This window comes from Kribbella polygonati, from assembly GCF_050320105.1.
Classification (GTDB): Bacteria; Actinomycetota; Actinomycetes; order Propionibacteriales; family Kribbellaceae; genus Kribbella.
Window position 1 is genome coordinate 3,318,364 of the sequence record NZ_CP190129.1, and the last position, 910,769, is coordinate 4,229,132.

833 protein-coding genes, 9 tRNA genes, 1 other RNA gene, 4 pseudogenes and 2 riboswitches (2 of these 849 only partly in view) are annotated in these 910,769 nt (G+C 69.6%); of the genes and pseudogenes, 387 read left to right on the forward strand and 460 right to left on the reverse strand.

Features of this window, described 5'->3' with window-relative positions:
* From ACQHIV_RS15780 to ACQHIV_RS15790, 3 genes are all read right to left on the reverse strand, one after another.
* Positions 1-800, reverse strand: partial view of an ABC transporter ATP-binding protein gene (locus tag ACQHIV_RS15780; RefSeq protein WP_427894982.1) — the 5' portion only. Its footprint begins 82 nt before the window's first position; 800 of the gene's 882 nt are visible here — the first part of the coding sequence; its start codon is at positions 798-800; its stop codon lies off the left edge, out of view.
* A 219-nt stretch (positions 801-1,019) separates the two neighbouring features.
* Positions 1,020-1,679 carry a response regulator gene (locus ACQHIV_RS15785; RefSeq protein WP_427894984.1) on the reverse strand — a complete coding sequence of 220 codons (660 nt, stop codon included), beginning with the start codon at positions 1,677-1,679 and terminating at the stop codon, positions 1,020-1,022.
* Positions 1,680-1,683: 4 nt separating this feature from the next.
* Positions 1,684-3,021, reverse strand: a complete 1,338-nt coding sequence (locus tag ACQHIV_RS15790) for a sensor histidine kinase (RefSeq protein WP_427894986.1) — start codon at positions 3,019-3,021, stop codon at positions 1,684-1,686.
* A gap of 56 nt (positions 3,022-3,077) precedes the next feature.
* Here ACQHIV_RS15790 and lipA point away from each other — a divergent pair, with 56 nt between their 5' ends.
* The 3 genes from lipA (at position 3,078) to ACQHIV_RS15805 (ending at position 6,123) form a co-directional block, all read left to right on the forward strand.
* Positions 3,078-4,016 carry a lipoyl synthase gene (gene lipA, locus ACQHIV_RS15795; protein ID WP_427894988.1) on the forward strand — a complete coding sequence of 313 codons (939 nt, stop codon included), beginning with the start codon at positions 3,078-3,080 and terminating at the stop codon, positions 4,014-4,016.
* Positions 4,017-4,033: 17 nt separating this feature from the next.
* Positions 4,034-4,729, forward strand: coding sequence for a DUF4191 domain-containing protein (locus ACQHIV_RS15800; RefSeq protein ID WP_427894990.1), 696 nt, complete (start codon positions 4,034-4,036; stop codon positions 4,727-4,729).
* A gap of 113 nt (positions 4,730-4,842) precedes the next feature.
* Positions 4,843-6,123 carry a class I SAM-dependent methyltransferase gene (locus ACQHIV_RS15805; RefSeq protein ID WP_427894992.1) on the forward strand — a complete coding sequence of 427 codons (1,281 nt, stop codon included), beginning with the start codon at positions 4,843-4,845 and terminating at the stop codon, positions 6,121-6,123.
* On the opposite strand, the gene ACQHIV_RS15810 is transcribed toward ACQHIV_RS15805, so the two are convergent.
* Positions 6,120-6,581: an RDD family protein gene (locus ACQHIV_RS15810; RefSeq protein WP_427894994.1), complete on the reverse strand. Its 462-nt coding sequence runs from the start codon at positions 6,579-6,581 to the stop codon at positions 6,120-6,122. The two genes, ACQHIV_RS15805 and ACQHIV_RS15810, sit on opposite strands and share 4 nt — an antisense overlap.
* A gap of 189 nt (positions 6,582-6,770) precedes the next feature.
* Between ACQHIV_RS15810 and glnA (ACQHIV_RS15815) the strand changes: the two genes are divergently transcribed.
* Positions 6,771-8,195, forward strand: coding sequence for a type I glutamate--ammonia ligase (gene glnA / locus ACQHIV_RS15815; RefSeq protein WP_427894996.1), 1,425 nt, complete (start codon positions 6,771-6,773; stop codon positions 8,193-8,195).
* 33 nt (positions 8,196-8,228) lie between these two features.
* On the opposite strand, the gene ACQHIV_RS15820 is transcribed toward glnA (ACQHIV_RS15815), so the two are convergent.
* Both ACQHIV_RS15820 and ACQHIV_RS15825 read right to left on the reverse strand, forming a co-directional pair.
* The gene (locus ACQHIV_RS15820) at positions 8,229-9,428 is read right to left on the reverse strand and encodes a site-specific integrase (protein WP_427894998.1); all 1,200 of its coding nucleotides are present in this window, start codon (positions 9,426-9,428) and stop codon (positions 8,229-8,231) included.
* Between the two features lie 5 nt (positions 9,429-9,433).
* Positions 9,434-9,949 carry a hypothetical protein gene (locus ACQHIV_RS15825; protein ID WP_427895000.1) on the reverse strand — a complete coding sequence of 172 codons (516 nt, stop codon included), beginning with the start codon at positions 9,947-9,949 and terminating at the stop codon, positions 9,434-9,436.
* Between the two features lie 115 nt (positions 9,950-10,064).
* Here ACQHIV_RS15825 and ACQHIV_RS15830 point away from each other — a divergent pair, with 115 nt between their 5' ends.
* From ACQHIV_RS15830 to ACQHIV_RS15870, 9 genes are all read left to right on the forward strand, one after another.
* Positions 10,065-10,268 carry a helix-turn-helix transcriptional regulator gene (locus ACQHIV_RS15830; RefSeq protein WP_427895002.1) on the forward strand — a complete coding sequence of 68 codons (204 nt, stop codon included), beginning with the start codon at positions 10,065-10,067 and terminating at the stop codon, positions 10,266-10,268.
* A 92-nt stretch (positions 10,269-10,360) separates the two neighbouring features.
* Entirely contained in the window at positions 10,361-10,633 is a 273-nt protein-coding gene (locus ACQHIV_RS15835; protein ID WP_427895004.1) for a hypothetical protein, read from the forward strand.
* Positions 10,630-10,848, forward strand: coding sequence for a hypothetical protein (locus ACQHIV_RS15840; RefSeq protein ID WP_427895006.1), 219 nt, complete (start codon positions 10,630-10,632; stop codon positions 10,846-10,848). The genes ACQHIV_RS15835 and ACQHIV_RS15840 overlap by 4 nt, the downstream gene beginning before the upstream one ends.
* Positions 10,845-11,018, forward strand: coding sequence for a hypothetical protein (locus tag ACQHIV_RS15845; RefSeq protein ID WP_427895008.1), 174 nt, complete (start codon positions 10,845-10,847; stop codon positions 11,016-11,018). The genes ACQHIV_RS15840 and ACQHIV_RS15845 overlap by 4 nt, the downstream gene beginning before the upstream one ends.
* On the forward strand, positions 11,015-11,455 hold the full coding sequence (locus ACQHIV_RS15850) for a hypothetical protein (protein WP_427895010.1): 441 nt from the start codon (positions 11,015-11,017) through the stop codon (positions 11,453-11,455). Before ACQHIV_RS15845 ends, ACQHIV_RS15850 begins: the two co-directional genes overlap by 4 nt.
* Positions 11,456-11,555: 100 nt before the next feature.
* The gene (locus ACQHIV_RS15855; RefSeq protein ID WP_427895012.1) at positions 11,556-11,705 is read left to right on the forward strand and encodes a hypothetical protein; all 150 of its coding nucleotides are present in this window, start codon (positions 11,556-11,558) and stop codon (positions 11,703-11,705) included.
* Positions 11,706-12,505: 800 nt separating this feature from the next.
* Positions 12,506-13,042 carry a hypothetical protein gene (locus ACQHIV_RS15860; RefSeq protein WP_427895014.1) on the forward strand — a complete coding sequence of 179 codons (537 nt, stop codon included), beginning with the start codon at positions 12,506-12,508 and terminating at the stop codon, positions 13,040-13,042.
* 137 nt (positions 13,043-13,179) lie between these two features.
* The gene (locus ACQHIV_RS15865; RefSeq protein ID WP_427895016.1) at positions 13,180-13,482 is read left to right on the forward strand and encodes a hypothetical protein; all 303 of its coding nucleotides are present in this window, start codon (positions 13,180-13,182) and stop codon (positions 13,480-13,482) included.
* A 147-nt stretch (positions 13,483-13,629) separates the two neighbouring features.
* Positions 13,630-16,788 (forward strand): hypothetical protein, encoded by a 3,159-nt coding sequence (locus ACQHIV_RS15870; protein WP_427895018.1) that lies wholly within the window; start codon positions 13,630-13,632, stop codon positions 16,786-16,788.
* A 156-nt stretch (positions 16,789-16,944) separates the two neighbouring features.
* On the opposite strand, the gene ACQHIV_RS15875 is transcribed toward ACQHIV_RS15870, so the two are convergent.
* Positions 16,945-17,121, reverse strand: coding sequence for a hypothetical protein (locus ACQHIV_RS15875; protein ID WP_427895020.1), 177 nt, complete (start codon positions 17,119-17,121; stop codon positions 16,945-16,947).
* Positions 17,118-17,408 carry a hypothetical protein gene (locus tag ACQHIV_RS15880; protein ID WP_427895022.1) on the reverse strand — a complete coding sequence of 97 codons (291 nt, stop codon included), beginning with the start codon at positions 17,406-17,408 and terminating at the stop codon, positions 17,118-17,120. Before ACQHIV_RS15880 ends, ACQHIV_RS15875 begins: the two co-directional genes overlap by 4 nt.
* A 362-nt stretch (positions 17,409-17,770) precedes the next feature.
* On the opposite strand from ACQHIV_RS15880, the gene ACQHIV_RS15885 reads away from it, so the two are divergent.
* On the forward strand, positions 17,771-18,298 hold the full coding sequence (locus ACQHIV_RS15885) for a DUF2231 domain-containing protein (RefSeq protein ID WP_427895024.1): 528 nt from the start codon (positions 17,771-17,773) through the stop codon (positions 18,296-18,298).
* On the opposite strand, the gene ACQHIV_RS15890 is transcribed toward ACQHIV_RS15885, so the two are convergent.
* Entirely contained in the window at positions 18,295-19,167 is an 873-nt protein-coding gene (locus ACQHIV_RS15890) for an aldo/keto reductase (protein WP_427895025.1), read from the reverse strand. The two genes, ACQHIV_RS15885 and ACQHIV_RS15890, sit on opposite strands and share 4 nt — an antisense overlap.
* A gap of 85 nt (positions 19,168-19,252) precedes the next feature.
* Here ACQHIV_RS15890 and ACQHIV_RS15895 point away from each other — a divergent pair, with 85 nt between their 5' ends.
* The 4 genes from ACQHIV_RS15895 (at position 19,253) to ACQHIV_RS15910 (ending at position 23,478) form a co-directional block, all read left to right on the forward strand.
* On the forward strand, positions 19,253-19,819 hold the full coding sequence (locus tag ACQHIV_RS15895; RefSeq protein ID WP_427895027.1) for a TetR/AcrR family transcriptional regulator: 567 nt from the start codon (positions 19,253-19,255) through the stop codon (positions 19,817-19,819).
* Positions 19,820-19,852: 33 nt separating this feature from the next.
* A complete protein-coding gene (locus ACQHIV_RS15900; RefSeq protein ID WP_427895029.1) occupies positions 19,853-20,824 on the forward strand; it encodes an AraC family transcriptional regulator in 972 nt (323 codons plus the stop codon).
* A gap of 96 nt (positions 20,825-20,920) precedes the next feature.
* Entirely contained in the window at positions 20,921-22,444 is a 1,524-nt protein-coding gene (locus ACQHIV_RS15905) for a bifunctional 3-(3-hydroxy-phenyl)propionate/3-hydroxycinnamic acid hydroxylase (protein ID WP_427895031.1), read from the forward strand.
* Positions 22,441-23,478 (forward strand): alpha/beta hydrolase family protein, encoded by a 1,038-nt coding sequence (locus tag ACQHIV_RS15910; RefSeq protein ID WP_427895032.1) that lies wholly within the window; start codon positions 22,441-22,443, stop codon positions 23,476-23,478. Before ACQHIV_RS15905 ends, ACQHIV_RS15910 begins: the two co-directional genes overlap by 4 nt.
* Before the next feature lie 3 nt (positions 23,479-23,481).
* On the opposite strand, the gene ACQHIV_RS15915 is transcribed toward ACQHIV_RS15910, so the two are convergent.
* The 3 genes from ACQHIV_RS15915 to ACQHIV_RS15925 form a co-directional block, all read right to left on the reverse strand.
* Positions 23,482-25,353, reverse strand: coding sequence for a glycoside hydrolase family 76 protein (locus ACQHIV_RS15915; protein ID WP_427895034.1), 1,872 nt, complete (start codon positions 25,351-25,353; stop codon positions 23,482-23,484).
* 87 nt (positions 25,354-25,440) lie between these two features.
* The gene (locus ACQHIV_RS15920) at positions 25,441-26,391 is read right to left on the reverse strand and encodes an aldo/keto reductase (RefSeq protein WP_427895036.1); all 951 of its coding nucleotides are present in this window, start codon (positions 26,389-26,391) and stop codon (positions 25,441-25,443) included.
* A 100-nt stretch (positions 26,392-26,491) separates the two neighbouring features.
* The gene (locus ACQHIV_RS15925) at positions 26,492-27,886 is read right to left on the reverse strand and encodes a DUF2252 domain-containing protein (RefSeq protein WP_427895038.1); all 1,395 of its coding nucleotides are present in this window, start codon (positions 27,884-27,886) and stop codon (positions 26,492-26,494) included.
* 77 nt (positions 27,887-27,963) lie between these two features.
* On the opposite strand from ACQHIV_RS15925, the gene ACQHIV_RS15930 reads away from it, so the two are divergent.
* The 3 genes from ACQHIV_RS15930 (at position 27,964) to ACQHIV_RS15940 (ending at position 30,317) form a co-directional block, all read left to right on the forward strand.
* On the forward strand, positions 27,964-29,013 hold the full coding sequence (locus ACQHIV_RS15930) for an LLM class flavin-dependent oxidoreductase (RefSeq protein WP_427895040.1): 1,050 nt from the start codon (positions 27,964-27,966) through the stop codon (positions 29,011-29,013).
* 88 nt (positions 29,014-29,101) lie between these two features.
* On the forward strand, positions 29,102-29,953 hold the full coding sequence (locus tag ACQHIV_RS15935) for a peptidoglycan recognition protein family protein (protein ID WP_427895042.1): 852 nt from the start codon (positions 29,102-29,104) through the stop codon (positions 29,951-29,953).
* 58 nt (positions 29,954-30,011) lie between these two features.
* On the forward strand, positions 30,012-30,317 hold the full coding sequence (locus ACQHIV_RS15940; protein WP_427895044.1) for a pyrophosphatase: 306 nt from the start codon (positions 30,012-30,014) through the stop codon (positions 30,315-30,317).
* Here the strand turns inward: ACQHIV_RS15940 and ACQHIV_RS15945 are convergent.
* Genes ACQHIV_RS15945 through ACQHIV_RS15965 form a run of 5 tightly spaced genes read right to left on the reverse strand, consistent with a single transcriptional unit; the run spans position 30,305 to position 34,033 of the window.
* Positions 30,305-30,865 (reverse strand): HAAS signaling domain-containing protein, encoded by a 561-nt coding sequence (locus ACQHIV_RS15945; protein ID WP_427895046.1) that lies wholly within the window; start codon positions 30,863-30,865, stop codon positions 30,305-30,307. The two genes, ACQHIV_RS15940 and ACQHIV_RS15945, sit on opposite strands and share 13 nt — an antisense overlap.
* On the reverse strand, positions 30,862-31,203 hold the full coding sequence (locus ACQHIV_RS15950) for a PadR family transcriptional regulator (protein WP_427895048.1): 342 nt from the start codon (positions 31,201-31,203) through the stop codon (positions 30,862-30,864). The genes ACQHIV_RS15945 and ACQHIV_RS15950 overlap by 4 nt, the downstream gene beginning before the upstream one ends.
* Positions 31,204-31,254: 51 nt before the next feature.
* A complete protein-coding gene (locus ACQHIV_RS15955) occupies positions 31,255-32,760 on the reverse strand; it encodes a DUF6297 family protein (RefSeq protein ID WP_427895050.1) in 1,506 nt (501 codons plus the stop codon).
* Positions 32,757-33,401, reverse strand: a complete 645-nt coding sequence (locus tag ACQHIV_RS15960; RefSeq protein WP_427895052.1) for an ABC transporter ATP-binding protein — start codon at positions 33,399-33,401, stop codon at positions 32,757-32,759. The genes ACQHIV_RS15955 and ACQHIV_RS15960 overlap by 4 nt, the downstream gene beginning before the upstream one ends.
* Positions 33,398-34,033 (reverse strand): O-methyltransferase, encoded by a 636-nt coding sequence (locus tag ACQHIV_RS15965; protein ID WP_427895054.1) that lies wholly within the window; start codon positions 34,031-34,033, stop codon positions 33,398-33,400. The genes ACQHIV_RS15960 and ACQHIV_RS15965 overlap by 4 nt, the downstream gene beginning before the upstream one ends.
* Before the next feature lie 95 nt (positions 34,034-34,128).
* On the opposite strand from ACQHIV_RS15965, the gene ACQHIV_RS15970 reads away from it, so the two are divergent.
* Positions 34,129-35,109: a carbohydrate kinase family protein gene (locus ACQHIV_RS15970; protein ID WP_427895056.1), complete on the forward strand. Its 981-nt coding sequence runs from the start codon at positions 34,129-34,131 to the stop codon at positions 35,107-35,109.
* On the opposite strand, the gene ACQHIV_RS15975 is transcribed toward ACQHIV_RS15970, so the two are convergent.
* The 10 genes from ACQHIV_RS15975 to ACQHIV_RS16020 form a co-directional block, all read right to left on the reverse strand.
* On the reverse strand, positions 35,106-35,780 hold the full coding sequence (locus tag ACQHIV_RS15975; RefSeq protein ID WP_427895058.1) for a GntR family transcriptional regulator: 675 nt from the start codon (positions 35,778-35,780) through the stop codon (positions 35,106-35,108). The two genes, ACQHIV_RS15970 and ACQHIV_RS15975, sit on opposite strands and share 4 nt — an antisense overlap.
* Positions 35,781-35,819: 39 nt before the next feature.
* Positions 35,820-37,073 carry an alpha/beta fold hydrolase gene (locus ACQHIV_RS15980; protein ID WP_427895060.1) on the reverse strand — a complete coding sequence of 418 codons (1,254 nt, stop codon included), beginning with the start codon at positions 37,071-37,073 and terminating at the stop codon, positions 35,820-35,822.
* 20 nt (positions 37,074-37,093) lie between these two features.
* Complete coding sequence (locus ACQHIV_RS15985) at positions 37,094-37,918, reverse strand: ATP-binding cassette domain-containing protein (protein WP_427895062.1); 825 nt, start codon at positions 37,916-37,918, stop codon at positions 37,094-37,096.
* Entirely contained in the window at positions 37,915-38,718 is an 804-nt protein-coding gene (locus tag ACQHIV_RS15990) for an ABC transporter ATP-binding protein (RefSeq protein WP_427895064.1), read from the reverse strand. Before ACQHIV_RS15990 ends, ACQHIV_RS15985 begins: the two co-directional genes overlap by 4 nt.
* Positions 38,715-39,698 carry an ABC transporter permease gene (locus ACQHIV_RS15995; RefSeq protein WP_427895066.1) on the reverse strand — a complete coding sequence of 328 codons (984 nt, stop codon included), beginning with the start codon at positions 39,696-39,698 and terminating at the stop codon, positions 38,715-38,717. The genes ACQHIV_RS15990 and ACQHIV_RS15995 overlap by 4 nt, the downstream gene beginning before the upstream one ends.
* Positions 39,695-40,639: an ABC transporter permease gene (locus ACQHIV_RS16000; protein ID WP_427895068.1), complete on the reverse strand. Its 945-nt coding sequence runs from the start codon at positions 40,637-40,639 to the stop codon at positions 39,695-39,697. Before ACQHIV_RS16000 ends, ACQHIV_RS15995 begins: the two co-directional genes overlap by 4 nt.
* Entirely contained in the window at positions 40,636-42,330 is a 1,695-nt protein-coding gene (locus tag ACQHIV_RS16005; RefSeq protein WP_427895070.1) for an ABC transporter substrate-binding protein, read from the reverse strand. Before ACQHIV_RS16005 ends, ACQHIV_RS16000 begins: the two co-directional genes overlap by 4 nt.
* Positions 42,330-44,204 carry a glycoside hydrolase family 127 protein gene (locus ACQHIV_RS16010; RefSeq protein ID WP_427895072.1) on the reverse strand — a complete coding sequence of 625 codons (1,875 nt, stop codon included), beginning with the start codon at positions 44,202-44,204 and terminating at the stop codon, positions 42,330-42,332. The genes ACQHIV_RS16005 and ACQHIV_RS16010 overlap by 1 nt, the downstream gene beginning before the upstream one ends.
* Before the next feature lie 91 nt (positions 44,205-44,295).
* Positions 44,296-46,812, reverse strand: a complete 2,517-nt coding sequence (locus ACQHIV_RS16015) for a polynucleotide kinase-phosphatase (protein ID WP_427895074.1) — start codon at positions 46,810-46,812, stop codon at positions 44,296-44,298.
* Positions 46,812-48,275, reverse strand: coding sequence for a 3' terminal RNA ribose 2'-O-methyltransferase Hen1 (locus tag ACQHIV_RS16020; RefSeq protein WP_427895076.1), 1,464 nt, complete (start codon positions 48,273-48,275; stop codon positions 46,812-46,814). Before ACQHIV_RS16020 ends, ACQHIV_RS16015 begins: the two co-directional genes overlap by 1 nt.
* A 222-nt stretch (positions 48,276-48,497) precedes the next feature.
* Between ACQHIV_RS16020 and ACQHIV_RS16025 the strand changes: the two genes are divergently transcribed.
* Entirely contained in the window at positions 48,498-48,821 is a 324-nt protein-coding gene (locus ACQHIV_RS16025) for a hypothetical protein (RefSeq protein WP_344198067.1), read from the forward strand.
* A gap of 25 nt (positions 48,822-48,846) precedes the next feature.
* Here ACQHIV_RS16025 and folE read toward each other — a convergent pair whose 3' ends face one another.
* Entirely contained in the window at positions 48,847-49,458 is a 612-nt protein-coding gene (folE, locus tag ACQHIV_RS16030) for a GTP cyclohydrolase I FolE (RefSeq protein WP_427895078.1), read from the reverse strand.
* Between the two features lie 74 nt (positions 49,459-49,532).
* On the opposite strand from folE, the gene ACQHIV_RS16035 reads away from it, so the two are divergent.
* Positions 49,533-50,282: a helix-turn-helix transcriptional regulator gene (locus ACQHIV_RS16035; RefSeq protein ID WP_427895080.1), complete on the forward strand. Its 750-nt coding sequence runs from the start codon at positions 49,533-49,535 to the stop codon at positions 50,280-50,282.
* Positions 50,275-50,763 (forward strand): Cys-tRNA(Pro) deacylase, encoded by a 489-nt coding sequence (gene ybaK / locus ACQHIV_RS16040; RefSeq protein WP_427895082.1) that lies wholly within the window; start codon positions 50,275-50,277, stop codon positions 50,761-50,763. Before ACQHIV_RS16035 ends, ybaK begins: the two co-directional genes overlap by 8 nt.
* Here ybaK and ACQHIV_RS16045 read toward each other — a convergent pair.
* From ACQHIV_RS16045 to ACQHIV_RS16055, 3 genes are read right to left on the reverse strand one after another with little or no spacing between them, the layout of a single operon-like run.
* Positions 50,750-52,033 (reverse strand): glycoside hydrolase family 32 protein, encoded by a 1,284-nt coding sequence (locus ACQHIV_RS16045; RefSeq protein ID WP_427895084.1) that lies wholly within the window; start codon positions 52,031-52,033, stop codon positions 50,750-50,752. The genes ybaK and ACQHIV_RS16045 overlap by 14 nt on opposite strands.
* A gap of 49 nt (positions 52,034-52,082) precedes the next feature.
* A complete protein-coding gene (locus tag ACQHIV_RS16050) occupies positions 52,083-54,188 on the reverse strand; it encodes a phosphocholine-specific phospholipase C (protein ID WP_427895085.1) in 2,106 nt (701 codons plus the stop codon).
* A 53-nt stretch (positions 54,189-54,241) separates the two neighbouring features.
* On the reverse strand, positions 54,242-55,321 hold the full coding sequence (locus ACQHIV_RS16055; protein ID WP_427895087.1) for a 3-deoxy-7-phosphoheptulonate synthase: 1,080 nt from the start codon (positions 55,319-55,321) through the stop codon (positions 54,242-54,244).
* 364 nt (positions 55,322-55,685) lie between these two features.
* Between ACQHIV_RS16055 and ACQHIV_RS16060 the strand changes: the two genes are divergently transcribed.
* The 3 genes from ACQHIV_RS16060 (at position 55,686) to ACQHIV_RS16070 (ending at position 57,095) form a co-directional block, all read left to right on the forward strand.
* On the forward strand, positions 55,686-55,958 hold the full coding sequence (locus ACQHIV_RS16060; RefSeq protein WP_427895088.1) for a hypothetical protein: 273 nt from the start codon (positions 55,686-55,688) through the stop codon (positions 55,956-55,958).
* 38 nt (positions 55,959-55,996) lie between these two features.
* Positions 55,997-56,539: a histidine phosphatase family protein gene (locus ACQHIV_RS16065; protein ID WP_427895090.1), complete on the forward strand. Its 543-nt coding sequence runs from the start codon at positions 55,997-55,999 to the stop codon at positions 56,537-56,539.
* Between the two features lie 298 nt (positions 56,540-56,837).
* Positions 56,838-57,095 carry a WhiB family transcriptional regulator gene (locus ACQHIV_RS16070; protein ID WP_427896504.1) on the forward strand — a complete coding sequence of 86 codons (258 nt, stop codon included), beginning with the start codon at positions 56,838-56,840 and terminating at the stop codon, positions 57,093-57,095.
* Between the two features lie 35 nt (positions 57,096-57,130).
* On the opposite strand, the gene ACQHIV_RS16075 is transcribed toward ACQHIV_RS16070, so the two are convergent.
* Genes ACQHIV_RS16075 through ACQHIV_RS16095 form a run of 5 tightly spaced genes read right to left on the reverse strand, consistent with a single transcriptional unit; the run spans position 57,131 to position 60,411 of the window.
* Positions 57,131-57,505 carry a PLD nuclease N-terminal domain-containing protein gene (locus ACQHIV_RS16075; protein WP_427895092.1) on the reverse strand — a complete coding sequence of 125 codons (375 nt, stop codon included), beginning with the start codon at positions 57,503-57,505 and terminating at the stop codon, positions 57,131-57,133.
* A gap of 26 nt (positions 57,506-57,531) precedes the next feature.
* Positions 57,532-58,410 carry an ABC transporter permease gene (locus tag ACQHIV_RS16080; RefSeq protein ID WP_427895094.1) on the reverse strand — a complete coding sequence of 293 codons (879 nt, stop codon included), beginning with the start codon at positions 58,408-58,410 and terminating at the stop codon, positions 57,532-57,534.
* Positions 58,397-59,185 (reverse strand): ABC transporter ATP-binding protein, encoded by a 789-nt coding sequence (locus ACQHIV_RS16085; protein ID WP_427895096.1) that lies wholly within the window; start codon positions 59,183-59,185, stop codon positions 58,397-58,399. Before ACQHIV_RS16085 ends, ACQHIV_RS16080 begins: the two co-directional genes overlap by 14 nt.
* Before the next feature lie 12 nt (positions 59,186-59,197).
* Entirely contained in the window at positions 59,198-60,268 is a 1,071-nt protein-coding gene (locus ACQHIV_RS16090) for an ABC transporter substrate-binding protein (RefSeq protein ID WP_427895097.1), read from the reverse strand.
* Positions 60,269-60,324: 56 nt separating this feature from the next.
* Complete coding sequence (locus ACQHIV_RS16095) at positions 60,325-60,411, reverse strand: putative leader peptide (protein ID WP_372446430.1); 87 nt, start codon at positions 60,409-60,411, stop codon at positions 60,325-60,327.
* A gap of 124 nt (positions 60,412-60,535) precedes the next feature.
* Between ACQHIV_RS16095 and ACQHIV_RS16100 the strand changes: the two genes are divergently transcribed.
* Positions 60,536-63,112 (forward strand): family 78 glycoside hydrolase catalytic domain, encoded by a 2,577-nt coding sequence (locus ACQHIV_RS16100; protein ID WP_427895099.1) that lies wholly within the window; start codon positions 60,536-60,538, stop codon positions 63,110-63,112.
* Here the strand turns inward: ACQHIV_RS16100 and trmB are convergent.
* The 4 genes from trmB to ACQHIV_RS16120 all read right to left on the reverse strand — a co-directional run bounded on the left by trmB (position 63,090) and on the right by ACQHIV_RS16120 (position 67,602).
* Positions 63,090-63,794, reverse strand: coding sequence for a tRNA (guanosine(46)-N7)-methyltransferase TrmB (trmB, locus tag ACQHIV_RS16105; RefSeq protein ID WP_427895101.1), 705 nt, complete (start codon positions 63,792-63,794; stop codon positions 63,090-63,092). The genes ACQHIV_RS16100 and trmB overlap by 23 nt on opposite strands.
* Before the next feature lie 10 nt (positions 63,795-63,804).
* Positions 63,805-64,239, reverse strand: a complete 435-nt coding sequence (locus tag ACQHIV_RS16110; RefSeq protein ID WP_427895102.1) for an SRPBCC domain-containing protein — start codon at positions 64,237-64,239, stop codon at positions 63,805-63,807.
* Positions 64,236-64,550 carry an ArsR/SmtB family transcription factor gene (locus ACQHIV_RS16115; RefSeq protein WP_427895104.1) on the reverse strand — a complete coding sequence of 105 codons (315 nt, stop codon included), beginning with the start codon at positions 64,548-64,550 and terminating at the stop codon, positions 64,236-64,238. Before ACQHIV_RS16115 ends, ACQHIV_RS16110 begins: the two co-directional genes overlap by 4 nt.
* A gap of 145 nt (positions 64,551-64,695) precedes the next feature.
* The gene (locus tag ACQHIV_RS16120; protein ID WP_427896506.1) at positions 64,696-67,602 is read right to left on the reverse strand and encodes a bifunctional [glutamine synthetase] adenylyltransferase/[glutamine synthetase]-adenylyl-L-tyrosine phosphorylase; all 2,907 of its coding nucleotides are present in this window, start codon (positions 67,600-67,602) and stop codon (positions 64,696-64,698) included.
* A 201-nt stretch (positions 67,603-67,803) separates the two neighbouring features.
* On the opposite strand from ACQHIV_RS16120, the gene ACQHIV_RS16125 reads away from it, so the two are divergent.
* Together ACQHIV_RS16125 and ACQHIV_RS16130 are read left to right on the forward strand one after the other, a co-directional pair.
* Positions 67,804-68,292, forward strand: a complete 489-nt coding sequence (locus tag ACQHIV_RS16125) for a hypothetical protein (RefSeq protein ID WP_427895106.1) — start codon at positions 67,804-67,806, stop codon at positions 68,290-68,292.
* Positions 68,293-68,335: 43 nt separating this feature from the next.
* Entirely contained in the window at positions 68,336-68,626 is a 291-nt protein-coding gene (locus tag ACQHIV_RS16130; RefSeq protein WP_427895108.1) for a YiaA/YiaB family inner membrane protein, read from the forward strand.
* Here ACQHIV_RS16130 and glnA (ACQHIV_RS16135) read toward each other — a convergent pair.
* The gene (gene glnA / locus ACQHIV_RS16135; RefSeq protein WP_427895110.1) at positions 68,623-69,963 is read right to left on the reverse strand and encodes a type I glutamate--ammonia ligase; all 1,341 of its coding nucleotides are present in this window, start codon (positions 69,961-69,963) and stop codon (positions 68,623-68,625) included. The two genes, ACQHIV_RS16130 and glnA (ACQHIV_RS16135), sit on opposite strands and share 4 nt — an antisense overlap.
* Positions 69,964-70,079: 116 nt before the next feature.
* Between glnA (ACQHIV_RS16135) and ACQHIV_RS16140 the strand changes: the two genes are divergently transcribed.
* Complete coding sequence (locus ACQHIV_RS16140) at positions 70,080-70,487, forward strand: hypothetical protein (protein ID WP_427895112.1); 408 nt, start codon at positions 70,080-70,082, stop codon at positions 70,485-70,487.
* On the opposite strand, the gene ACQHIV_RS16145 is transcribed toward ACQHIV_RS16140, so the two are convergent.
* On the reverse strand, positions 70,413-71,297 hold the full coding sequence (locus tag ACQHIV_RS16145) for a hypothetical protein (protein WP_427895114.1): 885 nt from the start codon (positions 71,295-71,297) through the stop codon (positions 70,413-70,415). The genes ACQHIV_RS16140 and ACQHIV_RS16145 overlap by 75 nt on opposite strands.
* On the reverse strand, positions 71,294-71,764 hold the full coding sequence (locus ACQHIV_RS16150; RefSeq protein ID WP_427895116.1) for a hypothetical protein: 471 nt from the start codon (positions 71,762-71,764) through the stop codon (positions 71,294-71,296). Before ACQHIV_RS16150 ends, ACQHIV_RS16145 begins: the two co-directional genes overlap by 4 nt.
* Positions 71,765-71,845: 81 nt before the next feature.
* On the opposite strand from ACQHIV_RS16150, the gene ACQHIV_RS16155 reads away from it, so the two are divergent.
* Both ACQHIV_RS16155 and ACQHIV_RS16160 read left to right on the forward strand, forming a co-directional pair.
* Positions 71,846-72,478, forward strand: coding sequence for a peptidoglycan recognition protein family protein (locus tag ACQHIV_RS16155; RefSeq protein ID WP_427895118.1), 633 nt, complete (start codon positions 71,846-71,848; stop codon positions 72,476-72,478).
* 63 nt (positions 72,479-72,541) lie between these two features.
* The gene (locus tag ACQHIV_RS16160) at positions 72,542-73,198 is read left to right on the forward strand and encodes a dihydrofolate reductase family protein (protein ID WP_427895119.1); all 657 of its coding nucleotides are present in this window, start codon (positions 72,542-72,544) and stop codon (positions 73,196-73,198) included.
* Here the strand turns inward: ACQHIV_RS16160 and ACQHIV_RS16165 are convergent.
* Positions 73,170-74,318, reverse strand: coding sequence for a DUF418 domain-containing protein (locus ACQHIV_RS16165; protein ID WP_427895121.1), 1,149 nt, complete (start codon positions 74,316-74,318; stop codon positions 73,170-73,172). The two genes, ACQHIV_RS16160 and ACQHIV_RS16165, sit on opposite strands and share 29 nt — an antisense overlap.
* A gap of 86 nt (positions 74,319-74,404) precedes the next feature.
* On the opposite strand from ACQHIV_RS16165, the gene ACQHIV_RS16170 reads away from it, so the two are divergent.
* The 4 genes from ACQHIV_RS16170 (at position 74,405) to panB (ending at position 80,655) form a co-directional block, all read left to right on the forward strand.
* Positions 74,405-75,040, forward strand: coding sequence for a GNAT family N-acetyltransferase (locus ACQHIV_RS16170; RefSeq protein ID WP_427895123.1), 636 nt, complete (start codon positions 74,405-74,407; stop codon positions 75,038-75,040).
* A complete protein-coding gene (locus ACQHIV_RS16175; protein ID WP_427895124.1) occupies positions 75,037-75,558 on the forward strand; it encodes an AAA family ATPase in 522 nt (173 codons plus the stop codon). Before ACQHIV_RS16170 ends, ACQHIV_RS16175 begins: the two co-directional genes overlap by 4 nt.
* Positions 75,559-75,610: 52 nt before the next feature.
* Entirely contained in the window at positions 75,611-77,383 is a 1,773-nt protein-coding gene (locus tag ACQHIV_RS16180) for an NAD+ synthase (protein WP_427895126.1), read from the forward strand.
* Positions 77,384-78,885: 1,502 nt separating this feature from the next.
* Positions 78,886-80,655: a 3-methyl-2-oxobutanoate hydroxymethyltransferase gene (gene panB, locus ACQHIV_RS16185; protein WP_427895128.1), complete on the forward strand. Its 1,770-nt coding sequence runs from the start codon at positions 78,886-78,888 to the stop codon at positions 80,653-80,655.
* A gap of 3 nt (positions 80,656-80,658) precedes the next feature.
* On the opposite strand, the gene ACQHIV_RS16190 is transcribed toward panB, so the two are convergent.
* Complete coding sequence (locus ACQHIV_RS16190; RefSeq protein WP_427895130.1) at positions 80,659-81,558, reverse strand: aldo/keto reductase; 900 nt, start codon at positions 81,556-81,558, stop codon at positions 80,659-80,661.
* Positions 81,559-81,647: 89 nt separating this feature from the next.
* On the opposite strand from ACQHIV_RS16190, the gene ACQHIV_RS16195 reads away from it, so the two are divergent.
* Complete coding sequence (locus ACQHIV_RS16195; RefSeq protein ID WP_427895132.1) at positions 81,648-82,127, forward strand: NUDIX hydrolase; 480 nt, start codon at positions 81,648-81,650, stop codon at positions 82,125-82,127.
* Positions 82,128-82,131: 4 nt separating this feature from the next.
* Here ACQHIV_RS16195 and ACQHIV_RS16200 read toward each other — a convergent pair whose 3' ends face one another.
* Together ACQHIV_RS16200 and ACQHIV_RS16205 are read right to left on the reverse strand one after the other, a co-directional pair.
* Positions 82,132-82,308, reverse strand: a complete 177-nt coding sequence (locus tag ACQHIV_RS16200; RefSeq protein WP_427896693.1) for a hypothetical protein — start codon at positions 82,306-82,308, stop codon at positions 82,132-82,134.
* Between the two features lie 63 nt (positions 82,309-82,371).
* Positions 82,372-83,109, reverse strand: a complete 738-nt coding sequence (locus tag ACQHIV_RS16205) for a helical backbone metal receptor (RefSeq protein ID WP_427895134.1) — start codon at positions 83,107-83,109, stop codon at positions 82,372-82,374.
* A gap of 293 nt (positions 83,110-83,402) precedes the next feature.
* Here ACQHIV_RS16205 and ACQHIV_RS16210 point away from each other — a divergent pair, with 293 nt between their 5' ends.
* On the forward strand, positions 83,403-84,032 hold the full coding sequence (locus ACQHIV_RS16210; protein WP_427895136.1) for a hypothetical protein: 630 nt from the start codon (positions 83,403-83,405) through the stop codon (positions 84,030-84,032).
* A 63-nt stretch (positions 84,033-84,095) separates the two neighbouring features.
* Here the strand turns inward: ACQHIV_RS16210 and ACQHIV_RS16215 are convergent, their stop codons facing one another.
* Positions 84,096-84,284 (reverse strand): hypothetical protein, encoded by a 189-nt coding sequence (locus ACQHIV_RS16215; RefSeq protein ID WP_141862919.1) that lies wholly within the window; start codon positions 84,282-84,284, stop codon positions 84,096-84,098.
* Between the two features lie 55 nt (positions 84,285-84,339).
* Between ACQHIV_RS16215 and map the strand changes: the two genes are divergently transcribed.
* Both map and ACQHIV_RS16225 read left to right on the forward strand, forming a co-directional pair.
* Positions 84,340-85,188 carry a type I methionyl aminopeptidase gene (gene map / locus ACQHIV_RS16220; RefSeq protein ID WP_427895138.1) on the forward strand — a complete coding sequence of 283 codons (849 nt, stop codon included), beginning with the start codon at positions 84,340-84,342 and terminating at the stop codon, positions 85,186-85,188.
* Positions 85,185-85,568 (forward strand): GNAT family N-acetyltransferase, encoded by a 384-nt coding sequence (locus tag ACQHIV_RS16225; RefSeq protein WP_427895140.1) that lies wholly within the window; start codon positions 85,185-85,187, stop codon positions 85,566-85,568. The genes map and ACQHIV_RS16225 overlap by 4 nt, the downstream gene beginning before the upstream one ends.
* On the opposite strand, the gene ACQHIV_RS16230 is transcribed toward ACQHIV_RS16225, so the two are convergent.
* Positions 85,556-86,005, reverse strand: coding sequence for an N-acetyltransferase family protein (locus tag ACQHIV_RS16230; RefSeq protein WP_427895142.1), 450 nt, complete (start codon positions 86,003-86,005; stop codon positions 85,556-85,558). The genes ACQHIV_RS16225 and ACQHIV_RS16230 overlap by 13 nt on opposite strands.
* The gene (locus tag ACQHIV_RS16235) at positions 86,002-87,471 is read right to left on the reverse strand and encodes a S10 family peptidase (RefSeq protein WP_427895144.1); all 1,470 of its coding nucleotides are present in this window, start codon (positions 87,469-87,471) and stop codon (positions 86,002-86,004) included. The genes ACQHIV_RS16230 and ACQHIV_RS16235 overlap by 4 nt, the downstream gene beginning before the upstream one ends.
* A 32-nt stretch (positions 87,472-87,503) precedes the next feature.
* Between ACQHIV_RS16235 and ACQHIV_RS16240 the strand changes: the two genes are divergently transcribed.
* The 4 genes from ACQHIV_RS16240 to ACQHIV_RS16255 all read left to right on the forward strand — a co-directional run bounded on the left by ACQHIV_RS16240 (position 87,504) and on the right by ACQHIV_RS16255 (position 90,598).
* Complete coding sequence (locus tag ACQHIV_RS16240) at positions 87,504-87,872, forward strand: DUF952 domain-containing protein (RefSeq protein ID WP_427895146.1); 369 nt, start codon at positions 87,504-87,506, stop codon at positions 87,870-87,872.
* 9 nt (positions 87,873-87,881) lie between these two features.
* Positions 87,882-88,289, forward strand: an RNA gene (gene rnpB, locus ACQHIV_RS16245) — RNase P RNA component class A.
* A 33-nt stretch (positions 88,290-88,322) separates the two neighbouring features.
* The gene (locus ACQHIV_RS16250; RefSeq protein ID WP_427895148.1) at positions 88,323-88,769 is read left to right on the forward strand and encodes a phosphotransferase-like protein; all 447 of its coding nucleotides are present in this window, start codon (positions 88,323-88,325) and stop codon (positions 88,767-88,769) included.
* Between the two features lie 224 nt (positions 88,770-88,993).
* On the forward strand, positions 88,994-90,598 hold the full coding sequence (locus ACQHIV_RS16255) for a TROVE domain-containing protein (RefSeq protein WP_427895150.1): 1,605 nt from the start codon (positions 88,994-88,996) through the stop codon (positions 90,596-90,598).
* Positions 90,599-90,617: 19 nt separating this feature from the next.
* On the opposite strand, the gene ACQHIV_RS16260 is transcribed toward ACQHIV_RS16255, so the two are convergent.
* Positions 90,618-91,346, reverse strand: coding sequence for a DUF899 domain-containing protein (locus tag ACQHIV_RS16260; RefSeq protein WP_427895152.1), 729 nt, complete (start codon positions 91,344-91,346; stop codon positions 90,618-90,620).
* A gap of 81 nt (positions 91,347-91,427) precedes the next feature.
* Here ACQHIV_RS16260 and ACQHIV_RS16265 point away from each other — a divergent pair, with 81 nt between their 5' ends.
* Positions 91,428-91,763, forward strand: coding sequence for a hypothetical protein (locus tag ACQHIV_RS16265; protein ID WP_427895154.1), 336 nt, complete (start codon positions 91,428-91,430; stop codon positions 91,761-91,763).
* Positions 91,764-91,813: 50 nt separating this feature from the next.
* Positions 91,814-92,959: a hypothetical protein gene (locus tag ACQHIV_RS16270; protein WP_427895155.1), complete on the forward strand. Its 1,146-nt coding sequence runs from the start codon at positions 91,814-91,816 to the stop codon at positions 92,957-92,959.
* Here the strand turns inward: ACQHIV_RS16270 and ACQHIV_RS16275 are convergent.
* Positions 92,956-93,441, reverse strand: a complete 486-nt coding sequence (locus ACQHIV_RS16275; RefSeq protein WP_427895157.1) for a GNAT family N-acetyltransferase — start codon at positions 93,439-93,441, stop codon at positions 92,956-92,958. The genes ACQHIV_RS16270 and ACQHIV_RS16275 overlap by 4 nt on opposite strands.
* A 51-nt stretch (positions 93,442-93,492) precedes the next feature.
* On the opposite strand from ACQHIV_RS16275, the gene ACQHIV_RS16280 reads away from it, so the two are divergent.
* Positions 93,493-94,047, forward strand: a complete 555-nt coding sequence (locus ACQHIV_RS16280) for a TetR/AcrR family transcriptional regulator (RefSeq protein ID WP_427895159.1) — start codon at positions 93,493-93,495, stop codon at positions 94,045-94,047.
* Here the strand turns inward: ACQHIV_RS16280 and ACQHIV_RS16285 are convergent.
* The 5 genes from ACQHIV_RS16285 to ACQHIV_RS16305 form a co-directional block, all read right to left on the reverse strand.
* Positions 94,036-95,469 carry an RNB domain-containing ribonuclease gene (locus ACQHIV_RS16285; RefSeq protein WP_427895161.1) on the reverse strand — a complete coding sequence of 478 codons (1,434 nt, stop codon included), beginning with the start codon at positions 95,467-95,469 and terminating at the stop codon, positions 94,036-94,038. The genes ACQHIV_RS16280 and ACQHIV_RS16285 overlap by 12 nt on opposite strands.
* A gap of 4 nt (positions 95,470-95,473) precedes the next feature.
* Complete coding sequence (locus ACQHIV_RS16290; RefSeq protein WP_427895162.1) at positions 95,474-96,601, reverse strand: bifunctional RNase H/acid phosphatase; 1,128 nt, start codon at positions 96,599-96,601, stop codon at positions 95,474-95,476.
* Entirely contained in the window at positions 96,598-97,341 is a 744-nt protein-coding gene (locus tag ACQHIV_RS16295; protein WP_427896508.1) for a zinc ribbon domain-containing protein, read from the reverse strand. Before ACQHIV_RS16295 ends, ACQHIV_RS16290 begins: the two co-directional genes overlap by 4 nt.
* A gap of 30 nt (positions 97,342-97,371) precedes the next feature.
* A complete protein-coding gene (locus ACQHIV_RS16300) occupies positions 97,372-98,499 on the reverse strand; it encodes a Nif3-like dinuclear metal center hexameric protein (RefSeq protein WP_427895164.1) in 1,128 nt (375 codons plus the stop codon).
* A gap of 204 nt (positions 98,500-98,703) precedes the next feature.
* Positions 98,704-100,347 (reverse strand): glycoside hydrolase family 13 protein, encoded by a 1,644-nt coding sequence (locus ACQHIV_RS16305; protein WP_427895166.1) that lies wholly within the window; start codon positions 100,345-100,347, stop codon positions 98,704-98,706.
* Between the two features lie 110 nt (positions 100,348-100,457).
* Between ACQHIV_RS16305 and ACQHIV_RS16310 the strand changes: the two genes are divergently transcribed.
* Positions 100,458-101,663 (forward strand): ROK family transcriptional regulator, encoded by a 1,206-nt coding sequence (locus ACQHIV_RS16310; RefSeq protein WP_427895168.1) that lies wholly within the window; start codon positions 100,458-100,460, stop codon positions 101,661-101,663.
* 321 nt (positions 101,664-101,984) lie between these two features.
* Here ACQHIV_RS16310 and nagZ read toward each other — a convergent pair whose 3' ends face one another.
* Positions 101,985-103,463, reverse strand: coding sequence for a beta-N-acetylhexosaminidase (gene nagZ / locus ACQHIV_RS16315; RefSeq protein ID WP_427895169.1), 1,479 nt, complete (start codon positions 103,461-103,463; stop codon positions 101,985-101,987).
* A gap of 203 nt (positions 103,464-103,666) precedes the next feature.
* Here nagZ and ACQHIV_RS16320 point away from each other — a divergent pair, with 203 nt between their 5' ends.
* Positions 103,667-104,608 carry an ROK family protein gene (locus ACQHIV_RS16320; RefSeq protein WP_427895171.1) on the forward strand — a complete coding sequence of 314 codons (942 nt, stop codon included), beginning with the start codon at positions 103,667-103,669 and terminating at the stop codon, positions 104,606-104,608.
* Positions 104,609-105,033: 425 nt separating this feature from the next.
* Here ACQHIV_RS16320 and ACQHIV_RS16325 read toward each other — a convergent pair whose 3' ends face one another.
* The gene (locus tag ACQHIV_RS16325) at positions 105,034-117,099 is read right to left on the reverse strand and encodes an amino acid adenylation domain-containing protein (RefSeq protein ID WP_427895173.1); all 12,066 of its coding nucleotides are present in this window, start codon (positions 117,097-117,099) and stop codon (positions 105,034-105,036) included.
* 448 nt (positions 117,100-117,547) lie between these two features.
* On the opposite strand from ACQHIV_RS16325, the gene ACQHIV_RS16330 reads away from it, so the two are divergent.
* The 3 genes from ACQHIV_RS16330 to ACQHIV_RS16340 all read left to right on the forward strand — a co-directional run bounded on the left by ACQHIV_RS16330 (position 117,548) and on the right by ACQHIV_RS16340 (position 119,399).
* Entirely contained in the window at positions 117,548-118,624 is a 1,077-nt protein-coding gene (locus ACQHIV_RS16330; protein WP_427895175.1) for a serine hydrolase domain-containing protein, read from the forward strand.
* Between the two features lie 332 nt (positions 118,625-118,956).
* On the forward strand, positions 118,957-119,184 hold the full coding sequence (locus ACQHIV_RS16335) for a hypothetical protein (RefSeq protein ID WP_427895177.1): 228 nt from the start codon (positions 118,957-118,959) through the stop codon (positions 119,182-119,184).
* Entirely contained in the window at positions 119,181-119,399 is a 219-nt protein-coding gene (locus tag ACQHIV_RS16340) for a hypothetical protein (protein WP_427895179.1), read from the forward strand. The genes ACQHIV_RS16335 and ACQHIV_RS16340 overlap by 4 nt, the downstream gene beginning before the upstream one ends.
* Here ACQHIV_RS16340 and ACQHIV_RS16345 read toward each other — a convergent pair.
* Genes ACQHIV_RS16345 through ACQHIV_RS16355 form a run of 3 tightly spaced genes read right to left on the reverse strand, consistent with a single transcriptional unit; the run spans position 119,394 to position 122,882 of the window.
* A complete protein-coding gene (locus ACQHIV_RS16345) occupies positions 119,394-120,323 on the reverse strand; it encodes an NAD-dependent epimerase/dehydratase family protein (protein WP_427895181.1) in 930 nt (309 codons plus the stop codon). The two genes, ACQHIV_RS16340 and ACQHIV_RS16345, sit on opposite strands and share 6 nt — an antisense overlap.
* Positions 120,324-120,370: 47 nt before the next feature.
* The gene (locus tag ACQHIV_RS16350; RefSeq protein WP_427895183.1) at positions 120,371-121,945 is read right to left on the reverse strand and encodes a succinic semialdehyde dehydrogenase; all 1,575 of its coding nucleotides are present in this window, start codon (positions 121,943-121,945) and stop codon (positions 120,371-120,373) included.
* A gap of 7 nt (positions 121,946-121,952) precedes the next feature.
* Positions 121,953-122,882 (reverse strand): acetoacetate decarboxylase family protein, encoded by a 930-nt coding sequence (locus tag ACQHIV_RS16355; RefSeq protein ID WP_427895185.1) that lies wholly within the window; start codon positions 122,880-122,882, stop codon positions 121,953-121,955.
* Between the two features lie 204 nt (positions 122,883-123,086).
* On the opposite strand from ACQHIV_RS16355, the gene ACQHIV_RS16360 reads away from it, so the two are divergent.
* The 4 genes and pseudogenes from ACQHIV_RS16360 (at position 123,087) to ACQHIV_RS16375 (ending at position 125,600) form a co-directional block, all read left to right on the forward strand.
* The gene (locus tag ACQHIV_RS16360; protein WP_427895187.1) at positions 123,087-123,665 is read left to right on the forward strand and encodes a TetR/AcrR family transcriptional regulator; all 579 of its coding nucleotides are present in this window, start codon (positions 123,087-123,089) and stop codon (positions 123,663-123,665) included.
* A gap of 386 nt (positions 123,666-124,051) precedes the next feature.
* A pseudogene (locus ACQHIV_RS16365) lies at positions 124,052-124,276 on the forward strand (alpha/beta hydrolase); the annotation flags it as partial.
* The gene (locus ACQHIV_RS16370) at positions 124,222-124,797 is read left to right on the forward strand and encodes an alpha/beta hydrolase fold domain-containing protein (protein ID WP_427895189.1); all 576 of its coding nucleotides are present in this window, start codon (positions 124,222-124,224) and stop codon (positions 124,795-124,797) included. The pseudogene ACQHIV_RS16365 and the gene ACQHIV_RS16370, both read left to right, overlap by 55 nt.
* Before the next feature lie 95 nt (positions 124,798-124,892).
* Entirely contained in the window at positions 124,893-125,600 is a 708-nt protein-coding gene (locus ACQHIV_RS16375) for a type 1 glutamine amidotransferase domain-containing protein (protein ID WP_427895191.1), read from the forward strand.
* Between the two features lie 218 nt (positions 125,601-125,818).
* Here ACQHIV_RS16375 and ACQHIV_RS16380 read toward each other — a convergent pair.
* The 3 genes from ACQHIV_RS16380 to ACQHIV_RS16390 all read right to left on the reverse strand — a co-directional run bounded on the left by ACQHIV_RS16380 (position 125,819) and on the right by ACQHIV_RS16390 (position 126,823).
* Positions 125,819-125,891, reverse strand: a tRNA-Val gene (locus tag ACQHIV_RS16380).
* A 33-nt stretch (positions 125,892-125,924) separates the two neighbouring features.
* Positions 125,925-126,383, reverse strand: coding sequence for a peroxiredoxin (locus ACQHIV_RS16385; protein WP_427895193.1), 459 nt, complete (start codon positions 126,381-126,383; stop codon positions 125,925-125,927).
* Positions 126,380-126,823 (reverse strand): DUF3052 domain-containing protein, encoded by a 444-nt coding sequence (locus ACQHIV_RS16390; RefSeq protein ID WP_427895195.1) that lies wholly within the window; start codon positions 126,821-126,823, stop codon positions 126,380-126,382. Before ACQHIV_RS16390 ends, ACQHIV_RS16385 begins: the two co-directional genes overlap by 4 nt.
* 320 nt (positions 126,824-127,143) lie before the next feature.
* Between ACQHIV_RS16390 and aceE the strand changes: the two genes are divergently transcribed.
* Positions 127,144-129,870 (forward strand): pyruvate dehydrogenase (acetyl-transferring), homodimeric type, encoded by a 2,727-nt coding sequence (gene aceE, locus ACQHIV_RS16395; RefSeq protein WP_427895197.1) that lies wholly within the window; start codon positions 127,144-127,146, stop codon positions 129,868-129,870.
* 103 nt (positions 129,871-129,973) lie between these two features.
* The gene (locus ACQHIV_RS16400) at positions 129,974-130,276 is read left to right on the forward strand and encodes a GNAT family N-acetyltransferase (RefSeq protein ID WP_427896510.1); all 303 of its coding nucleotides are present in this window, start codon (positions 129,974-129,976) and stop codon (positions 130,274-130,276) included.
* On the opposite strand, the gene ACQHIV_RS16405 is transcribed toward ACQHIV_RS16400, so the two are convergent.
* Complete coding sequence (locus tag ACQHIV_RS16405; protein ID WP_427895199.1) at positions 130,248-130,652, reverse strand: RidA family protein; 405 nt, start codon at positions 130,650-130,652, stop codon at positions 130,248-130,250. The two genes, ACQHIV_RS16400 and ACQHIV_RS16405, sit on opposite strands and share 29 nt — an antisense overlap.
* Positions 130,653-130,787: 135 nt before the next feature.
* Between ACQHIV_RS16405 and ACQHIV_RS16410 the strand changes: the two genes are divergently transcribed.
* The 7 genes from ACQHIV_RS16410 to ACQHIV_RS16440 are packed head-to-tail and all read left to right on the forward strand — an operon-like array spanning position 130,788 to position 136,973.
* A complete protein-coding gene (locus tag ACQHIV_RS16410) occupies positions 130,788-131,747 on the forward strand; it encodes a Gfo/Idh/MocA family protein (RefSeq protein ID WP_427895201.1) in 960 nt (319 codons plus the stop codon).
* Entirely contained in the window at positions 131,744-132,523 is a 780-nt protein-coding gene (locus tag ACQHIV_RS16415; protein WP_427895203.1) for a creatininase family protein, read from the forward strand. Before ACQHIV_RS16410 ends, ACQHIV_RS16415 begins: the two co-directional genes overlap by 4 nt.
* Positions 132,520-133,278 carry an amidohydrolase family protein gene (locus ACQHIV_RS16420; RefSeq protein ID WP_427895205.1) on the forward strand — a complete coding sequence of 253 codons (759 nt, stop codon included), beginning with the start codon at positions 132,520-132,522 and terminating at the stop codon, positions 133,276-133,278. The genes ACQHIV_RS16415 and ACQHIV_RS16420 overlap by 4 nt, the downstream gene beginning before the upstream one ends.
* Positions 133,275-134,375, forward strand: a complete 1,101-nt coding sequence (locus tag ACQHIV_RS16425) for a mandelate racemase/muconate lactonizing enzyme family protein (RefSeq protein ID WP_427895207.1) — start codon at positions 133,275-133,277, stop codon at positions 134,373-134,375. Before ACQHIV_RS16420 ends, ACQHIV_RS16425 begins: the two co-directional genes overlap by 4 nt.
* Positions 134,372-135,247 carry an amidohydrolase family protein gene (locus ACQHIV_RS16430; RefSeq protein WP_427895209.1) on the forward strand — a complete coding sequence of 292 codons (876 nt, stop codon included), beginning with the start codon at positions 134,372-134,374 and terminating at the stop codon, positions 135,245-135,247. Before ACQHIV_RS16425 ends, ACQHIV_RS16430 begins: the two co-directional genes overlap by 4 nt.
* Entirely contained in the window at positions 135,244-135,984 is a 741-nt protein-coding gene (locus ACQHIV_RS16435) for an amidohydrolase family protein (RefSeq protein WP_427895211.1), read from the forward strand. Before ACQHIV_RS16430 ends, ACQHIV_RS16435 begins: the two co-directional genes overlap by 4 nt.
* A 29-nt stretch (positions 135,985-136,013) precedes the next feature.
* Positions 136,014-136,973, forward strand: coding sequence for a dihydrodipicolinate synthase family protein (locus ACQHIV_RS16440; protein WP_427895213.1), 960 nt, complete (start codon positions 136,014-136,016; stop codon positions 136,971-136,973).
* 52 nt (positions 136,974-137,025) lie between these two features.
* On the opposite strand, the gene hisD is transcribed toward ACQHIV_RS16440, so the two are convergent.
* The 3 genes from hisD to ACQHIV_RS16455 form a co-directional block, all read right to left on the reverse strand.
* Positions 137,026-138,282, reverse strand: coding sequence for a histidinol dehydrogenase (hisD, locus tag ACQHIV_RS16445; RefSeq protein ID WP_427895215.1), 1,257 nt, complete (start codon positions 138,280-138,282; stop codon positions 137,026-137,028).
* Between the two features lie 2 nt (positions 138,283-138,284).
* Complete coding sequence (locus tag ACQHIV_RS16450; RefSeq protein WP_427895217.1) at positions 138,285-139,670, reverse strand: hypothetical protein; 1,386 nt, start codon at positions 139,668-139,670, stop codon at positions 138,285-138,287.
* Positions 139,671-139,758: 88 nt separating this feature from the next.
* Positions 139,759-140,550, reverse strand: a complete 792-nt coding sequence (locus ACQHIV_RS16455) for an IclR family transcriptional regulator (protein ID WP_427895219.1) — start codon at positions 140,548-140,550, stop codon at positions 139,759-139,761.
* Between the two features lie 129 nt (positions 140,551-140,679).
* Between ACQHIV_RS16455 and ACQHIV_RS16460 the strand changes: the two genes are divergently transcribed.
* From ACQHIV_RS16460 to ACQHIV_RS16485, 6 genes are read left to right on the forward strand one after another with little or no spacing between them, the layout of a single operon-like run.
* Complete coding sequence (locus ACQHIV_RS16460; protein WP_427895221.1) at positions 140,680-142,656, forward strand: ABC transporter substrate-binding protein; 1,977 nt, start codon at positions 140,680-140,682, stop codon at positions 142,654-142,656.
* A gap of 15 nt (positions 142,657-142,671) precedes the next feature.
* Complete coding sequence (locus ACQHIV_RS16465; RefSeq protein WP_427895223.1) at positions 142,672-143,676, forward strand: ABC transporter permease; 1,005 nt, start codon at positions 142,672-142,674, stop codon at positions 143,674-143,676.
* Positions 143,673-144,773: an ABC transporter permease gene (locus ACQHIV_RS16470; protein WP_427895225.1), complete on the forward strand. Its 1,101-nt coding sequence runs from the start codon at positions 143,673-143,675 to the stop codon at positions 144,771-144,773. The genes ACQHIV_RS16465 and ACQHIV_RS16470 overlap by 4 nt, the downstream gene beginning before the upstream one ends.
* Positions 144,774-144,781: 8 nt before the next feature.
* Positions 144,782-145,834: an ABC transporter ATP-binding protein gene (locus ACQHIV_RS16475; RefSeq protein WP_427895227.1), complete on the forward strand. Its 1,053-nt coding sequence runs from the start codon at positions 144,782-144,784 to the stop codon at positions 145,832-145,834.
* Positions 145,824-146,825 (forward strand): ABC transporter ATP-binding protein, encoded by a 1,002-nt coding sequence (locus ACQHIV_RS16480; RefSeq protein ID WP_427895229.1) that lies wholly within the window; start codon positions 145,824-145,826, stop codon positions 146,823-146,825. The genes ACQHIV_RS16475 and ACQHIV_RS16480 overlap by 11 nt, the downstream gene beginning before the upstream one ends.
* A gap of 55 nt (positions 146,826-146,880) precedes the next feature.
* A complete protein-coding gene (locus ACQHIV_RS16485; RefSeq protein ID WP_427895231.1) occupies positions 146,881-148,344 on the forward strand; it encodes a peptide MFS transporter in 1,464 nt (487 codons plus the stop codon).
* Here ACQHIV_RS16485 and ACQHIV_RS16490 read toward each other — a convergent pair.
* Complete coding sequence (locus ACQHIV_RS16490; protein WP_427895232.1) at positions 148,341-149,822, reverse strand: FAD-dependent monooxygenase; 1,482 nt, start codon at positions 149,820-149,822, stop codon at positions 148,341-148,343. The genes ACQHIV_RS16485 and ACQHIV_RS16490 overlap by 4 nt on opposite strands.
* A 50-nt stretch (positions 149,823-149,872) precedes the next feature.
* On the opposite strand from ACQHIV_RS16490, the gene ACQHIV_RS16495 reads away from it, so the two are divergent.
* Both ACQHIV_RS16495 and ACQHIV_RS16500 read left to right on the forward strand, forming a co-directional pair.
* Positions 149,873-150,514 (forward strand): TetR family transcriptional regulator, encoded by a 642-nt coding sequence (locus ACQHIV_RS16495; RefSeq protein WP_427895234.1) that lies wholly within the window; start codon positions 149,873-149,875, stop codon positions 150,512-150,514.
* 34 nt (positions 150,515-150,548) lie between these two features.
* Positions 150,549-151,073, forward strand: a complete 525-nt coding sequence (locus tag ACQHIV_RS16500; RefSeq protein WP_427895236.1) for a hypothetical protein — start codon at positions 150,549-150,551, stop codon at positions 151,071-151,073.
* Here the strand turns inward: ACQHIV_RS16500 and ACQHIV_RS16505 are convergent.
* The 3 genes from ACQHIV_RS16505 to ACQHIV_RS16515 are packed head-to-tail and all read right to left on the reverse strand — an operon-like array spanning position 151,048 to position 153,735.
* Positions 151,048-152,052 carry a pirin family protein gene (locus tag ACQHIV_RS16505; RefSeq protein WP_427895238.1) on the reverse strand — a complete coding sequence of 335 codons (1,005 nt, stop codon included), beginning with the start codon at positions 152,050-152,052 and terminating at the stop codon, positions 151,048-151,050. The genes ACQHIV_RS16500 and ACQHIV_RS16505 overlap by 26 nt on opposite strands.
* 43 nt (positions 152,053-152,095) lie before the next feature.
* On the reverse strand, positions 152,096-152,683 hold the full coding sequence (locus ACQHIV_RS16510) for a class I SAM-dependent methyltransferase (protein WP_427895240.1): 588 nt from the start codon (positions 152,681-152,683) through the stop codon (positions 152,096-152,098).
* Between the two features lie 8 nt (positions 152,684-152,691).
* The gene (locus ACQHIV_RS16515; RefSeq protein ID WP_427895242.1) at positions 152,692-153,735 is read right to left on the reverse strand and encodes a PHP domain-containing protein; all 1,044 of its coding nucleotides are present in this window, start codon (positions 153,733-153,735) and stop codon (positions 152,692-152,694) included.
* Between the two features lie 179 nt (positions 153,736-153,914).
* Here ACQHIV_RS16515 and ACQHIV_RS16520 point away from each other — a divergent pair, with 179 nt between their 5' ends.
* From ACQHIV_RS16520 to ACQHIV_RS16545, 6 genes are all read left to right on the forward strand, one after another.
* Entirely contained in the window at positions 153,915-155,126 is a 1,212-nt protein-coding gene (locus ACQHIV_RS16520) for a PucR family transcriptional regulator (protein ID WP_427895243.1), read from the forward strand.
* 79 nt (positions 155,127-155,205) lie between these two features.
* A complete protein-coding gene (locus ACQHIV_RS16525) occupies positions 155,206-156,396 on the forward strand; it encodes an acyltransferase domain-containing protein (RefSeq protein WP_427895245.1) in 1,191 nt (396 codons plus the stop codon).
* Positions 156,393-157,382 carry a beta-ketoacyl-ACP synthase III gene (locus ACQHIV_RS16530; protein ID WP_427895247.1) on the forward strand — a complete coding sequence of 330 codons (990 nt, stop codon included), beginning with the start codon at positions 156,393-156,395 and terminating at the stop codon, positions 157,380-157,382. The genes ACQHIV_RS16525 and ACQHIV_RS16530 overlap by 4 nt, the downstream gene beginning before the upstream one ends.
* A 74-nt stretch (positions 157,383-157,456) precedes the next feature.
* On the forward strand, positions 157,457-157,705 hold the full coding sequence (locus ACQHIV_RS16535; protein WP_130380551.1) for an acyl carrier protein: 249 nt from the start codon (positions 157,457-157,459) through the stop codon (positions 157,703-157,705).
* Positions 157,706-157,822: 117 nt separating this feature from the next.
* Positions 157,823-159,058: a beta-ketoacyl-ACP synthase II gene (fabF, locus tag ACQHIV_RS16540; RefSeq protein ID WP_427895249.1), complete on the forward strand. Its 1,236-nt coding sequence runs from the start codon at positions 157,823-157,825 to the stop codon at positions 159,056-159,058.
* A 116-nt stretch (positions 159,059-159,174) separates the two neighbouring features.
* Positions 159,175-160,602, forward strand: a complete 1,428-nt coding sequence (locus ACQHIV_RS16545) for a carboxyl transferase domain-containing protein (RefSeq protein ID WP_427895251.1) — start codon at positions 159,175-159,177, stop codon at positions 160,600-160,602.
* Between the two features lie 220 nt (positions 160,603-160,822).
* Here ACQHIV_RS16545 and ACQHIV_RS16550 read toward each other — a convergent pair whose 3' ends face one another.
* The 5 genes from ACQHIV_RS16550 to ACQHIV_RS16570 all read right to left on the reverse strand — a co-directional run bounded on the left by ACQHIV_RS16550 (position 160,823) and on the right by ACQHIV_RS16570 (position 164,865).
* On the reverse strand, positions 160,823-161,320 hold the full coding sequence (locus ACQHIV_RS16550; RefSeq protein WP_355688737.1) for a DUF3145 domain-containing protein: 498 nt from the start codon (positions 161,318-161,320) through the stop codon (positions 160,823-160,825).
* A 198-nt stretch (positions 161,321-161,518) separates the two neighbouring features.
* Positions 161,519-161,854 (reverse strand): hypothetical protein, encoded by a 336-nt coding sequence (locus ACQHIV_RS16555; protein ID WP_427895254.1) that lies wholly within the window; start codon positions 161,852-161,854, stop codon positions 161,519-161,521.
* A 31-nt stretch (positions 161,855-161,885) separates the two neighbouring features.
* Complete coding sequence (locus ACQHIV_RS16560; protein WP_427895255.1) at positions 161,886-162,839, reverse strand: VWA domain-containing protein; 954 nt, start codon at positions 162,837-162,839, stop codon at positions 161,886-161,888.
* On the reverse strand, positions 162,839-163,801 hold the full coding sequence (locus tag ACQHIV_RS16565) for a DUF58 domain-containing protein (RefSeq protein WP_427895257.1): 963 nt from the start codon (positions 163,799-163,801) through the stop codon (positions 162,839-162,841). The genes ACQHIV_RS16560 and ACQHIV_RS16565 overlap by 1 nt, the downstream gene beginning before the upstream one ends.
* A 29-nt stretch (positions 163,802-163,830) precedes the next feature.
* A complete protein-coding gene (locus ACQHIV_RS16570) occupies positions 163,831-164,865 on the reverse strand; it encodes an AAA family ATPase (protein WP_427895259.1) in 1,035 nt (344 codons plus the stop codon).
* Between the two features lie 206 nt (positions 164,866-165,071).
* On the opposite strand from ACQHIV_RS16570, the gene ACQHIV_RS16575 reads away from it, so the two are divergent.
* Positions 165,072-165,911, forward strand: a complete 840-nt coding sequence (locus ACQHIV_RS16575) for a hypothetical protein (protein WP_427895261.1) — start codon at positions 165,072-165,074, stop codon at positions 165,909-165,911.
* Here the strand turns inward: ACQHIV_RS16575 and ACQHIV_RS16580 are convergent.
* The 15 genes from ACQHIV_RS16580 to ACQHIV_RS16650 form a co-directional block, all read right to left on the reverse strand.
* Positions 165,908-166,150, reverse strand: a complete 243-nt coding sequence (locus tag ACQHIV_RS16580) for a CBU_0592 family membrane protein (protein ID WP_427895263.1) — start codon at positions 166,148-166,150, stop codon at positions 165,908-165,910. The two genes, ACQHIV_RS16575 and ACQHIV_RS16580, sit on opposite strands and share 4 nt — an antisense overlap.
* A gap of 25 nt (positions 166,151-166,175) precedes the next feature.
* Positions 166,176-166,237, reverse strand: a riboswitch (guanidine-III (ykkC-III) riboswitch).
* Between the two features lie 3 nt (positions 166,238-166,240).
* Positions 166,241-167,032: an aldo/keto reductase gene (locus ACQHIV_RS16585; RefSeq protein ID WP_427895265.1), complete on the reverse strand. Its 792-nt coding sequence runs from the start codon at positions 167,030-167,032 to the stop codon at positions 166,241-166,243.
* A gap of 66 nt (positions 167,033-167,098) precedes the next feature.
* Positions 167,099-169,555, reverse strand: a complete 2,457-nt coding sequence (locus tag ACQHIV_RS16590; protein WP_427895267.1) for a LamG-like jellyroll fold domain-containing protein — start codon at positions 169,553-169,555, stop codon at positions 167,099-167,101.
* A gap of 78 nt (positions 169,556-169,633) precedes the next feature.
* Positions 169,634-170,677 (reverse strand): lactonase family protein, encoded by a 1,044-nt coding sequence (locus ACQHIV_RS16595; RefSeq protein ID WP_427895269.1) that lies wholly within the window; start codon positions 170,675-170,677, stop codon positions 169,634-169,636.
* Complete coding sequence (locus tag ACQHIV_RS16600) at positions 170,674-172,257, reverse strand: CocE/NonD family hydrolase (protein ID WP_427895271.1); 1,584 nt, start codon at positions 172,255-172,257, stop codon at positions 170,674-170,676. Before ACQHIV_RS16600 ends, ACQHIV_RS16595 begins: the two co-directional genes overlap by 4 nt.
* 58 nt (positions 172,258-172,315) lie before the next feature.
* Positions 172,316-173,245, reverse strand: coding sequence for an oxidoreductase (locus tag ACQHIV_RS16605; protein WP_427895273.1), 930 nt, complete (start codon positions 173,243-173,245; stop codon positions 172,316-172,318).
* 41 nt (positions 173,246-173,286) lie between these two features.
* Positions 173,287-174,630, reverse strand: a complete 1,344-nt coding sequence (locus tag ACQHIV_RS16610) for a M4 family metallopeptidase (RefSeq protein WP_427895275.1) — start codon at positions 174,628-174,630, stop codon at positions 173,287-173,289.
* Between the two features lie 420 nt (positions 174,631-175,050).
* On the reverse strand, positions 175,051-176,115 hold the full coding sequence (locus tag ACQHIV_RS16615) for a M48 family metalloprotease (RefSeq protein WP_427895277.1): 1,065 nt from the start codon (positions 176,113-176,115) through the stop codon (positions 175,051-175,053).
* Positions 176,116-176,149: 34 nt separating this feature from the next.
* Complete coding sequence (locus ACQHIV_RS16620; protein WP_427895279.1) at positions 176,150-177,301, reverse strand: hypothetical protein; 1,152 nt, start codon at positions 177,299-177,301, stop codon at positions 176,150-176,152.
* A 15-nt stretch (positions 177,302-177,316) separates the two neighbouring features.
* Positions 177,317-178,249, reverse strand: a complete 933-nt coding sequence (locus tag ACQHIV_RS16625; protein ID WP_427895281.1) for a hypothetical protein — start codon at positions 178,247-178,249, stop codon at positions 177,317-177,319.
* Positions 178,250-178,255: 6 nt separating this feature from the next.
* Entirely contained in the window at positions 178,256-180,262 is a 2,007-nt protein-coding gene (locus ACQHIV_RS16630) for a hypothetical protein (protein WP_427895283.1), read from the reverse strand.
* Entirely contained in the window at positions 180,259-183,342 is a 3,084-nt protein-coding gene (locus ACQHIV_RS16635) for an ATP-binding protein (RefSeq protein WP_427895285.1), read from the reverse strand. The genes ACQHIV_RS16630 and ACQHIV_RS16635 overlap by 4 nt, the downstream gene beginning before the upstream one ends.
* Positions 183,329-183,901: a hypothetical protein gene (locus ACQHIV_RS16640; protein ID WP_427895287.1), complete on the reverse strand. Its 573-nt coding sequence runs from the start codon at positions 183,899-183,901 to the stop codon at positions 183,329-183,331. Before ACQHIV_RS16640 ends, ACQHIV_RS16635 begins: the two co-directional genes overlap by 14 nt.
* Positions 183,901-184,191, reverse strand: coding sequence for a hypothetical protein (locus ACQHIV_RS16645; RefSeq protein ID WP_344189722.1), 291 nt, complete (start codon positions 184,189-184,191; stop codon positions 183,901-183,903). The genes ACQHIV_RS16640 and ACQHIV_RS16645 overlap by 1 nt, the downstream gene beginning before the upstream one ends.
* Before the next feature lie 49 nt (positions 184,192-184,240).
* Positions 184,241-185,500 (reverse strand): conjugal transfer protein, encoded by a 1,260-nt coding sequence (locus ACQHIV_RS16650; RefSeq protein WP_427895289.1) that lies wholly within the window; start codon positions 185,498-185,500, stop codon positions 184,241-184,243.
* Positions 185,501-185,957: 457 nt separating this feature from the next.
* Between ACQHIV_RS16650 and ACQHIV_RS16655 the strand changes: the two genes are divergently transcribed.
* Both ACQHIV_RS16655 and trxA read left to right on the forward strand, forming a co-directional pair.
* Positions 185,958-186,833, forward strand: a complete 876-nt coding sequence (locus tag ACQHIV_RS16655) for an aldo/keto reductase (RefSeq protein WP_427895291.1) — start codon at positions 185,958-185,960, stop codon at positions 186,831-186,833.
* Between the two features lie 150 nt (positions 186,834-186,983).
* Complete coding sequence (trxA, locus tag ACQHIV_RS16660) at positions 186,984-187,373, forward strand: thioredoxin (RefSeq protein ID WP_344189728.1); 390 nt, start codon at positions 186,984-186,986, stop codon at positions 187,371-187,373.
* A 7-nt stretch (positions 187,374-187,380) separates the two neighbouring features.
* Here trxA and ACQHIV_RS16665 read toward each other — a convergent pair whose 3' ends face one another.
* The 4 genes from ACQHIV_RS16665 to ACQHIV_RS16680 all read right to left on the reverse strand — a co-directional run bounded on the left by ACQHIV_RS16665 (position 187,381) and on the right by ACQHIV_RS16680 (position 190,495).
* The gene (locus ACQHIV_RS16665; protein ID WP_427895293.1) at positions 187,381-188,127 is read right to left on the reverse strand and encodes a hypothetical protein; all 747 of its coding nucleotides are present in this window, start codon (positions 188,125-188,127) and stop codon (positions 187,381-187,383) included.
* A 68-nt stretch (positions 188,128-188,195) separates the two neighbouring features.
* A complete protein-coding gene (locus tag ACQHIV_RS16670; RefSeq protein WP_427895295.1) occupies positions 188,196-188,543 on the reverse strand; it encodes a GNAT family N-acetyltransferase in 348 nt (115 codons plus the stop codon).
* A gap of 68 nt (positions 188,544-188,611) precedes the next feature.
* On the reverse strand, positions 188,612-189,013 hold the full coding sequence (locus ACQHIV_RS16675) for a VOC family protein (protein WP_427895297.1): 402 nt from the start codon (positions 189,011-189,013) through the stop codon (positions 188,612-188,614).
* Between the two features lie 216 nt (positions 189,014-189,229).
* Positions 189,230-190,495 (reverse strand): NAD(P)/FAD-dependent oxidoreductase, encoded by a 1,266-nt coding sequence (locus tag ACQHIV_RS16680; protein ID WP_427895299.1) that lies wholly within the window; start codon positions 190,493-190,495, stop codon positions 189,230-189,232.
* Positions 190,496-190,585: 90 nt separating this feature from the next.
* Between ACQHIV_RS16680 and ACQHIV_RS16685 the strand changes: the two genes are divergently transcribed.
* Complete coding sequence (locus ACQHIV_RS16685; protein WP_427895301.1) at positions 190,586-192,121, forward strand: helix-turn-helix domain-containing protein; 1,536 nt, start codon at positions 190,586-190,588, stop codon at positions 192,119-192,121.
* Positions 192,122-192,331: 210 nt separating this feature from the next.
* Here the strand turns inward: ACQHIV_RS16685 and ACQHIV_RS16690 are convergent, their stop codons facing one another.
* The 3 genes from ACQHIV_RS16690 to ACQHIV_RS16700 are packed head-to-tail and all read right to left on the reverse strand — an operon-like array spanning position 192,332 to position 194,903.
* Positions 192,332-193,348, reverse strand: a complete 1,017-nt coding sequence (locus tag ACQHIV_RS16690) for an NAD(P)/FAD-dependent oxidoreductase (RefSeq protein WP_427895303.1) — start codon at positions 193,346-193,348, stop codon at positions 192,332-192,334.
* On the reverse strand, positions 193,345-193,857 hold the full coding sequence (locus tag ACQHIV_RS16695) for an isoprenylcysteine carboxyl methyltransferase family protein (protein ID WP_427895305.1): 513 nt from the start codon (positions 193,855-193,857) through the stop codon (positions 193,345-193,347). The genes ACQHIV_RS16690 and ACQHIV_RS16695 overlap by 4 nt, the downstream gene beginning before the upstream one ends.
* Entirely contained in the window at positions 193,857-194,903 is a 1,047-nt protein-coding gene (locus ACQHIV_RS16700) for a type III polyketide synthase (RefSeq protein WP_427895307.1), read from the reverse strand. The genes ACQHIV_RS16695 and ACQHIV_RS16700 overlap by 1 nt, the downstream gene beginning before the upstream one ends.
* An 18-nt stretch (positions 194,904-194,921) precedes the next feature.
* Here ACQHIV_RS16700 and ACQHIV_RS16705 point away from each other — a divergent pair, with 18 nt between their 5' ends.
* Together ACQHIV_RS16705 and ACQHIV_RS16710 are read left to right on the forward strand one after the other, a co-directional pair.
* Positions 194,922-195,728: a UbiA family prenyltransferase gene (locus ACQHIV_RS16705; RefSeq protein WP_427895308.1), complete on the forward strand. Its 807-nt coding sequence runs from the start codon at positions 194,922-194,924 to the stop codon at positions 195,726-195,728.
* 53 nt (positions 195,729-195,781) lie between these two features.
* Positions 195,782-197,227 (forward strand): sulfatase family protein, encoded by a 1,446-nt coding sequence (locus ACQHIV_RS16710; protein WP_427895310.1) that lies wholly within the window; start codon positions 195,782-195,784, stop codon positions 197,225-197,227.
* Here the strand turns inward: ACQHIV_RS16710 and ACQHIV_RS16715 are convergent.
* Positions 197,224-198,093, reverse strand: a complete 870-nt coding sequence (locus ACQHIV_RS16715) for a LysR substrate-binding domain-containing protein (RefSeq protein ID WP_380197441.1) — start codon at positions 198,091-198,093, stop codon at positions 197,224-197,226. The two genes, ACQHIV_RS16710 and ACQHIV_RS16715, sit on opposite strands and share 4 nt — an antisense overlap.
* A gap of 124 nt (positions 198,094-198,217) precedes the next feature.
* Between ACQHIV_RS16715 and ACQHIV_RS16720 the strand changes: the two genes are divergently transcribed.
* Positions 198,218-199,744 (forward strand): MFS transporter, encoded by a 1,527-nt coding sequence (locus ACQHIV_RS16720; protein WP_427895312.1) that lies wholly within the window; start codon positions 198,218-198,220, stop codon positions 199,742-199,744.
* A gap of 50 nt (positions 199,745-199,794) precedes the next feature.
* Here ACQHIV_RS16720 and ACQHIV_RS16725 read toward each other — a convergent pair whose 3' ends face one another.
* The 4 genes from ACQHIV_RS16725 to ACQHIV_RS16740 all read right to left on the reverse strand — a co-directional run bounded on the left by ACQHIV_RS16725 (position 199,795) and on the right by ACQHIV_RS16740 (position 206,688).
* Positions 199,795-201,846, reverse strand: coding sequence for a hypothetical protein (locus ACQHIV_RS16725; protein ID WP_427895314.1), 2,052 nt, complete (start codon positions 201,844-201,846; stop codon positions 199,795-199,797).
* A gap of 118 nt (positions 201,847-201,964) precedes the next feature.
* Positions 201,965-203,521, reverse strand: a complete 1,557-nt coding sequence (locus ACQHIV_RS16730; protein ID WP_427895316.1) for a N,N-dimethylformamidase beta subunit family domain-containing protein — start codon at positions 203,519-203,521, stop codon at positions 201,965-201,967.
* Positions 203,518-205,074 carry a N,N-dimethylformamidase beta subunit family domain-containing protein gene (locus ACQHIV_RS16735; protein ID WP_427895318.1) on the reverse strand — a complete coding sequence of 519 codons (1,557 nt, stop codon included), beginning with the start codon at positions 205,072-205,074 and terminating at the stop codon, positions 203,518-203,520. Before ACQHIV_RS16735 ends, ACQHIV_RS16730 begins: the two co-directional genes overlap by 4 nt.
* Before the next feature lie 129 nt (positions 205,075-205,203).
* The gene (locus tag ACQHIV_RS16740; protein ID WP_427895320.1) at positions 205,204-206,688 is read right to left on the reverse strand and encodes a lysyl oxidase family protein; all 1,485 of its coding nucleotides are present in this window, start codon (positions 206,686-206,688) and stop codon (positions 205,204-205,206) included.
* Between the two features lie 206 nt (positions 206,689-206,894).
* Between ACQHIV_RS16740 and ACQHIV_RS16745 the strand changes: the two genes are divergently transcribed.
* Positions 206,895-208,895: a fibronectin type III domain-containing protein gene (locus ACQHIV_RS16745; RefSeq protein ID WP_427895322.1), complete on the forward strand. Its 2,001-nt coding sequence runs from the start codon at positions 206,895-206,897 to the stop codon at positions 208,893-208,895.
* Positions 208,896-208,935: 40 nt separating this feature from the next.
* On the opposite strand, the gene ACQHIV_RS16750 is transcribed toward ACQHIV_RS16745, so the two are convergent.
* Entirely contained in the window at positions 208,936-209,709 is a 774-nt protein-coding gene (locus ACQHIV_RS16750; RefSeq protein WP_427895324.1) for an SDR family NAD(P)-dependent oxidoreductase, read from the reverse strand.
* Positions 209,710-209,889: 180 nt separating this feature from the next.
* Here ACQHIV_RS16750 and ACQHIV_RS16755 point away from each other — a divergent pair, with 180 nt between their 5' ends.
* Positions 209,890-212,016, forward strand: coding sequence for a bifunctional SulP family inorganic anion transporter/carbonic anhydrase (locus ACQHIV_RS16755; RefSeq protein WP_427895326.1), 2,127 nt, complete (start codon positions 209,890-209,892; stop codon positions 212,014-212,016).
* Between the two features lie 20 nt (positions 212,017-212,036).
* On the opposite strand, the pseudogene ACQHIV_RS16760 reads toward ACQHIV_RS16755, so the two are convergent.
* Positions 212,037-212,675, reverse strand: a pseudogene (locus ACQHIV_RS16760) (phosphatase PAP2 family protein); the annotation flags it as partial.
* Positions 212,676-212,817: 142 nt separating this feature from the next.
* Between ACQHIV_RS16760 and ACQHIV_RS16765 the strand changes: the two are divergent.
* Positions 212,818-213,522, forward strand: a complete 705-nt coding sequence (locus tag ACQHIV_RS16765; protein ID WP_427895328.1) for a M50 family metallopeptidase — start codon at positions 212,818-212,820, stop codon at positions 213,520-213,522.
* Here ACQHIV_RS16765 and ACQHIV_RS16770 read toward each other — a convergent pair.
* Positions 213,519-214,244, reverse strand: a complete 726-nt coding sequence (locus ACQHIV_RS16770) for a DUF5995 family protein (RefSeq protein ID WP_427895330.1) — start codon at positions 214,242-214,244, stop codon at positions 213,519-213,521. The genes ACQHIV_RS16765 and ACQHIV_RS16770 overlap by 4 nt on opposite strands.
* 24 nt (positions 214,245-214,268) lie before the next feature.
* On the opposite strand from ACQHIV_RS16770, the gene ACQHIV_RS16775 reads away from it, so the two are divergent.
* Together ACQHIV_RS16775 and ACQHIV_RS16780 are read left to right on the forward strand one after the other, a co-directional pair.
* A complete protein-coding gene (locus ACQHIV_RS16775) occupies positions 214,269-214,850 on the forward strand; it encodes a hypothetical protein (RefSeq protein ID WP_427895332.1) in 582 nt (193 codons plus the stop codon).
* A gap of 28 nt (positions 214,851-214,878) precedes the next feature.
* On the forward strand, positions 214,879-215,379 hold the full coding sequence (locus tag ACQHIV_RS16780) for a mycothiol transferase (RefSeq protein ID WP_427895334.1): 501 nt from the start codon (positions 214,879-214,881) through the stop codon (positions 215,377-215,379).
* On the opposite strand, the gene ACQHIV_RS16785 is transcribed toward ACQHIV_RS16780, so the two are convergent.
* Positions 215,372-216,478: a hypothetical protein gene (locus tag ACQHIV_RS16785; protein WP_427895336.1), complete on the reverse strand. Its 1,107-nt coding sequence runs from the start codon at positions 216,476-216,478 to the stop codon at positions 215,372-215,374. The genes ACQHIV_RS16780 and ACQHIV_RS16785 overlap by 8 nt on opposite strands.
* Position 216,479: 1 nt before the next feature.
* Complete coding sequence (locus ACQHIV_RS16790; protein WP_427895337.1) at positions 216,480-217,349, reverse strand: exodeoxyribonuclease III; 870 nt, start codon at positions 217,347-217,349, stop codon at positions 216,480-216,482.
* Positions 217,350-217,392: 43 nt separating this feature from the next.
* Here ACQHIV_RS16790 and ACQHIV_RS16795 point away from each other — a divergent pair, with 43 nt between their 5' ends.
* The gene (locus tag ACQHIV_RS16795; RefSeq protein ID WP_427895339.1) at positions 217,393-218,907 is read left to right on the forward strand and encodes an amidohydrolase family protein; all 1,515 of its coding nucleotides are present in this window, start codon (positions 217,393-217,395) and stop codon (positions 218,905-218,907) included.
* A 79-nt stretch (positions 218,908-218,986) separates the two neighbouring features.
* Positions 218,987-219,937: a hypothetical protein gene (locus tag ACQHIV_RS16800; protein WP_427895340.1), complete on the forward strand. Its 951-nt coding sequence runs from the start codon at positions 218,987-218,989 to the stop codon at positions 219,935-219,937.
* A 42-nt stretch (positions 219,938-219,979) separates the two neighbouring features.
* Here ACQHIV_RS16800 and ACQHIV_RS16805 read toward each other — a convergent pair whose 3' ends face one another.
* Positions 219,980-223,687 (reverse strand): S8 family serine peptidase, encoded by a 3,708-nt coding sequence (locus ACQHIV_RS16805; RefSeq protein WP_427895342.1) that lies wholly within the window; start codon positions 223,685-223,687, stop codon positions 219,980-219,982.
* 166 nt (positions 223,688-223,853) lie between these two features.
* Here ACQHIV_RS16805 and ACQHIV_RS16810 point away from each other — a divergent pair, with 166 nt between their 5' ends.
* From ACQHIV_RS16810 to ACQHIV_RS16835, 6 genes are all read left to right on the forward strand, one after another.
* The gene (locus ACQHIV_RS16810; protein WP_380197405.1) at positions 223,854-224,165 is read left to right on the forward strand and encodes an ArsR/SmtB family transcription factor; all 312 of its coding nucleotides are present in this window, start codon (positions 223,854-223,856) and stop codon (positions 224,163-224,165) included.
* Positions 224,162-224,674, forward strand: coding sequence for an SRPBCC family protein (locus tag ACQHIV_RS16815; protein WP_427895344.1), 513 nt, complete (start codon positions 224,162-224,164; stop codon positions 224,672-224,674). Before ACQHIV_RS16810 ends, ACQHIV_RS16815 begins: the two co-directional genes overlap by 4 nt.
* Before the next feature lie 84 nt (positions 224,675-224,758).
* Positions 224,759-225,643: a sigma-70 family RNA polymerase sigma factor gene (locus ACQHIV_RS16820; protein ID WP_427895345.1), complete on the forward strand. Its 885-nt coding sequence runs from the start codon at positions 224,759-224,761 to the stop codon at positions 225,641-225,643.
* A 33-nt stretch (positions 225,644-225,676) separates the two neighbouring features.
* Positions 225,677-226,216 (forward strand): hypothetical protein, encoded by a 540-nt coding sequence (locus ACQHIV_RS16825; protein ID WP_427895347.1) that lies wholly within the window; start codon positions 225,677-225,679, stop codon positions 226,214-226,216.
* A 93-nt stretch (positions 226,217-226,309) separates the two neighbouring features.
* Positions 226,310-226,382: transfer RNA gene (locus ACQHIV_RS16830), tRNA-Asn, on the forward strand.
* Between the two features lie 465 nt (positions 226,383-226,847).
* A complete protein-coding gene (locus ACQHIV_RS16835; protein WP_427895349.1) occupies positions 226,848-227,522 on the forward strand; it encodes a hypothetical protein in 675 nt (224 codons plus the stop codon).
* A gap of 100 nt (positions 227,523-227,622) precedes the next feature.
* On the opposite strand, the gene ACQHIV_RS16840 is transcribed toward ACQHIV_RS16835, so the two are convergent.
* From ACQHIV_RS16840 to ACQHIV_RS16850, 3 genes are all read right to left on the reverse strand, one after another.
* A complete protein-coding gene (locus ACQHIV_RS16840) occupies positions 227,623-227,760 on the reverse strand; it encodes a hypothetical protein (protein ID WP_167214696.1) in 138 nt (45 codons plus the stop codon).
* A 336-nt stretch (positions 227,761-228,096) separates the two neighbouring features.
* A complete protein-coding gene (locus tag ACQHIV_RS16845; protein ID WP_427895351.1) occupies positions 228,097-228,360 on the reverse strand; it encodes a hypothetical protein in 264 nt (87 codons plus the stop codon).
* Entirely contained in the window at positions 228,357-228,626 is a 270-nt protein-coding gene (locus tag ACQHIV_RS16850; RefSeq protein WP_427895352.1) for a hypothetical protein, read from the reverse strand. Before ACQHIV_RS16850 ends, ACQHIV_RS16845 begins: the two co-directional genes overlap by 4 nt.
* Positions 228,627-228,752: 126 nt before the next feature.
* Between ACQHIV_RS16850 and ACQHIV_RS16855 the strand changes: the two genes are divergently transcribed.
* Positions 228,753-228,826: transfer RNA gene (locus ACQHIV_RS16855), tRNA-Ile, on the forward strand.
* On the opposite strand, the gene ACQHIV_RS16860 is transcribed toward ACQHIV_RS16855, so the two are convergent.
* Positions 228,824-229,540: a tyrosine-protein phosphatase gene (locus tag ACQHIV_RS16860; RefSeq protein WP_427895354.1), complete on the reverse strand. Its 717-nt coding sequence runs from the start codon at positions 229,538-229,540 to the stop codon at positions 228,824-228,826. The genes ACQHIV_RS16855 and ACQHIV_RS16860 overlap by 3 nt on opposite strands.
* Positions 229,541-229,734: 194 nt before the next feature.
* Here ACQHIV_RS16860 and ACQHIV_RS16865 point away from each other — a divergent pair, with 194 nt between their 5' ends.
* The 3 genes from ACQHIV_RS16865 to gdhA all read left to right on the forward strand — a co-directional run bounded on the left by ACQHIV_RS16865 (position 229,735) and on the right by gdhA (position 235,733).
* Entirely contained in the window at positions 229,735-232,419 is a 2,685-nt protein-coding gene (locus tag ACQHIV_RS16865) for a PKD domain-containing protein (protein ID WP_427895355.1), read from the forward strand.
* Positions 232,420-232,524: 105 nt separating this feature from the next.
* Positions 232,525-234,318: an alkaline phosphatase family protein gene (locus ACQHIV_RS16870; RefSeq protein ID WP_427895356.1), complete on the forward strand. Its 1,794-nt coding sequence runs from the start codon at positions 232,525-232,527 to the stop codon at positions 234,316-234,318.
* A 65-nt stretch (positions 234,319-234,383) separates the two neighbouring features.
* A complete protein-coding gene (gene gdhA / locus ACQHIV_RS16875; protein ID WP_427895357.1) occupies positions 234,384-235,733 on the forward strand; it encodes an NADP-specific glutamate dehydrogenase in 1,350 nt (449 codons plus the stop codon).
* A gap of 39 nt (positions 235,734-235,772) precedes the next feature.
* On the opposite strand, the gene ACQHIV_RS16880 is transcribed toward gdhA, so the two are convergent.
* Positions 235,773-237,422 carry a M28 family peptidase gene (locus tag ACQHIV_RS16880; RefSeq protein ID WP_427895358.1) on the reverse strand — a complete coding sequence of 550 codons (1,650 nt, stop codon included), beginning with the start codon at positions 237,420-237,422 and terminating at the stop codon, positions 235,773-235,775.
* Between the two features lie 119 nt (positions 237,423-237,541).
* Between ACQHIV_RS16880 and ACQHIV_RS16885 the strand changes: the two genes are divergently transcribed.
* Together ACQHIV_RS16885 and ACQHIV_RS16890 are read left to right on the forward strand one after the other, a co-directional pair.
* Positions 237,542-238,078, forward strand: coding sequence for a DUF664 domain-containing protein (locus tag ACQHIV_RS16885; RefSeq protein WP_427895359.1), 537 nt, complete (start codon positions 237,542-237,544; stop codon positions 238,076-238,078).
* The gene (locus tag ACQHIV_RS16890) at positions 238,038-239,069 is read left to right on the forward strand and encodes a phosphotransferase enzyme family protein (protein WP_427895361.1); all 1,032 of its coding nucleotides are present in this window, start codon (positions 238,038-238,040) and stop codon (positions 239,067-239,069) included. Before ACQHIV_RS16885 ends, ACQHIV_RS16890 begins: the two co-directional genes overlap by 41 nt.
* Here the strand turns inward: ACQHIV_RS16890 and ACQHIV_RS16895 are convergent.
* Positions 239,035-239,256, reverse strand: a complete 222-nt coding sequence (locus ACQHIV_RS16895; protein WP_427895363.1) for a hypothetical protein — start codon at positions 239,254-239,256, stop codon at positions 239,035-239,037. The genes ACQHIV_RS16890 and ACQHIV_RS16895 overlap by 35 nt on opposite strands.
* Positions 239,257-239,285: 29 nt before the next feature.
* The gene (locus ACQHIV_RS16900; RefSeq protein ID WP_427895364.1) at positions 239,286-240,404 is read right to left on the reverse strand and encodes an FAD-dependent oxidoreductase; all 1,119 of its coding nucleotides are present in this window, start codon (positions 240,402-240,404) and stop codon (positions 239,286-239,288) included.
* 91 nt (positions 240,405-240,495) lie between these two features.
* Here ACQHIV_RS16900 and ACQHIV_RS16905 point away from each other — a divergent pair, with 91 nt between their 5' ends.
* Positions 240,496-241,095: a TetR/AcrR family transcriptional regulator gene (locus ACQHIV_RS16905; protein WP_427895366.1), complete on the forward strand. Its 600-nt coding sequence runs from the start codon at positions 240,496-240,498 to the stop codon at positions 241,093-241,095.
* Here the strand turns inward: ACQHIV_RS16905 and dnaG are convergent.
* A complete protein-coding gene (gene dnaG / locus ACQHIV_RS16910) occupies positions 241,092-242,987 on the reverse strand; it encodes a DNA primase (RefSeq protein WP_427895368.1) in 1,896 nt (631 codons plus the stop codon). The genes ACQHIV_RS16905 and dnaG overlap by 4 nt on opposite strands.
* A 62-nt stretch (positions 242,988-243,049) precedes the next feature.
* Here dnaG and ACQHIV_RS16915 point away from each other — a divergent pair, with 62 nt between their 5' ends.
* On the forward strand, positions 243,050-244,663 hold the full coding sequence (locus ACQHIV_RS16915; protein ID WP_427895370.1) for a glycoside hydrolase family 99-like domain-containing protein: 1,614 nt from the start codon (positions 243,050-243,052) through the stop codon (positions 244,661-244,663).
* Between the two features lie 9 nt (positions 244,664-244,672).
* Positions 244,673-245,515, forward strand: a complete 843-nt coding sequence (locus tag ACQHIV_RS16920) for a TolB family protein (RefSeq protein ID WP_427895372.1) — start codon at positions 244,673-244,675, stop codon at positions 245,513-245,515.
* Here ACQHIV_RS16920 and ACQHIV_RS16925 read toward each other — a convergent pair.
* Entirely contained in the window at positions 245,512-246,750 is a 1,239-nt protein-coding gene (locus tag ACQHIV_RS16925; RefSeq protein WP_427895374.1) for an NAD(P)/FAD-dependent oxidoreductase, read from the reverse strand. The two genes, ACQHIV_RS16920 and ACQHIV_RS16925, sit on opposite strands and share 4 nt — an antisense overlap.
* 98 nt (positions 246,751-246,848) lie before the next feature.
* Between ACQHIV_RS16925 and ACQHIV_RS16930 the strand changes: the two genes are divergently transcribed.
* Positions 246,849-248,696 carry an exo-alpha-sialidase gene (locus ACQHIV_RS16930; RefSeq protein ID WP_427895376.1) on the forward strand — a complete coding sequence of 616 codons (1,848 nt, stop codon included), beginning with the start codon at positions 246,849-246,851 and terminating at the stop codon, positions 248,694-248,696.
* Between the two features lie 139 nt (positions 248,697-248,835).
* Here ACQHIV_RS16930 and ACQHIV_RS16935 read toward each other — a convergent pair whose 3' ends face one another.
* Together ACQHIV_RS16935 and ACQHIV_RS16940 are read right to left on the reverse strand one after the other, a co-directional pair.
* Entirely contained in the window at positions 248,836-250,062 is a 1,227-nt protein-coding gene (locus ACQHIV_RS16935; protein WP_427895378.1) for a deoxyguanosinetriphosphate triphosphohydrolase, read from the reverse strand.
* A 42-nt stretch (positions 250,063-250,104) separates the two neighbouring features.
* Complete coding sequence (locus ACQHIV_RS16940; protein ID WP_427895380.1) at positions 250,105-250,704, reverse strand: dihydrofolate reductase family protein; 600 nt, start codon at positions 250,702-250,704, stop codon at positions 250,105-250,107.
* A 72-nt stretch (positions 250,705-250,776) separates the two neighbouring features.
* On the opposite strand from ACQHIV_RS16940, the gene ACQHIV_RS16945 reads away from it, so the two are divergent.
* A complete protein-coding gene (locus ACQHIV_RS16945) occupies positions 250,777-251,316 on the forward strand; it encodes a helix-turn-helix domain-containing protein (RefSeq protein WP_427895382.1) in 540 nt (179 codons plus the stop codon).
* Complete coding sequence (locus ACQHIV_RS16950) at positions 251,313-252,533, forward strand: MFS transporter (RefSeq protein ID WP_427895384.1); 1,221 nt, start codon at positions 251,313-251,315, stop codon at positions 252,531-252,533. The genes ACQHIV_RS16945 and ACQHIV_RS16950 overlap by 4 nt, the downstream gene beginning before the upstream one ends.
* Here ACQHIV_RS16950 and ACQHIV_RS16955 read toward each other — a convergent pair.
* Complete coding sequence (locus ACQHIV_RS16955) at positions 252,505-253,131, reverse strand: TetR/AcrR family transcriptional regulator (RefSeq protein WP_427895386.1); 627 nt, start codon at positions 253,129-253,131, stop codon at positions 252,505-252,507. The genes ACQHIV_RS16950 and ACQHIV_RS16955 overlap by 29 nt on opposite strands.
* An 83-nt stretch (positions 253,132-253,214) precedes the next feature.
* Between ACQHIV_RS16955 and ACQHIV_RS16960 the strand changes: the two genes are divergently transcribed.
* A complete protein-coding gene (locus tag ACQHIV_RS16960; RefSeq protein WP_427895387.1) occupies positions 253,215-254,072 on the forward strand; it encodes an alpha/beta hydrolase in 858 nt (285 codons plus the stop codon).
* Here the strand turns inward: ACQHIV_RS16960 and ACQHIV_RS16965 are convergent.
* Positions 254,037-255,563: a helix-turn-helix domain-containing protein gene (locus ACQHIV_RS16965; RefSeq protein WP_427895389.1), complete on the reverse strand. Its 1,527-nt coding sequence runs from the start codon at positions 255,561-255,563 to the stop codon at positions 254,037-254,039. The genes ACQHIV_RS16960 and ACQHIV_RS16965 overlap by 36 nt on opposite strands.
* 163 nt (positions 255,564-255,726) lie before the next feature.
* Here ACQHIV_RS16965 and ACQHIV_RS16970 point away from each other — a divergent pair, with 163 nt between their 5' ends.
* Both ACQHIV_RS16970 and ACQHIV_RS16975 read left to right on the forward strand, forming a co-directional pair.
* Entirely contained in the window at positions 255,727-256,941 is a 1,215-nt protein-coding gene (locus ACQHIV_RS16970) for a hypothetical protein (protein ID WP_427895391.1), read from the forward strand.
* Positions 256,942-256,957: 16 nt separating this feature from the next.
* Positions 256,958-258,184 (forward strand): acyl-CoA thioesterase/BAAT N-terminal domain-containing protein, encoded by a 1,227-nt coding sequence (locus ACQHIV_RS16975; RefSeq protein ID WP_427895393.1) that lies wholly within the window; start codon positions 256,958-256,960, stop codon positions 258,182-258,184.
* Here the strand turns inward: ACQHIV_RS16975 and ACQHIV_RS16980 are convergent.
* The 7 genes from ACQHIV_RS16980 to ACQHIV_RS17010 all read right to left on the reverse strand — a co-directional run bounded on the left by ACQHIV_RS16980 (position 258,181) and on the right by ACQHIV_RS17010 (position 267,840).
* A complete protein-coding gene (locus ACQHIV_RS16980) occupies positions 258,181-258,459 on the reverse strand; it encodes a YciI family protein (RefSeq protein ID WP_427895395.1) in 279 nt (92 codons plus the stop codon). The genes ACQHIV_RS16975 and ACQHIV_RS16980 overlap by 4 nt on opposite strands.
* Positions 258,460-258,607: 148 nt before the next feature.
* Entirely contained in the window at positions 258,608-259,387 is a 780-nt protein-coding gene (locus ACQHIV_RS16985) for a class I SAM-dependent methyltransferase (RefSeq protein WP_427895397.1), read from the reverse strand.
* A gap of 121 nt (positions 259,388-259,508) precedes the next feature.
* Positions 259,509-262,157, reverse strand: coding sequence for a pyruvate, phosphate dikinase (gene ppdK, locus ACQHIV_RS16990; RefSeq protein ID WP_427895399.1), 2,649 nt, complete (start codon positions 262,155-262,157; stop codon positions 259,509-259,511).
* Positions 262,158-262,423: 266 nt separating this feature from the next.
* Complete coding sequence (locus ACQHIV_RS16995; protein WP_427895401.1) at positions 262,424-264,382, reverse strand: hypothetical protein; 1,959 nt, start codon at positions 264,380-264,382, stop codon at positions 262,424-262,426.
* A 2-nt stretch (positions 264,383-264,384) separates the two neighbouring features.
* Entirely contained in the window at positions 264,385-265,782 is a 1,398-nt protein-coding gene (locus ACQHIV_RS17000; RefSeq protein WP_427895403.1) for an ATP-binding protein, read from the reverse strand.
* A 45-nt stretch (positions 265,783-265,827) separates the two neighbouring features.
* Complete coding sequence (locus ACQHIV_RS17005; RefSeq protein ID WP_427895405.1) at positions 265,828-267,105, reverse strand: serine hydrolase domain-containing protein; 1,278 nt, start codon at positions 267,103-267,105, stop codon at positions 265,828-265,830.
* Between the two features lie 9 nt (positions 267,106-267,114).
* Positions 267,115-267,840, reverse strand: coding sequence for a Clp protease N-terminal domain-containing protein (locus ACQHIV_RS17010; protein ID WP_427895407.1), 726 nt, complete (start codon positions 267,838-267,840; stop codon positions 267,115-267,117).
* A 170-nt stretch (positions 267,841-268,010) separates the two neighbouring features.
* On the opposite strand from ACQHIV_RS17010, the gene mug reads away from it, so the two are divergent.
* Positions 268,011-268,511, forward strand: a complete 501-nt coding sequence (gene mug, locus ACQHIV_RS17015; protein ID WP_427895409.1) for a G/U mismatch-specific DNA glycosylase — start codon at positions 268,011-268,013, stop codon at positions 268,509-268,511.
* Here the strand turns inward: mug and ACQHIV_RS17020 are convergent.
* Positions 268,504-269,433 (reverse strand): alpha/beta hydrolase, encoded by a 930-nt coding sequence (locus ACQHIV_RS17020; protein WP_427895411.1) that lies wholly within the window; start codon positions 269,431-269,433, stop codon positions 268,504-268,506. The two genes, mug and ACQHIV_RS17020, sit on opposite strands and share 8 nt — an antisense overlap.
* A gap of 112 nt (positions 269,434-269,545) precedes the next feature.
* Here ACQHIV_RS17020 and ACQHIV_RS17025 point away from each other — a divergent pair, with 112 nt between their 5' ends.
* Both ACQHIV_RS17025 and ACQHIV_RS17030 read left to right on the forward strand, forming a co-directional pair.
* Positions 269,546-270,118 (forward strand): TetR/AcrR family transcriptional regulator, encoded by a 573-nt coding sequence (locus ACQHIV_RS17025; RefSeq protein ID WP_427895413.1) that lies wholly within the window; start codon positions 269,546-269,548, stop codon positions 270,116-270,118.
* Between the two features lie 323 nt (positions 270,119-270,441).
* Positions 270,442-273,723: a hypothetical protein gene (locus ACQHIV_RS17030; protein ID WP_427895415.1), complete on the forward strand. Its 3,282-nt coding sequence runs from the start codon at positions 270,442-270,444 to the stop codon at positions 273,721-273,723.
* 60 nt (positions 273,724-273,783) lie between these two features.
* Here ACQHIV_RS17030 and ligD read toward each other — a convergent pair whose 3' ends face one another.
* From ligD to ACQHIV_RS17075, 9 genes are read right to left on the reverse strand one after another with little or no spacing between them, the layout of a single operon-like run.
* On the reverse strand, positions 273,784-274,755 hold the full coding sequence (ligD, locus tag ACQHIV_RS17035) for a non-homologous end-joining DNA ligase (RefSeq protein ID WP_427895417.1): 972 nt from the start codon (positions 274,753-274,755) through the stop codon (positions 273,784-273,786).
* Between the two features lie 9 nt (positions 274,756-274,764).
* Positions 274,765-275,829: a hypothetical protein gene (locus ACQHIV_RS17040; protein ID WP_427895419.1), complete on the reverse strand. Its 1,065-nt coding sequence runs from the start codon at positions 275,827-275,829 to the stop codon at positions 274,765-274,767.
* Positions 275,826-276,671: an acetylxylan esterase gene (locus ACQHIV_RS17045; protein ID WP_427895420.1), complete on the reverse strand. Its 846-nt coding sequence runs from the start codon at positions 276,669-276,671 to the stop codon at positions 275,826-275,828. The genes ACQHIV_RS17040 and ACQHIV_RS17045 overlap by 4 nt, the downstream gene beginning before the upstream one ends.
* A gap of 4 nt (positions 276,672-276,675) precedes the next feature.
* Positions 276,676-277,602 carry an acetylxylan esterase gene (locus ACQHIV_RS17050; protein WP_427895422.1) on the reverse strand — a complete coding sequence of 309 codons (927 nt, stop codon included), beginning with the start codon at positions 277,600-277,602 and terminating at the stop codon, positions 276,676-276,678.
* A gap of 11 nt (positions 277,603-277,613) precedes the next feature.
* The gene (locus ACQHIV_RS17055) at positions 277,614-278,705 is read right to left on the reverse strand and encodes an ABC transporter ATP-binding protein (RefSeq protein WP_427895424.1); all 1,092 of its coding nucleotides are present in this window, start codon (positions 278,703-278,705) and stop codon (positions 277,614-277,616) included.
* A gap of 6 nt (positions 278,706-278,711) precedes the next feature.
* Positions 278,712-279,593 (reverse strand): carbohydrate ABC transporter permease, encoded by an 882-nt coding sequence (locus tag ACQHIV_RS17060; RefSeq protein WP_427895425.1) that lies wholly within the window; start codon positions 279,591-279,593, stop codon positions 278,712-278,714.
* A complete protein-coding gene (locus ACQHIV_RS17065; RefSeq protein ID WP_427895427.1) occupies positions 279,590-280,501 on the reverse strand; it encodes a carbohydrate ABC transporter permease in 912 nt (303 codons plus the stop codon). Before ACQHIV_RS17065 ends, ACQHIV_RS17060 begins: the two co-directional genes overlap by 4 nt.
* Positions 280,498-281,814 (reverse strand): extracellular solute-binding protein, encoded by a 1,317-nt coding sequence (locus tag ACQHIV_RS17070; RefSeq protein WP_427895428.1) that lies wholly within the window; start codon positions 281,812-281,814, stop codon positions 280,498-280,500. The genes ACQHIV_RS17065 and ACQHIV_RS17070 overlap by 4 nt, the downstream gene beginning before the upstream one ends.
* On the reverse strand, positions 281,781-283,112 hold the full coding sequence (locus ACQHIV_RS17075) for a hypothetical protein (RefSeq protein ID WP_427895430.1): 1,332 nt from the start codon (positions 283,110-283,112) through the stop codon (positions 281,781-281,783). Before ACQHIV_RS17075 ends, ACQHIV_RS17070 begins: the two co-directional genes overlap by 34 nt.
* Positions 283,113-283,251: 139 nt before the next feature.
* Here ACQHIV_RS17075 and ACQHIV_RS17080 point away from each other — a divergent pair, with 139 nt between their 5' ends.
* From ACQHIV_RS17080 to ACQHIV_RS17090, 3 genes are read left to right on the forward strand one after another with little or no spacing between them, the layout of a single operon-like run.
* The gene (locus ACQHIV_RS17080) at positions 283,252-284,172 is read left to right on the forward strand and encodes an NAD-dependent epimerase/dehydratase family protein (protein ID WP_427895432.1); all 921 of its coding nucleotides are present in this window, start codon (positions 283,252-283,254) and stop codon (positions 284,170-284,172) included.
* 11 nt (positions 284,173-284,183) lie between these two features.
* Positions 284,184-284,567, forward strand: coding sequence for a PPOX class F420-dependent oxidoreductase (locus tag ACQHIV_RS17085; protein WP_427895434.1), 384 nt, complete (start codon positions 284,184-284,186; stop codon positions 284,565-284,567).
* Between the two features lie 33 nt (positions 284,568-284,600).
* On the forward strand, positions 284,601-285,086 hold the full coding sequence (locus ACQHIV_RS17090; protein WP_427895436.1) for an AAA family ATPase: 486 nt from the start codon (positions 284,601-284,603) through the stop codon (positions 285,084-285,086).
* A gap of 365 nt (positions 285,087-285,451) precedes the next feature.
* On the opposite strand, the gene dusB is transcribed toward ACQHIV_RS17090, so the two are convergent.
* The 4 genes from dusB to ACQHIV_RS17110 all read right to left on the reverse strand — a co-directional run bounded on the left by dusB (position 285,452) and on the right by ACQHIV_RS17110 (position 288,995).
* Positions 285,452-286,573: a tRNA dihydrouridine synthase DusB gene (dusB, locus tag ACQHIV_RS17095; protein ID WP_427895438.1), complete on the reverse strand. Its 1,122-nt coding sequence runs from the start codon at positions 286,571-286,573 to the stop codon at positions 285,452-285,454.
* A 1-nt stretch (position 286,574) separates the two neighbouring features.
* Positions 286,575-287,243 (reverse strand): hypothetical protein, encoded by a 669-nt coding sequence (locus ACQHIV_RS17100; protein WP_427895439.1) that lies wholly within the window; start codon positions 287,241-287,243, stop codon positions 286,575-286,577.
* 2 nt (positions 287,244-287,245) lie between these two features.
* Positions 287,246-288,631: a glycine--tRNA ligase gene (locus ACQHIV_RS17105; RefSeq protein ID WP_427895441.1), complete on the reverse strand. Its 1,386-nt coding sequence runs from the start codon at positions 288,629-288,631 to the stop codon at positions 287,246-287,248.
* Between the two features lie 82 nt (positions 288,632-288,713).
* On the reverse strand, positions 288,714-288,995 hold the full coding sequence (locus tag ACQHIV_RS17110) for an antibiotic biosynthesis monooxygenase family protein (RefSeq protein WP_427895442.1): 282 nt from the start codon (positions 288,993-288,995) through the stop codon (positions 288,714-288,716).
* Positions 288,996-289,060: 65 nt separating this feature from the next.
* Between ACQHIV_RS17110 and ACQHIV_RS17115 the strand changes: the two genes are divergently transcribed.
* Genes ACQHIV_RS17115 through ACQHIV_RS17125 form a run of 3 tightly spaced genes read left to right on the forward strand, consistent with a single transcriptional unit; the run spans position 289,061 to position 293,437 of the window.
* A complete protein-coding gene (locus ACQHIV_RS17115; RefSeq protein WP_427895444.1) occupies positions 289,061-291,997 on the forward strand; it encodes an ATP-binding protein in 2,937 nt (978 codons plus the stop codon).
* Between the two features lie 29 nt (positions 291,998-292,026).
* Positions 292,027-293,118 carry a class I SAM-dependent methyltransferase gene (locus ACQHIV_RS17120; RefSeq protein WP_427895445.1) on the forward strand — a complete coding sequence of 364 codons (1,092 nt, stop codon included), beginning with the start codon at positions 292,027-292,029 and terminating at the stop codon, positions 293,116-293,118.
* 22 nt (positions 293,119-293,140) lie between these two features.
* Entirely contained in the window at positions 293,141-293,437 is a 297-nt protein-coding gene (locus ACQHIV_RS17125; RefSeq protein WP_427895447.1) for a DUF6703 family protein, read from the forward strand.
* Here ACQHIV_RS17125 and ACQHIV_RS17130 read toward each other — a convergent pair.
* The gene (locus tag ACQHIV_RS17130) at positions 293,434-293,976 is read right to left on the reverse strand and encodes a TetR/AcrR family transcriptional regulator (protein ID WP_427895449.1); all 543 of its coding nucleotides are present in this window, start codon (positions 293,974-293,976) and stop codon (positions 293,434-293,436) included. The genes ACQHIV_RS17125 and ACQHIV_RS17130 overlap by 4 nt on opposite strands.
* A gap of 88 nt (positions 293,977-294,064) precedes the next feature.
* On the opposite strand from ACQHIV_RS17130, the gene ACQHIV_RS17135 reads away from it, so the two are divergent.
* Positions 294,065-295,288 carry an FAD-dependent monooxygenase gene (locus tag ACQHIV_RS17135; RefSeq protein WP_427895451.1) on the forward strand — a complete coding sequence of 408 codons (1,224 nt, stop codon included), beginning with the start codon at positions 294,065-294,067 and terminating at the stop codon, positions 295,286-295,288.
* Here ACQHIV_RS17135 and eboE read toward each other — a convergent pair.
* Both eboE and ACQHIV_RS17145 read right to left on the reverse strand, forming a co-directional pair.
* Complete coding sequence (eboE, locus tag ACQHIV_RS17140; protein WP_427895453.1) at positions 295,247-296,386, reverse strand: metabolite traffic protein EboE; 1,140 nt, start codon at positions 296,384-296,386, stop codon at positions 295,247-295,249. The two genes, ACQHIV_RS17135 and eboE, sit on opposite strands and share 42 nt — an antisense overlap.
* Positions 296,387-296,466: 80 nt before the next feature.
* Entirely contained in the window at positions 296,467-297,639 is a 1,173-nt protein-coding gene (locus tag ACQHIV_RS17145) for a YibE/F family protein (RefSeq protein ID WP_427895455.1), read from the reverse strand.
* A gap of 148 nt (positions 297,640-297,787) precedes the next feature.
* On the opposite strand from ACQHIV_RS17145, the gene ACQHIV_RS17150 reads away from it, so the two are divergent.
* From ACQHIV_RS17150 to ACQHIV_RS17180, 7 genes are all read left to right on the forward strand, one after another.
* Positions 297,788-298,729 (forward strand): metal ABC transporter substrate-binding protein, encoded by a 942-nt coding sequence (locus ACQHIV_RS17150; protein WP_427895457.1) that lies wholly within the window; start codon positions 297,788-297,790, stop codon positions 298,727-298,729.
* Positions 298,726-299,475 (forward strand): metal ABC transporter ATP-binding protein, encoded by a 750-nt coding sequence (locus tag ACQHIV_RS17155; protein ID WP_427895459.1) that lies wholly within the window; start codon positions 298,726-298,728, stop codon positions 299,473-299,475. Before ACQHIV_RS17150 ends, ACQHIV_RS17155 begins: the two co-directional genes overlap by 4 nt.
* Positions 299,472-300,470, forward strand: coding sequence for a metal ABC transporter permease (locus ACQHIV_RS17160; protein ID WP_427895461.1), 999 nt, complete (start codon positions 299,472-299,474; stop codon positions 300,468-300,470). Before ACQHIV_RS17155 ends, ACQHIV_RS17160 begins: the two co-directional genes overlap by 4 nt.
* A gap of 52 nt (positions 300,471-300,522) precedes the next feature.
* Entirely contained in the window at positions 300,523-300,912 is a 390-nt protein-coding gene (locus ACQHIV_RS17165) for a Fur family transcriptional regulator (RefSeq protein WP_427895463.1), read from the forward strand.
* A gap of 54 nt (positions 300,913-300,966) precedes the next feature.
* Complete coding sequence (locus ACQHIV_RS17170) at positions 300,967-301,440, forward strand: MerR family transcriptional regulator (RefSeq protein WP_427895465.1); 474 nt, start codon at positions 300,967-300,969, stop codon at positions 301,438-301,440.
* 62 nt (positions 301,441-301,502) lie between these two features.
* Positions 301,503-302,477, forward strand: a complete 975-nt coding sequence (locus tag ACQHIV_RS17175) for an aldo/keto reductase (protein ID WP_427895467.1) — start codon at positions 301,503-301,505, stop codon at positions 302,475-302,477.
* A gap of 83 nt (positions 302,478-302,560) precedes the next feature.
* The gene (locus ACQHIV_RS17180; protein ID WP_427895469.1) at positions 302,561-303,055 is read left to right on the forward strand and encodes a GNAT family N-acetyltransferase; all 495 of its coding nucleotides are present in this window, start codon (positions 302,561-302,563) and stop codon (positions 303,053-303,055) included.
* Here the strand turns inward: ACQHIV_RS17180 and ACQHIV_RS17185 are convergent.
* Positions 303,041-303,982, reverse strand: coding sequence for a sigma-70 family RNA polymerase sigma factor (locus tag ACQHIV_RS17185; protein WP_427895471.1), 942 nt, complete (start codon positions 303,980-303,982; stop codon positions 303,041-303,043). The two genes, ACQHIV_RS17180 and ACQHIV_RS17185, sit on opposite strands and share 15 nt — an antisense overlap.
* A gap of 120 nt (positions 303,983-304,102) precedes the next feature.
* On the opposite strand from ACQHIV_RS17185, the gene ACQHIV_RS17190 reads away from it, so the two are divergent.
* The gene (locus ACQHIV_RS17190) at positions 304,103-305,473 is read left to right on the forward strand and encodes an MFS transporter (RefSeq protein ID WP_427895473.1); all 1,371 of its coding nucleotides are present in this window, start codon (positions 304,103-304,105) and stop codon (positions 305,471-305,473) included.
* Here ACQHIV_RS17190 and ACQHIV_RS17195 read toward each other — a convergent pair.
* Positions 305,424-306,518 carry an S-(hydroxymethyl)mycothiol dehydrogenase gene (locus ACQHIV_RS17195; protein WP_427895475.1) on the reverse strand — a complete coding sequence of 365 codons (1,095 nt, stop codon included), beginning with the start codon at positions 306,516-306,518 and terminating at the stop codon, positions 305,424-305,426. The genes ACQHIV_RS17190 and ACQHIV_RS17195 overlap by 50 nt on opposite strands.
* Positions 306,519-306,637: 119 nt before the next feature.
* Here ACQHIV_RS17195 and ACQHIV_RS17200 point away from each other — a divergent pair, with 119 nt between their 5' ends.
* The 4 genes from ACQHIV_RS17200 (at position 306,638) to ACQHIV_RS17215 (ending at position 310,270) form a co-directional block, all read left to right on the forward strand.
* The gene (locus ACQHIV_RS17200) at positions 306,638-307,519 is read left to right on the forward strand and encodes an ABC transporter ATP-binding protein (RefSeq protein WP_427895477.1); all 882 of its coding nucleotides are present in this window, start codon (positions 306,638-306,640) and stop codon (positions 307,517-307,519) included.
* The gene (locus ACQHIV_RS17205) at positions 307,516-308,325 is read left to right on the forward strand and encodes an ABC transporter permease (protein ID WP_427895479.1); all 810 of its coding nucleotides are present in this window, start codon (positions 307,516-307,518) and stop codon (positions 308,323-308,325) included. The genes ACQHIV_RS17200 and ACQHIV_RS17205 overlap by 4 nt, the downstream gene beginning before the upstream one ends.
* Positions 308,326-308,423: 98 nt before the next feature.
* Entirely contained in the window at positions 308,424-309,632 is a 1,209-nt protein-coding gene (locus ACQHIV_RS17210) for a histidine kinase (protein WP_427895481.1), read from the forward strand.
* Positions 309,629-310,270 carry a response regulator transcription factor gene (locus tag ACQHIV_RS17215; protein WP_427895483.1) on the forward strand — a complete coding sequence of 214 codons (642 nt, stop codon included), beginning with the start codon at positions 309,629-309,631 and terminating at the stop codon, positions 310,268-310,270. Before ACQHIV_RS17210 ends, ACQHIV_RS17215 begins: the two co-directional genes overlap by 4 nt.
* An 8-nt stretch (positions 310,271-310,278) precedes the next feature.
* On the opposite strand, the gene ACQHIV_RS17220 is transcribed toward ACQHIV_RS17215, so the two are convergent.
* The 3 genes from ACQHIV_RS17220 to ACQHIV_RS17230 are packed head-to-tail and all read right to left on the reverse strand — an operon-like array spanning position 310,279 to position 312,305.
* On the reverse strand, positions 310,279-311,193 hold the full coding sequence (locus ACQHIV_RS17220; protein WP_427895485.1) for a hypothetical protein: 915 nt from the start codon (positions 311,191-311,193) through the stop codon (positions 310,279-310,281).
* Positions 311,193-311,369 carry a hypothetical protein gene (locus ACQHIV_RS17225; protein ID WP_427895486.1) on the reverse strand — a complete coding sequence of 59 codons (177 nt, stop codon included), beginning with the start codon at positions 311,367-311,369 and terminating at the stop codon, positions 311,193-311,195. Before ACQHIV_RS17225 ends, ACQHIV_RS17220 begins: the two co-directional genes overlap by 1 nt.
* Positions 311,370-311,429: 60 nt before the next feature.
* Positions 311,430-312,305 carry an isoprenyl transferase gene (locus tag ACQHIV_RS17230; RefSeq protein WP_427895488.1) on the reverse strand — a complete coding sequence of 292 codons (876 nt, stop codon included), beginning with the start codon at positions 312,303-312,305 and terminating at the stop codon, positions 311,430-311,432.
* Between the two features lie 327 nt (positions 312,306-312,632).
* Between ACQHIV_RS17230 and ACQHIV_RS17235 the strand changes: the two genes are divergently transcribed.
* The 6 genes from ACQHIV_RS17235 to ACQHIV_RS17260 all read left to right on the forward strand — a co-directional run bounded on the left by ACQHIV_RS17235 (position 312,633) and on the right by ACQHIV_RS17260 (position 317,323).
* Entirely contained in the window at positions 312,633-313,028 is a 396-nt protein-coding gene (locus ACQHIV_RS17235) for a hypothetical protein (RefSeq protein ID WP_427895490.1), read from the forward strand.
* Positions 313,029-313,291: 263 nt separating this feature from the next.
* The gene (locus ACQHIV_RS17240; RefSeq protein WP_427895492.1) at positions 313,292-314,017 is read left to right on the forward strand and encodes a hypothetical protein; all 726 of its coding nucleotides are present in this window, start codon (positions 313,292-313,294) and stop codon (positions 314,015-314,017) included.
* Between the two features lie 435 nt (positions 314,018-314,452).
* Complete coding sequence (locus ACQHIV_RS17245) at positions 314,453-315,067, forward strand: hypothetical protein (RefSeq protein ID WP_427895494.1); 615 nt, start codon at positions 314,453-314,455, stop codon at positions 315,065-315,067.
* Positions 315,061-316,050: a hypothetical protein gene (locus ACQHIV_RS17250; protein ID WP_427895496.1), complete on the forward strand. Its 990-nt coding sequence runs from the start codon at positions 315,061-315,063 to the stop codon at positions 316,048-316,050. Before ACQHIV_RS17245 ends, ACQHIV_RS17250 begins: the two co-directional genes overlap by 7 nt.
* A 128-nt stretch (positions 316,051-316,178) precedes the next feature.
* On the forward strand, positions 316,179-316,595 hold the full coding sequence (locus tag ACQHIV_RS17255) for a hypothetical protein (protein ID WP_427895498.1): 417 nt from the start codon (positions 316,179-316,181) through the stop codon (positions 316,593-316,595).
* A complete protein-coding gene (locus tag ACQHIV_RS17260) occupies positions 316,592-317,323 on the forward strand; it encodes a PIN domain-containing protein (protein ID WP_427895500.1) in 732 nt (243 codons plus the stop codon). Before ACQHIV_RS17255 ends, ACQHIV_RS17260 begins: the two co-directional genes overlap by 4 nt.
* Here ACQHIV_RS17260 and recO read toward each other — a convergent pair.
* Genes recO through ACQHIV_RS17275 form a run of 3 tightly spaced genes read right to left on the reverse strand, consistent with a single transcriptional unit; the run spans position 317,304 to position 319,888 of the window.
* Positions 317,304-318,047 (reverse strand): DNA repair protein RecO, encoded by a 744-nt coding sequence (gene recO / locus ACQHIV_RS17265; RefSeq protein WP_427895502.1) that lies wholly within the window; start codon positions 318,045-318,047, stop codon positions 317,304-317,306. The two genes, ACQHIV_RS17260 and recO, sit on opposite strands and share 20 nt — an antisense overlap.
* Before the next feature lie 12 nt (positions 318,048-318,059).
* Complete coding sequence (locus ACQHIV_RS17270) at positions 318,060-318,902, reverse strand: SDR family oxidoreductase (RefSeq protein WP_427895504.1); 843 nt, start codon at positions 318,900-318,902, stop codon at positions 318,060-318,062.
* Entirely contained in the window at positions 318,899-319,888 is a 990-nt protein-coding gene (locus ACQHIV_RS17275; protein ID WP_427895506.1) for an aldo/keto reductase, read from the reverse strand. The genes ACQHIV_RS17270 and ACQHIV_RS17275 overlap by 4 nt, the downstream gene beginning before the upstream one ends.
* A gap of 151 nt (positions 319,889-320,039) precedes the next feature.
* Between ACQHIV_RS17275 and ACQHIV_RS17280 the strand changes: the two genes are divergently transcribed.
* Genes ACQHIV_RS17280 through ACQHIV_RS17290 form a run of 3 tightly spaced genes read left to right on the forward strand, consistent with a single transcriptional unit; the run spans position 320,040 to position 324,629 of the window.
* Positions 320,040-323,153, forward strand: coding sequence for an FtsX-like permease family protein (locus ACQHIV_RS17280; protein WP_427895508.1), 3,114 nt, complete (start codon positions 320,040-320,042; stop codon positions 323,151-323,153).
* On the forward strand, positions 323,150-323,995 hold the full coding sequence (locus tag ACQHIV_RS17285; protein ID WP_427895510.1) for an ABC transporter ATP-binding protein: 846 nt from the start codon (positions 323,150-323,152) through the stop codon (positions 323,993-323,995). The genes ACQHIV_RS17280 and ACQHIV_RS17285 overlap by 4 nt, the downstream gene beginning before the upstream one ends.
* The gene (locus tag ACQHIV_RS17290) at positions 323,982-324,629 is read left to right on the forward strand and encodes an ABC transporter ATP-binding protein (protein ID WP_427895512.1); all 648 of its coding nucleotides are present in this window, start codon (positions 323,982-323,984) and stop codon (positions 324,627-324,629) included. The genes ACQHIV_RS17285 and ACQHIV_RS17290 overlap by 14 nt, the downstream gene beginning before the upstream one ends.
* On the opposite strand, the gene ACQHIV_RS17295 is transcribed toward ACQHIV_RS17290, so the two are convergent.
* The 9 genes from ACQHIV_RS17295 to leuA form a co-directional block, all read right to left on the reverse strand.
* On the reverse strand, positions 324,607-324,897 hold the full coding sequence (locus tag ACQHIV_RS17295; protein WP_427895514.1) for an SAV_915 family protein: 291 nt from the start codon (positions 324,895-324,897) through the stop codon (positions 324,607-324,609). The genes ACQHIV_RS17290 and ACQHIV_RS17295 overlap by 23 nt on opposite strands.
* Positions 324,898-324,950: 53 nt before the next feature.
* The gene (locus ACQHIV_RS17300; RefSeq protein WP_427895516.1) at positions 324,951-326,405 is read right to left on the reverse strand and encodes a GNAT family N-acetyltransferase; all 1,455 of its coding nucleotides are present in this window, start codon (positions 326,403-326,405) and stop codon (positions 324,951-324,953) included.
* A gap of 42 nt (positions 326,406-326,447) precedes the next feature.
* Positions 326,448-328,304, reverse strand: coding sequence for an ABC transporter substrate-binding protein (locus ACQHIV_RS17305; RefSeq protein ID WP_427895518.1), 1,857 nt, complete (start codon positions 328,302-328,304; stop codon positions 326,448-326,450).
* A gap of 63 nt (positions 328,305-328,367) precedes the next feature.
* A complete protein-coding gene (locus tag ACQHIV_RS17310; RefSeq protein WP_427895520.1) occupies positions 328,368-328,574 on the reverse strand; it encodes a hypothetical protein in 207 nt (68 codons plus the stop codon).
* Positions 328,571-329,617 carry an ABC transporter ATP-binding protein gene (locus ACQHIV_RS17315; RefSeq protein WP_427895522.1) on the reverse strand — a complete coding sequence of 349 codons (1,047 nt, stop codon included), beginning with the start codon at positions 329,615-329,617 and terminating at the stop codon, positions 328,571-328,573. The genes ACQHIV_RS17310 and ACQHIV_RS17315 overlap by 4 nt, the downstream gene beginning before the upstream one ends.
* A complete protein-coding gene (locus ACQHIV_RS17320) occupies positions 329,614-330,690 on the reverse strand; it encodes an ABC transporter ATP-binding protein (protein ID WP_427895523.1) in 1,077 nt (358 codons plus the stop codon). Before ACQHIV_RS17320 ends, ACQHIV_RS17315 begins: the two co-directional genes overlap by 4 nt.
* A 5-nt stretch (positions 330,691-330,695) precedes the next feature.
* Positions 330,696-331,592 (reverse strand): ABC transporter permease, encoded by an 897-nt coding sequence (locus tag ACQHIV_RS17325; protein ID WP_427895525.1) that lies wholly within the window; start codon positions 331,590-331,592, stop codon positions 330,696-330,698.
* Positions 331,593-331,596: 4 nt separating this feature from the next.
* Entirely contained in the window at positions 331,597-332,697 is a 1,101-nt protein-coding gene (locus tag ACQHIV_RS17330) for an ABC transporter permease (RefSeq protein ID WP_427895527.1), read from the reverse strand.
* A gap of 237 nt (positions 332,698-332,934) precedes the next feature.
* Positions 332,935-334,608 carry a 2-isopropylmalate synthase gene (gene leuA / locus ACQHIV_RS17335; RefSeq protein ID WP_427896512.1) on the reverse strand — a complete coding sequence of 558 codons (1,674 nt, stop codon included), beginning with the start codon at positions 334,606-334,608 and terminating at the stop codon, positions 332,935-332,937.
* Between the two features lie 321 nt (positions 334,609-334,929).
* Between leuA and ACQHIV_RS17340 the strand changes: the two genes are divergently transcribed.
* The 4 genes from ACQHIV_RS17340 to ACQHIV_RS17355 all read left to right on the forward strand — a co-directional run bounded on the left by ACQHIV_RS17340 (position 334,930) and on the right by ACQHIV_RS17355 (position 338,635).
* Positions 334,930-335,592: a response regulator transcription factor gene (locus tag ACQHIV_RS17340; RefSeq protein WP_427895529.1), complete on the forward strand. Its 663-nt coding sequence runs from the start codon at positions 334,930-334,932 to the stop codon at positions 335,590-335,592.
* Entirely contained in the window at positions 335,589-336,998 is a 1,410-nt protein-coding gene (locus ACQHIV_RS17345) for a sensor histidine kinase (RefSeq protein ID WP_427895531.1), read from the forward strand. Before ACQHIV_RS17340 ends, ACQHIV_RS17345 begins: the two co-directional genes overlap by 4 nt.
* Positions 336,999-337,178: 180 nt before the next feature.
* A complete protein-coding gene (locus ACQHIV_RS17350) occupies positions 337,179-337,604 on the forward strand; it encodes a PPOX class F420-dependent oxidoreductase (RefSeq protein WP_427895533.1) in 426 nt (141 codons plus the stop codon).
* A 41-nt stretch (positions 337,605-337,645) separates the two neighbouring features.
* Positions 337,646-338,635, forward strand: a complete 990-nt coding sequence (locus tag ACQHIV_RS17355; RefSeq protein WP_427895534.1) for a GNAT family N-acetyltransferase — start codon at positions 337,646-337,648, stop codon at positions 338,633-338,635.
* A gap of 56 nt (positions 338,636-338,691) precedes the next feature.
* Here ACQHIV_RS17355 and ACQHIV_RS17360 read toward each other — a convergent pair whose 3' ends face one another.
* From ACQHIV_RS17360 to ACQHIV_RS17390, 7 genes are all read right to left on the reverse strand, one after another.
* The gene (locus ACQHIV_RS17360; RefSeq protein WP_427895536.1) at positions 338,692-339,645 is read right to left on the reverse strand and encodes a hypothetical protein; all 954 of its coding nucleotides are present in this window, start codon (positions 339,643-339,645) and stop codon (positions 338,692-338,694) included.
* 118 nt (positions 339,646-339,763) lie between these two features.
* Entirely contained in the window at positions 339,764-340,432 is a 669-nt protein-coding gene (locus tag ACQHIV_RS17365) for a GNAT family N-acetyltransferase (protein WP_427895538.1), read from the reverse strand.
* Positions 340,432-341,361 carry a GTPase Era gene (gene era / locus ACQHIV_RS17370; RefSeq protein WP_427895540.1) on the reverse strand — a complete coding sequence of 310 codons (930 nt, stop codon included), beginning with the start codon at positions 341,359-341,361 and terminating at the stop codon, positions 340,432-340,434. The genes ACQHIV_RS17365 and era overlap by 1 nt, the downstream gene beginning before the upstream one ends.
* Positions 341,345-341,680 carry a cytidine deaminase gene (locus tag ACQHIV_RS17375; protein ID WP_427895542.1) on the reverse strand — a complete coding sequence of 112 codons (336 nt, stop codon included), beginning with the start codon at positions 341,678-341,680 and terminating at the stop codon, positions 341,345-341,347. The genes era and ACQHIV_RS17375 overlap by 17 nt, the downstream gene beginning before the upstream one ends.
* 47 nt (positions 341,681-341,727) lie before the next feature.
* On the reverse strand, positions 341,728-343,032 hold the full coding sequence (locus ACQHIV_RS17380; RefSeq protein ID WP_427895544.1) for a hemolysin family protein: 1,305 nt from the start codon (positions 343,030-343,032) through the stop codon (positions 341,728-341,730).
* Between the two features lie 7 nt (positions 343,033-343,039).
* A complete protein-coding gene (ybeY, locus tag ACQHIV_RS17385; protein ID WP_427895546.1) occupies positions 343,040-343,519 on the reverse strand; it encodes an rRNA maturation RNase YbeY in 480 nt (159 codons plus the stop codon).
* Entirely contained in the window at positions 343,516-344,442 is a 927-nt protein-coding gene (locus ACQHIV_RS17390; protein WP_427896514.1) for a PhoH family protein, read from the reverse strand. The genes ybeY and ACQHIV_RS17390 overlap by 4 nt, the downstream gene beginning before the upstream one ends.
* A gap of 284 nt (positions 344,443-344,726) precedes the next feature.
* Here ACQHIV_RS17390 and ACQHIV_RS17395 point away from each other — a divergent pair, with 284 nt between their 5' ends.
* Together ACQHIV_RS17395 and ACQHIV_RS17400 are read left to right on the forward strand one after the other, a co-directional pair.
* Complete coding sequence (locus tag ACQHIV_RS17395) at positions 344,727-345,236, forward strand: SigE family RNA polymerase sigma factor (protein ID WP_427895548.1); 510 nt, start codon at positions 344,727-344,729, stop codon at positions 345,234-345,236.
* Positions 345,233-346,306 carry a Gmad2 immunoglobulin-like domain-containing protein gene (locus ACQHIV_RS17400; protein ID WP_427895550.1) on the forward strand — a complete coding sequence of 358 codons (1,074 nt, stop codon included), beginning with the start codon at positions 345,233-345,235 and terminating at the stop codon, positions 346,304-346,306. The genes ACQHIV_RS17395 and ACQHIV_RS17400 overlap by 4 nt, the downstream gene beginning before the upstream one ends.
* 1 nt (position 346,307) lies before the next feature.
* Here the strand turns inward: ACQHIV_RS17400 and ACQHIV_RS17405 are convergent, their stop codons facing one another.
* The 6 genes from ACQHIV_RS17405 to ACQHIV_RS17430 are packed head-to-tail and all read right to left on the reverse strand — an operon-like array spanning position 346,308 to position 351,403.
* Positions 346,308-346,652, reverse strand: coding sequence for an ArsR/SmtB family transcription factor (locus tag ACQHIV_RS17405; protein ID WP_427895552.1), 345 nt, complete (start codon positions 346,650-346,652; stop codon positions 346,308-346,310).
* Positions 346,653-346,690: 38 nt separating this feature from the next.
* Positions 346,691-347,407 (reverse strand): 16S rRNA (uracil(1498)-N(3))-methyltransferase, encoded by a 717-nt coding sequence (locus tag ACQHIV_RS17410; RefSeq protein WP_427895553.1) that lies wholly within the window; start codon positions 347,405-347,407, stop codon positions 346,691-346,693.
* Positions 347,408-347,421: 14 nt separating this feature from the next.
* Positions 347,422-348,567, reverse strand: coding sequence for a molecular chaperone DnaJ (dnaJ, locus tag ACQHIV_RS17415; RefSeq protein ID WP_427895555.1), 1,146 nt, complete (start codon positions 348,565-348,567; stop codon positions 347,422-347,424).
* A 34-nt stretch (positions 348,568-348,601) separates the two neighbouring features.
* Entirely contained in the window at positions 348,602-349,624 is a 1,023-nt protein-coding gene (hrcA, locus tag ACQHIV_RS17420) for a heat-inducible transcriptional repressor HrcA (RefSeq protein ID WP_427895557.1), read from the reverse strand.
* Positions 349,625-349,673: 49 nt separating this feature from the next.
* A complete protein-coding gene (locus ACQHIV_RS17425) occupies positions 349,674-350,777 on the reverse strand; it encodes a Gfo/Idh/MocA family protein (RefSeq protein ID WP_427895558.1) in 1,104 nt (367 codons plus the stop codon).
* On the reverse strand, positions 350,762-351,403 hold the full coding sequence (locus ACQHIV_RS17430) for a ThuA domain-containing protein (RefSeq protein WP_427895560.1): 642 nt from the start codon (positions 351,401-351,403) through the stop codon (positions 350,762-350,764). Before ACQHIV_RS17430 ends, ACQHIV_RS17425 begins: the two co-directional genes overlap by 16 nt.
* A 93-nt stretch (positions 351,404-351,496) precedes the next feature.
* On the opposite strand from ACQHIV_RS17430, the gene ACQHIV_RS17435 reads away from it, so the two are divergent.
* From ACQHIV_RS17435 to ACQHIV_RS17450, 4 genes are all read left to right on the forward strand, one after another.
* Positions 351,497-351,877: an EF-Tu/IF-2/RF-3 family GTPase gene (locus ACQHIV_RS17435; protein WP_427895562.1), complete on the forward strand. Its 381-nt coding sequence runs from the start codon at positions 351,497-351,499 to the stop codon at positions 351,875-351,877.
* A 10-nt stretch (positions 351,878-351,887) separates the two neighbouring features.
* Positions 351,888-352,655: an MBL fold metallo-hydrolase gene (locus ACQHIV_RS17440; protein WP_427895564.1), complete on the forward strand. Its 768-nt coding sequence runs from the start codon at positions 351,888-351,890 to the stop codon at positions 352,653-352,655.
* A 244-nt stretch (positions 352,656-352,899) separates the two neighbouring features.
* Positions 352,900-354,429, forward strand: coding sequence for an NCS1 family nucleobase:cation symporter-1 (locus ACQHIV_RS17445; protein ID WP_427895566.1), 1,530 nt, complete (start codon positions 352,900-352,902; stop codon positions 354,427-354,429).
* Positions 354,430-354,438: 9 nt separating this feature from the next.
* Entirely contained in the window at positions 354,439-355,263 is an 825-nt protein-coding gene (locus ACQHIV_RS17450; protein ID WP_427895568.1) for a DUF3097 domain-containing protein, read from the forward strand.
* Here ACQHIV_RS17450 and ACQHIV_RS17455 read toward each other — a convergent pair.
* From ACQHIV_RS17455 to ACQHIV_RS17465, 3 genes are read right to left on the reverse strand one after another with little or no spacing between them, the layout of a single operon-like run.
* Positions 355,238-357,814: a DUF3376 domain-containing protein gene (locus ACQHIV_RS17455; protein WP_427895570.1), complete on the reverse strand. Its 2,577-nt coding sequence runs from the start codon at positions 357,812-357,814 to the stop codon at positions 355,238-355,240. The genes ACQHIV_RS17450 and ACQHIV_RS17455 overlap by 26 nt on opposite strands.
* A 59-nt stretch (positions 357,815-357,873) precedes the next feature.
* The gene (locus ACQHIV_RS17460) at positions 357,874-358,560 is read right to left on the reverse strand and encodes an N-acetylmannosamine-6-phosphate 2-epimerase (RefSeq protein ID WP_427895572.1); all 687 of its coding nucleotides are present in this window, start codon (positions 358,558-358,560) and stop codon (positions 357,874-357,876) included.
* Positions 358,557-359,315 (reverse strand): ROK family protein, encoded by a 759-nt coding sequence (locus tag ACQHIV_RS17465; protein WP_427895574.1) that lies wholly within the window; start codon positions 359,313-359,315, stop codon positions 358,557-358,559. Before ACQHIV_RS17465 ends, ACQHIV_RS17460 begins: the two co-directional genes overlap by 4 nt.
* A gap of 43 nt (positions 359,316-359,358) precedes the next feature.
* Here ACQHIV_RS17465 and ACQHIV_RS17470 point away from each other — a divergent pair, with 43 nt between their 5' ends.
* A complete protein-coding gene (locus tag ACQHIV_RS17470) occupies positions 359,359-359,709 on the forward strand; it encodes a hypothetical protein (RefSeq protein ID WP_427895576.1) in 351 nt (116 codons plus the stop codon).
* Here the strand turns inward: ACQHIV_RS17470 and ACQHIV_RS17475 are convergent.
* From ACQHIV_RS17475 to ACQHIV_RS17520, 10 genes are all read right to left on the reverse strand, one after another.
* Positions 359,690-360,403, reverse strand: a complete 714-nt coding sequence (locus ACQHIV_RS17475; RefSeq protein ID WP_427895577.1) for a GntR family transcriptional regulator — start codon at positions 360,401-360,403, stop codon at positions 359,690-359,692. The genes ACQHIV_RS17470 and ACQHIV_RS17475 overlap by 20 nt on opposite strands.
* 2 nt (positions 360,404-360,405) lie before the next feature.
* Positions 360,406-361,230, reverse strand: a complete 825-nt coding sequence (locus tag ACQHIV_RS17480) for a carbohydrate ABC transporter permease (protein WP_427895579.1) — start codon at positions 361,228-361,230, stop codon at positions 360,406-360,408.
* On the reverse strand, positions 361,227-362,096 hold the full coding sequence (locus ACQHIV_RS17485) for a carbohydrate ABC transporter permease (RefSeq protein ID WP_427896516.1): 870 nt from the start codon (positions 362,094-362,096) through the stop codon (positions 361,227-361,229). The genes ACQHIV_RS17480 and ACQHIV_RS17485 overlap by 4 nt, the downstream gene beginning before the upstream one ends.
* 2 nt (positions 362,097-362,098) lie before the next feature.
* A complete protein-coding gene (locus ACQHIV_RS17490) occupies positions 362,099-363,442 on the reverse strand; it encodes an extracellular solute-binding protein (RefSeq protein WP_427895581.1) in 1,344 nt (447 codons plus the stop codon).
* Between the two features lie 110 nt (positions 363,443-363,552).
* On the reverse strand, positions 363,553-364,635 hold the full coding sequence (locus ACQHIV_RS17495) for a S1C family serine protease (RefSeq protein WP_427895583.1): 1,083 nt from the start codon (positions 364,633-364,635) through the stop codon (positions 363,553-363,555).
* Between the two features lie 55 nt (positions 364,636-364,690).
* Positions 364,691-365,698, reverse strand: a complete 1,008-nt coding sequence (locus ACQHIV_RS17500; RefSeq protein WP_427895585.1) for a LacI family DNA-binding transcriptional regulator — start codon at positions 365,696-365,698, stop codon at positions 364,691-364,693.
* 105 nt (positions 365,699-365,803) lie between these two features.
* Positions 365,804-367,114, reverse strand: a complete 1,311-nt coding sequence (locus ACQHIV_RS17505; RefSeq protein WP_427895587.1) for an extracellular solute-binding protein — start codon at positions 367,112-367,114, stop codon at positions 365,804-365,806.
* 111 nt (positions 367,115-367,225) lie between these two features.
* Complete coding sequence (locus ACQHIV_RS17510; RefSeq protein WP_427895589.1) at positions 367,226-368,326, reverse strand: LacI family DNA-binding transcriptional regulator; 1,101 nt, start codon at positions 368,324-368,326, stop codon at positions 367,226-367,228.
* Positions 368,286-370,301: a DUF2264 domain-containing protein gene (locus ACQHIV_RS17515; protein ID WP_427895591.1), complete on the reverse strand. Its 2,016-nt coding sequence runs from the start codon at positions 370,299-370,301 to the stop codon at positions 368,286-368,288. Before ACQHIV_RS17515 ends, ACQHIV_RS17510 begins: the two co-directional genes overlap by 41 nt.
* Complete coding sequence (locus ACQHIV_RS17520) at positions 370,298-371,689, reverse strand: hydroxyacid dehydrogenase (protein WP_427895593.1); 1,392 nt, start codon at positions 371,687-371,689, stop codon at positions 370,298-370,300. Before ACQHIV_RS17520 ends, ACQHIV_RS17515 begins: the two co-directional genes overlap by 4 nt.
* Positions 371,690-371,839: 150 nt before the next feature.
* Here ACQHIV_RS17520 and ACQHIV_RS17525 point away from each other — a divergent pair, with 150 nt between their 5' ends.
* From ACQHIV_RS17525 to ACQHIV_RS17540, 4 genes are read left to right on the forward strand one after another with little or no spacing between them, the layout of a single operon-like run.
* Entirely contained in the window at positions 371,840-372,805 is a 966-nt protein-coding gene (locus tag ACQHIV_RS17525) for an ABC transporter permease (protein WP_427895595.1), read from the forward strand.
* Positions 372,802-373,695, forward strand: coding sequence for a carbohydrate ABC transporter permease (locus ACQHIV_RS17530; RefSeq protein WP_427895597.1), 894 nt, complete (start codon positions 372,802-372,804; stop codon positions 373,693-373,695). Before ACQHIV_RS17525 ends, ACQHIV_RS17530 begins: the two co-directional genes overlap by 4 nt.
* Positions 373,696-373,706: 11 nt before the next feature.
* Complete coding sequence (locus ACQHIV_RS17535; protein ID WP_427895599.1) at positions 373,707-375,359, forward strand: extracellular solute-binding protein; 1,653 nt, start codon at positions 373,707-373,709, stop codon at positions 375,357-375,359.
* Positions 375,356-376,615, forward strand: coding sequence for an alpha-L-fucosidase (locus tag ACQHIV_RS17540; protein WP_427895601.1), 1,260 nt, complete (start codon positions 375,356-375,358; stop codon positions 376,613-376,615). The genes ACQHIV_RS17535 and ACQHIV_RS17540 overlap by 4 nt, the downstream gene beginning before the upstream one ends.
* Positions 376,616-376,668: 53 nt before the next feature.
* On the opposite strand, the gene ACQHIV_RS17545 is transcribed toward ACQHIV_RS17540, so the two are convergent.
* The 3 genes from ACQHIV_RS17545 to hemW all read right to left on the reverse strand — a co-directional run bounded on the left by ACQHIV_RS17545 (position 376,669) and on the right by hemW (position 381,816).
* Positions 376,669-378,009 carry a M60 family metallopeptidase gene (locus tag ACQHIV_RS17545; protein WP_427895603.1) on the reverse strand — a complete coding sequence of 447 codons (1,341 nt, stop codon included), beginning with the start codon at positions 378,007-378,009 and terminating at the stop codon, positions 376,669-376,671.
* 79 nt (positions 378,010-378,088) lie between these two features.
* Positions 378,089-380,464: a polysaccharide lyase 8 family protein gene (locus ACQHIV_RS17550; protein WP_427895605.1), complete on the reverse strand. Its 2,376-nt coding sequence runs from the start codon at positions 380,462-380,464 to the stop codon at positions 378,089-378,091.
* A 140-nt stretch (positions 380,465-380,604) separates the two neighbouring features.
* The gene (gene hemW / locus ACQHIV_RS17555) at positions 380,605-381,816 is read right to left on the reverse strand and encodes a radical SAM family heme chaperone HemW (RefSeq protein ID WP_427895607.1); all 1,212 of its coding nucleotides are present in this window, start codon (positions 381,814-381,816) and stop codon (positions 380,605-380,607) included.
* Positions 381,817-381,901: 85 nt separating this feature from the next.
* Between hemW and ACQHIV_RS17560 the strand changes: the two genes are divergently transcribed.
* From ACQHIV_RS17560 to ACQHIV_RS17570, 3 genes are all read left to right on the forward strand, one after another.
* Positions 381,902-383,911 carry a DHA2 family efflux MFS transporter permease subunit gene (locus ACQHIV_RS17560; protein WP_427895609.1) on the forward strand — a complete coding sequence of 670 codons (2,010 nt, stop codon included), beginning with the start codon at positions 381,902-381,904 and terminating at the stop codon, positions 383,909-383,911.
* Positions 383,912-384,433: 522 nt separating this feature from the next.
* Complete coding sequence (locus ACQHIV_RS17565) at positions 384,434-385,309, forward strand: alpha/beta fold hydrolase (RefSeq protein WP_427895611.1); 876 nt, start codon at positions 384,434-384,436, stop codon at positions 385,307-385,309.
* Positions 385,310-385,467: 158 nt separating this feature from the next.
* Positions 385,468-387,708: a choice-of-anchor P family protein gene (locus ACQHIV_RS17570; protein WP_427895613.1), complete on the forward strand. Its 2,241-nt coding sequence runs from the start codon at positions 385,468-385,470 to the stop codon at positions 387,706-387,708.
* 57 nt (positions 387,709-387,765) lie between these two features.
* Here ACQHIV_RS17570 and ACQHIV_RS17575 read toward each other — a convergent pair whose 3' ends face one another.
* Complete coding sequence (locus ACQHIV_RS17575; RefSeq protein ID WP_427895615.1) at positions 387,766-389,601, reverse strand: AMP-dependent synthetase/ligase; 1,836 nt, start codon at positions 389,599-389,601, stop codon at positions 387,766-387,768.
* Between the two features lie 108 nt (positions 389,602-389,709).
* Between ACQHIV_RS17575 and ACQHIV_RS17580 the strand changes: the two genes are divergently transcribed.
* Positions 389,710-391,290: a peptide-N4-asparagine amidase gene (locus ACQHIV_RS17580; protein ID WP_427895617.1), complete on the forward strand. Its 1,581-nt coding sequence runs from the start codon at positions 389,710-389,712 to the stop codon at positions 391,288-391,290.
* Here ACQHIV_RS17580 and ACQHIV_RS17585 read toward each other — a convergent pair.
* The 3 genes from ACQHIV_RS17585 to ACQHIV_RS17595 all read right to left on the reverse strand — a co-directional run bounded on the left by ACQHIV_RS17585 (position 391,278) and on the right by ACQHIV_RS17595 (position 394,275).
* Positions 391,278-392,309: an aspartate-semialdehyde dehydrogenase gene (locus tag ACQHIV_RS17585; RefSeq protein ID WP_427895619.1), complete on the reverse strand. Its 1,032-nt coding sequence runs from the start codon at positions 392,307-392,309 to the stop codon at positions 391,278-391,280. The genes ACQHIV_RS17580 and ACQHIV_RS17585 overlap by 13 nt on opposite strands.
* A gap of 243 nt (positions 392,310-392,552) precedes the next feature.
* Positions 392,553-392,738: a tautomerase family protein gene (locus ACQHIV_RS17590; protein WP_427895621.1), complete on the reverse strand. Its 186-nt coding sequence runs from the start codon at positions 392,736-392,738 to the stop codon at positions 392,553-392,555.
* Between the two features lie 37 nt (positions 392,739-392,775).
* The gene (locus ACQHIV_RS17595; RefSeq protein ID WP_427895623.1) at positions 392,776-394,275 is read right to left on the reverse strand and encodes a sodium:solute symporter family protein; all 1,500 of its coding nucleotides are present in this window, start codon (positions 394,273-394,275) and stop codon (positions 392,776-392,778) included.
* Between the two features lie 140 nt (positions 394,276-394,415).
* Between ACQHIV_RS17595 and kduI the strand changes: the two genes are divergently transcribed.
* The 3 genes from kduI to ACQHIV_RS17610 are packed head-to-tail and all read left to right on the forward strand — an operon-like array spanning position 394,416 to position 396,767.
* On the forward strand, positions 394,416-395,240 hold the full coding sequence (kduI, locus tag ACQHIV_RS17600) for a 5-dehydro-4-deoxy-D-glucuronate isomerase (RefSeq protein ID WP_427895625.1): 825 nt from the start codon (positions 394,416-394,418) through the stop codon (positions 395,238-395,240).
* Positions 395,237-395,992 (forward strand): SDR family oxidoreductase, encoded by a 756-nt coding sequence (locus tag ACQHIV_RS17605; RefSeq protein WP_427895627.1) that lies wholly within the window; start codon positions 395,237-395,239, stop codon positions 395,990-395,992. The genes kduI and ACQHIV_RS17605 overlap by 4 nt, the downstream gene beginning before the upstream one ends.
* A 19-nt stretch (positions 395,993-396,011) precedes the next feature.
* Positions 396,012-396,767, forward strand: a complete 756-nt coding sequence (locus ACQHIV_RS17610; protein WP_427895629.1) for an IclR family transcriptional regulator — start codon at positions 396,012-396,014, stop codon at positions 396,765-396,767.
* Here the strand turns inward: ACQHIV_RS17610 and ACQHIV_RS17615 are convergent.
* From ACQHIV_RS17615 to ACQHIV_RS17635, 5 genes are read right to left on the reverse strand one after another with little or no spacing between them, the layout of a single operon-like run.
* Positions 396,746-397,951, reverse strand: a complete 1,206-nt coding sequence (locus tag ACQHIV_RS17615; RefSeq protein WP_427895631.1) for an MFS transporter — start codon at positions 397,949-397,951, stop codon at positions 396,746-396,748. The genes ACQHIV_RS17610 and ACQHIV_RS17615 overlap by 22 nt on opposite strands.
* Before the next feature lie 24 nt (positions 397,952-397,975).
* Entirely contained in the window at positions 397,976-399,202 is a 1,227-nt protein-coding gene (locus ACQHIV_RS17620) for an MFS transporter (RefSeq protein WP_427895633.1), read from the reverse strand.
* Complete coding sequence (locus ACQHIV_RS17625) at positions 399,199-399,825, reverse strand: MOSC domain-containing protein (protein ID WP_427895635.1); 627 nt, start codon at positions 399,823-399,825, stop codon at positions 399,199-399,201. The genes ACQHIV_RS17620 and ACQHIV_RS17625 overlap by 4 nt, the downstream gene beginning before the upstream one ends.
* A gap of 42 nt (positions 399,826-399,867) precedes the next feature.
* Complete coding sequence (locus ACQHIV_RS17630; protein ID WP_427895637.1) at positions 399,868-401,286, reverse strand: MFS transporter; 1,419 nt, start codon at positions 401,284-401,286, stop codon at positions 399,868-399,870.
* Positions 401,283-401,861 carry a TetR/AcrR family transcriptional regulator gene (locus ACQHIV_RS17635; RefSeq protein WP_427895639.1) on the reverse strand — a complete coding sequence of 193 codons (579 nt, stop codon included), beginning with the start codon at positions 401,859-401,861 and terminating at the stop codon, positions 401,283-401,285. Before ACQHIV_RS17635 ends, ACQHIV_RS17630 begins: the two co-directional genes overlap by 4 nt.
* Before the next feature lie 100 nt (positions 401,862-401,961).
* Between ACQHIV_RS17635 and ACQHIV_RS17640 the strand changes: the two genes are divergently transcribed.
* Positions 401,962-402,888: an SDR family NAD(P)-dependent oxidoreductase gene (locus ACQHIV_RS17640; protein ID WP_427895640.1), complete on the forward strand. Its 927-nt coding sequence runs from the start codon at positions 401,962-401,964 to the stop codon at positions 402,886-402,888.
* Here ACQHIV_RS17640 and ACQHIV_RS17645 read toward each other — a convergent pair.
* Complete coding sequence (locus ACQHIV_RS17645) at positions 402,876-403,469, reverse strand: TetR/AcrR family transcriptional regulator (protein WP_427895642.1); 594 nt, start codon at positions 403,467-403,469, stop codon at positions 402,876-402,878. The genes ACQHIV_RS17640 and ACQHIV_RS17645 overlap by 13 nt on opposite strands.
* A 127-nt stretch (positions 403,470-403,596) precedes the next feature.
* Between ACQHIV_RS17645 and ACQHIV_RS17650 the strand changes: the two genes are divergently transcribed.
* Together ACQHIV_RS17650 and ACQHIV_RS17655 are read left to right on the forward strand one after the other, a co-directional pair.
* Entirely contained in the window at positions 403,597-404,571 is a 975-nt protein-coding gene (locus ACQHIV_RS17650) for a glycosyltransferase (protein WP_427895644.1), read from the forward strand.
* Positions 404,568-407,099, forward strand: coding sequence for a YfhO family protein (locus tag ACQHIV_RS17655; protein WP_427895646.1), 2,532 nt, complete (start codon positions 404,568-404,570; stop codon positions 407,097-407,099). The genes ACQHIV_RS17650 and ACQHIV_RS17655 overlap by 4 nt, the downstream gene beginning before the upstream one ends.
* 90 nt (positions 407,100-407,189) lie before the next feature.
* Here the strand turns inward: ACQHIV_RS17655 and ACQHIV_RS17660 are convergent, their stop codons facing one another.
* Entirely contained in the window at positions 407,190-408,092 is a 903-nt protein-coding gene (locus ACQHIV_RS17660; protein WP_427896518.1) for an aminoglycoside phosphotransferase family protein, read from the reverse strand.
* Positions 408,089-409,978 (reverse strand): translation elongation factor 4, encoded by a 1,890-nt coding sequence (gene lepA / locus ACQHIV_RS17665; protein WP_427895648.1) that lies wholly within the window; start codon positions 409,976-409,978, stop codon positions 408,089-408,091. Before lepA ends, ACQHIV_RS17660 begins: the two co-directional genes overlap by 4 nt.
* A 105-nt stretch (positions 409,979-410,083) precedes the next feature.
* Here lepA and ACQHIV_RS17670 point away from each other — a divergent pair, with 105 nt between their 5' ends.
* The 3 genes from ACQHIV_RS17670 to ACQHIV_RS17680 all read left to right on the forward strand — a co-directional run bounded on the left by ACQHIV_RS17670 (position 410,084) and on the right by ACQHIV_RS17680 (position 412,724).
* Positions 410,084-410,977 carry a hypothetical protein gene (locus ACQHIV_RS17670; protein ID WP_427895650.1) on the forward strand — a complete coding sequence of 298 codons (894 nt, stop codon included), beginning with the start codon at positions 410,084-410,086 and terminating at the stop codon, positions 410,975-410,977.
* An 86-nt stretch (positions 410,978-411,063) separates the two neighbouring features.
* Entirely contained in the window at positions 411,064-411,558 is a 495-nt protein-coding gene (locus ACQHIV_RS17675; protein WP_427895652.1) for an RNA polymerase sigma factor, read from the forward strand.
* Complete coding sequence (locus tag ACQHIV_RS17680; RefSeq protein WP_427895654.1) at positions 411,555-412,724, forward strand: hypothetical protein; 1,170 nt, start codon at positions 411,555-411,557, stop codon at positions 412,722-412,724. Before ACQHIV_RS17675 ends, ACQHIV_RS17680 begins: the two co-directional genes overlap by 4 nt.
* Positions 412,725-412,762: 38 nt before the next feature.
* On the opposite strand, the gene ACQHIV_RS17685 is transcribed toward ACQHIV_RS17680, so the two are convergent.
* A complete protein-coding gene (locus tag ACQHIV_RS17685) occupies positions 412,763-415,756 on the reverse strand; it encodes a S8 family serine peptidase (RefSeq protein WP_427895656.1) in 2,994 nt (997 codons plus the stop codon).
* Positions 415,757-415,884: 128 nt separating this feature from the next.
* Here ACQHIV_RS17685 and ACQHIV_RS17690 point away from each other — a divergent pair, with 128 nt between their 5' ends.
* Together ACQHIV_RS17690 and rpsT are read left to right on the forward strand one after the other, a co-directional pair.
* Positions 415,885-416,331 (forward strand): SRPBCC family protein, encoded by a 447-nt coding sequence (locus ACQHIV_RS17690; RefSeq protein WP_427895658.1) that lies wholly within the window; start codon positions 415,885-415,887, stop codon positions 416,329-416,331.
* A 178-nt stretch (positions 416,332-416,509) separates the two neighbouring features.
* Positions 416,510-416,770 (forward strand): 30S ribosomal protein S20, encoded by a 261-nt coding sequence (gene rpsT, locus ACQHIV_RS17695; protein ID WP_131290686.1) that lies wholly within the window; start codon positions 416,510-416,512, stop codon positions 416,768-416,770.
* Positions 416,771-417,172: 402 nt separating this feature from the next.
* On the opposite strand, the gene holA is transcribed toward rpsT, so the two are convergent.
* Positions 417,173-418,156 (reverse strand): DNA polymerase III subunit delta, encoded by a 984-nt coding sequence (gene holA / locus ACQHIV_RS17700; RefSeq protein WP_427895660.1) that lies wholly within the window; start codon positions 418,154-418,156, stop codon positions 417,173-417,175.
* Positions 418,157-418,226: 70 nt separating this feature from the next.
* Between holA and ACQHIV_RS17705 the strand changes: the two genes are divergently transcribed.
* Complete coding sequence (locus ACQHIV_RS17705; RefSeq protein WP_427895662.1) at positions 418,227-418,796, forward strand: isochorismatase family protein; 570 nt, start codon at positions 418,227-418,229, stop codon at positions 418,794-418,796.
* Positions 418,797-419,167: 371 nt separating this feature from the next.
* Here the strand turns inward: ACQHIV_RS17705 and ACQHIV_RS17710 are convergent, their stop codons facing one another.
* From ACQHIV_RS17710 to ACQHIV_RS17720, 3 genes are all read right to left on the reverse strand, one after another.
* Positions 419,168-421,255 carry a ComEC/Rec2 family competence protein gene (locus ACQHIV_RS17710; protein WP_427895664.1) on the reverse strand — a complete coding sequence of 696 codons (2,088 nt, stop codon included), beginning with the start codon at positions 421,253-421,255 and terminating at the stop codon, positions 419,168-419,170.
* A gap of 973 nt (positions 421,256-422,228) precedes the next feature.
* Positions 422,229-423,269: a helix-hairpin-helix domain-containing protein gene (locus ACQHIV_RS17715; RefSeq protein ID WP_427895666.1), complete on the reverse strand. Its 1,041-nt coding sequence runs from the start codon at positions 423,267-423,269 to the stop codon at positions 422,229-422,231.
* Positions 423,270-424,035: 766 nt separating this feature from the next.
* Positions 424,036-424,878, reverse strand: coding sequence for a DegV family protein (locus ACQHIV_RS17720; RefSeq protein WP_427895668.1), 843 nt, complete (start codon positions 424,876-424,878; stop codon positions 424,036-424,038).
* A 52-nt stretch (positions 424,879-424,930) separates the two neighbouring features.
* On the opposite strand from ACQHIV_RS17720, the gene ACQHIV_RS17725 reads away from it, so the two are divergent.
* Positions 424,931-425,431: a pyridoxamine 5'-phosphate oxidase family protein gene (locus ACQHIV_RS17725; protein WP_427895670.1), complete on the forward strand. Its 501-nt coding sequence runs from the start codon at positions 424,931-424,933 to the stop codon at positions 425,429-425,431.
* Between the two features lie 625 nt (positions 425,432-426,056).
* Here ACQHIV_RS17725 and ACQHIV_RS17730 read toward each other — a convergent pair.
* The 8 genes from ACQHIV_RS17730 to ACQHIV_RS17765 all read right to left on the reverse strand — a co-directional run bounded on the left by ACQHIV_RS17730 (position 426,057) and on the right by ACQHIV_RS17765 (position 435,780).
* Positions 426,057-428,627 (reverse strand): ATP-binding protein, encoded by a 2,571-nt coding sequence (locus ACQHIV_RS17730; RefSeq protein ID WP_427895672.1) that lies wholly within the window; start codon positions 428,625-428,627, stop codon positions 426,057-426,059.
* Positions 428,628-428,776: 149 nt separating this feature from the next.
* Positions 428,777-428,971, reverse strand: coding sequence for a hypothetical protein (locus ACQHIV_RS17735; RefSeq protein WP_427895674.1), 195 nt, complete (start codon positions 428,969-428,971; stop codon positions 428,777-428,779).
* 99 nt (positions 428,972-429,070) lie between these two features.
* Positions 429,071-429,475, reverse strand: a complete 405-nt coding sequence (locus tag ACQHIV_RS17740) for a YjbQ family protein (protein ID WP_427895676.1) — start codon at positions 429,473-429,475, stop codon at positions 429,071-429,073.
* A complete protein-coding gene (gene leuS / locus ACQHIV_RS17745) occupies positions 429,475-431,955 on the reverse strand; it encodes a leucine--tRNA ligase (RefSeq protein WP_427895678.1) in 2,481 nt (826 codons plus the stop codon). The genes ACQHIV_RS17740 and leuS overlap by 1 nt, the downstream gene beginning before the upstream one ends.
* A 145-nt stretch (positions 431,956-432,100) precedes the next feature.
* Entirely contained in the window at positions 432,101-432,991 is an 891-nt protein-coding gene (locus ACQHIV_RS17750) for a helix-turn-helix domain-containing protein (protein ID WP_427895680.1), read from the reverse strand.
* A complete protein-coding gene (locus tag ACQHIV_RS17755) occupies positions 432,988-433,755 on the reverse strand; it encodes a phytanoyl-CoA dioxygenase family protein (RefSeq protein ID WP_427895681.1) in 768 nt (255 codons plus the stop codon). Before ACQHIV_RS17755 ends, ACQHIV_RS17750 begins: the two co-directional genes overlap by 4 nt.
* Before the next feature lie 97 nt (positions 433,756-433,852).
* Positions 433,853-434,086, reverse strand: coding sequence for a hypothetical protein (locus ACQHIV_RS17760; RefSeq protein WP_427895683.1), 234 nt, complete (start codon positions 434,084-434,086; stop codon positions 433,853-433,855).
* Positions 434,087-434,100: 14 nt separating this feature from the next.
* A complete protein-coding gene (locus ACQHIV_RS17765; protein ID WP_427895685.1) occupies positions 434,101-435,780 on the reverse strand; it encodes a sodium:solute symporter family protein in 1,680 nt (559 codons plus the stop codon).
* A gap of 145 nt (positions 435,781-435,925) precedes the next feature.
* Here ACQHIV_RS17765 and ACQHIV_RS17770 point away from each other — a divergent pair, with 145 nt between their 5' ends.
* Genes ACQHIV_RS17770 through ACQHIV_RS17780 form a run of 3 tightly spaced genes read left to right on the forward strand, consistent with a single transcriptional unit; the run spans position 435,926 to position 438,163 of the window.
* Positions 435,926-436,411 carry a hypothetical protein gene (locus tag ACQHIV_RS17770; protein ID WP_427895687.1) on the forward strand — a complete coding sequence of 162 codons (486 nt, stop codon included), beginning with the start codon at positions 435,926-435,928 and terminating at the stop codon, positions 436,409-436,411.
* Complete coding sequence (locus ACQHIV_RS17775) at positions 436,408-437,526, forward strand: sensor histidine kinase (RefSeq protein ID WP_427895688.1); 1,119 nt, start codon at positions 436,408-436,410, stop codon at positions 437,524-437,526. Before ACQHIV_RS17770 ends, ACQHIV_RS17775 begins: the two co-directional genes overlap by 4 nt.
* A 1-nt stretch (position 437,527) precedes the next feature.
* Complete coding sequence (locus ACQHIV_RS17780) at positions 437,528-438,163, forward strand: response regulator (protein WP_427895690.1); 636 nt, start codon at positions 437,528-437,530, stop codon at positions 438,161-438,163.
* Here ACQHIV_RS17780 and ACQHIV_RS17785 read toward each other — a convergent pair.
* On the reverse strand, positions 438,152-439,072 hold the full coding sequence (locus ACQHIV_RS17785; protein WP_427896520.1) for an endonuclease/exonuclease/phosphatase family protein: 921 nt from the start codon (positions 439,070-439,072) through the stop codon (positions 438,152-438,154). The two genes, ACQHIV_RS17780 and ACQHIV_RS17785, sit on opposite strands and share 12 nt — an antisense overlap.
* A gap of 237 nt (positions 439,073-439,309) precedes the next feature.
* Here ACQHIV_RS17785 and ACQHIV_RS17790 point away from each other — a divergent pair, with 237 nt between their 5' ends.
* Genes ACQHIV_RS17790 through ACQHIV_RS17800 form a run of 3 tightly spaced genes read left to right on the forward strand, consistent with a single transcriptional unit; the run spans position 439,310 to position 440,807 of the window.
* Positions 439,310-439,903 (forward strand): hypothetical protein, encoded by a 594-nt coding sequence (locus ACQHIV_RS17790; RefSeq protein ID WP_427895692.1) that lies wholly within the window; start codon positions 439,310-439,312, stop codon positions 439,901-439,903.
* Positions 439,904-439,906: 3 nt separating this feature from the next.
* Positions 439,907-440,377, forward strand: a complete 471-nt coding sequence (locus ACQHIV_RS17795) for a cupin domain-containing protein (RefSeq protein ID WP_427895694.1) — start codon at positions 439,907-439,909, stop codon at positions 440,375-440,377.
* 10 nt (positions 440,378-440,387) lie between these two features.
* Positions 440,388-440,807: a carboxymuconolactone decarboxylase family protein gene (locus ACQHIV_RS17800; RefSeq protein WP_427895696.1), complete on the forward strand. Its 420-nt coding sequence runs from the start codon at positions 440,388-440,390 to the stop codon at positions 440,805-440,807.
* Between the two features lie 677 nt (positions 440,808-441,484).
* Here the strand turns inward: ACQHIV_RS17800 and ACQHIV_RS17805 are convergent.
* The 7 genes from ACQHIV_RS17805 to ACQHIV_RS17835 all read right to left on the reverse strand — a co-directional run bounded on the left by ACQHIV_RS17805 (position 441,485) and on the right by ACQHIV_RS17835 (position 450,986).
* Entirely contained in the window at positions 441,485-442,498 is a 1,014-nt protein-coding gene (locus tag ACQHIV_RS17805; protein ID WP_427895698.1) for an ABC transporter substrate-binding protein, read from the reverse strand.
* A 26-nt stretch (positions 442,499-442,524) separates the two neighbouring features.
* A complete protein-coding gene (locus ACQHIV_RS17810) occupies positions 442,525-444,846 on the reverse strand; it encodes a glycoside hydrolase family 95 protein (protein WP_427895700.1) in 2,322 nt (773 codons plus the stop codon).
* A complete protein-coding gene (locus ACQHIV_RS17815; RefSeq protein ID WP_427895702.1) occupies positions 444,846-446,507 on the reverse strand; it encodes an ABC transporter substrate-binding protein in 1,662 nt (553 codons plus the stop codon). Before ACQHIV_RS17815 ends, ACQHIV_RS17810 begins: the two co-directional genes overlap by 1 nt.
* A gap of 20 nt (positions 446,508-446,527) precedes the next feature.
* Positions 446,528-447,421, reverse strand: a complete 894-nt coding sequence (locus ACQHIV_RS17820; protein WP_427895704.1) for a carbohydrate ABC transporter permease — start codon at positions 447,419-447,421, stop codon at positions 446,528-446,530.
* Positions 447,418-448,419 carry an ABC transporter permease gene (locus ACQHIV_RS17825; RefSeq protein ID WP_427895706.1) on the reverse strand — a complete coding sequence of 334 codons (1,002 nt, stop codon included), beginning with the start codon at positions 448,417-448,419 and terminating at the stop codon, positions 447,418-447,420. The genes ACQHIV_RS17820 and ACQHIV_RS17825 overlap by 4 nt, the downstream gene beginning before the upstream one ends.
* 347 nt (positions 448,420-448,766) lie before the next feature.
* Positions 448,767-449,660, reverse strand: a complete 894-nt coding sequence (locus ACQHIV_RS17830) for a phosphotransferase enzyme family protein (protein ID WP_427895708.1) — start codon at positions 449,658-449,660, stop codon at positions 448,767-448,769.
* Positions 449,661-449,999: 339 nt separating this feature from the next.
* Positions 450,000-450,986, reverse strand: coding sequence for a TerC/Alx family metal homeostasis membrane protein (locus ACQHIV_RS17835; protein ID WP_427895710.1), 987 nt, complete (start codon positions 450,984-450,986; stop codon positions 450,000-450,002).
* 288 nt (positions 450,987-451,274) lie between these two features.
* Here ACQHIV_RS17835 and ACQHIV_RS17840 point away from each other — a divergent pair, with 288 nt between their 5' ends.
* From ACQHIV_RS17840 to ACQHIV_RS17870, 7 genes and pseudogenes are all read left to right on the forward strand, one after another.
* A complete protein-coding gene (locus tag ACQHIV_RS17840; protein ID WP_427895712.1) occupies positions 451,275-451,826 on the forward strand; it encodes a TetR/AcrR family transcriptional regulator in 552 nt (183 codons plus the stop codon).
* Positions 451,823-453,319: an MFS transporter gene (locus ACQHIV_RS17845; RefSeq protein ID WP_427895714.1), complete on the forward strand. Its 1,497-nt coding sequence runs from the start codon at positions 451,823-451,825 to the stop codon at positions 453,317-453,319. Before ACQHIV_RS17840 ends, ACQHIV_RS17845 begins: the two co-directional genes overlap by 4 nt.
* Positions 453,320-453,422: 103 nt before the next feature.
* Entirely contained in the window at positions 453,423-453,839 is a 417-nt protein-coding gene (locus ACQHIV_RS17850) for a hypothetical protein (protein WP_427895716.1), read from the forward strand.
* Between the two features lie 12 nt (positions 453,840-453,851).
* Positions 453,852-454,454, forward strand: a complete 603-nt coding sequence (locus tag ACQHIV_RS17855) for a cell wall protein (RefSeq protein WP_427895718.1) — start codon at positions 453,852-453,854, stop codon at positions 454,452-454,454.
* Position 454,455: 1 nt separating this feature from the next.
* Positions 454,456-454,755, forward strand: a pseudogene (locus ACQHIV_RS17860) (MauE/DoxX family redox-associated membrane protein); the annotation flags it as partial.
* 41 nt (positions 454,756-454,796) lie between these two features.
* Positions 454,797-455,261, forward strand: coding sequence for a hypothetical protein (locus ACQHIV_RS17865; protein WP_427896694.1), 465 nt, complete (start codon positions 454,797-454,799; stop codon positions 455,259-455,261).
* A gap of 179 nt (positions 455,262-455,440) precedes the next feature.
* Positions 455,441-457,483 carry a PQQ-dependent sugar dehydrogenase gene (locus ACQHIV_RS17870; protein ID WP_427895720.1) on the forward strand — a complete coding sequence of 681 codons (2,043 nt, stop codon included), beginning with the start codon at positions 455,441-455,443 and terminating at the stop codon, positions 457,481-457,483.
* Here the strand turns inward: ACQHIV_RS17870 and ACQHIV_RS17875 are convergent.
* Complete coding sequence (locus ACQHIV_RS17875; RefSeq protein WP_427895722.1) at positions 457,480-458,070, reverse strand: TetR/AcrR family transcriptional regulator; 591 nt, start codon at positions 458,068-458,070, stop codon at positions 457,480-457,482. The genes ACQHIV_RS17870 and ACQHIV_RS17875 overlap by 4 nt on opposite strands.
* Before the next feature lie 85 nt (positions 458,071-458,155).
* Between ACQHIV_RS17875 and ACQHIV_RS17880 the strand changes: the two genes are divergently transcribed.
* On the forward strand, positions 458,156-458,371 hold the full coding sequence (locus tag ACQHIV_RS17880) for a hypothetical protein (protein WP_427895724.1): 216 nt from the start codon (positions 458,156-458,158) through the stop codon (positions 458,369-458,371).
* Entirely contained in the window at positions 458,368-460,350 is a 1,983-nt protein-coding gene (locus tag ACQHIV_RS17885) for a carboxylesterase family protein (protein ID WP_427895726.1), read from the forward strand. The genes ACQHIV_RS17880 and ACQHIV_RS17885 overlap by 4 nt, the downstream gene beginning before the upstream one ends.
* Here the strand turns inward: ACQHIV_RS17885 and ACQHIV_RS17890 are convergent.
* Together ACQHIV_RS17890 and ACQHIV_RS17895 are read right to left on the reverse strand one after the other, a co-directional pair.
* Positions 460,347-460,847, reverse strand: a complete 501-nt coding sequence (locus ACQHIV_RS17890) for a hypothetical protein (protein ID WP_427895728.1) — start codon at positions 460,845-460,847, stop codon at positions 460,347-460,349. The genes ACQHIV_RS17885 and ACQHIV_RS17890 overlap by 4 nt on opposite strands.
* Positions 460,844-461,353, reverse strand: coding sequence for an NUDIX domain-containing protein (locus ACQHIV_RS17895; RefSeq protein ID WP_427895730.1), 510 nt, complete (start codon positions 461,351-461,353; stop codon positions 460,844-460,846). Before ACQHIV_RS17895 ends, ACQHIV_RS17890 begins: the two co-directional genes overlap by 4 nt.
* A gap of 33 nt (positions 461,354-461,386) precedes the next feature.
* On the opposite strand from ACQHIV_RS17895, the gene ACQHIV_RS17900 reads away from it, so the two are divergent.
* Positions 461,387-461,776: a VOC family protein gene (locus ACQHIV_RS17900; protein WP_427895732.1), complete on the forward strand. Its 390-nt coding sequence runs from the start codon at positions 461,387-461,389 to the stop codon at positions 461,774-461,776.
* Here the strand turns inward: ACQHIV_RS17900 and ACQHIV_RS17905 are convergent.
* On the reverse strand, positions 461,767-462,300 hold the full coding sequence (locus ACQHIV_RS17905; protein WP_427895734.1) for a GNAT family N-acetyltransferase: 534 nt from the start codon (positions 462,298-462,300) through the stop codon (positions 461,767-461,769). The two genes, ACQHIV_RS17900 and ACQHIV_RS17905, sit on opposite strands and share 10 nt — an antisense overlap.
* A 95-nt stretch (positions 462,301-462,395) precedes the next feature.
* On the opposite strand from ACQHIV_RS17905, the gene ACQHIV_RS17910 reads away from it, so the two are divergent.
* From ACQHIV_RS17910 to ACQHIV_RS17920, 3 genes are read left to right on the forward strand one after another with little or no spacing between them, the layout of a single operon-like run.
* The gene (locus tag ACQHIV_RS17910) at positions 462,396-462,818 is read left to right on the forward strand and encodes an iron chaperone (RefSeq protein WP_427895736.1); all 423 of its coding nucleotides are present in this window, start codon (positions 462,396-462,398) and stop codon (positions 462,816-462,818) included.
* Positions 462,819-462,820: 2 nt separating this feature from the next.
* Positions 462,821-463,993 (forward strand): alpha/beta fold hydrolase, encoded by a 1,173-nt coding sequence (locus ACQHIV_RS17915; protein WP_427895738.1) that lies wholly within the window; start codon positions 462,821-462,823, stop codon positions 463,991-463,993.
* A 21-nt stretch (positions 463,994-464,014) separates the two neighbouring features.
* Positions 464,015-467,131, forward strand: coding sequence for a BTAD domain-containing putative transcriptional regulator (locus tag ACQHIV_RS17920; RefSeq protein ID WP_427895740.1), 3,117 nt, complete (start codon positions 464,015-464,017; stop codon positions 467,129-467,131).
* On the opposite strand, the gene ACQHIV_RS17925 is transcribed toward ACQHIV_RS17920, so the two are convergent.
* From ACQHIV_RS17925 to ACQHIV_RS17935, 3 genes and pseudogenes are all read right to left on the reverse strand, one after another.
* Positions 467,115-467,858 carry an ABC transporter permease gene (locus ACQHIV_RS17925; protein ID WP_427895742.1) on the reverse strand — a complete coding sequence of 248 codons (744 nt, stop codon included), beginning with the start codon at positions 467,856-467,858 and terminating at the stop codon, positions 467,115-467,117. The two genes, ACQHIV_RS17920 and ACQHIV_RS17925, sit on opposite strands and share 17 nt — an antisense overlap.
* On the reverse strand, positions 467,855-468,793 hold the full coding sequence (locus tag ACQHIV_RS17930; protein WP_427895744.1) for an ATP-binding cassette domain-containing protein: 939 nt from the start codon (positions 468,791-468,793) through the stop codon (positions 467,855-467,857). Before ACQHIV_RS17930 ends, ACQHIV_RS17925 begins: the two co-directional genes overlap by 4 nt.
* Positions 468,794-468,853: 60 nt before the next feature.
* Positions 468,854-469,722: pseudogene (locus ACQHIV_RS17935) on the reverse strand (helix-turn-helix transcriptional regulator).
* A 125-nt stretch (positions 469,723-469,847) separates the two neighbouring features.
* Here ACQHIV_RS17935 and ACQHIV_RS17940 point away from each other — a divergent pair.
* Positions 469,848-471,056: a multidrug effflux MFS transporter gene (locus ACQHIV_RS17940; protein ID WP_427895746.1), complete on the forward strand. Its 1,209-nt coding sequence runs from the start codon at positions 469,848-469,850 to the stop codon at positions 471,054-471,056.
* Entirely contained in the window at positions 471,041-472,063 is a 1,023-nt protein-coding gene (locus ACQHIV_RS17945; protein ID WP_427895748.1) for a zinc-dependent alcohol dehydrogenase family protein, read from the forward strand. Before ACQHIV_RS17940 ends, ACQHIV_RS17945 begins: the two co-directional genes overlap by 16 nt.
* Here ACQHIV_RS17945 and ACQHIV_RS17950 read toward each other — a convergent pair.
* Positions 472,060-473,022: a quinone oxidoreductase family protein gene (locus tag ACQHIV_RS17950; RefSeq protein WP_427895750.1), complete on the reverse strand. Its 963-nt coding sequence runs from the start codon at positions 473,020-473,022 to the stop codon at positions 472,060-472,062. The two genes, ACQHIV_RS17945 and ACQHIV_RS17950, sit on opposite strands and share 4 nt — an antisense overlap.
* A 384-nt stretch (positions 473,023-473,406) precedes the next feature.
* On the opposite strand from ACQHIV_RS17950, the gene ACQHIV_RS17955 reads away from it, so the two are divergent.
* Positions 473,407-474,876 carry a sulfatase-like hydrolase/transferase gene (locus ACQHIV_RS17955; RefSeq protein ID WP_427895752.1) on the forward strand — a complete coding sequence of 490 codons (1,470 nt, stop codon included), beginning with the start codon at positions 473,407-473,409 and terminating at the stop codon, positions 474,874-474,876.
* Between the two features lie 65 nt (positions 474,877-474,941).
* Positions 474,942-475,502, forward strand: coding sequence for a dihydrofolate reductase family protein (locus ACQHIV_RS17960; protein ID WP_427895754.1), 561 nt, complete (start codon positions 474,942-474,944; stop codon positions 475,500-475,502).
* Here ACQHIV_RS17960 and ACQHIV_RS17965 read toward each other — a convergent pair.
* Positions 475,474-476,043: a TetR/AcrR family transcriptional regulator gene (locus tag ACQHIV_RS17965; RefSeq protein ID WP_427895756.1), complete on the reverse strand. Its 570-nt coding sequence runs from the start codon at positions 476,041-476,043 to the stop codon at positions 475,474-475,476. The two genes, ACQHIV_RS17960 and ACQHIV_RS17965, sit on opposite strands and share 29 nt — an antisense overlap.
* A 93-nt stretch (positions 476,044-476,136) precedes the next feature.
* On the opposite strand from ACQHIV_RS17965, the gene ACQHIV_RS17970 reads away from it, so the two are divergent.
* On the forward strand, positions 476,137-477,171 hold the full coding sequence (locus tag ACQHIV_RS17970) for an aldo/keto reductase (RefSeq protein WP_427895758.1): 1,035 nt from the start codon (positions 476,137-476,139) through the stop codon (positions 477,169-477,171).
* Here the strand turns inward: ACQHIV_RS17970 and ACQHIV_RS17975 are convergent.
* Complete coding sequence (locus tag ACQHIV_RS17975) at positions 477,142-477,942, reverse strand: phosphotransferase family protein (RefSeq protein ID WP_427895760.1); 801 nt, start codon at positions 477,940-477,942, stop codon at positions 477,142-477,144. The two genes, ACQHIV_RS17970 and ACQHIV_RS17975, sit on opposite strands and share 30 nt — an antisense overlap.
* Positions 477,943-478,003: 61 nt before the next feature.
* Between ACQHIV_RS17975 and ACQHIV_RS17980 the strand changes: the two genes are divergently transcribed.
* Positions 478,004-478,750 carry an aminoglycoside phosphotransferase family protein gene (locus ACQHIV_RS17980; protein ID WP_427895762.1) on the forward strand — a complete coding sequence of 249 codons (747 nt, stop codon included), beginning with the start codon at positions 478,004-478,006 and terminating at the stop codon, positions 478,748-478,750.
* Here the strand turns inward: ACQHIV_RS17980 and ACQHIV_RS17985 are convergent.
* The 3 genes from ACQHIV_RS17985 to ACQHIV_RS17995 are packed head-to-tail and all read right to left on the reverse strand — an operon-like array spanning position 478,735 to position 479,843.
* Complete coding sequence (locus ACQHIV_RS17985; RefSeq protein ID WP_427895764.1) at positions 478,735-479,046, reverse strand: hypothetical protein; 312 nt, start codon at positions 479,044-479,046, stop codon at positions 478,735-478,737. The two genes, ACQHIV_RS17980 and ACQHIV_RS17985, sit on opposite strands and share 16 nt — an antisense overlap.
* 31 nt (positions 479,047-479,077) lie before the next feature.
* Positions 479,078-479,311 carry a hypothetical protein gene (locus ACQHIV_RS17990; RefSeq protein ID WP_427895766.1) on the reverse strand — a complete coding sequence of 78 codons (234 nt, stop codon included), beginning with the start codon at positions 479,309-479,311 and terminating at the stop codon, positions 479,078-479,080.
* Complete coding sequence (locus ACQHIV_RS17995) at positions 479,256-479,843, reverse strand: maleylpyruvate isomerase family mycothiol-dependent enzyme (protein ID WP_427895768.1); 588 nt, start codon at positions 479,841-479,843, stop codon at positions 479,256-479,258. The genes ACQHIV_RS17990 and ACQHIV_RS17995 overlap by 56 nt, the downstream gene beginning before the upstream one ends.
* A gap of 39 nt (positions 479,844-479,882) precedes the next feature.
* Between ACQHIV_RS17995 and ACQHIV_RS18000 the strand changes: the two genes are divergently transcribed.
* Complete coding sequence (locus ACQHIV_RS18000) at positions 479,883-480,842, forward strand: GlxA family transcriptional regulator (protein ID WP_427895770.1); 960 nt, start codon at positions 479,883-479,885, stop codon at positions 480,840-480,842.
* Here ACQHIV_RS18000 and ACQHIV_RS18005 read toward each other — a convergent pair.
* Positions 480,821-481,210 (reverse strand): hypothetical protein, encoded by a 390-nt coding sequence (locus ACQHIV_RS18005; protein WP_427895771.1) that lies wholly within the window; start codon positions 481,208-481,210, stop codon positions 480,821-480,823. The genes ACQHIV_RS18000 and ACQHIV_RS18005 overlap by 22 nt on opposite strands.
* An 85-nt stretch (positions 481,211-481,295) precedes the next feature.
* On the opposite strand from ACQHIV_RS18005, the gene ACQHIV_RS18010 reads away from it, so the two are divergent.
* The 3 genes from ACQHIV_RS18010 to ACQHIV_RS18020 are packed head-to-tail and all read left to right on the forward strand — an operon-like array spanning position 481,296 to position 483,497.
* Complete coding sequence (locus ACQHIV_RS18010) at positions 481,296-481,874, forward strand: macro domain-containing protein (protein WP_427895773.1); 579 nt, start codon at positions 481,296-481,298, stop codon at positions 481,872-481,874.
* Between the two features lie 41 nt (positions 481,875-481,915).
* Positions 481,916-482,695 carry a class I SAM-dependent methyltransferase gene (locus ACQHIV_RS18015; RefSeq protein ID WP_427895775.1) on the forward strand — a complete coding sequence of 260 codons (780 nt, stop codon included), beginning with the start codon at positions 481,916-481,918 and terminating at the stop codon, positions 482,693-482,695.
* The gene (locus ACQHIV_RS18020) at positions 482,685-483,497 is read left to right on the forward strand and encodes a hypothetical protein (protein WP_427895777.1); all 813 of its coding nucleotides are present in this window, start codon (positions 482,685-482,687) and stop codon (positions 483,495-483,497) included. The genes ACQHIV_RS18015 and ACQHIV_RS18020 overlap by 11 nt, the downstream gene beginning before the upstream one ends.
* Here the strand turns inward: ACQHIV_RS18020 and ACQHIV_RS18025 are convergent.
* Positions 483,490-484,131, reverse strand: a complete 642-nt coding sequence (locus ACQHIV_RS18025) for a phosphotransferase family protein (protein WP_427895779.1) — start codon at positions 484,129-484,131, stop codon at positions 483,490-483,492. The two genes, ACQHIV_RS18020 and ACQHIV_RS18025, sit on opposite strands and share 8 nt — an antisense overlap.
* A 364-nt stretch (positions 484,132-484,495) precedes the next feature.
* Between ACQHIV_RS18025 and ACQHIV_RS18030 the strand changes: the two genes are divergently transcribed.
* Positions 484,496-486,103 (forward strand): HNH endonuclease signature motif containing protein, encoded by a 1,608-nt coding sequence (locus ACQHIV_RS18030; RefSeq protein ID WP_427895781.1) that lies wholly within the window; start codon positions 484,496-484,498, stop codon positions 486,101-486,103.
* Positions 486,024-486,773, forward strand: a complete 750-nt coding sequence (locus ACQHIV_RS18035) for a hypothetical protein (RefSeq protein ID WP_427895783.1) — start codon at positions 486,024-486,026, stop codon at positions 486,771-486,773. Before ACQHIV_RS18030 ends, ACQHIV_RS18035 begins: the two co-directional genes overlap by 80 nt.
* Positions 486,774-486,777: 4 nt before the next feature.
* Here the strand turns inward: ACQHIV_RS18035 and ACQHIV_RS18040 are convergent, their stop codons facing one another.
* Positions 486,778-487,680: an aminoglycoside phosphotransferase family protein gene (locus tag ACQHIV_RS18040; protein WP_427895785.1), complete on the reverse strand. Its 903-nt coding sequence runs from the start codon at positions 487,678-487,680 to the stop codon at positions 486,778-486,780.
* A 154-nt stretch (positions 487,681-487,834) separates the two neighbouring features.
* Between ACQHIV_RS18040 and ACQHIV_RS18045 the strand changes: the two genes are divergently transcribed.
* A complete protein-coding gene (locus ACQHIV_RS18045) occupies positions 487,835-488,392 on the forward strand; it encodes a dihydrofolate reductase family protein (protein ID WP_427895787.1) in 558 nt (185 codons plus the stop codon).
* A gap of 224 nt (positions 488,393-488,616) precedes the next feature.
* On the forward strand, positions 488,617-488,988 hold the full coding sequence (locus ACQHIV_RS18050; RefSeq protein ID WP_427895789.1) for a hypothetical protein: 372 nt from the start codon (positions 488,617-488,619) through the stop codon (positions 488,986-488,988).
* Positions 488,989-489,271: 283 nt separating this feature from the next.
* Here the strand turns inward: ACQHIV_RS18050 and ACQHIV_RS18055 are convergent.
* The 6 genes from ACQHIV_RS18055 to ACQHIV_RS18080 form a co-directional block, all read right to left on the reverse strand.
* A tRNA-Ala gene (locus ACQHIV_RS18055) sits at positions 489,272-489,344 on the reverse strand.
* A gap of 724 nt (positions 489,345-490,068) precedes the next feature.
* Complete coding sequence (locus ACQHIV_RS18060; protein WP_427895790.1) at positions 490,069-490,713, reverse strand: histidine phosphatase family protein; 645 nt, start codon at positions 490,711-490,713, stop codon at positions 490,069-490,071.
* Complete coding sequence (rsfS, locus tag ACQHIV_RS18065) at positions 490,710-491,123, reverse strand: ribosome silencing factor (RefSeq protein ID WP_427895792.1); 414 nt, start codon at positions 491,121-491,123, stop codon at positions 490,710-490,712. The genes ACQHIV_RS18060 and rsfS overlap by 4 nt, the downstream gene beginning before the upstream one ends.
* A gap of 7 nt (positions 491,124-491,130) precedes the next feature.
* A complete protein-coding gene (gene nadD, locus ACQHIV_RS18070; RefSeq protein ID WP_427895794.1) occupies positions 491,131-491,739 on the reverse strand; it encodes a nicotinate-nucleotide adenylyltransferase in 609 nt (202 codons plus the stop codon).
* 31 nt (positions 491,740-491,770) lie between these two features.
* The gene (locus tag ACQHIV_RS18075) at positions 491,771-491,929 is read right to left on the reverse strand and encodes a hypothetical protein (protein WP_427895796.1); all 159 of its coding nucleotides are present in this window, start codon (positions 491,927-491,929) and stop codon (positions 491,771-491,773) included.
* Positions 491,930-491,959: 30 nt separating this feature from the next.
* On the reverse strand, positions 491,960-492,088 hold the full coding sequence (locus ACQHIV_RS18080; RefSeq protein ID WP_344190288.1) for a hypothetical protein: 129 nt from the start codon (positions 492,086-492,088) through the stop codon (positions 491,960-491,962).
* Between the two features lie 145 nt (positions 492,089-492,233).
* On the opposite strand from ACQHIV_RS18080, the gene ACQHIV_RS18085 reads away from it, so the two are divergent.
* Positions 492,234-492,683, forward strand: coding sequence for an Lrp/AsnC family transcriptional regulator (locus tag ACQHIV_RS18085; protein ID WP_209698918.1), 450 nt, complete (start codon positions 492,234-492,236; stop codon positions 492,681-492,683).
* Here the strand turns inward: ACQHIV_RS18085 and ACQHIV_RS18090 are convergent.
* Positions 492,616-493,815: an MFS transporter gene (locus tag ACQHIV_RS18090; RefSeq protein ID WP_427895798.1), complete on the reverse strand. Its 1,200-nt coding sequence runs from the start codon at positions 493,813-493,815 to the stop codon at positions 492,616-492,618. The genes ACQHIV_RS18085 and ACQHIV_RS18090 overlap by 68 nt on opposite strands.
* Positions 493,816-493,905: 90 nt before the next feature.
* Here ACQHIV_RS18090 and ACQHIV_RS18095 point away from each other — a divergent pair, with 90 nt between their 5' ends.
* Positions 493,906-494,769, forward strand: a complete 864-nt coding sequence (locus ACQHIV_RS18095; RefSeq protein WP_427895799.1) for a winged helix-turn-helix transcriptional regulator — start codon at positions 493,906-493,908, stop codon at positions 494,767-494,769.
* On the opposite strand, the gene ACQHIV_RS18100 is transcribed toward ACQHIV_RS18095, so the two are convergent.
* Positions 494,756-495,640, reverse strand: a complete 885-nt coding sequence (locus ACQHIV_RS18100; RefSeq protein ID WP_427895801.1) for an alpha/beta fold hydrolase — start codon at positions 495,638-495,640, stop codon at positions 494,756-494,758. The two genes, ACQHIV_RS18095 and ACQHIV_RS18100, sit on opposite strands and share 14 nt — an antisense overlap.
* 65 nt (positions 495,641-495,705) lie before the next feature.
* On the opposite strand from ACQHIV_RS18100, the gene ACQHIV_RS18105 reads away from it, so the two are divergent.
* Complete coding sequence (locus ACQHIV_RS18105; RefSeq protein WP_427895803.1) at positions 495,706-496,284, forward strand: PadR family transcriptional regulator; 579 nt, start codon at positions 495,706-495,708, stop codon at positions 496,282-496,284.
* On the forward strand, positions 496,281-496,922 hold the full coding sequence (locus tag ACQHIV_RS18110) for a 4'-phosphopantetheinyl transferase family protein (RefSeq protein ID WP_427895805.1): 642 nt from the start codon (positions 496,281-496,283) through the stop codon (positions 496,920-496,922). Before ACQHIV_RS18105 ends, ACQHIV_RS18110 begins: the two co-directional genes overlap by 4 nt.
* On the opposite strand, the gene ACQHIV_RS18115 is transcribed toward ACQHIV_RS18110, so the two are convergent.
* The 10 genes from ACQHIV_RS18115 to ACQHIV_RS18160 all read right to left on the reverse strand — a co-directional run bounded on the left by ACQHIV_RS18115 (position 496,894) and on the right by ACQHIV_RS18160 (position 508,025).
* Positions 496,894-498,138 carry a glutamate-5-semialdehyde dehydrogenase gene (locus ACQHIV_RS18115; RefSeq protein ID WP_427895807.1) on the reverse strand — a complete coding sequence of 415 codons (1,245 nt, stop codon included), beginning with the start codon at positions 498,136-498,138 and terminating at the stop codon, positions 496,894-496,896. The two genes, ACQHIV_RS18110 and ACQHIV_RS18115, sit on opposite strands and share 29 nt — an antisense overlap.
* Positions 498,135-498,623 (reverse strand): HXXEE domain-containing protein, encoded by a 489-nt coding sequence (locus ACQHIV_RS18120; protein ID WP_427895809.1) that lies wholly within the window; start codon positions 498,621-498,623, stop codon positions 498,135-498,137. Before ACQHIV_RS18120 ends, ACQHIV_RS18115 begins: the two co-directional genes overlap by 4 nt.
* Positions 498,620-499,732 carry a glutamate 5-kinase gene (gene proB, locus ACQHIV_RS18125; RefSeq protein ID WP_427895811.1) on the reverse strand — a complete coding sequence of 371 codons (1,113 nt, stop codon included), beginning with the start codon at positions 499,730-499,732 and terminating at the stop codon, positions 498,620-498,622. The genes ACQHIV_RS18120 and proB overlap by 4 nt, the downstream gene beginning before the upstream one ends.
* Before the next feature lie 4 nt (positions 499,733-499,736).
* On the reverse strand, positions 499,737-501,320 hold the full coding sequence (gene obgE / locus ACQHIV_RS18130) for a GTPase ObgE (protein WP_427895813.1): 1,584 nt from the start codon (positions 501,318-501,320) through the stop codon (positions 499,737-499,739).
* Positions 501,321-501,431: 111 nt separating this feature from the next.
* Positions 501,432-501,692 carry a 50S ribosomal protein L27 gene (rpmA, locus tag ACQHIV_RS18135; RefSeq protein ID WP_130381076.1) on the reverse strand — a complete coding sequence of 87 codons (261 nt, stop codon included), beginning with the start codon at positions 501,690-501,692 and terminating at the stop codon, positions 501,432-501,434.
* A gap of 12 nt (positions 501,693-501,704) precedes the next feature.
* Positions 501,705-502,022: a 50S ribosomal protein L21 gene (rplU, locus tag ACQHIV_RS18140; protein ID WP_344191216.1), complete on the reverse strand. Its 318-nt coding sequence runs from the start codon at positions 502,020-502,022 to the stop codon at positions 501,705-501,707.
* Between the two features lie 112 nt (positions 502,023-502,134).
* Positions 502,135-505,584 (reverse strand): Rne/Rng family ribonuclease, encoded by a 3,450-nt coding sequence (locus ACQHIV_RS18145; RefSeq protein WP_427895815.1) that lies wholly within the window; start codon positions 505,582-505,584, stop codon positions 502,135-502,137.
* Between the two features lie 156 nt (positions 505,585-505,740).
* On the reverse strand, positions 505,741-506,568 hold the full coding sequence (locus tag ACQHIV_RS18150; protein ID WP_427895817.1) for a TIGR03936 family radical SAM-associated protein: 828 nt from the start codon (positions 506,566-506,568) through the stop codon (positions 505,741-505,743).
* Between the two features lie 33 nt (positions 506,569-506,601).
* Positions 506,602-507,468 (reverse strand): hypothetical protein, encoded by an 867-nt coding sequence (locus ACQHIV_RS18155; RefSeq protein WP_427895819.1) that lies wholly within the window; start codon positions 507,466-507,468, stop codon positions 506,602-506,604.
* Between the two features lie 56 nt (positions 507,469-507,524).
* Positions 507,525-508,025, reverse strand: a complete 501-nt coding sequence (locus ACQHIV_RS18160) for a DUF1772 domain-containing protein (protein WP_427895821.1) — start codon at positions 508,023-508,025, stop codon at positions 507,525-507,527.
* 275 nt (positions 508,026-508,300) lie between these two features.
* Here ACQHIV_RS18160 and ACQHIV_RS18165 point away from each other — a divergent pair, with 275 nt between their 5' ends.
* From ACQHIV_RS18165 to ACQHIV_RS18175, 3 genes are read left to right on the forward strand one after another with little or no spacing between them, the layout of a single operon-like run.
* Entirely contained in the window at positions 508,301-509,098 is a 798-nt protein-coding gene (locus ACQHIV_RS18165; protein ID WP_427895823.1) for a lysophospholipid acyltransferase family protein, read from the forward strand.
* 39 nt (positions 509,099-509,137) lie between these two features.
* The gene (locus ACQHIV_RS18170) at positions 509,138-510,016 is read left to right on the forward strand and encodes a prephenate dehydratase (protein ID WP_427895825.1); all 879 of its coding nucleotides are present in this window, start codon (positions 509,138-509,140) and stop codon (positions 510,014-510,016) included.
* A gap of 4 nt (positions 510,017-510,020) precedes the next feature.
* Positions 510,021-510,578, forward strand: coding sequence for an AAA family ATPase (locus tag ACQHIV_RS18175; protein WP_427895827.1), 558 nt, complete (start codon positions 510,021-510,023; stop codon positions 510,576-510,578).
* Here ACQHIV_RS18175 and ACQHIV_RS18180 read toward each other — a convergent pair.
* Positions 510,568-510,984 carry an NUDIX domain-containing protein gene (locus ACQHIV_RS18180; RefSeq protein WP_427895829.1) on the reverse strand — a complete coding sequence of 139 codons (417 nt, stop codon included), beginning with the start codon at positions 510,982-510,984 and terminating at the stop codon, positions 510,568-510,570. The genes ACQHIV_RS18175 and ACQHIV_RS18180 overlap by 11 nt on opposite strands.
* Positions 510,985-511,205: 221 nt before the next feature.
* Between ACQHIV_RS18180 and ACQHIV_RS18185 the strand changes: the two genes are divergently transcribed.
* Positions 511,206-512,186: a GNAT family N-acetyltransferase gene (locus ACQHIV_RS18185; RefSeq protein WP_427895831.1), complete on the forward strand. Its 981-nt coding sequence runs from the start codon at positions 511,206-511,208 to the stop codon at positions 512,184-512,186.
* A 6-nt stretch (positions 512,187-512,192) separates the two neighbouring features.
* Here ACQHIV_RS18185 and ACQHIV_RS18190 read toward each other — a convergent pair whose 3' ends face one another.
* The 3 genes from ACQHIV_RS18190 to ACQHIV_RS18200 are packed head-to-tail and all read right to left on the reverse strand — an operon-like array spanning position 512,193 to position 513,672.
* The gene (locus ACQHIV_RS18190) at positions 512,193-512,495 is read right to left on the reverse strand and encodes a hypothetical protein (protein ID WP_427895833.1); all 303 of its coding nucleotides are present in this window, start codon (positions 512,493-512,495) and stop codon (positions 512,193-512,195) included.
* Positions 512,492-513,103 (reverse strand): DedA family protein, encoded by a 612-nt coding sequence (locus tag ACQHIV_RS18195; protein WP_427895835.1) that lies wholly within the window; start codon positions 513,101-513,103, stop codon positions 512,492-512,494. Before ACQHIV_RS18195 ends, ACQHIV_RS18190 begins: the two co-directional genes overlap by 4 nt.
* Positions 513,100-513,672, reverse strand: a complete 573-nt coding sequence (locus ACQHIV_RS18200; protein WP_427895837.1) for a phosphatase PAP2 family protein — start codon at positions 513,670-513,672, stop codon at positions 513,100-513,102. Before ACQHIV_RS18200 ends, ACQHIV_RS18195 begins: the two co-directional genes overlap by 4 nt.
* 79 nt (positions 513,673-513,751) lie before the next feature.
* Between ACQHIV_RS18200 and ACQHIV_RS18205 the strand changes: the two genes are divergently transcribed.
* The 5 genes from ACQHIV_RS18205 to ACQHIV_RS18225 all read left to right on the forward strand — a co-directional run bounded on the left by ACQHIV_RS18205 (position 513,752) and on the right by ACQHIV_RS18225 (position 519,181).
* On the forward strand, positions 513,752-514,102 hold the full coding sequence (locus ACQHIV_RS18205) for a BlaI/MecI/CopY family transcriptional regulator (RefSeq protein WP_427895839.1): 351 nt from the start codon (positions 513,752-513,754) through the stop codon (positions 514,100-514,102).
* Complete coding sequence (locus ACQHIV_RS18210) at positions 514,099-515,022, forward strand: M56 family metallopeptidase (protein WP_427895840.1); 924 nt, start codon at positions 514,099-514,101, stop codon at positions 515,020-515,022. Before ACQHIV_RS18205 ends, ACQHIV_RS18210 begins: the two co-directional genes overlap by 4 nt.
* Positions 515,023-515,259: 237 nt before the next feature.
* Positions 515,260-517,542, forward strand: a complete 2,283-nt coding sequence (locus tag ACQHIV_RS18215) for a M43 family zinc metalloprotease (protein WP_427895841.1) — start codon at positions 515,260-515,262, stop codon at positions 517,540-517,542.
* Positions 517,543-517,652: 110 nt separating this feature from the next.
* Positions 517,653-517,829: a hypothetical protein gene (locus tag ACQHIV_RS18220; protein ID WP_427895843.1), complete on the forward strand. Its 177-nt coding sequence runs from the start codon at positions 517,653-517,655 to the stop codon at positions 517,827-517,829.
* A 62-nt stretch (positions 517,830-517,891) separates the two neighbouring features.
* The gene (locus ACQHIV_RS18225; protein WP_427895845.1) at positions 517,892-519,181 is read left to right on the forward strand and encodes an HAD-IA family hydrolase; all 1,290 of its coding nucleotides are present in this window, start codon (positions 517,892-517,894) and stop codon (positions 519,179-519,181) included.
* Here ACQHIV_RS18225 and ACQHIV_RS18230 read toward each other — a convergent pair.
* The 4 genes from ACQHIV_RS18230 to ACQHIV_RS18245 all read right to left on the reverse strand — a co-directional run bounded on the left by ACQHIV_RS18230 (position 519,178) and on the right by ACQHIV_RS18245 (position 525,023).
* Positions 519,178-521,109 (reverse strand): TIGR03960 family B12-binding radical SAM protein, encoded by a 1,932-nt coding sequence (locus tag ACQHIV_RS18230; protein ID WP_427895847.1) that lies wholly within the window; start codon positions 521,107-521,109, stop codon positions 519,178-519,180. The genes ACQHIV_RS18225 and ACQHIV_RS18230 overlap by 4 nt on opposite strands.
* Positions 521,110-521,180: 71 nt before the next feature.
* Positions 521,181-521,924, reverse strand: a complete 744-nt coding sequence (locus ACQHIV_RS18235; protein ID WP_427895849.1) for an alpha/beta fold hydrolase — start codon at positions 521,922-521,924, stop codon at positions 521,181-521,183.
* A gap of 92 nt (positions 521,925-522,016) precedes the next feature.
* On the reverse strand, positions 522,017-524,458 hold the full coding sequence (locus ACQHIV_RS18240; RefSeq protein WP_427895851.1) for a WD40/YVTN/BNR-like repeat-containing protein: 2,442 nt from the start codon (positions 524,456-524,458) through the stop codon (positions 522,017-522,019).
* Positions 524,459-524,570: 112 nt separating this feature from the next.
* Positions 524,571-525,023, reverse strand: coding sequence for an Lrp/AsnC family transcriptional regulator (locus ACQHIV_RS18245; RefSeq protein ID WP_427895853.1), 453 nt, complete (start codon positions 525,021-525,023; stop codon positions 524,571-524,573).
* A 79-nt stretch (positions 525,024-525,102) separates the two neighbouring features.
* Here ACQHIV_RS18245 and ACQHIV_RS18250 point away from each other — a divergent pair, with 79 nt between their 5' ends.
* Complete coding sequence (locus ACQHIV_RS18250; RefSeq protein ID WP_427895855.1) at positions 525,103-525,507, forward strand: DUF2000 domain-containing protein; 405 nt, start codon at positions 525,103-525,105, stop codon at positions 525,505-525,507.
* Positions 525,508-525,518: 11 nt separating this feature from the next.
* Here ACQHIV_RS18250 and ACQHIV_RS18255 read toward each other — a convergent pair whose 3' ends face one another.
* The 9 genes from ACQHIV_RS18255 to ACQHIV_RS18295 form a co-directional block, all read right to left on the reverse strand.
* Complete coding sequence (locus tag ACQHIV_RS18255) at positions 525,519-526,232, reverse strand: hypothetical protein (RefSeq protein ID WP_427895857.1); 714 nt, start codon at positions 526,230-526,232, stop codon at positions 525,519-525,521.
* A 58-nt stretch (positions 526,233-526,290) separates the two neighbouring features.
* Positions 526,291-527,457, reverse strand: a complete 1,167-nt coding sequence (gene rodA / locus ACQHIV_RS18260) for a rod shape-determining protein RodA (RefSeq protein ID WP_427895859.1) — start codon at positions 527,455-527,457, stop codon at positions 526,291-526,293.
* A complete protein-coding gene (gene mrdA, locus ACQHIV_RS18265) occupies positions 527,457-529,508 on the reverse strand; it encodes a penicillin-binding protein 2 (protein WP_427895861.1) in 2,052 nt (683 codons plus the stop codon). The genes rodA and mrdA overlap by 1 nt, the downstream gene beginning before the upstream one ends.
* Entirely contained in the window at positions 529,505-530,041 is a 537-nt protein-coding gene (gene mreD, locus ACQHIV_RS18270) for a rod shape-determining protein MreD (protein WP_380198905.1), read from the reverse strand. The genes mrdA and mreD overlap by 4 nt, the downstream gene beginning before the upstream one ends.
* Before the next feature lie 3 nt (positions 530,042-530,044).
* Positions 530,045-531,019 (reverse strand): rod shape-determining protein MreC, encoded by a 975-nt coding sequence (gene mreC / locus ACQHIV_RS18275; protein WP_427895863.1) that lies wholly within the window; start codon positions 531,017-531,019, stop codon positions 530,045-530,047.
* A gap of 12 nt (positions 531,020-531,031) precedes the next feature.
* A complete protein-coding gene (locus ACQHIV_RS18280) occupies positions 531,032-532,060 on the reverse strand; it encodes a rod shape-determining protein (protein WP_427895865.1) in 1,029 nt (342 codons plus the stop codon).
* A gap of 137 nt (positions 532,061-532,197) precedes the next feature.
* Positions 532,198-532,608 (reverse strand): nucleoside-diphosphate kinase, encoded by a 411-nt coding sequence (gene ndk, locus ACQHIV_RS18285; protein WP_427895867.1) that lies wholly within the window; start codon positions 532,606-532,608, stop codon positions 532,198-532,200.
* 3 nt (positions 532,609-532,611) lie between these two features.
* Positions 532,612-532,974: a DUF4233 domain-containing protein gene (locus ACQHIV_RS18290; RefSeq protein ID WP_427895869.1), complete on the reverse strand. Its 363-nt coding sequence runs from the start codon at positions 532,972-532,974 to the stop codon at positions 532,612-532,614.
* Positions 532,971-534,329, reverse strand: a complete 1,359-nt coding sequence (locus ACQHIV_RS18295) for a bifunctional folylpolyglutamate synthase/dihydrofolate synthase (RefSeq protein WP_427895870.1) — start codon at positions 534,327-534,329, stop codon at positions 532,971-532,973. Before ACQHIV_RS18295 ends, ACQHIV_RS18290 begins: the two co-directional genes overlap by 4 nt.
* Before the next feature lie 74 nt (positions 534,330-534,403).
* On the opposite strand from ACQHIV_RS18295, the gene valS reads away from it, so the two are divergent.
* Complete coding sequence (gene valS, locus ACQHIV_RS18300) at positions 534,404-536,947, forward strand: valine--tRNA ligase (RefSeq protein ID WP_427895872.1); 2,544 nt, start codon at positions 534,404-534,406, stop codon at positions 536,945-536,947.
* A 147-nt stretch (positions 536,948-537,094) separates the two neighbouring features.
* Positions 537,095-538,393, forward strand: a complete 1,299-nt coding sequence (locus ACQHIV_RS18305; protein ID WP_427895873.1) for a hypothetical protein — start codon at positions 537,095-537,097, stop codon at positions 538,391-538,393.
* Between the two features lie 19 nt (positions 538,394-538,412).
* Here ACQHIV_RS18305 and ACQHIV_RS18310 read toward each other — a convergent pair whose 3' ends face one another.
* Positions 538,413-539,339: an AEC family transporter gene (locus tag ACQHIV_RS18310; protein ID WP_427895875.1), complete on the reverse strand. Its 927-nt coding sequence runs from the start codon at positions 539,337-539,339 to the stop codon at positions 538,413-538,415.
* 69 nt (positions 539,340-539,408) lie between these two features.
* The gene (locus ACQHIV_RS18315) at positions 539,409-539,855 is read right to left on the reverse strand and encodes a MarR family winged helix-turn-helix transcriptional regulator (protein ID WP_427895877.1); all 447 of its coding nucleotides are present in this window, start codon (positions 539,853-539,855) and stop codon (positions 539,409-539,411) included.
* A 71-nt stretch (positions 539,856-539,926) separates the two neighbouring features.
* Here ACQHIV_RS18315 and ACQHIV_RS18320 point away from each other — a divergent pair, with 71 nt between their 5' ends.
* The 3 genes from ACQHIV_RS18320 to ACQHIV_RS18330 are packed head-to-tail and all read left to right on the forward strand — an operon-like array spanning position 539,927 to position 541,344.
* Complete coding sequence (locus tag ACQHIV_RS18320) at positions 539,927-540,340, forward strand: PPOX class F420-dependent oxidoreductase (RefSeq protein WP_427895879.1); 414 nt, start codon at positions 539,927-539,929, stop codon at positions 540,338-540,340.
* Positions 540,337-540,795: a nitroreductase/quinone reductase family protein gene (locus ACQHIV_RS18325; RefSeq protein WP_427895881.1), complete on the forward strand. Its 459-nt coding sequence runs from the start codon at positions 540,337-540,339 to the stop codon at positions 540,793-540,795. Before ACQHIV_RS18320 ends, ACQHIV_RS18325 begins: the two co-directional genes overlap by 4 nt.
* A 12-nt stretch (positions 540,796-540,807) precedes the next feature.
* Positions 540,808-541,344 carry a YbhB/YbcL family Raf kinase inhibitor-like protein gene (locus ACQHIV_RS18330; RefSeq protein WP_427895883.1) on the forward strand — a complete coding sequence of 179 codons (537 nt, stop codon included), beginning with the start codon at positions 540,808-540,810 and terminating at the stop codon, positions 541,342-541,344.
* Here ACQHIV_RS18330 and ACQHIV_RS18335 read toward each other — a convergent pair.
* Positions 541,338-541,853, reverse strand: coding sequence for a hypothetical protein (locus ACQHIV_RS18335; protein WP_427895885.1), 516 nt, complete (start codon positions 541,851-541,853; stop codon positions 541,338-541,340). The two genes, ACQHIV_RS18330 and ACQHIV_RS18335, sit on opposite strands and share 7 nt — an antisense overlap.
* Before the next feature lie 88 nt (positions 541,854-541,941).
* Here ACQHIV_RS18335 and ACQHIV_RS18340 point away from each other — a divergent pair, with 88 nt between their 5' ends.
* Together ACQHIV_RS18340 and ACQHIV_RS18345 are read left to right on the forward strand one after the other, a co-directional pair.
* Complete coding sequence (locus ACQHIV_RS18340; protein WP_427895887.1) at positions 541,942-542,442, forward strand: sigma-70 family RNA polymerase sigma factor; 501 nt, start codon at positions 541,942-541,944, stop codon at positions 542,440-542,442.
* Complete coding sequence (locus tag ACQHIV_RS18345; RefSeq protein ID WP_427895889.1) at positions 542,439-543,038, forward strand: anti-sigma factor family protein; 600 nt, start codon at positions 542,439-542,441, stop codon at positions 543,036-543,038. Before ACQHIV_RS18340 ends, ACQHIV_RS18345 begins: the two co-directional genes overlap by 4 nt.
* Before the next feature lies 1 nt (position 543,039).
* On the opposite strand, the gene ACQHIV_RS18350 is transcribed toward ACQHIV_RS18345, so the two are convergent.
* From ACQHIV_RS18350 to ACQHIV_RS18365, 4 genes are all read right to left on the reverse strand, one after another.
* Positions 543,040-544,185, reverse strand: coding sequence for a hypothetical protein (locus ACQHIV_RS18350; protein WP_427895891.1), 1,146 nt, complete (start codon positions 544,183-544,185; stop codon positions 543,040-543,042).
* A 114-nt stretch (positions 544,186-544,299) separates the two neighbouring features.
* On the reverse strand, positions 544,300-545,841 hold the full coding sequence (locus ACQHIV_RS18355; RefSeq protein ID WP_427895893.1) for an alkaline phosphatase D family protein: 1,542 nt from the start codon (positions 545,839-545,841) through the stop codon (positions 544,300-544,302).
* Positions 545,842-545,968: 127 nt separating this feature from the next.
* Positions 545,969-546,148, reverse strand: coding sequence for a hypothetical protein (locus ACQHIV_RS18360; protein WP_427895895.1), 180 nt, complete (start codon positions 546,146-546,148; stop codon positions 545,969-545,971).
* A gap of 139 nt (positions 546,149-546,287) precedes the next feature.
* Entirely contained in the window at positions 546,288-546,716 is a 429-nt protein-coding gene (locus tag ACQHIV_RS18365) for a cupin domain-containing protein (RefSeq protein ID WP_427895896.1), read from the reverse strand.
* A 123-nt stretch (positions 546,717-546,839) separates the two neighbouring features.
* On the opposite strand from ACQHIV_RS18365, the gene ACQHIV_RS18370 reads away from it, so the two are divergent.
* Positions 546,840-547,856 carry a helix-turn-helix transcriptional regulator gene (locus ACQHIV_RS18370; RefSeq protein ID WP_427895898.1) on the forward strand — a complete coding sequence of 339 codons (1,017 nt, stop codon included), beginning with the start codon at positions 546,840-546,842 and terminating at the stop codon, positions 547,854-547,856.
* Here the strand turns inward: ACQHIV_RS18370 and ACQHIV_RS18375 are convergent.
* Entirely contained in the window at positions 547,843-548,742 is a 900-nt protein-coding gene (locus tag ACQHIV_RS18375) for an AraC family transcriptional regulator (RefSeq protein WP_427895900.1), read from the reverse strand. The two genes, ACQHIV_RS18370 and ACQHIV_RS18375, sit on opposite strands and share 14 nt — an antisense overlap.
* Before the next feature lie 122 nt (positions 548,743-548,864).
* Between ACQHIV_RS18375 and ACQHIV_RS18380 the strand changes: the two genes are divergently transcribed.
* On the forward strand, positions 548,865-549,716 hold the full coding sequence (locus ACQHIV_RS18380) for an SDR family oxidoreductase (protein ID WP_427895902.1): 852 nt from the start codon (positions 548,865-548,867) through the stop codon (positions 549,714-549,716).
* Here ACQHIV_RS18380 and ACQHIV_RS18385 read toward each other — a convergent pair.
* From ACQHIV_RS18385 to ACQHIV_RS18400, 4 genes are read right to left on the reverse strand one after another with little or no spacing between them, the layout of a single operon-like run.
* A complete protein-coding gene (locus ACQHIV_RS18385; RefSeq protein WP_427895904.1) occupies positions 549,706-550,476 on the reverse strand; it encodes a fumarylacetoacetate hydrolase family protein in 771 nt (256 codons plus the stop codon). The genes ACQHIV_RS18380 and ACQHIV_RS18385 overlap by 11 nt on opposite strands.
* Entirely contained in the window at positions 550,473-551,969 is a 1,497-nt protein-coding gene (locus ACQHIV_RS18390; RefSeq protein WP_427895906.1) for a hypothetical protein, read from the reverse strand. Before ACQHIV_RS18390 ends, ACQHIV_RS18385 begins: the two co-directional genes overlap by 4 nt.
* 26 nt (positions 551,970-551,995) lie before the next feature.
* The gene (locus tag ACQHIV_RS18395; protein WP_427895908.1) at positions 551,996-552,808 is read right to left on the reverse strand and encodes a carbohydrate ABC transporter permease; all 813 of its coding nucleotides are present in this window, start codon (positions 552,806-552,808) and stop codon (positions 551,996-551,998) included.
* The gene (locus tag ACQHIV_RS18400) at positions 552,808-553,689 is read right to left on the reverse strand and encodes a carbohydrate ABC transporter permease (RefSeq protein WP_427895910.1); all 882 of its coding nucleotides are present in this window, start codon (positions 553,687-553,689) and stop codon (positions 552,808-552,810) included. The genes ACQHIV_RS18395 and ACQHIV_RS18400 overlap by 1 nt, the downstream gene beginning before the upstream one ends.
* Before the next feature lie 180 nt (positions 553,690-553,869).
* Here ACQHIV_RS18400 and ACQHIV_RS18405 point away from each other — a divergent pair, with 180 nt between their 5' ends.
* The 7 genes from ACQHIV_RS18405 to ACQHIV_RS18435 all read left to right on the forward strand — a co-directional run bounded on the left by ACQHIV_RS18405 (position 553,870) and on the right by ACQHIV_RS18435 (position 562,298).
* Positions 553,870-555,159, forward strand: a complete 1,290-nt coding sequence (locus ACQHIV_RS18405; RefSeq protein WP_427895912.1) for an ABC transporter substrate-binding protein — start codon at positions 553,870-553,872, stop codon at positions 555,157-555,159.
* 4 nt (positions 555,160-555,163) lie between these two features.
* Positions 555,164-556,189: a Gfo/Idh/MocA family protein gene (locus ACQHIV_RS18410; RefSeq protein WP_427895914.1), complete on the forward strand. Its 1,026-nt coding sequence runs from the start codon at positions 555,164-555,166 to the stop codon at positions 556,187-556,189.
* A gap of 128 nt (positions 556,190-556,317) precedes the next feature.
* On the forward strand, positions 556,318-558,135 hold the full coding sequence (locus ACQHIV_RS18415; protein ID WP_427896522.1) for a heparinase II/III family protein: 1,818 nt from the start codon (positions 556,318-556,320) through the stop codon (positions 558,133-558,135).
* Entirely contained in the window at positions 558,128-558,877 is a 750-nt protein-coding gene (locus ACQHIV_RS18420) for an amidohydrolase family protein (protein ID WP_427895916.1), read from the forward strand. Before ACQHIV_RS18415 ends, ACQHIV_RS18420 begins: the two co-directional genes overlap by 8 nt.
* Positions 558,874-559,680, forward strand: coding sequence for an amidohydrolase family protein (locus ACQHIV_RS18425; RefSeq protein ID WP_427895917.1), 807 nt, complete (start codon positions 558,874-558,876; stop codon positions 559,678-559,680). The genes ACQHIV_RS18420 and ACQHIV_RS18425 overlap by 4 nt, the downstream gene beginning before the upstream one ends.
* A complete protein-coding gene (locus ACQHIV_RS18430; RefSeq protein WP_427895918.1) occupies positions 559,677-560,999 on the forward strand; it encodes a hypothetical protein in 1,323 nt (440 codons plus the stop codon). Before ACQHIV_RS18425 ends, ACQHIV_RS18430 begins: the two co-directional genes overlap by 4 nt.
* Positions 561,000-561,017: 18 nt before the next feature.
* Complete coding sequence (locus ACQHIV_RS18435; RefSeq protein WP_427895919.1) at positions 561,018-562,298, forward strand: aspartate aminotransferase family protein; 1,281 nt, start codon at positions 561,018-561,020, stop codon at positions 562,296-562,298.
* On the opposite strand, the gene ACQHIV_RS18440 is transcribed toward ACQHIV_RS18435, so the two are convergent.
* From ACQHIV_RS18440 to ACQHIV_RS18465, 6 genes are all read right to left on the reverse strand, one after another.
* Positions 562,261-563,856 (reverse strand): alpha/beta hydrolase, encoded by a 1,596-nt coding sequence (locus ACQHIV_RS18440; RefSeq protein WP_427895920.1) that lies wholly within the window; start codon positions 563,854-563,856, stop codon positions 562,261-562,263. The two genes, ACQHIV_RS18435 and ACQHIV_RS18440, sit on opposite strands and share 38 nt — an antisense overlap.
* A gap of 101 nt (positions 563,857-563,957) precedes the next feature.
* Positions 563,958-565,256 carry an ATP-dependent Clp protease ATP-binding subunit ClpX gene (gene clpX / locus ACQHIV_RS18445; protein ID WP_131459346.1) on the reverse strand — a complete coding sequence of 433 codons (1,299 nt, stop codon included), beginning with the start codon at positions 565,254-565,256 and terminating at the stop codon, positions 563,958-563,960.
* A gap of 157 nt (positions 565,257-565,413) precedes the next feature.
* On the reverse strand, positions 565,414-566,025 hold the full coding sequence (locus tag ACQHIV_RS18450) for an ATP-dependent Clp protease proteolytic subunit (protein WP_427895921.1): 612 nt from the start codon (positions 566,023-566,025) through the stop codon (positions 565,414-565,416).
* A 29-nt stretch (positions 566,026-566,054) separates the two neighbouring features.
* Complete coding sequence (locus tag ACQHIV_RS18455; protein WP_133780849.1) at positions 566,055-566,678, reverse strand: ClpP family protease; 624 nt, start codon at positions 566,676-566,678, stop codon at positions 566,055-566,057.
* Positions 566,679-567,048: 370 nt separating this feature from the next.
* On the reverse strand, positions 567,049-568,446 hold the full coding sequence (gene tig, locus ACQHIV_RS18460) for a trigger factor (RefSeq protein ID WP_427895922.1): 1,398 nt from the start codon (positions 568,444-568,446) through the stop codon (positions 567,049-567,051).
* 78 nt (positions 568,447-568,524) lie between these two features.
* Positions 568,525-568,597 (reverse strand) — tRNA-Pro (locus tag ACQHIV_RS18465).
* Between the two features lie 109 nt (positions 568,598-568,706).
* Between ACQHIV_RS18465 and ACQHIV_RS18470 the strand changes: the two genes are divergently transcribed.
* Positions 568,707-568,777, forward strand: a tRNA-Gly gene (locus ACQHIV_RS18470).
* 180 nt (positions 568,778-568,957) lie between these two features.
* Here the strand turns inward: ACQHIV_RS18470 and ACQHIV_RS18475 are convergent.
* The 4 genes from ACQHIV_RS18475 to ACQHIV_RS18490 all read right to left on the reverse strand — a co-directional run bounded on the left by ACQHIV_RS18475 (position 568,958) and on the right by ACQHIV_RS18490 (position 574,411).
* Positions 568,958-570,484, reverse strand: a complete 1,527-nt coding sequence (locus tag ACQHIV_RS18475; protein ID WP_427895923.1) for a nitric oxide synthase oxygenase — start codon at positions 570,482-570,484, stop codon at positions 568,958-568,960.
* A gap of 20 nt (positions 570,485-570,504) precedes the next feature.
* Positions 570,505-571,152, reverse strand: coding sequence for a DivIVA domain-containing protein (locus ACQHIV_RS18480; protein ID WP_427895924.1), 648 nt, complete (start codon positions 571,150-571,152; stop codon positions 570,505-570,507).
* Complete coding sequence (locus tag ACQHIV_RS18485; RefSeq protein WP_427895925.1) at positions 571,149-572,324, reverse strand: globin domain-containing protein; 1,176 nt, start codon at positions 572,322-572,324, stop codon at positions 571,149-571,151. Before ACQHIV_RS18485 ends, ACQHIV_RS18480 begins: the two co-directional genes overlap by 4 nt.
* A gap of 233 nt (positions 572,325-572,557) precedes the next feature.
* Positions 572,558-574,411, reverse strand: coding sequence for a hypothetical protein (locus tag ACQHIV_RS18490; protein WP_427895926.1), 1,854 nt, complete (start codon positions 574,409-574,411; stop codon positions 572,558-572,560).
* A gap of 136 nt (positions 574,412-574,547) precedes the next feature.
* On the opposite strand from ACQHIV_RS18490, the gene ACQHIV_RS18495 reads away from it, so the two are divergent.
* From ACQHIV_RS18495 to ACQHIV_RS18515, 5 genes are all read left to right on the forward strand, one after another.
* A complete protein-coding gene (locus ACQHIV_RS18495) occupies positions 574,548-575,609 on the forward strand; it encodes an ATP-binding protein (protein WP_427895927.1) in 1,062 nt (353 codons plus the stop codon).
* Entirely contained in the window at positions 575,602-577,359 is a 1,758-nt protein-coding gene (locus tag ACQHIV_RS18500) for a vWA domain-containing protein (protein WP_427895928.1), read from the forward strand. Before ACQHIV_RS18495 ends, ACQHIV_RS18500 begins: the two co-directional genes overlap by 8 nt.
* Positions 577,360-577,423: 64 nt before the next feature.
* A complete protein-coding gene (locus tag ACQHIV_RS18505; RefSeq protein ID WP_427895929.1) occupies positions 577,424-578,644 on the forward strand; it encodes an MFS transporter in 1,221 nt (406 codons plus the stop codon).
* A gap of 311 nt (positions 578,645-578,955) precedes the next feature.
* Positions 578,956-580,620, forward strand: a complete 1,665-nt coding sequence (locus tag ACQHIV_RS18510; RefSeq protein ID WP_427895930.1) for an ABC transporter ATP-binding protein — start codon at positions 578,956-578,958, stop codon at positions 580,618-580,620.
* Positions 580,617-582,488: an ABC transporter ATP-binding protein gene (locus ACQHIV_RS18515; RefSeq protein ID WP_427895931.1), complete on the forward strand. Its 1,872-nt coding sequence runs from the start codon at positions 580,617-580,619 to the stop codon at positions 582,486-582,488. The genes ACQHIV_RS18510 and ACQHIV_RS18515 overlap by 4 nt, the downstream gene beginning before the upstream one ends.
* 43 nt (positions 582,489-582,531) lie before the next feature.
* Here ACQHIV_RS18515 and ACQHIV_RS18520 read toward each other — a convergent pair whose 3' ends face one another.
* Positions 582,532-583,455: an RNA polymerase sigma-70 factor gene (locus tag ACQHIV_RS18520; RefSeq protein WP_427895932.1), complete on the reverse strand. Its 924-nt coding sequence runs from the start codon at positions 583,453-583,455 to the stop codon at positions 582,532-582,534.
* A complete protein-coding gene (locus tag ACQHIV_RS18525; protein WP_427896524.1) occupies positions 583,455-584,393 on the reverse strand; it encodes an NAD-dependent epimerase/dehydratase family protein in 939 nt (312 codons plus the stop codon). Before ACQHIV_RS18525 ends, ACQHIV_RS18520 begins: the two co-directional genes overlap by 1 nt.
* Before the next feature lie 85 nt (positions 584,394-584,478).
* Between ACQHIV_RS18525 and ACQHIV_RS18530 the strand changes: the two genes are divergently transcribed.
* Positions 584,479-585,630 carry an AAA family ATPase gene (locus ACQHIV_RS18530; protein WP_427895933.1) on the forward strand — a complete coding sequence of 384 codons (1,152 nt, stop codon included), beginning with the start codon at positions 584,479-584,481 and terminating at the stop codon, positions 585,628-585,630.
* Here the strand turns inward: ACQHIV_RS18530 and ACQHIV_RS18535 are convergent, their stop codons facing one another.
* The 9 genes from ACQHIV_RS18535 to ACQHIV_RS18575 all read right to left on the reverse strand — a co-directional run bounded on the left by ACQHIV_RS18535 (position 585,631) and on the right by ACQHIV_RS18575 (position 593,295).
* Positions 585,631-586,467, reverse strand: coding sequence for a hypothetical protein (locus tag ACQHIV_RS18535; protein WP_427895934.1), 837 nt, complete (start codon positions 586,465-586,467; stop codon positions 585,631-585,633).
* Complete coding sequence (locus ACQHIV_RS18540; RefSeq protein ID WP_427895935.1) at positions 586,467-587,189, reverse strand: CDP-alcohol phosphatidyltransferase family protein; 723 nt, start codon at positions 587,187-587,189, stop codon at positions 586,467-586,469. The genes ACQHIV_RS18535 and ACQHIV_RS18540 overlap by 1 nt, the downstream gene beginning before the upstream one ends.
* 150 nt (positions 587,190-587,339) lie before the next feature.
* The gene (locus tag ACQHIV_RS18545; RefSeq protein WP_427895936.1) at positions 587,340-587,783 is read right to left on the reverse strand and encodes a nitroreductase family deazaflavin-dependent oxidoreductase; all 444 of its coding nucleotides are present in this window, start codon (positions 587,781-587,783) and stop codon (positions 587,340-587,342) included.
* 27 nt (positions 587,784-587,810) lie between these two features.
* Complete coding sequence (locus ACQHIV_RS18550) at positions 587,811-588,266, reverse strand: hypothetical protein (protein WP_427895937.1); 456 nt, start codon at positions 588,264-588,266, stop codon at positions 587,811-587,813.
* Positions 588,267-588,277: 11 nt separating this feature from the next.
* Complete coding sequence (locus tag ACQHIV_RS18555; RefSeq protein WP_427895938.1) at positions 588,278-588,904, reverse strand: sortase domain-containing protein; 627 nt, start codon at positions 588,902-588,904, stop codon at positions 588,278-588,280.
* A 61-nt stretch (positions 588,905-588,965) separates the two neighbouring features.
* Positions 588,966-589,988 carry a hypothetical protein gene (locus ACQHIV_RS18560; protein ID WP_427895939.1) on the reverse strand — a complete coding sequence of 341 codons (1,023 nt, stop codon included), beginning with the start codon at positions 589,986-589,988 and terminating at the stop codon, positions 588,966-588,968.
* A 194-nt stretch (positions 589,989-590,182) separates the two neighbouring features.
* The gene (locus tag ACQHIV_RS18565) at positions 590,183-591,193 is read right to left on the reverse strand and encodes a hypothetical protein (protein ID WP_427895940.1); all 1,011 of its coding nucleotides are present in this window, start codon (positions 591,191-591,193) and stop codon (positions 590,183-590,185) included.
* Between the two features lie 116 nt (positions 591,194-591,309).
* Positions 591,310-592,404: a PP2C family protein-serine/threonine phosphatase gene (locus ACQHIV_RS18570; protein WP_427895941.1), complete on the reverse strand. Its 1,095-nt coding sequence runs from the start codon at positions 592,402-592,404 to the stop codon at positions 591,310-591,312.
* A gap of 63 nt (positions 592,405-592,467) precedes the next feature.
* On the reverse strand, positions 592,468-593,295 hold the full coding sequence (locus ACQHIV_RS18575; RefSeq protein ID WP_427895942.1) for an Fpg/Nei family DNA glycosylase: 828 nt from the start codon (positions 593,293-593,295) through the stop codon (positions 592,468-592,470).
* 10 nt (positions 593,296-593,305) lie between these two features.
* Between ACQHIV_RS18575 and ACQHIV_RS18580 the strand changes: the two genes are divergently transcribed.
* Entirely contained in the window at positions 593,306-593,527 is a 222-nt protein-coding gene (locus ACQHIV_RS18580) for a hypothetical protein (RefSeq protein WP_427895943.1), read from the forward strand.
* Here the strand turns inward: ACQHIV_RS18580 and ACQHIV_RS18585 are convergent.
* The 3 genes from ACQHIV_RS18585 to ACQHIV_RS18595 form a co-directional block, all read right to left on the reverse strand.
* Entirely contained in the window at positions 593,491-593,958 is a 468-nt protein-coding gene (locus ACQHIV_RS18585) for a ribose-5-phosphate isomerase (protein ID WP_427895944.1), read from the reverse strand. The genes ACQHIV_RS18580 and ACQHIV_RS18585 overlap by 37 nt on opposite strands.
* A 16-nt stretch (positions 593,959-593,974) precedes the next feature.
* Entirely contained in the window at positions 593,975-594,724 is a 750-nt protein-coding gene (locus tag ACQHIV_RS18590; RefSeq protein ID WP_427895945.1) for a hypothetical protein, read from the reverse strand.
* Between the two features lie 82 nt (positions 594,725-594,806).
* On the reverse strand, positions 594,807-595,421 hold the full coding sequence (locus tag ACQHIV_RS18595; RefSeq protein ID WP_427895946.1) for a DsbA family protein: 615 nt from the start codon (positions 595,419-595,421) through the stop codon (positions 594,807-594,809).
* Between the two features lie 110 nt (positions 595,422-595,531).
* Between ACQHIV_RS18595 and pepN the strand changes: the two genes are divergently transcribed.
* Positions 595,532-598,108, forward strand: coding sequence for an aminopeptidase N (pepN, locus tag ACQHIV_RS18600; protein WP_427895947.1), 2,577 nt, complete (start codon positions 595,532-595,534; stop codon positions 598,106-598,108).
* 183 nt (positions 598,109-598,291) lie between these two features.
* Positions 598,292-598,729, forward strand: coding sequence for a hypothetical protein (locus tag ACQHIV_RS18605; RefSeq protein WP_427895948.1), 438 nt, complete (start codon positions 598,292-598,294; stop codon positions 598,727-598,729).
* On the opposite strand, the gene ACQHIV_RS18610 is transcribed toward ACQHIV_RS18605, so the two are convergent.
* Entirely contained in the window at positions 598,726-599,718 is a 993-nt protein-coding gene (locus tag ACQHIV_RS18610; protein ID WP_427895949.1) for an aldo/keto reductase, read from the reverse strand. The genes ACQHIV_RS18605 and ACQHIV_RS18610 overlap by 4 nt on opposite strands.
* Positions 599,719-599,926: 208 nt before the next feature.
* On the opposite strand from ACQHIV_RS18610, the gene ACQHIV_RS18615 reads away from it, so the two are divergent.
* Positions 599,927-600,526 (forward strand): hypothetical protein, encoded by a 600-nt coding sequence (locus ACQHIV_RS18615; RefSeq protein WP_427895950.1) that lies wholly within the window; start codon positions 599,927-599,929, stop codon positions 600,524-600,526.
* On the opposite strand, the gene ACQHIV_RS18620 is transcribed toward ACQHIV_RS18615, so the two are convergent.
* From ACQHIV_RS18620 to ACQHIV_RS18645, 6 genes are all read right to left on the reverse strand, one after another.
* Complete coding sequence (locus ACQHIV_RS18620) at positions 600,508-601,089, reverse strand: GNAT family N-acetyltransferase (RefSeq protein WP_427895951.1); 582 nt, start codon at positions 601,087-601,089, stop codon at positions 600,508-600,510. The genes ACQHIV_RS18615 and ACQHIV_RS18620 overlap by 19 nt on opposite strands.
* Positions 601,090-601,170: 81 nt before the next feature.
* Positions 601,171-601,572 (reverse strand): DUF5130 family protein, encoded by a 402-nt coding sequence (locus ACQHIV_RS18625; protein WP_427895952.1) that lies wholly within the window; start codon positions 601,570-601,572, stop codon positions 601,171-601,173.
* Complete coding sequence (locus ACQHIV_RS18630; RefSeq protein WP_427895953.1) at positions 601,559-601,837, reverse strand: hypothetical protein; 279 nt, start codon at positions 601,835-601,837, stop codon at positions 601,559-601,561. Before ACQHIV_RS18630 ends, ACQHIV_RS18625 begins: the two co-directional genes overlap by 14 nt.
* A 140-nt stretch (positions 601,838-601,977) precedes the next feature.
* Positions 601,978-602,481: a hypothetical protein gene (locus ACQHIV_RS18635; RefSeq protein ID WP_427895954.1), complete on the reverse strand. Its 504-nt coding sequence runs from the start codon at positions 602,479-602,481 to the stop codon at positions 601,978-601,980.
* Between the two features lie 70 nt (positions 602,482-602,551).
* On the reverse strand, positions 602,552-604,669 hold the full coding sequence (malQ, locus tag ACQHIV_RS18640) for a 4-alpha-glucanotransferase (RefSeq protein WP_427895955.1): 2,118 nt from the start codon (positions 604,667-604,669) through the stop codon (positions 602,552-602,554).
* 60 nt (positions 604,670-604,729) lie between these two features.
* Positions 604,730-605,737 (reverse strand): hypothetical protein, encoded by a 1,008-nt coding sequence (locus ACQHIV_RS18645; RefSeq protein WP_427895956.1) that lies wholly within the window; start codon positions 605,735-605,737, stop codon positions 604,730-604,732.
* 152 nt (positions 605,738-605,889) lie between these two features.
* Between ACQHIV_RS18645 and ACQHIV_RS18650 the strand changes: the two genes are divergently transcribed.
* The gene (locus ACQHIV_RS18650; RefSeq protein WP_427895957.1) at positions 605,890-606,537 is read left to right on the forward strand and encodes a mechanosensitive ion channel family protein; all 648 of its coding nucleotides are present in this window, start codon (positions 605,890-605,892) and stop codon (positions 606,535-606,537) included.
* Between the two features lie 105 nt (positions 606,538-606,642).
* Complete coding sequence (locus tag ACQHIV_RS18655; protein WP_427895958.1) at positions 606,643-607,659, forward strand: chitinase; 1,017 nt, start codon at positions 606,643-606,645, stop codon at positions 607,657-607,659.
* Positions 607,660-607,710: 51 nt separating this feature from the next.
* On the opposite strand, the gene ACQHIV_RS18660 is transcribed toward ACQHIV_RS18655, so the two are convergent.
* Genes ACQHIV_RS18660 through ACQHIV_RS18675 form a run of 4 tightly spaced genes read right to left on the reverse strand, consistent with a single transcriptional unit; the run spans position 607,711 to position 609,442 of the window.
* Positions 607,711-608,139 carry an OsmC family protein gene (locus ACQHIV_RS18660; protein WP_209698828.1) on the reverse strand — a complete coding sequence of 143 codons (429 nt, stop codon included), beginning with the start codon at positions 608,137-608,139 and terminating at the stop codon, positions 607,711-607,713.
* A 26-nt stretch (positions 608,140-608,165) separates the two neighbouring features.
* Positions 608,166-608,585: a globin gene (locus ACQHIV_RS18665; protein WP_427895959.1), complete on the reverse strand. Its 420-nt coding sequence runs from the start codon at positions 608,583-608,585 to the stop codon at positions 608,166-608,168.
* A 15-nt stretch (positions 608,586-608,600) separates the two neighbouring features.
* A complete protein-coding gene (locus ACQHIV_RS18670; RefSeq protein ID WP_427895960.1) occupies positions 608,601-609,017 on the reverse strand; it encodes an acyl-CoA thioesterase in 417 nt (138 codons plus the stop codon).
* Positions 609,017-609,442: an acyl-CoA thioesterase gene (locus ACQHIV_RS18675; protein ID WP_380198985.1), complete on the reverse strand. Its 426-nt coding sequence runs from the start codon at positions 609,440-609,442 to the stop codon at positions 609,017-609,019. Before ACQHIV_RS18675 ends, ACQHIV_RS18670 begins: the two co-directional genes overlap by 1 nt.
* Positions 609,443-609,533: 91 nt before the next feature.
* On the opposite strand from ACQHIV_RS18675, the gene ACQHIV_RS18680 reads away from it, so the two are divergent.
* Together ACQHIV_RS18680 and ACQHIV_RS18685 are read left to right on the forward strand one after the other, a co-directional pair.
* The gene (locus ACQHIV_RS18680; RefSeq protein ID WP_427895961.1) at positions 609,534-610,292 is read left to right on the forward strand and encodes an SDR family oxidoreductase; all 759 of its coding nucleotides are present in this window, start codon (positions 609,534-609,536) and stop codon (positions 610,290-610,292) included.
* Between the two features lie 14 nt (positions 610,293-610,306).
* Entirely contained in the window at positions 610,307-610,762 is a 456-nt protein-coding gene (locus ACQHIV_RS18685) for a MaoC family dehydratase (protein ID WP_427895962.1), read from the forward strand.
* Here ACQHIV_RS18685 and ACQHIV_RS18690 read toward each other — a convergent pair.
* On the reverse strand, positions 610,759-611,643 hold the full coding sequence (locus ACQHIV_RS18690; protein ID WP_427895963.1) for a GNAT family N-acetyltransferase: 885 nt from the start codon (positions 611,641-611,643) through the stop codon (positions 610,759-610,761). The genes ACQHIV_RS18685 and ACQHIV_RS18690 overlap by 4 nt on opposite strands.
* A 91-nt stretch (positions 611,644-611,734) precedes the next feature.
* Positions 611,735-612,637, reverse strand: coding sequence for a GNAT family N-acetyltransferase (locus ACQHIV_RS18695; protein ID WP_427895964.1), 903 nt, complete (start codon positions 612,635-612,637; stop codon positions 611,735-611,737).
* Between the two features lie 204 nt (positions 612,638-612,841).
* On the opposite strand from ACQHIV_RS18695, the gene ACQHIV_RS18700 reads away from it, so the two are divergent.
* A complete protein-coding gene (locus tag ACQHIV_RS18700; protein ID WP_427895965.1) occupies positions 612,842-613,372 on the forward strand; it encodes a hypothetical protein in 531 nt (176 codons plus the stop codon).
* Here ACQHIV_RS18700 and ACQHIV_RS18705 read toward each other — a convergent pair.
* Complete coding sequence (locus ACQHIV_RS18705) at positions 613,363-614,334, reverse strand: helix-turn-helix transcriptional regulator (RefSeq protein WP_427895966.1); 972 nt, start codon at positions 614,332-614,334, stop codon at positions 613,363-613,365. The genes ACQHIV_RS18700 and ACQHIV_RS18705 overlap by 10 nt on opposite strands.
* Before the next feature lie 54 nt (positions 614,335-614,388).
* Between ACQHIV_RS18705 and ACQHIV_RS18710 the strand changes: the two genes are divergently transcribed.
* The gene (locus ACQHIV_RS18710; protein ID WP_427895967.1) at positions 614,389-614,964 is read left to right on the forward strand and encodes a TIGR03086 family metal-binding protein; all 576 of its coding nucleotides are present in this window, start codon (positions 614,389-614,391) and stop codon (positions 614,962-614,964) included.
* On the opposite strand, the gene ACQHIV_RS18715 is transcribed toward ACQHIV_RS18710, so the two are convergent.
* The 3 genes from ACQHIV_RS18715 to ACQHIV_RS18725 are packed head-to-tail and all read right to left on the reverse strand — an operon-like array spanning position 614,961 to position 618,092.
* Positions 614,961-615,713: an SDR family oxidoreductase gene (locus ACQHIV_RS18715; RefSeq protein ID WP_427895968.1), complete on the reverse strand. Its 753-nt coding sequence runs from the start codon at positions 615,711-615,713 to the stop codon at positions 614,961-614,963. The genes ACQHIV_RS18710 and ACQHIV_RS18715 overlap by 4 nt on opposite strands.
* Entirely contained in the window at positions 615,713-616,933 is a 1,221-nt protein-coding gene (locus ACQHIV_RS18720; protein ID WP_427895969.1) for an acetyl-CoA C-acetyltransferase, read from the reverse strand. The genes ACQHIV_RS18715 and ACQHIV_RS18720 overlap by 1 nt, the downstream gene beginning before the upstream one ends.
* Before the next feature lie 13 nt (positions 616,934-616,946).
* Complete coding sequence (locus ACQHIV_RS18725; RefSeq protein WP_380198995.1) at positions 616,947-618,092, reverse strand: acyl-CoA dehydrogenase family protein; 1,146 nt, start codon at positions 618,090-618,092, stop codon at positions 616,947-616,949.
* A 73-nt stretch (positions 618,093-618,165) separates the two neighbouring features.
* On the opposite strand from ACQHIV_RS18725, the gene ACQHIV_RS18730 reads away from it, so the two are divergent.
* Positions 618,166-618,765, forward strand: coding sequence for a TetR/AcrR family transcriptional regulator (locus ACQHIV_RS18730; protein WP_427895970.1), 600 nt, complete (start codon positions 618,166-618,168; stop codon positions 618,763-618,765).
* 43 nt (positions 618,766-618,808) lie between these two features.
* On the opposite strand, the gene ACQHIV_RS18735 is transcribed toward ACQHIV_RS18730, so the two are convergent.
* Positions 618,809-619,378 (reverse strand): YceI family protein, encoded by a 570-nt coding sequence (locus tag ACQHIV_RS18735; protein WP_427895971.1) that lies wholly within the window; start codon positions 619,376-619,378, stop codon positions 618,809-618,811.
* A 154-nt stretch (positions 619,379-619,532) separates the two neighbouring features.
* Here ACQHIV_RS18735 and ACQHIV_RS18740 point away from each other — a divergent pair, with 154 nt between their 5' ends.
* Positions 619,533-619,991 (forward strand): MarR family winged helix-turn-helix transcriptional regulator, encoded by a 459-nt coding sequence (locus tag ACQHIV_RS18740; RefSeq protein ID WP_427896525.1) that lies wholly within the window; start codon positions 619,533-619,535, stop codon positions 619,989-619,991.
* Between the two features lie 7 nt (positions 619,992-619,998).
* Here the strand turns inward: ACQHIV_RS18740 and ACQHIV_RS18745 are convergent, their stop codons facing one another.
* A complete protein-coding gene (locus ACQHIV_RS18745) occupies positions 619,999-621,366 on the reverse strand; it encodes an FAD-dependent oxidoreductase (protein ID WP_427895972.1) in 1,368 nt (455 codons plus the stop codon).
* Between the two features lie 83 nt (positions 621,367-621,449).
* Here ACQHIV_RS18745 and ACQHIV_RS18750 point away from each other — a divergent pair, with 83 nt between their 5' ends.
* Both ACQHIV_RS18750 and ACQHIV_RS18755 read left to right on the forward strand, forming a co-directional pair.
* Complete coding sequence (locus ACQHIV_RS18750) at positions 621,450-621,890, forward strand: MarR family winged helix-turn-helix transcriptional regulator (RefSeq protein WP_427895973.1); 441 nt, start codon at positions 621,450-621,452, stop codon at positions 621,888-621,890.
* Between the two features lie 41 nt (positions 621,891-621,931).
* Positions 621,932-622,798: an aminoglycoside phosphotransferase family protein gene (locus tag ACQHIV_RS18755; RefSeq protein ID WP_427895974.1), complete on the forward strand. Its 867-nt coding sequence runs from the start codon at positions 621,932-621,934 to the stop codon at positions 622,796-622,798.
* A gap of 326 nt (positions 622,799-623,124) precedes the next feature.
* On the opposite strand, the gene ACQHIV_RS18760 is transcribed toward ACQHIV_RS18755, so the two are convergent.
* From ACQHIV_RS18760 to ettA, 5 genes are all read right to left on the reverse strand, one after another.
* The gene (locus tag ACQHIV_RS18760) at positions 623,125-624,048 is read right to left on the reverse strand and encodes a M4 family metallopeptidase (RefSeq protein ID WP_427895975.1); all 924 of its coding nucleotides are present in this window, start codon (positions 624,046-624,048) and stop codon (positions 623,125-623,127) included.
* Between the two features lie 358 nt (positions 624,049-624,406).
* Positions 624,407-625,027, reverse strand: coding sequence for a dihydrofolate reductase family protein (locus ACQHIV_RS18765; protein WP_427895976.1), 621 nt, complete (start codon positions 625,025-625,027; stop codon positions 624,407-624,409).
* Entirely contained in the window at positions 625,024-625,500 is a 477-nt protein-coding gene (locus tag ACQHIV_RS18770) for an SRPBCC domain-containing protein (protein ID WP_427895977.1), read from the reverse strand. Before ACQHIV_RS18770 ends, ACQHIV_RS18765 begins: the two co-directional genes overlap by 4 nt.
* On the reverse strand, positions 625,497-625,820 hold the full coding sequence (locus ACQHIV_RS18775) for an ArsR/SmtB family transcription factor (RefSeq protein WP_427895978.1): 324 nt from the start codon (positions 625,818-625,820) through the stop codon (positions 625,497-625,499). Before ACQHIV_RS18775 ends, ACQHIV_RS18770 begins: the two co-directional genes overlap by 4 nt.
* 106 nt (positions 625,821-625,926) lie before the next feature.
* Positions 625,927-627,609, reverse strand: coding sequence for an energy-dependent translational throttle protein EttA (ettA, locus tag ACQHIV_RS18780; RefSeq protein WP_427895979.1), 1,683 nt, complete (start codon positions 627,607-627,609; stop codon positions 625,927-625,929).
* A gap of 133 nt (positions 627,610-627,742) precedes the next feature.
* Between ettA and ACQHIV_RS18785 the strand changes: the two genes are divergently transcribed.
* Together ACQHIV_RS18785 and ACQHIV_RS18790 are read left to right on the forward strand one after the other, a co-directional pair.
* Positions 627,743-628,243 (forward strand): single-stranded DNA-binding protein, encoded by a 501-nt coding sequence (locus ACQHIV_RS18785; RefSeq protein ID WP_427895980.1) that lies wholly within the window; start codon positions 627,743-627,745, stop codon positions 628,241-628,243.
* An 81-nt stretch (positions 628,244-628,324) separates the two neighbouring features.
* Positions 628,325-628,942, forward strand: a complete 618-nt coding sequence (locus tag ACQHIV_RS18790) for an SRPBCC family protein (protein ID WP_427895981.1) — start codon at positions 628,325-628,327, stop codon at positions 628,940-628,942.
* A gap of 53 nt (positions 628,943-628,995) precedes the next feature.
* Here the strand turns inward: ACQHIV_RS18790 and ACQHIV_RS18795 are convergent, their stop codons facing one another.
* From ACQHIV_RS18795 to ACQHIV_RS18805, 3 genes are all read right to left on the reverse strand, one after another.
* On the reverse strand, positions 628,996-630,675 hold the full coding sequence (locus tag ACQHIV_RS18795; protein WP_427895982.1) for a GTPase: 1,680 nt from the start codon (positions 630,673-630,675) through the stop codon (positions 628,996-628,998).
* Positions 630,672-632,324: an ABC transporter gene (locus ACQHIV_RS18800; protein WP_427895983.1), complete on the reverse strand. Its 1,653-nt coding sequence runs from the start codon at positions 632,322-632,324 to the stop codon at positions 630,672-630,674. The genes ACQHIV_RS18795 and ACQHIV_RS18800 overlap by 4 nt, the downstream gene beginning before the upstream one ends.
* A gap of 3,009 nt (positions 632,325-635,333) precedes the next feature.
* Positions 635,334-637,532, reverse strand: coding sequence for a PrsW family glutamic-type intramembrane protease (locus tag ACQHIV_RS18805; RefSeq protein WP_427895984.1), 2,199 nt, complete (start codon positions 637,530-637,532; stop codon positions 635,334-635,336).
* 163 nt (positions 637,533-637,695) lie between these two features.
* Between ACQHIV_RS18805 and ACQHIV_RS18810 the strand changes: the two genes are divergently transcribed.
* Positions 637,696-637,769, forward strand: a tRNA-Arg gene (locus tag ACQHIV_RS18810).
* A 77-nt stretch (positions 637,770-637,846) separates the two neighbouring features.
* Here the strand turns inward: ACQHIV_RS18810 and ACQHIV_RS18815 are convergent.
* Positions 637,847-638,647 carry a hypothetical protein gene (locus tag ACQHIV_RS18815; protein ID WP_427895985.1) on the reverse strand — a complete coding sequence of 267 codons (801 nt, stop codon included), beginning with the start codon at positions 638,645-638,647 and terminating at the stop codon, positions 637,847-637,849.
* A gap of 305 nt (positions 638,648-638,952) precedes the next feature.
* Here ACQHIV_RS18815 and ACQHIV_RS18820 point away from each other — a divergent pair, with 305 nt between their 5' ends.
* The 7 genes from ACQHIV_RS18820 (at position 638,953) to ACQHIV_RS18850 (ending at position 645,520) form a co-directional block, all read left to right on the forward strand.
* Positions 638,953-640,548 carry an ABC-F family ATP-binding cassette domain-containing protein gene (locus ACQHIV_RS18820; protein WP_427895986.1) on the forward strand — a complete coding sequence of 532 codons (1,596 nt, stop codon included), beginning with the start codon at positions 638,953-638,955 and terminating at the stop codon, positions 640,546-640,548.
* 75 nt (positions 640,549-640,623) lie between these two features.
* Entirely contained in the window at positions 640,624-641,193 is a 570-nt protein-coding gene (locus ACQHIV_RS18825; protein ID WP_427895987.1) for an AAA family ATPase, read from the forward strand.
* 268 nt (positions 641,194-641,461) lie between these two features.
* On the forward strand, positions 641,462-641,713 hold the full coding sequence (locus ACQHIV_RS18830; RefSeq protein ID WP_427896526.1) for a trypsin-like serine protease: 252 nt from the start codon (positions 641,462-641,464) through the stop codon (positions 641,711-641,713).
* A gap of 58 nt (positions 641,714-641,771) precedes the next feature.
* The gene (dnaN, locus tag ACQHIV_RS18835) at positions 641,772-642,905 is read left to right on the forward strand and encodes a DNA polymerase III subunit beta (RefSeq protein ID WP_427895988.1); all 1,134 of its coding nucleotides are present in this window, start codon (positions 641,772-641,774) and stop codon (positions 642,903-642,905) included.
* 55 nt (positions 642,906-642,960) lie between these two features.
* Positions 642,961-643,734, forward strand: coding sequence for a maleylpyruvate isomerase family mycothiol-dependent enzyme (locus ACQHIV_RS18840; protein ID WP_427895989.1), 774 nt, complete (start codon positions 642,961-642,963; stop codon positions 643,732-643,734).
* Positions 643,727-644,404: a YdcF family protein gene (locus ACQHIV_RS18845; protein ID WP_427895990.1), complete on the forward strand. Its 678-nt coding sequence runs from the start codon at positions 643,727-643,729 to the stop codon at positions 644,402-644,404. The genes ACQHIV_RS18840 and ACQHIV_RS18845 overlap by 8 nt, the downstream gene beginning before the upstream one ends.
* Before the next feature lie 60 nt (positions 644,405-644,464).
* Entirely contained in the window at positions 644,465-645,520 is a 1,056-nt protein-coding gene (locus tag ACQHIV_RS18850; protein WP_427895991.1) for an acyltransferase family protein, read from the forward strand.
* On the opposite strand, the gene ACQHIV_RS18855 is transcribed toward ACQHIV_RS18850, so the two are convergent.
* Complete coding sequence (locus tag ACQHIV_RS18855) at positions 645,502-646,269, reverse strand: alpha/beta fold hydrolase (protein WP_427895992.1); 768 nt, start codon at positions 646,267-646,269, stop codon at positions 645,502-645,504. The genes ACQHIV_RS18850 and ACQHIV_RS18855 overlap by 19 nt on opposite strands.
* 148 nt (positions 646,270-646,417) lie before the next feature.
* Here ACQHIV_RS18855 and ACQHIV_RS18860 point away from each other — a divergent pair, with 148 nt between their 5' ends.
* From ACQHIV_RS18860 to ACQHIV_RS18875, 4 genes are all read left to right on the forward strand, one after another.
* Positions 646,418-647,389, forward strand: coding sequence for a LysR family transcriptional regulator (locus tag ACQHIV_RS18860; protein WP_427895993.1), 972 nt, complete (start codon positions 646,418-646,420; stop codon positions 647,387-647,389).
* Between the two features lie 45 nt (positions 647,390-647,434).
* Positions 647,435-648,586 (forward strand): NAD-dependent formate dehydrogenase, encoded by a 1,152-nt coding sequence (locus ACQHIV_RS18865; RefSeq protein ID WP_427895994.1) that lies wholly within the window; start codon positions 647,435-647,437, stop codon positions 648,584-648,586.
* Positions 648,587-648,670: 84 nt separating this feature from the next.
* On the forward strand, positions 648,671-648,850 hold the full coding sequence (locus tag ACQHIV_RS18870; protein WP_427895995.1) for a hypothetical protein: 180 nt from the start codon (positions 648,671-648,673) through the stop codon (positions 648,848-648,850).
* A 90-nt stretch (positions 648,851-648,940) separates the two neighbouring features.
* The gene (locus ACQHIV_RS18875) at positions 648,941-649,687 is read left to right on the forward strand and encodes a GntR family transcriptional regulator (protein WP_427895996.1); all 747 of its coding nucleotides are present in this window, start codon (positions 648,941-648,943) and stop codon (positions 649,685-649,687) included.
* 128 nt (positions 649,688-649,815) lie between these two features.
* On the opposite strand, the gene ACQHIV_RS18880 is transcribed toward ACQHIV_RS18875, so the two are convergent.
* The 6 genes from ACQHIV_RS18880 to ACQHIV_RS18905 form a co-directional block, all read right to left on the reverse strand.
* Positions 649,816-650,346 (reverse strand): hypothetical protein, encoded by a 531-nt coding sequence (locus tag ACQHIV_RS18880; protein WP_427895997.1) that lies wholly within the window; start codon positions 650,344-650,346, stop codon positions 649,816-649,818.
* 239 nt (positions 650,347-650,585) lie between these two features.
* Positions 650,586-651,095, reverse strand: a complete 510-nt coding sequence (locus ACQHIV_RS18885; RefSeq protein ID WP_427895998.1) for a hypothetical protein — start codon at positions 651,093-651,095, stop codon at positions 650,586-650,588.
* A 1-nt stretch (position 651,096) separates the two neighbouring features.
* On the reverse strand, positions 651,097-652,596 hold the full coding sequence (locus tag ACQHIV_RS18890; protein WP_427895999.1) for an Nramp family divalent metal transporter: 1,500 nt from the start codon (positions 652,594-652,596) through the stop codon (positions 651,097-651,099).
* 60 nt (positions 652,597-652,656) lie between these two features.
* Entirely contained in the window at positions 652,657-654,795 is a 2,139-nt protein-coding gene (locus ACQHIV_RS18895) for an acetate--CoA ligase family protein (protein WP_427896000.1), read from the reverse strand.
* A gap of 13 nt (positions 654,796-654,808) precedes the next feature.
* Positions 654,809-656,035 (reverse strand): formyl-CoA transferase, encoded by a 1,227-nt coding sequence (gene frc / locus ACQHIV_RS18900; protein ID WP_427896001.1) that lies wholly within the window; start codon positions 656,033-656,035, stop codon positions 654,809-654,811.
* A 12-nt stretch (positions 656,036-656,047) separates the two neighbouring features.
* The gene (locus tag ACQHIV_RS18905; protein ID WP_427896002.1) at positions 656,048-657,766 is read right to left on the reverse strand and encodes a thiamine pyrophosphate-binding protein; all 1,719 of its coding nucleotides are present in this window, start codon (positions 657,764-657,766) and stop codon (positions 656,048-656,050) included.
* Positions 657,767-657,888: 122 nt separating this feature from the next.
* Here ACQHIV_RS18905 and ACQHIV_RS18910 point away from each other — a divergent pair, with 122 nt between their 5' ends.
* Entirely contained in the window at positions 657,889-658,161 is a 273-nt protein-coding gene (locus ACQHIV_RS18910; RefSeq protein WP_427896003.1) for a hypothetical protein, read from the forward strand.
* A gap of 1,033 nt (positions 658,162-659,194) precedes the next feature.
* Here the strand turns inward: ACQHIV_RS18910 and ACQHIV_RS18915 are convergent.
* Positions 659,195-660,535 (reverse strand): MFS transporter, encoded by a 1,341-nt coding sequence (locus tag ACQHIV_RS18915; protein ID WP_427896004.1) that lies wholly within the window; start codon positions 660,533-660,535, stop codon positions 659,195-659,197.
* 68 nt (positions 660,536-660,603) lie between these two features.
* Between ACQHIV_RS18915 and sucC the strand changes: the two genes are divergently transcribed.
* Positions 660,604-661,827, forward strand: coding sequence for an ADP-forming succinate--CoA ligase subunit beta (gene sucC, locus ACQHIV_RS18920; RefSeq protein ID WP_427896005.1), 1,224 nt, complete (start codon positions 660,604-660,606; stop codon positions 661,825-661,827).
* A 4-nt stretch (positions 661,828-661,831) separates the two neighbouring features.
* Complete coding sequence (gene sucD, locus ACQHIV_RS18925; protein ID WP_427896006.1) at positions 661,832-662,713, forward strand: succinate--CoA ligase subunit alpha; 882 nt, start codon at positions 661,832-661,834, stop codon at positions 662,711-662,713.
* Between the two features lie 26 nt (positions 662,714-662,739).
* Here sucD and ACQHIV_RS18930 read toward each other — a convergent pair whose 3' ends face one another.
* Positions 662,740-663,717, reverse strand: a complete 978-nt coding sequence (locus ACQHIV_RS18930) for a LacI family DNA-binding transcriptional regulator (RefSeq protein ID WP_427896007.1) — start codon at positions 663,715-663,717, stop codon at positions 662,740-662,742.
* A 153-nt stretch (positions 663,718-663,870) separates the two neighbouring features.
* On the reverse strand, positions 663,871-664,842 hold the full coding sequence (locus ACQHIV_RS18935; RefSeq protein WP_427896008.1) for a 2-dehydropantoate 2-reductase: 972 nt from the start codon (positions 664,840-664,842) through the stop codon (positions 663,871-663,873).
* 133 nt (positions 664,843-664,975) lie between these two features.
* Here ACQHIV_RS18935 and ACQHIV_RS18940 point away from each other — a divergent pair, with 133 nt between their 5' ends.
* The 3 genes from ACQHIV_RS18940 to ACQHIV_RS18950 all read left to right on the forward strand — a co-directional run bounded on the left by ACQHIV_RS18940 (position 664,976) and on the right by ACQHIV_RS18950 (position 666,619).
* A complete protein-coding gene (locus tag ACQHIV_RS18940) occupies positions 664,976-665,530 on the forward strand; it encodes a dihydrofolate reductase family protein (RefSeq protein WP_427896009.1) in 555 nt (184 codons plus the stop codon).
* Positions 665,531-665,542: 12 nt separating this feature from the next.
* Complete coding sequence (locus ACQHIV_RS18945; RefSeq protein WP_427896010.1) at positions 665,543-666,319, forward strand: hypothetical protein; 777 nt, start codon at positions 665,543-665,545, stop codon at positions 666,317-666,319.
* 96 nt (positions 666,320-666,415) lie between these two features.
* Entirely contained in the window at positions 666,416-666,619 is a 204-nt protein-coding gene (locus ACQHIV_RS18950) for a cold-shock protein (protein ID WP_130381366.1), read from the forward strand.
* A 42-nt stretch (positions 666,620-666,661) separates the two neighbouring features.
* Here ACQHIV_RS18950 and ACQHIV_RS18955 read toward each other — a convergent pair whose 3' ends face one another.
* Entirely contained in the window at positions 666,662-667,141 is a 480-nt protein-coding gene (locus ACQHIV_RS18955) for a GNAT family N-acetyltransferase (RefSeq protein ID WP_427896011.1), read from the reverse strand.
* Between the two features lie 36 nt (positions 667,142-667,177).
* On the opposite strand from ACQHIV_RS18955, the gene ACQHIV_RS18960 reads away from it, so the two are divergent.
* The 5 genes from ACQHIV_RS18960 to ACQHIV_RS18980 all read left to right on the forward strand — a co-directional run bounded on the left by ACQHIV_RS18960 (position 667,178) and on the right by ACQHIV_RS18980 (position 670,510).
* Positions 667,178-668,071: a class I SAM-dependent methyltransferase gene (locus ACQHIV_RS18960; RefSeq protein WP_427896012.1), complete on the forward strand. Its 894-nt coding sequence runs from the start codon at positions 667,178-667,180 to the stop codon at positions 668,069-668,071.
* Between the two features lie 51 nt (positions 668,072-668,122).
* Positions 668,123-668,743 (forward strand): oligoribonuclease, encoded by a 621-nt coding sequence (gene orn / locus ACQHIV_RS18965; RefSeq protein WP_427896013.1) that lies wholly within the window; start codon positions 668,123-668,125, stop codon positions 668,741-668,743.
* A 68-nt stretch (positions 668,744-668,811) separates the two neighbouring features.
* Positions 668,812-668,884, forward strand: a tRNA-His gene (locus ACQHIV_RS18970).
* A 346-nt stretch (positions 668,885-669,230) separates the two neighbouring features.
* Positions 669,231-669,719, forward strand: coding sequence for a SigE family RNA polymerase sigma factor (locus ACQHIV_RS18975; RefSeq protein ID WP_427896014.1), 489 nt, complete (start codon positions 669,231-669,233; stop codon positions 669,717-669,719).
* 14 nt (positions 669,720-669,733) lie between these two features.
* Positions 669,734-670,510 carry a hypothetical protein gene (locus ACQHIV_RS18980; protein ID WP_427896015.1) on the forward strand — a complete coding sequence of 259 codons (777 nt, stop codon included), beginning with the start codon at positions 669,734-669,736 and terminating at the stop codon, positions 670,508-670,510.
* Between the two features lie 34 nt (positions 670,511-670,544).
* Here ACQHIV_RS18980 and ACQHIV_RS18985 read toward each other — a convergent pair whose 3' ends face one another.
* Positions 670,545-671,156 carry a MarC family protein gene (locus ACQHIV_RS18985; protein ID WP_427896016.1) on the reverse strand — a complete coding sequence of 204 codons (612 nt, stop codon included), beginning with the start codon at positions 671,154-671,156 and terminating at the stop codon, positions 670,545-670,547.
* 38 nt (positions 671,157-671,194) lie between these two features.
* Here ACQHIV_RS18985 and ACQHIV_RS18990 point away from each other — a divergent pair, with 38 nt between their 5' ends.
* Positions 671,195-671,545: a thioesterase family protein gene (locus ACQHIV_RS18990; RefSeq protein WP_427896017.1), complete on the forward strand. Its 351-nt coding sequence runs from the start codon at positions 671,195-671,197 to the stop codon at positions 671,543-671,545.
* A gap of 8 nt (positions 671,546-671,553) precedes the next feature.
* Here ACQHIV_RS18990 and ACQHIV_RS18995 read toward each other — a convergent pair whose 3' ends face one another.
* Genes ACQHIV_RS18995 through ACQHIV_RS19045 form a run of 11 tightly spaced genes read right to left on the reverse strand, consistent with a single transcriptional unit; the run spans position 671,554 to position 679,241 of the window.
* A complete protein-coding gene (locus tag ACQHIV_RS18995) occupies positions 671,554-671,847 on the reverse strand; it encodes a putative quinol monooxygenase (RefSeq protein WP_427896018.1) in 294 nt (97 codons plus the stop codon).
* A gap of 26 nt (positions 671,848-671,873) precedes the next feature.
* Positions 671,874-672,593, reverse strand: a complete 720-nt coding sequence (locus tag ACQHIV_RS19000; protein WP_427896019.1) for an iron-sulfur cluster assembly protein — start codon at positions 672,591-672,593, stop codon at positions 671,874-671,876.
* The gene (locus tag ACQHIV_RS19005) at positions 672,590-673,831 is read right to left on the reverse strand and encodes an NAD(P)/FAD-dependent oxidoreductase (RefSeq protein ID WP_427896020.1); all 1,242 of its coding nucleotides are present in this window, start codon (positions 673,829-673,831) and stop codon (positions 672,590-672,592) included. The genes ACQHIV_RS19000 and ACQHIV_RS19005 overlap by 4 nt, the downstream gene beginning before the upstream one ends.
* The gene (locus ACQHIV_RS19010) at positions 673,828-674,154 is read right to left on the reverse strand and encodes a Rieske 2Fe-2S domain-containing protein (protein WP_427896021.1); all 327 of its coding nucleotides are present in this window, start codon (positions 674,152-674,154) and stop codon (positions 673,828-673,830) included. Before ACQHIV_RS19010 ends, ACQHIV_RS19005 begins: the two co-directional genes overlap by 4 nt.
* Positions 674,151-675,194, reverse strand: coding sequence for a hypothetical protein (locus ACQHIV_RS19015; RefSeq protein WP_427896022.1), 1,044 nt, complete (start codon positions 675,192-675,194; stop codon positions 674,151-674,153). Before ACQHIV_RS19015 ends, ACQHIV_RS19010 begins: the two co-directional genes overlap by 4 nt.
* Complete coding sequence (locus ACQHIV_RS19020; RefSeq protein ID WP_427896023.1) at positions 675,191-675,493, reverse strand: MmoB/DmpM family protein; 303 nt, start codon at positions 675,491-675,493, stop codon at positions 675,191-675,193. Before ACQHIV_RS19020 ends, ACQHIV_RS19015 begins: the two co-directional genes overlap by 4 nt.
* Positions 675,490-675,783 carry a toluene-4-monooxygenase system B family protein gene (locus ACQHIV_RS19025; RefSeq protein ID WP_427896024.1) on the reverse strand — a complete coding sequence of 98 codons (294 nt, stop codon included), beginning with the start codon at positions 675,781-675,783 and terminating at the stop codon, positions 675,490-675,492. The genes ACQHIV_RS19020 and ACQHIV_RS19025 overlap by 4 nt, the downstream gene beginning before the upstream one ends.
* Positions 675,780-677,297 (reverse strand): toluene monooxygenase, encoded by a 1,518-nt coding sequence (locus ACQHIV_RS19030; protein WP_427896025.1) that lies wholly within the window; start codon positions 677,295-677,297, stop codon positions 675,780-675,782. Before ACQHIV_RS19030 ends, ACQHIV_RS19025 begins: the two co-directional genes overlap by 4 nt.
* A 9-nt stretch (positions 677,298-677,306) precedes the next feature.
* Positions 677,307-677,759, reverse strand: coding sequence for a nuclear transport factor 2 family protein (locus tag ACQHIV_RS19035; protein WP_427896026.1), 453 nt, complete (start codon positions 677,757-677,759; stop codon positions 677,307-677,309).
* Between the two features lie 14 nt (positions 677,760-677,773).
* Positions 677,774-678,205: a nuclear transport factor 2 family protein gene (locus ACQHIV_RS19040; RefSeq protein ID WP_427896027.1), complete on the reverse strand. Its 432-nt coding sequence runs from the start codon at positions 678,203-678,205 to the stop codon at positions 677,774-677,776.
* A gap of 1 nt (position 678,206) precedes the next feature.
* Entirely contained in the window at positions 678,207-679,241 is a 1,035-nt protein-coding gene (locus tag ACQHIV_RS19045) for a type 1 glutamine amidotransferase domain-containing protein (protein WP_427896028.1), read from the reverse strand.
* A gap of 246 nt (positions 679,242-679,487) precedes the next feature.
* On the opposite strand from ACQHIV_RS19045, the gene ACQHIV_RS19050 reads away from it, so the two are divergent.
* Positions 679,488-680,198, forward strand: coding sequence for a type 1 glutamine amidotransferase domain-containing protein (locus tag ACQHIV_RS19050; RefSeq protein ID WP_427896029.1), 711 nt, complete (start codon positions 679,488-679,490; stop codon positions 680,196-680,198).
* On the opposite strand, the gene ACQHIV_RS19055 is transcribed toward ACQHIV_RS19050, so the two are convergent.
* The 5 genes from ACQHIV_RS19055 to ACQHIV_RS19075 all read right to left on the reverse strand — a co-directional run bounded on the left by ACQHIV_RS19055 (position 680,179) and on the right by ACQHIV_RS19075 (position 685,662).
* Positions 680,179-681,117, reverse strand: coding sequence for an AraC family transcriptional regulator N-terminal domain-containing protein (locus ACQHIV_RS19055; RefSeq protein WP_427896030.1), 939 nt, complete (start codon positions 681,115-681,117; stop codon positions 680,179-680,181). The genes ACQHIV_RS19050 and ACQHIV_RS19055 overlap by 20 nt on opposite strands.
* 91 nt (positions 681,118-681,208) lie before the next feature.
* Positions 681,209-682,669 (reverse strand): NAD-dependent succinate-semialdehyde dehydrogenase, encoded by a 1,461-nt coding sequence (locus ACQHIV_RS19060; RefSeq protein ID WP_427896031.1) that lies wholly within the window; start codon positions 682,667-682,669, stop codon positions 681,209-681,211.
* 200 nt (positions 682,670-682,869) lie between these two features.
* A complete protein-coding gene (locus ACQHIV_RS19065; RefSeq protein WP_427896032.1) occupies positions 682,870-683,862 on the reverse strand; it encodes a cation diffusion facilitator family transporter in 993 nt (330 codons plus the stop codon).
* A gap of 13 nt (positions 683,863-683,875) precedes the next feature.
* Complete coding sequence (locus ACQHIV_RS19070) at positions 683,876-684,496, reverse strand: response regulator (RefSeq protein ID WP_427896033.1); 621 nt, start codon at positions 684,494-684,496, stop codon at positions 683,876-683,878.
* Positions 684,493-685,662: a sensor histidine kinase gene (locus ACQHIV_RS19075; protein WP_427896034.1), complete on the reverse strand. Its 1,170-nt coding sequence runs from the start codon at positions 685,660-685,662 to the stop codon at positions 684,493-684,495. Before ACQHIV_RS19075 ends, ACQHIV_RS19070 begins: the two co-directional genes overlap by 4 nt.
* Before the next feature lie 145 nt (positions 685,663-685,807).
* Between ACQHIV_RS19075 and ACQHIV_RS19080 the strand changes: the two genes are divergently transcribed.
* On the forward strand, positions 685,808-686,761 hold the full coding sequence (locus ACQHIV_RS19080) for an SMP-30/gluconolactonase/LRE family protein (protein ID WP_427896035.1): 954 nt from the start codon (positions 685,808-685,810) through the stop codon (positions 686,759-686,761).
* Complete coding sequence (locus ACQHIV_RS19085; RefSeq protein ID WP_427896036.1) at positions 686,758-687,963, forward strand: ankyrin repeat domain-containing protein; 1,206 nt, start codon at positions 686,758-686,760, stop codon at positions 687,961-687,963. Before ACQHIV_RS19080 ends, ACQHIV_RS19085 begins: the two co-directional genes overlap by 4 nt.
* 44 nt (positions 687,964-688,007) lie before the next feature.
* On the opposite strand, the gene ACQHIV_RS19090 is transcribed toward ACQHIV_RS19085, so the two are convergent.
* The gene (locus tag ACQHIV_RS19090) at positions 688,008-689,720 is read right to left on the reverse strand and encodes an aminotransferase class V-fold PLP-dependent enzyme (RefSeq protein ID WP_427896037.1); all 1,713 of its coding nucleotides are present in this window, start codon (positions 689,718-689,720) and stop codon (positions 688,008-688,010) included.
* A gap of 92 nt (positions 689,721-689,812) precedes the next feature.
* Between ACQHIV_RS19090 and tenA the strand changes: the two genes are divergently transcribed.
* From tenA to ACQHIV_RS19105, 3 genes are all read left to right on the forward strand, one after another.
* Complete coding sequence (gene tenA, locus ACQHIV_RS19095; RefSeq protein ID WP_427896038.1) at positions 689,813-690,475, forward strand: thiaminase II; 663 nt, start codon at positions 689,813-689,815, stop codon at positions 690,473-690,475.
* Positions 690,472-692,019, forward strand: coding sequence for a phytoene desaturase family protein (locus tag ACQHIV_RS19100; protein ID WP_427896039.1), 1,548 nt, complete (start codon positions 690,472-690,474; stop codon positions 692,017-692,019). Before tenA ends, ACQHIV_RS19100 begins: the two co-directional genes overlap by 4 nt.
* Before the next feature lie 71 nt (positions 692,020-692,090).
* Positions 692,091-692,163, forward strand: a tRNA-Lys gene (locus ACQHIV_RS19105).
* Between the two features lie 82 nt (positions 692,164-692,245).
* On the opposite strand, the gene ACQHIV_RS19110 is transcribed toward ACQHIV_RS19105, so the two are convergent.
* Positions 692,246-693,130, reverse strand: a complete 885-nt coding sequence (locus ACQHIV_RS19110; protein WP_427896040.1) for an AraC family transcriptional regulator — start codon at positions 693,128-693,130, stop codon at positions 692,246-692,248.
* A 69-nt stretch (positions 693,131-693,199) separates the two neighbouring features.
* Here ACQHIV_RS19110 and ACQHIV_RS19115 point away from each other — a divergent pair, with 69 nt between their 5' ends.
* Positions 693,200-694,078 (forward strand): phytanoyl-CoA dioxygenase family protein, encoded by an 879-nt coding sequence (locus ACQHIV_RS19115; protein WP_427896041.1) that lies wholly within the window; start codon positions 693,200-693,202, stop codon positions 694,076-694,078.
* Positions 694,079-694,128: 50 nt separating this feature from the next.
* Here the strand turns inward: ACQHIV_RS19115 and ACQHIV_RS19120 are convergent, their stop codons facing one another.
* From ACQHIV_RS19120 to ACQHIV_RS19140, 5 genes are all read right to left on the reverse strand, one after another.
* Positions 694,129-697,284: an alkaline phosphatase family protein gene (locus tag ACQHIV_RS19120; RefSeq protein WP_427896042.1), complete on the reverse strand. Its 3,156-nt coding sequence runs from the start codon at positions 697,282-697,284 to the stop codon at positions 694,129-694,131.
* 122 nt (positions 697,285-697,406) lie between these two features.
* The gene (locus tag ACQHIV_RS19125; protein ID WP_427896043.1) at positions 697,407-698,054 is read right to left on the reverse strand and encodes a response regulator; all 648 of its coding nucleotides are present in this window, start codon (positions 698,052-698,054) and stop codon (positions 697,407-697,409) included.
* Positions 698,051-699,211 carry a sensor histidine kinase gene (locus ACQHIV_RS19130; RefSeq protein WP_427896044.1) on the reverse strand — a complete coding sequence of 387 codons (1,161 nt, stop codon included), beginning with the start codon at positions 699,209-699,211 and terminating at the stop codon, positions 698,051-698,053. The genes ACQHIV_RS19125 and ACQHIV_RS19130 overlap by 4 nt, the downstream gene beginning before the upstream one ends.
* A 28-nt stretch (positions 699,212-699,239) precedes the next feature.
* The gene (locus ACQHIV_RS19135; RefSeq protein WP_427896045.1) at positions 699,240-700,676 is read right to left on the reverse strand and encodes an alpha/beta hydrolase; all 1,437 of its coding nucleotides are present in this window, start codon (positions 700,674-700,676) and stop codon (positions 699,240-699,242) included.
* A 152-nt stretch (positions 700,677-700,828) separates the two neighbouring features.
* Positions 700,829-701,794, reverse strand: a complete 966-nt coding sequence (locus ACQHIV_RS19140) for an AraC family transcriptional regulator (protein ID WP_427896046.1) — start codon at positions 701,792-701,794, stop codon at positions 700,829-700,831.
* A gap of 117 nt (positions 701,795-701,911) precedes the next feature.
* Between ACQHIV_RS19140 and ACQHIV_RS19145 the strand changes: the two genes are divergently transcribed.
* From ACQHIV_RS19145 to ACQHIV_RS19160, 4 genes are all read left to right on the forward strand, one after another.
* Positions 701,912-702,664, forward strand: coding sequence for an SDR family NAD(P)-dependent oxidoreductase (locus ACQHIV_RS19145; RefSeq protein ID WP_427896047.1), 753 nt, complete (start codon positions 701,912-701,914; stop codon positions 702,662-702,664).
* A gap of 21 nt (positions 702,665-702,685) precedes the next feature.
* Entirely contained in the window at positions 702,686-704,104 is a 1,419-nt protein-coding gene (locus tag ACQHIV_RS19150; protein WP_427896048.1) for an META domain-containing protein, read from the forward strand.
* 246 nt (positions 704,105-704,350) lie between these two features.
* On the forward strand, positions 704,351-704,524 hold the full coding sequence (locus ACQHIV_RS19155) for a hypothetical protein (RefSeq protein ID WP_427896049.1): 174 nt from the start codon (positions 704,351-704,353) through the stop codon (positions 704,522-704,524).
* A gap of 59 nt (positions 704,525-704,583) precedes the next feature.
* A complete protein-coding gene (locus ACQHIV_RS19160) occupies positions 704,584-704,994 on the forward strand; it encodes an ester cyclase (protein WP_427896050.1) in 411 nt (136 codons plus the stop codon).
* Between the two features lie 10 nt (positions 704,995-705,004).
* Here the strand turns inward: ACQHIV_RS19160 and ACQHIV_RS19165 are convergent, their stop codons facing one another.
* The gene (locus ACQHIV_RS19165; RefSeq protein WP_427896051.1) at positions 705,005-705,814 is read right to left on the reverse strand and encodes an ABC transporter ATP-binding protein; all 810 of its coding nucleotides are present in this window, start codon (positions 705,812-705,814) and stop codon (positions 705,005-705,007) included.
* The gene (locus ACQHIV_RS19170) at positions 705,811-706,473 is read right to left on the reverse strand and encodes a TetR family transcriptional regulator (protein ID WP_427896052.1); all 663 of its coding nucleotides are present in this window, start codon (positions 706,471-706,473) and stop codon (positions 705,811-705,813) included. Before ACQHIV_RS19170 ends, ACQHIV_RS19165 begins: the two co-directional genes overlap by 4 nt.
* Positions 706,474-706,536: 63 nt before the next feature.
* On the opposite strand from ACQHIV_RS19170, the gene ACQHIV_RS19175 reads away from it, so the two are divergent.
* Entirely contained in the window at positions 706,537-707,136 is a 600-nt protein-coding gene (locus ACQHIV_RS19175; RefSeq protein ID WP_427896053.1) for an acyltransferase, read from the forward strand.
* Between the two features lie 40 nt (positions 707,137-707,176).
* On the opposite strand, the gene ACQHIV_RS19180 is transcribed toward ACQHIV_RS19175, so the two are convergent.
* The 7 genes from ACQHIV_RS19180 to ACQHIV_RS19210 form a co-directional block, all read right to left on the reverse strand.
* Positions 707,177-708,283, reverse strand: a complete 1,107-nt coding sequence (locus tag ACQHIV_RS19180) for a Gfo/Idh/MocA family protein (protein WP_427896054.1) — start codon at positions 708,281-708,283, stop codon at positions 707,177-707,179.
* Complete coding sequence (locus ACQHIV_RS19185; protein WP_427896055.1) at positions 708,283-709,992, reverse strand: ABC transporter substrate-binding protein; 1,710 nt, start codon at positions 709,990-709,992, stop codon at positions 708,283-708,285. The genes ACQHIV_RS19180 and ACQHIV_RS19185 overlap by 1 nt, the downstream gene beginning before the upstream one ends.
* Positions 709,989-711,029 carry an ABC transporter ATP-binding protein gene (locus ACQHIV_RS19190; protein WP_427896056.1) on the reverse strand — a complete coding sequence of 347 codons (1,041 nt, stop codon included), beginning with the start codon at positions 711,027-711,029 and terminating at the stop codon, positions 709,989-709,991. The genes ACQHIV_RS19185 and ACQHIV_RS19190 overlap by 4 nt, the downstream gene beginning before the upstream one ends.
* On the reverse strand, positions 711,026-712,024 hold the full coding sequence (locus tag ACQHIV_RS19195) for an ABC transporter ATP-binding protein (protein WP_427896057.1): 999 nt from the start codon (positions 712,022-712,024) through the stop codon (positions 711,026-711,028). Before ACQHIV_RS19195 ends, ACQHIV_RS19190 begins: the two co-directional genes overlap by 4 nt.
* The gene (locus ACQHIV_RS19200) at positions 712,021-712,956 is read right to left on the reverse strand and encodes an ABC transporter permease (protein WP_427896058.1); all 936 of its coding nucleotides are present in this window, start codon (positions 712,954-712,956) and stop codon (positions 712,021-712,023) included. The genes ACQHIV_RS19195 and ACQHIV_RS19200 overlap by 4 nt, the downstream gene beginning before the upstream one ends.
* The gene (locus ACQHIV_RS19205) at positions 712,957-714,033 is read right to left on the reverse strand and encodes an ABC transporter permease (protein WP_427896059.1); all 1,077 of its coding nucleotides are present in this window, start codon (positions 714,031-714,033) and stop codon (positions 712,957-712,959) included.
* Positions 714,034-714,144: 111 nt separating this feature from the next.
* Complete coding sequence (locus ACQHIV_RS19210) at positions 714,145-714,864, reverse strand: GntR family transcriptional regulator (RefSeq protein ID WP_427896060.1); 720 nt, start codon at positions 714,862-714,864, stop codon at positions 714,145-714,147.
* Positions 714,865-714,951: 87 nt separating this feature from the next.
* Here ACQHIV_RS19210 and ACQHIV_RS19215 point away from each other — a divergent pair, with 87 nt between their 5' ends.
* Positions 714,952-715,689, forward strand: a complete 738-nt coding sequence (locus tag ACQHIV_RS19215; protein WP_427896061.1) for a sugar phosphate isomerase/epimerase family protein — start codon at positions 714,952-714,954, stop codon at positions 715,687-715,689.
* A gap of 61 nt (positions 715,690-715,750) precedes the next feature.
* Here the strand turns inward: ACQHIV_RS19215 and ACQHIV_RS19220 are convergent, their stop codons facing one another.
* Positions 715,751-718,873: a family 20 glycosylhydrolase gene (locus ACQHIV_RS19220; protein ID WP_427896062.1), complete on the reverse strand. Its 3,123-nt coding sequence runs from the start codon at positions 718,871-718,873 to the stop codon at positions 715,751-715,753.
* Entirely contained in the window at positions 718,870-720,531 is a 1,662-nt protein-coding gene (locus ACQHIV_RS19225; RefSeq protein ID WP_427896063.1) for a DUF4855 domain-containing protein, read from the reverse strand. The genes ACQHIV_RS19220 and ACQHIV_RS19225 overlap by 4 nt, the downstream gene beginning before the upstream one ends.
* A 129-nt stretch (positions 720,532-720,660) precedes the next feature.
* On the opposite strand from ACQHIV_RS19225, the gene ACQHIV_RS19230 reads away from it, so the two are divergent.
* From ACQHIV_RS19230 to ACQHIV_RS19240, 3 genes are all read left to right on the forward strand, one after another.
* Entirely contained in the window at positions 720,661-721,548 is an 888-nt protein-coding gene (locus ACQHIV_RS19230; RefSeq protein WP_427896064.1) for a phosphotransferase family protein, read from the forward strand.
* Positions 721,549-721,661: 113 nt separating this feature from the next.
* Positions 721,662-723,152, forward strand: a complete 1,491-nt coding sequence (locus ACQHIV_RS19235) for an alkaline phosphatase family protein (RefSeq protein WP_427896065.1) — start codon at positions 721,662-721,664, stop codon at positions 723,150-723,152.
* 69 nt (positions 723,153-723,221) lie between these two features.
* Entirely contained in the window at positions 723,222-724,202 is a 981-nt protein-coding gene (locus tag ACQHIV_RS19240; RefSeq protein ID WP_427896066.1) for a hypothetical protein, read from the forward strand.
* Here the strand turns inward: ACQHIV_RS19240 and ACQHIV_RS19245 are convergent.
* The 6 genes from ACQHIV_RS19245 to ACQHIV_RS19270 all read right to left on the reverse strand — a co-directional run bounded on the left by ACQHIV_RS19245 (position 724,199) and on the right by ACQHIV_RS19270 (position 730,429).
* Positions 724,199-724,804 carry a glyoxalase gene (locus ACQHIV_RS19245; RefSeq protein WP_427896067.1) on the reverse strand — a complete coding sequence of 202 codons (606 nt, stop codon included), beginning with the start codon at positions 724,802-724,804 and terminating at the stop codon, positions 724,199-724,201. The genes ACQHIV_RS19240 and ACQHIV_RS19245 overlap by 4 nt on opposite strands.
* 4 nt (positions 724,805-724,808) lie before the next feature.
* Positions 724,809-725,234 (reverse strand): PPOX class F420-dependent oxidoreductase, encoded by a 426-nt coding sequence (locus tag ACQHIV_RS19250; RefSeq protein ID WP_427896068.1) that lies wholly within the window; start codon positions 725,232-725,234, stop codon positions 724,809-724,811.
* Positions 725,235-725,263: 29 nt separating this feature from the next.
* Entirely contained in the window at positions 725,264-726,802 is a 1,539-nt protein-coding gene (locus ACQHIV_RS19255; protein WP_427896069.1) for a GMC family oxidoreductase, read from the reverse strand.
* Positions 726,795-728,285 carry an aldehyde dehydrogenase family protein gene (locus ACQHIV_RS19260; RefSeq protein WP_427896070.1) on the reverse strand — a complete coding sequence of 497 codons (1,491 nt, stop codon included), beginning with the start codon at positions 728,283-728,285 and terminating at the stop codon, positions 726,795-726,797. Before ACQHIV_RS19260 ends, ACQHIV_RS19255 begins: the two co-directional genes overlap by 8 nt.
* Positions 728,282-729,706 (reverse strand): purine-cytosine permease family protein, encoded by a 1,425-nt coding sequence (locus ACQHIV_RS19265; protein WP_427896071.1) that lies wholly within the window; start codon positions 729,704-729,706, stop codon positions 728,282-728,284. The genes ACQHIV_RS19260 and ACQHIV_RS19265 overlap by 4 nt, the downstream gene beginning before the upstream one ends.
* 111 nt (positions 729,707-729,817) lie before the next feature.
* Positions 729,818-730,429, reverse strand: a complete 612-nt coding sequence (locus ACQHIV_RS19270) for a TetR/AcrR family transcriptional regulator (RefSeq protein WP_427896072.1) — start codon at positions 730,427-730,429, stop codon at positions 729,818-729,820.
* A gap of 138 nt (positions 730,430-730,567) precedes the next feature.
* Here ACQHIV_RS19270 and ACQHIV_RS19275 point away from each other — a divergent pair, with 138 nt between their 5' ends.
* The 3 genes from ACQHIV_RS19275 to ACQHIV_RS19285 are packed head-to-tail and all read left to right on the forward strand — an operon-like array spanning position 730,568 to position 735,658.
* Positions 730,568-732,187 (forward strand): amidohydrolase, encoded by a 1,620-nt coding sequence (locus tag ACQHIV_RS19275; protein ID WP_427896073.1) that lies wholly within the window; start codon positions 730,568-730,570, stop codon positions 732,185-732,187.
* A 13-nt stretch (positions 732,188-732,200) separates the two neighbouring features.
* Complete coding sequence (locus tag ACQHIV_RS19280; protein ID WP_427896074.1) at positions 732,201-733,715, forward strand: APC family permease; 1,515 nt, start codon at positions 732,201-732,203, stop codon at positions 733,713-733,715.
* Complete coding sequence (locus tag ACQHIV_RS19285) at positions 733,712-735,658, forward strand: primary-amine oxidase (RefSeq protein ID WP_427896075.1); 1,947 nt, start codon at positions 733,712-733,714, stop codon at positions 735,656-735,658. Before ACQHIV_RS19280 ends, ACQHIV_RS19285 begins: the two co-directional genes overlap by 4 nt.
* A gap of 34 nt (positions 735,659-735,692) precedes the next feature.
* On the opposite strand, the gene ACQHIV_RS19290 is transcribed toward ACQHIV_RS19285, so the two are convergent.
* From ACQHIV_RS19290 to ACQHIV_RS19310, 5 genes are read right to left on the reverse strand one after another with little or no spacing between them, the layout of a single operon-like run.
* The gene (locus ACQHIV_RS19290; RefSeq protein WP_427896076.1) at positions 735,693-737,108 is read right to left on the reverse strand and encodes an aspartate ammonia-lyase; all 1,416 of its coding nucleotides are present in this window, start codon (positions 737,106-737,108) and stop codon (positions 735,693-735,695) included.
* A complete protein-coding gene (locus ACQHIV_RS19295) occupies positions 737,105-738,232 on the reverse strand; it encodes a M20 family metallopeptidase (protein ID WP_427896077.1) in 1,128 nt (375 codons plus the stop codon). The genes ACQHIV_RS19290 and ACQHIV_RS19295 overlap by 4 nt, the downstream gene beginning before the upstream one ends.
* A complete protein-coding gene (locus ACQHIV_RS19300; RefSeq protein WP_427896078.1) occupies positions 738,225-738,893 on the reverse strand; it encodes a DUF1028 domain-containing protein in 669 nt (222 codons plus the stop codon). Before ACQHIV_RS19300 ends, ACQHIV_RS19295 begins: the two co-directional genes overlap by 8 nt.
* The gene (locus ACQHIV_RS19305) at positions 738,890-739,327 is read right to left on the reverse strand and encodes a RidA family protein (RefSeq protein ID WP_427896079.1); all 438 of its coding nucleotides are present in this window, start codon (positions 739,325-739,327) and stop codon (positions 738,890-738,892) included. The genes ACQHIV_RS19300 and ACQHIV_RS19305 overlap by 4 nt, the downstream gene beginning before the upstream one ends.
* A 42-nt stretch (positions 739,328-739,369) precedes the next feature.
* The gene (locus tag ACQHIV_RS19310; RefSeq protein WP_427896080.1) at positions 739,370-740,299 is read right to left on the reverse strand and encodes a LysR family transcriptional regulator; all 930 of its coding nucleotides are present in this window, start codon (positions 740,297-740,299) and stop codon (positions 739,370-739,372) included.
* A gap of 126 nt (positions 740,300-740,425) precedes the next feature.
* Here ACQHIV_RS19310 and ACQHIV_RS19315 point away from each other — a divergent pair, with 126 nt between their 5' ends.
* Entirely contained in the window at positions 740,426-741,661 is a 1,236-nt protein-coding gene (locus tag ACQHIV_RS19315; protein ID WP_427896081.1) for a flavin-containing monooxygenase, read from the forward strand.
* A gap of 7 nt (positions 741,662-741,668) precedes the next feature.
* Here the strand turns inward: ACQHIV_RS19315 and ACQHIV_RS19320 are convergent, their stop codons facing one another.
* On the reverse strand, positions 741,669-742,301 hold the full coding sequence (locus ACQHIV_RS19320; RefSeq protein WP_427896082.1) for a TetR/AcrR family transcriptional regulator: 633 nt from the start codon (positions 742,299-742,301) through the stop codon (positions 741,669-741,671).
* A gap of 74 nt (positions 742,302-742,375) precedes the next feature.
* Here ACQHIV_RS19320 and ACQHIV_RS19325 point away from each other — a divergent pair, with 74 nt between their 5' ends.
* The 3 genes from ACQHIV_RS19325 to ACQHIV_RS19335 are packed head-to-tail and all read left to right on the forward strand — an operon-like array spanning position 742,376 to position 746,318.
* Positions 742,376-743,293, forward strand: a complete 918-nt coding sequence (locus tag ACQHIV_RS19325) for an NADP-dependent oxidoreductase (protein WP_427896083.1) — start codon at positions 742,376-742,378, stop codon at positions 743,291-743,293.
* A 35-nt stretch (positions 743,294-743,328) separates the two neighbouring features.
* Positions 743,329-744,066, forward strand: a complete 738-nt coding sequence (locus tag ACQHIV_RS19330; RefSeq protein ID WP_427896084.1) for an IclR family transcriptional regulator — start codon at positions 743,329-743,331, stop codon at positions 744,064-744,066.
* Entirely contained in the window at positions 744,063-746,318 is a 2,256-nt protein-coding gene (locus ACQHIV_RS19335) for an FAD-dependent oxidoreductase (RefSeq protein ID WP_427896085.1), read from the forward strand. Before ACQHIV_RS19330 ends, ACQHIV_RS19335 begins: the two co-directional genes overlap by 4 nt.
* Here ACQHIV_RS19335 and ACQHIV_RS19340 read toward each other — a convergent pair.
* Together ACQHIV_RS19340 and ACQHIV_RS19345 are read right to left on the reverse strand one after the other, a co-directional pair.
* Positions 746,315-748,981: a sugar-binding protein gene (locus ACQHIV_RS19340; protein ID WP_427896086.1), complete on the reverse strand. Its 2,667-nt coding sequence runs from the start codon at positions 748,979-748,981 to the stop codon at positions 746,315-746,317. The genes ACQHIV_RS19335 and ACQHIV_RS19340 overlap by 4 nt on opposite strands.
* A 23-nt stretch (positions 748,982-749,004) precedes the next feature.
* Positions 749,005-749,994 carry a hypothetical protein gene (locus ACQHIV_RS19345; RefSeq protein WP_427896087.1) on the reverse strand — a complete coding sequence of 330 codons (990 nt, stop codon included), beginning with the start codon at positions 749,992-749,994 and terminating at the stop codon, positions 749,005-749,007.
* 134 nt (positions 749,995-750,128) lie between these two features.
* On the opposite strand from ACQHIV_RS19345, the gene ACQHIV_RS19350 reads away from it, so the two are divergent.
* A complete protein-coding gene (locus ACQHIV_RS19350) occupies positions 750,129-751,112 on the forward strand; it encodes a LacI family DNA-binding transcriptional regulator (protein ID WP_427896088.1) in 984 nt (327 codons plus the stop codon).
* A 31-nt stretch (positions 751,113-751,143) separates the two neighbouring features.
* Here the strand turns inward: ACQHIV_RS19350 and ACQHIV_RS19355 are convergent, their stop codons facing one another.
* From ACQHIV_RS19355 to ACQHIV_RS19365, 3 genes are read right to left on the reverse strand one after another with little or no spacing between them, the layout of a single operon-like run.
* The gene (locus tag ACQHIV_RS19355; protein WP_427896089.1) at positions 751,144-751,635 is read right to left on the reverse strand and encodes a DUF5134 domain-containing protein; all 492 of its coding nucleotides are present in this window, start codon (positions 751,633-751,635) and stop codon (positions 751,144-751,146) included.
* 39 nt (positions 751,636-751,674) lie between these two features.
* Positions 751,675-752,073 (reverse strand): hypothetical protein, encoded by a 399-nt coding sequence (locus tag ACQHIV_RS19360; protein ID WP_427896090.1) that lies wholly within the window; start codon positions 752,071-752,073, stop codon positions 751,675-751,677.
* Positions 752,073-754,346: a CehA/McbA family metallohydrolase gene (locus ACQHIV_RS19365; protein ID WP_427896091.1), complete on the reverse strand. Its 2,274-nt coding sequence runs from the start codon at positions 754,344-754,346 to the stop codon at positions 752,073-752,075. The genes ACQHIV_RS19360 and ACQHIV_RS19365 overlap by 1 nt, the downstream gene beginning before the upstream one ends.
* A gap of 162 nt (positions 754,347-754,508) precedes the next feature.
* On the opposite strand from ACQHIV_RS19365, the gene ACQHIV_RS19370 reads away from it, so the two are divergent.
* The 7 genes from ACQHIV_RS19370 (at position 754,509) to ACQHIV_RS19400 (ending at position 761,643) form a co-directional block, all read left to right on the forward strand.
* Positions 754,509-755,657: a sensor histidine kinase gene (locus tag ACQHIV_RS19370; protein ID WP_427896092.1), complete on the forward strand. Its 1,149-nt coding sequence runs from the start codon at positions 754,509-754,511 to the stop codon at positions 755,655-755,657.
* Positions 755,654-756,349 carry a response regulator gene (locus tag ACQHIV_RS19375; protein ID WP_427896093.1) on the forward strand — a complete coding sequence of 232 codons (696 nt, stop codon included), beginning with the start codon at positions 755,654-755,656 and terminating at the stop codon, positions 756,347-756,349. The genes ACQHIV_RS19370 and ACQHIV_RS19375 overlap by 4 nt, the downstream gene beginning before the upstream one ends.
* A 65-nt stretch (positions 756,350-756,414) precedes the next feature.
* Positions 756,415-758,493: an MMPL family transporter gene (locus tag ACQHIV_RS19380; RefSeq protein ID WP_427896094.1), complete on the forward strand. Its 2,079-nt coding sequence runs from the start codon at positions 756,415-756,417 to the stop codon at positions 758,491-758,493.
* A gap of 23 nt (positions 758,494-758,516) precedes the next feature.
* Positions 758,517-759,170, forward strand: a complete 654-nt coding sequence (locus ACQHIV_RS19385; protein WP_427896095.1) for a HEAT repeat domain-containing protein — start codon at positions 758,517-758,519, stop codon at positions 759,168-759,170.
* Between the two features lie 31 nt (positions 759,171-759,201).
* Positions 759,202-760,146 carry a HEAT repeat domain-containing protein gene (locus ACQHIV_RS19390; protein ID WP_427896096.1) on the forward strand — a complete coding sequence of 315 codons (945 nt, stop codon included), beginning with the start codon at positions 759,202-759,204 and terminating at the stop codon, positions 760,144-760,146.
* A gap of 26 nt (positions 760,147-760,172) precedes the next feature.
* Positions 760,173-761,045 (forward strand): hypothetical protein, encoded by an 873-nt coding sequence (locus ACQHIV_RS19395; RefSeq protein ID WP_427896097.1) that lies wholly within the window; start codon positions 760,173-760,175, stop codon positions 761,043-761,045.
* Between the two features lie 4 nt (positions 761,046-761,049).
* Complete coding sequence (locus ACQHIV_RS19400; protein WP_427896098.1) at positions 761,050-761,643, forward strand: bleomycin resistance protein; 594 nt, start codon at positions 761,050-761,052, stop codon at positions 761,641-761,643.
* A 2,134-nt stretch (positions 761,644-763,777) separates the two neighbouring features.
* Here ACQHIV_RS19400 and ACQHIV_RS19405 read toward each other — a convergent pair.
* The 9 genes from ACQHIV_RS19405 to ACQHIV_RS19445 form a co-directional block, all read right to left on the reverse strand.
* Positions 763,778-765,370: a DUF222 domain-containing protein gene (locus ACQHIV_RS19405; RefSeq protein WP_427896099.1), complete on the reverse strand. Its 1,593-nt coding sequence runs from the start codon at positions 765,368-765,370 to the stop codon at positions 763,778-763,780.
* A gap of 81 nt (positions 765,371-765,451) precedes the next feature.
* Positions 765,452-766,129 (reverse strand): (2Fe-2S)-binding protein, encoded by a 678-nt coding sequence (locus ACQHIV_RS19410; protein WP_427896100.1) that lies wholly within the window; start codon positions 766,127-766,129, stop codon positions 765,452-765,454.
* Entirely contained in the window at positions 766,126-766,260 is a 135-nt protein-coding gene (locus ACQHIV_RS19415; protein WP_427896101.1) for a hypothetical protein, read from the reverse strand. The genes ACQHIV_RS19410 and ACQHIV_RS19415 overlap by 4 nt, the downstream gene beginning before the upstream one ends.
* The gene (locus ACQHIV_RS19420; protein ID WP_427896102.1) at positions 766,257-767,054 is read right to left on the reverse strand and encodes a CbtA family protein; all 798 of its coding nucleotides are present in this window, start codon (positions 767,052-767,054) and stop codon (positions 766,257-766,259) included. The genes ACQHIV_RS19415 and ACQHIV_RS19420 overlap by 4 nt, the downstream gene beginning before the upstream one ends.
* A gap of 1 nt (position 767,055) precedes the next feature.
* Positions 767,056-767,259 carry a CbtB domain-containing protein gene (locus ACQHIV_RS19425; protein ID WP_427896103.1) on the reverse strand — a complete coding sequence of 68 codons (204 nt, stop codon included), beginning with the start codon at positions 767,257-767,259 and terminating at the stop codon, positions 767,056-767,058.
* Positions 767,260-767,308: 49 nt separating this feature from the next.
* Positions 767,309-767,398: riboswitch (adenosylcobalamin (AdoCbl) riboswitch) on the reverse strand.
* Between the two features lie 34 nt (positions 767,399-767,432).
* Positions 767,433-768,353 carry a methylenetetrahydrofolate reductase gene (locus ACQHIV_RS19430; RefSeq protein ID WP_427896104.1) on the reverse strand — a complete coding sequence of 307 codons (921 nt, stop codon included), beginning with the start codon at positions 768,351-768,353 and terminating at the stop codon, positions 767,433-767,435.
* On the reverse strand, positions 768,350-769,171 hold the full coding sequence (locus ACQHIV_RS19435; RefSeq protein ID WP_427896105.1) for a metal ABC transporter permease: 822 nt from the start codon (positions 769,169-769,171) through the stop codon (positions 768,350-768,352). Before ACQHIV_RS19435 ends, ACQHIV_RS19430 begins: the two co-directional genes overlap by 4 nt.
* Complete coding sequence (locus ACQHIV_RS19440; RefSeq protein WP_427896106.1) at positions 769,168-769,959, reverse strand: metal ABC transporter ATP-binding protein; 792 nt, start codon at positions 769,957-769,959, stop codon at positions 769,168-769,170. The genes ACQHIV_RS19435 and ACQHIV_RS19440 overlap by 4 nt, the downstream gene beginning before the upstream one ends.
* Complete coding sequence (locus ACQHIV_RS19445; protein WP_427896107.1) at positions 769,956-770,852, reverse strand: metal ABC transporter solute-binding protein, Zn/Mn family; 897 nt, start codon at positions 770,850-770,852, stop codon at positions 769,956-769,958. The genes ACQHIV_RS19440 and ACQHIV_RS19445 overlap by 4 nt, the downstream gene beginning before the upstream one ends.
* Positions 770,853-771,084: 232 nt before the next feature.
* Here ACQHIV_RS19445 and ACQHIV_RS19450 point away from each other — a divergent pair, with 232 nt between their 5' ends.
* Entirely contained in the window at positions 771,085-771,924 is an 840-nt protein-coding gene (locus ACQHIV_RS19450) for an SAM-dependent methyltransferase (RefSeq protein ID WP_427896108.1), read from the forward strand.
* Positions 771,925-771,976: 52 nt separating this feature from the next.
* Here the strand turns inward: ACQHIV_RS19450 and ACQHIV_RS19455 are convergent, their stop codons facing one another.
* From ACQHIV_RS19455 to ACQHIV_RS19475, 5 genes are read right to left on the reverse strand one after another with little or no spacing between them, the layout of a single operon-like run.
* Positions 771,977-773,152 carry a Gfo/Idh/MocA family protein gene (locus ACQHIV_RS19455; protein ID WP_427896109.1) on the reverse strand — a complete coding sequence of 392 codons (1,176 nt, stop codon included), beginning with the start codon at positions 773,150-773,152 and terminating at the stop codon, positions 771,977-771,979.
* Positions 773,149-774,201 carry a Gfo/Idh/MocA family protein gene (locus ACQHIV_RS19460; RefSeq protein ID WP_427896110.1) on the reverse strand — a complete coding sequence of 351 codons (1,053 nt, stop codon included), beginning with the start codon at positions 774,199-774,201 and terminating at the stop codon, positions 773,149-773,151. The genes ACQHIV_RS19455 and ACQHIV_RS19460 overlap by 4 nt, the downstream gene beginning before the upstream one ends.
* Positions 774,202-774,233: 32 nt before the next feature.
* Complete coding sequence (locus ACQHIV_RS19465; protein WP_427896111.1) at positions 774,234-775,859, reverse strand: extracellular solute-binding protein; 1,626 nt, start codon at positions 775,857-775,859, stop codon at positions 774,234-774,236.
* Between the two features lie 22 nt (positions 775,860-775,881).
* A complete protein-coding gene (locus ACQHIV_RS19470) occupies positions 775,882-776,784 on the reverse strand; it encodes a carbohydrate ABC transporter permease (protein WP_427896112.1) in 903 nt (300 codons plus the stop codon).
* Complete coding sequence (locus tag ACQHIV_RS19475) at positions 776,781-777,701, reverse strand: ABC transporter permease (RefSeq protein WP_427896113.1); 921 nt, start codon at positions 777,699-777,701, stop codon at positions 776,781-776,783. Before ACQHIV_RS19475 ends, ACQHIV_RS19470 begins: the two co-directional genes overlap by 4 nt.
* Positions 777,702-777,886: 185 nt before the next feature.
* Here ACQHIV_RS19475 and ACQHIV_RS19480 point away from each other — a divergent pair, with 185 nt between their 5' ends.
* On the forward strand, positions 777,887-778,861 hold the full coding sequence (locus ACQHIV_RS19480; RefSeq protein WP_427896114.1) for a LacI family DNA-binding transcriptional regulator: 975 nt from the start codon (positions 777,887-777,889) through the stop codon (positions 778,859-778,861).
* Between the two features lie 54 nt (positions 778,862-778,915).
* On the opposite strand, the gene ACQHIV_RS19485 is transcribed toward ACQHIV_RS19480, so the two are convergent.
* The 4 genes from ACQHIV_RS19485 to ACQHIV_RS19500 all read right to left on the reverse strand — a co-directional run bounded on the left by ACQHIV_RS19485 (position 778,916) and on the right by ACQHIV_RS19500 (position 785,944).
* Positions 778,916-781,339 (reverse strand): FtsX-like permease family protein, encoded by a 2,424-nt coding sequence (locus tag ACQHIV_RS19485; protein ID WP_427896115.1) that lies wholly within the window; start codon positions 781,337-781,339, stop codon positions 778,916-778,918.
* Entirely contained in the window at positions 781,336-782,079 is a 744-nt protein-coding gene (locus ACQHIV_RS19490; protein ID WP_427896116.1) for an ABC transporter ATP-binding protein, read from the reverse strand. The genes ACQHIV_RS19485 and ACQHIV_RS19490 overlap by 4 nt, the downstream gene beginning before the upstream one ends.
* A 119-nt stretch (positions 782,080-782,198) precedes the next feature.
* Entirely contained in the window at positions 782,199-784,043 is a 1,845-nt protein-coding gene (locus ACQHIV_RS19495; protein WP_427896117.1) for a hypothetical protein, read from the reverse strand.
* Positions 784,044-784,066: 23 nt separating this feature from the next.
* Positions 784,067-785,944: a right-handed parallel beta-helix repeat-containing protein gene (locus ACQHIV_RS19500; RefSeq protein ID WP_427896118.1), complete on the reverse strand. Its 1,878-nt coding sequence runs from the start codon at positions 785,942-785,944 to the stop codon at positions 784,067-784,069.
* A 166-nt stretch (positions 785,945-786,110) separates the two neighbouring features.
* On the opposite strand from ACQHIV_RS19500, the gene ACQHIV_RS19505 reads away from it, so the two are divergent.
* The 3 genes from ACQHIV_RS19505 to ACQHIV_RS19515 all read left to right on the forward strand — a co-directional run bounded on the left by ACQHIV_RS19505 (position 786,111) and on the right by ACQHIV_RS19515 (position 788,934).
* Positions 786,111-787,124: a hypothetical protein gene (locus ACQHIV_RS19505; RefSeq protein ID WP_427896119.1), complete on the forward strand. Its 1,014-nt coding sequence runs from the start codon at positions 786,111-786,113 to the stop codon at positions 787,122-787,124.
* Entirely contained in the window at positions 787,124-787,642 is a 519-nt protein-coding gene (locus ACQHIV_RS19510) for a hypothetical protein (RefSeq protein ID WP_427896120.1), read from the forward strand. Before ACQHIV_RS19505 ends, ACQHIV_RS19510 begins: the two co-directional genes overlap by 1 nt.
* Positions 787,643-787,734: 92 nt before the next feature.
* Entirely contained in the window at positions 787,735-788,934 is a 1,200-nt protein-coding gene (locus tag ACQHIV_RS19515) for a DegT/DnrJ/EryC1/StrS family aminotransferase (protein ID WP_427896121.1), read from the forward strand.
* On the opposite strand, the gene ACQHIV_RS19520 is transcribed toward ACQHIV_RS19515, so the two are convergent.
* Together ACQHIV_RS19520 and ACQHIV_RS19525 are read right to left on the reverse strand one after the other, a co-directional pair.
* Positions 788,925-789,731 (reverse strand): amidohydrolase family protein, encoded by an 807-nt coding sequence (locus ACQHIV_RS19520; RefSeq protein WP_427896122.1) that lies wholly within the window; start codon positions 789,729-789,731, stop codon positions 788,925-788,927. The genes ACQHIV_RS19515 and ACQHIV_RS19520 overlap by 10 nt on opposite strands.
* Positions 789,728-790,558: an amidohydrolase family protein gene (locus ACQHIV_RS19525; protein WP_427896123.1), complete on the reverse strand. Its 831-nt coding sequence runs from the start codon at positions 790,556-790,558 to the stop codon at positions 789,728-789,730. The genes ACQHIV_RS19520 and ACQHIV_RS19525 overlap by 4 nt, the downstream gene beginning before the upstream one ends.
* A 95-nt stretch (positions 790,559-790,653) precedes the next feature.
* Here ACQHIV_RS19525 and ACQHIV_RS19530 point away from each other — a divergent pair, with 95 nt between their 5' ends.
* Together ACQHIV_RS19530 and ACQHIV_RS19535 are read left to right on the forward strand one after the other, a co-directional pair.
* Positions 790,654-791,661 carry an alpha/beta hydrolase family protein gene (locus ACQHIV_RS19530; protein WP_427896124.1) on the forward strand — a complete coding sequence of 336 codons (1,008 nt, stop codon included), beginning with the start codon at positions 790,654-790,656 and terminating at the stop codon, positions 791,659-791,661.
* Positions 791,661-793,484, forward strand: coding sequence for a hypothetical protein (locus ACQHIV_RS19535; RefSeq protein WP_427896125.1), 1,824 nt, complete (start codon positions 791,661-791,663; stop codon positions 793,482-793,484). Before ACQHIV_RS19530 ends, ACQHIV_RS19535 begins: the two co-directional genes overlap by 1 nt.
* Here the strand turns inward: ACQHIV_RS19535 and ACQHIV_RS19540 are convergent.
* The 4 genes from ACQHIV_RS19540 to ACQHIV_RS19555 form a co-directional block, all read right to left on the reverse strand.
* The gene (locus tag ACQHIV_RS19540) at positions 793,430-794,677 is read right to left on the reverse strand and encodes a hypothetical protein (protein WP_427896126.1); all 1,248 of its coding nucleotides are present in this window, start codon (positions 794,675-794,677) and stop codon (positions 793,430-793,432) included. The genes ACQHIV_RS19535 and ACQHIV_RS19540 overlap by 55 nt on opposite strands.
* A 14-nt stretch (positions 794,678-794,691) precedes the next feature.
* Complete coding sequence (locus ACQHIV_RS19545) at positions 794,692-796,308, reverse strand: extracellular solute-binding protein (RefSeq protein WP_427896127.1); 1,617 nt, start codon at positions 796,306-796,308, stop codon at positions 794,692-794,694.
* Between the two features lie 90 nt (positions 796,309-796,398).
* Entirely contained in the window at positions 796,399-799,365 is a 2,967-nt protein-coding gene (locus ACQHIV_RS19550; RefSeq protein WP_427896128.1) for a hypothetical protein, read from the reverse strand.
* Between the two features lie 24 nt (positions 799,366-799,389).
* Positions 799,390-800,154: an IclR family transcriptional regulator gene (locus ACQHIV_RS19555; RefSeq protein WP_427896129.1), complete on the reverse strand. Its 765-nt coding sequence runs from the start codon at positions 800,152-800,154 to the stop codon at positions 799,390-799,392.
* A gap of 103 nt (positions 800,155-800,257) precedes the next feature.
* Here ACQHIV_RS19555 and ACQHIV_RS19560 point away from each other — a divergent pair, with 103 nt between their 5' ends.
* From ACQHIV_RS19560 to ACQHIV_RS19585, 6 genes are all read left to right on the forward strand, one after another.
* On the forward strand, positions 800,258-801,169 hold the full coding sequence (locus ACQHIV_RS19560; RefSeq protein WP_427896130.1) for an ABC transporter permease: 912 nt from the start codon (positions 800,258-800,260) through the stop codon (positions 801,167-801,169).
* Positions 801,166-802,101 carry a carbohydrate ABC transporter permease gene (locus ACQHIV_RS19565; RefSeq protein ID WP_427896131.1) on the forward strand — a complete coding sequence of 312 codons (936 nt, stop codon included), beginning with the start codon at positions 801,166-801,168 and terminating at the stop codon, positions 802,099-802,101. Before ACQHIV_RS19560 ends, ACQHIV_RS19565 begins: the two co-directional genes overlap by 4 nt.
* Positions 802,102-802,189: 88 nt before the next feature.
* Positions 802,190-803,212, forward strand: coding sequence for a DegT/DnrJ/EryC1/StrS family aminotransferase (locus ACQHIV_RS19570; RefSeq protein ID WP_427896132.1), 1,023 nt, complete (start codon positions 802,190-802,192; stop codon positions 803,210-803,212).
* Positions 803,213-803,266: 54 nt separating this feature from the next.
* Positions 803,267-804,037 carry a 6-phosphogluconolactonase gene (locus ACQHIV_RS19575; RefSeq protein WP_427896133.1) on the forward strand — a complete coding sequence of 257 codons (771 nt, stop codon included), beginning with the start codon at positions 803,267-803,269 and terminating at the stop codon, positions 804,035-804,037.
* A 39-nt stretch (positions 804,038-804,076) separates the two neighbouring features.
* On the forward strand, positions 804,077-804,703 hold the full coding sequence (locus ACQHIV_RS19580; protein ID WP_427896134.1) for a hypothetical protein: 627 nt from the start codon (positions 804,077-804,079) through the stop codon (positions 804,701-804,703).
* A complete protein-coding gene (locus ACQHIV_RS19585; protein WP_427896135.1) occupies positions 804,700-805,824 on the forward strand; it encodes a PrsW family intramembrane metalloprotease in 1,125 nt (374 codons plus the stop codon). Before ACQHIV_RS19580 ends, ACQHIV_RS19585 begins: the two co-directional genes overlap by 4 nt.
* A 6-nt stretch (positions 805,825-805,830) precedes the next feature.
* On the opposite strand, the gene ACQHIV_RS19590 is transcribed toward ACQHIV_RS19585, so the two are convergent.
* Positions 805,831-806,511, reverse strand: coding sequence for an ABC transporter ATP-binding protein (locus tag ACQHIV_RS19590; protein ID WP_427896136.1), 681 nt, complete (start codon positions 806,509-806,511; stop codon positions 805,831-805,833).
* The gene (locus ACQHIV_RS19595; protein WP_427896137.1) at positions 806,508-807,560 is read right to left on the reverse strand and encodes an ABC transporter permease; all 1,053 of its coding nucleotides are present in this window, start codon (positions 807,558-807,560) and stop codon (positions 806,508-806,510) included. The genes ACQHIV_RS19590 and ACQHIV_RS19595 overlap by 4 nt, the downstream gene beginning before the upstream one ends.
* Positions 807,561-807,672: 112 nt before the next feature.
* On the opposite strand from ACQHIV_RS19595, the gene ACQHIV_RS19600 reads away from it, so the two are divergent.
* The 3 genes from ACQHIV_RS19600 to ACQHIV_RS19610 are packed head-to-tail and all read left to right on the forward strand — an operon-like array spanning position 807,673 to position 810,494.
* Complete coding sequence (locus ACQHIV_RS19600) at positions 807,673-808,842, forward strand: sensor histidine kinase (protein WP_427896138.1); 1,170 nt, start codon at positions 807,673-807,675, stop codon at positions 808,840-808,842.
* Positions 808,839-809,471: a response regulator gene (locus tag ACQHIV_RS19605; RefSeq protein ID WP_427896139.1), complete on the forward strand. Its 633-nt coding sequence runs from the start codon at positions 808,839-808,841 to the stop codon at positions 809,469-809,471. Before ACQHIV_RS19600 ends, ACQHIV_RS19605 begins: the two co-directional genes overlap by 4 nt.
* A 33-nt stretch (positions 809,472-809,504) precedes the next feature.
* Positions 809,505-810,494 carry a helix-turn-helix domain-containing protein gene (locus tag ACQHIV_RS19610; protein ID WP_427896140.1) on the forward strand — a complete coding sequence of 330 codons (990 nt, stop codon included), beginning with the start codon at positions 809,505-809,507 and terminating at the stop codon, positions 810,492-810,494.
* A 38-nt stretch (positions 810,495-810,532) separates the two neighbouring features.
* On the opposite strand, the gene ACQHIV_RS19615 is transcribed toward ACQHIV_RS19610, so the two are convergent.
* Together ACQHIV_RS19615 and ACQHIV_RS19620 are read right to left on the reverse strand one after the other, a co-directional pair.
* Positions 810,533-813,598 (reverse strand): S8 family serine peptidase, encoded by a 3,066-nt coding sequence (locus tag ACQHIV_RS19615; RefSeq protein ID WP_427896527.1) that lies wholly within the window; start codon positions 813,596-813,598, stop codon positions 810,533-810,535.
* Complete coding sequence (locus ACQHIV_RS19620) at positions 813,502-814,842, reverse strand: hypothetical protein (protein WP_427896141.1); 1,341 nt, start codon at positions 814,840-814,842, stop codon at positions 813,502-813,504. Before ACQHIV_RS19620 ends, ACQHIV_RS19615 begins: the two co-directional genes overlap by 97 nt.
* Before the next feature lie 140 nt (positions 814,843-814,982).
* Between ACQHIV_RS19620 and ACQHIV_RS19625 the strand changes: the two genes are divergently transcribed.
* From ACQHIV_RS19625 to ACQHIV_RS19655, 7 genes are all read left to right on the forward strand, one after another.
* Entirely contained in the window at positions 814,983-815,636 is a 654-nt protein-coding gene (locus ACQHIV_RS19625) for a response regulator transcription factor (protein WP_427896142.1), read from the forward strand.
* Positions 815,627-816,868, forward strand: a complete 1,242-nt coding sequence (locus ACQHIV_RS19630; protein WP_427896143.1) for an ATP-binding protein — start codon at positions 815,627-815,629, stop codon at positions 816,866-816,868. Before ACQHIV_RS19625 ends, ACQHIV_RS19630 begins: the two co-directional genes overlap by 10 nt.
* Before the next feature lie 50 nt (positions 816,869-816,918).
* Positions 816,919-818,172 carry a hypothetical protein gene (locus ACQHIV_RS19635; RefSeq protein ID WP_427896144.1) on the forward strand — a complete coding sequence of 418 codons (1,254 nt, stop codon included), beginning with the start codon at positions 816,919-816,921 and terminating at the stop codon, positions 818,170-818,172.
* A gap of 84 nt (positions 818,173-818,256) precedes the next feature.
* Positions 818,257-819,183, forward strand: a complete 927-nt coding sequence (locus ACQHIV_RS19640; protein ID WP_427896145.1) for an ABC transporter ATP-binding protein — start codon at positions 818,257-818,259, stop codon at positions 819,181-819,183.
* Entirely contained in the window at positions 819,180-820,013 is an 834-nt protein-coding gene (locus ACQHIV_RS19645) for a hypothetical protein (RefSeq protein ID WP_427896146.1), read from the forward strand. Before ACQHIV_RS19640 ends, ACQHIV_RS19645 begins: the two co-directional genes overlap by 4 nt.
* A 53-nt stretch (positions 820,014-820,066) precedes the next feature.
* Positions 820,067-821,356: a sensor histidine kinase gene (locus ACQHIV_RS19650; protein ID WP_427896147.1), complete on the forward strand. Its 1,290-nt coding sequence runs from the start codon at positions 820,067-820,069 to the stop codon at positions 821,354-821,356.
* Positions 821,353-822,012, forward strand: coding sequence for a response regulator (locus ACQHIV_RS19655; protein ID WP_427896148.1), 660 nt, complete (start codon positions 821,353-821,355; stop codon positions 822,010-822,012). Before ACQHIV_RS19650 ends, ACQHIV_RS19655 begins: the two co-directional genes overlap by 4 nt.
* Here ACQHIV_RS19655 and ACQHIV_RS19660 read toward each other — a convergent pair.
* The gene (locus ACQHIV_RS19660; protein WP_427896149.1) at positions 821,966-823,909 is read right to left on the reverse strand and encodes a hypothetical protein; all 1,944 of its coding nucleotides are present in this window, start codon (positions 823,907-823,909) and stop codon (positions 821,966-821,968) included. The genes ACQHIV_RS19655 and ACQHIV_RS19660 overlap by 47 nt on opposite strands.
* Positions 823,910-823,992: 83 nt before the next feature.
* On the opposite strand from ACQHIV_RS19660, the gene ACQHIV_RS19665 reads away from it, so the two are divergent.
* Positions 823,993-825,192, forward strand: a complete 1,200-nt coding sequence (locus ACQHIV_RS19665) for an alpha/beta hydrolase family protein (RefSeq protein ID WP_427896150.1) — start codon at positions 823,993-823,995, stop codon at positions 825,190-825,192.
* A 153-nt stretch (positions 825,193-825,345) separates the two neighbouring features.
* Here the strand turns inward: ACQHIV_RS19665 and ACQHIV_RS19670 are convergent, their stop codons facing one another.
* The 6 genes from ACQHIV_RS19670 to ACQHIV_RS19695 form a co-directional block, all read right to left on the reverse strand.
* Positions 825,346-826,029: a hypothetical protein gene (locus ACQHIV_RS19670; RefSeq protein WP_427896151.1), complete on the reverse strand. Its 684-nt coding sequence runs from the start codon at positions 826,027-826,029 to the stop codon at positions 825,346-825,348.
* A gap of 193 nt (positions 826,030-826,222) precedes the next feature.
* Positions 826,223-826,522, reverse strand: a complete 300-nt coding sequence (locus ACQHIV_RS19675) for a PadR family transcriptional regulator (RefSeq protein WP_427896152.1) — start codon at positions 826,520-826,522, stop codon at positions 826,223-826,225.
* A 26-nt stretch (positions 826,523-826,548) separates the two neighbouring features.
* Positions 826,549-827,454, reverse strand: coding sequence for a decaprenyl-phosphate phosphoribosyltransferase (locus ACQHIV_RS19680; protein ID WP_427896153.1), 906 nt, complete (start codon positions 827,452-827,454; stop codon positions 826,549-826,551).
* Complete coding sequence (locus ACQHIV_RS19685; protein WP_427896154.1) at positions 827,451-828,581, reverse strand: phosphodiester glycosidase family protein; 1,131 nt, start codon at positions 828,579-828,581, stop codon at positions 827,451-827,453. Before ACQHIV_RS19685 ends, ACQHIV_RS19680 begins: the two co-directional genes overlap by 4 nt.
* Positions 828,572-829,270, reverse strand: a complete 699-nt coding sequence (locus tag ACQHIV_RS19690) for an SDR family NAD(P)-dependent oxidoreductase (RefSeq protein ID WP_427896155.1) — start codon at positions 829,268-829,270, stop codon at positions 828,572-828,574. Before ACQHIV_RS19690 ends, ACQHIV_RS19685 begins: the two co-directional genes overlap by 10 nt.
* Complete coding sequence (locus ACQHIV_RS19695; protein ID WP_427896156.1) at positions 829,267-830,637, reverse strand: FAD-binding protein; 1,371 nt, start codon at positions 830,635-830,637, stop codon at positions 829,267-829,269. Before ACQHIV_RS19695 ends, ACQHIV_RS19690 begins: the two co-directional genes overlap by 4 nt.
* Before the next feature lie 115 nt (positions 830,638-830,752).
* Between ACQHIV_RS19695 and ACQHIV_RS19700 the strand changes: the two genes are divergently transcribed.
* Genes ACQHIV_RS19700 through ACQHIV_RS19710 form a run of 3 tightly spaced genes read left to right on the forward strand, consistent with a single transcriptional unit; the run spans position 830,753 to position 833,538 of the window.
* Positions 830,753-832,135 (forward strand): ATP-binding protein, encoded by a 1,383-nt coding sequence (locus tag ACQHIV_RS19700; protein ID WP_427896157.1) that lies wholly within the window; start codon positions 830,753-830,755, stop codon positions 832,133-832,135.
* Positions 832,136-832,174: 39 nt separating this feature from the next.
* The gene (locus tag ACQHIV_RS19705) at positions 832,175-832,852 is read left to right on the forward strand and encodes a response regulator transcription factor (RefSeq protein WP_427896158.1); all 678 of its coding nucleotides are present in this window, start codon (positions 832,175-832,177) and stop codon (positions 832,850-832,852) included.
* Positions 832,853-832,857: 5 nt separating this feature from the next.
* Positions 832,858-833,538 (forward strand): phosphatase PAP2 family protein, encoded by a 681-nt coding sequence (locus tag ACQHIV_RS19710; RefSeq protein ID WP_427896159.1) that lies wholly within the window; start codon positions 832,858-832,860, stop codon positions 833,536-833,538.
* On the opposite strand, the gene ACQHIV_RS19715 is transcribed toward ACQHIV_RS19710, so the two are convergent.
* Genes ACQHIV_RS19715 through ACQHIV_RS19735 form a run of 5 tightly spaced genes read right to left on the reverse strand, consistent with a single transcriptional unit; the run spans position 833,480 to position 838,841 of the window.
* Complete coding sequence (locus tag ACQHIV_RS19715) at positions 833,480-834,202, reverse strand: response regulator transcription factor (protein ID WP_427896160.1); 723 nt, start codon at positions 834,200-834,202, stop codon at positions 833,480-833,482. The genes ACQHIV_RS19710 and ACQHIV_RS19715 overlap by 59 nt on opposite strands.
* A 40-nt stretch (positions 834,203-834,242) precedes the next feature.
* Positions 834,243-836,894, reverse strand: coding sequence for an ABC transporter permease (locus tag ACQHIV_RS19720; protein WP_427896161.1), 2,652 nt, complete (start codon positions 836,892-836,894; stop codon positions 834,243-834,245).
* On the reverse strand, positions 836,894-837,547 hold the full coding sequence (locus ACQHIV_RS19725; protein ID WP_427896162.1) for an ABC transporter ATP-binding protein: 654 nt from the start codon (positions 837,545-837,547) through the stop codon (positions 836,894-836,896). Before ACQHIV_RS19725 ends, ACQHIV_RS19720 begins: the two co-directional genes overlap by 1 nt.
* Positions 837,544-838,254 (reverse strand): ABC transporter ATP-binding protein, encoded by a 711-nt coding sequence (locus tag ACQHIV_RS19730; RefSeq protein WP_427896163.1) that lies wholly within the window; start codon positions 838,252-838,254, stop codon positions 837,544-837,546. The genes ACQHIV_RS19725 and ACQHIV_RS19730 overlap by 4 nt, the downstream gene beginning before the upstream one ends.
* Positions 838,218-838,841 carry a hypothetical protein gene (locus tag ACQHIV_RS19735; protein WP_427896164.1) on the reverse strand — a complete coding sequence of 208 codons (624 nt, stop codon included), beginning with the start codon at positions 838,839-838,841 and terminating at the stop codon, positions 838,218-838,220. Before ACQHIV_RS19735 ends, ACQHIV_RS19730 begins: the two co-directional genes overlap by 37 nt.
* 103 nt (positions 838,842-838,944) lie before the next feature.
* On the opposite strand from ACQHIV_RS19735, the gene ACQHIV_RS19740 reads away from it, so the two are divergent.
* The 3 genes from ACQHIV_RS19740 to ACQHIV_RS19750 all read left to right on the forward strand — a co-directional run bounded on the left by ACQHIV_RS19740 (position 838,945) and on the right by ACQHIV_RS19750 (position 843,275).
* Positions 838,945-840,207, forward strand: coding sequence for a histidine kinase dimerization/phospho-acceptor domain-containing protein (locus ACQHIV_RS19740; RefSeq protein WP_427896165.1), 1,263 nt, complete (start codon positions 838,945-838,947; stop codon positions 840,205-840,207).
* A gap of 93 nt (positions 840,208-840,300) precedes the next feature.
* Positions 840,301-842,055, forward strand: a complete 1,755-nt coding sequence (locus ACQHIV_RS19745; protein ID WP_427896166.1) for a putative Ig domain-containing protein — start codon at positions 840,301-840,303, stop codon at positions 842,053-842,055.
* A gap of 26 nt (positions 842,056-842,081) precedes the next feature.
* The gene (locus tag ACQHIV_RS19750) at positions 842,082-843,275 is read left to right on the forward strand and encodes an alginate lyase family protein (RefSeq protein ID WP_427896167.1); all 1,194 of its coding nucleotides are present in this window, start codon (positions 842,082-842,084) and stop codon (positions 843,273-843,275) included.
* Positions 843,276-843,320: 45 nt separating this feature from the next.
* Here ACQHIV_RS19750 and ACQHIV_RS19755 read toward each other — a convergent pair whose 3' ends face one another.
* Together ACQHIV_RS19755 and ACQHIV_RS19760 are read right to left on the reverse strand one after the other, a co-directional pair.
* Positions 843,321-846,557: an alginate lyase family protein gene (locus ACQHIV_RS19755; RefSeq protein ID WP_427896168.1), complete on the reverse strand. Its 3,237-nt coding sequence runs from the start codon at positions 846,555-846,557 to the stop codon at positions 843,321-843,323.
* 11 nt (positions 846,558-846,568) lie between these two features.
* Positions 846,569-847,324, reverse strand: coding sequence for an alpha/beta fold hydrolase (locus ACQHIV_RS19760; protein ID WP_427896169.1), 756 nt, complete (start codon positions 847,322-847,324; stop codon positions 846,569-846,571).
* A 72-nt stretch (positions 847,325-847,396) separates the two neighbouring features.
* Between ACQHIV_RS19760 and ACQHIV_RS19765 the strand changes: the two genes are divergently transcribed.
* Both ACQHIV_RS19765 and ACQHIV_RS19770 read left to right on the forward strand, forming a co-directional pair.
* Positions 847,397-848,464: a LacI family DNA-binding transcriptional regulator gene (locus tag ACQHIV_RS19765; RefSeq protein WP_427896170.1), complete on the forward strand. Its 1,068-nt coding sequence runs from the start codon at positions 847,397-847,399 to the stop codon at positions 848,462-848,464.
* Positions 848,454-849,518, forward strand: a complete 1,065-nt coding sequence (locus ACQHIV_RS19770) for a LacI family DNA-binding transcriptional regulator (RefSeq protein ID WP_427896171.1) — start codon at positions 848,454-848,456, stop codon at positions 849,516-849,518. The genes ACQHIV_RS19765 and ACQHIV_RS19770 overlap by 11 nt, the downstream gene beginning before the upstream one ends.
* Here the strand turns inward: ACQHIV_RS19770 and ACQHIV_RS19775 are convergent.
* From ACQHIV_RS19775 to ACQHIV_RS19795, 5 genes are all read right to left on the reverse strand, one after another.
* Complete coding sequence (locus ACQHIV_RS19775) at positions 849,502-850,005, reverse strand: LacI family DNA-binding transcriptional regulator (RefSeq protein ID WP_427896172.1); 504 nt, start codon at positions 850,003-850,005, stop codon at positions 849,502-849,504. The genes ACQHIV_RS19770 and ACQHIV_RS19775 overlap by 17 nt on opposite strands.
* A 5-nt stretch (positions 850,006-850,010) precedes the next feature.
* Complete coding sequence (locus ACQHIV_RS19780; protein WP_427896173.1) at positions 850,011-851,570, reverse strand: ABC transporter substrate-binding protein; 1,560 nt, start codon at positions 851,568-851,570, stop codon at positions 850,011-850,013.
* Positions 851,571-851,594: 24 nt separating this feature from the next.
* A complete protein-coding gene (locus ACQHIV_RS19785) occupies positions 851,595-852,506 on the reverse strand; it encodes a carbohydrate ABC transporter permease (protein ID WP_427896174.1) in 912 nt (303 codons plus the stop codon).
* Positions 852,503-853,420 carry an ABC transporter permease gene (locus tag ACQHIV_RS19790; RefSeq protein WP_427896175.1) on the reverse strand — a complete coding sequence of 306 codons (918 nt, stop codon included), beginning with the start codon at positions 853,418-853,420 and terminating at the stop codon, positions 852,503-852,505. Before ACQHIV_RS19790 ends, ACQHIV_RS19785 begins: the two co-directional genes overlap by 4 nt.
* Before the next feature lie 105 nt (positions 853,421-853,525).
* Positions 853,526-854,497 (reverse strand): hydroxyacid dehydrogenase, encoded by a 972-nt coding sequence (locus ACQHIV_RS19795; protein ID WP_427896176.1) that lies wholly within the window; start codon positions 854,495-854,497, stop codon positions 853,526-853,528.
* Between the two features lie 151 nt (positions 854,498-854,648).
* Between ACQHIV_RS19795 and ACQHIV_RS19800 the strand changes: the two genes are divergently transcribed.
* From ACQHIV_RS19800 to ACQHIV_RS19815, 4 genes are all read left to right on the forward strand, one after another.
* Positions 854,649-858,386 carry a putative Ig domain-containing protein gene (locus ACQHIV_RS19800; protein ID WP_427896177.1) on the forward strand — a complete coding sequence of 1,246 codons (3,738 nt, stop codon included), beginning with the start codon at positions 854,649-854,651 and terminating at the stop codon, positions 858,384-858,386.
* A complete protein-coding gene (locus ACQHIV_RS19805) occupies positions 858,286-859,344 on the forward strand; it encodes a glycosyltransferase (protein ID WP_427896178.1) in 1,059 nt (352 codons plus the stop codon). Before ACQHIV_RS19800 ends, ACQHIV_RS19805 begins: the two co-directional genes overlap by 101 nt.
* 3 nt (positions 859,345-859,347) lie before the next feature.
* The gene (locus ACQHIV_RS19810; RefSeq protein ID WP_380191031.1) at positions 859,348-859,488 is read left to right on the forward strand and encodes an LPXTG cell wall anchor domain-containing protein; all 141 of its coding nucleotides are present in this window, start codon (positions 859,348-859,350) and stop codon (positions 859,486-859,488) included.
* A 71-nt stretch (positions 859,489-859,559) separates the two neighbouring features.
* On the forward strand, positions 859,560-860,189 hold the full coding sequence (locus ACQHIV_RS19815; RefSeq protein WP_427896179.1) for a class E sortase: 630 nt from the start codon (positions 859,560-859,562) through the stop codon (positions 860,187-860,189).
* On the opposite strand, the gene ACQHIV_RS19820 is transcribed toward ACQHIV_RS19815, so the two are convergent.
* Positions 860,186-860,917 (reverse strand): hypothetical protein, encoded by a 732-nt coding sequence (locus ACQHIV_RS19820; RefSeq protein ID WP_427896180.1) that lies wholly within the window; start codon positions 860,915-860,917, stop codon positions 860,186-860,188. The two genes, ACQHIV_RS19815 and ACQHIV_RS19820, sit on opposite strands and share 4 nt — an antisense overlap.
* 112 nt (positions 860,918-861,029) lie before the next feature.
* The gene (locus ACQHIV_RS19825; protein WP_427896181.1) at positions 861,030-863,828 is read right to left on the reverse strand and encodes a S8 family serine peptidase; all 2,799 of its coding nucleotides are present in this window, start codon (positions 863,826-863,828) and stop codon (positions 861,030-861,032) included.
* Between the two features lie 232 nt (positions 863,829-864,060).
* On the opposite strand from ACQHIV_RS19825, the gene ACQHIV_RS19830 reads away from it, so the two are divergent.
* The 6 genes from ACQHIV_RS19830 (at position 864,061) to ACQHIV_RS19855 (ending at position 872,106) form a co-directional block, all read left to right on the forward strand.
* Entirely contained in the window at positions 864,061-865,983 is a 1,923-nt protein-coding gene (locus ACQHIV_RS19830; protein WP_427896182.1) for a glycoside hydrolase family 43 protein, read from the forward strand.
* A gap of 64 nt (positions 865,984-866,047) precedes the next feature.
* The gene (locus ACQHIV_RS19835) at positions 866,048-867,103 is read left to right on the forward strand and encodes a LacI family DNA-binding transcriptional regulator (RefSeq protein WP_427896183.1); all 1,056 of its coding nucleotides are present in this window, start codon (positions 866,048-866,050) and stop codon (positions 867,101-867,103) included.
* Between the two features lie 114 nt (positions 867,104-867,217).
* Positions 867,218-868,138 (forward strand): carbohydrate ABC transporter permease, encoded by a 921-nt coding sequence (locus ACQHIV_RS19840; RefSeq protein ID WP_427896184.1) that lies wholly within the window; start codon positions 867,218-867,220, stop codon positions 868,136-868,138.
* Entirely contained in the window at positions 868,138-868,989 is an 852-nt protein-coding gene (locus tag ACQHIV_RS19845; RefSeq protein WP_427896185.1) for a carbohydrate ABC transporter permease, read from the forward strand. Before ACQHIV_RS19840 ends, ACQHIV_RS19845 begins: the two co-directional genes overlap by 1 nt.
* On the forward strand, positions 868,986-870,344 hold the full coding sequence (locus ACQHIV_RS19850; RefSeq protein ID WP_427896186.1) for an ABC transporter substrate-binding protein: 1,359 nt from the start codon (positions 868,986-868,988) through the stop codon (positions 870,342-870,344). Before ACQHIV_RS19845 ends, ACQHIV_RS19850 begins: the two co-directional genes overlap by 4 nt.
* Before the next feature lie 22 nt (positions 870,345-870,366).
* Positions 870,367-872,106 (forward strand): beta-galactosidase, encoded by a 1,740-nt coding sequence (locus ACQHIV_RS19855; protein ID WP_427896187.1) that lies wholly within the window; start codon positions 870,367-870,369, stop codon positions 872,104-872,106.
* 3 nt (positions 872,107-872,109) lie between these two features.
* On the opposite strand, the gene ACQHIV_RS19860 is transcribed toward ACQHIV_RS19855, so the two are convergent.
* Positions 872,110-873,486 (reverse strand): nucleobase:cation symporter-2 family protein, encoded by a 1,377-nt coding sequence (locus ACQHIV_RS19860; protein WP_427896188.1) that lies wholly within the window; start codon positions 873,484-873,486, stop codon positions 872,110-872,112.
* A 121-nt stretch (positions 873,487-873,607) separates the two neighbouring features.
* On the opposite strand from ACQHIV_RS19860, the gene ACQHIV_RS19865 reads away from it, so the two are divergent.
* The 3 genes from ACQHIV_RS19865 (at position 873,608) to ACQHIV_RS19875 (ending at position 876,388) form a co-directional block, all read left to right on the forward strand.
* Positions 873,608-874,465 (forward strand): RNA polymerase sigma-70 factor, encoded by an 858-nt coding sequence (locus ACQHIV_RS19865; protein ID WP_427896189.1) that lies wholly within the window; start codon positions 873,608-873,610, stop codon positions 874,463-874,465.
* 40 nt (positions 874,466-874,505) lie between these two features.
* The gene (locus ACQHIV_RS19870; RefSeq protein WP_427896190.1) at positions 874,506-874,853 is read left to right on the forward strand and encodes a DoxX family protein; all 348 of its coding nucleotides are present in this window, start codon (positions 874,506-874,508) and stop codon (positions 874,851-874,853) included.
* 95 nt (positions 874,854-874,948) lie between these two features.
* Complete coding sequence (locus ACQHIV_RS19875) at positions 874,949-876,388, forward strand: ROK family protein (RefSeq protein ID WP_427896191.1); 1,440 nt, start codon at positions 874,949-874,951, stop codon at positions 876,386-876,388.
* A 1-nt stretch (position 876,389) separates the two neighbouring features.
* Here the strand turns inward: ACQHIV_RS19875 and ACQHIV_RS19880 are convergent, their stop codons facing one another.
* Complete coding sequence (locus tag ACQHIV_RS19880; RefSeq protein WP_427896192.1) at positions 876,390-877,187, reverse strand: LLM class flavin-dependent oxidoreductase; 798 nt, start codon at positions 877,185-877,187, stop codon at positions 876,390-876,392.
* A gap of 188 nt (positions 877,188-877,375) precedes the next feature.
* On the opposite strand from ACQHIV_RS19880, the gene ACQHIV_RS19885 reads away from it, so the two are divergent.
* Positions 877,376-879,175, forward strand: a complete 1,800-nt coding sequence (locus ACQHIV_RS19885; RefSeq protein WP_427896193.1) for a bifunctional metallophosphatase/5'-nucleotidase — start codon at positions 877,376-877,378, stop codon at positions 879,173-879,175.
* Between the two features lie 70 nt (positions 879,176-879,245).
* A complete protein-coding gene (locus ACQHIV_RS19890; RefSeq protein ID WP_427896194.1) occupies positions 879,246-880,214 on the forward strand; it encodes a helix-turn-helix transcriptional regulator in 969 nt (322 codons plus the stop codon).
* Here the strand turns inward: ACQHIV_RS19890 and ACQHIV_RS19895 are convergent.
* Both ACQHIV_RS19895 and ACQHIV_RS19900 read right to left on the reverse strand, forming a co-directional pair.
* Positions 880,166-880,732: a helix-turn-helix domain-containing protein gene (locus ACQHIV_RS19895; protein ID WP_427896195.1), complete on the reverse strand. Its 567-nt coding sequence runs from the start codon at positions 880,730-880,732 to the stop codon at positions 880,166-880,168. The two genes, ACQHIV_RS19890 and ACQHIV_RS19895, sit on opposite strands and share 49 nt — an antisense overlap.
* Positions 880,733-880,900: 168 nt before the next feature.
* Positions 880,901-881,653 carry a hypothetical protein gene (locus ACQHIV_RS19900; protein WP_427896196.1) on the reverse strand — a complete coding sequence of 251 codons (753 nt, stop codon included), beginning with the start codon at positions 881,651-881,653 and terminating at the stop codon, positions 880,901-880,903.
* 59 nt (positions 881,654-881,712) lie between these two features.
* Here ACQHIV_RS19900 and ACQHIV_RS19905 point away from each other — a divergent pair, with 59 nt between their 5' ends.
* The 10 genes from ACQHIV_RS19905 (at position 881,713) to ACQHIV_RS19950 (ending at position 891,695) form a co-directional block, all read left to right on the forward strand.
* Positions 881,713-882,129 carry a MarR family winged helix-turn-helix transcriptional regulator gene (locus ACQHIV_RS19905; protein ID WP_427896197.1) on the forward strand — a complete coding sequence of 139 codons (417 nt, stop codon included), beginning with the start codon at positions 881,713-881,715 and terminating at the stop codon, positions 882,127-882,129.
* A complete protein-coding gene (locus ACQHIV_RS19910; protein ID WP_427896198.1) occupies positions 882,126-883,043 on the forward strand; it encodes a pyridoxal-phosphate dependent enzyme in 918 nt (305 codons plus the stop codon). The genes ACQHIV_RS19905 and ACQHIV_RS19910 overlap by 4 nt, the downstream gene beginning before the upstream one ends.
* 97 nt (positions 883,044-883,140) lie before the next feature.
* Entirely contained in the window at positions 883,141-884,316 is a 1,176-nt protein-coding gene (locus tag ACQHIV_RS19915) for an ROK family transcriptional regulator (RefSeq protein WP_427896199.1), read from the forward strand.
* Positions 884,317-884,372: 56 nt separating this feature from the next.
* Complete coding sequence (locus tag ACQHIV_RS19920) at positions 884,373-886,052, forward strand: ABC transporter substrate-binding protein (protein ID WP_427896200.1); 1,680 nt, start codon at positions 884,373-884,375, stop codon at positions 886,050-886,052.
* A gap of 4 nt (positions 886,053-886,056) precedes the next feature.
* Positions 886,057-887,040: an ABC transporter permease gene (locus ACQHIV_RS19925; protein ID WP_427896201.1), complete on the forward strand. Its 984-nt coding sequence runs from the start codon at positions 886,057-886,059 to the stop codon at positions 887,038-887,040.
* Positions 887,037-887,927 carry an ABC transporter permease gene (locus tag ACQHIV_RS19930; RefSeq protein ID WP_427896202.1) on the forward strand — a complete coding sequence of 297 codons (891 nt, stop codon included), beginning with the start codon at positions 887,037-887,039 and terminating at the stop codon, positions 887,925-887,927. Before ACQHIV_RS19925 ends, ACQHIV_RS19930 begins: the two co-directional genes overlap by 4 nt.
* A complete protein-coding gene (locus tag ACQHIV_RS19935; protein ID WP_427896203.1) occupies positions 887,920-888,891 on the forward strand; it encodes an ABC transporter ATP-binding protein in 972 nt (323 codons plus the stop codon). The genes ACQHIV_RS19930 and ACQHIV_RS19935 overlap by 8 nt, the downstream gene beginning before the upstream one ends.
* Positions 888,888-889,811: an ABC transporter ATP-binding protein gene (locus ACQHIV_RS19940; RefSeq protein WP_427896204.1), complete on the forward strand. Its 924-nt coding sequence runs from the start codon at positions 888,888-888,890 to the stop codon at positions 889,809-889,811. Before ACQHIV_RS19935 ends, ACQHIV_RS19940 begins: the two co-directional genes overlap by 4 nt.
* A gap of 10 nt (positions 889,812-889,821) precedes the next feature.
* Positions 889,822-890,871 (forward strand): sugar phosphate isomerase/epimerase family protein, encoded by a 1,050-nt coding sequence (locus ACQHIV_RS19945; RefSeq protein ID WP_427896205.1) that lies wholly within the window; start codon positions 889,822-889,824, stop codon positions 890,869-890,871.
* Positions 890,868-891,695 (forward strand): PIG-L deacetylase family protein, encoded by an 828-nt coding sequence (locus ACQHIV_RS19950; protein ID WP_427896206.1) that lies wholly within the window; start codon positions 890,868-890,870, stop codon positions 891,693-891,695. Before ACQHIV_RS19945 ends, ACQHIV_RS19950 begins: the two co-directional genes overlap by 4 nt.
* Here the strand turns inward: ACQHIV_RS19950 and ACQHIV_RS19955 are convergent.
* Positions 891,638-892,687 carry a LacI family DNA-binding transcriptional regulator gene (locus tag ACQHIV_RS19955; RefSeq protein ID WP_427896207.1) on the reverse strand — a complete coding sequence of 350 codons (1,050 nt, stop codon included), beginning with the start codon at positions 892,685-892,687 and terminating at the stop codon, positions 891,638-891,640. The two genes, ACQHIV_RS19950 and ACQHIV_RS19955, sit on opposite strands and share 58 nt — an antisense overlap.
* Positions 892,688-892,818: 131 nt before the next feature.
* On the opposite strand from ACQHIV_RS19955, the gene ACQHIV_RS19960 reads away from it, so the two are divergent.
* Positions 892,819-894,897 carry a hypothetical protein gene (locus ACQHIV_RS19960; RefSeq protein WP_427896208.1) on the forward strand — a complete coding sequence of 693 codons (2,079 nt, stop codon included), beginning with the start codon at positions 892,819-892,821 and terminating at the stop codon, positions 894,895-894,897.
* Positions 894,898-894,903: 6 nt separating this feature from the next.
* Here the strand turns inward: ACQHIV_RS19960 and ACQHIV_RS19965 are convergent, their stop codons facing one another.
* Positions 894,904-895,926 (reverse strand): LacI family DNA-binding transcriptional regulator, encoded by a 1,023-nt coding sequence (locus ACQHIV_RS19965; protein ID WP_427896209.1) that lies wholly within the window; start codon positions 895,924-895,926, stop codon positions 894,904-894,906.
* Between the two features lie 129 nt (positions 895,927-896,055).
* Here ACQHIV_RS19965 and ACQHIV_RS19970 point away from each other — a divergent pair, with 129 nt between their 5' ends.
* From ACQHIV_RS19970 to ACQHIV_RS20010, 9 genes are all read left to right on the forward strand, one after another.
* Entirely contained in the window at positions 896,056-898,872 is a 2,817-nt protein-coding gene (locus tag ACQHIV_RS19970; protein ID WP_427896210.1) for a hypothetical protein, read from the forward strand.
* A complete protein-coding gene (locus ACQHIV_RS19975; RefSeq protein WP_427896211.1) occupies positions 898,869-900,083 on the forward strand; it encodes an enolase C-terminal domain-like protein in 1,215 nt (404 codons plus the stop codon). The genes ACQHIV_RS19970 and ACQHIV_RS19975 overlap by 4 nt, the downstream gene beginning before the upstream one ends.
* A 25-nt stretch (positions 900,084-900,108) precedes the next feature.
* Entirely contained in the window at positions 900,109-901,467 is a 1,359-nt protein-coding gene (locus tag ACQHIV_RS19980) for an ABC transporter substrate-binding protein (RefSeq protein ID WP_427896212.1), read from the forward strand.
* Complete coding sequence (locus ACQHIV_RS19985; RefSeq protein WP_427896213.1) at positions 901,468-902,367, forward strand: carbohydrate ABC transporter permease; 900 nt, start codon at positions 901,468-901,470, stop codon at positions 902,365-902,367.
* Positions 902,364-903,278, forward strand: coding sequence for a carbohydrate ABC transporter permease (locus tag ACQHIV_RS19990; RefSeq protein ID WP_427896214.1), 915 nt, complete (start codon positions 902,364-902,366; stop codon positions 903,276-903,278). Before ACQHIV_RS19985 ends, ACQHIV_RS19990 begins: the two co-directional genes overlap by 4 nt.
* Positions 903,279-903,649: 371 nt before the next feature.
* A complete protein-coding gene (locus tag ACQHIV_RS19995; protein ID WP_427896215.1) occupies positions 903,650-906,826 on the forward strand; it encodes a hypothetical protein in 3,177 nt (1,058 codons plus the stop codon).
* A 16-nt stretch (positions 906,827-906,842) separates the two neighbouring features.
* On the forward strand, positions 906,843-908,000 hold the full coding sequence (locus ACQHIV_RS20000) for an ROK family protein (protein ID WP_427896216.1): 1,158 nt from the start codon (positions 906,843-906,845) through the stop codon (positions 907,998-908,000).
* A 110-nt stretch (positions 908,001-908,110) separates the two neighbouring features.
* Entirely contained in the window at positions 908,111-910,483 is a 2,373-nt protein-coding gene (locus ACQHIV_RS20005; RefSeq protein ID WP_427896217.1) for an Ig domain-containing protein, read from the forward strand.
* A gap of 132 nt (positions 910,484-910,615) precedes the next feature.
* A protein-coding gene (locus ACQHIV_RS20010; protein WP_427896218.1) for an RNA polymerase sigma factor crosses the window boundary here: on the forward strand, positions 910,616-910,769 show its 5' end (the start). It continues 404 nt past the right edge of the window; only the first 154 of its 558 coding nucleotides appear in the window; its start codon is at positions 910,616-910,618; its stop codon lies off the right edge, out of view.

Here is a 910,769-nt window from a genome sequence, read left to right on the forward strand (position 1 = left end):
TCTTGAAGGATCTTCTGCTCCAGCTCGGCATCCAGTACGTCGAACAGCGCCGTACCGCCGGCCACGTCACGCACCTCGATCCCGCGCAGGTCCCGCAGCCAGCCGGCGTCGCCCTCGACCACCAGGCGGTACGTCGCCGCGGACCCGGCGGACAGCTCCGCGACCGAACCCGCCGCGACCACCTTGCCGCGGGACAGGACGACGAGGTCGTCGCACAGCCGCTCCACCAGGTCGAGCTGGTGGCTGGAGAACAGCACCGGTACCTCCGGCGTGACCTCGTCGCGGAGCAGGTCGACCATCGCGTCGACGGCGAGCGGGTCGAGCCCGCTGAACGGCTCGTCGAGGACCAGCGCAATCGGCTCGTGGACCAGCGCGGCCGCGATCTGCACCCGCTGCTGGTTGCCCAGCGACAGCGTCTCGAGTACGTCGGTGGCGCGCTCGGCCAGCCCGAGCCGCTCGAGCAGCCGGTCCGTCCGCTCCAGCGCCCGGTCCGGGCCGAGGCCGTGCAGCCGGCCGAAGAACACCAACTGGTCGCGGATCTTCATCTTCGGGTACAGGCCGCGCTCCTCGGGCATGTACCCGAAGTCGCGGCGGACGTTCTGCGACAGCGGTCCGTCCTGCCAGCGCACCTCGCCCGCCGTCGCCGCCAGGACGCCGAGGATGATCCGCATCGTCGTCGTCTTCCCGGCCCCGTTGGCCCCGACGAACCCGGTCATCCGTCCCGGTACGACGTCGAAGGTCACGTCGTCCAGCGCCAGATGATCACCGAACCGCCGGGTGAGCCCACTCACCCTCAGCATGTGTCACCGTTCCCATCAAGGTCAGCCCCCAGCCGGGCTGGTCTACCCGACGATGACAAAGCTAGTGACGACGACCCTCCGCGCACGTCGGCCGCGGGGCTGACGGACCGGGTCATTCGCAGGGGGGACCTGCAGGCCATCACAATCGGCGGCCTGCGGTCGCTCCAGGCGGGGCAGGTCGCGGCAACCGCGCATTGTGATGGCCTGGCGGTCCGGCCTTCAGCTCGAGGCGTCGTCCCCCGGGGTGACGAGGCCGCATTCGTACGCGAAGACGACCGCCTGGACGCGGTCGCGGAGGCCGAGTTTCAGGAGGACCCGGGAGACGTGGGTCTTCACGGTCGCCTCGCCGACGTAGAGCTGGGCGGCGATCTCGGTGTTGGTGAGGCCGCGGGCGATCAGGCCGAGGACCTCACGTTCGCGTTCGGTCAGCTCGGCCAGCAGGTCCGGCCGGTACACGCGCTCCCCGCCGCCGGTGAACCGCTTGATCACCCGCCGCGTCACCTCCGGCGCCAGCAGCGCGTGCCCGGAGTGCACGATCTGGATCGCCTCGACCAGGTCCTCGGGCGCGGTGTTCTTCAGCAGGAACCCGCTCGCCCCGGCGCCGAGCGACTCGAACAGGTAGTCGTCGCGGTCGAACGTGGTCAGGATCACGACCTTCCCGGCGTCCTCGGCGACGATCCGCTGGGTCGCGCTGATCCCGTCCATCCCAGGCATCTGGACGTCCATCAGTACGACGTCCGGCCGCAGGGCGAGCGCCAGCTCGATCGCCTTCTCGCCGTCGGCCGCCTCGCCGACCACCTCGATCTCCGGCTCGACGGACAGGATCATCCGGAACCCCGCCCGGACCAGGTCCTGGTCGTCCACGAGCAGAACCCGCATCGCATCAGCCACCTGCCACAACTCCAATCGGGATCCGCACCCGGACCCGGAATCCTCCCACGGGCCGCGGGCCGATCTCGCTCTCGCCGCCGAGCAGCGCCACCCGCTCGCGGATCCCGACGTGGCCGAGCCGGCTGCCGACCGGTGCGTGCTTCGGCCGGCCGTCGTCCAGCACCTCCAGCTCCACCGCGTCACCGAGGTAACGCAGCGTGAGATGGGCGCTGCGGGCGGTCGAGTGCTTGCGGACGTTCGACAGCGCCTCCTGCGCGATCCGGTACACCGACACCGAGACCGTCTTGGGCAGCTCGACCGGCGCCCCGATCTGGTGGAACCCGACCTCCAGGCCGAGCCCGTTCGCCTCCGCGATCAGCGCCGGCAGCCGGTCCGCGCCCGCCTGCGGCGCCTTCGGGTCCGGCGTACTCACGTCGAGGTCCGGGTCGGCCGCGCGGAGCATGCCGAGCAGCTGGCGCATCTCGTTGACCGCGCTGCGGCTGGACTCCTCGATCACGTTCAGCGCGTTCTTGGCCGCGCCTGGGTCGGTGTCCATCACCCGGCGGGCGCCGCCGGCCTGGATGCCGATGCTGCTGATGTGGTGCGCGACCACGTCGTGCAGTTCGCGGGAGATCCGCAGCCGTTCGTCGATCACCGCGCGCCGGGAGTTCGCCTCCTGCTGCGCGGCGAGCTCGGTCGCCTGCTGTTCCAGTTCGTACCGCTGCCGCGCGGTGGCCCACGCCGTACGGCCCCAGAAGTAGGCGCCGAAGAAGTACAGGGCGTTCAGCGCGACGGTGATGATCACGTTCGAGACGTACGGCGAGAACAGCCCGTGGTTGGGGCCTTCGATCGCGTTCGCCTGCAGGGCCTTGACGAAGTTGATCGTCAGCCAGCTGAACATCCCGATGAAGACCAGCGCGACCGCGGCCTTCATCACCCGGCGGTCCCGCGACCAGGCCACCGCCGCATAGATCGACATGAACAGCGCCGACTGGGTGACGAGATTGCCCGAGAACGCGAAGATCGACCGCTCACCGATCACCACGAACAGCACCGCGACCGTGAGCATCACCGGGACCGGCCAGCGCCGCCGGAAGCACAGCGGCAGCGCGATCGCCGCGCTCAGTACGTACGGCTCGACGCCGCCGATGCCCAGGCTGACGTGCTGCGGGGCCCCGCCGCGGGCGAGCTCGGTCCCGAACACCCCGGCGACGGCCATCCCGAGACCGAGCAGTACGTCGTACCGCTGCTCGCGCGCCGTCGGCGCCGGCCGGGTCCAGCCGCGAACGCCGCTGCCGGACGCGGGTGGCGCCTGCGGTTCGGCATCCGAACGCAGCTCAACGGTGGACATAGCTCATCAGCCTACGGGTGGAACGCTGCTGAACGGTGGCGCGTACCCTTGGACGCGTGACGATCGCCCCAGAAGGACGGAAACTGCTCAGGCTCGAGGTGCGCAACGCGGAGACCCCGATCGAGCGCAAACCCGAGTGGATCAAGACCCGCGCCAAGATGGGCCCGGAGTACCAGGCGCTGCAGAAGCTCGTGAAGTCCGAGCAGCTGCACACGGTGTGCCAGGAAGCCGGCTGCCCGAACATCTTCGAGTGCTGGGAGGACCGCGAGGCGACCTTCCTGATCGGCGGTGACCAGTGCACCCGGCGCTGTGACTTCTGCCAGATCGACACCGGCAAGCCCGAGGCGCTGGACCGCGACGAGCCGCGCCGGGTCGCCGAGTCCGTGCGGACCATGGGCCTGCGGTACGCGACCGTGACCGGCGTCGCTCGCGACGACCTGGACGACGGCGGCGCCTGGCTGTACGCCGAGACCATCCGGCAGATCCACGAGCTGAACCCGGGCACCGGTGTCGAGATGCTCGCGCCGGACTTCAACGCCGTACCCGAGCAGCTCGCCGAGGTGTTCTCGTCGCGGCCCGAGGTGTTCGCGCACAACGTCGAGACGGTGCCGCGGATCTTCCGCCGGATCCGCCCCGGCTTCCGCTACGAGCGCTCGCTGGACGTCATCACCCAGGCCCGCGACTACGGCCTGGTCACCAAGTCGAACCTGATCCTCGGCATGGGCGAGACCCGCGACGAGGTCAGCCAGGCACTGAAGGACCTGCACGCGGCCGGGTGCGAGATCATCACGATCACGCAGTACCTGCGCCCCTCGGTGCGGCACCACCCGGTCGAGCGCTGGGTACGGCCGGAGGAGTTCGTCGAGCTCGACGCCGAGGCGCAGGAGATCGGATTCGCCGGTGTCATGTCCGGTCCGCTGGTACGGTCCTCGTACCGCGCCGGTCGGCTGTACCGTCAGGCGGTCGAGTCACGGATGAACGCCGCTCAGGCATAAAACAGGACAGGGTAGAGATGGCCAAGAACGACGCCCCCGAGGAAAAGACCAGCAGGCTGAAGCAGATCCTGCAGGCCTACCAGATGACCAGGAAGTCCGACCCGAAGGTCGGACTGGTGCTCGCCGGGATCTTCCTCGGCATCCTCGCGGTGTTCGTCGTGCTCGCGCTGGTGGTCGGGCCGCTGCTGGTCTGGCTGCCGCTAGGCGTGGCGCTCGCGTTCCTGGCCACCACGATCATCTTCGGCCGCAAGGTCGAGAAGGCGGCGTACAGCCAGATCGAGGGCCAGACCGGTGCGGCCGCGTCCGCGCTGCAGACGCTCCGCCGCGGCTGGAACGTCACGCCCGCGGTCGCGGTCACGAAGAACTCCGACATCGTGCACCGGGTGGTCGGCCGGCCGGGCATCGTCCTGGTCGGCGAGGGCCAGGCCAGCCGGGTGAAGAACCTGCTGGCCGCCGAGGCGAAGAAGCACAACCGGGTGGCGGGCGGGGCCCCGGTGACGCAGATCATCGCCGGCAAGGGCGAGGGCGAGATCGACATCCGCAAGCTCACCAAGCACGTGATGAAGCTGCCGGCGGTCATGCAGCCGTCCGAGATCACCGACCTGCTGCAGCGGCTGAAGGCGCTGGACGCGGTCCGTCCGCAGGTGCCGATGCCCAAGGGTCCGGTGCCGACGAGCCTGAAGGGCGCCCGCCAGGCCATGCGCGGCCGGTGACCAAACTGTAACCAAGAGGCATGTTGGGCAGTTGAACTGTTCAGACATGCGCCGTGGGGAGGCTGGTTGCCCTTAGAGTGCGACCAGGACGGGATTACAGGGGAACAGAAGACATGACGGACCTCATGCCGGCGGTCCATCAGCCGGAGACCGAGACGTGGCCGACGCTGGCCCGCCCGCGTTCCAATCCGGTCCGCCGGTACGGTGCGGCGACCGCGATCCGGCTGATCGCCAAGGACCTGCCCGCCACGATCCACCTGGACAGCAACCGGTCGTACGGGCTGGGTGGCCCGGCGATGCGCGTGCACCGTACGGCGGCGTTCCTCGACCGGCTCGGGCAGGACGCCGGGTCCGGGTTCGGCGAGGCGTACCTGGCCGGCGACTGGGATCCGGAGCCCGGCACCGACCTGGCCGACCTGCTGGTGCCGTTCGCGGAGCGGTTCAGCAACGAGGAGACCCGGCACCTGCTGCCGAAGTGGGCGCAGTCGCTGCGCTGGCTGGTCACCCGGTCCCAGCCCGGCGAGCAGGAGAACGACCGGGCCGGCGCCCGGGAGAACATCAGCCGGCACTACGACCTCAGCAACGCGATGTTCTCGGAGTTCCTCGACCCCACGCTGACCTACTCCGCGGCGTACTTCGGTGCCGACGCGGGCCTCGATCTGGCGTCCGCGTCGTACGACGAACTCACCGCCGCGCAGCTGCGGAAGCTGGACTCGATCCTGGACGCGGCCGGGGTGCAGTCCGGGTCGCGGGTGCTCGACATCGGCTGCGGCTGGGCCAGCCTGGCGATCCGGGCCGCGCAGCGCGGCGCCTGGGTGACCGCCATCACGATCGCCTCCCAGCAGGCGCTGCTCGCGCAGCGGCGGATCGCGGAGGCCGGCGTCGGCGACCGGGTGCAGGTCGCGCTGCGTGACTACCGCGACCAGATCGGCGAGTTCGACGCGGTGCTGAGCGTGGAGATGATCGAGGCGGTCGGCGAGAAGTACTGGCCGGTGTACTTCGACGCGATCGAGCGGCGGCTGGCGCCCGGCGGGGTCGGCGTCGTGCAGGCGATCGTGATGCCGCACGAGCGGATGCTCGCCACCCGGAACACGTTCACCTGGGTGCAGAAGTACATCTTCCCGGGCGGGCTGATCCCGTCGATCAAGGTGATCGAGGAGGTCACCGCGCAGCACACCGGGTTGCGCGCGGAGGTGGTCCGGCACCTGGGCGCGGACTACGCGCGGACGCTGCGGATCTGGCGGAACCGGTTCATCGAGCACTGGCCGGCGATCGGCGCGCTCGGGTTCGACGACACGTTCCGGCGGATGTGGGAGTTCTACCTCGCGTACTCCGAGGCGGGCTTCCGCACCGGGTACCTCGACGACGTACAGCTGCTGCTGACCAGGCGTTAACGCCGTACGACGATCGTCTTCGCGGCGAGGTCGTGGAGGCCGCGGCGCTCGCGGTCGAAGACCACCGCGGGAATGATCAGGCAGATCAGCACGGACCGGATGATGCCGGCGAGCAGGCCGGGTGGACCGTCGTACGTCGTGCTGTCGCGGACCGGGGCGACCCGCAGGCCGCAGAGCCGGTGGCCGATCGTGCTGCCGGCCAGGCCGACGAGGATCGCGGACATCGCGAAGAACGCCGTGGTGTGCATCAGGCTGTAGTTGTTGCCGCCCGCCCACATCGGCCGGCCGGTCAGCGCGGACGCGATCAGCCCGGCCAGCAGCCAGTCGACCAGCAGCGCCAGCAGCCGCCGTCCCCAGGTCCCGACCGAGCCGGACCCCTCCTCGGGCAGCCCCAGCCGGTTGCCCGGGTAACGGAATTCTTCGGTGGGTCCGGTTGCGGGCGAAGCGGATGATGCCATGATGTCTAGCCTACGGACATGTTCTGATGGTGCCCCGTGCGGGCCGCGATATCTCAGGGCGTAACCGCCGTACACCAGTGGGTCAGCGCGGACACGCTGGGCGTAACATCCGCGAAACATCAGGGTCACGACGGAGAAACCGGCAGGCCCTACGTTCAGATGAATCTCTGAGCCACCCTAGGAGTACGTATGTTTTCCAGCGCGGAGGAGCTGCTCGCCTACGTCAAGGACGAGGGCGTCGAGATCGTCGACATCCGGTTCTGCGACCTTCCCGGCATCATGCAGCACTTCACCGTCCCGGTGTCGTCGTTCGGTCCCGAGGTCTTCGAGGAGGGCCTGGCCTTCGACGGTTCGTCGGTGCGCGGGTTCCAGCAGATCCACGAGTCGGACATGAAGCTGCTGCCGGACCCCACCAGCGCGTTCATCGACGAGTTCCGCAGCGCCAAGACGCTGGTGGTGAACTTCTTCGTGCACGACCCGCTGACCGGTGAGGCCTACAGCCGGGACCCGCGCAACATCGCCCGGAAGGCTCAGGAGTACCTGAAGTCGACCGGCATCGCGGACACCGCGTTCTTCGCGCCGGAGGCCGAGTTCTACGTCTTCGACGACGTCCGGTTCGAGACCAAGGCGAACGGCGCGCACTACTCGATCGACTCGGTCGCGGGCGCCTGGAACACCGGCCGGGTCGAGGACGGCGGCAACCGCGGCTACAAGGTCCGGTACAAGGGTGGCTACTTCCCGGTCGCGCCGACCGACCACTTCGGCGAGCTGCGCGACGACATCACGCTGGCGCTCGAGCGGTCCGGCCTGATCGTCGAGCGCGCGCACCACGAGGTCGGTACGGCGGGCCAGGCCGAGATCAACTTCCGCTTCGACGAGCTGCTCAAGGCCGCCGACGACGTGATGAAGTTCAAGTACATCGTCAAGAACAAGGCGTGGCAGGCCGGCAAGACCGCGACCTTCATGCCGAAGCCGATCTTCGGCGACAACGGCTCGGGCATGCACTGCCACCAGTCGCTGTGGAGCAACGGCGACCCGCTGTTCTACGACGAGTCCGGGTACGGCGGCCTGTCCGACGTCGCCCGCTGGTACATCGGCGGCCTGCTCAAGCACGCCCCGTCGCTGCTGGCGTTCACCAACCCGACCGTGAACTCGTACCACCGGCTGGTGCCGGGCTTCGAGGCGCCCGTCAACCTGGTGTACTCGTCCCGGAACCGCTCGGCCTGCATCCGGATCCCGATCACCGGCTCGAACCCGAAGGCCAAGCGCATCGAGTTCCGCTGCCCGGACCCGTCGGCGAACCCGTACCTGGCCTTCTCGGCCCAGCTGCTGGCCGGCCTGGACGGCATCCGCAACAAGATCGAGCCGGCCGACCCGGTCGACAAGGACCTGTACGAGCTGCCGCCGGAGGAGCACGCGGGCATCGCCCAGGTGCCGACCTCGCTGCCGGCCGTGATCGACTCGCTCGAGGCCGACCACGAGTTCCTGCTCGAGGGCGACGTGTTCACGTCCGACCTGATCGAGACCTGGATCGACCTCAAGCGCGACACCGAGATCGCCCCGATCCAGCTCCGCCCGCACCCGCACGAGTTCGAGCTGTACTACGACGTGTGATCGGCTGTAGGCCGCTGACCTGCGGGAACGTCATCACGACTCCCCTGCGTTCCGTGGCTGTTCCGTGAGGCTCCCGACCCGTGCCGCCAGCACTGCACCAACGGCGGCACGGGTCGACTCGTCTGCGTCCGGCCACAGGTGGCTGTAGGTGTCGAGTGTCGTCTTCGCACTCGCGTGCCGCATCCGGGCCTGCACCACCTTCACGTCGGCGCCCGACGCGATCAGCAGCGACGCCAGGTAGTGCCGGAGGTCGTGGAACACGAACTCCTGAGGCAGGCCGGGCACGAGGCAGCCCCGGCAGTCCTTCGCGTGGTCCGGGGGCAGCGGCTTGATGTGCCGCTTGCGTACCGATCGGATCGCCCGGTCGATCGACCAGGGCGACGCCTGACCGCCTGCTCCGTCCGTGACCAGCCACTCACTCCCCCAGCGAGCGACCGCGGCCGACAGCTCGAGCGTGAGCTCGGACGGCATCGGCACCGGCGTCTTGGATGCGTCGGTCTTCAACGGCTGCGCCGGCCACTGCACAGCCGGGGTGAACACGCCGCGCATGAAGTCCGTGTCCTCGATGCGGGCTCCGCACGCCTCAGCGGTCCGCAGACCGACGAACGCGCCCAGCAGGATCGCGGGCCTCAGGTGCTCCGGGAACGCGTCGTACAGCGCCCAGACCTGCTCGGTGGTCGCGCAGTAGGGCTTCTGCCTGCCTGCTCCAGGCGACGTACGACGGCTGCAAGGATTGCGGGGCAGGATGCCGTCGTGCACAGCGTCGCTCATGATCTGGGACAGCCGAGCGTGCAGCGCGTACACGTAGCTCTGCTCGTACCCGTCGCTCTTCAGTTGCGCACACCAACTACGGGCGGCAGATGGCCGCACGCCGTTCAGCGGTAGCTCACCGAACGCTTTCGAGATCAATGCAACGTGCGTCTTGGCCTGTCGAACTGTCGAGTCGCGCCGGGTCGCATACCCCTTGAGCCATGTCGTGCACCACTGGTCGACCGTGGTCTTGGCGTCCGCTGGGCTGACGTATGTCCCGCGGCTGACGTCGGTCTCCTGGGTAGGCCAGTACCTATCCGCGTCGACCTTCTTGTCGAACGCCTTCGTGCGCTCGCGCCCATCGGCCTCGTGCCACACCGCTAGCCATCGCTTGCCCTTGCCATCTCGCGACGTCGGAACCTTGACCTTGTTGCCCTCGGCGTCGGTCTTCGTCGTGTGCCATAGGTCCTTCGTGAAGCCCATGACGACTATCCCGTCTCGCCGGGGCGCGTCGGAGCCAGATAGCCGGCCTTCCGCGCCAGGTAGACCCACCGCTGCACCGTGCGCACCATGTACCCGGTCTGCTCGGCGAGCGCCTTATTGGGGCGCTCTCCCCGCGCAACAGCGGCTTGGTATGCGACCGCAACGTCTTGGAGGAACTCTGGGGTCAGTCCATCGGCGGGCGGCTTGAGCGTCACAACCTTGTCGCGGAACCATTTCGCGCTCCCGCCGTATGCCTGGTCCATCTCAGCGGATACGTCACGGTCCGGCCATTTGGCCGTCTCGGCCGCCATCATGGCCTGCACCTCGGGGCGCGTCGTCAGGGCGGCTGATCGCATCCGGAGCAGTGGCAGCGTTCGCAGTTGCTTCGGTGTGATCTCGTGGCCGCGTCCATTGAGGTAGATCTCGGTCACCTTGCCGTCGACCACTCTGACGTTGACCTCACCGGGGAACTCGGCGGTATCGAAGCGATGCCAACCGCCGGTCCCGAGCATGTGTCTCATGAGAGTAGGTTTACATCACATTTCGCGTAGGTGTCAACACCTACACCGTTAGTTCACGGTGTTAGCGTCAGAGCAGGTTGATAAAACCTACTCTGACAAGGGAGGCGAAACCGCCATGAACGACCGCCGATACGTCACTACCGCTGAGGTCGCGGAACTCTGCCGCACCTCGCCGGAAACCGTCCGCTACTGGCGGCACATCGGCAAGGGACCGCACAGCTTCAAGCTCGGCCGCAAGGTTCTTTACCTTGAAACCGACGTGAAGGCATGGCTTGATGAGGCCCACGCGGCAACGCGGGTGGGTGGAGACGCCGCGTGAACGAGAGAGGCCGCCCGCAGGCGGCCCCTAGGAGCGACGGCGAAGAAGCTCGAAACCAAGGTACCCGACTGCGCGCCCAGTCCATGTACGTCGTGGATGCCGAGAACATGCGACGGCGAGTGCTGCAAGACGCCCTGGCCGAGGGACTTGCCGCAACCTTCGAGCGTCGTGCCCAGCTGTTCGAGTGGGCCCGCCCTCGGCCCAATGACTTCATCGGTCGATCAGGCCAAGCCGAGATCGCTGCACGTGATGCACGCCTGAAGGCCGATGCTGACCGTTGTCGACGGCACGCAGAACTACTGCTGACAGCCCGGGCCGGCGCGTACGCCGATGACGTGCGCCAGGTACTCGCGGAGGCGTCATGAGCCGCGCGATTGTGTGGGTACTCCGAAACGAGGAAGCCAGACTCGCCCTGGTCACGGGAAAAGGCCATGACGCACTGGTCCACGAGATCGCACCACAGGCCAAGTGGTCACGCGCCGGCCGCGGCTGGGTGATCAACCTGCAGCAGGCGGCGGACCTGTGCTGTCTGTGCGAGATCGAGGGCGCGATCTACCGCGAGCGGAGGCCGAAGTCATGACAGACAACATCATCGAGCTCGTGGCCAACGCAGGCACCTGCGCGGTCATCGGCTGCAACAGGCCACAGACGGACGGACTGTGCACGGCACACCGTGCCGAATGGGAAGCCGGCGTCCTGAGAACCGACAGGTTCGACTCCACCACCGATGTCCTGGGGGTGAACTGGTGACGTGGGCGAAGTACGGCGTCGAGTTCTTCGACCAGTGTGCGGACTTCGGATTGTCGGATGCCGCCGTCCGCACCCACACCGAGGCACTGCACTACCTGTACCGGCTCGAGGTCATGGAGATGCGGATAGCCAAGCACCTCGTACGGCGGTTCGCCGGATCCGCCGATTGGGAGCAGGCAGCGAAGGATCTCATTGCTCACGGCTTCTGGCGTGATGAGGGTGACGCGTACGTGGTCGAGCACCACGGCGACGTCTTCCGCTCATCGCTGGCGACACAGCTCAAGCACCGCGATACCGAACGCGAGAGGCAGCGCCGGAAGCGTGCCAAGGATGAGCGTGACGTTGCTGTCAACAACCATCCCAACGTTGGACCCAACGTACGACCAACGCAGACAGACATACATACAGACCTACAGACCTACAGACGCCATCAATAGGAGACGTAGGGATGTGCGGCGGATGCGGCACTCCGATTGATCCCGGCGCTTGGTACGCCAGCACCGGTCTGCATCCCGGCTGCCGTTCTCGGGAGGCGTCATGACCGAACAGCAACAGGCATGGCGCAAGGCACTGGCCGATGCAGCGGCACAACGTCGCCGGCGTGGTGGCCGACGCCGCCGCGGCCAGTACGACAAGGCGTCCGGCGTACGGGTGCCAGCACCGAAGGACGAGGAGCAGGGGCAATGACGGCAATCAGCAACCAAATCAAACGCCTGATTGATCACTATTTTTTATGTCAGGGCCTATCCACCCGAGCTCCGGATAGCGATCTCTCTCCGACGTTTTTTCCTGTCACGTTGCACGCGGGGAGGTCGTGATGGCGACCTGTACGGCGTGTGGCAGGCCGTTCTCGGCGCCTCGGCGGCTGAACGGCGGCAGGCCGCGGACGAAGTGCGACAAGTGTCGGAGCAACCAGGACCGGATCGACGGCAAGAGGTGGCGCGCGATCCGTGCGCAGGTGCTGCGTGAGGAGCCGTTGTGCATGGTGCCGGGTTGCGTGCGTCCATCGACCGAGGTCGACCACATCGTGCCGTTGCAGGCCGGCGGCAGTCCGTACGAGCGCAGCAACCTGCGCGGCACCTGCAAGTCGCACAACGCGAGCAAGGGCGCCCGGATGCCTGTGGGTCCGGTCCTGTCCGGCCCGCAACCGTGTACCTGTCCGCCGGACTGCGAGTGCTGGGTGAGGAAGCCTGGCGGTCCCGGCCATACGCGCCATTGGTGCTTGTGAACACCGAGCAGGCGGCACGGCGTCTGGGCGCGACTGGCGTGATGTTGCGGCACTTCGCGGACCAGCTGGCAGCGGAGAAGCACCCGCTGGCGGTCCAGTTGCGGCAGATGGCGAACACGCTCATGGATGAGCCGGTCGGCGGTTGCGCGGCATGCGGTGAGGCACTGCCGCCACGTGGGCATCCTGGGCGGCCGAGGTCGTATTGCCTTGGTTGCCGTCCACAACGGCGTAAAACTCTGCGAAATGTCAGGCTCATTTCATGACGACGAAGCAGCAGCACGCACCGCTCGTTCCGTTGAGCGAGTTCGGGTATGACCGTCTCGGACCTGCCGAAGTGCAGGCTCTCCGGGATCTGTACGGCGTCGAGGTGGAGTTCGACTACCTGGGTCGTGCGGCGCTGCCGCTGGACCAGGCGTACGAGTTCGGGAGGCAGCTCCGCGCGGCCGAGGCTGAGGCGCGGGCCGCCGAGTCCCGCCGTCTCCAGGAGCACGCCAAGGCGGTTGCGGCGTTGCAGGAAGCCGTCAATCAGGCTTTCGCCGAGGCGCATGACAGCTTCGTACGCGAGCATCGCGGTCAGCCGCAGTGGGGCGGCGGTGCGGAGTTGGGCGGCGCCGCCGTAAACGAGGGCTTACGGGTCGCACGCGAGGTCTGGCAGGCCGCATCGCCGGCCGTCGCGGACGAGGTCCCGAGCGTCGCGTTCACGCGAGGCGACTCGACGGACTGGATCAGCCTGTCAACTCGCATCGATCTGTCGACGATCGCGACCTACGTGCAGCGCGCTGCGCGGAAGTACTGAGGAGCAGAAATGGCCATTGAGCGAATCCCCGTCCCCACGCCACCGTCCGGCCCTGTACGTCCGAGGCCGACCGGTCCGAGGATCGGCGGCGGTGCGTCCAGTCCGAAGCCGGTTCCGCCGCGCACTGGAGGTCCGAAGTGAAGTACGACGTTGTTGGGAGTCCGTGGGGTGACGGCTCGATCTACCAGGTCCCGATCGACGATGCCGGGAACGCGGCCGGTCCCGGCGAGCAGGTTCGGTGCAGCGGTCGAGTGGAGACCGCGGACCGTCGTGACGCTGCGGACTTCCCGCTCGCGTGGGGAACGCCTCCGGCCGGCCAGTTCACCGAAGCGCGCGCCCGCTGGGTCGCCGAGCACGCCGCTGAGAGCGTCCGCGAGCAGTGGGTCCGCGGTGGCAGCGCACAGGCGGCGCTGGCCATGGTCAAGGCGCTGGACGCCTGATGCTTGCCGCCCGCGTCAACGCCAACCCTGCTGTTTCGACGCGCAAGCCGTCGGTCATAGGGCAGCCGGGATCGAAGGCGGCCCAGACAGCCCTACTCCATTGGGCCGGCCGACCTGCGCGGGCGGCAATTCTTCCCGGAGGAACCCGTGGTTGATTCGTCTCTGGCTTTCACGATCACAGCTCGCGATCTCGGCGCGTCCGCCGTTTTCGACAAGGTGGCACGCTCCGCCGACAAGACGAGCGGGTCCCTGTCCAAGACCGTCAAGATCAGCGCCGAGGCGCAGAAGGCCAGCGAGGCGCTCACGAAGGCACAGGACAAGCAGAGTGACGTCCTGGGCAGGGTCGCTGTGGCGGAGAAGCGCCTCCAGGAGGTGCGCGCCAATTCGAACTCGAAGGCCTCGCAGATCGTTGCCGCGGAGAACAACCTGGCCAAGGCACGGCGGGACGCTGCACGTGCCGGTACGGATGCTGAGAAGGCTGCGAAGTCTCTCGGTAGCACCCTGGAGACCGAAGGCAAGCAGGCGGGTAAGAGCCTGGGTAAGTCGGTGCTTCAGTGGTTCACCGGCGACGGCGGGAACGTCTTCAAGCAGGCCGGTGAGAACGCCGGGAACGGCTTCATCGGTGGAGCTGCCGGGGTACTAAAGACGCCTGTTCTCGGGCCTGCCCTGGCCGTTGGTCTGGGTGCTGCGGTGGTGGCGGTACTTCCCGAGGTCGGCGCCATGGCGGCCTCGGGCTTGGTGGCCGGGTTCGGTGCTGGCATTGGCGCTCTCGGACTGAAGTTTGCCGCCGAGTCTGAGGTCGTGAAGAGGACCTGGTCCACGACCCTGCATGACATGGGTGCCGAGATGCGGACCCTGTCGCAACCGTTCGAGTCGACCCTGATCTCACTGGCCGCGACAGCGAAGAAGACCTTTGCGACGTTTGCCCCGGAGCTCGGGCTGGCGTTCAAGACTCTCGACCCGGCATTCACCCAGTTCGGCAACGACGTCGGCAGGGCGTTCGAGCGCCTCGCGCCTGCGATGCAGCCCCTCAGTTCCGCGACCGCCGCCGTGCTGAGGTCGCTCGGTGGCGCGTTGCCGGACATCGTGGGCAAGCTGTCTTCCCGACTGATCGACCTGTCGAACTCGGTCGAGAAGAATCCGCAAGGGCTCAAGGATCTCGCGGAAGGGATCGGCGGTCTCGCCGACAGCGCGATCAAGACGATCACGGTCCTGAACGACCTCAACGGAATGCTGAAGAAGCTCCCCGGCGGATTCAGTACCTTCACCGGTCTCGCGGAAAAGCTCAACCCGGTGAAGGCCGGTTTCGATGCCCTGTTCACCGCGATCTCGAAGGTTGACGGCCTGCTCGGTGGGTCGGCTGTCGACAGTCAGAAGCTCGCCGGCGTGCTGAACCAGTCGGGAGCGGCGGCTGTCGCTTACGCCCGCGCCCACGGCGCTGCTGCGCCCGCGATCACCGGCGTTGCCAATGCGACGGTCCTCGCCAACCGCCAGGCCCGCGCGCTCACCGCCCAGTTCACACGGCAGACGGCCGCCACCAACGCGCTGATCACGGCGTTGTTCCGCCTGCAGGGCGTCAACCTGGGACTGTCGAACGACCAGATCGCAGTGGCGCAGGCGACCGCCGACGCCACGGCCTCGCTCAAGGCGAACGGCAAGGGACTCGATCTGAACACTGCCGCCGGCCGCGCGAACCAGTCCGCACTGAACACTCTTGCGAGCGCGACGAACACACTCACGGCCGACATGATCAAGAACGGCAAGGGCACCGACGCGGCGGGCCTGGCCGCGGAGAGGTCCAGGGCGAACTTCGTGAAGATCGCCCACCAGATGGGGTTGACGATCCCGCAGGCCGAAGCCATGGCGAAGTCCATGATCGGCATCCCGAACGTCAGCCGTACCGCGCGGCTGAACGCGAACATCCAGGATCTCCAGGCGAAGCTGTCGACCGCGAAGACACAGCTTGCGGATAAGAACCTGACCGCGACCAAGCGCGCCAAGCTCGAGGCGGAGATCAAGCAGTTGCAGCAGGGGATCGCCGCCGCCAAGGCCGCCCTCGCCTCGGTGCCGTCGTCGAAGACGGTCACGATCACCACCAACTTCTACCGGAACATGGTGGAGACCCACACGGTCGGCGGCATCCCGGCCGGGATCAAGGCGCCCGGCCGCGCCTCAGGTGGGCCGGTGAAGGCCGGTCAGCCGTATCTCATCGGCGAAAAGGGTCCCGAGATCCTGATCACCGAACACAACGGGTTCGTCGTACCCAACCGCGGGTTCCGCCAGCTCCGCGGCGAGTTGAGCCGCGGATTCTCCAGTGCCGGCAAGGCCGGTACCGGCGCCGACATTGCCCAGGAGACCGCGCTCGTTCAGACGATGATCGGGAACCTGACCGGCGGCGACAAGAAGCTGTCCAACGCGCTCGCCGCCGGTAGCAAGAAGCTGATAGCGCTGGCGAACCTGCGAGTCCAGGCGGCCGGACAGCTGAAGGCGGCGCAGGACAAGCTCACCGCTGCCGTCCAGGTCCGCAACGACTTCAAGAAGTCCATCACGGACGCGGCTCTCAGCTTCAACTCGATCGTCAACACGCAGGCCGACAGCTCCGGGAGCATCACTGCCTCGGCGATCATCGGCCAGATGTCGGACACCCTGCGGAAGACGCAGAACTTCGTCACGAACCTCGCCAGCCTCAAGGCCAAGGGACTGAACTCCACCGTCTACCAGCAGCTCGCGGAAGCCGGCGCTGGTCAGGGCGGGGATCTCGCTGCGGCGCTTCTGGGTGGTGGCCAGTCCGCTATAAACGCCGTCAACTCTCTTCAGGGCCAGATCAACAAGGTTTCCGGCACCCTGGGTACGTCGACCTCCGGCACGCTCTACCAGGCCGGTGTGGACGCCGCACAGGGCCTTGTGAACGGCTTGCTGGCGAAGACGAAGGCCTTGGACGCGGCGAGCGCCAAACTCGTGGCGCAGATCGTTGCCCGCATCAAGAAGGATTTGGGCATCCACTCGCCGTCGAAGGTGCTCGCCTGGCACGGCTCGATGGCCACCGAGGGGTTCGCCAGCGGCATGGTCAGCAGCCTGCCGAGTGTCGCCGGCGCCGCATCCCAGCTGGCTAACATGGCGCTCCCGACCACCGGCGTACGGCAGGGCGTGCCCGCCGGGCCGCGGCCCGGCGGAGACACCTACATCACGATTAACGTGACCGGCGCGCTCGATGCAAGGGACGCGGGCGACAAGATCATCAAGGTGCTACGCCGCGAAATCCGGATCCGCGGCGGCAACAGCGTACAGAAGGTGCTAGGCACCTGATACACGAGAAACGGCCTCCTGGAAGCTCCAGGAGGCCGTTCCGGTTGTTCGGTACCTATTTGAGCGCCAAGCCCAGCAGCAGGCCTACACAGAACGCCAGGCCTACGGTGACGATGAACTCGGTCAGGTTCATGCTGATGCGGACCATCTCGGCGATCATCGCGCGCCGCCTGGGTGTGCGGCGTCCAGCTGATCGACGAGCTGTTCGAGCCGGTGCAACTCGACGTTGGACGCCAGCCAGGACGAGATGAAGCCGATGAAGAACATCGGGTCGGCGTCTCCGTGGTGTTCGAGATCGGCGCGCAGCTGCTCGCGCAGCTCCTCGGCGGTCATCGCTCGGCCGCCAATGCCTGCGCGAGGCGCTTGATCAGCTGCTCCAGTACGGCGGTCTCCAGCTCGATCGCCTCCGCCAGTTCGGCGGCGGTCGCGCCCTCGCGCGGCATCGTGTCGCGTACGGCGTTCTCCATCCCGAGGTCGTAGCCATGCGCGTAGTCCTCGGGCGCCTGGCAGAACGCGTCACCCGTGTCCAGGCCGCACAGCCGGCGGCCTTCCGGGATCGGCGTACCGCAGGCGTCACACTTGTGGGCGAACTCCTCGGTGCTCTGTACCGTCTCACTCATGGTTCGGAACTCATCCTTCCGGATCTAGGCCCTGGCCGACGGTTGAGTCGTCGTGCTGGGGCCGCTCAGTTAAGGGCTGAGGTAGTCCGGTTGGACGGAGGTCCGCGGCTCCGTTGTTCCGTCGTTGTTCTGTCAGAGGGCCGTCTGAGACCAATGACAGCCATCACTACCCAACGGAGAATGTCCAGGTCAAAGCCGCATTGCCGTTGATAACCAACGGCAGCCAACGCCACGGCAGCAGTTCGAGCTGTACTACGACGTGTGAGTCGCATCTGATCCGCTGACGACGGCGGCCGGCCTTTCGGGGCCGGCCGCCGTTCTCAGTTCTTCCACAGGTGGCGGGCGGAGCGTACCGTCGAGGCGTGGCGTCGAGATCGCTCCCGCAACGCGTGGTCCGCGCGATCGGCGAAAGCTCGCTGGTCGAGCGGTTGGCGCACGCCCAGGAGGTTGTGTACGGGCCGTTGATCGAGCGGGTCCGGCAGAGCTTTCTGCACAGCGACGTACTCGGTCATTCGTTGCACCCGTCGCTGACCGACGTGACCACCGGGTGCTGGCTCGGCGCGTCCGTGCTCGACGTTGCGGGCGGGTCCCAGTCGCGGCGCGGGGCGACGCTGCTCGCCGGTTGCGGCGTACTGGCAGCTGTCCCGACCGCGCTCGCCGGCGCCGCCGACCTGTCGGAGCTGTCCGGCGAGGAACGCCGGATCGGCGCCGTCCACTCGCTCGGCGCCGACGCGGCGATCTTCCTGTTCACCGGTTCCCTCGTCGCCCGCCTCCGCGGCAACCACGCCCGCGGCACTCAGCTCGCCCTGGCCGGAAACGTGGTCATGTCCGCCGCCGGCTTCCTCGGCGGCCACCTAGCCCTGCACCGTGGCACCGCTCGCCGCGACTAACTCAGCTCGTCGAGTTCCGCGAGAGCGTCGGCGTCGAGGTGGACGTCGGCTGTGCGGATGTTGTCTTCGAGGTGGGGGATGGTGCGGGTGCCGGGGATGAGGGCGGTGTGGTTGTCGTGGGCAAGGATCCAGGCGAGGCAGATCGCTGCGGGGGTGGTGTGCAGTCGGGTGGCCAGGTGTTGTACGACGGGGTGCTCGGTCGGGGACGGGATCTGGGCGAAGGCTGAGCCGAGGGGGAAGTACGGGATCCACGCGATGCCGTTCGCGGCGCAGATCTCCAGCTGGTCCTCGGAGGAGCGGTCGAGCAGGCTGTAGGCGTTCTGGACGCAGACGATCCCGGCGGGCAGGGCCTGGGTGAGTTGGTCGGTGCTGACGTTGCTGAGGCCGATCGCGCCGATCAGGCCTTCGTTGCGGAGGGCAATCAGTTCGGCGAGCTGGTCGTCGAGTGGGACCACCTGGTCGCCGTCCGCGATCAGGCCCGGGCCCTGGTCGGCGCAGCGGAGGTTGACCACCGGGATCCGTTCGAGGCCGAGTGAGCTGAGGTCGAGGTGGACCTGCTCGCGCAGCTCGTGCGGCTGCTGGGCGAGCGCCAGCGGCACCGGTGCGTCGACCCGGCGCGCGCCGACCTTGCTCACGACGACGAGGTCGTCCGGGTACGGGTGGAGGGCCGCGCGGATGTGCTGGTTGACGGTCGTGTGCCCGTAGAACGAGGCCGTGTCGAGGTGGTTGACGCCGAGCTCGACGGCACGACGCAGTACGGCGGCGGCCGCGGGCGTCTCCAGGTGCTCGAGCTGCATCGCGCCGTACCCGATCCTGGCAATCTCGTGCTCGCCGAGCTTGACGGTGCCGCCCGGTCGTTCGGATGTCATCAGCTGCTGTCCTCAGGTAGAGTCGACGGAAACGGAGAATTCTCCGATTTCTCGACGATAACACCAACTGGAGGTTTCTCCACTTATGCGGGCGGATGCGGCGCGGAAGCGCGAACAGGTGGTGGCAGCCGCCGGTGACGAGCTCGCCGACCTGGCTGTGGCCGCGCGCAACGGCGAGCCGATCCGCCTGTCGCTCGACAAGGTGGCGGCCCGGGCGCGGGTCGGCGTGGCCACGCTCTACCGGCACTTCCCGACCCGCGAGGCACTTCTCGAAGCGGTCTACCACCAGGAGCTCACGCGGCTGTGCGACGCGGCACCCGAGCTGGCTGCGTCCGCGCCTGCCGACGAGGCGCTGCTCGCCTGGATGTACCGCTACCTCGACTTCGTCGACTCCAAACGGGCGATGGGCCTGGACCTGCGGGCCATGGTTGCCTCCGGCGCGATCACCCAGGCCAACACGCGCGCCCGGCTCACCACGGCCGTCGCACCGTTCCTCGAGGCGGGCGTGGCGGCCGGCGTCTTCCGTTCCGACGTACCGCCCGATGATGTGGTGGCGGCCATGGCCGGCGCCGTCTTCGCCGCCGACCCGACCCAGCAACGTGACCAGAGCCAACGCCTGCTCGCCCTGCTGATCGACGGCCTGCGCGCCTAGGCAGCAGGGCGTCCCGGGACTACCGTCAGGAACGTGCTCGAGCATTACGCGGTCGTGGACGGCGCGGAGCTCGACCGGTTCCGGGCGACGGTGGCCAGCTTCCTGACGCCGCACCGGTTGTCGCCGGCCGGGCGGTCCGTGGAGCGGATCGAGGGATCCGTCGCGGTGGCGCGCCTGGGGCCGTTGTCGCTGGTGTACGGCGAGCATCGCGGGGCCGAGCTCGATGTGGAACTGACCGAGCAGGTCGACTACTACGACGTGAACCTGTCGTGGCAAGGGCACAACCGGATCACCTGCGGGGACGAGGAGGTGGTCGTGGACGGCCGGACCGCCGCGATCATCTCGCCGCGGATGCGGGCCACGATGCGGCTGAGCGACTCGTACCACCAGTTGCACGTGCGGATCGAGCGGCACGCGTTCGAGCGGCACCTCGAGCAGCTGCTCGGCCGGCCGGTCCTCGCCCCGATCCGCTTCGGGCAGGCGATGGACCTCCGCAACCCCGCGGCCGCCACCTGGGCGAGTTCGGTACGGCTGCTCGTCGACGATCTCTCGGCGCTCGACGGGCTGGCCGCGCAGTCGACGAACGAGTCGCCGTGGAGCTCGTTCCTGATGACGGGCCTGTTGCTCAGCCAGCCGCACAACTACACCGATCAGCTCACCCAGCAGCACAGCGCTCCGCGGCCCGGTGGTCTCCGGCGGGCGCTCGATCTGATCGAGCAGCATCCCGAGGACGACCTCTCGGTCGAGCGCCTCGCGCTCGCCGCCGGCATCGGTCCCAGGTCGTTGCAGCGGCAGTTCCACGAGTACGTCGGCGTGGCGCCGCGGCAGTACGTACTCCAGGTCCGGCTGGCCCGCGCACACGAGGACCTGGTCGCCGCGAGGCCCGGTACGACCACGGTGGCGGACGTCGCGTTCCGCTGGGGATTCAGCCACGTCCCACGGTTCGCCGCAGCGTACCGGCAGCGGTACGGCGAACTCCCGTCGGCCACCCTCAACGCCGGCTGAGATCCCAGTCGCGGCGCGGATCACGTCGTCGCGAAGCGGATCGCCCGCGTGGTCCGGCGTACCTAGCGTCGTCCCATCACCGATGGGGAGGCCATCATGAACTACGACTACGACGTCGCGATCGTCGGGTACGGACCGACCGGCCTGGTCCTGGCCGCCACGCTCGGGAAGGCCGGCCACAGGGTGGTCGTCTTCGAGCGCTGGCCCGGGCTGTACGGCCTGCCCCGGCTGACCCACATCGACGGCGAGACCGCGCGGATCATCCAGGGCGCCGGGGACCTCGAGCACGCCCTGCGCGACGCGTACCCGGTCCCGAACTACCGCTATCTCAACGGTTCCGGCGAGCTCCTGGTCGAGCTCGACTGGCACGGTACGTCGGCCGGGCACCCCGCGCACATCTCGATGTTCCAGCCCGACATCGAGGACGCGATCGACCGGCACGTCCGGAGCAGCGGCGTCGAGGTGAACCAGGGCTGGGCGGTGGTCTCGGTCCGCCAGGACGACGACAGCGTGCGGGTGACGGCGCGGCCGTGGTCGAAGGACCGGACCGGCCAGTGGTCGCATGCCGGCGAGGAACGGACGGTGCGCGTGCGGTACCTGGTCGGGGCGGACGGCGCGGGCAGCTTCGTCCGGGCGACGTCGGGGATCGGGCGGAGCGACAACGGCGTCGACGACCGGTGGCTCAACATCGACACCGAACAGCTGCGGGAGCTGCCCGAGCGGTTCCGGACCGTGACCCAGTTCTGCGATCCGGCGCGTGGCCACATGTTCATGCCGATCGGGCGCAGCCGGCAGCGGTTCGAGGTCGCCGTCCTCGCGGGTGAGGACCAGGCCGCGTTCGAGGCGGACGAGTACGCCTGGAAGTGGCTGAACGAGACCCACGGCCTCGGGCCGGACGACGTGAAGATCCTCCGCCAGGTCGTGTACACGTTCCAGGGCCGGATCGCCGAACGCTGGCGCGACGGACGGGTATTCCTCGCCGGCGACGCGGCCCACACCACCCCGCCGTACATGGGTCAGGGCGCCTGCTCCGGGATGCGTGACGGCGTCACCCTCGGCTGGAAGCTCGATCTCGTACTGCGGGGTCTCGCGGGCGACGCGCTGCTCGACACGTACGAGACCGAACGGCGTCCGCACGCGACCGCGATCACCGAGATCTCGACGGCCTTGGGCAAGGTCGCCAACACCCACGACCCGGTCGAGGCGGCCGCGCGGGACGAGGCGTTCCGGACCGGCAACGTGCCGCCGCCACCGCCGTTCCCGACGATCGGAGCCGGGGTCGTCACCAGCGCTCCGCTTGCCGGGTCGCTGACACCACAAGGCGTGGTCTGCCATGACGGGGTCGCGGGTCTCTTCGACGACGTGATCGGGCGCGGCTTCACTCTGGTGAGTAGCCGGGACCTGTCGCTCGGCGCGGACCAGCTGGCCTTCCTGGCCGACCTCGGCGTGACGACGGCCGTCCTCGGTCCGGCGGAGGACATCGGCGGTACGTACGCGGCCTTCTGGGCGGACAACGGCGTCGAGGCGTTCATCGGCCGACCGGACTACCACCTGTTCTGGGCAGGCGCGATCGCGGATCTCCCGGCCGCCGTCGACGAGTTGCGGGAGCGACTGGCATGACTGTTGGGCTTGCACCGGCGGAGGTCCTGTGGCGGGCGATGGCGGTACCGCGCTTGCTCGACTGCGGGATGGTGCCGAGCGACGTGGCGGGCCTCCGGGCCGCGACCGACGAAGGTGTGCCGTGGGATGTCGCGTGTGCACAACTGGCCGAGGCGCAGTTCGAGCGAGCCGACGGCACCAGCGTCACCGCGGTCGAGGCACTCCGGGCGGGTGCGGCCGACTTGTTGTTCGCGCAGATGGCGCACAACTTCGACACCGCACGGAAGCGCGAGCTGTACGCCGCCTTCACCGCCGCGGTCGGGCGGGCCGGAGCATTGGCCGGCTGGGAACGGGTGCAGCTCCCGTTCGCCGGCGGCTACCTGGTCGGGTGGATCGTCCGGCCGGCTGCACCGCGTGGCACGGTGATCCTGTTCGGCGGCCAGAGCGGCTGGGGTGCGGCGTACCTGCGGCTCGCGGACGCGCTCGTCGCACGCGGCCTGACCGCGTTCCTGGTCGAGGGTCCCGGTCAGGGCGAGCCACGGCTGGCGAGCGGGCTCTACCTCGACGTCGATGTGCGGGCGGCGTACTCGACGTTCGTCGACCACGTACTGGCCCGGCCGGACCTGCCCGGTCCGGTCGGGCTCTGGGGCAACAGCATGGGCGGCCTGTACGCCGGTACGACGGCGGCGTCGGACCGGCGGGTGACGGCGGTGTGCATCAACGGCGCCCCGGCGCAGCCGCGGCTGCTCGGCATGCGCACGTTCGACGACCAGGCCGCCGCGATGCTCGGTACCACCGAGCCGGACGCGATCCAGCGGAACTTCGACCGGCTCGCGCTGCGACCGGGCGACCGGATCGAGTCGGCCCTCCTCGTCCTGCACGGCGGAGCCGACCCGATCGTCAGCCTCGCGGACCAGCAGCCGTTCCTCGACGCGGCCGACCCCGACCGGTCGACCCTGCGGATCTGGGTCGACGGCGAGCACGTCGTCACCAACCACGCCGAGGAACGGAATGCCTTCGTCACCGACTGGTTCTGCGAGCGGTTCCAGCGCTGAGCCTCACTTGTACGTCGCGGTCACGTGGTACACCCGGCCGCCCCACCCGTCGTTGGGGAACGAGTCGGCGATGCGGACGTAACCCGCCTTGCCGGCACCCAGGTACGGCGTGAGGTCGAAGGTGCGGTCGGCCTTGTTCTGGCCGTCGTGGTACTGGTTCGTCTCGGTGGCGACCGTGGTCCAGGTCTTCCCGTCGCCGCTGAGCTGGACCACGAACTCGTTGTCGATCGTCAGTACCACCGACGCCGACGACGCGTCGGCCGGGAACGGGAAGCGGTAGACGAAGTACGAGTTCCCGTCCGCGAACCGGTTCTGTACGCCGTTGCTCTGCGACCCGTCGGCGTCGTACAGCCACGGGGTCTCGGCCGCCGTACCGGTGTCGAAGTCGGCCTTGTGGGCGATCAGGATGTCGGACCGGGTGCTGTACGAGAGCAGCGGGCCGGAGGTCACCGTCGCGGTCACCGAGTGCGTGCCGTCCGCCGCGCCGGCGGGGATCGTCACGTCGAGCTGCACGGCGGAGTGCACGGGTACGGCGTTGCCGCGGGTCGTCAGGGTCACCGTCGAACGCGCCGGGGTGACCGTCCAGCCGGACGGCGCGGCCGCTTGGACGTTCGCAGTGATCCGCTCGCCGACCGGGCCGGTTGCCTGCACGTCGACCGTCACCTTCACGTGAGTACCGGCCGACGGCATCACGACCGGGAGCGCGGGATCAGTTGTCGCGGACAACGACCGGACCGGCGGCGTGGCCGGCACCGCGGCGAGCAGTGCGCTCAGGGCGCTGGCCTGGGTACGCCAGTCGAAGACGTTCGGGGTCTGCCCGGACCACCGCTCCCCCAGCCGGTCGGACGCGTCGCGGTCGTTGTCCCAGATCGTCGCGGCCTGCTGAGCGACGAAGTCGGCGTACCGGCTGTCGTGCGTGGTGTCGGCGAGATCCGTCCAGTACCGCATGAAGATGCCCTTGAACTGCTTGCCGTTGTCGTCGCACGTCCGGCCCGGCGCGTCGCAGTACTCGGTCAGTACGCCGTCGGTGACGAGCCCACCCGGGGCGATCGCGGCGTCGGCGAGCCGGCGCACCGCGGTCAGGAGCTTGGGGTCGTGGGTCGCGCGCCACAGTTCGAGGCCGGCGCCGATCGCGAGGCCCTGGTTGTAGGACCAGACCGTGTCGCCGTTGCTCTGGCAGTTGTCCTTCAGTCCGTCGTTCACCAGGCCGGCGGAGTTGATCATGCCGCTGTTCGTGAACCAGTTCCAGCCCTCCTGCGCGCGGCCGAGCCAGCGGGTGTCATGCGGCATCCGGTTGTGCAGCTCGGCGGTCAGGCGGATCCAGAGGCCGTTGGTGACGGCGTTCTTGTACGTGCGTTCGCCGTTCCACCAGACGCCGCCGCCGCAGGTGCTCGGGTCCCAGTAGCCCTCGACGTACTCCGCGATCTTGACGGCCATGTCGAGGTACTTCGGGTTCTTGGTCAGGTCGTACGCCTGCACCCAGGTGAGGCCCCACCATTCGGAGTCGTCGATCGCGCGGCTGGTGAAGTTGCCGAGCAGCTCGTCGCCGGACAGGTACCCGGCGGGGAAGGCGCCCTTGTCCTTCTCGAACGTGTTGTCCAGCTGCGGCAGGTAGCGGCGGTCGCCGGTGCGCTGCATGTAGTCGCCGATGGTCTGCAGTGCGACGGCCGAGTTCCACCAGCTCGACGGGAACCAGGCCTTGTTCGGTTCGTAGGAGCTCATCAGCTGGTCGGCGGCGACACGCGCCCTGGCGACCGCGGCCGGGCCGGAGGCGGCCTGACCGGGACTCGCGCCGGCCGGTGGCGACACCAGCCCGAGGGCGAGCGTCACCGCCCCGGCCAGCAGTAGACGGAAGGTACGGCGGTGGACGGGCATGGGCGGATCTCCTCGAGCTTGGAAACGTTTCACCGAGCGTCGAGCAAGAATCGTCGTCGCGTGAGACAACGATGTCAATGGCTCGTCCTACTGCAGAATGTCAGCAATCTGCAGCAACTGTGCCGACGAGAGCGGTCCATACTGCAACGCGCCCGCGTTCTCCTCCACCTGCGCGACCGTCTTGAAGCCGGGGATCGGGACGAAAGCCTCGCTCCGGCCCCACAGCCAGCCGAGCGCACCCTGCGCGAGCGTCCGACCGCCAGAGGTCAGTACGTCGCGGATCGCCTCCAGCCGGCGCAACGACTCGGCCTGGTCACCGCTGCGGAAGTCCCAACCGTGCCGTACGTCGTCCGCGGGCAGGGTGCTGTCCGCGGCGAACTTCCCGGTCAGCAGGCCCATCCCGAGCGGACCGCGGACGATGCTCGCCAGCCCGCGCTCCTCGCACAGCGCGAGCACGTCCGCGTTGCCGCCGAACACGTTGAAGTGCTGCTGGATCGCCTTGCAGTGCGGGCTTTTCGCGAACACCGCCGCCCGCTCCGGGTCGTCCGTACTCCATCCGATCGCCCGGACCTTGCCTGCGGCAACCAGTTCCTCGAAGACCGCGAGCACCTCGTCCGCCTTCGCCAGGTCGTACCCGCCGAGGTGGAACTGGTACAGGTCGATCCGGTCCGTGCCGAGCCGCCGCAACGACTCGTCACACGCCCACCGCAGGTACGCCGGATCCCCGTTCTCCCCCGGCGCCTCGCGGGTCTCCTCGACGTAGGTGTACCCAGCCTTCGAGGCGATCACGATCTCGTCCCGGACGTCCCCGAGCGCCTCCGCGATCAGCTTCTCGCTGTGCCCGCACCCGTAGACGTCGGCCGTGTCGAAGAACGTCACCCCGAGCTCGTACGCCCGCCGCAACGCCCGCACCGACTCCCCGTCGTCGATGACGCCCCACCCGACCGGACTCCCCTGCCGGGCATGCGGCCCGCCGATCGCCCAACACCCCATCCCGAGCCCACTGACCTGCACCGCACCGATCGACCGCCGCACCATCGGAACCTCCAGAACGGGAACGTTTCCAGCATCGTGCGCACAGACCCGTTCCGGAGTCCAACAACCATTCCTGCTGACGCCGACAACTCCCGCTACTGAGTCACACGCCGGTCTGGGCCTGGACGCGGCCGGACTCGACCGCTTCGGTGAAGGTCCGGTGGTCGGCCTGGTTGAGGTCGGCGTACGTCGTGGCGAAAGTGGTGATGGCCTCGTCGAAACGAGTGGACTTGCCGAGGTAGGCGGACAACGCGAAGCGGTCGCCGGAGCGGGCGTGGGCCCGGGCGAGGGTCCAGCCGCAGAGGCGGGCGTACAGGGTCATGGCTTCGGGGTTGAGGGTTTCGATGTCGGCGGAGAGTTTCCAGTCGCGGAGCTGGCGGACGTAGTAGTCCTGCTCGCCGTCGGCCGCGTCGGCGCGCAGCCAGCCGAGGAAGATGTCGCTGGCGGCCTGCATTAGCCGCTGGCCGGCGACGACCCGCTCCCCCTGGTTCGCATGGGCGGACGGGACGGCGTACGTCGACAGCGCGGACGGGCCGGCCTGCTTGGCCTGCAGCAACAGCGCCTCGTCGGCGTTCGTCGATTCGAGCAGCATGATCCACGCGCGGGTACCGACACTGCCGACGCCGACGACCTTGTGCGCGACGTCGGTGAGGCGGTAGTTGTCGAGCAGGTGCCGCCGGTCCTGCTGCAGCGTGCCGCGGTACCCCTCGACGAGGTGCTGCAACTGCCCGAGCACCACCGACCCGTCGATATCGGTCAACTGCTCCATCGGGACGACCAACGGCGGGTCCGCGACGATCCGCCGGCGCCCGTCGGCCACCGAGGTGAGCTTGCCGATCGCCTGCATGCTGGTCCGCGTGTACGCCTTCGCCAGCTTCTTGTCGGCGACCTTCAGCCCCTTCCGCTCCGCCGACGGCACGGTCGCCTTGTACCGCTGGACGAGCTCCTCGATGTCGAGCCGCGCGTACCAGACCGCCAGGATCGGCTGCCCGGCGAACTCGCGCATCGCCTCCCGGTAGTGCCGTGCCACGGTCTGCACGACCGTACGGCACTGCTTCGCGGTGAACCCGTTGTCGCGCCCCGCCACCTCGAAGCTGGCCGCCAGCCGCTTCACGTCCCACTCGAACGGTCCCGGCAACGTCTCGTCGAAGTCGTTGATGTCGAACACCAGCCGCCGGTCCGGCGACGCGTACGCGCCGAAGTTCGACAGGTGCGCGTCCCCGCACAGCTGGACCCCGAGCCCGGTCGGCGTCGTCTCGGCCAGGTCCGAGGCCATCACCAGCGCAGCGCCGCGGTAGAACGTGAACGGCGACACCAGCATCCGCCCGTGCCGGATCGGCACCAGCGCGGGCACCCGGCCCTCGGCCTGGGTGAGCAGCAGCTCGACCGGATCCCGCGTCGCACTCACCCGCACCTCGGCGTGCGCCTCCAGCGGGACCTTCTTGCGTACCGCCTTGCCGCGCGCCGCCCGTTCCGCCGCCGTCAACTGCTCGTCCATGACCTCAGCGTGCCACGATTCGCCCACGTCGCGAGACACCCAAAGTCGACCAATCGAATAGACTTACGCTGCTGACCATGACTTTCCTCTGGTACATCCCGAACCAGGTCGACCCCGGGCACCGCGGGGACGACACCGTCCAGGGACACAACAGCATCGAGCGGCTGACCGAGCTCGCCCGCCTGACCGAGGACCACGGCTGGTCCGGCGCACTGCTCGGCACCGGCTGGGGCCGGCCGGACACCCTCACGGTCGCGACCGCGCTCGCCGCCCGGACGACGACGTTCCAGCCGCTGGCCGCGATCCGCCCCGGGTACTGGCATCCCGCGCACTTCGCGTCCGCCGCGAGCACGCTCGACCAGCTCACCGGCGGGCGGCTGCTGATCAACATCGTCTCCGGCCAGGACAACCTCGCCGCGTACGGCGACAGCGAGGGCGACCAGCCGCAGCGGTACGCCCGGACCAAGGAGTTTCTCCAACTGGTACGGCGATTGTGGACCGAGGAAGACGTGACGTACGACGGCGAGTACTTCTCGGTCAGCGGCTCCACCGTCGCCACACGGCCCGTCGTACGGGAAGGTCGTCCGCATCCCACGCTGTACTTCGGTGGCGCGTCCGACGCGGCGCAACGGGTCGCGGCGACGGATGCCGACGTACAGCTGTTCTGGGGGGAGCCGCTGGACGGGGTGGCCGCGCGGATCGCGAAGCTGCGGGAACTGCAGCAGGAGCTCGGGCGGGAGCATCCGCCGCTGGAGTTCGGGCTGCGGATCACCACGCTCGTCCGCGACACCACCGAACAGGCGTGGGCCGACGCCGAGGCGAAGGTCGCGCGGATGGCGGACGCACCCGGGCACCGCGATCCTCTGCGGGTGAAGGCCGTCGGCCAGCAGCGCCTCCTGGAGCTCGCCGAACGCGGCGAGGTCCTCGACGACAACCTCTACACCGCTCCCGGGAAGTACGGCGGAGGCGGCGCCGGCACCACCTGGCTGGTCGGCTCCCCCGACGACGTCGCCAAGTCCCTGCACCGCTACCGCGATCTCGGCATCACCCACTTCATCCTCTCCGACACCCCGTACCGCGACGAAACCATCCGCATCGGCGACCAGCTCCTCCCGCTGCTCCGTTGAGCTGCTTGGATGTGATCACCGCTTGACGCTCGCATGCCGTGTGTGATCGGTTGATCACCAAGCGCTGTGAGGCATGTGAGGAGCACAGATGGTCGAATATCTGCCCCGGTCCGCGTGGAACGCGCGACCGCCGAATGCCGGGCCGGGCAACCTGATCGCGTCCCACGTCGACGGCGCGGTGATCCACTGGCCGGGCACCGGCTCGACGAAGGTCATCCACACGCAGGCGGCGGTCGCGTCCGCGTTGCGCGGATGGCAGGACTACCACATGGACAGCCGCGGCTGGTCGGACATCGCGTACCAGATCGCGGTCGACCAGGCAGGCCGGGCCTGGACCCTGCGCGGCATGCGCACCAAGTCCGGCGCGAACGGCGACGCCGACGTCAACGACCGGTACGGCGCGATCCTGCTGGTGCTGGTCACCGGCGAGCAGCCGTCCGCCGCGATGAAGGCGACCACCCGCGCGGTGATCGCCGACTTCCGCACGCTCTATCCCCGCGGTACGGCGATCCGGCCGCACTCCGCGGTCCGCCCGGAGCCCACCGACTGCCCCGGCGACCCCGCCCGCGCCGCGATCGCCCGCGGCGAATTCAACCCCGGCCACTCGGAGGACGACGACATGACCCCGGCGCAGATGCAGGAACTCAAGAACTTCATCGAGGCCCGCACGCAGGCGTACGCCCTCTGGACCCACCGGCAGCTCCGCAAGGACCTGTCCGCGGTGGTGCGGGCGTACGCACTCGACATCAAGAACTACGAACGCCAGACCGACGCCGCCGACGCCGCCCGCGCGGCCGCCGCCGTCTGGGCCACCGCCCCGAAGAGCCTCGCCGCCGACGCCCCGGCCCAGCAGGAGCCGCAGGTCCCGGACCCGAACACCGACCCGGCCCTGGAAGACCAGGCGCTCGACCCGTTCCCGCCGGTCGAGGAAGCCAAGTAGCACCAGGAGGATGTGGCCCCACCGGCGTTCTGTCGGTGGGGCCTGGTTTCCTGTCCGGGTGGACCTCAAGCACCTGCAGGACCGGCTCGAGAAGATCTCCGTCGGGTACGGCGTACACCTCGGCTTCGAGCGCGACCCCGACTGGTTCCTGCTCAAACTCCAGGAGGAGGTCGGCGAGCTCACCCAGTCCTACCTGCAGCACACCGGCCGCGCCCGCACGAAGGGCGCCACCGCGGACCAGATCCGCGACACCTTCCACCAGGAGTTCGCCGACGTACTGTGCCAACTGCTGCTCTTCGCGAAGCAGCACGACGTCGACCTTCCCGCCGAGATCGAACGCAAGTGGCTGGCCTACGAGGCCTGACGCGGCGCCCGGGCGTTCAGCAGGAGGGCGGCGAGCAGCCCGAGCGTGACCACCGCATCGCCCGCCATGCTGACCCAGACCGGGGCCACGAAGACGATGTCCAGCGCCATGGCGACGGCGTACCCGATCGGCCAATTCAGGGTGCCTAGCAGCTTCCAGATCACGGTCCAGCGGTTCGAGGTCCAGAGCAGCCCGAGGCCGACTCCCCAGGCGATCACGGCCACGATCAGGCTGAACGACAGCAGGTACGGGCCGAAGAACACCAGCCCGACCGCGACGAAGTCCTGCGGGCGCAGCCGCGGCGGCAGGACGACCTGCACCAGGCCTTCGGTGGCGGCGGCAACGATCTCGCTCGGCCGGCCGAGCCGCTGCAGCACCTCGCGGATCTCGTCCTCGGACGTCGCACCACCGGCCCGTGCCTCGGCGATGTGCGCCTTCATGTCGGCGAGCAGCTCGTCCCGCCGGCCGGCCGGCAGCACCTCCGCCTCGGTCGCCAGCTCCTTCAGGTACGCGTCGACCTGGCGGTCGCTGTCCAGTTCCATGTTCATCCCCGTCTCCCACTCTGCAAGATCTTGTCGACCGACGTGCAGAACCGTTGCCAGTCCGCGGTGAACTCGGCCAGTGCCCGGCTGCCCTCGGGTGTCGAGGTGTAGTAGCGCCGCGGGGGTCCGGACTCGGACTCCTGCCAGCTCGTCTCCACCAGGCCCTCGCGCCGCAACCGCGCGAGGAGTGGGTAGATCGTGCCTTCGGTGGTGACCAGTCCGTCGACCTCACCGAGCGCCTTGACCAACTCGAAACCGTAACGGGGCTCTCCCTGCAACAGCGCGAGAACGCAGTACTCCAGCGTCCCGCGGCGCAGCTGCGTGAAGACCTTCTCCGCTACCATGCGACACAAGGTACCTGTCCGCACCAAGATCCGGCAAGAACGCCTGATGCGTCAGGCGGTCTTCGGGCGGACGCTGAACATCAGCATCAGTACGACGGCCGGGATCACCGTCACCCACAGACCGGGGAGGTTGAGCAGCACCGGCGCCAGGCACACCACGAGCAGGTCGAAGCCGCGGGCCGGCTGCGAGAACAGCCCCGGCGGGATCGCCCCCATCGGCGACGTGACCAGCGGTCCGGCGTACGACGGCGGCCGCGCGGACGCCTGCCGTACGGTGCCGGAAATGATGCCCGCGGCAACGGCGAACGTCGACGCCGCGCTGCCGATCGCCGGCGACGCGCAGACCGCCCACACGACCGCGGTGAACCCCGGTACGACGGCCATCACGATCCGCAGGTCCCGCAGGTCCCAGCCGAGCGCCCGCACCAGTCCGGTCGAGCGGCAGGCGGTCCGGAGACCGTCGAGCAACGGCCGTACGGCGATGAACCCGGCGATGGCGGCCGCGATCGGAACGAGGACGTGGAACCCTGCGCCGTGCACGGCGTACGGCACCACGAGCAGGGCGAACGCGACGGCGAGGCGGCGCGGCCAGCGCAGGATCCGCCAGAACTCCCGCTGAATGATCGCGGCACCGTTCGCGCCCCGGCCGCGGTGCGAGCGGACCCGCCCCTTCAACCGCCAGTGCCGCCCGGCGATCACGTCGCCGAGCATGCTGATGTCGAGGCTGCTCGCCGCACCCGCGAGCCCGGCCAGGAGTTCCCCACCGGCGATCACGCTGATCCGCCCGAGCCGATCGAGTCTCCGCGAGAGCACGAACGCCAGTACGAGCGCGACGACTGCGAGCGCCCCGCCGGCAACCAGCCACCCGCTTGCGGAAGCACTTCCGTCAAGGGAAACAGGCTTCTCGCCCGGACGGAACGCCAGCAGCGCCGCCGGTACCACCGCGACGATCAGCAGCACGTCGGCGACCCGCAGGGCGACCGAGGAGCGGCGGGCGGTCTGCTGCGCCCAGACGGTCGCGACCGCCGCGCACACCAGCGCCGCACCGATCAGCACGGCCGCCTCGAACACGTCGAACACCGGCGAGCCGAGCAGCGCCCAGATGAGCGCCCCGACGATGACGCCGATGACCGCGACGGTCGCGATCACCAAGCGGTAGGCAGGGCGCAGGAGCGAGGCACGGCTGACCGGGGTGGCGAGCAGCCAGAACCCGGTCGCACGGGACGCCGACACCGGGCCGACGGCCAGCAGCACCCGCAGCGTCGTTGCCAGCAGCAACGGTATGACGATCCACGGGAACCACGACGTCAGCTGATGACAGGTCAGCGACGAGCACCCGGCCGCGTTCGAGTTCAGGTGCCGTACGACGTTGCCGCCGGTGGCGCCGGCCATCGCGAGCGTGAACAGGACCAGGTAGATGTCCTCGAAGATCTCCCAGAACGACCGGTCCGCGTGCTTGCGCCGGGTGGTCCGCATCCAGTGCCGCAGCGACCGCGACGACGGGATCCCCCCGAAGTCCGCCGCGTCGAACTCCACCGGCCCGTCCGCCGCGCTCATGGGAGCGGCGTCAGGGTGACGACGGAGTCCGCGACCGTCTCGACCAGGCCGGGGTCGTGGCTGGCGAACAGGATCGCCGTACCGGACTTCTTCTCCTGGACCAGTCGGTCGGACAGCCACTGCACGCCGCCGGTGTCGAGCCGGGCCTCGGGCTCGTCGAGCACCATCAGCTTGCGCGGGCGGACCAGCGCGGTCGCCAGCGCGAGCCGGCGGCGCTGACCGGACGACAGCGACCCGGGCAGCTGGTCGGCCGCCGGAAGCAGGCCGATGTCGTCCAGGATCGTGTCGACGAGATCCTCCGGCGACGCGTTGCCGTGCGCGCGGGCGAGCAGGTCGAGGTGCTCCGCCGCGGTCAGGTCCGGGAAGAAGTCCAGGTCGTCGAGCAGCGTCGCGACGTCCCGCCGGACCGACTCGGCACGTTCGTCGATCGGCTGCCCGTCGAGCAGGATCTTCCCGGCCGCCGGTGCCGCCGCGCCGACGATGCACTTGAGTACGGTCGTCTTGCCGGCGCCGTTCGGCCCGACCAGCGCGATCGCGTGCCCGGCCGCGAGGGTGAAGTTCAGTCCCTCGATCACCGGCCGGTCGCCGTACTTGTGCTGCAGCCCCTGGACCGCCAGCCGCGGCGCCGCCTTCTTGCTCACTTCTTGCGGACCAGTGTCAGCCCGTCGCCGATGCCGAGCATGATGACGTCGACCCGGTCGTCCGCGGCGACGTGCGCGTTGAACTCCTTGCGGTCGGCCGGGCCGTCGGCGTCGATCACCCGCCCGCCGGCCAGCGTGTTGTCGAACAGCAGCAGCCCGTTCGGCCGGATCAGCGGCAGCACGGTCTCGAAGTACTTGATGTACCAGTCCTTGTCGGCGTCCACGAACGCCAGGTCGAAGGTCCCGTCCAGCGTCGCCGCGGACTCGTGGGCGTCGCCGATCCGCAGGTCGATCCTGCCCGCGACCCCGGCGCGCTCCCAGTACTTCCGGCCGATCGACGTCCACTCGTCGCTCACGTCCAGGCAGATCAGCTCGCCGTCGTCCGGCAGCCCGCGGGAGATCGCCAGCGCCGAGAACCCGGTGAAGGTGCCGATCTCGACCGCGCGGCGGGCGCCGATCAGCCGGGTCAGGGTGGTCAGCAGGCCGGCCTGGTCGGCGGTGGTCAGCATGCCCGCCGGGCTGCCGAGCTGCTCGGTCTCGGCGCGCAGCTCGGTCGCGATCTCGTCCAGCGGCATCCCGTGGGCGAGCATGTAGTCGTGCAGTTCCTCGGTCACCGGCACCTGATGGCCCATGGGAGTTCCACCCTCCGTGTATTAAGTCGTCGCCTTGTAGTCTCTATGGGTTGCCCAAACCTTCTGCACCCACCCCACCCGAGGGAGCACCTCCTATGCGAATCGCCGTCGCCGGATCGATCGCGACCGACATCCTGATGACGTTCCCGGGCCGGTTCAAGGACCAGTTCCTGGAAGAGCAGATGCACAAGGTGTCGCTGTCCTTCCTCGTCGACGAGCTGGTCGTGCACCGCGGCGGGGTGGGCGCGAACATCTGCTACGGGATGGCCCAGCTCGGGTACCCGTCGCTGCTGGTCGGCTCGGTCGGTGCGGACTTCGCCGAGTACGGCGCGGCGCTGACGGCGGCCGGCGTGGACGTGTCGCACGTCCGCGTGTGCGAGAACGTACACACCGCCCGGTTCACCTGTACGACGGACCTGGACGCGAACCAGATCGCTTCCTTCTACACCGGCGCGATGGCCGAGGCCCGCGAGCTCGACCTGGGCGCGATCCACCAGGCCACCGGCGGCGTGGACCTGGTGCTGGTCGGCGCCGACGACCCGGACGCGATGCTCAAGCACACCCAGCTCGCCAAGCAGCACGGGATCCCGGTCGCGGCCGACCCGTCGCAGCAGCTCGCCCGGATGGAGGGCGACGCGATCCGGACCCTGGTCGACGGCGCGGCGTACCTGTTCAGCAACGAGTACGAGGCCGGGCTGATGGCGCAGAAGACGGGCTGGAGCCACGACGAGATCCTCGAGCGGGTCGGCGTCCGGATCACCACGCACGGCGGCGACGGCGTGGTGATCGAGGACACCAGCGGCATCCTCGCGAAGGTCCCCGCCGTACCGGCGCCGAACCTGGTGGACCCGACCGGCGGCGGCGACGCGTTCCGCGCGGGCTACCTCACCGGCCGCGCCGCCGGCCTCGACCACGAGGCCGCCGCCCACCTCGGCTGCACGCTCGCGACCACGGTCCTGGAGACGGTCGGCACCCAGGAGTACACGCTCGACCACCCGACCTTCCTCGACCGGCTGACCAGCGCGTACGGCGCGGACGCCGCCGCCACCGCGAAGCAGGCCCTGACCACGCGCTAGCGGGCCCAGAGGCCGCGGACGTGGCCGATGTGGCGGCGCATCAGCTGCTCGGCGCCCTCGCCGTCGCCGGACTCGACGAGGTCCAGGAGCTCGTGGTGTTCGGCGGCGGACGGGACCAGCCGCCCGCTCTCGACCAGCGGGGTGAGACCGAGCAGCCGGGTCTGTGAGCGCAGGTCCGACACCACCTCCACGAGTTTCGGGTTCCCGGAGTACGCGAGCAGTGTGACGTGGAACACCCGGTCGGCCTCGATGTACGCGATCAGGTCGCCCGCCTCGGCGGCCACCACGATGTCCTCGGCCAGCGCCCGCAGCCGCGGGTAGTCGGCCGCCGGGATCGCCGCCACCACGTCCCGGACCGTCGGCGGCTCGATCAGCTGGCGGAGCGCCGCCAGGTTGTCCAGATCCTCGTCGGACACCTCGGTGACCCGGAAGCCCTTGTTCCGCAGCGAGATCACCAGGCCCTCGCGGACCAGGTCCAGCATCGCCTCCCGGACCGGCGTCGCGGAGACGCCGAACCGCGCGCCGAGCGTCGGCGCCGAGTACACCTCCCCCGGCTTCAGCTCACCGGAGATCACCGCCGCCCGGAGCGCGTTGGCCACGCTGTCGCGCAGGTTCTCCCGCTGCGCCAGCCGCCGTACACTCGGCAACGGCCCGATCGAATCGGCAGTCATCGGTTCACCTCTCTCACCACCTAGTGTGAAACACGGCGGTCAGTTGTCGCGGATGCCACCCCCGATCGCGGCGACGAGCTCGGTCAGGCGTTCGAACACGCGGTCCGACCCGAGGCCGTCGTGCTCGTACTCGTTCGTCACCCAGGCCTGTACGTTCCCAACCCGGCTCGCGGTGTCAAGCTGCAGCCCGGAGTCGACGTACATGTCGTCGAAATACACCGCGGCCGCCACCGGTACGTCGTTCGCGGCGAGCTTCTCGTGGTCGTACAGGTCCGGCCAGCCGGGCCGCCGCGCCAGCAGCTCGACGGCGCCCTGGAACGGCCGCAGCCCGCGGATCTCTTCGAACATCCAGGGGTACATCATCTCGCCGGTGAACAGCAGCGGCCGCGCGTCCTCGGCGAACTCCGGGCGCCGCGCCCGCTCCGCCTCGGCCGCCCAGCCGGTGGCGCCGTCGCCGGAGCCGTAGATGCTCTCCTGGAGCGCCGCGAACAGCGGATTCCCGAGGTACGACGACTGCGCCTGGACCTGGCCGAGGAACGTGTCGGACAGCTCGTCGCCGTCGAACGCCTCGTCGAGCAGCCAGTGGATCCGCTCGTACCCGGGCTGCATCCCGAAGTCGATCCCGAGCGACTGCAACCGGCGGACGGTCATGCGGTCGCCGTCCGGCAGCCGTACGTCGTCCGCCGCCAGCCGGTCCGCGAGCCGGCCGACCAGCTCGACGTCGTGCGGGTACCTCTTGTAGAACTCGCGGTTCTTCGCCGCGACCCGCGGGTACGTCCGCCGGTACACCTCGGCGGCCGACGGGTCGATCGACGCGAGCCCGCCGGTGACGTAGCACGCGCTCAGACCTTCAGGCGCCTGAGACAGGTACGTGAGCGTGAGGAATCCGCCGTAGCTCTGGCCGAGCGTCGACCAGCGCTTGCCGCCGAACACGGCCTTCCGCAGGTGCTCCGCGTCCGCGACGATCGAGTCCGCGCGAAAGTGCGCGAGGTAGTTGGCGCCCTCCGCGGCCGTCATCGCCGCCATCCGCCGGCCGCTGACCGGCGTACTCCGGCCCATACCACGCTGGTCCATCAGCACGACCCGGTGCGTCTTCAGCGCCTGCCCGATCCACCCCGACGCACTGACCGGCCGCGGCCCCTTCCCACCCGGTCCGCCCTGCAGGTACACCAGGTACGGAAGCTCCTCGTCCTTCCGCACCGGATCGACCAACTCCCGAGCGAACAGGCTGATCGACTCCCCCGGCTCTTCCCAGTTGAGGGGAACGTCAACGGTGTGCTCCCGTACGTGCATTCGGGGAATTGTGTAGCTCGTCATCTCCTGCCTTTCTCCCGGCGGCGCGCGTCCCACTCCGGGTTGATCCGTGGTACGGCCGCCAGCAACGTTTTCGTGTAGGAGTCGCGGGGCGCGCCGAACACCTGGTCCCGCGACCCAAGCTCCACGATTCTGCCTCGGTTCATCACCGCGACGCGCTGGGATATCTGCCGGACCACCGCCAGGTCGTGCGCGATGAAGATGTAGCTGAACCCGCTCTCCCGCTGCAGCCGCATCAGCAGTTCCAGGACCTGCGCCTGGATCGACACGTCGAGCGCCGACACCGCCTCGTCGCAGATCACCAGCTTCGGGTTCACGGCCAGCGCGCGGGCGATGCCGATCCGCTGCGCCTGGCCGCCGGAGAACTGCGCGGGGTAGCGCCGGCAGTGGTCCGGGTTCAGCCCGACCCGCTCCATCAGCTCCTGCGCGAACGCGCGCTTCGAGCCGGCCGGCGTGATGCCCTGGTAGGTGAGCGGCGCGGTGATGATCCGCTCGACGGTGTACCGCGGGTTCAGCGACGAGAACGGGTCCTGGAACACCACCTGCACGTTGTTCCGGAACCCGGCCAGGTCCTTGCCCTGGGCCCGGGTCACGTCCTGCCCGTCGAACACGACCGTACCGCTGGTCGGCCCCAGCAGCCGGGCCGCGATCCGCGCGGTGGTGGACTTCCCGCTGCCGGACTCGCCGACGATCGCGAGCGTCTCGCCGAGCTCGACGTCGAAGCTCACGTCGTCCACCGCGGTGAACGTGGTCTTCCGCGCCCGCGCCCCTTCGCCCCGGGTGACGAACTCCTTCGTCACGCCCCGTACTTCGAGCAATGTCATGGCGCCACCTCGTCGTCGATCCGCGGTACGGCGTCCAGCAGCATCCGCGTGTACTCGTGCCGCGGGTCCGAGAACACCTGCTCCGCGGTCCCGTACTCGACCGGGTCGCCGGACCGCATCACCAGCACCCGCCGGGCGATCGAGCTGATCACCGCGAGGTCGTGGGTGATGAAGATCATCCCGGTACCGGTCGAGGTCTGGAGCTCGGCCAGCAGTTCGAGGATCTGCGCCTGTACGGTCACGTCGAGCGCGGTCGTCGGCTCGTCCGCGATCAGCAGCGACGGCGAACAGCACAGCGCCATCGCGATCATCACGCGCTGCCGCTGACCGCCGGAGAACTGGTGCGGGTAGTGGTCGACCCGGCGGCCCGGATCGGGGATCCCGACCCGTTCGAGCGCCTCGATCGCGACCCGGTGTGCGTCCCTGCGGGAACCGCCGCGGTGCGCCCGGTACATCTCCTCGATCTGCAGACCCACGGTGTAGTAGGGATTCAGCGACGACAACGGGTCCTGGAACACCATCGAGATCGCGTTCCCGCGCACCGACCGGAACTCGCGGTCGGTCCGGCCGAGCAGTTCGGCGCCGTCGAGCTTCACACTGCCCGACGTACGGGCGCCACGTGGCAGCAGCCCGAGGACCGCGAGCGCGGTCATCGACTTGCCCGACCCGGACTCGCCGACGATGCCGACCGTCTCGTCCCGCCCGACGGTGAACGACAGGTTCTTCACCACCTCCACCGGACCGCGACCGGTCGGCAGGATGACCGTCAGATCGTCGACAACCAACAACTCGCCACTCATGCCGACACCACCCGTACCCGCGGATCCAGCGCGGTGTACAGCAGGTCCACCACGACGTTGCCGATGACAACGAAGAACGCGGCCAGCAGGGTCACCGCCATGATCACCGGCTGGTCGTTCTTCGCGATCGAGTCGGCCGCCATCTTGCCGATCCCGTTCAGGCCGAACACGGTCTCGGTGATCAGCGCGCCGCCGAGCAGGCCGGCGAAGTCCATCCCGAAGATCGTGGTGATCGGCGTCAGCGCGGGCCGCAGCGCGTGCCGGCGCATGATCAGCGCGCCGCTCAGGCCCTTCGCGCGGGCGGTCCGGAAGTAGTTCTCCGACAACGTGTCGATGACGTTGCTCCGGGTCAACCGTGCGTACAGACAGGCGTAGCCGACCGCCAGGACCACCCACGGCATCAGGTACGACTCGAACCAGACAACCGGATTGCCGGCGAAGGACACCACCGACGGGAACGGCAGCACTTGCAGCTTCACGACCAGCACGTACTGCAGGACGAGCGCGAGCACGTAGTTCGGCACGCTGACCCCGCCGAGCGCGAGCGCCATCGCCGAACGGTCCCACCACGTGCCCTGCTTGACCGCGCTGATCAGTCCGCCGATCACGCCGGCGAGCAGCCACAGCACCGCCGCGCCGACCGCGACCGTGATGCTGACCGGCAGCCGCGCGGTGATCATGCTCCACACCGACTCGTTGGTCTGGAAGGAGTACCCCAGGCACGGCGCCGAGCAGTGCACCGAGCCGTAGTCCCGGCCGGCGAAGATCCCGCTCAGGAACTCCCAGAACTGCGTGAGGATCGGCTGGTTCAGCCCGAGCACGTCCCGGATCGAGTCGATCCGCTCCGGCGTACAGGTCTTGCCGCAGATCATCACCGCGGGATCCGGCGACAGCTCGAAGAAGATCAGGTACGTGAACAGGCAGACGGCGAGCAGGATCAGTACGACGCCGCCGAGCCGGCCGAGGACGTAGCGCGTCACGCTGCCTCCCCTTGGTCGATGAGCGTGCGGATCTTGTCGCCCAGAACGGTCAGCGACAAGACGGTGAGGAACAGGAACAGGCCGGGAATCGCGAAGAACATCGGGTCCACCGAGTACCAGCTCACCGAGCTCGCGATCATCTGGCCCCAGGACGCGGTCGGCGGCGAGACCCCGACGCCGAGGAACGACAGGCCCGCCTCGGTGCCGATGTAGCCCGGGATCGCGAGCGTGGTCATCACCACGATCGAGCCACGCAGGTTCGGCAGGATCTCCCGGAACACCACCTGGGAGTCCTTCGCCCCGGACGCCCGGGCCGCCTCGACGAACTCGCGGTTCGCCAGCGTCATCGTCTGGCCGCGGATCACCCGGGCCAGGTACGGCCAGCCGAACGCGCTGATCACCACGACCAGCAGCACCGGCCGGTTCCCGGACGGCAGCGACGACAGGATCGCGATCATGAAGATCAGCGCCGGGAACGCCATCAGGAAGTCCATCAGCCGGGAGATCACCTGGTCGACCCAGCCGCGGTAGAACCCGGCCAGCATGCCGAGCACCACCCCGAGGATTCCGGTCAGCAGGGTCGCCGACAGCGAGATCGTGATCGACACCCGGGCGCCGTACACGATCCGGGCGAAGAGGTCGCGGCCGTTCTGCGGCTCGACGCCGAACCAGTGCGAGCCGCTGATCCCGCCGAGGGCGCCGCGCGGCAGCCCGCCGAGGTCGGAGTTGATCGCCGCGGAGTCGAACTGGTACGGCCCCCAGCCGCTGAGCTTGACGATCAGCGGCGCCGCGATCGCCATCAGCACCACCAGCCCGAGGAACACCAGGCACGCCAGCGCACCCCGGTCCCGGGTGATCCTGGCGAGGACCCGCCGGCCCGAGGCGGGCGATGCCGCCGGCACCGCCTCCTCGATCTCGGCCAGCGTCGGGCTGGTTGTCACTTGCTCGCGTCCTTCAGGCCGACCGACACCAGGTCGATGCCGCCGGAGAACCCGTCGTGCAGGTAGGCGCCACCGATGTTGCTCCCGACAAGCATCAGCACCTTTTCGTAGAGCAGCGGCACGACCGGCGCGAGCGCCATGATCTGCTTGTCGAGTTCGCCGTACGCCGTGTTCGCGGCGTTCACGTCGGTCAGCTTGGAGATCTCGTCGATCTTCGCGTTCACGCCCGGGTCGTTCAGCTGCGACAGGTTCGTGTTGCCCTTCGGGGTGATGTTGCGGCCGTCGAACAGCGGCGGCAGGAAGGTCGCGCCGGACGGCCAGTCCGGGCACCACCCGGTGATCGCGGCGTCGTGCTGCTGGGACGTCGTACCGATCACCTCGTAGTACGTCGCGGTGTCGATCGTGTTGATCTTGACCGTGATCTTCAGCGGCTCCAGCGCCTGCTGGATCGCGACCGCCATCGCCTGCATCTTCGGCTGCGCGCGGGTGTCGAGTGTCATCGTGAAGCCGTCGGCGAAGCCCGCCTCGGTCAGGAGCTTGCGCGCGCCGTCGACGTCGCCCTTGTCGTCGGTGCTCGGGTACGGGTCGTAGTCCACCCGGCCGGTGATCGTCGGCGGCTGGATCGTCGTACCGATCTCGGCCAGCGCCGAACCACCGTCCGCGTCCCGCACGGTCTGCTTGTTCACCGCGAGGTTGATCGCCTGCCGGACCTTCACGTTGTCCAGCGGCTTCTTCGTGGTGTTCAGCCCCATGTACGTCGTACAGCCGTTGATGCCGGTCATCGTCCGCTGCTTCAGTTGCGGCGTCTGTATCCGAGCCACGGTGGCGGCCTGGACGGTGCCGGCGATCGCGTCCGCGTCGGTGCCCTGGCCGGCGATCATCCGCTCGTCGATCGTCGCCGGGTCGAGCCCGAACGTCCACTGGAACACGTCCGGGTTCGCGGTCCGGACGTCGTCGGTCTTCTTGTCCCACTTGTCGTTGCGGACCAGCTTCAGCGACGCGCCCGGCTTGTAGTCGGCCAGCTTGTACGGGCCGGACGCGATCGGCTTGCTGTCCAGCGCGTTGCCGGCGCCCTGGCCCTTCGGTACCGGAGTGAACGTGTTCTGCGCGACCACGCTGCCGAAGTCCGCGAACGGCTTCTTCAGGTGGAAGACGATCGTCTTCGCATCGGGCGTCAGGATCGTTGCCAGGTCACCCGACTTGTACGGCCCCTGGTACGAAGCGGGCGCCTCGATCAGCTGCTTCGCGTACGGCGAGCCGATCCCGATCTCCGGGTCCCACGCGCGCTCCACGCCCCACTTCACGTCCGCGCTGGTGATCGGCGCGCCGGTCTCGAAGAACAGCCCGTCCTTCAGCGTGAACGTCCAGGTCTTGCCGCCGTCCGTCGGCTTGCCGGTGTCGGTGGCGAGGTCCGCGACGATCTTCGTACCGTCTGCCCCCGGTGCCGCGCCCTGCGTGGTGAGCGTGCGGTAGATCAGCCGGTAGAAGTTGTTCACGCCGCCGTCGAACCCGCGGGCCGGGTCCAGGTGTGAGAACGCCGCGTTCGCGAGCACCTGCAACGTACCGCCCTTGACAGCCTTGGCGCCGGGACCGTCCGACGCCCCCTTCGTCCCGGACGCACCGCCGCCGCACGCGGTGAGGGTCAACGCGGCAGCCGCCACGAGCCCGACCAGCTTCGAGGTTCTCTTCATCAGTCTTCTCTTTCGGTTCGCAGCCACACACGCATGGCCAGGGGCTGACGGTTTCCCCAGAGGAAGTACGGCGACAACGTCACCGGCACGTACTTCGAGGCGGTCTCCTGAGGTGTTCCGGTGAGGACGGGGTACAGCTCGGCAGCCGGCGGCGGGGCGACGCCGGCGGTCAGATCGAGTACGACGTGCCCGCCGTCGGTGCGCGCGGTCGCCTGTGCGACACGGGCCGGCGTCAGCAGCAGGTCGTCCACGGGTGCGTCCGCGTCTTGTTGCTCGACGCAATAGACAAGCGGGCCGCGGGCAACCGCGAGCGCTCCGCGGGTCGCGTCCACGTACGGGTGCGCTCCGTGTGCTCTGGGTGCCATCGGCAACGTCAGCCGGATGACATCTCCTGCCACGAATGCCCTTCGAACACGAACCCACCCGTCCTCCTCCGGCCGCACAACAAACGGTTCAGCCGCCGGGTGCGGGGTGGTGAGGGTTGGGGTCGTGGTCCAGGTTGGGATGCGGAGGGCGATCGTGCGTTCGTCGGTGGGGGCGTTCTCGACTGTGAGGGTGATCTCGCCGTCCCAGGGGTAGTTGGTGGCGACCTTGACGGTGAGGTCGGGGGTGGTGAGGCGGGCGTTGGCGTAGATGCCGACGTACAGGGTGTTGTCGCGGTAGAGGGAGACGTGGTCCTGGAGTTCGGACATCCAGCGGATGATGTTCGGCGGGCAGCACGGGCAGCCGAACCAGGCGCGGCGGAGCAGCTCACCACCGTCCTCGGCGCCCGAACGCTGCTCGTGGTCCGGCCGGCGCTGCAACGGGTTGTCGTAGAAGAACGCCGTACCGTCGGCCGAAAGCCCTACCGCATAAGCGTTGTAGAGCACGGTCTCGTACACGTCGAGGTACGACGCCTTTCCCGTCGCGCGGAACATCCGCCACGCCCACTGCATCGTCGCGATCGCCGCGCACGTCTCGGCGTACGCCCGCTCGGACGGCAGCTCGTACCGGTCGCCGATCGCCTCGTCGGAGTGCCGGCTGCCGAGCCCACCGGTGAAGTACAGCTTGGTCGCGACCATGTCGTCCCACAGCCGCTCCAGCGCCGCGAGCAACTCCGGATCGCCCGTCTCCAGGTGGATGTCGGCAGCCCCGGCCGCGAGGTACGCCATCCGTACGGCGTGCCCGGTGACGGACGGCAGCTCGCGGAACGGGACGTGGTCCTGGAAGTACTCGCCCGGGAAGATCGTGTGCTCGAGCTTCCCCCGCCCGCGCCGGTCGACGAACAACCGCGCCTGCGTCAGGTACGACGCGTCACCGGTTTCACGATAAAGCTCGACCAGCGCCAGCTCCACCTCGGGATGACCGTCGACGACCTCCTCGCCGTCCACGCCGTACTTCCGGACGACGAGATCCGCGAACCGCCGGGCGATGGTCAGCAACCTGCTGTCCGACAGTTGCCGCTGCGCGGCGACCGCCGCCTGGATCAGGTGGCCGAGGTTGTACAGCTCGTGGCCCCAGCCGAGGTCCGACCAGGGCTGCTTCGGCTGGTCGGGGTCCTGGAAGTACGAGTTCAGGTAGCCGTCGTCCGCCTGCGCCTGCCCGAGCAACTCGACGACCTCGTCGTAGAACTCCCGCGCACCCGCCGGCGCGTCCTCCCGACCGACCTCGTACGCGAGTCCTTCGAGGGTCTTGTACAGGTCCGTGTCCAGGAACGGATACCGCCCGCGATACGGCCCGGCCGACGGGTCGCTCAACCGGCGGAGGTTCTCCAGGTTGCCGGCCTTGCGGAGCTCGGCGATCGCGTGCGGGATCGTCGCCGCCCGGTTCCGCTGCTGCCAGGCCCGCAGCAGTCCGCCGGTCAGCTGCACCTGCACCTCTGTACCGTGTGACATTGCACAGACCCTAAGTGCAATGTCACACCTTGCCAAGGCCTGACGAAAGACGTTTACACGCCGGAAACGAACCACGCTCCCCGGCGGCCGGTCACAGCCGCGGGTCGACCGGCTCCGACTCCAGCGCCAGTACGGCGAAGACACATTCGTGGATCCGCCACAGGGGTTCGCCGCGCGCGGCGCGCTCCAGGGACTCCAGCCCGAGGGCGTACTCGCGCAGCGCCAGCGAGCGTTTGTGGCCGAGGTTGCGCTCGCGGAGGCGGGAGAAGTTCGCCGGATCGGTGTAGTCGGGTCCGTAGATCAGCCGCAGGTACTCCTGCCCACGCACCTTCAGCCCCGGTTGCGCCAGCCCCTTCGGCGTCCGGGTCAGATTCGCGGCCGGCTTCACCACCATGCCCTCTCCCCCGGCGCCGGTCAGCGCCTCCCACCACGCGACACCGGCGTCCCAGCCGTCGGCGTCGACATACAGCCGGCGCGTCGGCGTGACCAGGTCCGGGCCGGCGGCAACCATCCGGTCGGCGAGGTCGAGGTGCCACCGGTGCGGCCGCTCGTGGTACGTCGCGCCTTCGGACGCGAGCACCTGGAACGGCGCGATCCGTACGCCGTCCAGCCCGTCCGTCGGCCAGCAGTACCGTCGGTACGCCGCCGTGAACCGCTCCGCGTTCGCCGTACGACGCTCCGCCGTCGCCAGCAGCTCCCCCACGTCCAGCCCCGCATCACGCGCGGACCGCAGCGCGGCGGTTGCGGCAGGCAACGAAGTACGCGCGGCCGCGCCGACCGCGGCATACTGGTTCCGCAGCAGGTCCTCGGCCTTCGCGCTCCACGGGAGCAGCTCCGCGTCGAGCAGCAGCCAGGACGTGTCCAGTTCGTCGAAGAGACCAGCAGACTCGGCGGCCGCGCGCAGGTGCAGCAGCAGCTCGTCGGTCAGCTCCGCGTCGAAGAACGACCGCCCGGTCCGGGTGTGGATCGCGCCACGCCCGGCCAGCCCGAACCGCCGCTCGGCAACGTCGTCGTCCCGGGTCAGCAGTACGACGGCCCGCGAGCCCATGTGCTTCTCCTCGCACACCAGTTCCGTGACGCCCTGCCCGCGGTACGTCTCGAACGCCTGCCGCGGGTGCTCCAGCAGCCCCGGCTCGGGCGACGTCGCGACCGGGCTCATCGTCGGCGGCAGGTACAGCAGGAACCGCGGGTCGATCGCGAACCGGCTCATCACCTCCAGCGCCGCACCGGCCTGCTCCGCGCGGACGCTCAGTCGCCCGTGCGACGCGGTCTCGATCACACGGCGGCCGGTCACGTCGGTCAGCTCGAGTACGTCTGGTTCGCGCTCCGGAGCTGTTGCCACGTGCAACGGCTTCGCGGGCGCGTAGTACTCCTCGGCGGCCGGCACCGAGACCAGCTCCCGCTCCGGGTAGCGCAGCGCGGTGAGCGATCCGCCGAACACGCAGCCGGTGTCGAGACAGATCGTGTTGTTGATCCACTCCGGCTCGGGCGTCGGCGTGTGGCCGTAGACCACCATCGCGCGACCGCGGTAGTCGTTCGCCCACGGGTACCGCACGGGCAGCCCGAACTCGTCGGTCTCCCCGGTCGTCTCGCCGTACAGGCAGAACGAGCGGACGCGTCCCGACGTACGGCCGTGCATCCGCTCGACCAGGCCGGCGTGCGAGACGACCAGCTTGCCGCCGTCGAAGACGTAGTGCGAGATCAGGCCGTCGATGAACGTCGCGACCTCGTCCCGGAACTCCGGCGGCTCGGCGGCGAGCTGCTCCAGGGTCGTTTCGAGGCCGTGGCTGATCTTCACGTTCTTGCCACGGAGGGCGCGGAGCAGCTTGTCCTCGTGGTTGCCAGGGACGCAGTACGCGTTGCCAGCAGCAACCATTCCCATGACCAGGCGCAGGACGCCGGGGGTGTCCGGGCCGCGGTCGACGAGGTCGCCGACGAAGATCGCGCGGCGGTCCGGGTGGACGGCGTCGACCGGGCGGCCGGTGTCGTCGCGGGTCAGGGCGTAGCCGAGGTCGGTGAGCAGGCGCTCGAGCTCGAGACGGCAGCCGTGGACGTCGCCGATGATGTCGAACGGGCCGGTCCGGTCGGTGAGGTCGTTGTACAGCCGGGTGCGTTCGATGCTGACGGCATCGATCTCGTCCACGCTGCCGAGGACGTGGACGGTGCGGAAGCCTTCGCGTTTCAGGCTGCGCAGGCCGCGTTTGAGCTGCGAGCGCTGGCGGACGATCACCTTGCTGCCGAACTGGCGGTCCGCACGCTGCTCGTTCCGTTCGACGCAGACCCGCTCGGGCGGGTCGAGGACGATCGCGACCGGGAGTACGTCGTGTTCGCGCGCCAGGCTGACGAGCTCCTTGCGGGCCTCCGGCTGGACGTTGGTCGCGTCGATCACAGTCAGCCGACCGGCAGCCAGCCGCTTACCCGCGATGAAATGCAGCACCTCGAACGCGTCCTTCGTGGCCGCCTGATCGTTCTCGTCGTCCGACACCAGCCCCCGGCAGAAGTCACTCGAGATCACCTCGGTCCCCCGGAAGTGCCTCCGCGCGAACGTCGACTTCCCAGACCCACTCACCCCGACAAGCACCACCAGACACAGGTTGGGAATCTGCATCAGTTCGCCACCTCCCGGCGGAAGAGCGCGAGTTGGGTGGGTGGGCCGACCTCTGGGTCGTCGGGGCCTACGGGGCGGAACTCGACCTCGTAGCCGTAGCGGGTGGCGGTTTGGTGGGACCAGGTTTGGAATTCGGCGCGGGTCCACTCGAAGCGGTGGTCGGGGTGGCGGTAGGTGCCGGCCGGGAGGGACGGGAAGCGGATGTTGTACTCGCTGTTCGGGGTGGTGATGACGGCCGCCGCCGGGCGGGCGGCGTGGAAGACGGAGTGCGCGAGCGCGGGCAGGCGTGGTGGGTCGACGTGTTCGACGACCTCCATCAGTACGACGGCGTCCAGGCCCGCCAGGCGGTCGTCGGCGTACGTGACCGACGACTGCAGGAACTTCAGCCGGTCCCGCTGGCGGTCCGGCAGGTCGTCGTAGTGCAGCCGCCGCTTCGCCGCGAGCAACGAGCGCACCGACACGTCCGTCGCGATCAGCTCCCCGACCATCGGGTCCTTGAGCAGTTCGCCGACCAGCGCACCCTCACCACAGCCGACGTCCGCGATCCGCCGCGCCCCGAGCTCCCGCAGTACGCCGGCCACTGTCGTACGACGCTCCACCGCCAGCGACACGGCCCCGGCGGCGGGCGCCCCCTCCGATCGCGCGACGCCGTCCGTAGCCGGCGAGGGCGTGATGCCGTCCTCCTCGGCCGGCTCGTCCGCGAGCGCGAACCCGTCGACCTCCGCGAGACGTTCGAGCGCGGCGTCGGCGAGGTAGCGCCGGTGCGCGAGGTAGCGCCGCGAGATCAGCGCCTTGTCCGGATGCGCCGCCAGCCACCCCTCGCCGGCCCGGACCAGCTTGTCGACCTCGTCCGGACCGACCCAGTAGTGCTTCGCGTCGTCGAGCACCGGGAGCACCACGTACAGGTGGTTCAGCGCGTCGGCCAGCCGCAGTACGCCGGTCAGCCGCAGGTCGACGTACCGCGAGTCACCCCACCCGGGGATCTCCGGGTCGAGCGGCACCGGGCGGGCGTCGACGGTCCAGCCGAGCGGCGCGAACAGCCGCTCCGCGAGTTCGGCGCCGCCGCGGCACGGGAGCGCCGGGACGTGCACGTCGAGCGGGATCGCCCGCGCGGCGAGTTCCGGGCGGGCGTCGCAGCGGCCGTTCATCGCCGTACGGAAGAGTTTTCCGAGCGCGACCGCGAGCAGGCTGGACGCGGCGTACGGACGGTCGTTCACGTACTGGCCGAGCGTGAAACCCTCGGTCGCCTTGCCGCGGCCGGCCTTCACCAGGCCGATCGGGTCGATCTCCAGAAGCACCGCCACCGTGCAGCGGTCGGCGGTGGCTTCCGGGTAGAACACATGGGCCGCTCCGCCGGTGACGTCGATCGCCTGCGGTCGCGCCGGGTTCTTGTGCAACAGGAACCCGAAATCGCTCGCGGGGGCGTCCATTCCGGAAAGATCGGTGCCGAGTGTCAGGAACACCCGAAGTATTCGATCATGTGTCGCGGATCGAGACACGCGGTTTAGGGTCTGGCGTGTTCAGGGGGTTTGGTTCTAGCTTGAGAACAGAAGATGAGTCGCTACAGACCGTTCTTCCCCGCTGACACTCTGTACACGTCCCCGGTTTGTGGCGAGAGCCCACCCACGCCACCACTACGGGGAAAGGATCATGGCAGCTCTCATACGCCACACGGGGTGTCGCCGGTGAAACCCCAGACGTTCGAACTCGTCCGTTACGCCGACATCAGCGGGGTCTCCGGAACCGGCGTCGTCGCCGAAGGCTGTGTCTTCACCGACGGCTCGGTCGCACTGCGCTGGCACGGCGCGAACCCCTCGACGGCCGTCTGGCCGGACCTGGACTCCATCCTCGCCGTCCACGGCCACCACGGCGCCACCGTCGTGCGCTGGCTGGACGTCTCCGAGATGGAACCCGTCCCGGGCACCGACCTGCTGCCCGGCGAGGTCGCCCACATTCTCGCCACCGGCCGCCGCACCCACCACAACACACCCGCCGCCGCCTCGGCCTGACACACCGGATCTTCGGACTGGCCGCCTACGGGGTGAGGCCGGTCAGGGCGAAGAACTCGGCGCGGGAGCTGGGGTTCTCGCGCAGGGTGCCGTGCAGCGCGGAGGTGACGGTCCGCGAACCGGTCGCCCGGACGCCGCGCAACGACATGCACTGGTGCTCGGCCTCGATCACCACGCCGACGCCCTTCGGGTCCAGGTGGTCCTGCAGCCAGTCCGCGACCTGCTTAGTCAGCCGCTCCTGCACCTGGAAGTCGCGCGCGAAGAGTTCCACCACGCGGGCCAGCTTCGACAGCCCGAGGATGCGGTCGCCGGGCAGGTAGCCGACGTGCGCCACGCCCTGGAACGGCAGCAGGTGGTGCTCGCACAGCGACTGCACGGGGATGTCCTTGGCGAGCACGAGTTCGTCGTACCCCTCGTCGTTCGGGAACGTGGTGAGCTCGAACTCCCGCGGCGTGAGCATTTCGGCGTACGCGTTCGCGACCCGGCGCGGGGTGTCCGCGAGGTGTGCGCTCTGCGGATCGCGCCCGAGCGCGGTCAACAGGTCCGCGACGGCACGCTGCGCGGCCGGCAGGTCGATCTGCTCCCGGCGGGCAACGATGTGGAGCGGGACGGACTCGAGGTCGGCCGAGATCGCCATCTGCACTCTCCTGAGGTATCAGCGAACTGCCATCATACTGTTCTGCCAACCGAAGTTGTCGATAGAATCATTCCGTGGACACCTCGCGCGATGCCGCCGTCCAGGCGGTCGCCGTACTCGAGGAGCCGACCCGGCGCCGGCTCTACGAGTACGTCGTCACGCACGCCGAGCCGGTCAGCCGCGACGACGCCGCGAGCGCGCTCGGGATCCCGCGGACGACCGCCGCGTTCCACCTGGATCGGCTGACCGACGAGGGCCTGCTCGAGACGTGCTTCGAGCGGCGTACCGGTCGCACCGGTCCGGGCGCGGGCCGTCCCGCGAAGCTCTACCACCGCTCCGACCGCGAGATCGAGATCACCCTCCCGGAACGCCAGTACGCCGTCGCCGGCCAACTCCTCGCCGCGGCCATCCAGGACGCCGAGTCCGGCACCGTCACCCCCCGGGAAGCGGCCAACCGCCGCGCCTACCAGTACGGCAAAGAACTCGCCCACACCGCCACAGGCGAAGAGGCGTCGGGTGCTGGTGGAGACGCAGGCGGTGGTGGGGGCGTCGGCGGTGGCGGGGGCGTCGGCGGTGGCGGGGTGGAGGATTTGGTGGGGGTGCTTGGGGTGGCGGGGTTCGAGCCTCGGGTGCAGGGGGGTGGGATCGCGTTGGCCAACTGTCCGTTTCGGCGGTTGGTGAAGGAGCATCCGCAGTTGGTTTGTGGGATGAACCTGCACCTGGTTGCGGGGATGGTTGCCGGACTCGGGGCGGACTACGAGGCGGAGCTCGCACCCACGCCGGGGCATTGCTGTGTGCGTCTCGTACAGTCGACCCGTGGCTAAGGCGAAGCAGAGCCAAGGGACGCCGGCGACGGTCGCGTTGACCAAGGCGAAGGTCGAGTTCACGACGCACGCGTACGAGCACGACCCGGCGGCGAAGTCGTACGGGCTGGAGGCCGCGGAGGCGCTCGGGCTGGATCCGGAGCAGGTGTTCAAGACGCTGCTCGTCGAGGTGGACGGCAAGCTCACGGTCGGCGTCGTACCGGTCGGGAAACAGCTCGACCTGAAGGCGATCGCGGCCGCGGCCGGCGGGAAGAAGGCCGTCATGGCCGACCCGGCGGCCGCCGAGCGCAGCACCGGGTACGTCGTCGGCGGGATCAGCCCGATCGGCCAGAAACGCGCCCTGCCCACGGTCGTCGACGCCACCGCCGCCGACCACCCGACCGTCTACGTGTCGGGCGGCCGCCGCGGTCTCGACATCGGTCTGGCCCCCGCCGACCTGATCACGGTGACGCGGGCCCGCACGGCGGCTATCGCCAGATAGACCCGAGCCGGTGGACCGTCAGCTCCTCCACGACCACCCGCCCTTCGGCGACCAGCTCCAACTCGGTCGGACGAACGTTGTAGCTCTGATAGACCACACCGTCGTTCCCGAAGACGTCCAGCTGATCGCGATCGACCAGTAGCCGCAGGTTGATCCGGCCGTCGGTCGCCGGCAGCGTGGCGCCGTCCAGCGCCTGCCTCGCCACGTCGTACGTCACCTCACGCCCCACCTTCAGCGTGACCTGCCTCGCCTGGCTGACGTCAATGACGGCCTCCAGCTCGTAGGTGCTGCCGGTCGCGAACTGCCGCGCACCGTCCTCCACCACCAGGTCCCGCTGAATCTCCGTGCCGACGCGCAGCGAGGCAAGTTCGGCAATCGGAGCGCAGACGACCCGCAGTCCGTCGATCGTCTCCGCCAGCCGCAACTCGACCGGGAACGACGCGTTGCCGGTCCACACCGGCCCCTTGTTCTCCCCCTGCCACGCCATCGACACGATCCGCCCGTCCGGCATGTTCTCGAACGTCAGCCCCGCGTAGTACCCGCTCCCCGCGAAGGTCTTCGTCTGGTTGAGCTTCCGCGGGACGCCCCACTCGCTCGTGTACGTCGTACCGTCCCAGTCGCCGACGTAGTATTCGCCGCTCCCCGCGTGCAGCACCCACCGGTACCCGCCGCCGATCGGCATCCGGATCAGGTTCGGGCACTCGAACAGCCAATCCGCCCGGTACCGCGACGCGAACGTCCAGTCGAGCAGGTTGAGTGACGTGTAGAAGTCCACCCCGTTCCCGCCCTCGTCCGACCACACGACCATGCCCCACGTCTCCGACACCGGATCCCGGAACACCTTCGGATCGCGGCTCGTGCCGCCGGGCGTGACGACCGCCTTCCCTCCGGCGTACGCCGTGAACGTGTCGCCGCCGTCCAGGCTGTAGAAGACCGTGACGCCGTTCGTCCCGGAGTACACGACGATCGGGTCCTCGTCGCCGTTCTTCAGCCCACTCGTGTTCGCCAGGTCGACCACACCACCGCCGGACCACAGGTCGCCGGGATGAACCTTCGGATCCAGCGCGACCGGCCGTTGTTCCCAGTGCACGAGGTCGGTGCTGGTCGCGTGCCCCCAGTGCATCGTGTCCCAGACCAGGCTGTCCGGGGCGTGCTGGAAGTAGAGGTGGTACACGCCGCGGTAGTACAGCGGCGCGTTCACATCGTTCATCCAGCCACGACGGCTGCTGAAGTGGAACTGGCCCCGGTTGTCTTCGTCGTAGTCCTTCATAGGCAATCAGATTGCCGGTGGAGGACCGCCGTCGCGAGTTCGGCGCGTGTCAGCCGGTGACGCCTGGTTTGCCGGTTTCCAGGTGGCCGGAGAGGCGGCGTCGGTACGTCGGGTCGTCGGTGGTGGTGACCTCGACGTCGTACCAGCCGTGGTCGGTCGGCCAGAAGAGCGGGCGGGACTGCTTGCCGCGCAGTTCGAGTGTGGTCGTCTTGGTGCCGTAGTCGGCGGCCTTCAGCTTCACCGTCAGCTGTTTGCGGGACGTGTTGACCAGGTGGAGCTGGAGGGCGCCGGCGCGGTTCTCGATGCGTACGTCGAGGCCTGCTGCTTCGCCGGAGGACGAGCCTGCCAGTTCCACCCAGAAGCGGTTCGGGCCTTGGACCGCCAGTTCGAACGGGCCGTTCACCGGGATTTCCACCAGGGTCGGCGTGCCGCCGGGGGTCTTGTCCGCGGCCGCGTGATGTACGTCGTAGTGGGTCGGCGCCGGGAGCTCGCCGCCGTACGGGTAGACGGTGAAGTGCACCGACTGCGCACCGTGGTTGCTGAGGGCAAGCATCAGCTTGCCGTCGGCCACCGAACCCGAAACCGAAGGCCCGTAAGGGAGTGCGCGGGCCGGACGGCGACCGGTCTCCTGCACCGGGAGCGCCTGGTCGGCCGGCGGCGACGGGTGCCAGCGGTCGACCGGCGCCGGCACCGGGCCGGGCTTCTCGACGGACGGCTGCCGGTAGCCGCGGTCGAAGTCGAACGCCGACGTCAGGTCGCCGCACGCGGTCCGGCGCCAGGTGCTGATGTTCGGCTCGCGGACACCGGTCCACTCCTCGAGGAACCGCAGTACCGACGTGTGGTCGAAGACCTGCGAGTTCACGTGCCCGCCGACCGTCCACGGGGAGACGACCGTCATCGGGACCCGGGGGCCGAGGCCGATCGGCCGGCCGGCGTACCAGTCGTCGCCCGCGCCGGACGGCGGCCGCGGCGCGACCGGCGGCGGTACGTGGTCGAAGAACCCGTCGTTCTCGTCGAAGTTCACGAACAGCACGGTCTTCGACCAGGTCTCCGGGTCGGCGGCGATCGCGTCCAGGACGTCGTAGATCAGGTTCGCGCTGGCGATCGGGGTGGAGGAGCCGGGGTGCTCGGAGTCGACCGACGACGGGACCAGCCAACTCACCTGCGGAAGCGTGCCGGCCATGATGTCGGCGCGCAGCCGCGGCACCAGCGACTCCGGCTCGGAACGGTACATCGCCTTGCGGAACAGCTTCTGGTCCGCGGCCGGCAGCTTGTCCACGGCCGCCGTCAACTGTTGCAGCGCGACGGCCCGCTCGGCCTCGCTCTTCGCGAACAGCTTGTCGTAGAACTCCTCGGTGGTCCGGTACCCGCCCGGGACGTCGGCGAGGATCTTGTGGCCGACGTCCTTGAAGGTCCTGAAGTACTCGACCGCGTTGTCGGTGAAGTTGTCCCACTCCTGGTAGATCTGCCAGGAGACGCCGGCCTGCTCCAGCCGTTCCGGGTACGTCGTCCACTCGTAGCCGGCGTGGTCGTACTCGTACGCCGCGTTCGTGACCGCGCGTTCCGTCGTACCGGGTTCGTAGCCGACCGTGCCGGACCAGAGGTAGGTCCGGTTCGGGTTGGTGGAGCCGTTGATCGAGCAGTGGTACGCGTCGCAGATCGTGAACGTCTCGGCGAGCTCGTACTGCAGCGGGATGTCCTCGCGCTCGTAGTGGGTCATCGTGGCGGCGGTCTTCGCCTGGACCCAGTCGTCGTTCCAGCCGCCGGCCCAGGCCTGGGTGGCGTCGCCGAATTCGTGCGCCAGCGCGTCGAGGTACTGGATGTCGTCCAGGTCGCGGCCCGCGTCCGCCGCCGCCTTGCGGAGCGAGAACGGGAGCACTTCGCCGCCGCTGCTGTTCGACTGGTGGAAGATGCTCTTGCCGTTGCGCAGCCGGAGCGGGCGGCGGTCGCCGTACCCGCGGACACCGCGGAGCGTGCCGAAGTAGTGGTCGAACGAGCGGTTCTCCTGCATCAGCACGATCACGTGCTCGATCGCGCCCAGCCCACCACGCCGGACAGGTTGCGCCATCGCGGTGTGCAGCGACGGTGGGAGCAGCGAGACCGCCGCCCCACCCGCCACCGAACCGAGCACCAGGCGCCGGGACATGTCAGTCATGGTCCGGACCTTAAGGGCACCCTGTAGCCACCGCTAGACACAAAGATGAACAGCTATCCGCGGCGGGCGATCGCCGCGTCGTGGAGGTTCTCCAGGGTGGAGACGGTGGTGTTCCACCCCATACACGCGTCGGTGATCGATTGGCCGTAGGTGAGTTCTCGGGTCGGGTCGAGGTCCTGCCGGCCCTCCTGGAGGAAGGACTCCAGCATCACGCCGACGATCGCCCGGTTGCCGGCCGCGACCTGGGCGCCGATCTCCCCCGCCACGATCGGCTGGCGCTTGTGGTCCTTGCGGCTGTTGCCGTGGCTCGCGTCGACGACGACCCGCTCGGGCAGCCCGCCCTTGCGGAGCAGCTCGACGGCCCCGGCGACCGACGACGCGTCGTAGTTCGGCCCGCTGTCCGAGCCACGCAGTACGAGATGGCAGTCCGGGTTCCCACGGGTGTGCAGGATCGCCGGCGCACCGTCGTGGTCGATGCCGGTGAAGACGTGCGGTACGGCGGCCGCCTTGATCGCGTCGACCGCCGTGGCGATCGAACCGTCGGGCCGGTTCTTCATCCCGATCGGCATCGACAGACCCGACGACAACTGCCGGTGCACCTGGCTCTCGACGGTCCGCGCACCGATCGCGCCCCAGCCGACGGTGTCGGCGATGTACTGCGGCGTGATCGGGTCGAGGAACTCACAGCCGACCGGGAGGCCGAGTTCGGTGACCTGGACGAGCAGCTTGCGGGCGATCCGCAGCCCGCGGTTCACGTCGCCGGAGCCGTCCAGCCCCGGGTCGTTGATCAGGCCCTTCCAGCCGAGCGTCGAGCGGGGCTTCTCGAAGTACACCCGCATCACGACCAGCAGCCCGTCGGACAGCCGCTCCGCGACCGGCGCGAGGCGTTCGGCGTACTCGAGGGCCGCGTCGGCGTCGTGCACCGAGCACGGGCCGACGACGACCAGCAGGCGGTCGTCGGTGCCGTTGAGCACGTCGGTCACCGCCTGGCGGCCGGCGGCGACGGTACGGGCGAGCTCGTCACCGAGCGGGAACTCGTCGTGCAGCGCCTGCGGGGTGACCAACGGGACGGTCTTCTCGATCCGTCGGTCGACGACGCGGGTCTGCTCGCCCGGTTTCGGCAGGGTGTTCATGGTGGGGACCTTTCCGCCGGTCCGCTCGCGTTGCAGCGCAGGCAGCCGGCTGGAGATACGAGAAAAGGCAAGGACGGTTGTCCTTGCCTTCGTGCCGGCTCTGGTGTCTGCGGTGGGCGTCAGCGATCGGCTGAGTCGCCCGGCACCAAGGCCGGCCACTCAAAAAATCGCCAATAGCTGCGCTTCACGGGAACGACGATAGCACCATCACCGAGAACCACCGACCAGTAACCATCGGGTGGGTGCCTTCGTTGACTGCTGCAAGACGGGTCGAGACAGCGGGGAGTTGCAACAGGTGGTGAGGCCGCGGACCTTCGAGCTGGTTCGGTACCGGGATCCCAGTGGTGTGTCGGGGACGGGTGTGGTGGCGGAAGGGTGTGAGTTCACCGACGGTTCGGTGGCCCTGCGCTGGCGCGGTGACAACCCGGCGACCGCCGTCTGGCCGAACGTCGAGTCCATCCTGGCCGTGCACGGCCACCAGGGCGCGACCGAGATCCGCTGGATCGACGCTCCGAGGCCGCCGGGCAACCTGTTCGAGGAACTCCACCAGGTCCGGTCCGCGAACGCCGTCCCAGATCCGCTCACGCCGCCGCCCGGCCACCCTCGTGGATGGGCAGGGGCCCGACATCTGAGGTAGAACGTGGCCGTGATCCAGATCCACCATAGGCAGCGCCCATGCCCGTGACGCAGATCTACCTGGTCCGGCACGGTGAGCCGGACTACGCGCCGATCGACTCTCGCGGCTGGCCCGGCATGGCGGCCGACTCCGCCCCGCTCACCGCCGTCGGCAGGAAGCAGGCCGAGGAGCTCGCGGACCTGCTCTCCGGCATCCGCGCGACGTACCTGGTCAGCTCGCCGTTCACCCGCGCTCTGCAGAGCGCCGCGATCATCGGCCACCGGCTCGCGCTCGGCGTCAAGGTCGACCACGAGCTCCGCGACTGGCTCCCGGACCACACCGGGCTGTGGCGCAGCGCCGCCGACGTCCGCGCCGCACAGGCCGAGTTGGAGGCGTACGACGGCGAGTGGCCGGAAGGCATCCAGCGCCCGTGGGAGCCGCTGTCCCGGGTCCGCGAACGCGCCCTCGACGCGCTCGCCCGGCACACGGCCAGCACCGACGGACCGGTACTCGTAGTGACGCACGCGACGGTGATCCGGGCCTTGACCGGCGCGAAGGACACCGCGCACGGAGCCCACGAGTACTACCGCTACGAGGCCTGAAATCCCCGCCTGAAACGGCGCCTGGGCATCTGCACGTGCAGACGACTTTGCACCGTTAAAGTGACCTATGTCACATCTTCTGATGACGTGAACACGCTTTCCGCCTGAAAACCGCCGATTACGGCCCGCGACGTCCCCCTGTCGGCTCTCCGCGGTAACGATGCGCCCGAACTTCGAGACAACAAGGGTTGAACTACGTAAGAGATGAGCATAGTTTTCACCGAGCGCCCGTCCGCGCTCACGGTGAGTCAAGGAGGTTGCCATGTCGAGAGGGATGCCTCGCCTGCCCCGCCCGCTCATGGATCTGTGGGACTGGCAGTCACAAGCTGCTTGCCGGGATGTGAACCCGGAGCTCTTCTTCTCACCCGAATCGGAGCGTGGCGTTCGCAAACGCGCTCGCGAGATGGTGGCCAAGTCGCTCTGCGGCACCTGCCCGGTCCAGCCCGAGTGCCGGCAGCACGCGCTCTCGGTCGGTGAGCCGTACGGCGTCTGGGGCGGCACCACGGAGTCCGAGCGCGACAACCCCGTCCTGCCCGAGCACCGCAAGTCCGCGTAGCCGGTTCTTCGCCGACGCTGTGAGGCCTGTGCGAATCAGGCCTTACCGTCGTCCGCCTCGGTGTCCGGGTCGACGTCCTTGGGCTTCTCCTCGGGCTCCGGCGGCTGCACGGTCGTCCGCGGGTCCCGGTAGCGGTCCAGCGACTTGAGGAAGTCCGGATCGTCGTCGGGCGCCATCGGCCGGGAAGCCGGTGGCGACGCGGGCCGTCGTACGGCGGCCTCCGGACGGCTGACCTGGGTGCGCGACATCAGCAGCCAGACGATCGGCCCGGCGAACGGGACGAACACGATCAGGATGATCCACACCAGCTTCGGCAGGTGCGGCACGTCCTCGTCGGGCGTCTGGATGCAGGAGAACAGCGCGTACACGGTCAGCACCAGGCTGATCAGGAACGGCAGGAATCGAACCACGGTCCAACAGTACGGCCCGTGGTGTCTCAGCGTGCGGAAGCGGTGAGTCCCCGCGCGCGGAGGACGCTGTTCTCGAGCGGGCGGAAGACGAGCAGTTCGATGCCGACGCCGACCACGAAGATCAGCACGATGCCGGCGAACACCATCGAGATGTCGGACAGCGACATGCCGTTGTGCAGGAACTGGCCGAGGCCCTCGCCGAGTTCGGGCGAGGTCGCGATCAGCTCCGCCGCCATCAGCGACCGCCACGAGAACGCCCAGCCCTGCTTGAGGCCGCCGAGGAACCCGGGCAGCGCGGCCGGCAGCAGGATGTACCGGATGCCGCCCCAGCGCCCGGCGCCGAGGGCCTTGCCGACCCGCGGCAGGATCGGCGGCACCTGGTCCAGCCCGGACACCAGCCCGTTCGCAATCGACGGCACCGCGCCGAGCAGCACGACCCAGTAGATCGCGCGGTCGTTGATCCCGAACCACAGGATCGCGGCCGGTACCCACGCCACCGAGGGCAGGCTCTGCAGTCCGGAGACGAGCGGCCCGATGCCACGGCGTACCACCGGCAGGTTCGCGATCGCGAGCCCGAGCGGTACGGCGATCAGCAGCGAGAACGCGAAGCCGATCACGGCCCGGTGCACCGACACCCAGAACAGCCCGAGGATGTCGCCGCTGGACAGGACCTGCCAGAGCTGGCTCCACACCGCGGCCGGCGCGGGCAGCTTGTACTCGGGCCAGAACGCCGCCGCCCACAACGCCTGCCAGATCGCCACGAAGAGAACAATCGCGCCGATCGGCGGCAGGACGCGCGCGGCGATCCGGCGGAGACGTGAGCCCTCGACCGCGTGCACCGGCGTGTCGAGCGCGTCGAGGCCGGCCTCGACCGCGTCCTCTTCCTGCAGGTCAAGCTGCGGCATGGCTGCTGATCACCTTTCGCAGCGCGGTGTTGATCTCGTCGACCGTCGCGGGCGTGTCGTCCTCGACATCCCACTCACGGACCACGCGCCCCGGCCGCGACGACAGCAGTACGACGCGCTGCCCGAGCCGCACGGCCTCGCGGACGTCGTGCGTGACGAACAGGATCGCCGTACCGGTGGCGCGCCAGATGCGCAGCAGCTCGCCCTGCAGGACGTCGCGCGTGATCGCGTCGAGCGCCGAGAACGGCTCGTCCATCAGCAGCAACGACGGCTTGCCCGCATCCGCACTGTCGGTGGTCGAGGCGAGCGCACGGGCCAGCGCGACCCGTTGCCGCATGCCACCGGACAGCTCGTGCGGGCGCTTGTCGCCGAGGCCCTTGAGCCGCACCAACTCGAGCAACTCGGCGGCCTTCGCCCGCCGCTGCGCCTTGGGTACGCCGGCCATCCGCAACGGAAGCTCGACGTTCCCGGCCGCCGTCAGCCACGGCATCAGCGCGGCCTCCTGGAACACGACGGCGGGCCGCGACGAGTTCAGCTCGATCGTCCCGGCGGTCGGCCGGTCGAGGCCGGCGACCAGGTTCAGCAGCGTGGACTTGCCGCACCCGGACGCGCCGAGCAGGCAGACGAACTCGCCGCCGCGCACCTCGAGGTCCACGCCGTCCAGCGCGACCACCGCCTTGCGGCCGCTGCCGAACGCCTTGCCCACCTGGTGAAACCGCACCGGGCTCAACTGATCCGGCCGGGTCGACACATCAGCATCCACGGTCACGGTCATGTCCCCACTCCCCTACTTTGCGTCGAGGCCGGCGGCGTCGACGGCGGGCTTGCCCGCCTTGGCGAGTACTGCGTTCAGCGGGCCGAGGTCCGCGAAGCCGGCGACGTTCGGCGCCTGCTTGGCGATGCCCGCGGTGACCTGGTCCTTGGCCAGCTGCGGGAACGTGCTCGCGACCGGGTCCGCGGTGATCTGGATGTGCTCGAACGCGCGGTCGATGACGGCCGGCTTCAGCGCCTTGCCGGTCGCCGCCTTCAGCTGCGCGTTCACGACGGTCTTCGCGTCGGCGGTGTTCGCCGTACTGAAGTCGATCGCGGCGACCAGCCCGGTCAGCAGGGCCTTCACGGTCTCCGGGTGCTCCTGCAGGAACTGCGTACGGACGATCAGCACCGTGGTCGGGAACTTCCCGTTCGGCCACAGCGAGGCCTCGTCGAGCAGGACCTTGGCGCCGGCGTCCAGGACGAGCCGCGACGACCACGGCTCGGGCAGCCAGGCCGCGTCGACGTCGCCCTTCTTGAAGGCGTCGAGCGTCTGCGCGTTCTCCAGGTTCGTGACCTTCACCTTGCCGGTGAGGTTCTGCCCGGCGAGCCACTTCTTCAGCGACACGTCCTGGGTGTTGCCGAGCTGCGGTGTGACGACGGTCTTGCCGATCAGGTCCGCGGGCTTGGTGATCGACGGCTTCACCACGAGCTGCGCGCCGCCGGACGTCGTACCGGCGATCAGCCGGACCGCTTCGCCGTTCGACTTCGCGTACGCGTTGATCGCGGGGCCGGAGCCGATGAAGCCCGCGTCCAGCGAGCCGCCGAGCAGCGCGCCGACTTCTTCGGGGCCGGCGTTGAACTTGGTCGGCACGAGCTTGGTGGTGCCGAGCTCCTTGGCGAACAGGCCCTTGCCGAGGCCGATCAGCGCGGCGGCGTGCGTGACGTTCGGGAAGTAGCCGAGCCGCAGCTCGGTCGCGGGGCCCTTGTCGGACGAGGCGGCCTGGGTGGCGTCGCTGCCCCCGGCGCGGGAGCAACCCGCCGCGGCGGCGGTGAGTGCGAGGGTGGCGGCGAGCAGGCGGAACGGGCGAATGGCGGAGATACGCACGAGGGACCCTTTGGTCTCGGAGGTGGTTGTGACGGGGGCTGGAGCGGCGCCGCCGGTCAACAACCTGCCGAGTTCACGCGCAGCAGATCGACGTGCCGGCGCCGGGTGAGGGCGTCTCCGGGCGCGTTGGTGATGATCTGCATAGGACTATGAAAGCGGACAAAGTCAAGCAACCTGCTCTGGTTTCGCGATGTGAGACGAGAAATCGAATGCCGGATGCGGTCACAAGGGTTGAACCGCGCGGAACCCGCTCATACGGTCGTCAGCGTGCTGACTCCACGCTCCCTCAGGACCGAGTACGCCGTTCAGCCGCTCGGCGTCGACGTACCGCGCCCGCGCTTCAGCTGGGTCGCCGACGCGCCCGGGTACGGCGCCACGCAGACGGCGTACCAGGTGCTGGTCGCGTCCGCGCCGGAGCTGCTGACGCCGGAGCGCGCCGACGTGTGGGACTCGGGCAAGGTCGAGTCGGCGAAGACCTTCGGGATCGCGTACGACGGGCCGGCCGCGGCGCGGACGCGGTACCACTGGACCGTCCGGCTGAACGAGGGCGACTGGGCCGAGCCGTCGTGGTTCGAGACGGGGCTGCTCGACGAGGGGTTCGGGACCGCACAGTGGATCGGCGGGGCGACACAGTCGGCACCGCTGCTCCGGCGCGGGTTCGCGGTCGACGGGACGGTCCGGCGGGCGCGGCTGTACGCGAGCGGCCTCGGGTACGCCGACCTGCGGCTGAACGGTCACGCGGTGAGCGACGCGGTCCTCGATCCGGGCTTCACGGCGTACGACCGCACCGTTCTGTATGTGACCCACGACGTCACCGGCCTGCTACAGGCAGGTGACAACGTCGTCGGGGCCGAGCTCGGGCGCGGGTTCTTCGGGCTGACCTCGGTGAACGTCTGGCGCTGGCACGACACCCCGTGGACGGCCGACCCGCGGCTGGTCGCACGCCTCGTGATCGAGTACGACGACGGCCGGGTGGCCGAGGTGGTCACGGACGAGGCGTGGCGGATCACCGGCGGGCCGACGTTGTCCGACTCGCTGTACACCGGCGAGACCTACGACGCCCGCCGCGCGCTGCCCGGGTGGGACGCGCCCGGCTTCGACGACGCGTCGTGGTCCGCGGCCACGGTGGTCGAGGCACCTCGCGGGACGCTGCGGGCGCAGGCCCACGAGCCGATCCGGGTGATCGAGACGGTCGACCCGGTCGAGGTGACCGAGGTCCGGCCGGGCGTCTGGATCGCGGACTTCGGCCGCACCGTGGCCGGCTGGACCGAGCTCGAGGTGACCGCGGCGGCCGGCACCACGATCACGCTGACGCACGGCGAGACGGTTGCCGACGGCAACGTGGCGGCCTGGAACGTGCACGTCGACGGCGACCGGATCCAGCGCGACGAGTACATCGCGGCCGGCACCGGCGTCGAGACCTGGGAGTCGCGGTTCTCCTACAAGGGCTTCCGGTACGTGCAGCTCGAAGGGGCGCCGGCCCGGCTGCGGATGCGGGTGGTGAACTCCGACGTCGCGGCGGTGACCAGCTTCGAGTCGTCGCAGCCGCCGTACGAGCAGTTCGAGCACGCGATGCGGCGGACGATCCTGAGCAACCTGCACGGCATCCCGACGGACACGCCGTACTTCGAGAAGAACGGCTGGACCGGCGACGCGCAGGTCGGTACGCCGACGATGCTCGCGACCCTCGACCTGGCCCGGTTCTTCACCAAGTGGCTCGGCGACATCCGCGACAGCCAGGCGGACTCCGGTCAGCTGCCGGTGATCGTGCCGACCAGCGGGTGGGGCTTCACCGACCTCTCCCCCGCGACCGAGTGGCCGACGGTCTACCCGTTCCTGCTCCGCGAGATGTACCGCTGGTACGGCGACGACCGGCTGCTGCGCGAGCACTGGGACTCGCTGACCCGGTACCTCGCCTGGGAGCTGGACCGGGTCGAGGACGGGCTGTCGGTGAGCGTGCTCGGCGACTGGCTGCCGCCCGGGTTCGGCGACGGCCCGGCGCCGGAGGACCGGCGGCTGACGGGTACGGCGTACCTCTACCGGGCGTGCGTGGTGGCGGCCGAGATCGGCGCGGTGATTGGAGAGCCCAACGAGTACCACAAGGCGGCGGGTGAGCTCGCGAACGGGCTGAACCGGGCGTTCCTGGACCGCGAGGCCGGCCGGTACCGGTCGGCCGACGACCCGGACTACCGGCAGACGTCGAACGCGGTCCCGCTGGCGTTCGGGATCGTGCCGGACGACCTGGTCGCGAAGGTCGCCGAGGGTCTGGCGGCGGACGTGACTGCGCGCGGATTCCACCTGAACACCGGGTGTCTCGGCGTCGGCGTCCTGCTGCCGGTACTGACCGCGCACGGGTACGGCGACGTGGCGACGAAGGTCGCGCTGCAACGTAGCTACCCGAGCTGGGGGTACTGGTTCGACCTCGGCGCGGACACGATGTGGGAGAAGTGGGAGGACGACTCGCGGTCGCGCAACCACTACTTCCAGGGCACGGTCGTGCAGTGGATCTTCGAGAACGTCGCCGGGCTGCGGGTGGTCGACGCCGGCTGCGAGCGGATCGTCGTACGGCCGGACGCGCGCGCCGAGGTGGACTCGGCGAGCATCCGCACCGAGACGATCCGCGGACGGGTGGCGGTCTCGTGGCAGCAGACGGGGAGCGTGCTCTCGCTCGACGTGCAGGTCCCGGTCGGTACGAGGGCCGAGGTGTACGTCCCGTCGGCGCGGGCGGCCGACGTGGACGCCGTACCGCGGTCGTACGCCGGATCGTCGTCCTCCGCGGACGGGTACACCGTCTACACCGTCGGCGCCGGGCGGTGGTCGTTCACGAGCCGGTCCGCTTCGTGAACAGGAGGTCGCGGACGTCGCGGCCTTCCGCCTGGGCGCGGGACTCGAACTTGGTCACCGGCCGCCATTCGGGGCGTGGGGCCCAGCCGTCATACGAGTTGCGCAGCGACGGCTCGGCGGCGCCGATCTCCAGCATCCGGTCCGCGTAGTCCGCCCAGTCCGTTGCCAGGTGCAACGTTCCGCCAGGCTGCAGGCGGGACGCGATCAGCGCGACGAACGGCGCCGTCACCAGGCGGCGCTTGTGGTGCCGCTTCTTCGGCCACGGGTCCGGGAAGTAGACCCGTACGCCGGCCAGCGTGCCCGGGGCGACGTGGTCGCGCAGGAAGTCGAGCGCGTCGCCCTGCAGCAGGCGGACGTTCTCGAGGTCGTACTTCTCCACCCAGAGCATCAGCTGGCCGAGACCGGCCGGGTAGACCTCCGCGGCCAGGTGGTTGACCTCCGGGGCGGCGACCGCGAGCTGGGCGGTCGCCTCACCCATCCCGGAACCGATCTCCAGCACGGTCGGCGCTTCCCGGCCGAACCACTCGCCCAGGTCGACGACGCCGGTCGGCAGGTCCTCTTGGGTGCGCCCCAGCTCCGGCCAGTGCGACTCCCAGACGCGTTGCTGCCCAGCCGTCATCCGCACACTGCGGCGAACGGTGCTGAACACACCCGCTTGCCTGACCTGATCCGTTGCTCCCACCAGGTGGATTCTACGAGAACTGCAAGGTGCGCCCGGTCTCGAGGTAGGTCTTCAGGTTGGCGAGGATCGGGCCCCAGCCGTTGCGCCAGCCCTCGACGGTGTCCTCGGCGATCTCGTCGTGCACGACCTGGAGCTTCACCACGGTTTCGCTGCGTGGCTCGATCGTGAACGTGACCCGGCTCGGGATCTGCTCGCCGGTGGAGACCTCGTTCTTGAAGGTGTACGCGAGCGTCTTCGGCTCGTCGTACACCAGGACCTCGCCGGAGTCGGTGAGGCTGTCGTCGGCGCTGTCGTAGAACCGGACCGGCGAGCCGACGGTCCAGTCGGACTCGATCCGGCGGCCGAACCAGTACAGCTGGGTGAACGCCCCCGAGGTGAGGGCCGCCCACAACTTCTCCGGAGTGGTCTGGATGTAGGTCAGGTGGATCATGGCCGGTTTGCTCATAGGTTCTCCTCCAGGGCTGCCTTCAGGGCGCTGAGGGCGCGGAGCTTGTCGCGCTCGTAGTTGCTCAGCCACCGTTCGGCGATCTCGTTGATCGGTACCGGGTTCAGGTAATGGAGCTTGTGCCGGCCGCGCTTGACCGTGACGACGAGGTTCGCGTCCTCGAGGATCCGCAGGTGTTTGGTGACGCCTTGCCGGGTCAGCTCGGGCAGCAGCTCACACAGTTCCTGCAGGTTCTGCCCGTTCCGCTCCCGCAGAGCATCCAGCAACCGCCGCCGCCCCTCGTCGGCCAACGCCTTGAACACCAGCTCCACACCCCGACAATAGGCAACTAAAAGGTTGCCTGTCAATGCTGCGTACCGAAGGACGGGTAGTGGTCGGCTCCGGCGCGCGGGCGCAGGCGGGGGACCTGCCCAGAACGGCGCCGGAGCGGGAGTACTACCCGTTCTTCGGTACGGGTCAGTCGTCCCAGAAGAGGTGGGCGACGGTGTTGTGGGCGCGGCGGGTGGTGCGCAGGTAGTCGTCGGCGAAGCGGCCGGACTCGCCGGGCGGGTAGCCGCAGATGCGGGCGACCGCGGCCAGGTCGCGGGGGTCCTGCGGGAGCGAGTCGCCGGGGCGGGCGCGGACCAGCATGATCGCGTTCCGGATCCGGCTGGCCATCTCCCACGCGGCGCTCAACGTGTCCGCCTCGGACGGGTCGACGAGGTTCGCCTCGACGCCGGCCCGGAGCGCGCCGAGGGTCCGGGTGGTCCGGAGGGTCGGCACGCGGTGCGCCTCGCGGAGCTGGAGCAGCTGGACCGTCCACTCGATGTCGGCCAGCCCGCCGCGGCCGAGCTTGGTGTGGGTGGCCGGGTCGGCGCCCCGCGGCAGGCGTTCGGCGTCGACCCGTGCCTTGATCCGGCGGATCTCCATCACGTCCCGCTCACTGATCCCGTTCTCCGGGTAGCGCAGCGGGTCGATCAGGTCGCGGAACGACCGACAGAGGTCCGCGTCCCCGCACAACGGATCGGCCCGCAACAACGCCTGCGCCTCCCACACCGCCGACCAGCGTGCGTAGTACGAGGCATACGACGCGAGCGTCCGGACCAGCGGACCCTGCCGGCCCTCCGGCCGGAGGTCCGCGTCGATCGCGACCGCCGGATCGGCCCCGGGCAGCGCGAGCATCCGGCGCAGCTCGGTCGCCGCCTGGATCGCGAAGTCGGTCGCCTGCTTCTCGTCCGCGCCCGGCAGCGGGTCGTGCACGAACATCACGTCGGCGTCACTGCCGTACCCGAGCTCGTGCCCGCCGAACCGTCCCATCGCCACGATCGACATCCGCGTCGGCTCGGGCTCGCCCTTCGCGACGGCCTTGCGCGCGACCTCGAGAGCGGTCGTCAGCGTGCCGACCGAGATGTTGGTCAGCGCCTCCCCCACGGCCTCCACGTCCAGCTCGCCGGACAGGTCGGCGGCCGCGGTACGGAACAGTTCACGCCGGCGTACGGCGCGAATCGCGGCGATCGCCGCCTCCGGTGCGTCCTGCCGGCGGGCGGCCGCCGACATCTCGGTCAGCAGCCCGTCCAGCGTGCGGGGCGTCAGTTCGCGTTCGTCGGCGAGCATCGCGGTCGCCTCGGGGGCGCGTTGCAGCAGGTCGACGGCGTACCGGCCGCTGGCCAGCAGGTGGGCGAGCCGCTCGGCGGACGCGCCCTCGTCGCGGAGCTGGCGCAGGTACCACGGCGTGGAGCCGAGTGCGTCCGAGATCGTCCGGAACGCCAGCAGCCCGGCGTCCGGGTCGGGCGACTCCGCGAACCAGCCGAGCATCGCGGGCAGCAACGCCCGCTGGATCGACGAGCGCCGCGACACCCCTTCGGACAGCGCCTCGATGTGCCGCAGCGCCGACGCGGGGTCGACGTACCCGAGGGCCGTCAGGCGCTGCTTCGCCGCCTCGGGCGTGAGCCGTACCTCGTCCCCCGGGATCCGCGCGACCGCGGCGAGGAGCGGGCGGTAGAACAGCTTCTCGTGCAGGCGGCGTACCTCGAGCGCGTGCTTCTTCCACGCGGCGGTGAGGTCGGTGACCGGGTTCTTCGTGAAGCCGAGCGAGCGCCCGAGCCGGCGCAGGTCGGCCTCGTCGTCGGGGACCTGGTGGGTACGGCGGAGGCGGTACAGCTGGATGCGGTGCTCCATCGACCGGAGGAAGCGGTACGCGTCCGCGAGGACGGCGCCGTCCGTGCGGCCGACGTACCCGCTCTTCGTCAGGGCCTCCAGCGCGACCAGCGTCGTACCGCTGCGGACCGACTCGTCGCTGCGGCCGTGGACGAGCTGCAGGAGCTGTACGGCGAACTCGACGTCGCGCAGCCCTCCCGGGCCGAGCTTCAGCTGCCGGTCGACGTCCGCGGCCGGGATGTGGTCGATGACGCGCCGGCGCATCGCCTGGACGTCGTCGACGAAGCCCTCCCGGTCCGCGGCGGACCAGGCCAGGTCGCCGATCTTCTCGGTGTACTCGCGGCCGAGCGCGGCGTCGCCGGCCACCGGGCGGGCCTTGAGCAGCGCCTGGAACTCCCAGGTCTTCGCCCAGCGCTGGTAGTACGCGAGGTGGCTGTCGAGTGTGCGGACCAGCGGGCCGGACTTGCCCTCGGGCCGGAGTGCGGCGTCGACCGGCCAGAGCGTGCCTTCGCCGGTGTGCGCCGAGCAGATCCGCATCGCGGCTGCGGCCAGCTGGGTCGCGGTCTTCAGCGCCGGAGCCTCCGGGTCGCCCTCCAGCGGCTCGGCGACGAACAGTACGTCGACATCGCTGACGTAGTTGAGCTCCCGGCCACCACACTTGCCCATGGCAATGATCGCGAGCCGGCAGTCGGCGGCGCCGGGGTGCGCGGCGAAGTACTCGTTCCGGGCGATGTGCAGCGCGGTCTCCAGGGCGCCGCCGGCGAGGTCCGCGAGGACGGCGGCGACCTCGTCGACGAGCAGGCCCTCGGCGAGGTCACGGGCCGCGAGCCGGAGCAGCAGCCGCCGGTACTCGACCCGGAGCGCGTCGATCGGACTGTCCGCGTCGATCGCGGTGGCGAGCCGGGCCGCGACGTCGTCGAGCGTCGGCCGGGTGCCGGCCAGGGCCGGATCGGCGAGGTCGTACCAGTGCCGCGGGTGCACGCTGAGGTGCCGGCCGAGCGCCTCGCTGGCGCCCAGTACGTAGACGAGCCGGCGGCGGAAGTCGGCGTCCATCTCGAGCGTGCGGGCGAACGCGGCGATGTCGTGCCCGTGCCGGTGCAGCGCCTCGGCCATCGTGCAGAGCCCGAGCAGCGCGAGGTCCGGGTCGGCGCACTCCGACAGCGTCGTGATCAGCTGCTCGGTCGCCATCGGGCTGTGCGAGTCGAGGGCGTCCAGGTTCTCCAGCATGCCGGCCGCCCGTCGCGGGTCCTCGAACCCGAGCCGGACCAGCCGTCCCTCCCACGACCCTCTCCGACCCTCAGCCACCCCCGCAGGCTACCCAACCGCGCGCCGTCCCGAACCGGCGGTCGGGGAAAGTCTCAACTGGATTGCAAGGAATACACGGTGTCGTGTAGCGGATTCGCTGAGTAGTCGGCATGATGGCTGTCCATGGTCATGATGACGGGCTCGCTCGCCGTGCGCGGCACGGTGGTGTGGTTGACGCCCCAGCAGGGCGGACGCGTGTCCGGGCCGCCGGAACCGGACTACGACTACGACTACACCGCGACAGCCTATCTGCCGCCGCGGACCCCGGAGGACGGGCAGGCCGGGGTCGCGCTCCGCCGGTTCGCGCCCGGCGCCTGGCGGACGCCCGCCGAGGGGATTCTCGTGCCCGGCAAGGGAAACCGCGCCCAGCAGGTGATCCCCGGCTGCATCGTGGTGCTCACCGAAGGCGTACGCCCGGTCGGCCTCCTCACCGTCGAGGAGGTCACTCCACTGTCCGACGACAGTACGCCGGCCGCCCCCGCCGTACCGGACTATCCGGTGGTCCGGTACGACGCCGACGCCCCGGCGCCCGCGGAACCGCCGTACCGGCACTCCACCGCGGCCGCGCGCTGGACGTCGACGCATGGCTCGGACCTACAACTGACTGAGTGATTCTGCTCATGCGCCGCCCGTCGGCAGCCCCGACGATCGGTGCATGACGAAACGCATCCAGCCCCAGCAGACCGCAGCGTTCTACGCCCAGGCCGTCGCCTCGTTCGGCATCTCGCTGACCTCGATGGCGATCGGCCTGGTCTACCTCCCGGCCGCACCGTGGGTGCGCGCTTTCCTCACCCTCGGCCTGCTGTACGTCGTCACCTCGACGGTCGTGCTCTGCAAGGTGGTCCGCGACCGCCAGGAGGTCTCCGAGGTCAGCAGCCGCGTCGACCAGGCCCGCCTGGACAAACTCCTCACCGAACACGACCCGTTCAAGGTCGACGCCGCCTAGAGGACTGGCAGCAGCTTGTTCAGCTCGAACGGGGTGACCTGGCGGCGGTAGTCGAGCCACTCGGCGCGCTTGTTCCGGAGGAAGAAGTCGAAGACGTGCTCGCCGAGGGTCTCGGCGACGAGTTCGCTGTCCTCCATCGCGCTGATCGCCTCCGCCAGGCTGCCCGGCAGCGGCTTGATCCCGAGGGCCTTGCGCTCGCGGGAGGTGAGGGACCAGATGTCCTCCTCGACCTCCGCGGGCAGTTCGTACCCCTCCTCGATGCCCTTCAGGCCGGCGGCGAGCATCAGCGCGAACGCGAGGTACGGGTTCGCCGCCGAGTCGAGCGACCGGAACTCGACCCGCGACGACTGGCCCTTGTGCGGCTTGTACATCGGCACCCGGACCAGCGCGGACCGGTTGTTGTGCCCCCAGGACACGAACGACGGCGCCTCGTCGCCGACCGCGAGCCGCTTGTACGAGTTCACCCACTGGTTCGTCACCGCGGTGATCTCGCCGGCGTGGTGCAGCAGCCCGGCGATGAACGCCCGCCCGGTCTTGGACAGCTGGTACTGCGCGCCACCCTCGAAGAACGCGTTCCGGTCGCCCTCGAACAGCGACATGTGGGTGTGCATCCCCGACCCTGGCTGGTCGGACAGCGGCTTCGGCATGAACGACGCGTAGATGCCCTGCGACAGCGCCACCTCCTTCACCACGACGCGGAACGTCATGATGTTGTCGGCGGTCGACAGCGCGTCGGCGTACCGCAGGTCGATCTCCTGCTGGCCCGGCCCGCCCTCGTGGTGGCTGAACTCGACCGAGATGCCCATCGACTCGAGCATCGTGATCGCCTCGCGGCGGAAGTCGTTGCCGATCCCCTGCGGCGTGTGGTCGAAGTACCCCGACGAGTCGACCGGCTCCGGCGTCGTACCGGGCGCGCCGGTGAGCGACTTGAACAGGTAGAACTCGATCTCCGGGTGCGTGTAGAACGTGAACCCGAGGTCGGCGGCCTTCGACAGCGTCCGCTTCAGCACGTGCCGCGGGTCGGCGAACGACGCGGACCCGTCCGGCATGTTGATGTCGCAGAACATCCGCGCGGTGCCCATCGTCTCGCCGCGCCAGGGCAGGATCTGGAACGTCGACGGGTCCGGCTTGGCCAGCATGTCGGCCTCGGTCACCCGGGCGAACCCCTCGATCGCCGACCCGTCGAACCCGAGCCCCTCCGCGAACGCGCTCTCCAGCTCGGCCGGCGCCACCGCCACCGACTTCAGGAACCCGAGTACGTCGGTGAACCAGAGCCGCACGAAGCGTACGTCGCGCTCCTCCAGCGCGCGCAGCACGAACTCCTGCTGCTTGTCCATCAGTCCACCTCTCGTCCGGGTCTGCGGAGACTTCTCACAGTGTGCCCCGCGCTTGTTAAGCAGACGTTACGTGCCCGTCCGGACAGCGCACCGTTCAGGGCCTAGCGTGTCTGTTCGTGCAGACGATCTTCCACGCCGCCCTGATCGTGGCCGGTGTGCTCTGCCTCAGCGACCTGATCGTCGGCACCGCGCGGTTCGTCCAGTCGCTGCGCCGGAAACGACCGGCCGAGCGGGACGTCCTCGGCCGCCGGTGGCTGCCGATCCCGGAGCTCGGGTTCGGCATGGTCGCGTTCTGCTGCCCTGGCCTGGTGACGCTCGGGCTGCGGCATCAGGACGCCACCGACCTGCCGACCCGGCAGATCCTGCTCGCCGCGCTGGTCTTCGGGTACGCCGGTGCCGTGCTGTCCCGGGTCGTCCGGACCCCGGGCCCCGGCGGGCGCCGGTTCAAGCTACGCGCCGGCCTGCTGCTCGGCCTGCCGGCCGTGTTCGGGCTGGTCTTCGGCCTGTCGGGCATCGCGGTCTGACCGCCGGGCCTGCCACCACGGCACGATCCGCTCCAGCGGCGCGAACGCGAGCCAGCACACCACTGTCGGCAGGAAATGGATCAGCAGGATCGCCGTGTTCGCCGCGTGGAACCCGAGGAAGAACAGCGCCCCGAACAGTTGCCAGCGGCCCTTGAGCCAGAGGATCACCGGCGAGCAGAACTCCCCGACGATGCCGACCCACTGCATCACGTGCAGCATCCACGGATAGTGCAGCAACCATTCCCCGACCGGGTGCGGCCGGCGCACGATCGCCCACGTCAGTACGGCGCTCCCGGGCCAGGTCAGCGCCCACCCGGCACTGCGCAGCTTCGCGACCGCGGACAGGAAGTACGTCGCGATCACGCACAGCTGGACGCACCGGATCACCCACCCGGCCGCCTCCGACGTCGTCTGATCGCCGTACGACGCCCGGCCGACCGTCGGCAGCACCCACAACGCGATCACGAGCGCGAGGTGGTCGTGGTCCACCTTGCCGTCGCTCATCCCGATCAGCACCCACCAGGTGAACGCGGGCGCGACGATCCAGCCGGCGATCCGCGGGAACCGGTTCGTCGCGGCGATCAGGCAGGCGACGACGAGCACGACGTACAGCGCGGTGGTGTTGGCGACCGACGGCTTCGGAAGGTCGAGCAAACGGGCCAAGAGCAACGGTTGGTACAGCCCGGGGTGCTCGCCCTTGTCGCGGGTGTCCCGGACGAACGCGTGCATGTCCAGGATCACGAACAGGTACAGGATCGTCCGCAGCCAGGCGATCCGCGCCACCGCGATCGCGGGAGTGAACCAGTTCATCGGCGTGCCTCCCAGGTCGCCAGGACCTGCGAGGCCGGCGGTCCGTCGACGCGGCCGTCCACCAGCTGGGTCGTGTCGCGGATCAGTTGCAGCTTCACGTACTTCGGCTTGTCCGGGTGCTTGCGCGCCCACCCGTCCGCGACCTGCTGGAGCAGCGACGGGTTCTTCTGGATCTCCCCGGCGCGGGCCTCGATCTCGGCGCGCGCGACCCCGGCGCCCTCGATGTTCAGCGGTACGTCGACCGTCGTACCGGCGTCGGTGACCGCGCTGATCCGGGTGTAGTCGATCGTCGCGTCGTCCGGGACCGACATCGCGTACTGCGACATCGGGCCGAACGGCCACGCGTCGTCGCTGGCGCGGACCGATCCGTTGATCAGCAGGCCGACGCCGGCGACCGCGACCGCGATCCGTACTCCCTTGCCGACCCGCCCCAGTCGCACGTGTTCACCGTCAGTCACGCCCGCCATTACACCATTCCGGTTTGGAGGCCCCGCGCGTAGGGAATTTTCCTATACATGACCGCCCCAGAAAATATCCAACGTGCCCGGGTGTCCCGGCGTACCCTGCTCGGCGCGAGCGCCGGCGGCGTACTGCTCGGCGGCATCACCCTGCCGACAGCAGCACACGCGGCGCCGGCGCCGCGCTGCTACACGCGCACCGAGTGGTCGGCGCGCCCGCCCAAGTCCCCCACCCAGGTGATCGGCAAGCCCGACCACATCGTCATCCACCACACCGCGAGCCCGAACGTCACCGATTACTCGTTGGCCGCGGCGTACAAGGTCCAGCACTGGATCCAGGACCTGCACATGGACACCAACGGCTGGATCGACATCGGCAACCAGCTCACGATCAGCCGCGGCGGCTTCCTGATGGAGGGCCGCAGCCAGTCGCTGCCCGCGATCAACACCGGCAAGAACGTGCTCGGTGCGCAGACCGCGAACAACAACAGCCACACGATCGGGATCGAGCACGAAGGCATCTACGTCAGCGAGGACGTACCGGTCGCGCTGTTCGACATGTCGGTACTGACGTGCGCCTGGCTGTGCACGAAGTACGGCCTCGACCCGCACACGGCGATCGTCGGGCACCGCGACTACAACACGACCCAGTGCCCGGGCGACGTGTTCTACGCCCGGCTGCCGGAGCTGCGGGACCGGGTCGCGGCCGTTCTGCTCGGCTGATGTCAAAGTGACGGTGGGTGCTCCGACCGTTGGGTGACAGCACCCGGACGAAGGAGCACTCACATGTCACAGCTTCGGATTCACAACTTCGCGGTCTCCCTGGACGGCTTCGGCACCGGCGAGGGCCAGTCCAGGGAGACGCCGTTCGGTCACGCCGGCGAACGGCTGCACGAGTGGCTCGTCGGCACCCGGTTCTTCCACGCGATGAGCGGCGAGGCCGGCGGTACGCAGGGCGTCGACAACGCGTTCGCCGAGCAGCACGAGCCCGGTATCGGGGCCGAGATCATGGGCGCGAACAAGTTCGGCCCGCCCGGCTGGCAGGACGACCCCGACTGGAAGGGCTGGTGGGGTCCGAACCCGCCGTTCCACTCGCCGGTCTTCGTGCTCACCCACCGGCCGCGGCCGTCGGTCGAGATGGAGGGCGGTACGACGTTCCACTTCGTCGACGCGACGCCCGCCGAGGTGCTCGCGCAGGCGCAGGCGGCGGCAGGTGATGGCGACGTACGGCTGGGTGGTGGGGCGACGGTGATCCGCGAGTTCCTGGCCGCGGGGCTGGTCGACTACATGCACCTGGCCGTGGTGCCGATCGTGCTCGGGCGCGGCGTGCGGGTGTGGGACGGCCAGGAGGCGCTCGAGGACCGCTTCGACATCGAGGCGGTGTCTGCTCCGGACGGCGTCACGCATTTGACCTTCACGCGTAAGAACGGGTCCGGTAGGTGATGCGGCGGATCAGGAGCTCGAACGGGCCGCGGTAGTTCGCACGCCGCATCCGGTCGGCCAGCAGTACGGTCCCGAGCCACGTCGCGACGGCGAGGATCGCAGTCGTGGTCGTGGTGAGGGTGTTCGAGAGATCGAGCAGGTACGGCGTGAACACCACGGCCCAGACGACCGACTGGGACAGGTAGCACGTCAGCGACCGCTGTCCGACGGCGGCGATCGTCCGGGTGATCGGTCGTTCGCCGACCCGGTGGGCGACCAGCACCAGGAGGGCGGCGTACCCGAAGCCGCCGAACACACCGGTTGCGTCGTGCAACGGTCCGAGGATCGTCAGCGCGTGGTCACTCGGTCGGCTCAGGACGCCGCCGACGACGAGCGACATCGGCAGCGCGCCGGCGACCGCGATCGAGATGCCGAGCAGGGCGGTGGTGCGGAGCAGGACGAGATGCTCGGCGGGGCGTTCGAGGATACGGCGGCGGCCGGCCCAGAGGCCGATCACGAACGGTGTCACGAAGCCGATCCAGCCAAGGCCTGCGATGAAGGGCTGCACCGTGATGCGCTCCGCGAACTGGTCGAGGAAGCTGGTCGGCAGCATCGACGGGTCGGGACCGTCGGTGGACGCGGCGAGCGCGTCGTTGCTCGGGAGTGCCGTGAGGATCAGCACGAACGCGGCGAGGACGAACAGCCAGCGGTCCTTCCAGCTCAGGACCACGACGCCGAGGAACAGCAGCACGCCGTACGCCGCGAGGATGTCGCCGACGTAGAGCAGTATCGCGTGGGCGAAACCGAGCACGACCAGGACGAGACTGCGGCGCCAGAGCAGCGTGCGGATACCGCGGTCGTCGGTGCCGGTCTCGCGTTGGCGGCGGACGATCTGGGCCACGCCGTACCCGAAGAGGACGCCGAACATCGGGAACGCGCGGCCGTCGACGAAGGTCGCGATCAGCGTGCCGAGGATCCGGTCGAGCGGCGAGCCGCCGGTCGGGAAGCCGCCGAAGTACGCGGCGCCGGCAACGAAGTAGTGCGAGTTCGCCAGCGCGATGAACAGCAGCATCAAACCGCGGGCGAGGTCGGGGCCGAGGGCGCGTTCGCCCAGTCCGGTCGGGCCGCTCTCGGTGCTCATGCCCACCAGTCAACCCGCCGCGGAACCGGGGTCACATCCGCCGAAGGTACCTGCCGGGTGAACCTTCGTCGTTGTTCGATGGACGGGTGCACGACGAAGCTCTGACTCGTTGGCGGCGCGGGTGGGCGGCTGCCCGCGGGTGGAACGACGCGCAGCGCGTCGACGACGTGACGGTGGTGCGGATCGGCGAACCGGGGCGCCGGGTCTCGTACGTCGCGACCGAGCAGAACGCCGCAGCCGCGGCGCATCTCGCACTGACCGACCGCAACCCGCCCGGCACGTCGTGGGTGCGGATCGCGACCGCCGAACCCGAACGGCTGGCGGCCGAGCTCCGGCCGCTCGACTACGTCCGGACCGAGTGGCTGATGACGATCTCCCTTCCGGAGCAGGCACTCCACCCGGTGCCGGCGCCGTACGCCGTCGAGGTGACCGGCGGGCCGTCGCTGATCGACGTACAGCTCTACGGGTACGGCGAACTCGCCGCGTCCGGCCGGATGTCGATCCTGCACACCGGCGCCGTCGCCGACATGATCCAGACCGACCCCGCCCACCGCCGCCGCGGCCTCGCCCGCGCCGTCATGACCACCCTCGCCACCCACGCCGTGGCCCGCCACACCCCCACCGCCCACCTCTCCGCCTCCCCCGAAGGCCACCCCCTCTACACCTCCCTCGGCTGGACCACCCTGACTCCTCTACTGATCGCCCGGACAACCCCACTGTGAAACAACTCATCGCCTTCACCGGATTGCCCGGCACCGGAAAGTCGACGCTCGCCGAAGCGCTCGCGACCGAAACCGGCGTACCGGCGTTCGCCGGCGACTGGTTGCTCGGCGCCCTCGCACCGCACGGCGTCCTCGGCGGGCTCGACCGGCCGGCGTTCCTCGCCATGTATTACGACCTGCTCGGCACCTTGCTGCGGCGGCAACTGATGCTCGGGCAATCGGCGATCGTGGATTGTCTGGTGAACGAGGAAATCGCGGCGCGGTGGGAGGAACTCGCCGGCGGGTACGGCGCTCGGCTGCGGATTGTCGAATGCGTTTGCAGCGCTGAAGACGTGCACCGGCAACGGCTCGAAGGGCGGCGTCGAGGCATTCCCGGATGGCACGAAGTCGGGTGGGACCACGTGGTGCGGATGCGGAGTGAATACCCCCGGTTGGAGCGCGGGCAGTTGGTGGTGGACGCGATGGATCCGGTGGACGTGAACCTCGAGCAGGTCCGGACCTACATTCGGCGTACGTAAGAGGTTGGTGACAGGCGTGGGGTCGGGCCGGTCGACCCAGTAATGTGCTCCCGTGCCTCAGCTTCGGGTTGCTCTTGCTCAGATCGATGTGACCGTGGGTGACATCGACGGGAACACCGACAAGATCGTCGCGTGGACCCGGAACGCGGTCGAGCAAGGTGCGCACGTGGTCGCGTTCCCCGAGCTCGGGCTGACTGGGTATCCGGTCGAGGACCTGGCACTGCGGGCGTCGTTCGTGGACGCGTCGCAGGCCCGGATCAAGAGCCTCGCGAAGCGGCTCGCCGACGACGGGCTCGGCGACATCGTGGTGATCTGCGGCTACCTCGACCGGGCGAGCGGTACGGCGATGGGCATCGACCGGCTCGGCCGCCCGAAGGGCTCGCCGACCAACTCCGCCGCGGTCATCCACCACGGCGAGGTGGTGACCAGCGCGGTCAAGCACCACCTCCCGAACTACGGCGTCTTCGACGAGTTCCGGCACTTCGTCCCCGGCAACACGCTGCAGGTCGTCCGCGTGCACGGCATCGACGTCGCGCTGGTGATCTGCGAGGACCTCTGGCAGGACGGCGGCCCGGTCGCCGTCACCCGGGAAGCCGGCGCGGGCCTGCTGCTCGTCATCAACAGTTCGCCGTACGAGGCCAACAAGGACGACGTCCGCGGTGACCTCGTACGCCGCCGCGCCCGCGAGGCCGGGTGTGCGCTCGCGTACGTCAATCTCGTCGGCGGACAGGACGAACTCGTCTTCGACGGCGACTCCCTGGTCGCGGACGCCGACGGCACCGTCATCGCCCGCGCCCCGCAGTTCGAGCAGGGCAGCATGATCGTCGACCTCGACCTCCCGGCCGCCGTCGGTACGCCGTCCGGCACCCACAAGGGCATCGAGATCGTGCACACCGTGCTGCAGTCCGGCGAGCTCGCGCCGTACGAGGCGATGACGCCGAGCATCGCCCCGCGGCTGCCGGACGAGGCCGAGATGTACGGCGCGATCGTGCTCGGGCTGCGCGACTACGTCCAGAAGAACGGGTTCAAGTCCGTACTGCTCGGCCTGTCCGGCGGCATCGACTCCTCGCTGGTCGCCGCGATCGCCTGCGACGCGATCGGCTCCGAGAACGTGTTCGGCATCTCCAACCCGAGCGTGTACTCCAGCGACCACTCCAAGGACGACGCCGCCGAGCTCGCCGCCCGGACCGGCCTGAACTACCGGGTGATCCCGATCCAGCCGATGGTGCAGCCGTTCCTCGACACGCTCGGGCTGACCGGGCTCGCCGAGGAGAACCTGCAGGCCCGGGTCCGGGCCGTGATCTGGATGGGCCTGTCGAACTCCGACGGCCACCTGGTACTTGCCTGCGGCAACAAGTCGGAGCTGTCCGTCGGGTACTCGACGATCTACGGCGACGCGGTCGGCGGGTACGCGCCGCTGAAGGACCTGCCGAAGACGCTGGTCTGGCGGCTCGCGAAGTGGCGCAACGAGGACGCGACGGCGCGCGGGCAGCAGCCGCCGATCCCGGAGAACTCGATCGTCAAGCCCCCGTCCGCGGAGCTCCGCCCCGGGCAGCAGGACACCGACTCGTTGCCGCCGTACGACCTGCTCGACGACATGCTCGACGACTACGTCGAGCAGGACCGCGGCAGCGCCGAACTCGTCGCGGCAGGCTTCGGCACCGAACTGGTCACGAAGGTGATCCAGCTCGTCGACAAAGCGGAGTACAAGCGCCGGCAGTACCCACCGGGCCCGAAACTGACCCACAAGGCCTTCGGCCGGGACCGCCGGTTGCCGATCACCAACGCATGGCGTGAGGACGCACGGAAGGCAGCCGAGCACTGAGCGACTCCTGGCGGTACCGCCCATCCCAAGAATCCGCGTGGGGCTCCACCGAGGAACCCGCCGACGGCTCCGGCCTGCCCGGCCGGGGTGTGACCTCCTCCACAGGCGGTGGCGCTTACCCTCCGCAACGGTGGGACGATGACGGCATGGTTGACAACTACCTGTCGGCCGGTACCCCTGGCGAGGACGAGGGCTCGCCGTACGGGACCGGACCGAAGAACCAGGCAGCCGACGACAACCGCCGCTCGGACTACGACAGCGACAGTTGGCGGGACCGCGGTCCGGTCCTCGACCCGTCGCCGTCCTTGCCGAACGCCCCGAGGACGTACGAACGCGGGCCGGTGCCGCAGCAGCCGTACGTCCCCAAGCCGCCGTACTTGCCGACTGCGCCGCCACCACCTGGGCAGCAGCCGTACTACGAGCCGGCCAGGGAAGAACAGAACCCGTTCCGGCCGCAACAGCCGCCGGCCCAGGGCCGCCCGAGCCCCTTCGGGCCCGGCGCCAGCAACACGACTCCTCAGAGGCCCGCGTCGAGCAGCCCATTCGCGCCGCAGAACAGCGGCACCGGTTCGAGCAACGGTGTCGGTGGTGATGGGTGGAGTGGTGGTAACGGGTCGGGTAATGGACTGAGCAGCAACGGGCTGCCTCCGCAGCAGCCGCCGCGCCCACCGCAGCGTCTGCAGCCGCCGACGCGGCGACCGCAGGAAACCCCGGAACCCCCACGCCGACACGAGCCAGGCCCCGGCCCAGAACCCATCTGGGGCCAGTCGTCAGTCCCCCGCCCACCCCAACCGTGGGAAAACCCCAACCCACCCCGCGAACCGTACGAAGCCCGCACCCAAGACGGTCCCCGCGCATACGACGCAGGTCGTGCACAAGACGCAGCCCACGCGCAGGAGCCGGGTCGCGCGCCGGAGCCGGGTCGCGCACACGATGCAGGTCGCGCCCACGAGGCCGACCGCGCACCGGAGCCGGGTCGTGCGGACGAGTCGGGTCGGGCGCACGAGCCGGGGCGGGCCGGGGATTCTGCGGAAGGGTTCAGCAGCCGTTGGTCCCTTGGGCAGTCGGACGACGAGTCCGCTCCCCGCCGCCCCGAGCCGAACGACGCGGCCCGCGCGTACGGCACCGGCCGCTCACAAGAGGCAGCCCGGGCGTCCCAGGACCCTCAACGGAACGACGCCCGCCGCCCCAACGACGGCCCACCCAACGCGGCCCCCCAGAACGGCCTGCCACCGCACACCCCCCGTCCCACGGACAACCCACGCCGACCGTACGACGGCGTACCCGGAGGGGACACCACCCACGCGAACGGCCTGCCGTCACACGACGCACACCCCGCGGAGAACCCGCCCAAACCGTACGGCGACACACCCCAGACGGACCCCACCCACTCACAGAACGGCCTGCCGTCGCGCAACGCGCAACCTGGAACGTACGACGACGTACCACCCGCGGACTCGCCCCATTCGCAGAACGGGTTGCAGCAACGCGACCCGCGTTCCGTGGACGACGCACGCCGGTCGCAGGGCGACGTACCGGGAGACGGCAGGCCCGGGCAGAACGGGTCGCAGCCGCTCGACGAGCGGGCCGCCGAGGACGGCCGTCGGACGTACGGCGACGTACCACCCGCGGACTCCGCCCACTCGCAGAACGGGCTCCCGTCACGCGAGCCGCGCCCAGCAGAGGACCCGCGCCGGTCGTACGACGCCGCACCGCAAGCGGACTCCGCCCACTCGCAGAACGGGCTCCCGTCACGCGAGCCGCGCCCAGCGGAGGACCCGCGCCGGTCGTACGACGCCGCACCGCAAGCGGACTCCGCCCACTCGCAGAACGGGCTCCCGTCACGCGAGCCGCGTGCGGCGCAGGACCCGCGTCGGTCGTACGACGGCGTGGCGCAGGCGGACTCGGCCCGCTCGCAGAACGGGGTGCAGCAGCGCGACTCGCGTTCTGCGGACGACGCACGGCGGTCGCAGGGCGACGTACCGCCGGGAGACGGCAGGCCCGGGCAGAACGGGTCGCAACCGCACGACGAGGGGGCCGCAGCGAACGGCGGGCCGGATGAGGTGCGGGCACCTGAGGGTGTGCGTGGGCAGGACGCCTCTGGCGGGGTCGGGGAGGATACGCGGTCTCAGGAGATTCGGCTTCGGGGAGAGGTGGCGCCTCGGGAGTCGGGGCGTGCGGTCGCGGACAACGGGTATTTGACGGATCCGAGTGCTGAGTACGAGATCGACTCGCCGGTGAGTGACTCGGTCGCTTCGGGCGGTGGGCGGCCGTTGGGGGCTCGGCGGCGGGCTGGGGTGCAGCAGGATGCGCCCAGTCAGGTGTCGGCTGAGCAGGTCACTTCGCATCGGGCTGCTCGTCGTGCGTTCCAGGCGCCGGTGGCTGGACCGTCCGCGCCAGATGCCAACACTTCAGCTAACACTGAGGTTTCACCGTACGGTGGGCCCGCGAAAGCAACCCCCGGTGACAGTAAGCGGCCACGGCGGTATCGGGTGCATCACCTGCGCGACTTCAAGAGCCGTGGTGAGAAGTGGGCGATGCTGACCGCCTACGACCAGTACACCGCCGAGATCTTCGACCAGGCAGGCATCCCGGTGCTGCTCGTCGGTGACTCCGCGGCGAACAACGTCTACGGATACTCCTCCACCCTCCCGGTCACCGTGGACGAACTGATCCCGCTCGCCCGCGCAGTGGCCAACGCGGCGCAGCACGCGCTCGTCGTCGCGGACCTTCCGTTCGGGTCCTACCAGGCGTCGCCCGAGCAGGCGTTCCACACCGCCGTACGGTTCATGAAGGAAGCCGGCGTCCACGCGGTCAAGCTCGAGGGCGGCCGCACCATGGTGCCGATGGTGGAGAAGCTGACCCAGTCCGGCATCCCGGTGATGGCGCACATCGGCTTCACGCCGCAGAGCGAGCACAGCATCGGCGGGTATCGCGTCCAGGGCCGTGGCGATCAGGCGGCAGGCCTCATCGACGACGCGGGCGCACTCGCCGCGGCGGGTGCGTTCTCGGTGGTGCTGGAGATGGTGCCGGGTGATGTCGCGGGCGAGATCACCAAGCGGATCCCGATCCCGACGATCGGCATCGGCGCGGGCCGCGACACCGACGCGCAGGTGCTGGTCTGGCAGGACATGGCGGGCCTGCGGGCGGGCACGATGCCGCGGTTCGTGAAGCAGTACGCCGACCTGCGCGGCATTCTCACGAACGCGGCGACGACGTACGCCGCCGAGGTCGCGAACGGCGTGTTCCCGGCAGACGAGCACACCTTCTGACCGCTAGATCCACGGCAGGGCTGAGCGTTCGGTCCAGTACTCCTCGGGTTGCTGTACGAACTCGAGGAGCGGACCGTCGACGTGGTACGCGAGATTGCTTTCGAGCTGTTCGGCCGTGGTGGCTCCGCTGAGGACGACGTCCGCCCAAGGTTGAGCCACCGCGGCGCCGATCGCCAACGCATCCGGGGTCACGCCGTGCTGGTGCGCGAACTCGTTGAACGGTGTCTCGCCGGCGCGTGCCGTCAACCGCCCGTTCGCAACCGCTTCCTTGACGACGACGAACCAGCCGGCGTCGTGCGCTTCGGCGAGCGCCGCGCCGGCCGACGTCTCCAGTACGTTCCACGTCGCCTGTACTGCGGAGAACGGCGTACCGCCTGCGAGTGCCTTCCGTAGGGTCTCGGCCTGCCGCGGGCCGCTTGTGGACAGACCGACGCGTACGCCGGAGTCCGCGAGTTCACGCAGCCGATCCAGCAAGCGCTTGTCCTCCAGCGCGGGGCTGTCGGACGTCAGGCTGTGGACGAGGTAGAAGTCGGGCGGTCCGCCGAGTGCCTGCAACGTCTCCGGCCATTGCCGTTCGAACGTCGCGAGGCTGTGGTTCTTCACCTCATGCGTGTCCGCATCGTGCCGCCAGTCGGCGACGTACGTGTAACCCCACTTCGACCCGACGGTCAGTTGGCCGCGGCGCTTCGGTGTCAGCCAGCTGCCGAGGAACTCTTCGGCAAGACCGTACGAACGCGCGGCATCGAAGTACCGAACACCTGCTTTCCACGCCTGCTCGAGCAACTCGTGCGTCCGTGCGCGCAGGTCCTCGACGGCACGCCGCGGCGGCAGGTCCTCGTCGTGCCCGAGGTTGATGTAGCCGGGACGACCCAGCGCCGCGAGCCCTAGCCCAATCGTTGCCATGTCCCGATCGTAGGTGTGGACGGCAACCACTGTGAGACGCGCCGCACTGGGCGACGTACCACCTGCTGTGTCCTTTAGCGTTTTGTGGTGTGACGGAATCTACGGTTAGGCGCCGGACGACGGCCCGCGTACTGCCGGTGCGCCCGGACGGCAGGGTCCTGCTGCTGCACGGCTGGGACCCGCTGAAGCCGGACACGACGTACTGGTTCACGATCGGCGGCGGGGTCGAGGACGGCGAGACGATCGCCGCCGCGGCCTGCCGGGAACTGCGCGAGGAGGTCGGCATCGAACTGCCGGCCGCCGAGCTCGGGACGCCGCTCGCGACCAACACGATCGAGTTCGAGTACGGCGGCAGCCGGATCATCCAGGCGCAGACGTTCTACGCGGTCGCGGTGGACCGCGTCGACGTGACGTTCGCGAACCAGGAGGAGATCGAGCAGCAGACGATCAGCGAACACGGCTGGTGGTACGGCGACGACCTCGAGGCGACCGGTCTGGCCGCGCACGTGACGATCCCCGGGCTGCTCCGTCAGGCCACGGACGCGATCACGTTGCGCCGGGCGTCCTGAGCGCTCAGCGCGCCCGCGCTTCCTTCAGCACCTTCTTCGGGATCTTCTTGTCGACCTTGTAGTGCACGCGATCGAGCCGCTCGGCGCAGCCTGCCTTGGACAGGCGCATCAGCACCACCGGGCACTTCTTGCACCTCGGCTTGTCCTTGCAGCACTTCTTCTTCGCGGTCATCGACGGCACCCGGCGAGCGTAGGTGAGGCATGCCTAACCCGTCCAGCCGTGGACCGGTGATCGTGGCGGACGTCACGCGAGTTGTCCGCTCAGTACGGCGCGCGCCTCGACGAGTGACGGTCCGTACCAGGTCAGATGCCGGCCGGACACGCACTTCGCGGGTTTGCCGAACGCCTCCGGTCCGTCGTCCGGCGAAAACGCGTACGGCTCGTCCGGCAGGACGACGACGTCGTACTCCCCCAACGCGTCCGGATCGAATCGGGGATAGCGTTCACCGGATTCTCTCAGCAGATTGTCGATACCAATACGCGCGAGCAGATCACCCGCGAACGTGTCCCGGCCGAGCGCCATCCATGGTCTACGCCAGATCGGCACCACCGCGCGCCGGCGCATTCCGTCGTACGGCGAACTCCACACGTCGCGCGCGTCCCGCAACCAGTCCGGTTCGGCGCCGGTGATCGCGGACAGCAGGCGGCCGAGTGAGTCGAGTGATTCGGGAACCGTCGTCGGCGCAGTCACCCAGACCGCGATTCCGGCGGCCCGCAACGCGTCGAGATCGACGGCACGATTCTCTTCGGCGTTGGCGAGTACGACATCGGGCGCGAGTGCGCGGATGGTGTCGAGATCGGGATTCTTCGTGCCCCGGACACGGGTCACCTCGAGGTCCGCGGGATGCGTACACCAGTCGGTCGCACCAACGATTTTGTCCATGTCGGTGGCCGCGACCGACTCGGTCAGCGACGGCACGATACTGACCACGCGACGCACCTCGCGCGGTAGTTCGACGACGTTGTGCAGGTCGTCGTACATGCTCTTCAGCTCCTCCGGGTCGAGGCCGTTGCCGACGACAACACTCGCCGATTCGTCACTTATGACCCCTTAAGTGCCGCGTGTCGCGAAGAAAATATTCCGCCGATCCGGCATGCTCGACGCGCGGCGGAATCCCTTCATTACAAGGATGTTCGGCATTTGTGCCAGTGTACGCCGCAAGTTCGCCTTAGCCTGCGGACGTTTCCGGTGCTTTACGTAGCGCACAAGTGTTGTCATCATCATGACGACGAGGAATCCACCGTGGTTTTCCTCAGCCGCACCAAGGAGGCAGAGTGCCAGCCAAGAAGGCAGCCGCAGGGAAGGCGACAGCCAAAAAGGCTTCTCCCGCCAAGAAGACTGTCGCGAAGAAGACCGGCGCCGCGAAGACGACCACCGCGCGCAAGGTCAGCGCAGCAAAGAAGACAGCGACGAAGAAGGTGAGTGCGGCCAAGAAGACCGCGACGAAGACGGTGGCGAAGAAGGCCCCGGCCAAGAAGGTCGCGGCCAAGAAGACCACCGTGAAGAAGGCTGTCGCCAAGAAGGCTCCGGCCAAGAAGGTCGCTGCTGCGAAGAAGACGACGGCCAAGAAGGCGCCGGCGAAGCGCACCACCGCTGCCAAGAAGACCACGGCTGCCGCGAAGAAGACGACGGCCGCGAAGCGGACCACCGCCAAGAAGGCACCGGCGAAGACCGCGGCCAAGAAGACCACGGCCCGCAAGACGGTTGCGAAGAAGGCACCGGCCAAGAAGACCGTCGCGAAGCGCGTCGCGGCGAAGAAGGCGCCGGCCCGTACGGCCGCGAAGAAGGCCCCGGCGAAGCGCACCGCCGCCAAGAAGGCACCGGCCAAGAAGACCGTTGCCAAGAAGGCGCCGGCTCGCAAGGCTCCGGCCCGCAAGACCGCGGCCAAGCGCGTCGCACGCTGACGTCGGCAACAGTTGAGGGGCACCACCGGATCGGTGGTGCCCCTCAGCACGTGTGGCGGGAACTCAGTCGTCGTCCCACTTCGGGTCGTTGTCCCAGTTCTCGTTGCGTTCCTGGACCTTCTCCAGCGCGCGGGCGGCTTCCTCCGGCGAGCTGTACGGCCCGAGCCGGTCCCCCGACTTGGCGCCCTGATAGGGCTCCACCTTGCCGGTCTTGGTGTTGTAGTACCACTCGTTGCTGTGATCGTCACTCATCTGGATGACCACCTCCTGGGAGTCGTTTCGCAGCGCTCTCTAGAATGATCTCACCATGTCGATTCTTACTGCTGGCGTCATTTCGCCGCGCCGCGACGTACCCGCTTCCATCGTCCGCCCGGAATACGTCGGCAAGCCGGCGCCGGCGCCGTTCGACGGATCGTACGTGACGCCGCCGGAGCTGATCGAGAAGATGCGGGTGGCGAGCAAGCTGGCCGCGCGGGCGTTGCAGGCGGTCGGTGCGGCGGCGAAGCCGGGCGTGACCACCGACGAGCTGGACGCGGTCGGGCACGAGTACCTGATCGAGCGCGGCGCGTACCCGTCGACGCTCGGCTATCGCGGGTACCCGAAGTCGTTGTGCACGTCGGTCAACGAGGTGATCTGCCACGGCATCCCCGACGACCGGCCGCTCGAGGACGGCGACATCGTCAACGTCGACATCACGGCGTACCTGGACGGCGTGCACGGCGACACCAACGCGACGTTCCTGGTCGGCGACGTCGACGAGGAGAGCAGGCTGCTGGTCGAGCGCACATTGGAGGCGCTGAACCGCGGCATCAAGGCGGTCCGGCCCGGGCGCCAGGTGAGCATCATCGGGCGCGTGATCGAGTCGTACGCGAAGCGCTTCGGGTACGGCGTGGTCCGCGACTTCACCGGCCACGGGATCTCGACGTCGTTCCACTCCGGGCTGATCATCCCGCACTACGACGACGAGCGGTTCGACGACGTGATCGAGCCCGGGATGACGTTCACGATCGAGCCGATGCTGACGCTGGGCTCGTACGACTACGACCTGTGGGACGACGGCTGGACCGCGACCACCAAGGACAAGTCGCGCACCGCGCAGTTCGAACACACCCTGGTCGTGACCGACACCGGCGCCGAAGTACTCACCTTGCCGTGAACATCACCCGGTACGAGCCGGCACACCTGGCGGGCATTCTCAGCATCAACGAGGCCGAAGGCTGGCCGAGCCTGCCCGCCGACCCGGCGCGCGCACACGCGGTCTTCACCGCCCCTGGCGTCACGACGGTGGTCGCGCTGGACGGCGAACAGGTGATCGGCTTCGCCTACCTGCAGAGCGACGGCCACATCCAGGCCCACCTGTCGATGATGGCCGTGCATGCTTCCTATCGCCGCAAGGGCGTCGGCCGCGCGCTCCTCGAGTACGCCCACCCGCTCACCGGAGCCCAACGCATAGACCTGGTCACCGACACCGCCGAAGACTTCTACGTCTCCTTCGAACACCGCACCTTCAGCGGGTTCCGCATCTACCCTTCCTGAAACCCGAACGACCGGTAGAGCTGCATCGCCGGCGCATTGCCCGGGTCGACCCGCAGTGCAACGGTGACCGCCGAGCAGGTGCTGAGAAGCAGCCTCGCGATCCCCCGCCGTCGATGCGACCGCGCCGTGAACAACTCGATGACGAACGGACAGTCAGGGGTGTCCGGCCACGGTGCGCGTTCTACTACGAGGAGTGCGCCGACGAGTTGATCGCCTGCCAACGCGAGTTGGCTGAGCGTCAGTACGCCGTACCCGTTCTCGAAGGTCAGGGCGATGTCTTCGAGCGCCTCCTCGAGGGTTGCCGAGGCGACGCCGGGGTCGTACGACTCGAAGTACAGCCGGCCGAGTGCCTCCGTGTCGGTGACCGCCGGCGGGCGCAGGACGACGCCTGGGATGGCGGGCGCCGGTACTGCGTTCGCCGGGCGGTGCAGGATCATCGGTTGGAGGATGCCGTGATGAACGCGCCGAGGTCGGCGGCCTGCTGGATCCGGGACTGCTCGTGGACGTACATCATGTGGCCGGCCGGGTAGTACTTCGTCTCGATGTTGCCGGCCAGCTCCGCCGGGATCTGCAGGCGGGCCAGTGTCGACTCGGTGGCGAAGTACGGCGTCGCCCCGTCGTAGTGGCCGGACGCGACGTACACCTTCAGGTGCGGGTTCGTCCGCATCGCCTCGGCGAGCTTCTCCGCGACCGTGATCTGCTGGCCCTCGAACTCCTTGAACGACCAGTTCTTCGCGGCGTCCATGTTGATGATCTCGTACGGTACGTCGTTCTCGTACCCGAGCTCGACCCGCACGTAGTGGTTCAGCGCCGCCGAGTACGGCCCGGTGATCGCGTTCATCGACGGGTCGCGGTCCTGCCGCTCGCCGCCGGAGTCCGGGTCCCAGCCGGTGAAGCGCCCGTCGAGCCGTCCGACGATCAGCCGGCGCGCGCGCAGCAGCTCGGCGAAGAACCGGCCGTGCTCGATCCGCAGGTTCACCCGGTCGACGTAGTCCTCGGAGAGCCCGGTCAGCTGCGCCAGCCGGGTGACCACCTCGGCCCGGTAGTCGGCCGGGATCCTGTTGCCCTGGGCAAGCGCATTCGGGTACCTCCCGGCCGCGAACCGTTCCGCGTCCGCGAGCAGCTCGTCCAGCTCCCGGTCCGGGACCATCCCGTGGTAGTGCGCGATCGCGGCGTACGTCGGCAGGAACAGCGTGTACGGCAGGTCGTTGCCGGGCGTGAAGTCGAGCGTCCCGAACTCCAGCACCACCGAGATCAGCATCACGCCGTTCAGGTACATCCCGTACCGCTGCTGCAGATGCGCCGCCAGCCCGGCCGCCCGCGTCGTACCGTAGGACTCCCCCGCCAGGAACTTCGGCGACATCCAGCGCCCGTTCCGCGACGTCCACAGCCGGATCACCTCGCCGACCGACTCAAGGTCCCGGGTGAACCCGTGGTAGTCCGCCGGCTTCTCCCCCTCCGCGGCCCGCGAGAACCCGGTCGACACCGGGTCGATGAACACCACGTCGCTGTACTTCAGCAGCGTCTCCGCGTTGTCGACGAGCTCGTACGGCGGCGGCGCGAGCTCGCCCACGTCGCCGGACACCACCCGGCGCGGCCCGAGCAGCCCGAGGTGCAGCCACAGGCTCGACGACCCCGGCCCGCCGTTGAACGCGAACGTCACCGGACGGTCCTTCGCCTCCGCGTCGTCCAGCGTGTACGCCGTCAGGAACACTTCGGCCTTCGGCTTCAGCCCCTCGAACTTGCCGTCGGTGTACACCTCCTCGCGGAGCACGATCCGCCCGGTGGTCGCGGTGTACCGCAACTCCTGCCCGTCGACGGTCAGCGTGTGCTGCGTGGTGACCAGGTCGTCGGTCGGCTGCGCAGGCTTGCTCTCGGTCTCCGTCTGCTCCTCGTTCGCCATGTCGAGCACCCTAATCCACTAGCGTTGGGTCCATGGCGACGATTTTTCATATCGCGTTTCCGGAGCAGTGGGAGGCGGCCGTGGCGGCCGGGTGTTACCGGTGGTCGACGCGCGGCAAGAGCCTCGACGACGGCGCGACGTTCATCCACGCCTCCCGCCCCGACCAGGTCGCGATGGTGGCGAACTTCGCGTACGACGACGTCGACGGACCGCTGTGCCTGCTGGTGATCGACACGGCCGAGCTGGTGTCCGCGCTGTGCGACGAGGACCTGGACGGGACCGGGATGAGCTTCCCGCACATCTACGGGCCGTTGAACCTGGACGCGGTGGTCGACGTACGGCCGTATCTGCGCGGTCCGGACGGCCTGTGGCCGGAGGTGTCCGCGGAGGCCGTATCCTGAGGTGAGGAACGGGTCGGTCGGGCGATCGCGTCGTCCTGGTCCGCGTGACCGGGGCGCCGAGGAAAGTCCGGACTCCACAGGGCAGCGTGGTGGGTAACGCCCACCCGGGGCAACCCGCGGGACAGTGCCACAGAGAACAGACCGCCAGCGGCTCCGGTGAACCCCGTGGTTCACAGGAGTGCGGGTGAGGGTGAAACGGTGGTGTAAGAGACCACCAGCTCCGCAGGTGACTGCGGAGGCTAGGTAAACCCCACGTGGAGCAAGGCCAAGAAGGGCGGCGGGAAACCACCGCCCGCGCGAGCGTTCGAGGGCGGCCCGCCCGAGCTCGCGGGTAGGCCGCTGGAGGTGCCCGGCAACGGTCACCGTAGATGGATGATCGCACTCGACAGAATCCGGCTTACATGACCGGCCCGTTCCCCCCTCCGAAAGGACCCGGATGCCCGGCCGCCTATGTTCCCGCAGGAGTGGTCCGGCCACTCCCGCGGCCCCGGCCCCGGCTTCTGGCAGGAGAGCCTGTCCGACCCCGACGGCAAACCCCGCATCGTCACGCACTACGGCGAGGCCGGTGTTCGCATGTTCGCCGGCATGCGCGCCGCCGTCGTCGCCCTCCTCGACACGGGCAACAACATCATCCTCGACGAGATGCCGGTCGACCCCACCATCGTGCCCGCCTGGCGCCAAGCCCTCACCGGGTACGACGTCCGCTGGATCGCCCTCCGAGCACCCCTCGCCGCCATCGAAGAACGCGAACTCCACCGCCACCACGGCCGCCACCTCGGCAACGCCCGAGGCCACCACGGCCACGGCATGGAAGGCCCCTTCGACCTCACCCTCGACACCACCACCCTCACCCCCGCCGAACGCGCCGCCGCGATCGCACAGGCCGTAACGCCTTAATTGCATGGCGGTTGCCGGTTGCGCCGCCCTACAGTTGACGGCAGGAGACAGGGCTGGGTGGGCCGGAGCTGGTCGGTTACCACTCTTCATGGGATTGTCGCAGGTTCGAGTCCTGCCATCGGTTCGCCGATGTAGCTCAGGTGGTTAGAGCATCTTCCGGTCGGCACACCACGTCCGCCCAGGCCTGTCTTCGTCATGCCCGAAATCGACAGGGGAGAAAGGACATGTCCACAGATCCGCTGGCCCGGATCAGCACTCGGCAGACCCGGCAGGACGAGCAGGCGGACCCTCGGCAGGAGCGCAACAGTGCCGGTGGGTACACGTTCGTCCTGGACGACCTCGATCGGCTGCACCGGTTCCTCACGCTCGGCACCACCGGCGGCACGTACTACGCCTCGCAGCGGGAGCTGACCCGGGAGAACGCCGAGCTGGTCGTGGACCTCGCGCGGACACAGGCCGCCGCCGTGGTGGCCGCCGTACTGGACGTGTCCCTGTCCGGTCGGGCGCCCAAGCAGAACCCGGCGCTGTTCGCGCTCGCCGCCGCGGCCAAGCTCGGCGACGAGGACGGCCGTCGCGCCGCGCTCGCCGCCGTACCGCTGGTGGCGCGCACCGGCACGCACCTGTTCACGTTCGCCGGCTACCTGGAGCAGTTCGGTGGCTGGGGTCGCGGTACACGCCGCGCGATCGGCAACTGGTACGTCGAACCCGCTGTCGACGCCCTCGCCTACCAGGTCGTCAAGTACCGCCGGCGCAACGACTGGTCGCACGCCGACCTGCTCCGCCTGGCGCACCCGAAGACGGCAGAGCCCGTACGCCGCGAACTCTTCGACTGGATCCACGGCCGTCCGGCGGACCTGTCGGCGCTGCCGCTGCTCGCCGCGTACGAACGCATCCAGGCAACGACCGACGCCACCGAGGCCGCTGACGTGATCGCGCTCAACCAGGCCCTGTCGTGGGAGATGATCCCCGACCGGTTCCTGAACGAACCGCGGATCTGGGAGGCGCTGCTCGCGAACGGTCTCCCGCAGACCGCGCTGCTCCGGCAGCTCCCCCGCCTGACCCGGCTGGGGCTGCTCGAGCCGCATGGTCCGTGGGCGCGGACCGTCGCGGAGCAGCTCACCGACCCGGTCCGGCTGCGGAAGGCCCGGGTGCATCCGGTCGGCGTACTCGTTGCCCAGCGCACCTACTCGGCCGGCCGCGGCGTCCGGGGAGTGCGGGAGTGGACGCCGTCCCGGCCGATCGTGGACGCGCTCGACGCCGCGTTCTACCGCGCGTACGACGCGGTCGAGCCGACCGGGAAGCGGATGCTGCTGGCGCTGGACGTGTCCGGGTCGATGACGGCGCCCGTGTCCGGCCTGCCGCTCAGCTGCCGCGAGGCGTCGGCCGCGCTCGCGCTGGTCACGGCCGCGACGGAGCCGTCGTACGAGATCGTTGGCTTCACCAGCAAGTCGGACTTCTACCGCACCGCGCTGACGAAGCTGGCGATCAGTCCGCGGCAACGGCTCGACGACGCGATCCGGGCCGTGTCGGAGCTGCCGTACGGCGCGACGGACTGCTCACTGCCGATGCAGTACGCGATCCGGCACCGGCTGGCGATCGACACGTTCCTCGTCTACACCGACAACGAGACGTGGCACGGCAAGATCCACCCGCACCAGGCGCTGCGGAACTACCGGCAGAGCTCCGGGATCGACGCTCGCCTGATCGTGGTCGCGCTGTCGGCGAGCCGGTGGACGATCGCCGACCCGTCGGATCCCGGGATGCTGGACATCTCCGGGTTCGACAGCGCCGTACCGGGACTGATCAGCGACTTCGGCGGGCGCGACTGAGCGCGCCCGCCGGGGTCTGTCAGTGGCAGTGGTCGTTGGTGGGGACGGCGCGGCCGGCTGGCTTTTCCCAGGGTTCTTGGCGGCCTAGGGCGGTCATGTCGAGGGCGTTGACGGAGAAGGTCATCGCGTCGGGGCCGCGGCCGTACGTCGAGTAGGTGTGGTAGACGGTGTCGTCGACGCGGAGGAAGCAGCTGAGGCCGTGGAGGTCGAAGGGCTGGTCCTGCTGGATGAAGTCGGCGTTCGGGCGGTCGTCCCATTCGGCCTTCGAGCGGTAGTTGTACTCGAAGGGGACCACCGCGTCGTCGAGCGTGACGTGGTAGTCGTAGTTGAAGGTCGTCCCGGCCGACGAGTACCACGGGTGTACCCAGCCGCGGTCGGCCTTGTAGGCGGCGAGTTTTTCGTACGGGCCGCGGGAGATCAGTACGAACGTCGTGTCGGTCTCGTTCAGCGCGCGCTGCGAGCCGATGTCGTCCACGAACCCGGTGCAGCTCGGGCAGGCGGCGTCCCACTCCGGCGGGTACATGATGTGGTAGACGACGAGCTGGTGCCGCCCTTCGAACAGGTCGACCAGTTTCGCCGGCCCGTTCGCGCCGGTGAACACGTACGGCGTGTCCACCAGCACCATCGGCAACTCCCGCCGCCGGGTGTTCAGCGCGTCCCGCTCCTTCGTGAACGCCTTCTCCGCGGCCAGCAGCTCCCGCCGCGCCGCAGCCCACTCGTCCCGCCCGACAACCTCCGGCAAACTCATCACAAACCTCCTAGAACCCAACAGGTCACCCGGTACGTCGGAACCACCTCCCCCACCTCGACATCGCCGTACCATCAAATCGTGGGTACCGACGAACTGCCGCGGTTGACGCTCCAGGAGCGGCCGGCCAAGAACCTCGCGGCACGCCTTGAGGGCATACTCACCGTGTCCTCGAACTACGTCGGCGTACAGAAGGGCGACCACTTCGTCGAGGTTGCCTGGCCGCCGGGGTGCACCGTGGTCGAGTACGGCGCGTCGTTCGCGGTCCTCGACAGCGACGGGTGGGTAGTGGGAAAGGTTGGAGCTGTGGTGGTGCTGGGCGGTGGGTTCGCCGGGCCGGAGCGCGCGAAGGCTGTCTCGCCGACCGGCAAACCCGGGATCTTCGCCGTCGCCGGTGTGCGCGGGCTGCGCCACTGACCTGCGCGCCGACGGTCGTTGGACCCGTCGCAGGTGAGAAACTGGGTGGTATGCGGAGGCGGGTGCGTACTGGGGTCGTGATCCTGCTGCTGTTCGTGTTGCTGGGTGGGGCCGGGTACGTCGGCTGGGTGCTGGTGCAGCGGTCCGAGCCGGTGTCGTTGCCGGAGCCGACGGGCGCGTTCCAGGTCGGGCGGCGGACGTACGAATGGACCGACAGTGCGCGGCGGGATCCGTTCGCGGACGGGCCGCGGCGGTTGGCCGTGTGGATCTGGTATCCGGTGGCGAAGGGGACGACCGGGCAGCACGTGGCGTACGCGCCGGACCAGTGGAGCGGGATGCACCTCAAGGCCCCGGTCTCGATCTTGCAGGGGCCGTTCGACAGCCTGCAGGACCGTGCCCTGGACCGGGTCGCGATCGCGCCGGGCAAGTTCCCGGTCGTCGTACTGATGCCGGGGATGGGCCTGTCCGCACCGATGTACGCCGCGCTCGCGGAGGATCTCGCCAGCCACGGGTACCTGGTCGCGGGCGTCACGCCGACGTACAGCGCGAACCTGACCGTCCTCGGCGGCGAGCCGGTGACCGGCAAACCGGACGCGAACCCGCCGAACCTCGGCGACAACAACGAGGGCGCCCAGCAGGCCGGCGACCACCTCGTCGGGATCTGGGCGGCGGACGCACGGTTCGCTGCCGGCATGGTCGCGAAGTCGCTGGCGAACTCGGTCGAGCCCGCGGTCGGACCGGCGTACGTCGGGCACTCGTTCGGCGGCGCCGCGTCGCTGGAGGCCTGCCGGCTGGACCAGCGCTGCGCCGCCGCCGTCGACCTGGACGGCTACCAGTTCGGGGACGTCGTACAGAAGGGTGTGAAGGCGCCGATGCTGCTGCTCGGCGCCGACGACTCCTGCATCACCAGCGTCTGCGGCCCGGACGCCAAGAACGACAACGACCGGAACCGCGCCCTCTCGTTGCTGAAGGCAAGCACCGGTACGTCGTGGTGCGCCACCGTCCCGGGCACGAGGCACTTCAACTTCACCGACTACGGCGTGTACTACCTGGCCTCGCCGCTCCGCAGATTCCTTCCGCTCGGCAGCGCGGACCCGCGGCACGCGCTGACCGTCACGAGCGGCTACCTCAACACGTTCCTCTCCCACGTGATCTACAAGACCGCCGCGCCGGGCGCACCGGTCTGCAAGAGCTAAAGGTCCAGTTCGTAGGTCTGGCCGGTCAGCCGGTCGCCCCACATCTCGTGTACTTCGGAGCTCACCAGCCGGAAGCCCCGCGCCAGGTAGATGTGCCGCGCCGCGACGAGCGGATCGTTCGTCCACAGCACCATCCGCTTGTACCCCGCCGACCGCGCGAACTCCAGGCACGTGTCGACCAGCTCCGCGCCGAGCTTCAGCCCGCGCGCCGCCGGCGTCACCAGCAGCAGCCGGAGCTGCGCCGTCGTTTCGTCCGGCCCGCGCACACAGAAAATGCTCCCGGCGCGTTCCCCGTCCACCTCGGCGATCCACGCGGCCTCGCGCGCGTCGTCGTGGTCGGCGGCGTACTGCGCCACGATCTGCGCGATCAGCGTCTCGTACGCGGCCGCCCAGCCGTACTCCCGCGCATAGATCTCTGCGTGCGCCTGCGCCACCCAGCCGAGGTCTCCAGGCTGCCCCAGCTTCCTGATCAGTTTCGTCATCAACCTACCCGATCTACTGACACGACTGTTTCAGTGAGCAATACTAGACCCGTGCCGACCACAACGGAAGCTCCTTCAGCGCGACAGCAAGAACTGCTCGAGCGCGCCTACTCGTATTCGCTCACCCACGGGCTGGCCGACCTGTCGCTGCGCCCGCTGGCGAGCGCGATCGGCTCCAGCCCGCGGGTACTGCTCTTCCTGTTCGGCAGCAAGGACGGCCTGATCCGCGCACTCCTCGCCCGCGGCCGCGCCGACCAGCTCGAGCTCCTCCACCAGACCGAGCAGCGGTACGACGACCCGCCCGGCCTGACCGTCGTCGCCCGCGAACTCTGGACCTGGCTGGCCGCTCCCGAGCGCCGCCCGCTGATGACCTTCTGGGTGGAGGCCTACGGCCGCTCCCTGGTCGCACCCGACGGCCCGTGGTCGGACTTCGCCCGCTCCACGGTCGACGACTGGCTCGAACTCCTCAAGGCCAGCGAACCCGGCCAGACCGAGGCACGACGTACCGCCGTACTGGCCGTCCTCCGCGGCGCCCTGATCGACCTGCTCGCCACCGGCGACCTCGAACGAACCACCGCCGCGGTCGAGGACTACCTAGCCGACTAGCTCGAACCCGACGGTCCGCTTCGCGATGTCGGCCTCGACGAGTTTGACGCGGACCTGCTGGCCGAGTGGGAGCGCCGTACCGGTGACGCGACCCTCGATGGCGGGCTCGGTGAGGACGACGATGCCGCGGTTCGGGGACTTCTCGTCGACGTCGGTGATCACGCCGTCGAACGTCGCGCCGAGCCGGTCCGCGACCAGGCCGGCCTCGACCATGCTGACGATCGACCGCTCGTACGCGTGGGCGCGACGGTCCGCGTCGTCCATGATCTTCGGGATCTCGTCCATCGACTCCCGAACCCACTCCGGTACGTCGGTACCGGCCGAGAGCGCGACGCAGATCTCGCCGGTCCAGCGGTCCACCAGCCGCCGCAGCGGCGCCGTGACGTGGGCGTACTCCGCCTTCATCGCGGCGTGCTGCGGCTTGTCCGGAACGCTGCCGTCAAAAGCTGTGTACCCGGCGCCGCGGAACAGCACGGTGCACGCGGCCAGCATCGCGGCGTGCGCGGGGGTCGCCGGGTCGAGGCCGTGGATGAACGCGGCGTACGACACGTCGGCCGGCCAGTCGATGCCGAGCGCCTTCGCGGTGTTGCCGAGCTTGCGGCGCAGGTCGTCGTGCGACTCGGGCAGTGTACGCAGGATGCCGATCCTGCCCTTCATCATCAGCTGCGCGGCGGCCATGCCGGTGAGCAGCGAGATCTGCGCGTTCCAGCCCTCGACCGGCAGCGGTGCGCGGAACTGGAGGCCCCAGCCGCCGTCGGAGGTGACGACCTCCTGGTCCGGGATCGGCAGGTTGACGCCGCCGCGGTCGAGCTCGCACTGCTCGCGGAGCTTGCCGACCTCGCGGAGCAGCCGCAGCGACTCGGACGCCGTACCCGCGTCCAGGTCCTGCTGTACGCCGGCGTAGTTGAGCTTCGCGCGCGACTTCACCCGGGCGCGCTCGCACGTCACGCCGGTGATCTCCCCGGCCGCGTCGAGGGTGACCGTCCACAGCAGCGCCGGACGGACCTCGTCGGGTAGTAGCGAGGCCGCGCCCTCGGAGAGCTCCGGCGGGTGCAGCGGGGTGCGCTTGTCCGGCGCGTACAAGGTCTCGCCGCGGCGTCGCGCCTCGGTGTCGATCGGGTCGCCGGCCCGCACGTACGCCGCCACGTCCGCGATCGCGTAGTACACCGTGAAGCCGTCGCCGGCGCGCTCGATGTGCAACGCCTGGTCGAGGTCCATCGAGTCCGGCGGGTCGATCGTGACGAACTCGAGGTCGGTCCGGTCCAGCTCCGGCAGTACGGCGTTCCCGGCCGCCCGCTCCGCGGTCGCGGTCACCTCCGGCGGGAACTCCGCCGGCACCTCCTGCTCCCGGCGAATGTCCTGCAACGAAGCCCGGAAAACCTCCGGCACATCCTCGGCGAAACGAACCCTCTGCAGCGGCATGGGGTCAGACTAGCGGCGGCACCACATTGAAAGAGCGCAAGGACGCCAGGCCGTCGGCGTACCAGTGGGCCTCGGTGATGGTTGCGGGGCGGAGTTCCATCCGGAAGATCGAGGACATCGGGGCCTGGAGGACCGAGCGGACCATCAGCTTGATCGGGGTCACGTGGGTGACCACGAGCACCGTCTTGCCCGGGTGCCGCGCGAGCAGGCCGTCCCGCGCCGAGCGTGCTCGCCGGGCGCAGGCGTCGAACGACTCACCGCCGGGCGGCGCCACCGTCGTCGACTCCAGCCACGCGTTCAGCGCGTCCGGCCACTTCTCCTGGACCTCGGCGAACGTGTGCCCGTCCCAGTCGCCGAACGAGCACTCGACCCAGCCCTCGTCCACGACGACGTCCAGCCCGAGCTCCGCACCGGCCGCGGCCGCCGTCTCCCGCGCCCGCCGCATCGGCGAGGTCACGATCGCGTCGATCCCGCCGAGCCGCGCCAGGTACGTCGCCGCCGCGGCCGCCTGGGCCCGTCCGTTCTCGCTCAGCACCGGGTCGTCGCCGCCGGAACCCGAGAACCGCTTCTCCGCGGTGTGCGGCGTCTCGCCGTGCCGCAGGAAGATCAACCGGGTCGGCGGCTCCGCCTGCGTACCCCAACCGCGCAACGCCTTCCCCAGATCGGAAGGCTGCCCGGCCGGCTGCGCGGCCGCCGCCGGCGCGTCCGCGGGCTGCAACGGGATCGGCACGCCGTCGAGGGCGTTGTTCGCGAGAGCGTCCGCGGCCGCGTTCTTCGCCCGCGGCACCCACGTCCACTCGGTCCCGAACGGCGCCAGCCCCTGCGCCTTGATCGCCAGCGGCTGCAGGTCCGGGTGCTTGATCTTCCACCGGCCGGCCATCTGCTCGACGACCAGCTTCGAGTCCATCCGTACTTCGATCGACGCGTTCGGCGCGTACTCCGCGGCGAGCTCGAGGCCCGCGATCAGCCCGGAGTACTCCGCGACGTTGTTGGTCGCGATCCCGATCGTCCTGCCCTGCTGGGCGATGACCTTCCCGGTCACCGGGTCCCGGACGAGCGCGCCGTACGACGCCGGCCCCGGGTTCCCCCGCGATCCACCGTCGGCCTCGACGATGACGTGGCTGTACGTCATACCGCGCTGTCCGCCGTCCTGACGAGGATGCGGCCGCACTCCTCGCACCGCAGTACGGCGTCGGGCGCGGCGGCCTTGATCGCGTTCAGGTCGGACGGGGCGAGCTCCATCCGGCAGCCCATGCAGCGCTTGCCGACCAGCGGCGCGGCGCCGATGCCGCCGTTGTGCTCACGCAGCCGCTGGTACTGCGACACAAGGGCTTCCGGCAGCTCGGTCACGACGACGGCGCGCTGGTCGGCGACCCCGGCGCGCTGCTCGTCCAGCTCCTTGATCGCGGCGTCGCGGGTGGTCTCCAGCTCGGACTGCCGTCCGGCGAACGCCTCCGCCCGGGTCCGCAGGCCGGTCTGCACGACCTCGGCGGCCTCGAGCTTCTCCATCACCTCGAGCTCGGAGTCCTCCAGGTCCGAGATCCGGCGGTCCAGCGAGCCGATCTCGTGCTGCAGGTTCTCCAGGTCGCGCGGCGAGGTGACCTGGCCGGAGTCGAGCCGCTGCTGGTTCCGCGCGCGGCGCTGGCGGACCTGCTCGACATCGCTGTCGGCCTTCTTCTGCTCGCGCTGCAGGTCGCTGACCTCGGTGTCCGCGGTGACCAGCTCACGGTCGACGACGGACTTCTCGGCGGCCAGGTCCTTGAGCGCCTGGTGCTCCGGCAGCGACGCGCGCTTGTGCGCGACCTGGTCGAGCTGCAGGTCGAGGTCCTGCAGGTCCAGCAGCCGGCGTTGGACGGCGGGCTCGGCGTTCAGAGTCGGCTCCTTAGATCGTTGGCGGCGTACTCAGATCCGCAGCGTCCATGCGTCCGTGCAGAGTGTTGAGATGTGAGTGTCCACGGTACTGCCTCGGCCCGCGAGGCCTTCGAGCAGGAGGCGCTCCGCGTCCGCGAGCCACGGCCACTCGCTGGCCCAGTGTGCGACGTCGACCAGCGCGGGGTCGCCGTACGCGCGGGCCTCGGTCGCCGGGTGGTGCCGCAGGTCGGCGGTCAGGTACGCGTCGACACCGGCCGCACGCACCCGCGCGAACTCCGAGTCACCCGCTCCGCCGACCACCGCGACGGTCTCGATCGTCCGTTCCGGATCACCCGCGACGCGGACGCCGTGCGCGGTCCACGGCAGACTCTCCGCGACCAGCCGCGCGAAGTCCGCCAGCGGCAACGGCTCCGCCAGTACGCCGACCCGCCCGCCGCCGCGCTCGCTCGGCAGCTCGGCCAGCTCGTAGAAGTCGTACGCCGGCTCCTCGTAGGAATGGGCCGCGATCAGCGCCTCGCGGACCGCGCGGCGGTGCCGGCGCGGGAGGATCATCTCGATCCGGTCCTCGGCGACGACCTCGATGTCCCCGACCGTCCCGATCGCCGGGTTCGCGCCCGCCAGCGGCCGGAACGTCCCCTCGCCGGTCACGCTCCACGCGGCGCGCTCGTAGTTGCCGATCCGCCCGGCACCGGCCTTCGCGAGTGCGTCCAGCATCGCCTGGGTCTCCGCGACCGGGACGCCGACAACGACCTTGTCCATCGGCTCGGCCGGCATCGCCTTCAGCGGGCGCGTGTCGCGCAGCCCGATCGCGGCGGCGAGTGCGTCGCTCACACCCGGGTTCGCGTTGTCGGCGTTCGTGTGACAGACGTGCAAGGCGACACCGGCACGAATCAGGTCGGTGATCACCCGGCCCTTGGGTGTCGTCGCGGCGACGCTGTTCACTCCGCGCAGCAACAGCGGGTGGTGCGTGACGAGCAGGTCGAACCCGCCGTCGATCGCCTCGTCGACCACGGCCCGCATCGGATCGACCGCGAACAGGATCCGCCGTACCTCCTGCTCCGGATCGCCGGTGACCAGGCCGACGGCGTCCCAGTCCTCCGCCCAGGCAGGGTTGTAGAGCCGATCGAGTACTGCGAGCACGTCCGCTAGCGTCGTCACGCGCTTATCCTGACATTCCATGGATCGTGACGGGGGCAACCGCCCGGTGCCCCCGCCACGACCATGTCCGCCGGTACCGGCGACGGCGTGGGGTGCGACCGCCCCGCCGCATCCGCCACAACACCCGCACCGGCGGGAACGCCCCGGCCACACAGGGGGGAGGGCCGTCTCGGGACAGCCCGGCCGGGGCGCGTTCTGGGAGACCTAGATGAGCCAGGCCGTGGTGTCGCTCGGCAGCTTGTCGCCCTCGAGCGGGCCGCTGGACAGTACGACGGCGGCGTCCGGCAGCTCGACCGGTGCGGCGCCGAAGTTCGTCACGCACTGCCAGCCGCCGGAGCGGACGAAGTGCAGTACGTCGTCGGCGCCGTCGACCCAGGTCAGCGCGCTGCCGGTGCGGAGCCCACGCCGTACCGCGAGGGCCTTGCGGTACAGGCTCAGCGTCGACTCGACGTCGTCCTGCTGCGCCTCGACCGAGTACGCCCCGAACCACTTCGGCTGCAGCAGGTGCGCGCCGCCGGCGCCGAAGCCGAAGGACAGGCCGCCGACCGTCCACGGGATCGGCACCCGGCACCCGTCGCGGCCTTTCTCGGCACCCTTCGACCGGAAGTACGCCGGGTCCTGCAGGTTCGCGGCGGGCAGCTCGCCGACCTCCTGCAGCCCGAGCTCCTCACCCTGGTACAGGTACGCCGAACCGGGCAGCGCGAGCATCAGCATCGTCGCCGCACGCGCCCGGCGCAGACCGAGCGCCACGTCCACGGTCGGCTCGGTGCCGTTGCTGAGCAGCCAGTCCTTGCCGTCCTGCCAGCCGCCCTTCGGGTTCTTCGGCAGGCCGTACCGGGTGGCGTGCCGGACGACGTCGTGGTTCGAGAACACCCACGTCGACGAGGACCCGTTCTGCTCGGCGAACTCCAGGTTCTCCTCGATCACCTTGCGGAACTTGTCGTACTCGAAGTCGGCCTGCAGCAGGTCGAAGTTGAACGCCTGCCCGAGCCCGTCGGCGCTCGCGTACCGTGCCCGCCGGGCGGCCGGCACGAACGCCTCGGCGACCGCGGAGCGCGGCGGGTCGTACGTGTTCAGCAGCTTGCGCCAGTCCTTGTAGATCTCGTGGACGCCTTCCTGGTCCCACAGCGGGTGCTTGCCGTTGGACTCCGACTGCCTGGGCAGCGTGGCCTTCGCCGGGAACGGCTCGGTGAGGTCCTTCACCAGCGCGTGCGCGACGTCGACCCGGAAGCCGTCGACGCCCCGGTCCGACCAGAACTTCAGGGTCTCCAGGAAGTCCGCCCGTACCTCGGGGTGCTGCCAGTTCAGGTCGGGCTGCTCGGCCGCGAACATGTGCAGGTACCACTGGCCGTCGTCGGTCTGCGCCCACGCCGAGCCGCCGAACACCGAGTCCCAGTCCGACGGCGGCTGGTCGCCGTCGCCGTCGCGGAAGATGTACCGGTCCCGGGCCGGGTGCCCCTTGGCCGCCTCCAGCGCCTCGACGAACCACTCGTGCCGGTCGGAGGTGTGGTTCGGGACGATGTCGACGATCAGCTTGATGCCCTCGGCGTGCAGCGCCTCGACCAGCTGGTCGAAGTCGGACAGCGTGCCGAGCCGCGGGTCGACGTTGCGGTAGTCGTCCACGTCGTACCCGCCGTCGGCCAGCGCGGACGGGTAGAACGGGCTCAGCCACACCGCGTCGATACCCAGCGCCACCAGGTACGGGACTCGACTGATGATGCCGGGCAGGTCCCCGACGCCGTCGCCGTTGGAGTCGGCGAAGCTGCGCGGATAGATCTGGTACACGACGGCCTGCCGCCACCAGTCGGACTGTGTCGTTTGGGCGGCTTGGGTCTGCGGACTCGCCACGATCGCCTCACTCGGAAATCAGCCGGTAACCCGGGGTTTATATATAGGCTCTAAATTTAGAATCTGCATGTATTCTGCGGTCGGTAGGACGACGAGGTCAAGGGGCTTTCATGGCGAAACCACCGGCTACCCCGCCCACGGCGACGCCGACGATGCTGCGGCGGGTGAACGCGGGCAAGGTACTCGGCGTGCTGAACCGCGCACGGGTGATGACAGGAACCGGCCTGATCGAGGCCACCGGTCTCACCCGGGCGACCGTGCACGCGGTCTGCAACGACCTGATCTCGATGGGGTGGGTGGTCGAGCTCGACCCGGGCCGGACCTCGGTGGGGCGGCCGTCGCGGCGGTTCGAGTTCAACGGGCGGGCCGGGTACGTGCTCGGGATCGACATCGGCGCGGCGAAGACGACCGTGCTGCTGTCGGACCTGCGCGGCGAGACGGTCGCCAAGGCCGGACGCTCGGCGGCCGGCGTGAAGGCGCCCGGCGAGCGGACCGAGATCGTGCACGAGACCGTGGTCGAGGCGCTGGAGTCCGCGGGGGTGTCGGACAGCCAGGTGCTGGCCGCGGGTGCGGGAGTCGCCGCGCCGGTGGACCGGGACGGGAACATCCTGGTCGCGGACGAGTTCTGGCGGCGGTTCGACACCGGGCTGTCGCAGCGGCTCACCGAACTGCACGGCTGGCCGGTGCTGCTCGAGAACGACGCCAATCTCGCCGCGCTCGGCGAGCACTGGCGCGGCGAGGCGCGGAACGTCGACGACCTCGTCGTACTGCTGGCGGGCGAGCGGTTCGGATCCGGGTTGATGGACTCCGGGCGGCTGCTGCACGGGAGCCGCGGCGGGGCCGGCGAGATGGTGTTCCTGAAGCTGATCGAGGGCGTTGGCGACACCCACGGTATTGCCCGGATCGCCCGGGAGAACGGGACGGCGGCGGTGGCGGACGCCGCCGTACGGACGTCGTTGCGGTCGCTGGCGGTCGACGGTGCGGTGACGGCGGAGCAGGTGTTCGGCGCCGCGGCCGACGGCGACAAGGTTGCCCAGGGCATCCTTCAGGACATCGCCGGCCGGACCGCCCGGGTGGTCGCCACCCTCGGCACCCTGTTCAACCCCGAACTGGTCGTCCTCGGCGGCGCCGTCGCCCAGGCCGCCGCCGCCCTACTCCCCGACGTCGAACGCCAACTCACCGACTACACCAGCACTCCCCCACGCGTCGCGGTCTCCTCCCTCGGCGACGCCATAGTCTCCGTCGGCGCCGTCCGCCACGCCCTCAACTACGTCGAGCAGCACGCCCTGGACCTAGAACTCACCTGCCGCCCGTAGAGTCCCGAACCTCCAGCCCATCACAATCGCCGCCCGACGGCTCCCCTCCCGCTCAAGCGGTCGGCGCACCCACAATTGTGATGGCCTGGCCGTCCGCCACCGGCACTGGACCCGACCGCGACCACCCTGTCGCGCACCAACAGCACTCCACCCCGCCGACCCCGCCGAGACCGCAGCCGGCACAGACCACCAAGCGCCGCCCCGCCCGCCATCGCCCCGCGGGCCGGAACGGTCCGGTACGTCGGCCGTCGGCGGCCGGCGGGGCGTGGGGACGACGGAGACCGGAGCAGGCCACGCCGCCGAAGCCGGTGTGGCGGGCGGCTAGCGGGTCAGGTGGCGGGCGATTGCTTCCAGGACGACCATGTTGCGGCCGGAGGTGGTGGCGGACGGGATGCCGGGTGGGACGAGGGACTGGTCTTCGGGGATGCCGGTGCAGAGGATGAAGACGTTGTCGGGGTGGGTTTCGACGAGGTGGGCGAGGGCGGCGCGCATCCACGGCGTGCGGCCCGCGTCCTGTACGGCGATCACCAGCGGCCGGCCCTGGGCCGCCTTAGCTGCCTGGGCGATCGCGTCGTCCTGCGGCGCACCGTTCTCGGTCAGGTGGTGCTCACCGCGCAGCACCACCCCGTCCGCGCCCGGCGCGACCCGCGTGAAGATTTCCGGAAGCCCCGAGAAGTACGGGTTCCACGCCGGGTGCAGCCCCTGCGTCAGATCGACCACGTACGGCGACCCGCCGAGCGCCGGGAACGTCTGCCCGGCCACCACCCGCGCCGCCACCTCCCGGATCGGCGCCCCGCCGAGTCCCGACTGCCGGCTGCGCTGACCGAGCGACGCCGCGAGCGCCCGCACCCGCGCGGCCGCATCGGCCACCCGCTCCGCCGGCAGCTCCCCACGCCGGACAGCCTCGACGACGCGCGCCGTCAGCGCGCGCGGGTCCGCCGTACCGACCGCGATCATCGCCAGGTCCGCACCCGCACCGATCGACGCGACCGCGGCGTCCTCGATCGAGCGGTTCTTCGTGATCGCCTGCATCTCGAGCGCGTCGGTGGTGATCACCCCGGTGAACCCGAGCTCCTCCCGCAGCAACCCGGTCAGCACCCGGTGCGACAGCGTGGCGGGCTGGTCGTCGTACGCCGAGAAGATGATGTGCGCGCTCATCACCACATCGGCCCCGGCCGCGATCGTCGCCCGGAACGGCGCCAACTCGACCGCACCGACCTCTTCCACGGAGCGGTCCACCCGCGGCAGATCGGTGTGTGAGTCGACCGCGACGTCGCCGTGCCCCGGGAAGTGCTTCGGGCAGGCGGCGATCCCCGCGTCATGCACGCCCCGGACGAACGCGACCCCGTGCCGCGACACGACGTCCGCCGTACGCCCGAACGAGCGGGTGGAGATGATCGGGTTCGCCGGGTTGCTGTTCACGTCGACCGACGGCGCGAGCATCAGGTCGATGCCGAGCGAGGCCAGGGTCGCGGCCGCGTCCCGGGCCGCGGCGCGGGTCAGCTCGGTGTCGTCCAGGTCGCCGAGGAGCCGCGGGGACGCCAGCGGCCACGGGTTCGCCGGCGCGAGGTGGCTGAACTCGCCGCCCTCGTGGTCGATCGCGACGATCAGGTCGGGCCGCTCGGACCGCAGTACGGCGGTCAGCGCCGCCACCTGCTCGGCGTCCGCGACGTTCCGGGTGAACAGGATGACCGCGCCGAGGCCGCCGGCCACCGCGCGCCGCAGTTCGTCGGGGGCCGTCGTACCGGTGAAGCCGACGACCAGCGCACCGGCCGCGTCCCGATCCAGTTGAGCACTCATTCCGTAACCCTCTCGCAGTCGTGGCAGCCGGCGCCAGCGGGGGTCCGTCGACGCCCTGAGGGGCATCGTTGTCAGGCGTTGTCATGGCAGTTAACTGCCGCCACCCTGCGGGTTTTCCATGATTACCACCTTTCACCCCTGTCTGTTCGGGCCGACTACAGATAACGTTGTCTCTCGACCTGACCGCCCTGACCGGGGGGACGATGAGCGACGACACTGGGGACGACACATTGGTGGCGCGGGAATCCGTGCTGGGCATCGACATCGGCGGCACGAAGATGGCCGCCGCTTTGGTGTCCGCCGACGGCACGATTCTCACCGGCGACCGGATCCGGACCCCGTCCGGCGGCGCCGACCAGGTGTTCGCCGCGCTCGGTGAGCTGATCGACCGGGTCCGCGGCGACGCCGCCCCGCTCGCGGTCGGCGTCGGTTCGGCCGGCCCGCTCGACCAGCAGCACGGTCTGGTCTCCCCGGTGAACATCCCCGGCTGGCGCAACTTCCCCCTCGTGGACCGGGTCCGCGCGCTGACCGGCGACGTACCGGTGACGCTCGGCATGGACGGGCACTGCTTCGCGCTCGGCGAGTTCTGGAGCGGCGCGGGGCGGGACGCGAAGACCCTGCTCGGCATCGTGGTGTCGACCGGTGTCGGCGGCGGGCTGGTGGTCGACGGCAAGCCGCTGATCGGCCAGTCCGGCAACGCGGCGCACATCGGTCACGTGGTCGTCGACCAGGACGGCGAGGCCTGCGCGTGCGGGTCGTACGGCTGTGTCGAGGCGTACGCGAGCGGCCCGCGGATGGTGGCCCGCGCGCAGCGCAGCGGCTGGCGGACGGACGAGGACGTGGACGCCGAAGTACTGGCCGCCGACGCCGCCGCCGGGGACGAGCTCGCGCTGGCCGCGTTCGACGACGGCGCGCAGGCGCTGGCGGCGGGGATCGTGGCGACGGCTGTCACCGTGGACCTGACCACGGTCGTGATCGGCGGCGGGGTCGCGAAGGCCGGGCCGGTGCTGTTCGACCCGGTGCAGGCGTGGGTGAAGCGGCTCGCCCAGCTGCCGTTCGTCGCGGACCTCACCGTGGAACCGGCCCAACTGGACAACGCCGGGCTGCTCGGCGCCGCACATCAGGCGTGGGCCGCACTGTCCTGATCCGCACATTCGGGGTGCTGCGGTAAAGGTTCTCCCGCACACCTTTGCGCAATTCTTACGAATCTTCCGGATCCGTGTAACGACACCCCTACGCGCAGCGATTCAAGGGATGGATGGGGTGGGGGCACCGTCATCCACGACCGGTCGAGGGGGCTCGGACCGGCCGGCTCGGGAGATCGAGGGGGGCCTGGATCAACCGGAACACGCGAGCGGCGGGCGAGGCGACTCACCCGCCGCGACCGTGTGCACCCACCGATCGGGAACCAACGTGCCGTCGGCAACGTCGGACCGATTCGCAGCGCGATCGATTTCGTGGAGGGACGGTATCGAGCGCGGGTTCTGCACCGTGAACGGCGGACGGTGGCGGCAGGAGGGGGCTGCCACCGGCCTGACCCCCCGTGCACGGTGCAGAACTACGGGTGCTGCTACGGCCGCAGCCACTCCGGTTCCGGCAGGCGGTCGCGGTCGAGGCGGCCGTTGTCGTCCAGCGGGAGTTCCTCGATCGGGATCAGGTCCGCCGGGACCAGGTAGATCGGCAACTCCTTGCCGAGGTCAAGCATCAGCCGGGCCAGTACGGCGGGGTCGCTGTCCTCGAGTACGACGTACCCGATCAGGCAGGTGTCACCGCCCGGCTCCGTCTGCGCGACCACGACCGCGTCCACCACGCCGGGCTGGTCCGCGAGGACGTGCTCGGTCTCGCCGGGCTCCACCCGGTGGCCGCGGATCTTCACCTGGTCGTCCGCGCGGCCGAGGTACTCGAGCGTGCCGTCGACCCGCCAGCGGCCGAGGTCGCGGCTGCGGTACAGCCGCGCGCCCGGGTGCCCCGGGTCCCCGACGAACGCGCGCTCGGTCTCCTCCGGCCGCCCGAGGTAGCCCTGGGCAACGGCCGCGCCGCCGAGGTGGATCTCGCCGACCGCGCCGACCGGCACCGGCCGCAGCGCGGCATCCAGCAGCCGTACGGCGACCCCCTCGATCGGCCGCCCGATCGAGGGCCGGTCCTCGGCCGGGTCGACCTCGTGGATCGTGGTCACAATCGACGCCTCGGCCGGACCGTACTCGTTGAACAGCCGGCACTCCGGATGCGCGTCCAGGAAGTCCCGCACCTTGTGCGTCAGCACCATCGCCTCACCGCCCGCGACGATCTCGCGCAACGCGGGCAGCTCCGGCAGCCGGCGCATCGTCGCCAGCAGCGCGGTCAGCGGGCTGAACGCCATGAACAGCCGCTGGACGTCGTGATCCCGCAACGCCGCGACCACCGCGTCCGGGTCGTACCGGTCGTCCTCGCCGATCAGTACGAGCGCCGCACCGGACGCCAGCGTCGTGAACATCTCCTGTACGTGGACGTCGAACCCGAACGAGGTCCACTGCAGCGTCCTGAGCGACCGCCGGGTGCGCAGATAGTGCCGCACCAGGTTCACCGGGCCGCGGTGCGGGACCACGACGCCCTTCGGGTTGCCGCTCGAGCCTGAGGTGTAGATGCAGTACGCGATGTCGTCGGCCGCCGCGCGGACCGGCGGGGCCTGCTTGGCGCGGGCGTCGGCGTCGGTCGCCGACACCGGGACGAGTCGCAGGCCGAGGCGATCCGCGAGCGCCGCGTCGTCCCCGACCAGCGCGACCGCGGCCGCGTCGTGCACCATGAACGCCCAGCGCGACTCCGGTACGCCGGGATCCAGCGGGAGGTACGCCGCGCCCGACTTCAGCACCGCCAGCACCGCGACGACCATTTCGGTGCCGCGGGCAACACGTACCGCGACCAGCTCGCCCGGCTTGACGCCGAGATCCGCGAGCTGCCAGGCGACGGCGTTCGCGCGGCGGTCGAGTTCGGCGTACGTGAGCTCGCGATCGCCTTGTATCACAGCGATTGCGTCCGGCGTGCGCGCGACCTGCTGCTCGAAGAGCGTGTGCAGTCCGCTGAGCTCGCCGGCCACCACCGCGTCCCGGCGTACCCGCCCGATCGGGCCGACCGGGTCGGCGTCGGACTCGAGTTCGCGCAGGGTGTCGAGGTCGGACGGGAGCGGCAGGACGAGTTCGGGGAGCCGGAGCTCCGGGCGGGTCGTTGCCCTGCGCAACACTTCCTCGAGGTACTCGAGCAGGCGCTCGACGCTGCGGCGGTCGAACAGGCCGGACCGGTAGTCCGCCGTACAGGTGATGTCGTCGCCGTCATGGGTGAGACGGAACCGTACGTCGATCTGCTCCGGCAACTCGTCGTCGCCGTCCTCGAAGTCGACCAGGATCTGGAACAGCGGGTCGCGCGCGAGGATCGACAGGTCGGCGTCCGCGTGCTCGAACGCGGCGGCCGTGACGTCGCGGATCCGCTCGGTGAGCTCACCGAGATCCGGCTCACCCGACAGGTCGATCCGCAACGGCATCGGCCGCGCCGCCGGCGCGTCGTCCGGGCGGACCATCGCCGACCCGATCGTCACGTCGTCCTGCGCGGCGAACCGCCCGAGAACCGTCGCCACCGCCGCGAGCATCGTCATCGCCGGGCTGAGCCTCCGCTCGTGGCTGTACCTGAACACGGCCGCACCCAGCTCGGCATCAAGCTCCCGCCGTACCGCAACCACCGCGTCGTCCCCCGGCGCCCGCCCCCGATCCACCGGCAACACCAACGGCTGCGCACCGGCCAGAACCCGATCCCAGTAACTGAGATCCCGCCGCCGATCCCCCACCTCCCGAACCACAACCGCCGTCCCACCAGCGGCACGCCCACCAACCTCAGCCGCACCCTCACCGGCTTCGGCCACACCCGTGCCAACCTTGGTACAGCGCTCACCAACCACCGCGCTGCGCTTGTCAGCGGCGGGTGCGGTCACCTGTGCGTCGTCCACCTGCTTCTCGTCCGCGACGCGCTGGTCGGCCGCCGGGCCTGGGCCGAGCGCGATCGCACCTCTCGACCCACTCATGCGCGCACCTTCGCCAGACACCCCACCCACGGCAGATACGCCGCCGGCAGATGTCCTACCCGGGATGGCGACGCTTTCGACGGACCCCTCACCCGAGACGGACGCACCTTCGGCAGACGCCTCGCCCCGGGTAGACGCAGCGTCAGCCGACGTGTCGCCCTCGGTGGATGCGTCATCGGCCAACGTCTCACCCTCGGTGGGTGCTTCTTCGGCGGTCGTGTCACCGGGGGTCGGCGCGCCGTCCGTGAAGGCATCGGGTTGGTCGGTGGTCGGCGTGGTTTCCTGGCCGGCTTCGGTGGAGCCGTCGGACGGCCCGCTTGGCTGCTCGCCTTCGGCGGGCAGGTCAGCGGTGTCGGACTCCGGTGTGTGAGGTGTTGTCAGGTCGTTGGACTGTTCGGTGAGGAGGGCGAGCTGTTCGCGCATCAGCTTGGTGACGCCCTCGACCAGCTGGCCCGCCACGCGCAACTGCTGCGACATCAGCGCAGCCATCCCGCTCCCCGGCAGCTCCGCCGCACCCGTCGCCGCCGCGGCCTCATCCACCTTCGCCGCAAGCTCCGCAAGCCCCGACCCAAGCACCGCCAACGCCGCCCGCGGATCCCGTGCCGCCGCATCCCTACCACGCAGTCCCTCGCCCTGAACCCCAGCGTCGTGAACCTCAGCGCCGTCAACCCCAATACCACCAGCCGAAGCGCCATCGCCCGAAGCATCGTCAACCGAGACGCCGGCCGCCGCGGCGCCGAGCGACGCACCACCATCCGCAGCACCATTGGGCGTCCCGCCGTCAGCCGACTCACCGTCGGTGAACCCACGGTCCGCCGGAGTACCGTCGGCCACAGCACCCTCGGTCGAAGCACGATCCGCCGGGGTGTCGTCGGCCGACGTACCGTCCGGCTCTTGAACCTTCGCCGTCTGGACCGCGACTGCGGTGGCCAGCTTGTGCGGTGTCGTGAAGGTCAGGAACAGGTCGTCCGGCGCCAGCTCCACCTCGAACCGGCTCCGCAGTTCGTCGATCACCGGCGCCATGGAAGCCGGCGTCGCACCCAGTTCGGCAAACGTGTGGTCCACCGTGAGGTCGTACGGATCCAGCCCGTGCACCTCACAGGTCAGATCGAGTACGACGTCCAGCGACGCCCGGTACCGCTCCGCCGACCCTTCGTCGCCCGGCAGCGACCCGGCCTGCGCCAGATAGTCGGCGTCGATCACATGCGTCTCCGCCGGCAACGCGAACGGCGACACGTCCTCCGCCTCAACAGCCGCGACAGGCTCCGGCTCCACCGGCGGATCCAGTGGTATCCGCTTCACTGCGGCACTCGACGGCGGCTCGAACACCACCGACTGCGCCCGCGCGGCCCGCTCGAAAGCGTTGAACCGCGGCGCAACGTTGCCCCCGGCAACCGCCGTACCCGGACCCGCCAGCACCGTCACCGACGGATCCACCGGGTGATGCACCCGACGGAACGGGTACGTCGGCAGCGGCACCCGCCCGCCGTCGGCGTACACCTTGGCCCACGCGATCTCGGTCCCCTGCTCGTACAGCTCGGCCAGCCCGTTCATCGTCGCGAGCACCGGGTCCTGCCCGAGGCGCTGCGCCGGGATCCACGTGCTGTTCGGCGCGATCCGCCGCCCGGCGGGGCTCAGTACGGCGTCCGGCCCGAGCTCCAGGAACCGCCGGCACCCGGCCGCGGTCACCGCCTCGACGGCGTCCCCGAACAGCACCGGCTGCCGCAACTGGCCGACCAGGTAGTCGCTGTCCAGCACCGTCCCGGACTCGAGCAGATCACCCGACCAGCTCGACACCATCGGCGTCCGCAGCGGCTTCAGCGTGATCTCGCGAACGATCTCCGCGAAGTCCGACAGGATTGGGTCCACCAACGAACTGTGGAACGCCCGGTCCACGTCCAGCCGTTGCCACGCCACCTGCAACTGGTCGAGTTGCGCCGCCAGCTGCCCGACGATCACCTCGGACCCGGTCAGCACGAACGACTGCGGCCCGTTGCCCGCGGCCACTTCCACGCCGGCGGTCCGGGCGATCTCGCGCACCCGATCGGCATCGGCCCGTACGGCGACCATTGCCCCCGGCACCGTTCCGCGCTGCATCAGCTCGCCGCGCTTGGCGGTCAGCCGTACGCCGTCCGCGACGGACAGCGCGCCCGCGACGCACAACGCGGCGTACTCCCCGACGCTGTGGCCGACGACCAACGCGGGCTGTACGCCGAACGACTGCCACAGCCGGGCCAGCGCCACCTCGAACGCGAACAGCGCGGGCTGCGCCGTCTCCGTCGGCCAAACGCCTTCCGTACCGGCGGCCGGCGTGAGGAGCAGCTCGTTCAGGCTGCCACCGGTCTCCTCGTGGTACACGCGATCGCACTCGTCGAGCACCGACCGGAACACCGGGAACCGCGCCGCCAGCCCCGCGGCCATCCCACGTCGCGCGGCGCCCTGCCCGGTGAACGCGTACCCGAGCGGACCCGGCCCGCCCCGCGGTACCTCGGTCGTCTGCGCGGAGCCGAGCGCGCTCAGCAGCTCCCGCTCCGTCCCGCCCGCGACCGCGATCCGGTACCGGTGGGCCGGCCGGCCGAGCGCCGCCGTACCGGCGAGGTCGATGAGCCGGTGGCCGGTGCCGTGGTCGAGGTCCGTGCGGTACAGCTCCACGAGGTCGGCGAGCGCATCCGGGTCGGGCGCGGACAGCGGCAGTACGACGGGGCCGTCGTCGCCGCGGCGGATCTGCCGCGGCGCCTCCTCGAGGATCACGTGCGCGTTGGTACCGCTCGGGTCCAGCGCGCTGACGCCGGCGCGGAGCGTCGTACCGCCGGACTGCAACGGCACGGTCCACTCGCGGACGTCGGTGCCGATCACGAACGGGCTGCCGTCGAGCGCGAGCGCCGGGTTCGGCTCGGTGACGTTGATCGTCGGCACGAGCGTCCGGTGCTGCAGCATCAGGATCGTCTTGATCAGGCCGGCCATGCCCGCGGCGCTGTCCAGATGGCCGATGTTCGGCTTCACCGACCCGATCGTGCAGAACCCGACCTTGTCGGTATGCCGGCGCAGCGCCGTCGTCAGCGCCTTCACCTCGGCGGCGTCCGCGGCCGGGCTGCCGATCCCGTTCGCCTCGATGTAGCTGACCGAGTCCGCGTCGAACCCGGCCCGCTGCAGCGCCCGCTCCACCAGCTCGACCTGGTTGCCGTCGGTGTTGCTGACCGCGGTGCCGCGGATCACGGCGTACACGGTGTCCCCGTCGGCGAGCGCCTGGTCGAGCCGCTTCAGCAGTACGGCGGCGACACCGTTGCCGCCGACCGTACCGTCCGCATCCGCGGCGAACGCACGTACGTGACCGCTCGGCGACAGGATCGAGTCCGGCGTCGGGTGGTAAGTCGTTGCCTGCGGCACCTGTACGGCGGCGGCACCGGCGAGCGCGAGGTCCGCGTCGCCGGACCGGAGGGCTTGGCAGGCAAGGTGCACCGCGACCAGCGAGGACGAGGACGCGGACTGTACGCCGATCGCCGGACCGGTCAGACCGAGCCGGTACGCGACCCGGGTGGCGATCGAGTCGCGGGACTGGTGCTGCCGGTTGTACAGGTTCATGCCGGAGCCGGCGAAGACGCCGACGCGGTCCGACGTACCGGCGTACCCACCGTGCTCCAGCGCCTGATGACACACCTCGAGGAACAACCGCTGCGCCGGCTCCATGAGCTCAGCCTCACGATCACTCAACCCGAAGAACTTCGCGTCGAACGCCTCGACATGCTCCAGCACACCCGAGACCGCGACAACCCCGTCCCCCGTGTCCGGCATCCCCCGCCGAACACTCTCCACACCACCGACAAGGTTCTCCCAGAACCCCTCAAGCGTCTCGGCCCCCGGGAACCGCCCAGCCACCCCCACTACAGCGACCGGCTCCACCACACCGGCGCGCTCCAGACCCCCTACCGCCCGAGCACCCCCAACCACAGCCTCGCCCGCCGCCTCAGGCCCACCGGCACCCTCCAGCTCGCCACTGGCCCGCCCAACCCCCACACCCGCAGCCACCAACGCACCAACACCTACAGCGGCGCCCTCCCCCTCAACACCAACTGCACGACCCACGCCGTCATCAGCACCGTCATCAGCACCGTCAACATCGCCCGCACCACTCGCGCCGGCAACATCCCCGGCGCCTCCGCCATCCGCCAGACCAGCCACGTCGAGCAGACCTGACGTATCACCCTCAGCATCAGCCTCGGCACCAACCTCGGCGTCCGCAGAGTCCCTCGCGCTCTCAGCCTCCTCGGCCCCTAGAGCCCCGACCTCATCGTCGGCAAGATCCACACCATCGCGAACCTCTCCTGCAGACTCCGCATCCCCGGCGCCCGCGACAACACCCTGCGCACCAGCGAGCTCACCGTCACCGGCAAACCCCTCCGCGCCCGCGCCGTCGTCCTCCCGCCCACTGTCCAGTGCGTCGCCCGCATCCCCAAGGACCGCCCGCGCAGCCAGCTCCGATCCCCCAACATCCGAACCGGCTTCGTCGCCCCCGTCACCCCCAGCGACCTCGCCAACGCCCACCTCCCGGGCCACAGCCGAGCCGACCTCGTCGGCCGCCTCCTCCCCAGCGACAGCCGACGCGACCTCCTCAACGCCCTCATCCCCGGCGACAACCGAGTCAACCTCGTCGCCGTCGCCGTCCCCGGCAACATCCGACTCGCCGTCGGCAACCGCAGCGTTCGACGCACCGTCCGCGTCTCCCGCCTCGCCGACCATGCCACCGTGCGCAGCAGCCACCTCATCCTCGTCCGCAACCGCGGCACCCGGCTCAGCTACTACGTCGCCACCGCTGACCGCCGGCTCCTGCTCGCCTGCCTCGTCACTCTGGTGGATACGTTCCGAATCCGGAGCAGGTACGTCGCCCGCATCGCCAGCAGTCGGCCGACCACCCAGCTCAGGCCCTCCGCCAACCTCGGCCTCGCCGACACCCTCGACCTCGCCGCCGGTCTCGCCCTCACCGACCGCCTCACCCGCGGCAACCACCGCCGCGCCCTCATCACCACCCGCGCCACCGCCGGCAGCAGCTACGTCCTCCGCATCGACAGCCACCACCTGCACGGCTGCGCCGTCGCGTTCGTGAGTCCGCTCCTCATCCCGTGCGAGTACCGAGGCCGCATCCACAGCCATCGGCTGAGGAGCCGCATCAGCCGGGTCAGCCTCGACAACAGATCCGTCCTCAGCTGCAGACCGATCAGCCTCACCACCAGTCGTCCGCCCCTGCGCGTCGTCGCAGGTAGCGCTCTCGTGGTCCGCCGTCTCGTCATCGACAGGTACGACGTTCCCCGCGTCGCCAACTGCCTGCAGTACAACGGCGTCAGGCTCATCGGCACGACCAGACGCAACAGCCGAGTCGCCATCAGCCAGTTCCTCGTCGGCCGCGCTCTCGTGGATCGCTATCTCGTCATCGGCAGGTACGACGTTCCCCGCGTCGCCGGCTGCCCGCAGTACAACGGCGTCAGGCTCGTCCGCACGACCAGACGCAACAGCCGAGTCGCCATCAGCCAGCTCGTCGTCGGCCGCGCTCTCGTGCATCGCCGTCTCGTCATCGGCAGGTACGACATTCCCCGCGTCGCCGATTGCCCGCAGTACAACGGGTTCAGGCTCGTCGGTACGACCGTCCTCATCGCCCGACTCGACACCCGCATCGCCGTCAGCCGACCCGGCGTCGGCAGCGCTCTCGTGGATCGCCGACGCGTCGTCGGAGGGTACGGCGTCGCTCACGCCGACGTCTGCCCGCAGTACAGCGGACTCAGGCTCGTCGGTACGCCCAGCCTCATCACCAGACTCGACACCCGCATCGCCATCAGCTGGCTTGACGCCGTCGGTCGGGTCATGGTCAGCGACCCGCGGGGCGGCATCGTCGACTGCCGGGGTGGCGTCGGCGGCAGTTGGGGCAGTCGCGTTGGCTGCCGGGGTTGCTTCGTCTGCTGGTACGTCGTCTTGTGTTGTAGTCGCCTCGACGTTGGAGTCGTCCGCCTCGTTCTCCGCGGTAGATACGTCTGCTCGGTCTACAGCTGCGGCGCCGTGTGCGTCGACGCTTGCCTCAGCCGGTGCGACGGCTGCGTCGGGTTCGTCGGCAGCAGGTTCGTCCCCGGCAACGAACGCGTCGTCCTCGTCGCGAGCAGCATCCTCCGAGCGACTGTCGTCCCCTGCGGCTTCCTCGCCCCGGCCGCCTTCGTGGCCCCGGCCGCTTTCCTCGTCCCGTGCGGCTTCCTCGAAAGGTGCGCCGTCCTCCTCGCGAGCATGCGACTTGTCGAGCGGGGCGTCCTCGGACGGCTCCTCGTTGGAGTCTGCTGTCAGGGCATGGGAGGGCGCGTCGGGCCCGGGTCCGTCCGACTCGCCGTTGGCGGTGGTGTGGTCGTCGGCAGCGGTTGGCTTTGTGGTGATCGCGTCCGCAGAAGGTACGTCCGCGTCGACGGTGGGCGTTGCGTTGGTGTTCGCGCGATCGGGTACGACGTCGTCGTCGCCGGGAGCTGCGTCCGCTTCTGCCTCGGCGGTTCCCGCGTTCGCTTCTGTGTCGGCGAGGGCGGTCTCTGCGATCGCGTCGTTCGTACCGGGTGTGGCGTCGGCTACGTCCGTGTCAACGGCGGGGTTCGCGTTGGCGGGGCGGTTCGCGTTGGCCGGTGGGTTGGAGAGCTCGGGGCTGTCGGTTGCGTTCGTACCGTCGGTTGCTCTCGGGTTGTCAGTCCCGCCCGCGTCGTCGGACGTACCTGCCTCGTCGGTCGCGGCTGCTTCGTCGGTTGCGTCCGGCGTGGTCGCAGCCGGGCGGCCGAGTGTGTCTGAGCCGTTGGGTACGTCCGCGGCCGCCGGGTGCGTGGCGTCCGACGTGTCCGAGGCCTCGGGGGCCGTGGTGTTGGTGGTGGGTGCGCTGTTGGTGAGGGGTGTGGGGTCGATCGGGTCCGCGGCGGCGGGGCGTGGAGTGGCTGGGCGGTAGGTGGCCGGGCGGTAGGTGGTCGGGGGTGGGGTGGCATCGGTGATGCGGGTGAGTTCGGTGGTGGCGGGCTCGTCGGCGGTGAAAGCCGCGGACGGTACGTCGATGGGCGCCGGTGCGTCGGAGGCCGATGCGTGCGAGGTGGTCGCGTCGGGGGGCGCGGGCTCGGATGTCGTTGGTTGGGCGGGCGCCCGCTCTGCGGAGGTTGCCTCGGGAGCCGTTTCGTCCGAGGTGGTCGCGTCGGGCGCGGGCTCGGGTGGTTGGACGGGCGCTGGGTCTGCGGAGATTGGCTCGGACGTCGCGGGCTCGGCAGGTGTGGGGCGGGGTTGCGGGGCCGTGGAGGGTGACGGGCCGAAGGGGGATGTGGGTACTGCGGGGTGGGTGGTTTCCGCGGTCGACGGCGCTGACTCAGGGGACTGCGCCGGAGCGGAGGATGGGGCGGCCGATGGGGTTGTCTCGGGAGACTCGGTGGGGGCCGGGGGTGCGTCGGGGAGGTCGCGGGGCGGCGCGGGGGCGTACGTCGGCGCCAGTGACTGCGCGGGCCGTGGCGGGGTCGCAGGGGCGGGCGGGGTGGTTGAGGGGGCCGGTGGCGCGGGTGTGGATGGCGCGGGCGGGGCGGGTGTGGGTGGTGTGGGGGTGGAGGGCGTTGGCGAGGGTGGCGGTGTGGGTGTGGGGGTGCCGAGGGTGGGGCGTTGGGGTGGGGTGGGGATGGATTGCTGGAGTTCGCGTTTCCAGGCCAGGCTGACGACCGGTAGTTCGGTGGTGCGTTCGGACGGGTCCTCGTCGGCGTACGGGGTGGTTTCGGGGGTGGTCGACGGGCCTTGGCCGGTGGGGCCGCTGGCGGGGGTGGCGCCGGCGGGTTCTACGTGGGGGTGGGTGCCGTGTTCGAGGGTGCCGTCGAGCCAGCGTTGTTTGAGGAGGGGGCGGAGGATCTTGCCGCCGGGGGTGGTCGGGAAGTCGCGGCGCGGTACGCCGACGACCTGGGCGATCAGGCCGAGGCGGGTCTGGATGAGGCTGCGGATGGCCTGGTCCATGCCGGGGACGGAGTCCGGGGTGAGCGCGTAGAAGACGACGAGGCGGTCGGTGCCGGAGGCTTCGTCGGCGATTCCGCAGGCGGCGACCAGGCCGGACGAGGCGCCGACGACCGTCGCGGCGACGGATTCGATGTCGTGGGCGTAGTGCAGCTTGCCGGACATGATGATGCGTTCGCTGTCGCGGCCGGTGATGACGACCTGGCCGCCGGTGATGAAGCCCTGGTCGCCGGTCGCGAGCCACTTGCGGGCCGGCCAGTTGCCAACGGGGAAGGCCGCGCGGTCCGCCTCGAGGTTCCCCAGGTACCCGGGGGTCACCCGCGCGGACGCCACCTGCAGCTGGCCGATCCGTCCCTCGGGCAGTACGGCGCCGTTGGGCGCCACGATGCGTACCGTCGTACCGGGCGCGGGCGCCCCGACGGACACCAGCGACAACACCCCGGGCGCCTCGACCCGCGGCGCACCCGGACGCGCGACCGCGACCTTGCCGGACGACGGACGCTGGTCGACCCACTCGACGACGCCGGTGGGTGGGATCCGGACGCGATGCACGTTCGGCGTCAGCCCGGGGCGGGCGAACGTGATCCCGGTGACCGTCTCGGTCATCCCCCACGCCGCCACGAAGGTCTCCGGTACGACGCCGAACCGATTCGTGACGCGCAGGAACTCCGACATCACCGGCACCGTGATCTGCTCGCCGCCGCTGACCAGGCTGCGCAGCGCGGACAGGTCCCAGTGCCGGTCGGGCTCCCCCGCCACCGCCGCGGTCGCGAGCCGGTACCCGAAGTTCGGCGACCAGGAGTGGTTGACCCGGTGCTGCTCCATCAGGTCGAACCAGCGCAGCGGGTTCGCGAGCACCCAGTCGGTGTTCACGTGGATGTTCGTGCACCCGGTGAACACCGGCAGCAGGTGGTACAGCAGGAACGCGCCGCTGCGGTCCAGCGGCAGCCAGTTCAGCGTGGTCTGACCGGGGCGGATCGGCAGCATGGCCGGCGTACCGGCGGCGAACTCGACCAGCCCGCGGTGCGTGAGCTGCACCATCTTCGGCGTACCGGTGGAGCCGGAGGACAGCATCAGTACGGCGACGTCGTCCGCGGCCGGGCGGTGGAAGTCCGACGTCGGCTCGTGGCCGGCCATCGCGTCCGGGTCGAGGACCGGGAGGCCGAGGTCGTTCGGCAGGTCGGACGGGCGGCCGATCAGGACGGTCCAGCCGAGCAGGTCGGTGATCCTGCGGAGCCGCTCGCGGCCCTCCTCGGTCCGGTCGCCGCCCGGGTGCGGGGCGACCAGCAGCGGGCGGATGCCGCCGAGCGTGCAGGCCCAGAACGCGGCGAAGAACCCGACCGGTTCGGTGCAGTGCACGACCGCGGGGTCTCCGGCACGTACGCCGTTCGCGCGCAGGCCGGCCAGGATCCGCGCGGCCAGTTCGAGCAGCGTCGGGAAGTCCAGCTTGGTCTCGCGGCCGTCCGCGCCGATCTCGACGACGCCGGCGCCACCGAAGTCGCGGGCCGCCCGGAGCAGTGCGCTCGGCAGGTCGCGGGGGTAGCCGGCGGGAATCATCAACGCCGGCCCGGTGGAGATCGCCGGCCGGTCCGCACCACTTCTCACGCCGATGCCACCACCAGCACGGAGACGGGTACGCCGGGACGCGGGCAAGCGCTGAGCGAGGCCGGTCGGCGACCCACGGACACGTGCCTCCCCAACTGGACGGAGCGGGTACCGGGCGGACCCGCCTCACACACTTTCACACCGAGCTGTTGCCCCGTTTCCATCAGCCGGAACAGATGCCGTGACCGGGTACACCCGGTGCGTCATCGCGCCGACCGACAGCCGTGAACCCTACCAGCCGCGACCCGCCCTGGAGGAGTCCGTTCTCACCAGCCGATGGTTAAGAATCCCGCGACCACCGACATGGTTCCAACGAGTGACGGCAGGTTCCGATACGCGCCGTACGAAAGCCGTGCACGGCCCCGCGTCAGCGCCGTGGCGGTGCGGTGTCAGAGCTCCTGGCAAGAGTGATCCCCGTCGAAAACATCACTCTCAGGAGGAGCAGGGAATGTCCGTACAGGAGCTGCAGCAGGCCGCGCAGGAGTTCGTCGACGCCGGGTTCGGGAGCCTCGAACTGCGGGTGCACGACGGCGGCGGCGAGTACGTCGCCCGGGCCGGCGTACGGGAGCTCGGAAGTGCCGAGCTGCCGCCCGCGGACCAGGAGTTCCGGGTCGGGAGCGTGACCAAGACGTTCGTGTCGACCGTCGTACTGCAGCTGGTGGCCGAGGGCAAGGTCGAACTCGACAGTACGGTCGCCGGCCGACTGCCGCGGTTCGCGCTGGACGAGCGGATCACGGTGCGGATGCTGCTCGACCACACCAGCGGGCTGTTCAACTACACCGGCGAGTACTACCCGGACGGGACGGTCGTGGCGGGGCTGCCCGCGACCGGGAAGGAGTGGGCGGACAACCGGCTGCGTGGGTACACACCGGACGAGCTGGTGGAGTTCGCGCTGGGCAAGCCCGCGCGGTTCGAGCCGGGCGCCGAATGGAGCTACTCGAACACGAACTACTCGGTCGCGGCACTGCTGATCGAGGCCGTCACGGGGCGGACGCTCGCCGAGGAACTGGACAGCCGGATCATCAAGCCGCTCGGCCTGACCGGCACGATCGAGCCCGGCGACCGGACCGACATCCCCGGCCCGCACTCGCACGGGTATTTCCGATACCAGGACGGCGAGGAGTCGAAGGTCGTCGATGTCACCGAGCAGAACCCGTCGCTGCTTTTCGCGGCCGGCAGCATGCTGTCGACGACGCGTGACCTCCAGGTGTTCATGTCCGCCTTGCAGAGCGGCAAGCTGCTCCCGGCCGAACTCCTGACCGCGATGCGTACGCCGGAACCGAAGAGCGGCCCGCTCAACTACGGCCTCGGCCTGTTCGCCCAGGACACCGGCACCCAGACCATCTACCACCACAACGGCAGCGCCCCCGGCGGCTACGGCGCCCTCATGTACAGCACCGCCGACGGCCAGAAGACCCTCACCGCAGCCATCACCATGGGCGACGCCGACGCCAACATCCTGGAGATCTTCCCGCCGGCCCTAGAACGCCTGGTGAAGACGGTCTTCGGCGAGCAAGGCGAATAGACAGCTCACGCGACCACGGCGGGGGTCCGGGGGCGAAGCCCGCCGGGCGGGGTCCGGGGGTTGCACCCCCGGACAACACGACGAACGAGCCCGGCCCGCGCCCTCCGCGGGCATACCGCGGCGACGAGTGAGTGGAGGTGAGTGGACAACTATCGAAACCTAGCCCGGCGGTCCTCAAGCTCCTGAGTTCGCCGTTGCCGCAGGTCAGGGCACCAATAGCCTCATCCGCACTCCCGGCGGTCCGACAAACCCAGGTCCGGCTTTCGAGACAACAGCAGCTCGAGCTCGTCGAGCGATACCGAGCCGGTGCACTCCGACGGGAGTTGGCGGAGGTGTACGGGATCGGCACCGGCACTGTGTCCGGGATCCTCAAACGGCACGGTGCCGGTCGCAAGATTGGCCTCACGCCGGACGAGCTCGAGCACGCTGCAGAGCGCTACGAGGCCGGCCAGTCGCTCTCGCAGATTGTCGAGGCCTTCGGCGTCGTGGCGAACACCATGCGCGCCGCGCTCCTCGGACACGGCATCACCATGCGATCGACGAGAGGCGCGGCGCGATGAAGCGACTGAGCCGCCCCGACGACCGCCCCGGGACAGCTCTCGGCCTCGTCTACCTCCGGGATCTGGTGCCGACGGTCAACGAATACATCGAGTTCGACCTCGATCCTGACCCCGAATGGTGGCGTGGATTCGCGGACCAGGTCGCAGCCGACGTGGCCATCGCGAGGACGATCCCAGACGTGCGGAAGCCGTTGGGGCCGGCGGTGCAGTCATGAAGCGGGGCTCTTGAGGATCTCCGTGATGCCTTCCCGGTAGGTCGTGACGTGGAAGTCTGGGAAGCGCGTGGCGAACTTCGTGGTGTCGAAGATGTTGTCCTGCCGGTAGCGCGGCATTAATTCGTTCGCCTCTTTCACCGCGGGCTTGAACAGACCGAGGACCTTGAAGGCCGCCTCAGGGACGGTGCGGTAGGAGATGCCCTCCCCGACGACCTCCGAGGCGATCTCGATCATCCCGGCGTAGGTGAGGCGGTCGGGATCGATGGGCAGGTGCCAGGTCTGGCCGTAGGCGTCGGGGGTGTTGCCGATCAGGCCCATGGCGCGACTGGCGTCCGGGGTCCAGATGATGCTCCGCTTGGTGTGGGCGTTGATCGGTACGGACGGGCGCTTGCCCTCCTTGATCGGGTCGAAGATGGCGGTGTTGGTGAGGCTCTGGGTCTTGCCCGGTCCATAGAACTCCGGGGCACGGCAGATCACGGCCTCGATGGTGCCGGCCCGCATCTCGGCGAGGAGCATGTTCGCGATCTCGGCTCGTACGGTCGCCTTGCGGCCGATCGGCTGGAAGGCGGTGTCCTCGACCTGCGGAGTGTCAGTACGGGGATACATGTAGGTGTTGTCGAAGAACACCAGCTTGGTGCCGTGCTTCTGGCACGCCGCGATGGTGTTCGCCATCATCGTCGGGAACTGCTGCTCCCACAGCCTGGAGTCGATCGGGAGACCGACGGTCAAGTACGCGATGCCGCTGCCCTCGACGGCGGCGATCGTCGCGTCGGCGTCGAGCAGGTTGGCCTTGTGGAGCTGGTCGGTCTCGTGAACCTGACGCGGGTTGCGGCTGACCAGGCGGATGTCCTGAGTGACATTGTCGTGGAGGTAGCGGGCGAGCTCCTCGGCGATCTGGCCGTTGGCTCCGAGTACGGTCTGCATTCTTCCTCTTCGTGTGAGATTTCTGGATGGCGTGGGACCGGACCGGTCTACTTCACGCCGGGAAGGCGCTTCGCCAGGCGCAGCGCGTGGCTGGCGATGCGGGCGTACGTCTTCGGGTTCATTCCGTCGGGTGCCCCGACGGGGATCAGGCGCTCAATGGCGATGGTCTGCGACTCGGTGTACTTGAGGATTCCGTGCGCACCGTGGCGCCGGCCGAGTCCGGAGGCCTTCATTCCGCCCATGGGGGCGTCCATGGAACCCCACGCGGCGGCGTACGCGTCGTTGACGTTGACAGTGCCCGCCTCAAGCTGGGCCGCGACCCGGTAGCCCCTGGATTCGTCTGAGGTCCAGACGCTGAAGTTCAGGCCGTACTCGCTGTCGTTGGACTTGGCTATGGCTTCCTCTTCATCCGCCACGCGGTAGAGCGAGACGAGCGGCCCGAACGTCTCGTGGGCGTAGACCTCCATCGTCTCGTCCACGTCGGCCAGGATGGTGGGCTCGTAGAAGTACGGACCGAGGTCGGGGCGCGCCTTTCCTCCGGCGAGAACTGTTGCACCCTTGGCCACGGCGTCGTCGACGTGTCGGGTGACCGTGTCGAGCTGCTTCTGGGAGACCAGCGAGCCCATGTCGCCGGAGTAGTCGATGGCCGGGGACAGCTTCATCGCCTTGGTGGCGGCGGCGAACTTGGAGGCAAACTCGGCCCAGATCGCATTCGGCACATAGATGCGCTCCATGGAGATGCAGAGCTGGCCGGTGTTGGAGAACGACGCCCGCACGGCACCCTTGACGGCCTTGTCGACGTTGGCGTCGTCGAGGACGAGGAGGGCGTTCTTGCCTCCGAGCTCCATCGAGCAGTCGATCAGGTTCTCGCCCGCCTGGGCGGCGACCGTGCGGCCGACGGCCGTGGAGCCGGTGAACATGAGGAAGTCGGAGTTCTCGATGATCGGCTTGCCCAGCTCGGCTCCGGAGCCGGTGACGACCTCTACCAGCCCGGCCGGCATGCCCGCCTCCTCGAGGAGCTCAACTGCCCACAGGGCGGCGTACGGCGTCTGCGCGTCGGGCTTCGTGATGACAGCGTTGCCGGCCACGATCGCAGGCAGGGCGTCGCTGATGCCCAACGTGAGCGGGTAGTTCCAGGGAGAGATGACGCCGACCAGTCCCTTGGGGTGGTGAAGTTCCCACACCTTGGTCAGCGCCAGCTGTGCTCCCTGGCGACGCTTGGGCTTGAGGTACTCCGCAGCGGTGTGGGCGTAGTAGCGGGCGTTCATCGTGACGTCGAGGATCTCCTCGAACGCGTGCCGCCGGGCCTTGCCGTTCTCGAGCTGGATCAGGTCGAGCACCTCGTCCTGGCGGTCGAGCACGAGGTCGTGGAAGCGCAGCAGGACAGCGGCCCGTTCCTCCACCGGTCGAGCGGCCCACACCTTCTGGACGGCGCGGGCGCGCTTCGCCGCGGCCACGACGTCATCGGGCGAGCAGTGCGGCACCTGGCCGAACACCTCGCCAGTCATGGCATTGGTGACGTCCTGGCAGTCGTCCGGGTCGGCGGCCTGGACCCGGGCTGCAAGCGCGGTGAGGCGGGCCGAATCGACGCGGGGAGTGATTCCAGCAGTGGTGGTGGGCATGGTCAGGTCAGCTTTCCGGGATCGAGACGGGCACAGGGATGTGGAGGGCGTTCTGCGCTTCGGTGGCGACGTCGAAGCGCAGGAGCTTGATCGGCTTGAGGGAACGCACGTCGTCGCTCAGCCGGCCGGAGCCGAGCTCGAGCGAAACGTTGCGCGGCAGCAGGCTGCTGCCAGAGGCCAGGTTGTTCGTCTGGCTCAGCGTGGCGTTCCAGCCGCCCTTGAGCTCGGTGTACGAAGTCAGGGTCGAGACGCTCGTGCCACTCGGGAGCTGCTTCTGCTTCGGCGTGGCCACGTCGAGGGCGATGTCCGTCTCGCCGTTGTCGTTGAACACGCGAGCCGATGTCCGGCTCGCGTCAATGTCGACGTCGATGTCGGTGACCCACTTCGGGAAGCCGTACCCGTCGTGGCCGCGGACCTGCGCGATGTCGGTGTTGACCGGCAGAGACAGGACGTAGGCGTGGGTGGAGTCGTTGGCGAGCGTCGAGAGGAAGTCGGCGGTGCCCAGGCGGCCGTGGCGGGCCGGGCGAACGGCAACGGCCACCGTCGCCTCGGTGTAGAAGTCGATGTCGCACACGTCGTAACGGAAGAAGACCATCGAGAACAGCCCGAGACCGGGCGCGACCTGGAGCGGGGCGAGGCCGCGAGGAAGCCGGGAGCGCAGAGCGCCGGTGGGCGCTACGTAGGTCAGCTGCGCCTTGGACATCGAGTAGTAGAAGTTCGGGGTGTGGGTCGGGCCGATCGCCGACTGGACCTCGGTCTTGGGCAGCGTTCGGAAGAAGTCGACGCTCTTGACGCGGGAGTCCTTGGCGACCTCGTCGAGATCGGTGTCCATGCGGTAGCGGTCGTACAGCCCACCCTTGGGCACGCTGACCGTGCGGTCCCCCAACTGGACCTCAACCGTGGCCGGCTTTGTTGCATCCTTCTGCGACTTGGCCATCTGGGACCCTTCCAACTTTGATGTGTGCATTGCTTACATCTACGATAGGCAGGCAATGTAAGCAGAGTCAACATTGCGGCATGCGACGGTCACTCCGCCGAAAAGGGTCCCGGCTTCGGCGATTCCCGACCCCGAAGCCGACGCTTCGCCGTCATCCTGAAGCCCGCACACAACGTCACGATCAGCACGAAGAGGTAGCGCCCGATGTCCGAGGCCAAGAGCAGTTACCACCACGGGGACTTGCGCGCCAAGCTCATCTCCACCGCGATGGGGATGCTCGAACGCGGCGAGCCGTTCTCCATCCGTGCCGTCGCGCGCGAGGCCGGCGTCTCGGCCACGGCGCCGTACCGACACTTCCCCGAGCGCGAGGCGCTGGAGTCGGCGCTAGCAGCCGAGGGGCTGCGCAACCTCAGAGAGGACCTCATCCGAGATCGCGCGCTGCCGACCACGGCCGAGGAGTTGGCGGAGTTCGGCGCCGCCTACGTCGAGTTCGCGCTGCGTCGGCCAGCGCTGTTCAGGCTCATGTTCGGCAACGAGTGCAACACCGACGACGAGGAACGCGTGCAAGCCGCCGCCGCCGTGCATGAGTTGCTCGCTGCAGCGATCACGGCGGTCTTTCCAGACACCGATCCCCTCAACCTCGCACTCGGCGGTTGGGGCGCGGTACACGGGATGGCGTTCCTGTACCTGGACCACAAGCTGACTGCCGACTCGATCGAAGAAGTCGCGCTGCAGGTACGAGCCTCGCTCCTAGCGATCTTCGCCGCACAACCGCGGAGCTGACCTCGCGCTTCCCGTCCGCCGGGAAGAGACGCTCTTTGACTGGCGATGGCGGTCGCGCTACTGTCAATGTTAGCAGTGCATACATTGCGTGTTGCTTCTCGGAGCGCAAAGCGCAGACAGGAGACCATGATGGCTGAACTGTCCCCCCCGTCACCCCCTACCTCGAGCCCGGGGCCAAGGAGCTGTGCGAGCAGACCAACCCGCACCCCCGGATCTACGAGGTTCCCCCGGAGCAAGGGCGAAAGATCCTGCTCGACCTGCAGAGCGGCGAGGGCGTCGAACGTACCGATGTCGACGAAGAGTGGGTCCACCTCGACGCCGGCGGGTGGGGCACGGTGCGCACCCGCATCATCCGAGCCAAGGGCGCTACCGGCCGGCTTCCCGTCGTGTTCTACATCCACGGAGCCGGTTGGGTCTTCGGCGACGACAAGACCCACGACCGCCTCTTCCGCGAGCTGACCGTTGGCGCAGGCGCCGCGGGTGTCTTTCCGGTTTACGACAACGCCCCGGAGAAGGGCTACCCCACCCAGGTCGAGCAGAACTACGCCGTCGGCCGGTGGGTGCTCGAACACGGCGCCGAGCACGGTCTGGACACCTCACGCATCGCGGTCACCGGAGAGCCGGTCGGAGGCTGCATGTCGACGGTCTTCGCGCTCATGAACAAGGACCGCGGCGGCATCGACCTCAAGGCGCAGGTGCTGCTGTACCCGTCACGAACGCCGACTTCGACACCCCCTCCTACCTGCAGTTCGCCGAGGGCTACTTCCTCACCCGCGACGGTATGCAGTGGCTCTGGGACGCCTACACCACCGACCCGGCAAAGCGAGCGGAGAAGTACGCGTCCCCGCTGCAGGCCACACTGGAGGACCTCAAGGGTCTCCCGCCGACGCTGGTCATCACCGACGAGGCCGACGTGCTTCGCGACGAGGGTGAGATGTACGCCAACAAGCTGCGCGAGGCCGGGGTCGACGTCACGTCTGTCCGCGTCCAGGGCATGGTCCACGATTTCCTGCTCCTGGACAGCCTGCGCGACGCCAAGGCAGCCAACATCGCCGCCACCTCGCGACCGACGCCCTCAAGACGGCCCTCCAGTAAGCCGAGTGGCCGTCCCTGGACCGCCCGACGCGGCTAGGGACGGCGCTTCACGGCGCCAGTGTTGTTCATTCCACAACGGCAGTCAGTCTCCAATGATGAGAAGATTGAACTAGCACCAAACGGAGAAGTCACATGACACAGCAGCCCAATAAGACCAAGCGCATCTTGAACGTGGTCACCAATGTCGGTCACTACGACGACGCGTCACACGCCACTGGACTGTGGCTCTCCGAGCTCACCCATGCTTGGCACGTCTTCGACGAGGCTGGTTTCGAGCAGACCCTCGTCAGCCCATCTGGCGGCAAGGTGCCGCTAGAGCCGCGGGCACTGAAGTTCCCCAACTACGACAAGACCGCCAAGGCATGGCGTGCTGACCCGGCCAAGATGGCACTGCTGGAGAACACCCTCAGCCCCGACCAGATCGACTCTGCCGACTACGACGCCATCTACTTCACTGGCGGTCACGCCGTCATGTATGACTTCCCAGACAGCGAAGGCCTGCAGCGCATCACCCGCGAGATCTTCGAGCGCGGTGGCATCGTCTCTTCGGTCTGTCACGGCTACTGCGGGCTGCTCAACACCAAGCTCTCTGACGGCTCATACCTCATCGCCGGCAAGAAGATGACCGGCTTCGCCTGGACAGAAGAGGTACTCGCCCGCGTCGACAAGCTCGTCCCTTACAACGCCGAGGAGCGGACCAAAGAGCGGGGCGCACGCTACGAGAAGGCGAAGCTCCCGTTCGTCTCCTACGCCGTCGTCGACGGCAACCTCGTCACTGGTCAGAATCCTGGATCGGCCAAGGAGACGGCGCAGAAGGTCGTAGCCGCTCTCACTGATTGAAACCCAGCGGCCACAGGGCCCGTAGTCGGGCCGACAAAAACCGGTGAAGGGGTGGGCTCGGCCCGGTTTCGAGTCCACTCAGCCTCGTTGACATAAGCACCATCGGAGCCCGCCATTCCGCGGCCAACTGACGACACATCAGCCCCAAAGGCACCATAAATGCACTGAAGCGGGCAGTTTTCGGCCCGCTTCAGCAGGTTTCTCATTAGTAACCTCGGTGGGCGAAGAGGGACTCGAACCCCCGACATCTTCCTTGTAAGGGAAGCGCTCTACCAACTGAGCTATCCGCCCGGACCTAACGACCGGAGGAGTCTACCTGAGGTTTCAGCGCAGGCTTGCCAGGGCCTCGGCGTAGTCGTCGAGGTTTCTGGCCTGCGGCAGGGGGTTGACGATCGACCAGCGGATGGTGCCGGTGCGGTCGATCACGAAGGTGCCGCGGCGGGCGCAGCCGCGGTCGGGGTCGAAGACGCCGTACGTCGACGCGATCGCGCCGTGCGGCCAGAAGTCCGTCAGCAGGCTGAACGGGAGATTCTCGGCGTCGGAGTACGCGCGGAGGGTGAAAAGCGGGTCGCACGAGATCGCCAGGAACTCGGCCGACTCCAGCAATGCGGGGCGGTCCCGGAGGGCGGCCAGTTCGCTGGTGCAGACCTGGCTGAAGGCGTACGGGTAGAACACCAGTACGACGTCCCGGCGGCCGGCGTAGTCGCTCAGCCGGACCGGTTCGCCGTACTGGTTCTGGGTGCTGAAATCGGGTGCCCGGCTGCCCGCAGCCGGGAAGGTCACCCGCGGCGACCGGACTTCGGGACCACCAGCTTGGTCGCGGACCAGTCGTCGGTGACGCTCAGCGTGCTCGTCGTGGCCAGGCCCGCCACCGGGGCGGCCTCGGCGATGTCGCTGGTCTCGACGTACCCGTCGCGGCCGACCTTGGGCGTCATCAGCCAGACCACGCCACCGGCCTTGAGGTCGGTCAGGATGTCGAAGAACGCGTCGACCAGGTCGCCGTCGTCCTCACGGAACCAGAGCAGGACCGCGTCCACGACCTCGTCGGTGTCGTCACCGACGAATTCCTCGCCGGTGACCTCCCGGATGGCGTCACGCAGGTCGTCGTCGCAGTCGTCGTCGTACCCGATCTCCTGGACCACCCAGCCGGCCTCAAGGCCCAGCCGGGCGGCCAAGTTCGGGCCGCCGCTCTTGCCGTCCGCGTGATCCGCGGTCGCGCTCACGTGTCCTCCTCCGTGGTCCCCGCTTGCCCGGGGGTAGGTGTCATGGCTCTACTACTAGCGATACAGCTAGCGGTAGTCCATCGTGACGTACCGCGTCGCGCAAGTATGCACCAGGGTTCCGTGACGTGTCCGGTATCCGCGTGCCGGGTACCGGGCGTGTCCGCTGGGATCAGGCCCGGCCGACCGGAATCGGGCCGGAAGGGAAGGCAAAGTAGAACGCATTCCGAACAGGTGACAGGATTGCGGTGAAGAGAATCCAGAGAGAACGGCAGGACACCGTGGCTTCCGGACACGAACCACCAGCCATCATCACCGAGGGGATGCCCACCCAGCTCCCCGACATCGACCCCGACGAGACGCGCGAATGGGTCGAATCGCTCGACGCTGTCCTTGACGAACGGGGCAAGGCGCGAGCGCGCTTCCTGATGCTCAAGCTGATCGAGCGGGCCCGGGAGCGACAGGTCGGCGTGCCCGCACTGCGGAGCACCGACTACATCAACTCGATCCCGCCCGAGCGCGAGCCGTGGTTCCCCGGCGACGAGCACATCGAGCGCCGGATCCGGGCCTTCATCCGCTGGAACGCCGCGGTGATGGTGAGCAAGGCCAACCGCAAGGGCCTGGAGGTCGGCGGTCACATCGCCACCTACCAGTCGGCCGCGAGCCTGTACGAGGTCGGTTTCAACCACTTCTTCCGCGGCAAGGACCACCCCGGCGGCGGCGACCAGATCTTCATCCAGGGGCACGCCTCCCCCGGCATGTACGCGCGCGCCTTCCTCGAGGGCCGGCTGTCGGCCGACGACCTGGACGGCTTCCGCCAGGAGGTCTCCCGCGGCCCGCACAAGGGCCTGTCGTCGTACCCGCACCCGCGGCTGATGCCGGACTTCTGGGAGTTCCCGACCGTCTCGATGGGACTCGCGTCGCTGAACTCGATCTACCAGGCGCGGTTCAACCGTTACCTGCACAACCGCGGCATCAAGGACACCAGCCAGCAGCACGTCTGGGCGTTCCTGGGTGACGGCGAGATGGGTGAGCCGGAGTCGCTCGGCGCGATCGGCCTGGCCGCGCGCGAGGAGCTCGACAACCTCACCTTCGTGATCAACTGCAACCTGCAGCAGCTGGACGGCCCGGTCCGCGGCAACGGCAAGGTCATCCAGGAGCTGGAGGCGTTCTTCCGCGGCGCGGGCTGGAACGTCATCAAGGTGATCTGGGGCCGCGAGTGGGACAACCTGCTGGCCCAGGACCACGACGGCGCGCTGCTGAACAAGATGAACACCACGCCGGACGGCCAGTTCCAGACGTACTCGGTCGAGTCCGGTGAGTACATCCGGGAGAACTTCTTCGGCGGCGACGCGCGGCTGCGGCAGATGGTCAGCGGGCTGTCCGACGAGGACCTGCGCAAGCTGCCCCGCGGCGGTCACGACTACCGCAAGGTGTACGCCGCGTTCAAGAGCGCGACCGAGCACGTCGGCCAGCCGACCGTGATCCTCGCCCAGACCATCAAGGGCTGGACCATCGAGGCGCTGGAGGGCCGGAACGCGACCCACCAGATGAAGAAGCTCACCTCGGACGACCTGAAGGCGTTCCGCGACCGGCTCTACCTGCCGATCGAGGACAAGGACCTCGAGGACGCCTACAACCCGCCGTACTTCCACCCCGGCACCGACTCGCCGGAGTACCAGTACATGATGGAGCGCCGCAAGCAGCTCGGCGGTTCGCTGCCGGAGCGCCGGGTGCGGCCGAAGACGCTGACGCTGCCGGGCGACGACGTGTACAAGCCGCTGGCGAAGGGCTCGCACGCGCCGGTCGCGACCACGATGGCGCTGGTCCGGCTGTTCCGGGACCTGATGAAGGACCCGGAGATCGGCCACCGGATCGTCCCGATCGCGCCGGACGAGTACCGCACGTTCGGGATGGACTCGATGTTCCCGACCGCGAAGATCTACTCGCCGCACGGCCAGAACTACGACGCCGTCGACCGCAACCTGCTGCTGTCGTGGAAGGAGTCCACGGCGGGCCAGCTGCTGCACGAGGGCATCAGCGAGGCCGGCGCGATGGGTTCGGTGCTCGCCGCGAGTACGGCGTACGCCACGCACGGTGAGCCGATGATCCCGTTCTACATCTTCTACTCGATGTTCGGGTTCCAGCGCACCGGCGACTGGATGTGGGCGCTCGGCGACCAGCTCGGCCGCGGCTTCCTGATCGGTGCCACCGCCGGCCGTACGACGCTGACCGGCGAGGGGCTGCAGCACGCGGACGGGCACTCCCCGCTGCTGGCCTCGACGAACCCGGCCGCGGTGCACTACGACCCGGCGTTCGCGTACGAGATCCCGTACATCGTCAAGGACGGTCTGCGGCGGATGTACGGCTACGGGCTCGACGAGAGCAAGCCGTACGGCGAGGACGTGTTCTACTACCTCACCGTCTACAACGAGCCGGTCGCGCAGCCGGCCGAGCCGGAGAACCTCGACGTCGCGGCGCTGCTGAAGGGCCTGTACCGCTTCAACGAGGGTCAGGTCGCCGACCACGAGGACGCGCCGCGCGTGCAGCTGCTCGCCTCCGGTGTCGGGCTGCCGTGGGTGCTCAAGGCGCAGCAGATCCTCGCCGACGAGTACGCCGTGGCCGCGGACGTCTGGTCCGTGACCTCGTGGAACGAGCTGCGCCGCGACGCGGTCGCCGCGGAGCAGCACAACCTCCTGCACCCGGACGAGCCGGAGCGGGTGCCGTTCGTGACCGAGCAGCTCAAGGACACCAAGGGTCCGGTCGTTGCCGTCAGCGACTTCATGCGCGCGGTGCAGGACCAGATCTCCCGCTGGGTGCCGAACGACTACACCTCGCTCGGGACCGACGGCTGGGGCCTGGCCGACACCCGGGCCGCGGCGCGCCGGCACTTCCAGGTCGACGCCGAGTCGATCGTGGTGGCGACGCTGGAGATCCTGGCCAAGCGCGGCGACGTGAAGCCGGAGGTCGCCGCCGAGGCGGCCCGCAAGTACCGGATCGACGACCCGACCGCGGTCGCCGGTGTGAAGCAGGAGGGCGCCGGCGCCTGATCCACGCCGACCCCGAACGGGCCGCTCACCGGTTGGTGAGCGGCCCGTCTCTTACCCTCGGACACATGCGTGAGCTGATCGAACCGACCGTCGCGGCACCTACCTGGGCGCGATCACGTTGCGGCGCACGTTGAACGAGAAGCTGCTGGAGGGCGGTGGGCATATCGGGTACGGCGTGCGGCCGTCGGCGCGTGGGCGTGGGGTGGCGAGCTGGGCGCTTGCGGAGGTGCTGGGCCGGGCGCGGGCCCGGGGCATGGACCGGGTGCTGGTGACGTGCGGCGACGGGAACGTGGCGTCGGCCCGGACCATCGAGCGCAACGGCGGGGTGCTGGAGGATGTCCGGGACACCTGGCTGGGGCGGGCGCGGCGGTACTGGATCACGCTGGGGCCGGCCGGTGCGCGATGACCTCGATCTCGACGAGGATCTCGCCCAGGTCGGCGCCGGCGGTCAGCCGGGCCGGGTACGGCGGCGTGAAGAACTCGGGAAAGACCGAGTCGTAGTCGTCCCAGTCGCGGTCGGCGTTCTGCAGGAACGCGGTCACCTTCACCACGTCGTCGAGGCCACACCCGGCCGCCGCGAGGATCGCGGACAGGTTGCGGAACACCTGGCGGGTCTGTTCGGCGGCGTCGCCGGGCCCGACGATCTCCCGGGTGACCGGATCGAGCGGGCCGAGGCCGGCGGTGAAGACCAGGTCACCGGCGGTCCTGGCCTGGGAGTAGTGGCCGCGGGGTGCCGGGGCGGCGTCGGTACGGACGGATCCTACGGGGGAATCTGAGGCCATACGCACAATGCTAGAGATATCTTCGGTATTTCGGCTATAGCGGATCCAGTCCGTGGCGAGCTATTGCGGGCGGTGTGAGCACCTCTTAAGCTTCGGGAAACAGAAACTAATTCCGATATTCTGAAGGAGCGACGGATGCGAGTGGCGCTCGTGGGGCTCGGGGCGATCGGCCTCGGTGCGCATCTGCCCGCCCTCCTCCGGCATCCCTCCGTCGACGTGGTCCAGCTGGTCGATCCGGACCCCGTCCGCCGCGAAGCCGCCGCCGGTCACGGCATCCGGTCGGCCGCCGACCTCGACCCGGGCGGGGTGGACGGGGTCGTGCTGGCGACGCCGCCGTGGGTGACGCCCGAGCTGGTCGTGCGGTACGCCGAGGCCGGGCTGTTCGTGCTGGCGGAGAAGCCGGTCGCCACCTCGGTCGAGGCGGCGCGGATCTACGACCGGCTCGACCCGGAGCAGCGGCGACGGGTGCAGATCGGGCTGACGTACCGGCACGATCCGGCGATCCGGCAGCTGAAGACGTGGATCGACGACGGCACCCTCGGTACGCCCGTGCTGGTCCGCGCCCACATCTACGACGAGGCGTACAGCCCGGCCAGGCGCGAGCACGCCTACCTCATCACCCGCACCCTCGAGCACGGCAGTCCGGTGGTCCACGAAGGCGCGCACGTCTTCGACTGGCTGAGCCACCTGCTCGGCGGACCGCCGGAACGCGTGTACGACGCGTGGTCCCAGCGCACCCGCCCCGACCTGCCCGCGGCCAATCTGACCGGCGCTCGCCTGAGCTATCCGGGCGGTCACCAGGCGCTGGTCGAGTTCGGCTGGTTCACCGCCGCGCTCCCCCGCTGCGAGCTGACGTTCCTCGGCGACCGCGGGCTCGCGACACTCGACGGGTTCACGTTCGCCCTGCGGCTCGGCACCGCGGACGGGGAGCGCGAGGTGCGGTTTCCGGGCGATCGTACGACGCGGTGCTTCGACCTGCAGGTCAGGCGGTTCGTGGAGTTGTACGACGGGACGCGGAAGGCCGGCGTACCGTCGTTGGACGACGGGATCGCCGCGTTGCGGACCGCCCAACTTGTCGCCGGGAGGGCCGGATGACCTACGTCCGCTGGCAGCACACGAACCGCGGTACGCTCGGCGAACTGTTGCCTGAGGCAATAGTCGTGGTGCCGGTCGGAGCGACCGAGCAGCACGGCCCGCACCTCGCGACCGGTACCGACTGGATCCTCGCCGAGGCCGTCTCCGCCGCGGCCGCTGACCTGGTGCACGAGCGTTCGCCGAGGCCGATCGTCCTCACCCCAGCACTCCCCTTCGGCGCCTCCGACCACCACCTGCCGTTCGGCGGCACCCTCTCGCTCTCCGCCGAGACCCTCCTCGCCGTACTCCTCGACCTCGCCCGCTCCCTCGCCGCCGACGGCGCCCGCCGCGTGCTCCTCGTCAACGGCCACGGCGGCAACACCGGCGTCTGCCACGCGGCAGCCGCCACAGCCTCCACCCGCTACAGCCTCAACCTCGCCCACGTCGACTACTGGAACCTCCTACCGCAAGAGCCCTCACCGCACACCTCCCCCACCACCGACACGGACGCGGCGGGTGCGGGTGAGGCTCCGGTGCCGGGCCATGCGGGGCAGTTCGAGACTGCGTTGATGTTGGCTCAGGACGTGAAGTTTGTTGCTGAGCGCAAGGAACGCATCGATCCGCCGGCCGGGGACGTGGTGGACGACGTCGCGTTGCACACCGCGGAGAGCTGGCGGCGGATCGACGGGTTCACGGATCGTCCGGAGCTGGCCGAGGTGGCGGCCGGGCGGAGATGGTTCCACCAACTGACGGTCGCGCTCGGCGACCGGCTGCTTCGACTGGCGGAGGTGCTGTGATCGACTTCCATACCCACACGCCGGCGTGGGAGACCGCGACCTGGCTGGGGGGCGCGGCCTTCGGGGCCGACGAGTTCGCGGGGTTCATGGACACGGCGGGGATCGAGCACGCGGTGGTGCTCAGTCACGACGGGCTGTTCGACCCGACGCCGGAGTCGAACGACCGGCTGGCGGAGTTCGTGCGCGCGTACCCGGACCGGCTGACCGGCTTCGGCACCGTCGCGGTCCGCCGGAAGACCGCGGTGGACGAGGCCGAACGGATGGTCGGCGAACTCGGCCTCCGCGGCCTGAAGCTGCACCCCTGGCTGCAGGGCTTCAGCATGCACGAACGCTCCCTCGACCCGATCTGCGAGGTGATCACCTCGGTCGGCGGCGTCCTGCTCAGTCACGACGGTACGCCGCCGTACTCGACCGCCGGCCAGATCGCCGCCCTCGCCCGCCGGCACCCGAAGCTGCGGGTGGTCCTCGGTCACGGCGGCCTGCACGACCTGTGGCGCGAGGCGCTCGCGATGACCCAGGAGACCGAGAACCTCTACCTGTGCATCTGCGGTACGCCGCCGTACGCCGCGCGCCGCATCCTCGCCGAAGCCCCGCCGCACAAGGTGATCTTCGGGACCGACGCCGGCCTGTCCGACAAGGCCAGCCAGGACTACGCGGTCGCCCGAATCAAGGAGATCGACGGCTGGGGCATCACCGACGCGCAACGCCACGCGATGCTGGTCGACAACCCGCGCCGCCTGCTGGAGCCCGCGTGACGGCCACCATCGCGGCGATCCAGACCGCCCACGTCACGCTGGACGCCGCCCCCGAGCTGCTGGTCCGTGGCGCCCGCGGCCCGCACGACCGCTCCGACTTCCTGCTCGTCCGCGTCCTCACCAGCGACGGCGTCGAGGGGTACGGCGAGGTCAGCGCGACCCCGATCTGGTCCGGCGAGGACGGTACGTCGGCGGACCACTTCATCCGCACGGTCCTCGCCCCGGCCCTGGTGAACCGGCCGCTGACGCCGGTCGGCGCGCTGGAAGACCTGATGGACAAGGTGCTGCAGGGCAACCCGTTCACGAAGGCGGGCGTCTCGATCGCGTTCTGGGACGCGTTCGCGCGAACCCTCGACGTACCGCTGGCGGTCGCGCTGGGCGGCCCGTACCGGACCGAGATCCCGATCAAACTCTCGCTGTCCGGGAACGACGAGGAACTCGAGCGCGCGTACCACGCGGCGACCGCGGCCGGCTTCGGCGCCTTCAAGGTGAAGGTCGGCCTCGACCTGCCCACAGACCTCCACCGAGTACGCCGAGCCCGCGACCTGGCAGGCGACGCCTTCCTCGGCACCGACGCCAACGGGGGTTGGACACGAGCCGAGGCAGTCAGAGCGGTCCCCGAGCTGAAGGCATCCGGCGTCGCGTTCCTCGAGCAGCCGTTGGAGCCCCGCGACGTACGAGGGGCGAATGAGGTACGGCAGCTCGGACTGCCCGTGATTGCCGACGAATCTGTGTTTGACGTGCATGACCTGCTGACGGTGATCGAGGCGGGGGCGGCTGACACCGTCAGTTTGTATGTGGGGAAGAGTGCCGGGCCGGGGCGGGCGGTCCGGATGGGGCAGCTTGCGGCGTCGCACGGGGTCGACGTACTGATCGGGTCGAACGGCGAGCTGGGGATCGGCGCGGCGGCGCAGTTGCACGTCGCGGCCGCGCTGCCGCGGTTGTCGGCGTACCCGAGCGACATCATCGGCGCCCACTACTACACCGAGGACGTGCTGGCGAAGCCGCTCGACAGCGACGGGCGGCACGTCCGGCTGACCGGCGGACCCGGCCTGGGAGTGACCTTGCGAGCCGACCTGTTGCGGGAGTTCCGATGATCGTCGACGTCCACGCACACACACCGACCCACCGCGACGCGGTCCCCGAGGACGAGCGGCAGGTCTACCACAACTGGCGCAACGACCGCCCGGTGGAGACCGCGAACTCGTGGGCCGACTACGACCGGGCGATGGCGGCCGCCGACGTGTCGATCGTCTTCAACATCGCCGTCGACAATCCGCTCGAGCTCACCGGCCTGCCGTACCCGCCGGAGCGCTGCAACGACGCCACCGCGGAGTTCGTCAAGGACAGTCCGGCGAAGCGGATCGGCTTCATGTCGGTGAACCCGACCGCGGTCGACGCCCTGGAGGAGGCCGATCGCTGCCGCGAGCTCGGCCTGGTCGGCGTGAAGCTCGGCCCGAACTACCAGAACTTCGACCCGCTCGGCGAGCCTGCGCTGGCGTTCTACGAGTACTGCCAGCGGCACAGCCTGCCGATCCTGTTCCACTCCGGCGCCTCGCCGATGCGGCACGCACCACTGCGCTACACCTATCCCCTGGTCACCGACGAGATCGCGCTGCGGTACCCGGAGCTGCGGATCGTGATGGCGCACATGGGCCACCCGTGGAGCCGGGAGACGGTCGTGACGATCCGCAAGCACCCGCACGTGTACGCCGACGTGTCGTCGATCTACCTGCGCCCGTGGGTGCTCTACCAGTCGCTGATCAACGCGGTCGAGTGGGGCGCGACCGGGAAGCTGCTGCTCGGGTCGGACTACCCGATCGCCAACACCGGCGAAGCGATCGCCGGACTACGGACTGTCAACAACATCGTCGAAGGCACCCACTTCCCGCGCGTCCCGGACGAGGTCGTCGACGGGATCGTGCACGCGGACGCGCTCGGTGCCCTCGGGCTGGAGGTGCCCGCATGATCATCGACGCCCATGTCCGGATCGGCGACAGCCGGGACGCGAGCCTGAAGCCGGCCGGCCTGCTCGCCACAATGGATGCCCTCGGCATCGACCGGGCTCTCGTCGCGCCGTCCGAGCGCTGCATCGCCTACGACAACCGCGAGGGCAACGCGGACACGGCCCAGGCGGCAGCGGAGTCGGACGGCCGGCTCCTTGCGTACGCCGTCGCGAACCCGTGGCGCGGCCGTGCCGCCGTCGACGAACTCGACCGCGCCCGCGACGCCGGAGCCGTAGCGCTGGCGGTGGACTCGGTCCTGCAGGGCTTCGACCTGCTCGACGGCCTGCTCGACCCGCTGCTCGACTTCGCCGCCGGCGCCGGCTGGTTCGTGTACGTCCGCACCGGTACGCCGGCCACCGCCCTCCCGCTGCCGCTCGCCAGCCTCGCCCGCCGGCGGCCCGAGCTGCCGGTGCTGATGGGCAAGAGCGGCGCCACCGACTTCTGGATCGACGCGATCCCGGCCCTGCTGCACGCGCCGAACCTGTACGGCGACACGTCGTACGCACCCTGGGACACGGTGCTCAGCGGGTTCCTCGCCGAGCCCGGGATCGGCGCCGGACGGCTCGTGTTCTCGACCGATGCGCCGTACACCGTGCCGCTCGCGGAGGTGGACCGGATCCGGGACTGGCCGATCGAACCGGACCAGAAGGCGGCGGTCCTCGGCGGGAACATCGCCAAGCTGCTGGGGCAGCACGGATGAGCACAGTGACCACACAACGGGAGGCAGACATGGTCACCACGGAGGAGATCGAGGCCGGGCGGGCAGGCGACGCGTCGCTGCTCGTACGCGGCGTTTCACCGGTGCTCGAAGTACCGTTCACCGCCGACGGCGAGGTGGACTACGACGGCTTCGACCGGGTCGTGCGGTACGTGCTGGGCACCGGCGTCACCAGCGTGATGTTCCCCGGCTTCGCGTCCGAGTTCCACAAGTTGTCCGAGGACGAGCGCCGCCGGCTGACCGAGATCCTGCTGTCGCACACCCGGGACCGGGACGACGTCGCGGCCGTGGTCGCCGTACAGGATCACGCCACCCAGCTCGCGGCGCGGCGGGCGCGGGAGTCGGTGGAGGCCGGCGCGGACCTGATCAACCTGTTGCCGCCGCACTTCCTGTCGCCGTCGCGGGGCTCGCTGGAGCAGCACGTCCGGACGGTGCTGACCACGATCGACCCGGTGCCGATGGTGCTGCAGTACGCGCCCGCGGAGACCGGCACCAGCCTGGACGCCGACCTGCTGCGCGCGATCGCCACCGACCACCCGAACCTGCGGCTGGTCAAGGTCGAGTCGAGCCCGCCCGGCCCGCTGATCGCCGAGCTGGCCGAGGGTACGCCGCCACTCGCCTCGGTCGAGGGGTACGCCGGCGTCCAGCTCCCCGACGCCGTCCGCCGCGGCGCCGTCGGCACGCAACCGGGCTGCTCACTGACCGAGCTGTACGTCGAGATCTGGCGCCGCCTGACCACCGGCGACGGCGAGGCCGGCGTCGACCTGCACCGCCGGCTGCTCCCGTACATCTCGTACTGGATGCTCGACACCGAGCGGATCATCGCCGCCGAGAAGCTGATCTCGGTACGCCGGGGCCTGTTCGCGAGCGCGTACTGCCGCGAGCCCGCGCACCGCCTGGACGCCGAGGAGATCCGGATGGTCGACCGGCTGCTGGCGGAGTTCGCGGACCTGCTCCCGCACCTGGCCTGAACAAGACGAAACCCCACCGGTCCCACCCCTGGGCCGGTGGGGTTTCGAGCTCCTACTGGGCCCGCAGCCGGGCCGTCAACGCATGCCCGTACATCAGCTCGGCGTCGGCGATCGCGGCCGTCGACGGGGCGATCGAGCGCGCGCCGTCGGCCGTCAGCCGCTGGTACGTCACAGTCTTCAGGAACTTCCCAACCCACAGCCCGCCCGTGTACCGCCCGGCGCGGCCCGTCGGGAGCACGTGGTTGGTCCCGATCGACTTGTCCGAGAACGCCACCGTGGCCTCCGGACCGATGAACAGCGAGCCGTAGTTCCGCAGGTTCGCGGCGTACCAGTCGTCGTCGGACGTCTGAACTTCGAGATGCTCCGGCGCGTACGAGTCCGAGATCTCGACCGCCTCCTCGCGGGATTCGCACACCACGACCGTGCCGTGTTCCCGCCAGGCCGCGCCTGCCACCTCGACGGTCGGCCAGTCCCCCGCCAGCCACCGCTCGACCTCGGCGATCACCGCCGTACCGAAGGACCGTGAGGTGGTGACGAGCAGCGCCGGGCTGTTCGGGCCGTGTTCGGCCTGGCCGAGCAGGTCGGCGGCCACCAGGCGGGCGTCGGCGGACTCGTCCGCGATAACGGCTACCTCGGTCGGGCCGGCCAGCAGGTCGATGCCGACCGTACCGAACAGCTGCCGCTTGGCCTCGGCGACGTAGGCATTGCCCGCGCCGACCACCAGGTCGACCGGCGGGACGTCTTCGATGCCGAAGGCAAGGGCCGCGAAGGCCTGGACGCCGCCCAGACACAGGATGACGTCGGCGCCGGCGAGGTTCATCGTGTAGAGCTGGGGGCCGTAGATGCCGGCGGCGTCGCGGGGTGGGGCGACGGCGACGACGGTGTCCACACCGGCGACCTTCGGGACGGTGACCGTCATGATCGAGGAGGCGATCAGGGGGTAGCGGCCGCCGGGTGAGTACGAACCCACCTTCGCGACCGGAATGTGGCGATGGCCCAGAACTACACCGGGAAGGGTTTCCACCTCCAGGTCCGCCATCGTCTCTCGTTGGGCTCGGGCGAAGCTTTCCACCTGGGAGCGGGCGAACTCCAGCTGTGCCGCCAGGTCGTCGTCGACCGTGGCCGCCTTGATCTCGGCGGCGGAGACGACGAACGAGTCCGGTTCCCAGTGGTCCAGGCGGGCGGACCAGCGGCGGATCGCCGGGCCGCCCTCGTGTTCCACCTCGGACAGGATCCGGCTGACGGTGTCGATCACCTCCTGCTGCCGTTCGACCCGTTGCGGCCACCCGGTCTTGAGGTGTTCGGCCATGATCACCCTCCTTGGTACACGCGCGAGATGGCCGCGAAGATACGCGCCGGACGGTCCCGCAGGTAGTGGTCGTAGACCGACAGCAGTGGACCACTCCCGCGCAGGATCCAGTCGGCGTCCTCCTCGAACCCGCCGTTCCGGATGCCGAGCCCGATCGACTCGACGTGGTCCACGCCGACGTCGATGTACTGCCCTGCCGTCTCCTTCAGCACGTGCAGCCGGAACGTCACGTCCACGAAGTTGCGTCCGGCAACGTACTGCGTGACGTCGACCGGGCCCTCCATGCCGTCACCATTGGTCCACACGGGCCAGCGCTGTTCGTACAGGTCCATGGTCCACACGACCGTGTCGTCGATCAGCATCTCCAGCTGGTACCGGCCGGGCTCGATCCCCGGCGAGAGGAACCAGCGGTGGTACCAGAACGACACCTCGTAGCGCGGCGACCGCGGGTCGACCGGGACCCGCTGCGTGGCGGTGGCCGTCGTACCGGCGGCGGCGCGGCCGCGGGAGTTGATCAGCGCCAGCCGGCCGTCGCCGTACAGCGCTTTGTTGTCCGCGGTCGGCGCCGGACCGTCGTCGAGCTGGGTGCCGTACGCGATCACGCCGGGGATCCGGCCGGCCGCGACGTACTCGGCCGTCGTCGTCAGCGTGTCGGTGCAGTACCGCGGGGTCGCGTGCAGCGGCGCGTCCAGGAACCGGCCGGTGTAGATCAGCGGGATGAGCTCCAGCCCGCGCGGGTCGGTCAGCGCGAGGATCTCGTCCAGGCAGGCGCCGAGCGACGCGGCCACCGTGGTGTTCTCATGGTGCCCGTCGAGGAACGGGTAGATGATCCCGTCCACGAACTCGCCGTACTTGTCGAGGAAGTCGGCGTTCGTGGCCATCCCGAAGTACGCACACGTGTAGAACCGCAGGTCGGGCGCGTGAGTGAGGAACTCCCGCATGTACTCCGGGGTGAACAGCGTGGCGTTGTTGCCGACCTCGAAGTCGTCGATCGCCCAGGCCTTGAAGTTCGGGTACTTCGCTCCGAGCTCGGCGAACGCCTTCGCCCAGCCGACGTAGTCCAGCCGGTACGGACGGGACGCGCGGCCGTGGTCCGACGTCTCGGTCGGCGGCACGATGTACGGGATCACGTCGATCCCGGCGGCCGCGGCCGCGGGCAGGAACTCGTCGCACAGGTCGTCGAAGTCGGTGGCGGAGTCCCAGATGCAGTACAGGTACGTGTTCGCGTTCAGGTCGAGCAGCCGGCGGATCAGCGCCGGGGTGTCCAGGTGCCGGTAACCGTCCGCGCGGGGCTGGCGCTCGCGGAGCGAGGCGCCGACCGTGTTGCCACCGGTCAAGGTGGCCTTGATACCGCCGGCGGGCTGGGGATACGGGCCGTGCGTGGTCATCGGAACCACTCCTCAGTATTTTCGAGATTTCGAAAACAAATCCGCTATCTCAGAAAAGCCTAAGTCGCTCGCCGGGCCCCGGCAAGCCTCAGAGCTCGGTCGCGCCGAGCCGCTCGGAGATCGTGGCGGCCAGCTGGACCAGTCCGGTCTGCGCCAGCTTGCGCTTGTCCCGGGTCAGGTCGCGGGCGAACGAGGTCACCCCGACCGCGCCGGTGACGTGCCCGCCGGCCGCGAAGAACGGCGCGGCGACACAGGCGATGTCCGCCTGCTCCTCCTGGTCCTCGACCGCGTACCCCTGCTTGGCCACCCGGGCGAGCTCCGCCCGGAAGCTCTCCTCGTCGACCGGCTTCGCCTTCGGCCCGTAACCCGGCTCGAGCCGGCTGAGCAGCGGCTTCAGGTCCTCTTCGGGCAGGTACGCCGCGATCGCCCGGCCGAGCGCGGTCAGGTTGAAGTGCGAGACCTTGCCCGGATACGTGTCGAACTGGATGAACCCCGGCATCGCGGCCTTCGCGACGTACACGACCGAGGAACCGGTCAGGACGCCGAGGTGCACCGGCATGCCGAGCCGGTCGGCCAGCTCGCGCATCTCCCGGGACGCGACCGAGGACAGATCCACCTTGCGGATCAGCTGCGTGGCCAGCCCGTACAGCCGCAGCGTCGGCCGCCAGAAGTGGCTGCGGCCGACCACCCGCCGGGTGGCGTAGTCGCGCTGCTCGAGCGTGTAGACGATCGACGCGCAGGTCGCCAGCGGGATCTTCGCCTTCTTGGCCAGCGCCGTGAGCGTCAGCTCCTCGTCGGACTCGACCAGGGTCTCGAGCACGGTCAGCGCCCGTGCGACCGCCGGCGACGGCGATCGGTCCCCCGCTGTCTCACTCACCATGCTCGGAGTGTAGCGCCCGGACCGGAAGCTGTCTTCGAGTCACGGTATATACGGGATCATGAAAATGCACCTCAGATCTTGAAGTATGCAACGATTCGTGTCACTGTCCGACAAAGGGAGGTAGCCGCCATGTCCGATCCCCTGAGCCGCCGGACGTTCCTCCGGGTCTCCGGTCTCTCGCTGTCCGCGACCGCCGTCGCGGGCTGTTCGTTCTTCTCCACCGATGCCAAGAAGTCCACCGGTTCGGCCGCCGCCGACGCCGGCGCCAAGGAGTCACCGGTCCTGACCAAGCTGGTCAAGGACGGCAAGCTCCCGCCGCTCGAGCAGCGGCTGCCCAAGAACCCGATGGTGATCACGCCGATCCAGAGCGCCGGCAAGTTCGGCGGGGTCATGCAGCGCGGCCAGATCGACCGGAACGCCACCCAGAACCAGTACGTCGAGTTCGCCGGCCTGCTGGAGTGGACGCCGACGACCCCCGCGAAGGCCGGCCCCGGCCTGGCCGAGAAGTGGGAGATCGAGGACGACGGCAAGACCTACGTCTTCCACCTGCGCGAGGGCCTGAAGTGGTCCGACGGCCAGCCGTTCACCACCGACGACCTGATGTTCGCCTACGAGAAGGAGTTCCTGAACAAGGAGCTCAACCCGGTCTTCCCCGGCTGGCTCGCGCCCGGCGGGAAGCCCGGCAAGTTCGTCAAGGTCGACGACCACACGCTGCGGATGGAGTTCGAGGTACCGCACGGTCTGCTGCTGAAGTACCTGTGCTTCATCGGGCTGACCGGCTTCGGGTCGCCGTCCGCGCTGCTGCTGCCGGCGCACTACCTGAAGCAGTTCCACAAGGACTTTGCGACACCGGCGCAGCTCCAGGCCGCGATGAAGAAGGACCCGGCGCCGTCCTGGGCCGAGTTCTTCGGCAACAAGCGGAACATCTGGAAGAACGCCGACATCCCGGTCCTCGGCCCGTGGAAGCTGGTCGCGCCGCTGCAGGGCTCGGGCGTGACGGCCCGCCTGGACCGCAACCCGTACTACTGGAAGGTGGACGAGCAGGGCCGACAGCTGCCCTACATCGACAGCCAGCAGTACACAGTGATGCCGTCGGAGACCCTCGGGCTGCGCGCCGCGAACGGCCAGCTGGACCTGCAGGTCACCGACATCCAGGCCGAGCAGCTCCCGTTGCTGATCAAGAACCAGGAGTCCAAGGGCTACAAGGTCAACCGCTGGGTCGCCGAGCCGAACACGTCACTCCAGCTCAACCAGAGCCACCCGGACCCGGTACTGCGCGCCCTGTTCCAGAAGCTCGACTTCCGCGCCGGTCTCTCGCACGCGATCAACCGCAAGGAGATGAACGACGCGCTGTTCGCCGGGCAGGGCTTCATCCGGCACCCCTGCGCCCAGCCCGAGGACGAGTACTGGGAGAAGGGCATGGGCCAGCGCTTCATCGAGTACGACGTTGCCGAGGCCAACAAACGCCTCGACGCCGCCGGCCTCACCAAGCGCGGACCCGACGGCATGCGGCTGCGGCCGGACGGCAAGAAGCTGCAGCTGGTCGGCCGCTGCTTCGAGGTCGGCGTCGGCATCGACGCGATCAGCGTGCTGGAGTACGCGCAGCGGTACTGGAAGGCCGTCGGCATCGACATGGTCGCCAAGCAGATGACGCTGGAACTCTGGTACGACGAGATCCCGCACGGCAACTACGACCTGGTCGCGTACCCGCCGGCCACGATCCTGTGGGACATCGACTCGCTCTGGTACATCCCGACCAACGGCCTGACCTACTGGGCGCCGAAGTTCGGCAACTGGTACGGCAACCACAAGGACCCGTTCGGCATGGAGCCGACCGGCGACTTCCGCAAGCTGCAGCAGCTGTACGACGAACTGGTGACCACCGCCGACGACGCGAAACGGCTCGACCTCGGCCACCAGATCCTGCACCTGCACGACCAGAACGTGTGGATCATCGGCACCGTCGGTACGCCGTTCCAGCCGTTGATCGCGGCCGGCGACCTGAAGAACGTCCGCCCGGACGCGATCGCCAGCTTCCGCACCCACTACGAGAACGCCTCGTCGCCGGAGCAGATGTATTTCGACTCCCCGGAGAAGCACTCCTGACCCGAAGGGACTCAATTGGCCGGCTACCTGCTCCGTCGCCTGCTGGCGATGCTGCCCACCGTGCTGCTGATCTCGTTCGTGTCGTTCCTGATCATCCAGCTGCCGCCCGGCGACTTCCTCACCTCGGTCGTCGCCAGGCTGCAGCAACAGGGGCAGACCGTCGGGGCGGATCAGCTGGCGGCGCTGAAGGCGCAGTACGCGCTCGACAAGTCACCGTTCGAGCAGTACCTGCGGTGGATGTCGAACATCGTGCTGCACGGTGACTTCGGTCAGTCGTTCGAGTACAACAAGCCGGTCGCCCAGCTGATCGGCGAACGGCTGCCGCTCACCTTGGGCCTCGGCCTGGCGACCTGGCTGATCGGCTGGACGGTGGCGCTGGTGGCGGGGATCTACTCCGCCGCCCGGCGCTACTCGAAGCTCGACTACGTGATCACCGCGCTGACGTTCCTCGGCCTCGCGATCCCCGGGTTCCTGGTCGCGCTGACCGTCGTCTACCTGGAGTTCAAGCTGTTCGGGCAGACGTTGTCCGGGATCATGTCGCCGGAGTTCGAGGGCGCGGTGTGGAACCTCGGCAAGCTGCTCGACGTACTCAACCATCTGTGGCTGCCGGTGCTCGTGCTCGCCTCCGGCGGGGTCGCGGGCACCATCCGGGTGCTGCGGGCGAACCTGCTCGACGAACTGCACAAGCCGTACGTGACCGCCGCCCGCGCCCGCGGCCTGGACGAGCGCAAACTGCTGATGCGCTACCCGACGCGGGTCGCGCTGAACCCGTTCATCGCCACGATCGGGTGGACGATCCCGGCGCTGTTCGACGGCGAGGTGCTGGTCGCGAGCGTGCTCGGCCTGGAGACCACCGGGCCGCTGCTGCTGAACGCGCTGAAGGCCCAGGACATGTACCTGGCCGGCGGAATCATCCTGATCGCCTGCGTGCTGACCGTGATCGGCACGCTGATCTCCGACCTGTTGCTCGCGGCCGTCGACGCGCGCGTCCGGATCGGGTACGCCGGGAGCGGCAAATGACCACCGCCGAAGCCGAACCGACCCTCGCGCTGGCGTCCCAGCGGACGCTGATCTGGCGCCGCTTCAAGCGCAACAAGCTCGCGGTCGTGTCGCTGTGGGTCCTCGGGCTGATCTACTTCACCGCCGCGTTCTGCGAGTTCCTCGCGCCGCAGGCCCAGGACACGTACGCCGCCGACCGGGCGTTCGCGCCGCCGCAGGTGCTGAAGGTCTCGCTGACCTCGAGCCCGCACCTGTACGTCAACGGCTACAAGGGCACGCCGAACCCGGCGACCTTGCTCCGCGACTACACCACCGACAAGTCGCAGCGGTACGGCGTACGCCTGTTCGCGAAAGGTGACCACTACAAGCTGTGGGGGCTGATCCCGTCCGACCGGCACCTGTTCGGGCCGAGTCAGCACGGGGCGCCGTTCCATCTGCTCGGCACCGACGACCAGGGCCGGGACAATCTGTCGCGGATCATCTACGGCACCCGGATCTCGATGTCCGTCGGGCTGATCGGCGTACTCATGGCGCTCGTCCTCGGGCTGTTGCTCGGCGGCATCTCCGGGTACTTCGGCGGGCTGACGGACGGGATCGTGCAACGCGTGATCGAGTTCTTCATGTCGATCCCGACGCTGCCGCTCTGGCTCGGGCTCGCGGCCGCCGTACCACCGGGGTGGAGCGCGTTGAAGACGTACTTCGCGATCACGCTGATCCTGTCGTTGATCGGCTGGACCGGCCTGGCGCGGGTGATCCGCAGCCGGTTCCTGCAGATCCGCGGCGAGGACTTCGTGCTGGCGGCCGAGCTCGACGGCGCGCGCTGGCACCGGGTGGTCGGACGGCACATGCTGCCCGCGTTCACCAGCCACATCATCGCGTCGCTGACGCTCGCGGTGCCCGGGATGATCCTCGGCGAGACCGCGCTGTCGTTCCTCGGTCTCGGGCTGCAGGCGCCGGTGGTCAGCTGGGGCGTGCTGCTCAGTACGGCGCAGAGCATCCGGGTGCTGACCGCGGCGCCGTGGCTGCTGGCGGCCGGTGCGGCCGTGGTGATCGCGGTGATGGCCCTCAACTTCGTCGGCGACGGCCTCCGCGACGCCGCCGACCCCTACGAGTCATGAGGAGGGACATGCCCGAGCCGCTGCTGGAGATCGAGAAGCTCAGTACGCACTTCGAGACCGCCGACGGGCTGGTCAAGGCCGTCGACGACGTGACGCTGCGGGTCGAGCCGGGAAAGACGCTGTGCATCGTCGGCGAGTCCGGCTGCGGGAAGAGCGTGACCGCCCGGTCGATCCTGCGGCTGGTCGACCCGCCCGGGGAGATCGTTGCCGGCAGCATCCGGTTCCGGTCCGGCGGCGAGGTGGTCGACCTTGCGGCGCTCGACCCGCGCGGTCCGGAGCTGCGGCGGATCCGCGGCCAGGAGATCGGGATGGTGTTCCAGGAGCCGATGGTCGCGCTCAGCCCGGTGCACACGATCGGGCAGCAGCTGGTCGAGGTACTGCGGCTGCACGAAGGTCTCGGGAAGAAGGAGGCGCGGGAGCGGGCGATCGCCGAACTGCGCGGCGTCGGGATCCCGCAGCCGGAGCGGCGGATCGACGCGTACTCGTTCCAGCTGTCCGGCGGGATGCGGCAGCGGGCGATGATCGCGATGGCGCTCGCCTGCCGTCCGCAACTGCTGATCGCGGACGAGCCGACGACCGCGCTCGACGTGACCACGCAGGCCCAGATCCTGCGGCTGCTGCGCTCGCTGCAGGAGGAGCGCGGGATGGCGATCCTGTTCATCACCCACGACCTCGGCGTGGTCGCGGAGCTGGCGGACCGGGTCGCCGTGATGTACCTCGGGAACGTCGTCGAGGAGTGCGACGTGGACTCGCTCTTCCACGACCCGCGGCATCCGTACACGCGAGCCCTGCTGCGCTCGGTCCCGCGGATCGAACGCCGAGCCCGCCGCAGACTGCCGACCATCCGCGGCCAGGTCCCGCATCCCCAGCAACGCCCGACCGGCTGTCCGTACCGGACCCGCTGCGACCACGTCGTACCGGGCGAATGCGACACCGAGAACCCGCCGCTGGCAACCGACGGCGACCGCGAGGTCCGCTGCGTCCACTACCCGGACGCCGACAGCATCCGCGCCGGCCACGAACTGCTACCCGTCGAGGAGGTGACCGCGGATGCCGGATGACATCCTCCGGGTCGAAGGTCTGACGATGCGCTTCACCGGCGGCGCCGGGTTGTTCGGGCGGCGGAACCGGTCGACGGTGAACGCGGTCGACGATGTCGATCTCGTCGTACGGCGGGGTGAGACGCTCGGCCTGGTCGGGGAGTCGGGCTGCGGGAAGACCACGCTCGGGCGGTGCATCCTGCGCGCGCACAAGCCGACCGCGGGGCGGCTTGTGTACCGGCGTGCGGACGGCACCGAGGTCGACCTCGCGGGACTGTCCCGCGCGGACCTCCGGCCGCTCCGGACCGAGATCCGGACCGTCTTCCAAGACCCCAACTCCTCGCTCAACCCGCGGATGACCGTCCAGCAGATCGTCGCCGAACCGCTGGTCGTCAACAACCTGGCCACCGGCAGCGAAGTGAAGGACCGGGTCGGCGAAGCACTGCGGCGCTGCGGACTACGCCCCGAGCTGATGCGCCGCTACCCGCACGCCTTCTCCGGCGGCGAGCGCCAGCGCATCGGGATCGCCCGAGCACTGGTGACCGAGCCGCGCCTCGTCGTCGCGGACGAAGCAGTCAGCGCCCTCGACGTCTCCGTCCGCAGCCAGATCCTCAACCTCCTGGAGGACCTCCAGGACGAACTCGGCCTGACCTACGTCTTCATCTCCCACGACCTCTCGGTCATCCAGCACCTCTGCGACCGGGTGGCCGTCATGTACCTGGGCCGGATCGTCGAGCAGGCCGAGACCGAGGACCTCTTCGAGCACCCCCGCCACCCGTACACCGAGGCGCTCCTGCGCTCCGTACCCCGCCCCGACCCCCGCCTGCGCCGCCGCGACGACGTACTCCCGGCCGGCGAGATCGCGACCCCCGACCAGGCCTTCACCGGCTGCCGCTTCCAGCCGCGCTGCCGGTACGCCGTGGACCTGTGCGCGCAGGTGGAGCCGGCGACCGTCCCGCGCTGCCACCGGGTCGACGAGCTGGAGTTGGACGGGGTGTACACGACGATCTGACGTTCCGGTTGCTACGGTCGGACCTGCAGTCCGATCTCACGGGGAGTAGCCGATCGTGTCCGAAACGCAACAGCCGGTGGAGGAGAAGTCCTTCTTCGGGCATCCGCGCGGGTTGATGACGCTGTTCACCACCGAACTGTGGGAGCGGTTCAGCTACTACGGGATGCGCGCGATCCTGCTGCTGTACCTCACCGACAAGGCGCACGGGCTCGGGCTCGGGCAGTCGCTCGGCCAGGCCGTGGTGTCGATCTACGGCGCCTCGGTCTACCTGCTCTCGGTGCTCGGCGGCTGGTTCGCGGACCGCGTCTTCGGCGCCCGCCGCACGGTGCTGTACGGCGGCAGCGTCATCGTCGCCGGCCACCTGTGCCTGGCGCTGCCGTCCACGGGTCCGGCGTACGCCGGGATCGCGCTGGTTGCCCTCGGCACCGGCCTGCTGAAGCCGAACGTGTCGACGATGGTGGGCACGCTGTACTCCCACGGCGACCCGCGGCGGGACTCGGCGTTCTCGATCTTCTACATGGGGATCAACATCGGGTCGTTCTCGGCGCCGTTCGTGGTCGGGTTCCTGCGCCGCGAGTTCGGGTTCCACGTCGCGTTCGCGGCGGCCGCGGTCGGGATGACGCTGGCGCTGGTCGCGTACCTGCTCGGCCGCCGGACGCTGCACGGCCGCGGCGACACCCCGCCGAACCCGCTGACCGCCGCGGACCGGCCCGGGATGATCAAGGTGTCGGTCGCCGTGCTCGCGCTGCTCGGCCTGGCGTTCGCGTGGTCGGCCTGGCGGTCCGGCGGCGTCGGCCCGAAGCCGGTCGTCGACGCGATCTCGTACCTGTGCTTCCTGGCCCCGATCGCGTACTTCGTGATGTTGCTGCGGAGCCCGCTGGTGACACCGGCGGAGCGGCAGCGGGTCCGCGCGTACATCCCGCTGTTCGTCGCGGCGATGCTGTTCTTCATGCTGTTCGAGCAGGCGGCGACCACGCTGACGTCGTTCGCGGCCGACCGTACCCAACTGAAGCTCTTCGGCGCGGAGATCTCGCCGGAGTTCTTCCAGTCGGTGAACCCGTTCTCGATCATCGTGCTGGCGCCGGTGTTCGCGGTGATCTGGATCAGGCTCGGCGACCGTGGGCCGTCGATCGGGCAGAAGTTCGCGACCGGGCTGCTGCTGGCCGGTGTGTCGTTCGCGGTGATGTCGCTCGCGTCATCGGTTGCCGGCAGCAACCTTGCGTCGCCGCTCTGGCTGGTCGGCGTGTACGTGATCCAGACCCTCGGCGAACTGTTCCTCTCCCCCGTCGGCCTGGCGGCCACCACCCGGCTCGCCCCCCAGGCGTTCCTGAGCCAGATGATGGCCCTCTGGTTCCTCGCACCCGCGGCCGGCCAGGCCATCACCGCCCAACTGGTACAGGCGACCCAAGGCGCGTCGGACACGGCGTACTTCGGCGGACTGGCGGTCGTCACGATCGTGGTCGCGTTCGCCGTCTACGGCTTCGCGCCCTGGATCCGCCGCCACACCGACGCCTCCTAGCCGATCCAGGTCTTGAGGGAGTTGTCGAGGCCGGTTGTCGTGTTGGCGGCGTTGGCCCAGGCGATGTAGCCGTCCGGGCGGATCAGGACGCCGGTGAGGTCGCCGGCGTACTTGGTGGTCAGGACGCGGATCCGGTCGCCGGCGATCTCGCGGAGTGCCGACGAGTCGGCGAGGTCGAGCAGCAGGGCCTTTCCGTCGAGGAGGTGCTCGCCGAGCCGGGTGCCGTCGGCGAACTCGAAGTCCGGCGCGCCGGATCCCACCAGCTCGTGGTCGCCCTCGATCGTGTACCGGTGCAGCACGCCGGACAGCTTCTTGGCCAGGTACGTCGACCCGCTCGCCGAGCGCAGCAGATCCGTGACGACGTCGCGCAGCGCCGCGCTCCGGAAGTCCGTACGCATCAAGGCGATCTGCGCCCGCGTCCAGTCCAGCACCCACGCGCCGACCGGGTGCCGCTCGGTCGTGTACGTGTCGAGCAGCCCCTCCGGCGCGGTGCCCTGAACGATCGCCGCGAGCTTCCAGCCGAGGTTGACGGCGTCGCCGATCCCAAGGTTCAGCCCTTGGCCGCCGAACGGCGAGTGCACATGCGCCGCATCCCCCGCGAGCAGCACCCGACCGTTCCGGTACGACGTGACCTGGCGCGCGTTGTCCGTGAACCGGGTGGCGCTGTGCACCGCGGTGACCGTGACGTCGACACCGGTGACGCGCCGCAGACTGCCCTGGATCTCCTCGGCGGTGATCGGTGCGTCGCGGTCTTCGGGCGGCCCGTCGAACTCGACCGTCAGCACCCGGCCGGGCACAGGTCCGTGTGCGTAGACCCCCGTTGGTGTGTGGTTCCAGCTGCTCTTGAGCCCCTGCGCTCCTTCGAGATCCACGATCGCCTGCCGCCCGGTGATCTCCGGATCCGTCCCCGGGAAGTCGAACCCGCCCAGCTTCCGCACCAGACTCCGCCCACCGTCACACCCGACCAGCCACCCGGCCCTCACAGTCCCGTCACTCAACTCCACCGTCACGCCGTCGTCGTCGGCCTCGAAACCGACGACCTCGGCCCCGCGGCGGATCTCCACGCCCAGCTCGGCCGCCCGCGCACCGAGTGCTGCCTCGACCGCCTGCTGGCCGACGGCGAAGATCGACATCGCCGGGCCCGCGTCCCGGAACGCCGGGTCCTCGAAGTCGACCTCGCCGGAGCTGACCATGATCCCGGCGAAGTGCCCGGCCGGCGGCGGCCCGCTCGGGCCCTTCCCGCCGCGGAACGCCTTCATCTGCTCGAACGCCTGCCGCTGCACCTCCTGCAGCCCGGGCAGCATCCCGCGCCGGTAGAACGCCTCGGCGGTCGGCACGTTGATCGACCCCGCCTTGATCGTCGGATCGATCTCGGTCAACCGCTCCACGACCAGTACGTCCAGCCCGGCCAGCCGGAGTTCACAGGCCAGCATCAGGCCGACCGGCCCGCCCCCGGAGATCACCACGTCTTTGTCCATGCGGCAAATAGTAGACCGAGTACAAAATTTGGTCCAGTATAATTCTCGTCATGCCCCAGCCCGGACTGCGCGAACGCAAGAAGCAGGCCACCCGGCGGATGATCGCGGACATCGCCACCGGGCTGTTCGCGCTGCGCGGGTTCGACGCGGTGACCGTCGCCGAGATCGCCGAGGCCGCCGGCGTCTCGAAGATGACCGTCTTCAACTACTTCCCGCGCAAGGAGGACCTGTTCCTGGACCGGCACGCCGACCGGCTCCGTGAACTCGAGGCGGTCGTCCGCGACCGCCCCGCCGGTGAGCCGATGCAGGACGCGTTGCGCCGCTACCAGCACGAGCTGCTCGCCGCCGGCCATCCGCTGTCCGGCGCGATCGAGGGAGTCCGCGGTTTCTGGGTCGTGCTGCAGTCCAGCCCGGCCCTGGTCAGCCGCAGCATCGAGCAGGAGCACGAGGTCGGCGACCTGCTGGCCGGCATCCTGACCGAGGAGACCGGCGACGAGTTCGGCGCCCGGCTGACCGGGAACCTGATGGCCGCGGCGGTCAGCACGATCTTCCGGACCGCGGTCGCCCGGATCGTCGCGGGCGCCGACGTCGACGAGGTACGCCGCGATCAGCTCGCCGTCATCGACCGTGCGTTCGACGTACTCGAGACCGGAATCGGTCCGCCGAGGGAGCCGCTTCACTCTGACGGGTGAGGCGTCGGGGCGACGTACGCCGGATGCTCGGAGCGTGAGTACAACAGAGCGTCCCGTCCCCCGGTGGGCCTACCTCCTCGCCCACGCGATCCCGTTCCTCACGCTGCCGTCCGGGCTGTGGCGGCTCGGCCTGGTGTTCGGCTCGTCGATGGGCGTGCTGGACGACAACGGGCAGCCCGCGTACGCCGGCGGCCTCGGCACCAAGATCTACATCGTCTGCCTGTCGATCTTCTCCGAACTGGTCGCGCTGACCGCACTCGGCATGGTCAGCCGGTGGGGCGAGGTCGTACCCCGCTGGATCCCGTTCATCGGCGGCCGCCGCGTCCATCCGTACGCCGCGATCGTCCCGGCCACGCTCGGCGCGCTGAGCCTGATCGCGATCTGGACGTACGGCTTCCGCGACGCCTACACCGACCACTTCATCCCGTTCAGCAGCACGCCGTGGAAGGTCCTCATGCTCACCTGCTACAGCCCGCTGAACCTCTGGGGCCCGGCGCTCCTGCTCGTCACCTGGGCGTACTACCGGCGCCGGGTCAGCGTGCCCGCGGTCGCGGTTTGAGCGTGGTCGCGGGCAGCGGCGGGGCGGGCAGCGGATCGCCGTCGTACCCCGGCACCATCGGGAAGCGCGGATCGCCGCCGGTGATCGCCGTCTGCCAGGCGTTCCGGGCAGCGACGATGTCCTCGTGGGTGCGGCCAATGAAGTTCCACCACATCACGAGCTCCTCCTCGAACGGCTCGCCGCCGAGCAGCAGGAACCGTACGCCGTTGTCGGAGGCAACCAGTTCGATCGCCTCCCGGCCGGAGCCGAGGTAGGCCATCTCGCCGAACCCCGGCGCGAGCTCCCCGACCGTCAGCGAGCCGTCGACCACCAGGACGGCGTACTCGTTCGACGGGGTGAGCGGGACGGACACCGTGCGGCCGGGTTCGACCGTGATGTCGGCGCCGACCAGTGGGGTGTACGCCGGTGCGGGCGAGGTGACGCCGGCGACGGTGCCGACCATGACGATCACGTGCGCGCCGTCGAGGTCCAGCTCGGGCAGGTCGGCGTACGCGTCGAACGCGGGCGGGGTCGTCGTACGGACGCTGTCCGGCAAGGCGACCCACAGCTGGGCGCCGTGCAGCATCGGCGGCGCGTCCGGCGTCGAGACCTCGGAGTGCGCGATGCCGTTGCCGGCGGTCATGATGTTCAGCTCGCCGGGACGGACGAACGCGTGCGAGCCGACGCTGTCGCGGTGCTCGATCTCGCCCTCGAACAGCCAGCTCACCGTCTGCAGACTCGTGTGCGGATGCGGCGGGACGTGCATGCCGCGCTCGCCCGGTACGTCGTACGAGTCGACCCGCCGGGTCAGGTCGTCCGGCCCGTAATGGTCGACGAAGCACCAGGCCCCGACCATCCGGCGGTTCTTGTTCGGCAGCAGCCGCCGTACCTTCGTGGTCCGTCCCAGCACCACCTCGCGGGCCTCGAGCAGCTCCAGCGCGGGACCGTCACACTCACCCGTGCCAACCACTTCCGCCGGGTCCTTCTCGAGATCACTCACAGCCGCCCCTTCCGCCGTACGACAACGCAACGAGAGTACGTCGCTAGGCCCGGCGCGCGAGCATCAGCTGGAGCAACGGCCAGCTCTCGGCGCGTTCGATCAGCTCGAAGCCGGCCGCGGCGATCTGGTCGTCGTCGACCGGGTTCGCCTCGAGGCCGTGGTGGAACACGGTCTTGACCACCGGATTCCGGGGCGGGCGGAGGTCGGCCAGCATCAGCCGCCCGTCCGTCGCCAGCACCCGATGCGCCTCGGCCAGCGCCCGCGGGCGGTCCACCGGCGCGATGTGGTGGAACGCCAGGCACGACACGACGAGATCGAACGAGCCGTCGTCGAACGGCAACTCCTGAGCACGCGCGACCCGGACCTCCGCGTCACCCGGCAACCGCCGCCGCGCGAACCGCACCATCGTCGTACTCGGGTCGATCCCGGCCACCCGGCCACCAGGTCCGACCGCAACCGCCAGCCGGTGCGCGAGGTACGCCGTACCGGTGCCGAGGTCGAGCACCCGCTCCCCCGGCCGGGCCTGGCTGTGCCGGACGATCCGGTCGTAGACGCGAGACCGCTGCCCGAGGAACACGATCCCCGCCGCGAGGTCGTACAACCGCGCCTGATGGATCACCACGTCACTCATGACCGCACCTAGCTGTTGGTCCAGTCGAGCAGGGTCTCGGAGTCCCAGGTGTTGATCACGCGCTCCGGTGTGACGTCGCAGTCCTCGGCGCGTTCGCAGCCGTAGACCTGCCAGTCGAGCTGGCCGGGCGCGTGCGCGTCGGTGTCGATCGAGAACAGGCAGCCGGTCTCGACCGCCATCGACAGCAGGCGTTTCGGCGGGTCCAGGCGTTCGGGGCGGGAGTTGATCTCGACCGCGGTGCCGAACTGGCGGCACGCCTCGAACACCACCTCGGCGTCGAACTCCGACTCCGGCCGGGTGCCGCGGGCGCCGGTGATCAGCCGGCCGGTGCAGTGCCCGAGCACGTCGACGTGCGGGTTCGCGATCGCCCGGACCATCCGCTCGGTCATCGGCTCGGACGCCATCCGGAGCTTCGAGTGCACGCTCGCGACCACGACGTCCAGCCGGGCCAGGATCTCCGAGTCGCAGTCCAGCGTGCCGTCCTCGTTGATGTCGACCTCGATGCCGTTCAGGATCGTGAAGCCGTCCAGCTCGTCCTGCAGCTTCTTGTTGAGCTCGGCAACGACCTCGAGCTGTTGCAGGCGGCGTTCGCGCGACAGGCCGTTGGCGACGGTGAGCCGCGGCGAGTGGTCGGTGAGGGCGACGTACGAGTGCCCGAGGCGGTGCGCCGTACGCGCCATCTCCTCGATCGGGCTGCCGCCGTCGGACCACTCCGAGTGCAGGTGCAGGTCGGCCTTCAGCGCGGCCCGCATCCGCTGGCCGGCGGTGGTCAGTGCGCCGGCCGCCTCCTCCAGCTTGACCAGGTACTGCGGGGTCGCGCCGTCCATCGCCTCGACGATCACGGCCTCGGTCTTCGGGCCGATCCCGGGCAGCTCGGTCAGCGTCCCGGCCCTGCGCCGCGCCCGCACCTCGGTCGCCGGCAACGCCGCGATCGTGTCCGCGGCCCGCCGGTACGCCTTCACCCGATGCGTCGGCTGCCGGTCCCGCTCCAGGTAATACCCGATCGCCCGCAACGCCGCGACCGCGTCATCGACGCCCGCCTTGTCCGTCATGCCCCCCATCATGGCAGCGCCCACCCCCAGACCATCACAGTCGAGCCGCACGGGGAGCGGCGGGAGCGGGGCGGACGCCCAGGCCATCACAATCGGGCTGGACTGGGGCGGCTGGGCGGGGAGTGGTGGGGGTGGGCGAGATTGTGATGGCGTGGGGGTGCGGGGGCTAGGGTCGGGGGGTGGCGGGTGATGGGCATCGGGTGCGGGCCGACCGGTTGCAGGCGGCGACCGGGGCGTTGGCGACCGCGGCGATGGCGGCGATGGAGGCCCAGCTGCCGTGGTTCGGCAAGCTGTCCGCGCAGGACCGGTCCTGGATCGGGCTGGTCGCCCAGTCCGGGATCTCGGCGTTCGTCGACTGGTTCCGGGACCCGGAGGCGCACTCCTCGATGCCGACCCGGATCTTCGGGTCCGCGCCGCGCGAGTTCACCCGGGTGATCTCGCTGCACCAGACCGTCGACCTGGTCCGCACCACGATCGAGACCATCGAGACCACGATCGGCACGCTGCTGCCGCCGGCCGACGTACCGATCGTGCACGAGGCGATCCAGCGGTACGCCCGCGAGGTCGCGTTCGCCGCCGCCACCGTGTACGCGCAGGCCGCCGAGATGCGCGGCGCCTGGGACGCCCGGCTGGAGGCGCTCCTGGTCGACTCGGTGATCCGCGGCGAGACCGACGAGTCGGTCCGCTCCCGCGCCTCCGCCCTCGGCTGGACCGGCGGCATCGGTACGACGGGATCGGCCGAGGTCGCCGTCGTCGTCGGCCGGGCGCCTGTCGCGGAGACGCCGCCCGCGAACGGCAGCTCGAACGTCGTGGACATGGTCCGGCACGCCGCCCGCGAGGCAGGCGCCGACGCACTGTGCGCGGTCCAGGGCGACCGGCTGGTGGTGGTACTCGGCGGTACGAGCAAACCTGTGGAGATCGTACAAAAGCTGGCCCGCTGGTTCGGACCCGGGCCGATCGTCGTCGGGCCGGTGGTGAAGGACCTGACGGCGGCCGTCACCTCGGCCCGCGCCGCGGTCGCCGGACTCCGCGCGGTGGCCGCCTGGCCTGGGGCGCCGCGACCCGTGTACGCCGACGAACTGCTCCCGGAACGGTCACTCTCCGGAGACGGCCACGCCCGCCGGCAGCTCGCCAACGAGGTCTACGCCCCGCTCACCGCGGGCGACGGAGCGCTCCTCGACACGGTCTCGGCGTACCTGGACTCCGGCGGCTCGATCGAGGCGACGGCCCGGGCGTTGTTCGTGCACGCCAACACCGTGCGGTACCGGCTGAAGCGTGTGGCGGACCTCACGGGCTACAACCCGCTGAATCCCCGCGACAGTTTCACGTTGCGTGTCGCACTGACCTTGGGCCGCCTGCTCAATCCCGACGCGAACACCCCTGGTTTGTAGGATCTCCACAAAAGCGGGCCGGTAGAATTCGTGCTCGCCGCGCGGCTCCGAAGGGGCCCGGCTGAGGGAGAGTGTTCTCGTGCTCGTCATCGTCGCGCCCGGTCAGGGTGCTCAGACCCCAGGATTCCTCGAGCCGTGGCTGGCGGATCCCGTGTTCGAGAGCCGGCTGCACTGGCTCTCCGCGGTCGCCGGTCTCGACCTCGCCCACTACGGCACCGAAGCCGACGCCGACACGATCCGGGACACCGCGATCGCGCAGCCGCTGCTGGTCGCGTCCGGCATGCTGGCCGCGCTGGCGGTGTTCCCGCACCCGGGCGACGCGTTCACCAAGGTCGGCGCGGTCGCCGGGCACAGTGTCGGCGAGCTCGCCGCCGCGGCCGGTACCGGCGTACTGACCGCCGAGCAGGCGATGGTGCTGGTCCGCGAGCGCGGCAAGGCGATGGCCGCCGCGGCCGCCCTCACCCCGACCTCGATGACCGCCGTGCTGGGCGGCGACCGGGACGAGGTCCTGGCCAAGCTCGCCGAGCACGGCCTGACCCCGGCGAACGACAACGGCCCGGGCCAGATCGTTGCCGCGGGCACCGTCGACGAGCTGGCCGCGCTGGCCGCGGACCCGCCGGCGAAGGCCCGGCTGATCCCGCTGTCGGTGGCGGGCGCCTTCCACACCAAGCACATGGAGCCCGCGGTCCAGACGCTGGCGAAGTACGCGACCGCGGTCAGTACGCACGACCCGCGGACCCGGCTGATCTCGAACCGGGACGGCCACGTCGTGCACGACGGCCGGGACGTCCTGCAGCGGCTCGTCACCCAGGTGAACGCGCCGGTCCGCTGGGACCTGTGCATGCAGACCATGTCCGACCTCGAGGTGACCGGCATCCTGGAGCTGCCGCCGGCGGGCACGCTGACCGGAATCGCCCGGCGCGCGCTCAAGGGCGTCGAGACGTTCGCGCTGAAGACGCCGGACCAGCTCGACGACGCCCGCGCGTTCGTGGAGAAGCACGGCAGCCCGTCGGAGATCGACGCCTCCCCGACCTGGCGGCTGCTGGTCGCCCCGATCAAGGGCACCTTCACCCGCGCCGCACAGACCCGCCGGGAGACCGGCGACGTGGTCGAGGCCGGCGAGGTGGTGGCGAAGGTGGCGAGCCTGCGCGACGAGGTCGAGGTGACCGCGCCGCACGGCGGCATCGTGGTCGAATGGCTCGCCGAGGAAGGCGACCCGGTCGCCCCCGGCCAGCCGCTCTTGCGTCTGCACCCGGCGAGCAACTCGTGATCACGCCGTCGACCGGCGCGCAGTACGCCGGGATCCTCGGGATCGGCTCGTACCGCCCGCGGCGGGTCGTGCCGAACGCCGAGATCCTCGAGCAGATCGACTCCAGCGACGAATGGATCCAGACCCGCTCCGGGATCAAGGAACGCCGCTGGGCGAGCGACGACGAGACCGTGCTGGCGATGGCGGTGAGCGCCGGCCGGGACGCGATCGCGGAGTCCGGCGTCGACCCGGCCGACATCGGCTGCGTGATCGTCGCCACCGTCACGCACCTGTACCAGACGCCGGCGATCGCGACCCAGGTCGCCGTCGGCGTCGGCGCCCCGACCGCGGCCGCGTTCGACATCTCGGCCGCCTGTGCGGGCTTCTGCTACGGCGTCGCGATGGCGAACGACCTGGTCCGCGGCGGCAGCGCGAAGTACGTGCTCGCGATCGGCGTCGAGCGGCTCAGCGACATCACCGACCGCACGGACCGCGGTACGGCGTTCATCTTCGCCGACGGCGCCGGCGCCGCGGTGGTCGGACCGGCGGACGAGCCGGGGATCGGGCCGGTGGTGTGGGGCTCGGACGGGACCCAGCACGAGGTGATCAGCCAGAAGGAGTCCTGGCAGGAGGTGTTCGGCAGCTACAACTGGCCGCACCTCACGATGGACGGCAACCCGGTGTTCCGCTGGGCGTCGTTCGAGATGGCCAAGACCGCGCAGCAGGCGCTGGACGTGGCCGGGGTGAAGGCCGAGCAGCTCGACCTGTTCGTGCCGCACCAGGCGAACATGCGGATCACCGACGCGATGCGCCGGGCGCTCAAACTGCCCGAACACGTCAAGGTCGCGCGCGACATCGAACGCCAGGGCAACACGTCCGCCGCGTCGATCCCGCTCGCGATCACCGCGATGCGCGAGAACGGCGAGGCACACAGCGGGGACCTCGCGCTGATCATCGGATTCGGGGCGGGGCTCGTCTACGCCGCACAGGTGATCCGGCTTCCGTAGTCCATAGTTGTCCGAGGCAGCTCAGGTGGCTGCTTCGGCAGTAAGTCAGCAGAAATCCGAAAGGGAACCAAGAGATGGCCAGCACCGAAGAGATCCGTTCCAGCCTCGCCGAGATCGTGAACGAGATCGCCGGCATCCCGGTCGAGGACGTCCAGTTGGACAAGTCCTTCACCGACGACCTCGACGTCGACTCGCTCTCCATGGTGGAGGTCGTGGTGGCCGCCGAGGAGAAGTTCGACGTGAAGATCCCCGACGACGAGGTCAAGAACCTGAAGACCGTCGGCGACGCCGTCGCGTTCATCGAGCGCGCCCAGAACGGCTGACGTACGCCGTGCTGGCCGGTGCTCATCGGATCACACCGCCGATGAGCACCACGCAGTACTTGCAGGACCACCCCTCGCTCCCAACCGCAGAACGTCCATGTGAAGGATGAGGTAACCATGTCGAAGACCCGAGTCGTCATCACTGGGCTCGGAGCCACGACCCCGCTCGGTGGCGACGTGGCCAGTTCCTGGGAAGGCCTGCTGGCCGGCCGCTCCGGCGCCCGGCGGCTGACCGACGAGTGGGTGCAGAACCTGGCGGTGCAGATCGCCGCACCGGCCGCGGTCGAGCCGACCGACGTCCTGGAGCGGGTCAAGGCCCGCCGCCTCGACCGTACGGCGCAGCTCGCCGTCGTGGCCGCCCGCCAGGCCTGGGCCGACTCCGGCCTCGAGGACTCCGGGCTGGACAAGGAGCGGCTCGGTGTCGCGGTCGCCTCCGGGATCGGCGGCCTGCACACCACGCTGTCGAACTACGACGCCCTGCAGCAGAACCCGCGGCGCGTCTCCCCGCTCGCGATCCCGATGCTGATGCCGAACTCGTCGGCGGCGTACGTGTCGCTGGAGCTCGGCGCGAAGGCCGGCGTGCACACCCCGGTCTCGGCCTGCGCGTCCGGCAACGAGGCGATCTGGCTCGGCCTCGACCAGATCCGGCTCGGCCGCGCGGACGTGGTCGTCGCCGGTGGCTCCGAGGGCGCGATCATGGCGCTGCCGCTGGCCGCGTTCGGGATGATGCAGGCGCTCAGCAAGCGCAACGACGACCCGGAGCGGGCGTCGCGTCCGTGGGACGTCGACCGCGACGGCTTCCTGCTCGGTGAGGGCGCCGGGATCCTGGTCCTGGAGTCGTACGAGCACGCGAAGGCGCGCGGCGCGAGGATCTACGCCGAGCTCGCCGGTGCGGGCATCTCCGCCGACGGGCACGACATCGCCCAGCCCGACCCGACCGGTTCCGGCGCCCGCCGGGCGATGGAGCGGGCGCTGTCCGAGGGCGACCTGACCCCGGCCGACATCGTGCACATCAACGCACACGCCACCTCGACGCCGCAGGGTGACATCGCGGAGTCGCTGGCGATCCGGCAGGCACTCGGCAAGCACGCCGACCACGCGGTCGCCACTGCCCCGAAGTCGATGATCGGCCACCTGCTCGGCGGCGCCGGCGCGGTCGAGTCGGTCGCCACCGTCCTCGCCCTGCACCACCGGGTGTCCCCGCCGACCATCAACGTCGACAAGCTCGACGACCAGATCGAGCTCGACGTCGCCACCGAGCAGCGCAAACTCCCCGACGGCGACATCGCCGCCCTGAACAACTCCTTCGGCTTCGGCGGCCACAACGCCGCCATCGCCTTCAAGTCGGTATAGGCCGTGCCGGGTGCCCCGCAGTAGGCGGGGAATCACCGGACACCACCTGGACGCCGTCTGCCGCCCGGCGGGACCTGCCGGGCGGCTCCCAGCTCCTTCACACCCCGGAGGACCGCATGACCGCGACCGCACCCGCCAAACCGACGAAGCTCCCCCGCGAGCTCGACCCGCGGAACCCGGTCACCCGGCTGACCAACCTGCTCGATCCGGGCAGCCTGGACCTGATCACCCCCGACAACCTCTCCGGGATGGTCGCCGCCCGCGGCACCGTCGAGGGCGCTGCCGTGGTCGCGTTCTGTTCGGACGCGACGGTCATGGGTGGGGCGATGGGCGACGAGGGCTGTGACGTCGTCGTCAAGGCGTACGAGGTCGCCCGGGCGGAGCAGGTGCCGATCGTCGGGCTCTGGCACTCCGGCGGCGCACGGCTCGCCGAGGGTGTGCTGAGCCTGCACGCGGTCGGCAAGATCTTCTACGCGATGACGCAGGCCTCCGGGAAGATCCCGCAGATCTCCGTCGTCCTCGGCCCGGCCGCGGGCGGTGCGGCGTACGGACCGGCGCTCACCGACGTCGTCGTACTCGGACCCGAGGGCCGGATCTTCGTCACCGGACCGGACGTGGTCCGTTCGGTCACCGGCGAGGACGTCGACATGCTCCGGCTCGGCGGCCCCGAGCCGCACGGCCGGCGTTCCGGCGTCGTCCACATCACCACCGACTCCGAGGCCGCCGCCCTCGACCAGGCCCGCCGCCTCACCGACCTGCTCGCCAACCAGGGCACGATGTCCACGGACATCCCCGACACCGACCTGTCCGGGTTTCTCCCGGAGTCGGCGAAACGCGCGTACGACGTGCATCCGCTGGTCGGCGGCGTACTCGACGAGGACTCCGCCGTCGAACTCCACCAGCGCTGGGCGCCGAACATCGTCACCACCCTCGGCCGGCTCGGCGGTCGCACGGTCGGCGTGATCGCGAACAACCCGCTCCGCCTCGGCGGCTGCCTGGACGCGCTGTCGGCGGAGAAGGCGTCCCGGTTCGTCCGGATGTGCGACGCGTTCGGCGTACCGCTCGTCGTGCTGGTCGACGTACCCGGTTACCTGCCCGGTGTCGGCCAGGAGTGGGACGGCGTCGTACGGCGCGGCGCGAAGCTGCTGCACGCGTTCGCGGAGGCCGTCGTACCACGGGTGACGCTGGTGACCCGGAAGACGTACGGCGGCGCGTACATCGCGATGAACGCCCGCTCGCTCGGCGCCACCCGGGTGTTCGCCTGGCCCCGCGCCGAGGTGGCCGTGATGGGCGCGGTCGCCGCTGTCCGGGTCCTGCACCGCCGCAAACTCGCCGAAGTGGATCCCGAACTCCGCCCCCAGGTCGAGGCCGAACTCGCCGCCGAACACGAGAAGATTGCCGGCGGCATCGACCGCGCCCGCGAGCTCGGCGTCGTCGACGAGGTCGTCGAACCGGCCCGCACCCGCACCGCCCTGGCCACCGCCCTCGCGAAGGCCGAGGCGGACGGCCCGCGGCGCGGTGCCCACGGCAACATTCCGCTGTAGAACGAGCCCTGAACGGCTTGAAGGGCGCGAACCCTGAGGTTCGCGCCCTTCACGTGGTGCGGCCGCTGTTTTTCACAACCACCGGGGGTGTCCCGACACCCGGTGGCCCAGCGGCCACGGCCCCTCCCACCCTTGTGCAACGTCTGATGCTCAGTCTCACCGAAAAGTTCGGGGAAAGCCCTGCCTTTCACGGCTTTCTTCAGAAGTTCTCAGGATGCGCTTAGACAACCTGGTGCAGCCAGCGGACCGGGGCGCCGTCGCCGGCGTAGCGGAACGGCTCGAGTTCGTCGTCCCAGGGGCGGCCGAGCAGCCGCTCGACCTCCTCGGTCAGGTCGGCCTCGCCGCTCGCGGCCTTCAGCATCGCGGCCTTCAGGCGCTCCTCGGGGACCATGATGTCGCCGTGGACGCCGGTGGTCGCGTGGAAGATGCCGAGCTCGGGCGTGAACGAGTACCGCTCGCCCTCGGCGCCGTTGCTCGGCTCCTCGGTGACCTCGAACCGCAGCTTCTGCCAGCCGCGCAGGGCGGACGCCAGCTTGGCCGCGGTACCGGCCTCGGCCTGCCAGGACAGCTCGGCCCGGTACGTGCCCTGGGCCGCTGGTTGCGGCGTCCAATCCAGTTTCACGGGCACGCCGAGGATGCCGCCCGCGGCCCACTCGACATGCGGACACAACGCTGACGGCACCGTGTGGACGTACAGAACGCCACGAGTCGTCGCCACCGGGACCTCCTGTGCTCGAGGGGCGCCTTCCCCAGCGTTCTCGAAGCAGCTCGTCGATCGTCGGTGCTTGGTGTTCAGTCTCTCAGTGCGTTTCTTCGGGCATCACAAGACGACCCGCGAAACACGAGACCATCTTGCACCACCACCCCCGTCAACACCAGTAACCTCGCCGTGTCAACCACATCACGGTGGTGTCGTTCACCCGACCCGCCCCGGCAACTCCGCGGCGTACGCCTCGACGGCACGCTGCTGATCCTTCAGCACCTTGCGTTGCCAGAGCCGGATCACCGCGTCCGCCTGCCCCGACACATTGCGGATCCGGTACGTCACCTCGGTGCCCTCGCCGTACGGCGTGAACGTGTACTCGCCGCGGTACCAGAACTGCCCCTGCATCCCGACGGTGGTGCCGTCGACGTCCACGGAGACACCGGACAGGTCGCCGAGCAGGGCACGGCAGCGCTCCTCGGTGAGGAACGGCTCGACCTGCTCGAACGGCACGGCGGCGACGGCCTTGACGGTTCCGAGTACTCCCATGACCCCAAGAGTAGCGTGGCTACCTATCGGTTTACGGGAAGCGGGAGGCGAGGGCGATGCAGGCGCCGGCCGCGGCGAGGGTGAAGAGCATCGCGATGCCGGCGTACCGGGCGGTGACCTCCTTGTCGACCTCGTCGTACCCGACCGAGGAGCCGATGTCCTTGTAGACGTCCTTCAGCTCGCCCGCGGACTCCGCGGTGTACGCCTCGCCGCCGCTGATCTCGGCGATGCTGCGCAGCTCCGCGCGGTCCGGTGGGACCCGCTGGCGAATGCCGTCCATCTCGATGAACCCCGAATCGGTGCCGAAGCAGATCGTGTACACCGGGGTGTTCTTCGCCTTCGCGGCCTGCGCGCCCTCCTGGGCGGTCCGGCCGACGGTGCGCTTGCCGTCCGACAGCATCACGATCCGGGCCGGCGCCGGGTCGTTCGGGTGCGCCGGGTCCGGCGGCACCTGGGTGAGCGCCTGCAGCGAGGTGAAGATGCCCTCGCCGGTCGCGGTCGACTCGGCCAGCTCGAGCCCGTCGATCGAGCGGTCCACAGTGGACCGGTCGGTGGTCGGCGGCACGATGATCGACGCCGTACCGGCGAAGTTGACCAGCGCCACGTTGAACTTCGGCGGCAGGTTGTTGACGAACTCCTTCGCCGACTCCTTGGCCGCCTCCAGCCGGTTCGGGTCGATGTCGGTCGCCATCATCGACAGCGAGACGTCGATCGCGACCACGATCGTGGCCCGCTCGCGCGGCACCTTGACCTTGGTCTTCGGCTGCGCGAACGCCACGATGCAGGTCATCGCGGCCACCAGCGCGAGCCCGACGGCCAGGTGCCGGCGCCACTGCGGGCGCCGCGGCGCGACCCGGTCGAGCAGCGCGATGTTCGTGAACCGCAGCGCGTACTGCGAGCGGCGGTGCTGGAGGAAGAGGTACCCCGCGAGGATCAGCGGGATCAGGATCAGGAACCACAGTCTGGCCGGAGACAGGAACTCCATCAGCGAGCCACTCCCTTCGGCGGTTGGTGCAGGCGTGGCGCCACCCGCCGGTAGGCGAGCACGAACCGGACGGTGTCGGCGACCCAGTCACGGTCGGTCCGCAGTACCAGGTGTCCCGCGCCTACCCTACGCAGGGCCGCGCGGGTGCGTTCCCGCTGCGCCAGGGCGGCGACCTCGAACGCCTCCCGGATCTTCCGCCGCCGGGTGTCGATCTCGCGGACCTCGCCGGTCTCCGGGTCACCGATCGTGACGACGCCGATGTTCGGCAGCTCCAGCTCGCGCGGGTCGACGATCTCGACCGCGAGCACCTGGTGCTGGGCGGTCAGCTTGCGCATCGCCCGCTCCCAGGACGGCTCGACCTGGCTGGCCACCTCGCCGTCCTGCGGGGTCAGGAAGTCGGACACGATCACCCGCAACCCGCGCTTGCGCTGCGTCCGTGCCATCGACTCCAGCGCCGCGGCCAGGTCGCTGCGGTGCGCCTCCTCGTCGCCGCTGAACTGCTCCGCGAGCAGCGCCCGCAGCAGGCCGTACAGCGCCAGCCGCCCGGACCGGGCCGGCCAGCGGCGGAGCGCCGAGTCGCGCAGCATCAGCCCGCCGAAGCGGTCGCCGAGCCGGTGGGTCAGGAACCCGACGGTGGCGACCGCGGCCACGGCGAGCTCGCGCTTCTCGAGTCGCGACGTACCGAAGTCCATCGAGGCGGACAGGTCGACCAGCGCCCAGGTCTCCAGCTCACGGTCGGCGATCAGGTCCCGCACGTGCGGGATCGTCGTACGGGCCGTCACCGCCCAGTCCATCCGGCGGACGTCGTCGCCGACCTGGTACTCGCGGGCCTCGGCCAGCTCGGTACCGGGACCGGGCAGCAGCCCGAGGTGCTCCCCGTGCAGGTAGCCCTCCAGCCGCCGTACGACGGTCAGCTCCAGCCGCCGCAGCGCACGCTCAGGGGCGAGCTGCGAGATCGTCATCGCAGCACGCGGATCGGGGCGGTTCGGCACTAGACGAACTCCGGGCGGCCGGTGGCGTCGGTGCCGTCGCGCCAGACCGGCTGCGGCGGTGGGACGGTGGCCAGGATCCGCTCGATCACGGCCCGCGGGTCGATGTTGTCCGCGACCGCGTCGAAGGTGAGGCCGAGCCGGTGGCCCATCACGTCCAGCGCGACGGTCTGGATGTCGCTCGGCAGCAGGTAGTCGCGGCCGTGGATCAGCGCCAGCGCCCGGCCGGCCGAGATCAGGCCGAGGGTCGCCCGCGGGCTGACGCCGAGCTCGATGATCGGCTCCAGGTCCGGCAGGTGGAAGTCGGTCGGCGTCCGGGTCGCCATCACCAGGCGGACGGCGTACTCCGCGACCAGGTTGTGCACGAACACCTGCTCCGCGGACCGCTGCAGCTCGAGGATCGTCTCCGGCTTCAGCACCTGCCGCGGTTCCGGCGGGTCGACGCTCATCCGGCGGAGGATCTCGAACTCCTCGTGGCCACGCGGATGCGGTACGTCGATCTTCACCAGGAACCGGTCCCGCTGCGCCTCGGGCAGCGGGTAGACGCCCTCGGACTCGATCGGGTTCTGGGTGGCGATCACGATGAACGGCTTCGGCATCGGGAAGGTCTGGCCGCCGATCGACACCTGCCGCTCGGCCATCAGCTCGAGCATCGCCGACTGCACCTTCGCCGGCGCGCGGTTGACCTCGTCGGCCAGCACGAAGTTCACGAACGTCGGGCCGAGCTCGATGTCGAAGGCCTCCCGGGTCTGGCGGTAGATCCGGGTGCCGACGATGTCGGACGGGACCAGGTCCGGGGTGAACTGGATCCGGGCGAAGCTGCCGCCGACCACGCTGGCGAACGTCCGGACGGCCAGCGTCTTGGCGACACCCGGCACACCCTCGAGCAGGCAGTGACCCTTGGCCAGCAACGACACCATCAGGGTCTCGACCATGTGCTCCTGGCCGACGATCACCCGTTTGACCTCGCCGACGGCCTCGCCGATCAGCCGGGACTGCTGGGACACCGTTCCCGCCGGCACCGTGGTTTCGGTCATGCCTGTCCTTCCGGGGCCCGCACGCGAGCCATGTCAAACACCGTCATTCCCCACTTCGCAACACCGGTCATTCCATCAGATCACCGGGGCCAGCGCCTCCGGTGCCCCGTCCCATCCTGCCCGCGGACCCCAAATCCCGCCTCGCGGACCGCGCGGCAGGCGGCGGCTGCGGCGGTGCTACCGGCCATGTGGTGGGATTGGGGGTGATGACCGCGACCGAATCCCCGACCGAGGTGCAGCCGGACGACCGGCCTGCGCTGGAGATTCCGGACGCCCTGCCGCTGCAGCCGGAGGACCCGCCGCGGGTCGGCCAGTTCTGGCTCCGCGGGCGGCTCGGGGCGAACGCGGCCGGATTCCTCTATACCGCCGCCGCTGAGGACGGCCGGGACGCGATCGTCGCGATGATGACCGAGGGTTCGGCCGACGACGCCGCCGCCCGGGAGCGGTTCGTGCACGCGGTCGACGAGCTGCCGGACGACGCCGTACTGGCGCACAACGGCTCCGACGACGACGATCTGGCCCTGTGGGCGGCGTTCGGGCCGATCCGGGCCGACGACGGGTCGAGCGCGGCGTCCGACGAGCGGCTGCTGGCCGAACGCCGCGGCGAGGACGTGCTGTCCGCGGTCCTGATGGACCGGGTCCCGCAGGCCGGGAAGCTCCGCGGGCCGGACTTCCGGCACTACTGGGAGAACCGGCGGCGTCCCGGTCTGTTCCGGATCTGGCCGCTGCCGTGGCCGGACGCGCTGCGGCCGGCGTCGCGGTGGGCGCTGGCGTTCGCGTTGCTGACGATGGCGCTGATCATGGCGCTGGCGGTGTTCCTCGCGTGGCTGCTGTTCCGGCACGCCGCGCCGTTGGAGCCGGAACCCGTGATCCCGACTCCGACCGGGACCACGACCGTCACCATCACCCCGACCACGCCGCCGCCGGGCACCGGCTCCACCCCGACGACGGGCCCGACGCCGACGGTGACGCCGACCACCGGTATCCCGACGCCGGCACCGACCGCATCGCCCGGCGGGTCGCCGACGCCTGGCTCGAAGCTCTAGGCCTTCTTCCTGCGGAGGTTGATCAGGCCGAGGAGGCTGATCACCGCCCAGCTGCCTTCGAGCAGCAGGAAGCCCCAGGAGAGCTGGACGGCCGCGATCGTTGCCAGCACCCCCGATCCGAGCAGGTTCAGCAGCTGGTACGTGACGGTGCGCTGCTCCAGACGTCCGGCCTGGGCCGCGGCGAAGGCGATCAGAATGGTGACCGCACCAACGATTTCGAGGACATCGAGCGCGTGCATGAGGACGGCCCCCTCCAGTGAGGGCTGGGCGTCGTCTTGTCGGACCGGGTACGGCGCCGCTCGTCCGGGGAGCCGCTGGACCGCGAACTCCTAGTCCGAGGATAGCAAGCGGATCAGCTCCGGGTCCTTCCAGAGCCGCTCCGGGACCGGCCGGCGGACGAGGGCGGCGTCGGCGCGGATCTCGGCCGGGGATGCCGCGGTGATGAGTACCGACGTGACCGCCGGGTGCCTGCTCGGGTACGCGAGCGCCGCCTGCGGGAGGGAGACGCCGTACCGCTCGCAGACTGCCGAGATCCGGCGCGCCTGAACGGTCTCGGGCTCCAGGACGAGCGCACCGGCGACGATGACCGAGACACCGCGAGCGAGGCACGTGTCGAGCAGCGGTCCGGCCTGCTGGTCGAGCAACGAGTACTGCCCGGTCAGCAGCACACAGTCCAACTCCACCTCCCGCACAACCCGCTCAAGCTCCTCCCACTCCCCACCAACCACCCCAACCGCCCTCACAACCCCCTCCTGCCGCAGCCTCGCCAATACCGCGAAGGCCGCCTGGGGGTCGGGCTGGAGGAAGACGAGGTCGATTCCGAGGCCGAGGGCTTCGCTGCTCTTGCGGATCGACTCCTCGGGGTCCTCCCCCACCACCCTCGTCGACACCAGGAACTCGCCCCGCGGCCGCGGCTGCAGCGCCGTACCGACGCGTCGCTCTGCCTCGCCGTACGCCGGTGACGTGTCGAAGAACCGGATCCCCGCCTGGTACGCCGCGTCGACCGTCGCGAGCGCCGTCTGCTCGTCCGGCTCGCCCAGATGCGACCCGCCGAGCCCGAACCGCGGCGGCCGGAACCGGACTGTGATGCGCGGGGCAACCAACCGGCTGGGTACGGCCACCGCACTCACCTCCGCCGGTCGGGTACCTCCAGGATCAGGTCTCGGCGACTACTTCGCATCTCGAATCTAACGCCCGGAGCGGTAGAGCGTCTCCACCTCCGTGTCGGTCAGGGCCCGGTCGTACAGGTGGACCTGGTCGATGGTCCCGTCCAGGAAGTCGACCGGGTTCCCGCCGAACTTGGCCCGCCCGATGACTGTGTTCCCGGTCGACCCGGAGTCCAGCGAGCACGCGGACTTGGTTGCCACGAGCTGACCGTCGACGTACAGCTTCAACTCCCCCTTCACCACGTCCCGTACGCCGGTCACGTGGTACCACTGCCCCGGATTCGGCTTCGTCGGCGCGAGCGCACGAATGCCCGGGAAGCTCATCGCGAACCGCTGGTCCTGCCCGGAGTACTGCAGGAAGAACGCGCTGTCGCGGTCGCCGTCCTGGCTGACGAACGTCTGGAACGCCCCGTCCACCTTGTTCAGCTTCACCCAGGCGCTCGCCGTGTAGTTCTTCGTCGTGTCGAGCAGCGCCGCGCCGGTGTCGACGTACTGATCGGCTCCGTTCAGCACCACACCCTGGCCGCTCTTGCCTTCGCCGTACGCCGCGCCGTGTTCGAGCGTCGCGTCGTTGTTGCCGACGGCATCGTCCCCCGACCCGTCGAGCGGATAGAAGTGGATGCCGTCGGCACCCGGCGTACCGGGCCCGGGATCCGGCGCACCGGCACCGCTGCCGTCGGCATTGTCGACGATCTTCTGGTTGACGGTCCGCACCTGGGCGAAGTCCATCTTCGGCACCCGCCGGTCGTAGGTGAAGAAGCCGTTCAGCTCCCCCTCGACGTCGGTGATCTGCGTGTAGACCGATCCGCTGATCCCGCACTGCTGCGCGGATCTGAGCACGTTCTCCTGGTTCTCGACGTACTTGCGGGTGAGCGTCGCCGAGTCCGGCTCCATCTCGTACGCCGACCCGTCGCCGAACCACATGTGGTCCGCGACCTTCAGCCCGAACCCGCCGTGCTCGCCGTCCACCGCGGCCCGGTCGGCCGTCGGCATCGTCGTCGCCGGCCCGAGGTACGCGTGGTAGTCGAGGATGTTGCCGCGGCCCGAGTCGCCGTGCGAGTTGCAGCAGTTCACCCCGCTGTGCGCGTCGACGAGCCGGGACGGGTCCTGCGCGGCGACCGAGTCCGCGACCTGGCCGGTCTCGGTCCGGTCCCACTCGCCCCAACCCTCGTTGAACGGCACCCAGACCGTGATCGAGGGGAAGCTCTTGTGTTCCTCGATCAGCTCGTGCAGCTCGGACTTCCACTGGGTCCGCCAGGGTTCTGGCATCGCGTCGGTCTTCGACGCCGGCATGTCCTGCCAGACCATCAGCCCGAGCTTGTCGGCCCAGTAGTACCAGCGGTCCGGCTCGACCTTGATGTGCTTGCGGACGGTGTTGAACCCGAGTCGCTTGTGCTGCTCGAGGTCGAAGCGCAGCGCCGCGTCGGTCGGGGCGGTGTTCAGGCCGTCCGGCCAGAACCCCTGGTCGAGGGTGGCCAGGTTGAACAGGATCTTCCCGTTCAGCGCCATCCGCAGCTTGCCGTCGGCCCCCTTCCGCAGGCCGACCTGACGCATCCCGGCGTACGAACCGACCTGGTCGACGACCTTGCCGCGGTCGATCAGCCGGACCTTGAGGTCGTACAGGAACGGATGGTCCGGCGACCAGGTCTTCGGGTTCGGGATCCGCAACCGGAGCTCGGCGTTCGCCTTGCCTGTCATGGTGCCGGCGATCCGCTGGCCGTCGTACGCCGTCACCTCGACGTCGAGGCCGGCGGGGCCGGTCGTCTCGGCCGTCACCTTGAGCGTCTGGTTCGGCAGGTCCGGGGTGGTCTGCAGGCGGCTGATCGAGGCGCTGTTCACGGGCTCCATCCAGACGGTCCGCCAGATGCCTGAGCTGCCCTGGTAGAAGATGCCGTGGTCGCCGACCTCGCGTTGCTTGCCGATCGGCTGGTACGTCTCGTCGGTCAGGTCCTCGGCCCAGACGATCAGCTCCTGCGGGCCTTTCGCGTGCAGGGCACTCGTGACATCGACGTCGAAGCCGTCGTACCCGCCGCGGTGGGTGGCGACCTGGACGCCGTTCACCCACACCTTCGCGTCGTAGTCGACGGCGCCGAAGTGCAGCAGGAGCTGCTTGCCCTTCCAGCTGGCGGGGACGTCGAAGGTACGCCGGTACCACATCCGGTCCTCGTGCTTCTGCAGTCCGGACAGGGCGGACTCGATCGGGTACGGGACGAGGACCTTCTCCTGCAGCGTACGGCCGATGGGCGGCTGCTCGTTCGGCGCCGCGGCGGACCACTCCCAGAGGCCGTTGAGGTTGCGCCAGTCCGGGCGGGTCAGCTGCGGTCGCGGGTACTCCGGGAGCGCGTTGTCCGGCGAGACGTCGGCGGTCCAGGGCGTGGTGAGCGGCGGCGTACCTACATGCCACTCCGGTGTTGCCTGGGCCGACGGGACCACGAGCGCTGACGCGACGAGTGCGGCCGCGGTGAGGAACTTGAGCATGGGCGGGTCCTTTCGGGGCGGGAAAGGGCCCCTTTATGACAACGCTCTCACCACAAAAGCGCAAGGGCTCGCGCATGATCAAACATTGACGCAGACCGGGGTGGGGGTGCTGAAGTCGCCCGTCTGCGTCAACGTGCCGGCGGTCGGGTCCACCGCGAACGTGGTGACGTTGTCCGACTTCTGGTTCGCGACGAACAGCAGGGTCCCGGTCGGGTCGAGCGCGGCGTGCCGCGGCCAGTCGCCGCCACAGCTCGGCGTACCGACCAGTTCGAGGCCGGCGCCGGCGACGCGGAAGACCGCGATGCTGTTGTGGCCGCGGTTGGTCACGTAGACGAAGCGGCCGTCGGCGGAGGCCAGGATCTCGCCCGGGTAGTTCTGCGGTCCGGCGGGCGCGGCCGGGCGGGCCGCGAGCGGGGTGAGGACACCGCCGTCGTACCCGCAGATCGTCACGGTGCTGTCGAGCTCGTCGGCGACGTACGCGTACTTGCCTTGGACAACGAGGTGTCGCGGACCGGCACCCGCCTCGAGTTTCACCTGGTGCTTGAGCGAGAGCTTCCCGGCGGCGAGCGTGTAGGTGTAGATCGAGTCGGTGCCGAGGTCGACGCCGAGGACGTACTCGCCGGCCTGCACGACCTGGTGGGCGTGCGGCTCGGGCCCCTCGTGCTTCACCAGGTCGGTTTGTTGCCCGAGGCTACCGTCCGGGTTGATCGGGTGGATGGCGATGTCACCTGATCCGTAGTTCGCGCTGAGCAGGTGGTCCCCGATCCTGGCCAGGTGACACGGGCCGGATCCCTTGTTGGGTTGACGATTGAGCACCTTCGGCGTCCCGGAGATGTCGATCGCGGTGACGGCGCCGGCGTCCTGCTCGTCGACGGCGTACAGGAGGTTCCCGTGCCGGATGAGGAACGACGGATCCGGTACGCCGGCGATTGTGCCGACCTTGGTGATCTTGCCGCGGCCGTCGTACGTCGCGATGCCGACGCCGTCGCCGTACGTCCCGAGAAACATCGTTCCGCCGGGCTCGGTCACGTCCTCGCGGTACGACGGTTCCCGGCGCGCGGACCGGTGGATGGGGACGAGTGCCGCGGGGAGGCCGAGGAGTGCCCGGCGGCTGACGGTCACGCCGCCACCGGGACGCTGATCGACGACGGATCGCCCGCCGGCGAGCTGAACGTCACGGTCGACCCGATCACGCTCCGCCCGAGATACCGCGGATCGACCGTGTCCACCACGAGTACGAGGTGATGCCCGGCGGGCACCTCCCAACTCGTCGCCTCCAGCTGTACGTCGACCGCGACCGCCGTCCCCGGCGTCGCCCCGCGCAACGTGTACGGCTTGTGCGACATCAACGACCCGACTCCGAGCGCGTCGACGTCGTACAGATACGCGAACAGCGACGTCGAGGCCGCCGACGGCCGCACCGTGACATGCACCTTCGGCGCACCGTTCACCACCGCGGCCCGATCGAACGCCGGCCCGGACCACACCCCCGCGAACGACCGATCCACCAGCGGCGTCACCACGCCCGTGGGGATTGTCAACAACCCTTGCAGAGCCCCGGAAACCAGCGCAACCCCGCTGTCCGCGATCGTCGGCACCCCGGCCCCGATGGCCCGGCTCCACCCGGTCGACGCCGCATCCTGCAGCGCCCCCGCCTTGGTCAGGTACGACGTACGCTCCTGCCCCACGGCCGCCCAGCTCGAGTACCCGCGCCATACCCCGCGCTGCGACTTCAGCTGCACCGGCGCCTCTCGATCGGCCCCGTTGTCCGCGCCGGTCAGGTAGTGCCGCAACCAGCCGGCGAGCTCGTCCCACGTCTCGTTCGGCAACCCGACCGCACCGCTCGCCTCCGGCGTGGCGTGATCGCCGTGCGCCAGCAGCAGCCGCTTCGGCCCCGTCAGCCGAGTGAAGAAGTCCGTGTACTGCGAGGGCGGGAAGATCGAGTCCTCGAACGCGTTCGCCAGGAAGACGGCCGGCTTGTTGACATTCAGCGTGTCGACCATCGTCGCCGCCGACCGCACCGGCGACAGCTGCTTCGCCTCCGCGATCGCGCCGTCGAAGTCGCCGGTGACGAACTTCGACTGCAACGAGGCCATCTCCGGCCCGGGCCGGCCGGTGACGTTGCCGAGGGCAAGCAGACCGGCGACGGCCTGCAGCGCGACCGTGTCGTTCGGGTCCAGCGACCGGATCAGGTCCGCCCAGCCGCTGAGCGCGCCGACGGCCTTGATCCGCGGATCCTTCGCGGCCGCGAGCAGCGAGGTGCCCGCGCCGTACGAGATCCCCACCGCCGCGACCCGACTCGTGTCGGCGGGCGTGTGCTGCCCGGCCCAGTCGATCACCTTGCTGACGTCCGCGACGGTCGGCGGCCCGGCGATGTCGATCCCGCCGCCGGTGTCCCAGAACCCGCGGCTCGAGTACGAGATCACCTGGAACCCGGCGGACGCGAGCTTCGCGCCCTGGCCGACGTACTCCGCGTTCGGCACGCCCCAGCTCGACGGCATCACCACCAGCGGGAACGGGCCGTCGCCCTGCCCGGTCGGCGTCAGTACGACGGCACCGATCTCGATCCCGCCGGCACCGAGGATCCGCTGGTACGACGTACTGAAGCCGGCGGTGACCTGACTGGTCTGACTCGCCGCGGCGCGCGGGCCGATCGTGATCAGCGTCAGGACGACTGCGAGGGCGGCAGCAACTCTGCGCACGGGATACCTCCGGCATCGGGAACTACCGGAGGGTAACCAGAAAGCTGCCGCTCTGTCACTACCTCGGCACGGTGAGTGCGGGATCCACCCCGGTCGCGTCGACGGACCACGCCCACAGGCGCCGCGCCAGCTCCGGGTCCTGCGCCGTACGCGTCGGCAGCACCACCTTCGGCGTACCGCGGTACTCGAAGAAGGCCGGCCCGACGAACGATCCCGGACGCAGATCGGCGTACGTCGCGGCGTACAGACTCGGCCACGCCCCCGCCGCGGCAGATTGCGCAACCATCCGAGTGGCGACGCCCCACAGCTGCGCCTGCACCGCGTGGCCGGCGAGCTCCGGCCCGGCGGCCTGCAGGTGCGTCGAGGCGTACCCGGGATGCGCGCCGACGCTCAGCAGCTCCGCACCGGCCGCCCGGGCGCGACGGTCGAGCTCGAGCGTGAACAACAGGTTCGCGAGCTTCGACCGGCAGTACGCCTCCCACTTCCGGTAGCTGTCCGCCGGCCGGCGCAGGTCGCTCTCGCTGATGCCGCGCGCGCCCTTGTGCATGAACGAGCTGACCGTGACCACCCGGCTGCCCTTGAGCAGCACCGGCATCAGCCGGCCGGTCAGCGCGAAGTGCCCGAGATGATTGGTCCCCAGCTGCAGCTCGAACCCGTCGACGGTCTGCCGGTACGGCGGCGCCATCACGCCGGCGTTGTTGACCAACAGCTCCAGCCGGTCGTACTTCGCCAGCACCTCGTCCGCGGCGCGCTGCACACTCGCCAGATCGGCCAGGTCCAACTCGAGCACCGTCGGCGCCCGGCCACCCTGCTGCGTCAGCCGCTCCGCCGCCCGCGCCGCCTTCTCCGGGTTGCGCGCGGCAACGATCACGTCGGCGCCGTGCCGCAGCAGTTCCAGCGCGGTCTCGTACCCGATCCCGCTGGTCGCGCCGGTCACCAGCGCCCGCCGTCCCGTGAGGTCGGGAATGTCCGCCGTACTCCAGGTCATGCGCCCACAGTAACGGTGCGGGCGCACGACCTGGCCGGACCTCAGAGGATCTTGCGCGCCTTGAACGCGTCGGTCACCGTCTGCGCGGCGGCCTTGCCGTACAGCAGCCGCGCGGCCTGCACGGTGTCCTGCGCCGCGCCCGCGAATGACGTGTCCGGGTCGTAGAAGAACGTCGCCTCGAGGATCAGCTTGTCCGCCTTCGTCCGGCCGAGCGACTGCTGGATGTCCCACAGCGCCCGCGACCAGATCTCGCCGTCGTCGTGGACCTCACCGTCGATGTCGTCGGTCGTCTTGGTCCCGTCCGTACGACGCAGGCAGTGCGGCTCGTCGGTCGTGTACGACGTCGCGTCCCAGTCCATCACGCACGGCAGGTTGAAGCCCTTGCTCACCGGCACCGAGTTCGTCACGGCCCAGTAGTCGCCGAACCCCTCGCCGATCGCCCCGGCCTGCTCCGACTCCCCGAAGCCCGGTACGACGTCGTCCTGGATCGCGTGCCCGTACTCGTGCCAGATCACCTCGGCGTCCTCGGCGTCGTCGACACCGCCCTCACCGGTCGTGATCATGTCCGTCGACGGGTCGTAGAACGAGTTGTCGCCCGCGTACGTGTCCACGCTGAAGTCCTGCGACTCGTTGTTGACGTCGGTGAACCCGAGCTTCTGGATGTACTCCTGCGTCTGGTTGATGTGGTAATACACCATCACCTGCTCGAACTTGTCGTTCGCGCGCTGGTACACGAACGTGTTGTTCTTGCTCTGCGCAAGACCACCCTTGGCTTCCTTGATGTTGACGTACGTCCCGTTGAGCTTCCCGGACCCGTCCAGATTCCGCAGAATCACGTTCTTCTGCGCAAGAAACAGCGCGTCCTGGTTCTTGTCGTTCATATCCGTGAGCTTCTCGTTCTGCTCACTCACCACCGGGTTCGGATCGAACACCGACCCCCGCCCGTCGATGTTGTCACTGATCACCTTCGACTCGACGACGTCCCCCGTCTTCGCATCGACCAGCGACCGCGTCACACCCTCCCCCGACCGGCTGGTCACGTTCCACACAACCCGCGCGTCCGGCCCACCGATCACCGCCAACCGCGCAGCCCCGCTGGTCGCGGTCGGCTGCACCAACACCCCCTTCCCCGGCCGCGCGCTCCGCGCCCGGTTGGCCCGCGCCGTCACCGCCGCATTCGCCGTCTCCGTAGCAGCCGCCGGCGCAACCGTCGTACTCACATCAAGCCCCGCCGGCACCACCTCCCGCCCATCCGCAACCTCAACCGCCCCACCCTTACCAACATGCTTCGCGTAGTACCCCCCAACAACCGGCAACCCCTTGAACGTCTGCTGATACCAGTAATGCTTGCCGAGCAGCGACGTCTTGGTCTTGACCAACGTCAACCCCCCAGGCTCCACCACCGGCGCCGCCCCCGCAGCACTACCAACCGACAACCCAAGCGACAAACTGGCCACCCCAGCAACAACAACCGCCAACCCCTTACGGCGTCCGACCACAGCTTCCCTCCCACGCTCATCTTCCGTAACCCATCCACTACGATCCGTCGAACCCTAGTTCCGCCCAGTACCCACTGTGAAGCAGATCGTGACCAGATCCATCCCCGACAAGGGAAAACCCCCGCCCGCGAATCACCCAGCACACCGAGCGCCGAACCCAGCACTCAGCCCGCGTTCGCGCTACCCTTCCGAAGGTCGGCGGAGGTGCGCTAACACCGTCGAGGCCGACCAGACCGCGGCGCATTCAACGGACCCAACTCCGTGCGCCGCGGTCTGCTGCTCGAAGATGCTTGACGGCGAGTTGGCCTATTGTTGAGCGCTACCCCAAGCTGCGGGTGGGATGCCGCCGGCCTGTTCGATCGTGCGAACTCGCTCGACCAGGGACGGCGTGCTCGACATGACCTGCGCTCGTCTGCTCGTGTCGCGGCCGAGGTCCTGTTGATGCTGCATCTGCCAGCCATATAGAACCTGCACGAGGGTGGTGCCGTATCCGAGCATTGCGGCTTTTTTGTCAGCCTCTTTGACGCGCCATCGATTCAGCCAGGCAAGCAGCGGCGGGGCGATGAACGGCGTCAAGAAGAGGAACGGCCACACGTAACCATGACCGAACGTGATCGCCGCCAGAACGATGCCGGCGTAGGACAGGACGACGAATCCGCCGATGATGCATCCGAGTGCAGGTACCCGCCTCATCAGCCGCGCAATTGCCCGAACGACGATCAACCCGCCGCGCGCCGGGATCGAGTACCAGAAGTCGACCAGGCTCAGCCAGGCTCGGCCGCCCAGGTGATGGCTCAGTTCGTGAGCCAACGCTGCCTCCAGGTGCTGCGGAGGCAGGGTGTACAACGCCCAGCGGGTCACAGCGACTGTGTGGCCAGGAGTAGGCGTTGCATTTACCTCCTCGGACTCCTGAATCCACAGCGAGAAGCGGCTCTGAGAGGCACCAGCCCGCTGAAGCAACTGATGCCACACGGGTCCGAGCCGCTGTTCCTCGACGAGCGTTGGCCTACGAAGCCGGAACAGGTGCTTCGCCAGCAGTTCCTCCGTGGCCGGGACAAAGATCAGCCCCACTGAGAGAATCCAAACCACAAGAACGATCCAGCCCCAGTCGAAGCCGATCGCCCCCGCAACCCAAACAACCAGAACCAAGCTCCAGAAGAACCACGGCACGGCCGACAGCAAGGCCGTCCATGCAGATGCCTCAGGAAGGGCACGGCTCCGTCGGTCCGACTGTGCATCGGCAGGCCCGGGCAACGGCTGCGGCGCATGGGGCGGCAGATAGCCGTGGCTGTGAGGACCGGCCTGCGGTGGCCAACCTTGTTCGGGTCCCTGGGCGCCGGTCTGGTCGTAGGGATCGCCAGGGCCGGTCATCGGTGGTGCCTCCTGTGGGTTGGGCGGGGGTTGGTTACCACAGTGACACGTGGACGTGGTCGAAGTGGCCGCCGGTGGCGTCGGTGGGGTTGTAGACGCCGCCGCCGTTGTAGGGGATCCAGGTGCCGCGGCGGGCGGACCAGATCTTGCCGTACCAGATGACGTAGTGGACGCCGGTCTGGCCGGCGGTCTTGATGGCCCAGTTGGCTATCTGGTCGCCGCGGGCGCGGGCGGGAGCGGACTTTCGGGCGTCCGCGCCGACCATGACGTCGCAGGCCTTGCCGCGGGGGTGGTCGCTGGTGGGGTTCCACACGTGGGCGTCCCAGCAGCTCATGCTCAGGGTGCCGAGGTTCTTGCGTGCCTCCGCGACCCAGGCCGCCGTACGCGGAGTCACCAGGCCACCGGTACCCGTTGGGTCGGTGACGGTCGCCTTCTGTTCCGGCCAGACGCCGTTGACCGGCTTGCCGCTGTTCAGGTCGCCGCCGGACTGGTCGCAACTGTTGTTGTCCTGTACGCCGTCGACGACCGAGCCACCGGCAGGTGCGCCTGCTCGGCCGGCGTACGGGTTCCCCGACCGGGTCAGGTCGATACCGGCCGACGCAGCGATCGCCCGCGCCTCCTGCTCGCGGGTGGCGTACCTGTCGGGGAACGCGGACTTCTGTACTTGCTGAGCCACGTCCCCCAGCGCCATCGACGGCCACCCGTTGATGTCCACCAGACCTGGCGGATGTCCCGGTCCCCGCCCACCGAAGAACGCCTGGACCGCGGTCTTCGGGTTGTTGACAAGCTCCTGAGCACTCCCCCATCCTGCCGACGGCCGTTGCTGGAACAGCCCAACCGAATCCCTATCGCCGTAGGTCAGGTTCTGCAGATCCGACTCCACCAACGCCGTCATCAGCGCGATCAAGGTCGCCTTGCCCGGCAGCCCGCGCTCGACCGCGACGCTGTCGATGAGCTTCGCCCAGCCGATTTGAATCACGCGGAGCGGACCGCCGGCGTTCGGGTCGGTGCCTTGGCCGGGTACGCCGGGTGGGCAGGCGGCCTGGGTCGTCGTACCGCCACCGAACGGCGCGAGCATCAGCAGGCTCGCCACGCCGATCACCGCGAGCGCCGCCGCGCCCTTGGCGAACCACCCTCGACGCGCGACCGAGAGGAACCCGCGACCGAGATCACCCTCGTCGAACATCCCAGTCCCCTGCCGTCATGGTCCGGTACCACCAGACACGTCGCTAATCACCCATTGGTTGTTCTGGTTGGTCAGCGTCACGAGCAGGGGGACGTCGAACCGCTGAGCGTGCTTACCGGTGACGTCGATGGTGACCTTGACGAAGCGTGTGATCCGGCTGGGGGTGTCGACCGGTGCCTCGGCGTTGGCCGGCGGAGTCGTCACCGGGGCCGCCAGCACCGTGGACTTCCCACCGTCGGCCTTGAGTGCGTCGTACGTCGGATCGCCCGCCGCGGTGAAGCTCGACGCGACCTCCTCCGTCATGTACTTCGAGCATTTCTCGACCAGTGCCGCGTACGTCTCGGCGCTGGGGTCGCGCGTGTAGAAGGCTCTGGCCCAGGTACCGGTCACGTCGGTCGCCAGGGCGGTGTCCTCGGACGACGGCCGCTGGCTCAGCGGTGGCGGTGTGGTGAGCGCGGAGGTTGCCGGATCGCCCGTCTGGTTCTGCTGGGTCGCCGGCGCGGTCGGGAGCACCACCGACTGGCCGGGTGTGAGCAGGCTGATCGGCGCGCCGTCGTCCTTGCTCTTGCCGCCGAATAGGCGCGGCAGTCCACCACCGACACCGAGGATGATGATCGCGACGATGACGATCAGTACCACGATCGCCACCGGGCTGGTCGGCTCGGCCTGGCGTTGGTTGCGCAGCCACGCCATGCGTTGCACGTGGTCGTCGCGGCGCCAGTTCTTCTTGGCACGACGGCGTTCGCGACCACTCAGGTCGTCCATTTCGTCGGGGTAGTCGTAGTCGTTGCTCATCAACGAGCGCCATCCGTCCGGTACGTCCGGGCGGCTGCGACCCTCGCGACTCTCGCGACGCTCGTCGTCCGAGTCCTGCGGTTCAGGTGCGCGATGGCGCGACTGGCCGCCACCTTCGCGGCGGTCGTACGGCGAACGAGATTTCCGGGCCATCCGGCATCACCTGCGCGTCGGGACGTGTACCGTCACGCCGTCCTTGGTGACGGTCGAGTAGTCGCGGTACCGCCGCGCCGGCGAAGCCACCGGCTTCCGCCGCGCCCGCTGCCCCTTCGGCGGCCCTTCCCGCAAACTCGCCGAATGCGTGTGCGCCCGAGGCTCGTACCGAACGTCGTTGGACGGCACCGGAATCGGCCGCCGAGAATGCCGAGCCTTCGACGCCTCACCCGCCCCCCGCGAACCAGCCACCGCAGGCGCCGCCGCTCCCGCACTCGTAACAGAAATCGTCCGACGCGCCCCAGCGTCCTTCGACTGCGATCGCGCCCGAGCCAGATTCACTGCGGAGGTACTGCGGGATGGAGCAGCTGCAGCGGCGAGTCGCCCACCTGCGACACCTCCAGCCACCGATCCGCCGGATTGGCCTCCGCCGGGAGCCGGGTTGGCGACTCCTCCATCCGAGCGACGCCTCTCAGGTCCTGGTGACAGCTCATACGGCGAACTGCCGGCGGTACCGCGCGACAGCGAGCCGACGATCGGAGCCTGGCGATACACCCGGACCGAAGAGACCCGCTGGGAGGTCGATTCCGACGCGCGGGTGCGGTCTCGAGCCCGCTCAGAAGGAGCAGGCGCGGGAGTTCTGGCGCCGAGAGCATTCATGACTCGCTTGACCGCGCCCATTGCTCCACGCCTCGCCAGGCCGCCCAGCATGATGCTTCCCGTCCCCGGCCGCATCATTGTCGTCAGACTGTCGAGGAGGCGGCGAAGCCGGAAGCCGACGATCAGAACGACGATTGCCAGTCCGGTCACCGGGAGCCATCCCAGTGGTCCGCTCAAGGTGAAGACCGCAGTCACCAATGTCAGGGCCGTCCCGAACACAAGCATGGCCAGGAATGATTGCAGGACAAGACCAACCAGCGCCTCGAACCAGTTCAATCCCCATTGGCGAGGCCGACCAGGAATGATCCAGAGGCAGGCGAAAAACACACCGACAACCAGAAGCAGCAATGCTCCGATAAACGCCATCAGTGCAGTGAAGGCGAGACCGATGTTCAGGAAGCCGAAGAGGGTCGCCGCGATTGCCGCGAGCATGACAACGGCAGTACGACCGAACGGGTTGTCGCCCTTGATCCACTTCACCGTCGGGGCATCGTTGCCGCCCTCGGCGGGAACGATCACCTTGTTGACGTAGTCCTTCCGCGCGTCGGCACTGACGCCGACATCGAGCATCCCCTTGCCGTACCGCTCACACGCGGAGATCGAGCCGAACTCCGCGATGCACCATGGCGTGACAGCGAACCCGCGCCAACTGGCATCGGCCGATTTTCGGAGCAAGGTATCTCGCGGCGTGCCTGTGAAGCCCGGCTCCGGCCACGGAATCGGACTCTGGATCGTCGGACCGAGGGCGTCGGACGAGGCAGTCATCACCGCGCTCGCGCCCATCTGCCGCGCACCATCGACACCACGCAACCAGGTCGCCGGCGCCACCGCGAAACTGATGCTGAGTACACCAGCGACCAGAACCCAAACCAACTGTCCCAGCGCGCTTCCCGTCGCTCGGCGCTGCATATATGCCGCAACGGCGCCGAAGGCCAGAGCGGAAGGCAACAACCATCCCACCAACTGCGTCCCGGTCGCTCCAATGGTGGTCGAAGTCGCGTCTGTGAGCGGCTTGACGTCGGTGAACGAGAAGAGCCACCAACCAACGGAAATCGCTGCACGGGTAATCGCCAAGATGTACATCATGACGATGTAGGCATACCCGTTGAAGATCATGTTGAAGGTGTCGCTGAGACCCGTATCGAAGTCCAGTCCATAATCCATCGGGCTGTACTGCTCGAAGAGGGTTCGGGTGTCGCCGTGGGTTAGGTCGGGGGTGGGGAGGAGGTCGGCGAAACCGGTGGGGTTGGTGGGGCCGGGTTTGGGGTCGGCGGCGAGGGCTAGTTGGGAGGTGATTATGAGGGAGAGGGCTAGGACGGTGGCCGCGGTGCGGAGGCGGCGTTGCCACCTCATGCGACGTGTTCCTTGCCGGTGGGGGATTTTGTGGGTTGGTCGGAGGGGGGTGGGGTGGGCTGGGAGGTGTCGTACGCGGGGTACATGGCCTCGTTGTAGGCGGCCTCGTCGGCCTCCTGGTCGTAGACCTCGTCGGGGCCGATCGGTGACTCGTAGCGCAAGGGGTGGGGGTAGTCGTCGGCTGTGGGGGCTGGTGGGTGGCCGTTCTGTTGTGCCACCGCGGATGTCGGTGGTGTGGGCGCTTCCTGGGGGGCCGGTGGGGCGGGGCGGTCCTGTACTGCACCGTTGGCATGTGCGGGCGTCGGCTCGGGCGCGGGAGCGGGGTGCTGCGCCGGTGCGGGGGTTGGCTGCGCGGATGCCGCGAGTGGCTGCGTTGGTGCCGGGAATGGCTGGCCCGGTGCCGGGATTGGCTGGCCCGGTGCTGGGATTGGCTGGCCCGGTGTCGGGAGTGGGTGCGACGGTGGCTCGGGGTGCGTGGGCGGTGTGGACGCGGCCGGGGCCTCGCGAGGCTCGGGCTGGGTGGTGGCTGCCGGTTCCGCAGGCTGCTCGTCGGGGAAGGGCTCGTCGTCTGCGAACGGGTCCGGTTCCTCGATCGGGGCGGCGGGTGCGGTGTGGTCCGTGTCGTGTTCGGATTCGGGGGTGGTGCGGAGCAGGGTGGCTACCTGCTGGCTGGGGATGTCGATCTGGACGGTGGCTACTTCGTCCCAGCGGTCGCGCATGATGCAGTGGCCGTGGCGGATGGATCTGCCGTTGGCTGAGGTGTTGATGCCGCGGACCAGGGTCTGGTACGGCGCTGTCTGCGGGCGGCCCAGGAGCTCCAGCAGCGAGTCGACCTGTTCGCGGGAGCGGAGGCTGAAGGCGAACAGGGTGGTGATCTGCTCGACCAGGCCCGGGAGCTTCAGGATCGACGCCGGGTCCTGGGTGTCCAGGACGAGGGATGCGCCGAGGGCGCGGCCGACGCGGGCGATGTAGTCGAGGAAGGACGCGCCGTCGGGGGTCTTGGTCAGCAGGTGGACCTCGGGGACGATGACGACCTTCGAGCGGCCGCGGAACTCGCGGCGGCCGGTGGTGCGGATCATCCAGGCGAGGCAGCCGCGGAGGCAGGCCATGCCGACGCGTTCGATCGGGGACCAGGACTCCGGCGCCGACTCCGGTGACGGGAGGGTGAGGCCGGGCATCTGGACGACCCAGAGGCCGGGGTTCGTGGTGAGGGACGAGAGGCCGGACGGCGGGCCGGCGACGACCGAGCCAAGGCCGGTCTCGACCAGGTCGCGCAACGCGAACCCGACGGTACGGACGGTTTCTTCGTCGGCGTTGCACAGCCGTTGGATGACGCCCCAGGACGACGGGTCCGGCGACTGGATCTCGGCGCGGGTCGCGGCCACGACCGGGGCCTCGGCGGCGCCCCGCAGGTGCGGCGGGAGCAGCAGCATCAGCTGGGACGGCGCCTGCAGCAGCGCGTCGTCGACCGGCAGCACGCGGAGCAGGTCCGCGGCGCCGGAGAACTGGGCGGTGATCTCGATGACGGCCGTCGGTACGCCGTACTCCGCGGCGACCGCGGACACGCCCGCGGCGTCGCCCTTCAGGTCGAGCAGCGGCACCCAGGCGCCGGCGAACGCCGAGTCGAGGCCGCCGAGCATCGCGGCCGTCGTCTTGCCTCGACCCGAGCGGCCGAGGAACAGCGTCGTGGTCGCGTCACCGAGCGCCGAACCGGCCGCCGCGTCGAAGCGGACCAGGCCCGGCGTGGAGCCGGTCAGGTACCCGATCGCAGGCCCCGTCGCGTCGCCGATCGACGCGCCGCCCCAGAACCAGGACCCGAAGAATGCGGTCGACTCGCGGACGTGCCCGAGGTCCGGCACCCGCAACTGGTCGCCGGGGAGCGACTCGAGCCACAGGTCGCGCTGCTCGTCGGCGCCGACGGCGACCGTGATGCCGCGGTCCGCGTAGTGCGCGATGACGGCGTCGACGTACGCCTCGAGGTCCTCGCGGGTGTCCGCGCTGACCAGCAGCCGCGGGTGGTCCTCGACCAGGGTGAGGCCGCTGCGGTTGATGTCGCGCTTGACCTCGCGCATCACCCGCTCGGTCTCGACGATCTCGTCCGCGGTCTCCTCCGCCGTACCCTTGGCGGCCGAACGGCGCTGTTCCTTCGCGCTCTTGCGGGTCTCGTCGACCAGGTTCCGCGCGGTCTTCTTGGTCAGCACCCGGAACCGGACCGATGCCTCGACCGTCACGTCGATCTCGTCGCCGTCGTCGTCGATCGCCTTGATCTCGGACAGCGTCCGCAGCCACTCCCCCGGACCCGGCGTCTCGAGCTCCTCCGGGAAGTCGGTCATCGCCAGGACGGTCGTGTACGCCGCGATCTGGCCGCGGGTGTCGTAGATCCGCAGGTGGTCGGTGTACGGCACCACCCGGCCGGACGTCAGCCGGGCCAGCGAGGCGCCGGTGATCAGGCCGCGCCGGGGCGCCGCGACCGCACCGCGGTGCATCTCCCGGCTGATCAGCCAGGAGATCACCTCGGCGGGCGCGGTGTGCGCGCGCCAGACGGTCGAGCCGAGCTGACGAGCGAGCTTGCGCACCCGCTCGTCCAGGTGCGCGAGCTCGCGCGCGCTCACCCGCCACGACGTCGTCCCGAGGGCGTCGCTGATCGAGCCCCGGACCTGGGCGGTCGCCCGCGGGTCCCGGTCGGACAGGTGGACGCCGAGCGCGACGTACCGCTCCGGCATCCGCATCTCGTCGATCCGGTCGGCCCGGGTCTGCGCCCACGCCTCGTGGTCGCCGAGCCGGTAGTGGCCGCTCACCGAGTCGATGTAGTCCTGGCCGGTGGAGCGGCCCCAGACCACCTTCAGGTGGCTGAGCCGGTCGCCGAGGATGGTCGCGGCGGCGCTGATCGCCGCGTCCAGGGCGGCGTCCTGCTCGGCCTCGGTGGCCAGGTCGGTGTTCGCCACCGAGATCAGGAACCACGCCTCGGCGCTGCGTTCGGTGACCAGCAGGCCGTCGGCGATGGCGACCAGGCGTGGCGGCGGCAGCCCCCGCTCGCGACCGACCCCCACCAGGTTCAGGAGCTTGTCAGCGATCTTCATCCAGGCCTCTTCCTGACGACGTCCTGCGACTCACCCGTTGTACGTGCTCGGACCCCAGCAGGCGGGCCCGCTGGTTGACCGTGATGTCCGCCCCCGCGCGGACCATCGGATCGACCTCCACCACGACCTCGCGCTCCCACTCGGGCGTGATCCTGGCCTTCGCCAGGTCGGCGACCTTACGGGTCGCCATCCGCTCCCGCCACGGCAGGTACTCCGACTTGTCGGCCGCCCGGGCGCCGAGGCCGATGATCGGCCGGTGCGCACGCAAGGCGTACCGGACGGCCAGCGCCCACTCGGTGACCCGGCGGCGACGTTCGTGGAACTTCCCCGGCCGCCAGCCGAACGCGGTGATCACGAACGGCGGGACGACGTACAGACTGACGGTGGGCTTCTGCGGTACGCCGATGAACGGGAACAGCAGCGCCACCCAGACCACGATGACCACGGCGCCGAAGATGATCATCCGGCGGCGCGCGCCTTCGCCGAGGTCGATCCCGAGCAGGTCGTACTGCCGGGTCTCGATCTCGAAGTGGTGGGTGAGGGTACGGCCGACGCGCATCAATTGCCTCCGGAAAGCAATCCCCAGAAGCCCTTGAGCACGTTGATGGTCTGGTTGTTGGCGTAGATCAGCCCACCGACCAGGATCCCGGCCGCGATGTGACCGAACAGCTCGCCCCACTCGCGCTTGAAGTAGTGGCCGATCGCACGCAGCACCAGGATGGCGATGAAGATGTTCCCCGCGATGACCAGGACCCAGTCCTTGAAGTCGGCGCCGGTCGGGACATTGGGGTTGCCGGCCATGGGCACGGCGAGCTGTACCACGCTCGCAGCCAGTTCGTGCGTCGTCATTGCGGTGTCTCCCTTGTTGCCTCGGTCGTCCGATGGCCTGTCGCTGGATTCATCCGACGGCAGCCACTTGCCATCGCTGTGCTCCGTCCGTGGCGACAGTACGCCTCAGCGTGAGCGTGTACGTCTGGTCCAGCGTGGTATCGCCCACGCCGTTCCAGGTGACGGCGGCGGTCGCCTGCCGCTCGTCGTCGTTGCCGGCGTACACCTGCCAGTCCTTGAGTTCACCGAACTTCACCGCACCGTTCAGGCTGCGGATGGTCGAGCCGGGTGCGGTCACCGCGGACACCTTGTTGTCCGACTCGGCGTACGCCGCGAAGAAGGCCTCGGCGTCCTTCTCGGTCGCGGCGGTCAGGTCGTCGTCGGGTGCGCCGGCGCCGGGCATGTTCGACGGCAGCGGCGCGCGCTCGTCCGGTACGAACGTCGGCGGCCCGCTGACCACCACGCGCGCCGACGTCAGCGCGACCGGCACCGACAGCCGGTACCAGACGACCGGACCGGCGCTGAACGCGTTGCCGCCCTGCCGGTTGAACGTGTGCACCCGGACGCGGACGTCGACGACCGCGGTGATGCCGTTCTGGTCGGCGGAGACCTGGCCCGGGTACGCGACGTCGGCGGTCTGCTTGCCGCGGCCGTTCCAGCCGGCCCGGGCGTCCAGCCCGGACGCGAGGTCGAGGCCGACCTGGGCCGGGCGGGCGTCGGGGTTGTTCTCGTCCCACGTCAGGTAGGCCACCGAGTACCGGGTCGCGACCGCGCGGGCCTCGTCGGCCGGGAAGCTGCTCTGACCGCTGACCACCGTCTGGGGCGTCCGGTTCGGGGCGATCCAGGAGCGGATCCCGCTGATCGCGGCCAGCAGCAGTACGACGACCACGAGGCCGCGGAAGAACCGCCGCGCCCAGGTGGAGAACGACGACTCGGGCTCGGTCGACCAGGGGGTCTGTCCCGGCGTCAGGACGTCGCGGGCCGGGGCGCCGGGTGCGGCGTGCGCGCCGTGCGGAGATCGCTGTTTCAGACGTTCGGGCGGACGCGGTCCCGGCTCCTGCGGGGCGCCGTCCGGCGTCCGGCCACCAGGGCGCCGGGGAGGTGCCATCACGCCACCGTTCGGCGGCGGGGTCTGGTTCTGCGGAGCGGAGTACTGCGCGGCCACCCCCTGCGCCTGGCGAGGGGTAGGGGACACCGGCCCGCCGGGGTGGGCCCACCACTCCGGCGCGGTACTCTGCGGACGGCCCTTGCCGGGTTTCTTCGTCCGGCGCTGGTCCGACCAGTGCTCACCTTTTGGCGGCAGATTCAGCAACGTTCGCCACCAACTCATCCCTACCCGCCCCTCAGACAGCAGTTACGCGGACAGTAGCCGGGAGGATACGGCAAGCAACCGACCTCCGGGAGACCCGAGACCAGGATCCGGATGGTCCATCGCTCCCCGCAGCCATACTGTTACCCCGCACGCGGGCAGTGTCACCCTCACCCTGGCTCATTCCGGCCAAGCGTGACACCTTCGGTACCGTCGTCATAGCTCCTCTCTCATGCCCGATCGGGTCGCCCGGGCAGCGCACACCATGCCACACGCCGCGGACAGGTTCGAAAATCCGTGCGAACACCATGGTAGAAGAACGCACCATATGATCACAGATAGTAACCGATCAGGCCACCCAGCTGTGGAAAACTCTCCCGTGGCGAGGGGGTCAAAGTCGGCTGTGGACAACCGCTTGCCGACAGGCTTCCCGGGCATAAGGTCGGCAGTGTTCCCTGCTACCCCCTGGAGGACCAGGATGGAAACTCGCCGGCTGGGCAGACTCGGCCACCAGAGCTCGGTACTGATCTACGGTGCGGCCTCTCTCGGCGGCGTCGACCAGGACCGTGCCGACGCCTCGATCCAGGAAGCACTCGACGCCGGTATCAACCACTTCGACGTGGCCGCGGACTACGGCGAGGCCGAGCTGCGCCTCGGCCCCCGGATGCCGGAGATCCGGGACCGGATCTTCCTCGCCACCAAGACCGGGCGGCGGACCTTCGAGGAGGCCTGGAGCGAGATCAACAGGTCGCTCGAGCGGCTGCGGACCGACCACGTCGACCTGATCCAGATGCACGCGGTCTGCGATCTGGAGAACCTCGACCTCGTCACCGGCAAGGGCGGCTCGCTGGAGGCGGCGGTCCGGGCCAAAGACGAGGGCATGGTGCGCGCGATCGGCATCACCGGCCACACCGCGCAGGCGCCGTCGGTGCACACCGAGGGGCTGCGCCGGTTCGACTTCGACAGCGTGCTCACGCCGCTCAACTACAAACTGTCGACGGATCCGAGGTACGCCGACGACTACGCGGCCCTGGTCGAGGCCGTCAAGGCGTCCGACGCGGCGCTGATGACGATCAAGATGATCGCCCGGCGGAACTGGGCCGACGGCGAGCAGAAGTCGTACGACACCTGGTACCGGCCGTTCGACGAGCAGCGCTACATCACCGCCGCGACCGCCTGGCTGCTGAACGGGCACCCGGAGATCACCGGTCTCGCGACGGCCGGCGAGACCCGCCTGCTCCAGCAGATGATCGTCGCGGAGCGCGAGCGTTCCGGGCTGACCCCGGAGGCCGCCGCCTCGATCCTCGGCGAGGTGCAGGACTACGCGTCACCCTTCGTGGACATGCCGATCTGACAACGTGGCCCAGGTCACATTCGAGACTCCGCATTCCGGTCAGGTCGTACGCCGTACGAGATCGGCTCACGGCCTGCGCCGGGGTGCGGGAACAAGTCGCGGGGCGGTCGGTGTTGACTACGGCGTACTCAACTACTTTCGGAGGTCGTAGTGGCAACGGTCGAGCTGACCCAGGACAACTTCAACGAGGTGGTCGGTGGCGACGGTCTCGTGCTGGTGGATTTCTGGGCCGAGTGGTGTGGCCCGTGCAAGATGTTCGGACCGGTTTTCGAGAAGTCGTCCGAGCAGCACGCGGACATCACGTTCGGCAAGGTCGACACCGAGGCTCAGGGTGAGCTGGCGCAGGCCTTCCAGATCAGTTCCATCCCGACCTTGATGGCGGTTCGCGACGGCGTCGTGCTGTACTCGCAGGCCGGCGCGCTCCCCGCGGCCAGCCTGGAGGACCTGATCGGCCAGCTGCGCGCGGTCGATATGGAAGAGGTCAAGGCGCAGATCGCCGCGCACGAGGCGGAGCACGGCACCGAGCCGCACACGCACTGATCCGGTCTCAACCGATCCGGGAGTTCGCGCCGAGCTCCCGGATCTGTTGTGCCACGGCGACCCGGTCCGGGCCTTCCTGGAGCTGCGGGTTGTGGTCGAGGGCCGCGAGTACCTGGTTGCGTTCCTCGGGCGTGAGCCGGCCCCATCCGCTCTGCGCGAGCTTGAGCGCATGGAACTGCTCGTTGCCGGTCAGCGGGCCGTTGATCGCGTCCAGCAGGATCGTGGTGTCGATCAGCGAACGGTCGCCCTCCATCAGGCCGAGCGCGATCACCCGGACGACCGGCGAGCCGGTCCGGAACAGGTCGGCGACCTCGTCCTTGTCGAACTTCTCCACGGCGGCCGCGTTCGCGACGCGCTGCAGGATCCGGTCGAGGATCTGGCCGCGGAGCGCCGTCAGGTCGGACTCGCGGAGCTCGGTGTAGATGGTCGCGTACGCCGAGAGCTCCTGCCGCATGCCGAGCCGCTCGAGGGTGTCGGCGGTCTTCTTCGCGGACGCGGCCATCTGACGCAGCAGGTCCACCTCGAATTGCCCGAGCTTGAGCGACCGGATCCGGTCGACGATCGACGGCATGACGATCAGCAGCAGCCCGGCCGCGAGGACCGTGACCAGGGCGCCCTCGCCGACGCCGGTGAAGATCCCGACAAGGCCGGCGACGAGCAGCGCGGCGCCGAGCACCAGGCAGAGGATCCGCCCCGCCACGTCCATGATCGGCCGGGCCTTCACCACCCACGTCGGCGGTTCGGTTCCGTTCATCAGCCAGAGCCTCCGTCCGTCGCCAGGTGCCCCGATCGTGCCCGTCCACTCCCCCGCTCGGCAACCCGTCAGCCGGTCAGCCGCACATCCGCCGTACGCCGCATCAGCCGCGAGGTGCCGACCTGGTCCGTGAAACCCCAGCGCCGGTAGAACGGGACGAGCTCCGGCTGGCACACGAGCTCCAGGCTGCGGACGTCCGCGAGCGTGGGGTGGTTGACGACAGCGTCGAGCAGTACGGCGCCGACGCCCGTACCTCGGCGCGACTCGTCGACGATCACGTCCAGCAGCAGGGCGACGTACGTGCGATCGGTGAGGACCCGCGCGAAACCGACGAGCTTGTCGCCGTCCAGCACGGCGAAGACCAGATCGGAGTTCGCGAGCAGGCGTTCGACGTCGGCCGGAGTACGGTCACTCATCCACCACGCAGTACGCATGAGCTCGGTCAGCTCGGCGACCGGGGCTGTCGAGGTGACGGTGAGCACGGTCACGCGTCGCGGGAGCTGAGGACGCAGAACTCGTTGCCTTCGGGGTCCGTGAGGACCGTGAAGGACGCGCCGGCGGGCTGGCCGACGTCGGCGCGGTGGGCGCCCAACGACTCGAGGCGGGCGATCTCGGCGGCACGGTCCTGGCTGGTGTGCGGAGCGAAGTCGAAGTGCAGCCGGTTCTTCACCGTCTTGCCCTCGGGGACCGGCACGAAGACCATGCCGGGACCGATCCGCTCCCACGGAACGTCCTTCAGCGCGTCCTCATCGACCCAGCCGGGGACGTTCACGCATTCCTCGTCGGTCGCGTAGATCGTCTTCCAGCCGAGCGCCTCGGCCCACCAGGCCGCCTGCTTGCGTACGTCGTGACAGTCGATCACGACCGAATACCACCTGAGCACCATGGGCGGAACGATCGCACACGGCGCCGACAGAAAGAGGAAGAGCGGGCCCTGGGCAGGAGAAAATCGCCAGGGCCCGCTCTTGGGCTGACCGGAGCAGGTGGGTGGCCGGAGGAGGCGCGGGCAGATGAGGCGCTGCCCTGAGGAGGCTCACCGAGGCTGCTCGAGGTGACGGTCAGCAGGTCGGAGGGGTCACGTCGTTGGGACCCCTCCAGGTCTTCACCGCAGTGGATTGAAGGGGCGCAGCTCCTCCGGGGTGCGGCCGGTGGTGATGGTCTCGGCCAGCAGCTGGCCGGTGATCGGGCCGAGGGTGATGCCCCACATGCCGTGGCCGCCGGCGGCGAACACCCGCGGCGACGCGGTCGCGCCGATCAGCGGCAGGCCGTCGGGCGTGCACGGCCGCGGGCCGACCCACTCGAAGGTCCGCGCGTCCAGGTCGGCGTCCCGCAGCAGCGGCCGGGCGGCGTCGACGATCGCGTCGATCCGGCGCGGGTCGAGCTTCGCCTCGGGCTTGCGGAACTCCATCATCCCGGCCACCCGGAGCCGGTCACCGAGCGGCGTGCAGGCGATCCGCTGGGCCGGGAAGTACACCGGGCCGGCCGGTACGTGCGCCATCGGCACGCTGAAGCTGTACCCGCGGCCCGCCTGGACCACGGTCCGGACGCCGAGCTGCTTGGCCAGGTCGGTCAGCCAGGCACCGGTCGCCATCACGACCGCGTCGAACGGGTCGGTCTCGCCGTCCGCGGTGACCAGCCGGACGCCGCGGATCTCGTCGACGATGTCCTTCACCTGCACACCGCTGATGATCTGGCCGCCGCGGGCGAGCACCGAGTCGGCGAGCAGGTTCACGTACTCGCCCGGGTTGATGAAGCGCTGACCGTGCAGCCGGATCGCGGCGCCGATCGCGTCGGACAGCGAGGGCTCGATCTCGCGGGCGTCGTCGCCGCTGATCGCCTCGAACTCGATGCCCTGGCCGGCGGCGTGGATCTGCTCGATCTCCTCGAGCAGCACCTTGCGCTCCTCGACCGTCCGGTAGGCGGCCAGGAACGACTTGGCCTCGTGGGTCTGGGCCTGGACCCCGGCGCCGGCCAGGAAGTCGAACGCGGCCAGGGACTGCCGGTTGATCGGGACCAGCGCGTCCATCGCGGTCTTCCAGCGTCCGGCGGTGCTGTTGCGAGCGAAGCGGGTGAGGAACTTGAGGAGCCGCGGGCTCGCGGTCGGCGGGACATACACCGGTGAGGCAGGGCTCAGCACCGCACGGACGCCGTACTTGAGGACCGCCGGTTCCGGGAGCGGCGTGGCCAGGCCGGGGGTCAGCCAGCCGGCGTTGCCCCAGGACGCGCCGGCGGCGACGCCCTCACGGTCGAGCACGGTCACCTCGACGCCGGCCTCCTGGAGGAACCAGGCGGTGGCCAGGCCGACCATGCCCGCGCCGACGACGGCGACGCGATCCGGGACGAGGTGAGTGGAACCAGCTGAGGTCATGTATCGATGGTGCGGCCGCCGCGAGCGTCTGTCATGGTGCGATCACACCATTGCGGAGACAAATTACTGTGCTCAGCGCACAATAACCTTATGATCTCCTCGTCCGATCTGATCGTGGCCGTCGGTCCTGCGCTGTTCGAGGTCGTGGTACCCGGCAAGGGCGACAGCGAGGTCCGGGACGTGTTTCTGGCCGACCCACAGGAACCTGCGACCGGTCAGCCCGGCGATCTGGTGCTAGGGCTCGGTCTACGCGACGCAGAGGACGCTGTGGAGCTCGTTGAGCGCTGTGCGGCCGGGAGCGCGTCAGGAGTGGTCCTACGTACGGCGTTGGCGCACGAGCCGACCGTTGTCGCTGCCGCGGACCGTGAAGTCATGACACTCGTAGCGCTGCAGCCCAGCGTTACCTGGGCGCACGTGGTCTGGCTGCTGCGCGGCGTACTCGACAGGGCCGCTGCACCGGACTCCCCTGCCGCAGGCGATGCCGGCGTACACCAGGAACTGTTCGCACTGGCTGACGCGGCTGCTGCGATCGTGGATGCGCCGGTGACGATCGAGGACAACCAGTCGCGCGTACTGGCGTACTCGTCGGGGCAGGACTTCACCGACCCGACCCGTGTGTCGACGATTGTCGGTCGGCGGGTGCCGCCGGAGGTCATTGCGCATTTCCGGGCCCGGGGCATCTTTCGGCGGCTGGCCAGGTCCAGCGAGCCGTTCCTGGTGCCCGACGGGCCGAACGGGATCCGCCCGCGGCTCGTCGTACCTGTGCGCGCCGGTGGTGAGTGGCTGGGGTCTATCTGGGCTGTTGTGGACGGTCCCGTGAGTGAGGCCGTCACTACTGAGCTCAGCAACGCTGCATCGGTGCTGGCCTTGCACCTGTTGCGGCTGCGCGCACAGGCCGACGTAGCGCGCAGGAGTGCGATTGACCGGCTGCGGACCGTGCTGCGGCAGTTCTCGCCGGACAACCCGGTCGACGTACGGCTGCCGCGCCAGCCGTGGCGGGTGGTGGCGCTCGGCTCGCCGGACGGGTACGACGTACCGCAGCAGCTGGATCTGTGGGAGTCGACAGGTCGTCGCCACGGGTGGAGTGAACCGCAGCTGGCTGACCTGGACGGGACCGTGCTCGCGGTTGTGACGGACGCGGACGGGCCAGGGTCGTGGAACTGGTTGCAGAAGCTGGTGCTCGAGTCGCCTGGGACGTACGCGGCCGCGGGCGGGCCTGCGCGGGGGCCAGCGGATCTGCCGAGTTCACGGGCCGAGGCGGTGGAGTTGCTGGGGCTGGTACGGCGTGGAGTCGCGCCGGGGCCGGCGTTGCGGGTGGAGCAGGCGTGGCACGTGCTGACGGTGCATCGGGCGGTGACGTCGCTTGATACCACCAAGATGGATGGTCCGCTGGCGACCTTGCTGCGGCACGACATCGAGCACGACACCGGGTACGTCGAGACCTTGCAGGCGTGGCTGGACTTTCCGGGGCAGCCGCAGCGGGCGGCGCGGGAACTGCACCTGCACACGAACACGTTGCGGCACCGGATGAAGCGGATCGGGGAGATCGCGGAGCTGGATCTCTCGGATCCGCGGGAGCGGCTGGCGTTGCAGCTGCAGATCGCCGCCGTACGGACTGAGCACTGAGATCTACGCCACAGGGCCATGTAACAAGGCTTCACATTCCGGCAACTGCTGGGCAACATCCGCCTGACAGAGTCTTCCTTGTCAGCCGGTCCGACCTTTCACCAGGAGGCCGGAAAGGCTGCCCGGTCCGAACCTTTCACCAGGAGGCTCGGCCCACCCGCAGGCCCGGCGATGTCTGAGCGACCGCCGGGCCTGCGGCATTTCCGTTGCCTAGGACAAGCGGTTGACGATCGTCCGGTAGACGGACGGCAGGCGCGCGGCGGCGGGGACGATGTGCGGGGCGAGCAGCCGGCGATTGCGGGCCCAGAGCAACGATGCGGTGAGCAGGCGGCACTCCCAGGAGACGCGGCGGTAGGCGGCGTCGTAGTCCTGCGGGCGGCCGGCGCGGACGCAGTCGACCAGCTCGGCCGAGGTGCGGAGCGCGACGGCGATGCCTTCGCCGGTGAGCGCGTCGACGTACCCGGCGGCGTCGCCGACCAGCAGTACGCGACCGGCGGTGCGGGTGCGGACGCGCTGGCGGAGCGGACCGGCACCCAGGACGGCACCGGCCGGTTGGGCGGCCTGCAGGCGGCGCTCGAGCTGCGGGAAGGCGTTGAGGTGGTCGTCGAAGGTCCCGCGGGCGGAGGTGAGCACGGCTACGCCGACAAGGTCGTCCGCTACGGGTGTCACGTAGGCCTCGCCCAGCCGGGACCAGTACACCTCCACAAGATCGGTCCAAGGGCGGACCGTGAAGTGCCGGCGCAGTCCGCGCCGTACCTCACCAGCACTTTCACCACAAAGACCGAGTTGGCGGCGGATTGGGGAGTGGAGGCCGTCGGCGGCGGCTAGGTAGCGGGCGGTGAGGCCGGCGGCTGTTACGGAGGTGGTGGTCTGGGTGATGGGGCCTACGCGGGACTGGACCACGGGGACGTCAAGAGCGGCCAAGCGGGAGGCAAGGGCTGCTTGGAGGGCCGTACGGCGTACTCCGCGGCCAGGGCCGGTGGTGAAGCGTGCGTCAACCGAGTGAGCCTCGTCGAGGTAGCGGATGCCGTGGAACGGGCGGCCGGGGACGTCCACGCCGAGGCGGGAGAGGTACGCGACGGCGCTGTGCGCGATCCCTTCGCCGCAGGCCTTGTCGATCGGAGTACTCCGCGGTTCCACGACGACAACGGACAGCCCCGCGAGCGCCGCACGGATCGCCGTAGCCGCACCCGCCGGTCCGCAACCAGCCACCAGCAGATCGATCACGGGACCAGGGCGGCTTTGAGGGCTGCCTCTTCGGCGCGGATCCGGACGGCCAGGAGAGGAATGTTGAGCACCGTGAAGACCAGCGCGGTCACCCACGCGGTGTGGACCAGCGGCAACGCGATCCCCTCCGCGACCACCGCCACGTAGTTAGGGTGCCGCAGCCAGCGGTACGGGCCGCGGGCAACCAACGTCAGCCCCGGTACGACGATCACGCGGGTGTTCCACTGATGCCCGAGCACCGTGATGCACCACCACCGCAGCCCTTGTGCCAGCAGTACGACGGCGAACATCGTCCACCCGAGCCACGGAACGAAAGTACGATGCGCCGCCTCCACCAGACACGCCGCCAGCAACAGCGTGTGCAGCGCGACCATGAACGGGTAGTGCCCGCGCCCCGACTCCACCCCGCCCCGGCCGAAGCTCCAGCGGGCGTTCCGCAGCGACACCACGAGCTCCGCCACGCGCTCGGTGGCGACGAGCAGCACCAATCCGACGTACCAGCCGTACATCACCACTCCATCAACACGAGCTCGGAACAGAATCCAGGACCCATCGCCAGCAACATGCCCGGCCCGGACGGCCGCAACCGCATCGTGTCACCCAGCACGTGCAACACCGAGGACGACGACAGGTTGCCCACCGCATCGAGCGACCTCCAGGTCAGCTCCAGCGCCCCCGGCGGCAACTCCAGCGTCTCCTCGACCGCCTCGAGCACCTTCGGCCCACCCGGATGGCTCACCCACGTCCCGATGTCCGCGACGCCCAGCCCGTTGTCACCGAGGAACCCGCGCACATCCGCACCCAGGTAGGTCCGGACCACCTCCGGTACGTCGGCCCCGAGCACGATCCGGAACCCGCCCGCGCCGACGTCCCACCCCATCACCCGCTCCGAGTCCGGGTACAGCCGCGACCGTGTCGCCACCACCGCCGGCCCCGCGGCCGACGGATGTTCCGAACCGGTCAGCACCACCGCCGCCGCGCCGTCCCCGAACAACGCCCCGCCGACCAGGTTCGGCAGCGACGCGTCGTCGCGCTGCAGCGTCAGCGAGCACAACTCCACCGAGAGCAGTACGGCGACGTGCGACGGCCACGCGGTCAGGTAGTCGTGCAGCCGCGCGATCCCGGCCGCTCCCCCGACGCACCCCAGCCCGAACAGCGGCAGCCGCTTCACGTCGTCCCGCATCCCGAGCCGCAGCGCCACCCGCGCGTCGATCGACGGCGCCGCCACCCCGGTCACCGTCGTGAACATCAGTACGTCGACGTCGTCCAGCGTGAGGCCCGCGTCCTTCACCGCGCCCGCGACCGCCTCCGCGCCGAGGTCCACCGCGGTCGCGATCCACGCGTCGTTCGCGGCGCCGAAGCCGTCGAGTACGGCGTACTCCTCGAGCGGCAGCGCCAGATGCCGGTACGACACGCCCGCGTTCGCGTGCAGCCGGCGGAGCAGCGCCGTACCGTGCCCGTCCGGGAGGCACATCGCGGCGACCGCGTCGGTCAGCGCGGACTGCGGGTACCGGTACGGCGGCAGCGCGGGGCGGACCGCTGCGATCCGGGTCATCGTGGCATCGTTACGTCGGTGAGGACCGTACTCAGAGGTCTGGCTCTCGCGTGGCACCCGGGGCCGACCGTCGCCGTCACCGCGCTGGTCACGGCCGTCGCGTGGTCGGCCGGGCGAAGTCCGGCCGGGTGTCTCCTGGTCGCAGCAACGATCCTCACCGGCCACCTCTCGATCGGCTGGAGCAATGACGCGATAGATGCCGCCCGCGACACCATTGTGAACCGCCGGGACAAGCCCGTGGTGCGCGGACTGGTGAGTCGCCGGACGCTGGCGATCGGTGCCGGCGTCATGCTGGTGGTCACCGTTCCCGTCTCTCTCGCGAACGGATTCGCGGCCGGACTGGTTCATCTCGGGTTCGTGGCCTGCGCCTGGGCGTACAACCTCGGCCTGAAGTCGACCGTGGTCTCCTGGCTGCCGTACGCCGTCGCGTTCGGCGGACTGCCCTCGTTCGTGACGCTCGGCACCGCGCGGGTGTGGGCGCCGTGGTGGGCGACCGCGGCCGGGGCCCTGCTCGGGATCGGTGCCCACCTGGCAAACGTCGTACCGGATCTCGCCAACGATCTCGCCACCGGCGTCCGCGGCTGGCCACAGCGGCTCGGCCGGTACGCGCGGCTGGTCGCACCGCTCCCGCTCGCGGCGGCGACCGTACTGCTCGTGATCGCTCCGGCCGGTGCGATCGGGGCCGTCGGGTGGGTCGCGCTGGCCGTGGTCGCCGTACTGCTCGTCGTCATCGTGGTGTGGCGGAACGCGCCGTTCCTGGTCACGATCGGGATCGCTGCCGTGAGCATCGTTTCGCTGGTGCTGCGCGGGCACGCGCTGGTCTGACCTTCAGCGACTCTTCAGGTGCAGATCGTCGCTTCGTGTTTACGGTGAAATACATGCTCTTCCGACGAACGATCGTTGTCGTGCTCATGCTGTTGGTGGCCGGCTGTTCCACACCGGACCAGGCGGCGGTGAAGCCAGCGCATCCGAACATCGTGTTCGTGCTGACCGACGACCTGTCGATGAACCTGCTGCAGTACATGCCGCAGGTCCAGCAGCTGGCCAAGGACGGCGCGTCGTTCAGCAACTACACGGTCACCGACTCGCTGTGCTGCCCTTCGCGGTCGTCGATCTTCACCGGGAAGTTCCCGCACGACACCGGCGTGTTCACCAACGGCGGCAAGGACGGCGGGTTCAAGGTCTTCCACCAGCGGCAGAACGAGGACTCCACGTTCGCGACCGCGCTGCAGAAGGCCGGGTACCACACCGCGATGATGGGCAAGTACCTGAACGGCTACCAGCCGAACGGCACCGTCGACGGGCAGCAGGACTACGTACCGCCGGGCTGGAACGACTGGTACGTCGCGGGCAACGGGTACCCCGAGTACAACTACACGCTGAACGCGAACCACCAGCTCGAGAAGCACGGGAAGGCGCCGAGCGACTACCTGACCGACGTACTCGCCGGGAGGGCCCGTGACGTGATCAGCAACGCGAAGCAGCCGTTCTTCCTGGAGATCGCGACGTTCGCGCCGCACAGTCCGTACACGCCGGCGCCGCAGGACAAGAACAAGTTCCCGGGGCTGAAGGCACCGCGCGACGGGTCGTACGACAAGCTGCCGGCGAACGCGCCGCCGTGGCTGGCGAAGCATCCCGCGCTGACGCCGAAGCAGCAGAAGGCGCTGGACAAGGCGTTCCGGAAGCGGGCGCAGGCAGTGCAGTCGGTCGACCGGATGCTCGGGTCGTTGCGGGACACGCTGGAGAAGACCGGGGCCGCGGACAACACGGTGATTGTGTTCAGCTCCGACAACGGGTACCACCTTGGCGAGCACAGGCTGACCGCTGGCAAGCAGACGGCGTTCGAGACCGACATCCATGTGCCGCTGGTGATGGCGGGCCCGGGGATCAAGGCGGGTACGACGGTGCCGCAGTCGGTGCAGAACGCCGACCTCGCGCCGACCTTCGAGACGCTCGCCGGGCTGACCCCGTCAGCGGACGTCGACGGACGCTCGCTGACACCGCTCTTCGGCGGCACACCCCCAACCTGGCGTACGGCGAGCCTCGTCGAGCACCACGGCCCGGACACCGATCCGAAGGACCCCGATCACCCGGAGAAGGGCAGTGGCAACCCGACGACGTACGAGGCGCTGCGAACGGCGATGGCGACGTACGTCGAGTACTCGGACGGCACGGTCGAGTACTACGACCGCTCAAAGGACCCGCTGCAGCTCGACAACACCGCGTCCTCGCTCTCCAGTAGTCAACGGGCCGCGCTGCACGCGAAGCTGCAAGCACTGCGGTCCTGCCATGGTCAGGACGCTTGCTGGAAGGCTGCTGCCTAGCCCGCGTCGGGTTTGAGGGGTGCGTTGCTGCCCAGGATCGCGGCGGTGAGGGCTTCGGCTGGTTCCTTGGCGGCACGGGGGTTGGTGATGAGGACCAGGTCGATCGTGGGGAGCTCGGGGAGACCGGCGCTGGGCGGGGGCTCGACCAGGTCGGCGGGCATCAGCGAGCGGGCGAAGATCGCGATCCCGAGCCCGGCCCGGACAGCCGCGAGTACGCCGTTCACGCCGCGGACGATGCAGGTGATCCGGCAGGTCCGGCCCGCCTGCTCGATCGCCTGGACGCCGAGCGAGCGGCTCAGCGACGGTGCCTGGTAGGTGACCAGCGGCACCGGGCCGTCCGGCGCGATCCGGGTCCCCGAGATCCCGCCCCAGACCAGCGAGTCCCGGCGCACCAGCCGTCCGTTCGGCTCGTACCCGCCGCCGCCGTGCTTCACGTAGGCGAGGTCCAGGTGCCCGGACTCGACCCGGCGGAGCAGGTTCGGGCTCTGCGCGACGGTCAGCTCCAGGTCGATCCGCGGGTACAGCTGACGGAAGTCGCGGAGGATCTTCGGCAGCGGCGTCAGCGCAAGGTCGTCGGTGACGCCGAACCGCAGCCGGCCGCGGAGCTCGGAGCCGGTGAAGTACCCGGCGGCCTCCTCGTGGGCGGCCAGGATGGTCCGGGCGAAACCGGCCATCGCCTCGCCGTCCGCGGTCAGCGTGACAGTGCGGGTGTCACGGACGAACAGCGGCCGTCCGACCGCCGTCTCGAGCTTGCGGACATGCTGGCTGACCGTCGGCTGCCGGATCCCCAGCCGCTCCGCCGCCTGGGTGAAGCTGAGCGACTGCGCGACCGCGAGGAACGTCCGGAGCTGGTCCGGGTCGTACATCGATGCACCTCCCATTACGTCACGCAATAAGACTAATAGGAGTAATTCGTTGGGGGAATCCAGTGTCCACCCCCGAGGATGGAAGGGTCCTCCCCTGACCAGTCCAATCGCGTAGGGATCGCTCTTGACCTCCCGGGCCACCGGTACTGTCCCGTCCACCGACTTCCACCTTCACCGCCCCACCGACTCGACCAAGCTCCGGGAGACGCAGGCGCGCCGCCCCGGTTTCAAGGACACCTTCAGCGCGCTGCGGGTCCGCAACTTCCGCCTCCTGGTCAGCGGTCTGCTGGTCAGTTCGACCGGCGGCTGGATCCAGCGCATCGCCCAGGACTGGCTGGTGCTCACGCTCACCGGCAGCGCCACCGCGGTCGGCATCACCACCGCGCTGCAGTTCCTGCCCACCCTGGTGCTGGGCCTGTACGGCGGCGTGATCGCGGACCGCTTCCCGAAACGGAAGATCCTGCTGGTCACGCAGATCACCATGGGGACCTGTGCCGGCATCCTCGCGCTGACCGCCTTCACCGGCAGCGTCCAGGTCTGGCACGTCTACACGATGGCGTTCGTGCTCGGCCTGGCGACCGCTGTCGACAATCCGACGCGGCAGTCGTTCGTCACCGAGCTCGTCCCGCGGGACACGGTACGGAACGCGATCAGCATGGTCTCGTCGACGTTCCAGCTCGGCAGCCTGATCGGCCCGGCGCTGGGCGGCGTACTGCTCGGCACGATCGGGGCCGGGTGGGCGTTCGCGCTGAACGGGCTGACGTTCTTCGCGTCGATCAGCGCGCTGCTGCGGATGCGGGAGAGCGAGATGCCCGGGTTCCACGCGGCGCGCACGGCGAGCGCGGGGATGCGGATCCGGGACGGGCTGCGGGACGGCGTCCGGTACGCGTTCCACGAGCCGGCCGTGCGGTGGGCGATCGCGCTGGTCGGGATCTACGGGATGTTCACGATCAGTTTGCCGGTGACGCTGACGGCGTTCGCCGACCGGGTGTTCCACACGGGGGCTTCGGGGTACGGCGTACTGAACTCGGTGGTTGCCTTCGGGGCGCTCGCCGGGGCGTTGCTGTCGGCGCGGCGGGTGCGGCCGACGCGGCTGCGGAACCTGATCGGGATCGCCTGCCTGCTGACGGTCACCGAGGTACTGGCGGCGATCCAGCCGTCGCTGTGGACGTTCATCCCGGTGCTCGCGTCGATGGGGATGGCGACGCTGATGTTCCTCACGGCGGCGCAGTCGATGGTCCAGCTGACCACACCGGACGGGCTCCGCGGGCGGGTCTCCGGGATCTACAACCTGGTCTTCATCGGCGGTGGCGCGATCGGCGGGCCGATGGTCGGATTCCTGGCGCAGCACTTCGGGGCGCGCTCGGCGCTGATGCTCGCCGGTTTGGTGCCGGCGATCGCCACCGTCGCCATCGGTCTCCGGTTGCGCCGCGACGGCCAGTTCCGCCTGGTCCTGGTCCGCACCCGCTCCCCGTGGCACCAGGTCCCCGTCCGCCTCAACCTCCAGCAGACCGAGATCCAGCTGTCAGCTCCCAAGAGCACCCCGCTCCCCCGCACCTCCCGCCCCTTCACCCTCGGCCGCAGGCAACACGCCCGCGCCGACTCCCACCTCCGCCCCACACGCCCCCGCCGCCGCCCACAACACCACTAGAAGCTCCTGAGGCGGGGCAGAGTAGCTGCCTTCCACGGCTCGGCTCCGCCTCAGGCTGGTTGTAACGAGATGTTGTCGAGGCGGAGCCAGGTGGGGGCGTTGACGCCCCAGTAGCCGGTGAAGACTGTCATCACGGTGTTGGGCCCGGAGTTGAAGGTGACCGTCAGCTGTTGGTAACCGGGTGGGGCCGTGTAGTTGGTTTCGGCGTACGGGGTGGTGCCGGAGCGGATGCCGAAGTAGCCGCCGGTGAAGTTGCCGGAGCCTTCCACCCAACCGGTCAGCCGATAGTTGGTGTTCGGCTTGACGGGGACCGTTTGTTTGAAGGCGTTCCAGCCCGCATCGGACGCATTGATCCATGCGTTGTTCCGCCCCTGCTGCGCCCACGCTCCCTTGTCGTGGTCGATGCCCTTGGTCCCGGTCCCCTCGGTCTCCCACGGCGCGCCGACCGTCGTACCGGGCTGCGCCTCGAAGCTCGGGTCCGTGACGGCCGACCCGTAGTACGCCTCGAGCTCACCGATCGACGTGAACGTCTGCGTCCCGCCCGGCGTACCGATGATCCGCACCCCGTCCCCCGACGTCAGGTCGAAGCTGAACACGTACGTCGCGTTGGTCCCGGCCGCGGAGTTCGTCGGGTACGCCGGCGTCGCGGTCTGCCCGGTGACATCCGTCCACACCCCGTCCCGCCGTACCTGCACCTTCGGGGCCGACGCGAACCAGCCGCCGTCGTTGAACATCGTCCCGGTGGTGTAGACGACCTTGTTCAGGTTGTACGTCCGCGGCCACGTGTAGCCCCACCAGCTGAGCGGTTTGCGTTCGTCGTTCCAGTCGTCCTCGTTCTGCGCGCGGACGCCGTCGTTGTAGCTCGACTGCCCGAAGTGCGTGGCCCGTTCGATCGGCACCGTGCCAGGTTCACGCGCGAGGTTCCGCGTGCCGTCGAGCGTGTTGTCCGGGGTCGTCGGCACCGACGGCGTGAGCGACAGCTTGCGGAGCGAGAACGTGTACGCCCACCGGTCGTTGAGCCCGCCGCCGCAGGTGCAGACGTTCGATTGCAACCACATGCTGCGGCCGTCGGCGCTGATGTACTTCGACGGGATGGTCGTCGCGTAGCCGCCGTGCTTCGCGTGCGTCCACGGGTACCCGCCGAAGTCCTTCGGGGTGAAGTGCGTCCACGGCCCCCACGGCGTCGGCGACTCGTAGAACTCGAAGGTGTACTCCGTCCAGGACGTGTAGATGTACCGGTTCAGCGGCTTGTTGTAGACGACCCCGCCCTGGCTGATCGTGGTCAGGTCCCGCGCGCGTCCGGCCGTACCGACGTTCAGGTACACGTGCCGGTCGTCGTGCAGCGTCGCGACCCGGGCGTTGATGTCGGCGGTCCATTGCGGTACGCCGTTCGCGGTGCCGGCGTAGAACTGCCAGGTCGAGCGGTCCTGCACGCTGGTCGCGGGAACGCGGGCGAGCCACAGGTCGACCGGGTCGGGGACGCGGTTCGAGAAGGAGTCGCGCCAGTTGTTGTCGAGACCGTACGCGTAGACGTAGCCGTCGGGTGCGTTGACGTAGTTCTTGCCGTAGTCGAGGAAGAAGATCGTGGTGAACTTCGAGCCGCCGAACATCGGCGCGCCGGTGTCGAACGTCCAGGTCCGGCCCTTGTCGGTGGACTTCGCGATCGTCGCGGCGGGTGCGTCGTCGAAGTCGAAGGCGAGGTCCTGGACGGCGAGGTAGAGCGCGCCGCCGACGCAGGCCATACCGGTGGGTTTGCGGGTGTGGTTCGCGGTCCAGACCTTGCCGAGCTGGTCGCCCTGGGCGAGCTGGGTGCCCGTCAGCGAGCCGGGCATGCCGGAGATCCTGGTGACGCCGATATCGCTCGCGCTGGTCCCGAAGCCGACGCCGTCGCCGTACGCGGCATACACGTTGTCGTCGTCGGACCAGCAGTTCGGCCAGAGGTCGCCGTGGTCCTTGTCGTCGCCGATCGCCGGTGCACCCACGGTGGCGCCGGCGTCGACTCCTACGGTCGAGAAGAACGTGCTCTCGGGCGGTGAGCCGGCGCTCGCCGGCAGCACGGCGGTCAGACTCACGAGCACAACAACGAGGGCGATCCTACGCATCCCGGCCTCCTGGAACCCGGTGCGGGTCAGGGCGGGAGAAATCGATTTCCCACAGCGGGTGCTTCGAAGGTAATCAGCACAGCAGGCCCGGTCAAGGCCTCACATCGTGGTGGAAAGGTCAGCCGACGGTGCCGCCGGAGCCTGTGGAGGTGGAGGGGGAGGCGCCTAGGGTTGCCAGGTCGCCGGTGGCGGGGTGGGTGTGGCCGAGGGGGCCGGCGGCCATGCCGCGGAGGAGGTTGAGGGTCAGTTTGCGGGCGAAGGTGACCTCTCGCATCGTCAGGGCGTGTTTGGAGTTGGGGCCGTGCAGGGACGGGACCCAGTTCATCGAGCCGGTGTCGAAGACGCCAGCGCCGGACGGGACCGTGTAGTACGTCGCGTCCGAGAACGTGTGGATCGTCGGGCCGCAGGACACCGGGGAGTGTGCGACCACCTGGAGGTTCTTCGGTGTGCCGGGGATCGGGTAGGCGCGGTCCACCTCGGTCGCGACCAGCCCGGGGTACGTCGAACCCTTCGTCGCGCCGGTCCCGGCGTACAGGAAGAACCCGGGGTCCCGCACCGTGAACGACCCCTCGGCGGGGAAGCACTCGTAGAGCATTCCGGTCAGGGAGTTCTCCGGCCGGGGATCGGGCTTGCTCCGCCATTTCGCCGTCGTGTCCGGACGGTTCTTCAACGGATCGAGATTCGCGTCCTTGTACCCGACCACCACCCGATCGTTGCTCTCGTACCGCACCCGCCAATACACCGCGTTCGCCCCAAGGAACGCGACGTTCGTCCCGGAGTCCCGCGCCTTGGTGACGGCGTCCCGCATCGCCACCGTCCAGTACTCGTCATGCCCGAGCGACACCATCCCGCGCGCCCCCGCGAGCGCGTTCGGATCGGTCGCCAGGTCGACACTGGTCAGATACGCGAGCCGTACGCCGCTCTGCTCGGCCAGCTGGATCAACGGCAACTCCGACTGCACCAGCGTCTTCGCGCCGTTCCCCTCGTACGGCCGGTCGAACGTCACCCGATGCGCGCGCGACCCGAACGAGTTGTCCGGCCCGTTGTAGAGCGAATACCCGCCCCACTCGTTGTACGCCTCGTACGTGTTGACGGCGTTCACGATCACCACCGCGTCCCGGGTCGTCTCCGACCGGACCGTGATCGGGACGTACTTCTCCTTCCCGTTCGCCGCCGTGAGCAACAACAGGTACGCGCCGGCCGGCCACCCGGTCGTTGATACGGTCAACGAAGGCGTCCACTTCGTACTGACCATGTGGTCGGACGGCCGTACGGTCGGCGCCGGCTGCGCGTGCCCCGGGACGGACGGCGAGGTCCACACCAGCCGCCCGCCGGTCCCGCCGTACCACCCGATCCGGAACGCCCGCACGGTGAACGCGCCGGCCGTCGACGTGACGAACAGCCGGAAGGACTGCCCACTGTGGACCCGCACCTGATCGGCGTACCCGGCCAGCTCCATCGGCCCGGCGATCCGCGCGGTGTCGATCTTCCAGGCCGTCGTCCCAGGCTTCGAGTTCTCCGCCACCACGCTGGGCGCCGTAGAGACCGTCGGTGTCACCGAGGGCTTCGAACCGGCCGAAGGTGCGGCCGCCGGCTTGGCCGAGGACTTGCACCCGGCGGCCAGGACCAGGACCGCGACACCCAGAACCAGCCCCCGCCGTACTCTGCTACTCACCCCTTGGATCGCAACTCCTTCGATGTGGCCGGCTTCCCGACCGGTCCGCCCGTCCCGTTGGTCGTCGACGGCGACTCGTGCAGCGGCGCGAGGTCCGCGTGCGCCGGATGCTTCCGCCCCAACGGTCCCCCAGCCAACGATCGGAAGACGTTCAACGTCACGGCCCGCGCGAACGCTACCGCGGCCGGACCGACGCCCGCCTTCGCGTCCGGGCCCGCCAACGCCCGCACCCATTCGATCGACCCGGTGCTGAAGACCCCGGCCCCGGACGGCACCGTGTAGTACGTCGCGTCCGAGTACGTGTGCAGCGGCCCACACGTCGTCCGCGAGTGCGCGACCACCTGCAGGTCGGCCGGCGTACCGGCGATCGGATAGGCGCGGTCGGCCTCGTCGCCGATCAGCCCGGGGTACGCCGTACCCGCCTTCGCGCCGGTCCCCGCGAACAGGAAGAACCCCGGGTCGCGGACGGTGAACGCACCGACCGCCGGGAAGCACTCGTAGAGCATGCCGGTCAGGCTGTTCTCCGGGTCCGGGTACGGATCGCTGCGCCAGCGCACCGTGGTGTCCGGCCGGTTCTTCAGCGGATCCAGCCGCGCGTCCTTGTACCCGATCATCACCCGCCGCGGCCCGAGCCGGCTCGGCGCGTACCGCACCCGCCAGAACACCGAGTTCGCGCCGAGGAACGCCAGGTTGGTCCCGTGGTCGCGCGCCTTCGTCACCGCGGCGCGCATCCCGAGCGACCAGTACTCGTCGTGCCCGCCGAACACGATCCCGCGCGCGCCGGCGAGCAGCCCTGGATCGGCCTCGAGGTCCGCACTGGTCGCGTACGCCAGCCGTACGCCGCTCTGCTCCGCCTCCTGGATCACCGGCGCCGCGTAGTTCAGCAGGCCTCGCGCACCGTTCAGGTCGTACGGCCGGTCGAACGTCACCTCGAGCGAACGGGTGGCGTGCTGCTCGTGCGGGCCGTGGTAGAGCGAGTAGCCGCCCCACGCGTTGTACGCCTCCTCGGTGTTGACCGCGTCGACGATCAGCACCGCGTCCCGCGCCGAGTCCGAACGCACCACCATCGGCACGTACTTCTCCTTGCCGTTCGCGGCCCGCAGCAGCAGCACGTAAGCGCCCGGCAGCCAGCCGGTCGTCGGGACCGTGAGCGACGGCCGCCAGTTCGTCGTCACCATCCGGAGCCGGGTGAGCACCGGCTTGGCCTGCTGCACGCCCGGTACGTCGGCCGACGTCCAGACCAGGCGAGCACCGGTTCCGCCGTACCAGCCGAGCCGGAAGGCGTGCACGGTGAAGTTGCCGTCGGAGGACGAGACGTACAGCTTGAACGGCTGGCCGCTGCGGACACTGACGTGATCGGTGTACCCGGCGAGGTCGGTCTCGCCGGCGAGCTGATAGTCCTTGATGGCCCAGCCCACCGAACCCGCTCGCATCTTCGCATGGTGCTGCACCTGGATCGACGTACCCGCGGAACGCACCGGGGTGGTGCCCGAACATCCCGCGAGCACAATCAACGACAACGACCCGACGACAGCGACGAAACCTCGGCGCATCGGCCCCTCCTCATGTCGTTTCGAAGATAGGTGGGCCTGGCTTGGAACAAGCTGAGAGCCACTCGCGCCCCCGGCTGGATCAAGGCCGGGGGCGCGAGGGTGCCGGTAGGCGGACCGGCAGCGGCGGCATCAGGGGATGTTGATGACGCCGACCGGGGGCACCTTGACGGTGCGGTGGTGCAACGTGCCGCCGATGACGACCTTGCGCAGGGCAACGTTGTTGGCGGTGTTCGACTCGTACAGGCGGTGCTCCGGGTTGGCGGTCACCTGGACGTAGTACGTGCCGTTGGGGAGGTTGGTGATGTCGAAGGACTGGCCCGGCAGCGTCTGCACGTACGTGTCCCCGTTGCCGACGTCCAGGACCTCACGCACCGAGAGCGAGCTGTGGTCGCCGCACGCGGTGTGCAGGTCGGTGTTGAACGGGTGCCAGTTCGCGTTCTTCACCGTGTAGTCGATGGCGTCGGTCGCGGCCAGGCAGAACGCCTCCTTCTGGCTGCGCACCACCTCGGTCTGCTTCGCGTTCAGCAGGCTGTAGCGCGCGAAGTCGGTGAAGTGCCAGTGGTTGTGGCCGGGCCGGCCGTCCCACTCCAGCGTGCCGGTCGTCTGGTACCCGACCTGCTTGCCGTGCGCGTCGTAGAAGTACTGGTACGCGTCCATCAGGTCCTTGCCCTGACGACGGAAGCCGTCCAGCACCAGCGGCGACGGACCCGCGTTCCACACGGTGGCCGAGAACTGCAGGAAGTCCTTATTCGCGTCCGGCGTCCCCGCGTCGCCCGGCGCGACCTCGATCCCCCACGCGGGCACCGGCCGGAGGTCCGGCTTCGGCCCCTTCGGCACGCTCGCCGTGCCGGTCGGACGGGCCGGATTCGCCTTCAGCGCCTGAGATTTCGCGTTCTTGGCACCGAAGCACCCGCGAAGGCAGTCCTGCGCCTTCTGGATGGTCAGGTTCAGCTTGACCGACGAGTCGTTCGCCGGGATCTTGAAGAAGTCCCGGTACGCCTTGTTCACGGTGACGACCGCCTTGTACTTGCCGACGGCAAGCTGTACCGGCGTGGCGTCACTGTTGAACGTGTGCACCGACCACCCGGTCTGCAGCCCCCACACCGCGCCCTGGGTGAACGGGTTCGCCGTACAGTCCGCCGGGTACGGCGAGGTCGCGGGCGCGTCCGGCCGGGTCCGCGAGCCGTCCCCGTTGAGGCAGACCGTCTGGTCCTTGTCGAGAACCTTCTTGCCGTGCGCGTCGGTGATCGTCACGTGCAGGAACTTCCCCAGCCCGGAGAAGTCCGTCACCAGCCCCTTCGGCAACTGCCGGGCCGGCTTGCCGTTCACGTACAGCGTCGCGACCACCGGCGAGGCGTACGTCGCCCGCGTGGCCCGCACCTCGACCGGCGCGTTCCCGGCCACCATGTGCGTCCCGAGGTCGAGGTCGACCCCGTAGTCGGGCGAGTTGTCCAGCGTCACGTCGATGCTCCCGGCAACCAGTTTCAGCGCCGGTCGCGCCGTACCCGCTGCTGTACCCGATGTTGCGGCCGATGCCCCGGCAGCGGCGAGTGCGACCAGTCCGGCCGCCCCGGCCGCGGCGACGACGCCCCGGCCGAGTCTTCTTCCGTTCACGATGATGGAACCCCCTCGTACATCCGGCCGGCATCCTCACGAGCCGGCCTGCTGCTGGTACGACGACCCGGCACGGTGCGGAAGTTGATCAAGGTTCGATGGCAGTCGTGTCACAGCAAGTCACGACACCCGAATACTTGACCTCGTAAATTAAGCCGCCCTAGGCTCGGCAGGGTCCGCTCACTCCTCCCCCGGAGGACGTTCCTATGCATTTGAGACGTCGTACTTCGTTTCTGCTGGCCGCCGTCGCGCTGGTGACGGCCGCGGCCGGCCCGGCCGATGCCTTCCAGGACCAGCAACCGCCCACCTACCCGCAGGTCGCCGCGAAGCCCTACATGGGCTGGAGCAGCTGGAGCCTGCAATCCACCAACTACCCGGGCGTCAACCCCGACGGCCCGGGCAGCTTCATCAGCGAGAAGAACATCCTCACCCAGGCACAGGCCCTGGCGACCAAGCTCAAGCCGTACGGCTACGAATACGTCAACGTCGACGCCGGCTGGCAGGACGGCGGTGACGAGTACGGCCGCCCGGTCGCGATGGCGAAGCGCTTCCCGCGCGGGATGAAGGCGCTCGGTGACGACATCCACAAGCTCGGCCTGAAGTTCGGGATCTACACCACGGTCGGTCTCGGTACGGACGTGTACCGCGACGGCAACACGCCGATCTACGACGCGCCCGGCTGCTTCACCCGGGACATCGTCTACCCGGACCTGCGGAAGACGAACGGCTGGGACGCGGCGTACAAGATCGACTACGCGAGCCCGTGCGCGCAGAAGTACGCGGACTCGCTCGCCAAGCTGTTCGCGTCCTGGGGCGTCGACTTCATCAAGATGGACGGCGTCGGACCGGGCTCCTGGAAGGGTGCGCCGGACGACCCGAACCACAACAACACCGCCGACGTCGAGGCCTGGTGGCGCGCGGTCCAGAACGCCGGCCGGCCGATGCAGTACACGCTGTCCTGGTCGCTCAGCCACCGGTACGCCGACGTGTGGAAGGCGAACTCGAACGGCTGGCGGATCGACACCGACGTGGAGTGCTACTGCGACACGATCGTCAAGTGGGACAGCTCGGTGAAGGCCCGCTGGTGGGACGTCACGCAGTGGATCGACGACGCCGGCCCGGGGCACTGGAACAACCTCGACGCGCTGAACGTCGGCGTCGGCGCGATGGACGGCCTGACCGACGCGGAACGCCAGTCGTACCTGACGTTCTGGGCGATCAACTCGGCGCCGCTGTTCGCCGGTGACGACCTGACCAAGCTGGACGCGTACGGGCTGAAGCTGCTGACGAACCGCGAGGTGATCGCGATCGACCAGTCCGGTACGCCGGCCCGCCCGCTGAACCAGAACCAGCTGCAGCAGGTCTGGTACGCGCAGAACACCGACGGCAGTACGACGGTCGCCCTCTTCAACCTGGCCGACTCCCCCGCGACCGTGACCGGAAACTTCGCCCAGCTCGGCATCGACGGCCGGGCAGCGGTCCGCGACATCTGGGCGAACCGGACCACCGGCAACGTGTCCGGCTCCGTCAGCGCCGAGCTGCCCGCGCACGGCTCCAAGCTCTACAAGATCATGCCGAACGGCCGGCACATCCCGGCCGGCCTGACCGCGACCGACGTCAGCAGTACGTCGGTGTCCCTGAACTGGCGGCCGACCGCCGGCGCCACGTCGTACAAAGTGTTTGCCAATGGCAAGCAGGTCGCGACGAGCCGGACCACGCAGGCAGTGGTGACTGGTCTTTCTCCGCAAACCGAGTACACGTTCTCCGTCAGCGCCGATCAAGGACCCAGTGCGCCGGTGACGATGCTGACGTCGGCATCCGGTGGACCCGTTCGGTACGAGGCGGAGGCGCCGACCAGTACCCGGACCGGTGACGCGAGCGTCTCCGGCTGCTCGCTCTGCTCGGGCGGCGCGAAGATCGGCAACATCGGGTACGGGTCGACGGTGACGCTGAACGGCATCACTGTGCCGAAGACCGGGACCTACCTGGTGAAGATCGCCTACACCGACGGCGACACCAGCCGGCAGAGCATGCTCACGGTCAACGGGTCCGACAGCTACTGGGTGAACTACAGCGGCCTCGGCGACAACGACTGGGGTACGCCGCAGGTCACCTACCTGCCGATGAAGCTCACCGCCGGGTCCAACTCGATCAAGGTCAGCAATCCGAACGGCTACATCGCTGACATCGACTGGATCACCATCTGAAGCCGCGGGGCCGGCACCACCAGGGCCGGCCCCGCACCCCTCAGATGCCGGCCGTGGTGGCGCCGTCCATCGTGATGATCGAGGCGGTCACGTAACTGGCCCGCGGTGAGGCCAGGAACACCGCGACGTCGGCGACCTCCTCGGGTTCGCCGACGCGGCCCATCGGGATGTCGCGCACCAGGTCCTCGAGCAGGTCGTCCTTCGGCCGGCCGGTGGCGCGGACGGCGGCCTCGAGGCCCTCGTCGACGCGGCCGGTGCGCGTCGTACCGGGGTTGATCACGTTCACCCGGACGCCCTGGCCGGCGTACGCCTTCGCGTAGCCGACGGAGGCGAGCATCAGCGCCGCGTTGGCCGCGCCGCCGCCGATGTGCAGCGGGTTCGCCGACCGGCCGCCCTGGCCGACCACGTTCACGACCGCGCCGCTGCCGCGCTCGGCCATCCCGCGGATCACCGCCTCGGTCGCGTGCATGTACGTGAAGTACTTCGCGTCCATCGCGGCGTGCAGCGCCGTACTGTCCAGCTCGTCGACCGGCGTCCGGCGGGCCGCGCCCGCGCAGTTGATCAGGATGTCCGGTACGCCGATCCGCTCGAACGCGGCGCGGGTCGCGTCCGCGTCGGTCAGGTCGACCGCCTCCGCCCGGAAGCTCAGCCCTTTCGCGGCCAGCGTCTCCTGCGCCTTCGTCAGGTTGCCGGTGTCGCGGGAGATGCCGATCACGTCGGCGCCTTCGCGCGCCAGCGCCTCGACGCAGGCCAGCCCGATGCCTTTGCTCGCTCCGGTGACCACGGCGGTCTTCCCGGTCAGTTCCAGCTCCATGGCGGCGAGTCTACGCGCGGCTGAAGGATCGTCATCTTCGGCGCCCAGGGCAACAATTTCGCCCGATCGCTGTTCTGCCCTTGAACGGCTCAGTACGATGAGTGACCAGATCGACACTTTTAGTTTCGACGCCTGATGCCCACGCCATCGCACTGAGCACCGACGCCGGAGGAATCCCTCGTGCCGACCACTTCCCATTCGCCTCCCAGTGCGCGCAAACGCCTGCCCTGGAAGGACTTCCTGCACCACGACGTCCCCGCTTCCCTTGTCGTCTTCCTGATCGCCGTCCCCCTCTCGCTCGGGATCGCCGCCGCGTCCGGCGCCCCACTGATCGCCGGCCTGGTGGCCGCGGTGGTCGGCGGCGTCGTCGCCGGAGCACTCGGCGGCTCCCCGCTCCAGGTCAGCGGCCCGGCCGCCGGCCTCACGGTGGTCGTCGCGGACCTCGTCAACCAGTTCGGCTGGGCCGCGACCGCCGCCATCACCTGCGCCGCCGGCCTGTTGCAGATCCTGCTCGGCATCACCCGGATCGGCCGGCTCGCTTTGTCACTCTCCCCTGCCGTCGTGCACGGCATGCTTGCCGGGATCGGCGTCACGATCGCCGTCCAGCAGCTGCACGTCGTCCTCGGCGGCAAGGCGCAGAGCTCGCTGATCGCCAACGTGACCGCGCTTCCCGCCCAGCTGATCACGCATCACGGCCACTCGGTCGCGGTCGGCGTACTGACGGTCGCGATCGTGCTGGTGTGGCCCAGAATCCCCAGGATCACGGTGATTCCGGCACCGCTGGTGGCCGTCGTCGCGGTCACCGCGCTGGCCGCCGTCGCGATGCCGGACGTCACCCGGGTCGACCTGCCGGACAACCCGCTGCAGAGCCTGATCCTGCCGAAACTGCCGCACGGTTCGGCGCTCGAGATCGGCACCGCCGTACTGACGATCGCGCTGGTCGCGAGTGTCGAGTCGCTGCTGTCGGCCGTTGCCGTCGACAAGCTTCATCGCGGCGCCCGGAGCAATCTCGATCGCGAACTGATCGGCCAGGGCGCGGCCAACGCGGTCTCCGGCGCGCTCGGCGGAATGCCGGTCACCGGCGTGATCGTGCGCTCCTCCACCAACGTCGCGGCCGGTGCGCGGACCCGCGCGTCGGCGATCCTGCACGGCCTGTGGATCGCCGCGTTCGTCCTCGCGGCGGGCGCGATGCTCGAACTGATCCCGATGGCCGCGCTGGCCGGCGTACTGCTGGTGACCGGCCTGCGCCTGGTGCAGCTCGCCCACATCCGCACACTCCGCCGCCACGACGAACTCCTCGTGTACGTCGTGACCGCGATCGGCGTCGGCGTACTGGGACTGGCCGAAGGCGTCCTGCTCGGGCTGGTGCTCGCGATCGCGCGGGTGCTGTTCCGGCTGGCCCGCGCGACCGTCACCGCCTCGGAGACGAACGGCCTGTGGACGGTGCGGATCGGCGGCGCGCTGGTGTTCCTCGGCGTCGCGTCACTCGTCCGGACGCTGCGGGCGATCCCGGCCGGCGCCGCGGTGCGGGTCGAGCTGCGGGTCGATCATCTCGACCATGCGGCGTACGAAGCTCTCGAGGACTGGCGGACCGGGCACATCGCGCGCGGCGGCTCGGTCGAGGTGCATCGCGACGGGGTCGCGGAGCAGCTCGACGACATCCCGCTGAAGACGCTGCTCGCGAAGCTCGCGGCCGAAGGGCAGCGGCCGGCGCACCTGTTCATCACCTGCGCGGACTCGCGGATCGTGCCGACGATGATCACCACCAGCGGTCCCGGCGACCAGTTCTGCGTCCGGAACATCGGGAATCTCGTGCCGCCGAAGGGATCGAACAGCAGCTCGGTGGACGCCGCGATCGAGTACGCCGTCGACGTCCTCGGTGTCCGGTCGATCGTGGTCTGCGGTCATTCCTGCTGCGGCGCCGCGGCCGCCGCGCTCGCGGCCGACGTACCCGAAGGATCCGGGCTGGAGAGCTGGTTGCGGCACCTGGAGCCGTCGATCCGGCGGGCTGTCGGGCTGCCCGACGTCCGCGACCCGGCGACCGGTGCGACGTTGCCGGCCGCGGACAAGCTGTCGGTCGCCAACGTGGCCCTGCAACTGGAGAACCTGCGCACCTTCCCCTCGGTCCGCCGGGCCGAGGAGCAAGGACGCCTGGAGCTGATCGGGTTGTGGTTCGACCTCGGCAGCGCGACCGCGTTGTCGGTCGTGGACCGGCCGCCGTTCCTGGTCCGCGCGGACGAGGAACTGTTGAAGATCAGGAGCAACGGTACGGCGAGCGCGATCGCGACCAGGCCGTCCAGCCAGTAGTGGTTCGCGGTGACCACGACGACCGTGAACGTGAGCAACGGGTGTGCGACCCACAGCCAGCGCCATCGTGAACGGGTCGCGCGGATCATGAACACCGCGACCATCAACGCCCAGCCGACGTGCAGGCTGGGCATCGCGGCGAACTGGTTCGCGATCCCGGAGTCCGTGCTGGGTCCGTAGACCGACTGGCCGAGCTGTACGCCGGTGTCCACCCAGCCCGGCATCATCCGCGGCGGGGCCAGCGGGAAGGTCATGTGCCCGATCAACGCCAGCCCGGTCAGTGCGGCGAGCGCCCAACGCGCCTTCCCGTACTGCGCCGGGCGGCGGATCATCAGCCAGAGCAGGACGACCGCCGTCAGCGGGAAGTGCACGCCCGCGTAGAAGAGATTGGCAGCCCGGGCGAGGCCGTCGACCTGCAGCACGTGCTGCTGGAGCGACGCCTCGCTCGGCAACCCCAGCCAGGCCTCCCAGCGGATCAGCTCGTCCGCGTGCTTGAACGCGGCGCCGGCATGCTCGGCGGAGAGAAACCGGCCGAGGTTGTAGACCCCGAACAGCACCGCCAGCAACCCGATCTCCCGAACGATCCGCCAGACCCCACGCTGCCTCCCCAGCTCCGGCAGCTCCGGTTGCCCCACCCGCTCCAGCGTCGCCTGCGCCATGCCGCCCCCAGCTCAAACCGAACGTTCGTTCTTTCCAAATTATCGCGATCTGCTGATAGTTGCGAAGAATATGAACCTCCTCACAGCCCCTTGAAATTCCACTGTCCCGAGGTAGCACCCACCTGCCTGTAAGGATGGGCGGGTGAAGGAGTTCTGGAGCAACATCACGTCGGTGCAGCCCGAGGCGTCGCTGCGGTTGGTGATCGGGACCGGCGTGGTCGCGTTGCTGCTGATCGCGTGGCGGCCGGTCTGGAAGTACACGCGGCAGGTCGTGACGATCGCACACGAGGGGGCGCACGGACTGATCGCGGCGCTGGTCGGCCGGAAGCTGTCCGGGATCCGGCTGCACTCCGACACCTCCGGCGTGACGGTGTCGCGGGGCAAGCCGACCGGCGGCGGGATGATCGCCGTACTGCTGGCCGGCTACCCAGGACCGGCGCTGTTCGGTCTGGCTGCCGCGTTCGTGCTCAGCCGCGGGTACGCCGTTGCCATGCTCTGGGGGTTGCTGCTCGCGCTGGTGATCCTGCTGCTCCAGATCCGGAACCTGTTCGGGCTGTGGTCCGTCCTCGTGTTCGGCGCGGTGGTCTTCGGTGTGACGTGGTGGGGCTCGACCTCGGTGCAGACGACGTTCGCGCATCTGCTGACGTGGTTCCTGCTGCTGGCGGCACCCCGTGCGGTGCTGGAGTTGCAGTACTCGCGGCGGCGCGGGCAGGGGCGGAGCTCGGACGCCGACCAGCTCCGGCGGCTGACCGGCGTACCGGCGTTGATGTGGGTCGGGGTGTTCGGCCTGGTGACGCTCGGCTGTCTGGCGCTCGGCGTCGTGTGGTCGGGTGTGCTGCCGGGTTAAGGCGGCGGCAGCGTGACACCGAAACCCGTTACAGCAAGGCGTAACAGGACCTGCCCCGGTCGCAGCAGGTCGGCGACCTTCGCGGCGCTCAGCACTTCGAGCTCGGCCAGTCGCTTGTCGTAGGTGCCGTCGAGACGGGCCCGCTGGAGCTCCTCGGTGTTGTGCCACACCTTCTGCCGTGACTCGCGGAGGAACCGCTGCGAGGCCAGCCGGTTGAGCGGCGTCAGTACGCGGTCCACCAGGCTCCGCGCACTGCTCGCGGCCAGTTCGTCGTCCTCCGCCCCGACTCGCTCCGCGAGCACGCCGTCGATCCGCTCGTGGTCGCGCCGGCGCCGGTCCATCAGGTGCCGGTCCTCGAAATCGTCGTCGCTGATCACCGCGAGCAGCGCCTGCGGCAGGTCGTAGTTCACGTGCGCGTTGATCCCGAGCAGCACATGCCCCAACGGCGGCAGCGTCTCCGGCGCGTCGAAGGCCAACCGCCACGGACGCGCGATCAGCTCGCCGTCGTGCGCCTGCAGGTAGAGCTCCGCGAACGTCACGTCCCAGCGCTCGACCCACTCCGGATCCTCGAACCGCGCCCGGTCGATCGCCTGCCCGACGGCCTGGGTCGTCCGCAGGTAGGTCCCGAGGAAGAACCGCCGCTGGGCGAGCTCCGGCGGCAGCTCGTCGAGCCGTTCCCGCATCCGCGCCACCACGTCCGCGATCGGACTACCATCGTTCATCGGACCTCCCCCGAGGAGGGACACATGCGAACAGGTCCACTCTCCTTCGATCCGGTGCTTGTCGGCAACCACGAGACGGACGCCTGGGCCGCGTACTACCGGCACGAGTGGCCGACGGTCCTCACCGCCGCGGTCGGGATGGTCGCCGCGGGGTTCGGCATGCCGGCGTACCGGACGCTTGCCGGCGCCTGGTGCGTGCTGCGTGCCAACCAGGCGTGGGCGCCGTACCCGGACAACCGCCCGGACGCGGCCCGGGCGTACATGCGCCGCTTCTACGAGCATGTCGCGCTCTCCGGCACGCTCTCGCTGGAGCCGGTCGAGGCCGCGCGGCTGGAGGTCGAGTGGTGGCGCGTGCACCGGGCGCACCAGCACTCCCAGCACGTCACCGAGGAACAGCTGGTCACCGCGCTCGTCGACCTCTACTCGTACGTGTACTGCGTCGAGCGGGACGCCGTACGCCGGGCCGCCGAGCGACGGGTCGACGCGATGGACCTGTCGGACCGGTGGGTCCGCTCCGGGTGCGACCGCGACAACCCGCTGCTCGCGGCGGAGCGCCGTACGCTCGTCGCCTCGTACGCGGCGCTGCGTACCGCTGTCGAGCGTTAGTGTCGGACGGGCGGTCTACGGTGGGCGTATGAAGACGAGTGAAGTGCTGCTTGACGCACATAGCCGGGTGCAGGAGGTCCTGCACGACGTCGTGACGGGCCTCGACGACAAGACGCTCGCAGCCCGTCCGGGGCCGACGGCGAACTCGATCGCCTGGCTGGTGTGGCACCTGACGCGGGTGCAGGACGACCACCTGGCGGACGCGGGCGGGTATGAGCAGGTCTACACGGCGGACGGGTGGCACGCGCGGCTCGGGCTGCCGCTGGACGCGGCCGACACGGGCTACGCGCACACGTCCGAGCAGGTCGCGCTGGTGCGGTTGTCCGCGGATCAACTGCTCGGGTACTACGACGCCGTCCACGCGCGTACCGCCGAGTTCCTCAAGACCGTGACCGACGAGGGCCTCGACCGGATCGTCGATCGCCGGTGGAACCCGCCGGTCACGCTCGGCGTCCGGCTCGTCAGCGTGATCGACGACTGCGCGCAGCACTCCGGTCAGGCAGCGTACGTGAAGGGTCTGCTCAGCTGAGCGTTGTCTGCCAGACGGAGGTGCCGGCGATCAGGTAGAGCTTGTGGTCCGGCAGCAGCGCGGCGGCCGTCGGCGCACCCGACGGCCCGGTCGAGTCCTGCACGGTCCAGTGCCCGTCCTGACCGCTGAGCACCTTCACCTTGTTGTCCTGGGCAACCACCTGGACGATCTTGCCGTTGTCGACCACGGGCGGCGGCAGCTTGTCCTTGTCCCCCACCGGGATCGCCGGTACGCCGTGCAGCCGCTTCGCGGTCCCGGACGCGTCGAGCTGCCAGAGCGCGAGCTGACCGTCGGCGTACCCGGAGATCACGCAGTCCGTCGTACAGGTCGCCGTGTTCGCCTGGCTGCGGCCGCCCGGCTCGGGCAGCACGATCCGCTTCCAGCCGGTGTCGAGCTTGGCCGAACGCCAGACCGCGGCCTCCTGCGCGACGACGCCCGGCGCGAGCCGTACCTGCGAGCCGACGAGGACGATGCTGTCGCCGAGCGTCGTACCGAACCCGGGACCGACCAGCAGCGACGGAGTGCTCTGCAGCGCGGTCTTCGAAGGATCCTGCCGCGTCCACATGCCGTTGCTCTGCGGCAGCCAGACCATCGCGTCGTTCCCGGTCTGTACGCCGCCCCACGAGCCGAGCAGTGCGCTGCCGCTCGGCGTCAGGACGGCGCTGTACAGGTCGCCCGCGGTCTGCCCGCCGAAGGTGAAGAAGTTCTGCGGGTGCTCGACCAGGCCGGTCTGCGGCGTCCCGGTCCAGACGGTCCAGCGGGTGTTCGAGTGCGCGCCGCCGGCGGCTCCCCCGAGTGCGAGGAGTTGTTTGCCGTCGTACGCGATCGAGTACCAGATCGCCTCGAACGCGTACGGGCTGGCGGGGTTGGGTTGCACCGCGATCGGCAGCCGCTTGCCGTTGTCGAGGAGCTCGAGCTCGGGGACGACCTTGGCGCCGCGGTGCCGCAGGCCGACCAGCAGTTGGTTGTCGTGCGCGGTCAGCGTGACCGGATCGGCCGGGCCGACGTCGACCTTCGTCCACGCGATGCTCTTGGGCTTCTCGCTGCAGGCGGTGAGGGTCGCGAGCAGCAGCATCGCGACCACGGCGAACCGGCGCATGTCAGCGGCTCTGCGGCAACGTGGTGGTGCGCTTGCGGCCCGTGCGCGGCGCGGACGGCGGCGGTACGACCGGGCCGATGTCGCCGTCCGGCGCGGTGTCCAGGTCGATGATCACCGGCGCGTGGTCGCTCGGCCCGGTGCCCTTGCGCGCCTTCCGATCGATCCACGCGGCCTTGACCCGGTCCGCGACGCCCTCGGTCGCGAGCATCAGGTCGATCCGCATCCCGAGGTCCTGGTGGAACATGCCCGCGCGGTAGTCCCAGTAGCTGAAGATCCGGTTCTCCGGCCAGCGGTCGCGGACCACGTCGTGCAGATCCTTCGCGGCCATCAGCTCCGCCAGCGCCTGCCGCTCGGGCGGCGTGACATGTGTCTGCCCGACGTACGCCGCCGGGTCGAAGACGTCGGCGTCGGCCGGGGCGATGTTCATGTCGCCGCAGACGATCTGGTCGGCCGGGCCGTTCGCGACCACCTCGGTCAGCGCCGCCAGCCAGGCGAGCTTGTAGCGGTAGTGGTCGGAGTCCGGCTCGCGGCCGTTCGGCACGTAGAGCGAATGGATCCGGATCCCGCCGCAGGTCGCGGCCACCGCGCGGGCCTCCGGATTCGGGAACCCCGGCGCACCGGCGACGCCGGTCACGACGTTCTCGAGGCCGACCTTCGACAACAGGGCGACCCCGTTCCACTGCGGCTCGCCGTACAGGCCGAACTCGTACCCGCGGCCGGTCAGCTCGGCACCGAGCAGCTTCGTGAACGCGTCGTCCGCGAGCTTCGTCTCCTGCAGGCAGACGACGTCCGGCTGCCGCTCGTCGAGCCAGTCCAGCAACCGCGGCATCCGCTGCTTCACCGAGTTCACATTCCACGTCGCCACTCGCATCCGACAAAGGTAGCTTGGGAACGGGGTTGTGGGAGGGGGAAACATGTTCGTGCTGCGCGGAACAGTGGTGACCATGCGCCCGGGTGGGGAGGTCGTCGCCGGCGGCGAGGTGTACGTCGGGGACGACGGGCTGATCGCGGCGGTGGCGCCGCTGGATCCGGTGCCGGACGGGTTCGGGGGCGCGCCGCGGATCGCGGCCGGCGGGCTCGTCCTGCCCGGGCTGATCGATCTGCACAGTCACTTGATGTACAACAGCCTGCCGCTGTGGACGGAGCCGTCGCGGAAGGTGCCGTGGACGTCGCACAACCAGTGGGGCGGCGCGCCGACGTACAGCTCCTGCATCAGTCAGCCCGCGCGGCTGCTCGGCGCCGCGGCGGGGCGGGCGCTGCTCCGGTACGTCGAGACCCGCGCGATCGTCGGCGGTACGACGTCCATCCAGGGGAACCCGCGCGGCGCCGTACCGCCGGACAACGACCTGGTGCGCAACGTCGACTCCGAGAAGCTCGGCACCCACGACGACTTCATCCGGGTCAGCACACTCGTTGCCGACAGCAAGGAAGCGCTGACGCCGTACGCGACCGCGGTGGCGGCGGGCCGGGGGTTCATCGCGCATTCGGCGGAGGGCTCGGACCCGAAGCTGCGGTCTGAGTTCCGGCTCCTGGAGGACGTCGGCGTGGTCAAGCCGCAACTGGTGGCGATCCACGGTACGGCGCTGAACGCGGACGACTTCGCGGCGCTGAAAGCCGGGAACTCCAGCATGGTCTGGTCACCGTTCTCCAACCTCTGGCTGTACGGCGCGACCGCGGACGTGCGGACCGCCCACGCGGCCGGGGTGAGGTTGTGCCTCGGCTCGGACTGGGGCCCGTCCGGGACGCGGAACGTGCTCTGGGAGGTGAAGGTGGCCGACCTGTGGAACCGGACCGAGGCGGTCTTCACCGACGAGGACCTGGTCCGGATGCTGACGTCGAACCCCGGCGACGCGCTGACCGAGGTCTGGCCGCGTCCGGTCGGCCGGCTCGCACCCGGCGCCCTCGCCGACCTGATCGTCGTACGCCGCCGCGCGACCGACCCGTACCGCAGCCTGATCGCCGCCACCGAGGCCGACATCCGGCTCGTCGTGATCGGCGGCCGGGCTCGCTACGGGCTGCCCGCGTTGATGAAGCCGCTCGCGCCGGCGGCGACGCCGATCCGGGTGGGGCGACTGTCACGGATGATCGACTACGGCGACCCGGCGGTGACCTGGACGAGCGTCGTCGCGGACCTCGAGAAGGTCCGCGCCGACCCCGGCACGGCCGCCAACCGGGCCGCCGGCACGTTCGCCGCCCTCGCCGCCGCGGACGGCCTGGGCGTGCCAGCGGACTCGTTCGTGCTGTTGCCGGACATGCCCGCCCCGGAGCTCGACGAGGACCTCGGGCGGCGCGGAGCGGCCGCCGCCGCACCGGCTCCGGTCGCCGTCCCGCCGCTCGAACCGCTGACGACAGGTCCGACCTGGTTCGACGAGGTCGACGCGAATCCGTTCCATCACGGCCTGCTCAGCGGCCTGCGCTCCTATACATGAGACAAGACATCGGATCTCTGGCCGATTCAGGGTAGCGTCCCGCCATTGTCCTTCGTGTGCGCAGAGGGTGGGGTCGAGGATGCTGCAGGGGCTGGGCGTGGGTGAGCAGGACGAATGCGTCTATGTGGAACTCTTGCGTCGCCGGCGCGCGACGGCGGACGAGCTGAGCACCGCCGTCCAGTTACCGGTCGAAGCGGTCACGGGGGCGCTGACGCGGCTCGCCGGGCTCGGGCTCGCCATCGGCGACGGCACCGGCCTGCACAACGCCGTACCTCCGGACGTCGGTCTCGGGACTCTCGTCGTACAGCAGCAGACGACGCTGCAACAGGCGCAGCGGCGGCTGGCCGAGCTGACCGACGTGTACCGCACGGGTGCGGCGTCGGCGATGAGCGAGGTGGAGGCGCTGACCACGCCGGAGGAGCTGGCGACCTGGGTCGACAACATCGAGCGCGGGGCGAAACAGGAACTGCTCGCGTTCTTCAAGCCGCCGTATGTACTCGACGGCGACCTCGAGGTGACGACCGACGTGCCGTCGTACCGGTTCGTGTACGAACGCTCGGCGCTGGAGGACCCGCGGACACCGGCCGAGATCGCGCGGTTCCTGGCCGGCGGGTACCAGATCCGGCTCGTCAACGAACTGCCGAGCAAGATGATCGTGATGGACCGGCAGATCGTGCTGCTGCCGATGCTGCCGGACCAGACCGGCATCGATCCGGGCTTCCTGCTGGTCCGCGGCCAGTCGCTGGTACGACTGCTCGTCGACCTGTTCGAGCGGGTCTGGCAGGTGGCGACACCGTTGCAGCTGAGCGCGACCAGCCTGGTCGAGGGCGGTCCGGCCTGGGACGACTTCGACATCAAGCTGCTCACCTATCTGCTGTCCGGGATGCCGGACAAGTCGGCCGCGGCACGGCTCGGGACCAGCGAACGGACGGTGCAGCGCCGGATCAAACGACTGATGGAACTGTCCGGCACCGACAGCCGGATGCAGCTGGCCTGGTACGCCGCCCGCTCCGGGCTGATCGCGCCGTGAGAGTGGCCCCACCTCCTGCTCGAGGTGGGGCCACTCGGCTTGCTAGCGCACCCGGTACGCGCGGGTCACGGTCTGCTCGACCGCGGTCCCGTCGACGTCCGTGGCCTGCACCTTCAGCGTGACGAACCCGGCGGTCCGCGGGTTCTGCAGGACGGCGGTGGCGCCGGCGTCACCGGTCCGGCGTACCGTGACCTGCTTCCAGGTCGCGCCGTCGTCGTACGACGCCGACACCTTGACGTCCTTCAGGTGCGGCGCGGCGACGCCGGCCGGGTTCCGGAAGGCCAGGCCCAGGGTGCTGGCCTGCCCGGCCCGCACACTGTTGTCGAGGGCAACGTTCAGGTCGTAGTCGATCGACATCACCGGCAACGCGCCGCGCTCGGTGTACTCCGACCGGAACGTCCACGCGCTGTCCACCTTGGTCGAGGTCGTCCACCACGGCAGGTCCCGCGACACCTCGGTCACCAACTTGTACGTCGCCGGCTCCGGGACCATCGGGAAGTTGACCGACATCCACGGCGCAGACCCGACCAGCTGACCGTCCCGGTAGACCGTGAGCTTCTTGGTCTCCAGCAGGCTCAGCGGCGTACCCCACTGACCGGTCTCCATCGCGAGCAGCGGAGCGATGTCCACACTGCCGAGATCGCCCAGCCGCAGCGTCCCGTACGGGTGGTACTCCGTGATCGCGGACCGGACCACGGCCTTGTTCCAGGCACGGTCGGTGACCTGCCCGGGCTTCAGAACGACCGGGTAGGTCTGGATGATGCCGGGCAGCAGCTCCCAGACCGGCGCAGCCGCCACGGTCTCGAACGTGCGTACCCCGGAACTCACGTACTCCGTCAGCGCCCGCGGCATCGTCGTACGCACGAGGGTCGAGACCAGGAACGTCTGCTTGTCCGAGATGACTGCCCGGGAGAAGCCACCCTCGGTCGCCGGGGTGGAAGCGTAGAAGCGGTCGTTGACCGTCGCCAGCTCCCGCGGGTCGGCCCGGTACTGCTGGTTCGCCGAGATGCCGGCCTGCGTCTTCAGTACCTCGTAGCTGTACGACGGCATCGCCTTGCCCTGGAACAGCAGCTTGACGTTGCCCTGCGCGGCAAGCGCCGCCAGCTTCGCCCCCTGCTCACCCGACAGCGTGAGCGCCGGGATCGCAGTCTCCTTGTGCGTGTAGACCGCGGTCCCCCACTCGCCCGGTACGTCGCTGTAGATGACGACCGCACCTGCGCCGGCGGCGGCCGCGTTCGCGACGACCTGGCTGGTGCCGAGCTCGTCGCTGCGCTTGACGAGCGCGAGGTTGCCGCGGACCGCGGCGGTGAAGTCCTCCGGGCGGCCCGTGCCCGCGTTCACCGGGCGGAACAGCCGGGTGCCGACGATCTTGCTCGAGCCGGTCCAGCCGCCGATGTACTCCGGCGCGATCGGGAACGCACCCTTGCCGACCAGCTGGGCCGCGAGGATCGGCTCCGTCGCGGAGAAGTGCAGGCGGTGCTCGAGCAGTTCCTTCTTACCGGTCGACGGGATCGCGAACAGCTTGGTGTATCCCGCCACGTCCGACTGCAGCTCGTACCGCAACGGGTTGTTGTCGCTGGCGAACGACATGCTCATCCGGGCCTGGTCGACCTGGCTCGGCTTCGGCGACGTGAGCCCGACCTGGTGCGCCTGGCTGCCGTCGAACGTCAGCGACTTGTCGGCGTCCAATACGACCCCGGACTCGGCGCCGTACACGACCTGCCGGGTCTGGCCCCAGTCCTTCGTGAACCGGTAGGTGCCGGACTCGAAGCCGTACTCGCCCTTCGGAAGGTTCAGCGTCAGCGTGCCCGCGGTGCCTTCGAAGTAGTACATGTCGGCGGGCCGCGCGGTCTGCAGGTCGAAGACGAAGATCATGCCGTACGCGTGTTCGCTGACGGGCTGACCGTGGTCCTTCACATCGATCGTCACGTTGAACCGCTGGACGTCCTGCTCGAAACCGACGGCTGTGGTGACGACGACGCCGTCCGCGGACGTGCCGACCACGTGCTCGCCGTACGTGCCTGTGGCCATCGTGCCGCCGGTCAGCGTGACCGGTACGTCGGCCGTGCCGTGCGCCGGGACCGTCACGGAGCTCGCGCCGAGCTGGAACGTACCGGCCGGAACCGCCGTACCAGCAGCCTTCTGGGTGAGTTCGAGCGTCACCGGCTGGTCGCCGCGGTTGGTGTAGGTGAGCTGCTTGACGACCGGGTCGGTCGAACCGAACGGACGCATCCCGAAGTCGACGACGCCCGACGCGGCCACGGTCTGCCGGAACGCGCGGCTGACGTCGACGCGGCCGGCGCCCTGCGCGTACACGGACGTGTCGGCGGTGGTCTTCGCCGTACTGATCAGCTGGTCCTTCAGCTGGGCCGGCGTCCAGTCCGGGTGCTCCTCTGCCAGGATCGCGGCCGCGCCGGCGACGTGCGGGGTCGCCATCGACGTACCGCTCGCGGCCGTGTAGTTGGCGTCCACCGGGTGGCCCATGCTGGTCCCGGCCGCGCGGGCCGCGACGATCTCCGAACCGGGTGCGGTGATCTCCGGCTTCAGCGAACCGCCGACCGCCGGGCCGCGGCTGGAGAAGTAGGTGATCGCGTCGGTGCTGTCCACCGCCCCGACGGTCAGCGCCGAGTCGGCGTCACCGGGCGAGCCGACGGTCGAGGCACCCGGGCCGGAGTTGCCGGCCGCGATCGTGAACAGTACGCCGGTCTGCGCGGTCAGCGAGTCGACCGCCTCGACCAGCGGGTCCTCCTCCTTCGGCCCCGCCGTACCGCCGAGGCTCATCGAGACGACCTTGGCGCCGGAGTGCGCGGCCCAGTCCATGCCGGCGACGATGTCGGAGGCGGCGCCTTCGCCCTCGTTGGAGAGCACCTTGCCGATGACGAGCTCGGCACCCGGGGCGACACCCTTGTACTTGCCGCCGGACGCGGCGCCGCTGCCGGCGATCGTGGACGCGACGTGCGTGCCGTGGCCGTGGCCGTCCTGGACGGTCTGCCCGGCGACGAAGCTCTGGCTCTCGACGACCTTGCCGGCCAGGTCCGGGTGGGTCAGGTCGACGCCGGTGTCGAGGATCGCGACCTTGACGCCGGTGCCGTCGTACCCGGCCTGCCAGGCGTCCGGCGCGCCGATCTGGGGCACGCTCTTGTCCAGCAGCGCGTGCATCTTGCGGTCCAGCCACACGTGGTCGACACCGCCGGACAGCTGCGGCTTCGCCGACCTGCCGACGTTGTCGTCGATCGAGTTCCAGAACGTCGCGGTACTCGCCTTGTCGGCGGTGACCGCGGCACCACGGACGCTCGGCAGGCCGCGCTTCAGCTTGGTGCTCGCGGGCGGGGCGGCCTTCGCGAGCGTCCGGCCGGCGTACCTGACGATCATCGGGATCACGTTGGTGTGCGCGTCGTCGTACCCCTGGGCGATCAGCCCGGAGACGTTGAACAGCTGCTGGTCGAGTTTGCCGGACGCGATCAGCGGTCCCGCCTCCTGCGGGATCACGTAGACGTCCTCGCCGACCGAGTAGCTGGTGAAGCTGCCCGTCGACCCGGCGTGCGGGGTCACCGTCACCGCTGGGGTTCCGGCCACGGTCGTCATCGTGACGACGTCGCCGGTCACCAGCGTGACCTTGGTCGACGACTGCTGGGACGGCGCCTTGGTCACTCCGACCGCGGGCGTCGGCGACTCGGCGTTCGCGGTTCCCGGCACCACGAGGGTGGCGGTGAGCGCTAGACCGAGCAGCATCGATCTTCTGGTTGCCATGGGGCTGGCCCTCCTTCGAACCGGATTTCGTTCCGGTGGCGGAAAGCCTCACCGAGACGGACTGGTGCCGCTACGGATCGTCCTGGCGATCACCTGACATGTCGGGTAGCCGCCTGCCCTATTTATAACTTGCGGCGTATATATGCTTTCTGTAATACTTCTGTCCATGGACGTCTTCGAGGCGATCGCCGAACCGAGCCGGCGGGAGGTGCTCGACCTGCTCGCCGAGCGCGAGCGTCCGGCCGGTGAGCTGGTCGCACACCTGCACCGGCTGACCCAGCCGGCCGTGTCCCGGCACCTGCGCATCCTGCGCGAGGTCGGACTGGTCGAGGTCCGGCCGGAGGGGCAGAAACGGATCTACACGCTGCGCGCCGACCGGCTGATCGAGATCGAGAACTGGATCAGCACCTACCGCAGGTACTGGCCGCGGCACCTGGACGCCCTCGAATCCCATCTGAGCGAGGAGACTTCGACATGACCGCAACGGACCGGCTCGGCGAACTGACGATCGACGGCGATCGCGCCGTGATGACCTTCCGCCGGCACCTCCCACACCCGGTCGAGCGGGTCTGGGCCGCGCTCACCGATCCGCGCGAACGCGCCGCCTGGTTCGGTGAGACCGTCATCGACGGACGGGCCGGCGGGAGCATCGAGATGCTGCCGACCGATCCCCCGGCGGCGCCGGACGCGAAGCGGCTGACCGGCCGGATCCTGGTCTGGGACCCGCCGCACGTGCTGGAGCACGAGTGGAAGCAGCGGATCGTCGACGACGGCGTCGTACGGTACGAACTCCGCCCGGACGGGGACGGCACGCTGCTCGTCTTCACCCATACCGGGCTGTCCGAGCAGAACGCCCGCGGCTTCGTTCCGGGGACGCACGCGTTCTTCGACCGGCTCGACGCGCATCTGGCCGGCGCCGACCTGCCGGACTGGTCCGACCGGTACGCCGAGCTCGCGCCGTCCTACCCATCCTGGGACCGAGAGTAGTTATCCACATACTCGAAGTCACCGGTTCTGGGCGGCCGGAATCAGGCACTCTCTTGGGCAAGGAGATTTTCGGGGAGAGGACTGATGGCTGATCTCGACTGTGATCCGGCGGACGTGACCGCGCTGGTGGCGTACCTGCGTGACATCGGCCGGCACGAGTTACTGAGCTTGGAGGAGGTGAACGAGCACTCCTACTGGATCGAGGCCGGACTGCTGGCGGGTGAGCGGCTGCGGGGCGATCCGTTGCGGGCCGACGCGGCCGAGCTGCGGCAGGTGGTCGCGTACGGGCAGCTGTCCTGGCAGCGGATGGTCGAGGGCAACCTGCGGCTGGTGGTGTCGCTCGCCCGGCGGTACGGCGGGAAGGGCATCTCGCTGCTGGACCTGATCCAGGAGGGCAACATCGGGCTGATGCGGGCCGTCGAGCGGTTCGACCACCGGCTCGGGAACCGCTTCTCGACGTACGCGATCTGGTGGATCCGGCAGGCGATCGGGCGGGCGATCTCGGACCGGTCGCGGCTGGTGCGGATGCCGGCCCAGGCGTACGCCGACGCGTCCCGGGTCAGTTCGGCGCGGCAGGACCTGACGCAGCAGCTGGGACACGACCCGAGTACGCCGGAGCTCGCGCGGGCGACCGGGTTGAGCATCGCGCGGATCGAGCGCGCACAGGAGTGGCGCACGCAGCCGGAGACGCTCGACCTGGACGAGTCCGACCCGGTGCTCGAGGACGACCCGATCGTGCTCCAGGCCGCGCTCCGCCGGGACCTCGCGTACCACCTGGAGTTCCTGGACGACCCGCACCGAGAGGTCCTGCAGCACCGGTACGGGCTGCGCGGACACATCCCGTCGACGCCCGAGGAGACCGCCGTACAACTCGATCTGGATCCGGCGAAGGTGCGCGCGCTGGAGCGCGAGGCGTTGCGGCAGCTGCGGCGCCGGGCGCTGCCACAGCTGAGGGAGTACGTCGCCTGAGACCTGGCTTGGAGGTGCTGGGATGATGTCGGTGTGAGACTTTTGCGTACCGCCTGGCCGCGTGAACTGGGGGCCGCCGTGTCGGCGGCTGCCCGCGAGTCGACCGGACGCAAGGAGGACGTTCTTGCGGCGGCGCAACTGGCGAACGGTCGCTGGGTGGCCGGGACGCGGGCGGCCGTGTACCTGCCGTCGGACTCCACGGACGCCGACCGGCGGGTCGGCTGGGAGAAGATCGAGCGCGCCAACTGGGACGCCGAGGCGTCGGTACTGCACGTCTACGAGACGACCGACTTCGGGACGCCGCTGCGCGCCACGGAGCTCAAGGTCGAGGACCCCGGGCGGTTCGGGCAACTGCTCCGCGAGCGGGTCGACGCGAGCATCGTCGTACAGCGTCACGTGCCGCTGTCCGGCAAACGCGGAGTGCGCATCGTCGGCCGGCGCAACCCGTCCGGCGCCGACGCGGAGGTGACCTGGAACATCGTTCTGGACAAGGGATTGGAGCCGTCCCAGCCGGGCGTCGTGGACGCGGCCGAGGCGGCACTCAAGGAGGTCCGGGACGAGTTCGGCGTCTGACCCGGCAGGCACCCGAATCCCGTTTTTGTAGTTCGCCGGTCGCCTGCTAACCTACTCAGGTCCTCAGGGTTTCGAGGAGCGCAAGCACCACGATCCCGCCTAGCTCAATTGGCAGAGCAGCCGGCTGTTAACCGGCAGGTTACTGGTTCGAGTCCAGTGGCGGGAGCAAGTTCGTCAGCCGGGTCCTGGTTTCACAGGAGCCCGGCTTTCTTCTTTCCCGGCTCCGGCAGCTTCGGGGCCGGCACCGAGAGCGCGACCGGCGAGCCGATCTCCCGAGGTACGTCATACCGCGACTCCGACGCCTATCACCGTCGACTGCTACCCGGACGTTGGTGTCCTCAACGACCGGCGCCGGCCATAAAGGTGACCGTTGCCCACGGCACCTCGTACCTGGCGATCGACCCCGGGACCGACCCAGATCCGCCTACCCAAAGGCGAAACGGCCCTCGCCGCCGCCGCCTGATCCAGCACCGTCGACGTTGCCGAGAACTAGGCTTCCGGCACCCACCTCACGGTCACGGCGCAGAAATTATCGAACCAATTACGTTCCAACTATTGGCCTAGACCACTGATTGGGCGTACTTTCCTCTCCAGATCCCGAGGGGGGCCTCGGGGACAAAGGGGAAAACTCATGAATTTCAAGCACATCCTGACCACCAAGGCCGGCCGCCTCGCGGTAGCGGGCGTAGTCGCAGCAGCCGCAGTCATCGGCGTCTCGGTCGCCGCCAACGCCGCCGGCGGCACCGGCTGCAAGACACTCACCTACCCGCTCTGCGCCCGGTCGGTCTCCTCGTTGCAGATCGTCGACAACTCGATCATCTCCAACGACCTCAACCCGCAGTTACGCGCCGCCATCAACGCCCCGGAGAAGTACGGCAAGGAGGGCGTCTCCGCTGAGATCAAGCCGACGATCATCAAGACCCTCGGCGGCAAGTACTTCGACGGGTTCACTCCGCTCGGCACCTTCACGCTGCCGAAGGGCACCTGGCTGGTCAACACGTCGGTGACGTTCAACCGCACAGCCGCGGGTGTGGCCGGCAGCATGCCGCAGGTCGGGCTCCGGATCGGGCAGGACCCGAACGCGTCCGGCGACGCCAAGTGGGGCATCGACGTCGGCACGGTCGGCGGAGTGGCGATCTCGCCCGCGAAGGGCCACGACCTGTTCGGGTCCACAGTGAAGGTAGTAACGGTGACGGGCGACACGACTGTCGGTGTCTACGGGTTCGGCTACAACCAGGACCAGGGCAGCGCCGGCAGCGGGGACATCACGGCGGCGGCATCGATCGTCGCGGTACAAGTTGGATGACTCGGGCGCCTGGTCGGCGTGAGCTGATCGGGGCAGGTGACGAGAGGCCCTGGCCGCGGACGCGCAGGCAGGGCCTCTTGTTGCTTGGCGGGAGGAAGTGTTACTTCCCCTTCTTCCGGTCGATTGCCCGCTGGATGCGGTGCTGAGGCTGACCGAGGATCTTCGCCAGCAGCGGCACGCGGTACTTGTACGCCGCGATCGCGCCCACCACGATCACCAGGAAAATGAACCAGCCCATCGATGTTCCCTTCGTCCGGACCTGCCTCCATCATGCCCGCTCCCCGGTAACCAGCCCTCCGTCAAACCCCTGAACCTCCCCTGGTTCTCGAGCCGAGACATGCCGCAACTGCCGACGTCCCCCGCCACATCCACCCCTCCCCGCACCACGCCGACCTCCCACCCGAAGAACACGCCCCCGCGACCACAGTCCGCCATACAACGACCCTCACCACGGACACAGTCCGCCCGACGACGCTCGCCGCAGGGACAGGCCGCGCCGTACGACCCTCGCCGCAGGCACAGTCCGCCGTACGACGAGCCTCACCCCGGCCACGGTCCGCCCGTACAACGACCCTCACCGCAGGCACAGGCCGCGCCGTACGACCCTCGCCGCAGGCACAGTCCGCCGTACGACGAGCCTCGTCGCGGCCACGGTCCGCCGTACGACGAGCCTCGCCGTACACGTCGGCCGGCCCGGCGCCTCGACCCGCGCGGAGTCGTGGGGCGGGGGGATGACGTCGCGCTCGCCGGGCACGACGCGGTTATCTCGACGGCTCGGGGTACCGTACGGCTCCCCCGCACCGGCGATGCTCTCCGAGTCCGCAGCCTGCCTTGTCACGGCCACGAGTACGCACCGGGCCCGCGGTTGGTCCGCGGCGTACCGATGAAGCCGCCCGCGAGAGGCGGTTCAACCGCAGGTTCGTCGTACCGTAGCTGCTCCGGCTGGGTCGCCCGCTGTACGAGGACACCGCCCGCACCGGGAAGTTCGTCCGGGCGAGCGAGGTCGACTGGACGATCCGCCCGTCCGGCCTGTTCGACGGCGACCACGTCACCGGCTACACAGTCGCCGTACCGCAATAGGTCGGCCGCTTCACCGCCCGACACACCCTGGTCCGGGCCGCCACCGGCAACCGCAACCCGAAGTCCGTCGTCAAGATCATCACCGCGACCCTCACCAAAGTCACCCTCAAGGAGGCCCGCGGCCCGCACCCGATACGATCTGCCGCACACGGGGCGGTAGCTCAGCTGGTTAGAGCAGGGGACTCATAATCCCTGGGTCACGGGTTCGAGTCCCGTCCGCCCTACTTCGGGTTGTGTGGCGATGTCAGGCGGGCTTTCAGGGTGTGGAGTTGGGTGGTGTCCAGGCCGCCCTGGCGGAGGTAGGACTCGGTGCCGCCGTAGTGGTCTTCGAGGTGTTGGAGTACGGCGAGCATCGTCTCTGGGCGGGCGGTGAAGGACTCGGCGAGTTGGCTGCGTTCTTCGGGGTCGTCGATAAGGGCCAACTGTTCGGTGAAATGGTCGCGCATGCGGTCGTCCACGTGGGCGTAGTCGGCGGCGACCGACTCGGCGGGGACTCCCGCGACGGTCAAGGCCAGTGCGACCACGTTGCCGGAGCGGTCCTTTCCGGCGTGACAGTGGACGACGACGGCGCCGGGCGGCGCGTCCGCGATCGCTCCGACGGCGGCGGCGAACAGTTCGGGGTGGAGGTCGAGCATCGCCATGTAGGTCTGATCGAGGGTGAGGGTCGGGTCGTAGGGATCGTCCGGGTGGTAGAGAGGCATGTTGCGATAGACCGGGTCGGTCGCGAACGGCGACGGGTCGCCCTCGCACTCCGGTGACGTCCGTACGTCGATGATGCGGCTCACGGAGGCGTCCCGAACCGCCGTCACGCCGGCGTCGGTCAGCCGGCTGAGATTGTCGGAACGGATCAACGCCCCGGCAGCGATCCGGCCTCCGTCACCGGTGGGGAGACCGCCGAGGTCGCGGACGTTGAGGCAGTTGGGCCAGGTCAGATGCATGGGGCTCGCTTCCGTCGGTCGTGGCTGGAATCCGGGCGTCGTGCCGGAGTCCCAACAAACTAAGGCAATTCTCAGGTCACGGAACAACCTGTGAACAAGTTGCCGAGGCCTTGCTCAGGGACTCGTCCGCGCGGATCATTCCGTTCGGTAGCCAACCAGGCACCGCCCGAAATCAGTCTGGTGGAGGAGCTCCGATGATCGGTTGGAAGTCTGCGCTGTCCGTCGTCGCGGTGGTTGCCGTGACGGTCGTAGCTGTCTCGAGTCCGGCCCAAGGCAGCGGTCGGCCCGCGTCCGGTCCCGGATCCTGCACGTTGAAGGGCTGGGATCCGAGCGCGGACCCCGAGGATGCCAAAGATCTCCCACAGGGTTCGCGGCCGCAGTCCTACAAGCCCGACGACTACGACTGCACGGGAGCCAAGTTCGCGAGCAATGGTTCGGAGTTCACGAGGTTCCCGCAGCCCAGAACGTTCAAGCCGACCGGGTCCGTAACCCAACAGGCGGTTGCCGCGAGCAACCCCCTGGCCCCGTACTTCCCGCCGTTCACGCACTTCGTCGTGCTCTACCGCGAGAATCACACGTTCGACGACTACCTTGGCGACTGCGCCACGACGGTCCAGGCCGGCTGCAACGGCCAGGTACAGAGCACCAACCACATCAGCTCGGTGCCCAACCTGCACACCCTGGCGAAGACCTACTCGCTGCTGGACGCGTACAGCACCGGCACGCAGCCGCCCAGCGGCCCGAACCACTGGTGGCTGTTCTCCGCCCAGTCGGCGTCCAGCAGCCAGCAGCAGCCGTACCCCGCCACGCACGGCACGTTCTTCGATCGCCAACTGAAGGGTGTCACCGGACCGGCCGGCGAGGGCAGCGATCCGTGTGTCACCCAGACCGGTGCGGCCACCGGCACCAGCCCGTACACGTTCGTCATGAACGGTGACTTCTACTGGATGCAGAGCACCGGCAGCGGGTACTGGCGCAACCCGGGCACCGGTAACCCCGAGGTGCTGCCGGTGAACCGCCCGGGCACAACCGTGCCGGAGGAACTGACGTACAACAACTACACCTGCAAGGGCCAGAACGACGACGACCAGACGATCGGGACCGGTTTCCTGAACTACGTCTCCGCGAACGGCCTGCCCGCGTACTCGTACGTCGAGCTGTTCAACGACCACCCGGGGACCTACCAGGACATCCCGAAGAACGACGCGGTCACCAAGCAGGTGGTCGACTCGATCATGGGCAACGCCGCGTACAAGGACAACACCGTGATCGTCGTGACCGAGGACGACACTCAGAACGGCTCGAACGGCCCTGACCACGTGTCCAACACGTACCGTGTCCCGACCGTCATCGTGGCATCACCGAAGTACATGAAGCAGGGCTACGTCAGCCACGTCGCCTACACGACGAACAACGTGCTGGCGGCGATGGAACGGACGATGGAGAACGTGCACGCGGGCATCATCGACCCGAACGGGAACCTGGGGCTCGGCACGTACCCGATGACCGCGGCCGATCAGGCCGCCCTGGGTGACCCGCTCGAGGACCTGTGGATCCAGGGTTCGACCCCGCTGACCGCGTCCGCGTCCGGTACGCCGTCGACCGGAAACGCGCCGCTCACCGTGTCGTTCCGCGGCTCGGCCACCGGCGGCACCGCGCCGTACTCCTACAGCTGGAACTTCGGCGACGGCTCGGCCGTGAGTACCGCGCAGAACCCGAGCCACACCTACACCACGGCCGGCACCTACACGGCGACGTTGACGGTCACCGACAGCTCTTCGAAGACAGCGACCTCGACGGTCACAACCACCGTGGGCGCGGTCGGCAGCCCGCTCACGGCCACCGCGTCCGGCAACCCCACGTCCGGACAGGTGCCGCTGACAACGAACTTCAGCGGTACGGCCACCGGCGGCACTCCGTCGTACAGCTACAGCTGGAACTTCGGCGACGGCTCCGCGGCCAGCTCGGCGCAGAACCCGAGCCACACGTACACCACGGCAGGCACGTACACGGCGACGCTGACGGTCACCGACAGCTCCTCACCTGCGAAGACCGCGACCGCAACGGTCAGCGTCACGGCGTCTCCGATCGCCGGTACGCCGCCGGACGCGCCGACCGGGCTCACCGCAACCGCGGGCAACGGCCAGGCATCGCTGAAGTGGACAGCGCCCGCGAACAACGGCGGCGTCGCGATCACCTCGTACAAGGTGTACCGCGGCACGAGCAGCGGCTCGGAAACGCCGGTGACCAGCGGCGGCTGCAGCGGCCTGGGCGTCGTACTGACCTGCACCGACACCGGGCTGACCAACGGGCAGGCGTACTACTACAAGGTCAGCGCGGTGAACTCGATCGGAGAGGGAGCGCAATCCGCCGAGGCGACGGCGACCCCGACGTCCGGTTCGTGCACGACGCAGCAACTGCTCGGCAACCCCGGCTTCGAGACCGGTACGGCGGCGCCGTGGTCAGCGAGCTCCAGTGTGGTCAGCAGCAACTCCGCCGAGCCTGCCCGCACCGGCAGCTGGAAGGCGTGGATGGACGGGTACGGCGCGACCCACACGGACACGTTGTCGCAGCCCGTGACGCTGCCGACGGGATGCACGAACTACAAGTTCAACTTCTACATGCACGTCGATACCGCGGAGACGAGCACGACGTCGAAGTACGACACGCTCAAGCTGCAGGTCCTGAACAGCGCGGGCACTGTCCTGTCGACGCTGTACACCTACTCGAACCTCAACGCGAACACCGGCTACAGCCTGCACTCGTTCAACCTGTCCAGCTACGCGGGGCAGAACATCACGCTCAAGTTCACCGGCACGGAGGATTACACGAAGCAGACGTCCTTTGTCATCGACGACACCTCGGTCAACGTGAGCTGAAGCTGAGGGTGTCCACAGTTTCCCCGGGTTGTGGTTGCCGAAGTGCAGGGTGTTGGACACCTGCGCTTCATGTGGGAGCTGTACGGGGTGCATAGGCATGGCCCTATGGCCAAATTCTCCCGTCCGGTCGCGGCCGGACTAGCGGCGGCGGCGATCGCCGCGCTGTGTGCCGTACCCCTCATCGGTACGAGCGCGCAGGCGGCGAGCGCGTCCCACCACACCAAGCATGTCCTGCTGATCTCGATCGACGGCATGCATCAGAGCGATCTCGACTGGTACGTCGCGACCCATCCGAAGTCGGCGCTCGCCGGGCTGGCGCGCAGCGGCAGCGAGTACACGAACGCGTTGACGTCCAACCCGTCCGACTCCGACCCGGGTGGTACGGCGCTGATGACCGGGGGCAACCCGCGGTCGACCGGCGTGTACTACGACGTCGAGTACAGCCACAAGGTCGACGAGCCGGGCGCGGCCTGTACGCCGGGCCACCCGGCCACCGGCGGCGACGTCGTCTACGACTCGCCCGACGACGCGCTCCCGGGCGTCCCGGACCTGGCCACCGGTGCGGCGCACGCGTTCCCGTCGTTCGACGAGAACGGGTCGATCTACGGTGCGAACGGCGCCGACCGCAACCCAGCGCTGATCATGAACCTGAAGAACGACGCGTCGTCGTTCGACAAGTCAACCTTCCCGGTCGACCCGGCGACCTGCCAGAACGTGATGCCGTGGGACTACCTCGGCGACAACTCGATCTTCCAGGTCGTGCACGCCGCCGGCCTGCGGACTGCGTGGTCGGACAAGCACGCCGTCTACATGTCGTTCAACGGTCCCGGCTCGCAGGGCAAGAGCATCGACGACTTCTTCGGCCCCGAGATCGACTCGCAGGCCGTGATGCCGAACGGCAAGCCGTACCCGCAGGACGACGACTGGGCGCACATCGACGCCGCGACCAAGCAGTACGACGGCTACAAGGTCCAGGCCATGCTCAACGAGATCGACGGCCTCGACCACTCGGGCAAGAACCACGTCGGCACCCCCGCGATCTTCGGCATGAACTTCCAGACCGTCTCGGTCGCGCAGAAGAGCCGCTCCACCTCGGCGGACCTGATCTCGGACGGCCACGGCGGGTACACCACCAGCGCACCGCAGCCCGGTGGCTATCAGTGGGTCAACGGAAAGCTGGTTCCCGGCCCGGCACTGTCGAGCGCCTTCGCCTCCGTCGACGCCCAGCTCGGCCGGATGGTCGCCGAGATCGCGAAGCAGCAGCTGACGGACTCGACGACGATCATCGTCACCGCGAAGCACGGGCAGTCGCCGCAGGATCCGGCAAAGCTCGTCACGGTGCAGGACGGTCCGATCGTCGACGCGATCAACGCCGAGTGGGCCAAGACGCACCCGGGCAAGACGCTGATCGTCGCTGGCACGAACGACGACCTGTGGCAGTCCTACCTCTCGGACAACTCGCAGGCCGCGAGCAACTTCGTCAAGGGCTACCTGTGGAACCACACGGCACAGGGCTTCGACGTGAACAAGAAGTCCGTCACGGTTCAGCACTCGGGCCTGGCCCGCATCTGGGCCGGCGCCCAGGCCGCGCGGTTCTTCGGCGTACCGGTCGGCAACGGCCGCTACCCCGATGTCTTCGGCAAGGTCCAGGAGGGCGTCGTCTACGCGAAGCCGACCAAGCTCGCCGAGCACGGCGGCATGAACCCCGGCGACCGTCACGTCCTGATGCTGGTCAGCGGTGCGGGCGTCCGGGCACGCGTCGTGCGTACGCCGGTCGAGACCACCCAGGTCGCGCCGACGGTCCTCTCGCTGCTCGGGCTCGACCCGCACAGCCTGCGCGCCGTACGGGTCGAGGGCACGCGGGTCCTTCCGGGCGCGGTGGGACGCAACCAGCGGTGACGTAGCGGGTCTCGCATGCCGACGTCCCGCAGCACGGCGGTCAGGTATTCCGTATCCTGACCGCCATGGTTCAGACACTTGAGGATCATCTGGAAGCGGCGTACGGGGTTGTGCTGGCGCGCAACCCCGGCGAGAGCGAGTTCCACCAGGCGGTGCACGAGGTGCTGGAGTCGTTGGCGCCGGTGGTGACGAAGCATCCGCGGTACGCCGAGGGGTCCGTGATCGAGCGGTTGTGCGAGCCGGAGCGGCAGGTGATCTTCCGGGTGCCGTGGACCGACGACAGCGGGCGGGTGCGGATCAACCGCGGGTTCCGGGTGGAGTTCAACTCGGCGCTCGGGCCGTACAAGGGCGGGCTGCGGTTCCACCCGTCGGTGAACCTGTCGATCGTGAAGTTCCTCGGCTTCGAGCAGGTCTTCAAGAACGCGCTGACCGGGCTGCCGATCGGCGGCGGGAAGGGCGGGTCGGACTTCGACCCGAAGGGCCGCAGCGACGGCGAGATCATGCGGTTCTGCCAGTCGTTCATGACCGAGCTGTACCGGCACATCGGCGAGTACACCGATGTGCCGGCCGGCGACATCGGCGTCGGCGGGCGCGAGATCGGGTACCTGTTCGGCCAGTACAAGCGGATCACCAACCGGTACGAGTCCGGCGTACTGACCGGCAAGGCGATCGCGTACGGCGGCAGCCAGGTGCGGACCGAGGCGACCGGGTACGGCGCGGTGTTCTTCACCCGCGAGATGCTCGCCACCAAGGGACTCGAACTGGCCGGCCGGCGCGTGATCGTGTCCGGCTCCGGCAACGTCGCGATCTACGCGGCGCAGAAGGCGCAGGAGCTCGGCGCCGAGGTGGTTGCCTGCTCCGACTCCAACGGGTACGTCGTGGACGAGGACGGCCTGGATCTCGCGCTGCTGCGGCAGATCAAGGAGGTCGAGCGCGGTCGCGTCGCCGACTACGCGGACCGGCGCCCGAAGGCGAAGCACCACGCGGGCGGTTCGGTCTGGGAGGTCGACTGCGAGGTGGCGCTGCCGTGCGCGACGCAGAACGAGCTCGACGGCGCGGCGGCCCGCACGCTGGCCGACAACGGCGTACTCGCCGTCGCCGAAGGCGCGAACATGCCGTGTACGCCGGAGGCCGTCGCGGTCTGGCGTGACCGGGGCGTGCTGTTCGGGCCGGGCAAGGCCGCGAACGCGGGCGGGGTGGCGACCAGTGCGCTCGAGATGCAGCAGAACGCGTCACGCGACTCGTGGCACTTCGACCACACCGAGGCGCGGCTCGACCAGATCATGGTCGATGTCCACACCCGGTGCGCGGAGGCGGCCGAGGAGTACGGCGCGCCGGGCGACTACGTGGTCGGCGCGAACATCTCCGGCTTCGTCCAGGTCGCCGACGCGGTGCTGGCGCTCGGAGTGATCTGAGCCTCGGTCCCGGGCGGGACCGAGGCTCAGCGGGGCAGGTCAGCTGGTCAGTGCGTTCTTCGGACCCTGTGGCGCCTCCTTGGCATGACCGGTCGCCGGTCTCGGGGCGTCGAACACCTGTGTGTCGAAGGCCATGTGGCCGACCATGTTGGCGAAGGTCTTCGACATCCAGGTCAGAACCGTCGGGTCGTTGTTACTGAGGTTGTCGCACCAGCGGAACGGGTTGTCGACACAGCCGCCGTCGTCGCCCGGCACGGTGCCCTCGAAGTTGCCCTCGGACCCGCCGAACAGTGCGACGTCGGAGGCGAGCTTGCAGCAGTCCTGGCCGGTGAGTACCCCACTGGCCGGAACCCCCACCTGCTGGAAACTGAACGCGTCCGTCCCGTCGGCCGAGAACAGGATGTGGTTCTTCCCGATCGAGTTCAGGTAGTCGATCCCGAAGTCACGGCCGATCGCGGACGGAGCCCAGATGCTCGGCGGCATCGGCGTCCCCGGGCCGCGTCCGAACAGGTTCACGCCGTCCTTCGGGTCGAGCACGCCGGCCACGTAGTTCGGCGTCGCGGTGACGTCGGCGTCGAGGTCGAACTTGATCTTGGCGAGCTCGGCCGGTGGCAGCGTGTTGACGTAGAACTTCGAGCCGAGCAGCCCGAGCTCCTCGCCGCCGAACCAGATGAAGCGCAGCTTGTTGCGGGTGCTGGTGTTCTTCAGCATCTGCGCGATGTCGAGGATCGTGGCCGAACCCGACGCGTTGTCGAGCATCCCGGCGCCGAAGATCGCGTCCAGGTGCGCGTCGATGACGAGGATGTTGTTCGGGTCGCCGCCCTTGGAGTCGGCGATCACGTTCCAGTCGGAGCGGTTCGGGTCGTCGATCACCTGGACGTTGACGGTCAGCGTCGGGGCGGAACCCGGGACGTACTGCGACAGCAGCTGCGTGCCGACGGCGTACGACGTGAACAGCACGGGGATGTGCTCGGTACCGGCGAGGCTGCCGGAGAAGGCGTTCGTCCGTCCGGGGTTGCCCTCGTTGAAGATCACGGCCGCGGACGCGCCGGCCGCTTCGGCGTTCGCGACCTTCTGGGCGAACGTGCACGTGCCGCGCTGGATCAGCGCGATGTTGCCCGCCCCGAACCCGGCGAAGTCGGACGCCGCGCAGCCGCTGGCCGAGCTGGGCGTGGGCGTCGCCGGTACCACGATGCCGCCCGCCGGCTGCACCTTCGCGCTGGCCGAACCGGCGACCGACGCCGGGTTGAAGTCCTTGACCAGGGCGAACGAGTGCGGCGTCGGCGAGTCCTCGTGCATCACCGGCGTACCGACGAAACTCGTGTAGTGGAACTTGTACTCCTGCAGCGTGACGTCGTACCCCGCTGCCTTCATCACACTGGCCACGTAGTCGGCCGACGCCTTGTAGCCGGGCTCCCCCGAGTTCCGCGACGGGTGGCCGTCGGCGCCCGGATTGGCGTCCGCGATCTGCTGGAACTTGACCATGTGCGCCCAGAGATCCGTCTGGGTGACACAGTCGACGAGCTTCTGCGGGGTGTTGTTGACCCGGTTGGCGCAGGCCGTCGGGTTGGCGTCGGCCGTCCCGGTGGCGCTCGAAGCGACCGGCGTCAAGGCCCCGGTGACGGCCACGGCCGCGGCCGCGGTCATCGCGAGTCCCCAGCCTCGACGTCGTGCTCTTCCTGAGCTCATCCTTCTCTCCTCCCCTGAGGCTTGTACATGCCGTTGATACGCCTGGAGAGGCGCGGACTGAAGATGTGGCACGACACATGACAGGACTGTCATCCTTGGTGGCTCACGAAGGAGCCGGCATGGACTGGACAGACCTCCCGCTGGACGCGGGCCCGCGCGGCGACGAGGCGGAGACACTGCAGTTCGCGCTCGACCGGGCGCGGAAGCAGTTCGCCTGGAAGACCGGCGGGCTGACCGCCGCGCAACTCCGGCAGACGCATCCGCCGTCGACGATGACGCTGGCCGGGCTGGTCAAGCACCTGTCATTCGTCGAGGACGGCTTCACCGCGAAGGCAGCCGACCGCCCGCTCGCCGCGCCGTGGGACACCCGCAGCTGGGTCGAGAACGACCGCTGGGGTTGGGAGTCCGCCGTCTCCGACGATCCGGACGAGCTGTATGCCCTCTGGTACGCCGCGGCCGCCCGCTCTCGCGCCACCTGGCAGGAGCTGAGCGCGGACGGTGGTCTGGACGCCCTCGTCGTGGACCCGGATCCGGCGTGGACGACGAACCGGCGGCGGGTCGCGTTCGACCTGCTGGAGGAGTACCTGAAGCACACCGGTCACGCCGACGTACTGCGTGAAGCCGTGGACGGAGTACGGGGCAACGACCCTGAATGAGCTGACGGAGGCCTTGGAGAAGTCGTACGGCGTGCAGGCGGTCGAACTGCACCGGATCCACGCCGGGACGAACACCGTCAACTTCCGGGTCGTCGACGAGACCGGCCGCTCGTGGTTCGCCAAGCTCTACGACGGCAACCTCGACAGCGAACGGGAAGCCATCGAGCTGACCGCATACGCCGGCCGCGCGGTGCCGGTGCCCGCGGTACGGCGTACTCTCGACGGCGATCTGATCGCGGCGCCGTTGCCGATGTCGCTGTGGGAGTTCGTCGACGGCGAGACCGCCGAGGGCGGGCTCACCGGCGCGCGCTGGCCCGCGGTCGGGACGGTGCTGGGCAGGCTGCACCGCCGGCTGTCGGAGCACCCACGCGCCAGACCGACGCTCCGTCCGGCGACCGGGCTCCGCGATGTCGCGCGGGCCGAGCGGAACTTCGACGTACTGATCGCACGCCTCCAGGCGCGGGCCGAGCTCACCTCGTTCGAAGCGTGGGCCTGCGAGGCGGCGCAGGAACGCCGGGCGTTGCTCGGGCACGCCGGCGCACTCCTCGCCGGTCTGCCCGCCCTTACTACGCACGTCCTGCATGGGGACCTCGCCTCTCCCAACCTGATGCTGAACGGCGACGATGTCGCCGCGGTGATCGACTTCCAGCCACCGCGTCCGGGGTTCGTCGCCTGGGAGATCGCCCGCATCGGCTGCGACCCGCGGACGGTGATCCTCGGCGACCAGTGGATCGACGGCCTCGCCGTACTGCTCGATGCCTACCGCTCCGAGCACCCCGCCGCACGCCCGGACGACCTCCGGTCCGTCGTCGCGGCCGGCTGCGCCCACACCCTCGGCTCCACCTACCCGCTCTCGGCACCCGCGCCGGTCCCGGCCTCCCTCGAGCTGTACGCCCGAGCCCGCCACCAGGCCGCCCTGACGATGCTCGACCGACTGCCAGAGGTGCAGGACCGGCTCAGCGCCGCCGGAGGACGGCCGCGTAGCGATTGAGCGTGAGTGTGGTGATGTTGACTAGCTCCCAGCCACGCTGCTCCTCGGTCTCAACAACGGTCAGCACGTCCTCAGGGTTCGCCTCGCTCTCGACGATGACGTACCGGAACGGGTACGTGTCCAAGCTGATCTCACCGGACACGATCTTCCTGGCGCTGACCGTCCGCCGCGGTTGCATCTGTGACATGCCGTCACCCTAGCCATCCGTGCTCCACCTCAGACCGGGATCGACACGCTGAACAGGCGCTCCGCGTTGTGCAGGGACTCCGTGACGATCTGCTGTCCGTTGGTGACCACGTCCCGCTGGTACGTCGCGAGGTCCTCCCCGGACGTCAGCGCCCGGGTCAGCCGGGCCGCGTCCCACAGCGCGGTGTTCGCGCCGGCGCCCGCCGCCGGCGTCATCGGATGTACGGCGTCGCCGAGCATCGTCACGCGCTCCGCCGACCAGGTCGGGACCGTGACGCAGGTCCGCAACGTGATCGGGAACGCCGCCTCCGGCTCCCCCGCCGCGATCAGCGCGCGGATCGACGGATGCCAGTCGGCCACCGAGCGCGTCACGATCGCCCACAGGTCCGCCGGCCGCATCGCGAACAGCTCGTCGTCCGACGCGCCGAGCACCGCGTTCGTCCCGGTCAGCACCGCCATCAGGTAGTCGCCGTACTCCGCCGGTGGCTCCCGGAACATCACCGGCCCGAACGCCGTACCGAGCCCGGCTCCGTCGCTCGCGAAACAGAACCCGCGCAGGAACGCCTCCGGCGCCGCCGCACGCACCGCGTCCGTCAACGGCACCTTCCCGTAGATGCAGCGCACCCCGATGTCGGTCACGTCGAGCTCCGGCACCAACTGCCGGCGCACGCCGGACCCCACGCCGTCCGCCCCGACGAGCACGTCGGCGGTCACGGACGTCCCGTCCGCGAACGAGACCTCGACGCCGTCGGCGGTCTCGGCGTACGACGTGAACTGCTTGCCGAACCGCAGTACGTCGTCGAGCCCGGTCATCAGCGCCCGGCGGAACGCATACCGATCCACCGACGTGACGGCGTCCGGCCCGGCGACCGGGAACACCTGCTGGAACTGCTCGTTCAGCTGCGCGTCGAACCCCGCCACCAGGTCGCCCGGATGGGTGGCGGTCGCGATCACGCGTCGCCGGACGGTGTCCGGCAGCATCGCGGCCAGTGCCTCCTCCCCGACCGGGCTGATGTGGATCCGGTACCCCTGTTTGCGGTACTGCGGTGCGGGATCGCGCTCGCACACCACGACCTCGGCGCCTGCCTTCCGCAACCCCTGGGCGAGCGCCAGTCCGCCGATGCCGGCGCCCATGATCGCGACCTTCATCTCCGACTCCAATCATCCGTGAATCCAACTCTGTCATCCGTGTGGTTGATTAAGTTAGCACGCCGGATGGCGATCCGCTAGGATGATTTTCGTGCGCAGATCACCGGGACCCGAGGAGCGGCAGCGCGACCCCGAGCGCAGCAGGCAGGTGCTGCTGGACGCGGCGGAGGTCGAGTTCGGCGCGCACGGGTTCAGCGGGGCGCGGGTCGGCGAGATCGCGACCCGGGCGGGCGTGAACAAGCAGCTGATCTCGTACTACTTCGGCGGCAAGGAGGGGCTGTACCGGGCGGTCGCGGAGCGCTGGCGGGCCTCCGAGCCGGACATCACCGAGGGTGTCGAGTCGCTCGGCGAGGTGGTCGGCGCCTACGCCCGGACGTCGATCCAGCGGCCCGACCTGCTCCGCCTGCTGGTCCGCGAGGCCGTCGACCGCGACACCAGTCAGACCGACGCGGAGGGGCAGCGCGCCCGCTTCCAGGCCATGCTCGACGACTTCCGCCGCCGCCAGACCGACGGCGAACTCGCCGACGACCTGGACCCGGCGTACACCGGCCTCGCCCTCTTCGGCCTGGCCTCCGCCCCGGTCGTCTTCCCGCAGATAGCCCGCGCCCTCGGCCTCGACCCGGACGACACCGACTTCACCACGAAGTACGCCGAAGAGGTCGCCCGGCTGATCTCACACTTGAAGGACTAGATGGCTCGGTTGCGGAGTTCGGCGCGGTAGGCCTCGAGGGCGATCAGTTCGCCGAACATGCGGTTGTACTCGTCGGCGCGGTCGATCGGGTTGGTGCGCTGGAGTTTCGACTTCAGGTCGGCGATGCGGCGGGCGCAGGTCAGTTCCTGGAGGCGGGCGAGCAGGGCGTGGGCGTACTGCTCGTCGGGGTCGCGGCCGAGGCGGAGCGGGTCGACGGCCAGGGCGCCGACCACCGCGGCGGCGGGATCGTTGCCGATGGCATCGCGGACCGCGACCACCCAGGCCTCGCCGGGTGGCGCCACCGCCGGGCCGCCGACCTTCGCCATCGCGGCCCGGACCGCGGCCAGCCACGGGTGGGTGAAGTCGTGGTCGTCGAGCTCGTCGAACGCGGTCCCGACCAGCGCCGGGAACTGCATCGCGACCTTCAGCACGTCCCACTCGATCACGAACCGCTGGTCCCGCGGCGACGGGATGTCGGTCCGCTGCACCGGCCGGGCCTCGGCAGCGGCGGCCGCGGCCTGCTGCTGGTGGTGCTGTTGCTGCTGCGGAGCCACGCCTCGCGACGCCGCCCGGTAGACCTCCGACCGGACCTGGTCGACCTCCATCCCGAGCTGCCCGGCGAGCTCCCGGGTGAACGCGTCCACCTTCGACCGGTCGCGGATGCTGATCACCAGCTTGGCCGCTTCCCGGAGTGCGTCGATCCGGGTGTCCGCCCGGTCCAGGTCGTACTTCGTCAGCACGTTCCCCAGCACGAACCGGTACAGCGGGACCCGCCGCCCGATCAGCTCACGGACCGCCGCGTCGCCCTTCTGCAGCCGCAGGTCACACGGGTCCAGCCCGTCCGGCTCGACCGCGACGTACGTCTGCGCCGCGAACGCCTGGTCGCCGGCGAACGCCTTCAACGCGGCCCGCTGACCCGCCTCGTCGCCGTCGAAGGTGAAGATCACCTCGCCGCGGAACTGGTCGTTGTCGAGCAGCAACTGCCGCAGCACCCGCGCATGGTCGTCGCCGAACGCCGTACCGCAGGTGGCGACGGCGGTCTGTACGCCGGCCAGGTGACACGCCATCACGTCGGTGTAGCCCTCGACCACGACGGCCTGCCGGCCCTTCGCGATCTCCCGCCGGGCCAGGTCCACGCCGTACAGCACCTTGGACTTCTTGTAGATCGGCGTCTCGGGCGTGTTCAGGTACTTCGCCTCGATCCGGTCGTCGTCGAACAACCGGCGGGCGCCGAACCCGATCACGTCCGACGACGCGTCCCGGATCGGCCACATCAGCCGGCCACGGAACCGGTCGTACAGCCCGCGCTGCCCGTCGGCGGCCAGGCCGGAGGCGACCAGCTCGGCGTTCGTGAACCCGCGGCCGCGGAGGTGGCTGACCAGCGCTTCGCCGCCGCGCGGCGAGAACCCGACCCCGAACTGGACGGCGGCGTCCTTGTCGAACCCGCGCTTGTCCAGGAACTGCCGACCCAGCGACGCCTCGGCGGCGCCGAACAGCTGGTCGACGTAGAACTCGGCGGCGACCCGGTGCGCCTCGACGAGCCGCGGCCGCTGGTTCCCCGGGCCGCGCGGCACCGGCGCGCCGGAGTCCTCGTACCGGAGCTGGATGCCGACCTTCGAGGCGAGCGTCTCGACCGCCTCCGAGAAGGTGATCTGGTCGACCTTCTGGATGAAGTCGATGACGTCGCCGCCCTCTTGGCAGCCGAAGCAGTAGAAGAAGCCGCGGGCCGGGGTGACGTTGAACGACGGCGATTTCTCGTCGTGGAACGGGCAGAGGCCCTTCAGGTTGCCGCCGCCGGCGTTCTTCAAGGTCACGTACGAACCCACGACGTCGTCGATCCGGGCCCGCTCGCGCACCAGCGCGATGTCCTCTTCCTTGATCCGGCCTGCCACCCCGCGAGTCTACGATCATCGGCAACCGACGACGAACCTGGGGAAAGCTGGGGAGAGTCTGTATGCGTCGCACACTCGGTCTGCTCGCGCTCGCCGCGGCAGCCATCGCCACGATCACCGCGGCGCTGACCGCCGGACCCGTCAGCGCGGACCAGCCCGCGGCCCAGTCGCAGGCGGCACCATTTGTCGAGCTGGTCTCCCCCGGAGGGGTCGGGCGGTTGTACTCCGCCGACCCGCGGGAGGTCGCGTCGGCGACAGCAGCCGGTTACCAGCGGCAGCCCGGTACGACGGGGTTCATCGGACGGGAGGCCAAGGCCGGGTGGACGGCGTTGTACCGGCTCAAGCCCTCCGCGACCGCGTCCAAGTGGTTGTTCACGAGCAGTACGCAAGAGCGGGACGCACTGGTGGCCCAGCACTGGGTGTTGGAGGGGACGGCCGGATACGTTGCCACACAGCCTGCGCCAGGTTTGGTGGAGCTGCGGCGGTTCACCAATGGGAAGGAATGGCGGCTGGCTGTCGCGTCCAGGACGGATGAGCTGCTAAGGGCGGGCTACACGCTCGACGGGCCGGTCGGTTACGTGTACCAGAACTGGGTGCGCGCCGGCGCCGTGTACTTCGGCATGTTCAACACCAACGGCCACCAGACGATCATCGCCCGCACCAAGGAGGTCTACGGGCGTGACAACGACTGGTGGGGCGGCGTACGGGACTTCCACGACGGCACGCACTACGCGACTGACAACTGGCCCGGCGAGGACTGGTCGCACCTGAAGCCCTCCATCGGGTACTACGACAGCTCCAAGCCGGAGACCCTCGAGAAGCACATCACCCAGGCGACCTCGGCCGGGCTGAGCTTCTTCAACTTCTACTGGTACTGGGACAACACCAAGCAGCAGCAGACCGTCACCGCCGCCGCGCTCGACGCGTTCCTGCAAGCACGCAACAAGGACAGCATCGACTTCACCGTCGGCGTCTGCGCGCACCCCTACGCACCGCTCAACATCCCGACCACGCAGTACGACGCCGTGGCCGCGAACCTGATGCGCTACCTACAGCAGGACAACACGCTGCGTACGAACGACGGCCGGAAGATCCTGAACATCTGCGACGCCCGCGGACTCGGCGACGGCAGCAACGCGCAGGTGAAGCAGTTCGTAGACACGGTCCGGGCGAAGGCCCGCAGCCAGCTCGGCGAGGACATCTACGTGATGATCAATCAGGCCGGCTTCGACCCGAAGCAGGTCGGCAACGCCGGTGCGGACGCGCCGTACTGCACAACCGACGGGCCTGCGGTCGAGAGCCGTTCGTACAAGACGTACCTGCAGGGTCAGCGCGCGTTCTACAACCAGGCGCCTGGTGCGTACGGGCGGTGCGTGCTGTCGGACTTCGACGAGCGACCGCGGTACCCGATCGAGCAGACCGACGTGAAGGCGATCCGCTGGATGCCGGACCAGTCCCTGGACGGTTACCGTACGGCGGTCCGCAACGCGGTGGCCGACATGGCCACGTCGACCCGCCCGCCGACCGTCGACAACTACCTGTTCCTGTACGCGTGGAACGAGTGGCACGAGGGCGGCATCATCGAGCCGAACGAGCGCGACGGCTGCGCGTACCTCGACATCTTGCATACCGAGCTGTCGCTCCAAGGACCCGGCTGCGTCGCGAACCCGAGCTAGGGTGCGGACATGCCCCGAACTCTGCGTCCCGGTCAGCGGTCTGAGCTGTACGTCGTCGATGTCGCCCGTAACGAGCACCGGCTGGTGTTCAGCTCGGACGAGGTGCTGTTCGAGGCGCCGAACTGGCTGCCCGACGGCACGTTGATTGTCAACGGCAACGGTCTGCTGTACCGGGTGGCCGACGGGCTCGAGGAGATCGAGCTCGGCGGGGTGCCGGCGATCAACAACGACCACGTGGTCAGCCCGGACGGGCGGACCGTGTACGTGTCGGCGAACGACGGTCACCTCTACGCCGTCCCGATCGAGGGCGGCGCGGGCCGCCGGGTGACCAACGACCGCGGGACCGGGTTCCACCACTACCTGCACGGCGTGTCGCCGGACGGTACGACGCTCGCGTACATCGGGCTGGAGTGGGTCGGCGAGCGGCGGATCACGAACGTCTGGACGATCCCGGCCGCGGGCGGCGCCGACGTCCAGGTGACCGACGACGAGTTCGCCGACGACGGGTCGGAGTACGGGCCGGACGGCGAGTGGATCTACTTCAACTCCGAGCGCGCCGGGCAGGCGCAGCTGTTCCGGATCAAGGACGGCACGGCCGAGCAGCTGACCGACGACGAGCGGGTCAACTGGTTCCCGCATCCCGCGCCGGACGGCTCGGCGATCGCCTACGTGAGCTTCCCGACCGGGACCGAGGGGCATCCGGCCGACATCGACGACGTCCGGCTGCGGCTGCTCACCCGCGACGGCGAGGTCCGCGAACTGACGAGCCTGTTCGGCGGCCAGGGCACGATGAACGTGCCCAGCTGGTCCCCGGACAGCTCGTCGTTCGCGTACGTCACCTACCCGCTCTAGATCTCGGTCAGCTCGACGGAGGTGTCCGCGAGGCGGGCCGGGTCGACCTGCTTGCCGGAGCGGATCAGCGCGCTGACCGCGTCGATCGTGTCCCAGGTGTTCACGTGCATACCGGCCAGCACGTGGTTCTGGTCGTCCAGCCAGAACGCCAGGTAGGCGCCGGACTTCGGGTCGCCGCGCAGCACCACGTGGTACGACGTACCGCGCGGCACCTCGCCCGCGTACTCCATGCCGAGGTCGAACTGGTCGGTGAAGAAGTACGGGATCGCGTCGTGCGACACGTCCTCGCCGAGCATTGACTTGGCGGCCGCGGCGCCGGTGTCCTTGGCGTTCTGCCAGTGCTCGACGCGGATCGAGCGGCCGAGCAGCGGGTGGTCCCAGCGGACCACGTCGCCGGCGGCGTACACGTCCGCGACCTTCGTCCGCAGGTCCGGGCCGGTGACGATGCCGGAGCCGTTCTCCGGCGTGGCGACCTCGATGCCGGCCGCGGCCGCGAGCTCGGTGTTCGGCCGGACGCCGACGCCGACGATCACCAGGTCCGCCGGGATCACCTCGCCGCCGGTCACCTTCACTCCGGTCACCTTGCCGGTGCCCTCGAACCCCTCGACGCCGGTCCCGAACCGGAACTGCACGCCGTGCGCGCGGTGCAGGTCGGCGAACAGCCCGCCGACCTCCTCACCGAGGACGGCGGCGAGCGCGGTCGACTGCGGCTCGACGACCGTCACCTCGCAGCCCCTCTCGCGCGCGGCGGCCGCGGCCTCGAGCCCGATCCACCCGGCGCCGACGACGACCACCCGCGGCTTCGCGGCGTACGCCTCGGTCAACGCCTGCGACTCCTCCGCCGTCCGCAGGTAGTGCACGCCGGGCAGCTCGGCCCCCGGTACGTCGAGTTCGCGGACGCGGCTGCCGGTCGCGATCAGGAGCTTCGTGTACGGGACCTGCGAGCCGTCGTCGAGCGTCACCGTGTGCGCGGCCGGGTCGATCGCGGTCACCGTCGTACCGAGCCGGAGGTCGATCGTGTGGTCGTCGTACCACTGCTGGTCGTGCAGCTGCGCGGCACCGGTCTCGGCCTTGCCGAGCAGCACGTCCTTGGACAACGGCGGTCGCTCGTACGGCAAGGACTTCTCGCTGCCGATCAGGACGATCCGCCCGCTCCAGCCGTCCTCCCGCAGGGTCTCGGCCGCGGTCGCACCCGCGAGACTCGCACCGACGATCACGATCTGTTCATCAGCCATGAACGAACCTTAGTCCCCGCCGAACTCTTGTCGCAGGCGGTCTCGGTGACTACGTTGTCACAGGACATAATACGTCCTATGTCCTCCTGAGGAGAGTCATGCGCGTACTCCGACCAGGCCGCCTCGCGGCCGCCGCCCTCCTGGTGTTCGTCACCCTCACCTCCCCGGCCCGCGCGTCCGGGCCGCCCGTCCCGTTCGTCGACGACAGCGTGCTGTTCCAGCAGAAGACCGAGGGGTACGCGTGCTTCCGGATCCCCGCCGTCGTCCACGCCGCCAACGGTGACGTGCTCGCGTTCGCCGAGGGTCGCGTCGCGGACTGCGGCGACGACGGCGACATCGACATCGTGCTGCGCCGCTCCGCCGACGGCGGCAAGACCTGGGGACCGCTGCAGGTGGTCTCCGACGGCAACGGAAGCACCCACGGCAATCCCGTGCCGATCGTCGACCACCGGACCGGCCGGGTCGTCCTGGTGACGACCCACAACGGCCCGGAGCCCTGTACGAACGGCTGCGACCGCGACCCGTACGTGCAGACCAGCGACGACAACGGCGCCACCTGGACCGCACCGCGCGAGCTCACCGACGCGAAGCTGCCGAGCTGGAACTTCTGGTACGCGACCGGCCCGATGCACGGGATCCAGCTCCAGCACGGCCCGCACGCCGGCCGGCTCATCGTCGGCGCGAACTTCGAGACGTACGACGGCGTCGGGCCGCATGTCTACGGCACGCATCTGCTGTACTCCGACGACTCCGGCCAGACCTGGCACATCGGGGCGACGACGTCCCGGGACGACGGCAAGGTGATCGCACAGGAGGTGACGGTCGTCGAGCTGAACGACGGGCGGATCTACGCGCTCGCCCGCGAGCGCGGCACGGATCCGGGCAACCGCGCGTACGCGATCAGCAGCGACGGCGGGCAGACGTTCGACAAGCCGTTCCGGACGATCCCGCAGCTGGTGATGCCGGACGTGCAGGGTTCGTTGTTGCGGTTCGACGCGCACCGGATCCTGTTCTCGGCGCCGGCGCATCCGGCCGCGCGGGAGGTGATGACGGTGCGGTCGTCGTACGACGAGGCGCGGTCGTTCGGGACATGGCAGCAGGGCAAGGTGTTCTGGTGGGGGCCGTCGGCGTACTCCGACATGGTCCGGCTGGACGGGGACCAGACCGGGTTGTTGTACGAGGCCGGTGTCGCGAGCCCGTACGAGTCGATCCGGTGGGCACGGTTCAACGAGGCGTACCTGTCGGTGCCGAACGGGACGCCGCCCGGCATTCCGGGGCCGCCGGCACCGGGGCCGCTCACGCCTGACGCCGGGCCGGCGCACAATCCGGCGTACGTGCGGGGCGGCGCAACTGTTGCCGAGGGCAAGTTCGGGACCGGGATCGCGCTGGACGGGGTGGACGACTACGTCGAGGTGCCGTTCGACCGGTCGATCGACCTCGGGGCGGACGACTTCACGATGATGACGTGGATCAAGTACGGGTCCACCACCGGGTCGCATGCGATCTTGTGGGCCTATCGGACGGGGTCCGGGAGTACGCCGCAGGTGTGGTTGCGGGCGGAGCCCGAGAGCAAGCGGATCCGGGCACTGCTGTCGGTCGACCGGTTCAACGTGACGGTGCAGTCGGCGTCGGCGTACAACGACAACCAGTGGCACCACGTCGTGCTCCAACGCGCCGCCGGGAAGCTCCGGCTGCTGGTCGACGGGGCCGAGGTCGGCTCCACGGCGGCACCCGCGGGCTCTGTCACGGCCGGGAAGGAGTTCGGCGTCCAGGGCATCCACGTCGGCCAACGGGTCGACGGCGCCAACCGCTTCCAGGGTTCGCTCGACGAGGTCCGCGTCTACCGCCGGGCCCTCTCCGACGCGGAACTCACCCAGATCCGCCTGTACAACAAGCCCAACTACAACCACCTAGGCCTGAACCTCCCCTTCACCACCATCCACTGACCCCGCGCCGGCCCGTTGTGGCGGCCTTGCACAGGAACTGGTGGCCGAACACCGGCTATTACTTGTTCAAGGCCCCCGCCACGCAGGCCCGGCCCCCAAGCACGACCCGGCGCCTCGCCGAGCACAGGACGGAGCGGGGTCAGCGAACGAGTTGCTGGTGCCAGGCTTGGGCTGACGGGTCCGTCAGGGAGGCGACCTGGTCGACGACGACGCGGAGGCGGCTGCTGTCGTCGGTTGCCTGCGTGAAGTCGGACTGGAACGGGATGTCCAGGTGCCGCGGGGCCGTCTTCCAGAGCGCTTCCACCAGCTCGGTGAGGAGTTCGCGTTGGGTGGCTCGGCGGGCTTGGCGTTCCGGGGACTTGAGGACGTGGTACATGCCGACGCCTTTCAGCAACCCGATCTCAGTCCGGATCCGGGGCGGCACCACCAGGTCCGCCTCGTACCGGATCAGCCGCGACCCGCCGAACACCGCATGCGTCGCCTGCTCGGCCGCGGTCGCGAACCGCCCGATCAGCTCGCTGGTGAGGTCCTTCAGCCCACCCAACGCCCGCCGGCTGTCGTCGAACGTCGCCGCCGGCCAGTACCGCAGCGCCTTCAGCCGCGCCCACCCCTCGTCCAGCTCGGCATCGCTTGCCTCCGGCAAGTACATCTGCCGGACCGTCTCCCAGTACGGCTCCCGCACCGTGTCCACCGCGGCCAGATCGATGTGATGGGCAACGATCCCGTCCTCGACGTCGTGCACCGAGTACGCCACGTCGTCGGCGAAGTCCATCACCTGCGCCTCCAGGCAGCGCCGCTCCCCCACGCCCGGCCGCAACCACGTGAACACCGCGAGATCGTCGTCGTACACCCCGAACTTCCGCTCCCCGGCGCGCCGCGGCCACGGGTACTTCGTCGCGGCGTCCAGCGTCGCGCGGCTCAGGTTCAGCCCCACACTGCGCCCGTCCGCGTCGAACGTCTTCGACTCCAGCCGGGTGAGCAGCCGCAACGTCTGCGCGTTTCCCTCGAACCCGCCGATGTCGACCGCGACCTGGTCGAGCGCCCGCTCACCGTTGTGCCCGAACGGCGGATGCCCGAGATCATGCGCCAGACACGCCGCGTCCACGATGTCCGGGTCGCAGCCGAGCGTCGCCGCCAGCTCCCGCCCGATCTGCGCGACCTCGAGGCTGTGCGTCAACCGGTTCCGCACGAAGTCGTCGCTCCCGGCCAGCACCACCTGCGTCTTCGCCGCCAGCCGCCGCAACGCCGCGCTGTGCAGCACCCGCGCCCGATCACGCGCGAACGCGGTCCGCCCCGGCCGCTTCACCGGCTCGGCGACCCACCGCTCCGCGTCGTGCTCGTCGTACCCCTCATGCTGCTTCCTCATCACCGCCCACAGTAGCGGCGACCACCGACAGTTTCGCGACCTTCAGATGGCTACGCAGTAACGGATCCAGATCACGCCGTCCCGGAAGACTTCGGTGCCGGCGTGGTGCAGGTGGAGGCGGGGCGTGTCGTACCAGGAGACGCCGCCGGCCAGCACTGGATGGATGAGCAGCGCGAGCTCGTCCACCAACCCCTGATCCAGGCAGGTTCTGGTGAGTGCAGGCGAATCCACACGCACGGTCTGTACGCCCCGCCGGCCCAGGACGGTGAGGATTTCGAGGAGATCTACCTCTTCGTAGCCGGTCACCAGTTCGCGCGTCGTCGCGTCCGGCGGGCGCGCGGGGGTCTGGTCGGCGTACAGAGCCAGTACGTCGGACCAGTAGCCGAGCTCGCGCAACGAGTCCCAGGTGTGGACGCGGGCGCGGTCGTCCGCCACCGCCAGCAGCGGCCCGTCCGCCCGCGCGCCGCGCCGCGGGGCCGCCCGTACTTCGTTCTCCTGGGCAACGATCGTGTCCGCGTCGATCAGCGTGACGTCCTCCTGCCACAGCGTCGCCAGCGCATAGAACCGCGCGAGGTCGACGTCGAATCCCGACGTCGCCCCGTCCAGCGAGACCGCCAGCTGAGCCACCACATGAGGCCGCATGCCCCCAACCTAGGGATGCCCACCGACAAGATCCGGTTGCAGAGACTTATTTGCAGAGACTACTCTGCATTCATGCGGCGCATCGACGCCCGGAGCCTGCGCGGCCTCGCGCACCCGCTCCGGATGCGGATCCTGGAGGCGATCGAGCTCGACGGCGCGGCCACCTCGAGCACCCTCGCGACCCGGCTCGGCGAGAACACCGGCACGATCAGCTGGCACCTGCGCCTGCTCGCCGAGCACGGGTACCTCGAGGAGGACACCGGCCGCGGCACCAAGCGCGAGCGGTGGTGGCGGCTCCCACCGGGGGCGACCGTCCTCGACCCGTCCGAGTTCCTCGACGACCCGGAGACCCGGCGCGCGCTCGACGTGTACCTGCGCGACCTGGTCGAGCGGTACTACGCCCGCGTCCGTGCGTACGTCGACGAGGACTGGTCCGCCGAATGGCAGCACGCGGCAGGACTGTCCGACTGGAGGCATCTGCGGTTGACCCCGGAGCAACTGCACAACCTCAACGAGGAGATCGGTGCGGTCATCGACCGCTATACCTCCAGCGACGAGGACGACGCCGAGCGGGTGATCGTCCAGCTCCAGTCGTTCCCGCGGCACTCATGAGCCTGCTGCGTACGCAGCGCGACTTCCGGCTGTTCTGGATCGGCGAGACCGTCAACCGGTTCGGCAGTGCGACGTCGTCGGTGGCGCTGCCGCTGATCGCGATTTCGATGCTCGACGCAACGACCTTCGAGGTCGGCCTGCTGACCGCGGCGGCCTGGGCGCCGTGGCTGCTGATCGGCCTGCCGACCGGCGCCTGGATCGACCGGGTACGACGACGTCCGGCGATGCTCGCGTCCTCGGCCGTCTCGGCAGTGCTGTTCGCAATCATCCCCCTCGCCGCCGGCACCCGCGTCCTGAGCGTCCAACTGCTGCTCGCCGTCGCCCTCGTCGCCGGAGCCTCCACGGTCGTGTTCCAGACGGCGTACACCGCCTATCTCCCGACCCTGCTCGACCCGGCCGACCACGCGGAAGGCAACGCGAAACTCCACGGCAGCGCCGCCGCCGCACAGATCGCCGGACTGGGCTGCGGCGGGCTGCTCGTCCAGTTCGTTGGCGCCGCCAACACTCTGCTGATCGACGCGGCGAGCTTCCTGGTCGCACTGGCGTGTCTCACCGCGATCCGTTTCCGCGAACGCCGTACGACGAACCCGTCACGGCCGGGGGCGATCCGCGAGGGCGTACGGCTGGTCGCGCACGACGTGTGGCTGCGGACGTTGACGATCTTCGGCGCCGTCTCGAACCTCGCACTGATGGGGTACCAGGCGATCGTCGTCGTCTTCCTCGTCCGTGCGGCGGGGCTGAGCGCGGGCACGGTCGGCGTACTGGTCGCGGCGGCGTCGAGTGGCGGCGTACTCGGCGCGATCGTGGGCCGGCGTCTGATGCGGTTCGGTACCGCGCGCGCCTTGCTGCTGTGCGAACTCGGGCTACCGACGCTGGCCCTGCTGATCCCGTTGGGCCCGTGGTGCTACCTGATCGGCGCGTTCGGGGTGAGCCTCGGCGTCGTCGGCGGGAACGTCGTCAAGGCAACCTTCCTGCAATCCTATTGTCCACAAGAACTCTTCGGCCGGGTGACGGCGACGACGGCGTTCGTCAACTACGGCACGGTCCCGCTCGGCGCGCTCCTCGGCGGAACGCTCGGCCAAGTCCTCGGCCTGACGCCCGCGCTCTGGATCACCACGGCCGGCGTCCCACTGGCCGGGCTGGTGCTGCTCGCCTCCCCGATCCGCCGGAGCCGCGACCTTCCGGCGGCTACCAGGGCAGCGGCGTTCCCGGCGTGACGGCGGCGGCGAGGCGCTCCTGGACCGCCCGGCGGGCGCGGTGGTACCCGGTCTCGTCGTTGTGCAGGATCGACGCGAGGTTGGCGGCCTCGTAGTACGCGTTCAGGTCGAAGGCGAGCTGGGCCGGGTCCGCGGTGAGTTCGCCCCGGTCGACGGCCTCGGTGATCGCTGTCTCGATCAGGCCCATCCATTCGCTGTGGACCTCGGCAAGGTAGGCGTGGACGGCGCCGCCCCGGGCGGAGTACTCGTGCGAGACCTTCTGGAAGAAGCAGCCGCCGGGGAACACGCGGCTCTGTGAGTAGTCGAGCCAGTGCCTGCTGAGCGCCCACACCCGGCCGAGGCCGGGCTCGATCTCGTACGCCGGGATCACCACGTTGTCGGCGTAGATCCGCCGTGCGGCGCGCACCGTGGCGAGCTGAAGCTCCTCCTTGGACCCGAAGTGCGCGAACAACCCGCTCTTGCTGATCCCGAGCTCGGTCGCGAGCCGCCCGATCGACAGTCCTTCGAGGCCGTCGACCGACGCGATGTCGACGGCCCGCCGCAGTACGGCGCGGCGGGTCTGATCACCGCGCGCCAGCCGTCCGTCGATCTTCTCCACGAGCCCGATCCTAAGTCCGTTGACTGCTAGGCTGATGCAAACTAATAATACGACCGTTCGTATAGTTTGGTGGAGGGGTAGTCATGCAGAAGCTGGTCAGTGCCGGTTTGCAGACAATCGGACTGCTGTCGCCGCGGCTCGGCGGCCGGATCGCGTTCAACCTGTGGCGGCGGCCCCTCGCCCGCGGCCGGGTTCGTGCCGACGAGCAGCTGGTCCACGCTGCGGCGAAGGTCGAGGTCCTGGACGAGGCCGGTGCCGAGGTCCGGACGTACGCCTGGGGCGACGGCGAGCGGCCCGTCCTGCTCGTCCACGGCTGGCGGTCGCGGGCCTCGCGGTACGCCGGGTTCGTCACGCGGCTGCTCGAGCTCGGGTACAGCCCGATCTCGTACGACGCCCCGGCACACGGCGACTCCGCCGGCGAGGTGACGTCGATCCTCGGGCACCAGCGGATCATCCGCGCGCTGGAGGAACGGCACGGCCCGTTCGAGGGCGTGATCGCACACTCCCTCGGCGTACCGTTCGCGCTCTACGCGGTCCGCGAGGGCGTCGCCGCGAAGCGGATGGTGATGATCAGCGGGGTCGCGGACTTCGGCTACCTCGCCGACGCGTTCTGCGCCGAACTCGGCCTCGGACCGAAGCTCAACCGCGAACTGCGCCGCTCCATCGAGCGCGGGTACTTCGACGGCGACCACGACATCTGGACCCGCTTCTCGGTCACCACCGGCAAGGCCGAACTACTCGTGATCCACAACGACGAGGACGACATCGTCGACCCCGCCCAGGCGCAACTCCTGCTCCGGAACTACGGTCCGCACGCCCACTTCCTGCCGACCACCGGCCTCGGCCACCGCCGGATCCTCTCGGACCCGGCGGTGATCACCGAAGCCGTCGCCTTCCTGCAGGACTCAGATGTCCCGGAAGGTCTCGATCTGAGCGCCTAGCGAGTTCAGCCGGGTGGCCAGGTCCTCGTACCCGCGGTTGATCACGTAGATGCTGCGCAGCACCGACGTACCCTTCGCCGCCAGCATCGCGATCAGCGCGACCACGGCCGGGCGGAGCGCCGGCGGGCACATCATCTCGGCGCCGGAGAAGTGCGTCGGCCCCTCGACCATCACCCGGTGCGGGTCGAGCAGCTTCACCCGGCCGCCGAGCTTGTTCAGGTCGGCCAGGTAGATCGCGCGGTTCTCGTACACCCAGTCGTGGATCAGGGTCTGCCCGGTCGCGGTCGCGGCGATCACCGCGAAGAACGGCAGGTTGTCGATGTTCAGGCCCGGGAACGGCATCGGGTGGATCTTGTCGATCGGCGCGTGCAGCTTCGACGGCCGGGTGGTCAGGTCGACCAGCCGGGTCCGGCCGTTCTCGGCCAGGTACTCCGCGCTGCGGTCGTAGTCGAGCCCCATCTCCTCGAGCAGCGCGAGCTCGATCTCGAGGAACTCGACCGGCGCCCGGCGGATGGTGATCTCGGACTTGGTGACGATCGCGGCGGTGAGCAGGCTCATCGCCTCGATCGGGTCCTCGGACGGCGCGTAGTCGACGTCGACGTCGATGTCGGCCTTGCCGTGCACGGTCAGCGTCGTGGTGCCGATGCCGTCGATCGTCACGCCGAGCAGGTCGAGGTAGAAGCAGAGGTCCTGGACCATGTAGTTCGGGCTGGCGTTCCGGATCACCGTGACGCCGTCGAACCGGGCCGCGGCCATGATCGCGTTCTCGGTCACGGTGTCGCCGCGCTCGGTCAGCACGATCGGCTTGCCCGGCGCGATCGCCCGGTTCACCAGCGCGTGGTACTGCCCGCCGGTCGCCTTCACCTCGAGGCCGAACGGGCGGAGCGCGGTCATGTGCGGCTCGACGGTGCGGGTGCCGAGGTCGCAGCCACCGGCGTACGGCAGCTCGAACGCGTCCTCGCGGTGCAGCAGCGGGCCGAGGAACATGATGATCGAGCGGGTCCGGCGGGCCGCGTCGGCGTCCATCGACTCCAGGTCGAGCTGCGCCGGCGGGACGATCTCCAGGTCACCGGCGTCGTTCAGCCAGGTGGTCTTCACCCCGATCGAGTTCAGGACCTCGAGCAGCCGGTTGACCTCTTCGATCCGGGCCACCTTGCGCAGCGTCGTCCGGCCCTTGTTGAGCAGCGAGGCGCAGAGCAGCGCGACACCGGCGTTCTTGCTGGACTTGACGTCGATCGAGCCGGACAACTGGCGGCCGCCGACCACTCGGAGGTGGACCGGGCCGCCACCGAGAGAGACAATTTCGGAGTCGAGCGCCTCGCCGATCCGGGCGAGCATCTCGAGGGTGAGGTTCTGATGACCCTTCTCGATCCTGTTCACGGCACTCTGGCTGGTGTTCAGTACTTCGGCCAGTTGCGTCTGGGTCCAGCCGCGGTGCTTGCGCGCGTCCCGGATCAGGTTTCCGATCCGGCTCAGGTAGTCGTCGGTCATACCCCGGACCATATCTCACATGTGAGATATGGCTGCGGCGACCCGCCGGTGCCAGCGTAGCGAACCTCACTCCGGTGCCTTCGAGGACCCGCCTGACCTGGTGAAACGCCCGCAGCCTAGAGTTACCCCACACTCCCGCCGCCACCCGGAGAGGATCCAGCAGATGCCCGACGACACCTCCGCCGCGGTGGTCAACGAGTTCGAGGCGGAGTCGTGGCCGCTGGAAGCGGCCGCGGACAGCCTGCACCAGGTGATCGAGGGCTTCCACAACGGCGACACCCGGCCGCTGGTGATCGGCGACGGCGACCAGCCGGTGCTCGTGGTGCTGGCGATCGCCGACCTGGCCGACTTCCGGGCCCGGATCGCGGAGCTGCTCGGCAACCCGGTCGACGCCGGCTGGCTGCGGTACTACCTGCGGTCGAACTTCGACATGAGCTCCGAGCGCCTGGTCGAGCTGCTCGGCGTCGACGCCGACCACGGGCTCTCCTCGCTGGCCAGCCAGGTGAACGTCGAGCAGGCCGCGACGCTGATGCAGGACCACGTCCGCCGGACCGAGGCCGGCGGGAACCCGCTGATGCTGATCGGCGACGGGACGATGGCGACCGCGGCGCTGCTGTCGTTCCAGGCGTTCCAGGTGCTGATCGCGCTGGAGGGCGACGGGAAGTACGACGACGACTCCTGCGCGCACGACGACGAGGAGAAGCCGACCACGCCGCTCGAGGTGCTCGCGGAGCGGATCGGGCCGGTGTCCACGCAGCTCGTCGCGCAGCTGAACGCAGGCCGCGAACCCGGCCTGCCGCGGTACGAGCTGCACTTCGAGGACGACCTGGTCGAGCACCTCCGCGACCTGGAGGCGCGCGCGCAGAAGACGCCGGGCGGCGGCGCGTACGACGAGTTGAACGACCTGCTGCACCAGTTCGACCAGATGCGCAGCGGGCTCGTCCAGGCGGCGGCGGACGACGAGCCGGACGAAGCGCCGTACCTCGAGGCCACCGACCTGAAGGCGGCGCTGCCGGACATCCGGGACGCGTTCCGCGAAGGCGCCGACGACCCGTACCTGATCGGCCTGGACGGCCGGCCACTCGCCGGGCTGATCTCGTTCGACCTGTACGAAGAGCTGCAGAAGGTCTCCGTCGAGCTGGACGGCACCGACGAGGCCCCCGTCCTCCCCCTCCCCGAGCCCCGCTGGGAGAACGGCCCCCGCCTCCTCCCGTTCGAGCTCGCCCTGGAGATGTGCGAGGCCGTCTGCGAGGACATCACCAACGGCGAGGGCTCGATGCTCTTCATCGCCGACGAGGACAACGAACCCGAGCTCGTCCTCGCCCCGCTCGTCTGGCTCTGGGCCTACGTCGACCACCTGAACCTCGCCGACGCCTGAGTGCCATGCTGGACCGATGAATCGGTCCATACCACTTCTCGCAGGCGTCTGTCTGCTGATGGCCGCCTGCTCCTCACCGGGCAGGCCCGCGGTGACCGTCGACCAGGCGGTGACGCTCGCCGATCAACCGGTACAGCTGAAGGTGACCGGCGTACCCGCGGGCAAGCCGGTCCAGGTCGGCGCCGACGCCGTCGCCTGGGACGGGAAGAAATGGCACAGCGAGGCGACGTTCACCGCCGACGACCACGGCACGATCGACCTCGGCCGCGCCAAGCCGTCGGGCGGGAGCTACCAGGACGTCGACGGGATGGGCCTGTTCTGGTCGATGAACCCGCCCGACGGTGATCCCGACGAGCAGTCGTTCGTCCCGCCGGCCGAGGGCGGGTGGCCGGTCGAGCACGTCGACCTCTCGGTCAGGTCCGGCGGGAAGCAGGTCGCGCGGACGACGATCACGCGCCGGTGGGCGGCGCCCGGGATCAGCAGCCGGCCGCTCCCCCACCAGTTCACCGGTACGTACGTCGTACCGAAGCGCGACGGCGCGCGGCATCCCGCCGTACTGCTGCTGGGTGGTTCCGAGGGTGGTGTGCCGCCGCTGTCGGTCGCGGAACTGCTGGCGTCGCACGGGTACCCGGTGGTCGCGCTGGCGTACTTCCGCGCCCCCGGGCGGCCGCAGGACCTGCACGACATCCCGATCGAGTACTTCGCGCAGGCCGCCAAGTGGCTCGGCGCGCAGCCCGAGGCCGATCCGGCGCGGATCGTCGCGATGGGCACGTCGTACGGCAGCCAGCCCGCGCTACTGGTCGCGGACCTGTTCCCCACGGTCGTGCACGGCGCGGTGCTGTTCGCGCCGGGCGACAGGATCATCAGGGCGTTCCCGCTCGCGACGGGCGCCGCATGGACCTTCCGGGGCCGGCCGCTGGCGCCCGACGGCGAGATCCCGGTCGACGCGGTGGACGGCCCGGTGCTCGCGGTCGCCGGCTACGTCGACGCGCAGTGGGAGTCGCGACTGTCGGCGCTGTCGATCATGCGCCGGCTGGACGCGGCGCACGACAAATACCCGCACGAGGCGGTTGTCGTGGACGGCGCGGGGCACGGCGTCGGAGGTACGCCGTACGTGCCGCACGGGACGAGGTTCCGGCATCCGATCATCGGCCTGACCGACTTCGGCGGCAGCCGCGCCGCCGACGACTCCGCGATCCGCCAGGGGTGGGCGAAGACGCTCGCGCTGCTGGCGGCGCTTTAGCTGAACGGGAAGAGGGGTTGCCACTCGGCGAGGGTGGCGATCTCGTAGATGTTGGCCGGGGTGTACGGGTCCTTGGCGAGGATGTCGCGGACCTCGGCCTCGTCGGCGGCGTCGTACACGAGCAGGGCGCCGGTGCCGTCGGGGAACGGGCCGGCGGCGACCAGCTTGCCCGCTTCGCGCAGGGACGCGAGGTACTCGCGGTGCGCCGGGCGGACCTCCAGGCGGCGGTCGGTCTCGGACACGTCGAAGCGCAGCTGCACGACAAATTGGGCCATGGCCAGAAGCCTACATTGCCCTTAGGACAAAGAGATTTGGTGCGGGTAAGGGAGTCACGAGCCGCCACAGCGGCTGGTTCAGGTCAGACCCGAAAGTCGACGAGTGAGCTCCCTTCCCGCCCGGATATTCTGACCAGCCGGTGCACCGCTATGCAAGGGTTTGGTGAAGACAAATTCCTACAATCAGTTGGTTGAGGTAACGCTTCGTGATCGAACCGCCGGCGGCGTCGATCAGGCCGCCGATGCAGTCGTACAGACGGTCACGCCGGTCCGTTGTCAAGGCCCGATGACCCGAGTACGACGACAGTAGTTCGAGATATTCGGCCGTCGGGTAGGTCGCGTCCCACACGTATTTGCGGGACTCCACGGACTCGAAGAGACCGCTGTCCGCCAGGCCCGCGGGATCCTCCGGTACGTCGTCCGCGGCAGGTAGCGGGTCCGCCGCCGGGTCGTCGGTGAACCTGTCGTAGCAGGACTGGACGTCGGCGAAGAACTGCTCCGAGCCGCCGGCCACGTGATGGGTCGTGACGATCGCCAGCGCACCGCCGGGGCGGAGCAGCTCGACGCAGCGTTCGACGCGGGTTGCGGGGTCGAGCCAGTGGAACGCGGTCGCGGAGACAACCAGGTCGTACTCCCCCGTCCGCAGCTCCCACGTGTCGAAGTCCGCGACAACAACGTCGAGTGCCGGGTACTTCCGCCGCAGGACCTCCGCGAGCCCGGGACTGAGTTCAACGGCGGTGATGTTCCAGCCCCGGGCCAGCATGGCGGCGGTCGCCTGGCCGGTGCCGGGGCCGATCTCCAGGACGCGTGGGTGCGGCCCGACCGCCCGCGCGAGGTCGTCGAACAGCTCGCGCGGGTAGGTCGGGCGGACGCGGTCGTACAGCTCCGCGTCCTCGCCGAACGTGGTGCGGAGGTCCTCGCGGCTCATTGCCGAAGGCTAGCCGGACCGCCGGCACTCACCAACCGCCGGCTGCGCCGACGGCGCACGCTCCCGTGAGCGTGAACAGCCGCGCCGACGGGCCGTTGGTGAGTGATGGGCGTCCGCTCCTTCAGCCGAGGGCCGCCCGACCGGCCTCCAGCCGGGCGACCGGAATACGGAACGGGGAGCAGGAGACGTAGTCGAGCCCCACCTCGTGGAAGAAGTGGATGCTGTCCGGGTCGCCGCCGTGCTCACCGCAGACGCCCAGCTTGAGGTCCGGCTTGGTCGCCCGCCCGCGCTCGACGCCGGTCCGGACCAGCGCGCCGACCCCGTCGCGGTCGATCGACTCGAACGGCGACACCGCGAAGATCCCCTTCTCCAGGTACCGCGAGAAGAACGCACCCTCGACGTCGTCCCGGCTGAACCCCCAGGTGGTCTGCGTCAGGTCGTTCGTACCGAACGAGAAGAAGTCGGCCGCCTCCGCGATCTGGTCCGCGATCACCGCGGCCCGCGGCAGCTCGATCATCGTCCCGATCGGAACGTCGACCCCGACCTCGGCCAGCACGCGTGCCACCTCGTCGCGCGCGAGCTGCAGCTCCTGGACTGCGCCGACCAGCGGGATCATGATCTCCGGCCGCGGGTCCTGCCCGCGCTGACGCAGCTCGACCGCCGCCGACGCGATCGCCCGTACCTGCATCGCGAACAGACCGGGAATCACCAGCCCGAGCCGTACGCCGCGCAGCCCGAGCATCGGGTTCTGCTCGTGCAGCCGTTCGACCGCGGCGAGCAGCTTCTCGTCGTGTTCCGACGCCACACCACGTTCGCGCGCGACCGCGACCTTCACCGCGAGTTCCTCCATCGACGGCAGGAACTCGTGCAGCGGCGGGTCGATCAGCCGGATCGTCACCGGCAGCCCGTCCATCGCGTCCAGCAGTTCGAGGAAGTCCCCGCGCTGCAACGGCTCCAGCTCCGCCAGCGCCGCCTCGCGGTCCGCGTCGTTGTCTGCGAGGATCAGCCGCTCGACGGACTCCCGCCGTTCGCCGAGGAACATGTGCTCGGTCCGGCACAGCCCGATCCCCTCGGCCCCGAACCGCCGCGCCCGCGCCGCGTCGTCGGCGGTGTCGGCGTTCGTCCGGACGCCGAGCCGGCGTACGTCGTCCGCGTGCGTGATCAACCGGTGTACCGACGCGACCAGCTCGTCGCCGGCCGTCGGCGCCAGCGTGCCCTCGAAGTACTGCACGACCGGCGACGGCACGACCGGTACCTCGCCGCGGAACACCTCGCCGGTGGTGCCGTCGATCGAGATCAGCTCACCCGCCCGCAGCACCGTCCCGCGGACCGTGATGGTGCCCTGGGCAACGTTCACGTCGAGCTCCTCCGCGCCGCAGACGCAGGTCTTGCCCATGCCGCGGGCGACCACGGCCGCGTGCGAGGTCTTGCCGCCGCGGCTGGTCAGGATGCCCTGCGCCGCGATCATCCCGTGCAGGTCGTCCGGGTTCGTCTCGCGCCGTACCAGGATCACCTTCTCGCCGCGCTCGGCCGCCTCGACCGCGGCCGCCGACGTGAACACGACCTGCCCCGACGCGGCACCCGGCGAGGCCCCGATCGCCTTCGTGACCAGGTCCTTGTCCGCCGAAGCATCGAACCGCGGGAACATCAGCTGCGCCAGCTGCGCGCCCTTGACGCGCCGGAGCGCCTCGTCGGTGTCGATCACGCCTTCGTCGATCAGGCTGGTCGCGATCCGGAACGCCGCCGCCGCGGTCCGCTTGCCGACCCGGGTCTGCAGCATCCACAGCTTCCCGCGTTCGACGGTGAACTCGATGTCGCACAGGTCGCGGTAGTGCCCCTCGAGCGTCGCCATGATGTGCATCAGGTCGTCGTACGACGTCTTGTCGAGCTGCTCGAGGTCGGCCAGCGGGACCGTGTTGCGGATGCCCGCGACGACGTCCTCGCCCTGCGCGTTCTGCAGGTAGTCGCCGTACACACCGGGCTGCCCGGTCGACGGGTCCCGCGTGAAGGCGACGCCCGTACCGGAGTCCATGCCGAGGTTGCCGAACACCATCGAGCAGATGTTCACCGCCGTACCGAGATCCTTCGCGATCCGCTCCTGCCGGCGGTAGAGGATCGCGCGGTCGGAGTTCCAGGAGCCGAAGACGGCCTCGATCGCGAGGTCCATCTGGGTCCGCGGGTCCTGCGGGAACTCCCGGCCGGTGTGGTCGTGCACGGCCTGCTTGAACGTCTCGACCAGCGCCTTGAGGTCGTCCGCGTCGAGGTCCAGGTCGTTGCGGGTGCCCTTCGTTTCCTTGGCCGCCTCGATCGCGTCCTCGAAGACGTCGCCGTCCATGCCGAGCACGGTCTTGCCGAACATCTGGATCAGCCGCCGGTACGCGTCCCAGGCGAACCGCGGGTTGCCCAAGTGGTGCGCGAGCCCGTTCACCGAGTCGTCGTTCAGGCCGACGTTCAGCACCGTCTCCATCATCCCGGGCATCGACACGGCGGCGCCGGAGCGAACCGAGACCAGCAGCGGGTCGTCGGCCTGGCCGAGTTTCTTGCCCATCTTCCGCTCGAGCAGGTGGACGTGGTGGTCGATCTCGTCGGCCAGGTCGGCCGGGACCGCGCCGGTCTCCAGGTACGCGCGGCACGCGTCGGCGGTGATGGTGAATCCGGGTGGTACCGGCAGGCCGAGGTTGGTCATCTCGGCCAGGTTCGCCCCCTTGCCGCCGAGAAGTTGCTTCATGTCCTTGTTGCCTTCGGCGAAGTCGTAGACGAGTTTCGGCACGGTCACTCCCTGGGTTGCAGGTGGGTGTTTTTCGGCGCGGCAAAGTAGGCCGCTGGCCCGTCGGCAACGGCGGCGGGGGCGTGCTTTCAGGGTAAGCCAGAAAACCAGTCCAGTTGAACACTGGTCTCACGATGCCGACGTGACCCTGCCCACAGGACACCGGCCGGAAAACCCTTACAGCGTTGACAACGCGAGACAACCGTCAGACACACAGAAGGAGGGTGTTACCCGCCCTTTCGACGGGTAACACCCTCCTTCTCAGACTGCTACAGCTTCCGTCTGGTGCGCAGGTAATCGCCAACGACGGCGGCTCCGAGACCATCCGCGTCCGGCGCCAGCACCCGGCCGCCGCTGCGCCGGGCGAGCAGGTCGACGAAGGCGTTCAGCCGGGGATCGTCGCCGAGCCGGAAGACGGTCAGCGAGGCGCCGAGCTTGGCGAGCCGGTCGACCTCGAAGATCGTCTTGCGCAGCGTGGCCGGCTCCGGCGGATACGAGAACTCGGCCGTGCCGTCCGGCTCCAGGTGAGCGGTCGGCTCTCCGTCGGTGACCATCAGTACGACGGGTTGCGCGTCCGGGTGCCGCCGGAGGTGCCGGCCCGCGAGCAGGAGCGCGTGGTGCGCGTTGGTGCCCTGCTCCCAGGTGCCCTCCATCCCGATCAGCTGTGGCAGCTCGACGACCCCGGCGTACCGCCCGAACGTGATCAGCTGCAGCGCGTCGTTGCGGTACCGCGTCGAGATCAGCTGATGCAGTGCGAGCGCCGTCCGCTTCATCGGCAGCCAGCGGCCCTCCTGCACCATCGACCAGGACGTGTCGACCAGCAACGCCACCGCGGCCCGCGCCCGGTGCTCGGTCTCCGCGATCTCCACGTCCGCCACGTCGAGCTTCACTCCGCCGCCGCCCCGGTGGGCCGTCCGCAGTACGGCGTTCCGCACCGTCCGCGGGACGTCCCACGGCTGGGTGTCGCCGAACTCCCACGGCCGGGTCGACCCGCTCAGCTCCCCGGCCGCCCCGGCGTTCGCGGCGTCCCGTTCACCGGATCCGCGCGCGGTCCGCAGTACGTCGGCCAACGCCGTCTGACCCAGCTGCCGGAGCGCCTTCGGTGACAACCGCAGCGAACCGTCCGGCGCCCGCTCGATCAGCCCCTGGTCGCGCAACTGCCGCTCCAGTTCGGACAGCCGCCGAGCGTCGACGGTCGCCTCGTCGCCCAGCTGCCGGGTCAGCGCGTCGAGGTCGATGTCCTCCAGCCGCGCGCCCGGATACGACTGCGCGAGCTGCTCGGCCAGTGCGTCCAGCTCGGCCAGGTCGGACATCGCCTGCGCGCCCTCGGCCAGGCCGAGCGGGTCGTCGCCGCTCATCCGCTCCGAGGAGTACCAGTCCTCCCCCGGCCGTAACGACTGCAGCTGGGCGTCGAGCTGGGACAGTTGCTGCGACAGTTGCGCGTTGCCGAACGCCTGCTGCGACAGCTCCATCAGCTCGGCGCGCTGCTCGGGCGTCATCGAGTTCAGCATCCGCTGCGCCGCGGCCGCCCGCTGCGCGAGCGCGTCGATGAGTTCCTCGACGTTCCGCGGGTTCTCCGGGAAGAACTCGCCGTGCTTGGCCATGAACTCGTCGAACAGCCGCGGTACGTCGGGCCTGTTCGCGGCATGCGCCGCGAGCAGCGCGTTCAGGTCCGTGAGCATCTCGTTGATCCGCTCGACGTCCTCCGGTGTGGTCTGCTGCAGCGCCTCCTTCATGCCCTCGAACCGCGATCCGAGCAACTCGCGGCCGAGCAGTTCGCGGATCTCCTCGTACTTCTGCCGGGCCTCCGACGACTCCCACTGGTAGTTGGCCAGCTCCCGTACGGCAGCCGCCGTACCGGACGGCAGCGCGTCGAGCTCGGCCTCCTTGAAGCGGGCGTCGTCCGACGGGTTCGGGAACAGCTCGCGCCGCTCGGCCTCAAGCGCCTCGTTGAGCAGCCGCTGGACGTCCTGGAGCGTGCCGTCGAGGTTGTGCCGCCGCTGGATCTCGCGGCGGCGCTCCCACAACCGGCGGGTCAGGTCGTCCAGGCCCTGGGTGTTCCGGGTGCCGCGCCGGAGCATCTCCTCCAGCGCGGACCGCGGCGACGACCCGTTCATCACGTCCCGGCCGATCTCGTCCAGCGCGTCCCGCAGGTCCACCGGCGCCTGGAGCGGATCCGGCCCGTCGTGCCAGGGTCCGTACGACCAGCCTTCAGGAATGGACGACATGATCAGGCCCCGTAGACCGTCGTGTCGTCGTCGGCGTCCTTCGCCACCCGCTTCGAGAGGTACAGCATCTCCAGGGCGAGTTCGACCGCGGCCGCGATCCGGCCCGGTGAGTCGCCCGCGTCCACGCCGGCGCGGGCGGCGACGTCGTGCAGCACCGGGAGCTCGGGCAGCGCGGACAGCACCTCCCGGCCGGGCACCCGCTCACCGGTCGTCACAAGGTTGCCGTCGGCAACCGCATGCGCGAGCGGGGTCAGGTCCAGCCCGGCGAACCGCTCCCGGGCGGTGTCGGCCACCGACCGGCGCAGCAGGTACTCGAGCAGCTCGATCTCCCGCCCCTCCTCACCGGGCTCGAACTCGAGCTTGCCGCGCAGTACGGCGGGCACCGCCTCCAGGTCGACCGGACGCGCGACGGCCGGCTCCTCGCCGGTGATCGCGGAACGGCGCAGCGCGGCGGCGGCGATCGTCTCGGCCGCGGCGACCGCGAACCGGGCCGAAACCCCGGACCGCTGGTCGATCGACGTCGACTCGCGCAGGTGCCGGACGAACCGGGCCAGCACCTCCAGCAACGGCTCCCCGACCTCGGCGGTGAACTCGGCCTCCTGCCGGATCACGTCCACCTCGGCGTCGATGTCGAGCGGGTAGTGGGTCCGGACCTCGGCCCCGAAGCGGTCCTTCAGCGGCGTGATGATCCGGCCGCGGTTGGTGTAGTCCTCGGGGTTGGCCGTTGCCACCAGCAACACGTCGAGCGGCAGCCGGAGCGTGTACCCGCGGACCTGGATGTCGCGCTCCTCCATCACGTTCAGCAGCGCGACCTGGATCCGCTCGGCCAGGTCCGGCAGCTCGTTGATCGCGACGATCCCGCGGTGCGCCCGCGGGACCAGCCCGAAGTGGATGGTCTCCGGGTCGCCGAGACTGCGGCCCTCGGCGACCTTCACCGGGTCCACGTCGCCGATCAGGTCGCCGACGCTTGTGTCGGGCGTCGCCAGCTTCTCGGCATACCTCAGGTCGCGGTGCAGCCAGGCGACCGGCAGGTCGTCACCGAGCTCGGCGGCGCGCCGGCGCGAGGCGGGGGTAATGGGGTCGAGCGGGTGCTCGGGGAGCTCCGCGCCCTCGATGACGGGGGTCCACTCGTCGAGCAGGCCGACCAGCGTACGGAGCAGCCGGGTCTTGCCCTGGCCGCGCTCACCCAGCAGTACGACGTCGTGGCCGGCCAGCAGGGCGCGTTCGAGTTGCGGAATCACCGTCCGGGTGAATCCGACGATGCCGGGCCACGGATCACGTCCGGCCCGGAGTTCTTTCAGCAGGTTGTCACGGATCTCGGCCTTGATCGACCGGGGAAGATGTCCGGCGGCCCGGAGGTCACCAGCCTTACGAGGGAGTTCAGCAGGTGCACTAGTCACCTTGACGACGTTAGCTCGCTCCTCCCAACAGGTGGGAGGTTTATCTCACCGCCTGGGCGTCACTCGTCCCGCGGTGAAGACGTGCGTCGGAGTGAAGGTGATCGGTACCCACGGGTGCCCGGGCGCCTCGCGGGTGACGAAATGGTTGCCGTCAGCAGGCTCCGTCGGCCGCAGTTCGTACTCGTGCACCGGGTCCTCGGCGAACGCCAGCCGGTCCCCCGTCGCCTGGTAGGTCAGCACCAGTTCGTCGCCCCGCCGGTCCACGTCGACCCGGACCCCGGCGCGCTCGTACCGGCCGACGTGCCGGTCGTCCACCGGTCCGTCGATCGGCTGCGGCGCCTCCGGGTGCGCGACCCCGGCGTACTCCGTGAACACCTCGGACGCGAGCGGCTCGAACAGGCGGGTGCCGTTGCCGGAGTTCGTCAGCAGGCACATGATCAGCCGCGCCTCCGGGTCGATCCGGAGGAACGCGAGCTGCGAGATCGTCGTACCGTCGTGCCCGAACAGCCGGCGTCCGCCCCAGTCGAAGATCCGCCAGGTCAGGCCGAGATCGACGAACCCGCCGATCCCGGCCGCGAACGGTACCTGCGGCTCCTGCATCACGGCGTACCGCGCGTCGGTCAGGTGCAGCTTGGCGAACTCGAGCAGGTCTCCGGCGGTCGACGTGATCGTGCCCGCCGGGCCGATGCTGCGTGGCAGCTGCCAGGTCTTCACGCGGGAGCCGTCGGCGGCGAGGTGGCCGACCGCGGCGTTGTGCAGGATCGCCTCCTCGGGGAGCGTCACGGTGTGGGCCAGGCCGAGCGGCTCGACCAGGCGGGCCTTGAGGGATGCGTCCCAGGTGCGGTCGTCGAGTACCTCGATCAGGCGACCGAGCAGGACGAAGCCGGCGTTGCAGTACGAGTACGCCGTACCGGGTTCGAAGAGCTGGTCGACGTCCGCGAGCAGCTCGACGTACCGCTGCAGGCAGTCGTCGCCGCGGCCGGTGTCGGTGAACAGGTCGCCGTCGATGCCGCTCGTGTGGGTGAGCAGCTGGCGGACCGTGATCCGCGCGTCGACCGGTGCCTCCGGCAACAGTTTGACGATCGGGTTATCCAGGTCGAGGCGGTCCTCGGCGGCGAGCTGGACGATCATCGACGCGGTCCACGGCTTGCTGATCGAACCGAGCTGGAACAGCGATTCGGCGGTGGTCCGCACACCGGTCGTGGCGTTCAGGACGCCGTACGGCACGATCGTCGTCTCCCCGTCGTGCCAGATCCCGAGCACCGCCCCGGTGACGTCCGCCGCCACCGCCAACTCGTCCAACCGCCCAGCCCAGTCAGCCATGCGGCAAACCTACTTGGTGAGTTCCTCCAGTAGGACACGGATCCCGGCCCACGCCGCCTTCTCGTCCAGGCCCTGGTCGAGAAGGATCTCGGTGGCGACCCCGAGCGAGTCCCGATAGAACGCGAGCAGTAGGTGCTCGGTGCCGACGTAGTTATGCCCGAGCGTCAGCGCCTCGCCCACCGCACCTTGCAGAACGTGCGCGGTCCGGCGGGTGTACGGCGGGTTCTCCGCGTCGAGCGCCCGCTCGGCGGACTCCGCGTCGGCGGGTGAACCCGCCGGGCTCTTCGCGTCCACGGCGGCTCGCACGGACTCCTCCGTGATGTCGTGCGCGAGCAGAACCTTCGTCGCCAGCGCGTCGGGCTGGGTGAAGAAGGCCAGCAGCAGGTGCTCGGTGCCGATGAACGGGTTGTTCCGGCCGCGCGCGACGTCCTTCGCGGCCTCGACCACGGACTTCGTCCGCTTGGTGTACCGGTTGAGCGCGGGCCGGGCGGTCCAGGAGTCGGCGAAGCGTTTGTGGGCGGCTTGTTTGGTGACGCCGAGGACGGCGCTGATCTCCACCCAGGACTTCCCCGCACCGCGCGCCCGGTCCACGAAGAAACCGAGTGCCTGGTCGCTGGTCGCCGTCAGTTCGCTGACCGTCGCGGCAGCGGCGGCGAGCTGCTGAAGCTCGTCCTCGCTGCCGGCGTCGGCCTTGATCGTGTTGATGAGCTGCTGCAGATCCGGTCCAGGAGTCATGTCGTCAACCCTAGGTTGACAGACATCGCCCGTCAACCCTAGGTTGACATCCGGGGTGGGGTACCTAACGACAGGAGGTGTCCGTCGTTTCGGGCGCACCGGCAGTCCAGTCAGGCGTGAGCGGTGGCGGCCGAGAGGGACACCTCCTGTCGTTAGGTACCGTCTCCCCCGTGCAAGGCATTCCGGACGTCATCGACAGCGGACTGAGGGTGCTGTTCTGTGGGATCAACCCGGGGTTGATGTCGGCCGAGACCGGCCATCACTTCGCGCGGCCGGGGAATCGGTTCTGGCCGGCGTTGCACTTGAGTGGGTTCACCCCGCGGCAGCTGAAACCCGCCGAGCAGCAGGAGTTGCTGACCTATCGGCTCGGCATCACGAACGTGGTCGACCGCCCGTCCGCGAAGGCCGCCGAGTTGTCCCGTGCGGAGTTCGTCGCCGGCGGGGAGAACCTGGTGCGGAAGGTGCTCGACGTACGGCCGGAATGGCTCGCCGTGCTCGGGGTCACGGCGTACCGGGACGCCTTCGGCGAACGTACGGCGGCGGTGGGCAAGCAGGACCGGACCATCGGCACGACCCGCGTCTGGGTGCTGCCGAACCCGAGTGGCCTGAATGCCCACTACACGTTACCCAAGCTCACCGCGGCGTTCGCGGAGCTGGCTCAGGTCAGTTGAGCGCCTTGCGCAGCGTCGAGATCGCCAGCTCGATCGCGGCGTTCGCTGCGTAGGTGTCGCGGAGCGCGTCCAGCATCACGAAGTCGTGGATGATCGCCGCGAACCGCACCGCGGTCGTCGGTACGCCGGCCTCCAGGAGCTTGGCGGCGTACGCCTCGCCCTCGTCCCGCAGTACGTCGGCCTGACCGGTGATGACCAGCGCCGGCGGGAGGCCCTGCAGCTGCTCGGTCGTCGCGCGCAGCGGTGACGCGGTGATCTGGTTCCGCTCGTTCTCGTCGGTGGTGTACTGGTCCCAGAACCACTTCATCCCGTCGAGCTGCAGGAAGTACCCTTCGGCGAACTCCTTGTACGACGCCGTGTCGAACGACGCGTCCGTGACCGGGTAGAACAACACCTGCTGGACGAACTTCACGTCGCCGCGCTCCTTCGCGAGCAGCGTGACCGCGGCCGTCATGTTCCCGCCGACCGAGTCGCCCGCGATCGCCAGCCGCTCCGCGTCCATCCCGTGGTCCTTGCCTGAGGCAATGATCCAGCGGGCGACCGCGTAGTTCTGCTCGAGCGCGTGCGGGTACCGGACCTCGGGCGAGAGGTCGTACTCCGGGAACACCACCGCGGCGCCCGCGCCGACGGCGAGCTCGCGGACCAGCCGGTCGTGGGTGTGCGCGTTGCCGAACACCCAGCCCGCGCCGTGGATGTACAGGATCACCGGCAGTACGCCGGTCGCGCCCTGCGGCTTCACGATCCGCGCCCTGGTGCCGTCCGCGGCGGTCACCCACTCCTCGTCGACCGGGAGCTTCGGGTAGTCGGTGGTCTGCACCTCGTCGACGGCCTTGCGGCCCTCCTCCGGGGACAGCTGGAACAGGAACGGCGGCTTCGCGGTGGCGTCGGCGAAGGCCTGGGCGGCGGGCTCGAGCAGTGTCATTTCTTCCTCCCATTGGGCTGTGAGAACGGTCGTTCTCCGGTGCCGTTTGCTACTGTAGGAGAACGTTGGTTCTCCGCGCAAGGTGGTGCGGGTCACCCGGGAGGTCGGACAGATGGTGCTGGACACGGCGACGGCGCAGCGGCAGGTGCTGGACGCGGCCGACGCGCTGTTCTACGAGCGCGGCGTACAGGCGGTCGGGATGGACGCGATCCGGGCCGCGTCCGGGGTCTCGCTGAAGCGGCTGTACCAGCTGTTCCCGTCGAAGGAGACGCTGATCGAGGCGTACCTGGACCGCCGGGACGCACTCTGGAAGTCGATGCTCGCCGAGCACGTCGACGCGGCCACCGACCCGCGGTCGCGGCTGCTCGCGGTGTTCGACTTCCTGTACGAGTGGTTCCAGCAGCGGGACTACCGGGGGTGCGCGTTCATCAACTCGTTCGGCGAGCTGGGGACCGTGTCGCCGCGGGTCGCCGAACTGGCCCTCGAACACAAGGAAGGCTTCCGCCGCGCCCTGGCCGCCCTGGCCACCACGGCCGGCGCCCACGACCCCGAAGCCCTCGCCGACCACCTCATCCTCCTCAGCGAGGGCGCCATCACCCGCTCCGCCATCTCCGGCACCCCCACCCCCGCCGTCCGCGCCCGCGAAGCCGCAACGATGATCCTGGACGCCTCCCTCCCCAGCTGACCCCGCAACTACCCCCGCAGCCGACCCACCAACTGTCCCCACACCCCGACCCCAAGGAACCCGCCCCCACGAGCCGACCCCAGCAGTTCACCCGCGCCTCCCCCGCGAGCCGGCCCGGCAGCTCGCCCCAGACACCTGACCAGCGACCCACCCCGGTACCTGACCCCGGCAGTTCACCCCGGCGACCAACCTGGCGGGCGACTTGGCGGCTGGCGTACGCAGGTGGCTCGGCGAGGTGACCCGCCGGGTCGGCGCGGGAGACGGCAGGGAGTGGCGTGGTGGAGTCGTGGGTGGGTGGCACTGTTGTTCGGCAGGATGGGGTTATGGGTTTGGCGGAGTTGCTGCGGGTGGTCGACGGGCTGTCGTACGGGCAGCGGGTGCGACTGGTTGCGGACCGGGCGGCGGAGCTTGGCGGGGTGCTCGGTGAGTTGGCGCGCGGTGGTGCGTTCGAGCGCGTTCTCGGTCTGCAGATCGCCGAGGTCACCCGCGACGCGGCGTTCGTCTCGCGGATGCTCCGGGACCTCGAACCGGCGGTTCAGGCGCGGGCGCTCGCCGCGGTCGGTCGTGGCGTACCGGTGACGGACGACGACCTGCGGATCCTGTACGACGACGCACCGGCGGCACTCCGGACCAAGCTCGTCGCGCTGGTACGGCGGCAGCGGCGGGAGCATCTCGCCGTACGGCTGATCGACGAGCACCGCGCGCGCTGGGGTGATGTGGCGGCGACCGGTCTCCTCGACGCGGTGGACGGCGCGACCGTGGCGCGGCTGCTGCCGGAGCTGGCGTACTGCGTGACGCCGGGCAACTGGCGGCGGCTCGCCCGGCATCATCCGTCGGAGGTGCTCGCGTACGCGCGTGACACCCTGCCGGCCGGCGAGGATCGCGACGAGTGGTGGCGGGGTGTCGGGTACGGCGTTGCCGCGGTGCTCGACGTCGAGCTGATCATGGAGGCGCTGCCACCACACGACCTGCCGGCGGCGGTCGTCGACGTCATCGGACCGCTCACCGATCGGGATCCGGCCGGCGTACTGGCGTTGCTGCTCGCGCCCGACCGCCGGGGCGCCGTACACAAAGCATTGACCCCGGCCCTGCGACGCAGGCTGTACCGGTACTCCGACGACGAACTGGTGGAGCTCGGGCGGATCCTCTGGCCGGAGCTGACCGACGTACTGCGTGAGCTGGCTCCGGCCCGGCGTGGACGGCTGTTCGAGGCGGTGACGAAGGACGTCGACCTCGGCCAGGCGCAGCTTCGCGAGGATCTGTTGCGGGTGCTGCCGCATGCGGTGCGGATCGAGCAAGCGCGACGGATGCTGGCGCTGCCGGCGGTCGCGGAGGACGGTGCGCGACGGCGGCGGGTGGCAGCTCACCTTCCGTACGACGATGCGCTGGCGATGCTGTCGGACGAACTCCGGGATCCGGACGCGGGAGTGCGGTCGTCGGTGTACCAGGCGATCATCCGGTCGGCGACGCGGGCTGAGCAGGTCGTGGCGGCGGTGGCGTGGACCGCGGACCGGGTCCGGAACGAGCAGGACCTCGTCCGGCTCGCCGTACTGCACACGGTCGCGGACGTCTCGCCGACGTTGCTGTCCGAGGCATTGACGGTACCTCTCGAAACGTTGCTCGAGGACGCGTTGAACGCACGCGACACCTCCTGGGCGACCCGGCGCGCGCTCGGGCGGATCGCCGAGTGCACCGTCGTACAAGGTGCCCTGGGCAACGACTCCGGTCTGCTGGGCTGGGGCCTGCGGGCGCATGCGCGGTTGTCGGAGAACATCGGCGAGATCGCGCTCGGCAGCATTGCCGACAATCTCCCGCGCGGGCGCGAGGGCGCGGTGTACGACGTACTCCGGCCGGCGATCGAGGCGGCCGCCCGGCGGAACGAGTTCGCGCTCGCGTTCGCGGTGGCGGAGGCGTTCGGGCGGCGGGCGTGGTCGCTGGATCATCTGCAGGACGTGCTCGAACGGGCGGTGTGGTCGAACCAGGAGCACACGGTCGAGCGGGCGTGCCGGTACTGGCTGGACGCGCCGTCGACCCGGTCCGATCGGGTGGAGCGGATTGTCCGCCGGGACGTGCGGTTGGCGCGCTGGCATCCGGTGTGGTGGCTGGTGACCGAGGTACGGACGGATCTGCTCGATCCGGTGTTCGAGGCGGCGGACAGCATCCGGCGGTTCGATCGGAACAGTCCGTCGTGGGAGGTGCCGGACTACGCGTTGCGGTTGTGGCTGCCGCGACAGCAGGCACGGTACGCGTCGTTGCTGGTCGGCGTTGCTCGCGATCGTGGGATGCCTGAGTGGTACCGGGCCGCGGCGGTCAAGACGCTCGGGCGGGTGCCGACGGCACGGTCTGCTGTGGACGAGTTCTTGGCGAGTGACGAGGTGCTGCTGCAGGAGGCTGCGCTGGCGGGACTCGCGTGGACGGATCGGCCGGATCAAGTGCTGCCGTTGTTGCTGTCACATGCGGGCGACGATCGGGCGCGGGTCGCCGTGTACGCGGCGGGTCGGGCGGCGCGATTTGTACGGCCGAGTTTGTTGCCTGGGTTGTTGCAGCCGGTGCTGTCGCGGGATGGCGTGAAGGTGACGGCGCGGAAGGAGGCGGTGCGGCTGCTGGGCGAGCTGCGGGCTCCGGGCGCGGGCGCGGTGCTGACGGAGACGTGGGCCGGGGCGCATCGGGACGTACGTGCGGCGATCGCTCGGACCGTGTCGCAGTACTTGCTGTACGACGCTCCCGCGTGGGCCGTGCTGGAGCAGGCGGTGCATGACTCACCGGCGACCGCGGTGGTGCTCGGAGCGCGGTCGGCGTACGACGTACCGCTGGCTTACCGGTCGCGGTACGCCGACCTGCTGATCGCGGTGACGACGCGGTCGGAGCCGGAGGTTGTCGGTCCGACGCTCCTCGCGCTGCGTGGGTGGGCGCGGTACAGCCCTGCTGCCGCGGGCGTTTGCGCCGACTTCGTCACGGATCTGTCGCTGCGTAGTCGCGTGTGGTCGGACGCGATCACCGCGCTGGTGTCGATCGTCGCGTCCAACCCGCCTGACGGTGTGCCCGAGCTGGTCGAGACGGCCCGTTTGCTGGTTCGGCTCGAAGAGGATCCGGCGCTGCCGAACGCCACCGCGGATCGGGATCACCCTGCTCGGCAGCGGTTGACCCGGTTGGTGGGTCAGCTTGTCGGTCAGCTGGCGGATCGCTCGGCTTCCGCCCGGAGTCACCTCTCGCAGGTCGCAGCCGAGCTCACCACACCCGACCACCTCACATCACGCCTGCAACTCCTGCTCGTGGCAGCACCCTCACCAGCGGACGCCGTACCCACCCTCCACGAAGCCGTCGCGGACGATGTGCTGGCGGCTGCTGCCGCGGCGGACCTGCTCCGTGCTCGTCTTCGAGCAACCGAATCCAGCTGGTCGCCGGCCGACCTTCTCCCGCTGGCCGAATCCCTCATCCGGGCACCCGATCCAGCATCCGGCCTGCTGGCCCACGCCCTCCTCTCGACCGCCGCCCCACGAGCCGGCTGGCCGCCCGCCTGGCGCGCCCTACTGATTGCCCTCCGCAACAACCCGGCTCCCGCCGTCCGCCGCGCCGCCCTCGACCTGGTCACCACAACGGAGTAACCCGCGGTGCCGGCGGGTGCTCCGTCGTGGGGAGGCGATCGCCGGGCGGGGGTGTTCTGGTCAGTTCTCCTTCTCGGCGGCTTCGCGGGCGCGTTTGCGGCGTTTGCCCTCGTGCATGGCCGCGACCCTGGCTACCGGGATCGCGCGGCCTTCGACGAGTACGTCCTCGGGGATCTCCTGCGGTGCCGGCAGCGCGTCCGCCCACGGGTCGCGGTCCCCGAGCAGCGCGGGCGCCGTACGGACGGTGAAGTCCCGCGGCGACACGTTCTCCAGTTCGTCCCAGCTCACCGGGAACGACACCGTCGTACCTGACCGCACTCGCGGGCTGTACGCCGCCACGATCGTCGCCCCGCCCGACCGGGTCGAGTCGACGAACACCTTCCCGTGCCGGTCCTCCTTGATGTACGCCGTGGTCGCAACCGCCGGATCGAGCTTCTCCGCGCGGGCCGCGATCGCCCGCGTGGCCGCCGCGGCGTCCTCGATCGTCACCGTGCCGGCGATCGGCACGATCACGTGCACGCCTTTCGCACCGCTCGTCTTCACCGCCCCGGACAACCCGGAGTCGGTGAGCGCCTGCCGGACGAGCAGCGCCGCCCGGACCGCCATCGTGAACGTCTCGCCCTCCGGCGGGTCGAGGTCGAGCACCAGATGCGTCACGCGGTCCCACCGGTCGGCGCGCATCAGCGTCGGGTGGTACTCGACCGCGCGCTGGTTGGCGAACCACAGCAACGTCCGCCGGTCGTCGCACAACGCGTACGACACCTCCCGCTTGGACGCCTCCGCCCACACCTGCACGGTCCTGACCCACTCAGGCGTGTACTTCGGAACGTTCTTCTGCATGAACTTCGGCTGCCCCGGGCGGATCCGCACCACCGAGAGCGGCCGCTCCCGCAGCTCCGGCAGGATCCGCCCGTGCACCGCGTCCAGGTAGTCGACCAGGTCCCGCTTGGTCGCCTCCGCTCCGTCGAACAGCGGCTGATCCAGGTTGGTCAGGTCGACCCCGTCCCGCACTTCGTCCGGCTTGCTCGCCATCCCCCGAGCCTAACCGGGTTTGAGGAGCGTCAGGAGTGCTTCCAGGACCAGTTTGTCTTCTCCCGGTCGGAGGGTTTGCGGGTTGAGGGCGATGGCGTCGTCGGGGAGGCCGTACGTGCCGACGGAGACTCGTGGGTCACCGTCGAAGAGTTGCTGGACCAACTCGTCGCGGTCCCTGGTGAGGTGGAGCACCGCGCGACTGTGCGGCTGACCTGCCTCACTCGGGTACCCACGCTCCACGACTACCCCCGGGAGCCCTTGAAGGCCGGCGATCCAGCCGTCCACGACACGCTCGTACCCGGCGAGCAGCTCCTCCTCGTCCTGCTGCAGCGTCCATTCGACCGCGGCGAGCAGGCCCATCAACTCCTCCTTGCCCACCTTCATCCCACGGCCGATCTCGTGCAGCGGAGACGTATGCGCCCGCACCCGCTCCACCAGCCACCGCTTCCCCAGCACCAGACCGCTGGCCTGCGGTCCGCGCAGACCTTTCCCACCGCTGACAATCACCGCGTCCGCCCCGGCGTCCCGCGTGAACCGCCACAGACTCGCCACCGGCGGGATCTGCGCGGCCGCATCGACCACCACAGGTACGCCGTACTCCCCGGCAACCCGCACCACGTCCTCGATCGGCAGCGCTCCGCGCGCGTAATGCGCTCCCGCGAACCACAACACACACGCCGGTCCCCGCCCAACCGCCTCCCGCAACTCCTCCTCCGACGCCCCCACCTCGACAACCCGCACCCCCAGCAATCGGGCCGAGTAGTCATAGCCATTCCGCTGACTGGCAAACATCACCACCTCAGCGTCTACTGGGAAGGCCTGGGATTCGGTGGTGATGCAGGCGGCGACGGTGAGGGTGATCGCGGCGGCGGCGCCGGAGGTTACGTAGCCGGCTTCGTTGTGGGTCAGGTCGGCGAGGCGCTCCCCGACGCGTTGGTTCAACTCGGGCAGGTCGACGAACTGTGCCGCCGCGCTGGCCATCGCCTGCACCACCGGTGGTGGCATCAGCGACCCACCCAGCACGGTGACGGTGGCATTGGCGTTGATGACGGGCCGCACCCCCAGCGGATTCATGCGACGAACTTCGACATCGCCGGTACGCCGGACCGCCCCGCCAGCCACGCGTCGAGGAAGTCGTTGTCCGTCCCGTCAAGGTGCGTGACCTTGTAGACCTCCGGCTCCGGCAACGCCTCCACCAACGAACGGCACCAGTCCTCGTCGTCGACGGACACCAACGCCCGACCAGCCACCGCCGGAGCATGCCGCACCGGGTCGAAGTACGAGAGGGTTGTCGACAGTCCTGCTGCCGACGATCCGCTCCTCAAATGATCGTTCAGCTCTTCCAACGGATACAGACACGACGTCAACCGCGCCTCCATCGCCCGGTAGAACAGCAGGTCCGTCACCCGCACCGAGCTGAACCCAGGCCGCCGCGCCGCCGTCAGCACCGCCAGGTCGTCCCCGCTCACCGCGACCCGCGCAGGATCCACCTCCGCCAGCCCCAGCAGGAACTCGGCCGCCCGCAGACAGTCCGCCGCGATCCCGCGATACACGTACGTGGACGGATCGTCGATCCCCATCGTCAGCAGTCCCGGGTACGCCGCCGCGAACCCCTCGTCGGCCAGCCGCTGACCGCGGTGCATCAGGCTGAGTACGACGTACCGGCTCCGGTCGTTCGGATGCGGGATGTTGTTCACGCTCCCGTACCGCGGTGTGATCAGCAGCCCCGGAAACGGCCCGTCGCCCCGCGGGATGCTGAGGTTGCCGTACACGCGGTACGGCCCCGTGCTGGTGATCCGCAGCGCGTAGAACGTCGCCTCGTCGGTGGTTCGCGCCGGTACGAGGTCCAGTACCGGACGGCCGGGGATCGCCGCAAGCTCGTCGTCGACCGCGGCCCAGTAGGCATCGAAGGTCATCAGGTCACCGTCCAGGGGTGAGGTGCTCGGCAAGGAAGTCCTCCACGATCCGCATCACGTTCGGCAGGCCGGCGTGGTGCGCGCAGTGCGGGTACGTGTGCAAGGTCTTCTCACACGTCAGCGCCCGGTGCAGCGCGAACCCGGTCTCCGGCGGGCAGACGTCGTCCTCGAGCCCGAGGTACAGCAAGGTCGGCGCCTGCACCTTCGGCGCGAAGTTCAGCCCGTCGTAGTACGCGACCGTCTCCCGCACGCGGTCCACGTCCTTCGGGTGGATCCGCAGGTACTCGTTGATCTCCTCGTACGGATAGGACCGGGTCAGCGTCGGCGCCGTCATGATCCCGCAGAGGTACGGCGCACCGGCCGCGACGCAGCGGATCACGCCGGGCATCAGCGCGGCCGTGGAGATCCCGAGCCCGCCGCCCTGGCTGGACCCCTGGAGACCGATCCGCCGATCGTCGACCTCAGGACGATCCAGCAGTACTTCGACCGCGCGGACCACGTCGAGGTAGAAGCCGCGGTACCCGTACGTGTTCGGGTCGACGATGTTGTGCGTCAGCAGACCCGGGTATCCCGGGTTGAACACGTCGTTCGAGCGGAGCTTGCCGCGCGGGGCGATCGCGAGCGTGGCGTAGCCGAGCTCGGCCCATTCCTTCGGGACGGTCGGCTCCGAGATGTACCCGGGGATCGTGACCAGCCCCGGCAGCGGGCCGGGCCGGTCGCGCGGTACGGCGTACCAGCCGGCGATCCGGAGTCCGCCGTAGCTGGTGAAACGCAGATCGCTGACAACAACCGTGTCGGTGGAGAGGTCAGGCCGCTCGGCCAGCACCGGGTCGAGCGGGTACGACGCGCAGTCCGCGAGGCCGGCTGCCCAGAAGGCGTCGAAGTCGTCCGGGAGGTCGACCTCGACGGTCGCGTTCTCAGGGTCTCTCAAGAGCGTTCCTTTCACTGGGGTCGCGGGGGAGCGTGGAGGGCCGTGCCGTCGGCCGCGTTGAACAGGTGCAGGCGGTCCGGGTTGAGGCCGACGTACACCGTGCTGTCGTGGCCGAGACGGAACGGGGTGGGGACGCGGGCCTTGAGCAGTTCGCCTTCGAGGTTCACGGTGACGAGTACGTCGGGGCCGAGCGGTTCGGAGACGAAGACCTTCGCGGGGTGATTGCCCTGGACCGGGGTGGTCGACAAGGTGAGGTCTTCGGGCCGGATGCCGAGGACCACGGCTCGCTCGGCCGCATCGGTCTGTTGGGCGAGAGGTTGGCTCAGTGCCGGTGAGCGGAAGACTCGGGTGCCGTCCGTGTCGGCGAGTTCGCCGGTGAGGAAGTTCATCGGGGGCGCGCCCATGAACGAGGCGACGAAGCGGTTGGCGGGGCGTTCGTAGATCTCCTCGGGGGTGGCGCACTGCTGGATGACGCCGTCGCGCAGCACCGCGATCCGGTCCGACATCGTCATCGCCTCGACCTGGTCGTGGGTGACGTAGATGAACGTCCGCGCCACGTCGACGTGCAGGCGCTTGATCTCGGCGCGCATCAGCACCCGGAGCTGGGCGTCCAGGTTCGACAGCGGCTCGTCCAGCAGGTACGCCCCGGCGTCGCGGACGATCGCCCGGCCGAGGGCCACCCGCTGGCGCTGGCCGCCGGACAGCTCGCGGGGCTTGCGGTCCAGCAGGTCCTCGATGTCGAGCGTCCGGGCGGCCCGCCGTACCGCCTCGGCGATCGTTGCCTTGGGCACCCGCATCATCTTCAGCGCGAACCCGATGTTCTGCCCGACGGTCTTGTGCGGGTAGAGCGCGTAGCTCTGGAACACCATCGACACGTCGCGCTTGTTCGCCGGCAGACAGCTGACCGGCTTGCCGTCGAAGAAGATGTCGCCCTCGGTCGCGCGCTCCAGCCCGCAGATCATCCGCAGGGTGGTCGACTTCCCACAACCCGACGGCCCGACCAGCGTGAGGAACTCCTGGTCCTCGACGGTCAGGTTCAGATTGTCGACCACCAGGTTGTCGGCAAACCGCTTGCTGACGCCTTCCAAACGTACTTCGGCCATCTCGCCTCAGCCCTTCACTGATCCGGCGGCCATGCCCTGCACCAGCTTGCGCTGGAAGAGCAGGGCCAGCACCAGGGGTGGGACGACCGCGAGCACACCGGCCGCGGCCATCACGGTGAACTGGGTGTTGAAGTCGGTGGCGAAGTTCGCCGCCACCACCGGGATCGTCTTCGCCGCCTTCGTACTGGTCAGGAACAGCGCGAACATGAACTCGTTCCACGCGGTCATGAACGCGAACACCGCGGCCGCGACCAGCCCGGGCGCCGCCACCGGCAGGAACACCGTCCACATCGTCCGGAACCAGCCGCACCGGTCGACCCGCGCCGCCTCCTCGAGCTCGCGCGGCACCGACCGGAAGAAGTCCTTCAGGATCCAGATCGTGATCGGCAGCGCGAACGTCGTGTACGACAGGATCAGCGCCAGATAGGTGTCGAGCAGCCCGAACGAGCGCATCAGCAGGTAGAACGGGATGATGATCGCGATCCCCGGCACCATCCGCGTCAGCAGGTAGAGCACCAGCAGCACCTGGCTCCCGCGGAACTTCAGCCTGCTGAACGAGTACGCCGCGAACGTCGCCAGCGCGAGGTTCAGTACGGCGGTCGCGGTCGCCACGACCAGGCTGTTCCGCAACGAGTACGGCGTTTCCGACACCGCCCGCCCGCCGACCAACTGCTGCGCCGCGTCGGGCCGGACGAAGCCGAGGTAGTTGGCGAGCGTCGGGTGCACCGGGATCCAGTGCGGCGGCGCCGAGATCGCGTCGACCTCGTGCATAAAACTCATCGCGACGATCCAGTAGAACGGCAGCACGAGATAGAGCGCGAACCCGACTGCCAGCACGTAGAGAACGATCTTCTTCCACGGAATCCGGTACCTCAGCGGAGCCTTCACAGTTCGAAGTTCCCCTTCCGGTACAGGAGGCCGATGTAGCCGACGGAGATCAGCAGCGTGATCGCGGTGATCACCCAGGCGTACGCGCTGCCGAGGCCGAAGTCGGTGAAGGTCAGGACGGTCTGGACATCCAGCAGCGCGATCGTCGTGGTCGCGTCGCCGGGGCCGCCGCCGGTCAGGACGTAGATCGTGTCGAACGCGCGGAACGCGTTCATCGTTTCCAGGATCAGCACGATCAGCAGCGGATGCAGCAGCCACGGCACCGTGACCTGGGTGAACCGCCGCCAGGCGCCGGCGCGGTCGACCGTCGCCGCGTCGTACAGCTCCGAGGGGATCGTCGAGAGTCCCGCGAGCAGGATGATGACCGGGAACGGCAGCGTGTTCCAAACCTGCGCCAGCGCCGTGAACAGGAACGCGCCGGTCCCCGACGTCAGCCAGGCGTGGTAGTCGCCGATCAGGCCGAGTTGCTGGAGCAGACCGTTCAGCGCGCCGGTCTTCGCGTCGAAGATCGTCCGCCACATCAGCCCGTTCACCACCCCGGGCATTGCCCAGGGCAACAACGCGAGGCTGAGCAGCAGCCCGCGCCCGTGGAACCGTTCGTTGAGCACCAGCGCCAGGATCAACGCCAGTACGACGGTTAGCCCGAGCACCACCAGGACGAACAGCGCCGACACCTTCAACGCCGACAGGAACGCGTGGTCGGTGAGCAGCGACTTGTAGTTGTCGAAACCGATGAATCGCTTGGCCCGTGGGCGTTTCAGGTTGTTCTTCTGCAGGCTGACGTAGAACGAGTACGCGATCGGGTACGCGACCAGCAGGGCGATCACCGCGATGGCCGGGGCGTTCAGCGCCCAGGCCTTGGCGGTGTCGCCCAGCGGGCGGCGTTCGGCCAGCGCGAACACGCTCACGAGTACTTCTTCTTGAGCGTACCGGCGGTCTGCGCCAGCGAGTCGACCGCCGCCGACGGCTGCGTCTGGTTGCTCAGCACGCCCTGCACGACCTTGTGCATCTCGGTCTCGAACTCGGTGTACCACGGCACGCCGAGCACGTTGCGCGGCTTCGCGATCTCGGCCAGGTGTGCGTAGATCGCCGGATCCGCGAACTTGCGCAATGCCGCGACGATCGTCGGGTCGTCGACCATCTTCTGGTAGGCAAACCCGAGCCCGCGCTGCAGGAACCAGAACTTCGCCGTGTACGGCTGCTTCTGGTCGTCGTACCCGCCGAGGTACGTGAGCAGCTTGAACGCGTTGTCCTTGACCTCGGTGTCCTTGGCCAGGCTGTACATCCGGGTGTTGCTGACCGTCGCGTGCTCCTTGCCGTCCAGGCTCGGCACCAGCGCCATCCGGATCTTCCCGGCCGCCTTCGACTTCGCCGGGTCGTTGTAGTCGCGGCTCGCGTACCGGGCGCCGATCGTGTACGCGTACCGGTTGGCCTTCATCGCGTTGTCGACAGGCACCGGCAGCAGCTGCAGCGACGCCGGGTCGATCACCTTCGACTTGGTCGCGGCCTGTTGCAGCCAGCCGAATACGTCCTTCACCACTGTGTCCGAGGTGTTCATGATGGGGTTCTGCTGATCGTCGAACAGGTTCCCGCCGCTGCCGAACACCAGCGCCCACACCCACGACCACCAGGTGTCGGACAGCTGCGCGGGCAGCCCGATCGGGTACTGCAGCAGGCCGGCGTTCTTGATCTTCAGCGCCTGTGCCTCGAGTTCCTCGAGACTCGCGGGCGGCTTCGAGATCCCTGCCTTGGCGAGGATCCCGGCGTTGTACGTCAGGCAGGTGGCGTCGGTGTAGTACGGCAGGCCGTACCGCTTCCCGCCGTACGTCATCGCCTGCGCGTTGCCGGGATAGATGGCGTCGTAGATCTCGTCGACACCGGCCAGGCCGTCGAGCGGCTGCAGGTAGTCGCCGTCGACCCAGGCCGCGAGCGAGTCGTCGTACACGTAGAGCGCGTCCGGACCGCCGCCGCCGGTGAACTCGGCGACGACCTTCTGGACGTACTGCGCGCTCGTGATCGGGGTGTAGTCGACCTTGATGTTGCTGGTCTTGGTGAACCGGTCGAGGTTCTGCTGGACGAGGGCTGCCTCGTAGTCCCAGCCTTCGAACTTCACACTGCCGTCCCCTGAACTGCTTCCGGAGTTCTTGGAACAGGCAGCGAGGGTGGGCGGGACCAGTCCGAGACCGGTCAGCTTGAGGATGTGGCGGCGGGTGAGCTCCATGGTTGTGCCTCCAACGCTTGGGCGATGCGCAGTCGGTACAGACGCGTCGGGCGTCCTTTGGGGTGGTGCTGGGCGGTCCCCTCGACGCTCACCAGGCCGCCGGCGTCGAGAGTCCGGATCAGGCGGCGCCCGCTCTGGTCCGTGATTCCGAGATGACCGGCAAGCTCCCCAGGCGAGAGCGTGCGGCCTTGCAGTTCCTGGTCCAGCGCAGCCAGCCGGGAGACGGTGGCGGCGCTCAGACCGACGTACTTCGCGAGATGTTCGACGTCGTCGCCGTGCGACCGGTACGAGTACCGCAGTGCCTCGCCGGCCGGCCCCATCGGGCCGATTACGACCCCGCTGTCCTCGAACAGGTAGGCGCACGGCTCCGCGGCGAGCTCGGCCCGCGCCGCGGCCTGCTCGGCGAGGAGCACACAGTTCCGGGCCGAGACGCCGACCCCGAACCCGGCCGAGATCCGCGCACCGAGCGCCGCGGCGGCCTCGGCGAGCGCCGGTACGGCGACCCAGTTGCGGGTGATCCGCTCGAACAGCGCCTTGTGGGCGAACACGACCACGCCGCGGCGCCCGCGGTTCTCGATCCAGGCGCCGGCGAACTCCGGGGTGTTGTGCAGGTGGTTCATCAGCCCGATCCGGGCCCGTTCCTCGTCCGGCGCGTCCGAGATCAGGAACACGCCGGCCGCGAACCGTTGCGCACTGGCCCGCTCCGACTCGATCCGCAGCGCGAGCTCGTGCAGCTCGGTCCGGATCGTGGCCGGTACCGGCATCCCGCTGATGATCGGGAGCTGCCCGGCCAGCTGCTCACGGACGGCGGCCCGCACGCTGATCACGTAGCTGCGTCCGGCGAACCGTTCGAAGGCGTCCCGGTGGAACGCCGCGATCTCGTCGACGGTCTGGGTCGGTGCGTAGGGCAAGCAGTCGATCTGGTCCTGGTCGAGGTCCAGCGCGGTGGCCACCGCCTCGACCGCCTCGGCCGGGAACGTGTCGATGCTGACCGGCGTACGGCCCCAGCCGCGTTCCTGCGCACGGTAGAGCGCGAGCGTCAGGTCGAGCGCCGACGACCGGACCACGCCGACCGGAAGGCCCGGCGGGAGGAGTTCCTGGCTCGCCGTGTACGGGACCGGGCCGGCCAGGAAGCCGTCGAGGTGCGTCGTGCTCAGGAACTCGGCGACCCGGTCGCGGATCTCGTCCTCGTGGTCGTAGCTGACCCACTTCAGGTCCACACCGCGCAGGGTGCGCGCGGCGTCGTGGAACAACTCGTGATGCGTCACGTGCGTGACGACGCCGAGCACGATGTCCACGGGCACTCCTTTACGAACTATGTTCGGAAGTGACTCGTAAATGCATTGCCGTCTAAGTTCTCCCGGATCGCCCCGCGGGTCAAGGGTTTGCGGGATTTGTTCAAGACGTGGGCGGCGGCCGGTTCCTAGGGTCGGCGGCATGATTCTGGTAACCGGGGGCCTCGGGATGATCGGCGCCCACACCGCTCGCGCACTCACCGACCTCGGCCACGACGTCGTGGTCACCTCGCACCGCGCCGCCGACGTACCCTCGTTCCTCGAGGGCAGGGTCACGGTGGAGTCCCTCGACGTCACCGACCGGGACGCGTTTCTTGCCCTCGGCAAGCAGTACGAGTTCACCGACGTCGTGCATCTGGCCGGCAGCATTCCCGGCGACGACCCGGTCGCGTACTTCCGGACCGACCTGGCCGGCCTGCTCAACGCGCTCGACGCCGCCCGCGCCTGGCGGGTCCGGCGGTTCGCCGTCGCCAGCAGCATCGGCAACTACATCGGCCGGCCGGAGATCCCCTGGCACGAGGACCTGGCGCTGCCGACCGCGGACCTGCCGCTGCTGATCATCGCGTTCAAGAAGGCCGTCGAACCGCTCACCACGCACAGCCTCCAGGACACCGGCGTACAACCGGTCCTGCTGCGCATCGGTAGTACCTGGGGACCGTTGATGGACCCGGAGTCGCCGTTCAACCCGATGCCGCCGTACATCAGCGCCGTACTCCGCGGGGAGACGCCGCCGGCCCTGTACGCCGACGACGGCGGCGACTGCTGCTACGGGCCCGACGCGGGCCGGGCGATCGCGCTGCTCACCGTTGCGGAGAGCCTGCCGCACACCGTCTACAACGTGTCCAGCGGGCGCCCTGTCACGAACCGCGAGTTCGTCGAGGCCGTGCGGCAGCTCCGCCCGGACCTGCCGCTCAGCCTGCTCCCCGGCCGCCGGCTCGGTCCGGGTCAGGACCCGTACCTCGACATCTCCCGGCTCACCCGGGACACCGGGTTCACGCCCGGCTACGACATCGCCGCCGCCGTCGCGGACTACGCCGCCTGGCGCGCGGACAACAACCGCTGAAGGAGTACGCCATGCTCGAACCCGCTGTCCGCGCCGTCCTCGAGACCGCGTCGTACGGTCACCTCGCCACCCTGCTGCCGGACGGATCACCGCACAACACACCGGTGTACGTCGGCGCGCACGGCGACCACGTCGTGTTCTTCACCGGGCCGGGGATGCGCAAAGCCCGCAACCTGCGCCGCGACCCGCGCCTCGCGCTGTCGATCGTCCCGGTCTCCAACCCGTTCGAGCCGGTCACCATCCGCGGGCGGGTCGTGGACTGGATCGAGGGCGACCCGGCCTGGGAGATCATCGACCGGCTGGTCGCGAAGTACATCGACCTCGAGTACCCGCGCGACCAGGAAAGAGTCGTCCTCGTGGTGGAACCCGACCACCAGAAGGTCGGTATGGGCTGAGGATCAGCCGGCCTTTGGTGGTTGGATGCGGGGGTGCTGGTTTTGTTGTGCGGGACCTCGTTCTCGGGGAAGAGCACGGTTGCGCGGGACTTGGCCCGGCGGTTGCCGGCGCGGATCGTGAGCCTCGACGAGATCAACGAGCGACGCGGCCTGTGGGGCGGCGACGGGATCCCCGTCGAGGAGTGGGTCCGGACGCATCAGGTGGCGCAGGCCGAGGTGCGGGAGCTGTTGTCCGCCGGGGCGACGGTGGTGGTCGACGACACGAGCTCACCGCGCTTCCTGCGCGACGGGTGGCGGGCGTTGGCTGCTGAGGCCGGGGTCGAGTTCAAGCTGGTGTACGTCGAGGCCGACGAGGCGACAGTCCGAGCCCGCCGCGACCACAACCGCCTCTCACCCCACCGCCGAGACATCACCGACACCGTCCTCAACCACCACCTCTCCACCTTCGAACCCCCCGAGCCAGACGAAGGCGCCCTCTCCCCCAACCAACTGCGGAACCACGTACCGAAGAACGGGTAGTACCCACCAACTCCCCACCACCCGCCCCCACCCCCAGGCGGCACCACCCCCCGAAACCCCAACCACTACCCGTCCTTCGGTACAACACACCCCTGCCGGAACCTAGGAGCCGCCCCGCCGGAGGCGGTGTCCGCTCGTCCCATCACACCCGGGCGCGCACGCGGGCGCTTCACGGGCGGGCCGGCAGCACGCCGCCGGAGGCGGCCGATGGATCGTCGCGGCCGGAGGTGGTGTCCTTTCCTCCGCGGACCTGGAGAAGGTGGAGCGGCACGCCCGCGTAGGTGCGTCGCGGGTGGGGCGGTAGCGCGCCGCCGGAGGCGGCCAAAGGACTGCCGCCGCGGAGCGGTGTCCTTTCGTGCGGTGGTTCAGCCGCCGGAGATGCCTAGTTCGGCTTCGGTTAGGTCGGTGGTTAGGCCGTCGGTGTCGTTGAGCCAGCCTTCGGGGAGGGTTATGTGGTCTCGGGGGCTGCCCTGGCGGCCTCGGGGGGCGCCTAGTTCGGCGACGGGGAAGGGGACGGTGGGGTCCAGTTGGGAGAGGAGGGTGTCGAGGGTGGCGAGGGTGTCGACCATGCCGAGGGCGGCGCGGAGTTCGCCGCCGGCGGGGAAGCCTTTCAGGTACCACGAGACGTGTTTGCGGAAGTCGCGCAGGCCGCGCTGCTCCCCCATCAGTTCGGCGAGCAGTTCGCCGTGGCGCCGCATCACCGTGGCGACCTCGCCGAGCGTCGGCAGCTCCAGTACCTCGTCCCCGGCGAACGCCGCCGCCAGGTCGCGGAACAGCCACGGCCGCCCGAGGCACCCGCGCCCGACGATCACCCCGGCGCACCCGGTCTCGGCGACCATCCGCAGCGCGTCGCCCGCTTCCCAGATGTCGCCGTTCCCGAGCACGGGGATCGACACGTGCGAAACCAGCGCGGCGATCGTCGACCAGTCTGCCTGACCCGAGTACGCCTGCGCCGCCGTACGCCCGTGCAACCCGATCGCCGCCGCGCCCGACTCCTCGGCGATCCGCCCGGCGTCCAGATACGTCTGGTGCGTGGCGTCGATCCCGATCCGGGTCTTCATCGTCACCGGTACGCCGTACGGCGTCGCCGCGTGGACCGCGGACCGCAGGATCGCGCCGAGCAGGTTCCGCTTCCAGGGCAGCGCCGCGCCGCCGCCCTTGCGGGTCACCTTCGGCACCGGGCACCCGAAGTTCAGGTCGACATGCGCGACCCCGTAGGAGTCACAGAGGATCTGCACCGCCCGCCCGATGTAGACCGGGTCCACGCCGTACAACTGCACCGACCGCACAGTCTCGCTCTCGGCGAACGTGAGCATGTCGAGCGACTTCTGGTCCCCCTCGACGATCCCGCGCGACGTGATCATCTCGCACACGTACAGCCCGGCGCCCTGCTCCGCGCACAGCCGCCGGTACGCCGCGTTGGTGATGCCGGCCATCGGCGCCAGCACCACCGGCGTGTCGATCGTGAGGTTGCCCAGCTTCAGCACGTCACGCCTTCTTCACGACGACGTCGCCGTCGCCGGTGATCGACGCCTGGTACGGCTGGACGGCGTTCGCGGTGGTCGTCACGTCGCACCCGACCCCAGGTCCGTCGTGGACGACGATGCCGGTCTCGTCCATGTCGCAGGTCACCTTGGACGCGCCGGGCGCGGTCCGGAGCACAGCGTCCACGACCTTGGCCCGGGCGATCGCGATCTTCGAGGACGTGAACTTGTACGACGCGCTGTACTGCTTCGCGTCCACGGTCAGCGTCCCGGTGAACGGCTTCCCGGCGTACGTCACGGTGCAGTCGAGGCTGTGCTGCCCGGCGGTCTCGACCTTGTCGATGCCGGGGCACTTCACGGTGGTCGGCGCGGCCTTGCCGGCCGCGATCTGCGTCTTCTTCGCGATCGCGAAGGTGATCCGCTCGGCCAGCGGCGCGTCGTCGGCCGGCGCACCGGTGACGGTCGGCGTCGGCCAGGGCTTCGAAGGCGTCGGCAGCGGGGTCAGCGAGGGCGTCGACGCGGTCGGAATCGACGAGGACTCGGCAACGGTCGGCGTAGCGGAAGGAGCCGAAGGAGCAGTCGACGGTGCGCCGCCGGCGTCCTTCTTGCTGTCCGAGCACGACGCCAGTGCCAGTACGGCGAGCACCGCCAGTAGCCCCCGTGCGACCTTCATGCTCAGCAACCCACCAGGTGCTGGGCGAGGTACCCGGTGACCTCGGTGAGGGCGACCCGCTCCTGCTTCATCGAGTCGCGTTCCCGGATCGTCACCGCCTGGTCCTCGAGGGTGTCGAAGTCGACGGTGATGCAGTACGGCGTACCGATCTCGTCCTGCCGGCGGTACCGGCGGCCGATGGCGCCGGCGTCGTCGAAGTCGACGTTCCAGTTCTTCCGCAGCTCGGCGGCCAGGTCGCGGGCCTTCGGCGACAGGTCGGCGTTCCGCGACAGCGGCAGTACGGCGGCCTTGACCGGCGCGAGCCGCGGGTCGAACCGCAGCACGGTGCGCTTGTCGACGCCGCCCTTGGCGTTCGGCGCCTCGTCCTCGGTGTACGCGTCGAGCAGGAACGCGAGCACGTTCCGGGTCAGCCCGGCCGCGGGCTCGATCACGTACGGCGTCCAGCGCTCGCCCTTCTCCTGGTCGAAGTACGACAGGTCGGCGCCGGAGTGCTTGGAGTGCGTGGTGAGGTCGAAGTCGGTGCGGTTCGCGATGCCCTCGAGCTCGTCGAACTCCTTGCCGCCGAAGTTGAACCGGTACTCGATGTCGACGGTGCGCTTCGAGTAGTGGCTGAGCTTCTCCTTCGGGTGCTCGTAGAAGCGCATGTTGTCCGGGTTCAGCCCGAGGCCGGTGTACCAGTCCCAGCGGGCCTTCAGCCAGTACTCGTGCCAGTCCTCGTCGGAGCCGGGCTCGACGAAGAACTCCATCTCCATCTGCTCGAACTCGCGGGTCCGGAAGATGAAGTTGCCGGGGGTGATCTCGTTCCGGAAGCTCTTGCCGACCTGGGCGATGCCGAACGGCGGCTTCTTCCGCGCGGTGCCCATCACGTTCGCGAAGTTGACGAAGATGCCCTGCGCGGTCTCCGGGCGCAGGTAGTGCAGGCCCTCGGAGGACTCGACCGGGCCGAGGTAGGTCTTCAGCAGGCCGTTGAACATCCGCGGCTCGGTGAAGGTGCCCTTGTTGCCGCAGTTCGGGCAGGCGATCTCGGCGAGCTTGACCTCGTCGGCGTCCTTGTTCTTCCGCCGCGCGTAGTCCTCGCGGAGGTGGTCGTCGCGGAACCGCTTGTGGCAGGACTGGCACTCGGTCAGCGGGTCGACGAACTCGGACAGGTGCCCGGACGCCTCCCAGACCTGGGTCGGCAGGATCACCGAGGAGTCCAGGCCGACGATGTCGTCGCGGCCGGTGACCATGGTCCGCCACCACTGGGCGCGGACGTTGTTCTTCAGCTCGACGCCGAGCGGCCCGTAGTCCCAGGCCGACTTGGTACCGCCGTAGATCTCGCCGCACGGGTACACGAAGCCTCTCCGCTTGCTGAGGCTGACGACGGCATCGACGGTTTCCACGGGCACTTTTGAACTCCAGAACGGGGTACTGACAGATCTACGGAAGCAACCAGGCTATCGGTCCTGAGCGCCGCGTATCGAATCCGTGCTACATCAACAGATCTTCGTACGCCGTCGGCTCGTCGATCGCCTGCGACAGCAGCGGCACCGCGGTGAGCTTCACGTCGTACGGCGACAACGCCCGCCGGTAGCTCCCGACGTTCTCGAACTCGAGGGTGAGCGCCAGCAACTCCGGGTCGTCCACGTTCCGCCCGGTGCGGGCCGCGACGAACCCCTTCTGCCGCGCGAGCACGTCGACGGCGGCCTGCAACCGCTCTCCGAACCCGGCCTGCTCGGACTCCCCCACCCGGAACCTGATCACCACGAACACCCGGGTCACCTTACGGTAAGCGATCAGATCTTCCGCGGCGGCGGCCGCCGCCGCACAGTGTCGGTATGCCCGAGCGTGTGGTCGGCCGGACCCGGGAGCTCAGCACCCTGACCGGCCTGCTGGACGAGGTCGAGCGCGGCCGCGGCCAGGGCGCGCTCCTGATCGGTGACGCCGGGATCGGGAAGTCGACCCTCGCCGCGGCGCTTGCGGACGTCGCGCGCGGTCGCGGGTACGCCGTCGCCTGGGGCCGCTGCCCGGAGACCGAGACCCTGCCGTACTGGCCGTGGCGGCAGGCGTTCCGCGCGCTGGACCTGCCGATCGCGCCGACCGAAGCGGACACCGTCCTGGCGCGGACCAGCATGTACGCCGCCGTGGCCGATCGGCTCGGCGCGGCGACCACCGAGCAGCCGGCCGTGATCGTGATCGAGGACGTCCACCTCGCCGACGGGTCCGCGCTCGCGCTGCTCCGCTTCGTCGTCGGCCTGCTCCCCGAGCTGCGGTGTCTCCTCCTCGTCACCAGCCGTGACAACGCGGTCGACGTACCGGAGCCGGCCGCCGAGGCGCTCCGGGCGCTGCCGCCGTCGTTCGTACGGCTGCCGCTCGCCGGGCTGGACCGCACCGCGACGGCTGAACTGGTCGCCCAGGTGCTGGGGAGCGCGGACTCCGCCTACGCCGACGCAGTGCACGCCCGCACCGGCGGCAACCCGTTCTTCGTCCAGGAGCTCGCCCGCTGGCACGCGGCCCGCGGTACGACGTCCACGGAGACGCCGGTCGGCGTACGCCAGGTCCTCGAACGGCGGCTCGCCCGCCTCGAGCAGCACACGTACGACGTACTCGCGGCGGCCGCCGTACTGGGTGAGGACGTGGAGCTCGACCTGCTCGCGGCGGTCGTCGACCGGTCCCGCGCGGACCTGCTCGTCGTCCTGGGTGATGCCGTTGCGGCGCGGTTGGCCGAGGTGGACGTGGAGCGGGTCCGGTTCGCGCACTCGCTGGTGCGGGAGGTGGTGTACGCGGGGCTCGGCGTACATCAGCGGTCGGCGCTGCACCTGCGGGCCGCCGAGTTGCTGGCCGATCGGAACGACGCCGGGCAGGTTGCCGCGCACTGCCGGGCGGCGGGCGCGGTCGAGCGGTCGCGGGAGTTCGCGCTGGCGGCGGCGCGGGAGGCGCAGCGGCAGTCCGGGTACGAGCAGGCGGTTCGGTTCTACCGGTGGGCGGACCTGGACGATCCCGCCGTCCGGCTGGAGCTGGGCGCGGCGCAGGTGCTGACCGGCGAGCTCGCGGCCGGGCGGGAGACACTGCGGGCGGTGGCGCGGTCGACGGACGATCCCGAACTGGTGGCGAGGGCCGTCCTGGCGATGGGCGGCGGGGTCGGCGGGTTCGAGGTGGATCTCGGCGACGAGCAGCAGACCGCCTTGCTGGAGCGGGTCGTACCGCTGTTGCCGGACGATGCGTTGAAGGCCGCGGCCGTGGCGCGGCTCGCACTGGCGCGGATCCCGGCGGATCGCGGGGACGGCCCACGGCAGCTGGCCGACGAGGCCGTCCGACTGGCCCGGGCCGCCGGTGATGCCCGGGCGGAGGTCGCCGCGTTGGCCGCCTGGTGTGACGTGTGCTCCGGGCCGGACCACGTCGCCGAACGGATCGCCGCGGCCGAACGGATGCTGGCGATCGCGACCGGGGACCTGGCATTGGTGCTGCTGGCCCGGCGGCTGCTGGTGGTCGCGCTGCTCGAACAGGGCCGCTTCACCGAGGCCGACGTACAGATCGCCGCCTACGCCCGCGCCGTACTGCCGTTGCGGCTTCCGTTGTACAGCTGGCTGGTGCCGATCTGGCACGGCATGCGGGCGTTGATGTCCGGCCGGCTGGAGACGGCCGCGAGTTGCGTCGCCCAGGCCACGCAGCTCGCCGACGAGGCGGACAGCCCGAACGCGCGGCTGATGGTGTTCGCACTGCGCGCCGCGCACGCCGACCTCACCGGTGTGGTCGAGGAGTTGCGCACGTACGTCGAGACGGTCATGGGTCCTTTTGCCGACAATCCGATGGTCGACGGCCCGTCGGCGTACTACTTCGCCCGGGCCGGTGCGACCGAGGTGGCCCGGGGCATCGTGCGGCGCCGGGCACGCGACGGGCTGGACGCGATCCCCCGGGACGCCGAGTGGCTGGAGTCGCTGGCGTTCCTCGGCGAGGCGGCCCGGGTGCTCGGCGAGCCGGAGGCGGCGCGGCTCGTGTACGACGCGCTCACGCCGTACTCCGAGCTGTGGGTGATCGACGGGGTCGGCGGGGCCTGCCTGGGGACTGTGTCGTTGTTCCTCGGGCGATTGGCGGCGCAGCTCGGCAGGCCGGAGGCGCGGCGGCTGTTGGAGGACGCGCTCGAGGCGCATCGCACAGCCGGGGCGGAAACGCTCGCGGCCGAGACGGAGAAGGCGCTGGCCGAGGTCGGCGTACCACCTGTTCGTGCGGTGGGCGAGGTGGGCGAGCTGCGGTGTTTGGGGGCGAGCTGGGAGGTGACGTGGCGCGGTGTGAGCGCGCACGTGCCTGATTCCAAAGGGATTCGCGATCTGGCCGCGTTGCTGGTCCGGCCGCGGAGTCCGGTGAGTGTTCTCGATCTGTCCGGTCCGGGACGGGTGCAGGGCGCCGATCTGGGGCCGGTGCTCGATCAGCAGGCGCGGACCGCGTACCGGCAACGGTTGCTCGACTTGGAGGAGGAGCTGGCCGAGACGAGCGACCTGGCCCGGGCGGAGCGGCTCCGGGACGAGCGGGACTTCTTGGCGCGGGAGCTGGCCGGTGCGCTCGGGCTCGGCGGGCGGGCGCGGTCCGCAGGCGATCCGGTGGAGCGCAGCCGGAAGGCCGTCTCGATGCGGATCGGCGTTGCGGTGAAGGCGATCGAGCGGGTGCATCCGGCGCTCGGCCGGCATCTGCGGGCGTCGGTCCGGACCGGCCGCCAGTGCGTGTACGAGCCGGAGGACGACGTCACCTGGCACTGCCAGCCGGCACCTGGCGCCTGAGGGGTGACAGCAAACTTAGGGAGGGCGACATGACCACCACAACCGACCAGCGGGCCGCGGAAGCGGCCGAGGCCCTGATGGGGCGTATGTTCGGCGCCGCGCTCGGCGCGGCCGAACTGTTCACGATCTACCTCGGCGACGTGCACGGGATCTACCGGGCGCTCGACGAGGGCGGTCCGGCGACGGCCGCCGAGCTGGCCGAGCGGACCGGCCTCGACCACCGGTACCTGGTCGAATGGCTGCAGTCGCAGTCGATCAGCGGACTACTGACGATCGACGGTACGGACGTGTGGACCGACCGGTTCGCGCTGGCGCCGGGAGTCCGCGAGGCCCTGCTGGAGCCGACGCACCCGGTCTACGCGGGCGGCCTGGCCGCGATCGTGCCGGCGGTCGGCCGGGCGTTGCCGCAGCTGGTCGAGGCATTCCGGACCGGCGGCGGCGTCCCGTACACGGCGTACGGCGAGGAGGCCGTCCGGGCGCAGGAGCTGCTGAACCGGCCAGCGTACGTGAACTCGCTGGCTGCCGAGTGGATCCCGAACGTGCCCGGGCTGCACGACCTGCTGACGAAGGGCGCGCGGGTCGCGGACCTCGGCACCGGCGCGGGCTGGTCCGCGATCGAGCTGGCCAAGGCGTACCCGGCGGTGCACGTGGACGGGTACGACAACGACGAGGACTCGATCAGCCGGGCCCGGCGGAACGCCGCCGAACAAGGGGTTTCCGGCCGGGTCTCGTTCGAGGTCCGCGACATCACCGACGTCGCCGCGGACGGGACGCAGTACGACCTGGTGACGTTCTTCGAGTGCGTGCACGACTTCGCGCATCCCGTCGAGGCGCTGACCGCCGCGCGGACTGCGCTCGCCCCGGGCGGTTCGGTGATCGTGATGGACGAGCACGCCGACGAGGTGCTCGCCGCGCCCGGCGACGAGGTGCAGCGGTTCCTGGCGGCGGCCAGCACGCTGTGGTGTACGCCGCAGGGCCTCGTGGACGCGGACTCCGACGTCGTCGGCGCGATCATGCGGCCGGACCAGCTCCGGCACCTGGCGCAGCACGCCGGCTTCGGCCAGGTCGACGTGCTGCCGATCGAGCACCCGTTCTGGAGGTTCTACCGGCTGACCCCCTGACGGGACCTGGAACAATAGGGGCATGAGCACCCCGAGCAGCCCGTTGCGGCAGCGGATCACGAAGGTCAGTTATCCGTACGTCGCCAAGCTGCACGCCGCGCCGAAGCTGACCCTGCCCGGCATCACGCTGGTGCTGGCGCTGGCCGGGGTGTTCGCGCCCGTCGCCGTCGGGGTGCCGGCGCTCGTGCTGCTCGCGTTGCTGCTCGGCTGGCTCGCGTTCCTGTCCTGGCCGGCGGTGACCGGCGGGCCGAAGTTCCTGCGGATCTTCTCGATCCTGATCATCCTGCTGTTCGCGGTCTCCCGGATCGCGAACAGTTAGGGCCGCCCGAGGCTGTCGTAGGCAGCCTCGACGGCGGCCTCGCGGAGTTCGGAGACCGGCTGGTGGTCGATCATCACCGCGCAGTCGGACAGGCCGCCGAGCGCGACCATGCAGCGGACCACGTCGGACAGCGACGGCTCGGTGCCGATCAGCAGCTCGGCGACCGCGCCGCGCCATTCGATGAACCGGTCGGTGAGCTTCAGCTCGTGCAGGACCGACAGGTCCCGGATCGCGAGCTGGATCATCCCGCGGTGCCGGTAGGACAGGTCGAAGTACGACCCGAGCAGCTCCCGCGGCGGCACCGGCGCGGCCGCCCGTTGGGTGGCGGCGTACGCCTCGAAGTCGGCGATCATCGGCTCGACCAGGCTGTTCAGCAGTTCCTCGCGGGACGCGAAGTGGTAGTACAGCGCGGGCTTGGTGACGCCGAGCCGGTCGGCGATGTCGCGCAGGCTGGTCTGCTGCACCCCCTGGACCGCGAACAGCTCGAGCGCGGCCTGCTGGATCCGCGCCCGGGTGTCTCCGGTGCGTTGTCTCGGCATACCCGGAAGATTATCTGACCTTCCGTTAAGTAAGCCATTGACAATGCCGTCCTCGTTTACTTACCTTCCGATAAGTAAGGAGGATGGGATGAAGATTCTGATCTCCGGCGCCAGCGTGGCCGGGCCGGTGCTCGCCTACTGGCTGCGCCGCTACGGCTTCGAGCCGACCGTCGTCGAACGCACCCCGGCCGCGCGGCACGGGCTCGGCGGGCACGCCGTCGACCTGTACAGCGCGGCCGCCGAGGTCGCCCGCCGGATGGGTTGCTGGGACACGATCGTCGCGGCACGCACCCAGCTCGACTCGATGACCGTCGAACGGTTCGGCCGGCGCCCCGTCGAGGTCGACCTGAGCCGGATGTACGCCGGGATCTCCCGGCAGCACGTGGAGATCCTCCGCGGCGAGCTGACCAGGATCCTGTACGACGCCACCCGCGACAGCGCCGAGTACGTGTTCGGCGACTCGATCGCGGACCTGCACGACGACGGCGAGGGCGTCGACGTCAGGTTCGACTCCGGGCTGCGGCGCCGGTTCGACCTGGTGATCGGCGCCGACGGCCTGCACTCGAACGTGCGGCGGCTCGCGTTCGGGCCCGAGGAAGGGCTGCAGCGTCAGCTCGGCGGCTACCTCGCGGTGTTCTCGATGCCGGACGTGTTCGGCGTCGGCAACCACACGCTCGCGCACTTCTCGGTCGGCAAGCTCGTCGGCGTGTACGGCGTACGCCAGACCGGCCAGGTCCGTGCGGGATTCCTGTTCCGTGGCGAGCTGACGTACGACCATCGCGACAAGGATCAGCAGAAAGCCGTGCTGGTGAAGGAGTTCGGCGACTACGGCTGGAAGGTGCCGCAGCTGCTTGAGTACCTGCCGCAGGCCGAGGACTTCTACTTCGACTCGATCGCCCAGATCACCCTGGACTCATGGGTGGCGGGCCGTGTCGCACTCGTGGGAGACGCGGGCTACTCTCCCGGACCGGCAGTTGGCGGTGGGACGAGCCTGGCTGTCGTGGCGGCGTACGTGCTGGCTGGTGAGCTGGCTGCGGCCGGTCCTGCTGGGCTGCGTAACTACGAGGAGGTGATCCGGCCGCTCGTAGACAACAGCAGGAGGCTCAGCCCCAAAATCATGGGCACGGTGATCCCTAGCAACGCGCTGGCTGTACGGCTGATGCCTGGAGCAGCAGCCACGCTGGCCAAGCTCCCCACGTCGCTGCAGCGCCTCATCTGGTCGCAGAACGCAGTAGGCAAGGTCTTCAGCTCCACAACGCTGCCCGACTACTCAAACCTCCTGCAGCCCGACAGCAGTCAGCCGCTTCCGTAGCCAGGACAGCTCCTTGCCGAGCCGTTTCGCCAATGCCTGTTGGGTTCTGGGCTCCCGCGACCACACGTACACCTCTGACTCCAAGTGGTGCGTCAACGGATGCTCACCACCCACCAACCGCACCAGACAGTCATCCAGTACGCCGGTAGTCGCACTGAGCGGAGGCGGTGGCGCAGAATGCGCGGCCAGGTGCGCATGCATCCGCCAGGCCGCATGGCCCGACAACTGCGACGACTGCGCCACGTCGTCCACACCTGGCCCACCCCACTCACGCACTTGCCGCAAGAACTTCGGTACGCCGAGCTGACCGAGCACGTACCGCCCAGACGCGTCAGACGGATCAACCAGCGTAGGAGCGACCGACAGCTGCGCCTTGACCACGTCAACGCCCGCACGCCACAAGAGCTCGAAAGAATCGGCAGGGTCCTCGAACTGCACCGCCAGATGACACACGTCGAGCCCCAGCCCGATCCGCGACGTACCGCCGTACGGGCTCGAGTAGCGGTCCAGCCACGCCGCAGCCTGCCCGATCATCTCCAGAACGCAGCCAGGCTCGGTTTCAACCGCAATACGGATCCGCCGGCCGGTCCTGGCCTCCGTGCGCGCCAGGTGCTGCTCGACACGGTCGAACGCCTCCCGCGCGGCCCGGTTGCGCGCCCGCGACCACGGCACCCGCCACGCGAGCGGCACGGTCGAGATCGAGCCGTACGACGCATCGTCCGGCAGCAGCTCCGCGAGTACGTCGACCAGGTCGAGCGTGTACCGGAGACGCTCGGGCTCGGTCCAGTCCGGGCAGTACAGGTCGACGCCGGCGGACTTGCCCGTGTGCGGGATGCCGTTCACGGTCACGACTTCCAGCTGGTTGCGGTGCAGCGCGCGACGGAGTTTGCTCAGCGACGCCGGCGAGTTCGCCAGCCGATCGGCCAACCGGTACGGAAACCACAGCCCGACCCCGAGCACCGGTACGTCGAGCGCGGACCGCACCCTCCCGGCGCACTCGTCGAGCCGCGCCACGAGTTCGTCCAGGTCCGCGGCCGGATGCACCGACGCGCAGTACCCCAGATGAACGGTCGAACCATCCCGATGGCGGAACCTCATCAGCACCCCCGGACAGCCACGGAAAGTAAGCACCGTCGAACCTTCCGTGACCTACTAGCAGCGTACGAGCTGCCGCGCGACTAGGTCGCGGGATCCGGCGTGGCGACCAGGTCGCGGGAGCGGTCCGCGACCGCCATCGCGGCCAACGCGGTGGTCAGCGGGACGGCCGCGATGATGCCGAGGCTGCCGACCAGGCCGCGGACGACCTCCATCGCGACCGCCTCGGTGGAGATCACCGACAGCATCGGCAGGTCCTGGATCGCGAACACGAGCAGCACCGGCATCGCGGCACCGGCGTACGCGAGGACCAGGGTGTTCACCACCGAAGCCACGTGCGTACGCCCGATCCGCAGGCCCGCGGACAACAGCTCGCGCCGGCTCGCGGCCGGGTTCGCGGCGGACAGCTCCCACACCGCGGCCGCCTGGGTGACCGTGACGTCGTCGAGCACCCCGAGCGCCCCGATCACCATCCCGGCCACCAGCAACCCGGAAAGGTTCAGGTGCGGCGAGAACGACTGCGCCTGAGTTGCCCCCTCCGCGGCCAGGCCGCTCAACTGCGAGAACCCGGTGAAGAACCAGCCGAGCAACACCGTCAGCCCGAGCGCGGCGATCGTGCCGGCCAGCGCGATCGAGGATTCCGCGTTGATCCCATGGGTCAGGAACACCGCGATCGTCATGATCACCGCACCGCCGACAACCGAGACGAGCAGGGGATTTGAGCCCCTGAGTATCGCCGGCAGGATGAACTGGGTGAGCATCACCGCGGTGACCACGAGCGCGATCAGGGCGGCGAACCCACGCCACCGGGACAGTACGACAACCGCGACCGCGAAGACCACCGCCAGGATCAGCAACGGTCGGATCCGGTCGTGGTCGACATACTGGTACTTCTGGTCCGGTGGTGCGTCCTTCTCGATCGCGAGCATCACCGTCTGACCGACCTCGACCGGGATCGGGGTCCCACCGGCCTTCGGCACCTGGACCGGGACCGCCTTTCCCTTGGCCGCGGTGTTGCTCAGCTTCACCGTGGCCAGGTTGCACTTGTCCCGGGGGTCAGGACAGGCCTTGAGCGCGATGATCTCGCCGCGCGCCGTGCTGGTCTGGTACGACTCGACCTTCACGTCACCGCCCGGCCAGAGCGCAATCAGGGCCACGACCGAGGCCACGATCAGTGGAACCAGCACGGCGGCCACGACGATCCGGACGCGGCGGGCGACGATCGCATCGGAGTTCACCACCGAGGTGTCGACCACATGGTCACCGTGCCCGTGTCCATGTCCATGTCCATGCGAAATGCGGCGGTTGCCTCTGCGGTCGGCACGCCGTCGCCCGACGTTGCGGCTGGCCATCGGCTACTCCCTGTTTTGACAATCAGTTCCAGCTAGAATGAAAATGATTGTCATGAGATCTGGTCTTCGCGCAATTATCGCCGGTGCCGCGACGCTGGCCGTCCTCGCCCTCGCGGGGTGCGGCGCCGCGACCGCCGACGGTCGTGCCGACGGCAAGCTCAGCGTGGTCACGTCGTTCTACCCGCTCGAGTTCATCGCCCGCACGATCGGCGGCGACGCCGTCCACGTGACCACTCTCACCGCCCCCGGCGTCGAGCCGCACGACCTCGAGCTGACGCCGAAGCAGGTCGCCTCGATCGCCGAGGCGAAGCTGGTCGTCTACGAGAAGAACCTGCAGCCGGCCGTCGACGAGGCCGTCGACCAGAACGCCAAGGACGCCGGCTTCGACGTCGCCCCGGCCGCCCAGCTGGAGGACACCGGCGCGGACTTCGAGCAGCACACCGGCGCCGCGCCGATCGCCCACCAGAACAACGCGCTCGACCCGCACTTCTGGCTCGACCCGGTGCGGTACGCCGCTGTCGTCAAGGCGGTCGAGGAGAAGCTCGCGACCGTCGACAGCGCGAACGCGGCCGGGTACCACGAGCGAGCCAAGGCCCTGCTCGCCGAGATCGGCGCGCTGGACACGGCGTACAAGACGGGTCTCGCGCACTGCAAGCTGACGACGTTCGTGACCAGCCACGAGGCGTTCGCCTACCTCGCGAAGCGGTACGGTCTGACGATGATCGGGATCGCCGGGTTCACGCCGGACGCCGAGCCGACGCCGAGCCGGATCAAGGAGGTGCAGGACATCGTGAGGTCCCAGCACGTGACCACGATCTTCTACGAGGAGCTCGTCAGCCCGAAGGTGGCCGACACGATCGCGAACGACGTCGGCGTGCAAACAGCGGTCCTGAGCCCGATCGAGGGCCTGTCGGACGCGAACTCCAAGGACACCTACCTCACGCTCATGCGGCGCAACCTGCAGGAGCTGGAGAAAGCGAACGGCTGCTCGTGACGGCTGACAACGCGGTGAGCGTCGACGACCTGTCGGTGGACCTCGGCGGCCGGCTGATCCTGCGCGGGATCGATCTGCGGATCAAGCAGGGCGAGGTGCTGGCCGTGCTCGGCACCAACGGCTCCGGCAAGTCGACCTTGATCAAGACGATCGTCGGGTTGTTGCCCGCGGCCCGTGGTCAGGTCCGGTTGTTCGGTACGCCGGTCCCCCGGTTCCGCGCGTGGCGCCGGGTCGGGTACGTACCGCAGCGGATCACCGCGGCCGGCGGCGTACCGGCGACCGTGTACGAGGTGGTGTCGTCCGGGCTGCTGTCGAAGCGCCGGATGTTCACGCCGCTCGGTGCCGCCGGCAAGCAGGCGATCGAGGACGCGCTGCAGGTCGTCGACATGGCCGACCGGCGCAAGGACGCGGTCGCGGAGCTGTCCGGCGGGCAGCAGCAGCGGGTGCTGATCGCGCGGGCGCTGGTGTCCGACCCGGACCTGCTGGTGCTCGACGAGCCGACCGCGGGCGTCGACCTGGCCAGCCAGCAGATCTTCGCCGACGCGGTCCGCGAGCGGGTCGAACGCGGTACGACGGTCGTGATGGTGAGCCACGACCTCGGCCCGATGGACGCGCTGATCGACCGCTCGGTGGTGATGCGCCGCGGCCGGATCGTGTACGACGGTCCCCCGCACGCCTCGCAGACCCACGCCCACGTCCACCACTCGCACACCACCGACGACGAACCCGGATGGCTGCCCTCATGACGATGTTCGAGCTGGAGTTCATGCAGCGCGCGCTGATCGCCGGGCTGCTGACCGGGCTGTCCGCGCCGGCCATCGGGACGTACCTGGTGCAGCGGCGGTTGTCGTTGATGGGTGACGGGATCGGGCACATCGCGATCACCGGCGTCGCGCTCGGTCTGCTCACCGGGACGGCGCCGGTGCTGACCGCGGTGATCGTGTCGATCGCCGGCGCGACCGCGATCGAGTTGGTCCGCGCCCGCGGCAAGGCCACCGGCGACGTCGCCCTGGCACTCCTGTTCTACGGCGGTATCGCCGGGGGCGTACTGCTGATCGGCCTAGCCGGTCAGGGCGCCGCGACACTCAACACGTACCTGTTCGGCTCGCTGACCACGGTCTCCCAGAGCGACCTGTACGTCGTTGTCGGCCTGGCGATCGCCGTGCTGGTCATAGCGATCGGCCTGGGCCCGCAGCTGTTCGCGGTGTGCCAGGACGAGGAGTTCGCCCGTACGACGGGACTCCGGGTCCAGCTGCTCAACCTGGTGATCGCCGTGATGGCCGCGGTGACCGTGACCGTGGCCATGCGCACTGTGGGGCTCCTGCTCGTCAGTGCGCTCATGGTGGTCCCGGTGGCGACGGCGCAGCAGATCACACGCTCGTTCCGCAGTACGTTCGTCACCGCATGCGTCATCGGCGTACTGGCGTGTCTGGCCGGCATCGTCACGTCCTACAACGCGAACGTCGCCCCTGGCGCGACCATCGTCGTACTGGCGCTGGCCGGGTTCGTGGTGGCGGCCGCGGTCGGGACGCTGCTGCGACGGCGGTCCGCGCGGCCGCTGGCCGACGAGGAGCCCGAGATCGGCGTACCGGCGCCGGCACCGCATGTGGTGAGCGCAGGGCACCCGCACGCGCACAACCAGGAGTGCGGTCACAAGAAGGTCGAGCACGGGGACCATGTCGACTACGTCCACGACGGTCACCTGCACGCGGCACACGGTGATCACTGGGACGAGCACTGATTTGCCGACTTCTGAGAGAATTGCCGGCGACAGGGAGATGACAGGAGGAACGGTGGCTATCGGAACACGCTCGACCCGTCAGCGCGCGGCGGTCGCGCACGCGCTCGACCAGATCGACGACTTCCGGACCGCCCAGGAGATCCACCTGGAGCTCCGGTCGGCCGGTGAGGCCGTCGGCCTGACCACCGTCTACCGCACCCTGCAGGCACTCGCGGACTCCCGCGAGGTCGACGTGCTGCGCACCGCCGACGGCGAAACGGCCTACCGGCGCTGCTCGAAGGGCCATCACCACCACCTGGTCTGCCGCAGCTGCGGCCGCACCGTCGAGGTCGAGGGCCCGGCCGTCGAACGCTGGGCCGACAAGGTCGCCGCCGAGCACGGCTATGCAGACATCAGCCACACCCTGGAGATCTTCGGCACCTGCGCCGACTGCCAGAAATGAGTGACGCAGGTCACCTTTGCCTTTGAGCGCGCTCGAAGGCATACCGTCGGAGACGTGAACACGACAGAGCTGCTGGACCGCCGCGCTGCGATCGCCGCGTACAACCCGGAGCTGGAGCCGGTGGATCCCGACCTGCTCTGTCTGCTGGAGCTGCCGGACGACCTGCCCGACGACCTGTCGATCGCGGAGGCCGCCGAGCTCACCGGGCTGACCGCCCACACCCTGCGGTACTACGAGCGCGTCGGCCTGGTCGACGTACGCCGCGACGCCGCCGGGTACCGCAGCTACGGCCGGCGGGCGATGTCGCGGATCGTGTTCGTCAGCCGGCTGCGCGCCTCCGGGATGTCGATCGGCGCGATCAGCCACTACCTGGAGCTGGTCGTCGAGGGCGAGCACACCGCACCCCAGCGGCTCGCTCTGATGCAGGAGCATCGCGAACGCATCAACCGGCAGCTGCGAGAGCTCCAGCTCGCTCTTGCGGTCACCGACTACAAGATCGCCGCGTACGGCGGCACTGCCGCTCCGTAACACCTACTGGATTCAGCCGACCGTCGCGCACGGCTCGGCCGGCTTGTGATGGGAGAAAACAGATGAAACTGGGTAGCCAAGGCGCCGAGGTCAGCCGGCTCGGCCTCGGATGTATGGGGATGAGCTTCGCGTACGGCACCGCCGACGACAACGAGTCGGTCGCGACCCTGCACCGGGCGCTCGACCTCGGCATCACGTTCCTCGACACCGCCGACATGTACGGCTTCGGCGCCAACGAGGAGCTGGTCGGCCGGGCGATCGCGGACCGCCGCGACGAGGTGTTCCTGGCGACCAAGTTCGGCATCACCGGCGACCCGCGGAACCCGGCGGTGCGCGGCATCAACGGCTCGCCGGAGTACGTCCGGTCAGCGATCGACGCGTCGCTGCAGCGGCTCGGCGTTGACCACGTGGACCTCTACTACCAGCACCGGATGGACCCCGGCGTACCCGTCGAGGAGACCGTCGGCGCGATGGCGGAGCTCGTCCAGGCCGGGAAGGTCCGGTACCTCGGGCTGTCCGAGGCGTCCGCGGAGACGATCCGGCGGGCGCACGCCGTACACCCGATCACCGCCGTCCAGTCCGAGTGGTCGCTGTTCAGCCGGGACATCGAGGAGTCGGTGCTGCCGGTACTGCGGGAACTCGGCATCGGGGTGGTGCCGTACTCGCCACTCGGGCGCGGCATGCTCACCGGCGCGCTGCCGGCGGAGCTCGCGGCCGACGACTTCCGCCGTACGCTGCCGCGCTTCGCCGGGGACAACCTCGACGCCAACCTGAAGCTGGTCGAACAGATCCGCGCGGTCGCGGCCCGGTACGACGCGACGCCGGGGCAGGTCGCGCTCGCCTGGGTGCTTGCGCAGGGCAACGATGTCGCGCCGATCCCGGGAACGAAGCGGCGCAAGTACCTCGAGGAGAACTGGGCCGCCGTCGACGTCGAGCTGTCCGCGGCCGACCTCGAGGCACTCTCGACGCTGGCTCCGGCCGGCACCCGGTACGCCGACATGACCTGGGTCGCCGGGCAGACCGCACCGCAGAGCTGATAAACTGCTCGCAGTAAGCCTTCCTACCGGATTCTTCCGGCGGAAGGCTTTCTGCGTTTCTGGACCCCTTTGTGAGGAGACCTATGTCCGACCTGGTGGTGCGCCGCGCGCAGGCGTCCGACCGCATCCTGATGGAGCGACTGTGGCTGATGTTCCGCCACGACCTGTCCGAGTTCCAAGGCCAACTGCCGCGCCCCGACGGCAGCTACCGCAGCGAGTGGCTCGAGAAGGTCCTGACCGGTGACCCGGAGTGGGCCGGTTACCTGATCTCGCTCGGCGAAGTACCGATCGGGTTCTGTTTCATGCGGGCGCTGCAGCAGCCGGTGCACGTACTGAACGCGTTCTTCATGGTCCGTCCGGCTCGGCGCCGCGGGTACGGGCTGCAGGCGGTGCAGGAGGTGCTGTCGCACCACCCCGGTCCGTGCGACGTCGCGTTCCAGGGCAACAACGAGAAGGCGGTCCGGTTCTGGCAGCGGGTCGCGACCGAGGTCTCCGGGGACGTGTGGACCCAGGAGGAGCGCCCGATCCGCGGCAACCCCGACGCGACGCCCGATCTGTGGATCTCATTCAAGGTCTAGCGGCAGTCCGAAGTACTCGAACAGTTCCTGGTCGAAGAAGACCACGTTGTGCGTGATGCCGGCCTTGGCGACGGTGAACACCTGCAGGCTGTGCGCGTGGAACCGCCCGTCGTCGCCGCGGACGTAGGCGCCGATCGCCGGCTGGTCGTTCGCGACCGTCGGCAGCAGTCGCCAGGCCGGACCGCGCATCGCGTACACGCGGGCCATGAACTCGCCGTACGCGTCGCGGCCGACGTACCACAGCGGGGCCGGCGGCATCTCGAGGACGACCCGGTCGGTGAGCAGCCGGGTCAGGCCGCTGACGTCGGCGGCCTCGAACGCGCGGATGTAGTCGTCGATGACGGACTTGATCTCGCGGTCGTCGGGCTCGTCGACGTCGTCCTCGGTGATACCGATCTCGGCGAGCTTGGCGCGCGCCCTCTGCAGCGCGCTGTTCACGCTCGCCGAGGTCGTCTCGAGCGCCTCGGCGATGTCCGCGACCGGCCAGTCGAGGACGTCGCGCAGGACGAGGACCGCCCGCTGCCGGGCCGGGAGGTACTGCATCGCGGCGATCAGCGCCAGCCGCAGACTCCCCTGCGCGACCATCGCCGCCGCCGGGTCGGTCGGGAACGGCTGCAGCCACGACACGTCCGTCGACAGCTCGATCGGCGCCTGCGCGTCCTCGGACACACTCACCAGCCCGGACGGCAACGCCCGCCGGCCCTTGCCCTTGAGAGCGGTCAGGCAGGCGTTGGTCGCGATCCGGTAGAGCCAGGTCCGCATCGACGCCCGCTGCTCGTCGTACGTGTCGGCGGCCCGCCACGCCCGGAGCAGGGTCTCCTGCACGAGATCTTCCGCGTCGTGGATCGAGCCGAGCATGCGGTAGCAGTGCACCACCAGCTCGTGCCGGTGCGGCTCGGTCATCCGGTCGAAATCGTCACGGTCCATCATCAGCCTCCTGCAGGTACGTACTGCGCGACCTCACCAAAATCATCGGTCCAGCACCGATGAATCCGGCGGACCTGCCAGGTATACCCCGATGTCCCGTGCAGACGAGGGAGAAACCTGATGACCGCACTGATCGACCGTCCCGTGGCAACCCGTCGTGGGCTGATGCTCGCCGTCCTGCTGCTCGGCCAGTTCATGGCCTTGCTCGACACGTCCATCGTCAACGTCGCGATGCCGGCCGTCGGCGCCGGCCTGCACGCCTCCGGCGCCTGGCTGCAGCTCGTCGTCGGCGGCTACCTGGTCGCGTACGCGATGACGCTGATCACCGGCGCCCGGCTGGGCGACCTGTACGGCCGCCGCCGGATGTACCTGACCGGCGCGGTCCTGTTCACGCTCGCCTCGCTCGGCTGCGGCCTGGCGCCGGCGATCCTGCCGCTGGTGCTGTTCCGGTTCGTCCAGGGCGTCGCCGCGGCGATCATGGTGCCGCAGATCATCAGCCTGATCCAGGCCCACTTCGCCGGACCGGCCCGCGCCAAGGCGTTGTCGGCGTACGGCGTGACGCTGTCCGCCGGCCAGGTCGCCGGGCTGATCGCGGGCGGCCTGCTGGTCGGCGCGAACCTGCTCGGCTCCGGCTGGCGCCCGGTGTTCCTGGTCAACGTCCCGGTCGGCATCTGCCTGGCGATCCTGGTTCCGCGCTCGATCCCGGCGGATCGCCCCGCGGCGGCGCGGCGCCTCGACCTCACCGGGCTGGCGTTGTCGACCTGCGCCGTACTGCTGCTGGTGCTGCCGGCGGTCGTCGGGCACGAGATCGGGTGGCCGCTGTGGACCTTCGGCTGTATGGCGGCCGGCGTCGTGCTCGCGGTGGTGTTCGTCCGGTTCGAGCGGCGTACGGCGGACCCGTTGCTCAACCTCGAGGTGCTGCGCGCGCGGGGGTTGCCGGCCGGGCTGGTGACGATGGTGTGCACGGTGCTGGCGCTCGGCGGGTTCCTGTTCGCGTTCACGCTGCACCTGCAGACCGAGCTCGGCGAGTCGGCGATGCGGGCCGGGCTGACCTGGCTCCCGTTCGCCGTCACCTTCGGGCTGGTCGGGTACTTCTGGCGGATCGTCCCGGCCCGGCTGCAGCACCTCGTCGTACCGGCCGGCCTCGTGCTGTGCGCCGTCGGGTACGCGGGCGTCGGGTCGTTCCGCTGGCCCGCGATGGTGGTGGCGGGCGCGGGCATGGGGCTGGCCGCGAGCCCGCTCGTCACCCAGTCGCTGGTCAACGTGCCGCTGCCCCGCGCCGCCGACGCGAGCGGCATCCTCACCACGGTGATGCAGCTCGGCCAGGTCGGCGGCGTCACGATCTTCGGCACGGTCTACCTGTCGACGCACTCGTTCCCGCTGACGCACTGGGCCGTCGCGCTGATGGCGGCGACCGGCATCGTCGCCGCCACGTTCCTGGCTAGAACAGTACGACCGAGCGCAGTACGTCGCCGTGGTGCATCTTCGTGAACGCGTCCTCCACGTCCTCGAGCCCGATCGTCTCCGACACGAACCGGTCCAGCGGCAGCCGGCCCTGCAGGTGCAGGTCGACCAGCATCGGGAAGTCGCGGCTCGGCAGGCAGTCGCCGTACCAGCTGGACTTCAGCGAACCGCCGCGGCCGAAGAAGTCCAGCAACGGCATCTCGAGCCGCATCTCCGGCGTCGGTACGCCGACCAGCACGACCGTACCGGCCAGGTCGCGGGCGTAGAACGCCTGCTTCCAGGTCTCCGGGCGACCGACCGCGTCGATCACCACGTCCGCGCCGAACCCGCCGGTCAGCTCCTGCACCGCCTCGACGACCCCGTCGTGGTCGAGGCCCGTGGAGTTGATCGTGTGGGTGGCGCCGAGCTCCTTCGCCGTGCCCAGCTTGCGTTCGTCGAGGTCGAGTGCGATCACCTTCGCCGCCCCGGCGAGGCGCGCGCCGACCACGGCCGCCGTACCGACTCCGCCGGCACCGATCACCGCGACCGTGTCGCCGCGGCCGACGTTGCCGGTGTTGATCGCGGCGCCGAGGCCGGCCATCACTCCACAGCCGAGCAGACCGGCCACCTCGGGCTTCGCCGCCGGGTCCACCTTCGTGCACTGCCCGGCCGCGACCAGGGTCTTCTCGGCGAACGCCCCGATGCCGAGCGCCGGGCTCAGCTCGGTGCCGTCGTTCAGCGTCATCTTCTGCTGGGCGTTGTGCGTGTTGAAGCAGTACCAGGGCCGCCCGCGCAGACAGGCGCGGCAGTTCCCGCAGACCGCCCGCCAGTTCAGTACGACGAAGTCACCCGGCTGTACGTCGGTGACGCCGTCGCCGACCGCCTCCACGATCCCCGCCGCCTCGTGCCCGAGCAGGAACGGGAACTCGTCGTTGATCCCGCCCTCCCGGTAATGCAGGTCCGTGTGGCAGACCCCGCAGGCCTGCACCTTCACGACCGCTTCACCGGGACCGGGGTCCGGGATCGTGATCTCCTCGATCGTCACCGGCGCACCCTTGCCCGCCGCCACCACACCACGCACCGTCTGAGCCATACGCCCGAACCTAACCTCCAGGGCCTACCGGCGTACACCCTGCTGTCCACCGGTCGGGGGACAACCAGTCCGTCGGCCGGTGCTCCCGGCGACCCCGGGTCCGGCGGGAGAGTTGAGGCATGGAGAACGACAACGCAGTGAGGGTGCGCGGCCTGGTCAAGCGGTATCCGGACAAGGTCGCGGTCGACGGTGTCGATCTGGACATCCACCGGGGCGAGGTCTTCGCCCTGCTCGGCCCGAACGGGGCCGGTAAGACGACCACCGTGGAGATTCTGGAGGGGTATCGCCACGCCGACGAGGGACAGATCGACGTACTCGGCTCGGACCCGGCGCACGCCGACCGGGTCTGGCGGTCCCGGATCGGGATCGTCGCCCAGACCACCCGGGACGAGGCCGTGCTGTCGGTCGCCGAGATGGTCACGCACTTCGCCGGCTACTACCCGAACCCGCGCGACCCCGACCAGGTGATCGCCGCGGTCGGCCTGGAGGAGAAGCGCAAGGCCCGGGTCCGCAGCCTGTCCGGCGGCCAGCGCCGCCGGCTGGACGTCGCGCTCGGCGTGATCGGCAACCCGGAACTGCTGTTCCTGGACGAGCCGACCACCGGGTTCGACCCGGAGGCGCGCCGGCAGTTCTGGACCCTGATCGAGGAGCTCCGCACCGAGGGCACCACGATCCTGCTCACCACCCACTACCTGGACGAGGCCGAACACCTGGCCGACCGGGTCGGCGTGATCGCCGACGGCAAGATGATCGAGGTCGCGACGCCGGAGACCCTCGGCGGCCGCGGCGCCCGCACCGCGCGCGTCTCCTGGCTCGCCGCGGACGGCCAGCACGAAGTACGCACGGACCATCCGACCGCCGAGGTCGCGCGGCTGATGGCGGAGTACGGCGGTGCGGAGGTACCGGAGCTGGAAGTCCGCCGGCCGAGCCTGGAAGACATCTACCTGGAACTGATCGGGTCGGTCACCACCGCCCCGGTACTGGAAGGAGCCTCGAAGTGAGCGCCGTACTCCCCTCGCCCTTGAAGGTCGGGCTGTCCCGCACCGGGATCGAGGTGAAGGAGTTCTTCCGCGAACGTGAGCAGCTGATCTTCACGTTCTTCTTCCCGATCATCTTCCTGGGCATCTTCTCCGCCGTGTTCAGCGGCACCGACTTCTCCGGCGGGGTCACCGCCGCGACCTACTTCACTCCGGGGATGATTGCCTCCGGCATCTTCCTGACCAGCTTCCAGTCGCTCGCCATCGCGATCGCGATCGAGCGCGACCAGGACGTGCTGAAGCGGCTCCGTGGTACGCCGATGTCGCCGCAGTCGTACTTCATCGGCAAGATCGGCATGGTCCTGATCACCTCGATCCTGCAGTTCGCGCTGCTGCTCGCGATCGCCGGCCTCGCGCTCGGCGTCGACATCCCCACCTCGCCGGCCAAGTGGCTGAACTTCCTGTGGATCTTCGTCCTCGGTACGGCGTCCGGGTCGGTCCTCGGGATCGCGTTCTCCGTCGTACCGAAGTCCGGCCGGGCCGCGTCCGCCGTCGTCACCCCGGTGGTCCTGCTGCTGCAGTTCATCTCCGGCGTGTACTTCGTCTACAGCAGCCTGCCCGCCTGGATGCGGACGGTCGCGGAGTTCTTCCCGCTGAAGTGGCTCGCGCAGGGCATGCGGTCGGTGTTCCTCCCCGACGGCTTCCAGGTGCACGAGCCGGGCGGGTCCTGGCAGCTCGGCACCGGCGCGATCGTACTCACGGTCTGGCTGGTCGTCGGCCTCTTCCTCGCCCAGCGGCTGTTCCGCTGGACCCGGCGGGACGCCGGCTGATGGACGGGCTCCCCGCGCGGCGTGCTGCCGAGGAGCCCGCTACGCCGGTTTGGAGCGGGCCGCGGCTGTGGATCCTCGTGTGGAGGAAGATAGGGTCCGTGCAGAACTCACGCGGCGCCGGGCAGCCGATCTGGACCCGGACGCTGGCCGGCTGGCACATCGTGTTCTGGGTGCTGCTCGGGATGACGCTCGGGCTGTCGTTCCTCGGTCACCTCGGCACCGCTCGCCAGGCGGTCTACGTCGGTACGGTCCTGGTCCTCGGGTCGGCGTACCAGTTCATCGGCCTGCCGGCGATCCGATCCCGGCGGCGGCTCCCGTCGTACACGTACCGGCTGGTGCTGATCGCCTGCCTCGCGACGCTGATCGGGATCTACCCGCAGTCGGTGTTTCTGATGTTCATCGCGTCCGCGCAGATCTGGCTGCTCTGCGAGGACCTGCGCGAAGGCATCGGGCTGAGCGTGCTGCTGGTGCTCGCGGTCGGCACGGCGCAGCTGTGGAGCGCGGGGTGGGGCTGGACCGCGTTCTGGGAGATCCTGCCCTGGATGCTGGTCAGCCTGGTGGTCAGCCTGCTGTTCGGGATCTGGATCGAGAAGGTGATCACGCAGAGCCAGCAGCGCGCGGAGCTGATCGAGCAGCTCGAGTCCGCCCGCGACGAACTCGCCGAGGCGCACCACAGCGCCGGCGTGATGGCCGAGCGGGAGCGGATGGCGCGGGAGATCCACGACACGCTCGCGCAGGGCATGACCTCGATCGTGATGCTGACCCAGGCCGCCGCCGCCGAGCTTTCCCAGGGCGGCGCGAGTGTTGCGGCCCGGCTGGCGGCGATCGAGGACACCGCCCGGGAGAACCTCGCCGAGGCGCGGGCGCTGGTGGCCGCGTTCACCCCGGTCGCGTTGTCGGAGGCGACCTTGACCGAGGTACTGCGGCGGCAGGCGGAGCGGTTCGCCGCCGAGACCGGGGTCGACGTACGGGTCTCGCTCGACCTGCCGGACGACGAGGTGGCGGCGCTGCCGCAGGCGCAGCAGGTGGTGCTGTTGCGGTCGGCGCAGGAGGCGCTGGCCAACGTCCGCAAGCACGCGGCCGCGACGCAGGTGCTGATCACGCTCGGGCTGTCGGACGGCGGCGTCTGGATCGAGATCCGCGACGACGGATCCGGGTTCTCCCCCGGCGTGGCCTCGACCGGCTTCGGCCTGAACGCGATGCGCGGGCGGGTCGAGGAATCGGGCGGTACGGTCCAGATCGACAGCGCTCCCGGGCACGGGACGCGCGTACAGGTGCTGATCCCAGCAGTGCAGGAGGATGTGTGATCCGGGTTCTGGTGGTCGACGACCACCCCGTGGTGCGGTCCGGGCTGTCCGGCATGTTGTCGGTGACCGAGGACATCACGGTGGTCGGCGAGGCCGGCGACGGTTCCGAGGCGCTGGCGCTGGTCGCGTCGACCGCGCCCGACGTCGTACTGATGGACCTGCGGATGCCCCGGATGGACGGGGTCGCCGCGACCGGGGCGATCGTGTCCACGTACCCGTCGACCCGGGTGCTGGTGCTGACGACGTACGACACCGACACCGACATCCTGCACGCGGTCGAGGCGGGCGCCGCCGGGTACCTGCTCAAGGACACCCCGCACGCCGAACTCCTGAACGGCATCCGCGCCGCCGCCCGCGGCGAAACGGTCCTCGCGCCACCGGTCGCCGCCCGGCTGATGTCCCGCCTCCGTACACCGGCCGCGCCCGCGGCGGCACAACCGTCACCCCGCGAACTCGAAGTACTCGCCGCGGTGGCGCGGGGGCTCAGCAACGCCGAGATCGGCCGCGAACTGTTCATCGGCGAAGCAACGGTGAAGACCCACCTCCAACGCCTCTTCGCCAAACTGGACGTCGACGACCGCACCCGCGCGGTCACCGTCGCCATCGAACGCGGCCTGCTCCCGTCCCCCGGCCGCTGACCCGCGGCCTACTCGCCGCGGCCGGGTGCCGATCCCTGGGTGTGACCCTGCATGAACCGGATCCGCGGGTCCTGCGCACCGTCCGGCTGCTGCGCCGCCTGATCGCCGGCCTGCTCCGCCTCGGTCGTCGGGTTCGTCCCGGCCCGGACCGCGTTCGCCAGCTCGGCCGTCCGGTTCGCCTCGTCGATGCCGTACTGCGCCGCGCCGTTGACATCGACCATCCTCCGGTCGATGCCCTCGCGCACGTCGACCAGCCCCTCGCGCGCCCCGCCGATGTCGGCCGTCAGCGAGTTCCCGACGTCCCGTACCGCGGCCGAATGCTGCCCGCCACCGACCTGCAGCGACGTCTGCTCGAACCGGAACGCCGTCTGCCGGGCGGTGTCCAGCCGGTCGTACGCCGTCTTCAGGCCGGCGTCCGTCTGGGTGGTGAGGTTCTTGAGGTGGGTCAGCCTGGCCCGCAGCCCTTCCGACGTCTCGGACCTGCCGTACTCCGGGAACTGTTCGAGCGTGTCCACATCCCGCAGCGCCTGATCGAGACCCGCGGAGCTCCCGGCCAGGTCCTCGTGGAAGACGGTCAGCTCACGCTGCGCGGCACCGATCCGCGACCCCAGATCGCCGGCGTCCTGCTGCGCCGTACCGAACGACCGCTTGACCTGGTCGTCGGCCTCCTGCCAGCGGGTCATGTCGCCGCGGTCCTGGGTCCTGGACGCGATCCGGCCCTGCGCCTCGGCCTCGGCCTCGGCCTGCTGGACCCGGCCGCCGTCGGCGCGCAGCGTGCCGACGTCCTCCAGCCGCCGGTCCAGCAGGCGACCGTAGTTCCTGTCCTGCAGGTCGTCGGCCACCCGGTCGAGGGTCGCGCGGGCCCGGCTCATTGCCTGCGCGACCCGGTCGGTCAGGGTCGCGATGTCCCGTTCGTTCGCCATCAGTGCTCGCCCTTCGCCCGTTCCTCCGCCGCCAGGCGGTCGTCCTCGGCCAGACCGGCGCGCAGCTCCGCGGCCACTCTCCGGACCTGCTCCTGCGCGGCCTGTAGCTCCCGCTCGACGATCTGCTGCGGGGTCTCGTCCGTCGGCTGGTCCTGCACGCTCTGTCTCCCGTTCATGTCGTTGACATCTGCAACGAGACTAGACGCCGCGGGGTCGAATTCCGTTCCGTACCGGGGTCAGCTGAGAGGACCCTCAGCCGGCGCGCCCACCTCGTTCGGTACGGCGCCGCCGTACCGCCGGTCGCGCTGCGCGTAGATCTCGATCGCCCGCCACAGGTCCCGCCGGTCGAAGTCCGGCCAGAGCGTGTCCAGGAACACCATCTCGGCGTACGCCAGCTGCCACACCAGGAAGTTGCTGGTCCGCTGCTCCCCCGACGACCGCACGAACAGGTCGACCTCGGGGATGTCCGGCGCGTACAGGTGCCGGGCGATCGTCTGCTCGGTGATCCGGTCCGGCTTCAGCTTGCCGACGGCAACGTCACGGGCGATCGACCGCATCGCGTCCGCGATCTCCGCCCGGCCGCCGTAGTTCACACAGAACTGCAGCGTGATCGTGTCGTTGTCCTTGGTCCGCTCCTGCGCGTACTCGAGCTCGTCGATCACGCTCTTCCACAACCGCGGCCGGCGCCCCGACCACACCACCCGCACCCCCATCGCGTCCAGCTCGTCCCGCCGCCGGTGGATGACCTCCCGGTTGAACCCCATCAGGAACCGGACCTCCTCCGGCGACCGCGCCCAGTTCTCGGTCGAGAACGCGTACGCCGAGATGTACTTCACCCCGATCTCGATCCCGCCCTTGATCACATCCAGTAACGAAGCCTCCCCCGCCCGATGCCCCTCGGTCCGCGCCAGCCCCCGCTGCTTGGCCCACCGCCCGTTCCCGTCCATCACGATCGCCACATGCCGAGGCACCAACTCCTTCGGCACCACCGGCACCCGAGCCCCCGAAGGATGCGCCTCAGGCGCCACCACAACCTTCTCCCCCCGCTCCCCGAGCCCCCCGGCCCCCCGATTCCCCGACCCACGACCCCGACGACGACCAATAGGCGACATATCCCGCAGTCTCCCACCCCCACCCCCTGCAACAACCTGCAACCTGTGGATAACCCCCTTCCCGAACACCCTCCGTATGCAACCCTTAACCCACCCCCACGATCGGAGCCCCACCCCATGCCCCGCCGACCGGCCTCCCTCCTCACCACCGCCGCCCTCTGCGCCCTCCCAGCGCTAACCGCGTGCCAGGGCTCCCCCGAAGCCGGCCACCCGAACACGACCCCCACGTCGAGCACGACCACCCCCACCCCCACGGCCCCGTCAACACCAACCTGGACCGCTGAAGAACAAGCCGCCATCACGGCCGCCAAAGCCCGGTATGCCGTCGTGACCGCCGCCATCGACCAGACCTTCAGGAATCCGGCGGCGCTGAATCGACCGGCGCTCGAGAAGGCCGGCCTGAGCGGCGAATGGATCATCACGATCATCGAGCAGGCGCGAACGTTGGTGAGCAACGAGTTGTACGTGACGGGGAATGTACAGATCGCAAAAACAACGGTGGTCTCCGTAAAGCTGAAGCAGGCACAACCGGAAGTCGTCCTCCTGAACTGTCTCGACAGTTCAAAGCAGGTCATGAGATTCAAGAGCAACGACAAGCCGGTGCCGTCGGGGGCCGGCGATGGAACCCGCCGGCAAGTCAGCTCCCAACTGCGCTTTGCTCCGGACACAGGTAATCAGCAGCGATGGTTTCTCATCTCCGACAAGGACAAGGGACCGTGCTGAGGCAGGCCAGACCCGGTTTGCTCGTCGCGGCGGTATCGCTGCTCAGCGTACTTCTGTGCACAGGCGCTGCCATCGGATGGCGGGCACCAGATACCCCTTCACCTGGACCGGGCTACAAGTGGATATGCATTGGCAACTTCTGCCAGTGGAAACTTGTCGGCCAGAAGACCACAACAGCCACGCCGACTGTGCCTGGAACGCCCGGAACGCACGGCAAAACGACTGCCGTCGAATGCAAGTTCCACGGCGGGTTGGTGCCATGCGTGGATCCAGAACTCGGGGCCTGGTCCAATAGCCACCAGTGCTACATGAAACGGGAGACACCTCAACCGCCGCCTGATGATTACCGATGGCAGGGACACACGGGCGGAACCGTCTGGGCATGTACCCGCGAACAGGGCTACGACCAAGGCCGGCACATCGTGACCGAGTGGGTGTGGCTGCCCGGCCGGCCGGACACCGTCGTCATCGACCCGGTGACGCTCGCGTACGAGGCGATTGCCGAAATGAATCTCGAGCCGCCACAGATCAAAACCGCCCCTGGTGCAGGCCAGATCGGCCTCGTGAACATGCCGGTCTGGATGTGGGTCACCAAGAGCGAGAACACCTGGGGCCCGATCGTTCGCAGGGCGAGTGTGCCAGGGCTGTCCGTTACCGCGACCGCGCAGGTCAAGGCGATCAACTGGTCGATGGGCGACGGCAAGACAGTGCGATGCGAAGGACCCGGCACGCCGTACAGCAAGGCAATGGGCACGAAGGCATCCCCGACCTGCGGGCATCGGTATGCGAAGACTTCTCACAAACTCCCGAACTGTAAGTATCCCGTGACGGCGGTCGCGCAGTGGGACATCACCTGGCAAAGCACACTCGGCGACACCGGCCAGATCAACATGACCCAGCAAGCCGCGACACAACTACGCATCGGCGAAGCAGTCCCGGTGCTCGTCGACCCTGCGGGTGGGCAGGACAGCGCGGGCTCGGGCTGTTGATGACCGTGGAGCTTCAGCTTCCGGGGCGGGGTGCAAGGGTCTGAACGCGACACTCGATCGCGGACGGTGACGGCCTTGATCGAGAGCAGGAGCTTCGTGCGTTGGCGCAGAAGTTGAACACCGCCGCACCGGAACACCAGCGGAGGACGTCGCCGATGCTGACGGCGAACCGGCGCGGGACACGAAGTACACGGCACTCGAAAGGTGCTTAGGGAGCACCGAACCTCCGGCTACGACGCCAAAGGCGCGGAAGTCGATTGGTGGGGCGGAGAAGCGTCCGCTCGCTGATCCGGCCGCTTGAGCTTGCCCTCGGCAAACGTCACGCGCGACCGACCCACCTGCAGCAACCTGCAACCTGTGGACAACCCCACTCCCCGAACACCCTCCGTATGCAACCCTTAACCCACCACCCCTCCACGATCGGAGCCGCACCCCATGCCCCGCCGACCGCTACTCGTAGCCGCCGTCACGCTCAGCACCCTCACCCTGCTGACCGCCTGCACCGGCTCCCCCGAAGCCGGCCGGCCCAACACAAGCCCACCCATCACAACCTCGGCGACGCCCAGCGCCACACCGTCACCCACGCCCTCGGCACCGCAATGGACGGCCGAACAGCAGACCGCCATAGCTGCCGCCAAGAAGCAGTACTCGACCGCTCGCGCCGCGATCGACGCCGCCCTGGCAGCACCGACCAAAGCAGATCGAACCAAGCTTGAGAACGCCGGTAACGGGGGCGCCTGGATCACGACCGTCCTGGAAGACATCCTCGATTTTCAGGATTCCGGATGGTACGCATCCGGCCGTACGAAGATCACCAGTCTGCAGGTATCGTCCGTAAACCTCAAACTGGAGCAGCCCGAGGTGCGATTGATCAACTGCATCGACACTTCGGCAGTCGTCATCCGGTCCCAGGCCGACAATAAACCGGTGACTGCCGGCGCCGAAGGGAGCAAACGCCAAAAGGTTTCGTCCCGCGTGGTCTACGCTCCATCGGCGACCGGCGAGAAGCGCTGGTGGTTAATTGCAGAGCAGGAACTCGGCGCATGTTGAAGGGCATCCGCGAGTTTGCTGCGGCGATGACAATCTTCCTCGCATTGACAACCTGCCCGCAGTTCGCGGCCGCCGACCAACCGCGCAAACCTCCACCCGGCCCGGGTTATGTTTGGAAATGCATCAAGGCAGTGCACTACTGTGACTGGTTTCTCAGATCGTCTACCCACAAGCCCGGGACAGGTAAGCCCGGAGACAAGCCGCGGCAAGTCGGGCGACGAGTTTGCCATCTGCCTGGCGGCGGGCCGCAGGCCTGCTCCTCCGTGCTGGGCGAATGGTCGAACAGCGAGCAGTGCTACATGCGACGTGAAGAGCCTCAGCCTCCCTTCAGCGACTATCGCTGGCAGGGACACACCGACGGCAGCCTGTGGGCGTGCGTACGCGAGCAGGGCTATGACAAGGGCAAGCACATCGTCACGAAATGGGTGTGGCTGCCTGGCAAGCCAACCGTCGTCGTCGATCCACTGACCCTCGTGCACGAGGCGATCGCGGACATGCACCTCGCACCGCCAGTGATCAGAACTGCTCCCAACACCAACCAGATCGGTTTGGTCAACATGCCGGTCTGGATGTGGGTCACCAAGAGCGAGAACACCTGGGGCCCGATCGTTCGCAGGGCGAGTGTGCCAGGGCTGTCCGTTACCGCGACCGCGGAGGTCAAGGCGATCAACTGGTCGATGGGCGACGGCAAGACAGTGCGGTGCGAAGGGCCCGGGACGCCATACAGCAAGGCGATGGGCACGAAGGCGTCGCCAACCTGTGGGCATCGGTATGTGACGACTTCGCGCAAGCTCCCGCATTGCAAGTATCCGGTGACTGCGGTTGCTCAGTGGGACATCACCTGGAAGAGCACACTCGGCGACCCCGGCCAGATCGGTATGACGCAGCAGGCCACAACGCAACTGCGCATCGGGGAAGCTGTGCCGGTGCTCGTCGATCCGAATGGTGCCGGCGCGACTGCATCTTCGGCGGGTGGCTGCTGATTCGCCGCAAAACCGCAGTCCGCACTCCTGTATCGCACCTCGTCAGTCGCGGCGTGCAGAAGCAAGTCCGCTGAGTTATCCACAGCGTCGAGATGTGGGAGGCACTGCGAGTGACTAGCGTTTACGACATGTTTCAGCCTACGACGGACGCTCGGATCTACCTGCTCGAGGATCAGGACCGGCGGATCACCCCGGGAGGGCCTGCGGTCATCGGGCCGGACGGCGTACGCCAGGATATTCCGCCGGCGGTGTACCGGGTGCTGCAGCATGTGCTCGAGGCCCTGCGGGCCGGACGCGCGGTCAAGGTCAGCCCGCTGCGGACCGAGCTGCCCATCGATGAGGCGGCGGACGCTCTCGCAATCGCGCGCGACGTCCTGCGCAAGCATGTCGGCGCAGGCGAGATTCCGTTCCGATCGACAGAGTACGTCGACTGGGTGCAGCTGGCTGATGTCATGAACTGGGACAACCAACAACGAGCAAACCGGCGCGCCGTGCTCGACGAGTACTGGGCCGAAGAACGCGACGATGACGGTCGGTCATCGTGATCGAGGCCGGGGGACCTGAGAACGCGCGGGCAGAGCGCGCCTTCCTGGACGCGAACGTTATCCGCGGCCAGCAGACAACCGATGTCCTGCTCTCTCTGGCCGCCGAAGGTGTCTACGAGCCGCGATGGACGCAGAAGGTGATCGACGAAATGCGTCGGAACCGGCCGCCAGGGCTGCCCGAGGCGGACATCGACCGTCGTATCCGAACGATGAACAAAGCCTTCCCGGATGCCATGGTCGAGGAACCTCCCCGGGAACTGCAGGATCAGATGCAGGCTGATCCCAAGGACCAGCACGTGCTGGCAGGGGCCGTGCACAGTCAGTCGGCGGTGTTGGTCACCGACAATCTGAAGGACTTCTCCCCGCCGACGTCCGGTCCGAACGCGATGCGTGTCGAGAATCTGAACCGACACGATGGCGGATGGGCAGGAGCTTCGAGGGTTCGCTCGAAAGCTGAACAGTGTGGTTCCGCCCGAGCAGCGCGGGAGCTCGCCGATGCTGGCTCCGGATCAGCGAGGGTCCGCGCCGCACGCCGCGTACGACGGGGTGGCTCCGCCGGCTTCACCGCAGGCTCCGTCGACGACTCCCGAGGCGCGCAAGGCCGGAGGGTCGACGGCGGCCGAGAAGGCGAAGGGCGCCGAGCAGGAGACCTGAGCCGGGGCTCGCATGGCACCCGGCTCACCAACTCACACCTGTGGAGGAGGCGGGTCAACTGCTGCCTGTGGTGAGGTCCAGGTGGGGTAGGGAGCGGAGTTGGTTTTCTTGGTGGTAGGTGAAGAAGGCGGCTATCAGGCCGGTGGATTCTCGGCGGGTTCGGGGGTCGGCCTGGAGGGCGGTGGGCCAGTCGCCGGTGAGGAGGGCGGTGAGGTGGGTGACGGTGGATTGGGAGGGCATGGCTGAGGCCGGGGGGCGGCAGGTGGTGCAGACCATGCCGCCGGCGGCGGGGTTGAAGGCTCGGTGGGGGCCTGGTTCGCCGCAGCGGGCGCAGTCGTCGAAGGACGGGGCGTAGCCGGAGATCGAGAGGGATCGCAGGAGGAACGAGTCGAGGACCAGGGCCGGTTCGCGTTCGCCGGTGGAGAGGACTCGGAGGGCGCCGGCCAGGAGCAGGTGGTGCTGGAGGGCGGGTTCCTTCTCTTCCACTACCAGGCGGTCGGCGGTCTCGAGGAGTACGGTGCCGGCGGTGTAGCGGGCGTAGTCGTTGACGATGCCTTCGCCGTACGCCGCGATCGACTCGGCCTGGGTGACGACGTCGAGGGTGCGGCCGGTGGCGAGTTGCAGGTCGACGTAGCTGAACGGTTCCAGCCGGGCGCCGAAGCGGGACGACGTACGGCGGACTCCCTTGGCGACGGCGCGGACCTTGCCGTTGGCGCGGGTCAGCAGCGTGGCGATCCGGTCCGCTTCACCCAGCTTCTGGGTGCGCAGCACGATCGCCTGATCCCGGTAGAGCGGCACCCCACCAGTCTCTCATTGAGCACGGACATACTGCTCCAGGCTGGTGGGTTCGACTCCGGTGATGTCCCGGACCGCCGTGGACACGTGGCCGAGTTCGCCGCTGGCGATGGCGGCGTACGACGTGACCCAGCCGGCCACCTCCCAGGCGGGGGCGCCGTACGACTCCCGGGAGCGGTACGCCTCGTCGAGGGTCTCCGGCTCGTAGCGGATCGTGCGGCCCCAGGCGTCGGAGAGGAGGGCGGCGGCCTCAGCAAGGGTGAACGCCGCAGGTCCGGTGAGGTCGTAGGTGGCGCCCGAGTACCGGTCGGGTGCGGGCGAGGCACCGGCGGTGCGGAGTACCGCGGCGGCAACCGCGGCGACGTCGTCGCGGGTGACGGCGGCGGTTCGGCCGTCGCCGGCCGGCCCGCGGATCACGCCGTCCGCGCCGACGAAACCGGGCACGAAGTCGAGGTACAGGTTGTCCCGCAGGAACGTGAAGTCGACGCCCGACGCCCTGATGTGCTGCTCGGTGTGCCAGTGGTCGCGCGCGAACGTGAACGTCGCCCCGGGCGCCGCCCCGGCGAACGAGGTGTACACGATCCGCCGTACCCCGGCGGCCACCGCCGCATCGACCGTTGCCTTGTGCAACTCGACCCGGTCCGCCGACTCCGTCGCACTGAGCAACATCAGTACGTCGACCCCGTCCAGCGCGGACAACAGCGCCGCGTGCTCGCCGTACGCCGCCTGCGCCACCGAGACGTCCGGCAGTACGGGCGCCCGCGCCGGGTCCCGCACGATCAGCCGCAGCGGTACGCCGGTCAGCCGGGCGACGATCCGCGACCCGAGCTGCCCGGTCGCGCCGGTGATGCCGATCACTTGCCCACCAGGTCCATCCCACCGGATCCGTACCGTTGCCCGGCCACCGCGTCCGCCGGGAACGTCGCGTCCAGCGCGGCCAGCTCGTCCGCGCCCAGCTCGACCTCGAGCGCACCCAGGTTCTCCGTCAGGTACGACCGCCGCTTGGTCCCCGGGATCGGCGCCACGTCGTTGCCCTGCGCAAGCAACCAGGCGAGCGCGAGCTGGCTCGGCGTGACGCCCTTCGACGCCGCCAGCGACCGCACCTGTGCGACCAGGTCGAGGTTCCGCTGGAAGTTCTCGCCCTGGAACCGGGGCAGCCCGCGCCGCATGTCGTCCGCGGGGAAGTCCGCCTCGGACGTGATCTGCCCGGTCAGGAACCCGCGCCCGAGCGGGCTGAACGGCACGAACCCGATCCCGAGCTCCCGCAACGCCGGCAGTACGACGGTCTCCGGGTCGCGCGTCCACAGCGACCACTCGCTCTGTACGGCGCTGATCGGATGGACGGCGTGCGCCGCGCGCACCGTCTCGCCGTTCACCTCCGACAGCCCGAGGTACCGCACCTTCCCCGCCTCGACCATCGACGCCATCGCGCCGACCGTCTCCTCGATCGGAACCCGCGGGTCCCGCCGGTGCAGGTACCACACGTCGACGTGGTCGACGCCCAGCCGGCGCAGCGACGCGTCCAGGGCCTGGACGGCGTACGCCGGGGAGCCGTCGACGACCGTCGGTACGTCGGACGCGACCGCCGGGCGCTTGAACCCGAACTTGGTCGCGAGCACGACCTCGTCCCGCCGGCCGGCCAGCGCGCGGCCGACCAGTTCCTCGTTCGCGCCGTCGCCGTACACGTCGGCGGTGTCGAGGAACGTGCAGCCCGCGTCGATGGCGGCGTGCAGGGTCGCGATCGACTCGGCGTCGTCCTGGCGGACCCCGTACGACTGGGACATCCCCATGCAGCCGAGGCCGAGGCTGGAAACGGTCAGGTCACCGAGCTGGGAAGAACGCATGTGCCGAACCTACCGCCGCGGCCGCCCGGCGGGCCAAAGGGGCACCGGGATTCCTGTCTGGACAACATTAATGTGACATTTTGCCGGCGCCGGGCACAGCCGCCGAAACTTTCCGTACATTCGGCGGGCGACACGGACGCTGGGGGTGGCGATGTTTCTACGACGAGCGCTGCGGTACCGCTGGGCACAGGCCCTGGTGCTGACCGGCGTCAGCCTGCTGATCGGTACCTGCGCCGTGTTCGGGCCGTGGTTCGCGCGGGCCGTCGAGCAGACCGTGATGACCGAGACGCTGGACAACCAGCGGCTGCCGGCGTCATGGCTGATCGCCAGCCGGAGCGCGGTCGCCACGCCTGGCTGGAAGACCAGCACGAACAGTGATGCCCAGGTCAGGCCGGAACAGCTCGACACGCTCGTACCCGCCGACCTCCGGTCGCATTTCACGCCGCCCGTGCACGGGATCTACACCGACATCTCGTGGCGGGCCAAGGCCGCGGACGACCCGATCACTATGCGGCTGCGCTGGCGGGACGGGTACTGCGCCCAGCTCACGGTCGTCGAGGGCGCCTGCCCGAAGGCCGCGAACGAGGTGATCGCGTCGGTCGCGGACAAGTCGCTCTGGAGCATCAAGGTCGGGCAGACCCTGGCCGCGGCGACCAGCGGCAGCTACCCCGCCCAGCCGGTGAAGGTGGTCGGCTTCTACCGCCCGGACGAGGCCCGCGGCGACTACTGGTTCGGCGACTATCCGACCGGTCACTCGCGCAAGCCGGCGGGTGACGAGCCCGGGTGGTCGAACGAGATGTTCACCGAACGTACGACGCTCACCGGCAACGCCAACTTCGCCACGAAGGCCACGTCGGACCTCCGGCCGCTCCCGGGCGTGAGCCGGCTCGGCGACCTCGACCGGCTGCAGGACGCGACCCGCACCGTCAACGGGAACGCGCAGGAACAGCTCGGCGGGCTGGCCGAGGTGACGTCGTCGCTCGCCTCGCTGGTCGACCAGATCCAGACGGAACGCAAGCAGGCCACCACGATCATCCCGCTGGTGATGGCGCAGGTCGCGTTGTTCGCGGTCGTCGTACTGGCGCTCGCCTTGGCGGCGGTGGTCGACCAGCGACGGCCGGAGATCGCGCTGTCGCGGTTGCGTGGTTCGCCGGCACGCCGTACACACCGGGTGCTGGCGATCGAGCTCGGGCTGCCGGTGGTGGCCGGGACGTTGCTCGGGGGCCTGCTGGGCTTCGGGATCCTGACGGTCGTCCGGCATACCTGGCTGCGCGGTGGTGCGCCGGCGGAGTTGCCGTGGACGGTGCCGGCCGCGCTCGGGGCGGCGGTCGCCGTCGCGCTGGCGGTGGTGGTGCTGCAGGTGCGAGGCGTCGTACGGCGTCCGATCTCGAGCCTGCTGCGGCGCGTCGCGCGGCGGCACGGGCGGGCGATCGGGGTCGCGGATCTGTGCATCATCGTGTTCGCCGTGGCCGGTCTGGTCGGGGCGCTCACCGGGAACGGGCGCGGGCCGTTGCCGGTTCTGACGCCGGCGCTGCTGGCACTCGCGGCGGGGTTGGCTTTCGCGCACCTGTTGCTGCCGGCAGCCGGGCTGGTCAGCCGCGGTGCGCTCCGGCGTGGACGGCTCGGTCTGGCGCTCGGTGCGTTGCAGGTCTCGCGCCGTCCGGCGGTGACCCGGATCGTGGCCGCGGTCGCGGTGGCCGCCGCGCTGCTCACGTTCGCCGGTCAGGCCGCCTCGGTCGGTTCCCGCAACCGCGACGACCGGTCCGGCTACGAGACCGGAGCCGAGGGCGTACTGCGGATGAACGCGCTGTACTTCGCCGACTTCCTGAGCGCTGTCGACAAGATCGACCCCGATCGGCACTGGTTGACGCCGGTGGTGATGTCCCGGCCGGGCTCCCCGGACGCGTTGCAGACCGAGATGATCGAGCCGGACAGCTTCCGGCGGATCGCGTTCCACGGCGACCGACTGACCGATGCGGCCGGATGGCGGACCTTGAAGGCGCCGGACGCGGCACCGATCGAGCTCCGCGGTGCACAGTTGGCAGTCACCTTGTCGACCGGGCCGATCACGGCGGTGGCGATGAAGACCGCGTGGGGCCAGCCGACCGCCGACGGCGAACCGAAGTCCGTCGTACTGCGCGCGAACGTGGTCAGTCACCGCGACGGTGCGCGGTACCTGGTCTCGTTCCCGCCCTTGCCGCTGCCGGCCACGAAGCCGGTCGTTCTGCGGACGCCGGTCGAGTGCCAGGCCGGGTGCGACCTGCTGCGGCTCGGCATCGGGCGCGAGACCGCCGATCAGGTCGGGCTGGAAGGCGATCTGACGATCAGCAGCTTGTCGACAGCCGACAATCCGGCCATCACGCTCGGCACGCCGAAGGACTGGTCCGCGGTCGGCACGGCCGCCGACGACCAGGGCTCGGTCACCGCCAAGCCCGGTGGACTGTTGACGATCGGAATGAAGAACTTCGGCAACGACCAGTTCCTGCAGTACCGGACGGTGCCGGCCGCGGTGCCCGCGCTGGTCACGCCCGAGTACCGCTTCGACAACACCACGACCAGCCCGGGGATCGACAGCTCGCCGATGACGCTGGACCGGATCGACCGGCTCCGCGGTCCGGTGAACCGGTACGGGACGCACACCGCGGTCGTCGACCTGGAGACGGTGCGCCGGCTCGGTGGTGCCGTGGACGAAGGCGGGACCGACTTCGAGGTCTGGCTGAACAAGGCCGGGATGGCGAACGTCGACAAGATCGCCGAACAGTTCACGAAGGCCGGGCTCAGCGCCGAGCTGGTCGATCGGCGGGACGACCGGATCGCGTCGTACGGGCGGTCCGCGAGCGCGCTGGCGCTGCAGCTGACGCCGGTCGTCGGCCTCGCCGCGTGGGTACTCGCGATCGTCGTCCTGTTGCTGGCGATCGTCACCTCCTGGCGTTCGCGGGCGCAGGACTACGCGAGCCTGCAGCTCACCGGCGTACCGGCGAGTGCGACGGGACGGGCGGCGCGGTGGGAACAGACCGGTCCGGTCGCGCTCGGCGTACTGCTCGGGACCGTGTGCGGGCTGGTCGGCGCACGCGTCGCATTGCCGATGATCCCGTTGTTCGCGAACAGCGACAGCCCGGTGCCGCTCGACCTCCGCTTCGACTGGCCGGTCGCGATCGCGCTCTGGGCGGGCGGTACGGCGGTCCTCGCCGCTGTGACGCTGATCCTCGGCAGCGGCGTGAACAGACGCTCCAGCTATAGCCGGATCCGGGAGGAGCTGACATGAGCGGGCTGGCCATCAGTACGACCGGGCTCGTGCACATCTACCGGGCGCACGGCCATGACGTGGCGGCGCTGTCCGGGATCGGAATCTCCGTGCGGCCGGGCGAACTGGTCGGGTTGCTCGGGCCGTCGGGTGCCGGGAAGTCGACCCTCCTGCAACTGTGCGGCGGGCTGCTGACGCCGAGTGCGGGACGGCTGCAGATCGGTGAGCACAACGTCGCGACGATGACCGACGCGGAGCTGGATCGGATGCGTTCCGGTGATGTCGGCATCGTGTTGCAGGGCGCCGGGCGGAACCTGATCCCGTATCTGACACCGGCGGAGAACATCCGGTACGCGCAACAGTCCGCCCCGGCAGGTCACCGGCTGCCCGAGCCGCGGGAGGTTCTCGAACTCGTTGGCCTCGGCAACCATGCGGCGGCCGAGCTGAGCAGGTTGACGCCCGGTCAGGTGCAGCTGTGCGCGGTCGCCGTCGGTATCGCCACGATGCCTGGTCTGCTGCTCGCCGACGAGCCGACCAGCCAGCTCGATCACCGCGCGCGGGACGAGGTACTCGAGGCGGTACGGACGATCAACCGCGAGACCGGGATGACCGTACTGCTGGTCACCCACGACCCCGAGGTGGCCGCGACACTCCCCCGGACGATCACGATCCGGGACGGCCGGATCGCCTCCGAGGGCCGCTCCGGCGAGGAGTACGCCGTGGTCGCGGTGGACGGGTCGCTGCCGCTGCCACCGCACGTCGCCGAACTACTGCCGGCCGGCACCCTCGTCCAGGTCACCACCGACGGCGGCGAGATCCGCCTGACCCCGGTACAGCAGGAGGACGTCGATGATCGAGGTTAGTCAGCTGACGGTGCGGTACGGGGACGTGACCGCGGTGTCGGACGTGTCGTTCACGGTTCCGCCTGGGTTCGTGCTCGCGGTCAGCGGGCCGTCCGGGGCCGGCAAGACGTCGTTGCTCTGGGCAATCGCCGGGGCGGTGCCGGTGGCCAAGGGGCAGGTGGAGATCGACGGGCTGGTGGTTGCGGACCGGCCGGCGGCGGCGAAGCACGGCGTCGTACTGATTCCGCAGGGGAACGGATTGGCGCGGGTGCTGACCGCGCGGGAGAACCTGTCGATTCCGTTGCTGGCCGAGAACCCTTCCGGCGAGGACGTCGACCGGCGGATCCAGCGGGCGCTCGAAGGTGTCGGGCTGGAGGAGAGCGGCGACCATCTGGTGGAGGAGCTGTCCGGCGGCGAGCAGCAGCGGGTCGCGGTGGCGCGTGGGATCGCCCAGCGCGGGCGGGTGATTCTCGCCGACGAGTCGACCAGCGAGCTCGACAGCACCAACCGCGAACGGGTCCTCGACCTGCTGCACGAGGAAGCCCGCCGGGGCGCGGCCGTCGTGATCGCCACCCACGACCCGAACGTCGCCGACAGCGCCGACGGCCACGCCCTGATGGACGAAGGCCGCCTCAACTGGCTACGACGCCTCTGACCGGCACGAGACCGCTGGGCGGTGCGGAGACCAGGGCTGGGTCGAGTTGGATTCGGATGACGCCGAGCGGCGCGAGTGTCTCGCGGAGAGCGTCCTCGGTGAGGCGCATCCACTCCTGCTCCGGCCCGGACGCACGGCGGAGGTTCGCCAGCGTGGTGAAGGCGATGCCGACCCGGGAACTGTCGGGCAGCCGCCCGATCCGCGGAGCGGCGATGTCGCCGACGGAGTGGACGGGAACGAACCAGTCAGCGGTATGCGGAGGCTTCACACCATCCACGCTAAGCCGGTTCGTTGCCCGGAGCGCCTTTTCTCACAGCACTCTTACAGCAGTGTGACCGGGGTGGTCGGAGGACCTGACTCGAGTGCTCGGTGCAGGAGCGCGGGCAGGTCGGCCGGTGCGAAGCGGCCTTCGTGGGCCGCGAGTTCGCCCGCTGTCCACCAGCGCATCGCGTGGACGTTCTCGTCGCGGAGCTCCGCGGCGGTCAGGGAGCCGGAGGGCTCGAAGTGGTCGGTGCGGATCAGGAAGTAGTCGTTGAGGACGCCGTCGTAGCCGGCCGCGTGGCCCTCGGCAACGTGTTCCTCGTGCCAGAGGTGCGGCGGATCGGCGAAGTCCTCGAGGCCGACCTCCTCGATCAGTTCGCGCCGCAGCCCTTCGAGAACGGTCTCACCGGCTTCGAGACCGCCGCCCGGAGTCGCCCACACCGGCCCGTCGGCGAACTCGAAGCGCACCAGCAGCACCCGATCGGCAGGATCGACGATCACCCCGCGAGCGGCCGGTCGCAGCCGCGGCAGTTCGAGCTCCAGTTCACGGTTCTGCTCGACTGGGCGAAACCCGAAGCGGGCGTTGACCTTGCGCATCGGCGCGTTCGTCAGCGCCGTCCAGGTGTGCAGATACCGTTGCGAGGTCCGGTGTTCCGCCAACTGCGAGAGGTTGGCGAGCTTCAGGAAGGTGCCGAGGTTGTGGCCACGGTGCTCACGCAAGACCAGCGTGTCGTCCTGCTGGGCGTGCTCGGCGTTCGCGCGCGGGAGGTAGATCAGGGTGTACCCGGCCGGCGCACCGTCGAGCGTGTGCGCCATCGTCACCAGCGCCAGGTAGTTGCGGTCCACCCGCGCCTCACTCGCCTCGAGTTTCTCGACGGTCCACGGCACGATCTCGCGGGTCATCCCGCCGGTCGGTACGTCGAGGTCCATCGCGCTGTGCAGGTCGGCGTACGCCTGCCGGTGCTCCGGCGGGCACACCCCCGCCCAGGACGTCAGCCGGTACCCGTCCAGGCGCCCCGCCGACGACCGCAGATCCTCCAGCAGCAGATCGTCGTACGGCAACGGAACGACGAGATGCTCCTCCACATGCTCGACCGCGAACCCGAGCCGCGCCGCGAACGTTGCCCCCGGCCACGGATCGGCCGGTACGCCGAGCTCGGTCTGGACGATGGTCCGCCCGAGCTGCGCCGACCGGGTGACGGCCCACTGCCACAGCGCCGTACCGATCCCCCGCCGCCGGTGCTCCGGCGGTACGTCGATCTCGACCTCGACCGCGTCGAGGTTGTCGGCCAGCCGGTACTCGAACAGCATCGTCCCGAGTACCCGGTCGTCCTCGAATGCGCCGACCGCCAGCCGAGTCTTCAACGGGCCGGGGTTCCGCAGCGAGGAACCGAGCGCCTCCCGGGTCTCGACCAGCGCCGCCTCGCGGCCGGCGACCGCGCCGGCCCGGAGCGCGTCGTACCACTCGTCGAAAAGGGCCAGGTCGGCCGGGTCGATCTCGCGTATCACGATCACCCGGCCGACCCAATCAAACAAACAGGTCAGAACGCCAGTTCTTTAGACCGGCGCGACCTTGCCCTGGTACATGTACATGATCACGAAGTTGTCCGCGTACGGCGCGTTCTTCAGGATCGGGTCGTCGTCCGCCGGGAACTTCGCCACCCGCTTGCCCTCGAGCGCCGGGTTGTTCCCGTAGCGCTCCCAGAGCGGGATGATCGGCAGCAGCTCGTTGAACGCGACCGCCGCGGCGGTGACGTTCTTCTTCTGCTCGTCGAGGTTCAGGCCCTGCGCGGACTTGTCCACCACGGACTGCAGGTCGATCGGACCGGTCGAGGTGGTCTGCTTGAGCGGGAAGTTCATGCCCTTGCCGCCGGAGTTCGCCGCGATCACGTAGTTGAACGTGTAGAGGTCCTGGACGAACGAGAAGTACGGGTGCGGGTGGTTCGACGCGCCCCAGCTCTGGATCGCGAAGTCGAACTTGCCGGCCAGTACGTCGGGGTTCAGCTGGGTGAAGGTGATGCCCCGCTTGGTGATGTTGAACCCGAACTTGTTCAACTGGTCGGCCGCGTTGGTGGCGGCCGGGTTCCAGTCGGCGAACTCGGTCGGGAACTTGATGTCGTAGGCGGCCGGCTTGCCGTTCGGCAGCATCCACTTGCCGCCGGTCTTCTTCCAGCCGGCAGCCTGCAGCAGCGACGTGGCCTTGGCCTCGTCCTTCTCGTACGCCTGCAGCTTCTTCTGATCGGCGTCGGAGATCCAGTCCGGCACCGAGATGTCGGAGAACCCGGCCATGAACTTGCACGGCTTGCCGGAGTCGCCGAGCGCGACGGTGCCGTTCTCGGCCCGGTCCAGGACGTAGGCGATCGCCTGCCGGACACGGGCGTCGGCGAGCTCCGGGTGCGCGGTGTAGTTGAACACCAGCGCCGGGCCGGAGTACACCGGCGGCCGCAGGATCCGGAAGCCGCTGCCGAGCAGGGTCTTCTCGGTCGCCACGGCGAAACCGTGGGTGGCGTAGTCGACGTCCTTGTTCAGGACGACCGGGGTGATGTCGGACGTCTCACCGTTGTACAGGACCACCTTGGTGAAGGTGATCTTGTCAGCGAACAGACCCTTGTCGTTCTTGACCAGCGACATTTGCGCGTTGGTCATGTTCTTCGCGTCGAAGTTGAACGGGCCGGAGACGACCGGGTTCTCCGGGCGGAACTTCTGGAAGTCGCCGTTCAACTGCTTGCCCTCGGCGCTGTCCAGGCTGGTCTTGGCCTTCCGCATGGTCTCGGCCTTGGTCGCCCACTCGCCGTACACCGAGTCAGGCAGGATCGGCGCGCGCAGGATGTAGCGCTCCAGCACGGTCGACGGCGTACCGATGGTGAACACCACCGTGGTGTCGTCCTTGGCGGTGACGTCGGACAGGAACGTCCAGTCCTGCTGGCGCAGCAGCCAGCGCAGGTTGAACGTCGACACGACGTCCTTCGCGGTCACCGGCTTGCCGTCGCTCCAGGTCGCACCCGAGCGCAGCTTCAGCGTGTAGGTCTTGGTCGCCTCGTCCAGCGTGCCGGACTCGGCCATCATCCATTCCCACTTCTTGTCCGCCCAGTAGTACATACCACCGCTCGGATAGACGAGGTCGAGGTACGGGCTGCTCGCCTGGATGCCGTCGGTGACACCGGCGGCCAGGTTGAAGTGGCCCTTGGGCGGCAGCTGGTACGGGTACGCGCCGTGGAACTCCTTGCTGGCGTTGCCGCCGCCGCCGCTGGCGTTCGGCTTGCTCGGCGAGCAGGCCTCCAGCGACCCGATGCCGGCCACGCCGACACCGGCGATACCGAACAGCTGGAGCACATGCCGGCGGGAGACAGCGTTCGTCCGGGCGCTCGCGCCCGTCCCGTTGGAGCCGGAATCGTTGGTGCCGGTGGGACTCATTCCTTGGTCCTTTCTGGACTGACCGCACGCCCATGTGGGTCAGGTACTGCTCATCGGTGGGGACTAACTACCGCCCTCGCGTTTCTCCCGCCGCCGGGTGATGACCACCCCGACGACGACCACCAGGCCCAGTAGCAGGCCCAAACACAAGGTGAACAGGGTGACGACGAACTCCGGAGTGCCCGGCGTCAGGGTGAGCAGCAGGACCCCGCTGGCCAGCACGAGAAATGCTGCCCAGCCGAGCGCCGCCCGGCCGATCTGCGGGGTCATTCAACCGCCGGCTTCTCGGGTACGCCGTCCCGCGCGACCACGTGGCACGCCGCCGACTGCCCGGACCGGATCTCGATCAGCTCGGGTACCTTCCCGTCGCACAGCCCGTCCTCGAACTGCGGGCAGCGCGGATGGAACGAGCACCCGGACGGCAGGTTCGCCAGGCTCGGGATCTCCAGGCTGCGCAGGGACTCCCGGCCCTTGGTCTTGGTCAGGTCCGGGTCCGGCTCGGGGATCGCGTCGATCAGCGCCCGGGTGTACGGGTGCGTCGGCGCGTTGATGATCTTCGGCGTCGGCCCGAACTCGACGATCCGGCCGAGGTACATCACCGCGGTCTTGCCGCGCCAGCCGAAGTACTTCGCGATCGCGAGGTCGTGGGTGATGAACAGGAAGCCGACGCCGAGGTCGTCGCGGAGCCGGCCGAGCATCGCCAGCACGCTGATCCGGATCGACACGTCCAGCATCGAGGTGGACTCGTCGGCGATGATCAGCTTCGGGTCCAGGGTCAGCGCCCGGGCCACAGCGACCCGCTGCCGCTGCCCGCCGGACAGCTGGTGCGGAAACTTCGGCAGGTAGTTCTCCGGCGGTGTCAGGTCGACCTGGGTGAGCAGCTCGGCGGCCCTGTCCGCGGCGTCCTTCTTGCCCTTCACGAGGCCGTGCTTGAGCAGCGGAGCGGTGAGGGTCTGCTGGATCGTACGCGTCGGGTTCAGGGAGGCGTACGGGTCCTGGTGCACGTACTGCACGCTGCGCCGGAACTTCGTGAAGTCGCCGCGCTTCAGCGACCAGATGTCACTGCCCTCGAACGCGACCTGCCCGCTGCTCGGCCGGGCCAGACCGGCCGCCATCCGGGCCGCCGTGGTCTTGCCGGAGCCGCTCTCGCCGACCAGGCAGAGCACCTCGCCGGGGTTGATCGACAGGTCGATGTCGTCGACCGCCCGGATCGGGCCGGCCTTGGTGTCGAACACCTGGCTGACGCCGCCGAGCGTGATCAGCGGCGCCGCGGCCCGCGGCGACTTCTCGGGGGACTTCTCGACGGCGCTCATGATGCGGTCCCCAGGTTCTCGCTCGGCACCTCGCGCTCGAGGTGCACGTCCTTGGCGTGGATACAGGCCGCCTCGTGCGCGTCACCGGGCTCGTCGGTGATCGGGGTCAGCGGCGGGTCGGTCTCGTTGCACTCCTCGGTCGCGTACTTGCACCGCGGCGCGAAGGTACAGCCGGCCGGCAGCGACGCCAGGCTGGGCGGGCCGCCGGGGATCGACTCCATGTCGGGCAGGTCGCCGACGATCGGCGGCACCGCCTTGATCAGGCCGAGCGTGTACGGGTGCCGCGGGCGGTAGAACATGTCCCGGACCCCACCGGTCTCGATGATGCGCCCGGCGTACATGGTGGCGACCCGGTCGGCGAGCTCGGCGGCCAGCGACAGGTCGTGCGAGATGAAGATCATCGAGAACCCGAGCCGGTCCCGGACCTCGTGCAGTACGTCGACGACCGACCGCTGGGTGAGGATGTCGAGCGCGGTGGTCGGCTCGTCCAGGATCAGTACTTCGGGTTCCAGCAGCAGGCTCATCGCGATCAGCACGCGCTGCCGCATCCCGCCGGAGAGCTCGTGCGGGTAGCTGTCCATCACCCGGGACGGCTCAAGCCGGACCAGCCGGAGCAGTTCGCCGGCTCGGTCCTCGATCTCCTGCTTGGAGGCCTTGGTGTGCGCGCGCATCGTGTCGTGCATGTGTGCGCGGATCTTCAGCACCGGGTTGAACGCGTTCATCGCGCCCTGGAACACCATTGCCGCGTCCCGCCAGCGGAACTCGCGCAGATCCCGCCCGTCCAGCCCGAGAACGTCGATCTCGGTACCGTCGCCGCGGTTGAACATCACCTTGCCGCTGGCGTGCCCCAGCCGCGGCAGCAGCCGCAGCAGGCCGAGGCCGAACGTCGTCTTGCCGCAGCCGCTCTCCCCCACCAGCGCCAGGCTCTCGCCCGGGTACAGGTCGAGGTCCACGCCGCGGACCGCCTGCACGGTCGCGCCGGCTCCGGTGCGGTACTCGACCTTGAAGTCGCGGACCGACAGCAGCGGCTTTCCTTCGCCGCCGCGTTTCGCACGGGTGCTCGAAGTCGTCATCGTGATCACCGGTCCCGGAGCCGCGGGTTGAGGATCTCTTCGAGGGATCGCGTCATCATCACCAATCCGACCAGCAGCAGGACGATCGCGATGATCGGGCTGAGGATCCAGGCCAGGCTCGCGTCGTTGAAGATCGCGCCGGCAATCCAGGCGCGGTTGAGCATGATGCCCCAGTTGGAGCCGGTCAGCGGGGCGAGACCGAGCAGGTACAGGCCGACCAGCTGGTAGATCGCGTTGGTCACGCCGATCATGAAGTTCATCAGGATGAAGCTGGCCATGTTCGGCAGGATCTCGACGAACACCACCCGGGCGGTGCCCAGGTCGAGCAGTCGGGCCGCCTCGACGAACTCGCGCTCCTTCAGCGAGAAAACCTGCGCGCGGACGGCGCGGGTCAGCACGGGCCAGGACAGGCCGCCGACCAGCAGTGCCAGCAGGATCGGCGAGTCCAGCTTGAAGAACGCACCCATGACCGCGAGCAGCACGATCTGCGGGACGGTGAGGAAGACGTCGGCGAGCGTGACCACGACCGAGTCGACCCAGCCGCCGAGGTAGGCGGCCAGCGACCCGAGCACGATCGCCAGCGCGGTCGAGATCGCCGCGGCGAAGAAGCCGACGAAGATCACCGTCCGGCCGCCGCCGATCATCTGGATCAGGACGTCCTTGCCCTCGTTGTCGGTGCCGAGCAGGTGCCCGGGCGAACCGGCCGGGAGCAGGATCTCCTTGACGTTCGGCGCGACGTCGGGGAGGAAGAACGGCACGATCGCGGTGATCAGCACCATCAGTGCGACGATCACGAACCCGATGAAGCCGGCCGGGCTGCGGCGCAGCGACCTGAGGATGCCGGCGAACCGGGACACGCCCGGCGTGCCGATCGCGGCGACGGGAATGGTTGCCTCGGTCATCTCGTCACCCCTTGTCCTTGCCCTGGACCCGGATCCGCGGATCCAGCTGGCTGTACAGCAGGTCGGCCAGCAGGTTCGCGACCACGACCGAGATCGTCACGACCAGGAAGATGCCCTGCAGTACGGCGTAGTCGCGGCCGTTGACCGCGTTGTACAGGCTGAACCCGATGCCCTGGTAGCCGAAGATCTTCTCCACGAAGATCGAGCCGCCGACCACGAACCCGAGCGACACCGCGAGCTGGCTGAACAGCGGCAGTACGGCGTTCCGCCCGACGTACCCGGACCGGATCCGGTTGTCCGACAGGCCGCGCGCCCGGGCCACGGTCACGTAGTCCTCGCCGAGCGTCTCCACGGTCGACGACTTCATCACCAGCGCCCAGGAGCCGACCGTGGTCAGCGCGTACGCCAGGATCGGCAGCATCGCGTGGTAGAAGATGTCGTTCAGGAAGCTGACGCTGAACGACGGTGTCACGCCCGGTGTGTACGAGCCACGGGCGGCCGTGAGGTCGAAGAACTGCAGCTTCACGCCGAGGAAGACCACGATCAGGATCGCCAGGATGTAGTTCGGGATCGCGTGCAGCACCGAGCCGATCGAGGTCAGCAGGTGGTCGATCCAGGTCTCCCGCCGGTACGCCATGATCATCCCGGCCACGATGCCGATGACGAAGCTGAACACCGTCGCGACGCCGACCGAGAACAGGGTCCACGGCAGGTACGTCTTGATCACCGAGGCGACCGTCGTACCCGGCGACAGCAGCGAGTTGCCGAAGTCGCCGTGCAGCATGTTGACCATGTAGTGGAAGTACTGCGCGATCAACGGCTCGTTCGGGTCCAGCGAGAACAGGTTCTTCGCCTGTGCGGCCGCCGCCTCGTATGAGATACCCGTCTGCGCGATCTGCGTCTGGATATAGGTGTCGACCGGGTTACCGGGTAACAATCGGACCAGGAAGAACGTCCCGGTCGTCACGATGAAGACTGTCAGTACCGCCTTGAACAGTCTTCGGACCAGCCAGGCGTTGAAGAACCGCCGTACGGCCGAAGGTCTCGGTTCGACGGCGGGACCTTCGATCAGTTCCGCCGCGGACGTGTCGACCGCACCACTCACTGCTCACCTCCACGCGACTACCAGGGAAAGTCGGTGGCGCAGACCCTCATCCGCCAGACTTAGTAACACTGTCTTGCAAGGATCTGCGCATAGTGACGCTAGTGTGCGCAGCTCTGGTCCCCGAGTCAACGACTTGAGGCAACAGTGAGACAACGTTGCGGACCGTGACGAAACGGTACCCGGGAGTACAGGAAGTGCCCGCCTCCGACACGGAGGCGGGCACTCGGGGAGGTGAAGTCAGCGCGTGGCGCGGTTGACCGCCGAGACGACGGCCTTCAGCGAGGCAGTGAGAATGTTGGCGTCCCGGCCGACACCCCAGAACACCTCGTCGCCGACCTCACACTCGACGTAGGCCGCCGCGAGCGCGTCACCGCCGGCCGAGAGCGCGTGCTCGTGGTAGTCGAGCACGCGTACGTCGTACTTCAGCGGCTGCAGCGCGTCGACGAACGCCGACACCGGGCCGTTGCCCTCGCCGACCAGCTCGTGCGGCACGCCGTCGGCGTACACCTGGACGCGGAGCTGGTCGCCGTGGCCCTCGCCGGACGTCGAGTTGACGCTCAGCAGCGACAGCTTGCCCGGCGCCAGGTACTCGGCCGCGAAGATGTCCCACATCACCTGCGGGCCGACCTCGCCGCCCTCGGTGTCGGTGTGCTGCTGGATCACCCGGCTGAACTCGATCTGCAGCCGGCGCGGCAGGTCGAGCCGGTGCTCCGACTTCATGATGTACGCGACGCCGCCCTTGCCGGACTGCGAGTTGACCCGGATCACGGCCTCGTACGACCGGCCGACATCCTTCGGGTCGATCGGCAGGTACGGCGCCTCCCAGGCGATCTCGCCGACCGGCTTGCCCTCGGCCGCGGCCTGCTTGTCCAGCGCCTCCAGGCCCTTCTTGATCGCGTCCTGGTGGGACCCGGAGAAGGCGGTGTAGACCAGGTCACCAGCGTACGGCTGGCGCTCCGGGACCCGCATCTGTGTGCAGTACTCGACCGTACGGCGGATCTCGTCGATGTCGGAGAAGTCGATCTGCGGGTCGATGCCCTGGCTGAACAGGTTCATCCCCAGCGTGACCAGGTCGACGTTGCCGGTCCGCTCGCCGTGGCCGAACAGGCAGCCCTCGACCCGGTCGGCGCCGGCCATCAGCGCCAGCTCGGTCGCGGCGACCGCCGTACCGCGGTCGTTGTGCGGGTGCAGGCTGATCGTGCTGTGCTCGCGGCGGGTCAGGTTGCGGCCGAACCACTCGATCTGGTCGGCGTACACGTTCGGCGTACACATCTCGACGGTGGCCGGCAGGTTCAGGATGATCTCGCGGCCCGCGGCCGGCTGCCACACGTCGCTGACCGCCTCGCACACCTCGAGCGCGAACTCCAGCTCGGTGCCGGTGAAGATCTCCGGGCTGTACTGGTACCCGAACTCGCAGTCGCCGAGGATCTCGTCGGCGTACTTCATCACGGTCTCGGTGCCGCGGACCGCGATGGTGCGGCACTCGGCCTTGTCGACGTTGAACACCACCCGGCGGAACAGCGGCGCGGTCGCGTTGTACAGGTGGATGGTCGCCTTCGGCGAACCCTGCAGCGACTGGACGGTGCGCTCGATCAGCTCCTCGCGGGCCTGGGTCAGCACCGAGATCGTCACGTCGTCCGGGATGACGTCCTCTTCGATCAGGCTGCGGACGAAGTCGAAGTCGTACTGGCTGGCGCTCGGGAAACCGACCTCGATCTCCTTGTAGCCCATCTTCGCCAGCAGGTCGAACATCCGCCGCTTGCGGGCCGGCGACATCGGCTCGACCAGCGCCTGGTTGCCGTCGCGGAGGTCGGTGGACAGCCAGCGCGGGGTCCGGTCGACGGACTTGGCCGGCCAGGTGCGGTCCGGCAGCTCGATCGGCGGGAACGGGCGGTACCGGTGGATCGGCATACCGGACGACTGCTGGACAGGCTTGGGCTGGTTCTTCGGTGCCACTGGGTTCTCCTCGGGTACGTCTTACTGCTCAAGGTCGTTTGACGACCGGCGTGTACGACGAAACTCCGCGGCGAGGGAACCGGCCTTGTCAGGCCTCGCCGCGGCAGCGAAGGAGGAGAAGCTGGTGCCGCATGATGCCTGCGAGTTTATGCACAACTCCCCCGGCACGTCGAACCGGGGGTCTCGATCGGCGAGACACGGAGCGTGACAGCGCCGGTGCTGAGGATGTGCTGAGGAATCCGGCCGGGGCGCTGTCCCCGGTGCGAGGATGGGCGGATGAGGCCGCGCGTACTGGTCGTCGAGGACGCGGCGCCGATCCGGACCCCGGTCGGGATCGCGCTGACCGAGGCCGGGTGCGACGTCCGTACCCGGGCCGACGGCGACGGCTTCGAGCGGGAGCTCGCGGAGTACCGCCCGGACCTGGTGCTGCTGGACGTGATGCTGCCCGGGCGGGACGGGTTCGAGCTGCTGACGATCGCCCGCGAGACGTCGAACGCGGGCGTGATCCTGCTGACCGCACGCGACGGCGTCGACGACCGGCTGCACGGGCTGCGGACCGGGGCCGACGACTACGTGGTCAAGCCGTTCGTGCTCGCGGAGCTGATCGCGCGGGTCGAGGCCTTGCTGCGGAGGATGGGGCGGATGCGGACCGTACTGACGGTCGGCGATCTCGAGGTGGACGTGGAGGCACGCGCCGTACGGCGGGGTGGGGCGGAGATCGAGCTGACCGCGACCGAGTTCAAACTGCTCGCGTTCCTCGCCGGGCGCGCGGAGAAGGTGGTCGGGAAGACGCAGCTGCTGACGGCGGTGTGGGGGTACGACGACTACGCGGACAACCTGGTCGAGGTGTATGTGAGCGGTCTGCGGCGGAAGCTGGAGGCGCATGGGCCGCGGCTGTTGCACACAGTGCGTGGGTCCGGGTACGTGTTGCGGCCGTGAACCTGTCGCTGCGGGCGCGCGTGACGCTGACCGCGATCGCAGTACTGCTGGTGGTGCTGCCGGTGACCGGGCTGACGGTGAAGGCGGTGTTCGACGCGCAGGCGGAGCGGAGTCTGGACTCGTTGCTGACCGGGCGGGCGCAGTTGGCGCAGCAGCTGGCTCGGCAGGACGTTCCGCCGGTCAACCTGGTACGCCGAGTCGAGGCGAACGGGGTGCGGGTGACGCTGTCGCTGCGGAACGGGCGGGTGCTCGGGGCGCCTCCGGTGGAGGCTGACGGGACCGTGCGGCAGGTGCATGCGACGCTGCAGGCCGGTCAGCAGACGAAGGGCGCCTCGCTGGTGCTGACGGCGGACACGGCGTTGCTGGCGGATGCTAGTGCGCGGTTGCGGACTGTGTTGTTGCTGTCTGGTCTGGCGGCGATTCTCATCACCGCACTCGCGTTGGTGATCGGCATGCGGTTCGCGTTGGCACCACTCGATGTGATGACGGGCCTGGCCCGCTCGATCGCCGCCGGCCGCCGGGGCGGCCGCTTGCAGCCGGGCCGCGAAGACACCGAACTCGGCCGCACCGCAGCCGCCTTCGACGAAATGCTCGACGCCCTGGAGGGGGCCGAAACAGCGGCGCGGGAGTCGGAGGAGGCGGCGCGGGTGGCTGAGGGCGTGGCGCGGCAGTCCGAGGAAGCGGCGCGGGTCGCCGAGGGCGTGGCGCGGGAGTCGGAGGAGGTGGCGCGGGTGGCTGAGGGGGTGGCGCGGGGGTCGGAGGATCGGATGCGGGAGTTTGTGGCGGATGCGGCGCATGAGCTGCGGACGCCGGTGGCGGGGTTGCAGACGGCGGCCGAGACGTTGATCCAGCTCGGGCCGGACGCGACCGTCGCGCAGCGCGAGGAGCTCGAACTGCTGCTGGTCCGCGAGTCCCGGCGCGCCGGCACACTGGTCGCGGACCTGCTCGAGCTCAGCCGCATCGACGCCGGCCTGCAACTGCACCTGTCCCCCGTCGACCTCCGCCGACTCGCCGAGGCCCAGGCCGCCCGCCTCCGCCTGGTCGCGCCCGACGTCACCGTCGACATCCACGGCACGGCAACCGTCACCGCCGACGAGGACCGCCTCACCCAGGTACTCACCAACCTCGTCGACAACGCCCGCCAGGCCGGCGCCCACACCCTCCGCATCACCGTCGCCGGCACCGGCGTACTGGTGGAGGACGACGGCCCCGGCGTACCACCGGAGGCCCGCGAGCGGATCTTTTCCCGCCTGGTCCACGGCCCCCACAGCAAAGGCGCCGGCCTCGGCCTCGCCATCGCCCGAGGCATCGCCCAGGCCCACGGCGGCACGCTCGCCACCACCGACCGCCCCGACGGCAAACCCGGCGCAGCGTTCCACCTCCGCCTCGTACCGAAGAACGGGTAGTGGTCCCCACTCCAGACCCACCGCACGCTCAACCCTCCCACCGAACACCCCTCCGGCCCCCACCACTACCCGTTCTTCGGTACACCCAGGACACCGGATCCACTCCCACGCCCCGGACAGCCGGTTCGCCGAGGTCAGCTCCTTGCGCTCAAGAACGCTTGAACTCATAGGCTTGCCGGCATGACGGAAACTCTCCTCGACCGGGTCGGCACCCACGGCCTCGGCGTGCTGGTGACGATCAAGCGCGACGGTCGCCCGCAACTGTCCAACATCACCTATGTGTACGACGGCGACCGGGTCCGGATCTCGTTGACCGACGGGCGGGCGAAGACCAGGAACCTGCGCCGGGACCCGCGGGCGAGCCTGTACGTGAACGGCCCCCGCGGACGCTCGTACCTCGTCCTCGAAGGCAAGGCCCAGCTCAGCCCCGTCGCGGCCGACCCGCACGACGACGTCGTCGAGGACCTGGTCGACTACTACCGCACCGCCTCCGGCGAGCACCCGGACTGGGACGAGTACCGCGCCGTGATGGTGCAGGACAGGCGACTGATGTTCTCGATGACGGTCGACCACGCGTACGGGATGCCAACGCCTGACCGGGGATAAACCAGGTGCGGTAACCTCGCGACCCGGTGGACCCTGTGGGCGTGGAGATCATCAAGCTGTCCCCCGACGACGAGGTCGGATGTGCGGACGCCGTCGCCGTGGACTCGGCCGGCTGGAAGGTGGACTGCCCCGAGCTGGTCCAGCACACGCCGCGCAGCTTCGCGAACATGCTGCGCTACGGCTGGGACCTCGAGCCCCCGGAGGCGTACCTGGCGCGCGACGACGACGGGACGGCGGTCGGCCTGCTGGTCGTCGACATCCCGCGGTACGACAACACCGACAAGACCTGGCTCGACGTGAAGGTGCACCCCGACCACCGTGGTCGCGGCATCGGCTCGACGCTGTTCGAGTACGGCGAGAAGCTCACCCGCGACCTGGGTCGTACCGGGGTCAGCTTCGGCGGGATCGACCTGCCCAAGGCCAAGGCGTTCGCGGCACGGCACGGGCTCGAGCAGAAGTCCGTCGAGGTGAACCGCCGGCAGGAACTGGTCGGCCTCGACTGGGAACTGGTCCAGCGGATGTACGACGAGTCCGCCGCGGCCGCGTCCGGGTACGAACTGCTGAAGCTGACCGGCGCGCTGCCCGACGACATGCTGGAGGGGATGGTCGCGGTCACCGCGTCGATCAACGACGCTCCGAAGGACGACCTCGACATCGAGGACGACGTCTTCTCGCCGGAGCGTCTGCGCGCGTACGGGGAGGCTCAGCGCAAGAGCGATCGCACCGTCTACCGCGTGGTCGCCCGCGCGAAGGACACCGGTGAGCTGGCCGGCCACACCGTCGTCGCGGTCGAGCGCGAGCGCCCGTATCTCGGCGAGCAGCACGACACGGCGGTCTCCCGGGACCACCGCGGTCATCGCCTGGGCGCGCTGCTCAAGTCCGGGATGCTGCTCTGGCTGCGCGAGGCGGAGCCGGCGCTGACCCAGATCGACACCTGGAACGCCGAGTCCAACAACCACATGATCGGGATCAACGAGGCGCTGAACTACCACATCGTCGCGCGCTTCCTGGACTACCAGAAGACGCTCTGACAACAGACCGGGGGCGCCGCAGCGAGCGGCGCCCCCGGCTCCGCACTACCGCGCGATCACTCGCCGACCAACTGGTTCCAGTGGCCGGTGACCGAGAAGATGCCAGTGCCCGGGACGGTCGCGCCGGGGACCCGGCCGTAGAACGTGACCGCGGTCTTCGAGCCGTTGAACTTGCTCATCGCGTACTGGTAGACCGAGTCGGTCTCGTTGTCGAAACCGGTCACCAGCGTGCCGCCCCTGGTACCGCACTCCATGGCGGCCAGCGACTCGTACGCCGCGAAGCCCGTGCTCCGGACCAGCTTCAGGATCGGCTTGGTCGAGGCCGCGGCCGGGATCCGGACCGTCCAGAGCGCGCCCGCCTTGGTGGTCATCAGCAGCGTGTCGTACGTCGGGTTCTCGGAGATCACGGTCATCGCCTTGAAGCCCTTGAAGCCCGGGAAATGGCCGAGCGCCCGGAAGGTGGCACCCGACGCCGCGTAGCGGTACAGGCTGCCGTTGGTGCTCAGCCCGTACAGGTACGAGCGGTTCGGGGCGGTGATCGCGTAGTTCGACGTCACGAGCTGGGTGAAGCTGGTCCAGCCGGAACCGATCCGCGCGTATGTCGGCCGCGCGTTGTCGGTGTCGAAGTAGGTGACACCGCGGTACAGCGTGCCGTTCTGCACGAACAGGCCGTGGTAGTAGAAGTGCGCGTCGGTCTTCACGCCGTACCAGGTCGTGTTGAGCCGGGTACCGACGAACCGGAACTCCGGGAAGAACTCGCCGCGCGGCGGCTTGGCCGGCGTGACCACGACGTCGTTGATCCCCGGCGTCGGGGTGTTGAAGCCGACGTCCTGGTTGCATCCCCCGGAGGCGAGCTTGGTGGTCGACGTGGTCTTCAGGTTGGCGCCGGCCGGATGGGCGATCGCGGGCGTCGGGCCGGACCGGACGGCGGCGGTGGCCGGGGCTGCGGCGGCCGTGGCGGCGAGCATGCCGACCCCGGCCAGGGCGAGCGCGAAGCGCTGCAGTTTCATCGTTGGGACTCCCCCTCAGGAGACGAACAACCTCGATGGGCCTCGAGATCGTGCGCGCGAGCATAATGCGCGCGGGGGCAGGACGCGCCGCGATTGCACCTTGTTGCAACGTTCCAGGCTAGACCGCTGACACGATCGTTACCTTCATCTCGTTCGACAGCGTGAAGCCGAGCGAGTTGTAGAGCCGGATGGCGGTCGTGTTGGTGCCGCCGGTGTGCAGGAACGGGTGCCGGCCGGTCGCCGTGATCTCCGCCGCGACCGCCCGGATCAGCCGGGTCGCGAGGCCCTCGCCGCGGGCCGACGGGTGCGTGCAGACCGCGCTGATCTCGACGTACCCGGGCAGGCTGAAGCGGGTGCCGGCCATCGCGACCAGGTCGCCGCCGCGGCGGATCCCGAGGTACGTCCCGAGCTCGATCGTGCGGCTGCGGAACGGGCCCGGGTCGGTGAGCGCGACCAGCGCCAGCATGTCCGGTACGTCGTCGACGCCGAGCCGGACCGCTTCCGGTTCGGCGGCGGGCAGGTCGTCCGGCGCGGTGAACTGGACCAGGTCGAACACCTTGTCGATCTTGATCCCGTCCGGGACCTCGAACTCGGGCCGCATCATCGCACCCGGTCCGCCGGCCCGGAGCAGCTCGGCCGCGGCCGTCCAGTCGGCGTCGGTCGGTACGTCGGGCAGGCCGAGGAACGGCGCGACCGCGGCCGGGTAGCGGCGGGCGTTGCCGGACACCTCGGCGAAGGACGCGTGCGGGCCGGTCAGGGCGCCATACACCGGATTCTGCAGGATCATCAGAATCCCAGTTTGCGGAGGTTCTTGGCGTCCGTCTGCCAGTTCTTCGCGATCTTCACATGCAGATCGAGGTAGACGGGCGTACCCAGCAGAGCCTCGATCTGTTTCCGGGCGGCCGCGCCGACCTCGCGCAGCCGGGCGCCCTTGTGGCCGATCACGATGCCCTTCTGGCTCTCCCGCTCGAGGAAGATGTTCGCGTACACGTCCAGCAGCGGCTTGTCCGCCGGGCGGTCCTCACGCAGATTCATCTCGTCGATGGTGACCGCGATCGAGTGCGGCAGCTCGTCCCGGACGCCCTCCAGCGCGGCCTCGCGGATCAGTTCCGCGACCAGCGTCTCCTCGGGCTCGTCGGTGATGTCGCCGTCCGGGTACAGCGGGAAGCCCTCGGGCAGCAGCTTGACCAGCTCGTCCGCGACCACGTCCACCTGGAACCCGGACGTCGCCGACACCGGGATCACCGCGGCCCACTCGATCCCGACCGACTCCCCCAGCGCCTGGATCTCGGCGAGGTGCTCGACCATCCGGTCCGGCGTGACCAGGTCGGCCTTGGTGGCGAGCGCGACCTTCGGCGTCTTCGCGACCTTCGCCGCCTCGCTGACCAGGAACCGGTCGCCGGGGCCGATCTTGTCGCTGGCCGGCAGGCAGACCGCGATCACGTCGACCTCGGCCCAGGTGGTCTTGACCAGGTCGTTCAGCCGCTCGCCGAGCAGGGTGCGCGGCTTGTGCAGACCGGGCGTGTCGACCAGGATCAGCTGCGCGTCCGCGCGGTGCACGATCCCGCGGACGGCGTGCCGGGTGGTCTGCGGCTTCGACGACGTGATCACGATCTTCTTCCCCACCAAGGCGTTGGTGAGGGTGGACTTGCCCGCGTTCGGCCGGCCGACGAAGCAGGCGAACCCTGCCTTGAAGTTCTCAGGTGTGGACGACATCGCGGACCTCTCCGGTGCCCAGGGCAAGTACGACGGGAATGTTGGCGCCGGCGAAGTGCCGTACGACGTTGACCTCGACGGACTCGGTGTCCGTCACGACCGCGGCGGCCTCCAGGCCCTTCACGCCCGAGGCGAGCGCCATCGCGACCGCCAGCTGCAGCGCGGTCAGCTCGACCGTGTCGAGCGCGACCGTGCACGCCGCGTACGTCCGGCCGTCGGAGTCGCGGACCGCGGCTCCTTCGGCGGCGCGGGTCCGGGCGCGGGCAGCGCGGGCGAGGGTGACGAGCTTGGCGTCCTCCGCCGAGAGGTCTGACAACAAGAGCTCCAAAACGTAACCGGCGGCCCGGGGACCGACGGGTGGGTGGGTCAGGCGTGCTGGTGGTTCTGGTCGTGCGGCGCGGGGGTCGGGTCCTCGCGTCGTACCAGAACCGTACCTACCTGGTTCCGGCGGCCGGACGGGCGCTCCGCGGTCAGCGACAGGCCCTCGATCGCGACCTCGGCGCCGGGGATCGGCACCTTGCCGAGCAGTTTCGCCATCAGCCCGCCGACGGTGTCCACGTCGTCGTCGTCCAGCGGCACCCCGAACAGCTCGCCGAGCTCGTCGATCGGCAGCCGGCTGGAGACCCGGTACGCGCCGTCGGACAGCTGCTGCACCGAGTCCGGGTCCTCGTCGTACTCGTCGGTGATCTCGCCGACGATCTCCTCCAGGATGTCCTCGATCGCGACCAGGCCGGCGGTACCGCCGTACTCGTCGACGACGATCGCCAGGTGCATCCGGGCGGCCTGCATCTCGCGGAGCAGCTCGTCGGCGGGCTTGGAGTCCGGGACGTACATGCACGGCCGCATCACCGACTCGACCCGCTCGGTCGACTCGGACTGGGCGTTGTCGTACACCCGGCGCATCACGTCCTTGAGGTAGACGACGCCGACGATGTCGTCCAGGGACTCGCCGATCACCGGGATCCGCGAGTACCCCGAGCGCAGCGCCAGCGAGGTGAGCTGGCGGAGCTTCTTGTGCTTCTCGATGTAGACCATGTCGGTCCGCGGCACCATCACCTCGCGGACGATGGTGTCGCCGAGCTCGAACACCGAGTGGATCATCTGCCGCTCGCCGGACTCGATCACCGCGGACTTCTCCGCGTAGTCGACCAGCGCGCGCAGCTCGGCCTCGGTCGCGAACGGCCCTTCGGCGAACCCCTTGCCCGGGGTGAGCGCGTTGCCGATCAGGATCAGCAGCTTCGGCAGCGGGCCGAGGATCCTGGTCAGCGCCATCACCGGGCCGGCCGAGATGATCGCGAACCGGTCCGAGTGCTGCCGGCCCAGCGTCCGCGGCGCGACGCCGATGATCACGTACGAGACCAGCACCATCACCACCGCGGTGATCAGGATGTGCTCCCAGGTCACCGACAGGACTCCGGACAGCGCCTGGGTGACCAGCACGATCGCGGTGATCTCGCAGATCAGCCGGAGCAGGAGCAGCGAGTTCAGGTACCGCGGCGCGTCCGAGAGCAGGTCGCGCAGCCGGACCGCGCGCAGGTTGCCCTGCTCGACCTGCTCGTTCGCCCGCACCTTCGAGTACGACGACAGCGCCGCCTCCGCGCCGGCGAACAAGCCGGCCAGCAACACGAGCACCGCGGCCACAACCAGCAGGACGAGGTCGTGGTACGTCATGGGAACGTCACTCCTGACCGAGATGGTTTCCAGGGGATCGCCATGCTTCCAGCAGGCGGCCCTGGACGTCCCACATCTCCGCCTTCTCGGCGGGTTCCGCGTGGTCGTAACCGAGCAGGTGCAGGATGCCGTGCACGGTCAGCAGCTCCAGCTCGGCCCACGTGCCGTGGCCGGCCTTCGCCCCCTGGGCGGCGGCCACCGTCGGGCAGAGGGCGATGTCGCCCAGGTGCCCGAGCGGCAGGTCGTCGTCCGCGTCGCCGTCAGAGCCCGGCCGCAGCTCGTCCATCGGCCACGACATCACGTCGGTCGGACCCGGCAGGTCCAGGAACTCGACGTGGTACCGCGCCATGGTGTCCTCGTCGACCAGCTTGATCGACAGCTCACACTCCGGGTGCAGCCGCAGCGACGACATCACGAACCGGCTGAGCCGCATCAGTCCGTGTGCGTCGATCTCCACGCCGGACTCGTTGTTGACCTCGACGTTCATCGGTGGGAATCAGCGCTGCCTTCGTAGTTTTCGTACGCCGACACGATCCGGCCGACCAGCTTGTGCCGGACAACGTCGTGCGATGTCAACCGGCAGAATGCCAGATCCTGCACCCCTTCGAGAATTTCCTGCACCACCTTGAGCCCGGAATTCGTCCCGTTCGGCAGGTCGACCTGGGTGACGTCGCCGGTGACGACCATCTTCGAGCCGAAGCCGAGCCGGGTGAGGAACATCTTCATCTGCTCCGGCGAGGTGTTCTGCGCCTCGTCCAGGATGATGTAGGCGTCGTTCAGCGTCCGGCCGCGCATGTAGGCCAGCGGCGCGATCTCGATCGTGCCGGCGGTCATCAGCCGCGGGATGGACTCCGGGTCGAGCATGTCGTGCAGTGCGTCGTACAGCGGCCGCAGATACGGGTCGATCTTCTCCGACAGCGTGCCGGGCAGGAAGCCGAGCCGCTCGCCGGCCTCGACGGCCGGCCGGGTCAGGATGATCCGGTTGACCTCCTTGGCCTGCAGCGCCTGGACCGCCTTGGCCACCGCCAGGTAGGTCTTGCCGGTACCGGCCGGGCCGATGCCGAACACGATCGTGTTCTTGTCGATCGCGTCGACGTACCGCTTCTGGTTCAGCGTCTTCGGCCGGATCGTGCGGCCGCGGCTGGACAGGATGTTCTGGGTCAGCACCTCGCGCGGCGACTCCGCGGTGGCCTGCTTGATCATCGCGATGCTGCGCTCGACCGAGTCGGCAGTCAGCCCGTGGCCGGTGCGCACGACCGCGACCAGCTCGTCGAAGAGCCGTTCGGCCAGCGCCAGCTCGGCAGGCTCACCGGTCATCGAGATCTCGTTGCCGCGGACCAGGATGTCGGCGGCGAACTCCTTCTCGATGATGCGGAGGAACTCGTCCCGGGCTCCGAGCAGGGCCACCATGTCGATGCTGTTCGGCACGACGATCTTGTGGGACGCCTGCGTGGCGGTCACCGCACCGTTACGGTGCGCTTCCGGTTCGATACTGCGTGGCCTGGACAGGCTCTTCCTCCTGAGTACTGGTGATGTGAGTCTCCATGCTAGCCGTCCCCGCCGACAGCCTCACGCGTAATTCCCCGGCGGCCTCCTCAGGTTGCCTTCAGATTGGGTCCGGCCGTTGTCAACCTGGGACGGACTCTTGGCGTCGTCTTTTCGTGGCACAACCGGCCGTGGTGTACGAAGAGTGCGTGACACATGAGTCCTCGTGGAGTGCAGACGAGGCGCTGACGGCTGTCTACACCGCGCACTACACGTCGCTCGTCCGCCTCGGCTCGCTGCTGCTGCGCGACACCGGCACGGCCGAGGAGATCGTGCAGGACGCGTTCGTCGCGATGCACGGCCGCTGGAACCGGCTGCGCGATCCCCACAAGGCGCTCGCGTACCTGCGGACCGCGGTGGTGAACCGCTGCCGGTCCCGCCAGCGCCACCTCGTCGTGGTGGACAAGCACACCCCGAAGTCGCTGCCCGACGAACCGAGCGCCGAGCAGGCGGTACTGCGGACCGAGGAGACCGACCGGGTCGTCGAAGCGATGCGGACCCTGCCGGAGAAGCAACGCACCGTGATGGTGCTGCGGTACTACGGTGACCTGTCGGAGGCGGAGATCGCCGACACGATGGGCATCAGCCGGGGCTCCGTGAAGAGCCACGCCGCGCGCGCGACCAAGTCGCTGCGCCAGCTCCTGGAGCAGAACGTATGAACGACAACTCTCACGACCCGTTCGACGAGCTGATGCGGCGAGCCCTCCACGAGGAGGCGGACCGGATCGAGCCGGCCGACGCGCTGCTGGAGATCCGCAACCGCGCGCACGCCCAGCGCCCGTCCACGCACCGCCCCTGGTTCCTGACCGCCGGTGTCGCCGCGGTCGGCACGGCCGCCGCGATCGGCGCCTTCACCGTGTTCGCCAACACCGACACGACCGCCAACGACGGGGACTCGGTCGCCGGCCAGCGCACCACTTCCGCCCTCCCGGAGACCCAGGCGCCCACGGTGCTCACCGCCTCCCCGATGCCCAGTCAGGCCCCGAAGACCCGCGGCGTACCGGAGACATCGGTACGCGACATGCTCGTCCCGGTCTACTGGCTCGGCACCCAGGTCGGCGCGCAGAAGAAGACCTCCGCGCGGCTGTACCGGACCTGGGCGAAGGTCAGCGGTCGCCCGGCGGAACAGGCGGTCCGGATCATGACCACGAAGAACCCGAACGACCCGGACTACTACTCGGTCTGGCGGGGCGCCGCGGTGAACGCCGTGACCCGTGACGACGACGAGGTGACGGTCGACTTCAAGCAGTTGCCGGACGCAACGCTCGACGAGGACGTCGCACGGGTCGCGGCGCAGCAGCTCGTGTACACGGTCCAGGGCGCGCTGAAGGACGACCAGACCCCGGTCCGGATCACCCAGAACGGCCAGGCGGTGCAGCAGCTGTTCGGCCGGATCGACGCCAGCGCGCCGCTGAACCGCGCGCTGGCCTCCGACGTACAGGCGCTGGTCTGGATCGACTCGCCGACCCAGGACCAGGCGCTGACGCCGAAGGTGACGGTGCAGGGTGTCGCGGCGGCGTTCGAGGCGACGGTCAACTACCAGGCGACCAACCTGAAGACCCGCGAGGTCCGGAAGAGCCACACGAACACCAAGCAGGGTCAGGCGTTCGCGCCGTACTCGTTCCAGCTGACGCTCAGCCCGGGGCCGTGGCAGATCAGCGTGTACCTCGTGTCCCCCGCCGACGGCACGGTCACCGACACCGACAGCAAGGCGATCCTGGTGAAGTAGGTCAGTCGGCCGCTTGGTCAGGGTCGCGGTCGATGGTGGCGGTCAGGAGGCCGGGGAAGGCCGCGTCGAACTCGGGGCGGCGGAGGCGGTTCAGACGGCGGGCGCCTTCGTCGCGTTGCTCGATCAGGCCGGCGGAGCGCAGTACGGCGAAGTGGTGGCTGGCGGTGGCCTTCTTGACCGGGAGGTCGAACGTGCCGCAGGCGCGGGTCCAGTCGTCGTGGGCGGCGAGGTCGCGGAGGATCGAGCGGCGGACCGGGTCGGCGAGGGCGTCGAGGGCGGACTGCAGGGTCACCCCGGCGGGGTCGACGTGCGTGAGCGTGCGGGCTCTGGCGGTTTCGACGGCCATGGGTTCAGTCCTCGCGTGTTCGGCTGCTGTCTAACAGATTACCGCCAGCGCGAAGGGGCGAGCAGGGCGGCGGCAGCGGCGACGCCGGCCGTCGAGGTGCGCAGTACCGTGTCGCCGAGGCGGATCGGGGTGGCGGCGAACGCGGCCAGCTCGGCCGGGGCGATGCCGCCTTCGGGGCCGATCACCAGCACGATGTCGCCGGCCGGCGGCGTCTCCAGGGAGGCCAGCGGGGTGGTGGCTTCTTCGTGCAGTACGACGGGGAGCGCCGCGGCGGCGAGGCGCTGCGCGACGTCGGCCGTCGTGGCGAGCGGGGCGACCTCGGCGAACCAGGTGCGGCGGGACTGCTTGCTCGCCTCGAACGCCCAGGCCTGCCACTTCGCGAGCATCTTCTCGACCCGCTCCGGGTTCGCCCGGAACTGGCTGCGCTCGGCGTTCCACGGCACGATCACGTCGACGCCGACCTCGGTCAGCATCTCCACCGCGAGCTCGGCCCGCTCCCCCTTGGGCACCGCCTGCACCACAACCACCCGCGGGTCGTACGCCGGAGTCGTCCCGCGCGCGTCGACCGCCACCGTCACGCCCGTCTTGGCAGCCGCAACCACAGCCCCCTCGGCCCACCCGCCCCGCCCGTCGGTCAGCCGAACCCGCTCACCGGCCCCGATCCGCCGTACGACGGCAGCATGCCGCCCCTCGGCACCGTCGAGCACCAGCTCCTCCCCGACCAGCTCGGGGAGGAAGAACACCGCGACACCCACCGGCAGGCGCGTTTCTAGTGCGCGCCGAAGGCGTCGCGGAGGCGGCCGAAGACGCCCTTGTGGGTGGCTTGGACCTGGCCCTGGGGGCGTTCCTCGTCGCGGGCCACGGCGAGCTGGCGGAGCAGGTCGGCCTGGGCGTCGTCGAGGCGGGTCGGGGTCTCGACGATCACCTGGACGATCAGGTCACCGCGCCCGGCGTGCCGCAGCCGGGGTACGCCGCGCGCCGTCAGCGTCTGCGTCGTCCCGGACTGGGTACCGGGCCGGACCTCCAGCGGCGTCGTCTCGCCCTCCAGCGTCGGCAGGTCGATCGTGGTGCCGAGCGCGGCCGCCGTCATCGGCAGCGTGACCGTGCAGTGCAGGTCGTCGCCGTTCCGGGTGAAGATCTCGTGCGGCTCGACCTCGATCTCGACGTACAGGTCGCCGGCCGGGCCGCCGCCGGGGCCGACCTCGCCCTGGCCGGACAGCTGCACCCGCGTCCCGCTGTCGACGCCGCCGGGGATCTTCACGGTGACCGTACGGCGGGACCGCACGCGCCCGTCGCCGGAGCACTCGACGCACGGGTTCGGGATGGTCGTCCCGTAGCCGCGGCAGTTCGGGCAGGGGCGCATCGTCCGCACCTCGCCGAGGAACGACCGCTGCGTGTGCGTCACCTCGCCGCGCCCGTGGCAGATCTCGCAGGTGACCGGCTCGGACCCGGCCGCCGCGCCGGACCCGCTACAGGTCGGGCACAGTACGGCGGTGTCGACCTTGAGCTCCCGCGTCGTACCGAAGGCCGCCTCGGCCAGGTCGATCCGGAGCGGGATCAGCGCGTCCTGGCCGCGCCGGGTCCGCGGCCGCGGCCCGCGGGTCGCGCCGCCGGTCTGGCCGAAGAACGCGTCCATGATGTCGGTGAACGTGAACGCCTGCCCGAAGCCCGCGGCCCCGCCCGGCCCGCCGGCCGCGGACGCGAACGGGTCGCCGCCGAGGTCGTGCATCTGCCGCTTCTGCGGGTCGCTGAGCACCTGGAACGCGCGCCCGATCTCCTGGAACTTCTGGTGCGCGTCCTCGGAGTCGTTCACGTCCGGGTGGTACTGGCGCGCCAGCTTGCGGTACGCCTTCTTGATCTCGTCCGGTGACGCGTCACGGCTGACACCTAGGACGGCGTAGTAATCGGTGCTCATACTCCAGACCAGGGGGTTGTCTTCATCAGATTCGTCATGATTCAGCCAGGATCTGGCTGACATAGCGCGCGACGGCCCGTACGGCGCCCATCGTGCTGGGGTAGTCCATGTGCGTCGGCCCGACGATGCCCAAAGTGGCGAGCACCTCCGACTTCGAGCCGTACCCGGTCGCGACCACCGACGTGGTGGCCAGCTCCTCGAACGGGTTCTCGTGACCGATCCGGACGGTCAGCGTCTGCGGGTTGGTCGCCTCGCCGAGCAGCTTGAGCAGGATCACGTGCTCCTCGAGCGCCTCCAGCACCGGCTTCACGTTGCGCTCGAAGTCGTCGCCGTACCGGGTCAGGTTGGCGGCGCCGCCGACCGCGATCCGCTGCTCGCCGACCTCGTCGGTGAACGCCTCGAACAGCGTCGTGACGATCGACGACACCAGCGACCGGTCGCCGGGCGCGAACAGGTCGGGCACGCTCGCGAGCGCCGTCGCCGCGTCGGTCAGTCGCTGACCGGCGAGTGCCGTGTTCAGCCGGGAGCGCAGGTCCGCGGTCAACTGCTCGTCGACGTCGTGCGGGTGCTCGACGATCCGCTGCTCGACCCGGCCGTTGCTGGTGATCACCACCAGCAGCAGCCGGCGCGGCGTCATCGTGACCACCTCGATGTGCCGCACGCTCGACCGGTTCAGCGACGGGTACTGCACGATGGCGACCTGGCGGGTGATCTGGGCGAGCAGCCGGACGGTACGCCGGACCACGTCGTCCAGGTCGACCGCACCGGCCAGGAACGACGTGATCGCCTTCTTCTCCGCCGTCGACAGCGTCTTGACCGTGCTCAGCTTGTCGACGAACAGCCGGTAGCCCGCGTCGGTCGGGATCCGGCCGGCGCTGGTGTGCGGCTGGGTGATGTACCCCTCCTCCTCCAGTGCCGCCATGTCGTTACGCACGGTGGCCGGTGAGACACCGAGGTTGTGCCGGTCGACCAGTGCCTTCGACCCGATCGGCTCGTGGGTCGCGACGTAGTCCTCGACGATGGCGCGGAGCACATCCAGCTTGCGGTCGTCCAGCACGCGCACCACCCTTTCAGACCCTTGGCACTCAGTCGTTCAGAGTGCCAGTCTAGGCGGTCTCGGGCGAGGCTCCCAACGGAACGGGCGCCGGACGCGTCACGGTACTCGCCACATCGAGCGGCTGATCCTGGACGGCGGAGTCGATGAACGACTCCAGTACGTCGAGCACGTGGTACCCCAGCTCCCCCGACGCCCGGTGCGGCTCGCCGGTGCGCAACGCCCGGGCCATGTCCGCGACACCGACCCCGCGGCCGGCTCCGGCGTACCCGCCCGCGACCGGCACCTCGGTCCACTCGCGCTGCTCCGGGGTGACGATCTCGACGGTCCCGTCGAAGCCGTTCGGGTCCGGCACGGACAGGCTGCCGTCCGTCCCGTGGACCTCGATCCGGGGCAGCCGCCCGGCCCAGACGTCGAACGACATCAGCACGGTGGTCAGCGCGCCCGACTCGTGCTCCAGTACGCCGGTGACGTGCGTCGGCACCTCGACGTCGAACACGGTCCCGGCGCGGGGGCCGGTGTGGATCTTCCGCTGCTGCTTCGCCCGGCCGGCGCGGGCGGTGACCCGGACGACCGGCCCGAGCAGCGTGACCAGGCTGGTGACGTAGTACGGGCCCATGTCGAGGACCGGGCCGCCGCCGGGCTTGTAGTAGAACTCGGGCGCCGGGTGCCACAGCTCGTGGCCGGGCGTCACCATGAACGCGGTCGCCGCGTGCGGGATGCCGATGTCGCCGCGGTCGATCACGGCACGGGCCGTCTGGGTGCCGGTGCCGAGGACCGTGTCCGGCGCGCAGCCGATCCGCAGGTCGTTGGCGGCGGCGTACTTCAGCAGCGGCTCCGCCTCGGCGCGGTCCATCGCCAGCGGCTTCTCGCCGTACACGTGCTTGCCCGCGGCCAGCGCGGCCTGGTGTACGGCGGCGTGGGCGGCCGGGATCGTGAGGTTGAGGACGATGTCGACGTCGTCGGCGGCGTACAGCTGCTCCGGTGACAGCGCGCGGATGCTCGGGTTCTGGTCCGCGATCGCCTGCGCGCGCGCGACGTCCAGGTCCGCGACGGCGACCACGTCGACGCCGGGGAGCTTGGCCAGGTGGTCGAGGTACGTGCCGGAGATGACGCCGGTCCCGACGATGCCGATTCCGGTCACTTGCTCGCCCACAGCAGCCCCCGCTCGATGATCGTCCGGACCTCGGGCGTCTCCAGGTCGTCCAGCTTGTGGCCGACCGTGCAGACGAAGACCTTGCCCTCGCCCCAGGTACGGGTCCAGATCGCCGGCATCACGGCGCCCTCGATCCACGGGTAGTCCGGGTGCGCCTCGAACGTGGTGGTGGCCAGCACGTTGTTGGTCGGGTCGGCGTGCACGTAGTACTGCTCGGTGTGGACGTCGAAGTGCTTGATGCCTTCGACGATCGGGTGGTCGGCAATGATGTCCACCCGGTAGTCGGTGAAGCCGTGCGGGTGCGAGATGAACTGGCCGCCGGTGATGAAGCTGTAGTCGACGTTCTTGCGGAACGAGTCCGCGATCCCGCCGTGCCAGCCGGCGAACCCGGTTCCGCGCCGGATCGCCGCCTCCAGGCCCTTGAAGTGGTCGTTCTCGATCTCGCTCATCGTCACGCACTGAACGACGAGGTCGACGCCGTCCAGGTCGAGGTACGCCGCGGTGCTGTCCGAGACCGTCACCTCGTAGCCGTTCTCCTTCAGGTACGGGATGAACAGGTCGGTCGCCTCGACCGGCGAGTGCCCCTCCCAGCCACCCCGGACCACAACCGCACGTCGTGTCGTCACACCGGCCACCCTTCGAAAGTTTCGGAGTTCCGTTCGGAACACTTGCGACCTTAAGTCGAAGGGAGAGGGCTTGCCAACCACTACTCTCAAGGCATGGGCTGGAAGTTCTGGAAGCGGTCGAATCCGATGGATCCACAGGAGATGCTGGCGCGCGGGCACGCGCAGCCGAACAGCTTTCCGGAGCGCCCGCAGGACACCCTGCCGGTGGGGTCGTTCGGGCTGACGGTCGAGGACGTGTTCTCGATCACCGGGCGCGGGACCGTGGTCACCGGGCGGGTGCAGACCGGGATGGTGTCGGTCGGCGAGCAGGTCATGATCAGCCGCGCCGGGCAGCCGCTGCTGCAGGTCGAGGTGACCGGGGTCGAGATGTTCCGCAAGACCATGCGGACCGCGAAGGCCGGCGACAACGTCGGCCTGCTGCTCCGCGGCGTCAAGCGGGACCAGGTGGCGAGGGGCGACGTACTCAGCAAGTAATGTCGAGCGCATGAGTTGGCAGGAGCTCGGCGACCGCACCTGGGTCCGCCGGTACGACGAATGGGACCTGAACGTCGGCCTGGTCGCCGGCACGGACGGTGCCGTGGTGATCGACACCCGCGCGACCGCCGACGAGGCCGAGCAGCTCCGCGAGCACATCCGCGAGGTCACCGACCTCCCGGTGAAGTGGGTCGTCAACACCCACGCGCACTTCGACCACGTGAACGGCAACGGCGTCTTCGAAGGCGCCGAGGTCTTCCTGCACGAGAACGCCGCCGCCGAGGAGAACCTGGCCGGTACGACGTTCGCGGCCGCGAAGGTGATCGACCTCGGTGACCGCCGCGTCGAGCTGCTGTGGGTCGGCAACGGGCACACGTCCGGCGACACCGTGGTCGCGGTGCCGGACGTCGAGGTGTTCTTCGTCGGCGACCTGCTCGAGGAGTCGGCGCCGCCGTCGTACGGCGCGGACTCGTTCCCGCTGGAGTGGCCGGACACGATCCAGGCCGTGGTCGGGATGATGCCGCCGACCGTGCGGATCGTCCCGGGTCACGGCGCGGTCGTCGACCTGGAGTTCGCGCACGACCAGGCGATCGAGCTGGGCAAGGTCGCGAACCTGATCTCGTCGCTGCACCACGCCGGCACCTCGCTGGACGACGCCCTGCGAAGCACCGAGGACTGGCCCTGGCCGGTCGAGAAACTCCAGGACGCCATCCGCCGCGGCTACGCCGCACTCGGCACCCCACAACGCCCGAGCCTCCCGTTGCTCGGTCCTGGATAGGTGGTGTCCGGTAATTCCGCGCCGTAGCGAGGAGGTGCCCGGTGCGGTAGCTCGGCGTGCGGGGGCGAAGGTCTCGATGCGGAGCATCGTGGCCTTTGCACCCGTGCGGCGAGGTGCCGTGCCGGGTGCCCCGCAGTAGGCGGGGAATTGCCGGACACCACCTAGGCCCTTTCCGTTGACATCGGGTCGCCGGTCGCGCAACTTGTTCGGAACGGACTTCGCCCGACCGGATGGGGTGGGACCTATGGCCATACAGACCGTTCATCCCGACGGACGCGTCGAGCTGACAGATTCCGAAGCACTCCGAGGCAGTCCGTACGCGAACGCCGAGCTGGCCCCGACGCGGTTGCCCGAGCGGACCTGGACGACGTACAACTACGCCGCGCTGTGGATGGGGATGGCGCACAACATCCCGAGCTACCTGCTCGCGTCCGGGCTGGTCGCGCTCGGGATGAACTGGCTGCAGGCGTTCCTCACGATCACCCTCGGGAACCTGATCGTCCTGGTCCCGCTGCTGCTGAACAGCCATGCGGGCACGAAGTACGGCATCCCGTTCCCGGTGTTCGCGCGGGCCTTCTACGGCGTCCGCGGCGCGAACTTCCCCGCGCTGCTGCGCGCGTTCATCGCCTGCGGCTGGTTCGGGATCCAGACCTGGATCGGCGGCCAGGCGATCTTCGTGATCGTCGGCGAGCTGCTCGGCAGGAGCTGGACCGAGGCGTCCGCGATCGGCGGTCACCCGTGGACGATGTGGGTGAGCTTCCTGTTCTTCTGGGCCCTGCAGATGGTGCTGATCTTCCGCGGCATCGAGGGCCTGCGCCGGTTCGAGAACTGGGCGGCGCCGCTGGTCACGATCGCGTTCGTCGCGTTGATGGTGGCGATCCTGGTGAAGGCCGGCGGCTTCGGCCCGATCCTGTCGCAGCCGTCGAAGCTCGGCTGGGGACCCGACTTCTGGAAGATCTTCGCGCCGTCGCTGATGGGCATGATCGCGTTCTGGGCGACGCTGTCGCTGAACATGCCGGACTTCACCCGGTTCGGGAAGGGCCAGCGGGCGCAGGTGTGGGGCCAGGTGATCGGGCTGCCGACCACGATGTCGTTCATCGCGCTGGTCTCGATCATCACCACGTCCGGGACCGTCGTGCTCTACGGTTCGGCGATCTGGGACCCGGTCGAGCTCACCCGCCGGTTCCAGAACCCGGTGATCGTCACGATCGGCCTGATCACGGCGATCCTCGCGACGATGTCCTGCAACGTCGCGGCGAACGTCGTGAGCCCGTCGTACGACTTCGCGAACGCGCTGCCGCGCTGGCTGAACTTCCGCACCGCGGGCCTGCTCACCGGCGTGGTCGGGATCGTCATCCAGCCGTGGCGGCTGATCTCGGACCCGTCGATCTACATCTTCGTCTGGCTGTCGTTCTACGGCGGCCTGCTCGCGTCGGTGGCCGGCGTACTGATCGCCGGGTACTGGCTGATCGACCGAACGAACCTGCAACTCGCCGACCTCTACAAGGTGGACGGCCGGTACTGGTACACAGCCGGCTGGAACTGGCGTGGCGTGGTCGCGACCCTGTTCGGCTCGGTGCTCGCGGTCGGCGGCGCGTACTCGAACCCGGGCGCCGGCCCGTTCCCGCAGAACGGCCTGATCCCGTTCCTCAAGCCGCTGTACGACTACTCCTGGGCGATCGGTCTGGCCGCCGGGTTCCTCGCGTACTTCGTCCTCACACTGACCGCGCCGAACCGCCAGTCGACGGCCACGCACGCGGCTCCCACTTATTAGCATGGGCGAGTGGCTGACAGGTATGGGAACGACGTACTCGCGGGTGACTGGCGCAAGCCCAAGAACGGGCGGACCGTCGAGGTCGAGATCGAGAAGGGCATGGTCGTCGAGGAGCCCAGCTCCGGGTTCGTCGGCGCGATCGTGCGCTGGGAGCACGGCGTCGTCGACCTCGAGGACCGGCACGGGAAGATCCGTACCTATCCGCTCGGGCCGGGGTTCTGGCTGGACGGCAAACCGGTCAGCCTGAAGCCGCCGAAGAAGGCCGGTCCGGCGAAGAAGACCCGAACCGCGTCCGGTTCGGTGGCCGTCGACAACGTCCGCGCCAAGGTCGCCCGGGCGAGCCGGATCTACGTCGAGGGCCGGCACGACGCGGAGCTGGTCGAGAAGGTCTGGGGCGACGACCTGCGGATCGAGGGCGTCGTGGTCGAGTACCTCGAAGGCGTCGACGACCTGGTCGAGATCGTCAACCGGTTCCAGCCCGGCCCGGGCCGGCGGCTCGGCGTACTCGTCGACCACCTGGTCGAGGGCTCGAAGGAGTCGAAGATCGCCGCGCAGGTCAGCAACCGCTACGTGCTGGTCGTCGGGCACCCGTTCATCGACATCTGGGAGGCCGTCAAGCCGGCGTCGGTCGGGATCAAGGCGTGGCCGCGGATTCCGCACGGGCAGGACTGGAAGAAGGGCGTGCTGCAGTCGTTCGGCTGGCCGGCCACCGACCAGGCCGACGTCGCCGCAGCCTGGAAACACATCCTGTCGAAGGTGAACAGCTTCGCCGACCTCGACCCGGCGCTGCTCGGCCGGGTCGAGGAGCTCATCGACTTCGTGACTCTGGACTGATCGGCGGCATCCGCTGCTCCAGCCAGCCGCGGATCCGGCGGCGGGTACGGCGGACGTACCAGGTGATCGCGCCGAGAACGGCGCTGAGGGCGAGGATCGCGCCGGCCAGTACGGCGGCGACCAGCCGCAGCGGGCCGACCGCGGCGGCGACCACCAGCAGCACGATCCCCACCGCGGCTGTTGCCAGCGGCAACCATGGCTCGAAGACCGGCGGCCGTTGCGCGGGCGTCAGCTTGGCGCCGCGGACGGTCCGCTCCCACACCGCCTCCCGGGCCGGCTCGGTGAACCAGCGCGCGGTCCGCAGCAGCCACGAGCCGGGCTGGTGCTTCCGCCCGGCGGCCGCCTTCACCCAGTCGCCGACCTGCGGGCCGAGTCCGCCGGAGACGTCGACCATCCGGTCCGCGAGGCCCTTGGTGATCGCGCGGCCCTCGGGTGAGGCGTTCAGCTCGTCCCGCATCGTCAGCAACGCGCTCATCCCGGCGTCGACCGGGAAGTCCCGGGCCAGCCGCTCGATCCGCTCGGCGACCGCGTCCAGCTGCCAGCCCTCGGCCTGCAGCACCTGGTGCTGGGTCTCGCGGATCCAGTCCGCGTCCGCGCCGAGCATCGCGCCGAGGTGCGCGACGCAGTGCAGCCGGCCCATCAGCCAGTCCCACCGCCGCCAGTCCGCGGCTCCGAACGCGCCGAAGTGCCCGACCTGGCTGCCGTACAGGATCCGGTCGTTGAGCTCGTTCGCGATCGACCCTTCCTGCAGGTCGTCGAGCACCGCGAGCGGGATGTCCGGCCCGAGCCGGAGGAACTGGAACGGCGCACTGCGCTGCTCAGGCGTGCGCGCCGACGTACACCGGGACACGATCTCGACGTCGAGCGCGAGGTCCACCAGCTCCTGGCCGACGCTCCTGGTCAGGCCTGCGAACGCGTCGCCGAGCGTGCGCTGGATCTGCAGCTGCTCGAAGATGTCGTTCAGCCCGACCGCGACTGCCTCCGCGCCGCCGGCCGGGCGCAGGTCGAGATGCGCGGCCGCCAGCTGCACGTCGAGGGCGTCGCGGACCGCCTGCACCTTCAGCAGACAGTCGCTCGCCGCAGTCAGCCGCTTCTCCAGCGCGGCACGTCCGACCCGCGGGGCCGCGCTGATCTCGGTCCGCAGCGAACGCAGGATCAGCCGGACGATCCGTTCCGCCGAGCCGGTCCCCCACAGCCAGACCGGCTTGCCGTCGGCGTCCTCGTGCAGCGCGGTCGTCGACCCGTCCGGCGCGGGCACCCACGGGTGTTCGGTCCGCAGGACCTCGTCGATCTCGGTCTCCGACAGCGCGGTCGCGGCGTCCAGGACGGTCGACTGGTCATGGCTCGCGATCGTCACCGCCTCCCACACGCCGCCGGCCGCCCGGCCCCGCGAATACGCCGGTTGCAGCGCGGTGGCCGCGGCCCGCAGCCGGGTCCGCTCGTCCGGTTGCTCCAGGCAACGGTCGAAGAGCCGCTGGGTGTCGGACCAGGACGCGTCCGCCTCCAGCAGCAGGCGTTCGAGCTGCTCGACGTCCGACCGGAAGTCCACCTCGCGCGGGAACTGCACCGCGGACAGCGCGGACACCCGCCAGCTCGGCTCCTTCGCCGCGGGCAGGGCGGTCGCCGCGTGCCCGATCCCGGCGGACGGTACGACGTACAGCACGTAGCGGGTCGCCTTGCTGGTGACCGGGCGGCGGGCGACGACGTCGAGCACCGGGCCGAACGGCGCGTTGTCGAGTACGCCGCCGTCGATCAGCCAGGCGCCGGCCTCGGCCGGACCGGGACGCAGCCGCGGCGGCTGGGCGGCCAGCTCGGGTGTCTCCAGTACCGGGCCGAACGCGGCCGGGAACGACGCGGACGCCCGCGCCGCACGCGCCAGCAGCTCGGTGTCCTTCAGCCCGTTCTTGTCCTCGGTGACGAACTTCCGCTTCGCCCCGTCGTACGTCGGCGCGTCCTCGCTGGTGAAGCCGTACAGATACCGGTGATCCGGTACGACGAACGCCTGGCCGGCCGCGTCCTTCGCCTCGAACTGCTGCACGCCGAGGCCGGACGCGGTCACGAACAACGTCACCGGCTCCTCGGCGGAGCTCTCGCCCGCTTCGGCGACGTCCTTGAGCAGGCCCTCGACCTGCTTCAGGAAGTACTTGCCGTCGAGCACCGACGGCGACTTCACGCCCGCGGACGGGACCAGCTTGCCGACGTCGAGGGACCCGAGCGCGACCCACTTCTGCCGCAGCCACGGGCCGTTCTCGCTGTCCGGGTCGAGGGTCGACCCGTTCGCGATCGCGGTCGCCAGCAAGGACCCGTTCAGGCCGCCGGCGCTCGTTCCCGCGATCACGTCGACGACGATCCGCCGCTGTTCGTCGCCGCGCCGGCACAACTCCCGCCACCGGTCCGCGATCACCGCGTCGTACCGCTGCGGCCCGGGCACCCCGGACCGGCCGGACGCCCGCCGGATCAGGTCCAGCTCGTGCGTCACGCCCCCCATCCAGACCGCCAGACTGACGCCCCCGTTCAGTACCAGAGCAATCCGGATCTCGTGGTCACTCATCCGCCGCGCACCCTCCAGCCCTCACCGAAGCCGAGCGTCTACCGTACCGATTCTGCCGGTCACGTGTGCAGCTGGTCGACGAAGGTCCGGGTGATTCGGGTGGGGTGGGTGATCGCGGTGCCCACCACGACGGCGTAGGCGCCGGTGGTCAGGCAGGTCTGGGCGTCCTGCGGGTTGCGGACGCGGCCCTCGGCGATCACCGGAACGTTGACGTGACCAACGAGTTCGGCGAGGAGCTCGAGGTCCGGGCCGCGGCTGACCGGGCGGGCGCCGGTGTAGCCGGCGAGCGTGGTGCCGACGCAGTCCGCGCCGGCGTCGATGCTGTGGAGCGCGTCGTCGATGCTCCCGCAGTCGGCCATCACCAGCGCGCCGCGGTCGTGGACGGCGGCGATGCTCGCCGCCAGCGGCTGCCCGTCCGGCCGCTCGCGGGCGGTGCCGTCGAGCGCGACGACGTCCGCTCCGGCGGTGACGCAGTCGACCGCGTCCGCGACCGTCGGCGTGATGAAGACGCCGTCCGAGCCGCGTTTCACCAGGCCGATCAGGCAGACGTCGATCAACGGGCGGATCGCCTTCAGGTCCTCGATGCCTTGCGCGCGGACGCCGTACGCGCCGCCCTGCACGACCGCCTGCGCGACGGCCGCCATGATGGCCGGCGACCGCATCGGCTCGCCCGGGTACGCCTGGCAGGACACCACCAGTCGCCCCTTGAGCGAGGCAAGCGCCGATTCCCCCGTACGCGCGATCATGCCTTCATCCTCCTCATCACGTAGTGCGCTGCACCGCGCAGCGCCGTCTCCGCACCGCCGCCGGACACCTCGAGCGGCGTCTCCGCGACGGCCGGGATCAGCCCGCCGCGGTACGCCGTCCGCAGGGCCGACTCCCAGACCTCGCCCGCGCGGGCGACACTGCCCGCAACGACGACCAGCCGCGGGTCGATCGCGTTCACCAGACCGGCCGCCGCGGCACCCAGCGCCGTACCGCCGGTGTGCAGGGCCGTCCGGGCGAGTTCGTCCGTACGCCGGGTCAGGTCGCGGGTCGTGGTGACCGCGGGATCGCCGCCGTTCGCGTGGTACCAGGCAAGGATCCCGGAGCCGCTGGCCACCGCCTCGAGATGGCCGATCCGCCCACAGGGACACGGCATCCCGGCTGCCTCGGCGGAGACCACATGCCCGAAGTGCCCGCCCGCGTGGTGCGCCCCGAGCACCGGCTCGCCGTCGAGGACCAAGCTCCCACCGATCCCCGTCCCCGCGACCAACGCCAACAGGTCCGGTACGCCGTACTCGATCGCCAGCCCGACCCCGAAGGCGTTCCCGTCCCCGAGCACCCACACCGGCAACCCGACCCGCGCCGACACGAGCTCCGCGAGCGGCGTACCACCCCACCCGGCGATGCTGTTCGTCGAGCTGAGCACCCGCCCCGCACCAACATCCACAACCCCAGCAGCGGAAATCGCCACACCAACGTCACCGGGCCCCCGCAGCCCCTCCAACAACCCAACCACCGCGTCGACGACACGGGCCGCCCCGCCGGCGGAGGTGGTGGAGGTGGTGGAGGTGGTGGAGGTGGTGGACGAGGCGGACGCCCCGCCCGCGGAGGTGGTGGACGAGGCGGACGCCCCGCCCGCGGAGGTGGTGGACGAGGCGGACGCCCCGCCGACGGAGGTGGTGGACGAGGCGGACGCCCCGCCCGCGGAGGTGGTGGACGAGGCGGACGCCTCGCCCGTGGGCCAGGTGGAGGAGGCGGAGGGCTCCGTTCCGTCCGGAGCGGGCGCGTCCTCGGGCGGGGTCGGAGCCTGGTGGATCTCCGAGCACAGTGCGCCGTCGCCGCCGACCCGGGCCGCGGCGATCTTTGTTCCGCCGATGTCGGCAGTGAGGATCACTGGGCGGCCCTGCTGATCACGAGGTCGTAGTCGTAGCGGTCGCCGCGGTAGATGGTTTCCGCGATCTCCACGGGTACGCCGGCCTCGGTGTAGCTGACCCGCGTGACCTGCAACGCGGCAGCGCCGACCGCCTGGTCGAGGTGATACGCCTGGTCGCGGTCGAGGTTCACCGCGTGGATGGATTGCGCGGCCCGCTCCACGGTGATCCCGGCCGCGCTCATCTGCGCGTACAGCGAAGCGGCCGGATCGAACGCGGACCAGTCCGTCCCCATCGCCGGCAGGTGCACCGACTCCAACGCCATCGGCGTACCGTCGGCCAACCGCAACCGTTCCAGCACGAGTACGTCGGCACCCGGCTCGATCCGCAGCCGCCGGGCGACATCCTCCGTCGCCGGCTGCACCGCCGTACGCAGAACCGTCGTCGACGGTGTCAGCCCGCGCTGCTGCATGTCCTCGGTGAAGCTGGTCAACCGCAACGTCTTGGTGACCACGTCCGGGTCCGCGACGAACGTCCCCGACCCGTGCACCTGGTAGATGACCCCGCGCCGGACCAGCTGGTCGATCGCGCGCCGGACGGTCATCCGGCTGACGTCGAGCTGCTGCATCAGGTCGCGTTCCGACGGGAGGTGGTCGTGCGGCTGCAGCTCCCCCGCCCGCCGCGCGAGCTCGTCGGCAACCTGTTCGTACTTGGGCCGCTCCTGTGCTGGCATGGTCACCCCTTCACCGCGCCGGCCGCGAGGCCGCTGACCAGGTACCGCTGGGCGAAGACGGCGAACAGCACCGGCGGCAGGGTTGAGAGGATAGCCGTCGCCGAGATGTCACCCCACCGGATGCCGGTGCTGGTCACGAAGTTCGCGGCGCCGAGCGTGATCGGGGTCGCGTTCGACGAGGACAGCACCAGCGCGAACAGGTAGTCGTTCCAGGAGAAGATGAACACCAGAACGGCGACCGCGACCAGCGACGGCGCCAGGATCGGCATCAGCACCGAGTACAGGATCCGGTAGGTGTTCGCGCCGTCGACCTTGGCGGCCTCCTCGACCTCGACCGGTACGTCGCGGAACCCGGCCGACAGCAGGATGATCGCCAGCGGCAGGTTCAGGAACGTGTTCGCGAGGATCAGCCCGGGCACGGTGTCGAGCAGGCCGAGGTTCGACATCAGCAGGAAGTACGGCACCGCGAAGAAGATCGCCGGCAGCAGCCGCAGCCCGCTGGACGCGTTCATGACGAACCGGCCGCCGAAGCCGAGCCGGATCGCGGAGTACGTGCTGGGGATCGCGATCGCCAGTACCAGCACGACCGCGCCGAGCGCGATCAGGCCTGAGTTCAGGAAGAACCGCGGGAAGTCGTACCCGGCGGCGCCGAGCGCGTTCGCGTAGTGCGCGCCGGTCGGCGTACCGATCGCGGTCGCGCCGCGGGAGATGTCGCCGTCGGACCGGAAGCTGACGAACAGCGCGTTGAACCACGGCACGTTGACGACGACCGCGATCAGGCCGACGGCGGCCGTCGTACCCCACAGCCGCCGTTTGCGGGCGGTCATCGGGCCGCCCCGTCCGGGTTCGCGATCCGCTTCACGAACAGCGGGACGAACGGCAGCAGGACCACCATCACGATCGCCGACGCGGCCGCCGCCAGCCCGAACCGCCCGGACTCGAACGCGGTCTTGTAGATGTAGATGCTCATCGTGGTCGTCTTCGTCCCCGGTCCGCCGGCGGTCAGTACGTAGATCACGTCGAAGGTGCGGAGCGCGTCGATCAGCCGCAGGAAGACCGCCGCGAAGATGATCGGCTTCATGATCGGTACGACGATCGAGCGCACCGTCCGCAGCCGCCCGGCACCGTCGACCTGGGCGGCCTCCAGTACGTCGGTCGGGAACGACTGCAGGCCGGCGTACATCACCAGGAACGCGAACGGCGTCCACTGCAGGACGTCGAGCAGGACGAGCAGCGGGACCACCGTGTCCGGCGCGAACAGCGAGACGTCCAGGCCCACGCCACGCAGCGCGGCCGGCACCAGGCCGATGTCGCCGTTCAGCAGCAGCCGGAACATCACGCCGAGCAGCGCCGGCGCGACCATGATCGGCACCAGCAGCATCGTGAAGAACACCTTCTTGCCGGGGAACTCGCGGTTCACCAGCAGCGCCAGGCCGAAACCGAGGACGGTCTCGATCGCGGTCACCGCCAGCGCGAACAGCGCGGTGAACCGGGCGGCCGCCCAGAACCCGGGATCGGTCAGCACGGTGCGGAAGTTCTCCACACCGGTGAACGCGGTCTCCGGGTTCTGCAGCGAGAGGCCGTAGAAGCCGGTCTGGATGCCCTGGTAGACCGGGTACGCCACGAAGATCAGTGCGAACACGATCAGCGGCGAACCCAGCACCCACTTCGGGACGCGGGACGTGGAACGCATGCTCACCCGAGCAGCTTCTGCAGCGCGGCGTTCGCGGTCTCCACCGCCGTACCGGCGTCCTGCTGGCCGACCCACGCGCCGCTGAGGCTCTCGGCGAGCTTGCTGTACGCCTCGAAGGTGTTCGGGAACACCGGCACCGAGTAGCCGTACTTGTCGATCGACTCCGCGATCTGCCCGAACGCCGGGTTGATCGCGGTGTTCGCCTTCAGTACCGCGGGCATCGCCGGGATGCCGCCGGCCTTGGCGTACGCCGTCATCGCGTCCGGAGTGGCGAGGTAGTCGAGGAACTTCTTCGCGGCGTCCTTGTTGCCCGAGTACTTGTTCAGCGCCACCGCGAGCGCGTGCACGTGGGTCTTCTGGCCCGGCACCGGGGCGATCGCGATCTTGCCCGCGACCAGCGGCGACTTGGCCTTGTCGTTGAGCTCGGCGAAGCCGGCCGACCACTGCAGCGCGAACGCCGTCGTACCGGCCTTCAACGCGGCCTGGGTCTCGGGGAACTCGGCCTGCGAGCTGTCCTTGGAGGTCCAGCCGTTCTTGTAGATCGTGCTGTAGACGCCGACCGCCTTCTTGGCCGCGTCGGTGTTCAGGTTGGCCTTGCCGTCCTTGGTGGTCCAGGAGCCGCCCTCACCCCAGAGCACGTCGTCCCAGATCATCGTGTTGTAGAGCAGGTTCTTGGCCTGCAGGATCGTGCCGTACTGCGTCGGCGACGCCGGGTTCGCGGTCTTGCTGAACCAGGCCGACATCGCGACGTAGTCCTGCCAGTCCCACTCGGCAGCGGGCTTCGGGTCGCGCTTCTCCCCGATCGCCTTCGCGGCCACGGCCTGGTACGCCGGCCACTGGCTCTTGGTCGCGAGCAGCGCGTCGACGAGGTCCTTGCGGTACAGCAGGAAGTGGTTCGAGACGTCCAGCGGCAGCGCGTACTGCTTGTCCTGGTACTTCAGCCCGTCGACCGCGACCGGGAAGTAGTTGCTCGCGTCCACCGAGGTCAGCGGGTCCAGCGAGTTCGCGTACTGGCCGACGTTGTAGCTGGCCACGAAGTAGATGTCCTGCTGGCTCGACTTCGCCGCCATCAGCGTGGCTTCCTTGGAGAAGGTGTCCTGGCGGGACAGCAGGGTCATCTCGACCTTGATCTTGTCCGTGGCGCCTTGGCCGGCGTTGTAGGCCTCGACGACCTTGCCCATGGCGTCGCCCTCGGGCCCGGGCCACAGCACCATCTTCACGGTCCCGCTGCCACTGCCGGCAGCACCGGCATCGCCGCCGGTCTTGGACCCGGTACTGGGCGCACAACCCGCCAGCGCGATGCCGGCGGCGAGGGCGAGGGCCAGCCCGGCTGCCTTCACATTCATCCTTGGACTCCCAACTGGTACGGACCAATGATGGGAGAATAGGCATAGTTTGCGCTCGTGTCCAGCGAAAGTGGGCGCAAGTGGTCAGGTCCAATTGCCGGAGGAGATCGTCAGGAGGCGGCGAGGACCAGAGTGGTGGTGGCCGCGGTGCCGTTCCGGGAGTAGCCGAGCTCGATCTTGTCGCCGGCCTTGCGGGTCAGCGTGGCGACCACGAGCTGCTCGCTGTTGGTCGCGGGCCGGCCGTCGATCGTGGTGATCACGTCACCGGCGCGCAGGCCGGCCTGGGCGCCCGGTCCTTCGGCGGCGAGGACGAACAATCCCTGCTGCTGCTGGGATTGCGGCAGCGTCTGCACCTGCAGGCCGGTCGTCGGATGTCCCGGCCGTCCGGTGCTGATCAGCTGGCCGGCGACCTCCTTCGCGACGTCGATCGGGATCGCGAAACCCAGCCCGACGCTGCCGCCGCCGGAGACCCCACTGGCGTTCGGCACGGTCGCGATCGCGGCGTTCACCCCGACCAGGTGGCCGGCGCAGTCGACGAGCGCGCCGCCGCTGTTGCCCGGGTTGATCGACGCGTCGGTCTGGATCGCGCCGATCAGGTGATGCGTCACGCCTTCACCCGGCACTGGTACGTACCTGTCGAGCGCGCTCACGATGCCGGTCGTGACCGTACTGCTCAGCCCCAGCGGTGCGCCGAGCGCGACCACCGGCTGGCCGACCTGCAGCGTCGCCGACGACCCGAGCGCGATCACCGGGAAGCCCTTCGCCCCGTCGGCGGCCTTCAGTACGGCGAGGTCCGTGCTCGGGTCCCGCCCGACGATCGTCGCGGCGGAGGTGTGCCCGTCGCTGTACCGGACCGTCACCGCGCCGCCCGCACCGGCCGCGACCGAGATGACGTGGTCGTTGGTGAGGATGTAGCCGCCGTCCCGGAACACCTGCCCGGACCCGGTGCCGCTCTGGTTGCCGCGCTGCGCGGCGATCGTGACGACGGACGGCAGCACCTCGTTCGCCACCGGGATCGCGGCACACATCGCCGTACCGGTGTCCGCGGCCGCGGCCGGTGTGGTCCGGTCGCCGCGGGTCGCGAGGAAGACGATCGCGGTGATCAGCGCGCCGACGACCAGCCCGACGGCCACCGCCACCAGCAAGGGCGGCGTCGGACGCCAGCCGGACGAACCGCTGTCAGCCTGGACCAATGGGCTCCCCTCCTCATGGTCCGCCTTTCGACGCTACCACCGGGGGAACCAACGGTCACGCGCTGTCGCGGATCACCAGCTCGGTGCTGTAGATCTCCGGCGTGGTGTGCTCGGCACCGGCGATCTTCGCGAGCAGGATCTCGGCCAGCCGCGCGCCGAGCTGCTCCACCGGCTGCCGGACCGTCGTGAGCTTGGGCGTGGTCGTGGTCGCCAGCACCGAGTCGTCGAACCCGACCACCGCGACGTCGTCAGGGACGCGGCGGCCGCTCTGCGAGAGGACCCGGAGCGCAGCGGTCGCCATCAGGTCGGAGGCGACGAACAGCCCGTCCAGGTCGGGATGGTCGTCCAGCAGCCGCAGCGTCGCCTGTTCACCACCGTCCGCGGTGAAGTCGCCGTACGCGATCATCGCGGGCAGCCCGGCCTCCTTCATCACTTCCTGGTAGCCGGTCAGCCGGTCGATGCCCGCGGTCATGTCGAGCGGCCCGGCGATCGTCGCGACCTTCCGGCGCCCGATCGACAGCAGGTGCTGTACGCCGGTCCGCGCACCGGCGACGTTGTCCACGTCCACACTCGCCACCGGTACGTCGACGCCGAGCGGCCGCGCGCTGAACACGATCGGCAGCGGCAACTGCGCCAGCTCCTGCAGCACGTTGTCACGGCCGTGGTGGCTGATGATGATCGCGCCGTCCACGTGCCCGCCGCGCAGGTACCGCAGCAGCCGCTGGTCGTCGGCCTCCGCCGGCTCGATCAGCAGCACCAACTGGGACGGCGTCGGCGCCAGCGTCCGGCTGACCCCGCTCAGCATGCCCGCGAAGAACGGGTCCGAGAACACCCGGCTGTCCGGCTCCGGCACCACGATCGCGATCGAGTCCGTACGCCGGGTCACCAGCGCGCGGGCCGCCCGGTTCGGGACGTAGCCGAGCTGGACGATCGCCCGCTCGACCGCGGCCACCGTGTCCGGCAGCACCTTCGGCGACCCGTTCACGACCCGCGAGACGGTCGCCCGGGACACGCCCGCGAGCGCCGCGACCTGTTCCAGTGTCGGAGAACCGGACTCGTTCATGGCCCTCCTCGGTACGTGATCGGCCTGCGTTCACACCGTAGTCCCTCGCCGGTCGATCATGCGTCGGTCGTTGGCCACCGGCAAGGGGCGTGTCGGCAGAAAACTTCAGCTGCCGACCCGGACGTTCGCGGCCTTGTCCGCCGCCGCCAGGGCCTCGCGCCAGGCGGCGTCCGGATCCTGCTTGCCGGCGTCCACCCGGGCCAGCGCCGCGGTGAAGATCTGGTTGATCTCGCCGTCCCGCGGGCCCTTGTGCTGCTTGAGGATCACGCTGCGCGCGCGGTCGACGAAGATCTGGCCGACCGGCGCGTTGTTGAAGTACGCGTTCACCTGCGACTTCACCTGCGGGTCGTCGTACGCGTCCAGGGTCGACGGGAACGAGCCGATCTTCTTGAACACCTTCACCTGCTGCTCCGGCGCGGTCAGCCAGGCGGCGAGCTTGGCGGCCTCCTCGGGATGCGGCGACTGCACCGGCACGGTCAGGTACGACCCGCCCCAGTTGCCACCGCCGCCGGGGAACACGTCCGCGACGTCCCACTTGCCCTTGCCGAAGGCGCCCGCGTTGTCCTGGATCACGCCGAGCAACCAGCCCGGGCAGGCCATCGTCGCGAACTTGTCGGTGCGGAACGCCGAGTTCCAGGCGTCGCTCCAGGCCGGCAGCCCCGCCGACAGGCCGTCCCTGCTGCCCGCGACGACCTGGTCCCAGGTGCGTTTCAGCAGCGGGTTCTCGGCGCCGAGGAAGCGGTCCTGGTTCGAGTAGTACGCCTGGATCAGCTGGTTGCGCATCGCCTCCCAGGTCAGGACGGCGGAGTCGTACCAGGCCGAGCCCGGGACGCGCTGCTTGAACTTCCGGCCGGCCGCGAAGTACGAGGGCCAGTCCTCGAACAGCGTCGCCACCCGCGCCCGGTCGGTCGGCAGCCCGGCCTTCGCGAACAGGTCGCGGCGGTAGCAGATCGCCTCCGGCCCGATGTCCGTGCCGTACCCGATGATCTTCCCGTCGGCCGTGGTCGCGCCGTCGAGCTTCCAGCCCAGCCAGCGGTCCTTCAGGTCGTCCGCGCCGTACTTGCGCAGGTCGACGAACTGGTCCGCCTTCGCCAGGTACTTGTAGATCCAGCTGACCTCCATCGCCTCGATGTCGGCCAGGCCGGTACCGCGGGCCAGGTTCGCGTCCAGGTTCTTCACGTGGTCGTCGACGGTCTTCGCGTGCTGCTCGACGATCGTGATGTTCGGGTGCTGCGCCTCGTACTCGGCGTACAGGTCGGCGTACCCGAACTCGTTGAAGGTCGCGACGGTGAGCTCGATCTTCGGGCCGTCGGCGGCGCCGGGCGTACCGGAACCGCCGGTACAGGCGGTGACGAGCAGCAAGGTGGCACCGGCGAGCAGACCGGCGACGGGACGGCAGCGGACACGGGGCCGCATCGGGTTGCTCCCTGGAGCTGGACGGGTTTGAGAGCGCTCTCGGATCGCGAAAGTGAGCTGAGTCTCAGACCTCGGCACCGGATATGTCAAGTGCCGTCTCGTCACCGTACGTCAGCGGGAGCGGGGTGGCCCCACCGAGTCGCGGACCACGACGACGGTGCCCAGCGTGGTCACCTGCTGCTGGTGCGCGAACGGGTCCGCGCTCGGCTGCTGACCGGCGATCCCGGCCCGGACGGCGGCCCGGCCGAGCTCCTCGAGCGGGACCCGGACCGTCGTGAGCGCGGGCTGCAGTTCGACCGCGACCGGTACGTCGTCGTACCCGACCACCGAGATGTCGCCCGGGATGCTCAGCCCGCGGTCGCGGAGGGCGGCGTACACACCGGCCGCGACGATGTCGTTCGCGGCGAACACCGCGGTGAAGTCGAGCCCCTCGTCGAGGGCGCGCAGGGTCTGGTCGTGGCCCCACTGCCGGCCGAACGCGCCGGTACGGACCAGTGCGGGATCGTGCTCGAGCTTGCGGGCGGCGTACGCCTGCCGGAAACCGCGCACCCGGGCCGTCGTCGTGGACAGCGTCGTCGGGCCGCCGAGGTACAGGATCCGCGTGTGGCCGGCGCTCAGCAGGTGGTCGGTGATCGCGGCCGCGCCGCCGGCGTTGTCGTAGTCCACGGCGTACGCCGGTACGCCGGACTCCAGGCCGGGCCGCCCGCACAGCACCAGGCTGGAACCGTTGTTCGCCAGCTGCCGCGCGCGCTGCCCGATGGTGGCGAAGTACTCCTGGTCCTCGACCGCGCCGCCGACCAGGATCACCGCGTCCGCGCGCTGCTCCAGCAGCAGGTCGACGAACCGCAGCTCGGCGGAGTCGCCGCCCTGTGTCGAGCAGACCAGGCAGAGCCGCCCCGACGACAGCGCCTCGGACTGCACCCCGCGGGCGATGTAGGCGAAGAACGGGTCGACGATCTCGCTGACCACGATCCCGACCACCCGGGTGGTGGACCCGGCGAGCGCCCGCGCGTGCGCGTTCGCGACGTACCCGAGCTCCCGCATCGCCCGCTCCACCGCGGTCCGGGTCCCGGCCGCGACCGGATAGTTGCCGTTGACAACACGGGAGACGGTCGCGGTGGACACCCCGGCCCGGGCGGCCACATCCCGGATCGTCCGCGCCGCCTCCGGATCACGCCGGCGCGCCCGCGCCCGCGGCGGTTCCGCCGCCATCGTCCACCTCCTCGCCCAGCTGTACGCCGGCCCGCGTACCGTCCGCGAACCGCACGCTCACCCGGGTCCCGTGCACCGTCACGCCGATGCTCTCACCCAGCTGCCGCGCCCACACCGTGTCGCCGGACAGTACCACCGCCGCAACCAGCACCCGGGGATCTTTCCCGTCGTACTCCACCTCCAGGTACGGCGTCGCCGAGTGCGGCCCGAACGCATTCGAATCCAGCCCCCGCCGTACGCCGGCCCGCTCATACCCATGCAGTCCCACAACCACCGAACTCAACCGATCCACCGTCGTAGCCCGCGCCCACACCTCACCGGTCCCCTCATCCGGCCGCTCAACTCCCGCAACCGCATAACCCCCATGCCGCACCACCCCCGCCGGCCCTTCCACCAACGCACACCGCACCTCAACCCGCCCCCACACAACAGACCTGACCTCAACCCGCCCCTCCCCCACCTCCCACCAAGACCCCACCGAAACCCCCCGCGCCTCCTCCACCCCACCACACCCCGGCACCGCGTGCCCCACACCCACCGCGTGCGCCGCACCCACCACCTGCCCCACCTCCGCCGCGTGGGGTGTGTGTTGTGGGTGGGGAGGGGTGGTTCGTGTGGGTAGGCGGTGGATGTGGGTTCGGGTGGCTTGGGTAGTTAGGAGGAGTTGGTTGTCGACCGCGTCGTCCGTGAGCTCGGGGGCGGTGCGGGTGGAGTAGGCGAGGCGGTTGTAGTGCGGGTCGCCTTCGCCGCCGTGGTCGCTGCCGTGGTTGAGGAGGCGGACGATCCCGTCGTGCCTGGTCGCCTGGATCAGGAACCCGGGCGCCGGCATCCACCGCACCTGGTCGCGTACGTCGAGCGGCACCGCCTCCTCCCGCGCCGTCCACACCTCGTGCTCGGCCGGAAGCAGCAACCCGAGGAACCCCTTCGAAGCCCAGTACGGCGACGCGGGACCGGAGTACGGCTGCGTCACCGGAAGGAAATGGTGATGCCACCCGAGCGTCAGCAACCCCCGCTCGTCCGGTACGCCGTGATCGACGAAGTGCCGCAACGTCCCCGAACACAACCGCCGCGTCTGCCCCGGCGTCAACGGGGTCGCGTCGAGCAGCGCCCCCATCCAGTACGGCGCCGCCGTACCCATCCGGTAACACAGCGACCGCCCGAAGTGCACCGGCGCCCCGTCCGATCCGGTGAGATGTACGGCGTCCTCGATGAACCGGTGCAGCCGCTCCCGGTACACCGCCAGCCGCTCGTCCGCCGACGGTCCCGCCATCCGCGTCCACAGCCCCGGGTACAGGTGCATCGCCCACCCGATGTAGTGGTCGAAGTTCTGCCCGGGCCCGTCGGAGTACCACCCGTCACCGACGTACCAGTCCTCGATCCGCTCCAGTCCCGCGTCGATGTCGTCCGGCGAGTACGGCGCCCCGACCGACGCGAGGAACTGCTCGCCGACGACCTGGAACAGCCGCCAGTTGTTGTCCCACGTCCGCGACCCGACGAACCCGCTCAACCAGTCGACGACAACCTGCTGCTCCGGCCCGTCCAACCGGTCCCACAACCAGGCCCGCGACTCGTGCAACCCGACCGCGATCGCCGCCGCCTCCACCATCTGCTGCGAACACGGCGTCAACCGAGGCCACTCCCCGGCCGCCCCCGCGACGAGCCCCCGCGCGTACCGCTCCACCAGCCGCTCGTCCCCCGCACCCGCCGCGATCCGGAACGCCGCCAGCAGGAACGACCGCGCGAACCCCTCCAACCCGTCACAGTCCGCCCCCGACCAACTCCCCCGCCCCGGCAACCGAACCTGCGCCCCACTCCCCGAAAACCAAGGCACCAGCGAATCCAGCAGATGATCCGCGACCGCCAACCACGTCCCCCGCGTATACCCGGTCCGCGAAGACAACACCCGATCCGGCCCCGGCAACCACAGCCGCCGCTCTCCCACAGCGGAAGGTTGACGGGGTTCGGTGGGGGTCATGCGATGCGGCTGAGGTCGGCGTGGGTGATGGGGTGGGCCAGGGGTTGTCCGGTGGCGAGGCGTTCGAGTTCGGTGGCGGCGGCGGCGCCGAGGCGGGTGGATTCGTTGCCCATGGCACCGGCGAGGTGGGGGGTGATGAACACGTTCGGCAGCCGCAGCATCGGCGAGTCCGGAGGGAGCGGCTCGGGGTCCGTCACGTCGAGGATGGCGTCCAGCCGCCCCGCCACGCACTCGCGCTCGAGCGCCGCATGATCCACCACGGGACCGCGTGCCGTGTTGATCAGCACCGCGCCGTCGGGCATCGCCGCCAGCAGTTCCGCCGTCACCAGACCGCGCGTCTCCGGCAGCAGCGGCGCATGCACCGTGACGATCTCGCTTGCCGCGAACAGCTCCGGCAGTTCGCACCACCGCGCGCCGAGCGCCGCCGCCTCCGTCCGGGTCAGGTACGGATCACTCACCAGTACGTCGACATCGAGGTGCCGGAGCCGCTCGATCACCTGCCGCCCGATCCTGGACGCGCCGAGCACGCCGACCGTCGTACCGAGCGTGCCGAGAATCGGTGCCCCGGGCAACGGCCGCTTGGTCCCCGACGTCCGGAACCAGTCCCGCAGCCGGAACGCCCGCTTCGCCGCCAGCACGATCGCCGCCAAGGTGAACTCCGCCACCGGGATCGCGTTCGCCGCGGCCGCCGACGACACCTCGATCCCGCGCTCGAACACCACCGGATCCACGAACGTCTTGATCGTCCCGGCCGCATGCACGATCGCCCGCAGCTTCGGCGCCGCGTCCAGCACCTCGGCGGTGATCCGCGGACACCCCCACCCGGTCAGCAGTACGTCGGCATCGGCCAACTCATCAGCCACCGAGGCGAACGACCCCCGCAACCGCGGAACGCACCCCAGCACCGCCGCCCCGCCCGCCCAAAGCCCACTCGCCCCCGCACCGCCCACCAGCAGCCCGTCCGTCCGCACACCGCCCGTCCGCAGCCCGTCCGCCCCCACGCCGTGCGCCCGCAGCCCGTCCGTCCCCACGCCGTCCGCCCGCACGCCGTCCGCCCGCAGCCCGTCCGTCCCCACGCCGTCCGCCCGCACGTCGTCCGCCCGAAGGCTGCCCGTCCAGGCGCGACCCGGCTGGACACCGCCCGCCGCGCCACCCAGCCGCGCCCCACCCGACTGCGCGCCACCCGACTGCGCACCGCTCACCTCCGCGCCATCCAGCTGCGCACCACCCGACTGCGCACCATCCGGTTGCAGGCCGAGGAGGTGGGTGACGGCTGCGAGGCGGTTGCGGGCTGCCGGGGTGAAGACCTCCGACCAGGTGTCGGCGGGCATCGCGACGAGGGTACGCAACCGCGGCCGGTGGACCGGGTCGGTTTCGGGGTTCGGCACGGATCACTCCTAGTAAACGGTTACTGGAAACCGTAAGCATCGAACCGCAGCCCGGTCAAGAGAACTTCCCGCAAGCGCTTGACAGCAAGGCAGTACAGGTTTCATGGTTGCTGACACATCCGACAGCAAGCGTTTACTATCTGGAGGAACATGCATCGCGTCAGCCGTTCGTCGCGCCGGCCCGCGCCCACAAGCCCGCGCCGGCAGTCCGGCCTCGGCCTGTGGGCGCGGCTGCGCCGGGACCGGGTGATGCTGCTGCTGGTCCTGCCTGGCTTCCTGTTCTTCGTGGTGTTCCACTACGTGCCGCTGCTGGGCAACGTGATCGTCTTCAAGGACTACCAGCCGTACCTCGGCTTCAAGGACAGCCCGTGGGTCGGCTTCGGCAACTTCACGGTGTTCACCGAGCCCGCGTTCTACCGCGCACTGCTGAACACGCTGAAGTTCGCCGTACTCCAGCTGGTCCTGTTCTTCCCGGCCCCGATCGGGCTGGCGCTGCTGCTGAACAGCATCGTCAGCCCGAAGATCAAGCGGTTCGTGCAGAGCGTTGTGTACCTCCCGCACTTCATCGGCTGGGTGATCCTGATCTCGATCAGCCAGCAGCTGATCGGCGGCACCGGGCTGCTCCCGCAACTGCTCGGCGACCTCGGGCTGCCGCGCGTCGACCTGATGACCAGCCCCGGCTTCTTCCCGTGGCTGGTGACGTTGCAGCTGATCTGGAAGGACGCCGGCTGGGGCACGATCATCTATCTCGCCGCGCTGCTGAACATCGACACCGAGCACTACGAGGCGGCCGCGATCGACGGCGCCGACCGGTGGCGGCGGCTGTGGCACGTGACGTTGCCGGGCATCGTGCCGGTGACCTTGCTGCTGCTGATCCTCAACCTGGGCAGCATTCTCTCGGTCGGCTTCGAGCAGATCCTGCTGCAGCGCGACGCGGTCGGCGCGGACGCGGCCGAGGTACTCGACACGTACGTCTACTTCCACGGCGTACTCGACGGCCAGTGGGGGCCGGCCGCCGCGGTCGGACTGGTCAAGGGCGTGATCGGCCTGGCTCTGATCCTCGGCGCGAACAAGATCGCGCACCGCTTCGGCCACGAAGGGATCTACTCGCGATGAAGACCTCCCAGCGCCCACCGTGGATGGAGGCGCCGAGCAAGGCCGGGCTGGCGCTCAAGAGCGTGGTGATCGCGATCGTCTGCCTGCTCGTGCTGTACCCGTTCGTCAACATCATCGCGACCAGCCTGGCCGGCGAGTCCGAGATCACCCGGCGCGGCGGGATCATCCCGCTGTTCCCGAGCGAGCCGACGCTGGCGGCGTACAGGACGATCTTCGCCGGCGGTGTCGTGAGTCACGCGCTGCTGGTCAGCGCGGCGATCACGGTGATCGGTACGGCGCTGAACCTCGTCGTCACGATCGCGCTGGCGTACGGGCTCAGCCGGCCGATCGTCGGCGGGCGGTTCCTGTTGACAACAGTACTGTTGACGATGTTGTTCGGCGCCGGGATCATCCCGAACTTCCTGCTGGTCAAGGCGCTCGGGATGTACGACTCGTACGCGTCGCTGATCGTCCCGGGCCTGGTCAGCGCCTTCAACTTCCTGGTACTGCGCAACTTCTTCCAGAACATCCCGGCCGAGCTGCTGGACAGCGCCCGGATCGACGGCGCCGGCGACCTCGCGATCCTGATCCGGATCGTGCTGCCGCTGTCGAAGGCCGTCCTCGCGGTCGTCGCGCTGTTCTACGCCGTCGGCCACTGGAACGCGTTCTTCAACGCGCTGCTCTACCTCAGCGACACCGGCAAGTGGCCGTTGCCGCTCGTACTGCGGCTCTACGTCCTGCAGGGGCAACCCGTCGGCGGCGGCACCGAGGCCCCCGGCGAGGCGGTCGCCTCGATCCAGGCCGTGCAGATGGCGGTCGTCGTCGTGGCGCTCGTCCCGATCCTCTGTGTCTATCCGTTCCTGCAGCGCTACTTCACCAAGGGCGTACTCACCGGCGCCATCAAGGGTTAGGAGAAATGACCGTGACCACCTCTCTCGATCGCCGCAGCTTCTTGCGGAGCGCGGTCGGTGTCGCCGTGATGAGTGCGACCGGCGTCCCGGCGCTGGTTGCCTGCAGCAACGGCAGTACGACGGCCGGGACCGCCCGCGCGTCCACGGTCACGCTGCCGTCGTACGTGCCGTTCGCCGGGCCGAAGCCGGATCTGGCCGGCACCGCGGACGGCGTGCCTCCGGGCTACCGGACGTACCCGAAAGAGCTCGTCACCACGGTGAAGTCGCCGCCGTTGAGCGGCGGCAAGGTCAGCGTGATGACCGACATCTTCGACCCGCTGCCGCCGTCGAAGGACAAGAACGCGGCCTGGCAGGCGGTCGAGAAGCAGCTCGGCGGCACGCTGGACCTGACCATCGTCCCGGACAGCGACTGGGCGACGAAGTTCCAGACCGTGCTGGCCGCCAACCAGCTGCCGGACCTGTTCCTGCTGTCGGACTCGACGCTCGTCAACAATCTGCCGGCGTTCCTGTCGGCGAAGTGCACCGATCTGACGCCGTACTTGAGCGGCGACAAGGTGAAGGACTACCCGAACCTGGCGAACGTCCCGCAGGTGATCTGGCAGGCGTGCGTCGTCCAGGACAAGATCTACGGGCTGCCGATCCCGCGCAGCATCACCGGTGGCGCCGGCTTCTACAACAAGCGGCTGCTGGACGCCGCGGGCATCGAGTACCCGGCCAGTGCCGAGGACTTCCTGGCCGCGTGCAAGGAGCTGACCAAGCCGCAGCAGGGCCAGTGGGCGATCGTGAACTCCAAGGGCAACACGTTCTTCACGTTCGTCCAGCAGATGTTCGGCGTCCCGTACGGCTGGAAGGAGGACGGCGGCAAGCTCGTGAAGAGCTTCGAGACCCCGGAGTACAAGGCCGCGCTCGAGTTCGCCGTCCAGCTGGTGAAGGCCGGCGTCACCGTCCCCGGCTCCGACGGCGCCGACGGCACCGCCCGGAAGAACTCGTTCAAGTCCGGCAAGGGCGCGTTCGTGTACGACGGGTTCCCGGCGTACACCGACTACAGCAAGGCGATGAAGCGGCTCGACCCGAAGAACGACCCGCGCGCGTTCGTACCGATGGCGCCGAAGGGCGGCAAGGCGAACACCTGGGCGGACAACGTGCTGTTCGCATACACGCTGATGAAGAAGTCCGACGACGCCCGCGCCAAGGAACTGCTCGCGGTCGCGAACTTCTTCGCCGCGCCGTTCGGCAGCACCGAGAACCTGCTGCTCACGTACGGCGTCGAGGGTGTCGACTTCACCCGCGACGCGAACGGCAACCCGAAGCAGACCAGCAAGGGCGAGGCCGAGCTCACCGTGCCGTGGAAGTACATCGCCGCTCCCCCGCAGGTGCTGTTCAGCGCCACCGACCCGACGTACGTCGACAACGCGCACGCGGACCTGACCAAGCTGCTCGGGATGGTCGTGAAGGACCCGACCACGTCGATGATCTCGCCGACCAACGACAAGTCCGGCGGCGACATCGGGCAGGCGTTCTCCGACGTCCGCAACGACGTGATCGCCGGCCGCAAGCCGATCGCTGCGTTCGACGCGGCGCTGGCGAAGTGGAAGAAGGACGGCGGCGACAAGATCCGCGGCGAGTACGAGACCGCGCTGAGCGGCGGTGCGAGCCCTCGATGAGCTGGCTGACCGAGGCCCGGTTCGGGCTGTTCGTGCACTGGGGCATCTACGCGGCCGCGGCGCGGCACGAGTGGGTGAAGTCGTACGAACAGCTCACCGACGCCGAGTACCAGGCGTACTTCGACCACTTCGACCCGGACCTGTACGACCCGGAGCAGTGGGCCGAGGACGCCTGGAACGCCGGGATGCGCTACCTGGTGATCACCACCAAGCACCACGACGGGTTCTGCCTGTGGGACTCGAAGCTGACCGACTACTCGGCGCCGCACACGCCGTACGGCGAGGATCTGCTGGCGCCGATGGTGTCCGCGTTCCGCGAACGCGGTTTCCGGATCGGGCTGTACCACTCGCTGCTCGACTGGCACCACCCGGAGTTCCCGGTGGACCTGTACCACCCGCAGCGCAAGGACGTCGACTTCATCGACCGTACGGCGGATCGCGACGTGTCGAAGTACGCCGACTACCTGCACGGACAGGTCCGGGAGCTACTGACCGAGTACGGGAAGATCGACGTGATGTGGTTCGACTTCTCGTACGCCGATCGCGGGTTCAACGCGAAGGGGCCGGACGAGTGGCGGTCCGCGGAGCTGCTCGCGATGGTGCGGGAGCTGCAGCCGGGGATCCTGGTCAACAATCGGCTGGGGCTCGGGTCCGGTGACTTCACCACGCCGGAGCAGGTGCAGCCGCCGGGGAACGAGGTTGCCGCCGGCAACGGTACGCGGGTGCCGTGGGAGGCGTGCCAGACGCTGAACGGCAGCTGGGGGTACCACCGCGACAACCACGACTGGAAGTCGCCGGCGTTGCTGATCCGGATGCTGGTCGATTCGGTCTCGAAGGGCGGCAACATGCTGCTCAACGTCGGACCGAACGGGCGCGGCGCCTGGGAACCCCGCGCGCTGGAGGCCCTGTCCGGTGTCGGTGACTGGATGCGGCTGCACGAGCGGTCGATCCGCGGATGTGGGCCGAGTCCGTACGTGCCGCCGGCGGACTGCCGGTACACGCAGAACGGGCGGCGGCTGTACCTGCACGTGTTCGCCTGGCCGATGGGGCATCTGCATCTGCCGGGGCTGGGCGATCGGGTCGAGTACGCGCAGTTCCTGCACGACGCGTCGGAGGTCAAGCGGATGACCGTGGATCCTTCGGCGCCGGCGCACACGTACCTGACCGGGCTGCCGGAGAACACGCTGACCCTGAAGCTGCCGAACCGGGCGCCCGAGGTCGACAGCTGTGTGATCGAGCTCTTCCTGCGCGACTGAACCCCCGAACGACGAAGGCACCCACCTCGACCCGGTGGGTGCCTTCGTCCTGTTCACTCGCGAATCGTCGTCGGGTCGGTCGGCGGCGGGGTCAGGTGCGCGGCCGCGATCTGGGCGGTCGCTTCGGTGTCGACCGGCACGCCCCAGGCGCGGAAGAAGTCGCTCAGGTCGTGACCCGCCGTGCGGCTGCAGAGGACGACCAGGTTGCGGAGGCGGAGTGGTTCGTCGGTGTAGTCGCCGGCGTACGGACGTTCTACCCGGACGAGCTTGTGGAGGTTGGCCCAGAACTGGTTGCCAAAGGCAAGACGGAGTTGTTCGAACATGACGAGTTTCTCGTACGGGTCGAAGGTCTTGCCGTAGTCGACACCCGGCGACCGCAGCTTGCCGGGGGCGCTCTGCCAGGGGGTGAGGCCGGTCTTCGCGTCCGGTGCGTGCAGCCGCGGCACCTGGCCGTACTTCGTCGCGAACACCGCGTTGACCGCGAGCGAGTAGATGTTGACCGTCACCTCGGTCAACGAGCTGGGCTTGTAGGTGATCTGCTGATGCTGGTGCCCGAGCTCGTGGCAGATCCCCCAGCCGCGCGTCCGCAGCCCCTCGACGGTCAGCATCCGGTCCTGGATCGGCGGCGGGAACGACATGTGCCCGTGGGTCGCGTACGCGCCGACGCCCGTGATCGCGGACGGGTACCCGACGAAGTGGTACCGGTGGACGAGCCGCGCGTGCACCGGCGCGGAACCGTCGTACCCGCTGGTCGCGTCCTCGATCCCGATGATGTCCTCGTACGTCGCGAGCAGGTCCGCGTGGTTCTCCGCGCGGTACGTCAGCGCCGACGCGCGCTCGACGGTGATCATCGCGTGCGGGCCGACGAACTCGACGTACGGCGTGGTCCGCTCGTCGAGCTGGCGCTGGAAGTCGGCCTCGCCGGTGCGGCCGAGAACGAAGTACGGCATCGGCTGTGCCTGCTCGCCGATCGTGACCTTCGCGCTGCCGGAGTCGCCGATGAGCTTCAGGTAGACGACGCCACCGCCGGCGTCGGTGACGGTGTTGCGGCCGGCCTGCAACTGGTACTCGCGGGACGACTTGAAGGCGGCGCGGGCGTCGGCGTCCGGGGCGCCGATGACCAGCGTGGGGACGAGGCCCGTGTGGACGACGACGTTGAGGGCCGTGTCGGCGGGGAGGTAGAAGCCCGTGGTGCGGAGTTCGCTCGCGCTGAGCGAGTCCTGGGTGCGGTCGAGCTCGGTCGTCCGCGCGGACGGGAGCGCCGGGATCGTGATCGTGTTGGCATCCGCGGCTGCCGCGGGTAGAGCAGGTACGGCGGCCAGTGCGAGACCGGCTCCGGTGAATTGGAGAACACGTCGCCTGGTGAGCTGCGTGGGGCGGGCGTGCGGCATCATCGAACAACCTCCTGGTTGAACTTGCCAGCACCCGGCGACCCGGCCGGCCCTGGTGGCCGGCCCCGGTTGCTTGCGAAAACTAGTTGAAGGACACGCTGTGCGTGGCGCCGCGGGTCCAGCCGACGGCGACGTCGATCACCAGCTCCTTGCCGGCGGCAACCACCGTGACGGCCGGATCCTTGGCGACCACGGCGCCGACGCGCCGGGCGACCGTCACGCGAACGACCTGCGCGGTCCGGCTCGGATCGGACACCGCGACCGTCGTCATGGGGCCTTCCCGCCCGATCACCACCGAGGCCGGCCCGTCGCTCGCGACGCCCGCGACCGCGTCCCCGGAGACGGATCCCGCGGCCCAGAAGTTCGCCAGGACCAGGCTCTCACGGTGCGAGACGATCGCTTGGACATTCGGATCGTTGGCAAGGACGGTCATCCCCGGATCGGCCGACCGTTCAGCAGTTTGACTGGCCGTTGCGTTGGGCAACAGAACGTACGCGTACGACCCGGTATCCGTCCCGTGCTCGAACACGAGCTTCGCGTACCGCCGCGTGTACGGCGTCGTCGAACCGGCCGTGTCGTTCCCGATGTTGATCTCCGACCAGGACCCGGTCCGGTCCTCCCGCTCGACCCGCAGCCGGCCGCCCGCCGGGAACACGTACCCGCCGACCCCCTCCAGGTACGCCCACCGCGGATCGCCGTACGTCCGATCGACGCCCGGCTGCCCGTCGACGACCAGCGCCGCCGTCCCGTTCTCGTGGACATTGCGATTGTCGACAACCGTCTCGACCGGATACCCGTCCGTCCCGACGATCCCGGCCCCGAGCGCGACCACCGAGTCCCGCAGGCAGAACCACGACTTCCGCGCCTGCAAGCTCTTGTCGTAGTTGATCAGGTGCATCCCGACCGCACCCGCGACCTCCTTGTACGACGCCCCGCCGACCCAGTCCGCGTACGCCGCGACGGTCCCCGTGCCGCTGCCCGTCCCGCCCGGTTGCCGCGGTTTCGTGCTGACCGTCGTACCGGGCATCCGCTGCGCATCGACGGTCGGCCAGTACGCGTCGAAGTACTGCGACTGGTCGGCGTTGTACAGGTACGTCATACCGTCGCCGACGTACCAGCCGCGGAGGTTCTCGCCGTTGCCCCACTCGTAGCGGGCCATCCGTTTCGACGACATCGCGATCGCGAACGTCCAGCCCGGGCGGCGATGTACGACGCGGTCCTGGTTGTAGAACTGGAAGTGCCGCGGTTCCGATGGCGCGGGCGTCACCGCGGTGTCCGCGAGCAGCGCCTTCGCGCGGGAGATCTCCGGGATCGACGCGCCGGGCAGGTAGTCGGCGAGCCGGTCGCGGGTGATCCAGCTCTTCGCGAGTGCCTTGTAGCGTGAGGAGTACGGCTCCGCGACGCCGCTCGCGAGCAGCAGCACGGTCGACGTCGTGCCGTGGCCGTTGCGGTGGTCACCGGCGGCCTCGCGGGAGATCGCGCGGCCGGAGACGCAGTCCATCATCAGACCGTCGACCATGAACGGCGCGAAGCTCGCGTCGACCGCGTCCAGCAGGACGGCGCGGTTCGGGTCGGTGATCTGCCAGCTGGAGCCGCCGAGCAGCGCGATCAGGTTCGCGACGCCGCCGAGCGCGACGTTGCCGTACGTACCGACGTACGCGAGGTTGCCGTGCTGGACGAACGAGCCGTCGCGGTAGAACCCGTCGCCGCTGGTGACGTAGGTGAAGACCGAGTTCTTCCCGGCCTCGGCGACGTCGCTGAGCGCGTCGCGAGCCGTCGACAGTCTGCTCGCCGACTTTCCGACGATGCCGCGGAGCGCGACGATCAGGGACTTGTCGACCCGGTTCGCGCCGGTCTCCCGCAGCGAGGGCGAGTTGGTCCGGCGGTTCGGGTCGGGGACGAAGTGGTCGACGGCGGTCAGGTACTTCGTGAGCTGGTCGGCCGAGAGTACGTCGTACGCCAGCACGCAGGTGTCGAGGAGGGCCCGTGGTGCGCCGATCTCCCAGAACCACCAGTTCCCGGTCTCCTTCAGCGTCTCGTTGAACGAGTGCACGTTGAGGAAGTCCAGCGCCCCGCTCAGCACCTCGCCGACCTGCGCACCCACGCCCGTACCGGGTGTCGCGCGGGCCAGCGCGATCGTCTTCAGGCGGGTGTAGCTGATCGAGAAGTTGCCGCTCGACGGGCTCAGCGGCAGATCCGCCCACAGCGCCGTCCGCGCATCGTCGACCATCAGCGAGTCGGCAAACTGCCGCGCCTGCTGACCGAGCTTGGCCAGCGCACTCGCGTACGCCGGATCGCCGGCGTCGATCGCGCCGCCGGTGTTCAACTCGGCCCAACGCGCCCGGAGGACGTCGAACTCGTCCTCCGCGAACGCTCGCGTGGGCAGCCCCAAGGTGCCCAGCGCACCGGCGGCGAGCCCCGCCTGCAACAACAGCCGACGACGGACGAAGGGCGGCATCGCGACTCCTCGAGGAGGGATAGTAAACGCTTACCCCATAGCCTGCCGGGTGCCCGTAACAGTCGTCAACAGCTCACTGCGATCACTTTTGATCACTTCGCGGCGGCGAGCGGTGGGCGGGAGTGGTGGGCGGGGAGTGGTCAGGGCAGCAGGGCTCGCACGACTGCGTCTGCGAGCAGCCGGCCGCGGTCCGTGAGGATCAGCCGGTCGTCCGCGACGGTCGCGAGTTCGTCCGCGACCACCTGGTCCGCCGCCGCCCGCCCGGCCGCGTCGAGCACATCGAGCGGCAGCCCGGCGGACAGGCGCACCTCTAGCAGCACGCGTTCGACTCGGCGGGTTTCTCCGTCCAGGGTCTCCCGTGCGTACGCCGGGCTCTCGCCGGCGGCGATCCGCTCGGCGTAGGCGGTGGGATGCTTCACGTTCCACCACCGCACCCCGCCGGCATGGCTGTGCGCGCCCGGCCCGATCCCCCACCAGGTGTCGCCGCGCCAGTACAGCTCGTTGTGCCGGCAGCGCGCCGCCGTACTGCGGGCCCAGTTCGACACCTCGTACCAGCCAAGACCCGCGCCCGTCAGCAACTCGTCGGCTAGCACGTACTTGTCCGCGAGGTCGTCGTCGTCCGGCATCGGCAGCTCACCGCGGCGGATCCGCCGGGCGAGCTGGGTGCCGTCCTCGATGATCAAGGCGTACGCACTCACGTGGTCGGGCTGCGCCGAGAGCGCCGACTCCAGCGACGCCCGCCAGTCGTCCAACGACTCACCAGGCGTCCCGTAGATCAGGTCGAGGTTCACATGTTCGAAGCCCGCGGACGTTGCCTCACGAGCGGCCTGCAGCGCACGCCCGGGACTGTGCTGGCGGTCGAGGATCTTGAGCACGGCCGACGAGGAGCTCTGCATGCCGAAGCTGATCCGGTTGAAGCCCACTGCCCGCAGCTCCTCCAGATAGGCAGGGTCGACCGACTCGGGGTTCGCCTCCGTGGTCACCTCGGCGTCCGGCGCGAGCCCGAACTCGTCCCGCACCGCCGCCAGCATCTTCCCGAGATCGGCAGCCGGCAGCAGGGTCGGCGTACCGCCCCCGAAGAACACCGTGTCGACCGGCCGGTCCAGGTCTCCCAGCACCCGCCGCGCGAGCCGCACCTCGGCGACCGCGTTGCCGGCGTACGACGCCTGCGACCCGCCACCGCCCAGCTCGGTGGCGGTGTACGTGTTGAAGTCGCAGTAGCCGCAGCGCGACGCGCAGAACGGTACGTGCAAATAGAACCCGAACGGCCGCCCGGCGGCCTCCTGGACAGCAGCTTCCGGCAGCGCCCCGTCCCGGGGCGCAACCTCCCCCTCGGGCAATGTCGACGGCACCCGTCCATCCTACGGAACTGTTTCGACTCCGGAATTCCGTCGTTTCGCACCTCACACCCGGTCCGGCAGTCGTTACATTCGGTTCATGGACACCGAGGCTCAGCCCGTCGGACGTGCCACCCGGAACGCGGTCGTGGTGGCGATCATGCTCGGAATGCTGCTCGCGGCCCTCGATCAGACGATCGTGGCGACCGCACTGCCGACCATCGTCAGCGACCTCGGCGGCGCCAACCACCTGTCCTGGGTGGTGACGTCGTACCTGCTGGCCGAGACGATCATGACCGCGCTGATCGGGAAGTTCGGCGACCTGTACGGGCGCAAGCCGATGTTCCTGCTCAGCGTCGTACTGTTCCTGGCCGGGTCCGCGCTCTGCGGGATGTCGCACTCGATGCTCTGGCTGGTCGGGTCCCGGGCGATCCAGGGCCTCGGTGCCGGCGGGCTGATGGTCACCGCGATGGCCGTGATCGCGGACGTCGTACCGCTCAGCGAGCGCGGCCGGTACCAGGGCGTGATGGGTTCGGTGTTCGGGGTGTCGACGGTCGCCGGGCCGCTGCTCGGCGGGCTGTTCGTCGACCACCTGAGCTGGCGCTGGGCGTTCTACGTCAACCTGCCGCTCGGCATCCTGGTGCTGGTCGTTGCCTCGATCACCCTTCCGTCGGTGAAGGCCGCGGTCGGGCCGAAGATCGACTACCTCGGGATCCTGTTCATCGGGATCGCCGCGACCGGGCTGACGCTGGTCACCACCTGGGGCGGGAACGAATACGCCTGGACCTCGACGGTGATCATCGCGATGGCGGTCGGGTCGGTGCTCGCGCTCGGCCTGTTCGTGATCGCGGAACAGCGTGCGGCGGAGCCGTTGCTGCCGTTGCGGTTGTTCCGCTCGCCGGTGTTCACGGTGTGCTCGATCATGAGCTTCATCATCGGGTTCGCGATGCTGGGCGGCGTCACGTACCTGCCGACGTACCTGCAGTTCGTGCACGGCGCCTCCGCGACCGAGTCCGGGCTGCAGATGCTGCCGCTGGTGTGCGGGCTGCTGGTCGCGTCGGTGGTGGTCGGGCAGATCATCAGCAAGACCGGGAAGTACCGGCTGTTCCCGATCGTCGGCACGGTCCTGATCGGCGTCGGGCTGTTCCTGCTCTCGCTCCTCGACAACACCACGTCGTACGTCGAGACCGCGGGCTTCATGGTGGTCCTCGGGCTCGGCGTCGGCGCGTGCATGCCGGTGCCGACCGTCGTCGTCCAGAGCACCGTCGACTACTCGGACCTCGGCGTCGCGACCTCCGGGGTGAGCTTCCTGCGGACGATGGGCAGCTCGTTCGGGGTGGCGGTGTTCGGGTCGATCTACGCGCACCAGCTGCCGGAGAAGCTCGGTGTCGCGGTCGCCACCGCGAAGGTCGATCCGCGGGTGGCGGCGACTGTGGCGGGCGTCCGCGGGTTGCCCGACGCGGCGCGGTCGGTGATCACGGCGGCGTACGCCGACTCGCTGCACGTGGTGTTCCTCTGGGCGGTGCCGGTCGCCGGGCTCGGGTTCCTCACCGCGTTGCTGCTGAAGGAGGTCCCGCTCCGCGACACCGCGCGGATGGCCGCGTCGGACGTCGGCGAGAACTTCGCGGCACCCGCCTCGTTCGACTCCGAGCGCGAACTCCAGAAGCTGGCCGCGCTCGTCGTACAGCACCACAAGCGCAACCCGGCCCCGGAAGTACTCGCGCAATCCGGGCTGCCGCTGAACGCGGCGCAGACCTGGATGATCATGCGCGTCTTCCGCGGCGGCGCCGAGTCCGGGTCCGCCACACTGGCCGAGATGACCGGCGAGCTGCGGATGCCGCCCGGCGTACTCGAACCGCTGGCCACCCAACTGGTTGCCGACGGCTACTTGTCGGAGACCCTCGGCCACTACCGCTTCACCACACTCGGCCTGGAGATGTTCCAGCGGTTCGTCGGCGCGTTCCGGGTCTGGATGCTCGACCACCTCGCCGACTGGGACCCGGAGAACTCCGAAGCCTTCTCCCAGGCCGTCGACCGCCTCGCCGAACAGATGATCGACCAGGGCCAGTCCCTCACCACCGGCAAACACGCCCTGGCCACCGCGAGCTAACTCGCCAGGTTCTCCAGCCAGGACTCCACGGTGCTGAGGGTTTGGGGAGTCACGCCCTGGTAGGGGGTCGACGGGTGGGAGGAAGGTGGGGGCGGGGTGGTTGGCGGCGAGCCAGGTGGTGTCTTGGGTGGTTGCTTCGTCGTCGAGCCAGGCGAAGGGGCGGTTGCCTGCCCAGGTCGCGAGGCCGCGGGTCTTCCAATGCAGGCCGTGCCAGTGGTCTTCCGGGCCTGGGTCGGATTCCCAGGTGACCACGGGCAGGTGCGGCAGGCCCAGGCGAGGGCCGATGTGGACGTTGGCGTCTTCGCCCCAGGTTGTCGCCCAGACGAGTTCGCACGGTAGCGCGGCCAGGCGTGCGCCGACGCCTTCGACGAGTCGCCGGCCGGCGGGATCGCCGGTGAACGGCAGCAGTGTGCCGTCGACGTCGAGGAACAAGATCGGGTCACCGCTGCTCGTCATCCCCTGGACTCCCCCATGTGTGCAGCCAGTCCACCATGCCTTTGGGCCGCGCGTATGCTCACCGGCATGTTGAGCGACGGCGTACGGACAATCTCCGCCGGTGGGGTCGGCCATTGGGTGCGCGTGGCCGGTGCCGGCCACGGCGGTACGCCGCTGGTCCTGCTGCACGGCGGCCCCGGCGAGAGCTCGTACGGCGTCGAGCGCTCGGTCGGCGACGCGCTCGCCGAATTCGTCCCGGTGGTGTTCTACGACCAGCGCGGCTGCGGCCGTACGGAGCGCCCGTCCGACCCGTCGACGTACACGATGGACCGTCTGGTCGCCGACCTCGACGAGTTGCGTACGGCGTTGGGCGCCGAGCGGGTCGTCCCGTGGGGCGTGTCGTTCGGATGCCTGCTGGCCGCCGAGTACGCCGTTGCCCACAGCAACCATGTGGACCGGCTGGTGCTGCACGCCCCGCCGCTCGCCGACCCGCTCCACCCCGGCCTGTGGACGATGCGCCCGGGCGCCGTCGACCCGCTGCTGACCGGCGCCGAACGGACCGCGCTGCGCACCCAGCTCGACAGCATCACCGAACCACTGGAACGTACGATCGCCGCGCTCGGCGCGATCGCCCAGAGCGAGAACGCGGCCGCCTTCTTCTACCACGACCCGGCGAACATCCCCGCCGACGACGAGAACGCCCCGCCGCCCAACATGGACGTGGCAATGGCCCTGGTCGGCAACGAACGCCCGGAACTCGTCGACGACCTCGCCGCGCTCGACCTCCCGGCCCTGATCCTCGCCGGCCTCTGGGACCGCCAGGTCGGCTTCGACATCCCCCGCGACCTCGCCGCCCGCCTCCCACAGGCGACCCTGGAGATCTTCCAGCACTCGGCCCACTCGATCGACGAGGAAGAGCCGGCCCGGTACGTCGAGTCGATCCGCAAGTTCCTCGCCCGATGAACGCCTGGACCTGCCGCCCGGAAATACTGCGAGCGCGGACCTGACGCTGTCGTTCTGCGAGTGAACCCCTGTGTGCGTAACATCACGGACTTCCGTCGCACGACCGGTACGCGCACAAACAGTAGCTCCAGAACGACCACGTCGGAGGAGACACTCACATGCTCGGACAACCGGGCCGCCCTCGGGCTGCCCTTGTCACCGTTGTCGCACTACTCCTAGGCACACTCAGCATTTCCGGGTCGGAGGCCGCGACCCACGAAAAGCCTTCCATACAAGGCACAACGGCCGCCCACGACGCAGCGGCGAGCCGCGTCAAGAGACCGACCAGTACGACGACCACGCCGGCGAAAGCCGACGCCCGCAACGCGGCGCTCCGGAAGGTCCTCACCAAATACCTGAAACCGGGCCGCCGCGACTACGTCGGCCTCGAGAAGAACCTTGCCGCGTTGGGCGGCACCGGTCTGACAATCGGCGGCGTCACGCCGAAGCAGGCCCAGGCCGCACAGGATTCACCGGCACCGAACGCCGCGTCGGCGCCACGGAAACTCGACGGCGGGAACGGCGAATGCCCGAAAGCGACGAAGAACGTTCGCTTCACCTGTGAGCTGCTGTTCTTCCACGAGACCTCGCCCGGCTACACCTACATGGCCGACGTCGCCGTACTGTCGTGGAACTTCGAGTTCCTCGGCGAGCCCAAGCCCAAGGGCGAACCGCTCGACGACATCGCCGCCATCGACTTCGGCAACTACAACGAGAAGTGCTACAACCCCGGGAAGACGTCGGAGGCGGCCTGGACGTACTTCCCCGGCGGCGGCACGCTGAACGGGAAGCCGGCCCAGGACGTGAGCGACCTGGTCCAGCCCGAGTCGACCAACCCGGAGAACAACGCCACCGTCTGGCGAGTCGTCGACGAGCCTCAGGACGGCACCGACCTGCCGAAACCCCTGGTCGGCTATGTCGAGATCGACCTGCAGCACCGAATCGGCGCTCCGGGCTGCCCGGCCGAGTTCGAGGAGATCCGCGCTGCCGGACACTTCCTGCACAGCGAGGACGGAAAGGGTGACTGGGACGGCGTGACGGTCGGCGCCGGCTACGGTCCGTTGTCCGTGTCGTACACGCCCGGGTCCAAGCCCGGCGTCGAGCGCCAGCGCACCACCGGCATCCTGGCCCTGCACGAGCCGGACGTCCAGCCGACGCGGCTGAACTACATCGGCCCGACGAACATCAAGTACCACGTGCCGTTCACGGCCGCCGCGCGGCTGACCGGCGGTACGGCGACGGCCGCTGCGGCGTCAGGTGCTCCACGGACACGGGCCGGCGAACCGACGACGCCGATACCTGGCGCGAAGATCCAGTTCGTCCTCGGGCTCGGTGGTGGGACGCAGACCTGTACCGGGACGACGAACGCCGACGGGGTCGCGTCCTGTGTCCTCACGCCGACGCAGAAGTCCGGTCCGACCACGCTGACGCTGCGCTACCTCGGCGCTCACGGGACGGCCGCGAGTTCGAGCTTCGTCTCGTTCACGGTCGAGCACCAGGCAACACAGGTCGCGTACACCGGGCCGAAGCGGGTCGCCAACGGAACGGCCGCTCAGCTCTCCGGCGTCCTGCGTGAGTACCACGGCCCGGCCGTCGCCGGGCGGAGCCTGCGGCTGTCCCTCGGCAACGGAAGCAACCGCCAGTCGTGCACGGGGACGACTGACTCCGCCGGGAGAGCACGCTGCACGATCCCCGCGGTGAACCAGCCGTTGAACGCGGCAGCGACCGTCCCGGTCTCGGTGTCGTTCACTGGTGACGACTTCTACCTGTCGTCCTCCAAGTCGGCGAGCGTGCTCCTGGAGTACTACACCGGCCGGGCGTACGGCGTCGCCGGCACGATCGACGTACCGCTGCTCGCGAAGGTCGAGCTTCCGGCGCAGCCGGACACCAAGGAGATCCGCGTCGCACAGGCCTTCACCACCACGACGGGCTGTACGGCGGACGTCGGGGTCGTCGCTCTGGTGACCACGAAGGCGCTGTGCCCGCAGGTTCGAACGAGCCTCGCGCCGGGGACCTCCGTCGGATCGTCGACGGTCGACAGCACGACGATCGGCATTCCGGGGCTGCCCGTCGTCGAGGTCCGTGGTGCGACCGCCAGGTCCTCCAGCACCTGTGCCGGTGCCACTGCCACCACGGACCTGGCCGGGCTGTACGTCGGCGGTCGGCGGATCCCGGTCTCCGCCGAGCTCAACAGCACGACCACGGTCGCCGGCATCCGACTGACCACCAACGAACGCAAGCCGGTGGCCAACGCGGACCACGGCCAGTCGGTCGCTGCCCTGCACCTGACGGCACTCGACGGCAAGGTGGATCTCGTGATCGCCTCGGCCACTACCGGCGTGCACAACTGCGTCGGCTGATCCGCTGTCCGGGAGGCACTGTCCGGGAGGCGCCGTCCGCGGTGCCTCCCGGACAGGCTACTCGTACATCTTGTCGAGTACGGCGGCGTACTCGGTCTCGACGTACTTGCGCTTGAGTTTCAGGCTGGGGGTCATCTCGCCGGACTCGATGGTCAGGTCGCGGTCGAGGATGGTGAACTTCTTGATGGTCTCCCAGCGGTTCAGGCCGGCGTTGAGTTCGTCGACGTAGCCCTGGACCATCGCGCGGGCGGCGTCGGACGTGACGATCTCGGCGTACGGCTTGCCGGCGAGGCCGTTCTGTTCCGCCCAGCCGACGATCGCGTCGGGGTCGAGCGTGACCAGGGCGGAGACGAAGTTGCGCAGGTTGCCGTGCACGATGAACTGGCTCGCGTACGGGCAGAGGGTCTTGAAGCGGCCCTCGATCACCTGCGGCGCGACATATTTGCCGCCCGACGTCTTGAACAGGTCCTTCTTGCGGTCGGTGATGTAGAGGAACTCGTCCTCGAAGTGCCCGATGTCGCCGGTGTGGAACCAGCCGTCGGCGTCCAGCACCTCGGCGGTCTGCTCGGGCTGGTTGTGGTACCCGCTCATCACGCCGTCGCCCTTGATCAGGATCTCGCCGTCCTCGGCGACCTTGAACGAGGTGCCGGGGAACGCCGGGCCGACACTGCCGAGCCGGTACTGCGTGGGCCGGTTGAGCGTCGACCCCGCCGACGTCTCGGACAGCCCGTACCCCTCGAGGATCAGCAGCCCGGCGGCGTGGAACCACTCCGCCAGCGACTTGTCGAGGGCGGCGGACCCGGACACGAAGAACCGGATCCGGCCGCCGAACCGGTCCCGGATCTTCGAGAGCACCAACCGGTCCGCCGCGGCGAACTGCGCGCCCAGCAGACCCGACGGCTCACGGCCGTCCTGGCGGAGCGCGGAGACCTTCGCGCCGACCCCGAACGCCCAGTCGAACAGCTTGGCCTTGGCGCCGCCCTCGGACTGGATCATCGTCTGGATCCGGGCGTGTGCCTTCTCGAAGATCCGCGGCGCCGCCGCCATGAACGTCGGCTGGACGATCGCCGCATTGTCGACGATCTTGTCGATCCGGCCGTCCACCGCGGTCGCGAAGCCGATCTGGCACTGGACCGCGAGCAGGACCTGCCCGAACACGTGCGACAGCGGCAGCCAGAGGAACTGCAGGTCGTCCGGGGACAGCACGCGCATGCCCTCGACCGCGGCGCCCTCGTACGTCCACACCGAGTGCGGCAGGCGCACGCCCTTCGGGCGGCCCGTCGTCCCCGAGGTGTAGATCAGCGTGCACAAGGTGTCCGGTTCGATGCCGGCGATCCGGTCGTCGACGATCGACGGATGCTCGGCCAGGTAGTCGTCGCCGAGCATGTCCAGCGTGCCGAGCCCGATCACCCAGTCGCCGTCGCGCTCCTCCGGCGTCCCGTCCAGCAGCACGACCTTGCGCAGCGACGGCGTCTCGGACCGGTGCTCGCGGAGCTTGTCGACCTGGCCGGCGTCCTCGGCGAACACCACCTGTACGTCGGCGTCGGCCACGATGAACGCCACGTCCGCGGCCATCGTCGACGGGTAGATCGTCGTCGTCGCGGCGGCCGCGAGGACGGCGGCCAGGTAGCACTCGATCCACTCGATCCGGGTGCTCGCGGCGATCCCGACCCGCTGCTCAGGTTCGACCCCGAGCGCGATCAGGCCGGCGGCCCGGCGCCGGGTCAGCGCCTCGGTCTCCCGCCAGGTCACCGACGTCCACCGGTCGCCGCGCGGGAATCGGAACGCCTCCCCCTCAGGCGTGGCCGCCACCCGGTCCAGGAACATCTGGGCCATGGTGCCCTTGCGGTTGCTGAGGAGTGCGAGCTGGCCGGGATCGGCGACAGGCGTCATGACTGGCCTCCATCGGGGGTCAAGTAAACCGGACAGTAATAGCAATCCACGCGGCTGACCATGCCACTCGCTTGCCCACCTGAACCTTCTCCATTACGTTTCCGCAACATGCGCATACGGTCGGTGGTAACCGCCTCACTATCCGTCCTGCTGCTCGCGATCGGGATCCCGGTGCGCGCGGCGGCCCCGCCGGCCGAGTTCGGCTCCGACTACGACGACCCGCGGACGCCCGCGCCGGCGGTCGCGGTCCCGCACACACGGCACTGCGAAGTGCGGATTGTCGACAATCAGTTCCGGAACTTCGACCCGTACCGGTCGACGTACACACCGCCGGCCGGCTGCCAGGGGCCGTGGTCGAAGGTCGTGCTGCGGATGCACGGCGCGGTCAAGGGCGTGCAGTACGACCGCCTCGGGCACCTCACGATCGGCGGCGTCGGCGTGTTCCGGACCTCGACGCCGGAACCGAGCGCCGACGGCATCGAGTGGAACGTCGAGAAGGACGTCACGTCGTACAGCCCGCTGCTCCGGACGACGCAGCCGGTCGTGATGGAGCTCGGCAACGTGGTCGACAACACGTACACCGGTGTCCTCGACATCAAGGTCACACTCGACTTCTACACGACAGACCGCCGTACGCCCGCCGCCAAGACGGCCGACGAAGTGCTCCCGCTGCAGGACCAGACCCGTGACGGCGCAGATCTGACGGGTACGGCGACCCTCCCGGAGAACACGACCCGGGTCCTCGGTGAGGTGTACGTCACGGGATCGGGCGGCGGCTGCGAGGAGTTCTGGGACACGTCCGCGCCGGCCTCGACCGGGTACTCGTGCCCCGACGGCTCGCCGTACCGCGAGGTCGACGTGAGCATCGACGGGAAGCTCGCCGGCATCGCCCTGCCGTACCCGTACATCTACACCGGCGGCTGGTCGAACCCGTACGAGTGGCGGCCCTCCCCCGCGCCGCGCGCGTTCGACATCAAGCCCGTCACGTACGACCTGACGCCGTTCGCCGGCCTGCTCGCCGACGGCAAGCCGCACGAGTTCCGCCTCCACGTCGACGGCGTACCGGCGGGCCAGTCCGGCTGGTTCACGGTCCCCAACCTGCACGTGTGGACCGACGCGCACCGCGCCCGGACGACCGGCGCGCTCACGTCGTACGCCGTCAGCCCGCTCGCCAAGGCAGAAGTCACCGGCACCGGCTCTGTCAACCTGACCGCGTCCCGCACGCTCAAGATCAGCGGGTACGTCGACACCTCGGCCGGCCGGATGCACACCACCGTCGAGCGCAACCTGAGCAATGTCTCCAAGCACACCTGGGATGCGGGTGAGTCCCACGACGCCCTCGACGCGAACTGGCGCGACACCGAGACCACGATCAGCAACGGCCGCGTGCACCGTACCGACCTCGACTACGGCAAGGACGGCCTACTGACGTTCTTGCCCAACGCAACGATCCCCGGCGGGTACGACGTGGTCACGGACCTCAAGATCCACGACACGATCCGTACGCCCGGCCTCACCACGACCGAGACGTACGACGGCCGCGCGTCCTGGATCTACGGCGTACCGCGCGACCAGCGCCACGCGACCGGCGCCCAAACCGTACGCTTCCGGGCGACCGGCCACGGGTGTTACGACCACACGCTGGCTGCGGTGAACGGCGTCTACACGAAGGATTTCTACCGCTGCTGAGCGGCGAGTAGCTCCGCGATCTGGACGGCGTTGAGGGCGGCGCCCTTGCGGAGGTTGTCGTTGGAGACGAAGAGGACCAGGCCGCGGTTGCCCGGGACCGACTGGTCCTGGCGGATCCGGCCGACGTACGACGGGTCCTGGCCGGCCGCGAGCAGCGGGGTCGGGAGGTCCGCGAGCGACACCCCCGGAGCGGCCGCCAGCAACTCGGTCGCCTCCGCCGGGGTGATCGGCTCGGCGAACTCGGCGTGGATGCTGAGCGAGTGGCCGGTGAAGACCGGGACCCGGACGCAGGTACCGGCGACCGGCAGGTCCGGGAGGTGCAGGATCTTCCGGCTCTCGTTCCGGAGCTTCTGCTCCTCGTCGGTCTCACCGGTGCCGTCGGCAACGATCGACCCGGCCAGCGGGAGCACGTTGAACGCGATCGGCCCGGCGTACACCTTGGGCTCGGGGAGCGTGATGCCCTCGGTCCCGCGGGCGAGCTTGCCGCCGGCCACGGCCAGGTCACGCGCCTGGTCCTCGAGTTCGCTGACGCCGACCCCACCGGAGCCTGAGACGGCCTGGTAGGTCGACACCACCAGCCGGGTCAGCCCGGCGGCGCGGTGCAACGGGGCGAGGACCGGCATCGCGGCCATCGTCGTACAGTTCGGGTTCGCGACGATGCCCTTGGGGATCGTGTTCAGGTCGTCCGGGTTCACCTCGGAGACGACCAGCGGCACGTCGGGGTCCATCCGCCAGCCGGACGAGTTGTCCACCACGACCGCACCGGCCGCGGCCACCCGCGGGGCGAGCTCCTTGGACGCTGTCTTCCCGTTCGAGAACAGCGCCAGCTCCAGCCCGGTGAAGTCCGCCGTCGCGGAGTCCTCGACGACGATCTCCCGGTCGCCGAACGGCAGCTTCGTACCGGCCGACCGCGCGGACGCGAAGAACCGCACCTCGTCGACCGGGAACGTACGCTCGAGCAGCAACTCGCGCATGACCCCGCCGACCTGACCCGTGGCTCCGAACACACCTACTCGCATACGACCGAGAGTAGTAGGTGCCCACAGCTCCCGCCCCCACATTTCAGCGGGCGGACGCCCAGCACTCACCAACCGCAGGCAGACGCGGCCTGCACGTCCGCCGCAGGCGGGAGGCCGCCCGCGCGCGCGGGTTGCTGAGTGTCTGGGGTCCGGACGCCCGGGCCATCACAATCGCTCGGGGGCGGGCCGGTTCACGCTCGGCTGCCGGCGGATCGGGCGATTGTGATGGCCTGGCGGTCCGGGTCAGGCGTCGGCGGCGAGGGTGCCGCCGTTGGCGACGTCGGTCTTCTCGATCTCGGTGAAGACGATCCGGACCGCCTCGCGCTTGGCGCCGAGGATCGCGATCGCGGAGTCGGTGACGGCGGTGACGAACTCGCGGCGCTGGTCGAGGGTGCGGCCGGAGAGCAGTTCGACGGTGATGTTCGGCATCAGGCGGTTCTCCTGTGGGTTGTTTTCGAACAGTGTTTCAGGACCGGGCCGCCGCCGCGTGCGCGGTGACCTCGGGGTCTGTGTTCAGCGAGTCGACCAGTTCGTCGACCTCGGGCCGGTGCTCCGGGGCGAGCAAGCCGAGGCCGACGTACACCACCAGCGAGGTTGCCAGCGGCAACGCGACGACCAGCGTCTGGTCGGTGGATCCGACGCCGTACTTGACGATCGCCCACGCGATCAGCCCGATCGCCCAGGACGCCAGCGCGGCCCGCGATCCGCTCCGCCGGAACCAGGGCAGCAGCCCCAGCATCAACGGGATCGCGATCGGCCCCATCGTCGCCGCGACCAGGTCGACGACGATCTTCAGGACGACGCCTTCCCCGTTGGTGGCGATCGCGATCAGCATGCTGACCGTCACGAACGTGAACGTCACGATCCGCGCCATCTTCAGCGTCGCGCCGTCGGTCAGCTGCCGCACCCGCGGTACCAGCACCGGCGCGAGGTCGCGGGTGATCACCGACGAGATCGCGTTCGCGTCGGAGGCCACCATCGCCATCGTGTGCGAGAAGAACCCCGCCAGCACGAGCCCGATCAGCCCGCTCGGCAGCAGCAGCTGGGACAGCGCGACGTACGACTGCTCGGGCTTGCCCGGGTGCACCAGCAGCGGCGCCGCGCACATCGGGATGAACAGGATCAGTGGCCACACCAGCCACAACGCCGACGACAGCAACGCCGACCGCTTCGCCGCGGAGCCGGACGGCGCGGCCATGTAGCGCTGCGCCAGGTTCCACATGCCGCCGTTGTACTCGAAGGTTTTGATGAACAGGAACGCGATCAGGAAGATCGGTGTGTACGGCCCGTTCAGCGCGTGCCCGTGGCCGGCCGGCAACTGGTCCCACATCTTCCACAGCGTCGGTACGCCGTCCAGGTGGCGCAGCACCCCGACGAACATCGCGACCCCGGCCCCGAACTGGATCACGAACTGCCCGAAGTCGGTGAGTACGTCGGCCCAGAGCCCGCCGAGCGTCGCGTACAGCATCGTCACCACGCCGGTGAGCAGGATCCCCCACCGGATCGGTACGCCGGTGAAGCCGTTCAGCAGTACGGCGATCGCGACCCACTTGGACGCGATGTCGACGACCTTGAGCGCGGCGCCGGAGTACGCGAGCGCCTGCTGGGTCGGCAGGTTGTACCGCCGGGCGAGGTACTCCAGCGGCGACACGACCCCGTGTTTCGCGCGCAGCCGGTTCCAGCGGGCGGCGAACAGGAACGCGCCGATGCCGACGCCGATCCCGATCGTCATCGCCCACCAGACGTAGACGGTGATGCCGTACGAGTACGCGACGGCAGCGAACGCGACGAACATCACCGCGCTGTAGCCGGACATGTGGTGCGAGATGCCGGACAGCCACCAGGGAATCCGGCCTCCGGTCGTGAAGTAGTCGACGACGGTCTTGATCTTGGTGCGCGACCAGATCCCGATCAGCACCATCAGCACGAAGTAGCCGGCCAGGACCGTCCAGTCCACAGCGGTCATCGGGGATCCTCCCAGGGGCGTTGGGCGAGTGCTTGAGAGGTTCCACCGAACAGAACCGAGTGTCAAGACACGGAACTTGGAACATTTCCTGGACCTGTTCCAGCGTTGACAGGCAGTTCTGCTGAGTAGAACCTTGTTCCGTGACTCTGCAGATCAGGCACGCCACCCATCCCGAGCAGCTGCCCGGCTTCGACACGGCCGCACTGCGCCGCCACTACCTGGTGGACGACCTCTTCGTCCCCGGCACCGTCACCGCGGTGCTCACCCACCACGACCGGATCGTGCTCGCCGGCGCCCGCCCGACGGACGGCCCGCTGACCCTCGGCACCTACCCCGAGCTGCGCAGCGAGTACTTCCTCGAACGCCGCGAGGCCGGCATCGTCAACGTCGGCGGACCCGGCACGGTCACCGCCGACGGCACGAAGTACGAGCTCACCACCGGCGCCTGCCTGTACGTCGGACGCGGCGTTCGCGAGGTCGTCTTCGACGGACCCGAGGCGGCGTACTACGTGTTCTCGGCGCCTGCGCACACGACGTACCCGGTCGCGCTGATCAACCCGGGCGAGGGCAACCGGATCGAGGCCGGCGACCCGCTGACCGCGAACCGGCGGACGATCGACCAGTTCATCCACGCGGACGGCGTCCGGAGCTGCCAGGTCGTGCTCGGCGTGACGACCCTGCACGCGGGCAGCACCTGGAACACGATGCCCGCGCACACCCACGACCGGCGGACCGAGTGCTACCTGTACTTCGGGCTCCCGGAGTCCGAGCGGATCGTCCACCTGCTCGGCGAACCCGAGGAGACCCGGCACCTGCTGGTCGCGGACCGGCAGGCGGTCATCTCCCCCAGCTGGTCGATCCACTCCGGCTGCGGCACGTCGTCGTACAGCTTCGTCTGGGCGATGGCCGGTGAGAACCAGGCGTTCGGCGACATGGACGGTGTCGACGTCCGGGACCTGCGGTGACGTCCTTCAGTCTCGAAGGACGGACCGCGCTGGTCACCGGCGCCCGACGCGGGATCGGCGCCGCGATCGCGGCCGGGTACGCCGCGGCCGGCGCCGAGCTGATCCTGCTGGCCCGGGACGGGGCCCTCGAGGACACCCTCGAGGCGATCAAGCGGAACGGCGGCGGCGACGCGACCGTGGTGACCGCCGACTTCGCCGACCCGGCCGAGGTGGAACGGGCGGCGCTGCGGATCGCCGGCCACCGGACCGTCGACATCCTGGTCAACAACGCCGGCACGATCCGGCGGGCACCCGCGGCCGGGACCACGGCCGCGGACTGGCAGCACGTGATCGACGTGAACCTGAACTCCACCTGGGCGGTGACCCGCCCGATCGGGGCCGCGATGGCGGAGCGCGGTGCCGGGAAGATCGTCACGATCGCGTCGCTGCTCAGCTTCCAGGGCGGGATCCGGGTTCCGGCGTACACGGCCAGCAAGCACGCGGTGGCCGGCCTGACCCGGGCGCTCGCCAACGAGTGGGGTCCCAGCGGTGTTCAGGTGAACGCGATCGCGCCTGGGTACATCAGTACCGACAACACCACCGAGTTGCGGGCGGACCCGGACCGCGAGGCTGCGATCCGGGAGCGCATCCCAGCCGGCCGCTGGGGGCGGCCGGAGGACGTCGTCGGCGCCGCGGTGTTCCTGGCGTCCGGCGCGGCGGATTACGTCAACGGGCACGTTCTGGCCGTCGACGGTGGCTGGCTGGCGAGATAGGGGTGGCAGGATGTCCGACATGAGTTCGCCCTCGGCCATCGACAAGACGCTGATGGTGCTGGACGCCGTACTTGAGCATTCGCGGTTCACCGACGTGGTGAACGCGACCGGTCTGGCCAAGTCGACCGTGCACCGGATCATGGCCTCGCTGGTCGAGCACGAGTTCGTCACGCAGGCCGACGACGGGTCGTACCACCCCGGTCCGAAGGCGCTCCGGCTCGCCGGGCACGCGCTGACGAACGTCGACCTGGCGACCGTGGCCCGGCCGGTGCTCGCGGATCTGGTCGCGCAGACCCGCTGCACGGTGCACGTCGGACTGCTGAACGGCGACGAGGCGATCTACGTCGCGCGGCTCGACGGCCCGAAGCCGTACCGGATGCCGTCCCGCGTCGGCAAGGCGATCTGGCTGCACTGCACCGGGATCGGCAAGGCGCTGCTCGCCGAGAAGGACGACGAGGCGCTCGACGTCCACATCACCCGCACCGGCCTGCCCGCCCGTACGCCGCTCACGCACACGACCGCGGCCGCGCTGAAGGCGGACCTTGCGCAGACCCGCGCCCGCGGGTACGCGCTCGACGACGAGGAGAACGAGCCCGGCATCCGCTGCGTCGCCGCGGTCATCCACGACCACACCGGCGCCGCGATCGCCGCCGTCAGCATCTCCACGCTCTCACTCGAGCAGTCGATCGCCCAGGTCGCCCTCATGGCCCCCGCCGCACTCGAGGCCGCCCGCAAGATCTCCGCCGCGCTCGGCTACCGCGAACCGACCAACTGACGCGCTGCCGCCCACCGCACCACCGGCACAAACAGGACGCCGACAACCGCGAACCACCCGCCGAGGACGATCCAGCCCGGTACGCCGAGACCGAGCGGGAGCAGCGCCATGATCGTCGGGGCGACCATCGAACTGACCGACGTACTCGTGTTCCAGACGCCCTGGTACTGACCCTGCGCCTGCTCCTGGGCGAGGTCGAAACCGAGCAGGAACGAGCCCGACGACTGCAGCAGCTCACCGGCCGTCTGCACCGCGGCAGCGGCCACCAGGACAGCGACGGCCACGATCGCATCCCCCACCGACGCGGCCGCGAACAGCAGCATCGATGCCAGCAGTAAGAGCCCGGCGGTCCGGGTGGCCCGCGCGGCCGAGGTGGTGTCGACGATCCCGCGCGCTGCCCGGACCTGCAGTACGGCGACACCGGCCGCGTTGACGATCAGCGGTACCGCGGCGGCCCAGTGCGGCGCGTCCGTGTGTTCGACCACCCACAGCGGAATCGCGACGTCGATCACCGAGAAGTGCACGGAGATCGCGGCGTTCAGCGCGGCCACGGCGAGGTACCCGCGGTCGCGGAGCGCGATCCACACCGGTCCGTCGGTACGCGGCTGCGGGGCGACCCGCGGTACGGCGAGGACGACGAGCGCTGCGACCACGCCGAGGACGACGTACACGCCGAACATCACCCGGTACGACGTCGCCGTACCGACGGAGAGCGCGACCGCGCCGAGGCCGGCGCCCGCGGTGACGCCGATGTTGGTCATCGACCGCAGGTACGCGCGCGCCGCGACCCGTTCCGGCCCCTGGACGACGCCGGCGATCAGTGCGAACCGGACCGCGTTCGAGCCACGGTCGAGGAGGACGACAACGCTCGCGACCGCGAGGAACTGCCAGAACGTGCCGATCACGACGTACAGCGAAGCGGCCGCGGACATCAGCAGGCTGAGCACGACGAACAGCGTGCGCGGTCCGCGACGGTCGGCGAGGTGGCCGAACGGGATGCTCGCCAGCAGGCCGAACAGCCCGGCAACGGTCAGGCCGAGGCCGACCTGTGCGATCGACAACCCGACGACGCGGGTGAAGTACAGCACGCTGATCGTCATCAGCAGGCCGTTGCCGACCCGGCTGAGCAGGGTCGCCAACGCCAGCGGGCGGAGCGGGCCCGGAGCCGGTAGCAGCTTCCTCACCGGCCCATCATGAGCTATCTGCGACTATGTCGCAACAAGTGCGGCGCCTCGACGGCTCTCGGCCCACCGGACCACCGGGACGAACAGCACGCCCACGACCGCGAACCACCCGCCGAGGATGATCCAGCCCGGTACGCCGAGGCCGAGCGGGAGGAGCGCGAGGACCGTGGGTGCGACCATCGTGCTGATCGACATGCTGGTGTTCCAGACGCCCTGGTACTGCCCCTGCGCGTGACCGGGCGCGAGGTCGAAGCTGAGCAGGAACGAGCCCGACGACTGCAGCAGCTCGGCGATCACCTGGACGAACGCGCCGACCGCGAGCAGCGCGACCGCGACCACCGCGTTGCCCCAGGTGGCGCCGGCCATCAGCACCATCGATGCCAACAGCAACAGTCCCGCGGTGCGGGTGGCCCGGGCCGCCGTCGCCGGGTCGGCGATGCCGCGCGACGACCGTACCTGGAACAGCGAAACCACCACGGTGTTGATGATCAGCAGCACCGCGACCGTCCAGCGTGGCGCGTCCGTGTGGTCCACCACCCACAGCGGGATCGCGACGTCGAGGACCGCGAAGTGGATGCTCATCCCCGCGTTCAGCGCCGCCACCGCGAGATACGCCCGGTCCCGCAGCGCGATCCACACCGGCCCGTCGTCGTCGTGCGGCTGCGGCGCGACCCGCGGGATCGCCAGTACGACGAACGCCGCGACGCTGCTCAGTACGGCGTCGAGCACGAACATCAGGCGGTACGCCGGACCCGTGTCGAAGTGCAGCGCGAACGCGCCGATGCCCGCGCCGACCATGATGCCGATGTTCGTGACGGCCCGCAGGTACGCCCGCGCCGCGACCCGGCCGGCGCCCGTGGTGACCGCGGCGATCAGCGCCGCCCGGACCGCACCCGCGCCGCGGTCGATCATCGTCAGCACGATGCTCACGACCAGGAACTGCCAGAAGTTCTGCACGAACAGGTAGACCAGCGAGAACGCGCAGACCAGCAGGCTCAGGACGACGAACAGCCCGCGCGGGCCGCGCCGGTCCGCGAGATGCCCGAGCGGTACCGCGGACAGCAGGCCGAACAGGCCGGCGATCGTGAGTCCGAGGCCGACCTGCGCGATGCTGAGGCCGACGATCCGGTTGAAGTACAGCACGCTGACCGTCATCAGCAGGCCGTTCCCGACCCGGCTCAGCAGGGTGGCTAGCGCGAGCGGACGCAACGGTCCGGGAGCCGGCAACACACCCTGAGCGGGCGCGCTCATCCGCGCGCCACGACACGTTGCGCGTTCTCGCGCAGCTCCTCCATCAGATCGACGCCGGAGTCGAGCATGCGCTGCATCCTGACCGGATCCTCCAGGGCGAACATGAGTGCGACCGTGACCTCGTGGTCCGGCCTGCTGACGATCTCGATCGGGTCGCCCGCGCCGATCGAGCCGGTGCGGAGCACCTTCAGGTATGCACCGGGCCGCCGGGCCTGGTGGAAGCGCTTGACCCAGCGCGGGAGCTGCATCCGGTGCTGGAACGTGATGCACGGGATCCGCGGCGCGCGCACCATCACCTCGACCTCGGGCCCGATCCGCCAGACCTCGCCGAGCAGCGCGCCGTTCACGTCCAGCCCCTCGGTGCGGAGGTTCTCGCCGAACAGCCCGGTCGGGATGTCGCGGCCGAGTTCGCCGGCCCACCAGTTCGCGTCCTCGTCGGCGTACGCGTAGAGGGCGAGGTCCGGGCCGCCGTGGTTCTTGGTGTCGCAGACCCGGTCGCCGGCCAGCCCGAGCTCGCCGACGCGGACCCGGCCGGGCTGCGGCCGCTTGTCGATCGCGGTGAAGCCGGTCTCCTTCGGGCCGGGGATCAGCTCCTCGACCACGTTGACCGTCAGCACGCGCATACCGGCATCCTCTCCCGCCGCCGCGGGCGTTTCCACCGGTTTTCAGCGGGGTCCGAGTGGCAGTACGGCGATGATCAGCAGCGTCGCGGCGGTCGCGGCGGCGCCGATCCAGGCGGCGGCGCCGTACCCGGACTCGTGCGGGAAGACGCCGGTGGTGTGGACGGCGAGGATCAGGCCGCCGAGTGCGCTGCCGGTCGAGAAGCCGACGGTGCGGACGACGGCGTTCACGCTCATCGCGCTGGCGGTCTCGGCCTTCGGGGTGACCGCCAGGATAACCGAGGGCATCGCGGCCGAGAACGCGCCGACGCCGAAGCCGAGGATGCCGATGGCAACGATCGGTTCGACCAGGTGTGAGCGGGCGAGCGCGAAGAGTACGAACGCGACCAGGACGAACGCGGTACTTGCCGCCAGCAACAGGCGGGCGCCGAGGCGCTCGCGCCACTGCGGGACCAGCCGGCCGGCGACGAAGCCGAGGACGGAGAACGGGACGAGGACGAGGCCCGCCTGGAAGGTGTTCAGGCCGAAGCCGTAGCCGGCGGGCGCGGGGGTCTGGACGTAGCGGGTGATCAGGCTGAACAGCAGGTACATGCCGACGCCGCCGGTGAGCATCACCAGGTTGGCGGCGGCGACCGCGGGGTGGCGGAGGAGCTTGATGTCGACGAGGGGGTGTTCGGTGCGTAGTTCGAGGAAGGTCCAGCCAATGAGCAGGAGGACGGCTGCCAGTAGGACGATGATCGCGAGGGCGGGGTGGTCGGTCCAGAGGGTGGTTTCGCCGATCACCAGCAGGAGGGCGGGGAGGGCGATCGCGAGCAGGACCGCGCCGCGGACGTCGAGGCGGGCCGGCGGGCGGTCGGGGGCTGGTGGGAGTACGACGAACGCCGCGGCGAAGGCGGCCGCGGTGATGAGGAGGCCGAGCCCGTACGCCGTCCGTACGCCGGCGAGGTCCGTGAGGAGACCGCACAACGGGTAGCCGATGCCGATGCCCGCGGTGGTGGTGACCGAGAGGAGGGCAATCGTCCGGGTGGCGCGGTGCTCGTCGAGGTGGTCGCAGGCGATGGCCATCATCAGCACGACAAGCCCGAGCCCGGAGCCCTGCAGGGCGCGACCGATCAGCAGGAACGCGAACGGCAACGGCAACACGGTCAGGAGGCTGCCGACAACTTCCGCCCCGAGCATCCACAACACCACGCCCCGCCGCCGCGGCCCGGCCCCCAACCGCCCGAACACCGGCGTAGCCACCGCCCCCGCCAGCAACGCAATCGTCAACGTCCACTGCGAAGCCACCAACGAAACGCGGTAAGCCTCGGCCACCGCGGTGATCAACGGAGCTCCCAAGCTCCCGATGACAGCCCCCACCAACCCAACAGAAACCAGAAACCCCACGAGCAAGCTTGGGGAGGGGCGGGGGGCACGACCAGCACCCACGGCCGGGCTGCCGTCCGCATTCCTGTGCGTGTTCATCGGTTGGTTTCGGTGGTGATGTGGGTGAAGAGGCCTGGTTTGATGCGGGTTCTGGCTTGGTGGGACCAGGGTTCGTCTACCTGGGGGAGGTCGAGGGCTGCGTTGGTGTTGAGGAGTTGGCCGAAGGCGAGGAAGGCCTTCACCGTGACCGGGTCCAGTTGTGCGGTGTCGGCGACCGACTGCCACAGGCGGGCGAAGCTCGTGCGGACGGCGTCGCGGACCTCGCCGTCGCCGGCGGCCGCGGCGGCGGTGCCCTGGAGCTGGAGGAGCAGCGTCGTACGGTCGGCGAGCATGTCGTTGTACTCCTGACCCATCGCCGTCAGCGCCTCGATCCCGTGCGTCCCGCCGGCCGCGGCGACCATCGCGAGCCGCATCCGCTCGAACGCCGCGTCCACGCACGCCAGGAACAGCAGCTTCTTCGTCCCGAACATCCGGAACACGTACGCCTGGGTGATCCCGGCCCGGCGCGCGATCGTCTCAGTCGAGGCGCCGTACAGCCCCGCCGCGGCGAACTCCTGCTCGGCGATCCCGAGCACCTGTTCCCGTCGTTCCTGCCCACTCATCCGTGTCGCCACAGTCCGAAGTTAGTAGGTAGTAACTACTCACCACAATGTCTCCCGCATTACATTTACATGTGTATATTTACACTCGTAAACCATGAGAGGGAGCGACCAGATGACAGACCAGCGATTCAGCCGCCGCCGAGTGATCACCACCGGAGCCGTGGCCGGCGTCGCCGCCGCGGCGGCCGGAGCGGCCGCGGGCGTCGCGTTCACCCAGAGCGACACCCCGCCGACGATGCAGGCCTCGGCGCGCAAACGGTTCGAGAACAAGGTCGTGCTGATCACCGGCGCCACCAGCGGGATCGGCCGCGCGGCCGCGCTGCTGTTCGCGGCCGAGGGCGGCAAGGTCGGGTTCTGCGGGCGCCGCGAGCAGCTCGGGAAGCAGGTCGAGGCCGAGATCAGGGCGGCCGGCGGCGAGGCGACGTACCTGCGGGCCGACGTCCGCGTCGAGGACGACGTACGGCGGTTCGTGGACGGGATCGCGGCGAGGTACGGCGGGCTCGACGTGTGCTTCAACAACGCCGGGATCAGCATCGAGCGGCCGCTGCACGAGTACACGACCGCCGAGTGGGACGACGTGACGAACACCAATCTGCGCGGCAACTTCCTGGCCCTCAAGTACGAGGTGCCGCACCTGCTGAAGCGCGGCGGCGGCACGGTGGTCGTGACCTCGTCGTCGAACGCGATCGCGACCACCGAGAAGCGGTCCGCGTACACGGCGACCAAGCGCGGCCCGGTCGGCCTGGTCCAGTCGGCCGCGCACGACTACGCGGCCCGCGGCATCCGGATCAACACCCTGATCCCGGGCACCACCAACACCGAACTCGTCCGCCGGCTGGCCGGGATGATGAACGTCCCCGACCCGGTCTGGAACGCCCTGGCCGCGAACTGGGGCAAGACCCACGTCCACGGCCTGCAACGGATGGCGACCCCGAACGAGATCGCCGTCTTCGCCCTGGCGCTCGCGTCCGACGACTTCCCCTACCTGACCGCGTCCCAGTTGGTCATCGACGGCGGGAAGACCGCCTACGCGGGTTGACCAACGATCTGCCGGACGAGGCGGTCGACGTACCGGTCCTCGTCCGGCAGCTCGAACCACGGCATCGACACGCTCAACTGGGCCCGGCCGTGCAGGGCGATCCACAGCTCGAGCGAGGTCTCGCGGACCTCGTCGTCCGAGGCGTCCGGGAGTACGGCGCGGACCGCGGCGATCAGCGGTTCGAACGCGGCCCATCCGACCTCGACCAGCTCCGCCGCGGGCGTGGCCGGCGCGTCGGTACGGCGGTGTGCGTGGAACATCACGGCGTACCGGCCGTCGTGCTCGCGCGCGTACCGCAGATAGGCCTTCGCCAACGCGCGGACGTCACCGCCGGCCGCGAGCAGGCTGTCGCGGAGCTCGCCGAAGAAGCGCGCCTTGACCGCGCGCAGCAGCTCCGCCAGGTCGGTGAAGTGCAGGTACAGCGCTGTCGGGCTGACACCGGTCGCCGAGGTGACCGTCCGTACCGACAGCGAGTTCAGGTCCTGGGTCTCGAGCAGCTCGGCCGTCGCGGTCACCAGCGCTTCCCGCAGGTCCTCCCCCGACCCACGCGGGCTGCGGGCTCTGCGGTTCACGACGGTCACGTTCTGGAGTCTAGTGGCTCATTTCTGGTCTAGATGAGAATTTTTGGCGATTCACGCAACCAAACCGGCGTCCCGGAGCATCTCTCGTATGTACCTCGGGGGGAGATCGATTGAGGGGACAGGAGCTGTGGGGGCTGTTGAGATCGCCGTGATCGTGCCGTGCTACAACGAAGCAGCGGCGGTGCGGAAGGTCGTCACCGAGCTGCGCGACTCGTTGCCGACGGCGCGGATCTACGTGTACGACAACAACTCGACCGACGGCACCGGCGCGATCGCGGCGGAGGCCGGCGCGATCGTCCGGCGGGTCACACGCAAGGGCAAGGGCAACGTCGTACGTCGTGCCTTCGCCGACGTCGAGGCCGACGTGTACGTACTGATCGACGGCGACGACACGTACGACGCGGCGCGGGCGGCCGAGCTGGTCGAGGTGCTGCTCACCGGCCCGTACGACCACGTCGTCGGCGTCCGGCGGCACTCGAACGAGGCGGCGTACCGGCCCGGGCACACGCTCGGCAACCGGATGCTGACCGGTGCCGTGGGCACGTTGTTCGGTCGCGACATCACCGACATGCTGAGCGGCTACCGTGCGTTCTCGAGGCGGTACGTGAAGTCGTTCCCGGCGTTGTCGCAGGAGTTCGAGATCGAGACCGAGCTGACCATCCACTCGCTGCACCTGCGGGTCCCGGTCGCGGAGGTCGAGGTCGGGTACAAGGAGCGGCCGGAGGGCGGGGAGAGCAAGCTCCGGACTTACCGCGACGGCGTGCGGATCCTGCGCTGGATCCTGCACCTGGCGCGGCTCGAGCGCCCGACGCTGTTCCACGGTGTCCTCGCCGTCGTGTCCGGCCTGCTGGCGCTGGTGCTCGGTGTACCCGTGGTCCTCGAGTACCTCGACACCGGCCTGGTGCCGCGCTTCCCGACCGCGATCCTCGCGTCGTCGATCGGGCTGATCGCGATCCTGCTGGTGGTGCTCGGGTACCTGCTCGACGCGATCGGCCGGAACCGGCAGGAGGCCGCGCGGCTGAGCTACCTCAAACACCCCGCGCCGACGCAATTGCTCGAGCCGATGGAGCGGATGCCGGACGAGTTCCGGACCGTGGGATGAACCGGGGTTTCGCGGCCCGGGTACGCCGGCAGTGGCCGGCACTTGCCGCCGCTGTGGCGGCCGGGCTGACGTTCGTGATCAGCGGCATCATCCGCGGCACGTACCCGTTCGGGGACCGTCCGCGGAGCACCAACGACCTGGGTCAGCAGTTCGTCCCGATGTACGCGCACTACCGCGACATGCTCACCGGCCAGGGTGTTGGTGACCTCTTCTTCAACTGGTCGGGCGGTTTCGGCGTCCCCTTCCTCGGCGACTTCATGGCGTACGTCGGCTCGACGCTGTCGTGGGTCGTGCTGCTGTTCCCGCGCGACCACATCGACCTCGCGCTGTTCCTGGTCGACGTACTGGCGATCGGGCTCGCGGCCGGCGCGATGACGGCGTACCTGCGGCGTTTGCGGCCCGGTCCGGCCTGGATCGCGGTCGTCGCGGGCATCTCGTACGGCGCGTGCGGCTGGGCGATCGACGACGCGGCGTACATGAGCGTCTGGCTGAACGGGCTGGTCGCGTTCCCGATCATCTGCCTGCTCTGCGAGTGGATCCTGAGCCGCAGGTCGCTGGTGTCGCTGCTCGTCACCCCATTTGTGGTCGCGCTGCTGTGGACGTCGCATTTCTACACGGTGTACATGGCAACGATCGGTGCCGCGATCGTCGTGGTGGCACGGATCCTGGCGTACGACGCCACCGTGTCCTTGCGCGACCGGCTGACCGGCGGCCTGCGGTGCATCGTCGCTGTCGGCATCGGTATCGGGCTGGCCGCGCCGTTCCTGCTGCCGACCTTCCGGATCGTCCAGGCGGCGCGGCCGAGCCCGGACGCGGCCTTCAAACCGATCAGCATGGTGGATTTCCTCGCCCGGCTGCTGCCTGGGAGCGAGGGTGTCGGGGCAACGCCCGGGCTCGCGGTCGGCACGGTGCTGTTGCTGCTCGCGGTCAGCTTTCCGTTCAACCGGGCGATTCCCGGCCGCGAGCGGATCGTGTGGTCGGCGGCGGTCGCGCTGACCGTGCTCAGCATGCAGATCGACTTCACGCACGACGTGTGGCACGGGTTCGACACCCCGAACGGCAGCCAGTACCGGCAGGCGTTCATCGTCTCCGGTCTGCTCGTGATCCTCGGCTGGCAGTCCGCCGCCGCCGGCCTCCAGACGGCGCTGTCCGTCGCGGCACCGGTCGGCGTCGTCCTCGTGCTGTACGCCGTCGTGTGGAACTTCCGGACCACCACCACGACCACGCGGATCGTCGTACCGCTGCTGCTCGTGATCGCCGTCGGCGCGTGGTTCGCGAGCCGCCGGCCGGACCGGCTGCGACCGGTCGCGGTGGCGCTGCTGGTCGGCGCGGTCGTCGCCGAGGTCTCGGTGTCGTCGGCGGCGATCGACGCGCAGCGGAGCAAGATCCTCAGCGCGAAGGCGCCGTGGGGCGACCGGCACACGGCGATCCGCGGCCTGGTGGAGTCGACGGCGGACTGGCCGACGTACCGTGCGGCGCCGGGTGCGGACCAGACGGTCAACGACCCGATGCTGATGGGCGGGCAGGGACCGCAGTACTACTCGAGCACGATCCCGGACCGGGTCTCGCAGCAGCTGCTCGACCTCGGGTTCGGGTACAGCTCGTACGGGCGGGCCACGATCGACCCGCAGAACCCGGTCGTCGACGCCGCGTTCGCGATCCACCACCGGGTGGTCGTCGGGGACGACGACGTACCCAAGCTCGAGACGTACGACGCTCCGCCGCTGGTGACCGTGCGGCCCGTGAAGCCCTTCACGTCCGGCGATCCCGGGCCGTTCGGGGCGCAGGAGACGGCGTTGGGCGCCGACGTCTACACGATCCCGAAGGTGCTGGGCGAGAAGGATCCCGACGCGACGGTCTCGGACCGGCGCGGCGGGCTGACGATCACGCCGGCCCCCGGTGCCACCCGGCCGGTCGAGACGACGTTGCACGCGACGTGTACGCCGGGGTCGGAGATCTGGTTCGCGGCGCCGACGTACGTGGGCGAGGTTCTCCTCGACGGGCGCGGCTGGGTGTCGAACCTGGCGCCGACCGCGAAGAGCCCGGGCATCTACTCCGGCGCGCCGATGCTCCGGATCGGGACCGCCGGCGCCGACGGCAAGGTCACCGTGACGCTCCGGCTCGCGGCCCGGACCAAGCTGCCGTCGTCGCCGATCGGCTGCCTGCACAAGGACCGGCTCGACGCCGCCGTCGCGAAGCTCAGCGCGAGCAAGGCGTCCGCGGTGAACGCCGGCGGCCACAGCATCCACGTCCGGCTGCAGCCCGGCGACGCCGCGGCGGTCGTGATCGCGGTGGTGCGGATCGACGGCTGGCGCTGCTCGGTCGACGGCAAGGCGGGCCGCAGCCCGAGCACCCGCGGCGGTCTGCTCGCGGTCGCGGCGCCGGCGGGCGCGTCCGAGGTGTCGTGCGCGTACCGGCCCGTCGGCGCGCGGATGGGGCTGGCCGTCGGTGCGCTCGCTCTCCTCGGGCTACTGGCGATAGCCGGCGTGCTGGCACTGCGGCGACGAGGGGTACAGACCGACAGGTAGTACACCGGCGAGACGGTGTACGCGCGGGGCCGACCACGCTCAGGTGCACTACCCCGGCAGGCGACATGTCCTGTTCTTGTGTACCCCGCGCTACGACTGGATCGCTTTGACGATCGCGATGTTCCGGGTCAGCCAGTCCTGCGGCAGCGACTCGTCGGTGTCGGCGGACTCCAGTGTCCACAGCACGTTCAGCATCTGCCGGACAATCACCCAGTCGCGGGCGCGGTCCTCGTCGAACCCGGCCGCGTCGACCGCCGTCCAGAACCGCTGACGGACCGCGAACCGCAGGTCGTGGGCGGCGGTGACCTCGTCCCAGCGGTTCCAGATCAGTGGCGCGACCTCGAAGTGCGGGTCGCCGGACAGCGGCTTCGGGTCGATCACCAGCCACGGCTCACGGTCGGCGGCGAGCATGTTCTCGTAGTGCAGGTCGGTGTGGATCAGCCGCCCGTCGGTGGCCGGGTCCGCGATGAAGTCCGACGCCAGCGAGATCGCCTGCTCGACGTACCGGTGCGGCACCGGCGCGGAGGCGGGCAGCTGCCGGAACCGCTCGACCCAGCGGGTCAGCTCGCCGGACAGCGTCCGGTACTGCGGGCCGGCCGGGACGTGCAGCCGCTTGTAGGTCTGGCCAACGATCTCGCAGGCGTCCAGCGCGTCGATCGTGGTCAGGTCGCGCGGGTGCAGCCGTTCCAGCAGCAGCGCGAACCGGCGCGGGTCCGCGCGCAGCAGCTGGACGGTGCCGTTGCCGGCCCAGTCCCGCAGCGCGAGGTGCTCGGTCTCCGCCTCCCAGTGCGGGAACTGGACCTTCAGGACGGCGCTCTTGCCCTCGGCAAGCACCGGTACGACGAGCGCGCAGTTGCCGTACGCCGGCGTACCGTCGACCTGGAGGCCCCACTCGTCGAGCAGCTCCCTGGTCAGCCGCGGCAGCCGATCCAGCCAATCGGCCCAGTCCTGCCCCCGCGAAGCGACGACGAGCAGGCCTTCCGGAATCTCTATTTCTTGCCCGCCTTCTCCGGGGCGTCGGACGTCCGGAGGGCGGCGATGAAGGCCTCCTGCGGGACCTCGACGCGGCCGACCATCTTCATCCGCTTCTTGCCTTCCTTCTGCTTCTCGAGCAGCTTGCGCTTCCGGGTGATGTCACCGCCGTAGCACTTGGCGAGGACGTCCTTGCGGATCGCCCGGATGGTCTCGCGGGCGATCACCCGGGACCCGATCGCGGCCTGGATCGGCACCTCGAACTGCTGCCGCGGGATCAGCTCCTTGAGCTTGCCGGCCAGTGCCACGCCGTACCCGTAGGCGCTGTCGCGGTGCACGATCGCGGAGAACGCGTCCACGGTCTCGCCGTGCAGCAGGATGTCGACCTTCACCAGCTGCGCGGCCTGCTCGCCGGTCGGCTCGTAGTCGAGCGACGCGTAGCCCTTGGTCTTCGACTTCAGCTGGTCGAAGAAGTCGAACACGATCTCGGCCAGCGGCAGCGTGTAGCGCAGCTCGACCCGGTCCTCGGACAGGTAGTCCATGCCGTTCAGCGCGCCGCGCTTCTGCTGGCAGAGCTCCATGATCGCGCCGATGTAGTCGCTCGGGCTCAGGATCGTCGCCTTCACGACCGGCTCGTAGACCTCGTCGACCTTGCCCTCGGGGAACTCGCTCGGGTTCGTGACGACGTGCTCGGTGCCGTCCTCCATCTCGACCCGGTAGACCACGTTCGGCGCGGTCGAGATCAGGTCCAGGTTGAACTCGCGCTCGAGCCGCTCACGGACGATCTCCATGTGCAGCAGCCCGAGGAACCCGCAGCGGAACCCGAACCCGAGCGCGCCCGAGGTCTCCGGCTCGTACTGCAGGGCCGCGTCGTTCAGCTGCAGCTTGTCGAGGGCGTCCCGCAGCGTCGGGTAGTCGTCGCCGTCGATCGGGTAGAGACCGGCGTACACCATCGGCTGCGGGTGCTTGTAGCCGCCGAGCGCCTCGGTGGCGCCGTTGACGTTCGACGTGACGGTGTCACCGACGCGGGACTGGCGGACGTCCTTCACGCCGGTGATCAGGTAACCGACCTCGCCGACGCCGATACTCTGCGTCTTGATCGGCTCCGGGGAGATCACCCCGACCTCGAGCATCTCGTGCACCGCGCCGGTCGACATCATCTTGATCCGGTCCCGGTGCGTCAGCTCGCCGTCGACCACCCGGACGTAGGTGACCACGCCGCGGTACGTGTCGTACACCGAGTCGAAGATCAGCGCCCGCGGCGGTGCGTCCTTGACGCCCTTCGGCGGGTCGATCTGCGCGACGATCTCGCTGAGCAGGTCCTCGACGCCCTCGCCGGTCTTCGCCGACACCTTGAGCACGTCGGACGGGCTGCAGCCGATGATGTTGGCGAGCTCCGCGGCGTACTTCTCCGGCTGCGCGCTCGGCAGGTCGATCTTGTTCAGCACCGGGACGATGTGCAGGTCCGCGTTCAGCGCGAGGTACAGGTTCGCCAGGGTCTGCGCCTCGATCCCCTGCGCCGCGTCGACCAGCAGTACGGCGCCCTCGCACGCCTCCAGCGACCGGGACACCTCGTACGTGAAGTCGACGTGGCCGGGGGTGTCGATCATGTTCAGGATGTACGTCGTACCGTCGGGGGCCAGCAGTCCGCCGGGGGTCTCCGGGCCGGGCGTGAACGGCAGCCGGACCGCCTGCGACTTGATCGTGATGCCGCGCTCGCGCTCGATGTCCATCCGGTCGAGGTACTGCGCCCGCATCGAGCGGTCGTCGACCACGCCGGTGATCTGCAGCATCCGGTCGGCCAGCGTCGACTTGCCGTGGTCGATGTGGGCGATGATGCAGAAGTTCCGGATCAGCGACGGGTCGGTACGACCCGGCTGCGGCACTTTCGTGGGGCCAACGGGCACGGAGGGGGTCCAGTTCTGGTCTCGGGTGGTATATCCGGTCAATCATCCCATGCGGGTCCAGCAGATTCGAAAATCGCTGGCGGGGGCCCGATAGCGTGCTGCGGTATGGCGCATGCTGCCGGGGTCCGGTTGCCCTACTTCGAACTGCCGTCCGCCGTGCGGGCGTGGGTCGAGCGCACGCTCGGGTCCGTCGTGGTGTCGGCGAGCACCCAGCAGGGCGGCTTCTCCCCCGGCACCGCCGCGCGTCTGGTGACCGCCTCCGGCCGCCGGGCGTTCCTGAAGGCCGTCGGTACGTCGCTGAACCCGAAGACGCCGACGCTGTTCCGCCAGGAGATCACCGCGATGCGAGCGATCGGCCCACTGCCGATGGCCCCGGAGCTGTACGAGGTGTACGACGACGGCGACTGGGTCGCCATGCTCTTCGAGGACATCTCCGGCCGCCTGCCCGCACACCCCTGGGTGCAGCCGGACGCGGACCGGGTGCTGGACGCGCTGGCGGAGCTGACCGACGTACTGGACCCGTCGCCGTGGCCGGACGCGCCCGTGGTCGCCGTACGCAGCCGTGACTTCCTGAGCCGCTGGGAGAACGTGCTGGCGGACAACCTCGCCGTACCGTCCTGGGTTGACGTGGAGGCTCTCGCCGAGCACGCGCGTACCGGTCTGCGGGCGCTGGCCGAGGGCACGGCGCTCGCGCACTACGACCTGCGGGCCGACAACATCATCCTGACCGACGACCGGGTGGTGTTCATCGACTGGGCACACCCGGGCGTGGCACCGCGCTGGGCGGACACGGTGATCCTGCAGGCGGAGATGCGCGGCTCGGTGACGCTCCCGGAGCTTCCGGACGACCCTGGGATCACAGGGTTCATCACGGCGCTCGCGGGCGGGCTCTGGTGGGGTTCTGCGCAGCCGGCACCGCCTGGCATCCCAACGATGCGGACCTGGCAGCGCGAGAGCGCCCTCGTCCACCTGGACTGGGTCCGGGAGAGACTGCGCTAGCGCGGAATGCAGCGTTCTCGCCGTACGGGCGTCTCTGGGGTGTGACGAATCCAATGGTGAGTATCAGGGGCCCGGTGCCGATACCGGTGGCAGAGGACGCACGCATCGCCGTGTCGAACCTCTACCACCGGCATTGGGCGGGACTTGTCCGCTTGGCCGTCCTGGTGACGGACGACCGGCAGGCGGCAGAGGACGTCGTACAAGAGGCCTTCATGCAGCTGTACCAGCGTTGGCCCCTGCGCGAGTCCGAGGCAGCCGTCGGCTACCTGCGGACCACAGTGCTGAACCGTTGCCGCTCCGTCCTCCGGCGTCGCCGGGTCGCGCGGCTCTACACCCCACCACACGCGGCACCGGGCGCCTCTGCCGAGAGCGCCGCCGTACTCGGTGAGGAGCGCTCACAGGTGCAAGCCGCCCTGCAGAGCCTTCCGGCCCGTACCCGCGAGGTCCTGGTACTGCGCTACTACCTCGACCTGCCCTTCGAAGAGATCGCCCAGCTCCTCGGAATCCGTACCTCCTCGGCCCGGGCGACGGCCTCGCGCGGCCTGACCGCCCTCACCGACAAGCTCAAGGAAGTCCGATGAACGACACCGAGAACCGCCTCCGCGACTACCTCCACACCCAGGCCACCAAGACCGTCCCCGCCGACGCCCACGGCCCCGGCCCCGAGTTCGGCGAACCCACCAGGCACCGCGCGTGGCTCCCGATCACCGCGGTCGCCGCCGGCATCGGCATCCTCGCCCTGATCGGCATCCCGGCCCTGACCAACCTGGCCGACCACTCCAACCCCACCCCGGCCGGCATGCCGACCCCGCCCGCGCCCACGAAGGGCCCGGTGTCCGGCGCCGCGCCGAGCATCCCGTTCACCGTGACCGTCCGGGACAAACCCGGCGAGCTGCTCGACAAATGGTGGCAGGTCCTCTACGACCACGGGAAGACCGTGCGGAACCCGGGGACGCACGGCAACGTGCTCGGCCGCTTCGGTGACCAGGGCTGGCTGATCGAGACGGGCGCGCCGGGGAACACGCGACTCGCCTTACTCGATGCGGCCGGTAAGGTCCGGCCGTTCGGCCCACGGCACGCCAACATGCCGGTGTTCTCACCCGATCACACCCAGTTGGTCGTTGCCGAGAGCCTGCAGTTCGGAACACCGCAGGTCCACAACCGAATCGTTGTGCTGGATCTGGCGACCGGTCAGGAGGTCGCCGGCGTCGTTCCGCCCGTGAAGACGGTGGCACCGGTGGCGTGGACCGAGGACGGCGTGTTGCTGACCAGCGTCGATCCCGCCAACGCGAAGGCATACCGCTGGCATCCGGGAGACGGGCAGCCGGAGCAGCTGCGCGGTGTCCAGGACACGATCTTCCTGCAGGCGATTCCGGCGACGGGCAAGGTGCTCGACTTCAGTGCCAAGGGCTGCCCGCGGATCGGTCGGCTGCAAGGCGACACGTTCGTCCCCGAGCGCGAGTACTGCGAGGCCCCGGAGCAGAGATACCAACCGGTGGTCTCGCCGGACGGGCGAACCCTGTTCAACGGCCTCAAGATGGTCGCCATCGACCTGTACACCGGCACCGCGACCGCGCTCAAGCTGCCTGGCCAGGTCTCGGACTACTTGTCGGCGGCCTTCGAGGACCCGGCCAACCTCATCGTCGGCACCGACGACGCGATGTACCGCTGCAACGTTGCCAGCGGCGAGTGCAAGCTGCTCCGGAAGGCGAAGCCCGACGAGATTCTGTTCGCTGTCACGCCTTAACTGATCGGGCGGCCCCGTGTGGCGGGGCCGCCCTTTGGTCAGCTGTCTACGCGGACCACGGTGTTGCCGGAGCCGTCTGCGCCGTCGGAGAAGTGCAGTTGACCGAGGTACCTGGTGCCGGCGGTCAGGCCGGTCCAGTTGGCTGTCACGGTGGTGTCGCTGGCTACCTGCACCTGCTGGGTGGCGGGCGTGACGGTCAGGTTGCCTGTGCTCTTCTGCAGCTCCCAGTGGTTGAGCTTCACCTGCTGCTCGTTCGCCCCGGCGTACAGGTCGACGTAGACGTCAACCGGACCGCCCGCGGGCTGCGACAGGTTCACTTCTTCCTCGGCGGAGCCACCGGTGCTGCTGCCGAGCAGGGTCGTCGTACCGGCCTTGTAGACGAACACGTCCAGGTCGGTACCTGCCGGGTAGTCCGCGTCGAACGTGGAGAACCTGGCGTACGTCGTACCCACCGGGACGTCAGCGGTGAACTTCGCGACATGGTCGTTCGCCTTGGGCGCCGTGGTCGGGAACGACACACCACCCGGGTTCTTCAGCGTCGCCTCGCCGACGGTCGCCGGGTTCAGACCCAGGGCCGTCGTGTTGAGCGTGCCGGCGTACCCAGCGGTGACGGGGACGGCGACAGAGCCCGCCGTACCCGTGCCCTTGACCTGGACCGGCGCCTTGACGGTGAGCGGCTTGATCGCGAGCGTGCTGGCGACGGAGTGCTTCGCCGACTTCCAGACCAGCTTGCCGAACGAGTACTGCTCCAGCGGAGCGCCGTTGTTCTCGATCGTGACTGTGTACGTCGTGCTCCGGCCCGGGAACGTGACCAGCAGCTTCGGCGACACCGTAACCTTGAGGCCCTTCGCACCCTCGACCTTCGGGAAGTACACCTCGGGCGTCGTGCCCACGTTCGTGACGGTCCGGGTCACGGTCTGCTTGCCGGCCAGGTCGCCGATCGCGATGGTCGGGTAGTTGAGGTCGCTCAGGTCGATCTTGCCGTTGGCGCACAGCTCGTGCGTGCTCGGCACCTGCCCGGACCCGCAGACGAACTTCGTCCAGTCCGTGTACGTCGAGTCGTACACGAGGCCCGGGTCCATGCCGTACTTCGGCTGCACCTCGCCCGCGCCGTACCCGAACGGGTCAGCCGCCGAGCCGGAGTCGTTCTTGATCGGCTTGCCGCTCGCGTCCTGGTCGGTCGCGGTCGTCATCATCGCGGACTTGATCGCCATCGGGGACCAGGTCGGGTGCGCGCTCTTGATCACCGCGGCGATGCCGGCGATGTGCGGCGTGGCCATCGACGTACCGCTCATGAACGCGTACTCACCACCGGCGGCGCTGAACGCGGTCGTCGCGGCCAGCACGTTGGTACCGGGCGCCATGATATCCGGCTTCAGCAGGTCGCCGTTGCCGGCCGGGGACGGGCCGCGGCTCGACGAGCTCGCGACCATCGGCGCGTTGACGCGGACCGGCGTACCGGCGCCGATCTTCGCGGTCGGGTTCGCCGTACCGCTGACGTACGCCTTGACCTCGGCGGTCTTCGTGTCGTCCAGGTGGACGGTCGGGACCGCGTGCAGGTCGGCGTCCAGCGTGCCCGGGGTGATGTTGAGCAGGATCATGCCGATACCGCCGGCGTTCTTCACCTGCAGGCTCTTGTCGGCGCGGGCGTTCACGCCGCGGTCGCAGACGACGATCTTGTCCTTCACTTTGGCCGGGTCGAGCGTGCCGGCCTGGCAGAGCGTCAGGTTCGCCGGGTCGGCACCGGCCAGGCCGGCATCCTTCGCCAGTACGACCGGAGCTTCCGGCGTACCCGAGCCGATGCCCGCGCCGGTGTAGGACTTGCCGTTCCCGAGCGTCACCGTGGTTTGGATGTCGCGGTCATGGGTGCCGTTGGCAACAGACGTGACCCAGGGGTACGTCTTGCCGACGGTCCCCACGCCCGGACCGGTGTTCCCGGCGCTGCTCGCGACGAAAACGCCCGCCTTCGCGGCCCGCAGGAACGCGAGCCCGGTGGCGTTCACGTACGTCGACCCGCTGCCCGAGATCGAGTAGTTGATGACGTCCACGCCGTCCGACACCGCGGCGTCGATCGCGGCCACGATGTCGGCGTCCGTACCGCTGCCGCCGCCGGACGCGTCGACCGCCCACAGCGCCTTGTAGATCGCCAGCCGGGCGTGCGGCGCCATCCCGGAGCCCTTGCCGTAGTCGCGGCCCATGACCGTCATGTCGACGCCGTTGTTGCCGGCCGCCGTACTCGCGGTGTGGGTCCCGTGGCCGCCGTAGTCGCGGGGCGACCTGAACTCCTCCGGGATCGGGCGGTTGCCGATGCCCTTGTCGAAGTACCGCGCGCCGATCACCTTGTTGTTGCAGGTGACGGGCGCCTCCTCGCCGGCCTGGCAGGTGCCCTTCCACTTCTTCGCGACGAGCTCGTCGGACTGCTTGGTGGTCTTCATCGGCGCGAAGCTCGGGCGCTCCGGGACGTACCCGGAGTCGATCATGCCGATGATCACGCCGTCGCCGGCCTGGTCGATCCCGCCCGCCTGCTGCCAGGCGCCGCCCTTCCCGGACAGGCCGAGAAAGCGCGGGGTGTCGACGGTGTCGGCGTGCTCGATCTCGCTCGGCTCGACGCTCTTCACCCCGGACGACTTCGCCAGCTTCACGGCGTCGTCGTACGACATCTCCGCGGAGAACCCGGCGTACGTGTAGTTGTAGTCGTAGAGCTTCTTGACACCAGGGACTTGTGCGAGCGCTGCTGTGCGCTCGTTGGCGAGATGCTTGACGTAGTCGACGACGGGCGCCGCGGTCTTCAGCAGCTTCGCGCCGGGCAGCACCTTGGTGGCGGCGAGGCCGGCGATGTCACCGTCGTACTCCGCGACGGGTGAGTCGTCGAGCTGGACGATGTACGAACCGGTGCTGGACCGTTTCACGTCCGGATCGGCCTGCGGTGCGGCCGGTTGGCTGGCGTGCGCGGCGTTCACCAGCACGGGTACGCCGGCCGCGGCGGCGATCAGTGCGGTCGCGGCGATGATCGCCGGTCGTTTGCGGGTCACGGAGTTCCTCCAGGGCTTGGCGGAGCGATGGCGGAGCTTTGGGGCTCGCGGGGCCCCGAGTATGCCGCCGGACGCCGACGGTGTCACGCTCGGCACATTCGGCGACCGTGGATGAAAGGGAAAACCCGATGCCAGACCTGACCGAGTCCATCACAGTGCGGTCGAGCGCTGACGCACTGTATCGATTGGTCAGCGATCTACCGCGGATGCGCGAATGGAGCCCGGAGTGCACGCGGGTGCGCTGGCGGGGCGCGGGGCCGGAGGCCGGCGCGCGGTTCGTCGGGCACAACCGGGCCGGGCTGGTCCGGTGGTTCACCTTCGGGAAGGTGGTGACCGCGGATCCGGCGCGGCGCTTCACCTTCGACATCACCTTCGGGCCGATCCCGATCTCCCGCTGGGACTACGTGTTCACCGGCACCGCCGACGGCTGCACCGTGACCGAGTCCTGGACCGACCACCGCCCGATCGTGCTGAAGACGCTGTTCCGGCCGGTGTTCGGCAATCGCACACCTCGCAATGCCATCGGCATCCACACCACGCTCACCCGGCTGAGGTCGGCGGCCGAAGCCGCCTGAACCCGTTCACCGACGGTGCGCATTTCGTCCACTGCCGGTGGACAAAATGCGCACCGTCGGTTTGTAGCTGAGCGGGCTTGTTGGTAATCTAGTCCTTCGCGTGCCCACGGGTGGTGTACAGCCGTGCGCGCAACACCATCCTGTATTGACCGCACACACCTGATCGAGGCTCTGCTCCGTGGCGAACATCAAGTCCCAGATCAAGCGCAACCGCCAGAACGAGGCTGCGCGACTTCGCAACAAGTCCGTGAAGTCGACCCTCAAGACGGCGGTCCGGCGCTTCCACGAGGCCGTCGAGGCCGGCGAGGCCGAGAAGGCCAACGACACGGCCCGCAAGGCCGGTCGCCTGCTCGACAAGGCCGTCAGCAAGGGCGTGATCCACGCCAACCAGGCCGCCAACCGCAAGTCGGCGATCTTCAAGAAGGCCGCGTCGCTCTGACGCCCCGGCCGCGTCCCTGACGCGACCCCGAACGATCGGCCCGGTTCACCAGAACCGGCCGATCGTTTTTGCATGCCCGGACACGCCGACCCCAGCAACACCACCGGACCCCACCCACCCCGACACCCCCGGCCCACCCCACCCACCGCGGACCACCGCACCAGAACACCAAACACCCCGCCGGGAGACGCCAGACTCCGGCAACCACCACCCACCGAGCACACCAAGCTCCGGCAACCACCACCCGCCGAGCACACCAAGCTCCGGCAACCACCACCCGCCGGGAGGAGCCCGGCTCCGGCAACCACCACCCGCCGAGAACACCAAGCTCCGGTGACTACCACCCGCCGAGAACACCAAGCTCCGGTGACTACCACCCGCCGGGATGGCAGGCTCGGGTGGCTAGCGGCGGCCGTGGGCTCGGGTGATGGTGAGGACCATGCGCTCGAGGGCGTAGCCGACGTCGCCGGAGGCGCCCTTCACGTCGGCGTCCGCCTGGGCGACCGCCTTGATCGCGGCAGCCAGCCCACCAGGCGTCCACCCCCGCGCCTGCTGCTTCAACTGCTTCAGCTTCCACGGCGGTACGCCGACCTCGCGCGCCAGATCCGCGTCCCGCATCCCGCCCGCCGCGCTCGCGTACTTCGCCAGCCCGCGCAACCCGCCGGCCATCGCGCTCGTCACCAGCACCGGCGCGACCCCGCAGTCCAACGCCCACCGCAACTGCTCCAGCGCCGGCTCCGTCCGCCCCGCGATCGCCGCGTCCGCGACCGCAAAGCTCGTCACCTCCGCGCGCCCCCCGAAGTACTGCCCGATCAGCTCGGCCGTCACCGCCTGCCCGCCCGAGTCCGACACCAACTGCGAACAGGCCCCCGCCAACGCCCGCAGATCGTGCCCGACCGCGTCGACCAGCGCCGACGCCGCCCCCTCGTCGACCGTCCCGCCCAGCAACCGGATCTCCCCGGCCACGAACTGCGGCAACTCCCACGCCTTCGGCGCCGTCGCGACGACCTCGTTGACCGATGCCTTCCGCAACTTGTCGAGGACGCCCTTGCCCTTCTGCCCACCCGAGTGCACGAGCACCGCGAGTACGTCGTCCGACGGCGACCCGGCGTACTCGATCAGATGCGCCGCCATCTCGCTCGGCAGGTTCTCGAGGGCCCGCAGGACGAGCACCCGCTCGCTCGCGAACAGCGACGGCCCGGTCAGCTCCGCGAACACCCCGACGTCCAGCGTCGACGCGTCGAGGTCGGTCACCTCGACCCCGGAATTGTTCTTGGACACGGCCGCGATCGCCGACCGCACCGCCCGGTCCGCCAGGAACGACTCGGAGCCGGTCACCAGCAGGACATCACCGAGCTTCGGCGCAGAACCTTTACGAGCAGCCACGGGCCCCAGCATCCCACGCCGTACGGACAATCCGGGTGCGCGCCCACGCCGAACCCGCCAGGATGAGCCCATGACCTCCGCTGCCGACGCGCCGGCCTCCTGCGATGCCCTGATCGTCGTGGACATGCAGACCGCTTTCGTCTCCGGCCCCGACGCGGTACCGGCCGCCGCCCAGCTCCTGGACCGCGTCCGCGACCTCCTCACCCGCGCCCGGGCGGCCGGCGCGGTCGTCGTACACCTGCAGAACGACGGTCCACCCGGCGCCGACGACGAACCCGGAACGCCCGGCTGGGAGCTGTACCTGCCGGTCGAAACCGGTCCCCGCGAACACGTCATCCGCAAACCGCACGACGACGGCTTCGACGCCACGCCGCTGGGCGAGGTGCTGGTCGCGGCCGGCGTACGCTCCCTCGCGATCTGCGGCGTCATGTCCGAGATGTGCGTCCGCGCCACCGCCGAAACCGCCCTCGACCGCGGCTACCAGGTAGTCCTCCCCCACGACGCCCACGCCACGTACGACGTCCCGGCAGTCCCCGGCGTCTCGGAGGCCGTCCCCGCCCACATCGCCTCCCGAGTAGCCGCCTGGTCCCTCGGCGACCAGATCACCAACACCCTCCCAACTTCAACCACAACCTTCTAACCCAACCGCCCAGCCCACCGCGGCCCCCACCCTCCACTGTCCCCACGTCTCCCACCGCGCACCCGACTGCCTAACCCGTCGCGGCCCCACCACCCACGCCTCCAGCAGCTCACCCGACCACCCAGCCCACCGCGACACCCCCCACCAGCGGCTCACCCGACCACCTAGCCCGCCGCGGCACCCCCACCACCCCACGCCTCCAGCGACTCGCCCGACCACCTAACCCGCCGCAGCACCCCCACCACCCCACGCCTCCACCGGCTCACCCGACGACCTAACCCGCCGCGGCTCCTCCCATCACCGACGTCTCCTACGGCTCACCCGACCGGCTAGCCCGCCGCGACACCCCACCACCCCACCCCTCCAGCGGCTCACCCGACCGACTCGCTCGAGCGAGTTGCGAGGGAGAGGTGGTTGTTGGTGTTGGTGACGACGAGCGAACCGCTCACGTTGGTGGTGGCTGTTCGAACCGCGTCGTGGGACAGAAGATCCAGCGTCCTCGGCGCCGGATGCCCATAGTCGTTGTCGCGCCCCGCGGAGATGACCGCCAGCCGCGCATTCACCGCGGCGACGAACGCCGGATCCTGCCGCGCCGAACCATGATGCGGAACCTTCAACACATCCGCCCGCAGATCAACCCCGCTCGCGACCACCGCCCGCTGCGACTCCGGCTCCAGATCCCCCGTGAGCAGGATCCGCAGACCACCGACCTCCACCATCATCGCGATGCTCGCATTGTTCTCCGGAGACCCTTCGTCCGTTGACGTAGCCGACGACACACCCGCCGCCGGAAGCGCAGGCACCTTCGCCGGCCACAACGTCGTCCAACTCACCTGCCCGACAACCCGCTGCTCATGAAACGCGACCGTACGAATCCCCACCCCGTGCTGCGCCGCGAGCTCCGTCACCCGGTCGTACTCCGCCCGCGGCGAGAAGTACGGCGTCACCTCGATCTCACCCACCTGCCGTCCGGCCAGCACCCCGGCCAGCCCGCCGACGTGATCGGCATGGAAGTGACTGAGCACCAGCACCGGGATACGCCGTACGCCGAGATCCTTCAGGCATCGGTCCATCGCCGCCGGATCCGGCCCGGTGTCGACGACCACCGCCGTACCGTCACCGGCCTTGAGCACCAGCCCGTCTCCCTGCCCGACATCACAGACGACGAACAGCCAATCCCGCGGCGGCCACCCCAGCGAGCCGATCGGCCGCAGTACGACCACCGCCAGCACCACCGTCGCGAGGATCATCGCGATCGGCCGCGCCAGGATCCGGTGCATGCCGAACACGAGCGCCAGACAAAGCACCGTCAGTACGGCGACCCCGAACACCGTTGCGGGCCAGGCATTCTCCGCGCCGGGCAGATCCGCACCCGCGCGCGCGACGAGGATGATCCATCGCGCCGGCCACCCGGCGACCCATCCGACGAGCTGCGCCAGTCCCGTACTCAGCAAGGCGCCCCCAGCCGCGACGAACCCGAGGATCGTCGCCGGACCAACCATTGGACCGGCCAACAGATTCGCCACGACCGCGACCAGCGACACCTGTCCCGACAGCCACGCGACGATCGGCGTACACGCGATCTGCGCCGCCAACGGACAGGAGATCGCATCCGCCAGCCACCCGGGAAGCCAACGCGCCAACGCATCCCGCCACCCCGGCCCGAGCAGCACGATCCCCGCGGTCGCCAGCACCGACAACGCGAACCCGGCCGACCGTGCGAGTGACGTATCAAGCAGCAGAAGCACGATCACCGCAACCGAAAGACTGCGCACCGCCCGGCGCTGCCCTCCCCCACCGGTCATCGCCGCTAACGCGATCAGCCCCATCGCGGCCGCCCGCAGCACACTCGGCTGCGGCCGCGCGAGTACGACGAACACGACAACCGTCAGCACACCGACAACCGTCAGGCCACGAGCGCGTACGCCGACCAGCCGCGCCAGCGGAAGCAGGAACGCGAGCAGCAACGTCAAGTTCGTCCCGGAGACGGCGGACAGATGCGTGAGACCGGTCGTCCGGAAGTCGGCGTTCAGCTCAGCCGATACGCCGGACACATCACCCATCACGAGCGCCGGCACGAGGCCGCGCACGTCCTCCGGCTGATGCACTACCGCTTGCCTGAGACCCGCCCGCACCCGCTCGGCCGCACGCAGCCACCACGGCGGCGCGTCGACGATCCGCGGCGGCGACCGGGTCGACAGCATCGCAGCAACCTCACCACCATCAGCACGCTCGAGCCGCCCATTCGCGTCAACGTGCTGCCCGTACCTGACGTCCTTCCACTTCGCCGTACCGATCAACAACACCGGCGTACGAACCCGCACCGAGCCCGAGGACTGCCCGCTCGCCCGCCCCCGCACCTCCACAACCGTCGCCTTCACCACCACATATGGCGGCCGCCGCGAGGTGGTGCTCTCCTTCAGCACCGGATCCCCGTCGATCCGCACCCGCACACTCACACTCGCCCCACGCCCCGCAACCTCATAAACCGGCCCCGCCCGCACCGCCGCCCCCTGCAACGCCGCCGCCAACGCCAACCCCCCAACAACAACCAGCACCCCAACCGCCGCCCACACACGCCCCACCCACACACAGCCCACCTCACGCCCACCACCCACCCCATCGCCGCCATCGCTGGCATCGCCGCCGCCGCCTCCGCCATCGCCATCGCCGCCATCGCCACCACCGCCATCCCGATCCGCATCGCCGCCATCGCCGCCGCCATGCCCATCCGCATCCCCACCACCGTCCGACCGCCGCCACACCATCAACAGCCCCACCACCGCCGCCAAACCCAGCACCACCCCACCCACAACCGCCCCAACCAACGGCCCCCGCCCCACCAGAACCGCCGCCACCAGCCACCCGAACCCGGCCGGCAGCAACAACCGCATATCCACCCGCTCCGCCTCGGCGACCACCACTCCATCCCCCGACGCGGACTCCGAGCTGACATCCGGACCGGGCTCGCGCCCGACGACCGCAGCCGACACCGCCGCGGAACCCAGCGGAACCTCAACCAGACGCTCCCCGGCGACAGCCGAAGCAGAACCCCGTTCGGCGCCCGCAGCCGCCGCAACGCTGGAACCAGGCCGAACCTCACCGCTGCGCTCGCGGGCGATGTCCGGAGCTAGGCTCCGTCGGGCGGCTGCAGCTGATGCAGGGGTGGAACTTGGGCGGGCCTCGCCGCTGCCCTCCCAGGCAACATCCGAAACTGGGCCCCGTCGGGCGGCTGCAGTTGGCGTAGGGGTGGAACCTGGGCGGGCCTCACCGCTGTGCTTCCGGGTGATGTCGGGGGCGGAGGGGCGTCCGACGGCTGGAGGTGACAGCGGGTTGGAAGGCTGTGGGGTGTGCTCTCGGGACTTCGGGATGGTGTTGGACGGGGCCCGTGCGTGCTCCGGTGGGCTGTCGGGGCGCGAGGTTGGGGTGGGGTCAGATGCGGACATGGGATTTGAGGGAGTCGTACTTCTTGGGGCCTACGCCGGGGACCTCCTGGAGTTGGTCGATGGTGGTGAAGGGGCCGTTCTGGGTTCTGTAGTCGAGGATGCGTTGGGCTAGGACGGGGCCTACGCCGGGAAGGGTGTCGAGTTGGTCGGCGGTGGCGGTGTTGAGGTTGACGGTGGTGTCGGGGGCGGATGTTGGGGCGGTGGTTGTGGAGGTTGTGGGTGGCGTCGGGGGTTGGGGTTGGGTTGGTAGGCCTACGTTGATTTGTTCGCCGTCGGTTATTGGGCGGGCCAGGTTGATGGTGGTGAGGTCCACGCCGCGGAGGGGGCCGCCAGCGAGGGTTAGTACGTCGGCCACGCGGGAGCCGGGTGGGGCGTGGACGAGGCCGGGGCGGCGTACCTTGCCTGCTACATAGACGACCAGCTGCGGACCGGATGAGGTTGCGGCGCCGGGCGACTGGGCGGGATCGGGTGGGGTTTGGGGGCCGATTTGGGTCGATGCGGCGCCGGGTTGGGTGGGACCGGTGCCAGGCTGGTTCGGTCCGGTGCCGGGTTGGGTCTGGGCGGTTCCGGGTTGGGTGGTGGCTGGGTTGGGTCCGCCGGGCTGGGTGGGGCCGGGGTGGGGCGAGCTGGCGCCTGGTTGGGTTGGGTCGGTGGCTTGGGCGGTGCCGGGTTGGGTTACCGGGGTGCCGGTGGTTGTGGTGGTGGGGTGGGTTTCGGGGATCGGGGTGGGGCGGGCGTGGAGGAAGGTCCAGGTGGCCCAGGTGAGGCCGACGAGCAGGACCGCAGCGAGGATCAGGATGTGGCGTGGGGTGAGGGTCCAGCGGGCGTTGCGTAGGCGGTCGGGTACTTGGTCCGGGATCCATCCACCGCGCACCTCATCACGCTCCTCCGGGTCTTCGGGCAGTACTTCGGGTTGTGCTTCGGGGGTGTGAGGGTCGGGGTACGTGGGTGGGCGGGCCGCCAGGCGGGAGAGGGCTCGGGCGCGGGCGTCCTCGGATGGGGGTTGGGTACGGCGGAAGACCTTCACGCCCAGAGAAAGTACGAGTTCAGTCCCGAGCCCGAAGGCATCATTCGAAGCCTGTGGAGAACCGGCGCCAGTTGCCGCTCGGTGAGCGGGGTCGGCCGGATCTGCGGTTCAGCTCAAGTCCGGGGACGCCCGGGTGCGCTGGGAGGGGCGAGTGGCAGGAACCCCCGGCCCGAGCCGTTTGACGGCGCATCGTCCAGGTTGGGGAGGATTTCCCGCCCGGATGGGCATGAAATCCTCCCCAGACCGTCAGCCATGACGCCCGCGCCCGTCCCGTGACGCAGCACCGGAGGCTCACGAACGCGCTGACGCCGGGCGCTGACGCCGGGCGCTGACGTCGGGGGGTGCCATGGCCGCCGGGGCAGAGCGTGGCGGCCGGGCGGGGCGGAGGGTGGCGTCGGGGGCGGAGCGTGGGGGCCGGGCAGGGCGGAGGGGGTGGGCGGTGGTGGGGCGGAGCGTGACCGGGTGGGGCGGCGGGCGCGGGCGGGGCAGAGCGTGGCCGGGCGCGGCGGGGCGCGGCGGGGCGGGGCGGGGCGGGGCGGGGCGCGGCGGGGCGGGGCGGGGCGGCCGAGCGGGCCCACCCGGGCGGGGCTGAGGGGGTGGGCGCTGGTGGGGCGGAGCGTGACCGGGTGGGGCGGACGGCGCGGGCGGGGCAGCGCTTGGCCAGGCGGGGCAGAGCGCGGCGGCCGGGGCCTAGCGGGGCCGCCCGGCAGGGCGGAGGGGCGGGGCGGATGGTGGCGGGGCGGGGCCTCGGGTGCTGATGTGGGGGTTAGAGGGGGCTTACTACTACTGCTAGGAGGCCGGGGCCTACGTGGGCGCCTATTACGGCGCCTACTTCGCGGAGGACTATTTCCTTTGCGTGGGGGAGGCGGGTGGAGAGGTTGTCGGCGAGGGTTTGGGCTTTTTCGAGGTTGGAGAGGTGGTGGACGGCTAGTTGGACGGGGGTGTCGCCGGCTCGTTGGACGGCTATGTCGGCGAGGCGGGCGATGGCTCGGCTCGAGGTGCGCACCTTTTCCAGGGGGACGATGCGGCCGCCGTTGATGGTGAGGAGGGGCTTGACGGCGAGGGCCGTGCCGAGGAGGGCCTGGGCGGGGCCGATGCGGCCGCCGCGGCGGAGGTATTCGAGGGTGTCGACGTAGAAGTACGACGAGATCGTCTTCATCCGGGCGCGGGCGGCGGCCTCGACCGTGGCGGCGTCTTCGCCGGCGGCGGCTGCGGCGGCCGCGGCGAGGACCGGGAAGCCGAGGCCCATGCCGAGGGAGCGCGAGTCGACGACGCGGACCGGGACCGGGGACTCCTTGGCGCCGATCATCGCGGCCTCGAAGGTGCCGGACATGTCGCCGGAGAGGTGGATCGAGACGACCGCCTCGGCGCCGTCGGCCGCGCACGCCGCGTACGTGTCGGCGAACGTCTGCGGCGCCGGCCGGCTGGTCGACACCGGGGTGAACGTCTTGAGCGCCTCGGCGACCGCGTCCGCGGAGGTGGCGCCGTCGTCGTACGACGTGCCGCCGATCACGACCTGCAGCGGTACGACGGTGAGCGGGTGCCGGAGCAGGTCGTGCGTGGACAGACCGGCCGTGGAGTCGGTGACGACCTGCACGCGGGCTGCCATGCTGCGAGGTTACCGGACAGTTAATGTCGGGGAGCAGTGCCAGACTCACAAGATGAGGGAGACAGCGGAGGAAGTCGCCGAGTTGCAGGCGCTGATGGACGCCGTGTATCCGCGGTCGACGGAGCATCTGCGCAGCATCATCAAGGGCCGGAAACGGCTCAGTGCCGCCGGGCTGGTACGGGCGCTGACCGGGATGTGCACGCTGAGCCTCGCGACCGTGACGGCGCGGGGCGAGCCGCGGATCAGCGCGGTCGACGGGCATTTCCTGCATGCCCGGTGGGTGTTCACGACGTCCGGGTCGGCGGCGAAGGCGCGCCAGCTCAGAGCGAGGCCGGCGGCCAGCATCGCGTACGTCGACGGCGAGCGGATCGGCGTGTTCAGCCACGGCGAGGTCGAGTTCCTGACCGCCGCCCACCCGGACTTCGCGGAGATCGAGGAGCACCTGACGAACCACTACGGCAGCTCCCCGTCGAGCTGGGGCCCGGACATCGTCTACTGCCGGCTCCGGCCGACCTGGATCGTCGGGTACGGCGACGAAGCGGAAGCGAGGTGAAGGCCACCCCTCCCGGGGCCTTCACCTCGCTCTGGAACTTGGCCGGGCCGCTGACGTCCCCTGTGCGTCAACAGCCCGGCTCGTCCGGCTGACTCCCCCTGGCTGTCAGCTGAAGTTGGTGGGACCCCGGCGAGCTACTCCCCGTATCCGGTTCGCCACGAACCGGCCTGACCGCGAGCTCACCGAGGTCCCGGGAGGTCCCAGCAGCCGACACGCCGGCGGGAGACCTGGCCCGCCGGGCACCCGCGTCAGCCGGATCACGGCACTCGTCCCCTGTGTCGTGTGCCGGACCCGTTGCTGGGACCCCGCCCCGGAAGCAGTGCCCTGACGGTGCACCGCGTCCGGTACAGGCAGGACAGATCCGCATTCCGCAGCACTCCGGAGCTCTCGGCCGCCGGTCGGCGCCCCCACCGACCAGCACCCGGAGGCCCTCCGCGTCGCCTTCGCCGGGCCCTGCAGTGCGGTGTCCCATGGCCTCTTCACGGTGCACCGCCTTTCGCTGCCGTTTCCGGGGTCGGACTCTGCGTCCTGGAACCTGCCCTACGGCTGTAATTCTTCGTCCGGCCGCCATGTCAGGACGAGGCAGAACAACCGGCAGTTACCCGGCAGCTTCAGCGGATCGCCGTCACGAAAGAGCGGCGAGTACGTCGTTGGCCAGCCGCCGTACGGCTGCCGCCGGATCGGGCTGCGGCCACCCGTCCGCGACTGTCGCGCTCTGGCACGACTCCTGCAGCACGGCCCACGCCGTCGGCAGCATCGGCGGGTCCATAGTGCGCTGCCACGCGAGCAGCTGACCGCACACCGCATCGCCCGCCTCGGAGCGACCCAGCGCGTGCAGAACCGCCACAGCCTCGGGCAGTACTTCGAGCAGGTAAACGACCCGCCCTTCGAGCAGGAGCCGGTTCAACGCGTCCAGCACGGCCTGCCGGGCCTGCTCGATCTCCCCGGCGGCCCGTGCCAGCCGGGAGCGGTACAGCATGACCAGGTAGTCGAAGTACCCGCGATGCCCGCGGATGTCCGCGTCGGCCTGGTCGAGCAGTGCACGGGCCTCGTCGTACCGGCCGTCCTGGTACTCGACCATGGCGAGGCAGCTGGCCACCTTGGTGCGTTCCGGGTCGTCCGGCGCCTGGCTGTCGCGGGCGAGCTCAGCCCAGTGCCGTGCGCCGGCCAGGTTCCCCAGCTCCAGGTCGACCCGGCTGAGCGCTATGTAGCCGATCTCATCCGGGTAGACGCCAGGATTGACCAGGGCTGCCTCCCACGCGAGCAGGAGCTCCTTGGCCTCCACCAGCCGTCCCCAGCGCAGCAGTGCGAGCCCACAGGTCGCCTGCACAGTGGTCGACCGCTGGATGTCGCCATGCTTGCGGGCGTCGTCCACGAGCGCCGGGATCTCCGCCAGGCTCTGTGTGTCGAGCAGGTGCGAGCCGGAGGACACCCAGCCGCCACGAGCGACAAGACCCATCTCGGTCTCGCCAGGGATCAGTTTGCGTGCTTCTTCGTAGTGCCGCCGCGCCCCATGGATGTCACCGGTCAGGCTGGACAGCCGACCAGCGATAGCGAGCAGCCGGCCGCTCGTCTCCTTGTCCGACACGTTCGAGGCGCACAGCGTCGCCCACCGGATCCCGCTCTCGGCAACACTCGCCTGGTACTGCCAGGCGATCCGGAACCCGAGCACGATCCGCGCCGCCGTGTCCCACTCCCCCAGCTCGGCGGCTCGCGTCAGCGCCACCTCGAACAGCGCCGAGTTCGCATGCGCCGCCCGGTACCGCCGGTCGCGGTCCGGCGACGACCACGCGCCCTCCAGCCCGGCGACGTACGTCGTACACCACTCGACGGCCCGGTTCCGGAACTCGGTGAGGTCGTCCCCCTGCGAGGAGAGCCCGGCGTACGCGTGCTCGCGGATCGTTTCCAGCAGCTTGTACCGCGCGCCGTACAGCCGCTCGAACTCCGGCACCGGCTGCAGCAGCGACTTCTCCACCAGCTCGGCCAGCAGCATCGGTACGTCGATCTCGTGGATCGGCGCGCCCGTACACACGCCGGCCACCGCCTCCAGCGTGAACGGCGACCCGAGCAGCGACGCCCGGTACAGCATCTGCCGTGCCGCGTCCGACAGCCCGTCCACGCTCCACGCGATGGTGTCCGCCAGCGTCCGCTGATGCGGCGCCCCGAACCGCCGCGGGCCGGACAGCAACCGGAAGCGGTCGTCCAGTGCGGCCAGGATCGTCTCCACCGACAACGACCCGGCCCGCGCCGCGGCCAGCTCCAACGCCAGCGGCAGGCCGTCCAACCGGCGGCACAGCCGCGCCACGGTCGAGGCGTTCTCCCGCGTCAGCGTGAAGTCCGGGCGTACGCGCGCGACCCGGCGGCAGAACATCTCCACCGCCGGCGATGCCGCGATCTCCTCGAAGTTCTCGTCGTTCGCCGGTACGCCGAGCACCTGGACGCGACGTACCACCTCGTCCGGCAGGCCGAGCGGGATCCGGGACGTGACCAGTACGCCGACGCCCGGGAAGCTCCGCACCATCCGGTTCGCGACCGTCGCGACGCCGTCGAGGACGTGCTCGGCGTTGTCCTCGACGATCACCAGGTCACCGGGCCGGCGGCCGGACAGTACGTCGTCGAGGTCCGACGTACCAGGGGCGGTGCCGAAGGCATCGAGAATCGCGGACGTGACCGCGGCGTCGCGCTGGACCGTCGTCAGGTCGACGACCACGACGGTCGTGTCGGCACCGGAGAACCGGTCCGCGGCGGCCAGCGCGAGCTCGGTCTTGCCGACACCTCCGGGTCCGACGAGCGTGACCAGCCGGTTCTGCCGGAGCAGTCCCTCGAGCTCGAACAGTTCTTCCTCACGCCCGACCAGCCCGTCCGGGATCGGCCGCGTCCCGCGCCAGCGCAGGCCGGTCGGCGCCGGATCGGCGACAGACACAACCGGCGGGGCAACGACGGGACGCCCGGAGCCGTGGCCCGCGGCCTGCAGGAACTCGGCCAGGTCCTGGAGGCCGAGCGCGGACGCCAGCAGCCGCACGGAGTCCTTCCGCGGGCGTGCGACCCGGCCGGCCTCCATCTCCCGGATCGAGCGGACACTCAGCCCGGCCCGGTCGGCCAGTTCCTCCTGGGAAAGGCCGGACTGGACCCTCAAGTCGAGCAGCAGCTCGGCGAACCCTCGCCGACCACCCGCCCGGCCATCCACGTCCGACACAGCCCGTCACCCCTCTGGAGGCCTCACGTACCTGACACAACATAGCGTGACGGGAGTGTGGTTCGCCGGGATACCCGGCGTGCGAGATGCGGGGTGGGTCACACGAAAAGCACCCGAAGCAAATGATTGTGTGCTCAGAAATGCGAGTTTCAAGCAGTCGCGCGAACCGAGTGGCTTTCATTTTCGGCGGCGTACAGAGAAAGGACGCCGGCCCAGTCGTCGAGCCGGGCGCTGGTGTCGGCACGGCCGGAATCGGCATTCAGCAGGCTGCCGTCGCAAATCCCGCGGGTCGCGCGAACCAGGAGCTCAACGGTGACGTCGCGCAGGGAGTCGAGGGCAGCCATGCGGCAATTCAAGCGGAGCCGTGTTTCGCAAACGTAACGCCGTCGCCAACATCACAATAAGTCACCAAAATACGGCGACGGTTATTACCGGGTAGTCCGCTAACCGGCCAGGAACGACAACCGGACCTGCCGGTCGGGATTGTCCCGATTGGTGTCGACCAGGCAGACCGATTGCCAGGTCCCGAGCGTCAGCCGGCCAGCGAGCACCGGAACGGTCGCGTACGGCGGGATCAGCGCCGGCAGCACGTGATCGCGGCCGTGACCGGGCGACCCGTGCCGGTGCCGCCAGTCGAAGTCCCGCGGCAGCAGCTCGTCGAGGACAGCGAGCAGGTCGTCGTCGCTGCCCGCGCCGGTCTCGAGGATCGCGACGCCCGCGGTGGCATGCGGTACGAACACGTGCAGCAGCCCGTCGCCACGACCTGAGACGAACTGCTCGCACCGGCCCGTGAGGTCGAGCACGACCTCACGGGAACCGGTGTGAACGTTCAGTACGACGGAGTCCATCAGGCCGGGACGATGTTGACCAGCTTCGGCGCCCGCACGATCACCTTGCGGGTACCGCGGCCGTCCAGCGCCTTCCGGATCGCCTCGGACTCCAGCGCCAGTTGCTCCAGGTCGGCGTCGGAGATGTCCGGCGCGACCTCCAGCCGGTCCTTCACCTTGCCGGCCACCTGGACCACGCAGGTCACGGTGTCCTCGACCAGCAGCGCCGGGTCGACCTTCGGCCAGCCGGCCTTGGCGACCGTCGGCTCGTGGCCCAGCTCCTCCCACATCTCCTCGGCCGTGTACGGCGCGACCAGGCTCAGCAGGATCGCCACCGTCTCGACGGCCTCGCGGACCGCCGGGTCGGCCGCGCCCGGTCCGGCGTCGATCGCCTTCCGGGTGGCGTTCACCAGCTCCATGATCCGGGCGACCATCACGTTGAACCGGTGCGAGTCGATCAGCTCGGCCGCGTCGGCGATGGTCCGGTGGGTCAGCTTCCGCAGCTCCGGATCGCCCGCCTCCGGGTCGGTACCGACGGGCGACGAGACCGCGCCGGCCAGCCGCCAGGCCCGCTGCAGGAACTTCAGCGATCCGCCCGGCGACATGTCGGCCCAGTCGATGTCGTCGGCCGGCGGGCCCGCGAACACCATCGTCAGCCGGACCGCGTCCACGCCGTACTCGTCGATCATGTCGCCCAGGTTCACGCCGTTGCCCAGGGACTTGCTCATCGCCTTGCCCTGGTTGATGACCTGGCCCTGGTTCAGCAGCCGGGTGAACGGCTCCACCACGGTCAGCAGGCCCATGTCGTGCAGCGCCTTGACGAAGAACCGCGCGTACAGCAGGTGCAGTACGGCGTGCTCCTTGCCGCCGACGTACTGGTACACCGACATCCACCGCTCGGCCGTGCCCTGGTCGAACGGGCCGTCGGTGTACTCCGGCGACAGGTAGCGCAGGAAGTACCAGGACGAGTCGACGAACGTGTCCATCGTGTCGGTGTCGCGCTCGGCCGGGCCGCCGCACTTCGGGCAGTCGACCTCGACCCACTCGCGGGCCGCGGCCAGCGGGGACACGCCCTTCGGCTGCAGGTCGGCGCCACGCAGGTCCGGCAGCTCCATCGGCAGCTGGTCGTCCGGGACCGGCACCTCGCCGCAGGACGGGCAGTGGATGATCGGGATCGGGCAGCCCCAGTACCGCTGCCGGCTCAGCAGCCAGTCGCGCAGCCGGTAGTTGATCGTGCGCTCGCCCAGGCCCTTGTCCTGCAGCCAGTCGATGATCCGGGACTTCGCCTCGGCGATCTCCAGCCCGTCCAGGCTGATCTCGTCGTTCGCGCTGTTGATCGCCGGCCCCTCGCCGGTGAACGCCTTGCCGTCGAAGTCGGGCGTCGGCTGCACGGTCCGGACGATCGGCAGGCCGAACTTCTCCGCGAACTCCCAGTCCCGGGTGTCCTGCCCGGGGACCGCCATGATCGCGCCGGTGCCGTAGTCGGCCAGCACGTAGTCGGCGGCCCAGATCGGGATCCGCTGCCCGGTCACCGGGTTGATCGCGTACGAGCCCAGGAAGACACCGGTCTTCTCGCGCTCGGTGCTCAGCCGCTCGATCTCGGTCGACGCCTTCACGGCCGTCAGGTACTCGTCGAACGCGGCCTGCTGGTCCGGGGTGACCAGCTCGGCGGCCAGCTTCGCATCCGGCGCGACCACCATGAAGGTGGCGCCGAACAGCGTGTCCGGCCGGGTGGTGAAGACCTTGATCGGCTCGTCACGCCCCTCGACCTGGAAGCTCGCGAACGCGCCCTCGGACCGGCCGATCCAGTTCCGCTGCATCAGCAGGATCTCTTCCGGCCACTGCAGCAGCTCCATGTCGTCCAGCAGCCGCTGGGCGTACTCAGTGGTCTTGAAGTACCACTGGGTCAGCTCCCGCTTCGTGACCTCCCAGCCACACCGCTCACAGCGGCCCTGCACGACCTGCTCGTTGGCCAGCACGGTCTGGTCGTTCGGGCACCAGTTGACGTACGACGCCTTCCGGTACGCCAGGCCGCGCTCGTAGAAGCGCAGGAACAGCCACTGCGTCCAGCGGTAGTACTCCGGGTCCGACGTGTGCAGCCGGCGCGACCAGTCGAAGCTCAGCGCGTACCGCCGGATCGACTCCGCCTGGGTCTCGATGTTGGCGTACGTGTACGTCGCCGGGTGCTCGTTGCGCTTGATCGCGGCGTTCTCGGCCGGCAGCCCGAACGAGTCCCAGCCGATCGGGTTCAGTACGTCGTACCCCTGCTGGAACCAGTAGCGCGCCAGCACGTCGTGCAGCGCGAACACCTCGCCGTGGCCCATGTGCAGGTCGCCCGACGGGTACGAGAACATCGTGAGCGCGTAGCGACGCTCCGCCGAGCCGTCGTCCTTCGCCTTGAACGGGTCCAGCTTCTCCCACACCGGACGCCACTTGGCCTGCATGGCGTTGAAGTCGTAGCCACCCCGGTCGATCGGAGTGTCGTCCACCTGCTCGCTCACGGTCCTACTCCTGCTTCGTGTCTGTGTTGAGCCTAAATCTGCCAGAAATGAAAAATCCCCTCACACAGGAGGGGGTGCCGTACTGACCTGAATGCCAGTACGGCTAAGTAAGGAGCAGGCTCACTCGCATGCAGTCAGGGTAGCACTACAGGAACTCCGTCCCGCCGGTGCGGCGGTGCTCCCCAGGCGTACGGCCGTACTTGCGTTTGAACGCAGTGGAGAACGGGCGTACGTCGGAGTACCCGCAGGCTCGCGCTACGTCCGTGATCGAGAGCGTGTGATCCAGCAGGAGTTGTCCGGCGAGTTCCAGCCGCAGCCGCCACAGCGTGGACATGATCGAGTCACCGGTCTGCTGGGCGAACAGCCGCTCCGCATGGCGCTCGGAGAGGTGGGCCGCCGCCGCTACGTCCCGCACGGTGATCGGCCGGGACAGGTTGTCGCGAAGGTGCCGCTGCATGGCTTCTACTACCAGGGGACCTCTGTCACGGCGTACTGGTTCAACAGCCAGGTCCTCGTCGAGCGCGAATGCCCGCGCCGTCTCCAGCACGAGCGTTGAGCCCAGAGCTGCAAGAGCAGTTCCGTAGCCGGACACCGGAGCCGCAGCTTCCCCCGCCAGCGCTGTGACGAGGGCTGGGAGGGCACCTGTTCTTGTGGACATGACAGGGCCATCAGTGCGGGTGAGGCCGGACCACCATCCGCCCTCGTCCGAGCCCGGGCGGAAGGTAAACCCCCAGAACGCGATCCCCAACGGAGCACTGTGCGAGGACTCGATCTCATGCACGTCACCCGGTCTGGCAAGGAACACCGAGCCCGGCACCACGTCGTACCGCACAGAGCCGTTGTTGAAGCGGCCCTCCCCCGAGTACGCCAGGCAGACCTCGTGGAACGAGTGGCTGTGCCAGTAGTTGCGCCAGTACTCCGGCTGGTAGTGCCCCCAGCTGAGGAAGTCCGCGCGGAAGCCGTCGACCTCGCAGGACTCCAGGAGTCCCGCGAGGTCGACGAACCGGTCCGCATTGCCTACCTCGGCGAGCGTCAAACGGCACTCCTGCCAGTGGGGTCGACTCCACGCAGCATCATGCCCTGACCGAGCGACCAGTCGTGGGCCTTCACCGTCGGCGGGTCGGCCGGGTCGCGGTACTGGATCAGCCACGTCGTACGGGCCTCGTCGCTGGTGTTCACGCCCGACCCGTGCACGGTCAGGTAGGTGAAGAACAGCACGTCGCCCGCCTCGGCCGGCTGCGGCGTGGCCTCGTCGAACGCCGGCTCGAGCAGGTGGTACGAGCCCTCCGCCTCGTGCTCCCGCGGCCCGGACTTGTGGCTGCCCGGGATGATCCGCACGCACCCCTTCTCGACGGGGGCGTCGTCGAAGTGGAAGATCGCCGCCCCGACCCGGTGGTACGTGTGCGGGAAGAACGGGTGGTCCTGGTGCAGCGGGAACGGCGAACCGTTCTCCGGGGGCTTCACGAACAGCTTGGTGTGGTGCAACTGCACGTTGTCCACACCCATCACCGCGGCGGCCACGTCGGTGAACCGCGGGTCCACCAGCAGCTTCGAGAACTCCGCGTCGTAGAACTGCGCGTCGTGCAGGTGCTGCAGCTTGGTGGGTGCGTCCGCCAGGTCGCGAGCGGCGCCCCAGGTGGCGTCGTCGGAGCGGTTCAGCTGCGCCAGCAGGTCGTGGCTGCGCTTGCGGTAGTACGCCGCTTCTTCCTTGCTGAGCAGGCCTTTCACCAGTACGAAGCCGTCGGCGGCGTACTGCTGCGCGAGCGACGACAGCTCGGGCCGCTCGGATGTGATCGTCATCTCGGAGTACCTCCTGATCGGGTACTACGAGCCTACGAACGCCGGCGTCCGGGCGGGAGGACCCGACCGGACGCCGATGTTCGTCAAACGGACATGCTCACTCGTCGTCCTGAACCGCGATCGGCCGCAACCGCGCCCACAGCACGAACAACGCGGCGAACACGAGCATCCCGACGCCGCCCCACAGGTTGATGTTGATCCCGGCCGCCTTGTCGGTCTCGGCCTGGCTGCCGGTCAGCCCAAGGATCGTCAGCACCACGCCGTAGATGCCGACGAGCAGCGCGATCACGACCCGGATGTCGAACGCTCCGGCCTTCTTCTTCTCCGCCATCTCACTGCTCCTTGTCAGCCGAAGATGATGTTCAGGGCGATGGTCATCGCGAGCGAGATGCCCGCCAGCAGCACCGGCTTGCGGTACCAGCCGCCGTCGCCGGCGACCGCCACCTCGGTGCGCTGTTCCTTCGGGGTCAGCGAGTACACCAGACCCACCAGCTCGGTGTCGCGCTTCGGGGTCGTGACCAGACTGACCAGCACGCTGACCACGATGTCGACCGCGAACGCCGCACCGGCGCCGACGAAGCTCGCGCCCTGGCCGGGCAGGTTGATCACGCCGTTCTCGGACAGGACGAAGACCAGGATCGCGGTCGCCGTACCGGTGACCAGGCCGATCCAGCCGGCCGTGGCGGTCATCCGCTTCCAGAACATGCCGAGGATGAACGTCGCGAACAGCGGCGCGTTGAAGAACGAGAACAGCTGCTGCAGGTAGTCCATCAGGTTGCTGTAGCCGGAGGCGATCGCGGCGGTGCCGATCGCGACCAGCGTGCCGGCCACGGTCACGATCCGCCCGGTCCGCAGGTAGAACTCGTCCGGCCGGTCCTTGATCAGGTACCGCTCGATGATGTCGTACGACATGACCGTGTTGAACGAGCTCAGGTTGGCCGCCATACCGGCCATGAACGACGCCAGCAGGCCGGTGATCGCGAGGCCGAGCATCCCGTTCGGGAGCAGGTCGCGCATCAGCAGCAGGATCGCGTCGTTGTAGTCGACGTCGCCGCTGCCGTTCGCCTTGAACTGGGCCAGCTCCGGCACCGTCACGGCGGCGATGATGCCGGGGATGATCACGATGAACGGGATGAACATCTTCGGGAACGAGCCGATGATCGGGGTCCGCCGGGCGGCCGACATGTTCTTCGAGGCCAGTGCCCGCTGGACCTCGGTGAAGTTCGTCGTCCAGTACCCGAACGAGAGCACGAAGCCGAGGCCGAACACGATCCCGATCACCGACAGGAAGCTGTTGCCGAACCCGCTCAGCGCGTTCCCCGGCCAGGCCGACATCTGCGCGCCCCCGCCAGGCGACGCGGTCACCTTGTCGACCAGACCCTGCCAGCCGCCGACCTTGTGCAGGCCGACCAGGGTCAGCGGCAGCAGCGCGGCGACGATCACGAAGAACTGCAGCACCTCGTTGTAGATCGCCGCGGACAGGCCGCCGAGCGTGATGTAGCTGAGCACGATCGCGGCGGCGACGATCACCGACACCCAGATCGGCCAGCCGAGCAGCACGTTCACGATGGTGGCCAGCAGGAACAGGTTCACGCCCGCGATCAGTACCTGCGCCAGCGCGAAGCTGATCGCGTTCACCAGGTGCGCGGGCTTCCCGAACCGGCGGAGCATGAACTCCGGCACGCTGCGGACCTTCGAGCCGTAGTAGAACGGCATCATCACGACGCCCAGGAACAGCATCGCCGGGACCGCGCCGATCCAGAAGTAGTGCACGGTCGGCATGCCGTACTGCGCGCCGTTCGCGGACATGCCCATGATCTCGATCGCGCCGAGGTTGGCCGAGATGAACGCCAGACCGGTGACCCAGGCGGGCAGCGAACGGCCGGACAGGAAGAAGTCCAGGCTGCTCGACACCGCGCGTCTGGCCAGGTAGCCGATGCCGAGCACGAAGACGAAGTACAGGGCGATGATGACGTAGTCGATCGCCGTGGCGTCCAGCCTGAGGATGGATTGTTGCGGAAGCATCGGCCCTCCGGATCGTCGGTTGTGACAGATCGTGGTGTTACCGGTGAGGAACGTTACTCCTCTTTTCAACCAGATCGTGTCTCCACCCGGATCTCCACCCGTGGTCTGTCCTCACGCAGTGCAGCCCGGACCTACCGTCCGTGACATGAGCTTCGGAACCGTGCCCAACGCCCTCGTCGTGATCGCCGTCGTCATCGCCGTCGTCGCCCGGCGACTGTCCTGGTCCGAGCTGGACAACTCGAACGCCGACGTCTGGCGCGGCCCGGTCATCCTGATCGGCGCCGGGGTCTACCAGCTGTACGACCGGCACGCGCACCTCGGCGCCGCCGACGTGATCCTGCTGCTGATCGGTTCGGCTGTCGCGCTGGTCGCCGGGGTCGCCAGCGGGCGGGTCGCCCAGGTGGAGCGACGCGCCGGGAAGGTGTTCTACCGGCTCGGTCTGCCCGGACTCGGCATCATGGTGGCCTACCTGGTCATCCGGCTCGGCCTGGCGGGCGTCGGCCATCTGCTCGGCGTACCGGTCGCCGAGGGCGGTGCGCTGATGGTCTCGCTCGGTGCGAACCTGTTGACGCAGTCGATGATCATCCAGGGCAAGGCGAGCCGCATGGCCGAGGAGTACACCAACCAGTGAAGCTGAAGGCGCTACTGCCGGCGCGTCCGCACGGAGAGAGCGGCTGGGTCGGCCGGGTACTCACCGCCGGCGTAGCGATCGCCGTACTGACCACGGCGCGTCCTGCGGACAGCTGGGTCTGGGTAGTGCTCGGCGTCAGCTTCGCAGTCTTCCTGGTGGGCTCCGTGCTGATGTCGGCCCGGCCGTACGTCGCCTTCGGGCTGCTGTGGGCTGTCGCGGTCAGCAACGCCGTGATCGCCGGCTACCCGCAGTCGAACGCCCTGGTGCTCGTGCTGGTCGCCATGACCGACATCGCGGTGATCGACTTCGGACGGCGCAGCAACCGGCCGATCGTTGCCGCCGGCATCGGGGTGGCGGTCGCGTACGCCGGATCGGCCTGGCTGTTCGGTCAGTCGGACACGTGGTACTTCACTCAGCTGCTGTGGACCGCGGTACTGATCGCGTTCGGCTTGAACCGGCGGCAGTACGAGGTGCAAGCGCGGCAGACGGAGCAGTTGCTGGAGCAGACCCAGTTGGCACAGAGCGAGCACGCCCGCGCCGCGGCGCTCGAGGAACGTGGACGGATCGCCCGCGACCTGCACGACGTACTGGCGCATTCGCTGGGCGCACTGAGCGTCCAGCTGGAGGTGGCCGAGGCGCTGCTGGCGGACCGCGGCGACACGGCAGGAGCGCTCGAGCGGGTACGCCGGTCGCGGAAGCTCGCCGTACAGGGGCTGACCGAGGCGCGGAGTGCGGTCGCTGCGCTGCGGGCGGACGAGGTACCGGAGCTGCCGGCTGCGCTGGCTGCGATGGCGGAGCAACACGAGAAGGACCACGGGACGGCCGTACGGCTGACCGTCAGCGGTCACCACAGGCTCGACTCTGGTGTCACGGTCGCGCTGCTTGGTGCGGTGCGGGAGGCGCTGACGAATGCAGCGAAGCATGCGCCTGGTCAGACTGTCGACATTCTGCTTGTCTACGACGACGGCGTACGGGTGTCGGTGCGGAACAAGGGGGTCACGACCGGCGAGGGGTTCGGGCTCGCCGGGATGCGTGAACGGCTGGCACTGGTGGGTGGCACGCTGACCGCGGGCGCGGACGGCGACGACTGGTTGGTGGTGGCGGAGGTTGAGTGACGTGATCCGGGTAGTTGTCGCGGACGATCAGCAGGTCGTCCGGGAAGGGCTCGTCGCGCTGCTCGGCCTGATCGACGGCGTCGAGGTGGCCGGCGCGGCCGCGAACGGCGTCGAGGCCGTCGAGCTGGTTGCCCGGGGCAACGTGGACGTCGTGCTGATGGACCTGAAGATGCCGGTGCTGGACGGTACCCAGGCGACCGCGCGGATCACCACCGACCACCCGGGCGTCGCCGTACTGGTGCTCACGACGTACGCCGACGACGCGTCGATCGGGAACGCGCTCCGGGCCGGCGCCCGCGGCTACCTGACCAAGGACGCGGGCCGCGCCGAGATCGGCGCCGCGCTGCGGTCGACCGCGGCCGGGCAGTCGACGTTCGACCCGGAGGTCTCCAAGCGCCTGATCGCCGGGCTCACGCCGGCCGGCGATCCCGGCAACGACGGCCTCACCGCGCGCGAGACCGAAGTACTGAAGCTGATCGCTCGCGGTCTCAGCAACCCGGAGATCGCCGGCGAACTGTTCATCAGCGAGGCGACCGTGAAGACGCACATCAACAACACGTTCGCGAAGATCGGCGCCCGGCACCGCGCCGAGGCCGTCCGGTACGCGTACCGCAAGGGGATCGTGTCAGAGGCGTAGCTCGGCCACGACCGGACGGTGGTCGCTGCCGGTCGGGCTCATCACCCAGGCCTTGGTCGGGGTGATGCCGCGGACCAGGATGTGGTCGATCCGCGCCATCGGGAACGCCGACGGCCAGGTGAACCCGAACCCGGTCCCGGCCGCCCCCTGCGCCGAGCGCAGCCCGACGGTCAGCGGCGCGAGGCTGCGGTCGTTGACCGTACCGTTGAAGTCGCCCATCACGATCACCGCGGACGACTTGTCCGCCGCGATCTGCTGCCCGAGCTCCTTGATCGTCCGGTTGCGCTGGTCGGAGGTGAACCCGGTGGTCCCGACCCGGACCGAGGCCAGGTGCGCGACGTACACCGCGACCGTCCCCTTCTTCGTCCGGACCTCGGCGCGCAACGCCCGGGTCCACGCGAACCCGACGTCGACGGACTTCGTCTCGACCACCGGGTACTTCGACCACAGCGCGACCGTGTCCCGCGTCACCTCGTACGGATAGGTCTTCGCGAACGCCGCCTTGTAGATCTTCAGGTCCGCCGAGGTGAGCTCCTCCAGCGCGACCACGTCCGCGTCCGCGCCGAGCAGGTCCTTCGCGGTCCCCTGCGGATCCGGGTTCGCCGCGTCCACGTTGTGCGTCAGCACCCGCAGGTCGTACGCGCCGCCGTTCACCTTCCCCGGCAGCAACAGGTGGCCGAACATCAGGCCCCAGACCGCCGCGGGCAGCAGCAGCGCGACACCGGCGGTCGCGGACCGGCGTACGAGCGCCGCGACGCCGAGCACCGGCACGGCGACGCCGACCCAGGGCAGGAACGTGTCGAGCAGGCTGCCGAGGTTGCCGACCGAGTTCGGCACGCTGCGGTGGAACATCAGCACCAGTCCCGCCAGCAGCGCCAGTACGGCGATCACCCAGCCGCGACGCCACATGCCACCGGTCTCCTTCCGCCGGCGCGCTGCTGTGCGCGTCGGCGGTCGCGAACGGGTGGCGACGGCGGTCTGGCGGTCCGGCATGCCTGCGATTGTTGCGGACGTCCGGGCCGGACCAAAGCCCGTCCCCGGTCAGGCGCGGCATTTCATCCGTACGGACGAGCACGGAGCCACCGGAATGATGAGGATTCGGTGAGAACTCTGGTGCGTTCGGGTGACCTCACCCACAATGCCGGTATGTCGATCAGCGAGCCGTTCGTCGTCAAACGCCACGGGCTGGGTACGACGAAGACCGCGCTCGCGCTCGGCACCGCGGTGTTCGGCGTACTCGTGCTGCTGACGCTCGGGATCGTCGTGGTGCAGACGATCCGCGGCGCCTCCGTCCGCGGACCGCTCGAGGCGGTCTGGCTGAGCTGGGGTGGTACGCCGCTGATCTTCGCGGTCGGCCTGCCCGTACTGCTCCTGGTCGGCGTGATCACCGCGCTCGAGGAACGCCGCGAGCAGGACAGCGACGACGTACTGCTGACTGTCGACGACCAGGGGATCTCCCTCGGCGGCGAACAACCCCGCACGATCCCGTGGGGCGAGGTCCGCGGCGTCTGCCGGGTCGAACGCCACGAGACCGAGGAGACCTGGGAGCCCAGGCTGATCGTGATGCTCGTCGACGAGGACGCCCTCCCCCGCAGCACCAAGGCCTGGGGCCCGTCCTGCCCCTGGCCCGGCACCCACGAGCTCCTCGGCCGCACCCTCCCGTACGACGCCCTCGCCACCGCCGTCGCCCAACGCGCCCCCCACGTCCCGGTCACCAACCGCGGCCGGGTGGAGGACTGATCGATGAAGCCGTTTGCAGTACCGGCGGGCGAGGGGGTGAAACACTCGACGCTGACCACGGGCTGGGGTCTCGTCAAGGCCGACACAGCCGGGACCAACGGCTCGCTGACGGTGATGGAGTTCGTCATCCCTCCGTACGAAGGTCCGCCGGCGCACACCCACGTGCGCGAGGACGAGGTCTGGTACGTGCTGGACGGCGACTTCCGGTTCAAGGCCGGCGACACCATGCTGCGAGCGAGGACCGGCGGCATGGCCTTCGGGCCGCGCGGGGTCCCGCACGCCTTCCAGAACATCGGCGACACCACCGGCCGGCTGCTGGTGATCACCACCCCGTCCGGGCTCGAGCGCTTCTTCGAGGAGTCCGACAAGCTGTCCCGGCCGATCGACCCGGAGGAACTCGCCGCCGTCGGGCACGCCTGCTGGATCGAGTTCGCCGGACCACCGCTCGACGTCTCGGACCCGCTGCCGCGTTAGCGTCGGGGACATGGCAGCTCCCGACATCGACAGCCCGGAGGAACAGGCCCGCTACCAACGCGGCCTGGAGGTTCTCACCACGATCGACGGCGGCGGCGCACCCGCGGTCATGGAAAGCCTCGGCGACATCGCGCCTGCCCTCGCACATCACATCGTCGCGTTCGGCTTCGGTGACATCTACGCGCGGCCGGCGCTCGTACCACAGCAGCGGCAACTGATCACGCTCGGCATCCTGGCCGCCATGGGCGGCTGCGAACCCGAACTGGAAGTCCACATCCGCACATCCCTCAACGTTGGCCTCACCCCCGAACAGATCGTCGAAACCTTCATCCACACGCTCGGGTACGCCGGCTTCCCACGCGCAATCAACGCGATCGGAGTCGCAAAGAAGGTCTTCGCAGAGGAGGGTCTCTTGCCTGTCAGCGAGTGAACAGGACGATCCCACTACCGACAACACGCTCCACCCGCGTGCAGGTGCTCACCCACACCCACCAGCCGTCACAGCACCTGTCAGCCCTGCCCACCCCCACCACAACACACTCGACCCACACGCAGGAGCTCACCCGCACCCACCATCCACCACAGCACCTGACAGCTCTCCCCGCCCACCACCACACACTCGACCCACCTGCAGGAGCTCACCCGCACCCACCAACCACCACAGCACCTGACAGCTCTCCCCACCCACCACCACACACTCCACCCACACGCAGGCACTCACCCGCACCCACCAACCACCACAGCACCTGACAGCTCTCCCCACCCACCACCACACACTCCACCCACACGCAGGCACTCACCCACACCCACCAACCACCACAGCACCTGACAGCTCTCCCCACCCACCACCACACACTCCACCCACACGCAGGCACTCACCCACACCCACCAACCACCACAGCACCTGACAGCCCTCCCCACCCACCACAACACACTCCACCCACACGCAGGCACTCACCCACACCCACCAACCACCACAGCACCTGACAGCTCCACCCACACGCAGGCACTCACCCACACCCACCAACCACCACAGCACCTGACAGCTCACCCCACCCACCGCAACAGCACCTGTCAGCTGTTAGCGCTCCCCCGGAACAGCACCTGTCAGCCCTTGGGGCCGAGGTACTTCTCCAGGTCGGAGAGGACGGCCATCGCGCCGATCGGGCCGAGGCCGAGGAACCAGACCTCGTCGTCGACGCGCTGGGCCTTGCCCGCCTTGACGGCCGGCAGCGACTTCCAGAGGTTGCCGTTGACAACCTTCGACTCGTCGGTGGTGTCCGGCTTGCCGTAGCTGGAGTAGAAGATCCGGTCGCCGTCGGCCTTGCCGATGTTCTCCTGGGAGACCTCGACCGCGAGGTCCTGGACGTCCTGGAGCTTCGGCCGCGGCAGGCCGATGTCCTTCAGGATCACGCCGATGAACGACAGGTTCCCGTACAGCCGGATCTCGCCCGGGCGGAACCGGACCAGCGAGATCGTCGGCGTACCCTCGACCTTCTTCTTCACGTCGTTCGCGCGGACCTGGTAGCCGTTCAGGATCGCCGTCGCCCTGGTCTCCGCGCCGACCGCGTCCGCGACCAGCAGGAAGTTCTCCTTCCACGGGAACCCGGGCCGGATGCTGAACACCGTCGGCGCGATCGCGCTGAGCTTGTCGTACAGGTCCTTCGCGCGCAGCTTGCTGCCGAGGATCAGGTCCGGCTTCAGCGCCGCGATCGCCTCGAGGTTCAGCTCGCTGATTCCGCCGACCGTCTTGATCCCCTGCGCCTTGTCGGCGAGGTACGACGGTACGCCGTTCTGCCCGGCCGTCGTGGCCATCCCGACCGGGGTGATGCCGAGCGCGAGCACGTCGTCCAGCTCGCCGCTGTCGAGGACGACGATCCGCTCCGGCTTCTTCTCGAGCTTCACCGAGCCGATCGCGTCCTTCACCGTCCGCGGGAACACGCCCGGTTCGGCGTCCGACCCGAGTTTCGCGGTCTCCGCGTCGGCGGTCTTGAACAGCCGCCCGCCGGTCGCCACTTCCTTGTCACCGACGCCGGTGTCCGCACTCTTGGTGTCCCCGCCGCCGCAGCCGGCCAGCGCGAGTACGGCGGCCGAGGCGACGATCCCGATCAGCTTCTTCACAGAGGTTGACCCTACAACAACCAAGGTTAGGCAGACCTAACCAGGTCCACCCGTTGACCGGCCGGCAACTCGACGGTCCGCTCCCCGTCCGGCAGCGCGATGCGATACGTCCCGGCCGCGGCCGCCCGTACGACGGCCTCGGTCAGCTCGCCGTCGCGCCAGGTCACGTCGAACACCAGCCCGCCCCGCGCCCGCAGCCCGCGGAACGACCCGTCGGGCCACGCGGCCGGCAGCGCGGGCAGGACCCGGACGACGTCGGTGTGGCTCTGCAGCAGCAACTCCGGGAGGCATCCGGTGAGGCCGAAGTTCGCGTCGATCTGGAAGATGTCGCCGTCGCGCGACATCAGGTTGGTCGACACCAGCCGGGTCAGGTAGTCCTGGATCACCGCGACCGCCCGCGACGGCTCGAACAGCCGCGCCCACAACGCGACCAGCCACGCCGCGGTCCACCCGCCGTTCACGGCACCGTCCGTACGCCGTTCCAGCGACGTACGCGCCGCCGCGGCCCACTCCGGCGTACGCACCGGGTCGATCTCCGCACCCGGGTACAACCCGTACAGGTGCGACTGATGCCGGTGATGTACCTCGGACGGCTCCCAGTCCGTCGGCCACTCGTGGAACCGCCCGTCCGGGGTGATCCGGATCTCCGGCAGCCGCTCCCGCGCGGCGGCCGCCCGCTCCGCCAACGTGGTGGCCAACCCCAGCGCGTCCTCCGCCTCCCGCAGGTTCGCGAACAGCTCGCGGATCAGCCAGATGTCGTACGTCGACGTGAGATCGACCGACGCCTTCTCGCCCGACGGCAGCACGAAGTGATGCTCCGGCGCCGTGGACGGGATGAACTGCAGTACGCCGTCCCGGTCCTCGACGAGCATCGCCAGGACGAACTCGGCCGCGCCCGCCAGCACCGGATACGCCCGCTCGCGCAGGAACTCCAGGTCGCCCGTGAACCGGTAGTGCTCCAGCAGATGCGCGGTCAGCCACACCCCACAGGTCGCGCACATCGCCCAGACCGGGTCGTCCCCGCCCTCGCCGACGGGCCAGGTCGCCCGCCAGATGTCCGCGTTGTGGTGCGCGACCCAGCCGGGCGCGTCGTACAGGATCCGGGCCGTCTCGGCGCCGGACTCGGCGAGTCCCTCGAGCAGGTCGGTGAGCGGTTCGAAGCACTCGCTCAGGCCGGTGAGGTCGGCGAGCCAGTAGTTCATCTGGGTGTTGATGTTGTTGGTCCAGTCGCTCGCCCACATCGGGCGGAGGTCCTGGTTCCAGATGCCCTGCAGGTTGGCGGCCTGCGTCCCGGGGCGGGAGGACGCGATCAGCAGGTACCGCCCGAGGTTGAACGCGAGCGCGACCAGATCCGGATCGTTCGCCCCGGCCGCGACCGCTCGTAGACGTTCGTCTGTCGGATCGTCGACCATCGGCCCGAGCTCGAGCGACGCCCGGTCGTAGAGCGTCCGATGGTCGTCCAGATGCCGCGCGCGAAGCTTGTCGGCGGCATCCGGATCCAGCGCGCCGGCCGAGTCCAGCACCGCGACCGCTTCGTCGAACGCAACGCCGGGATCCCGCCCTGGCGGCACCGACCACCCGGCGAACGTACTCGCCGCCGCCAGCACCACCGTCACCCACGAAGCCCCCCGCACCACAACCCCGCCGCCGCCCCCGGCGGCGTCCCCGGTCGGCGGCATCGTCACCACGCCGTCCGAGAACACCCGCAGCGCGACCCCGAAACCCGTCCCGCGCCCGTCCTCGTACCGGACCGGGTCCGGCGACCGCCGGTACTCGATCGTCAGGTCCGACGGCGCCCGCCCGACCACCCCGTAAGTGCCGTCGGCAACCACACCCCGCACCGGATGCGGACTCTCCAGGCCGATCCGGAGGTCGGCAACAGGGCTGTCGGCACGCAGCGTCCACACCAACACCTGGTCCGGCGCCGACACGTACGTCTCGCGCCGGAACCGCACGCCGTCGACCGTGTAGTCGACGGCGGCGATCCCGGTCCGCAGATCCAAACTCCTCCGGTAGTCCGCAGCACCCTCGACGCCGGACGTGATCACCAGATCGGCCAGCGGCTGGTACGACTCCACCAACGGCCCCTGCAACGCCCGGGTCCGCTCGGTCGCCGCCAGCTGATCACCGTCGTCCAGCAGCAACCGTCGTACGTCGGCCAGCACCGCCGGCCCGTCCGGGACGGTCAACGTGCGCGGACCGTCCCCCGACCACACGTCGTCGAGGTTCAACGCGATCCGCTCGTCGGCGACCCGCCCGTACACCTTCGCGCCGAGGTGCCCGTTACCCAGCGGCAACGCCTCGAACCAGTCCGGTGCCGGCGTACGGAACCACAGGAGGTGGGACACTACTTCGAACCGCTCTTGTACTTGTCGTACGCCTGCTGGTTGATCTGCAGGTACCGCGGCATCCCCGTGCTGTCGAGCCCCTTCACGTACGCGTCCCAGTCGGTGTCGAGGTTCTTCGACCCGGTGATGAAGGCCAACTGGTTCTGGTTCACGTAGGTGGTCAGGTTGGTCTGCAGCGTCGCGAGCTCGCCGCTCAGGCTCGGGTCCGGCCACATGAACGACTGCGGGAACCACTGCGACTTGTCGACATGTCCCTCGTACTGCTTGGTCGCCTCCCACAGCCGCCGTTCCAGACCGGCGCCGGTGTAGATGTCCTTCGGCACGACCTGCGCGTTCCGGTAGGCGAGCGTGTTGTTGTACTGCCCGAGCGCGCCCCAGCTGATGTTCTTCGGCGCGTCCTGCTTCGGCTTGTACAGCGGCGTGGTGCTGGCGTCGAGCGCGATGTCACCAGGACCGGGCTTCGTCCAGCCGACACCCTCCGGGCCCATGTTGGTGATCTCCTGGCCCTCGTCGGTGTAGATCCAGTCGAGCATCTTGATCGCCGCCACCTGGGCCTCCTTGCTGGCCTTGTTGGTCAGCATGAACGTGTACCCGGTCGACGTCGGGTGGTTGTACCCGGTGTAGCTCTTGCCCTCCGGACCGGTCAGCGGCGGTACGGCGTCGTACTGCTTGTCCCTCCCGTCCTTGGAGTCCAGCTGGACGAAGATTCCCGGCCAGAGCACCGGCACGGAGCCGAGGACGACGGCCTTCGGGTTGTTGCCCTGCGCCTGCAGCGCCTGCGCGTTCTGGGTGAAGGCGGCCTGGTCGATCAGCCCGTCCTTGTAGAGGCCGTGGATGTACTTCAGGCCTTCCTTCCACTGGTCCGAGGTGACCGGCGTGACGACCTTGTCGCCGTTCAGCGTGAGCAGCGACCGTACGCCGTTGTTCGCCCCGACCGGGTCGTACGCGAACGCGTTCATCAGGTACGCGATCAGGCTGCTGTCCTGGACGTCGGTGGTCATCGGGATCTCGTCGGCCTTGCCGTTGCCGTTCGGGTCCTTGGTCTTGAACGCCTCGAGCACGTTGCGCAGGTCGGCGGTCGTCTTCGGTACCTGCAGGCCGAGCTTCTTCAGCCAGGAGCTGTTGATCCACAGCTTGTCCGGGTACGTGCAGTGGAAGCAGTCCGCCCACTGCGGCAGCGCGTAGATGTGACCGTCGGGCGCGGTCGCCATCTCCTTGTACTCCTTGTTGGTGTCGAGCACCTTCTGGATGTTCGGCGCGTTCTGCTTGATCAGGTCCTCGAGCGGTACCGCGACGCCCTGCTGGCCGAGCTTCAGCACCTCCGCCTGGGTGAACGCGTCGACCCACGGGATCAGGAAGAACAGGTCGGGGTAGTCGCCGCTGGCCAGCGCGATCTGCCGCTTCTCCTTCGCCGGACCCGCGTCGTACGTCGTGGTCTGCCAGCGGAACTGGATCTTGAACTTGTCGCTGATGATCTTGGTGACCGCGTTGGTCTCCAGGTTGGTGCTCTGGTCCGACGGGGTGAAGGTGTCGATGATCACCTTGCCGTCCGACGTCGTCTCGTTCGCGGCACCCTTGGACGACTTGTCCGAGCTGCACGCAGCCAGGGCGAGCGCGCCGGCAGCTGCCAGCGCCACGACCTTGCTCACGGATGAGCGCATTGCGGTGTTCCCTTCTGAACTTAGCCTTTGACTGCGCCGACCATCACGCCCTTGGTGAAGTGGCGCGCGACGAACGGGTAGATGACCAGTACGGGCAGGCTCGAGATGACGATGAGCGCGTACTTGAGGACGTTGGCCAGCTGTTGCTGTTCGAGCTGCTGGGCCAGACTCGTCGTGGTGGTGGAACCGGTGAGGGTGTTCAGGATCAGCACGTTCCGGAGCACGATCTGCAACGGGTACAGGCTGGGGTCCTTCAGGTAGATGAGGGCGTCGAAGTAGCTGTTCCACTGGAAGATCGCGTACATCAGCGCGATCACCGCGATCACCGGCTTCGACAGCGGCAGCACGATCGACCAGAGGAACCGCAGGTCGCTCGCGCCGTCGATGGTCGCGGCCTCGTACAGCTCGTCCGGGATCGTCGAGCGGAAGAACGTCCGCGCGATGATCACCTGCCAGACCCCGATCGCGCTCGGGATCACCATCGCCCAGCGGGTGTTCAGCATCCCGAGGTCCTGGACCACCAGGTACGTCGGGATCAGCCCGCCGGAGAACAGCATCGTGAAGATCAGCACGCTCATGATGACGTTCCGGCCGAAGAACGTCCGGCGCGACAGCGGGTACGCGATCGCGATCGTCAGCGTGACGCTGATCAGCGTGCCGCTGATCGCGTAGATGAACGAGTTCAGGTAGCCCTTCATGATCAGCGGATCGCTGAAGGCCTCCTTGTATGCCTTGATGCTCGGCTCCACCGGCCAGAGCAGGACCTTGCCGGCACTCACCGCGGACGGGCTGCTGAACGAGTTCGCGACGATGTAGATCAGCGGGACCGCCACCATCACCAGCGCCAGCCAGAGCATGATCTTCACGCCGGTCAGGAAGACCTTGTCGGTACGGGTCTCTTCGATCGTGCTCATGACCACAGTCCGTTTCCGGTGATGCGCTTGGCGGCGAAGTTCACGCCGAGCAGCAGGAAGAGGTTGATCACCGAGTTGAAGAGCCCGATCGCGGTCGCCATGCTGAAGTCGGCGTTCAGCAGGCCGGTCTTGTAGACGTAGGTGGCGATGATCTCGGACTGCGCGGTGTTCAGCGGATTCTGCAGCAGGAACGCCTTCTCGAACCCGATCGACATGATGTTGCCGACGCCGAGCACCAGGATGATCACCGCGGTCGGCATGATGCCCGGCAGGTCGACGTGCCGGATCCGCTGCAGCCGGCTGGCGCCGTCGATCCGCGCCGACTCGTGCAGCGCCGGGTCGATCCCGGACAGCGCGGCCAGGTAGATGACCGCGGAGTACCCGGTGGTCTGCCAGACGTCCGACCAGACGTAGATGTGCCGGAAGTAGTTGGGGTTACCCAGGAAGTCGATCTGCGGTACGCCGAACAGCCCGATCGCGTCGTTCACGAACCCGAGCCGCGGCGACAGCACCAGGATCGTCATCGAGACCACGACCACGGTGGAGATGAAGTACGGCGCGTACGTGACCAGCTGGACGGTCTTCTTGAACCGGCCGTTGCGGATCTCGTTCAGCGCGACCGCGAGGACGATCGGGATCGGGAAGCTCGCCAGCACGGTGTAGACCGAGAGCAGGAAGGTGTTCTTCACCAGGGTCCAGAACACCGGGTTCTGGAAGAACAGCTCGAAGTTCTTGAACCCGACCCACGGGCTGCCCCACGGGCCCTTGACCGGGCTGTAGTCCTTGAACGCGATCACGGCGTTCGCGATCGGGATGTACTTGAAGATCACGAAGTACGCGAGCGGTACGACGACCAGCAGGTAGAGCTGCCAGTGCCGCCGCAGACTCCGCCCGGCCTGGGTCCGGCGGCTGGTTCGCGGTGGTTTCCGGGCGGCCGCCTCCGCCGCCCGCGGTGCCGCACCAGCCGGCGCCGGTTTCACCTCGAAGGTTGCGCTCACTCCGCTTCCTTTCCCTCACGCGCTGGAGTGGAACCGATATCCGATAGGATCTCGGGTTTCGCTATCCCGGAGGATGACACAGAACCACCGGGGAGCGGAAGACTTCCGCCCGCTGTCGATACCGGACGGTGACCGATCCGCCCGAATCCCTTGCAGGTAAGGGTTTTCCGAAGTTGCCGCTAGCAACTACAAACCCTTGGACGCGCCAATGATCCGATGGCAGGCCATCGGATCGGGGCATACCTCAGCAGGGCCCGGAGTCGCTCTGAGCCACCGGCACCGGACCGCCGCAGAATTTATTTCTTCGGTTAACTATATGGCAGTCAACCCGCCCGCGACGGCGTATGTCAAGACCCGGCCGCGGACAGGTGCCGGGTGATCATCGCCTCGTCGAACCGGCCGCCGCGCTGCCCGTCCCACAGGCCCGCCATCACCATCAGCACCTGCAGCACAACCTGCAACGGAGCGATCGCGGCCAGCTCCCGATCGCTCAGCGGGTACGGCGTGGCCGACCGGTACCCGTCGACGAGGGCGGGCGCCTGATCCACCCGGGCGATCACGAACTCCCAGGCCCGGCTGTCCGGATGCGCCAGATCGAAGTCGATCACCCCGGCGAACTCGCCGTCGTCGCCGAAGTGCAGGTTCCAGCGCGCGAAGTCGCCGTGCACGATCGTCTGCGGCAGGTCGAGCAGCCCGTGCTCGACGACCAGTGCCTTGGACTGCTCCATCGCCCGAACCGCCCGGTCCGCGAGATCGGGTCGCCGGCCGCGGAGCAGCTCCACGCCACGGTCCCACCCCTGGAACTCCCCCATCGCGTCCAGATCGGCCGCCTGGAAGAACCCTAGCCGAGACTCCGAGCCCGTCTCACAGTCGGCGAGGTCCGCGTGCAGCCGAGCCAGCAGCTCCCCTCGCTCGAACTGCTGCCGCGCCGTCTCCTCCTCGTGCGGCCGCCCGGGCACGAAACGGGTGACCGCCCACAGCCGGCCGTCGTGCCAGACCGGCCCCGCCACCCGGTCCGGCACCGTCCAGCCACGTGCCGTCAGGTGCGCGAGTACCTGGGTCTCGAAGACGAGGTCGGCCTCGGTCCGGAGCACGTGGTACCGCCGGAGGATGTGGTGGTCACCGTCGCGGGTCCACAGATGCCAGTTCCCGTTGCCCGCCGACTCGTCGTCGCCGGCGCGGGTCGGCGCCAGCCGGTCGGCCTCGAGTCCGAAGGCGGCGAGGGGAGGTGTGCTGAGCATCCCGCCATCGTCGCAGGCCGGTCGCGGAGCGTGTTCGGCAGGAAGCAAAAAACCTGACCCGACCATCACGGGGGAACGGCCGGGCCAGGCACTTTCGATGATACCCCTGATCACCGAACGGGGTCGGCCAATTCGGCGGCGGACGCGCCGTGTGATCCCTGCCGCTCGCCGTGCTCTGCCTGCGGCGGATTACCGGCACCGCCACCAGGCCGGTCCCGGCATGCTCCGGCCGGATGCGGACCGCCCGCACTCACCACCCGCTCCCGCGGGTCGACCCCACGCGCGGCGAAGCGCCGGTGAGCGCGGTTCCGCGCGGTTGCTGAGTGGCGGAGGTCCGCCTCAGTCGTCGATCTTGACCCGGACGGCTTCGCGGCGGTTGTCGCGGGACGACTTGAGCAGGCTGACCACCGTGGTCACGAACAGCGTGCCGACGATGAAGCCGAGTGACGTGAGGATGCCGATGTGCGGCAGGTGGATCGCGCCGATGTCGTCGATGTGCGAGCCGTGCAGCGCCTCGATGATCAGCTTCACGCCGATGAACGCGAGGATCACCGACAGCCCGACGTTCAGATAGACGATCCGCTCCAGCAGGCCGCCGATCAGGAAGTACAGCTGCCGCAGGCCCATCAGCGCGAACGCGTTCGCGGTCAGCACGATGTACGCGTCCTGGGTGAGGCCGAAGATCGCCGGGATCGAGTCCAGTGCGAAGATCACGTTCGCCATCCCGATCGCGGCGATCACGATCACCAGCGGGGTCAGCTGCCGCTTGCCGCCGGCCCGGCTGACCAGCTTCTCACCGTCGTAGTCGTGCGACAGCGGGAGCACCCGGCGCAGACCCCGCAGCGCGGCGTTCTCCTGGAAGTCCGACTCGTCGTTCTCGCCCTCGAGCACCAGGCGGACCGCCGTGTAGACCAGGAACGCGCCGAAGATGTAGAACACCCAGCTCGCCGCGGAGATCGCCGCCGCGCCCGCCAGGATGAAGATCGCCCGGAGTGCCATCGAGACCACGATGCCGACGTACAGCACCTTGTCCTGCGCCAGCGCCGGTACGGCGAACCGCGCCATGATGATCACGAACACGAACAGGTTGTCGACGCTGAGGCTGTACTCCGTGATGTACCCGGCGACGAACTCGCTGCCCGACTGCCCCGGACTGAACACGAACAGCCCGAGCGCGAACAGCCCGGCCAGCGCGACGTAGAACAGCACCCAGCGGGTCGCGTCCTTGATCGTCACGGTGTGGTTGCGGCGGGCAATCACGATCAGGTCGAAGGCGACGATCGCGAACAGCCCGGCGATGGTCAGCACCCAGACCAGGGGGGACATGTCGGACACCATGACGAACCTCCGGACGTCGGCAGACAGCAGCGTGGTCCGGAGGTCTCTCCCACCCGGCCGATCCTCGAACTCGATCAGTCGGGCCGGCAGCACCGGTTCGGCCGTCCAGGCCTCCCGTGATGACGACGCTGCCGCGAAGGGATACTCCCCTCCTCAAACGCGCCCAGTGTAGTCGGTCCAAGCGCGTTCTCAGCAAACGTATACCACATACAGCCTACAGAACAGCTCATCCTCGACAATGAGACATCAATGTCTCATATGAGCTATCCTTGTCTCATGGCTGTTGATCGAGAGCACGTACTGCGCGCCGCCGCGACCCTGCTGATGCGTAGATCCACCGCGACCATGGACGAGGTCGCCCGGGCCGCCGGGATCAGCCGCGCCACGCTGAACCGGCAGTTCGCCGGGCGGGACGCGCTGGTGCGGGCGCTCGAGGACCTCGGCATCGCGGAGTGCGAGGCGGCCGCGGCCCGGGCGGCGGTCGACGACGGCCCGGTCGCGGACGCCGTCCGCCGCCTGGTCCGCGAGCTCGAACCGGCCGCCGGGCTGCTCGCGTTCCTGTACTCCGAGAACCAGCTCTTCGAGGGCGACGAACAGAACGATGGCTGGGCCCGGCTGGACGCGCGGATGGTCGACCTGTTCCGGCGCGGCCAGGAGTCGGGCGAGTTCCGGATCGACCTCAGCCCGGTCTGGCTGACCGAGGCGCTCTACGGGCTGCTGGTCTCGGCGGCCTGGGCGATCTGCGAGGGCCGGGTCGCCCCGAAGGACTTCACCACGAACATCGCCGAGCTGCTGCTCGGCGGCGCACTACGGAGAGAACAGAAATGAAGCAGCAAGCAAAGCGGTCGGGGCGCTGGCTGGCGCTCGGCGTGCTGGTGCTGGCGGTCCTGCTCGTCGCGGTCGACGCCACCGTGCTCGGGCTGGCCACGCCGTTCCTGACCGAGGACCTGAAGCCGTCCAGCACCCAGCTGCTGTGGATCGGCGACGCGTACTCGTTCGTGCTCGCCGGCCTACTGGTGTCGATGGGCAGCCTCGGCGACCGGATCGGCCGCAAGCGGATCCTGCTGATCGGTGCGACCGCGTTCGGCGCACTGTCGGTGCTGAACGCGTACGCCAACTCGGCCGAGCTGATGATCGTCGCGCGGGCCCTGCTCGGGGTCGCCGGCGCGACGCTGATGCCCGCCACGCTGGCGCTGATCCGCAACCTGTTCCACGACCCGCGCGAGCGCAGTCTCGCGATCGGCATCTGGGGTGCGGCCGCGTCCGCCGGGATGGCGATCGGCCCGATCGTCGGCGGCGTACTGCTGGAGAACTTCTGGTGGGGCTCGGTCTTCCTGATCAACCTGCCGGTGATGGCCGTGCTCGTGATCGTCGGCGCCCGGCTGCTGCCCGAGTCGCGGAACCCGGAGCCCGGCCCGTGGGACCTGGTCAGCGTGCTGTTGTCGATGCTGGGCATGATCGGGATCGTCTACGCGATCAAGGAGTTCGCGGCGCACGGGTTCGCGTGGGTGCCGGTCGTCGCGGGCGTGGTGGGGCTGCTCGCGCTCTACGGTTTCGTACGTCGTCAGCGGCGGTTGCCGATCCCGTTGCTGGACCTGTCGTTGTTCCGCAGCCGGGGCTTCAGCAGCGCCGTACTCGCGGACCTGCTGACCATCCTCGGGTTGTCCGGGCTGATCTTCTTCCTGTCGCAGTACCTCCAGCTCGTGCAGGAGCGGCGGCCGATCGAGGCCGGGCTGGCGGAGTTGCCGGCCGCGATCGGGTCGATCGTGGCGGGGTTGCTGGCCGGGCAGGTGGCGCGGCGGTTCTCGGTACGGGCGGTCGTCGCGGGCGGGCTGGCCGCGATCGGGCTGGCGCTCGCCTCGCTCACCACGATCAGCCAGACCACCGGGTACCCGTTGCTCGGCGCGGCATTGCTCGTCGTCGGCGCGGGCGCCGGGTTCTCGTTCACGGTGACGGCCGACGTGATCCTGTCCGCCGTACCGAAGGAGCAGGCCGGTGCGGCGAGCGCGGTGTCAGAGACGGCGTACGAGCTCGGTACGGCGCTCGGGATCGCGCTGCTCGGGTCGATCGTGACCGGGGTGTACCGGAACTTCGAGGGACCCGCCGGTACGCCGGTGGCCGCGCACGAGTCGTTGGGCGGTGCGGTCGAGGCGGCTGCTCAGCTGCCGCCGACGGCCGCGGCCGAGCTGCTCGACGCGGCTCGGGACGCCTTCGCACACGGCGTTTCGATCGCCGCCGGCGTGGGTGCCGTCGTACTGCTCGCGACCGCGGTGGCGGCCTGGTTCCTGCTCCGCGGACAGCGGCTCAGCACCGAACAATAGGCAAAAAGTTTCCGTTTCCTCGCTGAGCCCTGGGAGATTCCGCCGAACCGGGGTACAAAGAATCCGTTAGGTCTTACCGCCCCTAGGCCTAGGAGGAACTGTCATGGCCGGAATCACTGCCGAAGCATCATGGTTCTGCTGCGGGAACGCATGGGGACCCTGCGGAACCGCCGGGCACGGCGCCTGCGGCACCTGCAACTCGGGGAACATGCAGCACGCGTGGCCGAACACCTCGGACGGGTGCTACGCGATCACCCACCCCGACACCTGCGGAATCACCGGAATGTCCCGGCGTACCTGCGGTTTCAGGCACGCCACCACCAGTCTCTGCACCGGGAACCGGATCGTCACGTCGATCGCCGACTGCGGTCCGCAGACCGACCTGTTCTGTGGTGAACGCACCTGCTGCGGCGGGAAGTGCGCCTCGAACCGGGTCATCGACTTCACGCCGGCCGCGTTCACCGCGCTCGCCGGCAGCCTGAACAGCGGCTTGACGCCCGTGACCATCGACGTGGCCTGAGAGGAGACCGAGATGCCTACCACCATGGACCGCCGCTCGCTCCTGTCCCGCGCCGCGCTCGGTGCGACCGGACTGATCGCCGCCACCTCGCTGGGCTCACTCGCCCCCGAGGCCGCCTTCGGCGCCACCAACCAGTACGCCGACCCAGGTCAGCCGGACCCGAACTTCGCCGAAGGCCTGATCACCGGCCGGAACGGGGATCTCCTGCAGGCACAGGGATCCGACGGGCGGCTGCACCGGATCCAGCTCACCGGGTCGACCAGTGTCTGGAAGCTCCACCCGACCACGATCGACCAGGCGAAGATCGGCGACGGCCTGTACGCGCGCGGCGTACTGCTGCCGGACGGGATCCTCGCGGCCGAGGCGATCTGGGTGAACATCGTCAACCTGACCGTCGCGATCACGTCGATCAGCCGCAGCGGCGTGGGCTTCGACCACCACGGGCAGAAGGTCGTCGGCCACGTGCGGACCGGTACGACGGCGGCCGTGTACAACGGGACGCCCGCGGTGTCGGACCTGTCGATGCTCGAGGTCGGCCGGCACGCCCAGGTGATCGGCGCCTGGCGTCCCGGCACCAACGAGATCGACATCGCCACGATCTACACGTCGAACTGACATGAGTACCGCACAGCCGCTGCTGATCGGCTTGATACTCCTGTGGTCCGCCTACGCCAAGTTCAGGTCCCCCGACCAGGCAGACCGCACCGCCCTCCCCCGCCTAGTAGGGGAATCCCGAGCCAAACCCGCCTACCTAGCTGTTGCCGCCATCGAGACACTCATCGCCTCCGCCCTTCTCCTACCACCCTTCTGGGCAATCGAGGCCTTCGCCGTCAGCGCACTGTCCGTCGGCTTCGTCGCCTTCCTCACCTACTCGAAGATCGTCGTACCCGAGGCCTCCTGCGGCTGCGCGGGAAGTCCGCCAAACCCGTCGGCACCCGCGCCATCGCCCGCGCATCGTTGCTCCTGGCAACATCGATCGCGGCGACGTTCGCCACCGCCGGCTGGTGGACCGCCGGACGGTGGTTGCCCTTACTGGTCGTGGAAGCGGCAGCGTTCGCGATGCTGTCCGCCGAACTCGACCGCTACTGGCTGCTCCCGCTCCGCCGGTTCCGCACCCGCCTCAGCCACCCCTATGCCGGCACGGCGTCCGGCACCACCCCACTCGCCGCCACCCAGCGACGGGTACTGCTCAGCCCGGCCTACCGCGCGGTCGACGGGCTGCTGCGTTCCGACATCCACGACTACTGGGACGAGGACGACTGGCGGTTCGTGAGCTACGCCGCCCGGTACGACGGGCGCCGCGCGACCGCGGTGTTCGCCGTACCGCACCAGGACTCCACGCCGGAGTCGATCCGCGTCGCCCTCGTCGACGACGCGGGATTGACGGTGTATCGGCCGATCATGCTGGCGACGACCGGATAGGCGGACCGCCAGGCCATCACAAATCGCACCCTCGCCGCTCCCGGCACGCTCGTCGTGCCGGGAGCGGCGCTGTTGTGATGGCCTGGCGGTCCGGGCTGTTGACAGCGGCCATTATCGTTAGGAAGCTTTCCTAATAGTTACGTGCACCTCCTCCGCCCCGGACAATCCAGGAGACCCGCATGACATCCCGCCTGTTCGCGGCGGCGATCGCGCTCGCCGCCGGCGCGCTCACGCTGACCGCGCTCCCCTCCGCCACCGCCGCGTCCACCGACTACCAGGCCGAGGACGCGGCCATCTCCCAAGGCGTCGTCGAGTCCAACCACACCGGCTACACCGGCACCGGCTTCGTCAACTACGACAACGTCGCCGGCGGGTACGTCGAGTGGACCGTCAACGCCCCGGCCGGCCCGGCCGACGTCACGCTGCGGTATGCGAACGGTACGACGGCCACCCGCGCACTGGACTTCACCGTCAACGGGCAGCCCGGCGCCGTCGGCATCACGTTCCCCGGCACCGGCGCGTGGACGACCTGGAAGACCAAGACTGTCCGCCTCCAGCTCACCGCCGGTACGAACAAGATCCGCGCCCGCGCGACCAGCGCCGACGGCGGACCGAACGCCGACAAGCTGACCGTGACACCGACCACCGACGACACCACTCCCCCGTCGGCCCCCGGAAACCTGACCGTCGGCGACCTGAAGCCGAACGCCGCGACCTTCCACTGGACCGCCGCCACCGACAACGTCGGCGTGGTCCGGTACGAGATCAACCGCGGCGGCAACGTCCTGAAGGTTGTCGACGGCAACACCTTGTCGGCGACGGTGGACACGTTGACGCCGAACACTGCGTACGACATCTCGGTCGGCGCGTTCGACGCCGCGGGCAACGCCTCGCAGCAGAGCAATGTGGTCACGTTCACGACACCGGGCAGCGGGGACACGCAGCCGCCGACGGTTCCGGGGAACCTGCGTTCGACCGGGCTGACCGCGAACAGTGTGTCGCTGGCGTGGAACGCGTCCACCGACAACAGCGGCACCATCGAGGCGTACGACGTCTACCAGGGCTCGACGAAGGTCGCGTCGACCGGTTCGCTGACCACGACGGTGACCGGGCTGACCGCGAACACGGACTACACCTTCACCGTGCAGGCGCGGGACCCGGACGGGAACTCGTCGGCGCCGAGCAACGCGGTGACCGTCCGTACGTCGGCGAGCGGCAGCGGCGGGATCCCGGCGTACGACAAGGACATCGCGAAGGTCGACCTCGGGTGGAGCGTGGCGTTCCTGCCGGACGGGTCCGCGCTGGTCACCGAACGGGACCGGTTCGAGGTCCTGCGGGTGACACCGAGCGGGCAGAAGACGACGCTCGGGAAGGTGCCGGGCGTGGTGACCACCGACGGTGAGGGCGGTCTGCTCGGGGTCGCGCTGTCGCCGAACTTCGCCACCGACCACTGGGTGTACTTCTACCACACGGCCTCCGGCGACAACCGGATCGTGCGGATGAAGTACGAGAACGGCACGCTCGCCACCACGTCCTCGCCGGTACTCACGGGGCTCGCGAAGAACCGGTACCACAACGGCGGGCGGATCGCGTTCGGGCCGGACGGGAAGCTGTACGCGACCGTTGGTGACGCCAAGAACTCCGGGAACGCGCAGAACAAGAACTCGCTGAACGGCAAGATCCTGCGGATGAACCCGGACGGCACCGCGCCGAGCGACAACCCGTTCTACAGCAGCGGCGGGAACGCGCGGTACGTGTGGAGCTGGGGACACCGCAACCCGCAGGGGCTGGCGTGGGACTCGCGCGGGCAGCTGTGGGCGTCGGAGTTCGGCGAGAACAGCCAGGACGAGCTGAACCTGATCCAGAAAGGCGGCAACTACGGCTGGCCGGCCTGCGAAGGGACGATCGGGGACTGCGGCGGGTACGTCGCGCCGAAGCGCACCTGGCCGACGTCGCAGGCCGGACCGAGCGGGATCGCGATCGTCAACGACTGGATCTACATCGCCGGCGTCACCGGTGAGCAGTTGTGGGTCACGAAGATCAACTCGGCCGGCAACGGCGTCGGCACCCCACAGGCCGTCTTCTCCGGGCGCTGGGGCCGCCTCCGCAGCGTCACCCACTCGCCCGACGGCGGGCTCTGGCTGACCACCACCAACAACGACAAGAACGGCGGCACACCGTCGACGATCGACAACCTGATCGTCCGGCTGAAGTTCTCCTAGGCGGCACCGAGCACGCGATCGAGGATTCGGTCGAGCAGGCGGAGGGCGTGCGGCTCGTCCAGCTGGTCGAGCAGCATCTCCGCCTGCAGGCCGAACGCGAACGCGATCAGCAGTTCCGCGTCCGCGAACGCGTCGTCGGACGTCGTCGCCGGGTCCGCGCCGAGGATCGACGCGAGCAGCGACTCCAGCGCGGGGTCCGCCGTACGGGCGATCTCCTGCAGTTGCGGGTCGGTGAGGAAGCGGACGAAGTACGCCGACTGGACGACGTACCGGCGGCGGCGGTCCTCGTCGAGGGGCAGCAGCTCCAGCAGGATCGCGCGGACCAGTTCGCGCGTGGAGATGTCGTTGCCCAGGGCCCCAATGCGTTGCCGGGCGGTCGACTCGGCGTCCTCGTTGAGGATCTCGAGGGCGGCGAGCAGGAGGGCCGTGCGGTTGCCGAAGTAGTACTGGACGAGGCGCATGGAGACGCCGGCCTCGTCGGCGACCTGCCGGAGCGTGACCGCCTCCAGCCCGACCCGCCCGGCGAGCCGCCACACCGCCTCGGCGATCTGTCGCCGCCTTCGGGACTTGTTCTCCTCGCTCGCCATGCACTCCTCCGGTTCTTGGTGCGATCGTATCAAAACATGCTATGGTGCGATCGCATCAAGAATCTCGGGGAAGGAACTGACTGACATGTGGACCGGTGTACTCGTGGCGGCGATGATCGTGGCGGCGATCGGTGGTCAGGGCGCGATCCGCCTACTGATCGACCACCACGACCGCGGCCTGACGAACTGGCTTCCAGGCGGCTTCACCGGCGCCCTCGTCGCCGACCTCGCCCTGCTGGCCGCCGGCCTGACCTTTGCCGCCATCGCCGACGCCCACCGCCCCAAGACCGAACCCAAATGACCCCCCGCCACCTACTCCCCCTACTCACCGCAATCGCCACCGCAGCAGCCCCACCCGTCCCCGCACCCCCGGCACAGCCGACCGGAGCACCTCACTCCGCCAACACAGCACCCGCGTCCCACACGCCCACACCCCCAACCGCAGCTCTCCCCACCCGGGCCGCGCTCGCAGGTGGCGGGGCGCCTGCCGGCGCGACGGCAGGCGCCCGTCGGGCAACGCTGGCCGGAACGGCGACACCCGCCGATCGCACGACATTCGCCGGAACGGCGGCACCCGCCCGCGCGACAACGCTCGCCGGAACGGCGGCACCTGCCCGTGGGACAACGCTCGCCGGTGGGACGACATCCGCTGGGACGGCGGCGTCCGCCCGTGCGACAACGCTCGCCGGAACGGCGGCACCTGCCCGTGGGACAACGCTCGCCGGTGGGACGACATCCGCTGGGACGGCGGCGTCCGCCCGTGCGACAGCGCTCGCGGGTGGGGCGACGTTTGGCGGGAGGGCGGGGTTTGGGGAGGGGGTGGGTGTGGATGGGGTGGCGGGTGGGGGTCGGGTGGTGGTGCGGGTTGGGGAGGGGGTTTTGCGTGGGGTGGAGGATGCGGCCAGCGTGCGGTTTCTTGGGGTGCCGTTTGCTGGGGGTGGGCGGTGGCAGGCTCCTCGGCCTGCGGCGCGGTGGAAGGGAGTGCGGGCCGCGGATCGAGCCGGTGCGGTGTGTGAGCAGGATCCGAGAACGCTTGAGCCGGGGGCGACGGCGAGCGAGGACTGTTTGTACTTGAACGTGACTGCGCCCCGGCGGCCCGCCGGCAAACCGCGGCCTGTGATCGTCTACATCCACGGCGGCGGCTTCGTGCAGGCCAGCGGTTCGTACCTCGACGCGCGACGGATGGCGGTTCTCGGCGACGTCGTCGTGGTGACGCCCAACTACCGCCTCGGCATCTTCGGCAACCTCGCGCTCCCCGGCATGCCCGAGGTCAACCTCGGCCTGCAGGACCAGCTCGCCGCGCTCCGCTGGGTCCAGCGGAACATCCGCGCGTTCGGCGGCGACCCTACGAACGTCACCCTGTCCGGCGAATCCGCCGGCGCGCTGAGTACCTGCACCCACCTCGCCTCCCCCGCGGCCGCGGGCCTGTTCGCGAAGGCGATCATCTCCAGCGGGTCCTGTACGACGTCGTACGCCCCGTACTCCATCGACAGCCACATCCCCGTCGAGGTCACCACCTGGAACGACCGTACGACGACCAACGCCATGGGTACCGCCACCGCGAAGTCCCTCGGCTGCACCGACGAACGGACCGCCCTCAGCTGCCTCCGCCGCCTCCCGGCGAGCCGGCTCGTGCCGTTGACGAGCCAGTTCGGCCTGCTCTCGATCGGTACGCCGACCGTCCCGCAGGCACCGTCCACCCACCTCCGTGCCGCCTGGGCCCGCCACATCCCGGTACTCGCCGGCAACACCGCCGACGAACACCTCAGCTGGATCCTCCCGGCGTACCCGCACGCGACCGCGACGACGTACCGCCAGCTGCTCCGGTCCAGCTTCGGCGACCACGCCGCGGCCGTCCGACGCGAGTACCCGCTGACGAACTACCGGTCGCCGATCGTTGCCCTGGGCCACATCTACTCGGACCGCAACTGGATCTGCCGCACCGCCGAGGCGCAGCGGGTGTACGCCCGGACCGCGCCGACGTGGACCTACCTGTTCGCCGATCCGGAGGCGCCGACGATCGACGGCACCGTCGTACCGCGTCCGTCGACGCCGCACGGATCGGACGTCGCGTACACGTTCCCGGACCCGGCGATCCCGCTCACCCGGGCGCAACGCGCGGTCGGCGATCGCTTCATCCGCGCGTGGACGACGTTCGCCCACACAGGCACACCGGCCGCGAACTGGCCGGCCACGCAGGCCTATCAGTTCGCCCCACGAGACAGCCGGGCCGACCTCGACACAACGCACCACTGCACCTTCTGGCGCACCGTCAACTAACTCAGCACGAACTGCCCGCACTCCGGATGGAACGCGGCGGCACGCTGGACCGCTTCGGGCAGCGGTACGTCGTACGCGCGCAGGAAGAAGAAGTTGGTGACGAACGCGAGCGCGGCCGTACCGTCGGGAGCGTCGCTGGGCGCGATGTAATGCGCTGCGCCGGCGGCATGGAAGGCGGGAGCGAGCCGACCGGTTTCGCAGCCGAGGTTGATGATCGTCTTGCCGGCGAGCTGACCGTGCGTACGTAGGTCGTCGGCGGTGATCGGTGGTTCTTCGGGGACGAGGATCGTGCCGTCGTCGCCGTGGCAGGAGAGTACGACGGTGTCGTCGGTGGGGAGGTCGCCGGCGAGGAGTTTGGCGAGTTCGGTGCGGGAGCCGATCCAGTGGGTGGTGGTGCGGTAGTTGAGGCCTTCCAGGGTGGCGCGGACGGCGTTCGCCTCCAGGGCGTCGCCGAGGGCGATGATCGTGAGGTTGGATTTCGCGACGTACGGGATCATCGGGCGCGGCCGAAGTCGGCGTACGCCGGGATGCCGGTGGTGAGGGCGTGTTCGGCGGCCGTCAGGCGGCGGGTCATCGAGGGGCGGAGGTGCGGGGCCGCCTCGGTGAGGGTGAGGAAGTGGTACGCGCGGGCCTCGGTGGGGTCGAGCGTGAGGGCGGGCGCGTCGAGGACGCCGCCGTCGAACACGAACGCGAGCGCGTCGGACCACGGGCCGAGCGCGGGGACCCAGTCGACGACCAGCAGGCGGCCGATCTCCAGGGCGAGGCCGATCTCCTCCTCGACCTCGCGGCAGCACGCCTCGTACGGCGACTCGTCGTACTCGACGATGCCGCCCGGGATGTCGAGCGTCGGCTTGTACGTCGGCTCCAGGAACAGGATGCGCCCGGCCCGGTCCCGGATCAGCGCACCCCCGGCGGCGGTCTTCCGCGGCATCCGCGCGGCGATCCCAGGGTTGAACTCCTTCTCCGGCTCACCCTCGGCAGCAAGATCACTCTGTCGGTCCACCGGTCTAGTGTCACCCGAGAAGGAGGTACAACGATGCTTCGAGGACGATCCGCGAAGGGGCACTGGTTCGGAACGGTGGTCGACGCACCGGATCCGCAGGCACTCGGCTTGTTCTACCACCAGGTGCTCGGCTGGGAGATCCACCGGAACGAACCGAACGAGTTCGTGCTGGCCGTGCCGGGGAACTCTGAGACCTACCTGTCGTTCCAGCCGCAGACATCGGCGCCGTGGGCGCGGCCCGTCTGGCCGGCGGCCGAGGGACAGCAGCAGATGATGATGCATCTGGATATCGAGGTCGGTGAGCTGGAGACGGCTGTGGAGCACGCAGTGGAGCTCGGCGCTACGCTTGCCGACTTCCAGCCGCAGCCGAACGTTCGGGTGCTGTTCGACCCGGCCGGGCATCCGTTCTGTCTCTACACCTGATCGAGGCGGCGGGTCATCCAGATCGAGTTGCCGCGCTCGGCGTCCTCCGTGACGCGACCGCTGTTCTTGAAGCCGAGCTTCTCCAGCACGCGGAACGATGGTGCGTTCCACTCGCGGACGGTCGCCCACAGACGCTTGCGACCGGTTCGGGCGGCCGCCTCCAGCACGGCCCGGGCCGCCTCTGTGGCGTACCCGTGGCCGTGGGCTCGCTGCGCCAGTTCGTACGCGATCTCGGGCTCGTCGTACGTCGCCTGTCCGACGGTGAGGCCGCAGTACCCGAGGAACTCGCCCGTACTCCGCAGTTCGATCGGGAGCAGGCCCAACCCGGGGTCCGCGGCGAGCGGGTTGTCCGTCAGCCAGCCGCGGATGACCTCGACCGTCGGGTTGCCGTCGGCATCGATCCGGCGCAGGGCACGGTGGTCGCGTTCGGCCCAGAGCGCGCGGTAGTCCTCGGCGTCGGACGGGCGCCAGCGGCGCAGGGACAGGCGTTCGGTGGTCAGCTCCGCCGGGAAGTCGTCGTACACGTGGTCAATCTAGTTCCCGTTGATCAGGATTCGAGAAGCGCCCAGGGTGCTGGGCTCGTAGTGTTCTGAGCAACGACGAAACGAGAGGCACTCCGATGGCATCCACGAAGAAGCAGTCCTACACCGGGTTCACCAAAGCCGAGCAGGACGCGATGAAGGAGCACGCGAAGGACCTGAAGAGCACCCAGGACCCGGCCGTCGCGCAGGCCGAGAAGATCGCCGCGATGGCGGACGCGGACCGCGCGATCGCCGAGCGGCTGAACGAGCTGATCCTCGAGGCGGCGCCGGAGCTGAGCCCGAAGCTCTGGTACGGGATGCCCGGCTGGGCGCTGGACGGCAAGCTGATCTGCTTCTTCCAGGACGCCGCGAAGTTCAAGTACCGGTACGCCACGCTCGGTTTCAGCGACAAGGCGCAGCTGGACGACGGCGACCTGTGGCCGACGTCGTACGCGCTGACACAGCTCACCCCGGCGCTCGAGAAGCAGATCGTTGCCCTGGTCAAGAAGGCGATCGGCTGACCGTGACCGATCCGGTGGCGGAGGCGTTCGCGGTACTCGTCGGCGGGGGCCTCGCCCGGCGCGAGCTCGACCGCGGCGGGCGCATGCTGAGGTGGGTCGAGGCCGGGAGCGGTACGCCGGTGGTGCTCGAGGCCGGGGCGATGTCGCCGGTGGTGTCGTACGCCGCGGTGTTCCGGGAACTGGCGACCGATCATCGGGTGATCGCGTACGACCGCGCCGGGTACGGCGTGAGCGATCCCGCTCCGCTGAGCGTCGAACTCCAGGTCGGCGATCTCGTCGCACTGCTCGACGAAGTAGGTCCCGCGGTGCTGGTAGGCCACAGCTGGGGCGGCCTGCTCGCACAGCTCGCAACCTGGGAGCGCCCCGACCTGATCCGCGGCCTCGTCCTCCTGGACCCGTCCCACGAGTCTTTCTGGGACAACGCCGACCCGATGCCACACCCGGACCGAACCAAACCACCAACAACCAACCCACACCACCAAGAACTCCTCGAAGCAGCCCACGAACTGGCCGCAGACATCACCCGCAGCATCTCCCCACCCACCAACCCCGCCACCGCAGGCTCGGACGACAACATCACCACCCCGCCGAGCGACACCGGCTCCGCCGGCAGTAGGTCGGTGGGGAGCGGCGCCGCCGCCGGGTCAGGGAATGCCGGCTGTAGGTCGGTGGGGAGCGACGCCGCCGCCAGGGCAGGGAATGCCGGCTCCGCCGGCAGTAGGTCGGTGGGGAGCGGCGCCGCCGCCGGGTCAGGGAATGCCGGCTGTAGGTCGGTGGGGAGCGACGCCGCCGCCGGGTCAGGGAGTGTCGGTGCCGGAGAGCTGGTGGGGGGTGTGCCGGTGATCGGTGGTTTGGATTTGGTGGGGGCTTGTCTTTCCTATGTGGAGACGGACGAGCAGTTGTTTACCTACTTGGACGAGTTGCCGATGGTGCTGGACAGTGTTGGTGAGTTGCGGGAGCGGCGGGGGCGGGGGACCTGGACGGGGCTTCCTGTTGTGTTGTTGACGGCTACCAAGGGGCGGGCGGTTGAGTGGACGCCTCGGGTGATTGCGGTGCAGGAGCAGTTGGCGGTGGAGTGCAAGGGGCGGCATCAGGTGGTGCCGGAGTCGGGGCATTACCTGCAGATCGACGTGCCGGAGCTTGTGATCGCCTGTGTACGGGAGGTAGGCACCTGAGCGCGTGGCAAAATCTGCCGGGTGTGGATCGGGATGCTGGGGCCGTTCGAGGTACGGGCCGACGACGGGAGCGCCGTCGACGTACCCGGGGCGCGCCTGCGTGGGCTGCTGATCGCGTTGGCGCTCGACGCCGGGCGGGTGGTGCCGAAGGCGACGCTGGTCGACTGGATCTGGGGTGAGCAGCCGCCCGCGGACGCGGCGAACGCCCTCCAGCGCCTCGTCTCCCGCCTGCGCAAACTCCTCCCGGTCGAGGGCCACACGGACGGCTATCGCCTGCGGGTCGACCCGGACAGCGTCGACGCGCTCCGCTTCGAACGGCTCCTGACCCGCGCCCGCACCGACCAGAACCCGCAGGGCGTCCACCTGCTCCGCGAAGCCCTCGCCCTCTGGCGCGGCCCCGCGATGCAGGACATCGGCCTCACCGAGAGCGGCGCGTTCGACGCCGCCGTGACCCGCCTCGACGGCCTCCGGCTGGCCGCGACGGAGGACCGGTACGACGCCGAGATCACGCTCGGCAACGGCGCCGACCTGGTCACCGAGCTGACCGACCTGGTCACCGCGCACCCGGTCCGCGAACGCCTGGTCGCCGCCCTGATGCGCGCGCTGGTCGCCTCCGGCCGCGACACCGAGGCGCTGCGCGTGTCCGAGCGAACCCGCGAGACCCTCGCCGACGAGCTCGGTGTCGACCCGTCCCCCGAGCTGTCCGCGCTGCACGTCGCGCTGCTCCGCGGCGAGCTGGTACGCCGGGACGAGAAGCGCAACACCAACCTGCGCGAGGAGCTCACGACATACGTCGGCAAGGACGCGGACATCGCCGCCGTCCGCGACCTGGTCGCCGGGCACCGCCTGACCAGCCTGATCGGGCCGGGCGGCTCCGGCAAGACCCGGCTCGCGACCGAGACCGCCCGGACGATGCTGGGTGATCTGCCCGACGGCGCGTGGATGGTCGAGCTGGCGGCGATCGGCGCCGACGGGGACGTGGCGCAGGCGACGCTCGGCGCGCTGGCGCTGCGGGACGCGCTGCTCGGCGACGTACCGGAGGCGGACCCGACGGACCGGGTGATCGCCGCCGTCCGGGAGCGGTCGATGCTGCTGATCCTGGACAACTGCGAGCACGTGATCGAGGCGGCGGCGACGTTCGCGCACCGCGTGCTCGGCGAGTGCCCGCGGCTGCGGGTGCTGGCCACCAGCCGGGAGCCGCTCGGGATCACCGGCGAGGCGTTGTGGCCCGTCGTACCGTTGGCGCTCCCAACGGAGACGGCGGATCCGGCCGAGATCGGCGCGTCCCCGGCGGTCCGGCTGCTGCAGGACCGGGCGAGCGCCGTCCGCGCGGATCTCGCGTCGGACCCGGCGACGATGGCCCGGATCTGCCGCGCGCTGGACGGGATGCCGCTGGCGATCGAGCTGGCCGCGGCGCGGTTGCGGACGATGTCGCTGGAGCAGCTGGCGAACCGGCTGGACGACCGGTTCCGGTTGCTGACCGGCGGGAGCCGTACGGCGCTCCCCCGGCATCGCACGCTGCGGGCGGTGATCGACTGGAGCTGGGAGCTGCTGTCCGACCTGGAACGGTCGGTACTGCGGCGGCTGTCCGTGTTCGCCGGCGGCGCCAACCTGGAAGCGGCCGAGCAGGTCTGCGCGGGCGGCGAGGTCGAGTCGTGGGAGGTGCTCGACCTGCTGACCGCGTTGACCGAGAAGTCGCTGGTCGTCACCACGGACGACCAGCGGTACCGGCTGCTCGGCACGATCAAGGAGTACGCGCAGCAGCGGCTGGAGGAGGCGGGCGAGACCGACGCGACCCGCCGTACCCATCTCGGCTACTTCACCGAGCTGGTCGAGACCGCGGACCCGCACCTGCGCCGTACCGAACAGCTGGCCTGGCTGGCGATCCTCGAGCCCGACCACGACAACATCGCCGCCGCGATGCGGGGCGCGCTGACCGCCGGTGAGGCCGTCGGTGCGATGCGGCTGGCCGCGGCGGCGGGCTGGTACTGGTGGTTCGCCGGGCACAAGGTCGAGGGCAACGAGTTCCTGCTCGCGGCGCCCGCGCTGCCGGGCGACGTACCGGACGACACCCGGGCCGTGGTGTACGCGTTCGTCACCGGGATCATGACGTCTGGCCGCGGGCGGGACGAGTACGACGCGGAGGACTGGATCCGGAAGGCGGCCGAGATCAGCCGGCGGATCGACAACCCGCACCCGGCCGTGACGATGTCGCAGGCGCTGGAACGGCTGCTGGAGGGGCCGGACCAGTTCGTGACGGCGTTCGAGGACCTGCTGACCGACGACGATCCGTGGGTACGGGCGCTGGCGCGGCTGCAGACCGGGAAGATGCGGATCATGCTCGGCGACGGCGACCCCGGCGCGGACGAGGCGCTGGCGGCCGCGCTGGAGGAGTTCCGCGCGATCGGTGAGCGCTGGGGGATGTCGTTCGCGCTGACCGAACTGGCGGACCGGGTCGCCGTGCGCGGTGATTTCGCCGCCGCCTGCGCGTACTACGAGCAGGCGATCGCGGTCGCGGCGGAGGTCGGCGCGACCGAGGACGTCGTACGGATGCGGTCGCGGCAGGCACAGCTGTACTGGCTGGCCGGCGACGAGGACGCGAGTACGGCGGCGATGGCCGAGGCGCAACGGAAGGCGGAACGGGTCGCCTGGCCGGAGGCGCTGGTCGAGCTGGCGTTGTACAAGGCGGAGCTCGCGTACTGGAAGGGCGACCTGGCGGAGGCGCGCCGGCAGCTCACCCAGGCGACTACCTTGCTCGGCCGCGAGGCGGAACGGGCGAATCTGCGGGCCACGCTCGAGGACCGGCTCGGCTACCTGGCGACGGATCTCGACGAAGTACGCAAGCACCGCGGCGCGGCGTACCAGGCGGCGATGGAGGGCGGGCACCTGCCTGGGATCGCGCAGACGCTGGTCGGGATCGCGGATCTCGCGCTGCGGACCGGCCAGGACGAGCAGGCCGCCCGGCTGCTCGGCGCGAGCGCCGCCGTCCGCGGGCTGCCGGACCGGTCGAACCCGAACGTCGACCGGATCGAGCAGGAAACGCGCCGGCGCCTCGGTGACACGAGGTTCACCGAGGCGTCCGACGAGGGCAGGCAGGCGAGCTGGCGAGAGCTGGCCGAGGTCACGCTCGCTTCTTGAACGTCGAGGTCGCCCAGACGTACCCGACGACCGCGATCCCGAGGCACCACGCGAACGCGGCGATCAGGTCACCGGTGTGCGGTGCGCCGTTCAGCAGGCCGCGCAGCGACTCGATGATCGGCGTGAACGGCTGGTACTGCGCGAACTGCTTGACGCCCGGGCCCATCTTGTCGGCGGGCACGATCGCGCTGCTGAAGAACGGCAGCATCACCAGCGGCACCGAGGCGAGTCCGGCGGTCTCCGGGCTCTTCGCGAACAGCCCGAGCGCGACGGTCAGCCACGCGGTCGCGACCCCGAGCAGTACGACGAGGCCGATCACGCCGAGCCACTGCGCGAAGCTCGCCGACGGGTCGAAGCCGAGCGCGAACGCGACGCCGATGATCGCGGCGATCGCGATCAGGTTGGTCAGCACGCTGGCGATCACGTGCCCGGTGAGGACCGCGCCGCGCGGCACGTCCATCACCTTGAAGCGGTTGATGATGCCCTTGGTCATGTCGGAGTTCACCGCGGTCGCGACGGCGCCGAGCCCGTAGCAGACCGCCAGCAGGAGCATGCCGGGCGTCGCGTAGTCGACGTACGGGACGCCGACGCTGAACGCGTCGCCGAGCATGTAGACGAACATCAGCATCACCACGACCGGCATCAGGACCGCGTTGAAGACCGACGTCGGGTTCCGGGCGATGTGCTTGAGGTTGCGGCGCAGCATCACCATCGAGGGGTTCTTCATTTCGCTACTACCTCCGTGGTGTCGTGGCCGGTCAGGGCCAGGAAGACGTCGTCGAGATCAGGGGTGTTGACGGAGAACTCGCCGGCGTTCAGCGAGTACTCGTCGAGGCGGTCGAGCAGTGCGCGGACGGAACTGGTGCCGCCGTCGCTGGGGACGCGCAGCGTGAGCGCGTCGTCGTCGCGGGTCGAGTCCGGGAAGATCCGGGCGGCCATGTCCAGGTCCGCGACCGAGTCGAAGCGGAACCGGACGTGCGTGCCGGGCAGCTGCCGCTTCAGCTCGTCCGGGGTGCCCTGGGCAACCAGCCGGCCCTTGTCCAGCACCGCGATCCGGTCGGCCAGCTGGTCGGCCTCGTCGAGGTACTGCGTGGTGAGGAAGATGGTCACGCCGTCGGCCAGCAGCTCGCGGATGATCGTCCACATCGTCCGCCGGCTGCGCGGGTCGAGACCCGTGGTCGGCTCGTCGAGGAAGATCAGCTGCGGGTTGCCGACCAGCGTCATCGCCAGGTCGAGCTTGCGGCGCATGCCGCCGGAGTACGTCGCCGCGGTCTTGTCGGCCGCCTCGGTCAACTCGAAGCGCTCGAGCAGATTGTCGACGATCCGCTTGTCGGCAGTCACCGGGCTGAGGTCCACCATCAGCTGGAGGTTCTCGCGCCCGGTGAGCAGCTCGTCGACGGCCGCGAACTGCCCGGTCACGCCGATCGCCGACCGGACCGCCTTGGCGTCGGAAACGACGTCGTGCCCGGCGACCCGGACCGTGCCGCCGTCCGCCTTGATCAGAGTGGTCAGAACGTGCACCGTTGTGGTCTTGCCGGCCCCGTTCGGGCCCAACAGCGCGAAGACGGTACCCGCGGGAACATCGAAGTCGATGCCGTCGAGTACGGTCTTGTCACCGAATGCCTTGCGCAGTCCTGTGACCGCGATCGCCGAAGTTGTCATGGGACCACCATCCGAGGGGCCCCTGACACGCACCTGACACGCCGCCTACACGTGTCAGCGTCATCCTGACGCCGGTGTCACCTCCGCGGCGAGCGAGGCGAGCAGGCGGATCTTCTCGGCGGAGGGTGAGCCGGGTTCGGCGGTGTAGAGCATCAGGATCAGGCCGGGTTCGGCGGTGACGGCCAGTTCTTCGTACGCGAGGGTGAGGTCGCCGACCTCGGGATGGCGGAAGCGTTTCGTGCCGGTGCCATGGGTGCGGACGTCGTGCGAGCCCACAGCCGGCGGAAGGTCTCGCTCTGGGTGGACAGTTCGCCGACCAGGTCCTGCAGGGCGCGGTCGTGCGGGTCGCGGCCGGCCTCGGCGCGCATGATCGCGACGCACATCTGCGCGAACAGGTCCCAGTCCGGGTAGAAGTCCCGCGACGCCGGATCGAGGAACTGGAACCTGGCGAGATTCGGCGTCCGGCCGCCTTCGCCGATCACCGGTGAGTAGAACACCCGGCCGAGGGCGTTGGTGGCGAGCAGGTCCTGCCCGGGGTTGCGGACGAACGCGATGCCGTCGGTGATCGCCTCGAGCGCCCAGTGCAGGCTGGCCCGCGACGTGGTCTGCGCGGTTGTCCGGCGGCGGGGCCGGCCGGAGGTCGGGATGCCGTCGGCCGCGCGGGCGAGGTCGAGCAGGTGCGCGCGTTCGGTGTCGTCCAGCCGGAGTGCCTGCGCGATCGCCTCGAGGACCGCGGACGATGCTCCGGCGATCGCTCCGCGTTCGAGTTTGGCGTAGTACTCGATGCTGACCCCGGCCAGCATCGCGACCTCGCTGCGCCGCAGGCCGGGGACGCGCCGCTGACCGACCACCGGGAACCCGACGTCGGACGGCGTCAGCTTCGCCCGCCGCGAGGTCAGGAACTCCCGCACCTCGGCCCTGTTGTCCATGCCATCGACAGTACCGGCGACCACGCCGCCGAGGGATGTACTGCTGGTACACCCCACAAGCGGGCCTTCTTCGCCGTCGCTCCGGGCGCTTGCATGGAACCGCGAGCGATGCCGAGAGGAACCCGATGAGCCTGACCGCCGAGCGAGACACCCGCAGCGGGGCCGTACTGACCGTGACCGTGCTGAGTGCCGTCGTACTGATCACCGCGATCGCCCCGCTGGCCACCGACATGTACGTCCCGGCGTTCCCGCTCGTCGCCCGCGACCTCGACGCCGGCGCCTCCGAAGTACAGCTGACGCTGACCACCTTCTTCGTCGGCATGGCGCTCGGCCAACTGCTCGGCGGCCCGGTCTCGGACCGGACCGGTCGCCGGCGTCCGCTCCTGGTGTCGCTCGCCGTACTGACCTTGGCGTCGGCGCTGTGCGCGTTCAGCCCGTCGATCGGCCTGCTGATGCTCGCCCGGCTGGTCCAGGGGTTCAGCGGCGGCTGGGCGATGGTCATCGCGCGTTCGGTCGTCGTGGACCTGACCTCGGGGGCGCGGCTGGTCCGGACGCTCAACCTGGTCTCCGGAATCGCCGGCGTCGCACCGATCGCCGGACCGCTGGTCGGCGCGGCCGTCCTGCAGCTGTCGCACTGGCGCGTGTCGTTCTGGATCGTCGCCGCGCTGGCGGCGCTGATGGTCGTGACGGTCGCGCTCGGTGTACCGGAAACGCTCCGGCGCCCCGGTACGCCGCCGCGCTGGTCGGGTCAGGTACTGCGGAACCGCGCGTTCACCGCCTACCTGGTCGTGTTCGCGTTCTCGATGGGCACGATCTTCGCGTACGTCGCGACGTCGGCGTTCGTGCTGCAGTCGATGAACGGCCTCTCCCCCGTGATGTACTCCGTCGACTTCGCGGTCAACGCGGTCGGCCTGACCGTCGCCACGCTGATCGCCGCCCGGCTGGCCGATCGGGTGCCGACGCGAACCGTCGTCGGCGTGGGCCTGATCGCGACCGCCGTAGCAGGCGTGGCGCTGCTGGCCGGCGCGGTCTGGTTCGGCATGCCGCTCCCGGTCGCACTGGCCGGGTTCTTCGTCCTGATGACCGCCCAGGGCTTCATCGGCCCGAACGCCGGGGCACTGGCCTCGGCGCAGGTCCCCGACCATCCCGGTACCGGCTCGGCGCTGCTCGGGTTCCTGCAGTGGTGCATGGCCGGCGTTGTCGCCCCGCTCGCGGGCCTCGGCGGCGAGCGTACCGCCGTACCGATGGCGGCCATCGTGCTCGCCCTGACCACCTTTTCCCTGCTTGCTCTCAACACCTGTCAGAAAGGTTCCCTCCCATGCGTGGAGTCATGATGTACGGCCCCGGCGACGTTCGCGTCGAGGACCGTCCCGATCCGGTCGTCGAACTGCCGACCGACGCAGTCATCCGGCTGAGCGCGACCTGCGTCTGCGGCTCCGACCTGTGGCCGTACCGCGGCCACGACACGCTGGACGGGCCGGCGCCGATGGGCCACGAGTACGTCGGTGTCGTCGAGCAGATCGGGTCCGCGGTGACCACCGTGAAGCCCGGCGACTTCGTGATCGGCTCGTTCTTCGCGTCCGACGACACCTGCGAGATCTGCCGCGCCGGGTACCAGTCGCGCTGCGTCCACGCCGTACCGATGGGGGCCATCGGCACCCAGTCCGAGCTGGCCAGGGTACCGCTCGCGGACGGCACGCTCGTCGCCGTACCGGGCACACCCGACGCCGAGCTGATCCCTTCGTTCCTCGCCGCGTCGGACGTCCTCGGGACCGGCTGGTTCGCCGCCGTCGCCGCCGCGGCCGGTCCGGGCAAGACGGTCGCGGTCGTCGGCGACGGGGCGGTCGGTCTGCTCGGTGTGCTCGCCGCCAGGCAGCTCGGCGCCGAACGGATCATCGCGATGAGCCGGCACGAACCGCGCCAGCAGTTGGCGCTCGAGTACGGCGCGACCGACATCGTCACCGAACGCGGGGACGAGGGCGTCGCCCGGATCAAGGAACTCACCGGCGGGTACGGCGCGCACAGCGTCATCGAGGCGGTCGGCACCCAGGAGTCCATGCTGCAGGCGATCCGCGCGACCCGCGCCGGCGGCCATGTCGGATACGTTGGTGTCGCCCACGAGGTGAGCCTGCCCGGCGACGAGCTGTTCTTCTCCGGCGTGCACCTGCACGGCGGACCCGCGCCCGTCCGCCAGTACCTGCCGACGCTGATCGACCTGATCACCCGCCGCGCGATCGACCCCGGCAAGGTCTTCGACCTCAGCGTTCCGCTGGAGGACGCAGCCAAGGCCTACGACGCGATGGACCAACGCCAGGCGATCAAGGCACTGCTGCAGCCTTAAGGAATCAGCAGTAGTTTCCCGGTCGTACGGCGGGACTCGAGGTCGCGGTGGGCCTGCGCCGCATCGGAGAGGGCGTAGCGGGCGCCGATGCGTGGGGTCAGCCGGCCCTTGCGGATGAAGTCGAAGAGTTCGTTCGTACGGCGGACCAGGGCCTCGCGGGTCGGTACGTGGTCCGCGACGGCGGGGTACGACAACAGGATGCTGTTCGGGAGCTGCGACGGGTCGAACGTCGGGTTCCCGATCAGTACGCCGTAGTACGCGTGCACGCCGTGCCGGCGGAGCGAGAGCTGCGACGAGCGGAACGTCGCCGCGCCCGCGCCGTCGTACACGACGTGTGCGCCCGCTCCGTCGGTCAACGCCCGTACCCGGTCCTCGAAGCCGCCGCCGCTCGACACCAGCACGTGATCAGCGCCCGCCTCGGCCGCGGCCTGGACCTTGTCCTCGCGGGAGACCAGACCGATGACGCGACCGCCGCGGGCCTTGATCAGCTGGGTGAGCATCATCCCGACCCCACCGGCGGCGGCGTGAACGACGGCCGTGTCGCCCGGCCGGATCGCGTACGTCTCGGTGGTGAAGTGGTTCGCGGTCAGCCCCTGCATCAGCACGGCCGCGGCGGTCTCGTCGTCGATCTCGTCCGGCACCCGCACGAGCACGTCCGCCGGGATCACGAGCTGCTCGGCGTAGCTCCCCTGGTGGTACCGCCACACCACCCGATCGCCGACGGCGAAGTCGCTCACCCCGGCGCCGAGCGTGGTCACGACGCCGCTCCCTTCGACGCCGATCACGGTCGGGATCGACCAGGTGCGCACCGGCATCCGCCGTACGCCGGTGTCCATGAAGTTCACCCCAGCGACCCGGAGCCGTACGCCGACCTCACCCGGGCCGGGCTCCGGGTCGGGGAACTCGGTCCAGGTCATGACTTCGGGGCCGCCGTACTCGCGGACGAACATCGCATGCATGGTCCCGACGCTAGGTCGGCCAAAATGGACCGGCAAGTACAGAACGCCGCCAGCTCAGAACCAGCTGCCGATCGCGGCGCCGATGCCGCCGACAAGCCGCGCATCCCCAACGGCCGCGACCGCCACGGCGACTGCCCTTCCGGCTCCTTCTCGAGCACCAGCACCGACCCGTCGGCCAGGCCGACCTCGCAGGCCAGCATGAGTCCCACGGGGCCCGCACCTACTATCACCACGTCGTACATCGTCGTCTCCTCTCTTGGTGCAACCACGGTCACAACCAGGCCGCACGGGCCGCTGGCACGGCGCTGTCGCAGCGGGCTCAGTAGTACGACAGGACACGGCACCGATTTGTCTGGTCGCCGAGCCGGGCATAGCGTCACAGAGGTGCAGAACATCCTGTTCCTGATGACCGACCAGCATCGCGTCGACACTCTTGGTGCCTACGGCAACCAATTCGGTACGACGCCGAACCTCGACGAGCTGGCCCGGACCGGGACCAGGTTCGACCGCTGGTACACGCCGACCGCGATCTGTACGCCGGCCCGCGCGAGCCTGCTCACCGGGCAGGCGCCGTTCCGGCACAAGCTGCTGGCGAACTACGAGCGCAACGTCGGCTACATCGAGGATCTCGGCGCGGGGACGTTCACGTTCTCGCAGGCGCTGCGCGACCGCGGGTATCAGTGCGGACTGATCGGCAAGTGGCACGTCGGCACGAACAGGTCCGCGGGCGACTTCGGCTTCGACGGCCCCGACCTGCCGGGCTGGCACAACCCGGTCGACCACCCGGGCTACCTGGCCTACCTCGCGGAGCACGGCTTCCCGCCGTACGAGATCTCCGACCGGATCCGCGGCACGCTGCCGAACGGCGGCCCGGGGAACCTGCTCGCGGCCCGCCTGCACCAGCCGGTGGAGGCGACGTTCGAGCATTACCTCGCCACGCGGGCGATCGAGCAGCTGGAGTCGTACGCCGGGGAGCCTTTCTTCCTCGCACTGCACTTCTTCGGCCCACACCTGCCGTACATCCTGCCCGACGAGTACTTCGATCTGGTCGATCCGGCGGCGGTCGAGCTGCCCCGGTCGATCGCCGAGACGTTCCAGGGCAAGCCGCCGGTGCAGAAGAACTACAGCGCGCACTGGACGTTCGACACGATGCCGATCGAGACGACGCGCAAGCTGATCGCGGTCTACCAGGGGTACGTGGCGCTGATCGACTTCGAGATCGGGCGGGTCATGGCCGCGATGGAGCGGCTCGGGCTGACCGACGACACCGCGGTCTTCTTCACCTGCGACCACGGGGAGTTCACCGGTTCGCACCGCCTGCACGACAAGGGGCCGGCGATGTACGAGGACATCTACCGCACGCCCGGGCTGCTCCGGGTCCCCGGCCGGCCCGCGGGCGTCGTACGGAACGAGTTCGTCAGCCTGCTCGACTGCACGGCGACGATCCTCGAACTCGCCGGCGCCGACCCGACGCCGGCGGTCGACTCACGCAGCCTGTTGCCATTGGTGACCGGAGAGCCGGTCGACTGGGCGGACGACATCGTCTGCGAGTTCCACGGTCATCATTTCCCCTATCCACAACGGATGCTGCGCACCGACCGGTACAAGCTGGTCGTCAACCCGGACTCGGTCAACGAGCTGTACGACCTGGAACTCGACCCGGACGAGCTGCTCAACGTGTACGACCACCCGGAGCAGGCCGCCGTACGGTCCCGGCTCATGCGCCGCCTCTACGCCGTGCTGCGGGATCGTGGCGACAACTTCTACCACTGGATGACGTCCATGTACGACGTCGGCGACGTCACGTACGACCCGTCGCTGAGCGGGCTCGACGAGTCGACATACGGGAAGTAACGCTGTCGGATAGGGCCGAGGGTGTTCGTTGCAGGGGTGAGAGCACCTACAACGAGGAGAACATCATGTCTGCGACGTACACCTTCGACATCTTCAGCAGCCTGGACGGGTTCGGGTCGCACACCGGCGACTGGGGCGGCTACTGGGGAAAGCAGGGGCCGGAGTTCCTGGCGCACCGGCTGGAGCAGTACAACCAGGACCAGCGGATGGTGCTGGGCGGCGAGACCCACCGGTTGAACACGGTGCTGCTGGCCGGCGGTGGGGAGGCGCTCGACCCGTGGGTACGGCGGATGCGCGAGCTGCCGACGACCGTCATCTCGTCCACGCAGCGGGACTCGCCGGGCGTGACCGTCGTCAGCGGTGACGCCGTGGAGGCGGTACGCCGGTTGAAGGAGGTGTCCGACGTACCGCTGCGGTCGCACGGCAGCCTGACGCTGAACCGGGCGCTCCTCGCCGCGGGACTGGTCGACCGTATTCAGGTGACGGTTTTCCCAGTCATCACAGGGCAAACCGGCGTCCAACCGATCTTCGCCGGCGGGCCCGACCTCGACCTGGAGCTGCTCGAGTCGCGCACGCTGGACGGCAACACGCAGGAGCTCACGTACCGTCCGACGCTGCACGCGTGAGGCCGGCGGTGAAGACGGCGACGGTACGGCGGGCGTCGTACCGCTCGTCGTCGTTCGCGCCGATGCACAAGTTGCCGATCGCCCGCATCAGCTCGAGCGCCTCGACGTCGAGGCGGTTGACTTCGCCCGAGGCGCGCGCTGCGGCGAGCAGCTCGGCGCAGACCGGCAGCAGCTGGTCGAGGAAATACGTATGCAACGCGTCCCGCTGGCTCAGCGCGTCCGGCAGCCCGTGCTTGGTGACCAGGAAGTCGACGAACCCGTCGATCCAGCGGAGCAACGCGGCGTACGGCGTGGCCTCGGACTTCAGGTACCGCGGGCCGAGCTGGACCAGCGCCTCCACCTGGTGCCGGTAGACCGCGACCACCAGGTCCGCCCGACTCGGGAAGTGCCGGTACACCGTGCCGACACCGACCCCGGCCCGCGCGGCGATGTCGCGCACCGGCGCGTCGATCCCCGCCGCCACGAACGCCGCCGCAGCTGCGTCGAGCAGCGCCTTCTCGTTCCGCCGTACGTCCGCGCGCCGGCGTGGGGTTGCCTCCACCGATCCTCCCTTGTAAATCGGAACATCGTTCCGTATTGTCGAATACGGATCAGCGTTCCGCTTCGATCTCATCATGACACTTTCGGAGGACACATGCAGTACCGCACCCTCGGTCGCACCGGCGTCCAGGTCAGCACCCTCGCGCTCGGCGCGATGAACTTCGGCGCGATCGGCCGCACCGGCCAGGACGAGACCACCGCCATCGTCGACGCCGCCCTCGCCGCCGGCATCAACCTGATCGACACCGCCGACATGTACTCGAACGGCCAGTCCGAGGAACTCGTCGGCGCCGCCATCGCCGGCCGCCGCGACGACGTCGTACTCGCCACCAAGGCCGGCCTCCCGATGGGCGAGGACCGCAACCACCGCGGCGCGTCCCGGCGCTGGCTGACGACCGCCCTGGAGAACAGCCTCCGGCGGCTCGGAGTCGAGTACGTCGACCTCTACCAGGTACACCGCTGGGACCCGACGGCGAGCGACGAGGAGACGCTCTCCGCACTCACGGACCTGCAGCGCGCTGGCAAGATCCGGTACTTCGGCACGTCCGAGTACCCGGCGTACCGGCTGGTCGAGGCCCAGTGGGCGGCCGAGCGCCACCACCTGAGCCGCTTCACCACCGAACAGCCGAGCTACTCGCTCCTCCAGCGTGGCGCGGAGACAGAGGTGCTACCTGTCGCCGAACAGTACGGCCTCGGAGTGCTGACGTGGAGCCCGCTGGCGTCCGGCTGGCTGTCAGGCGCCGTACGCGCGGGTCAGGCGGTGACCACCAGCCGATCCGCCTTCATGCCGGACCGCTTCGACCCCACCCTCCCCGCGAACGCCGCCAAACTGGACGCCGTCGAACAACTCGCCAAACTCGCCGACCAGTCCGGCCTCACCCTCATCCAACTGGCCCTGGCCTTCATCACCACCCACCCCGCCGTCACCAGCGCCCTGATCGGCCCCCGCACCCTGGACCACCTCAACTCCCAACTGGCAGCCGCCGACACCACCCTCACCCCCGACATCCTCGACGCCATCGACACAATAATTGCCCCCGGCACCGACCTCTCCCCGACCGAGAAACACTCCGTCCTCCCGGCCCTCACCACCCCAGCCCTACGCCGGCGGCCGATCAGCGGCGCGTGAGGTGAGTGAGGGCCACTCGCTCACGGACGCGGCGATATAGGCAAGGTCCCGCAGGTAGCCGGCACCGTGGCGCCACGGCTCTGCCTGTTCCCATTGCGCCCGCCAGCCCGGTCGGTCCTCGGCCGCCCAGATCCGCATCGTGTCGTACGCGGCCCGCACCCGCGCGGGAATCATCTCGAGGAGGCTGTCCCACTGTTGCCGCGAGCAACCGTAGGCGTCCCGCACCAGCGCAAGACGCTCACGCACCGGAACCGGGCCCGGCCTGCCCATCGGCCCGAGGTTCTCCGGCGCGGCCAGCGGTACGAAGGTGTACGCGAGGTACGCCAGATCCCACATCCGCGGCCCGGGCGCCGCCGCATCCCAGTCCACGAACGCCACCGCCGTTCCGTCCTGAGCGATCAAATTCCAGGGCGCGGTGTCGTTGTGACAGATGACCTCCGGCTCGCCAACCGCGACCGGCGCCGACTGCCACCTCGCGGTTTTCGGCGCCCAACCCTCAACTGCGTCGTGATACCTGCGCAACAGCGCGGCTGCGCTCCCCAGCAGCGCATCCTCGAACACCGTCGGCCTCTGACCCGCCACCTTCGAGAGGATCTCGCGTCCCTCGTCGTCGATGCCGAGGAAGCGCGGCGCCCCGGTGAACTCGCGCGACTCCAACTCCAGCAGCAGTTCGTGGACCGACCCGGACCACGGCCCCACCGGGCGGCGGATCGTCTGCCCGAGCTGCACAACCTCGTTGATGCCGCCGTCGAGACGCTGTTCCCCAGCCATACGTCATGCTCCCACGAACAAACCGGGTGACGGGTGGCGTGGGGGTCGGGAGAATGCGGGGGTGGATGAGGTTCAGGTTGTCGTGGCGCACAGTGAGCGGGCGACGCTGCGGGTCGGGGACGTGTTTCTGAAGGTCGACGGCAATCAGCGGAACCTGGACGTCGAGGTTGCGGCGTTGGAGTTGGCGCCGGTGCCGACGCCGGAGGTTCTGTGGCGGAAGCCGCACGTGCTGGCGCTGGCTGCTGTGCGCGGGACCGCGCTCGGGCGGCTCGGGGAGCCTTCGCCGGCGTCGCCGGACGCGTGGGCCGCGGCGGGTGCCGCCGTACGGAAGTTGCATGAGGCACCGTTACCGCCGTGGCCTGCGCCGGGCAGCGGGGTGATCACCGAGTGGCTCGACCGTGAGTGCGAGTGGCTGATCACCAACGAGGTGCTGCCTGCCGAGGTGATCACGCGCAACCGGGAGCTCGCCGAGTTGGCGTTCCGGCCGTGGGAGCCGGTGTTCGCGCACGGGGATCTGCAGATCACCCACGTGTTCACCGAGGACGACGAGGTCACGGGCATCATCGACTGGTCGGAGGCGAGCCGGGGCGACCCGTTGAACGACCTCGCCAGCCTGACGCTCGGGCACGAGGAATGCCTCGACGACCTGCTCGCCGGGTACGGCGCCGACGTGGACGTCGACGTGATCCGCGCCTGGTGGTCGCTGCGCAGCCTCCGGGCGTCACGCTGGCTGATCGAGCACGGCTTCGACCCGAACGAGCCGGGCGGCGAGTTCGACGTACTCCGGGCGGCCTACGAACGGTCGTAGTGCGACGGCGGGAACGGATGCCGGTCGGTGAGCGGGTAGATCTCGCCCTCCGACTCCTCCCGCCGCAGCTCGGCCTCGGACTCCTGGTACTCCTCGGTGTCCCGCAGGTCGGTGGGTACGGGCGCGTCGGTCGCCGGCGGTACGTCGTCCGGGTCGTACGCGTCGACGCCCGCCTCGACCCGTTCCTCCTCGGTACGCCGGGCCAACTCGTCGTCGTCCGGGTTCCGCGGCGCGCCGCCGTGCTCGCGCCGGTCCCGCCGGGCGTTCTCGGTCGTCTCGAAGGGTTCGTCGGTCATGGCTCCTCCTTTCGACCCACCGTACGCCCGGTCAGCCGCTGACGTGAGCGGTGTTGTCGAGCCAGTGCCGAGCGAGGTCCGCGTCGCCGTCGACGGTGATGTCGCCGTCGGTCAACGGCAGACGTCGCGTCAACGAGAACAGCAGCGACGCCGCGGGCCCGCTGATCGTCACGTCGGCCTCGCGGCTTCCGGTCTCCCACTTCGCCCCGTCAGGCCGCCGTACGACGACCCACGCGCCACCGTCCGTCGCCTGCCACTGCAGCACCTGCCCGTCCCCGGATCGCCTGCGCCGACTCGGCCCGCCGCATCGCCCAGGTGGGAGACGTCAGCATCGCAAGGTGATTCTCGATCAGCGCGCCGGCGATCTCGGCGTCGACCTCGGCCGCCCGCCCGGCCGCGGCCGCGGCGTCGAACCCGTGGACGACCGCCTCGTTGAGCTGGCTCGTCAACCAGAACTGGACTCCGGTCCGCCCGTCCCCCGCCGCGTTGAACACCGGCACGTCCTCGGCGCACGCGTCCGCGACCCGCCGCGCGGACGCCGCCAGCCAGGCCGGCCACTCGCCGGGTTCGGCAGGCAGTACCTCCACCTCCGTCGGCAGCTTCGCCGGGTCGGTGATGCGCTGCTCGATCATCTCGGCGACCCAGTTCTGGGTCTGGCCAACGTGCTCGACGAGCTTGGTGACGGTCCAGTCCGGCGTGGTCGGTACGGCGGCGTCCGGTCCGGCCGCGGCGGCCGACTCCGCCAGCCGCCGGGTGTGGTCGACGATCGCCTGCCGCGCGTGGTCGGCGTTCAGCATGCATGTGTCCTTTCCAGGGTCGGCAGTACGGTGTCACACATGGTCCCGCACCGGGTGGTGGTCGTCGGCTACGACAACGCGGAGCTTGTCGACATCGCCTGCGTCACGACCGCGCTCGGGCTCGCGAACCGGCTCGGCGCCGATCCTATGTACCAGGTGGTGCTTGCGACCGTCGGCGGTACGGCGGTCCGTTGTGAGACCGGGCTGACGCTGCAGGCGCAGGCGCGGCTCGAGACGATCCGGCGCGCCGACACGGTGATCGTGTCGGGAGGCGCCGGCCATCAGGCAGCGGCGCGCTCTGCCGAACTCGTACGGCACGTACGACGCCTTGCCGGCGGCGCTCAGCGCGTCGCATCCGTCTGTACGGGCGCGACCGTACTCGCCGCGGCGCGACTGCTCGACGGCAAACGGGCGACCACGCATTGGCTGTACGCCGCCGAACTCGAGCGGTCGTATCCGGAAGTACTGGTCGATCCGTCGCCGATCTTCGTCCGCGACGGTACGGTCGCGACATCCGGCGGCGTGACGGCGTCGCTGGACCTGACGTTGGCGTTCATCGAGGAGAACCACGGCGCCGAGCTCGCGCGATGGGTCGCGATGGGCATGGTCACGTACCTCCAGCGGCCAGGGAACCAGGCGCAGATGAGCATGTTCACGGCCGCACCGCGACCGGACCACGCCGGCGTACGACTGGTCACCGATTACGTGGTCGCGCACCCCGACGCGGACCTCAGCGTCGCGGCCCTCGCCGCCCGCGCGGGGGTCAGCGCCCGGCAGCTCACCCGGTTGTTCCGCGAGCACACCGGCGAATCGCCCGCCACCGCCGTACGGCGGATGCGTCTCGAGATCGCGGCCCGGCTGGCGGCGACCACGGACCTGCAGCTGTCGCAGATCGCGCGCCGGTGCGGGTTCAGCTCGGCGGAGACGCTGCGGCAGGCGTTCGCGGCGCGGTTCGGGGTGAGTCCGCGGACGTTCCGTCATACACAGGTACGTACGTAGCCCTGCCCCTTGGTCCGGCGCGACCAGGCGACGGCGAACGCGATCGCGAACGCCAGATGCACGACCACGAACACCCTCGCGAGATCGCGCGCGTCACCGGTCGCGACACCCACGACATCGTTGCCGGCGACGACCCCGAACCCGACCAGATTCGCCAGCAACACCGGCCCCGTCGCCGCCTTGCGCGACAACCAGTTCAACAACGCAATCCCCAGGAACGGCCCACCCAGCAGCCTCATCAGAGCAAGCAGCTCAGAAGAAGCATCCTCCGGCACGGCCCCCACACCGAACTGCGCCGGCACGAACAACAACGCAACCCCAATCACCCCGAGATACACGGCAGCAACAGCAAGGAGGTACTTGACCATCTGGCCATGGTGCAGTGGTGGATCGTGGTTCGGACGGCCCACGTCCGGAATCCTGGGATACCTGTCCGTGCCGTACCGTCTTCCCATGACCTCACCCAGGCTGTTACTCGTCGACCTGGACGTTGAGCTCGTTGCGGCCTGGCAGGACGCGTTCGCGGAACAGATCGAGGACGGCGTGGTCGACGTACGGCACGGCTCGCTGCTCGACGTACTGCCGGAAGTCGACGCCGTGGTGACGGCCGGAAACAGCTACGGCCAGATGGACGGCGGGGTGGACCGCATCCTCGCCGAGCACTGGCCCACGGTCCAACGCGCTGTCTGGTCGGCGATCGCTGACGAGTTCCACGGCTATCAACCGGTCGGCGCGGCCACACTCGTCCCCACTGGTGACGATCCGTGCCGTTGGCTCGTCTACGCGCCGACCATGCGCGTCCCGATGCGCCTCACCGGCGGCCTCGACATCGCCGTACATGATGCTTTCTGGGCCGCACTACTTGCCGTCAGCAACCACGCCGACCCGATCGCCACGATCGCCGCCCCAGGGTTCGGCACCGGCTTCGGCCGGGTGCCCGCTGGCCGGACAGCGCAGCTGATGTCCGCCGCCCACACCATGCACCGCCTCCCGGCCACCACCGCGATCTCCCGACGCGAGCTACTGCTCTAAACCTGTTGTCCTGCCCGCTTCGGCGCTGCGAGACTCGAAAAGTGAGCGAACACACCGCGCGGGCGATCCGGCTGTTCGACGAGCTGGCGGCGGGTTACGACGAGGTGCTGCCGTTCTTCCGTGGGTTCGCGAGGATGCACGTCGACTGGCTCGATCCCCAGCCGGGCATCGTCGTACTCGACCTGGGCGCCGGCAGCGGCCCGCTCACCGGCGCCCTCCTCGACCGCGGCTGCACAGTCACCGCCGTCGACGCGGCCCCGGCGATGGTCGCCAAACTCGCGCGCCTGCACCCCGCAGCGCGGACCCACGTGATGGACGCCCACCACCTCGACTTCCCGGACGCGACGTTCGACCTGGTCTGCGCCGGCTTCGTCGTACATCTCCTCGACGACCCCGCGGCCACCGCCGCCGAGGTCCGCCGCGTACTGCGTCCCGGCGGCATCTTCTCGTTCTCCACCCCCGCCGATGTCGGCGACGCCCCAGAATGGGACTTCTACGGCGCCCTCATCCGCGAGTACCAGCCCTACATCCCAGCAGGCCAAGGCCGCCTCGGCCGCCCGCTCGACGGCGAGCACCTCCTGTCCACCACGGCGTTCACCCACCTGGCCCGAACCACCATCACCCAACACATCCCCATCCCCGACCCCGACACCTTCTGGAACTGGTCCCTCTCCCACGGCTCACGGGCCTTCATCGACGCCCTGCCTCCAGAACAACGCACTAGCTTCGAGTCCCGCCTCCGCGAGCACCTCACCACCATCACCCCCACCACCCACCCGACCGCCGCCACCTTGACCCGCGGCCGCAGAGATGACCGCTGATCAGGCGCGACGCGCCTGGATGGAAGGCCACCTGGAGTGGGCTGCGCACGAGTTCCAGGTCCAGCAGATCGGTACGCCGGTACACACCTCGCGCCTGCACTCGGTCGGCTGCCGCGTACTCGACGACGGTACGAACGCGTGGTTGCGCGTCGTCTACGCGGACCCGGAGTGGGGCGACGGCGACTACCTCGACTCGAATGTGGCCGCCAACGAGATCCACGACGTACCCAAGCCGACCGTCAAGCGATGGCGCGAGTGGCACGACAACGACCGCCGAATGCGCGGAGAACTCAGCACCTTCATCCCCGACCCCGCCATCTCGACCGGCATGACGCCGACCACCGAGCCCGAGATCTCCGACCGCTGGCTCACCGATCTCAACCACGCACTCCACGCCCTCGCCGCCCATCCCCTCCCCGGCCACGGCACGGACGCCTCCTACGTCAACGACGGCATCAGAGCGTTCTTCGGCCTCGAGGTCGACATCGCCCAGGTCCCCTGGACCGCCGCCCATTGCGACCTCCACTGGGCCAACCTCACCGCCCCCAACCTCACCATCCTCGACTGGGAAACCTGGGGCAAAGCCCCCGCCGGCTACGACGCCGCCAGCCTCCTCTGCGTAACCCTCCCGTACCCAACACTCGCCCGGCGACTCCGCACAGCCCTCGCCGACTTCCTCACCACCCCCACCGCCCGCACCGCCATCCTGACAGCCGCCACCCGCTACCTCCGCTTCGCCGACACCGGCGAACTGACCGACCTCGCCATCCCCATACGCAACCTGGCCAACGAGTTCAGCTAGACAAATACTGCGTCAGGATCCGCCACGCCTCCTTGCTGTCCTCGGAATCCACGTGCGGTCGGCGGAACAGGTCGACGTACGACGCGATTTCGGCCAGCGACCACCAGAGGTCGAACAGCTCGATCGCCTCAGGCCGCGGGCTGACCGGACCGGCCTCTGCCTGGTACGCAGGCAACACGTCGGCCGGCCCGCCGAGGACTGCGGCCAGGTCGCGTTCGCGGGGCGCGAGCCTCACCGTGTCCCAGTCGATCAAGTGCATCCGACCATCGGCTGTGCGTACGACGTTGGCGCTGTGCGGCTCGCCGTGGGTCACCACCCAGGGGTCGTCCGACGCCTCGACCTCGCGTACGAGCGCGTCGTACCGCGCAAGCCTCCCCCGCACGTCCTCGATCGCGCCGGCGACCCGGAGCCGCGTCAGCTCGGCGTACGGCCCGGACGTCCACGGCCGATCAAGATCTGCTAGCAACGTCTCCCGACCTGGTACGGCGAAATCCCAACGCTGCAAGCACTCTGGCGGCGTCGCGGAATGCAGCCGCCCAAGAACCCCGGCGATCTGCTCCCGCTCCGCCGGATCGTCCCACCTACCGTCCGCCGTACTCCACCCTGTAAATAAGGCCGAACAACCATCAGCCAACCCGGCACCACCTCACACACCAGCCGCCCGCGACGATCAGGCAAAGGCGCCACGACGAACTCGTACCCGCGCCCGGCCAACTCCTTCGCCGTACGCGCCGCCATACCGACAGCGCCCCGCACCGACCCACTCCGATCCGCGGTAACGAACCAACGCGGCCCCACAACGTCGTACCCGATCCAGTGATAACTACCGAACCCAACCGGCGCATAACTCACCTCGGCAGCCCGGATTCCCCAATGTTCATTGAGGAATCCAGCCACCAGCTCGCACGAGATCTCCGCAGGTTCGTCCCTCATCCCCTCACCCTAACCATCGAGCCCCCCGATTTGGCCGTGACCTTTTCGTGACCTAGACTGAACACATGTTCGAATGTGATCTGGATGAACTCGACACCGCGGCTGTGCTGACCGCGGCAGCCGAGTTCGCCCGGATCCAGGAGAAGGCCGCAGTCGGAGTCCTACAGGCAGCGCTGGCGTTTGCTGACCGTAACGCGGTGCTCGAGGATCATCCGGATGATCCGCTACGCAGCTCGTCGGGTGGCGCATTGCCGGGCCTCGAGCGGCTCTGTGTCTACGGCGGCGACGGATGTCCGGGCGTGGCCGAGTTCGCTCCGATCGAGTTCGGGGCCGTTGTGGGGATGTCAAGCGGTGCGGCCGCATCGCTGATGGGAGAGGCTTTGGCGTTGCGGCATCGACTGCCGCGGGTGTGGGCGGCGGTTCTCGCCGGGAAGGCCGCTGCGTGGCGCGCCCGGAAGATCGCCGACGCCTGCCTGGCCTTGTCCCTGGAGGCCGCCGCGGTGGTGGACCGGCAGGTCGCGGGCATCGTGAACACAGTGACGCCAGGCGCGTTGGCGAGGATCACCAAAGCGGCGGTCCTGGAGGCCGATCCCGACCGAGCCCAGGCGGAGGCCGAGGCCGCCGCGAGGACGCGAGGAGTGTTCGTCGCGCAGTCGGATCTCCACGGCACGAAGCAGATCTGGGTACGCGCGGCAGCGGGCGATGTGATCCGTTTCGACGCCACGATCGACGACCTGGCGCGCGCCCTCAAGGTTCTCGGCGACACCGACAGCCTCGATCAGCGTCGCGCGAAGGCGGTCGGCTGGATCGCGGACCCTGCCGCCGCACGTGAGCTGATCGACGTAGCCCGACACCTCGCCCGCGCCCACACCGATTCCGGACCAACACCACCGACGAGGCGCACCCAACCGGACCGCGCCGCGTCCGATACGAGCACCGCCACAGCCGACGGCGCCGCGAACGACAGCCGCGACGCCGGCGGACACGGTGCTGCGGATGCCTTCACTCGGCAGGCTCTGGCCGGGTCGCTGTCAGCCAAACTCGCCCAGATCAAACAGGATGCCTACAGCAACGGCCTTGGCGCCGGCAGTCGCCACACCATGTATGTGCACCTCACCGATCACACCCTCGCGACCGGCACCGGCGTACTGCGAGTCGAACAGCTCGGCCCACTCCTCGCAAGCCAGCTCAGCGAACTGCTCGGGCACGACCAGGTCGTCGTCAAGCCCGTCATCGACCTCCGCGACCAGGTCAGCGTCCACTCGTACGAGATCCCTGACCGACTCCGCGAACGAGTCCGCCTCCGCCATCCCGTCGACATGTTCCCGTACGGCGGAGCCGAGGCGACCAATCGGATGGACCAAGACCACATCAGGCCGTACGACCGCACCGGCCCACCCGGCCAAACCAGCCTCGACAACCTGATACCGCTCACCCGCCTCCACCACCGCGCGAAAACCTTCGGCGGCTGGAGCAACCGACGCCTGCCCTCCGGCGCCATCGAATGGACAACCCGCCACGGATTCCGGTTCCTGGTCGACCGCCTCGGCACCCATCCCCTCCCGCACTGCCAACCGGAGAGACCATGTGTTCATGGCAGCCAGGGACTTGGTGTTCGAAGTGGGAGATCTGGTCCGGACCTGGGGTCGGTACGTCGCCCGGCCGGATGGTGAGTGGCTCGACCTGGCTCGGGTGGATGACCTGCTCATCAAGCCGCCGGACTGGATGTCGGATCGCTCGATCCGGCTGATCGGGGCCGACGCCGACGCCGTACCGACCGCCTGGGCAGCGAACGGAGTCCCCGGCCGCATCTCGGTGGTCGGGAGGTGGCGCGACGAGAGCATCGAGGTCGACGAACAGTCGCCGGAAACCCCTAGGCGCAGGCCGACGGTGGACAGGACAAACCCACCGTGCCCACCCCCGCCCGATGGCTGGCGGCGCGACGCAGAGATCTGGCGGCTCCATGTCAACGTCGATGACCTGAAGTCGTCGGGAGCGATCGTCCACATGGTGATCTTCCGGCCCTCCAAGAACCAGGAGGTCCTCGTGGTCGCCGCCACCGATGTCGACGCAGTGACACGGCAGCTGTCCCGGCGCCTAGCAGGTCAGCTCTGCGTGGTGCACAGCCGGTTCACCCGCGCTCAACTCGACGAGGTCCGCGACGTACTGTCAGCCCACTGGCAGGAGTGGCATCTGGAAACCTTCGGCACCGGTCACGCCGACGAACAAGGCCAACCATTCGCCGAGGCCGAACCGTGCCGCGTCACCAACGAGATGGCCGAATGGGCCGACACACTCCCGGACGGCCTGCTCCGCCTGAGCCCAATACTCATCCCAGCCTGACCACCTACGACATCGACAAACCAGCGACGGCCTCAGCTGCCATGAGCGTGTCTCTCGCGAGCGGCTGCATGTCGATCTGCGTGCAGAGCAGTCCCGTCGACACCCGCTCGATCACGCCCCACTCCCAGGTGGCCACCGGATCCAGCCCGGTCCGCGCAGCCAGCCGACGAGCCCGCTCCAACGGATCACCAGCCAGCAACTCGACCGGGTCGCCACGCATCAGGACACCCAGGTCGTACTCCGCTTCCGCAAGCAGACCGTCCGGATCGACCAGCTTGAACCCACCATCGCTCTCAAGCGCGTTCAGTTGGTGTACGTCCCCGTGGACCAGTACGGCCTTCTCGTCGCGATGCGCAAGCTCCCGCCGCCGAGCCGAAGTGAGCGCATGCTCAACAACCTTCTCCGAACACGGATGGTCGAGCTCCTCCCACAACCGCACAATGAAGTCGGCGAGCCACCGCGCCTTCTCGGCACCGGTCGGCAGCCCGGAGTCCGGCGCCGGCCGCCAGATGCGCGCCGCCGTATCGCACAGAAGCTCAAGCCGACGCGACAACGGCAGGCCGAGCTCAAACATCGGCCGCCCCAGCCGCTCCATCAGCAGCGCACCCCGCTCAGCGTCATACCGATAGAGCGCCGGGCACCCTTCCCCGTCAACTATGCGAAGCACAGTCGCCTCGTGGGAGGCTGCGTCCCCGAGCCCCGGGATCAACACCTTGAGAATCGCGGAGGTGCCGTCCGCCCGCGTCGCTTCAGCCACAAAGGCCTCGGACCCACCCGAGTACGGGCGCCCCACCGTGATCGCCCACTCATCCTCAAGCCCCGAGACAACCTCAGGCAACCGCTCGAGCCACCCCTCAACTCCAGCAGCTCGAACCTTGCTGAGCACAGCCTCCGGTACGTCGATCACCCCCGCAGTCTCACACCAATCCCCAGCCCCGGCACGCGATTTAGGCCCGCCGCTCAGAGGCCGCTCGCCGACTGAGGACGGCGCCCGGCCCGTGGCGAAGCGCAGCACGGCGAACGACGAACCTGCCGCCGCGGCGACGTTAGACTCGCCGCCCATGGGACTCCTGACCTTCAGCCTCAACGTCACCCTGGACGGCTGCATCGACCACCAGGAAGGGATCGCCGACGACGAGACCCACGCCTACTTCACCCGTCTCCTGGACGAAGCCGGCGCGATGCTGTGGGGCCGCGTCACCTACGAAATGATGGAGAGCTACTGGCCATCCGTCGCCCGCGGCGACGTCGAGGCCCCGCCGGCCCTGCGCGAATGGGCACTCAAGCTCGATTCCAAACCCAAGTACGTCGTCTCATCGACGCGCACCAACTATCCGTGGACCAACACCCACCACCTCACCGGCGACCTACCCGAGGCCGTCCAAAACCTCAAGGACGCAACCCCAGCCGGCGTCCTCCTCGGCAGCCCTAACCTAGCCACCGAACTCGACCGCCTAGACCTGATCGACGAGTACAGACTCCTCATCCACCCCATGATCACCGGCCACGGCCCCACCCTGCACCAAGCCGGCCTCCCCGCCACCCGCCGCCTCGAACTACTCTCGGCAAACCCCCTCCACAACGGCACAGTAGCCATGCACTACCGCCGCACCCACTGAACCGCAGGTGCCACTCACCCTCTGATCCTTCGTGGAGCTTTGAAGATTCGAACCCCGACCTCTGCCGTTGTCGCGGCTGGTCCGCTCTCACTGCCTCCCATGCCGATCGACGGCTTGGTGGCCGAACGACGCCGCACCTGCACTGAGTCGACCTCACCTCAGGGCATTGCGACAACCGCAGAAAACCGTTGGTGCATCTGTAAGCGTGACGTCACCCTGGAAATGTGCATCTCACCTTCCAGCACGATCCGCGCGGCGAGAGCCTCACGTTGATCCGGCGTGCGGACGGCGCAGTCTTCACGCTCAGGTCGTATTCATGCAAGTGGCGCGTACCCCACGATCTCTCGCATGCGGTGACCGAACGGGAACTCGGCATCGCCGATGGAATCTTCGGCGTCATCGCGGCAGGCGCGGTCTTCTCGACCATGACCCAGATCGAGGGCAAGCCGCGCTACGACGCAAAGATCCGCAGCGACCGTATTCTGAAGGCCGCAAAGGGCGTCGGCATCAGTGAGGCGATCGCAGCCGTCATCCACGAAGCCGTCGAAAAGCAACTACCCACCCCGTACGCCCAGGTCCGCGAGAGCTGGGCGTGATCTCCCAGGATCCTTGCCCGTATCCGGACGAGCACATCGACCGCGCCATCACCACACTGCGCGAACTGGGCGAACAGTGGAGCACAAGCCCCGATCCCTTGGAGTTCCCCTGGCCGCCCAAGCTACGGGCGATCGATCCCAAGACCACGCGGCTCCGGACGCGCTAGGACTCGGTCACCACAAGCTAAACTTGCCGGTGGTTGGAGAGGAGTGCAGCTCCGACGCACTCCTCTAACGAAACAGGCCAGGGGCGAAATGCCTCCTGGCCTGCGATCTCCTGCGGTGGAGCTTAGGGGATTCGAACCCCTGACCTCTTCCATGCCATGGAAGCGCGCTACCAACTGCGCCAAAGCCCCGCGGTGTCCTTGCGACTCCGAAAGCTTAGCGGATGAGTGGCCGCAAAGAAAAATCGGTTCCCTCGTGGGGCTGGTGTGGTCCAGGACACCTTGATTTCGGGGAGTGTAGGAGCCTGGCAGTTACCGTACGTCGCCTCTGGAACGCGGGTCTATTGCGCCTTCGCGGACTGGTCGGGCTGGGTGCTCGGCGACCTGCTGCGCGCGTCGTGGCGGGCGGTGTTGATGGCTGAACGAGCTGCTGTCGGAGGCCGGTCTCTGCAGCTGGACAGAATGCGCACACGCGCTCCTACTTCGTGTGCTGCGGGCGCACCATGAAGCCCGCGCGCCGACGTTTACGTCCTGTGGAACTGCAGGTCATCGGGCGGTCGGATGCCACTCATCACGAACGGGTGGCTTCTGCCGCGCTCCCGGCCAGTGGTTCCTTCGCCAGGGCATGCGCACCACGGGTCAGCTCGCGCGCCGCCGGAGGCGGCCAACAAGACAGCCGCCGCGAAGCGGTGTCCTTTGGCCGGTGCCAGCAGTTGCTTCGCCGGAGCACGCGCGGCACGGATCGGCTCGCGCGCCGCCGGAGGCGGCCAACAAGACAGCCGCCGCGAAGCGGTGTCCTTTGGCCGGTGGGAGCGGTAGCTTCGCCGGAGCAGGCGCGCCACGGACCAGCCCGCGCGCCGCCGCCGGCGGCCAACAAGACAGCCGCCGCGAAGCGGTGTCTTCCAGGGTTTCTAGGTCATTTCTGGGGGTCGTCGCTCATGACCGGTTCGGGGAGGGAGCCGGCGTTCCACTCCTCGATGCGCCAGCCGTGGCGGCCGGGGAGGAGGGAGACCCAGTTGCAGTTGGAGAGGCCGCCGAAGGCGGGCCAGCTGGATTGGGGGATGCCGAGGAAGACGCAGATGCCGACGCGGGCGGCGAGGCCGTGGGTGGCTACGACGATGGTGTCTTCGGGGGTGCCTTCGGTGGAGATGCGGGTGAGGGCGGCGGCGAAGCGGGCGGCTACTTCTTCGACGGTTTCGCCGTTGGTGCCGCGGCGTTGGGGTTCGCCGCTTTGCATGCGGGCGGCGGCTTCGGGGTTGATCGCTGCCAGTTCGGCGGTGGTGAGACCGGCCCAGTCGTCGACGTCGATCTCGCGGAGGGCTTCGTCGTACTCGATCTTGAGGTCGGTGAGTACGGCGAGTTCACCGGCGGTCGCGGCGGCTCGTTGGAGGTCGCTGGCGAACAGGCGGGTGGGGGCGAGGGCGGCGAGGCGGGCGGCGGCGGCGCGGGCCTGGGCGATGCCTACCTCGTCGAGGGGGATGTCGGCCTGGCCCTGGATCTTGTTCCGCAGGTTCCACTCGGTCCGGCCGTGGCGCCAGACGATCAGTCGTCCGGCGGTCATTCAGCCGCGGCCGCGTCGGTACCCGTGCCGCTGACAGCGCCGTCCGGTACGGCGGACGGCAGCGTGATGACCGGGCAGTCGCGCCACAGCCGCTCGAGAGAGTAGAAGGCGCGCTCCTCGTCGTGCTGGACGTGGATGACGATCTCCAGGTAGTCGAGCAGCACCCAGCGGCCCTCGCGGGCGCCTTCGCGGCGTACCGGCTTGGCGTCGAAGTCGACGCGGAGCTTCTCCTCGATCGCGTCGACGATCGCGCGCACCTGGCGGTCGTTGGAGGCGGACGCGACCAGGAACGCGTCGGTGATCGCGAGCTGCTCGGACACGTCGAAGGCGAGGACGTTCTCGGCCTTCTTGTCGTGGGCCGCTTCGGCGGCCGCGGTCAGCAGCTCGATGGCGCGTTCACTGGCAGGCATAAAGGTCCTAACGGTTGGTGTAGAGCTCACGCTTGGCGATGTACTGGACGATGCCGTCGGGCACCAGGTACCAGGTCGGGTTGCCCTTGGCGACCCGGGCCCGGCACTCGGTGGACGAGATCGCCAGCGCCGGCACCTCGAGCAGGGTGATCCGGTCCATCGGCAACTTGTCCAGCGGCAGCTCGAGCCCCTCGGTCCCCGGCCGGGTACAGCCGACGAACTGGGCGAGCTTGAACATCTCGTCGACGTCTCGCCAGGTGAGGATCTGGGCGAGCGCGTCGGCGCCGGTGATGAAGAACAGCTCCGCGTCCGGGTACAGCCTGGACAGGTCCCGCAGGGTGTCGATCGTGTACGTCGGCCCGGGCCGGTCGATGTCGACGCGGCTGACCGAGAACCGGGGGTTCGACGCGGTCGCGATCACCGTCATCAGGTACCGGTCCTCGGCCGGGGAGACCTTGCGGTCCGACTTCTGCCAGGGCTGGCCGGTCGGGACGAAGATCACCTCGTCGAGGTCGAAGTACGACTGCACCTCGCTGGCCGCGACCAGGTGGCCGTGATGGATCGGGTCGAACGTACCGCCCATCACGCCGATCCGTTTGATCCGCTCCACAATCACGTCAGCCCTTCACGCACAGGCCACAGCGTGGTCAGCTGTGCGGCCGGCCCTTGCCCATGATGACGGTGACGGCGATCAGCAGCAGGAACACGACCAGCGCGAACCCGCCGAACCACCACTTCGAAATGTGCGAGGCGTCGACAGCGGCCTCTTGTGCGACCGCGATCAGCGGCACCAGGAGCGTGTGCATGGTGCAGAGCCTATCGCGTGGCGGTCTGGGTCAGCTCTTCCGGGCGGTACGGGTCAGCAGCCGGCGCCAGGTGGACGGTACGGCGTGCGCACGGCGCGCCTGCGCCGCGACGCGGTGCCGCTCGTCGATACGGGCACGGGCAACATCAGGGGTGATCATGGTTCCTTCACTGGGTTGATACGGCGAGACCGAGGGTGGACTGTCCCCGGTACCTCAAATTGTACGGTAAGTACTACGCTGTCACAAACGAATTAAAGGCAAGACGCATTCCCTGCCTTGGAATCTGCGGTGAACAGGAGTTGTCATGGACGCGATCGACCGGCAGCTGATCGAGGCGCTGCGGCTGAACGGCCGCTCGAGCTGGGCCGAGCTCGGCCGGGAAGTCGGTCTGTCGGGCCCGAGCGTCCAGGAGCGGGTACGGCGGCTCGAGGAGCGCGGCGTACTGCTCGGCTACCGGGCCGTCGTCGCCCCCGACCAGGTCGGCCTGGGGACGAGCGCGCTGATCGGCCTGTTCCAGCGTGACGACGTGGAGACCGACGACATCGTCGAGCAGGTCCGGGAGATCCCCGCGGTCGAGGACTGCTGGTTCGTCGCCGGCGACCAGGAGCTGGTGGTCAAGGTCCGGGTCGCCGACGTCACCCAGCTGGAGGCGGTCGTCGGCTCGCTGCGCCGCGTGAACGGCGTGGTCAGGACGCGGACGACGGTCGTACTGTCGACCCGCTGGGAAGGACGTCCGGCGCCGCTGCCCGAGTGACCACCAGTACGCCGGCAGCGACCAGCGCCAGGGCCGCCGCCACCGGGTAGAGCAGCCGCGGCGCGTGCTGGTACGCCGTACCACCGATCGCCGGTGCGAGGAACATCCCGCTGATCGACGCTGCCGCGTACAGACTGGAGTACCGCCCGACCATGCCTTCCGGCGCCGCGTCCGCGACGTGCGCGGTGGCGGTCGGTTTGTAGAGCATCTCCCCCGCGGTCAGCACGACAATCGCGAACGCCGCCCCGGCGAGCGCCGGCCAGACGCCGATGATCGCCTGCCCGATGCCGATGCACGCGAAGCCGGCCGCGATCACCCGGGTCGCGCGGTGACCCCGCAGCCGTACGGCGAGCGGCGCCTCGAACAGCACGATCACGACCGAGCTGGCGCCGAGCAGTACGCCGTACGCGACGGCCGGCGTCCCCGCGTCGCGCAGCAGCAGAGGCAGCGTCGCGAAGATCTGGCGGTAGACAGTGTCGACGACCACGATCGTCGCGAGCACCACCAGGACCGCGCGATCCTTCAGCACCGCGGTCCACAATCCGGTGGCCGACGACCCTGCTGCCCGGCGGGCGTTCGGCACCCAGCGCCAGATGATCGCGGCCATCAAGAGGCTGGTGACGGCATCGACGAAGAAGACCAGCGAGAAGTCGTACGTCGCGAGCAGACCGCCGAGCGGCGGGCCGATCGTGAAGCCCGCGTTGGTCGCGGTCCGGGACAGGGCGATGCCTTCGCGGCGGCGTTCCGCGGGCAGCGAGATCGCGACCAGCGCACTGAGGTTCGGGCGCCCCGCGCCGCCGAACAGGCCCGCCAGTGCGGCGACGACCGCGATCGCAGGGCCGGGCGTGAACGGCATCGCGACACAGCTGACCGCCCACAGCAGCTGGCTCGCGAGCGCCGTCGTACGGAGGCCGAACCGGTCGCCGAACCATCCGCCGCCGAGGTTCCCGCCGACCAGCCCGACACCGTACGCCGCTGCCGCGAAGCCCGCCTGCTGCGCCGACATGCCGCGGTCCTCGACCAGGTACAGCGTCAGGTAGACCCAGGCCAGCGCGCCGGCGCCGTTGACCAGCTGGCCGGCCATCACCGCCTTCATCCAGGTGGGCAGCTCCGCGATCCGGCGCCAGTACACGTCCGCCCCCTTGCGATAGAGTGAGTTCCTGTTGGGAACTTACTCGACGCGGACGACCGGCAGCAACTGGAATCGAAGGGGGTACGGGCCGTGCGGCGGAGCACCTTCTCGCCCGAGCCGGACTGTGCGATCGCGCAGTCCCTGGGCGTCATCGGCGACGGCTGGGAACTGCTGATCGTCCGCGACCTGGCCCGCGGGCTGTCCCGGTTCGACGAGCTGGCCGGCTCGCTGCACATCTCCCGCAAGGTGCTGACCGAGCGACTGAACGGGCTTGTCGACAGCCGGATCGTCGACAAGGTGGCATACCAGGACCGGCCGACCCGGTACGCGTACCAGCTGACGCCGCGCGGGCGCGCCCTCCTCCCGGTGCTCGTCGCGCTGCAGGACTGGGGCGACCGCTGGCTGCTCGGCGACGGCTCGCTCACCGGTACGAACGACGCCGACGAGCCGCCGGCCCAACGCCTGCACGAGCTGGTCGGGCAGCACGTTCCGCGGATCGCGTTGCCGTCGACCGCGGGCACGACTGTCGACATTCTGGAGGCCGGCAGTCGTACGACCGTGCTGTTCGGCTACCCCGCGACCGGCCGGCCGACGCCGCTGCCGGACGGCTGGGAGAACATCGCCGGGACGACCGGCTGCACGCTCGAGAACCGGCTGTTCGCCGGCAGGTACGGCGAGTTCACGGATCAGGGGATCGCCGTCCGCGGGGTGAGTACGCAGCGGCCCGACGAGCAGCAGGCGTTCGCGGAGGCGGAGGACATCCCGCACCTGCTGCTGTCGGACCTCGAGCTGGAACTGGCCGCGGCGCTGCGGTTGCCGACGTTCCGGGCCGGCGGGTACGAGCGGTTGAAGCGGGTCGTGCTGATCGTCGGCGCGGACCGCGTCGTACAGGCGGTGCGGTACCCGGTGACGGACATCGCGGAAGCGGTCGACTGGGCGTTCAGGACTGCTTGAAGAAGGCCTTCACGTCGGCCGCGATCCGCCGTACGACCTCGGGCTTGCCGGTGGGGTTGACGCCGCCGGGATCCGACGCCGCGCCGTGGTCGTAGCCGTCGTACTCGATCCGGCGGACGTTCGGCAGGAGCCGCTCGAGGGTGTCGCGGCCCGGCCGCAGACCGCGGAGGCCTTTCGTTCCACCCAGCAGCAGTACGTCGGCGTCGAGCGTCCGGAACCTGTCGAAGGTACCGGCGAGCTCTGCGACGATCGTGGCTTCGGCGTGGATCGTCGGCGCGAGATCACGCAGTACGACGGCCCCGTCCGCGGCCTGCCGCTCGTCCTTCGCCAGCATCTTCTCGGTCGCGAAGCGCAGCAGCCCGCGCGGCATCACCTTGAGGAAGGCCGGCGCCATCTCGAAGCCGAACATGCTCGTCACCATCGCGCCCGCGACGTCGCCGCGCGCGATCTCCTGGTCGAAGCGCCGGAGCCACTCGCGATGCGGAGCGCCGTCCGCGACGATCGCCGGCTCGTACAGCGCGATCTGCTTGAGGGACGACAGCGTCCGCGCGGCCTCGAGGACGACCGCTCCCCCGGCGCTGATGCCGAACGCGCGCTCCGCCCCTGCGGCGGTCAGTACGGCATCCAGGTCCTCGACCTCCGTACGTACGCCGTGGTCCGGCTTGTGCGGGCCGGAGATCCCGCGGCCGCGGCGATCCGGGAGGTAGACGGTGAACTCGTCGGCCAGCTCCTGCGCGAACAGGGTGTGGCTGGTGGCCGATTCCATGCTGCCGTGCATGACGACGACGGCCGGCCCCTGGCCGGTCTTGTAGTAGCCGATCTCGGTGCCGTCGCGAGAAGTCACGGCGCCCTGGGTCAGTTCTGCGGTCATGGATCGATAGTTACATAGCCGCTAGTTGCATTGCAACTAGTTTCTTTGACCTTTAGAGTGAGGGGGTGACCTTTCGACGTTCGACGCTGGCGATGGCGATCCTCGGGCTGCTCGAGAACGGGCCGCTGCATCCGTACGGGATCCAGCGCCTGATCAAGCAGTGGGGCAAGGACCAGGTGGTGAACGTCGGCCAGCGGACCAGCCTGTACCGGATGATCGTCCGGCTGGAGGAGGCCGGCCTGATCGCGGCCGGCGCGACCGAGCGGGACGAGCGCTACCCGGAGCGGACGGTCTACCACCTGACCGACGCGGGGCGGGAGGTGTGCCGGGAGTGGTTGTCGGAGATCCTCACGACGCCGCGGAACGAGTTCCCGGAGTTCCCGGCGGGGCTGTCGTTCGTGATGCTGCTGCCGCCCGACGCCGCGGGTGAGTTGCTCGGCCGGCGGCGCGGGTCGCTGACGCAGCGGATCGCCGAACTGCGGAAGGAACTGGCGTCGACGGTCGACGGTCAGCCGATCCCCCGGTACGCGCTGCTGGAAACGGAGTACCAGGTCGCGGTGACGGTCGCCGAGGCCGAGTGGATCGACGGCGTGCTCGGCGAACTCGAGTCGGGCGAGCTGACCTGGGCACCGGGCCCGGTATGACGGTCGAGGTGTGGTGGGCGGACGTCGACGCCGCCCGGGACGAGTTCCTCGCGGACCTCGACCAAGTGGAACGGGACCGCTTCGCCGCCTACCGGAGGACTGTCGACAAGAGGCGGTTCCTGCTCGGCGTGACGATCGTACGGCGGGTGCTCGCCGCGCGGTTCTCGTTGCCGGCGGCAAGCATCAGGCTCGACCGGACCTGCCCGGAGTGCGGGAAGCCGCATGGGAAGGTGCGGGCGGACGGGGTCGAGTTGTCCGTGACGCACTCCGGCGAGCTGGTCGGTGTCGCCTTCGCCGATCGGCCCGTGGGGCTCGACGTGGAGAAGGTCGATCCGGAGGTGGACGTGGACGGCGTGGCCCGGATCGCCTTCGCGGCGGACGAAGTGCGCGAACTGGCGAGCCGTTTCGGGATCGACAAGGTGCGGGCGTTCACGGAGAAGTGGACGGGGATGGAGGCTGCAGTCAAGGCCACCGGCCAAGGCCTCGGTGGGAGTATCCCCGACGGGATCCAGGTGGTGCCGCTTGATGTGGGAGCGGATCATCGGGCGGCTCTTGCCGTGGTGTCCGGCGAGCCGCCCGTCGTCCGCGTCCGGGACGCGGGCGCGTTGCTCAGCCCCGGATCTGCCCCTCGCCCGTGACCACGTACTTCGTCGACGTCATCTCCGGCAACCCCATCGGCCCGCGGGCGTGCAACTTCTGCGTGGAGATCCCGATCTCGGCGCCGAACCCGAACTCGCCGCCGTCGGTGAACCGGGTACTCGCGTTCACCACCACCGCCGCCGAGTCGACCGCCTGGGTGAACCGCCGCGCCGCCGCCTGCGAACGGGTGACGATCGCGTCGGTGTGACCCGAGCTGTACCGGCGGATGTGCTGGACGGCGTCCTCGAGCGAGCCGACCACCGCGGCCGACAGGTCGAGCGAGTTGTACTCCGTCCCGAAGTCCTCCTCGGTCGCCGCCACCACATCCTTGCCAGCAGCAACTACCGTCGGGTCGCCGTGCACCGTCACGCCGGCCGCGGTCAGCGCGGGCAGCGCGCGGGCCAGGAACTCGTCGGCCACCGACGCGTGCACCAGCAGGGATTCGGCGGCGTTGCAGACGCTCGGGCGCTGGGTCTTCGAGTTCAGCAGGATCTCCAGGCCGAGGTCCAGGTCCGCGTCCGCGTCGATGTACACGTGGCAGTTGCCGACACCGGTCTCGATCACCGGCACCGACGATTCACCCACCACGGTCCGGATCAGCCCGGCGCCGCCGCGCGGGATCAGTACGTCGACCAGCCCGCGCGCCTGCATCAGTTCCTTCACCGCGGCCCGGTCGGTCGGTACGCCCTGCACCACATCGGCGGGCAGACCGGCCGACTCGGCGGCGTCCCGCAGTACGGCGACGATCGCCTCGTTGGAGGCGGCCGCGGAGGACGAACCGCGGAGCAGTACGGCGTTGCCGGACTTCAGGCAGATGCCGGCGGCGTCGGCGGTCACGTTCGGGCGCGCCTCGTAGATGATGCCGACCACGCCGAACGGCACCCGTACCTGGCGCAGCTCGAGCCCGTTCGGCAGCGTGTACCCGCGGACGACCTCACCGACCGGATCCGCCAGCCCGGCGAGCTGCTCCAGCCCGGCGGCCATCCCGTCCACCCGCGACGGGTTCAGGGCGAGCCGGTCCACGGTCGACTCCGGCGTACCGGCGTCACGCGCCGCCGCCACGTCCTTCGCGTTCGCCGCGACGATCGCGTCGGTGTTCGCCCGCAGCGCCGCCGCCATCCCCCGCAGCGCCGCGTCCTTGGCACCCCGGGACGCCTCCGCCAGCGCGTACGACGCAACCCGCGCCCGCTGCGCCAACTCGATGATCTCGCTCACTTCGCCATCCTAAGTCGTTTGAGTCGGGGCAGTCGGGCGATCGCATGGGCGATCGGGACGACCGCTGCCAGGGCGAGGTTCAGCCGCCGGTCGCTCGGGGCGATCGGGACGTCGGAGGCCTGCAGCCGGCGCCACGCCCAGACGCTGAACGGGATCACCACCAGTGGGGTGGTGACGAGGCCAGGCGTGTAGCGGCGCAGGGCGACCGACTGGGCGAGATGCGTGCCCGCGTGCAGTCCGAAGCCCAGCAGCGATGCCTGGAAGAACTTGCTGCGACCACCGGTTGCCGCGCCCGCGGCCGAGGCGGCGGCCATCGCGACACCGGTCAAACCGATCGCGGTCGCCGCCTCGGTGCGTGACATCGGCAGCACTTTCGTCAGCGGACGCGGCAGATCTGGTGACTGCGAGAACGACGGCATGGTGGCGAGCTCTTCCAGGTCGTGGATCATCCACGCCGCGAGCAGACCCCACGCGACCTTCTTCACAGCAGGACCAGGTCGTCGCGGTGGACGACCTCGCGTTCGTATGCGGCGCCCAGCTCGCGGGCCAGGTCGCGGGTGGAGCGGCCGAGGAGGCCGGGCAGCTCGGTGGAGTCGTAGTTCACCAGGCCGCGGGCGATCGTGACGCCCGACGGTGAGACCAGGTCGACCGGGTCGCCGGCGGAGAAGGTGCCTTCCACAGCGGAGATTCCGGCCGGGAGGAGCGACGCCCGGCGTTGCGTCAACGCCCGTACGGCGCCCTCGTCCAGTCTCAAGATGCCCTGACCGGACGTGGCGTGCGCGAGCCACAGCAGCCGGGTCTTGCGGCGCCGGCCGGTGGGGTGGAACAGCGTGCCGACGGGCTCGCCGCGAAGCGCCTCGCCGACCCGGCCGGCCGACGTCAGGATCACCGGAATCCCTGCCTCGGTGGCGATTCCGGCCGCCTCGACCTTCGTCTGCATGCCGCCGGTACCGACCCCGGACGCGCCGGACTTCCCGATCGCGAGGGGTTCGAGATCGGCGGCGCCGCGGATCTCGGTCACCATCGACGTACCGGGTTTGCGCGGGTCACCGTCGTACAGGCCGTCGACGTCGGACAGCAGCAGCAACAGGTCGGCGTGCACGAGATGGCTGGTCAGCGCGGCCAGCCGGTCGTTGTCGCCGAAGCGGATCTCGGTGGTGGCGACCGTGTCGTTCTCGTTCACGATCGGTACGACGCCCAACTCGAGCAGCCGCGCGAACGTCCGGAACGCGTTCCGGTAATGCGATCGGCGCGTCACGTCGTCGACCGTCAGCAGCACCTGCCCGACGCGCAGACCGTGCACGGCGAACGCGTCGCTGTACCGCGCCATCAGCAGGCCCTGCCCGACCGACGCGGCCGCCTGCTGCGTCGCCAGGTCCCGCGGTCGCGACCGCAGCCCCATCGGCGCCAGCCCGGCGGCGATCGCGCCGGACGACACCAGGACGACCTCGGTGCCCTCGACCCGCCGCGCCGCGACGGCGTCGACGAGCAGCCGGAGTCGTTCCAGGTCGATCCGGCCGCGCTGGGTCAGCGACGACGAGCCGACCTTGACGACGATTCGCGTGGCGTTCGACGCCTCCGCGCGATGCTTCATGAAATCAACCGTTCTGGTCGAGTTCCTCCGCCGCGGCCTGCTCGCGCGCCTCCTTGCGCGCCTGCTTCGCCGCGGCCTCTGCCGCCCGCTTCGCCTCGGCCGGGGACATGTCGACCTCGTCGACCGTCCAGCCGTGACCGTACTCCGCCCACTCCTCGGACCGCTCGCCCTCGCGGAACGCGTGGTACTCCGAGTCCTTCGCCCGCCGCCGCTGCTCCGCCGGGCGGACCTCCTCCAGCCGGTGGTCCTCGCCGCGCCGGGCCAGGATCTCGGCGCCGGCCTGGACGTCGGGCGCGAAGTCGAAGACGATCGCGTTCGGACCGTCGCCGATGACGACCGCGTCACCCGGCCGCGCGCCGAGCTTCAGCAGCTCCTCCTCGACACCGAGCCGGTTCAGCCGGTCCGCGAGGTAGCCGGTCGCCTCCGCGTTCGCGAAGTCGGTCTGCTTCACCCAGCGCTCGGGCTTCTGGCCCTGCACCAGCCAGCCGCCCTCGTCGGGCAGCTGCTTCACCTTGAACTCGGGCCCGCCCTGCACCTGCGGCCGGATCACGATCCGCGTGGTGTCGGGCTTCTCCTCCTCCGCACGACGCCGTACGACGATGTCGGCCATCGCGAACTTCAGCGCCTCGAGGCCCTCGTGCGACGCGGTCGAGATCGGGAACACCCGGTACCCGCGCTCCTGCAGCTCGGCCTGCACCATCTCGGCGATCTCCCGGGCGTCCGGTACGTCGATCTTGTTCAGCGCGACCAGCCGCGGCCGGTCCTCGAGCCCGCCGTGCGCGGTCAGCTCGGCCTCGATCGTGTCCAGGTCGCTGAGCGGGTCGCGGCCCGGCTCGTACGTCGCGCAGTCGATGACGTGGACGAGCGCCGCGCAGCGCTCCACGTGCCGGAGGAAGTCGTGGCCGAGGCCGCGGCCCTCGCTCGCGCCCTCGATCAGGCCCGGTACGTCGGCGACCGTGAACGTCGTGTCGCCGGCGACCACGACGCCGAGGTTCGGGATCAGGGTGGTGAACGGGTAGTCGGCGATCTTCGGGCGGGCGCGGCTGATCGCGGCGATCAGCGACGACTTGCCCGCGCTCGGGAAGCCGACCAGGCCGATGTCCGCGACGACCTTCAGCTCCAGGACGAGCGTGCGCTCCTCGCCGTCCTCGCCGAGCAGCGCGAACCCGGGCGCCCGACGCGTACTGCTTGCCAGCGCCGCGTTGCCGAGGCCGCCCTTGCCGCCCTGGGCCGCGACGAACTCGGCGCCCGGGCCGACCAGGTCCGCCAGTACTTCGCCGTTCGCGGTGCTGATCACGGTGCCGTCCGGGACGCCGAGGACCACGTCGCCGCCGTTGCTGCCGGCCTGGTGGTCACCCTTGCCCTGGGCACCGTTCGTCGCGGTGCGATGGCTGGAACGGTGGTAGTCGACGAGCGTGGTGACGTCCGGGTCGACGCGCAGGATCACGCTGCCGCCGTCGCCGCCGTTCCCGCCGTCGGGCCCGCCCAGCGGCTTGAACTTCTCCCGGTGCACCGAGGCACACCCGTTCCCGCCGCGTCCCGCGGCGACCTGCACCGTCACCCGGTCGACGAAACTGGGGATAGCCATCGGTGTTCTCTACTTCCTGTGGGAACCACTACGTCCTACATAGCTGAAGGGCGGGTACGCGGTATTCCGCGACCCGCCCTTCGACAGAGCTTGTTGTACCGGGTGGCGGTGTTACTCCGCCGGGGCCGGGACGATGTTGACGACGCGGCGACCGCGCCGGGTGCCGAACTCCACGTGGCCCTCGGCCAGCGCGAACAGCGTGTCGTCGCCGCCACGGCCGACCAGGTTGCCCGGGTGGAAGTGGGTGCCGCGCTGCCGGACGATGATCTCGCCGGCGTTCACGAGCTGACCGCCGTACCGCTTCACGCCGAGCCGCTGCGCGTTGGAGTCACGACCGTTGCGGGTCGAGGCCGCGCCCTTTTTGTGTGCCATGTCTAGATCAGCTCACTTCTTCTTCGCGTCGATCGCGGTGACCTTGACCTGGGTGTAGTGCTGACGGTGCCCCTGGCGCTTGCGGTAACCGGTCTTGTTCTTGTACTTGAGGATGTTGATCTTCGGGCCCTTGGTCCGACCGAGAACCTCGGCCGACACAGCCACGTTGGCCAGCGCCGCAGCGTCGGCCGTCACGGTGTCGCCATCGACGACGAGGACCGCCGGCAGCGCGACGGTGTCGCCCACCTTCTCGGTCAGGCTGTCGATCTCGATGACATCGCCGACGGCGACCTTCTGCTGGGTGCCGCCACTGCGCACGATCGCGTACACCGTGGATCTCACTCTCTGCTGGATCGGAAAACTTATGAAGCATAGGTTCGGTGCGCACATCGGCGCACCGAACGTCTAGTTTACAACCACGGGTCGGTAAACCCGAAATCGGTCAGCTGCCGGTGCTGACGAGCTCGGACGGCTCGCCGGTCTCACCCTCGGCAGCGGTCTTGCTCCGGCTCCGGCTGCTCCGCCGCCGCCGGGTGCTCTTGGACGCCCCGTTCTGCGCCGCCTCGGCCGGCTCGGCCGCGTCCTCCGCGGTACCGGACGCCGGGAAACCGGTCGCTTCCGGGCTGACGTGCTCCTCGGCCGCGGCGGAGACCGGATAGCCGGTGGGTTCCGGCGTACCGTCCGTCTCGTCCTTCTTCACCGTGGCCGCGGCGATCTGGGCCAGCTTCTGCGCGGCGTCGCCGTTGTGCTGCGGCGCCTCCGCCTCGGCGGGCTGCTCGTCGTCGCCACGGTTCTTGCCGCGGCGGCGGCGCGAGCTCTTCCGGCCGCCGTCGTCGGCCTGCGGCGCCTTGCCCTGGTCCTGACCGTTCTGCTGGCCGGTCTGCTGGCCGTTCGCGTTCTGGCCGTTGCGACCGGAGCGGCGGGATTCCTTCGGCTCGTCGTGCAGGATCAGCCCACGCCCACCGCAGTGGTCGCAGTTCTCGCTGAACGCCTCAAGCAGGCCGGTGCCGATCCGCTTCCGGGTCATCTGGACCAGGCCGAGCGAGGTCACCTCGGCGACCTGGTGCTTGGTCCGGTCGCGGCCCAGGCACTCGACCAGCCGGCGCAGCACGAGGTCGCGGTTCGACTCGAGCACCATGTCGATGAAGTCGATCACGATGATGCCGCCGATGTCGCGGAGCCGGAGCTGCCGGACGATCTCCTCGGCCGCCTCCAGGTTGTTCTTGGTGACGGTCTCCTCGAGGTTGCCGCCGGAGCCGGTGAACTTGCCGGTGTTCACGTCGACGACCGTCATCGCCTCGGTCCGGTCGATGATCAGCGAACCGCCCGACGGCAGCCAGACCTTCCGGTCCAGCGCCTTCTTGATCTGCTCGTCGATCCGGTAGTTCGCGAACACGTCGCCGTCGCCGGCCCACTTCTCGACCCGGTCGGCCAGGTGCGGCGCGACGCCCTCGACGTACTCGCGGACCTGGTCGTACGCGTGGTCGCCGGAGATCACCAGCTTCGCGAAGTCCTCGGTGAACAGGTCCCGGACGACGCGGATCAGCAGGTCCGGCTCGCCGTACAGCAGGTGCGGCGCCTGGCCGTTCTTCGACTTCTTGTCGATCTCCTCCCAGGCGGCCTGCAGGCGGCTGACGTCCGAGGTCAGCTCCTCCTCCGAGGCCCCCTCGGCCGCGGTCCGGACGATCACGCCGGCCTCGTCCGGGACGATGTCCTTGAGGATGGTCTTCAACCGGTTCCGCTCGGTGTCGGGGAGCTTGCGGCTGATCCCGCCGTTGCCGCCGCGCGGGACGTACACGACGTACCGGCCGGGCAGGCTGATCTGGTTCGTCAGGCGGGCGCCCTTGTGGCCGATCGGGTCCTTGGTCACCTGGACCAGGACCGACTGGCCGGACTTCAGCACCTGCTCGATCTTGCGCGGACCGTTGGCGCCACCAAGGGTGGCCCAGTCGACCTCACCGGCGTACAGGACCGCGTTGCGGCCCTTGCCGATGTCGATGAACGCCGCCTCCATGCTGGGCAGCACGTTCTGCACGCGGCCGAGGTACACGTTGCCGATCAGCGAGGTCTGCTCGGCGGTGGTCACGTAGTGCTCGACCAGTACGTTGTCCTCGGACACCGCGATCTGGGTCAGGTCCTCGCGGGACCGGATCACCATCGTCCGCTCGACCGACTCGCGGCGGGCCAGGAACTCGGCCTCGGTCACGATCGGCGCCCGGCGGCGACCGGCGGCGCGGCCCTCCCGGCGGCGCTGCTTCTTCGCCTCCAGGCGGGTCGAGCCCTCGACCGCGGTGATCTCGTTCGCGGTGTTCTTGCTGCGGGGTTCGCGGACCCGTACGACGGTCTCGTCCGGGTCGTCCGCGGACGCGCCGGAGTCCTCGCCCTTACGGCGACGACGGCGACGGCGCCGGCGGGACGAACCGCCCGCGGCCTCCTCGTCGTCGGAGTCCGCCGTACCGTCGGAGTCCGCGTCGTCGGCCTGTGCGTCGGAGTCCTCGTCGTGCTCGTCCTCGGACTGCTCGTCGGCACCGTCCTCGGCACCGTCGGCGTCACCGGACTTGCGACGACGACGCCCACCCCGGCGACGACGCCGGCGCCGAGTCCCCTCGCCACCTTCGTCCCCGTCCTCACCGCTGACGTCCACCTGACCGTCCGCCTCGTCGGCGACCTGCGCGTCGCCGTGGGAGTCGCCGTACGCGTCGCCGCGTCCGTCGGCGGCATCGGCGCGCCCGTCAGCGCGGGCCTGGGCGGCGTCAGCGCGCCCCTCGGCGCGGGCGTCGGCGCGCGCCTCGGGGGCGTCAGCACGCCCGCCGGTGCGGGCCTCGGCGGCATCAGCACGCCCGCCGGCACGCGCCTCGGCGCGGTTGTCTGTGGTCCCGTCGGTGGTGCTGTCGGCGGCGGCGTCGCCGGTCCGGTTGGCGCGGGTGCCGCGGGTGGAGCGGCGGCGGCTGCGGGTGGTGCTCGCCTCGGCGGGTGCCTCGTCGGTCTCGCTCGTCGTGGCGGCGGCCTGCGGCTGGGCATCGTCGGCGGGCTCGGTCTCGCGGGCCTCCGCGTCGCGGCCTCGGCGGCTGCGGCGACGGCGGGTGCTGGTGGTGGGCTGCTCGTCGGCGCCCGGCTCCGAGGTAGCGCCGGTGGCCTCGTCCTCGTCTTCCTGAGCGGCGTTCGGTACGTCGGTGGGCGCCTGGAACAGCACCGCCGCCGGAGCCGGCCGACGCCGGCTGCGCCGGGTGGTGCTCGGCGCCTCGGCGTCCGTCGTACCTGCGGTCTCCTCGTTGGCGTCCGCGGCAGACTGCTGCGCGTCGGCGGAGGTTGCCGGGTCGGCGTTCCCCGTGGCAGCCGCCTCGGCGGTCTTCGACGTACGCCGGGACGTGCGCTTGCGCGTGGTAGTCGCACGAGCGCCCGCCACAGGCTCGCTCTGTGCCGTGTCCGCGGCCGGGGCGTCCTCGGTCGCGTCGGCCGGGGCCTGGAACGGCGCGGCGGCCTTCTTCGTGGTGCGTTTGCGGGTGGTCTTCTTCGCCGGGGCTGCGTCCGCGGCCGCGGTGTCGGCGGTGGCCTCCGCAGGTGCGTCCGCCACGTCGAGCAGCGTGTCCTGGGCGGCGGTGGCCTTCTTGGCCGGGCGCTTGGTGGCGGTCTTCTTGGCGGGCGCGGTCTTGGCGGCGGCCTTCTTGGCCGGGGCCTTCTTCGCGACGGCCTTCTTGGCCGTCTTCTTCGCCGGGGTGGCGTCCGCGGCGACTTCGGCGGCGGGCTCCGGCTCGGCGGTCTTCTTCACCGCGCGCTTGCGCGTCGTGGTGGTCTTCTTCGCGGCTGCCGTCTTCTTGGTGGTACGGCGGGCGGCGGGCTGGGCGGCGGCAGCCGTGCCGGCTGCGTCGGTGGTCGGCTCGTTGTCGAGCATGTAGTGCGGGTCTCCTCAAGCCTTGCGGCGCATCCCCGACCCCTGTCACGGGTCCCGGGCGCCGGCCGTAAGGCGGTCACGGTTCGCCATGCCTGGCCCTGGATGCTGCCCGGGCCGCGGCGTGGCGGAAGCCTGCTGGATCCGCTCCGCCCGCGCTCAGGGCACAGAGGGAGCGGCGGCGTCGCCCTCCGCTGTGTGCGTCTGGCGGGGACCTGCCTGGCCGGTCGCGGTCGCCTGGTTGGCGTCGCGGTCACGAGCGAGCGGGTCTTCCACCGTGCCGGTGTCCGTGGTGAGCGGGCCCTGGGCGAGCCTGGTCAAAAGAGCCGGGCCCGTCACCGTCAGCGTCGCTACCTCGAGCACACCGGCGAGAACGTCGTCGGGTCTCACGGCCGGGGTTCCGTGCCGTAACACCACTTGCAGTATCGCACACGTCGCAACCGACCCCGGTTCACTCACGACGGTGAGTCGGAGAACGGCGGCCCGACAGTCGAACGAGCGAAGCCCCCGTTTGGTCATGCGCTCGACCAGAATTTCCTCCCGGGCCAGGAACGCTCCGACCGCCGCCGCGGCCGCCTCCGGATCCGCACCCGGCAACGCGATCCGCCACTCACTGGCCTCCAGCCGCTCGGCCAGCGCTCCCGGCCCCGCGACGACCACCTCGAGTACGTCGAGGCCGGGCGGCAACGCCTCGTCCAGCGCGGCCCGGACCTGCTCGGCGTCCCGCTCGTGTGTGAGCGAGATCTCCAAGTACTCCGCCTCGGACGCGGCCCCGGTCGGCGCGGCGCCGGCGTACGAGATCTTCGGGTGCGGGCTGAAGCCGTGCGAGAACGCCACCGGCAGCTCGGCCCGCCGGACGGCGCGCTCGAACGCCCGCTGGAAGTCGCGGTGTGAGGTGAATCGCAGCCGGCCGCGCTTGGCGAACCGGACCCGCAGTTTCTGGACGGCGGGCAGCTGCTGCGACGGCGGAGCTTGTACTGGTGGCACGCCCGCATTCTCGCAGGCCGTGCGGCGCCGCGCTCACTCCGATGCGCGGTAGCGCTCCGCAGGCTCGAACGACGGGCCGCCGTCGCGGTCGAGTTCGATGTGCAGGTCGCCGCGGAGATCGTCGAGGACGACGACCTTGCTGCCGTTCGCGGGCACCCGGTCGGGCGAGGTCCGCATCCGGGCCGCGATCTCGTGCGCCCCGGCGGGTGAGTCGTACGCGATCGTGACCTCCAGCTCCGGGCTCTGCCCGAGCCAGAACACGATCCGGCCGAGCGTGACGGTTCCGGCGTACCGGCGGCCGTCGCGGCGCAGTCGTTCGATCGTTGCCTGCCGTTCGCGGGCGGCGACCAGCGCCGCGGGCAGCCGGCCCAGGACGAAGATCCACCACAGGACGGCGACCAGCGCGATCGCGGCGGAGATCGCGTACGCCTCGGTGCCGACCCGGAAGTCGAGGGTTCGGCGGAGCGTCTCGGACGGATCGACCGAGAAGCCGGTCACGACCGAAAAACCTGCGCCCGCAGCGATCCCGGCCAGCAATGCCGACCCGACCAACAGTCCCGCGGCCCTGCTCTGGCCGAGTCGTTGCCGCGCCTGCTCCCCGAAAGAGAGCGAGAAGTGCAGCAGGAAGTACGCGGCGGCAACGGTCGCGAGGATCCGCCAGAGCAGCCGGACGCCGCCCGGGAGATCCACGGCGCACGTCTCGCCCGGCGCCGACGACGCGTTGCACAACCACGACGTACCCAGCAAGCTCGCGGCGACCCAGCCCGCGAAGCACAGCGCGGCGAGGATCGCGAGGCGGCCCGTCACGTGGCCGGGCGACTCGCCCGGAGCGAGCCCGGTGATGCGCGCCCCCTTGTCGGTGGTCGAGAACACCGGGCGGTCGTCCCACCAGTCCTTCATCACTACCCCCCAGGTCCGGTCGCGTCGAACGGTACCTGCAAATGCCGCGAAGAGCCTCAGGGCTGGACGGCGGACTTTCCGGTCAGGAACAAGGCCCAGCCGAGGAGGCCGAACGACACCAGCGCGAGCACCGTGCGGACCAGGTTGTACGTCGTCCACTTCGCCTCGTCGAACGCCGCCCGGGCCGCGGCGACGTCGATCGTGGCGGGATCCCCGGCGGCCCGCAGCGCGTCGTTCAGCGGGACGTTGACGGCGATCGTCACGATCATCGAGATCAGGTACAGCACGAACGCGACCGCGATCCACGGCAGCGCCTTCTCCTTCAGGTTGACCACGCCGGCCAGCAGCGTGAGCAGCAGGGCGCCGACGAACCCGAGGCCGAGGAACAGCGGGTTCAGGATCGCCCGGTCGACCGCCGTGAACGCGGCCACGAAGGTCCGGTCGTCGGTCTTCCCGAGGCCGGGCATGAACGCGTTCGCGTAGATCCCGTACACGCCGGCCACCAGGCCCGTGGTCATCGTGGCCGCCATCAACGACGCCACCCGCAGTCCGTTCATCTCGCTCCTCCCAGTACGGCGGGAATCTCCCGCACCAGAAAAGTTAGAAGCTCCGGAGCGCCGGGAACATGTCGGCGAGGCTCACCTCCATGTCCGGGAAACTCACCGCCGCGCGCCCCGGCCGGAAGCGTTGCCGATAGCAAGAATCTGCCGGCCGTCACTGGCTTACGAGGAGCGGCGGCGGAGTGTGAGGAGTTCCCGCGTGCCGAGCAGGCCCCGAACCGGGCCGTCGTGCGGCATCATGTGATTTCGGGGAACGTGAGGAGAGGACTTCGATGACGGAACCGGCACAGTCGCCGCGGCGGGAGCCGGACCCTGCGGTCGTGGATGCCGGGGACGGCGACGGCAAGGGCATCTACTGGGTGCTGAAGAACGTGGTCGTCGGGCCGCCGGTCAAGCGGATCTTCCGGCCGAAGATCGTCGGCGCGGAGAACGTCCCGGACACCGGCGCGGCGATCATCGCCAGCAACCACCTCTCGTACTCCGACTGGATCTTCATGCCGCTGGTGCTGCGCCGGCGGGTGACGTTCGTGGCGAAGTCCGACTACTTCACCGGGGCCGGGATCAAGGGCCGGTTCCAGCGCGGGTTCTTCAAGGGCACCGGGCAGGTGCCGATCGACCGCTCCGGCGGGTCGGCGTCCGAGGGCGCGATGCGGGCCGGGATGAAGGTGCTGGAGCGCGGCGAGCTGTTCGGGATCTACCCGGAGGGCACCCGCTCGCACGACGGCCGGCTGTACAAGGGCCGGACCGGCGTCGCCCGGCTCGCGCTGGAGGCGAAGGTGCCGGTGATCCCGTGCGGCGTGATCGGTACCGACGTGGTCGCCCCGCCCGGGAAGATCGTCGCGTCGTTCGCGTCGCCGACGGTCAAGTTCGGCGAGCCGCTGGACTTCTCCCGGTACGAGGGGATGGAGAGCGACCGGCTGATCCTGCGCGCCGTCACCGACGAGATCATGTACAAGATCATGGAGCTGTCCGGGCAGGAGTACATCGACATGTACGCCACCAAGGCCAAGGCACTCGAGGGCCGCGCGGTCACCGGCGCCCCGGACAAGGTCCGCAAGACGGACACCTGATCCGGGTCGTGAGACGGGATGGGTCTACGCTGGGAGATCGTGGAAGGTCCGATCGCATACCAGGGTGAGCCAGGCGCCAACTCGGCGATGGCATGCACCGACATGTTCCCCGAGCGCGAGCAGCTGCCCTGTACGACGTTCGAGGACGCCCTCGACGCGGTCAGCAGCGGACGTGCCGGGCTGGCGATGATCCCGGTGGACAACTCGATCGCCGGCCGGGTCGCGGACATCCACCACCTGCTCCCGGAGTCCGGGCTGCACATCGTCGGCGAGTACTTCCTGCCGATCCACTTCCAGCTGCTCGGCGTACCCGGTACGTCGCTGGACCGGATCCGGACGGTTCGCAGCCACGTGCACGCGCTCGGGCAGTGCCGGAAGATCATCCGCGAACACGGGTGGTCGACGGTCGTCGCCGACGACACCGCGGGCGCCGCGCGGGAGGTGTCCGACCTCGGCGATCCCACGGTGGCGTCGCTGTCGCCGCGGGCCGCGGCCGGGCTGTACGGCCTGGAGACGCTGGCGTCCGACGTCGAGGACGAGCACCACAACACGACCCGGTTCCTGGTGCTGTCGCGGGAGCCCGACGTACCGCCGGTGGGTTCCGGGCCGGTCATCACGTCGTTCGTGTACCGGGTCCGGAACGTGTCGGCGGCGCTGTACAAGGCGCTCGGCGGGTTCGCGACGAACAGCGTGAACATGACCAAGCTGGAGTCGTACCAGCTCGGCGGGATGTTCTTCGCCACCCAGTTCTACGCCGACATCGAAGGCCACCCCGAGGAGCCGAACGTCGCCCTCGCGCTCGAGGAACTGGCCTTCTTCTCGGTCGAGGTCCGCATCCTCGGCGTCTACCCCGCCAACGAGTTCCGCGCCCAGATCGCCGAACCAGCCGCCAACCGAGCCCTCCGCCCCCACCACTGACCCCGTGCGGGTTCTGCTGATCGGTGGGACGTCCAACGTCGGCAAATCCACGGCTGCGGGTGCGCTCGCGGCGCGGCTCGGGTTCACGTACGTGTCGACAGACCGGCTCGGGCGGCACCCCGGGCGGCCGTGGGGCGACGTACCGGCGCATGTGGTGGAGCACTATCGGTCACACGACGCCGGGGCTCTGGTCGATGCGCTCCTGGCGCACTACGAGCGGATGTGGCCGCGCATCGAGGAGCTGGTCACGGCGCATGCGGTCGACGGGCCTGGGCTGGTACTGGAAGGGTCGGGCGTGTGGCCGGAGTACGTGCGGCGCCTGACTACGCCGTACACCTCCGCGGTCTGGTTGACCGCGTCGGAGCGGGTGCTCAGGAGCCGCATCCAGCAGGCGAGCGGCTACCCCACCCTCCCCCACGACGGCCGCCACCTGGTCGACCAGTTCCTGGCCCGCACCACCCGCTACCAGCACCGTATGCTCGCCCACCTCGACGGCCTGCCACACATCAGCACCCCCGCGGGACCCACGCAGATCCTCAAGGCGGCACGCTCTATTTCCTGAGCACTTCCCGCACGAGTGTGCTCAGACGCTGGTGGTCGTCGGTGTGGAGGTCGAACCACTCGGCACCGTTGGTATCCGGCGACTGGACCGTCGCGGACAGATCGGCCGGGCCGGGACTGTCCGCGAACACCCCGCGATGGCGGAAGTCGATCGGCAGCCCGGCGGAGGTGCGTCGGACCCGGAGGCTGAACTCGGTGAACTCCCCCACGACGGAACGCCGTACGCCGAGTTCCTCGTGCAGCTCACGCTCGAGAGTCTGCGTCCACGACTCGCCGGGTTCGGGGCTCCGGCCCGGGAGGTCGAGCAGGCCGGCGTACGGCCCGCGGGTCTTGCGGACCAGGAGGATGCGGCCGGCGGCGCGGATCCGCGCGTACACCCCGAAGTGGTACAGCGTGGCGATCGGCACCGTGCATACCTCCCAGGCTCTGTGAACAGGCTAGTGCGGCTCTGTGGGGTACAGAGCGACAGGTAGTACACCGCCGAGACGGTGTACGCGTGGGGACGATCACGCTCAGGCGCACTACCCGGGGAGCCGACATGTCGTGGTGGGTGGTGCACCTGGTGGGTTGTTGAGGCGGTCGGACGTCGCGGGGGTCGGCGGGTGTGGGGGCGACTAGGGTCTTGGGCGTGGAGATCGTGGGTGTGGACGGGCGGGATGCCGACGTGTTTCGGCGGTTTTACGAGGTGAAGTTCGGGGTTCGGCGGGAGGAGTTGGAGTTTCCGGCTGGGTTGGGGGTTGAGGAAGCCCGGGTGGTGATGGCCGGTACGCATGCGGATGTGCGGGCCGAGGGGCTCGGGATGGTGGTGGACGGGGCCTGGGTGGGGGTTGCGTGGCTGGACTGGTGGTTGGTGGGGAACACCGACACCGTGGACGTCGAGCTCGCGGTGGTTCCGGAGTACCGGCGGCGCGGCGTGGCGAGCAGGCTGCTGGAGGTGGCGGTCGGGCGGGCGCGGGACGCGGGGCGGCGGATCCTGTCGGGGACGAACATGGCGGGCGACCCGGAGACCGGGGAGAGCGCGGGTACGGCGTTCGCGCGGGCGCGGGGGTTCGTGAAGAAGCACGCCGAGCTGCACCAGGTGGTCGAGCTGCCGGTGCAGAACCTGGTCGAGCAGCCGGTCGACGGGTACGAGATCCTGCAGTGGCGGGAGCACACGCCGGACGAGTGGATGCCGCAGTTCGTCGAGCTGCTCAGCGGGATGAGCGAGGACGTCCCGACCGGCGACCGTACGGACGAACCGGTGCGCTGGACACCCGAGCTGGTCCGCGACGCCGAGGCCCGGCGGGTCGCGCAGGGCCGGTTCACGTACACGACGGCCGCGGTCCACACCGCCTCCGGCGAGCTCGCGGCGTACACCCAGATGGGCGGTACGCCGGAGACCCCGGAGCGGCTGAACCAGTACGACACGTACGTACGCCGCACACACCGCGGCAACCGCCTGGGGATCGCGGTAAAACTCCCCAACCTGGCAGCCCTCCAGGCCGGCGTCCCCCACCCCGCGGTCCTGCACACCTGGAACGCCCCCGAGAACACCCCAATGATTGCCGTCAACAACAAACTCGGCTTCCGCCCAGTAGCCCAACGCACCGCCTGGGAACGCGAACTCTGAGGGCGGCTACGAGCGGCGGGTCAGGTACCAGGTGCCGGCTATGGCTACGCCCACCAGGAAGAGGGCGGTGAGTTCGTCGCGGAGTTCTCGGCGTACGGCGTTGTTCTCGCCGGCGCAATCGGCCAGGTGGTGGAGGACCTGGGTGCGGGTGGTGTGGGGTTGTTCGGCGGCGCAGACGACGACCTGGGTGGAGACGGTGTGGATCTGGCCGCGGTGCTCGATCGCGTCCGGGAACGCCCAGGCGAGCAGTACGCCGAACGCGACCACCGTCAGCACCAGCCAGGCGACGACCTTCCGGGAGCTGGTCATGCGACCCGCTCCCGGCGGTGCTTGCGGATCCGCCAGGCGACGATCACGACCACGACGATGCCCGCGACGACCAGCGCCGCGGCCCGGCCGAACGTCTGCTCGACCTTGGAGTACGAGTTGCCGGCCAGGTACCCGAGCAGCACCACGGCGGTCCCCCAGACTGCCCCGCCGGCCGCGTTGAAGGCCAGGAACTTCAGGTACCGCATCCCCGACATCCCCGCCAGCGCGGGCATCGTGGCCCGGAAGAACGCCACGAACCGGCCCAGGAACACGGCCGTACCGCCGCGCTCGGCGAGCTGTTTACGGGCCGCGTCGAGGCGCCCGGTGTGCCGGGACAGCGCCCGGATCCGGAGCAGCCGCGGCCCGAAGTACCGCCCGACCTCGTACCCGACGGTGTCGCCGAGGATCGCCGCCAGGATCACGACGACCAGCACGATCGGCAGCGACGCGTGCCCGAGCGCCGCGGTCACGCCGCCGAGCACCGCGGCCGTCTCGCCGGGCAGCACGAAGCCGACGAACAGCGCGTCCTCGGCGAACACCAGCAGCCCGACCATCCCGTACACGGCGATCCCGTGCAGCCCGAGCAGCCAGTCGGTCAGTCCTTTCATGACAGCAGAACCACCCGCAGCCGTGTCTCCGCGACCGCGCGCACTCCCCAGCTCAACGCCCGGCGCACCAGCAACCAGGTGCCGACGGCAACAATCGCGCCGAGCGCCAGCCCGGCGAGCACGTCGCCCGGGTAGTGCGCGGCGATGTAGACCCGGGTGAGCGCCATCAGCACCGCGGCGGCGGCCGCGACGATCCCGAGCCGCCGGTTCACGATCCACAACCCGGCCGCGACCGCGCCGGCCATCGTCGCGTGGTCCGACGGGAACGACGGGTCGGTACTGCGGTTCGCGAGCACCAGGATGCCCGGCAGCGTCGTGTACGGGCGGGCCTCGTGGACCGCGTGCACGATCGGTTGGTTGACTGCCACAGCCAACAGCGTCGCACCTCCCGCGCTGATCGCCGCAGCCACCCCCATCACCTGGCCGGAGCGGCGCGCGATCCACCACCCGGCGACCAGCAGTACGCCGAACAGCACCACGCCGTACTGCGCGTAGAACTGGGCCGGCGCATGCAGCCACGGCGTGGCGCGTGCGAACGCGTTGAACTGCTCGAACAGCCAGTGATTCACCCTGGATCCCCTCTTACTACAATTCAGGTAGTAGATTGATGCTACTACGTTCTTTGTAGTAGTCGTGAGGAGACCGCTGATGAGTCGTGCCCGGGGCGACCTGGAGCAGCAGGTGTTCGCCGCGCTCGCGGCCGGCGACGGCGCGATGACCACGTCCGACGTCCTCGACGCGCTCGACGGCGAGCTGGCGTACACGACCGTGATGACCGTGCTCGGCCGGATGGCCGCGAAGGGCCTGGCCACCCGCACCCGGGTCGGCCGGTCGTACGAGTACACCGCCGTCGTCGACTCGGCCGAGGTCGCCGCGCACCAGATCCACCGCCTGCTGGACGCCCGCGGCGACCGCGCCGCCGTACTCACCCGCTTCGCCCGCAGCCTCTCCGCCGAGGAGTCCCAGCTCCTCGTCGACCTCCTCCAGGACGCCGAGTGACGACGGCCGCGGTCCTCGGGCTGATCGTGATCGTCGGCTACGCGGTGGTCGCGCCGGTTGCGAGTCGCCGGCTGCCGCCGTCCGGGGCGGCGAGGTTGCTGATCGTCGGCAATGTCCTGTCGGCGGCCAGCGGCGTGTTCATCCTGGCGGTGCTCGCGTTCACGTGGATCGGGCAGTTCCCGTTCGTCGCCGAGGAGGGCGCCTGGTCCCCCGCGCTGCTGCGCGTCGACAGTCCGGTGCCCGCGTGGCCGGCCGCGATCGCGGGCTGCCTGGTGCTGCTCGCGCTGGTCTCGGTGCTCGTCACCGGGCTCCGGCAGATGCGCGCGCTGGTCGAGGTACACCGCGCGTGCCGCGGCCTCACCGCGGTCGGCGACCTCGTCGTACTCGACGACGAACGGCCGGACGCGTTCAGTACGCCGCAACCGGCGGGCCGGGTGATCGTCACCAGCGGCCTGCTCCGGGCGCTCGATCCACGCCAGCGCGCCGTACTGCTGGCGCACGAGAAGTCGCACCTCGTCCACCACCACGCCTGGTGGAACCTGGCCGCCGGCCTCGCCGCGGCCGTCAACCCGGTACTGCGCCCCGCCGCCCGGGCCGCCGCGACCGCTGTCGAGCGGTGGGCCGACGAGGATGCCGCCCGCGCCGTCGGCGACCGTCGGCTGGTCGCGACGACGCTGGTCCGGGTCGCACAGTTGCAGACGCGGTTCGCGCATCCCGTCCCGCTGGTCGCCGCGACCGGTGGGGATCTGGAGGCGCGGGTGCGGGCGCTGCTCGCACCACCACCGCGCCGCCGGCCGCTCGTGATCGCGGCGACGATCGCGGTGTTCGCGGTCGGCGCGCTGCCGGCGGCCGCCGTACAGCACACCGGTGAGGCGCTGTTCGAGCACGCCGAGCGGCCGAGCGCCGGGCAACACACCTGATTGAAAATCCGCAACGCCACCAGGGGTTTCCGGCGGTGTGGAGTACCGGTGCGCGAGGGGTTGTGCGCGGGCGGTGACGGGTGGATCGTGAAGTGCAGAGCAGTGACTTGGGGGCCGACTGCTCGGTGGGGGAAGGCGGCGGGACGGCCTTCGGTCGAGGGTGTGCGCTGGGGGTGAGCTCCTCGGTTCGGCACACGTACGCCGGTCTGCTCGCGCGCCCCCGCGGAAGGGGGAGCAATGCCCAAGAAGGCGAAGAGCGACGGGGCGGCCGGCGCCGGCATGAGCGGCGGTGGGTCGCCCGCCGCGGGCATGAGCGGTGGCGGGTCGCCCGCCGCCGGCATGAGTGGTGGTGGATCGCCCGCGGCGGACATGGCTGGTGGCGGATCGGCCGCGGCGGACATGGCTGGTGGCGGATCGGCCGCGGCGGACATGGGGAGCGGCGGCACGGCTTCCGGGCTCGGGATGAGTGGTGGCGGCACGGCCGGTGGTGCAGGGATGAACGGCGGCGGTACGGCGGGTGGTGCCGGTATGGGCGGCGCGACCGGCGACGGCCGGGTGGAGACCCCGAGCCGCCGGCAGTGCGGGGTGATGGAGGTGCACCGGCGGCTGCTGTCGACGTCACCGGAGTACGCCGCGCGCCGGTCCGCGCTGGAGACCGCGACGATGAGCTACCTCGCCCGGCCGGAACGGTTCGCCGGGACCGCGCGCATCCCGGTCGTCGTCCACGTGGTCTGGAACACGAACGCGCAGAACATCTCCCAGGCCCAGATCGACAGCCAGATCGACGTCCTGAACCGCGACTACCGCGCCACGAACCCGGACACCAGCATCGTGCCGGGCGTGTTCAGCGGCCTGATCGCCGACGCCCAGGTCGAGTTCTTCCTGGCCACCCAGGACCCGAGCGGCAACCCGACGAACGGCGTCACCCGGACCCAGACCAGCGCCACGAGCTTCACCACCGACGACAAGGTGAAGGCGACCGCGACGGGCGGGATCGACCCCTGGCCGGCCGACAAGTACCTGAACATCTGGGTCTGCCAGCTCGGCGGCGGCCTGCTCGGGTACGCGCAGTTCCCGGGCGGGCCGGCGGCCACGGACGGCGTCGTCATCCTGCACAGCGGGTTCGGTACGAACGGTACGGCGGCCGCGCCGTTCGACCTCGGCCGGACGACGACGCACGAGGTCGGGCACTTCTTCAACCTGCTGCACATCTGGGGCGACGACGGCACCGGCTGCACCGGCAGCGACGAGTGCGCGGACACCCCGAACGCGGCCGGCCCGAACTTCGGCGTACCGACGTTCCCGCATGTGACCTGCAGCAACGGGCCGAACGGCGACCTGTTCTACGACTACATGGACTACACCGACGACCGCGGCATGGTCATGTTCACCACCGACCAGGTGGCCCGGATGCAGGCCACGCTGGAGACCGTCCGCAAGGACCTGCCGGTCTTCACCTCGGCGCGGGCGACCCCGGAACCGGCCGGCTCGGTGGTGTCGTGGGGCGCGAACCGGCTGGACGCGTTCGTCCTCGGAACCGACCTGGCGATGTACCACAAGTGGTGGGACGGATCGGCCTGGGGACCGTCCGTCGCCGGGTACGAGTACCAGGGCGGCATCTGCATGAGCGCACCTGAGGTCGCGTCCTGGGCGCCGAACCGGCTGGACGCCTTCGTCCTGGGGACCGACCATGCGCTGTACCACAAGTGGTGGGACGGCTCGGCGTGGAACGGGTACGAGTACCTCGGCGGCGTCTGTATGTCGCACCCGCGGCTGGCGACCTGGGGTCCGGACCGGCTGGACGCCTTCGTGCTCGGGACCGACCGGGCGCTGTACCACAAGTGGTGGGACGGGTCGTCCTGGAACGGGTACGAGTACCTGGGCGGGATCTGCATGAGCCCGCCCGAAGTCGTTGCCTGGGGCCCCGATCGGCTGGACGCGTTCGTGCTCGGGACCGACAACGCGGTCTACCACAAGTGGTGGGACGGCTCGGCCTGGAACGGGTACGAGTACCTCGGCGGCGTCTGCGCGTCGCCGCCACGGGTGGTTGCCTGGGGCCCCAACCGGCTCGACATGTTCGTGATCGGCACCGACTCGGCGCTGTACCACAAGTGGTGGGACGGCTCGTCCTGGAACGGCTGGGAGTACATGGGCGGCGTCTGTACGTCGGCGCCGACCGTGGTCTCGTGGGGCTCGGACCGGCTGGACGTCTTCCTGCTCGGGACGGACTCGGCGCTCTACCACAAGTGGTGGGACGGGTCCGCGTGGGGACCGTCGGTCACCGGGTACGAGTACCTGGGCGGGATCTGCACCGGCGAACCGCGGGTCGTGTCCTGGGACACCAACCGGCTGGACGTGTTCGTCACCGGCACCGACAAGCAGCTGTACCACAAGTGGTGGGACGGCTCGGCCTGGGGACCGTCGGTCACCGGGTACGAGGCGCTCGGCGGCGTGATCAGCGACTTCAAGGTGACGATCCCGGAGTCGCCGGCCTCGATCGGACAGGCGGTGGGGATCTGACCAGCTCACCGGTCGGCCACTGGACGCATTCCTTCGAGGAGGACCACGACGGGATCAGCGTCTACCGCCGCGACGACTACGCCTTCCCGCCGGCCCGCGGCCGGCGGGGGGTGGAGTTCCGCCCCGACGGCAGCCTGGTGGACGACGCGATCGGCCGCGGCGACGCTCCCGAGGCCCGCCCGGGCGGACGGTGGGACGCCACCGGGCGGGTCGCGCTGAGCTCCGGCAAGACCGGCCGGATCGTCACGTCGGACCCTGACCGGCTCGACATCACCTGGCAGCCCTGACCCCCTCGCTGGGGAGGACGTCCCTCCTGGTTCTCCCCATCGTGGGCTCTAAGCTGACGTCCATGTGGAGCCCGAACGCGCGTGACATCGGCGGACTTCCTACCCGGTACGGCGTACCGACACGCGCGGGGGCGCTCGTCCGCACGGATGCGTTCGCGACGGTGCCGGACGAACTGCGGGCGCTCGGCGCGGGCCTCGTGCTCGATCTGCGGTCCGACTGGGAGCTGAAGGAGCGGCATCCGCTCGGAGGCGACCCGGCGTACCGGCGGATCCCGTGGATCGACCCGGAGGCAGAGAAGCTGCGCGATCCGGACGCCGAGCCGCGGTTGGTCGACGTGTACCGCAACAGCCTGACGCGGAACGCGGACCACATCCGCCGGATCTTCGCCGCGATCGCGGACGCACCCGCGGACCTGCCGGTCGTCGTGCACTGCAAAGCCGGGAAGGACCGGACGGGGCTCACGGTCGCCGTACTGCTGGAGCTGGCCGGCGTACCGCGGGACCGGATCGCGGCGGACTACGCGATCAGCGAGGTCAACCTCGGCACGCAGGACGGGCCCGAGTTCGCGCGGACCCGTCCCGAGACGATCCTCGGCTCGCTCGACCACCTCGACTCACTGGGCGGCGTCCGCGCGTACCTGTCCTGGCTCGGGTTGTCCGCCGGGCAGATCCACCGCCTGGCGGCACGGCTGGTGCCGGTCGAGGCCGAGGCGATCGTGTTCGACTTCGACGGGCTGCTGATGGACACCGAGACCACGATGGTCGAGAGCTGGCAGGCCGAATGGGCGCACCACGGGCTCGAGCTCGACCTGGACGGCTTCTGGCCCGGGCACGGCGGCGACGTCACCGAGCAGCGGTACGCCGTACTCGCCGCGGCCGTCGGCACCGGCTACGACCGCTCCGCCAGCCACGCCCGCCGCCAAGCCCACCGCGACCGCCTGCACGCCGACCTCGACTTCCGCCCCGGGATCCTCGAGTGGATCCGCACCGCCCGCGACCTCGGCCTCACGGTCGCCATCGCCAGCAGCTCGCCCCGCTCGTGGGTACTCCCCCACCTCGAACGGGTCGACGCGGTCCCCCTTTTCGACCACATCACCACCGGCGACGAGGTCACCACGCACAAGCCCGACCCGGCGATCTACCACCTCGCCCTGCAACGGCTCGGCAGTCCCTTCGCAATCGCCGTCGAGGACACCCCGCACGGCGTCGCCGCGGCCCGGTCCGCCGGCATGTACACCGTCGCCGTACCCAACCCCTACGTCCAGCCTGCATCCGTCGCCGACGCCGACCTGGTCCTGGGCAGCGCCGCCGACATCCTCCTCACCGACCTGCTGCTGTCGGCCCGCAGCTAGACCACCGAGAGCGGCAGGAGCTTCTTGCCGGTGGGGCCGATCTGGATCTCGGTGCCCATCTGCGGGCAGACGCCGCAGTCGAAGCAGGGGGTCCAGCGGCAGTCTTCGACCTCGATCGCGCCGTCTTCTTCGAGGGAGTCCTGCCAGTCCTCCCACAGCCAGTCGCGGTCCAGGCCCGAGTCCAGGTGGTCCCACGGGAGGACTTCGGCGTACTCGCGTTCGCGGGTCGTGTACCAGGCGAGGTCGACCGGCTCGTCGGCCAGGGCCTGCGCGGTGCAGGCGATCCAGCGGTCGTACGAGAAGTGCTCGCTCCAGCCGTCGAACCGGCCGCCGTCGCGCCAGACCGCCTCGATCACGCGGCCGACACGGCGGTCGCCGCGGGACAGCAGGCCCTCGATGATGCCGGGCTTGCCGTCGTGGTACCGGAAACCGATCGCCTTCGCGTACTGCTTCTCCGAGCGGATCGCCGCGCCGAGCTTCGCCAACCGGGCGTCGGTCTCCTCCGCGCCCAGCTGGGCGGCCCACTGGAACGGCGTGTGCGGCTTCGGCACGAACCCGCCGATCGACACCGTGCAGCGGATGTCGCGCCGGCCGGACACCTCCCGCCCGGTCGCGATCACCTTCTTCGCCAGGTCGGCGATCGCCAGCACGTCCTCGTCGGTCTCGGTCGGCAGACCGCACATGAAGTACAGCTTCACCTGCCGCCAGCCGTGGCTGTACGCCGCCGCGACCGTGCGGATCAGGTCCTCCTCGGTGACCATCTTGTTGATCACCTTCCGCATCCGGTCCGACCCGCCCTCGGGCGCGAACGTCAGCCCGGAGCGTCGCCCGTTCCGCGAGAACTCGTTCGCCAGCGTGATGTTGAAGGCGTCGACCCTTGTCGAAGGCAACGACAGCGACACGTTGCTGCCCTCGTACCGGTCCCCCAGGCCCTTCGCGACCTCGGCGATCTCACTGTGGTCGGCGCTCGACAGACTGAGCAGCCCGACCTCCTCGAACCCGGACTGCTTGAGCCCGTTCTCGACCATGTTGCCGATCGTGGTGATGCTGCGCTCGCGGACCGGCCGGGTGATCATCCCCGCCTGGCAGAACCGGCAGCCACGGGTACAGCCGCGGAAGATCTCCACGGAGTACCGCTCGTGCACGGTCTCGGCCAGCGGAACCAGCGGCTTCTTCGGGTACGGCCACGCGTCGAGGTCCATGACCGTGTGCTTCGCGGTCCGGAACGGTACGCCGGGACGGTTCGGGGTGACACGCTGGATCCGCCCGTCGTCGAGGTAGTCGACGGTGAAGAACCGCGGGATGTACACGCCGCCGGACTTCGCCAGCCGCAACAGCACCTCGTCCCGCCCGCCCGGGCGTCCCTCGGCCTTCCACTCCCGGATCACCTCGGAGATCGCCAGCACGATCTCCTCCCCGTCGCCCATCACCGCGGCGTCGATGAAGTCCGCGATCGGCTCCGGGTTGAACGCGGCATGCCCGCCGGCCAGCACGATCGGGTCCTCGCCGGTCCGGTCGGCGGCGTGCAGCGGGATCCCGGCCAGGTCCAGCGCGGTCAGCATGTTCGTGTACCCGAGCTCGGTCGAGAACGACAGCCCGAACACGTCGAACGCCCGTACCGGCCGGTGCGAGTCGAGCGTGAACTGCGGGATCTGGTTGTCCCGCATCACCTTCTCCATGTCCGGCCAGACGGAGTACGTCCGCTCGGCCAGAATGTGCTCCCGCTCGTTGAGCACCTCGTACAGGATCTGCACACCCTGGTTCGGCAGCGCGACCTCGTAGGCGTCCGGGTACATCAGCGCCCACCGCACACTGACCGCGTCCCACTCCTTGCTGACCGAGTTCAGCTCACCCCCGACGTACTGGATCGGCTTCTGCACACCCGGCAGCAACGCCTCCAGGCGCGGGAACAACGATTCGACAGTCATAAACACTTCCAGTCAGCGGTCCAGAGCGCCTACCAGCCTAACGCCGACGCCCCTGTACGCCGGAATCGCGCTCAGGCCAGGTGCGCGAGGAGGAGGGGGTTGATGAGGTGGGGGTGGGAGTAGGTGACGAGGTGGGCGGCGTTTTCGAGGATTTCCAGGTGGGCGCCGGGGATCTGGGTGGCTACGGGGATGACGGTTTCGGGCGGGACGGAGGTGTCGGAGTCGGCGGTGATGATCAGGGCGGGGGCGGAGATGCCGGCCAGGCCCGGGAGGAGATTGGTGGTGCTGAGGGCTTCGCAGCAGGCGGCGTAGCCCTCGGCGGGGCAGGCGAGGAGCATCTCGCGGATCGGGTCGACGTCCTTGAAGTCGGGGAGGAACCACCGGCCCAGGGTGGCGTCGGCAATCGACTGGGTGCCTTCGGCGCGGACCTGGGCGGCCCGGCCGGTCCACAGGTCGGGGGTCGCGGCGGGGTTCGACGGTGGGCAGATCGCGACCAGGCGATGCAGGCGGTCCGGGGCGTTCTGGGCGAGCCAGAGGCCGACGGCGCCGCCGAGCGAGATGCCGACGTACGACGCCTGCTCGACACCCAGCGTGTCGAGCAGTTCGACGACGTCGCCGCCGAGGTCCTCGATCGTGTACGGCCCGTCGGGTACCTCCGAGCCGCCGTGACCGCGGTGGTCGAACGCGATCACCCGGAAGCGCTCCGCGAGTACGTCGACCTGCGGCGCCCACATCGTGTGATCTGCCCCGAGCGACGATCCGAGCAGTACGACGGGTGCGTCAGCCGAACCGGTCTCCACGTAGTTGAGTCGCATGCCGACCACTGTACGTACCGTCTCGGGCACATGCCCCGGGGTCGCGGAACAAGCAATGGCGTGTTCCGCGACCCCGGCGCTTGTCGTCGCCGCTACTTCGGGGCAGGCGCCTTCCAGATGCTTCGCCCGAACGTGGCGGCGTACACCGTGCTGCCGTCGCCGCTGACCTTGATGTCGAGGATCGAGGTCTGCGGCAGGCCGCGGGCGATCCGGGTCCAGTGCTTCTGCCCGGCGCGCATCGTGAACGCGCCGAAGTCGGTGGCCGCGTACAACCGGCTGCGGACCGGGTCGTAGCTGAGCATCTCCACCGGCGCGTTCGGAAGGTTGCCGCTGGCATCGGTCCAGCTGCGGCCGCCGTCCCGGGTCTCGAACACCGACGCGGCCGCGGACCCCTCGCGGAACCCGGACAGTGCCACCCACACGTGATCCTGCTGCCGCGGATCGACCACCACGGCGTTGACCCAGCGCTCGGGCACGCCGGTCAGCTTGGTCCAGTGCGCGCCGAGGTCGTCGGTACGCCAGAGCAGCCCGTTGTCGGTGCCGACGTACAGCGTCTTCGAGTCGCCGGCCACGCCGATCGCGCTGATCGTGTGGTAGCTGTTCGCGTACACCGGGTCCGACGCCTCGCTCGGCGGGCCGCCGGCCAGGTCCGCGGCACCGGCCGGGGAGATCGCGCTGAACGTCCGGGCGTGGTCGGTCGAGCGGTCCAGCACGTTGCCGCCGAAGTAGACGATCGACGGATCGTTCGGGTCGAACGCCATTGGCGCGTCGGTGGTGATCCGCTCACTGTGCCGGGTCCCGAAGTTCCAGCTGGTCTCCTGGCCGTTCACGTCCTGGTGGCCGTGGCACGTCCCCTGCTGGAGGCATTCGTAGTACGTGTTGTGGTCCTTCGGGTCGATCAGCACCCAGTGCCCGTCACCGCCGCCGAACGCGTTGAACTGGGTCAGGTCCCCCGGCGGAGTCGCCGCCGTCCACGAGCGGACGCTGCCGTTGTCCTGCAGCCCGGTGGCCAGCCGGTTCGGATCGTCCTGCGCGACGGCCAGGTGGTACGACTGGTTGAACGGCTCCACCTCGGAGTGCACGAACGTCTTGGTCGCCCCGTTCTGGTCGGAGCGGTACACGCCACCGTCGTTGCCGACGTACAGCCGGCCCGGGACGTTCGGGTCGTACGCGAGCGCGTGCTGGTCCGCGTGCAGCCCGGACAGCGAGGTCCAGGTCTGCCCGCCGTCGGTGGACGCGCGCATGTTGAGGTCCGCGCTGAACAGGTGGTCCGGGTTCGCCGGGTCCACCCAGATCTTCGCGAACCACCACTCGTACCCGCTCCGCCCGCCGGCCTTCCCGCCCGCGGTGAACGTCGTACCGAAGTCGTCGGAGACGTAGAAGCCCTTGTCGGCGCCGTACTGCGTGCCCGTGACCACGTACACGCGGTCCGGGTGGCTCGGGGCGACGCCGATCCCGATCCGGCCGAGGCTCGCGTCACTGGTCAGGCCGCTGGCGTCGCCGTCGGAGAGCTTGGAGACGTTCTCCAGCCGCTTCCACGTCGTACCGCCGTCGTCGCTGCGGAACAGGCCCGAGCCGACGCCGCCGTACGTCCGGACCGCCGCGGTGCGGTGGTGGTCCCAGAGGGCCGCGAGCATCCGCTGCGGGTTGGCCGGGTCGATGACGACGTCGACGGCGCCGGTGGTGTCGTTCGGCGGCGCGAGCACCTGCTGCCACGAGTGGCCGCCGTCCTCGCTGCGGTAGAGACCGCGTTGCGAGACTGGCTTGTACGGCGAACCCGACGCCGCCGCGAAGATCCGCCGCGGGTTCTTCGGGTCGACCGCGATCCGGCCGATGGCCGCGCTGTCGCGGAGGCCGCGGTTGTGCCAGGTCTTCCCGCCGTCCGGGGACGAGTAGATGCCGTCGCCGAAGAACGTAAGGCCGCCGCCGGGCGGGTTCGCCTCGCCGGTGCCGGCCCAGAGCGTGCCGTCCGGCCCGCGGTCGAGCGCGCCCATAGTCTGGTTCTGGTCGGCCGGCCAGACCGGGGTGAACGTCTTGGACGCGTCCGTACTGCGCCAGACGCCGCCGCCCGAGGCCGCGATGTACACGGTCTCCGGCCGGGTCGGGTCCACCACGAGGCCGACGATCCGGCCGCCGATGTTCGACGGGCCGACGTACGACCAGGCCTTGTTGCCGGGGTCGTCCGGGATCTTGGCCGCCTGGGTCCGGGCCTGCTGGACCTGGTCGAGCCCGATGTCCTTGCCGGACGAGAACTTCGTTGTCAGGTAGTCCGCCGGCCCGGTCGCGCCGGCCCCGGCTCGTTCGGCGAGCTCGAAGTGCGCGGCGCAGATGGCCGGCATCCCCGCGGTCTCGGTCTCGCCTTCCTCGCCGGAGAACTGCCGTTCGACCCGTTCCCAGCCGGCTTGCGCCTTCTGCCCGAGGGACGGCGTCCGCGCCATCCCGCAGGTGTCACTCGTCCCCGCTGCCGCGACTCCAACGCCGGCCAGTACGACGGCCAGCGCCGTCACGCCCGCGATCTTCCTCCGTCGGCCCATAGGTCGACACCTCCCGCTCCCGCTCGGTGAATGAGCTGGGCAGGTCAGGTCCCCGCGCCTCACGCCCGGAAGTGCTTCTACCCTGCTGTAGTTGAGCGGAAACGGACAGTGCTCAGGGCAGTGGCATGACCGTCGTCCGGCGGTGGTGCTCGAAGACGACAGAGCTGCGGATGTCGGCGATCTCCTGGCGCTTGGCGAGCGCGAGGACCAGGTCGCGCAGCGCCTGGGTGTCCTTGACCGCGACGTGCGCGAGGAAGTCGGCGCCGCCGGACACCATGAACATGTCCAGCGTCTGCGGCAGGTCCATCACGTACGACTGGAACGCGGTCGCCACCGCCATCGCCTGCGGGCGGAGCTTGATCGAGATGATCGCCTGCGTGGAGCGGTCGATCGCCTGCAGGTCGACGGCCGCGTGGTACCCGCTGATGACGCCCCGGTCGCGCAGCCCGCGGATCCGTTCCAGGCAGGTGGACGGCGCGATCCCGAGCTCGGCCGCCATCTCCCGGTTGGTCCGCCGGGCGTCGTTCTGCAGCATCCGCAGGAGCGCCGTATCAAGTTCGTCCACGGCCCCCAGTTTCGCAGATCCGCCGGACGATGTTCGACGTACGACGCGATCGGCCGCGCACCCGGCTACCGTGACCGCCGTGCTGACGAACAAGATGGTCGTGATCATCGCGACCGACGCGCCCATTGGCGTGGCCCTGAACACCGCTGCCCTGCTCGGCGTCGGCCTCGGCCGGCACCACGACGGCACGGTCGGCCCGGACACCGCGGACGCCGCCGGTACGCCGCACACCGGCATGTGCGCGTACCCGATCCCGATCCTCCGCGCCGACGACCTCCGCACGCTCCGGGACCAGGCCGCCACCCGTCCGGACGTCACGATCCACGACATGCACCAGGTCGCCCAGCGGGCCCGTACGTACGAGCAGATGGCCGATACCCTGGCCGGCACGAAGCCCGACGACATCCGGTACCTCGGCCTCGCGCTCTACGGCCCGCGCCAGTCGATCGACTCACTCACCGGGGCGCTGCCCCTGTACCGCTGATGGACCGCTGATCACGCGGGCTTGAGGACCTGGCGGGCCTTCGTGACGGCGGCTTCGGTCGCGGGGTCCAGTTCGCCGCCCTGGCCGGCGAGGACGCCGACCGAGAGGATCACGTCGCCGACGCCGGTGACGACCGCGGCGTACTCGAGGCCGCGCTTCGGCCCGCTGGTGCCGGTCAGCTGGAACGCGAACGGCTTCGTGCCGTACGCCGGCGCCGTGATCGGCTCGACCTTCATCGAGGTGTTGCCCGAGCCCGGGGTCTTCAGCGTCACCTTCCGGCAGTCGTCGACGGCTTTCGCGTAGGCCTTGCGCAGGTCGTCGACCTCGGCGGCGGTGCCCATCGAGTCGAGGCCGTAGTCGATGTACGGACCCTCCTGGCCGCCGGTGAAGGTACGCGACGCGGTGGCCTTCGAGCCCGGTGCCTTGCTCGCGTTCAGGTACTTCACGAGCGGCTTGCAGCGGCTGGTCGGCGCCGAGAACGGCGTCGTACCGTCGTCCTCGTCCTTGTCCAGCGCGAACCCGCTCGGCAGGTCGGCCAACTGCAGTAGCGCCTGGGTGAGCTCCGCCGACGTCCGCGTGACCGGCCCGGCCGGCGTCGACGGCGTCGCGCTCGGCGCCATCGTGGGACTCGGGGCGGGACCCGGGGTGGCGGTCTTCTTGTCGTTCCCGCCGCAGGCGGTCACGGACAGCAGAAGCGCAGCGGCAAGCGCGAAATACCTGGTCATGAGGCCTTCCGAGGGCTCTGGGCGGGCCGAGCAGCAAGCAGCGTACCTGACCGGGCAGTCAGTACCGGTGCGACCTCAGGTGGATGTTCTGCAACAGCCCGACGGCCAGCAGGCAGGCGAACATGGACGACCCGCCGTACGACACGAACGGCAGCGGCAGGCCGGTCACCGGCATGATGCCGAGCGTCATCCCGACGTTCTCGAACGCCTGGAACGCGAACCAGCAGACGATCCCGGTCGCCACCAGCCGGCCGAACGCGTCCCGCGCGTTCACCGCGATCCGCAGCCCGCGGAACAGGATGATCGCGAACAGCACGATGATCGCGCCGGCCCCGATCAGCCCGAGCTCCTCCCCCGCGACCGTGAACACGAAGTCCGTGTGCTGCTCGGGGACGAACCCGTTCTGCGTCTGGCCGCCGTGGAACAGGCCCTGCCCGAAGACGCCGCCGTTCCCGATCGCGATCCGCGCCTGGTTCACGTTGTACCCGATGCCCTGCGGATCCGAGGACGGATGCATGAACGCGGTGAACCGGTCGATCTGGTACCGCTTCAGCACGTGCGTGCTGATCGCGATCGCCGCCACCACGACGCCCGCGGTGAGCAGCGCGAGCATCCAGCGTTTCGGTACGCCGGACACCGCGATGATGCCGAACACGATCGACCCGAGCACCATCACCGTGCCGAGGTCCGGCTGCAGCATCACCAGCACCACCGGGACCGCGGCGACCGCGACGGCCTGCGCGATGTCGAGCGTCCGGGCGTCCTCGTTCCGGTCGGTCTCGCTCTTCTCCGCGATCAGCAGCGCCATCCCGACGATCACCGCGAGCTTGGCGAACTCACTGGGCTGCACCGACATGAACGGCAGCAGGATCCAGGACCGGGACCCGTTGATGGTGGCGCCGATGCCCGGCACCAGCACCAGGATCAGCCCGAGGATCGAGCCGGCGTACAGCACCGGGGCGAGGATCCGGACCCGGCGGTGGTCGGTGATCGCGGCGCCGACCGCGAGCACCAGGCCGATCGCGAAGTTGATCGAGTGCCGGAGCAGGTACGCGTGCGGGTTGCCGCCGGTCAGCGAGGTCTTGTTGTGCGTCGCGGACCAGACCAGCAGCGCGCCCAGGAACGACAGCGCGACCACGCTGAACACGAGGACCCAGTCGACCTGCCACACGGTCGAGCGCCGGTCCATCCGGGGCCGGGTCCGGATCGGGGCCAGGAGCGCCATCAGTGCTTCGGTTCCTTACCGGGCGGCGGGGCGGGCGTGATGTTGTACAGCGTCTCGTAGATCTTCCGGACCGCGTCACCGCCGGCCCCCGAACCGGTACCGGCCTGGCTGATCATCATCACCACGGCGTACCGGTCGGTGTACGACGCCAGCCAGGACGTCGTCTGCTTGCCGTAGACCTCGGCCGTACCGGTCTTCGCGCGGACCGGGATCTTGGCCAGCGGGAAGCCCTGGAACTTCCAGGCCGCCGTACCGGAGATCGTGGTCTGCTTCAGCGCGTTGTCGATGTACTTCAGGTTGCCCGCCGACACCGGGAGCGTCGCCTTCACGGTCGGCTTGATCTCGTGCGACTTGCCGTTGGCACCGATCCAGGACTGGATCACGCGCGGCTCGTACACGGTGCCGCCGTTCGACAGGGCCGAGTACACGGTCGCCAGCTGCAGCGGGGTGACCGTGGTGTCGCCCTGGCCGATCGCGAAGTTCACCGCGTCGCCGGCGCGGTACTTGTACCCGTCGACGCAGAACTCGCGGGAGAACTGCTTCAGGAACGCCGACGTCCCCGCGGGCGGGTTCGCCGAGATCTTGCAGTAGTAGTCCTTCATCGAGTCGTAGTACGTCTTCTTCCACTTCCGGTCCGCGATCCGGCCGCTCGCCTCGCCGGGCAGGTCGACGCCGGTCGGCGTACCGAGACCGAACTTCTGCGCCATCTCGACCAGCGGGTCGTGGGTGGTCACGTCGCTGGAGTTGCCGCCCTCCTTCAGCCAGAGCGCGTACGCGATCCGGTAGAAGAACGTGTCGCAGGACAGCGCCAGCGCCCGGTCGAAGCCGATCATCCCGTACGACGCCGACTCGTAGTTCTTGAACTTGCGGTTGCCGACCTCGAAGTACGACGAGCAGTCCAGCTGGGTCTTCGGGCTGTACCCGGCGCCGAGTGCGGCCGACGTGGTGATCGGCTTGAACGTCGACCCCGGCGCCAGCTGCGCCTGCAGCGCGCGGGACACCAGCGGCGTCCCGGACTTCGCCGAGTACAACGCGTCGAGCTCGCGCTGGCTGATCCCGCCGACCCACACGCCCGGGTCGTACGTCGGGTAGCTGGCCATCGCGACGATCCGGCCGGTCTTGGTGTCCATCACGACCGCGGCGCCGGAGTCCGCGACGTACTTCTTGTGCGTGACCGGGTCGGTCTGCTTCCGCGCGGTCATGATCGCGCTCGTCAGCTGGGTCTCGACCGCCGCCTGGATCCGCGCGTCGATCGTGCTCACCAGCGTCGCGCCCGGGACCGGGGCGGTCTGCTTCTGGACGCCGGTGGCGTACCCGACCGCGTCGACGATCACGTCCTTCTCACCGGGCGTGCCGCGCAGGAGCTTGTCGTACGACCGCTCGATGCCGGCCCGGCCGACCAGGTCCGAGCGGTGCGGGACGGAGTCCTGCCCGGCCTTGTCCATCGCCTCGAGCTCTTCGGTGGTGATCGGCGACAGGTACCCGAGGATGTGCGCGGCGTTCACCTTGAACGGCTCCGGGTACGCCCGCAGGGTCTGCGAGTCCGCGGAGATCCCCGGGAAGTCCTCGCGGCGCTCCATCACCTCGATCGCGACCTGCTCGCTGACGTCCTTCGCGACCGGGATCGGCTGGTACGGCGTACCGTTCCAGCAGGCGGGTGGTTTCGACGCGCCGGGCTCGCCGCACAGCATCGTCCGGGCCTTGAGGTCCTTCGGCGTCTGGCCGAGCACCTTCGCGAGGCGGCCGATGACGACGTTCTGCTGGGTCTCCGGGAGCTTGGCGAGCACGGAACGGTCGACGGTGATCATCAGCGAGACCCGGTTGCCGACGAGGGTCCGGCCCTGCGAGTCGACGATCGTGCCGCGCGGGGCCGGGATCAGGACCTGGCGGATGTGCTGCTGGTTCGCGGCCTGGGAGTAGTCGGCGCTCGACATCACCTGCATGTACCAGAGCCGGCCGAACAGCGTGCACAGCAAGGAGAAAACCAGCACCCCGATCACGAAGATCCGCAACCGGGCCTTCAGCGGAGCGTCGAATCCGTCCCAGCTCACGACGCGACCCGGCGGCGTTCGCGGGCCGGTTTGACCCGGCCCATGATCCACATCACCAGCGGGATCACCACGATCGCGCCGACCACGTCGTACCCGGCGGCGATCCCGAGGCGGACGCCGAACTGGCCCCAGTCGACCGACGGGTCGTGCAGCAGCGAGCCGGTCGCGCTGTACAGGAAGAACGAGATCGCCGTACCCAGCACCACCGTCACCGCCACGCCCAGCGGACCCACCGGCCCCGACGACGTGCGCTCGCGCCGGATCAGGCCGGCGACATACCCCGCGACGGCCATCGACAGCGCCCAGCGGCCGGCGGTGTGGTCGGCGGGCGGTACGACGTCCATCAGCAGGCCGCCGACGAACCCGGCGATCGCACCCCACTCCGCGCCGCGGGACAGCGCCAGCGCGATGACCACGATCAGCGTCAGGTCACAGGTGACGCCCGCGACCGCGATGTGCGTGAGCACGGACGTCTGCAGGGTCACGGCGATCGTCAGGAAGAGGGCCGCCAACCCGATCCGCAGCGCGATCACAAGTCAGTTCCCCTTCCCGGTGATTTGCTGGCGCGGCGGCCGGGCGGGTGGCCCGGTCACGACGCCGACGGTGTCGATCCTGGTCGGATCGACGTACGGCTTGATGGTTGCGGTGGATCCGAGCGCGCCCTCGTTCGGCGTCACCGAGGTGACGACGCCGATCGGGACGCCCGGCACGTACGGCGCGTTGTCGCTGGAGCCCCAGGTGACGATCCGGTCGCCGACCTTCGGCCGCGCCTTCGGGTCGACGAGCTTGTAGTCGAGGGTGCCGGCCACGTCGCCGCGCCCGGACACGAAGCCCAGCGCGAGCGTCGAGTTCAGCCGGCCGCCGACGGTCGAGTTGCGGTCGCCGATCAGCAGCACGGTCGCGGTGCCCTGGGTGGTACGCACCACCCGGCCGACCAGGCCGGTGCCGTTCAGCACCGTCATGTCGGTCCGGACACCGTCGGCGGTGCCGGCGTCGATCGTCACGGTGTGGCTGAACGTCTGCGCACTGCCGATCCCGATCACCCGGGCGGGGGTCATCGTGTACTGCGGTGCGATCTTGAGCAGCCTGTCCAGCTCCTGCGCCCGGCTCCGGGCGTAGTCGGAGGTGTCCAGCTGCCGGGTCAGATCCTCGTTCTCCTTCTTCAGTTTTTCGTTCTCGGTCTTCAACCTATCCATTTCGGCGAATCGCTCGCGGAGGTTGTCCACAGGCTGCCGCGCCGAGGTCGCGGTCAGCTCCAGCGGGCCGAAGACGGCGGCCGCCGCCTCCCGCACCGGCTCGAGCGGCGAACCGGCCGAGCGCCGGGCGTCCAGCACGATCAGCGTGAAACAGGCCAGGATCACCAGCGCCAGCACCGACCGGCGGCGCCGTACCTCGCGCGGCGTACCGGCCGAGCGCAGCGGCGTCTCGCCCGCCGAGCGGAACGCGCTCCGGGTCGAGGTGCTGCTCCGGGCCGACGTACCGCGGGACGGGCTACCGAGGTCTTTGAGCATTCCGTGGGTACCTCAGCGCCGGTTGTCGGTGACCAGGATGCGGTTGAGGGTCTCGATGTTGTCCACACACTTGCCGGCGCCGAGCACGACGGCGTCCAGCGGGTTGTCCGCGACGTGGATCGGGATGCCGGTCTCGTGCCGCAGCCGCTCGTCCATGCCCTTCAGCAGCGCGCCGCCGCCGGTCAGCACGATGCCCCGGTCGACGATGTCGCCCGCCAGCTCGGGCGGGGTCTTGTCCAGGGTCGCCTTGACCGCGTCGACGATCGCGGTGATCGGCTCCTCGATCGCCTGCCGCATGTCCGCCGACGACACCTTCACGGTGCGCGGCAGGCCGGAGACCATGTCCCGGCCGCGGATCTCGCTGTCCGGGCCGTCGGTGGTCGGGAACGCCGACCCGATGGTCATCTTGATCTGCTCCGAGGTCGCCTCGCCGAGCAGCAGCGAGAACTCCTTCTTGCAGTAGTTCACGATCGCCTTGTCGATCGCGTCGCCGGCCACCCGGATCGACTGGCTGGTGACGATGCCGCCGAACGAGATGACCGCGACCTCCGTGGTCCCGCCGCCGATGTCGACGACCATGTTGCCGGTGGCGTCGCGGACCTCGAGGTTCGAGCCGAGCGCGGCGGCCATCGGCTCCTCGATGATGTACACCTTGCGGGCGCCGGCCATGTACCCGGCGTCGCGGACCGCGCGCTGCTCGACCGCGGTGATCCCGGACGGCACGCAGACCACGATCCGCGGCTTGGCGAAGTACCGCCGGCGGTGGACGCGCTGGATGAAGTACCTGAGCATCTGCTCGGCGGCGTCGAAGTCGGCGATCACGCCGTCCTTCAACGGCCGGATCGCCGTGATGTTGCCCGGCGTACGCCCGATCATCTTCTTCGCCTCGTGACCGAACGCGACCGCTTCCTGCGGCTCGTCCGTCCGGGTCGCGACCACGGACGGCTCGTTCAGCACGACGCCCCGGCCACGCACGTACACCAGGGTGTTCGCCGTACCGAGATCGACCGCCATGTCGCGGCCGAGCATGCTGTTGGCCACCGCGGCACCTCCCACTCGGTCCCCGACCAGGCTAAACGCTGAGCGACGCAGCCTGTGGACCGACACGACCCGTCCGCCCAGGCACGTATCGTATCGGTCCCCTCACCAGCAGTCCGCAGTGGCCTTCCGGCCAACCGTCACGGGAGATCCGGGAACCAGATCTTGATCTCGCGGGAAGCGGATTCCTCGGAGTCCGAGCCGTGCACGAGGTTCTCGCGGTTCGAGAGCGAGAGGTCGCCGCGGATCGTGCCCGGGGCGGCCTTGCGGCCGTCGGTGGCGCCGTTCAGGGCGCGGACGACCTCGATCGCCTCGTCACCCTCGAGCACCAGCGCCACCATCGGGCCGCTGGTGACGAAGTCCCGCAGCGGCGGGTAGAAGGCCTTGTCGACATGCTCGGCGTAGTGCTGGTCGGCCATCTCACCGTCGATCGTGCGCAGGTCCATCGCGACGATCGTGAGGCCCTTGGCCTCGAACCGGCCCAGCACCTCGCCCACCAGGCCCCGGCGGACCGTGTCGGGCTTCAGCAGGACCAGGGTTCGCTGCGACATCTGTCAACTCTCTCTCGAAGTAGTCGGGGCGGCCGAGCTTAACTGCTCGTGAGCCTTCTTGGCCGCCTCGATCCGGCGGCCGAGGACGATGGCGGCCACCCAGAAGGCGGCGAAGGCGATCCCGAGGACGAACATCACCGGTACGACGAAGCCGAGCCCGACGGCGCCGACCTGGACCACCGAGCCGAGGACGTATCCGGCCTGGAAGCGGAGCAGCCCGGCCGCGAGCAACGCCAGTACGAAAAGCCCGAGACAGGTCGGGATCGCGATCGCGGGCCGGACGTCCGCGATCGAGATCATCACCGGCGTCACGAGCGCCAGGACCACGGACTCGAACGCGAGCACGATCGAGGCGAGCGACCTCACTTCTCGTCCTTCTGCTTGCGGACCAGCAGCGACCGCGCCTCACCGGCGGTGATGACCGAGCCGGTGATCAGTACGCCGCCACTCCCGAACGCGACCGCACCCTCCTCGGCGAGCCGGATCGCGTCGTCGATCGCGTCGATCAGGTGCGGGCGGACCAGCACCCGCTCCTCGCCGAACACCTCCGCGGCCAGCTCCCCCAGCTCCTCGGCGGGCATCGAGCGCTCGACGAAGCTGTTCCGGGTGCAGACGACCGTCTCCATGATCGGCTCGTACGCCTCGAGGACGCCGTACACGTCCTTGTCCTTCATACAGCCCAGTACGCCGATCAGCGGCTGGAACTGGAACGCCTCCGACACCGCGGCCGCGGTCGCCTCCGCGCCGTGCGGGTTGTGGGCCGCGTCCACGACGATCGTCGGGCTCTGCCGGACGACCTCCAGACGGCCGGGGCTCGTCACCTGCTCGAAGCCCGCCTGCAGCAGCTCGGTGGTCACCCGGCCCTCGGTCTCCGGGCTCGCGCCGAGCAGCGCCTCGACGGCGGCGACCGCGACGGCGGCGTTGTGCGCCTGGTACTCACCGTGCAGCGGGACGAACAGTTCGTCGTACTCCGCTCCGAGGCCCTTGATCGACACCACCTGGCCGCCGACGGCGAGCGTACGGCTGACGACGCCGAACTCGATCCCCTCGCGGGCGACCTGCGCGCCGGCCTCGGCGGCCCTGCGGAGCAGCACCTCGAAGACGTCGAGGCTCTGCTGGGCCATCACGACCGTGCCGCCGGGCTTGATGATCCCGGACTTCTCGCCCGCGATCGTGACCGGATCCGCGCCCAGCAGGTGCGCGTGGTCGACCGCGACCGGGGTGATCACCGAGACCGTGCCGTCGGCGACGTTGGTGGCGTCCCAGGCGCCGCCGAGCCCGACCTCGATCACCGCGACGTCGACCGGGGCGTCGGCGAAGATCGCGAACGCCATCCCGACCATCGCCTCGAAGAACGTCAGCGGGTGCTCCTGCTCGGCGTCCACGACGTCGAGGTACGGCGCGATCTCCTCGTACGCCTCGACGAACCGCTCGTCGCTGACCGGCTCGCCGTCCAGCGTGATCCGCTCCGTCACCTTCTCCAGATGCGGGCTGGTGAACCGGCCGGTACGCAGCCCGGACTCGCGCAGCAGGCTGTCGATCATCCGCGCCGTCGACGTCTTGCCGTTGGTACCCGTCAGATGCACCACCGGGTAGGCCTTCTGGGGGTCCCCGAGCAGCTCGACAAGCCGCCGGACGCGCTCCAGGGAGGGCTCGATCTTGTGCTCCGGCCAGCGCGCCTGGAGTCGTGCCGATACCTCGGCGAAGGAGAGGTCACTCATCAGAACGCCCAGTCTAGGAGGGGGGTGTGGATAACCGGTCGGAGCACCCCTTGACAACCACTAACATTGTGCGCATGAGCCAGACGTCCCGCGTTCCAGACAAGCCCAGCCTCGACGGCCTCGAGGAGAAGTGGGCTGCCGTATGGAAGGAGCAGCAGACCTACGCCTTCGACCGCACCGCCGAGCGTGCCGACGTGTATTCCATCGACACGCCGCCGCCGACGGTCTCCGGGTCGCTGCACGTCGGGCACATCTTCAGCTACACCCACACCGACCTGGTCGCGCGGTACCAGCGGATGCGCGGCAAGAAGGTCTTCTACCCGATCGGCTGGGACGACAACGGCCTGCCGACCGAGCGCCGGGTGCAGAACTACTACGGCGTCAAGTGCGACCCCTCGCTGCCGTACGACCCGGACTTCACGCCGCCGGCCAAGCCGGACCCGAAGAAGCAGCTCCCGATCTCCCGGCAGAACTTCGTCGACCTGTGCGGCGAGCTCACGCACATCGACGAGCAGGCGTTCGAGGCGATGTGGCGGCAGGTCGGCCTGAGCGTCGACTGGTCCTACCTCTACACCACGATCTCCGAGGACTCCCGGCGTACGTCGCAGCGCGCCTTCCTGCGCAACTTCGCCCGCGGCGAGGCGTATCTGGCCGAGGCGCCGACGGTCTGGGACGTCACGTTCCAGACCGCGGTCGCGCAGGCCGAGATGGAGGCCCGGCCGTATCCGGGCGCCTACCACCGGGTCGCGTTCCACGGCGCCGACGGGCCGGTCTACATCGAGACCACCCGCCCGGAGCTGATCCCGGCCTGCGTCGCGCTGATCGCGCACCCGGACGACGACCGGTACAAGCACCTCTTCGGGACGACGGTGAAGTCGCCGCTGTTCGGCGTCGAGGTCCCGGTCCTGGCGCACGCGGCCGCCGAGATGGACAAGGGCGCCGGCATCGCGATGTGCTGCACGTTCGGCGACCAGACCGACATCCAGTGGTGGCGCGAGCTGCAGCTCCCGGTCCGCACGGTCATCGGCCGCGACGGCCGGTTCCTGCGCGAGACCCCGGCCTGGCTCGAGGACTCCGCCGAGCTATACGGCGAGCTGGCCGGCAAGACCGTGTTCAGCGCGCGCGAGCTGGTCGTCGGCAAGCTGCGCGAGAGCGGCGAGCTGGACGGCGAGCCGACGAAGACCGAGCGGATGGCGAACTTCTACGAGAACGGTGACAAGCCGCTCGAGATCGTCTCCACCCGGCAGTGGTACATCACGAACGGCGGCCGCGACGCCGGCCTCAAGCAGGAGTTCCTGGACCGCGGCGACGAGCTCGCCTGGGTCCCGGAGCACATGCGGCACCGCTACCTCAACTGGGTCGAGGGCCTGAACGGCGACTGGCTGATCTCCCGCCAGCGGTACTTCGGTGTCCCGTTCCCGGTCTGGTACCCGCTGGACCAGGACGGCGAGCCGGACTACGCGCACCCGCTGATGCCGTCCGAGGCTGAGCTGCCGATCGACCCGACGTCCCAGGCGCCCCGCGGGTACGACGAGTCCCAGCGCGGCAAGCCGGGCGGGTTCGAGGCCGACCCCGACGTGATGGACACCTGGGCGACGTCCTCGCTGACGCCGCAGATCGTCTGCGGGTGGGAGCGGGACGACGACCTGTTCCGGCGTACCTTCCCGATGGACCTGAACACGCACGCGCACGAGATCATCCGCACCTGGCTGTTCTCCCGCGTCGTCCGCGCGCACTTCGAGAACGGCACGCTGCCGTGGGCGCGGTCGATGATCTCCGGCTTCGTCGTCGACCCGGACCGGAAGAAGATGTCGAAGTCCAAGGGCAACGCGGTCGTGCCGTCGGAGATCCTGGAGAAGTTCGGCTCGGACGCGGTCCGCTGGCGGGCGGCGATGGCGCGGCCGGGGCTGGACTCGCCGTTCGACGAGTCGCAGATGAAGGTCGGCCGGCGGCTCGCGATCAAGGTGCTGAACGCGTCGAAGTTCGTCCTCGGGTTCGGGGCGACGACGGTGGACGCCGCGGCGGTCACGGAGCCGATCGACCTGGCGATGCTGCAACGGCTGCGCTCGGTCGTGGCGGACGCGACGGCGGCCTTCGAGCGGTACGACTACACCGGGGCGCTGGAGATCGCGGAGCGGTTCTTCTGGACGTTCTGCGACGACTACGTCGAACTGGTGAAGGAGCGCGCGTACGGCGGTCAGGGTGCGGCCCCGGCTGCGTCCGCGAAGGCCGCGCTCGCGGTGGCCTTGTCGGTGCAGTTGCGGCTGCTGGCGCCGTACCTGCCGTTCGCGACCGAGGAGGTCTGGTCGTGGTGGCAGGAGGGTTCGATCCACCTGTCGGCGTGGCCGACGGTCGAGGACGACCTGGCGGTGGCGGACCAGGAGGCCGAGGTCCTGGACGCGGTGTCCGAGGTGCTCGCCGGGATTCGCGGCGCGAAGTCCGAGGCGCAGGTGTCGATGAAGACCGAGGTCTCGAAGGTCGAGGTCACCGGTCCGGCCGCACGGCTGTCGCTCGCGGAGCGGGCCGAGCCCGACCTGCGCGCTGCCGGGCGGATCACCGGCGAGATCGTCTGGAATGCCGATGAGTGCGACGCGGTCAAGGTCGTCGCGACACTCTGAGTCGCTGTCGCCGGGTGCCCGCCTTCCGCTTGGGAGGCGGGCACCTGTGCGTTCGGCTACCCTGCGGGGCCAGCTTGTTCCGATGTGGAACGATCGGGACGAACCACCAGCCGCACCCCGTGACCCGCACGTCCGAGGAGCCACCAGATGACCGACCCCACCACCCCGCTGCACCCCGCCCCGGCGGACCCCCAGCCCCATGCCGACCCCACCACCGACGACACCACAGAACTCCCCGCCGTCCCCGCCGAGCCCAGCCCGAGCGGAACGCCGACAACCGCCGACAACACAACCGCACCCGCGACCACGTCCCCCACGACCGCGAGCGCCGACGACGAAGCACCTGCCAACGCAACCACCACCAACGGCGCGAGTGCGGACGCAGCCGGTGCGGAGGCCGACGTGACCGGGGCGTCAGCAGACGTGAAGGACACAGCTGGCACGCCCGATGGGACGGCGACGGACGCGAAGGGCGCCGTCGCGGGTGGAGCGGCGGACGCGACGCCGCAGAGCGCGGGCAGCACAGGCGGAGCCACAAGCACACCCCCGACGAACGCGACCGCCGACGGACCGCCTCCTGCCGACGGGACCACCGCCAACGGTGCGGGCGCAGACGACGCGGCTGGAGCGGCGGACGTGAAGGGCGTGAGTGCGGCGGCGGGTGGGACGGGTGCGGACTCGGGTGGAGCGGCGGATGTGAAGGGCGCGGGTGGAGCGGCGGGCGGGACGTCGCAGGGTGCAGGTAGCACAGGTGGAGACGCGAGCGCGCTGTCGACGAAGGCGACCGGCGACGGAACGGCGCCTGCTGGCGGGACCTCTGGCGACGGTGCGGGGGGCGACGACGCGACCAGAGTGGCGGCGGATGGGAAGGGGGCGGCTGGGGCGGTCGGTGGTGGGGAGAAGAAAAAGAAGGGGTTGCGGCGGGTTCGGTTGAGTGGGGCTTGGTTGACTGTTGGGGGGGCGGTGGTGTTGCTGGTGGTGTTTGCCGTGCTGGGGTACGTGTGGGGACTCGGGCCGATGCAGCGGTTGAACACGAATCGCGCGATCAACCCGCCGGCGAAGCTTGCGGGGCTGGATCGGATTACCGACAAGGGGATTCGCGACCAGCTGCAGCTTGATCAGACGCGGGAGGCGCTCAGCCGGATCAACAACGGCAAGCAGGCGACCGTCGAGGCGTACGGCACGATCGACGGCAGCCGGATGTACGTGATCATCGCGCTCCGCGGCAAGGTCGACATCGACAAGACCGTCGCCGACGCCGGCGCCACCCCGGACAAGATCAAGCACGTCGGCAACAGCACCTGCGTGGAGGCGAGCGGCAACCTCCCCACCCAGTGCTACCGCGGCTCCAACACCCTCACCGTCATAGCCCAGTCCGCCAACGAAGGCGTCCCCGTGGACCAGGTGGCCCCGGTAGCCGAAGAAGCCTTCAAAGCCATGCGCTGAACCCCCTGGCTGAAACTTTCTAGGTGAGGAGGCCGGCGATGAGGAGCATGGTGGGGATGGAGAGGAGGGTGCTGAGGAGTACGGCGCTGCGGGCCAGGGGGCGGCTGGCTCGGTAGTGGACGGCGTAGACGTAGACGTTCTGGGCGGTGGGGAGGGCTGCCAAGAGTGTGGGGGCCAGTAGGGCGGGGCCGTGGAGGTCCAGGAGCCAGCGGGCGACGGTGTAGGCGATGAGGGGTTGGGCGACCGTCTTCAGGGAGACGGCCAGGACGACGTCGCGGCGGAGGGTGATCGAGTCCTTGGTGCCGGCGCTGAGGCTGAGGCCGTAGGCGATCAGGGCGACGGGTACGGCGGCCGCGGCGAGCAGGTCGATCGGGCGCATGAACGGGTCCGGCAGGTGGACGCCGAGCAGGGACACGAGGAGCCCGAGCAGGGACGCGACCGTGAGTGGGTTGCGCAGCGGGCGGGTCAGGACCGTCTTCAGGTCGACGCGCCGGCCACTCCCCTGGCGGTCCCCGTCGAGTACGGCGAACGCGATCGGCGCCATCACCAGCACCTGGAACAGCACGATCGGCGCCACCAGCGCGCCGTTCCCGAGCACGTACGCCGCGACAGGTACGCCGAGGTTGCCGGCGTTCACGTACGACGAGGCGAGCACCCCGATCGTGGCCTGGGACCGGGTGCGCCGCCACAGCACCACCGCGATCAGCAGGAACACCACCTGCACCACGAACAGGCTGACCAGGTTGGTGACCAGTACCGCCGAGAAGATCGACCGCAGGTCGGCCCGCGCGACGGTGGTGAACAGCAGCGCGGGCGTGGCGACGAAGAACGCCAGCCGGGAGAGCACCAGTTCGTCCTGGGAACGCAGTACGCCGGCGACGCCCACGACGTACCCGAGGACGGCCACCGCGACCAGCGCCGCGAAGGCGCCGATGACGGCCGACATCTCAGGAACTCAAACGGGTGGGCACGCGGTCGATCGTAGGGGCAAACGCTGTCCGAGGGGCCGGGCCGCTCACTCGCTGGACGGTGACGTGCGGCACCTCATGATGATGCCCTCGACCGTACTGCGGAACTGCTCGCGGTCACCCTCCGGAATCGGCTCGGTCAGCTGGCCGAGCGCCTCGCCCATGTCGGAGTGGAACGCGGACGCCGCCTGCCGTCCCGCCTCGGTGAGCGTCACCCGGACCGCCCGCCGGTCCCCTGGTACGGCGGACCGCACCGCGAGCCCGCGCTTCTCGATCCGGTCCATCAACCCGGTCAGCGCGGCCTTCTCGACGCCGAACAGCTGCGCCAGCTCCGCCATCCCGCGCGGGCCGCCGATCAGCACGCACAGCAGCTTGGCCTGCACCGGCGTCAGCTCGTGCCGCTCCGAGACGGTGGCGTAGATCCCCTGCACGAGCGTCATCAGCTGGATCAGCCCGGTCCCGGTGTCCAGCCGCTCCGCCCATGTCTCGCTCACGGCACTACGGTACATGGCATGTATGGTTAATCATGCGTACAGTACGTGGCATTAACCATCTTGGAGGACCGATGTCATTCAACGACGAGGAACTCGACTACCTGCGGACCCAGCGGATCGCCCGGATCGCCACGGTCGGCCCGGACGGACAGCCGGACGCGGTACCGGTCGGGTTCGAGTACGACGGCACGCACCTGTTCATCGGCGGCCTCGACCCGGCGAAGACGCGGAAGTACCGCAACGTGCGGGCCGGCAACACCAAGGTCGCGGTGATCCTCGACGACCTGCCGTCGACGGATCCGTGGGTGCCGCGGTACCTGCGCATCTACGGCACCGCCGAGACCGTCGAGCGGACCGGGCAGTTCGGCCCCGGCAAGTACCTGCGGATCACGCCGACGACCTCGTGGAGCTTCAACCTGGAGGGCAAGCCGTTCGGCCACGGCGACCAGGTCACCACCAACCGCACCGTGCACACGGCACCATGAGCTTCGACACGAAGGCCGGCACCCGCGGCTCCTGGCAGCCCCGCGGACGACTGCTGCACTGGGCCAACCTGCTCGTCAACCGCCGGATCCGCCGCGGCCGGAACACGAAGTTCATGGGCTTCGACGCCCTCGTACTGCGGACCGTCGGGCGCAGGTCCGGCGAGGAACGGTTCACGCCGCTCGGCTGGTTCCCCGCGCCGGACGGCAGCCGCCTGATCGTGGCCGCGGCGGCCGGGGCGCCCGGCAACCCGGCCTGGTACTACAACCTCGCCGCACACCCGGACGACGTACGGATCGAGGTCGGCGGCGAGACGCTCGCCGTCCGCGCCGAGCAACTGCACGGGGCGGAGCGCGAGGAGGCGTGGCAGCTGATCGTCGCAGCGGCGCCGCGGTTCGCGGACTACCAGGTGAAGACGGATCGGGAACTGCCGGTGATCCGGCTGATCGCCCGCTAGTACCTTGAGGTCATGAGTCGCGTGCTGCTGCTGGCGGTGATGCTGCTCGGTACGGCGGGATGCAGCGGTGGCGGGCCGAAGGAGCCCGCCACCACCGCGCCGTCGCGCATCACCGTGTCCAGTCCGGCGTTCCACGACGGCGGCTCGATCCCGGTCGAGTACACCTGTGACGGCGCCGGCACCTCACCTCCGCTCGCCTGGAGCGGTACGCCGGCCGACGCCAAGGCGCTGGCGATCGTCGTCGACGACCCGGACGCGCCGAACGGCACCTTTACGCACTGGGTGCTCCTGGACCTCGACCCGAAGACCACGTCCCTCGCCGCGGGCAGTACGCCGGCCGGCGCCGTCCAGGCCGCCAACTCGGCCGGCAAGTCGTCGTACTACGGCCCGTGCCCTCCCAGCGGCACGCACCACTACCGGTTCACCGTCTATGCGTTGTCCAAGGCAACCAATCTCGCGGCCGGTACGAAGCTCGCCGACGCACTGAAGGCGATCGACAGCAACGCGATCGTGCGCGGACGCCTGACGGCCGTCTACCGACGTCAGTAACCGTTGCCGTACCCGCCACCGGAGGACGACGAAGGTGCCGGCGACGGGGCCGCCGCACCAGACGTGGTCGCAGCGTGCCAGGTGAAGCTCATGCCGGAGAAGTTGTCGGACACGTTGTTGCCCTTGGCCTGGCCGCTGTTGTCGAGCTTGAAGCTGTACAGCGGTTTGCCCTGGAAGGTCAGTTGATCCGCGCCGGTGTCGGAGCGTTTCATCGTGCCCAGCCCGCTGACCGTCTTCGCGTCGGCGGCGGTCCCGGTCGCGGGCACCCAGATGTCCAGGCAGCCGCCGGTGCACTTGATCGTCCCGCCGGCCTCCTGGTCGGCGAAGTACAGCGTCTTCCCGGAGGCGTCGACCAGCGTCTGGCCGACGCCGCTGACGTCCTTCACGGACACGGCCGCCGCCGCTCCGCCCCCGGCGGCCGGCGGCGAACTGCTGTTGCTGCCGCCGCACGCGGCCAGCGTGCCGACCGCGGCTACGGTTGCTCCTAGCAACAAGATCGTGGTTTTCATCAGGATCTCCTCTCACCCGCAGATACGCGCGATCCGGCCGCCAGGTTCAGATTGAACCGTTTTCCGCCACCGGACGTAGTTCGAGGGTGTGGATGACGACACGGTGATCCGCGCGCTGTACGACAGGTACCGGCGGCCGCTGTTCGGGTACGTGCTGCGCTCGGTGGGCGACCGCCAGTACGCCGAGGACATCGTGCAGGAGACGATGACCCGCGCTTGGGCGCACGCCGCCGAGCTGGACCCGGACCGGGCCGGCCGCTGGCTGTTCACGGTCGCCCGGAACCTGGTGATCTCCGGCCGCCGCAAGCAGGGCGCCCGGGTGACGGAGGTGCCGATCGACGACCGTGAGTTCCCGGCGCTCGGCGACGACATCGACCGGGTACTGCAGGTCTGGCAGGTGATCGACGTACTGCGGGGGCTCAGCAAGGACCACCGGCAGGTGATCGTCGAGCTGTTCTACCGGCGGCGCACCGTCAACGAGGCGGCTGCCGTCCTCGGCGTACCGCCGGGGACGGTGAAGTCGCGCAGCTACTACGCGCTGCACGCCCTCCGCGCAGCGCTGGAGGAACGAGGAGTGACCGGCTCATGACGTGCCCTGAGACGACGTCGATCGGCGCCTACGTGCTCGGTGCGCTCGAGGCGTCGGAACGGCACGCGGTCGAGGAGCACCTGGTGACGTGTACGGCGTGCCGCGAGACGTTGCTGCAGTTCGCGCACCTGCCGGGTCTGCTGCATGCAGTACCCGTGGAAGACATCGAGATCGACCAGCCGGAGCCTGCGCCGCTCCAGCTCACCAAGAAGCGGCCATGGTGGATGCTGGGAGCCGCAGCGGGCGCCACGGTGACTGGACTTGTCAGCTGGGCCTTGGTAAGTGCACCGGCCTCGGCAACGTGGACCGCAACGAACGGCGTCGGTGGGATCGACACCACGGCCAAGCTGGTCAGCCGCAACTGGGGTACGGACATCCAGCTTCGGATGACCGACCTTAAGCCGTACGAGCACTGCATGCTGGTCGTCCACGGCCGCGACGGGAGCACCCAGATAGCGGGCTGGTGGGCAGCCAACCGGAGCTACCAGGCCAACGTCCCAGCCAGTACGTCGATCCCCCTGCAGGACATCACCCGCCTCGACGTGGTCGACACCGGGGACACCGTACTCACCACGGTGTCCCCGACGACGCACTGATTCACCAACTGTTGTTGGAGATGCCCGTGCCCAGCATGACCTGGTCATAGGTGTTGCCGTCGTTGTCGTCCGTGTAGGCGACGGCCACTTCGGCGTACGGCGAGACCGCGACCGCCATCTGCTCCTGCCGGCCCGTCGTGACCGAGCTGAGCTTCTGAGCGGACAAGCGGCCGATGTCGGTGCCATCGGTGCCGAAGCCGCGGACCCAGACGTCAGGGTCGGCGCCTTGGACCGTCCAGCCGACCACGGACTGCGCCTGGTCGTCGATGCCGATCGACGGAGCCGTGCCGCCGGCGGCGACCTCCGTGTCGGCGTAGCGCGCCGTACCGGCCGGTGTGAACGAGCGGGTCCAGACGCCCGGCGTACCGGTGTGGTCGGACTCCCAGGCGACGGCGAAGTCGCCGTTGAAGTCGGCGGCGACCGAGGCGTGCGTCTGCTGACCACCTCCGGAGGCGTTTGCGGAACGGCGTGACAGCGTTGCTGCACCGTTCGTACGAGCCAGCCGGATCAGGCCGATCTGGTAGTAGCCGTTGCCGTCGGCGTCGTCGTCCCACACGACTACGGCGTCCCCCGATGCGGACACGGCTACGTCCGGGTTGTGGTGCTGGCCGGTCGTTGCTGAGGCCGACACCTCCCAGGCGCGGGTAGATGGCCCTGTGAAGCCAGCAGCTTTCACGGTGGCCTGTGCGCCGGTCTGGATGTCCTCCCAGACCACGGTGAACGCGACCGCGGCACCAGCGGGTGCGCCGTCGGGGTCTACAGCGACACGGGGGCTGATCTGCTGACCAGTGGCGCTGCTGTTGGCGTTGCCGGACGCCGTGACGGTCCCTGCTGTGTTCACGACGCGGTACGGGATGTTGTAGTACCCGTTTCCGTCCGGGTCGTCCTGCCAGACCACCACGGCGTTGCCGTTGTCGTCCAGGCCGACGTCCGGGTGCAGGTGCCGCCAGTTCGTCACGCCGGTGTCGCCGCCCGCGGACAGCTTCTTCTCGTACACAGCCGTGCCGTTGCGGAACAGACGCAGGTAGATCTCGCTGTGGACGTTGTCCGTCGCGTTGTCAGTGTCGCGGTCGTCCTCCCAGACCACGGCGACGTACCCGTTCTTGTTGATCGCCACGGAGGCGTTGTCCTGGTCACCGGTCGACACACTGTTGGCTGTTGTCCACGTAGGTGCAGCAAGATGCGCAGACGCAGTAGCCGTCGTGCAAACCAGCCCAGCAACCACGAGCACAGCACTAACAAGACTCTTTCTCATGAGACGTCACACCGCCTGCAGGCCGGGGTGGCCCTCTTGGACCACGAACGACTTCACGGTCGCGGCAGCGGCGCCGTGCTCGGAAACCTTTGCCACGTTGCGGAAATCGGCCCGCAGCTCCGTCGGGCTGACCGTCGCCCGCACGTACCCACGGCGGTTGTTGTAGAACTTCAGCCACGGATTCGTACCCACATCAGGCACCGTGGTGGACCCGTCCCCGTCACCGCTGGAGGTCACAGAGCTGGTCACCAGCTCCGTGCCGATCGTCGCAGAGCTCGCGGTGTTGTAGTCGGCCTTGAGATCGCTCGCCCAGGCCCGGTGCACGTCCCCGGTCAGTACGACGGGGTTGCGGACGGACCGGTCCACCCAGCCCTGCTGGATGCGCGCCCGCGACGCCCGGTACCCGTCCCACGAGTCCATGCTCGCCCCGGTCGAGTTGAACCGGCGCGCGAAGAACACCTGCTGCCCGATGATGTCCCAGGTCCCCAGATGCTGCCCCAGACCGTCCAGCAGCCAGCTCTCCTGGGCGTTACCGGGCAGACTGCGCGATGCGAGGTCCGCGTCCGAGCACACCTTCCAGCCGTCGCCACAGGCCTGGTCGTTGCGGTACTGGCGCGTGTCGAGCATGTGGAACGTCGCCAGGCTCCCCCAGCGCAGCCGCCGGTACAGCTGGATGCTGTTGCCGCTGTTCACCTGCGCAGGCCGCAACGGCATGTTCTCGTAGTACGCCTGGTACGCAGCGGAGCGCCGTGCGGTCCACTGCGCCGCGGTCAGCGCAGGCGTGTTGTTCTCGCGGATCGTCCCCGCGTAGTTGTTCTCCACCTCGTGGTCGTCCGGTACGACGATCCACGGCGCGGCGGCGTGTGCCGCCTGCAGGTCCGGGTCGGTCTTGTACTGCGCGTACCGGCGACGGTAGTCCGCGAGCGACACGATCTCGCTGCCGAGGTGCAGCCGGGTCCGGCCGGCGGTCGCGCCGTACTCGTAGATGTAGTCGCCGAGGTGCAGGATGACGCCCGGGTTCTCCTCGGCCATCCGGCGGTACACGGTGAAGTAGCCCTCCTCGTAGTGCGAGCAGGACGTGAACGCCATCAGCAGGTCGCGGCCGACGGCGCCGACGGCGGGCGTGGTGCGGGTCCGGCCGACCGGCGAGATGTGGCCCTGCGCGCGGAACCGGTAGAAGTAGTCGGAGTCCGGCGCGAGGCCGCCGGCGATCACGTGCACGGCGTGCGAGGCGGCGTACTGCGCGGTGACGGTGCCGGCGGCGACGAGGGTGGCGAACGTGTCGGTCGTCGACACCTGCCAGTCGACGGCGACGTCGGCGTTCGCCATCCCGCCCTGGCCGTCGGCGTTGGTCGGCGACGGGGCCAGGCGGGTCCACAGGACGACGCTGTTCGCGTCGGGCTCGCCGGACGCGATGCCGAGCTGGAACGGATACGGGACGGCGGCGGTGGCGGTGATCACCGACGACTGGGCAGCGGCTGGAAGTACGCCGGCACCGGCCGCGGCGAGTCCGCCGAGAACAAGGGTCCTGCGACTGATCGGGCTCATGAGCCTCACCTTCACGAATACTCAGGGCGGTGGGTCCCCGCGGAGGTCGAACGTTCGGTGACCATTCGGGAACCTTGAGTGTGTGCGGTGCATTCGTGCCCATGATTGCGCAAAACCGGTAACTTTCCTACAGGACGAGGATGAGCAATACCAGAGCAGGCACTCCCTCGAGCAGCGTGTTCAGCCAGAGCCGGCGTTCGGTCGCCAGCAGGACCAGCGCGAGGAACACGTGCTGCCCGGCCGTGAACGCGACCAGCGCCTCGCCCTGCGGAACCTGTCCCGACCGCGCGAGTACGACGCCGAGCACCAGCGCGATGGCTGTCGTGAGGTTGTAGAAGTTAGCTGGTCAGGTGGTAGTTGCTAGTTGGCCAGGTTGCAGGAGGTAGTGGATAGGTTGCGAGCGAGCAGCACGGCGATGACGGACGCGAGCACCTGCGCCGCCGTACTCATCGAAGTTCGACCCCGTGGCGCGCCGCGACCTGCCCGAGCGCCGCGTAGTCGGTCGGGTCGGCGCCGGCCAGCTCCGCGAAGAACGCGCCCATCCGCCCGGTCTGGCTGATGGTCAGGAACTTGGCCGTCGGCGTCAGCACCGAGAACGTGTTCAGCGTCCCGGCCGGGATGCTGATCGAGGCGCCGGGGCCGAGGTCGTAGCCCTGATCGTCAGCCTGGACGAGGATCCTGCCCTGCAGGACGTAGAACGCCTTGCTCCACGCCTCCCGGTGCGGCGGCGCCGCGTCGGCGCGGGGCGCGTCGATCTCGAACACCTCGTACTGACCGGCGGTGTGTTCGGTGCCGATCTTCACGGTCACGGTCGCGTCCGGGGCGGCGTACTCGACGCCGGTGCCCGCGCTACTGAGATGCACTGTCTCGCTCATGAAACCTCAAGCTAGGAGGCGCCGCGGCGGCCGCCCATCCCCTGCGAACAGGCCCTCACAACAGACCGAGATCCCCACATTTACGGGATAGGCGGCAACGGTCCGGCGGCGCATACTGAGCCCATGTGGGAGGGCCGGGCGCGGGCCGCGCGCCGGGACATCGCGGCACTGGCGACGGCGGGGATGGGCGTCGCCGAACTGCACGCGGCCGCGATCGAGGTGGTCGAACGGATCGTCGGCAGCGAGCTGACCTGCTGGGCGGGCATCGACCCGGCCACGCTGGTGATCAGCTCGATGACCAGCGGCGCGGCCCGCATCCCGGTGGAGTACGAGCCACGGCTGGCGGAGACGGAGTACGCCGGCACCGTGCCGAACTCGTTCGCCGAGCTGGCCCGTACGTCGCACCCGGTCGCGCGGCTGTCGGACCTGCCGCACCGCGAGGTGGTCGGGCACCGGCGGCTGAACGAGGTGTGGCGGCCGCTCGGGATCGAGCACGAGGTGCGGACCACGTTCGTGGTCGACGGGGACTGCTGGGGCGCGGCCGGGTTCGTCCGCAGCGGGCCAGACTTCAGCGACCGGGAACTGGAGTTCCTCGGCTCGGTGGCGCCGGTGGTCGGCGCGGCGACCCGGGTCGCCGTCCGGACGGACGCGCACGGGTACCGCGGCGGGGTCGGGCCGTCGATCGTCGTCACCGGACCTACTGGTACGCCGCGGGCGATCACGGCCGCCGCGCAGACCTGGCAGGACGAGCTCGGGCAGCGGTTCGACGTACTGCTGAAGGCCGTCGTGACCGGGACCAGGGCGGCGCCGTCCGGCACGTTCCAGGCGCGGCTGCAAACGCCGTCCGGCGGCTGGATCCTCATGCAGGGCAGCCGATTGATCGGCGACGACGAGGAAGTCGTGGTGACGATCGAGCCCGCGTCCGGGCGGCACCTGCTCGGGATGCTGCTCGCGGCGTACGGGCTGACCACCCGGGAGCGGGAGATCTGCCTGGAGGTGATCGCCGGGCACAGCACCGCCGCGATCGCCGACCGGCTGGCGATCTCGCCGCACACCATCCAGGACCACCTGAAGGCGGCGTTCGCGAAGGTCGGCGTCCGCAGTCGCGGCGAACTGGTCGCGACCCTCAGGCCGGAGTGAGCTGCTTGCGATAGGTCCCCGGCGGTACGCCGAAGTCGCGCTTGAACGCCTTCGCGAACGCGAACTCCGACGTGTACCCGATCTGTTTCGCCACCGTGGCGAGCGGCTGGTCGTGGTCGCGCAGCAGCCGCGCCGCGGTCGTCATCCGCCAGCGCGACAGGTACGTCAGCGGCGGCTCCCCCACCGCCTCGGTGAACCGGCGCGCGAACGCCGCCCGCGACAGCCCGACGTCCGACGCCAGCTCCGCCACCGTCCACGCGGCACCGGGCTTCTCGTGGATCAGCTCCAGCGCCTGGACGACAGCCGGATCCGTCAGCGCCCGCGCCCAGCCGCGGTCCGTCGGGCAGTCGTGGTCCTCCATCCAGGCCCGCAGGATCAGCACGAGCAGTGCGTCCACCAGCGCCGGTACGACGGCCGCCGCCCCGGGCCGCTGCGCGTCGAGCTCCTCCCCCAGGATGCTGATTGCCGTATGCAACGTTCGGTGCCGCCCGGGGTCCGCCGGTACGACGGCAACGTCCGGCAGCCGGGTCAGCACCGGGTGCGGGCGCTCGCGGTCCAGCCGGTACGTCCCACAGAGCAGCAACGCCCGCGCACCGTCCCCCTGGGGCGGCTCCTCGACCGACGGGTCGAACGGGACGACCGGCGAGTCCGGGTGGTCGACGAGCGCGTGGTCCAGGCCGCGCGGCAGCAGCACCGCGTCCCCGGGACCCAGCGGAATCGGTGAACCGTCCGGCGGCAGCAACCACGCCGTACCCTGCAGCACGAGGTGGAAGGTGGCGCCGGACGAGTGCGCGAAGCCGAGGCCCCACGGACCCCGGACGACCGTCCGCCCTGAGGTCGCGGGACCGGTCTTCATCGCGGAGACGACATCGGCGAGCACATCCATACCTGCATCATACGCGCCGTGATCAAGACGATCGGACATAAACCAGCGCCTGATGGACATAGATCCGCTCGCAGCCCGCGTCTACTGTCGGTGACAGACATCAACTGAGAGGGAACACCGATATGAGCATCGTCGTCACCGCAGCAACCGGCCACCTGGGCACTCTCGTCATCGACGAGCTGCTGCGACGGGTCCCCGCCGCAGAGGTCGTCGCGGTCGCGCGGAACGCGGAGAAGGCCGCCCCGATCGCCGAGCGCGGCGTCGAGGTGCGGATCGCCGACTACAACGACCCCGAGGCCTTCGCGAAGGCGTTCGGGGCGGGCGACACGGTGCTGCTGATCTCGGGCATGGACCCGAACCGCCGCGACCAGCACCGCATGGTGATCGCCGCCGCGAAGGACGCCGGGGTCGCCCGCATCGCCTACACCAGCGTCCTCGGCGGGCAGGAGGCCGACTTCGAGCTGGCCGCCGACCATCTCGCGACCGAGCAGGCCGTCCTCGACTCGGGACTGCCGTACACCTTCCTGCGCAACGGCTGGTACAACGAGGTCTACACCGACCAGATCGCCGGACAGCTCGCGCACGGCATCATCGGCAGCGCCGGCGACGGGCGGATCGCCTCGGCGGCCCGGCGCGACTACGCGGCCGCCGCGGCCGTCGTACTGACCGGTGACGGCCACGAGAAGAAGGCGTACGAGCTGAACGGCGACGTGTCCTGGACGATGGCGGAGTACGCCGCCGAGGTCGCGCGGCAGTCCGGCAAGGACGTTGCCTACCGCAACGTACCGTCCGAAGAGCACGCCCGGGCGCTGACGGCGGCCGGCGTCCCCGCGCCGTACGTCGGGGTGCTGCTCGACATCGACGGCGCGGTCGTCCGCGGCCTGCTGGGCTCCCGCGGCAGCGATCTCGCCGGGCTGATCGGTCGCCCGACGACGCCGGTCGCCGACTCGATCGCCGCCGCGCTCAAGAGCTAGCGACCAGCCTGTTCCGCTGCTCTCCCAGCCCGTCGGCCCAGGTCCGGAGCTCGTCGCCTGCCTTCAGGTACCGCGGCGGCTTCTGGCCCGCGCCGACGCCGGCCGGCGTACCGGTGCTGATCACGTCACCCGGGTACAGGGTCATGAACTGGGAGATGTAGTGCACGAGGTACCCGACACCGAAGATCATCTCGGCGGTGGAGCTGTCCTGCAACGGCTCGCCGTTGACGTCGAGCCCGAGCTTGATCGCCTGCGGGTCGGGGACCTCGTCGGCGGTCAGGATCCACGGGCCGAGCGGGCAGAACGTCGGGCAGTTCTTGCCCTTGTCCCACTGACCGCCGCGCTCGAGCTGGAAGTGCCGCTCGGACACGTCGTTCACCAGCACGTACCCGGCGACGTGCGCGAGCGCCTCCGCCACGGAGTCGAGGTACGCCGCCGTACGCCCGATCACGACGCCGAGCTCGACCTCCCAGTCCGTCTTCTCGCTCCCCCGCGGGATCACGATGTCGTCGTACGGGCCGACCACGGTGTCGGGCACCTTCAGGAACAGGATCGGCTCGGCCGGGGCTGCCTGCCCGCCCTCGGCCGCGTGGTCGGCGTAGTTGAGGCCGACACACACGATCTTCCCCGGGTCGAGCGGCGCCGCCAGCCGCACGTCTGCGAGGTCCACGGTGGCACCGTCCGGCAGTTGCACTCTGCCGTCGTCGTCGAGGACTGCGTCGCGCAGGCCGTCCGGAGTGTGGATCCGGAGCTGTCTCACTTGTTCCTCCATCCAGAGTTCTTCGCCCAGTTCAGGTACGCGATGCCCAACGCGTGCGAGCCTTGCACGGGTTGCAGTTGCACCGCGTCGTACACGCGCAGCGACTGCTGGTAGATCAGCAGGTCCTGCTCGGCGTACTCGCCCCAGCGCGCGCACTGCACCGCGTTGGCCGGTACGGCGTCCCCGGTCCCGTCGAGGCGGAACCAGACCTCGTTCGCGGACCGGATCAGCTTCTGCGTAAAGGTTTTCGCGAACGCCCCCACGTCCGTCGCCGGCCCGCCGTCGATGCCCGCGTCGTACGCCGCGTGCACGAACTCGGTACTGATCGCCGCGTGGCTCAGGTCCTCGACCTGCGTGGACGCCGGGTACGACGGCGTGTACTCGGAGATGCCCGCGGTCTTCGGGTAGCCGGCGTACAACTGGCTGTACGGCGGCCAGTACGTCCACACGTAGGCGCCGTCGACGGACCGCAGCGCGGGCTGGTACGACGTCAGCAACTGCTGGACCCGCGTCTTGTACTCCGGCTTCTTCATCACGCGGTACAACTCGATCATCACCTGGCCGAGCGCCTGGCTCTGGTTGTACGGCTGGATCGTGCCGTCGAACGGGATCGGCGCGCCCTTCGGCCACAGGTAGTTCCCGTTCCCGTCCCACTCCGGGTCGTGGAACGCGACAGCCTGGACCGCCGCACCGAGAACCTCTCTCGCGAACTTCTGGCGTGACCTGAGCTTGGACGACTGCAGCACCATCCGCGCGTACCGGGCCAGCGGGAACGCGATCATCCCGGTGTGCACGGCGAAGACGTAGTACTGCGACTGGAAGGTGATCGTGCCCGCCGCCGGTGCGGGCGCCGCGGCCGGGGTGTCCCGGAGATCGGCCGCCGTCCAGCGCAGCCCGGCGTTGTAGGCGTTGTTCACCGCGGTCACGACGTACGCCGGGGACGCCGGGTCGAGGTCGACGTTCCGCAGTGTCACGACCGAGGTGGTGCCCGGGTTGCGGAGGACGAGGGTGAAGGTGCTGCCGGCAACGTTCGACACCTCGGCGGTCGACTCGGCCGACCGGGTGCCCGCCCAGCGCAGCTGGACCGCGGGCTTGCCGGTGCCGTCGGGCAGTACGGCGTGACCTGCGGTGTAGTTGCCCGCCGTACGCCAGACCTTGCCCGAGCGGCCCGCGTAGTCGACGACGTGGCGGGCATGGTCCGTGGTCCGCATCAGGAGCCGGGCCCGGTCCTCGAACGTGCGTAGGTAGCGCTCGTCCTGGTAGGCCTCGTACATCCGGAGCAGGCTGAGCCCGAAGTAGGACTCACCCCAGGCGTACACGCCGGCCTCATTGTCCTGCGGGTTCGAGGCGAGGTAGCCGGCCTGCGCGACGTCGAAGGCCTGCGGCGAGTCGTAGACGAGTGGGTCGGCGGATGCGATCGACGGAAGGCCTGCCCAGGCGGCGATGCCGCCCGCGGTGGCGCCGAGGACGAAGGTGCGGCGGGAGGGTTGCATGAAAGCCTCACAAAGGTCGGGGCGGATCAGCCTTTGACGGCACCGCCCATGCTGTTGAGGATGCGTTTCTGCAGCAGGAGGAAGACAGCGATGACAGGTACCAGCGAGATCACCGTGCCGGCCGCGAGCCCCCGGACATCGGTACCGGCGACGCCGCTGAGGTAGGCGATCCCGAGCGCGATCGGGAACTTGGACTGGCTGGTCAGCACGACCAGCGGCCAGATGAAGCTGTTCCACACCGAGACGAATCCGAGGATCGCGAGCACGGCGTGGGTCGGGCCGACGATCGGCACGCAGATCCGCCAGAAGATCTGGAACTCGTTCGCACCGTCCACCCGGGCGGCCTCGACGACCTCGTCCGGGATCTGCGCGAACGCCTGCCGGAGCAGGAAGATCCCGAGCGAGGACAGGATCGCGGGCAGGATCACCGACGCGAACGTGTCGGTCAGCCCGAGCTGGCTCATCACCAGGAACCGCGGGATCAGCATCAGCTCGCCGGGCAGGAACATGATCGACAGGAACAGCAGGAAGAACACCCCGCGGCCGCGGAACGCTATCCTGGCCAGCGGGTACGCCGTCAGCGCCGACACCACGAGGTACACCGGGACCGTGATACCGACGTAGATCACCGAGTTCAGCAGGAACCGCGCGTACGGGATCGTCGTCCAGGCCTCGCGGAACCAGGTGCCGACGGGCGGCCGCGGGATCAGGTCCGGCGGGAAGCCGAACACGTCCTGACTGGCCGGTTTCGTGGCAGCGCTGAGCAGGATCAGGAACGGGCCGACGAACAACGCCGCGACCGCGACGAGCAGGACGTACCAAGCAATCCGACGGCTCATCAGACGTCCCTCCGCCGGGTCACCAGCAGGTTGAATCCGGCGAGGACGATCATGATCGCCCATAACAGCAGGCCGACCGCGCTCGCATAGCCCATGTCGTAGTCCTGGAAGGCCTTCGACCAGATGTAGTAGCCGAGCGTCAGCGTGGCGTCGAGCGGACCGCCACGGGTCAGCACGTACACGGACTCGAACGCGCGCATCGCCTCGAGCATGCTGAGTACGAGCGTCACCGCGAACGTCGGCCGCAGCGCCGGTACGACGACGTACAGCAGCCGCTGCCACGCCCCCGCGCCGTCGATCGTCGCGGCCTCGACCTGGTCGGACGGTACCGCCTGGAGTCCGGCCAGGTAGATCATCATGAACAGGCCGGCGTTCTTCCACGCCTCCAGCAGAACCACGGTCGGCAGCGCCCAGTGCCGGTCGAGCAGGAAGTCCGTCGGGCCGGCGCCGAACAGACCGAGCAGCCAGTTCACGACGCCCTCGCGGTTGAAGACGTACCGCCAGGCGACCGCCACCGCGACCATCGACGTGATCACCGGCAGGTAGTAGAGCATCCGGAACGCCTGGATCGCGCGCAGCTTCAGGTTCACCAGCATCGCCAGGAACAGCGGCGCGACCACGGTCAGCGGCAGGAACATCAGCACGAACAGCAGCGAGTTCCGCAGCGCGATCCAGACCCGCGGGTCGTGCACCAGGTGGACGAAGTTGTCCAGGCCGGAGAACCGCACCGGATGCACGATGTCGTAGTCCGAGAACGCCAACTGGATCGCGATCACCGCCGGCCAGGCGAACATCGCGGCGTAGCACAGCAGCCCGGGCAGCATGAACACGTACGGCGTGTACCAGTGCTGACCGACGACGCGGCCCTTCAGACCCGGCATACATGCTCCTTGTGTCTGAAACCTGGCTTTCAGACCGGAACCGTAGCGCACGACTTAGGCCGCTTGGAAGCGCTAACTCCAGAAAATTTCAGGCTTCTTCCGTTGACTCTGGCGAGCTGATGGCGAACACTCTGATGTCTGTAAGTCAGGTTTAGGACATTCCGTTCTGAGGAGCCAATGATGGCCCGACTCCGACTCGCACTCGTCGCCACCCTGGTACTCGCACTGGCCGGCTGTGTCTCCGGCAGTCCGGCCGGCGGCGGCGACCAGAAGCAGTCCGGCGACGCGTACTCCGGTGACGTCGAGTGGTGGACGATCAACCTGCAGAAGAACTACGGACCGGACATCCAGAAGTGGATCGACGCGTACCAGAAGGACCACCCGGACGTGCACATCAAGTGGGTGGACGTGCCGGGGCAGGACATCACCACGAAGCTGCTCGCCGCGCTGGCCAGCGGCAAGGTCCCGGACGTCGTCAACTTCACCTCCGCGACCACCGGGTTGTTCGGCTCCTCGATGGCCGACCTGAACTCGCTGTTCAGCAAGGAGGACGTGGCGGCGTACCTGCCGAACCTCTCCGACCCGTTGGTTGTCGACGGCAAGCGGATCGCGATCCCCTGGTACAACGGCGGTACGTCGCTGTCGTTCTACAACAAGGATCTGCTGTCCAAGGCCGGGTTCGACCCGGCGAAGCCGCCGGCGACGTACGACGAGGCGCTCACGCTGGCCACGAAGTACCACGACGCGACCGGGAAGTCGGCCACGAACTTCATGGCGTACTCGAGCGTGGTGCAGGCCGACGGGGTGAAGCTGCTGTCCGACGACGGCAAGACGGCCGCGTTCAACACGCCGGAGACGCTGGCGTTGCTGGAGAAGTTCAAGAAGCTGTTCGACTCGGGCGCGATCGCCCCCGGCAGCCTCGGCGAGAACCAGCGGGACCTGCCGCAGTCGCTGGAGAACAAGCTGATCGCGTTCAACCCGGCCGCGGTGTCCAGCTCGCTGCTGAACGTGCAGAAGAACGCGCCCGCGGTCTACTCCTCGATCGTCGTCGGCCCGCCGGTGACCGGTGCCGACGGCAAGTTCTACATGCCCGGCCAGCAGGTGATGGGGATCCCGGCGAAGTCCAGCCATCAGGCGGCTGCGGCCGCGTGGCTCAAGTACGTCGCGGCGCCCGAGCAGCAGCTCGCGCTCTGCAAGCTGGTGCCGATCTACCCGTCCTCGGTGAAGGCGCTCGAAGATCCGTTCTTCACCGACATCACCGGGACGACGCCTGCCGACCAGGCCCGGAAGATCCTGCTCGACACCTTCAAGCAGAGCGTGGACGCGTCGATGGGTTCCGGGAACGACGAGCAGCTGCGGCAGCTGTTCGACGACCAGGTCCGGGCGTACATGTCCGGGACGAAGACCGCTCAGCAGGCACTGGACGCCGCCGAGAAGGCCTGGAACGACACACTGGCGAAGGGCAAGTGACTTGATGGACACCCTACGGATCGGGATCGTCGGCGCCGGCATCATGGGGCGGGGCAACGCGTTGTCGTTGTCCGCCCGGCCGGATGCCGTGATCACCGCGGTCACCAGCCGTTCGGCGGCGTCGGCGGAGCGGCTGGCCGACGAGATCGCCGGCCGCGGCACCCGGCCGCAGGTGTACCCCGATCTCGCGGCGCTGCTCGCGAGCGACTCGGTCGACGCCGTCGTACTGACCACGCCGGACGACGTACACGGCGAGATGATGGTGCGGGCGGCGTCGGCCGGGAAGCACATCCTGGTCGAGAAGCCGCTGACCACGTCGGTCGCGGAGGCGGACGCCGCGGTGGCGGCGATCCGGGCGAACGACGTGGTCGCGATGTGCCTGTTCAACCACCGCTGGGTGCCGGCGTACGCGCAGGCCTACGAGTTGCTCGCGGACCTCGGCGAGGGCGCGGTCGCGTACGCGCGCAAGGACGACACGATCTTCGTGCCGACCGAGATGCTGTCCTGGGCGGACCGGACCACGTGCGCGTGGTTCCTGTCCAGCCACGACATAGATTTGGTGTCGTGGTTGCTGCGCGACCAGGTACGACGGGTGTACGCGACGGCGCGCTGGGGCAAGCTGCGGTCGCTCGGGATCGACACGCCGGACGCGATCCAGATCCAGGCGGAGTACTCGCGCGGCGCGGTGGCGACGTTCGAGTCGGCGTGGATCTACCCGAACACGTTCCCGACCACGGTGGACTCGTACGTCTCGGTGATCGCGGACGACGGCGTCGTACAGCTCGACCGGCAGAAGGAGAGCGTCGTCCTGGCGCGGGCGGACAAGTACACGTATCCGCGGAACATGCTGCAGCGGGTGATGCACGGAATCCCCTCCGGTGCGTACGCCGACGCGATCGCGCACTGGGTCGACTGCTGCCGGACCGGACGGCAGCCGCTGATCACGATCGAGAGCAGCCGCGACGTGACCGCCGTACTCGAGGCCGCGCACCGGTCGATCGAGACGCGGCAGCCGGTCGAGGTCTCGTGAACCCGGGTCCCGAGAAGCCCCGGCACATCGACGGACGGATCAGCCGGATCTCGACCGACGACCTGCTGAAGGCCTTTGGTTCACCGGCCGCCGATCTCGCCGGGCTGCGGTCATTTGTGGCTGCGGAGATGCGGCCGCCCGCGTGGCCTCTCTCAAGTACTGATGAGACGGCTGCTGCTCGGCTATTGGACGGCATTGATGTCACGGGAAGCGGTCTTGGGCGCTCACAGCTCTACGGCTTCCACTACCTGGGCTGGCTGCTGCCCGGGGTGCAGGCTTGGAAGCTGACGGACGATCTTCGCTATCTGCAAGCGTTTGAGCAGCATTTGGACGACTGGGTGTCCCAACGCGACTCCGTGGTCGGCGAGTGGCCGGGGCTGGACCCTATCTGGTACTCGCTGGGCACCTGGGCTCGTTGTCGGAGCCTGTTGCCGACTCTTGAGGTGCTGACCGATTCACCGCTCTCGGACCGCGTCTGGGGACGGCTGGTCGCGACGCTTGTAGGTGGTGCGCGGTGGGCGTACGACGAGCATGACGTGTTCCGGCATGGGAACTGGCAGTTGGTGTGCGCTACCGAACTGCTGCACATCAGCGCCGTCCTTCCGAGTTTGGTGGAGTCCGGGGACTGGGCCTCGCGTGCGCGGGAGCGGATCTCGGAGCATCTGCTGCTGGATGTGTATCCGGACGGCGGGCACTACGAGCGGTCGCCTGGGTATCACCGGATGGTTCTGACCGCGCTGCAGACCGCTGCCCGGATCGACCCGGCTGTTGCCGCGCATCCAAGGTTTGCTGCCATGCACCGGTGGATGCGCGAGCTGGTGTCGTCCGGCGGGTGGATGCCGCATCTGCAGGACAGCGGGATCGAGTGGCCGGCCGAGTCGTTCGAGCGCGGGGGCTTCCCCGTGGCTGGTGAGCTGCCACCGTCGACGGTGCTCCCTGAGTCGGGTTACACGATCCTGCGGGGTGCGGACGTGCGGGCCGTCATCAACCACGGGCCGCACATCGAGCATGAGCTGGAGTCCCACTCGCACCGTGCCGTGCTGGATCTGGTGATGGACGGGTGGCAGCAGCCGCTGCTGTGGGAGGCAGGTGGTCCGCCGAGCTACGACGATCCGTCGTACCTGACCTGGTACCAGTCGGGGGTCGGGCACAACACGGTGGTGGTGGGCGACCAGGAACTGTCCACGGACCGTCACGTGGAGGTCGACCCGTTGGTCGACACAGGACCGGTTGCCGTCTTCTCCGGGCGGCACCGCGGCTACGGGGTCTCCCAGTCGCGGAAGATCGTCATGGTCCGCGAAGAACCGGCGTACTTCGTCGTGCTGGACGAGACGGAGGCCACGCAGTGCCGCACCTACTGGCATGCGCTGCACCCATGGCAAGAACTACGACCAGGCGTCTACAACACCGCCAACATGCTCCTCCTCACCACAACCAGCGGCGAACAAACGGTGGGGACTGCTCGCCGACCGGTGTTGGAGACTCGGTCGGCCGACTACGGCCCACTGCATTCGCTAGCGCTGCCAGGCGGTGACCTCACCACCGTCCTGGTACCGCACGCCCAGCCCGAACCACCCGACGTCACCGTGGAGCACGCCGACGAACTGCTGGTCCGCTTCGGAGCGACGGTCGACCGGCTCAGTGCGTCGACGTGCACCCGCACCATCGGCGGAAGGTTGTCATGGGCAACCGGTTGGCGGGTGCGAGAGCTGCCCGGACTCCTGCGCGCCGGCCACGACATCAACGTCCTGGCCAAGCTGACCGAACATCATCTGCAGTTCGAGGTCAACAGCTCGGGACGCTGTGGTCTGTGGATTCGGTCCCGTGGGCGGCTCCGGCTGAACGGCATCCCCCTGGACGTCGAGGTCGAGGGCGAATGGGCACACCTCACCCTCCCGTACGCCGGTCCCTGGACCGTGGATGCAGAAGCGGGGCGTGATGGCTGAGGCGGTGACGCACGGGTGGTTCGACGCGCGGGTGGTGATCGGGAGGCATCCTCGGACCCTGCTGCCGGCGACGGATGTGGCCGCCCATCTCGAACGCTTCGCGTTGTCCGGCGCCCTGGTCAGCGCGATGGCGTCCTGGCTGCACGACCCGATCGGCGGGAACCAGGAAGCGTCCACCGTCGCGCACGAACTGGCGGACCGTGGTGTCCTCGCCTGCTGGACCGCCGTACCCGCAACAGCCGGTGAGCTGGATTCGTTGACCAGGCTGGTCCAGCAAGCCCTGGACGACGGCGTGGCCGCCTTCCGCATTCACCCCGCGTCGCACGGCTACTCCCCCGAACTGCTCGGCGAGTTGTACGCAGCCCTCGAGGCGAACCACCTCCCGTTGTGCGTCGACGCGGCCGAGCTGTCCTGGGGCGACCTCGGCAAGATCGCCACCCGCCACCCCGGGCTCCCGATCGTGATCTCCGCCCTCGGCTACCGGAAGCTCCGCGAGCTCTGGGCCGCGCTCGATGGTCATCCCAACGTTCACGTCGACCTCGTCGACTTCGCCGCGCACCAGGGCGTCGAGTGGCTCGCCACCAACGGCCGCGCCGACCGCCTCCTGTTCGCCACCGGGCTAGGCATCCGCGACCCCGGGGAAAGCGTCGTACGGCTGGCGTGGTCCGGGCTCGACGACGCGACGGTCCGCCAGGTCGGCGTCGGCAACGCCCGCCGCCTGTTCTTCGGAGACCGGTCGTGATCGGCCGCCGGCCGCAGTACCGCAGTGTCGACGTACACGCGCACCTCGGCCCGTACTCGCTGTTCTTCATCCCGGAGCCGGACGCCGCGACGATGGTGGCGGTGATGGACCTGACCGGCACCGACGTCACCGTGCTCGCGGCCAACCGCGCGATCCAGCAGGACGCGCACCTCGGCAACTCCCAGTCCCTCGCCGCGGTCGACGCGTACCCGGACCGGATCGCGGCGTACGCCGTCGTCAACCCCTGGCAGGACCCGGAGCGCGAACTCGAGCGGCTCGCCGGGGACGAGCGGTTCGTCGGCATCAAGGTGCACCCGAGCCTGCACCACTACCCCGTCACCGGCGCCCGGTACGCCGCGGTCTGGAAGTTCGCCGAGGACACGGGCTGCCCGGTACTCACGCACTCCGAGCACAGGTCGCCGTACGACTCGCCCGCCCTGTTCCAGGAGGTCGCGGAACGCTACCCGGGTACGTCGGTGGTCCTCGGACATGCCGGGATCACCCCGCCCGGCGTGGACGAGGCGATCGCGGCGGCACGCCGGTACGAGTCGCTGCTGCTCGAGGTGTGCGGCTCGCACATGACCGGTCCGCTGATCCGCTCGATGGTCGACCAGGTCGGCGGCGACCGGGTGCTGTTCGGCTCGGACTTCCCGTTCATCGACCAGCGGATGTCGCTCGGCCGGGTGGTGTGCGCGCCGCTGACGGAGGGTCAACGTCAAGATGTTCTCAGCGGGAACGCCCGCAAGCTGTTCCGGTGGCGGCCGCTGCCGGAAGGGCCGGGAGAACGAGGGGCTGACGGATGAGTGACGAGACGCTGCCGGCGGTGACGGTCGGCCTGTTCGGGCCGCGCCGGCTGGTGAAGACGATGGCGGAGGTCGGCCAGGAGGTCGCGGAACGGTCCGCCCACGGCATCCGGTTCCTCACCGGCGGGTACGACGACCAGTCGGAGGCGGAGGAGCGCTACCTGCGGCTGCGGGACCGCATCGACGCGGCGGTGTTCCCCGGCCCGTGGGCGTTCGACCTGGCGACCACCGGCCACTGGCTGACCGTCCCGTCCACCCACCTGCCGCTCACGGGCGCCGCGCTGTACGCCGCCCTGCTGCGGGCGTCGCTGACGATCGAGGACGTCGACCTCAGCCAGGTCAGCATCGACTCACTCTCGCTCGCGGACGTCGCGGAGGCGTACGCCGAGATCGGCCTGGACACCGCCGAGGTGTACGACGTGCCGTACGAGGGCCCCGCCTCCGTGGACGGCTTCGCGGCGTTCCACCGGGACAAGTACGAGCGGCAGCACACCACGGTCGCGCTGACCACGATCCTGTCGGTGGAACGGGACCTGCAGGCGGCCGGAGTCCCCGTACTGCGGATCGCTCCGACGCGCTCGAGCGTGCGAGACGCGTTGGAGACCGCCGTACTGCTGGGGCAGGGCACACGGATGGGGGCGCACCAGTTGGCGATGATCGCCGTACAGGTGATTCCGTCGCGTGCTGAGTCCGGGGACTACTGGCAGCAGGAGCTGGCGTTGCTGACGCACCAGAAGCTCTTGTCGGAGGCACGTCAGGTGGGAGCGTCTGTTACACGTCGCTCGGACACCCTGTTCCTGGTGACGACGACGTACGGCGCCCTGGTCCGCTTGACCGAGCAGTTCGCGTTTGCGCCGTTCTTGGGCGCGTTGACGGCTCAGCTCGGCGTACCTGTCGCTGTAGGCGCTGGAACGGGTCAGACCGCTCGTGCTGCTGAAGCCAACGCCCTGATGGCAGTGGAGGAGTCCGTGGCCGCCGGCGGGAAGGTGGCCGTGTACCTGGACGGCAGCAGCGAGCGGCTGGACCTGGAGCCAGGCCCGGCCACCACAGACGCCGCACCGGATGACACACCGATCGACCAGCGGGCACTGGAGATCGTTACCTCGATCGCGTCCGCCATGAGCCCAACGCCCGGCCGGCAGGTCGTCGTGGACGTCGAGAGCGTCGCCGCGATCATGCAGGTCACCCAGCGCACCGGCCGCCGCATGTTGAAGGAACTGGTCGACGCGGGCCTCGCCTGGCCGTTGCCACCGGCACGGTCCACCGGCGGCGGCCGGCCACGCCAGCAGTTCCGGCTGTTGACCGAAAAGCTCGACTGACCGCCCTTGGAGGACGCTGTGCACACCCAGGCCGACCAGCTGTACGCCCGTGCCAAGCAGGTGCTCGCGGGAGGAGTCTCCAGCGACGCCCGCCGCGCAGAGCGCCCGCTGTTCGTGGACCACGCGAGCGGTGCGGAGCTGTGGGACGTGGACGGCAACCGGTACGTCGACTACGTGCTCGGCCAGGGTCCAAACCTGCTAGGACACGCCGCCCCGCTCGTAGCCGACGCAGTGTCTGCACAGGTATGCCGTGGCGTCGCCTACGCCGCACAGCACGAACTGGAAGCACAGGTTGCCGAACGCCTCTGCAGCATGGTCCCGGCGGCAGAACTGGTGCGCTTCAACAGCGTTGGGTCCGAGGCTGTGCACGGCGCGATCCGGCTGGCCCGCGGACACACCGGGCGGCCGAAGATCGTCAAGTTCGAGGGCAACTACCACGGCTGGCTCGATCCGGTGCTGTACAGCGTGCACCCGGACCTCGCGCTGGCCGGTGACGCGCGACACCCGACCGCGGTCGGCGGTACGGCGGGCCAGCCGCGGCACGACGCCGACGACCTGATCGTCCTGCCCTACAACGATCTTCAGGCCGTCGAAGAGGTCATGGCCGACGACATCGCCGCCGTCATCCTCGAACCACTGCTCTGCAACACGGGCTGCATCACGCCGGCACCCGGATACCTCGCAGGACTGCGCGAATTGACCCGGCAGCACGGTGCGCTGCTGATCTTCGACGAGATCATCACCGGCTTCCGGATCGCCCCGGGCGGCGCCGGCGAACTGCTGAACGTCGTACCCGATCTGGCCGCCTTCGGAAAGGCGATGGCCGGCGGCATGCAGGTGTCGGCGCTGGTGGGATCCCGCGAGGTGATGACCACGATCGCCGACGGCAAGGTCGCGCACGCCGGCACGTTCAACTCGCACCCGGTCGCGATGGCGGCGGCCGACGCCGTACTGCGGCACCTCGACGAGCAGCGTGCCGCGGTCTACCCGCCGCTGAACGCGATTGGCCTCCGGCTGATGGACGGACTGCGTTCCGCGGCCGCGCGGCACGGCGTACCGCTGCTGGTCGACGGCCCCGGCCCGGTCTTCCAGACGTACGTCACGGACCAGGCCGAGGTCACCGACTACCGCTCGTTCGCCGCGTGCGACCGGGCGGCGATGGCTCGGTTCCACGCGGGGCTGTTCGCTGCCGGGATCAACATCGTCCCGCGTGGGCTGTGGTTCCTGTCCACCGAGCACACCGCGGCCCAGGTCGACGAGACTATTGCGGCAGCAGACTCGGTGCTCGCTGCCCTGTAGGCACCGGGTCGAACGGCTTCCGGTCCTGGTTGCACGTCGTACCGTCCGCGGGGGCCTTCAGCTCGGTCAGGTACTGCGTGGTGAGCTTGTCGGCGCAGGCGCTCTTACCGATCGTGGTGTGGCCCCAGCCCTCGACAGTGACCATGCGCGCATCCGGGTACAGATCGGCGTACGGCCTGGTGGCTTCGTACGGCGTCGCCGGGTCGTGGCGGGTGCCGAAGACCAGGACGGGCTGCTTCACCTTGTTCTGCCACGGGCCGAGGAACGCGTCCTGGTCGCGGATGCCGAGGAACTCACACTGGATGCCGATCCACGCGCGGTACGCCCCGAAGTGCGGCGCCCGCTTGTCCGCGGCCGCGGCGTACGCCGGGTAGGCCAACGGCCGGCCGGACTGCCTCGCCTCGACACACGGCTGCAGGACGGTGCCGATCGAGGTGTAGTCCTCCTTGCGACGGTTCCACTCGACGATCGCCTGCGGCGCCTTGACCGTTGCGAGCGCGCGGTTCGTAGCCGCCAACTGGACCCACATGTCGGCGAGGGCCGGGAAGCCGTTGGGGTCGTACAGGCTCGAGAACGTGACCGCCACCGCGAGGGCGTACGTCATCTTCACCGTCGAGCCGTCCGGCAGCGCGAAGTCGACCGGGTGCGTCTTCAACCGCTCCAGTGCGCCCTCGACGACCGTCTTCGGGTCACCGAGGCGGTTCAGCGAGCAATTCGCGCCGGCCGTCTTGCACTCGGCAAGGAACTGTTCGTACGTGTCGTACGCGCCCTCGCCCTGGCGCATCCGGACGCCGACCGGGGACTTGTCGCCGTCCGAGCCCGAGTACCACTGCGGCAGCAGCGTGCCGTCGAGGACCAGCGCGCGGACCTTGGTCGGGAACAGCTTGGCGTACGTCGCGCCGAGGTACGTGCCGTACGAGTAGCCGACGTACGACAGCTTGTCGTCGCCGACCGCCTGGCGGAGCAGGTCCATGTCCCGCGCGACGTTCGCGGTCGAGTAGTGCGCCATCCGGTCCGGGGACGTCGTACGGCAGTGGATCGCGAGCTTCGCGCCGTCGAGGATGAACTGGCGCTCCTGTTTCGCCCCGACCGGGAACGGCGGGACGTCGGCCAACGCCTTGGTCTCGTCGGCCTTCGTCGGGTAGCAGGTCGCCGGATCGGAGCCGCCGACACCGCGCGGGTCGAAGCCGAGGATGTCGAACCTCGCGCGGACCTCCGGGGTGTAGATCCGCAGCCCGTCCTGGTGGAGGAACAGGACCCCGGGACCGCCTGGGCCGCCAGGATTCGTGAACAGCGTGCCGATCCGGTGCGCCGGGTCGGTGGCCGGCAGCCGGGTCAGCGCGATCGTGGTGGTCGCTCCGTACGGGTTGTCGTAGTCGGTCGGGACCTCGACACTCGCGCACTGGAACGGCTTCAGCTTCGGATCGCTCCCGCAGCTCCCCCACACGATCTTCGGTACGACGGATCTCGCCTGCGCGACGGCCGTGGTCATCGGCGTCAGCAGCACCAGGGCCACACCCGCGACAGACAGTCTTCGAAGGATTCTTCTGGGCGTCATGTCACCGACCGTAGGCGCGCGTTTCCTCCCGCCGCGTCCACCACGAGAAGGAGGCCGGGCACCCGCCGTACGGCGGACCCGGCCTCCCTCTGCGGACTGACCTAGGCGCTCTTCTCGCGGCGGTCGCGCTTGGTGCGCTCGATCTGGTCGCGCGGGATCAGCGTCGGGTTGACGTTCTCCAGCACGACCTCGCCGGTGACGACCACCTTCGCGACGTCCTCGCGGCTCGGCACCTCGTACATCACGTTCAGCAGGACCTCTTCCATGATCGCCCGCAGACCGCGCGCGCCGGTGCCGCGGAGCAGCGCCTGGTCGGCGATCGCCTCGACCGCGTCGTCGCTGAACTCCAGCTCGACGTTGTCGATCTCGAACAGCCGCCGGTACTGCTTGACCAGCGCGTTCTTCGGCTCGGAGAGGATCTTGATCAGGGCCTCGCGGTCCAGCGGCGACACCGTGGTGATCACCGGGAGGCGGCCAATGAACTCCGGGATCAGCCCGAACTTCAGCAGGTCCTCCGGCATCACGTCGGCGTACCCGCCGAGCTCCTTCGGCTTCTCCGGCTCACGGCTGGTGTTGAAGCCGAGGGTCTTCTTGCCGACCCGCTGCTCGACCATGTGGTCCAGCCCGGCGAACGCGCCGCCGACGATGAACAACACGTTCGTGGTGTCGATCTGGATGAACTCCTGGTGCGGGTGCTTGCGGCCGCCCTGCGGGGGAACGCTCGCGGTCGTCCCCTCCAGGATCTTCAGCAGCGCCTGCTGCACACCCTCGCCGGAGACGTCCCGGGTGATCGACGGGTTCTCGCTCTTGCGGGCGATCTTGTCGACCTCGTCGATGTAGATGATCCCGGTCTCGGCCTTCTTGACGTCGTAGTCGGCCGCCTGGATCAGCTTCAGCAGGATGTTCTCGACGTCCTCGCCGACGTACCCGGCCTCGGTCAGCGCGGTCGCGTCCGCGATCGCGAACGGGACGTTCAGCATCCGGGCCAGGGTCTGCGCGAGGTACGTCTTGCCGCAGCCCGTCGGGCCGATCAGCAGGATGTTCGACTTGGCCAGCTCGACGGCCTCGTCCTTCGCGTGCCGGCCGGCGCTGGACGCGCCCTGACCGTCGCGGACCCGCTTGTAGTGGTTGTAGACCGCCACCGCGAGTGCCTTCTTGGCCACGTCCTGGCCGACGACGTACGCGTTGAGGAAGTCGTAGATCTCCCGCGGCTTCGGGAGCTCGGTGAGACCGACCTCGGAGCCCTCGTTCAGCTCCTCCTCGATGATCTCGTTGCAGAGATCGATGCATTCGTCGCAGATGTAAACGCCGGGACCGGCGATGAGCTTCTTGACCTGCTTCTGACTCTTGCCGCAGAACGAGCACTTGAGCAGGTCGCCGCCGTCACCAATGCGTGCCACCGGTGGAGATCCCTTCTATGCGCAGTCGGACCGAATTCGACGGTACCCCGTACGGGGCCGAAAAACCGCGCCCGCCACCGGGTTGTGACTACGCCGGTGGCGAACGCGTCAGGCTCTTGACAGCCGGTCGGACCGGCCGAGCCAGTTTCGAACCCGTTCAGACGCCGGCCGGGACCGGGGTCTTCAGGCTCTGCAGGACGTCGTCGATCAGGCCGTACTCGATCGCCTGCTCGGCGGTCAGGAACTTGTCCCGCTCGATGTCGCGGGACACGTCCTCGCGGGACTTGCCGCTGGCGTCGGCGAGCATCGTCTCCAGCAGCGCGCGCAGCCGGAGGATCTCGTTGGCCTGGATCTCGATGTCGCTCGACTGGCCGTAGGTGCCCTCGGTGGCCGGCTGGTGGATGATGATCCGGCTGTTCGGCAGCGCCAGCCGCTTGCCCGGCGTACCGGCCGCGAGCAGCACCGCCGCGGCGGAGGCCGCCTGGCCGAGGCAGACCGTCTGGACGTCCGGCTTGATGTAGCGGACGGTGTCGTAGATCGCGGTCAGCGCGGTGAACGAGCCGCCCGGGGAGTTGATGTAGATGCTGATGTCGCGGTCGGAGTCCATCGACTGCAGGCAGAGCAGCTGCGCCATCACGGCGTTCGCGATCTCGTCGGTGATCGGCGTACCGAGGAAGATGATGCGGTCCTCGAACAGCTTCGTGTACGGGTCGATCCGGCGCATGCCGTACGACGTGCGCTCCTCCCACTGCGGGATGAAGTAGTTCATGGTGCGTCCTTAACTGACGGAGTGGGAGATCAGGAGTTCGGGCTGCCCTGGCTGAGCTGGGCGGCGCTGGTGACCACGTGGTCGATGAAGCCGTACTCCTTCGCCTGGTCGGCGGTGAACCAGCGGTCCCGGTCGGCGTCGTTCTCGACCTGCTCGAGCGGCTGGTTGGTGTGCTCGGAGATCAGCCGGAACAGCAGCGCCTTCAGGTGCAGCGACTGCTCGGCCTGGATCTTGATGTCCGAGGCCGTACCGCCCATGCCGCCGGACGGCTGGTGCATCATGACCCGCGTGTGCGGCAGCGCGAACCGCTTGTTCTTCGCGCCGGCGCAGAGCAGGAACTGGCCCATCGAGGCGGCCAGGCCCATGCCGACCGTGGCGACGTCGTTGGAGATCCACTGCATGGTGTCGTAGATCGCCATGCCGGAGTCCACCGAGCCACCCGGCGAGTTGATGTACAGCCAGATGTCCGCGTTCGGGTCCTGCGCGTTCAGCAGGAGCATCTGCGCGATGATCGCGTTCGAGTTGTCGTCGCGAACCTCGGACCCCAGGAAGATGATCCGGTTCTTCCGCAGCTCGCGGTAGATGTCGTCGTCTTGTCCGCCGGATCCGTTGCCGCCCGCGGCGGTGGGGCTGGCTGCAAATGTCTCGTTCACGAACCCGACATTACTGGTCCGCGGCGACAGACCTAAGGCTGGGCCGGAGGTGTTCGCTCACGGCGCACCGCTCGTCTGCTGTCAGCGAATCCCGGAAGATTTCACCAGCCACAGAGGACGACGGAGCCGGACTCCTCGACGGTTGCCTCGTCAGGTACTTCGCGGAGCTCCGGCGCGTCGGCGTCCCGTCGTACCTCAGGCTCCTGCAGCAGCGCGGCCACCCCCGGTCCCTCCCGTCGGAAATCGTTTCACCAGCCACGCTAGGCGGTCGAACCGACAGTTTCCTTGCGGTCGGTTCGCGATCGTCCGACGAGATGCGAACGGCCCGGGTACCCCGCGTGGGGTTCCCGGGCCGTATCGGCGGGCTTGCTCAGGCCTTGGCCGGCTCCGGCTCGTCGGCCGGCGCGTCGGACTCAGCAGCCTCGGCGGCCTCCGGGTCGGCGTACGTGCCGTCGGGCTGCAGGGTCTTCAGCTCGACCGTGTTGCCGGAGGCGTCGGTGACCTTGGCGTTCTCCACCAGGTACGCCAGCGCCTTGCCGCGGACGACCTCGGACACCAGGCTCGGGACCAGGTTGTTCTCGACCGCGTGCTGCGCGAACTGGTCCGGGCTGACGCCGGAACGCTGCGCGTGCCGGACGATGTGCTCGGTCAGCTCCTGGTCGTTGACGCTCAGCTCCTGCTGCTCGGCCACCAGGTCCAGCACGAACTGCGCCTTGATCGCGTCCTCGGAGCGCTTCTTCGCGTCCTCGTCGAACTCTTCCTGGGTCTGCTCCTCACCCTCGAGGAACTGCTCCATGGTCATCCCGGAGTACCCGAGCTGCTGCTCCAGGTTCTCCTTGCGGGCGGCCAGCTCGTCGGTCAGCAGGCCCTCGGGGACCGGCACGTCGACCAGCGTCAGGATCTTCTCCAGCACCGCGTCCCGGGCCTCGCCGGCCTGCTCGAGGCGCTTGCCGCGCTCCAGCCGGGTCTGTACGTCGGCCTTCAGCTCGTCCGCGGTGTCGAACTCCGACGCGGTCTGCGCGAACTCGTCGTCGAACTCCGGGAGCTCCTGCTCCTTGACCGCGGTCACCGTCACCTCGACGTCGACGTCCTCGCCCTTCAGCGAGCCGCCCACGAGCTGGGTGACGAAGGTCTTCTTCTCGCCGGCGCTCAGGCCGATGACGGCCTCGTCCAGGCCGTCCAGCAGCTGGCCGGAGCCGACCTGGTACGACAGCCCGGTGGCCTGCGCCTCCTCGACCTTCTCGCCGTCCTTGCTGGCCGACAGGTCGATCGTGATGAAGTCGTTGTCCGCGGTCGCGCGCTCGACCGGGTTCAGCGAGCCGAAGCGCTGCCGCAGCGACTCGATCTGCTCGGTGACCTCGTCGTCGGAGATCGCGATGTCCTCGACCTGCGCCTCCAGACCCTCCAGGTCCGGCAGCGTGATCTCCGGGCGCACCTCGACCTCGGCGGAGAACTGCAGGCTCTCCTTGTCGTTGAAGTCGGTCACGTCGACCTCGGGCCGGCCGATCGCCTTGACCTGGTTGTCACTCACCGCCTGCGAGTACAGCTTCGGGAGCGCGTCGTTGATCGCCTCCTCCAGCACCGGGCCGCGGCCGACGCGCTGGTCGATGACCTGCGGCGGGATCTTGCCCTTGCGGAAGCCCGGCACCACGATCTGCTGGCCGATGCTCTTGTACGCCGCGTCGAGGCTCGGCTTGAGCTCCTCGAACGGCACCTCGACGATGAGCTTGACCTTGGTCGGGCTCAAGGACTCGACGGTGCTCTTCACGGTGGCGGTTCTCCTTGATTCGGTGACATGTTGCGACGCCGGACAGCCGACGCCACAGCCGGTACTGCACGGGGTTTGTCGGGGCGACAGGACTCGAACCTGCGGTCTCCTGCTCCCAAAGCAGGCGCGCTAGCCACTACGCTACGCCCCGCAGTGACCGCACGAGTCTAGTCGACCCGAACCAGTGCTCGCGCCACCGGGCCCCCTCAATACCGTTTTGAGTCCACCCGGGTGCATGTGGAATCATGTCCGAGCACCATGCGGGTGTAGCTCAATGGTAGAGCCTCAGTCTTCCAAACTGATTACGCGAGTTCGATTCTCGTCACCCGCTCGGGCGAGCGGCGAGGCATGCCTGCGGAAAGCGCAGGCTTGCCTCGCCCTCTTCTTTTGTGCGCCGTCGCTCCGCTCGGCGCAGGCGGGGGCTCCGCCACCCGCACCCCCTGACGCCTTCGCTCCGCTCGGCGGCTTGGGCCAGGTTGGCCGGGACGCTCGGCGGCTTGGGGTGGGGTGTCTAGGTGAAGGCTGGGGGGTCGGCTTGGAGGGCTCTGGTGGTGGAGTCGGGGTCGGTGGTGAAGGCGGGGGTTCTGGTTTCGGTGTCGTAGTAGCGGTGGAAGACGGGGGTCTGGGAGCCGGACATCGGGGGGACGATCCAGCTCCAGTCGGCCGGGCAGGTGCGGCCGGCGCGTTCTTCCTTCTCGAGGTGGAGGAGGAAGCGGCGGGACTCGGTGTGGTGGTCGGTGACCGTGACGCCGTTCAGGTTGAACGAGTGCAGGACCGCGCGGTTGATCTCCACCAGGGCGCGGTCGCGCCAGAGGGTGGTCTCGTGTGAGGTGTCGAGACCCATCCGCTCCGCGACCTCCGGGACCAGGTCGTACCGGTCGGTGTCGGCGAGGTTGCGCGCGCCGATCTCGGTGCCCATGTACCACCCGTTGAACGGCGCCGCCGGATAGGAGACCCCGCCGATCACCAAGCGGTTGTTGCTGATCACCGGCACCGCGTGCCAGCGCAGATCGAGGTCCGCGAACCACGGCAGCTCGGGATGCCGCAGCTCGACCTCGTGCACCGCCTGCGCGGGCAGCTGGAACAGCTTCGGCCCCTCCTCGACGGTCTCCACGACCAGCGGCAGTACGTCGAACGCCCCGCGCTGCTCCGGCGGTCGCCAGCCGCGCCGGATCAGCCCGCTGGTGAACGCGCGGTACCGCGGATCGCCGAGCGGACGCCCGTCCGGCTGGTCGTACCCGGCGTACCGGATCAGCTGCTCGTTCCAGATCCGGGGTCCCGGCCGCGACGGGGTCTCCGGTGCGAACACCGTGATCATCGGCCGGATCTTCCCGCCGTTGTGCGCCGCGGACAGGTGCTCGAAGCAGTGCCCGGCGACCCCGCCGGCGTCCGACACCCCGCGGAGGTCGCGCACCTGCAGACTGCGCCAGTACAGCCTGCCGATGCAGCGCTTGTTGTTGCGCCAGGCGACCCGTGCCCCGAACTCGAGCTCCTCGGACGTGTGCCAGTACGTCCCGGTCGCGTCGATCTCGCGCATCACCGCGGCGAGTCGCGGCCCGAGCGGCCCGGCCTCCGGGTTCTCGCCGTGGAAGAGCTCCAGGAACTCCTTCGCCGCGGCCCGGACCATCCCGGTGTCCACCCGCGCGGGCACCTGCTCCGCCTCGGGCCGGTTCGCCGGACGCCGCGGTGCCGCCGTCGCCCGCGGTGGGCGACGTACCGCCGCGCGCCGGCGCGGCCGGGGCGCGCCGCGCCATCCGCTCAGGTGGAACAACTGCTCGCCGGCCCGCACCGCCACCAGGTGGTGCGCGCAGACTCCCGCGGCCGCGACGAGCATCGCGAGGCCGAGTGTGATCGGTACGGCGGCCGGGACACCGCCAGGTACCTCGCCGCCGAGCCCGAGCAGCCCCAACGCCGCACCGGCGAGCGTCAGGCCGAGGACCGCGAGCGGTACGGCGGGCAACCGTCGCGCAACGGCTCTGCGGGGCCGGGACGGTGTCAGGTTCGTGCGGGCAGGGCAGTGCCCTTCGCTGTACGCCATGACGTCACTGTCCGTACCGCTCACGCCGAGCCTGGGAACTCGGGGCCCGGGAACTCCGGGCCCCGCTCGTTCCGCAGCCGGCGCTGCCAGTCGCTCATGTCGTCGAACCACGCGTCCTTCTGGTGCCGCCCGGACTCACCGCCGGCCGCGGTGTCGCTGCCCATCCGCTCGATCTCGGTGCCGAACGAGTCCACGATCGACTGCATCCGCAGCTGCGCCGACTGCGCGTACGAACGGACCTGCTGGCCGGCGGTGTCCATCGCCTCCTCGACGATCCGGCGCTCGTGCGCCCGCGCCTGCCCGATCCGCTCCCGCGCGTCCCGGCTGACGTCCTGGACCATCTCCTCGGCCACCAGTTGCGCCTGGCTGAACAGCTGGACGATCTGCTCGTTCACCTTGTCGCCGGCCTGCTCGTACTCGTCCAGCTCACCCTGCACGCGCTGCAGCTCTCCCTGCGCCCGCCGCAGCTCGCCCTGGAGGCGCTCGTTCTCGGCGCGACTCGTGCTGAGGTCCCGTGCCGTGTCCTGCACCTGGTCGGCCAGTACGTCGAGGTACCCGAAGACCTCCTGCGGGTCGAGCCCGCGCCACTTGCGGCCGAACAGCTCGCCGCGGATCTGGTCGGGTGTCTGGTACTGCCGAGAGCCGTGGCGGCGGCTGGTGTTGGTCACTTGATGTCTCCTGACCTGGTGAAGGCTGGGTTGGCCGTGTGGTCGTCCGCGGCCGCGTAGTAGAAGTTCTCGTACTTGATGTACTCGGTCGGCAGCCCGGCAGCGGCAAGACGTTCGAGCGTGTGCGCGACCATCTGCGGGCCGCCGCACACCATCGCCGTACGGCCGGACAGGTCCTGCCGGGCCGCGACTGTGCCGACCTTGCCGCGTGTCCCGGGGTAAGAACCGTCCGCCGAGACGACCTCGGTGTAGTCGAACCAGGGCCTCGTCTGCGCGAGCTCACGCAACCGGGGGCGCTCGTAGAGATGCCAGGGCATCCGTACGCCGTGCAGCAACTGGACATGCGGCGCTGTGTGGGTCCGTGTCCACTCGTTGTCGATCTGCTCGAGTACGGCGAGCAGCGGGGCCAGGCCGGTACCGCCCGCGACCATGAGCAGGTCCCCCGGGTCCTGGCTCCGCCGGGTCAACCGGTCGCCGACCGGTGCACCGAGCTTGACCTCGTCTCCGGGCTGGAGCTTCCGCACCACGCTCGGGCTCACCTGGCCACCGTCGATCTGCTGGACGTGCAGGTCGATCGAGCCATCCGCGCGAGGTGCGTTGGCAGGGCTGAAGTACCGCCACAGCCGTGGGCGTTGCGGGATCTCCATGGACACCGACTGGCCGGGCAGGAAGTGGTACGCGCGCCGCGGCCGGACCGTGAGCAGCGTGAGGTCCATCGTGCGCCGTTCGACCGAGAGCACGTCGGCGTCCCACCAGTCCGGCGTGGACTCCTGGGAGTCCTCCGCGGCCTCGACCATCATCCGCGCGATCACCTGATAGGCCGCCGTCCATTCGGCGGCGAGCTCCTCGTCCCAGTCGGGGCCGAGGAAGTGTTTCAGGGTCGCACAGAGCGAGGCGCCGACCGCGTTGTAGTGCTCGGCGATGACGGCGTACTTGCGGTGGTCACGGCCGAGGTGCTGGACGAAGGCCGCGTCCTTCTCGATCTGGTCGGCGTGGCTGACGATCCGGCCGAGTGCGCTGACGAACTTGTCCCGCTGGTTCGACATCTGCAGCGGGAACATCGACCGCACTTCGGGGTTCGACACGAAGATGTGCGAGTAGAAGTACAGCGCTACCTGTTCTCCATGCTTCGTCACCCGGTCCCAGCTCTGCTGCAGGGCGTAGGAGTCCATCGGGGTTCGCTATCCGGCTCGCTGCGGCGGCTCCTCGGTCGAAAAACACGGCCCGCCAACGGGCACCACGGACTGCCGGTCGTCGCCGTTTCCGGCCGACGGATACTGCAGTGACAAGGGTTCCCTCCCAGTTCAGTCCCCGAGTCCTTTTTCAGTACTCCGTCTGTCTTCCCCCGTCCGGCCGTGACCAAACCGCGATCGGGACCGGGACGTACCGAAATTCTCTTCCGGGCCTAGGGCGCGCGCAGAAAGGCGATGCCGTCGATCGCGGCCGGAGCTGTCGTGGTGGACACGATTTTGACCGCTCCGGTGCGGAAAACCGTTGTGGGCAAGTAAGTGACGACGCGGCTGGTGGTCGACGATGACAGTGAGACTGTGCCGATCTTGATGTTCGCGTGGTAGATGTCGACCCGCCCCTGACCCGGACCGTGGATCGCCACGAGCGCTATGCGTTGCCCGGCCTCGGTGGCCTTCGTCAGGTAGGCGCCGTTGGCCTTGAGGATCGTGGTGGTGCCTTGGAAGGCCAGGGTGCTGGTGGTGCGGGTCACGGTGCCGGCTGAGGTCAGGGCGCGGTCGTCTTCGGGTGCTACCGAGCAGATGGGGGCGGACCAGGCGGACAGGTTGCCCAGGTAGTCGCGGGCTCGCACCATGAAGCACTCGTCCCAGCCGAGCCTGGGTGCCCAGGTGATCGCGGTGATGCGGGTGTTCTGCCAGTTGGCCGGGTATATCCACTTGCCCAACGCGGTGCCGGTCGCCGCCGTCTTGTAGACCACGTCGTACGACGCGATGTCGGTGTCGTCCTTGTACGCCCACCGCACCGTAGCCGTCCCGCTCAGCTGGACGCGGTCCCCGATCCGCCACGTCACCAGCGAAGGCGCCGTACCGTCCACTTCACTGCAGTACGACGTACTCCAAGCGCTCACGTTCCCCGCGTAGTCACGAGCCCGCACCTGCCAGCACGTATCCGTGCCAATGGGTGCCGTTGAACTCGCAGCAGTCGTCTTCAGCCCCTGCCAGGCCGGGACCTCGTTCCAGGCGCCGTACGGCGAGGTCCGGCTCGGCCGCTGCTGGATCCGTACGTCGTAGCTCAGCACCCCGCTCGCCGGAGAGTTCGGGTCCTGCGGGTCCTCGTACGCCCAGTCGAACGACAGGCTCGTGTTGTCCCGCACCCGGTCGCCCGCGGACGCGAACGTCAGTACTGGCGCCACCGTGTCCGGGTGCTGCTGCGGGTCAGCGGTCAGCCACCCCAACGTGGCCACCCGCACGTTGTCCGACGCGTCGGCGTACACGAGCTTGCCCAACCCGGACCCGTCCACCCGGAAGCTGTGGCCGATCGGGCCGTAACTGCGCTGCCCTAGCTCCGGGTCGTTCAGGTCCGTGACGAGCAGGTTCGACCCTGACGTCTGTACGGCGAACCCGTTGCCGAGCTGGCTATCCGCTGCAACGGTCAGGTTCCGCGGCGGCTGTGGTCCGCTGACGTCGACGACCTGGCTGCAGCCGCTCAGCACCGCCCAGCGCCCGTTGACGCCGCCAGGCCCCACACTGCACGCACTGGCAACAAGAACGGTCTTCACGTCACCAGTGGTCAGGTTCTTGCCGTCCAAATGCCCAGGCGACGTCACCTTCCACACCGTGTTGCCGGACAGCGCGAACGGCGGCTCCACGTCGGCCAGCTTGGTCTTGCCGGCAACGTCGTACACCTCTGCCGTCGTGGCACTCGCAGCACGGTGTGAAACGAGCACACCGCCCTTCCCGAGCACCACGTCGTCGGTAGAGGGGAACGTGAGCCCGCCGACCTTCGCCGTACTGCCGTCGAACGTCAGCAGCGCAGCACCCTCCACCTGCAACGCCTTACCGGAGGACGTGCCGCCCGACGCCGTCCACGACGTCCCGTTGTTGCTGGTCTCGTACACGGCATGCGTGGACGGGTCCGAAACGACCACCCGCGCGCCTGACAGGCCCACGTCGGCCGCCGTGTGGCCAGGGACCAGCACCCCGGCCTCGACAGGATCGGCAGCACTCGCCTGTACCGCGGTCAGCGGCAGCAGTACGACGGAACAGACAGCAACGGCTCTGGCACGAAACACGGGACCCCCCAGCCACTGATAAGCCATCGCACCCTAGCCAGTAACCGCCAGTAACGGAAGCGACGCGCGAAAACCAGGTGACACCCCGTGACCTCCCGAGGATCCTGGAACGTTGGCCATCAACCGAAGGGAAGGCATGCAGGCAGGAATCACGGTATCGGCAGCCGAACTGCCAGAGGTGCTGTTGCACGTCGCAGTGGTCCGCCCGGTGTTCCTCTGGGGAGCACCCGGCATCGGCAAGAGCAGCCTGGTACGGGCGTTCGCGGAATCGCTCGGCCTGGAGTGCGTGACGCTCCTGGGCAGCCAGCTCGCGCCGGAGGACCTGATCGGCGTACCGCAGATCGTCGACGGCCGCAGCCGGTTCGCGCCGCCGGTGGCGATCGCCCGGGACGAGCCGTACTGCCTGTTCCTGGACGAGCTGAACGCCTCCTCCGCCGAGGTCCAGAAGGCGTTCTACTCGCTGATCCTGGATCGCCGCATCGGTGAGTACGAGCTGCCGGAGGGGTCCGTGGTGATCGGCGCCGGCAACCGCGCCACCGACAACGCACTGGCCCGCCCGATGGCGAGCGCACTGGTCAACCGGCTGGTCCACGTCCACCTGCGCGCCTCCGCGACCGACTGGCTGGAGTGGGCCGGTACGGCGGGCATCCACCCGTGGGTGCTGGAGTACCTGCGGAACCGCCCCGACCACCTGTGGACCGCGCCGCCGAAGACCGAGGAGCCGTTCTCCACCCCGCGCAGCTGGCACATGCTGTCCGACGCCCTGCACTCGTACGGCGAGGACGTGTCCGACGAGACGCTCCGGGTGCTTGCCTTCGGCACCTTGTCCGCCGGGCACGCGTCCACGTTCCGCGCGTACGTCAAGACGGTCCGGCACGCGTTCGGGCTGGACGCCGTACTCAAGGGCGAGACCGGGTGGCCGGCTGCTCCCGAGGACCGCGACCTGCTGTACTTCCTGGCCGAAACCTTCCGTGCGCGGCTGGTCAAGGAACTGGCCGCAGACAAGGCTTCTGCGAGCCCTGCCGCTCGGCAGCTCGCACACCGTGGCAAGGCGCTGCTGGTGGAGCTGGCCGAGATCTCGCTGGAGGTTGCGCAGCTGGTGATCGCTGCTGACGACGACGGCCGCCCTGTGCTGCCCACCTGGTTCCTGGTCGAGGTGAGCCGCGACCTGCCGCGTCTGGTGGCGGCCCGTGCCTAAGCGGAAGAAGCAGGACCCGGCGCTGGAGGCTATCCAGGCCGGCTGGACCACGGTGACGACGCATCCGCTGTTCGCGCCGTTGATCGACCGCATGTACGCCCCGCAGCGCGACGACACCTGCCCGGACGACGGCTGGGCGGTCATCGACTCGAACGGGCAGATCCACACGCACCGCACGCGCCGGGCGACCCCACAGGAGTGGACGTGGGTCTTCGCGCACCTGCTGATCCACCTGGGGCTCAGTCACACCACAGCGGACCAGGCAGCCAGCGCGGCCTGCGACGTAGCCGTCAACCGGTACCTGCAATCGCTCAAGCTGGGCACCCCGGTCGTAGAGCTTCCTTCCACCTTCCCCAGCCTCGAAGAGGACCGCCTGGCTCGGCTCTGGCGGCGTTCCGGCGTACCACCCGAGTACGACGGCCTGGGTGTCGCCGGGCACGCAGCTGACGTCATCACGGCCCGCTGGAACGGCTGGGGCAAGCCACCGAACTGGGGTGAGCTGTTCGCAGCAGGCCTCTCCGCTGCGGCCGCGGCAGCCGTTGACGTCGCTGGTGGTGCACGGTCGTCTCTCGGCCGAGGAGGACGCGACAAGTGGGACCTGGCGCTCGGCTGGTTCGTCTCGTCGTACCCGTTGCTCGGTGCAATCGCGTCGAGCATGACGCTCGTCGCGGAGCCGGAGCTCGCCCGCGGCTGGGACATCCAAGTGGCCGCGGTGAACGCGACCGCCGGCGAGATCTACGTGAACCCGCTGACCGACCTCACGCAGAACGAGTGGCGGTTCGTGATGGCGCACGAGATGCTGCACGCCGCGCTCCGACACGGCGAGCGGGTCGGCGGCCGCGACCCGTACCTGTGGAACGTCGCCGCGGACCTGGTCATCAACGGCTGGCTGCTCGAGATGGGCGTCGGCACCATGCCCGACGGCGCGCTGCACGACCCACAACTGAAGGGCATGTCCGCGGAAGAGGTGTACGACCGCATCACCACGGACCTGCGCCGCTACCGGAAGCTGGCGACGCTGCGCGGCGTCGGACTGGGCGACGTACTCGGCCACCCGCTGCCGCACGCCGGAGAAGCGGCCAGAGCAGCCGGGCTGGACGACATCTACCGGCGCGCATTGAACACGGGCCTCGCCTACCACGACCCCAGCCGCGGAACGCTGCCTGCCGGTCTGGTGGAGGAGATCCGCGCGCTGGACCACCCACCGCTCGCCTGGGACGCACAGCTGGCCCGCTGGTTCGAGGAGCACGTCCCCGCCGTCGAGAAGCGCCGTACGTACGCACGAGCCTCCCGCCGTCAGTCCGGTACGCCGGACATCCCGCGGCCCGGCTGGATCCGCCCACTCGAGCTCGAGCGCCGCCCGACGTACGGCGTCGTTCTCGACACGTCCGGGTCCATGAACCGTGAGCTGCTCGGCAAGGCCCTCGGGGCGATCGCGTCGTACTCACGGGCTCGCGACGTACCGGCTGCGCGGGTCGTCTACTGCGACGCCGCGGCGTACGACGCCGGTTATGTGCCCGTGGACGACATTGCCGGCCGTATGAAGGTGCACGGGCGCGGCGGGACCGTCCTGCAGCCCGGAGTGGACCTCCTGGAGCGCGCGGACGACTTCCCGGCGCACGGGCCGATCCTGCTGATCACGGACGGGCAATGCGATGTGGTTCGCGTACGGCGGGAGCACGCGTGGCTGATCCCGCGTGGTGCATCGCTGCCGTTCACCGCAAGGGGTCCTGTGTTTCGCGTGGAGTGAAACCGCTCTGCTGCAGGCGAACAGGCGTAGTCGGGCGGCTCTGCTGCGTGACAGGTTCACCGTCATGGCATGGGTCGTGCGAGGCGAGTTCCGGAAGCTCTGGGTCGGCCAGCTGGTGTCCGCGTCGGGTAGTGCGGTCACCACGGTCGCCCTGCCGTTGGTAGCCGTCGTAACTCTGCATGCCTCGGCGGTGGAGATGGGTGCGCTGTCGGCGCTGTCCATCGCTCCGCACCTGGTCTTCGGGCTCCTGGCCGGTGTCTGGGTCGACAGGTGGTCCCTGCGCCGCGTGATGATCTGGACAGACCTCGGCCGGCTCGTACTGCTCGGTTCTGTGCCCCTGGCGGCGGCCCTCGGCCGGCTAGGGATCGAGCAGCTGTACGTCGTCGCCGTACTGACCGGAGTACTGACTCTGCTCTTCGACACCGCATCACAGACGATCATCCCGGCCCTGGTGCCGCGCGAGGACCTCATGCGCGCCAACAGCGCGGCCCTGCTCAACCTGAACCTCGCGTCGACGCTAGGGCCGTCCGCGGCCGGCCTGCTCGTCCAGGTGCTCACGGCACCGTTCACGATCCTTGTCGACGCGGCGTCGTACGTCGTGTCCACGGTGACGGCGTACCTCATCCGTGAGCCGGAGCGGCCGCCCGCGCGGCCACGGTCGGAGGTACGGCTGACTGCGGGGCTGCGGGTGCTGTTCGGCGACCGGATGCTCAGGCCGCTCGTCACGTCGGCGGCAATTGCGGCCATGGCCGGAGCGATGCAGGGACCGCTCGTGGTGCTGTTCCTGGTCCGCGAGCTGCACAGGTCGCCGGCGTTCGTCGGGCTGAGCCTGACCACGTTCGGCGCCGCCACGGTGGCCGGCACGTTTGTCGCCGGGCCATGGTGCGCACGTGCCGGCATCGGTCGCTCTTATCTGTCCGGCGTATTCCTTGCGTCACTGACCGGCGTCTCTCTGTTCACCGGCCTGACACCGGTCATCCTTCTCGGACAGGTGTGCACCGGGCTCGGCATGTCACTGTTCGCCGTACCGCAACGCACCTTGCGGCAGGCGATGGCGCCACCGGGTCTTCTGGGGCAGGTGACCGCGTCCTGGCGGACCCTCGTCATCGGTGGGCAGACGGTCGGCGCCGTCGCCGGCGGAGGACTCGCTACCGCGCTCGGCATTCGGCCCACGCTGCTGATCGTCACCGCCGGCATGCTTGCCGGGTTCCTGGTCGCGGCGGTCTCGCCACTGCGCGGATTGCGGGTGCTGCCCGAGGTCGCGCGATCGATCGCGCGGGACTGATAGCGATCCGTGATAGGTCCGGAGGCCTCTTCCGCGTGCGGCCGCGACGGCCTATTGCGATTCATTCACCGGGAATGGAATTGGCAGGACAAGCGCTTACCTGGTGGGCGATACTGGAAAGTGCGCCGTTTTCAGGTCGCCAAGCCCCTTTCGATCCGAAGTAGATGGGAAGTGCGCCCGTCCAGATGCCCTCCGAGCACCGTGCCCAAGCGCCGTCGATCGCAGCCCCTTCCACCCATGCCCCCGAACGTAGCCGAAACCTCTGGCGGCTGCGTCCCTATTTGAAGCCACACCGCTGGCGGCTGACGGTGATGTTCACCACCGCCATGCTCGGCGTCGGCGTCAGCCTCAGCGTCCCGCTGGTCACCAAGGCCATCATCGACGGCCCGGTCACCCGCCGCGAGCTGAGCATGCTGGTCCCGCTGGCCCTGCTGGCCCTCGGTCTCAGCATCTCCGAGGTCATCCTGGTCTGGATGCGCCGCTGGGCGCAGTCCCGGACCGTCAGCGACCTCGAGGCCACGCTGCGGCACGACCTGTACGTCCGGCTGCAGTCGCTGCCGATGGAGTTCCACACCCGCTGGCAGAGCGGTCAACTGCTCTCCCGAGTGACCACCGACCTGTCCACGATCCGCCGGTTCATGGGCTTCGGCCTGCTGTTCCTGGTGATGAACATCCTGCAACTGATCGTGGTCACGATCCTGCTGCTCCAGCTGTACTGGCCACTCGGCCTGGTCGTCCTGGTCGCCGCCGTGCCGATCGTCACGGTGTCGCTGAAGTTCGAGAAGAAGTACCTGCGGATCTCCCGCAAGGTGCAGGACCAGCAGGGCGACCTGGCCACCCGGATCGAGGAGTCCGCGCTCGGCTTCCGGGTGATCAAGGCGTTCGGCCGCCGGCCGTACGTGCAGTCGCAGTTCGACGACGAGGCCACCACGCTGTACGACACCGAGGTCGCGAAGGTCCGGCTCGCCAGCCGGTTCTGGAGCTTCCTCGGCGTGATCCCGAACCTGACCCTGGTGATCGTGCTGCTGCTCGGCGCGCTCGCCGTCGGCCGGGAGGCGATCACGCTCGGCACCCTGGTCGCGTTCATCACGCTGATGCTGTCGCTGGTCTGGCCGGTCACCTCGCTGGGAGCGATCCTGGCGATGGCGCAGGAGGCGATGACCGCGGCGGACCGGATCAGCGAGATCCTCGACACCTACTCGGTGATCAAGTCCGGCCCGGAGGAGCTCACCGGGTCCCGCGGGCACCTGCGCTTCGAGAACGTCGGCTTCCGGTTCTCCGACGACTCGACCGAGGTGCTGCACGACATCAACCTGGACCTGGCTCCGGGTACGACGCTCGCCCTGGTCGGCGCCACCGGCTCGGGCAAGACCACACTGACCGCGCTGGTGCCCCGCCTGTACGACGTGACGGCAGGCCGGATCACCATCGACGGCCACGACATCCGGGACCTGTCTCTGGTGTCGCTGCGGACGGCGGTCGCGTCCGCGTTCGACGACCCGACGCTGTTCTCCATGAGCGTCCGGGAAAACCTGACGCTCGGCAGGCCCGACGCCTCTGAAGCAGAGGTACAGCAGGCGCTGGAGGTCGCACAGGCACAGTTCGCCAACGACCTGCCGTGGGGTCTGGAGACCCGGGTCGGCGAGCAGGGCATGTCGCTGTCCGGTGGCCAGCGGCAACGGCTCGCCCTGGCGCGCGCCGTGCTCGCCAAGCCGGCCGTACTGGTGCTGGACGACACCCTGTCGGCTCTCGACGTACACACCGAGGCCCTGGTCGAGGAAGCGCTGCAGAACGTGCTCTCCGACACCACCGGCATCGTGGTCGCGCACCGTGCGTCCACCGTGATGCTGGCCGACAAGGTCGCGCTCCTGCAGAACGGCACGGTCACCCACGTAGGAACCCATCAGGAACTGCTGGCGACGGTACCGGCGTACCGGCACCTGCTGGCAGCGGAGGAAGAGGAGGTGCACGCATGACGACGACCCAGCAGACACCTCCTCAGGACAAGGAACAGCAAGAGCAGCCCGAGGAGCAGAAGTGGCGCGGGTTGTTCGAGGAGGACCCCGACCGGGAGATCTCCCGCGCGACCAGCATCCGGCTGAAGGAGGACTCCCGGAAGCTGCTCGGTGAGCTGCTCCGGCCCTACCAGAAGCTGATCTGGCTGCTGGTGGTGATCGTGATCGTCGAGAACGGCGCCCGGCTCGCGGTGCCGTACCTGGTCCACCTCGGCATCGACAAGGGCATCCCGCCGATCCTGGCGGGCGAGGGCTCGAAGACGCTGATCACGATCGTCATCGCCGTTCTCGTGTCGGCGTTGCTGCAGGCGTGGGCACGGCAGATCTTCCTGATGCGCTCCGGCCGGCTCGGCCAGACCATCCTGCTCGGGCTGCGGAAGCGGGTGTTCGACCACTTCCAGCGGTTGAGCCCGGCCTTCCACGACCGGTTCACGTCCGGTCGGGTGATCTCCCGGCTGACGTCCGACGTGCAGGTCATCGACGAGATGCTGGCCAGCGGGTTCGACAGCCTGGTGACCGCCGTGCTGACTCTGGTCGGTACGTCGATCATCCTGCTCACGCTGGACGTCAAGCTCGGTCTGATCGCGCTGCTCTCGTTCCCGGCGCTGCTGGTGCTGACGGCCTGGTTCCGGAAGCGGTCCGCGGTCGTCTACCGGCAGACCCGGGAGGCCGTCGTACTCGTCATCGTGCACTTCGTCGAGTCGATGACCGGGATCCGCGCGGTGCAGGCGTTCCGCCGGGAGCCGCGCAACGAGGAGATCTTCCACGGGGTCAACGACCGCTACCGGAAGGCGAACCTGGAGTCGTTCCGGCTGAACGCGGTGTTCATGCCGGCCATCAAGGGCGTCGGCAACATCACGATCGTCGCGATCCTGGCGTACGGCGGTTACCAGGCGTACCACGGGCACGTGACGGTCGGCGTACTGACCGCGTTCCTGCTGTACCTGCGGCAGTTCTTCGAGCCGCTGCAGGACATCACGCAGTTCTACAACACGTTCCTGTCCGCCTCGGCGGCGCTGGAGAAGCTGTCCGGCGTACTGAACGAGACCCCGGACGTGCCGGAGCCGGTCCAGCCGGTCAAGCCCGGCACGGCGCACGGTCAGCTGGAGCTGCGGAACGTCCGGTTCGAGTACGTCGACGGCGTACCGGTGCTGCCCGGGCTGCAGCTCGACGTACCGGCAGGCCAGACGCTCGCGCTGGTCGGTACGACGGGCGCCGGCAAGACCACGATCGCGAAGCTGGTGTCGCGGTTCTACGACCCGACCGGCGGCCAGGTGCTGCTCGACGGCGTGGACCTGCGGGACCTGACCGAGGACGACCTGCGCGAGCGGGTCGTGATGGTGACCCAGGAGAACTTCCTGTTCACCGGATCGGTGGCCGACAACATCCGGTTCGGCAAGCCGGACGCGACCATGGAGGAGGTCGTCGAGGCCGCCAAGGTGATCGGGGCGCACGAGTTCATCAGCGCGCTGCCGAACGGGTACGACACCGCGGTCGAGAAGCGCGGGTCGCGGCTGTCGGCCGGTCAGCGGCAGCTGGTCGCGTTTGCCCGGGCATTCCTGGCGAACCCGGCGGTGCTGATCCTGGACGAGGCGACGTCGAGCCTGGACATCCCGAGCGAACGGCTGATCCAGCGGGCGCTCAAGACCATCCTGGCGGACCGGACCGCGATCGTGATCGCGCACCGGCTGTCCACGGTGGAGACCGCGGACCGGGTGCTGGTGCTCGAGTACGGCCAGATCATCGAGGACGGTTCACCGGACCACCTGATCACGGTCGACGGCCACTACGCCGGCCTGCACCAGGCCTGGGAAGAGTCCCTGGCGTAACAGCATCAGGGGAAGGGGCGCGGCTACTGGCTGCGCCCCTTTCTCATGAGCGGCGGGCGGCGCCCGCCTCCCTGACCACAGACCACGCGTCCGCGACCGGGCCGACGTGGTGGAGTTTGTCCGGGTTCACCACCGCGCGGATCGCCTGGATCCGGCCGTCGGCGATGTCCAGCGTCCAGGTGTTCACCACGCGCCCGTCGCCGTCGCGGAAAATCGCCCCCGGCTGCCCGTTCACCTCGTGCGGCTCGACCACCCCGCCGATCCGCGCGAACGGCTCCGCCAGCCCCGCCAGCATCCGCGCCACGTTCGCCGCACCGACGATCAGTCCACGCCCCCATTGCGGCGCCTTCCCGCCGGCGTCCCCGACCAGCTGTACGTCGGCCGCCAGGAACTCCATCAACGTCCCGACGTCCCCGTCCCGGAACGCCCCGAAGAACCGCACCGCGAGCTCGTCCCGCTCCCGCCGATCCGCCGCGAACCGCGGCCGCCCCGCGTCCATGTGCCGGCGCGCCCGTACGACGAGCTGCCGGCACGCCACCTCCGACCGCCCCACCGCCGCCGCCACCTCCGCGAACCCGAACCCGAACACCTCCCGCAGCACGAACGCCGCCCGCTCCAACGGCGACAACCGCTCCAGCAGGAGCAGCGCCGCCATCGACACGGAGTCCGCCAGCTCGGCCGCCCGCTCCGGGTCCTCGTACGGGTCGGACAGCAACGGCTCCGGGAACCACGGCCCGACGTACTCCTCCCGCCGCCGACGGGCGGAGCGCAGTACGTCGACAGAGATGCGGGCGACGACCGCGGACAGGAAGGCCTTTGTGGAGACGGGTTCTGTCGGCGTACCGGCGTACCGCAGCCAGGTGTCCTGTACGGCGTCCTCGGCCTCGCTGACGCTGCCGAGGATGCGGTACGCGATCGAGAACAGCAGCGGCCGTAGCTCCTCGAACTGCTCGTCCTTGGAAGGCATCAGCTCAGCTCAGCCTTGAAGCCCTGGCGCCAGGACGGGTATTGCAGCCGCCAACCAAGGTCCCGCTTCGCCTTGGCGTTGGAGAAGCCACGGCCTTCGGTCATCATCACCACAGCCTGGTCTCCTGCCAGCGGTCGCGCCAGCCACACCGGGATGCGCATGGGCGGCTTAGCACCCGCACACTGCGCCAGGTACGGCAGCCAGTCGCTGGCCGGCGCAGGGTCGTCGTCGACGATGTTGAACACGCCCGTGACCTTCTGCTCGACAGCCAGCACCGTTGCGCTCGCAGCGTCGTCCAGGTGCACCCAAGAACTGTAGCCAGTCCCCCGCCCGACGAGCGGGTACTGGCGTTTGCGTACAAGCTCCACCTGGTCGTCGATGGCCCCGCGCCCGTAGAACGCGCCGTACCGCATGACCGCACCACCGATCTTCAGCACCAGGTCCTCGATCCTGCCGAGTGCCTTGAGGCCTACGTTGGCGGCTGTGCCTTCCAGGAGGTCGAGCGGGTCCTCTTCCGTCTTGACCCAACCGCCTTCGCGGATGCCGTTCCAGCTCGCGTAGCCCTGCGCAACGAAGTGCGGGACACCTACGGCCTCAGCTGCCGCCAAGAGGTGGTCCGTGCCTTCCGTACGGAGCCGGTTGGTCTTCGCGAACCACTTGTCCGGATGCTTGATGTCCGGTTTGCCCGCATGTGTCATGGAGATCGCCGTCATCTGGTGCACGATCACGTCCGGCTTAGCCAGGGCTACAGCCTCACCTACGGCCGCACCGTCCAGCCCGTCCATCACCACACCGTCAGCACCAGCAGCCTTCAACAACCCCAGCTTGCCCGCACTGGTCGTGGTAGCAGTCACCTGGTGCCCCCGCGCCACCAACTGAGGCACCAGCCGCCGCCCGAGCACCCCACTCCCACCAGCCACAAACACCCGCATCTTCATCCTCCTCGTCTTTAACCCCCGAGACGAGACAGCCCCGAATCCTGTGACATCGGGTTTGTCCGAAGGCGTCTGTAGCTTGGTCCTCATGCTCACGACGCTGGCAGTGGAGAACTACCGGTCGCTGCGGCGGGTTGTCATGCCGTTGGGTGGGTTGAACGTGATGACCGGCGCCAACGGGACCGGGAAGTCGAGTTTGTACAAGGCGCTGCGGTTGCTGGCCGATGCGTCGCGGAACGGGGCCGTGGCGGCGTTGGCGCGGGAAGGCGGGCTGCAGTCGACGTTGTGGGCCGGGCCGGAGCATGTGCGCAAGGACCGGCCTACGCAGGGGACGCGGCGGACCGGGCCGGTGACGTTGCGGATGGGTTTCGCGGGCGACGACTACGGCTACCTGATGGATCTCGGGCTGCCGATCGCGCACGGGTCGCAGTTCGACCTGGATCCGGAGATCAAACGGGAGGCGCTGTGGGCCGGCCCGTTCCTGCGGCCGGCGGCGCTCCTGGTGGAGCGCAGCAACAGCGAAGTGCGGATCCGGTCGGCGAGCGGAGAGTGGCAGCGCGCGGGGCACAAGTTGCAGACGTTCGACAGCATGCTCAGCGAGTTCGCCGATCCCGAGCGGGCGCCGGAGCTGATGGTGGTGCGGGAACGCCTGCGGGGCTGGCGGTTCTACGATCACTTCCGGACCGACGCCACCGCGCCCGCCCGGTTGGTGCAGGTCGGCACGCGGACCGCCGTACTCGCCCCTGACGGAGCGGACGTCGCGGCCGCGCTGCAGACCGTCCGCGAACTGGGGCCGCGTGGCGTGCTGGACGAGGCGATCGAGCTGGCGTTCCCGGGTAGCCGGATCGAGGTCGTCAACACCGCGGGGCGGTTCGAGATCGCGTTCCACCAGCACGGGCTGCTCCGGCCGCTCTCGGGCGCCGAGCTGTCCGACGGCACCCTGCGGTACCTGCTGTGGGTCGCCGCGCTGCTCACGCCGCGGCCGCCCGAGCTCCTGGTCCTCAACGAGCCCGAAACGAGCCTGCATCCGGACCTGCTGCCGGCCCTGGCCAACCTGGTCGTCACCGCGGCCAAGGAGACCCAGGTGATCGTCGTCTCGCACTCCCGCCCGTTCATCAGCGCGCTGGAGGCACTCTCCCCTGACCTCCAGACAATCGAACTGCTGAAGGAGAAAGGCGCCACCACGATCACCGGCCAGGGCCCGCTCGACGAGCCGCCCTGGAAGTGGCCCAGCCGGTAGCTAGTGCTTGACGCTCTCGAAGCGGACCAGGATCACGGAACCTGTCGCCGACAGCAGGAAGCCCGCGATCGCGGCCGGCCACCAGCCTGACCGTACGGCGTCGTTCAGCACGAACACGCCCACGGCGGCCGGGGTGATCGTCTGCAGCGCGATCATCGGCGTGGTCGCCAGCGTCACCGAACCGCGCTGCAGGGCCAGCGAGTACAGGATGAACGCGAGCGCTCCGCTGATCGGCAGCGTGTACAGGGTCGGGCTGTGGAACAGCTCGGCCAGCGACCCGTCCTTGAGCAGGCGCGCGGAGATCGCGACCCCGGCGTACCCGAGACCGGCCAGCAGACCGAGGAGCGCGGTCGAGGCACCATGTTGCGAACGGCTCGCGACAGCACCCAGTACGGCGATCGTGACGAGGCCGACGATGATGCCGATGGTGAGCCCGTGGTGCTGGGCGGCCGCGCCCGCGTCGCCCGCCGCGACCGCGAGCAGGCCGAGCCCGACCACCACGCCGATCACCGCCGACCACTCGAGCGCACTCAGCCGGTCCGACATCAACCGGGTCGCGAGCAGCGCCGTGACCACCAGGCTGACCGCGATCCCCGCCTGGGCCAGGTACAGCGGCAGCAGCCGCAGGGCGACGAAGTGCAGCCCGAAACCCGCCAGGTTCAGCGCCAGCGCGCCGAGGAACGCGGGCTGCTTGAGCAGCTTGACCACGAACCCGCCGAGCCGCCGCGGATCCAGCTCCGACTCGGTCGGCACCTTCCGCGAACCGACAGCCTGCAGGATCGCCCCGACACCGAACAGCACCGCGGCGCCGAGCGCCGCCCCCAGGCCGAGAACCACTACGCGACGACCCTACGACGCCACGTGAGGTACAGGCTGAGGCCCGCGTAGTACACCAGGTACGCCAGCGAGATCACCACGACCACCACGTTCGGGTGCGGCATCTGCGCCAGGAGTACGGCGTACGACGCCAGCCAGATCGCCGTGGTCAGCAGGTTCAGCGAGCGGAACGCCTTGGTCCGCGACGGGTACACGTACTTCACCGGGATGAACACCAGCGCCGAGAACACCACCAGCAGTACGCCGGTGACGACCGGGCTGAGGCCTAGCACGATGATGTAGAACGCGACCACGTTCCAGTAGCTCGGGAAGCCCAGGAAGAAGTGGTCCTCGGTCTTCGCGTCGACCCGGCAGAACTGGTAGCTCGACGCCAGCAGCGGCAGCGCGCCGAGCACCGCGCCCCAGGTACCGGCCGGGAGGTACCCGCCGGTCCAGAGCAGCACGATCGGCGCGAAGGCGTACGTGAGGTAGTCGACGATGTTGTCGAGCATCGCCCCGTCGAACCACGGGATGGTCTCCTTCACCCGCAGCCGGCGCGCGAGCATCCCGTCGGTACCGTCGATCACCAGGGCCGCCAGCCCGAGCCAGAGCGCCCGGACGGCGTCGCCGTCGATGGCGGCGATCACGATCAGCAGCGCGAGCACCGTTCCGCTCGCGGTATAGGCATGCAGTGCCAGTCCGGCCAGACGCAGCCGCGTCGACCCGACGAACGGTTCCCGCACCGCGTCGTGTGTGGTCAGGACAACTCCCAGAACTCATCCGACGCAGAGCGCCGGCCCGGGTCAAGGTGAACCCGGCCGCCGCCAGCGTCTCACAAGCCTGGTCCCGCTCCTGTCACCGACCGTCATCCGGAGCGAGATCTTTGCAAGGACTTAGTTGACCCGGTCCAGCAGGAACACCGGAATCTTGCGGGAGGTCTTGGTCTGGTACTCGGCGTACGGCGGGTAGGCGTCGACGCCGCGGACCCACCACTCGTCGTACTCCGCGCCGTCGATCTCGCGGGCGACGTACTCGCCGGCGACGTCGCCGTCCTGCAGGGTGACCTTCGGGTCGGCCTTCAGGTTGTTGTACCAGACCGGGTTCTTCGGGGCGCCGCCGAGCGAGGCGAACGCGGCGTACACGCCGTCGTGCTCGACCCGCATGACCGGCACCTTGCGGATCTTCCCGGACTTGGCGCCGCGCATCGTCAGCAGCACCACCTTCATGCCCTGGATGCTGACCGCGTCGGTGGTCCCGGCCTCGGTCACCTTGTCGACCTGGTCCCGGACCCAGCCCGCGGTGCTCGGCACGTACTCGTCGTCAGAGTTTGATGTCATGTCACCAATACTAGGGGCATCGCGCCGTCACGGCGCGCAGGACCGCAACTGGGTCGCGGTGGCGAGCGTGGCCTCGATCCAGCGGCGGCGCAGGAAGTGCGCCTTCAGCAGCCGGTGCATGCCGTCCAGCACCACCAGCCGGCCGCGGTACGCGACCAGGTTGATCGGGAAGTCCAGGTCCGCGTCCATCACCCGCTGGTAGTGCGCGCGGAAGTTCATCGGCGTCTCCGCGACCTGGTGCGGGGTGACCTTGAACCGCTCCCCCGCGAGCTGCCACAGCGGCAGGTCGAACATCCAGACCAGGTCCGCGATCTCGACCGGCTCCACCTTCAGGTCCAGCTCCCACAGCTTCGCGAGCTGCCAGCGGTACGGCGGGAACACCTCGCGCAACGTGTCCGGCATCATCGCGACCAGTTCGTCGAACGAGACGTCCGGTGCGGCCCGATCCGCGCCGAAGGTGTCGCCCAGCCCATCGATCGTCACGACGGAGCAGGCTACGCCATCGGCAGGGCGACCACGACAACGTTGCTGAGGTACACCTGCCCGTTCCAGTCCTCGCACGTGACCAGCACCAGCCGGCCGCTGACACCCTGGTCGAACACCTGCGCCGCCCGCTTCGCCAACGTCGCCTTCCGGTACGTCGTGACCGTGGCGACCCGGTACTGCAACTTGCCCCGCACCGTGGCGACCTGCACCACCGAACCCGGCGCGAGCTTGCCGAGGTCGTCGAAGGCCCCGCCGCCGGTGTGGACCGTGTGGCCGGTGATGACGGCCGAACCGCGTTTGCCCCCAGGCTGTGCGCCGCCCGACCACCAGCCGACCGTCGTCGGGTCGGACGGCGGGGTGAGGGCGGAGTGGACCGCCTTGATCGAGACGACGGGCGCGTTCACGTCGAGCTGCGGGATCGTGATGCCGGTCGGACGGCCGGGGCGGGTCACCACCGGCATCCGGCCGGTCGGCCCGACCGGCTTCGGGACCGACCTACTCGTTGGTGTACCCGACGATCCGGCGGGCGACGGCGCGGACTGGGCCGACGGGGACGGCCGGGGCGCCGCGCCCGCGTGGTCGTCACCGCCGAACTGCAGGTACGCGCCGGCCGCCAGTACCCCCGCGCCCGCCACCGCGACCACCCCGCTCCACCGGAACGGAGCGGGACGGCCACGGCGACGGGCGGGGGTCATCTCAGGCCTGGCTGTGCTTTCCGCGGCGCCGCAGCGCGACGAATCCACCACCGGCGAGCATCGCACCACCGGCGGCGAGCAGCAGACCGCCCACCAGCCCGAACGGACCGTTGCCACCGGCAAGCGAACCGCCCGCCGTGCCGCCGAAGCCGGCGTCGACCTCGGTCGGTACGCCGCCCGTCGGCGTCTCGGACGGCCCACCCGCGGCCGGAGTACTGGCCGACGTACCGGGCGAAGCCGGGGTCGTCGCCGACGGAGACTCAGACGAGCCCGGCGGCGCGGTGGTCGCCGGAGGCGTGTCACTGGTCGCCGGAGGCGTGTCCGTCGTGGCCGGCGGCGTGTCGCTGGTCGCCGGAGGGGTGTCGGTCGTGGCCGGGGGCGTGTCGGTCGTCGCGGGCGGCGTGTCCGTGGTCGCCGGTGGCGTGTCAGTCGTCGCCGGCGGGGTGTCGGTGGTCGCGGGCGGCGTGTCCGTCGTGGTCGGCGGGGTCGACGGCGGCGTGGTGGGCGGGGCGTCGCAGCCCTTCACCCAGAACACCTTGTGCTTCTTGTCCGCGCCGATCGAGCCGGGCGCGTTCACGGTCAGCTTCACGTGATAGCCCTGCTGCGGCTGCGGCTGACCGGTGAACTTCAGCTCGTAGACCTCACGCGCATCGAGGTCGGTGCCACCCTTCGCCGGATCCTCGCCGATGAATGGGTGCAGGTTGCCGGAGACAACTGTGAGCCCGCTGCCCTTCGTCGGCGCGTGCTCCTCGAAGGTGACGGTGGCGTAGTAGTCACCCTTGTCGAAGTTGTAGAACTCGACACTGAACTTGCACCCCTGGTGCGGGTTGTTGTCCGGCGGCAGGCTCTGGAAGTCGGCGTTCTCGATCTTTACGGTGCCGTTGTTGCCCTTCGGATCCTTGGTGGCCTGGTCGGCGTTGGCCTGGGGCGCGACGAGCAGGGCCGCGGCGCCGAGTAGCAGTGAGAGCGCTCCGGCGCCGGCGAAGATGCCGGCCGCGCGGGAGCGAACACCCGTGTGGGTCATGTCCGTCCTCGTGCAAACAGGGGAAAGAAGTCCAGGAGAAGTATTTCGGTTCCGTTACAGCAGTCAAGATGGTTCTGTAACGATTGACCCTGTGGATCCTGGGTTTTCCACAGCCTGCCGCTGACGCCCACGCACCGGGGGCTGGTGGTGACCTTCCCGGTGCGTGAGCTGCTTGTTGCCGAGGACAAGTTCGGTCAGCGGGTGTGGCGGCCGTGGCGGCGGAGGGTCGCGATGGCACCGCCGGCGAGCAGCATCCCGCCGAGTGTCATCAGGATGCCGCCGGTCGCGCTCTTGCCGGTGCTGGTGGTCGCGGCCACCGTCCGCGTCGGCACCCCGGCAAGCCCAGCCTCCACCGCCGTCGGCACCCCGGCCGTCGTCTGGTGCGAGGTCGCCGGAGTACTACGCGGCGAGTGGGTCGGAGTACCGGACGGCGTGGTCGCGGGCGCAGTAGGAGGCGTACTCGCCGGCGTCGTGGGAGGTGTAGTCGGAGGCGGCTGGGTGGTGGGTGGCGTGGTTGGAGGTGTGGTCGGCGGCGTGGTCGGCGGCGTGGTCGGCGGCGTGGTCGGCGGCGTGGTCGGCGGCGTCGTGGGTGGTGTAGTTGGAGGTGTGGTCGGAGGAGTCGTGGGCGGCGTGGTGGGCGGGGTTGTCGGCGGAGTTGTGGGTGGGGTGGTGGGTGGGGTGGCGTTGCAGCCTTGGACCCAGAAGACCTTGGACTTGGTGTTGTTGCCTTGGGCTCCGTCGGCGTGGATCGTCACCTTGACGTGGTAGCCCTGCTGCGGTTGTGGCTGGCCGGTGAACTTCAGCGTGTAGACCTCGCGCGCGTCGAGCCCGCTGCTGTTGATCGGCCCACCGCCGATGAACGGATTCAGGTTCCCCGACACCACCTGCAGCCCACCGTCAGCCGTCGGCGGCTGATCGGCGAAGGTGACCGTCGCGAAGTTCGGCCCAGGATCGAAGTTGTAGAACTCGATCGTGAACGTGCACCCCTGGTGCGGGTTGTTGTCCGGCGGCCGGTCCCCGACCTCGACGCCGTCGATCTTGATCGTCCCGTTGTTCCCCGGCGGCGCGGCCATCGCGGCCACCGGCGACACCGGCGTACCCCGTCCGGAGTCCAGCAACAGCACCCCGGCACCGACCAGGACTGTGAGTGCTCCGGCGGCTGCCGCGATCGCGGCAGCCTGAGCACGAACCCCCTTGCCGACCATTCCCGCTCCCCAGTGTCAACATGGCCATAACACGGGCGGACATCTCATCAGCAGTATGCTCTTCTCGTTGCCCAAGTCAACGAACTCGGAAGCTGACAACGAGAGACTTGCTTGCCTCAGGCATGCGCCTTGCGGTGGATGATCACGATCGCCGAGTCGTCCCCCGGCCCGCCGGCGGTCGCGACCAGCTCCTGCGCCGCGCCCAGGAACCCCTGCGCCACCAGCCGTTCCGCGTGCCCGGCCAGCCGGTCGGTACCGCGGCCGATGTCCCGCCGCGGCGTCTCCACCATCCCGTCGCTGTACAGGAACAGCGCGTCCCCCAGCTTCAGCTGCCCGTGGTTCACCTCGAACTCGGGCGCCTCGACCAGTCCGAGCAGCGGCCCGTCGGCGTCCCGCGTCTGCCACCGCCCCGACCAGGCGTCGAACTGGATCGCCGGCGGATGCCCGGCCGTCCGTACGTCGAACTCCCCGGTCGCGAGGTCGATCGCGACGTGCACGACGGTGGCGAAGTCGTCGTCCCACTCCTGCCGCCGGATGTACCGGTTCGCCGAATGCAGGAACTCCTGCTCGGGTACGACGCCCAGCAGGCCGCCGAACGCACCGGACAGCAGCAGCGCCCGGGTCCCGGCGTCGATGCCCTTGCCGGAGACGTCGACCAGCGCGACCTCGAGCACCTGGTCGTGCACCGTCGACACCACGAAGTCGCCGGAGAACGTCGACCCGCCGGCGGACTGGATCGCGACCTCGACCCGCCAGCCGGGCGGCAGCTTCGGCATCTCGCCCTGCGCGGTGAGCGTGTCCCGCAGCTCCATCAGCATCGACTCGCCGCGGGTGCCCGGCACCCCGAGCCGGCTGCGCACCTTCGCGCTGGTGATCATGATCCAGCCGACCACCAGCAGCACCAGCACGAACCCGAACCGGGGCAGCGACGGGCCACGGGACAGGACGACGTACGCCCCGAAGACCGCGGTGATCGCGGACAGCGCGACCAGCTCCCGGAACTGCAGCAGCACGCCGCCGACCACCAGCGGGACGATCAGGAACGAGGCCGGCGTCAGGTCCGGCCAGGCGAGGCCCGCGATCGCGATGATCAGCTGCAGAAGCATCAGGAAGACGAACGCGACCCGGTGCGAACGGCGGGCACGACGGCCCAGCGCCTCGACCCGGCGGCCGATGCGTCGTACCAGTGCAAGACCACCGCTCTTCCTCATGCTGTGAAGAAGATAACGGTACCGATCGGTCCGCGCATCAATTCGAGACACAACCGAGGACTGTCAGCTCTTGCGAGTGAGACCGGTTCGCTGGCATTTGGGACACCAGAACAAGTTACGGCCCGCGAGGACCTTCGTCCGAATCACCGACTGGCAGACGTGGCATCGTTGCCCCTGGCGCCGGTACACGTACACCTCGCCGCCGTGGTCGTCCTGCCGCGGGTCGCGTCCCATCGCCTCCGGTGTGTGGTCGTCGGCGACCGTGTCGATCCGACCGGTCTCGACGCCGTACTTCATCAGTTCGAGCAGGTCGTCCCACATCCCCTGCCACTCGCGCTTCTTCACGACGTTGCCCGGCGTCATCGGGTTCAGCTTGGCCCGGAAGAGCACCTCGGCGCGGTACACGTTGCCGACACCGCTGAGCACGTCCTGGTTCATCAGCAACTGCCCGATCGGCAGCTTGCTCCGGTGGATCCGCTTCCAGGCCGCCTCCGGGTCTGCGTCGTCGCGCAGCGGGTCCGGACCGAGCCGGCTCAGCAGCTTGTCGCGTTCCTCGTCGGTGATCACCTCGCACACGGTCGCGCCGCGGAGATCGGCGTACGACGTGGCGTTCTGCAGCCGGACCCGGACCGCGCCGACCGGCTCTGGCGCAGGAGTCCGACGTAGGTCCATCGTGCCGATCAGCCCCAGGTGGATGTGCAGCCAGCCGGCGCCCTCGAAGTCGGCAAGGAAGTGCTTGCCGTGGGCCTCGGTCAGCCGCAGGACGTGGCCGTCGAGCAGCGCGGCGCCGTCGGCGAACCGGCCCTGCGGGCTGGACGCCCGGACGGTACGGCCACCGAACGCGTCCCAGACGTCGTTCGCCAGCCGGTGCAGGGTGTGACCTTCAGGCATGATTCCTTCTATGGGGACGACAGGTGGTTCCAAGGGCGGTAAGGCCTCGCCGGCCAGTCCGGCCGTGGTCGGCACCGGCCGGAGCATGCGGGCGAGGGACGTGTCCAAGCCCCGGCAGCCGGTGCACCGCCGGCCGGTCCTGCCGGCGACCGGACCGGACGACGATCACGGCAGCGGCGATCAGGGCAGCGACGATCAGGGCAGCGGCGGGAGCTCGCCGGTCGACTCGTAGCCGTCCAGCATCTCGATCCGCCGGGTGTGCCGCTCCTCACCGGAGTAGTCGGTCGCCAGGAACGTGTCGATGAACCCGGTGGCCTCCTCCTCGCTGTGCATCCGGGCGCCGACGCTGATCACGTTGGCGTTGTTGTGCTCGCGGCCGAGCCGTGCGGTGTCGGTGCTCCAGGCCAGGATCGCCCGGACGCCCTTCACCTTGTTCGCGGCGATCTGCTCGCCGTTGCCCGAACCGCCGATCACGATGCCCAGGCTGCCCGGGTCCGCGACCACGGCCTGCCCGGCGCGCAGGCAGTACGGCGGGTAGTCGTCGACGGCGTCGTACGCCGCCGGACCGTGGTCGACGACGTCGTGCCCGGCAGCGGTCAGGTGCTGCACCAGGTGGTTCTTCAGTTCGAAGCCGGCGTGGTCACAGCCGATGTGCACTCGCATGGCGGCAATCTACTTGTCAGCTCGCCGCTGCCCGCACGCCGCCCGGCACAGTCAGGGCCGCCGTCAGCTGCGTCACAGCGGCATAGGCCTGCTCGTACGGCGTACCGCACGGGTGCAGCGTGTAAACGGCGACGATGGTGCGGTCGTCGGCGCCTACGGTGCCTGTGGTGTGCAAGGCCTCGCTGACAAGGTCAACCACGGACTCAGGCTTCGCCTTGTCGGTGTTGTAGCCACTGGAGCCCTGGAACCCGGACCAGCCCTGCTTGATGCTGAAGCCCGGCGCGAACACCGACGGGATCCCGAAGTACTGGTCGAACCCGTCGGTGCCGTTCCGCGTCGCCTGGTGCAGCTGGCCCATCACGAACTCACGGACCGGCGCCGGCGCCTCTTCCAGCAGGTACCGGTAGATGCGGACGGTGTCGGCGGCCGTGATGGCGACGTACCCCCAGAAGCCCGGGTGGGTCGCGGGCGGCCCGGCTGTGTGCGTCAGCCCGAGCCGCCCGACCATGCGCTCCACCAACGCCGCACCGTCACGCTGGTCCCAGTAGTAACTGGCCGCATCGTCGTCGCTACTGCGCAGCATCACCTCGAGTCGCGCCCGGTCCTCCTCCGGTACGGCGTACTCCGGACCGCGGTCCCAGAAGAAGTCGAGCGCGATCAGCAGCTTCACCACCGACGCCGAGCGGAACTGGTGCTCGGCGTGCTGCTGCTGGACGAACTGGCCGGTCTGGCGGTCGAACACCGCGATGCCTGCGGTCAGGGTCATCTGAAACCTACTCACCCACTGGACGGATTCCTGAGTGAGCAACTTTCACCGTAGTGACGGCTCCAGTTCAAGCCCTGAACCGTCAGTCGAAGATCGGGCCGCGGTCCCGGGTGCGCTTGATCTCGAAGAAACCCTCGGTGCCGGCCACCAGCCGGACGCCGTCCCAGAGCTTGCCGGCCGCCTCGCCCTTCGGCGCGGGCGTGACCACCGGGCCGAAGAACGCGGTGCCCTCGACCGCGATCACCGGCGTACCGACCTCCATGCCGACCTGGTCCATGCCGGCGTGGTGCGACTTCTTCAGCGCGTCGTCGTACCGGTCGGTGTTCGCCGCCTCGGCCAGCGACTCCGGCAGCCCGACCTCTGCCAGTGCCTCCCGGATCAGCCCGTCGACGCCGTCCACGATGCCGCGGCCCTCGATGTGGATCCGCTTGCCGAGCGCGGTGTAGAGCGGCAGCAGTACGTCGTTGCCGTGCGCCTCCTCGGCCGCGATCAGCACCCGCACCGGACCCCACGCGTTGGTCAGGAAACTCCTGTACTGCTCCGGGAGCTCGTCCCGGCCGTCGTTCAGGACGGCGAGGCTCATCACGTGCCACGTCGTCTTCACGTCCCGGACCTGCTCGACCTCGAGCATCCAGCGAGACGTCATCCAGGCCCAGGGGCAGGCCGGGTCGAACCAGAAATCAGCGGAGGCTGTCATATTCACCATCATACAAAGTTGAAGAACACGGATACCGTCTTGGTATCCAATACCCAATGTCGCGGGGAAACCCTCGGCGAACCTGAGAACCACGTGCATAGGATGCGGACATGCCTGGAACCAACCTGACGCGCGACGAGGCGCGTTCCCGTGCGGCTGTGATCAGTGACGTGAGCTACGCGATCGAGCTCGACCTGGCCAACGCCCCGACCGGCGCACCGACGTTCCCGTCGGTGACCACCGTCACGTTCGCCGCCGAGGCCGGCGCGAGCACGTTCGCCGACCTGATCGCCGACCAGGTCCGGGAGGTGACGCTGAACGGCGTCGCCCTCGACCCGGACACGGTCTACGACGGCGCCCGCATCCAGCTCGACGGGCTGGCCGAGCGCAACGAGCTCACCGTGGTGGCGGACTGCCTGTACTCGCGGACCGGTGAAGGGCTGCACCGCTCGGTCGATCCGGCCGACAAGGAGACCTACCTCTACACGCAGTTCGAGGTGCCGGACGCCCGCCGGGTGTTCGCGACGTTCGAGCAGCCCGACCTCAAGGCCCCGTTCACCTTCACCGTCTCCGCACCGGCCCGCTGGGTCGTGATCTCGAACGCCCCGACCCCGGAGCCGACGCCGTACCAGGGCGCCGACGGCGAGGAGCTGGCCCGCTGGGAGTTCCCGCCGACCGAGCGGATCTCGACGTACATCACCGCGGTCGTCGCGGGTCCGTACCACGTGGTCACCGACGTGTACGAGGGCCCGCACGGTTCGTACCCGCTGTCGCTGCTGTGCCGTCCGTCGCTGCAGGGCGCGCTCGACGTCGACGACCTGTTCGAGGTCACCAAGCAGGGCTTCGCGCTGTTCGAGGAGGCGTTCGGTACGCCGTACCCGTTCCACAAGTACGACCAGGCCTTCGTGCCGGAGTACAACATGGGCGCGATGGAGAACGCGGGCTGCGTGACGCTGCGCGACGAGTACCTGTTCCGCAGCCGGACGACGCACGCGGAGATGGAAGCCCGCGCGAACACCGTGCTGCACGAGCTGGCGCACATGTGGTTCGGCGACCTGGTCACGATGACCTGGTGGGACGACCTCTGGCTGAACGAGTCGTTCGCGGAGTGGGCCAGCCACTGGGCGCAGGTGGTCGCGACGACGAAGTACAACGACGCCTGGACGACGTTCTGCAACGCCCGGAAGAACTGGGCGTACCGGCAGGACCAGCTGCCGTCGACGCACCCGATCGCCGCGGACATGATCGACTTCCACGCGGTCGAGGTGAACTTCGACGGCATCACCTACGCCAAGGGCGCGTCGACGCTGCGGCAGCTGGTCGCGTTCGTCGGCGAGGAGACCTTCGTCACCGCGCTGAAGGAGTACTTCAAGGACCACGCGTTCGGGAACACCGAGCTGACCGACCTGCTGAAGCCGCTGGAGAAGGCGTCCGGCCGCGACCTCGACGACTGGACCGAGCGCTGGCTGCGGACCGCCGGCGTGAACACGCTGCGCGCCGACTTCGCGGTCGACGACCAGGGCGCGTTCACGTCGTTCGCGATCGAGCAGACCGCGACCGAGAAGTTCCCGGTCCTGCGTCCGCACCGCCTCGCCGTCGGCCTGTACCGCCGTACCGACGCGGGCCTGGTCCGCACCGAGCGGTTCGAGGTGGACATCGACGGTGCGCGGACCGAGCTCCCGGAGCTGACCGGTGCGACCCAGCCGGACCTGGTGCTGCTGAACGACGACGACCTCACCTACGCGAAGATCCGGATGGACGAGCGGTCGAGGGCGACCCTGGTGGAGTCGATCGACCAGCTGACCGAGTCGTTGCCCAGGGCCCTCGCCTGGGGCTCGGCGTGGGACATGACCCGGGACGCGGAGATGCCGGCCAGCCAGTACGTCGGCATCGTGCTGCGCGGGATCCGGGCCGAGACCGATCTGACCGGTGTGCGCTCGCTGCTCGCGCAGGCGAACACCGCCGTCAATCAGTACGCCGCCCCGCAGAACCGGGCCGCACTGCGGGCCCAGCTCGAGAAGGCACTGGGCGAGCTGGTCGCCGGCGCCGAGCCGGGCAGCGACCACCAGCTGGCGTTCGTCCGGGCATACAGCTCGGCGGTGTTCTCCGCTGCCGGAGCCGAGCGGCTCACCGGCTGGTTGGAGGGACGTGACCTGCCGGAGGGTCTGGCTGTCGACACCGACCTGCGCTGGACGCTGATCGTGGCGCTCGCCCGGCTGGGCCGGATCGGTGCCGCCGAGATCGACGACGAGCTGACCCGCGACACCACGATCACCGGTCAGGAGCGGGCCGCCCAGGCCCGGGCCGCGCGGCCGACCGCGGAGGCCAAGGAAGAGGCCTGGCGGGTCGCGGTGGAGTCCTCGGACACCCCGAACGAGACGCAGTTCCGGACCATCCTCGGGTTCCAGCAGCCCGGCCAGGAGGACCTGCTGCGGCCGTACGTCGAGAAGTACCTGAGCGCGGCCAAGGACGTCTACACCCGGCTGGGCTCGTCCATGGGCGAGAACGTGCTGGTGTACCTGTCGCCGCGGCACCTGGCCGATCAGGCGGCGCTGGACGCGCTGACCGGCTGGCTGGCCGCGGAGTCGGGGTCGGTGGACGCCCCGACGCTCCGGTACGTCACCGAGGCTCAGGCCGACCTCACGCGCGCCATCGCCGCACAGGCGACGGATACCGCCACCAACTGAGGTTTCTGACAGGGCCGGTCTCACTCTGGGACCGGCCCTGTTGTTTCTTGGACGTCGCTTTGAACCTCGTCGTGCGGTAAGACTGGAGCGGTGCCCGCCTCTGACCCCGCCTTGGCCGGTGCGGCAGCTGTTGCGCTGACCGGACTCGCAGAGGCGTACCGACCCCGCCCCGTCACTCCCCTGATGCCCTGGCGCTACTCCAACCGCCTGGTGAAGCCGTACATCGTCACGGCTCGCGGACGGCAGTGGGACGACGAGATGGTCGAGATCGCCCGCGGTACGGCGACCCGGCAGCTCGAGTTCGACGACGCCATGGGCGCCGTCGGGCTCGGAGTCGTCGTACTGCATCTGGGCGACGACGGTGTCTACCTGGTGGTGCAGAGCTGGGCGCGGGACTTCCAGTCCCGGTTGAGCATCTTCAGCGGGATGGACGTCGACGACCTGCGCCCGGCGCCGATCGGTGCCGCGCCGTGCGTGTGGGAGCTGGAGGTGCTCAGCCACGAGCGCACGGCGTACGTGAACCACATCCTGGCCGGAGACGTCGACGTGGACGGCTGGCTGGACGACGCTCTCGACACCCGCCCGACCGTCCGGTACGACGGCATCCCGTCGGGGACCTAGTTGTTGCCGGCCGCGTCCAGCCGCTGACGCTGCTCCGGTGTGAGCTCCAGGTCGGCCGCGGCGAGGCTCTCGTCGATCTGGGCGACCGATGACGCGCCTACCAGCGCCACGGTCGGGATCTCGCCACCTGTCAGCCAGGACAGCACTACCTGGTTGGCCGTTGCGCCTGTCTCCTTAACGACCTTGTCCAGCGCGCTCTTACGAGCCCTGGTGCCGGCGTGATCGTAAGACTCGTCCAGCGGCCTGTCGGCTCGCACGTACCCGCCGCTGAGCAGCGGTGTGTACGCCACCAGCGTGGGACCGGGCTCACCCCGCAGGTAGCTCAGCAGGTTGCCTTCGGCGACGCCGATGCTCCCGTCCTTCGAACGGAGACCACCGAGGTCGGTCCGGGCCCGGAAGTACGTGTGGTGGTACTGCAGCAGGTCGTGCGACGGCAGACCGGCCGCGGCCGCCACCGCCCGGTACCGCTCGAGCCGCCAGGTCCAGTAGTTGCTCAGCCCGACCAGCCCGACCAGGCCTTCCCGCACCGCCGATCCGAACGTCTCCACCTGCTCTTCGATCGGTACGGCGGGGTCGTCGATGTGGGCGTAGTACACGTCCACATGGTCGCGGCCGAGGTTGTCCAGGCTGCGTGCCAGCGACTCCTTGACGACCTGCGCCGACAGCCCCTCCAGGTTCTCGCTCAGCTGCTTGGCCGGCTGCGGCGGACGGCCTCCCACCTTGGTCGCGATGGTGAGCTCGTCGCCCACCCCGCGGCTCTTCAGCCAGCGCCCGAGCAGCTGCTCGCTCTCGCCACCCTGGGTGCCGTTCACCCAGAACGCGTAGTTGTTGGCCGTGTCGACGAACGTACCGCCCGCCTCGACGTACCGGTCCAGGACCGCGAACGAGGTCTTCTCGTCGGTCACCGTTCCCATCAGCATCGCCCCGAGGGCGATCGTGCTGACCCGGCGCTGTCGCGCGGGGTCGCTCCCAATCGTCAGCTCTCGCATGCGCCCAGCCAAACAACTAGAGCGCTGTCTAGGTCAAGCCCCTCAGCCTCACCGCACATCAAACGATTGCTGGTCGGCGGACCGTGAGGGGTTGTACGCGGTGCGCGATATCCCTTGTGCGAAAGAGATTCTTGCCACCTGAAAGCTGCTCACTTTCCCCGGAGTTCGGTTTAAGCTGCACCGGAGTTCTTGGGGAGGGACCCTCGTTGTGACACGTGTCGGGCATCGCAGGAAAAAGAAGCGCTCGCGGAGCGCGGTCAGTGCGGGCATCGTGGCCACGCTGGCGCTGGCTGCCGTGGTCGGGTTCGTCCTCACCCGCGGCACGACCACGAGTCCCACCGCCGACGGGGTGCAGCTGGGCTCGGGAACCGACAGCGGCGCCGCCGCCCCGACCACCAGCGCCTCCGGGACCGCCACGAAGGGCGACCGGAAGCCGCCGGTCTCGCAGACGCAGCCGACGGCCAAGGTGCAGACCACGACCCTGCCGCCGGTGAACACCGGCCCGGAGTCGCCGAAGTTCAAGCACCGCGAGTGGATCGCCGTACTGGACAAGTACCCGGCCGACGCGGGCGACACCGCCAAGGCGACCGCCACCAAGGTGACGCGCGCCGGGATCCCGGCGAAGGCGATGCTGGTGAACGGTCAGTACCCGGGACTGAAGGACAGCTCGCTGGCGCCGATCACCGGAACCTGGATGGTCTACCTCGGTCCGGGCACGTCCTCCGAGCAGATGGTCACCCTCTGCCAGGACCCACGCACCCAGGCCGCGTACCCGAACCCCTGCCCGACCTACGAACCGGCCGGCTGAGGTACGGCGTCGGTCGCGAGCCGGGCGTGCAGGTGGGAGTCGTGCCGCTGTCCGGTCGGCTCGACGTAGTACTCGCGCATCACGCCCTCGAGCCGGAACCCGGCGCGGAGCGCGACATGGCAGGACCCCTCGTTGACGAGCGAGTGGTCGAGCGAGATGCGGTGCAGCCGGAGGCCGTCGGCGGCGAAGCCCCAGCGGGCGGCGGCGTCCAGCGCGCGGGCCCCCAGCCGGCGGCCGCGGGCGACCGGGCTCACCCAGTACGCCGCGACTGCCTGATCGGGGACGCGGTGCACGTCCCGCAGGGTCACGCTGCCGATCACCCGGTCGGTGTCGCCCTCGGCGATCGCGAAGACCGCGTTGCCGTGCGCCCAGCCGTCGATCCGCGGCTCCAGCCACCTGCGGCCCCGCAGGGCGGCCGGTGAGCTGATCACCGCGGTCCCGGCAGTCCAGCGCAGGATGCCGGGGTCTTCCAGTGCTTTGGCGACGGCGGCCTCGTCCGACCCGACGAACGGGCGAAGGACCACGTCGCCGAGCTCGATGCGATGCGGCTGCAGTGCGGCCATGGCTGGAGCATCCCCCTCAACACCACGCCGCGCCGAGCAGTTGCCCGGCGCGGTGGATCGGCAATGCGCGGTAGGCGTGGCCTACAGCTTGTGCGGCTCGTTGTTCGCGTGCAGCAGCGGGGCCTGGTGGGCGTGCGCGCCGAGCTGCTGTACGCCGGTGACCAGGCCGCCAGCGAGGTCGCCGGTCGCGAACGACGTCTGCATGGTCAGCGCGGCCAGGCCGGCGGACGCGTCCGACAGCTGGCGCCGGGCCTGCTCGCCGGTGACGATCTCCAGCCGGCGGCCGGCCGGGTCGACGTACACCAGGACGGTGCTGTCCGGGTCGTCCAGCTCGTTCAGCAGCTCGACCGCGAACGGCCGGGTCTCGGAGTCGGCGCCGCCGACGTACACCGAGAAGTGCAGGCCGGACGCCTCCTCGGCGTTCCGGACCGCGCGCTCGAGGTCGTGGAGCTGGTCAGGGGTGAAAGCGTCACCAGCTGGCACTTGCGCCTCCGATCGTGCGGGCGACGCCGGTGGCGGTCGCGGTGGCAGCCGGAGCGGGGTCGAGCTCGGGCAGGTGGGCGGGGTCGGGCTTGGTCGCCGTCGGGCCGTTGATCCAGACCGGCGGTGCCCACCAGGACAGCCCCGGACGGTACCGCGGCCCGTTCGCGATCGAGGAGGCGAACGTCAGCAACGCCACCACCGAGATGACCAGCGCCGGAATCCCGACGAACACCAGCAACGAGTGCCCGGACAATTCAGCAATCACGCCAGCAGACTAGTCCCTGACCGTTGCCGGCGGAGCCACCGCCCCTCCGGCAACGGCCGGCGCGACAGCCTCAGCAGCAGCCTCAGCAGCCGCCGCAGTCCTCCCAACAACCCGCGCGAAGCGCGGTGCTGTTTGTTCTGTCAGCAGCCACCGCAGTTGTAGTACGTGATGTCCCAGTGGCTGCCCTCGTCGGCGTAGATGTTGCCGGCGCCGGACTTCCACTGCGGGTAGCCGTCGCCGCGGTCGGCGATCCGGGTGAACGTGTTGTGGATGTAGTTCCCGACACAGGTGTACTTCGAGATGTCGACCTTGTAGCCGTTCCAGTGGCTGTAGGTGCCGCTGGCGTGGCCGGTCTCGGTCCCGCCGGTGATGTTGATCGCGCAACCGCTCGCGGTCTTGAGGGTACGAACGCCGTACACGGTGCTGTCGTTGATCTGGTCGAACGACGTACAGGTCGCCACGTTGCGGTTCGAGCAGTTGCCGCTCGACGACCAGGTGATACCGGCGGCGCGGAAGATCGCGGTCGCCTGAGCATGCGTCAGCTTGGTGACCGCCGAGGCCTGCTCCACTATCACCACGCCGGGCAGCAACCCGGCCAGCACGGCAACCAGCGGTACGACGACACGTCGGAGCACAGATTTCATGGGGACACTCCTTGAAACGGGGCGGTTTTCAAGAAGTGAACTTCCCGCGAAAGATATTTCCGAAACGTGGCTAGATGTTGAGCGCTCCGATCAGGCGGCGGAGGCGGAGGTTGTTGGGGAGGTCTTCGACCAGGACGGGGTCGCCTTCGGGGCCGCCGAGGGGGACTCGCCAGTTGGGGTACTCGTCGGTGGTGCCGGGCTGGTTCTGGGTACGGCGTTCGCCGACGGCGTCGGTCAGGGCGACGCCGACGAGCTTCGCCGGCGTGTGCGCGACGTACCGGTGCAGCGCCTCCACGATCCGCTCGACGTCGCCGTCGGTGTTGCTGAGCAGGTGTCGCTCCCGGAGCGCGTTGAGCCAAGCGTCGCGGTCTGCCTCGTCAACAGCGAGCTCTTCGGCCACAGGACGTGTGAGCAGACCTAGGCGGTTCCGTAGCTCCACGTGGTCGCCGGCCAGGTACCCAGCCGTCGGCGGGAGGTCATGCGTCGTCACAGTGGCCAGGCAGAGCTCCCGCCACCGCTCCGGCGCCAGGGGCTTCCCGTTGGCGTCCCGCTCGAACCAGAGCACCGACGTGCCAAGAACGCCGCGTTCGGTCAGGTAGTCCCGCACCCAGGGCTCCACGGTGCCCAGGTCCTCACCGATCACCGTGACGCCTGCCCGTTGCGCCTCCAGCACCAGGATGCCCACCAACGCCTCGTGGTCGTACCGCACGTACGTGCCCTCGGTCGGCCGCTCCGGCGACGTCACCCACCACAGGCGGAACATGCCGAGGATGTGGTCGATCCGCAGCCCGCCACCGTGCCGCATCACTGCCCGCACCAGGTCCCGCCAGGCGGCGTACCCGGTCTCGGCCAGCGCGTTAGGGCGCCACGGCGGTTGCGACCAGTCCTGACCCTGCTGGTTGAACGCGTCCGGCGGAGCGCCCACGTGGATGTTCGGCGCGAGCACGTGCTGCAAGGCCCACGCATCGGCGCCGTCCGGATGGACGCCGACAGCCAGGTCGTGTACGACGCCCAACGCCATGCCGGCCGCCTTCGCCCGGGCCTGGGTCCGCCCCAGCTGCTCGTCCAGCTGCCACTGCAGCCAGCAGTGGAACTCGACCGCGTCCGGGTTCTCGTTGCGGAAGGCAACAACCGCCGGCGACGTCGGCTCCTGCAGCTCCTCCGGCCACTTGCTCCACTCCGGCCCGTGGACGTCGGCGATCGCGGCCCAGGTCGCGAAGTCGATCAGCCCCTGGCTCTCGCGGTCGCAGTACGCGCCGTACTCCGCGATCCGCCCCACGGACGGCTGCACGCGGAACAGCACCTGGAGTGCCTCACGCTTGGCGGCCCACACCGCGTCCCGGTCGAGCATGGTCGAGTCCTCGCTCAACGCCCGCGCCTGCAGTGCCAACGCCCGTACCTGGTCCCGCTCCATCGGTGCGAGGTCGCCGTACTCGTCGATGTCCTCGATGCGCAGGTAGATCGGGTTCCCGAACCGCCGTGACGCCGGGAGGTACGGCGACGGCTCCATGCGGCCTGCCAGCTCAGCCGCGTGCAGGGGGTTCACCAGCACGAAGCCGGCGCCCAGGTCGTGCGCCGACCACGCGGCCAGGTCCCCCAGGTCGTGGAGGTCGCCGATGCCCCAGGAGCGGCGGGAGCGTACCGAGTACAGCTGAAGAACCCAGCCCCAGGTGCGAGGCAGCTTCTCGGGCTCCAGCTTCCGCGGCGTCACGATCAGCGTGCTGACCGAGATCTCCGGGCTGGTGCCGACGCGTGCACAGAGCCGGTGATACCCGAGCGGCAGGTCGCCCGGCAGCTGGAACGTCGCCTCACCGACCTGTACGCCGTCGATCCACTCCGGCTCGATCCACTTGTCCTGCTGCGGGATGTCCCGCCGCTGGCCGCCGTCCTCAAGATCCACCCACACCTCGGCCGCGGAACCGTGCGGCAGGTGTACGGCGAACCAGGGCGTCCACCCCTCCCGCATCACCACCGTGGCAGGCAGCGTGCGGCGCCAGCGCGCCTGCTGGTGCTCAGCCAGCGCAAGGGCGGCCTGCTGCGGCGTGGAGGCGTCGACACCGAGTGCAGCGAGCACATCGGATACGACCTCGCTGGAAACGACCACGTGCTCGCCTTGCCAGTTCCAGTACTCCGTGGCCACGCCATGGGCGACTGCAAGCTCGACAAGGGCCGGAGTGGGAGCTGTCACCCCAGCGAGTCTGCCGTATCAACCGCACGGAGGGCGAAACGGCGCGCGTTGCGTTACCCGTTACTCATTGGAGCGGCGACGGCTGAGCATGAGCACCGCCAGGAGCAGTACGCCGCTTGCTACGACGAGGCCTATCGCCACACCGGCCAGGTTGTCGGTCAGCTGGTACAGGGAGAGCGGCCAGATGACCAGGAGGATCGCGCAGCCCACCACGGCGTACGCCGAGCGCCTGGTCCGTCCGTACGCGACCAGCAGCGCCGCCGGGCCCGCCGTACCCACGGCCAGCGCCATGATCTCGCCACGCTCCTGCACCAGCCAGCAGATCGAGGAGCTGAACATCGCGGCTCCGGCGAGTGACCACGACGTCACCTGATCGCGCACCAGGCCGAGCATCGCGAACACGAACGCGACGATGATGAACCCGGTGCCGGCGATGCCCGCGCTGTTCGCGGCCGAGCCGGCGTCCGGAGTCAGGACGTCCGACGTGATCACCAGCACACCGACGGCCAGGATCCCAAAAGTTGCCACCAGCAACGATGACTCCTTGAGCCACCACAGTCCGCCGGCCGCGAGCGCCAGCGCGACCACCACCCCGGCGACCCGGCCGGCCTCCCCTTCGATCGCCACGAACGTCGCGAATCCGGCCACGCAGCAGCCCAGCGAAGCGAGCGCCGCGCTGAGCTGCGCACGACGTCCCAGCAGGGCCAGAACGACCGCGACACCGAGCAGTACGACGGCGGCCGTGGCACCGGTGCTGATCCGCGCGGCACGCCCCATCTCACCCCAGTTCGCCAAGGTCAGGAGCGCGACGGCGCCGAGCAGCAGCGCGCCGCCGACGTACCCGAGAACCTCGACCAGGGCGTTGGTATGGACCGCTACCGGCGGGGTCTTCCGCTTCGCCGGTTCGGCGGGCTCTGCGGGCCCGGCGGAAGGATGCGGGCGGCCCGGGTCGGCGAGCGCCGCGTCGATCTCCGCGTCGGCCGCGTCGCGGATCGAGTCGGCCTGGTACTGGCGCAGCACACCAGCACTCACGAGCCTCGAAAGCTCGTCGTCCAGCCGGCTCGACATGCGATCGCTTCTCCTTGTCAGCCCTACTAACATCAGGCGGCGAGATGCCTATTCTGACCAGCTACCTTGTGTCCCTAGTCAGTCACCCCCTGTTTTCGCTGCCGAGCTCCTTCCCGACCTTCTTCCGGACGGGCTCCGACGGCAAGCTGGAGATGACCGATCAGATCATCGTCGTGCCGGCCCGGATCGCCGGTCTGATCATCGGTTTCTTCGTGCTCCGCTGGGTGCTGCACAAGATCATCCGCCGGTTCGCCCGGCGGACCGGGAACGGCGCGGTGGCCGGCGTGCTCTCGAAGTCCAAGCGCGGGCAGGAGTTCGTCGAGAACACCCTCGCCAACGAACGCCGGGCGCAGCGCGCGGAGACGATCGCGTCGCTGCTGACCAGCGCGGTGACGATCGTGCTGACCGCCGTCCTGGTGGTGATGGTGCTGGCCGAGCTCGGGTTCAACATCCTGCCGGTGATCGCGTCCGCGAGCATCATCGGCGTCGCGCTCGGCTTCGGCGCGCAGACGCTGGTGAAGGACTTCCTGGCCGGCGTGTTCATGATCTTCGAGGACCAGTACGGCGTCGGCGACCTGATCGACATGGAGAAGGCGACCGGCGTCGTGGTCGCGGTCGGCCTGCGGATCACCACCCTGCGCGGCGAGGACGGCACCACCTGGTACGTCCGCAACGGCGAGGTCCTCCGGGTCGGCAACATGACCACCCGGGACCCGAACAGCACCGGCTCCTCCGGCGTCGGCTCCGGCACCGAGAAGGAAGAGGAAGCCGCCAAGTCCGACGAAGGGCCGCACGAGTAGTCAACTGTTGACGTCTTGCGATCGGCGGGGTGATGATCGAGCAGAATCATTAGGAAACCTTCCTATTGATTCGGACTCTGACCGCCCCCCGATCCAAGGAGAGTCATGAAGATCCTCGTGAGCGCGGTGACCGCCGCGTGTCTGGCGACCGGTGTCGCGTCCGTCGCGCAGGCGAGTACCCGGCCGGTGCCCAGCCCGCAGGTCCACAGCCCGCAGGTGCGGGCTGCCGACGCGGCCGCGATGCCCGCGGCGCCGTACCTGTATCTCGGCTGGGGGAACCCGCAGAAGCCCGCCGACGTGATGAAGGCCGCCGGGAACAAGTGGTTCACGCTGGCGTTCATCCTGTCCGACGGCGGCTGCAACCCGAAGTGGGACGGCAGCCGGGCGTTGACCGGCGGCTCGGACCAGTCCGCGATCAACAGCATCCGGGCGGACGGCGGGGACGTGATCCCGTCGTTCGGCGGCTGGTCCGGCAACAAGCTCGGCGAGAAGTGCGGCTCGGCCTCGGCGCTGGCCGGCGCGTACCAGAAGGTGATCGACGCCTACCAGCTGAAGGCGATCGACATCGACATCGAGGACACCGAGTTCCACAGCTCGACCGCCCGGCAGCGGGTGGTGAGCGCGCTGAAGATCGTGAAGAGCAAGAACCCGGGCATCACGACGTACATCACGATGGGCACCGACCAGGGCGGCCCGGACGCCTCGGGCGTCGACCTGATCAAGAAGGGCGCGGCCGCCGGGCTGGCGAACGACGGCTGGGTGCTGATGCCGTTCGACTTCGGCGGCGGGTCGACCGACATGGCGACGCTGACCAAGAAGGCCGAGGAAGGGCTCAAGGGCCGGCTGAAGAGCGCGTACGGCTACACCGACGACGAGGCGTACCGGCACATGGGCATCTCGTCGATGAACGGCAAGACCGACGACTCCGGCGAGACCGTCCGGCTGTCCGACTTCAAGACGCTGCTGTCGTACGCCCAGCAGCACCACCTGGCCCGCTTCACGTTCTGGGCCGTCAACCGCGACCGCGCCTGCGGCGGCGGCAACACCGACGGCGACACGTGCAGCGGGATCTCCCAGAGCGCGTACGACTTCACCAAGGTGATCGCGCAGTACCGCCGCTGAAACACACGAGTGCCCCGGCGCGGCGCGCCGGGGCACTGCTGTGCGTGGGACTCAGGCGGTGAAGGTGACGTCCAGCGTGATCGGGACGGCGGACAGCGCCTGCGAGACCGGGCAGTTCTTCTTCGCGCCCTCGGCGAACTCCGCGAACTCGTCCGCGGTCAGGCCGGGGACGTTGCCGTTCACGGACAGCTTGATGCCGGTGATGCCCTCACCCGGCTGGAAGGTCACGTCGGCCTGGGTGTCGATCGACGCCGGCGGCTTGCCCGCACCGGCGAGCGCGTGCGACAGCGCCATCGAGAAGCAGGTCGAGTGCGCGGCCGCGATCAGCTCCTCCGGGCTGGTCTTGCCGTTCGCGTCGTTCGCGCGCGAGGCCCAGGTGACGTCGTAGGTGCCGACACCGGAGGACTCCAGGGCGACCTGGCCGGCGCCCTCCATCAGCGAGCCTTCCCAGTGCGCCTTCGCCGTACGAGTGGTAGCCATGCTCGTGTTGTCTCCTTAGAAGAGGTTCAGCGTCCGGTCACGTCGATCGCGCCGGGATAATCGGGTTCGTCGGTGTTCACCATGCTCTGTGCGGCCATCACCATGTACGTCCAGATCTGCTCGTCCTGCTCGGGCGTCAGGCCGAGCTCGTCCAGCGCGGCCCGCATGTGGCCGAGCCACCGGTCCCGTTGGCTCGGGGTGACCGCGAACGGGGCGTGCCGCATCCGCAGCCGGGGGTGCCCGCGCTGCTCGGAGTACGTCTTCGGGCCGCCCCAGTACTGCTCCAGGAACATCCGGAACCGCACCTCGGCCGGGCCGAGATCCTCCTCCGGATACAGCGCCCGCAACTCCGGGTCGGCGGCAACGCCGCGGTAGAACGCGGCCACCAATCGGTGGAAGGTGTCCGCCCCACCGACGGCGTCGTAGAAGCTCTGCTGCTCAGTCATCTCGGATCCAGTCTCTCAAGTGGTCGAAACGTGCTGCAGCAGGGCTGCCCGTTCGTCGTCGCCGAGCGGGCGTTTCGCGTGCGTCGCGCCGTCGACGGCGACGATCACGGACTCCGCCTTCGCGTACACGTCCTCGGATTCGCCGCTGCGGTCGACGATCCGGGAGCCGAGCGTGTACGACGACGTACCGACGGCGCTGATCCACACGTCCACGTCGTACGGCGGGTGCCGGAGCAGGATCGGGCGCAGGTAGTCGACCGTCTGGCTGACCAGGACGCACGGGTACTGCTCGAAGTAGTCGCCGGTCGCCGCCATCAGCTGGGTGAGGAACCCGATCCGCGCTTCCTGCAGGTAGTCGAAGTACCGGACGTTGTTGACGTGGTCGTACGAGTCGATGTCCGACCACCGGACCTGGACCTGGTACGTGTACATCAGGCGCCCACCAGCTTCTCGAGCGCGGTCCGCTCCTCGGGGGTGATCCGGCGCAGGCGGTTCGCGGTGAAGTCGAACGGCACCAGCCGGGTGCGGGCCTCGACATAGGTACGGCGTTCCGGCTCGGCGTCGAGGATCTCGTAGTCGACCGTGAACGACGCGGCCCGGATCTCGGAGATCCACAGCTCGATCCGGACCGGCTCCGCGCGGAAGTGCAGCGGCGCCCGGTACTGGACCTCGTGCCGGGCGACGAGCAGGCCGGTCTCCAGCGTGTCGGCGCCGAGCTCCTTCGCGGTCCGGAACAGGAAGTCGACGCGCGCGTCCTGCAGATAGTCGACGTACCGGCCGTTGTTCACGTGACCGAGCGCGTCCATGTCGCCCCACCGCAGCGGGCAGTGGTAGACGTGGCGGTTGTGATGATCCACACCACGATCATGTCATCCGGGGTACATCCGCCGCGGACAGGCCGTGGGTAGTGTCATCTCCGGCAGACCAGTTGACCGATTGGAGTGGTGGATGAGCGCGCAGCAGCGGGTGGCGATCGTGACCGGGGCGGCCCGGGGAATCGGCGCGGCCGTCGCGCAGCGACTCGCCGCGGACGGCAACGCGGTCGCGGTCGTCGACCTCGACGAGGCGGCCTGCGAAGGCACCGTCAAGGCGATCACCGACGCCGGCGGCAAGGCGATCGCGGTCGGCGCCGACGTCAGCAAGTCCGACCAGGTCGCGGCCGCGGTCGAGCGGGTCGCCGCCGAGCTGGGCGCGCCGACGATCCTGGTGAACAACGCCGGCGTACTGCGGGACAACCTGCTGTTCAAGATGTCCGAGGACGACTGGGACACGGTCATGTCCGTGCACCTCAAGGGCAGCTTCCTGATGTCGAAGGCCTGCCAGGCGCACATGGTCGAGGCCAAGTACGGCCGGATGGTCTTCCTGTCCTCGACGTCGGCGCTCGGCAACCGCGGCCAGGCGAACTACGCCTCCGCGAAGGCCGGCCTGCAGGGCCTGGCCAAGACGCTGGCGATCGAGCTGGGCAAGTTCGGCGTCACCGCGAACGCGATCGCGCCGGGCTTCATCGAGACCGACATGACGGCGGCCACCGCGGCCCGGGTCGGCGTCGACTTCGAGGAGTTCAAGAAGGCGACCGCCGCGACCATCCCGGTGCAGCGCACCGGCACGCCGGAGGACATCGCCGCGGCCGCGTCGTTCTTCTGCAGCGAGGAGGCCGGGTTCGTCTCCGGCCAGGTCCTGTACGTCGCCGGCGGACCCCGCAACTGAGAGGGAGACGACCCATGCCGCAGACCTTCACCGGCGTCGACGAGGTGGCGCACGCCGTCGGTACCCAGCTCGGCGAGTCCGAGTGGCTGGAGATCACCCAGGAGCAGGTGAACCAGTTCGCCGACGCGACCGGTGACCACCAGTGGATCCACGTCGACGCCGAGCGGGCGGCGAAGGGCCCGTACGGCGGGACGATCGCGCACGGCTACCTGACGCTGAGCCTGATCGCCCGCTTCGGCGACGAGCTGTTCAAGGTCGACGGCGTGACGGCGAAGCTCAACTACGGCGTGAACAAGGTCCGCTTCCCGGCGCCGGTCCCGGTCGGCAGCCGGGTCCGGGCCGGCGCGTCGATCTCGAACGCGGTCGAGACCCCGGCGGGCGTCCAGGTGTCGCTCAACTGGGTGATCGAGCTGGAGAACTCCACGAAACCCGCCTGCGTCGCGGAGACCGTCGTCCTGCTGGTCCCCTAGAGCGGGCAGATCAGCACCGCGTGGGTGGCGATCCGGTGGTAGCCGAGCCACTCGTTGACCGCGAGCATGGGCGTGTTGCCGTCGTAGTTGGCCGTGTACGCGCCCTGCACGCCGGCGGTCGCGGCGCGCTGCAGGGCCGCGGCCTTGACCAGCTTCGCGAGGCCGCGGCCGCGGTACTGCGGGAGCGTCGAGGTCATCTTCGACCAGATCATCGTGTGGTCGCCGAGCCCCATCGTGAACGCCACGATCTCGTCCCGGTACAGCGCGGCCACGCTGAGGTCGAGGACCGTGTCGGCGGACTCCCAGACCGCGGCGCGCCACTCGTCGTACGGCCGCGCGGAGATCTTCGCGTCGCCGGGTTTGGTGCGCTGGGCAACCACGTCGGCGGCGTACAGCGCCTTCGGCTCGACGTCGGTGAGCGGTGCGAGCCGGACGGCGCTCGGCGGTTCGGGCTGCCGCGGCGCCTGCCGCGGGTCGATGCCCGCGTAGTGCACCTGCCGCGTCTGCCGGTACCCGAACCGGGCGGCCCACTCGACCGACGACGGGTCCGCGAACACCCGGGCGGTCGTCGCGCCCGCCTCCCGCAGGTTGGCGTGCGTTGCCTCCAGCAACCGCGTACCGGTCCCCCGCCGCCGGTGCTCCGGCCGCACCAGCAGCCGCAGCTGCCCGTCCAGCGGATCCGACCCGGCGATCAGCCCGGTCGTTGCCCAGCCCACCAGTTCGCCGCCGTCGACCGCGGCGTACGTCGCCCGCCCCGGCACACCCGGCCGAGCAAGCTCCCGCGTCAGCATGCCCCGCGTCGTCACCAGGTACGGCACCAGCTCGTCGTGCAACGCCAGCGCCTGATCCACGTCGCCAGGACCTGCCGGCCTGATCTCCATCCGAAACTCCTTGGGCACTCCAACAACCAAGTACCCGGAATCTAACGTCCTTTCAGGTGCAGACCGGAAGGAAACCGATTACAGCTCTGTCTCAGAGCGTTCGCAGCAGGCACAGTTCGGTGTGTACGCGGCGGTAGCCGAACCAGTTGTTGATGGCAAGCATCGGTCCGTTGGCGTCGTCGTTCGACGTGTACGCCGAGGTGAGCCCGGCCGCTGCTGCCTTACGGAGCGCGACGGACTTGACGAGCTTCGCGAGGCCTTTGCCGCGGTACGGCGGGATGGTGCCGGTCATGCCCGACCACATCCGGTCACCCGCTGTCTCGACGACCGTGAACGCGGCCACCTCGTCGCCGGCCATCGCGGCGACGCTGAGGGTCTTGTCCACGGACGGGTTCTTCCAGATCTCCTCGAACCACGCGTCGTACTCGACGGCGTCCAGCGGCGAGTCGCTCGGCTCGTCCAGCGAGGCGATCGAGTCGGCCTCGTACGCCGCCCGCGGGTCCACCGCGTCCAGCGGCACCAGCACGATCCCGTCCGGCGTCGGCGGCTGCTCGGGCAGGCCCGTCAGCTCCACGCCCGCGTAGTGCATCTGGCGCGTCCCGTCGTACCCGAGGTTGCGGGCGAACTCGAGACCCTCCGGCTGGACGAACGTCCGCACCCTGACGGCGCCGACCTCGGTCAGATGCTGGTGCAGCCGCTCGGCGAGCTCGCTGCCGATGCCCTGCCCGCGGTGCTCCGGGTGGACGAAGATGAGCAGCCCGGCCTGCCCGGGTTCGCTCGTCCACACGTTCAGCCCGGCCGACGCCCAGGCCACGATCTCGCCGTCGCGTTCGGCGACCAGCGGGAGGAACCGCTCCCCCGGTGCCTGCACGGTCAGCAGGTGCCGGACCGCCGCGGTCGACATCACCTTGTACGGCGCCACCACCCGACGTACCGCCGCCACCGCCGCCGCGTCGTCGGCCACGGCCTGCCGTACCACCGCCCGAGTCCTCATGCTCCGCGACCCTAGCCAGGGCGCCGTACGCACGCCACGCATTAAGAGACGTGATCGCGCGGGTCCCGTGATTCGGCTGTGGGGCGAACTCGTATTAAAGTAGCGCGGTGCTGTCGGACTGAATGCCCCGACCGCCGGAAGTGCCATCGTGGTTGCACGCGACGGGGTCACCGGCGGCGGGGCGTCCACATCTAGCCTGGACGTATGCAGCTCACCGACGGCGCGGCGGCCGCGAGAGTTCTCGCCGACCTGATGGTTTCCGACGGCCCACGCGCGGAGTACGCCGACGCGTTCCGCCCGTTCGCCCCCTTGATCGGCAGCTGGGACCTCGACGTCGCCTGGTACGACGCGACCGGTGCCGTCACCCGCCGTACGCACGGGGAATGGCACTTCGCGTGGGCCCTCGACGGGCGCGCGGTCGCCGACGTGTGGATCACGCCGAGCCGGCTGGCCCGCAACGACGACGGTGACGGAGAGTGGGGCCTGTCGATCCGGATCTACGACCCGGAACTGCAGGCGTTCCGTTCGACCTGGATGGGCCCGAAGGCGGCGTTCGTGATGCCGTTCGTCGCGCACGCGAGCGGTGACACCATCACGCTCGAGGCACAGTCGGCGAACACCCGCTGGGAGTTCACCGGGATCACCGTGGACGGGTTCCACTGGCGCAACGAGGACATCGATGCCGACGGCAACGTCATCCTCCGGCAGACGTTCGTGGCGACCCGTCAGCCGTAGGTCGCGACGGCCGCCCGGGCCAGCTCCAGCATCCGTTCCCGCAGGTCCACCGGCGCCAGCACCTCCAGATCGCCGGCGAACCCGAGCAGTACGCCGCACGCGGCCTCCCGGACGCGGAAGTGCAGCCGCAGGTGCGGCCACTCGTCGTCGGCCGGTACGTCGCGCGGCACGTCCCCCTTGGCCAGCATCGGCGCACTGATTCGCCGGATCAGCTCGACCTTGTCCGGCCGGACCCGGGTCAGTACGTCGACGCCGACCGGCGCGTGCCGCTCCAGCCCGGACCGCAGCCGCTCCCACTCCGCGCGCACGTCCAGCCCGGCGGGCCGCTCGGCCGTCTCCTCGAGTACGTCGACCTCCTCGACCCGCGACACCCGGTACATCCGGGCGGCGCCGCGATGCGCGGCCACGAGGTACCAGCGGCCTGCCTGCTCCACCAGACCCCACGGGTCGACCGTTCGTTGCTGCACGCCCTCACTGGCCGACGCGTACCGCAGGCGCACCCGGCGGCGCTTCACGACCGCTTGCCGCAGTACCGGCAAGGCACCGGTGTCCTCGGCGTCCGCGAACCACCGGCGCCGGTCGACCACGATCGCCCCGGACAGCGCGTCCGCGTCGTCCTGCAGCTCCACCGGCAGCGTCGCGGACAGCTTGCCCATTGCGGTGTGCAGCGCGTCCTGCAGACCCAGCTCCTCCGACAGTGCAGCCCGCCCGGACCACGCGAACAACGCCTGCGCCTCCCGCGGCGTGAGCTCACTGACGTCGGCTCGGTACCCCGGGAGCAACACGCAGCCCCCGTTACGCCCGCGCTCGGAGTACACCGGTACGCCGGCCGCAGACAGCGCCTCCATGTCCCGCATGACCGTCCGCGACGACACTTCCAGCCGCTCCGCGAGCTCCCGCGCACTGAGCCGCTCGTGCCGCTGCAACAACAGGATGATCTGCAACAACCGGTCCGCCCGCATGCTGCGAACAATACGCGACAGAAGATGTCACATATTGCCCGCGATGCTCTCTTCATGACCATCGTTGAGAACGACCCCCGACCGCTCTTCGTCCGCGCCCTCGACCAGACGGAACAGCTGATCACCACCACCAGCCCGGACGACCTCACCCTGCCGACGCCATGCGATGAGTACGACGTCAACACGCTGCAGGGGCACCTGCTGACCGTCATCGCACGCATCAACCTCGCATTGCAGGGCGGCGACCCGCTGACGATCCCAGTGGTGACCACGGGCGTCGACGACGTACCGGCCGCATGGAAGGAACGCCGCGTTGCCCTCGACGCGACGCTCGCCGACGACACCGTGCTCGGGCGGATCTGCAAGCTGCCGTGGGCAACGCTGCCGGGAGCTGCCGCGATCGCCGGCTACACAGGCGAGCTCACGACGCACTCCTGGGACCTGGCCAAGGCCACAGGTCGTGTGAGCTCGCTCGACGACGCCCTGGCGACACAGGTGCTGCCCATGGTCCGTCAGTTCATTCCGGCCGATCAGCGCGGCGGCCACGTCCCGTTCGGCCCGGTGGTGCAGGTGGCCGACGACGCCACGCCGTACGACCAGCTGGCCGCCTGGCAGGGTCGTCAGCCCTAGACGATCCCGCCGTTCAGCGTGAGGCCCCCATCGATCGTGATGGTCTGGCCGGTGATCCAGGACGCCTCGTCGGACAGCAGGAACCACACCAGCGACGCAACGTCCTCCGGCCGGCCAAGACGACCCAACGGGTACGCCGCCGCGACCTTGTCCTCACGCCCTTCGTAGAGCGCTCCGGCGAACTTGGTCTTGACCACCGCCGGAGCCACGGCGTTCACTCGGATCTCCGGAGCCAGCTCCATCGCCAACTCCTGCGTGACCCGCGACAGCATCGCCTTGGTCGCGCCGTACCACCCGATGCCGGGCGAAGGCGCCAGACCGGCCACCGAGGACAGGTTCACCACAGCGCCGCCGTGTGGCCCCATCCAGGCGTCCCGGCACGCCTTCACCCAAGCGACGGCCGCCAGTACGTTCGTGTCGACCATCTTGGCCGCCACCGTCTGGTCGACGTCCAGGAGCTTCCCGTAGATCGGGTTGATGCCGGTGTTGTTCACCAACAGATCGACCGAGCCGTACGTCGCCACCGCGGCCGCTACGACCGCCCCGCGGTGTGAGGGGTCCGCGGCGTTGCCCGCGATCGCAAGAGCGTGCTCACGACCGCCCAGGCTCTGCACAGCCTCATCCAGCGTCTCCTGGGTGCGCCCGGTGATGACAACCCGCGCGCCGTCGGCCACCAGGCGCTGGGCGACCGCCAGCCCGATCCCGCGCGAGGCTCCGGTGACGATCGCCGTCCGGCCGTCCAGGCTCATCAGCTGAGGCGCTCGAGCACGATCGCCATGCCCTGCCCGCCGCCGACGCACATCGTCTCGAGGCCGAACTGCTTGTCCTCGAACTGCAGCCCGTTCACCAGCGTGGTCATGATCCGCGCACCGGTCGACCCGAACGGGTGGCCGAGCGCGATCGCGCCGCCGTGCACGTTCAGCTTGTCCTCGTCGATGCCGAGCTCGCGCGCCGACCCGATCACCTGGACCGCGAACGCCTCGTTGATCTCGACCAGGTCGATGTCGTCGATGCTCATCCCGGCCCGCGCCAGCGCCTGCTTCGACGCCTCCACCGGGCCGAGGCCCATGATCTCCGGCGACAGACCGCTCACCCCGGTCGACACGATCCGCGCCAGCGGCGTCAGGCCGAGCTCCCGCGCCTTGGTGTCGCTCATGATCACGACCGCGGCGGCGCCGTCGTTCAACGGGCAGCAGTTGCCGGCCGTCACGGTCCCGTCCGGGCGGAACACCGGCTTCAGCCCGCTGACGCCCTCGAGCGTGGTCCCCGCCCGCGGGCCGTCGTCCTTGCTCACGACAGTCCCGTCCGGCAGCGTCACCGGGACGATCTCGCGCTCGAAGAACCCGTTGCCGATCGCCTTCTCGGCCAGGTTCTGCGACCGTACGCCGAACACGTCCTGCTCGGCCCGGGTGATCCCGCGCAGCGTCGCGACGTTCTCCGCGGTCTGCCCCATCGCGATGTAGATGTCCGGGATCTGCCCGTCCTGGCGCGGGTCGTGCCAGGTGTCGTTGGTCTCGGCGTACTTCTCGGTCCGCGCCACCGCGTCGGTGAAGACCGGGTTGAACGAGCTCGGGTCCCCGACCCCGGCCGACCCGAAGTTCTTGTACCGCGACACGCACTCGACGCCGGCGCTGACGAAGATGTCGCCCTCGCCGGCCTTGATCGCGTGGTACGCCATCCGGGCGGTCTGCGTCGACGACGCGCAGAACCGGTTCACGGTGGTCGCCGGCGTGTTGTCCCAGCCGAGCTGCACCGCGACCCGGCGGGCCATGTTCCCGCCGTGCTCGTCGTGCGGCTCCGCACACCCGAGCGCCAGGTCCTCGATCTGGTCCCCGGTCAGACCCACCTTGTCGACGGCCGCCTTGATCATCTGGACGGCCAGGTCGTCCGGCCGGATCGTGGTCAGCGACCCCTTGTGCGCCCGCCCGATCGGCGAACGCGCCGTGGACACGATGACTGCTTCAGGCATGTCGGTTTCCCTTTCAGAGGCCGAGGTCGCGGCCGATCAGTTCCTTCATGATTTCGTTCGAGCCGGCCCAGATCTTCGTCACCCGGGCGTCGCGCCAGGCGCGGGCCACCCGGTACTCGTTCATGTAGCCGTAGCCGCCGTGCAGCTGGACGCACGCGTCCAGGATCTCGTTCTGCACGTGCGCGCTCCACCACTTGGTCTTCGCGGCGTCCACCGCGGACAGCCGGTCCTCGTCGTGCGCGACGATCGCGTTGTCGACGTACGCCTGGGTCACCTCGGCCTTGGTGACCAGCTCGGCGATCAGGAACTTGTTGTACTGGAACGAGCCGACCGCCTGGCCGAAGGCCTTGCGCTGCTTCACGTAGTCGATCGTCTCGGCGAGGATCTGGGTGGCGTGCGCGATGTTCGACACCGCGGCGCCGATCCGCTCCTGCGCGAGCCGCTCCATCATGTGGATGAAGCCGCGGTCCACCTCACCGAGGACGTTGTCATCGGCAACGAAGACGTCCTCGAAGAACAGCTCCGACGTACCGGACTCGGTCTGGCCGACCTTGTCCAGCTTGCGGCCACGGGCGAACCCGGCCATCCCCTCCTCGACCACGAACAGCGTGATGCCCTTCGCGCCCTTCGACGGGTCGGTCCGGGCGGCGACGATCACCAGGTCGGCCATGTCGCCGTTCGTGATGAAGGTCTTCGACCCGTTCAGCACCCAGCCGCCGTCGGTCTTCTTCGCGGTCGTCTTCAGCGCCGCCAGGTCCGACCCGCCGGACGGCTCGGTCATCCCGATCGCGGCGACGTACTCGCCGGAGCAGAACTTGGGCAGCCAGCGCTGCTTCTGCTCCTCGGTGCCGAGGTCCACGAAGTACGGCGCGGCGCAGTCGTAGTGGATGCCGAAACAGCTCGACAGCGACGCGGAGACCTTCGACACCTCCTCCGCGAACACCGCGTTGAACCGGTAGTCGCCGACGCTCGAACCGCCGTACTCCTCCGGCACGTCCAGCCCGAGGAAGCCCTGCTTGCCGGCCTCCAGCCAGACCGCGCGGTCGATCGTCTTCTCGTCGAGGAACTGCTCCATCCGCGGCACCAGCGAGCGGTCGCAGTACTCCTTCGCACTGGCCCGGAATGCGTGATGGTCCTCGTTGAAGATGACGCGGTCCATGGGGCCTCCCCAAGGCATGAGACAAGTGGCTAAGCGCTTGCTTAGCTTCACGCGTTTGGTGCAAGGTGTCAACGTGTCCGCAGTCACCGACCCCCTGGTCTGGGAGCACGTCCAGCCCGCCGCAGCCCGCCGGCTGCTGACCGGCGCCGTCGACGCGTTCGCCGAGCGCGGCTTCCAGGCGACGACGACCCGCGACATCGCGTCCCGCGCCGGGATGAGCCCGGCCGCGCTGTACGTGCACTATCCGTCCAAGGAACGCCTGCTCTTCGAGATCAGCCTGTACGGCCACAAGGCAGCCTTGGAGGTACTGCGTACCGCGGACACCGGCCCGACCGCCGCGGACCGGCTGCGGTCGCTGGTCACCGCCTTCACCGCGTGGCACGCCGAGCACCACACGATCGCCCGCGTGGTGCAGTACGAGCTGGCCGCGCTCTCCCCGGAGCACCTGGCCGAGGTCGCCACGATCCGCCGCGCCATCTCCACCCAGATCGAGCAGGTACTCGCGGACGGCGTACGGGCGGACGAGTTCGCCGTCAGCGACCTGCCGGGCACCACGCTCGCCGTACTGTCGCTCTCGATCGACGTCGCCCGCTGGTACACCCCGCACCGCGGCGAGCCGGCCGCCCTCGGCAAGCTGTACGCCGACCTCGCGCATCGAATGGTCCAGGCATAGCAAAACCCCGCACCACCTGGGTGCGGGGTTTTCGCCGGGAAGGTCAGGCCTGCAGCGCGGCCTGGACGTCGAGGTGGATGTCCACCTTGTCACCGATCAGCAGCTTGCCACCCTCGAGCGGGACGTTGAAGTCGATGCCCCACTCCTTGCGGCTGATCGACGCGGAGGCCTCGAAACCGATGATGGTCTGGCCGTACGCGTTCTGGTCGACACCGAGGAACTCGACCGCGAACTCGATCGGCTTGGTGACGTCCTTGATGGTCAGGTCGCCGGCGAGCACGTAGTCGTCGCCCTCGGCCTTGATCGCGGTGCTGACGAAAGTCATCTTCGGGCTCTTCTCGGCGTCGAAGAAGTCGCCGGAGCGCAGGTGCCCGTCGCGCTGCGCGTTGCGGGTGTGCACGGAGGCCAGCTCGACGGCGACGTTCGCCACGGACTCCTCGATGGTGTCCTTGACGACGATCTCGCCGCTGAAGTCCTCGAACGTGCCGCGGACCTTGGTCATCAGGTGCCGCACGGTGAAGCCGATCTCGGTGTGCGCGGTGTCGATGGCGTAGGTACCGGCAACCAGGCCGGGGATCGTGCTGGTCAGGGTGCCGGTGGTGGTGTCGCTCATGAGGTCCTCTCGGGGAATGTGGTGCTACTGGTCGGGGGCGACGCAGCCTGGTTCAATAGTTAAAGCTTCAACCGATGACTACGACAGTAGGCAGTAACAGTTTAAATGTCAACCACATTCCCGGTACACTGTTCCCGTGACGACGGAAACTGAGATGGACCGGGGGACTCGGTGGCTCGACGCCGAGCAGCAGGTGGCATGGCGGGCCTACCTGCTGGGCACCGCACGCCTGATGGCGAAGCTCGACGACGACCTTCGTCAGTTCGGCCTGGGGATCAACGACTACGAGATCCTCGTCCGGCTGTCCGAGGCGCCCGACCGGCGGCTCCGGATGGCCGACCTGGCGGACCGGCTGCACCAGAGCCGCTCCCGCCTGACGCACACCGTCGGCCGCCTCGAGGCCGCCGAACTCGTCCGCCGTACGTCGTGCACGAGCGACAAGCGCGGCGTCTGGGCCGAGCTGACCGACGCCGGCTTCGCCCTGCTCGAGCAGGCCGCGCCGTACCACGTCGCCGGAGTCCGGGAGAACCTCGTCGACCTGGCCAGCCCCGACGACTTCGCCGCGGTCGGCCGGGTCTTCGACGCCGTCTCGGAGCACATCGGCCAGCGCTGACCGCTGGTCACCTGCCGGCCGGGGCCGGAGAGATCTCCAGCTGGTTCTCGTCCCGGCCGGCGCCGCGGTAGGCCATCATCGAGTCCCGCATCCGCCGCTTCAACGGCGGCACGTGATTGACCGTGCGCATCGCCGTACGCATGCCGGCCAGCGCCAGCCGGCCGATCACCGGCTTGTGCACCGGGTCGTCCGCGGTCATCTGGGCGCGCGACTTGATCACGGCGTCGAACCCGTACTCGATCATCTTCGTCTCGTAGTCCCGCACCGCCGCGACCAGTTCCCGGCGGCCGTCGCGTACGTCGATCAGCGCGCGGCAGAGGTTCACCGCGTCCCGGAGCGCGGTGTTCGCGCCGACGCCCCGGCCCGGCGTCATCGTGTGAATCGCGTCACCGATCAGCGTGACGTTCGTACTCTTCCACTGCTCCAGCGGGACCGACGTCCAGATGTTCACCGGGAAGCAGGTGCCCCGGTCGGTCAGCTCGAACATCCGGCGCAGGTTCGGGTGCCAGCCCGGCGTCAGGTCGAGCGCGACCTTGATCAGTTCATCGCCGGTCAACTCCATGATATTCGCGGGCAGCTTGTCCCTGGTCGCCGACAGGCCCCAGTTGATGTAGTCGCGGGTGTTGTCGAACTGCAGGCCCGGCCAGCGCCGGATCAGCTCCTCGGTGTTGCCGCCGATGCCGTGCTTCACCTGCCCGTCGCGGTCCCACTGGAACTCCATCACGTGGATGATGCAGAACAGCCCGCGCGGCGCGTTGATCATCGAGATGCCCTCGAAGACCTTCGGCGACACCAGCTTCGCGCTCTCGTCGGTGATCGGCAGCTTGCCGGCGATCGCGACGATCCCGGTCTCCTCGGTCTTCGCCTGCGGCAGGTACTGCCGGCGTACGCGGGATCCCGATCCGTCCGCCGCGACCAGCAGGTCCCCGGTCGCCTCGGTCCCGTCGGCGAAGTACGCCGTCACGTGGTCGTCGTACTGCTCGAAGTGCATGAACTCCTTGCCGAACTCCACCACGTCGTCGAGGCCGGTCAGCAGCACCTGGCGGAGCGTCATCCGGCTGATCGACTTCTCACTCTCGACCGGGTCCGTCGACGCCGGCACCTCCATCGACAGGACCTCCTTGAAGTCCTCGGTGAGCATGTTGAAGTACTTCGGGTCGCGCGCCTTCGTGGCGACGAACGTGTCGTACAGCTCCGGAGGAAGCAGCGAGTGCAGCGCGCGACTGCCGTCGGGGTCGATCCCGACCCGGTAGCCGTGCAGCCCGTCGGTGCGCAGCGCGTCCCGCTCGAACACCGCCACCTCGATCCCCGCCCGCAGCAGTCCGTGCGCCAGCGCGAGCCCGCCGGTCCCGCCGCCGATTACCAGCACCTTCATGTTCTCTCGTCCCTTCAAGTATCTTGGTAAACCGAGTATCTTGGAGATCCGAGAGAAATGCAAGCCCTATGCTGAGGCGGACCATGACCAGTTCCCGCGAAGAGCTCACCGGTGAGATCCAGCAGCGCATGATCCGGCTGATCGCCGAGGTCGTGCTGTTCAACCACGCGATCTCGGCCAAGGTCGGGCTCGGCGCGAGCGACTCCCAGTTCATGACACTGCTGCAGACGTACGGCCCGCTCACCCCGCGGCAGCTCACCGAGCACACGGGCCTGACGTCCGGAACGGTCACCGGCGTCATCGACCGGCTCGAGTCGCACGGCTTCGTCACCCGCCGGCCCGATCCGGCGGACCGGCGGAAGGTCGTCGTCACGCCGTCACTGGAGGCGATCAACGAGCGGCTCGCCCCGCTGTACGCCGACCAGGGCAACCGGCTGGCCGGCGTCCTGGAATCGCGCACCGTCGAGGAACTCCAGACCATCGCCGCGTTCCTCAACGACTCGGTCGCTGAAGCCAGGAGCTAAAGCGATTGAGGGCGCCGCCCTCCTCCGGGAACCTGCTGGACGTGACCGAACTCCACCAGGACGGCCGCGCCGGCATCGATGCGGCGCTGGTACGGCGACTGATCGCACAGCAGTTCCCGCACTGGGCCGACCTGCCGGTGACGCCGGTTGCGGTCGACGGCTGGGACAACCGGACGTACCGGCTGGGCCCTGGCCTCACCGCCCGCCTCCCGACGGCCGAGTCGTACGTCGCCGCCGTCGACAAGGAACACGTCTGGCTCCCCCGCCTCGGGCCGGAACTACCGGTCGAGATCCCGGAGGCTGTGGCCAAAGGGGAACCAGGCCTCGGGTATCCCTACCCCTGGGCCGTCCGGCGCTGGATCCAGGGCGAGACGGCTTCGCCCGGCACCGTCCAGGACCTCGACGAGTTTGCCCGCTCCGTCTCCGCGTTCATCCTCGCGCTGCAGAACGTCGACGCGACCGGCGGACCGCTCGCCGGCGCGCACAGCTTCCACCGGGGCGCGTCCCTGGAGCACTACCACGACGAGACGATCGACGCTCTCGCCGTACTGGATCTCCCCCACGACGTGTGGGACGCCGCGCTCGCCGCCTCGTGGGACGAGGCCCCGGTGTGGTTCCACGGCGACATCGCCGGCGGCAACCTGCTCGTCCGCGACGGCCGGCTGTCCGCGGTCATCGACTTCGGTACGTCGGGCGTCGGCGACCCCGCCTGCGACCTGGTGATCGCGTACACGTTCTTCTCCGGCTCGTCCCGCGCGATCTTCCGCGAAGCTGTGGCCCAAGACGACGCGATGTGGGCCCGCGCCCGCGGCTGGGCGTTCTGGAAAGCGGCGATCACCTACGAGACGTCACCGGCCAGTCGCCAGGTGCTTGAAGAAGTGCTCGCGGATCACCAAGCAAACGCATGACCTGCTCCGGGTGGCGCACACTGGTGGCACCCCCCACGAAAAGAGCAGATCGATGAGCAGCCCCATCCCCCTCCAGGATGGCCGCGCCCAAGTACCGGAAGGCCACGTCCTGGTCAGCAGCACGTGCTGGTCCTGTGGAGCCTCGCTAGGCAAACACGTTCCCCTCCGGCAGCGCCGTCACCAACACTTCACCTGGTCCTGCGAGACCTGCGACGTCGCCTGGGCCGGACCAGGGTCCGATCTGGCGCAGCCGGCCTGATTCACGGCGCGTCTGCGAGCGGAGTCGGTCTCCGGGAGGTCAAGGCCGGCCCCGCCCTGGATCCGTTTCAGCTGATCCCGACCTCGTGGAAGGCTGCCCTGACGGTCTGCGGTGCCTGGCGGGCGACCACGCCGTCCCGCGCCAGGATGCGCGCCATCTCACTCGCGACGTGCGCCGTGTCGGCGAACACCGCGGTCGGCCACAGGTTCTGCAGGGTCGCGTACCAGAGCTTCGCCGCGGGGAAGCTGCCGAGATCGGTCGCGATCAGGTAGAACACCCGGTTGATGATCCCGCTGTTGACGTGCGGGTCGCCGTTCGGCACGTAGCCCGCCATGCTGTCGGGCTGCGGGTCCTTGCCGAGCAGCGGATCGTCGTACGCCGTGCCCGGGTGCGCCATCGACCGGATCGCCTCGCCGTACAGGTCGTCGGCCATCACGCCCTCGCCGATCAGCCAGTTGAACGTACCGGCATCCTGGCCGCTGACGTACTGGTCGATACACGCGCCCATGATGTCCGAGGTCGCCTCGTTCAGGGCACCCGTCTGGTCCGTGTACCCGAGGCCGGCCGTGTACTGCGTGACGCCGTGGGTCAGCTCGTGGCCGGGTACGTCGACGTCATTGGTGAAATCCTTGAAGATGACGTTGTCGCCGTTCCCGAACACCATTTCCGAGCCGTCCCAGAACGCATTGTCGTACTGGACACCGAAATTGACGTTGCCGTCGATCGTCAGGCCGGCGTTGTCGATCGACTCGCGGCCGAGCACGTCGTGGTAGAACTTCCGCGTCGCGGTCAGCGCGTCGTACGCGAGATTGGCGTTCTGGGCCGCGACCGGTGGATCGTCCGGTCCGCGGATCAGCTGGACGTTGACGGTCCACTGGTTCTGGTCGTCGTAGATGGCGATGTCACTCTTGCCCGGCTGGGGCGGAGTAAGCGTTTGAAGGGTCGCGTAGGTGGCACTCTTGCGCTGTTGCCGCAACGCCTGGTCGGCCATCGCCGCACGAACGGCCTCGGTCCCGCGCCCCTGCCTCTGCGCGTTCCTCGCGATGTGGTCGGTGATGTGCGGCGGAATGAAAAAACATGTTGGTGTTGCCATCATGATGCTCCTGGAGTCCGAGTGGCGGATGTACCTGCGGCACCCCACATCCGCGGCGGACCCCGCGCCCCCACACCCCACCACCCACGACCTGCCATAAGCCCCCACCGCCCCAAGACCGCGGGGCGGTGCGGCTACTCCTAGTTGATACCCGGAAACCCGTGTTGTCCATACCGGGAGCTATTCGTTGCAAATACCAACAATGCTTCTCAGTGCATACTCATCCGCATTTCACGACCCCTTTTCTTCCGGCCGGTCACACCAGCGCGGAGACGCCTTCGTACTCGCCGACCGGCGCGACGCCGACGGTCTCGTACTCGAGCAGCAGCAGACCGCTCGGAGTCGCCTCGTGCTTCGCGAGCCTCAGCCCCGCGGCCTCCCCCGGCCCGTCGAACAGCCGCCGCCCGTCCCCGATCACAGTCGGCGCCACCACGAGCCGCACCACGTCGACCAGCCCGGCGTCGAGCAGCGCCCGGCCGAGTCGCGCACTCCCATGCACCTGCAGCTCGCGCCCCGGCCCCTCCTTTAGCTCCGCAACACCTTCGAGCGTCCTCAGCACGGTCGCCGGCTGCCAGGCACACTCCGCCAACGTCGCGCTGACGACATACTTCGGCAAGGAGTTCATCAGCTCGGTGAACGGGTCGTCCGGATCGGTGATCCGCGGCCAGTCCCGCGCGAACGCCTCATAGGTACGCCGCCCGAGCAGCAGCCCGTCCGCCTGATGCAACTGCTCCGCGGCACGGCGTACGAACAACTCGTCCATGTACGGCACCAGCCAGCCGCCGCGGGTGAAACCGCCGCTGGTGTCCTCACTCGGCGACCCCGGCCCCTGACTCACCCCGTCCAGCGTGACGAACTCCGTGAGTACCAGCTTCATCCCTCCACCGCCGCCGCGAGTTGCTTGGTCACCGTGCCCCAGCCGTCGGCGAACCCGAGGTCCTCGTGCAACGCCCGCGCCGCCGCCGAGCCGTGCCGTACGACGACCCGGTAGTCCGTACCCTCCGCATGCTCCGCGAGCGACACCTCCGCGGTCATCAGCAACGGCTCCGGATCGGCCGGACGCCAGCGACTGTCGATCGCGTTCGTGAACACCAGCCGCTCGAGTTCCTCCACCACCAGGAAGCTCGCATCCAGATGCGGCCCGAACGCCGTACCGTCCTCGCTGAGCTCGGTCACCATCGCACCACCCGGCCGCAACTCGAGGCGCCGTACCCGGCAGACCGCCGGTGCCGGCACCCACCACCGCGCGAACCGCTCCGGATCGCTCCACGCCCGCCAGACCTTCGCCCGCGGCGCCCGGATCAGGCGCTCCACGACCAGGTCCAGCTCCGGATCGAACTCCGACTTCACATGTCCTCCTCGATGACCAAGCGCTCCAACCTGTCGGTGCGCTCCTCCCAGATCCGCCGCTGCTCGGCCAGCCAGTCGTCGACCACGGCCAGCCGTTCCCGGTTCAGCACGCAGGTCCGCACCCGGCCGGTCTTGACCGTGCGGATCAAGCCGTTGGACTCCAGTGTCCGGACGTGCTTCATGAACGACGGCAGCGTGATCGGGTACTCGGCGGCGAGCTCACCCACGCTGGTCGGGCCGCGCCCGAGCCGCCGGATCACGCTCCGCCGGGTCGGATCGGCGAGCGCGACGAACACTCCGTCGACCTCATACTGTGCCATGAGGCTAAGTATCGCGTTCTCTCAATACTTAGCGCAAGGGCTAAGTATTCGGTGCTGAAAAACCCCGCCTCCGGTTGGTGGAGACGGGGTTTTCGGGCGCGGCGTGTCAGTCGCGGGTGAGCTTGCGGTGCGTCACCCGGTGCGGGCGGGCCGCCTCCGGGCCGAGGCGCTCCAGCTTGTTCGCCTCGTACGACGCGAAGTTGCCCTCGAACCAGAACCAGTTCGCCTCGTCCTCGTCCGTGCCCTCCCAGGCCAGGATGTGGGTCGCGACGCGGTCCAGGAACCACCGGTCGTGGGACACGACCACGGCACAGCCCGGGAACTCCAGCAGCGCGTCCTCGAGCGACTGCAGGGTCTCGACGTCCAGGTCGTTGGTCGGCTCGTCGAGGAGCAGCAGGTTGCCGCCCATCTTCAGCGTCAGCGCCAGGTTCAGCCGGTTCCGCTCACCGCCGGACAGTACACCGGTCGGCTTCTGCTGGTCCGGGCCCTTGAACCCGAACGACGCGACGTACGCCCGGCTCGGCATCTCGAAGTTCGCGACCTTGATGTGGTCGAGGCCGTCGGACACCTGCTCCCACACGGTCTTCTTCGGGTCCAGGCCGCCGCGCGACTGGTCGACGTACGAGATCTTCACCGTCTCGCCGAGCTTCAGCGTGCCCGCGTCGGGCTGCTCCTCGCCGACGATCATCCGGAAGAGCGTCGACTTGCCGACGCCGTTCGGGCCGACCACACCGACGATGCCGGCCCGCGGCAGGCTGAAGCTCAGCCCGTCGATCAGCTTGCGGTCGCCGAACCCCTTGACCAGCTTGGAGGCCTCGAGCACGGTGCTGCCCAGCCGCGGACCGGCTGGGATGTTGATCTCGTCGATGTCCAGCTTCCGGGCCCGCTCGGCCTCGGCCGCGAGCTCCTCGTAGCGCGCCAGCCGGGCCTTGCTCTTGGTCTGCCGGGCCTTCGCGTTCGACCGGACCCACTCGAGCTCGCGCTCCAGGATCTTCTGCCGCTTGGCGTCCTTCTGCCCCTCGACCACGAGCCGCTGCTGCTTGGTCTCCAGGTACTTCGAGTAGTTGCCCTCGTAGCCGTACGTCCGGCCGCGGTCGAGCTCGAGGATCCACTCGGCGACGTTGTCCAGGAAGTACCGGTCGTGGGTGATGGCCATCACGGCGCCCGGGTACTTCTGCAGGTGCTGCTCCAGCCAGAGCACGGACTCGGCGTCCAGGTGGTTGGTGGGCTCGTCGAGCAGCAGCAGGTCCGGCTGCTGGAGCAGCAGCTTGCAGAGCGCGACCCGGCGGCGCTCACCACCGGACAGGTTGTCGACGATCGCTTCCGGCGGCGGGCAGCGCAGCGCGTCCATCGCCTGCTCGAGCTGGGCGTCGATGTCCCACGCGTTGCGGTGGTCGAGCTCGGTCTGCAGGTCGCCCATCTCGGCCAGCAGCGTGTCGTAGTCCGCGTCCGGATCGGCCAGCTCGGCGGAGATCTCGTTGAAGCGGTCGAGCTTCTGCTTGGTGTCGCCGACGCCTTCCTCGACGTTCTCCAGCACGGTCTTGCCCTCGGTCAGCGGCGGCTCCTGCAGCAGGATCCCTACCGTCGCGTCGTCGGCCAGCCGCGCCTCACCGTTGTTCGGGTGCTCGAGCCCGGCCATGATCTTGAACAGCGAGGACTTGCCGGTGCCGTTCGGGCCGACCACGCCGATCTTCGCGCCGGTCAGGAAGTTCAGCGTGACGTTGTCGAGAACGACCTTGTCGCCGTACGCCTTCCGGACGTTGCGAAGCGTGTAGATGAATTCCGCCATACGCAGAGCCTATGTGCTCCCCCTACCGGTTTCCCAACCGGTTGTCCACAGCCGCCGACATCATCCGTCCCGCCGGGCGCGATCCGGGCACCTTCTCCGTCGACAACACCCCCTCCGACCGGAAGGCACCCTCATGAGTCTCGGTGACACGTACCTCACAGTCCTGGGCTGGATCGGCAGCGATCCCGATTTCAGGGAGATTCGCCAGACACCCCAAACCACCTTCCGCCTCGGCTCCACACCCCGCCAGTTCGACAAGACCCTCAACGGCTACGTGGACAAACCCACCACCTGGTTCACGGTCCAGTGCTGGCGAGGCCTGGCCCGCAACGCCTTCGAGTCCATCAAGATCGGGCAGCCGGTCATCGTCACCGGCCGCCTGCGGACCCACGAGTGGACCGACGACTCCGGTGAGCAGCACAGCCGCGTCATCCTCGAGGCGTTCACCCTCGGCCACGACCTCAGCCGCGGCACGACGACCTTCGCCAAGAACGCGCCCCGCGCCGAGGCAGTGCCCTTCGCGCCCACCGAGCTCACTCCGGCCGGCGCCACCGCCGCGCCGTACCCGCCCGACGAGTTCTCCACCACCCCGCTCCCCCTGTCCGCGGAACGCCCGGCCGCGGAGGCGGCATGACTATCTCACCGTTGACTTATATAAGCCCTGCCCGGCATTCTGGGGACCTACCCAGCAGCCGACCAGGAGAGGGAACCACCCGTGATCGACTTCCTCGAGCACATCAACGCGGTCCAGCGCGAGGTCAGCCGGACCGGCGAGACCGTGACGGTGCTGATGCGCCGCACCTACCGGGCCGAGCCGACCGAGGTGTGGGACGCCCTGACGGACCCGGAGCGGATGGCTCGCTGGTTCATGCCGGTGAGCGGCGACCTGAAGGTCGGCGGCTCGTTCCAGCTCCAGGGCAACGCCGGCGGCGAGATCCTCGAGTGCGATCCGCCGAAGCGCTTCAAGGTGACGTTCGGCGGACCCGCCAGCTTGCTCGAGCTGCGACTCCTCCCCGGAGCGGGCTCCTCGACCGATCTCGAGCTCGAACACTCGATGGACGCGGCACCGGCCCCCGGCGGCGCCGGCGCACTCTGGGTCGGCCCCGGCTGGGACGGCGGCCTGCTCGGCCTCGCGCTCTACGTCACCGGCGAACTGCCACCGGACGCGGACCCGACCGCGATGGCCAACTCCGCCGAGGTGATCAAGTACAACGAGCACTGCGTCCGCGCCTGGATCGAGGCCGTCCGCGCCTCCGGCACCACCACCGAGGAGGACCTGCTCAGCGCCGCCAGGACCTCGATGGCGCAGTTCGCCCCCGACGCCGAGCTCTGAGCATCCGGAGCGCGCGCCGCCTCGACCCCGGCGCGCGCTGCCGGTCCGGCGTTCTAGTGCCGAGCGACGGCCAAGCTGTCGCGGCACTTGGTGTACGCCGCGAGCTCCTCGCGCGCCGGCGCCACAACGTGGCTGTCGGCAACCTTCTCCAGCTCCTCGCGCAACGCCTTCGACACCTGCCGGGAGCGCCGCAACGCCCCGTTGGTGGCGAAGACCCTGCAGAGGAAGGCGAGCGCCAGCCCGAGGACGGCACCACCGACCAGCATGATCCAGGCGTACGGGACGCCGTTCAGCTCCGGCAGCGGCGGATCGTTCAGGTGCGCGATTCGCGTTACCAGCAAGGCGATCAGCCACGCGGCGCCGCCGAGCGTCACCAGGAACAGCAGCCACTGGACGATCCGGGCGACGTTCCACCAGCCCGGGGTGCTGGACACGCCGAGGTCGGTCCGCGCGACCGCCTGGTCGAGCTCGTCACCGAGCGATTCCTCGCGCCGGCGGATCGCCGTCCGGACCGAGTCCGCCCACGGCCGCGACAGACCTTCGGCGGCCTTGTTCGTGATCGTGCGCACTGCGGCGTCCATCCGGGCCCGCTGCACCGGCGTTGCCGCAGGCAACGAAGAGCGCGCGATCGCGACCTCGCTGGACGCCGACTTCCGCAACGCCTTGCCCTGCTCGCGAGACACCTGGTCGCCGTGCAGCCGCCGCAACGGGTCCGGCCGGAACCGCCCGGCCCACTTCGTCAACGGCCACCCGGTCGCCGCACGGGCCCGCTGCAGGTACGAGCGCCGTACGGCGTCCGACACCACCGTCAGCCCGCTCGCGTCCGACAACGACTCGACGAGCTCGGTGACGTCGGCCGCGGCGATCTCCGGAGTCTTCGCATTGCCGGACTGACTCGCCATCCGGTCCGACACCCGGTCGACGTCGGCGGCGAGCCGCTCGCGCGCGGAGCGCTTGTTGCTGACCCGCTTGACCAGCAACGAGCGAATCTCTTCCAGCCCGTCCCCGCTGACCGCCGAGGTGGCAACGATCGTCGGCGACTTCAGCCCGTCGGACTTGATCAGCTTGTCGAGGTCTTCGAGGCAGCTCTTGCGCTGCTCCGGCGTCAGCTTGTCGATGTGGTTCAGCGCGAACACCATCACCCCGGAATGCGAGGCGAACGGTTTGATGTACCGGTTGTGCAGCGCCGCGTCGGCGTACTTCTGCGGGTCCACCACCCAGATCAGCAGGTCGACCAGTTCGACCAGGCGGTCCACGATCAGCCGGTGCTCGACCTCGGTCGAGTCGTGGTCGGGGAGGTCCAGCAGGACCAGGCCGTCCAGGTCCTCGGAGTGCGCCTCCTCGAGCGAGCTGCGGTGCTGCACCTGGTGCCGGCGCGGAATGCCCAGCCAGCTCAGGACCTCACCGGCCGGTTCGTCACCCCACACACAGGCGAGCGGCATCGAGCTGGTCGGCCGGCGCGTGCCGATCGCGGCCAGGTCGAGCCCGGTCAGCGCGTTGAACAGCGACGACTTCCCGGACCCGGTCGCACCGGCCAGCGCGACCACCGTCAGGTCACCGGACATCCGCAGCCGTTGTCCGGCACGGTCGACGATCTGCCCGGCCTCGGTGAGCACCACCGGGTCCAGCCGGCCGTCACCGGCCTTCGCGGCTGCCTCGAGCGCGTCGATCTTCTTCAGGACATCGGTCTCCGCCCGGGCGGGCGTCTCGACCGTATCCACTGTTTCCGTCACGTGCAGTCCTCCACCGCGCGCGCGGCCTCGGTCAGTTGCCTGGCCGTCTCGGCGTCGACCGGATGCTGGTCAAGGACAGCCAGATAGCGGGCGAATTCGGCATCCATCAGGGCATGAACCTTACCGTCAAGGTCCTCGCGTGCCTTCTCCACCATGCCCTGAACCGCCTTGTCGCCGAAAACTGCCTCCAGCAACCGCTGCCCCACGACCGCGCTCCCGACGCCGGCGCTCGTCTGAGCACCCTTCGGGATGCCGGCCGCACTGGCGAACATGACCACCATCAGCGAAAGGCCGAGCCCGTTGACGCCGTACTCCAGGATCTTCGCCGTCGACTTCTTGTCCGCGCCTTCCTTGCGGACCAGGTCGAGTACGAACGCCTGCCACTCGCGCACCGTCCGGTTCGCCGCGGCCGGGAACTGCTCCGACAACGTCCCGAGCGACGGGACCACATCGTTGCCATCAGCACCGGCCTTCGACGCGGACTTCCCACCTGCTGCGTTCTCGGCATCGGCAGCCGCGAGCAGTTGGCGCCCTGGCGCAGTGCCCTGCCAGACCTTCTCCGCCCGCTCCGCCGCAGCAGCCGCGTGCTCACTCAGCAACGACTCCAGACCGGACTGGATCGCGTCGCTGACATCGCGCGTCTCGGCCGGCTTGTTCCCCAGCGAGCTCTTCAGCCGATCGCGCAACCGTCCGCCGTTGGACTGCAGTCCCTTCAGCAGCTCACCGGTCCCGACGAACTGCTGCCACCGCGCGAGCACCTCGCCACGCAGCAGCGTCCCGTCCTGGCTCGCCTTAGCGATGTCCTTGACGCCCTGGTCGTACGCCGTCTCCACGGAGGACCGCAGCTCGAGCGCAGTCTCGGCCTGCGCCTTGACCGCGGCCGCGAACGGCGGCGTTCGCTTCACCATCGCGCTGACCGCACCTTGCAGGGTCCGTCGTACGACACCCGCCCGCGCCTCGGCGTCGGCCGCCAGGTCGATCAGCCAGTCCTTGATCCCGGCAACGGTCGCCTGCGGCAACATCCCGTTGCCATCGACAACCGTCTCCTGGATCGAGAACAGCGGCGAGTCACCCAGCCCGCGCTCGAGCAGCATCTGCGCGAGGTGCCCGGTGATGTCGTCGATCGTCTCGCTCGGCGCCCGGTCCAGCACCACGGCAACCGCCGTACTGCGGTCCGACGCGCTCTGCAGGAACTCCCACGGGACCGCGTCGGAGTACCGCGCCGCCGTCGTCACGAACAGCCAGAGGTCCGCCGCCGCGAGCAGCTGCGTCGCGAGATCACGGTTCGCCTCGACCACGGAGTCGATGTCCGGCGCGTCCAGAATCGCCAGCCCGCGCGGCACACTCTCGGCCGCCACCAGCCGCAACTGTCCCGCGTCCTCCATGCCACCGGGCTCCTCGGCAGCGGTCCGCGCCATCCCCGGCAGTACCCGATCCCCGACGAACCAGTCCGCATCCGCCGGGTGATGAATCAACACCGGCGACCGCGTAGTCGGCCGCAACACACCCGGCTCGCTGACAACCTTGCCGATCACCGTGTTCACCAGCGTCGACTTGCCGGCCCCCGTAGACCCACCAACCACCGCAAGAATCGGAGCTTCCAACTGCACCAGCCGAGGCAACAAGTAGTCGTCCAACTGGTCCAACATGGCCTTCTGCTGCTGCCGAGCCTCATCAGCCCCCACCACCTCAAGCGGCAGTTGACTCCCCGCCAACACCCCCCGCAACTTCATCAAGGCAGTAATCAAAGCCATAGCAGCCTGCTCAGCCGCCAACTTCCCAGCCAACTCCTCCGCAGTCAGCTCCCGCCCATCCCCACCTTCAGCCGCTTCCCCACCGTCGGACGCACCCGCATCCTGAGCCGCGCCCGCACCGCCAGCCGCCTCGGAACCGCCGGAGGCATCCCCGCCCACAGCCGCGTCCCCACCCTCAGACGCAGCACCGTCCCCAGACCCAGCACCTTCGTCGCACCCAGCAGCCTCGTCGGACTCGGCCCCATCCTCGGACCTCGGGCTTTCCTCAGCCGCAGGTCCGTCCTGGGCCGCAGAGCCATCAGAGTCACCATCCGCAGCACCCGCATCTGCCCCGGCATCGCCCTCAGCAGCGCTTTCCCCACCAGACGCTGCCACAGCACCACCGTCTACCGCGGAACCGTCAGCGTCCCCCTCGGAGACCTCACCAGAGCCGCCACCCGTTCCGCCAGCACCATCCGTACGACTCTCCGAGCGGGACCTACTCGCCTCGGTACCAGCAGACCCATCACCAACGCCATCAGCATCCGCACCATCCGACGTACCGTCCGCCGTCCCACCCTCGGCGCGTCCAGCATCCCCGTCAGCCGTCGACCCGTCGGAGGACTCCGACGCAGCCCCCGAGGCGTCGTCCACATCCTCACCATCAACCGCGCCAACCGATTCGAGCGCTCCACCACCGGAAGAGCCCTCAGCCCCAGCATCATCAGCCGATTCGACGACCTCCGACCCAGACACCTCGGCCCGCGACCCGCCCACACCAGCTTCGGCTGCACCGCCCACGTCAGCCGCACCGCCCACGTCAGGCACACCGCCCACCTCGGCCGCACCGCCCACGTCAGGCACACCGCCCACCTCGGCCGCACCGCCCACGTCAGCCGCACCGTCGACCGCGTGGGCCTCAGCCGCGGGAGTCGCATCCCCGGCCGAGCCTGCCGCGGCCTGTCCGCCGTCTACACGTTCACCCGCAGCGGTCACGCCCTCGCCCGTTCCAGCTCCGGCGTCGGACGCCCCATCACCTGCAGGGTCGAGCCCCGGTGCATCCGTCCCGGCGTCCGGCTCGCCCGCGTCGTCCGAGCCAGACGCGGCTTGGCTGTCCGCGCTGGCGTCAGCGTCCTCGACATCCGCCGGAGCTTGTGCGGTCGGGTCTGCGGTGCCAGGGGCGGTCTCGGCGTCGACGGCAGCAGCTGCCCCGTCCTGCGCATCCGCCGGAGCGGGTTCGACGACGTCGGAAGCCTCGATCTCCGCGCCGGACGTGGCGGCGTCGTCCGAGCCGGACGCGTTGGCCGTAGTGTCGTCCGAGCTGGACGCACTGGCCGTGCTGACGTCGGCGTTGCCGTCATCCGCCGGACCGTGCGCAGTCGGGTCCGCGGCGCCAGGGCCAACTACCTCGGCCTCAGGCTCGGATCCAGGCTCAGCCGGGCCCGGACTGGAGGACGTGTCCTTCGGCAGCCCCACGATGATGTCGCCGTACTCGAGCGGGAACCCGTCCGCCGACTCGTCTGGCTCGTACACAACGCCCACCGATGGACGGGACGGGGTGTCGCGCGGCGTCGCAGGTACGGCGTTCCCGTCCACCGCGGGGTCCGCGCCACCACCGGCCGTCGATGTGCTGGTTGAGGCATCACCGTTCGGCGTACCCGTCGTACGGGCGCCTGCCGAGCCATCCGCCGGGCCATTCGTGCCGCCACTCGCCGTCCCCGCGGTCACCTCACCGCTTGAGGCGTCGGCCTGGGAGGTGGTGGCCGCAGCTCCTTCGGCTGGTGAGTCGGTGGAGTCGGCAGACATGTCTGCGGTGGAACTGGCTGCGTCCCCAGTCGCACGGCCGTCAGCCGCGGCGGTAGCCCGGGCGGTGTCCCCTGCGTCGGACTCCGGCTGGCGGACCGGATCGACATCGGTTCCAGAGGTCGCCGGGGAGGATGCGCTGCCGTCGACCGTGCCAACTGCCGTCGTTGCCCCCTCCACCGTCGAGTCGGAGGATGCAGGTGAAGCGGCGGCGCTGGGCGCGTCCGAGTCAGCCGCCGGGTTGGCGGTGTCGGTCACGGCCGAGGTGCCTGGCGTCGAGTCATCGCTGGACACGGAGGTCTCGCCCGACACCGGCCCGCTCGACGCTGTAGCTCCGCCGGCACCAACTGCGCCGCCGGTCGCGGAGGCGGAGGTCCCGCCCGACGCGGCGCTGTCGGCCGATGTGGTTCCGTCACGTGACGCGGACGCGTCGCTCGCCGCGGTGCCGTCACCGGACGCAGATGGTCCGCTCGACGCCGAGCCGTCTCCAGGCACGGCGGTCCCGCCTGACGCGGCGGTGTCGCCCGATGTGGTTCCGTCACCGGACGCGTCGCTCGCCGCGGTGCGGTCTCCAGGCACGCGGGCCCCGCCCGACGGGGCGGTGACTCCCAACGCGGAGGCGTCGCCCGACGCGGCGGTCCCGCCCGAAGCCGAGGCCTCGCCCGACGTAGTGCCGTCACCAGACGCGGAAGTCCCGCCTGAGTTCGCGGGGTCTCCAGGCGCGGGGGTACCGCCGGACGGCGGGGCGCTGGCGGACGGCGGGGTGTCGGTAGGGGTGGGGGTGTCAGTGGAGGTTGGCGCGTTGTCCGCGGGGGTTTCGTCTGTGGCGGGGTCCGTCGGGGAGGGGGTTGCCGGGGGCGGGGTGGTTTCGGGGGGTGTGGGGTCGGGGGTGCGTTTGCGGCGGCGGCGCCAGAAGCCGCGGGGTTTGGGGGTGGACTGGGCGATCAGGTTCGCCAGCTCCTGGGCAGGCTGATCCTGGTTCGGAACCCGCGGTTCCGAACCTTCACCTGCTGCTGACCTGGTGTCAGCCACGACGTCCACCCACGAGCACAGAGTGCCCGGTCGGACAGCGCAGAAGCAAAGTCATCGTCATCCCCGTTTGGCGGCGTGGACGGGTGGCAGTCACTGCGGTGGTGGGTACGGACCGTATCCTCCCGGCGGTCCTTGTTGGCCGGGGGGTCCCAGCGGGTATCCGGGCTGCCCGGCTTCCTGGCCGGATTGCCCGGCCGAATACCCCGAACGCTCGGGGGGAACCACGTCCTGCGGACGCGCCTGCTCCCCCTCCGAAGCCCCCGGCGTGGGGGCGCCCGGTACGGGGGCGCCCGGTACGGGGGCGCCCGGTACGGGGGCGTCCGGTACGGGGGCGCCCGGTACGGCGCCGTCCGACACCGGCGACCGTCCTGTCGGCGAGCCTGGCAGCAGCTGGCCGTCCGGTCCCGACAGTGCATCGGATGCACCCGCGCCGCCCGTACCGGCGGGGCTGATCGCGTCCGACGCCGTGGGGTAGACCGGCGCCGTGGGGTCGAGGGGTGCGCCTGGGGCGACCGGCCCGCCAGAGCCCAGCAAGCCGCTCGGCCCGAGCGGGGTGCCGGGACCCATCGGCCCACCCGGTCCCATCGCAGCCCCCGGACTCATCGGCCCATCCGGACCCGTGGCAACGCCCGGCTCCATCGCGGCACCAGGACCTGTCGGGCCGACCGGACCCATCGAGGCGCCAGGGCCCATCGGAACAGCCGGTCCCATCGGAGCATCCGGTCCCATCGGCCCATCCGGACCCATCGGCCCACCCGGTCCCGTCGGAACGCCCGGCCCCATCGCGGCACCAGGGCCTGTCGGGCCGACCGGACCCATCGAGGCGCCGGGACCCATCGAGGCCCCAGGACCCATCGAGGCGCCAGGACCCATCGGAGCACCCGGACCCATCGGCCCATCCGGACCTGTGGGAACGCCCGGCCCCATTGGGGCACCAGGACCAGTCGGGCCGACCGGTCGCATCGCAGCGCCCGGGCCCATCGGGGCGCCCGGGCCCATTGGGGCGCCTGGGCCTATGGGGGTGGTGGCGTAGGTGGGGGCGGCTTGGGCGAAGGCGGGCATGGGGGGGAACGGGACGCTCGGGCGGCGTTGGCGGAGTTCGTCGAGGAGGGACTTCTCGGTTTCGAGGGCGTCGGGGCCGATGACCTGGCGGACGATCTTGTCGCGCAGGTACGCCAGCTCGGTCGCGTTGTGCTGGAAGGCCTTCGCGGCGGCCTCCGCCTGCGGGCCGTACCGGCGGGCGTTCTGCCGGAGCGCCTTGCGGCCGCGGAGGGTCGCGATCAGTGGTACGTCCTGCGGTATCAGCCACCCGAACCGCACGTAGTCGTACAGCCTCGACGCAATCATCTGCCCCTCCCGTGATCGCATCACCAGCGCGAACACCACCAGGCAGATGAACAGCGGCACCATCAGGCACAGGTACGCGAGGATGAAGCCGCCGCCACCGGCCCAGCTCGCGGACGCGTTCCACGAGGCGTGCGCCAGTACGGCGGCCAGGTACCCGACGACCGGTGCGAGGAAACGGACGACGGTACTTCGGTGCCGTACCGCGACGCCGATCCCGATCGCGGTGAACGACGTGAAGAGTGGATGCGCGAACGGCGAGATCACGCCGCGGACGATGAACAGCGCGAACGCGCCCTTGAGGCCCGCGTCGCTGCCGGCCTCCTCGGAGAGCGTGTTGAAGACGCGGCCGTAGTACAGGATGTTCTCGGTGAAGGCGAAGCCGACGCCGACCATCCCGGCGTACACCAGGCCGTCGATGATGCCGTCGAACTCCTTGCGGCGCAGCAGCGCCAGCAGCAGGATCACGGAGCCCTTCGCGAACTCCTCGACCGGCGGAGCGACGAAGACCGCGGACCGGTCGCCGCCGACGCCGGTCTCGGCCAGCCGGTGCGACACCTCGGTGTTGATGAAGATCGCGACCAGCGTCGCGATGAAGGCACCCCAGCAGAGCGCGAAGACGATGTACCTGGTCGGCTCGGGCTCGTACCGGTCCAGCCAGAGGTAGAGCGCGATCACCGGGATCACCGGTACGAACGCGAACACCAGGCCCCAGGTGAAGCCACCCGCGCCGGTCGACTTGGCCACCACGCCGAAGATCACCAGGCCGGCGATCGCGAACAGCACCGCGATCACGATGCCGATCAGCACCCCCCGGTTCCGCCGCTGCCCGGGGACCGGGTGGTTCCCGAGCGCGGTGGGCTGCGGATAGGGGCCGCCGGGCGCGTACGCCGACCCAGCCGCGGGTTGCGGCGCGCCGGACGGGCCTGGTGAGGGGTAACTCATGCACCGCAGCCTAGTTGGGGTCCAGATCCATCGGCAGGACCACCCACTCAGCGTTACCGGGATGGAACGACATCCCTGTACTTCGGCGCCGCGCCGGAGCACCGTGATCGGTAACCCGGAGGCGGGATCGCCCGGGTATCTGAGAGACTCTTCCCTGCCGTACGCCCCCGTAGCTCAGCTGGATAGAGCGACAGACTTCTAATCTGTGGGTCGCAGGTTCGAATCCTGCCGGGGGCGCCTGGTAAATCCGCAGGTCGTGGGCCCGTTCCTGCCGCGATCCGCCGCAGTCGACTCGGGGAATCAGTCCGGCATGGCTATTTCGATTGCTCGAGGTCGGTACGCATCTTGACCAGGAGCGCGGCGAGTTCCGGCTCAGTCATGTCGGCTGCCGTCAGTACGCCGTAGGTGCTCCGGTCTTCCCAGGCGCAATTGAGGCCGGTAGTGGTGGCGCAGCGCACTTCACCGCCGAGGTCCCCGGCCGGGTACTCGGTCGGCCTGGCCTGTTCCCCGCTGCTTTCGGCCATGCCGGCGAAGAGATCCGTGATGGCCTGCTCAGGGTCGGAAATATGCTGCTCGCCGCCCATGAAGAGCACGAAGGCGTCGCCGCCCTTGGGGTGCGCATACCCGCCGTACTGGAAGTCAAGTCCCTTCTTGGCCGCCGCTTCTCGCCGCTGTTCCAGGGCCGCGGTGACCTCGGGCGCCAGCTGGACGCGGGGCGCTCCACCAGCCGTCTCGGCGATCTCGATCCGGCGGTCGGGCTCCGCGCTGACCGCCTGCACCAGGTTCGAGAGCCGGCCGAGCACGACCAGTCCGCCGATAGCGATGCACACGATCGCGACCTGCTTGGCTCGACTCTTCGGCTTCTGCACACCGGATGCGTGGGGCGCACCGGCAAACCCGTGCTGCATGGCGTCTGGTCCGACGGCAACGCCCGAGCTTGGCGATGGCATGGCATTCAGTTGCGCGGCCCTGTCGCGCCGGAGGATACGCAGCAGCGCTATCAGGCCTCCGATCAGCAGGACCGACCCCAACGCGACCGGAACAGCGGCGCCGATCTTGTAGGCCGTGCTGTCTGCTGACACCAAGGCGATGGCGCTGGCGATGCTCGGGACCACGGAACCCACCTCCGGACCAGGCGCTCCCGGCGCGGTCCGGTCGCCCGCGCATGGTAGTGACTCCGATTCGGAGTGTCCAACACGCCAGAGGCCGCCACCTCTGCCGCGGTTGTGACTGCAATCACATGCTAGGGTCGAGGCGTGGAGATCGAGGTCGACAGAATCTAGCCGCCGGACTGCCGGTGGCCTTGACCTCTCTCTTTGGTCCGCCCTTCGTGGGCGTTTGCCCGGGCATGTCCGGATCGCGTCGATCCGTCTCCCGGGTCGCCTGTGCGCGACCCGATTCCCCGAAAGCAGACCCACGCATGTCTTCCAAGTCCGCAATCACCCTTCGCAACCTGACCTTCGAATGGCCGGACGGCGCCGTGGCGCTGGCCGGCGTGACCGGCACGATCAACGCCGGGCGTACCGGTCTGATCGGCCGCAACGGCGCCGGCAAGTCGACGCTGCTCCGGCTGATCGCCGGCGTACTGCGGCCGACGGCCGGCCAGATCGACACCGCCGGCGAGGTCGGGTACCTGCCGCAGACGCTGACGTTGCGCCAGGACGCCACGGTCGCCGAACTGCTCGGGATCGACGCGATCGTCGCGGCGATCCGCGCGATCGAGGCGGGCGACGCCGACGAGCGGCACTTCGAGACGATCGGCGACGACTGGGACATCGAGGCCCGGGCCGCGGAGGCGCTCGACCAGCTCGGGTTCTCGGCGGCCGACCTCGACCGGCGGGTGGCGGAGGTGTCCGGCGGCGAGGCGATGCTGATCGCGATCACCGGGCTGCGCGTCCGCCGTACGCCGATCACGTTGCTCGACGAGCCGACGAACAACCTCGACCGGCCGACGCGCGCCAAGCTGGCCGAGTTCGTGGACAAGTGGCCCGGGACGCTCGTCGTCGTCAGCCACGACCTCGAACTGCTCGAGCACTTGGAGAACACCACCGAGCTGTACGCCGGGACTCTCGACACGTGCGGCGGTCCGTACAGCGCCTGGAAGGAACACCGAGAGCAGGAGCAGGCCGCCGCGGTCCAGGCCGCCCGTAGCGCGCAGCAGACGCTCAAGGTCGAGAAACGGCAGCGGGTGGAGGCAGAGACCAAGCTGGCGCGCCGCGAGCGTACTGCGAAGAAGACACAGCAGCAGGGTGGTATCCCGAAGATCCTGGCGGGTAACCGTGCCAGTAAGGCGCAAGCCTCAGCCGGTGCGATGCGTTCCACACTCGACGACAAGGTGCAGGCCGCGCAGGCGGCTGTCGACGCGGCAGACGCCCGCGTACGGCAGGACGAGCACATCCACCTTGTACTGCCGGACCCCGACGTACCGCGAGGACGCCGGATCGCTGAGCTGTACGACGAGGACCGCACGATCGTGCTGCAAGGTCCGGAGCGCGTGGCACTCGTGGGAGCGAACGGCAGCGGCAAGTCGACGCTGATCAACCAACTGGTCCGTGGAGCCGAGGCAACGCCTGGAAGGCCACACGGGCGGCTGCTGACCGATCTGGTCGGGTACCTCCCGCAGCGGCTCGACGGGCTCGACGACAGCGCCAGTGCGATGGCCAACGTGCAAGCGGTCGCTCCTGGCCTGTCGACGGGCACCATTCGCAATCAGCTGGCCCGGCTGCTCCTAAGGGGTGACAGTCCGGACAGGCCGGTGCACACGCTCTCCGGTGGCGAGCGTTTCCGGGTATCGCTCGCACGGCTGCTGCTGGCCGAGCCGCCTGCACAGCTACTGGTGCTGGACGAGCCCACCAACAACCTGGACATCGCCAGCGTCGAGCAGCTCGCAGAAGCGCTCGATGCGTACCGCGGCGCGCTCCTCGTGGTCAGCCACGACAACGCGTTCCTGGAACGCATCCGCGTCGACACGGTCCTGGAGCTGAACAGCAGGGGCCGGCTCTCAGGGAGTTACTAGCGACTTCTCAGCCCGTTCTCGGGGCGAGACCCGGCCGTCGGTCGTCTTACCTGTACTCGTGGGAAGGACGGACACGTGCATACAGGAACCGTCGAAGGAGTACGGGAGCTGCGCTACGCAGTGGACGCGGTCGTCGTACTCGCAGGCATCCCCGGCGCAGGCAAGAGCACGTTCCTGCGCCGGGTGTTCGCCGGAAGCCCCGTACGTGTCTACGACTCCGCGCACCTCCGCGAGCGCTGGATGCCCGTTCTCGGAGCACTCCCGTACGCGCTGTGGCGTCCCCTGGTGCACCTCATGTACTACGTGACGCTGCTGCGCTCCATGCGCCGCGGCCACGGCCCGATGGTGATCCATGACTGCGCCACCCGCCCGTGGGCGCGCCGCCTGATCGGATGGCGCGCGCGGCGTGCGGGTCTACCGCTGCACCTGATCCTCCTCGACGTACCAGGTGACGTAGCCCGCTCCGGGCAGTGGGCGCGCGGACGCGTCGTACGCAGAAGAAGTATGGAGACGCACTGCCGACGATGGCCGGACCTGGTGGCGACGGCCCGGAGCGACCCAGGCAGCGTCGTACCGGGGGCCGTGTCGGCGCTCGTCCTGACGCGAGGCGAGGCGAACCGGGTGCAGCACGTCAGGTTCGCCTGAGGCCTGGGTTGCGGACACCGCCGCGCGGGAACATTCCTGGTGTCCAGGCCGTCGTCGGAGCGGTCGCCGCCTCCCTGTACGCCGTCCCGGCGCAGGCCAAGGCACCGTCTCCGCGAAGGACCTCTCGTCGCTGCAACGCGACGGTGTCCAGGTCAATCGGAGCAACGGCGTCTTCAGACCGCTCCTGGCAGCCGGAGACGCGATCTACGGCGGGCAGTACCGCTGCTCGCTCGGCTTCAACGTCCAGAAGGCCGGGAGCTACTACTTCCTGACCGCGGGCCACGGCGGCAAGGTCACGGCGCTCAACGTCACCGTCCGGTACTCCAGCGGAGGCAAGGTCGGCGGGCTCATCCAGACCACGGTGTGTGCCGAGCCCGGTGACTCCGGAGGCCCGCTGTACGACGGTTCGAGGGCGCTCGGGTTGACGTCGGGCGGCAGTGGTGACTGCACCACGGGCGGTACGACGTTCTTCCAGCCCGTCACCGAAGCCGCGTCGGCGTACGGCGTGACGGTCTACTGATCGAAAACTGTCGGCGGCGCCTGATTGAGTGATTCCTCTCGATGGGGAGGAGTCAGGGATGAAGGTTCGGGTCGGGCGTGAGGTGCTGGCCGAGGCGGTCGGATGGGTGGCCCGTGGGCTGCCGAGCCGGCCGAGTGTGCCGATTCTCGCCGGGATGGTGGTCGACGCGGCGGACGGTCAGGTGACGCTGTCCGGGTTCGACTACGAGAGTTCGGCGCAGGTCAGCGTGCCGGCGGAGGTGGCCGACGAGGGACGGGCGCTGGTGTCCGGGCGGTTGCTGTCGGACATCTGCAAGAGCATGCCGCGCGACACGGTCGAGCTGACCGCGGAGACCGCGCGGGTCCAGGTGAGCAGCGGGGCCGCCCGGTTCGTCCTCCATACCCTCCCGCTCGACGAGTACCCGCCGCTCCCGGAGATCCCGGCGGCGAGCGGGCTGGTCGACGGCGACGTGTTCCAGCGCGCGGTGGCGCAGGTGATCAGCGCGGCCGGGCGGGACGACACGCTGCCGGTGTTCACCGGCATCCGGCTGGAGATCCGCGGGTCGACGGTCTCGCTGCTCGCCACCGACAGGTACCGGCTGGCCGTCCGGAGCTTCGAGTGGCAACCCGTCGACGCCGGCATCGAGGCGAACGCGCTCGTCCCGGCCAAGCGGCTGCTGGACATCGCGAAGGCGATGGCCGGTCACGAGGTCACGCTCGCGCTCGGTTCGACCCGCACAGGGGACGGGTTGATCGGGTTCGAGGGTGGCGGCCGGCACGCGACGAGCCGGCTGATCGACGGCGAGTTCCCGAAGGTCCGCGGCCTGATCCCGGCCGCGACCGCGATCACGTCGACGGTGACCGTCCAGACCGCGGCGCTGGTCGAGGTGGTGAAACGGGTGGCGCTGGTCGCCGAGCGGTCGGCGCCGGTCCGGCTGACGTTCGCGGACGGTACGGCGACGCTCGACGCCGGCAACGGCGAGGAGGCGCAAGCGTCGGAGTCCGTGGAGGTCTCGCTCACCGGCGACCCGGTGGTGACCGGGTTCAACGCCGGCTACCTGCTCGACGGCCTGTCCTCACTCGGTACGCCGGTCGCGCACTTCGCCTTCACCCAGCCGATCAAGCCGGCCAACCTGACCGGCCTGCAGTCCCCCGACGACGCGCCGACCGCCGACTCAGCGTACATCCTGATGCCGATGCGCCTGCCGACCTGATGTCAAACTGCCGCCACCGGCTCCGACCGAAGGGCAACGAGTCGAGGAGGAGCAGATGGAGTTCGAGCAGCACTGCGCACTGATCGTCGAGCAGGCCGAGTTGCTGGGCGCACACCTGACCACAGGCAAGGACCTCGGCCAGGCGGTGCCGTCCTGCCCCGGGTGGAACGTCGGTCAGCTGGTCCGGCACGTCGGCGGGGCGCACCGTGAGGCGACGGTGGTCGCGCGGACCGGTGTGGCACCGCCGGAGGACGAGTTCCGCGACCCGACGCACTGGTACGCCGACCCGGCCGACCGTACCGCCGACGCGGTCGACGAGCTCGCCGGGTGGATCGTCGACGGCGCGCGCGAGCTCGCCGACGCCCTCGCGCAGGCCGGTCCCGACGTACGGATCGAGATGCCGGTCGACGATCCGACCACCCGGTTCACCGCGCGGCGGATGACGCACGAGACCGTGATGCACCGCGCCGACGCGGCGCTGGCGCTCGGGATCCCCTACGAGCTGGCGCCGGACGTGGCAGCGGACGGGATCGACGAATGGATGGAGCTCGGCGCGCTGCCGTTCCATTTCGAGGTGCATCCGTGGATGCGTGAGCTCCTCGGCCCGGGGCGGACGCTGAAGTTCGCCGCGCCGGAGCAGGCGTGGGTCGTCGACCTGACCGGCGACGTGATCCGTTGGCGGCACAGCGACGAGCCGGCCGCGGTCACGGTCCGCGGCCCGGTCACCAACCTCCTGCTACACCTGTACAAACGCAGTACCGGCAAGACCGTCGCGGAGGGCGACACCGCCTTGCTCGACTACTACCTGGAGCGCGTCAGCTTTGGATGAGGAAGTGATCGCCCGGTACCTCGCGCGGCGGGACCCGGTCGAGCGGCCGGACCTCGTGGTGCTGATGGGCTCCGCCGTCATCGAGTCGGTCGAGGTCGCGGCCGAGGCCTGCCGCCGGTACGACGTCCCCGTCCTGGTCAGCGGCGGGATCGGGCACTCGACGCGGTACCTCGACGAGGCGGTACGGCGACGTGGGCTCGACGTCGCGACGGGACGGCCGGAGGCGCACGTGTTCCGGGACCTGCTCATCAGGTCCGGCGTCGACCGGGTGACCGTCGAGGACCGGTCCACCAACTGCGGCGAGAACGCCGAGTTCACCCGCCGCCTGATCGACACCCCGCAGACGTTGCTCCTGATCCAGGACCCGACGATGCAACGCCGTACGCATGCCTGCTTCGTCCGCTCGTTCGCCGACCTCCCGGGGACGACGCTGCTCAGCCACGCCCCGCTGATCCCGTGGATCGGCCCCGATCACGTCGGCGCCGGTCCGGGCGCTCCGGAAATCTGGTCGCGTGACCGCTTCCGGTCGCTGCTCGTCGGCGAGATCCACCGCCTGTCGCCCGACGGCTACGGACCCGACGGCCGGAACTTCATCGACCGCGTCGAGATCCCGCCCGAGGTCCTTGCCGCGTACAACCGTCTCCTCGCCGGGAACGTCATCCGGAGGTAGCACGACCGGATCGTTCTCAGGGCTGACGATCGGCGCTGAGTGCGTCGGCAGACTTCGGCTGTGGATTCCAGAGCGGGCAGGCTTCACGAGGTCGATCTGCTGCGCATCTGCGCGGCGGTGTCGGTGATGGCGTACCACTACCTGTTCTCGGCGTACGCCGGCGGGCTGAGCGGTCTGCACTTCCCGCACGTCGATGTGGTCGCGCGGTACGGGTACCTGGGCGTCGACCTGTTCTTCACGATCAGCGGCTTCGTCGTACTGCTCAGCGCGTGGAACCGGAGCCCGCGGTCGTTCGTGGTGTCGCGGGCGGTCCGGCTGTACCCGGCGTACTGGGTCGCCGTCACGCTCACCACGCTCGTGTCGGTCGGCTTCAGCCAAGGGCGGTTCCCGGTCTCGGTGCCGCAGTACCTGGCGAATCTCACCATGCTCAACTCGCTGCCGAACATCCAGAACGTCGACGTCGTCTACTGGACGTTGTGGGCCGAGCTCCGGTTCTACGCGATGATCCTGGTGCTGACCTGGCTCGGGATCACCGCGCGCCGGGTGACGGCGTTCTGCTGGGCGTGGCTGGCGGCGACCTTCGTGTTCGAGGCCGGGCTGTTGCCGCACGCCACCGATCTGGTGCTGAACACGCAGTTCGCGCACTACTTCATCGCCGGGATGGCGCTCTGCCTGATCCACCGGTACGGTCCGGCGCCGCAGACGGTGGCGATCGTCGCGATCTCGCTCGGCAACGCGGTCTACCGCGGCATCGGATTCGCGGACCGGGTCGGGATCCGGTACCACACCGAGATCCACCGGCCGATCGTGGTCGCGATCATCGTGGCGATCTTCGCGATCATGCTCGCGGTCGCGCTCAGGCTCACGCACCGCCTGGGCCGGCCGTGGTTCGCGGTGCTCGGCGCGCTCACGTACCCGCTCTATCTGGTGCATGCGCACATCGGCTTCATCATCTTCGAGGGCCTCGGCGACCAGATGAACCACGTCCTCCTGGTCGCCGCCACGATGCTGCTCATGGTCGGTGTTGCGGCCGTCCTGCACTACGGCGTGGAACGGCCGCTTGCACCGCGTCTGAAGCGCCTACTGACCAGACCGGCTCAGCTGGTGCCGAAGTAGTCCGCCAGCACTGCTGCCAGCGTCTCCGGCGGCACGGTGTGGAACGTACCGTCACGGCCTTCCGCTGTGCCTTGAGGCAGCGCGGCAGCGGTCTCTCGCACAGACCGCTGCAACCACTCCGGGCTGGCGTTGCTGTAGAGCCCTAGCGTCGGTACCTCGATCGACGCGAGCAGTTCGACCGGTACGGCGCTGTCGCGCATCTGCAGCCCGTCGTACACCAGTGTGGGCGCCATAGCCTCCAACCCGGCCCACATGGGTGTCTGGCGGATCTGTTCGACCATCTCGCGCGGCTGACCGACCGCTTCCACCATGAACAGCTCAGCCGCACCTCCTGGGTTCCCAGCAGCCACGTACTCCTCCAGGCGCTCTACGTACCGCTCGGGCTCCGGAGGCGCGCCGTCGACGCGGAACGGTGGTTCTACGACCGCTTGCTTCTCGAACGGTAGCCCTGCCTGCAGCAGCACCATGCTCCCCGAAGAGAACGCACACGCGTACTGAGCACCAGAAGCCGACCGTACGGCGTCCAGGTCCTCCCACTCGCACTCCACGGCGTACGGCGCGGTGTCACCGGAGTCACCGCGACCACGGCGGTCGTACGCGATCACCGTGAACGTGGACGACAGTGCCTCGGCGTACTCGGCGAAGTACGCGCGCCCCGTGAAGGCACCGGCGACCAGCACCAGCCCGGGCCCGCTACCGGTCACGTCGTACGCGATCTCGGTGCCGTCCTTCGAAACGACCTTCTCCATCAGCTAGCTCCTCTCTCTGACAGAACGTCGGACGAGGAGTCGCGATCACGACATGCTGTGATCCAGTTCACACCATTGCCGGGACGATCCCGGTTCATTACAGTTGGATTATGTATACGGGCGACTGCACACCGCATCCGGAGCGCTGATGCTGCTCCGCCAACTGGAGTACCTCGTCGCCCTCGCCCGGGAGAAGCACTTCGCCCGGGCCGCGGACGCCTGTTACGTCTCACAGCCGTCACTGTCCGCCGCGATCCGCAAGCTCGAGCAGGAGCTGGACGTGCCGATCGTACGGCGCGGCCGCCGGTTCGAGGGGCTGACGCCGGAGGGCGAACGGGTGCTGCTCTGGGCGCAGCGGATCCTCGCCGAGCAGGACGCGCTCCGGCACGAGCTGTCGATGTTGCGCGGCGGCCTGACCGGCACGCTCCGGCTCGGCGCGATCCCGACCGCGATGCCGGTCGTCTCGCTGCTCACCACCCCGTTCTGCGAGCGGCACCCGAACGCGCGGGTCACGCTGGAGTCGCTGTCGTCGCGCGACATCACCCACAAGCTGGCCGAGTTCGACCTGGACGTCGCGATGACGTACCTCGATGACGACACGCTCGGCCAGGTCCGCAAGACCCCGCTGTACGAGGAGCGGTACCTGCTGCTGACGCCGAAGCACACCGACCTCGCCGACCTACCGGTCGCGACCTGGGCGCAGGTCGCGGAACTGCCGCTGTGCCTCCTCTCCCCCGACATGCGCAACCGCCGGATCATGAACGGGTACTTCACCGACGACGGCGCCACCGCGAACCCGTCGATCGAGAGCGACACCGTGTCGGGCCTCTACAGCCACCTGCACGGCAACCACTGGTCGACGGTGATCTCGCACGCGTGGCTGCACATGTTCGGCGTACCGGACGGGATGCGCGTCGTACCGCTCAAGCGGCCGGCGAACGGGCCGCGGGTCGGGCTGGTGATCGCCGCGCGCAGTCCCGAGCCCGTGCAGGCGCGGGCGTTGCTCGACGTCGCGCGGCAGGCCGGCGTACAGAAAGCCCTCGACGATCTGCTCGACGTACATCTGATGGGTTCCGGCTATCTCGCGATAGCGAGCAAGTCTTTGACCGCCGAAGGCTGACCCGGCGATGGTGGAAATCCCTTCAGAACAAGGAGATTCCCCATCATGGCGAAGATTGTGTGCGTGCTGTACGACGACCCGGCCGCCGGCTACCCGACGTCGTACGCGCGCGACGGCATCCCCACGATCGAGCGGTATCCGGACGGCCAGACCGCGCCGTCACCGCAGACCGTCGACTTCACGCCGGGCACGCTGCTCGGGAGCGTGTCCGGCGAACTCGGGCTGCGGAGCTTCCTGGAGAGCCAGGGGCACACACTCGTCGTCCTCTCCGACAAGGAGGCCGCGCTCGACCGCGAACTGCCCGACACCGATGTCGTGATCTCCCAGCCGTTCTGGCCGGCGTACCTCACCGCGGAGCGGATCGCGAAGGCACCGAAGCTCAAGCTCGCGATCACCGCCGGGATCGGCTCCGACCACGTCGACCTGGACGCAGCGATCGCGCACGGGGTCACGGTTGCCGAGGTCACCTATTCGAACAGCATCAGCGTCGCCGAGCACGTCGTGATGATGATCCTCGGCCTGGTCCGGAACTACCTGCCGTCCCACCAGGTCGTCCTCGACGGCGGCTGGAACATCGCGGACTGCGTGGCACGCTCGTACGACCTCGAAGGCATGCACGTCGGTGCGGTCGCGGCCGGACGGATCGGTACGGCGGTACTCCGGCGGCTGGCGCCGTTCGACGTACACCTGCACTACACCGACCGGCACCGGCTGCCGGAGTCGGTCGAGCGGGAGCTCGGGCTGACGTTCCACCCGAGCGCGGCCGACATGGCGCCGTACTGCGATGTCGTGACGATCAACGCTCCACTGCACCCGGAGACCGAGGGGCTGTTCGGGGACGAGCTGCTCGCGACGATGAAGCGCGGCGCGTACCTGATCAACACCGCACGGGCGAAGATTGCCGATCGGGACGCGATCGTGCGCGCACTGGAGAGCGGACAGCTGGCCGGGTACGCCGGTGACGTCTGGTACCCGCAGCCGGCGCCCGCGGACCACCCGTGGCGGAGCATGCCGCACCACGGGATGACGCCGCACATCTCCGGGTCGACGCTGTCCGCGCAGGCCCGGTACGCCGCGGGGACCCGGGAGATCCTCGAGGCATGGCTGAGCGGTACGCCGATCCGCGACGACTATCTGATCGTCGACAAGGGGCAGTTGGCCGGCGCCGGGGCGCACTCGTACTCGGCGAGGGTGTAAGCGGGATCACGTGAGACGTGGGCATAACCGGTGAGTACGGCTGGTTCAATGTATACAGAAGCCAGAATTCAAAGAGAGGTGGACATGATCTTCACGCGTAGGTTCGGGGCGCTGGCGGCGCGGCCGCGATTCCCGGATGCCCCGGAGTTGCGGGAGCTGGACAAGCCGGTGGACCTCGACGCGGAACTCGCCGCGTTGACCGGCGAGCCGGGTCGCGCCGCGCACGACGACGACCACCGGAACGCCGGCGAGTCGGCCGCCTGAGCCCCGGCGTACCGAATAGCTGTATGTCAGGTCATGGCACTTGGTAGACTGTCTACCAAGTGCCATCACTGTAGGACCGGAAGGGACCTCATGACGACGATCAGTGCGGGGCCAGGCGCGGGTGCGGAACCGGCGGGCGCGCGGCACGTCAAGCGGCCGCAGCCGTTGCGCGAGTCGGTGTACGAGGCCCTCACCGAGATGATCATCGACGGCACCCTGGAACGCGGCCGGCACCTCGTCGAGGTCGAGCTCGCCGAACTGCTGGGCGTCTCCCGCCAGCCGGTCCGCGAGGCCCTGCAGCGGCTGAACAACGAGGGCTGGGTGGACCTGCGCCCCGGGTTCGGCGCGATGGTGCACGTACCCGCCGAGGACGAGGTCGACCAGCTGCTCGCGGCCCGCGCCGCCCTCGAGTCCGAGTCCGCGCGCCTCGCCGCCCGGCACGCGTCCAAGGACGACGTCGCCAGGCTCCGCGACCTGTGCAAGGTCGGCACGGCGTACCAGGAGGCCGGCGACATCGACGGCACCGTCCGTACGAACGGCGAACTCCACAGCCTGATCACCGAGATGTCCGGCAACCGCTTCCTCGTCGACTTCGCCGCCCAGGTCGACCGCCGGGTCCGCTGGTACTACACGCCGCTCGCGCCGGTGCGCGGCGCCGCGTCCTGGCGCGAACACAACCGCCTCGTCAAAGCCATCAGCGAAGGCGACGAGGACAAAGCCGCCCAGATCATGCGCGAACACACCGAACACACCCGCAAGGCCTACCACGACCTCCAGTCCGCCACCCCCACCCCCGAGCCCACGACCCCTGCCCAGAAGCGCCGCCGCCGCACCTGACCCGCAGCCGCGCTTCGGCGTAGTACCCCGGACCGCCAGCCCATCACAATCGCGACACCTGCGCCGTCTCAGGCGGCGACATCCCCGCAGGCGCACATTGTGATGGCCTGGACGTCCACCCGACGCCGCTAGCTGACCTGTACTTCGTACCTGACGAGACACTCAGCGATCCGGAAGCCGTGGCGTAGGTAGAGCTCGTGGGCGCGCGTTGGGCTCTCGCCGTCGACGGTCAGGTGCAGGTGGAGTCCTCGGGAGCGGTGCAGCACAGTGCCAAGCAGCGCCGTGCAGACCCCATGCCCGCGCCAACTGACTCCGTCGTGGGGCATGTCGTCCGGGCCGCAGTACTCGAGCGGTGCCACCAGTTCGGGTTCGTGATCGGGCCAGCTGATTCCGTCGTGGGACATCGTCCAGACCGGGTAGGCGCGCTTGAAGCGCGCGTCCCGCACACTCTCGCCGGCAGGCAGCCCGATCTGCAGGACCTCCACCCCCGGAGTCGCCCTCGCCAGCCGAACCAATTGGTCGGCCGCTTCGTCATTACCTCCACGCACCCACCACGCGCCGTACCCACGCCGCCTCCCGTCCGCCGGCGGCAGAACCGCAACGGCGGCGTCGCCGGCCGCGCCGATGTCGACCCGCCAGCTCCGCAGAAAACCCGGCACCACATCAACGTCAACCCCTGCGAGCGCCGCGAGCGCCTCCGCATCCGCAGCAGTCGCAAGACGCCACCCGTTGCCCATACCCCGCACCATCCCACACCCGCAGGCAGCGCGGGACGGCTCAGCCTCTCAACCCACGCCGGCGCGATCACGCCCACCGCCAGACGCCCTCCCGCCGAAGGCGGCAGCGGAGCGGTGTGTGTGAAGCGCCCGCCCGCACCCGTGGGAGTGCGGGCGGGTGGTCAGCTTTTGCGTTCGGTGGCGGCTTTGCGGGCCTGGAGGGTGGTGGAGAGGTGGTGGTACTGGGTCACAGTGCGGTTGGCGTAGTGGTTGTGGTTGAGGATTCGGGGCCACCAGAGGCGGGCTATCTGGTCGTGCATCCAGAGGAAGCCGATCGCGAAGCCCATGCTGATCAGTGCCCGGAACGCCAGGAACTTCCAGACGTCGGCAGGAAGGCCGGGCGTGCCGGTCACCAGCCACACGTTGGTGATCCCGTGGACCAGCAGCGCGAGTGGGAACGCGATCACCCAGTAGACCGCCGCCGGGGCGAACACCCCGGCGGGGACTTTGCCGAGGGCAACGAGTACGGCGTACCCGGAGCCGAACAGGATGAGCGGTACGGCGAGCCCGAGGCCGCTGAGGATCGACCAGCCGGCGGGCCGGCCGGCGAACGCGGCCAATCCGCCGGCGACGAGCCCCGCGGCGGCGCCGACCGAGGCGGCCGGGACGCAGTACTCCGCAAGCTCTTTCATGTCAGCCCACTGCCACGCCGAAGCGGAACAGGCAGTAGAACAGCATGCCGAGGTAGAACACCGCGCCGAACCCGATGATCACGTTCCGCACCGGGCCGGGCCGGATCTTCTTCGGCAGCAGCCTGTTGTTGGTGAGCAGCAGCACGATGCAGTACGCACCCATCGCGAACGTCGACAGGAACGCCAGCGTGTCGAGGATCCCCGCCGGACCGTCGGCCGGCCCGAACAACAGGATCAGGATCCCGAACAGGATCACGCCCCACAGGAACCCGGCGTACAGCCGCGACATCGAGAACCGTTTCGCGCCGGGCACGAAGTAGTACGTCATGTCCGCCTGGCCGCGGGAGAACGAGTCGAACAGCCCGAGGGTCGCGTTCAGCCCGATCAGTGCGATGAAGGCGAAGAACAACGTGCCGAGGATCGGCGAACCGGCGGACGCGAACGAGTCCGACATCGCCTTCAGTGCCGCCTCCCGGTCACCGCCCTCGATCAGCGTGCCGACGTTCGGGTTCTCCCGGGCCGCCGACATCGCCAGCACCGTGAACGAGATCGTGACCAGCATCGTGATCCCCCAGAACAGCAGGATCGCGTCGAACGTCACCCACTTGCGCCAGCCCTTCCACTTCGCCATCTCGGCCGGGTCCTCGGTATCGAACATGAACCCGCGCGACGGCATCGACTCGGCCTCCTCCGAAGCGGAGGCCCGCAGCCCGCGGATCTTCGGGATGTGCGCGCCCATGCCGGCGCCGCTGTCGCGCAGCTGCAGCGTGTACCACATCTGCTGCATCCCGGACGGCCCGGCGAACGCGATCGAGCCGACCACGACCGGGAACCAGGTCGACGTCATCGCCTCGTGCGGGAAGAACCCGAACGCGAACATCCCGCTCAGGGTCCGGCCGAGGTCGTCCCAGCTGCCGACGATCGCCGCGATCACCGACGTACCGACGACCAGCATCCCGATCAGGATGCCGAGCAGCTTCTCCAGGAAGTTGTAGATCACCGACAGCAGACTGAACAGCACACCCACGAACACCAGAGCCACGCACGCGGTGACCTGCCAGGGGATGCCGGTGATCTCCTCGAACGCGGCCGCGCCGGCGGACAGATGGCCCGGCCACATGTAGATCAGGATCGCCGCCGCGTAGAAGAACCACATCAGCGGTTTGAAGATCCGGGCCGCGCCGAAGAAGATGCTCTCCCCGGTGGCCATCGCGTATCGCGCCACCTCCAGCAGCACGAACGCCTGCAGCGTGACGCCGACCATGAACAACCAGCGGATGTCCGGCCCGAACACCAGGACGAGCCGGGGCCACATGTACGACTCCCCCATGCCGACCCCCAGCGCGACCAGGAACACGGTCGGGCCGAGGATGTGCATCGAGGGCGGTGCGTCCGGAAGTTTCCGAATCGGCATCGGTTCGAGTCGGCCGGCCTTCCAGACCTTCTCGGTGACGGCCGCCGGCTCTTCGGGTACTTCTGAGGTCTTGCTCGTGACGTCCAAGGCGGACTCCTTAGTTCGACGCCAACTAGCGGTTGTTCCCCCGCGGACTGTTTCCTCCAATCAGAGCGGGCCGGCGTTGCGGGCCCAGCGGTACTTCGCACCGAGGACCTGGACCGGGGTCTCGGTGGTGTAGGGGTAGGCGACGACGCCGTGGTCGAACAGGTACCGCGCGGCCTCCTCGACCTCGACGTCACCGGACAGCGACGCGACCACGGGCTTGTCGATCCCCTTCGCCCGGAACTCCTCGACCACCTCCGCAACGAGGTGGGCGAACACCATCGGCGGCGTGACGATCGTGTGCCAGTAGCCCAGGATCAGCGAGTGGATGCGCTCGTCGGACAGCCCGAGCGCGATCGTGTTCCGGTACGTCGAGGGTGGTTCGCCGCCGGTGATGTCGACCGGGTTGCCGGCCGCGCCGAACGGCGGGATGAACTTCCGGAACGCTGCGTCCAGGTCCGGCGGGATGTCCATCAGTGTGAGGCCCGCGTCCACGCAGGCGTCCGAGAGCAGTACGCCGGACCCGCCCGCGCCGGTGATGATGACGACGTTCTCGCCCTTCGGCGTCGGCAGCAGCGGGATCCCGCGGGCGTACTGGAGCATCTCGTTCAGCCCCGGCGCCCGGACCACGCCGCTCTGCTTCAGGATGTCGTCGTACACCTTGTCGTCGCCGGCCAGCGCGCCGGTGTGCGAGCTGGCGGCCCGCGCGCCCAGGGCCGTGCGGCCGGCCTTCAGGACGACGACCGGCTTCCGCTTCGACACCCGGGCCGCCGTCTCGGCGAAGGCCCGGCCGTCCTTCAGGTCCTCAAGGTGCATGGCGATCAGGTTGGTGTTGTCGTCGCTCTCGAAGAACGTCAGGAGGTCATCCTCGTCGATATCGGCCTTGTTGCCTACCCCAACGATCGCGGAAACTCCCATCCGGCTGGAGCGGCTGAAGCCGAGGATCGCCATCCCGATGCCGCCACTCTGTGACGAGAGTGCAACACTTCCCTGCACGTCGTACGGTGTGCAGAACGTCGCGCACAGGTTCTCCGGCAGGTAGTAGTAGCCGTAGATGTTCGGGCCGAGGATCCGCACGTTGTGCTTGCGGGCGATCGCGACGACCTCGTCCTGGAGCTCCTGCTCGCCGGTCTCGGCGAACCCGGACGGAATCAGGATCGCGCCCGCGACGCCCTTCTGACCGCACTGCTCGAGCGCCGCGCCGACGAACTTGGCCGGTACGGCGAACACCGCGACGTCGACGTCGCTCGGTACGTCCAGGATCGACGGGAACGCCTTGCGCCCGAGGACCTCGCCGCCGCGCGGGTTGACCGGGTAGATGTCGCCGGCGTACCCGCCGTTGACCAGGTTCTTCATCACCGAGTTGCCGATCTTGCCGTCCTCGTTGGACGCCCCGATGACCGCGACCGCGCTCGGCCGCATGATCCGGGTCATCGCGGTCAGGATCTGCTCGGAGCTGTACCGCTCGACCGGCTTGCCGGCCTCGGCGTCGACGATGATCCGGAAGTCGACTGCGGTGGCGCCGTCCGGCCCGGCGAGCACCGGGTTCAGGTCCACCTCGGCGAACTGCGGGAAGTCCGTGACCAGGTCGGACAGTCGCTTGATCAGATTGCCGACGAGCTGCTTGTCGACGGGCCGCGCGCCGCGGACGCCCTCGAGCATCTCGTGCGCCTCGATCCCGTCGACCATCGCCCGGGCCTCGGCGTCGGTCAGCGGCGCCAGCCGGAACGTGACGTCCTTCAGCACCTCGACGAGTACGCCGCCGAGCCCGAACGCGACGATCTTGCCGAACGTCGGATCGGTGACCGCGCCGACGATCACCTCCTGCACGTCGCCGCCGGTGGCGAGCATCTGCTGCACCTGGACGCCGACGATGTCCGCGTCAGGTTTGTAGGCCTTCGCATTGTCGACAATCTGCTGAAAGACCTGCCGGGCGGCGTCCGCGGAGTCGACCCCGACCACCACCCCGCCGGCCTCGGTCTTGTGCAGGATGTCCGTCGACACGATCTTCAGTACGACCGGGAACCCGATCGCGGCGGCCAGAGCGGCAGCCCCGTCGGCCGTCGTGGCCAGTCCCTCGCCCGGCGTCGGGATGCCGTACGCGTCCGCGACCAGCTTCGCCTCGGGCGCGCTCAGCGACGTACGGCCGTCGGCCAGCGCCTGGTCGAGGACGGTCCGGACTGCTGCCTTGTCGTATGTCATCTGCTCTCCCACGTCAGATCACGCCCGCGGTCTTCAGTTCGTCGAGCTCGGCCGCGGAGATCCCGAGCGAGCCGTAGATGGCGGAGTTGTGTTCGCCGAGACCCGGCGAGGTCTGTACCTCGACCGGCGAGTCGGACAGCTTGATCGGGCAGCCGACCGTTTTGAAGGTGCCGCGCTGCGGGTGCTCGACCTCGACCACCGCGCCGAGGTCGGCGAGGGTCTCGTCGGCGATCAGTTCGGCGGTCGACATGATCGGCCCGCACGGCACGTTCAGCGCGTTCAGCTTGTCCATCACCTCGAACTTGGTGTGCTGCTCGGTCCACTGCTCGATCAGCGCGAACATCTTGTCGAGCTTGTCCAGCCGCGCGGCCGGCGTCGCCCAGTCCGGGTCCTCGGCCAGCTCCGGCTTGCCGATCAGCTGCGCGATCGGCGCCCACCCGGGCGGCTGGACGATCACGTAGATGTAGTCGTTCGGCCCGCCCGGCGCGCAACGTAGCGCCCAGCCGGGCTGACCGCCGCCGGACGCGTTCCCGGACCGCGGCACCTCACCGTTGAAGTAGTCGTTCGGGTACTCGCGCAGCGGACCGTGCGTGAGCCGCTGCTGGTCGCGGAGCTTCACCCGGGTCAGGTTCAGCACGGCCTCCTGCATGGCCACGGTGACTCGCTGGCCCTTACCGGTCTGCGTCCGCTGGAAAAGGGCCGCCAGGATGCCCGCCACCAGGTGGATCCCGGTGCCGGAGTCGCCGATCTGCGCGCCGGTCGCGGTCGGCGGCCCGTCCTCGAACCCCGTCGTACTCATCGCGCCGCCCATCGCCTGGGCGACCACCTCGTACGCCTTGAAGTTCTCGTACCGGCCAGGCCCGAAGCCCTTGATCGACGCGTAGATCAAGGCCGGGTTGAGCTCCTGCAGGCGTTCCCACGTGAAGCCCATCCGGTCGATCGCGCCGGGCGCGAAGTTCTCCACCAGGACGTCGGAGTTCCGCACCAGGTCGGTGAAGATCTCCTTGCCGCGGCCGGACTTCAGGTTCAGCGTGATGCTGCGCTTGTTGCAGTTCAGCATCGTGAAGTACAGGCTGTCGACGTCCGGCAGATCGCGCAGCTGCTGGCGGGTGATGTCGCCGGTCGGTGCCTCCAGCTTGATCACGTCCGCGCCGAGCCAGGCGAGGAGCTGGGTGCAGGACGGGCCGGACTGCACGTGGGTCATGTCGAGAACACGGACACCTTCGAGGGCCTTGCTCATGCTGGGTCCCCTTTACTTGTACATGGTCTGGTTCATGGTTCCGGGGGCGTACGCGTCTGGATCGACCCAGACGTTGATCAGCGAGGGCAGTCCGGACTCGCGGGCGCGGAGCAGCGCGGGCCCGATGTCCTTCGGGTCGCGGACCTCCTCGCCGTACCCGCCGAGCATCCGGGCGAACTCGTCGTACCTGACGTCGCCGAGGGTGTTGCCGACCCGGCCACGGTCCTTGCCGTACTTCGCTTCCTGGCCGTAGCGGATCTGGTTCATCGACGAGTTGTTGCCGACGACACCGACGAACTGGAGGTTGTAGCGGACCAGCGTCTCGAAGTCCCACCCGGTCAGCGAGAACGCGCCGTCGCCGAACAGCGCGACCACTTCCTTGTCCGGCCGCGCGTACTTCGCCGCGAGTACGAACGGGATGCCGACGCCGAGCGTTCCGAGCGGACCCGGGTCCATCCAGTGGCCGGGCGACTTCGGCTGCACGACGCCGCCGGAGAACGTGACGATGTCGCCGCCGTCGCCGATGTAGATCGAGTCCTCGGTGAGGAACTCGTTGATCTCGTGCGCGAGCCGCAGCGGGTGGATCGGGTTCGCGTCGGACAGCTGCCGCGGGAGGCGCTTCTGGTACGCCGCGTCCTCCTCGGCGCGGAGCTCCGCGAACCAGGCCTTGCGGTCGGTCTTCCGCAGCCGGCCCGACGCCGCCTGGGTGACCGCCGCGAGGATCGCGCCCGGGTCGCCGACCAGGCCGAGGTCGATGTCGCGGTTCTTGCCGACGGTGCGGTAGTCGAGGTCGATCTGTACGACGGTGGCGCTCTTCGGGAGCCGGCGCCCGTACCCCATCCGGAAGTCGAACGGCGTACCGACGATCAGGATCAGGTCCGCGTTGTTGAACCCGTACCGCCGCGACAGGTGGAAGTGGTGCGGGTCGCCGGGCGGCAGCGTGCCGCGGGCCGAACCGTTCATGAACGCGGGGATGTCGAGGGTACGGACGAAGTCGATCGCCGCGTCGCTGCCGCGGGAGGTCCAGACCTGGGACCCGAGCAGTACGACGGGCTTCTCGGCGCGGACCAGCAGATCCGCGAGGGCCTCGACGTTCGCCGGGTCGCCGATGCTCTTCGTCGACGCGCGGTAGTGGCCGGCCTCGGGGACCGTCGCGGAGTCGACCGGGACCGAGTTGTCCAGGATGTCGCGCGGGATCTCCAGGAATGACGGGCCGGGCGCGCCGTTGTAGCACTCGCGGAACGCCATCGACACCATGTCCGCGGCCCGCGCGGTGTGCGGCACGGTCGCCGCGAACTTCGTGATCGGCGTCATCATGTCGACGTGCGGCAGGTCCTGCAGGGACCCCATCTTGTGCTGGTTCAGCGCGCCCTGGCCGCCGATCAGCAGCATCGGGGACTCGGCGCGGAACGCGTTCGCGACGCCGGTCACCGCGTCCGTCGTACCGGGACCGGCGGTGACGACCGCGCAGCCGGGCTTGCCGGTGACGCGGGCGTACCCGTCGGCCGCGTGCGCGGCGACCTGCTCGTGCCGGACGTCCACGACCGCGATTCCCTCGTCGACGCAGCCGTCGTAGATGTCGATGATGTGACCGCCGCAGAGCGTGAAGATCACGTCGATTCCCTCGGCCTTCAAGGCCTTCGCGACGAGGTGACCACCGGAGATCGTCTCCGGCTCTGTGCCTTGCGGGACGTGGGCGGCGGGCTGGGTCTCCGACACTGTCTGCGCCATCTGCGGTCATCTCCTCGGAAGGCCGGCGTGCGGCTTGTGTGTAGATTGCATACCGTATGGTGTAGTCGTAGTCTTAACCCAGTACGTGGCGGTTGTCCAGAGCTCGGGACCAGGAGGCTGTGATGACGATTTCCGACGAACTCGAGCGCACCCGGACCGCACTGGTCGCACTGGAGAAATCCCTTGTGGCATTGAGGAATCGACTCGGTTCACACCTTGACGTACTGCGACTTCTGGACGACCTCGAGCGTTGCGCGGCCGACCTGCGGCGATTGGAGCAGCAGGTCGGCGTACGGCGTGGGCCGCACGAGTTGGTGGTCATCCCGGACGACGACTACGCCCTGGACTTCTGGGCCGAGGCGGAACAGGAAGGCCTTGGCCGTACGGCGCCGTGAATCACCAGGCACTGCCTGAGCAACTGCCGCAACCGCCGGTCACCGTCGGGCGCACGCGCAATGATTCCCACCGCTTCAGCAACTTGCTCGGTGGCGACAAAGCTCCGATACCACCCAACCCGCACACCCACCGCCAACCACCACCGCGCCACTCCTCCAGGGCCTTCCCCACTCCCCAGCAACTGCAACGCGACCCGCCGAGCAGCCTTCAACCTCCGCCACTCATCCGCCACAACCAACTCCCCACCTCGCGCCCGCTCGGTCATACGACCGTCGCGCGCCCGGTCAGACGTACAACCGTCGCCGCTCGCCGCCCACGCGGCCATCGCGCGCTCGCCGGCCGACCGTCCGCTCGTCAGGCAATCGTCGCCCGGAGCGCCCTCACGCAGAGCCCGCTCACCCGGAGCCCGCTGAGCCGGAGCCCGCTCACTCGGAGCCTGCTCGAGCGCCGCATCACCCGCCACCAACCCACCCGGCGGCACCCCACCCCCCAGCCCTTCCCCCCGCAGCACCCCACCCGCCAACCCTTCCCCCGGCAGCACCCCACCCGCCAACCCTTCCCCCGGCAGCACCCCACCCGCCAGCCCTTCCCCCGGCAGCACCCCACCCACCAGCCCTTCCCCCGGCAGCACCCCACCCACCAGCCCTTCCCCCGGCAGCACCCCACCTGTCAGCCCTTCCCCCGGCAGCACCCCACCTGTCAGCTCCTCTCCCGGCGGCACCCCAGCTGTCAGCTCCTCTCCCGGCAGCACCCCACCTGTTAGTTGTTCGGTGGTTGCCAAGGCGGTGGAGGTGCAGAGGGCTACCAGGCGGGCTGTGGGTTCGACGCCGGGGGTGTTGGTGTTGAGGAAGTGGGGAGCGAGCGGCAGGAGAAGGTGGCGGGCGGAAGGGGTGGTGTGGTCGTGGGTGGCGCGGGCGGCGGCGCTGAGGACTGGATGGACGGTCGACGGATGGTCGGTCCACGGTTCTCGAGCCAGCCGGGACACCAGCTCCATCAAACACGGACCCGAGCGCGGGATCTTCGCGTAGCCGCTCACTCGCCGACCACCGGCGTACCCAATTGGGGACGCACCGGAAGCGCCGGCCGACCGGGCTGCCTGAGGAGACGAACACTCAGCGCCGTCAGCACGCCGAGCAAACCCGCGCCAAGGAACAAAGGCCGGTACCCAACCACGCTCACCAAGGACGCTGCGACCCCGATCCCCAACAACCCACCAACAGCCTTGGCGGAGTAGAGAATCGCCTGGTTCTGCAGCAGGCTGTTCTCGCCGAAGAACTCCAGCACCAGGTTCGCCATGATCGCGTAGAACGCCCCACCACCGAGCCCGGCGAACATCGCACACACCACGTACACCCAGCCGGCCTGAGCCACCACCAGCCCGATGTGCGCGAACCCCTCGACCATCAACACGGCCGCCAACACCCGCCGCCGACCGAACCGGTCCGACAAACTCCCCGCCGCCGACCGCCCGAGCCCGTTGACGGCGGCCAGCATCCCCGCCGCCACAGCAGCGGTCGCGAACGCATGCCCGGACCGCACCGCGTAACTCACCACGAACGCGATCCCGAACAACGACAGCGCCGTACTGATTGCCAACAGCAACCACATCAACGGCAGCGCCCCGGTCCGCATCGCCTCACCCGGACGGTACTGGCGAACGGCCGGCGCGTTATGCGGAATGCTGCGGTTGAGCTTCCGGTCGATCGCCCACGCCTGGGCGTCGAGCTCCGCCGGCCACCAATGCCGTGGCGGATCCGTCAGCAACCCACCCGCGACCAGCACCACCAGCAGCGCCACCGCGGCCGTCAGGTCGTAGACAATCCGCTCGCCGGCGATCGGCAACAGCGCGATGCTCGGTACGGCACCCACCGCGAACCCGCCGGTGACGAACCCGATGGTCGCGGTCCGCCGCTCCGGGAACCAGCGCGCCGACGTCGTGATGCAGGCGGCGTACACGATCCCCGCTCCCATACCGCCGAGCAGCGAGTAGCCGACGAGTACGGCGGCATAGCTGTGCACATGCGCCAACGTGACGAGCCCGGCCACCGCGAGCACCCCGCCGGCGACGACGAGCCGCGCCGGGGTCAGGCGGCGTACGCGATGCACCCAGGCGGCCGGTACGGCGACCAGCGCCTGGCAGGCGACGAAGAGCGCGAGCAACCAGAGCGTGCGAGCGGTACCCCACCCCCGGCCGGACTCCAGCCCGAGCGCCGCCGTACCGAACGAGTACTGCAGTGGGCTGATCGCGACCATGCAGGCCCAGGCGGCCCACAGTTGCCACCGGCGCGGGTGTCCGGTCAGCTCGCGGGCGTCCTCACCGATCCGGTACCGCCGGCCGTAGACGTCACGCACATCCCGGGGCGTGGAAATCATGTCGCCTCCTGACTACTGCATACCGTATTTGATCTACATACGATCTGTGGTACCTCTCCGGCCGCGGCATGTCCAGGCCTGGACGCTCTTGTGACGAGATTGCATACCGCATACAGTCGTCGCCAGACACTCTCAGGGAGGCTGATGTGGACCTGATGGAGTACCAGGCCAAGGAGCTGTTCGCCCGGCACGGCGTCCCGGTGACGCTCGGCCGGGTGATCGACGACCCGGCCGCCGCCGCGGACGCGGCCCGCGAGCTCGGCGGGCGCGTCGTGGTCAAGGCGCAGGTGAAGGCGGGCGGCCGCGGCAAGGCAGGCGGCGTGCGACTCGCCGCCACCCCGGAGGAGGCGCACACGGTGGCTGCCGAGATCCTCGGGATGGACATCAAGGGGCACACCGTACGGCGCGTGCTCATGGCGCCGGCCGCGGACATCGCCGAGGAGTACTACCTCTCGTTCCTGGTCGACCGCGCGAACCGCGAGTACCTCTGTATCGCGAGCACCGAGGGCGGCGTGGAGATCGAGGAGGTCGCCCGTACCAGCCCGGACGCGATCGCGAAGGTCGGGATCGACCCGATCGCCGGCGTCGACGAGGCCAAGGCCGCGGAGATCGTCACGGCGGCAGGCTTTCCGGCCGGCGCGGCAACCGTCGTACGACGGCTGTGGGACGTCTTCGTCGCCGAGGACGCCTCGCTCGTCGAGGTGAACCCGCTGGTGAAGCTCGCGGACGGATCGCTCGAAGCCCTTGACGGCAAGGTCACGCTCGACGAGAACGCGGCGTACCGGCACCCGGAGCAGGCGTCGTACGACGACAAGTCAGCGGCGGACCCGCTCGAGGCCGCGGCGCATGCGAAAGGCCTGAACTACGTGAAGCTCGACGGTTCGGTCGGGATCATCGGCAACGGGGCCGGGCTGGTCATGTCGACGCTCGACGTGGTCGCGTACGCGGGTCAGCAGTACGGCGTGAAGCCGGCCAACTTCCTCGACATCGGCGGCGGCGCGAGCGCCGAGGTGATGGCGAACGGGCTCGGGATCATCCTGTCGGACCCGCAGGTGAAGAGCGTGTTCGTGAACGTCTTCGGCGGGATCACCGCTTGTGACGCGGTCGCGAACGGGATCGTGCAGGCGCTGGCCGTGCTCGGCCGGAAGGCCGACAAGCCGCTTGTGGTCCGGCTGGACGGCAACAACGTCGACGAAGGCCGCAAGATCCTTGCCCAGGCCAACCATCCGCTGGTGACCGTGGTCGGCACCATGGACGGCGCCGCCGAGCTGGCCGCCCAGAAGGGAGCGTAGTGAGATGGCGATCTTCCTGACCGAGAAGAGCCGTGTCCTGGTGCAGGGGATGACCGGGGCCGAGGGCCAGAAGCACACCAGCCGGATGCTTGCCGCCGGGACCACCGTGGTCGGCGGGGTCACGCCGGGCAAGGGTGGGCAGTCGGTGGACTTCGCGAAGTGTTCGGTGCCGGTGTACGGGTCCTGTGTGGATGCGGTGCGGGCGGCGGATGCCGATGTGTCGGTGGTGTTCGTGCCGCCGCGGTTCACGAAGGCGGCGGTGATCGAGGCCGTCGATGCGGCCGTTCCGTTGGTCGTGGTGATCACCGAGGGGGTGCCGGTGCACGACACGGCTGAGTTCTTTGCCTATGCGCAGGCGAACGGGACGCGGGTGATCGGTCCGAACTGCCCGGGGATCATCAGCCCGGGACGGTCGAACGCCGGGATCATTCCGGCGGACATCGCGGGGGCTGGGCGGCTCGGGCTGGTGAGCAAGTCCGGGACGCTGACGTACCAGATGATGTACGAGCTCCAGGAGTTCGGGTTCTCGACCGCGATCGGGATCGGCGGCGACCCGATCATCGGGACCACGCACATCGACGCGCTGCAGGCGTTCCAGGACGACCCGGACACCGACGCGATCGTGATGATCGGTGAGATCGGCGGCGACGCCGAGGAGCGGGCGGCCGCGTTCATCAAGGAGAACGTGACCAAGCCGGTCGTCGGGTACGTCGCGGGCTTCACCGCGCCGGAGGGCAAGACCATGGGTCACGCCGGCGCGATCGTCTCCGGCTCCTCCGGAACCGCGACCGCGAAACAGCAGGCCCTCGAAGCAGCCGGCGTCCACGTAGGCAGAACCCCCACCGAAACCGCCAACCTGATGCGCACGATCCTCACGGCGAACTGATGCGCTGACCTGGTGTGGGCGGGGTTCTAGGTCGGGGTGGCGGTGCTGTTGCGGAGGATGAGGGTGGTGGGGACGGCGTACGGGGCGTGGTGGTGGGTGGTGGCGTGGAGTTCGGCGAGGAGGGTGTCTACGCTGCGGCGGCCGAGGTCGGTGAAGGCTTGACGAATGGTGGTGAGCGGCGGCCAGAACTGGGCCGCCTCCTCCATGTCGTCGAACCCGACCACGCTGACGTCGCCCGGCACGGACCGCCCGTGCGCATGCAAGGCCCGTAGTACACCCAGCGCCATCTGATCATTGGCGACGAAGATCGCGGTCACGTCCGGGTCCGCCGCGAGCCGGCACCCGGCCTCGTACCCGGACGCCGACGACCAGTCCCCGAACAGCGCCGCCGGTACGTCGCAGCCGCGGTCGCGGAGCGTCTGCTCCCAGGACCGCCGCCGCTGGTCGGCCGCGAACGACGACGACGGCCCGGCCACATGCCAGACCGTCCGGTGCCCCAGCTCGAGCAGATGCTCCGTCGCGAGCCGAGCACCCTGCGCCTGATCGGTGTCGACAACCGGATGGTCGTAGTGCGCACCGGCATGCACAATCACCACCGGCAGCCCAACAGGCACCTGCATTTCCTCCAGCACCTGCGCCTCGATCATCATGATCACCCCGTCCACCGCCTGCTCCCCCAGCCTGGTGAACGCGTCCGCGACCGCCTGGCGGCTGACCGCGAGCACCGGCATCAGGTTGACGGAGTACCCGCGCGCGGTGGCGGCGGTGGCGATCGCGTCCAGCGTTCGCGTCGTACCGAACGTCGAGAGCTCGAAGACGATCACCCCGATGCTGCGGAACTCGCCGCTGCGCAAGGCCCTCGCGGCACCGTTCGGGCGATAACCGAGCTGCCGCATCGCGTCCTTCACCCGCGCACGAGTGAGGTCGTCGACGTTCTGCCGCCCGTTCGCGACCCGCGAGACGGTCTGCCCGGACACCCCGGCCAGTCGCGCGACGTCCGCCATCGACGGACCCCGCCGCCGTCTCCCTGGCCTTCCCTCCACCCCGGCACCTCCCGTGGGCAGGAGTCTAGACATGTTTGCGTCAACACGGCGGTGCTCCCGGCGAGCCGGGACAGGTGGGTCCGGCGTCGCTGTGGGCCGGACCCACCCGGCTCGTCAGACGCCGACCTTGCTGGCCAGCAGGTCGGCGACGGCGTGTACGGCGCGCAGCGTGGGCGCCGGTACGCCGGTGAGGTCCGCGAGCTCGACGACCGCGGCGAGGATGACGTCGAGCTCGAGCGGCTTGTCCTTCTCCAGGTCCTGCAGCATCGAGGTCTTGTGCTCGCCGACCCGCTCGGCGCCGTCCAGCCGCTTGTCGACCGAGATGTCCGGATTGCAGCCCAGCGCGGCCGCGATCGCCAGCGACTCCTGCATCATCAGCCGGACCATCTGCCGGGTGCCCTGGTGCGTGGCGATCTCCACCATCGTCGCCCGGGCGAGCGCGCTGATCGGGTTGAACGCCGCGTTCCCGAGCAGCTTGATCCAGATGTCGTTGCGGATGTCCGCCTCGACCGGGCACTTCAGCCCGCCGGCGACCATCGCCGTACTGAACCGTTCGCAGCGGTCCGACGTACCGCCCGCCGGTTCGCCGATCGAGAAGCGGGTGCCTTCGAGGTGCCGTACGACGCCCGGCGCCTCGAGCTCGGTGGAGCAGTAGACGACGCAGCCGATCGCGCGGTCGAGGTCGAGCACGCGGGTGACGGCGCCGCCCGGATCGACCGATTCGACCCGGCGGCCTTCGTACGGACCGGTCAGTCCGTGGAAGTACCACCAGGGGATGCCGTTCTGCGCGGCGACCACGACGGTGCGGTCGTGCAGCAGCGGGGCGAGCAACGGGCCGGCGCTCGCGTACGAGTTCGCCTTGAGCCCGAGGAAGACGTAGTCGACCGGGCCGATCTCGGCCGGGTCGTCGGTGGCCGGGGTACGGGCGGTGAAGTCGCCACGGGGACTGCGCACCAGCACGCCGCCGGAGCGGATCGCGGCCAGGTGCGGGCCGCGGGCGACCAGGTGCACTTCGGTGCCGCCGCGGTGCAGCGCCGCGCCGACGTACGCCCCGATCGCACCGGCGCCGAGAATCGCAACTCTCATCGAAGATTGCATACAGAATACGGTAGGCGATGACTCCGAATGAGGTCAAGGTCACATTTCCGTCCGACCGATGATTCGATGGCGCCGCGGCGGTATGTACCGGCATCAACCGATCAGCAGAAGGAGCAGGGCCATGGGACACGTCATCGTCACCGGATTCGTCAGCATGGACGGCGTCATCACCGACCCCGACGGCTCAGCCGGCACGCCGTTCGGCGGCTGGGCGTTCCGGCACGGACCGGAGACCGTCGGCGGGGACAAGTTCCGACTCGGCGACCTGATGGACACCGGCGTGCTGCTGCTCGGCCGGAACACCTGGGAGCTGTTCAGCAAGCTCTGGCCGAACCGCACCGACGATTTCTCCGTCAAGATGAACAAGATGGCCAAGGTGGTCGCGTCGCACTCGCTGACCGACGTCTCGGTGTTCCCGAACTCGACGCTGATGGAGGGCTCGCTGACGGACTACGTACGGTCGGAGCCGCGGACCATCGCGGTCACCGGCAGCCGCAGCGTGGTCCGGGAGCTGCAGGCCGCGGACCTGGTCGACGAGTACCGGCTGATGACGCTCCCGTCGATCGTGGGGGCCGGCGAGAAGATCTTCGGCCCGCTGGACCAGCCGGTGCACCTGAAGCTCGCCTCGGTCGTTCAGGCCGGTGCGGCGTCGCTGGCGACGTACGTACGGCCGTAAGAGGATGGGCCGGTGACTTGGCCGGCGATGGTGTGGATCGGTGGGGCCCCGGGCGCGGGGAAGTCGACGATCGCCCGGGAGCTCGCCCGTCGCGGTGACCTGCCGCTGCATCCGATCGACCTGTGGACGTACGCCCACCTGGACCGGCTGCCACCGCTCCGGCCGCTGGCGGAAGACCTGGCGCAAGGGCCGTCGTACGCGGCCGACAGCTTCGTGGAGACCGCCCGGCTGCGGCTGGAGCTGGTTGTCGAGGACGTGCGTGAACGCGGGCTCGGTGACGTACCTGCGCTGGTTGAGGGGCCACAGCTGTACCCGTCGATGGCTGACGGCGTCGCGGCGGCGGTGTGGTTGGTGCCGGACACAGAACAGACCAGGCAGGCCCGGGAGCAGCGCGTGGGGGGACGTGAGCAGCTGGAGGGGCTGCTGGCGCGGGACACCCTACTGGCTGATCGCGTACGTCGAGAGGCCGCGGAGCGCGGGCGGGTAATAGTCGAGGTACCAGCGGACCCGGACTGGGCTGTTGTCGCGCAGAGCATCACGGATGCGCTAGGACCGCTCCCCCGCCTTCAGGCCGGTCCCGAGCTGAGTCGGCAGCGGCAGTACGAGAACCTTGCGGCGTGCCGGCAGGGGCGGTTGTGGCAGGCGGATCGCGGGCTTTCCGAGCTGCCGCCGTACCCGTTCGCGTGCGAGTGCGGAACCTCCGGCTGCACCGAGACGTGGGCGGGAACTCCGGACGAGTACGACGTACGGCGCGGCGAGGGGTGGCTGACGACTCATCCAGCGTGCTAGGGTTTTGGACCGTTGCAGTTTTGCAGTTCCACGTTCGTGTCGAAGCGCCCGCGGATTTGTAATCCGCCGGGCGTTTTGTCGTATCAGGAGAAAATCATGGCTTTGGGAACAGTTAAGTGGTTCAACGGCGAGAAGGGCTTCGGCTTCATCTCCCAGGAGGACGGCGGCGCCGACGTGTTCGTGCACTACTCGGCGATCCAGACCCAGGGCTTCCGCTCCCTGGACGAGAACCAGCGGGTCGAGTTCGAGATCGCCCAGGGCCCGAAGGGCCTGCAGGCGGAGAACGTTCGCCCCGTCTGATCTCGGCCGTCCTTCCGACGGTTGTTTGACGGCAGGCCCGGTTCAGGCCGGGTCTGCCGTGCTCCACAGGTACTCGCCGTCCTCCAGTACGTCGGTGCGCGCGAGACCGATCGCGGTCGCCACGGCGGCCGATGCGGTGTGTTCCGGATTCACGTGCGCGACGATCCGGCGGGCAATTCCTGCCCTCAGCCAGGTGGCCAGGCCCTGCGCTGCTTCTTTCGCGAATCCCCGGCCCTGCCACGCGGTGCCGATCACCCAGGCAATTTCTGCCGTACATCCGGTGACCGTGGCCTGAACGTAGCCGATCAACTGGTCGTCGTACCGGACGACCCAGTTCAGCCATTGCTCGTCGTCCCGGTCCGGCCCGGCGAGTTGACGGCGATACCGCGCCTCCAACGCCGCCACGGTCGGCGGCTCCCCACCCGTGAACGTGTAGAGCGCCGGGTCGGACAGCACCGCTGCCATCGGTACGGCGTACTCGACCCGCAGAGGTAGCAGCGTGAGGCGCTCGGTGGTGATCACCGCGCAAACCTAGCCCGCTTTGCCAGACTGGTCGCCATGATCGAGATCGACTGGGCAGGCGAGGCCGGGCGGCTGCGGACGTCCGCGGAGGGCGAGGCCGGCTGGAACGCGGCAGTGGCCGGCACGCTCGTTCGTGACACCGACCAGGTGCTGGTCGATGTCGGGTGTGGCGGGGGCGGGATGGCGAAGGCGCTCGCCGAGGCGCGGCCGGGCGCGACGGTGGTCGCGATCGACGCGGATCCCGACGTACTGGAGCAGGCACGGGAGCACACGGCCGGGCTCGTACGGTGCGAGCTGGCGTCGATGGACGACGGGGCGGAACCGTTGCGCGAGGCAATCGGTGCGCCGGCGGACCTGATCTGGGCGTCGGCCTCGGTCCACCACGCTGCCGATCAGCAGGCGGCTGTGGACGCGCTGGCTGGGTTGCTCGCCGGCGGTGGACGGCTGGCGCTTGCCGAGGGTGGGTTGCCGTCGCGGCAGCTGCCTTGGGACCTCGGGCTCGGTGAACCAGGGCTGGAGTTGCGGCTGGATGTCGCGCAGGACCGGTGGTTCAAGGTGATGCGGGACTCGCTGCCGGGGTCGGTGCCGATGCCGTACGGGTGGACCGAGGCGCTGACCCGGGCCGGGCTGGTCGACGTGACCACGCGGAGCGTGCTGACCGAGACGCCCGCGCCGTTGACGGCGGAACGGCTGGACAAGGTCGTGCACGGGTTCCGGACGCGGATCGAGCGCCTGACCGGGGGCGCGCAGGGTCATGGGCATGGGCACGGTCACGGGCAGGTGGTGCCGGACGCGGAGTGGCTCGGTGCGGAGGACGTCGACGTCTGGCGGCAGTTACTGGACCCCGACGGGCCGTATTTCCTCGGACGTCGCACCGACCTCGCCGTACTGTCCGTCCGGAGCGTCCACATCGGGCACGCGCCGCGCTGACCGGGTACGCGGTCGCGGTTCTGTCGGCCCGTCGCCGTAAGGTGGGTGCCCATGAACGACCGGCTGGTGTGGATCGACTGCGAGATGACCGGCCTCGATCTGGTGAACGACGCCCTGATCGAGGTCGCGGTGCTGGTCACCGACTACGAACTGAACGTGCTCGGTGACGGGATCGACCTGGTGATCGCGCCGCCCCCGGGCGCGCTCGAGCAGATGGGTGACTTCGTCCGCGACATGCACACCGCCTCCGGGCTGCTCGACGAGCTCGCCGGCGGCATCCCGCTCGCCGACGCCGAGCAGCAGGTGCTCGACTTCATCACGTCGTACGTCAAGGAGCCCCGCAAGGCCGCCCTGGCCGGGAACTCCGTCGGCACCGACCGCACGTTCCTGGTCCGCGACATGCCGCGCGTCGAGTCCCACCTGCACTACCGCAACGTCGACGTCAGCTCGATCAAGGAGCTGGTCCGCCGGTGGTACCCGCGGGTCTACTACGCGACGCCCGCCAAGAACGGCAACCACCGCGCGCTGGCCGACATCACCGAAAGCATCGCCGAGCTCCGGTACTACCGGGAGACCGTTTTCGTGCCGCAGCCCGGGCCGGACTCCAACACCGCACGGGCCGCCGCGAGCCTCGTCACGGCACCTGCCGAGGACAGCTCGACAGCCTCCTGACCTGCCGATTTTTGGTCAAGCGACTTCATCGCTATGATTGCTCAGCCGTCGCAGTTCGGGCGGCAATGGTGGGTGTAGCTCAGCTGGTAGAGCACCTGGTTGTGGTCCAGGTGGTCGCGGGTTCAAGTCCCGTCACTCACCCGATGGCCGGCCATGTCGCGCAGAATCGCGCGATTTGGTCGGCTTCGTCATTTTGTGCGGCTGCGCTTCGCTTGCCGCGGAGCGGGGGCTCCGCCACCCGCACCCCCCATCGCCTTCGCTTCGCTCGGCGGCTGTGGTCGGGTTCGCTTGTTGGCGTGCGAGGATGCGTTTGTGAAGTTGAGTGGGAGTGCCTGGTTTGGGTATGGGGTCGTGGTGGTGGTGACCTTCGTCGTGGGGGTCTTGGCGTTTGCTGTGTGGGTTCTTTCCAAGGTGTTCTGAACTTGGGTGTGATCTGACGCGCCTGTGGATGCGTCTCTTGGGGCAGAGGCAGCTACAGGAGGTGTGGATGGGTACGGGCGAGGACTTCGAGGAGTTCGCGCGGGCGCAGATCCCGCGGATGTACCGGACTGCTTGGTTGCTGTGTGGGGACCGGCATCACGCAGAGGACCTGGTACAGGACACCCTCGCGAATCTGATGAAGGCGTGGGGGCGGATCGACAGCCCCGGGGCGTATGCGCGGACAGCTCTCGTCCGTACCTACATCTCTCAGCGCCGGCGGAAGAGTTGGGGGGAGCGGCCGACCGGGGAAGTGCCTGAGGTGGTCGAGCGGGTCGGCGACGTCGAGTTGCGGGTGGCTCTGCAGAGCGCGTTGGGGGAGCTTGCGCCGTTGGATCGGGCGGTGCTGGTGCTGCGGTTCTTCGAAGATCGCAGCGTCGAGCAGGTGGCGCTCGATCTTGGCAAGAAGACCAGTGCGATCACGACCCGCACCGCCCGAGCCCTGGAACGCCTGCGGGCGGTCCTTGGTGACGGTGCCGACCAGCTGATCGCCCTCTGAGCTCAGGAGAACCCATGAACAACCTCACCGACCTGATGCAGCGGGCCACCGAGAACCTCGAGCCCGTCTCCCCCGACCTGCTGGAACGCACCGTCGTGCAGGGCACCCGCTTGCGGCGCCGGCGTACGGCGCTGCTCGCCGCGGGCGGTACCGGCGCCGTACTGGCCACCGCCGGCCTGATCGCGGGCGGGATCCACGTACTCAACTCCCCCGCCGACAGCGCGGCCGCCGGTACGCCGACCGCGATCACCAAACCGTCCGCTTCGGTGAAGCCCTCGCCGATCCCGAGTGGCACGCCCTCGACCGCGCACGCGGCCGACAACACGAAGACGCTCAGCACCCTCAAGACGCTCCTCACGGCCCCCGGCCGCACCATCTCGAAGCCGGAGACCTGGGGCGACAGCAGCTTCAGCGCCGCGGCGTACGTCGTCAACGACGGCCACGGCGCCTCCCGCGTGGAGGTCCTGCTCTCCGGCGGCGGCGAGCAGCCCCGGTGCGTACCGGTCGCCCAAGGCTGCAGCACGCTGCCGGACGGCTCGACCCTGTACGTCCTGAAGGAGTCGCCCGAGTACACCGACAGCCGCCAGGCGGAGTTCGGTGTCGTCAGCAACTACGTGCTGCTGCAGCGCCGTGACGGCCGCAGCATCAGCCTCACCAGCTACAACGGTCCCCGGGAGAAGGGGAAGCCGGGGCACACCCGTGCCACGCCGCTGCTGTCCGTGAAGGACCTGACCGCGCTGGCCGAGAGCAAGGCGTGGAAGCTCCCGCCGCTCTCGAAGTTCGGCAAGTAGCAGGACCGGCCCGGCGTCCAGGTGGGCGCCGGGCCTACTTCACGGCGAGCACGCCGTGCGTGACGAGTTCGACGCCGATGGCCAGTGTCAGGAAGCCGATGATGCGGCTGAGCGCCCCGAGCCCGGTCGGGCCGAGCTTGTCGACGAGCGGCGTACCGAAGCGGAGCAGCACCGCGACCAGCGCCGCGATCACGGCCACTCCGACGATCACGCCGAGCCGGTTGGTGAGGCCGGGGTGCCGCGCGGTCAGCGCGATCACGACGCCGATCGCGCCCGGGCCCGCGACCAGCGGCAGCGCCATCGGCGAGAACGACACGTCCGGCTTCGCGACGCCGTGCGTCTTCTCGTCGTCGGTCAGCGTCTGCCGGGACACGATCATCCCGAAGCCGGAGTGACCGACCACCAGTCCGCCGGCGATCTGCAGCGCGGGCAGGCCGATCCCGAGGCCCTCCAGCACGAGCGTGCCGAGCAGCGCGAACACCGTCAGGATCGCGAGCACGTAGACGCCCGTCATCACCGCCTGGCGGCGCATCGCTCCGCGCTCCACGCCGCCGGTCAGGCCGGCGAAGGTGGCCAGCGCACCGACCGGGTTGGTGATCGGCAACAATGCAGCCAAAGCCGAAACCGCCACGTGTACGGGCTCCACGGTCGGGAAGCGTACACCTCGAGTAAGGACAGTTCGCCGTGCGACATGTTGTGACCCCCGCCGACACCGCGATCGCCGTCGGCAGCGGAGACGTGGAGGTGCTCGCCACGCCCCGGCTGATCACCTGGCTCGAGTACGCCGCCCTCGAACTGGCCCGCCCGCTACTGACCGCCGGCCAGACCTCCGTCGGTACGTCGGTCCGCATGCGGCACCGGATACCGACCCGCGTCGGCGACACCGTCGACATCACGGCGGACGCTCCCGAGGTCGACGGCAACCACCTGCGCTTCCAGGTCCGCGCCACGAACTCCACGGGCCAACTCATCGCCGACTGCGAACACGTCCGGGTGATCGTCGACCGCGAGACCTTCCTCGCGAACGTGCCCTAACGACATTCTCAGCTGTCCACCGTGGAAAGCGTTTCGACTGTTCGATTCGCGAGTAGCGGTAGGGCCTCGCCGAGGACTCGTTGCTGGAAGGCTTCGGTGGCGCGGTGATCCTGGTAGCCGGAGGCGTCGGTGTAGTGCTCGTAGAGGACGAACGTGTTCGGGTCGTCGTCGCTGATCTGTGCCTGGAAATGGACCATCTTGGGTTCGGCGCGGTTGCCGGGGGTGAGTTCGGCGAGGATCGCGCGGATCCGGTCTGCTTCGCCCGGCTTGGCCGTCCAGGTTGCGATGACTACGTGTCCCATGGGGTTCGTCTCCTCGTCAGTGCTTGTCAGATGGTGAATCCGATGGCGCGCAGTTGCGCGCGGCCTTCAGACGTGATGTCGGCCGGCGACCAGGCCGGTGTCCACTGCCAGTCGATGCGAACGTCGTCGGCCAATCCCTGCGTCGTGAGCTCGGTGTGGATCTGGTCGGTCATGACGTCGGTCAGTGGGCAGGCCGCTGAGGTCAAGGTCATGGTGAGGGCAACGGTGCGGTCATCGATCTCGATGGTCCGGACGAAGCCCAGATCGATGATGTTGACGCCGAGGTCGGGGTCGATGACCTCGAACAGCCGCTCTCGGATGTGCGCCGTGTCCTGATCGTCGATCGACTGTGGACTGGCCGTCTCGGGTTGCGCGGCAGGTTGGGGCTCTGGCGGAGGAGTGGTCCGGTTGATTCCGTCCGGGGTGAGCTCGACCAGGACGTCGCTCGTGCAGCTGGTGATCCAGTCGGCGGTGCCGTGTGCCTTTCGCCGGACGCGGACGATGTCCTCGCCGGCCTCGATTCGTACGGCGGTGACGGTGAGGCGCCGCGGATCGAGGCCGTGCTGCCTGGCCCGGCCGACTGCTTGGTCGATCAGCCGGGCGACAGGCTCGCAGGTACGCCCGGGACCGTAGCGAAGCCTCGCGACCGCAGTGACAGAGTCGACGCCCTGAACGCGCCGGACCGCTTCGCGCGCCTCGTTCGGGTCGACACGGAGTTGGGTTTGGTCCACAGTGATGGTGGTCATGACGCCTCCGCGCGCGAAGTGGATCGGCGAGGTGCAAGCCGGTTGAGTGGCAACGACTCGTCCAGGAGGAGGTCCTTGGTCGCGGTGTGTTCGGAGAAGAGCAGTCGCCGAGCTACAAGCACGTCCTTCGGACGGTTGAGTGAGATCACCTTGGTGATCCTGGAATCGCGGAGGTAGAAGGCGGAGAAGGACAGGTCGTCCATGCTTCCGCGCACCACGAGTTCGTCACCGGGCTCTGCTCGGCCGACCTGATGCAGTGTGTGACTGTACTGGTCGGACCAGAACCAGTGCGGCTCTCGGAAGGGCTCTGCTGTTCCGAGCATGTTCTTGGCGGCTGAGATTCCGTGGTGCATCGCGGTGTCGTGATGTTCGACCCGCAGCCGCTTGCCGTAGTACGGGTGGTAGATGGATGCAACGTCGCCGGCCGCATAGACGCCGGGAACGCTTGTTCTGGAGTATTCGTCGGTGACTACGCCACCGTCGAGGTCGAGACCTGCGGCTCCGGCGAGTTCGGTGTTCGGGACGGTGCCGGCACCGATCAGGACGAGGTCTGCCTCGACGACACCTCGAGTCGTGTGCACCACAGCGTGCGAGGCGGTGTCTGTGACTTGCTGTACGACGCTGCGCAGCACGAGCTGGACGCCGGCGGCACGGTGCACATCGGTCAGCACCTCACCGAGTGCTGGGCCGAGCGCGGCTTCCATCAGAGATGCAGTACGTTCGACAATCGTCACTCGCTTGCCCAGGGCAACGGCCGAGGCGGCAACCTCGCACCCGATGAACCCGCCACCGAGAACGACGATCTTCTGGGCTGCGGCGAGGCGCCGCCGAAGCAGTGAAGCATCCGCGAGCGAGCGCAAGGTGAGTACGTGTTCGCCCTCGACGCCAGGCAGCGTTCGGGCGCGGACCCCGGTGGCCAGGAGCAGTCCCGAGTACCGTAGGGATTCGCCGGTGGAGAGCTCTACGGTCCGTGCACGGGGGTCGAACGCGGTGGCTCTCACTTTGAGCATGGCCGTGACGTCGTTGTCGGCGTACCACGACTCGGGCTTGAGGTAGGTCGGCTCGGGTTGGGTCGGTTGTGCGAGCACCTGCTTGGACAGCGGTGGTCGCTCGTAGGGGAGTACGGGATCGTCGCTGACCATGACCACTTCGCCGTCGAAGCCGTGCGAGCGGAGACCTGCGGCGGCTGACGCCGCCGCAACTCCGCCGCCGACGATGACGTACCGCTGCCTGGTCATCCCACGTCCACCCTGATCATGCCGTCGTCGCCGACCTCGCAGGGGTAGCGGCTCAGGCTGCAGTCGTCCGGGTTGACCCCTTGACCGCTGGCTGCGTCGAACTGCCACATGTGTCGCACGCAGGTCAGAGTCGCACCGTCGAAGTCGCCCTCGTCGAGTGCCCAGGCCTGGTGCGGGCAGCGATTCTGGTAGGCCCTGACGTCGCCGTCGACGTTCATCAGGAGCACCTTTGTTCCGTTGACGTCGACGGGCGCCATGTCGCCTTCCCAAAGGTCGTCGATGTGGATCGTCGCGTGCATTGTCTGCATCGCCGCCGGGTTCATGACGTCGCCCCTGCGGGAGCGCCGAGGACTGTGGACAGGAACGCCTGACGCGCGGCCTGTGCCTGGCCCGCGACGTCGTTCGCGGCACGTGGAGCCTCGGGCAACGTCGCCAGGAGCGTGCCGAGACCGGCCGCAGCTTCGTCGGCAGCCGGACTCCACTTCCGGATCCACCTCTCGATCGCCGGCCCGGAGCCGGCCCGGCGATCGATCGCGAAGCGGGCGGCAGCCGCGCTCCACCTGTTCCGTCGCTGGTTGTCCGCGTCGAGGAAGCTCTGTAGCAACCAGGCCAGGTTGTCACCGTTGTCAAGGGCGACTTCTCCGAACTGCCGGGTGAGAACGTCGTCCAGGGTTGGCAGCAGGACCAGGTTGAGTGCGGTGAACGACTCACCCCAGTCGTACGTGGCGAGGATCGACTCGACGGCCTTGCGAGTGGGTTGCCAGGCCTCGTGCTCGAGCCAGTGCCTCCGCTCCTGATCGGTGCCGATCCCGGACTCCGGATGTGCCAGTTGCAGTTCGCGCGTGCGGTAGGCGATGGTGGTCACACGCCGAAGGAAGTCCGCGGTCGACAGTCCGGCCGGATTGGTGATGTACGACGTCGGCGCCAGGTAGCCGATGTACGCCTCGATCTGCTGGAACCCGTGCACCGGATAGCGCGATGCTGTGTACAGCGTGCCAAGGGTTGCCAGCCAGCCCGGCGCGAGGGATCGGTCGGCGCCCAGCTCGGCGTACTCCTCGAGTACACCGTGGATCTTCGTCTCGGCCTCCGCCTGCTCGTTCACGTACATCCGGTAGGTGAGACTGTCCGGCTCCCGGAACTGTTCCCAGTCGTCGGCCTGCAACGGTGACTGGTCCCGATACGTGAGGAACCACAGGTTGGCCGGCGACGAGGGGTTCTGCTCGAAGGCCGAGGGCCGGTTCTGGCGCATCGTCCAGTTCTGCCCCTGGGTGACGATCTCGTACTCACTGGGCATCTTCCGGACCTCGCCGAACGCGCTGAAGGTCCGGCGCGGCCGCGGTTTGTGTGCAGTCGTTTCGTTCATCGGACCGTTCCTCCTCGTCCGTTGCGGATCTTCTCCCAGACGATCTCGTCGCTGCTGGTGACCACACGGCCGACGAACGACGACATCATCGTGCCGAACGACCGGAGCTCGTAGTCGTGACCGAGGTGCTCCCGAAGCGTCTGCTCGGTGACGCGGACCCGCTCCTCGCCTTGGACCCGGACATAGGAACCACGGTCGATGACCTCGATGTCCTGGTCGGGATTGTCGGCGCGAATCGCCGCGACCACGTCGTCGATCCGGTCGCCCATCCGGAGCACTGGGCCGACTGGGTTCTTCATGACTCCTCCTCCGGTACGTCGTACTCGACGGCGATGTGGTCGAGCGGAGCGATGCCGGCTTCGGCGACGGTCAGGTCGGCGGGCAACCGGCGGCCGTTGTGGATGACGACCTTCGGGTACGGCAGCGCCCGGACCCGTTTGCCTTCGACGTGATGGGCGACCGCGGCGGCGACCTCGGTCATGGTGTTGGCGGTGGTGACCGGGACGAGGATCTGGACGAAGTCGGTGGCGAACACCGCGTTGAGCGGTACCAGCTCGGGTGCGCGATCCTCGGTGGCCGGCGCGGTCATGACACTGCTCCGACGAGGCCCGTCGCCGGGCGGCCCACGTAGTCACGGGTCCAGGCCTTGTAGTCCGGATCGTCACCCATGGCCTCGGGCGTCATGCCCATGTAGGCGAGGATGCCGCCGACGTCCATGGGCTGGATCTGGCCGGCCAGGAACCGGTCGACGAGCGTTTCGTGGTTGATGTTGTCGCGGTCCTTCCAGAAGATCTGGCGGCACGCATTGGTGCAGAAGTGATACTTGTGGCCGTCGTAGTCGAGCTGCCAGCTCCGCACCCGCCACTTGCCGTCGCGGGACTGAGTCGCGTTGCAGGCCGGCAGGTGGCAGGTGCTGCACAGCCACGGCAGGGTTTCAGGCAGGGTGGCTTCGACGTGATCGGCGTTGACCTGGTCGATGATCACGTCCCACTTGTCGCCGTACGTGGCCTCCCAGTTCGGGTACTTCTCCTGCAGCCACTCACGCTCGTCCTTGGAGACTCCAGCCTTCGGACGCCACCAGAGAGTGGGCCGCCAGTACCACAGACCCATGTGCAAGCCGTGGTGCCAGGTGTCGAGGCCGCGCATGAACTCGTCCCAGAACCACGGCTTCTTCAGGCCGTAGTCCTCGATCGTGCGGATGAACTGGTCGATGACCCATTCCTCCATGAACTCCCGGTAGGACTGTTTGCGATGCTCGAGCGGCGTGTAGTAGTCCATCGCCGGGCCGGTGAGTGCGGCGAACGCCCGTGCCGAGCCCCAGAAACTCTTGTCGATGATCCATTGCGCGCGGACCGGATCGTGCTCGACGAGGATCTCCATCGTCGGACCACCCTGCTGCGAGTGCCGCGCCTCGTCCGTTTGGATGGACGAGATCATGTTCGCGAAGTTCACGTCCCCGGACTCCAGCGCGTCTGCCGACAGCGCGACGAACTGCAGATTGGTGAATCCGGTCTCGAACGTGAACGGCAACTCGATCGCCAGGTCGACGACGTTGGGTGCGATCATCATCCCGTCGAAGAGGTTGCGCAGGCTGATCGGTACCCAGTCGTTGGTGTGGAACGTCTTCTGGGTCCAGTCGTACTGCGGGTCCTTGGCGATGAACTCGTGTCCGAAGAACGTGGTGATCTGCGCGTGCCGCATCTCGTCGAGTTGACCGAACGTCGCCATGTTCCGCCAGGCGCCGTTCAGTCCGAAGCGGGCCATCTTCAACTCCGCCAGCACGGCCGCGTACTCCACCAGGGCGACGCCGCCGAAATGCATCTTGGTCGCTGACTTCCAGCCCTCGTCCAGGTGTTCGAAGGTGCTGGAGCGCTGGAGCGCGGCCTTGACCGCGTAGGCGGCCGATTCCTTCTCCCGCTGGGTGGCGACGTACTCGGGGTAGGTCACCTTGTACGACTCTTCCCAGCCGAGCCAGGCATCCCGGGGGACCTTTCCGGTGCCGGAGTGCCACTCGGGGTAGACGGCTTCGTCGTCGACGTACGTCGGCGTCCAGTCGACGTCCCGGACGAATCCCTGCCATTCTTCTCGTTTCAGCAATGTCATGGTGTTCTCCTAGTCGACTTCGAGGTGGCCGAGTTGCCGGCTGATCGCGCCGTTGTTCCAGTAGGCGGTGATCGACGAGATGAGGCCGTCGTCGCCGATCCGGAAGATGAACAGGTGCGGCTCGTCGTACGTCTTGCCCTGGGGGAGCACGTATCCCCACGGCGACCGCTGCGTACCGCTGATGTCGATCTGGGCGACGACATCACCGTCGTCGTTCGCGGTGACCGAATGGACGACGTTGGTGAGGTCCGGGAACGAGTTGATCAGGCCGGCCCAGATCGCCTTGCCGACCGTTCCGACCTTTCCGTCGCCACGGAGCACACGTTGCTTCCCCCACAGCTCGAACGGTGGGTAGGAGAAGTCCGCGTTGATCGAGCACAGCTCTGCCATGCCTTGCACGTCGTGCCCGCGGTACCGGTCGAAGAACTCCTCGACCAGCGCGGTGTTCTGTTGCGCAGTCATCAGCTCCGCCCTCCTCAGACGATCGCTACCTGGTCGAACCGCTTGACGGCGAGCCGGCGGTACAACTGCTGCTGGCACCAATAGACGTCAAGCGCGGTGATCCGGTCGCAAGTCAGCTGGAAGCGCCAGCCCTCGTCCAGATCGAGGTGCTTCTCCTGATTGATCGCTCCGGCGTAGTCGGCCGCCTGCGTGCCTTCGGCCTTGAGTTCGGCGGTGACGACGTTGCCGGTGATCAGGACCCGCTTGACGGTCACGCGCAGGTCCGGGAAAGCGGTGGTGATGTCGCGCAGCGCCTCGCCTACGAGTTCGGGACCGATGCTGCTGCGTCCGAGTCCGTGGAACGTCACCCTCGCGTCAGGGGCCACTTCCGCGGCTGCGGATGCCGCGTCGCGCCGGGCGAATGCTGAAAGGAAGCGGTGCGCGGCGGTGGATCCGTCGGTACTCATGTCACGCCGCCTTCGCTGTCGTACCGGCCAGAGCCCTGATGACGGCGTCCGCAACTGCCTCGGTCGAGCCCGGGTTCTGACCGGTGATGAGGTTGCGGTCCACCACGACGTGGCTGGCCCAGGCCGTTGGTCCGTCATCGAAGACAGCGCCGGCGTTCTTGAGGGCGGTATCGACGTACCACGGCAATCCGAGCCGGCCCGGTTCGGTCTGATCCTCTTCTTCGTCGGTGAAACACGTCATCCGATAACCGTCGAACAGCCACTGCCCGTCTGGGCGCTCCGGTGCTGAGAGCAACAGTGCGGGACCGTGACACAGCGCGACAATCGGTGCTTGCCTGCCTTGCAGCATGGTCAGCAGACGGGAGACGTCCGGGTTGTCGGCCAGGTCGACCATCGGCCCGTGGCCACCGGGCGCAAAGACCGCGTCGAACTCGGCAAGCTGCTCGTCGCTGAGTGAGCTGAGATCGAGAGGGTGCTGGAATCCCTCGATCGACTGCAGCCGGTGGTGTCGCTCGGCGGCGAGAGCTTCGCTGTCCTGGCGTTGCGCGTCGACCGCCGCCTGCGCCTCCGCCCGATCCACGGCAGGCGAGAAGTCGTCCGACGAGACGACATCGACCAACGGCCGGTCCTCCCGCCAGGCGGTCTTCGCTGCCCGGCTGACCGCCGCGTGAGCCGCTGCGGCATCCAGCCCGCCGACCTGGAGGATCGCGGCGATCCGGCGGACCGCGGCCAGCCCGAGCTCGGTGTTCTGGTGGAGGGTGAACCGGATGTCGTCAGGGTCGTTGGCGAACGTCCGTACGACGGAGTCCAGGTAGTCCTTGTCCTCGTCGGGGTAGTGGAAGTACCAGCGCAGACCGTACGGATCGGCTGTCGGCGGCCTGCCGTCAGGCGTGACGACGGCCACGTCGAATCCGGCTGCGACGAACCGGTCGTACGGCTTCACGGCCTCCTCGGCGAAGTAGCCGGTGGGATGGGGGCTGCCGTCCGCCAGCGTGATCTCGGATGCGCTCGAGACCACATACGCGATGCGTGTCATCGTGCCGCCTCTCAGGTGTTCGGGACGGGTGGGTCTGGAGAAGTAGGAAACCCGAGTGCGGCGCGACGTGGTGAAGGGTTCCTGCTCGATGTGTGCCCATTCCTCGCCGGTTCCCGCGGTGATGTCGCACTCCGGCGAGCTTGTGCCGGAAACCGACGGGATTCTGCCCGAACGCGCGCCGGGACGCCGAGGTGCGAGGGACCCTGCCAGGGAGTCGATATCACGTATCAGAAGGGGTTCTCGACCATGACAAGTGTCCTGTTCGCCGTCACAGGTTCCAGCTACTGGACTCTTCGGGACGGCACCAGGCATCCCTGCGGCTACTGGCCGGAGGAACTGGCGGTACCGCACGAAGTGTTCACGCAAGCCGGCTTCGACGTCGTCGTCGCGACACCTGGTGGTGTGGCTCCGGTCCCGGACGAGGCGGGATTCTCCGCGGAGATGAACGGCGGCTCGGCCGAGCCAGGGCAGCGGTTCCGTACCTACCTGGACAGAATCGACATCGAGCCGATCGATCTCGATCTCACGGTTGCCGCTGACTACGATCTGGTCTTCGTACCCGGCGGGCACGGGCCGATGGAGGATCTGGCCGTCTCGAAGACCGTGGGCGAGTTGGTTGCCGAGTTCACCGATCTCGGCAAGCCAGTGGCGGCGGTCTGCCACGGTCCGGCGGCCCTACTGGCTGCAGAAGGTCCTGGCGGGTGGCTGTTCCGCGGCCGCCGGCTGACAGGCTTCACGAACGTCGAGGAGACTCAGGTCGGGTTCGCGGAGCGGGCACCGTGGCTGCTGGAGGACCGCGTGGGTGAACTCGGTGGGCGGTTCGAGGCCGGCGAGACGCCGTGGGCGCCGTACACGGTCCAGGACGGCAATTTGTACACCGGGCAGAATCCGGCATCGTCCCGGCCGCTGGCCGAGGCGCTGGTGGCTGCCGTAGCCGTCAGCTCGCCCCGCCTCTGAGCGCGTCGAGTTGCACGCCCAGGGTCTCCGCATCGACGTAGGCCCTGGGCGTCGTGCCGAACCGAGTGCGGAACTCCTTGATGAAGTGTGAGGTACTTGAGTACCCGACGGCCCGCGATACGTCCGTCACGCTCAACCGCCCGTCCAGCAACAGTTGCCGGGCTTGGTCCAGGCGCAGCTCCTTGAGGAACTGGTACGGCGAACGATCGGTGATCTCCCGGAACAGGTGTGAGAACGACGACGGACTCAGACAGACCTGTTCCGCCATGTCGTTCACGGTGATCTGCTCGGCGTAGTGCTCCTTCATGTAGGTCAGCGCAGCTGAGACCGGGTTCTGCCCGGACTGCTTGGCTGCGATCTGAAGCATCCGTGCGTATTGCTCGCGCTGCAGCACGCGGTACACGATCTCCTGCAGATACATCGGAGTGAGTACGCGCCGGTCGGCGCCGGTGCCGAGGCTCTGCAGAAACCGCAGGACGGCACCCATCATCTCCGGATCGAGGGCCGAGACCATGCCCTTGTCCTGGTGGATGCGGGCGACACGCTCTGGCGGGAAGGCCACGACGGAGCGGTGTTCGAGCATGTCCGCGGAGACCTTCTTGACCACGGCCGGATCGATCTGCAGGACGAAGGACAGGAACGGCTTGCGGGGAGTCGCCTCCAGAATTTGTGCCTGGAAGTGCAGGTGGCTGCTCAGGATCAGGTAGTTGAACGGGTCGTACCGATAGGTCTTGCCGTCGATGATCACCGCCTTGCGTCCCTGCGCGACGATGCCCAGCGACAGCGACTGGATCTCTTCCCACTGCGGCTGCGTCGGCTCGACGAACCGGTAGATCGTGAGCCCTGGCCAGCCCGCGTCGTTGCCGCCGAGCTTCGGTGACCTGGCGGCGAGTTCGGCGATCAGGTCACCTGTGGTCACCAGATGTTCCATGTGTGACATCGATATCGCCATGCTCGGTCTCCCTTACTGCCGGCGGCTCCAGGGGTGTGCTGAGTATACGTGACCCGGATCACACCGGACTGCTGACATATTGTGTGGCGAGGTACTCGTCGAGGCCTTCGGAGCCGCCTTCGCGGCCCATACCGGAACTCTTCACGCCTCCAAACGGCGCAGCGGCGTTGGAAATGACGCCCGTGTTGATACCGACCATGCCGACCTCGAGACGCGCCGCGACCGCTTGGCCGGCTTCCTTCGTCGGTGCACAGACGTAGCCGGCCAAGCCGTACTCGGTGTCGTTGGCAAGCCGAACCGCGTCGTCGACCGACGCGAACCCGCTGATCGGCGCGACCGGGGCGAAGATCTCTTCGGCGAGAATCTTGCTGCCTGGTGTCACTCCGCTGAGGACGGTCGGTTCGAGATAGTTGCCAGTTTCATCTATCCGCCTCCCGCCTGTCAGGAGACTGGCACCGCGTGTCACGGCGTCGTCGATCAGCCGCAGGGAACGCTCCACTGCCGTCGAGGTGATCAACGGACCGATCGTCGTCGCCGGATCGGTGCCCGGACCCACCAGCAGTTGGCGGCTGCGGAACGCGAGTTGTTCGCCGAACTCCTCCATCAACGATTCGTGGACAAGGAAGCGATTGGCAGCGGTGCAGGCCTGTCCCATATTTCGGTACTTCGCGGTCATGGCCGCGTCCACGGCCGCCGCCACGTCGGCGCCCGGCAGGACGATGAACGGAGCATTTCCACCGAGCTCCATCGACGTACGCACCACCTGCCCGGCTGCCTGCCGCAGGAGGGTACGGCCGACGGCCGTCGAGCCGGTGAAGCTGACCTTGCGGAGCCGGGAGTCCGCGAAGACAGCTTCGCTGACCGCGCGAGGGTCCGAGGTCGTGAGCAGATTCACGACTCCGGGCGGGCACCCCGCGTCGGCGAGGACGTCGAGCATCAGCATCGCGGTGAGGGGTGTGAGCTCGGCGGGCTTGAGCACCGCCGTACAGCCGGCGGCCAGGGCAGGCGCGATCTTTCTGGTCACCATCGCCAGCGGAAAGTTCCAGGGCGTGACGAGATAGCACAGGCCGACCGGCCGACGACGTACGTCGAGCGACTGTCTGCCCTCGGGCCAGGCACCGGAGCGCCCGATGCCTCGAACCGCCTCCTCGGAGTACCACCGAAGGAACTCGGCGCCGTACTCGACCTCGGAACGGGCCTCCTGAAGGGGCTTCCCCATCTCCCTGGTGATCGTCGCCGCGAACTCGTCACGCCGATCGAGTACGGCATCGAACGCTCGACGTAGCACATCGGAGCGTTCCCGCGCTGCGGATGCCGCCCACGTCGTCGCCGCGGCAGCAGCCGCGTCAAGAGCCCGCCGTGCGTCTGCCGTGTCAGCATCGGCCACTTCCGCGATGACATCTCCGGTGGCGGGGTCGTGGACGGCGAAACATCGGCCGCTCTGCGCATCCTCCCAGCGGCCGCCGATGTGTACGCCGGTCCGCTCGGCGTCGATGAGTGCGGTCGAGGCGTTAGCCATCGCTTCCTCCTAGGAGCGCGCGGTCGCTCACGACCGTCAGGTGAGCAGCGAGGCTAGGCGGTCAGCGACCGCACCCACCAGCATGTCGCCGGAATTTCGTCGTATCGGACACCGATCGCCCAGGATCCCGACATCGACCCGTCACCCGCCCGGCGAAGAGGCCACGCCATCATCGAACAAGCGGATCGGTGGCTGGAAGCTCAGGGCTGCGGCTCGACGTACCAGCGGGGCAGTTCGCCGGGCTGCAGGCTCGTGTCGTCGCCGGGGCGGGACAGGGTGAGGATCGCCTGCTGGATCTCACGGCGGGCGTTCAGTGCGTCCTCGATCGCATACAGCCGGGCGGCGACCTCGGACTCGACGTCGTTGCCGGTGACATCGACCGCCGCGACCAGGAAGATCCGGTCGGCGCCGACCCACTCCATGTGCAGGAACGTGACCCGCTCGATGTCCCGGTGCTCGAGCAGCGCCCGGAGCACCCGGTTGCGGGCCAGCGGGGTGACCGCCTCGCCGGTGAGGAAATCCATGTTCCGGCTGATCAGGAACAGTGCCACCACACCGAGCAGTACGCCGACCACGATCGACCCGACCGCGTCCCAGGCCGCGTTGCCGGTGAGCTGGTGCATCAGGATCGCGAGTGCCGCGATCAGGATGCCGATCAACGCCGACAGGTCCTCGACGAACACCGCCCGCAGTACCGGGTTCGACGTGATCCGGACGTACCGCCACGGCCGCAGCATCCGCTCCAGCGCCCCGGCCTTCGTCTGCCGCAGCGCCTGGGTGAACGAGATCCCCTCGAGCACGAACGAGACGCCGAGCACGGCGTACGCCCAGCCGTACGACGTGGCCTCGGCCTCGCCGTGCTCCAGCGACTGGATGCCGTGCCACACCGACACCGCCGCGCCGACCGTGAACAGGCCGAACGCCGCGAACATCGACCAGATGTACCCGACCCGGCCGTAGCCGAGCGGATGCGTGCGGTCGGCGGGCTTCCGCGCCCGGCGCTCCCCGACCAGCAGGAAGATCTCGTTGCCGGTGTCGGCCCAGGAGTGCGCCGACTCGGCCGCCATCGAGGCGGACCCGGTGATCACCGCGACGACCGTCTTGGCGACCGCGATCAGCAGGTTCGCGCTGAGTGCGACCAGCACTGTCAGGAGGCTCTCGCCGCCGCCGTCGTCGTCCTCGGAGCTGCTCACCCTCAGACCATACTCAGCTGACCGCCCGGATGATGCGTTGCTCGATCGCGCGTGCCACCGCGGCGGCCCGGGTCTCCACCTCCAGCTTCGTGTAGATGTGCTGCAGGTGCGACTTGATCGTCGCCTCGCTGACGTACAGCGTCTTGGCCATCTCCCGGTTCGACTTGCCGGTGGCGAGCAGGCCGAGGATCTCCACCTCGCGCTCGGTCAGCGTCGGACCGGTCCGCCGGACCAGCCGGGCCGCGACCGCCGGCGCGAGCACGGTCTCGCCGCGGGCGGTGCCGCGGATCGCCCGGAACAGGTCCTCCGGCGGCGCGTCCTTCAGCAGGTACCCGGAGGCGCCCGCGTCGATCGCGCCCATGATGTCGGCCTCGGTGTCGTACGTCGTCAGGATCAGCACGTACGGCGGCTCGGCCATCCGGCGCAACTTCGCGGTCACCTCCGCGCCGCCCGCGCCGGCTCCGAGGTTGAGGTCCATCAGCACCACGTCGGGGCGGACCGCCGCGACGAGCTGCTCCGCGCTGTGCCCGTCCGACGCCTCGCCGACGACGGACAGGTCGTCCTGGCCCTCGACCAGCGCCCGGACGCCGGCCCGGACGACCGGATGGTCGTCGACCAGAGCCACCCGGATCATCCGTCCTCCGGTGCTTTCAGCGGGATCGCGGCGGCCAACGCCGTACCGTCCCCCGGTTCACTCTCCAGCACGAGCGTGCCTCCCAGTTGTCTCAGTCGTTCCCGTATTCCGGCCAGTCCGTGGCCGCGGTCGGAATCGATCTTGACATGAGATCGCGGAAGGCCCCCGCCGTTATCCACAACGTCGAGGACGACCGCGTCCGGGTGGTAGGTGAGAGTCACGAAAGCCGAGTCGGCGTGGGCGTGTTCGAGCACATTGGCGACCGCTCCGCGAGCCGTTCGGAGCAGTGCGGTCTCCACCTCCGAGTCCAGTTTCACCGGCGTACCGTGCACCTGGACGTGGATCTTGAGGTCGCTGTGGGCGGACAAACGCTCACAGGTCTTACGCAGTGCGTCCGGAAGACCTGCAGCGAGCTCTGCGGGTGCCAGGTCGCGCACGACTCTCCTGGCTTCGTCCAGACCGTCACGTGCTGTGGCTGCTGCCTGGGCCGCGTGCTGGCGCGCTACCGCGGGCTTGTCGTCCCACTCGCGCTCCGCGGCCTGCAGCAACAGGTTGATGCTGGACAGGCCCTGCGCCACGCTGTCGTGGATCTCGCGCGACAGCCGCGCCCGCTCGGCAATCACGCCTGCTTGATGCTGTGCGTCGGCAAGATCGCCCTGTGCCGCGTGCAGCTCGTCCAGCAACGCCTGTCTGGCCAGGGCGTCCCGCTCCAGCGCCCGATAGGCGCCCACGGCAAGCACTGCGATGCACACCGGCCCCAGCACGATCGTCGGGTCCAGCCGGTCGGTCATGCGCGTCCACTGCACCACGGTGACCACCACCATGCCGGCGACGACCAGACAGGCCGGCCGGAACGACAGGATGCGCAGTGCGACAAAGGACAGCGGCACGGCGCACCAGGCGAACGACGGCGCCAGAAACACCAGCACGCACCACTCCAGCACCAGTAGCGCCAGCCAGAGCCGACTGGGCAGCAGACGATAGGCGCCGTACGTCCCCAGCAGCACCACGGCTGCCAGCAGGATCCACGGTCCGCGCTCGGTGAACCCGTGGCCGGTCAGGTACCGCACCACCGACGCCAGCACGAGCACGACGAGCGCGGCATGCAAAGCGGCCACCAGGCGGGGCGCATGGCTCAGGATCGACGGTGTGTGCGCAGTAGACATGTTCAGCCGATCGTAGGCCGCGTGGAGCCGGTTCCGAATCATCCGTTCGGCTATCCGTTGATGGCCGAACACCCGTCGTGCGGGCGGGGGCCGCGGACGGAAGCTGGTGGCAGCTCGAAATCCACCGACCGTTTGAGAGGTTCAGATGTCCGTCCGTTCGCTGTCCGCCACCCTCGCACTGTCCGCCACGCTGCTCGGCGTCGGCGCCTCGACGGCGTTCGCGGCCCGCCCCAGCACCTACGAGCTCCCCGGCGACCCCGGCGGCTCGAAGTTCGAGGGCATCGGGTACGACGCCCGTACCAAGAACTACTACGTCTCCGAGACCACCGGCGGCGAGATCCACCGCGGTCAGGTCAACACCCCGAACGCGATCGAGTGGCTGAAGGGCGACGGCACCGACGGCCGCTGGACCGCCCGCGGCGTCAACGTCGACGCCCAGGGCCGGGTGTACGTCGCCGGCGGGCCGAACGGGATCGACCACGCGGGCGCCCCGGACCTGTGGGTCTACAGCCGCGACGGCAAGCTGCTCGCCGCGCTCCGCACCGGCGTACCGAACTCGTTCCTCAACGACATCGTGATCGGCCCGGACGGCGCCGCCTACTTCACCAACTCGAACGCCCCGCAGATCTTCCGGGTCGCCGAGCGGAACGGCCAGTGGACCGTCAGCACCTGGGCCGATGCGACCGGCACCATCCAGACCGCGGACGGCTTCAACCTCGGCGGCATCGTGCTCTCCCCCGACCGCAAGGCGCTGGTCGTGGCCCAGGGCAACGTCGGCAAGCTGTGGCGGTTCGACCTGCGGACCGCGAAGGCGACCGCCGTCGACATCGCCGATGCCGACCTGGTGAACGCCGACGGCCTGGTCCAGCAGGGCAACACCCTCTGGGTCGTGCGGAACTTCTCCAAGGTGCTGAGCACGCTGCGGCTCTCGGCCGACGGCTCCACCGCACGGCTGCTGTCCGCGAAGCCGACCGACCCCGACCGGGTGCTGACCACCGCCAAGCTCGCCCAGGGCCGGCTGCTGGTGGTCGACAGCAAGTTCGACGAGGCCACCGCCGTCCCGCCGTACCAGGTCATCACGCTCAACCCGCGCCGATGACACGCCGCCCGATCGCCGTGGTCGCCGTCCTACTGATGGCGGCGACCACCGCGTGCTCCGCGGAGACCACCAACGCTCCCCAACCGACCCCGACGCCTTCGAGGAGCGCCACCGTGCCGTCCACCCTCGACAGCCAGCTGATCGCCGCGGCCTGGAAGAACGACGTACCCACGGCCAAGCGCCTGATCGACGCCGGCGCCGACGTCAACGCGCTCGACAACACCGTCCAGAGCGCGTTCCTGATCGCCGCCAGCGAGGGCTACCTCGACCTGCTCAACCTGACGCTCGCACACGGCGCGGACGTCCGCAGCCTCGACAGCTACCACGGTACGGCGCTGATCCGGGCCGCCGAGCGCGGTCACGCCGCGGTCGTCGGCCGGCTGATCCAGGCGGGTGTCGCGGTCAACCATGTGAACGACCTCGGCTGGACCGCGCTGCACGAGGCGGTCATCCTGGGCAAGGGCACCCCGGAGTACGTCGACACCGTCCGGCTGCTGATCGCGGCCGGCGCCGACCGGAACAAGCCGGCCGTCAACGGCGGCACCACGCCGGTGCAGGCCGCGAAGGACCGCGGTCAGTCGGCGGTGAGCGCCGTGCTGGATGCTCGAGCCTCCACCGGCGATCTGCTGGGGGCGGTCACCGCGGGTGACACCAACAAGGCCGCCGCGGCACTGGCGGCCGGCGCGAAGGTCGAGTCGCGCGACGACCATCGGCGTACGGCGTTGCTGCTCGCGTCGCTCAACGACCGGGTGGACGTGGCCCGCCTGCTCGTCCAGCTCGGCGCGGATCCCGACGCGCAGGACGACCGGAAGGACTCGGCCTGGCTCGTGACCGGCGTGACCGGGAGCGTCGCCATGCTGGAGACGCTGCTGCCTGCGAAGCCGGACCTGACGCTGCGGAACCGCTTCGGCGGTACGTCGCTGATCCCGGCGAGCGAGCGTGGTCACGTCGACTACGTGCGACGGGCGGTCAAGACGAAGATCGACGTCAACCACGTGAACGACCTCGGCTGGACCGCGCTGCTCGAGGCGATCATCCTCGGGAAGGGCACCAAGCCGTGGCAGGACATCGTGCAGACCCTCGTCGACGCCGGCGCCGACCCGAGCCTCGCCGACAAGGCCGGCGTCACCCCGCTCCAGCACGCCCGCTCCCGCGGCTACACCGAGATCGCCAAGATCCTCGAGTCCGCCGGCGCCCGCTAGTCCCAGAGCGGCGGCGGGACGTGAGGCCGGACGGCCGGTGCCCGCTAGTCGCGGGTGAGGCAGCGGGCGGGGAGCTCGAACCAGCGGAGGTGGTCGAAGCCGCTGCTGACCTGACCGTCGGGGTCCGCCTGGTTCTCGGCGCAGGTGGCCAGCAGGTCGCGGGCCTCGGCGAGGTAGTCGTCGAGGGCGGACTCGGGCGCGGTGTGGTCGTGCCGCGGATACCTGAGCCTGCCGTCGGCGTCGTACCCGACCTGGGACAGCCGCATCGGCGGCTCCACCGGGCCGCGGTGGTGCCGCCACAGCCCGTTCGCCGGGTCGAAGCGGTAGTCGCCGAGCAGCCGCCACCCGTCCCGGGCGACCAGCTTGACCGCCTCCACGACGTACGAGAACACCGCCTCGGAGATGAAGTAGTTGAAGTTGACCCGCACCCAGCCCGGCTTGATCCCCTCGCAGCCGTGCAGGATCTCCTCCTCGAACTCGTGCGACCGCGCCAGGTCGATCCCCAGCAACGTGTGACCGTACGGACCCGCACACGAGCACCCGCCGCGGGACTGGATGCCGAACAGGTCGTTCAGTAGCGCGACGACGAAGTTGTGGTGCAGGTACCGCCCGGACGGGCCCTTCACCACGAACGAGACGATCGACAGCCGCTCCGCGTCCAGGTTGCCGAGGATCTGCAGGTTCGGCTCGCTCTTCCACGCCTCGACCGCGCGCCGCAGGTACGCGTCCTCGTGCGCGCGGATCACGTCGATCCCGACCGCCTGCTTCAGCTGGAACGCCAGCCCGGCCCGGATCGACCCGATGATCGCCGGCGTCCCGCCCTCCTCCCGGTGCACCGGGTCGTCCAGGTACCGGTGCTCCAGCGGGTTCACGTACGCGACCGTGCCTCCGCCCGGTACGTCGGGCACCCGGTTGCGGAGCAGCTCGCGCCGCGCGACCAGCACCCCGGGCGTGCCCGGGCCGCCGATCAGCTTGTGCGGGCTGAGGAAGATCGCGTCCTTGTACGAGAGCGGGTCCCGGTCGCGCCCGCCGTACATGTCGATCTCGACGTACGGCGCGGCGGCGGCGCAGTCCCAGAACGACAAGGCGCCGTACCGGTGCAGCAGTGCGGACACCCGAGAAGTGTTGCTGACGATGCCCGTGACGTTGCTCGCCGCCGAGAACGAGCCGATCTTCAACGGGCGTTCGGCGTACTGCCGCAGCCGCGACTCGAGCTGGTCGATGTCGATGTGGCCGTCCGCGTCCTGGCTGATCATCACCACGTCCGCGATCGACTCACGCCACGGCAACTCGTTCGAGTGGTGCTCGTACGGCCCGATGAAGACGACCGGGCGCTGCTCCGGCGGGATCTGGTCGGTCAGGTGGTACGTGTCGTCGAGCTCGGCCGGGATCCGCAGGCCCATGATCCCGATCAGCTTGTCGATCGCCCCGGTCGCGCCGGACCCGCAGAAGATCAGCGCGGTCTCGGCGTCGCCGCCGACGCCGGTGTGGATGATCCGCCGCGCGTCCTCGCGCAGCCGAGTGGTCTGCAGACCGGTCCCGCTGGACTCGGTGTGGGTGTTCGCGTACCGCGGCAGGACCTCCTCGCGGATGAAGTCCTCCAGGAACGTGAGCGCCCGGCCGGAGGCGGTGTAGTCGGCGTACGTCACCCGCCGCGGACCGTACGGACCGGGCATCACCTGGTCGTCGCCGATCACCGACGCGCGGATCTGCCGGAGCAGCGGGGTCTCCGGCGGCATCCCTTCGAGTGCACCCATGCTTCAGAGTAGGGCGCCGGGGTGAGCTGCGTCTCGTGATCCGTGCGCGCCCTGTGGATAGGGTCGGTGGCAGTCGAGCGCGAGGAGTGGGGATGACGTTTTCCAGCGAGCTGTGGGACCGCGGTGCCGGCACCGTGTACGAGCAGATCGTCCAGCACCCGTTCATCACCGGCCTGACCGACGGGACCCTGGACCACGACGCGTTCCGGTACTTCATCACCCAGGACAGCCACTACCTGCGCGCGTACTCGCGGGCGCTCAGCCTGGTCGCGGGACGGGCGACCGACGAGGACGCGGTCAGCATGTTCGCGCTGCACGCCGCCAACGCGATAGCCGTCGAGCGGGAGCTGCACACGTCGCTGCTGGCCTCCCTCGGCCTCACACCGGCCGACGTGGACGCGGCCGGTTCCGGGCCGACCACAACGGCGTACATGTCCTATCTGACCGCGGTGTGCGCCACGGGCACGTACGCCGAGGCCGTGGCCGCCGTACTGCCTTGTTACTGGATCTACCGGGACGTGGGGCGCGAGCTGCTGAAGCGGTCGTCGCCGGACCCGCTGTACGCGAAGTGGATCGCGACGTACGGCTCCGAGGAGTTCGACGCGGTGGTCGAAGAGGTGGTTGCGGTGACAGACACACTGGACGTCGGCACCGCGGAGCGGGAACGTTGTCACCAGCACTTCGCCACGACGTGCCGCTACGAATGGATGTTCTGGGACGCCGCTTACCACAAGCTCGATTGGCCGGTGGGATGAAGGACTTCTACGACGTCGTCATAGTCGGCGGTGGGCACAACGGGCTCGTCGCTGCCACGTACCTGGCCCAGTCCGGGCTCTCCACGCTCATCTTGGAACAACAGGCGCACACCGGCGGCGCAGCGGTCAGCCAGCGGGTCTTCCCGGGTGTTGACGCACGGCTGTCGCGGTACTCGTACCTGGTCAGCCTGCTGCCCGACAAGATCGTCGCCGACCTAGGCCTCGCCCTGGACCTCCGCTCGCGTGCCGTGGCGTCCTACACGCCGGTACGCCGTGGTGGACGCGACCTTGGCCTCTTGGTAGAGCGGCCGGAAGGCCCTGGCACCAGGGACTCGTTCCGGACGCTCACGGGCAGCGACACGGAGTACGAGGCCTGGACCGACTTCTACGGGGCCGTCGGCTCGCTGGCGGCGGCGGTAGCGCCGACGCTGCTCGAGCCGCTCCAGCCGGCCGCTGAGCTCCGTTCTCGCGTCGACAGCGCGCTCTGGGACGAGCTGGTCGAGCGACCGCTCGGAGAGACCATCGAGCGCCGCTTCGCCGACGACACCGTCCGGGGCGTCGTCGCGACCGATTCCGTCATCGGGACCTTCGCAGGCCTGCACGACGAGTCACTGATCCAGAACAGGTGCTTCCTGTACCACCTGATCGGGAACGGCACCGGCGAGTGGCGGGTGCCGGTGGGAGGCATGGGTGCGGTCACCGACGCGCTGGCCGCGGCCGCCCGGCGCGCAGGCGCCGCCCTGGTCACCAACGCCGAGGTCACGTCCGTGGAGGTCGACGGTTCGCGCGGCTCGGTCACCTGGCTCGGCGGTGACGGTGAGCGCTCCGTGGACTGCACCTGGGTGCTGTCGAACGTCGCACCGTCGACCCTGGCTGCGCTCCGTGGTCAAGCGGGCGTGGAGAAGCCCGAGGGCTCGCAGCTGAAGATCAACCTGCTGCTACGCCACCTGCCGGCGCTGAAGTCGGGCGACGACCCGGCACGGGCCTTCGCCGGTACGTTCCACATCGACGAGGACTACAGCCAGCTGGAGTCGGCGTACCGCACCGCCGCCGGCGGCGAGCTGCCCGCCGTACCGCCGTCCGAGGTGTACTGCCACTCGTTGACCGACCCGTCGATCCTCTCCCCCGAGCTGGTTGCCGCGGGCTACCACACGCTGACCGTCTTCGGCGTCCACTTCCCCGCCCGGTTGTTTGCCTCCGACAACGATTCCGCCCGCACCGAGGCGACCCGCCGGGTGCTGGCCGGCCTCGAGTCGTACCTCGCCGAACCACTCGCCGACTGCATCGCCCGGGACGCCGACGGCAACCTCTGCATCGAGGCCAAGACGCCGTACGACATCGAGCAATCCGTCGGCATGCCCGGCGGCCACATCTTCCACGGCGACCTCCAGTGGCCCTGGGCCACCACCCCCGCCGATACCGGCCGCTGGGGCACCGAAACCGACGTCCCCAACCTCCTCATCTGCGGCTCCGGCGCCCGCCGCGGCGGCGCCGTCTCCGGCCTCGGCGGCCACAACGCCGCGATGACCGTCCTCACCCACTAACCGATTTCGCATCTCCCCGATCCCCCTGCTACGATCCTCTTCGTTCGCAAGCAACCGCGAATGCAGAACCGGCGCCGCTAGCTCAATTGGCAGAGCAGCTGACTCTTAATCAGCGGGTTCGGGGTTCGAGTCCCTGGCGGCGCACCGTCGGCCCAGGTCACGTGAGTGATCTGGGCTTTTTGTTGTTGGCTGGGGCGGTGTGCGGGGGCTGGATTGTGACTGTGCGTCACGTCACATCGTCGAGTTGCCAGATGCGGTGGTGGAGTGGGAGCAGGCCGGTGCGGGCGAGCGGGGAGGGTGGTGCGGACTGGGGGCCGGCGGTTCTGAAGCGGCCGGGTGGGGTGGCGTAGGTGGCGCGGAAGCGGCGGGAGAAGTGGTAGGCGTCGGCGAAGCCGCATTCGGTGGCAATTGCCGCGAGGGTGAGGTTGCTGCGCAGCAGCAGGTCCTCGGCGCGGCTGAGGCGCAGGAGTTCCACGGCCTTGGCCGGGCCCAGGCCGAACCGGGTGTGGAACGTTCGGGACAGGTGGGAGGTGGACACCGCGGCGGCGGCCGCCAGGCGGGCCGGTGTCACCGGGCGAAGCGGGCCGGCCGCCCACTCTTCGCGCAGGACCTCGATCACGGCTTCGAGCACCGCGGGCAGCGGTGCGACGTCTCCCGGCTCCGGTAGTGGGCCGGTTGCGTAGCTGGCCAGCAACAGGGACAGGACGTCCTCGGTGCGCGAGTCCCAGTGCGCGGATCGGGTCGAGCACAACCAGAGCATGTGCCGGAACAGTCCGGCGAGTACGTCGTCGTACGCAAGGTCGCGGCGTAACGGCCAGCTGTCCGAGCCCGCGACGTCCCTGGCCAAGGAGAAGTGCACGTAGGCGTGCCGCGTCGGCCGCTCCGGGTCCCATGCGAACTCGTCGGTCATCCCCGGCCGCAGCAACAGCAGCGACCCGGGTACCACCTGCTCGCGCCGATCGTCGCAGCGCCAGGTCGCGCTGCCGTGCAGCAGCCAGACCAACTCGAAGTCGGCGAGCGTGCGCGGGCCGTACGTCGCACCCGGCGGGTAGTCGACAACTCCCGGCGGGGCGTCCAGCCGTACCGGCAGGTCCTGGGCGGCTAGATACACCGCGATTCGCCATCTTCCTGCGGCTGATGGACATCGTCCTCGCGGCAAAGGACAGTCAGCATCGACGGTATGACTACCACGCCCTCACACCAGGACATCGACACCTCGGTTTCCCTCGACGACTTCCGCCGCGACGGGTTCGTCGTGCTGCCCGACGCGCTGAGTCCGGACGAAGTGGCCGTACTGCGGGACGAGACGGCCAGGCTGTGCCGCGGCGAGCGCGGTCCGGTCGCCGGAATCGAAACGGCCCGGCCGGGCGACACCGACGACGACGTGATCCGCCGCTACCTGTGCATCCACCACCCGCACAAGGTATCCGAGACGATGGCCGCCGCCCTGCACCAGCGGGCGATCGTGTCGGCGTTGACCCAGGTCATCGGGCCGGACGTCAAGGCGATGCAGTCGATGCTGTTCATCAAGGCGGAGGGCAAGCCCGGTCAGGCATGGCACCAGGACGAGTTCTTCATCCCGACCAGGGACCGGTCGTTGACCGCCGTCTGGATCGCGCTCGACGACGCCACTACCGAGAACGGGTGCCTGTGGGTACTGCCGGGCTCGCACCGGGCGGGCGTCATCTACCCGGACCGGGAGCACGACGACCCGAGGTACGACTGCACTGTCGAGTCCTACGGCTTCCCGTACCAGGAATCGGACGCCGTCCCCGTCGAACTGCCGGCCGGAGCCGCGCTGGTCTTCAACGGATATCTGCTGCACAAGTCCTTCCCGAACACGGTCAGGAGAGGTCTCCGGCGGGCGTTGGTCAACCACTACATGAGTGCCACCTCGCTGCTTCCGTGGGGCGAGCCACGGAAGGACGAGCACTTCGCCAAGGCGGACTACCGGGACATCGTCATGGTCGCCGGCAACGACCCGTACGCGTACAAAGGACTAGCCGACGTCGCCCGACCAGGCGTACGGCCGGACCGCGAAGGCGGCTGCGACCGATAACCGCCCAGCCATTGCGGACGGCCCGCCGGTCGGCGGGCCGTCCTGATGTGTCAGCCGTCGCTGTCGGCCCCCGGGATGAAGGCACCCGGCACCTGGTCCGGTGCGTAGATCTTCGTGTCACCGGGGTACGGCGTGGCGAAGTTGTGCGCCTCGTACCAGGAGAACCGGTTCATCTGCGCAGGGGGAACCGAGTCGACCTTGGTGTTGTCTCCGGTGAACGGCTGCCTCGTCTTCCACGCCTCCCACTCCGCGGCGACCGGCTGCTGAGCCGCCGGAACCTTACCCATGAGAGCGGGCGCGGCCGGGACGTCAGCACCACACGACGGCGGGGTCGACAACCCCTGGGTCAGCGGGACCCGGTTGGGCAGCGCTGTGAACGGCTTGTTGTCGGGCTTGTTCGTGAACGCCGCCCGCATCGGGGTGGCGGCGCTGTCTTTCTGGTTCATCGGCTGGATCCCGAGGATCTGCTCGATGGTGCGGATCATGTTGATCTGGGAGTAGTAGTGACTGTCGACGGTGCCGTGCTGGGCCCACGGGCTGATGATCTGGATCGGCGCCCGGTGGCCGTCGACGTGGTCGACGCCGGCCTGGGAGTCGTCCTCGACGACGAAGATCGCGGAGTCCTTCCAGTACTTGCTGTGCGAGATCTCGTCGACGACCTTGCCGACGGCGAGGTCGTTGTCGGCGACCTGGGCAGGCCCGGTCGGCCCACCGCCGGTGTGGTCGTTGGGGAACCAGAACATGTTCAGGTTCGCCGGCCCGTTCTTCTCGAAGTCACGCTTCCAGATCTCGTACCGGTAGATGTCCGGGATGCTCAGGTCACCACCCGGGTAGCCGTGCACCGAGATGGCGTTGAGCGACGGGATGTCGACGTTGGAGTACATCGGGTACGCCGTGTTCCGCGCCGGATCCGCCGCCATGTACTTGGTGTCGCAGTACAGGTTCTGCCAGCTCGCGCCGGCCGGCTTGTTGTTCTGCTGCATCTGGTACTCGCCGAAGTCACGCGCGGTCTTGCCCGCCGCCTCCGCACCGGTCCAGAGGAAGCCGCTGTGCTGGTGGCCGAGTACGTCGTTGTACGAGTCGTAGCTGCGCTGGTACTCCCCCGCCGTCGACTCGGTGTACTCCGGGTTGTCGGCCTGCATCAGCCAGCTGTGGCCCTCGGCGGAGTTCGTCCCGATGTCGTAGGTGTTGTCGTAGAGCCCGAACTGGCGGGCCAGTGCGTGCTGGTTCGGCGTCACGTTCTCGCCGTACTGCGTCAGCGTCGGGTCGCCGTTGCCCTCGGGCATATCGCCGTACACCTGGTCGTACGTGCGGTTCTCCTTGACGAGCAGGAAGACGTGCTTGATCGTCGACGGGTCACCGAGCTTGAGCGGGACCGGTACCGGCTTGGCGCCGCCTCTCGTGCGCTGCACGGAGTTGGGGGCCCACCCGTTCTGCTTGAAGACCTGCTGTGTGTAGGTCCGGATGACGCCGTCGTCCGGGAGCTTGAACTGCTGCAGGCTGGACGTCGTGTCGTGGGTGCTGTGATTGCTGCTGTTGCGGAGGGCGTCGACGCCGCGGGTGTTCGAGACCACCACGTTGTCGCCGGCGGTCGTGATCTCCGACGGGAAGTAGTCCGTGGGGAGCAGGCCGATGTAGCTGACCGGCTCCAGGGGGTTCTTGTACTTGTAGACGGCGATCGCGTTGGCGCGGCCGAGCGTCACCAGCAGGTGGCCGTCGTCGGTGAGGTTCACCGCCGTCGGCTCGTACCCGACCGAGGCCTCGGGCCACGGCTGGGTGGCGATGGTCTGCACGACCTTGTCCTTGGAGGTGTCGATCACCGAGACGTTGTCGGAGGCCGTGTTCGTGACGAACACCGCACCGTTCTTCGCGTACACCGAGGTCGGGTGCAGACCGACGTCGACGCTGGTGGCTGGGGTCGACATGGCGGCCGGGTTCGCCAGGTTGATCACGCTGACCGTACCGGTGGTGGAGCTACCGGTGAACGGGTCGGCCGGTAGCGCGGTGCCGTACGAGTTCATCGTGGTTTCCGCCGCGGCGGCCGAGGAGCTGATGTCCCAGTCGCTGAGCTGCAGGAGCGGGTCGCCCCAGTTCGTGGTGACGTTCAGCCGGTAGTAGCGGTACGCCGCGGTGTTCTTGAACGTGAAGCCGTTGCTGATGTACCGCGAGTCGAAGCGCTGCCCGGTGCGCTTGTCCAGGTCGGTCCAGGTACTGGCGTCGTTCGAACCCTGGAGGGTGAAGTCCTTGGGGTCGCGGCCGGGCGAGTCGTTCGCGGAGGTCAGCGAGTAGCGCACGACCACCGCCGGCTTGGCCAGCTCGTAGGTCACCGAGCCGGTCGGCTGCTTCGACAGCCACTTGGTCGAAGGATCGTGATCATCGAGGTTCGCGGCGACCTCGTTCGGCGGGTTCTCACCGCTGGCCGTGATCGCGCTGACCTGGCCGGCCAGGCTGCCCGGCATGGGCTTGGCCGGGCGGCCGCCCTCGTTGCTGACGTAGAGCTTGTTGCCGACCTCGACCATGCCACGCGGGGCGATGCCGACGGGCCAGCTCTGCTGCACGGCCCCGGTCGCGGCGTCCAGAGCGAGGACCCGGTTCTGGCCGTTGACCGCGACGTAGACGGTCTTGCCGTCGGCCGAGAACACCGGCACGGCGGACAGCGCGCGCTTCGAGCCCTGGGCGGCGATGCCGACGTTCGCCGGGTTCGCGAGACTGCCGTCCGCGTTCACTGTGAACCTGGTGAAGCCGTCGGCCCGGCCCAGCCAGAGCTGCGTACCGTCCGGTGAGTACGTCGGGCCTTCCTGGCCGACGTCGCCGCCGCTGACCCGCAGGTCCGACTGGGCGTTGGTGCCGACGTACTGCTGCACCTTGTAGGTCTTCAGGTCCACGATCGCGAGCACCTGGCCGCCGTCGGTGAGCGAGGCCGCGAGATGGGTACCGTCGGGGCTGACCGTGGACGACATGATCTTGCCGTACGGGATGACCAGACGCCGGCCGATCGGCTTCAGGTACTGGTTGTCGGACACGACCTGGCCCAGGTCGGTGGTCTGACCAACGTGCTCGAAACCGAACGGATCGGCCTGCGCGAACGCGCTGGTGCCGGTGGCGACGGCGGCCAGAGCGGCTACCGCGACGAGCGGCAGCCGTCTCCTCCGGAGCGCGCGAAGACCCGACCGGTCCTGCCCGCGCAGTTGACGTGTGACTCGCATCGACTCGTTCCTCCGAGGCTGGTGGGGAAGCAATCCAGCCGAACCTACGGACGGAACGTGACGCACCCCCGGCAGCCTGTGGAACGCCAAGGAAACCTGAGTCGACCGGGCCTGACGGCCGCTCAGCGGACGAGGCCTGATTCCCAGGCCCAGACGGCGATCTCGGTGCGGTTGCGGGCCTGGATCTTGCGCTGGATCGAGGAGAGGTGTGACTTCACCGTCGACAGCGAGATCATCAGTTCGGCGGCGATCTCGGCGTTCGTCCGGCCGCGGGCGATCGCCCGGGTGACGTCGAGTTCGCGTTCGGTCAGGGGTGGCTCGGCGCGGCGGGTCCTGCCGGTCGGCCTGCTGAAGTGCTGGAGGAGGCGGGTGGTGATCGACGGCGACACCAGGGAATCGCCGTTCGCGGCGGCATGTACGGCTTCGACGAGCAGTCGTGGGCCGGCGTCCTTGAGCAGGAAGCCTCGGGCGCCGGCCTGCAGCGCCTCGTGCACGAGTTCGTCGAGGTCGAATGTCGTGACGACGAGCACGCGCAGTGGATCGACCACCTCCGGTCCGGCGAGCAGCCGGGTCGCGCTGAGGCCGTCCAGCTGCGGCATGCGGATGTCCATCAGCGTCACGTCCGGCCGCAGCTCACGGGCGAGCGTGACCGCCCGATTGCCGTCCTCGGCCTCGCCGACGACCTCGATGTCGGCCTCGCGTTCGAGGATCAGCCGGAAGCCGGTACGGACCAACGCCTGGTCGTCCGCGAGCAGGACTCGGACAGTCATGCTTCCACCTCACCGGTCAGCGGGAGTTCGGCGAGGACGCGCCACCGGCGCTCGCCGTGGTCGTCCTGTTCGCCGGCGGTGAGCGTGCCGTCGAGCGCACCGATCCGCTCCCCCATGCCGATCAGTCCGTACCCACCGGCCGTACGTCGTGCCCGGCCCGGCCGGATCCCGTCGTTCGTGACCTCGACGCGGAGCAGCCTGCCCGCGGGCTCCACCGCGACCGTGACCGTCCGCGCGTCCGGCGCATGCTTGCGAACGTTCGTCAACGACTCGAGGACGACGCGATGCACGGTCGACACCGTTTCCGGTGCGACGGTCAGGTCGTCCAGACCGGGCGCCAGCCGCAGGTCGACGTTGGCATGACCTGCGGCAGCTGCCTCCACAGCGTTCACCAAGGAGGTGGGCGGGACGATCTGCTCGGGGCTCCGCAGCATCGTCACCAGACGTCGTACGGCGGCCAGCGCCTCGGCGCCGGCACCCTCGATCTCGCGCAGCACCTCCTGTTCGGGGCCGTCCGCGAGTACGACCTGCGCCGCCTGCGTCCGGACGACCACGCCGGTGATGTGGTGGGCGACCAGGTCGTGCAGCTCCCGGGCGAGCGCGAGCCGCTCGCGGTTCCGCGCCGCGACGAGCTCGGCCTCACGCCGCGCGTCGGCGTCCCGCAGCATCAGACCGATCGCGACACTGCAGCCCCACAGGATGGTCCAGAACACCGCGAGGGTGAGGGTGGTCGAATCCCTGCCGTAGCGGAGCATCGGCGCCGTGACGAGCGCCAGTCCGCCGACGATCGCGACGGCGATCGCCGGCCGGGATCGGAGCCGATGGCAACCAGCTCCGATCAGCAGGACAAGCCCGAGGGTCTCGCCGTCACCGCCGAACGGGGCGGCCGGCTTCGCGAAGAAGCCGACCGCGCTGCAGATCAGCGACACCGCGAACGCGGACGCGACGATCTGCGTGATCGCTCCCGGGTACCGGCGCCGCAACAGCGCCAGCGCGCTGATCACGGCCCCGGACCCGAAGAACACCAGGGCGCCCGGCGTGACCTGATCGTGCAGGACCAGCCGGCGTACCGCTTCGTCGCCGTTGAAGCCGACGAGCGCCACGACCTCGAGGACCAGCAGGATGCGGCCCAAGGTACGGCTGGTACTTCGGATCACCGGGTATTTCGCCCTTCCTCGTGGAGTCTCAGCGGGGTGTCGCGTCCGCGGAACAGTGGTAGTCGTGCCCGGGCAGCCGGCCGGTCAGCAGGAACGACGTACCGGCCGTGTTCGCGCACTGGTTCTTGTTCAGCAGGTACACACCGTGCCCGCCCTGGTCGGCCGTCACCATCCTGGCCCGGTCGCCCAACGCCTTCCGCAGCTGCACGGCGCCGGCCAGCGGTGTCGCGGGGTCGCGGAGGTTCTGCACCATCAGCACATTCGACGGGCCGTTGCCGCCGACCCGCACCGGTTCCTCGACCGGCTTCGGCCAGTAGGCACACGGGTTGATGTTCGCGCCGGCCGCACCGAACAGCGGATGCCGGATCCGGTCCGCCGCGACGTTCCGCTGGTACGACGCCGGCGCCGTCGGCCAGTGCGAGTCGTTGCAGATCATGTAGTAGCGCGCGGAGACGAGGTTGTCCACGCCGGCCGCCGTCGCCTTCGCGGTCTCGCCGGCCGGCAGCGGCGCGGGCGGCTGGTTCGCCTCGAGCGCCTTGAAGACCTCAGCGAGGGTGGCGAACTGCGTCGCGCCGTACGAGAAGCCGAACGTGATCAGCCGCAGCATCGCCCCGTCCCAGACAACGTCCGGGCCCTTGACCGGCGTCCGGTCCAGACGCGCCGCCAACCGCAGGTACTTCGCCTGCACCTGCGCCGCCGTCCGGCCGAGACCGTACTCGCGGAAGTTGGCGGCGACGTACTTCGCGAAGTCGGGGAAGCGGTCGTCCATGCCCTGCGACCACAGCCGCTGGCTCTGGTAGTCCCAACCGCCCGGCCCGAGGTTGCTGTCCAGGACGACCCGGTCGGTCCGGTCCGGGAACATCGTGGCGTAGACGGAACCGAGGTACGTGCCCCAGGACGCGCCGAGGTACGACGTCTTCTGCTCGCCCAGCGCGGTCCGGATGCTGTCCATGTCGCGCGCGGTGTTCTTGGCGCTGACGTACGGCAGCATCCAGGCGGTGTCCGAAGCTGCACACTGCTGGGCGATGTGCCGGGACTGCTCGGCCCGCTGCGCGACGTCGGCCGCGTTCCGCGCGTACGGCGGGATGTTGCCGAAGAGCTGCTGTTCCTCGGTCAAGTCGCACTTCACCGGCGTACTCCGGCCCATCCCTCGTGGGTCGAAGCCGACGAGGTCGTAGGTGTCGAGCACGGCCTGCGGCATCTTCACGGCGACCAGGAACGCCAGGTAGCCCAGGCCCGGGCTCGGACCGCCCGGGTTGGTCAGCAGGATACCCCGCCGCTTCTCCGGGTTCTTGCTGGGCAGCCGCGAGACAGCGATGTCGATCGTACGGCCGTCCGGCTGCTGGTAATCCAAGGGGACTTTCAGCGTCCCGCACTGCATTCCCTGCGGCAACGGCAGTGCGTCACCGACGTCCTTGTCACACTCGCCCCATTTGATGTCCTGCTTGGGCTCAGCAGCACTCACCGTCCTCGCCTGCGAAACCCCCGAGGCCGTCGCTGCTGCCATTGCGGCAACAGCCACGGCGATGGCCATGACCTTTCGCATCCTGACTTTCCCTCCAGCCGGCACACGTATCTGATGGCTGTCACTCTGCCGATCAGGGCCGTCCTCCCACATCACGCGCGCGGCTGGTTCGCACCCTGGCCGAAAGTACTAGGCCACTGCCGTGCCTGCTTCCGGAACTGTGCGGGCGACGACCCGACCACGCGGCGGAACGTCGTACTGAACGCGCTCTCGGACAGGTAGCCCGTGGCCCGTGCGATCTCGGCGATCGACAGGGTGTCGCGGGCGAGGGCGTCGCGCGCGAGGCTCATGCGCCAGTCGATCAGGTACTCCATCGGTGGTACGCCGACGTGGTTCTTGAACGCCTGCGCGAACGCGGAACGCGACATGTGGCTGAGCTCGGCGAGCTCCTTCAGGTTCCAGGAGTGGGACAGGTTCGCGTGCATGGCGCGCAACGCCGTACCGATGCCGTCCTCGTTGAGGGCGCCCAGCCAGCCCGTCGGTCGATCCGTCTGGCCGGCGTGCGCACGCAGCATGTGTACGAGCAGGATCTGCGCGAGGTGGTTCTGCACCAGCGGGCCGCCCGCGGCGGTGACCCCGACCTCGATGGCCAGCAGATCGATCAGCTGCGCGAGCTGCCGGCCGTGCGGATCGGCCTCGCGGACGATGACAAGCGGCGGCAGCAGATCGGTCAGGAGGGCCGCGTTGCTGTCGTCGAAGGCGATGTGCCCGATGCAGAGGTACAGGTCGTCCTCGGAGGCCGGGCCGATCCGCACGAGGCCGTCTTCGGCGCTCGCCAGCACCGGAGCCGCCGGGCGCGGGCTCAGGTCGAGCGAGCTGGCGAGCACGTACGGCGGTGGGTTGCCCAGCATGAAGGTGTCGCCCTCCTGCAGGTACACCGGCTCGTGCCCCTCGAGCATCAGCCAGCACGTCCCGCGCACCAGGCCGCCGATCCGCACGTGCACGAACGAGTCGAAGCGCAACGCCCACTCGCCCACCGCCCGGAGGCTCGGCCCGACCACCGTGCGAGGTCTGAGCAGGCCGATCGCGTCGGCCACTGGATCCCCGAAACCGAGCACCGGCGGCCTCCTGGACGATACGTAAAGAATCTCGGACTCAACGTTATTGATCGTACTACCCGGTTCCAGCAGTATCGATGTCGAACGATTGATCTCGAGAGTGATGGAGCAACCCCTATGGGACAGCTGGACGGCAAGACGTCGGTGGTCACCGGCGGAAGCGGCGGCATCGGCCTGGCCACCGCCGTACGACTGGCGGACGAGGGCGCGTACGTGTTCGTCACCGGCCGGCGCGAGGCCGAACTGGAGGCCGCCGTCAAGACCATCGGTGCGGACCGGGCGACCGCGGTCGTCGGCGACATCTCGAAGCTGGACGACCTGGACCGGCTCTACGCCGCGGTTCGGGCACGCGGCCAAGGGCTCGACGTACTCGTGGCGAACGCGGCGATCGGTGCGTTCGTGACGCTGGAGCAGACCACCGAGGAGCACTTCGACCAGACCTTCGCGGTCAACGTCCGCGGCACGCTGTTCACCGTGCAGAAGGCGTTGCCACTGCTCAACGACGGCGCCTCGATCGTCCTTGTCGGCTCGACCGCGGGCGACCGTGGAGTGGAAGCGTTCGGCGCGTACGCCGCGTCGAAGGCGGCCGTCCGATCCTTCGCCCGGACGTGGTCGAACGAACTCAAGGACCGCGGCATCCGGGTCAACGTGGTCTCACCGGCCTGGATCGAAACCCCCGGCGGCACGGCCGCTTTCGGCGACGAAGAAACCGCGCGCGCCGTCAAGGAAACCGTCGCCACCACCGTGGCCAAGGGCCGCATGGGCCGCCCCGACGAAGCCGCCGCGGTCGTGGCCTTCCTCGCCTCGGAAGAGAGCAGCTACATCGTCGGCACGAACCTCTACGTCGACGGAGGCACCAACCAAATCTGAACCCCGGCGGATACTTGGGGTATGTCGGTGATGGACCTGCCCGAGTTCGAGGCTGCGCTGATGTACGGGGTCGAGGCGTTGCGGGAGGGGCTGGCGGTGGTGGTCGCCAATCCCAGTCCGATGACGTACGGCGTGATCGCCCGCGACGCGCGGGTGGTGAATCGACTGAAGGGGCGGCCGGCCGACCACCCCGTTGGGGTCTCGGTGCATACCGAGGCCTCGCACGATCGGCTGTTCCGGTGCCTCGATCTGCGCAGTGATGCTCTGGCGATGGTCGACTTCGCGCTCGCCGAGCGGATCACCGTGCTGGCGCCGGTCCGGCCGGATCCGGCGATGCCCGAGTGGCTGGCGCCCGCGATCAAGGACGGCTGGGTGCTGTTCTTCGACGGGTCCTGGGGACCGACGTGGTTCCTCTGGGAGAGCCATCCGTTCCTGTACGGAAGCAGCGCCAATCGGACCGGCGAGGCCCCGGCCGCCTCGGCTGCCGAGGCCCGGGAGCAGTTCCCCGCCCGCAGCCAGATGATCATCGACGCCGACGACCGACGTCTGCCGGCCACCGCCTACGGCCCCAGCACGATCATCCGGGTCGCGCGCGACGGCAGGCCGACGCTGCACCGGTCAGGCATCCAGGACCCCGACGTACTGCTGAACCGTTTGCGCGAGTTCAGATCCAAGGTCGCGGTCCTCGACGGGTCGACCAGTTCGCCGTTGGGCCGGACCTATCTGTCCGTCGCGGTGAATGAGGACGGGACGCCCAAGCAACTGCTGCCGAACACGCGCATCCGCCTCGGGTTCGCGCGACAGCCGAACAAGAACGAAGGCGACCCACGAGTGTGGGACATCGTGCGAGCGCACGTCGGCTGCAACAGGATCGGCACGGCCACCGCGGCCGGTGAACTGCTGGCCGGTGGGCGCCTGTCGATCCCCGGTCTCGGCGGCACCGCGGTCGGCTGCAAGCCCCCGCTGCGGGACCAGGAGGAATTGCTGACGGCGTTCCTCACCAGCAACCCCACCTGGCAGCTGAACGGCGACGAACTCACACTCACCTCAGGCGGTACGACGATCACGCTGCTGGACCGCAAGATCGTCGAACCGGACTCCCCGCTCGACGGCGTCAAATGGACGGTCGTCACCACCATCGCCAACGCCGACGCACGCCGGGGCTACGGCCGCAGGGAGGAGGCGTGGATCCGCTTCGACGACGGGCGACTCACCGGCTGGACGGGCGGCAACGACCTCACCGGCACCTTCACCCGCAACAACACAGAGCTGAGCTTCACCGACGTCACCGTCTCCAACCGTCCCGGCACAGCCGAAACCGCCGCGATGGAGACCGCGATGCTGGCCACCTTCCAACCCACGGTCTCCTACACCATCGACCACAACCAACTGACGCTCCTGGCCCAGTCCAGCGAAGGCCTCGATCTCACTACTTCATAGGTAGTACGTCGAAGTAGTAGCGGCCGGCAAATCGTCGTCCGGCAGCACGATGCCGGACGGCCGACGGCTGCGGACCATCGACGGTATGGACAAAGGACGGCGTGGTGCGGGCTGGTTCGTTGCATCGACGGCGGGAGCTGGTGGCGGGCTCATTGTTGCCGTATGTCTGCCAGGTCTCCTCCTGAGCGGGCTCGCGATCGCGGGGCTTCTGGCAGTCGTGGCGACCGTCGTTCGGCCCCAGCTGGTGTGGACGATCGCGGTGGCCGCGGTAGCGACCATCAGTTGCAAGGTGTCGGCGTACGAGCAACGTTCGTGACCGTCCACGGCACCGGCCACTCACTGTCGACGCCGACCGAACAGCCGTCCCCCGACCACCTCGCCGACCAGGTAGCCAACTTCCTCGAACAGACGCTGCGCTGACAGCGCGCAGTACTAGGCTCTCCGGAAGCAGGGTGTGGTACCGGGGCGTGGGAGGTCCGATGGACATCGAGGGGCACAAGGCGGTCGTGCGGGAATTCGACGAACTGGGCAACGGCATCGGCGACCTGGACCGGCTCGACGAGCTGTGTACGCCGGACATGGTGAATCACGCTCTTGCCCCGGGGATGCCGAGCGGCCTGGAAGGAACCCGCCAGTTCCTCCGGCGGGCCAGGCGTGACATCCATCCGGCACGATGGCTCGAGACGTCGGTCGTTGCCGAGGGCGACCTCGTCGTCCAGTTCGGCCGCCGCGAGCTGTACTGGCCCGGTGGCCCTTTCAGAGGCGTCGACCTGACCGCCGGAACCGTCGCCCGCGATGTCGCTTTCGCCTATCGTCTCCGCGGCGGACGCATCTGCGAACGGTGGGCCGTCCGCGACGACCTCACGATGATCCAGCAACTCAGGGCCTAGCCGGCGCCGGTCATGGTCGGGGCGTGGTCGGGATGCCGAGTTCGCCGAGGGCCTCGACGACCGACGGGAGGTCGTCGGGGTCCACCGCGAACGTCACGGTGCCGGTGCCGGCGCGTAGATCGTGGACTCCGGGGATCGCGCCGCGGCGTCCTGCGTAGGCGTCGAGGGCCACGGTGATCGTGGCAGGTGGCGGTACGTCGGGCGTGACGGCGCGGCCTGCTTGGATCGTCGTCACGGCGTCGCACAGGTTCTCGAGGGTTGAGGGAAGGTGACTGGCCAGGAGGACCGAGCGTCCCGAAGCCCTCGCTTCCATGATGCAGTTGTTGAAGACGGTCTGGCTCAAGGTGTCGAGTCCGGCGGTCGGCTCGTCCAGCACCAACAGTTCGGCGTCCGAAGCCAGCGCGGCGACGAGTGCGACCTTCTGCCGGTCCCCCGTGCAGTAGGTAGCAGTCTTCTTCGTCGGATCGAGTTCGAAGCGTTCCAGGAGCTCGGACTTGCGCGATGTCGAGACGCCGGACAGTACGTCGATCGCTTCGCCGCCGGTAAGATCGGGCGGCAGGCTGACGTCGCCCGGCACGTATCCGAGTCGCTTGCGCAGCTCGGTGGCGTCGTACCGGGGATGCATCCCCAGGACCTCCACGTCCCCGGAGTCGGCGGCGAGCAGACCGAGCAGGATCGCGATCGTGGTGGACTTGCCGGCGCCGTTCGGACCGAGGAGACCGGTGACCTGGCCGGTCTCGGCGGTCAGGTCGAAGCCGTCGAGCGCCTTCACCGGGCCGAAGGACTTGTGCAGTTGCCGGATCGTCAGGGCAGCGGTCATCGCGCGGCACCGCCGTCCTTCAGGTAGGCGTCGAGCATCGTGTCGTCGGCGAACAACCCCTGGCAGTACAGCTCCAGCGCCGGCAACGTGACCTCGTTCGACAGCGCCCGCAGTTCCTTGCGGAAGTCGTCGACCTCCCCGAACCCGGAGCGCGTCGAGAACCACAGCAACAGCGTCCCCATCGCCTGCATCGCGAGATACCGCGCCCGGGCGGCGGGATCGCGGCTCGGCCGGACCATTCCGCTCGCGACGCCGACGGCCAGGTACTCCTCGGCGTCCCGGCACATCCGCTCCACGAAGGCCGCCGCGAGCTCACCGCCGGCCTGCAGACTCCGCAGCGAGTACATCGCCATCGGCGCGTACTCCTCGATCTCGGCCAGCTGCGCGAGCGCCACCGCCGGTCCGCCCGTCGTCGCCTTCAGCTTCTCCGACTGGATCACGGTCAGCACATGGTCGTCACAGGCCTTCCGCAGGCCGTCCTTCGACCCGAAGTGGTGCACGACCAGCCCCGCCGTCACGCCCGCGTCCGCCGCCACCGCCCGCAGACCGACCCCGAACCCGTCCCGTCCGTACCGCAGGATCGCCGCGTCCCGGATCCGCACGGCCGTCAGCTGCCCGGCACCCTGTGCCGAACCGTCGGAGATCCCGATTGAACGCATGTTCAAAGACTAAACGAGTGTTCAATCGCGGCGCAAGAGGTCTCGCCGCGTAGCCTGGCGCGGGTGGAGGAGCTCCGGGGTCAGCTGAAGGTCTGGGCACAGAAATGGCGTTGGTACCAGCGGAACTCGCTGCCCTGGAACCGCAGCCGGATCCACTGGGAGCTGATGCGGCGCGGAGCGTTCGCGCGGTGGCCGCTGCACGGCAACGTGCTGGAGGCCCTGCAGGACGGCCGGCTCGAGGTCGGGCCCAACGTGATGTTCGAGCCCAACGTGTGGATCACCGTCGGCGACCAGGGGCGGGTGCGGATCGGTGACGGCACGTTCCTGAACATCGCGGTGATGGTCGCCGCCCTCGACCTGGTCGAGATCGGAGCGCACTGCATGCTGGCGAACGGCTGCTTCGTGACCGACGCCAACCATCGCTACGACGATCCGGACCGCCCGGTGCCCTGGCAGGGCTTCGATTCCAAGGGCCCGACCCGGATCGGCGACAACGTCTGGCTGGGCGCGAACGTGGTCGTCACCAGCGGCGTGACGATCGGCGAAAGATGCGTGATCGGCGCCAACAGCGTCGTCACCCACGACATCCCGCCGTACTCCGTCGCCGCAGGCGCACCCGCGAAGGTCCTCCGCGCCGTCACCTACCCGCAGACCCAGCCGTGACGACCCGGGAAGACCACGCCGGACTACTCGGGCGGGACGCTCACAGAGTTGCCTCGAGTGGGTTCCAGGTCTCGGGGAGAGTGGGCGGGATCGCGGCGGTACTCGCGATCGTCACCGACTCGTGTCTCGCGGCCGATTCGGCGATCGAGATCATCACGTCGAGCACGTGGTACGCGAGCTCGCCCGGCGCACGTTCGGGCCGTCCGGCGCGGAGTGCGCGGGCCAGGTCCAGTACGCCGAGGCCGCGACCGCCGAACCCCTGCGGGGACGGGAGTTCCGCAGGCTCGGGCGTGCCGCTCCAGATCCGGGTCGCGCCGTCGAAGTTGTTCGGGTTCGGCAGCGCGGCGGTGCCCTCGGTCCCGGCGATCTCGACGAAGCCGTCGCGAGTGCGGCCCGACTCGAAGCTGAAGGTGCACTGCGCGGACTGCCCACCCACGAACTCGAGGAGGGCGCCGACGTGGGTGGGTACCTCGACCGGGAACTCCACCCCGGCCCGTGGACCCGTCCGGATCACCCTGGTCGCACGGGCCAGCGAAGACGCCGCCGTCACCTTGGACACCGGCCCGAACGTACTCACGAGGTTGGTGAGGTAGTAGGGGCCGATGTCGAAGAGCGGTCCGCCGCCGGCGGCGAACAGGAACTCCGGGTTCGGGTGCCACCGGTCGGGACCGGGGCCTTGCATCATGGTGACGGCGGTCAGCGGCCGCCCGATCGTTCCCGACTCGATCAGTCGCCGCGCCTGCTGGAAGCCGGGACCGAGTACCGTGTCCGGCGCGCACGCCACGCGCAGTGCCGAGGCCTGCCCCTGGGCGAGGAGCTCCTGCGCGGACTCTCGATCGGTGCCGAGTGGCTTCTCGTTCCAGAGATGCCGGCCAGCCGCCAGCACGCGCAGGCCGATCTCGACGTGTGCGGCGGGGTTGGTGAGGTTGACGGCGAGCTCGATCTCGGGATGGACGAGGAGTTCGTCGACGGTCCCGGCGCCAGGTACGCCGTACTTCGCCGCCTGGGCGCTCGCGCGGCCGACGTCGAGATCCGCGACGAACAGCACTCGCAGGTCAGGAAAGCGCCGCAGCGAATCCAGGTACTGATCGCTGATGTTCCCCGCGCCGATCACACCGACCCCGACGGGGCCGGTCGACGTAGGCATCAAGCCCCCACCGGCTTCAGGTTCTGCAACAGCATCGTCGTCTCCGGACCGCCGTACGGGACCGGGATGTAGTCCGGCTTCGATTCGGCGGCCGGCATGCCGGTCCACTTCTCACCGGACAACTGGACGAAGTTGCCGGCCTGGTTGTAGGTCACGTACGGCCGGTCCGCGACGAGCGCCCGCTGGACCAGATAGGCGAGCTCGGTGATCCTGGCTTCGTCGAGGGACGACGCCATCTCGGTCAGGGCCTTGGTGACTTCAGGGTTGTCGTACCGCACCGCATTGGCAGTGGCCGGATCACCGAGCGGCACGACGTCGCCGCCACTCAGTCCGGCCGCCCCGGTGGCGAAGAACTGGCCCAGCAACGAACCACCACCGCCGAATTCCATCGCCAGGTCGAAGTCGCCGGCGAGCACCTGCTTGGTGTGCTGGTCGGTGGTCAGCTTGATCACCCGTAGGTCCAGCCCGAGGCTGGTCTTCAGCTGTTCCTTGATTCCGTCCGACCAGGTCGACCAGTCGGTGTACTGGGAAACCGTCTTCAACGTCAGGGTGTAGGACTTCCCGCCCTTCACCAGTTTGCCGTCCTGCACCTCCCAACCGGCCGCGGCCAGCTCCTCCTTGGCGCCCGGCACATCGGCTGTGAGCACCTGGCCGCGAAACTCCGGCGCGACCTTCTCGCCCCAGACCAGCTCGGCCATGCCGGTGACGTTCGCCAGCGGTGTCCCGACCGGATAAAGGGTCAGCACCTTGGCGAAGTCGATCGCCTTGCTGATGGCCCGGCGTACCGCCTTGTCGGCCGTCGCACCCTTGGCACAGTTGAAGAGCAGTGCCTGACCGCCGCCGGTCGGAAAGACCTGATAGGTGTTGCCCTTTCCCTTGTCCATAAAGGTCTGCTGGGCATTCGGCCACGCCATCGTCGCCAGGTCGAGCTTGCCCTGCGACACCAGCGCCCGGCCGGCGTCCTCGTTGGCGAAGACGGTCCAGCGGCACTCCTTCACGAACGGGATCGGTCCGCCCCAGTAGTCGTCGCGCGCGCCGATCGTGATCTGTTGTGGCGAGAAGTTCCTGACCTTCCACGGGCCGGTGCCGACCGGTGAGTCGTTGGTCCACGTGGCCAGGTCCTGCCGCGACACGATGTGCTCGGGCAGCATGTTGATCGCCGCCAGATCGACCAGATGACCGAGGCCCGGCTTCTTCATCGTCACGCTGACCGTACGGGCATCGATCTTGGCCACCCGCGCGATCATGTAGTCCGGCACCACCAGGTTGCTGCCCTTGTAGCGCTCCGGCGCGGTCAGCGTGAAGACCACGTCGTCGGCGTCGAAGGGCTCGCCGTCGGACCAGGTCACCCGGTCGCGCAAGGTGAAGGTGACCTCTGTCCGCGCGTCGTTGATCTTCCATTTCTCGGCCAGCCAGGGCTCGGCCACGAACCCGGCGTACCGGTTGATCCGGATCAACGGCTCGTAGAAGTACGCGGCACCGACGCTCTTGTTCTCCGCCGGCGTGAAGGGGTTCCAGTTGCGGTAGTACGTCGAGCCCGGACCCAGGAAGTTCATCGTCAGCACACCGTCGTTCGCAGCCCGGTCGCCCGGTGCGCCCGAGTTCGGCTTGGTCCGCTCGGTGCTGCAGCCCGCCGCCGTGAGGGCAGCCGTCGCCAGCGACCCGCCGAGGAACAGCCGCCGGGGCAAGCGGCTGGAAGTGTTGATCATGGTCGTGCTCCTTCGCCATCGGGGTCGGTCGGGCGCAGCAGTTCTGTGCGTTCGAGGTGGCAGCGGGTCCAGTGGCCGCGGCCGAGTTCGACCGTCGGCGGTTCGGAGGTACGACACACCCGCAGCGCGTACGGGCACCGTGGATTGAACCGGCATCCGGCCGGCGGATCGATCAGGCTGGGCGGCTCACCGAGGTCGTCGGCACCCGTGAACCTGCGCTGCCGATCTCGTTCCTGGGCCGCCTCCGGGTCGGGCGAGGACGCCAGTAGCAGCCGGGTGTACGGATGCGCGGGGTGCTGGATCACCTGCTCGGTGGGTCCGGACTCGATCATCTGCCCGGCGTACATCACGGTCACCTCGTCGGCGACGTAGCGGGCCGAGGCGATGTCGTGGGTGATGTACAGCAGGGCCAGCCCGTCGTCGTCGCGCAACTGCTTCAGCAGATTCAGGATGTCCAGCCGGACCGACACGTCCAGCATGGAGATCGGCTCGTCACCGAGCATCACCTGCGGGCCGACCGCCAGCGCGCGGGCGATCACGATCCGCTGCCGCTGCCCGCCGGACAGCTCGTGCGGATACTTGTCGATGTAGTCCTCGGCCGGGGTCAGATTGACCCGGCGCAGCAGGGCGAGCACCGCCTGCTCGACCTCGGCCCGGCCCCTGGCACGACGGTGGATCGTCAACGGCCGGCCGAGGATGTGCCGGATGCTGTGCAGTGCGTTCAACGATGCGAACGGGTCCTGGAAGAGCAGCTGGACCTTGCGGTAGTAGCGCCTGATCGATCGACCACGCCCGGCGTCGACCCGCCGGCCGTCCAGCTCGATCTGGCCCGCGGTCGGCGGGTAGTAGCGGGCCAGGACCCTGGCCAGCGTCGTCTTCCCGGAGCCTGATTCGCCCACCAGTGCGACGATCGAGCCGCGGTGCAGCTCGAGCGAGGCGTCCTCGAGCGCCCGGACGGTCCGGCCACGTACCTCGAAGTGCTTGGTCACCCCTCGGGCGGCCAGCACCGGTTGCTCGTCCTTCGTGGTCTGGGTCATTCCTCGGCTCCGGAGTGCAGGAGGCAGGACACCTCGGTGGCGCCGATCGTGATCGGCTGTGGCTCGAGCTCCCGGCAGGCGTCGTGCGCCCGCGGGCAGCGGGGCGCGAACCGGCAGCCGACAGCGGGACGACGCAGGTCGGGCGCCGAACCAGGCAGGCCGTGCAACTCGGTCAACGGCGCCCGCAACGGCGGGAAGGAGTCCCGCAGCGCCCGGGTGTAGGGATGTTTGGGGTCCCGGTAGAGCTCGGCCGTCGGGCCGACCTCGACCAGTCGGCCGGCGTACATGATGGCCACCCGGTCGGCGAGCTCGAGCAGCAGCGAGAGGTCGTGCGTCACGAAGATGACCGCGAACCCGAGTCGGCTCTGGAGGTCCAGCACCTTCGACAAGATGCTGCGTTGCATCACGACGTCCACCGCGGTGGTCGGCTCGTCCATCACCACCACGTCGGGATCGCACGCGAGCGCCAGCGCGATCAACGCGCGCTGCCGCATCCCGCCGGACATCTCGTGCGGATAGGCGGTCAGGCGGTCGCCCGGGATGCCGGCCAACTGCAGGATCTCGGCCGCCCGGCTCGCGGCCGCCGACCTGGACAGCGAGCGATCATGGGTCCGGAGTACGTCGACGAACTGGGCGCCCAGCCGCTTGACCGGATTCAGCGCGTCCATCGCCGACTGCATGACGATCGACAACCGGGTCCAGCGCAGGCCGCGCAACTGACGCTCGGTCAGCCTCAGCAGGTCGACCGGCTGGTCGCCGTCGCGATGCAAGGTGACCCGCCCCGCCGAAGTGACTGCCGGCGGTCGCTGCAACCGCAGCAGGGCAGTGATCAGACTCGTCTTGCCCGAGCCCGACTCCCCCGCCAGGCCGAGGATCTCGCCGCGGTGCAGCGTGAAGCTGACACCGTCGACGGCCCGGACCGTGCCGGACCGGCTCAGATAGTCGACCGAGAGTCCGGCGACCTCGAGGACTGCTTGCCTCGCCGTGGACGTCATGGCCGCTCCCCTGCCGCCTGGAGCCGCCGTACGGTCCGGGCATGGGCCCGGATCACGGCCCGGTCGCCGGGCCGCAACCGCGGATTGGTCACCTCGTCCAGCCCGAAGTTGATCAAGGCCGTCGCGGTGCCGATCAAGGCGATGCACAGCCCTGGCGCGATGAACCACCACCACCAGCCGTAGGTGAGCGCGCCCTGGGCCTGAGCGTTGGCGATCATGGTGCCCCAGCTGATCGTGCCCTGGGTGGCGACGCCGAGGAAGTTCAAGCTGGCCTCGGCGAAGATGCCGGCCACCACGGCACGCAGGAACATCGCGGAGATGATCCCCGCCAGGTGCGGCAGCATCTCGATCACGATCAGCCGCCAGGTCGACTCGCCGGTCATCCTGGTGGCCATCGTGAAGTCGCGGCTGCGCAACGACATCGTTTGGCTGCGCAGGTAGCGAGCGCCGCTCGGCCACTCGAAGATGCCGATCAGGACTGCCATCACGACCAGGCCGATGGCCGGCTCCGCCGCACCGCCGGCCGAGCCGAGATACCCGGCCACGATCAGCGTCATCGCGAACGACGGCAAGGTCAGCACAACGTTCGTGACACCGTTCAGCGCATGATCGACGGGTCCGCCAAGGAAGCCGCTGGTCACTCCGATCACCACCGCGAGCACCGTCGCGAGTACGCCGGACAGCAGGCCGACGGTGATCGATCCGCGGGCTCCGGAGATCAGCTGGGACAGCACGTCCTGGCCGCTGATCGTGGTCCCCAGCCAATGACCGTTCACGCCGGGTGCGGCGTGGAGATTGCCGTAGTCGACGTCGAACGGACCGACGCCGTACCACTCGATCAGCAGGTCGCCGGTGATCGCGACCAGGACGAAGATCGCGAGCACGACGCCGCCGGCCCGAACCCGTCGGTTACGGAGGAATCCGGTGATCATTCAGCGCACCTCCCGGGTTCGCGGATCCAGCAGTCCGTAGGTGAGATCGGCGACCAGGTTCGCGACGATCATGATGATGGTCAGCATCAGCAGGACCGTCTGCATGACCGGGAAGTCGTGCCCGGTGATCGCCTGCTGCAGCAGGAGGCCCATGCCCGGATAGGTGAACACCGTCTCCACCAGGATCGCGCCGCCGATCACGCCGCCGATCGCCATCGCCAGCCCGGTGACGTTCGGCAGCAAGGCGTTGCGAGCCGCATAGCCGAGCAGTACTCGCGGCGCTGACAGACCCTTGGCCCTGGCCAGCAGCACGTAGTCCTCGGTGACCGTGGTCACCATCACGTTGCGCATCGAGAACAGCCAGCCGTTCAGCCCCAGCAGGACGAGCACCGCGGCCGGCAGCGCGCCGTACCGCGTGACGCTGAGCAGGAACCAGATGTTGTTGATCGCGAACGGTACGTCCGGGTCGTAGGCCCCCGAGATCGGGAACCACCCCAGCCGCATCCCGAAGATCCACAGGACCACCAGGCCGAACCAGAACATCGGCAACGAACTGGCGAAGGTGGACAGCGGCAGCGCCACCGAATCGAGGGTGTTGCCCGGACGCCAGCCGAGGTAGGCGCCGGCCAATGTGCCGACCAGCCAGGCCAGGAAGGTCGTGCTGCCGATCAGCAGCAGCGTCCAGGGCAGCGCCTGCAGCACCATGTCGGCCACCGGCACCGGGTAGTGAGTCACCGACACGCCGAAGTCGAAGTGGATCAGCGCGCCCCAGTAGTCGAGGTAGTCGCCGACCAGGTTGGAGGTCGGATCCCCGTAGAAGGCGCGAATCGCCGCCATCTCGGCCCCCGACGGCGGTGCTCCGGTGGTGAGCTGGATCTGCCTGATCACGGCGCCGGCGGGATCACCGGGCATGAATCGCGGAATGGCGAAATTGAGCGTGATCGCGATCAGGGTCGTGATCAGCGAGAAGCCGATGCGGCGCAGGAAGTAGCCCGGACGGCCGGCGCCGCGGAAGCGACGTGGCACCGCGGCCGGCTCGACTGCTGCCGCCGCGGGCGGCGCTGTCACCTGGGTCACTGCTCCTCCTGACATCGATGAGGGACACCTGTTTCCGGGCAGGGGTGATCGGGCCGACGGCGCGGTCGTGCGCCACGCGTCGACGGAGGTTCGCCGGGCCGGATCCCGGTGTCAGCGGTGGATCGCGAACCGCAGGTCGTAGAGGTCGCCGCGGTAGACGGAGGTCGTACTTTCGATCGGCCGGTCGCGTTGGTCCAGTCCAATCCGGTGCACCCGGAGGGCCGGGGACCCCGGCGGCTGGCCCAGCAGCGCGGCCTCACCGACATCCATCACGACAGCCCTGACGACCTGCTCGGCACGCACCACGTGCAGGCCGTAGTCGCCCTCGAGGATGCCGTACAGCGAGGTGTTGAGATCGCGGTCCAGCAGCCCCGGCACCCAGCCGGCGGGCAGGTGCACAGTCTCCATGCAGATCGGCGTCCCGTCGGCCAGCCGGATCCGGCTCAGCCTCACCACCTCGTCCTGCGCGTCGATGCCGAGATCGTCGGCGACCTCCCCGCCGGCCGCCACCCGATCGGCCGCCAGCAGCCGCGATGTCGCTGTCCAGCCACGCACTTCCATGTCCTCGGTGAAGGAACTCAGGACCAGCGTCTTGGAGATCGTGGGCCCGGCAACGAACGTCCCGGCGCCTTGGACCCGGTACACCACGCCGGCCTCGCTCAGAGCGTCCAGGGCGATCCGGATGGTGGCTCGACTGACGCCGTGCGCGGCCGCGAGGTCGCGTTCGGCGGCCAGTGGCGAGTGCGGCTCCAGGCCACGGATCTCGGCCGCCAGCGAGTCCCGCACCTGCTGGTGCTTCGGCACCGGCTTGACGGCGTTCTGCTCTGACATTCAGGCCCTCCTCGTCCTGGAAACAGTCTGGCCGTATCCCGTTCATGATGTCAAGATTGGTACATACCTATCTGAGAGGAATTCTTCGTGCCTTCTCCACTCTCCGTACAGCTCTACACCGTCCGCGACTCCTGGGAGACCGATCCTGGCCGGACACTCGCCCGGCTGGCGGCCGGCGGGTACGGCGCCGTCGAGCCGTACGACGTCCTGAGCGACCCGGCCGGGCTGCGGAACCTGCTCGACCAGCACGGTCTGGCGATCTCCTCGACCCATGCCCCGGTGCTGTCCGAACGTCAGGACGAGATCTTCGCCGCCGCCGCCGTCGTCGGCGTGGACTCGATCATCGCGCCCGGCATCACGGCCGAGCATTGGACCGGACCGGAGGCGGTGCGTTCGATCGCCGACCGGCTCAATGCCGCTGCCCGGGCAGGTGCCGATCACGGACTGCGGGTCGGCTATCACAACCACTTCTGGGAACTGGAGCTGGTCGTCGACGGGCGGCCTGCCCTGGAGGCCCTCGCCGACTGGACCGAGCCGGACGTGTTCCTGGAGCTCGACGTGTACTGGGCGGCCGCCGCGGGGGTCGACGTACCCGAACTCGTCAGCCGGCTCGGTGACAAGGTCCGCTACCTGCATGTCAAGGACGGGCCCGCGGACAAGGTCGGACCTTGGACCGCGGTCGGAGCTGGCAAGGTGGATATCCCTGCGATCCTGGACGCCGCCACGACAGCCGAGTGGTGGGTCGTCGAACTCGACGAATGCGCCACCGACCTGTTCGAGGCGCTGGACGAGAGCCACCGTTACCTGACCGAGTACCGCGGCTGACCGGATCGGAGCCGTCCGGTGCGCTGCCCAGGTTCCGCGCGAACCTGGGCAGCGCGACACCTCACGCCAACGCGAGTGCGAAGACGTGCAAGGCCGGTGTCCAGAGCGTCCGATCACCTACCGGTGGAAGCTCCACCGAGGCCACGGTCTTGGCCGGATCGAGCTCGACCGAGTGCACGTAGGCACTCGTCGGGCGACTCACCTGCCCCTGGTAGTTCCGGTAGGGCGCCACGAAGGCAGCCTTCGCGTCCGGCGGTGTCGGCCAGGCCGTCCAGTCCGGCTCGTCCAGCCTGAAGGTGGTACTCGTGCCGTCGGTGTAGTTGACCGTGCCGGTGGCCGAGAGCGGCCCGAACGACGCGCTGGTCAGCAGGCCGAGGCGGCCGGCCCGGCCGGACAGGGCGATCGTCTGGCCGTTGGCCAAGGCATTGTTCGGCTCCCCCGGCGCGACGTCGGGCCAGTGGAAGGTGAAGCCGTCGGCCGTGACCTCGGCACCCGGCCGGATACCGATCCCGGCCAGCGCTTCGGCCGAGAAGCTCGAGCCGGAGCCGTCGAAACCACCGTTCAGGTTGGGCGGATCGATGTCGGCGTCGGAGGTGACACCAACGTTGCCGAAGGCACTCCGCAGGTCGGGGTAGGGCACCCCAGCCTTCATCGTCAACGCCTCGAATTGACGCTGCTGATCGCCGTGGCGGGCCCGGACCGCCACCTCGATCTGGCGCAGGCCGGGCTCGGCATGATCCTGGCCGAGGGCGATGGTGATCACCGATACACCGCCGGCCGGTACGTCGACCGTTCCGCGGCCCGGTGTGACCTTCAGGTCGGGCGCCCGGGTCGACCACTCGACGGAGACAGCCTGTGCGGCGGCGTTCCGCACCGTGAGCGTGGTCCGGCCCGGGAGCGTGACGGTCTGGGGCGTCAACGTGGCGGTGATCGGCGTCTCCACGTCGAACCCGTGCTGCCCGGTGGAGGTCACCGGTGTGCCGCGATCGCGAGCGCGCGTCTCGGCGATCGCCAGATAGCCGCCGCCGGCGGTCAGCCCCGGGCTGAGCGCGAACCTCGCCGCGATCGTACGACCCGATGGCACCACCGGATAGCTGTCTCGGTCGAGGGCCTGCGCCGGCAGGGTGGAGCTGTCCTCGGTCGACAACGCGGTCAGACTCAGCCGCACGTCGTGCAGCGGTCTCGGGCCGGTGTTGGTGAACGTTGCCGTCACCACCCCGTCGGCGAGCGGACGGATCTTGTCCGCACCGGTGACGTTGGTTGTCCCCACGGTCTGCTGTGCCTGGAAGCGGATCTCACCGACATTGCCGTGCCCGCCATCAGGACTGACCCAGCGCAGCCAGCGATAGGCACGGGAGTCGGTGACCGGCAGCGTCCGCCAGTCCGCGGTCGGCCGCCACTCGACGGTCGCCAGCGGATGGCAGCCCGACGCCGGTCCGTCCGTGCAGCCCTCGAAGCGGCCGCCGACCATCCGCAGGGTCGGCTCGACGTCGTTGCCACGCGGCAGGAACCGAATCTGATCGACCCTCGCCGCCCGGCCCGGACCGAGGTCGATGCCGACGTACCGGCCGTCGGCTTCTGGCGAGTCGGCGAAGGTCGCGGGGTCGTCGTCGAAGGCGGCCGCCGCGTTGCCGACGTTCCCGTACGGCGTACCGCCGAGGTTCTGGGCGTCGCGCAGTACGGGTGTCGGCAGCCCAGGGGGACCGCCGATCCGATCGGAGACGTCCTGGAGGGCGAGGACGGACGGATAGGCCCGCCGGTCAGGTCCGTGCCAGGTCGTCTCGGCCAGCACCTCCAGCGGCCGGATGGCGAACCAGTCGGCGTACGCGTCGGTCACGTCGAGCAGGTCGTCGCCGAACAGCGAGACCTCGTAGCCGAGCAGTCGCTCGTGCTCCAGGTAGTCCCAGCCGCTGTACATCGTGGCGGTGTTCGCGATCCACCAGTCGCCCGGAGGCTTCGTCGGGACCACGTAGAACTGCGGGTCCGGCGACATGACCACGGTGTACCCGGCATCCAGGTACGCCTGCGGCGACGCCCCGTACCAGGCGTCGATGACAATGTTCTTGTCCGGCGTGATGGTGGCACCGCCGATGTAGTCCCACCAGTTCCAGATCTCCGGCCGGCGTCCGAGGCCGACCACCTCGCGGGCCAGCTTGTTCTGCCAGTCCACGAAGACGTCGACGGTCGAGGCGTATCCCTTGGCCGCGGCGTAGTCGACGAGTTCACGGCAGCCCTGTTGCTGGTCGACGCCCGCGTACTCGTCGCCGCCCAGATGCAGGATCGGCGAGTCCGGGAAGAGCCGTGCCCATTCCTTGATGAGCTCCACCACGACAGTGAGCGACTCCGGCTTGGTCACGTTGACGTTGCCGATCGCCGACAGGGTGTGGCAGTTCCAGGCCAGCTCCGGGATGCGCTCGGTCAGCCGGTTGGCATGCCCGGGTACCTCGAACTCGGGAATGATCGTGACGTGGTACTGCCGGGCGTAGCCGACGATCTCCTCGAGCTGCGCCTTGGTGTAGTGCCGTTCGCTGGTCAGCTGCGGATAGCGATCGCTGGGCAGCCGGACGGCGTACGAGTCGGTCAGGTGCCAGTGCAGGACGTTCTGCTTCTGCCAGGCGGCGGTCCTGATGTACCGCTTGACGTCGGCCACCGAATAGAAGTGCCTGGCGACGTCGAGCAGGAATCCGCGGTGGACGTACCGCGGGCGATCGGTGATCGTGCCCCGGGCGAGAGTCGCCCCGTCCGGCGCCTGCCGCAGCAGTTGCTCCAGTGTCTGTTGCGCGTAGAAGGCACCATCGGAGTCGGCCGCGGTGATCGTGATCGCGGTGCCGATCTCGATCGCGTACGACTGCGCCGCGCCGGCCGTCCGGGTGATCACCAGGTCACCCGGACGCGGCCGGCCGTCGCCGACCTCCGGCACGAAGCCGGTGACGAGGGACAGGTCCCGCGCGAAGGTCAGGGCGTCGGATCGCACCCGGGAGACCTCCGCGCCGGACCAGTTCACCACGATGCGAGTGCGCGGGGTCAGTGCGCTGCTGCCCTGCCCGCCCTGCCACCGATCGATGCTGGGCAGTACCCGAGGGGCCGCGTTCGTGCCGGGGCCGGCCACGGCCGGAGACCCGGCGGCGACCAGCTGGACGCACAGGATCAGACCGGCGAGGAGTGCCACACCCTTTCTGATCATCGGATCCGCCGGCCCTGGACGAAGTCGGCGACGAGGTCGTAGAGCTCCCGTACCTTCGGGTCCTGGCTGCGCGCGAAGGTGAGCATCGCGTCGACACCCTGGTAGTACGCGACGTACGAGTTCTGGAACCCGAACTCCGAACCTGCCCGCAGATAGTCCAGCAACCGCTGCCGCATGACCGGATCGGTGGCGGCCCGTTCGTCGAACTCCAGCTCGACGCCCATACCGTACGAGCGAGCGATCCCGGCCGCGTCGGCCAGCCGTGCCGGATCGGTCTGCTCGAAGAAGTAGTTCGGCTGGAACGCGCCCGCGTCGAATCCCACCTTGTTCCACAGGAAGGCCCGGTAGGCGAGGAAGTGCGGGATCCAGAACGCCTTCAGGCCGTGCTCGTGGATCACGTCCGTCACCCGGCGAGCCTGCTCGGGGCCGTCGGCGCCGACGTCGATCTGCTCGGGCAGCCAGTACAGACCGGCCAGCTCGAGGTTGTGATAGCCGGCCGCGTTCCAGCGGTTGATCAGGTCCTCGGTCCACCAGCGAACCACCTTCTGCTGGTTGTCCAGCGCCTGCTCGCGACCGACCGCGGCAGGGTCGAGGTTCTCGCTCACTCCGTCGCCGTCGACGTCGCCGAAGTCGACCCAACTGCCGGTGTTCGGGACGGTCAGCACCACCTTGGTCCGGCGATCCGGCCCGGGAAGCTGGGCGTTCACCTCGCCGGCCGCCCGGTCGAGCTGGTCGAGGTCTCCTCCGGCGGCGAATGTCTTGTCCCGGTACCACTCCCAGTCGGCCTTGTGAGCGTTGCCCGAGCCGAGGTCGACCCCGGTCGGAGTCTGCAGCCCGAGCAGCAACACGCCGTCGAAGAGCCGGGACACCGGCTTGCCGGCGCGGTCGACCCGCGCCAGATACGGCCGCAGTTCGTCGGCGGTCCAATCACCGCGGCCGTTCTCGTAGTGCCCGTTGTAGATCAGCGCGAGGTCGTTGATCCCGGCCGTGTCCTTGCCCGGCCGCAGATAGTGCGGCCGGTCCGGTACCGGCGACACCGCTCCCTGGATCCGGCCGTCCTGCCCTTCCACCTCAATCTCGTCGATCAGCTGCGTGGCTCGGGTGTGCACCGAGAAGCTGACCTTGACGTACCGGCCGTACGCCGCGGTCGCCGCCGGCCGGTCCGGTACGCCGTCACGCTCCTTCGTCCAGCTGAACCACTCGTCCCGGGCCGGTCCGTCTCCCCAGAGCAACTGGGTCGCCTGCCGGCCGAGGGTCGACCAGGTGCGACCCGAGTCGGAGACCGCGAAGGAGACGTTCAGTGGGACCAGAGTCGATTGGGCGGGCCAGTCCTGCAGGAAACGCGCCCGGATCCCGGTGACCGACTTCGGCGCACCGAGGTCGATGGTCACCTCGCGGGTCTTGCCCTTGGTGCTGCCGACCCACGCCGGATCCCGGACGTCGAGCGCGCCGAGTTTGCCGTCGGTCAGCTGCCCGCCACGGTCGGGCCGGTCGGCGTCCGGCGTCGCGGACCAGGTGTAGGCCTTGCCGAGCGCGAGGTTCCGGGTGGCCGCCGCGGCCGGCTGCCCGCTGATCGGCACGAGTGCCGCAGCGAAGGCCAGCACCAGCCCGGTACAGGCCAATTTCCGTATACGTCTCCCGTAGCGCGGTGCACTCATGCATACTCCCTCACATGAACAGAGCTTTGGTAAGTACCAATTGGGGAGGACCGTAGCGGGATTCTCAGCACCCCACAAGAGCCGGAAAGCCTGGTGCGCCGGCGGAATGCGGGTCGTAGGATCCGTCGGGTGAGGGCGGTCGGCGGCGGATTCGCGAATCGGGTGTACCGGCACGACACCGGGCAGGGGTCGTTCGCGGTGAAGGAGTTGAATCTGGCGGATCGGCGGTGGCCGTACTACGTCGACGACGTGTTCAGGTTCGAGCGGGCGGCGTTCGAGGCCGGGGTTCCGATGCCGGAGCCGGTGTCGGCTGGGCGGGGCGTGCTCGTGCATCGGTGGGTCGAGGGTGAGAAGGTGCCTGAGGCGCCGGTGACGGCGGCGTTCGGGTTCGAGGTGGGGGAGATTCTGGCGCGGATCCATGCGCTCGATGTCGAGTGGACCCACGGGGCCGCGGACGAGCCGACGGCCTACGACTGGCCTGCGCTGGCTGAGCGTGGCCGCACGACCGGGCAGCCCTGGGCCGATGAGTTGGCGTTGCGGGTCGAGACGTTCCTGGAGATCGCCCGGTACGTCGACACCTGCGAGCGGCCCGGCCCCGTCGTACTGACCCACAAGGACATCCAGCCGTGGAACCTGCTCGCTCGGGAGGGCCGGCCGGTGATACTCGACTGGGAGCTGTCGGGGCTGCTCGACCTGTCCGGCGAGCTCGGTTCGACCGCGCTGAGCCTCGCGAAAGGGCCAGGCCTCGACGACATCGAGCCGGCGATCTTCCGTGAGGTGCTCGACGGGTACGTCGCCGGCGGGGGCACGCTGCCGCCGTCGGGGCCGAGCTGGTTCGTGTACCTGGTCGGCGGCTGGCTCGGCCACACGCGGTGGAACATCCTCCGCTGCCTCGCGGGCGTGGAGGCGAGCACCGGGCCGGAGCTCGCGCTGTCGCAGGAGTCGGCGCTGAACGGCGTACGTGGGCTTCCCGAACTGTACGAGCGTCTGCCGGACCTCGAGACGCTGCTCCCGTGACGGAGATCCTGAACCCCAGCTGAGTACGCGCAACCGTGGGGCTCGGGAGTGTTCACCCGTACGGCACATCCACTTCCCGCGGAGGGCGCCGTACGCCGTCTTTGCTGTGGGGCATGGTGGAAACGCAAGGGATCACCCGTAGGCGCCTGCTGGGCGCGGCCGCCGGTGCGGCCGCGGTGACGGCGCTGCCCACGTCGATGCAGAAGGCGCTCGCCGCGCCCGCGCCGGAGCTCCGGTCGCTGCGCCAGATCGAGCACGTCATCTTCCTGATGCAGGAGAACCGGTCGTTCGACCACTACTTCGGCACGCTGCGCGGGGTGCGCGGGTTCGACGACCCGGCCGCGATGCGGCTGCCGTCCGGCGAGTCGGTGTTCCGGCAGCCGGACCCGAATCACCCGGACGGCTACCTGATGCCGTTCCGGCAGAACACCAAGACCACGAACTCCGCGAAGGCGTACGGCACCGGCCACGCCTGGGACGTGCAGCACAAGTCCTGGAACAACGGCGCGATGGACAACTGGGTCGTGGAGCACACCGCGAGCGACGGCGCGCACGGCCCGTTCACGATGGGGTACCTGACGCGCGAGGACCTGCCGTTCCACTACGCGCTCGCCGACGCGTTCACGGTCTGCGACAACTACCACTGCTCGGTGATGGGCCCGACGCACCCGAACCGGGTGATGGCGATGAGCGGCACCCTCGACCCGCACGGGCTCGGGAACGGCCCGGTCCTGGACAGCTCCGCGCCGAAGCAGCTCTACACCTGGACGACGTACCCGGAACGCCTGCAGCGCGCCGGGGTCAGCTGGAAGTACTTCACCGCCAACCCGTACGACACCGGCCACGGCTGGTTCAAGAACTTCGCCGAGGCCAAGCCGGGCGACCCGCTGTACGACAACGGCATGGTGCGGTACTCCCCCTCGATGGTCGCGGACGTCATCCGGCGCGACGAGCTGCCGTCGGTCACCTGGCTGGACGCGCAGTACCTGCCGAACGTGTACGGCCTGCCCGAGGGCGCCGAAGGACCGAACAACCTGGTCGCGGGCGGCGCGGAGTACATCGCGACGATCCTGGACGCGCTCGCATCCACGCCCGAGGTGTGGCAGAAGACGATGTTCGTGATCACGTACGACGAGAACGACGGCCGTTTCGACCACGTCGCCCCGCCGGTCCCGCCGCCCGGCACGCCCGACGAGTACGTCACGGTCTCGCCGCTGCCCGCCTCGGCCGGTGGCATCGCCGGGCCGATCGGGCTGGGCTTCCGCGTCCCGACGATCGTCGTCTCGCCGTTCAGCCAGGGCGGCTGGGTGTGCAGCGAGGTCTTCGACCACACGTCGACGCTGAAGTTCCTGGAACGCCGCTTCGGCGTCCGCGAGCCGAACATCAGTGCCTGGCGGCGCGCGACCGTCGGCGATCTGACGTCCGCGCTCCGCCTCGACGGCCAGGGGAAGCGCTCGTTCCCGAAGGGCATCCCGACGTACGACGACACCGTCGCGCAGTTCGCACTCGAACAGCACGAGGTCGCGACCCTTCCGGCACCGGTGGTCCCGACCGTCCAGCAGACGCCGCATCAGGAACCGGGCCACCGCCCGCACACCCGCTGACCCCAGCTGATCCCCGGCGCCGCTCCGATCGCGCCGTCCGCTGTCGGTGGGCTGACTTAGGATGCCCGGGTGGACGGTGCGGTCGGCCGGGTGCTGCGGCCCGGCGAGTTGGCGGCGTACCGCGGCGCGCCGCTGATCGTGTTCGTCGGGATCAGTACGGCGGGGTCGAGCGTCCACCGGGTGCATCCCGCGTGGGCGCCGCTGCTCGGGCCGGGGACCGAGCTGCGCGGTCTCGACCTGCCCGAGACCGTGCGGCCGGACGAGCTGCGCCGGGTGGTGAGCGACCTGTGCGCGAACCCGGCGATCCACGGCGCGGTCGTGACCAGTCACAAGTTGCGGATCTTCGGGGCCTGCCACGAGCTGCTGGACGCGAGCGATCCGCTGGCCGGGCTGACGCACGAGTTCAACTGCTTGGACGTGTCCGGCGAGCCGCGGGCGTACGCACGGGATCCGTTGTCATTGGCAACGATTCTCGATCCGGGCGGGTCGCTCGGCACCGAGAACGTGGTGTGTGTTGGCGCCGGCGGTGCGGCGACCGCGCTGCTGCTGGCCGTCTGCCTCGACGTCGGCGCCTCGCTCGAGCAGAGCAGGCCGGTTCTCCGGCCGTCACGCCGGCAGCTGACCGTCGTCGGCCGTACGGCGAGCTCGCTGGCGGCGCTCCGTACCGTCTGCGAGCGACTCGGCCTCGCGGAGGACGCCGTACCGCTGGTGCTCACATCCGGCGCCGACGAGGTGGCGGCGATCGTGGCGGGTGCTCCGGCGGGTTCGCTGATCGTGAACGCGACCGGGTTGGGGAAGACCTCGGTAGCTTCACCGTTGCCGGATGCAACGGCCTTTCCCGAGCGGGCCGTCGCGTGGGACTTCAAACTACCGCGGGCCGCTGACGTTCCTGCAGCAGGCGGCCGCGGCGGGGCTGCGGTGCGTGGACGGGTGGGAGTACTTCGTTGCCGGGTGGTCGGCCGCATTGGCCGCCATCGGGGGCATCCCGTTCACGAGCGAGCTGCTGCAGGATGCCACCAAGGCCTCGGCCGCGTTCGCACCGCGTACTAGTTGGACTCCCACGGGAAGCCGTCCGGGTCGGTGAAGTCGCTTCCGTTCGCGGCCAGCGTGATCCGGTGCGAACCAATGCCTTCCATCGGTACGCCGGCATCCTTGGCGAGCGCCTTGCGCGCGTAGAGCCCCAGCTTCACCTGACCGCCGCCCTCGAACTCGACGTACTTGCGGCCGAAGCTCTTGCCCACGGTGAGGCCGTGGTCGACGTAGAACTTCTTGCTCGCGGCAACATCCTCGCAGCCGAGCAGCAGGACGACGGAATCGATCGCGCGGGTCGCCGGGCCGGTGTCCTTCTTCGCGGAGGTGGCGATCTTCCACACGGTCCCGTCCGGGGCCTGCAGGGTGCCGCCGTACCCCCACAGCGACTTGGTGACCGGCTTGATCACCGTCGCGCCGTTGGCGACCGCGCTGTCGAACAGGCTGGTCACCGTGCTCGGCTGGCTCACCGTCAGCGAGAGGGTGAAGCCGCGGAATCCGTCGGACTCGGCGGCGGACTCGCGGACCCGTACCTGCTCGTCGAGACCGAAGGCGTCCGCCAGGAAATTCTCGGTCGTTGCCACGTCGGTTGCTTCCAGAACCACGCTGTCAAGAGTTGTCATGCCTCTAAGCTAGGAAGTCGCGGGCCGCGTCGCTTCTCGATTCCTGATCGATCGTGCGGGTCGCGCGCGGACCGTCGATGCCCCACGCGACGATCGTCGTCGGGATCAGGCGGATAACTTCGCGGGAGAAGTACGGCAGCGGTGGGTCGACGTCCGTCAGCGCGACCGCCGAGCCACGGAGCTCGATGCCGCGCGGCGTCCACGGATCGGTCGACGCGAGGTCGTCGACGACCAGGGACACGGTGCTGCCCTGCTGGATGTTCCGGAACTTCTTGGACGCGCCGAGTGCGTGGCCGCCGATCGTGATCGTGCCGGCGTCGACGAAGAAGCCGACGGGGTTGTTCTGGACGTCGCCGGCGGGTGAGACGGTTGCCAGGCGGCCGAGGGGTTGCTCGGTGAGGTAGGTGAGTTCGGCGGGGGTGAAGATCATCCCCGCAGTATCGAACCTTGACCCTGGGGTCATGGCAAGAGCAGCAGGTCGGCGGCGCGTTCGGCGATGAGCATGACGGTGACGACGGGGTTGACCGAGGTGAGGGTCGGGAAGACCGAGGCGTCGGCGACGCGGAGGCCTTGGACGCCGTGGACTCGGAGGTGGGGGTCTACGACGGGGCCGATGCCGCAGGTGCCGCTGACGTGGTAGACGGTTTGGTGGATGGTGCGCTCGATCGCGGAGAGTTCGGTACCTTCGACGTGTTCGCCGGGGAAGACTTCGCGGACGAGCCAGGAGCGCATGGGTTCCTCGGCGGCGATGCGGCGGGCCAGGCGGACGCCTTCGAGGAGCATTCGCTCGTCGTAGCCGTCGTCGTCGGTGAACGAGCGGTAGTCGATCGCGGGCGGGGCGTCGGGGTCGGAGGACTCGATCCAGACGCGGCCGCGGCTGCGGGGACGGGCCACGTTCGGGGCGATCGCGACGATCTGCTCGGGGAGCGGTGGCTGCGCGTGGTCAGCGAGGTAGCGGTCGGCGTGGACGGCCCAGGGTTCGACCGGGAAGTGCATCATCACATCGGGGCGGTTGTCCGGGCCGAGGGTCACCATCGCGCCGGCGTCCCAGCCGCTCGCGCGGATGTCCGGGGGTGTCGCCTTCGCTTCCCAGACGACGAGGCCTTCGACATGGTCCTGCAGGTTCTCGCCGACGCCGGGGAGATCAACCACCACAGGTACTCCGGCGGCGTCGAGTACCTCCCGCGGTCCGATGCCGGAGAGCTGGAGGAGGCGGGGCGAGTCGATCGCGCCACAGCACAGGATCACCTCGCGCCGGGCCAGGACGTCCCGCTCCACACCGTCCCCGTCGCGAACCCGCACCCCAACCACCCGCGGCCCGCCGAGAGTGGGTGTGGGTGGATGGTCGAGGAGGAGGTGGATGGCTCGGAGGCCTAGGAGGACCTTGGGGCCGGTGGGTGTGGTGCGGGCCGGGTGGAGGTAGTGGATGGAAGTTGAGGAGCGGAGGTTTGTCTCGGGGGTGTAGCCGACCTCGAAGAAGCCTGTGCCGTTGGCGGAGTCCGTGAGGCGGCCGTCGTTCCAGCGGTCCTGTTCCGGTACGCCGAGGGCCTTCGACGCGCTGGTGACGACGTCGGCGACGTACGGGTTGCGGTCGGCCTCCGCGACCGGGTGGATCGGGGTTCGCAGGCGGTCGTACAGCGGGAGGAGTTCGTCCGGCCCCCAGCCGTCGGCGCCGAGGCGGACCCATTCCTCCAGGTCGCCGGGCAGCGGGCGCCAGGCGATCATCGTGTTCGCGGTCGAGCAGCCGCCGAGGATCCGCAGCCGCGCCATCCGGATCTCCGAGTTGCCGCGTTCGTTGGGTTTCGAGCGGTAGTCGAGGTCGTACTCCCCCTCGAGCATCTCGTCCCACCGCCGCAACTCCCGCGCCCGCGGCTCGTGCTCGTCGTCGGGTCCCCACTCGACGAGCGCCACCTCGCGACCGGCCTCCGCGAGCCGGGTGGCGAGCAGCGAACCCGCCGTACCGCCGCCGACCACGACGTACTCGTAGGTGTCACCCATGGTGGAACCAGGTCGTCTTCAACCCGGTGAACTTGTCCAGCGCGTGCAACGACAGATCCCGCCCGTACCCGGAGTGCCCGAACCCGCCGAACGGCGTCGACACGTCCAGCGCGTCGACACAGTTCACCGACACCGTCCCGGCCCGCAGCCGGCGCGACACACGATGCGCCCGGCGCAGGTCGTCGGTCCACAACCCGGCCGCCAGCGCGTACGGCGTACCGTTCGCCACCGCGACGGCCTCGTCCTCACTGCCCACGGTGTGCACGGTCAGCACCGGCCCGAAGACCTCGGTCTGCGCGATCGAGGCGTCCGGCGCGACCCCGGCGAGCACCTGCGGCCGGACGAAGCAGGTCGTCGGCGCCCCGTCGACCACGCCGCCGCCGTACGCCTCCCCCGCCTCCGCCGCGCCGCGCTCCATCAGCGCCAGCACCCGCTGCGCCTGCCGCTCGCTGACCAGCGGACCCATCTGGGTGGCCGGGTCGAGCGGATCGCCGACCACGATCGCGGCCGCCCGCTCGACGACCCGGCCGATCAGTTCCTCGGCGACGCCCTGCTGTACGACGAGCCGCGAGGTGGCGGAGCACACCTGCCCCGAGTTCGTGAAGATGCCCGCGGCAACACCGTCGGCGACCGCGTCGAGGTCGTGCACGTCGTCCAGTACGACGACCGCGCTCTTCCCGCCGGCCTCGAGCCACACCTGCTTCATGTTCGACTCACCGGCGTACGTCTGGAACAGCCGCCCGACCGCGGTCGAGCCCGTGAACGTCACCGCGTCCACGTCCTGATGCCGCCCGAGCGCCGCGCCGACGACGGGCCCGCTCCCGGGTACGACGGACAGCACGCCCTCGGGAAGGCCGGCCTCGGCCGCGAGCGCGGCCAGCCGTAGCGCCGACAGCGGCGAGTCCTCGGCCGGTTTGAGTACTACGCTGTTGCCCGCGGCAAGCGCCGGCGCGAGCTTCCACACCGCCATCTCGAGCGGGTAGTTCCACGGTACGACGGCCGCGACCACGCCGAGCGGCTCGCGGGTGACGACCGCCAGGTCGCCGGGCCCGGTCGGTGCGACCTCGCCGTACACCTTGTCGAGGCTCTCGGCGTACCAGCGCAGGATCGCGGCCGATCCGGGGACGTCGATCGAGGCGGTGTCGACGATCCGCTTGCCGGCATCGCGGCAGTCGAGCAGCGCCAACTGGTCGAGGTTCTCGACCACGAGGTCCGCCCAGCGCGTCAGGACCGCGGCCCGCTCGCGCGGATGCACCCGCGACCAGTGCCCGGCCTCGAACGCGCGCCGCCCGGCCGCGACGGCACGATCCGCGTCGTCGGCGTCGCACTCCGCGACCTCGGCGAGCACGAGCCCGGTGGCCGGGTCGACCGTCGAGCGCGTGGCGCCGGTCAACGCCGCGACAGGGCCGTCGATCCACGCCAGCGAAGGCGTCTCGAGCTTCGCCGAGAGGTCCTGCCAGTTCTGGTAGGTCCGATTGCTCATGCATGCTCCCCTTGGGTGGTCACCGGCTCGGCGGCGATCCGCTCACGCGAACCCGTCGTCGCCCGGACCCACACGTAGTAGACCGGGGCAATGATGGCGAGTCCAACGATCCAGGAGATGTCCACGCCGTCCAGCGCCTTCGCGACCGGCCCGGTGAACAGCGCGTTCGACAGGAACGGGACCTGTACGGCGATGCCGAGCACGTAGCAGCCGACCGCCGGCACGTTGACCTTCCCGTACACCCCGCCGTTGGTCTTGAACAGCGACGGGATGTCGTACTCGCCGTGCCGGATCAGGTAGTAGTCGACCAGGTTGACGGCCGTCCACGGGATCAGCACACAGAGCAGCAGGAGCATCAGGTTCTCGAAGTTCTCCAGGAAGTTGCCCTTGCCGGCCAGCGCGATGACGAGCGCGACCGCGAAGATCACGGTGCAGACCGCGATCCGGGTACCGGCGCCCGGCTGCCACCGCGGTCGCAGCGTCTGCCCGATCGTCAGGCTGGACAGCGCCCCGCAGTACAGGTTCATCGCGTTGGTGGCGGCGATGCTGATCGCGAAGATCGCGAGGACGACCGCACCGATCGCTCCACCGGCCGTGTGGACGCCGGTGACCGTGTCGGCGTCCGGCCAGGCCGCGCCGATGAACGCCCCGAGCAGCATCGGGAACAGCGAGCCGAGCACGCACCCGGCGTACGTCGCCCAGAACGCCGCCCGTACGCCGGTGTCCTTCGGCATGTAGCGGGTGTAGTCGGAGACGTACGGCGCGTACGCGATCTGCCAGAGCGCGGCGAGCGACACCGTGCCCATGAAGCCGGCCCAGCCGAAGGTCCCGCTCGACATCGTCCCGGACGGCAGCCCGACGACCGCGAACAGCATCACGAACGCGGCCACCAGCGCGAGGCCCGCGAGCGCGCTCAGTACGCCGGCCATCGCGTGGATCACCCGGTACCCGTAGATCGCGCCGACGACCCCGAGCACCCCGACCAGCACGATGCCCGGCGTCTCCCCGATCGAGGTCAGGTTCGCGAGCGCCTGGCCGCCGAGGACCATGTTCGACGCGAAGAACGCGGTGTACATGACCACGACGATCGTGACCACGAGCAGGCTGCCGTACGACCCGAACTGGGCCCGGGTCTGCAGCATCTGCGGCACGCCCATCTGCGGGCCCTGCGCGGCGTGCAGCGCCATCACGACGCCGCCGACCACGTTGCCGATCAGCAGCGCGAGGATCGCGGCCCAGACCGGCAGGTGATAGACGGCGGTCGCCAGCACACCGGTCGCCACCGTGAGCAGCATGATGTTTGAGCCGAACCAGATCGTGAACAGCTGGGTCCAGCGGCCGTGCCGTTCGTCGACCGGGATGTGTTCAATGGTCCGGTGCTCGAGTGCCTCACGGCGGGTGCTCTCGGATGTCGCGCTCATGGGTGCTCCTGGAACTCGGCGGTTCAGATCACCATCGACCGGGTGTGAGCCATCTGTCCATCACAGAAAATACGCGTCCTGGATCAGGAAAGTCGATGACTCCTGCCGAGTTCACACGGCGGTAACAACCGGTCGCCCGACCTCACGCTCCACGAGGGCCGTGACCAGTGCTCGCGCACGCTCGACGCTCACCGCCGTGTTGTGCCCGACGACGTGCAGCCCGACCGCGTCCTCCAGCGCGACCACCGTCTCGGCGATCTCCCGCGGCGAGCTCCGCAAGGTCAGTACGCCGCGTTCGGCGCCGCGGGCGAGCACCAACTCGTAGAGCGACACCTCCTGTTCCCACAGCGAACTCATCAGCGCCGCGTGTGCGGAACTCCGCGCAGCGTGCACGTGGAGCTGGTACAGCACCCGGAAGTGCAGGTCGTCGACGTCGTCCGGCGTACCCCGCCGGACCAGCTCGGCGAGCTGCCGCAGCGGGTCGTCCAGCCGGCCGATCGCCTCCCGGCGGGCGGAGTAGAAGCGGCGTACGGCGTCCGCGTGCACGTCGAGCACCAACTCGTCGAGGTCGCGGTAGTAATAGGTCACGAGGCCCGCGGACAGGCCTGCCTGGGCGGCGACGTCGCGGATCCGCAGGCCGGCCACACCGGTCTCGGCGATCGCCCGCCCGGCCGCCCGGACGAGGTCGCCACGCCGCTCACGTTGATCCTTGGGACGCGCCACCCCGGAATTATCTATGACATGCATCAAAGAATCGAGTCTTCTGAAACATTGCCGAAACCTGAACTTTGCAGTGCGATGACAGGAACCTGATCAAATTCTTTGCGATCAGCAGCAAAGAACCCGGCGGAAGGAGCAACGATGGCTGCCGACCTGGTGTTCCACGGCGTCGTCCGCCCCGACGCGTACACCGCGCCCACCGATGCCGTCGCGGTGCGGGACGGCGTCGTCGTCGCCCTCGGTCGCGGGGCCTGTGACGCGCTCACCGGCCGCGGCACCGAGGTCGTCGAGGGCGTCGTCACCCCCGGGTTCGTCGACGCCCACGTGCACCCCGTGATGGCCGGTCTGAACCGGTTGCGCTGCGATCTGGACGACCTCCACAGCCTCGACGACTACCGCCGCCGGATCAGCGAGCACCGGCCGGGTGACGGCGAGTGGTTCCTCGGATCCGGGTGGTACGGCGACGTCTTCCCCGGCGGCTTCCCCTCGGCCACCGAACTGGACCGCCTCGTCGGCGCGCGTCCCGCCGTACTGACGTCGCACGACGCGCACGGGGTCTGGGTCGACACCGCTGCGTTACAGCGTGCGGGGATCGACGACGCGACCCCGGATCCGGCCGGCGGGCGCATCCACCGGGACGAGCACGGTCGTGCCACCGGGTTCCTGATGGAGTCGGCGGCCGATCTGGTCACCGATCTGGTCCCGAAGCCCGGCCGGGCGGAGCTGGTGGACGCACTCCTGGAAGCGCAGCGGTACCTGCACTCGCTCGGGATCGTCGGCTGGCAGGACGCCGCGGTCGGCAAGATGCTCGGCATGCCGGACCTGTTCCCCGTGTACCGCGAGGCCGCCGAGTCCGGTCGCCTGACCGCCAAGGTCACCGGCGCGCTGTGGTGGGACCTCGACGAGGATCTGAAGCAGGTCGACCGGCTGGTGCGGCGCCGGGCGGAGGCCGAGGCCTGGCCGAACTTCCGGGCGAGCGCGGTGAAGATCATGCAGGACGGCGTCTGCGAGAACCTCACGGCCGCCGTCATCGACCACTACCACGGCCGTCCGGGCGAACGCGGCCTGAGCTTCGTCGACCCGGAGTTCCTCGGTCTGGTCGCGAAGACATTGACCGCCGAGGGTTTCGACCTGCATCTGCACGCGGTCGGCGACCGCGCGGTCCGCGAGTGCCTCGACGCCCTCGAAGCGGCACCACGCCACCCGGACGCCCGCTATCAGCTCGCCCACCTCGACCTGATCGACCCGGCCGACGTACCACGGTTGGCGGCGCTCGGCGTGATCGCCAACATCCAGCCGCTGTGGGCGCGGGAGGACCAGGTCCTCGTCGAGACCAAGCTGCCGTACCTCACCGACGCCCAGCGTCGGCACCACTTCGCGTTCGGCTCACTGCGGGCGGCCGGCGCGGAGCTGGCGATGGGATCGGACTGGCCCGTCAGCAGCCCGAATCCCTTCTGGGGCATGCATGTCGCGGTGCACCGGACGGCGCCGTACGGCGATCCGCACGCGCAGGACGAGCACGCCCGTACCGTGCCGCTCCTGCCCGGCGAGGGCGTCGACCTGGCGACCGCGTTCCACGCCGCCACCGCGGGCGCCGCCCGTGCCTCCCGGCTGGACGGCACCGGAACGCTCCGCGCCGGCGCACCCGCCGACCTGGTCGTGCTCGACCAGGATCCGTTCGAAGCCACGGACCTGGCGTCCGTGACCGTACTCGCCACCTACGTCGACGGCACCCCCGTTCACTCAGCCGTCCACCACTGACAGGAGGGCCGCGATGTCCGCCACCCCTACCGCTCTCGCCCAGGAGCAAGAGTCCAAGCTGCTCAAGACGCTGGGCCGGTTCGACCTGGTGTTCCTGCTGATCGCCGCGGTGGTCGGGCTCGAGACGCTCGGCCAGGTCTCGACGTACGGCGCCGAGGCGTTCACCTGGACGCTCGTCCTTGCCGCGCTCTTCCTGATCCCGTACGGCCTGCTCTTCGCCGAGACCGGTGCCGCCTTCACCGAGGAGGGCGGCGCGTACACGTGGGTCCGGGACGCCTTCGGGCGCAAGGCCGGCGCGATCGCCGCGCTGCTGACCTGGGTCACGCAGCCGGTCTGGGTCGGCGGGTCGATGGCCTTCCTCGCGACCGAGGGCTGGAACGTCAACCTGACGAAGATCAGCGCCGGGTCGACGGCCGACTATGTGTTCAAGCTGGTCTTCATCTGGCTGACCGTACTGGCCGCGATCGTCAGCCTGCGGTACGGCAAATGGCTGCCGACCGTCGGCGCGATCCTGAAGGTCGCGCTGCTGATCTTCTTCGTCGGCACCGCCGCGCTGTACGCCGCCGAGCACGGCATCGCGGACCTGTCGATCCACGACTTCTCCCCCACCTTGACCGGCCTGTTCGGCGCGACACCGCTGCTGCTCTTCGCCTACCTCGGCTTCGAATCCGGCAACAGCGCGGCGGGCGAGATGAAGAACCCGAAGCGCGATGTACCGTTCGGGATCCTGCGGTCCAGCGGCATCGCCGCGCTGTGCTACCTGCTGCCGATCTTCTCGATCCTGCTGGTGGTCCCGAAGGACAAGATCACCGGGATCGGCGGCTTCTTCGACGCGACCGCGACCGTCTTCAGCGTGTACGGCGGTGCCGCGGACGCGATGCTCAAGGTGCTGTCCGTGTGCCTGGTGTTCGTACTGATGACGCAGGGCGCGGCGTGGATGATCATCTCGGACCGGATGCAGGCGATCGCGGCCGCGGACGGCGCGTTCTTCGGCGGCTTCTTCGGGATCTTCAACCGCCGGCTGAGCACGCCGGTGCGGGTGAACTTCCTGTCCGGCACCGTGGCGACCGTCTTCATGCTGGTCGCGATGAAGGTCAGCGGCAGCGCCGGGGCGATCTTCGGGGTGGTGCTGACGATCGCGATCACGACGTTCCTGCTCTCGTACCTGCTCGTCATCCCGGCGGCGATCCGGCTGCGCAAGGTCGACCCCGACCGCCCGCGCCCGTTCCGGGTGCCGGTCTCGGACCGCTGGTTCGCCGCGATGGGCTGGCTGTGCTTCGCGTGGATCGTGCTCGGTTCCTGGGTGGCGATCTTCCCGGGCACGCTCGAGCCGCTGTTCGGCATCGAGTACGGCTTCCACGACGTCTGGGGCGTCAGCCGCGGCACCTTCGAGCTGTTCACGATCGGCACGCTCGTCGTACTGCTTGCCCTCGGCATCATCGGCTACCTGCGCGGCGCGCCCGTCCGCCGGGCGGTCTCGCTCGACACCACCGACCACACCACTCACGACAGGAGCGGCGTCGCATGACGACCATCGCCGACCCCGGCCTCGCCCGCACCACGCACCCGCTCGACCGGCTCAGCGCCACGGAGATCGAGCTCAACCGCGAGATCCTGGACGCGGCCGGCCTGATCGGTCCGGCGACCCGCTTCCCGCTGGTGCAGCTCGCCGAACCGGCCAAGGCGGACGTCCTCGCCTGGCAGCCAGGGCAGCCCTGGGACCGGCGCGTGTGCTCGGTACTGCTCGAACGCGGCACCGGTACGGTGACCGAGGTCGTCGTGTCGCTGACCGACGGCAAGGTCGTGTCCCGCCGCGAGGTCGACCTCGTCGACGAGGGTCAGCCGCCCATCATGGGCGAGGAGTTCGATCTGGTCGAGCGGATCCTCTGGGCCGACGAGAAGTGGTGCGCGGCGATGGCCCGCCGCGGCCTGACCATCCCCGAGCGGATCCGGATCTCCGCGCTCAGCGCCGGGCACTTCGGGCTTCCCGGCGAGGACGGCCGCCGGCTGGTCCGCTGCCTCTCGTTCCTGCAGCTGGACGACGACGACAACGTCTGGGCACACCCGATCGACGGCATCGTCGCGTACGTCGACCTGAACACCGGCGAGGTCGTCGAACTGATCGACGCCGGCGAGTTCGACGTACCGCCGGCCCGCGCCGACTTCGAGCGCGGCCCCGGTACGGCGCCCGAGCGGACCAGCCAGCGGCCGATCGTGATCACGCAGCCCGACGGGCCGAGCTTCACCGTCGAGGGCGATCTCGTCCGCTGGGAGAACTGGGAGTTCCGGATCGGGTTCGACCAGGTCGAGGGGCTGACGCTGCACCAGCTCGGCTTCCACGACCGGACCCAGGACCGCGTCCGGCCGATCGTGTACCGCGCCTCGGTCGCCGAGATGGTGGTGCCGTACGGCGACCCGTCGCCGGTGCGGTTCTGGCAGAACTACTTCGACGCCGGCGAGTACTCGCTCGGCAAGGAGGCGAACTCGCTCGCGCTCGGCTGCGACTGCCTCGGCGAGATCCACTACTTCGACGCGATCGTTGCCGATGACAACGGGCTGCCGCGGCGGATCGAGAACGCGATCTGTATGCACGAGGAGGACTTCGGGGTGCTCTGGAAGCACACCGACTCCTACAACGGCACCAGCTCGACCCGGCGGCAGCGGCGGCTGGTGATCTCGTTCTTCATCACGGTCGGCAACTACGACTACGGGTTCTACTGGTACCTGTACCTCGACGGCACGATCGAGCTCGAGTGCAAGGCGACCGGGGTCGTGTTCGCGTCGGCGTACCCCGGGGCCGGGTATCCGTGGGCGAGCGAGATCGCGCCGGGCGTGGGGGCGCCGTACCACCAGCATCTGTTCTCGGCGCGGCTCGACCTGATGATCGACGGGGTCGGCAACGCGGTCGACGAGGTGGACGCCGTCCGGGTGCCGGTGTCGGACGAGAACCCGTACGGCAACGCGTTCACGCGGCGCGCGACGCGGCTGCGGACGGAGGGCGAGGCGGCGCGGCTCGCCGATGGCGCGGTCGGGCGGACCTGGCATTTGGTGAACCCCCGGGTGACGAACGCGCTCGGGCAGCCGGTCGGGTACACATTGCATCCTGAGGGGCAGCCGACGTTGCTGGCCGATCCGTCGTCGTCGATCGCGCGGCGGGCGGCGTTCACCACCAAGCACCTCTGGGTGACGGCGCAGGACGACGCCGAGCGGTACCCGTCCGGGCGATTCGTCAACCAGAACAGGGGAAACACCGGGATCGACACCTGGACGAAGGCGGACCGCGACATCGACGGCACGGACATCGTCGTCTGGCACACGTTCGGCCTGACGCACTTCCCGCGCCCGGAGGACTGGCCGATCATGCCGGTCGACTACACCGGATTCACGCTCAAGCCCAGCGGCTTCTTCAACCAGAACCCGGCCCTGGACGCACCCCGCCCAGCCGGCACCACAGACCACTGCTGCCACTGACCACGTGAGCGGCGGCGCCTCGCAGCGCCGCCGCTCACGCGTCGGAGGTGGGGAGCCAGCCGTCCTGGAGGTTGGAGAGGGTTCGCGGATTGAGGAGAGCGTCGAGTGTCTCGGCGGTCAGGTCACCGGCCGCGAGAGCAGCGGTCCGTACGTCGCCCGCGCCGGCAAGCACCGCCTTCGCGAGTTCTGCCGCGCGGGTATAGCCGAGGTACGGCGTGAGCGCGGTGACGAGACCGACGTTGCGGGCGGCAACTGCTGTGAGCGCCTCCTCGTCGACCGTGATGCCGTCGACGCACAGCTCTCGCAGCGAGTCGAACGCCGTAGATGTCCAGGCAAAGCCCTGCAACAGCCCGTGGCAGATCACCGGCTCGAAGGCGTTGAGCTGCAACTGACCGCCCTCGGCCGCCATCGTGACCGTGACGTCCGTCCCGATCACCCAGAACGCAACCTGGTTCACCAGCTCCGGGATCACCGGGTTCACCTTGCCCGGCATGATGCTCGACCCCGCCTGCCGTGCCGGCAACCGCAGCTCGGCCAAACCGGCCTGCGGTCCGGACGCCAGCAACCGCAGGTCGTTGCAGATCTTCGACGCCTTCACCACGATCCGCTTCAGCACACTCGACACCTGTACGAACGCCCCGGTGTCACCGGTCGCCTCGACCAGATCCGCCGCCCCGGCCAACGGGAGCCCGGTGATCTCCGCCAACTGCGCGACCGCCCGCTCCCGGTAGCCCGGATGCGCCGTGATCCCGGTCCCGATCGCCGTCGCGCCGAGGTTGATCTCGCACAGCAGCCCGCGCGAGTCCGCCAGCCGTGCCAGCTCCTCCCGCAACGTCACCGCGAACGCCCCGAGCTTCTGCCCGACCGTCATCGGTACGGCGTCCTGCAGCTGCGTCCGCCCGATTTTCGGTACGGCGCGGAACTCCACCGCCTTCGCCGCGAACGCGTCCGCCAGCGCCACGACCGCCCCGCTGAGCCGGTCGATCGCCGTGATCAGCGCGAGCCGCACCGCCGTCGGGTACACGTCGTTCGTCGACTGGCACCGGTTCACGTGGTCGAGCGGATGCACCTCGTCGTACGCCGCCCGCGGCAGCCCGAGCAGCTCCAGCGCACGGTTCGCGATGACCTCGTTCGCGTTCAGGTTCGTCGACGTACCGGCGCCGCCCTGGATGACGTCGACGACGAACTGGTCGTCGAGCTTCCCGGTCCGCACGTCCTCGGCGGCCTGCGCGATCGCGCCGAAGCGGCGGTCGTCGAGCAGGCCGAGGTCGTGGTTCGCCCGGGCGGCGGCGAGCTTGACCGCGCCGAGCGCGGCGACGAGGTCGCGATGACTGCCGACCGGGGTGCCGCTGACCGCGAAGTTCGTCAGCGCCCGCGCGGTGTGCACACCCCAGTACGCGGTCGCCGGCACCTCATGCGATCCGAGCGAGTCGTACTCGGTCCGGATCATCGCACAGCCATGTCCAGCGCCGTCCACGCGAGCGCGGTCGCGGCGTCGAGCAGTGCCTTCTCGGCGTCGCCGCCGACACAGTGCGCGGCGAACTCCGGCTGGTGGTTCAGCGCCGGCAGCGACCCGATCCCGACGTACGGGTGGATGGCCGGCACGAACTGCGACACGTTCCCCATGTCGGTCGAGGCGCGGTTCATCCGGCGGGCCGGCGTACCCGGGTCGAACACGCGGCCCAGTGCCTCGGCGTTCCGGACGTACGCCTGCAACGCGGGCTCGTACGTGCGGAACTCGGCGTACGGCTTGCTCTCCGGGGCGATGTCGAGCGTGGCGCCGGTGGCGAGTGCCCCGGCCTCGAAGCAGCGCCGTACCTTCTCCTCGGTCTCGGCGAGCTGCGCGAGCGACTCGGCGCGCACGTACCAACGGCCCTCGGTGCGGGCCGGGATCGCGTTCGGGGCCTCTCCCCCGTTCGTCATCACGCCGTGCACCCGGACCGTCGGCGGAAGCTGCTGGCGGAGCAGCCCCATCGCGACCTGGGCGATCGTGAAGGCGTCGGCGGCGTTGACGCCTTGCTCCGGGTACGCCGCGGCGTGCGCGGCCTTGCCCTGGTACGTGATGTGTGAATGCGACACCGCGAACGGCTCGGCCTCCGCGACGTCCACCGGCGCCGGATGCGCCATCATCGCCAGGTCCAGCCCGGCGAAGGCGCCGCGGTCGAGCAGCTCGATCTTGCCGCCGCCGCCCTCCTCCGCGGGCGTTCCGTACACCTCGATCGTCAGCCCGGCCGCATCGGCCAGCGGCGCGAGCGCACGGGCCGCACCGACCGTGATCGCCGAGATCAGGTTGTGCCCACAGGCATGCCCGAGGCCCGGCAGAGCGTCGTACTCGGCACACAGCCCGAGCCGGAACGGACCACTGCCGTACGTCGCGAGGAAGGCCGTCTCGAGTCCGAGGTACGCCGGCGTCACCGTGAAACCGGCCTGCTCGAGCGCCTCGGCGACCCAGCGGGCCGAACGGTGCTCCTGCCAGGCGGTCTCGGGATGGGCGTGCAGTTGCTCGGAGAGCTGGATCAACCGCTCGGCATCGGCCGCGACCGTCCGCGCGGCGGCCAGCCTGGTGTCACTCATCGCCGGGGACGCCGTACGACGGTGCCGCGGCCGGGTTGAGCCCGCGCGTGACGTAGTCGTCGCGCTGCGGAAGCCAGCGGCCGAGCAGCGCACGCAGGTCCTGGATCGGCTCGTCGCTCCAGTCGACCCGCAGATCGGTCTCGCGCCACGGCACCCGGCGTACGACGGAAAGCCCCGCGGAGTGGACTGGTCCGGCTTCGCCACCGGCCTTCAGGCCTGCCTCCAGCGCCGTCAGCAGGCGCTCTTCCAGCTCACCGGTCGACGACTCGAACGCCGCGACGATCGCGTCCACGACCTCCAGCTCGGCGAGCATGTTGCCGGCCGCAACTACCTGGGTGCCGACCCGATCACGGTGCAGGCCGAGGGCCTGGTCACCGGAGTACGCCGCGCCTTGGCCGTCCAGGGAGAGCACGGTCAGCTGGCGGTGCTCGATCAGCTCGCGGTCACGGACGACGTTCTCGAGCGCTGTCCGCGCGTCCGCGCCGTTCGCGAGCTCGTCGAGCAGCAAGGTGCCGAGCCGGGGGTCGGTGACGTTCTGCGAAGACGCTCCGCCGACGCCCGCGCGCAGGTGGACGCAGCGGGCCGCGACGGCCGGGCTCGAGGACGTGACCGCGATGCCGACGGCGCCGTTCCCGTCGGTGCCGAGGACCGAGAACGTCACGCGATCACCGCGATCGCGTCGACCTCGACCAGCCACTCCGGGCGGGCCAGCGCGGACACCACGATCCCGGTCGAGATCGGGTGCACGCCCTTCGTCCAGCGGCCGATCGTGCGGTACACCGTCTCGCGGTAGCGCGGGTCGACGATGTAGATCGTCAGCTTGACCAGGTGTTCCATCCGCGCGCCGGCCTCGCGCAGCAGCAGGTCGATGTTGGCCATCGCCTGCTCGGTCTGTGCCGCGACGTCGCCGACCCCGACCGACTCGCTGGTGTCCAGGTCCTGCCCGATCTGCCCGCGGACGTAGACCGTGTTGCCGGCCACCACGGCCTGGCACAGGTCGTTGTCGAGGTTCTGCTCGGGATAGGTGTCGCGGGTGTTGAACGGACGGATCCGGGTGTGGCCGCCGACGACGATCGGCTCCGCTGCGTGCGTCATACCACCGAGCCTAGGAAGCCCGGCGGGTGCTGTCGAGACGATCTATTTGGCCCCGAACATCGACGCAATCGATCCACGGTCGACCAGGTCGCCGATCAGCTCCTCGACCGCGGCCACCCGCCGGGTCGACCGGACGCCGGCCGCCTTGATCAGTACGACGTCCAGCGCCGGCGCCTCGTGCGCGATGTCCACCGCGACCACCTCGCGCGCGTCGGGCCGCCCGGAGCTGCGCGGGCGGACGTTCAGCACGGTGTACGCGAGCCCACGGGCGACCAGCGCCCGGCAGGTCTCCGGACTCGTGGAGCGGAAGCGCGGCGTCGGGTTCAGGCCGACCGCGCGGAACATCCCGGTGAAGTAGTCCCGGCTGTACGGCAGGTCCAGCAGCGCCAGCGGTTCGTCGGCCAGCTCGGCCAGCTTCACCTTCTTCCGCCGGGCGAGCCGGTGCGTGCGCGGCAGCAGCACGTACGGCGGCAACGTGTACAGCGAGGTGACCTCGACCCGCGGGTCCGACGTGATGTCGTACCCGACCGCGATCTCGAACCGGCCGCTCGCCACCCCCTCGACCAGCTCCTCCAGGTCGACCTCGCTGGTGTTCACCGCCAGCCCGGGCAACCGCTCGGTCGCCTCCGCGAGCAGCTCCGGCAGCAGGTAGGGCGCCAGTACGCCGAAGCACGCCAGGTGCAGCGTCCCGCTCACCTCGTCACCGAGGCCGCGCGCCTCGTCCGCGAGCTCGGCCGCCTGCCGCAGCAGCCGCCGGCTGGCCGCCAGCAACTGCTCGCCCGCGGACGTGAGGGTGACGCCGCGGGCGTGGTGCCGGAGCAGGAGTTGCACGTTGAGCGCCCGCTCCAGCTCGACGAGCGCCGTGGACAGGGCTGACTGCGACAGGTGGATCGACTGCGCAGCGGCGGTCACACTGCCCGCCTCCGCCACGGCAACGAAGTACTCCAGCTGCCTGAGGGTGTAGTGGGCCATGACTCACTCTAGGCCTTGCATCGATCGAGCGGAACTAGAGCGCCAGGAAGATCTGTTGGACACGGGGATTGCCGGGCGCTGAGGATTCAAGGCGAGACAGTGTGTACGGCGGACTGGAGGTTGGGGATGTCGAACCTTGAGGTGGAGGTCGTCGTCGTGGGCGCGGGGCAGGCCGGCGTCGCGATGAGCGAGCACCTGGGCAACCTCGGCGTACCGCACCTGGTCCTGGAACGCGACCGGATCGCCGAACGCTGGCGGACCGCGCGCTGGGACTCGCTGGTCGCGAACGGGCCCGCGTGGCACGACCGCTTCCCGGGGCTGGAGTTCTACGACCTGGACCCGGACGGCTTCGCCGGGAAGGAGCAGGTCGCCGACTACTTCGTCGCGTACGCCGAGAAGATCTCCGCGCCGGTCCGTACCGGCGTCGAGGTGACGTCGGTGCGCAAGCACGACGGCCGGCCCGGGTTCCGGATGGAGACCTCGGACGGGACCATCGACACCCGCTTCGTGGTCGCCGCGACCGGGCCGTTCCAGCGGCCGGTCATTCCCCCGATCGTCCCGGCCGACGCCGGACCGGTGCAGCTGCACTCGAACGCGTACCGCAACCCCGATCAGCTGCCCGCGGGTGCCGTACTCGTGGTCGGCGCGGGTTCCTCCGGCGTACAGATCGCCGACGAGCTTCGCCGGTCCGGGCGGGAGGTGTACCTCTCGGTCGGCCCGCACGACCGGCCGCCGCGCAGCTACCGCGGGCGGGACTTCTGCTGGTGGCTCGGCGTCCTCGGCCTCTGGGACCTGGAGACGCCGCCGGCCGGCGCCGAGCACGTCACGATCGCGGTCAGCGGCGCGAACGGCGGTCACACCGTCGACTTCCGCGCCTTGGCCGCGAGCGGCATCCAGCTGGCCGGCATGACCGCGTCGTACGACGACGGCGTCCTGCGGTTCGCGAACGACCTCGGCGAGAACATCGCCCGCGGCGACGCGAACTACCTGGCCCTGCTGGATCAGGCCGACGCGTACGTCGCCCGCAACGGCCTGGACCTCCCCGAGGAACCGTCGGCCCGGGAACTCGGCCCGGCCCCGGAGTCCGTCACCGATCCGCTCCTCGAGCTCGACCTGTCCGGCATCAGCTGCATCCTCTGGGCGACCGGCTACGCCACCGACTACAGCTGGCTCCAGGTCGACGCCTTCGACGACACCGGCCGCCCCCGCCAGCGCCGCGGCGTCTCCACCGAACCAGGCGTCTACTTCGTCGGCCTCCCCTGGCTCTCCCGCCGCGGCTCCAGCTTCATCTGGGGCGTCTGGCACGACGCGAAGTACATCGCCGACCACATCGCCACCCAGCGGAACTACCTCTCGTACTAATTGGACATCAGTTCCTGAGGAACGAGCGGATGTGGTCGAGGGCCATGTCGAGGGCGGTTTCCATCGGGGTGATGTCGTGCTGGGTCTCGGCGAGGAGGTAGCCGCCCTGGAGTGCTGCCATCAGGCCGACGGCGAGTTTGTCCGGGTCGGCGGCTTCGGCGAGGGTGCCGGCGGTCTGCATGCGGCGTAGGCCGCCGGCGATCAGGGCGGTCCACTCCGCGAAGGTCTCGGCCAGGGTGGCGCGGGCCGTGTCGTCCTGGTCGGACAGTTCGTTGGCCATCGAGCCGAGGGCGCAGCCGTACGCACCGTTCTGCAGGGCGTTGCGTTGGACCAAAGCGTCCCGCCAGCGCAGCAGGCCGCGGAACGAGCGCAGCCGCTCCAGGTAGCCCTGCTCGCGTTCGAGGACTTGGCGGGACCGCAGTACGACGACCGCTCGGACCAATTGGTCCTTGTCGGCGAAGTGCTGGTAGAGCTGCGACTTGCTCGTGCCGCTGGCCGCGCGGACCTCGTCGAGGGTGGTGGCGTTGACGCCGCGGACGTACATCAGATCTGCCGCGGCCTCGACGATGCGGGCCCGGGTCGCGGCGCCGCGCGCCGTCAGGCGGCGGGGCGAGGCGTCGGCCGCGGTTCCTCCAGTCACGACCCCAACGCTACCGGTCCGGCTCGTCGAGGTGTATCGTTCTGGACGAAATAGTCCAATCTTGGGAGGTTCCGATGAAGGCGATCGTGGTGACGGACCAGGCTGCCGGAACGGCCGGGATGACGCTGGCCGAGCGTCCTGAGCCGCCGGCGGCGATCAACGACGTCGTCGTGCAGGTACGGGCGTCGGGATGGGTCCCGACCGAACTGGAGTGGCCGTCGACCTGGACCGACCGCGCCGGCCGCGACAAGACGCCGTCGATCCCCGGCCACGAGCTCGCCGGGGTCGTGAGCGCGCTCGGCTACGGAACGACCGGCCTGTCGGTCGGTCAGCGCGTGGTCGGACTGGCCGACTGGCACCGCGACGGCTCACTGGCCGAGTACGTCGCCATCGAGGCGCGCAACCTCGCACCGCTGCCGGGCGACGTAGACTTCGCGGTCGGCGCGAGCCTGCCGATCTCCGGGCTGACCGCGTGGCAGGGTTTGTTCGACCACGGGCGGGTGCGCGCGGGCCGGACCGTGCTGGCGCACGGCGCGGCCGGAGCGGTCGGGACGATGGTGACCCAGCTCGCCCGCGAGGCCGGCGCCTACGTCATCGGCACCGGACGCGCCGCCGACCGGCAGAAGGCGCTCGACTTCGGCGCTCACGAGTTCCTCGACCTCGGCAACGACACCCTGGCGGACGTCGGCGGCGTCGACCTGGTGTTCGACGTGATCGGCGGCGACATCCAGAAGCACTCCGCGGCGCTGATCCGCCCCGGCGGAACGCTGGTCTCGATCGTCGGCCCGGTCGAGTACCGCCCCGCCGACGGCCTCGCGATCGACTTCGTGGTCGAGGCCGACCGCGGCCAACTGACCGAGATCGTCCAACGCGTCCGCGACGGCCGGCTCCGCACGAACATCGGCGCGGTGGTCACCCTCGACGAGGCGATCGCCACCTTCAACTCCACCGAACGCGCCAAGGGCAAGACGATCGTCCGCGTCCGCGACTAGTCGCCAACCCTAGCGGATGGTGCTATAAAAGCACCGTGAAGCTTCCGGCGCAGCCGAACAAGTCGTTGATGGACGGACTCGCCTGTCTGCAGGCGCTGTCGCTCTGCACCGAGCCGGTCGGGTCGCGGGAGTTGGCGCGGCTGTTGCGGCTGGAGCCGACCAGGGTCAATCGACTGCTCGGCACGCTGGCGTCCATGGGGCTGGCCGAGCAGGACGGGAACCGGAAGTACCGGCCCGGCCCCGGGATTCACGCGTTGGCCGCCCAGAGCCTGTTCGGTTCCGGGCTGGTCAACCGCGCGATCCGGTATCTGCCCCCGCTGCACAAGTACGGTCATGTCGTCGCGCTCGGCGTGCTCTGGCGCGATCAGACGTCGTACCTGTATCAGGTCAACCCGCAGAGCCCGGCGGACCGGGGCATCGTGCAGGGCTTCCCGTTCCCGGCCGCGATGTCGGGTATCGGGCTGGTGCTGCTCGCCCAGCAGTCCGAGGAATCCGTGCGGGAACTGTACGCGCCGACCGAACCGCCCCTGCTGCCGCTGAACTTCGACCCGCCGGACCTGGACGCACTGTTCACCAGGCTGGCGCGGGTCCGCGAGCAGGGGTACGCCCTCGTGACCACCGACCTCGGGCGGCGCACGCTCGCCGTCCCGGTCGGAGACGCGGCGTACGCCGGTGTCGGGTTCGCCGGCACGTTCAGCGACGACGACGTACCCGCACTCAAAGCCGTTCTGACCGATGCCGCCGCCAACATCGACCGAACCGAGGTGCCATGAGCATCGTCCGTGAACCTGCCACCGCCGACCGCACGTTCCGTACCGAGCACCTGCGAGCCGATCTGGTCGTCGTCGGAGGTGGTCTGGCCGGCACCTGCGCGGCGATCACCGCGGCCCGCGCCGGAGCCCGGGTCGTCCTGGTCCAGGACCGTCCGGTGCTCGGCGGGAACGCCTCCAGCGAGGTCCGGCTCTGGGCGCTGGGAGCCACCGCCCACATGTTCAACAACAACCGCTGGTCGCGCGAGGGCGGCGTGATCGACGAGCTCCTGGTCGAGAACACGTTCCGCAACCCCGAGGGCAACGCGGTCCTGTTCGACGCGGTGCTGCTCGACAAGGTTGTTGCCGAGGACAACATCACGCTGCTGCTCAACACGGCCGCGACGGCGGTGTCGAAGGACGGCTCGCGGATCACCTCGGTGACGGCCTTCTGCAGTCAGAACTCGAAGCGGTACGAGCTCTCCGCGCCGCTGTTCTGCGACGCGTCCGGCGACGGCGTCCTCGGCTACCTCGCGGGCGCGGCATACCGGATGGGTGCGGAGTCGAAGGAGGAGTTCGGCGAGCTGTTCGCACCGTCGGAGTCGTACGGCGCGCTGCTCGGGCAGTCGATCTACTTCTACAGCAAGGACGTCGGCGTACCGGTCCGCTTCACGCCGCCCGCGTACGCGCTGGACGACATCACGAAGATCCCGCGGTGGCGGAGCTTCAACACCAAGGTGCAGGGGTGCCGGCTGTGGTGGATCGAGTACGGCGGCCGGCTCGACACCGTGCACGACACCGAAGAGATCAAGTGGGAGCTGTGGAAGGTGGTGTACGGCGTCTGGAACCACCTGAAGAACTCCGGTGAGTTCCCCGAGGCCGAGACGCTGACGCTCGAATGGGTCGGCCTGATCCCCGGCAAGCGCGAGAGCCGCCGCTTCGAGGGGCTCACGATGCTCACGCAGCAGGACCTGGTCGAGCAGCGCCGGCACGACGACGCGATCGCGTCCGGCGGCTGGTCGATCGACCTGCACCCGGCCGACGGGGTGTTCAGCGAGCACGCGGGCAGCAGCCATCTGCATCCGCGCGGCGTCTACCAGATTCCGTATCGCTCGCTGGTGTCCCGCGACGTCGGCAACCTGCTGCTGGCCGGCCGGATCATCAGCGTCTCGCACGTCGCGTTCGCCTCGACCCGGGTGATGGCGACCTGTGCGCAGCTCGGTCAGGCGGCGGGGATGGCCGCCATACTCTGCGCTCGCGACGGGCTGCTGCCGGCCGAACTGGTGGAGCCCGAGCGGATGCGCACGCTGCAACGGGAACTGCTGCGGACCGGGCAGCACATTCCCGGTGTCCGCCTCGAAGATCCGGACGACCTGGCGCAGCGGGCTGAGTTGTCGGCGTCGAGCTCGCTCGTTCTCGACAGCTTGCCCGACGACGGTCCCGTCGTACCGTTGGATCACTCACGGGCGCAGTTGCTGCCGCTGCCGGCGGGGCCGCTGCCTCAGCTGACGGTGACCGTTGACGTGGCTGCGCCGACGACGCTCACCGTCGAGTTGCGGACCGGTAATCGGCCGGACGACTACACGCCGGATGTCGTTCTCGGTACGCAGCGGTTCTCGCTGGGTGCGGGCCTGGGGCAACGATTGAAGGTGGATGTCGACGGTGCTGTCGATCAGCCACGGTATGTCTTCCTGCTACTGCGGGAGAACGACGACGTGTCGGTCCGCACGACCACCCGGCGGGTCAGCGGGCTGGTGTCGGTGGAGCACAAGTCGACGCAGGAGGCGGATGAGAGTGTCGGTCGGCCGCGGGTCGAGTTCTGGACACCGGAGCGGCGCCCGGACGGGCACAACTTCGCGGTGGCCGTCGATCCGCCGGTGCGGGCTTGGCCGGTCGACGATCTGCGCAACGGGCATGCGCGACCGACCTCGCACCCCAACGCGTGGGTGGCCGACCCCGAGGACGGCCGGCCTACCGTGCGGCTGCGGTGGGAGGACACCCAGCGCATCTCGCGCGTCGAGCTCGCCTTCGACACCGACTCCGACCACGCGATGGAGTCGGTCCTGTGGAACCACCTCGAGCACGCGATGCCGTTCTGCGCCAAGCACTACGTCGTGCGGTCGGGCGGCAGGGTGGTTGCCGAGCGCACCGACAACCACCAGACCCGCAACACCCTCACCTTCGATCCGCCGCTCGAGACAGCTGACCTCTCCGTCGAGATCGTCTCGAGCCAGGGCGACGTTCCCGCCGCCCTGTTCGAGGTCCGCTGCTACTAGTCGAGGACGAAGGGTTTGAAGAGGGCCGAGTCCTTTCCGTTGCCGATGCCCGAGGCCCATTCGATGTAGCCCTTGCGGCCCTGGCCGTCGTTGTCGTTCACGAGGAGCGAGACGCTGATCAGGTTGCCGGTCGGGTCGATGCCGAGGTCAGTCCAGGTGGCGCCGGTGGTGTACGTCGTGGTCGTACCGCTGCGGACGATCGCGGCGTCACCCGTGGGGAGCGGGCCGGTGGCGGGTCCGGACCAGCGCCAGGTGTCGACGTCGGCGCCGACCAGGGACGCGCCGATCTCGTTCCAGCTGGCGGCCTCCCCCGGCGTACCGGAGCTGACGGCGAACTGGAGCGAGTCGTTCTGCCAGATCTGGTCGCCGCCCGCCGTCGCATGGTGGATGTCGTCGGTGACCTCGACCGTGAGGTAGAGCCGGTCGGCGTCGTACGTCACCCAGAAGTCGAACGACAGGTCCTGCGGGCCGTTGTACCCGGTGACCTGCACGGTGCCCTCGCTCGACGTCCCGGTGGGCGTCGTACCCGCCAGCTGGTTCACGCCGTTGATCGCGATCGTCTTGTTCGCGGCGTGGTGCAGGTCGGCCGCCGCGACCAGGACGACCGTGCCGCTCGCGGTCAGCGGCGTACCGTCGCTCATCGTCGCGGTCACGCTGTACGTCGTCCCGCTGCTGAGCGGGACGAACCGCTCGTCGACCGCACCGGCGGCGATCGCGACGCCGGACACGGAGTCCTGCGCCGAGCCCACCGTCCACGCGATCGTCGGCACCGTCTGCGCGGCGCTGCTCCCGTTGCTGACCCGGATCCGCAGCTGGTCCGCGCCTTCCTTCAGGACGTGCTGCACCGCGAGCGTCAGCGGCTCGATGACCTGGTAGTCGGCGACCAGCTTGCCGACCACGGCGCCCGCCTCGGTGACCGACGCGTGCACCGTCCGCCACCCGACCGCGGACGCCATCCCGAACGAGACCTCGGTGCTGCGCTTCGCCCCGGCCGGAACGTTGACCGACGCAACGACTGTCCCGCCCGCCGACAACTTCGCCGCCGCCGTGGAGGTCCCTGTCGTATTGTCGACAATCCACAGTGCGGCAAGGTTCTCACCGCGCTTGGTCTCCTTCGCCGTGAGCCGGTGCCGCACCGTCGGCGCCACCGCGATCGCCCCGGTCGTCGACACGTACACCGGCTCCTTCCCGACCGTCACGGACAGCCGACCGTCGACGCGCGCGGAATCGCCGTACGCGTCGGTGAAGGTCGCCGATCTGGACGCGTCGATGCCGAACGCCGTCGACGAGTCCGCCCAGAGCATCCAGGTCGTCGCCGGCCCGTTCGGGATCACCACACGGTTCACGCCTGCGGTCGGCGAGTCCTGTTTCAGGCCGCTCTTGTCGACCCCGGACAGCTGCCGCGCCAGGTTGGCGTAGGAGACGTATGCCGGTTTGGGCCTGCTCGCGCCACCCTGCACCATCGTCACCATGCCGAAGTTCTGCTCGGTCTCCCCCGGGTTCGTGCCGTCGTTCATGAAGTCGTACCAGTAGAAGTCCGTCACGCCCGCGGCGTACGCGGCCGCGGCGCCCTGTACGGCGTACGCCGCCTGCGAGCGGGTGTCGACGGCGAGATGCGCCGTACCGGCGGGCCAGCCGAGTTCCGAGATCCAGATGTCGCGGTGGACGCCGTACGACTCGATCAGGTTCGCCACGCTGCGGACCTGCTGGGCCAGCGAGTCCGGCGACGCCGGGTAGTTGTACGGGTGGATCGACACCCCGTCGATGTAGTCGAGGCCGCCGCTGTCGAACACCACCTTCATCCAGTCCAGTGGTACGCCGGCCGTCGCGGGCGCGACGTACTTCAGGTGCGGGTAGTGCTTGCGCAACTCCGTGACCGTGGCCTTCAGCAGCAGGAAATAGTAGTCCGGCTGACAGTTCGCCGGACTGTTGCCTCGGGCACCGAATGTCGGGATGTTGAACTCGTTGAACACCTCGACCGCCGCGACGTTCGGGTTCTGCCTGACCAGCTCGACCGCGTACGACGCGAACCCTGAGCGGCCCGCGTCGGTGTACGGTGTGGCACCGCCGTCGTAGTTGGCGTTGTTGAAGCTGAGCACCGGCAGGTCGGTGAGCCCGTTCTGCCGGAGCACGTCGCGGTACGTGTTGTAGAGCGTGAAGTCGTACGTGCCCTTGGCCGGCTCGGCGCCCCACCACTCCTCGGTGTCGCGCACGGTCGCAATCCCGGCCGCCGCGACCATCGGCGCCAGCACGTTCGGGTCCCACGGATCGGGGCCGAACCCGAAGTGCGTGTTCACCCCCAGACCGGGCACAACCCCGGCGATCTTGCTCAACACACAGAAGGAGTCGGTCACCGACTGCCCGGCGAACTCGTACGTGACGTCGTAGTACCCGGTCCCGACCGGCACCACGACGGTGGTCCCACCCCGCCCGGTCCCGGACCAGGCCCGGTCGCCGCCCGGCGCCGTGACCGTGATCCCGGCCTTCTCCCCCGGCTTGACGTTCGGTACGACGAGCCGCGGCACATCCGGCACCACGAACACGTTGGACGCGGCCAGAGCCTGCTGTGGAGTCGAGCCCGTGGGAGCGGCCACCGCTCGGCCGGCGGTGAACGGGACGACTGCGGCAGCGGCGCTGACGCTGAGGAACGTTCTGCGTTTCATTGCGTTGTCTCCGACTCGTTTCGTCAACCTGTGATGATCTGGTGGAAGGTGTCGAAGGCCTGTTTGTGATCGCCCCAACTGGCGTCGGGGTTCACGTTCACCAGGCCGTAGTGCGCCTGGGAGTCGTCCCAGGCCGGCTGGTCGAGCAGCTCGTACACGTACACGCCGTGCACCTTGTCCGGCGCGGACGCCCGCAGGGTCTGGACAGCGTTCGCGAGGTAGTCGGCCTGCTCCGCCTCGGACGACGACTGCGTGCCGCCGGTGATGTTCAGCTCGGTGAGCAGGATCTCCCGCTGCTGGAACCGGTTGATCACCTCGAGTACGGCGATCAGGTCGTCCATGCCCCAGTACCAGTCGAGGCCGTTCACCTCGTACGGAAGGCCGTCGTTGTTCAGCAGCTGCAGGAACCCGGTGTGCTTCCAGGTGATGTTGACGACCCGCCCGGCCTGCGAGTCCGACGCCCGGACGCCGTCGCAGATCGCCCACATCCGGTCCCGGACCGGGCCGTACACGTCCGGGTTGTAGTCGTTGATCGAGGAGCCGTCGACCCCCGGCCCGTTGATCGCGACGCCGTCCATCTCGTTCTGGATCTGGTAGAGCGGGATCTGGCCGGCGTACCGGGTGACGAGCATCGACACCTGGCTCCGGATCCAGCCGTTGTCGGCGCCCGCGATCGCGTCCGGCACGGTCAGGATCGCCATCAGCTGGACGCCGTGCGCACCGGCGGCCGAGACGACCGCGTCGTACCAGCTCCAGTCGGTCGAGGCGCTGTCGGTGGTCGGGATCATGAAGTCGACGCGGTAGTACGACACGCCCAGGGACGCGGCCAGCGCGAGCTGGTCCCAGACGCCGTCGGCCGGGTACGACGTGTCGTCGATCGACGGCGGGTGCCCGCAGACGCCCCACGCGGTCAGCGTGGTCGCGGCCGAGGCGGTCTGCGAGGTGAGCGCGGCGAGCGGTACGGCGGCGGCCGCGGCGGCGGAGAGTTTCAGGATCGTCCGGCGGTGAATCATCGTGAACTGCCTCCCGGATGAGGTGGTAAAGCGGTTTCACACATCGCCGAAGCATCCGTTCTGTTGCCGCGTCCCGTCAAGACCTCGGCAGCGGGGATATGCTTTTCGGCGTGCCGAGAGAGAAAAGTGTCCGCTTGAGCGATGTCGCGGCCGTCGCGGGCGTGTCGCTGGCGACCGCGTCCAAGGCGCTGAACGGCAACCCGCGCATCTCGGAGGCCACCCGGGAACGCGTCCGGGCCGCTGCCCAGCGGCTCGACTTCCGCCCGGACGCGCTGGCCCGGTCGTTCGCGTCCGGCCGCAGCGGGACCATCGGCGTGCTCACGCACCGCGCGAAGAACACGTTCGCCCGGCCGGTCACGATGGGCGCGATCCTGCAGCTCGGCGCGCAGAACCAGGCCGCGCTCGTCTACGACGGCGACGTCAAGGAGAGCAAGGCGATGTCCGACAGCCTGCGCGAGTTGCGGGCGCGGCGGATCGACGGCCTGCTGGTGATCGGCGACGGCCACGAGCACACCTCGCCATCGCTGACGCACAACTTCGACGTGCCGGTGCGGTACATCTTCACCGCGTCCAGCGACCCGGGCGATGTCCTCTACCTACCGGACAACCGCGAGGCCGGGCGGCTGGCGACCCAGCACCTGGTCGACACCGGGAACACCCGGATCGCGCACCTCGGCGGCCCACGGAACAGCATCGCGGCCGAGCGCCGGCTGGCGGGCATGACCGACGTACTCACGGCGGCCGGGCTGGAGCCGGTCGGGCCGGTGATCCACAGCGACTGGACCAGGGTGTGCGGCGCGGCGTCGATGGCCGAGCTGCTGAGGTCGGGCGCGGAGTTCGACGCGGTGTTCTGCGGCAACGACCACATCGCGCTCGGCGCGATGGAGACCTGCGCGGCCGCCGGGATCCGGATCCCCGACGACGTCGCGCTCGTCGGCGTCGACAACTGGGAGGGCACGGTGGTCGACCAGGACGGGTCGCGGCAGCTGACCTCGGTCGACCTCGAACTGATGGAGCTCGGCCGGCTCGGCGCGGCGAGCATGGCCTCCACCGAGCACGCCCCGGGCGAGCACTACAGCACGCCGACGCTCGCGATCGGGCCGTCCAGCCGCCATTGAATTCACGCCGGGAAACAGTGTGAAACCAGTTTCACAGAACCGGGTTCATAATTGCCAGCATTGCCACCATTCCGCCGGTCGCGAGGGCATGGCAACAGCACATCAGCCGGTGCCCCGAGCAGCGGGCGGCGCGCAGTACCCACCAGGCCGCGGCGAGGGCGAGCGAGCCGGTGACGACCCAGCTCAGCATCCCCGTCCAGGTCCGTAGCGCCATCGGCATCGTCGTCAGCATCCAGACCATGCCGAGGTTCATCGCCGCATGCATCAGGGCCCCGGCCCGTACGGCGACCTCGGCCGATCGCGCCAGGTGCCGGAGGAACACCACGGCCGCTCCTCCGAACGCGACCACCTGCACCCAGCGCGCGACACCGTCAATCGGGAACCACAGCATCGCCAGCATCGCCGCGCTCATCACCACGTGGTTCACGTCGGTGAAGACCTCGATCCCCCGCCCGCGGCCGGTCGCCAGCCGCCACAGGCAGTACAACCCCGTCGTACCGAAGACCAGCGTCAGCGTGTTCACATCAAACACGTCGAAGCTCGGCGGGGGATCTCGACATGGTCAGGCGAGCGGCAGCAGCGCCCGGTGCGATCGGAGGATCAGGTGCAGGGAACTGTGCAGGGCGAGGCCGCCGAGCGACCCCAGCGCCCGGAACCGCAACGTGACGTCGACGACCGCCGGTCCGTCGAACCGCACCCGGAGGCTCCCGTCCTGCGCCGGCCGGCCGGTCAGCTCGTGCACCGGCAGGTCCAGCTCGACGCCCGGCACCGGGTCGCTCTCGATCACCAACTGGCCGGTCACGAACCCGGTGTTGACGATCGGGAACTCGATCGCGTGCCACTCACCGGCGGCCAGGCTCGGCACCCGGTGGCCGGTGGTGGCGACGTTCACCCGGGCCTCGGGGTTGATCACCACCGAGAGCGCCGCGGTCGTCTCGACCGGATCGCAGCAGCCCGCCATCAGTCCACCTCGCATTCGTCGCGCCGGGTCAGGTAGGCGGCCTGTGCCTCGTCGTACGCCGACCGTGCCGCCGCCCGCTCGCTCTCGCGGATGAAGCCCGACTTCGCGGTCCACAGCGCGTCGACCGAGTCGTGCAGCCACTGCGCGCTCCGCCGCGACGCCCGGATCGGCTGCCCGGCGACCTCGACGAAGACCGGCTGGGTGTGGACGCTGCGCAGGATCCGCACCGCGACCCACGAGGACCGCTCCAGCGGTACGTCGAACCCGACCGCCTGCTCGTTGCCGTCCGCAACGATCTCCTGGGCGCCGGCCGGTACGCCGTTCACCAGCACCTCGACCAGGACGCTGCGGGTCTGCCCGATCCGCGACCGCTCCAGGTGCCAGCCGACGGGGGCGGAGTACACCGGCTGACCCGCGGCCGGTGCCGCCGGCGGCTCTTCCGGCAGCCAGGCCGCGACCGTGGCCGTCACCCGCGCGGTCCCCGCGGCATCGACCGTCTGCTCGCGTGAGGTCGAGCCATTCACCGCGAAGTCGTAGACGTGGCTGCGGCCGTCCCCGAAGTACGACGCCCTGTCCTTCAACCCGCCGAGCCAGGTCTCCAACGCCTGCGGGCCTTGCGGCGGCTCGGGCAGCTGGACGTACGTGCGCCCGACGCCCGGCCCGTCGTCGTAGATGCAGGGGTAGTCGGTCTCGCCGAGCATCAGCGTGCGATAACCGACGTTCAGCAGGTGGTACCAGATGTTCAGCTCGGCCGCCGGCGCGAACTCAGCGCCGCACTGGAAGTCGGCCGCCCCGAGCGGTACGTCGACGATGATCTCGTTGGACCCGATCGACTGGAACCCCGGCACGACGTAGTTCGGCAGCTCGTCGGTGTCGACCGCCAGCCCGAGGCCGCAGTGCGCATACCCGACCAGGGCGTTCTGCGCGTGCCCCCACCGCATCACCGGGAGGTTCCAGGACGGCCAGTCCTCGATGATCTTGGTCCCCGGGTAGTCCTGGTCGGTGAGGCCGAGCAGGATCACGTGGCCCGAGTGGCTGGACGGGAACCCGGACACCTCGAGGTCGTACCGCAGCAGGCTCTGCCCGTCGCGGTCGGTGTCCTGCGGGTCCCAGGTCATCCCTTGCGCCTGCTGCATCGCCGGGTACTCGAGCTCGGCGCGCGGGCTGATCGACGAGCCGCTGAAGAACTGCTTCTGGTGGTAGTAGCACGGTCCCCAGGTGAGCACGCTGCCCATCCAGAGGCCCTCGCCGCGGACGTGCCGGATCATCGTCTCCGGCGTCACGCCCTCGGACGGCACGTTGTAGTGCGAGCAGCCGCCGGCGTGGATGTGCGGGTCGCCGGAGTAGTACCCGTGCGCGGCCGGATCGGTCCAGCGGTCGAGGTCGATCGTCAGCTTTTCGGTGTCGGCCGCGACGTCGACCGCGAGGTGCACCTCGCGGTACTCCGGGCCGCGCCGCGCGGAGATCTCGTACCGCCCGGCCGGGAGCGTGATCACCTCGCCGGTCGCCCGGTACACGTGGTCGTGGAAGAACATGTCCGGCGCCAGCCGCATCGCCTTCGACGGGTACGCGCGGCGCTGTGCGTCGCGGACGGTCAGCGTCGCCACGGTGCTGCTGCCGTCGGGTTCGCGGACGTCGAGCCGGAGGTCGCGGGCGGCGGCGCACTCGAAGTCGTACTTCGCGGCGTACGGGCGGGTCTCGAACCCCATCCGCTGCCACGCCTTCCGGAGCGGACCGCGGGTGATGCTGTCGTACTGCTCCTCCACCGCCAGCACGAACGACAGCTCGCCGCTCCGGGTGCCGTCGTCGCGGCTGTACAGGCTGATCACCGTGTACTCGACCTCCACGCCGGACACGTCCGTCGCGCCGGTGAGCTTCACCTCCAGCCAGCTCTTCGCGATCCGCGGTACGACGGTCAGCGTGTCGGGCATCGCGATCCGCGCGGAATGGCTGTGGAAGTCGACGTTCTGGAGCACGTGGTTGGAGACCGCCGACAGGTCGCCGACCAGGTGGTGCGGGTTCGCGACCCGGACCAGGAAGCTGCGCCAGCCGTGCTGGACAAGCCGCGGCGGTGCGGCCCCCGGCGTACTGGAGGTGAAGCCCTGTTCGTCGATCTCGACCTCGACGACGACGTACGGGCGGAGCAGTTCGTCGACCTTCGCGGCGTCGGCCGTTGCGGCCAGCCGGTCGGTCAGATCGTCAGGGAGTGGCTCACCGATATCGCGAAGCTTCTCAACGGCACGAGTAGCGGATGCCAGCAGCGGCTGGAACACAGGACCTCCTCGTCGTGGACCAGCCATCGACAGTAGTCCCGATCCGCGCGTCCGGCCTCAGGTTTTCGTACTCCGCTCGGAGTACGCCGACGGAGTACGCGACGCCGGGGCGTCCTTCGCCGGGAGGACGTGCCGGGGTGGGGCGGCGCCTATGGTGAGCAGGTGACGTCTCGGGAGCGGCTGGTGGACGCCGGGTTGGCCGGCGTCGTACTGGTGGCTGCCGAGGTGGCGATCCTGGCCGGGCGGGAGCCAGGGTCGATCCCGCGGAACTGGTTCGCGTACGTGCTCGGCGGCGTGATGGCCGGGGCGATCCTGCTCCGGCGGCGCAACCCGCTGGTCGAGGTCTACCTGGTCGGCGCCGCGCTGTTCGTGTACTACGCGATCGGCTACCCGGGCTTCCCGCCGGCCGTCGTACTCGCGGTGCCCATGTACGACGCGGCGTACGCGGCACGCACCGCCCGCGCGGTCCCGGTGCCGTTGCTGCTGTTGACGACCGGGGTGGTCGTCTCGCTGCACAAGGGCACGACGCCGCTGGACGCTGTCGACATCTTCCTGCCGCAGTACGCGCTGGTCGCGGTCGCCGTACTGCTGGGTGCGCTGGTCCGGAGCCGGCAGGCGCTGGCGGCGCAGTCGCAGGAACGGCTGAAGGCGGCCGCGGCCGAGCAGCAGCGGGAGGCCGAACGACGGCTGGTCGAGGAGCGGCTGCGGATCGCGCGCGAACTGCACGACACCGTCGCGCACGCGATCTCCACGATCACGGTGCAGTCGGGTACGGCGCTGTTCATGCTGGACCAGGACCCGGACAAGGCGCGCGAGGCGCTGACCGCGATCCGGCGTACCGGCAAGGAGGCGCTGGGCGAGATGCGGAGCACGCTCGGGGTACTGCGGTCCCAGGGCGAGCCTGCGGTGAGTCCGGAGAACGACGCCGGGTTGTCACGGTTGCCTGCACTTTTGGACGCCGTACGGGCGGCTGGTCTGGACGTCGAGGTGGAGTCGCGGGTTTCGGCGCTGCCGGAGCCGGTCGATCATGCGGCGTACCGGATCCTGCAGGAGGCGTTGACGAACGTACTGCGGCACGCCGGGGCGGACGCCCGGGCACGGATCCGGCTGGAGCAGACCGGCGACGCGCTCGAGGTCGAGGTGCTGGACGACGGCACCGGGCCTTCGGGGGCGGGCGGTGGGTACGGGCTGAAGGGGATGACCGAGCGGGCCGCGGCCCTCGGCGGGCAGGTCGAGACCGGCGCGGTGCCGGGCGGCGGGTTCCGGGTTCGTGCGACGCTTCCGGTTCCCGACAGCGGAGGTGAGCGGTGATCCGGGTCTTGCTGGTGGACGATCAGGCGCTGGTGCGGGCGGGGTTCCGCGGGCTGCTGGACAGCGCCGCCGACCTGGAGATCGTCGGCGAGGCGTCGAACGGCGGTGCAGCGGTCGCGTCGACCCGTGCGCTGCTGCCCGACGTGGTGCTGATGGACCTGCGGATGCCAGAGGTCGACGGCGTGACCGCGACCCGGCGGATCACCGAGGACCCGCGGCTGAGCGCGGTCCGGGTACTGGTGCTGACCACGTTCACCGACGAGGACGACGTCTTCGCCGCGCTCCGGGCCGGTGCCAGCGGTTTCCTCGTGAAGGACGCCGAACCCGAGGAACTGCTGCAGGCCGTACGCACCGTCGCCGCCGGCGAGGCACTCCTGTCACCGCGGGTCACCCGCTCCGTCATCGCCCGGTTCACAACCGCCGACGCCCAACCGGCCGAGCGCCGTACGCCCCCTGAACTCGAGCTCCTCACGCAACGCGAACGCGAGGTCGTCCAACTCGTCTCCGCCGGCCTGTCGAACGACGACATCGCCCGCCGGCTCGTCGTGAGCCCGCTGACCGCGAAGACGCACGTGTCGCGGGCGATGGCGAAGGTCGGCGCGCGCGACCGCGCCCAACTGGTGGTCTTCGGCTACGAGAGCGGCCTCGTCGTACCGGGTGGGTACTCCCCGGGTAGTACCCCGGCGCAGTAGGCAGGTCCCGAGACTGTCTGCGGTGGGCGGACGATCGAGGAGCGGGTTCTCGCGACCCTCCTGGTATGACCCGAATCGCAAGCTTCTGCTACCGGCACCGGCTCGTCGTCGTACTGTGCTGGATCGCGCTCACCATCACGTCGATCGGACTCGCCAAGCAGTACGGCGGTCCCACGGCCACCGAGCTGGGCACCGGCTCGTCGCAGTCGTCCCAGGCCCTCGCCCTGTACAAGCAGCACTTCCCGCAGCAGGCCGCCGACACGCTCACGCTCGCGGTACATGCGGACCGGCCGCTGGACGACCCGGCCGTGCGGACCGCCGTACTGCGGACCGTCGACCGCCTCAAGGCCGCGGACCACGTCGCGTCGGTCGTCACGCCTTACCAGAACCCGCGGCAACTGTCCGCCGACGGCCGCACCGGGTACGCCGTCGCGACGCTGGACGTCTCCGCCGACAAGATGCCCGCAGCAACGATCAAGGACCTGCTGAAGGCCTTGCCGTCCGGCAACGGCATCCAGTTCGCGCTCGGCGGCACCGCGGTCGACGCGGTCGAGACGCCGGGCGGTGGTCCCGCGGACGCGGTCGGGCTGGTGGTGGCAGCCGTCGTACTGCTGCTGACGTTCGGATCGGTGCTCGCGATGGGGCTGCCGATCGTGACCGCGCTGTTCGGGATCGCGGTCGGGCTGTCCGGGCTCTCGCTGCTGCAGAACGCGTTCCCGGCGCCGTCGTTCGCGCCGATCCTCGCGACGATGATCGGGCTCGGCGTCGGCATCGACTACGCGCTGATCATCGTCACCCGGTTCCGCGAGGCGCTGGCCACCGGACGCACGCCGCACGACGCGGTCGTCGTCGCCGCGTCCACCGCCGGGCGATCGGTGCTGTTCGCGGGCGGCACGGTGGTGATCGCGCTGTGCGGGCTCCTGCTGCTCGGCCTCGATTTCATGCGCGGCGTCGGCCTCGGCTCGGCCGTCACGGTCGCGATGACGATGGCCGCCGCGACCACGCTGCTGCCCGCGCTGCTCGGCTTCACCGGCCGCCGGCTCGCCGTACGACGGAAGTCTGCCAAGGTGCCGTGGTCCGCGCGCTGGGCCGGTGTGATCGCCCGCCGTCCCGTGCTCGCCGCCGTCGTCTCGGCCGCGGCACTGCTCGTCCTCGCGGCGCCGACGCTCAGCCTGCGGTTCGGGCTGCCGGACGCGAGCACGCAACCGCGCGACACCAGCGGGTACGCCGCGCAGAAGATCATCACGGACGGCTTCGGACCGGGTGCGACGTCCCCGCTGCTCGTCACGGTCAAGCTGCCCGGCGCCGATCCCGCCGCCGTGGCTCGCGAGGTCGCCGCCACTGCCGGCGTTGCGTCGGTGAGCCCCGCGCAGATCAGCCCGGACGGGTCGATCGCCGTGATCGCGGTCCAGCCGACGACCGGCAGCCAGGACCCGGCCACCACCGACCTGGTCCAGCGGCTGCGGACTGTCGATTCACACATCCTGGTCGGCGGAGCGGCCGCGGCCGCCGTCGACTTCGCCCAGCTGACCGCGAACCGGTTGCCGTTCATCATCCTGGTCGTGGTCGGGCTGTCGCTCGTACTCCTGGTCGGGATCTTCCGGTCGGTGACGCTCGCGTTGAAGGCCGGCCTGATGAACCTGCTGTCGATCGGCGCCGCGTTCGGTGTGCTGGTCGCCGTACTGCAGTGGGGCTGGCTGGGCCGGGCGCTGAACTTCCCGACCACGATGCCGGTGACCGCGTGGGTGCCGATGATCATGTTCCCGGTGCTGTTCGGGATCTCGATGGACTACGAGGTGTTCCTGATCTCCCGGATCCGCGAGTCGTACGTCGCCGGCGGCAGCACCCGGGCCGCCGTCCAGGACGGGCTGTCCCGGACCGCCCGGGTGATCACGGCCGGTGCGGCGATCATGATCGCGGTGTTCCTGTCGGTGATGCTCGGCGCCGACGTCGGCGTCAAGCAACTCGGGTTCGGCCTCGCGGTCGCGGTCTTCGTCGACGCCACGATCGTCCGGCTGGTGCTGGTCCCCGCCTCGATGGAACTGCTCGGCCGGCTCAACTGGTGGATCCCGCGCTGGCTGGACCGGCTCCTGGAGTCGCGGACGGGTGCGATGCTTGACCTTGACACAGTGTCAAGGTCTTGACTGGCGGGCAGGAGGTGGTTCGTGTGAACCCGAAGTACGACCCTGGGCTGCTCGCGGCGGCCGACACGTCCGCCCGGCTGCGGGCGGCGATGGCAGCCGGGGCCGAGGCCGATCCGGCGCTGGCCGGGGTGCTGGTGGCGCGGTGCGGAGTGGAGCCGGACTTCTTCGTCCGCGACATGCTCACCTGGGCGCTGATCCAGCTGCCGCGCTCGGTGACGGTGCCGCTCGTCGTCACGGAGTTGGACTCCACGAACGCGCAGGCCCGGAGCCAGGCGCTGCACACGCTGTCGAAGCTGAAGGACCCGGCGACCTGGCCCGCTCTCACCCGCGAGTTGCTGCACGACCCGAACGACGAGGTCCGGCGGACTGCCTGGCGTACGGCGGTCGGGCTGGTGCCGGCCGGCCAGGAGCAGCAGCTCGCGGCGGAGCTGGCGACCGAGCTCGGGCGCGGCGACCGCGACGTACAGCTCAGTCTCAGCCGCGCGCTGGTCGAGCTGGGCGACGCTGCCTCGGACGCGCTGGCGCTTGCGCTGGTCAGCCCGAAGGCGAAGGTGCAGGCGCACGCCCAGGCCACTGAGCGCCTCCTGCACGACCCGGGCGCGAACTTCGGCGCGCTGCTCGACGAGGCGAAGCGTGCCGTTGCCCTCGGCCCCCAGCAGGTCCATGCTCATCGGTGAGGTGGCCCGCCGGTCCGGGGTGAGCTCGCGAATGCTCAGGCATTACGAGTCCCTCGGGCTGGTGCGGCCCACCGGCCGGACGGTCGGCGGCTACCGCGAGTACGCCGACGACGACATCCGGCGGATCTTCCACGTCGAGGCGCTCCGCTCGCTCGGCCTGTCGCTCCGCGAGATCGGGCGCGCGCTGGAGGATCCCGGTTTCGCGCCGCCCGCACTGCTGGGCGACCTGATCCGCCGTACCGAGGAACGCCTGCACCGCGAGCAGGAACTCCTCGACCGCCTCCGCGCGATCGACGCCGCGACCCCCGGCGACTGGCCCGACGTACTGCGGGTCGTCGAACTCCTGCACAGCCTCAACTCCCCCAACGCCGCCCGCCGCCAGCAGGCCGTTCTCGCACCCGACGACCTCCCGGCGGAGATCCTCGCGACCGCGCTCCTCACCGAGTCCGACCCCAACGTCGCCGGCGCCCTGCGGTGGGCGCTGGCCCGCTCCACGGACGACGTACTGGCCGCCCTGACGCCCGCGCTCCGCTCGGCCGACGTCACGATCCGCCGCCGCGCCGTGGTCGCGATCGCCGAGATCGCCGGTGCCGATGCGGTCCCGGTCCTGACCGCCGCCCTGAAGGACCCGGACCTCGACGTCCGCAAACACGCCGCGCTGTCGCTGGGCACCCGCGGCGAACGTTCCGCCGTACCCGCGTTGGTTGCCCTGATCATCGAAGGCGCCAACGACGTCGACGCCGCCGAAGCCCTCGGCAGCCTCGCCACCGACCCCGCCACGGCAGACCACATCCTGACCACGCTGACCCACAAACTCAGCCGCAGCAGCCCCGAAGCCCGGCTCCGCCTGGTCCAGGCCCTCGGCGAACTCCCACCATCTGTCACTGGCGACACCCTCACGTCCCTCACGCACGACGCCGACCTCCCCGTAGCCCTTACCGCGAAGGCCCTGCTCAGGAAATTCGGTTGCTCCTGAGGCGCGAGCGCGCGCATGGTGCTGAGATGGCATCGACGGCCTCGTTGTGGCGGCGGGAGATGGTGCAGCCGCTGCTTCGTGCGTACGCGGCCGCGCCCGGAGTCCGCGCCGTACTGCTCGGCGGCTCGACCGCGCGCGGCAACGCCGACCGGTGGTCGGATGCCGAGATCGGCGTCTTCTGGGAAACCGCGCCGACGGACCATGCCCGCTCCGAACTGGCCGCGGCCGGCGGCGCGCAGGACTGCCGGCTCTTCGAGTACGACGCCTCCGAACGGGTGTGGTGCGACGATCTTCACCTCGGCGCGGGCTATCCGAACGGCCTGCTGGTCGAGGTCGTTCACCAGCTGGCCGCGGCCACGTCACAGATCCTCGACGCCGTCCTGGTCGACCACTCGCCGGACCCGGTCGCGCTGAACGTCGTCGACGGTCTGCTCGACGGGATGCCGTTCCACGGCGTCGACCTGCTCTCGGCCTGGCGCGAACGCGCGGCGACGTACCCTCGAGAGCTCGCGGTCGCGGTCGTGGAGTCCGCGGGCCTCATCGACCACTTCTGGCGCTGGGAAATGCTGATCGAGCGACGCAACCCGGTGCTGTTCGGCGGGCTGCTCAGCTCGGTCAGCCAGCAACTGCTGACCATGCTGCTGGCGCTCAACCGCCGCTACGGCCCCAAACACAAGTGGCTACCGACACACCTCGACCTGACACCGCCAGACCTCGACCACAGACTCCGGCAGGTCTTCGAGGCCGACCCCGCCGTGGCAGCTGAGTCGCTCGCCGAACTCGTCGAGGAGACCTTCACCCTCGTCGAGACCGAACTCCCCGAGGTCGACATCACCCGCCTCCGCACCATCTTCCGCCACCGCCGCCCACCCCTCGACCACCCACCGTTGGCACAATAGCCCGATGGATCCAGCACTTGTCCCGGAGCTCCTCGTCGAATCGGTTGCCCAGAGCATCGAGTTCTGGTGCGGCGTGTGCGGCTTCGAGACCCGGTACGAGCGGCCCGGTTTCGCGTACGTCGTACTAGGCGACGCCCACGTGATGCTCGAACAAGCCGGCGTCGACCGGAACTGGGTGACCGCTCCGCTGGAGAGGCCGCTGGGCCGAGGCATCAACCTGCAGATCGCCGTACCGTCGATCGTGCCTGTCGTGGAGTCGCTGTACCGGGCTGGGTGGCCGCTGTTCATGGAACCGGAGACCAAGTGGTACCGGACCGACGAGGGCGAGGCCGGCGTCGAACAGTTCCTGGTCACCGACCCGGACGGCTACCTCCTCCGCTTCCAGTCCCCCGCGTACGTCCTGCAGGTCAACGGCGAACGCTTCCAGATCACCACCCGCGCCGGCCACCCCGGCACCTACGACTACACCTGGCTAACCGGCCCCAACCCCGGCTACGGCTTCACCGAATCCGGCCCGGCCACCCCCACCCGCAACCACCACCAAGCCATCAGGTCGTTCCTGTCCGGCATCAACCCAACAACCGGCTACCTCGACTGATCTCTCCGGCACGGCGTGTGAGCGTAAGCCCGGGCAGTCCAACTAGAGCCCAACACCCCAGGCATGACAGCTACTACAACCACCGCACGCGGCAACCACCGCGGGACCGGCACGCGCACCCGCAGCTACCGTGCGCACCACGGGTGCGGCAGGGGTACCGCAGCCTGCGAGAACCGCGCGTATGGCGGCCACAGCCGATCCCGCGACTTCCACGAGCAGGGCGGGTACGACACGTGCCGCGGCTAACGCACGTACGACAGGTCCACCGGGTGCGGTGTGAACCAGGTGTATGGCTGGCGCCACGACTGTCACGAGCACGCCGCGTACGTCATGCACGACGGGCACCACCCCGGACGCGACGACTACCGCTGGTACGACGGGTACGGCCGGCGCCGCAGGAACCGCGAGTACGACAACTGCCACGCACCCCCGGTACGGCGGGTGCGGCGCTTAGGACGAGTACAGGCGCAAGCCCCGGAAAGCCGCGGGTACGGCGAGGCACGGCGACAAAGTGCGTACGGCCAATACGACGGGGCCGCCGGCACGGCTGGTGTCTCGTACTACCGGTGCGGCGGATACCCCGCATGCTGCACGTCCCGCGAATACAGCGGATGCGGCGTGCACCACGAGTACAGCGGGCGCCACCACTGCCACGGGTATGCCGCGTACGACGGGCACCACGCGGGCGCAGCGGGTACCACGGGTACAGCCGACGGCGCAGGAACCCGCGAGTACGACGACGGTCACGCGCACCACAGGCACGGCAGTGACTCGCCGTCGGTGCCGTGGGCAGGGGGCGATGCGGCCGGCGCAGGACGAGAGGGTCCGCAAGTACGGCAGCCTCGTGTCTCGCAGGTACTGGGACAAGCGGACGCCGCGAGTGCGAGCCCTGCGCGTACTGCGAGCAGCGCGCATACCGCAGACGGCGCGCACAGCAGGTCGCGCGAGCGCAAGCACTACGGGTGTACGGCAGTTGCCTCGCCGTCGAGTACGGCGGGGCAGCTGCAGCAGGTGTCTCACATCCCGCAGGCACCGCGGATACGGCGAGCACGGAGAGTACGGCCAGCGCCGCGAGTACCGCGAGTAGCACGCGCGCCCGGGGTACGACGTGTGCGGCACGTCGCACGAGTACCACGGATGCGGCGGGCGCCGCGTGTACGGCGGGCCGCGAACACCGCGGGTACAACGGGGCGCGGATACGGCCGGTGCCGCACGTACGGCGGGCGCGGCACGTACGGCGGGCGCGGCACGCACCGCGCGCACGTCGGATGCCGCGAGCACGGCAGGGACGCTGGGTATGGCGGGAAATTGGGTACGCCGGACGGGTGGGTGGCGGGGACGGTGGGCGCGGAACGTGCTGTGAGTGCTGCAGGTGCAGTGCGGAGGTTGATTACGAGGGTGCCGTGGTCGCGGTCGGCATGGAGGGCCTCTCTGCGGTGGCCGACTGGCCGCGTTGGTGGGGCGCGTGGTGATGCGGTCGGGTCCGCCTTGCAGAGGCTGGCGTCCAGCGCAGGCACGCGTATGACGTGACGGCAGGCGGAGGTGGATTGCTCCGGGGTTCAGGTGGTCGAGCGGGTGGCCGTGGTGGTCTCACGGCCGCCGGATGTTGAAGCCATTCGTGTGCGCCAAGCCGGATGGTCTGAGAACCGTGAGCGGAGGAAGGCTGTGGGTCCGGACCACAGGGAGGTCTGGGAGGTCCGGGAGATCCGGGGTCCGGGAGGTCCGGGGTCCGGGAGGTCCGGGGTCCGGGAGGTCCGGGAGGTCCGGGGTCCGGGAGGTCCGGGGTCCGGGAGGTCCGGGGTCCGGAAGTGCCCCGGTCCCGAAGTGCCGGCGGTCAGGAGGTCCGAGGGCTCGGCGGTCCCGAAGTGCCCCCGCCGGTCCGGAGGTCCCCAGGTCCCGGAGTCCCGGAGTCCCTAGATCCGGAGGTCCGGAGGTCCTGCGGTTCCGAAGTCCCGGCGGTCCCGAAGTCCCGGCGGTCCCGAAGTCCCCGGGCCTGGGCCCGGGGTCGGAGGGAGACGGAGCTCCGGGAGCGGGGCGTCTGGTCGGTGGGGGCGTGTTGGATTCGTCGGGGCAGGGGTTGGTGGGTACCCGCGTCCGACGGTTGACGGCGTGATCCTCGATCTGGCGCCGGGGGTTAGATCGTGGCGAAGGGGGGTGGGCCGGTGGCGGGGGTGGTGGGGGTAGTGGTGGGGGTAGTGGTGGGGGTAGTGGTGGGGGTAGTGGTGGGGGTAGTGGTGGGGGTAGTGGAGGTGGTAGTGGAGGTGGTGGGGGTAGTGGAGGTGGTGGGGGTAGTGGAGGTGGTGGAGGTGGTGGGGAGTTGGTCTCCCCAGACGGCGAAGCGGGTTGCGGCGGTGAGGGTTGCTTCGTCGGCTTTCCAGCGGGTGGTTTGTGGGGCGGGCAGGGGTGGGTTGCCCCACGGGTTGGCTGGTGACTTGTGGGGGTGGGCTGGGGTTGCGGGTGCGGCGCTCGGTGGGTCGGGTATGTCGGGGGGTTCGTGCGGTGCGGGGGCGGCGGATGGTTGTTGGGTGCTGTAGACGGTGGTTGGGTTGGCCCAGGTGGGGCGGGCCACCTGGACCTTGCCGTCGGTGATGGTGATGCGCCAGCGGCCGTTGTGCAGGTCCACGTGATGACGGCGGCACAAGAGGGTCAGGTTGTCGATGGCCGTGCGGCCGCCGTCCAGCCAAGAGGTCAGGTGGTGGGCGTCGCACATGACCGGGGGTGCGGCGCAGACGACGCAGCTTCGGTCGCGGGCGATGAGGGCGTGGCGGATGTGTCGGGTGACGAGGCGTTCGCGGCGGCCGACGTCGAGGGGTTCGGAGTTGGAGCCGAGGACGAGGGGGATGACGTTCGCGTCGCAGGCCAGGCGGCGGATGGTGGCGGCGGACAAGTCGTCGCCGTAGACGGTTTGGCCGGTCGCGTGCGCGGTCGCCGACCTCAGGTCGTCCAGGTCGATCGTCACGGTGATGTTCGCCTTCGCGCCGTGGCCCGCGGTGTCGGTGTCCCACGCATTCGACGCCACCGTCAACGCGGCGGTCAGCGCGTCGGCCTGACGCTTGTCCCGCGGACGCGGGTCATGCTCACCGTCGAAGGTCTTGTGCGGACGGGCACCAGCATGCACGATCGCGCGCAGCAGTTCGGCGTTCTCGTTGGCCAGGTAGCCGCGGAACTTCACCCCGTTCTCCGCGGCACTCAACGTCAACGACTCGCGCTCGTACGCCTTCTGTTCCGCGGGCTCGGGGCCGTCCGCGTCGATCCGGTCACACAGGTGCTTGGCGGCGGTGCGGAGTTCTTGCGGGGTGTGGGTGGGGACGAGGCCGACCAGTTGGTGCTCGGTGACGTCGAGGGTTTCGACCGGGACGCGGTCGCGGACGCGTTCGAGTTCGGTGATGATCGCGGCCGCGTGACCGGTCTGCACCTGGTGGACCGTGCCGTCGGCCGACACGACACCGTCGGCGAGGGCGGTGTTCACGGCTTGGTACTTGGGCAGGGCACGGGCCAGGCGGACGTCGCGCCAGACTTCCGTGCGGTCGCGGCGGTGGCGCAGGGTCAGGAGTTCGACGGTGTCGCGGGCGCCGACTTCCTCGGGCAGGCCGTCGGCCTCGCAGCGGGCGATGAGTTGCAACTCGACGGATCGCAGGCGGACGATCTCGGCACGGACCTCATCCAGGGCAGGCAGCACCTCATGGTTGCTGATAGCAACCACTGTCCGTCCGCCGAGAATGTCCATGCCGATGACTGTAGCTGGCGGTTCCGACAGTTTTCAAAGCCGGGAACCCCTTATTTTCAAGGGAAATAGTTATCCACAGATTTAGGACTTGTTGAGGACGCAATCGCCGCAGAGAGGGCCGTTGTGATCGGGAGCGGCGCGGTAGATGAGGCAGCAGCTGCGGCGGCGGAAGGGGTTGGAGGTGTGGGCGTCGCGAAGGGGTGGGACGTCCAGCAGGGCGGTGGCGACGGCGCGGGCGCGGGTGGCGAGGGTGGGGGCGGCGTTTGATAGGGCGGTGGCGGCGCCGTTGACGGCTGAGGCGACGTTGCCTACCAGGATGTGGTCCGAGAGGTCGAAAGCCTGGGCGATCGCGGGCAGCGGGCCGTCGAAGAGTTCGTGGTGCAGGTCTCCCCCGGCCGGTGGGATTGGGGGTAGGGAGAGGGGGAAGGTGCCGCCGAGGACGGGTTGCCAGTGGAGTTGGTCGAGGGTGAGGTTCGGGACGCGGTCCTCGAGTACGACGGCGGCGAGGGCTGGGGAGATGAGGCGGGCGACCATGCCCAAGTGGGTGACCGAGGCGGCGACGCGGGGTTCGATCGCGGCAGGGTCCTGGCCGCTGGCGGCACCTAGGTAGGCCCGGGTCCGGGCGATGCGGTCCGCCAGGATCGCAGGATTGTCGACGAGCTCCACGAGCCGGCGCCAGGGCGGCGCCGGCGCCGGGTTCGCATGCTGCTGGACGGCGAAGAACGGGCCCAGGTCGGCGATGCGGGCGAGGAGGCTCACGCCGCGACCTGGACTGGAGTGCGGAACAGGCGGTCGGCGAGTGGAGCGAAGACGGTGCCGAGTACGCCCCAGAGCAGGTGCTGGACGGCGAAGAACGGGCCCAGGTCGGCGATGCGGGCGAGGAGAGTCACACCGCGACCTGGACGGGAGTGCGGAGCAGACGGTCGGCGAGTGGGGCGAAGACGGTGCCGATTACGCCCCAGAGCAGGAGTTGTGCGCCGACGGAGTACAGGCGGAACGCGTAGAGGCGGTCCGCGTCGAAGCCGGGGTAGACGATTGTGCCGTGGGAGTCGGTCAGCGGCAACGGGGTCTCGGTTGCGTGCCGGCCGTACTCCTGGACGTTCGCGGCGAGGTGGCCGAGGGATGGCAGGACGGCCATCACGGCGCCGATCAGTACGACGTACGCCGCCAGCGCCAGGAGGGTGGCGTTCCAGTTGCCGAAGCGGGGGCGCAGGAGCTTGCCCAGGGCAACGGCGGCGATCAGGAAGAGGAGCGAGCAGACGACCATGACCAGGTACAGGTTGGCACGGGTTCGGATGGTTTCCTCGTGGCCGATCGCGGGCGGGTTCGCGGGGTACTTGAGGAACGGTACGAAGTAGAACCCGAGGAAACCGCCCGCGGCGATCAGCATCGCCAACGTCCGCGGGCGGATCCGGCCGACGCGGCCGAGGCAGATCGTGTACGCGACCGCGAACACGGCGCCCATGGCGACCCCGAACAGGATCATGCCGACGCCCAGTCCGACGTTCGCCTGGAGCGTCCGGCTGAACAGGTCGGGCTCGGGCGGCTGGTCGGCGTCGCGGCCGGATTCGTACGCGATCGCGGCCTGGATCTGGGGTTCGGCGAAGATCCGGGCGAAACCGAACGCGGCCAGGCCGCCCGCTCCGCCGGCCAGCAGGCCGCGGAGGATCAGTTTGCGCTCCACCTCAGTGGCAGGGGAAGCCGAGGAAGTGCCGCGCGTCGTGCACGAACTCGTGGACGTGCATGTCCTTGCCGAAGATCGAGTACGCGCCCTGGTCGACGCCGATGAAGTAGTACGCAAGGAATGCCAGGAACGCCGTACCGACAAGCCACAGCACGGCCTTCGACACCGGAAGAACAACCGTCGTCGACGCAGACAGATTACTCACGTGAGAGCCTCCTTCAGGGGATCGTGCGTCCCGCTACCAGTGGAGCGTCGTGACGGCGAAGTATCTGACTTACCGGACCATGTCCGGCTCACAGTGGCGCGACCGTGCCGAATTCTCATCGGCTTCCTTGCGCCGTCACTGACAGGGAGCGTACGGACCGCACCCCCGGCCAGTCAACCGACGAAGGTCCGCAACTCCTTGACCAGCTCGACACTGGCGTCGTTCTCGATCCGCCGCGTCGACACGCTCTCGACGTTGAACCCGAACGGGATCCCACGGTCCCGGCAGTACGTCGACAGGGTACGGGCGATCTCGACGCAGTGCGCGTACGAGTCCGCGACCGGATCCACCGAATGCACCAGCTCGTTGCGGAGCCACCGTGGTACGCGGACGCCGAGCCAGGCAAGGAACTCCAGCGTCTTCACCGAGCCGCAGATCGACAGCGTGAACACGATCGGCACCGGCTCGACGCTCTCGGCGCGGCACAGATAGAGGTAGTCCGACGCCAGGTCCATCGCCGCGCCGACGTCGTAGATGATCTGCGTCACGAAGAACGAGCAACCGCTGCGCTGTTTCCGGAGCAGCCGCTGGTGCTCGTCCAGGCGGGACGAGTGCCGCTCGGGGATGGTCACGCCGCCGAGCGGCAGCGCCGACCCGGAGCGCTGCCACAGGTCGTACGCGGCCGGCAGCGTCGTCCGTACGTCGGCCGAGCTCGTCGGCGCGCCGACCATCACGGTGCCGAGCCGGTCCGAGGTACGCCGGACCCAGGAGTCCAGCTCGGCCGCGGTGTACTTGCCGACCGAGCGGTACACGATCGCCGGCCGGTCCCACCAGGACAGGTGGTCGGCGAGGAAGTCCGCCGGGTCCATCGTCGGGCTGAACGGGAACGGGCGCTGCTCCGGGATCCGCTCCGCCTCGTCGTCGATGTCGTAGAGGATCAGCGCGTCGATGTCGAGCTGCTCGAGCCGGGTCCGCGTCACCGCGGTGAAGCGTTCGAGCGCGTCCGGGGCGATCGACCGCCGCGGCGGCGTCATCCCGTACAGCAACAACTCCGTACCGCGCCCGTTCCCCAGCAATGCCGACAGATCGTTCACCGGGCCAGCTTAAAGGAGGACACCAGCCGGCACCCGAGGTAGACGAGGAACGAGATCGTCGTGATGTACGGGCTGATCGGCACCGAACTCCCTGCGGACAAGAGGATTCCGCCGACCGACGCGGTGACGGCGAACGCGACGCTGAGCAGCGGTACGACGATCGGCGACGACGAGACTCGCAGCGCCGCCGCGGCCGGGGTGACCAGCAGCGAGAGCACGAGCAGCGCCCCGACGATCTGTACCGAGACCGCGACCGCGAGGCCGAGCAGGATCATGAAGACGATCGACAGCACGCCGACCGGAACCCCGCGCCCGGCCGCGACCTCGGCGTCGGTGCTTGCGAAGAGCAACGGTCTCCACACCAGCACCAACCCGGCCACGACCAGCACCGAGATCGCGATCAGCGAGGTGATCTGCGGCGTGTCGATCGCCACGATCTGCCCGGTCAGCAGGCCGAACTTGTTCGCCGCCCGCCCGTGGTACAGCCCGAGGCACAGGATGCCGAGCCCGAGACCGAACGGCATCAGTACGGCGGTCACCGAGTTCCGGTCCCGCGCCCGCGCACCCAGTACGCCGATCAGCAGCGCCGCGACCAGCGATCCGGCGAGCGCCCCGGTGACCACGCCGGCGCCGAACAGCAGCCCGGCCGCCGCGCCGGCGAACGACAGCTCGCTGACGCCGTGCACCGCGAACGCCATGTCGCGCGTCATCACGAACACCCCGATCAGCCCGCCGACGACGCCGAGCGCGACGCACGCGATGATCGAGTTCCGCAGCAGCGGCAGCAGTTCGGCGTACCCGGAGAAGTCGAAGATCATCGGGCACCGACCGGTTCGTGCTGCTGCTCGGGGACGCCCGCGACCAGGATCCGCCCGTTGTGCCGGATCACCTCGACCTGCGCGTCGTACAGCTCGCTCAGTACGTCGGTGGTCAGCACCTCGTCCGGCGTACCGGTCCGGAACCGCCGGTTGGCGATGTACAGCACCCGGTCGACCTGGTCCAGGATCGGGTTGATGTCGTGCGTGACGAACAGTACGCCGAGGTCGAGCCGGCGGCGGGCGTCGTCGACGAGGTCGCTGACGAGCCGTTGATGCGGCAGATCCAGCGACAGCAACGGCTCGTCGCACAGCAGCAACCGCGGGTCGGCCGCCAGCGCCTGCGCGATCCGCAGCCGTTGCTGCTCGCCGCCCGACAACGACGACAACGGGGTCGACGCGTAGGCCTCGGCGCCGACCGACGACAGCAGCTGGTTCACCCGCTGCCGGCGGCGCCGCGACGGGATCGGCACGCCCCACCGGTGCCCGTCCACGCCGAGCGCGACCAGGTCCCGGCCCCGCAGCGGTACGCCGTCGTCGGCCGGCCGTTGCTGCGGGACGTACCCGATCCGCCGGTCCCCGCGACGGACCGGCGTACCGAGGAACGTCGCCGTACCGGCCCGGAGCCGGGTCTGCCCGAGGATCGCCTTGAGCAGGCTGGACTTCCCGGACCCGTTGGCGCCCAGTACGGCGATCAGCTCGCCGCTGTGCACCTCGAGGTCGAGGCCGTCCCAGAGCGTGCGGGCCCCGAAGCCGAGCGCGGCCTGCTCCAGGGTCAGTACGACGCTCATCGCCCGAGCGCGGCGCCGACCGCGTCGAGGTTCGCGGTCATCCAGCCGATGTAGTCCTTGCCGCTCGGGAGCGTCTCGGTGACCGGCACCACCGGGATGTTGTTCTGCTTGGCGGCGGCGAGCAGCTTCTCGGTCTCCGGCCCGCTGGTCTGCTCGTTGTACGCCAGCAGCTTCACCTCGTGCTTGCTGTACAGCTGCAGCGTCGCCGCCAGGACCTTGGCCGGTACGTCGCTGCCCTCCTCGATCGCCTCGCTGAACTCGGCGGGCGTCTTGTTCTGCAGGCCGACCGCCTCGAGCAGGTACAGCGGCACCGGCTCGGTGATCGCGACCGGCTGGCCGGCGTACTTCGTCTTGAGCGTCGCCTCCTGCTGGACCAGGCCGTCGAGCTTCTGCTTCAGCGCGGTCGCGTTCTGCTCGAACGTCGCGGCGTCCGCCGGCGCGGCCTTCGCGTACGCCTGCTCGATCCGGTCGACGACCTTCGCGACCGCCGGGAAGTCGTACCAGACGTGCTCGTTGCCCGTCCGGCCGGAGATCGTGACCGCGTTCAGGACGGTCGCGGACGGGTTCTTCGCGGTCTTCAGCATCCGGTCCATGAAGTCGTCGTACCCGCCGCCGTTCTCGATCACGACCGCGGCGCCGGCCAGCGCCGCCTGGTTGCGGGTGTTCGCCTCGAACTCGTGCGGGTCGGCGTCCGGGCTGGTGATGATCGAGGTCACCTCGACCTTGCCGCCGCCGACCTGGCCGGCCAGGTCGCCCCAGACGTCGGTCGACGCGACCACTTTCAGCTTTCCGGCGGACGAGTCGACGGCCGCCTCGTCCCCGGACGAACAGGCACTGGTTCCGAGCGCGACAGCGACGGCAAGAGCGGGCAGAACGAGCAGTCTGCGATTCACGGTACGACCAACCTTCGAGCGGAATGAAATGACAATCGTTATCATTATCGCATCTGCTGCCCGGCCGCCACCCGGCCGGGTGCAAAACTTCCGTCAAGGGCGTCCGGGAGGCGCGCCGGGCACTGTGGGAGTGACGCCTGACCGGAGTAGGGTTTTGCTGCCGGTGTCACGGTGAGTTGTGCGCCGGTTACGATGAATTCCAGTTCTGAACCGCACCGCGAATGGGATGTTCATGGCCGAATCGCACGACGCCGAACCGGGGATGTACGACCAGCTCAACCTGGACAAGCCGCACCCGGCCCGGGTGTACGACTACTTCCTCGGCGGGAAGGACAACTTCGCCGCCGACCGGCAGGCCGCGGAACACCTGCTCCAGGCGTTCCCGGGGTTCCGGACCGCCGCCCAGTCGAACCGGATGTGGATGCACCGCGCCGCCCGCTACGCCGCGGAGCAGGGCATCACCCAGTTCCTCGACATCGGCACCGGCATCCCGACCGAGCCGAACCTGCACGAGGTGGTCCAGGAGATCATCCCGTCGGCCCACGTGGTGTACGCCGACAACGACCCGATCGTGCTCGCCCACTCCCGCGCGCTGCTGGTCAGCAAGCCGGAGGGCAAGACGGCGTACCTCGAGGCCGACGTCACCGACCCGCAGGCGATCCTGGGATCCGACGAGGTCGAGGACCTGATCGACTTCTCGAAGCCGGTCGCGCTCAGCATCGTCGGCGTCTTCCACTACCTGCCCGACCACCTGAAGCCGTACGACCTGGTCCGCCAGCTCGTCGAGCCGCTCGCACCGGGCTCGCTGCTGATCTTCTCGCACTGCACCCCGGACTTCGCGCCGGAGCTGTGGGAGCGCGCGATGGTCGTCTACAAGGCCGACGGCGGCGAGGCCCAGGTCCGCAGCAAGGAAGAGGTCACCCGCTTCTTCGAGGGCACCGAGCTGGTCGAGCCCGGCGTCGTCTCCCCGTTCCGCTGGTTCCCGGACGACGAGACCCAGGAGTACGTCGACCGCGGCGAGTTCACCGACATCATGTGCAGCCTCTGGGTCGGCGTCGGCCGCAAGCCCTGACCTCGGCCGGGCTGACGGCAGCCGTAGGACGCTGCCGTCAGCCGTGCGGCCGTCAGGGCCGGAAGGCCTCGACGATCTCGTCCTTGCCGAAACCGCCGTGCAGCATGCCGTAGAACCGGTGGCCCGGGGTCAGGTCCGTACGGCGGACCCGCGTACCGGTGATCGCCGACGCGTACAGCGCGGTGGCGAACTCCATCGTCGGCCGGGTGCTGGCCAGCGACGTACCGTGCGGACGCCCCGCCAGCAGGTCGTCGACCAGGTGGTTGATCTGCGCCTCGTGGTTGCTCGGTACGTCGGTACCCGCCGACGCCGTCCACGGATCGGCAGCGGCCGCGGACTCAGCGGACTCGGCCTTGCGGACGCCGGGGTCCAGGCCGAGGGTGGCCGCCTTCGCCGCGTCCGGGGCCGGGTGGAACGTCCAGTCCTTGTCGGAGTAGCCGTAGACGTGGTTCACCTCGAGCGTGCCGCCGGCCGTGTCGATCCGGATCCGGCTCAGCTCCCGCGGCGACAGCAGGCTGTTGATCACGGTCGCCACCGCGCCGCTCTCGAACACGACCGACGCCATCGACACGTCCTCGAACTCGACCGGCCGGTCCAGCCGGACAGCGGTCGCGTCGATCGACTTCCAGGGCCCGAGCAGGTGCAGCAGCAGGTCGATCTGGTGGATGCCGTGCCCGAGCGTCGGGCCGCCGCCCTCGCCGATCCAGGTACCGCGCCACTCCGGGTCGAAGTAGCTGACCGGCCGGAACCACAGCGTCTCGCAGACCGCGACCAGCGGCCGGCCGAGCGCGCCGCGGGCGAGCAGGTCATGTGCCCGGACCGCCCCGGAGCCGTGCCGGTGCTGGAACACCACCGACGCCGATCCCGCGCTCGCCGCCTCGACCTTGGCGACGTGGTCCAGCTCCTCCAGGCTCAGCACCGGCGGCTTCTCCAGCAGCACCGACCGGTCCGCGGCCAGGGCCTCGACCGCGAGCTCGCCGTGACTCTCCGGCGGGGTCGCGATCGAGATCAGGTCCGGCTCCTCGGCCGCCAGCAGCTCGGTCAGGCTGCCGTACGGGCGCCCGCCGAACCGCTCGGCCAGCGTCCGTGCCTTCTCCTCGTGGATGTCCGCCGTACCGACGAGCTCAGTCCGGCCGGTGCTCGCGTAGGCCTCGGCGTGCCGGCGGCTGATGTTGCCGCAGCCGACGATCGCGACCTTCAGGACGCCGGCTCCACGGTCTACTGTCATTTGGCGGCTCCGCGCAGCACCGCGTTCTCTTGGGCGACCAGCGCGAGCCGGGTCGCCTCGAACGTGTGCTCCTGCGGGGCCGCCGTCGTGGTCCGCTCGCGGACGTCGTGCAGCAGGTCCTCGTAGTACGACGTCTTGACGTCCGAGCAGTCGACGTACTGCGTCCCCTCCTGGTTCGCCAGGAACAGGTGGTTGCCGCCCTCGCGGCCCTCGATGTCGATGTACTTGCGCAGCTCGATGTAACCGTCGGTGCCGAGGATGATCAGCCGCCCGTCACCCCAGGTCGGCAGCCCGGCCGGGGTGTACCAGTCGACCCGGATGTAGCCCTGGGCGTGCTCGCTGCGGAGCAGCATCTCGCCGAAGTCCTGCAGGCCCGGGTCGTCCGGGTTGCCGAAGTTGCCGACCGTACTGCTGACCACCTCGGCGGTCGTCGCGCCGGTGAACCAGAGGAACTGGTCCACCTGGTGGGAGGCGATGTCGGCCAGGATCCCGCCGTACCGCGCCTTGTCGTAGAACCAGTCCGGGCGGCCGGCGCCGCCGGCCAGGTGGGCGCGGTCGCCGATCCGGTGCGGGCCGAGGCCGAGGGTCTGGACGACGGTGCCGATCTTGCCCTCGCGGACCAGTTCGCCGGCCTTGATCGCGGCCGGCACCTCGAACCGCTCGGAGAACGTCACCGACCAGAACCGGCCGGTCTCCGCGACCGCCCGCCGGATCTCGGCGAGCTGGTCGAGCGTGGTGCAGCCGGGCTTGTCGGCGACCACATCCTTGCCGGCCCGGAGCGCGGCGACCGCGATCGGCCCGCGCCGGTCCGGCACGGCCGCGGTGACGATCACGTCGATCCCGTCCCGGGCGATCAGCTCGTCCGGGGTGTCGGCGAACGGTACGTCGGGGTAGCGCTCGCGGAGCTGCACCGCGACCGCGGCGGACGGGTCGTCGGTGGCCATCCCGGCGAACTCGGCACCGGCCCGGATCAGGCCGGCGACCTGCCCGAAGATATGTGAATGGTCAAGCCCGACGGCGGCGAACCTGACGTGCTGACTGGAGGTCAAGGTGTTCCTTCCGTAGAACGGGTTCCGGATGTTCAGCGCGAGGACTTCAGGGCCTGAGCGAGCTCCTCGGCGATCTTGTCCCCACCGTCACTCTTCCACTTCTTCACCGCGGGCGCCCAGGCCGATATCGGCTTGCGGCCCTGCACGATGTCATCGGTGACCTGGTTGATCGCGTCGTTCAGCTGCTTGTTCTTGCGGTTGCCGGTCTCGGAGTACAGACCGGCGGCCGGGTTGTCGAGGGCGGTCGGTACGACGCCCTTCATCGCGTTGAACTGGGTCTCGGCGCTGCCCGCGTGTTCGGGCAGGAAGATCGTCCACGGCGCGTCCGCCTGGTACATCAGGCCCAGCTGGACCTCGCTGAAGCCCTTCGCGTTCAGCACCGGGTTGCCGTCCACCAGCCTGTGGTGCACGCCGGCCAGGCCGTACTTGCGGAACAGGTACTCCTGGGTTCCGAACGGCGTCGCGAGGAAGTTCAGGTACCCCAGCAGCGCCTCGACCCGGCCCTCGGCCTTCTTGCTGATCGCGGTGACGCCGATCGCCGGCGCGCCGAGCCAGATCGTGCCCTTCCCGGAGCCGTCGTGCTTCGGCGGCGCGATGATCGAGATCGTCGCCTTCGGGTCGGTCATCGTCTGCAGGTACGTCGGCCAGCCGCTGAAGGTGTCCTGGACGAGCGGGCTGGAACCGTTCGCGAACCGGGTCTTCATGTCCAGGTTCTGGCCGGAGTACGCGTCCGGGTGGATGTAGCCCGACTTCCAGAGCTGCTGCAGGATCTTCAGCACCTCTTCCTGGCCGTCGTGCTCGAGCGAGTTGACGAGCTTGTCGCCGTCCTTGCTCCAGCCGTTCGGGATGTCGAACATGTTCCGGACGAACTGGGTCGGCGCGGTGGCCAGCGCGAAGCGGTTCAGCTTCTTGTTCGTGAGCGCCTTGCAGAGCTCCAGGAACTCGTCCGAGCTCTTCACCTCGGCCTTCAGGCCCTGCGCCTCGAGGATGTCGCCGCGGCTGTACATCACCTGCGAGCTGATCGCGCCGCGCGGGACCGGGACGCCGTAGATCTTGCCGTCGAAGATGCCCGAGTTCCAGGCCAGCTCCGGCAGGTTCGCCAGGAACGGGTACCTCTTGATGTTGTCACCGGACAGGTGCGGCGTCAGGTCGACCGCCTTCGCGGCCAGCATCTGCGGCGTCTGCGGGACGTTGCCGACCGTGAAGACGTCGCCCAACTGGTCGCCGGCGACCACGGTGGCGAACTTCTTGTCGTAGTCCACCGAGGGCGTCAGGTTCACCTGGACCGGTGATCCGACCCGCTTGTTGAACTCCTGCCAGAACGTGTTCTGCTCGAGCTTCGGTGGGATCGGCGTGTTCGTGTACGTCGTCACCGTGATCGGCTTGCCGTCACCCGGCGCCTGGGTGATCGCCTGCACCGGGTTGGCCGGGTACTTGTTGAAGGCGTCCGGGATCTTGTACTCGGCGCCGGGCAGGTCCGGCTTGACGCCGTCGTACCGCTCGTAGGCCGGACGGATCTTGGTCTTGGTCGCCTCGTCGTTCCCCGCTCCGGACGCGCCGCGGCCGTTGTTGGAGCAGCCGACCGTGCCGGCCAGCCCGAGCGCCGCGGCGCCGGCGAGGACGGCCCGGCGGCCGAGCCGGGCATCGTGGACGTTCATGGGTGTTCCTCTCTGAGAAGTTTCAGCCCTTGACGGCGCCGGTGAGTACGCCCTTGGCGAAGTGGCGCTGGATGAACGGGTACACGCAGAGGATCGGGACCACGGAGATCATCAGGATCGCCATCTGGATCGAGGTCTGCGGCGGGGCCGCCTCGCCCGCGAGTCCGAGGTCCTGGCCGCCGAGCTCGACACCGTTCACGACGTACGTCCGGAGCACCAGCTGCAGCGGCCACTTGGCGCTGTCGTTGAGGTAGAGCATCGCGTTGAAGAAGCTGTTCCAGTAGCCCACGCCGTAGAACAGGCCGATCACCGCGATCACAGCCTTGGACAGCGGCAGGCCGATGTGCCGGAACAGCTTCCACTCCGAGGCGCCGTCGATCCGCGCGGCGTCGATGATCTCGTTGGGCAGGCCAACGAAGAAGGAGCGGACCACGATCACGTTGAACGCGCTGACGCTGACCGGCACGATCACCGCCCACAGGCTGTTCAGCAGCCCGAACTGCTGGACGGTCAGGTAGGACGGGATCAGGCCCGGGTTGAACAGCAGGCTGATCAGCACCAGTAGCAACAGCGCCTTGTTGCCGATCGTGCCGCGGCGGCTCAGCGCCCACCCGAGGGTGCAGGTCAGCGCGACCGCGATCGTCGTACCGACGGCCGTCACGAACGCGCTGATCAGCAGCGCCTGCGTCACGGTCCCGCCGGACAGGATCGAGCGGTACGCCGTGAAGTCGATCCCGTGCGTCGGGAACATCACGAACCCGCCGGCCTTGGTGACCTCCTCGGCGGGCGCCAGGCTGGTCGAGATGACGCCGACGAACGGGAACACCACGACCGCGCAGATGACGGTCAGGAACACCGCCTTGACGACCCGCTCGGTGAAGCCCGGCACCGGCATACCGCCGACCATGGTCGGTTTGGTTTTCATCCGCGGTACACACCTTCCTCGCCGAGGCGGTGGGCGATCTTGTTGGCGGACAGCACCAGGGCCAGGGCGACGGCGCTCTTCACCAGGCCGACCGCCGCTGCCACCCCCCAGTTGCCGCCGAGGATGCCGTTGTTGTAGACGTACGTGTCGAGTACGTCGCTGGCGTCGACGCCGACCGCCTGCTGCTGCAGGACGATCTGCTCGAACCCGACGGTCAGCGAGTCACCCAGCTTCAGGATCAGCAGCAGGATGATGATCGGCTTCAGCCCGGGCAGCGTGACGTGCCAGGTCTGCCGCCAGCGCCCGGCGCCGTCCACCGCCGACGCCTCGTAGAGCGAGCGGTCGATCTGGGACAGCACGGCGAGGAACAGGATCGTCGCCCAGCCGGTGTCCTTCCAGAGCACCTGCGACGTCAGCAGCGCGCGGAAAGCCTCGACGTTGCCGATGATGTGCATCGGGCTGTAACCGTGGCTCCGCAGCCAGTTGTTGATCATTCCGGTGCCACCGAGCACCTGCTGGAAGATCGCCACCACGATCACCCAGGACATGAAGTGCGGCAGGTAGATGATCGTCTGCACGAACTGCCGGAGCTTGTTCGACAGCAGGCTGTGCAGGACCAGCGCCACCACGATCGGCGCCGGGAACACGATGACGGTCTGGATGAGCGTCAGAATCAGCGTGTTCTTGACCGCGTTCAGGAATTCCGCATCGCCGTTGAAGATCACCGAGAAATTCTGGAAACCGGACCAGAGACTCTTACCGACGCCGAGGTACGGCTGATAGTCCTGGAAGGCGATGATATTTCCCCAGAGCGGGTAATACTGAAACGCCAGCAGTATTAGCAAACCCGGAACCGCCAGCAGCAACACCGGGTAATCACGCCTCAATCGCGTCGCCGGCGAGCGCTTTTCACCCACGGACTCTCCTCTGGTCGGTCGCTCGAATAAAAAGTGATCGATCCACTTCTGAGCCGGTAGCTAACCTCAGCTGTGTTTGGGTGTCAAGACCTCGGTGATAAGCTGCGGAGCCTCGGAGGATCCCGGGGAGAAGGAGGGGGTTCGTGGCAGAGTCAGTACCCAGGCGGCCGGCCACCATTCACGAAGTGGCCAGCTTGGCCGGCGTCTCGCACACCACCGTGTCGCGCTACCTGCAGGACAAGGACAGCCTGAAACCGAAGACCCGGGTCAAGGTCGAGTTCGCGGTCAAGACCCTCGACTACCGGCCGAACCTGGTCGCCCGGTCGATGCGCACCCGGCACACCAACCGGCTCGCGATCGTGCTTGCCTCCGGCATGCACTTCCCCGGCCGGCTGCTCGCCGCGGCGTCGCAGACCGCGCACGAGGCGGGGTACCAGGTCGAGATCGTCAGCGTCGAGGGCGGTCCGGCCGCCCGGTCGGCGCGCGTCGACGAGCTGGCCAGATCCGGTCAGGTCGAGGGCATCCTGGCGTTCTCCCCGATCTCCCTCAAGGGCAAGAAGACGCACCGGGTGCCGATCGTCGAGAGCAGCACGTACGACGACAAGCTGCACGGGCTGGCCGAGCTCGCGGACGCGACCCCGGTCCGGGAGATCGTCGACTACCTGGCGTCCCTCGGCCACCGGACCTTCCTGCACCTGGCCGGCGACCTCGACAACTTCGCCTCGGCGCGGAACCGGAAAAGCGTGTACCTGGAGACGATCGAGGCCCGCGGGCTGCGGTCGGCCGGGGCGATCGACTGCGACTGGTCGGCCCAGGCGGCGTACGACGCGATCCTGGCGCTGCCGGACGACACCGACGTGACCGCGGTGGTGGCGGGGAACGACGTGGTCGCGATGGGCGTCGTCCGCGGCGCGCTCGCCCGCGGCTGGAAGGTGCCGGACGACCTGAGCGTGTTCGGCTGGGACGACGAGGAGATCGGCCGGTTCGCCACGCCGTCACTGTCCACCGTCGCCGTCGACCGCGAGGCGCAGGGCCGGGTCGCGATCCAGCGCCTGCTGGCCGAGATCCGCGGCGAACCGGCCCCGACACCTCCCGAGCAGAAGATCAACCGGCTGATCTTCCGCGAGTCGACCGCACCGCCGCCCGCTCGGCGCGGGTGACGATCGACCAACCGGTCCAGGAGCGGCAGTCACCTTTTGTCCTGCTCCGAACCGTCAGCGGCTTCCGGTCTGTGTGACGGACGGTTTGCGCAGCAGCCAGGCGATCGGGGCGACGGTGGTGGTCATCGCGAGCAGGGTCGCTCCCCCGACGACGGCGAGCGCGCCGGCTGCGGGGATGTACGGCAGCGCGCTCCCGGTCACCGCGCGGACGACCGCGGTCAGGGCGACTGCTGCGATGGTTCCGCCGATCACGAGCGAGACACCGAGCAGGGCGGCTTGTTCGGCGTTCACCATCCGGCGTGCCTGGCGGCCGGTCACGCCGGTCAGCCGCAGTACGGCGAGTTCGCGGCGCCGGGCGAGAGCGGCGAGGATCATCGTGTTGGCGGCGGACAGGGCGGCGTACCCGATCATCAAGCCGATCAGGAGCTTGTTGAGCCAGGCGCTGATCGCGAGGTCGTCGGCAATGCCGCTGGTGAGCTTGCTGGTCGGGATCAGCGTCGTCCCCGCAAGCCGCGGTGTGACTCCCGGCGCGACCCGGATGAGCGCCTCGTCCGGAGGCAGCCCGAGCGTCTCCGGCGACAGCACGACGTCGCCGAACCCGAGACCGCGCGCGTAGATCGCGGCGACCCGGACCCGCCGCGGCGTGCCGTCGCCCAGCCACAGCTCGACGGTCTTGCCGACCTTCCAGCCTTGGGTGGCGGCGCGGGTCGCCGAGACCGCGATGCTGTCCCGGTCAACGGCTGCCAGGTCGCCGCTCGTGACACCGAGGTCGACGGTCGCGGTCGCGGTGGCCGGATCGAGCGCCCTGGCCGGTACTGCTTCGGCGCCGTCGAAGATCCGTACCACGACCGACGTACGACGGGTCGCGGTCACTGCCTCGACGCCGTGGATGCCGCGCAACTGGTGGAGCGTGGCGTCGGAGATGCCGGCCGGGGCGACCAGCGCGTACTGGGCGAGCGTACCGGCGGTGACCTGTTCGACGGTACGCCGTTCGAGGTTGTCCTGGAGGAACCAGACCGAGCCGCCGAAGCCGACCGCGAGTACCAAGGCGGTGAGGACGGTCGCCATACCGCGGGCGTTGGCGGCGAGGTTGCGGCCGGCCAGGTAGCCGCTGTTGCCCCAGAAGATGCGTAGTGCCGGGGAGAGAAGTTTCGCGGCGGTCGCGTTGATCCACGGCGCCAGTAGGGCGACGCCGATCACGAACAGGTACAGCATTCCGGAGGCCGCCGCGAGGGCGGTCTGCCCACCGGCGCCGGCGGACACTGCGCTGGCGGAGATCGCGGCGGCGACGGAGGCCAAGCCGAAGCCTAGGCGGACCTTTCCTGGGTGGGACTGCTCGACTGCGGTCTCGGCGAGGGCCTCGACCGGGCGGATCGTGGAGATACGGCGGGCGCCGAGGAGGGCTGCCAGGACCGCCAGCAGGACGATCAGCAGTACGGCGGCCGGCGCCGCGAGGACGCCTGGCACCAGCGGGAAGTCCTCGGGTACGAAGCCTCGCGCGACCAGTTGCGTGTCCACCCAGCGACTCGCGAGGAGGCCCGCGGGTACGCCGATCAGGGAACCGGCCAGCGCCAGTACGGCGGCCTCGGCAATCAGCATCCGGCGAAGCTGACCCGGCGTCGCGGCCGTTGCCCGGAGCAACGCCAGGTCGCGGCGCCGGCTCCGGATCGAGAGAGCTATGGTGCCGGCGGCAACGAAGACGATCAGGAGTACGACGTACCCGCCGAAGGCAGCGCCGACCTCGATCAGGAGGTTGCGGGCGGCGATGAGCCGGGGCTGTTCGACTTCTCCGCGGTTGGTGCCGGAGTAGGCCTTGGCCGACTCGGAGGCTGCCAGGGCGGTGACCGCAGCGGCGACAGCCGGGCGGTCGGCGTCGGCTGCTTCGGTGACGGCGATGGCGTCGGCGCGGCCGGGGTGCGGCGCGAGTTCGGTGGCGCGGTGCTGGGTGAAGTAGATGCCGGGGTCGGGTGAGATACCGGTGACTGTGTAGCGGTGCGGGACGCCAGCTATCACCAGGGTGAGTTGCCGGCCGGGTTTGGTGGCGAGCGTGGTGTCGACGGCGATCTGGTCGTCGGTCTCGGGGTTGCTTCCGGCAACTAGCTTGGCGCCGGCCCAGGTGTGTCCGGTTGTCGCCTGTGCGCCGGCCTGTACCGGGATCGACTGGTCCACGACAACGGCGGCGACACCCGGGACGCGGCGGATACGGTCGGCCAGCGTCACCGGCACGGTGCCACCTTCCGGCAGCTGAAGCGTCGTACGGGTCGTGTCCCCTGATTCCTTGTGCTCAAAGGTGATGTCACGCTTGGCGACGACCAGGTCGGCGGCGGCGTAGCGCTGCGCCTCAGGCCGGAAACGCAGCCCGGACTCCACCAGCGACCCCATACTCGTCAAAATCATCACCCCAACCGCCAATGCGATCAGGGTGGCCACCATGCTTCCCGGCCGATGCCGAAGCAGACGAACCGCAAGCCCCGTCATGCGCACACCTCCGGGCGGAGGGAGGCCAGTTCTGTGGCGATGCGGGTGAGGCCGGGTTGGGGGAGGTCGGTGACTGTTCGGCCGTTGGCGAGGACCAGGACTCGGTCGGCGTAGGAGGCGGCGACCGAGTCGTGGGTGACCATGATGATGGTTTGGTGCTGGGTGTCGACAATCGCGCGGAGGAGGGCGAGTACCTCGGCGGCGGTCGTGCCGTCCAGGGCTCCCGTCGGCTCGTCGGCGAAGACCACCTCCGGGCGCATCGCCAGTGCTCGTGCGATCGCGACCCGTTGCTGCTGGCCGCCGGACAGTTGGGCCGGGCGGTGGTGGAGCCGGTCCCCCATCCCGACCCGTTCGACTACCTCCGCCAGCCAACGGCGATCCGGACGGGTTCCGGACAGCCGCATCGGCAGCGTGATGTTCTCCTCGACCGTCAACGCGTCCACCAGGTTGAACGCCTGGAACACGAACCCGACCTTGCTCCGCCGCAGCCGGGTCAGCGCCGTCTCCGACAGGTTCGACAGCTCGGTCCCGCCGATCCACGCCCGCCCGGACGTCGGCCGGTCCAGCCCCGCCGCGGTCTGCAGCAACGTACTCTTCCCCGACCCCGACGGCCCCATCACCGCGGTGAACGTCCCCCGCGCGAACGCAGCATCGACCCCGGCCAGCGCGGTCACCCGCTGTCCCCCGGCCTCATAGGTCCGCACGAGCCGCTCCACCCGCACCGCAAGTTGCACCGACATCTCCGCGCCTTCCGTCTCCGTTTGACTACACGGAAACGCTACGAAGACAGCCCTCCGGCAACCATCCAGCAACCAGCCCGACCGGAGGTAGAGCAGGCTCCACCTCCGGCCGGTCAGGGTCAGGCGGTGATCTGTGTCGTCGCCGTCTTCGCCGTACCGATCGTGTACGTCGACACCGCCGGCGTCGCGGTCAGCGTGACGGTCGCCGCGCGGGTGTCGGTGCCGGTGTCGAACCGCCGCGCGGTGAACGTGACGGTCCGCGAGGTCTGCCCCGCCGGGATCACGACCACACCGGGGATCCCGTCGTAGTCGTAGCGAGCCTTCGCCGTACCGCTGACCGCGTACGTCACCGCCAACGGCCGGCTGACATCGCCACTCGTCCTCGTGACGGTCAGGCTGATCTGCTGGCCGGGCGCGACCGACGCCGGGCTCATCGCCATCGTGACGGTGCTGCTCGGCAGCGCGGTCGCGGCGTCGACGGTCAGCGTGACGTTCGACGGATTGGCGCCGTACGACGTGGTCGTGCCGTTCGGGTCGACGACGTGCAGCGTGCCGGACAGGTTCGCGAGGCCGCCGCCGCTGGGCGAGTCGACCGCCTTCACCACGTTGTCCGTGCTGGCCGTCATCACCAGCAACTGGTTGAACGCGACGTTGCCGTAGTCGGCCGGGCCGCCGTTGCTGTAGTCCTGCGACCAGATGTCGATCACCTGGTCGCCGGTCGAGTTCAGCACGTTGTTCCAGTCGATGCAGACCGAGTTGTTCAGCGAGACCAGCGTGCCCTGCGACCAGTTGTTGGCGACCAGCAGGCTGCGCTGGATCGGCGACGTGGCGATCAGCGAGTACTGCATCGTCACGCTGCCGGTGATCGCGCTCTGGCCGTTGCCGGCCATCAGGAAGTTCGGGTACGTCCAGGCGTCGACCGGGCTGGTGGCCCGCTTCTGCGCGCCGAGCCGGACCCGGTCCAGGATGATGCCGGTGTTCGGTACGCCGGTCGCGTCCTTCAGGTGCGCACCCTGGTACTGCACGCCCGCGTTGACGTTGCCGGCCATCTCGCAGTCCTGCACCAGGATGTTCGCCAGCCGCCCGTACTCCGTCACCGTGCCGCTGCTGTACGTCCACGGCTGGTCCGGCTCGAAGTCGATCCCGGCGCACGGACCGGCGTTGTGCTGTCCGGTCGCCGGGTTGACCCCGGAGTCGGAGTTGTTGAACGCGCTGCCGGTGACCAGCAGGCCGTCGATCGCGCACACCGACATCCCGTTGCGGCCGTTGTTGTCGCAGGTGACGTTGACGATGTGGATCGGGCCGGCGCCCGCGTCGCCGCCGCAGTAGTTGTTGATCGACTGGTTGTTCTTGGCCGGCTGCAGCTGGATGCCGTCACCGGAGGCGTTCCGCAACGTCAGGCCCTCGACCAGGACGTTGCCGGCGCTGAACATGCAGATCGCACTGTTCTGCTGGTACGCGAGATCGGTGCAGCGGGTGTGGTTCGGGTCGTTGCCGTCGAACACCGCGCCGTACCCGGTGATCACCACGCCCCAGACGCTGTAGCCGTGGTTGGTGGCCGTCGGGCGGGCGTTCGCGTTGCCGCCGATGGTGAGGATCCGGGTGGCCGGCGCGATCACGTCCGGGGCCTTCGCCTTCACGACGACGCCCGGTTCGAGGATCAGGTGGAGTTGGGTGGCACCGGTCCGGAAGTAGTCGGTGCCCGCGTGCCAGCCGACGAACAGCGGATCGGTGATCCAGTCCTGGCCGTCGTACGGGACGATCACGGTCGCGACGCCGCTGCTCACCGTCGAGGCGGCGAGGTCGAGCTGGGTCTGGATCACCGAGGTGTCGGAGCCGTTGCGGGCGACGACGAAGGTCTGCGACTCGGTCGTCGCGTGCGCCGTCGACGGCAGCAGCGCGACGGCTCCGGCCGCCGCGGAGGTGAGCAGGAACGAGCGTCGGGTGTATCCCTCAGTAGGCATGGGCGTGGAACCTCCGAGTGGGTTTAGCGTGGGTTGCCGGGGCTGATCGCCACCGTGGCGATCCGGGTGGCGCCGTACTGGTAGGCGTCGCTGTGCATGACCTCGAGGTGCAGCGTGCGGGTGCCGCCCTTGCCGTCGGGGCGCCGGGTGCCGAGGTTCAGGCCGGTCGTGGTCTCGCCGGGTTTGAAGATCGCGACACCGGACATCCCCGGCACGTCGTACCGCTCCCGGGCGTCGCCGGTCGCGGAGTACACGACGGCCAGCGTCTTCGAGAGGTCGCCGCCGGAACGGGTGAACGTGAAGCGTGCGGTGCCGCCGATGCCGACGTTCGGCGTGGAGGTGCTGATCGCGACAGCCGGCTTGTTCGTGCCGGACGGTGCGAGCTGCTCGGTCACCACCAGGCTGTTCGCGGTGTCCGAGATGTTCGCGGTCGTCGGCTTCCCGACGGTCCGGACGTACGCCGTGATGTCGCCGGACAGCCCGGTGCACGCGGAGTTCGGGTCGCCGGGCTTGGGGTACGCCGCGATCAACGGGTTCGCGTGGTTGGTGTTGATCACGCAGTCCGTCCAGCTGACGCCGCCGAACTTCTGCGCGGTGTCCGGGCCGGCGTTGTACAGCAGCGCGATCGGCTCGTACTTGCCGGGCCGCGAGTACGCGTCGTTCCAGATCGCGGTCCGGGTGAAGCCCAGCCGGAACGCGGACGTGTCCGGCAGCGACTGGGTCCGGATCGCGGCGCCGAACAGCCGGGAGTCGATCAGCGAGTCGGTGACCGAGACCGCGCCGGGCAGCAGGGCGCCGCTGCCGATGCCGCCGCCGGTGAGCGGGGTCGGGTCGCCGTTGTCGCCGGAGACCGAGCAGATGAAGGTGCCGAGGTCCGGCGCGGTGGTGGCGCCGAACAGCACGTTCTCGAAGGTGATCCCGATCGGGCCGCACTCCGCCGGCGCGCCGCCGAGGCAGAGCGCGTTGATCGTGACGGCCTGGCCGACGTTGTCGGTGATCGCGCAGTTCCTGATCGTGATGTTCTTCAGCCGGCTGTACGGCAGCGCCGCGAACGGGACCTTGGTGGTCCGCGGCGGGTCCGGCTCGAAGTCGATGCCGGCCATCGGCGGCGTACCGAAGCTGTTCCGGAACGCGCACGACTCGGCGGTCAGGCCGTCGACGGAGATCACGGTCATCGCGTTGCGGCGGTGGTTCTCGCAGCTGACGTCGCGGAGCGTGATGTTGCTGCAGTACGGCTGACCGATCGCCGCGGTGCGCGCGAAGTTGTACCGGACGCCGAGGTAGATCCCGTCGCCGCCGGAGTCGCGGATCGTCAGCCCCTGCACGGTGATGCCGTCGGCGCTCAGGATGCTCAGCGCGTGCCGCCACTCGCCGGCGTTGTACTCCGGTTTGTTCATTGCCAGCGTCGCGCCGTACCCGTCGAACGTGATGCCGGAGACGAGCTCGCCGGCGTCCGAGCCGGCCACCGTGATCAGGCAGACGTCGGTGGTGCCGAACAGCGGTACGGTGCCGTCGAACGCGCCGGCCTTCGCGCGGACCGTGACGCCGGGCTCGAACCGGACCGTCAGGTGGTGGCTGCCCTTCGGGTGGGCCGGGTCGAGGCCGATCACCAGCGGGCCGGTGATCCAGTCGCCCGGCTGCTGGTCGACGTACAGCACGGTGTCGGCGGTGTGCGTCGCGTCGAGGGCGGCGTTGATCGCGTTCTGCAGCGCGGCGCCCGAGTCGTCGCGCTGCCAGCCGTAGCTGGAGGCAACGATCGCGCCGGGCGGGGCGTTCGTGCCGGACGCGGCGGCCGCGGCCGGTTCGGCGAGTACGGCGGGGGTCGCGGTCCCGGCTCCGGCGACCAGCGTCGCCGCGGCGCTGCGCTTGAGGAAACTGCGACGGGTGGAATCCATGGTCATCACTGCGCTCCGATCGTCCTGGGCGCATCGATCGTGCAAAGCCCGCGGAACAGAGTCAACAACAGCCGAAACTCCGGGGCCGACGCCGTATTCCGGCGGCCGATTCCCTGGCCGGGAAGGCGTCGCGGCGGTATAACGGTGAGGACCGTAACGATCGGAGGCGGCGATGAGCGGGTTGCTGGTCGGTGCCGTCGGTCCGGCCGACCTGATCCCGAATCTGGAACGGCTCGCGGCGGCGGAGTTCCCGGAGCTGCGGCTCCGGACGTTCGTGTACGACGACGAGGCCGAGACCGTGGATCTGGTGCAGTCCGGTGCCGGGGTCGACGCGTGGTTGTTCACCGGGGTGGTGCCGTTCAGCCTCGCGCGGCGGGCCGGGGTGCTGCGGGCGCCGGCGACGTACGTCCGGTACCGCGGGACCGGGTTGCCGCGGATCCTGGGGCCGCTGCTGGCGGACAATCCGGGGACACGGAGCATCAGCATCGACACGGTCCCCCGCGAGCAGGTCCAGCGGCTGCTCCGCCGCGCCGACCTCGCACCGGTCCACGTCCGCGTCCTCGAACACCACCCGGACCGGGACGCCGAGGATTTCCTCCGCTTCCACCGGCGGGTGGCCCGCGACCGCGGTGGAAGTATTGCGATCACCTGCGTCCGCTCGGTCTACACCCAGCTCGCCCCTCAGCTACCCACCGTCCGCCTGCTCCCCGCCGTAGCCTCGATGCGCACCGCACTCCGGGCGGTCACCTCGGTCCCACCCACCACCCTCCGCGCGGAAGGTGAGGGGGCCGCGCTTCGCGCGGGAGGTACGGGGAGCGCGCCCGGCGCGGGAGTCGTGGGGGGCGCCGTCGGCGCGGGGAACGCCCTCGCCGCGGAAAGCGCGCTTCGCGCGGGAGTCGTGGGGGCGCCGTCGGCGCGGGGAACGCCCTCGCCGCGGAAAGCGCGCTTCGCGCGGGAGTCGTGGGGGGCGCCGTCGGCGCGGGGAACGCCCTCGCCGCGGAAAGCGCGGGGGACGCGCTTCGCGCGGGAAGCGTGGGGGACGCCCTCGGTGCGGGGGGTATGGGTGGGGCGGCGGATCCGGTGGTGGGGTTGGTGGAGTTGTCGGATCCGGTTGGGGAGGTGGTGGGGTTGGGGCGGGGGTTGGCGGGGGGTGTGGTGGCGTTGGGCGGGGGGCGGTACCTGGTGATGAGTACTCGGGAGCGGTTGGTGGAGGTGTCGGAGGGGTTTCGGCGGTTGGGGATGCTGGAGGAGTTGCGGGACGGGCGGGTGTGGGGGCGGGTCGGGTTCGGGGTGGCCGGTACGGCGTTGGGGGCCGAGCGGCGGGCGCGGCGGGCGTTGGTGCGGGCGCGGGCGGTGGGGCGGTTCGCCGCGGTGGTGGCGACGACCGATGACGGGGAGCTGGTGATCGGATCGGCGACGCCGGAGTACCGCGAGACCACGGGGGCGCCGGTTCCGCTGGCGGTGGCGGAGCGGCGGTCGGGGCTCGCGGTGGCGGCGTTGCTGCGGCTCGGGCAGTTGGCCGCGGACCGCGGCGCGGACGGCGTCACCGCGGCGGACGTCGCGAACGCGTTGAGCCTCGAGCCCCGCGCGGCCCGCCGTACGCTCCAGCGGTTGTCCGCGGCGGGCGTCGTACAGCCGCTCGACGCCGCGCACACCGGCAAGGTCGGCCGCCCTCGGAAGGCGTACCGCGTGGCCTTGCAGTGAGCCGAAATGCCGGCCACCGGGCCGAAATCCACACCCCTTGACCCGGCAGAACCCCGATCGGGACGATCGAACGACAGCACCCAGGAGGCCCTATGAGCATGTCCCTTGCCGTCGACGGTGGTAGTCCGGTGCGTACGGCAGAGTTCCCCGCCTGGCCGGTCGGCGACGCGGGTGAGGAGGCCGCACTGCTGCGGGTCGTGCAGTCCGGCAAGTGGGGCAGCACGCACGGCGACGAGGTCGCCCAGTTCGAGCGCGAGTTCGCAGCCGCCCACCAGGCCGGCCACGCGACGTGCGTCGCGAACGGCACCCTCGCGCTGGTCGCGGCGTACCAGGCCGCCGGCGTCCGCCCCGGCGACGAGGTCGTCGTACCGCCGTACACCTTCATCGCGACCGCGTCCGCGGCCCTGCTGATGAACGCGATCCCGGTCTTCGCCGACGTCGACCCGGGCACCCACCTGCTCGACCCGGCCGCCGTCGAGAAGGTCATCACGCCCCGCACCCGCGCGGTCGTCGCCGTCCACATCGGCGGCCGCCCCTGCGACCTGGACGCCCTGACCGAGGTCAGCACCCGGTACGGCGTCGCGCTGGTCGAGGACGCGGCGCAGGCGCACGGCGCGTCGTGGCGCGGCCGGCGGGTCGGCGCGATCGGCGACCTCGGGACGTTCAGCTTCCAGTCCAGCAAGAACCTCAGTGCCGGCGAGGGCGGCATCATCGTGACGAACCGCGCGGACCTGAACGACGCCGTCTACCCGCTGGTGAACGTCGGCCGGACCCGCGGCGGCGCGTGGTACCAGCACGACCATCTCGGCTACAACCTGCGGCTGACCGAGTTCCAGGCGGCGATCCTGCGCGTCCAGCTGACCCGGCTGCCCGAGCAGGCGAAGCGCCGCGAGGACAACGCGCGCCGGATCACGGACGGGCTCGGCCAGTTCGCCGACGACATCCTGCTCGCGCCTGACGACCCGGCGGTGACCGAGCACGGCCGGCACCTGTACCTGTTCCGGTTGCGCGGGGCAACGGCCGTGGAGCGGCACTGGTTCGTGGAGGCGCTGCAGGCCGAGGGGATCCCGTGCTCGCCCGGCTACCCCGGCCTGCACCGCAACACCGCGATCCGCCGCCGGGTGGCCGAGCTGCTGCGCGGCGACGACCGCGACGAACCGGCGTACGACTGCCCGGTCACCGACCAGCTCGCGGCGGACACCGTCTGGCTGCCGCAGCAGGTGCTGCTCGGCGACGAGTCCGACACCGCCGACGTGCTGACGGCCGTCGAGAAGGTACTACGTCACCGCTGATGTCTTCCCGCCAGCAGCCGGGCCATCGTGCCGCCGAGCACCGCGGCCCGGTCCGCCTCGGACAGGTCCGCGAACAGCACGCGGCCGAGCGACATCCGCTGGTCGATGAACGGCATGTCCGACCCGAACACGACCTGCCCGCTGCCGACCGCGCCGACCATCCGGGTGATCTCGTCGCCGTGCATGAACGACCCGCACAGTTCGAGGACGACGTTCGGTGTCCGCCGCGCCACCTCGATCGCGTCGTCGAACCCGTCCCGGGTCAGACCGGTGTGTCCGGCGAGGAACGTGACGTCCGGGTGCTGCCGCGCTACCTCCTCGAGCAGGCCTGGATCGTCGCAGTGGTGGTGGGTGGTGGTGTGGGTCAGTACGGGGCTGCCGGTCGCGGCGGCGTACTCCCACACCGGGCGGTACCGCGGCCCGGTGATCCGGTAGTCGTGCAGGCTCGGATGCACCTTGATCCCGGCGAACCGCGGGTCGCCCGCCCAGTGCTCGAGCTCGGCGACCGGGTCCTGCCAGGGGTTGACGACCAGGTAGCCGGAGAGCCGGTCCGGGTACCGGCCGACCGCGTCGGCGGTCATCTCGTTGCCGGCCCGGGCGTCGAGCTGGATCGCGAGGTGGCTGGACAGCAGTGTGCGGGTGACGCCGCAGCGGTCCATCACCCGGATCATCGCCTCGGCTCCGTTGTCCGGGATGAAGAACAGGCTGTACGGGCCGAGGTGCGCGTGAGCGTCGATCACCGGGCCGAGTTCTGGTGTACGGCGGCGCAGTACGGCGTCCGCCGACGGGCCGGTCATACGAGTACTCCGAGGTGCTCGAGGTTGCCCGCGCCGATCGCCGCGACCGCGTCGTCGGGCAGCTCGGACCAGAGCAGGCGGGTGACTGCCTCGGCCGGATCGCGGTCCGGCATGCCGGTGCCGAAGACGAGGCGCTCCGGCCCGTACCGCTCGGCGAGCCATTCGAGGCCGAGGTGGTTGGAGAAGTTCGCCGTACCGATGGAAATGTTCGGTCTCCTGTCCAGGACGCCGGCGGCCCGGCGGAGCACGCGGTACCCGATCCCGCCGACCACGATCGCCAGCTCCGGGTGGTCGGCCGCGAGCGCCTCGAGCTGGGCCCACGACGTCTGGAACAGGTCCACCAGCAACGGCAGCCCCGCCCCGGCGACAGCCGCGGCCAACGGCGCACAGTCCGGCCCGGCGAGGTCGAACCCATGATCCTCCGGATACACCCGCACGGCGACCACCCCCGCCGCCCGCGCCCCGGCCACGAACTCCCCCGCCTCCGGCACCTCCCCGGTCCCCGCTGGCAACCCCACCCAACACGGCAACAACCGCGCCTGGTCGCCCCGTCCGCCGCGCTCACCCCACCCGGCCGGCTCCCCCTGCGCGTGCGGCTCGCCTTGCCCGGCGGGCTGGGCCAGGTCGCGCAGCTCGTCGAGCAGGCGGTGGTTGCCTGTTTGGGGGTCGTGCCAGCGGGCGGCGGTGTGGGAGACGATCGCGGTGCGGATGCCGACCCGGTCCATCCGCGCGAGCAGTGCCGCGGCGGTTCCGGTGCCGACGTCGGCGCGTGGGTTGCGGCCGATCGTCGCGTCCGCGTCGATCAGCGGCGGGGGTCCCTGGTCCATGCGCGCGATCGTGCCGCGTCCGCCGAAAGCCCGTCAAGAACCGTCATTTCGGCGCTCCCCGCGCGCCGGAACCCGTCCCCGGGAAGGGATCGCCGATGACCCGCCGCAACACCAGCCCCTACGAGCTCTTCCTCCGCACCGCCCGGGAGAACCGCCCCCGCCTGACCTTCGCCGGCGAGTTCGCCGACTGGCAGCAACCGGCCAAGGACGCCGTACTGGCGACCCTCGGCACCTCCCCCGCCGCTGTCGACCCCAACCCCGAGCTGATCGCCGAACTCGAGTACGACGGCATCGTCGAGCAGCGCTGGCTGATCGACGTCGAGGACGGACTCTCGGCGTACGCGCGCGTCCTCCGCCCGGCAGCCGCCACCGGACCCCGCCCCGGCATCCTCTGCTGGGCCGGCCACGACGGCGACGGCAAGAACACGATCATGAGCCCCGGTGAACCCGGGAACGCCTACGGCTGGCACCTGGCCCAGTCGGGCTTCGTCACGTTCGCCATCGACTGGATGGGCCGCGGCGACCTCGACGACAACGCCAAACCCAACCACCGCGCGCTGGCCGGCAGCCGGGACTGGTGCAACCTCTACTTCCTGCACGCGACCATGCTCGGCAGCACACCTCTCGGCATGAACCTCGCCCACGGACGCGTCCTCACCGACTTCGTCGCGACCTTGCCGTACGTCGACCCGCACCGGCTCGGCGTGATCGGCCTGTCCGGCGGCGGCACGCTCGCGCTGTGGAGCGCGCTCGCCGACGATCGGCTCCGCGCGGTCGAGATCGTCTGCTACAGCGACCTGTTCGCCGACTTCGGGTACCGCGACCTCAACTACTGCGGCTTGCAGGTGACCCCCGGCCTCTTCGGGCTGGTCGACGTACCCGATCTGCAGGGGTTGCTCGCACCACGGCCGTTGCTGGTCGACATCGGGCTGAACGACGACTGCTTCCGGATCGAGTCGGCGACGGCCTGCCACGCCAAGGTCCGCTCGATCTACGCCGCCGCCGGTGCCGCCGACGCGCTCTTCCTCGACCTGCATCCGGGCGGTCACGGCTGGCGACCCGGTCAGTCCGAGCAGTTCTTCACCGATCACTTGGCCCGCTGATGAGAATCCCGATCCCGCAGACGCGCGACCCGTTCGTCAACACCCCGCTGCTTCCGGTCGGCCCGAACGCCGACGGTGTGGCCCGGTACTGGATCTCGTCGTGGAACTCGAACGTCGGCAGCACCGGCGTACTGGTCCGCGCCGACGGGCAGTCCAGGATCTACCGGTTCCCGCTGCCGCACGCGGGCTTCTACAGCGCCGTTGCTGACGGCAACGACGGCCTGTGGCTGTGCGGCGACCTCAGCCGGGTCGTCCACCTCCGCCTCTCCGACGGTCACTGGGAGTCGTACCCGACCGGTGCCGCCGAGGGCCTGGTCTTCCAGGGCATGGCATACGCCGGAAACCACTTGCTGATGGCATCCTTCACCGGCGCCCACACGGACGCGGTCAGCTTCGACACGCGGTCCCGCCGTACGACGAAACTGTTCGAGGACATCTCACCGCAGCACTACCTCCGCAGCAGCTTCCCGGGGCCGGACGGCACGATGACCATCGCGATCGAGATCCCGGAGACGGAGTTGCTCAGCTGGGACCCGGCGAGTACGACGCTGACATCTGGACCGGCCGCGCCGCCCGGGATCGACCGGCAGTGGCGGCTGCTGCAGAGCGCCGGCTGGCCGGCCCGCCTGGAGGACCTGCCGGGCGAGCTGGCCGACGTCCGCTGGTTCGGCGCCGCCGGGGACCTGGTGTGGGGTGCTCGCTGCCACGACGCGGCCGACGTACTCGTGCTCGACCGCCGGACCCGGACCACCCGCGCGGTGTGCAGCATCCCCGACAGCGACCACTTCAACCTCGCGATCACGCCGGACCGCAAACTGCTGGCCGTCACCAAGTACGGACAGCTGCTCCGGCACGACGCCGTCACCGGCGCGCCGGAGCTGGACCTCGACCTGCCGACCGGGTCGACCGGCCGCGTCGACTGTGTCCTGCGCCTGGACGACCACACCGTCCTCGGTACGCCGTTCATCAGCCAGCGTTTCTGGACCGCCGACCTGCGTACCGGGGCCGGCCGCGACGAGGGACGAGCGGCGCCGGGTGGCGGGCAGATCTGCCTGAGCTGGCTGGTCGACGGGCGCGCGTACCTCGCGGCGTACGCCGGCGGCCAGCTCACCTGCTACGACCCGTCCCTCCCGACCGGGTACCCGAAGAATCCGCGCGTCGTCGCTGCTCCACCCGGCGCGATGCGTCCGGTGGCCGGGGCGGTGCGCGGCGATGCGCTGATCTACTCGTGCAGCCGGCAGTACGGCGTCCTCGGCTGCATCCTGACCCGGTACGACCTCGCGACCGGTACGACGTACTACCGCGACAATCCCCTGCCCGAGCAGTCGATCCAGAGCATGCTGTGGGCACCGGACGGGATCCTCGTCGGTACGGCGCGGCACGCGGACATGACGTCGACGGTGCCGACGGCCTCGACCTGCTACCTCGGGCGGCTGGACCCGGACGACCTGACGTTGCACGACCTGGTCGCGATGCCCGCCGGCTCCGACCGGGTCGACGTCCACGGGCTCCTCGACGACAGCCACGCCCTGTGCGTGCTGTCCGACGACCGCTGGTTCGCACTGGACCTGGAGGCACCGGCCGTGCCGTCGCAGTTCCTCGATCTGCCGTTCAGCCGGGCGAACCTGCGCGCCACGGAGGAACCAGGCCGGTACGTCGCGCTCGTCGACGGCCGGGTCGAGCTGTGGGACCTGGCAACGGCCACCTGCCTGGACGTACTGCACACCGAGCCGGACGCCTACCGGATCGTTGTCCAGGGCACCGACGTCTACGCGCTGACGCCCACGGAGCTGATCGTCCTGGAGGCGATCCTGAGCCGGTAGCTCTTCGGCGGCCGGCCGACGGATCCGGCGCGGGTCGTGGTCGCCTCGGCCACTCCGGCCTGCACCAGCCGCTCCAGCAGCCGGCGCGCCGAGCGGTCCTCGATCGCGAGTGACCGGGCCACGTCCGCCGCCGTGACCCGGTCCGCCTCGGCCGCCGCCAGGATCCTGCGCAGCTTGGTCTGCTCGATCCCGGACCGCCGCTCGGCCACCGCGACGCTGACGGCGCCGCCCGCGTCCGAGGCGTCCGCGGATCGCCCCGTCAGCAGCAGGTCGGCACCGACGCCGAACGAGACCACCGCCGCGTACGGGCCTGCGGCGGTGGCCCGTACCAACGCCCGTCGGGCCAGCGCCTCGGCGGCGGCCACCGTCCGGCCGACGCCGAACCCGGCATGGACCCGCGGACGCCCCTGACTCAGCCGATCCAGCATCACCAGCCGCCGGAACGACCCGGTCTCCTCCGCGAGCACCGCCCGCGTCGTGAGGAGTACCGACAGCGTGGGCGACAGTGGTGCGGTCACGCCCGCGAGCCGCCGGACCTCGGCGGCCAACTCCTGGCCGGCCGGTACGTCGACCAGTCCGACGACCACCTGTGCGTCGGCACCGACGTCCCGGTCGCACACCAGGGACGTCGCGGTCAGCGCGCTCCGGACCGCGCCGGCGCTGGGCGCCAGCCGCAGCATCGGCAGTGACGGGCCGACGGCGTCGTACACCGAACGCCGGCAGGTGATCGCGAGCGCGCTGCCGCCCGAACGGGCCACGCTGCGGTGGAACGCGGCCAGGTCCGTGACGTCCCGCCCGGCGCCGTACTCGCACACCCGCACCCGCTCGGTCGGCAGCCCGGCGGCGCGGAACGCCTTCAGTACCTCGGTACGCCGCAACGTGTCGACGCTGGCCACGTCCCAGTGCCGCCGGGCGTCGTCGCGGAGCGCCTGGTACAGCGTCGCGCCCGTGTAGTCGACGAACGTGGCGGGCCGCCGCAGTACGCCGGCCCGCCGGGCCAGGTCGAACGGGACCGGGCCGGTGAACAGCCAGGCGTCGATCCGGTCCGGCGCGTGCCGGATCAGGTCGACCGCCTGGCCTTCGTGTGCGTACGGCGACGGGTGCAGGTCGAGCGCCGGGAACTCACCGGCCGCGACAGCGGCGACCTGCGCGACGACGTCCCGCGGTCCGATCAGCCCGACGCTCCCGGTCACGGTTCCGTCCCGTCCTACCGGCCGCCGTTGGAGGAGTAGGCCTGCTCGTACTCGTGCCGGATCGTGTCGCCGACGGCGCTCCGCCAGGTCTGCACCGCGTCCTTGAACGCGGACACCGGCTTGCGGCCCTGGACGATGTCGTTCTTGGTGTCGATCAGCTGCTCCTCGGCGGCCGCGCCCTTGCCGAGCTGGGTCGGCGAGTACAGCACGTCGGTCGGGTCGCTGATCCCGGTCGGCACCACCGCGGCCTGGAACTCGTGTGCTGCCCGCACCAGGTCCTCCTGGTTCGGCACGTAGATCGCCGTACTGCGGGTGGACCCGAGGTAGCTGAGGCCCGCGAGGGACTCCTTGGTCCCGTCGGCGGTCAGCACCGGGTCGGATCCGGTCAGCTTGTAGTCGTGCCCGGCGACGCCGTAGTTCACGTCCAGGTACTCCTGGCTGCCGAACGGCGCGGCCAGGTAGTTCCAGACCCGGAGGATCTCCTCGACGCGTTCCTTCGGCGCCTTCTTGATCGCGGTGAACAGGTAGTTGCCGGCCTCCAGGTGCTTCACCGCCGTACCGCCGCCGCCCCACTTAGGCAGCTTCAGCACGCCGAACTTCAGCGTCGGGTTGTTGTTCGCGGCAACGGCCCAGCCGGCGAACGACTGCATGTAGATCACCGTGGTGCCGCCGTACCACCAGGTCTGGTAGGAGCCGGACGCGGTGAACGAGTCCGGGTGGAAGATGCCGGCCTGCCACCATTTGCGCAGCTCGTCGAGCGCTTCGAGGTACACGTCCAGCTCGATGTCGCGGGTGAACTTGCCGTCCTTGACCTGCCAGCCCTTGGGGGCACCCATCATCTCGAGGACCGTGCGCAGCGTCAGCAGCACCGGCTGGGTGCCCATCGCCCAGCGGTGCTCGGCGGGCTTGGTGACCTCCTTGCAGAGCGCCAGGAAGTCCGCGCCGCTGGTCAGCTCCGGCTTGCCGAGGCCGAGCTTGTCGAGGATGTCCTGCCGGGTGTTCATCACCTGGCCGGCGATCGACCGCGGCTGCGAGATGCCGAACAGGTGCCCGTTCACGGTGCCCGCGGTCCAGGCCTGCGGCGGGAGCGCGGCGAGGTTCGGGTACTTCTTGATGTTGTCGCCGCCGAGGTGGTCGCCGAGGTCGGCGAACTTCGACTCCAGCAGCTTCGGCTCGTTCGGCGCGGACAGGATCTGCATCATGTCCTCGTAATTGCCACCGGCAACGTCGACGGTGAACTTCGACGCGTACGAGAGCGAGTCGACCTGGGTGATCTGGAGGTCCACGCCGAGCTTCTTGTCCAGCAGCTGCCACCACTGGTTACTGCTCTTCTGCGAGCCGACCGGCGGGCCGGAGACCAGCAGCGACAGCGCCGCGCCGGTGCCGACCGCTCCCGTGACGGTGGCCGGCGGCGTCGCCGGGTAGTGGAAGAAGCCGGGCTGGATGCCCTTGCCGAGATCGCCCGGCAGGTCCGGCTTGCTGCCGCTGAACGGCACGAACGCCGGTGGGTTCGCCTTCGCGGAGTCGAGCCCGCCGCTGGTCGACTTCGCGTTCGAGCAGCCGGCCAGGCCGGCGGTCAGCGCGAGTCCGCCGAGAAGTACCGCGCGGCGGCTGGGGCTGTACTGATCCATCGCATTCCACCTCATTATTTGAAACTGCGAGCGGGCGGTGACTCAGTATGTGAGAACGCGGAACGGCCTGTCAACGGATGGGATACGGCGTTACGGTGCCGCCGAAATGACCAGCTCGACCGGCCCGAGCAGGCCGTTGGTGACGGTGTTGAGCCGGCTGAACACGTTGTTCCAGGAGCCGTGCAGGACCACTCGTACGTCGTGCTCGCCGGCACTCAGGTGGTCCACCTCGAGGTCCCGCGGCTCCCAGCCGCGCCGCCCGACCGGGACCCCGTCGAGCGCCACCTCGGCCACTCCGACGCATTCCGGCAGGACGATCCGTCCCGTTCCCGCGACCGGTACGTCGAAGCGGAACGTGTACTCGACCGGCCCGAACCCGTGCGGCATCCCGAGATCCGGCCACGACGTACCGGCCTCCCAGGCCAGCGGACCGTCCGGCAGTCGCCCCAGCCGCCCGTCGTCGACGCGGAAGCTCCCGACCAGAATCGGCGCCTCCAGCAACCCGTCGTCCCCACGCCGTACTTCCGCATCCACCCGCAACACATGCGTGCCCGGTGCGAGCCCTTCCACGGGAAGCACGTACGTCGTGTTGTCCGGATCGAACACCGCCTCCCGCCGCGGCGCGAGGCCGGCACCGTCCCAACTGACCCGAGCCCCGTACGGCGCCGACTCCTGGTCGAGCACCACCCGCAGCCCGTCCAGCTGCTCCCCCACCGCGACCATGAACTCCGCCGCCAGCCGCGCATCCATCGGCGCCGCGCTGTGCGGCGGCAGATTCAGCACCCCTTCGTCGCGATAGTCCGCATCAATTGCCCAAAGCAACGACACGGGCCCCGGCTCGAAGTCCCGGCTGCCGTAACCGCTGAGCTCGACCGTGCCACGCTCGATCCGCAGACAGTTCTCGCCCAGCACCCGGTAGGTCGCGGGACCGGCCGGCGCGCTGTGCATGAGGGGACTGGTGGGCTGATGGGTGGGCTGAAGCGCGATTGCTGCCACTGCTCGGGGTGGGAGGGACAGCTGCCAGGTGTTGTCGGTGGGTACCACGGAGAGTTCGCCGGTGCGGGGTTGTGGGAGGAGACGGCCCGGGTGCTCGGCGAAGTGGACAGGAAGCGGTTCTTCGTGGGGGTTGACGAGGATCAGGAGGCGGGAGCCGTCGGGGGCTCGGCGAACCGACTTGATCAGCGTGCGGTTGGTGTCGGCCAGTTCGGTTCGGAAGGGCAGGCGGGTGTGGAACCAGTCGGCCCGGTCGCGGAGCAGGTCGTCCTCGGTGCACGGAACACCCTTGAGTGGGAGCGCGCGGACGACGGTGCCGGCTCCGAACACCTGGGTCTCGTTCGCGTTGCTGGGGATCGTCCAGAGGACCGTCCCGGTGGGCGCGAGCCGTTCCAGCTCGGCGTACGTCGATTCGTGGAGTGAGGCGACCGGCGGGACCACGAGCCGGGAGAACGTGTGGCCCGCGAGGGTGAGGCCCTGCGGCCCGGCCTCGAGGTCGGCCAGCTGCTCACTTGGGATCATCACGACGTCGACGCTGGCCGCCTCCAGGTAGTGGAAGAACGTCTCCAGCAGCGACACCTCCCCCGCCCAGCGTTCGCGTTCCGCCAGCCGGTACCGCGCGAACGACTCCTGCGGCAGCAGCACCAAGACCTCGGGATCGAAGCTGTACTCGCGCATCAGCCCGCGGAACCAGTCGTGCCACTCGAACAGGTCGGCCCGGCCCACGTCCAGCGGGTTGAACCGGGTGTTCACCGGCGGGGCGTCGTACTTCCGCAGCGACGCGGCGCTGGTCCAGGTGCTGTGGTCGATCGGCTGCAGGATGTCGTGCAGCCCGAGCCAGGCGAGGATCGTCCGCGCCTGCTGCGCGTCGTGCTGGAACCCGGTCGCGCCGAACACCTCCGCGATCATCGGCCCGCGCCCGGTCAGCCAGCGCGCCGACTGGACGAGCTTGATCCCCTTCGCCTGCGAGCGATGGACGTCGTCCACCGTCGGCGGATTGATCACGTCGTACCCGGGCAGGTCGAAATGTGACAGTGTCCGGAACGCGTCCCCGAGCAACCGCCAGTGCCCGAGGAACGATTCCTCCCCCGGCAGATGCCCGGTCGTCCGCAGGCCGTTCGCCCGGCAGTACCGCGCGACCCGCCCGAACCAGTTCCGCTCGAGCAGCCCGGCGCACACCCGCCAGTACTCGTACCGGTCCGCCTCCCACCCCGGACCCACCGGTTCGTGCAGCCCTCGCAACCGGCACCGCCAGTCCGGCCCCCACAGGTCGCGCAGTTCGTTCTCGATCAGCTCGTTCCACGGGTGGTCGCACTGGTACGCGACCTCGTCCTGGAAGATCGGCACCGCCCGCGTCCCGAGATCCCGCGCGTACCGCCCGTACCGCGCATAGACCTCGCCGAGGAAGCGGTCCGTAACCTCCGGCAACGAGACGTCCGGCAACCCCGCCTCGCCGTGCCGCGCCGGCACCGGTACGACGGACACCGCGAGCAGCTCCTCGTCCGCGCGCAACGGGGTCTCCGGCTGGTACACGAACACCGTGGCCGTGCTGACCGCCCGCTCGTGCGGGACCTGGCGGACGTTGATCGTGCACAGGTAGTCGGTCTCGAACATCTCGGCCGCCACCCAGTGGTTCCGGTGCGTCCCGCAGCGCCCGGTCACGTCCTGTACGTCGTCGCCGCGGATCCGCAGCAGCGCCAGCAGGTCGTCGGCGCCGAGCTCGATGTTGCCCAGGGCATCGACCCGCGCGGGATCGATCCGCCGGAAGGACAACTGCCGGGCGCGCGCACCGGCGTACCGCGCGACGATCCGACCACCGTCCGCGCCGGACGGGAACGAGAACTCGTCGTAGAACCAGACGTCCAGCCCACGGTCCCGGGCGTGCCCGACGATCCGCTCGATCCCCTGCCAGAACTGGTCCGACCCGTACGGCACCGCCAGCCCGTCGCGCGGATGCAGACAGACCCCGCCGTACCCGGAAGCCGGCAGTGCGTCCAGGTAGGGCACGATGACGTCGTCGTCGAGCCGGCCGTTGAGCATCATCATGGCAACCGCGTGCGACATCGGGGCCCCACCCTTCGGAGGTTGCTACATCGGTTCGGAGGAAACCCAGCCGAGATCGGCAGGCAGGCAGTGCGCCGCCGCCGCGAGGCTCGGCGCCTGCGCGGCGAGCTCGGTCAGCGTCGTCCGCACTTCGGCGGCAGAGACCGCGAGCGCACCGACCACGGTTCCGTGCCGGCCCAGCACCGGATACGCGATCGAGCAACCACCACGCCCGCCGCTGGTCGCGTACCCGCGGCGGCCGATCAGGTCGAGCTCGGCGGCCAGGTCGGGCACTCCGTCCACCGCCGGAAGCGTGCCGCGGGCAACGATCTCGTCGCGGACCGGCGGCGCCAGGTTGGCCAGGATCGCCAGGCCTGCCGCGCCGGAGCTGAGCGGATAGCTCTGCCCGGTCAGCGGCGAGTAGCTCAGGTCGTGCAGGCTCAGCCGGTGCGCCACGCAGGTGAACCGGTCGCCCTGCCGGATCGAGTAGCTCGCGCTCTCACCAGTGAGCTCGACCAACTCCTCGAGGACGGGCGCGAGCACGACCCGCAGGTCGGGCGTCGGCCCCCAGGCCAGGAACTGCGCATGGTCGCCGACCACGAACCGCGCCGGTACGCCGGTCCGCGCGAGCAGGCCGCGGCGCTCCAGCGTGAGCAGCAACCGGTGCACGGTGGACTTGTCGAACCCGAGCTCGGCGCTGACCTCCTGGTTGGTCAGCCCGGCCGGCGACGCGGCGATCACGGTCAGGATGTCGACCGCCTTGTCGACCGTCGAACTGCCGTACCGCTCCGCACCCGAACCTGTAGCCATCACCACACCCTTCCTTGACACCGCTCGACGCAGTCTCACATACTGCGACGCTATCAGGGTGTTGTCTCAATATCCAAGGTTGAGTTCGTCGAAGGGACGCAGCATGCAGATGTGGCGAACGCGGCTACGGAACGAACGAGTCCTCCTGCTGCTCGCCGCGCCGGGCATCCTGCTGGTCCTGGCGTTCAACTACGTGCCGCTGCTCGGCAACGTGATCGCGTTCAAGGACTACCAGCCCTTCCTCGGGATCTCGGCGTCCGACTGGGTCGGACTGTCGAACTTCTCGGTGCTGTTCAACGGCGACCCGGCGTTCCTGCAGGCATTGTGGAACACGCTGGTCATCAGCGCGCTGCAGGTGTTCTTCGCGTTCCCGGCGCCGATCTGCATCGCGCTCGTCCTGAACAGCCTGCTCTCCGAGCGGTTCAAGAACCTGGTGCAGAGCATCCTCTACCTGCCGCACTTCCTGTCCTGGGTGATCGTCGTCGCGGTCTTCCAGCAGATGCTGGGCAACGCCGGCCTGGCCTCCACCTGGCTGCAGGCCAACGGCGGCACTGGGCTGCATCTGATCGGCAACGTCGGGCTGTTCAAGGAGCTGCTCACCGCGCAGGTCATCTGGAAGGAGGCCGGGTGGGGCACGATCCTGTTCCTCGCCGCGCTGTCCCGGATCGACCTGCACCTGTACGAGGCGTCCGCGGTCGACGGCGCGTCCCGGATGCGGCAGCTGTGGCACATCACGCTGCCGGGCATCCGGCCTGTGATCGTCCTGCTGCTGATCCTGCGGCTCGGCGACGTACTGAGCGTCGGGTTCGAGCAGATCGTGCTGCAGCAGTCGGCCGTCGGCGCGCGAGCCAGCGAAGTACTCGACACCTACGTCTACAACAACGGCATCCTCGCCGGTAACTGGGGCGTGGCCGCCGCGGTGGGCCTGGTCAAAGGCCTGCTCGGGCTCGTCCTTGTCCTGGCCGCGAACCGCGTGGCCCACCTGTTCGGCGAACGAGGGGTCTACCAATCGTGACGACGTCCGCCATCCCCCGTTGGGCCGGGGCCCGGAGATCCGGCCGCACGCTTCACCAGGGCGTGCGGCCGGCCGGCCCGGTCTCCCGCGGCCTCAAGGGCCTGCTGCTCACGCTGTGCTGCCTGGTCGTGGTCGGGCCGTTCCTGGCCATCATCTCGACCAGCTTCGCCGGCAACGCCCAGGTCAACGACGCGGGCGGCCTGGTGCTGTGGCCGACGCATCCGACGTTCGCGGCGTACCGGCAACTGCTCTCCGGTGGTGTCGTCACCCGGGCGCTGTTCGTGTCGCTCGGGGTCACCGCGGTCGGTACGGCGTTGTCGCTCGCCTGCACGACGGCGCTCGCCTACGCGCTGGCGCGGATGAAGTCCGTGCTGGGCAAGCCGTTGCTGCTGGTCATCCTGTTCACGCTGTTCTTCACGCCGGGCATCATCCCGTCGTACCTGATGGTGAAACAGCTGCACCTGCTGAACTCGTACTGGTCGCTGATCCTCCCGGTGCTGGTCAGCGGGTTCAACGTGATCGTGATGCGGGCGTTCTTCCTGGAGATCCCGCAGGAGATCCTGGACGCCGCCCACATCGACGGCGCCGGCGAACTCGCCACGCTGGTCCGCGTGGTCCTGCCGCTGTCGAAGGCGATCCTGGCCGTGATCGGGCTGTTCTACGCGGTCGGCTACTGGAACTCGTTCTTCACCGCGCTGCTCTACCTCAACGACACCAGGAAGTGGCCGCTGCAGCTGATCCTGCGGACGTACGTCGTGACCGGCGACCCGATCGGCAACGAGATCTCGAGTACGTCGTCCGCGCTGCTGCCGACCCAGCAGTCGCTGCAGATGGCGATCCTGGTGATCTCGCTGGTCCCGATCCTCGTGCTCTACCCGTTCATCCGCCGGCACTTCAGCTCCGGCCTGATGCTCGGCGCCGTCAAGGGCTGACCGACCGACGCGCGTCCGGTGGCCGGGATCGGACATCGGGGGCGTTGGTCGTTGACACGACCAGGGGCCAGCTCCCAGCCTGGGAACTATGCAAGCGCTTGCAAAGATTGCAGTCAAGTTGTGGACGGCGGCCGATGCCGAGGAGATGCTGGCCGAGCGGACCGGGACCCGGTTCGCGGTCGTGACACGGACCGAGGGGGCCGCACGACGGCTTGCCGTGGCGGCGCTCGACCTGCGGGCCGGCGACGAGGTGGTCGTCGCGCCGGGGACCGCCCGGGACGTGCTGGCGGGGATTCTCGACGCCGGCGCACTCCCGGTGTTCGCCGACGTCGCGGCGGCCGACGGTTGCCTCACGTCCGTATCCGTCGCGGCCGCCCGCACCTCGGCGACCCGTGCGGTCCTCGTACCCCACGCACACGGTGCCGGCGCCCAGGTCGCGGACCTGGTCACCGACCACGCTGTCCGGGTCGTCGAGGACTGCACCGACGCGTTCCTGGCCGAGACGCCGGACGGACGGCCCGCCGGGAGCACCGGAGACCTTGCTTTCTTCACGTTCCCCGCCGACGGGTACGGCGTTGTCGTCACCAACGACCACTCCACCGCCACCCGTCTCCGTCACCTCCGCGACGCCGGATTCCCGCCCCCGACGCTCGGCGTACGGCGCGGCCTGACGGACGGTGAGGCCGAGGTGCTGCGGCAGCGCGTCGAGGTTCTCGAGGCACAGGTGGCCGTGCGGCGATCGGATGCCGAACCGCTTCGGGACGAGCTGTCCGACCTGGCTGGGCTTGCCTTCCCGCGGGATCTTGCGCGGCATGCGCTCCCGGTGCTGCCGTTGCTGATCGACCCCCGTGTTGCCGGTGCCGGCAACGGCGACTACGCCGCCGCACTGACCGCGGCGGGAGTGGCGGCCGACGTCGGTACGCAGCCGCTGTACCGCGTCCCCGGCACCGGCAACTGCTTCCGCCGGGCGGCCCCGCAGGTGCGGTACGGCCCGGGCTGGTGCCCGGTCGCCGAGGACCGGGTGGCCCGCACGCTGGTCCTCCTGCACTGGGGCCCGGACCCGGCCGACCTCGCCCGCGCCATCCGCACGGCCCACCGCGCCATCGCCTGACAGTCACTGCAAGCGCTCGCATAATTCTTGCACTCGCCGGAGGAACCCTTGAACATGTCCGATTCCAGCTTCGCCGTCGACGAGCTCTCCGTCGAAGTGCACCCGAGCGAGGCCGAAGCCGGCCGGGCCGCGGCCGGCTTCACCGCCGCGACCGTCAACGCGGCCGTCCGGGCGCGCGGCGCGGCCCGGGTCGTGATGGCGACCGGCAACTCGCAGCTGGCGTTCGTGCGCGCACTCGCCGACGTCGACATCCCGTGGGACCGCGTCACGGTCTTCCACATGGACGAGTACATCGGCATCGACGACCAGCACCCGGCCTCCTTCCGGCGCTGGATCCGCGAGCAGCTCGCCGTACCGTTCCAGCCGGCACACGTCGAGTACATCCGGCCGGACCAGGACGACCCGGAGCGTGAGTGCCGCCGGTACGAGGAGCTGCTCCGGTCCGCGCCGCTCGACCTGACGTGCATGGGGATCGGCGAGAACGGCCACCTCGCGTTCAACGAGCCCGGCGTCGCGGACTTCGCCGACGAACGCTGGACGCGGGTCATCGAGCTCACCCCGGAGTCCCGCGGGCAGCAGGTCGGCGAAGGCCACTTCCCCGACGTCGGCGCCGTACCGCCGACGGCCATCTCCGTCACCATCCCCGGGCTGCTGTCCGCGAGCGTCGTACAGGTCGTCGTCCCCGAGCGGCGCAAGGCGGCAGCGGTCGCCCGCGCGCTCGGCGGGCCGGTCGACAACACCTGCCCGGCGTCGATCCTGCAGCGGCACGCGCACGCCCGGCTGTTCCTCGACGAGAGCTCGGCATCGCTGGTTACGCTCGGTTAGGATTGTCGTCACGCCCAGCTGCTGGTCAAGGAGGTTGGGATGGCGACACCTCAGGGATGGGTACCGGTCGAGCATCGGGTGCTTGGGTTGGATCGGCGGACGTTCGTGGCTGGATTCACCGCGTTGGCGGTGGCGTTGGTGTTGATCTACGGGTTTCAGGCGTTGAACTCGGCGATCCCTTGGCACAACGAGATCCAGGCCGGGCAGGTGCTTGATCTCGGGGACGGGGCGACCGCGGTGCCGCCAGTCGGGTGGCAGCTCGAGCGTGGGACGTTGGTCGGTGGTGCGGGGGCGGCCGCTACGAGTCTGCAGGTGGTGCTGGCGTCCGGTGGTGCGACGATCGAGCTCGACGGGACGACGTACGACGGGGACGCCGGCGCGTTTCTCGATCAGGTACGGCGGTCCGAGGGCGACTCGGCCACCGTCCAGGGCGCCCGTGGATCGCTGACGACCGGGGGCGGCCTCGTCGGGGTCGTCCAGAGCAGCACCGGGCCGAGCGGGGACGCGGTCGACGTCGCGTTCAAGATGGCCGTCGGTACGCCGGAGCAGGTCGCCGCGGCGCCGGCGCTGCTGGTGCAGGTGCGGACCGCGGCCGGGCAGTTCGAGCGGTACCGGGATCAGGTGGACGCGTTGCTCCGCAGCATCAAGCCGGGGGCGCCGCAGTGACCCCGCAGCAGGAGGCGATCGAGGAGTCCGGGTGGGGCCAGCCGTACCGGTTCCTGCAGCCGCAGAACGTCGCGTTCTGGGTCTACCTGTTCGGGGTCGGCAGCGGCGCGTTGACGATGTGGCGGTACTTCGCGACCGGCGCCGAGTTCTACCAGGCGGCGCTGACCGGCGGCGTGATCCTGTTCGGGCTGTACCTCGTACCGTGGCTGATCCTGCTGCAGCGGCAGAACCGGTTCACCGCGCAACCCCCGGCCCTGCTCGCGACGGGCTTCGTCTGGGGCGGTGTCGCGGCGACGTTCTGGATCGCGCTGCCGGCCAACAGTGCGCTGCTGGAGATCTGGACCAAGCTCGGCGGTACGTCGTTCGCGACGAACTGGGCGGCCGGCCTGACCGCGCCGATCAACGAGGAGTTCGCGAAGGCGCTCGGGCTGGTGCTGCTGATCGGGCTCGCGCCGCGGCTGGTGCGGAGCGCGTACGACGGGTTCATCATCGGCGCGTTCGTCGGGCTGGGGTTCCAGGTCTTCGAGGACCTGCTGTACGTGTACAACGGAGCCACCCAGGTGTACGGCGTCGACCAGTTCAGCTCGTCGTTGCGGATCTTCGTGGTCCGCGGCGCGGCCGGGATCGTCTCGCACGCGATGTTCAGCGCGATCTTCGGCGCCGGGCTGCTGTGGGTGCTCGGGCGCAGTGGTGACCGCCGGGTGCTGCGCGGCGTACTGACGATGCTGATGGCGATGGTCTTCCACTTCGCGTGGGACGACATGGGCGGGCTCAGCGGCGGCTCGTCGTTCGCGGTCGTCCTGCCGTTCCTGATCGCGGCGGTCGAGTTGACGGCGCTCTTCTACGTACTGCGGCACGCCGCGGCGCAGGAGCGGACCTGGATGCGGGACCTGCTCGCACCCGAGGTGGAGTCCGGCGTACTGGACGAGGCCCTGCTCGACGCGGTGGCCGGCCTGCGGAAGGACCGCAAGAAGTACCGGAAACAGCTGCACAGCAGGTCGAAGGCGCGCCACCGGATCGAGGCCGCGAACGACCTCGCACAGGAGATCGCCCGTGCCGGCGGCGGCACCTCCCCCGGCGTCGACCACGCACGCTCCGAGCTGCTCCGCGTCCAGGGGTAGGCACGCTCAGGCCGGGACCGGTGTGGTGAGGCGGCCGTCGTCCATCGTCACGGTCCGGTCGACGAGGTGGAGGTGTTGCAGGTCGTGGGTGACCATGACCGTGGCGACCTGCTGCTCGTGCGTGATGTCGCGCAGCAGGCGGACGACGGCCTCGCCGCGGTCGTGGTCCAGGGCCGAGGTCGGTTCGTCCACCAGCAGCAGAGCGGGGTCGCCCATCAGCGCGCGGGCGACCCCGACGCGTTGACGTTCGCCGCCGGAGAGCTGCTGCGGCCGCTTGCGGGCCTTGTGGCCGAGCCCGACCCGGTCAAGCAGTTCGTACGCACGGGCTTCCGCCGTACGTCGTGATGTTCCGGCGACATGTGCGACGAGCAGCAGTTGGTCGACGGCCGTCAGCGAGGCGAGCAGGTTGGCCTGCTGGAACACGAAGCCGATCCGCTCCCGCCGGAGCCGGTCGCGACCTTGCTGGTCGAGCGCGGTGACGTCGGTCGACTCGAGGACGACAGTCCCGTGCTCCGGTGTGGTCAACGCTCCGGCCACCGCGAGCAGACTGGACTTCCCGGAACCGGACGGACCGGTCACGGCGACGAACTCGCCCGGCGCGACCCGCAGGTCGACGGCGTCGAGGGCGACCAGCCGGCGGTCGCCGTCCGGGTAGGTCAGCCGGACATCGGTGAGGGTCAGAGTCATCGTGCTGCTCCCAGAGCGGTCAGTGGGTCGGCGGTGCTGACCCGGCGGACGGAGAAGGCGGCGCCCAGGGCGCCGGTGACGATCACGGCCAGCAGCGGTATCCCGATCGTGCGGCCGTCCAGGACGAACGGCATGACGCGAGCGGCCGGGGCGCCGACGCCCGCGGCGACGGCCGCGCCCACGGCGGCACCGGCGAGCAGGACGGTCCCGGCCTGCGCCAACGCGTCGCGCAGCAGGTAGCCGCGGCTGCCACCGATCGCCCGGACGACGGCGAGGTCAGGTCCGCGCTGCATGGTCCACACCGTGAAGAACGCACCGACGACGAGCGCGGAGACCACCAGCAGCAGACCGCGCATCAACTGCAGCGAGCCCTGCTCGGAGGCGTACCCACCGACCGCGGCGAACGCCTGGTCGCGGCTGACCGACGTCCACCCGGCGCCGTCGCCCGGCAGCTTGCCGGTGGACGCGACCGCGGAGATCGTGTCGGTCCGGGCGATCCGCTGCCAGCTGCCGATCGGGGTGTACACGACCGGCAGGTGGTTGAACGAGGTGCTGTCCACGATCGCCGCCACGGTGACCCGTTGACCGCCGAGCAGCACGGTGTCGCCGACGGCGTACGACTGGGACCTGGCCAGCTCGCTGCCCAGCGCGACCTCGGCTCCGGCCGGCGCGCGGCCCTGCCGGAGCGCCGGGTAGAGCGCGGGATCGGTACCGAGCACCGTGACCGCGGTCGAACGGTCGCCGGTCTGCAGCCGAGTGGTCGCGGCGCCGAGCGGGTACGCGGCGCCGACACCGGGCCGGGCCGCGACCGCACCGGCGGTGTCCGCCGGAAGGTTGCTGGTGGCAAAGGAAATCTGCTGCCCGGCGGCCGGGCGCTGGAAGCTGACGGCGTCGACCGGCAGCGCCGCCACCGCGGACACACTGGCCGCGCCGAGCCCGGCGGTCAGCCCGGTCAGCAGGACCACCATGGCGGTCATCAGCGCGATGATCGACCCGAGCAGCACGAACCGCCCGCGGGCGAATCGAAGGTCACGAACTGCGATGAACATGTCTCCAGCGTGCTCGCCCGGACGCCCGCGCACATCGCGCGACCGATGGGACCTGGAACCCATCGAAAGTTGGGGGTCCGGCGGCCGCCGGCCCGGTACCGTCGGAGGTGTCATGGATCGTCCCCCGCCGCGGCCCGCGGCCGTCACGCTGTCGTTGCTCCGGCAGGCCGAACATGTCCTGTTCGCCGTCCTGCTGGTGGTCGGTGCCGTCCGTACGGCGCGGTCCGGCGGGCACACGGTCGCCGTACTGGCCGTGGTGGCCGCGGTCGCGGTCTGGTACCTGCTGGGCATCGTCCTGGCCCGCCGGGCGCCGGCCCGGGGCGTCGCCGGCGGCTGGTTCGCCGGCCTCACCGCGGGGTGGATCGTGCTCGCCGTCCTGTCGGTCGACTTCGTCTGGCTGGCGTTCGCGTTGTTCCTGCTCGCGATGCAGTTGCTGCCGCCGCGGGTCGGGCCGCCGGTGGTCGCCGTACTCACCGTGGTGGCGATCGCGGCCGTCGCCGTCCCCGCCGGGAAGCTGACCGCGCCGAGTGTGCTCGGCCCGGTGATCGGCGCGGCGGTCGCGGTCGTGATCATGACCGTCTACCGGAACCAGCGCCAGTTGCTCGCCGAGCTCACCGCGGCGCAGGACCAGCTCGCCGCCGCGCAGCGCGAGGCCGGCGTACTCGCGGAGCGGGAACGGCTGGCCGGCGAGATCCACGACACCACCACGCAGAGCGTGTCGGCGATCGTGCTGCTGCTGAAGTCCGCGGCCGGCCGCTGGCCCGACGCGCCGCCCGCGGCCCGCGAACAGCTGGACGCCGCGATCGAGTCGGCCCAGGTGGCGCTGGAGGACAGCCGCCGGACGATCCGTGCGCTGACACCCGCCGCACTGGCCGGACGGCCGCTCACGGATGCGCTCGGCCAGCTGGTCGAGGACGCCCGGCGGCTCGGCCTGGACGCCCACCTGACCGTCGACGGTACGCCGTACCCGCTCGCCACACCCGCCGCCGTCGCGCTGCTCCGCGCCGGGCAGGAGGCGGTCGCCAACGTCCGTGCGCACGCCGGCGCCGGGCACGCGGAGCTCACGCTGACGTTCCATCCCGGCGCGGTCAGCCTGGACGTCGTCGACGACGGGCGGGGCTTCGACCCCGGGCGGCCGCGGTCCGGCAGCACCGGTACGGGCCTCGGGCTAAGCACCATGCGCCGCCGGCTGGAGGCCGTCGGTGGCACGCTGGTGATCGAGTCCGGTGCCGGGCAGGGCACCGCACTCAGCGCCCGGATCCCGATCGAGGAGGAACCGTGAGTACCGAGCCGCTGCGGGTGCTGATCGTCGACGACCACCCGATCGTCCGGCGCGGCCTGCGCGCGGCGCTGGCCGCCGATCCCGGGATCGAGGTCGCCGGTGAATCGGCCACCGGCGCCGACGCCGTCGCGCAGGCTGCCGAGCTCGGCCCCGACCTGGTCCTGATGGACCTCAACCTCGGCCCGGGGATGAACGGCGCCGAAGCCACCCGGCGGCTGCTGGAACTGCCGCGGCCGCCGCGGGTGCTGATCCTGACCACGTACGACAGCGACGCCGACATCCTGCCCGCGATCTCGGCCGGCGCCACCGGCTACCTGCTGAAGGACACCGACCCGGACGAACTCCTGACCGCGGTCCGGCTGGCCGCCGCGGGCGAGACCGTCCTGACCCCGGCCATCGCGAACCGCCTGGTCTCCCGGGTCCGCGCACCGGAACGGGCCCTGACCGCCCGCGAGATCGAGATCCTCGGCATGGTCGCGGCCGGCCGGTCCAACCAGGCCATTGCCCGCGCCTCGTTCATCACCGAGGCGACCGTCAAGTCGCACCTCGTCCAGGTCTTCGCCAAGCTCGCCGTCGACAGCCGTACCGCCGCCGTCGCGGAGGCCCGCCGCCGCGGGATCATTCCGTGAGCGCCGCGCTGAAGGCGGCCGTATAGTCACCGCATGTCCCCTTCCGGTTCGCTGGCCGGCCTCGGCATCGACCCGGCCGCCGAGCGGGTCTACCGGGACCTGATCTCCGGCGGTACGTCGACCGCGGCCGAGGTCGGCGTACGGCTCGGGATCGGCGTCGGCGCGGTGACCGCGGCGCTCGACGCGCTGGTGCCCGCGGGGCTGGTCGATGTGGCGGAGGGGCGGCTGTCCGCGGTGTCGCCGTCGCTTGCGCTCGGGGCGGTCGTCGCGCGGCGTGAGCAGGACGTGCGGGACGCTCGTACGGCGCTCGACACCCTGGCCGAGGAGTACCAGAAGGCCCGTCAGACGCATGTCTCGGACGGGATCGAGATCGTCCGCGGCGAGCGCGAACTCGGCGGCCTGCTCAGTCGGTTGCTGCTGTCCGGCCGGGAGCAGTACCGGCTGTTCGCCAAGCCGCCGTTCTCGGTCAACGGGCTGTCGGAAACCGAGACGGAGCGCGAGGTGGCGGGCCGTGGCCTGCGCGAGCGGGTGATCATCGAGCGGACCGTGCTCGACGAACCGGCCGCCGAGAAGGACCTGCTGACGTCGCTCGACCGCGGTCAGGAGATCCGGATGGTGCAGTCGCTGCCGGCGAAGTTCCTGATCGTCGACGACACGATCGCGATCGTCCAGCTCAGCCGCGGCGGAGCCGCGGAACCGGAGAACGCCCTGGTGCGCAGCGGCGGCCTGCTGGACTGCCTGATCTTCACGTTCGAGAGCCTGTGGCGTACGGCGATGCAGTTGCGCGAGGCCCCGGGCCGGCGGGTCGATCCGTACCTGGCGTCGCCGACGGACCTCAACGACCCGGCGGACCGCGAGGTACTCACGTTGCTGCTGGCCGGATACACCGACGCGGCCGTCGCCGCCCGGCTGGGGATCGGGCTGCGGACCGTGCAGCGCCGGGTGCGTCGGCTGATGGACCTGGCCGGCACCGATTCGCGCGTCCTGCTGGGCTGGCACGCGCGGGACCGGGGCTGGCTGTAAGGACGCCGGGCCGCCGCGGAGCGACGGCCCGGCACCTACTACTTACCCAGACCAGCCGGGATGCTCAGCAGTACCGAGCTGGACGGCGCGTTGTCCGGGCCGCCCTCGCCGTACAGCATCAGCTGGTGCTTGTTGTTGATCCCGAAGCTGTACGTCGGCTGGAACCATTGGCTGCCCGGGATCATCCCGGACAGGTCCCACAGCCGCCCGGACGGATCCCACAGCGCGGACACCTCGAAGTCCGGGGCGAGCTCGACCGTCCCGAGGATCCAGCCGTCGTCAGTGACCCCGGTCGCGGTCGCGTTGAACCCGTAGTCCGCGAGCCGCCGCATGCCGCTGTCCTTCGTCCACACGAAGGCGTCGTCGCCGCTGATCCCGACCACGGTGCCGGTCGCGTTCACGTCCATCGCCTGCGCCGAACGCTGCCCCGGCAACGTGTCGAGGTCGCGGACGGCGCCGGTGCCGGCGTCCCAGGTGACCGCGTGCATCACGTGGTCCGCCGTCAGTGCGTTGCCGGCGACGGTGCCGGCGTCGTTGATCGCGCGCGGCTGGGTCCCCGACGGGTCGCTCGACAGGTGCTCGAGCTTGGTGAACGTCCCGTCCGCGTGCACGAACGGGTCGCTGTAGTTGTGCCAGCCGTCGGCCTCCTTGACCGTCAGCTCCGCGAACCCGGTCACAGCCCCGGAGTTGTTGATCGCGGTCGCGTAGCCACCGGTGTACGCACGCCAACCGGGCACGCCGAGCTCGGTCAGCGAACCGTCCTCGGCCCACTCCGCCGGCATCAGGTGGCCGGTCGAGCCGATCACGATCCCGGCCGCGGTCTGCGCGTCGTTCAGGCCGAGGACCGAGCCTTCCCGGTTCGTCCCCAGGGCCAGGTTGGTGAACCCGGTCTGCGCGGTCCAGATCGTCGGCGTCATCCGCGCGTTGTACTGCCGGTCGCCCGCCACCACGCCGCTCTCGTTGATCGCCGCGCCGACGAACGGCTTGTCCCACTTCACGACGTCCAGCTTCGGTACGTCGACCACCGGCAGCTTCACGTTCACCGCGCCGATCGTGGTCCCGTACTGGTTCGCGACCCGGACCCGGCCGACCATCGGCGCACTGCTGAGCTGCCGCGCGGCGACGGTCATCGTGGCGTCGACCGGCATGGTCTTGCCGCTCGCCACCGGATAGCTGTTCCCGGTCGCCGAGGTGATGGTGCCGAGACCCTTCGAGTACATCTCCTCGTGGTAGTCGAAGGTGACCTCACCGCTTGGCACGTTCGCCCCGGCCACGACCACGAAGTACGAACCCGGCCGCGGGTCGTCGAGCACGATCCGCTCCGGCGCACCCCCGGTCGTCGTACCCGAACCGACCATGCTGCTGCCGAGGAACAGGTAGAAGTCGAGGTCGGCTGCCGGGTCCCGCGGCGTCAGCGTCAGGTCCAGTCGGGTCGCCTGCCGAGGTACGTCGATCTGGTTCATCGTCGTCGCGCCCTGGGACACCGGCGCGTAGAGGTCACGCACGTACCCGATCTCGCCCGCACCGACCGTGGCGGTCGCCGGGCCGAACGCGTTCGTCGCGGTGCTCTGTACCGACGTCGGCGCGTTCATCGTCACCTTGCCGAGCGTGACGGTGCCCGGGTCGAACTTCATGCCCTGCAGCGAAACCGTTGCCACGTAGGGGTTCTGCTCGAGTGCCGACGTACGGCGGGACTCGACGACGAACTCCCACACCCCGGACTTCGGGCGGTAGACCGCGCGGGCGGTCGCGTTGCAGCCCGCCGGGTCGGTGTAGTTCGTGTAGCAGTGGTTGCTCGCGTTCGAGTCGGCCGGCAGACCGTCCGGGTCGATCGGCAGCATGCGGACCTGGCTGCCGTTCGCGACGCCGTTCAGGGTGAGCTGCAGCGCCTCGACACCTTCCGGTACATCGACCAGCAGCGACGTGCTGCCCGTCTTCGGGAGGTTGCCCGCACTGGTGACGGCGAAGTCCGGCGCCGTCAGCTTCTTCGTGGACAGCACCGTGACCGGGATGAACTGGTCGATGCCGACCGTGTCCGGGTCGTCGACGGTCATGATCGCGCTGTGCACGCCGGACGTCTGCGGGTACGCCGTGACCGTGATCTCGGCCGGCTTGCCGACCTGCAACGGCAGCGCCGCCCGGGCGCTGAACGTGCCGTCGTTGCCGATCCAGCCGATCCGGTGGACGACGTTGCCGGCTGCCCCGCTGGTCCGGGTGACGTTCACCTTGTACGTCTGCTGCGTGCCGGTCGCCTGGCCACAACGGTTGTAGACACCAGGACCCGTGTTGGGCTGGGCGAGCAGACCGGACAACGAGCTGCAGACCGGCGCGGACACGGTCAGGTTGTTGACGTGGACGCCCGCATCGAGCTGCTTCCAGGCCGCGACGGTGTCGATGACACCGGCGCCCTGCGCGGTCGTCGGTACGTCGGCGATCGGCCGCGCGGTGCCGGTGAACGCCGTACGCAAGGCGGCCGGGGAGACCGTCAGCGAGCGAGCCTTCGCCGCGGACAGCAGCAGCGCCGCGGAGCCGGTGACCTGCGGGGTCGCCATCGACGTGCCGTTGGCCATCCCGTAGCCCGCGGGCAGCGAGTAGCCGGCCTCCGCGACCGCCTCACCAGGCAGCCACGTCGGGATCGACGAGATGGCCGCGCCCGGCGCCGCGATCTGCGGGGCGAGCGCGCCGTTCTCGGCCGGGCCGCGGGACGAGAACCCGAAGATGCCCAGCGGGGTGGCGACCTTCGAGCCGTAGTTCGCCCACCAGGTGGCCGAGCTGACCGAGGCCGCGACCGACAGCGCCTTGCTCGCGACCGACGGCGAGCTGACCGTGTTGGTGCCCAGCCCGTCGTTCCCGGCCGCGACCACGATCTGTACGCCGTACGTGTCGATCAGCGTGTCGTACAGCGCCGCGATCACGTCCGAGCCGTCGTTCAGCGCCGGGAGGCCGCCGATCGACAGGTTGACGACGTCGACGTGCCGGTTCACGACCAGGTCGATCATGCCTTCGGTCAGCGCGGCCTGGGTGCAGCCGCCGCTCCACACGCAGGCGCGGGCGGAGACGATCTGGGCGCCCGGCGCGGCGCCGTGCATCTGCCCGCCGAACATCGACGTACCGGCGATGATGCCGGCCACGTGGGTGGCGTGGGCCGCGACCGGGAGGCCGATCGAGACGTAGTTCGCGGTCTTGCCCGCGTAGCTCGGGCCGAGCGGGGAGAGGTCGACGTTGTCGCGGTACTCGACGACGAACGGGATCCGCTCGTTCTGCGGGGTCTTCGGGTCGTCGGCGCCGAAGTGCCCGACCTGCTGCCGCACCGCGTACGGCGCCATCGCCCGTCGTCGAGGAAGTTCTGGTCGTTGTTCCCGTCCACCCAGATCCGGTGCGTGGCCGGGTCGTACAGGACGCCGTACGAATCGTTGGTGTCACCATCGTGGTTGAGGTCGCCGGCGAAGTCGCTGCCGGCGGTGGAACCCTCGTAGAACAGGCCGAACTGGAACGTTCCCTCGGGGGCGGTCCAGGTCTTGCCGCCGGAGGTGAACGTCGGCCCGGTCTTGGTCATGGTCATCCGGACCCAGCTGCCGTCACCGTCGGTGACCGGGTCGGTCTCGGTGACCCAGTCGACGATCTTCGGCTTGCCGTCGCTGGTCTTCCGCAGCGCCGGGTGCTCCACGTCGACGCCGGTGTCCAGTACGCCGACCCGGACGCCGCGGCCGTCCCACGCCGGGTTCCCGGCGACGAAGGCGGAGGCGCCGGTCTCGTCGATCGGCAGGTACGGGTTGTCCACCGGGGTCGCCGCGCCCGGCGCCTGCGGACCGGCGGCCGTCTCCGAGCGGGTCCCGGCGGTGCTCACGTCGGGGACGGGTACGGCGTACGTGCGGTTGAGGTCGATCGCTCCGACCGCGGGCAGTGCGGCGAGCGTGGTGACGCTGCCGGTCGGCACGATCGCCCGGACGTAGCCGACCTTGCCGGACACCGACCCGACGGTGCCGCCGGCCTTCTTGACCGCGGCGACCACGTCGTCGGTCGCGCCGTTGTGCGCGAGCATCAGCACGGTGACGGTCTTCTTCTTCGCGGACTGCGCCTGCTGCAGCAGCTTGGTGTCGGCGGCGCCGAGCTTCTCCGCGGCCGGCTTCGGCACGGTGTCGCCGGTCGGCTGGAACCCGTCGGCCTGGCGCGGCCGGTAGAGCGGGTCCGGCGTACCGGAGGTCAGGCCGAGTGCCGATCGCCCGGCCGCGGCAGGCCCGTTCGGATCCGCGGTGCTGCTCGCCGCGGCGGCGCCGGCCGGCGCCAGCAACGCGGCCGCGATCACCACCGCGGACGCGGCAGCGATGCCGCTGGTACGTCGTTTCATCGTGCTCCTATCAGTGGCGGAGAGCACAACCTCGCAGCCCGGCGACGGCCCGATCAACGCCTGCACGGGGCGGATGTACGCCGTGGCAGAATGCCGCCGCCTTCAGCTGACACTCAGCTACGGGTGGGTAGGTTGCCCTGGTGGCGAGAGTTGCGGTGTGTGAAGACGATCGTGCGTTGCGTGGTGTGCTCCGGCGGGCGCTGGAGGCCGACGGGCACACGGTCGTTGCCGCGGCCAACGGCCGGGAGCTGCTCGCGCAGCTGGAGCCGGCGCCGAACGCGGTGGTTCTCGACCTGGGCCTGCCGGACGCGGACGGGCGGGACGTGTGCCTGGCGTTGCGGGCGCACGGGGTCGACGCGCCGGTGCTGATGCTGACCGCGTTGAGCGGGTTGCACCACAAGGTCAGTGGGTTCGAGGCGGGCGCGGACGACTACCTGACCAAGCCGTTCGACGTACCGGAGCTGCTGGTCCGGGTCCGCGCTCTGCTCAAGCGCACGACGGTGAACGTCGCCGTCGACGAGGTGGTACTGGACCCGACGAGCCACGAGGTACGGCGGGGCACGACCGGCGAGCCGCTGACGCCGACCGAGTTCCGCCTGCTCGGGCGGCTGATCTCGGTCCCGGGCGAGGTGGTACGCCGGCATTCCCTGGTCGCGGCGGGCTGGCCCCACGGCGCGTACGTCAGCCAGAACACGCTCGACTCGTACCTGCGCCGCCTCCGGGTGAAACTCGACCGCCTCGGGATCGCGGAACGGGTCGCGACCGTCCGCGGGGTCGGGTACCGATGGGACTGAGCGGTTTCCGCGGGCGGATCGTGTCGCTCGCGGTGCTGACGGCGACCCTGGTCGTCGCGGTTCTCGTCGTACTGAGTCATGTGCTGCTGTCGCGGGCGACCGAGGCGGACACGAAGACGCTCGCGCGGACCCGGGCGGAGGCGGTCGCGGCGACGGTCGAGGTCGTCGACGGGAAGCTCCGGCTGGTCGAGGGCACCGGCGACGCGTTCGACACGGTCGCCTGGGTGTACGCCGACGGCAAGCTGATCGACGGCGTACTGCGTCCGCCGACCGCGGACGACGTACAGCAGCTCGGCCAGGCCGGGCAGGACGAGTTCGTGACCACGCAGCGCTACCTGCTGTACGGCGCCCCGCTGCCCATCCAGGGACAGCACGTGACCGTGGTCGTGATGGTGGACCTCGCGGCGTACGAACGGTCCGAGCAGCGCAACCTGGTGATGTCGCTGATCCTCGGCGCGTTCGCGATCGTGCTGGCCGCCGTGATCGCGTACGTCGGCGTGAGCCGCTCGCTGCACGTCGTCCGGCGGATGTCCACGCTGGCCGACGAGTGGGGCGACCACGACCCGGACCGGCGGTTCCGGATGGGGCCGCCGCGGGACGAGTTCGGCGAGCTCGCGCAGACCTTCGACCGGCTGCTCGACCGGGTCTCGGACACGATCGCCGACGAGCGCCGGCTGACCGACGAGATCGCGCACGAACTACGGACGCCGATGGCCGTCCTGCGCGGCGAGGCGCAGCTGGCGGAACTGTCCGGCGCCGAGGTCGACCCGGAGCTGGTCCTCACCGAGACGGACCGGCTGAGTACGGCGGTCACCGCGATCCTCGACGCCGCGCGCTCCCGGATGCCCCGCGAGGCGAGCTGCCGGCTGGCCCCGGTGCTCGAACAGATCGGGTACGCCGACCTCCCGCCCGACCTGGAGGTCGCCGTACCCGCCGACGTCGCGGTGGCCGTCCTGCAGCCACTGCTCGACAACGCCTCCCGGCACGCGCGGTCCACCGTCTCGCTGACGGCGGACGCGTACGACGACCACGTCCTCGTGCACGTCCTCGACGACGGCCCGGGCTTCCGCGAGGACGAGCTGGAACGCGTCTTCACGCCCGGTCACAGCCAGACGAACGGCCACGGCCTCGGCCTCGCCGTGGTCCGCCGGATCGCCACGGCGACCGGCCTCACGGTCCGCGCGGTCGCCGACGGCCGCGGGCACGTCGAAGTACGGTTCCCCCGGCCCTAGAGCAGGCGCTAGTCAGGTGGCGTGCAGGTTCGGCACGCAAAGGTGGCCGTATGACTACCGAGACCGCAACCCGCACAGCGGTGCCCAAGGCGCTGCTGAACAAGGTGCCTGAAGTCACTATTTGGTTCTGGCTGATCAAAATCCTCTGCACCACCGTCGGCGAGAGCTTCGCCGACTGGATCAACATGCAGCTCGGTGTCGGGCTGGGTATGACCGCGGTGATCTTCACCGTGGTGTTCGCGGCCGTCCTGGTCTGGCAGTTCAGCACCTCGCGGTACAAGCCCGCGGCGTACTGGCTCACCGTGGTCGTCGTCAGCGTCACCGGCACGCTGTACACCGACATCCTCACCGACCAGCTCGGCGTACCGCTGTGGATCAGCACCTCGGTGTTCGCGGTCGCGCTCGCGGTGGTGTTCGGGATCTGGTGGGCCCGCGAGCGCACGCTGTCGATCCACAGCATCGTCAGCAAGCCCCGCGAGGCCTTCTACTGGCTGGCGGTGCTGGTCACCTTCGCGCTCGGTACGGCGGCGGGCGACTGGACGCTCGAGCTGACCGGCTGGAGCCCGGGTGTGTCCGTACTCCTGCCGCTGGCGCTGATCGCGATCATCGTCGGCTGCTGGCGGATGGGCGCGAACCCGGTGCTGGCGTTCTGGCTCGCGTACATCCTGACCCGCCCGCTGGGCGCGAACCTGGGCGACTGGCTCGCCTCCCCGAAGGTTCCGGACCAGGGCCTCGGCCTCGGCACGCTGGTCACCAGCCTGATCTTCCTGGCCGCGATCCTCGCCACCGTCGTGTACCTGACGATGACCAAGTCCGACGTGATCGAGGGCGACCAGCACCGCGAGCGGACCCCGAAGTACCACCGCAAGCACCTCGAGTGGCCGATGGTCGGCGTGATGACGCTGGCGGCGGTCGCGGCCGGGTTCGTGCTGAACTGGGCGTCGGCGCAGCCGCACGCCAACGCGGCCGCCGAGGGCGAAGGCCCGAACCCGGCGGCGAACCTGCACCTCAGCTCGAAGCAGGCGCTCGCGCACTTCCCGGCCGTCGACGTGCGGCACTTCCGGACGATCGTGAAGGGCATGGACGCCGCGCTCGCGAAGGGCGACCAGGCCACGCTGAACCAGGGCGTGAACGCCTACGAGAAGGCCTGGGACGACGACCAGGACAAGCTGCAGCCGCTCGACGGCAAGGCCTGGGGCTTCATCGACAGCCAGAACGACGCGCTGTTCACCTCGGTCCGCGAGAAGAAGGACCCGACCGCCGAGAAGGCCGCGATCACCGCGCTGCTGAAGACCTTCGGCTGACGTAGTACCGCGGTACCACGCAACTCGGAAGATCAGGCCCCCGGTACTACGGTTCCGGGGGCCTGGACTTCCTACCTTTGCTCCATGATCGAAGCGAAACAGCTGACGAAGCGGTACGGCGAGACGACGGCGGTCGACGGGCTGGAGTTCACGGTCCGCCCGGGCGCCGTCACCGGGTTCCTCGGGCCGAACGGCGCCGGGAAGTCGACGACGATGCGGCTGATCCTCGGCCTGGACGCGCCCACCCACGGTTCCGTGACGGTGAACGGCAAGCATTACCGCGACCATCAGTCGCCGTTGCAGGAGGTCGGCGCGCTGCTCGAGGCGAAGTCCGTGCATCCCGGCCGGTCCGCCTTCAACCACCTGCTCACCCAGGCGCAGACGCACGGCATCCCGCGCCGTCGGGTGGACGAGGTGATCGAGCTGACCGGCCTGCAGTCGGTCGCGCGGAAGCGGGCCGGTCAGTTCTCGCTCGGCATGGGCCAGCGGCTCGGCATCGCCAGCGCGCTGCTCGGCGACCCGGCGACCGTGATGCTGGACGAGCCGGTGAACGGGCTGGACCCCGAAGGCGTGCTGTGGATCCGCAACCTGCTCACCCGGCTGGCCGGCGAGGGCCGGACCGTGTTCGTCTCGTCGCACCTGATGAGCGAGATGGCGCTGGTCGCGGACCGGCTGATCATCGTCGGCCGCGGGAAACTGCTCGCCGACACCAGCGTCGAGGAGCTGGTCCGGCAGGCGGGCGGTGACGCCGTACGGGTCGCGACCGCGGAGCCCGCGAGGCTGCGGGACGCGCTCGCCGGGCCGGGGGTGCAGATCGTCGGCGCCGGCTCCGAACAGCTCGAGGTCACCGGCCTGACGGCCCGATCCGTTGGTACGACGGCCGCCGAGCACGGCATCGCGCTGTACGAGCTGACCACCGTGCAGGTGTCGCTCGAGCAGGCGTTCATGGACCTGACCCGCGACGACGTGGTGTACCACGGCACGACCGACCTGAAGGAGCGTGCCGCATGACCGCCGTCGCGCAGAAACCACCCGCCGCCGCCACGAAACCGGCGTACCGGGTCACCGGGGCACACGTGCTGCGGTCGGAGTCGACCAAGCTGTGGTCGTTGCGCTCTACCTGGATCACGCTCGGCCTGGCACTCCTGTTCTTGATTGCCTTCGGCACCATTGCGGCCTGGCGCTACCACTCCGGCATCACGTCCGGGCGGCAGATGGACCCGGACTTCCTGGACTCGACGGCGCTGAGCCTTTCGTTGTTCGGCGTACCGCTGTCGCAGCTCGCGCTCGGGGTGCTCGGGGTGCTGGTGACGGCCGGTGAGTACTCGACCGGGGCGATCCGTTCCACGCTCGCCGCGGTCCCGCGGCGGTTGCCGGTGCTGTGGTCGAAGGCCGCGGTGTACGGCGTGGTCGCGCTGGTGCTCGCGCTGGTCGGGTCGTTCGTGACGTTCTTCGTGGACAGCAGCATCGTGCACAACACGCCGGCCGCGCTGACGATCTCCAGCAGTGGCGTCGTCCGGAGTCTGCTCGGTGCGACGGTCTACCTCGGGCTGATCGGCGTCATCGGGGTCGCGCTCGGTGCGTTGCTGCGGTCTGTCGCGGGCGCCATCTCCGTGCTGGTCGCCGTGCTGATGCTGTTGCCCGGTCTGGTCTCGCTGCTGCCGACGTCGTGGCACAACGCGATCCAGCCGTACCTGCCGAGCATCGCGGGCGAGTCGATGTACTCGCTGCATCACGGGCCGCACACCTTGTCAGCGGGACCCGGGTTCCTGGTGTTCGCGGCATGGACCGCGCTGGCTCTGGCCGGGGCGGCGTGGCGGTTGTCGCGCAGCGACGCCTGAGTGGTAACTGAGAGCAGTCTGTTGCCATGCGCCCGGACGGTCACAATGGAGTCGTGACGGTGGCTGGTGGAAGGGTTGGTGGCCAGGTGCCGCCGGTCGATCCTGATCCGCTGTGGCGGCACCCCTGGGTGGTCCGCCTCAGCCAGGTCGCCCGGCGGCTGCGCCGCGCGGACCGCGCCCGCCCGTGGGTCCTCGACACGCTCGTGGTGCTCGGCGCGGTGCTGCTGTTCTGCGTACCTGACCTCTTGCGCGGCGTCGATCCGCGCGAGCTGGCCGGGGTGTTCACGCAGCCGCCCCGGTGGGGCATGATCGCGCTCCAGGCCGGCCTGGTGCTGCCGCTGCTGGTACGGCGGCGCGCGCCGATGACGGCGTTCGTACTGACCGCGCTCGCGTTCACCGTGCAGTGGTCGCTGCTCGTGTTCCTCCGGGCGGACGTCGCGCTGCTGATCGCGCTGTACAGCCTCACGTTGCACAGCTCGCTGCGCCGGCTGCTCTGGGCGTGCGCGATCACGATCGCGGCGTTCGCGTTCGCCGTGGTCCGGATCGCGCCGATCGCCTCGGTGGCCGAGATCGCGTTCTTCCTGGTCAGCGCGATGACCGCGGCGATCGCGCTCGGCCTGGTGGTCCGGATCCGCCGCTCCCAGCTGGCCGGGCTCCGGGACCGTGCCGCCCGGCTGGAGATCGAGCGCGACCAGCGCACGCTGCTCGCCGTCGCCGGTGAACGCGCCCGGGTGGCGCGGGAGATGCACGACATCCTCGGCCACAACCTGTCGGTGATCATCCGGCTCGCGGACGGCGGCGCGTACGCCGTCCGGGTCCATCCGGAGCGGACCGCCGAGGCGCTGACGCTGATCGGCGAGACCGGGCGCGAGGCGCTGAACGACCTTCGCCGTACGCTCGGTGCGCTCCGCGACGACACCGTCGTACCGGAGCTCAGCCCGCAGCCGGGGATCGCGGACGTGGACGCGCTGTGCGAGCGGTTCCGGGCGGCCGGGCCGCGGGTCAGCTACCGGACCGCGGGCGAGTTCCCGGCCGACCGCGGCCTGCAGCTGGCGGCGTACCGGATCGTCCAGGAAGCCTTGACGAACACGCTCAAGCACGCCGGGCCGGACACCGAGGCGCAGGTGTCGCTCGAAGTCGTGAAGCAGCAGCTCCGGATCCGGGTCGAGGACTCCGGGCCGGTCGGCGTACCGCTCGTCCCCGAGTCCGCGGCCGGGCAGGGGCTGATCGGGATGCGGGAGCGGGCCGCGCTGTACGGCGGCGTCGTCCGGACCGGGCGTACTCCGGCCGGCGGCTGGCGTGTCCAGACCGAGCTCGACCTCGCACCGCAAAGGACGCCATGACCACGGTACTGATCGTCGACGACCAGCCGCTGCAGCGCCTCGGGCTGCGGATCCTGCTGGAGTCCGTCCCGGAGACGCAGGTCGCGGGCGAGGCCGAGAGCGGTTCGGAAGCGGTCCGCCGGACCGCCGAGCTGCGCCCCGACGTGGTGCTGATGGACATCCGGATGCCCGGGATGGACGGGATCGAGGCCACCCGGCGGATCGTTGCCAGCGGCAATCGCTCGCGGATCCTGGTGCTGACCACGTTCGACCTGGACGAGTACGCGCACGCCGCGCTCCGGGCCGGGGCGAGCGGGTTCCTGCTGAAGGACGCGCGGCCGGAGGAGCTGCTCGGCGGCATCCGCGCGGTCGCGGCCGGGGATGCGATCATCGCGCCGGCGCTGACCCGGCGGCTGCTCGACACGTACGCGTACCAACTGCCGGGCGCCGCGCCGGACGGCGGGAAGCTCCGCGCGCTGACCGACCGCGAACGCGAGATCCTGATCGCGATCGGCCGCGGCTGGACCAACCCGGAGATCGCCGCCCGGCTCCATCTGTCCGAGTCGACCGTGAAGACCCACGTCGGGCGGGTGCTGGCGAAGATCGGCGCGCGGGACCGGGTTCAGGCGGTCATTTTCGCGTACGACGTAGGGCTGGCGTCGCCGAATCCTGCATAACGTCCACGAGCAGCGGGAGCGCGACGGCGCAGCAGATACCGAGCACGATGACGCCGGAGTCGTTGGCGGCCAGTCCGACGACGGCTGTCACCAGGCAGGCCGCGATACACGAGCGCAGGACCGGCTCGGTCTCGAACAACTGAGTGGCTCGTCGTCCAGGCCTGATCACGAGGTACGCGGTGAGCAGGACGACGAGTGCGACCAGCAAGGCCAGCCAGGGGCGGCCGGCGAACGACTGCAGGTTGGCGTCGAGCTTGCGGTGCAAGGTACTGCCGGCGGTGCCGTCGATCACCTGCTGGACGAAGTTCCCCAGGTGCGAGCGGCGGCCGGCTCCTCGCGACCAGTCGGCCAGGGCGAGGCCCACGACCGCCGCGACCGCCGCAGCAGCAGCGATCAGCACCCAGCGGGCGCGGACCCGCACGCCGGCGACGGCCGCGGCGAGCAGCGCGAGGCCGGGTATCAGCGCGAGCACTCCGCCGAAGTCCGCGCCGAACGACGGCCAGCCGTCCACCACCACGGCCGCCAGGCCGATCCCGGCGATACTCAGCACGGCCCGGCGCCGCGGTACGACGCTCGCGACCCACGCGCAGCCGATCAGCACCGACATCGCGAACGCACCGAAGGCAACGTTCCCGACCCCGTAGAACCGTCCCGCGTCGAGCGGCGACAACCCCCAGAGACTCGACAACTGCAACCGCGACCCGGTCACCACGTCCGCCGCCAGCACAACCGCCGTCACCGCGGCCACGAACCCCACCGACCCGAGCCGCTGCCGTCGCCAGGGGCCGAACCTGGCCGCCGTACCGACCACGACCGCCCAGCCGATCACACCGACCCACAGCACGAGCGAGGCCGACGAGGAGCGCCACCACTGCAGGAGATTCGCCAGGAAAGATGCTACGGGCAACGAAGCGCTCACGAGCAGCAGCCACCGCGGCCGCCCGAACGCGATCACCAGCCCACTGCAGACCAGGGCTCCGATTCCGACGAGCCAGTAGAACGCGGTCACGTTGCGATCGATCGTCTGCGCCGCCCGGTCGAACTCCGCCACCTGGTGCGGTGCTCCGGAGGTGGTCCGCAGTACCGAACCGACGGCTCGGTCGGGTGTGCTGACGCCCAGGGCGTTGAGGATCGTCGGCGTCAGGTCGGTGAGCTGGACCAGCCCCGGGTGCCGGGTGGAGTTCGCGGTCAGCAGCCCGGTCCCGATCCCGTGCACAACCAGCGCCTGCAGATGCGGCGCCGACCCGTTGGGAAGCCCCACGACCACCAGCTCGGCCGCCGGCACCGCCGTACGCACCTCCGCGATCGCCGCGTCCAGACCGCTCGGCTGCACGTCAACCACGGTCAACGGACAAGCCGTCAGATCCGCCGTCTGCAAGTCCGGGCTGTAGTGCGCCACCCGACCCTGAGCATCAGCAAGCGCCAGCCCCGCGCCCGGACCGACCGCGGTAGCACACCCACGCCGCCCAGCCCCCGCGGCAAGCAGCCCGAAGTCCGGATCGTACGACGACTGCCTCCCCAGCGACCCGATATCGCCCCACCGCGTCACGCTCCCCTGCCCCATCAACTCCGCCGGTGCGACACATCCACCGTCCGCCCCGCGCGGCGCGTCCGTCCGTACGCCGGTGTTCAACGTCAACCACCCGTCCGCCGCACACCCCACCACGGCCACCGTCCGTACCGAAACAGCCGCCACGGCCGACTCGCCGACCAGCCCCCACAACCCCGGCGTCGCGCTCGCCGACACATCCGACCACGTCAGGCCGCTGACCCCGAGCACCACAACACGCGCCGCATCGGGCGCGGCGAGGGCCGGGGCGGGTGTGGCGTGGGTGAGGAACCCGAGCAGTAGCGCTGCCAGGGCACGCCTCCCGATCCGACGTACGAGCCGTGCCATGGCTGGAACGTACCCACGGTTAGCTGAGAACTAGCTGAGTCTTAGTACGCATCGCGTAGTACGCAGTGTGTACTATGGCGAGCATGCGGAGACATCGGTGGAGGCGACGGGTACTGATCGGGATCGGCAGCGTGCTGGTACTGCTGGCCTGGTACGTGATGGCGATGGCAGCGTTCGGGTCGCGGCAGGTGGTGCTGCCGGCGCTGAGCGGGAAGTACCAGGTCGGCCGGACCAGTTTCGAGTGGGTCGACGCCGGACGTGCCGACCCGCTCGACCCGCACCACGGACCGCGGCGGCTGTCCGTCTGGCTGTGGTACCCGGCGCCGGCGGACGCCCAGGGACCACATCCGGCGTACACCCCGGGGCTGTGGTCGAAGCTCGCGTTCGGGGCGCCGGCCGGGTGGTTCGAGACCGACTTCGGGAAGATCCGGGTGCGGTCGATCGACGGCGCGGCGGTGGCGGACGGGCGGTTCCCGGTCGTGGTGCTGGAGCCGGGCATGGGGTTCGCGGCCCCGCAGTACAGCGCCCTGGCCGAGAGCATCGCGAGTCACGGGTACGTCGTCGCGGGCCTGACGCCGACGTACAGCGCGAACCTGACCGTCCTCGGCGGGCAGGCCGTCCCCTCGAACCGCCAAGGGAATCCACCGGACCTCGGCGGCCACACCGGCGAGGCCGAACAGACCGGCGACCGACTGGCGACCGAGTGGGCCACGGACGCACGGTTCGTCGCCGATCAGGTGCAGGCGCTCGGACGGACCGGTCAGTTCGCGGGGAAGCTCGAGCCGCAGGTGGCGTACGTCGGGCACTCGTACGGCGGGGCGTCGTCGCTGGAGGCGTGCCGGGTGGACCCGCGGTGCGCCGGTGCGGTCGACCTCGACGGGACGCAGTTCGGCAAGGTCGTCGACACCGGGCTCGCGAAGCCGTTCATGATCCTCGGCGCGGAGGACTCCTGCACCACCGGCGTCTGCGGCCCGAAAGCCACCGACCAAGGCGGCGAACAGGCCGTCGCCGCGAAGTTGCTCAAGGCAAGCACCGGCCCGCACTGGCAGGTCGTCGTCACCGGCGCCCACCACATGAACTTCACCGACTACGACCTGTATTTCATCGGCCCACCACTCCGCAGCCTGATCGGCCTCGGCTCCATCAACCCCCGCCAGGCACTCGCGATCCAGAACGACTACGTCACAGCCTTCCTGGACCACACCACCCGCAACGCCCCCACCACCACCATCACCACCCTGCAAACCAAATACCCAACAGCACAACTGACAGCACCACGCTGACTGCGGCGGCTCCGGACCCCCAGCCCATCACAATCCGTCGCCCACAACTCCCGTGAGCGGCCCACCACCAACCCACCACCAATTGTGATGGCCTGGCAGTCCGCAACCACGCGACTGGCGCCCGGAGGTGGTGCCGGCGCGGGGGCGGGTGGGTCAGGTGGGTCGTAGGTCGGTCAGGTCGTGGACTGTGCCGTTGACGGTGGCGGCGAGGGTGAGGATGGTGGCGCCGGCGAGGACGCCGGTGAGGTTGCCGCTGGCGGTGAGGAGGGTGAGGCCGCTGCCGGCAAGGCCCGCGGCGGTGGTCCACAGGCCGAGGCGGAGGCGGCGGGGGCTCGGTACGGCGACGGTCGTGAGGTCGACGTCCGCGACCGTGCGGATTGCCTGTCCGGCGACCATCGTCAACGCCAGCCACCAGGCGGCGACCACGGCGAGCTTCACGACCGCGGGTACGGCGAAGTCCCGGTGTACGACGAACACGACGCCCGCCCCGATCCCCACCGGCAGGGCGATCCGCCGTACCGCGAGCAGCCCCAACCGGACCACCGACCGCAACCGCGGAACCGGCACCGCCAGCAGGAACCCGACAAACGTCAGCGTGTCGCACATCGTCAGCCGCCACGAATGCGCCAACCCCCGCGGCACGGCCCCCGTCAACTCGAGCACCGCATGCGCCGTCAACCACCCGGCCGCCGTCACCACCACGGCCAGCGCCGCCACCCGCCGCCGCCGCTCCGCCATCGAATCAGCCGGCCAGATCGCCGGATGCAACCACATCCCCGCGACGGCCCACACCAACTGCGGCATCCCCCGCCACCCGACCCGCTCGGCCTCTCCCACCAACTCCCCACCCCACCGCTCCCGAAAGGCCCGCGGATAAAGCCCCACCAACCCCCGCGAAACCACCCGCAGCACCCCACCCCTCACCCGAACCTCACCCCTCCACCCGCACGATGCGTCCCCCGCCGCACCTCTCGAGCCTCGGCCCGGGTGTCGTCCGGCCTGCCGTTGGCACAAGCGTCCGGTCCGGCATTCATGTGGGGCGTAGTCCGAGGTTGCGGAGGCCGGCGTTGGCCACCTTTGCCATGGCTCGGAGTTCTTTCTCGAGGACCTCGCGGCCGGCAGGAGTGAGTTGGACCGGACGTTGCCGACCCTGCTCCTCCAGCGTTTCGATCAGGCCCTTGGCCTCCAACCGGGTCAGCGCGCCGTACAGGCTCCCGGCCCCCAGCCGCTGCCCCGTCAGCTCCTCGATCGCGTTGTTGATCGCGTAGCCGTGCTTCGGCCCGTCCGCCAGCACCGACAGCACCAGCGTCTGCGCATCGTTCGCCTGCATCCCGCCACGGTACTACGCGACGCGTATCAAGCGAAGTACAGCCCGATCGCGACCAGCGCCGCCCAGCTCAGGCCGGCGACCAGCAGCACCCGGTCGCGGAAGATCTCGTGTTCGGGTTCCTCCCCGCGCCCGGTCGACACGAGCAGCGCGTAGCGCAGCAGCCCGGTGAAGAACGGGAGGAACGAGACCGCGAGCAGTTCGCGGTACACGTCGTGGCCGAGGTACTGGAACGCCCACATCCCGTACGACAGCGCGGTCCCGAGCAGCGCGACCGTCATCACCTGGTCGAGCCAGGAACTCGGGTACGCCGCCAGTACCGGCCGGCTGACCGCGTTCCCCGCCGCGTGGTGCTCGGCCTTGCGCTTCCCGGTCACGAGGAACATCGCCCCGAACAACGACACCAGCAGGAACCAGTGCGACACCGGCAGCCCGGTCGCCGTACCGCCCGCGGCCGCCCGCAGGACGAAGCCGAGGGCGACGATGACCAGGTCGATCACGGCCACGTGCTTCAGCCCGGTGACGTACAGGACCTGCGCGACCAGGTACGCCGCGGCCAGCGCGAACGTCCGCCAGCCGAGACCGCTCACGACGGCGAGCCCCGACAGTGCGGCCGTCACCCCGAACACCCCCGCCACCAGCGGGCTCAGCGCACCGGACGCGATCGGCCGGGACTGTTTGCGCGGATGCCGGCGGTCGTCGGGCGCGTCCCGGATGTCGTTGAAAGCGTAGATCGCCACCGCGAGCAGGATGAACCCGACCGCGGCGATCGCGGCCCGCAGGACCACGCCCGGCGACTCCAGCGCCCCCGCGGCCGCTGGTGCGGCGAACAGCATCACCGCCTTGTGCCACTGCTGCGGCCGGCTCAGCCGCAGCAGCGACCGCGCCGTACCTTCCCGCCGTACCACCTGAACCGGAGTCTGAACGCTGGTCATTTCGCCGTCACATAGAAGAAGTCGCGCTGGTCGTCGACCAGGTAGCGGTTGGCGGGAGAGCTGATCGACGGCAGCAACCGGTGCCCGGTGACCGCGCCGTTCGGCCCCGGCTGCTCGATGTCGAAGCTCACGATCGCCGAGTGGATGTCGAGCTCCATGCCCTGCACGATGCCGGCCTGGCGCATCGCCGCGGCCAGCGTGGCGAGCGTGAGCTTGCTGCCGACGACGTAGATCAGGTTGCCGTGGGCATCGGTCCCGAGCCCGGACCGCCAGGTGTACTGGAACTGGCTGCGAACGGTTCCCCAGCGCCCGTTCGCGTTGGCGGTCAGCCCGGGCACGATCTGGCCGTCGACGATCACCTGGTCGAGGTTCTGCCGGACCGCGACGACGTCCTTGGTCATTCGTACCGTCTGGTTCCAGGTGCCGATCCGGGCCGAGCCGTCGCGGTAGATCACCGCCGACGCCCGCCCGTCGACCAGCGGAATCGCGGCGGACTCGGTCGTCCACCAGCCGCCGTGCGAGTCGTTCATCTTGAACCCGGCGTTGAACGTCGCGACCAGGTTCGGCCGGTCCGCCTGCGGGACGGAGTACCCGCTCCTGGACTTCATCCCCACGATCGGCTCGCGGGTACCGGGGTTCAGGTGCAGGTGGTAGCTGCTCCGCGGCAGGAGCGCGGCCGCGGCCGTCACCGGCAGATGGCCGGGGTCGGTCCGGAACCAGCTCGTCCAGATCAGCGGTACGCCGGTCGTCGACTGCCGCGCCACCGACCAGACGCCCTCCTGCGCAAGCGCGGGCACGCCGGGCAGCAGATGGACGACGGGTAACCCGGCGGACGTCGGGCGTACCCCCGGCCGGCCGGCCGCCGGCGGCGGGACCGTTGCGGGCACGGTGACGTCGATCGGGGCGCCGGTCGCGGGCGGTTGCTGGTGCGAGTACTTCCAGGTCTCGATCGCGTCGATCAGCCCGCCGCCACCGTGATCGCGGAACCACTCGACGGTCCGCACGCTGAAGCTGGCACTCCCCGGATACAGCAGTGCCCGGACGTACGAAACCGCGGGTACGACCAACAACAGGCAGACCGCCAGCGCGATCCACCGCTTCCGGAACCGGCGCCGCTTCATCGCCACGCCGCCGGAAGCAGCTTGCGCGGCACGAGACTCAGCACCCGCATCGCGAGACCCATCGCACCGGGCACCCAGACAACCCCCTTGTGCAGCTCGACCGCCGCCGCGACCCGCCGGGCCACCCGCTCCGGTGTCGTCGACAACGGCGGCCGAGCCAACCCCTCCGTCATCCGCGTCGTCACGAACCCCGGCCGTACGACGAGAACGCGCACACCGGACTGCCGCGCCAGCAGCAGCGCCGTCGAGTCCGCCAGCTGTTTGCCCAGCGAGTACGCCGCGATCGACGCCCGCGGCCGGACCGCGGCCGCCGACGACAGCAGCACGACCTGCTCGGGCGCGCGCCGTACCAGGGCCTGCAGCAACAGCGAGACCGCCGTACCGTTCACCAGCAGCCCCTCCGCGAAGGAGGTCGTCGCCATCGATCCGACCGCCACGATCGCCAGCTCCAGCGGGTGTTCCGCGCACACCTGGTCGAGCATCCCGTCGAGCGCGCCGGTGTCGAGGGTCGCGTCGTACTCCGCCGTGTCCACCGGGTACCCGGCCTCGCGGAGCTTCTCGGCGTTGCGCCAGAGCTCGCCGCTCGGGCGGCCGGCCAGGATCACGTGCCGCGGCGCGGGGCCGAGCAGCTGCATCAGTACCGCCATTCCGATCTCGGAGGAACCGCCGACGAGAAGGACAGAGCCCATGGTCATGACAGCAGTCCCAGGCGCTCGGCGAGCCCGGACGTCCAGCGCCCGGCCGGGTCGAGCCGTTGCCGGGTACGTCGCCAGGTCGGCAACCGCGGGTACATCAACGGGATCAACTCCGGATCGGTGACCGAGTCCTTCGCGAGGTACACCCGGCCGCCGGCACCCGCGACCAGCTTGTCGATCGGATGCATGGTCCCGGGCCGCAGCTGCCGCGCGGGCAGGTCGACCGCGAGCGTCCACCCCGGGATCGGGAACGACAACCCGCCCGCCGTACCGAAGCCGAGGTTCTTCAACGTCGCCAGCGCCGGCGTCAACCCGTGCGTGCCGAGGTACGCGAGTACTTCGTGGATCGTGCCGATCTCGTCCGGCGGTACGGCGAACTGGTACTGCACCAGCCCGCCCTGCCCGAACGCCGCGGGCCAGCCGTCGGCGCGGTCGAGCGGGCACAACGCGGAGCGCATCGCGACGAGCTGCGAGTTCGCGGACCGGCTGAGGTGCCACCGGGCCGCCGACGCGGCGGCGATCGTCGCGCCGGTCACCACACCTCGGCCGGGCAGCGACCGACGGGTGCGGGCGCGCGGCGACCTGTTCTCGTGGAACGGCGCGACGGCGCCCGGGAGGTCGAGCGTCGACGCGCCGTAGTACTCGTCGACGATGCCGCGCCCGAGGCTCGCGCCGTTGGCGTGCGCGTCCAGCCAGGCCACGACATGCCGCCCCGGATCGAGCTCTTGCCGGGTCGCGCCCGCGCGCATCGCCGCGACGGTCTCCTCCAGCGACCGCGTGCGCCGGCGGTTGCGGATCATCCAGCCGGTGTCCACCCGCTGCAGCTGGATCGCCGCGCGCAGGATCACGCCGGTCAGCCCCATCCCGCCGATCGTCGCCCAGAAGCCGTCCGCGTCCTGGCCCGCCGACAGCTGCGCGATCGTCCCGTCCGAACGCAGCAAGGCGATCCACAGCACATGCTGCCCGAACGACCCCGCGCCCGGATGGTTCTTCCCGTGCACGTCGGACGCGATCGCGCCGCCGACCGTGATCCGCTCGGTCCCGGGCACCACGGGCACCTTCCAGCCGATCGGGAGCGTCTGGTCGATCAGGTCCTTCAGCAAGGCCCCGCCCTCGACGACCACGACACCGTTGCCCTCGTCGAACGAGACGATCCGGTCGAAGGCCGTCAGGTCCAGCACCGCACCGGAACCCGGCAGAGCAGCGTCGCCGTAGCTCTTGCCGGCGCCGCGCACGGTGAGCCGCGGCGCGCCCAGGACCGCGTCGACCAGCCCGCCGTCGAAGGTCGGTCGCCGCACCTCACACGTGCGGCGCATAGTACGGCCCCAGCCGGCCAGCGACTCGATGCCGCGCTCTTCGGGTGTCACCTTTTGAAGCTAGGCACGACGCACTGAGAGCGTGCTGAGTCGGTTGACTCAGGTGCTGCTCAGGTGCCGCCGACAACACTTGGCGCGGGGGTCCTCTCGGGAAGGAGCAACCGGTTTGCCGTCGATCTCCCGGCTCCGGCGGGCAAGTGTCCGGAGCAGATCGACCGCGGCCGCGATCGTCGTCGTCGCGGCGGCGATGGCGCTCGGCGCCGGCGTCCTGCTGCTGCTCCTGCAGCGGGCGCTGATCAGCGCGGCCTCGGACGCCGCCGACGGACGGGTCGTCGACGTCGCGGCCCAGGTCAGCGAGGAAGGCGTCGCCAACATCGGCGCGGATCTCGCGAAGACCACGCGCGCCAGCCAGATCGTGCAGGTGCTGGACAGCTCCGGGCAGGTGGTCGCGGCCTCGTCCGCGCGCGCGGAGACCGTTCCGCTGACCACGTTGCGGCCGGCCGCGGGGACGGTACTGCGGGCCGAGGTCGGCGAGATGCCCTTGCTGGACGACGATCACGACTACCTGATCGTTGCCCGCGGCGTCGAATACGGCGGTACGACGTACACCGCGGTGGTCGCGTCGTCGGTGGAGACGCAGCGGGCGACCGTCGCCACCGTCACGCAGTACCTGGTGCTCGGGTTCCCGGTCCTGCTGATCGTGGTCGGCACGGCGAGCTGGCTGCTGACCGGGCAGGCGTTGCGGCCGGTGGAACGGATCCGGTCGCGGGTGCAGGGCATCGAGTCGAGCGACCTGACCGAACGGGTCCCGGTGCCGGAGACCGACGACGAGATCGCGCGGCTGGCCGCGACGATGAACGAGATGCTCGACCGGTTGCAGGCCGGGCAGGCGAACCAGCGGCGGTTCGTCGCCGACGCCAGCCACGAGCTGCGGTCGCCGCTCGCGACGATGTCGGCCGGGCTGGACGTGATCGAGCCGACGGCCCGCGGGCAGGCGTGGGAAGGGCTGCACGAGCTGATGCGGGGCGAGGCCGACCGGATGCAGCGGCTGGTGGAGAACCTGCTGCTGCTCGCGAAGGCCGACGACGCCGCGCTCCCGCTGCACCGGTCCGACGTCGACCTCGACGACCTGGTCGACACCGAGGTACGGCGGCTCCGGGCGGCGCGGCGGCTCGAGGTGCGGGCCGACGTACGGCCGGTCCGGGTCGTCGGCGATCCGCTGCGGCTCAGCCAGCTGATCCGGAACCTGGTCGAGAACGCGGCGACCGCCGCGCACAGCACGGTCCGGCTGAGCGCCGCCGAGCAGGACGGGCACGCGATCGTCACGGTCGAGGACGACGGCGACGGGATCCCGGAGAGCGACCGGGAGCGGGTCTTCGAGCGGTTCGTGCGGCTCGACACCAGCCGGGCGCGGGCCAGCGGCGGGTCGGGGCTCGGGCTGTCGATCGTCCAGGAGATCGCCAAGGCGCATCACGGGACGGTCACATTGACCCCAGCCGCCTCACGGGGAACCGTCGCAACAGTTACGTTGCCGCTGCCGACACCCTGACTCAGGTTGCTCTCAGCAATCTGGCAGGACACTGGAAGCATGCGGGTACTGATTGTCGAGGACGAGGTCCCCCTGGCCGAGACGGTTCGGCACGGGTTGACCGAGGACGGGTTCGTGGTCGAGGTCGTGCACAACGGCGAGGACGCTGTCTGGGCGGCGACGGAGAACCCGTACGACGTCATCGTGCTCGACATCATGTTGCCGAAGCTGAACGGCTACAAGGTGCTCGAGCAGATCCGCGAACGCGGCGTCTGGGCGCCGGTGCTGATGCTGACCGCGAAGGACGGCGACTACGACCAGACCGACGCGTTCGACCTCGGCGCCGACGACTACCTGACCAAGCCGTTCAGCTTCATCGTGCTGGTCGCCCGGCTGCGCGCGCTGATCCGCCGCGGCGCCCCGGAACGCCCGGTGGTGATGACCGCCGGCGACCTGCTGCTGGACCCGGTCCGGCGCCGGGTCGAACGGGCCGGCCAGGAGGTCGTGCTGACCCGCCGCGAGTACGGCCTGCTCGAGTTCCTGATGCGGCACCGCGGCGAGACCGTCAGCAAGGCCGAGATCCTGGAGAGCGTCTGGGACCCGGCCTTCGAGGGCGACCCGAACGTCGTCGAGGTGTACATCCGGTACCTCCGCCTCAAGCTCGACGCGCCGTTCGAGCGGAACGCCATCCAGACCCAGCGCGGCATGGGCTACCGCCTCGACCCCGACGGCGGCTGACCCGGGTGGTACCACGTGCTGTCGCGGGTCTCCTGCTCACCGCGCTGGGCACCTTCGCGTTCGTCGTACAGGCCGACGCGGCTGTGGAAGGCGACGGCCTGGCCGCCTTCGACCCGCGGCTGACCGCGAACTTCGTTGCCCACCGCACCGATGTGCTGAGCTTCTTCGCCCGGGCGATCACGTTCGTCGGCCAGGTGCCCGTCCTCACCGCGCTCACCGTGGTGGTCGCGGCCCTGATCCGGCTCCGCACCCACCGCTGGCGCCCGGCCGTCGTAATCGCCGCCGGGATGGCGGGCGCGGCGATCCTCACCTACGTGCTGAAGGTTCTCATCGGACGGCACCGGCCGGCCGCGCACCTCGTGATCGGCACGATCGACACCGGGTTCTCGTTCCCGTCCGGGCACTCGCTGAGCGGCACGGTCTTCTTCGGGCTGCTCGCCGGACTGCTTTGGTACACAGGCGTTTCCCGGGCATGGAAGATCGCCGGTACGGCGCTCGCCGTGGTGCTGAGCATCGCGATGGGGCTCAGCCGGGTGTACCTCGGCTACCACTGGGCGACCGACGTACTCGCCGGGTGGACGGTGGCGGTGACCTGGTTGTGCCTGCTCGCCACGGTGGTCCACCTGCTCAGCTCGTGGCGGGCGGATCCAAGCGGTAGCCGTGCCCGCGGAGAGTTGACACCGTAGGCAGCCGCAGCGACGGTACGGCGGCCCGCGCGGACTCCAGGCGGCGGCGCAAGGCGGCGATCGTGACGTCGAGCGTCTTCGTCGAGCCGAACCAGTTCTCGTCCCACACCGTCGCCATCAGGTCCTCGCGGGACAGCGCCGCGCCGGCGTTCAGGACCAGCGTCTCCAGGAGTTCGTACTCCTTCGGACGCAGCGGAAACTCGGCGGCGGCGACCGTACAGCGACGGGCCGCGGTGTCCACGGTCAGGTCCGCGATCTCGACCGGCCCCTCGACCCGCGGCGCCGGACGGCGGCGGAGATGCGCCCGCAACCGTGCCAGCAACACGGTCAGGCTGAACGGTTTCACCAGATAGTCGTCGGCCCCCGCGTCGAGGCCCGACACGATGTCGATCTCCTCGCCGCGCGCGGTCAGCATCACCAGCAACAGCCCCGGCAACTCCGCGCGCAACCGCCGCGCCAGCTCCACGCCGTCCACGTCGGGCAGTCCGAGGTCCAGGAGGACGACCTCGGCCTGTTCCCGACGCGCCACCGCCAAACCGCCCCGCCCGGTCCGCGACCAGAACGCCTCGTACCCGCTCCCGGTCAGCGCCCGCTCGAGCAACCCCCCGATCCGGTCATCGTCCTCGACGATGACCACCGGAGTACGTTCGGCCGTGGATCTCACACCTACGAAGGTAGAACCCGCCAACTGAGGACCAGCTGAGTCACAGCTCCCGCAGCTCCTCCACCGCGGGTCTCGTCGACCGCTGTGCGCTGGCCAGTGCACCGACGGCGATCGCCGCCACCGCGACCACCAGCGTCGCCGACAGGTACGGCCAGGGCACCGCCGCCGTCGACGGTGGCGGGTCGAACACCCCGGTCAGCACCTTGATCAGCATTCCCGACAAACCCCACGCCACCAGCGCTCCGCCGGCCAGGCCACCGATCGTCACCGCCAGCGCCTCGCTCAGCACCAGCCCGCGCAACTGCGCTCGTCGGGCGCCGAGCACGGTCGCGATCGCGAACGTACGACGCCGTTCGGCCAGCCCGAGCGCCAGCACCAGACCGCCCGCGCCGGCCGCGATCAGGACGGCGAACGCCAGCTCGAACCGGGTCAGCCCAGCCAGATCGACCGACGTCAGGCTGGACCCGACCTGCGCCCGGACCTGGGTCAGATCCGTGACCTTTGCGGAGTCGCCGAGCGTGCCGCGTACGGCGTCCGCCACCGCGGCCTGGTTCTTGCCGCCGGTGTCCAGCAGGAACGACCCGATCGCGTCGCTCCCGGTAGCCTTCGCGACGTACGCCGCGTTCGCGACGAAGAAGCTGTCCCGCGGCGCGGTCGGGAACTCCTTCACGATGCCGGCGTAGTGGAACGCGACCGTCGTGAAGCCCTTCGTCCGGCTGTCCTGCAGCCGCAGGCGGATCAGGTCGCCCGGCGACAGCTGGAAGTCCTTCACGGTCTCGTCGCTGACCAGGATCGAGTCCGGCCGCTGCGCCAGCTTCTGCAGCAGCGCGTGCGCCGTACCGCCGACGAAGTACGCGTCCTGCAACGCGGTCGACGCGGCGATCGTCTCGGGCCGTACGCCGTAGAAGTCCTGCAGGTCCGACCCGACGTACGCGAGCCGGTGCTGCAACGGTTCCACCCGCCGTACGCCGGGAATCGCGGCCAGCGAGGCGCCCGCGGAGGGGCCGGCGACGACGCCCGGCGACTCGGTGACGGTGACGTCCGCGCCGTTGGTCAGCTGCGCATCCGCCTCCGCCTGCTGGCGGTACGTCGCGTTGAACGTCGCCGTCGACACCGCGAACGAGATCGCCAGCGCGAGCAGTACGACGGACCGCACCAGTGGCGTGCGCTGTCGCGACATGCTCGCGGCGGTCGTCCGTGCGAGCCGTCCTGTCAGCGGTCGCACCAACACCGTCAATACCCCGCGCCCATGCGCCAAGGCCAGCCAGGCAAGCCGCCACAGCAGCAACGCGCCGCCGAGCCACAACAGCGCCGGGCCGAAGAACGCCCAGTACGACACCGAGATCTGCGGCACGCCTTCGGGCGCGAGCACGAGCGAGTAGTTGTTGCTGCTCGACGCGCGGAACACCAGCAGCGACACGACCAGGCAGCTGACATCGAGCCCGAGCCGCATCCACAACGGGCTGCGCGTCCGTTCGACCTGGCGGCGTGCGGCGACCACGCTGCTGCCCCGCAGATCGCGGACCGCGGGCAGCAGCACCGTCAGTCCCGCGATCACCAGCCCGGCGCCGAACGCGATCCCGAACCAGGACAGCGAGGCCCCGGCGCCGAACGACGTACTGCCGAACGCGATCCGTCCGACGGCCGCCGCCACAACCACTCCCAGAACGCCGCCTGCCACTCCGACCAGGACGGCCTCCACGGCCGCCAGCCCGACGACCCGGCGGACGCCGAAGCCGCGGACCCGCAACAGCGCCTGCTCGCGCCGCCTCCGGACAGCTCCGGAGCCGGCCACCGCCGCTGTCAGCAGAGCGGCCAGCACAGCGCCCGGAAGTCCGAGACACAGGAACAGGATCTGCGCGTACGCCGCGTCGCTCCGGGCCGCGTCCAGCGCCGCCGCGAGGTTGTCCCCCACCACGGCAGACCCCGCCGACGCCGCCTCCAGGTTGTGGGCCGCGCCAACGACCGTCGTGTACGCGGCCGCCGGTGCGTGCGGCAGGGGCGCCGTACGGTTCGCATGGATCTGGGTCGTGATCGCCTGCGGATCCACGGCGGCGACCGGGCCCATCAGCTGCGCGAAACGGCCGGCAGGCAGCAGTACGACGTTGTCGGGTGGTGCGGACGGCTGCGACTGCGGCGGCGCGCCCACCTTCTGGAACAGCGAGTCGGCCTGCGGCAGGTCGATCACGCCGTCCACCGTGACCGGCACCGGCGGCAGTCCGGGGCGGCCGATCCGGATCGTGTCGCCGGGCGCCGCGTGCAGGTTCGCCGCGGTCTGCTGGGCCAGCAGTACGCCGTCCGACCGCCCGGTCAGCTGCCGTACCTCACCCGGGAACGCGGCGCGGTAGTCCTTCGGGATCCCCAGTACGACGCCCGGTCCGGTGGACTGCGACGAGCCGCCGGTGGTGGCCTGGAATCCCGTCGTACGGCCGAACTGGACCGGCAGCGCGGTGCTGATTCCCGGTGCCTGCCGGACCGCGGCCAGGACCGCCGCCGGATCGCCGCCGGGCTGGACCTCGACCTGCCAGTCGACCGCGACCGTCGCCACCGCGCGCGCTGTCATCGTCGCCTTCGAAGCGGTCAGGAACGCGCCGATCGCGGCGATCAACGCCACCGACAGGCCGACGCCTGCCGCGGTCGCCAGCAACCGCCACGCCCGGTGCCGAACCAGGCCACGCAACCAGAGCATCATCACCGGACACCTTCCGTCGCCGGCACGAGCAGCCGGCCGTCGTTCATCTGCCATTGCTCGTCGAGACGCCCGGCAACCACTGGATCGTGCGTCGTCACGACCAGCGCGGCGCCGGTCTCGACGGCGGCCGCCAGCAGTACGTCGAGAACGTGCGCACCGGTGTCCGCGTCGAGCTGACCCGTCGGCTCGTCGGCGAGCACGAGCCGCGGCCGGAGCGCGATCGCCCGCGCGATCGCCACCCGCTGGGCCTGCCCCCCGGACAACGTGTCGGCGAGCTGCCCGGCCAGGCCCGCGACTCCGACCGTCGCCATCGCCGCGGTCGCGCGGCGATCTGCCTCGGCCTCGTCCGTGCCCGTGAGTACGGCGGCCAGGCTCACGTTCTCGGAAACGGTCAACGCCGGCAGCAGACTCGGACCCTGAAAGACGACGGCGATGTCGCGGGCGCCCAGCTCCGGCCGTTCCACTGTGCCGTCCGTCGGTGTCTCGAGGCCGGCCAGCAGGTGCAGCAGCGTCGACTTGCCGGAGCCGGACGAGCCGGTGATCGCGATCCGCGCACCCGGCTCAACCGCGCAGGTGCAGCCGTGCACCGCGACCACCGCCTGGTCGCCCCGTCCGAAGGTCCGGGCGACGTCCGTACAGCGAACGAGCGTCATGCCGCGATCCTCCCGTCGGCCAAGACGATCACCCGATCGGCGATCGCGGTCACCGCCGGACTGTGCGTCACCAGCAGCACCCCGCGGCCGTCGCGGGCCCGCGCCCGGATCAGGTCCAGTACGACCTGTTCGGTCCGCCCGTCGAGCTCCCCGGTCGGCTCGTCGGCCAGCAACACGTCAGGATCGTTGCTCAACGCAACCGCCAGTCCCGCCCGCGCCAGCTCCCCACCGGACAACTCCCGCGGCAACGCCCCCGCCCGCTCCCTGAGCCCAACCCACTCGAGCAACTCCTCAGCACGCAACCGCTCACCCTGCCGTCCACCCTCCCCGGCCTGGACCAGGTGGATGTTTGCCCGCACCGTCAGGTGCGTGAGGAGATTGCCGGACTGCAGCAGCACACCAAGGCGACGCCGCCGGATCCGCGCCCGCTCGGCTTCCGGCCGGTGGCTGATCCGTTCGCCGCCGAGCGTCACCGCGCCGCCGTCCGGCTCGTCCAGCCCGGCCAGACACGCAAGCAACGTGGACTTGCCAGAGCCGGAAGGCCCGACCACCGCCACCACCTCACCCCGCGCAACCCGCAGGCTGACACCGCGCAACGCCAGCGTCTCCTCGTCCCCCGACCGGTAGAACCGGTACAGGTCGTCGCACCACAACACGTCGTCGCCGTCCATCACGCCCACCGGAACGAGTCGGAGACGGTCTTCCACGGATCGACGTTGTCGGCGTTCACCGGCCCGATCAGCGTCAGCGCGACCTGCTTGCCCCCGCGGTAGAAGAGGTACCGCTCGAAGGCGTCGCGCACGACCTTCCCGGTCACCGGATCCTGCGCCGAGTCCCCCTGGTACGTGACCAGCACGACCTTTCCGGCAGCCCGGCTGACCTCGCTGACCTTCCCCATCGCGAACCGCGGCACGCTCCGCCCGAGCTCCGCGGCCACAGCGGTCGCCGCGGTCCCGACGGTCGGCGCGGCGGACGTCGCCGACGGCGTGACCTCGACCCGGTTCAGCTTGTCGGTGAACGATGTCGTGGTACCGGTGACTGTGCGCGCCCAGCCCTCCGGCACCTTCACCGAGAAGCCGGCGCCCTGGAACGCGACGAACGCCTGGTTGTCCGGGATGTCGCCCGGCGGATTCGACTCGGTCGCCACCGGCTGCGACGGCTGGGGCGACGGTGTGGAAGCACTGGAGGGCGGCGCGGCGGACGAGGACTGCACCGGCGACGGCACGGCAGCGCCGCCACCACCGCAGGCCGTCAGCAGTACGGCGGCACCGAGGCAAAGCGCGAGGATCTTCATACCGTCGACGCTAGGAATCGACGGGTAAACGCTCGCGCCGGCCGAGGTTAGAGGACGGCAAAACCTTCCGCCGGACGGGCTTCCGCGCCCGCATGATGGTTCCATGCGGCGTCGTGTCGTCCGGGTCGCGCTCGCGGCCGCCCTGGTCTCGCTGGTCCTGGTGGCGGTCCCGCTGGCGATCGGCATCCGGATCTCGTTCCTCGCCGACGAACGCGCCGAGCTCGAACGCTCGGCGCTGGCCGCCGCGGTCCAGGTCGGCCCGGACTTCACTGCCGGCGACCCGGTCGAGCTTCCCCGCCCCGCGACGGACGGGCAGCTCGCGGTGTACGACCGTACGCTCCGGCTGCGCGCCGGCACCGGACCCCAATCCGCCGACGACACCACCCGCGCCGGTCTGGCCGGCCACGTCGTCCAGGGCTCGTACGCCGGCTCGCTCGTCGTCGCCGTACCGGTCGCCTCGTCCGAGCACGTGATCGGCGTGGTCCGGGCCTCCTCGCCGATGAGCGCGGTGTGGACCCGGATCGTGCTGGCCTGGCTCGCCGTACTCGGAGGTGCCGTCGTCGCCTTGCTGATCGGGATCGCGGTCGCGACCTGGCAGGCCAGACGCCTGAGCGCCCCACTCGAGTCCCTGGCCCGGACCGCCGACGCCGTGACCGCCGGAGACCTCTCCGCCCGCGCGAACCCGACCGGTATCGCCGAGGTGGACGCCCTCGCCAACGCCCAGAACGCCATGGTGGACAGGCTTTCGCGGATCCTGGACCACGCCCGCCGGTTCGCCACCGACGCGGCCCATCAACTGCGTACGCCGTTGGCCGGCCTCCGCCTCACCCTCGAAACCGCCGACACGGACCCGGCCGCCGACCCCCGCCTGGCGGTCGCCGACGCCCTCCGCCAGACCGACAGCCTCCAGAACACCGTGCAGGACGTCCTCGAACTCTCCCGCCTCCCCGCCGACGGCCCCCGCGGCGCCCTCGTCCCGATCGCCGCCCTCTTCGCCGAGACCGAACACCGCTGGCACGGCCTGCTCGCCGACACCGGCCGCCGCCTCGTCCTCACCGTCGAGCCGCCGGTCGGCGAACGCCTCGTACCGCTGGCGACCTGCCGCCAGATCCTCGACGTCCTCATCGACAACGCCCACACCCACGGCCAGGGCACCGTCCGCGTCACCGCCCTCGACGTGCTCGACACCACCGCCGTCGACGTCGAGGACGAGGGCAGTCTCACCACCCCTGCCCCCGCCCTCTTCCACCGCGGCACTCACATCGGCCTCTCCCTGGCCCGCACCCTCACCGAGTCAGCCGGCGGCCGCCTGACCCTCGCCGATCCGTCCCCGACCCGCTTCCGCCTGCTGCTCCCCAACGACTGAAAATTTCGCTGGGCCTGCTCGGTATTGCCGGGGTTCCGCCTTCCTGGGCAAGGTTTCAGGGCTCTTTCGGTGGACTTCGAGGAGGCCTGAGGAATGACACTGGACATCACTCGGCGGCGGCTGTTGCAGGCTGCCGGTGCGACTGTTGCCGCCGGCTACGTCACGACCGAGGCGGGGATCGCGTCCGCTGTGACCGTACCGCCGGCGTTGGTCACGTATGCGGTACCGGACGGGATCCCGCGGGGGTCGACGTTCGAGGTGGAGGTGCGGGCCGGGGGCGGGCGGTGGACGCCGGTCGCGACGTACTCGGTGGATCTGAAGCTGATCGACGCGCAGACCGGGGCGGGGCAGATTCTCAAGTCGTCGTTGGCGTACTTCGACTTCGCCGGCTCCGTGCAGGTCCGCGTCAGGTACACGAAGGGCCGGATCCGGACCGCGCGGATCCGGCCCTTGTCGTACGGGATGACGCCGTACGTCGAGCACGGGGACACGCTGGTGTTCACGCTGGATCGGCCGCGGAAGCTCGTCGTCGAGGTGAACGGGGAGATCTTCGACTGCCTGCACCTGCTGGCGCGGGCTGTCGAGACCGACGCGCCGAGCCCCGACGACCCGGACGTCATCTACTACGGACCCGGCGTGCACACCACGGCGAGCGGCACGGTCGAGGTGCCGGACGGCAAGACCGTGTATCTGGCCGGTGGCGCCGTACTCAAGGCCTCGGTCAACTTCACCGGAACCACGAACGGCGCGCTGGTCGGACGCGGGCTGATCTACGGCACCAGTGGTGGCGGCTGCACGATGGTGAAGGCCAAGCACATCCGCGTCGACGGCATCACGATGCTGAACCTCAGGACCGGGTACGCGATCACCGCCGGCGAGTCCGAGCAGGTGGCGATCACCGACTTCGGGTACTTCAGCGCCGGGCAGTGGGGTGACGGCATCGATCTGTTCTCGAGCAGCGACGTACTGATCGACAACTCGTTCCTGCGCTGCTCCGACGACTGCGTCGCGATCTACGGGCACCGCTGGGACTACTACGGCGACACCCGCAACGTCACGATCCGCAACACCAGCCTCTGGGCGGACGTCGCGCACCCCGTCAACATCGGTACGCACGGAAACACCGACGCCCCGGAGCTGATCGAGAACCTGACCATCAGCAATGTCGACATCCTCGACCACCGCGAGCCGCAGAAGTGGTACCAGGGCGCGATCGCGCTGAACCCGGGCGACAGCAACCTGGTCCGGAACGTGCGGATCGACAACGTCCGGGTGGAGGACTTCCGCTGGGGACAGTTCCTGCACCTGCGGGTGGCGTACAACAAGTCGTACAACACCTCGGTCGGCCGCGGCATCGACGGCGTCTACGTCAAGGACCTCACGTACACCGGGCAGCACGCGCAGACCGCGATGATGCTCGGGTACGACGCCGCGCACGGCATCAACGACGTCACCTTCCAGAACCTGGTGCTGAACGGCACCGTGATGGCGTCGACGATGCGCAAGCCGGGCTGGTTCACGGTCGCCGACATGGCGAACATGCACGTCAACGAGCACGTGACGAACCTCCGCTGGCTCGACGCCGCCACCGCGCCGACCACGGCACCGCCCGTCGTCACCACCCCCGGCACCGCGGACCTCGTCGCCGGCGCCCCGGTCGTACTGACGATCAGCGCCACCGGCTACCCGACCGGCTTCGCCGCCGCCGGTCTGCCGCCCGGCCTGATTGCCGACGAATCTACGGGCGTCATCACCGGTACGCCGGCCGCCGGCACGTACGACGTCACGCTGACCGTCACGAACGTGGCCGGCAGCACCACCAAGAACCTCATCCTCACCGTGAAGTAGCACCCTCAACCGCCCCAAGGAGCAGGATGAAACGACGCACACTGTTCAAGACCGCCGGAGGCGCGGCCGCGGCCGCCGTCGGCGTCACCACCCTCGCCCGGACCGCCGACGCCGCTCCGGCCACCTTCACCCATCCCGGAGCACTGCACAACTGGGGTGACCTCAACCGGGCCAAGGTCAGGGTTGCCGCCGGCAACGACCCGTGGCTGTCCGGCCGGAACCGGCTCACCGCCAACGGGCACGCCCAGTCGACCTGGCAGCCCAACCCGCAGGCCACGATCATCCGTGGCGGCACCGGCGAGAACTACGGGATCCTCTACAACGACATCCACGCCGCCTACCAGAACGCGCTGCGCTGGCACGTCCAGGGCACCACGGCGAACGGCGACTGCGCGCGGAACATCCTCAACGCGTGGTCCGCCACGCTCACCAGCGTCAGCGGCAACGCAGACCGGTTCCTGGCGGCCGGCATCTACGGGTACCAGTTCGCGAACGTCGCGGAGCTGATGCGGGACTACCCGGGCTTCGACCTGGCCCGGTTCAAGACCATGATGCTGAACGTCTTCTACCCGATGAACAACTCGTTCCTCACCAACCACAACGACGCCTGTATCACGAACTACTGGGCCAACTGGGACCTGTGCAGCATGAACTCGGTGCTTGCCATCGGCATCCTCTGCGACGACGCCGCGAAGTACGACCAGGCCGTCAACTACTTCAAGAACGGCGCCGGCAACGGCTCGATCGCGCACGCGGTGCCGTTCGTGTACGACGACCAGGGCCTCGCGCAGTGGCAGGAGTCCGGCCGCGACCAGGGTCACACGATGATGGGCATGGGCCAGATGGGCGCGTTCTGCGAGATGGCCTGGAACCAGGGCGACGACCTGTACGGGTACGACAACAACCGCTTCCTGAAGGCCGCGCAGTACGTCGCGAAGTACAACCTGGGCGAGGACGTGCCGTTCACGAAGTACACCTGGGGAACCGGGCAGAACTGCGCGTACCAGGAGCACACGGTGATCTCCAGCGCGAGCCGCGGGCAGCTGCGGCCGGTCTGGGAGATCCTGCACTACCACTACACGCGCCGCAAGAACCTCTCGGTGCCGTACATCTCGGCGATGGCCGCCCAGGTCCGTCCCGAGGGCGGCGGCGGCGACTACGGCTCGACCAGCGGCGGGTTCGACCAGACGGGCTTCGGAACGCTCGCCTACGCCAAGTAGAACCAGCAGTGGCCCGGCCGATCACGGCCGGGCCACTGTTCTGTCTCACGCCAAGGACACGTTGTCGAAGACCGCGGTGCTCAGCACGAACGGGTCTCCCGAGACGACCGCGAGACCGGCGTAGTACGGCGCCGCACCGAACGTCGGGATCTCCCCCGGTACGCCGACCGCCGACCACGTCACGCCGTCCGCAGACACCTCGGCCGCAAAGACGTTCCCGGTACGCCGCAGCCGCAGCCAAGTCGCCGTACCGCTGCCGGTCGTGGTCACCAGGCCGGTCGCGACCCGCAGCCGCTGGACGAACTGCGGCGTACCGCCGGCGTCCAGCACCACCCCGGACAGCTGGTCGAACGGCGACAGCGACTTGGCCATCAGCAAGCCCAGGCGACCCGGCCCCTGACGGCTCACCAGCCGCGCCGTCAGCGTCGCGTCGCCGGACACCGGGAGCCGGGCGAACTGCGCGGTCATCCCCTGCCCGATCACGTTCAGGTCGGAGCCGGCGCCGCGGACGGTGAAGCGGCCGTCGTAGCTGGTGATCCCGGGCGTCCGGATCGCGACGGCGCTGAAGCTGCCGAGCTGACGCTCGTCCAGCACGTAGTCGCCGATGTCGCCGTACTGCCACGGCGCCGGCGGCGGGGTGGTGATCGTCAGCGTCAGCTCGGCTTCGCAGACCCCGGCACCGTTGCGCGCGGAGACCTTCAGCCGCACCGTGCCCGCACGACGCGGCACACCGCTGATCACGCCGGTCGTCCGGTCCACGACCAAGCCGTCCGGCAGACCCCGCACGGCGAAGCTGACCGGATTGTTGCTCGCCGCAACGCGATAGCGGAAGTCCGCACCGACGTTGGCGTACGCGATGGTCGCACTGGTGATCGCTGGAGCGACTGCGAGAGGCATGGTCAGCGTGAGCTTGGGCGAGTCCGGACCGCTCCCCGCGGCGTTGGTCTTCGCCACCACGTAGTCGTACGTCTGCCCCGGCACCGCCGACACGTCCCGGTGCCGCGTCTCCACCCCGAACCCGACCGCCTGCACCCCCGTCGCAATCACGCGATAAGCCCCACCACCCTGCCGCCGCTTCACGGTGTACGTCGCCGCAACATCCAGGTCGGACCACGCCAGCTGACCGTCCACAGCCCGCAAGTCACCCACCACAGGTCCGGGCTTGGCCCCCACAAGATCTCCAACAGTCACGTTGTCGAACGCCGCCGTGGTCGACTCGGCGTACGGCTGGTCGACGCCGAGCGCCGAGCAGACCGCCAGGCCGGCGTACACGTCCCGGCCCAGGTTCACGCGGGACGACCCGACCTGCGTCCACGTGCTCCCGTCCGGCGAGATCAGCCCGGTGAGCGTGTCGCCGCGGCGGATCAGCCGGACCCAGTACGGCCGGCGCAGGCGGTACCCGTCGCTCGCGGCCTCGACGTACGGCGGTGGGAGCGGGGTCGCGGAGTCCGGCAGGGTGCCGAGGTTCGAGATCGGGAAGCCTGCCGCGGTTGTGATGCACTCCTGCTGCGTCGGCGGTACGACGGTGCTCCCGGTCGCCGAGGTGCCGCCGCCCGACCGCACCGTCCACACCCCGCTCCAGGTGTGCAGCGGCAGCCCCTTGATCAGCATCGACGCATGTGCCGACGAGGCCGACAGGCTCTGCCGCAGCATCACGCCGACGGTCGCGTACTGCGAACTCACCGGATACACCACCCGCGCCGTAATCACCCCGTCGCCTCGCAGCGGCACGTACACGAACCGGAAGCTGTCCTCCGTCCCGCCGATCTCCACCCCACCCGCCTCGACGGTGAACGTCTCCCCGTCGTACGCCGTAGCGCCCGGTACCGCCACCCGCCCGACGTCACGGCTCTGCCAGGGATCGACCCGTGCCACCGTCACCGGCAACGACAGCGCGCTCGCACCGACCGCGTTCACGGCCCGCACCTGATACGACCCGTGCGAGGACCGGTCCATCCACGACGTGGATCGGATGCCCGAAGCAACAACCTTGCCGTCGCGGACGATCGTGTAGCTGCTCGCCGCCGCCCCGCTCGGAGGCTCGACCGACCCCGCCCAACTCACCACGACTCCGCCGTCGGTAGCCCGAGCCGTCAACCCACCAGGCGTGCCAGGCGGCGACGCCAGAGCCGCGGCGCCAGGCTCGCGAGCCTGCGTGAACGTCCCCCACGCCGGATGGTCGTCACTGTTGCCCTCGACCACCCGCGCCCCGGCCCGGAACAGCACCCGCTCGACGTTCGGCGCATTCAGCCCCCGCCGACTCACGTAATGCGCATAAGCCAACTCGTAGATCGGCTGGAACGCCCCACGATTGATCGGCGAGATCACCGTCTTGAGGTACTTCCCGGTCCGGTCCAGGTCCACGTCGAACGGCACCGAGTCGCCCAGGTTGTACGCCGCCGTGTACTCGAACCCGCGCAGGATCCGGTCGTCGAGGTGCCCGAACAGGTCGATCCCCTGGTTCCACGCGACCGCCGCGCAGTTCGCGAGCAGCCCGAGCGCGAGCTGCGCGTACGACTGCGACCGCCCGCTCTCCTGCCCCTGCCCGGTCGCCGACACCACGATGTGCTCGATCCGCCCGTTCCCCGCGCCGGCCACGGCGTACCGGACGGCGTCCTCCAGCATCACCCGGTCCTCGCAGAACACCGCGATCGCGAGGATCGACTGCAGCGCCGCGAGATCCCAGTTGCCGTTGGCGAACAACGCGTTCCCGGAGATCGCCGGGTACCACACCGTCCGGAACGACTCCCCGCACCGTCGGACCGCGTCCGGCGCCCACCCGTCGTACCCGCGCAGGATCTCGGCGGCGTTGACGAACTTGAACGCCTGCAGGCCGACGCCGAGCTGCCCGTCCGCGCCGGTGATCGCGGTCAGGCTGTCCGCCCAGGCGTCGAGGATGTCCCGCGCCTTGGCGGCGTACCGCGTGTCACCGGTCGCCGCCCACATCAACGCGTTCTGGTACGCCGCACCGGAGTCGCTGACCGCCTCGGCCATGTAGTTGGACGGCCCGCGCCCCCACGAGGTGATCTGCCCGACGTTCCGGATCACATAGTCGTACGACGACCTGTTGTTGGCCGCCATCGCCCGGAACCCGTCGTACACCGGGCTGATCTGCCCGGAAACGCACGTCCGCATCCGTTCCAGATCGTCGGCGTCGTGCAGCACGCCGGGATGCCTGAAGATCAACGGTGTCGCGGTCGTCGCGGCGGCGGGTCCGATCTGACTCGCCAGCGCAGCACCTCCGGAGGCGATCAGCAGGGTGCGGCGGCTGAATTCGGTCATTCGAGCTCCTCTCACGAGTGGAGGGCGGTCAACCAGCTCTCCACGAGGTTGACGAACTGCCGCGGGCGCTCGTGGTGCAGGAAGTGTCCGCAGCCGTTCCACAGCACGATTCGTGATCCGTACGGCAACGACAGCCCGATGTCCCAGGCCGCCATCGACGGGACGGATCGCAAGGTCAGCAAAGGGTGCGCGAGGCCGGCCAACCGGACGGCCGCCGCCGGACGGGCACCGAAGGCACCGGGGTCCGTGTACATGCCCGCGTAGCTGGCTGCCAGGACATGTCCCGGCGTCGCGAGCAGCTGGTCCCGGACCGCACCCGCGGGCAGTCCCAGTTGCCGGACGGCCGCGGCGGCGCCGTCACGACGCAGCGCGGCAAGGCGTTCCGCGAACGTCGCCGCCTCGGCCGCGTCCGCGCCGTACGCCGGATCCACGGCGACGACCGCCGACACCAGCTCCGGGTACTCGAGGCCCAGCTGTACGACGATCTGCCCGCCCATCGAGTGGCCGACGGCAACGACCGGGCCGGTCTGCAGCCGTTCGACAACAGCCGCCAGGTCATGCGCGTAGTCCGCCGGCCGGTACCCGTTCCGCAGTACCGGAGAGCGTCCGTGGCCGCGGAGGTCGACCGTGACGACCCGGTGCCGTCCGAAGTCCAGGCCGTCCCAGGAGCGGGCGTCGCCGCCCCAGCCGTGGACCAGCAGCAAGGGCTCGCCGGCACCGGTGTCCTGCACCCGGAGCGGCACCCCGGCTTCGACAATCGCCGTCATGGATGGCAGCATAGTTAACGTTTTCTACGCGGTGCAGGGGCAGAAAATTTCGAGCGGAACAGGAGTTCCCGCGTGGCCAGAGCGATCGCCGGGGGCCGCCCGACGGTGAAGGACGTCGCGGTCGCCGCCGGTGTCAGCGCGACCACCGTGTCGCGCGTACTCGCCGGCAACTATCCGGTCAGCGCCTCGACGCGCAAGCGCGTACTCCGGGCCGTGCAGGACCTGGACTTCGTGATCAACGCGCAGGCCCGCGCTCTGGTCGGCGGCTCGACGCGGACCGTAGCGTTCGTCGTCCGTGACCTAGTCGGCCCGCTGTTCGCGTACATCGGGCAGGGCGTCGAACAGCAGGCGACCGCCGAGGGCCGGGTCTGCCTGGTCTGCACCCATCACGGCGACGCCGACCGCGAGCTCGAGCTGATCGAGCTGATGCGCGAACAGCAGGCCGAGGCGGTCGTGCTGGTCGGCGGCGGCCTGCGTACGCCGGAACACGTCGAGCGGATGGCCCAGATCGCCCGCTCGCTGGAGCGCGTCGGATCCCGGCTGGTGCTCTGCGGCCGCCCGCCGATCGGTGCGGACGCCCCGGCGACCGTCGTCGAGTACGACAACGAGGGCGGCGCGTTCGCCGTGACGGACTACCTGATCTCGCTCGGCCATCGGCGGATCGCCTTCATCGGCGCGGCCGAACCGAACCACACCACCACCAGCGCGCGCTTCGAGGGCTTCGCCCGCGCGCATCGCACGCACGGCCTGGACGTCGACGACAGCCTGGTCGTCGGCGGCACGTTCGACCGCGAGTCCGGCTACCGGCAGACCAGGGCGCTGCTCGCCCGCGACACCGGGACGACCGCGATCCTCGGCATCACCGACATGGTCGCGAGCGGCATCCTCGCCGCACTCCGCGAGGCGGGGCTGCGGGTCCCGGAGGACATCTCGGTCGCCGGGTACGACGACATCCCGCTGAGCGCGGACCTCAGCCCGGCGCTGACCACCGTGCACATCCCCCACGAGGAGCTCGGGCGCGCCGCCGTACGGCTGGCGCTGCACCGCGACGAGTACGCGCTGGACCAGCATCTGATGCTCGGCACGCACGTGGTGATCCGGGACTCGACCGCTCCGCCCAAGGAGAACGATGCCGCCTAGGCGCAAGACCACGAACTCGCCGACCCTGGCCGATGTCGCCGCGCACGCGGGCGTCTCCCCGGCCACTGTTTCGCGCGTGCTGGCCGGCAACTACCCGGTGTCCCGGTCGGCGAACCAGCGCGTGATGCGGTCGATCCGCGAGCTCAACTACGCCGCCAACACGCACGCGCGGGCGCTGGCCGGCGTGCAGTCGAAGACGATCGCGTTCATCCTCGCCGACGTCCGCGGGCAGTCGTTCGCGGACGCTGCGCACGGCGTCGAGCAGGAGGCGTCCCGCCGCGGCTGGCTCAGCCTGATCGGCACCAGCCAGGGCGATTCGGCCCGGGAACTCGCGCTGGTCCAGCTGATGCGGGAGCAACGCGCCGGCGCGGTCATCCTGATCGGTGGCGTCACCAACGAATCCGCGGAGGACCGCGCCCGGATGACCGAGCTGGCCCGGTCGCTGCACGCGTCCGGATCACTGCTCGTCCTGTGCGGGCGCCCGGCGCTCGGCGACGACGTACCGACGGCTGTCATCGAGTACGACAACGAGCAGGGCGCGTACGCGATGACCAGCCACCTGCTGTCGCAGGGGCACCGCCGGATCCTGTTCCTGGCCGGGCCCGAGCGGCAGAGCACGAGCATGCAGCGGCTGGCGGGTCACCGCCGGGCGCTCCGCGACTTCGGCGTACCGGACGACGGGACGCTGGTCGAGCACGGCGTCTTCACCCGCGCGTCCGGCTACCAGCTGAGCAAGAACCGGCTGGTCGCGGGCCAGGACTTCACCGCGGTCTTCGCGGCCACCGACGTCGTCGCCGCCGGCGTGTACGCGGCCGCGGCCGAGTTCGGCCTCGCCGTCCCCGACGACCTCTCGGTGGTCGGGTACGACGACGTCGAGCTGGCCCAGGACCTACGGCCGCGGCTGACCACGGTGCACGTCCCGTACGAAGAGCTCGGCCGAACCGCCGCGCGGATCGCGCTGGACTCCCGGCACCAGCAGCCCGGCTGGACCGGCGACCACCGGCTCTTCACAACCCACGTGGTCGTCCGCAGCTCGGTCAGCCGGCGCGGCTGAGGTACGTCCCGTCGAGGACCGCCGCCAGTACCTCGGGGATCGAAACCCCGGAATCCACCGCCACACAAGGGATGTCGTACGCCGCGAGGTACGCCAACTGGGTGTCGGTGAATTCCACGTCGAGGCCGACGACCCCGCGCGTACCGCGGGCGAACAGCCGTTCCAGCCAGAGCCGGGGCACCGGCTCGCCGCCGTTCACCGTGGTGACGACGAGCGCCAGCCCCGGCTCCCGGGCGGCGTCGGCCAGGCCGGCGAGTACGTCGCCGGCCCGGCCGCTGCTCTGACTGGCGACCACGACGTCGACGAGCGCGGACTCCTCGCGCCGGTCGTGGTCCATCGGGTACCCGGCGCGCCGCAGTACCTCGCGCACGCGGGTCCGGGTCGCGGGTGCCACGTCCGGGTAGGCCCGCAGTACCTTCGACACCGTCGAGATCGACACACCGGCCTCGCGGGCGACCACCGCCAGCTTCCTCCGTGGGGCGGACATCGGGGTCACTGTCCCTTGAGGTACGCGTCCGCCTGCTTCTGCATCTCCGCCTGAAGGTCGTTCAGCCCTGCCTTCTCGACCGCCTTCTTCAGCGTGTCCAGCCCCTTGTCGACGTCGACCGCGCCGATCCACAGCGGGTTGCCGTACTGCGTCATCGCAGCTGCGACCTGGCTGTCCTGCCGCTTCACCGGCGTCACGTCCGGGACGAACGACGCGTACGGGTCGAGGGTGAAGTTGTCGTAGCTCTGCGCCCACTCGAACCAGGCGTCCTCGGTCGGCGTGATGTCCTTGATCTTCAGCTCGAGCTTCTGCCGCCAGCACAGCGCGAACCCCGGGAAGCCGTACTGGGTGAGCTGCTCGAACTTGTCGGTGCCGACCGGTTTCCAGTCCTTGCCCTCGACGCCGTAGCTGATCAGGTCGTGGTTCGCCTTGATCGAGACCCAGTCCTCCAGCTGCATCGCCCGCTCGTTGCTCTGGCCCTTGACGTTCAGTACGACGAAGTTGTCCGCCTGGAACGTCTGGTTCGGCTTCGCGGCCTTCCCACCACGCAGCGGTACGACGTTCGCGATCTGCGCGGCCGGTACCGCCTTGCGCAGCGGGGCCAGCGACTGTGAGGAGAGGCCGTCCGTCATCGCCCACCGGGTCGCGATGCGGCCGGCCTCGAACTGCGACCCGATCGTGCTCGAGTCGACGTTCAGCGCGTCCTTGTTGATGATGCCGTCCAGGTAGTACTGACGGACCTTGCGGAGCGCATCCAGTACGCCGGGCGCCTCCCAGAACGGGATCGGGTGCGCCGAACCGGTGCTCTTGCCGTCCTGCGCCAGGAAGAACGGGAACGAGCCGCCGCTGAAGGTCTGCACGCTGACGTGCGGGTTCTCCCAGTCATGCTGGTTCAGCCAGCCGACCGGCGCGAACGCGACCAGCAGCTTCGGCATGTTCGAGGAGATCCCGACCGGCGTGATCTTCGCCTTCTGCTTGACGTCGTACCAGTACTTCTCCAGCTGGTCGAACGTCGTGATGTCGCCGAGCCCGTACTGCTCGGCGAGGTCCTGGCGGACCGTGAAGTGGTGGAACCGGGCGGCCGAGTTCACCTGTGGGATCCCGTACAGCTTGCCGGACCACTTGTTCTGCTCGAGCAGCTGCGGAGCCAGGTTCTTGCTCAGGTTCGGGTACTTCGGGATCAGGTCGTCGACCGGGACCAGCGACTTGCTCGCGACCAGCTGGATCATGTTCAGCCAGCGGGCCTGCAGTGCGGTGTCGAACGTCTCGCCGGCGGTGAACTTGAGCAGCGTCTGCTGCTGGTAGTTCGACCACGCGGTGAACTGCGGCGCGATCGTGAAGCCCAGGTCCTTCTTGAGCTTCTCGTTGACCTTGGCGAGTACTGCGTCCCAGCCGGCCGGGGCGTCGCCGGGGAGCAGCAGTGCGAGGGTGTCGGCGGACTTGCCGGAACCGCCGGTCGACGATCCGCCGCAGGCGCTGAGGCCGAACGCGGCTGCGAGGGACAGGCCGCCGCCGGCGGCCAAGAAGCCGCGCCTGCTGAGGCCGGCTGGGGGTGTGGCGGGCACGATGCCTCCTGATGATTACGGGCGTCAGCCTTTGGTGGCGCCCAGCGTGATGCCTTTGACGAAATAGCGCTGCGCGAACGGGTACGCGAGCAGGATCGGGCCGATGGTGACGACCGTGAGCGCGAGCCGGAGCTGGTAGACCGGCGTCGTCTGCTGGGCCGCTGTCGGCAGCATCTGCGAGAACGACACGTTCGAGATCAGGTTCTGCAGCAACAGCGGGAGTGGGTACTTGTGCACGTCGGACATGAACAGCAGCGCGGTGAACCACTCGTTCCAGTAGTGCACCGCGTAGAACAGGCCGACGACGGCCAGGATCGGCTTGGACAACGGCAGCCCGATCCGGAAGAAGATCGCCATCTCGCCGGCGCCGTCGACCCGGGCCGAGTCGAGGATCTCCTCGGGCAGCTGGCGGAACGCCGACACCTGGATGAACACCAGGAAAGGGGCCACCAGCAACGGCAGGATCACCGCGAAGTAGCTGTTCTGCAGTTTCAGGTACTGCGTGACCAGCAGGTAGAGCGGGACGAGTCCGCCGCTGAACAGCATCGGGATGTACGCGAAGACCGCGAGCGGCCGGCTGACGTACGGGAGCCGGCGGGCGATCACCCAGCTCAGGCCGGACGTGAAGCTCAGCGCGAGCGCCGTACCGACGAGCGTGATGAACACGCTGGCGACGTACGCACTGACCAGGGTCGGGCCGGTGAAGATGAGCTTGTAGGCGGCTGTCGAGAACGGGTGCGGGATGAGGCTGTAGCCCTTCACCGCAAGGGTTTGCTCGTCGGTGAACGAGCCGGACAAGATCACCCAGAACGGGATCAGGCACGCGATCATGAACAGACCGACACCGACGATGCTGATCAGGGTGAACGGCTCCAGGCCGCCGGTCCTGCGGGTCTTCGCCCGGGCAGCCGGCTTCGCGAGGGTCATCGTGGTCACAGCAGGCTCGTCTCCTTGGAGTACCGGCGCTGGATGAGCACCGCGGCCGACACCAGCACGAAACCGACCACCGACTGGAACAGGCCGATCGCGGCGGTGGTGCCGAAGTCGCCGATCTGACGCAGCGACCGGAACACGTAGGTGTCGATCACGTCGGTGGTCGGGAACAGCGTCCCGTTGTCGCCGACGATCGCGTAGATCGTGCCGAAGTCGCCGTAGAAGATCCGGCCGACACCCAGCACCAGCAGCACCGCGGCCGTCGGCTTGAGCAGTGGAAGGGTGATGCGGAGCGCCATCTGCGCGCGGCTCGCGCCGTCGATCTGGCCGGCCTCGTAGACGTCCTCCGGGATCGAGGTGATCGCGGCCAGGAAGATCACGCTCATGTAGCCGCCGAGCTGCCAGACCTTGACGAACGTGAGGATCCACGGCCACGGGCCGGGCTCGGTGTACCAGCTGACCGTCGGCAGCCCGAACCCGGCGAGCGCGTCGTTGACGACCCCACCGGAGCCGTTCGGCCCGGACAGCAGCACTTGCAGCATGATCGCGATCACGACCGGCGAGACGAAGTACGGGAAGAAGATCGTCGACTGCGCCGCGCGCTTGAAGAACCGGCCGCGGATCTCGTTCAGCATGAGCGCGAGCGTCACGCCGGCCGCCAGGGTCGCCGCCAGGAACAGGACGTTCAGCACGATCGTGTTGAGCAGGATCCGCTGGGCGTCGCCGGAGCTGAAGAAGTACCGGAAGTTCGCCAGGCCGTTCCAGGGGCTGCCGAAGATGCCCTTGCTGATGTCGAACTCCTTGAACGCCACCACCAGACCGGCCAGCGGGGCGTAGCTGAACACCAGGAAGAACACCACGGCGGGGACGGCCAGCACCCCCAGCCAGAGGCCTGAGCGGACGGTTCGGTTGGTCATGTCGTGGAGCTCCTTTGGAAAGCGCTTTCTATCTGCCGTGAAGGTAGCGCTGCGGATTTTGGCTGTCAAGGCCGAGGATCCGGACGGCAAACGTTGTCTTTGTGGTCAGGCGGCGCGGTCAAGATCTGTCGCGGTGATGCCGAAGCGCAGGGGTTCGCCGTTCAGCAGGCGCTCGAGTTCGCCGGTAACGCAACCGCCGAGACGGGCGAGTTCGTTGCCGTGCGAGCCGGCGATGTGCGGCGTGACGAAGGCGTTCGGGAGCGTGAAGAGCGGCGAGTCCGCGGGCAGCGGCTCGGGGTCGGTGACGTCGAGTACGGCGCTGATCCGGCCGGAGCTCAGCTCGTCGATCAGCGCCTCGGTGTCGACGATCGGACCGCGGGCGGTGTTGATCAGCGTCGTACCGTCCCGGAGCAGGGCCAGCTCCGCGGAGCCGAGCATTTGCTGGGTTTCCGCGGTCATCGGGGCGTGCACGCTGACGATGTCGCTGGTCCTCAGCAGGGTCTCGAGGTCAACCGACGGGACGTCGGTGGCGTACGGGTCGTACACCTGGACGTGGAACCCGAACGGCCGTAGCAGGTCGAGCACCTGGCGGCCGATCCGGGAGGCGCCGATCAGTCCGACCGTACGGCCGTGGTTGCCGACGCCGGGGTGGATGTAGCCGAGCTCGAACGTGCGCTCGCGCCGGTACCGTTCACGCAGGTCGAAGGCGCCTTTGCCGGCCAGCAGGATCGCGCCGAGGGTGAACTCCGCGACCGGTACGGCGTTCGCGTCCGCGGCCGACGAGACCGCGATGCCGCGCTCCCAGACCTCGCGGCTCAGGTGTCCCTTCACGCTCCCGGCGGCATGCAGGACGGCACGCAACTTCGGCGCCGCCGCCAGGACCTGCCGGTCGACGGCGGGGCAACCCCAGCCGGTGATCAGAATTTCCACACCGGCCAGGCGATCCGGCTCGAACCGCTCGACCGGCCCCTCCAGCCGCACCAGCCTCTCGAGCCGACGCCGAACATCCGGCGGAAACAACAACGGCCAGTGCTCGACCGACAGGGCAACCAACGCCGACGGTTTCTCAGGTGACATGCGGCCAGGCTGACATAGAAAACGTTAACTATCACCAAACCAAAATTTTCGAAAACCCCCACCCGCTACCCCCCACCCGCCCCCAATGCCAAGCTCCCACCCGCCCACCACCGCACCTACCCCACCCCTGACCATCGCTGGAGAGTGTTTGATGGCTCGTATCAGATCGATCGCACTGGCTGTTGTGGCCGTGCTCCTCGCAGTTGCCTGCGTCGCGCCGGTTGCGCATGCCGCGCCTGCCGCCGATCCCCTGCCCGTGCTCACCCCGGTGCGGTCGAGTGCCGGCTTCGTGCACCCGGGGCTGGCGGTGAGTGCGTCCTCGCTCGAGCTCGCCCGTACGCAGACCCGCGCGGGCGTCGAGCCGTGGGCGTCGTACTACGCCGCGATGACCGCCACCACGTACGCCTCGAAGACGTTCAGTTCGCGCAACCAGGGCTCGGTCGTGGACCGGCCGGGGACCGCCGCGTTCAACTCGCAGGGCGTCGAGTCGAAGTTCATCGACGACGCGTTCCGCGCGTACACCCAGGCGATCCTGTACTTCGTCAACGGCGACCCGGTCTACCGCGAGAACGCCCTGAAGCTGATCCGGATCTGGGCCCACATGGACCCGAACGCGTACGTCTACTACCCCGACGCGCACATCCACAGCGGCGCCCCGCTGATGCGGATGCTCGCGGCCGCCGAGATCCTGCGGTACTCGTCCGTCACCGCACCCGCCGCCGACGGCTACGACCTGACCTGGACCGACGGCGACACCGCGGACCTCACCGGCAACCTCATCGTGCCGCTCACCCAGACGTTCCTGTACCGGAACCGCAACTTCATGGGCCAGCACAGCTACTCGCTGATCGGCGCGATCGCCGGCTACGTGTTCACCGACAACCTGCCGCGCTACCGCGAGGCCGTCGAGTGGTTCTCGGTGAACTCGACGAACCCCGACGACGACACCAACGGCGCACTCAGCAAGGTGATGCCGGTGATCTCCAAGGACGACCCGCGGAACCCGTACCACAAGACGTTCGTCCAGCTGCAGGAAATGGGCCGCGACCAGGCGCACGCCTGGGACGACGTGACGATGCTCACCCAGCTCGCCCGTGTCATCGACATCCAGGGCACCAGGCTCGACCCGGTCCACGGCACGGTTTCGACCGCGTCCGACGCCGTCTCGGTATACGCGTTCGGCGGCAACCGGCTGCTCCGCGGCGCCGAGCAGTTCTTCGCGTTCATGCTCGGCAAGACGATCCCGTGGATCGACACCACGCAGCGCGGCGGCGTGCTGTCCCAGGCGTACCGCGGGCGGATCTTCGACCCGACGAACGAGCTCTACACGATCTACCGGCAGCAGCTCGGCCCGGCGATCGCCACGATCGCGCCGAGCATCACCGAGGTCGCGACCAAGCAGGACTCGGGCGCCCAGTTCTACTGGGGTACGTCGCCGTACAACTTCTGGAACAGCAACCCGGACTTCAACCCGGACTCGTGGCTGTCCTTCCCGGCCGCGGTCGCGGGCGCGGCGCCCCCGGTGCAGCACGACGCTCTGGTGCAGGCAGAGACGCGGAGCACGCCACTCACCCCCGGTACGTCGGTGGGCGACGGCTACGTCCGGATGCGCCCGCTCCCCGGCGGTACGACGATCGCCGTACGGACGATGCTGTACGACAACCGCGACGGGTACAGCCCGGTCGGCGTACGGATCCGTACGAACGGGACGGCGACGCTGCAGATCCGGAAGGAGCAGGGCCTCGCGCCGTACTACACGCTGACGCTCCCGGACACGCACGGCGCCTGGAGGTACGTCACGTACGACATGGACACGCGCAAGCTGCGCGGGAGCGCCGGCGGCGATTCGCTCGCGTACTACACGGTGACCGGGTCGCCCGCCGTCACGGTCGACGTCGACGCGATCAACCTGCAGGCGAAGACGCAGCTCACGCCGCCGCAGTTCGCCCAGGGATCCGACGTACGGCTGCTCGCGGTGGCCGGCGAGCCCTTCTCCACAACGCTTTCCGCCACCAACGCGCAGTCGTACAGCGCGACGCTTCCGGCAGGCGCCGCGCTCGACAGCAGCACCGGTACGTTGACCTGGCAGCCGACCGCGGCCCAGGTAGGTGACCACGACACGTTCGTCGTCGCGTCCAACGCGACCACGGACGCCGTACTGCGGGTGCGTCTGTCAGTCAGCGCGACCCGTCAGGACGCCATCGACGCGGCGCTGACCGGCTACGACACAAACACCACGTATGTACGAGCGTCCCAGGCAGCGGTGGACGCGGCGAAGGCGACCGCCGAGACGGCCGCCCCGAGCGCCGACCCGGCCACGTTCTCCGCCGACCTGGTCGCCTTGCAGAGCGCGGTCGCACACCTCGAGAAGCTCACGCCGACGATGAGCGACGACGGCTCCTTCGACTACTGGGGACACGCGACCTCGTCCGCGCTCTCCCAGGTTGCCCTGGGCAACATGCTCGACGGCGACTTCAACACGTACTCCGGGGACCTCCGCGCACCGGCCGTGATCGACTTCGGCATCGGCTTCCGGGTGACCGCGGACGCGTTCGGCCTGCAGGCGCGGTACAACTTCGGCAACCGGACGCAGGGCGCGAACGTGTACGGCTCGAACGACGGCCGGACCTGGACGTTGCTGACGTCGCGGGAGACCACCGACACCTCGAACGAAGGGTTCGCGCTGGAGAAGATCCCGGTGCGGGACGAGGTCAAGGGCCTCGGCTTCCGGTTCCTGAAGCTGCAGGTGGACCACCCCGGCCAGCCGACGGACCCGGCGTACCCGGGGATCTCCAGCTTCAGCGAGTTCCGGATCTACGGGCAGCGGGCGGAGATGAGTACGGCGATGAACGCGGTCTCGCTCTCCTCGTCGGACAGCGACCCGAAGCTCGCGCAGAACGGTGACACCGTGACGCTGACGATGTCGGCCACCGATCCGCTGAGCCGCGTGGAGGCGTCGATCGAAGGCCTCGCCGCCCAGGTCACGCGGACCGACGACCAGCACTGGACGGCGTCGGTCGTACTCCCCGATGACGTCGCGTACGGGCGGGCCTTGCGGTTCAGCGTCGACTACACGACCGCCGCCGGGCAGCCCGGTGCGACGATCGTCGACACCACGGACGGTACGTCGCTGGCGCTGTGGAACACGCGGGTCCGGACGGTGCCGATCCAGCAGAGCTGGGTGACCGCATCGAGCCCGGCGTTCCCCGGCGTCGGCACGCCCGAGGCCAACGGCTGGCGGATGGTTCGACGGCGACCTGACCACCTTCACCGACACCACGACCGGCACCGGCTGGGTCTCCGTCACCCCGCCGAGCGGTACGACGCTGACGTTCGACACGGTCCGCGTCCGCCCGCGCGCCAACCTCCCCGACCGCGCGAACGGCGACCTCGTCCAGGGCTCGACCGACGGCGGCACGACCTGGACGACGCTCGCCACGATCACCGGCATCACCGACGGGAACCAGTGGTACACCTTCCCACTGGCGGCCCGCGCCACCTACCCGCTGCTCCGGATCGCCGACCAGCACGGCGGATTCACCAACCTCGCCGAGGTCCAACTACTGGCCGGCTGAAACGGACCGCCATTGGTACGCCACCGTTCGTGATTGTTCCGGCGACGGTGGGCGACGGAATTGTTACCCCCAGCCGCGACGTCGTGGAATTCGCATCCTTTTTACATTGGTGTTGCCCACGAGTGCGGTTCGGGGGTAATAATCGTTGCGGTTCTTGGCGCGGCGAACTGGGGTCCGCGTCCACGGGGAGGAAACATGAGCGGGGGCTCACGCATGCCTGCCGTCACGGTGGTGGCGCTACTGCCGGCTCACAACGAGGAAGCATCGCTACCCTCCGCACTGGCCGCGTTACGCCAGCAGACAAGGCGTCCTGACCACATCATCGTGATCGCCGACAACTGCACGGACGGCACGGTCGAGGTCGCCCGCGCCCATCAGGTCGAGGTCTACGAGACCGTCGACAACCGGCACAAGAAGGCCGGCGGACTGAACCAGGTCCTCGACCTGCTGCTACCCGGCCTGACCGACGACGACGTCATTCTCGTCCAGGACGCCGACTCGTTTCTCGACCCGGGATTCATTCAGGCGGGTTTGAAGGCGTACGCCGGGAATGTCGGCGGCGTGGGTGGTGTGTTCCGCGGGCGGATCGATTCCGGAACGCGGTGGGGCCGTTTCGTGGAATGGCTGCAGGCGAACGAATACGCCCGGTACGAGCTCGACATCCGCCGGCAGCGCGGCAAGGTGCTGGTGCTCACCGGTACGGCGACGCTGCTGCGGGTCGGCGTACTGCGCGAAGTCGTCCGGGCGCGGGCCGACGGGCGGCTGCCCGGGGAGCCGCAGGTGTACGACACGCGCGTACTCACCGAGGACAACGAGTTGTCGTTCGCGCTGATGAAGCTCGGGTACATCCTGCGGTCGCCGTCCGGCTGCACGCTGACCACCGAGACGATGCAGAGCTGGCGGGCGCTCGCGAACCAGCGGGTCCGGTGGAAGCGCGGCGCGCTGGAGAACCTCTTCGACTACGGCTGGACCCGCGTCACCCGCCCGTACTGGGGCCGCCAGGCGCTCGGGGCGATCGGCGTGCTGATCACCGGCGCGTACCTGTTCTCGCTGGCGTACGGCGCCGTGCACGGGATGCGGGTGCACGGGTTCTGGCTCGGCGTGACGGTCCTGTTCATGGCCGAGCGGGTCGTCACGGTCCGCCGCCGCGGAAAGCTCGCGATGGCGGTGGCGGCGACGCTCGTCGTGGAGATGGTGTACGACATGTTCCTGCAAGGCGTGCAGGCGACCGCCTACCTGCACGCGGCCACCGGACGCGAGAGGAGGTGGTAATTCGTGTACAGCGTGAGTGAACTCGCCTCGACCGGCGCGGCGGCGGCCTTCTGGCTCCCCCTCGCCGGCTTCGCCCTGGTCATGCTCGGCATCGCACTGTGGCGCGCGGCCGGTACGTTCCGGCGCACCACCGACGACCAGTAGGCACTGGTCACCGGACCGGGCGCGGGAGCGGGGACCTTCGCCCGGTCACTAGTGGAAGGCATACTGAAGCCATGCGGGGAGTCGTACGGGGGCTCGGCATCGTCCTGCTGGTCGCGGGCCTCGGAGTGCTCGGCTGGGTCGGCTGGCAGTACTTCGGTACCGGCATCGCCTCGAACCAGCAGATGAACCAGGCCGAGAACTCGCTGCGCAACCAGTGGAAGACACCGGCCACCACCCCCGCCACCGCGGAACCGGCGGCGGGCAAGCCGTTCGTACTGCTCCGGATCCCGAAGTTCGGCGCCGACTGGGTCAAGCCGATCGTCGAAGGCGTCACGGCCGACGACCTCGCCCGCGGCATCGGCCACTATCCCCAGACCCAGCTGCCGGGTCAGCCCGGGAACTTCGCGATCGCCGGCCATCGCGTCACGCACGGCTCGCCGTTCCGCAAGCTGCTCGACCTGGCCAAGGGCGACCAGATCATCGTCGAGACCCAGTCGGCGACCTACACCTACGAGCTCGACGGCTCGCCACGCGACCTCACGGTCGACGCCTCGGCCACCTGGGTCCTCGACCCGGTCCCCGGCCGGAACACAGCCCCCACCCGCTCGATCATCACCCTCACCACCTGCCAGGACCTCTTCCACTCGCCTGACCGCTCAGTAGCCTTCGGCCACCTCGTGAAGGTCGTCAAGAAGCCCTAGGCAGCGAGCAGGCCCTGGACCATCAGGTCGTTGCGGGCGTCCTGGCCGGCGGGGACTGTCGTGTGGACGCCCTCGCGCAGGAGCTGGGTCAGGCGGGACGGTTTGGCGGCCAGGTACTCGGCCCAACGGACGATGTCGAGGTTCGGGTACTTCTTCTCGGCATCGTGCAGCTGGGAGTTGATCCAGGCGCTGTTGCGCTGGTCGGCGACCTGGACGGCCGTGGACTTGGCGATCCGGGAGATCTGGGTGTTCACCCAGACGACCTTGCGGTTGCTGCCCACGATCCGCATCGTGCGGTCGACCTGCGCCGCGAACACCGGCGGGTTGAAGATGTCGTTGGTGCCGGTCGCCATCAGGATCCGGCGCGGCAGACCGTACTTCAGCGCCCAGTTCTCCAGCGCGTCGACGGCCGGCATCGTCGGCCGCCCGGACCAGTTGTGCACCGCGAGGCTGATGCCGCGGCTCAGTAGCTTGCTGGCCAGCGCCTTGCCGTCCTGTACGGCGATGCTGTCACCGAACATGCACACGCCGTCGTGGTCGCGGACGTAGGTGACGGTCGCCGCGGTCGAGATCGAGCGGCTGAGGATCGTCCAGTCCCCCAGCTCACCGGACCCGTACAGGTCGGCGGCGCTCGCGGTCTCGGCTGCTACGACGCCCGCGACGGCGGCCGCGGCCCCCGCCACGAACAGCTGCCGACGGTTCGGTTTGATTGCTCTCAGACTCCCCACAGACAGGAACTGTGGGCTATACCAACTGGTACGCGCAAGTACGGCTATTCGAACGTTATATCCGCACGGTGCGGATTGCAGCTTGTTGCAATCCGCACCCCTCAGATCGCCCTCAGCTGACGGTCAGGATCTTGTTCGCGGTGAACGCCTGCGCATGGTCCCCGTCGGTCGGGAACCACACCCGATAGACGAGTTGCCCACGTACGGCGGGCTTGATCCCGAACGCGTACGCACCGGAGGTGGTCAGCTTCACCGAAGCGATCGACTTCCACGCCCGGTTCACGTACTGCTGCAGGTAGACCGGTTTGCCGTAGTGCGCGGGCGCGACGTACCCGCTGAGCTTGCTGGCCTGCCCGAGCCGGATCGACGCCGGCGCCAGCGTGGCCGAGATCGTCGGCGCGACCTGCACGGTGAGGTCGGCGCTGCGGGTGCCCATCAGGTCCCCGTTGCCTGGGAACGTCATCATGAACACCGACGAGGTCAGCGGCTTGTACGCGTAGCTGACCGCACCGGTCGAGGTCGTCTTCAGCGCCGAGAGCAGCTTGAAGGTCTTCGAGTTCGCCGGCCGGACGTACAGGTTGACGGGCAGCCCGGCGTACGCCTTGTTGTCGATCCGGACCGTGCTGCCGCGCAGCGTGATGGTGCCTCCGTAGTTCAGCGACGCGGCCGTGGTGCTGATCGCGGTCTTCATCCCGAGCAGCTGCGACGCCGCGACCGGGCTGAACTTGCCGCCGCGGTCCTTGGCCCAGGCGCCGTACGTGTACGTCACGCCCTGCGCCAGCCCGGTGTTCCGGTACGCCGCGGCCGTGCCCGAGTACACGAGCGTGCCGGTGGTCGGCGTCGGGACCTGGCTGGTCGAGTTCCGCCGTACGACGATCTGGTCGAGGTCCGGCAGCGCCGGCACCTTCCAGGTCAGGTTGGCGGCCAGGTACGCCCCGCTCGCGTCGAAGGTGAGCTTCGGCGGCGCACCGTCCAACGTCGAGAACACGCTCGTGAACGGCTCGAGATCGGTCCCGCCGGCCTCTTGGACCCCGCTCACGGAGATCCGGTACGGCGTGTTGTCGAGCAGCGGCGCCGACGGCGTCAGCACGGCCAGCTTGTTCGCCGCGTCGTACGAGACCGTGGCGGCGATCGTCGCGCCGGACTTGCCGTGCAGCAGCCGGACCGTCGACGCGTTGACGCTGCTCGCGACGACGTCCCGCGCGAACGTGACGCTCGGCCGCGTGTCGAGGCCCTGCCCGCTCGCGAGGTCCGGCGGCGACACGTCCCGCACCGGGTAGTCGACGCCGGGCTTGGTGCTGCCGGTGTCGGTGTCCTCGACGCTCAGCGTGTACGGGCGCGTGTCGCGGGAGCCGTTCGCGTTCCGGACCGCGATGAAGGTGCTGCCGGCCGGCACACTCACCGTGGTCGCCGCGGTCAGCGGCCCCCACTTCGGGCCGCCGGTCGCCGGATCGGTCTCCGGGTACGGCGTGACGACGGACACCAGCGACTTGAGGTTGCCGTCGTACAGGTCGATCCGCGGGCCGAAGTTCAGCGGGTACTTGTCGCCGTTGAACTCCGGGCCGGTCAGCGAGACGCTCAGGTTCCGCGCGGCCGAGCCGACCACCTCGTACCAGTCGGTCTCGCCCTCGGTGCTGATCGTCGTACTGATCGAGCTCGACAGCGGGATCGCGCGCTCCGGGGAGTCGTTCAGGTCGATCGAGCTCATCGGGAAGTCCGCGGCCCAGCGGCCGCCGAGCGCGGCATACGCGTCCAGGATGCCGGCCCCGAAGTACGGGTCGGTGCCGCGCGGGCCGGCGTCCCGCGAGTACGCCTTGAGCCGGGCCTCGAGCTGCGCCGGGGTGAGCGTGGGCCACTTGTTCTTCACCAGCGCGGCGACACCCGCCACGATCGGCGCAGCGCACGACGTACCGCTGCACAGCCAGTACGGCGACTGGCTCAGGTTCCGCGCGCCGGTGGTGACGATGTCCCAGCCCGGCGCGGCGACGTCGACCCAGTCGCCGTACGAGCTGAAGTCGGTCAGCACGCCGCCGGCGTTGGTGGCGCCGACCGCGATCACCTCGGGGTACGCCGCCGGGTACTGCGCGACACTGCTGCCGTCGTTGCCTGAGGCCGCGACCACGACGACGCCCTTGGCGATCGCCCGCTTGACCGCGTCGTGCAGCACCGGGTTGTCGCCGGGGTTCGCGATCGAGATGTTCAGCACGGTGGCGCCGTGCGCGACCGCCCAGTCGATGCCCTCGACCAGGTCCAGGTCGTTGGCGACCCCGTTGGCCCCGGCCACCTTGACCGGCATCACCTTCGAGCTCCAGCCGACGCCCGCGACCCCGGCGCCGTTGTTCGCGCCGGCCGCGATAATGCCGGCCACCATCGTGCCGTGGCCGTTGTCGTCGACCGGGTTCGGCCGGGTGGTGGAGACCGCGTTGTACCCGGCGACCAGGTGCCCGGCGAGGTCCGGGTGGCCGGCGTCGATGCCGGTGTCGAGGACCGCGACGATCTGGCTGCCGGTGGACTTCGAGACGTCCCACGCCTGCGGCACGCGGACGGTGTTCAGGTACGCCGCCTGGCTGGACGCGTAGTACGGGTCGTTCGGGACCGCGGCGACCTGGCGCCGGAAGTTCAGCGAGGCGAACTCGACCGCCGGGTCTGCCTTAACCTTCTTCAGCAGGTCTCGCGCGGGCAGGTCGCCCTTGACCTTGAGGACGTCGCCGGCCGTCTCCTCGGCGGTCCCGGCCTTCGCCGCTGCCGCCCTCCGCGCCGACGCGGTGGCCTTCGACTTGAACTTGACCAGCACCACGTTCGGCTCGACGTCCGCCGCGGACGCACCGTGCCGCGCGAACCCGGGCCGGTACGGACCCGGCTCCGCCGCCGATCCGGAGGATCCGGTCAACGCGACCAGCGAACCAGCCACCAACACCGCCACCAACACCGCCGGCAGCCCCCACCGCAGCAGCTCAACAGGACGAACCGACACAACGCCCCCAGGTCTGAGAGTTACGAACGCGGGGAGTATGTCAGAGGTCTGCTCCGGAATCCTCCTCGCCGGGATGTCAATACCTGCAACACGCGGTGGAGTGGCGCGCCGCCGGTGCCGCACCGACTCTGTTCACGTAAACATTCCTGGTGGCAACCGAGGAGCAGATGTGCACAGGACTCGGATGGTGATTGGTGCGCTGCTGGCCGCGCTCGGCCTCAGCTTGTTGGTGGTGCCGACGAGCACCGCGACCGCGGGCGGCTCCTTCCGGCCCGGTCAGCCGTGGCTGGACACGAGCGGGAAGGTGATCCAGGCGCACGGCGGCCAGGTCGTCACCGCGAAGGACGAGGACGGCCGGCGGATCTACTACTGGTACGGCGAGGATCGCAGCAACGGGTACTACAACAGCCCCGGCGTACACCTGTACTCGTCGTACGACCTCTACAACTGGAAGGACGAGGGGCTCGCGCTGCGGGCGATGAGCTCGGTCGACCAGTTCGACAACGACAAGTACTTCGCGAAGCTCTACAAGCACTACACGCCCACGCAGAAGGAGGTCGTCTGGCGCGACCTGTCGACGAACAACGTCCGTACCGACGGATGGGCGACCTCGTCGATCCTCGAGCGGCCGAAGGTCATCTACAACAGGTCCACCGGCAAGTGGGTGATGTGGGTGCACTCCGACGGGCCGTCGTCCCCGACGAGTACGTCGAACTACGCGCGGTCCGAGGCGGGCGTCGCGATCGCGGACTCGCCGAAGGGCCCGTTCCGGTGGATCGACTCGTACCGGCTCGACCACGTGCCGAGCGACTCGGTGCCGTGGTGCGGCAGCGGGTCCTCGTTCGACCCGGCCGGCGGGATGGCGCGGGACATGAACCTGTTCGTGGACGACGACGGTACGGCGTACATCATCTACTCGTCCGAGGAGAACCGGACGATGTACATCTCCAAGCTGAACCCGTCGTACACGTATCTGTCCGCGGCGCCCGACCAGGCCGTGCAGGGCAAGGACTTCACCCGGACGCTCGTGTGCAACCAGCGGGAGGCGCCCGCGATGTTCAAGTCCGAGGGCACGTACTACCTGCTCACGTCCGGCGCGACCGGGTGGGACCCGAACCCGCTGCACTACGCGACCTCGCAGAACATCCTCGGGCAGTTCACCGACCGCGGTGTACCGATCACCGGGGCCGGTGCGGCGACGACGTACGGGTCGCAGAGTACGAACGTGATCACGGTCGATGCCAAGCAGAACGAGTTCCTGTTCATGGGGGACCGGTGGACGCCGAGCGACCTGGCGAACGCGCCGTACGTGTGGATGCCGATGAGCTTCGGTGAGGGCGGTTCGCTGACGGTCGGGCCGGACAGCGAGTGGTCGTTGGGCGACCTCACGCCGTACGCGCGGTGGACCGTTTCGAGCACGATCCCGGATCACGTGTGGCTGAACGACACCAGCAGCCTGCCGTCCGAGGTCACCGTGACGACCGCTCGCGGATCCCAGCAGCTGCCGGTCACCTGGGACCCGGCCAGCGTCGCGCAGGCGGGGCCAGCGAGCCTGCGTGGCACCTTGTCGGACGGCCGGACCTTCACCCGCTCGATCGTCGTCATACCGCATGGTTTGCGGTACGCCGTGAACGCCGGCGGCATCGCCACGCCCGACTGGACCACGGTCGCCACGGCCGGCGGGCCGCTCCTCAACTCGTCGCCGGAGCAACCGCTCGGCACCGACCCGACCACCGGCACCACCTGGGGCTACACCGGCTCGAGCGCCCCGTCCGGGACCGGCGACCTCTACACCACCCTCCGGTACGCCAAGAACCACGAGCCCCTCGTCTATACCTTCGGCGGCCTCGAACCCGGCACGTACACGGTCCACGCCGGCTACTACGACCCCTGGCCCTGGGCCAACCGAGCCGCCCAGGTAACCATCAACAACACCGTCGTCGACCCCCAACGCCTCTTCACAGCCACCCCCACCACCGCCGCCTACACCGACATCCCCGTCGATGCCAACGGCAACATCACCGTATCGATCACCCCCACCCGCTCCCCCGACATCCAGATCAGCTGGCTCATGATCGCCCGCAACAACTGACAACCGCCCCTCGCTCCGCTCGGGTCGGGGGGTGGAGTGGGGCCCAGCTACTTATATTGATCCCATGTCGAACCAGGCCAAGCCGTCGCGTCGCGGAGTCAAGGGGCATCCCAAGTCGGGGCCCTCGATCGGTGATGTGGCGCGCTTGGCCGGGGTGTCGGCGCAGACCGTCTCGCGGGTCTCGACCGGCGCCGACCCGGTCCGCCCGGAGACCAAGGAACGCGTCCTCGACGCGATGCGCGAGCTCGGCTACACCCCGAACCACGCCGCCCGCGCCCTCCGCCGCGGCAACTTCCGGTCGATCGGGCTGATCGCGCACAAGGTCATCCGCACCGGCGAATCGAAAACCATCGAGGCCGTCATCGAGGCCGCCCGCCGCGAGGGCTACTCGGTCAGCCTCGTCGACGTGGAGACCCCGTCCTCCAGCGACGTCAGCGACGCGGTCCAGCAACTGAACCACCAGGCGATCGACGGCCTGATCATCATCCGCGCCGAGACCGCCACCCCGACCGCGCTCGCCCTCCCGCCGACACTCCCGGTCGCCGTTTCGGACTCCCGGTTCATCGGCCACCACCCGGCGATCGGCGCGGACCAGGTCGGCGGCAGCAAGGCCGCCGTACAACACCTCCTCGACCTCGGCCACAAGACCGTCCACCACCTCGCCGGCCCGGACGACTCCGGCCCCGCGGACCTCCGCGCGACCGCCTGGCGCCAGACCCTCGAGGAGAACGGCCGCAAGGTCCCCGCGATCCTCCGCGGCGGCTGGTCCGCGGACTCAGGGTACGAGCTCGGCAAGGTGCTCGCCAAACGCAAGGACGTCACCGCCGTCTTCGCCGCGAACGACGAGATGGCGTGCGGACTGATCCACGCGCTGCACGAGGCCGGCCGCGCCGTACCGCAGGATGTGAGCGTCGTCGGCTTCGACGACATCGACCTGGCCGAACACTTCTGGCCGCCGCTCACCACGGTCCGCCAGCAGTTCCAGCAGATCGGCAACGAGCTGGTCGAGCTGATCCTCCGGCAGCTCCGGCAACGCGCCCCGCTGACCGACTTCCACGGCACGGTCGCCGCACCGCTGATCGTCCGCGAGAGCACCACCGCGCCCCGCAAGCGCCGCTGACCGATCCCGCTGACTCATAGGTCACACCCCTCTGGACATGTTCACGTAAACAAGCTAACGTCCGGCACAGATGTTTGCGTAAACAGAAACAAACAGAAACGGAGGTCGACGGACATGGCGGAGTCCGTGGCCCAACGGCTGGCGATCGCCCCCGCGACCCGGCGGAAGCGGGTCTTCAAGGACGGCAAGGGCTGGCTGTTCGTCGGCCCGTTCCTGGCCGTCTTCGCGGTCACCTTCCTGGCCCCGATCGGATACGCGATCTACCTCAGCCTGTTCCGCGAGCAGGCGTTCTTCGGCGGCCGTACGTTCGTTGGCCTGTCCAACTACACCGAGGCGCTGCAGGACCCGAAGTTCTGGGAGTCCTTCGGCCGGGTGGCGATCTTCCTGGTCGTCCAGGTGCCGGTGATGCTGCTGCTCGCGCTGCTCGCGGCGCTCGCGATCGACAGCGCCCGCCTGCACGCGGCCGGCTTCTTCCGGATCGTGATCTTCCTGCCGTACGCCGTACCCGGCGTGGTCGCCGTCCTGATGTGGGGCTACATCTACGGCGACAACTTCGGCCTCGCGGCGAACCTCAACGACCTGCTCGGCACGGCGCTGAAGCCGTTGAGCGCCGGCTGGATGCTGCCGTCGATCGCGAACATCGTCACCTGGGAGTTCGTCGGCTACAACATGCTGATCTTCTTCTCGGCGCTCCGCACGGTCCCTGGCGAACTCTACGAAGCGGCCGCGATCGACGGCGCGAACACGTTCCGGACCATCCTCGCGGTGAAGCTGCCGGCGCTGCGCGGCGCGATCGTGATCGCGACGATCTTCTCGATCATCGGCAGCTTCCAGCTGTTCAACGAACCGAACATCCTGCGCACGCTGGCGCCGAACGTGATCAACACCTACTACACGCCGAACATGTACGCCTACAACCTCTCGTTCGCCGGCCAGCAGTTCAACTACTCGGCCACCGTCGCGATCGTGATGGGCGTCATCACCGCGATCATCGCGTACGTCGTCCAGCTCCGCGGCTCCCGGGAGGCCTTGTGATGACTACTGTGAAAACCAAGCGCTCCAAGGTCCTGACCGGCGTGATGGTCCTCTACCTGCTCTACACAATTGTCCCGCTGCTCTGGCTGTTGCTCAGTGCAACGAAAACCCAGGACGACCTGCTCGCCACGCCCGGCCTGTGGTTCGGCAACAGCTTCGCGTTCTTCACCAACGTCAAGGACACGCTGACGTACGACGGCGGCATCTTCCTGCGCTGGTTCGGCAACACCCTGCTGTACGTCGTGGTCGGCGCCGGCGGGGCGACCCTGCTGGCGACCGCGGCCGGCTACGGATTGGCGAAGTACCAGTTCGCCGGCCGTCGCGCGGTGTTCGCCGTACTGCTCGGGGCCGTCGCCGTACCGGGGACCGCGCTCGCCGTACCGACGTTCCTGATGTTCTCGAACCTCGGGCTGACGAACACCGTGTGGGCGATCATCATCCCGTCGCTGGTCAGCCCGTTCGGCCTGTACCTGATGTGGGTGTACTCCGCCGACGCGGTCCCGCCGGAGCTGCTCGAGGCGGCCAGGATCGACGGCGCCGGCGAGGTCCGCACGTTCTTCACGGTGGCGCTGCGGCTGCTCAGCCCCGGCATCGTCACCACCTTGCTGTTCGCGATGGTCTCGACCTGGAACAACTACTTCCTGCCGCTGATCATGCTCAGCAAGCCGAATCTGTACCCGCTCACGGTCGGGCTCACCCAGTGGAGCAACCAGGCGACCGGAGTGGGCGCCCGCCCCATCTACAACCTGGTGATCACCGGATCGTTGCTGACCATCGTTCCGCTGGTGATCGCCTTCCTTCTCCTTCAGCGGTTCTGGCAGTCCGGCCTGTCCGCAGGCTCGGTCAAGTGAAAGGCAACAAGATGAAGGCACATCGGTGGGGCATCCGGCAGCTGGTGGTTGCCGGAGCCGCGCTCACGGCCCTCGCGGTGGTCGCCGCGTGCGGTGGCGGGTCGTCGAGCTCGGGCAGCCCGTCCACGGGTTCTCCCGACGCGGTCGACGCGGCGCTCAAGGCGGGCGGCGAGCTCACGTACTGGAGCTGGACCCCGTCGGCGCAGGCGCAGGTCACCGCGTTCATGAAGCAGTACCCGAACGTCAAGGTGAACCTGGTCAACGCCGGCACCGGCAACGACCAGTACACCAAGCTGCAGAACGTCATCAAGGCCGGCTCCGGCGCGCCCGACGTCGCCCAGGTCGAGTACCAGGCGCTGCCGCAGTTCGCGCTGCCCGGTTCGCTGGTCGACCTGAACCAGTACGGATTCTCGCAGTACGAGTCGTCGTACACGGCCTCCACCTGGGCGTCCGTGCACGCGGGCAGCGGGCTGTACGGGCTGCCGCAGGACTCCGGGCCGATGGCCCTGTTCTACAACAAGGAGGTCTTCGCGAAGTACGGGATCGCCGTACCGAAGACCTGGGACGAGTACGTCGCGGCCGCGAAGAAGCTGCACGCCGCGAACCCGAAGGCCTACATCACCAACGACTCCGGTGACGCCGGGTTCACTACCAGCATGATCTGGCAGGCCGGCGGTACGCCGTTCAAGACCGACGGCAAGAACGTCACGATCAACCTGCAGGACGACGGTACGAAGAAGTGGACCGGCACCTGGAACCAGCTGGTCCAGGGCGGCCTGGTGTCGAGCATCCCGGGCTGGACCGACGAGTGGTACAAGGCGCTCGGCGACGGCACGATCGCGACGCTGCCGACCGGTGCCTGGATGCCCGGCGTGATGGAGTCCTCGGTGAAGGCCGGCGCCGGCAAGTGGGCGGTGGCGCCGATGCCGACGTACGACGGCCAGCCGGCCACGGCGGAGAACGGCGGCAGCACCGAGTCGGTCCTCAAGCAGAGCAAGAACCCGGCGCTCGCGGCGGCGTTCGTCCGCTGGCTGAACCACGACGAGGGCGTGAAGACGTTCCTCGCCAGCGGCGGCTTCCCGGCCACCACGGCGGACCTGAAGGACCCGGCGTTCGTCGGCAAGGCCAGCGCGTACTTCGGCGGCCAGAAGATCAACGAAGTACTGACCGGCGCCGCGGACTCCGTGGTGAAGGGCTGGACGTACCTGCCGTACGAGCTCTACGCGAACAGCATCTACGGCGACACCGTCGGCAAGACGTACCAGTCCAAGTCCGACCTCAACACCGGCCTGAAGTCCTGGCAGGATGCCCTGGTGACGTATGGCAACCAGCAGGGCTTCCAGGTCAACGGCTGAACCTTCACAGAAACGAGCTCCAGTGCCTGACTTCGCGATCGGTGCGTCCGACTTCCTGCTGGACGGCCGCCCGTTCCAGATCATCTCCGGTGCACTGCACTACTTCCGGGTGCACCCGGACTGCTGGGCCGACCGCATCGAGAAGGCACGGCAGATGGGGCTGAACACCATCGAGACGTACGTCCCGTGGAACCTGCACAGCCCGCGGCCCGGTGAGTTCGACACCACCGGGATCCTCGACCTCGGCCGCTTCCTGCGCGAAGTGGCCGCGGCGGGGATGTACGCGATCGTCCGGCCCGGTCCGTACATCTGCGCCGAGCTGGACAACGGCGGTCTGCCGCCGTGGCTGCTGCGCACGCCGGGCATCGGGGTCCGGCGGTACGAGCCGCAGTTCATGACCGCGGTGACGTCATACCTCGAGAGCGTGCTGGAGATCGTGCGGCCGCTGCAGATCGACCGGGGCGGGCCGGTTCTCCTTGTGCAGGTGGAGAACGAGTACGGCGCCTTCGGGTCCGACCAGACGTACCTGAAGGCGTTGGCCGACGTCATCCGCTCGGGCGTCGGTGTTCCGCTCGTCACCGTCGACCAGCCGACGGACGAGATGCTCGGTGCGGGCGGGCTGGACGACGTACTGCGGACCGGGTCGTTCGGGTCCCGCGTCGCGGAGCGGCTGGAGACGCTGCGCAAGCACCAGCCGAGCGGACCGTTGATGTGCATGGAGTTCTGGGACGGGTGGTTCGACTACTGGGGCGGGCGGCACCACACCACCTCGGCGGCCGACGCAGCGGCCGAGCTCGACGCGCTGCTGGCCGCCGGCGCTTCGGTGAACATCTACATGTTCCACGGCGGGACCAACTTCGGGTTGACCAGCGGCGCGAACGACAAGGGCGTGTACCGGGCGACCGTGACGTCGTACGACTACGACGCACCGCTCGACGAGGCCGGCCAGCCGACGGAGAAGTACTTCGCCTTTCGCGACGTGATCTCACGGTATGCGCCGGTGCCCACTTCGGTGCCTGCCGCGGCGCCGCCTGCACCTGAGTTCAACGTTGCATTGACGGACCCGATCAGCCTGCTCGCCTGTCCTGGCGGGACGTGGTCGGAGCACGACCAGGTGCCGACGCTGGACGAGCTCGACGCACGGCTGGCGATCTTCCGGACCACACTGCGGCACGGCGGGCCGGCCGCGCTGACGTTCGGCGAGATCCGCGACCGGGTGCAGGTCTTCCTGGACGGCGCGCCCGTCGGCGTACTCGAACGGGAACGCCACGAGCGCACCATCATGCTCCCGCACGCCCGCGGCCGCCTCGAACTGGTCGTCGAGGACATGGGCCGGGTCAACTACGGCCCCCGCATCGGCGAACCGAAGGGCCTGATCGGCCCGGTGTCCCTCGGCGGGACCGAGCTGTCCGGCTGGTCCGTCTGCATGATCGACCTCGACCACCTCCCCCACCTCTGGCAGTCCGCCGGCCCGACCCCGTCAACCGTCGGCACCGGCCCAACCGCCTGGCGCGCAACCTTCCAAGCCGACGGCCACTCCGACCTGTTCCTCCGAACCGACGCCTGGGGCAAGGGATTCGCCTGGGTCAACGGCTTCTGCCTGGGCCGCTACTGGCGCCGCGGCCCCCAGCAGACGCTGTACATCCCCGCCCCCCTACTAGTTGCCGGCCCCAACAACCTCGCCATACTCGAACTGGAAACCCCAGACTCCCCCACCGCCACCTTCACCGTCGGCGCTTGGCTGGGCCACACCGACCTGTAGTCGCTAGGACTCGGTCGGCAGCGTGTTGCCGCGCTCGTCCGGCGCCGCGGCGAAGACCGACGGCTTGTTCCTGACGAGCGCGCGCCAGCGGTTGAAGAACAGGTTGAGCAGTACGGCGGTGACGGCCGCCGCGCTGATGCCCGAGTCCAGGACCACGCCGACACCCGACGGGAACTTGTCCCAGAAGTGCGGGCGGGCGATCGGGACCAGGCCCATCGCGATCGTCACCGCGACCACGACCAGGTTCAGGTTGTCGGAGTACTCGACCCGGGACAGGGTCCGGATGCCGCTCGCCGCGACCGAACCGAACAGGACGATGCCGGCGCCGCCCAGCACCGGAGCGGGGATCGCCGCGACCACCCGGCCGAAGATCGGCACCAGGCCGAGCAGCACCAGGACCCCGCCGCCGACCGCGACCGTGAACCGGGACTTGATCCCGGTGATCGCGACCAGCCCGACGTTCTGCGCGAACGCGCTCGCCGGGAAGGCTCCGAAGACCGGCGCGACGGTACTCGACAGCATGTCCGCGCGCAGCCCGTTCGCGACCCGCCGGTGGTCGACGGGTGTCTCGACGATCTGGCCGATCGCGATGATGTCGGCCATCGTCTCGGTCATGATCACGAAGATCACGATCGTCATCGCGACGATCGCGCCGGCGTCGAACACCGGCGTACCGAGCCCGAAGACCGGCGGGAACGAGACCACCTTGCCGTGCGGTACGGCGGAGAAGTCGGCCTTGCCCCACGGTACGGCGACCAGCGTGCCGGCGATCATCCCGATCAGGATCGACAACCGGGACACGAACCCTTGGAAGACGCGGCTGATCACCAGGATCACCAGCAGCGTCAGGCCCGCGAGCGCGATGTTGCTCGGGTTGCCGTAGGTCTTCGCGCCGACCCCACCGAGCGCCCAGTCGAACGCGACCGGCAGCAGCGACACCCCGATCACCGTGATGATCGAGCCGGTGACGACCGGCGGGAACAGCTTCACCAGGTGCGCGAAGAACGACGACACGACCACCCCGATCAGGCCCGCCACCAGGATCGCGCCGAACACCGGCCGGACGCCGCCGTGCGAGGCGATCGACACCATCGTCGACACGCTCGCGAACGAGATCCCTTGCACGATGGGAAGTCTGGCCCCGAACGGCCCGAGTCCCAGCGACTGCAGCAGCGTCGCGAGGCCGCTGATGAAGATGCCGGCCGTGACCAGCAACCCGATGTCCTGCGCGGACAGCCCGGCCGCACTGCCGACGATCAGCGGCGGTGCGATCAGCCCGCCGTACATCGTCAGGATGTGCTGGGTGCCGTAGACGACCAACTGCGCGAAGGGCAGCCGTTCGTCCTCGGGGCGGGCGGGTGCAGGGGTGGTGGATGCCATGCTGCCTCCAACGCGTTTTCCGCTCTACGGAAAGAAGATTCCGAACAGCGACAGAGTGGCACACGAGTCAACCGCCGTCAACGGTTTGTTGAAAGTCGGTTCGGCTTAGGGTTGCGCGCAAATGACGGATCGGTTCGCGGAGCATCGAGGGTTGTTGTACGGCGTGGCGTATCGGCTGCTCGGGAGTGTGGCGGACGCGCAGGACGTCGTACAGGATGCGTGGTTGCGGTGGAGCCGGGTCGACGCGGACTCGGTGCGCGACGCCGAGGGGTACCTGGTGCGGGTCACCACCCGGCTCGCGATCGACCGGCTGCGGAGTGCCGCCGTACGGCGGGAGTCGTACGTCGGGCCGTGGTTGCCGGAGCCCATGCTCACCACACCCGACGCCGCGGAGGACGTCGTACGGGCGGACTCGGTGTCGACCGCCGTACTGCTGGTGCTCGAGGCGTTGTCGCCGGCCGAGCGGGCCGTGTTCGTGCTGAACGAGGCGTTCGGTTACAGCTACTCCGAGATCGCCGAGGTCCTCGACCGGCAGGTCGCCGACGTACGGCAGCTCGCGCATCGCGCCCGCAAGGCCGTCGCCGCGCGGCGACGGCGGTACGACACCGATCGTGCGGTGCAGCAGCAGGTCACCGAACGGTTCCTCGCCGCCTGCGAGAACGGCGACGTCGAAGCGCTGATGGCGGTCCTCGCACCGGACGTCACGCTGATCAGCGACGGCGGCGGGCGCACCGGGGCGCCTCGGAAACCGGTCGTCGGGCCGCTGGCGGTCGCGCGGGCGTTCCTGGTCGGATCGGGGCGCCGGCCGGCCGGTTCGCAGTACGCGATCGAGGAGCTCAACGGGGCGCCCGGCATCACGATCCGGTCCGCGGCCGGGCCGGTGCTCGCGGTCACGCTGCAGCTGGTCGACGGCGCCGTACAGGCGATCCACGTGGTCAGCAATCCGGAGAAACTCGGCGGGCTGTCACATCCGGCGTAGGTCTCTCGTCCGTGAGGCACCTCTACGGATCGGAGTTCTCGTGTACGCCGCCTACCTGGCCACCACCCTGCTTGCCGCCGCGCTCACCGGCAGTGCGGCCGTTGCCAATCTGATCGGCCACAGCTATCCGAAGTCTCAGGCGGATCTGGTCCACGTGGATCACCGGTGGATCCTGCCGCTCGGGCTGCTCCTCGGAGCCGGGGCGGCCGGGCTGCTCGTGGGGCTCGCCGTGCCGGTGCTCGGGTCGGTCGCCGCTGGTGGTCTCGTGCTGTATTTCCTCGGGGCGCTTACCGCGCACCTCCGCGTCGGTGATCGCAGCCTCGCGCCTTGGTCCTTGTACTTCCTTACGTGCACGGGCGCGTTGGTGACGGCTGTGCTGTACCGATGAACGGGTAGTGGTGGTGGTTTGGCGCGGTTGCCACGCTTGGCCGCGGGTCGGGAGGCGGGGTACTACCCGTTCTTCGGTTCTATGCTGGGGCGATCATGGTGGCGGACGGCGGGGATCCATCGCGGTTGCGGCGGCTGAACGAGCGGGCGGTGCTGGCTGCGGTGCGCGGCGCCGGGGAGCTGCGGGTGGCGCAGATCGTCGAGCAGAGCGGGATCGGCCGTACCGCGGTCGAAGAGGTGCTGGCGAGTCTGGTCGAACGGCGCTGGCTGGTCGAGGAGAGCCCCGCGATTCGCGGGCGCGGACGGCCGGCGCGGAGCTACCGGTTCCGGGCCGAGGCCGGGTACGTCGTGGGCCTCGACATCGGGGCGTACTCCGTGCGCGGGGTGCTGATGGACCTCGACGGGCGGATGCTCGCGAGTACCCGGCAGACGGTGACGCCCGAGCTGCCACGTGCCGAGCGGTTGGCGGTCGCCGACGAGGTCGTCGCCACCTGCGCCCGCGAGGCCGGCGTACCACCGAGCCGCGTGTGGGCCGTCGGTGCCGGCACCACCGGCATCGTCGACCCCACCGGCACAGTCCTCCAGGCCAACGCCATCCCCGACTGGGCCGGCACCAACCTCCCCTCCCACTTCACCACCCCCCTGGCCCTCGCCGACAACGACAGCCAACTAGCCGCCCTCGCCGAACAACACCACGGCCGGCGCCCCGCCCCCACCACCGGCACTCCCGCCTCCACCACCGGCACTCCCCTCCCCACCACCGCCACCGCCACCGGCTCGCCCCTCCCCACCAGCGGAACCACCATCCCCACCACCGCCATCGGCACGGCTCGCCCGACCACCGGCGGGACGACGCCCCCCACCACCGGCGGGACCACCATCCCCACCACGGGCGGCACGCCCCTCCCCGCCACAACCACCACCGGCGGGACGGCGGCCTCGGCCACGGTCTGGCCCGTCGGCTCCCGCGGGGGCGGGGCCGCCGGTTCAGGTTCCGAGGGGTGTGCGGACATGGTGTTTTTGCATGCGGGGCGGCGTACGGGGTTGGCGTTGGTGATGGATGGGAAGTTGCGGCGGGGGGCGTTCGGTGCGGCGGCTGACATGTCGGCGTTGCGGGGCGTGGCCTGGGAGGCGGCACTCGGGTACTTGCACGAGGTGGTGCCGGATGAGGTTCCCGTTGTGGACAAGGCGGAGCGGGCGTTTGCGGCCGCGCGTGGCGGGGATCGGGCCGCGCGCGCCGCGGTGCGGAAGTATGCCGAGGCGATGGCCGTAGCAGCAGCGACAGCGATCGCGATCGTCGACCCGCGGGTGCTCGTCCTCGGTGGCGCGTTCTCTCAGGCGGCCGACGTACTCCTCGAACCGCTCACCGCCGAGCTCGAGCGCCTCTGCCCAAGAGTTCCCGAGGTACGAGCGTCCGCGCTCGGCGCGCTCTGCGTCGCGCTCGGTGCCGCCAGTCTCGCCCTCGACGCGCTCAACGACCGCCTCCTCACCCCCGCGCGCGGCCCCCTCCCCCCGCTCGCCGCGCGCAGCATCTGACCTACTGACCGGCGAGCATCGCCACCATCGGCGCGAGCGTCTCCGCGAAGTCGGCGCCGATGACGAAGTACGAGAAGCCGATCTCCTCGCGCCGCCGCTGCACCTCCTCGGCCGCTGCCGCCGGGTCGTCCGGCAAGATGACGAGCGAGTCCGCCGCGCGAAGTGCCGCCGTGTCGAGCCCAGGCGCCGCCATGAACGGAGCGGCACCGTCACCGACCGCCGCGACGTGCTGAGCCAGCTCGATGTCCCGGGACCCGCCGAACTCACGCACCCGCCGCGTGGTCTCGGCCCGATCGTCGTCCGCCGGCAGGACGAACGTCACGCCGTCGGCGACCTCGAGCGCCAGCTCCTGCGACTTCGGTCCGCTCACCGCCATGATCACCGGCGTCCACACGTCCGGCCCGTCGTACTCCCGCAGCGCCGCAACGGCCTGGCGCATCCGGCGCCGCCGCTCCGCCGGCGACACCGCCGGCATCCCCAGCTCGACCTCGATCCCCGGCCGCCCCGCGCCGAGGCCCATCTCGAACCGGCCCTCGGTCAGCACCGAGAGCGAGTGCGCCTCCCACGCGATGCTCGACGGATCGCGCAGCGCGGCCGCGTACACCCACGAACCGACCCGCAGATCGGCGATCGCCGCCGCGGTGGCCAGCGTCGGCGCGAGCGACGGCTGCCAGGTGGGTACGTCGGGCATCAGCAACGTCGAGTACCCGAGATCGGCGACCCGCCGTACCCGGTCCCGCCACGCCGCCAGGTCGGAGCCGATCGGGGCCACGACCCCGAACCGGAACGGTCTGGTCATTCGCACAGCCTGGTCCTGCATCGTGATTTCCCCTCAGGTCCGGGACCTCGGCGAGGTCCTCCTGCCCTGTCCACGAACTGTCCACCCGGAGTTCGACAACGCCCGGCAAGATTATCGGCATAATAATGTCGGAAAGAGGCAATAATGCGCACGAACGCGCAAACCCCCTGCCAGGAAGTAGGTTCGCTGTGAACAGTCGGATCCGCCGCCGGACGTTCCTCACCGCCACCGGAGCCCTCGCCACCGCCACGGCCGTCGGCGACGTCGCCTACGCCACCCCGCACGCCGCAGATGTCGCCGCCGACTCCTCCGGGTACGTCGACGTACAGCTGCTGAACATCACCGACCTGCACGGATACCTGCAGCCGACGACGCCGAGCCAGGGCAGCGTGATCACCGGCGCCGGTGGCGTCCAGGTGACGGTCGGCGGCGTCGGGTACCTGGCCACGCACCTCAAGCAGCTCCGCCAAGGCCGGCAGAACTCGATCTTCTTCTCCTCCGGGGACAACTTCTCCGGCTGGCCGTTCGAGGTCGACGCGCACGCCAACGAGCCGACCGTCGAGGCGCTGAACGCGCTCGGCCTGCAGTTCAGTACGGTCGGCAACCACGAGCTCGACCACTCCGTCAGCTTCCTCGTCGACCACATGGAGCACGGCGCGCCGTACCCGGTGAACGGCCGCGACGACAACTTCGTCGACTCCACCGGCCACAAGTTCCGCGGCGCGAACTTCCGCTTCTACACGGCCAACATCGTGCACGCGGACACCGGCCGGACGATCGTCCCGCCGTACAACATCGAATGGGTCGACGCCGGGCACGGCAAGAAGCTGCCGGTCGCGTTCATCCACCTCACCGTGATGGACACGCCGACCGGATCCACGTCGTACCAGCCGGGTCTCAAGTCGCTGTCCGACGTCGAGCAGGCGAACAAGCTCGCCGCCCAGCTGAAGGCCCGCGGCGTGAACGCGATCGTGATCAACATCCACGACGGCGGCGTCGCCGGCAACGACTACAACGCCGGCACGAACCCGTCCGGCCCGGTGTTCCAGCTGGCCGCGAACGCGTCGCCGGACATCGCCGCGATCGTCACCGGGCACTGGCACTGCCGGTTCAACATGATGGTCCCGGACCCGAACGGCGTACCGCGTCCCGTGGTCGAGGCCGGCAACCACGGCTCGCTGATCAACGAGATCAACCTCAAGCTCGACCCGCGCACCGGCGAGGTGATCCGCGAGCTGACCACCTCGACGAACCACGCGAACACCCGCGACGTACCGGTCGACGAGGAGCTGCAGTACATCGCCGACTACTGGACGGCCAAGGGCAAGAAGCGGTACGCCGCTCCGCTCGCGAAGGTCACCGGCGACTTCACCCGGACGGCGAACGCGTCCGGCGAGAGCACCATGGGCAACCTGGCCGCTGACTTCGCGTACTGGGACGCGAACCAGCACGGCCAGGCCGACCTCGCGCTCATCTCGACCAAGCCGGTGTCCGGGTCGAACGCGCTGACCGGCGACCTGTTGTTTGCCAAGGGCACCAATGCGGCCGACGCGGACGGGACCGTGCTGTTCGGGGAGGCGTGGGGCGCGTTCGGGTACGGCAACCCGATCCTGACCGTGACGCTGCCGGGGACGCAGCTGCACGCCGCGTTCGAGGCGCAGTGGGTGCCGCAAGCGAACGGGACCGTGAAGTTCGCGCCGTTCGCGGTGTCGCAGAACGTCAGCTACAGCTACGACACCAGCAAGCCGATCGGCGGGCGGGTCGACCCGGCGAAGATCCTCATCGACGGCAAGCCGCTCGACCTGAACCGGAACTACCGGGTCGCCGCGCTCGCGTACACGCTGATCGGCGGCGACGGTACGACGGTGTTCGCCGGCTTCACAGACCCGGTCCGCAACGACCGCGACCACGAGGGCTTCATCGCCTACCTCCGGGCGCACCCGGTGCTCACCCCGTCCACGCTCGACCGGGCCAAGCCGGTGAGCTGACCGGAAGCGCTCCCGGAGCACGCCGCTCGGAGTCTGTCAGGTCTCGTATTTGCCGGTGTATGACTGCGTCATGACACCAGCTCCGGGCGGCGTTCGGCGGGACAGCGTCCGGAGCGACGGTCTCGACGCGACCATGCAGTTGCTGAACAGCATCTACCCCAGCCGGGTGCGGCTCGTCGGCCGCACCCGCGACAACGGGTCGCTCGCGCTCAGCACCGCGGAGTACGGCGGGGTCGGCGCGGACCGCTGCCGGATGGAGATGCGGTTCGACGCGCTCACCGACCCATGGCCGGACCTGACCGCGATCTGGCTGGTCAAGGGCCGGCTCGCCCTCGGCGACCGGACCGCCGAGCACACGCTGACCGCGGGCGACAGCTTCCTGTACTCGGTCAAGGACGTCATGCGGTTCCACCCGCAGCCGCTGGAACTGGTCGTGGTCCGGGTCGGCCAGGCGGACGTGGAGCGGGTGGCGGCGCGGCACTTCGGTACCGTACCGGCGGACCTGTGGCCGGTCGCGGGCCGTCCGGTGTCGCGGGCGATGAACACGCACTGGCAGGTCCTGTCCGGGTACGTCCGCACGACGCTGGCCGCGGCGCCGTCGGTCGCGGAGCACCCGCTGATCGCCGGGCAGTTGCTCGAGTACGTCGCCTCGTCGATGCTCGCGGTCTTCCCGAACGCGACCATGCGGCTGTCCCACGTCCCGTCCCCCGGAGCCGTCGGTACGGCGACCCTGCGCCGGGCGGTCGCGTACGTCGACGCGAACGCGGACCGGCCGATCACCGTCGAGGACATCGCCACCGCATCCGGCACCGGTGCGCGCGCACTGCAGTACGCGTTCCGCCGGTACCTGGAGTGCACCCCGCGGGAGTACCTGCGGCGGGTCCGGCTCGAACGCGCGCATCGCGAACTCCAGGACGCCGGCCCCGGCGCCACGGTCGCGGCGATCGCGCTCCGCTGGGGCTTCACGTCAACCGGTTGGTTCAGCCAACATTATCGGGCGGCGTACGGCTGCTCCCCGGGCGAGACCCTGCGCAGCTGAGCGACGACCGTCGCGAGCTCGTGCCGGTACACCGGGCGAGCCACGTCGCAGGTGTGGGTCAGGTGCCGGTTCCGCAGCATCCGCTGGACCTCGTCGACGTCCACGCCGAGTGCGCTCGCGGCGGTCGACAACGTCAGCCAGCCGTCCCGCAGCTTGGCCAGCACGTCCACGTCGGTACGCCGCAACGGCAACTCCTTGCCGTGCGCCGTCAGCAGTCCGGCCGAGATCAGCCGCCGTACGCCGGTCTGCCCGAGGCCGAGGACCGCGCCCGCCTCCGCGACCGACATCCACTGGTCGAGACCAGACTGGACCACGTCGGACAGCAACAGTCGGCGGTGCGACCGGGACCGGGCCGGCAGGTGGCCGGCGCGGACAAGTCCGGCGACGCGCTGCGGCGAAATGCCCAGCAGGACCGCGGCCTGCGCGGTGGTGATCAACGGGTCGTCGACCATCATCGGCTCACCGAGCAGCTCGGTCAGCCGGGTCCGGTAGTCCTGAGCCAGCTCCCCACTCGCCATCGCAAACCCCTCCCCAGGTACGCCGCCATCGCGAGCTACGACACGGGGTCCGGGGTCTGCTCTGCGATGAATTCTGACACACTCCGCGACGAAGTGACGCATGTCCGCGGCCGGCAGGCGAATGCCGCTTTCGGTTTCCGGCGCGGTACTTCGGAAACCGGCGCGGAGTCACTGGATCAGACCGTTCCAGTCGATCGTGTGCTGACCGTGTGCGATGTCGCCGCGGACGAACCTGGTCGGGTCGCCGGCGGCGCGCGGGTTCGAGGCGAGCCACGCCGCGACGCCGTCCGGGTGCCGGCGGTCGAGCTCGTCGAGGTACGCCCGGCGCTCCTCGACGACGCGCAGGTGGTCGGTGGGTGACAGCGCCCGCTGCAGGCCCGGGAAGCTCGCCCGCCAGGCGAGGCACAAGGCCTCGTCACTCAGGTCGGCCAGGTCTGCCAGGTCATGGGCAGGCCGCCGCGCCTCCCCCGGCGCCGGAGCCGCAGCCGCAGCCGCAGCCGGCGGGTGTTTCACCTTGAGCTTCGGCCGCAACGTCGGCCGCAGGTCCGCGGCGGGACGAGCCGTCGGCGCGTCGCGGAACCAGCCGATCCAGTGCGGCACGACGTACGGCGAACCGGCGATCGCGAACAGCCCGAGCAGCACGGCCGTCCACGCGCCGGCCAGCGAACCCAGGCCGCCGAACACGATCGTCCCGGCGCCGGACAGAACGGTGCACTTGGCAACGATCCGCCAGACCTCGCGCGGCCGCCGGGTGGTCTCGTCGGGATTCAGCACGACCAGCGCGATCATCCCGCCGGTCGCCCCGGCCACCGCGAACAGCAGCACCAGCACGGACACCGGCCAGTCCGCCGCTCCGAGCACGCCCGCCACTCCGGCGACACCGCAGAACCCGACCCAGCCGACCCGGTAAACCATCGCCATCACTCGTCCTCCACGCTCGCTTCGCGCGGATTTGTATCGTAACACGATACTCTTACCCCATGACCACCGAAGCACTCACGAAGGCGGACTTCGAGGCGCTGGCGCGGTTCCGCTCCGGCATCCGGCGGTACCTGCGGTTCAGCGAGCAGACCGTCCGCGAACACGGACTGACCCCGCAGCAGTACCAGCTGATGCTGGCGCTGAAGGGTTATCCCGGCCGCGACTGGGCCACGTTGCGTGAGCTCGCGGACCGGCTGCAGTTACGGCACCACAGCGTCGTCGAGCTGGTCGACCGCGCCCAGGCCCAGGACCTGGTACGCCGGGATCCGCATCCCGACGACGCCCGCGCGGTCCAGGTACGCCTGACCCCGAACGGCGAACGCGCCCTCGGCCGGCTGAGCGCGCTGCACCGCGACGAACTGCAGCGGATGTCGGCGGTCCTCACACTCCCCGAGTGGACCGAGGTGTCCTCGTGAACAGCCTCGAGTTCCACCGGAGCATGCCCGGCTACGCACCGACACCGTTGATCGAGTTCGGCGACTACTGGGTGAAGGACGAATCGAACCGGTTCGGCCTGCCTGCGTTCAAGGTGCTCGGCGCGTCCTGGGCGGTGAACCACGCCCTCGGACCGGCCCGCACCTTCGCCGAACTGACCAAGCTGGCCATGCACGCCACTCTGGTGACGGCAACCGATGGGAACCACGGCCGGGCGCTCGCCTACCTCGCGCGGGTCTTGGGGCTGACGTCCCGGATCTACGTACCTGGTGGTCTGCCCGACGACGCGCTGCACGCGATCCGCGGCGAAGGCGCGACCGTCATCGACACCGGACGTCCGTACGACGAAGCGGTCCGCCTGGCTGCCGCGAGCGTCGCGAACGACGACATACTGATCCAGGACACGGCCTGGCCCGGGTACGAGGACGTGCCGCGGTGGATCGTTGCCGGCTACGACACCCTCTTCCGCGAGATCGACGAGCAACTCCCGGGCGTTCCCGATCTGGTCGTCGTCCCGACCGGCGTCGGCTCACTCCTCCAGTCCGCCCTCGAGCACTACCGGGGCCGTGCCAAGGTGCTCGCTGTCGAACCCATCACCGCCGCCTGCGTCGGCGCCTCCCTCCAGGCCGGAACGCCGGTCACCGTCGACACCTCCACCCCCACCATCATGGCCGGCCTCAACTGCGGCACCGTCTCCTCGATCGCCTGGCCCACCATCCGCGACCACCTCGACGCCGCCGTCGCCGTCACCGACGCCGAGACCCGCACCGCCATGGACCTCCTCCACGCCCACGACATCCGCTCCGGCCCCTGCGGCGCGGCAGCCCTGGCCGGCGCCCAGAAGGCCGCCCTGGAAGCAACCCGCACCGTACTGATCAGCACCGAAGGCGGCTGAATCTCCTTCATCCCTTGACGTTGCAGGGACCCGGACCTACATTCGCATTACCGTCTAGAAAGTATCCAGACGGTGTCCCGACGGACCGAGGTGGCCGATGTCCGGAGGTAGTCCGCGGTTGCTGCGCACGCTCAACGAGCGTGCGGCGATGGAGCTGCTGATCGAGCACGGCCCGTCGACCCGGGCCGAGCTCGAGGAGCTCACCGGACTGTCCAAGGCGTCGGTCGCCGAGGTACTGCGGCGGCTCGAGACGGCGGACCTGGTCCACAAGGCCGGGTCGAAGCCGAGCGCCGCGGGACCGCCCGCGCAGCTGTGGGCGATCCAGGGCACCGCCTCGCTCGTCCTCGGCATCGACGTGACGCCGAAGGCGATCGACGTGGCGGTGGCCGATCTCGCCGGGCAGGTGCGCGGCGAGGCACGGGTCCGGACGCCGAAGAAGTACGACGCGGTCGCGGTCCTGTCCGGCGCCGTGGCCGGTGCGTGTACGGCGGCGGGGGTGGCGACCGGCGAGGTCGACCAGGTCGTGATCGGGATGCCGGGTGTGGTCGATCCGCACACCGGGCAGCTCACGTCGGTGCTGCAGGTGCCGAGCTGGTCCGGGTTCCACGTACTCAACTCGGTGCAGGACGCACTCGGGATCGAGCACGTGCGGATCGAGAACGACGTCAACCTGGTCGCGCTCGAGGAGCTGGCCAAAGGCGCCGCCCGCGGGACGGACACCTTTGTCCTGCTGTGGATCGGCGAGGGGGTCGGCGCGGGCCTGGTGCTGCGCGGGCAACTCTGGCGCGGCGCCACCGGGCGCGGCGGCGAACTCAGCAGCCTGATCGTGCCGGACCCGGTCAGCCGCTCCCGCGTGTACGACGAACAGGGCGGACCGCTGGAAGGAATCCTCGACGCCCGCGCGCTGCTGCGACTGGCAACCGCGCACGAACTGCCCGCCCGGACGCCGGTGGACGCGGTCCGCACCGGCTTCGCCGACCCCGGCCGGTACGCCGGGTTCCTCGACGACCTCGCCGCCCGGATCGCGGTCGCGCTGATCAACGTCGTCGGCATGGTCGACCCGGAGCTCGTCGTCCTCGGCGGGCCCGTCGGGCAGACCGGCGGCGCGGGTCTGTGCGAACTGCTGACCCAGCGTCTGGCCGGCACCTTGCTGGCCAGGACGCCGATCGTGACCAGCGCCGTTCAGGGCAACCCGGTGCGGGCCGGGGCCCTGGAGTTCGGCCTGTCCTTCACCCGCGACCGGATCCTGTCGGCCGGCACCGCCGGCCGCTGATCCGCTGCCCTGCACCTTCTCCGCCTTCGCCTCCGATCCTGACCCTGGAGGATCTCATGACCATCGATTTCTCCCGTCGTACCTTCCTCGCGGCCGGCGCCGCCGCTGCCGGCATCGTGCTGGCCGGCTGCAGCGGTACCTCGGGCGCCGGAAAAGCCGGCGCCGGCAAGGGCGCGCTGATGACCCTGGCCTGCGAGAACAGCCGTACGTTCACCCGGAACTTCAACCCGTTCTCACCGACCTCGCGCTGGGCCTCGACCAAGGCCATGTACGAGCCGCTGATGATCCAGAACTTCGCCACCGGCAAGCTCGAGCCGTCGCTGGCCACGGCGTACACCTGGTCGAACGGCGGCCGCCGTCTCGAACTGAAGCTGCGCAGCGATGTGAAGTGGTCGGACGGCAAACCGTTCACCGCCGACGACGTGGTCTTCACCTTCGAGCTGATGAAGGCGAACCCAGGTCTGATCGGCCCGGCCTCCGGGGTCTGGCAGGACTTCCTCGGCTCGGTCTCGGCGGCGGATCCGGGCACCGTGCGGTTCGACTTCCGCAAGGTGTACTCCCCCGGCCTCTACCTGCTGGTCGGGCAGTTCGTCGTCGGCAAGGACGCCTGGTCCGCGGTCACCGATCCGGTCAAGTACACCAACGAGAATCCCGTTGCCACCGGCCCCTTCACGACCGTCTCGGTGTTCGGCGCGCAGCAGTACCAGCTGACCCAGAACCCGCACTACTGGCAGCCGCTGAACATCCGCGGCCTGAACGTCCCGGCGTACTCCGGCAACGACCAGATCGCGGCCGCGCTGGTCTCCGGGCAACTGGACTGGGGCGGTACGGCGGTGGACCCGGACAAGACGTTCGTACCGAAGGATCCGAAACACTTCGGGTACTGGTGGCCGTTGACGAGCACGGTGTTCCTCGCGATGAACACCACCAAGAAACCGTTCGACGACGTGCGGGTGCGCAAGGCGATCAGCCTGGCGCTCGACCGGCAGCGGATGATCCAGGTGGCCCTGTGGGGCAAGAGCGAGCCGGGCAACGCGTCCGGTCTGGCCGAAGGCGCCTTCAAGGCCTGGATCGATCCGGGCGTGGTGACCAGCGGCAAGTCCTGGGTGAACCACGATCCGGCCGCGGCCGCCGCCCAGCTCGATGCCGCCGGCATCAAACTGGTGAACGGCAAGCGCGTCGGTCCGGACGGCAAGCCGCTGCAGTTCACGATCGAGGTGCCGACCGGCTGGACGGACTGGATCGCCTCGTCCCAGGTGGTGTCGCAGAGCCTGAACGCGATCGGCATCACGGTCGATCTCCGGACGCCGGCGGTCGAGACCTGGACCGACAACACGCAGAACGGCCGGTTCGACCTCACGCTGACGAACAACGACCTGTCCGCGACGCCGTTCGAGTTCTTCCGCGCGATGATGTCCAGCCAGACGTACGCCCCGGTCGGTACGCCGTCCGCGCAGAACCTGCAACGGTTCAAGGATCCACGGGCCGACGCGCTGCTGGAGAAGTTCGCCGCGACCTCGGACCAGCAGGTCCAGAAGGGGTTCGCGCGGCAACTGCAGGCGTTGTTCTCCGAGGACGCGCCCGCGGTCCCGCTGTACGGGCAGCCGAGCTGGGGCACGTACAACACCAAACGGTTCAGCGGGCTGCCGTCGAGCAAGGACCAGTACGCCCCGCTGAACAACCAGGGCGCCGGTACGACGTACCTGATCTGGCCCAAGCTCACCTACACGGCGTGATCAGATGGCCTTTCTGATCAGGCGTCTCGGCTTCTACCTGCTGGCCGCGTTCGTCGCGGTCTCGGTCAACTTCTTCCTGCCCCGGCTGGCGCCCGGCGACCCGGCCTCGACCATGTTCGCGCAGTACGGCAAGAACCTCACGCCCGCCGCCCTCGACAGCCTGAAGCAGGCGTACGGCCTGTCGAACGATCCGCTCGTCGTCCAGTACCTGCGCTACCTGGGCGACCTGCTGCACGGCAACCTCGGGGTCTCGCTGTCGCAGTTCCCGTCGCCGGTGACCTCGGTGATCGCGACCGGCCTGGGCTGGTCGGTGCTGCTCGGTGTCTTCAGTGTGCTGGTCAGCTTCGCGGTCGGCTGCGGGATCGGGGCGATCGCGGCCTGGCGGCGGTCCGGCGCGGTCGACCGGATCGCACCGCCGGCGCTGATCTTCGTCGGCTCGTTCCCGTACTTCTTCCTCGCGCTGTTGCTGCTCTACCTGCTCGGGCTGAAGTGGAGCGTGTTCCCGCTCGGGCACGCGTACGACGACGGCCTGGTGCCGGAGTGGTCGTGGACGTTCGTGTCGAGCGTGATCAGCCATCTCACCCTGCCGGCCACCACGATCGTCCTGGTGTCGCTCGGCGCCTGGACGCTGAACATGCGCAACACGATGGTCGCGGTGCTGTCCGAGGACTACCTGGCCCTCGCCGAGGCGAAGGGCCTGCCGCCGGGGCGGGTACTGCGGCACGCCGCGCGGAACGCCCTGCTGCCGAACGTGACCATGCTCGGCGTGGTCCTCGGCGGCGTGCTCAGCGGGCAGATCCTGACCGAGATCGTGTTCTCGTACCCGGGTCTGGGCTACCTGCTGTTGCAGGCGGTCAACACCGTCGACTACCCGCTGATGCAGGCGCTGTTCCTGATCATCACGCTCGCGGTGCTCGGCGCGAACTTCGTCGTCGACTCGCTCTACGTCCTGCTCGATCCCCGTGTCCGGCTGGGAGGCGCCCGATGAGACCACCGCGTTCGTTCTCGTTCTGGCTCGGCGCCGGCGTCCTCGTGCTGCTCGTCCTGGCCGCGGTGCTCGCGCCGGTGCTGGCGCCGTACGGGCCGTCGGAGGCCGGGCCGCTGAACGCGCCGCCGTCGTTCCTGCACCCGCTCGGGACGACCGGCCAGGGCTTCGACGTGCTGAGCCAGTTCCTGTACGGCGCCCGTACGTCGTTCCTGGTGTCGTTCTCGGTGGCCGGGCTGACGACGCTGATCGGGATCGTGGTCGGCCTGGTCTCGGCGTACGCCGGCGGGTGGGTGGACGACGTACTGTCCCTGCTCACCAACGTGTTCCTGGCGATCCCCGGCGTACCGCTGATGGTGGTGCTCGCGGCGTTCCTGCCGCCGGGTGAGCTGACCATCATCCTGGTGCTGACGTTCACCGGCTGGTCGTTCGGGGCGCGGCTGTTCCGGTCGCAGGCGCTCAGCCTGCGGGAGCGGGAGTTCATCGCGGCGAGCCGGCTGGCGCGGGAAGCCCGGTGGCGGATCATCGTGGTCGAGCTATTGCCGAACATGTTGTCGATCACCGTCGCCTACCTGATCAACCAGGTCATCTACGCGATCACCGCCGAGGCCGGGCTGGAGTTCCTCGGCCTCGGGCACAGCAGCAAGGTCACCTGGGGCACGATGCTCAACTGGGCGCAGAACGACTCCGCGCTCCTGCAGGGCTACTGGTGGACGTTCGTCGTACCGGGGCTGGGCATCGCGCTCACCGCGTCAGCGCTCGCGCTGATCAACCACGCGGTCGACGAGAAGGCCGATCCACGGTTGCGGGCGGCACCGATGCTGCGCCGGGCGTTCGGCCTGCGCACGCGGAGCGCGTCGCTGATCACGCCGGTGGTGAACCATGACTGAGGTACTGCGGGTCGAAGGACTGCGGGTCGGCTACGCGACCGAGGACGGCAACGTCCTGGTCGTCGACGGGCTGGACCTGGAGCTGCACAAGGGCGAGTTCCTCGGGCTCGCCGGCGAGTCCGGGTCCGGGAAGTCGACGGCGGCGCTCGCGCTGGTCCGGCTGCTCCGGCCGCCGGGCTTCATCTCCGGCGGCCGGGTGCTGCTCGGCGACGACGACATCCTGACGATGTCCGATCAGCAGGTCCGCGACATCCGCTGGCGCGAGGTGTCGATGGTCATGCAGAACTCGCTGAACGCGCTCAACCCGGTGGCAAGGATCGAGCGGCAGTTGGCCGAGGTGCTGAACCGGGCCCGTCCCGGCGAGCGCGCCGCGGCCACCCCGGCGGAGCTGCTCGACCTGGTCGGCATCGACCGGCGCCGGGTCCGGGCGTACCCGCACGAGCTGTCCGGCGGGATGCGCCAGCGGGTCGCGATCGCGATGGCGCTCGCCCTCCGGCCGCGGGTGGTGTTGATGGACGAACCAACGACCGCGCTGGACGTCGTCGTCCAGCACGACATCATCGGCCAGGTCCGCGAACTGCAGGCCGAGCTGGGGTTCGCCGTACTGATGATCACCCACGACCTGCCGCTGCTGCTGGAGACCGCGGACCGGGTGTCGGTGATGTACGCCGGCCGGCTCGCGGAGACGGCCGCCGCGGCGGACTTCGCCGGACGGCAGCAGCATCCGTACTCGCGGGCGCTCGTGTCGGCCGTGCCGTCGCTGACCGGCGGACCGGTACGTCTCGCGGGCCTGCCGGGGCAGCCGCCGGATCCGAGCGAGCCGCCGACGGGGTGCCGCTTCCATCCGCGCTGCCCGCTCGCCGAGGAGATCTGCGCGGTCGAGCAGCCGCCACTGGTTATGCTCGAGAATGGCCGCCGGGTCGCCTGCCACGTGACGACCAGGATCATGGAGGGTTCGCGATGAGCGCGCCGTTGATGGAGGTCCGCGAGCTCAGCAAGGTGTACCGTCCGAGCGGCCTGTGGTCGCGGTCCCGGGTGAACGCGGTCCGCGACCTGTCGCTGACCGTCGAGCCCGCCCAGATCGTCGCGCTGGTGGGCGAGTCGGGCAGCGGGAAGACGACGGCCGGCCGGATGCTCGCACGATTGGTGCCGCCAACGTCCGGAGCGGTCGACTTCGAGGGCCGTCCGGCCGGCCGGCACCCGGATCCGGCGGTGCAGATGATCTTCCAGGACGTCTTCGGTTCGCTGAACCCGGCGCATCCGGTCGGCCACCATTTGCGCCGCGCGATCGTCCGCTCGCCGCACTCCGGCGACGTCCAGCAGACCGTGTACGACCTGCTCGGGTCGGTCGGCCTGCGCCCGGCCGAGCGGTTCGCGAAGAAGTACTCGCACGAACTGTCCGGCGGCCAGCGGCAACGCGTCGGCATCGCCCGGGCACTCGCGCCACGGCCGCGGCTGGTGATCGCCGACGAACCGGTCTCGATGCTCGACATGTCGGTCCGCGTCGACATCCTCAACCTGCTGGCCGGCCTGCGCGACCAGCGTGGGGTGGCGTTGCTGTACATCACCCACGACCTGGTCAGCGCGCGGTACCTCGCCGACCGGATCACGGTGATGTTCAGCGGGTACGGCGTGGAGTCCGCGCCCGCGACCGCCCTGCTCGACGAACCCCTGCACCCGTACACCCGGTTGCTGCTCGCATCCGTTCCCGGCTCACGCACCACAACCACCGCGCCGGCCGGCGCGCAACCCGCCCCGACGAGTGAGGGCTGCCCGTTCGCGGCCCGCTGCCCGCTGGCGACGGCGAAGTGCGTGACCGACATGCCACCCGTGACCACGCTGCCCGGCGACCGCTGGGTGCGGTGTCACGCCGTCCAACCCTGAGGAGGCGTTCGTGCTGGAAATAGGCATCGACGGCCGGAAATTCCCGCAGGCGGCCGAGCTCGGCCCGTTCAAGCTGCTCGAACGGTGCCACGAACTCGGGTACGCCGGGGTGTTCTTCCGGACCGTCCTGGACATCACCCCCGACCTCGACCAGGCGCTGCTGACCGACGTACGGCGACTCGCCGACGAGCTCGGCCTGCGGCTCGACATGGGCCTCGGCAAGGTCAACCCGTTCAACACCCCGGAGGCACCGGAGGTCCGCGACCTCGGCGACGGCGACTACCTCAAGGGCATGACCCGGATGATCGAGGCGGTCACCGCGATCGGCTGTCATGCCTTGTGGGTCGACACCGCGAACTACCAGCGGCACGGCTGGGGCCTGCACGCCATCGACCGGTTCCGCACCGACGTCACCTGGCCGGAACAACTCGTTGCCACCCGCAACTTCCTGCGCCGGCTCGCGCCGGTACTGCGCGACCACGACGCGAAGGCCGCGGTCGAGACCCACGAGGAGATCACCACCACCGAGATCGTCCGGCTGGTCGAGGACGTCGGCGCGGACGTCCTCGGCGTGACGTACGACCCCGCGAACGTGGTTGTCCGCGGCGAGGACCCGGTCCAGGCCGCTCGCCGAGTCGCGCCGTACACGCTGCTGACTCATCTGCGCGACGTGGTGCTGTACCCGACGCCGCGCGGGCTCGCGCGGCAGATCCGGGCCTGTGGCGACGGGATGATCGACTGGACCGCGTTGCTGGCACCGATCGTCGCCGAGGCGCCGGTGACCGTACTGACGATCGAGAACGTCATCGACCGCGACTTCAACGACATCCCGATCTACGACCCGGCGTGGCAAGAAGGCCATCCGGACCTCGCGGTCGGCGAGGCGCTGGAACTCGTCCGGCTCGCGCAGCGCTACACCGACGACGTCGCGGCCGGCCGCCGGCCCGACCCGGACAGCTACTACACGGAGGCGCTCGACCCGCTCGACTTCGTCACCCGCTCCGCGCAGACACTGCGCGCGACCCTCAGTGACATTCCCGATGAACTGGAGGCCCGATGACGCACGCCCTGAAGATCCTGGTGGTCGGGGCGCACCCCGACGAGGCCGACATGTACGCCGGCGGTACCTCCGCGCTGCTCGCCGACGCCGGGCACGCGGTCAAGTACCTGTCGCTGACCAACGGCGACGCCGGCCATCACGCCCTCGAACGCGGCCCGCTGGCGAGGCGCCGCGCGCACGAGGCGGTCGAGGCGGCGCGGCTGCTCGGGGTGCTGGAGTACGAGATCTGGGAGTACCACGACGGGGAGCTCGAGGCGTCGATCGAGGTCCGCCGGCGGGTGATCGCGGCGCTCCGCTCGTGGCGGGCGGACGTGGTGATCGCGTTCCACGGCGAGGTACCGGGCCATCCGGACAACCGGGCCGCCGGCCGGGTGGTCCGGGACGCGGTCTCGTTCACCAGCGTGCCGAACGTGGTGCCGGACTCCCCCGCGCTCGACCGGCCGCCGCTGTGCCTGCTGATGCCCGACTACGGGTCGCTCGACGGGCACCGGCACGACGTCGCCGTGGACGTCGACGCCACCATCGAGGCCAAGCTCGGCGCGTGCGCGGCGCACGCGACGCAGTTCTTCGAGTTCGCGCCGCACCAGCGCGGGCTGAGCGGCCAGGTCCCGCCGGACGGCGACTGGCCGGCCCGCCGCGAGTTCATCCTGACGTACTGGGAGGAGTTCATGGGCGTCGGCGAGGACGTCCGCCCGGCGCTGGCGAAGTACTACGGCGAGGAGCGCGCGGATGCGGTCCAGCACGCCGAGACCTTCCAGCTGGCCGACTACGGACGGACCGTCTCCGACGAGGAGCTCCGCCGCCTCCTCCCGCTCTTCGGCTGAGTCGACGAGCGCACCATCAGCCGGCTCGGCACGATCGTCCGGCGTTCGGCCGGCGGCTTGCCGTCGAGTTGGTCGATCAGGATCTGGGCCGCGCGCCGGCCCAGGTCCTGGCTCTGCAGGGCGACCGAGGTGAGACCGGTCGCGGACGCCGCGGCGGTGTCGTCGAAGCCTGCCACCGAGATGCCGGTGGTGGACGGGTTCTCGCGGAGCCATTGCAGGACACCGAGGGCCATGCCGTCGTTGAAGGCGAAGACGGCGGTGGGTGGGTCGGCACGGGTGAGGAGGCGGCCGGCGGCGGCGTGGCCGGACTCGGTGGTGAAGTCGCCGCGGTCGGTCAGCGACGGGTCCCGGGTCACATGGGCGTCGGCGAAGGCGCGTTCGACGCCGGCGAGGCGGGCGGCCATCGCGAGGTGGTTCTCGGTGGGGCCGTTGACGATCCCGATCCGGCGGTGGCCGAGGGCGAGCAGGTGCTGTACGACGGCGTACGCGCCGCCCTCGTCGTCGGGGTGGACCATCGGCAGGTGTTCGGCGGCGTACCCGATCACGACCGCCGGGTACCCCTGGACCAGTAGGTCCGACAGGCCGGTGAGGCCGGCACCGCCCTCGACCAGGAACCCGTCGACGAGGCTGCGACGATCGAAACGGGTGAACGCCGACGTCGCGTCGCCGCCCGGCTCGCGGGTCGACAGCAGCAGGCCGTAGCCGCGGCCCGCGACCTCCTGCTCGGCGCCGCCGATCAGCCGCATCAGGTGGTCGTTCGCGAACGTGAAACCGGCCGCGTGCGGTACGACGAGCGCCACCACCTCGGTCCGGCCGCGGGCCATCGCGCGGCCGCCCGCGCTCGGGCGGTACCCGAGTGCCGCGATCGCGGCCCGGACGCGTTCGCGCACCGGCTCGGTCACCGACTGCTCGTCGTTCACCACCCGCGAGACGGTCTGGTGCGAGACCCCGGCGGCGGCCGCTACGTCGCGCATGGTCGGTCGGCCTGCCAACTCCGCCTCCTCGAGGATCGAACGGCCCGAAGCCTTGACGGCCCGGCCTGGGAATCCTAGCGTTCCGTACCGGCGATGTGAACGTTCACGTGCTTGTCACTTTCCCCCGCCCGCTAGCAAGGGATTCCGACATGAACGACCGACCAGGCATCACCCGCCGCCAGGCCCTCGCGGCCGGCGGCGGTGCGTTCCTCTTCCCCACCCTCCTCAACTCCCTGCCGGCGACCGCTGCGTCGAGCATCACGACGTCATGGGTCGGCAACACCTACTCGGGTGCCACCGAGTGGATGCAGGACTTCGTCTTCAACATCGCGGTCACCCCGGCCGGTGCGGTCTACACCGTCAGCTTCTGGGACGAGGCCGGCAACTACGCCGGCATCTACAAGGACGGCCACCTGACCGGCAACTGCCGCGGCGCGAACGGCGACGCGGTCGCCGTCAACAGCACCAACGCCTACCTGTCCGCCGGTAACGGCCTGACCGCCTTCACACTGGCCGGCGCCGCCACGTCGCTGACGTTCCCGGTCGGAAGCCCACCGGCCGCCGCGGCCGCCACCGACACCGTCGTGATCGCCACCGACCGCGTGCAGAACCGCGTCGTGGTGTTCGACGCGAAGACCGCCGCCGTACTGCACACCTGGAGCGTCAACCAGCCGGGCGCTGTCGCGGTCGACAAGACCAGCGGCGAGATCTGGGTGGTCGCCAACATCACCCGGGACGCGAACGACGGTCACTTCTGGCACATCAACACCGCGAAACCCGCGCAGATCCTGCACTTCTCCAGCACCGGTACGGCGCTCGGCGGCACCATCAACGGCCCCGCGGCGACGTGGATCCCGACCTCGCTCGCCGTCGACCGGGACGGCAGCCTGCTGGTCGGCGACAACGGCCCGCGCCGCCAGGTCCACACGTACAGCACGCCCTCGACGACGCCGCGACTGACCCGCAGCCTCGGCACGTCCGGCGGCATCGGCTCCGGTACGCCGGGTGTCGTCACCCCGGACAAGCTCTGGGGCATCGCCGGCGTCGGCGGCGACGCGGCCGGGAACGTGTACGTCGCGCTGTCCGAGTTCGGCTCCTGGCTGCGCAAGTACGACCCGAACGGCACCCTGGTCTGGGAACTGATGGGCGCCGAGTTCGTCACCACCGCGGACTTCGACCCGGCCTCGGACGGCAAGGACATCTACAGCCAGCAGAACCACTACCGGATGGACTACACCAAACCGCCCGGCAGCAACGCGGCCTGGATCGGGCACTCGCTCGACTCAGTCCGCTACCCGCAGGACGCGCGGCTGTACCTCCCCGGCCACCAGCACCACATCTCGTCACCGTTTCTCAAACGCCTCGGCGGCCGGCTGTACCTGTACGCCACCGGCATGTACGCGTCCCACCTGGTCATCTACCGGTACGACGGGGAGATCGCCCGCCCGTCCGGCGCGATCTTCAAGGCACACTGGACCGGCGACGACCCGACCTGGCCGCCGTACCAGCCCGCGACCGGTGAGTGGATCTGGCGGGACGCGAACGGCGACGGGAAGTTCACCGCCGACGAGTACCTGCAGACCGGCACCGGGCAGAACTCCCCCGGCAACTGCTGGGTCTGGTACGTCGACGACCGCGGCGACATCTGGGAGGGCGGCGACCGGGACCTGCGTCGGTATCCGCTGAAGGGGTTCGACAGCTTCGCCAACCCGATCTACGACTACGCGAGCCGGGTCACGATCCCGCTGCCCGCACCGTTCAAGGTGGTACGCCGGTTGCACTACGACGTCGCCACCGACGTGATGTACATGTCCGGCTACACCGCCGACCAGCCGTTCGACAACGCGTACTGGAAGGAGTGCGGCAAGGTCCTCGCCCGGTACGACCGCTGGAGCACCGGGAACACCACGCCGACCTGGACCATCCTGCTCCCGTGGGACACGACCGCGACACCACTGGTCACCACGGTGTCGTGGGCACCGGCGGGCGACTACATCTTCAGCTGCGGCGTCGCGACCCGGGGCAAGGTCTGGGCCTGGCGGGCGGCGACCGGCGCGGCCGCGGGAAACTGGTTGCCCGGAGCAAACGTCGGCGGCGTCGACCGGACCGGCTGGGTCGACGTACCGTACGGCCTGAACGCCGCGCAGCGGTCCGACGGGTCGTACCAGGTCACGGTCGAGGACGACCTGTTCAACAAGGTGCTGGTCTACAGCTGGATCCCCGGCTGACCGTGATCAGGTCGACTGGCGTTGCACCAGGTCGGTGCCGAACAGCGTCGCCTGCGGCGGCTGGTCCGGGTTCGCGATGCGGTCCAGGATCAGCTGCGCCGCGGCCTGCCCCTGGCGGCGGATCGCGACCGCGATCGTGGTCAGTGCCGGCCGCACCAGCGCCGCCGCGTCGATGTCGTCGAACCCGACCAGCGCCACATCCTCCGGTACGCCGAGACCGCGGTCGAGCGCCTCCTGCATCGCCCCGATCGCGACGAAGTCGTTGGTGCACACAACGGCCTGCGGCGGACGGTCGAGCGCGAGCAGCCGGTCCATGCCGGCCGCGCCGCCTTCCCTGCTGATCGCACCGTGCACGACGAGCTCGTCGTCGATCCGGATCCCGGCCGCCGCCAGCGCGGCACGGTACCCGGCGACCCGATCGGCGGGCGGCCCGACGTCGCTCGGCCCGGTGATGAAGCCGATCCGGTCCCGACCGCGGGACAGCAGGTGCTCGGTCGCCAGCCGGCCGGCGCCGACGTCGTCCGTGGTCACGGTGCTGATCCCGGGGTACGGCGAACGGTGCCCGAACAGCACCACCGGCACGCCGGCGTCGACCGCGGGCTCCGCGTCGGTGTGGTCGTCGTAGTACCCGGAGATGCAGATCCCGTCGACCCGGCGGGCGAGCATCTGCTCGACGATCTCGCGGCGGGACACGGGTTCGGCGTCGGAGCTGCAGATCAGCGCCTGGTAGCCCTTCGGCGACAGCACGTCCTGCATCCCGCGGGCGAGCTGCGGGTAGAACGGGTTGGTGATGTCCGGGACGATCACGGCGACCGTGGTGGTCGGCTGGCCGCGCAGGCTGCGGGCGGCCTCGTTCGGCCGGTAGCTGAGCTCCTCGATCGCGCGCTGCACCTTCTCGCGGGTCCGCTCGGACACCGGACGGCGGCCGCTGAGCGCGTGCGACACCGTGGTGATGCTGACGCCGGCCAGCGCGGCGACGTCCACGATCCGCACGCGCTGCTTGCCATCGGCAAAACGTCTTGCTGTCATGCCAGAAAGTATGCCATCGCCGAATCCCTTGATTTCAAGGGCGCTCTTGACAGCGTTGTCCACGTCCTTCAGAGTCGAACCACTCCAAAGCGCAAAACGTTCTGCCCACTCCTGCGGAGGTTGGCCCCCATGCCCGAAATCCCGCCCATCACCCGCCGCCGTGCCCTCGGGTACGGCGCCGCCACTGCCGCCGGCGCCGCCCTCGCGTCGACGCTCACCGCCGTACCGAGTCAGGCCGCCGTCACCGTCGCCGCGGCCGACGACCCGTCGGTCACCTTCACCGCCGCGTTCGACGACGTGACCGCGCTGTACGTCACCCCGGCCGCGCCCGAGCTGGTCGTCACGGTCGCGTCGAAGGTCGCGCTGACCGGCACCATCAGCTGGAAAGTCCTTGCCCACGGCACCGAAGCGGCCGGCACCGGCAGCGCGCCGGTGAGCGTCGCGGCCGGCGGCACCGGCACGGTCCGTTCCGCTCTCGGACCGCGCACCCCGGACTTCTACGCCGTCCAGGTCGACCTCACCGACGGCACCGGCAAGACCCTCGCCACCCGCACCCTCGGCCTCGGCGTCCTGCACCCGCCGGCCGCCGGGCTGCGCCCCGGATCGTCGTTCGGTCTCGGCCTGCGCGGCGAGTCCGATCCCGTGATCACCAAGCGGATCGCGCAGCGGATGGGCGCCAAGTGGACCCGCGGCATCCTGTCGATCTGGCCGGACGCGGTCTGCACCGCGCCCGGCAAGTTCTGGAACCAGGCAGCGATCGACAAAGCCCGCGCCGAGGTCGCCGAGTGGCGCTCGTACGGCATCGAGCCGATCGGGTTCCTCGCCTACAACATGTGGTGGAACGTCGCCCCCGGCCCCAACGGCGAGGCGCTCAGGCTGCACCAGAACAAGCCACTCGACCTGAACGCGCACATCGAGATGACCTACCGCGCGATCGCCCCGATGCAGGACCTGGTGAAGAACTGGGAGATCTGGAACGAGCCGTGGGTGCACGGCTGGACCTGGAAGACCGGCGACGCCCAGGACTACCGCGACCTGCTCAAGCGGACCTGGGACCGGATCAAGCCGGAGTTCCCGGACGTGAACCTGATCGGCGGCGGCTCGGTCCCGTACCAGCGCGACGTCGTGTACGCGAAGGGCTCCAAGGACATCGGGTACCTGGACGGCTCGATCAACCACGCGTACGGCGTACCGGACCCGGTGCAGTACGCGCTGACCAAGGTCCAGATCAAGATGGACAAGCTCTGGTCGAAGACGAACGGCCGCGCGGGCCAGTGGCAGACCGAGCTCGGTACGGCGGCGGACTCGTTCCCCGGTCTGCCGTTGGAGGACGTGCCGTACGCCGTCGCGCGGACGGTGGCACCGACGTACCTGCTGCATCTGCTGGCGGGTGCCGAGGAAGAGTCGCCGATGAAGGTGTTCTGGTTCTCGCTGTCGTACGACAAGGGGTACTCGGGCGACACGTTCAACATCTACGACGTCGGCACGAAGACGCCGCGGCCCGCGGTGATCGCGTACTCGGCGATGACGAGCCGGCTCGAGGACTCGCGGATGCTGCGGGAGCTGTACCCGGACGCGCGTTCCACCTGGGGTTTCCTGTTCGAGGACGGCGACGGGCACGGTCGTGCGGCGTTGTACTCGGTCCCTCGGCAGGCGGACGGTTATGCCCATCCGGAAAGCGGTTACCGTGGCACGCTCACGCTGCCGGACGCGCGGGGCATCAAGGTGTACGACTACCTCGGCCGCGAGCTCAGCGACGGGCGCGCGCCGCAGGTCACGCTGCCGGTGAACCCGTGGGAGGTGCTGTACTTCGACAGCGACCGCTCACCCGAGCAGCTCGCGGCGGCGCTGACCAGGTCGGCGCGCTTCGACTACGAGACGCCGCTGGACATCCGGCCGCTGTCGTTCACCCGCCCGATCGACGCGTCCGGCGCGCTCGAGGTCCGGGTCGAGAACGTCACGCCGCAGCCGGTCAGCGCGCTGCTCTCGGTGCAGGCACCGGCCGGGTGGGTACTGCGCACGCAGCAGCTGGAGGTCGACGACGTACAGCCTGGTGAGGTGCGTACCGTCCGGTTCCCGGTGGTTGCCTATCGCAACGAGCCGTCGAACAAGTACCTGATCACGTACGACGCGAAGATCGCCGGCGCGGCGAAGATCCGGCAGACCGGTGCGCAGGAGATCCAGCTCGCGTACGCGCCGTACCGGCAGATCACCGTCGGCGGGGACGCCTCGCAGTGGGCGGGGATCGCGGGCGTCAGCGTGGTGAACACGGCGGCGAGCGGCGACCGGAAGGAGTACCGGCTGTGGTCGGCGTGGGACGAGCAGAACTTCTACGTGCGCGCCGTACTCGAGGACGCGGTGCACTTCGGGAACAAGCCGTTCCCGCAGGATCCGTACTCGTTCCCGTTCAAGGCGGACAGTCTGCAGCTCGCGTTCGATGCCGGCGCGAAGCCTGACGATCTGCTCGCCGGGGATCCGCACTCTGCGAAGTGCGGTGGGTCGTTGTCGCATCTGTACGTCGCGACGCTGGCGCAAGGCGGGGTGTCCGAGCTGCATCGGCAGGCCGCGCCGGGGACGAACTACCAGACGTTCTATCCGACCAACGCGCCGTTGGATCCGCCGCTCGGATTGCTGACGGTCGACGAGGGGCGGGCGCTGGTCACGCGGGACGAGACCGCGAAGACGACGACGTACGAGGTCGCGATCGCCTGGGACCAGTTGCCGGAGTTGGCTCGGCAGGCGGCTGCGCTGGCGCCGGGTGAGCAGGTGCGCACGACGTTCGCGTTCGCGGTGGCCGATGCCGGGACGGGCGGGCACGGGATGACGTACTGGACCACGGCCAACGGGCCGCTGACCACCGGGTGCTACAACTTCGCGCCGTTCTGGGGCACCGGCGGACTGGCCCTCGGCGGCCGGGTCGACACTCCGTGGGGGCTCGGGCGATGAATGAGCCACCGTGGGCGGGGTCCGACGTGCGGATCACCGACGTACGGGCGTTCCTGACCGCTCCGGAGGGGACCACGCTGGTGGTGGTCCGGGTCGAGACGAGCGAGCCGGGGTTGTACGGCGTGGGGTGTGCGACGTTCACGCAGCGGGCGAACGCGGTCGCCACGACGGTGACCGACTACCTGGCGCCGCAGCTGATCGGGCGGGATCCGGCGGAGATCGTCGACATCACCACGATCCTGCATCTGAGTGGGTACTGGCGCTTCGGGCCGGTGCTGAACAACGCGATCTCCGGTGTGGACATGGCGTTGTGGGACATCAAGGGCAAGCTCGCCGGGATGCCGGTGTGGCAGTTGCTCGGCGGCCGCACCCGCACCGCCGTCCCCCTCTACGCCCACGCCTCCGGCCGAGACCCCCAGGAAGTAGCCGACGAAGTACGCGCACTACAAGCGGCGGGCTACAACCACGTCCGATGCCAGGTCGCAGTCCCCGGAGGAAGCACCTACGGCGCTCCCGCTGCCGGTTCTACGACTGGTGCTTGGGATCCGAGGAAGTACGCACGGACCGTCGTGGGGTTGTTCGAGCACCTCAGGCAGGAGGTTGGGGATGAGGTTGAGCTGATTCATGACGTGCATGAGCGGGTGGCGCCTGTGGATGCGGTTGGGATGGCTCGGGAGTTGGAGCCGTATCGGTTGTTCTTTCTGGAGGATCCGGTGGCGCCGGAGGACCTGAACTGGTTGCGGCGGCTGCGGGAGCAGTCGTCGATCCCGATCGCGATCGGCGAGCTGTTCACCAACCCCGCCGAGTACCGCCCGCTGCTGGCCGAAGGGCTGATCGACTTCGTCCGGGTGCACGTGTCCGCGATCGGCGGGCTCACCCCGGCCTGGCGGCTGGCCGTCGCCTGCGACCTGTTCGGCGTACGGACCGCCTGGCACGGCCCGGGCGACGTGTCCCCGATCGGCCACGCGGCGAACCTCGCCCTCGACCTGGTCAGCCCGAACTTCGGCATCCAGGAGCAGCACCCGTTCAGCGCCGAGGCCGAGGAGGTGTTCCCCGGCGTACCGCAGCCGCGGGACGGTCACCTCTGGCCGAGCGACCGCCCCGGCCTCGGCGTCGACTTCGACGAACGGGCCGCCGACAAGTACCCACCCCCGCCGCGCGACCGGTGGAAGCCGCCCCGCCGCCCCGACGGCGCCGTACAACGCCCCTGAATACCCTTTCTGGAAAGGACATCCGATGAGAGCAAGAATCCCGGCGCTGCTGCTGTGCGGCAGCCTCGCGCTGGCCGCGACGGGCTGTACGGTCGGCGGCCCGTCCGATTCCGGTGCCGCGGGCAACGGTCAGCAGAAGACCCTGGTGGTCGCCGAGTGGACGAACCCCTCGGCGATCGAAGCGACCAAGAAGATCAACGCGATCTTCGAGAAGGAACACCCCGGCGTCACGGTCAAGCTCGAGAACGCCCCCACCGCCGCCGGCGCCTGGGGCACGCTCACCAACAGCCTGCTGTCCGCGAAGTCGGTCGACGTCCTCGCGCAGTTCGCACCCACCCCGGCGAAGTTCCCGCCGGCCGACACCGGTCTGAAGTCGTCCGGCTCGGCGGCGCTGATCACCGCGGGCCAGATCACCGACCTGTCCGGCCAGGACTTCATGAAGTCGTACGACCCGGTACTGCAGAAGTACGGCGCCGGCTACAACGGCGGCATCTACGGCGTGGTCGCCGCGGAGTACATCGGCCACGGCGCGGTCTGGTACAAGAAGGACCTGCTGGACAAGTACGGCGTGAAGGTGCCGACGACGTACAGCGAGTTCGTCGCCGCGCTGAAGAAGTTCAAGGACGCCGGCAAGACGCCGATCTTCGTGGCCGGCAAGGACGGCCTGCAGGGCATCGTGTACGGCGGCGCCGTACAGCAACTGCTGATGAAGGGCCAGACCGGCGCCGACTCGACCGCGGTCAGCGACCAGCGGGCGAAGGACTTCTGGGCCGGTACGAAGAGCTGGAACGACCCGCTCTACAAGGAAGCGGCGACCAAGTACACCGACGTGATGCAGTACATCGAGCCTGCCGCGTCCGGTGTCGCGCAGCTGACCGCGCCGGGTGTCTGGGCGGCGAAGTCCGACGACTTCCCGTTCTTCCTCGACGGGTCCTGGGACGGCAACACGATCAAGGAGGCGAACCCGGACCTGAAGTTCGGCTTCTTCGTGATGCCGGCCACCGACGACGCCGCGAACAACCGGATCCCGGTGAAGGCCGACCTGACGTGGATGGTGCCGACCTGGGCGCCGAACAAGGACCTGGCGATGGACTGGCTGCGAACCTTCTCCCGCCCGGAGAACTACAAGCTCTGGCTCGACGCCACCGGCTCGACCTCGACCCAGCCGGGTGTCACCTCGTCCACGCTGCCGTGGATGGACTGGCTGAACGAGCACAGTGACCAGCGGTTCGTCGCGCTCACCGACCCGTGGATCCCGGCCGGTGCGCCGCCGGAGGCTGCCGGGCCGGACCTGACCAAGATGACGCCGTTCGGCAAGCAGAGCGTCGACGATGCGCTGAAGGGCGCGGCTACGGCGTACCAGAAGTCGGTGGGGAAGAAGTAGATGACGACCTGTCCGTTCGGCACCCGCCGGACCCGCCGCTGGATCCCCTGGCTGTCGATCGCGATCCCGGGGATCGGCTGGCTGGTGTTCGGGCTGTACCCGTCCGTCGCCACGGTCGGCTACTCGTTCACGAAGTACTCCGGGCTCCCGGGCACCGCGCTCAACGTCTGCGGGCTGTGCAACTACCGGGACGCCTTCACCACGATGCTGCCGGACGTCGCGGGCAGCCTGAAGGTGACGATCATCTATGTGATCGCGGTGACCCTGCTGCAGAACGGGGTGGCGCTCGGACTCGCCGTACTGCTGAAGGAGAAGCGCCCGCTGTACGGGTTGTACCGGGCGCTGATCTTCATGCCGCAGATCTTCAGCGTCGCGGTCGTCGGCGCGATCTTCTCGCTGCTGCTCGACCCGTACAGCGGGCCGGTGGCGCACTTCCTGCACTCGGCGTTCGGCATCACGTCGTCGTTGCTCGGGTCGACGACGCTCGCGCTGCCGCTGGTGATCGTGGTGAACGTGTGGATGTTCACCGGGTACTCGATGCTGATCTACATCGCCGGGCTGCGGCACATCCCGAAGGAGGTGTACGAGGCCGGCGCGCTGGACGGCGCCGGCCGGTGGGCGGTGTTCCGGCACATCAGCTGGCCGCTGCTCGCGCCCGCGACCACGGTCAACGTGTTCCTCACCGCGATGGGTTCGATCGGTGAGTTCGCGCTGATCCTGGTGCTGACGAACGGCAACTTCGGCACCCGGACCCTGGGGCTCTCGATGTTCACCACCGCGTTCGGCAGCAACTCGCAGCTCGGGTACGGCTCGATGCTGGCGATGCTGCAGTTCTTCCTGACCCTCGTGATCGGCGGCGGCCTGCTCGTCGTACTGCGCCGGCGGGAGGTGTCGATGTGACCGCGACAGTTGCCGCGACCGCACGTCGCCGTACCGTCTCCGTTGCTCAAGGCGGGAGCAAGCGAGGGGCCGGGTGGTACACCAGTCAGGCCGCCTGTCTGGTGATCTCGGTCGGGATGTTCGCGTTGCCGGTGATCTATCTGGCGTTGCAGTCGGTGAAGCCGTACACGTCGTTCCTCCGCGACCCCACCGGCCTGCCGTCGGTGGTCAGCGGGGCGAACTTCAGCCAGGCCTGGACGCAGGGCGACTTCGGCCGGCAGATGGTCAACAGCCTGGTGTACGCCGTGGTGCCGGGCGCGATCACGCTGCTCCTCGGGGTGTTCCTCGCGTTCCCGATCTCGCGCGGGTACTTCCGGCACTCGAACGCGCTGTACGGGTTCTTCGTGTTCTCCGGATTCCTGCCGGGCGGGCTGATCCCGTTGTTCGTGGAGGCGCAGGCGCTGCATCTGTACAACAGCATGGTCGGATACCTGATCATGACGAGCCTCGCGGGTGCCGGGTTCTTCTTCTTCGTCGGCTACATCAAGGGGATCCCGCGGGAGCTCGACGAGGCGGCGGCGATGGACGGCTGCGGGTACGTCCGGTTCATCCTGCAGATCATCGTGCCGCAGATGAAGCCGGCGCTGGCGACGTTCGGGATCTTCGGCTTCATCGGCAGCTGGAACAACCTGATCCTGCCGCTGGTGATGCTGTCGGACTCGAAGTTGTGGCCGGTGACGCGTGGGCTGTACTCGTTCTTCGGCGAGTACAGCCAGAACTGGCCGCTGATCGCGGCCGGGACGCTGATCGTCGCGGGACCGGTGATCGTGGTGTTCGCGATCCTGCAGCGCTACCTGGTCGAGGGCGTGGCCGGCGGCGCGATGGCCGGCAGCCGCGGCGTCGCGCAACCGGCCGTGGACACCGACCAGTGATCAGCTGGCAGCCCGGAGCTCGGAGCATCCGCTTCGAGCTCCGGGATCGCCTCGACCACCCCGAGTTCAGCTGGCCCCGCACGCTGCTGACCTACCACGTGCGCTGGCCCGTCCCGACCTACACTCAACTCCAACTACTCGACGACTCCGGCACCCCGGTCCCCTTCCAACTCTCAGAAGTACGCCGAGAACAAGGCCGCCTGGCCGAAGCATCCGTCTCCCTCCTCACCGACCTGCCCCCAGGCAAAACCCGAGCCTTCGAGCTACGCCCTGGCCCTCCCACCATGGCTAGGAACTCACTGGTTCTCGCTTACGAAGAAGATTCGATCACCGTAGACACGGGCAACCTCCGCGTCCGTATCCCCCGCACAGTGGCCGCCCCCGGCCTCCAGTTCGACCACGGCACCGGCTGGCTCGGCCGCACCACGTTCCGGAACGCGCCGCCGATCGTAGGGTTGCAGACCATCCTGCAGGAAGCCGGCGACCTGTTCGCCACCTTCCGCCTCACCTATGAGTTCGAAGGCTCCGCGAGCTATACGGCCACGATCCGCTGCATCGCGGGCTACGACCACCTCGAGCTCGATGAGGAGATGAGCGGTCTGGGCGATGCGGAGTGGGAGCTGGAGTGGACGAACTTCCAGCCCACCCACCGCTTCTCCTCCACCTGGCCGTACTCCCAGGAGCCCGGACCGCGTCCCTGGCTCCCGATCGACGAGCCGCTGGTCATCGGCGACACCGGCGAGGACCCGGCGTTCTTCGGCTCCGCCCGCACCGAGGACCCGGCGGAGGAGTTCGCGTTCACGGTCGCGCCGTACGCGCCGTCGTACGCCTTCGACGTCCGGCCGCACGCGACCTTCTGGAACGCCCGCACCAGCGTCGGCGTGTTCGTGCTCCGCCCGGAGCGTTGGGACGACCAACAGTACGCGTTGTGGGCGTCGTCGCCGGCGCTGCGGATCCGCTTCCGGTACGACGGCGTCCTGCGCTGGACCTGGCCCTTGCGGGACGGCACGCGGCGGACCGGGATCGCGTGCTACGACCACGACCGGGATCTCGGCGTACCGCGGGAGTTCCGGACCACGCACGTACGGCAGCTGCAGCACTGGCACAGCACGCTCAGCCTCGACCTCGTGAAGGACTGGCAGCTCTGGCACGACGGCCCGCGACCGCCGTCGCCGTTCGACGAGGGGCCGATCGCGTCCGCGGAGGAGTTCCTGGACGAGCTGTTCGACGGTGCCGACGGGCCGCGGCTGATCGCGCGGGGCGTGAACGACGTCGAGGGGTACAGCAACATCGGGCAGCGGCCGCTGTACGAGCGGTTCGTCGACGGGTACGCGCGGCTCCGGGACAAGCTCGATCCGGTCGAGCGGGAGCGGGTCGAGGCCTTGCTGCTGCTGAACGCGTACGTCGCGGCGGGTGAGGAGATCGGGCCGATGCTGCGGATGTTCGGCGGGCACCCGAACTTCATGGCGGACGGGAAGGCGGCACTCGGGTGTTTCGCGTGGCTGTTCCCGGAGCATCCGGCCGCGGCGTCGTGGCTCGAGCAGTTCGGGAAGTTCGTCGAGCTGGTGGCGGCGTTCAACACCCGCCCGGCGGACGGGGACGCGCTCGGCGGGCGGTGGACCGAGAGCCTGGCGACGTACGTGTGGGCGTTCCTGCGGCCGACCGTGCTCGGGAACATCTGCGGGATGCTGGCGGACGGGCGGAATCGGCTGGCGACCCCTCGACTCGCGGAGATGGGGGCGTGGCTCGTCGACTCGTTGACCGTGCCAATGACCTTCGGCGGCCGGGTCCATCCGCCGCAGGGCGCGCATGCGTACTGGCCGCGGCACCCACCGTTGGAGCTGCGGCTGCTCGCGCAGGCGTTGCGGAACTACGCGCCGCTGGTCGCCGAGCATTTGCTGTGGGCAAGCAGTCCGGACGCCTCGTTGCTGGAGCATCGGCTAGGCGCGGCGGATCCGTGGCGGTTCGCGGTCGAGGGCGGGACGGGGACCAATCCGCGGTTGCGCAGTACGAAACATGCCGGGTACGGCGTTACGCTGCGCGCGGACGTGGACCGGCCGACCGAGGTCGCGGTGTTCCTGCAGCAGACGGATCCGGGGCCGAACTACCGGTGGGGCGTGCCCGGCAACAACGGTTCCGGGACGATCTACTACTACGCGGGCGGACGGAGCTACAGCGGGCACGGTCCGGAGGACGCGGGCGACCGGCGGGCGCCCGCGGCGACGTACACGAGTTCGTTCGGCGTGTGGGCGGACGGGTCGTACCGGTCGATCGGGCCGAACCGGCTGGAGCGGCCGCTGCACGACCTCGGCTGGGCGCAGTACGCCGAGATCACCTCGGCGGGCGGTCCGTACCGGAGCCGGTCGGTGATGCTGATCGGCAGCGACTACCTCACGACGTACGACGCGGTCGCGCCGAACCAGCGGACCGCGTGGACGTGGTCGGTGTCGACGGCCGCGACCGGGTGGGACGCGAACAGCGTGGACGAGGTCGTGGACGAACTGCCGTTCATCCACGTCGTGGGGCGGGAGTTGTCGGAGTTCACGACCGAGTTCAGCCGCGGCGTCCGCACCGAGAGCCCCGCGGACGGCTCCGGCGGCAACGTCCTCGCCGTCGTCAGCCATCGCCGCGACCTGCGCGTCACGGACACCCCGTGGGGCGCTCGGGTGGAGACCCCCGACGGGACAGACTTCGTCTTCCGCCGTACGGCGTCCGTCTACTACGACCCCGCGCAGATCACCTATGACGGAGAGGTCCACTTCACCGGCACCGCCGGCGTCGTACGCCTGGCCGCCGACCAGCGACTCGCTCTCTTCCAGGGCTCCCGCATCGGCACCTCCGACCTCACCCTCACCACCCCGGATCCCGAGCTGGCCATTTCGCTCCACCTCCCCACCTTCAAAGGCGTCTACTACTCCCCTCACGACAGCACCTTCACCCTCTCCCGAACCCCCGGCCGCCTGCACGTCGACGGCCTCCCCACCACCACTCTCCCCGCGGGCCGCCACCACTGGGAGATCACCTCCGGCAAACCTCAACCGGTCCCGCCCCGGATCACCCACCTCACCGGAACCACCGTCCACTTCACCGCCGTACCAGCGGCCGAACAGTACGAACTCCAACTGAGCGACGACGGCGGTCACAGTTGGCGCACGATCGCGGTGACACCGCAGACAAGCGTTGGGCTGGGGGCGGTTGAGGGACACGTGCGGGTGATCGCGGTCAACACTGACCAACGGAGCGAACCCGGAAAGGACTACCCGGTGCGACCGACCGAAGGCCCACCGGCGGCGCCGGCGGGTTTGCGGGTGAACGGCCACGAGGTGACGTGGGGCGAGGTGCTCGGCGTCACCGGCTACCGGCTGTACCGCCGGACCGGCGGCGCCTTCGAGGAGGTCTACCGCGGCCTGCGCCGACGGTTCGAGGCAGAGCCCGGGGAGTACGCGGTGGCAGCCGAGAACGACTACGGAGTGAGCGAACGCACCACCTCCGTCAATACCTACGAGGCGGTCTTCCGGCGCGAACACACATACAGCCGGTTAGGGTGACCGCAGGAGGAGGGCGATGGTCGACAGCACCAAACTTTCCGGCGAGAACCCCGCACTGCTACGCCGCATCAACCGCTCGGCGGTACTGCGCGCCCTCGACCCGGAGACGCCGCAGACCATGGCCGAACTCGTCACCCGCGTCGGCCTGTCCCGCCGCACTGTCGAGGATTCTCTCGCCGAACTGCTCGCCGAGGGTTGGGCATCGGTGGCAGCAGCAGCCGCGGGTGACGCGAGCACGCGGAGTGCGGAGGTTGTCGAACGGCGGGCCGCAGGGCGTCCCGCGCGGCGGTTCCGGTTCCGGGCGGAGGCCGGGCGGGTGGCGGGGATCGACCTCGGGGCGGCACGGATCGAGTGCCTGGTCACCGATCTGTCCGGGACGATCCTGGACGAGGCGGCCATCGAGGCGGATCCGGGGTGGCCGGCGGAGCGACGGCTCTCGGTGGCGCGGGAACTGCTCACCGGCACCCTCGCCTCCGGTACGGCGCCGTTGCTCAGCCTCGGTGTCGGTACGACGGGGATCGTCGACGCCGGCCGCATCATGTTGAGCACCGCATTGCCCGACTGGACCGGGTTCGACGTCGCCGGGGCGTTGCGCGCCGCCGTCGACTGCCCCGTCCTGGTCGAGAACGACGGCAACGTCGCCGCGATCGCGGAGCGCTGGCTCGGCGCGGCCACGGACGTACCGGACGTACTCCTGATCCATGCCGGCCGCCGGATCACCGCCGGTGTCGTGATCGACGGCAGACTCCATCTCGGCCGCCACCGCCGGGCGGGCGAAGTGGGCACCATGCCGATGCTGCACTGGGAACGGATCCTCACCGACCTCGCCGCCATGGCGCAGCCGCACACCACGGGGGGCCGACGGCCTCCGCGTCCGGTGTTCGCGGAGGTTGCCCGCGATCTGGCGGTCGGGGTGGCTGCCATGGCCTTGACGCTCGATCCGGATGTCGTGGTGCTCGGTGGGCAGTTGAGTGCGCTCGGGGCCGGGTTCCGGCGGGAGTTCGAGGCGGCGCTGGCGACGCACTGCCCGTGGGAACTCGAGGTCCGGAACTCGACACTCGGCGGACGCGGCGTCTCCTTGGGCGCCGTCCGGCTCGCTCTCGACGAGGTCGAGTCGCGGCTCTATGCCGTCGACGGCGCGGACCGAACAGCCGGCGTCCTCGCCGCTCGCTGACCTGCCAATCCTGCGCGGAACTGTTCGAAACCTTGACGCAGCGATCACCCACGTCTTCAATAGCTGCATTATGCGGGGTAGTCGCATAATCAACCCGAAGGGAGTCGAGGGTGAGGAAAAGACGGATCACCGCCAGTCTCGTCGCAGCCGCACTCGCCATGTCGTCACTCGGAAGTGGCTTCGCATCCGCCACAGCACCACAGCTGCGGATCGACGCGGGCTACCTGTCGATCGCACTGAGCAACTCGGGCCGGGTCACCGCGCTGACCGACGTACGGTCCGGCAAGGACTACCTGGCGCCGGGCAAGTCCGCCCCACTCGTCAGCCTCTTGGTCGACGGGCATCTCGAGGAGCCGACCTCCGTCACGCCACCGGTCCTGCCCGACCAGCGGCACGACCCGGCGACACTCGAGTTCAAGTTGCCCAGTGCAACGGTCCAGGTCAGCGTCGTCCGGAGGCCGACGTACACCACGCTCGCCATCACCGGCCTGCATGCGAAGGGCGGCGCCGACGTACAGACCGCGTTCTGGGGGCCGCTTCCGACCGTGATCAGCCCCAAGAACGCCAACCAGGAGGTCGGCGAGGCAGCAGGTGTCGTGCGCGACCAGGGCTTCGCGTTCGGCCTACGTCCGCTGAACGACAAGACTGTCGGCGCCTGGCCGATCGAGGACGGGCAGTACGGCTTCGCGTCCGACGTAACCGAGAACCCGTACGACCTGCAGGTGGACGTGATGTACGAGTGGAGCGCCGCGGCCGTGACGCCGTGGGGCAGCCTGCTCCGCGCCTACACGTACGACTACAGCAAACAGCGCACCCGGCGGGAGCGGAACGGCTTCAACGGTTCCGCGTCCTTCGAGCTCGGTCCGCTGACCGGCCCGGACGCCGGCATCGTCGGCTCGTCGGTGGCCGTGTTCGGCAGCGCTCCCGAGCTCGCTCCGACCGTCCTCAGCCAGGTCGAGGTCGGCGAGGGCCAGCCGCACCCGACGCTGAACGGCCAATGGCAGAAGGTGTCCCAGGGCAGCTCGGCCTCCGAGTTCTGGCTGACCACCGGGTCGAACAACGTCGCCGACTATGCCGACCTGGCCCGCGCGTCGGGCCTCGACTGGATCTACGACGCCACTGGCGGGCGTGGCCCCTGGGCGTCGACCGGGCACTACGGGCTGAGCAACGCCTACCAGAACAGCGACGACGCGCTCGCGGCCGGGGTACGGTCCGCCAACCAGCGCGGCGTGCAGATGGGCGCCCACACCCTGTCCGACTTCATCGAGCCGAACGACGCCTACCTGAAGGCGCCGGCCGATCCGCGTCTCGCCGTACGGCCTGGCCCGCGGCTGACCCGGGCACTCGCACCCGGCGACGGGCAGTTGTACGTCGACGACGTCACCCGGCTCGCCCCCGGACCGGCGAACCTGCTGCGGATCGGCAACGAGTTCGTCAGCTACACCGGTCAGGAGAAGGTAAGCGACACGGAGTGGCGACTGACCGGCCTCACCCGCGGGGCCTGGACTTCGACGCCGGTCGCCCACAGCGCCGGCGATGCGGCGCAGGTCGTCGTCAAGAACTCGTACGGCGGCGCGATCGGCGGCCTCGGTGTCATCGACGAGATCGCGGACCGGCTCGCCACGCTGTACGGGAAGGCCGGCCTGAAGGGGATCTCGTTCGACGGCCTCGAGTCCGCGTCCCAGAGCGGCTGGGGTTCGTACGGGATCGCGCGGATGGTGAACGGCTTCTACCGCGACCTCGACGCGAAGGCGGCCGACGGGTTCGTCAGCGAGGCGAGCCGGATCTCATCGAACACGTGGAGCGTGCAGACCCGGATGAGCTGGGGCGAACCGAACATCACCTCACTCGACCAGGTGATCCGCAACAACCGGTTCTACCGGGCGAACTTCCTGCCCGGAATGATGGGCCAGACCACTCTGTCCACCACCCGGAAGGACGCGATCGTCGGGGCACTGGCGGTCGCCGCGTCCTGGAACGCCGGCAGTCAGTACTACGCAAGTCTGTCGCTGGGCTCCACGTCAGCCGGCAGGGATCTCCTGGCAGCTGTTCGCGCGTGGGAGTCGGCACGTAACGCGGGCGCGTTCACGCCGGAGCAGCGCGCCGCACTGGGCGACACGAAAAGACACTGGCAACTGACGACGATCGCGCCGGACAGCGAGTGGTCCCTGCAAGAGCTCGACGCCGCCGGCGCGCCGCTCGGGGCGGCTCAGCCGGTCAAGGCACCGGTCCCCCACCTGGACGGCAACCCACCGACCGCGCGAGCCGGTGCACTGTACGAGTACAAGCTCGGCACCAACACGCCCCAGACACGGAAGTTCACTGTGACCGGAGGTGCATTGCCCGCAGGCCTCACCTTGGACTCCGACACCGGCGCGATCACCGGCATCCCAGCTGGGCCCGGAACGAGCACTTTCACCGTCAGCACCGACAACGGCCCGCGGCCCGCGGCAGCTGCGACGTACACCATCACCACCCGCTGATCACCACTGGACGGGACCGCGGCCGGCACCGCCCGCGGTCCCGTCGTACGAGACCTTGCCGGATACGCACGGGACCCCGGGTATGGGGTCGGGACATGAAGGAGGTGAACGCGGGACGATCTGGAGGTGGCGGTGGGTGACGGGGAGTTGTGGGAGCGGGGGCCCGACGGGTTCGGGGTGCTGTTCGATCGGCATGCGAAGGTTGTCTACAACTTCGTGTTCCGGCGGATCGGGTCCTGGAGCGATGCCGAGGACCTGACGTCGCTGGTGTTCCTGCATGCGTGGC

Excerpts from the sequence above, each read along its gene's own strand:
- ACQHIV_RS15785 (WP_427894984.1), bottom strand. The coding sequence starts at position 1,679 with ATGCGGGTTCTGCTCGTGGACGACCAGGACCTGGTCCGGGCGGGGTTC.
- ACQHIV_RS15790 (WP_427894986.1), bottom strand. The coding sequence starts at position 3,021 with ATGTCCACCGTTGAGCTGCGTTCGGATGCCGAACCGCAGGCGCCACCC.
- ACQHIV_RS15800 (WP_427894990.1), top strand. The coding sequence starts at position 4,034 with ATGGCCAAGAACGACGCCCCCGAGGAAAAGACCAGCAGGCTGAAGCAG.
- ACQHIV_RS15805 (WP_427894992.1), top strand. The coding sequence starts at position 4,843 with ATGACGGACCTCATGCCGGCGGTCCATCAGCCGGAGACCGAGACGTGG.
- ACQHIV_RS15810 (WP_427894994.1), bottom strand. The coding sequence starts at position 6,581 with ATGGCATCATCCGCTTCGCCCGCAACCGGACCCACCGAAGAATTCCGT.
- glnA (WP_427894996.1), top strand. The coding sequence starts at position 6,771 with ATGTTTTCCAGCGCGGAGGAGCTGCTCGCCTACGTCAAGGACGAGGGC.
- ACQHIV_RS15820 (WP_427894998.1), bottom strand. The coding sequence starts at position 9,428 with ATGGGCTTCACGAAGGACCTATGGCACACGACGAAGACCGACGCCGAG.
- ACQHIV_RS15825 (WP_427895000.1), bottom strand. The coding sequence starts at position 9,949 with ATGAGACACATGCTCGGGACCGGCGGTTGGCATCGCTTCGATACCGCC.
- ACQHIV_RS15830 (WP_427895002.1), top strand. The coding sequence starts at position 10,065 with ATGAACGACCGCCGATACGTCACTACCGCTGAGGTCGCGGAACTCTGC.
- ACQHIV_RS15840 (WP_427895006.1), top strand. The coding sequence starts at position 10,630 with ATGAGCCGCGCGATTGTGTGGGTACTCCGAAACGAGGAAGCCAGACTC.
- ACQHIV_RS15845 (WP_427895008.1), top strand. The coding sequence starts at position 10,845 with ATGACAGACAACATCATCGAGCTCGTGGCCAACGCAGGCACCTGCGCG.
- ACQHIV_RS15855 (WP_427895012.1), top strand. The coding sequence starts at position 11,556 with ATGACCGAACAGCAACAGGCATGGCGCAAGGCACTGGCCGATGCAGCG.
- ACQHIV_RS15860 (WP_427895014.1), top strand. The coding sequence starts at position 12,506 with ATGACGACGAAGCAGCAGCACGCACCGCTCGTTCCGTTGAGCGAGTTC.
- ACQHIV_RS15875 (WP_427895020.1), bottom strand. The coding sequence starts at position 17,121 with ATGACCGCCGAGGAGCTGCGCGAGCAGCTGCGCGCCGATCTCGAACAC.
- ACQHIV_RS15880 (WP_427895022.1), bottom strand. The coding sequence starts at position 17,408 with ATGAGTGAGACGGTACAGAGCACCGAGGAGTTCGCCCACAAGTGTGAC.
- ACQHIV_RS15890 (WP_427895025.1), bottom strand. The coding sequence starts at position 19,167 with ATGACATCCGAACGACCGGGCGGCACCGTCAAGCTCGGCGAGCACGAG.
- ACQHIV_RS15895 (WP_427895027.1), top strand. The coding sequence starts at position 19,253 with ATGCGGGCGGATGCGGCGCGGAAGCGCGAACAGGTGGTGGCAGCCGCC.
- ACQHIV_RS15905 (WP_427895031.1), top strand. The coding sequence starts at position 20,921 with ATGAACTACGACTACGACGTCGCGATCGTCGGGTACGGACCGACCGGC.
- ACQHIV_RS15910 (WP_427895032.1), top strand. The coding sequence starts at position 22,441 with ATGACTGTTGGGCTTGCACCGGCGGAGGTCCTGTGGCGGGCGATGGCG.
- ACQHIV_RS15915 (WP_427895034.1), bottom strand. The coding sequence starts at position 25,353 with ATGCCCGTCCACCGCCGTACCTTCCGTCTACTGCTGGCCGGGGCGGTG.
- ACQHIV_RS15920 (WP_427895036.1), bottom strand. The coding sequence starts at position 26,391 with ATGGTGCGGCGGTCGATCGGTGCGGTGCAGGTCAGTGGGCTCGGGATG.
- ACQHIV_RS15925 (WP_427895038.1), bottom strand. The coding sequence starts at position 27,886 with ATGGACGAGCAGTTGACGGCGGCGGAACGGGCGGCGCGCGGCAAGGCG.
- ACQHIV_RS15930 (WP_427895040.1), top strand. The coding sequence starts at position 27,964 with ATGACTTTCCTCTGGTACATCCCGAACCAGGTCGACCCCGGGCACCGC.
- ACQHIV_RS15935 (WP_427895042.1), top strand. The coding sequence starts at position 29,102 with ATGGTCGAATATCTGCCCCGGTCCGCGTGGAACGCGCGACCGCCGAAT.
- ACQHIV_RS15945 (WP_427895046.1), bottom strand. The coding sequence starts at position 30,865 with ATGAACATGGAACTGGACAGCGACCGCCAGGTCGACGCGTACCTGAAG.
- ACQHIV_RS15950 (WP_427895048.1), bottom strand. The coding sequence starts at position 31,203 with ATGGTAGCGGAGAAGGTCTTCACGCAGCTGCGCCGCGGGACGCTGGAG.
- ACQHIV_RS15955 (WP_427895050.1), bottom strand. The coding sequence starts at position 32,760 with ATGAGCGCGGCGGACGGGCCGGTGGAGTTCGACGCGGCGGACTTCGGG.
- ACQHIV_RS15965 (WP_427895054.1), bottom strand. The coding sequence starts at position 34,033 with ATGGGCCATCAGGTGCCGGTGACCGAGGAACTGCACGACTACATGCTC.
- ACQHIV_RS15970 (WP_427895056.1), top strand. The coding sequence starts at position 34,129 with ATGCGAATCGCCGTCGCCGGATCGATCGCGACCGACATCCTGATGACG.
- ACQHIV_RS15975 (WP_427895058.1), bottom strand. The coding sequence starts at position 35,780 with ATGACTGCCGATTCGATCGGGCCGTTGCCGAGTGTACGGCGGCTGGCG.
- ACQHIV_RS15980 (WP_427895060.1), bottom strand. The coding sequence starts at position 37,073 with ATGCACGTACGGGAGCACACCGTTGACGTTCCCCTCAACTGGGAAGAG.
- ACQHIV_RS15985 (WP_427895062.1), bottom strand. The coding sequence starts at position 37,918 with ATGACATTGCTCGAAGTACGGGGCGTGACGAAGGAGTTCGTCACCCGG.
- ACQHIV_RS15990 (WP_427895064.1), bottom strand. The coding sequence starts at position 38,718 with ATGAGTGGCGAGTTGTTGGTTGTCGACGATCTGACGGTCATCCTGCCG.
- ACQHIV_RS16005 (WP_427895070.1), bottom strand. The coding sequence starts at position 42,330 with ATGAAGAGAACCTCGAAGCTGGTCGGGCTCGTGGCGGCTGCCGCGTTG.
- ACQHIV_RS16010 (WP_427895072.1), bottom strand. The coding sequence starts at position 44,204 with ATGTCACACGGTACAGAGGTGCAGGTGCAGCTGACCGGCGGACTGCTG.
- ACQHIV_RS16015 (WP_427895074.1), bottom strand. The coding sequence starts at position 46,812 with ATGCAGATTCCCAACCTGTGTCTGGTGGTGCTTGTCGGGGTGAGTGGG.
- folE (WP_427895078.1), bottom strand. The coding sequence starts at position 49,458 with ATGGCGATCTCGGCCGACCTCGAGTCCGTCCCGCTCCACATCGTTGCC.
- ACQHIV_RS16045 (WP_427895084.1), bottom strand. The coding sequence starts at position 52,033 with ATGAAGGACTACGACGAAGACAACCGGGGCCAGTTCCACTTCAGCAGC.
- ACQHIV_RS16050 (WP_427895085.1), bottom strand. The coding sequence starts at position 54,188 with ATGACTGACATGTCCCGGCGCCTGGTGCTCGGTTCGGTGGCGGGTGGG.
- ACQHIV_RS16055 (WP_427895087.1), bottom strand. The coding sequence starts at position 55,321 with ATGAACACCCTGCCGAAACCGGGCGAGCAGACCCGCGTCGTCGACCGA.
- ACQHIV_RS16065 (WP_427895090.1), top strand. The coding sequence starts at position 55,997 with ATGCCCGTGACGCAGATCTACCTGGTCCGGCACGGTGAGCCGGACTAC.
- ACQHIV_RS16070 (WP_427896504.1), top strand. The coding sequence starts at position 56,838 with ATGGATCTGTGGGACTGGCAGTCACAAGCTGCTTGCCGGGATGTGAAC.
- ACQHIV_RS16080 (WP_427895094.1), bottom strand. The coding sequence starts at position 58,410 with ATGCCGCAGCTTGACCTGCAGGAAGAGGACGCGGTCGAGGCCGGCCTC.
- ACQHIV_RS16085 (WP_427895096.1), bottom strand. The coding sequence starts at position 59,185 with ATGACCGTGACCGTGGATGCTGATGTGTCGACCCGGCCGGATCAGTTG.
- ACQHIV_RS16095 (WP_372446430.1), bottom strand. The coding sequence starts at position 60,411 with ATGCAGATCATCACCAACGCGCCCGGAGACGCCCTCACCCGGCGCCGG.
- ACQHIV_RS16110 (WP_427895102.1), bottom strand. The coding sequence starts at position 64,239 with ATGAGCAAACCGGCCATGATCCACCTGACCTACATCCAGACCACTCCG.
- ACQHIV_RS16120 (WP_427896506.1), bottom strand. The coding sequence starts at position 67,602 with ATGCTGGAGAACCTGGACGCCCTCGACTCGCACAGCCCGATGGCGACC.
- ACQHIV_RS16125 (WP_427895106.1), top strand. The coding sequence starts at position 67,804 with ATGGTCATGATGACGGGCTCGCTCGCCGTGCGCGGCACGGTGGTGTGG.
- ACQHIV_RS16130 (WP_427895108.1), top strand. The coding sequence starts at position 68,336 with ATGACGAAACGCATCCAGCCCCAGCAGACCGCAGCGTTCTACGCCCAG.
- glnA (WP_427895110.1), bottom strand. The coding sequence starts at position 69,963 with ATGGACAAGCAGCAGGAGTTCGTGCTGCGCGCGCTGGAGGAGCGCGAC.
- ACQHIV_RS16145 (WP_427895114.1), bottom strand. The coding sequence starts at position 71,297 with ATGAACTGGTTCACTCCCGCGATCGCGGTGGCGCGGATCGCCTGGCTG.
- ACQHIV_RS16150 (WP_427895116.1), bottom strand. The coding sequence starts at position 71,764 with ATGGCGGGCGTGACTGACGGTGAACACGTGCGACTGGGGCGGGTCGGC.
- ACQHIV_RS16160 (WP_427895119.1), top strand. The coding sequence starts at position 72,542 with ATGTCACAGCTTCGGATTCACAACTTCGCGGTCTCCCTGGACGGCTTC.
- ACQHIV_RS16165 (WP_427895121.1), bottom strand. The coding sequence starts at position 74,318 with ATGAGCACCGAGAGCGGCCCGACCGGACTGGGCGAACGCGCCCTCGGC.
- ACQHIV_RS16190 (WP_427895130.1), bottom strand. The coding sequence starts at position 81,558 with ATGGCAACGATTGGGCTAGGGCTCGCGGCGCTGGGTCGTCCCGGCTAC.
- ACQHIV_RS16205 (WP_427895134.1), bottom strand. The coding sequence starts at position 83,109 with ATGTACGACGACCTGCACAACGTCGTCGAACTACCGCGCGAGGTGCGT.
- ACQHIV_RS16215 (WP_141862919.1), bottom strand. The coding sequence starts at position 84,284 with ATGAGTGACGATCACAGCAACGAGTGGTACTACAACACCAAGACCGGC.
- map (WP_427895138.1), top strand. The coding sequence starts at position 84,340 with ATGTCGATTCTTACTGCTGGCGTCATTTCGCCGCGCCGCGACGTACCC.
- ACQHIV_RS16230 (WP_427895142.1), bottom strand. The coding sequence starts at position 86,005 with ATGATCCTGCACCGCCCGGCGAACGCAGTACCGGCGCCCGCCATCCCA.
- ACQHIV_RS16235 (WP_427895144.1), bottom strand. The coding sequence starts at position 87,471 with ATGGCGAACGAGGAGCAGACGGAGACCGAGAGCAAGCCTGCGCAGCCG.
- ACQHIV_RS16240 (WP_427895146.1), top strand. The coding sequence starts at position 87,504 with ATGGCGACGATTTTTCATATCGCGTTTCCGGAGCAGTGGGAGGCGGCC.
- ACQHIV_RS16250 (WP_427895148.1), top strand. The coding sequence starts at position 88,323 with ATGTTCCCGCAGGAGTGGTCCGGCCACTCCCGCGGCCCCGGCCCCGGC.
- ACQHIV_RS16255 (WP_427895150.1), top strand. The coding sequence starts at position 88,994 with ATGTCCACAGATCCGCTGGCCCGGATCAGCACTCGGCAGACCCGGCAG.
- ACQHIV_RS16260 (WP_427895152.1), bottom strand. The coding sequence starts at position 91,346 with ATGAGTTTGCCGGAGGTTGTCGGGCGGGACGAGTGGGCTGCGGCGCGG.
- ACQHIV_RS16270 (WP_427895155.1), top strand. The coding sequence starts at position 91,814 with ATGCGGAGGCGGGTGCGTACTGGGGTCGTGATCCTGCTGCTGTTCGTG.
- ACQHIV_RS16275 (WP_427895157.1), bottom strand. The coding sequence starts at position 93,441 with ATGACGAAACTGATCAGGAAGCTGGGGCAGCCTGGAGACCTCGGCTGG.
- ACQHIV_RS16285 (WP_427895161.1), bottom strand. The coding sequence starts at position 95,469 with ATGCCGCTGCAGAGGGTTCGTTTCGCCGAGGATGTGCCGGAGGTTTTC.
- ACQHIV_RS16290 (WP_427895162.1), bottom strand. The coding sequence starts at position 96,601 with ATGACGTACAGCCACGTCATCGTCGAGGCCGACGGTGGATCGCGGGGG.
- ACQHIV_RS16310 (WP_427895168.1), top strand. The coding sequence starts at position 100,458 with ATGGCGAAACCACCGGCTACCCCGCCCACGGCGACGCCGACGATGCTG.
- nagZ (WP_427895169.1), bottom strand. The coding sequence starts at position 103,463 with ATGAGTGCTCAACTGGATCGGGACGCGGCCGGTGCGCTGGTCGTCGGC.
- ACQHIV_RS16320 (WP_427895171.1), top strand. The coding sequence starts at position 103,667 with ATGAGCGACGACACTGGGGACGACACATTGGTGGCGCGGGAATCCGTG.
- ACQHIV_RS16330 (WP_427895175.1), top strand. The coding sequence starts at position 117,548 with ATGTCCGTACAGGAGCTGCAGCAGGCCGCGCAGGAGTTCGTCGACGCC.
- ACQHIV_RS16340 (WP_427895179.1), top strand. The coding sequence starts at position 119,181 with ATGAAGCGACTGAGCCGCCCCGACGACCGCCCCGGGACAGCTCTCGGC.
- ACQHIV_RS16345 (WP_427895181.1), bottom strand. The coding sequence starts at position 120,323 with ATGCAGACCGTACTCGGAGCCAACGGCCAGATCGCCGAGGAGCTCGCC.
- ACQHIV_RS16350 (WP_427895183.1), bottom strand. The coding sequence starts at position 121,945 with ATGCCCACCACCACTGCTGGAATCACTCCCCGCGTCGATTCGGCCCGC.
- ACQHIV_RS16355 (WP_427895185.1), bottom strand. The coding sequence starts at position 122,882 with ATGGCCAAGTCGCAGAAGGATGCAACAAAGCCGGCCACGGTTGAGGTC.
- ACQHIV_RS16360 (WP_427895187.1), top strand. The coding sequence starts at position 123,087 with ATGTCCGAGGCCAAGAGCAGTTACCACCACGGGGACTTGCGCGCCAAG.
- ACQHIV_RS16375 (WP_427895191.1), top strand. The coding sequence starts at position 124,893 with ATGACACAGCAGCCCAATAAGACCAAGCGCATCTTGAACGTGGTCACC.
- aceE (WP_427895197.1), top strand. The coding sequence starts at position 127,144 with ATGCCCACCCAGCTCCCCGACATCGACCCCGACGAGACGCGCGAATGG.
- ACQHIV_RS16405 (WP_427895199.1), bottom strand. The coding sequence starts at position 130,652 with ATGGCCTCAGATTCCCCCGTAGGATCCGTCCGTACCGACGCCGCCCCG.
- ACQHIV_RS16410 (WP_427895201.1), top strand. The coding sequence starts at position 130,788 with ATGCGAGTGGCGCTCGTGGGGCTCGGGGCGATCGGCCTCGGTGCGCAT.
- ACQHIV_RS16415 (WP_427895203.1), top strand. The coding sequence starts at position 131,744 with ATGACCTACGTCCGCTGGCAGCACACGAACCGCGGTACGCTCGGCGAA.
- ACQHIV_RS16430 (WP_427895209.1), top strand. The coding sequence starts at position 134,372 with ATGATCGTCGACGTCCACGCACACACACCGACCCACCGCGACGCGGTC.
- ACQHIV_RS16435 (WP_427895211.1), top strand. The coding sequence starts at position 135,244 with ATGATCATCGACGCCCATGTCCGGATCGGCGACAGCCGGGACGCGAGC.
- ACQHIV_RS16440 (WP_427895213.1), top strand. The coding sequence starts at position 136,014 with ATGGTCACCACGGAGGAGATCGAGGCCGGGCGGGCAGGCGACGCGTCG.
- hisD (WP_427895215.1), bottom strand. The coding sequence starts at position 138,282 with ATGGCCGAACACCTCAAGACCGGGTGGCCGCAACGGGTCGAACGGCAG.
- ACQHIV_RS16450 (WP_427895217.1), bottom strand. The coding sequence starts at position 139,670 with ATGACCACGCACGGCCCGTATCCCCAGCCCGCCGGCGGTATCAAGGCC.
- ACQHIV_RS16455 (WP_427895219.1), bottom strand. The coding sequence starts at position 140,550 with ATGGTGAGTGAGACAGCGGGGGACCGATCGCCGTCGCCGGCGGTCGCA.
- ACQHIV_RS16460 (WP_427895221.1), top strand. The coding sequence starts at position 140,680 with ATGTCCGATCCCCTGAGCCGCCGGACGTTCCTCCGGGTCTCCGGTCTC.
- ACQHIV_RS16470 (WP_427895225.1), top strand. The coding sequence starts at position 143,673 with ATGACCACCGCCGAAGCCGAACCGACCCTCGCGCTGGCGTCCCAGCGG.
- ACQHIV_RS16475 (WP_427895227.1), top strand. The coding sequence starts at position 144,782 with ATGCCCGAGCCGCTGCTGGAGATCGAGAAGCTCAGTACGCACTTCGAG.
- ACQHIV_RS16480 (WP_427895229.1), top strand. The coding sequence starts at position 145,824 with ATGCCGGATGACATCCTCCGGGTCGAAGGTCTGACGATGCGCTTCACC.
- ACQHIV_RS16490 (WP_427895232.1), bottom strand. The coding sequence starts at position 149,822 with ATGGACAAAGACGTGGTGATCTCCGGGGGCGGGCCGGTCGGCCTGATG.
- ACQHIV_RS16495 (WP_427895234.1), top strand. The coding sequence starts at position 149,873 with ATGCCCCAGCCCGGACTGCGCGAACGCAAGAAGCAGGCCACCCGGCGG.
- ACQHIV_RS16510 (WP_427895240.1), bottom strand. The coding sequence starts at position 152,683 with ATGAGTGACGTGGTGATCCATCAGGCGCGGTTGTACGACCTCGCGGCG.
- ACQHIV_RS16515 (WP_427895242.1), bottom strand. The coding sequence starts at position 153,735 with ATGACGGACAAGGCGGGCGTCGATGACGCGGTCGCGGCGTTGCGGGCG.
- ACQHIV_RS16535 (WP_130380551.1), top strand. The coding sequence starts at position 157,457 with ATGGCCAGCACCGAAGAGATCCGTTCCAGCCTCGCCGAGATCGTGAAC.
- fabF (WP_427895249.1), top strand. The coding sequence starts at position 157,823 with ATGTCGAAGACCCGAGTCGTCATCACTGGGCTCGGAGCCACGACCCCG.
- ACQHIV_RS16545 (WP_427895251.1), top strand. The coding sequence starts at position 159,175 with ATGACCGCGACCGCACCCGCCAAACCGACGAAGCTCCCCCGCGAGCTC.
- ACQHIV_RS16555 (WP_427895254.1), bottom strand. The coding sequence starts at position 161,854 with ATGGGAGTACTCGGAACCGTCAAGGCCGTCGCCGCCGTGCCGTTCGAG.
- ACQHIV_RS16560 (WP_427895255.1), bottom strand. The coding sequence starts at position 162,839 with ATGGAGTTCCTGTCTCCGGCCAGACTGTGGTTCCTGATCCTGATCCCG.
- ACQHIV_RS16565 (WP_427895257.1), bottom strand. The coding sequence starts at position 163,801 with ATGACGATCTCGCAGCTCGCCCCTGAGCGTGCGCTGCGGCGGCTGGAG.
- ACQHIV_RS16570 (WP_427895259.1), bottom strand. The coding sequence starts at position 164,865 with ATGACCGAAACCACGGTGCCGGCGGGAACGGTGTCCCAGCAGTCCCGG.
- ACQHIV_RS16575 (WP_427895261.1), top strand. The coding sequence starts at position 165,072 with ATGACCGCGACCGAATCCCCGACCGAGGTGCAGCCGGACGACCGGCCT.
- ACQHIV_RS16580 (WP_427895263.1), bottom strand. The coding sequence starts at position 166,150 with ATGCACGCGCTCGATGTCCTCGAAATCGTTGGTGCGGTCACCATTCTG.
- ACQHIV_RS16590 (WP_427895267.1), bottom strand. The coding sequence starts at position 169,555 with ATGCTCAAGTTCCTCACCGCGGCCGCACTCGTCGCGTCAGCGCTCGTG.
- ACQHIV_RS16605 (WP_427895273.1), bottom strand. The coding sequence starts at position 173,245 with ATGACCTGGAGTACGGCGGACATTCCCGACCTCACGGGACGGCGGGCG.
- ACQHIV_RS16615 (WP_427895277.1), bottom strand. The coding sequence starts at position 176,115 with ATGACCGGCCCTGGCGATCCCTACGACCAGACCGGCGCCCAGGGACCC.
- ACQHIV_RS16620 (WP_427895279.1), bottom strand. The coding sequence starts at position 177,301 with ATGTTCGACGAGGGTGATCTCGGTCGCGGGTTCCTCTCGGTCGCGCGT.
- ACQHIV_RS16625 (WP_427895281.1), bottom strand. The coding sequence starts at position 178,249 with ATGGCCCGGAAATCTCGTTCGCCGTACGACCGCCGCGAAGGTGGCGGC.
- ACQHIV_RS16630 (WP_427895283.1), bottom strand. The coding sequence starts at position 180,262 with ATGAGGTGGCAACGCCGCCTCCGCACCGCGGCCACCGTCCTAGCCCTC.
- ACQHIV_RS16635 (WP_427895285.1), bottom strand. The coding sequence starts at position 183,342 with ATGAAGATCGCTGACAAGCTCCTGAACCTGGTGGGGGTCGGTCGCGAG.
- ACQHIV_RS16640 (WP_427895287.1), bottom strand. The coding sequence starts at position 183,901 with ATGCGCGTCGGCCGTACCCTCACCCACCACTTCGAGATCGAGACCCGG.
- ACQHIV_RS16645 (WP_344189722.1), bottom strand. The coding sequence starts at position 184,191 with ATGACGACGCACGAACTGGCTGCGAGCGTGGTACAGCTCGCCGTGCCC.
- ACQHIV_RS16650 (WP_427895289.1), bottom strand. The coding sequence starts at position 185,500 with ATGAGTTGGTGGCGAACGTTGCTGAATCTGCCGCCAAAAGGTGAGCAC.
- ACQHIV_RS16655 (WP_427895291.1), top strand. The coding sequence starts at position 185,958 with ATGGAAACTCGCCGGCTGGGCAGACTCGGCCACCAGAGCTCGGTACTG.
- ACQHIV_RS16665 (WP_427895293.1), bottom strand. The coding sequence starts at position 188,127 with ATGAACGGAACCGAACCGCCGACGTGGGTGGTGAAGGCCCGGCCGATC.
- ACQHIV_RS16670 (WP_427895295.1), bottom strand. The coding sequence starts at position 188,543 with ATGAGTGACCGTACTCCGGCCGACGTCGAACGCCTGCTCGCGAACTCC.
- ACQHIV_RS16675 (WP_427895297.1), bottom strand. The coding sequence starts at position 189,013 with ATGGTGCTCAGGTGGTATTCGGTCGTGATCGACTGTCACGACGTACGC.
- ACQHIV_RS16680 (WP_427895299.1), bottom strand. The coding sequence starts at position 190,495 with ATGACCTCAGCTGGTTCCACTCACCTCGTCCCGGATCGCGTCGCCGTC.
- ACQHIV_RS16685 (WP_427895301.1), top strand. The coding sequence starts at position 190,586 with ATGATCTCCTCGTCCGATCTGATCGTGGCCGTCGGTCCTGCGCTGTTC.
- ACQHIV_RS16695 (WP_427895305.1), bottom strand. The coding sequence starts at position 193,857 with ATGTACGGCTGGTACGTCGGATTGGTGCTGCTCGTCGCCACCGAGCGC.
- ACQHIV_RS16700 (WP_427895307.1), bottom strand. The coding sequence starts at position 194,903 with ATGACCCGGATCGCAGCGGTCCGCCCCGCGCTGCCGCCGTACCGGTAC.
- ACQHIV_RS16710 (WP_427895310.1), top strand. The coding sequence starts at position 195,782 with ATGCTCTTCCGACGAACGATCGTTGTCGTGCTCATGCTGTTGGTGGCC.
- ACQHIV_RS16715 (WP_380197441.1), bottom strand. The coding sequence starts at position 198,093 with ATGTACGACCCGGACCAGCTCCGGACGTTCCTCGCGGTCGCGCAGTCG.
- ACQHIV_RS16725 (WP_427895314.1), bottom strand. The coding sequence starts at position 201,846 with ATGCGTAGGATCGCCCTCGTTGTTGTGCTCGTGAGTCTGACCGCCGTG.
- ACQHIV_RS16735 (WP_427895318.1), bottom strand. The coding sequence starts at position 205,074 with ATGCGCCGAGGTTTCGTCGCTGTCGTCGGGTCGTTGTCGTTGATTGTG.
- ACQHIV_RS16745 (WP_427895322.1), top strand. The coding sequence starts at position 206,895 with ATGCATTTGAGACGTCGTACTTCGTTTCTGCTGGCCGCCGTCGCGCTG.
- ACQHIV_RS16750 (WP_427895324.1), bottom strand. The coding sequence starts at position 209,709 with ATGGAGCTGGAACTGACCGGGAAGACCGCCGTGGTCACCGGAGCGAGC.
- ACQHIV_RS16770 (WP_427895330.1), bottom strand. The coding sequence starts at position 214,244 with ATGAACGATGGTAGTCCGATCGCGGACGTGGTGGCGCGGATGCGGGAA.
- ACQHIV_RS16775 (WP_427895332.1), top strand. The coding sequence starts at position 214,269 with ATGCGAACAGGTCCACTCTCCTTCGATCCGGTGCTTGTCGGCAACCAC.
- ACQHIV_RS16780 (WP_427895334.1), top strand. The coding sequence starts at position 214,879 with ATGAAGACGAGTGAAGTGCTGCTTGACGCACATAGCCGGGTGCAGGAG.
- ACQHIV_RS16785 (WP_427895336.1), bottom strand. The coding sequence starts at position 216,478 with ATGCGCCGGTTCGCCGTGGTCGCGATGCTGCTGCTCGCGACCCTCACC.
- ACQHIV_RS16790 (WP_427895337.1), bottom strand. The coding sequence starts at position 217,349 with ATGCGAGTGGCGACGTGGAATGTGAACTCGGTGAAGCAGCGGATGCCG.
- ACQHIV_RS16795 (WP_427895339.1), top strand. The coding sequence starts at position 217,393 with ATGTTCGTGCTGCGCGGAACAGTGGTGACCATGCGCCCGGGTGGGGAG.
- ACQHIV_RS16800 (WP_427895340.1), top strand. The coding sequence starts at position 218,987 with ATGCTGCAGGGGCTGGGCGTGGGTGAGCAGGACGAATGCGTCTATGTG.
- ACQHIV_RS16805 (WP_427895342.1), bottom strand. The coding sequence starts at position 223,687 with ATGGCAACCAGAAGATCGATGCTGCTCGGTCTAGCGCTCACCGCCACC.
- ACQHIV_RS16810 (WP_380197405.1), top strand. The coding sequence starts at position 223,854 with ATGGACGTCTTCGAGGCGATCGCCGAACCGAGCCGGCGGGAGGTGCTC.
- ACQHIV_RS16815 (WP_427895344.1), top strand. The coding sequence starts at position 224,162 with ATGACCGCAACGGACCGGCTCGGCGAACTGACGATCGACGGCGATCGC.
- ACQHIV_RS16820 (WP_427895345.1), top strand. The coding sequence starts at position 224,759 with ATGGCTGATCTCGACTGTGATCCGGCGGACGTGACCGCGCTGGTGGCG.
- ACQHIV_RS16835 (WP_427895349.1), top strand. The coding sequence starts at position 226,848 with ATGAATTTCAAGCACATCCTGACCACCAAGGCCGGCCGCCTCGCGGTA.
- ACQHIV_RS16840 (WP_167214696.1), bottom strand. The coding sequence starts at position 227,760 with ATGGGCTGGTTCATTTTCCTGGTGATCGTGGTGGGCGCGATCGCGGCG.
- ACQHIV_RS16860 (WP_427895354.1), bottom strand. The coding sequence starts at position 229,540 with ATGCATCTGACCTGGCCCAACTGCCTCAACGTCCGCGACCTCGGCGGT.
- ACQHIV_RS16865 (WP_427895355.1), top strand. The coding sequence starts at position 229,735 with ATGATCGGTTGGAAGTCTGCGCTGTCCGTCGTCGCGGTGGTTGCCGTG.
- ACQHIV_RS16870 (WP_427895356.1), top strand. The coding sequence starts at position 232,525 with ATGGCCAAATTCTCCCGTCCGGTCGCGGCCGGACTAGCGGCGGCGGCG.
- gdhA (WP_427895357.1), top strand. The coding sequence starts at position 234,384 with ATGGTTCAGACACTTGAGGATCATCTGGAAGCGGCGTACGGGGTTGTG.
- ACQHIV_RS16880 (WP_427895358.1), bottom strand. The coding sequence starts at position 237,422 with ATGAGCTCAGGAAGAGCACGACGTCGAGGCTGGGGACTCGCGATGACC.
- ACQHIV_RS16885 (WP_427895359.1), top strand. The coding sequence starts at position 237,542 with ATGGACTGGACAGACCTCCCGCTGGACGCGGGCCCGCGCGGCGACGAG.
- ACQHIV_RS16895 (WP_427895363.1), bottom strand. The coding sequence starts at position 239,256 with ATGTCACAGATGCAACCGCGGCGGACGGTCAGCGCCAGGAAGATCGTG.
- ACQHIV_RS16900 (WP_427895364.1), bottom strand. The coding sequence starts at position 240,404 with ATGAAGGTCGCGATCATGGGCGCCGGCATCGGCGGACTGGCGCTCGCC.
- ACQHIV_RS16915 (WP_427895370.1), top strand. The coding sequence starts at position 243,050 with ATGCGTCGCACACTCGGTCTGCTCGCGCTCGCCGCGGCAGCCATCGCC.
- ACQHIV_RS16920 (WP_427895372.1), top strand. The coding sequence starts at position 244,673 with ATGCCCCGAACTCTGCGTCCCGGTCAGCGGTCTGAGCTGTACGTCGTC.
- ACQHIV_RS16925 (WP_427895374.1), bottom strand. The coding sequence starts at position 246,750 with ATGGCTGATGAACAGATCGTGATCGTCGGTGCGAGTCTCGCGGGTGCG.
- ACQHIV_RS16930 (WP_427895376.1), top strand. The coding sequence starts at position 246,849 with ATGCGCGTACTCCGACCAGGCCGCCTCGCGGCCGCCGCCCTCCTGGTG.
- ACQHIV_RS16935 (WP_427895378.1), bottom strand. The coding sequence starts at position 250,062 with ATGAGGAAGCAGCATGAGGGGTACGACGAGCACGACGCGGAGCGGTGG.
- ACQHIV_RS16940 (WP_427895380.1), bottom strand. The coding sequence starts at position 250,704 with ATGCGGCCTCATGTGGTGGCTCAGCTGGCGGTCTCGCTGGACGGGGCG.
- ACQHIV_RS16945 (WP_427895382.1), top strand. The coding sequence starts at position 250,777 with ATGCGGCGCATCGACGCCCGGAGCCTGCGCGGCCTCGCGCACCCGCTC.
- ACQHIV_RS16950 (WP_427895384.1), top strand. The coding sequence starts at position 251,313 with ATGAGCCTGCTGCGTACGCAGCGCGACTTCCGGCTGTTCTGGATCGGC.
- ACQHIV_RS16960 (WP_427895387.1), top strand. The coding sequence starts at position 253,215 with ATGCAGAAGCTGGTCAGTGCCGGTTTGCAGACAATCGGACTGCTGTCG.
- ACQHIV_RS16965 (WP_427895389.1), bottom strand. The coding sequence starts at position 255,563 with ATGACCGACGACTACCTGAGCCGGATCGGAAACCTGATCCGGGACGCG.
- ACQHIV_RS16970 (WP_427895391.1), top strand. The coding sequence starts at position 255,727 with ATGCCCGACGACACCTCCGCCGCGGTGGTCAACGAGTTCGAGGCGGAG.
- ACQHIV_RS16975 (WP_427895393.1), top strand. The coding sequence starts at position 256,958 with ATGAATCGGTCCATACCACTTCTCGCAGGCGTCTGTCTGCTGATGGCC.
- ACQHIV_RS16980 (WP_427895395.1), bottom strand. The coding sequence starts at position 258,459 with ATGGCCCAATTTGTCGTGCAGCTGCGCTTCGACGTGTCCGAGACCGAC.
- ACQHIV_RS16985 (WP_427895397.1), bottom strand. The coding sequence starts at position 259,387 with ATGAGCCGCGAGGACCTCCGCACCACGTTCGGCGAGGACGCGGAGCTG.
- ACQHIV_RS16995 (WP_427895401.1), bottom strand. The coding sequence starts at position 264,382 with ATGTCGTCCATTCCTGAAGGCTGGTCGTACGGACCCTGGCACGACGGG.
- ACQHIV_RS17005 (WP_427895405.1), bottom strand. The coding sequence starts at position 267,105 with ATGGCTGACTGGGCTGGGCGGTTGGACGAGTTGGCGGTGGCGGCGGAC.
- ACQHIV_RS17010 (WP_427895407.1), bottom strand. The coding sequence starts at position 267,840 with ATGACTCCTGGACCGGATCTGCAGCAGCTCATCAACACGATCAAGGCC.
- ACQHIV_RS17020 (WP_427895411.1), bottom strand. The coding sequence starts at position 269,433 with ATGACACTGCTCGAGCCCGCCGCCCAGGCCTTCGCCGACGCCACCGCG.
- ACQHIV_RS17025 (WP_427895413.1), top strand. The coding sequence starts at position 269,546 with ATGGTGCTGGACACGGCGACGGCGCAGCGGCAGGTGCTGGACGCGGCC.
- ACQHIV_RS17030 (WP_427895415.1), top strand. The coding sequence starts at position 270,442 with ATGGGTTTGGCGGAGTTGCTGCGGGTGGTCGACGGGCTGTCGTACGGG.
- ligD (WP_427895417.1), bottom strand. The coding sequence starts at position 274,755 with ATGGCGAGCAAGCCGGACGAAGTGCGGGACGGGGTCGACCTGACCAAC.
- ACQHIV_RS17040 (WP_427895419.1), bottom strand. The coding sequence starts at position 275,829 with ATGAATCCGCTGGGGGTGCGGCCCGTCATCAACGCCAATGCCACCGTC.
- ACQHIV_RS17045 (WP_427895420.1), bottom strand. The coding sequence starts at position 276,671 with ATGACCTTCGATGCCTACTGGGCCGCGGTCGACGACGAGCTTGCGGCG.
- ACQHIV_RS17055 (WP_427895424.1), bottom strand. The coding sequence starts at position 278,705 with ATGGCCGAAGTACGTTTGGAAGGCGTCAGCAAGCGGTTTGCCGACAAC.
- ACQHIV_RS17070 (WP_427895428.1), bottom strand. The coding sequence starts at position 281,814 with ATGGAGCTCACCCGCCGCCACATCCTCAAGCTGACCGGTCTCGGACTG.
- ACQHIV_RS17080 (WP_427895432.1), top strand. The coding sequence starts at position 283,252 with ATGATTCTGGTAACCGGGGGCCTCGGGATGATCGGCGCCCACACCGCT.
- ACQHIV_RS17085 (WP_427895434.1), top strand. The coding sequence starts at position 284,184 with ATGCTCGAACCCGCTGTCCGCGCCGTCCTCGAGACCGCGTCGTACGGT.
- ACQHIV_RS17100 (WP_427895439.1), bottom strand. The coding sequence starts at position 287,243 with ATGAAGGTCGCACGGGGGCTACTGGCGGTGCTCGCCGTACTGGCACTG.
- ACQHIV_RS17115 (WP_427895444.1), top strand. The coding sequence starts at position 289,061 with ATGCCCGAGCGTGTGGTCGGCCGGACCCGGGAGCTCAGCACCCTGACC.
- ACQHIV_RS17120 (WP_427895445.1), top strand. The coding sequence starts at position 292,027 with ATGACCACCACAACCGACCAGCGGGCCGCGGAAGCGGCCGAGGCCCTG.
- ACQHIV_RS17125 (WP_427895447.1), top strand. The coding sequence starts at position 293,141 with ATGAGCACCCCGAGCAGCCCGTTGCGGCAGCGGATCACGAAGGTCAGT.
- ACQHIV_RS17130 (WP_427895449.1), bottom strand. The coding sequence starts at position 293,976 with ATGCCGAGACAACGCACCGGAGACACCCGGGCGCGGATCCAGCAGGCC.
- ACQHIV_RS17135 (WP_427895451.1), top strand. The coding sequence starts at position 294,065 with ATGAAGATTCTGATCTCCGGCGCCAGCGTGGCCGGGCCGGTGCTCGCC.
- eboE (WP_427895453.1), bottom strand. The coding sequence starts at position 296,386 with ATGAGGTTCCGCCATCGGGATGGTTCGACCGTTCATCTGGGGTACTGC.
- ACQHIV_RS17150 (WP_427895457.1), top strand. The coding sequence starts at position 297,788 with ATGAGATCTGGTCTTCGCGCAATTATCGCCGGTGCCGCGACGCTGGCC.
- ACQHIV_RS17160 (WP_427895461.1), top strand. The coding sequence starts at position 299,472 with ATGACGATGTTCGAGCTGGAGTTCATGCAGCGCGCGCTGATCGCCGGG.
- ACQHIV_RS17175 (WP_427895467.1), top strand. The coding sequence starts at position 301,503 with ATGAAACTGGGTAGCCAAGGCGCCGAGGTCAGCCGGCTCGGCCTCGGA.
- ACQHIV_RS17180 (WP_427895469.1), top strand. The coding sequence starts at position 302,561 with ATGTCCGACCTGGTGGTGCGCCGCGCGCAGGCGTCCGACCGCATCCTG.
- ACQHIV_RS17185 (WP_427895471.1), bottom strand. The coding sequence starts at position 303,982 with ATGGACCGTGACGATTTCGACCGGATGACCGAGCCGCACCGGCACGAG.
- ACQHIV_RS17190 (WP_427895473.1), top strand. The coding sequence starts at position 304,103 with ATGACCGCACTGATCGACCGTCCCGTGGCAACCCGTCGTGGGCTGATG.
- ACQHIV_RS17195 (WP_427895475.1), bottom strand. The coding sequence starts at position 306,518 with ATGGCTCAGACGGTGCGTGGTGTGGTGGCGGCGGGCAAGGGTGCGCCG.
- ACQHIV_RS17200 (WP_427895477.1), top strand. The coding sequence starts at position 306,638 with ATGGAGAACGACAACGCAGTGAGGGTGCGCGGCCTGGTCAAGCGGTAT.
- ACQHIV_RS17220 (WP_427895485.1), bottom strand. The coding sequence starts at position 311,193 with ATGGCGAACGAACGGGACATCGCGACCCTGACCGACCGGGTCGCGCAG.
- ACQHIV_RS17225 (WP_427895486.1), bottom strand. The coding sequence starts at position 311,369 with ATGAACGGGAGACAGAGCGTGCAGGACCAGCCGACGGACGAGACCCCG.
- ACQHIV_RS17230 (WP_427895488.1), bottom strand. The coding sequence starts at position 312,305 with ATGTCGCCTATTGGTCGTCGTCGGGGTCGTGGGTCGGGGAATCGGGGG.
- ACQHIV_RS17245 (WP_427895494.1), top strand. The coding sequence starts at position 314,453 with ATGCCCCGCCGACCGCTACTCGTAGCCGCCGTCACGCTCAGCACCCTC.
- ACQHIV_RS17250 (WP_427895496.1), top strand. The coding sequence starts at position 315,061 with ATGTTGAAGGGCATCCGCGAGTTTGCTGCGGCGATGACAATCTTCCTC.
- ACQHIV_RS17255 (WP_427895498.1), top strand. The coding sequence starts at position 316,179 with ATGTTTCAGCCTACGACGGACGCTCGGATCTACCTGCTCGAGGATCAG.
- ACQHIV_RS17275 (WP_427895506.1), bottom strand. The coding sequence starts at position 319,888 with ATGCGTTCTTCCCAGCTCGGTGACCTGACCGTTTCCAGCCTCGGCCTC.
- ACQHIV_RS17280 (WP_427895508.1), top strand. The coding sequence starts at position 320,040 with ATGTTTCTACGACGAGCGCTGCGGTACCGCTGGGCACAGGCCCTGGTG.
- ACQHIV_RS17285 (WP_427895510.1), top strand. The coding sequence starts at position 323,150 with ATGAGCGGGCTGGCCATCAGTACGACCGGGCTCGTGCACATCTACCGG.
- ACQHIV_RS17290 (WP_427895512.1), top strand. The coding sequence starts at position 323,982 with ATGATCGAGGTTAGTCAGCTGACGGTGCGGTACGGGGACGTGACCGCG.
- ACQHIV_RS17305 (WP_427895518.1), bottom strand. The coding sequence starts at position 328,304 with ATGAGTCCCACCGGCACCAACGATTCCGGCTCCAACGGGACGGGCGCG.
- ACQHIV_RS17310 (WP_427895520.1), bottom strand. The coding sequence starts at position 328,574 with ATGACCCCGCAGATCGGCCGGGCGGCGCTCGGCTGGGCAGCATTTCTC.
- ACQHIV_RS17315 (WP_427895522.1), bottom strand. The coding sequence starts at position 329,617 with ATGAGCGCCGTCGAGAAGTCCCCCGAGAAGTCGCCGCGGGCCGCGGCG.
- ACQHIV_RS17320 (WP_427895523.1), bottom strand. The coding sequence starts at position 330,690 with ATGACGACTTCGAGCACCCGTGCGAAACGCGGCGGCGAAGGAAAGCCG.
- ACQHIV_RS17325 (WP_427895525.1), bottom strand. The coding sequence starts at position 331,592 with ATGACCGAGGCAACCATTCCCGTCGCCGCGATCGGCACGCCGGGCGTG.
- leuA (WP_427896512.1), bottom strand. The coding sequence starts at position 334,608 with ATGCCGATCCACCGGTACCGCCCGTTCCCGCCGATCGAGCTGCCGGAC.
- ACQHIV_RS17340 (WP_427895529.1), top strand. The coding sequence starts at position 334,930 with ATGAGGCCGCGCGTACTGGTCGTCGAGGACGCGGCGCCGATCCGGACC.
- ACQHIV_RS17350 (WP_427895533.1), top strand. The coding sequence starts at position 337,179 with ATGACGGAAACTCTCCTCGACCGGGTCGGCACCCACGGCCTCGGCGTG.
- ACQHIV_RS17360 (WP_427895536.1), bottom strand. The coding sequence starts at position 339,645 with ATGAAACTGCAGCGCTTCGCGCTCGCCCTGGCCGGGGTCGGCATGCTC.
- ACQHIV_RS17365 (WP_427895538.1), bottom strand. The coding sequence starts at position 340,432 with ATGATCCTGCAGAATCCGGTGTATGGCGCCCTGACCGGCCCGCACGCG.
- era (WP_427895540.1), bottom strand. The coding sequence starts at position 341,361 with ATGTCGTCCACACCTGAGAACTTCAAGGCAGGGTTCGCCTGCTTCGTC.
- ACQHIV_RS17380 (WP_427895544.1), bottom strand. The coding sequence starts at position 343,032 with ATGACGTACCACGACCTCGTCCTGCTGGTTGTGGCCGCGGTGCTCGTG.
- ybeY (WP_427895546.1), bottom strand. The coding sequence starts at position 343,519 with ATGAACGTCGAGGTCAACAACGAGTCCGGCGTGGAGATCGACGCACAC.
- ACQHIV_RS17390 (WP_427896514.1), bottom strand. The coding sequence starts at position 344,442 with ATGGTGGCCCTGCTCGGAGCCCGGGACGAGTTCCTCCGCATCATCGAG.
- ACQHIV_RS17400 (WP_427895550.1), top strand. The coding sequence starts at position 345,233 with ATGAACGACAACTCTCACGACCCGTTCGACGAGCTGATGCGGCGAGCC.
- ACQHIV_RS17405 (WP_427895552.1), bottom strand. The coding sequence starts at position 346,652 with ATGGCCGTCGAAACCGCCAGAGCCCGCACGCTCACGCACGTCGACCCC.
- dnaJ (WP_427895555.1), bottom strand. The coding sequence starts at position 348,567 with ATGAGCACCGATTACTACGCCGTCCTAGGTGTCAGCCGTGACGCGTCA.
- ACQHIV_RS17435 (WP_427895562.1), top strand. The coding sequence starts at position 351,497 with ATGGGCTGGAAGTTCTGGAAGCGGTCGAATCCGATGGATCCACAGGAG.
- ACQHIV_RS17440 (WP_427895564.1), top strand. The coding sequence starts at position 351,888 with ATGAGTTGGCAGGAGCTCGGCGACCGCACCTGGGTCCGCCGGTACGAC.
- ACQHIV_RS17445 (WP_427895566.1), top strand. The coding sequence starts at position 352,900 with ATGGCCATACAGACCGTTCATCCCGACGGACGCGTCGAGCTGACAGAT.
- ACQHIV_RS17455 (WP_427895570.1), bottom strand. The coding sequence starts at position 357,814 with ATGAGTGACCACGAGATCCGGATTGCTCTGGTACTGAACGGGGGCGTC.
- ACQHIV_RS17460 (WP_427895572.1), bottom strand. The coding sequence starts at position 358,560 with ATGATCGCGCGTACGGGGGAATCGGCGCTTGCCTCGCTCAAGGGGCGA.
- ACQHIV_RS17475 (WP_427895577.1), bottom strand. The coding sequence starts at position 360,403 with ATGCCAGCACAGGAGCGGCCCAAGTACGAACAGGTTGCCGACGAGCTC.
- ACQHIV_RS17480 (WP_427895579.1), bottom strand. The coding sequence starts at position 361,230 with ATGACCGCCCGCAAACGGCGGCTGTGGGGTACGACGGCCGCCGTCGGC.
- ACQHIV_RS17485 (WP_427896516.1), bottom strand. The coding sequence starts at position 362,096 with ATGCGTTCCACGTCCCGCGTCCCGAAGTGGGTGCTGGGTTCGCCGCTG.
- ACQHIV_RS17490 (WP_427895581.1), bottom strand. The coding sequence starts at position 363,442 with ATGAATGTGAAGGCAGCCGGGCTGGCCCTCGCCCTCGCCGCCGGCATC.
- ACQHIV_RS17500 (WP_427895585.1), bottom strand. The coding sequence starts at position 365,698 with ATGAACGAGTCCGGTTCTCCGACACTGGAACAGGTCGCGGCGCTCGCG.
- ACQHIV_RS17505 (WP_427895587.1), bottom strand. The coding sequence starts at position 367,114 with ATGCGGCCCCGTGTCCGCTGCCGTCCCGTCGCCGGTCTGCTCGCCGGT.
- ACQHIV_RS17510 (WP_427895589.1), bottom strand. The coding sequence starts at position 368,326 with ATGGCGGCGGAACCGCCGCGGGCGCGGGCGCGCCGGCGTGATCCGGAG.
- ACQHIV_RS17515 (WP_427895591.1), bottom strand. The coding sequence starts at position 370,301 with ATGACCCCCACCGAACCCCGTCAACCTTCCGCTGTGGGAGAGCGGCGG.
- ACQHIV_RS17525 (WP_427895595.1), top strand. The coding sequence starts at position 371,840 with ATGCATCGCGTCAGCCGTTCGTCGCGCCGGCCCGCGCCCACAAGCCCG.
- ACQHIV_RS17530 (WP_427895597.1), top strand. The coding sequence starts at position 372,802 with ATGAAGACCTCCCAGCGCCCACCGTGGATGGAGGCGCCGAGCAAGGCC.
- ACQHIV_RS17540 (WP_427895601.1), top strand. The coding sequence starts at position 375,356 with ATGAGCTGGCTGACCGAGGCCCGGTTCGGGCTGTTCGTGCACTGGGGC.
- ACQHIV_RS17545 (WP_427895603.1), bottom strand. The coding sequence starts at position 378,009 with ATGATGCCGCACGCCCGCCCCACGCAGCTCACCAGGCGACGTGTTCTC.
- ACQHIV_RS17550 (WP_427895605.1), bottom strand. The coding sequence starts at position 380,464 with ATGCCGCCCTTCGTCCGTCGTCGGCTGTTGTTGCAGGCGGGGCTCGCC.
- ACQHIV_RS17560 (WP_427895609.1), top strand. The coding sequence starts at position 381,902 with ATGGACACCGAGGCTCAGCCCGTCGGACGTGCCACCCGGAACGCGGTC.
- ACQHIV_RS17565 (WP_427895611.1), top strand. The coding sequence starts at position 384,434 with ATGTTGAGCGACGGCGTACGGACAATCTCCGCCGGTGGGGTCGGCCAT.
- ACQHIV_RS17570 (WP_427895613.1), top strand. The coding sequence starts at position 385,468 with ATGCTCGGACAACCGGGCCGCCCTCGGGCTGCCCTTGTCACCGTTGTC.
- ACQHIV_RS17575 (WP_427895615.1), bottom strand. The coding sequence starts at position 389,601 with ATGACGCCTGTCGCCGATCCCGGCCAGCTCGCACTCCTCAGCAACCGC.
- ACQHIV_RS17580 (WP_427895617.1), top strand. The coding sequence starts at position 389,710 with ATGCGCATACGGTCGGTGGTAACCGCCTCACTATCCGTCCTGCTGCTC.
- ACQHIV_RS17585 (WP_427895619.1), bottom strand. The coding sequence starts at position 392,309 with ATGCGAGTAGGTGTGTTCGGAGCCACGGGTCAGGTCGGCGGGGTCATG.
- ACQHIV_RS17590 (WP_427895621.1), bottom strand. The coding sequence starts at position 392,738 with ATGCCGAACATCACCGTCGAACTGCTCTCCGGCCGCACCCTCGACCAG.
- ACQHIV_RS17595 (WP_427895623.1), bottom strand. The coding sequence starts at position 394,275 with ATGACCGCTGTGGACTGGACGGTCCTGGCCGGCTACTTCGTGCTGATG.
- ACQHIV_RS17610 (WP_427895629.1), top strand. The coding sequence starts at position 396,012 with ATGAGTTCGCCCTCGGCCATCGACAAGACGCTGATGGTGCTGGACGCC.
- ACQHIV_RS17620 (WP_427895633.1), bottom strand. The coding sequence starts at position 399,202 with ATGAGCGCGCCCGCTCAGGGTGTGTTGCCGGCTCCCGGACCGTTGCGT.
- ACQHIV_RS17625 (WP_427895635.1), bottom strand. The coding sequence starts at position 399,825 with ATGCGCGTGCTGACGGTCAACGTGGTCGAGGAGCTGATCCCCGGCCCG.
- ACQHIV_RS17630 (WP_427895637.1), bottom strand. The coding sequence starts at position 401,286 with ATGAACACGCACAGGAATGCGGACGGCAGCCCGGCCGTGGGTGCTGGT.
- ACQHIV_RS17640 (WP_427895640.1), top strand. The coding sequence starts at position 401,962 with ATGACAGACCAGCGATTCAGCCGCCGCCGAGTGATCACCACCGGAGCC.
- ACQHIV_RS17655 (WP_427895646.1), top strand. The coding sequence starts at position 404,568 with ATGAACCGGGGTTTCGCGGCCCGGGTACGCCGGCAGTGGCCGGCACTT.
- ACQHIV_RS17670 (WP_427895650.1), top strand. The coding sequence starts at position 410,084 with ATGGCGCATGCTGCCGGGGTCCGGTTGCCCTACTTCGAACTGCCGTCC.
- ACQHIV_RS17680 (WP_427895654.1), top strand. The coding sequence starts at position 411,555 with ATGAACGACACCGAGAACCGCCTCCGCGACTACCTCCACACCCAGGCC.
- ACQHIV_RS17690 (WP_427895658.1), top strand. The coding sequence starts at position 415,885 with ATGCCAGACCTGACCGAGTCCATCACAGTGCGGTCGAGCGCTGACGCA.
- ACQHIV_RS17705 (WP_427895662.1), top strand. The coding sequence starts at position 418,227 with ATGACCTCCGCTGCCGACGCGCCGGCCTCCTGCGATGCCCTGATCGTC.
- ACQHIV_RS17720 (WP_427895668.1), bottom strand. The coding sequence starts at position 424,878 with ATGGCAGCCCGCGTGCAGGTCGTCACCGACTCCACGGCCGGTCTGTCC.
- ACQHIV_RS17725 (WP_427895670.1), top strand. The coding sequence starts at position 424,931 with ATGAGGGAGACAGCGGAGGAAGTCGCCGAGTTGCAGGCGCTGATGGAC.
- ACQHIV_RS17735 (WP_427895674.1), bottom strand. The coding sequence starts at position 428,971 with ATGGCTGCCCTCGACTCCCTGCGCGACGTCACCGTTGAGCTCCTGGTT.
- ACQHIV_RS17740 (WP_427895676.1), bottom strand. The coding sequence starts at position 429,475 with ATGGACTCCGTCGTACTGAACGTTCACACCGGTTCCCGTGAGGTCGTG.
- ACQHIV_RS17755 (WP_427895681.1), bottom strand. The coding sequence starts at position 433,755 with ATGACGATCACATCCGAGCGGCCCGAGCTGTCGTCGCTCGCGCAGCAG.
- ACQHIV_RS17760 (WP_427895683.1), bottom strand. The coding sequence starts at position 434,086 with ATGGCGGAGAAGAAGAAGGCCGGAGCGTTCGACATCCGGGTCGTGATC.
- ACQHIV_RS17765 (WP_427895685.1), bottom strand. The coding sequence starts at position 435,780 with ATGCTTCCGCAACAATCCATCCTCAGGCTGGACGCCACGGCGATCGAC.
- ACQHIV_RS17770 (WP_427895687.1), top strand. The coding sequence starts at position 435,926 with ATGAGCTTCGGAACCGTGCCCAACGCCCTCGTCGTGATCGCCGTCGTC.
- ACQHIV_RS17785 (WP_427896520.1), bottom strand. The coding sequence starts at position 439,072 with ATGTGGCGTCGCGGCTGGGTGATCGCCGTACTGGCGCTGCTGGCGGGA.
- ACQHIV_RS17790 (WP_427895692.1), top strand. The coding sequence starts at position 439,310 with ATGTCGATCAGCGAGCCGTTCGTCGTCAAACGCCACGGGCTGGGTACG.
- ACQHIV_RS17795 (WP_427895694.1), top strand. The coding sequence starts at position 439,907 with ATGAAGCCGTTTGCAGTACCGGCGGGCGAGGGGGTGAAACACTCGACG.
- ACQHIV_RS17800 (WP_427895696.1), top strand. The coding sequence starts at position 440,388 with ATGGCAGCTCCCGACATCGACAGCCCGGAGGAACAGGCCCGCTACCAA.
- ACQHIV_RS17815 (WP_427895702.1), bottom strand. The coding sequence starts at position 446,507 with ATGCGCTCATCCGTGAGCAAGGTCGTGGCGCTGGCAGCTGCCGGCGCG.
- ACQHIV_RS17820 (WP_427895704.1), bottom strand. The coding sequence starts at position 447,421 with ATGAGCACGATCGAAGAGACCCGTACCGACAAGGTCTTCCTGACCGGC.
- ACQHIV_RS17830 (WP_427895708.1), bottom strand. The coding sequence starts at position 449,660 with ATGCTCAGCACACCTCCCCTCGCCGCCTTCGGACTCGAGGCCGACCGG.
- ACQHIV_RS17835 (WP_427895710.1), bottom strand. The coding sequence starts at position 450,986 with ATGTCCCCCCTGGTCTGGGTGCTGACCATCGCCGGGCTGTTCGCGATC.
- ACQHIV_RS17840 (WP_427895712.1), top strand. The coding sequence starts at position 451,275 with ATGGCTGTTGATCGAGAGCACGTACTGCGCGCCGCCGCGACCCTGCTG.
- ACQHIV_RS17845 (WP_427895714.1), top strand. The coding sequence starts at position 451,823 with ATGAAGCAGCAAGCAAAGCGGTCGGGGCGCTGGCTGGCGCTCGGCGTG.
- ACQHIV_RS17850 (WP_427895716.1), top strand. The coding sequence starts at position 453,423 with ATGGCCGGAATCACTGCCGAAGCATCATGGTTCTGCTGCGGGAACGCA.
- ACQHIV_RS17855 (WP_427895718.1), top strand. The coding sequence starts at position 453,852 with ATGCCTACCACCATGGACCGCCGCTCGCTCCTGTCCCGCGCCGCGCTC.
- ACQHIV_RS17870 (WP_427895720.1), top strand. The coding sequence starts at position 455,441 with ATGACATCCCGCCTGTTCGCGGCGGCGATCGCGCTCGCCGCCGGCGCG.
- ACQHIV_RS17875 (WP_427895722.1), bottom strand. The coding sequence starts at position 458,070 with ATGGCGAGCGAGGAGAACAAGTCCCGAAGGCGGCGACAGATCGCCGAG.
- ACQHIV_RS17880 (WP_427895724.1), top strand. The coding sequence starts at position 458,156 with ATGTGGACCGGTGTACTCGTGGCGGCGATGATCGTGGCGGCGATCGGT.
- ACQHIV_RS17885 (WP_427895726.1), top strand. The coding sequence starts at position 458,368 with ATGACCCCCCGCCACCTACTCCCCCTACTCACCGCAATCGCCACCGCA.
- ACQHIV_RS17890 (WP_427895728.1), bottom strand. The coding sequence starts at position 460,847 with ATGATCCCGTACGTCGCGAAATCCAACCTCACGATCATCGCCCTCGGC.
- ACQHIV_RS17900 (WP_427895732.1), top strand. The coding sequence starts at position 461,387 with ATGCTTCGAGGACGATCCGCGAAGGGGCACTGGTTCGGAACGGTGGTC.
- ACQHIV_RS17910 (WP_427895736.1), top strand. The coding sequence starts at position 462,396 with ATGGCATCCACGAAGAAGCAGTCCTACACCGGGTTCACCAAAGCCGAG.
- ACQHIV_RS17925 (WP_427895742.1), bottom strand. The coding sequence starts at position 467,858 with ATGAAGAACCCCTCGATGGTGATGCTGCGCCGCAACCTCAAGCACATC.
- ACQHIV_RS17930 (WP_427895744.1), bottom strand. The coding sequence starts at position 468,793 with ATGACAACTTCGGCGATCGCGGTCACAGGACTGCGCAAGGCATTCGGT.
- ACQHIV_RS17940 (WP_427895746.1), top strand. The coding sequence starts at position 469,848 with ATGAGCCTGACCGCCGAGCGAGACACCCGCAGCGGGGCCGTACTGACC.
- ACQHIV_RS17945 (WP_427895748.1), top strand. The coding sequence starts at position 471,041 with ATGCGTGGAGTCATGATGTACGGCCCCGGCGACGTTCGCGTCGAGGAC.
- ACQHIV_RS17950 (WP_427895750.1), bottom strand. The coding sequence starts at position 473,022 with ATGCATGCGATGTTCGTCCGCGAGTACGGCGGCCCCGAAGTCATGACC.
- ACQHIV_RS17960 (WP_427895754.1), top strand. The coding sequence starts at position 474,942 with ATGTCTGCGACGTACACCTTCGACATCTTCAGCAGCCTGGACGGGTTC.
- ACQHIV_RS17970 (WP_427895758.1), top strand. The coding sequence starts at position 476,137 with ATGCAGTACCGCACCCTCGGTCGCACCGGCGTCCAGGTCAGCACCCTC.
- ACQHIV_RS17975 (WP_427895760.1), bottom strand. The coding sequence starts at position 477,942 with ATGGCTGGGGAACAGCGTCTCGACGGCGGCATCAACGAGGTTGTGCAG.
- ACQHIV_RS17985 (WP_427895764.1), bottom strand. The coding sequence starts at position 479,046 with ATGACCGACGAACCCTTCGAGACGACCGAGAACGCCCGGCGGGACCGG.
- ACQHIV_RS17995 (WP_427895768.1), bottom strand. The coding sequence starts at position 479,843 with ATGCTGAACGCCGACCACGCGCGGCAGGCGATCGTCGACCACACCCGG.
- ACQHIV_RS18000 (WP_427895770.1), top strand. The coding sequence starts at position 479,883 with ATGGTCCCGCACCGGGTGGTGGTCGTCGGCTACGACAACGCGGAGCTT.
- ACQHIV_RS18005 (WP_427895771.1), bottom strand. The coding sequence starts at position 481,210 with ATGGTCAAGTACCTCCTTGCTGTTGCTGCCGTGTATCTCGGGGTGATT.
- ACQHIV_RS18010 (WP_427895773.1), top strand. The coding sequence starts at position 481,296 with ATGACCTCACCCAGGCTGTTACTCGTCGACCTGGACGTTGAGCTCGTT.
- ACQHIV_RS18020 (WP_427895777.1), top strand. The coding sequence starts at position 482,685 with ATGACCGCTGATCAGGCGCGACGCGCCTGGATGGAAGGCCACCTGGAG.
- ACQHIV_RS18030 (WP_427895781.1), top strand. The coding sequence starts at position 484,496 with ATGTTCGAATGTGATCTGGATGAACTCGACACCGCGGCTGTGCTGACC.
- ACQHIV_RS18035 (WP_427895783.1), top strand. The coding sequence starts at position 486,024 with ATGGCAGCCAGGGACTTGGTGTTCGAAGTGGGAGATCTGGTCCGGACC.
- ACQHIV_RS18045 (WP_427895787.1), top strand. The coding sequence starts at position 487,835 with ATGGGACTCCTGACCTTCAGCCTCAACGTCACCCTGGACGGCTGCATC.
- ACQHIV_RS18060 (WP_427895790.1), bottom strand. The coding sequence starts at position 490,713 with ATGACCGCCGGACGACTGATCGTCTGGCGCCACGGCCGGACCGAGTGG.
- rsfS (WP_427895792.1), bottom strand. The coding sequence starts at position 491,123 with ATGCCTGCCAGTGAACGCGCCATCGAGCTGCTGACCGCGGCCGCCGAA.
- ACQHIV_RS18075 (WP_427895796.1), bottom strand. The coding sequence starts at position 491,929 with ATGCACACGCTCCTGGTGCCGCTGATCGCGGTCGCACAAGAGGCCGCT.
- ACQHIV_RS18080 (WP_344190288.1), bottom strand. The coding sequence starts at position 492,088 with ATGATCACCCCTGATGTTGCCCGTGCCCGTATCGACGAGCGGCACCGC.
- ACQHIV_RS18085 (WP_209698918.1), top strand. The coding sequence starts at position 492,234 with ATGGACGCGATCGACCGGCAGCTGATCGAGGCGCTGCGGCTGAACGGC.
- ACQHIV_RS18100 (WP_427895801.1), bottom strand. The coding sequence starts at position 495,640 with ATGACCGCAGAACTGACCCAGGGCGCCGTGACTTCTCGCGACGGCACC.
- ACQHIV_RS18110 (WP_427895805.1), top strand. The coding sequence starts at position 496,281 with ATGACGGTCGAGGTGTGGTGGGCGGACGTCGACGCCGCCCGGGACGAG.
- proB (WP_427895811.1), bottom strand. The coding sequence starts at position 499,732 with ATGAAGCATCGCGCGGAGGCGTCGAACGCCACGCGAATCGTCGTCAAG.
- obgE (WP_427895813.1), bottom strand. The coding sequence starts at position 501,320 with ATGGCTATCCCCAGTTTCGTCGACCGGGTGACGGTGCAGGTCGCCGCG.
- rpmA (WP_130381076.1), bottom strand. The coding sequence starts at position 501,692 with ATGGCACACAAAAAGGGCGCGGCCTCGACCCGCAACGGTCGTGACTCC.
- ACQHIV_RS18145 (WP_427895815.1), bottom strand. The coding sequence starts at position 505,584 with ATGCTCGACAACGAGCCGACCACCGACGCAGCCGGCACGGCTGCCGCC.
- ACQHIV_RS18155 (WP_427895819.1), bottom strand. The coding sequence starts at position 507,468 with ATGAAGGACTGGTGGGACGACCGCCCGGTGTTCTCGACCACCGACAAG.
- ACQHIV_RS18160 (WP_427895821.1), bottom strand. The coding sequence starts at position 508,025 with ATGAACGGACTGCGGGTGGCGTCGTTGATGGCGGCCACGATGACCACG.
- ACQHIV_RS18165 (WP_427895823.1), top strand. The coding sequence starts at position 508,301 with ATGACGGAACCGGCACAGTCGCCGCGGCGGGAGCCGGACCCTGCGGTC.
- ACQHIV_RS18190 (WP_427895833.1), bottom strand. The coding sequence starts at position 512,495 with ATGACCAGCTCCCGGAAGGTCGTCGCCTGGCTGGTGCTGACGGTGGTC.
- ACQHIV_RS18195 (WP_427895835.1), bottom strand. The coding sequence starts at position 513,103 with ATGAAAGGACTGACCGACTGGCTGCTCGGGCTGCACGGGATCGCCGTG.
- ACQHIV_RS18205 (WP_427895839.1), top strand. The coding sequence starts at position 513,752 with ATGAGTCGTGCCCGGGGCGACCTGGAGCAGCAGGTGTTCGCCGCGCTC.
- ACQHIV_RS18215 (WP_427895841.1), top strand. The coding sequence starts at position 515,260 with ATGCCCAAGAAGGCGAAGAGCGACGGGGCGGCCGGCGCCGGCATGAGC.
- ACQHIV_RS18225 (WP_427895845.1), top strand. The coding sequence starts at position 517,892 with ATGTGGAGCCCGAACGCGCGTGACATCGGCGGACTTCCTACCCGGTAC.
- ACQHIV_RS18230 (WP_427895847.1), bottom strand. The coding sequence starts at position 521,109 with ATGACTGTCGAATCGTTGTTCCCGCGCCTGGAGGCGTTGCTGCCGGGT.
- ACQHIV_RS18235 (WP_427895849.1), bottom strand. The coding sequence starts at position 521,924 with ATGCGACTCAACTACGTGGAGACCGGTTCGGCTGACGCACCCGTCGTA.
- ACQHIV_RS18240 (WP_427895851.1), bottom strand. The coding sequence starts at position 524,458 with ATGGGCCGACGGAGGAAGATCGCGGGCGTGACGGCGCTGGCCGTCGTA.
- ACQHIV_RS18255 (WP_427895857.1), bottom strand. The coding sequence starts at position 526,232 with ATGACCAGGTATTTCGCGCTTGCCGCTGCGCTTCTGCTGTCCGTGACC.
- rodA (WP_427895859.1), bottom strand. The coding sequence starts at position 527,457 with ATGGCGCTCCTGGCCCCGATCCGGACCCGGCCCCGGATGGACCGGCGC.
- mreC (WP_427895863.1), bottom strand. The coding sequence starts at position 531,019 with ATGCTCAAAGACCTCGGTAGCCCGTCCCGCGGTACGTCGGCCCGGAGC.
- ndk (WP_427895867.1), bottom strand. The coding sequence starts at position 532,608 with ATGTCGCAGCGAACCCTGGTCCTGCTGAAGCCCGACACGGTCCGCCGG.
- ACQHIV_RS18295 (WP_427895870.1), bottom strand. The coding sequence starts at position 534,329 with ATGAGTGACCTCTCCTTCGCCGAGGTATCGGCACGACTCCAGGCGCGC.
- valS (WP_427895872.1), top strand. The coding sequence starts at position 534,404 with ATGAGCCAGACGTCCCGCGTTCCAGACAAGCCCAGCCTCGACGGCCTC.
- ACQHIV_RS18305 (WP_427895873.1), top strand. The coding sequence starts at position 537,095 with ATGACCGACCCCACCACCCCGCTGCACCCCGCCCCGGCGGACCCCCAG.
- ACQHIV_RS18310 (WP_427895875.1), bottom strand. The coding sequence starts at position 539,339 with ATGTCGGCCGTCATCGGCGCCTTCGCGGCGCTGGTCGCGGTGGCCGTC.
- ACQHIV_RS18320 (WP_427895879.1), top strand. The coding sequence starts at position 539,927 with ATGTCATTCAACGACGAGGAACTCGACTACCTGCGGACCCAGCGGATC.
- ACQHIV_RS18325 (WP_427895881.1), top strand. The coding sequence starts at position 540,337 with ATGAGCTTCGACACGAAGGCCGGCACCCGCGGCTCCTGGCAGCCCCGC.
- ACQHIV_RS18330 (WP_427895883.1), top strand. The coding sequence starts at position 540,808 with ATGAGTCGCGTGCTGCTGCTGGCGGTGATGCTGCTCGGTACGGCGGGA.
- ACQHIV_RS18335 (WP_427895885.1), bottom strand. The coding sequence starts at position 541,853 with ATGAAAACCACGATCTTGTTGCTAGGAGCAACCGTAGCCGCGGTCGGC.
- ACQHIV_RS18345 (WP_427895889.1), top strand. The coding sequence starts at position 542,439 with ATGACGTGCCCTGAGACGACGTCGATCGGCGCCTACGTGCTCGGTGCG.
- ACQHIV_RS18355 (WP_427895893.1), bottom strand. The coding sequence starts at position 545,841 with ATGAGCCCGATCAGTCGCAGGACCCTTGTTCTCGGCGGACTCGCCGCG.
- ACQHIV_RS18365 (WP_427895896.1), bottom strand. The coding sequence starts at position 546,716 with ATGAGCGAGACAGTGCATCTCAGTAGCGCGGGCACCGGCGTCGAGTAC.
- ACQHIV_RS18370 (WP_427895898.1), top strand. The coding sequence starts at position 546,840 with ATGTGGGAGGGCCGGGCGCGGGCCGCGCGCCGGGACATCGCGGCACTG.
- ACQHIV_RS18375 (WP_427895900.1), bottom strand. The coding sequence starts at position 548,742 with ATGGATGTGCTCGCCGATGTCGTCTCCGCGATGAAGACCGGTCCCGCG.
- ACQHIV_RS18380 (WP_427895902.1), top strand. The coding sequence starts at position 548,865 with ATGAGCATCGTCGTCACCGCAGCAACCGGCCACCTGGGCACTCTCGTC.
- ACQHIV_RS18390 (WP_427895906.1), bottom strand. The coding sequence starts at position 551,969 with ATGCAACCCTCCCGCCGCACCTTCGTCCTCGGCGCCACCGCGGGCGGC.
- ACQHIV_RS18395 (WP_427895908.1), bottom strand. The coding sequence starts at position 552,808 with ATGAGCCGTCGGATTGCTTGGTACGTCCTGCTCGTCGCGGTCGCGGCG.
- ACQHIV_RS18400 (WP_427895910.1), bottom strand. The coding sequence starts at position 553,689 with ATGCCGGGTCTGAAGGGCCGCGTCGTCGGTCAGCACTGGTACACGCCG.
- ACQHIV_RS18405 (WP_427895912.1), top strand. The coding sequence starts at position 553,870 with ATGGCCCGACTCCGACTCGCACTCGTCGCCACCCTGGTACTCGCACTG.
- ACQHIV_RS18410 (WP_427895914.1), top strand. The coding sequence starts at position 555,164 with ATGGACACCCTACGGATCGGGATCGTCGGCGCCGGCATCATGGGGCGG.
- ACQHIV_RS18415 (WP_427896522.1), top strand. The coding sequence starts at position 556,318 with ATGCGGCCGCCCGCGTGGCCTCTCTCAAGTACTGATGAGACGGCTGCT.
- ACQHIV_RS18420 (WP_427895916.1), top strand. The coding sequence starts at position 558,128 with ATGGCTGAGGCGGTGACGCACGGGTGGTTCGACGCGCGGGTGGTGATC.
- ACQHIV_RS18430 (WP_427895918.1), top strand. The coding sequence starts at position 559,677 with ATGAGTGACGAGACGCTGCCGGCGGTGACGGTCGGCCTGTTCGGGCCG.
- ACQHIV_RS18440 (WP_427895920.1), bottom strand. The coding sequence starts at position 563,856 with ATGACGCCCAGAAGAATCCTTCGAAGACTGTCTGTCGCGGGTGTGGCC.
- ACQHIV_RS18450 (WP_427895921.1), bottom strand. The coding sequence starts at position 566,025 with ATGAACTACTTCATCCCGCAGTGGGAGGAGCGCACGTCGTACGGCATG.
- ACQHIV_RS18475 (WP_427895923.1), bottom strand. The coding sequence starts at position 570,484 with ATGGCGTACAGCGAAGGGCACTGCCCTGCCCGCACGAACCTGACACCG.
- ACQHIV_RS18485 (WP_427895925.1), bottom strand. The coding sequence starts at position 572,324 with ATGGACTCCTACGCCCTGCAGCAGAGCTGGGACCGGGTGACGAAGCAT.
- ACQHIV_RS18495 (WP_427895927.1), top strand. The coding sequence starts at position 574,548 with ATGCAGGCAGGAATCACGGTATCGGCAGCCGAACTGCCAGAGGTGCTG.
- ACQHIV_RS18505 (WP_427895929.1), top strand. The coding sequence starts at position 577,424 with ATGGCATGGGTCGTGCGAGGCGAGTTCCGGAAGCTCTGGGTCGGCCAG.
- ACQHIV_RS18510 (WP_427895930.1), top strand. The coding sequence starts at position 578,956 with ATGTTCACCACCGCCATGCTCGGCGTCGGCGTCAGCCTCAGCGTCCCG.
- ACQHIV_RS18515 (WP_427895931.1), top strand. The coding sequence starts at position 580,617 with ATGACGACGACCCAGCAGACACCTCCTCAGGACAAGGAACAGCAAGAG.
- ACQHIV_RS18520 (WP_427895932.1), bottom strand. The coding sequence starts at position 583,455 with ATGCCTTCCAAGGACGAGCAGTTCGAGGAGCTACGGCCGCTGCTGTTC.
- ACQHIV_RS18525 (WP_427896524.1), bottom strand. The coding sequence starts at position 584,393 with ATGAAGATGCGGGTGTTTGTGGCTGGTGGGAGTGGGGTGCTCGGGCGG.
- ACQHIV_RS18530 (WP_427895933.1), top strand. The coding sequence starts at position 584,479 with ATGCTCACGACGCTGGCAGTGGAGAACTACCGGTCGCTGCGGCGGGTT.
- ACQHIV_RS18545 (WP_427895936.1), bottom strand. The coding sequence starts at position 587,783 with ATGACATCAAACTCTGACGACGAGTACGTGCCGAGCACCGCGGGCTGG.
- ACQHIV_RS18560 (WP_427895939.1), bottom strand. The coding sequence starts at position 589,988 with ATGACCCACACGGGTGTTCGCTCCCGCGCGGCCGGCATCTTCGCCGGC.
- ACQHIV_RS18565 (WP_427895940.1), bottom strand. The coding sequence starts at position 591,193 with ATGGTCGGCAAGGGGGTTCGTGCTCAGGCTGCCGCGATCGCGGCAGCC.
- ACQHIV_RS18570 (WP_427895941.1), bottom strand. The coding sequence starts at position 592,404 with ATGAGGAAGAGCGGTGGTCTTGCACTGGTACGACGCATCGGCCGCCGG.
- ACQHIV_RS18575 (WP_427895942.1), bottom strand. The coding sequence starts at position 593,295 with ATGCCTGAAGGTCACACCCTGCACCGGCTGGCGAACGACGTCTGGGAC.
- ACQHIV_RS18580 (WP_427895943.1), top strand. The coding sequence starts at position 593,306 with ATGGGGACGACAGGTGGTTCCAAGGGCGGTAAGGCCTCGCCGGCCAGT.
- ACQHIV_RS18585 (WP_427895944.1), bottom strand. The coding sequence starts at position 593,958 with ATGCGAGTGCACATCGGCTGTGACCACGCCGGCTTCGAACTGAAGAAC.
- ACQHIV_RS18590 (WP_427895945.1), bottom strand. The coding sequence starts at position 594,724 with ATGACCCTGACCGCAGGCATCGCGGTGTTCGACCGCCAGACCGGCCAG.
- ACQHIV_RS18595 (WP_427895946.1), bottom strand. The coding sequence starts at position 595,421 with ATGACAGCCTCCGCTGATTTCTGGTTCGACCCGGCCTGCCCCTGGGCC.
- pepN (WP_427895947.1), top strand. The coding sequence starts at position 595,532 with ATGCCTGGAACCAACCTGACGCGCGACGAGGCGCGTTCCCGTGCGGCT.
- ACQHIV_RS18605 (WP_427895948.1), top strand. The coding sequence starts at position 598,292 with ATGCCCTGGCGCTACTCCAACCGCCTGGTGAAGCCGTACATCGTCACG.
- ACQHIV_RS18610 (WP_427895949.1), bottom strand. The coding sequence starts at position 599,718 with ATGCGAGAGCTGACGATTGGGAGCGACCCCGCGCGACAGCGCCGGGTC.
- ACQHIV_RS18620 (WP_427895951.1), bottom strand. The coding sequence starts at position 601,089 with ATGGCCGCACTGCAGCCGCATCGCATCGAGCTCGGCGACGTGGTCCTT.
- ACQHIV_RS18635 (WP_427895954.1), bottom strand. The coding sequence starts at position 602,481 with ATGAAATCTGTGCTCCGACGTGTCGTCGTACCGCTGGTTGCCGTGCTG.
- ACQHIV_RS18645 (WP_427895956.1), bottom strand. The coding sequence starts at position 605,737 with ATGTCGAGCCGGCTGGACGACGAGCTTTCGAGGCTCGTGAGTGCTGGT.
- ACQHIV_RS18650 (WP_427895957.1), top strand. The coding sequence starts at position 605,890 with ATGACCGATCAGATCATCGTCGTGCCGGCCCGGATCGCCGGTCTGATC.
- ACQHIV_RS18655 (WP_427895958.1), top strand. The coding sequence starts at position 606,643 with ATGAAGATCCTCGTGAGCGCGGTGACCGCCGCGTGTCTGGCGACCGGT.
- ACQHIV_RS18660 (WP_209698828.1), bottom strand. The coding sequence starts at position 608,139 with ATGGCTACCACTCGTACGGCGAAGGCGCACTGGGAAGGCTCGCTGATG.
- ACQHIV_RS18665 (WP_427895959.1), bottom strand. The coding sequence starts at position 608,585 with ATGACTGAGCAGCAGAGCTTCTACGACGCCGTCGGTGGGGCGGACACC.
- ACQHIV_RS18670 (WP_427895960.1), bottom strand. The coding sequence starts at position 609,017 with ATGTACACGTACCAGGTCCAGGTCCGGTGGTCGGACATCGACTCGTAC.
- ACQHIV_RS18680 (WP_427895961.1), top strand. The coding sequence starts at position 609,534 with ATGAGCGCGCAGCAGCGGGTGGCGATCGTGACCGGGGCGGCCCGGGGA.
- ACQHIV_RS18685 (WP_427895962.1), top strand. The coding sequence starts at position 610,307 with ATGCCGCAGACCTTCACCGGCGTCGACGAGGTGGCGCACGCCGTCGGT.
- ACQHIV_RS18690 (WP_427895963.1), bottom strand. The coding sequence starts at position 611,643 with ATGGAGATCAGGCCGGCAGGTCCTGGCGACGTGGATCAGGCGCTGGCG.
- ACQHIV_RS18695 (WP_427895964.1), bottom strand. The coding sequence starts at position 612,637 with ATGAGGACTCGGGCGGTGGTACGGCAGGCCGTGGCCGACGACGCGGCG.
- ACQHIV_RS18700 (WP_427895965.1), top strand. The coding sequence starts at position 612,842 with ATGCAGCTCACCGACGGCGCGGCGGCCGCGAGAGTTCTCGCCGACCTG.
- ACQHIV_RS18705 (WP_427895966.1), bottom strand. The coding sequence starts at position 614,334 with ATGCGGGCGGACCGGTTGTTGCAGATCATCCTGTTGTTGCAGCGGCAC.
- ACQHIV_RS18710 (WP_427895967.1), top strand. The coding sequence starts at position 614,389 with ATGACCATCGTTGAGAACGACCCCCGACCGCTCTTCGTCCGCGCCCTC.
- ACQHIV_RS18715 (WP_427895968.1), bottom strand. The coding sequence starts at position 615,713 with ATGAGCCTGGACGGCCGGACGGCGATCGTCACCGGAGCCTCGCGCGGG.
- ACQHIV_RS18720 (WP_427895969.1), bottom strand. The coding sequence starts at position 616,933 with ATGCCTGAAGCAGTCATCGTGTCCACGGCGCGTTCGCCGATCGGGCGG.
- ACQHIV_RS18725 (WP_380198995.1), bottom strand. The coding sequence starts at position 618,092 with ATGGACCGCGTCATCTTCAACGAGGACCATCACGCATTCCGGGCCAGT.
- ACQHIV_RS18735 (WP_427895971.1), bottom strand. The coding sequence starts at position 619,378 with ATGAGCGACACCACCACCGGCACCCTGACCAGCACGATCCCCGGCCTG.
- ACQHIV_RS18740 (WP_427896525.1), top strand. The coding sequence starts at position 619,533 with ATGGACCGGGGGACTCGGTGGCTCGACGCCGAGCAGCAGGTGGCATGG.
- ACQHIV_RS18745 (WP_427895972.1), bottom strand. The coding sequence starts at position 621,366 with ATGAAGGTGCTGGTAATCGGCGGCGGGACCGGCGGGCTCGCGCTGGCG.
- ACQHIV_RS18750 (WP_427895973.1), top strand. The coding sequence starts at position 621,450 with ATGACCAGTTCCCGCGAAGAGCTCACCGGTGAGATCCAGCAGCGCATG.
- ACQHIV_RS18760 (WP_427895975.1), bottom strand. The coding sequence starts at position 624,048 with ATGGCCGACCAGGCGTTGCGGCAACAGCGCAAGAGTGCCACCTACGCG.
- ACQHIV_RS18765 (WP_427895976.1), bottom strand. The coding sequence starts at position 625,027 with ATGAAGCTGGTACTCACGGAGTTCGTCACGCTGGACGGGGTGAGTCAG.
- ACQHIV_RS18775 (WP_427895978.1), bottom strand. The coding sequence starts at position 625,820 with ATGGCACAGTATGAGGTCGACGGAGTGTTCGTCGCGCTCGCCGATCCG.
- ettA (WP_427895979.1), bottom strand. The coding sequence starts at position 627,609 with ATGGCGGAATTCATCTACACGCTTCGCAACGTCCGGAAGGCGTACGGC.
- ACQHIV_RS18785 (WP_427895980.1), top strand. The coding sequence starts at position 627,743 with ATGAGTCTCGGTGACACGTACCTCACAGTCCTGGGCTGGATCGGCAGC.
- ACQHIV_RS18800 (WP_427895983.1), bottom strand. The coding sequence starts at position 632,324 with ATGTTGGACCAGTTGGACGACTACTTGTTGCCTCGGCTGGTGCAGTTG.
- ACQHIV_RS18805 (WP_427895984.1), bottom strand. The coding sequence starts at position 637,532 with ATGAGTTACCCCTCACCAGGCCCGTCCGGCGCGCCGCAACCCGCGGCT.
- ACQHIV_RS18820 (WP_427895986.1), top strand. The coding sequence starts at position 638,953 with ATGTCTTCCAAGTCCGCAATCACCCTTCGCAACCTGACCTTCGAATGG.
- dnaN (WP_427895988.1), top strand. The coding sequence starts at position 641,772 with ATGAAGGTTCGGGTCGGGCGTGAGGTGCTGGCCGAGGCGGTCGGATGG.
- ACQHIV_RS18840 (WP_427895989.1), top strand. The coding sequence starts at position 642,961 with ATGGAGTTCGAGCAGCACTGCGCACTGATCGTCGAGCAGGCCGAGTTG.
- ACQHIV_RS18855 (WP_427895992.1), bottom strand. The coding sequence starts at position 646,269 with ATGGAGAAGGTCGTTTCGAAGGACGGCACCGAGATCGCGTACGACGTG.
- ACQHIV_RS18860 (WP_427895993.1), top strand. The coding sequence starts at position 646,418 with ATGCTGCTCCGCCAACTGGAGTACCTCGTCGCCCTCGCCCGGGAGAAG.
- ACQHIV_RS18865 (WP_427895994.1), top strand. The coding sequence starts at position 647,435 with ATGGCGAAGATTGTGTGCGTGCTGTACGACGACCCGGCCGCCGGCTAC.
- ACQHIV_RS18870 (WP_427895995.1), top strand. The coding sequence starts at position 648,671 with ATGATCTTCACGCGTAGGTTCGGGGCGCTGGCGGCGCGGCCGCGATTC.
- ACQHIV_RS18875 (WP_427895996.1), top strand. The coding sequence starts at position 648,941 with ATGACGACGATCAGTGCGGGGCCAGGCGCGGGTGCGGAACCGGCGGGC.
- ACQHIV_RS18885 (WP_427895998.1), bottom strand. The coding sequence starts at position 651,095 with ATGAAAGAGCTTGCGGAGTACTGCGTCCCGGCCGCCTCGGTCGGCGCC.
- ACQHIV_RS18895 (WP_427896000.1), bottom strand. The coding sequence starts at position 654,795 with ATGACATACGACAAGGCAGCAGTCCGGACCGTCCTCGACCAGGCGCTG.
- frc (WP_427896001.1), bottom strand. The coding sequence starts at position 656,035 with ATGAGCAAGGCCCTCGAAGGTGTCCGTGTTCTCGACATGACCCACGTG.
- ACQHIV_RS18905 (WP_427896002.1), bottom strand. The coding sequence starts at position 657,766 with ATGGCGCAGACAGTGTCGGAGACCCAGCCCGCCGCCCACGTCCCGCAA.
- ACQHIV_RS18910 (WP_427896003.1), top strand. The coding sequence starts at position 657,889 with ATGACGATTTCCGACGAACTCGAGCGCACCCGGACCGCACTGGTCGCA.
- ACQHIV_RS18915 (WP_427896004.1), bottom strand. The coding sequence starts at position 660,535 with ATGATTTCCACGCCCCGGGATGTGCGTGACGTCTACGGCCGGCGGTAC.
- sucC (WP_427896005.1), top strand. The coding sequence starts at position 660,604 with ATGTCCAGGCCTGGACGCTCTTGTGACGAGATTGCATACCGCATACAG.
- sucD (WP_427896006.1), top strand. The coding sequence starts at position 661,832 with ATGGCGATCTTCCTGACCGAGAAGAGCCGTGTCCTGGTGCAGGGGATG.
- ACQHIV_RS18930 (WP_427896007.1), bottom strand. The coding sequence starts at position 663,717 with ATGGCGGACGTCGCGCGACTGGCCGGGGTGTCCGGGCAGACCGTCTCG.
- ACQHIV_RS18935 (WP_427896008.1), bottom strand. The coding sequence starts at position 664,842 with ATGAGAGTTGCGATTCTCGGCGCCGGTGCGATCGGGGCGTACGTCGGC.
- ACQHIV_RS18940 (WP_427896009.1), top strand. The coding sequence starts at position 664,976 with ATGGGACACGTCATCGTCACCGGATTCGTCAGCATGGACGGCGTCATC.
- ACQHIV_RS18950 (WP_130381366.1), top strand. The coding sequence starts at position 666,416 with ATGGCTTTGGGAACAGTTAAGTGGTTCAACGGCGAGAAGGGCTTCGGC.
- ACQHIV_RS18960 (WP_427896012.1), top strand. The coding sequence starts at position 667,178 with ATGATCGAGATCGACTGGGCAGGCGAGGCCGGGCGGCTGCGGACGTCC.
- orn (WP_427896013.1), top strand. The coding sequence starts at position 668,123 with ATGAACGACCGGCTGGTGTGGATCGACTGCGAGATGACCGGCCTCGAT.
- ACQHIV_RS18975 (WP_427896014.1), top strand. The coding sequence starts at position 669,231 with ATGGGTACGGGCGAGGACTTCGAGGAGTTCGCGCGGGCGCAGATCCCG.
- ACQHIV_RS18980 (WP_427896015.1), top strand. The coding sequence starts at position 669,734 with ATGAACAACCTCACCGACCTGATGCAGCGGGCCACCGAGAACCTCGAG.
- ACQHIV_RS18995 (WP_427896018.1), bottom strand. The coding sequence starts at position 671,847 with ATGGGACACGTAGTCATCGCAACCTGGACGGCCAAGCCGGGCGAAGCA.
- ACQHIV_RS19000 (WP_427896019.1), bottom strand. The coding sequence starts at position 672,593 with ATGACCACCATCACTGTGGACCAAACCCAACTCCGTGTCGACCCGAAC.
- ACQHIV_RS19005 (WP_427896020.1), bottom strand. The coding sequence starts at position 673,831 with ATGACCAGGCAGCGGTACGTCATCGTCGGCGGCGGAGTTGCGGCGGCG.
- ACQHIV_RS19010 (WP_427896021.1), bottom strand. The coding sequence starts at position 674,154 with ATGAACCCGGCGGCGATGCAGACAATGCACGCGACGATCCACATCGAC.
- ACQHIV_RS19015 (WP_427896022.1), bottom strand. The coding sequence starts at position 675,194 with ATGAACGAAACGACTGCACACAAACCGCGGCCGCGCCGGACCTTCAGC.
- ACQHIV_RS19020 (WP_427896023.1), bottom strand. The coding sequence starts at position 675,493 with ATGAAGAACCCAGTCGGCCCAGTGCTCCGGATGGGCGACCGGATCGAC.
- ACQHIV_RS19025 (WP_427896024.1), bottom strand. The coding sequence starts at position 675,783 with ATGACCGCGCCGGCCACCGAGGATCGCGCACCCGAGCTGGTACCGCTC.
- ACQHIV_RS19030 (WP_427896025.1), bottom strand. The coding sequence starts at position 677,297 with ATGACATTGCTGAAACGAGAAGAATGGCAGGGATTCGTCCGGGACGTC.
- ACQHIV_RS19035 (WP_427896026.1), bottom strand. The coding sequence starts at position 677,759 with ATGACTGCGCAACAGAACACCGCGCTGGTCGAGGAGTTCTTCGACCGG.
- ACQHIV_RS19040 (WP_427896027.1), bottom strand. The coding sequence starts at position 678,205 with ATGAGTACCGACGGATCCACCGCCGCGCACCGCTTCCTTTCAGCATTC.
- ACQHIV_RS19045 (WP_427896028.1), bottom strand. The coding sequence starts at position 679,241 with ATGACACGCATCGCGTATGTGGTCTCGAGCGCATCCGAGATCACGCTG.
- ACQHIV_RS19050 (WP_427896029.1), top strand. The coding sequence starts at position 679,488 with ATGACAAGTGTCCTGTTCGCCGTCACAGGTTCCAGCTACTGGACTCTT.
- ACQHIV_RS19060 (WP_427896031.1), bottom strand. The coding sequence starts at position 682,669 with ATGGCTAACGCCTCGACCGCACTCATCGACGCCGAGCGGACCGGCGTA.
- ACQHIV_RS19070 (WP_427896033.1), bottom strand. The coding sequence starts at position 684,496 with ATGATCCGGGTGGCTCTGGTCGACGACCATCCGGTCGTCCGGGCCGGC.
- ACQHIV_RS19075 (WP_427896034.1), bottom strand. The coding sequence starts at position 685,662 with ATGTCTACTGCGCACACACCGTCGATCCTGAGCCATGCGCCCCGCCTG.
- ACQHIV_RS19080 (WP_427896035.1), top strand. The coding sequence starts at position 685,808 with ATGTCCGTCCGTTCGCTGTCCGCCACCCTCGCACTGTCCGCCACGCTG.
- ACQHIV_RS19085 (WP_427896036.1), top strand. The coding sequence starts at position 686,758 with ATGACACGCCGCCCGATCGCCGTGGTCGCCGTCCTACTGATGGCGGCG.
- ACQHIV_RS19090 (WP_427896037.1), bottom strand. The coding sequence starts at position 689,720 with ATGGGTGCACTCGAAGGGATGCCGCCGGAGACCCCGCTGCTCCGGCAG.
- tenA (WP_427896038.1), top strand. The coding sequence starts at position 689,813 with ATGACGTTTTCCAGCGAGCTGTGGGACCGCGGTGCCGGCACCGTGTAC.
- ACQHIV_RS19100 (WP_427896039.1), top strand. The coding sequence starts at position 690,472 with ATGAAGGACTTCTACGACGTCGTCATAGTCGGCGGTGGGCACAACGGG.
- ACQHIV_RS19115 (WP_427896041.1), top strand. The coding sequence starts at position 693,200 with ATGACTACCACGCCCTCACACCAGGACATCGACACCTCGGTTTCCCTC.
- ACQHIV_RS19120 (WP_427896042.1), bottom strand. The coding sequence starts at position 697,284 with ATGCGAGTCACACGTCAACTGCGCGGGCAGGACCGGTCGGGTCTTCGC.
- ACQHIV_RS19125 (WP_427896043.1), bottom strand. The coding sequence starts at position 698,054 with ATGACTGTCCGAGTCCTGCTCGCGGACGACCAGGCGTTGGTCCGTACC.
- ACQHIV_RS19145 (WP_427896047.1), top strand. The coding sequence starts at position 701,912 with ATGGGACAGCTGGACGGCAAGACGTCGGTGGTCACCGGCGGAAGCGGC.
- ACQHIV_RS19150 (WP_427896048.1), top strand. The coding sequence starts at position 702,686 with ATGTCGGTGATGGACCTGCCCGAGTTCGAGGCTGCGCTGATGTACGGG.
- ACQHIV_RS19160 (WP_427896050.1), top strand. The coding sequence starts at position 704,584 with ATGGACATCGAGGGGCACAAGGCGGTCGTGCGGGAATTCGACGAACTG.
- ACQHIV_RS19165 (WP_427896051.1), bottom strand. The coding sequence starts at position 705,814 with ATGACCGCTGCCCTGACGATCCGGCAACTGCACAAGTCCTTCGGCCCG.
- ACQHIV_RS19170 (WP_427896052.1), bottom strand. The coding sequence starts at position 706,473 with ATGCGTTCAATCGGGATCTCCGACGGTTCGGCACAGGGTGCCGGGCAG.
- ACQHIV_RS19180 (WP_427896054.1), bottom strand. The coding sequence starts at position 708,283 with ATGCCTACGTCGACCGGCCCCGTCGGGGTCGGTGTGATCGGCGCGGGG.
- ACQHIV_RS19185 (WP_427896055.1), bottom strand. The coding sequence starts at position 709,992 with ATGATCAACACTTCCAGCCGCTTGCCCCGGCGGCTGTTCCTCGGCGGG.
- ACQHIV_RS19190 (WP_427896056.1), bottom strand. The coding sequence starts at position 711,029 with ATGACCCAGACCACGAAGGACGAGCAACCGGTGCTGGCCGCCCGAGGG.
- ACQHIV_RS19195 (WP_427896057.1), bottom strand. The coding sequence starts at position 712,024 with ATGACGTCCACGGCGAGGCAAGCAGTCCTCGAGGTCGCCGGACTCTCG.
- ACQHIV_RS19200 (WP_427896058.1), bottom strand. The coding sequence starts at position 712,956 with ATGATCACCGGATTCCTCCGTAACCGACGGGTTCGGGCCGGCGGCGTC.
- ACQHIV_RS19210 (WP_427896060.1), bottom strand. The coding sequence starts at position 714,864 with ATGTCAGAGCAGAACGCCGTCAAGCCGGTGCCGAAGCACCAGCAGGTG.
- ACQHIV_RS19220 (WP_427896062.1), bottom strand. The coding sequence starts at position 718,873 with ATGATCAGAAAGGGTGTGGCACTCCTCGCCGGTCTGATCCTGTGCGTC.
- ACQHIV_RS19225 (WP_427896063.1), bottom strand. The coding sequence starts at position 720,531 with ATGAGTGCACCGCGCTACGGGAGACGTATACGGAAATTGGCCTGTACC.
- ACQHIV_RS19235 (WP_427896065.1), top strand. The coding sequence starts at position 721,662 with ATGGTGGAAACGCAAGGGATCACCCGTAGGCGCCTGCTGGGCGCGGCC.
- ACQHIV_RS19245 (WP_427896067.1), bottom strand. The coding sequence starts at position 724,804 with ATGACAACTCTTGACAGCGTGGTTCTGGAAGCAACCGACGTGGCAACG.
- ACQHIV_RS19250 (WP_427896068.1), bottom strand. The coding sequence starts at position 725,234 with ATGATCTTCACCCCCGCCGAACTCACCTACCTCACCGAGCAACCCCTC.
- ACQHIV_RS19255 (WP_427896069.1), bottom strand. The coding sequence starts at position 726,802 with ATGGGTGACACCTACGAGTACGTCGTGGTCGGCGGCGGTACGGCGGGT.
- ACQHIV_RS19260 (WP_427896070.1), bottom strand. The coding sequence starts at position 728,285 with ATGAGCAATCGGACCTACCAGAACTGGCAGGACCTCTCGGCGAAGCTC.
- ACQHIV_RS19265 (WP_427896071.1), bottom strand. The coding sequence starts at position 729,706 with ATGAGCGCGACATCCGAGAGCACCCGCCGTGAGGCACTCGAGCACCGG.
- ACQHIV_RS19275 (WP_427896073.1), top strand. The coding sequence starts at position 730,568 with ATGGCTGCCGACCTGGTGTTCCACGGCGTCGTCCGCCCCGACGCGTAC.
- ACQHIV_RS19280 (WP_427896074.1), top strand. The coding sequence starts at position 732,201 with ATGTCCGCCACCCCTACCGCTCTCGCCCAGGAGCAAGAGTCCAAGCTG.
- ACQHIV_RS19285 (WP_427896075.1), top strand. The coding sequence starts at position 733,712 with ATGACGACCATCGCCGACCCCGGCCTCGCCCGCACCACGCACCCGCTC.
- ACQHIV_RS19290 (WP_427896076.1), bottom strand. The coding sequence starts at position 737,108 with ATGATCCGGACCGAGTACGACTCGCTCGGATCGCATGAGGTGCCGGCG.
- ACQHIV_RS19295 (WP_427896077.1), bottom strand. The coding sequence starts at position 738,232 with ATGAGTGACACCAGGCTGGCCGCCGCGCGGACGGTCGCGGCCGATGCC.
- ACQHIV_RS19305 (WP_427896079.1), bottom strand. The coding sequence starts at position 739,327 with ATGACGCACGCAGCGGAGCCGATCGTCGTCGGCGGCCACACCCGGATC.
- ACQHIV_RS19310 (WP_427896080.1), bottom strand. The coding sequence starts at position 740,299 with ATGGCCCACTACACCCTCAGGCAGCTGGAGTACTTCGTTGCCGTGGCG.
- ACQHIV_RS19315 (WP_427896081.1), top strand. The coding sequence starts at position 740,426 with ATGTCGAACCTTGAGGTGGAGGTCGTCGTCGTGGGCGCGGGGCAGGCC.
- ACQHIV_RS19325 (WP_427896083.1), top strand. The coding sequence starts at position 742,376 with ATGAAGGCGATCGTGGTGACGGACCAGGCTGCCGGAACGGCCGGGATG.
- ACQHIV_RS19335 (WP_427896085.1), top strand. The coding sequence starts at position 744,063 with ATGAGCATCGTCCGTGAACCTGCCACCGCCGACCGCACGTTCCGTACC.
- ACQHIV_RS19340 (WP_427896086.1), bottom strand. The coding sequence starts at position 748,981 with ATGAAACGCAGAACGTTCCTCAGCGTCAGCGCCGCTGCCGCAGTCGTC.
- ACQHIV_RS19345 (WP_427896087.1), bottom strand. The coding sequence starts at position 749,994 with ATGATTCACCGCCGGACGATCCTGAAACTCTCCGCCGCCGCGGCCGCC.
- ACQHIV_RS19360 (WP_427896090.1), bottom strand. The coding sequence starts at position 752,073 with ATGGCGGGCTGCTGCGATCCGGTCGAGACGACCGCGGCGCTCTCGGTG.
- ACQHIV_RS19380 (WP_427896094.1), top strand. The coding sequence starts at position 756,415 with ATGACCCGAATCGCAAGCTTCTGCTACCGGCACCGGCTCGTCGTCGTA.
- ACQHIV_RS19390 (WP_427896096.1), top strand. The coding sequence starts at position 759,202 with ATGCTCAGGCATTACGAGTCCCTCGGGCTGGTGCGGCCCACCGGCCGG.
- ACQHIV_RS19395 (WP_427896097.1), top strand. The coding sequence starts at position 760,173 with ATGGCATCGACGGCCTCGTTGTGGCGGCGGGAGATGGTGCAGCCGCTG.
- ACQHIV_RS19400 (WP_427896098.1), top strand. The coding sequence starts at position 761,050 with ATGGATCCAGCACTTGTCCCGGAGCTCCTCGTCGAATCGGTTGCCCAG.
- ACQHIV_RS19405 (WP_427896099.1), bottom strand. The coding sequence starts at position 765,370 with ATGGACATTCTCGGCGGACGGACAGTGGTTGCTATCAGCAACCATGAG.
- ACQHIV_RS19435 (WP_427896105.1), bottom strand. The coding sequence starts at position 769,171 with ATGATCTTCGACTTCTCCGGGTACGCCGAACTGCTGCCGCTGCTGCGG.
- ACQHIV_RS19440 (WP_427896106.1), bottom strand. The coding sequence starts at position 769,959 with ATGAGCGTCGTACTGACCCTGGAGCAGGCCGCGCTCGGCTTCGGGGCC.
- ACQHIV_RS19450 (WP_427896108.1), top strand. The coding sequence starts at position 771,085 with ATGGCCGAATCGCACGACGCCGAACCGGGGATGTACGACCAGCTCAAC.
- ACQHIV_RS19455 (WP_427896109.1), bottom strand. The coding sequence starts at position 773,152 with ATGACAGTAGACCGTGGAGCCGGCGTCCTGAAGGTCGCGATCGTCGGC.
- ACQHIV_RS19465 (WP_427896111.1), bottom strand. The coding sequence starts at position 775,859 with ATGAACGTCCACGATGCCCGGCTCGGCCGCCGGGCCGTCCTCGCCGGC.
- ACQHIV_RS19470 (WP_427896112.1), bottom strand. The coding sequence starts at position 776,784 with ATGAAAACCAAACCGACCATGGTCGGCGGTATGCCGGTGCCGGGCTTC.
- ACQHIV_RS19485 (WP_427896115.1), bottom strand. The coding sequence starts at position 781,339 with ATGACGGGGCTTGCGGTTCGTCTGCTTCGGCATCGGCCGGGAAGCATG.
- ACQHIV_RS19490 (WP_427896116.1), bottom strand. The coding sequence starts at position 782,079 with ATGTCGGTGCAACTTGCGGTGCGGGTGGAGCGGCTCGTGCGGACCTAT.
- ACQHIV_RS19495 (WP_427896117.1), bottom strand. The coding sequence starts at position 784,043 with ATGCCTACTGAGGGATACACCCGACGCTCGTTCCTGCTCACCTCCGCG.
- ACQHIV_RS19500 (WP_427896118.1), bottom strand. The coding sequence starts at position 785,944 with ATGACCATGGATTCCACCCGTCGCAGTTTCCTCAAGCGCAGCGCCGCG.
- ACQHIV_RS19505 (WP_427896119.1), top strand. The coding sequence starts at position 786,111 with ATGAGCGGGTTGCTGGTCGGTGCCGTCGGTCCGGCCGACCTGATCCCG.
- ACQHIV_RS19510 (WP_427896120.1), top strand. The coding sequence starts at position 787,124 with ATGAGTACTCGGGAGCGGTTGGTGGAGGTGTCGGAGGGGTTTCGGCGG.
- ACQHIV_RS19515 (WP_427896121.1), top strand. The coding sequence starts at position 787,735 with ATGAGCATGTCCCTTGCCGTCGACGGTGGTAGTCCGGTGCGTACGGCA.
- ACQHIV_RS19520 (WP_427896122.1), bottom strand. The coding sequence starts at position 789,731 with ATGACCGGCCCGTCGGCGGACGCCGTACTGCGCCGCCGTACACCAGAA.
- ACQHIV_RS19525 (WP_427896123.1), bottom strand. The coding sequence starts at position 790,558 with ATGGACCAGGGACCCCCGCCGCTGATCGACGCGGACGCGACGATCGGC.
- ACQHIV_RS19530 (WP_427896124.1), top strand. The coding sequence starts at position 790,654 with ATGACCCGCCGCAACACCAGCCCCTACGAGCTCTTCCTCCGCACCGCC.
- ACQHIV_RS19535 (WP_427896125.1), top strand. The coding sequence starts at position 791,661 with ATGAGAATCCCGATCCCGCAGACGCGCGACCCGTTCGTCAACACCCCG.
- ACQHIV_RS19545 (WP_427896127.1), bottom strand. The coding sequence starts at position 796,308 with ATGGATCAGTACAGCCCCAGCCGCCGCGCGGTACTTCTCGGCGGACTC.
- ACQHIV_RS19550 (WP_427896128.1), bottom strand. The coding sequence starts at position 799,365 with ATGTCGCACGCGGTTGCCATGATGATGCTCAACGGCCGGCTCGACGAC.
- ACQHIV_RS19555 (WP_427896129.1), bottom strand. The coding sequence starts at position 800,154 with ATGGCTACAGGTTCGGGTGCGGAGCGGTACGGCAGTTCGACGGTCGAC.
- ACQHIV_RS19560 (WP_427896130.1), top strand. The coding sequence starts at position 800,258 with ATGCAGATGTGGCGAACGCGGCTACGGAACGAACGAGTCCTCCTGCTG.
- ACQHIV_RS19570 (WP_427896132.1), top strand. The coding sequence starts at position 802,190 with ATGCAAGCGCTTGCAAAGATTGCAGTCAAGTTGTGGACGGCGGCCGAT.
- ACQHIV_RS19575 (WP_427896133.1), top strand. The coding sequence starts at position 803,267 with ATGTCCGATTCCAGCTTCGCCGTCGACGAGCTCTCCGTCGAAGTGCAC.
- ACQHIV_RS19580 (WP_427896134.1), top strand. The coding sequence starts at position 804,077 with ATGGCGACACCTCAGGGATGGGTACCGGTCGAGCATCGGGTGCTTGGG.
- ACQHIV_RS19590 (WP_427896136.1), bottom strand. The coding sequence starts at position 806,511 with ATGACTCTGACCCTCACCGATGTCCGGCTGACCTACCCGGACGGCGAC.
- ACQHIV_RS19595 (WP_427896137.1), bottom strand. The coding sequence starts at position 807,560 with ATGTTCATCGCAGTTCGTGACCTTCGATTCGCCCGCGGGCGGTTCGTG.
- ACQHIV_RS19600 (WP_427896138.1), top strand. The coding sequence starts at position 807,673 with ATGGATCGTCCCCCGCCGCGGCCCGCGGCCGTCACGCTGTCGTTGCTC.
- ACQHIV_RS19610 (WP_427896140.1), top strand. The coding sequence starts at position 809,505 with ATGTCCCCTTCCGGTTCGCTGGCCGGCCTCGGCATCGACCCGGCCGCC.
- ACQHIV_RS19615 (WP_427896527.1), bottom strand. The coding sequence starts at position 813,598 with ATGTTCGGCGGGCAGATGCACGGCGCCGCGCCGGGCGCCCAGATCGTC.
- ACQHIV_RS19620 (WP_427896141.1), bottom strand. The coding sequence starts at position 814,842 with ATGAAACGACGTACCAGCGGCATCGCTGCCGCGTCCGCGGTGGTGATC.
- ACQHIV_RS19630 (WP_427896143.1), top strand. The coding sequence starts at position 815,627 with ATGGGACTGAGCGGTTTCCGCGGGCGGATCGTGTCGCTCGCGGTGCTG.
- ACQHIV_RS19635 (WP_427896144.1), top strand. The coding sequence starts at position 816,919 with ATGACTACCGAGACCGCAACCCGCACAGCGGTGCCCAAGGCGCTGCTG.
- ACQHIV_RS19640 (WP_427896145.1), top strand. The coding sequence starts at position 818,257 with ATGATCGAAGCGAAACAGCTGACGAAGCGGTACGGCGAGACGACGGCG.
- ACQHIV_RS19645 (WP_427896146.1), top strand. The coding sequence starts at position 819,180 with ATGACCGCCGTCGCGCAGAAACCACCCGCCGCCGCCACGAAACCGGCG.
- ACQHIV_RS19655 (WP_427896148.1), top strand. The coding sequence starts at position 821,353 with ATGACCACGGTACTGATCGTCGACGACCAGCCGCTGCAGCGCCTCGGG.
- ACQHIV_RS19660 (WP_427896149.1), bottom strand. The coding sequence starts at position 823,909 with ATGGCACGGCTCGTACGTCGGATCGGGAGGCGTGCCCTGGCAGCGCTA.
- ACQHIV_RS19665 (WP_427896150.1), top strand. The coding sequence starts at position 823,993 with ATGCGGAGACATCGGTGGAGGCGACGGGTACTGATCGGGATCGGCAGC.
- ACQHIV_RS19675 (WP_427896152.1), bottom strand. The coding sequence starts at position 826,522 with ATGCAGGCGAACGATGCGCAGACGCTGGTGCTGTCGGTGCTGGCGGAC.
- ACQHIV_RS19680 (WP_427896153.1), bottom strand. The coding sequence starts at position 827,454 with ATGACCAGCGTTCAGACTCCGGTTCAGGTGGTACGGCGGGAAGGTACG.
- ACQHIV_RS19690 (WP_427896155.1), bottom strand. The coding sequence starts at position 829,270 with ATGACCATGGGCTCTGTCCTTCTCGTCGGCGGTTCCTCCGAGATCGGA.
- ACQHIV_RS19705 (WP_427896158.1), top strand. The coding sequence starts at position 832,175 with ATGCGGGTACTGATTGTCGAGGACGAGGTCCCCCTGGCCGAGACGGTT.
- ACQHIV_RS19720 (WP_427896161.1), bottom strand. The coding sequence starts at position 836,894 with ATGATGCTCTGGTTGCGTGGCCTGGTTCGGCACCGGGCGTGGCGGTTG.
- ACQHIV_RS19725 (WP_427896162.1), bottom strand. The coding sequence starts at position 837,547 with ATGACGCTCGTTCGCTGTACGGACGTCGCCCGGACCTTCGGACGGGGC.
- ACQHIV_RS19735 (WP_427896164.1), bottom strand. The coding sequence starts at position 838,841 with ATGAAGATCCTCGCGCTTTGCCTCGGTGCCGCCGTACTGCTGACGGCC.
- ACQHIV_RS19740 (WP_427896165.1), top strand. The coding sequence starts at position 838,945 with ATGCGGCGTCGTGTCGTCCGGGTCGCGCTCGCGGCCGCCCTGGTCTCG.
- ACQHIV_RS19745 (WP_427896166.1), top strand. The coding sequence starts at position 840,301 with ATGACACTGGACATCACTCGGCGGCGGCTGTTGCAGGCTGCCGGTGCG.
- ACQHIV_RS19750 (WP_427896167.1), top strand. The coding sequence starts at position 842,082 with ATGAAACGACGCACACTGTTCAAGACCGCCGGAGGCGCGGCCGCGGCC.
- ACQHIV_RS19755 (WP_427896168.1), bottom strand. The coding sequence starts at position 846,557 with ATGACCGAATTCAGCCGCCGCACCCTGCTGATCGCCTCCGGAGGTGCT.
- ACQHIV_RS19760 (WP_427896169.1), bottom strand. The coding sequence starts at position 847,324 with ATGACGGCGATTGTCGAAGCCGGGGTGCCGCTCCGGGTGCAGGACACC.
- ACQHIV_RS19770 (WP_427896171.1), top strand. The coding sequence starts at position 848,454 with ATGCCGCCTAGGCGCAAGACCACGAACTCGCCGACCCTGGCCGATGTC.
- ACQHIV_RS19775 (WP_427896172.1), bottom strand. The coding sequence starts at position 850,005 with ATGTCCGCCCCACGGAGGAAGCTGGCGGTGGTCGCCCGCGAGGCCGGT.
- ACQHIV_RS19790 (WP_427896175.1), bottom strand. The coding sequence starts at position 853,420 with ATGACCAACCGAACCGTCCGCTCAGGCCTCTGGCTGGGGGTGCTGGCC.
- ACQHIV_RS19795 (WP_427896176.1), bottom strand. The coding sequence starts at position 854,497 with ATGTCACCTGAGAAACCGTCGGCGTTGGTTGCCCTGTCGGTCGAGCAC.
- ACQHIV_RS19800 (WP_427896177.1), top strand. The coding sequence starts at position 854,649 with ATGGCTCGTATCAGATCGATCGCACTGGCTGTTGTGGCCGTGCTCCTC.
- ACQHIV_RS19805 (WP_427896178.1), top strand. The coding sequence starts at position 858,286 with ATGCCTGCCGTCACGGTGGTGGCGCTACTGCCGGCTCACAACGAGGAA.
- ACQHIV_RS19815 (WP_427896179.1), top strand. The coding sequence starts at position 859,560 with ATGCGGGGAGTCGTACGGGGGCTCGGCATCGTCCTGCTGGTCGCGGGC.
- ACQHIV_RS19835 (WP_427896183.1), top strand. The coding sequence starts at position 866,048 with ATGTCGAACCAGGCCAAGCCGTCGCGTCGCGGAGTCAAGGGGCATCCC.
- ACQHIV_RS19840 (WP_427896184.1), top strand. The coding sequence starts at position 867,218 with ATGGCGGAGTCCGTGGCCCAACGGCTGGCGATCGCCCCCGCGACCCGG.
- ACQHIV_RS19845 (WP_427896185.1), top strand. The coding sequence starts at position 868,138 with ATGACTACTGTGAAAACCAAGCGCTCCAAGGTCCTGACCGGCGTGATG.
- ACQHIV_RS19860 (WP_427896188.1), bottom strand. The coding sequence starts at position 873,486 with ATGGCATCCACCACCCCTGCACCCGCCCGCCCCGAGGACGAACGGCTG.
- ACQHIV_RS19865 (WP_427896189.1), top strand. The coding sequence starts at position 873,608 with ATGACGGATCGGTTCGCGGAGCATCGAGGGTTGTTGTACGGCGTGGCG.
- ACQHIV_RS19875 (WP_427896191.1), top strand. The coding sequence starts at position 874,949 with ATGGTGGCGGACGGCGGGGATCCATCGCGGTTGCGGCGGCTGAACGAG.
- ACQHIV_RS19880 (WP_427896192.1), bottom strand. The coding sequence starts at position 877,187 with ATGACCAGACCGTTCCGGTTCGGGGTCGTGGCCCCGATCGGCTCCGAC.
- ACQHIV_RS19890 (WP_427896194.1), top strand. The coding sequence starts at position 879,246 with ATGACACCAGCTCCGGGCGGCGTTCGGCGGGACAGCGTCCGGAGCGAC.
- ACQHIV_RS19895 (WP_427896195.1), bottom strand. The coding sequence starts at position 880,732 with ATGGCGAGTGGGGAGCTGGCTCAGGACTACCGGACCCGGCTGACCGAG.
- ACQHIV_RS19900 (WP_427896196.1), bottom strand. The coding sequence starts at position 881,653 with ATGGCGATGGTTTACCGGGTCGGCTGGGTCGGGTTCTGCGGTGTCGCC.
- ACQHIV_RS19905 (WP_427896197.1), top strand. The coding sequence starts at position 881,713 with ATGACCACCGAAGCACTCACGAAGGCGGACTTCGAGGCGCTGGCGCGG.
- ACQHIV_RS19915 (WP_427896199.1), top strand. The coding sequence starts at position 883,141 with ATGTCCGGAGGTAGTCCGCGGTTGCTGCGCACGCTCAACGAGCGTGCG.
- ACQHIV_RS19920 (WP_427896200.1), top strand. The coding sequence starts at position 884,373 with ATGACCATCGATTTCTCCCGTCGTACCTTCCTCGCGGCCGGCGCCGCC.
- ACQHIV_RS19925 (WP_427896201.1), top strand. The coding sequence starts at position 886,057 with ATGGCCTTTCTGATCAGGCGTCTCGGCTTCTACCTGCTGGCCGCGTTC.
- ACQHIV_RS19930 (WP_427896202.1), top strand. The coding sequence starts at position 887,037 with ATGAGACCACCGCGTTCGTTCTCGTTCTGGCTCGGCGCCGGCGTCCTC.
- ACQHIV_RS19935 (WP_427896203.1), top strand. The coding sequence starts at position 887,920 with ATGACTGAGGTACTGCGGGTCGAAGGACTGCGGGTCGGCTACGCGACC.
- ACQHIV_RS19940 (WP_427896204.1), top strand. The coding sequence starts at position 888,888 with ATGAGCGCGCCGTTGATGGAGGTCCGCGAGCTCAGCAAGGTGTACCGT.
- ACQHIV_RS19950 (WP_427896206.1), top strand. The coding sequence starts at position 890,868 with ATGACGCACGCCCTGAAGATCCTGGTGGTCGGGGCGCACCCCGACGAG.
- ACQHIV_RS19960 (WP_427896208.1), top strand. The coding sequence starts at position 892,819 with ATGAACGACCGACCAGGCATCACCCGCCGCCAGGCCCTCGCGGCCGGC.
- ACQHIV_RS19965 (WP_427896209.1), bottom strand. The coding sequence starts at position 895,926 with ATGACAGCAAGACGTTTTGCCGATGGCAAGCAGCGCGTGCGGATCGTG.
- ACQHIV_RS19970 (WP_427896210.1), top strand. The coding sequence starts at position 896,056 with ATGCCCGAAATCCCGCCCATCACCCGCCGCCGTGCCCTCGGGTACGGC.
- ACQHIV_RS19975 (WP_427896211.1), top strand. The coding sequence starts at position 898,869 with ATGAATGAGCCACCGTGGGCGGGGTCCGACGTGCGGATCACCGACGTA.
- ACQHIV_RS19980 (WP_427896212.1), top strand. The coding sequence starts at position 900,109 with ATGAGAGCAAGAATCCCGGCGCTGCTGCTGTGCGGCAGCCTCGCGCTG.
- ACQHIV_RS19985 (WP_427896213.1), top strand. The coding sequence starts at position 901,468 with ATGACGACCTGTCCGTTCGGCACCCGCCGGACCCGCCGCTGGATCCCC.
- ACQHIV_RS20000 (WP_427896216.1), top strand. The coding sequence starts at position 906,843 with ATGGTCGACAGCACCAAACTTTCCGGCGAGAACCCCGCACTGCTACGC.